At 61.8% G+C, this 922746-nt stretch carries 723 protein-coding genes, 17 tRNA genes, 56 other RNA genes, 115 pseudogenes, 1 riboswitch and 10 other annotated features (1 of these 922 cut by a window edge); of the genes and pseudogenes, 378 read left to right on the top strand and 533 right to left on the bottom strand.

Annotated features, from left to right (window positions below; genetic code table 11):
* Window positions 1-245, top strand: the 3' end of a protein-coding gene (gene parC / locus J5I97_RS11410; RefSeq protein ID WP_208586615.1) for a DNA topoisomerase IV subunit A. The gene continues 1999 nt to the left of window position 1, outside the view; 245 of the gene's 2244 nt are visible here — the last part of the coding sequence; the start codon falls outside the window, past its left edge; the stop codon is at window positions 243-245.
* A gap of 395 nt (window positions 246-640) precedes the next feature.
* On the opposite strand, the gene bfr is transcribed toward parC, so the two are convergent.
* Complete coding sequence (gene bfr / locus J5I97_RS11415) at window positions 641-1126, bottom strand: bacterioferritin (RefSeq protein WP_208586617.1); 486 nt, start codon at window positions 1124-1126, stop codon at window positions 641-643.
* Window positions 1127-1273: 147 nt separating this feature from the next.
* Here bfr and J5I97_RS11420 point away from each other — a divergent pair, with 147 nt between their 5' ends.
* The 3 genes and pseudogenes from J5I97_RS11420 to hpaM all read left to right on the top strand — a co-directional run bounded on the left by J5I97_RS11420 (window position 1274) and on the right by hpaM (window position 6732).
* On the top strand, window positions 1274-3691 hold the full coding sequence (locus tag J5I97_RS11420) for a penicillin acylase family protein (RefSeq protein WP_208586619.1): 2418 nt from the start codon (window positions 1274-1276) through the stop codon (window positions 3689-3691).
* Between the two features lie 344 nt (window positions 3692-4035).
* Window positions 4036-5216 (top strand): annotated as a pseudogene (locus J5I97_RS11425) (TonB-dependent receptor domain-containing protein).
* Between the two features lie 466 nt (window positions 5217-5682).
* Complete coding sequence (hpaM, locus tag J5I97_RS11430) at window positions 5683-6732, top strand: type III secretion-associated outer membrane-bound protein HpaM (RefSeq protein ID WP_208586621.1); 1050 nt, start codon at window positions 5683-5685, stop codon at window positions 6730-6732.
* Window positions 6733-6796: 64 nt separating this feature from the next.
* Here hpaM and asnB read toward each other — a convergent pair whose 3' ends face one another.
* Window positions 6797-8491, bottom strand: coding sequence for an asparagine synthase B (asnB, locus tag J5I97_RS11435; protein WP_208586622.1), 1695 nt, complete (start codon window positions 8489-8491; stop codon window positions 6797-6799).
* 293 nt (window positions 8492-8784) lie between these two features.
* Window positions 8785-9915, bottom strand: coding sequence for a succinyl-diaminopimelate desuccinylase (gene dapE / locus J5I97_RS11440; protein WP_208586623.1), 1131 nt, complete (start codon window positions 9913-9915; stop codon window positions 8785-8787).
* A 165-nt stretch (window positions 9916-10080) separates the two neighbouring features.
* Between dapE and J5I97_RS11445 the strand changes: the two genes are divergently transcribed.
* A non-coding RNA gene (locus tag J5I97_RS11445) (sX9 sRNA) lies at window positions 10081-10156 on the top strand.
* Between the two features lie 114 nt (window positions 10157-10270).
* Here J5I97_RS11445 and J5I97_RS11450 read toward each other — a convergent pair.
* The 4 genes from J5I97_RS11450 to map all read right to left on the bottom strand — a co-directional run bounded on the left by J5I97_RS11450 (window position 10271) and on the right by map (window position 15412).
* Complete coding sequence (locus J5I97_RS11450; protein ID WP_208586624.1) at window positions 10271-10627, bottom strand: arsenate reductase; 357 nt, start codon at window positions 10625-10627, stop codon at window positions 10271-10273.
* 213 nt (window positions 10628-10840) lie between these two features.
* Entirely contained in the window at window positions 10841-11998 is a 1158-nt protein-coding gene (gene dapD / locus J5I97_RS11455) for a 2,3,4,5-tetrahydropyridine-2,6-dicarboxylate N-succinyltransferase (RefSeq protein ID WP_208586625.1), read from the bottom strand.
* Window positions 11999-12029: 31 nt separating this feature from the next.
* Window positions 12030-14639, bottom strand: a complete 2610-nt coding sequence (locus J5I97_RS11460) for a [protein-PII] uridylyltransferase (protein WP_208586626.1) — start codon at window positions 14637-14639, stop codon at window positions 12030-12032.
* A complete protein-coding gene (map, locus tag J5I97_RS11465; protein ID WP_208586627.1) occupies window positions 14636-15412 on the bottom strand; it encodes a type I methionyl aminopeptidase in 777 nt (258 codons plus the stop codon). The genes J5I97_RS11460 and map overlap by 4 nt, the downstream gene beginning before the upstream one ends.
* A 320-nt stretch (window positions 15413-15732) precedes the next feature.
* Between map and J5I97_RS11470 the strand changes: the two genes are divergently transcribed.
* The 16 genes and pseudogenes from J5I97_RS11470 to bamA all read left to right on the top strand — a co-directional run bounded on the left by J5I97_RS11470 (window position 15733) and on the right by bamA (window position 32832).
* Window positions 15733-16257, top strand: coding sequence for a Csu type fimbrial protein (locus tag J5I97_RS11470; protein WP_208586628.1), 525 nt, complete (start codon window positions 15733-15735; stop codon window positions 16255-16257).
* A gap of 8 nt (window positions 16258-16265) precedes the next feature.
* Window positions 16266-17036 carry a fimbrial biogenesis chaperone gene (locus tag J5I97_RS11475; RefSeq protein WP_208586630.1) on the top strand — a complete coding sequence of 257 codons (771 nt, stop codon included), beginning with the start codon at window positions 16266-16268 and terminating at the stop codon, window positions 17034-17036.
* A gap of 16 nt (window positions 17037-17052) precedes the next feature.
* On the top strand, window positions 17053-19401 hold the full coding sequence (locus J5I97_RS11480; RefSeq protein ID WP_208586631.1) for a fimbria/pilus outer membrane usher protein: 2349 nt from the start codon (window positions 17053-17055) through the stop codon (window positions 19399-19401).
* Entirely contained in the window at window positions 19398-20432 is a 1035-nt protein-coding gene (locus tag J5I97_RS11485) for a Csu type fimbrial protein (RefSeq protein WP_208586632.1), read from the top strand. The genes J5I97_RS11480 and J5I97_RS11485 overlap by 4 nt, the downstream gene beginning before the upstream one ends.
* A 48-nt stretch (window positions 20433-20480) precedes the next feature.
* The gene (locus J5I97_RS11490) at window positions 20481-20807 is read left to right on the top strand and encodes a hypothetical protein (protein ID WP_208586634.1); all 327 of its coding nucleotides are present in this window, start codon (window positions 20481-20483) and stop codon (window positions 20805-20807) included.
* 2 nt (window positions 20808-20809) lie between these two features.
* Complete coding sequence (locus J5I97_RS11495; RefSeq protein WP_208586636.1) at window positions 20810-21532, top strand: fimbrial biogenesis chaperone; 723 nt, start codon at window positions 20810-20812, stop codon at window positions 21530-21532.
* 291 nt (window positions 21533-21823) lie between these two features.
* Window positions 21824-22642, top strand: a complete 819-nt coding sequence (rpsB, locus tag J5I97_RS11500; RefSeq protein WP_208586638.1) for a 30S ribosomal protein S2 — start codon at window positions 21824-21826, stop codon at window positions 22640-22642.
* A gap of 170 nt (window positions 22643-22812) precedes the next feature.
* Window positions 22813-23691: a translation elongation factor Ts gene (gene tsf, locus J5I97_RS11505; RefSeq protein WP_208586640.1), complete on the top strand. Its 879-nt coding sequence runs from the start codon at window positions 22813-22815 to the stop codon at window positions 23689-23691.
* A gap of 303 nt (window positions 23692-23994) precedes the next feature.
* A pseudogene (locus J5I97_RS19995) lies at window positions 23995-24359 on the top strand (GGDEF domain-containing protein).
* 234 nt (window positions 24360-24593) lie between these two features.
* Entirely contained in the window at window positions 24594-25316 is a 723-nt protein-coding gene (gene pyrH / locus J5I97_RS11515) for a UMP kinase (RefSeq protein ID WP_208586642.1), read from the top strand.
* A 348-nt stretch (window positions 25317-25664) separates the two neighbouring features.
* Complete coding sequence (gene frr, locus J5I97_RS11520) at window positions 25665-26222, top strand: ribosome recycling factor (protein WP_208586643.1); 558 nt, start codon at window positions 25665-25667, stop codon at window positions 26220-26222.
* 17 nt (window positions 26223-26239) lie between these two features.
* Complete coding sequence (uppS, locus tag J5I97_RS11525) at window positions 26240-27001, top strand: polyprenyl diphosphate synthase (RefSeq protein ID WP_208586645.1); 762 nt, start codon at window positions 26240-26242, stop codon at window positions 26999-27001.
* Window positions 26998-27819: a phosphatidate cytidylyltransferase gene (locus tag J5I97_RS11530; RefSeq protein ID WP_208586647.1), complete on the top strand. Its 822-nt coding sequence runs from the start codon at window positions 26998-27000 to the stop codon at window positions 27817-27819. Before uppS ends, J5I97_RS11530 begins: the two co-directional genes overlap by 4 nt.
* A gap of 2 nt (window positions 27820-27821) precedes the next feature.
* Window positions 27822-29012 carry a 1-deoxy-D-xylulose-5-phosphate reductoisomerase gene (locus tag J5I97_RS11535; protein ID WP_208586649.1) on the top strand — a complete coding sequence of 397 codons (1191 nt, stop codon included), beginning with the start codon at window positions 27822-27824 and terminating at the stop codon, window positions 29010-29012.
* A 26-nt stretch (window positions 29013-29038) separates the two neighbouring features.
* A complete protein-coding gene (gene rseP, locus J5I97_RS11540) occupies window positions 29039-30382 on the top strand; it encodes an RIP metalloprotease RseP (protein WP_208586651.1) in 1344 nt (447 codons plus the stop codon).
* A gap of 83 nt (window positions 30383-30465) precedes the next feature.
* A complete protein-coding gene (bamA, locus tag J5I97_RS11545) occupies window positions 30466-32832 on the top strand; it encodes an outer membrane protein assembly factor BamA (RefSeq protein WP_208586653.1) in 2367 nt (788 codons plus the stop codon).
* Between the two features lie 83 nt (window positions 32833-32915).
* Here bamA and J5I97_RS11550 read toward each other — a convergent pair whose 3' ends face one another.
* Complete coding sequence (locus J5I97_RS11550; RefSeq protein ID WP_208586655.1) at window positions 32916-33107, bottom strand: hypothetical protein; 192 nt, start codon at window positions 33105-33107, stop codon at window positions 32916-32918.
* A 128-nt stretch (window positions 33108-33235) separates the two neighbouring features.
* Here J5I97_RS11550 and lpxD point away from each other — a divergent pair, with 128 nt between their 5' ends.
* The 7 genes and pseudogenes from lpxD (at window position 33236) to J5I97_RS11585 (ending at window position 42445) form a co-directional block, all read left to right on the top strand.
* Window positions 33236-34249: a UDP-3-O-(3-hydroxymyristoyl)glucosamine N-acyltransferase gene (gene lpxD / locus J5I97_RS11555; protein WP_208586657.1), complete on the top strand. Its 1014-nt coding sequence runs from the start codon at window positions 33236-33238 to the stop codon at window positions 34247-34249.
* Window positions 34246-34707, top strand: coding sequence for a 3-hydroxyacyl-ACP dehydratase FabZ (gene fabZ / locus J5I97_RS11560; RefSeq protein WP_208586659.1), 462 nt, complete (start codon window positions 34246-34248; stop codon window positions 34705-34707). Before lpxD ends, fabZ begins: the two co-directional genes overlap by 4 nt.
* A gap of 23 nt (window positions 34708-34730) precedes the next feature.
* Window positions 34731-35522, top strand: coding sequence for an acyl-ACP--UDP-N-acetylglucosamine O-acyltransferase (gene lpxA, locus J5I97_RS11565; protein ID WP_208586660.1), 792 nt, complete (start codon window positions 34731-34733; stop codon window positions 35520-35522).
* 95 nt (window positions 35523-35617) lie between these two features.
* Window positions 35618-36769, top strand: a pseudogene (gene lpxB / locus J5I97_RS11570) (lipid-A-disaccharide synthase); the annotation flags it as partial.
* Between the two features lie 35 nt (window positions 36770-36804).
* Window positions 36805-37542 carry a ribonuclease HII gene (locus J5I97_RS11575; RefSeq protein WP_208586662.1) on the top strand — a complete coding sequence of 246 codons (738 nt, stop codon included), beginning with the start codon at window positions 36805-36807 and terminating at the stop codon, window positions 37540-37542.
* A gap of 215 nt (window positions 37543-37757) precedes the next feature.
* Window positions 37758-41336, top strand: a complete 3579-nt coding sequence (dnaE, locus tag J5I97_RS11580) for a DNA polymerase III subunit alpha (protein WP_208586663.1) — start codon at window positions 37758-37760, stop codon at window positions 41334-41336.
* Between the two features lie 149 nt (window positions 41337-41485).
* The gene (locus tag J5I97_RS11585; RefSeq protein WP_208586664.1) at window positions 41486-42445 is read left to right on the top strand and encodes an acetyl-CoA carboxylase carboxyltransferase subunit alpha; all 960 of its coding nucleotides are present in this window, start codon (window positions 41486-41488) and stop codon (window positions 42443-42445) included.
* A 159-nt stretch (window positions 42446-42604) separates the two neighbouring features.
* Here J5I97_RS11585 and J5I97_RS11590 read toward each other — a convergent pair whose 3' ends face one another.
* Window positions 42605-43051, bottom strand: a complete 447-nt coding sequence (locus J5I97_RS11590; RefSeq protein WP_208586665.1) for a CopD family protein — start codon at window positions 43049-43051, stop codon at window positions 42605-42607.
* 74 nt (window positions 43052-43125) lie between these two features.
* Between J5I97_RS11590 and J5I97_RS11595 the strand changes: the two genes are divergently transcribed.
* A complete protein-coding gene (locus J5I97_RS11595) occupies window positions 43126-43728 on the top strand; it encodes a class I SAM-dependent methyltransferase (RefSeq protein WP_208586666.1) in 603 nt (200 codons plus the stop codon).
* A gap of 341 nt (window positions 43729-44069) precedes the next feature.
* A pseudogene (locus tag J5I97_RS11600) lies at window positions 44070-45285 on the top strand (IS4 family transposase).
* 249 nt (window positions 45286-45534) lie between these two features.
* Here the strand turns inward: J5I97_RS11600 and J5I97_RS11605 are convergent.
* Window positions 45535-45609: non-coding RNA, sX9 sRNA (locus J5I97_RS11605), on the bottom strand.
* Window positions 45610-46103: 494 nt separating this feature from the next.
* On the opposite strand from J5I97_RS11605, the gene J5I97_RS11610 reads away from it, so the two are divergent.
* Together J5I97_RS11610 and J5I97_RS11615 are read left to right on the top strand one after the other, a co-directional pair.
* Entirely contained in the window at window positions 46104-46715 is a 612-nt protein-coding gene (locus tag J5I97_RS11610; protein WP_208586667.1) for a hypothetical protein, read from the top strand.
* Between the two features lie 54 nt (window positions 46716-46769).
* Window positions 46770-47575, top strand: a protein-coding gene (locus J5I97_RS11615; protein ID WP_208586669.1) for an IS5 family transposase whose coding sequence is annotated in 2 segments (ribosomal slippage) — window positions 46770-47100 and window positions 47100-47575 — 807 coding nt in all. Because the reading frame shifts where the segments join, the coding sequence is not laid out codon by codon here.
* A 98-nt stretch (window positions 47576-47673) separates the two neighbouring features.
* Here the strand turns inward: J5I97_RS11615 and xopH are convergent.
* From xopH to xopC (J5I97_RS20300), 5 genes and pseudogenes are all read right to left on the bottom strand, one after another.
* Window positions 47674-48744, bottom strand: a complete 1071-nt coding sequence (xopH, locus tag J5I97_RS11620) for a type III secretion system effector XopH (protein ID WP_208586671.1) — start codon at window positions 48742-48744, stop codon at window positions 47674-47676.
* A gap of 103 nt (window positions 48745-48847) precedes the next feature.
* Window positions 48848-48973, bottom strand: a pseudogene (locus J5I97_RS20390) (acetyltransferase); the annotation flags it as partial.
* Between the two features lie 318 nt (window positions 48974-49291).
* Window positions 49292-50547: pseudogene (xopC, locus tag J5I97_RS20295) on the bottom strand (type III secretion system effector protein XopC); the annotation flags it as partial.
* A gap of 6 nt (window positions 50548-50553) precedes the next feature.
* Window positions 50554-51359, bottom strand: a protein-coding gene (locus J5I97_RS11630; RefSeq protein WP_208586475.1) for an IS5 family transposase whose coding sequence is annotated in 2 segments (ribosomal slippage) — window positions 50554-51029 and window positions 51029-51359 — 807 coding nt in all. Because the reading frame shifts where the segments join, the coding sequence is not laid out codon by codon here.
* 54 nt (window positions 51360-51413) lie between these two features.
* A pseudogene (xopC, locus tag J5I97_RS20300) lies at window positions 51414-52460 on the bottom strand (type III secretion system effector protein XopC); the annotation flags it as partial.
* A gap of 105 nt (window positions 52461-52565) precedes the next feature.
* Here xopC (J5I97_RS20300) and J5I97_RS11640 point away from each other — a divergent pair.
* From J5I97_RS11640 to J5I97_RS11650, 3 genes are all read left to right on the top strand, one after another.
* Window positions 52566-53537, top strand: coding sequence for an IS5 family transposase (locus J5I97_RS11640; protein WP_208586672.1), 972 nt, complete (start codon window positions 52566-52568; stop codon window positions 53535-53537).
* A 915-nt stretch (window positions 53538-54452) separates the two neighbouring features.
* Window positions 54453-56423: an XVIPCD domain-containing protein gene (locus J5I97_RS11645; protein ID WP_208586674.1), complete on the top strand. Its 1971-nt coding sequence runs from the start codon at window positions 54453-54455 to the stop codon at window positions 56421-56423.
* Window positions 56424-56447: 24 nt separating this feature from the next.
* A complete protein-coding gene (locus J5I97_RS11650; RefSeq protein WP_208586676.1) occupies window positions 56448-56954 on the top strand; it encodes a hypothetical protein in 507 nt (168 codons plus the stop codon).
* Between the two features lie 161 nt (window positions 56955-57115).
* Here J5I97_RS11650 and J5I97_RS11655 read toward each other — a convergent pair whose 3' ends face one another.
* The 7 genes and pseudogenes from J5I97_RS11655 to J5I97_RS11685 all read right to left on the bottom strand — a co-directional run.
* A complete protein-coding gene (locus J5I97_RS11655; protein ID WP_208586678.1) occupies window positions 57116-59491 on the bottom strand; it encodes a glycoside hydrolase family 127 protein in 2376 nt (791 codons plus the stop codon).
* Window positions 59492-59638: 147 nt separating this feature from the next.
* Window positions 59639-62536, bottom strand: a complete 2898-nt coding sequence (locus J5I97_RS11660) for a TonB-dependent receptor plug domain-containing protein (protein WP_208586679.1) — start codon at window positions 62534-62536, stop codon at window positions 59639-59641.
* A 375-nt stretch (window positions 62537-62911) separates the two neighbouring features.
* Window positions 62912-63176, bottom strand: a pseudogene (locus J5I97_RS11665) (prolyl oligopeptidase family serine peptidase); the annotation flags it as partial.
* Window positions 63177-63280: 104 nt separating this feature from the next.
* Entirely contained in the window at window positions 63281-64867 is a 1587-nt protein-coding gene (locus tag J5I97_RS11670) for a family 43 glycosylhydrolase (RefSeq protein WP_208586680.1), read from the bottom strand.
* Window positions 64864-69066, bottom strand: a complete 4203-nt coding sequence (locus tag J5I97_RS11675; RefSeq protein ID WP_371885892.1) for an Ig-like domain-containing protein — start codon at window positions 69064-69066, stop codon at window positions 64864-64866. Before J5I97_RS11675 ends, J5I97_RS11670 begins: the two co-directional genes overlap by 4 nt.
* Window positions 69067-69499: 433 nt before the next feature.
* Window positions 69500-69646 carry a hypothetical protein gene (locus J5I97_RS11680; protein ID WP_208586682.1) on the bottom strand — a complete coding sequence of 49 codons (147 nt, stop codon included), beginning with the start codon at window positions 69644-69646 and terminating at the stop codon, window positions 69500-69502.
* 262 nt (window positions 69647-69908) lie between these two features.
* Window positions 69909-70151: pseudogene (locus J5I97_RS11685) on the bottom strand (IS630 family transposase); the annotation flags it as partial.
* 80 nt (window positions 70152-70231) lie between these two features.
* Here J5I97_RS11685 and J5I97_RS11690 point away from each other — a divergent pair.
* A protein-coding gene (locus tag J5I97_RS11690; RefSeq protein WP_208586684.1) for an IS5 family transposase occupies window positions 70232-71037 on the top strand; the annotation gives its coding sequence in 2 pieces (ribosomal slippage) (window positions 70232-70562 and window positions 70562-71037; 807 coding nt in all).
* Between the two features lie 166 nt (window positions 71038-71203).
* On the opposite strand, the pseudogene J5I97_RS20010 reads toward J5I97_RS11690, so the two are convergent.
* Window positions 71204-71434, bottom strand: a pseudogene (locus J5I97_RS20010) (IS5/IS1182 family transposase); the annotation flags it as partial.
* Window positions 71435-71873: 439 nt separating this feature from the next.
* On the opposite strand from J5I97_RS20010, the gene xopAD reads away from it, so the two are divergent.
* Entirely contained in the window at window positions 71874-77327 is a 5454-nt protein-coding gene (gene xopAD, locus J5I97_RS11695; RefSeq protein WP_208586686.1) for a XopAD/skwp family type III secretion system effector, read from the top strand.
* A gap of 209 nt (window positions 77328-77536) precedes the next feature.
* Here the strand turns inward: xopAD and J5I97_RS11700 are convergent, their stop codons facing one another.
* From J5I97_RS11700 to J5I97_RS11710, 3 genes are all read right to left on the bottom strand, one after another.
* Window positions 77537-79900 (bottom strand): Tat pathway signal protein, encoded by a 2364-nt coding sequence (locus J5I97_RS11700; RefSeq protein ID WP_208586688.1) that lies wholly within the window; start codon window positions 79898-79900, stop codon window positions 77537-77539.
* 227 nt (window positions 79901-80127) lie between these two features.
* A non-coding RNA gene (locus tag J5I97_RS11705) (sX9 sRNA) lies at window positions 80128-80203 on the bottom strand.
* Between the two features lie 87 nt (window positions 80204-80290).
* Window positions 80291-81307 (bottom strand): IS30 family transposase, encoded by a 1017-nt coding sequence (locus tag J5I97_RS11710; RefSeq protein ID WP_208586408.1) that lies wholly within the window; start codon window positions 81305-81307, stop codon window positions 80291-80293.
* Between the two features lie 248 nt (window positions 81308-81555).
* On the opposite strand from J5I97_RS11710, the pseudogene J5I97_RS11715 reads away from it, so the two are divergent.
* A pseudogene (locus tag J5I97_RS11715) lies at window positions 81556-82241 on the top strand (protease pro-enzyme activation domain-containing protein); the annotation flags it as partial.
* Between the two features lie 37 nt (window positions 82242-82278).
* On the opposite strand, the gene J5I97_RS11720 reads toward J5I97_RS11715, so the two are convergent.
* Both J5I97_RS11720 and J5I97_RS11725 read right to left on the bottom strand, forming a co-directional pair.
* Window positions 82279-82737: a hypothetical protein gene (locus tag J5I97_RS11720; protein ID WP_208591840.1), complete on the bottom strand. Its 459-nt coding sequence runs from the start codon at window positions 82735-82737 to the stop codon at window positions 82279-82281.
* A 39-nt stretch (window positions 82738-82776) separates the two neighbouring features.
* Window positions 82777-83248: pseudogene (locus J5I97_RS11725) on the bottom strand (hypothetical protein).
* Window positions 83249-83529: 281 nt separating this feature from the next.
* On the opposite strand from J5I97_RS11725, the gene J5I97_RS11730 reads away from it, so the two are divergent.
* From J5I97_RS11730 to J5I97_RS11740, 3 genes are all read left to right on the top strand, one after another.
* The gene (locus J5I97_RS11730; RefSeq protein WP_208586689.1) at window positions 83530-84234 is read left to right on the top strand and encodes an NYN domain-containing protein; all 705 of its coding nucleotides are present in this window, start codon (window positions 83530-83532) and stop codon (window positions 84232-84234) included.
* A gap of 212 nt (window positions 84235-84446) precedes the next feature.
* On the top strand, window positions 84447-86111 hold the full coding sequence (locus J5I97_RS11735; protein ID WP_208586690.1) for an ATP-dependent nuclease: 1665 nt from the start codon (window positions 84447-84449) through the stop codon (window positions 86109-86111).
* A gap of 275 nt (window positions 86112-86386) precedes the next feature.
* The gene (locus tag J5I97_RS11740; protein ID WP_208591717.1) at window positions 86387-86587 is read left to right on the top strand and encodes a helix-turn-helix domain-containing protein; all 201 of its coding nucleotides are present in this window, start codon (window positions 86387-86389) and stop codon (window positions 86585-86587) included.
* An 82-nt stretch (window positions 86588-86669) separates the two neighbouring features.
* On the opposite strand, the gene J5I97_RS11745 is transcribed toward J5I97_RS11740, so the two are convergent.
* The 14 genes and pseudogenes from J5I97_RS11745 to J5I97_RS11810 all read right to left on the bottom strand — a co-directional run bounded on the left by J5I97_RS11745 (window position 86670) and on the right by J5I97_RS11810 (window position 105406).
* Window positions 86670-87475, bottom strand: a protein-coding gene (locus J5I97_RS11745) for an IS5 family transposase (RefSeq protein ID WP_208586691.1) whose coding sequence is annotated in 2 segments (ribosomal slippage) — window positions 86670-87145 and window positions 87145-87475 — 807 coding nt in all. Because the reading frame shifts where the segments join, the coding sequence is not laid out codon by codon here.
* 464 nt (window positions 87476-87939) lie between these two features.
* On the bottom strand, window positions 87940-88236 hold the full coding sequence (locus J5I97_RS11750) for a hypothetical protein (RefSeq protein WP_208586692.1): 297 nt from the start codon (window positions 88234-88236) through the stop codon (window positions 87940-87942).
* 222 nt (window positions 88237-88458) lie between these two features.
* A pseudogene (locus J5I97_RS11755) lies at window positions 88459-90096 on the bottom strand (DUF5597 domain-containing protein).
* A pseudogene (locus J5I97_RS11760) lies at window positions 90096-92434 on the bottom strand (DPP IV N-terminal domain-containing protein). The pseudogenes J5I97_RS11755 and J5I97_RS11760 overlap by 1 nt, the downstream one beginning before the upstream one ends.
* Window positions 92424-94010, bottom strand: coding sequence for an APC family permease (locus tag J5I97_RS11765; protein ID WP_208586693.1), 1587 nt, complete (start codon window positions 94008-94010; stop codon window positions 92424-92426). Before J5I97_RS11765 ends, J5I97_RS11760 begins: the two are co-directional and overlap by 11 nt.
* Window positions 94011-94065: 55 nt before the next feature.
* Window positions 94066-95928, bottom strand: coding sequence for a DUF885 domain-containing protein (locus J5I97_RS11770; protein WP_208586695.1), 1863 nt, complete (start codon window positions 95926-95928; stop codon window positions 94066-94068).
* A complete protein-coding gene (locus tag J5I97_RS11775) occupies window positions 95925-97742 on the bottom strand; it encodes a DUF885 domain-containing protein (protein ID WP_208586697.1) in 1818 nt (605 codons plus the stop codon). Before J5I97_RS11775 ends, J5I97_RS11770 begins: the two co-directional genes overlap by 4 nt.
* A 92-nt stretch (window positions 97743-97834) precedes the next feature.
* Window positions 97835-99034 carry a M24 family metallopeptidase gene (locus tag J5I97_RS11780; RefSeq protein ID WP_208586699.1) on the bottom strand — a complete coding sequence of 400 codons (1200 nt, stop codon included), beginning with the start codon at window positions 99032-99034 and terminating at the stop codon, window positions 97835-97837.
* Window positions 99031-100626 carry an aldehyde dehydrogenase family protein gene (locus J5I97_RS11785; RefSeq protein ID WP_208586701.1) on the bottom strand — a complete coding sequence of 532 codons (1596 nt, stop codon included), beginning with the start codon at window positions 100624-100626 and terminating at the stop codon, window positions 99031-99033. The genes J5I97_RS11780 and J5I97_RS11785 overlap by 4 nt, the downstream gene beginning before the upstream one ends.
* A gap of 201 nt (window positions 100627-100827) precedes the next feature.
* Complete coding sequence (locus tag J5I97_RS11790; RefSeq protein WP_208586702.1) at window positions 100828-101733, bottom strand: dihydrodipicolinate synthase family protein; 906 nt, start codon at window positions 101731-101733, stop codon at window positions 100828-100830.
* Window positions 101730-103043 (bottom strand): FAD-dependent oxidoreductase, encoded by a 1314-nt coding sequence (locus J5I97_RS11795; RefSeq protein WP_238135515.1) that lies wholly within the window; start codon window positions 103041-103043, stop codon window positions 101730-101732. The genes J5I97_RS11790 and J5I97_RS11795 overlap by 4 nt, the downstream gene beginning before the upstream one ends.
* Complete coding sequence (locus J5I97_RS11800; protein ID WP_208586706.1) at window positions 103036-103281, bottom strand: 2Fe-2S iron-sulfur cluster-binding protein; 246 nt, start codon at window positions 103279-103281, stop codon at window positions 103036-103038. The genes J5I97_RS11795 and J5I97_RS11800 overlap by 8 nt, the downstream gene beginning before the upstream one ends.
* Window positions 103278-104429: an NAD(P)/FAD-dependent oxidoreductase gene (locus J5I97_RS11805; RefSeq protein ID WP_208586708.1), complete on the bottom strand. Its 1152-nt coding sequence runs from the start codon at window positions 104427-104429 to the stop codon at window positions 103278-103280. Before J5I97_RS11805 ends, J5I97_RS11800 begins: the two co-directional genes overlap by 4 nt.
* Before the next feature lie 38 nt (window positions 104430-104467).
* Window positions 104468-105406, bottom strand: coding sequence for a proline racemase family protein (locus J5I97_RS11810; RefSeq protein WP_208586709.1), 939 nt, complete (start codon window positions 105404-105406; stop codon window positions 104468-104470).
* Window positions 105407-105566: 160 nt separating this feature from the next.
* Between J5I97_RS11810 and J5I97_RS11815 the strand changes: the two genes are divergently transcribed.
* From J5I97_RS11815 to J5I97_RS11840, 6 genes are all read left to right on the top strand, one after another.
* A complete protein-coding gene (locus J5I97_RS11815; protein WP_208591718.1) occupies window positions 105567-106283 on the top strand; it encodes an AraC family transcriptional regulator in 717 nt (238 codons plus the stop codon).
* Between the two features lie 207 nt (window positions 106284-106490).
* Window positions 106491-108131 (top strand): signal recognition particle-docking protein FtsY, encoded by a 1641-nt coding sequence (ftsY, locus tag J5I97_RS11820; protein WP_208586710.1) that lies wholly within the window; start codon window positions 106491-106493, stop codon window positions 108129-108131.
* 47 nt (window positions 108132-108178) lie between these two features.
* Entirely contained in the window at window positions 108179-109252 is a 1074-nt protein-coding gene (mutY, locus tag J5I97_RS11825) for an A/G-specific adenine glycosylase (protein WP_208586712.1), read from the top strand.
* 162 nt (window positions 109253-109414) lie between these two features.
* Window positions 109415-109693 (top strand): oxidative damage protection protein, encoded by a 279-nt coding sequence (locus J5I97_RS11830; protein ID WP_208586714.1) that lies wholly within the window; start codon window positions 109415-109417, stop codon window positions 109691-109693.
* A gap of 114 nt (window positions 109694-109807) precedes the next feature.
* A complete protein-coding gene (locus J5I97_RS11835) occupies window positions 109808-110779 on the top strand; it encodes an IS5 family transposase (protein ID WP_208586672.1) in 972 nt (323 codons plus the stop codon).
* 109 nt (window positions 110780-110888) lie between these two features.
* The gene (locus J5I97_RS11840; RefSeq protein WP_208586716.1) at window positions 110889-111917 is read left to right on the top strand and encodes a hypothetical protein; all 1029 of its coding nucleotides are present in this window, start codon (window positions 110889-110891) and stop codon (window positions 111915-111917) included.
* A gap of 486 nt (window positions 111918-112403) precedes the next feature.
* Here the strand turns inward: J5I97_RS11840 and J5I97_RS11845 are convergent, their stop codons facing one another.
* Genes J5I97_RS11845 through J5I97_RS11855 form a run of 3 tightly spaced genes read right to left on the bottom strand, consistent with a single transcriptional unit; the run spans window position 112404 to window position 115000 of the window.
* Entirely contained in the window at window positions 112404-113429 is a 1026-nt protein-coding gene (locus tag J5I97_RS11845) for a S1 family peptidase (protein WP_208586717.1), read from the bottom strand.
* Window positions 113430-113453: 24 nt separating this feature from the next.
* Window positions 113454-114644, bottom strand: coding sequence for a hypothetical protein (locus J5I97_RS11850; protein ID WP_208586718.1), 1191 nt, complete (start codon window positions 114642-114644; stop codon window positions 113454-113456).
* Between the two features lie 26 nt (window positions 114645-114670).
* Complete coding sequence (locus J5I97_RS11855; protein WP_208586719.1) at window positions 114671-115000, bottom strand: helix-turn-helix domain-containing protein; 330 nt, start codon at window positions 114998-115000, stop codon at window positions 114671-114673.
* Window positions 115001-115104: 104 nt separating this feature from the next.
* Between J5I97_RS11855 and J5I97_RS11860 the strand changes: the two genes are divergently transcribed.
* Genes J5I97_RS11860 through J5I97_RS11870 form a run of 3 tightly spaced genes read left to right on the top strand, consistent with a single transcriptional unit; the run spans window position 115105 to window position 116549 of the window.
* Window positions 115105-115857 (top strand): hypothetical protein, encoded by a 753-nt coding sequence (locus tag J5I97_RS11860; RefSeq protein ID WP_208586720.1) that lies wholly within the window; start codon window positions 115105-115107, stop codon window positions 115855-115857.
* Between the two features lie 45 nt (window positions 115858-115902).
* Window positions 115903-116217 (top strand): hypothetical protein, encoded by a 315-nt coding sequence (locus J5I97_RS11865; RefSeq protein ID WP_208586721.1) that lies wholly within the window; start codon window positions 115903-115905, stop codon window positions 116215-116217.
* Entirely contained in the window at window positions 116214-116549 is a 336-nt protein-coding gene (locus tag J5I97_RS11870) for a hypothetical protein (protein ID WP_208586722.1), read from the top strand. Before J5I97_RS11865 ends, J5I97_RS11870 begins: the two co-directional genes overlap by 4 nt.
* A gap of 211 nt (window positions 116550-116760) precedes the next feature.
* Here the strand turns inward: J5I97_RS11870 and J5I97_RS11875 are convergent, their stop codons facing one another.
* The 7 genes from J5I97_RS11875 to J5I97_RS11895 form a co-directional block, all read right to left on the bottom strand.
* Window positions 116761-117168: a helix-turn-helix domain-containing protein gene (locus J5I97_RS11875; protein WP_208586723.1), complete on the bottom strand. Its 408-nt coding sequence runs from the start codon at window positions 117166-117168 to the stop codon at window positions 116761-116763.
* Window positions 117140-117547: a type II toxin-antitoxin system RelE/ParE family toxin gene (locus J5I97_RS20570; protein WP_430541839.1), complete on the bottom strand. Its 408-nt coding sequence runs from the start codon at window positions 117545-117547 to the stop codon at window positions 117140-117142. Before J5I97_RS20570 ends, J5I97_RS11875 begins: the two co-directional genes overlap by 29 nt.
* Window positions 117432-118594, bottom strand: a protein-coding gene (locus J5I97_RS11880; RefSeq protein ID WP_430541840.1) for an IS3 family transposase whose coding sequence is annotated in 2 segments (ribosomal slippage) — window positions 117432-118363 and window positions 118363-118594 — 1164 coding nt in all. Because the reading frame shifts where the segments join, the coding sequence is not laid out codon by codon here. The genes J5I97_RS20570 and J5I97_RS11880 overlap by 116 nt, the downstream gene beginning before the upstream one ends.
* Window positions 118254-118370, bottom strand: a sequence feature (AL1L pseudoknot). (Overlaps the previous gene by 117 nt.)
* On the bottom strand, window positions 118479-118838 hold the full coding sequence (locus J5I97_RS20575; protein WP_430541802.1) for a type II toxin-antitoxin system RelE/ParE family toxin: 360 nt from the start codon (window positions 118836-118838) through the stop codon (window positions 118479-118481). The genes J5I97_RS11880 and J5I97_RS20575 overlap by 116 nt, the downstream gene beginning before the upstream one ends.
* A gap of 50 nt (window positions 118839-118888) precedes the next feature.
* Complete coding sequence (locus J5I97_RS11885) at window positions 118889-120373, bottom strand: site-specific integrase (protein WP_208586724.1); 1485 nt, start codon at window positions 120371-120373, stop codon at window positions 118889-118891.
* An 84-nt stretch (window positions 120374-120457) separates the two neighbouring features.
* A tRNA-Ser gene (locus J5I97_RS11890) sits at window positions 120458-120547 on the bottom strand.
* Between the two features lie 206 nt (window positions 120548-120753).
* On the bottom strand, window positions 120754-121767 hold the full coding sequence (locus J5I97_RS11895) for a LysR family transcriptional regulator (RefSeq protein WP_208586725.1): 1014 nt from the start codon (window positions 121765-121767) through the stop codon (window positions 120754-120756).
* Window positions 121768-121860: 93 nt separating this feature from the next.
* Between J5I97_RS11895 and J5I97_RS11900 the strand changes: the two are divergent.
* Window positions 121861-122147, top strand: a pseudogene (locus tag J5I97_RS11900) (NAD(P)H-dependent oxidoreductase); the annotation flags it as partial.
* Between the two features lie 277 nt (window positions 122148-122424).
* Here J5I97_RS11900 and serS read toward each other — a convergent pair.
* Complete coding sequence (gene serS, locus J5I97_RS11905) at window positions 122425-123774, bottom strand: serine--tRNA ligase (RefSeq protein ID WP_208586726.1); 1350 nt, start codon at window positions 123772-123774, stop codon at window positions 122425-122427.
* Window positions 123775-123886: 112 nt separating this feature from the next.
* Here serS and J5I97_RS11910 point away from each other — a divergent pair, with 112 nt between their 5' ends.
* Both J5I97_RS11910 and J5I97_RS11915 read left to right on the top strand, forming a co-directional pair.
* The gene (locus J5I97_RS11910; RefSeq protein ID WP_208586727.1) at window positions 123887-124549 is read left to right on the top strand and encodes an energy transducer TonB; all 663 of its coding nucleotides are present in this window, start codon (window positions 123887-123889) and stop codon (window positions 124547-124549) included.
* Between the two features lie 249 nt (window positions 124550-124798).
* Window positions 124799-125374, top strand: a complete 576-nt coding sequence (locus J5I97_RS11915) for an energy transducer TonB (RefSeq protein ID WP_208586728.1) — start codon at window positions 124799-124801, stop codon at window positions 125372-125374.
* Window positions 125375-125505: 131 nt separating this feature from the next.
* Here the strand turns inward: J5I97_RS11915 and aroA are convergent, their stop codons facing one another.
* From aroA to serC, 3 genes are all read right to left on the bottom strand, one after another.
* Window positions 125506-126819: a 3-phosphoshikimate 1-carboxyvinyltransferase gene (gene aroA / locus J5I97_RS11920; RefSeq protein ID WP_208586729.1), complete on the bottom strand. Its 1314-nt coding sequence runs from the start codon at window positions 126817-126819 to the stop codon at window positions 125506-125508.
* Between the two features lie 135 nt (window positions 126820-126954).
* On the bottom strand, window positions 126955-128181 hold the full coding sequence (gene pheA / locus J5I97_RS11925; RefSeq protein WP_208586730.1) for a prephenate dehydratase: 1227 nt from the start codon (window positions 128179-128181) through the stop codon (window positions 126955-126957).
* Between the two features lie 66 nt (window positions 128182-128247).
* A complete protein-coding gene (serC, locus tag J5I97_RS11930) occupies window positions 128248-129333 on the bottom strand; it encodes a 3-phosphoserine/phosphohydroxythreonine transaminase (protein WP_208586732.1) in 1086 nt (361 codons plus the stop codon).
* A gap of 179 nt (window positions 129334-129512) precedes the next feature.
* Here serC and msrP point away from each other — a divergent pair, with 179 nt between their 5' ends.
* Window positions 129513-130478 carry a protein-methionine-sulfoxide reductase catalytic subunit MsrP gene (gene msrP, locus J5I97_RS11935; protein ID WP_208586733.1) on the top strand — a complete coding sequence of 322 codons (966 nt, stop codon included), beginning with the start codon at window positions 129513-129515 and terminating at the stop codon, window positions 130476-130478.
* Here the strand turns inward: msrP and J5I97_RS11940 are convergent.
* Both J5I97_RS11940 and J5I97_RS11945 read right to left on the bottom strand, forming a co-directional pair.
* On the bottom strand, window positions 130443-130781 hold the full coding sequence (locus tag J5I97_RS11940; protein ID WP_208586734.1) for a hypothetical protein: 339 nt from the start codon (window positions 130779-130781) through the stop codon (window positions 130443-130445). The genes msrP and J5I97_RS11940 overlap by 36 nt on opposite strands.
* A gap of 132 nt (window positions 130782-130913) precedes the next feature.
* Entirely contained in the window at window positions 130914-131909 is a 996-nt protein-coding gene (locus J5I97_RS11945; RefSeq protein WP_208586735.1) for a LacI family DNA-binding transcriptional regulator, read from the bottom strand.
* 163 nt (window positions 131910-132072) lie between these two features.
* Here J5I97_RS11945 and ptsP point away from each other — a divergent pair, with 163 nt between their 5' ends.
* The 5 genes from ptsP to J5I97_RS11970 all read left to right on the top strand — a co-directional run bounded on the left by ptsP (window position 132073) and on the right by J5I97_RS11970 (window position 140007).
* Complete coding sequence (ptsP, locus tag J5I97_RS11950) at window positions 132073-134589, top strand: phosphoenolpyruvate--protein phosphotransferase (RefSeq protein WP_208586736.1); 2517 nt, start codon at window positions 132073-132075, stop codon at window positions 134587-134589.
* Entirely contained in the window at window positions 134586-135539 is a 954-nt protein-coding gene (gene pfkB / locus J5I97_RS11955; protein WP_208586737.1) for a 1-phosphofructokinase, read from the top strand. Before ptsP ends, pfkB begins: the two co-directional genes overlap by 4 nt.
* Window positions 135540-135656: 117 nt before the next feature.
* Entirely contained in the window at window positions 135657-137393 is a 1737-nt protein-coding gene (locus J5I97_RS11960) for a PTS fructose transporter subunit IIC (RefSeq protein ID WP_208586738.1), read from the top strand.
* Window positions 137394-137576: 183 nt separating this feature from the next.
* Window positions 137577-138854, top strand: a complete 1278-nt coding sequence (locus J5I97_RS11965) for a carbohydrate porin (protein WP_208586740.1) — start codon at window positions 137577-137579, stop codon at window positions 138852-138854.
* A 937-nt stretch (window positions 138855-139791) separates the two neighbouring features.
* On the top strand, window positions 139792-140007 hold the full coding sequence (locus tag J5I97_RS11970) for a hypothetical protein (protein ID WP_208586742.1): 216 nt from the start codon (window positions 139792-139794) through the stop codon (window positions 140005-140007).
* A 99-nt stretch (window positions 140008-140106) separates the two neighbouring features.
* Here J5I97_RS11970 and secF read toward each other — a convergent pair whose 3' ends face one another.
* The 7 genes and pseudogenes from secF to J5I97_RS12005 form a co-directional block, all read right to left on the bottom strand.
* The gene (secF, locus tag J5I97_RS11975) at window positions 140107-141075 is read right to left on the bottom strand and encodes a protein translocase subunit SecF (RefSeq protein ID WP_208586743.1); all 969 of its coding nucleotides are present in this window, start codon (window positions 141073-141075) and stop codon (window positions 140107-140109) included.
* A 59-nt stretch (window positions 141076-141134) separates the two neighbouring features.
* The gene (gene secD / locus J5I97_RS11980) at window positions 141135-142979 is read right to left on the bottom strand and encodes a protein translocase subunit SecD (RefSeq protein WP_208586744.1); all 1845 of its coding nucleotides are present in this window, start codon (window positions 142977-142979) and stop codon (window positions 141135-141137) included.
* Between the two features lie 186 nt (window positions 142980-143165).
* Entirely contained in the window at window positions 143166-143519 is a 354-nt protein-coding gene (gene yajC, locus J5I97_RS11985) for a preprotein translocase subunit YajC (protein ID WP_208586745.1), read from the bottom strand.
* 122 nt (window positions 143520-143641) lie between these two features.
* Complete coding sequence (tgt, locus tag J5I97_RS11990; protein WP_208586746.1) at window positions 143642-144787, bottom strand: tRNA guanosine(34) transglycosylase Tgt; 1146 nt, start codon at window positions 144785-144787, stop codon at window positions 143642-143644.
* A gap of 81 nt (window positions 144788-144868) precedes the next feature.
* Window positions 144869-145939: a tRNA preQ1(34) S-adenosylmethionine ribosyltransferase-isomerase QueA gene (gene queA, locus J5I97_RS11995; protein ID WP_208586747.1), complete on the bottom strand. Its 1071-nt coding sequence runs from the start codon at window positions 145937-145939 to the stop codon at window positions 144869-144871.
* A 161-nt stretch (window positions 145940-146100) separates the two neighbouring features.
* Window positions 146101-146747: pseudogene (locus J5I97_RS12000) on the bottom strand (IS3 family transposase); the annotation flags it as partial.
* A gap of 41 nt (window positions 146748-146788) precedes the next feature.
* Window positions 146789-148002 (bottom strand): IS3 family transposase gene (locus J5I97_RS12005; protein ID WP_208586748.1). Its coding sequence is split into 2 segments (ribosomal slippage): window positions 146789-147717 and window positions 147717-148002, totalling 1215 coding nucleotides; the frame shifts between segments, so codons are not numbered across the junction.
* Window positions 147611-147727: a sequence feature (AL1L pseudoknot), on the bottom strand. It overlaps the preceding gene by 117 nt.
* A gap of 123 nt (window positions 148003-148125) precedes the next feature.
* Between J5I97_RS12005 and J5I97_RS12010 the strand changes: the two are divergent.
* Window positions 148126-148648 (top strand): annotated as a pseudogene (locus J5I97_RS12010) (IS5 family transposase); the annotation flags it as partial.
* A 115-nt stretch (window positions 148649-148763) separates the two neighbouring features.
* Here the strand turns inward: J5I97_RS12010 and J5I97_RS12015 are convergent.
* Window positions 148764-148952 (bottom strand): annotated as a pseudogene (locus J5I97_RS12015) (IS5/IS1182 family transposase); the annotation flags it as partial.
* A 525-nt stretch (window positions 148953-149477) separates the two neighbouring features.
* Between J5I97_RS12015 and J5I97_RS12020 the strand changes: the two are divergent.
* The 6 genes from J5I97_RS12020 (at window position 149478) to J5I97_RS12045 (ending at window position 155057) form a co-directional block, all read left to right on the top strand.
* Window positions 149478-150467, top strand: a complete 990-nt coding sequence (locus J5I97_RS12020; RefSeq protein WP_208586749.1) for a PhoH family protein — start codon at window positions 149478-149480, stop codon at window positions 150465-150467.
* Window positions 150468-150792: 325 nt separating this feature from the next.
* On the top strand, window positions 150793-151278 hold the full coding sequence (gene ybeY / locus J5I97_RS12025; RefSeq protein WP_208586751.1) for an rRNA maturation RNase YbeY: 486 nt from the start codon (window positions 150793-150795) through the stop codon (window positions 151276-151278).
* Window positions 151278-151796, top strand: coding sequence for a hypothetical protein (locus J5I97_RS12030; protein ID WP_208586752.1), 519 nt, complete (start codon window positions 151278-151280; stop codon window positions 151794-151796). Before ybeY ends, J5I97_RS12030 begins: the two co-directional genes overlap by 1 nt.
* 95 nt (window positions 151797-151891) lie before the next feature.
* Window positions 151892-152770, top strand: a complete 879-nt coding sequence (locus J5I97_RS12035) for an HlyC/CorC family transporter (protein ID WP_208586753.1) — start codon at window positions 151892-151894, stop codon at window positions 152768-152770.
* A complete protein-coding gene (locus J5I97_RS12040) occupies window positions 152767-154041 on the top strand; it encodes a DUF4105 domain-containing protein (RefSeq protein WP_208586754.1) in 1275 nt (424 codons plus the stop codon). Before J5I97_RS12035 ends, J5I97_RS12040 begins: the two co-directional genes overlap by 4 nt.
* A gap of 14 nt (window positions 154042-154055) precedes the next feature.
* A complete protein-coding gene (locus J5I97_RS12045; RefSeq protein WP_208586755.1) occupies window positions 154056-155057 on the top strand; it encodes a magnesium and cobalt transport protein CorA in 1002 nt (333 codons plus the stop codon).
* 234 nt (window positions 155058-155291) lie between these two features.
* Here the strand turns inward: J5I97_RS12045 and J5I97_RS12050 are convergent.
* Window positions 155292-156638: pseudogene (locus J5I97_RS12050) on the bottom strand (IS701 family transposase).
* A gap of 124 nt (window positions 156639-156762) precedes the next feature.
* On the opposite strand from J5I97_RS12050, the gene J5I97_RS12055 reads away from it, so the two are divergent.
* Window positions 156763-156840: non-coding RNA, sX9 sRNA (locus J5I97_RS12055), on the top strand.
* A gap of 185 nt (window positions 156841-157025) precedes the next feature.
* A complete protein-coding gene (locus J5I97_RS12060; protein WP_208586756.1) occupies window positions 157026-157505 on the top strand; it encodes a JAB domain-containing protein in 480 nt (159 codons plus the stop codon).
* Between the two features lie 49 nt (window positions 157506-157554).
* Here the strand turns inward: J5I97_RS12060 and J5I97_RS12065 are convergent, their stop codons facing one another.
* The 5 genes from J5I97_RS12065 to J5I97_RS12085 form a co-directional block, all read right to left on the bottom strand.
* Entirely contained in the window at window positions 157555-158823 is a 1269-nt protein-coding gene (locus J5I97_RS12065; RefSeq protein WP_208586757.1) for a phosphatidylserine decarboxylase family protein, read from the bottom strand.
* Between the two features lie 31 nt (window positions 158824-158854).
* The gene (locus tag J5I97_RS12070) at window positions 158855-159742 is read right to left on the bottom strand and encodes a DNA-binding domain-containing protein (RefSeq protein ID WP_238135517.1); all 888 of its coding nucleotides are present in this window, start codon (window positions 159740-159742) and stop codon (window positions 158855-158857) included.
* Window positions 159735-160649, bottom strand: a complete 915-nt coding sequence (gene bufB / locus J5I97_RS12075; protein ID WP_238135518.1) for an MNIO family bufferin maturase — start codon at window positions 160647-160649, stop codon at window positions 159735-159737. The genes J5I97_RS12070 and bufB overlap by 8 nt, the downstream gene beginning before the upstream one ends.
* Before the next feature lie 69 nt (window positions 160650-160718).
* Window positions 160719-162890 (bottom strand): ferritin-like protein, encoded by a 2172-nt coding sequence (locus J5I97_RS12080; protein ID WP_238135519.1) that lies wholly within the window; start codon window positions 162888-162890, stop codon window positions 160719-160721.
* 239 nt (window positions 162891-163129) lie between these two features.
* A protein-coding gene (locus tag J5I97_RS12085) for an IS3 family transposase (protein ID WP_208586758.1) occupies window positions 163130-164274 on the bottom strand; the annotation gives its coding sequence in 2 pieces (ribosomal slippage) (window positions 163130-164037 and window positions 164037-164274; 1146 coding nt in all).
* Between the two features lie 181 nt (window positions 164275-164455).
* Between J5I97_RS12085 and J5I97_RS12090 the strand changes: the two genes are divergently transcribed.
* The 3 genes and pseudogenes from J5I97_RS12090 to J5I97_RS12100 all read left to right on the top strand — a co-directional run.
* Window positions 164456-166702: a methyl-accepting chemotaxis protein gene (locus J5I97_RS12090; protein ID WP_208586760.1), complete on the top strand. Its 2247-nt coding sequence runs from the start codon at window positions 164456-164458 to the stop codon at window positions 166700-166702.
* 61 nt (window positions 166703-166763) lie between these two features.
* Window positions 166764-166839, top strand: a non-coding RNA gene (locus tag J5I97_RS12095) — sX9 sRNA.
* Between the two features lie 27 nt (window positions 166840-166866).
* Window positions 166867-167169: pseudogene (locus J5I97_RS12100) on the top strand (integrase core domain-containing protein); the annotation flags it as partial.
* 44 nt (window positions 167170-167213) lie between these two features.
* Here J5I97_RS12100 and J5I97_RS12105 read toward each other — a convergent pair.
* From J5I97_RS12105 to J5I97_RS12130, 6 genes are read right to left on the bottom strand one after another with little or no spacing between them, the layout of a single operon-like run.
* Entirely contained in the window at window positions 167214-167639 is a 426-nt protein-coding gene (locus J5I97_RS12105) for a type IV pilin protein (protein ID WP_371885903.1), read from the bottom strand.
* A gap of 3 nt (window positions 167640-167642) precedes the next feature.
* Window positions 167643-171395 carry a pilus assembly protein gene (locus tag J5I97_RS12110; RefSeq protein WP_208586762.1) on the bottom strand — a complete coding sequence of 1251 codons (3753 nt, stop codon included), beginning with the start codon at window positions 171393-171395 and terminating at the stop codon, window positions 167643-167645.
* 10 nt (window positions 171396-171405) lie between these two features.
* The gene (locus J5I97_RS12115) at window positions 171406-171918 is read right to left on the bottom strand and encodes a pilus assembly PilX family protein (protein ID WP_208586763.1); all 513 of its coding nucleotides are present in this window, start codon (window positions 171916-171918) and stop codon (window positions 171406-171408) included.
* The gene (locus J5I97_RS12120) at window positions 171915-172928 is read right to left on the bottom strand and encodes a PilW family protein (RefSeq protein ID WP_238135520.1); all 1014 of its coding nucleotides are present in this window, start codon (window positions 172926-172928) and stop codon (window positions 171915-171917) included. Before J5I97_RS12120 ends, J5I97_RS12115 begins: the two co-directional genes overlap by 4 nt.
* The gene (gene pilV, locus J5I97_RS12125; protein WP_208586764.1) at window positions 172925-173356 is read right to left on the bottom strand and encodes a type IV pilus modification protein PilV; all 432 of its coding nucleotides are present in this window, start codon (window positions 173354-173356) and stop codon (window positions 172925-172927) included. Before pilV ends, J5I97_RS12120 begins: the two co-directional genes overlap by 4 nt.
* 12 nt (window positions 173357-173368) lie before the next feature.
* Window positions 173369-173896, bottom strand: a complete 528-nt coding sequence (locus J5I97_RS12130) for a GspH/FimT family pseudopilin (protein ID WP_238135521.1) — start codon at window positions 173894-173896, stop codon at window positions 173369-173371.
* Window positions 173897-174122: 226 nt separating this feature from the next.
* Here J5I97_RS12130 and J5I97_RS12135 point away from each other — a divergent pair, with 226 nt between their 5' ends.
* Both J5I97_RS12135 and J5I97_RS12140 read left to right on the top strand, forming a co-directional pair.
* The gene (locus tag J5I97_RS12135) at window positions 174123-175154 is read left to right on the top strand and encodes a sensor histidine kinase (RefSeq protein ID WP_208586766.1); all 1032 of its coding nucleotides are present in this window, start codon (window positions 174123-174125) and stop codon (window positions 175152-175154) included.
* 54 nt (window positions 175155-175208) lie between these two features.
* Window positions 175209-176014 (top strand): IS5 family transposase gene (locus tag J5I97_RS12140; protein ID WP_208586767.1). Its coding sequence is split into 2 segments (ribosomal slippage): window positions 175209-175539 and window positions 175539-176014, totalling 807 coding nucleotides; the frame shifts between segments, so codons are not numbered across the junction.
* A gap of 13 nt (window positions 176015-176027) precedes the next feature.
* Here J5I97_RS12140 and J5I97_RS12145 read toward each other — a convergent pair.
* The 6 genes from J5I97_RS12145 to grxD all read right to left on the bottom strand — a co-directional run bounded on the left by J5I97_RS12145 (window position 176028) and on the right by grxD (window position 182955).
* Window positions 176028-176103: non-coding RNA, sX9 sRNA (locus J5I97_RS12145), on the bottom strand.
* A gap of 83 nt (window positions 176104-176186) precedes the next feature.
* Window positions 176187-177572, bottom strand: a complete 1386-nt coding sequence (ppnN, locus tag J5I97_RS12150) for a nucleotide 5'-monophosphate nucleosidase PpnN (RefSeq protein WP_208586768.1) — start codon at window positions 177570-177572, stop codon at window positions 176187-176189.
* A 105-nt stretch (window positions 177573-177677) separates the two neighbouring features.
* A complete protein-coding gene (locus J5I97_RS12155; RefSeq protein WP_208586769.1) occupies window positions 177678-180902 on the bottom strand; it encodes a TonB-dependent receptor in 3225 nt (1074 codons plus the stop codon).
* A 396-nt stretch (window positions 180903-181298) separates the two neighbouring features.
* Window positions 181299-181898, bottom strand: a complete 600-nt coding sequence (locus tag J5I97_RS12160; RefSeq protein ID WP_208586771.1) for a MarC family protein — start codon at window positions 181896-181898, stop codon at window positions 181299-181301.
* Window positions 181895-182638, bottom strand: coding sequence for an SDR family NAD(P)-dependent oxidoreductase (locus J5I97_RS12165; protein WP_208586773.1), 744 nt, complete (start codon window positions 182636-182638; stop codon window positions 181895-181897). The genes J5I97_RS12160 and J5I97_RS12165 overlap by 4 nt, the downstream gene beginning before the upstream one ends.
* Complete coding sequence (gene grxD, locus J5I97_RS12170) at window positions 182635-182955, bottom strand: Grx4 family monothiol glutaredoxin (protein WP_208586775.1); 321 nt, start codon at window positions 182953-182955, stop codon at window positions 182635-182637. Before grxD ends, J5I97_RS12165 begins: the two co-directional genes overlap by 4 nt.
* Window positions 182956-183077: 122 nt before the next feature.
* On the opposite strand from grxD, the gene J5I97_RS12175 reads away from it, so the two are divergent.
* The gene (locus J5I97_RS12175) at window positions 183078-183656 is read left to right on the top strand and encodes a superoxide dismutase (protein WP_208586777.1); all 579 of its coding nucleotides are present in this window, start codon (window positions 183078-183080) and stop codon (window positions 183654-183656) included.
* A 142-nt stretch (window positions 183657-183798) separates the two neighbouring features.
* Here J5I97_RS12175 and J5I97_RS12180 read toward each other — a convergent pair whose 3' ends face one another.
* Entirely contained in the window at window positions 183799-184944 is a 1146-nt protein-coding gene (locus J5I97_RS12180) for a 5-(carboxyamino)imidazole ribonucleotide synthase (RefSeq protein ID WP_208586779.1), read from the bottom strand.
* On the bottom strand, window positions 184941-185444 hold the full coding sequence (purE, locus tag J5I97_RS12185) for a 5-(carboxyamino)imidazole ribonucleotide mutase (RefSeq protein WP_208586781.1): 504 nt from the start codon (window positions 185442-185444) through the stop codon (window positions 184941-184943). Before purE ends, J5I97_RS12180 begins: the two co-directional genes overlap by 4 nt.
* 58 nt (window positions 185445-185502) lie before the next feature.
* Here purE and J5I97_RS12190 point away from each other — a divergent pair, with 58 nt between their 5' ends.
* The 3 genes and pseudogenes from J5I97_RS12190 to J5I97_RS12200 form a co-directional block, all read left to right on the top strand.
* A complete protein-coding gene (locus tag J5I97_RS12190) occupies window positions 185503-185772 on the top strand; it encodes a Trm112 family protein (RefSeq protein WP_208586783.1) in 270 nt (89 codons plus the stop codon).
* Window positions 185769-186653, top strand: a complete 885-nt coding sequence (gene nadC, locus J5I97_RS12195; RefSeq protein ID WP_208586785.1) for a carboxylating nicotinate-nucleotide diphosphorylase — start codon at window positions 185769-185771, stop codon at window positions 186651-186653. The genes J5I97_RS12190 and nadC overlap by 4 nt, the downstream gene beginning before the upstream one ends.
* A 57-nt stretch (window positions 186654-186710) precedes the next feature.
* Window positions 186711-187143 (top strand): annotated as a pseudogene (locus J5I97_RS12200) (DUF2272 domain-containing protein); the annotation flags it as partial.
* A 28-nt stretch (window positions 187144-187171) separates the two neighbouring features.
* Here J5I97_RS12200 and J5I97_RS12205 read toward each other — a convergent pair.
* The 3 genes from J5I97_RS12205 to rpsO form a co-directional block, all read right to left on the bottom strand.
* Window positions 187172-187246, bottom strand: a non-coding RNA gene (locus tag J5I97_RS12205) — sX9 sRNA.
* A 131-nt stretch (window positions 187247-187377) separates the two neighbouring features.
* Window positions 187378-189492, bottom strand: coding sequence for a polyribonucleotide nucleotidyltransferase (gene pnp / locus J5I97_RS12210; protein WP_208586787.1), 2115 nt, complete (start codon window positions 189490-189492; stop codon window positions 187378-187380).
* A gap of 170 nt (window positions 189493-189662) precedes the next feature.
* Window positions 189663-189923 (bottom strand): 30S ribosomal protein S15, encoded by a 261-nt coding sequence (gene rpsO, locus J5I97_RS12215; RefSeq protein WP_002810194.1) that lies wholly within the window; start codon window positions 189921-189923, stop codon window positions 189663-189665.
* 225 nt (window positions 189924-190148) lie between these two features.
* Between rpsO and J5I97_RS12220 the strand changes: the two genes are divergently transcribed.
* Window positions 190149-190224, top strand: a non-coding RNA gene (locus J5I97_RS12220) — sX9 sRNA.
* 3 nt (window positions 190225-190227) lie between these two features.
* Here J5I97_RS12220 and truB read toward each other — a convergent pair.
* From truB to tpiA, 23 genes and pseudogenes are all read right to left on the bottom strand, one after another.
* Window positions 190228-191151 carry a tRNA pseudouridine(55) synthase TruB gene (gene truB, locus J5I97_RS12225; protein ID WP_208586788.1) on the bottom strand — a complete coding sequence of 308 codons (924 nt, stop codon included), beginning with the start codon at window positions 191149-191151 and terminating at the stop codon, window positions 190228-190230.
* A gap of 87 nt (window positions 191152-191238) precedes the next feature.
* Window positions 191239-191631 carry a 30S ribosome-binding factor RbfA gene (gene rbfA / locus J5I97_RS12230; RefSeq protein WP_208586790.1) on the bottom strand — a complete coding sequence of 131 codons (393 nt, stop codon included), beginning with the start codon at window positions 191629-191631 and terminating at the stop codon, window positions 191239-191241.
* Window positions 191632-191774: 143 nt separating this feature from the next.
* A complete protein-coding gene (gene infB, locus J5I97_RS12235; protein ID WP_208586792.1) occupies window positions 191775-194486 on the bottom strand; it encodes a translation initiation factor IF-2 in 2712 nt (903 codons plus the stop codon).
* A gap of 96 nt (window positions 194487-194582) precedes the next feature.
* Window positions 194583-196094: a transcription termination factor NusA gene (nusA, locus tag J5I97_RS12240; RefSeq protein ID WP_208586793.1), complete on the bottom strand. Its 1512-nt coding sequence runs from the start codon at window positions 196092-196094 to the stop codon at window positions 194583-194585.
* 4 nt (window positions 196095-196098) lie between these two features.
* The gene (gene rimP, locus J5I97_RS12245; protein WP_208586794.1) at window positions 196099-196689 is read right to left on the bottom strand and encodes a ribosome maturation factor RimP; all 591 of its coding nucleotides are present in this window, start codon (window positions 196687-196689) and stop codon (window positions 196099-196101) included.
* Window positions 196690-196899: 210 nt separating this feature from the next.
* Window positions 196900-196976, bottom strand: a tRNA-Met gene (locus J5I97_RS12250).
* A 202-nt stretch (window positions 196977-197178) separates the two neighbouring features.
* Window positions 197179-198639, bottom strand: coding sequence for an NADH-quinone oxidoreductase subunit NuoN (gene nuoN, locus J5I97_RS12255; RefSeq protein WP_208586795.1), 1461 nt, complete (start codon window positions 198637-198639; stop codon window positions 197179-197181).
* A 36-nt stretch (window positions 198640-198675) separates the two neighbouring features.
* Window positions 198676-200181, bottom strand: coding sequence for an NADH-quinone oxidoreductase subunit M (locus J5I97_RS12260; protein ID WP_208586796.1), 1506 nt, complete (start codon window positions 200179-200181; stop codon window positions 198676-198678).
* A gap of 21 nt (window positions 200182-200202) precedes the next feature.
* Window positions 200203-202383 (bottom strand): NADH-quinone oxidoreductase subunit L, encoded by a 2181-nt coding sequence (gene nuoL / locus J5I97_RS12265; RefSeq protein WP_208586797.1) that lies wholly within the window; start codon window positions 202381-202383, stop codon window positions 200203-200205.
* A gap of 7 nt (window positions 202384-202390) precedes the next feature.
* Entirely contained in the window at window positions 202391-202696 is a 306-nt protein-coding gene (nuoK, locus tag J5I97_RS12270; RefSeq protein WP_002810203.1) for an NADH-quinone oxidoreductase subunit NuoK, read from the bottom strand.
* Entirely contained in the window at window positions 202693-203355 is a 663-nt protein-coding gene (locus tag J5I97_RS12275) for an NADH-quinone oxidoreductase subunit J (RefSeq protein WP_208591726.1), read from the bottom strand. The genes nuoK and J5I97_RS12275 overlap by 4 nt, the downstream gene beginning before the upstream one ends.
* Before the next feature lie 4 nt (window positions 203356-203359).
* Complete coding sequence (nuoI, locus tag J5I97_RS12280; RefSeq protein WP_208586798.1) at window positions 203360-203848, bottom strand: NADH-quinone oxidoreductase subunit NuoI; 489 nt, start codon at window positions 203846-203848, stop codon at window positions 203360-203362.
* A gap of 3 nt (window positions 203849-203851) precedes the next feature.
* Complete coding sequence (gene nuoH, locus J5I97_RS12285) at window positions 203852-204943, bottom strand: NADH-quinone oxidoreductase subunit NuoH (protein WP_208586799.1); 1092 nt, start codon at window positions 204941-204943, stop codon at window positions 203852-203854.
* Window positions 204940-207174: an NADH-quinone oxidoreductase subunit NuoG gene (nuoG, locus tag J5I97_RS12290; RefSeq protein WP_208586801.1), complete on the bottom strand. Its 2235-nt coding sequence runs from the start codon at window positions 207172-207174 to the stop codon at window positions 204940-204942. The genes nuoH and nuoG overlap by 4 nt, the downstream gene beginning before the upstream one ends.
* Window positions 207171-208505, bottom strand: a complete 1335-nt coding sequence (nuoF, locus tag J5I97_RS12295) for an NADH-quinone oxidoreductase subunit NuoF (RefSeq protein ID WP_208586802.1) — start codon at window positions 208503-208505, stop codon at window positions 207171-207173. The genes nuoG and nuoF overlap by 4 nt, the downstream gene beginning before the upstream one ends.
* A gap of 3 nt (window positions 208506-208508) precedes the next feature.
* On the bottom strand, window positions 208509-209036 hold the full coding sequence (gene nuoE, locus J5I97_RS12300; protein ID WP_208586804.1) for an NADH-quinone oxidoreductase subunit NuoE: 528 nt from the start codon (window positions 209034-209036) through the stop codon (window positions 208509-208511).
* Window positions 209033-210340 carry an NADH-quinone oxidoreductase subunit D gene (locus J5I97_RS12305; protein ID WP_208586805.1) on the bottom strand — a complete coding sequence of 436 codons (1308 nt, stop codon included), beginning with the start codon at window positions 210338-210340 and terminating at the stop codon, window positions 209033-209035. The genes nuoE and J5I97_RS12305 overlap by 4 nt, the downstream gene beginning before the upstream one ends.
* Window positions 210337-211088, bottom strand: a pseudogene (locus tag J5I97_RS12310) (NADH-quinone oxidoreductase subunit C). Before J5I97_RS12310 ends, J5I97_RS12305 begins: the two are co-directional and overlap by 4 nt.
* A 36-nt stretch (window positions 211089-211124) precedes the next feature.
* On the bottom strand, window positions 211125-211679 hold the full coding sequence (locus J5I97_RS12315) for a NuoB/complex I 20 kDa subunit family protein (RefSeq protein ID WP_208586807.1): 555 nt from the start codon (window positions 211677-211679) through the stop codon (window positions 211125-211127).
* Window positions 211670-212026 (bottom strand): NADH-quinone oxidoreductase subunit A, encoded by a 357-nt coding sequence (locus J5I97_RS12320; RefSeq protein ID WP_005991364.1) that lies wholly within the window; start codon window positions 212024-212026, stop codon window positions 211670-211672. Before J5I97_RS12320 ends, J5I97_RS12315 begins: the two co-directional genes overlap by 10 nt.
* 104 nt (window positions 212027-212130) lie before the next feature.
* Window positions 212131-212215 (bottom strand) — tRNA-Leu (locus J5I97_RS12325).
* Between the two features lie 49 nt (window positions 212216-212264).
* Window positions 212265-212720 (bottom strand): preprotein translocase subunit SecG, encoded by a 456-nt coding sequence (gene secG / locus J5I97_RS12330; RefSeq protein WP_208586808.1) that lies wholly within the window; start codon window positions 212718-212720, stop codon window positions 212265-212267.
* A 33-nt stretch (window positions 212721-212753) separates the two neighbouring features.
* On the bottom strand, window positions 212754-213509 hold the full coding sequence (gene tpiA / locus J5I97_RS12335) for a triose-phosphate isomerase (RefSeq protein WP_208586809.1): 756 nt from the start codon (window positions 213507-213509) through the stop codon (window positions 212754-212756).
* Window positions 213510-213625: 116 nt separating this feature from the next.
* On the opposite strand from tpiA, the pseudogene J5I97_RS12340 reads away from it, so the two are divergent.
* Window positions 213626-214426: pseudogene (locus J5I97_RS12340) on the top strand (SDR family NAD(P)-dependent oxidoreductase).
* Window positions 214427-214484: 58 nt separating this feature from the next.
* On the opposite strand, the gene J5I97_RS12345 reads toward J5I97_RS12340, so the two are convergent.
* From J5I97_RS12345 to accD, 7 genes are all read right to left on the bottom strand, one after another.
* A complete protein-coding gene (locus J5I97_RS12345; protein WP_002810241.1) occupies window positions 214485-214913 on the bottom strand; it encodes a group I truncated hemoglobin in 429 nt (142 codons plus the stop codon).
* Window positions 214913-215785: a DUF3034 family protein gene (locus tag J5I97_RS12350; protein ID WP_208586810.1), complete on the bottom strand. Its 873-nt coding sequence runs from the start codon at window positions 215783-215785 to the stop codon at window positions 214913-214915. Before J5I97_RS12350 ends, J5I97_RS12345 begins: the two co-directional genes overlap by 1 nt.
* On the bottom strand, window positions 215782-218145 hold the full coding sequence (locus tag J5I97_RS12355) for a putative bifunctional diguanylate cyclase/phosphodiesterase (protein ID WP_208586812.1): 2364 nt from the start codon (window positions 218143-218145) through the stop codon (window positions 215782-215784). The genes J5I97_RS12350 and J5I97_RS12355 overlap by 4 nt, the downstream gene beginning before the upstream one ends.
* On the bottom strand, window positions 218142-218831 hold the full coding sequence (locus J5I97_RS12360) for a methylamine utilization protein (RefSeq protein WP_208586814.1): 690 nt from the start codon (window positions 218829-218831) through the stop codon (window positions 218142-218144). The genes J5I97_RS12355 and J5I97_RS12360 overlap by 4 nt, the downstream gene beginning before the upstream one ends.
* A gap of 203 nt (window positions 218832-219034) precedes the next feature.
* A complete protein-coding gene (locus tag J5I97_RS12365) occupies window positions 219035-219973 on the bottom strand; it encodes an isopenicillin N synthase family dioxygenase (RefSeq protein WP_208586816.1) in 939 nt (312 codons plus the stop codon).
* Window positions 219974-220098: 125 nt separating this feature from the next.
* Window positions 220099-221448 (bottom strand): phosphoglucosamine mutase, encoded by a 1350-nt coding sequence (gene glmM / locus J5I97_RS12370; protein WP_208586818.1) that lies wholly within the window; start codon window positions 221446-221448, stop codon window positions 220099-220101.
* A 124-nt stretch (window positions 221449-221572) separates the two neighbouring features.
* Window positions 221573-222457: an acetyl-CoA carboxylase, carboxyltransferase subunit beta gene (gene accD, locus J5I97_RS12375; protein ID WP_208586820.1), complete on the bottom strand. Its 885-nt coding sequence runs from the start codon at window positions 222455-222457 to the stop codon at window positions 221573-221575.
* A 278-nt stretch (window positions 222458-222735) separates the two neighbouring features.
* Between accD and J5I97_RS12380 the strand changes: the two genes are divergently transcribed.
* Window positions 222736-223488, top strand: coding sequence for a hypothetical protein (locus tag J5I97_RS12380; RefSeq protein ID WP_208586821.1), 753 nt, complete (start codon window positions 222736-222738; stop codon window positions 223486-223488).
* Between the two features lie 12 nt (window positions 223489-223500).
* On the opposite strand, the gene trpA is transcribed toward J5I97_RS12380, so the two are convergent.
* Together trpA and trpB are read right to left on the bottom strand one after the other, a co-directional pair.
* On the bottom strand, window positions 223501-224304 hold the full coding sequence (gene trpA / locus J5I97_RS12385; RefSeq protein WP_208586822.1) for a tryptophan synthase subunit alpha: 804 nt from the start codon (window positions 224302-224304) through the stop codon (window positions 223501-223503).
* A 211-nt stretch (window positions 224305-224515) separates the two neighbouring features.
* Window positions 224516-225733 (bottom strand): tryptophan synthase subunit beta, encoded by a 1218-nt coding sequence (gene trpB, locus J5I97_RS12390; protein ID WP_208586823.1) that lies wholly within the window; start codon window positions 225731-225733, stop codon window positions 224516-224518.
* 105 nt (window positions 225734-225838) lie between these two features.
* Here trpB and J5I97_RS12395 point away from each other — a divergent pair, with 105 nt between their 5' ends.
* Window positions 225839-226753 carry a LysR family transcriptional regulator gene (locus J5I97_RS12395; protein ID WP_208586824.1) on the top strand — a complete coding sequence of 305 codons (915 nt, stop codon included), beginning with the start codon at window positions 225839-225841 and terminating at the stop codon, window positions 226751-226753.
* A 573-nt stretch (window positions 226754-227326) separates the two neighbouring features.
* Window positions 227327-229102, top strand: a complete 1776-nt coding sequence (locus tag J5I97_RS12400; RefSeq protein WP_208586825.1) for a hypothetical protein — start codon at window positions 227327-227329, stop codon at window positions 229100-229102.
* Between the two features lie 289 nt (window positions 229103-229391).
* On the opposite strand, the gene J5I97_RS12405 is transcribed toward J5I97_RS12400, so the two are convergent.
* The 5 genes and pseudogenes from J5I97_RS12405 to J5I97_RS12425 form a co-directional block, all read right to left on the bottom strand.
* The gene (locus J5I97_RS12405) at window positions 229392-230060 is read right to left on the bottom strand and encodes a phosphoribosylanthranilate isomerase (RefSeq protein ID WP_208586826.1); all 669 of its coding nucleotides are present in this window, start codon (window positions 230058-230060) and stop codon (window positions 229392-229394) included.
* Window positions 230057-230830 carry a tRNA pseudouridine(38-40) synthase TruA gene (truA, locus tag J5I97_RS12410; protein WP_208586828.1) on the bottom strand — a complete coding sequence of 258 codons (774 nt, stop codon included), beginning with the start codon at window positions 230828-230830 and terminating at the stop codon, window positions 230057-230059. Before truA ends, J5I97_RS12405 begins: the two co-directional genes overlap by 4 nt.
* Before the next feature lie 166 nt (window positions 230831-230996).
* A pseudogene (locus tag J5I97_RS12415) lies at window positions 230997-231260 on the bottom strand (VOC family protein); the annotation flags it as partial.
* Window positions 231257-233203, bottom strand: coding sequence for a type IV pilus assembly protein FimV (locus J5I97_RS12420; protein WP_208586830.1), 1947 nt, complete (start codon window positions 233201-233203; stop codon window positions 231257-231259). The pseudogene J5I97_RS12415 and the gene J5I97_RS12420, both read right to left, overlap by 4 nt.
* 279 nt (window positions 233204-233482) lie before the next feature.
* Window positions 233483-235063 carry a transglycosylase SLT domain-containing protein gene (locus J5I97_RS12425; protein ID WP_208586831.1) on the bottom strand — a complete coding sequence of 527 codons (1581 nt, stop codon included), beginning with the start codon at window positions 235061-235063 and terminating at the stop codon, window positions 233483-233485.
* Between the two features lie 276 nt (window positions 235064-235339).
* Between J5I97_RS12425 and J5I97_RS12430 the strand changes: the two genes are divergently transcribed.
* The gene (locus J5I97_RS12430) at window positions 235340-236845 is read left to right on the top strand and encodes a helicase HerA-like domain-containing protein (RefSeq protein ID WP_208586833.1); all 1506 of its coding nucleotides are present in this window, start codon (window positions 235340-235342) and stop codon (window positions 236843-236845) included.
* 211 nt (window positions 236846-237056) lie between these two features.
* Here J5I97_RS12430 and J5I97_RS20580 read toward each other — a convergent pair.
* Window positions 237057-237204: pseudogene (locus J5I97_RS20580) on the bottom strand (IS5/IS1182 family transposase); the annotation flags it as partial.
* A gap of 173 nt (window positions 237205-237377) precedes the next feature.
* Here J5I97_RS20580 and J5I97_RS12440 point away from each other — a divergent pair.
* On the top strand, window positions 237378-237632 hold the full coding sequence (locus tag J5I97_RS12440) for a DUF2789 domain-containing protein (protein ID WP_208586835.1): 255 nt from the start codon (window positions 237378-237380) through the stop codon (window positions 237630-237632).
* Window positions 237633-237798: 166 nt separating this feature from the next.
* Here J5I97_RS12440 and J5I97_RS12445 read toward each other — a convergent pair whose 3' ends face one another.
* Complete coding sequence (locus J5I97_RS12445) at window positions 237799-237972, bottom strand: DUF1328 domain-containing protein (protein ID WP_208591727.1); 174 nt, start codon at window positions 237970-237972, stop codon at window positions 237799-237801.
* 424 nt (window positions 237973-238396) lie between these two features.
* Between J5I97_RS12445 and J5I97_RS12450 the strand changes: the two genes are divergently transcribed.
* From J5I97_RS12450 to J5I97_RS12465, 4 genes and pseudogenes are all read left to right on the top strand, one after another.
* Window positions 238397-238466, top strand: a non-coding RNA gene (locus J5I97_RS12450) — sX9 sRNA.
* Window positions 238467-238512: 46 nt separating this feature from the next.
* Window positions 238513-239040, top strand: a pseudogene (locus J5I97_RS12455) (YgjP-like metallopeptidase domain-containing protein).
* A gap of 108 nt (window positions 239041-239148) precedes the next feature.
* A pseudogene (locus J5I97_RS20585) lies at window positions 239149-239618 on the top strand (hypothetical protein); the annotation flags it as partial.
* A gap of 159 nt (window positions 239619-239777) precedes the next feature.
* Window positions 239778-240878, top strand: coding sequence for a Glu/Leu/Phe/Val dehydrogenase (locus tag J5I97_RS12465; protein WP_208586836.1), 1101 nt, complete (start codon window positions 239778-239780; stop codon window positions 240876-240878).
* 122 nt (window positions 240879-241000) lie between these two features.
* On the opposite strand, the pseudogene J5I97_RS12470 reads toward J5I97_RS12465, so the two are convergent.
* Window positions 241001-241288: pseudogene (locus tag J5I97_RS12470) on the bottom strand (autotransporter domain-containing protein); the annotation flags it as partial.
* Window positions 241289-241454: 166 nt separating this feature from the next.
* On the opposite strand from J5I97_RS12470, the gene J5I97_RS12475 reads away from it, so the two are divergent.
* From J5I97_RS12475 to J5I97_RS12495, 5 genes are all read left to right on the top strand, one after another.
* On the top strand, window positions 241455-242630 hold the full coding sequence (locus J5I97_RS12475; RefSeq protein WP_208586838.1) for a thiolase family protein: 1176 nt from the start codon (window positions 241455-241457) through the stop codon (window positions 242628-242630).
* Window positions 242631-242752: 122 nt separating this feature from the next.
* Complete coding sequence (locus J5I97_RS12480) at window positions 242753-243094, top strand: hypothetical protein (RefSeq protein WP_208586839.1); 342 nt, start codon at window positions 242753-242755, stop codon at window positions 243092-243094.
* A gap of 228 nt (window positions 243095-243322) precedes the next feature.
* On the top strand, window positions 243323-243649 hold the full coding sequence (locus J5I97_RS12485; RefSeq protein WP_208586841.1) for a hypothetical protein: 327 nt from the start codon (window positions 243323-243325) through the stop codon (window positions 243647-243649).
* Window positions 243650-243919: 270 nt separating this feature from the next.
* The gene (locus tag J5I97_RS12490) at window positions 243920-244477 is read left to right on the top strand and encodes a bactofilin family protein (protein WP_208586842.1); all 558 of its coding nucleotides are present in this window, start codon (window positions 243920-243922) and stop codon (window positions 244475-244477) included.
* Window positions 244474-244839, top strand: a complete 366-nt coding sequence (locus J5I97_RS12495; RefSeq protein ID WP_208586843.1) for a hypothetical protein — start codon at window positions 244474-244476, stop codon at window positions 244837-244839. The genes J5I97_RS12490 and J5I97_RS12495 overlap by 4 nt, the downstream gene beginning before the upstream one ends.
* A gap of 122 nt (window positions 244840-244961) precedes the next feature.
* Here the strand turns inward: J5I97_RS12495 and J5I97_RS12500 are convergent.
* Window positions 244962-245036: non-coding RNA, sX9 sRNA (locus tag J5I97_RS12500), on the bottom strand.
* 293 nt (window positions 245037-245329) lie between these two features.
* Between J5I97_RS12500 and J5I97_RS12505 the strand changes: the two genes are divergently transcribed.
* From J5I97_RS12505 to pdeM, 5 genes are read left to right on the top strand one after another with little or no spacing between them, the layout of a single operon-like run.
* Window positions 245330-246352, top strand: a complete 1023-nt coding sequence (locus J5I97_RS12505) for a ligase-associated DNA damage response exonuclease (protein WP_208586844.1) — start codon at window positions 245330-245332, stop codon at window positions 246350-246352.
* Window positions 246349-246573 carry a hypothetical protein gene (locus J5I97_RS12510; protein ID WP_208586845.1) on the top strand — a complete coding sequence of 75 codons (225 nt, stop codon included), beginning with the start codon at window positions 246349-246351 and terminating at the stop codon, window positions 246571-246573. Before J5I97_RS12505 ends, J5I97_RS12510 begins: the two co-directional genes overlap by 4 nt.
* Complete coding sequence (locus J5I97_RS12515) at window positions 246570-248174, top strand: ATP-dependent DNA ligase (RefSeq protein WP_208586846.1); 1605 nt, start codon at window positions 246570-246572, stop codon at window positions 248172-248174. The genes J5I97_RS12510 and J5I97_RS12515 overlap by 4 nt, the downstream gene beginning before the upstream one ends.
* A complete protein-coding gene (locus tag J5I97_RS12520) occupies window positions 248171-250663 on the top strand; it encodes a ligase-associated DNA damage response DEXH box helicase (protein WP_208586847.1) in 2493 nt (830 codons plus the stop codon). Before J5I97_RS12515 ends, J5I97_RS12520 begins: the two co-directional genes overlap by 4 nt.
* Window positions 250653-251297 (top strand): ligase-associated DNA damage response endonuclease PdeM, encoded by a 645-nt coding sequence (gene pdeM, locus J5I97_RS12525; RefSeq protein ID WP_208586849.1) that lies wholly within the window; start codon window positions 250653-250655, stop codon window positions 251295-251297. The genes J5I97_RS12520 and pdeM overlap by 11 nt, the downstream gene beginning before the upstream one ends.
* Before the next feature lie 363 nt (window positions 251298-251660).
* Here pdeM and J5I97_RS12530 read toward each other — a convergent pair whose 3' ends face one another.
* The 8 genes from J5I97_RS12530 to rlmD form a co-directional block, all read right to left on the bottom strand.
* A complete protein-coding gene (locus tag J5I97_RS12530) occupies window positions 251661-251870 on the bottom strand; it encodes a cold-shock protein (RefSeq protein WP_002810360.1) in 210 nt (69 codons plus the stop codon).
* A gap of 87 nt (window positions 251871-251957) precedes the next feature.
* Complete coding sequence (locus J5I97_RS12535; RefSeq protein ID WP_208586851.1) at window positions 251958-252710, bottom strand: S-methyl-5'-thioinosine phosphorylase; 753 nt, start codon at window positions 252708-252710, stop codon at window positions 251958-251960.
* 88 nt (window positions 252711-252798) lie between these two features.
* Window positions 252799-253353, bottom strand: coding sequence for a hypoxanthine-guanine phosphoribosyltransferase (locus J5I97_RS12540; protein ID WP_208586853.1), 555 nt, complete (start codon window positions 253351-253353; stop codon window positions 252799-252801).
* Complete coding sequence (nagZ, locus tag J5I97_RS12545; RefSeq protein WP_208586855.1) at window positions 253353-254357, bottom strand: beta-N-acetylhexosaminidase; 1005 nt, start codon at window positions 254355-254357, stop codon at window positions 253353-253355. Before nagZ ends, J5I97_RS12540 begins: the two co-directional genes overlap by 1 nt.
* 125 nt (window positions 254358-254482) lie before the next feature.
* Entirely contained in the window at window positions 254483-256060 is a 1578-nt protein-coding gene (locus J5I97_RS12550) for a cryptochrome/photolyase family protein (RefSeq protein ID WP_208586857.1), read from the bottom strand.
* A 180-nt stretch (window positions 256061-256240) separates the two neighbouring features.
* The gene (locus tag J5I97_RS12555; RefSeq protein WP_208586859.1) at window positions 256241-257269 is read right to left on the bottom strand and encodes an NAD(P)/FAD-dependent oxidoreductase; all 1029 of its coding nucleotides are present in this window, start codon (window positions 257267-257269) and stop codon (window positions 256241-256243) included.
* 65 nt (window positions 257270-257334) lie between these two features.
* Entirely contained in the window at window positions 257335-257823 is a 489-nt protein-coding gene (locus J5I97_RS12560) for a CYTH domain-containing protein (RefSeq protein WP_208586861.1), read from the bottom strand.
* A gap of 114 nt (window positions 257824-257937) precedes the next feature.
* Window positions 257938-259272, bottom strand: coding sequence for a 23S rRNA (uracil(1939)-C(5))-methyltransferase RlmD (rlmD, locus tag J5I97_RS12565; RefSeq protein WP_208586863.1), 1335 nt, complete (start codon window positions 259270-259272; stop codon window positions 257938-257940).
* A gap of 160 nt (window positions 259273-259432) precedes the next feature.
* Here rlmD and J5I97_RS12570 point away from each other — a divergent pair, with 160 nt between their 5' ends.
* Window positions 259433-260155 (top strand): response regulator, encoded by a 723-nt coding sequence (locus J5I97_RS12570; RefSeq protein WP_208586865.1) that lies wholly within the window; start codon window positions 259433-259435, stop codon window positions 260153-260155.
* 118 nt (window positions 260156-260273) lie between these two features.
* Here the strand turns inward: J5I97_RS12570 and recO are convergent, their stop codons facing one another.
* The 12 genes from recO to rpoE all read right to left on the bottom strand — a co-directional run bounded on the left by recO (window position 260274) and on the right by rpoE (window position 270394).
* Complete coding sequence (recO, locus tag J5I97_RS12575) at window positions 260274-260996, bottom strand: DNA repair protein RecO (RefSeq protein WP_208586867.1); 723 nt, start codon at window positions 260994-260996, stop codon at window positions 260274-260276.
* A 12-nt stretch (window positions 260997-261008) separates the two neighbouring features.
* Window positions 261009-261084, bottom strand: a non-coding RNA gene (locus J5I97_RS12580) — sX9 sRNA.
* A 280-nt stretch (window positions 261085-261364) separates the two neighbouring features.
* The gene (gene era / locus J5I97_RS12585; RefSeq protein ID WP_208586869.1) at window positions 261365-262264 is read right to left on the bottom strand and encodes a GTPase Era; all 900 of its coding nucleotides are present in this window, start codon (window positions 262262-262264) and stop codon (window positions 261365-261367) included.
* The gene (gene rnc, locus J5I97_RS12590) at window positions 262261-262941 is read right to left on the bottom strand and encodes a ribonuclease III (RefSeq protein WP_208586871.1); all 681 of its coding nucleotides are present in this window, start codon (window positions 262939-262941) and stop codon (window positions 262261-262263) included. The genes era and rnc overlap by 4 nt, the downstream gene beginning before the upstream one ends.
* The gene (locus tag J5I97_RS12595) at window positions 262931-263338 is read right to left on the bottom strand and encodes a DUF4845 domain-containing protein (protein ID WP_208586873.1); all 408 of its coding nucleotides are present in this window, start codon (window positions 263336-263338) and stop codon (window positions 262931-262933) included. Before J5I97_RS12595 ends, rnc begins: the two co-directional genes overlap by 11 nt.
* Window positions 263338-264138 carry a signal peptidase I gene (lepB, locus tag J5I97_RS12600; RefSeq protein WP_208586875.1) on the bottom strand — a complete coding sequence of 267 codons (801 nt, stop codon included), beginning with the start codon at window positions 264136-264138 and terminating at the stop codon, window positions 263338-263340. Before lepB ends, J5I97_RS12595 begins: the two co-directional genes overlap by 1 nt.
* A 105-nt stretch (window positions 264139-264243) precedes the next feature.
* Entirely contained in the window at window positions 264244-266034 is a 1791-nt protein-coding gene (gene lepA / locus J5I97_RS12605; RefSeq protein ID WP_002810399.1) for a translation elongation factor 4, read from the bottom strand.
* 344 nt (window positions 266035-266378) lie between these two features.
* Entirely contained in the window at window positions 266379-266540 is a 162-nt protein-coding gene (locus tag J5I97_RS12610) for a hypothetical protein (protein WP_208586877.1), read from the bottom strand.
* Between the two features lie 344 nt (window positions 266541-266884).
* Window positions 266885-266960: non-coding RNA, sX9 sRNA (locus J5I97_RS12615), on the bottom strand.
* A gap of 256 nt (window positions 266961-267216) precedes the next feature.
* Complete coding sequence (locus J5I97_RS12620; protein ID WP_208586879.1) at window positions 267217-268788, bottom strand: DegQ family serine endoprotease; 1572 nt, start codon at window positions 268786-268788, stop codon at window positions 267217-267219.
* 104 nt (window positions 268789-268892) lie between these two features.
* Window positions 268893-269777, bottom strand: coding sequence for a sigma-E factor negative regulatory protein (locus J5I97_RS12625; RefSeq protein WP_208586881.1), 885 nt, complete (start codon window positions 269775-269777; stop codon window positions 268893-268895).
* Entirely contained in the window at window positions 269774-270394 is a 621-nt protein-coding gene (gene rpoE, locus J5I97_RS12630) for an RNA polymerase sigma factor RpoE (RefSeq protein ID WP_208586883.1), read from the bottom strand. The genes J5I97_RS12625 and rpoE overlap by 4 nt, the downstream gene beginning before the upstream one ends.
* A gap of 236 nt (window positions 270395-270630) precedes the next feature.
* Between rpoE and J5I97_RS12635 the strand changes: the two genes are divergently transcribed.
* Window positions 270631-272712, top strand: a complete 2082-nt coding sequence (locus J5I97_RS12635; protein ID WP_208586884.1) for a 3-hydroxyacyl-CoA dehydrogenase NAD-binding domain-containing protein — start codon at window positions 270631-270633, stop codon at window positions 272710-272712.
* Window positions 272713-272783: 71 nt separating this feature from the next.
* Here the strand turns inward: J5I97_RS12635 and J5I97_RS12640 are convergent, their stop codons facing one another.
* The 6 genes from J5I97_RS12640 to J5I97_RS12665 form a co-directional block, all read right to left on the bottom strand.
* Window positions 272784-273752: a cation diffusion facilitator family transporter gene (locus J5I97_RS12640; RefSeq protein WP_208586885.1), complete on the bottom strand. Its 969-nt coding sequence runs from the start codon at window positions 273750-273752 to the stop codon at window positions 272784-272786.
* 318 nt (window positions 273753-274070) lie between these two features.
* Window positions 274071-274958: a 3-hydroxyisobutyrate dehydrogenase gene (mmsB, locus tag J5I97_RS12645; RefSeq protein WP_208586886.1), complete on the bottom strand. Its 888-nt coding sequence runs from the start codon at window positions 274956-274958 to the stop codon at window positions 274071-274073.
* A 1-nt stretch (window position 274959) separates the two neighbouring features.
* Window positions 274960-276147 (bottom strand): enoyl-CoA hydratase/isomerase family protein, encoded by a 1188-nt coding sequence (locus J5I97_RS12650; RefSeq protein WP_208591728.1) that lies wholly within the window; start codon window positions 276145-276147, stop codon window positions 274960-274962.
* A complete protein-coding gene (locus J5I97_RS12655; RefSeq protein ID WP_208586887.1) occupies window positions 276147-276944 on the bottom strand; it encodes an enoyl-CoA hydratase in 798 nt (265 codons plus the stop codon). The genes J5I97_RS12650 and J5I97_RS12655 overlap by 1 nt, the downstream gene beginning before the upstream one ends.
* Window positions 276941-278122, bottom strand: a complete 1182-nt coding sequence (locus J5I97_RS12660) for an acyl-CoA dehydrogenase family protein (protein WP_208586888.1) — start codon at window positions 278120-278122, stop codon at window positions 276941-276943. Before J5I97_RS12660 ends, J5I97_RS12655 begins: the two co-directional genes overlap by 4 nt.
* A gap of 13 nt (window positions 278123-278135) precedes the next feature.
* Window positions 278136-279641, bottom strand: a complete 1506-nt coding sequence (locus J5I97_RS12665) for a CoA-acylating methylmalonate-semialdehyde dehydrogenase (protein ID WP_208586889.1) — start codon at window positions 279639-279641, stop codon at window positions 278136-278138.
* A 137-nt stretch (window positions 279642-279778) separates the two neighbouring features.
* Here J5I97_RS12665 and J5I97_RS12670 point away from each other — a divergent pair, with 137 nt between their 5' ends.
* Together J5I97_RS12670 and J5I97_RS20590 are read left to right on the top strand one after the other, a co-directional pair.
* Window positions 279779-281164 (top strand): helix-turn-helix domain-containing protein, encoded by a 1386-nt coding sequence (locus tag J5I97_RS12670; protein WP_208586891.1) that lies wholly within the window; start codon window positions 279779-279781, stop codon window positions 281162-281164.
* Between the two features lie 294 nt (window positions 281165-281458).
* A pseudogene (locus tag J5I97_RS20590) lies at window positions 281459-281558 on the top strand (DUF4982 domain-containing protein); the annotation flags it as partial.
* A 171-nt stretch (window positions 281559-281729) separates the two neighbouring features.
* Here the strand turns inward: J5I97_RS20590 and J5I97_RS12675 are convergent.
* A complete protein-coding gene (locus J5I97_RS12675) occupies window positions 281730-282035 on the bottom strand; it encodes a hypothetical protein (RefSeq protein WP_208586893.1) in 306 nt (101 codons plus the stop codon).
* Window positions 282036-282267: 232 nt separating this feature from the next.
* Window positions 282268-282352, bottom strand: a non-coding RNA gene (locus J5I97_RS12680) — sX9 sRNA.
* Between the two features lie 311 nt (window positions 282353-282663).
* Here J5I97_RS12680 and J5I97_RS12685 point away from each other — a divergent pair.
* The 4 genes from J5I97_RS12685 (at window position 282664) to J5I97_RS12700 (ending at window position 290199) form a co-directional block, all read left to right on the top strand.
* Window positions 282664-284715 (top strand): hypothetical protein, encoded by a 2052-nt coding sequence (locus tag J5I97_RS12685; RefSeq protein ID WP_208586895.1) that lies wholly within the window; start codon window positions 282664-282666, stop codon window positions 284713-284715.
* A 201-nt stretch (window positions 284716-284916) separates the two neighbouring features.
* Window positions 284917-286761 carry a hypothetical protein gene (locus J5I97_RS12690; RefSeq protein ID WP_208586897.1) on the top strand — a complete coding sequence of 615 codons (1845 nt, stop codon included), beginning with the start codon at window positions 284917-284919 and terminating at the stop codon, window positions 286759-286761.
* A gap of 456 nt (window positions 286762-287217) precedes the next feature.
* Entirely contained in the window at window positions 287218-288462 is a 1245-nt protein-coding gene (locus J5I97_RS12695; RefSeq protein ID WP_208586899.1) for a hypothetical protein, read from the top strand.
* A gap of 456 nt (window positions 288463-288918) precedes the next feature.
* A complete protein-coding gene (locus J5I97_RS12700) occupies window positions 288919-290199 on the top strand; it encodes a hypothetical protein (RefSeq protein WP_208586901.1) in 1281 nt (426 codons plus the stop codon).
* Between the two features lie 162 nt (window positions 290200-290361).
* Here J5I97_RS12700 and J5I97_RS12705 read toward each other — a convergent pair.
* Window positions 290362-290437: non-coding RNA, sX9 sRNA (locus tag J5I97_RS12705), on the bottom strand.
* 231 nt (window positions 290438-290668) lie between these two features.
* Between J5I97_RS12705 and J5I97_RS12710 the strand changes: the two genes are divergently transcribed.
* Entirely contained in the window at window positions 290669-292354 is a 1686-nt protein-coding gene (locus tag J5I97_RS12710; RefSeq protein ID WP_238135524.1) for a hypothetical protein, read from the top strand.
* Between the two features lie 285 nt (window positions 292355-292639).
* Here the strand turns inward: J5I97_RS12710 and J5I97_RS12715 are convergent.
* Window positions 292640-292703: non-coding RNA, sX9 sRNA (locus tag J5I97_RS12715), on the bottom strand.
* Between the two features lie 118 nt (window positions 292704-292821).
* Between J5I97_RS12715 and J5I97_RS20595 the strand changes: the two are divergent.
* From J5I97_RS20595 to J5I97_RS12760, 10 genes and pseudogenes are all read left to right on the top strand, one after another.
* Window positions 292822-292905 (top strand): annotated as a pseudogene (locus J5I97_RS20595) (IS5/IS1182 family transposase); the annotation flags it as partial.
* An 88-nt stretch (window positions 292906-292993) separates the two neighbouring features.
* Window positions 292994-293251, top strand: a complete 258-nt coding sequence (locus J5I97_RS12720; protein ID WP_208586903.1) for a hypothetical protein — start codon at window positions 292994-292996, stop codon at window positions 293249-293251.
* A 318-nt stretch (window positions 293252-293569) separates the two neighbouring features.
* Window positions 293570-293899, top strand: a complete 330-nt coding sequence (locus tag J5I97_RS12725) for an STAS domain-containing protein (protein ID WP_208586906.1) — start codon at window positions 293570-293572, stop codon at window positions 293897-293899.
* Window positions 293900-293917: 18 nt separating this feature from the next.
* Window positions 293918-295927, top strand: coding sequence for a chemotaxis protein CheA (locus J5I97_RS12730; protein ID WP_208586907.1), 2010 nt, complete (start codon window positions 293918-293920; stop codon window positions 295925-295927).
* Between the two features lie 67 nt (window positions 295928-295994).
* Window positions 295995-298151: a methyl-accepting chemotaxis protein gene (locus J5I97_RS12735; protein ID WP_208586909.1), complete on the top strand. Its 2157-nt coding sequence runs from the start codon at window positions 295995-295997 to the stop codon at window positions 298149-298151.
* 10 nt (window positions 298152-298161) lie between these two features.
* Complete coding sequence (locus J5I97_RS12740) at window positions 298162-298677, top strand: chemotaxis protein CheW (protein WP_208586911.1); 516 nt, start codon at window positions 298162-298164, stop codon at window positions 298675-298677.
* 26 nt (window positions 298678-298703) lie between these two features.
* Window positions 298704-299990, top strand: coding sequence for an EAL domain-containing response regulator (locus J5I97_RS12745; protein WP_208586913.1), 1287 nt, complete (start codon window positions 298704-298706; stop codon window positions 299988-299990).
* 4 nt (window positions 299991-299994) lie between these two features.
* A complete protein-coding gene (locus tag J5I97_RS12750; RefSeq protein WP_208586915.1) occupies window positions 299995-300801 on the top strand; it encodes a CheR family methyltransferase in 807 nt (268 codons plus the stop codon).
* Entirely contained in the window at window positions 300798-301925 is a 1128-nt protein-coding gene (locus tag J5I97_RS12755) for a protein-glutamate methylesterase/protein-glutamine glutaminase (protein WP_208586917.1), read from the top strand. The genes J5I97_RS12750 and J5I97_RS12755 overlap by 4 nt, the downstream gene beginning before the upstream one ends.
* A 38-nt stretch (window positions 301926-301963) precedes the next feature.
* Window positions 301964-302170, top strand: a pseudogene (locus J5I97_RS12760) (IS1595 family transposase); the annotation flags it as partial.
* Window positions 302171-302248: 78 nt separating this feature from the next.
* Here J5I97_RS12760 and J5I97_RS20600 read toward each other — a convergent pair.
* Together J5I97_RS20600 and J5I97_RS20605 are read right to left on the bottom strand one after the other, a co-directional pair.
* Complete coding sequence (locus J5I97_RS20600; RefSeq protein WP_430541834.1) at window positions 302249-302662, bottom strand: IS30 family transposase; 414 nt, start codon at window positions 302660-302662, stop codon at window positions 302249-302251.
* 191 nt (window positions 302663-302853) lie between these two features.
* Window positions 302854-302944 (bottom strand): annotated as a pseudogene (locus J5I97_RS20605) (helix-turn-helix domain-containing protein); the annotation flags it as partial.
* Between the two features lie 225 nt (window positions 302945-303169).
* On the opposite strand from J5I97_RS20605, the gene J5I97_RS12770 reads away from it, so the two are divergent.
* On the top strand, window positions 303170-304477 hold the full coding sequence (locus J5I97_RS12770; RefSeq protein ID WP_208586919.1) for a polyhydroxyalkanoate depolymerase: 1308 nt from the start codon (window positions 303170-303172) through the stop codon (window positions 304475-304477).
* A 90-nt stretch (window positions 304478-304567) separates the two neighbouring features.
* Here the strand turns inward: J5I97_RS12770 and J5I97_RS12775 are convergent.
* A non-coding RNA gene (locus J5I97_RS12775) (sX9 sRNA) lies at window positions 304568-304643 on the bottom strand.
* Window positions 304644-304809: 166 nt separating this feature from the next.
* Between J5I97_RS12775 and J5I97_RS12780 the strand changes: the two are divergent.
* Window positions 304810-305619: pseudogene (locus tag J5I97_RS12780) on the top strand (alginate export family protein); the annotation flags it as partial.
* Between the two features lie 48 nt (window positions 305620-305667).
* Here the strand turns inward: J5I97_RS12780 and J5I97_RS20395 are convergent.
* Window positions 305668-306271: pseudogene (locus J5I97_RS20395) on the bottom strand (hypothetical protein); the annotation flags it as partial.
* Between the two features lie 210 nt (window positions 306272-306481).
* On the opposite strand from J5I97_RS20395, the gene J5I97_RS12785 reads away from it, so the two are divergent.
* The 4 genes from J5I97_RS12785 (at window position 306482) to J5I97_RS12800 (ending at window position 310706) form a co-directional block, all read left to right on the top strand.
* Window positions 306482-307156: a DUF502 domain-containing protein gene (locus J5I97_RS12785; RefSeq protein WP_208586921.1), complete on the top strand. Its 675-nt coding sequence runs from the start codon at window positions 306482-306484 to the stop codon at window positions 307154-307156.
* Window positions 307157-307160: 4 nt separating this feature from the next.
* Window positions 307161-307937 (top strand): queuosine precursor transporter, encoded by a 777-nt coding sequence (locus J5I97_RS12790; RefSeq protein ID WP_208586923.1) that lies wholly within the window; start codon window positions 307161-307163, stop codon window positions 307935-307937.
* 245 nt (window positions 307938-308182) lie between these two features.
* On the top strand, window positions 308183-308743 hold the full coding sequence (locus J5I97_RS20020; RefSeq protein ID WP_238135525.1) for a hypothetical protein: 561 nt from the start codon (window positions 308183-308185) through the stop codon (window positions 308741-308743).
* Between the two features lie 22 nt (window positions 308744-308765).
* Window positions 308766-310706 carry a DUF885 domain-containing protein gene (locus tag J5I97_RS12800; protein WP_208586925.1) on the top strand — a complete coding sequence of 647 codons (1941 nt, stop codon included), beginning with the start codon at window positions 308766-308768 and terminating at the stop codon, window positions 310704-310706.
* Window positions 310707-310721: 15 nt separating this feature from the next.
* On the opposite strand, the gene mmuM is transcribed toward J5I97_RS12800, so the two are convergent.
* Together mmuM and mmuP are read right to left on the bottom strand one after the other, a co-directional pair.
* The gene (gene mmuM / locus J5I97_RS12805; RefSeq protein ID WP_208586927.1) at window positions 310722-311684 is read right to left on the bottom strand and encodes a homocysteine S-methyltransferase; all 963 of its coding nucleotides are present in this window, start codon (window positions 311682-311684) and stop codon (window positions 310722-310724) included.
* A complete protein-coding gene (gene mmuP, locus J5I97_RS12810) occupies window positions 311681-313078 on the bottom strand; it encodes an S-methylmethionine permease (protein ID WP_208586928.1) in 1398 nt (465 codons plus the stop codon). Before mmuP ends, mmuM begins: the two co-directional genes overlap by 4 nt.
* A gap of 355 nt (window positions 313079-313433) precedes the next feature.
* Here mmuP and J5I97_RS20400 point away from each other — a divergent pair.
* From J5I97_RS20400 to J5I97_RS12890, 16 genes and pseudogenes are all read left to right on the top strand, one after another.
* Window positions 313434-313499 (top strand): annotated as a pseudogene (locus J5I97_RS20400) (VOC family protein); the annotation flags it as partial.
* Between the two features lie 179 nt (window positions 313500-313678).
* A complete protein-coding gene (locus J5I97_RS12820) occupies window positions 313679-314131 on the top strand; it encodes a DUF2147 domain-containing protein (RefSeq protein ID WP_208586929.1) in 453 nt (150 codons plus the stop codon).
* Window positions 314132-314234: 103 nt separating this feature from the next.
* Complete coding sequence (gene metG, locus J5I97_RS12825; RefSeq protein ID WP_208586930.1) at window positions 314235-316319, top strand: methionine--tRNA ligase; 2085 nt, start codon at window positions 314235-314237, stop codon at window positions 316317-316319.
* 100 nt (window positions 316320-316419) lie between these two features.
* Window positions 316420-316874: pseudogene (locus J5I97_RS12830) on the top strand (HAD family hydrolase).
* A gap of 11 nt (window positions 316875-316885) precedes the next feature.
* The gene (rnfB, locus tag J5I97_RS12835) at window positions 316886-317305 is read left to right on the top strand and encodes an Rnf electron transport complex subunit RnfB (protein ID WP_208586931.1); all 420 of its coding nucleotides are present in this window, start codon (window positions 316886-316888) and stop codon (window positions 317303-317305) included.
* Window positions 317306-317526: 221 nt separating this feature from the next.
* Entirely contained in the window at window positions 317527-318315 is a 789-nt protein-coding gene (locus J5I97_RS12840; RefSeq protein ID WP_208586932.1) for a hypothetical protein, read from the top strand.
* Between the two features lie 85 nt (window positions 318316-318400).
* Entirely contained in the window at window positions 318401-318769 is a 369-nt protein-coding gene (locus tag J5I97_RS12845) for a DUF4345 domain-containing protein (protein WP_208586934.1), read from the top strand.
* Window positions 318770-318827: 58 nt separating this feature from the next.
* Window positions 318828-319391 carry a sigma-70 family RNA polymerase sigma factor gene (locus J5I97_RS12850; RefSeq protein ID WP_208586936.1) on the top strand — a complete coding sequence of 188 codons (564 nt, stop codon included), beginning with the start codon at window positions 318828-318830 and terminating at the stop codon, window positions 319389-319391.
* Window positions 319388-320230, top strand: a complete 843-nt coding sequence (locus tag J5I97_RS12855; RefSeq protein WP_208586938.1) for an anti-sigma factor — start codon at window positions 319388-319390, stop codon at window positions 320228-320230. Before J5I97_RS12850 ends, J5I97_RS12855 begins: the two co-directional genes overlap by 4 nt.
* Before the next feature lie 227 nt (window positions 320231-320457).
* A complete protein-coding gene (locus J5I97_RS12860; protein ID WP_208586939.1) occupies window positions 320458-321456 on the top strand; it encodes an acyl-CoA desaturase in 999 nt (332 codons plus the stop codon).
* Entirely contained in the window at window positions 321453-322703 is a 1251-nt protein-coding gene (locus tag J5I97_RS12865) for an NAD(P)/FAD-dependent oxidoreductase (RefSeq protein ID WP_208586940.1), read from the top strand. Before J5I97_RS12860 ends, J5I97_RS12865 begins: the two co-directional genes overlap by 4 nt.
* Complete coding sequence (locus tag J5I97_RS12870) at window positions 322703-323587, top strand: DUF1365 domain-containing protein (RefSeq protein WP_208591730.1); 885 nt, start codon at window positions 322703-322705, stop codon at window positions 323585-323587. The genes J5I97_RS12865 and J5I97_RS12870 overlap by 1 nt, the downstream gene beginning before the upstream one ends.
* Window positions 323584-324879 (top strand): SAM-dependent methyltransferase, encoded by a 1296-nt coding sequence (locus J5I97_RS12875; RefSeq protein WP_208586941.1) that lies wholly within the window; start codon window positions 323584-323586, stop codon window positions 324877-324879. Before J5I97_RS12870 ends, J5I97_RS12875 begins: the two co-directional genes overlap by 4 nt.
* The gene (locus tag J5I97_RS12880) at window positions 324876-325421 is read left to right on the top strand and encodes a DUF2878 domain-containing protein (RefSeq protein WP_208586942.1); all 546 of its coding nucleotides are present in this window, start codon (window positions 324876-324878) and stop codon (window positions 325419-325421) included. The genes J5I97_RS12875 and J5I97_RS12880 overlap by 4 nt, the downstream gene beginning before the upstream one ends.
* Window positions 325418-326200 (top strand): DUF1295 domain-containing protein, encoded by a 783-nt coding sequence (locus tag J5I97_RS12885; protein ID WP_208586943.1) that lies wholly within the window; start codon window positions 325418-325420, stop codon window positions 326198-326200. Before J5I97_RS12880 ends, J5I97_RS12885 begins: the two co-directional genes overlap by 4 nt.
* 17 nt (window positions 326201-326217) lie before the next feature.
* A complete protein-coding gene (locus J5I97_RS12890) occupies window positions 326218-327288 on the top strand; it encodes an SAM-dependent methyltransferase (RefSeq protein ID WP_208586944.1) in 1071 nt (356 codons plus the stop codon).
* Between the two features lie 59 nt (window positions 327289-327347).
* On the opposite strand, the gene J5I97_RS12895 is transcribed toward J5I97_RS12890, so the two are convergent.
* The 3 genes and pseudogenes from J5I97_RS12895 to J5I97_RS20025 all read right to left on the bottom strand — a co-directional run.
* A non-coding RNA gene (locus J5I97_RS12895) (sX9 sRNA) lies at window positions 327348-327423 on the bottom strand.
* A gap of 150 nt (window positions 327424-327573) precedes the next feature.
* A complete protein-coding gene (locus J5I97_RS12900) occupies window positions 327574-327921 on the bottom strand; it encodes a RidA family protein (RefSeq protein ID WP_208586946.1) in 348 nt (115 codons plus the stop codon).
* Window positions 327879-328061, bottom strand: a pseudogene (locus J5I97_RS20025) (hypothetical protein); the annotation flags it as partial. The pseudogene J5I97_RS20025 and the gene J5I97_RS12900, both read right to left, overlap by 43 nt.
* Window positions 328062-328479: 418 nt before the next feature.
* Here J5I97_RS20025 and mprF point away from each other — a divergent pair.
* The gene (mprF, locus tag J5I97_RS12905) at window positions 328480-331044 is read left to right on the top strand and encodes a bifunctional lysylphosphatidylglycerol flippase/synthetase MprF (RefSeq protein ID WP_208586947.1); all 2565 of its coding nucleotides are present in this window, start codon (window positions 328480-328482) and stop codon (window positions 331042-331044) included.
* A gap of 234 nt (window positions 331045-331278) precedes the next feature.
* Here the strand turns inward: mprF and J5I97_RS20305 are convergent, their stop codons facing one another.
* The 8 genes and pseudogenes from J5I97_RS20305 to J5I97_RS12940 form a co-directional block, all read right to left on the bottom strand.
* Window positions 331279-331407 (bottom strand): hypothetical protein, encoded by a 129-nt coding sequence (locus J5I97_RS20305; RefSeq protein ID WP_279631201.1) that lies wholly within the window; start codon window positions 331405-331407, stop codon window positions 331279-331281.
* Window positions 331408-331428: 21 nt separating this feature from the next.
* Window positions 331429-332802 (bottom strand): virulence factor, encoded by a 1374-nt coding sequence (locus J5I97_RS12910; RefSeq protein ID WP_208586948.1) that lies wholly within the window; start codon window positions 332800-332802, stop codon window positions 331429-331431.
* 69 nt (window positions 332803-332871) lie between these two features.
* The gene (locus J5I97_RS12915) at window positions 332872-333054 is read right to left on the bottom strand and encodes an oxidoreductase-like domain-containing protein (RefSeq protein WP_208586949.1); all 183 of its coding nucleotides are present in this window, start codon (window positions 333052-333054) and stop codon (window positions 332872-332874) included.
* A 258-nt stretch (window positions 333055-333312) separates the two neighbouring features.
* Window positions 333313-333912, bottom strand: coding sequence for a 2'-5' RNA ligase family protein (locus tag J5I97_RS12920; RefSeq protein ID WP_208586950.1), 600 nt, complete (start codon window positions 333910-333912; stop codon window positions 333313-333315).
* A 273-nt stretch (window positions 333913-334185) separates the two neighbouring features.
* The gene (locus tag J5I97_RS12925) at window positions 334186-334641 is read right to left on the bottom strand and encodes a PA2169 family four-helix-bundle protein (protein ID WP_002814478.1); all 456 of its coding nucleotides are present in this window, start codon (window positions 334639-334641) and stop codon (window positions 334186-334188) included.
* 223 nt (window positions 334642-334864) lie between these two features.
* Window positions 334865-335035 (bottom strand): hypothetical protein, encoded by a 171-nt coding sequence (locus tag J5I97_RS12930; RefSeq protein ID WP_208586951.1) that lies wholly within the window; start codon window positions 335033-335035, stop codon window positions 334865-334867.
* A 196-nt stretch (window positions 335036-335231) separates the two neighbouring features.
* Window positions 335232-336440, bottom strand: a complete 1209-nt coding sequence (locus J5I97_RS12935; protein WP_208586952.1) for an MFS transporter — start codon at window positions 336438-336440, stop codon at window positions 335232-335234.
* Window positions 336441-336757: 317 nt separating this feature from the next.
* Window positions 336758-337086, bottom strand: a pseudogene (locus tag J5I97_RS12940) (PhnA domain-containing protein).
* Between the two features lie 115 nt (window positions 337087-337201).
* Here J5I97_RS12940 and J5I97_RS12945 point away from each other — a divergent pair.
* From J5I97_RS12945 to J5I97_RS12980, 8 genes and pseudogenes are all read left to right on the top strand, one after another.
* A pseudogene (locus J5I97_RS12945) lies at window positions 337202-338252 on the top strand (cation diffusion facilitator family transporter).
* A gap of 100 nt (window positions 338253-338352) precedes the next feature.
* Window positions 338353-338686, top strand: a pseudogene (locus J5I97_RS12950) (FKBP-type peptidyl-prolyl cis-trans isomerase); the annotation flags it as partial.
* A 180-nt stretch (window positions 338687-338866) separates the two neighbouring features.
* Window positions 338867-338952, top strand: a non-coding RNA gene (locus J5I97_RS12955) — sX9 sRNA.
* A gap of 19 nt (window positions 338953-338971) precedes the next feature.
* Window positions 338972-340348 carry an Hsp70 family protein gene (locus tag J5I97_RS12960; protein ID WP_208586954.1) on the top strand — a complete coding sequence of 459 codons (1377 nt, stop codon included), beginning with the start codon at window positions 338972-338974 and terminating at the stop codon, window positions 340346-340348.
* Window positions 340349-340532: 184 nt separating this feature from the next.
* Window positions 340533-340718 carry a hypothetical protein gene (locus J5I97_RS12965; RefSeq protein ID WP_002814496.1) on the top strand — a complete coding sequence of 62 codons (186 nt, stop codon included), beginning with the start codon at window positions 340533-340535 and terminating at the stop codon, window positions 340716-340718.
* A gap of 74 nt (window positions 340719-340792) precedes the next feature.
* Complete coding sequence (locus tag J5I97_RS12970; RefSeq protein ID WP_208586956.1) at window positions 340793-341089, top strand: hypothetical protein; 297 nt, start codon at window positions 340793-340795, stop codon at window positions 341087-341089.
* A 502-nt stretch (window positions 341090-341591) separates the two neighbouring features.
* The gene (gene greB / locus J5I97_RS12975) at window positions 341592-342095 is read left to right on the top strand and encodes a transcription elongation factor GreB (RefSeq protein ID WP_208586958.1); all 504 of its coding nucleotides are present in this window, start codon (window positions 341592-341594) and stop codon (window positions 342093-342095) included.
* A 5-nt stretch (window positions 342096-342100) separates the two neighbouring features.
* Window positions 342101-342670: a hypothetical protein gene (locus tag J5I97_RS12980; RefSeq protein ID WP_238135526.1), complete on the top strand. Its 570-nt coding sequence runs from the start codon at window positions 342101-342103 to the stop codon at window positions 342668-342670.
* On the opposite strand, the gene rimO is transcribed toward J5I97_RS12980, so the two are convergent.
* Both rimO and J5I97_RS12990 read right to left on the bottom strand, forming a co-directional pair.
* Window positions 342623-343987: a 30S ribosomal protein S12 methylthiotransferase RimO gene (rimO, locus tag J5I97_RS12985; protein ID WP_208586959.1), complete on the bottom strand. Its 1365-nt coding sequence runs from the start codon at window positions 343985-343987 to the stop codon at window positions 342623-342625. The genes J5I97_RS12980 and rimO overlap by 48 nt on opposite strands.
* A gap of 484 nt (window positions 343988-344471) precedes the next feature.
* Window positions 344472-346349: a hypothetical protein gene (locus J5I97_RS12990; RefSeq protein WP_208586960.1), complete on the bottom strand. Its 1878-nt coding sequence runs from the start codon at window positions 346347-346349 to the stop codon at window positions 344472-344474.
* Window positions 346350-347010: 661 nt separating this feature from the next.
* On the opposite strand from J5I97_RS12990, the gene J5I97_RS13000 reads away from it, so the two are divergent.
* From J5I97_RS13000 to J5I97_RS13010, 3 genes are read left to right on the top strand one after another with little or no spacing between them, the layout of a single operon-like run.
* Window positions 347011-347673, top strand: coding sequence for a dienelactone hydrolase family protein (locus J5I97_RS13000; RefSeq protein WP_208586961.1), 663 nt, complete (start codon window positions 347011-347013; stop codon window positions 347671-347673).
* On the top strand, window positions 347670-348113 hold the full coding sequence (locus J5I97_RS13005; protein WP_208586962.1) for an HIT domain-containing protein: 444 nt from the start codon (window positions 347670-347672) through the stop codon (window positions 348111-348113). Before J5I97_RS13000 ends, J5I97_RS13005 begins: the two co-directional genes overlap by 4 nt.
* 27 nt (window positions 348114-348140) lie before the next feature.
* Window positions 348141-348308 (top strand): LiaI-LiaF-like domain-containing protein, encoded by a 168-nt coding sequence (locus J5I97_RS13010; protein WP_002814511.1) that lies wholly within the window; start codon window positions 348141-348143, stop codon window positions 348306-348308.
* A 275-nt stretch (window positions 348309-348583) separates the two neighbouring features.
* Here the strand turns inward: J5I97_RS13010 and dcd are convergent, their stop codons facing one another.
* The 3 genes from dcd to J5I97_RS13025 form a co-directional block, all read right to left on the bottom strand.
* The gene (dcd, locus tag J5I97_RS13015; protein ID WP_002814516.1) at window positions 348584-349153 is read right to left on the bottom strand and encodes a dCTP deaminase; all 570 of its coding nucleotides are present in this window, start codon (window positions 349151-349153) and stop codon (window positions 348584-348586) included.
* Window positions 349154-349248: 95 nt separating this feature from the next.
* Window positions 349249-350100: an iron-sulfur cluster carrier protein ApbC gene (gene apbC / locus J5I97_RS13020; protein ID WP_208591732.1), complete on the bottom strand. Its 852-nt coding sequence runs from the start codon at window positions 350098-350100 to the stop codon at window positions 349249-349251.
* Between the two features lie 294 nt (window positions 350101-350394).
* Window positions 350395-350463, bottom strand: a non-coding RNA gene (locus J5I97_RS13025) — sX9 sRNA.
* Between J5I97_RS13025 and J5I97_RS13030 the strand changes: the two genes are divergently transcribed.
* Both J5I97_RS13030 and J5I97_RS13035 read left to right on the top strand, forming a co-directional pair.
* The gene (locus tag J5I97_RS13030) at window positions 350462-350755 is read left to right on the top strand and encodes a hypothetical protein (RefSeq protein ID WP_208591841.1); all 294 of its coding nucleotides are present in this window, start codon (window positions 350462-350464) and stop codon (window positions 350753-350755) included. The two genes, J5I97_RS13025 and J5I97_RS13030, sit on opposite strands and share 2 nt — an antisense overlap.
* Before the next feature lie 294 nt (window positions 350756-351049).
* Complete coding sequence (locus J5I97_RS13035) at window positions 351050-354133, top strand: TonB-dependent receptor (RefSeq protein WP_208586963.1); 3084 nt, start codon at window positions 351050-351052, stop codon at window positions 354131-354133.
* A gap of 96 nt (window positions 354134-354229) precedes the next feature.
* Here the strand turns inward: J5I97_RS13035 and J5I97_RS13040 are convergent.
* The 3 genes and pseudogenes from J5I97_RS13040 to J5I97_RS13050 form a co-directional block, all read right to left on the bottom strand.
* Window positions 354230-354403: pseudogene (locus J5I97_RS13040) on the bottom strand (FAD-dependent oxidoreductase); the annotation flags it as partial.
* Window positions 354404-354407: 4 nt separating this feature from the next.
* Window positions 354408-354483, bottom strand: a non-coding RNA gene (locus J5I97_RS13045) — sX9 sRNA.
* A gap of 65 nt (window positions 354484-354548) precedes the next feature.
* Window positions 354549-354798 (bottom strand): annotated as a pseudogene (locus J5I97_RS13050) (FAD-dependent oxidoreductase); the annotation flags it as partial.
* Between the two features lie 310 nt (window positions 354799-355108).
* Between J5I97_RS13050 and J5I97_RS13055 the strand changes: the two are divergent.
* Window positions 355109-357250, top strand: coding sequence for a M13 family metallopeptidase (locus J5I97_RS13055; protein WP_238135527.1), 2142 nt, complete (start codon window positions 355109-355111; stop codon window positions 357248-357250).
* A 19-nt stretch (window positions 357251-357269) separates the two neighbouring features.
* Here J5I97_RS13055 and J5I97_RS13060 read toward each other — a convergent pair.
* Window positions 357270-357345: non-coding RNA, sX9 sRNA (locus J5I97_RS13060), on the bottom strand.
* A 233-nt stretch (window positions 357346-357578) separates the two neighbouring features.
* Between J5I97_RS13060 and J5I97_RS13065 the strand changes: the two genes are divergently transcribed.
* The 3 genes from J5I97_RS13065 (at window position 357579) to J5I97_RS13075 (ending at window position 360181) form a co-directional block, all read left to right on the top strand.
* Window positions 357579-359591 (top strand): M13 family metallopeptidase, encoded by a 2013-nt coding sequence (locus J5I97_RS13065; protein WP_208586964.1) that lies wholly within the window; start codon window positions 357579-357581, stop codon window positions 359589-359591.
* Window positions 359592-359639: 48 nt separating this feature from the next.
* Entirely contained in the window at window positions 359640-359870 is a 231-nt protein-coding gene (locus tag J5I97_RS13070; RefSeq protein ID WP_208586965.1) for a hypothetical protein, read from the top strand.
* A 235-nt stretch (window positions 359871-360105) separates the two neighbouring features.
* Window positions 360106-360181: non-coding RNA, sX9 sRNA (locus J5I97_RS13075), on the top strand.
* Between the two features lie 81 nt (window positions 360182-360262).
* Here J5I97_RS13075 and J5I97_RS13080 read toward each other — a convergent pair.
* The 6 genes and pseudogenes from J5I97_RS13080 to J5I97_RS13105 all read right to left on the bottom strand — a co-directional run bounded on the left by J5I97_RS13080 (window position 360263) and on the right by J5I97_RS13105 (window position 365810).
* The gene (locus tag J5I97_RS13080; protein ID WP_208586967.1) at window positions 360263-360961 is read right to left on the bottom strand and encodes a rhomboid family intramembrane serine protease; all 699 of its coding nucleotides are present in this window, start codon (window positions 360959-360961) and stop codon (window positions 360263-360265) included.
* Window positions 360962-361001: 40 nt separating this feature from the next.
* Window positions 361002-361187 (bottom strand): annotated as a pseudogene (locus tag J5I97_RS13085) (hypothetical protein); the annotation flags it as partial.
* Between the two features lie 27 nt (window positions 361188-361214).
* Entirely contained in the window at window positions 361215-362585 is a 1371-nt protein-coding gene (gene gorA, locus J5I97_RS13090; RefSeq protein ID WP_208586970.1) for a glutathione-disulfide reductase, read from the bottom strand.
* Window positions 362582-363832 carry an NAD(P)/FAD-dependent oxidoreductase gene (locus J5I97_RS13095; protein ID WP_208586971.1) on the bottom strand — a complete coding sequence of 417 codons (1251 nt, stop codon included), beginning with the start codon at window positions 363830-363832 and terminating at the stop codon, window positions 362582-362584. The genes gorA and J5I97_RS13095 overlap by 4 nt, the downstream gene beginning before the upstream one ends.
* 7 nt (window positions 363833-363839) lie before the next feature.
* Window positions 363840-365081, bottom strand: coding sequence for a DUF418 domain-containing protein (locus J5I97_RS13100; RefSeq protein WP_208586972.1), 1242 nt, complete (start codon window positions 365079-365081; stop codon window positions 363840-363842).
* A gap of 249 nt (window positions 365082-365330) precedes the next feature.
* A complete protein-coding gene (locus J5I97_RS13105; protein WP_208586973.1) occupies window positions 365331-365810 on the bottom strand; it encodes an FKBP-type peptidyl-prolyl cis-trans isomerase in 480 nt (159 codons plus the stop codon).
* A gap of 47 nt (window positions 365811-365857) precedes the next feature.
* On the opposite strand from J5I97_RS13105, the gene J5I97_RS13110 reads away from it, so the two are divergent.
* Both J5I97_RS13110 and J5I97_RS13115 read left to right on the top strand, forming a co-directional pair.
* Entirely contained in the window at window positions 365858-366469 is a 612-nt protein-coding gene (locus J5I97_RS13110) for a C40 family peptidase (RefSeq protein WP_208586974.1), read from the top strand.
* Between the two features lie 109 nt (window positions 366470-366578).
* Entirely contained in the window at window positions 366579-367328 is a 750-nt protein-coding gene (locus J5I97_RS13115) for a C40 family peptidase (protein ID WP_208586975.1), read from the top strand.
* Window positions 367329-367609: 281 nt separating this feature from the next.
* Here the strand turns inward: J5I97_RS13115 and J5I97_RS13120 are convergent, their stop codons facing one another.
* From J5I97_RS13120 to J5I97_RS13130, 3 genes and pseudogenes are all read right to left on the bottom strand, one after another.
* Window positions 367610-368101, bottom strand: coding sequence for an acyl-CoA thioesterase (locus J5I97_RS13120; protein ID WP_208586976.1), 492 nt, complete (start codon window positions 368099-368101; stop codon window positions 367610-367612).
* Between the two features lie 270 nt (window positions 368102-368371).
* Window positions 368372-369145, bottom strand: a pseudogene (locus J5I97_RS13125) (class I SAM-dependent methyltransferase); the annotation flags it as partial.
* Window positions 369146-369196: 51 nt separating this feature from the next.
* Window positions 369197-370537 (bottom strand): dicarboxylate/amino acid:cation symporter, encoded by a 1341-nt coding sequence (locus J5I97_RS13130; RefSeq protein WP_208586977.1) that lies wholly within the window; start codon window positions 370535-370537, stop codon window positions 369197-369199.
* A gap of 140 nt (window positions 370538-370677) precedes the next feature.
* Here J5I97_RS13130 and J5I97_RS13135 point away from each other — a divergent pair, with 140 nt between their 5' ends.
* The 5 genes and pseudogenes from J5I97_RS13135 to J5I97_RS13155 all read left to right on the top strand — a co-directional run bounded on the left by J5I97_RS13135 (window position 370678) and on the right by J5I97_RS13155 (window position 376579).
* The gene (locus J5I97_RS13135; RefSeq protein WP_208586979.1) at window positions 370678-372384 is read left to right on the top strand and encodes an alkaline phosphatase; all 1707 of its coding nucleotides are present in this window, start codon (window positions 370678-370680) and stop codon (window positions 372382-372384) included.
* A gap of 91 nt (window positions 372385-372475) precedes the next feature.
* Complete coding sequence (tilS, locus tag J5I97_RS13140; protein ID WP_208586981.1) at window positions 372476-373771, top strand: tRNA lysidine(34) synthetase TilS; 1296 nt, start codon at window positions 372476-372478, stop codon at window positions 373769-373771.
* A gap of 31 nt (window positions 373772-373802) precedes the next feature.
* Window positions 373803-374063 (top strand): exodeoxyribonuclease VII small subunit, encoded by a 261-nt coding sequence (locus J5I97_RS13145; RefSeq protein ID WP_208586983.1) that lies wholly within the window; start codon window positions 373803-373805, stop codon window positions 374061-374063.
* Window position 374064: 1 nt separating this feature from the next.
* Window positions 374065-374940, top strand: coding sequence for a polyprenyl synthetase family protein (locus J5I97_RS13150; RefSeq protein ID WP_208586985.1), 876 nt, complete (start codon window positions 374065-374067; stop codon window positions 374938-374940).
* A 516-nt stretch (window positions 374941-375456) separates the two neighbouring features.
* A pseudogene (locus J5I97_RS13155) lies at window positions 375457-376579 on the top strand (M35 family metallo-endopeptidase).
* A gap of 71 nt (window positions 376580-376650) precedes the next feature.
* Here J5I97_RS13155 and J5I97_RS13160 read toward each other — a convergent pair.
* Window positions 376651-376791, bottom strand: a pseudogene (locus J5I97_RS13160) (DUF4870 domain-containing protein); the annotation flags it as partial.
* A 232-nt stretch (window positions 376792-377023) separates the two neighbouring features.
* A complete protein-coding gene (pmbA, locus tag J5I97_RS13165; protein WP_208586986.1) occupies window positions 377024-378391 on the bottom strand; it encodes a metalloprotease PmbA in 1368 nt (455 codons plus the stop codon).
* 121 nt (window positions 378392-378512) lie between these two features.
* On the opposite strand from pmbA, the gene yjgA reads away from it, so the two are divergent.
* Window positions 378513-379112, top strand: coding sequence for a ribosome biogenesis factor YjgA (gene yjgA, locus J5I97_RS13170; protein WP_208586988.1), 600 nt, complete (start codon window positions 378513-378515; stop codon window positions 379110-379112).
* 65 nt (window positions 379113-379177) lie between these two features.
* Here the strand turns inward: yjgA and tldD are convergent, their stop codons facing one another.
* Window positions 379178-380623: a metalloprotease TldD gene (gene tldD, locus J5I97_RS13175; RefSeq protein ID WP_208586989.1), complete on the bottom strand. Its 1446-nt coding sequence runs from the start codon at window positions 380621-380623 to the stop codon at window positions 379178-379180.
* A gap of 98 nt (window positions 380624-380721) precedes the next feature.
* Here tldD and J5I97_RS13180 point away from each other — a divergent pair.
* Window positions 380722-380992: pseudogene (locus J5I97_RS13180) on the top strand (DUF6065 family protein); the annotation flags it as partial.
* Here the strand turns inward: J5I97_RS13180 and J5I97_RS13185 are convergent.
* From J5I97_RS13185 to J5I97_RS13195, 3 genes are all read right to left on the bottom strand, one after another.
* A complete protein-coding gene (locus tag J5I97_RS13185) occupies window positions 380968-384834 on the bottom strand; it encodes a YhdP family protein (protein ID WP_208586990.1) in 3867 nt (1288 codons plus the stop codon). The pseudogene J5I97_RS13180 and the gene J5I97_RS13185 sit on opposite strands and share 25 nt — an antisense overlap.
* Window positions 384835-384983: 149 nt before the next feature.
* Window positions 384984-386483, bottom strand: a complete 1500-nt coding sequence (gene rng / locus J5I97_RS13190) for a ribonuclease G (RefSeq protein ID WP_208586991.1) — start codon at window positions 386481-386483, stop codon at window positions 384984-384986.
* Entirely contained in the window at window positions 386483-387055 is a 573-nt protein-coding gene (locus J5I97_RS13195; protein WP_208586992.1) for a Maf-like protein, read from the bottom strand. Before J5I97_RS13195 ends, rng begins: the two co-directional genes overlap by 1 nt.
* A 150-nt stretch (window positions 387056-387205) precedes the next feature.
* On the opposite strand from J5I97_RS13195, the gene J5I97_RS13200 reads away from it, so the two are divergent.
* Window positions 387206-387937: an SIMPL domain-containing protein gene (locus J5I97_RS13200; protein ID WP_208586993.1), complete on the top strand. Its 732-nt coding sequence runs from the start codon at window positions 387206-387208 to the stop codon at window positions 387935-387937.
* A 61-nt stretch (window positions 387938-387998) separates the two neighbouring features.
* On the opposite strand, the pseudogene J5I97_RS13205 reads toward J5I97_RS13200, so the two are convergent.
* Window positions 387999-388200, bottom strand: a pseudogene (locus tag J5I97_RS13205) (transposase); the annotation flags it as partial.
* 101 nt (window positions 388201-388301) lie between these two features.
* On the opposite strand from J5I97_RS13205, the pseudogene J5I97_RS13210 reads away from it, so the two are divergent.
* Window positions 388302-388458 (top strand): annotated as a pseudogene (locus J5I97_RS13210) (IS5/IS1182 family transposase); the annotation flags it as partial.
* A 25-nt stretch (window positions 388459-388483) separates the two neighbouring features.
* Here J5I97_RS13210 and rlmH read toward each other — a convergent pair.
* A complete protein-coding gene (gene rlmH / locus J5I97_RS13215) occupies window positions 388484-388954 on the bottom strand; it encodes a 23S rRNA (pseudouridine(1915)-N(3))-methyltransferase RlmH (RefSeq protein WP_208586994.1) in 471 nt (156 codons plus the stop codon).
* A gap of 404 nt (window positions 388955-389358) precedes the next feature.
* Between rlmH and J5I97_RS20410 the strand changes: the two genes are divergently transcribed.
* Complete coding sequence (locus J5I97_RS20410) at window positions 389359-389631, top strand: alkaline phosphatase PhoX (protein ID WP_301951928.1); 273 nt, start codon at window positions 389359-389361, stop codon at window positions 389629-389631.
* Window positions 389632-390012: 381 nt separating this feature from the next.
* On the opposite strand, the gene J5I97_RS13225 is transcribed toward J5I97_RS20410, so the two are convergent.
* From J5I97_RS13225 to J5I97_RS13255, 7 genes are all read right to left on the bottom strand, one after another.
* Window positions 390013-391128 (bottom strand): J domain-containing protein, encoded by a 1116-nt coding sequence (locus tag J5I97_RS13225; RefSeq protein WP_208586995.1) that lies wholly within the window; start codon window positions 391126-391128, stop codon window positions 390013-390015.
* Window positions 391129-391135: 7 nt separating this feature from the next.
* Window positions 391136-391549, bottom strand: a complete 414-nt coding sequence (gene rsfS / locus J5I97_RS13230; protein ID WP_208586997.1) for a ribosome silencing factor — start codon at window positions 391547-391549, stop codon at window positions 391136-391138.
* 57 nt (window positions 391550-391606) lie between these two features.
* Window positions 391607-392329 carry a nicotinate-nucleotide adenylyltransferase gene (nadD, locus tag J5I97_RS13235; RefSeq protein ID WP_208586998.1) on the bottom strand — a complete coding sequence of 241 codons (723 nt, stop codon included), beginning with the start codon at window positions 392327-392329 and terminating at the stop codon, window positions 391607-391609.
* A gap of 50 nt (window positions 392330-392379) precedes the next feature.
* On the bottom strand, window positions 392380-393408 hold the full coding sequence (gene holA, locus J5I97_RS13240) for a DNA polymerase III subunit delta (protein ID WP_208587000.1): 1029 nt from the start codon (window positions 393406-393408) through the stop codon (window positions 392380-392382).
* 21 nt (window positions 393409-393429) lie between these two features.
* Entirely contained in the window at window positions 393430-394080 is a 651-nt protein-coding gene (gene lptE, locus J5I97_RS13245; RefSeq protein ID WP_208587001.1) for an LPS assembly lipoprotein LptE, read from the bottom strand.
* Between the two features lie 182 nt (window positions 394081-394262).
* Window positions 394263-396905, bottom strand: coding sequence for a leucine--tRNA ligase (gene leuS / locus J5I97_RS13250; protein WP_208587002.1), 2643 nt, complete (start codon window positions 396903-396905; stop codon window positions 394263-394265).
* A 73-nt stretch (window positions 396906-396978) separates the two neighbouring features.
* Entirely contained in the window at window positions 396979-397599 is a 621-nt protein-coding gene (locus J5I97_RS13255) for a DUF998 domain-containing protein (RefSeq protein WP_208587003.1), read from the bottom strand.
* 208 nt (window positions 397600-397807) lie between these two features.
* Between J5I97_RS13255 and trxA the strand changes: the two genes are divergently transcribed.
* A complete protein-coding gene (gene trxA, locus J5I97_RS13260; RefSeq protein ID WP_208587004.1) occupies window positions 397808-398665 on the top strand; it encodes a thioredoxin in 858 nt (285 codons plus the stop codon).
* A gap of 670 nt (window positions 398666-399335) precedes the next feature.
* Here the strand turns inward: trxA and J5I97_RS20610 are convergent.
* Complete coding sequence (locus J5I97_RS20610; protein ID WP_371885799.1) at window positions 399336-399710, bottom strand: hypothetical protein; 375 nt, start codon at window positions 399708-399710, stop codon at window positions 399336-399338.
* A 165-nt stretch (window positions 399711-399875) separates the two neighbouring features.
* On the opposite strand from J5I97_RS20610, the gene J5I97_RS20615 reads away from it, so the two are divergent.
* On the top strand, window positions 399876-400082 hold the full coding sequence (locus tag J5I97_RS20615; protein WP_371885798.1) for a hypothetical protein: 207 nt from the start codon (window positions 399876-399878) through the stop codon (window positions 400080-400082).
* Window positions 400083-400124: 42 nt separating this feature from the next.
* Window positions 400125-400364: a hypothetical protein gene (locus J5I97_RS20620; protein ID WP_371885797.1), complete on the top strand. Its 240-nt coding sequence runs from the start codon at window positions 400125-400127 to the stop codon at window positions 400362-400364.
* Window positions 400365-400368: 4 nt separating this feature from the next.
* Here the strand turns inward: J5I97_RS20620 and J5I97_RS13270 are convergent.
* Together J5I97_RS13270 and J5I97_RS13275 are read right to left on the bottom strand one after the other, a co-directional pair.
* A non-coding RNA gene (locus J5I97_RS13270) (sX9 sRNA) lies at window positions 400369-400435 on the bottom strand.
* 215 nt (window positions 400436-400650) lie between these two features.
* Window positions 400651-401187, bottom strand: a complete 537-nt coding sequence (locus tag J5I97_RS13275) for a lytic transglycosylase domain-containing protein (protein WP_371885800.1) — start codon at window positions 401185-401187, stop codon at window positions 400651-400653.
* Between the two features lie 283 nt (window positions 401188-401470).
* Here J5I97_RS13275 and xopA point away from each other — a divergent pair, with 283 nt between their 5' ends.
* Window positions 401471-401977, top strand: a complete 507-nt coding sequence (gene xopA / locus J5I97_RS13280; protein ID WP_238135529.1) for a XopA/Hpa1 family type III secretion system protein — start codon at window positions 401471-401473, stop codon at window positions 401975-401977.
* Between the two features lie 113 nt (window positions 401978-402090).
* Here xopA and sctC read toward each other — a convergent pair whose 3' ends face one another.
* The 9 genes from sctC to J5I97_RS13325 form a co-directional block, all read right to left on the bottom strand.
* Window positions 402091-403911, bottom strand: coding sequence for a type III secretion system outer membrane ring subunit SctC (gene sctC / locus J5I97_RS13285; RefSeq protein ID WP_208587005.1), 1821 nt, complete (start codon window positions 403909-403911; stop codon window positions 402091-402093).
* Between the two features lie 180 nt (window positions 403912-404091).
* Window positions 404092-404922, bottom strand: a complete 831-nt coding sequence (sctT, locus tag J5I97_RS13290; protein WP_208587006.1) for a type III secretion system export apparatus subunit SctT — start codon at window positions 404920-404922, stop codon at window positions 404092-404094.
* Window positions 404919-405428 (bottom strand): type III secretion protein HrpB7, encoded by a 510-nt coding sequence (locus J5I97_RS13295; protein WP_208587008.1) that lies wholly within the window; start codon window positions 405426-405428, stop codon window positions 404919-404921. The genes sctT and J5I97_RS13295 overlap by 4 nt, the downstream gene beginning before the upstream one ends.
* Window positions 405421-406749 carry a type III secretion system ATPase SctN gene (gene sctN / locus J5I97_RS13300; RefSeq protein WP_208587010.1) on the bottom strand — a complete coding sequence of 443 codons (1329 nt, stop codon included), beginning with the start codon at window positions 406747-406749 and terminating at the stop codon, window positions 405421-405423. The genes J5I97_RS13295 and sctN overlap by 8 nt, the downstream gene beginning before the upstream one ends.
* On the bottom strand, window positions 406739-407440 hold the full coding sequence (sctL, locus tag J5I97_RS13305) for a type III secretion system stator protein SctL (RefSeq protein ID WP_208587012.1): 702 nt from the start codon (window positions 407438-407440) through the stop codon (window positions 406739-406741). Before sctL ends, sctN begins: the two co-directional genes overlap by 11 nt.
* A complete protein-coding gene (locus J5I97_RS13310; protein WP_208587014.1) occupies window positions 407425-408054 on the bottom strand; it encodes a type III secretion protein HrpB4 in 630 nt (209 codons plus the stop codon). Before J5I97_RS13310 ends, sctL begins: the two co-directional genes overlap by 16 nt.
* A gap of 9 nt (window positions 408055-408063) precedes the next feature.
* The gene (sctJ, locus tag J5I97_RS13315; protein ID WP_208587016.1) at window positions 408064-408828 is read right to left on the bottom strand and encodes a type III secretion system inner membrane ring lipoprotein SctJ; all 765 of its coding nucleotides are present in this window, start codon (window positions 408826-408828) and stop codon (window positions 408064-408066) included.
* A 1-nt stretch (window position 408829) separates the two neighbouring features.
* Window positions 408830-409222 (bottom strand): type III secretion protein HrpB2, encoded by a 393-nt coding sequence (locus J5I97_RS13320; RefSeq protein ID WP_208587018.1) that lies wholly within the window; start codon window positions 409220-409222, stop codon window positions 408830-408832.
* Between the two features lie 37 nt (window positions 409223-409259).
* Complete coding sequence (locus tag J5I97_RS13325) at window positions 409260-409715, bottom strand: HrpB1 family type III secretion system apparatus protein (RefSeq protein WP_208587020.1); 456 nt, start codon at window positions 409713-409715, stop codon at window positions 409260-409262.
* A 217-nt stretch (window positions 409716-409932) separates the two neighbouring features.
* Between J5I97_RS13325 and sctU the strand changes: the two genes are divergently transcribed.
* The 13 genes from sctU (at window position 409933) to xopZ (ending at window position 423882) form a co-directional block, all read left to right on the top strand.
* Window positions 409933-411006: a type III secretion system export apparatus subunit SctU gene (sctU, locus tag J5I97_RS13330; protein WP_208587022.1), complete on the top strand. Its 1074-nt coding sequence runs from the start codon at window positions 409933-409935 to the stop codon at window positions 411004-411006.
* A gap of 8 nt (window positions 411007-411014) precedes the next feature.
* A complete protein-coding gene (locus J5I97_RS13335) occupies window positions 411015-412937 on the top strand; it encodes an FHIPEP family type III secretion protein (RefSeq protein WP_208587023.1) in 1923 nt (640 codons plus the stop codon).
* The gene (gene sctP, locus J5I97_RS13340; RefSeq protein ID WP_208587026.1) at window positions 412937-413569 is read left to right on the top strand and encodes a type III secretion system protein SctP; all 633 of its coding nucleotides are present in this window, start codon (window positions 412937-412939) and stop codon (window positions 413567-413569) included. Before J5I97_RS13335 ends, sctP begins: the two co-directional genes overlap by 1 nt.
* 42 nt (window positions 413570-413611) lie before the next feature.
* Window positions 413612-414625, top strand: a complete 1014-nt coding sequence (gene sctQ, locus J5I97_RS13345; protein ID WP_371885796.1) for a type III secretion system cytoplasmic ring protein SctQ — start codon at window positions 413612-413614, stop codon at window positions 414623-414625.
* Window positions 414612-415256, top strand: a complete 645-nt coding sequence (gene sctR / locus J5I97_RS13350) for a type III secretion system export apparatus subunit SctR (RefSeq protein WP_208587028.1) — start codon at window positions 414612-414614, stop codon at window positions 415254-415256. Before sctQ ends, sctR begins: the two co-directional genes overlap by 14 nt.
* A 4-nt stretch (window positions 415257-415260) precedes the next feature.
* Entirely contained in the window at window positions 415261-415521 is a 261-nt protein-coding gene (gene sctS / locus J5I97_RS13355) for a type III secretion system export apparatus subunit SctS (RefSeq protein WP_002802878.1), read from the top strand.
* Window positions 415518-416327 (top strand): 4-hydroxyphenylacetate catabolism regulator HpaA, encoded by an 810-nt coding sequence (locus J5I97_RS13360; protein WP_208587030.1) that lies wholly within the window; start codon window positions 415518-415520, stop codon window positions 416325-416327. The genes sctS and J5I97_RS13360 overlap by 4 nt, the downstream gene beginning before the upstream one ends.
* Window positions 416324-417265: an HrpD5 family protein gene (gene hrpD5, locus J5I97_RS13365; protein ID WP_208587032.1), complete on the top strand. Its 942-nt coding sequence runs from the start codon at window positions 416324-416326 to the stop codon at window positions 417263-417265. Before J5I97_RS13360 ends, hrpD5 begins: the two co-directional genes overlap by 4 nt.
* A 22-nt stretch (window positions 417266-417287) precedes the next feature.
* On the top strand, window positions 417288-417530 hold the full coding sequence (gene hrpD6 / locus J5I97_RS13370; protein ID WP_208587034.1) for an HrpD6 family protein: 243 nt from the start codon (window positions 417288-417290) through the stop codon (window positions 417528-417530).
* Window positions 417531-417602: 72 nt separating this feature from the next.
* A complete protein-coding gene (locus J5I97_RS13375) occupies window positions 417603-417872 on the top strand; it encodes a hypothetical protein (protein ID WP_208587035.1) in 270 nt (89 codons plus the stop codon).
* An 86-nt stretch (window positions 417873-417958) separates the two neighbouring features.
* Window positions 417959-418429, top strand: coding sequence for a CesT family type III secretion system chaperone (locus J5I97_RS13380; protein WP_208587039.1), 471 nt, complete (start codon window positions 417959-417961; stop codon window positions 418427-418429).
* 149 nt (window positions 418430-418578) lie between these two features.
* Complete coding sequence (locus J5I97_RS13385) at window positions 418579-419673, top strand: pectate lyase (protein WP_208587041.1); 1095 nt, start codon at window positions 418579-418581, stop codon at window positions 419671-419673.
* Between the two features lie 255 nt (window positions 419674-419928).
* On the top strand, window positions 419929-423882 hold the full coding sequence (gene xopZ, locus J5I97_RS13390) for a XopZ family type III secretion system effector (RefSeq protein ID WP_208587043.1): 3954 nt from the start codon (window positions 419929-419931) through the stop codon (window positions 423880-423882).
* Window positions 423883-423987: 105 nt separating this feature from the next.
* Here the strand turns inward: xopZ and xopF1 are convergent, their stop codons facing one another.
* On the bottom strand, window positions 423988-426021 hold the full coding sequence (xopF1, locus tag J5I97_RS13395; RefSeq protein WP_208587045.1) for a type III secretion system effector XopF1: 2034 nt from the start codon (window positions 426019-426021) through the stop codon (window positions 423988-423990).
* Window positions 426018-426464, bottom strand: coding sequence for an Hpa3 family type III secretion system protein (gene hap3, locus J5I97_RS13400; RefSeq protein WP_208587047.1), 447 nt, complete (start codon window positions 426462-426464; stop codon window positions 426018-426020). The genes xopF1 and hap3 overlap by 4 nt, the downstream gene beginning before the upstream one ends.
* Window positions 426465-426818: 354 nt before the next feature.
* On the opposite strand from hap3, the pseudogene J5I97_RS13405 reads away from it, so the two are divergent.
* The 3 genes and pseudogenes from J5I97_RS13405 to J5I97_RS13415 form a co-directional block, all read left to right on the top strand.
* A pseudogene (locus J5I97_RS13405) lies at window positions 426819-427265 on the top strand (DUF4442 domain-containing protein); the annotation flags it as partial.
* Window positions 427266-427451: 186 nt separating this feature from the next.
* Window positions 427452-427694, top strand: a complete 243-nt coding sequence (locus J5I97_RS13410; RefSeq protein ID WP_208591740.1) for a DUF378 domain-containing protein — start codon at window positions 427452-427454, stop codon at window positions 427692-427694.
* A gap of 137 nt (window positions 427695-427831) precedes the next feature.
* Window positions 427832-428737: a peptidylprolyl isomerase gene (locus J5I97_RS13415; RefSeq protein WP_208587048.1), complete on the top strand. Its 906-nt coding sequence runs from the start codon at window positions 427832-427834 to the stop codon at window positions 428735-428737.
* Window positions 428738-428846: 109 nt separating this feature from the next.
* On the opposite strand, the gene J5I97_RS13420 is transcribed toward J5I97_RS13415, so the two are convergent.
* Window positions 428847-428923, bottom strand: a non-coding RNA gene (locus tag J5I97_RS13420) — sX9 sRNA.
* An 88-nt stretch (window positions 428924-429011) separates the two neighbouring features.
* On the opposite strand from J5I97_RS13420, the pseudogene J5I97_RS13425 reads away from it, so the two are divergent.
* Window positions 429012-429191 (top strand): annotated as a pseudogene (locus J5I97_RS13425) (LysR substrate-binding domain-containing protein); the annotation flags it as partial.
* A gap of 75 nt (window positions 429192-429266) precedes the next feature.
* A complete protein-coding gene (locus J5I97_RS13430; RefSeq protein WP_208587049.1) occupies window positions 429267-429560 on the top strand; it encodes a hypothetical protein in 294 nt (97 codons plus the stop codon).
* Between the two features lie 160 nt (window positions 429561-429720).
* On the opposite strand, the gene J5I97_RS13435 is transcribed toward J5I97_RS13430, so the two are convergent.
* A non-coding RNA gene (locus J5I97_RS13435) (sX9 sRNA) lies at window positions 429721-429798 on the bottom strand.
* A 129-nt stretch (window positions 429799-429927) separates the two neighbouring features.
* Here J5I97_RS13435 and J5I97_RS13440 point away from each other — a divergent pair.
* Window positions 429928-431736, top strand: coding sequence for a DUF885 domain-containing protein (locus J5I97_RS13440; protein WP_208587050.1), 1809 nt, complete (start codon window positions 429928-429930; stop codon window positions 431734-431736).
* Window positions 431737-431991: 255 nt separating this feature from the next.
* Here the strand turns inward: J5I97_RS13440 and J5I97_RS13445 are convergent, their stop codons facing one another.
* The 4 genes and pseudogenes from J5I97_RS13445 to J5I97_RS13460 all read right to left on the bottom strand — a co-directional run.
* Window positions 431992-433824, bottom strand: a complete 1833-nt coding sequence (locus J5I97_RS13445; protein ID WP_208587051.1) for an ABC transporter ATP-binding protein — start codon at window positions 433822-433824, stop codon at window positions 431992-431994.
* Between the two features lie 100 nt (window positions 433825-433924).
* Window positions 433925-434106 (bottom strand): annotated as a pseudogene (locus tag J5I97_RS13450) (efflux transporter outer membrane subunit); the annotation flags it as partial.
* A gap of 84 nt (window positions 434107-434190) precedes the next feature.
* The gene (locus J5I97_RS13455; protein WP_208591741.1) at window positions 434191-435450 is read right to left on the bottom strand and encodes a cation:proton antiporter; all 1260 of its coding nucleotides are present in this window, start codon (window positions 435448-435450) and stop codon (window positions 434191-434193) included.
* 79 nt (window positions 435451-435529) lie between these two features.
* Window positions 435530-435748, bottom strand: a pseudogene (locus J5I97_RS13460) (DUF3471 domain-containing protein); the annotation flags it as partial.
* Window positions 435749-435874: 126 nt separating this feature from the next.
* Between J5I97_RS13460 and J5I97_RS13465 the strand changes: the two are divergent.
* Entirely contained in the window at window positions 435875-436708 is an 834-nt protein-coding gene (locus tag J5I97_RS13465; RefSeq protein ID WP_208587052.1) for a DUF72 domain-containing protein, read from the top strand.
* Window positions 436709-436869: 161 nt separating this feature from the next.
* Window positions 436870-437817, top strand: coding sequence for a DMT family transporter (locus J5I97_RS13470; RefSeq protein ID WP_208587053.1), 948 nt, complete (start codon window positions 436870-436872; stop codon window positions 437815-437817).
* 306 nt (window positions 437818-438123) lie between these two features.
* Here J5I97_RS13470 and J5I97_RS13475 read toward each other — a convergent pair whose 3' ends face one another.
* The 4 genes from J5I97_RS13475 to J5I97_RS13490 all read right to left on the bottom strand — a co-directional run bounded on the left by J5I97_RS13475 (window position 438124) and on the right by J5I97_RS13490 (window position 442614).
* Entirely contained in the window at window positions 438124-439260 is a 1137-nt protein-coding gene (locus tag J5I97_RS13475; RefSeq protein ID WP_208587054.1) for a GGDEF domain-containing protein, read from the bottom strand.
* A 59-nt stretch (window positions 439261-439319) separates the two neighbouring features.
* Window positions 439320-440042 carry a pseudouridine synthase gene (locus J5I97_RS13480; protein ID WP_208587055.1) on the bottom strand — a complete coding sequence of 241 codons (723 nt, stop codon included), beginning with the start codon at window positions 440040-440042 and terminating at the stop codon, window positions 439320-439322.
* A gap of 25 nt (window positions 440043-440067) precedes the next feature.
* Window positions 440068-440143: non-coding RNA, sX9 sRNA (locus tag J5I97_RS13485), on the bottom strand.
* A 62-nt stretch (window positions 440144-440205) separates the two neighbouring features.
* Entirely contained in the window at window positions 440206-442614 is a 2409-nt protein-coding gene (locus J5I97_RS13490; protein ID WP_208587057.1) for a putative bifunctional diguanylate cyclase/phosphodiesterase, read from the bottom strand.
* A gap of 327 nt (window positions 442615-442941) precedes the next feature.
* On the opposite strand from J5I97_RS13490, the gene J5I97_RS13495 reads away from it, so the two are divergent.
* Window positions 442942-443017: non-coding RNA, sX9 sRNA (locus J5I97_RS13495), on the top strand.
* Between the two features lie 4 nt (window positions 443018-443021).
* Here the strand turns inward: J5I97_RS13495 and J5I97_RS13500 are convergent.
* On the bottom strand, window positions 443022-444944 hold the full coding sequence (locus tag J5I97_RS13500) for a DEAD/DEAH box helicase (RefSeq protein ID WP_208587059.1): 1923 nt from the start codon (window positions 444942-444944) through the stop codon (window positions 443022-443024).
* A gap of 531 nt (window positions 444945-445475) precedes the next feature.
* Here J5I97_RS13500 and J5I97_RS13505 point away from each other — a divergent pair.
* The gene (locus tag J5I97_RS13505; RefSeq protein ID WP_208587061.1) at window positions 445476-445718 is read left to right on the top strand and encodes an RNA-binding S4 domain-containing protein; all 243 of its coding nucleotides are present in this window, start codon (window positions 445476-445478) and stop codon (window positions 445716-445718) included.
* Window positions 445715-446021, top strand: a pseudogene (locus J5I97_RS13510) (hypothetical protein). Before J5I97_RS13505 ends, J5I97_RS13510 begins: the two are co-directional and overlap by 4 nt.
* 346 nt (window positions 446022-446367) lie before the next feature.
* Here the strand turns inward: J5I97_RS13510 and J5I97_RS13515 are convergent.
* The 3 genes from J5I97_RS13515 to J5I97_RS13525 form a co-directional block, all read right to left on the bottom strand.
* The gene (locus tag J5I97_RS13515; protein ID WP_208587063.1) at window positions 446368-446769 is read right to left on the bottom strand and encodes an MAPEG family protein; all 402 of its coding nucleotides are present in this window, start codon (window positions 446767-446769) and stop codon (window positions 446368-446370) included.
* A 25-nt stretch (window positions 446770-446794) separates the two neighbouring features.
* Complete coding sequence (locus J5I97_RS13520) at window positions 446795-447310, bottom strand: DUF4019 domain-containing protein (RefSeq protein ID WP_208587065.1); 516 nt, start codon at window positions 447308-447310, stop codon at window positions 446795-446797.
* A gap of 165 nt (window positions 447311-447475) precedes the next feature.
* Window positions 447476-447724 carry a hypothetical protein gene (locus J5I97_RS13525; protein ID WP_208587067.1) on the bottom strand — a complete coding sequence of 83 codons (249 nt, stop codon included), beginning with the start codon at window positions 447722-447724 and terminating at the stop codon, window positions 447476-447478.
* 490 nt (window positions 447725-448214) lie between these two features.
* On the opposite strand from J5I97_RS13525, the pseudogene J5I97_RS13530 reads away from it, so the two are divergent.
* The 3 genes and pseudogenes from J5I97_RS13530 to J5I97_RS13540 form a co-directional block, all read left to right on the top strand.
* Window positions 448215-448554 (top strand): annotated as a pseudogene (locus tag J5I97_RS13530) (DNA-3-methyladenine glycosylase 2 family protein); the annotation flags it as partial.
* Complete coding sequence (locus J5I97_RS13535; protein ID WP_208587068.1) at window positions 448551-449096, top strand: methylated-DNA--[protein]-cysteine S-methyltransferase; 546 nt, start codon at window positions 448551-448553, stop codon at window positions 449094-449096. The pseudogene J5I97_RS13530 and the gene J5I97_RS13535, both read left to right, overlap by 4 nt.
* 36 nt (window positions 449097-449132) lie before the next feature.
* Window positions 449133-450614: an ectonucleotide pyrophosphatase/phosphodiesterase gene (locus J5I97_RS13540; RefSeq protein WP_208587071.1), complete on the top strand. Its 1482-nt coding sequence runs from the start codon at window positions 449133-449135 to the stop codon at window positions 450612-450614.
* On the opposite strand, the gene J5I97_RS13545 is transcribed toward J5I97_RS13540, so the two are convergent.
* Together J5I97_RS13545 and J5I97_RS13550 are read right to left on the bottom strand one after the other, a co-directional pair.
* Window positions 450559-450741, bottom strand: a complete 183-nt coding sequence (locus J5I97_RS13545) for a 30S ribosomal protein THX (RefSeq protein ID WP_208587072.1) — start codon at window positions 450739-450741, stop codon at window positions 450559-450561. The genes J5I97_RS13540 and J5I97_RS13545 overlap by 56 nt on opposite strands.
* Window positions 450742-451055: 314 nt before the next feature.
* Window positions 451056-451472 carry a MerC domain-containing protein gene (locus J5I97_RS13550; RefSeq protein ID WP_208587074.1) on the bottom strand — a complete coding sequence of 139 codons (417 nt, stop codon included), beginning with the start codon at window positions 451470-451472 and terminating at the stop codon, window positions 451056-451058.
* A 164-nt stretch (window positions 451473-451636) separates the two neighbouring features.
* On the opposite strand from J5I97_RS13550, the gene J5I97_RS13555 reads away from it, so the two are divergent.
* A complete protein-coding gene (locus tag J5I97_RS13555) occupies window positions 451637-453703 on the top strand; it encodes a TonB-dependent receptor (RefSeq protein WP_208587075.1) in 2067 nt (688 codons plus the stop codon).
* A 186-nt stretch (window positions 453704-453889) separates the two neighbouring features.
* Here J5I97_RS13555 and J5I97_RS13560 read toward each other — a convergent pair.
* A pseudogene (locus J5I97_RS13560) lies at window positions 453890-454012 on the bottom strand (IS481 family transposase); the annotation flags it as partial.
* Between J5I97_RS13560 and J5I97_RS13565 the strand changes: the two are divergent.
* From J5I97_RS13565 to J5I97_RS13580, 4 genes and pseudogenes are all read left to right on the top strand, one after another.
* Window positions 454011-455904: pseudogene (locus J5I97_RS13565) on the top strand (TonB-dependent receptor); the annotation flags it as partial. The pseudogenes J5I97_RS13560 and J5I97_RS13565 overlap by 2 nt on opposite strands.
* A 542-nt stretch (window positions 455905-456446) precedes the next feature.
* Window positions 456447-456522: non-coding RNA, sX9 sRNA (locus tag J5I97_RS13570), on the top strand.
* Between the two features lie 9 nt (window positions 456523-456531).
* Window positions 456532-458331, top strand: coding sequence for a S8 family peptidase (locus J5I97_RS13575; RefSeq protein WP_430541803.1), 1800 nt, complete (start codon window positions 456532-456534; stop codon window positions 458329-458331).
* A 1-nt stretch (window position 458332) separates the two neighbouring features.
* A pseudogene (locus J5I97_RS13580) lies at window positions 458333-459202 on the top strand (S8 family serine peptidase); the annotation flags it as partial.
* Between the two features lie 428 nt (window positions 459203-459630).
* On the opposite strand, the gene J5I97_RS13585 reads toward J5I97_RS13580, so the two are convergent.
* Window positions 459631-459706, bottom strand: a non-coding RNA gene (locus J5I97_RS13585) — sX9 sRNA.
* 151 nt (window positions 459707-459857) lie between these two features.
* A complete protein-coding gene (locus J5I97_RS13590) occupies window positions 459858-460061 on the bottom strand; it encodes a hypothetical protein (RefSeq protein ID WP_208587078.1) in 204 nt (67 codons plus the stop codon).
* Window positions 460062-460286: 225 nt separating this feature from the next.
* Between J5I97_RS13590 and J5I97_RS13595 the strand changes: the two are divergent.
* From J5I97_RS13595 to J5I97_RS13605, 3 genes and pseudogenes are all read left to right on the top strand, one after another.
* Window positions 460287-460521 (top strand): annotated as a pseudogene (locus J5I97_RS13595) (AraC family transcriptional regulator N-terminal domain-containing protein); the annotation flags it as partial.
* 155 nt (window positions 460522-460676) lie between these two features.
* Window positions 460677-460940, top strand: coding sequence for a hypothetical protein (locus J5I97_RS13600; protein WP_208587079.1), 264 nt, complete (start codon window positions 460677-460679; stop codon window positions 460938-460940).
* Window positions 460941-461182: 242 nt separating this feature from the next.
* Window positions 461183-462244 carry a glycoside hydrolase family 5 protein gene (locus tag J5I97_RS13605; RefSeq protein WP_208587081.1) on the top strand — a complete coding sequence of 354 codons (1062 nt, stop codon included), beginning with the start codon at window positions 461183-461185 and terminating at the stop codon, window positions 462242-462244.
* Window positions 462245-462806: 562 nt separating this feature from the next.
* Here the strand turns inward: J5I97_RS13605 and J5I97_RS13610 are convergent.
* The 7 genes and pseudogenes from J5I97_RS13610 to J5I97_RS20045 form a co-directional block, all read right to left on the bottom strand.
* Window positions 462807-463301 carry a transcriptional repressor gene (locus tag J5I97_RS13610; protein WP_208587083.1) on the bottom strand — a complete coding sequence of 165 codons (495 nt, stop codon included), beginning with the start codon at window positions 463299-463301 and terminating at the stop codon, window positions 462807-462809.
* 14 nt (window positions 463302-463315) lie between these two features.
* Entirely contained in the window at window positions 463316-464719 is a 1404-nt protein-coding gene (gltX, locus tag J5I97_RS13615; RefSeq protein WP_208587085.1) for a glutamate--tRNA ligase, read from the bottom strand.
* Between the two features lie 68 nt (window positions 464720-464787).
* A complete protein-coding gene (locus J5I97_RS13620; RefSeq protein ID WP_208587087.1) occupies window positions 464788-465879 on the bottom strand; it encodes a DUF3616 domain-containing protein in 1092 nt (363 codons plus the stop codon).
* Window positions 465880-465915: 36 nt separating this feature from the next.
* A non-coding RNA gene (locus J5I97_RS13625) (sX9 sRNA) lies at window positions 465916-465990 on the bottom strand.
* Between the two features lie 71 nt (window positions 465991-466061).
* Window positions 466062-466319: pseudogene (locus tag J5I97_RS20625) on the bottom strand (nitrilase); the annotation flags it as partial.
* A 280-nt stretch (window positions 466320-466599) separates the two neighbouring features.
* Window positions 466600-466776 (bottom strand): annotated as a pseudogene (locus tag J5I97_RS20040) (GNAT family N-acetyltransferase); the annotation flags it as partial.
* A pseudogene (locus J5I97_RS20045) lies at window positions 466769-466966 on the bottom strand (inner membrane CreD family protein); the annotation flags it as partial. The pseudogenes J5I97_RS20040 and J5I97_RS20045, both read right to left, overlap by 8 nt.
* A 290-nt stretch (window positions 466967-467256) precedes the next feature.
* Between J5I97_RS20045 and J5I97_RS13640 the strand changes: the two are divergent.
* Window positions 467257-468075, top strand: a complete 819-nt coding sequence (locus J5I97_RS13640) for a C1 family peptidase (RefSeq protein ID WP_208587089.1) — start codon at window positions 467257-467259, stop codon at window positions 468073-468075.
* A gap of 148 nt (window positions 468076-468223) precedes the next feature.
* On the opposite strand, the pseudogene J5I97_RS20050 reads toward J5I97_RS13640, so the two are convergent.
* A pseudogene (locus J5I97_RS20050) lies at window positions 468224-468346 on the bottom strand (ATP-binding protein); the annotation flags it as partial.
* 42 nt (window positions 468347-468388) lie between these two features.
* Here J5I97_RS20050 and J5I97_RS13645 point away from each other — a divergent pair.
* The 3 genes from J5I97_RS13645 (at window position 468389) to mfd (ending at window position 474036) form a co-directional block, all read left to right on the top strand.
* Window positions 468389-469297: a 23S rRNA (adenine(2030)-N(6))-methyltransferase RlmJ gene (locus J5I97_RS13645; protein ID WP_208591743.1), complete on the top strand. Its 909-nt coding sequence runs from the start codon at window positions 468389-468391 to the stop codon at window positions 469295-469297.
* A gap of 427 nt (window positions 469298-469724) precedes the next feature.
* The gene (locus J5I97_RS13650) at window positions 469725-470267 is read left to right on the top strand and encodes a GNAT family N-acetyltransferase (protein WP_002802761.1); all 543 of its coding nucleotides are present in this window, start codon (window positions 469725-469727) and stop codon (window positions 470265-470267) included.
* 301 nt (window positions 470268-470568) lie between these two features.
* Window positions 470569-474036: a transcription-repair coupling factor gene (gene mfd, locus J5I97_RS13655; protein WP_208587091.1), complete on the top strand. Its 3468-nt coding sequence runs from the start codon at window positions 470569-470571 to the stop codon at window positions 474034-474036.
* A gap of 471 nt (window positions 474037-474507) precedes the next feature.
* Here mfd and J5I97_RS13660 read toward each other — a convergent pair.
* From J5I97_RS13660 to J5I97_RS13680, 5 genes and pseudogenes are all read right to left on the bottom strand, one after another.
* A pseudogene (locus tag J5I97_RS13660) lies at window positions 474508-474879 on the bottom strand (DDE-type integrase/transposase/recombinase); the annotation flags it as partial.
* 199 nt (window positions 474880-475078) lie between these two features.
* A pseudogene (locus J5I97_RS13665) lies at window positions 475079-475601 on the bottom strand (transposase); the annotation flags it as partial.
* A 151-nt stretch (window positions 475602-475752) separates the two neighbouring features.
* Window positions 475753-476235: a hypothetical protein gene (locus J5I97_RS20055; protein ID WP_238135530.1), complete on the bottom strand. Its 483-nt coding sequence runs from the start codon at window positions 476233-476235 to the stop codon at window positions 475753-475755.
* A 253-nt stretch (window positions 476236-476488) separates the two neighbouring features.
* Window positions 476489-477541: pseudogene (locus tag J5I97_RS13675) on the bottom strand (IS701 family transposase); the annotation flags it as partial.
* 38 nt (window positions 477542-477579) lie between these two features.
* A pseudogene (locus J5I97_RS13680) lies at window positions 477580-477829 on the bottom strand (JAB domain-containing protein); the annotation flags it as partial.
* A 226-nt stretch (window positions 477830-478055) separates the two neighbouring features.
* Here J5I97_RS13680 and xopG point away from each other — a divergent pair.
* Complete coding sequence (gene xopG / locus J5I97_RS13685; protein WP_208587094.1) at window positions 478056-478697, top strand: XopG/HopH/AvrPtoH family type III secretion system effector; 642 nt, start codon at window positions 478056-478058, stop codon at window positions 478695-478697.
* A 295-nt stretch (window positions 478698-478992) separates the two neighbouring features.
* On the opposite strand, the pseudogene J5I97_RS13690 reads toward xopG, so the two are convergent.
* Both J5I97_RS13690 and J5I97_RS20060 read right to left on the bottom strand, forming a co-directional pair.
* Window positions 478993-479289, bottom strand: a pseudogene (locus J5I97_RS13690) (integrase core domain-containing protein); the annotation flags it as partial.
* Between the two features lie 275 nt (window positions 479290-479564).
* Window positions 479565-480032 (bottom strand): hypothetical protein, encoded by a 468-nt coding sequence (locus tag J5I97_RS20060; RefSeq protein WP_238135531.1) that lies wholly within the window; start codon window positions 480030-480032, stop codon window positions 479565-479567.
* Between the two features lie 606 nt (window positions 480033-480638).
* Here J5I97_RS20060 and mutS point away from each other — a divergent pair.
* Window positions 480639-483194 carry a DNA mismatch repair protein MutS gene (gene mutS, locus J5I97_RS13700; protein WP_238135532.1) on the top strand — a complete coding sequence of 852 codons (2556 nt, stop codon included), beginning with the start codon at window positions 480639-480641 and terminating at the stop codon, window positions 483192-483194.
* A 726-nt stretch (window positions 483195-483920) separates the two neighbouring features.
* On the opposite strand, the gene J5I97_RS13705 is transcribed toward mutS, so the two are convergent.
* Window positions 483921-483996: non-coding RNA, sX9 sRNA (locus J5I97_RS13705), on the bottom strand.
* Between the two features lie 153 nt (window positions 483997-484149).
* On the opposite strand from J5I97_RS13705, the gene katG reads away from it, so the two are divergent.
* Together katG and J5I97_RS13715 are read left to right on the top strand one after the other, a co-directional pair.
* Window positions 484150-486396 carry a catalase/peroxidase HPI gene (gene katG, locus J5I97_RS13710; RefSeq protein ID WP_208587098.1) on the top strand — a complete coding sequence of 749 codons (2247 nt, stop codon included), beginning with the start codon at window positions 484150-484152 and terminating at the stop codon, window positions 486394-486396.
* A gap of 116 nt (window positions 486397-486512) precedes the next feature.
* Window positions 486513-486588: non-coding RNA, sX9 sRNA (locus tag J5I97_RS13715), on the top strand.
* A gap of 55 nt (window positions 486589-486643) precedes the next feature.
* Here the strand turns inward: J5I97_RS13715 and J5I97_RS13720 are convergent.
* Window positions 486644-487051: an RNA-binding S4 domain-containing protein gene (locus tag J5I97_RS13720; RefSeq protein ID WP_208587100.1), complete on the bottom strand. Its 408-nt coding sequence runs from the start codon at window positions 487049-487051 to the stop codon at window positions 486644-486646.
* A 288-nt stretch (window positions 487052-487339) separates the two neighbouring features.
* Between J5I97_RS13720 and J5I97_RS13725 the strand changes: the two genes are divergently transcribed.
* The gene (locus J5I97_RS13725; RefSeq protein ID WP_208587102.1) at window positions 487340-488815 is read left to right on the top strand and encodes an MATE family efflux transporter; all 1476 of its coding nucleotides are present in this window, start codon (window positions 487340-487342) and stop codon (window positions 488813-488815) included.
* Window positions 488816-489124: 309 nt separating this feature from the next.
* Here J5I97_RS13725 and rplS read toward each other — a convergent pair whose 3' ends face one another.
* The 9 genes from rplS to ffh all read right to left on the bottom strand — a co-directional run bounded on the left by rplS (window position 489125) and on the right by ffh (window position 495808).
* Entirely contained in the window at window positions 489125-489532 is a 408-nt protein-coding gene (rplS, locus tag J5I97_RS13730; protein ID WP_208587104.1) for a 50S ribosomal protein L19, read from the bottom strand.
* A 144-nt stretch (window positions 489533-489676) separates the two neighbouring features.
* Window positions 489677-490435, bottom strand: coding sequence for a tRNA (guanosine(37)-N1)-methyltransferase TrmD (trmD, locus tag J5I97_RS13735; RefSeq protein WP_208587106.1), 759 nt, complete (start codon window positions 490433-490435; stop codon window positions 489677-489679).
* Window positions 490436-490489: 54 nt separating this feature from the next.
* Window positions 490490-491002 (bottom strand): ribosome maturation factor RimM, encoded by a 513-nt coding sequence (gene rimM / locus J5I97_RS13740; protein ID WP_208587108.1) that lies wholly within the window; start codon window positions 491000-491002, stop codon window positions 490490-490492.
* Between the two features lie 39 nt (window positions 491003-491041).
* Window positions 491042-491302, bottom strand: a complete 261-nt coding sequence (gene rpsP, locus J5I97_RS13745; RefSeq protein ID WP_002811209.1) for a 30S ribosomal protein S16 — start codon at window positions 491300-491302, stop codon at window positions 491042-491044.
* A 96-nt stretch (window positions 491303-491398) separates the two neighbouring features.
* On the bottom strand, window positions 491399-492196 hold the full coding sequence (locus J5I97_RS13750; protein ID WP_208587109.1) for an aminotransferase class IV family protein: 798 nt from the start codon (window positions 492194-492196) through the stop codon (window positions 491399-491401).
* On the bottom strand, window positions 492187-493281 hold the full coding sequence (locus J5I97_RS13755) for an NAD(P)H-dependent flavin oxidoreductase (RefSeq protein ID WP_208587112.1): 1095 nt from the start codon (window positions 493279-493281) through the stop codon (window positions 492187-492189). Before J5I97_RS13755 ends, J5I97_RS13750 begins: the two co-directional genes overlap by 10 nt.
* Before the next feature lies 1 nt (window position 493282).
* Window positions 493283-493534, bottom strand: coding sequence for a hypothetical protein (locus tag J5I97_RS20065; protein WP_238135533.1), 252 nt, complete (start codon window positions 493532-493534; stop codon window positions 493283-493285).
* Window positions 493531-494112 (bottom strand): DUF2314 domain-containing protein, encoded by a 582-nt coding sequence (locus tag J5I97_RS13760; protein WP_238135534.1) that lies wholly within the window; start codon window positions 494110-494112, stop codon window positions 493531-493533. Before J5I97_RS13760 ends, J5I97_RS20065 begins: the two co-directional genes overlap by 4 nt.
* 319 nt (window positions 494113-494431) lie before the next feature.
* The gene (ffh, locus tag J5I97_RS13765; protein ID WP_208587114.1) at window positions 494432-495808 is read right to left on the bottom strand and encodes a signal recognition particle protein; all 1377 of its coding nucleotides are present in this window, start codon (window positions 495806-495808) and stop codon (window positions 494432-494434) included.
* 153 nt (window positions 495809-495961) lie between these two features.
* On the opposite strand from ffh, the gene J5I97_RS13770 reads away from it, so the two are divergent.
* Window positions 495962-496753 carry a cytochrome C assembly family protein gene (locus J5I97_RS13770; protein ID WP_208587121.1) on the top strand — a complete coding sequence of 264 codons (792 nt, stop codon included), beginning with the start codon at window positions 495962-495964 and terminating at the stop codon, window positions 496751-496753.
* A gap of 236 nt (window positions 496754-496989) precedes the next feature.
* Here the strand turns inward: J5I97_RS13770 and J5I97_RS13775 are convergent, their stop codons facing one another.
* The gene (locus J5I97_RS13775) at window positions 496990-498039 is read right to left on the bottom strand and encodes an aldose epimerase family protein (RefSeq protein WP_208587123.1); all 1050 of its coding nucleotides are present in this window, start codon (window positions 498037-498039) and stop codon (window positions 496990-496992) included.
* 187 nt (window positions 498040-498226) lie between these two features.
* On the opposite strand from J5I97_RS13775, the gene J5I97_RS13780 reads away from it, so the two are divergent.
* Both J5I97_RS13780 and J5I97_RS13785 read left to right on the top strand, forming a co-directional pair.
* Window positions 498227-498302: non-coding RNA, sX9 sRNA (locus J5I97_RS13780), on the top strand.
* Window positions 498296-498499: pseudogene (locus J5I97_RS13785) on the top strand (phage tail protein); the annotation flags it as partial. The gene J5I97_RS13780 and the pseudogene J5I97_RS13785, both read left to right, overlap by 7 nt.
* On the opposite strand, the gene J5I97_RS13790 reads toward J5I97_RS13785, so the two are convergent.
* Window positions 498500-502069 carry a hybrid sensor histidine kinase/response regulator gene (locus tag J5I97_RS13790; RefSeq protein ID WP_208587125.1) on the bottom strand — a complete coding sequence of 1190 codons (3570 nt, stop codon included), beginning with the start codon at window positions 502067-502069 and terminating at the stop codon, window positions 498500-498502.
* Window positions 502070-502165: 96 nt separating this feature from the next.
* Between J5I97_RS13790 and J5I97_RS13795 the strand changes: the two genes are divergently transcribed.
* From J5I97_RS13795 to J5I97_RS13805, 3 genes are read left to right on the top strand one after another with little or no spacing between them, the layout of a single operon-like run.
* On the top strand, window positions 502166-502819 hold the full coding sequence (locus tag J5I97_RS13795; protein ID WP_208587127.1) for a YceI family protein: 654 nt from the start codon (window positions 502166-502168) through the stop codon (window positions 502817-502819).
* A gap of 2 nt (window positions 502820-502821) precedes the next feature.
* Window positions 502822-503385: a cytochrome b gene (locus tag J5I97_RS13800; RefSeq protein WP_208587129.1), complete on the top strand. Its 564-nt coding sequence runs from the start codon at window positions 502822-502824 to the stop codon at window positions 503383-503385.
* Between the two features lie 9 nt (window positions 503386-503394).
* Entirely contained in the window at window positions 503395-503964 is a 570-nt protein-coding gene (locus J5I97_RS13805; protein ID WP_208587131.1) for a YceI family protein, read from the top strand.
* A 195-nt stretch (window positions 503965-504159) separates the two neighbouring features.
* Here the strand turns inward: J5I97_RS13805 and J5I97_RS13810 are convergent, their stop codons facing one another.
* On the bottom strand, window positions 504160-504393 hold the full coding sequence (locus J5I97_RS13810) for a glutaredoxin family protein (RefSeq protein WP_208587133.1): 234 nt from the start codon (window positions 504391-504393) through the stop codon (window positions 504160-504162).
* 86 nt (window positions 504394-504479) lie between these two features.
* Here J5I97_RS13810 and J5I97_RS13815 point away from each other — a divergent pair.
* Window positions 504480-505600, top strand: a pseudogene (locus J5I97_RS13815) (L-serine ammonia-lyase); the annotation flags it as partial.
* 1060 nt (window positions 505601-506660) lie between these two features.
* Entirely contained in the window at window positions 506661-507656 is a 996-nt protein-coding gene (locus tag J5I97_RS13820; RefSeq protein WP_208587135.1) for an alpha/beta fold hydrolase, read from the top strand.
* A gap of 184 nt (window positions 507657-507840) precedes the next feature.
* Here J5I97_RS13820 and J5I97_RS13825 read toward each other — a convergent pair whose 3' ends face one another.
* Genes J5I97_RS13825 through metX form a run of 3 tightly spaced genes read right to left on the bottom strand, consistent with a single transcriptional unit; the run spans window position 507841 to window position 511171 of the window.
* Window positions 507841-508929 carry a homoserine dehydrogenase gene (locus J5I97_RS13825; protein WP_208587137.1) on the bottom strand — a complete coding sequence of 363 codons (1089 nt, stop codon included), beginning with the start codon at window positions 508927-508929 and terminating at the stop codon, window positions 507841-507843.
* Window positions 508926-510143, bottom strand: coding sequence for an O-succinylhomoserine (thiol)-lyase (locus tag J5I97_RS13830; RefSeq protein ID WP_208587139.1), 1218 nt, complete (start codon window positions 510141-510143; stop codon window positions 508926-508928). Before J5I97_RS13830 ends, J5I97_RS13825 begins: the two co-directional genes overlap by 4 nt.
* The gene (metX, locus tag J5I97_RS13835) at window positions 510140-511171 is read right to left on the bottom strand and encodes a homoserine O-succinyltransferase MetX (RefSeq protein ID WP_208587141.1); all 1032 of its coding nucleotides are present in this window, start codon (window positions 511169-511171) and stop codon (window positions 510140-510142) included. The genes J5I97_RS13830 and metX overlap by 4 nt, the downstream gene beginning before the upstream one ends.
* Before the next feature lie 72 nt (window positions 511172-511243).
* Window positions 511244-511363: riboswitch (SAM riboswitch) on the bottom strand.
* Between the two features lie 128 nt (window positions 511364-511491).
* Between metX and J5I97_RS13840 the strand changes: the two are divergent.
* The 4 genes and pseudogenes from J5I97_RS13840 to J5I97_RS13855 form a co-directional block, all read left to right on the top strand.
* Window positions 511492-511923: pseudogene (locus tag J5I97_RS13840) on the top strand (M23 family peptidase); the annotation flags it as partial.
* A gap of 85 nt (window positions 511924-512008) precedes the next feature.
* Window positions 512009-513613 carry a peptide chain release factor 3 gene (locus J5I97_RS13845; RefSeq protein ID WP_208587142.1) on the top strand — a complete coding sequence of 535 codons (1605 nt, stop codon included), beginning with the start codon at window positions 512009-512011 and terminating at the stop codon, window positions 513611-513613.
* A 75-nt stretch (window positions 513614-513688) separates the two neighbouring features.
* Entirely contained in the window at window positions 513689-514333 is a 645-nt protein-coding gene (gene trhA / locus J5I97_RS13850) for a PAQR family membrane homeostasis protein TrhA (protein WP_208587143.1), read from the top strand.
* A gap of 100 nt (window positions 514334-514433) precedes the next feature.
* Window positions 514434-516347: an AsmA family protein gene (locus tag J5I97_RS13855; protein WP_208591745.1), complete on the top strand. Its 1914-nt coding sequence runs from the start codon at window positions 514434-514436 to the stop codon at window positions 516345-516347.
* A gap of 156 nt (window positions 516348-516503) precedes the next feature.
* On the opposite strand, the gene J5I97_RS13860 is transcribed toward J5I97_RS13855, so the two are convergent.
* From J5I97_RS13860 to mtgA, 3 genes are read right to left on the bottom strand one after another with little or no spacing between them, the layout of a single operon-like run.
* On the bottom strand, window positions 516504-516932 hold the full coding sequence (locus J5I97_RS13860) for a CBS domain-containing protein (protein ID WP_208587144.1): 429 nt from the start codon (window positions 516930-516932) through the stop codon (window positions 516504-516506).
* The gene (locus tag J5I97_RS13865; protein ID WP_208587145.1) at window positions 516892-517944 is read right to left on the bottom strand and encodes a glycosyltransferase family 2 protein; all 1053 of its coding nucleotides are present in this window, start codon (window positions 517942-517944) and stop codon (window positions 516892-516894) included. The genes J5I97_RS13860 and J5I97_RS13865 overlap by 41 nt, the downstream gene beginning before the upstream one ends.
* Window positions 517941-518678, bottom strand: a complete 738-nt coding sequence (gene mtgA / locus J5I97_RS13870) for a monofunctional biosynthetic peptidoglycan transglycosylase (protein ID WP_208587146.1) — start codon at window positions 518676-518678, stop codon at window positions 517941-517943. The genes J5I97_RS13865 and mtgA overlap by 4 nt, the downstream gene beginning before the upstream one ends.
* A gap of 73 nt (window positions 518679-518751) precedes the next feature.
* On the opposite strand from mtgA, the gene J5I97_RS13875 reads away from it, so the two are divergent.
* Window positions 518752-519642 (top strand): Hsp33 family molecular chaperone HslO, encoded by an 891-nt coding sequence (locus J5I97_RS13875; protein ID WP_208587147.1) that lies wholly within the window; start codon window positions 518752-518754, stop codon window positions 519640-519642.
* A 170-nt stretch (window positions 519643-519812) separates the two neighbouring features.
* On the top strand, window positions 519813-520649 hold the full coding sequence (locus J5I97_RS13880; protein WP_208587149.1) for a hypothetical protein: 837 nt from the start codon (window positions 519813-519815) through the stop codon (window positions 520647-520649).
* Between the two features lie 329 nt (window positions 520650-520978).
* Here the strand turns inward: J5I97_RS13880 and J5I97_RS13885 are convergent, their stop codons facing one another.
* Window positions 520979-521587, bottom strand: a complete 609-nt coding sequence (locus J5I97_RS13885; RefSeq protein ID WP_208587150.1) for a TetR/AcrR family transcriptional regulator — start codon at window positions 521585-521587, stop codon at window positions 520979-520981.
* Between the two features lie 135 nt (window positions 521588-521722).
* Between J5I97_RS13885 and J5I97_RS13890 the strand changes: the two genes are divergently transcribed.
* Together J5I97_RS13890 and J5I97_RS13895 are read left to right on the top strand one after the other, a co-directional pair.
* Window positions 521723-522454 carry an alpha/beta hydrolase gene (locus J5I97_RS13890; protein WP_208587151.1) on the top strand — a complete coding sequence of 244 codons (732 nt, stop codon included), beginning with the start codon at window positions 521723-521725 and terminating at the stop codon, window positions 522452-522454.
* Window positions 522451-524925 carry an acyl-CoA dehydrogenase gene (locus J5I97_RS13895; RefSeq protein WP_208587152.1) on the top strand — a complete coding sequence of 825 codons (2475 nt, stop codon included), beginning with the start codon at window positions 522451-522453 and terminating at the stop codon, window positions 524923-524925. The genes J5I97_RS13890 and J5I97_RS13895 overlap by 4 nt, the downstream gene beginning before the upstream one ends.
* A 164-nt stretch (window positions 524926-525089) precedes the next feature.
* Here J5I97_RS13895 and J5I97_RS13900 read toward each other — a convergent pair whose 3' ends face one another.
* From J5I97_RS13900 to J5I97_RS13910, 3 genes and pseudogenes are all read right to left on the bottom strand, one after another.
* On the bottom strand, window positions 525090-525449 hold the full coding sequence (locus tag J5I97_RS13900) for a DUF1304 domain-containing protein (protein WP_208587153.1): 360 nt from the start codon (window positions 525447-525449) through the stop codon (window positions 525090-525092).
* A gap of 115 nt (window positions 525450-525564) precedes the next feature.
* A non-coding RNA gene (locus J5I97_RS13905) (sX9 sRNA) lies at window positions 525565-525640 on the bottom strand.
* A gap of 65 nt (window positions 525641-525705) precedes the next feature.
* A pseudogene (locus J5I97_RS13910) lies at window positions 525706-526074 on the bottom strand (MFS transporter); the annotation flags it as partial.
* Window positions 526075-526436: 362 nt separating this feature from the next.
* Between J5I97_RS13910 and J5I97_RS13915 the strand changes: the two are divergent.
* Window positions 526437-527780 (top strand): serine hydrolase domain-containing protein, encoded by a 1344-nt coding sequence (locus tag J5I97_RS13915; protein WP_208587154.1) that lies wholly within the window; start codon window positions 526437-526439, stop codon window positions 527778-527780.
* A gap of 516 nt (window positions 527781-528296) precedes the next feature.
* Here the strand turns inward: J5I97_RS13915 and J5I97_RS13920 are convergent.
* The 7 genes and pseudogenes from J5I97_RS13920 to nudE all read right to left on the bottom strand — a co-directional run bounded on the left by J5I97_RS13920 (window position 528297) and on the right by nudE (window position 534376).
* Window positions 528297-528758 carry a hypothetical protein gene (locus tag J5I97_RS13920; protein WP_208587155.1) on the bottom strand — a complete coding sequence of 154 codons (462 nt, stop codon included), beginning with the start codon at window positions 528756-528758 and terminating at the stop codon, window positions 528297-528299.
* Between the two features lie 1010 nt (window positions 528759-529768).
* Window positions 529769-530164 (bottom strand): glycine cleavage system protein GcvH, encoded by a 396-nt coding sequence (gcvH, locus tag J5I97_RS13925; RefSeq protein ID WP_208587156.1) that lies wholly within the window; start codon window positions 530162-530164, stop codon window positions 529769-529771.
* Between the two features lie 144 nt (window positions 530165-530308).
* A complete protein-coding gene (gene gcvT / locus J5I97_RS13930) occupies window positions 530309-531418 on the bottom strand; it encodes a glycine cleavage system aminomethyltransferase GcvT (RefSeq protein WP_208587158.1) in 1110 nt (369 codons plus the stop codon).
* Between the two features lie 121 nt (window positions 531419-531539).
* A pseudogene (locus J5I97_RS13935) lies at window positions 531540-531874 on the bottom strand (YnfA family protein).
* Window positions 531871-532845 carry a nucleoside triphosphate pyrophosphohydrolase gene (gene mazG / locus J5I97_RS13940; protein WP_208587160.1) on the bottom strand — a complete coding sequence of 325 codons (975 nt, stop codon included), beginning with the start codon at window positions 532843-532845 and terminating at the stop codon, window positions 531871-531873. Before mazG ends, J5I97_RS13935 begins: the two are co-directional and overlap by 4 nt.
* 185 nt (window positions 532846-533030) lie before the next feature.
* Window positions 533031-533831 carry a 3'(2'),5'-bisphosphate nucleotidase CysQ gene (gene cysQ / locus J5I97_RS13945; RefSeq protein ID WP_208587162.1) on the bottom strand — a complete coding sequence of 267 codons (801 nt, stop codon included), beginning with the start codon at window positions 533829-533831 and terminating at the stop codon, window positions 533031-533033.
* Window positions 533828-534376, bottom strand: a complete 549-nt coding sequence (gene nudE / locus J5I97_RS13950) for an ADP compounds hydrolase NudE (RefSeq protein WP_208587164.1) — start codon at window positions 534374-534376, stop codon at window positions 533828-533830. The genes cysQ and nudE overlap by 4 nt, the downstream gene beginning before the upstream one ends.
* A 41-nt stretch (window positions 534377-534417) precedes the next feature.
* On the opposite strand from nudE, the gene bioA reads away from it, so the two are divergent.
* The 3 genes and pseudogenes from bioA to J5I97_RS13965 form a co-directional block, all read left to right on the top strand.
* Entirely contained in the window at window positions 534418-535836 is a 1419-nt protein-coding gene (bioA, locus tag J5I97_RS13955) for an adenosylmethionine--8-amino-7-oxononanoate transaminase (RefSeq protein WP_208587166.1), read from the top strand.
* The gene (locus J5I97_RS13960; RefSeq protein WP_208587168.1) at window positions 535827-536561 is read left to right on the top strand and encodes a 16S rRNA (uracil(1498)-N(3))-methyltransferase; all 735 of its coding nucleotides are present in this window, start codon (window positions 535827-535829) and stop codon (window positions 536559-536561) included. Before bioA ends, J5I97_RS13960 begins: the two co-directional genes overlap by 10 nt.
* Before the next feature lie 102 nt (window positions 536562-536663).
* Window positions 536664-536768, top strand: a pseudogene (locus J5I97_RS13965) (transposase); the annotation flags it as partial.
* A gap of 15 nt (window positions 536769-536783) precedes the next feature.
* On the opposite strand, the gene J5I97_RS13970 reads toward J5I97_RS13965, so the two are convergent.
* Together J5I97_RS13970 and J5I97_RS13975 are read right to left on the bottom strand one after the other, a co-directional pair.
* Window positions 536784-536860, bottom strand: a non-coding RNA gene (locus J5I97_RS13970) — sX9 sRNA.
* Between the two features lie 207 nt (window positions 536861-537067).
* Complete coding sequence (locus tag J5I97_RS13975; protein ID WP_208587171.1) at window positions 537068-537706, bottom strand: HD domain-containing protein; 639 nt, start codon at window positions 537704-537706, stop codon at window positions 537068-537070.
* 149 nt (window positions 537707-537855) lie between these two features.
* Here J5I97_RS13975 and J5I97_RS13980 point away from each other — a divergent pair, with 149 nt between their 5' ends.
* Window positions 537856-538602, top strand: coding sequence for an EAL domain-containing protein (locus J5I97_RS13980; protein ID WP_208587172.1), 747 nt, complete (start codon window positions 537856-537858; stop codon window positions 538600-538602).
* A gap of 51 nt (window positions 538603-538653) precedes the next feature.
* Here the strand turns inward: J5I97_RS13980 and J5I97_RS13985 are convergent.
* The 5 genes and pseudogenes from J5I97_RS13985 to J5I97_RS14005 form a co-directional block, all read right to left on the bottom strand.
* Window positions 538654-538917: pseudogene (locus tag J5I97_RS13985) on the bottom strand (UBP-type zinc finger domain-containing protein); the annotation flags it as partial.
* Window positions 538914-540623, bottom strand: coding sequence for an FAD-dependent oxidoreductase (locus J5I97_RS13990; protein WP_208591746.1), 1710 nt, complete (start codon window positions 540621-540623; stop codon window positions 538914-538916). The gene J5I97_RS13990 and the pseudogene J5I97_RS13985, both read right to left, overlap by 4 nt.
* 232 nt (window positions 540624-540855) lie before the next feature.
* Window positions 540856-540931, bottom strand: a non-coding RNA gene (locus tag J5I97_RS13995) — sX9 sRNA.
* 354 nt (window positions 540932-541285) lie between these two features.
* The gene (locus J5I97_RS14000) at window positions 541286-542155 is read right to left on the bottom strand and encodes an NAD(P)H-hydrate dehydratase (RefSeq protein WP_208591747.1); all 870 of its coding nucleotides are present in this window, start codon (window positions 542153-542155) and stop codon (window positions 541286-541288) included.
* Complete coding sequence (locus J5I97_RS14005) at window positions 542155-542934, bottom strand: histidine phosphatase family protein (RefSeq protein ID WP_208587173.1); 780 nt, start codon at window positions 542932-542934, stop codon at window positions 542155-542157. Before J5I97_RS14005 ends, J5I97_RS14000 begins: the two co-directional genes overlap by 1 nt.
* Before the next feature lie 187 nt (window positions 542935-543121).
* Here J5I97_RS14005 and J5I97_RS14010 point away from each other — a divergent pair, with 187 nt between their 5' ends.
* Window positions 543122-543751 (top strand): TetR/AcrR family transcriptional regulator, encoded by a 630-nt coding sequence (locus J5I97_RS14010; RefSeq protein WP_208587174.1) that lies wholly within the window; start codon window positions 543122-543124, stop codon window positions 543749-543751.
* 96 nt (window positions 543752-543847) lie between these two features.
* Here the strand turns inward: J5I97_RS14010 and xopAV are convergent, their stop codons facing one another.
* On the bottom strand, window positions 543848-544612 hold the full coding sequence (gene xopAV / locus J5I97_RS14015; protein ID WP_345776680.1) for a type III secretion system effector XopAV: 765 nt from the start codon (window positions 544610-544612) through the stop codon (window positions 543848-543850).
* Window positions 544578-544934, bottom strand: coding sequence for a hypothetical protein (locus tag J5I97_RS14020; RefSeq protein WP_208587175.1), 357 nt, complete (start codon window positions 544932-544934; stop codon window positions 544578-544580). The genes xopAV and J5I97_RS14020 overlap by 35 nt, the downstream gene beginning before the upstream one ends.
* Before the next feature lie 22 nt (window positions 544935-544956).
* Here J5I97_RS14020 and xopQ point away from each other — a divergent pair, with 22 nt between their 5' ends.
* On the top strand, window positions 544957-546309 hold the full coding sequence (gene xopQ / locus J5I97_RS14025) for a type III secretion system effector XopQ (protein ID WP_279631206.1): 1353 nt from the start codon (window positions 544957-544959) through the stop codon (window positions 546307-546309).
* Between the two features lie 111 nt (window positions 546310-546420).
* Here the strand turns inward: xopQ and J5I97_RS14030 are convergent, their stop codons facing one another.
* Entirely contained in the window at window positions 546421-546690 is a 270-nt protein-coding gene (locus tag J5I97_RS14030; protein ID WP_208587176.1) for an XAC0095 family protein, read from the bottom strand.
* A gap of 335 nt (window positions 546691-547025) precedes the next feature.
* Between J5I97_RS14030 and J5I97_RS14035 the strand changes: the two genes are divergently transcribed.
* Window positions 547026-548042 carry an IS30 family transposase gene (locus J5I97_RS14035; protein WP_208586408.1) on the top strand — a complete coding sequence of 339 codons (1017 nt, stop codon included), beginning with the start codon at window positions 547026-547028 and terminating at the stop codon, window positions 548040-548042.
* Here the strand turns inward: J5I97_RS14035 and J5I97_RS20630 are convergent.
* Both J5I97_RS20630 and J5I97_RS14045 read right to left on the bottom strand, forming a co-directional pair.
* Window positions 548014-548202: pseudogene (locus J5I97_RS20630) on the bottom strand (type I restriction enzyme endonuclease domain-containing protein); the annotation flags it as partial. The gene J5I97_RS14035 and the pseudogene J5I97_RS20630 sit on opposite strands and share 29 nt — an antisense overlap.
* Window positions 548203-548315: 113 nt before the next feature.
* A pseudogene (locus J5I97_RS14045) lies at window positions 548316-549110 on the bottom strand (IS5 family transposase).
* 129 nt (window positions 549111-549239) lie between these two features.
* Here J5I97_RS14045 and J5I97_RS14050 point away from each other — a divergent pair.
* From J5I97_RS14050 to J5I97_RS14065, 4 genes and pseudogenes are all read left to right on the top strand, one after another.
* Window positions 549240-550586, top strand: a pseudogene (locus tag J5I97_RS14050) (IS701 family transposase).
* Window positions 550587-550618: 32 nt separating this feature from the next.
* A pseudogene (locus tag J5I97_RS14055) lies at window positions 550619-551104 on the top strand (XVIPCD domain-containing protein); the annotation flags it as partial.
* A 68-nt stretch (window positions 551105-551172) separates the two neighbouring features.
* The gene (locus J5I97_RS14060; protein ID WP_208587178.1) at window positions 551173-552036 is read left to right on the top strand and encodes a Smlt3025 familytype IV secretion system inhibitor; all 864 of its coding nucleotides are present in this window, start codon (window positions 551173-551175) and stop codon (window positions 552034-552036) included.
* 25 nt (window positions 552037-552061) lie between these two features.
* Entirely contained in the window at window positions 552062-553390 is a 1329-nt protein-coding gene (locus tag J5I97_RS14065; RefSeq protein ID WP_208587180.1) for a Smlt3024 family type IV secretion system effector, read from the top strand.
* A gap of 253 nt (window positions 553391-553643) precedes the next feature.
* Here J5I97_RS14065 and J5I97_RS14070 read toward each other — a convergent pair.
* From J5I97_RS14070 to pilH, 7 genes and pseudogenes are all read right to left on the bottom strand, one after another.
* A pseudogene (locus tag J5I97_RS14070) lies at window positions 553644-556202 on the bottom strand (M1 family metallopeptidase); the annotation flags it as partial.
* Between the two features lie 283 nt (window positions 556203-556485).
* Entirely contained in the window at window positions 556486-557778 is a 1293-nt protein-coding gene (locus J5I97_RS14075; RefSeq protein WP_208587184.1) for an adenylosuccinate synthase, read from the bottom strand.
* Window positions 557779-558112: 334 nt separating this feature from the next.
* On the bottom strand, window positions 558113-558298 hold the full coding sequence (locus J5I97_RS14080; RefSeq protein ID WP_208587185.1) for a DUF2065 domain-containing protein: 186 nt from the start codon (window positions 558296-558298) through the stop codon (window positions 558113-558115).
* Between the two features lie 249 nt (window positions 558299-558547).
* A complete protein-coding gene (hflC, locus tag J5I97_RS14085; protein ID WP_208587186.1) occupies window positions 558548-559411 on the bottom strand; it encodes a protease modulator HflC in 864 nt (287 codons plus the stop codon).
* Complete coding sequence (gene hflK / locus J5I97_RS14090) at window positions 559411-560559, bottom strand: FtsH protease activity modulator HflK (RefSeq protein ID WP_208587187.1); 1149 nt, start codon at window positions 560557-560559, stop codon at window positions 559411-559413. The genes hflC and hflK overlap by 1 nt, the downstream gene beginning before the upstream one ends.
* A 199-nt stretch (window positions 560560-560758) precedes the next feature.
* Window positions 560759-560899, bottom strand: a complete 141-nt coding sequence (locus J5I97_RS14095) for a hypothetical protein (RefSeq protein ID WP_208587188.1) — start codon at window positions 560897-560899, stop codon at window positions 560759-560761.
* 394 nt (window positions 560900-561293) lie between these two features.
* Window positions 561294-561680 (bottom strand): twitching motility response regulator PilH, encoded by a 387-nt coding sequence (gene pilH / locus J5I97_RS14100; protein ID WP_208587189.1) that lies wholly within the window; start codon window positions 561678-561680, stop codon window positions 561294-561296.
* 319 nt (window positions 561681-561999) lie between these two features.
* Between pilH and J5I97_RS14105 the strand changes: the two genes are divergently transcribed.
* Window positions 562000-562066, top strand: a non-coding RNA gene (locus J5I97_RS14105) — sX9 sRNA.
* A gap of 14 nt (window positions 562067-562080) precedes the next feature.
* On the opposite strand, the gene J5I97_RS14110 is transcribed toward J5I97_RS14105, so the two are convergent.
* Entirely contained in the window at window positions 562081-562971 is an 891-nt protein-coding gene (locus J5I97_RS14110) for a DnaJ C-terminal domain-containing protein (protein ID WP_208587190.1), read from the bottom strand.
* Window positions 562972-563391: 420 nt separating this feature from the next.
* Entirely contained in the window at window positions 563392-563868 is a 477-nt protein-coding gene (locus J5I97_RS14115) for an Hsp20/alpha crystallin family protein (RefSeq protein WP_208587191.1), read from the bottom strand.
* 218 nt (window positions 563869-564086) lie between these two features.
* Here J5I97_RS14115 and J5I97_RS14120 point away from each other — a divergent pair, with 218 nt between their 5' ends.
* On the top strand, window positions 564087-564521 hold the full coding sequence (locus tag J5I97_RS14120; RefSeq protein WP_208591750.1) for a peroxiredoxin: 435 nt from the start codon (window positions 564087-564089) through the stop codon (window positions 564519-564521).
* A 42-nt stretch (window positions 564522-564563) separates the two neighbouring features.
* Window positions 564564-564962: pseudogene (locus tag J5I97_RS14125) on the top strand (ferritin-like domain-containing protein); the annotation flags it as partial.
* 39 nt (window positions 564963-565001) lie between these two features.
* Here the strand turns inward: J5I97_RS14125 and J5I97_RS14130 are convergent.
* The 3 genes and pseudogenes from J5I97_RS14130 to J5I97_RS20640 form a co-directional block, all read right to left on the bottom strand.
* Window positions 565002-565817 (bottom strand): IS3 family transposase, encoded by an 816-nt coding sequence (locus J5I97_RS14130; protein WP_430541841.1) that lies wholly within the window; start codon window positions 565815-565817, stop codon window positions 565002-565004.
* Window positions 565759-565887, bottom strand: coding sequence for a hypothetical protein (locus J5I97_RS20635; protein WP_430541804.1), 129 nt, complete (start codon window positions 565885-565887; stop codon window positions 565759-565761). Before J5I97_RS20635 ends, J5I97_RS14130 begins: the two co-directional genes overlap by 59 nt.
* Window positions 565825-565941, bottom strand: a sequence feature (AL1L pseudoknot). (Overlaps the previous gene by 63 nt.)
* A 71-nt stretch (window positions 565942-566012) precedes the next feature.
* Window positions 566013-566216, bottom strand: a pseudogene (locus J5I97_RS20640) (transposase); the annotation flags it as partial.
* A 114-nt stretch (window positions 566217-566330) separates the two neighbouring features.
* On the opposite strand from J5I97_RS20640, the pseudogene J5I97_RS14135 reads away from it, so the two are divergent.
* Window positions 566331-567484: pseudogene (locus tag J5I97_RS14135) on the top strand (IS3 family transposase); the annotation flags it as partial.
* A gap of 85 nt (window positions 567485-567569) precedes the next feature.
* On the opposite strand, the gene J5I97_RS14140 reads toward J5I97_RS14135, so the two are convergent.
* The 7 genes and pseudogenes from J5I97_RS14140 to J5I97_RS14170 all read right to left on the bottom strand — a co-directional run bounded on the left by J5I97_RS14140 (window position 567570) and on the right by J5I97_RS14170 (window position 573706).
* Window positions 567570-568919 carry a DUF6687 family protein gene (locus tag J5I97_RS14140; RefSeq protein WP_208587193.1) on the bottom strand — a complete coding sequence of 450 codons (1350 nt, stop codon included), beginning with the start codon at window positions 568917-568919 and terminating at the stop codon, window positions 567570-567572.
* A gap of 13 nt (window positions 568920-568932) precedes the next feature.
* A complete protein-coding gene (locus J5I97_RS14145; RefSeq protein WP_208587195.1) occupies window positions 568933-569988 on the bottom strand; it encodes an NAD(P)H-dependent oxidoreductase in 1056 nt (351 codons plus the stop codon).
* On the bottom strand, window positions 569981-570439 hold the full coding sequence (locus J5I97_RS14150; RefSeq protein ID WP_208587197.1) for a dihydrofolate reductase family protein: 459 nt from the start codon (window positions 570437-570439) through the stop codon (window positions 569981-569983). The genes J5I97_RS14145 and J5I97_RS14150 overlap by 8 nt, the downstream gene beginning before the upstream one ends.
* Window positions 570417-570830 carry a RibD family protein gene (locus J5I97_RS14155; RefSeq protein ID WP_208587199.1) on the bottom strand — a complete coding sequence of 138 codons (414 nt, stop codon included), beginning with the start codon at window positions 570828-570830 and terminating at the stop codon, window positions 570417-570419. The genes J5I97_RS14150 and J5I97_RS14155 overlap by 23 nt, the downstream gene beginning before the upstream one ends.
* 82 nt (window positions 570831-570912) lie before the next feature.
* Window positions 570913-571305 (bottom strand): annotated as a pseudogene (locus tag J5I97_RS20645) (hypothetical protein); the annotation flags it as partial.
* A gap of 67 nt (window positions 571306-571372) precedes the next feature.
* A complete protein-coding gene (locus tag J5I97_RS14165; protein ID WP_208587201.1) occupies window positions 571373-573058 on the bottom strand; it encodes a WD40 repeat domain-containing protein in 1686 nt (561 codons plus the stop codon).
* 12 nt (window positions 573059-573070) lie between these two features.
* Window positions 573071-573706: a GTP cyclohydrolase II gene (locus tag J5I97_RS14170; protein WP_208587203.1), complete on the bottom strand. Its 636-nt coding sequence runs from the start codon at window positions 573704-573706 to the stop codon at window positions 573071-573073.
* Between the two features lie 391 nt (window positions 573707-574097).
* On the opposite strand from J5I97_RS14170, the gene J5I97_RS14175 reads away from it, so the two are divergent.
* Window positions 574098-575153 (top strand): formylglycine-generating enzyme family protein, encoded by a 1056-nt coding sequence (locus J5I97_RS14175; protein ID WP_208587205.1) that lies wholly within the window; start codon window positions 574098-574100, stop codon window positions 575151-575153.
* Window positions 575154-575228: 75 nt separating this feature from the next.
* On the opposite strand, the gene J5I97_RS14180 is transcribed toward J5I97_RS14175, so the two are convergent.
* The 4 genes from J5I97_RS14180 to J5I97_RS14195 all read right to left on the bottom strand — a co-directional run bounded on the left by J5I97_RS14180 (window position 575229) and on the right by J5I97_RS14195 (window position 580338).
* Entirely contained in the window at window positions 575229-576218 is a 990-nt protein-coding gene (locus J5I97_RS14180) for a methyltransferase (protein WP_208587207.1), read from the bottom strand.
* A gap of 77 nt (window positions 576219-576295) precedes the next feature.
* Window positions 576296-577228 (bottom strand): L-histidine N(alpha)-methyltransferase, encoded by a 933-nt coding sequence (locus J5I97_RS14185; protein WP_208587209.1) that lies wholly within the window; start codon window positions 577226-577228, stop codon window positions 576296-576298.
* 191 nt (window positions 577229-577419) lie between these two features.
* On the bottom strand, window positions 577420-578808 hold the full coding sequence (locus tag J5I97_RS14190; RefSeq protein WP_208587212.1) for a pyridoxal phosphate-dependent aminotransferase: 1389 nt from the start codon (window positions 578806-578808) through the stop codon (window positions 577420-577422).
* Between the two features lie 301 nt (window positions 578809-579109).
* Window positions 579110-580338 (bottom strand): IS3 family transposase gene (locus J5I97_RS14195; protein ID WP_371885889.1). Its coding sequence is split into 2 segments (ribosomal slippage): window positions 579110-580047 and window positions 580047-580338, totalling 1230 coding nucleotides; the frame shifts between segments, so codons are not numbered across the junction.
* Window positions 579944-580060 (bottom strand) — a sequence feature (AL1L pseudoknot). It overlaps the preceding gene by 117 nt.
* A gap of 59 nt (window positions 580339-580397) precedes the next feature.
* Here J5I97_RS14195 and J5I97_RS14200 point away from each other — a divergent pair.
* Complete coding sequence (locus J5I97_RS14200) at window positions 580398-581360, top strand: IS30 family transposase (RefSeq protein WP_208587216.1); 963 nt, start codon at window positions 580398-580400, stop codon at window positions 581358-581360.
* A 90-nt stretch (window positions 581361-581450) separates the two neighbouring features.
* Here J5I97_RS14200 and J5I97_RS14205 read toward each other — a convergent pair whose 3' ends face one another.
* Both J5I97_RS14205 and J5I97_RS14210 read right to left on the bottom strand, forming a co-directional pair.
* Complete coding sequence (locus J5I97_RS14205) at window positions 581451-582872, bottom strand: MFS transporter (protein ID WP_208587218.1); 1422 nt, start codon at window positions 582870-582872, stop codon at window positions 581451-581453.
* Window positions 582873-583043: 171 nt separating this feature from the next.
* Window positions 583044-584257, bottom strand: a protein-coding gene (locus tag J5I97_RS14210) for an IS3 family transposase (protein ID WP_208586298.1) whose coding sequence is annotated in 2 segments (ribosomal slippage) — window positions 583044-583975 and window positions 583975-584257 — 1215 coding nt in all. Because the reading frame shifts where the segments join, the coding sequence is not laid out codon by codon here.
* Window positions 583866-583982, bottom strand: a sequence feature (AL1L pseudoknot). It overlaps the preceding gene by 117 nt.
* A gap of 286 nt (window positions 584258-584543) precedes the next feature.
* Between J5I97_RS14210 and J5I97_RS20075 the strand changes: the two are divergent.
* Window positions 584544-584817 (top strand): annotated as a pseudogene (locus tag J5I97_RS20075) (type IV secretion system protein); the annotation flags it as partial.
* Between the two features lie 13 nt (window positions 584818-584830).
* On the opposite strand, the gene J5I97_RS14220 reads toward J5I97_RS20075, so the two are convergent.
* From J5I97_RS14220 to prpB, 6 genes are all read right to left on the bottom strand, one after another.
* Window positions 584831-585793, bottom strand: a complete 963-nt coding sequence (locus J5I97_RS14220; protein ID WP_208591752.1) for a nucleoside hydrolase — start codon at window positions 585791-585793, stop codon at window positions 584831-584833.
* Between the two features lie 106 nt (window positions 585794-585899).
* A complete protein-coding gene (locus tag J5I97_RS14225; protein WP_208587221.1) occupies window positions 585900-588116 on the bottom strand; it encodes a TonB-dependent receptor in 2217 nt (738 codons plus the stop codon).
* A 231-nt stretch (window positions 588117-588347) separates the two neighbouring features.
* On the bottom strand, window positions 588348-589547 hold the full coding sequence (gene prpF, locus J5I97_RS14230; protein ID WP_208587223.1) for a 2-methylaconitate cis-trans isomerase PrpF: 1200 nt from the start codon (window positions 589545-589547) through the stop codon (window positions 588348-588350).
* 66 nt (window positions 589548-589613) lie between these two features.
* The gene (gene acnD, locus J5I97_RS14235) at window positions 589614-592241 is read right to left on the bottom strand and encodes a Fe/S-dependent 2-methylisocitrate dehydratase AcnD (RefSeq protein WP_208587225.1); all 2628 of its coding nucleotides are present in this window, start codon (window positions 592239-592241) and stop codon (window positions 589614-589616) included.
* 122 nt (window positions 592242-592363) lie between these two features.
* The gene (prpC, locus tag J5I97_RS14240) at window positions 592364-593518 is read right to left on the bottom strand and encodes a bifunctional 2-methylcitrate synthase/citrate synthase (protein WP_208587227.1); all 1155 of its coding nucleotides are present in this window, start codon (window positions 593516-593518) and stop codon (window positions 592364-592366) included.
* 75 nt (window positions 593519-593593) lie between these two features.
* Window positions 593594-594490, bottom strand: a complete 897-nt coding sequence (prpB, locus tag J5I97_RS14245) for a methylisocitrate lyase (RefSeq protein ID WP_208587229.1) — start codon at window positions 594488-594490, stop codon at window positions 593594-593596.
* A gap of 145 nt (window positions 594491-594635) precedes the next feature.
* Between prpB and prpR the strand changes: the two genes are divergently transcribed.
* On the top strand, window positions 594636-596237 hold the full coding sequence (gene prpR / locus J5I97_RS14250) for a propionate catabolism operon regulatory protein PrpR (protein ID WP_208587231.1): 1602 nt from the start codon (window positions 594636-594638) through the stop codon (window positions 596235-596237).
* A 3-nt stretch (window positions 596238-596240) separates the two neighbouring features.
* Here prpR and J5I97_RS14255 read toward each other — a convergent pair.
* The 15 genes from J5I97_RS14255 to J5I97_RS14325 all read right to left on the bottom strand — a co-directional run bounded on the left by J5I97_RS14255 (window position 596241) and on the right by J5I97_RS14325 (window position 608331).
* Window positions 596241-596317, bottom strand: a non-coding RNA gene (locus J5I97_RS14255) — sX9 sRNA.
* A gap of 201 nt (window positions 596318-596518) precedes the next feature.
* Window positions 596519-597259, bottom strand: coding sequence for an HIRAN domain-containing protein (locus J5I97_RS14260; RefSeq protein WP_208587232.1), 741 nt, complete (start codon window positions 597257-597259; stop codon window positions 596519-596521).
* Entirely contained in the window at window positions 597259-598131 is an 873-nt protein-coding gene (locus J5I97_RS14265) for a hypothetical protein (protein ID WP_208587234.1), read from the bottom strand. Before J5I97_RS14265 ends, J5I97_RS14260 begins: the two co-directional genes overlap by 1 nt.
* A 97-nt stretch (window positions 598132-598228) precedes the next feature.
* A tRNA-Val gene (locus tag J5I97_RS14270) sits at window positions 598229-598303 on the bottom strand.
* A gap of 278 nt (window positions 598304-598581) precedes the next feature.
* Window positions 598582-598935, bottom strand: coding sequence for a PilZ domain-containing protein (locus J5I97_RS14275; RefSeq protein WP_003483889.1), 354 nt, complete (start codon window positions 598933-598935; stop codon window positions 598582-598584).
* Entirely contained in the window at window positions 598932-599891 is a 960-nt protein-coding gene (locus tag J5I97_RS14280; protein ID WP_208587236.1) for a DNA polymerase III subunit delta', read from the bottom strand. The genes J5I97_RS14275 and J5I97_RS14280 overlap by 4 nt, the downstream gene beginning before the upstream one ends.
* Window positions 599888-600952, bottom strand: a complete 1065-nt coding sequence (gene mltG, locus J5I97_RS14285) for an endolytic transglycosylase MltG (RefSeq protein WP_208587238.1) — start codon at window positions 600950-600952, stop codon at window positions 599888-599890. The genes J5I97_RS14280 and mltG overlap by 4 nt, the downstream gene beginning before the upstream one ends.
* Before the next feature lie 60 nt (window positions 600953-601012).
* On the bottom strand, window positions 601013-602368 hold the full coding sequence (locus J5I97_RS14290; RefSeq protein ID WP_208591754.1) for an aminodeoxychorismate synthase component I: 1356 nt from the start codon (window positions 602366-602368) through the stop codon (window positions 601013-601015).
* A gap of 182 nt (window positions 602369-602550) precedes the next feature.
* Window positions 602551-603786 carry a beta-ketoacyl-ACP synthase II gene (gene fabF, locus J5I97_RS14295; protein WP_208587240.1) on the bottom strand — a complete coding sequence of 412 codons (1236 nt, stop codon included), beginning with the start codon at window positions 603784-603786 and terminating at the stop codon, window positions 602551-602553.
* 140 nt (window positions 603787-603926) lie between these two features.
* Window positions 603927-604166, bottom strand: coding sequence for an acyl carrier protein (gene acpP / locus J5I97_RS14300; protein ID WP_002814322.1), 240 nt, complete (start codon window positions 604164-604166; stop codon window positions 603927-603929).
* Between the two features lie 153 nt (window positions 604167-604319).
* Window positions 604320-605063 carry a 3-oxoacyl-ACP reductase FabG gene (fabG, locus tag J5I97_RS14305; RefSeq protein ID WP_208587242.1) on the bottom strand — a complete coding sequence of 248 codons (744 nt, stop codon included), beginning with the start codon at window positions 605061-605063 and terminating at the stop codon, window positions 604320-604322.
* Between the two features lie 83 nt (window positions 605064-605146).
* Window positions 605147-606091, bottom strand: a complete 945-nt coding sequence (gene fabD, locus J5I97_RS14310; protein WP_208587244.1) for an ACP S-malonyltransferase — start codon at window positions 606089-606091, stop codon at window positions 605147-605149.
* Between the two features lie 377 nt (window positions 606092-606468).
* Window positions 606469-607446, bottom strand: coding sequence for a beta-ketoacyl-ACP synthase III (locus J5I97_RS14315; protein ID WP_208587246.1), 978 nt, complete (start codon window positions 607444-607446; stop codon window positions 606469-606471).
* Window positions 607447-607527: 81 nt separating this feature from the next.
* Window positions 607528-607722 (bottom strand): 50S ribosomal protein L32, encoded by a 195-nt coding sequence (gene rpmF / locus J5I97_RS14320; RefSeq protein WP_010368401.1) that lies wholly within the window; start codon window positions 607720-607722, stop codon window positions 607528-607530.
* 99 nt (window positions 607723-607821) lie between these two features.
* The gene (locus J5I97_RS14325) at window positions 607822-608331 is read right to left on the bottom strand and encodes a YceD family protein (RefSeq protein ID WP_208587248.1); all 510 of its coding nucleotides are present in this window, start codon (window positions 608329-608331) and stop codon (window positions 607822-607824) included.
* 113 nt (window positions 608332-608444) lie between these two features.
* On the opposite strand from J5I97_RS14325, the gene J5I97_RS14330 reads away from it, so the two are divergent.
* Entirely contained in the window at window positions 608445-609020 is a 576-nt protein-coding gene (locus J5I97_RS14330; protein WP_208587250.1) for a Maf family protein, read from the top strand.
* Between the two features lie 137 nt (window positions 609021-609157).
* Here the strand turns inward: J5I97_RS14330 and J5I97_RS14335 are convergent, their stop codons facing one another.
* The 3 genes from J5I97_RS14335 to J5I97_RS14345 are packed head-to-tail and all read right to left on the bottom strand — an operon-like array spanning window position 609158 to window position 613834.
* On the bottom strand, window positions 609158-610990 hold the full coding sequence (locus tag J5I97_RS14335; protein ID WP_238135537.1) for a hypothetical protein: 1833 nt from the start codon (window positions 610988-610990) through the stop codon (window positions 609158-609160).
* Window positions 610990-611985 (bottom strand): glycosyltransferase family 2 protein, encoded by a 996-nt coding sequence (locus J5I97_RS14340; protein ID WP_208587252.1) that lies wholly within the window; start codon window positions 611983-611985, stop codon window positions 610990-610992. The genes J5I97_RS14335 and J5I97_RS14340 overlap by 1 nt, the downstream gene beginning before the upstream one ends.
* 7 nt (window positions 611986-611992) lie before the next feature.
* Window positions 611993-613834 (bottom strand): glycosyltransferase family 39 protein, encoded by a 1842-nt coding sequence (locus J5I97_RS14345; protein ID WP_208587254.1) that lies wholly within the window; start codon window positions 613832-613834, stop codon window positions 611993-611995.
* Window positions 613835-613873: 39 nt separating this feature from the next.
* Between J5I97_RS14345 and J5I97_RS14350 the strand changes: the two genes are divergently transcribed.
* From J5I97_RS14350 to J5I97_RS14365, 4 genes are read left to right on the top strand one after another with little or no spacing between them, the layout of a single operon-like run.
* On the top strand, window positions 613874-614827 hold the full coding sequence (locus J5I97_RS14350) for an AAA family ATPase (RefSeq protein WP_208587256.1): 954 nt from the start codon (window positions 613874-613876) through the stop codon (window positions 614825-614827).
* Between the two features lie 5 nt (window positions 614828-614832).
* On the top strand, window positions 614833-615789 hold the full coding sequence (locus tag J5I97_RS14355) for a DUF58 domain-containing protein (RefSeq protein WP_208587258.1): 957 nt from the start codon (window positions 614833-614835) through the stop codon (window positions 615787-615789).
* Complete coding sequence (locus tag J5I97_RS14360; protein ID WP_208587259.1) at window positions 615782-617734, top strand: transglutaminaseTgpA domain-containing protein; 1953 nt, start codon at window positions 615782-615784, stop codon at window positions 617732-617734. The genes J5I97_RS14355 and J5I97_RS14360 overlap by 8 nt, the downstream gene beginning before the upstream one ends.
* Window positions 617731-618252 carry a Slp family lipoprotein gene (locus tag J5I97_RS14365; RefSeq protein ID WP_208587261.1) on the top strand — a complete coding sequence of 174 codons (522 nt, stop codon included), beginning with the start codon at window positions 617731-617733 and terminating at the stop codon, window positions 618250-618252. The genes J5I97_RS14360 and J5I97_RS14365 overlap by 4 nt, the downstream gene beginning before the upstream one ends.
* Before the next feature lie 137 nt (window positions 618253-618389).
* On the opposite strand, the gene J5I97_RS14370 is transcribed toward J5I97_RS14365, so the two are convergent.
* The 4 genes from J5I97_RS14370 to dnaX form a co-directional block, all read right to left on the bottom strand.
* The gene (locus tag J5I97_RS14370; protein WP_208587263.1) at window positions 618390-618740 is read right to left on the bottom strand and encodes a histidine triad nucleotide-binding protein; all 351 of its coding nucleotides are present in this window, start codon (window positions 618738-618740) and stop codon (window positions 618390-618392) included.
* A gap of 93 nt (window positions 618741-618833) precedes the next feature.
* On the bottom strand, window positions 618834-619427 hold the full coding sequence (gene recR, locus J5I97_RS14375; RefSeq protein ID WP_208587265.1) for a recombination mediator RecR: 594 nt from the start codon (window positions 619425-619427) through the stop codon (window positions 618834-618836).
* 84 nt (window positions 619428-619511) lie between these two features.
* Window positions 619512-619832 carry a YbaB/EbfC family nucleoid-associated protein gene (locus tag J5I97_RS14380; protein WP_208587267.1) on the bottom strand — a complete coding sequence of 107 codons (321 nt, stop codon included), beginning with the start codon at window positions 619830-619832 and terminating at the stop codon, window positions 619512-619514.
* A gap of 6 nt (window positions 619833-619838) precedes the next feature.
* Window positions 619839-621860 (bottom strand): DNA polymerase III subunit gamma/tau, encoded by a 2022-nt coding sequence (gene dnaX / locus J5I97_RS14385; protein WP_208587268.1) that lies wholly within the window; start codon window positions 621858-621860, stop codon window positions 619839-619841.
* Window positions 621861-621995: 135 nt separating this feature from the next.
* Between dnaX and J5I97_RS14390 the strand changes: the two genes are divergently transcribed.
* The 3 genes from J5I97_RS14390 (at window position 621996) to J5I97_RS14400 (ending at window position 623902) form a co-directional block, all read left to right on the top strand.
* Window positions 621996-622088 (top strand) — tRNA-Ser (locus tag J5I97_RS14390).
* 81 nt (window positions 622089-622169) lie between these two features.
* Window positions 622170-623663 carry a site-specific integrase gene (locus J5I97_RS14395; RefSeq protein WP_208587270.1) on the top strand — a complete coding sequence of 498 codons (1494 nt, stop codon included), beginning with the start codon at window positions 622170-622172 and terminating at the stop codon, window positions 623661-623663.
* On the top strand, window positions 623663-623902 hold the full coding sequence (locus J5I97_RS14400; RefSeq protein WP_205392191.1) for a hypothetical protein: 240 nt from the start codon (window positions 623663-623665) through the stop codon (window positions 623900-623902). The genes J5I97_RS14395 and J5I97_RS14400 overlap by 1 nt, the downstream gene beginning before the upstream one ends.
* 101 nt (window positions 623903-624003) lie before the next feature.
* Here J5I97_RS14400 and J5I97_RS14405 read toward each other — a convergent pair.
* The 7 genes from J5I97_RS14405 to J5I97_RS14435 form a co-directional block, all read right to left on the bottom strand.
* Window positions 624004-625217 (bottom strand): IS3 family transposase gene (locus J5I97_RS14405; protein WP_208586298.1). Its coding sequence is split into 2 segments (ribosomal slippage): window positions 624004-624935 and window positions 624935-625217, totalling 1215 coding nucleotides; the frame shifts between segments, so codons are not numbered across the junction.
* Window positions 624826-624942, bottom strand: a sequence feature (AL1L pseudoknot). Its footprint overlaps the gene before it by 117 nt.
* Before the next feature lie 359 nt (window positions 625218-625576).
* On the bottom strand, window positions 625577-626017 hold the full coding sequence (locus J5I97_RS14410) for a hypothetical protein (protein WP_208587272.1): 441 nt from the start codon (window positions 626015-626017) through the stop codon (window positions 625577-625579).
* Between the two features lie 36 nt (window positions 626018-626053).
* Window positions 626054-626859, bottom strand: a protein-coding gene (locus J5I97_RS14415; protein WP_208587274.1) for an IS5 family transposase whose coding sequence is annotated in 2 segments (ribosomal slippage) — window positions 626054-626529 and window positions 626529-626859 — 807 coding nt in all. Because the reading frame shifts where the segments join, the coding sequence is not laid out codon by codon here.
* A gap of 832 nt (window positions 626860-627691) precedes the next feature.
* Complete coding sequence (locus tag J5I97_RS14420) at window positions 627692-628096, bottom strand: H-NS family nucleoid-associated regulatory protein (protein WP_208587276.1); 405 nt, start codon at window positions 628094-628096, stop codon at window positions 627692-627694.
* 101 nt (window positions 628097-628197) lie between these two features.
* Entirely contained in the window at window positions 628198-631251 is a 3054-nt protein-coding gene (locus J5I97_RS14425; RefSeq protein ID WP_208587278.1) for an Eco57I restriction-modification methylase domain-containing protein, read from the bottom strand.
* Window positions 631251-632882 carry an Eco57I restriction-modification methylase domain-containing protein gene (locus tag J5I97_RS14430; protein WP_238135538.1) on the bottom strand — a complete coding sequence of 544 codons (1632 nt, stop codon included), beginning with the start codon at window positions 632880-632882 and terminating at the stop codon, window positions 631251-631253. The genes J5I97_RS14425 and J5I97_RS14430 overlap by 1 nt, the downstream gene beginning before the upstream one ends.
* Window positions 632883-633004: 122 nt before the next feature.
* Window positions 633005-633205 carry a hypothetical protein gene (locus J5I97_RS14435; RefSeq protein WP_058360218.1) on the bottom strand — a complete coding sequence of 67 codons (201 nt, stop codon included), beginning with the start codon at window positions 633203-633205 and terminating at the stop codon, window positions 633005-633007.
* Window positions 633206-633552: 347 nt separating this feature from the next.
* Here J5I97_RS14435 and J5I97_RS14440 point away from each other — a divergent pair.
* Both J5I97_RS14440 and J5I97_RS20080 read left to right on the top strand, forming a co-directional pair.
* A pseudogene (locus J5I97_RS14440) lies at window positions 633553-635047 on the top strand (DUF6538 domain-containing protein).
* Between the two features lie 298 nt (window positions 635048-635345).
* A complete protein-coding gene (locus tag J5I97_RS20080; protein ID WP_238135539.1) occupies window positions 635346-636152 on the top strand; it encodes a hypothetical protein in 807 nt (268 codons plus the stop codon).
* Between the two features lie 244 nt (window positions 636153-636396).
* Here the strand turns inward: J5I97_RS20080 and J5I97_RS14450 are convergent.
* The 3 genes and pseudogenes from J5I97_RS14450 to J5I97_RS14460 form a co-directional block, all read right to left on the bottom strand.
* Window positions 636397-637346 (bottom strand): annotated as a pseudogene (locus tag J5I97_RS14450) (IS481 family transposase).
* Window positions 637347-637427: 81 nt separating this feature from the next.
* Window positions 637428-638183, bottom strand: coding sequence for a reverse transcriptase domain-containing protein (locus J5I97_RS14455; protein WP_208587282.1), 756 nt, complete (start codon window positions 638181-638183; stop codon window positions 637428-637430).
* Between the two features lie 472 nt (window positions 638184-638655).
* Window positions 638656-639869, bottom strand: a protein-coding gene (locus J5I97_RS14460) for an IS3 family transposase (protein WP_208587284.1) whose coding sequence is annotated in 2 segments (ribosomal slippage) — window positions 638656-639587 and window positions 639587-639869 — 1215 coding nt in all. Because the reading frame shifts where the segments join, the coding sequence is not laid out codon by codon here.
* Window positions 639478-639594 (bottom strand) — a sequence feature (AL1L pseudoknot). (Overlaps the previous gene by 117 nt.)
* Before the next feature lie 361 nt (window positions 639870-640230).
* Between J5I97_RS14460 and ffs the strand changes: the two genes are divergently transcribed.
* Window positions 640231-640327: signal recognition particle sRNA small type (gene ffs / locus J5I97_RS14465), an RNA gene on the top strand.
* 53 nt (window positions 640328-640380) lie between these two features.
* On the opposite strand, the gene J5I97_RS14470 is transcribed toward ffs, so the two are convergent.
* The 7 genes from J5I97_RS14470 to J5I97_RS14500 form a co-directional block, all read right to left on the bottom strand.
* Window positions 640381-640830 carry a molybdenum cofactor biosynthesis protein MoaE gene (locus tag J5I97_RS14470; RefSeq protein WP_208587286.1) on the bottom strand — a complete coding sequence of 150 codons (450 nt, stop codon included), beginning with the start codon at window positions 640828-640830 and terminating at the stop codon, window positions 640381-640383.
* Window positions 640827-641072 (bottom strand): MoaD/ThiS family protein, encoded by a 246-nt coding sequence (locus J5I97_RS14475; RefSeq protein ID WP_002814360.1) that lies wholly within the window; start codon window positions 641070-641072, stop codon window positions 640827-640829. Before J5I97_RS14475 ends, J5I97_RS14470 begins: the two co-directional genes overlap by 4 nt.
* Entirely contained in the window at window positions 641069-641566 is a 498-nt protein-coding gene (gene moaC / locus J5I97_RS14480) for a cyclic pyranopterin monophosphate synthase MoaC (protein ID WP_208591759.1), read from the bottom strand. Before moaC ends, J5I97_RS14475 begins: the two co-directional genes overlap by 4 nt.
* A gap of 231 nt (window positions 641567-641797) precedes the next feature.
* Window positions 641798-641965 carry a hypothetical protein gene (locus tag J5I97_RS20085; protein ID WP_238135540.1) on the bottom strand — a complete coding sequence of 56 codons (168 nt, stop codon included), beginning with the start codon at window positions 641963-641965 and terminating at the stop codon, window positions 641798-641800.
* Window positions 641962-642993: a GTP 3',8-cyclase MoaA gene (gene moaA, locus J5I97_RS14490; protein WP_208587287.1), complete on the bottom strand. Its 1032-nt coding sequence runs from the start codon at window positions 642991-642993 to the stop codon at window positions 641962-641964. The genes J5I97_RS20085 and moaA overlap by 4 nt, the downstream gene beginning before the upstream one ends.
* Window positions 642993-643742, bottom strand: coding sequence for an MBL fold metallo-hydrolase (locus J5I97_RS14495; protein WP_208587288.1), 750 nt, complete (start codon window positions 643740-643742; stop codon window positions 642993-642995). Before J5I97_RS14495 ends, moaA begins: the two co-directional genes overlap by 1 nt.
* Window positions 643742-644491 carry a 3-deoxy-D-manno-octulosonic acid kinase gene (locus J5I97_RS14500; protein WP_208587289.1) on the bottom strand — a complete coding sequence of 250 codons (750 nt, stop codon included), beginning with the start codon at window positions 644489-644491 and terminating at the stop codon, window positions 643742-643744. Before J5I97_RS14500 ends, J5I97_RS14495 begins: the two co-directional genes overlap by 1 nt.
* Window positions 644492-644511: 20 nt before the next feature.
* On the opposite strand from J5I97_RS14500, the gene J5I97_RS14505 reads away from it, so the two are divergent.
* On the top strand, window positions 644512-645561 hold the full coding sequence (locus J5I97_RS14505) for a glycosyltransferase family 9 protein (protein WP_208587290.1): 1050 nt from the start codon (window positions 644512-644514) through the stop codon (window positions 645559-645561).
* 219 nt (window positions 645562-645780) lie between these two features.
* Here J5I97_RS14505 and J5I97_RS14510 read toward each other — a convergent pair whose 3' ends face one another.
* Together J5I97_RS14510 and J5I97_RS14515 are read right to left on the bottom strand one after the other, a co-directional pair.
* Entirely contained in the window at window positions 645781-646185 is a 405-nt protein-coding gene (locus J5I97_RS14510; RefSeq protein ID WP_208587291.1) for a DUF6165 family protein, read from the bottom strand.
* Between the two features lie 157 nt (window positions 646186-646342).
* Window positions 646343-646433, bottom strand: a tRNA-Ser gene (locus J5I97_RS14515).
* A 197-nt stretch (window positions 646434-646630) separates the two neighbouring features.
* Here J5I97_RS14515 and J5I97_RS14520 point away from each other — a divergent pair.
* Together J5I97_RS14520 and J5I97_RS14525 are read left to right on the top strand one after the other, a co-directional pair.
* Window positions 646631-647335: a PP2C family protein-serine/threonine phosphatase gene (locus tag J5I97_RS14520; RefSeq protein ID WP_208587292.1), complete on the top strand. Its 705-nt coding sequence runs from the start codon at window positions 646631-646633 to the stop codon at window positions 647333-647335.
* A gap of 59 nt (window positions 647336-647394) precedes the next feature.
* A non-coding RNA gene (locus J5I97_RS14525) (sX9 sRNA) lies at window positions 647395-647467 on the top strand.
* A 141-nt stretch (window positions 647468-647608) separates the two neighbouring features.
* Here the strand turns inward: J5I97_RS14525 and dnaQ are convergent.
* Genes dnaQ through J5I97_RS14540 form a run of 3 tightly spaced genes read right to left on the bottom strand, consistent with a single transcriptional unit; the run spans window position 647609 to window position 649492 of the window.
* Complete coding sequence (gene dnaQ / locus J5I97_RS14530) at window positions 647609-648343, bottom strand: DNA polymerase III subunit epsilon (RefSeq protein WP_208587293.1); 735 nt, start codon at window positions 648341-648343, stop codon at window positions 647609-647611.
* A 12-nt stretch (window positions 648344-648355) separates the two neighbouring features.
* Window positions 648356-648808 carry a ribonuclease HI gene (gene rnhA / locus J5I97_RS14535; RefSeq protein ID WP_208587294.1) on the bottom strand — a complete coding sequence of 151 codons (453 nt, stop codon included), beginning with the start codon at window positions 648806-648808 and terminating at the stop codon, window positions 648356-648358.
* Between the two features lie 27 nt (window positions 648809-648835).
* Entirely contained in the window at window positions 648836-649492 is a 657-nt protein-coding gene (locus J5I97_RS14540; RefSeq protein ID WP_208587296.1) for a hypothetical protein, read from the bottom strand.
* A 12-nt stretch (window positions 649493-649504) separates the two neighbouring features.
* Here J5I97_RS14540 and gloB point away from each other — a divergent pair, with 12 nt between their 5' ends.
* Together gloB and J5I97_RS14550 are read left to right on the top strand one after the other, a co-directional pair.
* Window positions 649505-650272, top strand: a complete 768-nt coding sequence (gloB, locus tag J5I97_RS14545) for a hydroxyacylglutathione hydrolase (protein ID WP_208587298.1) — start codon at window positions 649505-649507, stop codon at window positions 650270-650272.
* Window positions 650269-651450, top strand: coding sequence for a lytic transglycosylase domain-containing protein (locus J5I97_RS14550; RefSeq protein ID WP_208587299.1), 1182 nt, complete (start codon window positions 650269-650271; stop codon window positions 651448-651450). Before gloB ends, J5I97_RS14550 begins: the two co-directional genes overlap by 4 nt.
* A gap of 59 nt (window positions 651451-651509) precedes the next feature.
* Here J5I97_RS14550 and J5I97_RS14555 read toward each other — a convergent pair.
* A non-coding RNA gene (locus tag J5I97_RS14555) (sX9 sRNA) lies at window positions 651510-651585 on the bottom strand.
* Between the two features lie 262 nt (window positions 651586-651847).
* Between J5I97_RS14555 and mutM the strand changes: the two genes are divergently transcribed.
* Window positions 651848-652663: a bifunctional DNA-formamidopyrimidine glycosylase/DNA-(apurinic or apyrimidinic site) lyase gene (mutM, locus tag J5I97_RS14560; protein WP_208587300.1), complete on the top strand. Its 816-nt coding sequence runs from the start codon at window positions 651848-651850 to the stop codon at window positions 652661-652663.
* A 357-nt stretch (window positions 652664-653020) separates the two neighbouring features.
* On the opposite strand, the gene J5I97_RS14565 is transcribed toward mutM, so the two are convergent.
* The 4 genes from J5I97_RS14565 to J5I97_RS14580 form a co-directional block, all read right to left on the bottom strand.
* Window positions 653021-653992 (bottom strand): IS5 family transposase, encoded by a 972-nt coding sequence (locus J5I97_RS14565; RefSeq protein WP_208586672.1) that lies wholly within the window; start codon window positions 653990-653992, stop codon window positions 653021-653023.
* A gap of 72 nt (window positions 653993-654064) precedes the next feature.
* Window positions 654065-654127: non-coding RNA, sX9 sRNA (locus J5I97_RS14570), on the bottom strand.
* Window positions 654128-654294: 167 nt separating this feature from the next.
* A complete protein-coding gene (locus J5I97_RS14575) occupies window positions 654295-656430 on the bottom strand; it encodes an alpha/beta hydrolase family protein (RefSeq protein ID WP_208587301.1) in 2136 nt (711 codons plus the stop codon).
* Window positions 656431-656503: 73 nt separating this feature from the next.
* Window positions 656504-657309, bottom strand: a protein-coding gene (locus tag J5I97_RS14580; RefSeq protein WP_208586767.1) for an IS5 family transposase whose coding sequence is annotated in 2 segments (ribosomal slippage) — window positions 656504-656979 and window positions 656979-657309 — 807 coding nt in all. Because the reading frame shifts where the segments join, the coding sequence is not laid out codon by codon here.
* Between the two features lie 363 nt (window positions 657310-657672).
* Here J5I97_RS14580 and J5I97_RS14585 point away from each other — a divergent pair.
* The 4 genes from J5I97_RS14585 (at window position 657673) to J5I97_RS14600 (ending at window position 661529) form a co-directional block, all read left to right on the top strand.
* A protein-coding gene (locus J5I97_RS14585) for an IS3 family transposase (protein WP_208586298.1) occupies window positions 657673-658886 on the top strand; the annotation gives its coding sequence in 2 pieces (ribosomal slippage) (window positions 657673-657955 and window positions 657955-658886; 1215 coding nt in all).
* Window positions 657948-658064: a sequence feature (AL1L pseudoknot), on the top strand. It overlaps the preceding gene by 117 nt.
* On the top strand, window positions 658883-659785 hold the full coding sequence (locus J5I97_RS14590; protein WP_238135541.1) for an ATP-binding cassette domain-containing protein: 903 nt from the start codon (window positions 658883-658885) through the stop codon (window positions 659783-659785). The genes J5I97_RS14585 and J5I97_RS14590 overlap by 4 nt, the downstream gene beginning before the upstream one ends.
* Window positions 659786-659899: 114 nt before the next feature.
* Entirely contained in the window at window positions 659900-660079 is a 180-nt protein-coding gene (locus J5I97_RS14595; RefSeq protein ID WP_017118594.1) for a hypothetical protein, read from the top strand.
* 433 nt (window positions 660080-660512) lie between these two features.
* Window positions 660513-661529, top strand: coding sequence for an IS30 family transposase (locus J5I97_RS14600; RefSeq protein WP_208586408.1), 1017 nt, complete (start codon window positions 660513-660515; stop codon window positions 661527-661529).
* Window positions 661530-661901: 372 nt separating this feature from the next.
* On the opposite strand, the pseudogene J5I97_RS14605 reads toward J5I97_RS14600, so the two are convergent.
* Window positions 661902-662591, bottom strand: a pseudogene (locus J5I97_RS14605) (IS3 family transposase); the annotation flags it as partial.
* Between J5I97_RS14605 and J5I97_RS14610 the strand changes: the two are divergent.
* Together J5I97_RS14610 and J5I97_RS14615 are read left to right on the top strand one after the other, a co-directional pair.
* Window positions 662574-663787, top strand: a protein-coding gene (locus J5I97_RS14610; protein ID WP_208586298.1) for an IS3 family transposase whose coding sequence is annotated in 2 segments (ribosomal slippage) — window positions 662574-662856 and window positions 662856-663787 — 1215 coding nt in all. Because the reading frame shifts where the segments join, the coding sequence is not laid out codon by codon here. The pseudogene J5I97_RS14605 and the gene J5I97_RS14610 sit on opposite strands and share 18 nt — an antisense overlap.
* Window positions 662849-662965 (top strand) — a sequence feature (AL1L pseudoknot). (Overlaps the previous gene by 117 nt.)
* Window positions 663788-663862: 75 nt before the next feature.
* A complete protein-coding gene (locus J5I97_RS14615; RefSeq protein ID WP_238135544.1) occupies window positions 663863-664480 on the top strand; it encodes a hypothetical protein in 618 nt (205 codons plus the stop codon).
* A 732-nt stretch (window positions 664481-665212) separates the two neighbouring features.
* On the opposite strand, the gene J5I97_RS14620 is transcribed toward J5I97_RS14615, so the two are convergent.
* From J5I97_RS14620 to J5I97_RS14645, 6 genes and pseudogenes are all read right to left on the bottom strand, one after another.
* Window positions 665213-666018 (bottom strand): IS5 family transposase gene (locus tag J5I97_RS14620; protein ID WP_208587302.1). Its coding sequence is split into 2 segments (ribosomal slippage): window positions 665213-665688 and window positions 665688-666018, totalling 807 coding nucleotides; the frame shifts between segments, so codons are not numbered across the junction.
* Between the two features lie 210 nt (window positions 666019-666228).
* The gene (locus J5I97_RS14625; RefSeq protein WP_208587303.1) at window positions 666229-668199 is read right to left on the bottom strand and encodes an OPT family oligopeptide transporter; all 1971 of its coding nucleotides are present in this window, start codon (window positions 668197-668199) and stop codon (window positions 666229-666231) included.
* 248 nt (window positions 668200-668447) lie between these two features.
* A pseudogene (locus J5I97_RS14630) lies at window positions 668448-668615 on the bottom strand (IS481 family transposase); the annotation flags it as partial.
* Between the two features lie 114 nt (window positions 668616-668729).
* Window positions 668730-669254: a DNA-binding protein gene (locus J5I97_RS14635; protein ID WP_208587304.1), complete on the bottom strand. Its 525-nt coding sequence runs from the start codon at window positions 669252-669254 to the stop codon at window positions 668730-668732.
* 116 nt (window positions 669255-669370) lie between these two features.
* A non-coding RNA gene (locus tag J5I97_RS14640) (sX9 sRNA) lies at window positions 669371-669446 on the bottom strand.
* 61 nt (window positions 669447-669507) lie between these two features.
* Window positions 669508-669884: pseudogene (locus J5I97_RS14645) on the bottom strand (DUF763 domain-containing protein); the annotation flags it as partial.
* A gap of 87 nt (window positions 669885-669971) precedes the next feature.
* Here J5I97_RS14645 and J5I97_RS14650 point away from each other — a divergent pair.
* The 4 genes from J5I97_RS14650 to J5I97_RS14665 all read left to right on the top strand — a co-directional run bounded on the left by J5I97_RS14650 (window position 669972) and on the right by J5I97_RS14665 (window position 675207).
* A complete protein-coding gene (locus J5I97_RS14650; RefSeq protein WP_208587305.1) occupies window positions 669972-670550 on the top strand; it encodes a (2Fe-2S)-binding protein in 579 nt (192 codons plus the stop codon).
* Complete coding sequence (locus tag J5I97_RS14655; protein ID WP_208587306.1) at window positions 670523-671611, top strand: FAD binding domain-containing protein; 1089 nt, start codon at window positions 670523-670525, stop codon at window positions 671609-671611. The genes J5I97_RS14650 and J5I97_RS14655 overlap by 28 nt, the downstream gene beginning before the upstream one ends.
* The gene (locus J5I97_RS14660) at window positions 671608-673920 is read left to right on the top strand and encodes a xanthine dehydrogenase family protein molybdopterin-binding subunit (protein WP_208587307.1); all 2313 of its coding nucleotides are present in this window, start codon (window positions 671608-671610) and stop codon (window positions 673918-673920) included. Before J5I97_RS14655 ends, J5I97_RS14660 begins: the two co-directional genes overlap by 4 nt.
* A 345-nt stretch (window positions 673921-674265) precedes the next feature.
* The gene (locus J5I97_RS14665) at window positions 674266-675207 is read left to right on the top strand and encodes an SDR family oxidoreductase (protein WP_208591762.1); all 942 of its coding nucleotides are present in this window, start codon (window positions 674266-674268) and stop codon (window positions 675205-675207) included.
* A 24-nt stretch (window positions 675208-675231) separates the two neighbouring features.
* Here J5I97_RS14665 and J5I97_RS14670 read toward each other — a convergent pair whose 3' ends face one another.
* The 4 genes and pseudogenes from J5I97_RS14670 to J5I97_RS14685 form a co-directional block, all read right to left on the bottom strand.
* Window positions 675232-675564 (bottom strand): hypothetical protein, encoded by a 333-nt coding sequence (locus J5I97_RS14670; protein ID WP_208587309.1) that lies wholly within the window; start codon window positions 675562-675564, stop codon window positions 675232-675234.
* A complete protein-coding gene (locus tag J5I97_RS14675) occupies window positions 675545-681652 on the bottom strand; it encodes a transducer protein car (RefSeq protein ID WP_208587311.1) in 6108 nt (2035 codons plus the stop codon). Before J5I97_RS14675 ends, J5I97_RS14670 begins: the two co-directional genes overlap by 20 nt.
* A gap of 613 nt (window positions 681653-682265) precedes the next feature.
* Window positions 682266-682746 (bottom strand): annotated as a pseudogene (locus J5I97_RS14680) (excinuclease ABC subunit A); the annotation flags it as partial.
* Window positions 682747-682980: 234 nt separating this feature from the next.
* Window positions 682981-683056, bottom strand: a non-coding RNA gene (locus J5I97_RS14685) — sX9 sRNA.
* Window positions 683057-683153: 97 nt separating this feature from the next.
* Between J5I97_RS14685 and J5I97_RS14690 the strand changes: the two genes are divergently transcribed.
* The 5 genes from J5I97_RS14690 to J5I97_RS14710 all read left to right on the top strand — a co-directional run bounded on the left by J5I97_RS14690 (window position 683154) and on the right by J5I97_RS14710 (window position 691066).
* Window positions 683154-683777 (top strand): hypothetical protein, encoded by a 624-nt coding sequence (locus tag J5I97_RS14690; RefSeq protein ID WP_208587315.1) that lies wholly within the window; start codon window positions 683154-683156, stop codon window positions 683775-683777.
* A gap of 107 nt (window positions 683778-683884) precedes the next feature.
* The gene (locus J5I97_RS14695; RefSeq protein ID WP_208587317.1) at window positions 683885-685612 is read left to right on the top strand and encodes a zeta toxin family protein; all 1728 of its coding nucleotides are present in this window, start codon (window positions 683885-683887) and stop codon (window positions 685610-685612) included.
* A gap of 4 nt (window positions 685613-685616) precedes the next feature.
* Entirely contained in the window at window positions 685617-686261 is a 645-nt protein-coding gene (locus tag J5I97_RS14700; RefSeq protein ID WP_208587319.1) for a hypothetical protein, read from the top strand.
* The gene (locus tag J5I97_RS14705; protein ID WP_208587321.1) at window positions 686258-689254 is read left to right on the top strand and encodes a zeta toxin family protein; all 2997 of its coding nucleotides are present in this window, start codon (window positions 686258-686260) and stop codon (window positions 689252-689254) included. Before J5I97_RS14700 ends, J5I97_RS14705 begins: the two co-directional genes overlap by 4 nt.
* Window positions 689255-689332: 78 nt before the next feature.
* Window positions 689333-691066: a type IV secretory system conjugative DNA transfer family protein gene (locus J5I97_RS14710; RefSeq protein WP_208587323.1), complete on the top strand. Its 1734-nt coding sequence runs from the start codon at window positions 689333-689335 to the stop codon at window positions 691064-691066.
* A 221-nt stretch (window positions 691067-691287) separates the two neighbouring features.
* On the opposite strand, the gene J5I97_RS14715 is transcribed toward J5I97_RS14710, so the two are convergent.
* On the bottom strand, window positions 691288-692286 hold the full coding sequence (locus J5I97_RS14715) for a glucokinase family protein (protein WP_208591763.1): 999 nt from the start codon (window positions 692284-692286) through the stop codon (window positions 691288-691290).
* Window positions 692287-693001: 715 nt separating this feature from the next.
* Here J5I97_RS14715 and J5I97_RS14720 point away from each other — a divergent pair.
* Window positions 693002-695674 carry a TonB-dependent receptor gene (locus tag J5I97_RS14720; RefSeq protein ID WP_208587325.1) on the top strand — a complete coding sequence of 891 codons (2673 nt, stop codon included), beginning with the start codon at window positions 693002-693004 and terminating at the stop codon, window positions 695672-695674.
* Here the strand turns inward: J5I97_RS14720 and J5I97_RS14725 are convergent.
* Complete coding sequence (locus J5I97_RS14725; RefSeq protein ID WP_208587327.1) at window positions 695647-695868, bottom strand: hypothetical protein; 222 nt, start codon at window positions 695866-695868, stop codon at window positions 695647-695649. The two genes, J5I97_RS14720 and J5I97_RS14725, sit on opposite strands and share 28 nt — an antisense overlap.
* Before the next feature lie 14 nt (window positions 695869-695882).
* Between J5I97_RS14725 and J5I97_RS14730 the strand changes: the two genes are divergently transcribed.
* The 5 genes from J5I97_RS14730 to J5I97_RS14750 all read left to right on the top strand — a co-directional run bounded on the left by J5I97_RS14730 (window position 695883) and on the right by J5I97_RS14750 (window position 706860).
* Window positions 695883-697568: an alpha-L-fucosidase gene (locus J5I97_RS14730; protein WP_208587329.1), complete on the top strand. Its 1686-nt coding sequence runs from the start codon at window positions 695883-695885 to the stop codon at window positions 697566-697568.
* A 14-nt stretch (window positions 697569-697582) separates the two neighbouring features.
* Window positions 697583-698638: a glycosyl hydrolase family 18 protein gene (locus tag J5I97_RS14735; RefSeq protein ID WP_208587331.1), complete on the top strand. Its 1056-nt coding sequence runs from the start codon at window positions 697583-697585 to the stop codon at window positions 698636-698638.
* 253 nt (window positions 698639-698891) lie between these two features.
* On the top strand, window positions 698892-701336 hold the full coding sequence (locus J5I97_RS14740; protein WP_208587333.1) for a family 20 glycosylhydrolase: 2445 nt from the start codon (window positions 698892-698894) through the stop codon (window positions 701334-701336).
* A 21-nt stretch (window positions 701337-701357) separates the two neighbouring features.
* Window positions 701358-704048, top strand: coding sequence for a beta-mannosidase (locus J5I97_RS14745; protein WP_208587335.1), 2691 nt, complete (start codon window positions 701358-701360; stop codon window positions 704046-704048).
* Between the two features lie 145 nt (window positions 704049-704193).
* Window positions 704194-706860 carry a glycoside hydrolase family 3 C-terminal domain-containing protein gene (locus tag J5I97_RS14750; protein ID WP_208587337.1) on the top strand — a complete coding sequence of 889 codons (2667 nt, stop codon included), beginning with the start codon at window positions 704194-704196 and terminating at the stop codon, window positions 706858-706860.
* A 144-nt stretch (window positions 706861-707004) separates the two neighbouring features.
* Here J5I97_RS14750 and J5I97_RS14755 read toward each other — a convergent pair whose 3' ends face one another.
* The 8 genes and pseudogenes from J5I97_RS14755 to J5I97_RS14790 form a co-directional block, all read right to left on the bottom strand.
* Window positions 707005-709119, bottom strand: coding sequence for a peptidase domain-containing ABC transporter (locus J5I97_RS14755; protein ID WP_208587339.1), 2115 nt, complete (start codon window positions 709117-709119; stop codon window positions 707005-707007).
* Window positions 709120-709122: 3 nt separating this feature from the next.
* Window positions 709123-710166, bottom strand: coding sequence for a rhomboid family intramembrane serine protease (locus J5I97_RS14760; protein WP_238135546.1), 1044 nt, complete (start codon window positions 710164-710166; stop codon window positions 709123-709125).
* 61 nt (window positions 710167-710227) lie between these two features.
* Window positions 710228-710377: a hypothetical protein gene (locus J5I97_RS14765; protein ID WP_208587341.1), complete on the bottom strand. Its 150-nt coding sequence runs from the start codon at window positions 710375-710377 to the stop codon at window positions 710228-710230.
* 313 nt (window positions 710378-710690) lie between these two features.
* Window positions 710691-710833 (bottom strand): annotated as a pseudogene (locus tag J5I97_RS20650) (cysteine peptidase family C39 domain-containing protein); the annotation flags it as partial.
* A 22-nt stretch (window positions 710834-710855) separates the two neighbouring features.
* Entirely contained in the window at window positions 710856-711596 is a 741-nt protein-coding gene (locus J5I97_RS20095; protein ID WP_238135547.1) for a hypothetical protein, read from the bottom strand.
* Window positions 711597-712395: 799 nt separating this feature from the next.
* Window positions 712396-712593, bottom strand: a complete 198-nt coding sequence (locus J5I97_RS14780; protein ID WP_208587345.1) for a hypothetical protein — start codon at window positions 712591-712593, stop codon at window positions 712396-712398.
* A gap of 133 nt (window positions 712594-712726) precedes the next feature.
* On the bottom strand, window positions 712727-713971 hold the full coding sequence (locus J5I97_RS14785) for an HlyD family secretion protein (RefSeq protein ID WP_208587346.1): 1245 nt from the start codon (window positions 713969-713971) through the stop codon (window positions 712727-712729).
* The gene (locus J5I97_RS14790; RefSeq protein ID WP_208587347.1) at window positions 713968-714246 is read right to left on the bottom strand and encodes a hypothetical protein; all 279 of its coding nucleotides are present in this window, start codon (window positions 714244-714246) and stop codon (window positions 713968-713970) included. The genes J5I97_RS14785 and J5I97_RS14790 overlap by 4 nt, the downstream gene beginning before the upstream one ends.
* An 856-nt stretch (window positions 714247-715102) precedes the next feature.
* Between J5I97_RS14790 and J5I97_RS14795 the strand changes: the two genes are divergently transcribed.
* The 4 genes from J5I97_RS14795 (at window position 715103) to J5I97_RS14810 (ending at window position 721265) form a co-directional block, all read left to right on the top strand.
* Window positions 715103-716566 (top strand): glycoside hydrolase family 125 protein, encoded by a 1464-nt coding sequence (locus tag J5I97_RS14795; RefSeq protein ID WP_208587348.1) that lies wholly within the window; start codon window positions 715103-715105, stop codon window positions 716564-716566.
* 88 nt (window positions 716567-716654) lie between these two features.
* Window positions 716655-719000, top strand: a complete 2346-nt coding sequence (locus J5I97_RS14800) for a GH92 family glycosyl hydrolase (protein ID WP_208587349.1) — start codon at window positions 716655-716657, stop codon at window positions 718998-719000.
* 285 nt (window positions 719001-719285) lie between these two features.
* Complete coding sequence (locus J5I97_RS14805) at window positions 719286-721127, top strand: glycoside hydrolase family 35 protein (protein WP_208587350.1); 1842 nt, start codon at window positions 719286-719288, stop codon at window positions 721125-721127.
* 62 nt (window positions 721128-721189) lie between these two features.
* A non-coding RNA gene (locus J5I97_RS14810) (sX9 sRNA) lies at window positions 721190-721265 on the top strand.
* A 63-nt stretch (window positions 721266-721328) separates the two neighbouring features.
* Here the strand turns inward: J5I97_RS14810 and xopK are convergent.
* Window positions 721329-723893, bottom strand: coding sequence for a type III secretion system effector XopK (gene xopK / locus J5I97_RS14815; RefSeq protein ID WP_279631207.1), 2565 nt, complete (start codon window positions 723891-723893; stop codon window positions 721329-721331).
* Window positions 723894-724498: 605 nt separating this feature from the next.
* Here xopK and xopAU point away from each other — a divergent pair.
* Window positions 724499-726043: a serine/threonine protein kinase gene (xopAU, locus tag J5I97_RS14820; protein WP_208587352.1), complete on the top strand. Its 1545-nt coding sequence runs from the start codon at window positions 724499-724501 to the stop codon at window positions 726041-726043.
* A 478-nt stretch (window positions 726044-726521) separates the two neighbouring features.
* Window positions 726522-727091: a XopAF/AvrXv3 family type III secretion system effector gene (gene xopAF, locus J5I97_RS14825; RefSeq protein ID WP_244241844.1), complete on the top strand. Its 570-nt coding sequence runs from the start codon at window positions 726522-726524 to the stop codon at window positions 727089-727091.
* A 278-nt stretch (window positions 727092-727369) separates the two neighbouring features.
* On the opposite strand, the gene J5I97_RS14830 is transcribed toward xopAF, so the two are convergent.
* The 3 genes from J5I97_RS14830 to J5I97_RS14840 all read right to left on the bottom strand — a co-directional run bounded on the left by J5I97_RS14830 (window position 727370) and on the right by J5I97_RS14840 (window position 729468).
* Entirely contained in the window at window positions 727370-728629 is a 1260-nt protein-coding gene (locus J5I97_RS14830) for an HAD hydrolase-like protein (protein ID WP_208587355.1), read from the bottom strand.
* Window positions 728630-729051: 422 nt separating this feature from the next.
* A non-coding RNA gene (locus J5I97_RS14835) (sX9 sRNA) lies at window positions 729052-729127 on the bottom strand.
* 68 nt (window positions 729128-729195) lie between these two features.
* Window positions 729196-729468 (bottom strand): XAC0095 family protein, encoded by a 273-nt coding sequence (locus tag J5I97_RS14840; RefSeq protein ID WP_208587357.1) that lies wholly within the window; start codon window positions 729466-729468, stop codon window positions 729196-729198.
* A gap of 140 nt (window positions 729469-729608) precedes the next feature.
* Here J5I97_RS14840 and J5I97_RS14845 point away from each other — a divergent pair, with 140 nt between their 5' ends.
* The 7 genes from J5I97_RS14845 to J5I97_RS14875 all read left to right on the top strand — a co-directional run bounded on the left by J5I97_RS14845 (window position 729609) and on the right by J5I97_RS14875 (window position 739065).
* Window positions 729609-730196 (top strand): restriction endonuclease subunit S, encoded by a 588-nt coding sequence (locus J5I97_RS14845; protein WP_208591766.1) that lies wholly within the window; start codon window positions 729609-729611, stop codon window positions 730194-730196.
* Between the two features lie 16 nt (window positions 730197-730212).
* Complete coding sequence (locus J5I97_RS14850; RefSeq protein ID WP_208587359.1) at window positions 730213-731721, top strand: type I restriction-modification system subunit M; 1509 nt, start codon at window positions 730213-730215, stop codon at window positions 731719-731721.
* Window positions 731714-732568, top strand: coding sequence for a BRO family protein (locus J5I97_RS14855; protein WP_208587361.1), 855 nt, complete (start codon window positions 731714-731716; stop codon window positions 732566-732568). The genes J5I97_RS14850 and J5I97_RS14855 overlap by 8 nt, the downstream gene beginning before the upstream one ends.
* A gap of 156 nt (window positions 732569-732724) precedes the next feature.
* On the top strand, window positions 732725-733837 hold the full coding sequence (locus J5I97_RS14860) for a virulence RhuM family protein (protein ID WP_238135548.1): 1113 nt from the start codon (window positions 732725-732727) through the stop codon (window positions 733835-733837).
* On the top strand, window positions 733827-735035 hold the full coding sequence (locus tag J5I97_RS14865) for a restriction endonuclease subunit S (RefSeq protein WP_208587363.1): 1209 nt from the start codon (window positions 733827-733829) through the stop codon (window positions 735033-735035). Before J5I97_RS14860 ends, J5I97_RS14865 begins: the two co-directional genes overlap by 11 nt.
* The gene (locus tag J5I97_RS14870) at window positions 735032-738322 is read left to right on the top strand and encodes a type I restriction endonuclease subunit R (RefSeq protein WP_208587365.1); all 3291 of its coding nucleotides are present in this window, start codon (window positions 735032-735034) and stop codon (window positions 738320-738322) included. Before J5I97_RS14865 ends, J5I97_RS14870 begins: the two co-directional genes overlap by 4 nt.
* Window positions 738319-739065, top strand: coding sequence for a M48 family metallopeptidase (locus J5I97_RS14875; RefSeq protein WP_208587366.1), 747 nt, complete (start codon window positions 738319-738321; stop codon window positions 739063-739065). The genes J5I97_RS14870 and J5I97_RS14875 overlap by 4 nt, the downstream gene beginning before the upstream one ends.
* A gap of 4 nt (window positions 739066-739069) precedes the next feature.
* Here J5I97_RS14875 and J5I97_RS14880 read toward each other — a convergent pair.
* Window positions 739070-739145: non-coding RNA, sX9 sRNA (locus tag J5I97_RS14880), on the bottom strand.
* Window positions 739146-739534: 389 nt separating this feature from the next.
* Between J5I97_RS14880 and J5I97_RS14885 the strand changes: the two genes are divergently transcribed.
* The gene (locus tag J5I97_RS14885; protein ID WP_208587367.1) at window positions 739535-739750 is read left to right on the top strand and encodes a hypothetical protein; all 216 of its coding nucleotides are present in this window, start codon (window positions 739535-739537) and stop codon (window positions 739748-739750) included.
* 166 nt (window positions 739751-739916) lie between these two features.
* Here the strand turns inward: J5I97_RS14885 and J5I97_RS14890 are convergent, their stop codons facing one another.
* A complete protein-coding gene (locus J5I97_RS14890) occupies window positions 739917-741290 on the bottom strand; it encodes an alpha-L-fucosidase (RefSeq protein ID WP_208587368.1) in 1374 nt (457 codons plus the stop codon).
* Window positions 741291-741401: 111 nt separating this feature from the next.
* Here J5I97_RS14890 and J5I97_RS14895 point away from each other — a divergent pair.
* Both J5I97_RS14895 and J5I97_RS14900 read left to right on the top strand, forming a co-directional pair.
* Window positions 741402-741561, top strand: a pseudogene (locus J5I97_RS14895) (sialidase family protein); the annotation flags it as partial.
* Window positions 741562-741696: 135 nt separating this feature from the next.
* Window positions 741697-743586 carry a hypothetical protein gene (locus tag J5I97_RS14900; RefSeq protein ID WP_238135740.1) on the top strand — a complete coding sequence of 630 codons (1890 nt, stop codon included), beginning with the start codon at window positions 741697-741699 and terminating at the stop codon, window positions 743584-743586.
* A 156-nt stretch (window positions 743587-743742) separates the two neighbouring features.
* Here the strand turns inward: J5I97_RS14900 and J5I97_RS14905 are convergent, their stop codons facing one another.
* The 11 genes and pseudogenes from J5I97_RS14905 to pilG form a co-directional block, all read right to left on the bottom strand.
* Window positions 743743-744474: a copper homeostasis protein CutC gene (locus J5I97_RS14905; protein ID WP_208587369.1), complete on the bottom strand. Its 732-nt coding sequence runs from the start codon at window positions 744472-744474 to the stop codon at window positions 743743-743745.
* A pseudogene (locus J5I97_RS14910) lies at window positions 744471-744587 on the bottom strand (N(4)-(beta-N-acetylglucosaminyl)-L-asparaginase); the annotation flags it as partial. The pseudogene J5I97_RS14910 and the gene J5I97_RS14905, both read right to left, overlap by 4 nt.
* A gap of 377 nt (window positions 744588-744964) precedes the next feature.
* A non-coding RNA gene (locus tag J5I97_RS14915) (sX9 sRNA) lies at window positions 744965-745040 on the bottom strand.
* Window positions 745041-745102: 62 nt separating this feature from the next.
* On the bottom strand, window positions 745103-745684 hold the full coding sequence (locus tag J5I97_RS14920) for a GNAT family N-acetyltransferase (protein WP_208587370.1): 582 nt from the start codon (window positions 745682-745684) through the stop codon (window positions 745103-745105).
* Window positions 745685-745735: 51 nt separating this feature from the next.
* Entirely contained in the window at window positions 745736-746212 is a 477-nt protein-coding gene (locus J5I97_RS14925) for a chemotaxis protein CheW (RefSeq protein WP_208587371.1), read from the bottom strand.
* A gap of 33 nt (window positions 746213-746245) precedes the next feature.
* Window positions 746246-747433, bottom strand: a complete 1188-nt coding sequence (locus J5I97_RS14930) for a chemotaxis protein CheB (RefSeq protein WP_208587373.1) — start codon at window positions 747431-747433, stop codon at window positions 746246-746248.
* Between the two features lie 7 nt (window positions 747434-747440).
* Window positions 747441-753677, bottom strand: a complete 6237-nt coding sequence (locus tag J5I97_RS14935) for an Hpt domain-containing protein (protein WP_208587374.1) — start codon at window positions 753675-753677, stop codon at window positions 747441-747443.
* A gap of 115 nt (window positions 753678-753792) precedes the next feature.
* Window positions 753793-755829, bottom strand: coding sequence for a methyl-accepting chemotaxis protein (locus J5I97_RS14940; protein WP_208587375.1), 2037 nt, complete (start codon window positions 755827-755829; stop codon window positions 753793-753795).
* A 39-nt stretch (window positions 755830-755868) separates the two neighbouring features.
* Window positions 755869-756399: a chemotaxis protein CheW gene (locus J5I97_RS14945; protein WP_208587376.1), complete on the bottom strand. Its 531-nt coding sequence runs from the start codon at window positions 756397-756399 to the stop codon at window positions 755869-755871.
* Window positions 756399-756761 (bottom strand): response regulator, encoded by a 363-nt coding sequence (locus J5I97_RS14950; RefSeq protein WP_208587377.1) that lies wholly within the window; start codon window positions 756759-756761, stop codon window positions 756399-756401. Before J5I97_RS14950 ends, J5I97_RS14945 begins: the two co-directional genes overlap by 1 nt.
* A 17-nt stretch (window positions 756762-756778) precedes the next feature.
* A complete protein-coding gene (pilG, locus tag J5I97_RS14955; RefSeq protein ID WP_208591770.1) occupies window positions 756779-757180 on the bottom strand; it encodes a twitching motility response regulator PilG in 402 nt (133 codons plus the stop codon).
* A 235-nt stretch (window positions 757181-757415) separates the two neighbouring features.
* Between pilG and gshB the strand changes: the two genes are divergently transcribed.
* Window positions 757416-758366 carry a glutathione synthase gene (gene gshB, locus J5I97_RS14960; protein WP_208587378.1) on the top strand — a complete coding sequence of 317 codons (951 nt, stop codon included), beginning with the start codon at window positions 757416-757418 and terminating at the stop codon, window positions 758364-758366.
* A complete protein-coding gene (locus tag J5I97_RS14965) occupies window positions 758363-759229 on the top strand; it encodes a cell envelope integrity protein TolA (protein WP_208587379.1) in 867 nt (288 codons plus the stop codon). Before gshB ends, J5I97_RS14965 begins: the two co-directional genes overlap by 4 nt.
* Window positions 759230-759277: 48 nt before the next feature.
* Here the strand turns inward: J5I97_RS14965 and J5I97_RS14970 are convergent.
* The 5 genes from J5I97_RS14970 to mrcB all read right to left on the bottom strand — a co-directional run bounded on the left by J5I97_RS14970 (window position 759278) and on the right by mrcB (window position 765578).
* Window positions 759278-759353, bottom strand: a non-coding RNA gene (locus tag J5I97_RS14970) — sX9 sRNA.
* 132 nt (window positions 759354-759485) lie between these two features.
* A complete protein-coding gene (tsaB, locus tag J5I97_RS14975; RefSeq protein WP_208587380.1) occupies window positions 759486-760205 on the bottom strand; it encodes a tRNA (adenosine(37)-N6)-threonylcarbamoyltransferase complex dimerization subunit type 1 TsaB in 720 nt (239 codons plus the stop codon).
* 187 nt (window positions 760206-760392) lie between these two features.
* On the bottom strand, window positions 760393-762396 hold the full coding sequence (locus J5I97_RS14980) for an ATP-dependent DNA helicase (RefSeq protein WP_208587382.1): 2004 nt from the start codon (window positions 762394-762396) through the stop codon (window positions 760393-760395).
* A gap of 196 nt (window positions 762397-762592) precedes the next feature.
* Entirely contained in the window at window positions 762593-763120 is a 528-nt protein-coding gene (locus J5I97_RS14985) for a hypothetical protein (RefSeq protein ID WP_208587384.1), read from the bottom strand.
* 13 nt (window positions 763121-763133) lie between these two features.
* Window positions 763134-765578 carry a penicillin-binding protein 1B gene (gene mrcB / locus J5I97_RS14990; RefSeq protein WP_208587386.1) on the bottom strand — a complete coding sequence of 815 codons (2445 nt, stop codon included), beginning with the start codon at window positions 765576-765578 and terminating at the stop codon, window positions 763134-763136.
* A 238-nt stretch (window positions 765579-765816) separates the two neighbouring features.
* Between mrcB and J5I97_RS14995 the strand changes: the two genes are divergently transcribed.
* Window positions 765817-767919 carry a glycosyltransferase gene (locus J5I97_RS14995; RefSeq protein ID WP_208587387.1) on the top strand — a complete coding sequence of 701 codons (2103 nt, stop codon included), beginning with the start codon at window positions 765817-765819 and terminating at the stop codon, window positions 767917-767919.
* Window positions 767920-767979: 60 nt separating this feature from the next.
* Here J5I97_RS14995 and J5I97_RS15000 read toward each other — a convergent pair whose 3' ends face one another.
* Both J5I97_RS15000 and J5I97_RS15005 read right to left on the bottom strand, forming a co-directional pair.
* Window positions 767980-769497: a hypothetical protein gene (locus J5I97_RS15000; protein ID WP_208587388.1), complete on the bottom strand. Its 1518-nt coding sequence runs from the start codon at window positions 769495-769497 to the stop codon at window positions 767980-767982.
* 182 nt (window positions 769498-769679) lie between these two features.
* Complete coding sequence (locus J5I97_RS15005; protein ID WP_208587389.1) at window positions 769680-771866, bottom strand: RelA/SpoT family protein; 2187 nt, start codon at window positions 771864-771866, stop codon at window positions 769680-769682.
* Between J5I97_RS15005 and pqqA the strand changes: the two genes are divergently transcribed.
* The 9 genes and pseudogenes from pqqA to J5I97_RS15050 all read left to right on the top strand — a co-directional run bounded on the left by pqqA (window position 771832) and on the right by J5I97_RS15050 (window position 778179).
* Complete coding sequence (pqqA, locus tag J5I97_RS20100) at window positions 771832-772236, top strand: pyrroloquinoline quinone precursor peptide PqqA (RefSeq protein ID WP_244241845.1); 405 nt, start codon at window positions 771832-771834, stop codon at window positions 772234-772236. The two genes, J5I97_RS15005 and pqqA, sit on opposite strands and share 35 nt — an antisense overlap.
* Before the next feature lie 84 nt (window positions 772237-772320).
* Complete coding sequence (gene pqqB / locus J5I97_RS15015; RefSeq protein WP_208587390.1) at window positions 772321-773220, top strand: pyrroloquinoline quinone biosynthesis protein PqqB; 900 nt, start codon at window positions 772321-772323, stop codon at window positions 773218-773220.
* The gene (gene pqqC / locus J5I97_RS15020) at window positions 773217-773969 is read left to right on the top strand and encodes a pyrroloquinoline-quinone synthase PqqC (RefSeq protein ID WP_208587391.1); all 753 of its coding nucleotides are present in this window, start codon (window positions 773217-773219) and stop codon (window positions 773967-773969) included. Before pqqB ends, pqqC begins: the two co-directional genes overlap by 4 nt.
* Entirely contained in the window at window positions 773966-774244 is a 279-nt protein-coding gene (gene pqqD / locus J5I97_RS15025) for a pyrroloquinoline quinone biosynthesis peptide chaperone PqqD (RefSeq protein ID WP_208587392.1), read from the top strand. The genes pqqC and pqqD overlap by 4 nt, the downstream gene beginning before the upstream one ends.
* Window positions 774241-775368, top strand: a complete 1128-nt coding sequence (pqqE, locus tag J5I97_RS15030; RefSeq protein ID WP_208587394.1) for a pyrroloquinoline quinone biosynthesis protein PqqE — start codon at window positions 774241-774243, stop codon at window positions 775366-775368. Before pqqD ends, pqqE begins: the two co-directional genes overlap by 4 nt.
* 105 nt (window positions 775369-775473) lie before the next feature.
* Window positions 775474-775768, top strand: a pseudogene (locus J5I97_RS15035) (hypothetical protein); the annotation flags it as partial.
* 251 nt (window positions 775769-776019) lie between these two features.
* Window positions 776020-777525: a PhoPQ-activated pathogenicity-related family protein gene (locus tag J5I97_RS15040; RefSeq protein WP_208587396.1), complete on the top strand. Its 1506-nt coding sequence runs from the start codon at window positions 776020-776022 to the stop codon at window positions 777523-777525.
* 17 nt (window positions 777526-777542) lie between these two features.
* Window positions 777543-778036: pseudogene (locus J5I97_RS15045) on the top strand (hypothetical protein); the annotation flags it as partial.
* 66 nt (window positions 778037-778102) lie between these two features.
* Window positions 778103-778179: non-coding RNA, sX9 sRNA (locus J5I97_RS15050), on the top strand.
* A gap of 139 nt (window positions 778180-778318) precedes the next feature.
* Here J5I97_RS15050 and hrpA read toward each other — a convergent pair.
* Complete coding sequence (gene hrpA / locus J5I97_RS15055; RefSeq protein ID WP_208587397.1) at window positions 778319-782440, bottom strand: ATP-dependent RNA helicase HrpA; 4122 nt, start codon at window positions 782438-782440, stop codon at window positions 778319-778321.
* A gap of 90 nt (window positions 782441-782530) precedes the next feature.
* On the opposite strand from hrpA, the gene J5I97_RS15060 reads away from it, so the two are divergent.
* The 4 genes from J5I97_RS15060 (at window position 782531) to J5I97_RS15075 (ending at window position 786479) form a co-directional block, all read left to right on the top strand.
* Entirely contained in the window at window positions 782531-783088 is a 558-nt protein-coding gene (locus J5I97_RS15060; RefSeq protein WP_208587399.1) for a Dps family protein, read from the top strand.
* 484 nt (window positions 783089-783572) lie between these two features.
* The gene (gene recQ / locus J5I97_RS15065; RefSeq protein ID WP_208587400.1) at window positions 783573-785375 is read left to right on the top strand and encodes a DNA helicase RecQ; all 1803 of its coding nucleotides are present in this window, start codon (window positions 783573-783575) and stop codon (window positions 785373-785375) included.
* A 138-nt stretch (window positions 785376-785513) separates the two neighbouring features.
* Window positions 785514-785996: a hypothetical protein gene (locus tag J5I97_RS15070; RefSeq protein WP_208587402.1), complete on the top strand. Its 483-nt coding sequence runs from the start codon at window positions 785514-785516 to the stop codon at window positions 785994-785996.
* Between the two features lie 78 nt (window positions 785997-786074).
* Window positions 786075-786479: a response regulator gene (locus J5I97_RS15075; protein WP_208587404.1), complete on the top strand. Its 405-nt coding sequence runs from the start codon at window positions 786075-786077 to the stop codon at window positions 786477-786479.
* A 1187-nt stretch (window positions 786480-787666) separates the two neighbouring features.
* Here J5I97_RS15075 and J5I97_RS15080 read toward each other — a convergent pair.
* The 7 genes and pseudogenes from J5I97_RS15080 to J5I97_RS15110 form a co-directional block, all read right to left on the bottom strand.
* Window positions 787667-788607 (bottom strand): annotated as a pseudogene (locus tag J5I97_RS15080) (IS481 family transposase).
* Window positions 788608-788789: 182 nt separating this feature from the next.
* Window positions 788790-790003, bottom strand: a protein-coding gene (locus J5I97_RS15085; RefSeq protein ID WP_208586298.1) for an IS3 family transposase whose coding sequence is annotated in 2 segments (ribosomal slippage) — window positions 788790-789721 and window positions 789721-790003 — 1215 coding nt in all. Because the reading frame shifts where the segments join, the coding sequence is not laid out codon by codon here.
* Window positions 789612-789728 (bottom strand) — a sequence feature (AL1L pseudoknot). (Overlaps the previous gene by 117 nt.)
* A 324-nt stretch (window positions 790004-790327) precedes the next feature.
* A protein-coding gene (locus J5I97_RS15090) for an IS5 family transposase (RefSeq protein WP_345776681.1) occupies window positions 790328-791289 on the bottom strand; the annotation gives its coding sequence in 2 pieces (ribosomal slippage) (window positions 790328-791211 and window positions 791211-791289; 963 coding nt in all).
* The gene (locus tag J5I97_RS15095; protein WP_208591842.1) at window positions 791240-791410 is read right to left on the bottom strand and encodes a hypothetical protein; all 171 of its coding nucleotides are present in this window, start codon (window positions 791408-791410) and stop codon (window positions 791240-791242) included. The genes J5I97_RS15090 and J5I97_RS15095 overlap by 50 nt, the downstream gene beginning before the upstream one ends.
* A 247-nt stretch (window positions 791411-791657) precedes the next feature.
* Window positions 791658-792463, bottom strand: a protein-coding gene (locus tag J5I97_RS15100) for an IS5 family transposase (RefSeq protein ID WP_208587405.1) whose coding sequence is annotated in 2 segments (ribosomal slippage) — window positions 791658-792133 and window positions 792133-792463 — 807 coding nt in all. Because the reading frame shifts where the segments join, the coding sequence is not laid out codon by codon here.
* Between the two features lie 53 nt (window positions 792464-792516).
* A complete protein-coding gene (locus J5I97_RS15105; protein ID WP_208587407.1) occupies window positions 792517-793878 on the bottom strand; it encodes an N-acetylmuramoyl-L-alanine amidase in 1362 nt (453 codons plus the stop codon).
* Between the two features lie 182 nt (window positions 793879-794060).
* Window positions 794061-795010, bottom strand: a pseudogene (locus tag J5I97_RS15110) (IS481 family transposase).
* Between the two features lie 65 nt (window positions 795011-795075).
* Between J5I97_RS15110 and J5I97_RS15115 the strand changes: the two are divergent.
* Together J5I97_RS15115 and J5I97_RS15120 are read left to right on the top strand one after the other, a co-directional pair.
* A protein-coding gene (locus J5I97_RS15115; protein WP_208587408.1) for an IS5 family transposase occupies window positions 795076-795868 on the top strand; the annotation gives its coding sequence in 2 pieces (ribosomal slippage) (window positions 795076-795335 and window positions 795334-795868; 795 coding nt in all).
* Window positions 795869-795942: 74 nt separating this feature from the next.
* Window positions 795943-796018, top strand: a non-coding RNA gene (locus J5I97_RS15120) — sX9 sRNA.
* A gap of 163 nt (window positions 796019-796181) precedes the next feature.
* On the opposite strand, the gene J5I97_RS15125 is transcribed toward J5I97_RS15120, so the two are convergent.
* Window positions 796182-796892: an rRNA pseudouridine synthase gene (locus J5I97_RS15125; protein ID WP_208587409.1), complete on the bottom strand. Its 711-nt coding sequence runs from the start codon at window positions 796890-796892 to the stop codon at window positions 796182-796184.
* Window positions 796893-797143: 251 nt separating this feature from the next.
* On the opposite strand from J5I97_RS15125, the gene J5I97_RS15130 reads away from it, so the two are divergent.
* Window positions 797144-797350 (top strand): hypothetical protein, encoded by a 207-nt coding sequence (locus tag J5I97_RS15130; protein ID WP_002812086.1) that lies wholly within the window; start codon window positions 797144-797146, stop codon window positions 797348-797350.
* A gap of 189 nt (window positions 797351-797539) precedes the next feature.
* On the opposite strand, the pseudogene J5I97_RS15135 reads toward J5I97_RS15130, so the two are convergent.
* Window positions 797540-798125: pseudogene (locus tag J5I97_RS15135) on the bottom strand (PAS domain S-box protein); the annotation flags it as partial.
* 443 nt (window positions 798126-798568) lie between these two features.
* Here J5I97_RS15135 and queC point away from each other — a divergent pair.
* Both queC and J5I97_RS15145 read left to right on the top strand, forming a co-directional pair.
* Entirely contained in the window at window positions 798569-799243 is a 675-nt protein-coding gene (gene queC, locus J5I97_RS15140; protein WP_208587410.1) for a 7-cyano-7-deazaguanine synthase QueC, read from the top strand.
* A gap of 47 nt (window positions 799244-799290) precedes the next feature.
* Window positions 799291-799366 (top strand) — tRNA-Lys (locus J5I97_RS15145).
* Window positions 799367-799469: 103 nt separating this feature from the next.
* On the opposite strand, the pseudogene J5I97_RS20110 reads toward J5I97_RS15145, so the two are convergent.
* From J5I97_RS20110 to J5I97_RS15160, 5 genes and pseudogenes are all read right to left on the bottom strand, one after another.
* A pseudogene (locus tag J5I97_RS20110) lies at window positions 799470-799631 on the bottom strand (integrase); the annotation flags it as partial.
* Window positions 799632-799844 (bottom strand): hypothetical protein, encoded by a 213-nt coding sequence (locus J5I97_RS20655; protein ID WP_430541842.1) that lies wholly within the window; start codon window positions 799842-799844, stop codon window positions 799632-799634.
* Between the two features lie 191 nt (window positions 799845-800035).
* Window positions 800036-800126, bottom strand: a pseudogene (locus J5I97_RS20660) (helix-turn-helix domain-containing protein); the annotation flags it as partial.
* Between the two features lie 201 nt (window positions 800127-800327).
* Window positions 800328-801209 carry a hypothetical protein gene (locus J5I97_RS20115; RefSeq protein WP_238135550.1) on the bottom strand — a complete coding sequence of 294 codons (882 nt, stop codon included), beginning with the start codon at window positions 801207-801209 and terminating at the stop codon, window positions 800328-800330.
* 334 nt (window positions 801210-801543) lie between these two features.
* Window positions 801544-801645 carry a hypothetical protein gene (locus J5I97_RS15160; protein ID WP_430541843.1) on the bottom strand — a complete coding sequence of 34 codons (102 nt, stop codon included), beginning with the start codon at window positions 801643-801645 and terminating at the stop codon, window positions 801544-801546.
* 144 nt (window positions 801646-801789) lie between these two features.
* Between J5I97_RS15160 and J5I97_RS15165 the strand changes: the two genes are divergently transcribed.
* Window positions 801790-802521, top strand: a complete 732-nt coding sequence (locus J5I97_RS15165) for an IS5 family transposase (RefSeq protein ID WP_238135741.1) — start codon at window positions 801790-801792, stop codon at window positions 802519-802521.
* Window positions 802522-802908: 387 nt separating this feature from the next.
* On the opposite strand, the gene J5I97_RS15170 is transcribed toward J5I97_RS15165, so the two are convergent.
* The 5 genes from J5I97_RS15170 to J5I97_RS15190 all read right to left on the bottom strand — a co-directional run bounded on the left by J5I97_RS15170 (window position 802909) and on the right by J5I97_RS15190 (window position 803703).
* Window positions 802909-803133 (bottom strand): hypothetical protein, encoded by a 225-nt coding sequence (locus J5I97_RS15170; RefSeq protein WP_208587411.1) that lies wholly within the window; start codon window positions 803131-803133, stop codon window positions 802909-802911.
* Between the two features lie 93 nt (window positions 803134-803226).
* A tRNA-Lys gene (locus tag J5I97_RS15175) sits at window positions 803227-803302 on the bottom strand.
* 93 nt (window positions 803303-803395) lie between these two features.
* Window positions 803396-803472 (bottom strand) — tRNA-His (locus J5I97_RS15180).
* Window positions 803473-803504: 32 nt separating this feature from the next.
* A tRNA-Arg gene (locus J5I97_RS15185) sits at window positions 803505-803581 on the bottom strand.
* A gap of 45 nt (window positions 803582-803626) precedes the next feature.
* Window positions 803627-803703, bottom strand: a tRNA-Pro gene (locus J5I97_RS15190).
* A gap of 154 nt (window positions 803704-803857) precedes the next feature.
* Between J5I97_RS15190 and J5I97_RS15195 the strand changes: the two genes are divergently transcribed.
* Window positions 803858-804619, top strand: a complete 762-nt coding sequence (locus J5I97_RS15195; RefSeq protein WP_208587412.1) for a Bax inhibitor-1/YccA family protein — start codon at window positions 803858-803860, stop codon at window positions 804617-804619.
* Between the two features lie 260 nt (window positions 804620-804879).
* Here J5I97_RS15195 and J5I97_RS15200 read toward each other — a convergent pair whose 3' ends face one another.
* The 3 genes from J5I97_RS15200 to grxC form a co-directional block, all read right to left on the bottom strand.
* Window positions 804880-805887 carry an isocitrate dehydrogenase gene (locus J5I97_RS15200; protein ID WP_208587413.1) on the bottom strand — a complete coding sequence of 336 codons (1008 nt, stop codon included), beginning with the start codon at window positions 805885-805887 and terminating at the stop codon, window positions 804880-804882.
* Window positions 805888-806094: 207 nt separating this feature from the next.
* The gene (locus J5I97_RS15205) at window positions 806095-806490 is read right to left on the bottom strand and encodes a carboxymuconolactone decarboxylase family protein (RefSeq protein ID WP_208587414.1); all 396 of its coding nucleotides are present in this window, start codon (window positions 806488-806490) and stop codon (window positions 806095-806097) included.
* Window positions 806487-806795 (bottom strand): glutaredoxin 3, encoded by a 309-nt coding sequence (gene grxC, locus J5I97_RS15210; RefSeq protein ID WP_208587415.1) that lies wholly within the window; start codon window positions 806793-806795, stop codon window positions 806487-806489. Before grxC ends, J5I97_RS15205 begins: the two co-directional genes overlap by 4 nt.
* A 294-nt stretch (window positions 806796-807089) precedes the next feature.
* On the opposite strand from grxC, the gene J5I97_RS15215 reads away from it, so the two are divergent.
* From J5I97_RS15215 to lpxH, 9 genes are all read left to right on the top strand, one after another.
* The gene (locus tag J5I97_RS15215) at window positions 807090-808736 is read left to right on the top strand and encodes a M48 family metalloprotease (RefSeq protein ID WP_208587417.1); all 1647 of its coding nucleotides are present in this window, start codon (window positions 807090-807092) and stop codon (window positions 808734-808736) included.
* Between the two features lie 186 nt (window positions 808737-808922).
* Window positions 808923-809612, top strand: coding sequence for a phosphate regulon transcriptional regulator PhoB (gene phoB / locus J5I97_RS15220; RefSeq protein ID WP_002806631.1), 690 nt, complete (start codon window positions 808923-808925; stop codon window positions 809610-809612).
* A 75-nt stretch (window positions 809613-809687) separates the two neighbouring features.
* Window positions 809688-811016 carry a phosphate regulon sensor histidine kinase PhoR gene (gene phoR, locus J5I97_RS15225; protein ID WP_208587418.1) on the top strand — a complete coding sequence of 443 codons (1329 nt, stop codon included), beginning with the start codon at window positions 809688-809690 and terminating at the stop codon, window positions 811014-811016.
* A 68-nt stretch (window positions 811017-811084) separates the two neighbouring features.
* Window positions 811085-811166, top strand: a non-coding RNA gene (locus tag J5I97_RS15230) — sX9 sRNA.
* Between the two features lie 113 nt (window positions 811167-811279).
* Entirely contained in the window at window positions 811280-813382 is a 2103-nt protein-coding gene (gene ppk1 / locus J5I97_RS15235) for a polyphosphate kinase 1 (protein ID WP_208591776.1), read from the top strand.
* A gap of 175 nt (window positions 813383-813557) precedes the next feature.
* Window positions 813558-815078, top strand: coding sequence for an exopolyphosphatase (ppx, locus tag J5I97_RS15240; RefSeq protein ID WP_208587420.1), 1521 nt, complete (start codon window positions 813558-813560; stop codon window positions 815076-815078).
* Window positions 815079-815322: 244 nt separating this feature from the next.
* Window positions 815323-816459 carry a glycosyltransferase family 4 protein gene (locus tag J5I97_RS15245; protein ID WP_208587422.1) on the top strand — a complete coding sequence of 379 codons (1137 nt, stop codon included), beginning with the start codon at window positions 815323-815325 and terminating at the stop codon, window positions 816457-816459.
* Window positions 816440-816982 carry a phosphatase PAP2 family protein gene (locus J5I97_RS15250; protein ID WP_208587423.1) on the top strand — a complete coding sequence of 181 codons (543 nt, stop codon included), beginning with the start codon at window positions 816440-816442 and terminating at the stop codon, window positions 816980-816982. The genes J5I97_RS15245 and J5I97_RS15250 overlap by 20 nt, the downstream gene beginning before the upstream one ends.
* Window positions 816983-817354: 372 nt before the next feature.
* Window positions 817355-818098: a UDP-2,3-diacylglucosamine diphosphatase gene (gene lpxH, locus J5I97_RS15255; RefSeq protein ID WP_208587425.1), complete on the top strand. Its 744-nt coding sequence runs from the start codon at window positions 817355-817357 to the stop codon at window positions 818096-818098.
* 137 nt (window positions 818099-818235) lie between these two features.
* On the opposite strand, the gene J5I97_RS15260 is transcribed toward lpxH, so the two are convergent.
* Window positions 818236-818655, bottom strand: coding sequence for a hypothetical protein (locus J5I97_RS15260; protein ID WP_208587427.1), 420 nt, complete (start codon window positions 818653-818655; stop codon window positions 818236-818238).
* A 238-nt stretch (window positions 818656-818893) separates the two neighbouring features.
* Here J5I97_RS15260 and J5I97_RS15265 point away from each other — a divergent pair.
* Window positions 818894-818959, top strand: a non-coding RNA gene (locus tag J5I97_RS15265) — sX9 sRNA.
* Between the two features lie 33 nt (window positions 818960-818992).
* Here the strand turns inward: J5I97_RS15265 and J5I97_RS15270 are convergent.
* From J5I97_RS15270 to J5I97_RS15295, 6 genes are all read right to left on the bottom strand, one after another.
* A complete protein-coding gene (locus tag J5I97_RS15270; protein WP_208587428.1) occupies window positions 818993-819796 on the bottom strand; it encodes a ferritin-like domain-containing protein in 804 nt (267 codons plus the stop codon).
* Between the two features lie 84 nt (window positions 819797-819880).
* Window positions 819881-821347, bottom strand: a complete 1467-nt coding sequence (purF, locus tag J5I97_RS15275; RefSeq protein WP_208587430.1) for an amidophosphoribosyltransferase — start codon at window positions 821345-821347, stop codon at window positions 819881-819883.
* Between the two features lie 30 nt (window positions 821348-821377).
* Window positions 821378-822130: a CvpA family protein gene (locus tag J5I97_RS15280; protein WP_208587432.1), complete on the bottom strand. Its 753-nt coding sequence runs from the start codon at window positions 822128-822130 to the stop codon at window positions 821378-821380.
* Window positions 822131-822346: 216 nt separating this feature from the next.
* On the bottom strand, window positions 822347-823414 hold the full coding sequence (locus J5I97_RS15285) for an SPOR domain-containing protein (protein WP_208587433.1): 1068 nt from the start codon (window positions 823412-823414) through the stop codon (window positions 822347-822349).
* A gap of 58 nt (window positions 823415-823472) precedes the next feature.
* Window positions 823473-824765, bottom strand: coding sequence for a bifunctional tetrahydrofolate synthase/dihydrofolate synthase (gene folC, locus J5I97_RS15290; protein ID WP_208591777.1), 1293 nt, complete (start codon window positions 824763-824765; stop codon window positions 823473-823475).
* Window positions 824766-825124: 359 nt separating this feature from the next.
* Window positions 825125-827026 carry a leucine-rich repeat domain-containing protein gene (locus J5I97_RS15295; protein WP_430541807.1) on the bottom strand — a complete coding sequence of 634 codons (1902 nt, stop codon included), beginning with the start codon at window positions 827024-827026 and terminating at the stop codon, window positions 825125-825127.
* Window positions 827027-827892: 866 nt separating this feature from the next.
* Between J5I97_RS15295 and J5I97_RS15300 the strand changes: the two genes are divergently transcribed.
* The 3 genes from J5I97_RS15300 (at window position 827893) to J5I97_RS15310 (ending at window position 831799) form a co-directional block, all read left to right on the top strand.
* Window positions 827893-829293 (top strand): site-specific integrase, encoded by a 1401-nt coding sequence (locus J5I97_RS15300; protein ID WP_208587435.1) that lies wholly within the window; start codon window positions 827893-827895, stop codon window positions 829291-829293.
* A gap of 212 nt (window positions 829294-829505) precedes the next feature.
* Window positions 829506-830462 (top strand): reverse transcriptase domain-containing protein, encoded by a 957-nt coding sequence (locus J5I97_RS15305; RefSeq protein ID WP_208587436.1) that lies wholly within the window; start codon window positions 829506-829508, stop codon window positions 830460-830462.
* On the top strand, window positions 830459-831799 hold the full coding sequence (locus tag J5I97_RS15310; protein ID WP_208587437.1) for an AAA family ATPase: 1341 nt from the start codon (window positions 830459-830461) through the stop codon (window positions 831797-831799). Before J5I97_RS15305 ends, J5I97_RS15310 begins: the two co-directional genes overlap by 4 nt.
* A gap of 42 nt (window positions 831800-831841) precedes the next feature.
* Here the strand turns inward: J5I97_RS15310 and J5I97_RS15315 are convergent, their stop codons facing one another.
* Complete coding sequence (locus tag J5I97_RS15315; protein ID WP_345776702.1) at window positions 831842-832258, bottom strand: helix-turn-helix domain-containing protein; 417 nt, start codon at window positions 832256-832258, stop codon at window positions 831842-831844.
* A 43-nt stretch (window positions 832259-832301) separates the two neighbouring features.
* Between J5I97_RS15315 and J5I97_RS15320 the strand changes: the two are divergent.
* Both J5I97_RS15320 and J5I97_RS15325 read left to right on the top strand, forming a co-directional pair.
* Window positions 832302-832670 (top strand): annotated as a pseudogene (locus tag J5I97_RS15320) (hypothetical protein); the annotation flags it as partial.
* 68 nt (window positions 832671-832738) lie between these two features.
* Window positions 832739-833841, top strand: a protein-coding gene (locus tag J5I97_RS15325) for an IS3 family transposase (protein ID WP_208587438.1) whose coding sequence is annotated in 2 segments (ribosomal slippage) — window positions 832739-832997 and window positions 832997-833841 — 1104 coding nt in all. Because the reading frame shifts where the segments join, the coding sequence is not laid out codon by codon here.
* Between the two features lie 9 nt (window positions 833842-833850).
* Here the strand turns inward: J5I97_RS15325 and J5I97_RS15330 are convergent.
* From J5I97_RS15330 to J5I97_RS15340, 3 genes are all read right to left on the bottom strand, one after another.
* Window positions 833851-835404, bottom strand: a complete 1554-nt coding sequence (locus J5I97_RS15330) for a site-specific integrase (RefSeq protein ID WP_208587439.1) — start codon at window positions 835402-835404, stop codon at window positions 833851-833853.
* 67 nt (window positions 835405-835471) lie between these two features.
* Window positions 835472-835545, bottom strand: a tRNA-Gly gene (locus tag J5I97_RS15335).
* A 119-nt stretch (window positions 835546-835664) separates the two neighbouring features.
* Window positions 835665-837449, bottom strand: a complete 1785-nt coding sequence (locus tag J5I97_RS15340; protein ID WP_208591780.1) for an autotransporter outer membrane beta-barrel domain-containing protein — start codon at window positions 837447-837449, stop codon at window positions 835665-835667.
* Window positions 837450-837652: 203 nt separating this feature from the next.
* Here J5I97_RS15340 and thiS point away from each other — a divergent pair, with 203 nt between their 5' ends.
* The 4 genes from thiS to J5I97_RS15360 all read left to right on the top strand — a co-directional run bounded on the left by thiS (window position 837653) and on the right by J5I97_RS15360 (window position 841547).
* Window positions 837653-837853 (top strand): sulfur carrier protein ThiS, encoded by a 201-nt coding sequence (gene thiS / locus J5I97_RS15345; protein ID WP_208587440.1) that lies wholly within the window; start codon window positions 837653-837655, stop codon window positions 837851-837853.
* A 49-nt stretch (window positions 837854-837902) separates the two neighbouring features.
* Window positions 837903-838697: a thiazole synthase gene (locus J5I97_RS15350; protein WP_208587441.1), complete on the top strand. Its 795-nt coding sequence runs from the start codon at window positions 837903-837905 to the stop codon at window positions 838695-838697.
* Window positions 838698-838857: 160 nt separating this feature from the next.
* Window positions 838858-839616, top strand: coding sequence for a tRNA (guanosine(46)-N7)-methyltransferase TrmB (gene trmB / locus J5I97_RS15355; RefSeq protein WP_208587442.1), 759 nt, complete (start codon window positions 838858-838860; stop codon window positions 839614-839616).
* 68 nt (window positions 839617-839684) lie between these two features.
* Window positions 839685-841547, top strand: coding sequence for an SLC13 family permease (locus tag J5I97_RS15360; RefSeq protein ID WP_208587444.1), 1863 nt, complete (start codon window positions 839685-839687; stop codon window positions 841545-841547).
* A gap of 79 nt (window positions 841548-841626) precedes the next feature.
* On the opposite strand, the gene J5I97_RS15365 is transcribed toward J5I97_RS15360, so the two are convergent.
* Window positions 841627-841968, bottom strand: coding sequence for a Rieske (2Fe-2S) protein (locus J5I97_RS15365; protein WP_208587446.1), 342 nt, complete (start codon window positions 841966-841968; stop codon window positions 841627-841629).
* Between the two features lie 260 nt (window positions 841969-842228).
* Here J5I97_RS15365 and J5I97_RS15370 point away from each other — a divergent pair, with 260 nt between their 5' ends.
* The 6 genes and pseudogenes from J5I97_RS15370 to J5I97_RS20420 all read left to right on the top strand — a co-directional run bounded on the left by J5I97_RS15370 (window position 842229) and on the right by J5I97_RS20420 (window position 845960).
* Window positions 842229-842504, top strand: a complete 276-nt coding sequence (locus J5I97_RS15370; protein ID WP_208587447.1) for a hypothetical protein — start codon at window positions 842229-842231, stop codon at window positions 842502-842504.
* A gap of 95 nt (window positions 842505-842599) precedes the next feature.
* Window positions 842600-843314 (top strand): annotated as a pseudogene (locus tag J5I97_RS15375) (fumarylacetoacetate hydrolase family protein).
* Between the two features lie 60 nt (window positions 843315-843374).
* Window positions 843375-843806 (top strand): large-conductance mechanosensitive channel protein MscL, encoded by a 432-nt coding sequence (gene mscL, locus J5I97_RS15380; RefSeq protein WP_208587448.1) that lies wholly within the window; start codon window positions 843375-843377, stop codon window positions 843804-843806.
* Between the two features lie 129 nt (window positions 843807-843935).
* Window positions 843936-844278 (top strand): annotated as a pseudogene (locus tag J5I97_RS20120) (hypothetical protein); the annotation flags it as partial.
* Between the two features lie 14 nt (window positions 844279-844292).
* Window positions 844293-844441 (top strand): annotated as a pseudogene (locus J5I97_RS15385) (IS30 family transposase); the annotation flags it as partial.
* Between the two features lie 388 nt (window positions 844442-844829).
* Window positions 844830-845960, top strand: a pseudogene (locus tag J5I97_RS20420) (neprosin family prolyl endopeptidase).
* 41 nt (window positions 845961-846001) lie between these two features.
* Here J5I97_RS20420 and J5I97_RS15395 read toward each other — a convergent pair.
* The 3 genes and pseudogenes from J5I97_RS15395 to J5I97_RS20665 all read right to left on the bottom strand — a co-directional run.
* Window positions 846002-846636, bottom strand: a pseudogene (locus tag J5I97_RS15395) (carboxylesterase family protein); the annotation flags it as partial.
* Window positions 846637-846640: 4 nt separating this feature from the next.
* A non-coding RNA gene (locus J5I97_RS15400) (sX9 sRNA) lies at window positions 846641-846715 on the bottom strand.
* Between the two features lie 212 nt (window positions 846716-846927).
* Window positions 846928-847113 (bottom strand): annotated as a pseudogene (locus J5I97_RS20665) (hypothetical protein); the annotation flags it as partial.
* Window positions 847114-847215: 102 nt separating this feature from the next.
* Here J5I97_RS20665 and J5I97_RS15405 point away from each other — a divergent pair.
* A pseudogene (locus tag J5I97_RS15405) lies at window positions 847216-847503 on the top strand (TonB-dependent receptor domain-containing protein); the annotation flags it as partial.
* A gap of 112 nt (window positions 847504-847615) precedes the next feature.
* On the opposite strand, the gene J5I97_RS15410 reads toward J5I97_RS15405, so the two are convergent.
* The 54 genes from J5I97_RS15410 to J5I97_RS15675 form a co-directional block, all read right to left on the bottom strand.
* Window positions 847616-848134, bottom strand: coding sequence for a disulfide bond formation protein B (locus J5I97_RS15410; RefSeq protein WP_208587450.1), 519 nt, complete (start codon window positions 848132-848134; stop codon window positions 847616-847618).
* 98 nt (window positions 848135-848232) lie between these two features.
* Window positions 848233-848308: non-coding RNA, sX9 sRNA (locus tag J5I97_RS15415), on the bottom strand.
* A 305-nt stretch (window positions 848309-848613) separates the two neighbouring features.
* Window positions 848614-848997, bottom strand: coding sequence for a 50S ribosomal protein L17 (rplQ, locus tag J5I97_RS15420; RefSeq protein ID WP_208587451.1), 384 nt, complete (start codon window positions 848995-848997; stop codon window positions 848614-848616).
* 185 nt (window positions 848998-849182) lie between these two features.
* Window positions 849183-850181 carry a DNA-directed RNA polymerase subunit alpha gene (locus tag J5I97_RS15425; RefSeq protein ID WP_208587453.1) on the bottom strand — a complete coding sequence of 333 codons (999 nt, stop codon included), beginning with the start codon at window positions 850179-850181 and terminating at the stop codon, window positions 849183-849185.
* Window positions 850182-850234: 53 nt separating this feature from the next.
* On the bottom strand, window positions 850235-850861 hold the full coding sequence (rpsD, locus tag J5I97_RS15430; protein ID WP_208587457.1) for a 30S ribosomal protein S4: 627 nt from the start codon (window positions 850859-850861) through the stop codon (window positions 850235-850237).
* A 15-nt stretch (window positions 850862-850876) separates the two neighbouring features.
* Window positions 850877-851269, bottom strand: a complete 393-nt coding sequence (gene rpsK, locus J5I97_RS15435; protein WP_002811645.1) for a 30S ribosomal protein S11 — start codon at window positions 851267-851269, stop codon at window positions 850877-850879.
* Window positions 851270-851279: 10 nt separating this feature from the next.
* Window positions 851280-851636 (bottom strand): 30S ribosomal protein S13, encoded by a 357-nt coding sequence (gene rpsM, locus J5I97_RS15440; RefSeq protein WP_002811647.1) that lies wholly within the window; start codon window positions 851634-851636, stop codon window positions 851280-851282.
* A gap of 330 nt (window positions 851637-851966) precedes the next feature.
* Complete coding sequence (gene secY / locus J5I97_RS15445) at window positions 851967-853334, bottom strand: preprotein translocase subunit SecY (protein WP_208587458.1); 1368 nt, start codon at window positions 853332-853334, stop codon at window positions 851967-851969.
* 7 nt (window positions 853335-853341) lie between these two features.
* Entirely contained in the window at window positions 853342-853785 is a 444-nt protein-coding gene (gene rplO / locus J5I97_RS15450; RefSeq protein WP_208587459.1) for a 50S ribosomal protein L15, read from the bottom strand.
* Window positions 853786-853789: 4 nt separating this feature from the next.
* Entirely contained in the window at window positions 853790-853981 is a 192-nt protein-coding gene (gene rpmD / locus J5I97_RS15455; protein ID WP_208587460.1) for a 50S ribosomal protein L30, read from the bottom strand.
* On the bottom strand, window positions 853974-854516 hold the full coding sequence (rpsE, locus tag J5I97_RS15460) for a 30S ribosomal protein S5 (RefSeq protein WP_002811656.1): 543 nt from the start codon (window positions 854514-854516) through the stop codon (window positions 853974-853976). Before rpsE ends, rpmD begins: the two co-directional genes overlap by 8 nt.
* A gap of 160 nt (window positions 854517-854676) precedes the next feature.
* Complete coding sequence (rplR, locus tag J5I97_RS15465) at window positions 854677-855036, bottom strand: 50S ribosomal protein L18 (RefSeq protein WP_088061804.1); 360 nt, start codon at window positions 855034-855036, stop codon at window positions 854677-854679.
* Between the two features lie 91 nt (window positions 855037-855127).
* A complete protein-coding gene (gene rplF, locus J5I97_RS15470) occupies window positions 855128-855655 on the bottom strand; it encodes a 50S ribosomal protein L6 (protein WP_208587462.1) in 528 nt (175 codons plus the stop codon).
* A gap of 15 nt (window positions 855656-855670) precedes the next feature.
* Complete coding sequence (gene rpsH / locus J5I97_RS15475) at window positions 855671-856069, bottom strand: 30S ribosomal protein S8 (protein ID WP_208587464.1); 399 nt, start codon at window positions 856067-856069, stop codon at window positions 855671-855673.
* Window positions 856070-856274: 205 nt separating this feature from the next.
* Window positions 856275-856580, bottom strand: coding sequence for a 30S ribosomal protein S14 (gene rpsN, locus J5I97_RS15480; protein ID WP_208587465.1), 306 nt, complete (start codon window positions 856578-856580; stop codon window positions 856275-856277).
* An 18-nt stretch (window positions 856581-856598) separates the two neighbouring features.
* Window positions 856599-857141 (bottom strand): 50S ribosomal protein L5, encoded by a 543-nt coding sequence (gene rplE / locus J5I97_RS15485; RefSeq protein ID WP_208587467.1) that lies wholly within the window; start codon window positions 857139-857141, stop codon window positions 856599-856601.
* 11 nt (window positions 857142-857152) lie between these two features.
* Window positions 857153-857470 (bottom strand): 50S ribosomal protein L24, encoded by a 318-nt coding sequence (gene rplX / locus J5I97_RS15490; protein WP_208587468.1) that lies wholly within the window; start codon window positions 857468-857470, stop codon window positions 857153-857155.
* A 15-nt stretch (window positions 857471-857485) separates the two neighbouring features.
* Window positions 857486-857854: a 50S ribosomal protein L14 gene (rplN, locus tag J5I97_RS15495; RefSeq protein WP_002811674.1), complete on the bottom strand. Its 369-nt coding sequence runs from the start codon at window positions 857852-857854 to the stop codon at window positions 857486-857488.
* A gap of 14 nt (window positions 857855-857868) precedes the next feature.
* Complete coding sequence (gene rpsQ / locus J5I97_RS15500) at window positions 857869-858138, bottom strand: 30S ribosomal protein S17 (protein WP_208587469.1); 270 nt, start codon at window positions 858136-858138, stop codon at window positions 857869-857871.
* Window positions 858139-858149: 11 nt separating this feature from the next.
* On the bottom strand, window positions 858150-858335 hold the full coding sequence (gene rpmC, locus J5I97_RS15505; protein ID WP_208587470.1) for a 50S ribosomal protein L29: 186 nt from the start codon (window positions 858333-858335) through the stop codon (window positions 858150-858152).
* Window positions 858335-858748: a 50S ribosomal protein L16 gene (gene rplP / locus J5I97_RS15510; RefSeq protein ID WP_208587471.1), complete on the bottom strand. Its 414-nt coding sequence runs from the start codon at window positions 858746-858748 to the stop codon at window positions 858335-858337. Before rplP ends, rpmC begins: the two co-directional genes overlap by 1 nt.
* 5 nt (window positions 858749-858753) lie before the next feature.
* Entirely contained in the window at window positions 858754-859488 is a 735-nt protein-coding gene (gene rpsC / locus J5I97_RS15515) for a 30S ribosomal protein S3 (RefSeq protein ID WP_208587472.1), read from the bottom strand.
* A gap of 17 nt (window positions 859489-859505) precedes the next feature.
* Window positions 859506-859841, bottom strand: a complete 336-nt coding sequence (rplV, locus tag J5I97_RS15520) for a 50S ribosomal protein L22 (protein ID WP_002811686.1) — start codon at window positions 859839-859841, stop codon at window positions 859506-859508.
* A 13-nt stretch (window positions 859842-859854) separates the two neighbouring features.
* On the bottom strand, window positions 859855-860124 hold the full coding sequence (gene rpsS / locus J5I97_RS15525; protein ID WP_208587473.1) for a 30S ribosomal protein S19: 270 nt from the start codon (window positions 860122-860124) through the stop codon (window positions 859855-859857).
* A 6-nt stretch (window positions 860125-860130) separates the two neighbouring features.
* The gene (gene rplB / locus J5I97_RS15530) at window positions 860131-860958 is read right to left on the bottom strand and encodes a 50S ribosomal protein L2 (protein ID WP_002811690.1); all 828 of its coding nucleotides are present in this window, start codon (window positions 860956-860958) and stop codon (window positions 860131-860133) included.
* A 10-nt stretch (window positions 860959-860968) separates the two neighbouring features.
* Window positions 860969-861268 carry a 50S ribosomal protein L23 gene (gene rplW, locus J5I97_RS15535; RefSeq protein ID WP_002811694.1) on the bottom strand — a complete coding sequence of 100 codons (300 nt, stop codon included), beginning with the start codon at window positions 861266-861268 and terminating at the stop codon, window positions 860969-860971.
* On the bottom strand, window positions 861265-861870 hold the full coding sequence (gene rplD, locus J5I97_RS15540) for a 50S ribosomal protein L4 (protein WP_208587475.1): 606 nt from the start codon (window positions 861868-861870) through the stop codon (window positions 861265-861267). The genes rplW and rplD overlap by 4 nt, the downstream gene beginning before the upstream one ends.
* Window positions 861871-861883: 13 nt before the next feature.
* Window positions 861884-862534, bottom strand: a complete 651-nt coding sequence (rplC, locus tag J5I97_RS15545) for a 50S ribosomal protein L3 (protein WP_208587477.1) — start codon at window positions 862532-862534, stop codon at window positions 861884-861886.
* Between the two features lie 11 nt (window positions 862535-862545).
* A complete protein-coding gene (rpsJ, locus tag J5I97_RS15550) occupies window positions 862546-862857 on the bottom strand; it encodes a 30S ribosomal protein S10 (RefSeq protein WP_002811701.1) in 312 nt (103 codons plus the stop codon).
* A 469-nt stretch (window positions 862858-863326) separates the two neighbouring features.
* Window positions 863327-864517 carry an elongation factor Tu gene (gene tuf, locus J5I97_RS15555; protein WP_002811703.1) on the bottom strand — a complete coding sequence of 397 codons (1191 nt, stop codon included), beginning with the start codon at window positions 864515-864517 and terminating at the stop codon, window positions 863327-863329.
* 49 nt (window positions 864518-864566) lie between these two features.
* On the bottom strand, window positions 864567-866684 hold the full coding sequence (fusA, locus tag J5I97_RS15560; protein ID WP_208587479.1) for an elongation factor G: 2118 nt from the start codon (window positions 866682-866684) through the stop codon (window positions 864567-864569).
* A 137-nt stretch (window positions 866685-866821) separates the two neighbouring features.
* The gene (rpsG, locus tag J5I97_RS15565) at window positions 866822-867289 is read right to left on the bottom strand and encodes a 30S ribosomal protein S7 (protein WP_002811707.1); all 468 of its coding nucleotides are present in this window, start codon (window positions 867287-867289) and stop codon (window positions 866822-866824) included.
* 12 nt (window positions 867290-867301) lie between these two features.
* Window positions 867302-867676 carry a 30S ribosomal protein S12 gene (rpsL, locus tag J5I97_RS15570; RefSeq protein ID WP_002811712.1) on the bottom strand — a complete coding sequence of 125 codons (375 nt, stop codon included), beginning with the start codon at window positions 867674-867676 and terminating at the stop codon, window positions 867302-867304.
* 222 nt (window positions 867677-867898) lie between these two features.
* On the bottom strand, window positions 867899-872113 hold the full coding sequence (gene rpoC, locus J5I97_RS15575) for a DNA-directed RNA polymerase subunit beta' (protein WP_208587481.1): 4215 nt from the start codon (window positions 872111-872113) through the stop codon (window positions 867899-867901).
* Window positions 872114-872267: 154 nt separating this feature from the next.
* Window positions 872268-876419: a DNA-directed RNA polymerase subunit beta gene (gene rpoB / locus J5I97_RS15580; RefSeq protein ID WP_208587482.1), complete on the bottom strand. Its 4152-nt coding sequence runs from the start codon at window positions 876417-876419 to the stop codon at window positions 872268-872270.
* A 271-nt stretch (window positions 876420-876690) separates the two neighbouring features.
* Window positions 876691-877056: a 50S ribosomal protein L7/L12 gene (rplL, locus tag J5I97_RS15585; RefSeq protein ID WP_208587484.1), complete on the bottom strand. Its 366-nt coding sequence runs from the start codon at window positions 877054-877056 to the stop codon at window positions 876691-876693.
* Window positions 877057-877109: 53 nt separating this feature from the next.
* The gene (gene rplJ, locus J5I97_RS15590; RefSeq protein WP_208587485.1) at window positions 877110-877643 is read right to left on the bottom strand and encodes a 50S ribosomal protein L10; all 534 of its coding nucleotides are present in this window, start codon (window positions 877641-877643) and stop codon (window positions 877110-877112) included.
* 546 nt (window positions 877644-878189) lie between these two features.
* The gene (gene rplA / locus J5I97_RS15595) at window positions 878190-878888 is read right to left on the bottom strand and encodes a 50S ribosomal protein L1 (RefSeq protein ID WP_208587487.1); all 699 of its coding nucleotides are present in this window, start codon (window positions 878886-878888) and stop codon (window positions 878190-878192) included.
* A 3-nt stretch (window positions 878889-878891) separates the two neighbouring features.
* Complete coding sequence (gene rplK, locus J5I97_RS15600) at window positions 878892-879320, bottom strand: 50S ribosomal protein L11 (protein ID WP_002811722.1); 429 nt, start codon at window positions 879318-879320, stop codon at window positions 878892-878894.
* A gap of 199 nt (window positions 879321-879519) precedes the next feature.
* Complete coding sequence (nusG, locus tag J5I97_RS15605) at window positions 879520-880077, bottom strand: transcription termination/antitermination protein NusG (RefSeq protein WP_208587488.1); 558 nt, start codon at window positions 880075-880077, stop codon at window positions 879520-879522.
* Window positions 880078-880090: 13 nt separating this feature from the next.
* Window positions 880091-880501, bottom strand: coding sequence for a preprotein translocase subunit SecE (gene secE, locus J5I97_RS15610; RefSeq protein WP_208587489.1), 411 nt, complete (start codon window positions 880499-880501; stop codon window positions 880091-880093).
* A gap of 49 nt (window positions 880502-880550) precedes the next feature.
* Window positions 880551-880626, bottom strand: a tRNA-Trp gene (locus tag J5I97_RS15615).
* Window positions 880627-880732: 106 nt separating this feature from the next.
* Window positions 880733-881923 (bottom strand): elongation factor Tu, encoded by a 1191-nt coding sequence (gene tuf, locus J5I97_RS15620; RefSeq protein WP_002811703.1) that lies wholly within the window; start codon window positions 881921-881923, stop codon window positions 880733-880735.
* 46 nt (window positions 881924-881969) lie between these two features.
* A tRNA-Thr gene (locus J5I97_RS15625) sits at window positions 881970-882045 on the bottom strand.
* A 34-nt stretch (window positions 882046-882079) separates the two neighbouring features.
* Window positions 882080-882153 (bottom strand) — tRNA-Gly (locus J5I97_RS15630).
* 29 nt (window positions 882154-882182) lie between these two features.
* Window positions 882183-882268: transfer RNA gene (locus tag J5I97_RS15635), tRNA-Tyr, on the bottom strand.
* Window positions 882269-882424: 156 nt separating this feature from the next.
* On the bottom strand, window positions 882425-883516 hold the full coding sequence (ychF, locus tag J5I97_RS15640) for a redox-regulated ATPase YchF (protein WP_208587490.1): 1092 nt from the start codon (window positions 883514-883516) through the stop codon (window positions 882425-882427).
* A gap of 74 nt (window positions 883517-883590) precedes the next feature.
* A complete protein-coding gene (gene pth, locus J5I97_RS15645) occupies window positions 883591-884175 on the bottom strand; it encodes an aminoacyl-tRNA hydrolase (protein WP_208587491.1) in 585 nt (194 codons plus the stop codon).
* Between the two features lie 51 nt (window positions 884176-884226).
* On the bottom strand, window positions 884227-884859 hold the full coding sequence (locus J5I97_RS15650) for a 50S ribosomal protein L25/general stress protein Ctc (RefSeq protein ID WP_208587492.1): 633 nt from the start codon (window positions 884857-884859) through the stop codon (window positions 884227-884229).
* Window positions 884860-884969: 110 nt separating this feature from the next.
* Window positions 884970-885929: a ribose-phosphate diphosphokinase gene (locus tag J5I97_RS15655; RefSeq protein ID WP_208587493.1), complete on the bottom strand. Its 960-nt coding sequence runs from the start codon at window positions 885927-885929 to the stop codon at window positions 884970-884972.
* A gap of 150 nt (window positions 885930-886079) precedes the next feature.
* Window positions 886080-886156 (bottom strand) — tRNA-Gln (locus J5I97_RS15660).
* 3 nt (window positions 886157-886159) lie between these two features.
* The gene (ispE, locus tag J5I97_RS15665; protein WP_208587494.1) at window positions 886160-887047 is read right to left on the bottom strand and encodes a 4-(cytidine 5'-diphospho)-2-C-methyl-D-erythritol kinase; all 888 of its coding nucleotides are present in this window, start codon (window positions 887045-887047) and stop codon (window positions 886160-886162) included.
* A complete protein-coding gene (gene lolB / locus J5I97_RS15670; RefSeq protein WP_208587496.1) occupies window positions 887029-887682 on the bottom strand; it encodes a lipoprotein insertase outer membrane protein LolB in 654 nt (217 codons plus the stop codon). The genes ispE and lolB overlap by 19 nt, the downstream gene beginning before the upstream one ends.
* Window positions 887679-889367 (bottom strand): tetratricopeptide repeat protein, encoded by a 1689-nt coding sequence (locus J5I97_RS15675; RefSeq protein WP_208587498.1) that lies wholly within the window; start codon window positions 889365-889367, stop codon window positions 887679-887681. Before J5I97_RS15675 ends, lolB begins: the two co-directional genes overlap by 4 nt.
* A gap of 65 nt (window positions 889368-889432) precedes the next feature.
* On the opposite strand from J5I97_RS15675, the gene hemA reads away from it, so the two are divergent.
* From hemA to ppk2, 5 genes and pseudogenes are all read left to right on the top strand, one after another.
* Complete coding sequence (gene hemA / locus J5I97_RS15680; protein WP_208587500.1) at window positions 889433-890731, top strand: glutamyl-tRNA reductase; 1299 nt, start codon at window positions 889433-889435, stop codon at window positions 890729-890731.
* Window positions 890709-891794: a peptide chain release factor 1 gene (gene prfA / locus J5I97_RS15685; RefSeq protein ID WP_208587502.1), complete on the top strand. Its 1086-nt coding sequence runs from the start codon at window positions 890709-890711 to the stop codon at window positions 891792-891794. Before hemA ends, prfA begins: the two co-directional genes overlap by 23 nt.
* A pseudogene (locus tag J5I97_RS15690) lies at window positions 891791-893503 on the top strand (tetratricopeptide repeat protein). Before prfA ends, J5I97_RS15690 begins: the two are co-directional and overlap by 4 nt.
* 74 nt (window positions 893504-893577) lie before the next feature.
* Entirely contained in the window at window positions 893578-894096 is a 519-nt protein-coding gene (moaB, locus tag J5I97_RS15695; protein WP_208587504.1) for a molybdenum cofactor biosynthesis protein B, read from the top strand.
* Window positions 894097-894127: 31 nt separating this feature from the next.
* The gene (gene ppk2, locus J5I97_RS15700; RefSeq protein WP_208587505.1) at window positions 894128-894910 is read left to right on the top strand and encodes a polyphosphate kinase 2; all 783 of its coding nucleotides are present in this window, start codon (window positions 894128-894130) and stop codon (window positions 894908-894910) included.
* Here the strand turns inward: ppk2 and J5I97_RS15705 are convergent.
* The 4 genes and pseudogenes from J5I97_RS15705 to J5I97_RS15720 all read right to left on the bottom strand — a co-directional run bounded on the left by J5I97_RS15705 (window position 894892) and on the right by J5I97_RS15720 (window position 898354).
* Complete coding sequence (locus tag J5I97_RS15705) at window positions 894892-896118, bottom strand: hypothetical protein (RefSeq protein ID WP_208587506.1); 1227 nt, start codon at window positions 896116-896118, stop codon at window positions 894892-894894. The genes ppk2 and J5I97_RS15705 overlap by 19 nt on opposite strands.
* Before the next feature lie 84 nt (window positions 896119-896202).
* Window positions 896203-896469, bottom strand: a pseudogene (locus J5I97_RS15710) (acylphosphatase).
* A complete protein-coding gene (locus tag J5I97_RS15715) occupies window positions 896469-897080 on the bottom strand; it encodes a TlpA family protein disulfide reductase (protein ID WP_208587507.1) in 612 nt (203 codons plus the stop codon). The pseudogene J5I97_RS15710 and the gene J5I97_RS15715 overlap by 1 nt, the downstream one beginning before the upstream one ends.
* Window positions 897077-898354: a YihY family inner membrane protein gene (locus J5I97_RS15720; protein ID WP_208587508.1), complete on the bottom strand. Its 1278-nt coding sequence runs from the start codon at window positions 898352-898354 to the stop codon at window positions 897077-897079. Before J5I97_RS15720 ends, J5I97_RS15715 begins: the two co-directional genes overlap by 4 nt.
* 51 nt (window positions 898355-898405) lie before the next feature.
* On the opposite strand from J5I97_RS15720, the gene wrbA reads away from it, so the two are divergent.
* The 4 genes and pseudogenes from wrbA to ybaK all read left to right on the top strand — a co-directional run bounded on the left by wrbA (window position 898406) and on the right by ybaK (window position 900455).
* The gene (gene wrbA, locus J5I97_RS15725) at window positions 898406-899062 is read left to right on the top strand and encodes an NAD(P)H:quinone oxidoreductase (protein WP_208587509.1); all 657 of its coding nucleotides are present in this window, start codon (window positions 898406-898408) and stop codon (window positions 899060-899062) included.
* Window positions 899059-899403 (top strand): DUF2069 domain-containing protein, encoded by a 345-nt coding sequence (locus J5I97_RS15730; protein WP_208587510.1) that lies wholly within the window; start codon window positions 899059-899061, stop codon window positions 899401-899403. The genes wrbA and J5I97_RS15730 overlap by 4 nt, the downstream gene beginning before the upstream one ends.
* A 90-nt stretch (window positions 899404-899493) precedes the next feature.
* Window positions 899494-899979: an asparaginase domain-containing protein gene (locus J5I97_RS15735; protein ID WP_208587511.1), complete on the top strand. Its 486-nt coding sequence runs from the start codon at window positions 899494-899496 to the stop codon at window positions 899977-899979.
* A gap of 4 nt (window positions 899980-899983) precedes the next feature.
* A pseudogene (gene ybaK / locus J5I97_RS15740) lies at window positions 899984-900455 on the top strand (Cys-tRNA(Pro) deacylase).
* Between the two features lie 49 nt (window positions 900456-900504).
* Here ybaK and J5I97_RS15745 read toward each other — a convergent pair.
* The 4 genes and pseudogenes from J5I97_RS15745 to sufT form a co-directional block, all read right to left on the bottom strand.
* Window positions 900505-902205 (bottom strand): S8 family peptidase, encoded by a 1701-nt coding sequence (locus J5I97_RS15745; protein WP_208587512.1) that lies wholly within the window; start codon window positions 902203-902205, stop codon window positions 900505-900507.
* 196 nt (window positions 902206-902401) lie between these two features.
* Window positions 902402-903269 (bottom strand): annotated as a pseudogene (locus J5I97_RS15750) (S8 family serine peptidase); the annotation flags it as partial.
* Between the two features lie 317 nt (window positions 903270-903586).
* Window positions 903587-904672, bottom strand: coding sequence for a branched-chain amino acid aminotransferase (locus tag J5I97_RS15755; protein WP_208587514.1), 1086 nt, complete (start codon window positions 904670-904672; stop codon window positions 903587-903589).
* Between the two features lie 65 nt (window positions 904673-904737).
* Window positions 904738-905292 carry a putative Fe-S cluster assembly protein SufT gene (gene sufT, locus J5I97_RS15760; protein ID WP_208587516.1) on the bottom strand — a complete coding sequence of 185 codons (555 nt, stop codon included), beginning with the start codon at window positions 905290-905292 and terminating at the stop codon, window positions 904738-904740.
* A gap of 183 nt (window positions 905293-905475) precedes the next feature.
* Between sufT and J5I97_RS15765 the strand changes: the two genes are divergently transcribed.
* Window positions 905476-905895, top strand: a complete 420-nt coding sequence (locus tag J5I97_RS15765; protein ID WP_208587518.1) for a hypothetical protein — start codon at window positions 905476-905478, stop codon at window positions 905893-905895.
* Between the two features lie 206 nt (window positions 905896-906101).
* Here J5I97_RS15765 and J5I97_RS15770 read toward each other — a convergent pair.
* Window positions 906102-906230, bottom strand: a pseudogene (locus J5I97_RS15770) (NAD(P)(+) transhydrogenase (Re/Si-specific) subunit beta); the annotation flags it as partial.
* A 163-nt stretch (window positions 906231-906393) separates the two neighbouring features.
* Here J5I97_RS15770 and J5I97_RS15775 point away from each other — a divergent pair.
* From J5I97_RS15775 to J5I97_RS15785, 3 genes are read left to right on the top strand one after another with little or no spacing between them, the layout of a single operon-like run.
* Window positions 906394-906957 carry an RNA polymerase sigma factor gene (locus J5I97_RS15775; protein WP_208587520.1) on the top strand — a complete coding sequence of 188 codons (564 nt, stop codon included), beginning with the start codon at window positions 906394-906396 and terminating at the stop codon, window positions 906955-906957.
* The gene (locus J5I97_RS15780; RefSeq protein WP_208587522.1) at window positions 906954-907304 is read left to right on the top strand and encodes a hypothetical protein; all 351 of its coding nucleotides are present in this window, start codon (window positions 906954-906956) and stop codon (window positions 907302-907304) included. Before J5I97_RS15775 ends, J5I97_RS15780 begins: the two co-directional genes overlap by 4 nt.
* Window positions 907305-907309: 5 nt before the next feature.
* Window positions 907310-907783 (top strand): DUF3106 domain-containing protein, encoded by a 474-nt coding sequence (locus tag J5I97_RS15785; RefSeq protein ID WP_208587524.1) that lies wholly within the window; start codon window positions 907310-907312, stop codon window positions 907781-907783.
* A gap of 551 nt (window positions 907784-908334) precedes the next feature.
* On the opposite strand, the gene J5I97_RS15795 is transcribed toward J5I97_RS15785, so the two are convergent.
* Both J5I97_RS15795 and J5I97_RS15800 read right to left on the bottom strand, forming a co-directional pair.
* Window positions 908335-910686, bottom strand: a complete 2352-nt coding sequence (locus tag J5I97_RS15795) for a DUF1631 domain-containing protein (protein ID WP_208587526.1) — start codon at window positions 910684-910686, stop codon at window positions 908335-908337.
* Between the two features lie 222 nt (window positions 910687-910908).
* Complete coding sequence (locus J5I97_RS15800; protein WP_208587527.1) at window positions 910909-911052, bottom strand: hypothetical protein; 144 nt, start codon at window positions 911050-911052, stop codon at window positions 910909-910911.
* 278 nt (window positions 911053-911330) lie between these two features.
* Here J5I97_RS15800 and J5I97_RS15805 point away from each other — a divergent pair, with 278 nt between their 5' ends.
* Genes J5I97_RS15805 through J5I97_RS15820 form a run of 4 tightly spaced genes read left to right on the top strand, consistent with a single transcriptional unit; the run spans window position 911331 to window position 914215 of the window.
* Window positions 911331-911906, top strand: coding sequence for a nitroreductase family protein (locus tag J5I97_RS15805; protein WP_208587528.1), 576 nt, complete (start codon window positions 911331-911333; stop codon window positions 911904-911906).
* 14 nt (window positions 911907-911920) lie between these two features.
* Window positions 911921-912889 (top strand): 5'-3' exonuclease, encoded by a 969-nt coding sequence (locus J5I97_RS15810; protein WP_371885795.1) that lies wholly within the window; start codon window positions 911921-911923, stop codon window positions 912887-912889.
* Window positions 912886-913437 carry an NUDIX hydrolase gene (locus J5I97_RS15815; protein WP_064508609.1) on the top strand — a complete coding sequence of 184 codons (552 nt, stop codon included), beginning with the start codon at window positions 912886-912888 and terminating at the stop codon, window positions 913435-913437. Before J5I97_RS15810 ends, J5I97_RS15815 begins: the two co-directional genes overlap by 4 nt.
* The gene (locus J5I97_RS15820) at window positions 913430-914215 is read left to right on the top strand and encodes an N-formylglutamate amidohydrolase (RefSeq protein ID WP_208587530.1); all 786 of its coding nucleotides are present in this window, start codon (window positions 913430-913432) and stop codon (window positions 914213-914215) included. The genes J5I97_RS15815 and J5I97_RS15820 overlap by 8 nt, the downstream gene beginning before the upstream one ends.
* Before the next feature lie 153 nt (window positions 914216-914368).
* Here the strand turns inward: J5I97_RS15820 and pip are convergent, their stop codons facing one another.
* On the bottom strand, window positions 914369-915310 hold the full coding sequence (pip, locus tag J5I97_RS15825) for a prolyl aminopeptidase (RefSeq protein WP_208587531.1): 942 nt from the start codon (window positions 915308-915310) through the stop codon (window positions 914369-914371).
* Between the two features lie 89 nt (window positions 915311-915399).
* Window positions 915400-916278 carry a peptide chain release factor N(5)-glutamine methyltransferase gene (gene prmC, locus J5I97_RS15830; RefSeq protein ID WP_208587532.1) on the bottom strand — a complete coding sequence of 293 codons (879 nt, stop codon included), beginning with the start codon at window positions 916276-916278 and terminating at the stop codon, window positions 915400-915402.
* Between the two features lie 198 nt (window positions 916279-916476).
* On the opposite strand from prmC, the gene ahpC reads away from it, so the two are divergent.
* The 5 genes and pseudogenes from ahpC to J5I97_RS15855 all read left to right on the top strand — a co-directional run bounded on the left by ahpC (window position 916477) and on the right by J5I97_RS15855 (window position 921535).
* Complete coding sequence (ahpC, locus tag J5I97_RS15835; protein ID WP_208587534.1) at window positions 916477-917040, top strand: alkyl hydroperoxide reductase subunit C; 564 nt, start codon at window positions 916477-916479, stop codon at window positions 917038-917040.
* A gap of 223 nt (window positions 917041-917263) precedes the next feature.
* Window positions 917264-918856, top strand: a complete 1593-nt coding sequence (ahpF, locus tag J5I97_RS15840; protein ID WP_208587536.1) for an alkyl hydroperoxide reductase subunit F — start codon at window positions 917264-917266, stop codon at window positions 918854-918856.
* A gap of 90 nt (window positions 918857-918946) precedes the next feature.
* Window positions 918947-919888 (top strand): DNA-binding transcriptional regulator OxyR, encoded by a 942-nt coding sequence (gene oxyR, locus J5I97_RS15845; protein ID WP_208587538.1) that lies wholly within the window; start codon window positions 918947-918949, stop codon window positions 919886-919888.
* 188 nt (window positions 919889-920076) lie between these two features.
* A pseudogene (gene rnk / locus J5I97_RS15850) lies at window positions 920077-920504 on the top strand (nucleoside diphosphate kinase regulator).
* 62 nt (window positions 920505-920566) lie between these two features.
* On the top strand, window positions 920567-921535 hold the full coding sequence (locus J5I97_RS15855) for a transaldolase (RefSeq protein WP_208587540.1): 969 nt from the start codon (window positions 920567-920569) through the stop codon (window positions 921533-921535).
* A 140-nt stretch (window positions 921536-921675) separates the two neighbouring features.
* On the opposite strand, the gene msrA is transcribed toward J5I97_RS15855, so the two are convergent.
* Entirely contained in the window at window positions 921676-922326 is a 651-nt protein-coding gene (gene msrA / locus J5I97_RS15860; protein WP_208587541.1) for a peptide-methionine (S)-S-oxide reductase MsrA, read from the bottom strand.
* Window positions 922327-922512: 186 nt separating this feature from the next.
* A non-coding RNA gene (locus J5I97_RS15865) (sX9 sRNA) lies at window positions 922513-922588 on the bottom strand.
* Window positions 922589-922746: the final 158 nt, after the last annotated feature.

Here is a 922746-nt window from a genome sequence, read left to right on the forward strand (position 1 = left end):
ATGTGCCCGAGCTGGACAAGGGCAAAGGCAACAAGATCATCGAAATCCCCAAGGCCAAACTCGGCACCGAGCGCGTGGTCGCGGTGGTCGCGGTGGCACCGGGCAACACGCTGCTGGTCCGCAGCGGCGCACGCACCATGAGCCTGTCGTTCAAGGATCTGGACACGTATGTAGGCACGCGTGCGAGCAGAGGATCGTTGTTGCCGCGCGGGTGGCAAAAGGTGGATGGGCTGGACGTGCAGTAACAGTTATTCGCCAACCCGGCGCGCATTGGCGCGTTTGAAACCGCGGTCGCCTCAGGCCACTGAGGCGCCGCAAGCAGCTTTCCCCCTGCCTGCAGGGACATCTGCGGCGATACGTTTGCGCTGGACGCAAGCGTGCTGGCCGGCTGCGCAGCCCCGATCGCTGTGGCCCGCCGAGCTGCGCCGACGTTATCTGGACACCGTCGTCAACATGACCATGCGGCATGCACCGCATGGCATCTTTCTCTCGCCACTGCCAACCAAGTGGTCAACACCTCCAGCAAGCAGCCTTTAGCCGACGAAGACCGCATGCAGGAGCCGAGGCGCACGAACAGCAGTTGCCGATCCGGTCAACTCCCCCGCCGGTTACTCGCCAGGCAGTTCGCAGATCGCCGTGCTCAACCCGCCACATGGCCCTTGTCGATCTTCGAGGTCTGGTACAGCTCCAGACCGATCCGCTTGATCAAGCCCAGCTGCTGCTCCAGCCACCAAGCGTGATCTTCTTCGGTGTCCTGCAACTGCTTGAGCAGCATGTCGCGGCTGACGTAGTCGCCGTGGTCTTCACACAGCTTCATGCCTGCAGCGAGTGCGGCGCGCACCTCGTATTCGACCACCAGATCGCGCTCGAGCATCTCCACCACGGTCTTGCCCGGCGCAAACTCGGCTGGGCGCATGTCCGGGTCGCCTTCCAGGAACAGGATGCGCCGCAGCAGCGCGTCGGCGTGCTCGGTTTCCTCCTGCATTTCATGATTGATGCGCTCGTACAGCGCCATCAAGCCCTGATCTTCGTAGCGCCGCGAATGCAGGAAATACTGGTCGCGTGCCGCCAATTCGCCGCGCAGCAGCTGCTTGAGGTAATCGACGACTTCGGGATGGCCTTTCATAGTGTGCTCCAGCAACGCAATGCGCGCATGGTGCCCCAAGCCGCCGGGGAATGATCTAATCGGAATCACTTTCAGTTGCGCTTGTGGCAAGACCCACCACGGTCACGACCAGCGGCCAAACTTCAACCGAACTCTAAGGAATGAATAATGCGCAAATGGCTGGGCGGGTTGTTGCTGGGAATCGTGGTGCTGGCCCTGGCAGCCAGCGTGACTCTCTATCTGTTGCTGCGCGGCAGCTTGCCGCAGTTGGATGGCGCCAGCGCCCTCGCCGGCATTGCGGCACCGGTCAACGTGCAGCGCGACGGCTTGGGCGTAGTCACCATCGATGCGGCCAGCCAGATCGATGCCATGCGCGCGCTCGGCTATGTGCACGCGCAGGAGCGCTATTTCGAGATGGACCTGATGCGCCGCGCGCCAGCCGGTGAGTTGTCCGAATTGTTCGGTGCTGCCGCGTTGGAGCTGGACAAGCGCAACCGCGTGCATCGCTTGCGCGCACGCGTGCAGGCCAGCATGGAGATCGCGGCCGGCAGTCAACGCGCAGCCTTGCAGGCCTACACCGACGGCGTAAACGCAGGACTGGCGGCCTTGCGCGTGCGGCCATGGCCGTACCTACTACTGCGGCAGAGACCGCGCGCCTGGACGCTGGACGATTCCATCCTCACCGGCATGGCGATGTACGCCGAGCTGCAGGACAACGACAACCAGACCGAACTGGCCAACGCCCGCATCCACGCAGTGGTGCAGCCGGCACTGGCAGCACTGCTCGACCATCATGGTTCCAGCTGGGATGCGCCGCTGTTCGGGCCGGCTCTGGGCGATGCCGTGCTGCCAGATGCTGCCGCAGTGGATCTGCGTCGCTTGCCGCACCCGGCCACCGCACCGAGCGCCGAGCAACCGACGCCGGGCAGCAACAACTTCGCCGTGGATGGCAGCCTCACTGCCGACGGTCGCGCCATCGTCGCCGACGACATGCATCTGAGCCTGCGCGCGCCCAATATCTGGTTTCGCGCGCGCCTGCGCTACCCCGACACCAATGCGCCCGATGGCAAGGTGGACGTCACCGGCTTCACCCTGCCCGGCCTGCCGGCAGTGGTGGTCGGCAGCAACGGGCATGTGGCCTGGGCATTTACCAACAGCTATATCGACACGGCAGATTTTGCGCGGATTCCGCCGGCCACAGCGGCGCATTCGCAGCCACTCACCACGCATGTCGAAACGATTCGCGTGGCAGGCGCTGCACCGGTGCGATTTGAAGTACGCGAGGCAGCCTGGGGGCCGGTCCTGCACGAGAACCCCGATGGCAGTCTGCTGGCGTTGCGCTGGGCCGCACAGCTACCCGGCGCGATCGGTCTGGACTTCGCTCAGATGAGCACTGCAGGCGATCTGCTGGCCGCGTTTGCGGTGGCGGATCGCTCGGGCATTCCTGCGCAAAATCTGCTGTTGGCCGATCGTAACGGGCGCATCGCCTGGCGCCTGATCGGCGCGCGCCCGGCACGCAATGCGGGTTGCAGCGCGAGCGGTATTGCCGAAATTGCCACCTCGGCGCCGGGGACGAACGCCACGCCGCTCTCGCGTGCGGATGCGGCAGCAGCGCAGCCCTCGCCCTCGGGTTGTGTGCCATGGTCAGTGCGCAGCGACGATGCGCCTGCGCTGATCGATCCACCTACGCACCGGCTATGGACCGCCAACAACCGCATCGTCGATGCGCAACAGCTGGCCACGCTCGGCGACGCCGGCTACGACCTGGGCGCGCGTGCGCAGCAGATCCGCGATGATTTGTTCGCAAAGCAGCGCTTTACCGAGCGCGATCTGCTCGCCATCCAGCTCGACGATCGCGCGTTGTTGCTCAGGCGCTGGTGGGAGCTGCTGCGCAGCGTGGTCGAGCACAGCAAAGACCCGGCGCTGCAACAGATCGAACTCGCCAAACTTGATTGGAACGGGCATGCCTCCACCAGCTCGGCCAGCTATCGCATCGCACGCGATTTTCGCAGCATGACCATCGATGCAGTGGAAGCCGGTTTGCTGGGACCGGCCAAATCCGCGCTTGGCGACGACTTCCTGCCACCTCGTCGCGCGCAGTTGGAAGGCATCGTCTGGCCGTTGTTGCAGCAGCGTCCAGCCAATCTATTGCCGCCGACGTATACAAGTTGGGATCAGCTGCTCGCCGACGCAGCGCGCAGCGCGCAGGCAGACTCGATCACGCAAGGCGAATCGGGCGACCAGCTCGGCCAGCGCACCTGGGGCGGACGCAACACCGCTGCCATCTGCCATCCGATGACACGCGCATTGCCTGCCATCGCCAGGCGCTGGCTGTGCATGCCGCCCGACCAACTGCCAGGCGATCGCGACATGCCACGCGTGCAGGGTCCTGCCTTCGGCGCCTCCGAACGCATGGTGGTGTCACCGGGCCACGAACGCGACGGCATCGTACATATGCCGGGCGGCCAGAGCGCACATCCGTTGTCGCCGTTCTGGGGAGCGGGCCATGACGATTGGGTGCATGGCAGACCAACGCCGTTCCTGCCGACGACAACGCTTTACACGCTGCAGTTACAGCCGAAGTAGGCGCACGCTGTGCTTGCCTCTCCTGCGGGCGAAAAGGCACGGCTTGCGCCGCGCCGCAACCGCGGGTCGGGTCGGGCGTCGGAATTGAGGACACGGACGCAAGCGATGCACTGGATGCAACCCGATGCGGCTGCTTCCGTTGGTTCCACTGGCACGCCGCGCAGCAGGTGACACGAGCCTTCGCGCTTGCTCTCTTCCGCGCTTCGGGAACCGTCTCCCCTTGAAGCGGGCAATGTGCAGAAGCGAGAAGGAATTCTCCGCACCTGCGCACGTCTGGCGGTCTGTGCAATGCAGCGAGCGCCCCATGCCAAGATACATTTGATAACCATTCCTATTAGTGACCAATGTGCTCCACGCTTCTTCCAACCGCGCTCGTTGCTGCGCTCGCTGTCCCCTCCCTGCCTGCTTTCGCTCAGCGCACCACCACGCTACCTACCGTCACCGACCTGGATGGCCTTGACGTCATAGGCCGCGCGCAGACGCTCTACAAATCCGAGGACGCGGCAGTGGCCACGCGTACCGATACGCCGCTTGCGCTGGTGCCGCAGTCGGTGCAGGTGCTGCCGCGTGAGTTGATCGACGACCAGGCCGTACGCCAGATCAACGATCTGTATCGCAGCATCAGCGGCATCGGTTTCTTCAGCTATGCCGGCGTGACCTTGCGCGGATTCCGCCAAGAAAACGTGTTGTACGACGGTCTGCGCGGCGACCCGTATGCCGGCTTCTCGGTACCGCAGTTGTTCGACATCGAACGCGTGGAAGTGCTCAAGGGCCCGGTCGGTGCGCTGTACGGCGGCGGCGAACCGGGTGGCGTGATCAACTACGTGACCCGCAAACCCGGTCATCAGGCCGCACGGCGAGTGGAGCTGCAAGTTGGAGCTGCAAGTGGGCAATCAGTCCTTCGGTGCAGCCTCCTTCGAAGCGACTGGCCCTGCGCGCGAAGACGGCCGCATCGTTACCGCATCGGTGCCTATGCCGATGGCGAGGATGGCTTTCGCTGGAACACCGATAGCCAGAGCCAGATCGGCGATGCGTCGGTGGCAGTAGTGTGGATGGCGTCAATCAACTCTCCGCACTCGGTCTGGTCCGCAGCGAAGGCCTGGAAATGGACTTGCTGGCCGACCTGACCGAGCGTTGGGTGCTCAACCTGACCTACGCCTGCAATGATGCACGGGCGCTCGATGCTGGCACCAACGGCATCACCAATGCGTCCGGCGATCGCTTCGCCAATGCACCGCGTAATACATTCGGTCTGTGGACGCGCTACGACCTGCGGGCCTGGCGCTGCGCGGTTGCGTTTGGTGCCGCTTACGTGGGCGAACGCGTCAGCCTGGATGGTCAGCGCGTCAAGCCGTATGCGATCTACGACATCAGCTGGCAAACGCAGTGGAATGCATGGAAGCTGCAGATCAACGTCAAGAATCTGTTCGACAAGGTCTACGCGGTGAGCGGCTTCAATACACGCGCAGGACACTTCCCGGGCGAGCCGCGACGCATCTATGCACAGTTGGCATACAGTTTCTGAGAGCAGCAAACGAGAGTCTGTTAGGAACATCCCTCACGCGCTTGACGTGTCGTTAGCGGTCAGCATGTGACACGCGCGCGCCGCTACTTGAGCGGCAATGGCATTGGCCGGACACCTCGAGTGGAAGACGAAGCGTAATGAGCAGTCGTCATCCACACGCTGACTGCGCGCTCATATCGCCTGGCGTGCACGAATGGCACGTACCGATCTCGAGCATTGTCGGTGCGCGTTTGACGGCTGCAAAGCAGTTTTTATGGCCGCTCTCAAGTGTGACGTTCGTCAGCTACCATTACGCGCTCCAACGCACACTTGCGGACTGAACCACGGCAAGGCAATGAACCTGCGCCGAATAATGCAGGTGCGCGTCCGCTGGAACTTAACGTCTGTTGGGAGACACTAGAGACCGTCGCGATCTGGAGTGGTTTCCACACCATCGCCTTTCTCCCTATCACTGACCGGAATCCGCATGCCTCTGCTTGACCGCTCCGTTTTTGTCCTTTTGCCACTGGTATTTGCGACTGCCTGCTCTGCCGCGCCACCGGCTAAACCCGGCCCGCCTGACGCGCCCGTCGCCGCCTGCACTGCAAAAGTGCGCCCTGGCCAGGATCTGCAAAAAGCCATCGACAAACTTCCGCAAAGCGACACGCCTGCGGTGTTGTGCCTGGAAAAAGGCGAATTTCCGTTGAGTGGATTGGTATCGATCCACCGCGGCAATCTTACGCTCCGCGGCAAGGGCCCGAGCACCGTGCTGCGCATGGCTGATGGCGTGCAACAACCGGCACTGGTGGTCGGCGACTACGAAAACCAGCAGCCGACCGGCGTGATCCGCAATGTCAGCATCGAAGACATGCAAATCGTTGCCAGCACCGGCGAAAAAGAGTTCATGCCCGAGCGCCCGTACCTGAGCAATAGCGCAGTGGTGGTGCGGTCGGGCCAGGGCATCCGGCTCGCCGGCCTGCAAGTCAACAAGTGCCGCAGCGCCTGCCTGCTGAGCGAATACGACACCAGCGAGATCACCGTCGAAAACAACGATGTGTCCGGCGCTATCTGGGACGGCGTGTCGTTCAACCGTACGGCCAAGGTCACCATGGCCAACAACTATATCCACGACAACGTAGCAGCAGGCCTGACCATCGAGCACCTGGAAGATAGCGAAATCCGCAACAACCGCTTCGAGCGCAACGGCAGCCAGGGCATCTATCTGTCGGATGCGCGGCGCAACCGCTTCAGCAACAACCAGTTCGACGGCAACAAGCTTGCCGGCGTGTTTTTGGCCTGCGCTATTCATCATCGCACGCCGGAAGTTCTGTGCTGGGACAACAGCATGAGCCAGGAAAATGTGTTCGAGAACAATCGTTTCTCCAACACGCCGTTCACCTACACCGTCGGTGTGGACCGAGCTGCAAACTGCACCGCGGCCGACTTCAAGCCGAACCTGTGGCGCAACAATCAGGCCGATGTGGCCGGCGTTGATATCGAGCCGCAGCGCTACGGCTATTGCGTACGCAGCGACTGATCGCCACAGCGGCCGGCAGTGCGTAATGCGTAAGCGCATGCCGGCCGCTGCAACTGCATCACCGTTACGACGCCAGCGCTTGTTCGTGCACGCCGGCAATCGCGCGGCCAGAGGGGTCGGCCATCGCCGCAAAGCTCGCGTCCCAGGCAATTGCCGTAGGCGACGAACACGCGATCGACTTGCCGCCCGGCACGGTTTCGGCAGCTGCCTGGCCAGGGAAAAACTGTTCGAACAGCGTGCGATAGAAATACGCTTCCTTGGTCTGCGGCGGATTGACCGGAAAGCGCTTGTCGGCCGCACCCAGTTCGCGGTCGCTCACATGCGAGGCGGCATGCGCCTTCAGCCCATCGATCCAGCCATAGCCCACACCATCGCTGAACTGCTCTTTCTGCCGCCATAGAATCGACTCGGGCAGATAACCGGAGAAGGCTTCGCGCAGCACGCCCTTTTCCATCCGCGAGGCGCCAGTACCGGTCTTGTCGATCATCTTGAAGCTGGCGTCCATGCGCATCGCCACATCCAGGAATTCGCGATCCAGGAACGGTACGCGCGGCTCCACGCCCCAGGCCATCATCGACTTGTTGGCGCGCAGGCAATCGTAGTTGTTGAGCGCGTCCAATTTGCGCACCAGTTCCTCGTGGAATTCGCGCGCGCTCGGGGCCTTGTGGAAGTATAGATAGCCGCCGAAGATTTCGTCGCTGCCTTCGCCGGACAGCACCATCTTCACGCCCATCGCCTTGATGCGTCGCGCCAGCAAGAACATCGGCGTGGACGCGCGAATGGTGGTGACGTCGTAGGTCTCGATATGGCGAATGACTTCAGGCAACGCATCCAGGCCTTCTTCGAAGGTGTATTCGAAGCCGTGGTGCACCGTGCCCAGTGCTGCGGCGGCCACTTCCGCAGCCGCCAAATCCGGTGATCCTTTCAAGCCGATCGCGAACGAATGCAACCGCGGCCACCATGCTTCGGTGGTGTCGTTTTCTTCGATGCGATGACGTGCGTAGCGCGCGGCCACTGCCGCGACCAACGACGAATCCAATCCACCGGACAGCAGCACGCCATACGGCACGTCGGTCATCAACTGACGATGCACCGCACGCTCGAACGCCTCGCGCAATTCCTGCAGTTGCACCTGCACGCCTTCCACTTCGGCGTATTCGCGCCAGGACCGCTCGTAGTAGCGGCTCAGCGCGCCGGTGGCGCTGTCGTACCAATGACCGGGCGGAAACTGCGCGGCATCGGCGCAATCGTCCACCAGCGATTTCAGTTCGGACGCCACACGCAAGCGGCCTTCGCGGTCGTGACCCCAGTACAACGGAACCACACCAATCGGATCACGTGCGATAATTACGCGCGCTGCGGCCTTGTCCCACAGCGCGAACGCGAAGATGCCGTTGAGGCGGTTGAGATACGAGGCTGGCGCGTCTTCGCGGTACAGCGCGTTGATCACCTCGCAATCGGAGCCGGTCTGGAATGCGTACGGGTGCAGCAATTCCTGTTTGAGGTCCCGATGGTTGTAGATCTCGCCATTTACAGCGAGCGCGAGGTTTCCATCTTCGGACAGCAACGGCTGCGAGCCGCCAGCCGGGTCGACGATGGCCAGGCGCTCATGCACCAGGATCGCACCGGTATCGACATACACGCCGCTCCAGTCCGGGCCGCGATGGCGCTGCCGCTGCGAACATTGCAGTGCCTGCCTGCGCAATGCCTGCAGATCGTCACCGGGTTGCAGGCCGAAAATACCGAAGATGGAACACATGGAAAAACTCCTGATGAACTGCGGGGGTTGGCGGCCGGCGAGATAGCGTGCTGCACGAGAATGACACCCATAAAAAAACCCGCATCGGCCGATGCGGGTTTTCTGATTGCTGGGCGTTTTAGTTTACTTCGCCTAGTCGCAGACCCGCATCGGCAGCGCACGATTATTCGCGCGCAGATCGTTGCGGTTGGCGACATTGAGGTCGGCGATGTGGATAAGCATGCAGCCGACGCTAACCGTTCGTTTTCAATAGCGCAACTGTTTCAGCGGCAACGACGGCGGAAAACAGGCAATCACGCGACCAGCAAGCGCTCGATCAACGTGCGATACAGCGCAGGCAGCGCTTTCAGATCGGCCACACGCACGTGCTCATCGACCTGATGGATGCTGGCGTTGACCGGGCCGACTTCGATGCACTGCGCACCTAGCGGCGCGATGAAGCGCGCATCCGAGGTGCCCCCGCCGGTGCTCTCTTCCGGTGGCGCGCCGGCGAATTGACCCAAGACCTCACGCGCGACGCTGCGCAAGCGCCCTTCCGGCGTGTAGAACGGCTCGCCGCTGCGATGCCAGCGCAGCGCATAGTCCAGTGCGTGGCGATCCAGCAATGCAGTGATTTCCGCTTCCAGCCGTGGCGCATCCCAGTGCGGGGTGTAGCGCAGATTGAAGGCCACCTGCAGCTCGCCCGGAATCACGTTGTTGGCACCGGTGCCCGCATGGATATTGGAAAGTTGCAGGCTGGTCGGCGGAAAACTTTCGAAGCCATCGTCCCACTGCCGCGCGACCAGCTCGGCCAGTGCCGGCGCTGCCAGATGGATCGGATTGCGCGCTTTGTGCGGATACGCCACATGCCCCTGTATGCCCTTCACCGTCAGCGTGCCGGACAGACTGCCGCGACGACCGACACGCAATAGGTCGCCCAATCGCTCGGTGGACGATGGCTCGCCGGTGATGCACCAATCGATCGTCTGCCCGCGCTCGCGAAACAACTCGGCAACGCGCCGCACGCCATCGATGGCATCGCCTTCTTCGTCGGAGGTCAGCAGCACCGCCAGCGTGCCGGTGTGCTCCGGGTGGGCGACGACGAACTGTTCGGCTGCGATGGCGAAGGCGGCCACGCTGCCTTTCATGTCGGCTGCGCCGCGCCCGTACAGCACGCCATCGCGAATCTGAGGGTCGAACGGATCGCTGGTCCATGCCTCGCGCGGCCCCGGCGGCACCACATCGGTATGCCCTAGCAATACCAACACAGGCGCACCGCTGCCATGCGTGGCCCACAGATTGTCGACCTCGCCCAGGCGTAGGTGTTCGTATGCGAATCCAGCCGCGCTCAGGCGCTGCGCAATCAGCGCCTGGCAGCCGGCATCGGCCGGCGTCACCGAGGCGCGCGCGATCAGGTCACACGCCAGATCCAGCACATCGCTCATGCAACATCACCACAATGGGGCCGCATCAGCGGCGTTGATTGAAGACCAAGCATGCAGTGATCCAAAGCATGCGTTGATCGCGGTTGCGATCGCGTTAGCCTTAGAGCGGCTAGTAAAACGACTGCGCTCACCGCCAGGCGGGCGCGGCCGGTGCTCGGAATCGGCATGTACCACGCCTACACTCCGGTTCCTGCGCGCCGTGAGCACCCACCTGACGACTGCTCGCTACGGTTTGTTAGCCGCTCTTAGCGCGACCTGATCGGCAATCATCCGTTTCTCATCGGCGCGGTTTACATCGCCGCACCAGCGATGACAGCCGCGGCGGTCAAGCTGCGCAGTGATGGCACTGCACTGCTCAGCCGATACCGAACAGCTTCTTGAAGCCATTATCGGAAAAGCCCTGAATCAATGCACCGTCGGCGGTGATGACCACCGGACGTCGGATCATCTGCGGGTATTCGCGCAACAGTAGCTTCCATTCGGCAGCGCTGGCTGCGGCCTTGCGGTTGTCCGGCAGCTGCCGCCAAGTGCTCGAGGATTTGTTGATCAACGCATCGAATCGGCCGACCTTGTCCGCCCATACAACCAGCGTCTCCGGCTCGGGCTTGTGCTCGCGGTAATCGACAAAGGCATAGGCAACACCGAAACGGTCCAGCCACTTGGTGGCTTTCTTGCAGGTATCGCAGTTTTTGAGTCCGTAAAGTGTGTTCATGAGCGCATCCAAGTTCGACCTTTGAAGCCTTCTTCCGTCGGGACAGGGGTTAAGGGTGAGGGTACGGGTGGAAGCCTCGTGTACCCACGACCGCCAGGTTTCCCACGCCTCTTCATCCGGCGCTGCGCGCCACCTTCCACAAGGGACAATGGAACTAACGGAGCGGTCGCAAACCTGCGTAGGAGGTTGAGCAGTTTTCTTGTTGACTTGCCTTCAATCCGCCAACCCACGCAGCAACTCATTCACGCTGGTCTTGCTACGCGTCTTGGCGTCCACCTGCTTGACGATCACCGCGCAATACAGCGAGTGCGAGCCATCATTCGACGGTAGCTGCCCGGACACCACCACGCTATACGGCGGCACATAACCATAGGAAATCTCGCCAGTGGCGCGATTGTAGATGCGCGTGCTCTGGCCGATGAACACGCCCATGCCGATCACGCTGTGATGGCCGACGACTACACCCTCAACCACTTCCGAACGCGCGCCGATAAAACAATGATCTTCAATGACGGTCGGGCTGGCCTGCAACGGTTCGAGCACGCCGCCGATGCCAGCGCCGCCTGACAGATGGCAGTGCTTGCCGATCTGCGCGCAAGAGCCCACGGTGGCCCAGGTGTCGACCATGGTGCCTTCGCCCACGTACGCACCGATGTTGGTGAAGCTCGGCATCAACACCACGTCCTTGCCGAAGTAACTGCCGCGACGGGCGACTGCGCCCGGCACCACACGCACACCGGCCTTGCGGAACTCGGCTTCGTGGAAGCCGGCAAAGCGTGATTCGACCTTATCCCAGAACGGCGCCGGCTGCGCGTCGATCACGGCCATCTCGTTGACGCGGAAATACAGCAGCACGGCCTTCTTCAACCACTCGTTGACGGTCCAGCCGCCCTGCCCGTCCGGCTCGGCGACGCGGAGCTCACCGCTCTCCAGGCCGTCGATGACGCGGGTGACGATGGCGCGGGTGGAGCCATCGATTTCGTCGATGGTCAAAGTGCCGCGACGTTCGAATGCACTTTCGATCCCGAACTTGAGTTCGTCATGGCCCACATGCGTTGCGGCGGTGTGCACGGCCTTTTCGGCGATCGGCAGTTTCTTCGCCGCTGCAGCCTTTTTGGCAGCCGGCGCGGCAACGACGCTGGTCGGCTGCTTGGCCACGCGCGGCGCAACGCCAGTCGCCGTCTTGGCGACGGTCTTCGTGGCAACGCGTTTGTTGCCGCTAGTTTTCTTCACAGCGGCCTTCTTACCGACAACCGCGACAGACTTAGCGGCATCGGCGACAGGCGCGTTGGTGGCCTTGCTGCTCGGCTTGGGCGCTGCGCTGGTGGTGGCTGCGCTCTGCTTGCGCGCTGTCTTCTTGCTAGTGGCCATGGGGGCTCCGGACGTATAGGTAGGGTCGAGGTTAAGTAGGGTCGAGGCAGGCGCACAGCGCATCGCGCAGGGCTTGCCGGGCGGATTCGGGCAACGGGCGATCATGCTCGTCGGTGATCTGGAACTGATCTTCCGCACGCTCGCCAAACGTGGCAATGCGCGCGTCGTGCACACGCAGGTGTTGCATGCGCAGCACATGCGCCACGTCAGCGAGCAGACCGGGGCGATCGGGCGCAACCAAGCTGATACGGGTACGGTGGCCGTCGGCGCTTTCGCTGAATTCCACGCGCGGCGCAAAACGGAAATGCCGTAACTGACGCGGCACTGCACGCCGCGACGGACGCACCTTTTGCAGATCGCCGGCGAGCACCTGACGCAACGCGGCGGCCAGACGCTGCGGGTCGCCATCGGCCGAGCTGTCCTGCGGCAGCACTTCGAACACGTCGAGAATCGCATCATGCGGCGCGTCCAGTACGCGGGCGCGGTGGATGCCGTACCCCCTGCGGTCGAGCGTGGCCACGATCGCGGAGAACAAGCCGTCGCGATCGAGCGAATACACGAACACTTCCAGTGCGTCGTTGTCCGGAACCGCGCGGCGCGCCTTGACCGTGGTCTGGCCGATCTGCACTTTGATCAGCGAGACCGCCTGCCACGCCAGTTGCTCGGGACGGAAGCGCAGGAAGTTTTCGTCCGGCATGCCCGCGAATTGACGATCGATGGTGGCATCGTCGTATCCCTGATTCTGCATCAGCGCGCGCGCCGATTCGCGTGCCTCGCGCAGGCGTTCCTCGCGCGGCGGTGGATGTTCAAGGCCTTCGCGCAGCGCGCGGCGCGCGGCGAAGTACAGATCGGCCAGCAGCCGGTCCTTCCACGCGTTCCACAATTTGGGGCTGGTACCGGCGATATCGGCGCAGGTCAGCAAATACAGATGATCCAGCCGTTCGCGCGTGCCGACCAAGGTGGCGAAGCGATGGATCACATCCGGGTCGGAGATATCCTGTTTTTGCGCAGTTACCGACATGCGCAGATGCTGCTCCACCAGCCAAGCCACCAGCGCGGTGTCGGCGTCGCTGAGCCGATGCGCCAGGCAGAACCCGCGCGCATCCACCGCACCCAGTTCGGAATGATCGCCGCCACGGCCTTTGGCGATGTCGTGAAACAGGCCGGCCAGCAGCAGCAATTCCGGTTTGCGCAAACGCGGCCAGACTTCGTGGGTGATCGAAAAACGTTCGTCGGCGCGGCCGGCGGCAAACAGCGAGATGTTCCGCAGCACCATCAGCGTGTGCTGGTCCACCGTGTAGACATGGAACAGGTCGAACTGCATACGCCCGGAGACACTGGCAAATGCCGGAATCCATTGGCCGAGCACGCCCAAGCGCGCCATGCGATTGAGCGTTTCCACTGCGCGTGGCCCGCGCAACAACGCCATGAACTGGTCGCGTGCAGGTGCATCGGCCACATCGTAGGCCGGCAACTCGCGCAGCACCTCGGCTAGCGCGCGCGCAGTCAGCGAATGCAGTCCACGCACGTCGCGGTGTGCGGCCCACTGTGCGAACAAGGCGAACACCTGCATGACATCGCCATTCGGCCACGTGTGCGCATCGGCAGCCAGATAGCCGCGGCGCAAGCTGAAACCCTCACTCAATGGCTCCGGCACCGCCTCGCCATCGAATTGTTCTTCGAAGCGCTGTAGCAGCCGGTCGCTGATGCGACGGATCAATGCAGCGCTGCAATAAAAGCGCTGCATCATTTTTTCGACGCCCAGGCTTTCCGGGGCGTCGGCAAAGCCCAGCCGCTCGGCCAGAGTCTTCTGGTAATCGAAACGCAGGCGTTCTTCCGGTCGGTTGGCGACGATGTGCAGGCCAAAACGCAGCCGCGCCAGTTGCTCGCGCTCGCGCAGCAGCGCGGCCGCTTCGTCGGAGCCGACATGTCCGAGCTCAACCAGCGCCTCCAGATCCTTGACGCCGAAGGCTCGCAACGCCATCCAGCCTAACGTCTGCAGATCGCGCAGACCGCCCGGGCCCTCCTTTATGTCCGGCTCCAGGTTGTCAGCGGTGTCGCCGAAGCGCTGATGGCGTGCCAGCAATTCTTCGCGCTTGGTCTGGAAGAATTCGCGCGGCGGCCACACCCGTTGCGGCGCGATCGCCGCCGCCAGTGCAGTGCTTGCGTCGTTTGCCGCAACCAGCGGGCGCGATTCGATCAACGCAGTGAGTACGGTCTGGTCGACGGCGGCGGCGGTGCACTGCGCCAGTGAGCGAACCGCATGGCTGATCGGCAGGCCCACATCCCACAACAGCGCAAACAAACGCGCCAAGGCCTGCTCGTGCTGCTGCTGCACGACGGTCTCACCCAACACCAGCACATCTACATCCGAGCGCGGAAATAACTCGCCATGCCCATAGCCACCGACCGCGTACAAAGACAACCCGCTGTCGGCCGGAATGCAACGTGTCCACGCATTACGCATCAATTGATCGACTGCACGCGCGCGCAGCGCGACCAGTCGCTCGATCGGCTCGCCCTGATCGAAGCGTTTGCAAAGCCGCGTGTCCGCTTGCACCAGCAGCGGACGGGCCTGCACGGACCATTCCGCGTCGCCAGCGACGCCCTGGTCGGCTCCGCACGCCGGCGTGGCCGTCATACCGGTGCGGGAGGGTTCGGCGACAGCGTCAGCACATCCACGCCGTGTTCGGTCACTGCGACCATGTGCTCCCACTGCGCGGACAACTTGCGATCCTTGGTGACCACGGTCCAGCCGTCGGGCAGGGTCTTATGGTGACAGGTGCCTTCGTTGATCATCGGCTCGATGGTGAAGGTCATGCCCGGCTTGAGCACCAGACCTTCGCCCGGACGGCCGTAATGCATCACCTGTGGCTCGTCGTGATAGACCTTGCCGATGCCGTGGCCGCAGTAGTCGCGCACCACGCTAAAGCGCTCGGCCTCGGCGAACCTCTGGATCGCGTGCCCTACATCGCCCAGCGTTGCGCCTGGCTCGACCGCACGGATGCCGCGCCACATCGCTTCATAGGTGGTGTCCACCAAGCGCTTGGCCATTACCGAGGGCGTGCCCACGTAATACATACGGCTAGTATCGCCATGCCAGCCGTCCTTGATGACAGTGACATCGATATTGACGATGTCGCCGTCTTTCAAGACCTTGGCTGCGCTCGGGATGCCGTGACAGATCACGTTATTGACCGAGGTACACACGCTCTTGGGAAAGCCGCGGTAGCCGACGTTGGCAGGAATGGCGCCCTGCACGTTGACGATGTGATCGTGGCAGATGCGGTCCAGCTCGGCCGTGGTCACGCCCACTTGAACATGCGGGGCCACGATGTCGAGCACCTCGGCGGCCAGACGACCGGCGACGCGCATCAGTTCGATTTCTTCTTTGGTTTTCAGATTGACGCTCATGGTCAGGATTATCGCCGATTCGGGCTGAATCTGAACGACCCACGTAGCCGCTTTTTTGCGTGACGGGCGATGACGGCGCAAGCAGACGGTGCAACAGGAAACCGGCGCCATCCCGTATTCATGCGTGACGCAGTGCGGGCAGCGTCAAGATCTCCATTAACGGGGTCATCCGAAAATTGTCGCAATTTTGAAAAAAGAACCAGCGTAAACAGCTACATAGCGTGTGAATTCGGCGTTATCTTCTGGCATGGCTGATGCATTCCAGAGAGGGCGACGAGCCGTCGCATCACCAATGACCAGACCGGTCTAAGGAAATGTCCATGCGTACTGCCCATCTCGTCCTGCTGTCCCTCAGCCTGTTCTCGACCATCAGTGTCGCGACCGCGGCAGATACCACCACCTTCAACGTCAAGATCGCCGTCACTAAGGCCTGCACCATCACCGCTGCGTCCGCCACGGACGTCGACTTCGGTTCGGTGCTCTCGACCTCGACCGCCAACGCCGACGCCAACGGTAGCGTGACCGCGCAGTGCACCGCGCTGACGCCCTACAACATCGCGCTTAGCGCAGGTAGCAATGCCAGCACCGCAAACGACGTCACCACCCGTCGCATGAAAAACGCAGACCCGCTAGTCACCACCAGCAACTTCATCGCCTACCAGCTCTACCAGGATCTGGCACGCAGCACGGTATGGGGCAGCACCAGCGGCACCAATACGCTGAGCCGCACCGCCACCGGCATCAACCAGGTCTTTCCGGTCTACGGTCGTGTGACCAACCCATCGGTCAACAATGCCGCAACCGGTAGCTATCAAGACACGATCACCGCCACAATCGTCTATTGAGCACGCGCATGACCATGCACCACCGCCTGCCGCTATGGCTGCCCGCGTGGGCGGTTCCGGTTGGACTGACCTTGGCGCTGGCGCTGAGCAGCGGCTGGACACTTCCCTCGGCGCGTGCGGCCAGCCTGCAACTGGCACCGACCTCGCTGACCTTGCACGCAGAGCAGTCCGCCGACGGGCTGTGGCTGAGCAACAGCGGCGGCGTGCCGGTGCAGGTGCAGACTCGCGCCTATCGCTGGACCCAGCGCGATGGACGGGACCAGCTCGCCCCCACACCGGAACTGCTGGTCAGCCCACCGATGCGCACCCTGGCCGCTGGCGAACGCCAGCTGATTCGCGTCATTCGCGCCGGACCTGCGCCAACCGGCCAGGAGGTCTGTTACCGCATCATCGTCGACGAACTTCCCAACGCCGATGCCGATCGCAAAGGCATGCAATTCGTGCTGCGCTACTCGGTGCCGATCTTCGTGCTGCCACCCGGCAAAGCCGATCCTGAGCCGACCTTGAACGCGCATGTGGTGGCCGGCAGCGACGGCAATGCGCAGATCCAGATCAGCAACACGGGCAGCGGGCATGCCCAGATCGCCGACCTGCAACATCGAGTCGATGGCACGGCCAAAACCGCATTGAACGGCCTGGTTGGCTATGTGCTGCCCGGTCAGACCATGCGCTGGTCATTGGGTGCACCGCTGGCGCAGTTCGGCCGCGGCACCATCATCGCAAGGATCAATGGTGAGGCGGACGAACGTACTTTGTTGGCAGTGCCCACAGCGCCGTGATGCGGCCCGGCTGGCGATGACGCTGCTCGCGACTGCTACTTGCCTGGGGAGCGCTGCTGCCGGCGATCTGGCCGATGTGGCGCCACTTCCCGATCAGACCGTGCAAGACGACACGCCGCAGTCACAAACGCTGTATCTCGACGTCACCTTGAATCAGGCAGACCGCGGTCTGGCGCCGTTCGAACTGGTCGACGGGCATCTGCATGGATCGGTCGAAACGCTACGCAAACTCGGCTTCATCCTGGCCGATCGCGCTGCTGGCGAGCTGGTCGATCTGGAACGTCTGCCCGATGTGGAAGTGCGTTACGACGCCGCGTTACAGCGGCTAGCGTTGCAAGTGCCGCTGGCGCAGCTGTCGCTATCCACCACGGTGTTGAAAACCGAAGAAGTCGCCCCGCCCAGCGCCACCGCATCGCCCGGCATCCTGCTCAATTACGACTTTTATGCCACGCGCAACACAGGTACCAGCAGCGTGTCGTTAGCCACCGAATTGCGCGGCTTCGGTATCGGTCGCGGCATGGTCGACACCACCGCTGTATTCCTGGCTTACGACCGCCCGCAGGACGAGCGCTGGCGTAGCGAAGCGGTGCGCCTGGACAGCGCCTGGGAGATGGATTTCCCAGACAGCGCAACCAGCCTCACCGTGGGCGATTTCTATAGCGGCTTTGTCGACTGGAGCCGTTCGATCCGCTTGGGCGGCGTGCAGATCGGCCGCAATTACGCCTTACAGCCGTATCGGGTTTTGACGCCGACGCCGAGCTTCCTGGGCGAAGCGGCAGTGCCTTCCACGGTGGAGCTGTACGTCGATGGCCTGCGCCAGTACAGCGGCCAAGTGCCGGCCGGGCCGTTCCAGTTGGCCGCGCAACCAGGCATCAGTGGCACCGGTCAAGCGCAGATCGTGGTGACCGATGCATTCGGCCGCGTGCGCCGGCTGGACTTTGCGTTCTACAGCACGCCGCAGTTGCTGGCGCGCGGCATTTCGGAATGGTCGGCCGGCATGGGCCATCTGCGCCGCGACTACGGGGTGCGCTCGTTTTCCTACGAATCGCGCGCGGTGGCCAGCGCCACCTTTCGCAAAGGCCTGCGCGAAGACGTCACCATCGAAGCGCATGCCGAGGCCGGCGGCGGCGTGGTCAATACCGGTGCGGGCGGGATCTGGTTGCTCGGCGTGGGCGGCGTTTTCAACCTCGCCTATGCACATAGCCGCATGGAAGATCTGCGCGGCGGTCAGTACGTGCTGGGCTATGCCTGGAACAACCGGCGTTTCAATTTCAACGTCGGCACTCAGCGCACCCACGGCGATTATCGCGACCTTGGCGCGCTGCAAGGCAGCCTGCCGGCACGCATCAGCGACCGCGCGGTGTTCGGCGTCAATGTCGAGCCGATCGGCTCGCTGGGGACCAGTTACGTGCGGCTGAGTTATCCGCAAGGCGACACCTCTCGCTACGCCAGCGTGTTCTGGTCGCGCGGTTTCGGGCGTAACTGGGCCGCCAACCTGTCCGGCAATCAGAACCTGGACCTGCGCAGCGATCGCAGCCTGTATCTGTCGCTTTCGACCACATTTGGCGGGTCGCGCCAGGCAAGTGCATCGATGCAGCGCAACGGCAACCGCACCGGATTTGTGGCAGACATCAGCCAGCCGCTGCCGGGCGATGGCGACCTCGGCGGTATCGGTTGGCGGCTGCAGGGACGTGCAGCCGACGATGCCGGCGGCGGGCTGGCCGAACTTGGCTGGTTGAACCGTGTCGGCCGCTACAACATCGGCGCCGCCAACCAGGGCGGCACGAATTTCGGCTATGCCAGCGCAAGCGGTAGCCTGGTGTGGATGAACGGTCGCGGCTTTGCAGCGCGCGATATTCAGGATGCCTTTGCGGTGGTATCCACCGACGGTCAGGCCGGTATCCCGGTGCGGCTGGAAAACCGCTTGATCGGTGTCACCGACGCGCGCGGCACCCTGCTGGTCACGCCATTGCAATCGTGGCAACGCAACCAGCTGTCCATCGACACCTTGAACCTGCCGGCAGATCTGCGCGTGGATCGCGTCGATACCGCAGTGACGCCGCGTCAGCAATCCGGCGTGGCGGTGCGCTTCGGCATCACTCGAGTGCGCGCCGCGGTCATCGTGCTGCACGATGCGCAAGGCGCGCCCCTGCCGGTCGGCAGCATGGTGCAGCGCGAGGGCGATGTCGAACGCGTGGTGGTCGGCTACGACGGCGAAACCTATCTGGACAATCTGCAGATCGACAACCGCATCTTTGTCGAGTTGCCCGATGGCCGCTGCAGCGCGCAGTTCACCTATCCCGCCAACCCAAACGGCATTCCACGCATCGGACCACTGCAGTGCATTGCCGAGCCTTCGCCATGAATGCGCACGCGCTCTGGCGCCTGTTGTTGAGCGTCACGATCGCCGCGTTGTGGCTGGTACCCAGCCAGCCCGCGCGGGCAGACACCAGCTGCAGCGTCACGCTTGGCACACCGTTGGCGTTCGGCAATGTAGCGGCCAATGGCACGACCGATGCGGTGGCAACGCTCAGCGTGTCTTGTTCGACCGTCGCGCTCAGTGTGCTGGGATACGCCCAAGTGAGCCTTTGCCTGGACCTTGGGCCAGGCAGCGCCAGCAACGGACTGTACGCTCCGCGCCGCATGCTCAACTCCACCAGCGACAGTCTGGATTTCCAGATCTACAGCGAGGCGACACGCACTCAGATCTGGGGAACCACTGGATCGACAATGCCCTCGCCGCGCACGCTGACGCTTTCGTACGCAGTTCCGGTGATCACTGGCGGCTCCCAGACAGCCAGTGTCGCGCTATACGGCCGCATTCCAGCCAACCAAATCCTGTCGGTCGGCAACCACACCAGCAGTTTCGGCGGTGCCGACACCGTGCTGCGCTACTCCTACAACGAGAGCATCATCGGCGCACCATCGCTACCGGCCAATTGCACGGCCGGCGGCAGCGGCGCCAAGACCGCCAGCAACGCGTTCCCGTTCACCGCCTCGGCCAATGTGCCGGCGCGCTGCAATACCTACGTCACCACCGATCTGGACTTCGGCAGCATTGCCGGCACCATCGCCACCGCAATCGATCGCACCGCTACCATCAGCCTGGCCTGCACCAACCGCACCGCATGGAACATCGGCCTGGACGATGGCAGCAACGCCAACGGCAGCGCCAGACGAATGCGCCACGCGACTAGTTCCAACTACATCACTTACGAGCTCTACAGCAACAGTGGCCGTAGCAGTCGCTGGGGGAATACGATCGGGGTCGACACCCTGGCCGGCACCGGCAACGGCGTTGCGCAGACGGTAACGGTCTATGGTCGCGCGCCGGCTTCCCAGCTGCCCATCGCGGGGGCCTACAACGACACGGTGACCGTATTCATCACTTACTGACAGTTAATAAAGTTCGCTCCGGAGACGTCGCTATTTGCTACGACTCTAATGCAATCGATTGCCTTTATGACACTGGTCACTTTTCTGAAACGCCTGACTCCGGTTGCCCTGGTCTGCACTACGTTCGTGGCCAGCGCGGCTGCCAGTCGCGGGCCGGAAAATTCCACTCTGCAAATCGGCTTGCGTCTGCTCAGCGCTTGCGAGTTGCGTACCTCGCCAGCGCGCGCCAGTTGCTCCACAGGCACGCCGATGACGATCGCCCAGCCGGCGGTTAGCAACGCCCTCTCCTTGGTCGCCGGCACCGGTCAAGACGCCAGCGCACTCTCCGGGCCTGCGCCCGCCGGCAGGGTGCGCTTTACCACGGTCGCGTTTTAAGCATGGCCGCGTCCCGTCTTGTTTGCGGTTGGCTGGCTTTGGTTCTGGCTCTGGCCGGCGCTGGCCCCGCTACCGCCGCCGAGATCGCCATTGCGCCAACCACCGCGTATATTCCTGCCGACAGCGACCAAGCGACCGTCTGGCTCCACAACCAGGCCGCGCTGCCATGGCGCGCCGAAGCCAAGCTCTATCGCTGGCGTCAGGACGGCGATCGCGAACTGCTCGAACCGGCCACCGACGCTACCGTCAGCCCGACCAATTTCGAGATCCCGTCGCAAGGCCGGCAGTTGCTACGGTTAATCCGCCTCGGCCCCAGCCCGACGCATGCCGAAGACAACTACCGATTGGTCGTGACCCAGCACGCGACCGGCGAGGAGACCGAACTGCTGCGTTATTCCATACCGTTGTTTGCGCTGCCGAGCCAGCCGGGTGAGCGGCACCCGGCACTGCAGGCCACGCTCTCCAGGCAGGGCCAGGGCAGCGACCGCGTCCTGCGCGTCCACAACGCCGGGCTCAGCCACGCGCGCTTGGCTGGCTTGGCCTATATCGCTGCCGACGGCACCCGCAGCAGCATCCGCGACGACCTGGCCGGCTACGTACTGCCCGGCCAGACCCGGCAGTGGGCGCTGCCCGCCAACCTTCCTGCAGGCAACGGCCGGTTTGTGGCGCGCGTCAATAGCGATGTCGAAACTACACTCGCGTTGGAGCCGCAAGCCTCCGACTGATTCCTGCCGGGGCGAAATACCGCAGATTGCACCGGCCTACCTTGACAGCTATACTATCCAAGTCGTTTTGCATGCCTCATACGCGTGCATAGCGTCGTTAACGTCGAACGTCATCGACGAATTCACACCTGCCGCCGCCATCCGTGCCGGGGTGCCCCGCATGGGGTTCGACACGGAGGCGACAGGGAAGCCCAACCCTGGAATTGTTCGCCTGCCCCCCTCGTAAGGGCCCGCCGTATGCGGATGCTCACTGGGACAAGCGCAGATTCCGATATATTAAGAGTTACTTCAATGCCCCAAGTCACTATGCGTCAGATGCTGGAAGCCGGCGTTCATTTCGGCCACCGAGCCCGTTACTGGCACCCCAAGATGGCGCCGTACATCTTCGGCGCGCGCGGCAATATCCACATCATCAACCTCGAGAAGACCGTTCCGCTCTTCAATGACGCGATGAACTACCTCTCCTCGATCGCGCAGAAGCGCGGCACCGTGCTGTTCCTGGGCACCAAGCGCAGCGCTCGCGAGTCCATCAAGGAAGAAGCCGAGCGTTGCGGCATGCCGTTCATGACCCAGCGCTGGTTGGGCGGCATGCTGACCAACTTCCGTACCGTCAAGCAATCGGTTGCCCGCCTGAAGGAACTCGAGTCGGCCGAGACCGATGGCACCTTCGACAAGCTGGTCAAGCACGAAGTGCTGGGCCTGCGCCGCGAGCGCGAGAAGCTGGACGCCTCGCTCGGCGGCGTTAAGGACATGAACCGTCTGCCCGACGCGATCTTCGTGATCGACATTGGCCATGAAGACATCGCCATCAAGGAAGCCAAAAAGCTCGGCATCCCGGTGATCGCTGTAGTCGACACCAACTACGATCCGACCCTGGTCGACTATGCCATTCCGGGTAACGACGACGCCATCCGCGCCGTGCAGCTGTACGCACGCGCCGCTGCCGACGCGGTGCTGGAAGGCAAGGCTGCTGCGCCGAACTCGGCTTCGGTGCGCGAAGAAGAGTTCTCGGCTGAATCCGCCGACGAAGGCAAGGGCCGTCGCGCCCCGGCCAAGAAGGCCGAGAAGAAGTCAGACGCTTCGGCTGCCGCTGCCCCCACTGCCGAGTAAATCGGCATGCAATGCGGCCGCACCATGCTGGGCGGCCGCAGCCTCGACGGGTCCATCGCGGCCCTTGGTTGAGGCCACCGAAGACATCTACGGGGGCGGCCAGCATGTCTGCACCGTCTCCTACTGGCGGATCACTCCGCCGCACGCATTCGTTTATATGAGGTTATTCCATGGAAATCACTGCTTCCCTGGTCAAGGAACTGCGCGAGCGCACCGGCGCCGGCATGATGGAGTGCAAGAAGGCACTCCTCGAAAACGCAGGCGACATCGACGCCGCTGCCGAATGGCTGCGCAAGTCGGGTCTGGCCAAGGCTGACAAGAAGGCCGACCGTGTGGCCGCCGAAGGTCGCATCGCCACCGCACAGATCGGCGGCAAGGCAGTGCTGGTCGAAGTCAACTCCGAGACCGACTTTGTTGCCAAGGACGAGAATTTCCTGGCCTTCACCGTGACCGTGGCCAGCGCTGCGCTGAACTCGGACGCAACCGATGCCGAAGCGCTGAAGAGCATCAAGCTGGACAGCGGCGAGACTATAGAAGAGCGCCGCGCTGCGGTCATCGCCAAGGTCGGCGAGAACCTGCAGGTGCGTCGTTTGGTGCGTATCGACAGCGCCAACAACGTCGCTGCCTACGTGCACGGCGGCCGTATCGGTGTGCTGGTCGAACTGAAGGGTGGCGACATCGAGCTGGCGCGCGGCATCGCCATGCACATCGCTGCGATGAATCCGCCGCACATCAAGGCCTCCGACGTTCCGGCCGAGTTCGTTGCCAAGGAAAAGGAAATCGAACTGGCCAAGATGTCCGAGAAGGACAAGTCCAAGCCGACCGAGATTCTGGAAAAGATCATCAGCGGCAAGATCAGCAAGATCGTCAACGAAGTGACGCTTTACGGTCAGCCGTATGTGCTCAACACCGACCAGACCGTCGGGCAGGCCGTCAAAGCGGCAGGTGCCGAGGTGGTCTTTTTCCAGCGCCTGGCCGTTGGCGAAGGCATCGAGAAGGTGGTGGAAGACTACGCCGCCGAAGTGATGAAGCAGGCCGGACTGGCCTGATTTTTTCAGGCGATGACGAAAAAAGCCGCGGCTCGCCGCGGCTTTTTTCGTTGTGCGCATCGCACTGTAGCCAGATAGCGCAGGTCGTGCTGGAGCTGGACGCCGAACGTTTCGAAAAAGGTGATCGAACGCATCGCCGAATCGCTGCCCGAACTGGAAGCCTTGTTCGACATCCGCGTGCCACAACCCGAGCACATCCAGATGATCTTCGAGCAGGCACGTGAACTGGCGATGCTGCATCGCCTGCGCCAATTGCAGGAAGTGACCGAAGCGCGCCGGCATGCCGACGAATCGGGAAACCGCATGCGTCATCTGGCCGAACAGGCCAACCGCGACGCATCGACCGGTGTGTTCAATCGGCACCAGCTTGGCACACCGCGCTTGCGCACGAGTTCGAACTGGCATCGCGGCAGAATTGGCTGCTGTCGTTGGCTGCTGTCGATCGCCTTTATCGACCTGGATGACTTCAAACGCGTCAACGATGCGCATGGCCATCCGGTCGGCGACGCGGTGTGCGCAATTTTGCGCAGACGCTGCAGCCCATGGTGCGCACCAGCGATCTGGTGACACGCTACGGCTGCCAAGACTTCCTGGTGATCCTGGTCAACACCGCAGCCGAAGCGGCGTTGATGGTGATCGAGCGCATCCTGCCCGGACCGCCAGTTTGAGAGCATCGAGGATCTGTTGCATGCGGTCGACAGCACGCTGTGTCGCTCCAAGCGTCGCGGCCACAACCGTGTCACCGCCCTACGATGCGACCGATATACCGACACCGCCCACCCCGCGCGCGCACTGAGCAACACGTCACGCCGCTGCCGACGAAGGAATTTTTACCACGTCCGATGACAAGCTTCCGATAGAATTACCGGCATTTGCCGATCCCCTACCCCGAGGTTTCCCCTATGTCTGAACTTCCCTATCGCCGCATTCTTCTCAAACTTTCCGGGGAGGCGCTGATGGGAGACGGGGATTACGGCATCGATCCCAAAGTCATCAATCGCCTCGCCCAGGAAGTGATCGAAGCGCAGCAAGCCGGCGCACAGGTCGCTTTGGTGATCGGCGGCGGCAACATCTTCCGCGGCGCCGGCCTGGCCGCCAGCGGCATGGACCGCGTCACCGGCGACCACATGGGCATGCTGGCTACGGTGATCAACGCGCTGGCGATGCAGGACGCGCTGGAAAAGCTCGGAGCCAAAGTGCGCGTGATGAGCGCGATCAAGATCAACGACGTCTGCGAAGACTTCATCCGTCGTCGTGCGATCCGTCATCTGGAAAAGGGCCGCATCGCGATCTTCGCCGCCGGCACAGGCAACCCATTCTTCACCACCGACTCGGGCGCCGCCCTGCGCGCGATCGAGATCGGCGCCGACCTGCTGCTCAAGGCAACCAAGGTCGACGGCGTGTACGACAAGGACCCGAAGAAGCACACCGATGCAGTGCGTTACGACAGACTGACCTACGATCAGGTCATCATGCAGGGCCTGGAAGTGATGGACACGGCCGCATTCGCATTGGCGCGCGACAGCGACCTGCCGCTGCGCATCTTCGGCATGAGCGAGCCGGGCGTGCTGCTGCGCATCTTGCATGGCGAACAGATCGGTACCCTGGTCCAGGGCCGCAGCTGAGGCCGGGAATCGGGATTGGGGAATCACAAAAGCGCAGCCCCAGGGACTGCGCTGAAACCCAAAGAACCTTTGAACAACTCACGACGTGGCAAGCGAGCTTAGAACTTTGCTCAAATGCGACGATCGTCCACGCTGAAAATCAAGCAATTACGCAGAGCGGCGATTGCCTCAGTTGTTGATTTGAAGCTCATGGGAGCGTTGTTCAGAGCTTGCCTAACTGACAGCGGCACCGGGTGTGAAGCGCGGCGCCACAATTGAACCGGCTGCGCAGGACCCTGACGGCCTGCGAGTCGGGAAACCTCAGTCCCGGCTATAATCCCCGCACTTAGCTCCACACGGATTTCGGCGATGCTCAACCAGATCAAAAAAGACGCGCAGACGCGCATGACCAAGAGCATCGATGCTCTACGTCATTCACTGACCACCGTGCGTACCGGGCGCGCCTCGCCGGCGTTGCTGGACGGCATCAAGGTCAAGGCATATGGCACCGACACTCCGCTCAATCAGGTTGCCAGCATCAGCGTGTCCGAAGGACGCTCGCTGGTGATCGGCCTGTTCGACAAGAGCATGATCAAGGACGTCGAGAAAGCGATTTACGCCTCGGATCTAGGCCTGACCCCAACCGTGGTAGGCACCGTGATCCGTCTGAACCTTCCGCCGTTGACCGAGGAGCGCCGCAAGGAGCTCAGCAAGGTCGTGCATGGCGAAGGCGAAGACAGCAAGGTGGCCATCCGCAATATCCGTCGCGATGCCAACCAGCAGGTCAAGGATCTGCTCAAGGACAAGAAGGTCACCGAAGACGAGGCACGCAGCTCGGAAGACGAGATCCAGAAGCTGACCGATAAGGCCATCAAAGACGTGGATGAGGTCGTCAAGGACAAGGAACAGGAATTGATGACGGTCTGATCGTGGCATCTTCTGCCATGCATCCAGCACCTTCCGCCACCGCTGTGCCGCGCCACATCGCCATCATCATGGATGGCAATGGGCGTTGGGCGCAGCTTCGGCGGCGTCCCCGCGTGATCGGTCATCGCGCGGGCGCGCGGGCGGTCAATCGCACCATCGATTTCTGCCTGGAAAAAGGCGTCTCGGCACTGACGCTGTTCGCGTTCTCCAGTGAAAACTGGGGCCGCCCGCAGGACGAAATCGACGCGCTGATGAAGCTGTTTCTGCATGCGCTCGACCGCGAGGTCGAAGAACTGCAGCGACGTGGCGTGCAAGTGCGCTTTATCGGCGACCGCAGTCGCTTCGCGGCGCAATTGCGCGACCGCATGGCCGGTGCCGAACGCATGACCGCGGCCAATTCGCGCCTGATACTGAGCATCGCCGCCAGCTACGGCGGCCGCCAGGACATTACGATGGCCGCACGCGCACTGGCCGAGGACGTGGCCGCCGGTCGCCTGCAGCCGCAACAGATCAACGAAGCCCTGCTTTCCAGACGTGTCGCACTGGCCGATCTGCCGGCGCCGGATCTGTTTATCCGAAGCGGTGGCGACACCCGCATCAGCAATTTCCTGCTCTGGCAGCTCGCCTACACCGAGCTGTGGTTCACCGAAACCTTGTGGCCGGACTTCGATGCCGGCGTGCTGCAGCAGGCGCTGGATGACTACGCCGGGCGCGAGCGTCGCTTCGGCCTGACCAGCGACCAGATCGCCGACAAGGCGACGGAGACCTCCTCCGCATGACCAAGACCCGCGTGATTGCCGCGCTGATCATGGCGCCGCTCGCAATTTGCGCGATCGTGCTGTTGCCCACGCAGTGGCTGGCGGCGCTGGCGGCGATCCTGTTCCTGACCGGACTGTGGGAGTGGCTCAAGCTCTCTGGCATCGACGACAGCCTGCCGCGCACCGTGCTGCTGGTACTCAATTTGCTGCTGATGGTGCTGATGGTGTGGGCGTCGGCCGGCTCCATGGTGCTGTTCGAGATTGCCGCGCTGATAGGCGTGGCGTGGTGGTTGGTGGCACTGCTTTGGCTGCGCTTTTTCACCTTTGGTGCCGGCAACGGCCAGGCGCGCGCGCTCAAGCTGGCCGCAGGCACGTTGGCGTTGCTGCCAGCATGGGCCGCACTGGTACTGCTGCATGCCAATCCGGACAAGGGCAACCTGTGGCTGCTGACCGCGCTGACCATGGTATGGGCGGCCGACTCAGCCGCATACTTCGCCGGTCGCGCCTTCGGCAAGCACAAGCTGGCGCAGCGGATCAGCCCCAACAAAACCATCGAAGGCCTGCTCGGCGGGATGCTCGCCGGTATCGCGGTCGCCTGCGCATTCGGCTGGCTGGCCGGGCTGACCCTGGAGCATGTGCCGCAGCTGATGCTGGTCTCCGCAGTCGCGGTGCTGGCCTCTGTACTGGGCGATCTGTTCGAGAGTCTGCTCAAGCGCCAGGCGGGCGCCAAGGACTCGGGCACGGTGATTCCGGGCCACGGCGGCGTGCTGGATCGGATCGATGGCGTGCTCGCCGCCCTGCCGGTGTTCGCACTCGGCAAGGAAATTCTGGGGTTCTAGGCATGGCTGGCTCCTCTCCCCGTCAGGTCGCCGTGTTCGGCGCGACCGGCTCGATCGGTGCGTCGGCACTGGACGTGATCGCGCGCCACCCGGAGCGATTGCGCGCCAGCGTGTTGTCGGCAGGCAGCAAGATCGATGAGCTGCTGGCGCTGTGCGCCATGCATCGGCCGACGCATGCGGTGATCGCGGACGACTCCTTGTACCCGGCGTTGCGCGATGGGTTGCGTGCGCGGGGCTTGGAGACCCAGGCGCATGCCGGTTCCGAAGCGTTGGACGCGCTGGCCGGCAGCGATGCCTGCGACACTGTGGTAGCTGCCATTGTCGGCGCGACCGGGCTACCCTCCACCCTGGCCGCTGCCCGCGCCGGCAAACGGCTGTTGCTGGCCAACAAGGAATCGTTGGTGCTGGCCGGCGAGCTGCTGACCCGCACCGCAGCCGCCGCTGGCGCGGAAATCATTCCGATCGACAGCGAGCACAGCGCCATCTTTCAGTGTCTGCGCTCCTGCGACGCAAGCGGCGGCGTGCGTCGGGTGATCCTGACCGCGTCCGGCGGCCCGTTCCGTGGCTGGGACCGCGCCGCACTGGCGGCGGTTACGCCCGCACAAGCCGTCGCGCATCCCAAATGGTCGATGGGCCCGAAGATTTCGGTGGATTCGGCGACCTTGATGAATAAAGGTCTGGAAGTCATCGAAGCGCATCACCTGTTTGGCCTTCCCGGCGCGCAGATCGATGTGCTGGTGCATCCGCAAAGTCTGGTGCATTCGCTGGTCGAGTTCGTCGACGGCTCCACCCTTGCCCAGCTCGGCCTGCCGGACATGCGCACCACCTTGGCGGTCGGTCTGGCATGGCCGGAGCGAGTCGAATCCGGGGTCGCCGGGCTGGACCTGTTGAGCCAGGGCCGGCTGGATTTCGAAGCTCCAGACACTGCCGCATTCCCCTGTCTGCGCTTGGCCTGGGACACATTGCGGGCCGGTGGAACCGCGCCTGCTATCCTGAACGCGGCCAACGAAGTAGCTGTTTCAGCGTTTCTTCAGGGCCAAGTGGGTTTTCTAGCGATCCATGCGTTAGTCGAACACACGCTGACAACGCTTCCGCGAAACAATGCCGACACCCTCGAAACCCTACTTTTTGCTGACGCGCAAGCGCGGCAAATCACTGAACGCGCCCTCGCCCACCACGCCCTTCATGCCTGATCGATCCACGCAACCGAGTTGCATCCATGGGTGATTTCATCGGTTCGGTCTGGTGGATGATCGTCAGCCTGGGTGTATTGGTGACTTTCCACGAATTCGGACACTTCTGGGTCGCGCGTCGCTGCGGCGTCAAGGTGCTGCGCTTTTCTGTGGGCTTCGGCAAACCGTTGTGGATGCGCCGCGATCGCCACGGCACCAAGTTCGTGATCGCCGCAATTCCGCTCGGCGGCTATGTCAAGATGCTCGACGAGCGCGAGGGCGATGTGCATCCAGCCGAGCAGGACCAGGCGTTCAATCGCAAGACCGTGTGGCAACGCATAGCAATCGTGATCGCTGGCCCGATCGCCAATCTGTTGCTGTGCATAGCGATGCTGTGGGCGATGTTCGTGGTCGGCAAGCAGGATTATTCGGCCACCGTGGGCCGTGCCGATGGCCTGGCCGCTGAAGCCGGGTTGACCCCGGGCGAGCGTATCGTGCGCATCGATGGCCGCAGCGTGAGTAGCTGGAGCGATGCCAGCATGCAGCTGGCCACTGCGGCGATGGACAAGCGCGACATCCGCGTTTTGACTGCCTCCGACGCCGGCAGCAGCGAGCACACCTTGCGCCTATCGCAGTTGCCGGCTGGCTTCGACGAGCGCAGCGTCGCCTCGCTGGGCGGTATCGGCTGGCAGTTCATGCTGCAGCCGCCGGTGATCGCCGACGTGCTGCCCGGCTCGGTGGCCAATGGCCTGCTCAAGCCGGGCGACCGCATCGTCGCCATCGATGGCAAGCCGATCCGCTCGGCCGAGGACATCATTCCCCAGGTGCAGGCGCTGGGCAAGCATGGCGGCCCCGGCATGATCGAAGTGGCGCGAGGCGAGGACCGCCTGGCGCTGGAAATCGCCCCGCGCAGATCGCCGCAAGGCCAATGGATGCTGGGCATCCGCCCGGCCGCTGCGCCGGTGCCGGAGTACGACAGCCGTCAGCAGTACGGCGTCTTGGCTGCGGTGCCTGCGGCGATCCGCGAAACCGGCAGAATGACGGTCGATTCGCTCGGCATGATGAAGCGCATGCTGACTGGCCAGGCCTCGGTAAAGAACATCTCCGGTCCGGTCACGATCGCGCGCGCCGCCAATGCCTCGGCCGAACGCGGGCTCGACTGGTTCCTGTACTTCCTTGGATCGCTGTCGCTTAGCCTGGCAATCATCAACCTGATGCCCATCCCAATCTTGGACGGTGGGCACCTGCTGTATTACCTTATTGAGTTGGTCAAGGGCAGCCCGATCAGCGAACGGGCCATGATTGCCGGACAATATGTTGGTCTGGCGGTTCTGGCCGGGCTGATGGGACTGGCGTTCTACAACGATATCCTCGGCCTGGTTCCACGATGAAGCTGCTCCACTCTTTCCGCCTGTTGTCGTCGTCATACGTCGGCATCCAGCAACACCCGAAATCGACTCCAACCGGATGTGACATGACGCGTCTTCCCACTCGCAGCCTGCTTGCCCTCGCTCTTGCTGCCGGCCTCAGCCTGTCAGCCGTTGCCCTGGCCGCCGAGCCGTTCGTTGCCAGCGACATCCGCGTCGACGGCCTGCAGCGCATTGCTTCTGGAACCGTGTTCACCTATTTGCCGGTGAACCGCGGCGACACCGTGGACGATGGCAAGGTTGCCGACTCGATCCGTGCGCTGTACCGCACCGGCTTCTTCGAGGACGTGCAGCTGGATCGCCAGGGCAACATCCTGGTGATCACGGTCAAGGAGCGCCCGGCGATCAACAAGCTCACAGTGACCGGCAACAAGGACATCAAGTCAGAAGAGCTGCTCAAGGGCCTGGGCGACATCGGCCTGACCGAAGGCGGCACCTTCGATCGCCTGAGCCTGGACCGCGTGACCCAGGAACTAACCCGTCAGTACAACAACCGCGGCAAGTACAACGTCGAGATCACCCCCACGGTGAGCCCGCTGGACCGCAACCGCGTCGATGTGGCCATCGCGATCAAGGAAGGCAAGGCGGCCAAGATTCGCCACGTCAACCTGATCGGTACCGAGAAATTCGCCAACGAGGACATCCTGGAGAACTGGGAATCCAAAGAGCACAACTGGGCCTCGTGGTATCGCCGCGACGATCAGTACTCCAAGGAGAAGATGTCCGGCGATCTGGAAAAGCTCAACTCCTGGTATCTGGACCGCGGCTACGTGGACTTCAGCATCGACTCAACCCAGGTGTCGATCAGCCCCGACAAGCGCGACATGTTCGTCAGCGCTGGCGTCACCGAGGGCGAGCAGTACAAGATTTCCGAGATCAAGGTCACCGGCGACACCGTGCTGCCGCAGGCCGACATCGAGCGTCTGGTCACCCCCAAGGCGGGCGACATCTTCTCGCGTGCGCTGCTGCAATACAGCTCCGATGCGATCACCAACACGCTGAGCAACGTCGGTTACGCGTTCGCCAAGGTCAATCCGATCCCGACCCCGAACCGCGAAGACCGCACGGTTGCGGTGAATCTGCAAGTAGTGCCGGGCCCGCGCGTGACCGTGCGCCGCATCCTCTACAAGGGCAACAGCCGCACTTCCGACGAGGTCTTGCGCCGCGAAATGCGCCAGTTCGAAAACACCTGGTACTCGCAGGCCGCGATTGATCGTTCCAAGATCCGTCTGCAGCGTCTAGGCTACTTCGAGAGCGTAGACGTAGAAACCCCAGCGGTGCCGGGCAGCAACGACCAGGTCGACGTGGTCTACAACGTCAAAGAAACCACCTCTGGCAGCTTCGTGTTCGGCCTGGGTTACTCGCAGAGCTTCGGTGTGACCACCTCGGTGCAGTTGTCGCAGAACAACTTCCTGGGCGGTGGCAACCGTGTGGCGGTGGAAGCCTCGCGCAGCAGCTATCAGCAGCGTTACGCGTTTTCCTACACCAACCCGTTCTTTACCGACGACGGCGTATCGCTGGGCTACAACCTGTCCTGGCGTGCGTTGGACTACTCGGACTTCAACACCGCGCAGTACAACAGCAAGAATGGTTCGGCGCAGGTGTTGTTCGGCGTGCCGATTACCGAGAACGACACCGTGTCGGCGATGGTCGGCGTGGACAGCAACCAGATCAATACGTTCGCCGGCCAGACGCCGCAGGCGATCATCGATTACATCGATGCGGTCGGTACGCGTACCTTCCATGCCTGGCGGACCGAGTTGGGCTGGGCGCGCGATACCCGCGATGAGTTTTTCATGCCCACTCGCGGCATGTACCAGCGTGTCGGCCTGGAAACCACCCTGCCAGGCTCCACGGTCGAGTACTACAAGCTCAACTATCAGATATCCAAGTACTGGCGCATCATGCCGGCGATCGTGTTGAACACGCGCTTCGAGCTGGGCTACGGCGACAGCTACGGCAACGACAGCTCGCGCGTGTTGACCAATCCGGATGGATCGACCCGCACGGTTAATGCCACCGGCCTGCCGTTCTACGAGAACTTCTACGCCGGCGGCACCAACTCGGTACGCGGCTTCGAAGACAACACGCTGGGGCCACGCTCGGAACGGACGGTGAACTACACGCGCGGCCAGCCGCTGGGTGGCTCGTTCAAGACCGTCGGTTCGGTGGAAATGTATTTCCCGAAACTGTTCGATAGCCCGTCGGCGCGCGTATCGGCGTTCTTCGACTTCGGTAACGTGTACAGCGGCGTGGACAACTTCAAGGCCAACGAATTGCGCGCCTCCACCGGCGTGGCATTGTTGTGGCGCGCACCGGTCGGCCCCATCTCGATCAGCTACGCGTTCCCGCTGAAAAAGGAAGACAACGACGAAATCGAACGTCTGCAGTTCACTTTCGGCGGCCAGTTCTAAAAGAGACGCAGGCAAAACAATGGCGGCCCGAATGCTCGGGCCGCCATTGTTTGTTTGAGCTGCTTCCTGGCTGAAAACCGGGCTTAGAAGTAGTTACTCCAAACGGTGCCCAGGCAGCTAGCGGTGGCGCTCCAATTGGAGCTGTCGACGCACTGGACCTGCTGATCCCAGAAGCTTTGTGCCTGGGCACGCTGATCTGCGAAGTCATCGGCCGAGGCACTGGTGACCGCGCCCAGCAGGATCAGGCTACCGAAAATGGAGATGACAGTTTTCATATGGTTCTTCCTGGGTTCGCCGCACAGTTGCGGCCCAGACAGAAATACGCCTGACTGTTTGGCACAACTTTGGCAACGTTTTTTTTTCGTAAAACCAGCCACTTACCGTTTATGCGAGGTTTACCAGGATGCGACTGACCGCCAGTGCGATTGCCGAACAATTTGGTTTGACCATCGTCGGTAACGGCGCCACCGAAGTCAGCGGCGTCGCCACCCTGGCACATGCCGGCACGGGGCAGCTGAGCTTCCTGTCCAACCCGCGCTATCGGCCGCAGCTTGCCGACAGCCAGGCAGCAGTCGTGGTATTGCGCGCCGAAGATGCCAAGGCCGCGCGCGGCACCGCCCTTGTCGCCAAAGACCCGTATACCGCCTTCGCCAAGATCGCCGCGTTGTTCGATGTGGCGCCGGTGCGCGAACCGGGCATTCACCCCTCAGCGGCGATCGACCCCTCAGCTCAGATCTCGTCGAGCGCGCATGTCGGCCCGTTCGTCAGCATCGGTGCGCGCAGCCGCGTGGGCGATGGTTGCGTCATCGGCACCGGCAGCATCATCGGCGAAGACTGCGTTGTAGATGCGGGCTGCGAACTGCTTGCACGCGTCACCCTGGTGACCCGCGTGCGCTTGGGCAAGCGGGTACGCATTCACCCCGGTGCGGTGATCGGCGCTGACGGCTTCGGTCTGGCAATGGATGCCGGCCACTGGATCAAAGTGCCGCAGCTCGGCGGCGTGCTGATCGGCGACGATTGCGAGATTGGCGCCAACACCTGCATCGACCGCGGCGCGCTCGATGACACCGTGCTGGAAGAAGACGTGCGCGTGGACAACCTGGTGCAGATCGCGCACAACTGTCATATCGGTGCGCATAGCGCCATCGCCGGCTGCACCGGCATTGCCGGCAGCGCCAAGATCGGCCGTTACTGTCTGCTCGGCGGACATGTGGGCGTGGTCGGTCACCTGGAGATCTGCGACAAGGTCGTGATCACCGGCAAGTCGGTGGTGCGCAATTCCATCCATGCGCCAGGCGAGTATTCGTCCGGCACACCTCTCACCGACAATCTCACGTGGCGCAAGAATGCGGCGCGCTTCAAACAACTCGATGTGCTGGCACGGCGTATCCTGGCTGTGGGCAAGGAGAAAGAATGAGTCACCCCATTTACGAGCTGCCGATCGACATCAATCAGATCCAGACGCTGATCCCGCACCGCTACCCGTTTCTGCTGATCGACCGGGTGGTCGAGCTGGATCTCCAAGCCAAGCGCGTCGTCGGGCAGAAGAACGTCAGCATTAACGAGCCGTTCTTTCAGGGACATTTCCCGACCCGCCCGGTCATGCCCGGCGTATTGATCATCGAAGCGCTGGCGCAGACAGGCGGCGTAATGACCCAGCTCGGCCTAGGGCGCGATGCGCTGTCCAAGCTGTTCTACATGGTCAAGGTCGACAACGCACGCTTCAACAAACAGGTGGTGCCGGGCGACATGCTGATTCTGGAGGTGCAGATGAAGCGACTGATTCGCAACATGGGATGCTATTACGGCGAGGCCAAGGTCAACGGCGAAGTCGTGGCCAGTGCCGACATCATGTGCGCTGGCGGCAGAGAATAATTCTCTTTTGGAGGTGAGACACGATGCGTGATCAACCACCCTTGATCCATCCTACCGCCGTCATCGACCCGTCGGCGCGACTGGCCAACGATGTGCGCGTGGGTGCGTTTTCGCTGATCGGCGCCGATGTCGAGATCGGTGCGGGCACCGAGGTGGGGCCGCATTGCTCGCTCCATGGCCCTACCAGGATCGGCCGCAACAACCGCTTCATCGGCCATGCGGCGGTCGGCGGCGAACCGCAGGACAAGAAGTACGCCGGCGAGCGCACCGAACTGGTCATCGGCGACGGCAACGTCATCCGCGAATTCGTCACCATCAATCGCGGCACCGGCGGCGGTGGCGGCGTTACCGTAGTCGGCAACGACAACTGGATGCTGGCCTACACACACGTGGCGCACGACTGCCATGTCGGCAACCATTGCGTGTTCTCCAACAACACCACGCTGGCAGGCCACGTCGCTGTGGGCGACTACGTGATCATCAGCGGCTTTGCCGGCGCGCATCAGTTCTGCCGCATCGGCGCGCACGCCTTCCTGGGCATGGGCGCGCTGATCAACGGCGACGTTCCGCCGTTCACCATGGTCGGCAGCGAATCGCTGGGCCGCCCGCGCGGCATCAACAGCGAAGGGCTCAAGCGCCGCGGTTTCGATGCCGAGCGGATTACCGCGATCAAGCGCGCATACCGCACGCTGTACGTCGCCGGCCTGCCACTGAGCGAGGCCAAACTGCAGCTGGCCGAACAGGCCAAGAGCAGCGAGGACGTACGTAGCCTGCTCGAGTTCATCGAAGCGGCGGAAAGGCCGTTGTTGCGATGAATACCGTGACCGGGGGCCGGGGGCCGGGGGCCGGTAACGGCAACTGCGGCGGTGAAATGCTTTTTCCGGGTCCCGGGTCCCCGGTCCTCGGTCCCGCTCCACGCATCGCCCTCATCGCCGGCGAAGCCTCCGGCGACATCCTGGGTGCCGGGCTGATCGAACAGCTGCGTCGACGTTACCCGAATGCGGAGTTTGTCGGCATCGGTGGCGATACGATGCGCAGTGCCGGGTGCCAGACCTGGTTCGATGCCAGCGAGCTGGCGGTGATGGGGCTGACCGAAGTGCTGCGGCATCTGCCGCGTCTGCTCAAGCTACGCAGCGCGTTCCGCGAGCGCGTGCTGGCGTGGAAGCCGGACGTATTTATCGGCATCGACGCGCCCGATTTCAATCTACCGGTCGAGCGCTGGCTAAAACAACGCGGCATCCGCACCATGCACTACGTCAGCCCCTCGGTGTGGGCATGGCGCCAGAAGCGTGCGGAGAAGCTAGGGGTCAGCGCCGACTTGGTGTTGTGCCTGTTTCCGATGGAGCCGCCGATCTACGCCAAACACGCTGTAGATGCGCGCTTCGTCGGCCACCCGATGGCCGACGACATTGCCTATCAGGCCGACCGCGAAGCTGCGCGCGCCAAGTTAGGTCTTTCCGCGTCCAGCACCGTGCTGGCGGTGCTGCCCGGCAGCCGGCATGGCGAAATTCGCCGGCTAGGCGAGACGTTTTTCCAGGCCGCCTGGCTGCTCTCCGAGCACCTGTCCAATCTGCACGTGCTGGTGCCTGCGGCCAACGCCTGCTGCAAGCAATTGTTGGCCGAACAATTATCGCGCTCGTCACTGCCGGTGCTGCGCTCGCATCTGCTCGACGGCCAGGCGCGCACCGCAATGCTGGCTGCCGACGTGGTGTTGCTGGCATCCGGCACCGCCACGCTGGAGGCAATGCTGGTCAAGCGCCCCATGGTGGTTGGCTACAAGGTTGCCCCACTGACCTACCGCATCGTCAAGACGCTGGGCTTGCTCAAGGTCAACCGCTACGCACTGCCCAACATCCTGGCCAACGACGATCTGGCGCCGGAACTGATACAAGACGACTGTACGCCGGAACGGCTGTGCCTCGCCCTGCTCGATTGGTTCAAGCACCCCGAGAAAGTCGCCGCCCTGCAGCCACGCTATCTCGCCCTGCACGCCGAGCTGCGCCGCGATGCCTCGGCGCGCGCGGCGGATGCGGTGGCGGAGCTGCTTGAAGGCACGGATTGATGAGTAGAGATTTGGGATTGGTCAGGAGCAAAAGCATGAAAGTCCTTGCGCCGCGTTTACCAATAGATGACGCCAACGCCGAGGTGCGCCAGTCGCCCTTGTTTGGCGAATCGCCCATCCCGAATACCGAATCCCGGCGCCTGATTGCCGGCGTCGATGAAGCCGGCCGCGGACCGCTCGCAGGGCCGGTGGCGGTGGCGGCGGTCGTGTTCGATCCCAGCAAGCCGCGCATCAATGGGCTGGACGATTCCAAGCAGCTGAGCGCCGAGCGGCGCGAGCAGCTGTACGCGCGCATCGTCGAGCGAGCACTGGCGTGGTCGGTGGTGCTGATCGATAGCGAAGAAATCGACCGCATCAATATCTACCAGGCAACTATGCTTGGCATGCGGCGCGCAGTGGAAGGTGTGGCGCATGTGGCCGGGTTTGCGCGTATCGATGGCAACCGCGTGCCCAAGGGATTGCCCTGCCCGGCCGAGGCGTTGATTGGCGGCGATGCGCTCGACCGCGCAATCATGGCCGCCTCGATCGTGGCCAAGGTCACCCGCGACCGCCTGATGCATGAGCTGCACGCGCAACACCCCGAATACCGCTTCGACCGGCACAAGGGCTACAGCACCCCGGTGCATCTGGCTGCGCTGCAGACCCATGGGCCGTGCCCGCAGCACCGCCGCAGCTTCGCGCCGGTGAGGTTGGCGCTGGGGAGCCGGACACCGGCATCAGGGACCGGAAAACTGGAACAGCTACAGATCGGGTCGGCGGCGGGATTGCCGTAGGCAGAGATTGCCGGACCGGTCGGATCGAGCGGAACCGTGCTCAACGTGGTGCGTGACACGCCCGTCACGCGCGCCTCAGGAGGGTCGGTGCCGCTCGAATGGCCCGATCTGCTGCCTCACCTGGTCTCCGGTCTCGGGCCCCGACTGCCCGCCTGTCAAGCCTTGTTCGCCTCCGCCCTCACCGCTACCCTGCCCGGGCATCGTTCTGGTTCCGCATGTCCACTTCCCGCTTCGTCCATCTGCACGTCCACACCGAGTTCTCGCTGGCGGATTCCACCATCCGTGTGCCCGAGAAACCGGATCAGGCTGATCCGAAAAAGGCCAAGCAGGCCAACCTGCTCAGCCGCGCGGTCGAACTCGACATGCCCGCGCTGGCAGTCGCCGACCTGAACAATCTGTTCGCGCTGGTCAAGTTCTACAAGGCCGCCGAAGGCGTGGGCATCAAGCCGATTGCCGGCGCCGACGTGATGATCGCCACGCCGGACATGACGCCCTGGCGTATGACCCTGCTGTGTCGTGACCGCGAAGGCTATCTGAGCCTGTCGCGTCTGCTCACCCGCGCCTGGATGGAAGGCCACCGCCCCGAAGGCGGCGTAGCGATCCACCCGGAATGGCTGCAGAGCGGGCACGCCAACCTGTTCGCCCTGGCGGGGCGCGACAGCCTGGCCGGGCGCCTGTTCGGCGAAGGCCGCGCCGACCTGGCCGAGCAGCAACTGGCCGACTGGCAACGCGTATTCGGCGATGGCCTGCATCTGGAACTCACCCGCACCGGGCGCGAGGGCGAGGAACGCTTCAACCAATTCGCCCTGCATGCCGCCGGTGTGCGCGGCCTGCCTGTGGTGGCCAGCAACGATGTGCGCTTTCTCTACGCCAGCGACTTCAATGCGCACGAAGCACGCGTGTGCATTTCGTCGGGCCGCGTGCTGGACGATCCCAAACGTCCGCACCACTACAGCGACCAGCAATACCTGAAATCGGGCGAGGAGATGGCCGCGTTGTTCGCCGACGTGCCCGACGCCATCGACAACACGCATGCGCTGGCGCAACGCTGCAATATCGAGATGCGCCTGGGCACCTACTTCCTGCCAGCCTATCCGGTGCCGGAAAACGAAACGCTGGACAGCTGGATCCGCAGCCAGTCGCGCGATGGTCTGGCGGCACGCTTGGAAAAGAGCCCGATCGCGCCGGGCAAGACCCGCCAGGACTATGTCGACCGCCTGGAATTCGAGTTGGACACCATCATCGAGATGGGCTTTCCCGGCTATTTCCTGATCGTGGCCGACTTCATCCAATGGGGAAAAAACCAGGGCATTCCGATCGGCCCGGGCCGCGGTTCCGGTGCCGGCTCGCTGGTGGCGTGGGCACTGCAGATCACCGATCTGGACCCGCTGCCCTACAACCTGCTGTTCGAGCGCTTCCTCAATCCCGAACGCGTGTCCATGCCCGACTTCGACATCGACTTCTGCATGGATCGCCGCGACGAAGTGATCGACTACGTGGCGCGCAAGTACGGGCGCGAACGAGTCAGCCAGATCATCACTTACGGCACCATGGCCGCCAAGGCGGTGGTGCGCGATGCCGGGCGCGTGCTCGGCTTCACCTATGGTCTGGTCGACAGCGTGGCCAAGCTGATCCCCAACATCCTGGGCATCACGCTCAAGGATGCGATGGGAGAAGGCAAGGACTCGGAGATGGCCTCGCCGGATCTGATCCAGCGCTATCAGGTCGAAGACGACGTGCGCGATCTGATGGATCTGGCCCGTCAGCTCGAAGACCTCACCCGCAACGCCGGCAAGCACGCTGGCGGGGTGGTGATCGCGCCCGAGCCGCTCTCCGAATTCTGCCCACTGTTCGCCGAACACGACGAGGACGGGCGCGGCAAGAATCCGGTCACCCAGTTCGACAAGGACGACGTCGAAGCGGTCGGCCTGGTGAAGTTCGACTTCCTCGGCCTGCGCACGCTGACCATCATCGATTGGGCAGTCAAGGCGATCAACGCACGCCACGCGCGCGCCGGCATCGACCCGGTCGACATCACCGCTATCCCGCTCGACGACGTGCCTACCTACAAGGGCGTGTTCGCATCTGGCAATACCGGCGCGGTGTTTCAGTTCGAATCCTCGGGCATGCGCCGCCTGCTCAAGGACGCGCGCCCGGACCGCTTCGAAGACCTGATCGCGCTGGTATCGCTGTACCGCCCCGGCCCGATGGACCTGATCCCCGACTTCAACGCGCGTAAGCACGGCAAGCAAGAGATCGTTTACCCGGATCCGCGCACCGAAGTCATCCTGAAAGACACCTACGGCATCATGGTGTACCAGGAGCAGGTGATGCAGATGGCGCAGATCGTCGGCGATTATTCGCTAGGCGGTGCCGACCTGCTTCGCCGCGCCATGGGCAAAAAAGTGCCGGCCGAAATGGCCAAGCACCGCGAAATTTTCCGCGAAGGCGCAGCCAAGGGCGGCGTGAGCGCACACAAGGCCGACGAAATCTTCGACCTGATGGAGAAGTTCGCCGGCTACGGTTTCAACAAATCGCACGCCGCCGCGTACGCATTGATCAGCTACCAGACCGCCTGGCTGAAACGGCATTACCCGGCCGAATTCATGGCCGCCACACTGTCCTCGGACATGGACAACACCGACAAGGTGGTCGGCTTTCTCGACGAAGTGCGCAATCTCGGCCTGACCGTCAAGCCACCGGGCATCAACGCATCGGCGTACATGTTCCAGGCCGCAGGCCCGGACACGATTCAATACGGCCTGGGCGCGATCAAAGGCGTCGGCCAGGGCGCATGCGAGGCGATCGTCGAAGAACGCCAGCGCGGCGGACCTTACACGACGCTGCTGGATTTTTGCACCCGCGTGGGTACCGCAAAGCTCAACCGGCGCACGCTGGAAGCGATGATCAATGCTGGCGCAATGGACGGGCTGGGCAAGAACCGCGCCTCGCTGATGCTGCAATTGCCGGAGGTGATGAAGGCCACCGAGCAGATGGCGCGCGAACGGGCCTCGGGCCAGAACTCGCTGTTCGGCGGGCCGGACCCGAGCGTGCCGGCAATGCGCCTGGATCTGCCCGAAAGCAAAGAGTGGCCGCTTGGTCAGTTGCTCACCGGCGAGCGCGAAACATTGGGCTTTTATCTCAGCGGCCATCCGTTCGACACGCACCGGGACGAAGTGCGCGAGCTGGTCGGTTGCGACCTGGGTTCGCTGGAAAAGATCCTGACCTCGCAACAACGCGGCGGCGGCGATGGCGAGAAACGCGCCTGGCGCCCGGAAGTCAGTGCGATTCTGGCGGGCCTGGTGATCGGCGTACGCCGCAAGGGCGAGAGCCAGGTGTTCGTGCAGTTGGAAGACGGTCGCGGACGGGTCGAATGCAGTGCGTTCTCCGATGCGATGGCCGAGTTCGGCCACCTGCTCACCCGCGACCGCATCCTGATCGTCAAGGGCGGCCTGCGCGAGGACGAATTCAACGGTGGCTACAGCCTGCGCATCCGCCAATGCTGGGACTACGAGCAGATCTGCGCCGAGCATACACAGCGGCTGTCGCTGCGCCTGGACCTGCGCGAAAAACAGGCATGGAAGCGCATCGACGCACTATTGGCCAAGCACCGCCCCGGCAAGACGCCATTGCGTCTGGATCTGCTGCTGCGCGCCCCCAGCGGCGGCGTCGCCGGCATGCTCGATCTCAATGGCAGCCACTCGGTGCGCATCGATCAGCAACTGATGGACAGCCTGCGCGCCGATCCGGCAGTACGCACGTTGAAGATCAAGTACAACCCACCGTGGGCTTGAAAATCGGGAATCGCCAATCGCAAAAGCAAGACGGCCGGTCGCCTTGCTTTGATTCCCGATTCCCGATTCCCGATTCTCCCAACCCAACCGTACGGGCCAAGCGCACCGCTTCGGCTACACTTCCAGCCTTACGTTGACGACGCCACTGCATGAATCCTAACTACCTCGACTTCGAGCAACCCATCGCCGATCTGGAAGCCAAGATCCAGGAACTGCGCAAGGCCAGCACCGGCACTGCAGTCAACGTGGACACCGAGGTGCGTGCGCTGCGCGACAAGCTGCGCGTGCGCACTGCGCAGATCTTCCGCGACCTGTCTGCCTGGCAGGTCTCGCAGCTGGCGCGCCACCCGCAGCGCCCATACACGTTGGACTACATCGGTATTATCTGCGACCAATTCCAGGAACTGGCTGGCGACCGCGCCTATGCCGACGACAAGGCGATGGTCGGTGGCCTGGGCCGCATCGACGGACGCCCGGTGGTGATCATCGGTCACCAGAAAGGCCGCGACACCAAGACCAAGGTGGCGCGTAACTTCGGCATGCCACGCCCCGAGGGCTACCGCAAAGCGCTGCGCCTGATGAAGCTGGCCGAGCGCTTCCGCCTGCCACTGCTGACCTTTATCGACACCCCGGGGGCTTACCCAGGCATCGGCGCCGAAGAACGCGGCCAGTCCGAAGCGATCGCGCGCAACCTGCTGGAAATGGCCGAACTCAAGGTGCCGGTAATCTGCACTGTGATCGGCGAAGGTGGCTCCGGTGGCGCGCTGGCGATCGGCGTGGGCGACCGCACCTTGATGCTGGAATACGGCACGTATTCGGTGATTTCGCCGGAAGGCTGCGCCTCGATCCTGTGGAAGGACGCCGCCAAGGCCAAGGATGCTGCCGAACAACTCGGCCTCACTGCCAAGCGTTTGAAGGGCCTGGGTCTGATCGACAAGGTGATCCGCGAACCGACTGGCGGTGCGCATCGCAATCCCGAGCAGATGGGCAAGCGCTTGAAGGCCGTACTGCTCAACGAGCTGGATACGCTGGAAAAGATTCCCATCGATGCTCTGCTGCAGCAGCGTTACCAGCGCCTGCGCAGCTACGGAGCTTACGAAGGCAATTGATCGGTGGCGCCGCTGGAATCGGCAATCGGCAGAGCGGCCTGCTGTGTGCGTTGCGCTGACGGTCTGCAACAAGCTGCGGAAATAATTGCTCAGCATGCCCTGGGGCCGGAATAATCCGGCTTCCAGGTAGCCGCTCTAAACGATTCTAGATTCCCAGCCTCAAAACGGCTTGGCGAGCACCAGCCAGATCACGCCGACCAACAAGACCACCGGCACTTCGTTGAACAGCCGCAGTGCGCGGCCGCTGGGCAAGGAGCGTCCTCGATCGACGCCATTGAGCCAGCGTCCGGACACGATGTAATGCGCCAGGATCAGCGCCACCGCAAATAGTTTTGCGTGCAGCCAGCCGCCGGCCCCCATCGTCGGGAAATCCGGAATCACTCGATAACCTTGCCACAGCACCGCTCCCAGCACTAGCGCCAGGCCCAGCATGCTGTGGCCGAACTTATAGAGACGACGCCCCATCAGCACCAGCTGCGTGCGCACCGCAGGTTCGGCCCCGGCCTCGGCGATATTGACCAGGATGCGCGGCAGATAGAACACCGCAGCCATCCAGGCGATGACGAACAACAGATGGAAGGTCTTGATCCACAAATACAAGGTCATGCGCTGGCTCCGCTGGCTCGCGTAGGATGGCCCGCATTTTCACCTATCCGCGCGCGAGAAAGCAGCTTACGTCCATGCAGCAGTCAAACGACAAACAGTACGACGCTCACTATTTCAGCCGCTGGTATCGCGATGCCGGGCTGGCCGACCCTGCGCGCCTGCGACGCAAGGTCGCACTCGCGGTAAGCCAGGCCGAGTACTACCTTGAGCGCCCGATCCGCAGCGTGCTGGATATCGGCTGCGGCGAGGCCGCGTGGCGCGCGCCGCTGCTGACGCTGCGGCCAAAGATCAGCTACCTGGGCTTGGATAGCAGTGCCTACGCAGTGCAGCGCTACGGCCGCAGCCGACAGATCCACCCTGCCCGCCTCGGCGACTTCGCGTGGCTGCGTCCGTGCGCACCAGTGGACCTGCTGATCTGCTCGGACGTGCTGCACTACGTGCCCACGCGCGAGTTCAATCAGGGCCTGCCTGGATTGGCGGAGATGTGCGCAGGCGTGGCGTTTCTAGAAACCTTCGCGCAGGAAGACGCCTTCGAAGGCGACCACGATGGTTTTCAGGCGCGGCCGGCGCGCTGGTATCGGCGCCGCTTCGCCAGTGTGGGGTTCGCTGCACTCGGCTCGCACTGCTGGCTATCGCCGCAGCTGGCCGCAGCGGCGTCGGCGTTGGAGCGCGGCTAGCATAGGGCCGCGACGCACATACGATAACAAGCTATTTGCGAGTGTTGCCGGTACGCAATAGAAAGACCTACCCAGGGAAGAATGCATTCCTAGCTTCCCTTTGGTAAGTACGCGCATTGACGTAACTGTTCGTACACAAATATCGGCGCCACCAAATCGAACTCCTTCGCGGTGGGAATGAGCGTAAATGGATCCGATGACTGCGCCAAAAAAGCATCCTTACCCTGAGGTTTCCCCACATTTCCTCCTGGCAGATCAATCACTTGCGACATGATCGTCTGGAAGAAAGTGCGCGCATGGCGCACTCTTCAAGGTGCCTAAGCCAGAGAAGGTTGACGACCATGCGCGCCAGCGAAGTATTGCAGAAGTGCCTGCCCAACTCACTGTCCGGGATGCATGCGTTGCGCGAACGCGCGTTGCTGCATGCGGTTGAGGCGTTGTTGCACGGACGCAGGCTGACACTGATGGACATCGCACGTTCGTGGCCCGGCGCACTGCGGGTGCGCGCGCCGCTCAAGGCAGTCGATCGCCTGCTGAGTAATCGCAATTTGCAGGTTGAGCGATCAGTGATCGACCACGATATGGCGCAGTGGCTGGTGCGCGGCGCGCAACCGGTAATCGTCATCGACTGGAGCGATTTGAAGCCAGACAAATCGTGGTGTCTGCTGCGCGCAGCGGTGCCGGTGGGCGGCCGCACGCTCACCTTGCTGGACATGGTGGTGCCAGGAAAGCAGCAGGGATCGCCTGGTGCAGAAAAACGCTTCTTGCAACAACTGAGGGCACTGGTTCCGGACGATGTTCGCCCGATCCTGGTCACTGACGCCGGCTTCCGGACACCGTGGTTCCGCGCCGTATCGGCCATGGGCTGGTGTTGAGTTGGGCGACTGCGCGGACGCCCGCAAGTCAAGCCGCAGAACGTGCCGGATGAGGCAGAGCAATGGAGCGACAGCCGGAAACGGCACGTTTTGGCGTCCAATCGTGCCTGCGAGTTACCGCCGATGCAGGCCAATCGCAGCGATCCACTCGATTGCCGGTTAGTGGTTTACGCCAAGACACGGCAAGGGCGCAAACAGTGCAATCGCCGCTCACCCGCCAAAGCCTCGCGTGCGTCATCGAGTCTGAAGGCCGCGGCGCGTGAGCGCGAGCCCTGGTTGATCGTTGCATCCCCGCAGCTGCAGGCACCCAGCGCTAAGCGGTTAGTGAATGTGTACGCACGACGGATGCAGATCGAACTGGCATTTCGCGATCTGAAATCACATCGCTACGGCCAGGCGCTGGAAGACAGTTTGCCCCGACGCGGCGAGCGACTACAGATCCTGCTGTTGATCAACTACGTTGGCTGCATTCGCCAGCTGGTTGGCAGGGCTGGGATGCGAAGCTACCGGTATCGCCCAGTGGCTGTCTCCACGCAACAGCACACGCAAGCTTTACTCCACGCGACGCATCGGTCGAGAAGCCTTAATCAGGCACTGGCCGATGGAGCCTGTCTCACTGTGGATAGAGCGCTTGCGCGCACTGCCTGCGGCAGTGCGCGAGCAGATGATGCTTACGGTGTAAAACTTGGGGATACCTTAGTACCTGGTTGCTGAACGCTTGCGCGGGGCGCATCAAAAAAACCCTCGGAATGCGCGGAATCTCCCTTACCCGAGAATTACCGACCGCGCGGCAAGGCAATCGCGCGCCCAGCGCCACGCGAGCGACTCGATCGCGACGCTGCGCTGGACAATCGCCATGGACATCGCAGCGGCACTACTTGACGGGATGCCTCCGCATCTGCGGATTTAATGACACAGTAGGACTAAGAGTGGCTAACAAAACGTAGCGAGCAGTCGCCAGGTAGGTGCGGACGGCGCGGAGTAACCGCAGTGTAGAGCGATACACGAGGGTTCCGAACACCGGCCGCGCCCATCTGGCGGCTGCGCAGTAGTGTTGTTAACCACTCTAGGTCCGCACCCTCAGATGGGCAGGCACGCCATTCTATGGCTCGCCTGCCTGGCGGTCGCGCTTTTGGCCGTTCTGGGCGCGAAGTGTGCGCAGGCAGGCGGCAAGGTGTGGGCGGCGGCAGGCGTCCATCGGCTTGTCCCCGGTCTATGCCCACGGTAGCCGCAGTCCATCGTCCTCAGCCTGAGACCACTACGGGCTGCTGTATCTACACGTCAGTGGGACCATAGTCCATCTTTTGACTAGACTTGTAGGCAAGAGCGATTGGCATAGGAGCCGGGATGTCCACTGGAAAAACTTCAAGCGAAAGGGCTACGAGCGTTGTCGCAGGTTTGATCCGTCATATACCTGCGCTGGTTTTCTGCTTCGCGACGACGGCCTGCGCGCGCACGCCTTCCGGAACGCCAACCTCACCGCCCAAGGAGCCTGCCACGATGAGCGCGACAGACACATTCAGACCGCACACCCTTGTCGAGTACCCAGAGCTCACGCCCGAAGAAATGGGCCGGCGGTTCTTGAAGTTGATCGATAGTTTGAAGTCGTCCAACGATCTTACGCTCGAACGCCTCCAAGCAGTGATGCAATTGACAATGACGCCTACGCCAGAGGCGCCTAGCAGTTTTTTTAATATGTATTTACCGGACTCGGAGTGGTACTACAACGTGGTGTATTACGACGACCCACAGTTACATCGCAAGAATGCTTCCTACAATTTCATCAACGATAAGAACCGCCAAGGCGCTGACATGGCTCCGGTATGCAGCATGGATTTCAATGCCTATGTAGCGGAATTGAAGAAGATGGGATTCGTGGAACGCGAAGACATGGCGCAATACGATTCTCCAATGCCTCCCATGAATGCGGATGGCACAATGGCGGAGCGCCGGGTCTTCCGGCTGCCCGGTTACTTCTTCTCTCGCGACAACATTAGCGTGCTGATTCGCGAGCGTCGCGAAGCACTGATTAGCGAGCGTCGAGAAACCGATCCACCGGACGATAAATTGAATCATGTCTGCGTAGAATCCATCAGCGTGGGCGGAGGCTAAGAGCGTCTAACAAAACCCCTTGAATCTTGTCTCGCCGGTGGCAAAATTGCGGACATGACACGTCGCAAAGAGATCCCCATTGCGCTGTGGAAGCGCATCGAGCCGCTGATTCCCCAAGTGAAGCGTTCGCCCAAAGGTGGACGGCCGCGTATCAGTGATCAGCAAGCCCTCAACGGCATCGTCTATGTCCTGCGCACGGGCGTGCCATGGGAAGACCTGCCTATGGAGCTGGGCTATGGCAGCGGCATGACCTGCTGGCGCCGGTTGCGTGATTGGCAGGCCGCCGGTGTGTGGCATCGTCTGCACCATGTGTTGCTGACCGAACTGCGTCGCGCCCAGACGCTGGATCTGAGCCGAGCCAGTCTGGACGCCGCCAGTGTGGCCTCCCCCCGGGGGGCGCCTACACCGGGCCAAACCCGACCGATCGCGGCAAACTCGGCAGCAAACGGCATCTGATCGTGGACCGCAACGGCGTGCCCTTGGCAGTGTGCGTCACCGGCGCCAATCGGCACGACTCGGTCGTGTTCGAGGAGTTGATCGACGCCTTGCCGCCAATTGGTGGCAAACCAGGGCGCCCGCGACGTTGGCCAGACAAATTGCACGCCGACAAGGCTTACGACATCGACCGCTGTCGCGCCTTCCTCAAGCAGCGCGGCATCATTGCGCGGATCGCACGCAAGGGGATCGCGCGCAACGACCGGTTGGGCCGTCATCGCTGGGTCGTCGAGCGCACGCATGCCTGGTTCGCAGGCATGGGCAAACTGCGCATCCGCTTTGAACGCCGCATCGATCTCCACTTGGCGTTGCTCTCGCTTGCATGCTCCATCATCTGCTTACGGCTTCTTCCTGGGTTTTGTTAGCCGCTCTAAACATATTCCGAGTCTACCTTCTATGTTTGATCTTCACTTAAGAGGCTGCTGAAATAATGAAGTCCATCTGCTTATCGTCAGCAATGTGTTTACACGTTGTGGCCGAGCCATTCGGACCATAAAAATGGTTGGCCCTTTGGATTTTCCTTGGCGTACTCGTAGAATAGAGGAAGGAACTCTGACCGTTCATTACGAAATTCTGAGCGCCCCTTGTCAGAAACGTCTTTATTATTATCCAAGCTTCGCCCTGGATTAAATTTACGTTGCCGTTCGATAATATCATTAAACGATAACATCGCAGCATTTCTTAGTATGTCATGCATGACAATAAATATTTTCGTACGGCCTAGACCCATACCACAATGTACGTGCAGTCTCTCATCCTGGGCCATCTCCCGCTCCATTGCAATAAACGCATCAATATCGTCCGCACGTGGTGAAAGATGATCTGTCACTGTCAAACGTACATATTTTGCACCCGCAGTTTTCACAAGCTCTTCTTCACTAAAAATCAGTGGCTTACTTAACGTCGCCCCGCGTGGGTTGCTGGCTTCGCTCTTGACATCTTTGCGATGGAAGATATGTACCGTCTCCTGCGATTTAAGCGCTTGAATCCTCTGTTGCTCGTCTGCCAAGGCTTCGTCACGTGATTTGCCAGCATTGCCCCAGTTGTTTGGTGTACGCCAAGTACCTGGATAACCGCCGACAATGGCATGCGACTCTTCGCGAGCATCCAGAACGACCACTGGGCGCTCCTTGGACGGCTTCAACCTAGTAATCTGTCCAATGGATGCTATACTGCCGCTACCTGAAACGTGCAGGTCCTTCCAGCCAGTCGGATTGAAACTTTCGGGGAGGTCTTCTTCATCCGAAGAGCGGAAATTATCGGATGATCCTAGATCCCTATCGTAAGCTAGAACAGGATGTGACGTGGGTGGTGGCGGGAGATGCAAAGGGTCTCTGAATTTCTGGATTACCTGATAAAGTGCTGTTTTCGACCGAGGTGGTTGCCGGCTTGGCAGATCAGCGAGTTCTGCGGGAACCGCTTGATGAGCGTGTTTTGATACAACCTCCTCTTTAATATTCTCAGCGCAGTCGGCACTCTTCATCCCGTCGCTGCTGGCCGATGGTGCAATTGACCCGGAGATTTTGTTCGGCATTTATAGTCGCCTCCATATAGACTATATCTCCCTAATTTTAATTGCCGCGCTAACTAGTTTTATATCGTGATCGGAAGTTGTGTCGTCAATCGCGATATTGAAGCCTGCCCAGCGCCGGATCTGTGGAATGCCTAACGTGCAGCAGATCGGTAGTCGGGTCTTGGTCATGCAGTAGGCGATCAAACAGTGCAACGACATCAAGCCACTTGAATGCAGTCCCACGGTACAGGTAGTGTAGTTTTGTTACCCAGAAATATCCGCTAACTCACTGATGCAATGAGTGAAATCCGAGCTTGTGGGTCATTTTTACACGTTTGTCGGCTGAACCCCAACTTGGGCTGGCCATGTGTATGCGGTCCAAGCCTGCGCACAGGTTTTCACAAGTAAACTATGTCGGCTGAACCCGGTGTGGGGAGGAGGCCAGCTTGGCCCCCATCCCCGGCATCGGAGATGGGGGCATGCGCTATTTGCCCATATGTCTTGCTAGAGAAACGTCTTCACCATTCAATGGCTCGCGACGTCACGATTGTTTCGAGCCTCTGCCCAGCTAAAGTTCCGTGATTTTAGAGACAACACGGGTTGGAACTCCGTCGACATCAATTTCCCTGCCCACGTCGTCACGCTGCGCGTTGACGATCACCCCCTTGAGTACACGACTCTTTGACTCCGCAACACTCTTTAATTGCTTGATATCGGAGGGTTGATCGCCGTAAGAGGTTATCGGTACATCAGGTTGAACCGACAACCGTTCAAGGCTCTCTGCCAATCTCGTTGAATCGGGTTTTTTGTCGATCCGCCCAATGATCGTGGAATCCGGATGGGCGTAAATTGCTGCCTCTGCAAGAGTAGTCCGTAGGGGTTCCTCGTCACTGCCATTCAATGAACTGATAAGCCGCTTCTGCAAATCTTCAGGCATTTGCAAGGGGGCAAAATCCGGCTTTTCAAGGGTCACTTCTTCTGCGCCGGACACCACGTCAAAGTAGTGCATCATTCCAAGATGATTGATCTCGTTTTCCAAATCGCCGTGACCGCGATTACTAATCAATATAACGCGAGAATTCGCATTGCGTGATTTCTCCAGAATTTCTTTTGCGCCAGGAAGCAGGGAAAGCTCGATGTCCGGGAAGGGAACATCCCGGCGATAATTTTTTTCGAAATTTCCGGTTTTACTAGCATTTTATATTGGCGGACAAAGTTAGAGTAAATGGCATTATTTATCGACGCCGCTTTCTGCTCAGAAATTCCTGGTAGCATTTTCCTAACAAAATCTTCAATTATGTGGCGCTTATATACGCTTGGCCTACCCATCAAATAAGATGAAAAGTCTTTTTGATTTTTCATCAGCAATGGCGCTTCATCGTCGACCGGTCCTGCATCTTTCAACTTACTGTGCAGGACCCCTACGGCATCTCCGAGCTCAGGCCACGTGGACGCATGCTCCCTTGCTGCGATAGCTAATGCGTTATGCATAAGCTTGTAATTCAATCCTTTCTCGTCACGCAGACAGTCGTCCCAATCCAATACGACAACCTGTTTTACTTCAGATGCTTGGATTGAGGAACGGCTCGCTAAACTAACCTGGTCGAGCTCTTTCACGATTTCATCAGGTGAAGCAGGTTTCATCTTCAAAATAGGAATAAGCGAATCATGCTCACCTTCGAGAACTTTCGCATCATCTACGAAGTTACGCGCAGAATCCGTCCCTGCAATCTCTTGCATGGAACGTAGTTTTTGCATTTGCTCAAGCGTATCTGGCGCGTCCGGATCTATCCCTACATTGTGAAGATGGGCTCTTTCGAATAAGAGCGGCTAACAAAACCCAGGAAGAAGCCGTAAGCAGATGATGGAGCATGCAAGCGAGAGCAACGCCAAGTGGAGATCGATGCGGCGTTCAAAGCGGATGCGCAGTTTGCCCATGCCTGCGAACCAGGCATGCGTGCGCTCGACGACCCAGCGATGACGGCCCAACCGGTCGTTGCGCTCGATTCCCTTGCGTGCGATCCGCGCAATGATGCCGCGCTGCTTGAGGAAGGCGCGACAGCGGTCGATGTCGTAAGCCTTGTCGGCGTGCAATTTGTCTGGCCAACGTCGCGGGCGCCCTGGTTTGCCACCAATTGGCGGCAAGGCGTCGATCAACTCCTCGAACACGACCGAGTCGTGCCGATTGGCGCCGGTGACGCACACTGCCAAGGGCACGCCGTTGCGGTCCACGATCAGATGCCGTTTGCTGCCGAGTTTGCCGCGATCGGTCGGGTTTGGCCCGGTGTAGGCGCCCCCCGGGGGGAGGCCACACTGGCGGCGTCCAGACTGGCTCGGCTCAGATCCAGCCTCTGGGCGCGACGCAGCTCGGTCAGCAACACCTGATGCAGACGATGCCACACACCGGCGGCTTGCCAATCACGCAACCGGCGCCAGCAGGTCATGCCGCTGCCATAGCCCAGTTCCACAGGCAGGTCTTCCCATGGCATGCCCGTGCGCAAGACATAGACGATGCCGTTGAGGGCTTGCTGATCACTGATGCGCGGCCGTCCACCTTTGGGCGAACGCTTCACTTGGGGAATCAGCGGCTCGATGCGCTTCCACAGCGCAATGGGGATCTCTTTGCGACGTGTCATGTCCGCAATTTTGCCACCGGCGAGACAAGATTCAAGGGGTTTTGTTAGACGCTCTAAGTTATTTTGAATTGACTCGAATCTTGAGATTGCCGAATCGCTCGCCGGATCTATTGCGTAGGCGATTAAAATCATCGCTTCGCTATTGGTTAACTTCTCACGCGGCATTCCGATTGCGGCAAGGCGTTCAGTAACCTTTCCTTGAGGATCCCAAGATGCTAGGGTTTCGTCTAGAAAAGCGCTAACCTCGGAGGACATGGTAAGTTGCGGTGAAAATGGATGAGCGCTCAGCGTTGCAAGAGCAAGCACGTCCACACCTGCCTCCTTGGCTGCTGCTTCCATTGCTAGCATAGAACCTCCTGCCTGAATGTGGTCATCTGTAATGACAACTTTATCGCCGCGTTTCAGGTCGGATGTAACGAAATAAGGCTGCTGTACCAAACGGCCGATCGGACTCGCTTCTGTGCGCGAGGTTCTTGAGAGACCCACGAGGGACTTATGATCTGTAAATACAATAGGCTTTCTGCCATTCTTCTTAGCTGAAGTAGCTTCTAAGGAATTTAGTGAGCTAGCCAGCTCTGTTTGTTCGCAAAAAGTAAAGAAGTTTAACGTACTATCTTCGGCATAATGGTCGCGCGTCGGCCTTAGCAAATGAACCACTCCGCCTTCATCGCCCAAAGCCTCAACTACATGGCGATGTAGCCGTGCGACGTATTCTCCACGAGATTTATCGATTGTCGCTGTAGCCGCGAGAGCTCGAATAGCACGTGCTCCCTGACTCTGAGTACTCAACAACGGGCTGGTTTTTAGTCTGCCGAGTTTGCTATTTTCGCCCTCGATTGGTTCATCAGTGAAGAGATCTCGACCACGCTTTCCCACATGTCTAACTGCATAATAGTCCTGCTTTCCCTTCGAGAGGCTTTTCACTGATTGCAAAGATGGCTTCTCGGTAGCAAATTCGCTAAAAAAGAAAGGCGCTTTCCCGGATTCATCCCGTGAATGATAATTTTGCGAATCTACACGCTTTGCAGACCCTAGGTTTTGGGTAGAGAGAAGAAACTGACCTTTTCCAACGTTGTTGTTCGAGCGTTGCTCGGCAATCATTTTATTGACCGCCTGAAGGTTGTCGCTAGCGGTTGGTACCTTAGGGAAGCTCTGAACAACGCCCCCAGATGCGCGACACTACACACCTACGTTGAGGAGTGATCCATGCAACTGACGTTTGGTGACGCCGAGGGCCTGGGTAAGCGCAAGCAGACCCGCCGGGAAATCTTCCTGGCCGAGATGGAGCAGGTCGTTCCGTGGCAGCGGTTGCTTGCGCTGATCGCACCGCACTATCCGGCGTCGGGACGGCCAGGTCGGCAGCCGTACGCACTGGCCACGATGTTGCGGATTCATCTACTGCAACAGTGGTACGCGCTGAGCGATCCGGCGATGGAAGAAGCGTTGCATGAGATCCCGAGCTTGCGGCGTTTTGCCCAGCTCGGTGGGTTGGACAACGTTCCTGACGAGACCACGATTCTCAATTTTCGTCGTTTGCTGGAGACCCATGGCCTGGCCGCGCGGATGCTGGAAGCGGTCAACGCGCATCTGGCGCGCAAGGGTCAAAGTCTGCGCTCGGGCACGATCGTCGATGCAACCCTGATCGCTGCGCCCAGTTCGACCAAGAACGCTGACCACGCGCGCGATCCTGAGATGCACCAGACCAAGAAAGGCAAGCAATATTACTTCGGGATGAAAGCGCACATTGGAGTAGACGATGTGTCCGGGTTGGTGCACCACGTGGAATGCACGGCGGCCAACGTTGCCGATATCACGCAGGCGCACAAGCTGCTGCATGGCAAGGAAGACACGCTCAGCGGGGATAGCGGTTACACGGGGCTGGACAAGCGCGCGGAGATGGCGCGCAAGCGCAAGTTGCGCTACCTGATTGCAGAGAAGCCGTCCAAGCTCAAGCAGATCAAGAACGCGCGCGAGTTGCAGTGGGCCCAGCGCTGGGAGCACACCAAGGCCAGCCTGCGGGCGAAGGTGGAACATCCATTTCGGGTGATCAAACGCCAGTTTGGTTACGTCAAGGTCCGCTATCGCGGCCTAGCGAAGAATACCGCGCAGGTGCTGACGCTGTTTGCGCTATCCAATCTATGGATGGTGCGCCGGCAGTTATTGCCGGCCAAGGCATAATGCTGTCCGGCGGCAGCTGAAGCCGCCAGATAAGCGCAAAATCTCGTCTTACATACCCAATTTACGCGTTACTGGCGCTCTCTATGCTGATATTTTTAGGTGTTGAGAGTTGTTCAGACCTTCCTTAGATGGAGTGCGATTGAGAGGGCGGAGCCCTTTTAGCTCTGCGCTTAACGCTGCTTCCTTTGGAATGTCGCTATTGCGACCCACTGGAATTAAAATTTCTGGCGTTAAATCTCCCTCATGAAATTGGCTAAGATCATGAGACTTGCTTACACCACTTGTTTTCATCAAGATTGACTCCTGTTGATTGCCCCACCCCCCCTGATTGCTTGGTTTTATAACTTAAATAATTTATTAACTTTATTTAAAGTGTCTTATAAAGACTCATGGCGTCTCAAATTAAATCATTATTTTCCCTGGCACCCTAGTGCGCTTCCGCTAATAAAACGGATCCTTATATGAAGGGCCTCGACGAACGCTGCAAAAAACTAATAAATATTTTTTCAGGACCTGCTTGAATTGAAATAAAATAATTTTGCACGGAAGTTATTGCCTTAGTACGGCGGTTACGCTGATGGGGAAATTAAAATCATATCGACAGCAAATATTTTAGCTTTGCGGTATCAGTAGACGGGTACTTAAAAGAAAAAACCTGTCTGAGAGCGAATATTCGATTCTGCAGGACAGTGACGCGTTTAACAAAAAGAGGATTTGTAGGAGTATTAAGCGTCCGACGCCCCACCCTGAGTTGCGGTAGGTTTAGAGTCCGGGGCTGGGTCAAGGTGGTGAGAAGTGATGAGGTGGATGCGGCGGCGGGCAGGAATCGGCCTGTACGAGGGGTACATGAGGATTCCGAGCAAGGACCGTGCCCGTCTGGCAGCTGCGCAGTCGTTTTGTTAGCTGCTCTAAGCCATGACCAATCCCAATGCCCAACTGCAAGCAGCCATCGCCCAATTCGCTGCGCAACCCAGCATCACGCCTGATCAGGAAGCACAGCTACGTGCCGCCATCACTCAGAATGCCAGCCTGCTGCAACACCTGAATCAGGATGCGGCCAACGGCCAGCTCAAGGGCTTTGCGTTGCCTCAGGCTGGCGCGGCTGCGAATCTGGCGGGCACCTACGACATGGCCTCAGGCGTAGTCACACTACCGGCCACCAGCTTCCAGCCGGCAGGAACTGCGGCTAGCGCGGACCTCACCGCCACATTGCGTGTGCAGGATATGTCGCTGCGCTTCGCTCATACGAACTATGTAGATGCTGCCAACGTCACCCAGCCGGTGACGCAGGATATGGTCACCAACCTGCAGTCGACCATTAACGGTTCGCCAGTATTGGCCGCCGAGATCAAGCATGCCGTCACGCCGCCGGGGCACGGGCAGGACGCGCCATTGCAGCATTTCGCCTCGCTCAGCGGCACGGTGGCGGGCGGCACCTACAATCCCTCGAACCAGACCATGAGCCTGCCGCCGAGCAGTCTGGCAGTACCGCCAGCCAACTTCGGTTCGGCAGACCTCACCTTCGTACTGGGGCATGAAATTCAGCATGGCTTCAATGCGGCGGGCGCGAAAACTGCAATGACCAATGCATACAATCAGGCAATGCAGATCGCGCAGGACAACAATCCCGTCAACGACTACACCGCCCCAATAGGTGCTGTCATCCAAGCGGGGCGAGAGGATGAGGCCAAGGCGCAGATCGCGGGTTGGAATGCCCTACTCAGCCGTGAGCAGCAAACTAAACCCACTGCAAATGTGACGGAGATGATGGCGCTGGCTATACCTATCAACCCCAGCCAGCAAGACCTGACTTCGCGGGTTCTCGATTTCGTTGAACAGAGCAAAACCATACCTGGTCAAGCCCAAGCCCGCTCCGGCTTGACCTTCAACGCCGATGGCACCATGTCGATGACCCCTGCCAACGTGGCGCAGATGGGGCAGAACTATTTTGATAAGCCGCCGGTAGGCACCCTAGGGCTCACACGAGAACAGACCACCGGCATTGGCTTTCACGGCGATTCCGACTATCCGAACTACTACGGTGCGAATGCGGTGACCAACATCATCACCCGCGACCGCGCCTATGCGCACCCGGTCAACGGCGTGTCGCCACAAATGCAGATCAACATGGGGCAATTGCGGCTACGTGAAGACCTGATGGAGCACAACGGGATCACCCTCACCACCGACGCGAATACACCGCAGCGCTATCTCGACACCAGTACGAGTCCGCCAAAACCCGGTTTGTTCCAGCACACCGCGACGACTCACCAACACACCAACCCGATCCCGATCTTTCCGTTGGAAGTCCCAGTGCAAACGGTTGACACACGCGAGCCCGCCGCCAGTCTCAAAACGGCCGGTCATCCGCTGGTCGATCAGTATTTCGCCGCCTTGAAAGCCGGTGACGAACAGGGCGCACGTGCGGCGGCGATAGCGTTCGCAACCCCCGAGCGCTGGCAGCAGACCGTTGCCGATGCGGAGCAACGGATTCTGGCGAAGCAGCAGCAATTGCCGGGGCGGGACAATCCGCTTTTCGAGCAGGCACTAACGCACCTGGAACGGCTGGGGCCGCAAGCCGGTGGGTATCTTGATCGTGTGCAGATGGAAGGCGTCGCCGGGGCCGTCGCCTATCAGGCCAAGCTGCAACATCTGCCCAGCATCGATGCGCTGACGCCAGTCCGGGATGGTCAGAGCTTGCTGGCAATCTCGAACCACCCGTCACTGATAGACCGCGCGCTCATCGATAAAACCCAGGCCGCGGCGCAACCGCTCGATCAGAGTTTGCAGCAGCTGACGGCGGAAACGCAGCGGCAACAGGATCAGGCGTTGCTCCAAGCCCAGCAGCGGCAGGTGGAGACGCAGCAGCAGGGTTTCTCACGATAATGCAGTCGCCGCACGGGAAATGAGATGAACGACGACACACACAGTGTCCTGGCACAGATGACACTGGCCATTGGGCGGCTGGATACCTTGATGTCGAACTTGCAGGAGCAGACCAAAAATGCTCAGGCACAAATGCAAGCGACCAGGGAGAAAGAGGAGGCCAAGTTCAAGCAAGCGATGGTGACGCAATTCCAAGATCAGCAGCAGCGGTTGGAGGCTGCGCTGCGCCCCAGGGTGGCCTGGGCCTGGAAGATCATTGCCGCGCTGGCGGGCTTTTCCGTTCTGTTGCTGGTGGGCTATTGGCTGCTATTGAGGCAGGCCGACGCGCGGCTGCGAGCCGCACAAGCGCGTGCCGAGACTATCGAAGTGAAGGCAGAAGTGCTGGAAGCATTCAAGCATGTCGACATCACGTCCTGCGGCGGCCGGCCGTGCATCAGGATCGACCGGGACACGCCTACCTGGAAGAGCAAGGGTAGCGAGTACATCCTGGTCGATGCCCAGCCCGGTAAAGAAACGAGAAAGCGACCGTAAGCCACAGCTTCTATAGATCAAAAGGAAACGGCGTGCAGCGCGATCACTTCCAGCCACTCAACATTCTGTGGCAATAGCGTTGAGCATCTGCGGTGCGTTGTTAAGAGGTTTCTTAGCATCCCGTGCAGATACCGCGATGATATCCCGCCTGGCTTCATGACTCACACCGACTCCAACACCCAACACCCAAAAGCTGGCCCAGCCGAATAGCCGGTCTCCGGTTCGATGCGGATCTGCAGGCTGGCGCGGCTTGCTACTGCTGCTGGCAACGCGTAGTCGATGTCGACGAAGTCCAGGCCGCGGTTGCCGTCCAGGCGTTCGTTGGCGACCAGTTCGCCGTCGGCGAGAATGCGGAAGCGGCGGCGGGTTTCGTCGCCCCAGTAGCGCAGGCGCAGGATGCGGGCCTGCGCGGTGTTGCGCAGAGTGAAGGCGATGAAGCCGCCGGTGCGGGCGTCGCGGCCGGCGCGACGGCGGTAGCTCAATGGATAGGAGCTTTCGCTCTGCAGCGCGTGTGCTTTCTCTGATGTTTCATCGCCCAGGGCGATGCGATCCAGGGCGCGCGCGTCGAGTGCCTGTTGTTTGGCTTGCGCTGCAGCCTGCTCAGCCTGGCGTTGCTGCCATGCGGCGGCGTCGCGATGCTCCAGGTAGACAGCGCTGCGGCGGTCGAATTGGGCGTAGAACGGCGAGAACCGCCAGTGCTGTGCGCCGTCGCTGTAATCAAACACTGGTTTACCAGGCACCGGCTGCAGACGTTGCAACACGTTATCGCCGCCGATCAATGCAGGGGTCTTGCCAGACCAGGGCTTGGCTGCATCGCCAAGATCGGCCGCCAATACCAACGGTCCGCGTAGCACCGACACCCAGGCCGGATCGTCCGGTGCAGCTTCCAGGCGCAACGGCATGTCGAACGAGACGCTTAGGGTATCGCCGGCATTCCACGCGCGCGTGAGGCGCAGATAGCCGTCGCTGACAGCCACATCGACAGGCTGCCCATTGAGCTGCAGAACAGGCGACTGCGCCCAGCCAGGCATGCGCAATGCGAGCGTGCGATGCGCTGCCGGCGCAGCATCGATACGCAGCAATGCGCTGCCCTGCTCCGGCAGTGCGCTGTGCAAGGTCATATCCAGCCCGGCAGCGTCGCACACGGTGGAAGGCACGTACAGGTTGACGTAAACGCCCTGCCCGTCCTGCCAGTAGATGGAATCGCCGAACTGCGCATGCGCTTCCATGCCGCTACCGACGCAGCACCAAAAATCGTGAAATGGCGACGACCAGCTGCGCGCTTCGCCGGCCAGCATCGGTGTCATGTAGGTGAACATACCGGTGCGGGGATGCTGCTGCGCCATCACGTGATTGAGCAGCGTGCGTTCGTAGTAATCGAATAGCTCGGCCTGCGGCCCCCACTGGTACAGATGGCGGGTGAGCTTGAGCATGTTGTAGCTGGCGCAATGCTCGCACGTCTGCTCGGTGAGAAAACGCGCGATGCTGTCCGGCTGCTGGAAATATTCGCGGTCGCCGTTGCCGCCGATCACGTAAGTATGGTGTTCGGTGACGGTATGCCAGAAGAAGCGCGCGGCCGCGCCCGATGCGGCATCGCCGGTGACCTCATACTCGCGCGCCAAGCCGATCAGCTTGGGGATGTTGGTGTTGGAATGCTGGTGCACAAGTTCGTCGCGCTGGGCGATCAGCGGGTCGAGCACGGCGTGATGGTGCAGGCGCTGCGCCAGTGCCAACCATTGCGCGTCGCCGGTGCGTACGTGCAGCTCGACGAACGATTCGTTGAGGCCACCGAACTCGCACGACAGCACCTGCTGCAATTGTGTGTCGTCGAGCGCGGCAAAGATGCCTTGCAGATATCCCGCCAAATCCGTCGCAACCTTTAGCGCCTGCGCGTTGTCGCAGTGCGCCTGCACATCGAGCAGGCCGGCGAACAGCTTGTGCCAGGTGTATAGCGGTGCCCAGCTGCCGTTGAGATAGAACGGCGCCGGGTCGATCTTGCCGCGCTTGAGTTCGTCAAAGACGGCGCGGCCGCTTTCGATCTTGCCTGCCGCATTTTTGCGGGTGAATCCGGCAACATACCCATCGCCGGCATGCGCCTGGCAGCGTGCGAGTTCTGCAATCAGGTAACTGGCACGCGTGCGGCATTGCGCATCGCCGGTTTGCGCATGCATCAAGGCCAATGCGCTGAGATAGTGACCGAGCGTGTGCCCGGCGATGGTATCCGCTTCCCACCCGCCATAGGCCGGCGCCTTGGGATCGAGACCTGCGTACAGCACGAAGTTGTGCAGCAGCCGGTCCGGCTGCAACCGCATCAAATAGCGCCGATTGGTGTGCAGCGCATCAAGAAACAACGACGGTATCAGCCTGACCTGGGCCAACGGCACGGCGCGCACGCTACCCGGTTGTGCAGCACTGGCCTGGGCCGGAAAGCGCAGGAAACCTGCGGACACGGCCAGGCCGCTCCAGGCCAGAAAGCGCCGCCGCGACAGCGTCGGTGCGTGGTTGCAGGTCAACTCGGGTTCGTGCGCGTCCGTCATGGGCTCAGCTTAGCTCCGGGCAGCGCGCACAGACTGCGCGCGCGGTTGCAACAGTACAAAGCGGTCGCATTGATAACGACTGCATTGGCGTGGACGCTGCGCGCCCAGTCGAATCTGGCCGCGCAGCACAGCGATACAACACAGCGATCAGAACGTCACTGTTGTGCGCACCCAATAGAACCGGCCAAGCAGGTCGTAGGTGGACACATCGGTGTTGGCGTTGCCGACGTTGTTGGAGTAATACAGCGGAGGTTGTTTGTTGCTAATGTTGTCCACGCCCACTTCAAAACGCGTGTGCCACGACTCAACGTTGTAGCCGAGCTGCAGATTGTCGTAGACGTAGGCGCCGATGTTGCGCACTACCGTCGGCTCGCTGGAATCGGCCGACAGGCTCTGGTCCGGATCCGAATTGCCGATAGCGGTGTGCCCCACATAGCGGATGCGCCAAGTGGCGCTCCAGTCGCCCAACGCCCAGTTCACTGTGCCCAGCGCACGCCAACGCGGGAAGTTGCCGTACGCCTGCGTGTAGCGGCCCACAGTGTGGATGGTCACCGAGCTCGGGTCCGTGGTATCGGGCAGCACGTCATAGCGTGTGAGATAGGTGCCGTTGACGCTCGCGGTCACGTTGCCCCACGGCGTGGACGGCAAGCGGTAGGTCAGATTGAAGTCGATGCCCTTGGCCCACAACTTGCCCAGGTTGACGGTGGGCTCGGCGATGTAATTGATGGTGCCGTTGCCGTTGCGATGGATCAGCGCGCAAAAAGCGCTGGCCGAGTTGGCGAAACATTGATTGAGCACGGTCTGCGCCAACACCGTGGTGATGGTGTCTTCCAGATCGATGCGCCACCAGTCCGCACTCAGCGACAGGCCATCGATCCACTGCAGGTCGTAGACTAGCCCCACATCGTACGACTTGCCGGTCTCCGGCTTGAGTTGATAACCGGCTACCACCGCGCCGGAGACCTTGCCGGCCACCTGACCATCGGATTGCTGATAGCTGCCATTGGTCGGCACGTTTGCGCAGGCAACGCTGTTGCCCCCGGTGTAGCCGTTGCACGGGTCGTTGACGGTGGCCGCATCGCCGGCCACACCGGCGTACAACTCGTTGATGTTGGGGACGCGGAACACTTGCGAAACGTTGCCGCGCAGCAACAGGTTTTCGATCGGGCGATATTCCAGCGACACCTTGCTGTTGGTCTTGCTGCCGACCGAACTGAAATCGGAAAAGCGCGTGCCCAGTGTGATGTTCAAGGCGTTGATGCCGGGCAAATCCTTGAGCAGCGGGAACAAGGCTTCGGCATAGGCTTCCTTGACGTCGAAACTGCCGGCCAGGGTGGACGAACAGAATTCGATCACCCCGCACAGGCCGTTCTCATCGCCGGTCCATAGCGCATCGGAGGCGGTGGTGGAGCGCTCCTTGCGATAGGAAATGCCGCTTGCCAGGCTGACGGTGCCGGCCGGCAGATCGAACAGCGAGCCGTTGGCATTGGCCTCGAATTGCTTGACCGTGTAGACGCTGGTCACGATGGGATTGACCACCATGCCCTGGAGTGTGGCGAGGTTGCTGCTGTCGTTGAGGTTGAAGAAATTCAGCGGTGTGCAGCCGGCGATCGCCGCGCCTGCACTGCCGCACTTGACCACCCCATCGCTGTCCAGGAACGAGGGAGCGATGGCCTGATTGAACGCGGCGTAGTCGAGAAAACCGTTGTTGATCGACTTCTGTTTGACCTTGCCGTAGTTGAAGTTGGCATTCCATTGCCAGGAGCTGTCGCCGAAGCGGCCGCGCAAGCCGGGGCTGATCTGGAAGTTGTAGGTGTTGTATTGATAGCTGCGATTGCCCAGCACGGTCGCGCGCGTGTTGAGGTCGTTGTAGGAGGTGCCGGTGCTGCGATCGGTGCCGAAGTTCACGCCGAACGGGTTGTAGTAACTCTGCGACGACACCAGGATGTTGTCGCCGTTGGAGAAGATCGGAATCGGCGCGATGATCGAGGCCGATTCGGTTTTACTGAACCAGGTGTTGACGTAGCCTTCGACGTTGTCGGTAAAACGATAGCTGCCGAGCAGGAACGCATTGCTGCGCTTTTGCGGGGTCTGCAACAGATTGAACGGCTGGTAGTTGTAGGAGTCGGCACTGGCGTTGTAACAGTGGAAATCGCCCGGGCCGGCGCGACCGCTCACGCCGCTGTTGAGGGTGACGCGCCCGCAGCCGTTGGCCTGCGCGAGCTGCGTGGACTGATCCGATCCATCATTGAAATTGACCGTGCCGGTCGGCGTGGCGGAGGAGCCCTGCTTCACCGGTTGACCGTTGGTCAGCGCGAGCGCGTCCTTGGAATAGTCGCGCGCCGCTGCCGCTACCGGGTCGATGTTGTGATACGACAGGCCACCGATCAGACTGCCGCGCTCCCAGGTCTTGCCGGAGGTCATGGTGAAGTTGCGTCGGTTGCCGTCGCCTTGGCTACTGGTACCGAAGTCGCTACTGAACTGCACTCCGTCGAAGTGCGTGCGCAGGATGAAGTTGACCACGCCGCCGATCGCATCGGAGCCGTACACCGCAGAAGCGCCATCGCTCAGCACCTCGATGCGCTCGATCATGCTGGACGGAATCGCATTGACGTCGTTGTAGGCGAGCCGAATGCCGTTGACCAGCACCAACGTGCGTTTGTCGCCCAGCCCGCGCAGTGAAATCGCCGAGGCACCTGTGCCGCCGCCGTTATTGGTGTACGGGTTGGTAGCGTTACCAGCGATGGATGGCAGTTCCTGCAGCAGATCGCCGACCGTGGCCTTGCCGGTCGCGGCAATCTGTTCCTGGCTGACGGTGACGACCGGGTTGGCGGTTTCCGTATCCACACGGCGCAAGCGCGAGCCAGTGACGACCACATTATCCAACGTTTGCGTCGCATCGCCGCTTTGGGTCGCCTGCTGCGCAGACACGGGCTCGGCCGCAGCTGCAGACAGCGCCAACAGGAGCGCGGTGGTGAGCATGCCCGGCACCAGGCGCGTGGTCACCTCAGTGGTCCGGGAGAAAGGCAACAGCAACCTCGGCATGCAGGGCTCCTGATTTGCATGGAAGACAAACGATAGGCAGCGCACGCCCGTGCCGGCGTATGCCAGCGCAGGTCAAGATGGATGGCAGACGCGCACGCAACGAAACCTCTCGCCACGGCCGTGCTGCAGCTACGCAGACAATTTCCACGCAGTTGTCAGAACGGATGTTGGTTTCGCACTGGAGTCGCATATACGCTCCAGTTTCATCAGCTGGCCATAATGTGCCTGTGCGCACGCCCCACGTCTTGTCGCATTTATCGACAGCGCATGCGGAAAACAGCATGGTTCGCAAGTGAACGAGCGTGCGCCGATGCCTTGCCTCGCAATCCAGTCGGCAATCAGGCGCGCTGCTACGTGGTTATTGCAGGTTGCACAGACCCCGCCATCGATCTCGTAGCACGGATAATGCGCGGCGGCAGCCTTGTGCCAGGCGATGCGATCCGGCAGGCCGGCGTCCTTGAGATTGCGCCAGGCGACATCGTGGAAGGCGCGCGAACGATTGCTGGTCCCCATGCCATCGATCGACGCGACCGGCAAACCGCAGCCCGGTCAGCAACGGCGTCGCGGCGGTGAAACTCTTCGGTACACACGCGCCTTGTGGGACCGCGTAGATATTTTCGATCACACGATAGCGCTGCTGCAAACCAAACCGCCATCGGGGGACCGCAGTGTACGCCTGGTACATGCCAATTCCGGACACCGACCGCGCCCGCCTAGCGGCTACGCAGTTGTTTTGTTAGCACTCTATGGCACATCACAGCGCGTGCTGTCGGCAGCACTGGCGGCCGGCAGACGTTGCGGCTGCGGCGCCAGCATTTCCCATTCCTGCACTGCGAGCCCGGCGTAATGCGTTCCGGCGCCGGAGGCATCCAGCACCACGCGCACGCAGCGCGTTGTCACCGGGGCGAACGACACTGCCTCATAACGATCGGTGCGTGTGCCGTAGCTGTCGGTCGGTTGCACCGGATGCCACTGCCCGCCTTGCCGATACTCCAGATGCCAACGCGCAGGCGGCGCCACGCCAATGTCAGCGCCGGCCGGCTGATCGGCCCAGAACACGATGCGGGTACGGTCCAGGGTCACCGGCTGCGCCCAGCTGTATTGAATCCATTGCTGCGGCGGATTGTCCGGCGTCCAGCTCCCCCACATTTGCGGCGGCAGCGGATTGGCTTTGACGATGCCGTCGTTGAGCGCGGCTATCCAATACTGAACCGGAATCTCCTGGCCATTGGAGGCGGTGGCGTAGGCGGCAGCGGCCTGATTGCGTTGCGGTGGCGTAGGCGGCTGCACGCGCCGGGTGGGTGCGACGGTGCGAATGCGCGCCGGTTGCTTGCTGTCGTCCCACTCCAGGAGATCGATCGCCACGCTGCGGCGGAAATGCCCGCCGCCCTGCGCATCGGCGGTGTGGTAGACCAGATACCACTGCCTGTTGAAGGCCACGATGCCCGGATGCGAAGTGGTCGAGGACACCGGCGGCAGCACGACGCCGCGATAGGTCCACGGGCCGAGCGGTGTCGATGCGCTCGCATAAGCGATACACGCGTGGTAGAGCGTGGGCGTGCATGCGGAAGTACTGCCGGCGTTGTTGGCCGCATATGCCAGGTAATAGGTGCCGTTGCGCTTGAACAGCCAGGGCGCTTCGAAATAGCCGTCGAGCGTGTCCACCGGCACCGGCATGCCCTTGAAGCTCACCATATCGCGCTGCAGCTCCACGCCATATAACGCACCGAACGTGCCCCAGTACAGATACACGCGCCCGTCGTCGTCCACCAAGACGGTCGGGTCGATGTTCTGGATATCGTTGGTGCCGGGCACCGACTGCGACACCACCGGCCCTTGCGGATGGGCATCGGTCCACGGGCCGAGCGGGCTGTCGGAAACCGCCACGCCAATGGCGAATGGGTCCGGGTTGGGCGAGTTGCGCTGTTGCACCGGCGCGTACAGGTAATAGCGCCCATCTGGCCCCTGCACGATCTGCGAGGCGTAGGCGTGGCGCTTGTCGGCCCAAGCGAACACTTGTTGCGGACGCAGGAAATCGCGGTAATGCGTCCACTGCCCGCTGGCCGGATCGTTAGTGACAAACATTTGCCAACCAGGCATCACAAAGTCATTGCGATCCGGAGGCGCGGTGTCGCGGCCGGCAATGATGTAGAGCTTGCCGTCGGCCACCAGCGGTGCCGGGTCGGCCGAATAGGTGCTGCCATCGGCCAGGATCGGGTTGCCGGGCGCGTGCAGGTGCACGCCCTGAGGCGGCGCTGCGGCCCATGCGGGAGCGCTGGCGAGCGACAACGCATATGCAAACGCAAACGCGCGGGTGAGGATACCGGTCATAGAGTGGCCGCCTTGATCTGCAACGTGAGGGAAACCGATACCTGACCGGTGGGCGCACGCCCCCGGGCCGTGCCGGTCACACGAATCTCGCCGGGTTGTGCATAGCGCGCAGGTTCCAACGATGGCCATTGCACCGGCAACCGTTCGCGCGAGCCATCGTTGTATTGCACGGTGACAAAACCCGGCAGCGTCGGTGCATGCCCCACTACCGCGCTCACCACCGGCAATGCCTGCATGGTGTTGATCTGCCCCGGCGGGGTGGCGCGCACCCAAATGGTGGCCTTGATCGGAATCACGCTCTCCACCAAGCCCTGCAATTCCACCGCGCCCTCGCTGCCCAACCGGCCAGCCGACAGATCGGGCCACTGCACTGCCACTGGCAGCACGCTGCCATCGGCAAAGAACGCGGTGACTTCCTGCGGCAATACCGGCAACTGGCCGGGCGCGGTGCGCAGATCGATCGATTCCAGTCGCTTGGGCACCTCCGACAGCGCCTGCCATTCGTCCACGCCAATGGCTGCATGCCCGCTGGCAGTGGCCTGTGTGGTCAAGACCGCACGCAATCCGGTGGTCACCACCGGCGCGAAGCTGGCTGTGCTGGCAGCACCGGTGGCGGCAGCAGCAATCGGGTAACCGCTATTGACCGCGATGTCCTTCCAGCGCCCGTCCTGCAGTGCCTGCAACTTCCAACCGGCTGGCGCGGCCACCGCACCGTCGGGCTGATCGTTCCATAGGTAGAGCGCGCTGGACGACAGACGCACCGGCCGCGGCCATTGGTACTGCAGCCACACCGTTGCCGGTTGCTCAAGGCCCAGACTGCCCCAACGACGATTGTCATTCGGCGCGCTGCCCGCTGCCGGGATGACGCCATCATTCAAGGCCTGCACGCGGTACTGCATGCCGGTGATCTGCGCACTGACGCTCGCCGCGCCCTGCAGCGGCACACTCTGCAGCGCAGGTGACGCGGGCGCATTTACTTGCACGTCGGCATGCCCAGCCAGCACACCGTCATTGGCGACCAAGCGCAACATGTAGCGCCCGGCGCGGGTGAACCGCACGGCGGTATCCATCGCCGCTACATCGGCAAACAATGCATCGCCGCCTTCCGGTGCTTGTTGCACGCGCCAGCGCACTTGCAGCGCGCCGTTGGGCAGGCCGTCGTCGCCTACGCGGCCGTTCACCACCACCGTGCCATCGGAGCTGGGATCGTCCAGCTGCCATGCCTGCACCTGCGGTGGCGCATTGCCGGTGGCTGCAGGCGAAGGCAGGCCGCTGTCGAACAGCTGGATTTCCTTGATGCCGGTGCGTGCGCTGCCGGCATGGGTCACCACCACGCGCAGCCCCTGTGCACGGATCGGCGGAAAGCGCACGCGGTTGCGATTGCCTTCGGCCATCGCTGCGTCACGCACCTGCCCCGGCACGGTTTTCCAGCTGCCGCTACCGTCCTGATATTGCACTGCGTAGATCCACGGCGCGGTGTAACCGGGATAGGTTCCCGACGGGAAACCATAGTGATCGCCACCGGGCGACGAACTGCGATAGAAGTACAGCACCACCTGGTCCAGTTGCCGTCTCCCACCCAAGTCCAGTGCAATCCAGTCGCTGGCCGACGGCGAGCCGGCCGTGCCCCAGAACGGCGTGCTGGCCGTGCTGCCGTCCACTGCGGCGGCAGGTGCGAAACCGGGCGCAGCGAAGCTGGCGGTGACGCGCGCGCCCTCGGCCAGGTTGCCGCTGGCGGTGTTGGGCAGTGCCACGTCCACACCCGCCTGGGCCAGGAGTTTTGCAGTGCGCGAAGTGGCGGCAAAGCGTACCTGCGACATGGACGCCAGTTGCGCCGGATGTGCCTCCAGCACTTGCGCGACACCATTGCGGTTGACCGCATCCGGCGCTGCACTCACCTTGCCGCTTGCCGGGTCGTAGATCACATGCGCCAGGCGGTCGACACGAAATGCCAGCCTGCCATCCAGATACACGCTGTAGCCCTTGGGAACCTTGCCGGCGTAATGGGTTCCGTTGCGGTCCCACACGATGCTCAGGTTGCGATCGCGGTAGCGCAGATTGTCGGCGGCAAAATGTTCCCAGCCGATATCGATCGGATACAACTCGATCTTGTCGTCGCTGCGCGGGCGCAGCCCCATCGCATCTTCGATCATGGTGAAATTGGTCGCGCCCAATTGGGTATGATGAATCCACGAGCGGTAGCCGATCTTGCCGCCGTTCCTGGCACTGCCCTTGGCCCAGAATTCGTTTTGATCCGGGTAGCGGTTGTCGCCATTGATATAGGGCGCCCACGCATTCCAGTACAACAACTTACGGTAACTGTGCGCATTCAGATACGGGCTGGGGTAATCACGCAACGCTTCACCGAACAGGCGAAACGCCACAGTCGCATTGATCGTGGAAAAGTTGTTGCTGCCCGCATCGGCGCCACTGCCGCGCGCCTGCATGTCGACCTGGTTGGCGGTGTAGAAAGGGAATAGCGGGTACTGCGCCGCATCGGCGAACAGCCGCAACGCACGCACATACTTGGGGTCGTAGTCGGCATCGCCCTGCTTGGGCATCAAGCCCACGCTGAACGGGTAGTAGTTGTTGGTCTCCTTCCAATCCACCGCTAGCCGCGGCCCCTTGGCTTGGCGATGCTTGAGCAGATCGCCATGCAAGCCCACCGAGTCGGCGGTGTCGCTGCGGTCTTGCCACAACACCTCCAATACCGCCTTGCGGATGCGTCGCGCGGTGGCCTGCATGCGTTGCGCGGTTGCGGTGTCGCCGGCCAACGCGGCGGCTTGCGCGGCCGCCTGTGCGTTGGCGTACACGTACGCGCTTTCGGTGCGATCCATACGAATTTCGCCGTGCTGCTCGGCCCAGTCGAACGACACCGCATCGGCATCGTTACCGGTCATCGCTGCCCAGTCGTATTCGATCAACCCGTTGTGGTTGAGATCGTAGGCGGCCAGCAGGCCGTCCACGTCGCCGCTGCCGTAGCGCGCGAGTTTTTGCGCCAGTGCGGCTGGGCCACCATGGATCTGCATCGACCGCCATGCCGAGGCGGTGATGTATTGCGCGTAAGAGTTGGACCAGTTCTCAGGCGAGCCGGGATTGTCGGTGTACTTGCCGCCGCCTGCGGTTTCGCCGGCGCTGAGCCAGCTGCCGTAGGCATACAGCGGGTCGCGCAGATATTTCAGATCGTCCAGAAACATGCCGGTGGTCAGCACGATGGCATTGTTATAGCCCAACACGCCTTCGATGGCGACAGGAAACTGGTAGTCGTTGCCCGGTACATTGGCATCGAGAAAATTGAAGCGCAGCAGCCACCAGCGATAGAACAGGCTTTTGGTAATGTTCTCTTCGGGCGTGTCCAGATACGGCACGTTGTCCACCCACCAGCGGTTATAGCTTGCGACATGCTCCTGGTACGCCTGCTGCGGCGACTGCGCAGCAATGCGGATGTACTCGGCGCGCGCTTCAGGCAGCTCGTGCGTGAGCAGGCCCAGCTGCACCTTCAATGCCATTGTATCGCCGCTGGCGGGCACGGCCACCTCGCGTACCAGGCGCTTGCCTTCCACCCGGAATCCATCGCCGGACAAGCGCGGAAACACTGTGGTGATTGCGTTGTAGGCATCGAACGCGCCAGTCAGCTCATTGCCATCGGCACGCTGGGCCAGCGGCGAGACCGCTTGCACCGACAATGTATGCGCTGCACCGTCCAGGCTGGACAGCACGATGCTGGCCACTGCCACATTCTGCTGGGTGATGTATTTGACCAAGCGCATACGCACGCCTGCGTTAGCGTCTTCGAAGACGGTGCTGAAATAACTCGGCGTCTGGCGCCTCTGCTGCGAGCGTTCCTTCCATTGCACCGGCCGTCTGCCTTGCGTGGATTGGATGCGGAACAGCGCGTCGTAATCGGTGGAATGCCAATACGCCACCTGCCCGACGAAACCCGGACGCTCGGGCTGGTGATACGACAGATAGGCCGCGCGACCACGCGTAAACAGCCAGGAATTTTCGTCGTCGAAGCCGCCACCGGTGCCCTCGCGGGCCAGCATGCGATCGACCCAGAAATCGTTGCCCGGTGCCTGCCCTGCCCCTTGCGCGCGATCGGCAGCGTAAATCCTTGACAGTTGCCCGCCAGGCGCAAATGCCGCGCCACTGTCCGGCACCGGATGCTGCACACCGCGGAACTGCGGTTCGCCGATCATCGCGTTGGCCGCGGCAATCGGCGGATCCTGCACGTCCTCGGCGATCGCCAAGGGCAAGCTCAGCACTGCGCACAGCCACACCAACATAGCCGCACCGGAACGCTGGTTCGGACGCAGCCAGCGCCGGTGCCAAGCCAAAAACGAGATCCAACGGGAACTGCGCATGGGCAAGCTCTTTAGAAGGTTCAGGGCCAACCGATCGACGCCAGCGTCGGCAATCATGGTGCGATCAACACACGCAGCGCTCCCCAGTGCGCTGCGGCTAGTTCGACCAATACCTATCGCTCATCATAGCTCTCTGCCACCGCTACAGTTGCCTCGACGCGAAGCACGGCGGAGCAAAACGAATGCCACAGCGATCGCGCTTGTATTCCATCGCAGTACAACGTATCGGCGCGCATCTCGCCCGCGAACTGCCCCACCCACTGCAACGTCACTGCATCAGCCGCGCCGCTCGAAACTCCACCCGCAAGCGGCCCCAAAAATCGCGGCCCGGCGTGTCGTACGTGGAGGCTTCGGTATTGGCCGCGTTGGAGTCTTTGTAGAACCGCGGCGGCTTACGATTGCCCAGGTTGTCCACACCTGCGTGTCGCGCCAGCTTTATAACTTCCTGATTAGCCCTGACCCTCAGCTACAGCAATTCCACGCTTCTCCCTACATAAGCCTAATTCAAGGCGGCGATGGGGCTTCCTGGCTGAAAAACGTCGGGCCAGCCACCACGCGTCAGCAACGCCGACAGTGGACATGGTTGGAAATGCCAGGAAAAATGGCCTCGTCTGCAGGCCAGTAGCGAAAAGGCCGGCTGAGAGTCAGGGCTAATCAGGTATAACTTTGCATACCCGCTAGATCTTCGCGGGGATCGATTCAGCAGTGGCGGTCCATATGAAGGGCTTCGGATATTGGTGATAGTGCTTCACGAACTCATCGATCTTGCGCTTGAAATCGCCCACCACGTCGAACGAGCCACAGCCAATTGTCTGCGTCGTGATCAGTGCGAACCAGCGCTCGACCTGGTTCAACCACGAACTGCAGGTCAGTGTGAAGTGCAGATGGAAGCGTGGCCGACGCGCCAGCCAGGCTCTCTCACTCCGGTGTGCTTGTGCGTTACTTAGAGCGTCTAACAAAACCCCTTGAATCTTGTCTCGCCGGTGGCAAAATTGCGGACATGACACGTCGCAAAGAGATCCCCATTGCGCTGTGGAAGCGCATCGAGCCGCTGATTCCCCAAGTGAAGCGTTCGCCCAAAGGTGGACGGCCGCGCATCAGTGATCAGCAAGCCCTCAACGGCATCGTCTATGTCTTGCGCACGGGCATGCCATGGGAAGACCTGCCTGTGGAACTGGGCTATGGCAGCGGCATGACCTGCTGGCGCCGGTTGCGTGATTGGCAAGCCGCCGGTGTGTGGCATCGTCTGCATCAGGTGTTGCTGACCGAGCTGCGTCGCGCCCAGAGGCTGGATCTGAGCCGAGCCAGTCTGGACGCCGCCAGTGTGGCCTCCCCCCGGGGGGCGCCTACACCGGGCCAAACCCGACCGATCGCGGCAAACTCGGCAGCAAACGGCATCTGATCGTGGACCGCAACGGCGTGCCCTTGGCAGTGTGCGTCACCGGCGCCAATCGGCACGACTCGGTCGTGTTCGAGGAGTTGATCGACGCCTTGCCGCCAATTGGTGGCAAACCAGGGCGCCCGCGACGTTGGCCAGACAAATTGCACGCCGACAAGGCTTACGACATCGACCGCTGTCGCGCCGTCCTCAAGCAGCGCGGCATCATTGCGCGGATCGCACGCAAGGGAATCGAGCGCAACGACCGGTTGGGCCGTCATCGCTGGGTCGTCGAGCGCACGCATGCCTGGTTCGCAGGCCTGGGCAAACTGCGCATCCGCTTTGAACGCCGCATCGATCTCCACTTGGCGTTGCTCTCGCTTGCATGCTCCATCATCTGCTTACGGCTTCTTCCTGGGTTTTGTTAGCCGCTCTTAGTTGTCGCAGATCGGATGCACGTCCAGATGCTTGGGGACGTTCGCTTCGATGTGCCTCAAGAATTACAAGAACTCCTGATGGCGGCGCTTGGGCTTGCGTTGCACACGTACAACAATGCCATTGGACCACGCCAAGCGCCACGAACACCGTGGTGGTCACGCTACACAGGATTTGCAGCAACATGGCGCACATCAGCTTCTCCGGCGCGATGTCGGGGCAACCGCCCTTGACGTCGGCCTCGTGCATTGTAGAGAAGCGAACAACCATGTTGGCCGGCGCGTCGTTGACCTACTGCTGGATCGGGCGCAACGGATGCTCGGATGGCACGAAATTTTCCAGCCTGACGCTGGTGAACAGCGACGCGTCGTATGCGTCTACTCCGCGCATGCTGCCATCACTCCCTCCTAGTCCAACGATGCGTCGAGGTCGGCGAGCAAGGCCTGCATCGATAGGTCGTTCAACGGCCTGCCAACAAGAACGACCGCTACGTCATTCGCAGCATGTGAAGAGCTGCAGGTGAAGTACCGACTGCCCACCCGCAGCGAGCGCGTTCGCCAACGATTTGAATGCTTCGCGTTGTGCAGGCCGCTTCGCAGGTGGATCGGTCAAGATGCGCGGCATGGCACCGGTCACCTTCAAGCCGGGCTCATCCGGCACAAACAGGTCTCTCCGTCGAGAGGAGCATCCCCCCAGGCAGGTCTTGAAGCAGGCTGAGCCTAGCACTAGCACCAGCGGCAGTAAGCCGCCGCTTCCACGGCCGCCCAAACGGCGACGGGTAGAGCAGGAGGAGCCTGGAACGGCACCGCAACGCAGGGCGCCCTTGCCCGTGCATGCACGACCCGGAGCACGTGGCGGCGCATGGGACGGGCGCGCCCAGCAACAGCCGGCGACTCACTCGCACCGGCTCGATGATTCCACCCACTGGCACGATACCGCGCCCGGACGGCGCCCGGACAAAATGCCCGCTGACGCCAGCGCCGCGTCGTCGCATCGGCGGCCAACGCATGGCTTGGAGCGGACGAAGGATTTTTGCCTGACCGAACAACAGCCCGATCGGGTGGCAAGGAAACGGCCGCGGGAAGAGCAAGAACTGCATCGGGGCCCACAACAGCGGCCAAGGCATGGCTTGGAGCTGACGACAAGGGATCTCCGCCTGACCGAACAAACGCTCAATCGGGAGGCAAAAGAGCTTCTGTGGCAACAGCGGGCGCGATATCGGCGACAGTTGGATGCGCATAGGCGGATAGATCAGACCCACAACGCTCGCCTGTGCGTCGCCATGGCACAGGACAACGAGCTAGCGCGTCGGATCGGCTGCAAGCTGGCGCTGCCCTTCCTGGATGGGAGCGTCGACGCGGAACCCAATGCGCAGTGGCTCGACAAATATCTTCAGATGCTTGCCAGTGCAAGGGGGGGCGCAGGTGTAACGCAACGCGATCTTGATCGTTGCACCGACCTTGCGGCGCAGTATCTCTACAAGACCGGCTGGTTCGACGGTGCATCGCTAAAAAAGCTGGCCCATGTGGGCAACAAGCTGAGCAAGCACCCGGACCAGCCGGCGTGCATGCAGGCAATCGCGTGGATCGCCGGACAGGTGGAGCAGGTGGATGGTCGGTTGGGTCTGGATGGCCGTGAACTGGCCTTGTTACTGAACGCCTTTGCCAAGAACACCGACAGCAGCAGGTGCGAACGCGCGGCGGCTCGCCTGGCACGTTACCTGAAATGTGAACCCCGGGCCCGGCAGTCTCTGAACGAGCAGGGCATCAGCCTGGCACTCAATGCCTTCAGCAAGTGGTTCGATCATCAGGACTGCCGGTCCATGGCGCACTCGCTCGCCGCGAGGCTGGCCGACAGTCGCGGCTTGTGCGACGTCCTCAAAGAGCAAGAAGTGACAAACGTACTGAACGCACTGAGCAAATGGCCCGATACGCCGGCGTGCAAGAAGGCCGCCAGCACTCTGGCCCTGCGGCTGGCCGAGGATGCGGGTTTGCGCAACGCCCTCAAACCTCAAGAAGTGGCCAACGCGTTGAACGCTCTGAGCAAATGGCCCGACACGCCACACTGCGAGACCGCCGCCAGCGCACTGGCCTCGCGGCTGGCCGACGACGATCCCGATTTGCGCAACGCTCTCAATCCGCAAGGCGTGGCCAATACGCTCAACGCCCTGAGCAAATGGCCCGACACGCAGGACTGCGAGGCCGCCGCCAGTGCGCTGGCCTCGCGGCTGGCCGACGAGCCAGAGTTGCGCAACGCCCTCAATCTGCAAGAAGTGGCCAACGTGCTCAACGCCCTGAGCAAATGGCCCGACACGCCTGCATGCACGAAGGCCATCGACGCCTTGGCCGGGCGGCTGGCTACGGACCACGATTTGCGCAACGCCCTGGAAGCGCAGGACGTGGCCTTGTCGCTCAATGCGCTGAGCAAATTGCTCGGAGGGGTGGCCTGTCGCCAGGCAGCGTTGCTGCTCGCCGAGCGCGCAGGCTCGGCCGAGCTGCCATGGCAGCAGTTCGACATGCTCGGGCTCGCCCAGGTGGGCAACGCGATATCCCGCCTGCTGCGGGTGGATGAGCAAGAGTTCCAGACCTTGGGTGGTGCCAAACTGCAGGCGCTGGCCGGGCACCTGGAGCTGCATCGCGCGCGCTTCGCGTCCGCCCCGGCCCAGGAGATCGGGCTGATCTTCAAGGCCCTTTCATCGGCGCAGCTTCATCGCCAGATGCGGCCCCTGGCGCGACCGGCGCTCGAGCAGGTCGCAGCGCTCGTGCGCGCCGATGGATTACGCGAAACGAACCTCGAGGAGCTAGGCAATCTGTGCATGGGCCTGCTGCCGCTGATCCGCAGTCCGGAGCTGACCCCTCGCCATCGCGGTCACGCCCTGCGCGTATTCAACACGTTGCAGCCGATCGTAGCGCGCAAGATCGACTCGTACCTCACAGTCGGTGGCTCACGTGCATCGGCCCAGACCGAACAGCACGCCACGCGTTGCCCGGCGTTGACGTTCTTCCAGGTGCTCAAGACCTACGCGGTGGTGAGCCGGCAATGGAAGCCGCGCCACCTCGAAGGCGCGCGCCAGCAATTGCGCCAGCGCCGCGAGCAGCTGGCGCAATGGGTCGACCAGACGCTCGAGCGCACGCGCGAGGCCATCGAGGCGGACCTCGGCGAGATGAGCTGGAACCTGATCGCGCAGATCGAGGCGGGCGACCAGGTGTTCGACGCCCTGGACCGGCGCATGGCCAAGGAGGCGCCAAGGATCGCGCAGGCCCATCCACCGAGCCGCTTCGACCTGGGCGCCGGGCGCCTGGGCATGCGTTCGGCACCCGGCCAGCCCGTCGTGCCGGCACCCGGCATTGGCAGCACCACCCACATCGTGGTCGATCTGCGTGGCAAGCAAGTGTCGACCAACGCGGCCGAGACGGACAAGCCTTACTCGCTGTTCACGCGGCTGACGGGCCTGCCGCTGGTGGAGGTTCAGCTGCCGGGATCGATTTCGACGTTCATGCTCGCGCGCACGCTCACCTACCAGGACGAGCCCTGGCGCTTCGACATGTTCGGCGGCAGCCGCGCCACGCGCGGCAACATGAGCCGCCCCGCCGATCTGCTGTCCGGCGCCTCTGCATCGCCGTCGCTGCTGCCGGCGATCCGCTATGCCGACACCGTCCCGGGCAGCAGCCTGATGAAGCTCATCGCCAAGCTGGCCCCGCAGCGCGAGGACTGGTCGCGCATGCAGCGCTCGCTGCTGGAGATGGTGCCGAGCGACCACGTCGTGGAGGGCACGCTGCGCCTGGGCTTTTTCGACGACGTCAGCGGCCCTGCGCACCCGTTCAAGCTCACAGCCCCCGACGGGCGCCCCCTGGCGCTGTGCCCCAACGATGGCTGCGGCTTTCTGAAGCTGGAGGTGGCCCTGCGCATCCCGGCCTTCCGTGAGCGCGTCTGTGCCTGGGAAGCGGTGCAGGCCGGCCGGGCCAGCCAAGCCCAGCGCGACCTTCTGGCCAAGGACAAGGGACCCACGCGGCTGGCACCGCAGGCGCTGCAGCACTTCCCGCGCGACCAGGCGGCGCTGCAAGAGGCGCACGAGGCGATGCGGCGCAGGCTGCAGGCGCTGCCGCCCAAGCTGAGCCAACTGGCGCTGTACGAGCTGGCCACCAGCGGCGGCTACGAGGGCCAGAGAATCCGGGCGGTGCCCTCCGCCGACAACAAGGTGCACCTGCCGCGCGAGCGCAGCGGCGCCTTCGATGCCGCCGGCGGCGCCTTGCTGGTCGGCAAGCCGCCTTACGACAAGGAGAACCTGCTGCCGGTGCCGCAGGCGCATGTCGCTACCGCAGCGCAGGGCGATGCCACGGCCGAGTTCCTTTCGCAGTCCTTCGGCATCCAGTACAGCTACACCGGCTTCGACGACAGCTCGGGCGACGCAGCCGGCAGCGGCCCGGCGATGCTGCACAGCAAGGGCATGCTCATCGTGGTGCCGGCGCGGAACTGGCCGGCGCAGTTCGCCGACGTGGACCTGGCCTGCTCCAAGGAAGATCTCAAGACCCTGTCGCGCTGGACGGCCGGACGCGACCGCGGTGCCGTGCCGCAGGACATGCTCAGCACCGGCAGCCTGCGGCTCAAGGACATCGTAGAACCCGGGCGCATGGGCGCCCTGCCGATCCCGGAGCTGCGCAAGCGCAACATGGACACCGACGGTGACGATGCGTTCGTGTACGCGGGCTACCCCAGGCTGGCGGAGCTGATCGCGCGCGAGATGGCCGATCGTGAGGTGCGGCGCGGCCAGCCACGCTCCTTCAAACCGCCGAAGACCGCCACGCCGGCCATCGACCCAGACACCGGCCACTACCAGCCCGGGCGGCTGTCCGAGATCATGTCGCTGCAGCGTGGCGGCCAGGTCATGGGCACGGCCAGCACCCTGGCGGCGCGCTTCATGGCGCAGCCCGACCAGCTGCGCGAGGCAATGGCGCGCAAGATGATGTTCGGTACTTACGACGGCATCGAGCGCGACCTGCGCGACGGCTTGCGCCAGGTGCTCGACGGCGAGACCACAGATCCCCGGGTGTTGTTGGGGCAACTGCGCGCCCAGGCGCACGAAGCGATCGGACGCGCCCATATGCCAGAGGCGCGTGAAGCGGCCGAACTGCTGCACGCGCAGCTGCTTGAGCTCGAACCGGCGACGGCTCGCTCAGCCGAGGCGCCGCACCTGCCCGACGCGCTGGCTGAAGCGTTCCCAACGCTCGCCCGTGCCTACATGGCCGCGCCCGATGCCGACGCACGTCTGCGCGCCATCCTCGACAACTACCCGGTGTGCCGGTTATCGCACGCGCAGTTCCCGGAGGGGCAACCAGGGCTCATCCCCGACGAGCCGGAACTGAGCATGCGCAACCTGTTCACTATCGCCATTAAGGTAGGAACCGATGCGCTGAAATCCGACACCGGCACAGCGCTGTTCGCCAAGATCGTGGAGTCTTGCGAACGATCCGAGCGAGCGTTCGCCGAGCGGGTACGCAGCGTGCCGTACGGCAAGACGACTGCCCGGGCCATGCACGAGGGCCGCTTCGACGCCGAGCAGACCAAGGTGCTCCTGCAGAACATGCCGACGATGGCGGCGGGCGTCATGCAAGACGCGCTGCACGCGCTGCAGCAGGCAGGCCTGATCGACTCGCCGCCACCGCCGGCCGAGCGCCTGCGCGCCGTGAAACACGAGGACATCGTGCGTGCGACCGAGGCCCTGCTCACACGCGCCAGAGAGATGGAGCCCGTGGTCACCGACATGCTGACGCGCGCCGCCGAGCTCCATGGTGGGCGACTGGAGGGAATGCGCCATCAATTCAAATCGCCCGGCTCGCTGGTGGAAAAATTCGAGCGGCAAATGGCTTTGAAACACAAGACCCTGGAAGAAGCGGCCGCTGGCATAAACGACGCCCTGCGCTATAGCGTGGTACTGGAGCCGCGGCACTTCACCGCCGGCCTGCGCGGCATGCTGGCCTCTCTGGACGATCAGGGCCATGTGCGCGTCAAGCTGGTCAACTTGTTCATGCGGTACCGGCAGGCATTCAAGGCAGTCAACGTCACGCTGCGCAGCCCCGAAGGCGCGCTCTGGGAGATCCAGTTCCACACGCCGGACACCTTCAAGCTCAAGGAGCAATTCCACGACCTGTACAAGGACAGCTTTGCGCTGCAGCTTCGGGGCGTCTCACAGGCCGATCAGCGCGAACTGCAGGCGCCTGCGCAGGCGGCCTTCAGCGGCGTGAATGCGCCGCCGGGCTGCGAGGAGATCGACGATTGGGAATAAGCCCTGCCTTTGCGCGGCGCACGCCGCAGTAGGAGCGGTATGAGGCGCGACCAACGTCGTGGTGCCGTGACGCATATATGTTCGCTGGCGAGATCCGTCTGCAAGGCATTGCACGTCGTTGGAAACTCACCATGCCCAACAACGTTAACCGTGCTCCATTGGCTTTGATGCAGACACAGCAACGTCCGTTTATCGGCGCGCCAATGCCATCACACGTACCACGCCTGCACCCTCACCACTGCAGCACGACCCGGCAACGCTACGCGATCTGCATGCGGGCCTTGCGGGCGCGCGGGCTTGCCGTCGATGAGCACGCGATCCAGCCGCGTGCCGGTCGGCGTACGCAGCGTCAGCCACGTGCGTTTGGGGACCTGTTCCGGCAGCTGCACATCGGCGTCGATGAGGCGTGCATCTCTATCTGTGCGCAACCTCAGCGTGACCTTGCCCCAGCGTGTGGGTGCAGCACTAATGCCCAGTGCTGCGCCGCTGCCCAACCATGCACGCGGCACAGCGCGCGCAAGATACAACTGTTCGCCCGCGCTGTCGTCGCTGACCAGCATCCAGCGCAGTAGCAGCGGAATGGTCATCTGCGCCGGGATGCAGAACAACGGCATGCCGCCGGTGATGCCGCTGACCTCGCCGGCCGTCCAGCTACCGCGCGTATGCACCTGATAACGGTGTGCGTAAACAAACAACAGATACTCTTCGATGCGATCCAGCCGCAGCAGCTGTTGCGCATAACCGTAGGAAATAAACCCGAGCAGATCGCGACTGCCCGGTTCCGGCGGCGCGATATTCGCCACCACGCCGATACTGGTGCCGCCATGCCCGCGCAGACAATCGATGACCAGGTTGGCCAACTCGTCCGGCAACACATCGGCCTGCAGCAGCTCGGCATATGCACGGTGCGGCCATTGCTGTTCGCTGGGCTTTTCCTGCTGCAGCGATTGACGGAAGGTCAGCTTGGTGCCGGGCAATGGGCCGATGTACGGCGGCGACAGATCGCGGCGCACGTTGGCGCGCAAGCTGGTCTGCAGGCGCGCACGCAACTGCTTTGCGCGGCGATGCCAATCCATCGCCAAGCCCGCGCTGCCAGCGAACGCGCTCCACACTTGCGCGATGTCTTCCCAACCGCGGATCGCCAGCGCGCTGTTGGCGTAATACGGTTTCCACCATAGCGATGGATCGGGAAGCAGACAGGCATCCGATTCGTTCCAGCCGTGCAGCAGGCCATGGCCATGCGCGCTGCGCGGCAATGCCAAGGCTTGGTCGTGCAACTCGCACAGCACCTGCGCGGTTGCCGCGATCTTGGGAAGCAAACGACGCAACCGCACTGCATCACCGGTATAACGCAGATAGCGCGCCAGTAGCGACAAGGTCAGCCCGAACTGCCCAACCTCTGGCCCGCGCATGTTCGGCAAGCCATCGTCCTGCACGAACTCGTCGAAATAATTGTCGAGCACTGCGGCAGCCTGCGCGAAGCGGCCCCACTCCAGATTGGCGTAGAACGAACTGGTGAAGGTGTCCTGGAAGCCGTCGTACTCGTTGCCGTAATAGTCGCGTTCCACCGCACCGTATTTGGGATAGTCGCCACCGGGCCGCACCACCAGCTCGCGCGCGAAAGCGAACTGCGCCATATCGTTCCAGCTGGCATCGGGCAGTTGCGCCTGCACGGTGCCATCCAACGCCTGCTGCCAATACGCCGCGAAATCGATCAACGCCTCATAGAATTGTTCTGCGGTAGCGGCGTTGCGCGACGGCGCAAATGCCGGATAACTCTGCGCGTAATGCACTGCGACGATCTCGCCGCCGCGCACCTGCATCGTGCGATGCCAGGTCTGCACCACAAAACGATCACCAGCGCGCACATCGGCAAACACCAGCACGTCGTACCAGGTGTCAGCCTGGCCCTTGCGGCGCATGACCTTGCGTACCGCCGGCATCCAGCCGCCGAGCATGCCTTCCTCGCGCCGTTTGATCAGCGCTTCTTCGCTCAACTCGGCAAACGCATGCTCCGGGCGCGACGTGCGGCTGCGGCCGTTGGGCAAGATGGGCATCGTGTCCAGGCCTTCACGGGTGCCGACGAAGGTGGTCCACGGCCAGCGCCCGCCATCGTCCTTGGGGTCGAGCAACGAGGCCGGTGGCGGCGCCACGTCGCGCACCTGTGCCTCGTCCGGGTCGCCATCGCGCAGCAAACGGTCGGCGAGCAAATCGGCCTCGGCCATCGCCACCTCGGCCAGTGGCATGCCGAAATATGGCTTGCTCTCGGCCGGATATGCCGGCTCGGTGCGCTTATCCAGCCGCAGCATGCCGCTGTCGGTCCACAACGTGAGCTGGCCTTGCGGGTGGTCGAGATGCTCGTAGACGGTCCAGTTCTGCTGCAGATGCCGAAAGCTGCAGAGCTTGCTACCGGCATGCGCAACCAAGGGCAATGGTTCCAGGCGTGGGAGTACGGGCGCTGGCGGTATGGTTGCAACCGTGGCCGTGGCCGTGGCCGACGTCACCATCGCGGCACCGGTGCCGACTGCCGCAGCCGCCGCCATGCCCTGATGCAGAAAGGTTCTGCGGTCCATCGTTGCGCCCTCGAATGATCTACCCGGCATCCTGCGCGACTGCGCACGCCGCGTCTTGTGACAGCCGTTTGGCACGCATGCGGAGCTCTGCACACAACCAAGCCCCCAGCGCGCCGATCGGGTTTGTGCACGCAGCCACGCCAGGCCGGTTATGAGCGCTCCGCATCACGCTGTCGCAGGATCTGAGTGGCGCACGTCATGCTGATGTTGCTGCGCAAACTTAGAGCGGCTAACAAAACGTAGCGAGCAGTCGTCAGGTGGGTGCGGATGGCGTGCAAGAACCGCAGTGTACGCGTGGTACATGCCGATTCCGAGCACCGGCCGCGCCCGCCTGGCGGTGAGCGCAGTCGTTTTGTTAGCCGCTCTTAGCCGGTACGACGCAGGGTGGTCTCAAGATTCAAGTGCAACACGTGATTTGAAAGTTGCCAGTTCATGCTCCATCGCCTCGCTCGGCGTTTTCCATCCCAACGTCTCGCGTGGACGGGTGTTCATCAGTAATGCGATGTGATTGAGGTACTCCTGACTGACGGTGGACAGATCCGCACCCTTGGGCAAGAACTGGCGAAGTAGGCCATTGGTGTTTTCGTTGCTTCCGCGCTGCCAAGGCGCGTGTGGATCGGCAAACCACACATTGATGTTCAGTCCCTGCATCAGCTCGGCATAACACGTCAGTTCGGTCCCGCGATCATAGGTCAAGCTCGTTCGCATCGAAGCGGGAAGCCTTTTCATCTGGCGGGTAAACCCTTCCAGCGCATCGGCAGCCGTGCAGCCGTCCATTCGGCACAGCACCACAAAGCGCGTCTTGCGCTCCACCAACGTGCCAACGCAGGAACGATTGAACGCGCCCTTGATCAGATCGCCTTCCCAATGACCTGGAATCAGGCGCTGTCGCACGTCTTCGGGCCGGTGCACGATGCGTAGTTCCTCCGGCACCCAGGTGCGTTTGGCAGCGGTCGTACGCCGCAATCCCCGAGTAGGCTTGCCCTGGCGTAAAGCCTCCACCAGCTCCTTTTTCAGGCCACCGCGCGGGTGCGCATAGATCGTTGCGTAGATGGTTTCGTGGCTGACGCGCTGGGCAGAATCATCCGGATGCATGATCAAGAGCTTGGCAGCAATCTGCTGGGGCGACCAGCGCCACAGCACAAGATGATCACGCACCAGCTGGAACAAATCCGTCCCCGGGGTCAGCCTACGCCGCCGAACACTGCGCTGACGCCGCGCTTTGTAACGCCTGGCCGCATCTGCCGCACAGTAGCTCGTGGCGCCCTGCCTGACCAGCTCCCTGCTCAATGTCGATGGGCTTCTGCACAGAAGTCTGGAGATCGAGCGCAAGCTTTGACCACGCCGTGTTTCGATTTGCAGCACCGCGCGCTCTTCTGCACTCAGATGGAGATAGCTTTTTGACATGTGAACACCTTACTTGCTATGAGGGTGTTGCACTTGGAAGTTGAGTCTAAGCAGCATCGCTTCGCATCGTAATCGGTCACGGGCGTCAACAGCGACCCATCCAGGCACGGCATGGCGTCCAATGCGCCAGTGCTGTGCTGTCGGTGGACAGGCTGTCGTGGCGTCCTCTTACAGCACAACACGCAACATGTGCAATCGAACACGCGTACATATCGCATCCACTCAATTTTGATGGAGTTCCACATCGCGTGCATACGATTCTCGCTGGCAGTGAGCGCCAGACCGCACCGTCCAGTGTCGAGGCCGGACCACCGCCGGTGAATGAGCGGCTGCGGGTGCTGCTGACAGTGCGTATGCAGGCATTGAATGCCGCTGCCGCCGTGCTGCTGCAACTGCCGGCCAACACTATGCCGGTTGCGTTTTCGCGCGCAGAGTTCAGCGAGCGCTTCGCTGCCAGTGCGGCGATCTACAGACGGTTGCCGACTTCGCGGCCAGCTCTGGATTGAAGGTCGAGCGCGCCCATGCAAACAGCGGCAATGTGATCCTGGAAGGAACCGTGCAGCAGTGCGAGGCGGCGTTTCAGGTCAGCTTGCGTGAGTACGTGCATGGCACGATGCGTTATCGCGGCCGCACCGGCCCGGTGTCGATTCCACAGGCGCTCGATGGCATCGTCACCGCCGTGCTTGGGCTGGATGCGCGTCCATAGGCGCAGACCTTGCCAAGTGCACCGACGCCGGCACCCGCACCATCGGCCCCCGCATCGCCCTCGTCCACCGGTAGTGGCGACGGTCCGACCATGCAATACACACCCTCGCAGCTGGCGCAGTTGTACGGCTTCCCCGAGCATGACTGACACGGCCAATGCATCGGCATCATCGTGCTGGGCGGCGGCTATGCGCGCGAGCAGATGGCCGCCTACTCGCACCGATTGCGGTGTTGCAAGGATAGATCTGCAACCGGTACGGTATTTGTTATTGGTCGGCGCCGATGACAAACAACGGGTCGGGACTGGCGGGCTTGCCATTCCCATCGATCACCCACGCGCCCCAATGGGGTGCAGAAAATGTGCCGGCGCGGACGTTGACATCCTTCGTTTCCACGCCTGTAAAAGCAATGAAATAGTCTTTGATCGCAACGCCCAGCGAGCCGTCATTACACCAGACCAGGGAGGTGTGTCCTGGCTTACCTGGACCTTTGATTGGTCCGATGATGCGCAACTCATAGCGGCACCCCGCTGCCAAGGCCAGACATTTGTCAGAGGCCAGCCAATGGAACTCGGCACCTTTCGATAGCGGTATCGCGGCCGGCTCGACATCGGCCCTATCGCTGACGTCCGCGCGCAAATACCAATGACCGTTGGCGGTGAATACTGCGCCTGGTTGAAGCTCTATTGCTGTGGCGAGGGTTAGGGCAGTTGCTTTGATCGGCATGCATTGCTCCTTGTTTGGTTGTCGTGTCGTGGCCGACGCTCATGCACCGGCAACAGCACCGGCAACAGCGGTGCGGGCAGGCTTGCGGGTACGCGACAGGCCAGGCAATTTCAACTGCACCCGATCGCTGGGCAGGATCTTGGTGGCGCGGGTGGCCACCGTCGCCGCGCCGGCCGGTTTCTTGGCCGGCTTGGCGGGTTTGGCCTGGCGCTGGATCTTGGCTAACTCCTTGAGCGCGGCCGGGCGGCCACGTCGGTAGACCTTGGGCGCGTGCACGTAGTTGGCTGGCAGCACCTCGAACACGGTTACGCCCAGCGCCAGCAGCTGGGCGGCGGCGGTGTCGAGCGAGGCAAACACGCGCGGGGTGCCGCGCTGGCCGGTCAGTTGCTTCGGTTTGGCCCACTCGCACCATCACCGCGTAGCCGCCGACCTGGCCGACCAGCTGCACGGTGCGCAGCACGCCGGCACTGGCGAGGGCGGCGAGGGTGGTGATGGACATGGGGGATGTCATGATCGACCTATCAAACATGGATTTTTGATGGCCGATCATTCAATACCGCCCTGCAAGCACTATCGCGGCGAGGGGCCTGGCGCACATAAGTGCCAATTCCACGCAGTAGCAATGGCCTGCTACCGAACATGAACCCAAAGTAGTCCAGATGTTGCATCACCCGGGCGCATCCGTTACAGTCTCCCCACTACTCCTCCCCTGTCGCCCCATTCAGTTGGGTAACGGCTTGGGACGAAAAAACCGCCGCAAGGCGGTTTTTTCATGTCTGCAGGAAGCTCCTCGTGACAACCGACAAAGCGACTGCCGTCTACATCGATGGCTACAACTTGTACTACGGGCGCATCCGTGGGACCGCATTTAAGTGGCTCGATGTTGTCGCTCTGTTTGATCGCCTCCTGCGTGACCAAGATCCGACTACCAATCTTCTGCACGTGCGATATTTCACAGCTCCGGCGCTGGGCAGGTTTGCGACTAACAAGGATGCATCGGAAATCGCGCAATCAGCTTACCTGCGTGCGTTAGAACACACCCACCCGCAACGATTCACCAAGACGTTAGGTAAGCATAGCTTGGACAAAGCAGGGACTCTTTTACCTGAGTTTGTCAGGGGTCAACCTTATGATCGAGCGCGCCGGGTCCGGGTCTGGAAGCTAGAAGAGAAGCAGACAGATGTGAATCTGGCACTTGCCATGTATCGCGATGCCGCGTCTGCCCGCTACCAGCAACTGGTCGTATGCTCCAACGATAGCGATATCGAGCCGGTCCTTGCGGCTATCGGCGAGGACTTCCCAACGATCGTCTTAGGCGTCGTAACTCCACGCAGACCGACGGTCGATGGTGAGACGGACAGAAGAGTAAGCGTCTCGCTTTCGAGCCGAGCTGACTGGACACGTCAGTACATTTTGGATGATGAGCTAGCGGCCGCCCAGCTACCGACACGAGTTCGGAAGCCCGGCAGGTCAATCGATAAGCCTGAGCACTGGTGACGCAACGCTTGCGAGCAAGTATATGTACCAAGAGGCCTGACAGCCCGGACGACCGGGTTGCCGACACTTGAAATGCGATGGGGCGCAACAGGTGCTTGACGCTTTTGGAGCAGAGTTCCCTTTGAGCGAACAATCAGCCTCGGGCGCTCCACAAAACAACCAGTAGAACTGGCTGCATCAAATGTATTCCGAAATCAAGGGAGGTAGATAAGATGAAGCTTGAATCAATCAAGGTGGAAAAGTTCAAACGGATCGATGCAATCGAGCTGCCTATTGCAGATCTCAACATCTTGGTGGGATCCAACGGCAGCGGGAAATCGTCTATCTTGCAAGCGCTTCATCTTGCTTCATGCCTGATGCGTCAGGTAGAACGAATTCGTGCTGGATCGACGGCAATGGTCAGCATCAATGACCTCGACTATCTGCCGAGTGATCAGTATTGGAAGTTGGGCCACGGCGCAGATTGGGGAAATAAAGGTAACAGCCCGTCCTCGAAAGTGGAGTTCCGCTTCCTCGACGACGCAGCCGGAATCGTGCCCCCTAACATAGTGACTGCGAAACTTGTCATGCGCTCTGCCAGGAACGCAGGCATCTCCGTCCAAGGTGAACTGCCCGAGTCAGTCCGCCCCTTATTCCGTGGTCAGGACGTCTTTTTTAGCGGGTTCATCCCTGGAATTTCGGGTATTCCGAATGTCGAGAACAAAAATTCCAAGCGTGTGGTTCTCAAGGCATGCTCATTCGGCGATTCGAACGTCTATCTACGCAACGCGCTGAACTTGCTGTCAGCTGCTGACATCGTCAAGATCGAAGAGTGGTTGAAGCCGCTTCTGGGCCCGATCAAACTCAATATCGTATTCGACGAGTCTAAAGACTTCGACATCCATGCACACGCGGAGCTAAACGGTCGTTCTACGCCATTGGAGCTGCTTGGTACGGGCTTCCTGCAACTGATCCAGATCTTCTGCTACATCTTGCTCTTCAATCCTAAAATTCTGCTCATCGACGAACCAGATATCCATCTCCATCCGACGATCCAAGAAAAGCTGGCGGGCAGTCTGTTGGAAATTGCACGAGCGCAGGAGATCAAGATCGTCATGTCTACGCACTCTCCCTTCATCGTGAGAGGGGCACCGGTTGACGCGAATGTGGTGTGGCTCGCCGACGGTGAAATCAAGTCGGAAGAGCGGTCTGTTGTCGAACTGGCGTTAGGCTGGGGGGCGTTCGGAAAGCAGGTGATCATCGTCAGTGAAGACGCGAAGAACGAGCTATTGAAAAAACTCATTCGGCAGTGGCCCGAGATCGAGCGGTCTGTGACTGTTCTTCCAGGTCGGGGCTACAAGCATCTGCTAACTAAGTCTGAAGCGGCAGAGCTACGGGCATCCCTCGGTGGCAAGTTCAAAGTGCTGGTTCACCGCGACCGCGACTCCTTGACTGACGTGGAGGCGACCCAGTTGGTAGACAGCTATGCAGCGGAGGGCATTGCGCTCTGGCTCACCGACCAGTCTGACCTCGAGTCTGAGTTCTGCAACCCCAGTTTCGTGTCATCGCTGACGGGAGAGTCGCTGGCCGTGTGCGACGACTGGATCGTTCAGATAATCACTGCCAATGCGACACCTATCGATGACCAATTCTCAAAACAGCGAGCTGCGCATAACGAAGAATTGCACGCAGCTGGCGGTGGTCCGACAAATACCGATGTATGGGCAGAGCTTCAACATCGTCCATTACGCGGAGCAAAGGGCAAATACGTGATGGGCCAATTGAAAAACAAGGTCCCTGGTAATTCCTACTCGGAAGCGAGTGTGGAGGGGCACAGCGGCTTTCCGGAACTAGCACCAAGCCTCAAGAACGCCATTGAGATGCTGATCGACCAATGAGGGGCGTGTGCCAATGATCTGACGAGCACGTCCACGGGGGATTCAGCCGATGTTCCGGGATCGCCTCCACGTCAATCAGGTAGTCCCCGACTGAGCCTCAATGAGGCAATAGCTCCATCAACCATGCGATCTCATCTCGATCCATGCCGGCATCCGCTATCTGTAAAACGAAGGTTTTGCGGACAGTGGTGCGTCCCCCGTGGGCACCAAGTCGAAACCGCGCCATTCGCGCGTTTTTACTCGTCGGCGCCATCGCGCAGTTCGAGCGCCGGTTGATGGTGGAGAGAACGCGCGCCGGCCTGCAGGCCGCTCGCTCGTGTGGACTTACCGGCGGCCGGCCAAGTGCTAGCCCGGACACTATTCGGGCAATCGCGACGCTGGCCCTTGCGAACCGGTCACCGCAAGACATCTGCAAGGCGCTCAAGATCAGCCGCAGCACGTTCTACAAATACGCGCCAGCGGGCACCCCAGCGTAGCTGGCTGTTGGTGGTACATGAGCGCGCCTGATCGCGTAGACCTGTCCAGCAAAAATTCTGGGCTGACAGCGAGTTAGAGCGGCTAACAAAACCCAGGAAGAAGCCGTAAGCAGATGATGGAGCATGCAAGCGAGAGCAACGCCAAGTGGAGATCGATGCGGCGTTCAAAGCGGATGCGCAGTTTGCCCAGGCCTGCGAACCAGGCATGCGTGCGCTCGACGACCCAGCGATGACGGCCCAACCGGTCGTTGCGCTCGATTCCCTTGCGTGCGATCCGCGCAATGATGCCGCGCTGCTTGAGGAAGGCGCGACAGCGGTCGATGTCGTAAGCCTTGTCGGCGTGCAATTTGTCTGGCCAACGTCGCGGGCGCCCTGGTTTGCCACCAATTGGCGGCAAGGCGTCGATCAACTCCTCGAACACGACTGAGTCGTGCCGATTGGCGCCGGTGACGCACACTGCCAAGGGCACGCCGTTGCGGTCCACGATCAGATGCCGTTTGCTGCCGAGTTTGCCGCGATCGGTCGGGTTTGGCCCGGTGTAGGCGCCCCCCGGGGGGAGGCCACACTGGCGGCGTCCAGACTGGCTCGGCTCAGATCCAGCGTCTGGGCGCGACGCAGTTCGGTCAGCAACACATGGTGCAGACGATGCCACACACCGGCGGCCTGCCAATCACGCAACCGGCGCCAGCAGGTCATGCCGCTGCCATAGCTCAGTTCCACAGGCAGGTCTTCCCATGGCATGCCCGTGCGCAAGACATAGACGATGCCGTTGAGGGCTTGCTGATCACTGATGCGCGGCCGTCCACCTTTGGGCGAACGCTTCACTTGGGGAATCAGCGGCTCGATGCGCTTCCACAGCGCAATGGGGATCTCTTTGCGACGTGTCATGTCCGCAATTTTGCCACCGGCGAGACAAGATTCAAGGGGTTTTGTTAGACGCTCTTAGCTCACTATTTGGCTGTTTTTTACACGAATCCCTGCCGACCATCTGTACGGGCGACCGGACGCCTTCCGCGACATCGTCGCGGGCGACAACGGTGGCTTCCGCGCATCCACCGAATGGGATGCCAACACCGGCTTGGGTGTGCCCGACGGCGCTCGGTTGAAGGCGTTGAAGGCATTGTTGGAGAGAGCGTGATATGCCGCAGGTCGTGGCGTAACGCCGGGCAATTACCGACACCGCATCCGTTGGGGCAACCCCCTGCCATTTGGCAATGTGACTTTCCGGCTGCACCCGTCGCATGCCTGATCAGCTGCAGGCGTCGCATGTACGCCGCTGCGTGCCGAACACGCGGCGGAGCTTTGGAGGCCAAACCCACAAATAACATAACGCCGGCCGCGCCCGACGCGTCTCAGCTCAACACGTCCAGCAGGCTGCCCAGCATGTCGTCGGAGCGCCGCAACACGTTGGCGTTGGCCTGAAAGTCATTACGCGCCGACAGGCCTTCGACCAGATCGCTCGCCGGTGCAGATGGATCGGATGCGGCGCCGACCACGCTGGCCGCAACTCCGCCGTTGACCTGCGTGCTGGCCGCAACCGATTGGCGCGGGCTGCCGTCCACCGGCTGGCGGGCCACATTGCCGGCGGCCACCTGCTGACGCAGCGCGGCAACCTGCATTCCGGAACTGGCGATAGTGCTGATACTCATGGTGGCTCCGGTGCAGAAACTACGAAATAACCGATGACGCTCGCTTGCTAACCAACCAGCGCACTCGCCGCTGGCAATCACCTCGCTTTTACGGCAACCAGCACACGTGGCGAGCGTTTGCGAGGCGAGTAGAACGGGCACACGCAAACCGCAGTCCACATGTACCACCTACCGATTCCAACCACGCCCGTCTCACCGCCGCGCACTCACTTTTTACTCACATCAATAGCTGCCCACCCGCACGCGCAACACCACAGGCATCTCGCCCGCCGCATCCACGCGGCCGAGATTGAGGCCGTAGTCGGTCTGGTCGCCGTTGAGCTGTTTTTCCATCTGCCAGCGCCCATCGACATACTGCCCTTGCTCCACGCGCAGCAACTGTACACGACGGGTATCGGCCGCATCGCGGAAAAATTCAATGCGTGCAGCCATGCCGGTAACCAAAAATTCCTCCGGCCCCAGTTGGGTCACAAGCAGCCGGCCGGCGTGGTCGTCGTTGCCGGGCACAATCGCCGGGGCATCGCCCCAGAGCGGAGGCCCGAAGGAGATCTTGGCCTGCCAATCGCCGAAGCGCAGCGTGCGTTGCGGCGCACCGGGTTGCTCGGCCACCGCCTGCAGCCGGCCGTCGAAGGCGGCCTGGGCGATGATGCGCTGCATCGGCCCCAGCAGCTTGAAGTTGGCCGCATGCGCCGCCACCGCGACACGGTTGGCCTCGCTATCGGGATTGCCGTCGATGCCAAATACCGAAAAACCTACCCCACCCTGCCCCAGCACATGGAATAGATATGGCGCGGTCGCCGCTTCGAAGCCGGTTTCCGATACCCATGCAGGATTGTCCGGCCGCGCGTACTGACCGATGACCTTGGTGTATTCGTTGTAATCGTTGGTGTAGATGTCGGTGCCGATAAAGTCGATCGATGGCGTGGCCGCGCGCCACAGCGCGAACATGTTGACCGTCGCACCGCCGGACGGATAATCCAGCCCCGGAGAGCGCTTGCCCTTGTAGCGCAGCCAGGTGTTGACGTAGAGCGGCAACGGATACGCGTGCTTGCCGGCGGCGGCCACCTATTCGATATATGCGGCGGTCGCATTCGCATTGAAGGCTTCGGCGGCCTCGGCCCCGAACAGTTGCTGCCAGCTGCCCTGCGGTTTGCCTAGCGCGCGTGCGATCTTGGCAGGCACCGTTTGCGCGAACGCCGCCTCGCCTGCCGGGCCGTAGTCGCGCACTGTGCCAATCGCACCGGGCTCGTTTTCCACCTGCACCAGAATCACCGTGTGGCGGTCGCCATCGATCTTGCGCAAGTGCTGCATCAACGCAGTGAACGCACGTACATCAGCCTGCACGTTGGCGGCAACATGCCGGGACAGCACATCCACCAGCTCGCCATTGGCATCGCGCATCCGCCGATAGGTCGCCTCGTCGCGCTTGATCCACTCCGGCACGTAATGCATCTGGCCGTTTTTCCAGCTGCCGAACCACAGCAACGCAACGCGCAAGCCTCGCTTGCGTGCGCCGGCAATCAATGCATCCACATTGGTGGTATCAAAACGCCCAGGCGCCGGTTCGAACCGCTCCCAATACACCGGCGCTTCAACGGTATTGGCATGCAGCGCGACCACTTCATCCAGTGAGTTGGGCAACACCGCCGGCCAGGCGTTGGAGTTGTGCAGCTGCGCTGCCAGCACAGTGTACGGCGCGCCATCGACGATCACCGCATGGCGACCATCCTGGGTAATGAAACGCGGCAGTTCTTCTGCAGTGGCTTGCATCGGCAAACCGCTTGCCAGCATCGCCAGCGACCACGCCAGAAATGCGAGACGCCTGCGATGTTGCGCCATAGCCAGAAAAAACAAACGCATTATCGCGCCTCCGAAGGCAGGGAATTCCAATGCGGTGTGGGTTCGTTGCGCAGATGGCGCACAAAAAAATCGTACTGACGGCGCTGCACATAGTCGATCGGCCCGCTGGACCGGCCCACCGAATGCTCGCCACCGGGCACGTTGAGCAGGTCGAAGTCCTTGCCGCTCTTGATCAACGCATCGACCACCTGCGCGGTGGAGGCCGGGTCGACATTGCTGTCCTGCTCGCCGACGATAAGCAGCAGATCGCCCCGCAGCCTGGGCGCATTGACAACGCCCGAGGCGTCCGCATAACCGGCATCCACCGGCCAGCCCATCCACTGCTCGTTCCAGCTGATCTTGTCCATGCGGTTGTCGTAGCAACCGGCGTAGGCAACGCCCACTTTGTAGAACTCCGGATGGCGTTCGAGCGCGCCCAGCGTGCTCTGCCCACCGGCCGAGGCGCCGTAGATGCCGACCCGACCGATATCGTAGGACGCATCCTTGGAGGCCAACGCGCGATGCCAGGCGATACGATCTGCAAAGCCGGAATCGCCCAGGTTTTTCCACGCGACGTCATGAAACGCCTTGGAGCGATTGGCGGTGCCCATGCCATCGATCATCACCACAATGAAACCAAGATCGGCCTGCGCCTGCATGCCGATCTGCTTGTCGCCACCGGAGTGATAGCCGAACGGCCAGAACGTCTTCGGCACAAACGCATCGTGCGGCCCGGCGTAGATGTTTTCGATCACCGGATATTTTTTGCGCGAATCGTAATCGCGCGGGCGCACCACCATGCCCCAGATGTCGGTGCGTCCATCGCGGCCCTTGGCCACGAAAGTCTCCGGCGCCCGCCAGCCTGCCGCTTGCAACTTGTCGATGCTGCCCTGTTCTGTTCGCTGCAGCAATCGCCCATCGATGGCATGCAGCTCCATCACCGGCGGCAGATCCGGGCGCGAATACGTGTCGACGTAATGCCGCCCATCGTCAGCAATGGCGACATCGTGATCGGCATCGGTGTGGGTCAGCCGGGTCAGCTGGCGGCTTTCGAAATCCACGCTGTAAAGCTGCCGGTAATACGGATCCTTGCCCGCATCCATCCCACTGGCGGTGAACCAGATGCGCCGCTGCGCATCGTCAACACGCAACACATCGCGCACGATCCACGCACCGCGGGTGATCTGCCGTTTGACCTTGCCGGTGCGGCCGTCGAACAGATACAGATGCCGCCAACCATCGCGTTCGGAGATCCATAGCACCTCGTCGCCGCGCCCATCGACATCGTGGCGAAAGCTGCGGTCGGCATACACAAAGGTGCGTGCATCCTCGCCCACTGCGACATGCGCGCGAGCGCTCCGCGCGTCCACCGCAATCACGCGCATGCGCTGAAAACCACGCTGCACATAGTCGAACGTCACACTGCGGCCATCGCTGCGCCACTGCAACGGCGACAACGAATACGCGTTGGCGAACAAGGTGCTATCCACGTCGCGGCGCTCGCCATCCACGTCGAACAGCACGGGCCGCTCCACATCCACCGCATCGCCTGGCTTGGGATACAGCTGGGCGTGCACTATCGGTTGACCGCCTCCGTCAGGCGCAGCCTCCACGCGGGTGACACGACGGGCAAGCCCAGGACGCACGCGATACACCGCCAACCGCTGCGAATCCGGCGACCAGGCGACCAGGCGATGCTCTCCGGGTCGAAGTAATCGTATGCACGACCATCGTTGCTGAGCCGGGTCACCTGACCATCGGATACACGCCGCAGAATCAGGTTCCATCCATCGGCGAGCGTTTCCCAGCGTCCGTCGGGCGAGCGAGGCGATGTATTGTCGGCTGGCATGTCTGGGTCGCGCACCACACCGAACCCGCGTGGCCGTGGGCCTGCATCATCGCGCGCGCAGCGGTAGGTCGGCAGCGTGCAGCGCCAGGCATCCTCGCCCAGCTCGAAACGGATCGCCCCGTTGCGACGCTCGCCCTCTTGCGCATAGCTGAAGCGCTCGAATGGCAGCCGCAAGGCGGTGTAGGTTTTCCCGGTTGCCTTACTCAAGCCCAGCGCCACGCGCGCCTGATCGAACGCCGGTTGTTTTTGCAGTGTTGCCACATCTTCGCTGACGAAGGCGAACCCGCCCGGCACCGTCTTGCGGTAATAGAACGTGCTGTCGTCACGCCATTGCGCCGGCCACGCCAGGTTCTCGGTCAGGGTGATCCACTGCTCGCGCAGACCAAGCGAGCGCTGATAATCGGCCACGCTTGGCGCGGCCTGCGTGGTCGTCGACACCAACGCGCTGCACGCCGCCAAACCCTGTAACCAGAGCAAGACCAATGCGCCGCGGCGCACATCATTGGCCATCGTCCTCCTCCAATGCCAGCTCATCGCTGCGCAAACCACTACGCGCGCCCCAGTGGTAAATGAAGAACGCAATCACCGCCACGCTCAGCGTGTCAAACGGATGCGCGATCCAGCCACGACCGCCGAACGTACCGACCCACGACACCGCCATCACCAGCACGAAGAACACGATCAACCACAACGATGCGCGCACCTGACGCAGCAAGCGCGCCCGCCCGTCGCGCGAGGGCAAGCGATACAGCACATACAGCGAGAATGCGACCACTTGCAAACCGAGCAACCACGACAAGGTGGGCCAGGTGGACCAGTACACAATCAACGCGGCCACCATGAACGACAACGGCCCCAGCAGCGCGAAGCCACGCACGCGAAATGGCCGCGGCAACTCTGGCGCGCTACGGCGCAACGCCGCCACCGTTACCGGCGCCACCGCATAGCTCAGCACCAGTGCAGCCGATACCACGCCGATCAAGGTCTCCCACGACGGGAACGGCAGCGTCCAGAAGATCGACAGACCCAGGCTCAACCACAGCGCCGGACGCGGAATGCCCGACTGCGGGTCCACTCGCGTCAACACCGGCAAAAACCCGCCGCTACGCGCCCAGCCATAGACCACGCGCGGGGTGGCATTCATGTAGATATTGCCGGTGCCGCTAGGCGACACCATCGCATCGCAGATCACCAATGCGGCCAGCCACGCCATGCCCAGGGCCAGCGCGATGTCGTGATACGGCAACGCAAATGCCTTGTCGATGCCGCTCCAACCCGGCGCCAACTGCGCGGCGGGAATCGTGCCCAGAAACGCCAACTGCAGCAGCACGTAGATCACCGTGGACAACGCTACAGACAGGATCAACGCAATCGGAATATTGCGCTGCGGGTCGCGCACTTCGCTAGCCACCGACACGATCGGCGTCAGCCCCAGGTAGGCAAAAATGATGCCGCCGGCCGAGATCGCCGCTTCCACCCCGGCCATGCCAGAGGGTGCGAGCCCGTGCACTGTGAGATTGCCTGGATTGAAGTGCTTCATCAGCAGCACGATCACCAGGATCGGCACCAGAAACTTGAAGATGCTGACGATATTGTTGGCCAGCGCAAAGGTCTTGACGCTGAAATAATTGAGCAGGAAAAACAGCATCAACAGTGCAAGCTGCACCAGCCAGCCCCACACGCTGGGGCGGGTGCCGCCGGCCTGGTCGAGCAACGGAAACCAGGCCGCCGCATATTGCCGCGCAGCTTCCACTTCGATCGCAATCAGGCTGGAAAACGCGATCAATGTGATGAAGCCGGTCAACGTGCCGAGCAACGCGCCGTGCGAATACTCCGGGTAGCGCACCACTCCGCCGGCACGCGGCAATGCCGCGCCGAGTTCGCAATACACCAGGCCCAGCAGCAGTACCGCAATGCCGCCAAGAATCCACGACGCGATGCCGGCCGGCCCGGCAATCGAAGACACATGGCTGGCCGAAAACAACCAGCCCGAACCGAAGATCGACCCCAGCCCGATAAAGGTCAGGTCGGTCAGGCTGAGCCGTTTGCGGAACTTGCCTTGCATGGTCGCACCCTGTGTGGTCATTCATCGCCCCGAAGCATGAAAGTGCGGTTTCTACTGCGAAAATGGCGTGCGTGGATCAGTCGCTGGCAGGGGCATTGGCATCTGCCGATGCATCTGCAGCATTGTCGTGCGGATAGGGCGACACGCCACCGTCAGCGATGAAGCGGTCGATGCGCGCTTGCAGCACCGGCAACGGCACCGAGCCGGTCTGCAGCACCGCATCGTGGAAATTGCGCAGATCGAATTTTTCGCCCAACGCAGCTTCGGCCTTGCGGCGCAGCTCCAGAATCTTAAGTTCGCCCAGGTAATACGACAAGGCCTGCCCCGGCCAGGCGATATAGCGATCCACCTCGGTGGTGACTTCGTGCTCGCTCAGGGCGGTGTTGTCGCGCAGATACGCAATCGCCTGCTCGCGCGTCCAGCCCTTGTGGTGGATGCCGGTGTCGATCACCAGGCGGCAGGCGCGCCACATCTGGTAGGTCAGATAACCGAAGCGGTCGTAGGGCGTGTCGTACATGCCCATTTCCTGGCCCAGATACTCCGAATACAACGCCCAGCCTTCTCCATACGCGGAGATGAAACCGTAGCGACGAAACTCCGGCAGCCCTTGCGCTTCTGCCGCCAGCGGCATCTGCAGCGCGTGGCCGGGCGAGGACTCGTGCAGCGTCAGCGCGGTCAGGTTGTACAGCGGCCGCGATGGCAGGTTGTAGGTGTTGACCAGATAGATACCAGGGCCGCCGCGGCCACCGGTGTAAAACGGCGCCAACTCCGGCGGCACCGGTTCGATCGCAAAACGGCGCCGCGGCAGACGGCCGATATAATCGCCTACTTTGGCATCCACACGCTTGGCGATCCATGCGGCCTGCTTGAGCAATTCCTCAGGCGTTTTGGCATAGAACTGCGGATCGGTGCGCAGAAAATGCAGAAACGCCGGAAATACCGCTTGCCCGGCCGGGGGCTTGAAGTCGCTGGCGACGATGGTCTGGTCCATCTGCGCGCGCAACTTGGCCACTTCCTGCAAGCCGATCTGGTGTATCTGCTCCGGGCCCAGATCCAGCGTGGTGAACTCGCGGATCTGCGCGCGGTAATAGGCCTGCCCATCCGGCAAAGCTTCGCCAGCCAGCGTGGTACGCGCGCGAGGTTGGTACTGGTTGCGGATAAAGTCGAGCAATCCGGCGTAGGCCGGCAGCACCTGCGCATCGATCGTCTTGACTGCTTGCTGCCGCAGTTGCGCCTGTACATCGGCCGGCAATGTCGCCGGCATCTGCTTGAACGGTGCATAGAATGGATTGGCCTGACCCTTGGCCTGCACGACATCGGCGATGGACTGGTCGCGTCCAGTGAGCGTCACCCTGGGCTGGCTGAAACCGCGCGCCAGACCGGCCCGCATATTGTCCGTGTGCTCGGCGAAATAACGCGGGATATCGGCCAGCATTTTCAGATAGCGCAGATAATCGTCGCGCGTGCGCAACTTGGCCTCGGCGCTGAAGCCCATATCGCTCCAGAACGACGAGTCGCTATTGAACGGCATTTCCCAGGCTCGAAAATGCTGCTGGTCCAGCAACACCAGCAACTGCTGCCGATACACCTGATAGCTCACCCGATCTTCGGCCGACAACTGCGCCTGCCCAATCGCATCCAGTTCCTTCAAAGCCTGTTGCCAATACGCAGTGCGCAGATTTTGCGTGGCAACGTCGACCTTGGGCAGATGGTCGGACTGACTGCCCTGCGTGGCCTGATTGTCTTCATCCACCGCGCCGGACAGCTGTGCCTGTCGCCAGCGCCATTCGCGTGTGTAAAGCGCCTTGAAATGTGCCGCTGCGGTATTGTGCGTGGCCGCAGCGGGCTCGGTCGCCTGCGCGTGCACGGCAACGCCGCTCAGGCTGGCTGCAATCGATAGACTCAGTGCGCTGGCGCGTAACACGGCATTTGCGCTCATCCGCTTGCTCCCGGAGTAACCTTGGCCTGCGCGATCCACTGCCTTACGCGCTGCTGCAGCATCGCCAGCGGCATGGCGCCGCCGCCAAGTACAGCATCGTGGAACGCGCGCACATCAAAACGATCGCCGAGCTCTTTTTCGGCTTCTGCGCGCAGCGCAAGGATCTGCAGCTGACCCAGCTTGTAACCCAGCGCCTGGCCTGGCCAGACGATATAGCGATCGGTTTCGGACTGGATGCTGGGTTCGTCATCGGACGGATGGGCGTGGAAAAAATCCACCATCTGCTGGCGATTCCAATGCTTGTAGTGCACGCCTGTATCGAGCACCAGCCGATTGGCACGCAACAACTCGCCGGACAGCCGGCCGTAGTCGTTGTAAGGGTCCTTGAAGAAGCCGATCTCCTTGCCCAACCGCTCGGCGTACAACGCCCAGCCTTCGATATAGGCGTTGTAACCTGCCTGCTGGCGGAACGGCGGCAACGGCAAGGTTTGCGCCAGCGAGATCTGCAGGTGATGGCCCGGCACCCCTTCGTGATACGCGGTGGTTTCGATATTGATCAGCGTGCGACTGGCGAAGTCGCTGGTATTGACTTTTACGATCGCAGGCTTAGTGCTTTCCGGATTGCTTTGCCAGTACTCGGCACCGGGCGCGGTACGCCGGAATGCCGGCATTGCCTGCACGTCCAGCGGGGTCTTCGGCAAGTGGCCGAACAACTTCGGCAGCTCCGGTTCCATCGCCGCGATGTACTGCCGGTACTGCTGCAGAATCTGCTCGCCAGAGGTAGCGAAATGGCGTTTGTCGGTCTCCACTGCCTTGCGCAAGCTGGCCAGATCGGCGAAGCCCTGCGCCTTGGCGATCACCGTCATCTCGCCTTCGATGCGCGCGACTTCCTTCAAGCCGATCTGATGGATGTCCTCCGCCGCCATGTCGGTCGTGGTCTGGGTATGGATGGCGTAGCGATAGCGGCGCTCGCCATCGGGCAGCGACCACACACCTTCCTGCGCACGACCTTGCGCGGCGTATTCATCGCGCACGAATGCAGCTAATTTTCCGTAGGCCGGTCGCACCTGCCGGTCGATAGCAACCAGCAGTTGCTTGCGCAGCGCATCGCGCTGATCAGCCGGCACGGCGGCATCGAATTTTTTCAGCGGCGAAGCGAACGGGCTCTGCTCGCCGGTTAACGCGGCAATCTTGTCGATCTGCTCGGGCAGGCGCTCCAGCAGATAACGCGGCTGCACCAGCCCATCCCTGGCGCCCTGACGCGACACCGCGATGACCTGATCGATCACCGTCGGGATCGTCTGCAGGCGCTTGATGTAATCCTGATAGTCCTTGGCGTTTTCGAATGGAAATGCATCGCCGTAGCCGGCCAACGCCAACTGGATGCCGCCGATCGGCTCCAGCGGCATCGCATAGGTCTTCAGCTCGATGCCTTCCAGCTTGTCGCGCAACTGGCCAAGCATCATCTGCAGGCTGAGCTGACGTTGCTCGTCCAGCGCCTTGGCATCCACCGCTTCGAATTGCTTGAGCAGCTCGGCGGTGGCGGTGCGTTCTGCCTGCACGGCGTGGAGCGAATAATCGCTCCAACGGTCGTTGTAACGCTTGTCGCCGATGATGCTGGCGAACTCCGGGTTGTGCTGCAGCTGGTACTGCCATTGTTTGTTCAGCAGTGCATCGAAGGTTTTGGCGGCCTGTTCGCCGGTCGGCGCAGAGGTCGCTGCAGCCGCTGCCTCCGGTGCGGGCGGCGCCGGCTTGCAAGCAGTAAACAACGCGACCGAAAGCAGACCGATGGCGACAGGACGCAGATGTTTCATGCATTCACTCCAGGAGAAACGGTGCGCCGGCAGCGCTCGATGCAAGGCGGTCGCAGGAGCGCGCTCCTGCAGATGCGTGCGCCAGTCCAGGCTCATGCAAACGGTTGATCGATCGCCACCGACGGCGGCGTAAACCACTGCGCGCCCGCGTCGGTGACATAAAAATGGTCTTCCAGCCGCACACCGAATTGCCCCGGCACCACGATCATCGGTTCGTTGCTGGCGCACATGCCCGGCTGCAGCGGCAGCGCGTTGCCGCGCACCAAATACGGCGCTTCGTGGATCGCCAAGCCGCAACCGTGGCCGGTGCGATGCGGCAATCCCGGCACGCGATAGCCCGGGCCGAGTCCGGCCGCTTCAAGCACGGTGCGTGCAGCCTGGTCCACTGCTTCGCACGCCACGCCCGGGCGTATCGCCGCGAACGCTGCCGCTTGCGCTGCCTGTTCCAGCTCCCAGATGCGCCGTTGCGCGTCGTTGGGCGTGCCATAACTCCAGGTGCGGGTGATGTCGGAATGATAACCCTGCACGGTGCAGCCGGTGTCGATCAGCACCAGTTCGCCTTCGCGCAGCTGCTGCACGCCGGGAATGCCGTGCGGGAATGCGGTGGCATGGCCGAACTGCACGATGCAGAAGGTCGAGCCGTTATCCGCACCCAACGCGCGATGCGCCTGGTCGATAAAGCGCACCAGCTGATCTGTGCCGATGCCTTCCTGCGCGATGGCGGCGGCCAGGCGCTGCACTCGCAAGGTCATGTCGCAGGCCTGCTGCATCAGCGCCAGCTCGGCGGGCGACTTGCACATGCGGCAGCCATCGATGATCGATCCTGCATCGCGAATTGCTCTCCCCAGATGCGCGCGCAAGCCGGTGTGCACCGCGAAGGCGATGCCCGGATCCAGAGCCAACGCATGCGCATGACGTTCGTCCATGGACTGTACGACCAGCGCATACGGGTCGTCGTGTTCTTCCCACAAATACTTGGTCGCCGGGATTTTCAGCACCGCATCCAGCGAGCCTTCTTCGAATGCAGGGCAGATCAGCACCGGGTCGCCATGCAACGTCAGCAGCAGCGCGACCAGACGCTCGCTCGCGCCCCACGGCACGCCGGTGAAATAGCGCAGCGACGTGCCGGCGCCGATCAACAATGCATCCACGCCATGGGACATCATCAAGCTGCGTGCGCGTTCGATGCGTCGTTGGTACTCGTCGGTGGCGATCAGCGCGGCGCGTTGCGTCCATGGCGTCAATTGAGCGCGCGCCTGCTCCAGCGACAGCCCGCCGATCTGGCTGCTCATGTGCCTGCTCCAAGATCGGCCGTGCTCCATTGCCCATCGACCAGACGTGCGATGCCACCCGGATTGCGCTGGCGCAATTCGGCCGGCAGCAGCGCGTCCGGCACCGCGTCGTAGCTATGCAATGCAGCGAAGCGACGAATGGAGCCCGGCATGCCTACCGCGGTGAAGCCCGGATGCCCGGTGCTGGGGAACGGCCCCCCATGATTCTGCGCCGCGCTCACTGCCACGCCGGTCGGCATCTTGCTGTTGATCAAACGCCCGACGCGTGCGCGCAGCACCGGTGCGATGGCTTGCCAGGCCGCATCGTCGCTGCCATCGGACGCACGATACAAGGTGCCGGTGAGATTGCCTTCGAACGCGGCGGCAACCTGCTCCATCTGCGCAAGGTCGCGCGCACGCACCAGCAGGCTCACAGGGCCGAAGGCCTCGGTCTGCAGCGCATGCGGGTTGGCGATAAACGCCTGCGCATCCACGCTCAACAAGGTCGGCGCATAGCGATGACTCTCCTGGCCGGTGTGCCCGCCGGCCAGCAAGACTGCGCCGGCGGCACGCAAGCTCGCCACCCCTTGCTGCACGCCGGCTACACCCGCGGCCGAAAACAGCACCATCGGCATGGCCGCGTCGAAGTGCGCCGTGGTCGCTGCGACAAACGCATCGCCCGCTTCACCATGCGGCACCACCACCACACCGGGATTGGTGCAGAACTGCCCGCTGCCCAAGGTGCACGACGCAAAGAATTCCTGCGCCAACGCCGCGCCGCGTTCGGCCAACGCGCCCGGCAACAGGAACACCGGATTGACGCTGGACAGCTCGGCGTAGAACGGCACGCCGGCCGCATCGGCCGCCGCCTTCAACGCAAGTCCGCCCCCACGGCTGCCGGTAAACCCGATCGCACCTAGCCGCGCATCGCCCGCCAATCGCAGGCCGATGGCGTTATCGAAGTGATACAGCAACTGCACTGCCGCACCCGGCAGGCCGGCTGCGAGCAGTGCCTGATGCGCGAGCTGCGCCATGCGCTGGCTGGTGGCCGGATGCAGTGGATGCGCCTTGGCGATCACCGGATTGCGTGCGCCGATTGCCGAAGCGAAATCGCTGCCGGCAATCGCGTTGAAGGCGAACGGAAAATTGTTCGGGCCGAACACCACTACCGGCTTGCCCAGCGGCGCCAGATGCGATCGCAGATCCGCGGCGGTGTCGATGATGGGTTGTGTCCAGCTGTAGTTGCGCACCGCCTGTGCGGCCTGGCGCAACTGCCCGCTGGTGCGTGGCAGTTCGTTGCCGCGCAGGCGTGTGGGCGCCGGCAACGCGGTTTCGGCATGCGCCAACGCCACCAGCGTATCGGCGTCGGCATCCAGCGCGTCGGCATAGGCAGCCAGGAATGCCGCGATCTGCTCGACCGGCGCTGCAGCCAGTTCCGCGGCCACCGCGTGCGCTGCCGCAACCGCGGTCTCGATATCATCCGCACCGCTGACCGGGAATAAAGGCCCGATCGCCTCGCCAGTAGTCGGGTCGGCGGCGCGGAAGCTGCCGGTTGCAGCGCGACTGGGTTGCCACTGGCCGGCCAGCAGGACGGGTTGGATCGTGTCGTTCATTGCGGCACCTTCAGTTGCATGGAGCCAGACCCTGCGCACTGTGCAGCAGCGGCCGACCAAAAAGCCGATGAGACTGTGGCGGTGACTGCGACATTCTCATCGATCAACATAGCGCGACACGCGCGATGACGACGCGTATCGCTAATCCACACCGTTTGCTCACCTGCGAGCACACGGAGCGGTGTCGTTGTCACCGCGTTATTACACCTTCGGCGCGGTGGCGATGGCGTGGTCGATAACCTTCAACGCAGCCTCGCGCTCGGCACCGTCGACCACCAGCCGCGGCGCACGTACGCGCTCGCTGCCCAGGCCCACTTTCTGCTGCACCAGTTTGATCAACTGCACGAACTTGGGCACGGTATCCAGGCGCAGCAACGGCAGGAACCAGTCGTACAGTTCCTTGGCGGCCGGGTAACCGCCATCGCGGGCGAGTTCGAACAAGCGCACCGATTCGTTGGGATAGGCATTGACCAGGCCGGCGATCCAACCCTTGGCGCCCATGCTCAGGCCTTCGACGATGGCATCGTCCATGCCGACGAGCAACGCCAAGCGATCGCCGAGCAATTCCTGCAGCGCGGCGAAGCGGCGTACATCGCCGGAAGATTCTTTAACTGCCTGCAGATTGGGGAATTCGGCTGCCAGCTCGGCGATCTGCGACGGGCCGAAATCGGTCTTGTAGGCCACCGGGTTGTTGTACAGGATCACCGGCAGATCGGTCGCCGCGATCACCGCGCGTACATGTGCGCCCATCTCGCGCCAGTCGGTGGAATATACGTATGGCGGCAACACCATCAAGCCGCCGCAGCCGATGTTTTTGGCCGCCTTCGCCAGCGCCACCGCTTCGCCCGTGGCCAGGCTGGCGATGCCCGGCACCACAGGCACGCGGCCGTTCAATGCGGTGACCAACGTACGCAGGATCGCCAACTTGTCTTCGAGGCTCAACGTCGCCGCCTCGCCCAGCGAGCCCAGCGGCACGATCGCGGTGCAACCGGCATCCACCAGCGCATTGGCATGCTTGGCTAGGAAGTCGTGGTCGATCTCGCCAGAGGCGGTGAACGGGGTGGTGATGGCCGGCAACACGCCGTGCCAGAACGCAGCAATATTCATGGATGATTCCCTTGCGAGTCGGAAGTGAACGAGTCGGCCAGCGCCGCGAGGCGGACCGGGAACAACGGCGGTCGGCGGCCGGCGTCGGTGGAAAGATCGGGCGGGCAACGGCCCAGTTCGGCCAACGCCGTGACGCAGATGCGGCCCTGGCAGGCGCCCATGCCGCAGCGCGAAGCGAGCTTGGCGTCGCGTGCATCGCTGAAGCTGTCCAACGCTCCCAGCGGCACGTCTTCGCAGCGGCAGATCAGCGTGTCCGGCTGCGCCAAAGTGCGGATGCGAGGATGCAATGCGAATTGCTGCTGCAGTAATTCGGCAAAGGCGCGCGCGGCGCGACGACGCGGCTGCAGGCGCAGCGCCGCGTCGGATGCATCGGCGGCCATATGCCCGGCCATCGCACCTTCGATCAGCGCGCAATCGCGTCCGCCGATACCGCAGACTTCGCCAGCGGCATACACCTGCGTCACGCTGGTGCGCAGCAGCGTATCCACGTGGACCCGTTGATGCGCGCCGCACGCTTCCAGCCGACAACCCAGCAATTGCGCAAGCTCGGTGTTCGGCACCAGGCCATAGCCCACGGCCAGCTGATCGCAGGCGATACGCGTGCTGCCAGTGGGCCCTTCGATCGCGACTTCGCGCAGTTGTGTGTCGCCGTGTGCGGCGACCACCACGTTGCCGGCGCGATATGCAACGGCACGCAACTGCACACGCAGCGTCATTGCTTGGGCCGCCTTGCCCGGCCAGCGCCACAACTGCAGCGCGAACTGCCGCAATGCGGCAGCGCAGGTTTGTTCGTAGATGCCGAGCACCCGCGCGCCATGCCGCTGCAAGGTGACCGCGCTGGCCAGCAACAACGGTCCACTACCGGCAACCACCACGCGCTTGCCGGCCAGCGGCCAACCCTGCTTGGTCAGTGCCTGCGCGGCGCCTGCACCGGTGACGCCGGGCAAGGTCCAGCCGGGAAATGGCAGCAGCAGTTCGCGCGCACCGGTGGCCAGCACCAACGCGGCGTAATGCAGTTGCAGCGTGCCGTCCGGGCCATCGGCCAATAGCCAGCCCGGTTGCGCCAGCAGAATCTGCGTGCGCGTCAGCAGCGTGATCGACGCATTGCCCGACACCTGCCGCAACAACGCGCGCGCATCCGCTGGCGCACCGTGCCGCACATCGTTGCGCCACACCTGCCCGCCGGCACGCGGCTGCATGTCCACCACGCCGACGCGCACGCCATGAGTGGCCGCCGCCCGCGCCGCGGCCAAGCCGGCCGGGCCAGCACCGATCACCAACACATCGAAATGCTGCACGCGCTCAGCCATCGGTGCATACCTGCATGCCATCGCGCGCATCCACCATGCACGCGCGTTGCTGGCCGATGCCATCGATACGCACCCGGCATTCAAAACACACGCCCATGCCGCACAACGGCGCGCGTGGCTGGCCACTGCAAGACTGCCGAAAGTGCAGCGTGGCCTGTGCCACCGCAGCGGCCACGCTGGCGCCGGCCGGCACTTGGACCGGCTGCGCATTTACATGCAGACGCACGGTCGCGCTCATGCGGCCGCGCCGTGCGCTGCACGCGCCGGCGCGTACGGGGATGGGTCGATGGCAGGAGTGCGCCCGAGCAGGCTGTCCACAATCACTCGTGCGCTCCCCAGTGCCGTGGTGACACCTACCCCCTCGTGACCGGCGGCCACCCACACATCGCGCCGGCCGGGCACCGCCCCAAGATAAGGGCGCCCGTCCGGTGTCGCCGGCCGCAAACCGGTCCAGACCCGGATCGCCTGCAACTCGCGCAGCACCGGCAAATATGCGAATGCCCGCTGCAACATCTGTTGCAGCACGGGCATCGACAGCGCGCGATCTTGCTCGCCGAACTGGCGCGACGAGCCGATCAGAATCTGACCGGTCGGCCGCGGCTGCACATTGAAGGCCACGCTGGTGTCGTCGGCGCCATGCGCCGAATCGGCGTATCCCAGCTCCAGCAGCTGATGGCGGATCAACCCCGGGTGGCGATCGGTGATGACCAGATGGCCCTTGCGCGGGCGCAAAGCCAGCTCGGGAAGCAACTGCGGCAAGGCAACGCCGCTGGCGACCAACACCGGTCCGGCCAGCACCTGACCATCGTCCAGACGCACCCCGTGCGCCTGCAATTGCTCCACGCGGCGGCCGGCAAACAGTTGTGCGCCCGCCTTGCAGGCCAGCCTCACCAGATGCCGTGCCACCCGTGGCGGGTACACCACTGCTTCATCGGGCACGCGCATGCCGCCGGCCAGACCAGGCACCAACTGCGGTTCCAGCGCATATAACTGCGTCGCATCGATCGCTTCGGCATGCAGATCGGCCGCCGCCAGCCGCGCAATCTTGGCCGGCACCACCACCAGTTCGCGTGCATCGCGGGCCACCCACAGCGTGCCGCAGCGGCTGAACTCGGCCTCGCTCAGTTGCGCAAAACGCTCCCACAGCCGCAGCGAGTACGCCGACAACGCCAGCTCGGCCGGGTCGTCGTCCATTGCCACCAGGTGCCCCATCGCCGCAGCGGTGGAGCCGCCGCCGATCGGCCCCGGCTCGACGATCGCCACGCGCAGTCCTTCGCCAGCCGCAGCCTCGGCACAGGCCGCTCCGACAATGCCGGCACCCACCACAATCAAGTCGTAGCTGCGTCGGGTGGACGCAACCGACGGCGTAGCATCGGCAGCCGGCATCCTGCCAACCTCCTCAAATCTTGGCCGCAGTGCATCCATCAGGCCACGATGCCCCATGCGAACGGGTCGGCCGGGTCGATGAGCAATTGCGAGCGCGCGGTGATGTAGGCATGCCCACTGATACGCGGCGCAATGCCAAGCGCGCTTGCGCGATAACTGCCTTCGAACGCGCTGCCAACAATGCCTTGCTGCACCCAACGCTCACCTTCGGCCAACTTGCCATCGGCGGCCAGGCAGGCCAGCTTGGCGCTGGTACCGGTGCCGCACGGCGAGCGGTCGTAAGCCAACCCAGGACAGAGCACGAAATTGCGTGCCACGCCGCTGCCATCGGGCGCGGCGCCGTTGACTTCGATATGGTCGATCTCGCAGCCGGCCGGCCCGGTGATGCCGGCCGTTTCCAGCGCTAGCCGGATCGCTTCGGTGTAAGCAGTCAACTCGCGCTGATGCGCCAGATCGAGCGCGCACGGCGCCTGTTCGGTGATGAAAAACCAGTTACCGCCCCAGGCCACGTCGCCGCGTACCCGACCGTGACCGGGCACGTCCACTTCCATGCCGGCCGCAAAGCGATAGCTTTCGACATTATCGACCGACACCGTGCCGTCTTCGGCCAGCTCCACGCCCACCGTGCCGACCGGCGTTTCGATGATGTGCTGGCCGGGCGCGATGCGCCCCAGCTCGGCCAAGGTGCGCACCACACCGATCGTGCCGTGCCCGCACATGCCCAGGTAGCCGACGTTATTGAAGAAAATCACTCCGGCGCAGGCGCTGAGGTCGCGCGGCGGCAGCAGCAAGGCGCCGACCATGGTGTCCGAGCCGCGCGGTTCGCAGGCGATCGCGCTGCGCCACTGGTCGAATTGGCTGCGAAACCGTTCGCGGCGCTGCGCCAGATCGCCATCGCCCAGATCGGGAAAGCCGGAGAGGACCACGCGAGTAGGTTCGCCGGCCGTGTGGGAGTCGATGACGTCGATGGTGTACATGGCTCATGCTCCCACTGCCAGCCCACAGGCGACTAGCGTCCAATGCGGAGTCAAAATGCGGAAATCCGCACAATCGCCGACCCCAAGCACCGCCCCGCGTTTGCGCTAGGATCATCGCTGGGCCGCACCTTCGTGCAGCCGTCAAATCGTGACCGCCACCATGACGCCGATGGACCTCAACCTTCCCGCGCTGGAAATGCAGACGCTGTTCGATGCACTGCCGGACGTGGTGTTCTTCATCAAGGATGGCCAGGGCCGCTACACCCATTGCAACCTGACCCTGGTGCGCCGGCTGGGACGCAAGCTGCGCAGCGAGATCATCGGCCGTTCGCCGCTGGAAGTCTTCCCGTTGCCGCTTGGCGGCGGCTACATGATGCAGGACCGCCGCGTACTGTGTGGCGAGCTCATCGACAACCAACTCGAAGTGCATCTGTATCCCAATCGCCTGCCCGGTTGGTGTCTGACCTTCAAGCGCCCGTTGTGCGAGGCCGACGAGGTGATCGGCGTGGTCGGCATCTCGCGCGATCTAGGCCAACCCGACAGCCGTCACTCGGCGTACGAACGCCTGAGCCAGGTGATGGACCACATGCAGGCCAACTTCGGCGACAACCTGCGCGTGCAGCGCCTGGCCGACTTGGCCGGTTTGTCGGTGGCGCAGCTGGAGCGGCACTTCCGCCGGGTGTTCCAGGTGACCCCGCAGCAACTGCTGACCAAGCTGCGCATCGAATCGGCGATGCGGCTGCTGTACGGCGACGACAGCATCGCTAGCGTCGGGCAACGCTGTGGCTTTGCCGACCAGAGCGCATTCGCTCGCCAGTTCAAAGCCACGGTCGGCATGACCCCTCGCGATTACCGCGCGCTCAAAGGCCGGTTGTAAGCATGCAAGCAGGCGTCGACACATCGCTTGCGCAAATGCTGAATTCGGCAGGATGTATGGCGACCTGGCGATGCCGTTTACGTTGCCCAGGCAGCGACACTGCGGCACACCAGATGTTGCCCCGGATTCAGGCTGCGCTGAAGGTCGGGTCAAGGCGGCGCAGGGGTCCGAATGGTAGAATTTCGGGTTTCCCCTACTGCGTTGCCAATGGCCAGCTTTTTCCGCCGCAACAAGCCAACCACGCCCGACAGCTCGCGTACTTCGCGCTACAGCCTGGAAGAACTGGCAGCCGCATTCCCCACCGCTCCGTCTGCCGCCACGCCGGCATCGCCGGGCGAGGCAATGCCGACTGCCGAGCGCAGCACGACACAGACGCCGGCGCCGGTTGCGACGCCTGCACCTGCTGTACCCGCACGCACTGAACCTGTTACGCCGGCATCGGCAGTAACGACTCCTGCCGCGGCACCGGCCCAACAGCTTGCGCAGGACATCGCCGCGCGCACCGCCGAGGCGCAGAGCATCGCAGCCGTACCGACGGCATCCGCGCCGCCGGCAACGCCCGCGCATTCCGCTTTGCAGGCGCCGTCCGATCCGATTCCGTCTAGCGCGCCGAACGGCCCCGCATCGATTGTGGTGCCACCGGTTGTTGTGCAACCGCAGACCACGCTGGTGCCGCCTGCCGCTGCGCCTGTGCGCTCTGTGCCGCCGTCGCAGAGCGCCGCTCCTTGGGTCGCTGCACCATCGGTCTCGGCACCGCCGGTCGCCGCTTCGCCCGTCGCAACACCTGTGCCTACAGCTACACCGGTTGCCGCAACCCCGGCCGTCACTCCCTCTGTGGTGACCGAACCAGCCATCGTCACCGCCCCGACGGCGGCGCAGGACAGCGACAGCATCGTCGGCCAGCGCGACACCCTACCGGCCGCGCCGGCCGGCAAGCCGGGTTGGCGCGAGCGTCTGCGCAACAGCACCTTCGCGCGTAGTTTCGGTGGGCTGTTCTCGCGCAACCCCAAGCTTGACGACGATTTGCTCGACGAGATCGAGACCGCGCTGATCACCGCCGACGTCGGCATCGGCGCTACCACTGCGTTGGTGGAAGGCCTGCGCAAGCGCATGAATTCGCGCGAGTTCGTCGACGCGCAGGCGATGTTCAAGGCACTGCGCGCCGACCTGATCGCGCTGCTGCAGCCGGTCTCAAAGCCGTTGATCATCGACCGCTCGGCCAAGCCATTCGTGGTGCTCACTGTCGGCGTCAACGGCGTCGGCAAGACCACCACCATCGGCAAGCTCGCCAAACGCTTCAAGGACGAAGGCAACAGCCTGATGCTGGCCGCCGGCGACACCTTCCGCGCTGCTGCAGTCGCGCAATTGCAAGCCTGGGGCGATCGCAACGGGGTAGCCGTGATCGCGCAAGGACAGAACGCCGATGCCGCATCTGTCGCGTTCGACGCACTGCAGGCCGCCAAGGCACGCGGCACCGATGTGCTGATTGCCGATACTGCCGGCCGCCTGCACACCCAGACCGGCCTGATGAACGAGCTCGGCAAGATCCGCCGCGTACTCGGCAAGATCGACGCCGCTGCCCCCCACGAAGTGTTGATGGTCATCGATGGCACCACCGGCCAGAACGCCATCTCGCAGCTGCGTCAGTTCCATACCGCGGTCGGCGTCAGCGGCCTGGTCGTGACCAAGCTCGATGGCACCGCCAAAGGCGGCGTGGTGTTTGCATTGGCACGCGAGTTCAACATTCCGATCCGCTTCGCAGGCATTGGCGAGCGCCCGGAAGATCTGCGCGTGTTCGATCCAGTGGCCTTCGTCGATGCGTTGTTGCCGCAAGCATTGGGCAGCTGATCGGCAAGCGCCTGCCGTCGTCATGACCTCCACCGCCAGCAGACCTCATGCCCGCCGACTACGCCGCTCCCGCCGCTGATGCTTTCGTCGACCGTCTGCTGCACTGGTTCGACGGCCACGGTCGCCACGATCTGCCCTGGCAGCATCCGCGTGCACCGTACCGGGTGTGGTTGTCGGAAATCATGCTGCAGCAGACACAGGTTGCGGTGGTCATTCCGTACTTCCAGAAGTTCGTCGCCAGCTTCCCGACCCTGGCCGACTTGGCCGCAGCCGACAACGACACGGTGATGGCGCACTGGGCCGGGCTGGGCTACTACGCACGTGCACGCAATCTGCATGCCGCTGCCAGGCAATGCGTCGCCTTGCATGATGGCGAGCTGCCGCGCGATTTCGCCGCACTGCTCGCGCTACCGGGTATCGGACGCAGCACGGCAGGCGCCATCCTCAGCCAAGCCTGGAAAGACCGCTTTCCGATCATGGATGGCAACGTCAAACGGGTGATGACGCGCTTCCACGGCATTGGCGGCTACCCCGGCCTGCCGGTGGTCGAAAAGCAGTTGTGGCAGTTGGCCTCAACGCATGTGGCGCACGTTCCGGCCGGTCGCCTGGCCGACTACACGCAGGCACAAATGGATTTCGGCGCCACGCTTTGCACGCGTACAAAACCGGCGTGCGTGCTGTGTCCGCTGCAGGACGATTGCGTGGCACGGCGCGATGGACTGGTCGAAGCGTTGCCCACACCCAAGCCCGGCAAGCAATTGCCCGAACGCGAGGCCACCGCGCTACTGCTCGAAAATGCAGACAAGCACATCCTGCTGCAACGCCGTCCGCCGACCGGCATCTGGGCCTCGTTATGGACGCTACCGCAAGCCGGGACCGACGCCGGCATGCGCACATGGTTCGCAACGCATATCGATGGCGACTACGAGCGCGCCGATGAGATGCCGCTGATCGTGCACACCTTCAGTCATTACCGCTTGCATCTGCAGCCCTTGCGCATGCGCAAGGTCGCGCTGCGCGCCGCCGTGCGCGACACTGACGACCTACGCTGGGTTGCCCGCGCCGATCTCGGATCGCTGGGCTTGCCGGCGCCCATCCGCAAGCTGCTCGACGCACTCTAGAGCCGATGTCGAAACGGCGAGGTGCGCCGGCGCGCAGCAGCATACGCAACTCGTACACTGCGGTTCTGAGCGCGCCATCTAGCCAGCGGACAATCGCTCGTTACGTTTCGCCAGCCGCTCCAGGCGCGCACTTCAATACGTAAAGTATTCAAAGGAATCCGCATGTCCCGCACCGTGTTCTGCCAGTACCAGCAAAGCGATACCGAAGGCCTGGATTTTGTGCCGTATCCCGGCGAACTCGGCCAGCGCATCTTCGCGCAGATCGGCAAGAGTGCCTGGCAAGCATGGCTGGCGCACCAGACCATGTTGATCAACGAAAACCGGCTCTCGCCGCGCGACCCCAAGCACCGCGCCTTTCTCGAAGCCGAGCTGCGGAAGTTCCTGTTCGAGCGCAACGCCGACAAGCCGGAGGGCTATGTCGCGCCGTTGAATGAGGAGTAACAGCGGCTAGGTGGCGGTCAAGCGCATGACGAGCACTCGTCACGTGCTGTTAGGGAAGCTCTGAACAACGCCCCCAGATGCGCGACACTACACACCTACGTTGAGGAGTGATCCATGCAACTGACGTTTGGTGACGCCGAGGGCCTGGGTAAGCGCAAGCAGACCCGCCGGGAAATCTTCCTGGCCGAGATGGAGCAGGTCGTTCCGTGGCAGCGGTTGCTTGCGCTGATCGCACCGCACTATCCGGCGTCGGGACGGCCAGGTCGGCAGCCGTACGCACTGGCCACGATGTTGCGGATTCATCTACTGCAACAGTGGTACGCGCTGAGCGATCCGGCGATGGAAGAAGCGTTGCATGAGATCCCGAGCTTGCGGCGTTTTGCCCAGCTCGGTGGGTTGGACAACGTTCCTGACGAGACCACGATTCTCAATTTTCGTCGTTTGCTGGAGACCCATGGCCTGGCCGCGCGGATGCTGGAAGCGGTCAACGCGCATCTGGCGCGCAAGGGTCAAAGTCTGCGCTCGGGCACGATCGTCGATGCAACCCTGATCGCTGCGCCCAGTTCGACCAAGAACGCTGACCACGCGCGCGATCCTGAGATGCACCAGACCAAGAAAGGCAAGCAATATTACTTCGGGATGAAAGCGCACATTGGAGTAGACGATGTGTCCGGGTTGGTGCACCACGTGGAATGCACGGCGGCCAACGTTGCCGATATCACGCAGGCGCACAAGCTGCTGCATGGCAAGGAAGACACGCTCAGCGGGGATAGCGGTTACACGGGGCTGGACAAGCGCGCGGAGATGGCGCGCAAGCGCAAGTTGCGCTACCTGATTGCAGAGAAGCCGTCCAAGCTCAAGCAGATCAAGAACGCGCGCGAGTTGCAGTGGGCCCAGCGCTGGGAGCACACCAAGGCCAGCCTGCGGGCGAAGGTGGAACATCCATTTCGGGTGATCAAACGCCAGTTTGGTTACGTCAAGGTCCGCTATCGCGGCCTAGCGAAGAATACCGCGCAGGTGCTGACGCTGTTTGCGCTATCCAATCTATGGATGGTGCGCCGGCAGTTATTGCCGGCCAAGGCATAATGCTGTCCGGCGGCAGCTGAAGCCGCCAGATAAGCGCAAAATCTCGTCTTACATACCCAATTTACGCGTTACTGGCGCTCTCTATGCTGATATTTTTAGGTGTTGAGAGTTGTTCAGACCTTCCTTAAGGGTTGAGCAGCTGATCAATGCTTGCATTGGACCTCTGGACCAACATGTTAGACCCACCCCTCTCGCCGGGGCGCTTCAGATTGCGACGTTCCAAATTTTGAAGACTCACTTAGAGGCCCCGCAGCAGGAGGAAGACCTTACCTCAATGCTTTTGGGCGCGTATGTCAGCGCGACGACTTGGGTTCTTGAAATCCTCGAATCCGGTGAAAGTGCCGGACTGACGTGGGGCCATCACAACAAGCACGGCAGCAGTGACAAAAGTGAGGGGAGCACAGGTGCGGATTTCTCTTTGCTAATCAAATTCGGCGATGAGTTTGCGAGGGCCGCTGTATTTCAGGCGAAGCGCAGCGACAGCGACGACACAGTTGGCATTCATCGTATCGCGCCATATCGCGCGCAGACTCGCAAGCAGCCTGAACGACTGCCTGAGCCTCAGATGCTTAGACTGGTCAGTCATGGACTCAAGATATCTGCGTCCACAGACGAGAGCAATCTGGATTGGCTGCACTACTGCGCCTACGGACCTACCTCCTTTTTCTGCATACCGCTAACTCAGGCAACTCAGACTCTCGTCAATTACAGGCTGACGAAGACTACTGCTGACTCAGCTCTTCTACAGTTCCAGACCGACAACTCGGAAGACCCTTCACTCCATGGAAAGTTGAAGGCGGAGGGTGAGCGCCTTTACAAAAACCATCGAAACGACGCTATGAGAAGGGACGAGCACACGCGCGAGCTTCTTCATCTGCTAGCGTCTGGCGCTTCTTCCGAGCCTGAATCTGAATACGATGTGCCTGGGTGGCTTACGTTAAGAACGGCATCTGCGATCGGTGGCTTCGTAGAAAGCTTTTCAAATGACGTCAAGATCGTTGAGCTCAACGGAAGCTCAGCCCCGGGTCCCACCGCAGACGCTACTATTATCAATCAGCTCAACGACGCCTTGAAGAGCTATAAGTCGCCCGCTTCATCCGTCCGCTCTGCGTCGCCCAGGCCCCGCAACCGCGGATAGATTCTCTGTCAAAACAACGAGAACCCCGAAGAGCGGGCCCGCCAAGTGGCGGCGCTCAAACGATTCAATCCACCGGTGGTGCTTCCGAAATACGAGCGCGGTCATTTCAAGAAGCAGCTGGGCAAGGATGCGAAGTTCTACCCATAAGAAAGTGATACATACATCCGGGCAGTAAACCTTGTCGCCCTCAGATAAGTCCAGGCAGCGCCTAGATATGGAGGAAAACGGATGCGCCGTAAAAACGTCTGGATCAAATCCACTTTAGTGAGCTAGCCTTGCCACGCTTTGTTGGCGACCAAGTGCTTGCGCGCACGCATGGGGGCCGCCTGTTACGGATGATTCTTCCCGCCTCTCCGCTACGGCAACGAGAATGTGGAGGTCGGCCACCAGCCTCCTGGCGATATTCAATTAGCCGGCCGAGATGGAGTCTAGGATCAAAATTTGGTTGGACTTTGCTGGCATGCCTATTACCGTCTTGTGCGAAGTCTAGAGGCCAGTGCCCTGAATCCTCGGAATGCCTTCGGATCCTTTCGCCATCAGGTCCTTGAGGCTTTCCTGGTCAAAAAGTGGAAGATGGGTCGCGGGTCCAAGTAAGGCGCCAAACGCATGGCGCTCTCCTGACAGGCTCTTGCTGACTACTCCGCGAATGACTGCCCCATCGCCTCCGAGAATCGGACTACCACTCATCTTGCCAGGGATCCTCGCGTCGAACTCAAAACACGGGCCGGGCGTAGACACAGAGCGCGTCTGAGCATTGTCCAGATGGACGGCGGTAGTCGTGCCAACCGAGACGTATAGGTCTTGGCTAAACTGGCCCAACACGACTGCACCATCAACATAGCGAACCGGGATATCGTCCATCTCCGCATAGCCAATCGCAAACACCTGTTCCGACACCTCTACAGGCCTGAGTGAAAGGTTCAGGGGCTGATACGCCCCACCGGGATGCGGCAAAAGCCGGCATATAGCCACATCGGTGTCAAAATCCACCCGATCCCGTTCGTGGAAGAGCGGACTTTCCTTCCAGCCTCCCCAGAACCTACTGGACTGAAATGGGGCGAACCGGACAGCGCTTGGGCCGTAGCCCGTAGACGGCAAGGGAAAGAGAACTCCCATCTGAATATTACCGTCAAAACGGACTGCTCCATTTTCATTGATAGCACCGCCATAACCAGAATCTTCTGGGTCTAGGAGCACATGGGCTGCCGTCATGACCAAGCCGGATGCACTGATCACGAAAGCAGTTCCAATGACTCGAAGAAAAGAAGCTCCGGCAACAAGGGCAACAACAGGAACAATGCTTTGTTTAAGAAAGCTGTTGATAGAACCCGTAGACTCAACAAGCTGCCCGAAGCTAAAACTCCTATGAGTCGTCGGAAACTCGAACCGGTTCGCTATCCGAAAATAGTCCTCCCCATATCCCTGCGCAGGCAAGAGCTTTAAAGGACGCAACTGAGCGATCTTCCACTCGCCTACCGAGCTCTTCTCCCAAAGCGTCTTCAGAATCTCCACGCCCGGCTCGACTGACATTGAGCATCACTCTGAGCCAACAGGCATGACAACGTTTCCGCCCATAGAAAAAGTCATTTCAAACACCTTTTCCCCCGTCCCCTGGACCACGCAGGCTGCTCGCTCCAGACTCCCCATTGGCACGTTTTCTTCAAAATATTTAATGAAAATCTTCGTGACTTCAAAAACAGCTGCGGGCGTTGGCTTGGTTCCAGGCATGTCAACAATAAGATGACTACTTCTTAGAATACCTTCGCCAACTGCCTTATAATCGAAGTTTATTTGATACACAACCTTTGCTCCCGCCTTATTTGCAGATTCCATATGCCTACCCACAAGTTCCTTTGAGAACATCGGGCTTGCTGCCTTTTGAGAAATTTCTTGCGCTACCAAAGCAGAGAAAAGCGCCAAGGCATGGGCTTCTTGCTGCCGCTCTGGCCGCCATGCGCCCTTACGGCGAACATTGTTGTGAAAGTAGATTCCGCGCTGTTCAACCAGATGATCTATCAGTCCATCAACACTATCTGGCAACGACAGCAGTTCTGATAGCTTATTGATTCGAGCAACATCAAAGCTCTTAAGATGCTCGAATGCTTGATGCACCATATTCTTGAATTCAACATCTGCCTTGAGAACGCTCTTAAGGGCGACGGTTTTGAAATGCCCACCACCATACAACGCCTCAATCAATAGAAAATAGTATCTAAATGAGTCTATGTATCGCTTCTCACCCATTGCATGGCGAGCACTTGATACTAAAGTGGCTTCAAAGCGGGGCCCGGAGGTCCCTTCGGCGCAAAAAATAGCTCGACTCAATAAATCGAAGAGAATTGGAAGATTAGGAACGTGCCTTCCCGACTTGAATGACTTAACTTCTATTTTTCCATCTTCTTCCGGCGTCTCCGCCTCGTAGAATGCCTCAACTTCGTCCATCTCGAGTGCAATATCAAAGTAGCAACTGAGGAAAGCCATTGCATCGACAAGCTGCACTCGAATAAATTCAACATTATGATCCTCATTCACCAGACGGAAATTTCCTCCCGGCTCTTGCACTAATTTAGGCGCCAAGTTTACCGGCTGGCCGGTAAAAACAACCTCCAGCGCCACGGCAATTCCCGCCTCTTCGCGAACTCGGCATACCCCTGCTTGAAATGGGATCTCCCAATGGTCGGGGATGATGATCCGGCGGGTGAAAGGAATGACGTATCGGGCGCGCATTCGGAATCACTTATGGTTAAGGGGATTCACTTCTTTTCGAGCTTTTTCTTGACCAATGTGACAATTTGAGCTCGTTCGTCACGTGACAATTCGGAAAGCGCCAACACCACCTCTGCGGTCGCTTCATCTTCCGCCACCAAGTAGGCCATAGGCACTCCAAGTGTCTCGGCCAGCTTCCCTAGCCCATCCAGGTCAATGCCACTGGTCTCGTTCTCATAGCGATTAACCCGGCTGCTGGCCAACTTCTTATCAAGCCCCATCAGCACCCCCAAAGCCCGCTGGCTTGGGATGCCTTGCAGTTCCCGAGCCTGTTTCAGGCGGGCAGCAAAGAGAGCTCGGGGGGAAGCCTTCGGCACGTGAACGAATGTTGAAAAGTTGGCCGGACAGCATGACTTACTCCTCCACTGCATGGCAGACTCTTCATGAAATGTAGCACCCTCCACCAACACACGGGGATTTCATGGACATCGCAAGGATCGCAGGCGCAGCCCTGCTCGCATTGACCGTGGCCGGCGTCGCCCGGGCCCAGGACACCCAGCCGCCAAAGCCCGGCTTTTTGCGCCAGCTGGGCGGCAGCTTGAAGGACGCAGGCCAGCGGATGGTCGGCATCCAGCCAAACGCTAGCGGCAAGGCCAGCAGTCAAGGGGCTGGCTTCATTTATGTCCCCATCGGTGGCGACGGGAAGCTGCCCAGCCTCTTCAAAGGCGACAACCACCAAGCGGCGCAGGGCGGGAAGCTGGAGTGGCCCCGAGTCGCGTTGACCTTCACTGAGTGGGGCGCCTCCCTGCCCTGCTGGACCGCGGAAGCCCGCATCTGGACCACCCCGACGGCCTCAACCACCGAGACCTTCCGCACCTGCTTCGATGCCGCCTTGACCGAGACCGACGACCTGGGCGAAGTGGCCGAGCTCAACAACTCAGCGCTGTGGAAAGGCCGGGACTCGCTCAGCGGCATCCGGGTGCCGCCCAGCAAGCCGAACACGGGCGCCCAGCGTTCCACCGGTCCCAACCCGCCGGCGCAGCCCTTTGTTGTCAACGTTTCCCGCGCTGGCGTGTCTGATCGCGCCGTCGATGTCGCCCTGCGCGTCGCCTGGGTCTCGGGATTCCTCCAGACCGCGGACCTGCACCCGGGCCCCTCCGGAATGCTGACGCCCTTCAAGGACACGCGGCTTTGGATCGCCGCCTTTAAGCCCGACGGGAACCGCGACAAGTAACCCCGCCTCCTCCTCCCCACTCCCTCTCGCTCTCAAAGGACAGACATGAAACACGCAAGGATCGGCTTGGTCGCGTTGACCATGGCCCTGGGCCTGACCGCCTGCGGCGGCAAGCCTTCGTCTGACAATGCCAAGAAAGCCTTTGTCCAACTGCTGAAGGACAGCGGCGCCGGACAGGTCACTGACGTCCAGCAATTCGAGCTCTCCGGCTGCGTTGAAGCGGAAGGCGCCGAGGGCTACCGCTGCGATACCCGCGGCCAAGCGGTGCTCAACATCGAGGGCCGGCAGGTGCCTATTCCTGTCAGCAAGAATCTTCGCTACGTGCGCGAATCGGGAACTTGGAGGGCCTACGCCAAATGAGCGCGCCTCCTCTGCTTGCCCAGCCGGTGCCCGCCCGGCGCAAGCTCATGACGCCACGGGACCGGTTCTTTTGGTGGTATTCGGGTGCCCTGCTTCTCACTGGACCTTTTGGGTTCGTCATTGGGCCAGTGATGGCCCAACGCGGAAACCGGAAGGCGGCTCGCCTCTATCCGGCAGAGGCCCGGATGTCCCAGGCGCGGGACAAGGGCTTTGCGTGGTGGCAGTGGTGGGCCATGACGGTGCTGACCCTGATGGGCGCGTTTGGGGCCTTCGCCGTGCTGAGTGGGCTGCCGATGTTTTTGTTCGTGATGTATGCGCAGCTCACGCAGTGAGAATGCTTTGCATATCGCCTTAAAAAGCCCGGGATGCCCGGGCTTTTTATCCTAATGGACCCTCTCAATACAGCGACATGGGAACCATTGAGCACCGAAACTTTTAGAAATATTTAGCACTTTGGTAAACCAAGATTCGACTGCTAACTTCGCCGAAAGAGGTCAGCTCCAGCCCGGACCCTTCTGATCTTATGCACAGCACCAATCGATTTCATGCAAGAACTTCAAGCCCTTTTCTCTTAACAAGATTAAGCAGCTTCATCGCCGCGCCATCTGGCTTCTTGTCGCCGCGCTCCCATTGGGACACGCTACTTTTGCTCACATTGAGATAGGTCGCCAGCACCGGTTGCGATACTCGAGATTTTTTCCTGATGCTGACAATCTGCGCCGGACTCAACTCCTCAACAGGAGCAAGACACATCTCATCAAACTCTCGCATCGTTTCTACCTTGACCACGCCAGCACGATGTAGGTCAGCGACAGTCTCGTGAATAGAAGCCATAATTCCGCTTTCCGCAGCAGACTTCTTGGCACGCACCTCGGCGCCAACCTTAACACCATCCATTTTCTTAACAATTACGTCGATCTTTTTAATTTTCCTGCCGTTGCTCACGATCATCTTGCACCTCCTCTATAGCTCCATCCTCAACCGCTTTCTGAATTTCTTGCTCACCCAACCCACTTAGGACCTTACCCAGAGCCTGAAGAGCTTTTAGCTCTTTTGGACTGATATTGTCTTTTTTATTTTTTGGAAATCCATGAAGGAAAAATACATGGCTATCAGTAGCGCAAGAAACGATTACCCTGTAACCGGAAGACTTACCACCTCCATCTCGGGCTACCTGAACCGCCCCGGGATTTCGGGAGGCTGTTTGGTTTGAGTCACGCCGCTTTGGCGTAACCGGCCTGTTGTCGATAGTAAGCCTCTTCGGCTTCCGCTGGCGGAATGTTCCCGATCGACCCCAGCAAGCGTTTGTGGTTGTACCAGTCCACCCAATCCAGCGTGGCCAGTTCCACATCCTGGCGGTTGCGCCACGCGCGCCGGTGGATCACCTCGGCCTTGTACAACCCGTTGATCGTCTCGGCCAACGCGTTGTCATAGCTATCGCCCACGCTGCCCACCGACGGCTCGATCCCGGCGTCGGCCAGCCGCTCGGTGTAGCGGATCGACACATACTGCACGCCGCGGTCGGAGTGGTGGATCAGGCCGCCTTCGGTTGGACGACGCGCATGCAGCGCCTGCTCCAGCGCGTCCAGCACGAAGTCCGTGTGCGCCGTCTGCGACACCTTCCAGCCCACGATCCGCCGTGCGTACACGTCGATCACGAAGGCCACGTACACGAACCCGGCCCAGGTCGAGACATACGTGAAGTCGCTGACCCACAGTCGGTTCGGCGACGGCGCATGGAACTGTCGGTTCACCTTGTCCAGCGGGCACGGCCGCTTGTCGCTGATCGTGGTCTTGACCACCTTCCCGCGTACCACGCCGCGCAGGCCAAGTGCGCCCATCAGTCGCTCCACCGTGCAGCGGGCCACCGCATAGCCCTCGCGCTTGAGCTGCCGCCAGACCTTGCGCACGCCGTACACCTGTCGGTTCTGCTCCCATACCCGCCGGATCTGCGGGCGCAGCGCCTGGTCCTTCCACCAGCGGTTCGGGCGCAAGTTCGCGTCCGCTTCCCGCTGCGCGTGGCGGTAATACGTCGACGGGGCAACCTGCAGCACCTTGCAGATTGGCTCGACCCCGTGAACATCGCAATGTTCGGTCACGAACGTGGTCAGGGCTTGAAGCGGCGGTCGAGCTCCGCCTGGGCAAAATACGCGCTGGCCTTGCGCAGGATCTCGTTGGCTTGCCTCAGCTCGCGCACTTCGCGTTCCAGCGCTTTCATCCGCGTCCGCTCGTCCGTCGTCAGCCCCTGACGCTTGCCGGCATCACGCTCGGCCTGACGCACCCAGTTGCACAGCGTCTGCGACGAACAGCCAATCTTCCCGGCAATCGATTCGATCGCCGCCCACTGCGAGCCGTACTCGCCCTGATGCTCCCGCACCAGCCGAACCGCGCGCTCTCGCACTTCCGGTGAATATTTCGTCTTGCTCATCGCCCCATCTTCTCAAGAGTTGGAGCCTCCCGAAATCCCGGGGCGGTTCAACCCTTTGCTTAAACAGCCCCCCTCCCAAATCAGCATCGAAGTTGCCAGCCTGAATATCCTCTGCGGCATCATGCAGCTCTCCACCGCCCACAGAGTTCTTTCTAGCAAATCTACCAAACGTCTTCACATTGAATAACGCCATCTTCTGACCCCAAATGTATCACTAGGTGCTACACATGTCAACCCACAGGTTTAGGCCTTGGAAAGGAAGACACTGTAGTTGAGAACGATTAGCCCAGGGGAGTGTTGACCTAAGCCCTTCAGCTTTTCGAGAACGGTAAAATCGCGGCTGTAAGTGGCATGATGCTCGTCGTCTAACTCATGACCCACTATTTGCGCCCTAAGCTCGGACACGACCCCCACCCCCTGCAGCTCCTGGATAAAAGTCTTCCTGAGCGAATGGAAGCCCCGCTTTGCAGGCTCCCAGTCCTTGCCTACCTCTGCCAAGTGCCGACTAAACGCCTTGGTGATCCAATTGCCCTGCCCATTGACAGCAGTGGCCTTTGCCGCGGGGAACAATCTCGTTTCACCGGCCACACGCTTGCCATCGACCCAATCCAGGAAGCCCATCTTGAGGATCTCAGGGTGTAGCGGCACCGTCCGAAGGCTGACCTCGGTTTTCACTTTCTGGTGCTCGCCTTCGTCTGAGATGCGGATACAGGGGATGCCGTCCTCCTCGAACACGTCTCGGACCAGCAACTGGCCGACCTCTGACGCCCTCGCCCCCGTATAGAGTCCCAAGAGGGAGGCCCAGCGGGCCGACTCGGACAGCTTCGCAAGCGCCTCGGGGGCAAACAGGGCTTGGATCTGGGCCCTGTCGTAGGCCTTGAACCCCAGCTTCTTTCGGGCCCGCTTCTCACGCTGGGAATAGCTGACATGGCCGGAGGCAGGATTGTCGCCCTTCGGGTAGTGGCCCGACGCCATGGCCCACTCGAAGAAGCCACCTTTGCCACCGATGTAGCTCTGCTTGTTCGTGAGGGTTGGCGTGGAAGCGCCCTTCTCGCGCATGTCTTGATACCACCGCGCCAGGTCGGACCGGGTGATGGCATGGACCTTGGCCTTCGGGCCAAGGAATGCCACCAGCGCCTCGATGGCTGTTTTTTTGATCGTGTAGGTCTTGGGCAGCGTCGAACCCTTGAGGGTGGCAAGGAACGCGTCCCGAGCCTTGCCCAAGGTCATCGTTTCAAGTGCTGGCACAGAGGCTTGCCTCACAGGACTGGCTTGGTGCGACGCTTCGAATGCGTTGAAGGCCGCCACCGGGAGCCGCGACGCTTGGGCGGTTGCCCCACCCCGTGCTTCCAGTTCCATCAGCTGCCGATAAAGCCTCAGGTCCTTCGGGCTGTCGATCTGCCATTGCTCGGTCACCGTCCCATCCGGTTGGCGGGTGCGGTTGAGCGTCAGCTCCTGGAGGTTCTCGGCGCTCGTCAGTCGAGCGATGAGCAGGTCAGCGTCCGTCTTGCTCAGCTTGGCCACGCGTTGATCCTTCAACTGTGCGAAGAGCCGAGCATAGCCCGCCCCAAGCACCACCGCACGCACATGCGCTTGCGCCAAGTCCTTCGTTTGCAAAGTGCGTTTGATAAGCCGGCAGCCCATCACGGTTTGCAAATCGACGGGCACACGTTGGACAAACGACCAACGACCGGTCGGAGAACGGCTCAGATGATGAGGGATGCGCATGCGAGTGTTTCCTCTGCATGCTTCCTGCCTTCCAATCCAACCAAGTCAGATTTTTATGTTAAAAATCAATGGCTTAGAAGTGAATGGCGGAGAGAGTGGGATTCGAACCCACGGAAGGTTTGACCCTTCGCCGGTTTTCAAGACCGGTGCCTTAAACCGCTCGGCCATCTCTCCGATGCTGCTTTGCTTGATCGCCAACGGCATCGGCTGATCACGCGCGCGCCACGCGCTGTGCTGGTTGCGCCTGTCGGTGTGCCGCCAGTTGTGCGGTATCACCAACACCGGGATTGCTCCCAGGCGCGCATTCTCGCATGCCCGGGCGCGCTTTGCTAAGCGATGCAGCTCTGCTAAGTGCCGCAGCCTGCTGAGCGGCGCGTTGATCAACCGGCTTCAGCGACCAAGCGCGCTGCGGTGCCGGCGGCGCGCTTGAGCTTTTCGGCCAATTCGGCGCAGTTGCCGCCGCAATCCAGACGCGAGCGCTCGATTTCCTGCGGCAGATGCTCCGCCAGGAAATCGATGAACACGCGCACCGCCGGCAACAAGCCGCGACGCGAGGCGAACACTGCGTGGCAGATACCTTGCGGCAGCGACCAGTGCGGCAGCACCACCTCCAGCTCGCCACTGCGCACCGCTTCGGCGCAGACGGTTTCCGGCAGCATGGTGATGCCGAATCCATCGCGTGCCATCGACTGCAGTAGCGGGAAATCGAAACCGGCCAGGCGGGGCTGCAGGTCCACGCGGCGCATTTCGCAGTTTGGCCCGTGCAGTTCCCAGCGCTGATGCGCTTCGTCCTCGCTGGTGCTCATGGTGGTGTGCTTGGCCAGCTCGCTCGGGTCCTTGGGGCGCCCGGCGCGGTCCAGATATTTGGGGCTGGCCACCAACAGTTCCTGTATCTGGCCGAAGCTGCGCATCACCAAGCTGCCGTCGTCGTCCAGGCGCGAACGCACGCGCAATGCGATGTCGTAGCCCTCGTTGATCACATCAACGCGGCGATTGCTGATGTTGAGCTGCAGCCGCACCTTGGGATATTTGGCCAGGAATTCCGGCAATAGTTTGAGCAACTGGATCTGCGCCAGCGAGACAGGAACGCTAACACGTACAAGACCGCGCGGCTCGGCGCTGAGACGATCTACCACCTCGCGCGCAGCCTGGGCCTCGGCCAGCATGGTCTGGGCATGCCGGTGCACGCTGGTGCCGACGTCGGTGACCGCAAAGCGGCGCGTGGAACGCTGCAGCAGGCGCACGCCCAAGTCGGTTTCGAGTTGACTGATGCGACGGCTCAGGCGCGACTTGGGGATCCCGAGCGCACGCTCGGCCGCAGCGAAGCCGCCATGATCCACCACCATTGCGAAGTAATACAGGTCGTTCAGGTCGTGCATGGCGCAGGCATCCATGAATAGAACAATAAGAGATACTTAAGCACTTTTATTCCATCAGAGCAACGAGTTACTCTGCCTACCTCTGCGGCGCTGCCGCTTGCCGCAGGTCATCGCCATTCGATCATTCCCACGCTCAAGGCTTGGATCGATCGTATTGCGGTGGCCGGGCGCGCGTTCCACTCCACCGCAAACGACCCGGAGGGTCCGGCCGGCAAACGCCTCAGCATCGCCAGCGCGCGTGGCGGTATTTACAGCGGCCAGCAGAACGATTTCCAAGAGCATTACCTGCGACAGGCGTTCGGTTTGCTGGACATCCAGGGGACATCATGTTCGTGCGCGCTGGAGGCGTGGCGTATTCGCTACAGCATTGCAGCGATGCGCGACGCGTTGCGATAGGTTTAAAAAAACGGGCCATCACTGGCCCCGTTTTTCTTACATCAGCAGCTGCCCCAACGGCTCGGCGCGATCGAACGCCATCTTGCAAAACGCGCGGCATGCGAGCGAAAAATGCAGTTAACCTCGCACAATGCGCAGGCGCCACGTTCGACGTACTAACCACTTCAAACAGCTAAAAACAATCGCAGCGCAGGCGCGGATGCAGATTAAGCGCCCCGGGTGCGCGCGCCAGGCGGCTGCGCAACCGCGCTGATCGCAGCGTGTCCGTCGCAGCGCTTACCCGATTCGCTCGATCCCGCCCATGTACGGACGCAGCACCTCAGGTACATCGATCGAGCCATCGGCGTTCTGGTAGTTCTCCATCACCGCGATCATCGCGCGGCCCACGGCGGTGCCCGAGCCATTGAGCGTGTGCAGCAACTCCGGCTTGCCGCTGACCGGGTGACGCCAACGTGCCTGCATGCGCCGCGCCTGGAAATCGCCGCAATTGGAGCAAGACGAAATTTCGCGATAGGTGTGCTGCGAAGGCAGCCATACTTCCAGATCGTAGGTCTTGATCGCAGAGAAGCCCATGTCGCCGGTGCATAGCAGCACCTTGCGATACGGCAGGCCGAGTTTTTCCAGCACCACTTCGGCGCAGCGCGTCATGCGCTGATGCTCGCTGTCGCTGTCTTCCGGCGCGCAGACGGTGACCAGCTCGACTTTTTCGAACTGATGCTGGCGGATCATGCCACGCGTATCGCGTCCGCCGCTGCCGGCTTCGGCACGGAAACACATCGAATGCGCGGTCATGCGCAGCGGCAGACGCTCGGCGGCGAGGATCTCCTCGCGCACGATATTGGTCAGCGGCACTTCGGAGGTGGGAATCAGATAGTAAGAGGGCTCAGGATCTATCTCACCAGTGGGCACATAAGCATCTTCACCAGTCTCTTCGTCGGTCAGAGATTGGTATTCATCGTCATATATCCGGAACAGATCATCCTCGAATTTGGGCAACTGACCTGTACCAAACATTGAATCTGCATTGACCAGCAGCGGTACGTTGGTTTCTTCGTAGCCGTGCTCGCCGACATGCAAGTCGAGCATGAATTGCGCCAGCGCGCGGTGCAGACGCGCAACCGGGCCACGCAACACGGTGAAGCGCGCGCCCGACAACTTGGCTGCGGCTTCGCCGTCGAGCCAACCGTTCGGCGCACCAAGCTCCACATGATCCTTGACCGCGAAGTCGAACTGCCGCGGTGTGCCCCAACGCGATTGCTCGACGTTATCTGCCTCACTTTTTCCAAGGGGCACGTCTGCATGCGGTAGGTTGGGAATCACCGCGTACAACTTCTCCAGTTTCGTCTGAGTGTCTTTTAGGTCGACTTGAGACCGCAGAAGTTCGTCAGCGAACCCGGCCACTTCGGCCATCAGCGCGGACACATCCTCGCCCTTGGCCTTGGCCTGCCCGATCGCCTTGGATTTGGAATTGCGCTGGCTCTGCAGCTGCTGCGTACGCACCTGGATGCGCTTGCGCTCGCTTTCCAGCGATTCCAGTTCCGCAGTGTCCAGAGAGAAACCGCGCGTGCTGCGCAGGCGCTCGGCAAGGTCGGCGAGATGTTGGCGAAGCAGGGCCGGATCTAGCATCGGGAATAGGTGCGTCAGTGGGATAGCGCGAGATTATCGCCTGTTCCGCCACCTGCTGTGATCGATTCACCGGGGCTATGCCAGAATTGCCTGGATCCTTCAGGTGAGCCCTATGTTCGCGCCCCGCCCTACGTCCGATCGTCAGATCGTCCTGCGTCTGCCCCGCCACACCCTGAAAATTGCCGGCATCGCCTTCGTTGGCGGCTTGTTGTTGTTCCTGCTGGTCTGGGCCACCGGCCGCAAGGACGACTTCTACAAAGCCTCGCAGGCCCAACCGGCTGCAGGTGCGCAGGCCGACGACAGTATCCAGCCGCTGCCCGCACCGTTGCCGGCCCAGGATGGCGCCAGCGATATGCCACAGACCAAGCCGCTGGAAGATACCCCGACACTGGTAGACACCGCGCCACCTGCCCCGCCCGCGCCGACGCCGTTGCCGGAAGACGCAGTTCCCGGCGCGCCTGACACCGACGCTTCTTCAACCGCTTACGTGGCCGGCGGCGATCGTCCGGCGCCGATGCAAGGCCAGATGCCGCCGCCGCGCTACCCCTCGGCCGCGTTAAGTCGCGGCGATGCAGGCGATGTGGTGGTACGGGTCGACGTGGACGCGGCCGGCAATCCGGGCGGCGTGACGCTGGTGCAGCGCAGCGGCTCGCGCGATCTGGACCGTGCGGCAATGGAAGCAGTGCGTCGTTGGCGCTTCCATCCGGCGCAGCGCGATGGCCAACCGGTTGCCGGCAGTCTGGATATCCCATTCGAGTTCAAGCCCGCGCCGTAATCGTGGCTGACGGATCCTCACGCGCAGTCGACGCACTGCGCGTGGGAAGCGCGGGAAAATACAGCGCGCGAGTGATGATTCCGCGTATCCACCGCGTCCGACTGGATTTAACGAAGCAGGACTATGAGCTTGACAAAGCTGAACATCTACCGAGGTTCAGCGCTTCATTAGCTCCTTGCCTTAGCTGCGCCTCAGGCGGCGCCGATGAGACTAGTCCGGTGATCCCAAAGATGCGCCGGGAGGTCGGCCATGTCCTTCAGCTCGAATTCCTCTTCACCCCACACTCAATCGTTGTCGCATCATGCCGCACACATCTGTGCTCGCACCCAGGGCACAGATCGCGACGGCGCGTCGCCATGGTTATGGGCAACCCTGATTGCCTTGCTGATCGCGGTGCCGACTTGGTGGTGGACAACGCACAGCGACGCGTCCTTTGCGACCGACACGCGCCCGTTGCCCGCGGCGAGCCGGCAGATCCTGCCCACCGCAGATGGCCCGCGCACGATAACCATGATCGCGCATCAACCCGTACGGGCACCGATCAGCAGCGAGGAAGCCAAGCCGCTGTCGGGCAACACAATGCCCAGCTATCCGCCACAAATTGCCCGTGCCGGCATCGAAGGCAGCCGTACCGCGCGTCTGCAGCTGGATGTGCAGGGTCTGGTGAGCGATGTCATCGTCGATCGCAGCGGCAGCGAGGACCCACGTCTGGATGCAGCGGTGGTGGACAGCCTGCGTCAGTGGCGCTTTGAACCTGCCACGCGTGACGGCCACGCTGTGGTGAGCAACGTGCAGGTGCCGGTGGATTTCAGCTCAGAGCGCTAATAGTGGCCATCGCACGGCCGTGATGCCACAAGGCGAGCGCGGCCGGTACCTGGGTGCGGTGCAGATCGCTCATAGACCGCGGTTTCCATACGGCACCCGCGCTCGACTCAATGCCGCTCACTACATCATGGTCAAGCCGCTTTAAGACCGAACCCAACGCCCTGCGCCAGCGTGTCGAAGCCCGGGAACGAGGTCGCAACATTGGCGACATCATTCACCTGCACACTGCCCGTGGACAGCTGCCCAGCAATCGCAAACGCCATCGCAATACGGTGATCGCCATGGCTTTCGATCACGCCACTGCCGATGCTGCTGCCGTGAATGGTGGCGCCATCCGACGTCTCGTCCACTTGTACGCCCAGCGTGCGCAGGCCGGTGGCCATCGCCGCTAGCCGATCGGATTCCTTGACCCGCAATTCGGCAGCGCCGGTGACGACGGTCTGGCCGTTCGCAGCAGCCGCAGCCACGAACAAGGCTGGGAACTCGTCGATCATGTCCGGCACCAGCGCTTCGGGAATCAGTGTGCCCTTCAGCGGTGCATAGCGCACGCGCAGATCGGCTACCGGCTCGCCGCCGTGTTCGGCATGATTCTGTTCAACGATGTCTGCGCCCATCAACCGCAACGCAGCGAGCAGACCGGTGCGACGCGGATTCAAACCCACCGCACGCAGTACCACTTCCGAACCTGGAATGATGCTGGCGGCGACAATGAAAAATGCTGCCGACGAGAAATCCGCCGGCACCGCGATATCGGTCGCGCGCAGGCGCTGGCCACCACGCAGACGCGCTTTGCCAGGCGAAAACTCGATCTCTACGCCGAATGCAGCCAACATGCGCTCGGTGTAATCGCGGGTGGGATGCGGCTCGGTCACCGAGGTCTCGCCCTGCGCGTAGAGGCCAGCCAGCAACACCGCAGACTTCACCTGCGCACTTGCGACCGGCGAGACGAAATCGATGCCGTGCAGCGCCTGCCCGCCATGCACGCGTAGCGGCGGCGTGCCGGCTTCTTCGGCGTCGATACGCGCGCCCATCTGCACCAGTGGACCGGTCACGCGTCGCATCGGTCGTTTGGACAAGGATTCGTCGCCCACCAAAACGCTATCGAAGCGCTGCGCTGCGAGCAGACCCGCGAGCAAACGCATGCCGGTGCCGGCATTGCCGCAGTCCAGTGCTTCGCTGGGTGGCTGCAAGCCGTCCACACCCACGCCATGCACGATGCGCTGCGAGGAAGACGGCGTTTCGATGCGCACGCCAAGCTTGGCGAAGATCGCCGCGGTGGAGCGCGTGTCTTCGCCTTCGAGGAAGCCATCGATTTGCGAAACGCCATCGGCAAGCGCGGCAAACATCACCGCGCGGTGCGAGACCGACTTGTCGCCAGGAATGGCCAGGCAGCCCTGCAGTGCGCTGCCGCGCTGCGCGATCCAATGTTGCGTGCTGTTGCTCATGCGTGTGATCCGATTACTGCGGCACCGCCAGAAGTGGCGATGCGCTTTGAAGAATGTCGCAGCACTGCCGTCACCATACGGATGTCGGCGCGCCGGATGTGGCCGGCTGTTTAAGCCGTGACGTTCACGTGACGCTCAGGGAATCGCTACCGGATACGAGCCCAGCACCTTGATCTGGGCCGAGTGTGCTTCCAGTTCGGCCAATGCCTGCTCCATTGCCTCGTCTTCCACGTGGCCGACCAGATCGATAAAGAAACCGTACTCCCACTTGGCCTGATGCGAGGGGCGCGACTCGATGCGATTCATACTGATGCCGTGGCGTGCGAACGGGCTGAGCACGTCGAACAACGCACCCGGCTTGTCGTGGATGAACACCAGCACCGAGGTGCGGTCGTGCCCGGACGAGGGAAAAATCTGCCGGCCAATTACTAGAAACCGCGTGGTGTTGTCGTCGTCGTCTTCGATCGACTTCATGATGACTTTCTTCAAGCCATACACGTGCGCGGCACTCTCGCCACCGATCGCCGCAGCGTCTTCGGCATTGCGTGCCCGGCGCGCACCTTCGGCGTTGCTGGACACCGCAATCTTCTCGACCTTGGGCAAGTGCGAGCGCAGCCAACCGGCAGTCTGCGCGAACGACTGCGGATGCGCGTAGATGCGCTCGATGTCTTCCAGCCGGCCATTGCGCGAGAGCAGATACTGGTGCACGCGCAGCTCAACTTCGCCGCAGATTTTAAGATTGGAGGTCAGGAACATGTCCAGCGTGACCTGGATGGTGCCCTGCCCGGAATTTTCCACCGGCACCACGCCAAAGTCGGCATTGCCGGCTTCCACTTCCTGGAACACTTCTTCGATGGTCGCCATCGGCAGACCCACGGCCGAACGACCGAAATGCTTGAGCACCGCCTGCTGGCTGAAGGTGCCCTCCGGGCCGAGGTAACCAATCTTCAACGGCTCCTGCTGGGCCAGGCAGGCAGACATGATTTCGCGATACACGTGCACCAGTACTTCATCGCTAAGCGGGCCTTCATTGCGGTCCACCACCATGCGCAGCACCTGCGCCTCGCGCTCGGGCCGGTAGTAATCCACCGCCGTGGCGAGCTTGCCCTTGGCCTTGCCGACTTGATGCGCAAAGTTTGCACGCTCGGCGATCAGCGCCTGGATGTTGCGGTCGATCTCATCGATCTTGGCGCGCACATCGGCCAGCACCGGCGCAGCCGTCGCCGAATTGCTTGCGGCCTTGGCTACAGGCTTATCCAAAGCCTTAATCGTAGCCTTGCTTGAAAAAGTGTCTGCGGATTTCTTTGCCGACTTGGTCTTGCCGCCGGTGGCGGCAGTGGGCTTATTGGACTTGGGAGCCATCGCTCGGCATTCCTTGGAATAACGGCGCATGCGCCTGCGCGGCATACGCTGCAGGTGAATGAAGACTCAGCCGTGACGCTGCTGAAAGTCGTGCATGAAGGCCGCCAACGCTTGCGCGCCCGCCACCGGCATTGCGTTGTATAGCGAAGCACGAATGCCCCCGACCGCCTTGTGGCCCTTCAATGCCAGCAGGCCAGCCGTCTTGGATTCGCTGACGAACAACGCCTCCAGCTGCTCATCCGGCAGAAAAAACGGGATGTTCATGCACGAACGCGCTGCCGGCTTGACCAGGTTGCGATAGAAACGACCCGAACCATCGATCGCGCCATACACCAGCGCGGCTTTTTCGGCATTGCGACGGGCGAATTCTTCCACCCCGCCCTGCTCAAGCATCCACTTCACGGTAAGCCCGAGCAGATACCAGTTCCAGGTCGGCGGAGTGTTGAGCATCGAGTCGCGCGCGAGGTGCGAGGCGTAGTTGAAGATATCGGCCCGCGGCTGACCGGCGCGTTCGAGCAGATCGCGCCGCACGATAACCACTGAAATGCCGACCGGGCCGAGGTTCTTTTGCGCGCCGGCATAGATCAGCCCGTAGCGCGAGATCTCCAGCGGCTCGGAGGCGATCGACGAACTGAAGTCGGCGAATAACGGCAATGGGCCTACATCCGGCGTGTCGCGGAATTGGACGCCGTGGATGGTCTCGTTGGCGGTGATGTGCACGTATGCCGAGTGCGGCGACAAGGTCCAGCTGGCCACCGGCGGGATGTCGATAAAGCCGTCCGCCTGCCCATCGGCAGCGATACGCGCATCTACATACGTGGCTGCCTGCTTGATGGCAGTCTTGCCCCAGTGACCGGTGATCACATAATCGGCCGCTTGGCCGGGCGCGGCAAAATTCAGCGGCAGCAGCGCCTGGATGGTGGTGGCGCCACCAGCGGTAAACAGCACCGCGTAGTCGTCGGGAATCGACAACAAGGTGCGCAGGTCGGCTTCGGCCGCGGCCGCCACGGCCATGAAATCGGCGCTGCGATGACTGATTTCCACGATCGAGGCGCCGACGCCATTCCACTCGATCATCTCGGCCTGCGCCTGCCGCAGGACCGATTCCGGCAATGTCGCAGGGCCGGCACTGAAATTGAACGCGCGTGTCATGGCAAACCTTGTCGAGCTAGCCTTCTAGTATGCCGCAGCGCATCGGCCTTGGCAGCGTTGCAGAAAAGTTGCATGTGCATCCTTCTCACCGACGCCGACGTATGGTTTTCAAGGTCCCGGACAGTGCCAGTTCCGCGGTCAGTTATTCCCCCATCAGCAGCTACTGTCAGGAGCGAGCCATGTCCCTTCGCGATGCCTTGAAGACGCCGTCCAGCGAGATCACTGATGAGGCCGTCTACCGCGACCGACGTCGGCTGCTGCAGCTGTTCGCCTTGACTCCGGCGCTGAGCGTGGCCGGGTGCGCAGAGGCCGACCCGCCGCCGCCCAAGACCGTGGTGACGCCAGTGCAGGCGCGCAGCGGCTTTCGCACTGCCGAGGAACTGACGCGGCTGGAAGATGTCACCAGCTACAACAATTTCTACGAATTCGGCACCGACAAGACCGACCCGTCGAAGGCCGCCAAAACCTTGAAGCTGTCGCCGTGGTCGGTGAAAGTGAGCGGCGAATGCGAAAAGCCCGGCAGCCTGTCGCTGGACGAACTGCTCAAGGGCATCACGCCGGAAGAACGCACCTACCGGCTGCGCTGCGTCGAAGGTTGGTCGATGGTGATCCCTTGGACCGGCGTGCCGCTGGGCGAGGTGCTCAAGCGCTTCGCGCCGACCTCCAAGGCCAAGTACGTGGCCTTCACCACGCTGGCCGACCCGCAGCAGATGCCGGGCATGCGCTATCGCTCGATCAACTGGCCGTACCGCGAAGGCCTGCGCATCGACGAAGCGATGCATCCGCTGACATTGCTTGCAACCGGCCTGTACGGCAAACCGCTGCCGCAGCAGAACGGCGCGCCGTTGCGGCTGGTAGTGCCGTGGAAGTACGGCTTCAAGAGCATCAAGTCGATCGTGGAAATCCGCTTTGTCCAGAACATGCCAGAGACTGCATGGCACGATTTGCAGCCATCCGAATACGGCTTCTTTTCCAACGTCAATCCGGCGGTGGACCACCCGCGCTGGAGCCAGAAGACTGAGCGTCGTATCGCCGGCACCGCCAGTAAACTCTTTGCCGAGCGCATCGCCACAAAACCGTTCAACGGCTATGCCGATCAGGTTGCTTCTTTATACGCGGGGATGGACTTGAAGAAGTGGTTTTGAGTCAGCAAAGTCCAGCATGATCTCGACTTGTCGTACGCGATGGGGCCTTCCCTGCAAGCCCTGCAAGGCTTCATCGCGCGCAAGCGCGCTCCTTACGATCGGACCGACTTTCAGGCCGTACACCCGTGGCTGCGCAGCCATGCCCGGCCGGACAGCTGGATCGTGATGGAAGCCACTGGCGTCCATCACCAAGCACTTGCCGAGTTCCTGCACGCTCACCGCTACCGGGTATGCGTGCTCAAACAGCGTCTGCACGAACGCGGCAACCATCGCACATGGCAAGCAGATCGTCTGCGCCGCCATGTGCAAGCTGCTGCAGCTAGCCGATGGCGTGCTCAAACGACACTGCGCTTGACCCGCAAAGAGCGCTTGTCTGCCGATGAGGCGAGACGGTATCCAGGCATCTACACAAAGCACGGCGCTATGCGTCCGGGCTTAAGCAATTGGCCCGCGTGCGCCAGTCGAACCACGCACCACGCAACGTCCGGTCATCACCAGGCGGCGGACCGGCAACTGCGGTGATTTGAGGCGTTCGAGCAAAAGCGACATCGCCGCGCGGCCCATATCTTCCACCGGTTGCTCCACCACGGTGATGCCCGGTTCGACCAGGTCGGTCCAGCGTTCGTTGTCGAACCCGGCTAGGGCCAGATCCTGCGGCAGGCGCAGGCAGGCGGTACGTGCGGCCTTGAGCGCGCCCATCAGCAGCAGGCTGTTACTGGCGACGATGGCTTCGGGCCGGTCATTGCCCACTAGCCAGTGCTCGAGTTCAGCGATGGCCGCTTCGGCGGTGGGTGCCACCTCGCGATAATCAGGAACCAGCCCCTGCGCGGTCATTGCGGCCAAGTAACCGTCGCGACGCTCGGCAGCGGTGGTGCTGGTGCTGCCGAACAAGCCGCTGATCCGCCGATAGCCCTGCGCCTGCAAGTGAGCGACCAATTCGCCCATGGCGGCTGCATTGTCGAGCACCACACTGTCGTAGCGGCTGCCAGGGCCGGCGCGATCCACCAGCACAGTCGGGTAGTTCAGGGCCAGCTCGCGCATACGCCCAACGGTGACCCGGGTCGGTGCGAAGATCAGCCCGGTGATACGTTCTTCCTGCATCAGCTCCAGATACAGCGCCTCGCGCTCGGGATCTTCGTCGGTGTTGCACAAGGTCACGCGCATGCCGGCGCGGTAGGCCACTTCCTCCACCGCGCGGATCAGCGCGGTGAAATACGGGTTGCGGATGTCGGCGACAATCACCCCCAGGATGCCGGACTGCTGCGAGCGCAGCCGCCGCGCCATCAGATTGGGCCGATAGCCGGTCTGGCGCACCGCCGCCTCGACCTTGGCACGCACCTGGTCGCTGACCGGACCGGTGCCCAATGCGCGCGAAACCGTGGATTTGGACACCCCGGCTACACGGGCCACGTCATTGATGCTGATACTCATCTGGAACCGTTCCCGCTCCGTTACGCACCATAAACCCAAGTGTCGCGTCAGCTTGGATGCTAACCCGAAAGCACTACAGGCTTTTTGTGCATTGCACATTGACCTTGGAAGTGGGAACGTTCCCACTATACTTTCCAGCCCGCTTCACGACTCCGAGCCTGCCTTGTCTTCTCCGTTGCCCGCCCCCGTCACCCCCGACCTCGTGCGCCTGCGTGCGCATGCCCGCGACAAGGACGACGCCATTGCGCAGGCCGCCCAGCTGCTGATAGCGGCCGGCTGCGTCGCGCCGGGCTACGAGGCCAGCATGCGGCGCCGCGAAGGTCTGGCGAACACCTTTCTCGGCCACGGACTAGCAATTCCGCATGGGGTCGGGGAAGACCGCCATCTGGTGCGCCGCGACGGCATCGCGGTGCTGCAGTTGCCCGAGGGCGTGGAATGGAATCCCGGTCAGACCACTCGCTTAGTGGTCGGCATCGCCGCGCAGTCGGACACCCACATCACCCTACTGCGCCGCCTGACCCGGTTGATCCAGGACCCGGCCGAGCTGGAAGCGCTGTTCACCACCGACGACCCTGGCATGATTGTGGCGGCGTTGACCGGCGACCGCGGGCCCGATACCAGCGCCGCGCCAGCCACCGATCTGGCCGAGTCCTTCGAGTGGACCATCGCCTATCCAAGCGGCCTGCACGCGCGCCCGGCCACCCGTTGGGCCGAGACTGCACGCGGTTTCCCGGCACGCGCCCAGGTGCGCGCCGGCGATCAGGCCGCCGATGCCAAGAGCCTGGTCGGCCTGTTGCAGCTCGGCCTGCGTGCCGGCGACAAAATTACCGTCTCGGCCGAAGGCAGCGATGCCGCCGCGCTGCTCAAGCGCCTGCGCGCGGTGATGGACAGCCTGACCGCTCAGGAAAAGGCCGATGCCGAGCGCGCCGCGCAACGCCGCGCCGCCCCAGTGGTCGGTTGGACGCCGCCGCAGGCGCAGCCGGCCATCGTCGGCATTGGCGCCAGCCCGGGCGTGGCGATCGGCATCGTACACCGCCTGCGCGCGGCGCATACCGAAGTGGCCGACCAGCCGGTCGGCCTGGGCGATGGCGGTGCGCTGCTGCACGACGCGCTGGCGCGCACCCGCCAGCAGTTGGCGGCAATCCAGGACGACACCCAGCGCCGGCTCGGCGCCTCGGACGCAGCCATCTTTAAGGCCCAGGCCGAGCTACTCAACGACACCGACCTGATCACCCGCACCTGCCAGCTGATGGTCGAAGGCCACGGCGTGGCGTGGTCGTGGCATCAGGCGGTCGAGCAAATCGCCTCGGGCTTGGCCGCACTCGGCAACCCGGTGCTGGCCGGTCGCTCTGCGGATCTGCGCGACGTCGGCCGCCGCGTGCTGGCCCAGCTCGATCCGGCCGCAGCCGGCGCGGGCCTGACCGACCTACCCACCCAGCCCTGCATCTTGCTGGCCGGCGATCTGTCGCCGTCGGACACCGCCAATCTGGACACTACGCGCGTGCTCGGCCTGGCCACGGCACAGGGCGGGCCGACTTCGCACACTGCGATCCTGTCGCGCACGCTTGGCCTGCCGGCGCTGGTCGCTGCCGGCGGCCAGTTGCTGGATATCGAAGACGGCATCACTGCCATCATCGACGGCAGCAGCGGGCGCTTGTACATCAACCCGTCCGACGTGGATCTGGACGCCGCCCGCAGGCATATCGCCGAGCAGCAGGCGGTTCGCGAGCGCGAGGCCGCGCAACGTGCATTGCCGGCCGAAACCACCGATGGCCACCACATCGACATCGGTGCCAACGTCAATCTGCCCGACCAGGTCGCGATGGCGTTGGCCCAGGGTGCCGAAGGCGTCGGCCTGATGCGTACCGAGTTCCTGTTCTTGGAAAGCGGGAGCACGCCCACCGAAGACGAGCAGTACAAAACCTACCTGGCGATGGCGCAGGCGCTGGATGGCCGGCCGCTGATCGTGCGTGCGCTGGACATCGGCGGCGACAAGCAGGTGGCCCATCTGGAACTGCCGCACGAAGAAAACCCGTTCCTGGGCGTGCGTGGCGCGCGCCTGCTGCTGCGTCGCCCGGACCTGCTCGAACCGCAGCTGCGTGCGCTTTACCGCGCCGCCAAAGACGGCGCGCGGCTGTCGATCATGTTCCCAATGATCACCTCGGTGCCGGAGCTGATCAGCTTGCGCGAAATCTGCGCACGCATCCGCGCCGAGCTGGATGCACCGGAATTGCCGATCGGCATCATGATCGAAGTGCCCGCCGCCGCCGCGCAAGCAGACGTGCTGGCACGGCACGCAGACTTCTTCTCGATCGGCACCAACGACCTCACCCAATACGTGCTGGCGATCGACCGCCAGAACCCGGAGCTGGCCGGCGAAGCAGACAGCCTCCATCCGGCAGTGCTGCGCATGATCCGCAGTACCATTGAAGGAGCGCGCGCACACGACCGGTGGGTCGGCGTGTGCGGCGGCCTGGCCGGCGACCCGTTCGGCGCCAGCCTGCTGGCTGGCCTGGGCGTGCAGGAATTGTCGATGACGCCAAACGATATCCCGGCGGTGAAGGCACGCCTGCGCGGCACCACGCTGAGCCAGTTGCAGCGGTTGGCCGAACAGGCTTTGGCGTGCGAGACCGCCGAACAGGTGCGTGCGCTGGAAACACAACGCGAGGGCCAGGCATGAGCCTGCAGGCCATCACGGTCACGCTGAATCCGGCGATCGACCAGACCATTCAGCTCGACAGCCTGCAGCCCGGCGCGGTGCATCGCGCCAGCAGCGTGCGCAACGACGCAGGCGGAAAGGGCATCAACGTCGCCGCCTGCCTGGCCGATTGGGGCAGCCAGGTCGCCGCACTTGGTGTGCTCGGCGCCTGCAACGCCGGCGTGTTCGAGGCACTGTTTCGCGAGCGCGGCATCATCGACCACTGCCAACGCGTGGCCGGCGAAACCCGCATCAATCTCAAGCTGGTCGAAGCGCGCAGCAACGACACCACCGACATCAACCTGCCCGGCTTGCGCCTGGGCCAGCCTAATCTGCAAGGCGTGGCCGAGCATCTGGCCCCGCTGCTGCGTCCCGGCCTGCCGGTGGTGCTGTCGGGCAGTCTGCCGGCCGGCCTGCCGGACGACAGCTGGGCACACTTACAGGCCCAGGCCAGCGCCGCTGGCGCGCGCGTGCTGCTGGACACCAGCGGCGCGCCACTGGTGTCTGCGCTCAGCGCCCCGCGTGAGGCATTGCCCTACGCGGTCAAGCCGAACCGGCACGAACTGGAAGCCTGGACCGGCCTCCCTTTGACCAGCAGCGCCGCGCTCAGCACTGCCGCGCACGAACTGATCGCACGCGGCATCCAGCTGGTCGTCATTTCGATGGGCACCGAAGGCGCTTTGTTCGTGCAGCGCAACCAGCGTTTGATCGCGCGGCCGCCACGATTGGCCCACGGCAGCAGTGTGGGCGCTGGCGATGCGATGGTAGCCGGCCTGGCCGCCGCGCTGCTTGGAGAACCCACCAATCTGGAAAGTTGCGCGCGCCTGGCGACCGCGTTCTCGGTCAGCCGGCTGGAAAGCGGCGATGCGCGACGCCTGAATCCGCAGCAGGTTCGCACGCTCGCCACAGAAATCGAGATCGACCACCTCTAGTTGGGAATTCTCAAGCGCGACTGCTCGACCAACACCGCATTGTGCTGAAGAGAGTTGCTGCAGAACCCATGTATATCGCCGGCTTGACCCGGCGTCCGAACAAGGCAGGAGATTCGCATGTCCTCTTCCATCGCGGTCATCGCCGCTGGCGAACGCAGCACCGAAGCCGTCCTGGCGGCCGAAGCGCTGCGCCGCGCGGCCACCGCCGCCGGGCGCAGCGTGACAATCGAAATCCGCAGCGACCAGGGCGTGCTCGGCGCATTGCCTGACGAGCTAGCCGGCACCGCCACCCAGGTGCTGGTGGTCGGCGACGCCGATGCCGACACCGCCCGCTTCGGCGGTGCAAAACTCGTGCGACTGAGCCTGGGCGCAGTGCTGGACGATCCGGCCGCTGCGCTGGACCAGCTCGCCGCACCTGCCACCGCAAACACCTCGGCTACCGCAGGCACGGCTGGCTCGGGCAGCAAGCGCATCGTCGCGATCACTTCATGCCCCACCGGAATCGCGCACACCTTCATGGCCGCCGAAGGCCTACAGCAGGCGGCCAAGAAACTCGACTACCAGATCCGCGTGGAAACCCAGGGCTCGGTCGGTGCGCAGGACGCATTGACCGACGCCGAAATCCGCGACGCCGACCTGGTACTGATCGCGGCCGATCGCGAAGTCGACCTGGCTCGTTTCGGGGGCAAGCGGTTGTTCAAAAGCGGTACCAAGCCGGCAATCAACGATGGCCCGGCATTGATCCAGAAGGCGCTGGCCGAAGCCGGCGTGCATGTCGGCGCCGCGCCGCTCGTAGGGGCTGCCAAATCCGAAAGCAAAGACAATGCGCGCACCGGCGCTTACAAACACCTGATGACCGGGGTGTCGTTCATGCTGCCGTTCGTCACTGCCGGCGGCTTGTTGATTGCACTGGCGTTCGCGCTCGGCGGCATCTATGCCGGCGACGACGCACATCAGGGCACGCTGGCCTGGTCGCTGTTCCAGATCGGCGCCAAGGCCGGCTTCACCCTGATGGTGCCGGCGCTGGCCGGTTACATCGCCTACTCCATCGCCGACCGCCCCGGCATCGCGCCCGGCATGATCGGCGGTCTGGTCGGGGCCAATCTCAATGCCGGTTTTCTGGGCGGTATCATTGCCGGCTTCATCGCCGGCTACGGTGTGGCTACGCTCAACCGCTACCTCCGCCTGCCACGCAACCTGGAAGGGCTCAAGCCGGTGCTGATCCTGCCGGTGCTGGGCACCCTGCTGGTCGGCCTGGCGATGATGTACGTGTTCGGCCAACCGGTGGCAGACTTGCTGGCCTGGCTCACCGCCTGGCTGCGCGGCATGCAGGGCAGCAGCGCTTTACTGCTCGGCCTGTTGCTCGGCGGCATGATGGCCTTCGACATGGGCGGGCCGGTCAACAAGGCCGCCTATGCGTTCTCTACCGGCCTGATCGCCAGCCAGGTCTACACCCCGATGGCTGCCGCCATGGTGGCCGGCATGACCCCGCCGCTGGGCATCGCACTCGCAACCTGGGTGTTCCGCAACCGCTTCACCGTCGAAGAACGCGGCTCTGCTACCGCTGCCGCTGTGCTCGGCCTGGCCTTCGTCACCGAAGGCGCGATCCCGTATGCTGCGCGCGACCCGTTACGCACCATCCCCGCGTTGGTGATCGGCTCAGCCGTGGCCGGCGCGATCTCGATGACTGCCGGTGCCGAATTGAAGGCACCGCACGGCGGCATCTTCGTACTGCTGATTCCCAATGCCGTGACCCACTTACTCAATTACGTACTGGCACTGGTGGTCGGCGTGGTGGTCACTGCGGTGGCACTACGCCTGCTCAAGAAGCCGGTTGCCGGGGTCGTCGCCTGAGGCTGCGGCCAAGTGACTGCCGAATCCTGCCCCTACATCCGACTCGTCTGATTGCTGGCTCGCCTCGCCACTGATTGGTTTCACCGCTGCGCTGCGCACCTGCGTGCACGGCCAGCTGCCCGCCTACCTTCTTGCTGTGGCGTTTGCCACCTCGGCCACGCCCTCTTCGTCCGGAGTCCTGCCATGAACGCCCTCGCCCCCCGCCGTGCCCGCCCCCACCTGCTGTACCTGTCGCTGACACTGGCGCTGACCCCGCTCGCCTACGCGCAGGACGCCGCCGACGCCTTCAAGCTCAAACTGGGCTACACCGGCGAAGCGGCCTCGATGATCGATGGCGGCCGCAAAAGCGGCGATGCCTACGCCGGCCAGTTGATGGTCGGTACCGACGTCGACATGGACCGCCTGTTCGGCTGGGGCGGCGCCACGGTCAAGCTGTACGTCTCCAGCCGCCACGGCACCAACCTGTCCAACAGCAGCATCGGCAACAGCACCTCGGTGCAGGAAATTTACGGGGGCCAGGGCACGCGCCTGGCCAACTTCACATTGCTGCAAAAGCTCTTCAACGACCGCCTGGAACTGGAAGCCGGCCGCAGCGTGGCCAATACCCATTTCCTCGGCTCGGACCTTTGCCAGTACTTCCAGAGCAACTCGACCTGCGGCAACCCCACCTTCGTGTTCCGCACCAGCAACTTCACCTATTGGCCTGTCTCAAGCTGGGCCGCACACGCCACCGCCTGGGTTACGCCCAAGGTCTATCTGCACGTGGGTGCCTATGAGGTGAACCCGGTGCAGGCCCAGGACGGCCAGCACGGACTGAAGTGGAGCACCGACGACACCACCGGCGTGGTCTTGCCATACGCGATCGGCTACAAAAACAAGGGCGGCGACGGCGGCTTGGCGGCGATGTACGAACTCGGCGGCTGGCAGGACAACTCCGACTACACCGACCCGCTGCGCGATCGCAACGGCAACCCGGCCCTGCTCAGCGGCCTAGGTTATGAAAACGAGCAGGGTCGCTCCGGTCTGTTTGCCCGCTTCGAACAACAGGTCACCAACCCCGACCCGGCCGGCACCGGCGGCCTGACCGTGTTCGGCGCGGTGCTCAAGGGCACCTCTGGCCAGGTGATCGAAGACCACTTCATCCAGCTCGGTCTGGTGCAGAAAGGCACCTTTACCAGCCGCCCGCAGGACAACATCGCCTTCGTGATTACACAGCAGAAGTACAGCGACGAGGCAATCGAAAACCTGCGCCTGGCCCGGGCTTCGGCGGGTGGCACCGGCACGCCGCACGATAACCAGATCATGATGGAGCTGAGCTACGGAATTCAGGTCACCCAGCGCTTGCGCATCGCGCCGAACCTGCATTACGTGATCAATCCGGATCAGTTCAACGAGCCGACCCGCACCAACGATCTGAAGAATGCGTTGATCGCAGGCATGCGGGTGGATTGGAATTTGTAAGTTGGGGGAGAGGCTACGCGCGTCGCGTTGGGCTACGCGCGTGACTCCCTGTGGAGCGTCATCTGAAATCGTGTGGAGCGCGTTGCTTTGCGTTGAATCGGGTGGTTGAGGCTGCCGGATGTGTTCGATATTTCGTCTAGCCTTGCCTCTCCTTGTCTTGGCTTGCCTGGTAGGAGCGTGCCTGCGCGCGATGAGGCGTTATCGGCAAAGCATGGTCGCGCGCAAGCGTGCTTCTAAAACACGGAGAAATCACCCGCATCGGGTACTCAACGCTAGCGTGCCGTTGCCCTGGCTTTAGGGCGCCTCTAAAAACCTCGACTCCATAAATTGTACGCCATGCGAATCAATGCCTTGCGAGCACCTTTGTCGAGTTTTTTGGGTTTATTAGAGGTGCCCTTTAGTTGTTGTTTTGGTTGTTGCTCCGGCGCTCCGGCTCTGCTTTACCGGGGCCCCATACCGCAGCGGCAAGGCCGGCAGATACAATCCGCAGGGCGGCGCGCATGGATGCACGACGTTTTTGTATGGGACATGGATGTCCCTTACAAAAATTTCTGCCGGACTTGCGCACCTGGAGCGCGCAGCGCGGAAGGCGGGAGGACGGGGTGTGCTTTCTTTTGGTTACTTTTCTTTGCACAAGCAAAGAAAAGTGACTCGCGCCCGCAGGGCGTGAAAGCCTTTGATTCCACTGTGTCGCATTGATGAGCAAAAGCAAGAGCGGTAAGCCAATGCAAGTGCAGAGCTTTCGCTTCCCTTCGGGGAACGAGTTACTTTCTTTGCTTGTGCAAAGAAAAGTAACCAAAGAAACACACCCCCGTCCTCCCGCCCCTACGCGCTACGGGTAAGCAAGCCGGGTAGAAATTTTATGTCCCCTACAAAAACGTCGCGCATCCATGCGCGCCGCCCTGCGGATTGTATCTACCCGGCTTGCCGCTGCGGTATGGGGGATGAGAAGCCAACCGCAAAAGCAGATCAAAAACACAGCGACAGCGACAGCGACAGCGACAGCGACAGCGACAGCGACAGCGACAGCGACAGCGACAGCGACAGCGACAGCGACAGCGACAGCGACAGCGACAGCGACAGCGACAGCGACAGCGACAGCGACAGCGACAGCGACAGCGACAGCGAGGCTAGTGTTCAAAATCCTGAGTAGCGGCGTCACAGTGCACGACCGTGCACCCTCAACGTCCAACGCCAGAAACGAAAAAACCGCGCAATGCGCGGTTTTTTCGTCACACCATTTGCCAATCAATCAAGGACGACGCGCCAGCGCCTCCACGTCCTTGGCCCTGGGCAGCAGATCCTGCTTGGTCACTGCGAACGGTCCAATGCTGAGCATCGGCACTGCCACGATCACCGACGAGATCACCACGATCACTGCGCCGACCATGTGGGTCTCGGCCAGGCCTTCCATCGACTCGCCGCCGTAGATATATAGCGCCATGGCAGACAGGAAGAACATCACCGCGGTGATCACCGTGCGCGAGAGCGTCTGGTTGATCGAGCGGTTCAGCACTTGCAGCGGCTCCACGCGCAGCGCACGGAAGTTTTCGCGCACACGGTCGAACACCACGATGATGTCGTTGATCGCAAAGCCCATCACCGACAACAGGCCGGCCAGCACGGTCAGGTCGAACTCGCGGCCGGTCAGCGACACGTACGCCAACGTGACCAACAGATCAAACAACGCGGTCAGACTGGCGACCACCGCGAACTTCCACTCGAAGCGGAAGCCGATGTAGATCAAAAAGCCCACCAGCATGAAGACCGTGGCGTACACGCCGTTCAAGGCCAAGTCCTTGCCGACCTGCGGGCCGACGAATTCACCCGGCTGCACGGTGGCAGGGTTTTGCTCGGTGCTGACGGCTTTGCGTACTTCTTCGGCGACGCTACGCGCGGCATCGTCGTTATTGTTGTGCTGGGCGCGCGGCTGCAGGCGAATCATCACCTCGTTGCCGCCGCGGGCGTTCTGCACCTGGGCGTTCTCGAAGCCGGCCTTGGTCAGTTGCTGGCGCACCTGGTCCACGTCCACCGTCTTCTGGAATGAGGTCTGCACCAGCGTACCGCCGGTGAATTCCAGTGCGTAGTTGAAACCCTTGCCGACGATGATGCCGATCGAAGCGACGGCGATCAGCAGCATCAGGATCAACACCGGCTTGCGCAGGCGCATGAAGTCGATCTTGGTGTCGTTAGGGATTAGATGAAGCGGAAAAATTTTCATGGAAGGATCTTCCTAAAAAGTCCGCACATTGATGTGCGGGCTCTTGCGAGGGACTCGCATTAAATGGCGACCGACTTGAGTTTTTTACGGCTACCGTAGATCAGCACCGCCAGCGCGCGCGACACGGTGATCGCGGTAAACATCGAGGCGAAAATACCGATGATCATGGTCAGAGCGAAGCCCTTCAGCGGGCCGGTACCGAACGCATAAAGCGCCACGCCGACGATCAACCCGGTGAGGTTGGCGTCGAGGATGGTGCCGCCGGCCTTCTCGTAACCGGCAACGATGGCCGACTTGGGCGGCACGCCCAGACGCATTTCCTCGCGGATACGCTCGTTGATCAACACATTGGCATCCACTGACAGGCCGACCGACAGCGCCAGACCGGCGAAGCCGGGCAGCGTCATAGTGGCGCCGAAGAGCGACATCACCGCGATCACGATCAGCAGGTTGAACAACAGCGCCACCGAGGTGATCGCGCCGAACATGCGGTAATACACAGTGAAAAACACCAGGGTGAACACGAACGAGAAGACCACTGCGGTGACGCCGCGCTCAACGTTCTCTGCACCCAGGCTCGGGCCGATCACGTATTCCTCGACGAAGTCCATCGGTGCGGCCAACGAGCCGGCGCGCAGCAGCTTGGCCAGATTTTCGGCTTCGGCTTTTTCCAGGCCGGTGGTCTGGAAGTTCTTGCCGAACACGCCCGCGATGCGGGTCGGCGACAAGGCTTCTTCCTTGACCCGCACGCTACGCACCTCCTTGCCGTCGACCATGGTCACGGTGGGGATGCGCTCGATGTAGACCACCGACATCAGCTTGCCGACATTGGCGCTGGTGTAATCGAGCATGCGCTGGCCGGCGACGTTGTTCAGCGTCACCGCCACGGCAGGCATGCCGTTCTGATCGTTGCTGACGGTGGCATTGACCATCTGGTCGCCGGATACCAGCACACGCTTGTTGAGCAACACCGGCGCGCCGGTATCACGCACGCGATAGACCTTGGCTTCCGGCGGGATGCTGCCGGTACGCACGGCGTCTTCGGCATTGCCTTCGACCACGCCGCGGAATTCCAGTGTGGCGGTCGCGCCGATCAGGCGCTTGGCCTCGGCGGTGTCCTGCACGCCCGGCAGTTCGACCACGATGCGGTCTTCGCCCTGGCGCTGGATGATCGGCTCGGCCACACCCAGCTCGTTGACGCGGTTGCGCAGCGTGGCGAGGTTCTGCTCGATCGCACCGGCGGCGATTTGCTTGCGCTCGGCCTCCGGCACCTCGACGGTGATGTTCTGGCCGCTGACGTTATACGCCAGGGTCGGCTGCGACTTGACTAACGCGGTGCGCGCGGCATCGGCGCTGGCGCCCTCGCCCAGGCTGACGTGGATGCTGTTGTCACCGCGGCGCTCGACCGCGCGATAGGCGATTCGGCTGTCGCGTAGCGTGGTGCGGATGTCTTCGGCAAAGCCGTCCAGACGCTTTTCCAGCGCGGCTTTCTGATCCACCTGCATGGCGAAGTGCACGCCACCGACCAAGTCCAAACCCAGCACCATCGGCCGGCCGCCCAGCTTGGCCAGCCAGTCCGGCACGGTGGACGCCAGGTTCAGCGCCACCGTGTAGTTCTCGCCCAATTGCTGGCGCAGCACGTCGTTGGCGCGGGTCTGTGCCTGCAGGCTCGGCAGACGCACCATCAGGCTCTCGCCTTCCTTGGTGACGGCTTTCGGTGTAATGCCGGCGCCCTTGAGTTCGGCGTCGATGCGGCTGCGCAAGGCGTCGTCGAGATGAGCACCGCGGTTGGCGGTGATTTGCACGGACGGGTTCTTCTGATAGAGATTGGGCAGTGCATACAGCGCACTGACCGCCAGCACCAGTAGGATCAGGAAGTATTTCCAGCGAGGAAATTCAAGCATTGCGACGGTCCCGCGCGACACCATCCCGGTGACACGCCTAGCAGTGAGAACAACTTCAAGCAACCGATACAACGTCGCGAGCGGTCGCCAGGGGGATACGAGCGGTGCAAGGAACCGGAATGGGTACCGAATCGGAGCACCGACTGCGCCCGCCTGACGGTGTGCGCAGTCGTTTTGAAGCCGCTCTCAGTTGGCGGACTTCAACGTGCCCTTGGGCAGCACATGGCCCACGGCGCTCTTCTGCACGCGGATCCGAACGTTGTCGGCCACCTCCACGGTGATGAAGTTGTCGCCGATATCGGTGATCACGCCAGCGACGCCGCTGGAGGTGATGACTTCATCACCGCGCGCCAGCTTGTCCAGCAGCGACTTGTGCTCTTTCTGGCGCTTCATCTGCGGGCGGATCATCAAAAAGTACATGACTGCGATCAGGATGATCGGCAGTGCGAAGGTGGACAGGCTTCCCATCGGGCTGGGCACCGGCGCGCCGCCAGTGGCCTGCGCCTGGGCGACGGGGATCAGGAAATCGAGCAGAGTCATTCAATGCATCCTAAGTTTGGTGCCAGCGCGCCAACAGGGCCGCTCGCTATTCAGGTACCGCCGTAGCGGAACAGCCGGGCATTATGCCATGCAGGTACCACGCCGTACGCGCCAGGCCGTTCTCAGCTGGATTCCCCCGACAACGGCGGCGTAGTGGCGCCACGGGCCGAATAGAAAGACCGCCGGAACTCCACGAAGGTTCCCGAGGCGATCGCCGTGCGCATATCGGACATCAATTTTTCGTAGTACCAGAGGTTGTGCAGGGTGCCCAACATCGGCGCCAGCATCTCGCCGCAGCGGTCCAAATGGCGCAGGTAGGAGCGCGTGTAGCCGCTGCCGCAGGCATGGCAGCCGCAACCCGGCTCGATGGTGTCCAGATCGCGCTCGTACTTGGCATTGCGGATGCGCACCGTGCCGAACGAGGTGAAATAGTGGCCGTTGCGTGCGTTGCGGGTGGGCATCACGCAGTCGAACATGTCCACGCCACGCGCCACGCCCTCGACCAGATCTTCGGGGCGACCCACACCCATCAGGTAGCGCGGGCGCTCGGCCGGCAGACGCGGATGCAGGTGTTCGAGCATGGCGTTGCGCTCGTGCTCCGGCTCGCCGACCGCCAGCCCGCCGATCGCATACCCGTCGAAGCCGATGCCTTGCAGCCCGTCCAGCGAGCGGCTGCGCAGATCCGGATGCACCCCGCCCTGCACGATGCCGAACAGCGCCGCGTCGTTGCCAAGCCCGTCGTGCGCGTCGCGCGAGCGCTGCGCCCAGCGCAGGCTCAGCTCCATCGAGCACCGCGCGACGTCTTCGGTGGCCGGGTACGGCGTGCACTCGTCGAAGATCATCACGATGTCCGAATCGAGCACCTTCTGGATCTGCATGCTTTCTTCGGGACCTAAGAACACCCGCGCGCCATCGGTGGGCGAGGAGAACGTCACGCCCTGGTCGGTGATCTTGCGGCGATGCGCCAGCGAAAACACTTGGAAACCGCCGGAATCGGTAAGGATCGGCCCGTCCCAGCGCGCAAACCCGTGCAGCCCGCCGTGATCGCCGATCACATCCAGCCCCGGCCGCAGATACAAATGAAAGGTATTGCCCAGAATGATCTCCGCACCCAGCGCGCGGATCTGCTCGGGCAGGATGCCCTTGACCGAGCCGTAGGTGCCCACCGGCATGAACGCCGGCGTTTCCACCGTCCCGCGCGGAAACGTCAGGCGGCCACGCCGGGCATTGCCGTCGGTGGTTTGGAGCTGGAACTGGAGTCGGGACATTGGAAAGCCGGGAATGGGGAATCGGAATTTGGGAATCGCACAAGCGCTTTGCAAATGGCGGAACGTGCGGCGAGTGCCGCTTTACGATTCACCATTCCCCACTCCCAATTCCCTGCTCCACAACAACATCGCATCGCCATACGAAAAGAAGCGATAGCGCTGCGCAATAGCGTGCTGATAGGCCTCGAAGATACGCTCGCGGCCGGCGAAGGCCGACACCATCATCAGCAGCGTGCTTTCGGGCAGATGGAAGTTGGTGACCATCGCATCGACGCTGCGGATGCGGTAGCCGGGCAGGATGAAGATCTGGGTTTCGCCGGCGAACGGCAGCAATTCACCCTCGGGGGCGCTGTCGGTGATGCGCCAGGCGCTTTCCAGCGAGCGCACCACCGTGGTTCCCACCGCGATGACGCGGCCGCCACGCGCTCGAGTACGGCGGACCTGCTCCACCAGCCCGGCGCCGACATTGAGCCATTCGGTGTGCATCACATGCTGATCGAGCTTGTCCACGCGCACCGGCTGGAAGGTACCGGCGCCCACATGCAAGGTGATGTGGCCGAACTCCACCCCGCGCTCGCGCAGCTGCGCCAGCAGCGCTTCATCGAAATGCAGGCCGGCGGTGGGCGCGGCGACCGCGCCGACTTCGCGCGCGAACACGGTCTGATAGCGCTCGCGGTCTTCCACCCCTGGCTCGCGGCGAATGTACGGCGGCAACGGCAGGCGCCCGGCTTCCAGCAGCCAGTGCTCCAGCGGTGTGGGGATATCGAAGCGAAGCAGATAGAACTCGCCATCGCGGCCCAGCACCTCGGCCTGCCCGCCGGCATCGAGCGCGATCAGGCTCCCGGCCTTCGGCGATTTGCTGGCACCGATCTGCACCCGCGCCTGGCGCTCGCCAAGCAGGCGCTCGATCAGGATCTCGACCCGCCCGCCGCTGGCCTTCTGGCCGAACAGGCGCGCCGGGATCACCCGGGTGTCGTTGAAGATCAGCAGATCGCCCGGCTGCAGCAGCTCAGGCAGATCGCGCACCTGGCGGTCGACCAGCGCCAGCGGCGACGGCGGCACCACCAGCAAGCGGCTGGCAGCGCGCTCAGCCAGCGGCGACTGGGCGATCAGTTCGTCGGGCAGGTCGTAATGGAAATCGGACTTCTTCAAGGCCGCAGGATCGTTGGCTGAGTAGCCGCACATTGTAACTGCGGCCAGGAATCGGGAATCGGGAATGGGGTGATCCGCTCGCGTTTGAGCAGGCCGAAGAAGCTCTCCACGGGTGCGTTGTCGTGGCAGCGACGTCCCCCCGCCCTGAGTAGCGGCCGGGTTTAGAGTCCAGTGCTAATGATATCGGTGTTTGCCAGATGTTGGGCATAAGCAGCCGGTGTCATGCCGCCGATTGCTTTCTTGGGTCGATCCTGGTTGTATTCGCGCCGCCAGCGTTCGATCTCGGTGCGCGCATGCAGCAACGTCGGGAACCAGTGCTCGTTGAGGCATTCGTCGCGTAGTCGGCTATTGAAGGATTCGACGTAGGCGTTCTGGTTTGGCTTGCCGGGTTGGATCAGCCGCAACTGCACGCCACGGGCATGCGCCCAGGCGACCATTGCCTTACCGCAAAACTCCTTGCCGTTGTGCCCCGAGGGCAGGCTTCGCGCTCAGTGCGGATCACCTGCGGCAAACCGCGACTGTGGGCCAGTCGGTCCAGCACGCGCGTCACCCCGTGGCCCGAGATTGCGCGCTCCACGTCGATGGCGACCGCTTCGTGGGTTGCATCGTCCACGATCACCAGACACTTGAGTACCCGCCCTTCGGCAGTGCGGTCGAACACGACGTCCATCGACCACACCTGGTTGGCCTGCGATGGCCGCAACAATGGTTGGCGCTCGCCCACTGGAACCTTTTTCCGCTGGCGGCGGCGGACTTGTAACTGCTGCTCGCGGTACAACCGCTCCACCCGCTTGTAGTTCACGATGCGTCTGAACCGCCCCGGGAAGTTGGGAGGCCGTTTGGTTTGAGTCACGCCGCTTTGACGTAACCGGCCTGTTGTCGATAGTCAGCCTCTTCGGCTTCTGCTGGCGGAATGTTCCCGATCGACCCCAGCAATCGCTTGTGGTTGTACCAGTCCACCCAATCCAGGGTGGCCAGTTCGACGTCCTGGCGATTGCGCCATGAGCGCCGGTGGATCACCTCAGCCTTGTACAACCCGTTGATCGTCTCGGCCAGCGCGTTGTCGTAGCTATCGCCCACGCTGCCCACCGACGGCTCGATCCCGGCGTCGGCCAGCCGCTCGGTGTAGCGGATCGACACATACTGCACGCCGCGGTCGCAGTGGTGGATCAGGCCGCCTTCGGTGGGCCGCCGCGCATGCAACGCTTGCTCCAGTGCGTCCAGCACGAAGTCCGTGTGCGCCGTCTGCGACACCTTCCAGCCCACGATCCGCCGTGCGTACACGTCGATCACGAAAGCCACGTACACGAACCCGGCCCAGGTCGAGACGTAGGTGAAGTCGCTGACCCACAGTCGGTTTGGCGACGGCGCATGGAACTGCCGGTTCACCTTGTCCAGCGGGCACGGCCGCTTGTCGCTGATCGTGGTCTTGACCACCTTTCCGCGCACCACCCCGTGCAGGCCCAGCTCGCCCATCAGCCGCTCCACCGTGCAGCGGGCCACTTGATAGCCCTCGCGCTTGAGCTGCCGCCAGACCTTGCGCACGCCGTACACCTGTCGGTTCTGCTCCCATACCCGCCGGATCTGCGGGCGCAGCGCCTGGTCCTTCCACCAGCGGTTCGGGCGCAAGTTCGCGTCCGCTTCCCGCCCCGCGTGGCGGTAATACGTCGACGGGGCAACCTGCAGCACCTGGCAGATCGGCTCGACCCCGTGGACATCGCGATGTTCGGTCACGAACGTGGTCAGGGCTTGAAGCGGCGGTCGAGCTCCGCCTGGGCGAAATATGCGCTGGCCTTGCGCAGGATCTCGTTGGCCTGCCGCAGCTGCCGGTTCTCCCGCAACAGATCCTTCAACTGCGCCCGCTCGTCCGTGCTCAATCCCGAACGCTCGCCAGCATCACGCTCGGCCTGCCGCACCCAATTGCACAGCGTCTGCGCCGAACAGCCGATCTTCCCGGCAATCGACTCGATCGCCGCCCACTGCGAGCCGTACTCCCCCTGATGCTCCCGCACCAGCCGAACCGCCCGCGCTCGCACTTCCGGTGAATATTTCGTCTTGCTCATGGCTCCATCTTCTCAAGAGTTGGAGCCTCCCGAAATCCCGGGGCGGTTCATACCCAATTTACGCGTTACTGGCGCTCTCTATGCTGATATTTTTAGGTGTTGAGAGTTGTTCAGACCTTCCCTAAGGAGGGCGCGCGTGATCCGCAGATGCACCAGACCAAGAAGGGCAACAACTATTTCTTCGGGATGAAGGCGCACATCGGGGTGGACGATGCCTCCGGTCTGGTGCACCACGTGGAATGCACGGCGGCCAACGTGGCCGACATCACGCAGGCGTACAAACTGCTGCACGGCAAGGAGGACACGGTGAGCGGCGACAGCGGCTACACCGGGCTGGAGAAGCGCGAAGAGATGAAGCACAAGCGCAAGCTGCGCTATCTGATCGCGGAGAAGCCCTCGAAACTGAAGCAAATCAAGAGCAAGCGGGAAGTGAAGTGGGTCAAATGCTGGGAGCACACCAAGGCCAGTCTGCGTGCGAAGGTGGAACACCCGTTTCGGGTGATCAAGCGTCAGTTTGGCTACGTCTAAGGTGCGCTATCGCGGCCTGGCGAAGAAGACTGCGCAGGTGCTGACGCTGTTTGCGCTGTCGAACTTGTGGCTGAAGCGAAAGCAGTTGATGCCTGTCATGGGGAGGGTGTGCCTGTAACTCGGGCAACACCCCGCAAACGCGCCGGAAACGGCAAAAAAGAGGGTCTGAACGCCGTCGGCGTGGCCAATGTAGCTTGCCTCATACTCCGGCCGCGTTGATCAGACCTTCCTTAGTTCTTGGTCGAACTGGGCGCAGCAATGATCGTGGCGTCCACGATCGTGCCGCCTCGCAGGCTCTGCCCCTTGCGCAACAGGTGCGCGGCGACCCGGTTGAACAGCTTGCGCGCCAGATCGTGCGTCTCCAGCAACCGGCGGAAGTTGAGGATCGTGGTTTCGTCCGGCACCTCTTCCAGGGTGCCGATCGGGGAGTTGTTCAGAGGTTCCAGCGTTGGCAGAAAGTCGCCCAAGCACGTACTTGCTGCGAGGTTGAGATCGGGCTGCCGATCGATACCGGCAGCGTGGGCGCGCGAGGCACAATCACAATCGCGCACAGCAACGACACCGACACCTCATCGCGCATCACGCGCGCCAGCGATCAAATTTTCGCCACTCATCTGCAATGCCTTGCAGCACAACGCGTCACCGCACTTACCCACAGGCTTTGCCGAGATCGATCCACACCGCTTGTGGACAACCGCGCGCGCACTGGTGGTTTTTTCGCCACCACCCTGTCGCGCCTTGCGCCAGTAGGTCATGAGAAATTTTATCCACAAGTTAGTGATGCGTGACTCCACAGCGATTGTGGAGAACTCGCTCTTGCCCGCGCGTGGCTCCATCGGCACGGTGCCGCGCCGTCCGGTTTGTTGGTGGAATCACATGGCGCACGCTACCCTTTTCGCCCCGTCCCGCCCTACCGACGCCGCCTGCGCGCGCTGTCCGATCCGACCATGAACTCACCTGCACATCGCGATTTCACCTTGGAACCCGCCGACACCGAGCGCTTGGCCAACTTGGCCGGCCCGTTCGACGCGCATCTGCGCCAGATCGAACTCAAGCTTGGGGTCGAGATCGCCAACCGCGGCAACATCTTCCGGGTCACTGGCCCGGAGCCGGCAATCGCCGCCACGCAGTCGTTGCTGACCGCACTGTACGACGAGGCCGCCTCCACCGTCTTCGACAATCAGGCGATTCATCTACGGCTGAACGATGCCAACCTCGATCACGTGGCAGAGCGCGCTTATCAGGCGCAGGACGTGGCGATCAGGGTCAAGCGCGGCACCGTGCGTGGCCGCGGCGCCAATCAAGCCAAATATCTGCACGCGATCGCCACCCATGACATCAACTTCGGGATTGGTCCGGCCGGCACCGGCAAGACGTTCCTGGCGGTGGCCTGCGCGGTTGAGGCACTGAACGAATCGCGCGTGCAACGGCTGATTCTGGTGCGCCCGGCGGTGGAAGCCGGCGAGAAGCTGGGCTTTCTGCCCGGCGATCTCAGCCAAAAGGTGGACCCGTATCTGCGCCCGCTGTACGACGCGTTGTATGAAATGCTGGGTGTGGAAAAAGTGGTCAAGCTGCTGGAGCGCAACGTCATCGAGATCGCGCCGCTGGCCTATATGCGCGGGCGCACGCTCAACGATGCGTATGTGATCCTGGACGAAGCGCAGAACACCACCATCGAGCAGATGAAGATGTTCCTGACCCGTCTAGGCTTCGGCTCCACTGCCGTGGTGACCGGCGACCTGACTCAGGTCGATCTGCCCAAGCACGTCAAATCCGGCCTGCGCGATGCGGTCGAAGTGCTACGCAATGTAGAAGGCGCCAGCTTCACCTTCTTCGAAGCACGCGATGTGGTGCGCCATCCGTTGGTACAGCGCATCGTCACTGCATACGACAGGCGCGATCAGCAGGAAAACGCTACCAAGGGCAACACTGAGTGAGCAGCGTCTTGCCAGCCTTGTACTGGCAAGCGCAGTGGCTACGGCAGGAACGCTCGCCGCCACGGATGCACGCGGTTGTGACAGCTCACCGATCTTGCACGCGCACCGCGCGAGCCGGTTGCTGGTCGGCTCATCGAAGGCGGCATTGCTGCGGTCTGGATGCATGACCAGCCCGACTTCGTTTCAAGCTTGAAGGGGCAGGACTACAATCGCCGCTGCAGACGTTGCCCGATCGGCCGTACGCACGACCGCGTTGCCGATGGGTCTGCGGTGATGTCGCTGATCATCTGCTCTCATTGACTCTCTTGCCCAGGAAGCTCTAGCCATGATCAAAGGCCCGGTCCGCCTCGAGGTTGTCGTCAGTTACGCGCTGCCGCGCGCCGGCTTGCCGTCGGCGGTGAGTTTTCGCAAGTGGGTGGCTGCGGCGCTGAAGGAACGCATCCGCGAGGCCGATCTGGCGGTGCGCGTGGTCGATGAGAAGGAAGGCTGCTCGCTCAATCACCACTACCGCGGCAAGGACTACGCCACCAATGTGCTGAGCTTTCCGGCCGAGCTGCCCGAAAGCTTGCCCAAGGGCATCAAGATGCCGCTGCTGGGCGATCTGGTGATCTGCGCACCGGTGGTGGCACGCGAGGCAGCCGAACAAGGCAAATCACTGGCGGCGCACTATGCGCATCTGACCGTGCACGGCACCTTGCACCTGCTTGGCTGGGATCACGAAGACGAAAAGGAGGCCGATGCAATGGAGCAGCTGGAGCGCGAAATTCTGGCCGATCTCGGCGTTGAAGATCCCTACGCTGGAGAGCGCTGATGCGTGCCTGCGTCGCAGCCGTGTTGTTGTTGCTGGTCTCCTCCAGCGCCTGGGCCCGTATCTGGCCGGTACGCCCGGACATACCGGCGTTGATCGAATGCCGTCAGCGCATCGGCGATTTCAGCGCCTTGGCGCCGGTGCTGGCCGACCCGCTCAAGGCGGTCGCGCTGGGCTGGACACCGCTGGAGCAGTCCAATCTGTTCATGACCGAGTACACGCTCAACACGCCGATCAACGTGTTTGGCCACAACACCAGCCATATCGCGTTTTCCGGCACCAGCATCATGGCGATCCTGAACCTGCCTGATCCGCGTCCGCTGGCCAAACAATTGAACCTGGAACTTGGTGTGGATAACGCCGACAAAGTCATGTACGGCCGCGAGCTAGTCAGTGAAGACACGACCAATCCGAAGACCGGGGAGGCGATGATCGAGTCGATCGTGCTCAGCGTGACCACCGTCAAGTCGCACCCAGGCAAGACCGTGGTCGGCTGCGGTTATAGCCTCGATCTGCCCTGAGACCGGACACTGCGCATTGCCTCTGCGGCGCTTTGCCGGCTTCCTGCTAGACTGGTATCTAATGCCTGGTTTGCCGGGTGCCGTTCCCCGTAACGATGTCCGAAGACGACACTAGCCAATCCTCAGAAACACCTGAAAAACGCCGTAGCTGGCTAGAGCGCCTGAGCGCTGCCTTCTCTGGCGAACCCCACACCCGCGACGAACTTGTCGCGTTGCTGCGGACCGCCGAACAGGACGGTCTCATCGCTGCAGACACCTTGCGCATGATGGAAGGCGCCATCTCCGTGTCCGAGCTCACCGTGGGCGACGTAATGATCTCGCGCTCGCAAATGGTCTCGCTGCCCGTGGAAGCGCGCTTCATCGACCTGATGAAGCAGGTGGTCGAATCCGGCCATTCGCGCTTCCCTGTCCACGGCGAGAACAAGGACGAAGTGCTCGGCATCCTGCTGGCCAAGGACCTGTTGCGCGGCGTGGTCGCCGACAATGGTCCCGGCAACGTGCGCGAACTGCTGCGCCCGGCGGTACTGATCCCCGAGTCGAAAAAGCTCAACGTCCTGCTCAAGGAATTTCGCCTGTCGCGCAACCACATGGCGATCGTGGTGGACGAGTACGGCGGCGTCGCCGGCCTGGTCACCATTGAAGACGTGCTGGAGCAGATCGTCGGTCAGATCGACGACGAGCACGACGATGCCGAAGAAGAGAATTCGCTGATCGCGATTCAGGCCGACGGCCGTTACGTAGTCGATGCGCTGACGCCGATCGAGGACTTCAACGAACGCTTTGGCGCCGAATTTCCCGACGACGAATACGACACCGTCGGTGGCCTGGTTACCGATGCGATCGGCCACCTGCCGGAGACCGGCGAAGAACTGACGCTGGGATACTTCACGTTCCGTGTGACCAAGGCCGATGCGCGGCGCGTGCATGCCTTCCACGTCACCATTTTGCCGCACGAACCGCAGGGCGACGCTTGAACCTGTCGCGTGGCATTGCCGCTGCAGCACCCTTCCGCTGCAGCGCTCGGCGATGGGCCGCATCCTGGGTCCTGGCGTTGTTGGCGGTGCTGATCGCACCGGCAGCCTTCGCTCAGATCGCCGGCCAAGCGCCCGCCCACGCACCAGTGCAGGCACCGCGCATCGGCGTGGTCACCATGCAACCGGGTGAAGTGTTCTTCGAGCGCTTCGGTCACGATGCCATCGTGGTGGTCGATCCCGTCACCCGGCAGGCGACCTCTTACAACTTCGGCTTTTTTGACCCGAGCGAGCCGGACTTCGGCACGCGTTTTGCGCGAGGCGAAATGATGTATTACCTGATGGCGTTGCCGCTGGAAGAAGACCTTTCGCAATACCGCGCCGTTGGCCGCGGTGTCAGCGTGCAATGGCTGGATCTGCCACCGGAACAGGCACGCGCATTGGCCGATGGGTTGACTGTGCGCGCCCGGCCGGAAAATGCGCGCTATCACTACGATTATTTCGAAGCCAATTGCGCCACGATGGTCCGCGACACGCTGGACCGGGCAATGGGCGGCGCGCTGAAATCGCAGCTGGCCGGCCGCTCGCGCGGCAACACGTTTCGTAGCGAAGCAGTGCGCCTGGCCTCCCCTGCCCCATGGATGTGGCTAGGCTTCGATCTGGGCTTGGGGCCGTATGCGGACCGCCCGTTGTCGCGCTGGGAAGAAGCGTTCGTGCCGATGCGTCTGGCCGACGGCCTGACCCAGGTGCACAACAGCGCCGGCCGCCCCTTGGTGCAATCCACACAGGTATTGCTGCCGCATCGCATCGCACCCGAACCGGACGAACAGAAACGTCATTGGTGGCCATGGCTGCTGACCGGTCTCATCGTCGCTGCCGGCGTGGTGACGTTTGGTCGCAGGCAACAACGTCTGCTGGCTACCCTTGCGCTGCCGTACTGGCTGTTGTGCACAATCGGCGGCGGGTTGCTGGTGTATCTGTGGGGCTTTACCGCGCACCAATCGGCATGGGCCAACCGCAACCTGTTGCTGATCAACCCACTGTGCGTTGTGCTGATGGTCGGCGGTGTCGCACTGCTGCGTGGGCGCCGGCCCGGACGCTGGTTCGACGTGCTGCACTGGGTGGTTGCTGCTGCGGCATTGCTGGCCTTGCTGATCCACTGGCTGTCGTTCCAGGCGCAGGACAACCTGCACTGGGTGCTGCTGCTATTGCCGATCCACGCCGCGCTCGCCATCGCGTTGCGGCGGCGTGACTTGTCTGCCAGCACGCGCTGATCCGGGATGCGCCCATGAACCACCACGGCCCCCATCCGGATAACCCGTCCTGCGTCATCACCTGCGCCTATTACGATGGCGACGCCGAGCGCCACGACATCAGCCTGGAGCAGATCAGCGATGTGCTGCAGCGCCCGGACGGGTTCGTCTGGGTCGGCCTGTACGAACCACAGGAATCGGTGCTGCACAAGCTGCAGGACGAGTTCGGCCTGCATGATCTGGCGATCGAGGATGCGCTCAAGGCGCACCAGCGCCCGAAGGCCGAGAGCTACGGAAATTCGCTATTCGTGGTAGTCAACACAGCGCAGTTGGTCAACGAACGCATCCGCTACGGCGAGACCCACGCGTTTTTAGGTGCGCGTTTTCTGCTGACCGTGCGCCATGGTGCCTCGCTGTCGTATACGCCAGTGCGGCACCGGGTCGAACGCGAACCGGCGATGCTGCGTATGGGCGCCTCATTCTGTCTGTACGGCGTGCTCGACTTCGTGGTCGACAACTACCTGCCGATCATGGACGAGTTCCGCGACGCCCTGGAAGGGCTTGAGAAAGACATCTTCGCCGACGACTACAAGCGCGACACCGTGGTGCACCTGTACGAACTCAAGCGCGAACTCAACAAGATGCGCCTGGTAGTCGCGCCGCTACAGGACGTGCTCTCGCACCTCAAGCGCAACCCCGGGGCGCTGATCCACGACGAAGTCGGCATCTACTTGCGCGACGTGCTCGATCACGCCGTGCGCATCAACGATGCCATCGACACCTTGCGCGAAATGCTGGGCACTGCGCTGAGCGTCAACCTCTCGATGGTGACGCTGGCTCAAGGCGAGACCGTCAAACGGCTGGGTGCCTGGGCCGCTCTCCTGGCCGCTCCCACCTTAATCACCAGCTGGTACGGCATGAACTTCACCCACATGCCCGAACTGGACAAACGCTATGCGTATCCGCTGCTGGTGGCCGGCGTAGTGGGTTCGTGTCTGATGTTGTATCGCCTGTTCAAGCGCGCGCGGTGGCTGTAAGGCCGCTTTGCGGCCGGGATTGGAGATTCGGGATTGGCGATCAGCCTTCAGCGTTGGCCGCCCTACCAATCGGTGAAATGAAGAATGTTTTTCATCCTTCTGAGATTGGTAACCTTTCCTAGCTTCCTCTGCTCCACCGGCTTCGATTCTGTATCGCAGCACCAACGGTTGTGAATTGGTCCAAGCGACTTAGTCCTACTGTGTCATTAAATCCGCAGATGCGGAGGCATCACGTCAAGTAGTGCCGCTGCGATGTCCATGGCGATTGTCCAGCGCAGCGTCGCGATCGAGTCGCTCGCGTGGCGCTGGGCGCGCGATTGCCTTGCCGCGCGGTCGGTAATTCTCGGGTAAGGGAGATTCCGCGCATTCCGAGGGTTTTTTTTGATGCGCCCCGCGCAAGCGTTCAGCAACCAGGTACCCATAGGCAGCGATGCATAACCTCGCGTGATGATGGAAGCCCCGCCAGCCACGGCCTTGGTAGTGATCCAGGCCAAATTCCTGTTTCAGATCCTGATAATCGCGTTCAATCCGCCAGCGCGCCTTGACCGTCCTTACCAGATCCTTGCGCGGCGTGTTTGCCGGCAGGTTGGACAGAAAGTATCGGGTCGGCCTGTCTTGGCCTTTGGGCCATTCGATCAACAGCCATTCCTCCTGACGCAAGCGATCACCTTGTGCTGCACGTACGCGTACGGCGGCGAAACGTCCCGACAACGGTGCGTTGCTGCCTTCCCGCCACGCGACTGTCCTGAAGGCGCGGGAGGGTAACGACAGCGCCAGCGCTTGCACCGACTGTGGCTGATGGTCGGCTGTACGACGATGGCGAACCGGAGGTCGGCCTTGGCCTTTCCACGCCGCCGGCGATTCGGGCCTTTGTCCGGGCGGCCAGACTTTCACGCTCGACACGATTCCCACCGCATAGTTCAGTTCCAGGCAAGCCAGCGCGTCACGCCAGGCCGTATTGCTGCCATAGGCTGCATCGGCCAACACCGTGCCGCGCGCCACTCCCGTGGCATGGGCTGCTTTCATCTGCGCCAGTGCGATCTGCGGTTTGGTCGCGAACTCAATCTCGTGGGGAATTCCCGCTTTTCCCCGGCGTGCTGCATCGCTGGCCCAGTCTTCAGGCAGATACAGCCTGAAAGCGATCGGAATGCTCGCTGCCGGCGTCGCCAACGATACGCTCACGGCCACCTGGCAATTGTCCTGCTTGCCGATCTCGCCGCAGTACTATCAGGCCACACCGACCGAATGCCTGCCCTTCTTGCGAAAACCCGTGTCGTCCACGATCCAGTACACCTCGTCTTTCAAATCCAGCAGCGACGAAACGTACTGACGAACCCGCTCCAACATGGCCGCATCGGACCACTCTGATTTGGCCACGAAGTGGTGCAAGGCTTGATGGCGAGCCCTGGTTCGAAGCGGATCCAGATGAGCAGCCAGGGGCTCAACACTCTTGCGCTCCAAAGGCAGCATCAACGCACTGCAATCGCCTCGCAGGCCCGCAGTGCGGTCAGCATGACCGAGCGCAGCGGAGAGTTCATCGAGATAAGCGGAGAAACGCGCTTTGTTGCTGACTGCGGCCATCACGATCCCGCCGTGGGAGAGACTGCTTGCAGGATAACCTGTTTATGACACAGTAGGACTAAGAGAGGCTAACAAAACTACCACGCTCACCGCCAGGCGGGCGCGGCCGGTGCTCGGAACCGGCATGTACCACTCGTACACTGCGGTTCCTCCGGGCCGTCCGCACTCACACCTGGCGACTGCTCGCTACGTTTTGTTAGCCGCTCTAAAAGGGACCTTAGCTTCGCTGTCCCGACCGCAAGGACAGGCCTCCTTCCCGTCGCTGCCGCTTTGTTGCGGCCTTCGCTGCGCACCGCTTGCACGGTGCTCGCTCTCGGGTGCGGTAGGGCCCGACGCTTCGCCTGTCGGTTCCCACGAGGCGCACAACGCGCTGGTGGAGAAGAACCGATGAAGCGCACCCAAGACATCAAGGCTCAATACCAACTCCAGATTGACGAAGAGGGCATCTTGCTCGCAGCAGCAGCCATCCTGGAACAGCGCCTTCAACGGCAAGGCCGCATCCACAGCCCCGAGCAAGCCGGCGACTACCTGATTGCCCGCTGCGCACATCTCAGTCACGAAGTCTTCGGGGTCGTCTTCCTGGACATCAAGCACCATATCCTGGCGACCGAACATCTCTTCTTCGGCACCATTGACGGCTGCGAGGTGCACCCTCGGGTGGTCGCCAAGCGCGCCTTGGATTTGAACGCTGCTGCCGTCATCCTTTTCCACAACCACCCGAGCGGCAACCCGGAGCCAAGCGAAGCCGACCGCAAAGTCACCGAGCGCCTGCAGCAGGCTCTGGGCCTTCTCGACATCCGGGTGCTGGACCACCTAATCATCGGCGGGCGTCAGCACACCAGCCTGGCAGCAAGTGGGTGGGCATAGCCCTCCCTTTCTTGGGCCTTTACTGCGCAAACAATGAGGTTGCGCAGCGTCAAACAGGTGTGTTCAATCTCGCAAGCTGTGCATTGACCTCGATGGTCTGATTCGGCTGCAAGGTGCCGAAGTTCAATGACACGCTGTTTTCGAACACCAGGCACAGCGTGGAGCCACCATAGTTGAAGTAGCCAAGCTCATCGCCTTTGCTGACATGCTGCCCATTGGCCGCAGTCTGCGTCAGCGAGGAAATTTCCGTGATGCCAATCGGCATGACAAAGACGGTACCAAGGCGCGCATCGTCGGCAGCAATGGAGACAATGCCGCGATTGTTGACCGCCGCTCCATAGACTTGCGATGTCACACCTGCGTCGGGATCGAAGCTGCTGTCTTCGTTTTCGCTGAAAAGCAGTCCGTCGACATTTTCGTAAGTGACCACGCCATCTACCGGCGCGTGCCAGCGGTGATAGTCCGCGCCGCTTAAAAAGATCTGCACTACGGTGCCTCCTACAAATCGCTGCAACAGCGCGGCGTCCGGATTGGCGAGCATGTCTTGCAGCGAGTAGCTCTGCTCTTTGATCCAGAATACGGCGCTTTGTTGCACATTGGTTGCGATGCGATACACCGTGCCATCGTTGGGTGAGGTGATGATGCTGGCATCACCTTCTCCTGCCAGCGGACGACAACTGGCCTGAATTTCGCGATGAAAGAAATCGTTGTAGGACTGGAAGCCGCCATACTCGGCATCCCAGTCGATGACAAAATCGGCGAGCTTGAACTCGGCGAAAGCGGCAGTGCCGAGCCAGCCGATGTTGGGGTCTCGGTTAAGCACCCAGCAGCTGGCCTGGCTATCGAGATACCCGGACCATGTCGTCAGGATCGCCCTGAGCGCTTCATTGAACGGCTCAAGGCGGAACAGCGCCTTGCCGGCAGGCGTTGCCATCATGTCGACGAACAATGCCGACATCGGGAACAGCACGCGTGCGTTCTTGTTGACGTTGTATTCGGGTGCCGTCGTGCAGATGACATCGAGCTGGGCCAGCATGTCCTGGATGTTCTTGATGTTTTTCGTGAAAGCGCTGGTCTGGTCGATAGCCTCGGTAACATACATGCGTACGATGCCATTGGTGTCGATCAGATTAGCCAGATCCTTCACCGCCTGGTTGGCGTAGCCAGCTCCCTGATCGCTTTGTAGCTGGGCAGCTTTTTCACGAATGACGGCATGCCACGCGGCAAGCCAGCTGCGATCTTCCGGAAGATATCCGGCCAGCGCGCCAAAGCTGTGTTGATAGTGCGCGTCCAATAATGGTCCGGTAACGCTTGTCATGGCGGATATCCTGGTCGGGGAGTGGGCAGACTTACATGTCGGTGGGTTCAGCGGTTTCTGATGGAGATGTCAGTACCACCATGCTCGATGCCTGCGCTGTGGGCAGCCACAGGGCAAGCAGCGCGTGCAGTTCGCCTGGCGCCCGTCCGGTGCGACGTGCCGCCGCCTGCGCACAGTCGATGAGCGTGCGTGGACGACGCGCAGCGTGGCGTAAGGCGAAGAACTGCCAATCGGTGAGTGGATCGATCCCGACGCGAAATCGGTGACGGCGAACGGCCAGGAAAGTTCGGCCAGCGACCGGAGAATCACTCGGGCTTGCGCCCGACAACCAACCGCGAAAGCTCTCCAGGGTGTGCGACACGATGGCAAGCTTAGTGGTTGTGGGCACGTGCACGGTGCAGGGCCAGCCAAGTGCCAGCGTGGATGCATCGATGTTTGTATCCATGTCTACTTTCTCCAAGCCCTGTGCGCGACTGGCCTCGGAAAGCGCCCGCTCGATCCAGGCCAGTTCCAGCGGGAAACGTTGGCGTTGGTGGCGAGCCCATTGCGAGGTGCGCAGAAAGTAGGGGAAGCGTGCACCCAGGGCGTGCAAGGAGGGCGATGTAGAGGGATATTCGCTCAGATACGCGCGTGCAAAGAAGTCAAAGAGGTCCGATCCGAGCAGACGCGATAGCGCCGGATAGTCAGATTGCAGGCATTCGATCAGCCTGAGCCAATAGCCATTGGCGTAAATGGCTAACCGCGCGCGTGGGTCGACACCAACGGGCGCGGCAAGCAGCGTATGGATATCGAGGCCCTGGCTCGCATGCGCAGCCCTAAGGCCTTCTCTCAGTCCTGTTGGATGCGTGGTTGCTGTCAGCATCCAGCGTTGCACCTCGCCAAGCGCTGTCTCACTTGGAGCGCCTGAAGAACTAAGCATCTAAAGGCTCCACCTGCAGATGGTGCAAGGGTGTGGAAACTGCATGCTCGGCCACAACGGGAGGTGCCATCACCGGCATGCTGCCTTCCATGACCTGGCGTGCCTTGTTCAATTCGCCCAGGAGCCCATCGTAGTCAGGCAGGTTGGCATCCCATTCCAGCAGTGTCGACACACCACCGGTCAATTGCTGCGCCAGTGCATACAACTCCCACACGCGGGCAGGAACGGGTTGGTCATGTGTGTCGACCAGGCAGTCGCCATATTCCGTCGGTCCTGCCAGATGGATCTGCACGACCTGCCGGTGCGGCAACGCGCGCAGATATATCTCGGGATCGAAGCGATGGTTGTGGGCACTCACATAAACATTGTTGACGTCCAGCAAGATGCCGCAACCAGTGTTGTCGGCCAGGCGTGCCAGGAACTCCCATTCCGGCATGGTCGACGTCTGGAACTGCACATAGCTGGATGGATTTTCCAGCACCAACGCCCTGCCCAGCACGTCCTGCACCTGCACAACGCGGTCGCGCACGTGGGCCAGTGACTCTGCGTTGAAGGGCAGGGGCAGCAGATCGTGCGAGTTGTGCGAGCCAAGCCCAGTCCAGCACAGATGATCCGATATCCAGACGGCCTTGATGTCTTCTGCCAACCGTTTGAGCTTGTGCAAGTAGTCGTTGTCGAGTGGCGCGTCCGAGCCGATCGACAAGCTGACGCCATGCATGACGATGGGGACCTCTTCCGCCAACTTGCTCAACATCGCGCGTTGGTAGCCGCAATCATCAAGGTAATTTTCCGAAATGATCTCGAACCAATCCACCCGCGCTCCCCCGGTCAAGATGGCCGGGAGATGCTGCGGACGGAGCCCGACACCAAATCCGAGATTGGGCAAGCCCAGACGGGGCGGGGGCATGCGTTCTTCCACCATGCCCTGGGCATTGTGCGGTTGAGTCGGACGTGCGTGCATCACCGTGTCAGCCGGTCAGGTGGAAGGCGGCAGGGCGATGCGCAGATCCGTCGGACTGGGCTTGGTGCCTGGCTGCAGCTGGCGATTGGCCATGACCTTCTCGAACGCCTGCCATGCGATGTCGTAGACAGAGTCGCCCACGGCGAAGGGCAGTTCCGCTATCGGTGTTGGGGTGTTGTCCGAACCGGTGAAATTGAACAATTCCATCATGCCGGCTGTGGGATACAGCTGAGAGGCAGAGATCGGCACGGCACAGCCGCCTAGTCCTGCGCATTTGTTGTCGGCGGGCGCGCTAAAGAACGTGGGCAGACCGCAGGTTCCGCCCACTGCCGATGGCGAGGTTGACGGCGACGGTGCACCACACCCACCGCGCCCACCGATCGCTTGGGAGCAATTGCCGCCACCGCTCACCCCGTGAGCAAAGCCGCAGCCGCCTTGCGTGGCGCAGCTATTGGATCCTTTGCAGCTGTGATAGATGGCGGGTGCCGCACAGTTCCCCCCGGACCCATCCAGTGCCAGGCCCTGGCAGGCATGTTGCAGGGCGCTCGTGGGTTGTGCCGCCACACCTTGCCGCAATGTTGGCGCGCTGCCATAGACGGCCCAATACAACCCCATGCGATCACCCGAGCCCACCATGGAGGGAAACGGGAAGTCGACAGAAAGATCGCCCCAGGATTTGGTCAGTACGGTGGTGATGCCGGCGAGCGAGCCTTGCGCGACGTTGTCCAAGTCGACCGGGTCGAGCAGCTTCAAGTTGTTGAGAGCAGTCGCCACCTCGGATGGCTTGGGGATGGTGGTCGGCGCCGTGGCGGGGTCGAAATCGGCGCTGGTGAGCAGCGCCGCTGTCCAGATGTTGCCGGAGACCGCGTGCCATTCACTCCACGTCTCCACCTGATCGACCAGATCAAGCAGCTGCTCGAAGCGTTCGTAATGATCCTGTCCACCATTGCTTGATCGCGCGGCCGCATCTGCCGAGGGCGCGGGGTCGCCCGCATCGGTGTAGGACGGATAGTTGTTGGCCAACGCCTCTTCGTCGGGCTGGAACTGCACGAGCACGCTTTTGAGGGTAGCTAGTTTGGCCCCGGTTTCCAGTGCGCGCTCGTGGATCATGCCCAGAAACGCACTGGTGGTCTGCCAGTCGATACCGCCTTCTCCTTGATCGCAGATGGCATACATCATGTAGATCGCTTGCGCAGCGGCAGCCAGTGGCTGGGTCTCGGTAATCTGGGTGAAGAGTTGCGGGTATTCTTTCTGGATCTTGCTGGTGACGCCGTTGAACAAATCGCGTTGACCGGTGGGACCGGCAAACACCTTTTCCCACAAGGTCTGGTTGTCCTCATATTTGAGCGTGATGTATTGGAACAGACAAAAATACATCCAGCCGATCGTGCCGAATTTCGGCAGATTCACTTCGGTGGATGTTGCGGTCCATTTGCCAAACGGAACCGTCGGAAAATACGTCGTTTCGAGCACCGATGGCTTGATCTTGGCGCGTGCGGTGTCGTGGTTTTCCTCGATCACCGTAAACAGCGCCACTTGCGTGTCAATCAGTCCCGCAAGATCAACATTCAGCCCGCTGCCGACCGTGCCGTCTTTCAGGTCTTGCAGATCGATAATGTGCGGGATGACGGTTTGCGTGGGGCCGTAGCAGATCCAGTTATAATTGGTGTCTTGCAGCAGCGGGCTGTTGAAGGTCGGGGTGACGCCAACTGCGCCACACAGATTTGCGGCCATTTGCAGATGCAGCATCTCGTCGATAAAAACCGAGAACAGCAAATTGTAGGCGCGTTGCGGAGCAGTCTTTTCGGGTGGGGCACCCAGCGGTATTGTTCCGGTCGCCATGCCCGGCCAGCGACGGCCCTTGTAGTAGGAAATGCCATTTGCATTGATCGCATGCGTGCCCTGGATGGACTTCATCGTGGACATGTAAAGTGGGACGGTGAATAGCTCTACATTGACAGCGGCCTGGACCAAGGCCTGCAATGCCGCTTTATCCGCTTCTAAATTGGCAAGCGGCTGATTGACAATCTGGCGGGGAACTTTGGGGATAATTCCCAATGTGGCGTGCTTTTCGGTCGCGCTCATACAAACCTTCTCCATGGATGTCCTAGCATTCGGCTGGGTGGCGAGATCGCATGCGTGTGTAGCGCATCTATCCATCCCAGTGGCGACGAGAACTGCATGCATTCGCGCAGTCCTTGCATCTAGGCACACCTGGAGATCAAGGGCGCTTTATTGGTTTCTTGGCGAACCCTCGGAAAGTGTGGTCGATTGCTTCGACGTATAAGCCTGGCCGCAAGGCGAGTCAATTGCTCAGTGCGCCTGGGAACGGCAAGGCGTGACCAAGCCAACTGGGTTTTCGTGACCGAGCGCATTAGTGGCTGATGCAGGTCGGCAGATTGATACGCCCAGGGTTCCGTAGACACTCAGGACCCTCGTTGCGCGTAGCGCCGCTCGAACTCTACAGGCGACAGGCTGCCAGTTGAACCATGGCGGCGTTTTGGGTTGTAAAACATTTCGATATAGTCGAACACCTCGGTGCGTGCGGCCTCTTTGGTGGAATAGATCCGCCGCCTGATCCGCTCGCGTTTGAGCAGGCCGAAGAAGCTCTCCACGGGTGCGTTGTCGTGGCAGTTGCCACGCCGACTCATGCTGCACACCAAGCCATGGGACGCCAGGAAACTCTGCCAGTCATCGCTGGTATAGACCGACCCTTGGTCCGAATGAACCAGGCAACCAGCGTTGGGTTTGCGCCGCCAGACCGCAGACAACAAGGCCTGCACGACCAACTCGGTATCGGCCCGATCGCGCATTGCCCAGCCGACGACTTGCCTGGAAAACAGATCGATCACCACAGCCAGATACATCCAGCCTTCCTGCGTGCGGATGAAGGTGAAATCGCTCGCCCAGGCCGTGTCCGGCTTCGTCACGTCGAACTGCCGGTCCAGCAGGTTGGCCGCTGCCTTGCACTGCATTCCTCCATGGAAGCGCGGTTTGCGACCATAGCCCACCTGGGCACGCAGTCCCTCGGTGCGCATCAGCCGATACACCCGATGGCGACTGCAACGTTCCCACAGATCGCGCAGATCCTTGGCAATCTTGCGATGCCCATACACACTGCCGCTGGCCAGCCAGTGGTGCTTGATCAGTCCCAGCAAGCGCTCATCTTCCTTGGCGCGCTCACTGTCGGGCGAGCGTAACCACGCGTAATAACCCGCCCGGTTCACCCGCAACACCCGGCACATCGCGCACAGCCTGAACTCCCTGCGATGGTCTTGCATGAACGCGTACTTTGCCTTCACTCCTTGGCAAAGTACGCGGCGGCCTTTTTTAGGATGTCGCGCTCCTCGGTGACTCGGCGCAATTCGGTCTTCAGGCGCCGAACCTCGGAGTTCTGGTCCAACTCGGCGCGCTGCACGACGCCGGGCTTGCCGAACTTGCGTAGCCAGGCGTAGAGGCTGTGCGTGGTCACACCCAGTCGCTCGGCGACTTCTGCCACCTTGAACCCACGATCGGTCACTTGCCGGACCGCTTCGAACTTGAACTCATCCGTATACCGCTTGCTGCTCATGGACACCTCCGAATCTGCCATTTTCCATGGCCTTGAGATGTCTACGGAACCCTGGGCGTATCATCCAGTTTTTTTTAGGCATTCAGTGATGCACTAGCTTGCCGATATTGGAGAAGTACACGCAGTGCGTAGATCAGCTGAATGCGTGTGCTTCTATCCACATCTATGGTCGGACCGCCTTATGAATACATTTTTGCAACGCTACAACGTTGGTCGCCGACTGGGTGTGGCCTTCGGAATCCTAATCTTCTTGTCCGGACTTTTGGTTGCCACCGGCCTCACGACGATGTCTAGTGCGCGTGCCGAGATGGACAGCATTGTTAAAGTGAACGTTGCAAAGATGCAGCTGAGCAACGCAATGCGCGACGCCAACTCAAATATCTTCATCTCTCTGGGGACGTTGTCTATGGTGACTTCCGATGAGTTGAATAAGCAGGCTCTGGCGACGATCAAGGACCAGCGTCAGCGCTATGCGGAGGAACGCAAAGCCCTTGAAGCTTTTCCTGCAAGCGAGGCTGCCCGAAAACTTCGTACAGAGATTGATGCGGTCCGAGAAGTAGCCCGCGACCTGAACGATCAGGTGATCGCATTAGCGGCGTCAAACAAGAACTCAGATGCACAAGTCCTTTTGAGCGAGAAAGCGCGCCCAGCGATGCTGATCTGGCAGGCTAAGATTGCTGAGAACGTCGCTTTGCAGGAAAAACAGACTGCTCAATCCTATGACGACGCTGTTGCCGCGATGAGTCGTGGCAAATCCCTGCTCATCGCTGGCGGCCTAGCCGTCGCGATTATCAGTAGCCTGCTCGCATTCGCAATCACCCGTAGCCTGACTCAGCCGTTGAGTCGCGCTACCCGCGCCGCCGAATCAATTGCGGTCGGTATCCTGGACAACGATGTTCAGACGCAAGCCCAAGATGAAAGTGGGCGTCTTCTGCGAGCGATGAGCAAGATGCAACAACAGCTGCGTAGCCTGCTGGCTGCACAGACCGAAATGGCTAAGCGCCATGACGATGGTCAGATTAGTTTCCGCATTGATGCCTCGGCGTTCCCGGGCGACTATGGCCGCATGGCGCGCGATACGAACAATCTGGTGGCATCGCACATTGCGGTAAAGATGCGATTGGCGCAGATCATGGGCCGCTATGCCATCGGTGATCTCAGCGAAGATATGGACAAATTACCTGGTGAAAAAGCCGTTCTCTCCGAAACAATGGCACAGGTCAAGGTCAACCTGGCTGCGATGAACCACGAGATCAAGCATTTGGCCCAATCCGCAGCCAATGGCGACTTCAGCGCACGTGGTGACGCCGAGCGCTTCCAGTACGACTTTCGCGTGATGGTGGACAGCCTCAACACCTTGATGTCTACCGCCGATGGCAACCTGCAATCGCTCTCTAGCCTTTTGCAGGCGATCGCCGCCGGCGATCTAACCGCACGCATGAGTGGCGACTTCTGCGGTGTGTTCGCGCAAATGCGCGATGATGCCAATGCCACTGCGGCGCAGCTGGCGGAGATCGTTGGCAGCATCAAGAACTCAGCTGTGTCGATCAAGGGTGCAGCCAGCGAGATTGCTGCTGGCAATCAGGACCTGTCGCAGCGCACCGAGCAGCAAGCTGCCAACCTGGAAGAGACCGCCGCCTCGATGGAAGAGCTTACCTCCACTGTTAAGCAGAACGCAGAGGGTGCGCGCCAAGCCAATCAGCTGGCTATCGGTGCTGCGACTGTTGCAGCTCAGGGTGGCGAAGTGGTGAGTAAGGTGGTCCAGACCATGTCGGGTATCGAAGCCTCGTCTAAGAAAATCGCCGACATCATCAGTGTCATCGACGGCATCGCATTCCAAACCAACATCCTGGCATTGAACGCTGCAGTGGAAGCGGCCCGCGCTGGTGATCAGGGACGCGGTTTCGCGGTAGTCGCCTCTGAGGTACGTACGCTTGCCCAGCGTTCAGCAGGTGCGGCAAAAGAGATCAAGGACCTCATCGATGACTCTGTGCATCGTGTGGCTGAAGGCTCTGCCCTTGTGCATAGCGCTGGTAAGACCATGACTGAAGTAGTAGCCAGTGTGCAGCGAGTCACCGATATCATGGGCGAAATCTCCGCTGCCTCGCAGGAGCAGTCGGCTGGTATCGAGCAGGTCAATCAAACCATTACCCATATGGACGAAACCACCCAGCAGAACGCGGCGCTGGTGGAAGAGGCTACGGCTGCTGCTCGCTCGCTTGAAGAGCAGGCGATTCATCTGACAGAAGCGGTTGCTGTGTTCAAGACTGACGATGCTCATGTGAGCTCAGCTAAGGCGCTCGCTCAAAAGCTGGTTGCAACTTCGACACTGAAGAGCAAAGGGTTTGTTGCAAATCGCACCGTGAGCTTGAAGTCTCGAACTGTTACTGCATCACCAAGCGGTGAAGGCAGCTGGAAAGAATTCTGAGATCGGCTGACAAAACTACTGCGCCGCCGCCAAACGGGCGCGGCCGGCGCTCGGAATCGGCATGTACCACGCGTACACTCCGGTTCCTCCCCGCCGTCCGCACCCACCTGACGACTGCTCGCTACGTTTTGTTAGCCGCTCTAATCCTACTGTGTCATTAAAGCGGCGTGCAGTACGTGTCGATCCGCTACACCGAGCGGCTGGCCGACGCCGGGATCGAGCCGTCGGTGGGCAGCGTGGGCGATAGCTACGACAACGCGCTGGCCGAGACGATCAACGGGTTGTACAAGGCCGAGGTGATCCACCGGCGCGCGTGGCGCAACCGCCAGGATGTGGAACTGGCCACCCTGGATTGGGTGGACTGGTACAACCACAAACGCTTGCTGGGGTCGATCGGGAACATTCCGCCAGCGGAAGCCGAAGAGGCTTACTATCGACAACAAGCCGGTTACGTCAAAGCGGCGTGACTCAAACCAAACGGCCTCCCAACTTCCCGGGGCGGTTCAACTCATTACCAACATTGGCTTGCACCGGCGGCGCCCGAAGCGCCCCGCACACCGAGTTGATTGATCGTCAGCGTGCCGCACGCGGAATCGTTTTGCCGTGTAAGTGGTGCCGCGCTCAGTATAAAACCTGTCGCTGTAGGCGTACCAGAAGAGAACGTATAGAAATTTGCGACGTCGGCACTACAGGTGCCCATGCTGGCTCCAACGTAAGTAGTGTTGATCGTGTAGTAACGCTCCATTGTCTGGGCGCCCTCCTGAAGACAAGCAGCCGCTGCTGCACGGCGAGACTTGATAACGGATGATTGATAGCTGCTCATCGCTATCGTTGCAAGAATGCCGACAATTACCACAGCGATCATCAACTCCACGAGACTGAAACCGGAAGATTTCCGAAAATCGATTTTGTAAGACTTGCGATTCATCGTATACATGGATTAATCCTTGATAATTTCGCGCCATGACACCCGACCCGTGTTGCGATTGTCTGCAATGTCCAGGCTACCCAATCCTCCGCTTGAGCCACCAACAACCACCTTACCGCGCAAGACCTTCCCGAGCGTCGGCATTCCCACGCCCAGGTTGACCGAGCCCACCGGGCCCCCGCCCACCGTTTCATCGCTGAAGCTGCCGTCTCCATTCAGGTCGAAGAACGACTCGGTACCGCTTGTACCAGTGAAAGCATCCAACGCGTTGATATAACCAGTGCCATCGGCCTGACATGCACTCGCCGTCGGAATAATGCTGCTTACCACTAATGTGTTGCTGAACAGTTGCGCTTCGCTGACGATCCGTTCACCCTCCAAGGTTCCGACGCCCCCAGCGTTTGCAGCAGGCTTCAGCAAATCGATGTACCAACCTTTGGAGCCAGTCGGCAAGATCGAATTCCGCTCGAAGCCGCGCACTGGAAATCCATTTTGTGTCCCCACCACCCTAACAGAGCGTGCCGTCAGCGATGTTCGAGCCAACGTCGCAGAGCTATTGGAGGTCGTCGCATCTACGATTCCATAAAGCGATTGCCCACTTTTATCCGTCAAATCGCCAACAGTCATAAAACGACCGGTCCCAAAGAACAACCAAGTTTCATAGGTCCGCGGATTCAATGCCACCGTCATGTCGGCGGTAATCGGCTGCAACGTACTACCCGTACCCACGGGATACGACGCAGTGAAAATTGGGCTACCCGAGTTTGCAACGCCCCAACCCGCAGCGGCAGCTCCAGAAAGGTCAAACTTCCAGACGTTGCCCCGCACGTCGCCCGCATAGACATAATCTATAGAGCCATTGGCGTCGGCATCCCAACCTGTTGCACCGGAGAGCCCGTTAGGCGCACTGGATGAACCCACTGCAGTAGTGATTTGCTTGATAAGGGCACCAGTTTCCAGGTTATAGACCAAAAGCACCGCTTGATCGTTCGTGCTGTTAATGCCGTTGGCGACGACCAGCGCGGTGGACCCGTTGTTGAGCTTGGCGATAAAAGGACGGGACTGGACCAATCCAATATTTGCCGCTTCGGCATCACCCGACGCGCCGTAGCGCTCCCACTTCACACTATTTGCAGAGAAACCGCCAGGCGTTGTCACATCTAGGGAATAAAGACCTTTTCCACCTCTGCCGAGACTGCCAACCAAAACGGTCTTATCCGGCGTTTGCGCGCGCGTAGAAAGAACGATGGGCCCATCAACAAAATATCGATGGCTATAGGAGGGCGTGCTCAGGCTCCCCAGGTCGGGAAAGTTGATTGAGGACGGAATATACGCAAATTGTTCAACTCCAGTAGTAGCGTTAAAAGCATGCAACATGCCGTCATTTGCGCCGACATAAACCGTCCCAGTTTCCGACGAGTACACTGGCGACGAATTCACGATGTCCCCCAAGAGTGAGGTTCGATTACGCAAATTACCGTTATTGACCTGCTCCTTGCTGCGATCGCCAGCAATGTAGGCAGCATTCTCCTCACCGGTCACAACAGGTGCAGAGGTACGCGCCAATGAGGTGATCTGACCTGCCGTCGGAAAAGCGGCGCCAGCCGTGCCATTCCAGGTAAATATTTTACGGTTGGTAGTAGGAAGTCTTTGCGAGGCGCTCCATGTAGCGACACTCGCCGCCGCCCCATCGACTACTGGATAAGCGCTGAACTCACCAGTCCATATTCCAGAAACATAGCTGGCGCTAAAGACAAGTGTTCCTCCATCAAGGCTGGTGGATGTCGCAGAAACATTCGAAAAAGAACCAATGCGCTGGGTAATCGTTGACAACGCAGCAGTCAGCCCAACCTTGAATGCGTTGGGATCGGCAGCTGAAAGAAATGTTCCACGCCCATTGATGGCCGCGTGCCACAGATCATCGACTCGGGCCAAAATATCATTATTACCCGTATAAGATGGCTGGGGATCTGGCCACCCGATAGTCCCTGCCATCAAACGCGCCAGATCGGTCGCTGGATTGAGCACGCCTCGCGCGCCGATGGCGATACCAAAGGTGACCATGTGCTGCCAAAATGCTGGATCAGCATTACTCGTAGGAACAGCATTGTCTAGATCTGCACGCAGATCACTTTTCCAATAGGACATGGCGACATCCGCCAAAGTATTGGAGTAAGAATCAGAATACGGGGCACTCACCGTGTAACCGTAGGAAGCTGGCACACCGTTGGGTCTGCTGTAAGAGGCTCCATTGGTTCCATCCTGGTTACCGGGATTGACAGAGGTAGCGCCGTTCCAGTAACCATCGGTTGTCATGATCGCAAAATTCTGCCTGCACGCATACTGGTCTACACCGGCTTCGGGGCCATAAGGACCGGCGGCATCGGAACTTTGATAATACTGACCAACCCCGTTCAAGGCACTCAGCAAGGGCGTGCCGTTGTAGCCAGTCGCATCGTAAAGTCGGTTGTACCAATTCGTGCGCGCATTGGTTGCTGCACCGCCGCCGGTAGCGGCGCGATCCATGAAAAGACCTTGATTACCATCATTTACCGGTATATCCAGGTTATTTCTGGACCAAATAGTTCTGAACCCGACGCGTACGTTAGCGCCAAGATCACTGAAGGCCAGGCCAGCACCTGCCTTGGCCGCCTTGATGCGGGTGCGCTGATAAGAAAACCACGTAGCGTAATTGGATGCTTCTGAAGAAGCGCTTCTGCCTGTAGGAGTTACTGCTGTGCAGTTAATCCAATCATTTTCGGCAGAAGATCCTGACACGCATCTATTATCTCGATTTATACTTGCAGACAGAGAGTACGTCGCTGCCCCCAAGATTGCCGCACCTGAAACACGCACTTCATATGTACTGTTTGATGCAGGAGTAACCGAGCATGACTGAGATGAATTTCCCGACACGATCGAATTGCAATCAACTATCAAATTAGAGGCGTTTCGAACACTCAAATTTACGCCGCGATTTGATGTTGTATTCAAATTGACCGTTAGATTCCCGTTGGCCGGCACTGTAATTCTGTAAGTTTTTGTTGCATTTAACGCCACCGAATCAGAGACAGGATATCCAGGCACCGAGGCAACCACACCAACGGGACCAAATTCGCTGCGAATGACAGTATTAACATCAAAAATTTGATACCTGTAATAATTGTCTGCATTAGACAGATAGCTTATTGCCTTGTTGCCGACATCCTTTGGAACATAGAATGTCTGGACACCACCACACACATTCACATTGGCACCGGTACCTTTGTCATTACCGTTTTGGTCGAATTTTCCGCAACTAGCGCTATTGGATAGATCGATTGTCGTTCCACTGGCTTTATTAAAATCTCCGTAGACTGCTCCATAGGAGGTACCCCCGGTCATCAGTGCGCCCGCCGCGTTTATCCAGGGCTTATAATCAATAGCAGGATTATAGTAAATCGTATTTCCAACATAAGCACTGTCGGTAATGTCAAAGACCACCTGTCGATTACTTGTCAAGCAAGCATCGTCTGATCCGCGTCGGCAGATTTGGGATACCTCCGGGTTGGCCAGATCCCCGAATGCCATTGAACCGGAATCATCAAGAATAAACATGATATTGGGAGGCACGCGACTTACCGTGGTCAACGGATCGGTGGGCAATGTAATGCCGGCATTGGCCGGCAACGAAAGTAGAGTTGCAACCATAGATAACGTGGGCACCCTGAGCATCTGGTGCAACGCATGCAGGCGTCGACGGAATGGATGTTTGAGAGTATTCATGGCTAAAGCCCTACTGCTTGATGTAGTTGGTCTGCAGAAGCACTTGGGCACGCCCAGCTCCTTCGCTGACGGCGGTAATGCGATACCTTGGTGCCAAGCACAATGCCGGTATTGGCGAAATGCGGTCGCATGCAGGCCATGTAGGTGCATCGCCCATGTACTCTATGATGTACTGCGGTGAGGCTGTCGAGCTTACCGTCAGTGTGGCAGTACGCCAGCCGGCTCTATCCGCTACAAGCCAGCGATCAGCGGTTGTAGCAACCGGCGTTGAACAAATCCCATCTGTGCATCCATTATTGGGCACACTTAGGGTCTTCGTGGCCTTGATACGCTCTTCGGCTTCGCGCAACGCACCTTCCGCAGCTTGGAAGCTTCGACCGCGATCAACCAAGTTGGATGCCATTCGTTCTTCAAGAACTGTACTGCGCAGTACCGCCAAGCCCAACAATGTCATTATCAGAAGAAGCAATAAAACGACGATGAGCGAGACGCCGCATTGGCGCGTATGACCAATAGTCTTCATGCGTTGCGGTTCCGAAGTGCAATAACGTGATTCAGTGTACGACTAATGGTTTCGCCGCCAGCACCGACGCGAGTTGAATCAAGCATCTCCAAGCGAATGCTGATTGCGGTAACTGTCGACCAGTCGCTGACTGCGCTGGCATCGACATAAGACGTTTGACCTTTGATCAAATACCGCAACTGCATATTGTTGACCCCTTCCAGCACTTCGTCGTTGCGTTGTGCCAGACTTCCCCCCGAATAAATCATTTGCGACTGATATAAAGATCTTGTTCCGCGCGCATTAGTCCCAATGAACCAACGAGCGGCATGCAGATTCGCAATCACCGAACCCGCAGCAACGAATGCAAACTGCGAGCCGGCACAAACCGGCATGGCCAAGCCTGTAGAGCAGTTACCTGGAGAAACACCACCGACGGCGTGCAAAATGTTTGAGCCAGCAACCGAACTGACCTGAAAAATCGCAGATTGTCGTGCATTGCAGGCAACAACAACGTCGCCCGTACCAATTCCCGCGGCAGCAGCCGTCATGTTTAGCGTCAGCGTTGCAGCAGCAGTGTTATCTGAAGCGATTGTCGCAACTTCATAGCCAGCCCCAAGAATCTGTAGCGCATCGGTACCAGTGACGCGCGCGCCGACCGATGTGCCGTTACTTGGCGAACCAGAAGAAAAAGCACCGTCCACCCCTGTTATCCCGGAAGTCCAGTTATCGATATTCGTGTACCAATTAGCAGCCTTGTTATTCACCACGTTTGCAATTGGAACATTATTTAAACATGGATTTCCAGACGCCTCGCGTACATCTCGCGCCATTAACTCAAATGCTATTCGCACGTTTTCCTGAACTCGGCTCAACCCCTCTGTCGCACTATAAGTGCGTCGATTTGAAATAAAAATACCAATAGCTGCACCGACAACCAGCAAACCCAGTACCAATGCAATCATCAGTTCAATCAATGTCACGCCATGCATTTTCGAGCGTTTGGCGTTCATTTGCGCATTCTTTTTCATAGCCTTGTCTTGATTGAAAACTGCTGGACAGCACTTCCATTTTTAGCCCTACTATCGTCCCATTTGACTATTGCTTCGCAGGTCGTAGCACTACACGTTATGGTTCCGCATGCTGTTGAGTTAATTGAATTTTTTAACCCTTGCAGCCAGCTGCTGATATCATTGGAAACAAGGCTAGACCCAGCGGATGCACTACAGGATGCAATGTTGTAGCCCCCAGATGTCGCCACCTCCGAATTGGCACGCATTGCATCGAAGATGGTATATGCCTGTATTACAGCCTGACTCCGCTCCAGCGAGCTCTGACTGTTGCGCAGAGCTGTTGCTTGCATTGCGGCGATACCAAGCATACCTACCCCCAAGACCACGACTGAGATCAGTACTTCGATCAAACCAATGCCTGCCATCGATTTACGTTTAATTTCCATGTTTTCCCCGCTTTACAGCGTAGTAGGTGTGTTGACCGGAGCTGCGCAAGTAGCATCGCCGGTACTGCTACGCACCGAAGCACGGCTTCCGCTGACGATTACAACCATCCGGACATTTTGCGGAGGATTGGTTGTTACCAGACAGGAGCTAACAGCAGCAGCGAGCAATGCACCTGTCGCGCTGCGTGCAAGGCCATCTGCCCGAAACTCAATTGCGTTTCCGTTACTGACGATCGCAGGGCTGGCCTGCACGAGCATTGGTGCCTTCGCTGTGCCAACTCGCAGGACCTCTTTGGTTGCCTTGACCATTACGATCCACTGATTCCATGAACCGCTGCTGCAGCTGGACGCGTCGCTGCTGGGACACATGAGCACTGTCTGGTTGCGTCGCACAGCTTCGGATCTGGTCATTTGTAGCGATGCCAGCACCTCGTTGGCAGACGCAGTCAGCCGATTACTGTTGATCAACCCGGTGAAACTTGGAATAGCAATCGCGGCTACGATCGCTATCACGGCCACAGTGACCATCAATTCGATCATACTGAAGCCATTGTGCCGAGCGTGGCGCAGCACTTCTCCCAGATTGCATCGTGACGCACGCATTGTGACTCCCCTCTCTTCCCCAGGCCAACGCTAGTGGCCGTCATCGAGTTACGCAACGGATGGCCGATGGACGGTACCGATAGGGGGAATGAAAGGACAGCACTGCGCTGTCCATGGAACCGATGCATCATGGCCGCACGCCTTAACATGAGTTTTCGAGCGAATGTCTAATCCGCCTACCCACTTGCAGCCTCTCGATACCTTGTGGCAAGCATCGGTCATTGTCTGGACTCTGCTAGCTGGGGAGGGAGTAGCGATCGTGCTCGCTCTGGCGCCCACGCTGGACGGCAATCGCTGGGTTTATTTCGGCCTTGCTTCATTGGCCGTGCAATGGGTCGCTCTATTGACGTTGGCATGCCTTTATGGGTTGCGACGTCGCTTGAAGAATCTCAAGCCACTTCATATCGCCACACTCTCAATGGGCCTCATGCTGGCTTGCACCTGGGCGGTATGTGCCGCCTCTTGGGTAGCGTTGCACGAGGCCTGGAATATTTCTTCGCGCGAGTGGATGTTGAGCGTCCTGCGCATTACAGCAATTGCCTTGACCGTGGGGACCTTGGGCTTGCTAGCCTTTCACAACCACTGGAGAGCGCGACAATTGGCTGTGCAGGCGAAACAGGCGCAGCTGGATGCGCTACGCGCACGCATCCGACCACATTTTCTTTTCAATACGTTGAATACAGGAGCGGCTTTAGTCCATGTACATCCAGAACAAGCAGAGCGCCTTTTATTGGATCTCTCAGACCTGTTCCGCGCGGCATTGGGCAGTTCGGATTACATCGACCTAAATCAAGAGCTGGGACTGACACGGCGGTATCTGGAAATCGAGCAGATGCGTCTGGGACGTCGGTTGACAATCGACTGGCAGGTACCTTCTTCATTGCCGGCAATCCAGCTTCCAACCCTATCGATTCAGCCATTGGTAGAAAACGCAATTCGGCATGGAATCGAGCCTCGGGTTGATGGTGGCCGCCTGTCCATCAAAGTAGTTCTGGAAGGAAAAAGGATATTAGTAGAAATCGCCAACCCTCTCCCTCCGAGTCAAGAAAACGCCCATCGCGGTCATCACCTTGGTCTGCGAGCCGTGCAGGCCAGGCTGGAAACCCAGGAAGCCGGCAGCGGACGCCTGACAACCCAACGGACCGATGAAACTTTCATCAGTACGTTGGAATTGCCGATCATCGCCAAGCATTAAGAGCGTCTAACAAAACCCCTTGAATCTTGTCTCGCCGGTGGCAAAATTGCGGACATGACACGTCGCAAAGAGATCCCCATTGCGCTGTGGAAGCGCATCGAGCCGCTGATTCCCCAAGTGAAGCGTTCGCCCAAAGGTGGACGGCCGCGCATCAGTGATCAGCAAGCCCTCAACGGCATCGTCTATGTCTTGCGCACGGGCATGCCATGGGAAGACCTGCCTGTGGAACTGGGCTATGGCAGCGGCATGACCTGCTGGCGCCGGTTGCGTGATTGGCAAGCCGCCGGTGTGTGGCATCGTCTGCATCAGGTGTTGCTGACCGAGCTGCGTCGCGCCCAGAGGCTGGATCTGAGCCGAGCCAGTCTGGACGCCGCCAGTGTGGCCTCCCCCCGGGGGGCGCCTACACCGGGCCAAACCCGACCGATCGCGGCAAACTCGGCAGCAAACGGCATCTGATCGTGGACCGCAACGGCGTGCCCTTGGCAGTGTGCGTCACCGGCGCCAATCGGCACGACTCGGTCGTGTTCGAGGAGTTGATCGACGCCTTGCCGCCAATTGGTGGCAAACCAGGGCGCCCGCGACGTTGGCCAGACAAATTGCACGCCGACAAGGCTTACGACATCGACCGCTGTCGCGCCTTCCTCAAGCAGCGCGGCATCATTGCGCGGATCGCACGCAAGGGAATCGAGCGCAACGACCGGTTGGGCCGTCATCGCTGGGTCGTCGAGCGCACGCATGCCTGGTTCGCAGGCCTGGGCAAACTGCGCATCCGCTTTGAACGCCGCATCGATCTCCACTTGGCGTTGCTCTCGCTTGCATGCTCCATCATCTGCTTACGGCTTCTTCCTGGGTTTTGTTAGCCGCTCTAAGAGTGGCTAACAAAACGTAGCGAGCAGTCGCCAGGTGGATGCGGACGGCGCGGAGCAACCGCAATGTACGAATGGTACATGCCAATTCCGAGCACCGGCGGCGCCCCCCCTTGGCGGTGAGGTGAGCGCAGTGGTTTTGATAGCCGCTCTAAGCGGCCTCCAGTCAGGTCGCCACCCGATAACAAGGCCGGTAGTCCCCCGAAATCTTCATGCGGCGTTGTTCGACGAAGCCGCGCAGGAGTTCGTCCAGGGCCCGCATGATATCCGGGTCGCCGTGGATCTCGAAGGGGCCGAACTCTTCGATGCGGCGCATGCCGTCTTCCTTGACATTGCCGGCGACAATACCAGAAAACGCGCGGCGCAGGTCGGCCGCCAGGGCAGATGCGGGGCGGCCATGGTGCAAGTCCAGCGCGGACATGGCCTCGTGGCTCGGTTCGAACGGCTGCTGGTATTCAAGCGGGATGTGCACCGACCAGTTGAAGTAGTACGAGTCCTTCTGATCTTTGCGATGCGCGCGCACTTCGTTGATGCCTTCGGCCATGCGACGCGCCACCGCGACCGGGTCGCCAACGATAATCTCGTAGCGCGATGCGGCGGCTTCGCCCAGCGTCAGACGGATGAAGCGATCGATCTGCTCGAAGTACGACGCGGCGATGGTCGGGCCGGTGAGGATCAGCGGGAACGGCAGGTGGGCGTTTTCTTCGCGTAGCAGGATGCCGAGCAGGTAGAGGATTTCTTCCGCCGTGCCGACGCCACCTGGGAACACCAGGATGCCGTGCCCGATGCGGACGAAGGCCTCCAGGCGCTTTTCGATGTCCGGCATGATTACCAAGTGGTTGACGATCGGGTTGGGCGACTCGGCAGCGATGATGCCCGGCTCGGTGACGCCGATGTAGCGCGTATGTTGCTTGCGCTGTTTGGCATGGGCAATCGTGGCCCCTTTCATCGGCCCCTTCATCGCACCTGGGCCGCAGCCGGTGCAAATATCCAGGCCGCGTAGACCGAGCTCGTAGCCCACCTGCTTGGTGTAAAGGTATTCGTCGCGCGAGATGGAATGACCACCCCAGCACACGACCAGATTAGGGTCGGACGGCTGCAGGATGCGCGCGTTGCGCAACTGACCGAACACCGCATTGGTAATGCCTTCGCTGGTGTCGAGATCGGCGTGCTGCGCTTCAAGCTCGATCGCCATGTATGCCAGGTCGCGAACGACAGCGAACAGCAGTTCGGCCACGCCACGGATGATGTTGCCATCAACGAACGCCATGGCCGGCGCATTGACCAGATCGATGCGGATGCCGCGGTCTTGCTGGTTTACCTGGATATCGAAATCCGGATACAGATCGCGCGCGGCGCGTGGATCGTCCGAGGCGCTGCCACTGGTGAGCACCGCCAATGCGCAACGGCGCAACAGTTCGTGCATGCCGCCACCGGATGCATCGCGCAACCGGGCCACTTCCGCCTTGGACAATACGTCCAGACCACCACGTGGGTAGATCCGTGCATCCACCACCGGCAGCGCCCGTGCTGCCGTACTGCTGAGTTCCATAGCTTGCTCCTTTCTTATCTGCAGGACTTTAGCGTACTCACCCGCACAAAAGAAAACGGCAGGAAGAACCCGGCCGTTTTTGCAACATTCGACACGCTAATCAGATTAGAACTGGTAGCGGAAGCCCAACTGCAGCGCCCAGCGGGAGATGCCCTTGTCGTCGTAGACGGTCGCGGCATCCGGCTGGTTGAAGCGATACACGTATTTGCCGGTCGCCGCGTCGATACCGCCGTACTCGGCCACACCTTTGAAGCCCGGGAACGCGTATTCGTCGACACGGCCCCACTTCTTGTTGAGAAGGTTGCCCACATTCATCACGTCAACCCATATCTGCGCCTTGTTGCCGTCGAAGAAGCCCGGAAGCTCCTGTTCCAGGTGTAGATCGAACTGGTTGACCCACGAATTGCGCACCGCGTTACGGCCCGCAACCTGGCCCTTATGCGTAGAAAGGTACTGGTCGTTATTGACGTAGTTCCAGAACGCATTTTCTTCGGCCGCATTGCGGAACAACACATCGCCGCGTACTGCCGGAATGTATAGCAGGTCGTTTGCGCGACCATCGCCATTGGCGTCGTTGTCGAAGGTATAGCTGTACGGGCGACCGCTGCGGCCCTGGTAGATCAGGCCAAGCTTGGTTGCATAGTCGCCAACGAAGTTGTGCTTCCACTGCAACGTACCGAGGATGCTGTCCTTGATTTGGTATGCAGACGTCGCGTTGACTTCTTCGTTGGCTTGGAAAGTCGCCGTGTTGAGCAGCTGCGAGCCCGATGTGGAGCTGGTCAGACCGCTGACTTCCTTCGCATTCGAATAGGTATACGCCAGGCTCGAAGACCAGTCGCTGTCGTTGAACGGCTTGCTCAGGCCAACGGTGAAGCTCTGCGTGCCACCCTGATCGGTGGAGCGCGCGATAATGGCATCGTTGAAGTTAGGGTCCTCACGCAGCGCACGGATATCCGTTCCGCTGTTTTCACATGACGAACCCAGTGCCACACCGGTTTCGCGAAGACATGCGTTACCGAGGGCGTTCCAGTTTGCCGGGTTAAGGCCGTTGGGATTCCAATAGATATTGCGTCCATCCTGGCCAACTGCAGTCGCGGCGCCCAGATTGAGCTGCTGGTAATAGATCGCTTCCTTGACCTTGGTAACTACACCCTCTACCGACGCGACGATGCCGTACCACGGCAACTCGGTATCGAATGCCAGATTTGCCTTCCACACCGCAGGCTGGCCAAGGTCTTTGTCGACGAAGTCGACCGACTGCGTTTGACCCAACACGCCGCGCGGCTGATCGTTGATATCCGGCGTGAAGCGGATGCCACTGTTGGACGCATTCGGGAAGTTATAATCGGTGAACGCAAGGCCTGTATTGGAATACGGGTTGGACAACCACACCGAGGCAGCCGCACCCTGGAACAGGCCGACGCCACCACGCAACTGAGTCGGACGATCTGCGTCGAAGGTGTAGTTGAAACCGAAGCGCGGCTGCCACAGACCATTGCCATCGATCGTTTCATCGTTGCGCACGCCAAAGGCATTGAAGGCAGCTTGGTTGAACTGCGGCGAGTTCTTCACCATCGGCTCGTCATAGCGCAGGCCGAAGTTCAAGGTCAGGTTGCTGTTGAGAGTCCACGAATCCTGCACGAACACGCCGACGTTGCGCATGCCCCACTTTGCAGCGATGTCGTCGATACCGGTGGCCGAGTACGAATAACGATATGCGTTCGGCAGATTCGCCTGATAATTGGCAATCGAATTGAACGTGTAGTTACCGAAGACGCGCGGTCCGAACAGGTTATAGATGTCGTTGTCTTCGTAATCGAAGCCGAACTTGACCGTGTGGTCATTCAAGAACAGCGTTCCAGCGAAGAACGCATTCCAGGTTTCGGTACGCAGCTCGTTGGCCTGCGTATTGGCCTCGGTGCCAAGGTTCAAGGTGTTGTTGCCGAAGCGCACGGCGATTGCCGGCAGCTGCGATGCGGCGGTACGTACGGCCGAGTAATCGCGGTAGGACACCTTGGCTTCGGTCGAGAACGTGTCGGTCCAGTCACTGAACAACTGGCCGGTGTAGGTCTCAAGTTCAAAGTCGCGCACGTAATGGTACGAGTTCAACGCCAGCGTATTGTTTCCGAACCCGTTGAGGTTGGCCGTGCTCTGCTCGGACTTGCCGTAGCGCAACGAACCACGATGCTTGTCGCTGATGTTCCAATCCAGTTTGAAGCCCTTCTCTTCCGAATCGGAGTCCAGCACTGGTAGCGTCAAGGTGCCGGGATCGAAACCGTAGACGTTGCGCGAGATATCGATGACCTGATCGACTTGCGCCTGGGTGATGCCGACTTCATTGCTCGCACCAGAACCCACCGGACCGTAACCGCTATTACCGGTAAATACACCCTTGCCCTGGTATTTTTCGTAATTGGCGAAGAAGAACAACTTGTCCTTGACGATCGGGCCACCCAGGGTCAAACCATAGGTCGCTTCGTTATCGAATAATTGCGGGCGGATGTCGTTCTGGTTCTTGCCGGACCAATCGTTCTTGCGATAGGTGCCATAGACAGAGCCGTGAAATTCGTTGGTGCCCGACTTGGTGACCGCGTTGATCACACCACCGGTACCACTGATAGTGACGTCATAGTTCGCCACATCCACCGAGATTTCGTCGATGACGTCCATCGAGAACGGCTGGCGCGGGGTCGGCAGGCTGTTGGATTCCAGGCCGAAGGCGTCGTTGGTGCTGATGCCGTCGACGCGGATCGCGTTGTAGCGCGGGTTCTGGCCAGCGATGGAGATTTCGTTGCGCGCCTTGTCGGTCTGCGCGACACGCGGATCCAGACGCACGTAGTCTTGCAGGTTGCGGTTGATCGACGGCAGCGATTCGATTTCTTCGCGGGTCACGTTAGTGCCGGTGCCCATCTTGTTGGCGCTGAAAATGGCCGAGCCGTAGTTGCCGGCAATCGCCTGCACGGTGCCCAGAGTGGCCAGGTCGCCGCCAAGGGCCGCATCGACCTGATTGACCTTATCAAGATTCAGGTAGATGCCCTCGCGCGTGGTGTTGCCCGTGCCGGAAGCGGTGATGGTGATGGTGTACGGCCCACCCACACGCAAACCGCGCGCGTTGTAGCGTCCGCTGGCATCGGTGTTGACGCGGCTGACGGTGCCCGATTCAACATGGACGATCGTCACGTCGGCATTCGGCACCGGCTGACCGCCACGGCCGGTGACCACGCCAGCGACGCCGGCAGAGGTGCTCTGAGCGAACACGGGGACAGCGGCAAGTGCGACAACAAGGCCGAGAGTCAGCTTGGACATGCACAGACAACGGGGATGGGTCATTTCGGTAGCCTCGAGACAGGTTGGGCGGTGACAAAAAGGCGCAGTCGGCCCAACCGTTGCCGGGGGTAAGCTGCAGATGATCTGTGGTCCCTTGCCGCGCGACCGGTTGCTGCCGCAACGGTTAACAACAGATTAACACGCTAAGGCCCGGTTATGACGGAAACGTGACAAAGTGCGCACTGTGCATCCTGCAGTTCGCATGTGCCGCCGTAAACGCCATGCTGCGCAAAGTCGCAGGCAAAAAAGACCCATGTCTCGGATAAGCAGAGACAGGATTGGGACTTGGAAGCAGGCTCGTAAAGAATGTCCAAGCACCATCCGACTGACGCAGCCGGTCGCTTCCAACTCTCGGTTTCCATCTCTCGTGCACCAGACCGCCCTGCACCGAAAAACGCCTTAAATCGACACCGGCAACTTGAAGTAGGTCCCCAAGCCATCCAAGAACATCTGCACCGAGATAGCCACCAGCAACATGCCCATCAGGCGCTCGATCGCGGTAAGTGCACGATGACCGAGCAGTTTGTACAGCAGCGGGGCCGACGCCAGGATCGTGGATGCAGCAATCCAGGCGATCATCAGTGCCAGGCTCCAATCCCATAGCCGGGTCGGTTCATTGCTGCCCATCAGCATCACCGCAGCCATGCCGGACGGGCCGGCCACCAGAGGGATCGCCAGCGGCACGATGAAGGGCTCGCCATCGGGGATCTCGCCCATCAGGCCTTCCGGGCGCGGGAAGATCATGCGGATGCCGATCAGGAACAGCACGATGCCGCCAGCGATCGCCATCGATTCCTGACGCAGATGCATCAACTCCAGCGCGTATTTGCCGCCCCACAGAAACCCCATCAACACGAACAAAGCGATCAGCAACTCGCGCGCGAGCACGAAGCTTTGGCGACGCGGCGGCAGCGGCTTGAGCACGCTGAGAAACACGGGGATGTTGCCCAGCGGGTCGAGGATCAGGAACAGCAGCAAGGCTGCCGACATGATGGTCATGCGGAAGGACTCCAGATCGCACCGCGATGCGCGGCACCCGCAATGGACAGCAAGGCGACGCAGGCCCATGCAGCGCGCGCGGGATCGACTGCATCGCGGTCTTCGTGATGCGTGAAGGCACGTGCGCGCAACGCGGTACGCATCGGTCCGGGCTGCAGGCCGCTGATGCGCACCGTGCCGGCGACGGTTTCGTGATGCAGACTGGCGAGCAAGCCGTGCTGCGCATACTGAGCTGCGCCGTAGGCGCCCCAATACGCCTGCCCAACCCGCGCTGTATCATCCACGACGAAGACCACTGCCGCATCGTGTTGCTGGCGCAACAGCGGCAAACAGGCCTGGGTCAACCAGGCACGCGCGGTGAGATTCACATGGATGGCGCGTGCGAAGTCCGCAGGCGCTGCGAGCTCGACCGGAGTCAGGCCGGCAAAATCGGCCGCGCAATGCAGCAGGCCGCTCAACCCACCAAGCTCGAACTGTAACCGCTGCACGAGCGCAGCATAATCGTCCGGGGTGGCGCCGGCCAGGTCCAGCGGATAGAGCAACGGTTCCGGCCCCAGCTTGGCGACTGCATCATAAATACGCTCCAGCGGACGCAGCTTGCGGCCAAGCAACACCACAGTCGCGCCGGCAAAGGCGCACGCCTTTGCAGCAGCAGCGCCCAGACCGCCGGCGGCGCCTGTGATCAATACCACTCGATCGGCCAGCGCAGCCGCGTCAGACTGGTCCTGCAACGCGCTCACGGCTGATAAGCCTCGCTGACGATACGCCTGAGTTCACCGGCCTCGAACAATTCCAGCGTGATGTCGCAACCGCCGATCAGCTCGCCATGAATGAACAACTGCGGAAAGGTCGGCCAGTTGGAATAACGCGGCAGATTCGCGCGCACCTCGGGTTCTTCCAGCACGTTGACGGTGCGCAGTTGGTCGGCACCTGCCGCGACCAATGCCTGCACCGCACGACTGGAAAACTCGCACATCGGGAACTGCGGGGTGCCTTTCATGAACAGCACGATCGGGTGGTGTTCGAGTTCGGCCTGGATCCGTTCCATTTCCGGCATTGGACTCTCCTGACTGGGAGCGGCAAGCCCGACCGCCGAGTCGGATAGACTTCCGCTAAAGGCGCGCATTGTAAGCCTTCAGCGCGACCTGTCGCCGCACTCCCTTCGCTGCCCTTGCCATCATGCCGATCGAACATCTTGCACTGCCCTACTCCCGCGCCGCCCTTGAGCCGCATTTGTCGTCGGCGACATTGGAAGCGCACCACGGCGTCTGCCACCGCAACGAGGTCGAACGGCTCAATGCACATATCGAAGGCAGCGACTTTGCCGAGCTGACGCTGGAAGAGATCATCGCGCGAGCGCAAGGCACGCTGTTCCATCTGGCCGCGCAGGTGTGGAACCATAATTTCTATTGGCAATGCCTGCGTGCACGCGGTGGAGGCGAGCCGCTTGGCCAGCTGTCCGACAGCATCGCCAAATCGTTCGGCGACTTCGTCCACTTCAAGCAGGAATTCAACCGCGTCGCCTTGGGCACCTTCGGCTCGGGTTGGGTATGGCTGGTGCAGCGCCCGGACGGCACGCTAGCGGTCGTCGCCACACCGAACACGTCCACTCCGGTCACCGGGGCGGACACGCCGCTGCTCGCCTGCGACATGTGGGAGCATGCGTATTACCTGGATTACCAGCACGATCGCACGCAATACGTGGACGCGTTCTGGAAACTGATCAACTGGGATTTTGTGGCTAGCCGGTTGGGCTAACCACGCCGTTCTCGCAGCAAATGAGAGATCGCTCATCTGCTGCAAGTAGGCATCTGAAAGCAATCAAGCATTGCGATAAGGCTTCATCAAAGGACTAGCGCATCGGCCATGTAGCCGCATCCGCGTTAATGCGTCTTGCAAATCACCCTTCGCTCAAGCGCGCGACCACCGGCTCAACCTGGGTGCCACGCAGCAACGCAGTGCCCGCATCGTTCAGTGCCTGTGCAAGCGTCTGCGAGGTGTCGGCGCGCAACGTTGCGTGGCCGACCTTGCGCCCGTCACGCGATTGCTTGCCGTAGTGGTGCCAATGTCCGCCCGGTACCGCCAGAAATGCGGCAGCTTCCGGCACAGCGCCCAGCCAATTGAGCATGCAGGCATGCCCACGCATCGCGGTGCTGCCGAGCGGCAAGCCGAGTACGGCACGCACGTGATTTTCGAACTGCGATGTCTCTGCGCCTTCGATAGTCCAATGTCCGGAGTTATGCACGCGCGGGGCCATTTCGTTGGCGAGCAATTGGCCGTCGCGCACAAACAGCTCAAGTGCGAAAACGCCCACATAATCCAGGCGCTCGGCAATCGCGCGCGCATGCGCCGCTGCGGCAGACTGCAGCCCGGCATCCCCAGTTGCCGGCGCGAGGCTGGCCGACAGCACGCCGTGCACATGCCAGTTTTCAGTCAACGGCCAGGCGCGGAACTCGCCATCGCGACCGCGCACAGCCACCACGCTGAGCTCGCGCTGGAATGGCACGAACGCCTCCACGATCAACCCGACCTTGCCCGCCTGCGCGCCGAGCGCGTCCCATGCCGCATCGGCATCGGCGAGCGTCTTGATGCGGAACTGCCCCTTGCCGTCATAGCCGAAGCGACGCGTCTTGAGCACGCACGGTGTACCGATACGCGCCAGCGCCGCATCCAACCCGGCGCGGTCGTCGATGGCCGCAAACTCCGGCACCGGAATGCCGAGCTCGCGAAACAAGGTTTTTTCGCTGAGCCGGTCCTGTGCCACCGCCAATGCAGCAGGACTTGGAAAGACCGGCACCTGTGCGGCGAGCTGCTGCGCACTGGCAGCCGGCACATTCTCGAAATCGAAGGTGAGCACATCCGCCTGTGCGGCGAATGCGGCAAGCGCAGCCGCATCGTCGAAAGCACCGACCTGCAGCGGGGCCACCTGCCCTGCACAGGCATCAGCCGCCGGGTCGAATACCGCAAAACGCAAGCCCAACGGCGCGCCGGCCAACACCAACATGCGTGCCAATTGGCCACCGCCAAGAATGCCGACGGTGGTCATTGCCGGGGGTCGTCGCTAGCCATGACATCGTCGGTCTGCTTGGCACGGAACTGTGCCAGTGCCTGGCCGATATGCGCCTGTTCGGGTGCCACCATCGCTGCCGCGAACAATGCCGCATTTGCCGCACCAGCATTGCCGATCGCAAACGTAGCCACCGGAATCCCGGCTGGCATCTGCACGATCGATAGCAACGAATCCATGCCGTTGAGCACCTTGGACTGCACCGGCACGCCGAGCACCGGCACTGCGGTCTTGGCGGCGAGCATGCCCGGCAGATGCGCCGCGCCGCCGGCGCCAGCGATGATTGCGCGCAGGCCGCGTTCGCCAGCCCGCTCGGCATAGCTGAACAACACATCGGGCGTGCGGTGCGCCGAGACCACCTTGACTTCGTAAGGCACGCCCAGCGCATCCAGCTTCTGAGCTGTGTGTTGCATAGTCTCCCAATCCGAACGGGAGCCCATCACGATGCCGACTAGCGGCGCGGGGTGGTTGGAGGTCATGGCCCTGCCTTGCGGTAAAGACGTATTCTAGCCAACTTCCACGCAAGACAAGACTTCGATGGATCGCAAATTGCTCGACCTGCTGTGCTCGCCCGACACCCGCCAGCCGCTTTCGCTGCTCGACGGCAAAGGCCTGGAAGCACTCAACACCGCCATTGCCGGCGGAAACCTGCAGCGTGCCGATGGCACCTTGCAGGCACAGCCGCTGCGCGAGGCGCTGATCACCCGCGACCGCAAGCAGATCTTCCGCGTCGACGACGGCATTCCGGTGCTGCTGGCCGAAGAAGCCATCGGCACTGAGCAGATCGCCGACTTCCCCGAGAAGTGAGTCTTCCTGTGCGCACGACCGTGCCGGAGGCACCATCGGCCGCGCTGGTTGACGCCGACGTGGCACGCGCACTGGCCGAGGACATCGGCACTGGCGATGTGACCGCAGCGCTGTTGCCCGATCAGGCCGACAGCGCGTACCTGCTGTGCAAGCAGAATGCGGTGATCGCAGGCCGCCCCTGGTTCGACGCGGCGCATCGTGCACTCGATGTGCAGGTGCGCATCGACTGGCACGTGCACGAAGGTCAGCACGTCAGCGCCGGCACTGTGTTGGCCCTGCTGCATGGCCGCAGCCGCAGTCTGGTCAGTGCCGAGCGCACCTCGCTCAACTTCATGCAGACGCTCTCGGCCACGGCCACCACCACGGCTGCGTACGTCGCTGCAGTGGCCGACACCAACACCCGCATCCTGGACACGCGCAAGACGCTGCCGGGCCTGCGCGCCGCACAGAAATACGCGGTACGTTGCGGTGGTGGCGACAATCACCGCATCGGGCTGTTCGATACGGTGATGCTCAAGGAAAACCACATCCGCGCAGCCGGATCGCTGAGCGCAGCCGTGCATGCCGCACGCGCGCAGCAACCGCAGTTGCCGCTGGTGGTCGAAGTGGAAACGCTGGAGCAACTGCGCGAGGCATTGCAGGTCGGCTGCACGCGCATCCTGATCGACGACTTCGATCAGGCGATGCGTCGCGAAGCAGTCCGTCTCGTTGCCGCTTTGCCGCACGACCAACGCATTCCGCTCGAAGTCTCTGGCAGCGTGGATCTGGCCGGCATTCGCGCAATTGCCGAAGACGGCGTGGACTGCATTTCCATCGGCGGGCTGACCAAACACGTGCAGGCGGTGGACCTGTCGCTCAAACTCGGCCCGCCACCGCGCTGATTTCACGCGCACGCGGGTCTTGCAGCCTGCTGCAATTGTGTCTGTGCAGGATCCGCGATGACTGTAAAACCTTGGTCGTGCATTTGTCTGGTGCTGGCGGGATTTGGAGGCAGCGCTGCGGCTGCAGAAGTGTGCGATATCCCGCCACACAGTCTGGCACCAGTCCTGCCGCGATCGCCAGCGTGCGCAGCGCCTGTAAAGAGCGTCGTTTGTGGCAGCACTCGCTTATCGATGCCAAAGGTCGTCTCGGCGTGACTGAAGCCAAATCGCGTTACGGCGTCGTCGCGTGGCAGGCCAATGGCGCGACAGCGGTACGCTTGCATCGATGGGCGATCGCCCCGGCGCATCGACTTGCGCGGCGCTGGATGGCACGCGCTATATCGCTGGCGATTGCCGCGCTTTCCTGGTCGACAATCCGTGGTCGGCGGCATTCATTTCGTGGGTGACGACACAGTCCGGGCTGAGCGGCTTTCATCGCTTCGCACGGCATCCTAGCGGGCGCCTACGACATTTTGAGTGGCCAACAAAACATTGCGAGCAGTCGTCAGGTGGGTGTGGACGGCGCGGAGCAGCCGCAGTGTAGGCGTGGCACTGCCAATTCCGAGCACCGGCCGCGCCCGCCTGACGGTGAGCGTAGTCGTTTTGTTAGCCGCTCTTATTACCGAATCTACAACAAAAAAGCGGGCCGCAGCCCGCTTTTTCGTAACGCATCAAACAGCAGCGCTTACTCGACCGAAGCCGGCACGCCCTCGCCTTCTTCCACTGCCTTGATCGACAGACGGATACGGCCCTGCTTGTCCACTTCCAGCACCTTGACGCGGACCAGATCGCCTTCCTTCAGCTTGTCGCCAACTTTCTCCACGCGCTCGCTGGAAATCTGCGAAACGTGCACCAGGCCGTCCTTGCCTGGCAGGATCGTGACGAACGCGCCGAAGTCCATGATCTTGGCGACCTTACCTTCGTAGATGCGGCCCGGCTCCACGTCCGAGGTGATCTGCTCGATGCGCGACTTCGCAGCTTGCGCGGCGATGGCATTGACCGAGGCGATGATGATCGTGCCATCGTCCTGGATGTCGATCTGCGTGCCGGTTTCTTTGGTGATCGCCTGGATGGTCGAGCCACCCTTGCCGATCACTTCGCGGATCTTGTCCGGGTGGATCTTGATGGTCAGCAGACGCGGCGCGTAATCGCTCAGTTCCAGACGCGGGGTGGTCAGGGCATGCGCCATCTCGCCGAGGATGTGCAGACGGCCCGCCTTGGCCTGCTGCAATGCCTGCTTCATGATCTCTTCGGTGATGCCCTCGATCTTGATGTCCATCTGCAGCGCGGACACGCCTTCGGCAGTACCGGCCACCTTGAAGTCCATGTCGCCCAGGTGATCTTCGTCACCCAGGATGTCGGATAGCACCACGAAGCGATCATCTTCCTTCACCAGGCCCATGGCGATACCTGCCACCGGCGCCTTGATCGGCACACCGGCGTCCATCAGCGCCAGCGAGCTGCCGCAGACCGATGCCATCGAGGACGAACCATTGGACTCGGTGATCTCCGAGACCACGCGAATGGTGTACGGGAATTCTTCCAGACTCGGCATCACGGCGAGCACGCCGCGCTTGGCCAGACGACCATGGCCGATTTCACGACGCTTCGGTGCACCGAAACGACCACACTCGCCCACCGAGTACGGGGGGAAGTTGTAATGGAACAGGAAATTTTCCTTGTACTCGCCGCTGACCGCGTCGATCACTTGGCCGTCACGGGCGGTGCCCAGCGTGGTAACCACAATCGCCTGCGTTTCGCCGCGGGTGAACAGTGCCGAGCCATGGGTACGCGGCAATACGCCGGCCTGCACAGCGATCGGACGCACGGTATCCAGTGCACGGCCATCGATACGCACCTTAGTCTCTAGGACCGAGTCGCGCATGGTGTGATATTCCAGCTCGCCGAATTCCTTCGACAACTCAGCAGCGCTCCAGCCTTCGGAGGCAACACGGCCGGCCAGCGAGTCCAGCACGTCTTTCTTGATCGCGGAGATCGCGTCGCGACGCTGCAACTTGTCGCGCACCTGGAAAGCATCTGCCAGCTGCGTACCGACGGCTTCTTTGAGCGCGTTGATCAGCGCGGCGTTCTTGACAGACGCAACCCAGCTGCTGGGCTTGGTGCCTGCTTCGACGGTCAGCTCGTTGATCGCGTTGATGACCTTCTGCAGTTCGCGGTGGCCGAAGGTGACCGCGCCCAGCATCACTTCTTCGGACAGCAGCGCCGCTTCCGACTCCACCATCAGCACGGCGTTCGCGGTGCCGGCAACTACCAGCTCCAGCTGCGAATCCTTCAGCTCGGCGATGGTCGGGTTGAGGATGTACTCACCATTCTTGTAGCCCACCTTGGCGGCACCGATCGGGCCGTTGAAGGGCGTACCGGCCAACGACAGCGCAGCCGATGCACCGATCAGCGCGGCGATATCGCCGTCGATGTCAGGGTTCATCGACATCACGGTCGCGATAATCTGTACTTCGTTCTTGTAGTCCTCCGGAAACAACGGACGGATCGGACGATCGATCAGGCGCGAAATCAGCGTTTCCTTCTCGGTCGCACGTCCTTCGCGCTTGAAGAAGCCGCCTGGGATGCGGCCGCCGGCATAGAACTTCTCCTGATAATCAACGGTCAGGGGGAAGAAGTCCTGCCCTTCGCGCGCGGTCTTTGCGGCGACGGCGGTGACCAGCAGTACGGTGTCGTCCATCTTGACGATGACCGCGCCGCTCGCCTGGCGAGCGACTTCGCCGGTCTCGAGGGTGACGGTGTGCTTGCCGTACTGGAAGGTTTTGGTGATTTTTGCCACGGAGGTTTTTCCCTTAGGTGTTGCTGTCTTCAAATGGACCGTCGTCGACCCATGCCGAGAACGGGCGGCCGGGATGCTCCGGGCCATTAACTACATGGTGCAAATTGACGTAGTGCGACTGACCAAAACAAAACCGCGGCGCATCGCTGCGCCGCGGCGGTAGGACTCGATCAGCGGCGCAGGCCGAGCTTCTCGATCAACGACTTGTAACGCTCGTTGTCCTTCTTCTTCAGGTAGTCGAGCAGGCTGCGGCGACGGTTGACCATCTGCAGCAGACCACGACGGCTATGGTGATCCTTCTTATGGGTCTTGAAGTGACCGGTCAGCAGTTCGATGCGCGCTGTCAGCAGAGCGACCTGCACTTCCGGTGAACCGGTGTCCTGGGCGCTACGCTTATTGTTTTCAATAACTTTCTGGGTGTCGACAGACATTGTATTTTCTCAAAAGATGCGTAGTGGACAGGAACGTGCATGACGCACCGTCGAACTCGCCGTTTGCTAGGGATGAGCGCGCTTGGCGCTGAATGTGCCCCGATCAGGGCCGCAAAATTGTAACGTCACGCGGCCCCGAGAACAAGTTGACTAAAATTAATAAGAGCGGCTAACAAAACGACTGCGCTCACCGCCAGGCGGGCGCGGCCGGTGCTCGAAATCGGCATGTACCAAGCGTACACTCCGGTTGCTCCGCGCCGTGAGCACCAACCTGACGACTGCTCGCTACGTTTTGTTAGCCGCTCTAAGCCTGAACTTCGTTCAGTCCATTGAACAAACGCTGCGGCGACAAACGCCCTTCCGCGTCCACCATGCCTAAGCCTGAAGGGATTCCATCGGGCCCGAACACCGCAACTTGGCCGGCTGGAAATGCTGCATCGCGCAAGCGCTGGCCCATCCGGAAACGGGTCGCATGGGCCTGGTCGAGCACGATCCGCGCAAAATCGGCCAGACCGGCTTCGATCGGCAACAACAACTTCTGCGCATCGATGCCCGCGTCCAGCGCTGCGGACAGCGCTTGGAGCGTGATCATTTGCGAAGCATGAAACGGCTTAACCCACAGCCGACGCAAAGATACGATATGCGCACCACATCCGAGCAATTCGCCCAAATCGCGCGCCAGACTGCGAATATAAGTGCCCGAGCCGCAGGTCACGCGCAATTGCAGGCGCGGCGCGCTGTAGCCGATCAGTTCGATCGCATGCACATCGACCTCGCGCACCGGCGCATCGATCACTTCGCCACGCCGCGCCTTGGCATACAGCGGCTCGCCCCCCTGCTTGAGCGCAGAATAGATCGGTGCCTGCTGCGCGATACGGCCGACAAATGACGCCAGCGCCACACGCAGTGCTTCTTCGCTCAGTTCCGGCACCGCACGCTCTCGCAACTGCGCGCCATCGGCATCGTCAGTGTCGGTGGTCATACCCAACACGACATCAGCGTCGTATGCCTTGACCGAGCCAAGCAGCAGACCGGCGATCTTGGTGGCTTCGCCCAGACACAACGGCAGCAAGCCGGTGGCCAGCGGATCCAGGCTTCCGGTATGGCCGCCCTTTTCTGCCCGCAACAAACGGCGTGCGGCCTGCAATGCGTTGTTGGAACTGAGTCCGGCCGGCTTGTCCAGCAACAGGATGCCGTGCAACGGGCGATAGACGATACGGGGTTTCAAAAGATCAGTGCTCGAATCGGGCGCTGTACGCGCCTGCAGGAATCAGGGCGGCAACGGAGGCCGGAGGCGGCAAGCCCGATACAGCGTTCAGCGCTGTTCGGCGTCTTCGTCGCTGGACGCAGCCTCGGGGCGGACATCATCCAGATCACGCAACAGGTTGTCGATGCGTTCGCCGCGATCGACCGAATCGTCGTAATGGAAGTGCAGCTCGGGCACGTGACGCAGTTTCATGGCCCGCGCCAACTGCGTACGCAGCTGACCGGCAATTTCCTTGAGCCCCTTGATCGCTTCGGTCGAACGCTCCTGCTGCAGCGCGGTGACGAACACCTTGGCATGCGCCAGATCGCGGCTGATTTCGACATCGGAAACGCTGACCGACGGCAAGCCGTGGTCGCGCACGGCCGCGTGCACGATGGTGCCGAGGTCGCGACGCACCTGCGCAGAAACGCGGTCGGTGCGATGGAATGATTTGGTTGGCATGGTCGTGGACCTGGTTGATTCGGAGGGCCAGATGGCACCGAAGCCAAAAACGAACGCGGGCTGCCATGCTGCCCTTGCCTCGCAGAACTTGCGTTACAGAATCCGCTGTGCGGAACACCGGGGCACGCAGGCCCCGGCAGCCGTTACAGCGTACGGGCGACTTCGATACGCTCGAAGCACTCGATCTGATCGCCGGCCTTGACGTCGTTGTAGGCCTTCACGCCGATACCGCACTCGGTACCGTTGCGCACTTCCTCGACGTTTTCCTTGAAACGACGCAGCGATTCCAGCTCGCCTTCGAACACCACGACGCTGTCGCGAAGCACGCGGATCGGCTTACTGCGCTTCACCACGCCTTCGATGATCATGCAGCCTGCAACCGCACCGAACTTCGAACTGCGAAACACGTCGCGGACCTGCGCGATACCGATGATCTCTTCGCGGATTTCCACGCCGAGCAGACCGGAGGCCACCTGCGTCACTTGGTCGATCACGTCATAGATGATCGAGAAGTAACGTAGATCGATGCCGTTGGACTCAACGATCCTGCGCGCCGACGCATCGGCGCGCACGTTGAAGCCGATCACCGTGGCCTTGGAGGCCGCCGCCGAATTCGCATCGGATTCGGTAATGCCGCCCACGCCGGAGTGGATCACGTTGATGCGGATGTCGTCGTTGGACAACGCCACCAGCGACTGCTTGAGCGCTTCCACCGAACCCTGCACGTCGGCCTTGATCACTAGGTTCAACACCTGCTGGCCTTCGCCCTTGCCCATCTGGGCCAGGATGTCTTCCATGCGGTTGCTGGCCGAGGCGACCAGACGCGACTCGCGACGCTTGGTTTCGCGCTGCTGCGCCACGTCCTTGGCCAGACGCTCGTCGTCGACGACCACAAAATCGTCGCCAGCTTCCGGCACACCGGACAAGCCAAGCACCTGCACCGGGATCGACGGGCCAGCCGAGGCTGGCTGATGGCCGGTTTCATCGAATAGCGCGCGCACGCGACCGTACTGAATGCCGCACACCAGGTAGTCGCCCTTCTTCAGCGCGCCCTGCTGCACCAGCACCGTTGCGACCGGGCCACGGCCCTTGTCCAGCGACGACTCGATGACGGTACCGCTGGCGCGGCCTTCGGGCAGCGCCTTGAGTTCCAGCACTTCGGCCTGCAGCGAGATCGCGTCCAGCAGCGTGTCCACACCTGTACCGACCTTGGCCGACACTTCGATGAACTGAGTATCGCCACCGAACTCTTCGGCCACCACGTTTTCGGCCAGCAATTCGTTCTTGACCCGCAACGGATCCGCGCCGGCCTTGTCGATCTTGTTCACTGCCACGATCAACGGAACGCCCGCCGCCTTGGCGTGTGCCACCGCTTCTTTGGTCTGGGGCATCACACCGTCATCGGCGGCAACGACCAACACCACGATGTCGGTGATCTTTGCGCCACGTGCACGCATCGAGGTAAACGCGGCATGGCCGGGCGTATCCAGGAAGCTGATGACGCCACGACCGGTTTCGACGTGGTACGCACCGATGTGCTGGGTGATGCCGCCGGCTTCGCCCGAAGCGATCTTGGTGCGACGGATGTAATCCAGCAGCGAGGTCTTGCCGTGATCGACGTGCCCCATGATGGTCACCACCGGCGGACGGACCGTGGTGTCGCCCTGCGCGTCTTCGGCATGCGCCAGCAGCGCATCTTCGAAGTCGGCATTGTCGGCACGCAGGGCCTTGTGGCCGAGTTCTTCGGTCACCAGCGCTGCGGTGTCATGGTCGATGCTCTGGGTAATGGTCGCCATGACGCCCATCTTGAACAGCGCCTTGACCACGTCGCCCCCCTTGAGCGCGAGCTTCTGCGCCAGGTCGGCTACGGTGATCGTTTCGCCGATCGCCACTTCACGCACCACCGGTGCGGTCGGACGCTCGAATCCATGCGGACCAGTATTGCCCTGGTTGCCACGGCCGCTATCGTTGCCACGGCGCGAGGAGGACGAACCCGGACGACCGGTCGGCTTGCCGCGCACGTTGGAACGACGCGCACGGTCAGCCGCGGACAGATGCAACTGCCCGGCGAACCGCTTGGTCGCATCGTCGTCTTCGACGCCGGCCACCATGGCGTGCGAACCGCGCGTCTTGTGCTTGGCTGCATTGGAGCGGTCCTCTGGACGGGCCGGCGTAGCCGGACGCGATGCGGGCGAAGCGCTACCCGGACGGGCAGGACGCGGAGCAGAAGATGGCGACGACGGCGCACGTGGGGCAGGAGGTGCCGCAGACGGAGTATAAGCGGCGGCAACCGGCGCCGGCGCGCTGGCAGCCGCAGCGGCTTCCTCGGCAGCCTTGCGCTCGGCTTGGACACGATCACGTGCTGCTTGCTCTTCATCACGCTTGCGCTGAATCGCTTCGTCGCGCACTCGGTCGCTCTCGGCCAGCGCCTGCTGCTCGTCGAGGTTACGCTGACGCGAAGCGGCGAGCTTGCGCAGGATATCGGCGCGCTCTTCGTCCGGCGTCATCGGCTCAGGACGAACGCTGCCTTCGTTTTCGGACCTAACGTAGGTGCGCTTCTGCCGTACTTCCACGTTGACCGTGGTCTTGGTGCGACCGGCGCTGACCGTGACTTCCTGCAGCTTGCGCCGATTGAGCGTGATCTTCTTGGCTGCTTCACTTGCCGCTTCGGCAGGCGTCTCGGCCTTTCCATGCGTGCGACGCAGGAAGCCAAGCAGTTTCATCTTCTCGGTGCTGGTCACAACCTGGTCGGGACCGCTGAACTTCATTCCGGCCTCGGCCAGTTGAACCAGCAGTTTATCGACCGGCGTATTGACCAGTTCGGCAAGCTTGCGGATGGTGGTTTGCTGCGACATTCGGATCCTATGATCTGGTTGGCGCTCCCCTCGCCCAGAGCAAGGGAAACGCTGATTCTAAGCCCTGATGGGGTCAGGGCGCGGTTCATTGCCGGCTCATTCGCCGCGCTCCAAACGGGCGATCTCCTCGGCGCGGGCCGCCAGGATCAGCGCCGAGGCGCGCTCCTGAGTCATGCCCTCAATGCCGAAGTCGACGATCTCGTCCGCTGCCAGGTCGGACAAGTCCTCGCTGGTGCGCACGCCGTGCTGGGCCAGAGCAAAGGCCGTTTCCTCGTTCATCCCCTCCAGCGCCAGCAGGTCCTCGGTGGGCTGAGTTCCTTCTAGACCTTCTTCCTCGGCCAGCGCGGCATTGAGCAGCGCATCGCGAGCACGGGCACGCAGCTCTTCGACGATGTCTTCGTCGAAGCCTTCCACTGCCAGCAACTCGCCGACCGGCACGTAGGCGATTTCTTCCACCGTGTTGAAGCCTTCCGACACCAGGATGGCGGAGATTTCTTCGTCCACCTCCAGGCGATCCATGAACAGTTGGCGCGCCGATGCCTGCTCGGCCTCGGACTTGGCGGCTACTTGGTCGGCTGTCATTACATTAAGCTGCCACCCGGTCAGGCGGCTGGCCAGGCGTACGTTCTGGCCGCCCTTGCCGATCGCCTGGGCCAGGCGATCTTCCGCCACCGCTAGGTCCATCGAATGCTTGTCTTCATCGACAATGATCGACTGCACTTCGGCTGGCGCCATCGCATTGATGACGAAGTTTGCCGGGTTCTCGTTCCACAACACGATGTCCACGCGCTCGCCATTGAGCTCGTTGGACACCGCCTGCACGCGCGAACCACGCATACCGATGCATGCACCGATCGGATCGGTACGGGTGTCGTGCGCGATCACCGCGATCTTGGCGCGGTCGCCCGGGTCGCGTGCGCAGGCTTTGATCTCGACCAGACCCTGACCGACTTCCGGCACTTCGAGCTTGAACAGTTCGATCATGAATTCCGGTGCGGCGCGGCTGATAAACAGCTGTGGGCCACGTGGCTCCGAGCGCACTTCAGCCAGATAGCCGCGGACGCGGTCGCCCGAACGCAGCGCATCGCGCGGAATGCCCTTGTCCTTCGGAATAAAGGCTTCGGCATTGCCACCTAGGTCGACAAAAATATTGCCGCGCTCGGCGCGCTTGACCACACCGGTGATCAACTCACCGACGCGATCCTTCCACGCATCGACCACTTGCTGACGCTCGGCTTCGCGCACACGCTGCACGATAACCTGCTTGGCAGCCTGCGCAGCGATACGACCGAAATCCGGGTTCTCGATCTGTTCTTCGATGTAGTCGCCCACATCCACGCCGTCGGCTTCGTCGATGGCATCCATCAGACGCACCTGGCGATCCGGCGATTCCATCACCACATCGTCGGCCACCACTTCCCAACGACGGTAGGTTTCATAGTTACCGTTCTTGTGATCGATGGTCACGCGCGTCAGCACGTCCTGGTCGGGATAGCGTTTTTTCGCTGCTGAAGCCAGCGCGGCCTCGATCGCATCGAAGATCACTTCGCGCGGCACGCCTTTTTCGTTGGCTACAGCATCCACTACCAGCAAAAGTTCCTTGCTCATTTCGTCACTCCGCGCGCGGCTTGCCAGCCGCCGACTCGTTGGATGGTTTCTTCTTCTCGTACCCGGGTTTTTTCGGGCCGGGCTTATTCGGTTTCTGCGGAGCCAGGCCCAGGGCAACCCAATCCGGAAGGATGCGCGCTTTTTCGATGTTGTCGAAGCCGATCTGCACATCCTTGCCATCGATCGCGAACACCACAGCGTCGGCCTCGGATTCGATGCGCAGGATCTGACCCTGGAAGCGGCGCCGCCCCTCTTGCGCCAGCTTCAACACGATCTTTGCGCACTCGCCAGCATGACGGGCGAACTGTTCCAGTGTGAACAACGGACGATCTACACCCGGCGAGGACACCTCAAGTGTGTAGTTGCCGGTGATGGGGTCTTCGACGTCGAGTTGGGCCGACACTTCGCGGCTCACGCGTTCGCAGTCGTCAACGTTGATGACACGCTCGGGCTGCTCGGCCAGAGGCACATCGATATAGAGGCGCAAAGTGGCGCCACCTGGAGCGGGAAGATATTCCACACCCAGCAGTTTCAAGCCCAAGGACTCAACCGTTGGACTCAGCAGATGCGCGATTTCGGTCGCTTTTTCGCTCACAGACTGCCCTGATCAGATGATTGCCAGTAAAACCCCGGCAACCGTCAGCAAACTTTCCGGTTCCTGAAAAAGCAAGGGGCCCAGTGGGCCCCTTGCGTCAAAAAAGCCCGACCTCTAAGGGTCGGCACAAAGACGGGAACATGCATCTTTGCGATCCAAGAACCTGATGCACTGCCTTAACGCATCGCGTTAAGGCAGTGCATCAAAACTTGGTAGCGGGGGCAGGATTTGAACCTGCGACCTTCGGGTTATGAGCCCGACGAGCTGCCAGACTGCTCCACCCCGCAGCAGAAACGAAATTATGAAGAACTCGAGCAACAATTGCAAGCCCTAGTTTTTCATCTGTTGAAACCCTTGGAGGTCCTCAACGTGGCGGAAAATCATAACCGCAGTGCAACAAAAACGAAACACCAATCACAAGTTTATTTCAGTATGCAGTCACGCGCGTGCTGTGAGGCACGCATACAACATCATGCATGCTCCAAAGTCCTACGCAAGGCCCGCAAACGCGCGCTGGCACCACACCATGATCGGGCTCCAGGTCAGACCGAGTGCGAGCAGTGCGAGCGCATTGACACAGAGCACGGTGCCAAGCACGCGATCATTACTGGCCGGCAACGGCTCACCCACCGGCTCATCGAAATACATGACCTTGATGACGCGCAGGTAGTAGTAGGCACCGATCACAGCGCAGATCACGCCGACCAGCGCCAACCAAAGCATGTCGCCCTTCACCGCAGCGCCCAGCACAGCCAGCTTGGTCCAGAAACCAAGGAACGGCGGAATACCGGCAAGAGAGGCCATGATGCATAGCACCAAGCCGGCCATCCACGGATTACGCGCGCTGAGGCCCTTGAAATCGTCGATGTTCTCGGCTTCGAAGCCATTGCGCGACAACGCGATGATGGCGCCGAACGAGGCGGTGGACATGATGGTGTAGCTGACCGCATAAAACATCGCAGCGGCGTAGCCTTCTTCGGCACCACCGGCCATGCCCATCAACAAAAAGCCGATGTGCGAAACGGTCGAGTACGCAAGCATGCGCTTGAGATTGCTCTGCGCAATGGCCATTAGGTTGCCGACCACCAGCGACAATGCTGACAAACCGCCAATCAACAAATGCCACTGCGGCGATAGCGGACCCATGCCCACTTCCAGCAGGCGATACGCCATACCGAAAGCAGCCAACTTGGGTGCGGAACTGATAAACAAGGCAATCGGAGCGGGCGCACCCTGATAGACGTCGGGTAACCACATGTGGAACGGCGCAGCGCCCAGCTTGAAGGCAACCCCTGCGATCATGAAGATGGTGCCGGTGAGCAGCAGCGTGCGCTCGCTGGACCCTTCTATCGACTCGTGGATACCGGACAGGCTCAAGGTGCCGGTGGCCCCATACACTAGCGACATGCCGTACAGCAGCAACCCCGACGCAAGTGAGCCAAGCACGAAATACTTCATCGCAGCTTCGGTGGCCAAGCCATTATCGCGGTCCGAGGCGACCAGGGCGTAAGAACACAGCGCTAGCAGTTCCAAGCCCAAGTAAACCATCAGCAGGCTGCCGGCCGATGCCAGAAGCATCATGCCGGCGGTGGCGAATAGCACCAGTACCGGAATTTCACCCTGATAGAGATTCCGCTCGCGCAGATAAGTCCAACCGTAAACCAGGCTCAACCCACTGACCAGGACGATCACGGTCTTCATGACATCCGCAGCGGTGTCACGCACGAACATGCCGTGGAAGATTTCGCCCTGCCCACCTGTGCCGGTTGCCAGCAACACCAACACCACGGCGAGAACGGCGACAGAGAACAGGTGGGTCCAGATCTTGTTCCGCTGGCTCACGAACAGGTCGAGCATCAGCAGAGCGAAGGCTCCCCCGATCAGCACCAGCTCCGGAACAAGCGGCGCAAGGTCAACGGTGGTCAACGGCGCGAGCGTTGGCGTGGTCATCATCAAATCCTGGAAATCAAAACGTACGGCAAGCTGTTAGAGCTTGGTCGCGGCAATCTGGGTAGCCAGCTTGGCGATCGATGGTTCCATCAAGTCGGTCAGCGGCTTCGGGTAAAGGCCCAGGGCCAGTACGCCAGCGGCGAACACCCCCAACACGAAGGCTTCACGGCCATTGATGTCCTTCAGCTCGGCCACATGTGCGTTAGCCACTTCGCCGAAGAACACGCGCTTGTAGAGCCACAGCGTATAAGCGGCAGTGATTACCAGCGTGGTGGCGGCAGCGAAGGCGACCAACGGATGCTTCTGGAAGCTTGCGAGAATCACCATGAATTCGCCAACGAAACCACTGGTACCCGGCAGACCGGCATTGGCCATGAAGAACAACATGGAGAACGTTGCAAACCAAGGCATCACGTTGACCACGCCGCCGTAATCGGCAATGCGGCGCGTATGCATGCGGTCGTACAGTACGCCGATGCAGGAAAACATTGCGCCTGACACGAAGCCGTGCGAAATCATCTGCACCATCGCACCCTGCAAGCCCAGGCGAGCTGCGTCGGTGCTGCCGTACTCGCGCACCAGCGTGAAAGCGATGAAGGTCCCGAGGGTGACGAAGCCCATGTGTGCGATGGACGAATACGCCACCAGTTTCTTCATGTCTTCCTGTACCAACGCCACCAGACCGACGTAGACCACCGCGATCAGCGATAGCGCGATGACCAGCCAGGCAAACTCATGGCTCGCATCCGGCACGATCGGCAGGTTGAAGCGAAGGAAGCCGTAGCCACCGATCTTCAACGCAATCGCGGCCAGAATCACCGAACCGGCAGTCGGCGCCTCGACGTGCGCGTCCGGCAACCAGGTGTGCACCGGGAACATCGGCACCTTAACCGCAAAGGCGATCAGGAAAGCGAAGAAGATCCAGGTCTGTTCCTTGGTGGTCAGCTGCAGTACGTAGAGATCGGCCAGCTGGAAGCTGCCGCCCTTCAGATACAGGTACACCAAGCCCACCAGCATTAGAACCGACCCGAGGAAGGTGTAGAGGAAAAACTTCATTGCCGCATAGATACGCCGCGGACCGCCCCACACACCGATGATCAGAAACATCGGGATCAGCATGGCTTCGAAGAAGACGTAGAACAGCATCGCGTCGGTGGCAGCAAAAATACCGACCGTGACACCTTCCAGGATCAGGAAAGCGGCCACGTACTGATTGACGCGCTTGTCGATCGAACGCCAGGCACCGATCAGGGCCAGCACCGTCACCAGCGTGGTCAGCACGATCAACGCCACCGCGATGCCATCCACGCCCAGGTTGTAGCCGATGTTATAAGCCGGGATCCAGGCATGCAGTTCGATGAGCTGCATGGCGTCGTTATTGGCGATGTTGTAGCCCAACAGCGGCAGACTCAGCACAAAGGTCGCCACCGCCACCGCCAGAGATGCCCAGCGAGCAGTCTCGGCGTTGCGCAACGCTAGGATCAGGGCGCCACCGATAATCGGTAGCCAGATCAAGATAGACAGTAAAGGCCAGTTCGACACGTTTTCTTAATTCCGTACAGGTCAACGCCAGAAATGCATCAGTACCGCCAACAAGGCGATCAAACCGATGATCATTGCGAAGGCGTAGTGATAAAGGAAACCGGATTGCGTGCGACGCAGCAGATTTGCAGCCAGGTCGATCAGTCGGGCAGAACCATTGACGACAACGCCGTCGACCACATGGGTATCGATTGCACGTGACGCCTTGCCAAGGACAACACCGCCACCGGCGAAGCCATTGATCCAGAGCTTGTCGAAACCGTACTTGTTTTCCAGCAGCCACACGATCGGTGCGAACGCCTTGCGCGACTTGGTGGCTAGCTCCGGCTTCCACAGGTAGAACAGCGCGGCCAGCAATAGACCGGCAACAGTCAGGAGAAACGGCACCGCCATCATGCCGTGCAACGCGAAGGCGACCGGGCCATGAAACTCTTCGCCCAGCGCACCAACGGTATCGCCTGCCGGGTCGTAGAAATCGACGATACCGGTGAAGAACGACACGGCCTGCCCCTTGAGCGCGTGCGCCGCATGGTGACCCTGCCAATCGGTACCGAACAACATCGGACCGATGGTGAAGAAGCCAATGGCCATCGAGGGGATCGCCAACAGGATCAGCGGTAGCGTCACCACCCACTTGGACTCATGCGGCTCGTGGGCACCGTGGTGCCCATGGCCGTGATCATCGTGGCCGTGCGTGTGGCGTGCATGATCATCATGCACGTGACTGTCGTGCGCGTTGACCTGAGCTTCGGCATCGGTGTGCGCGCTGTCGCCGCCATGATGGGCATGCGAATCGTGCGCATGGGCCTGGCGGAAGCGCTCCTTGCCGTGGAAGGTCAGGAACAGCAGACGGAAGCTATAGAAGCTGGTCACCAGCACGCCACCGAGCACGGCCCAGTAAGCGTAAGTAGCGATCCAGCTATGCGACTCATGAGCATGATGCGCTGCCGACTCGATGATGGTGTCTTTCGAGTAAAAACCGGAGAAGAACGGCGTACCGACCAATGCCAAGGTACCGATCACGCTGGTCCAGTAGGTCACCTTCATGTACTTGCGCAGGCCGCCCATCTTGCGCATGTCCTGCTCGTGGTGCATGCCGATAATGACCGAGCCAGCCGCCAGGAACAGCAGCGCCTTGAAGAAGGCATGCGTCATCAGATGGAACACGGCTGCCGAGTACGCGGACACACCCAACGCCACGGTCATGTAGCCGAGCTGGGACAGCGTCGAATAAGCGACCACGCGCTTGATGTCATTCTGCACGATGCCGATCAGGCCGGTGAAGAAGGCCGTGGTTGCACCGATGAACAGAATGAAATCGAGCGCGGTTTCCGACAGCTCGAACAGCGGCGACATGCGCGCGACCATAAAGATACCTGCGGTCACCATCGTTGCGGCGTGGATCAGTGCCGAAATCGGAGTCGGTCCCTCCATCGAGTCCGGCAGCCACACGTGCAGCGGCACCTGCGCCGACTTGCCCATCGCGCCAATGAACAGGCAGATGCAAATCAGCGTCATCACGCTCCATTCGTGGCCTGGGAACAGCTGCACCTTTGCACCAGCCACGGTGGTCGCGTTGGCGAACACGGTGGAATAATCCAGTGAGCCGAACCACAACAGCACGCCGGCAATGCCGAGAATGAAGCCAAAGTCGCCGACTCGGTTGACCAGGAACGCCTTCATGTTGGCGAACACGGCAGTCGGTCGCTTGAACCAGAAACCGATCAGCAGGTACGACACCAGACCCACCGCTTCCCAGCCGAAGAACAGCTGCAGGAAGTTGTTGCTCATCACCAGCGTCAGCATGGAAAAGGTGAACAGGGAGATGTAGCTGAAGAAGCGCTGGTAGCCCGGGTCTTCTTCCATGTAACCGATGGTGTAGATGTGCACCAGCAACGACACGAAGGTCACCACCACCATCATCATCGCGGTCAGGCGGTCGACCATGAAGCCGACATGCGCCGAGTAGTTGCCGACATCGAAGAAAGCGTACAGGTTCTGGTTGAACGGGCTGGAGCCCTGTTCCACCAGTTGATACAGCGTCAGGCTCGACAGTACGCAGCTGACCAACACACCGAAAATGGTGACGTATTGCGCGCCCTTGCGCCCTACCTGGCGACCGAACAGGCCGGCGATGATGCTGCCGATCAGCGGCGCAAGCACCACCGCGATCAACAGACTCTTGGAGAGAGTGATTTCCATCTACAGGTCAGCCCTTCAACGTATCGACTTCGGCCACATTGATCGTGCGGCGCGTGCGGAACAGAGTCACCAGGATCGCAAGGCCGATCGCAGCCTCCGCGGCGGCAACGGTCAGGATGAAGAACACGAACAACTGACCGGCGGTGTCGCCGAGTTCGCGCGAGAACGCAATGAAGTTGACGTTGACCGACAGCAGCATCAACTCGATCGACATCAGCAACACGATGATGTTCTTACGGTTGAGAAAGATGCCGGCCAGGGAGATGCAGAACAGCACCGCGCCAAGTCCAAGCAGGTGGCCCAAGGTAATCAAGACTTCGCCTCCTGTCCGTCCGCCGCATCGATCTTCGGCGCAACCTGTACCGGCTTTTCAACCGCCATTTTGACAATGCGCAAGCGGTCGCCAGCCTTCACACGGGATTGCTCGCTGGCAATCTGAATCTTGATGCCGGTGCGCTTGCGCAGGGTCAGCATCACCGCAGCCACCACGGCTACGGTCAGGATCACCGCAGCAAACTCGAACGGCAGCAGAAACTCGGTATACAGGCTCTTGGCCAGCCAGGTCAGGTTCGAAACATCGGCAGCTCGCGCAGCAGCGTTGCCGACCGGGAACGGCGTAGCGCTACGCGACTTGACGCCGATCAAGGTCACCATCTGCGCCAACATGGCAACCGCCACGATGACACCGACCGGCATGTACTTGACCCAACCCTCGCGCAGGCGGCTGGTGTCGATGTCCAGCATCATCACAACGAACAGGAACAGCACCATCACCGCGCCGACGTAAACCAGCACCAGTGTGACACCGAGGAACTCGGCGCCGACCAGCAACCAGATGCACGCCATCGAGAAAAAGGTGAGGATCAGGCACAACACGGCGTACACCGGGTTGCGCACGCTGATCACCGCCCCGGCCGACACGACCGCGACAGTGGAGAAGGCGTAAAAAGCAATAGTGACCCAGTCCATCACGACCTCAACGGAAGGCGGCATCGGCAGCGCGACGCTCGGCGATCTCGGTTTCGAACCGGTCCCCGATCGCCAGCAGCTGCAGCTTGTTGACAATGTTCTCGCCACGCTTCTCGAAGTGGTACTCGAGGATGTGCGTCTCGACGATCGAGTCCACCGGGCAGCTTTCTTCGCAGAAGCCGCAGAAGATGCACTTGAACAGATCGATGTCGTAGCGTGTGGTGCGGCGTGAACCGTCCTCGCGCTTGGCTGAGTCGATAGTGATGGCCAGCGCCGGGCACACTGCTTCGCACAGCTTGCAGGCGATGCAGCGCTCTTCGCCGTTTGGGTAGCGACGCAGTGCGTGCAAACCACGGAAGCGCGGCGACTGCGGGAACTTCTCCATCGGATACAGCACGGTGTACTTGGGCTTGAACGTGTATTTCAACGTCAGCCACAAACCGCCTAGCAGTTCGAGCAGGAGCAGGCTCTTGAAGTAATGGGTGATCTTGTTCATCAGTTACACGCCCTTCTGGATCACGCCGTAAAACACCATTAACGCCGTCACTGCGATCCACACGATCGTGAGCGGAATGAACACCTTCCAGCCCAGACGCATGATCTGGTCATAGCGGTAGCGGGGGAAGCTGGCACGGAACCAAATGTAGGCGCTGGCGAAGAAGAACACCTTCATCAGCAGCCAGGGCCAACCGCCCTTCCACAACCAGTCGATCCACGGCGAGATATCTGCAGTGACCCAGCCCTGAATCGGACTCAACCAGCCACCGAGGAAGAAGATCGAGATCAGAAAGCTGACCAAGATCATGTTTGCGTATTCGGCAAGGAAGAACAGCGCGAACGCACCGCCCGAGTACTCCACCATGTGGCCGGCGACGATTTCCGATTCGCCTTCCACTACGTCGAACGGCGCGCGGTTGGTTTCGGCGACGCCGGAGACCCAGTACACGATAAACAACGGGAACAGCGGAATCAGGAACCAGTCGAAAAAGCCCGAGTTGCCTGCCTGCGCAAACACGATCTGACTCAGGTTGACGCTGCCGGAGGCAATCATCACGCCGACCAGCGCAAAACCCATGGCAATTTCGTAGCTCACAACCTGCGCCGCCGAGCGCATAGCGCCCAGGAACGCGTACTTGGAGTTGGAGGCCCAACCGGCCAGGATGATGCCGTATACGCCCAGCGAGGTCATAGCAAGCAGATACAGCAAACCGACATTGGCGTTGGACAGCACCAGTTTCGCATCGAACGGCACCACCGACCAAGCCGCGAAGGCCGGTGCCAGGGTCAGCAGCGGCGCGATGATAAACATCGCTTTATGCGCACTGCTGGGCTGCACGATCTCCTTGAACAGCAGTTTGAACACGTCGGCGAAGGCCTGAAAAATCCCCATACCCACGTACATCGGCCCGTGACGCACGTGCATCCAGCCGATCAGCTTGCGCTCCCAGACCACATAGAAGGCTACCGTCACGATCACCGGCACGGCAATCAGCAGTATCTTCAATACAGTCCAAAGCAGTACGCCGCCATCGCCCAGTCCGAGGAACCACTGGTGGAGGGGGACAACTACGTTCAACAGCAATTCGTTCATGCAGCCACCACCGTTACACGACCGGCACCGAGCGGCGCGGTTGCGCCATGGCCGCATTCAATCCACACCGTGCCCGGTGCGACGCGCTTGTCCAGCACCACCGGCAGCGTCGCGCGACCGGCATCGGTACCGATCTTGACGATCTGGCCTTCGCCAACCTGCAACTGCACAGCCTGCTCCGGGTGCATCGCCACACACGGCGCGATATTGAGCGGATGCGACTGCAGCGCAGCAGCGCGACGTACGACGGCATCGGTGCGGTAGATCGCAGCAGTTGCGGCCACTTCCAGTCCGTCGCTCGCTGCCACCGGCTGTGCCGACATTACGGGGCTGACGCTGCGGTTCTGCATGCCGGCACGTAGGCCGACCAGATCGATGAATTCAAAGCCGGCCAAACCAAGCTCACCACCGAGCGCGCGCAGTACGCGCCAACCTTCGCGCGCCTCGATCGGCAAACGGCCTGCGGCACGTGCGGTCTGCACGCGACCATCGAGATTGGTCAGCGATGCGTCGATTTCCGGCAATGCGCCAATTGGCAGAATCACGTCGGCCACATCACGCGTCGATGCGCAGGCGAACTGACTGAAAGCGACCACTTTGGAACCGGCCAGCGCGCTGCGTGCAGCGGCGGCATCGGCAAAATCCAGGCCCGGCTCGATGCCATAGAGCACATAGGCCTGACGCGGCTGCGCCAGCATGCCGGCGACATCGCGTGCGGTCGGCAGCACACCTTGCGACACCAGACCCAACGCGTTGGCACCCTGCGGAATCCGGCACAGCGATGCGCCGGTTGAGGCGGCGAAATCGCGTGCAGCGGCACGCAGCGCAGCCGCCTGCGGATGATTTTCGGCCAGTGCGCCGACCACGATCACGGCGCGCGTTGCGCCCTTGACCGCATCGCGCAAAGCCATATCGTCCAATGCGCCAGCCAGCTGCGACGGCGCTACCACCGTACGGCTCGCTTGGGTAAAGGCGAAATCGAAATCGACCGGATTGACCGAATGGATCTGCGTGCGGTTCTGGATGTGCGCTTTACGCAAACGCGCATGCAGCAACGGAAGCTCGTGACGCACGTTAGTGCCGAACAGCACCACCACATCGGCTTGCTCGATTTCCGCAAGCGGCGTGGCGAAAACTTCGGCCACTGCAGCATCGGAGAAATCGCGATTGAGCAGACGGTGATCGAGATTGCCGCTGCCCAGCCCTTCGGCCAGACGTGCAAGCAACGCGCCTTCCTCGTTGGAGGTAGACGGATGCACCAACACGCCGAGCGTATCGCCAGCGTTATCGCGCAGAATCTGCGTCGCAGCGGCCAGACCTTCGGTCCAGCTCACCTCGGTCCACTCGCCGTTGACCTTCTTGAGCGGTTTGACCGCACGGTCTTCCGAATACAAGCCCTGATGCGAATAACGATCGCGATCGGACAGCCAGCACTCGTTGACCGCCTCGTTCTCGCGCGGCACGGTGCGCAGCACTTCGCCGCGACGCACGTGCAGGAACAGGTTCGAGCCCATCGCATCGTGATAGCCGAGCGACTCGCGCGCGGTCAGCTCCCACGGGCGGGCGCGGAACTGGAACACCTTGTTGGTCAGCGCGCCCACCGGGCACACGTCGATGACGTTGCCGGAAATTTCGGTGGTCAGCGGCTTGCCGTCATAGGTACCGATCTGCAAGTTCTCGCCCCGATACATGCCACCTAGCTCGTAAGTGCCGGCAATGTCTGCGGTGAAACGCACGCAGCGGGTGCACTGGATGCAGCGGGTCATTTCGGTGGCGACCAGCGGACCGATGTCTTCGTCCGGCACCACGCGCTTGCGCTCGTTGAAGCGGCTGACCGAACGGCCGTAACCAAGCGAGACGTCCTGCAGCTCGCACTCGCCGCCCTGATCACAGATCGGGCAGTCAAGCGGATGGTTGATCAGCAAAAATTCCATGACGCTGCGCTGATACTTCAGGGCTTTTTCGCTACGCGTGGTGACTTTCATGCCGTCCATCACCGGGGTCGCGCAGGCAGGCGACGGCTTCGGTGACTTTTCGACGTCCACCAGGCACATGCGGCAATTGGCAGCGATCGGCAGCTTCTGGTGATAGCAGAAACGCGGAATCGGAATGCCAGCCTTGTCTGCCGCCTGGATGATCATCGAGCCCTTCGGCACCACCAGAGACTGCCCGTCGATTTCGACGGTGACATGATCCGGTGGCACGTTCGGATTCACTGGTTGGGCGCTCATGCGGCCACTCCGACGTGCGTGTCGACGATCGAACGACCGTTGACGATGTAGTACTCGAACTCGTCCCAGAACTGGCGTAAGAACCCCTGGATCGGCCACGCTGCTGCCTCACCGAAGGCGCAGATGGTGTGCCCTTCGATCTGGCCGGCGACGGTGCGCAGCTGGTGCAAATCCTCTATGGTGGCTTTGCCTGCGACGATGCGCTCCAGCACGCGATGCATCCAGCCGGTGCCTTCGCGGCATGGTGTGCACTGACCGCAGGATTCCTTGTGGAAGAACTGCGAAATGCGGCAAGCGAAACGCACGCAGCAGACGCTGTCGTCCAACACCACGATCGCTCCGGAACCCAGGCCGGTACCCAGCGCACGCAGGGTGTCGTAATCCATCTGCAGACCTGAGACCTGCTCAGCTTTAAGAACCGGCATCGACACGCCACCCGGCACCACGGCCTTTAGTTTGCGGCCCGGACGCAGACCACCGGCCATCTCCAGCAGTTCGTCGAAGGTGGTGCCGAGCGGGACTTCGAAATTGCCGCCTTTCTGCACGCAGCCAGAAACCGAGAAAATCTTCGGACCGCCATTGTTGGTCTTGCTCAACCCGAGGAACCACTCCGGGCCGTTGCGAACGATTGCCGGCACCGACGCATAGGTCTCGGTGTTGTTGATTGTGGTCGGCTTGCCGTACAGGCCGAAGTTAGCCGGGAACGGGGGCTTATAACGCGGCTGTCCCTTCTTGCCTTCCAGCGATTCCATCAGCGCAGTTTCTTCGCCACAGATGTAGGCGCCAGCGCCCAGCGCACCGTAGATATCGATATCCACGCCGCTGCCGAGAATGTTTTTGCCCAGCCAGCCGTTTGCGTAGGCATCGGCCAACGCCAGTTCAAAGTTTTCGAACGGCTCGTGGTGGAATTCCCCACGCAGGTAGTTGTAACCCACGGTCGAGCCTGTGGCGTAGCAGGCAATCGCCATGCCCTCTACTACCGAATGCGGGTTGTAGCGCAAGATGTCGCGATCCTTGCAGGTTCCCGGCTCGGATTCGTCCGAGTTGCACAGGATGTACTTCTGCATCGTGCCTTTGGGCATGAACGACCACTTCAGGCCGGTCGGAAAGCCTGCGCCCCCGCGGCCGCGCAGGTTGGATTGTTTGACCATCTCGATAACGTCGACCGGCGCGATCTTTTCTTCGAGAATCTTGCGCAGCGCAGCGTAGCCACCGGTTTTCAGATAGCTATCATACGACCACGGAGTATCGTAATGCAGCGTCGTGTAGACGACCTGGTGCGGCAACGGCGCCGAACCGACCGGGCCTGAGGATGCGTGATGATGTGTCATGCCTTACTCCAGCCCGTCCAGCAGCGCGTCGACCTTCTCTTTCGTCAGGTGCTCGTGGTAATGGCCGTTGATGACCATCATCGGCGCTGCAGAGCAGGCCGCCAGGCACTCTTCTTCGCGCTTGAGGTAGACGCGGCCATCGGCCGTCGATTGCCCCAGCTTGCAACCTAGTTTGTTTTCCGCGTGCGCCAATAGATCTTCGGCGCCATTGAGCCAGCAGCTGATGTTGGTGCAGAACGCCACGTTGTGGCGGCCGACACGCTCGGTCTCGAACATCGAGTAGAAACTGGCGACCTCGTAAGCCCACACCGGCGGCAGTTCCAGATACTTGGCGACGCCAACGATCAATTCGTCGGTCAACCAACCCTGGTTCTGCTCCTGCGCAGCATGCAGGCCCTGCAGCACTGCCGAACGCTTGCGATCGGGCGGGAACTTGCTCAACCAATGATCGATGTGCGCGCGCGTCTTCTCGCTCAGCACTACCTGCGGATCGACATCGCGCGCCGCTTCGAAATTACCCGTCGCCTTCATCGGTCAACCTCACCGAAAACCAAATCGTAAGTACCGATCATCGCCACGACGTCGGCCAGCAAATAGCCACGCACCACCGCGTCCATCGACGACAGATGCGCAAAGCCCGGTGCGCGCAGATGCACGCGGAACGGCTTGTTAGCGCCATCGGACATCAAGTAGCAGCCGAACTCGCCCTTGGGCGCCTCGACCGCGCTGTAGGTCTCGCCCGCAGGCACGCAGTAGCCTTCACTGAACAGCTTGAAATGATGGATCAGCGCTTCCATGTCGTCCTTCATGCCTTCGCGGCTTGGCGGAGCGACCTTGAAATTAGTCACCATGACCGGGCCAGGATTAGCCTTCAGCCACGTCACGCACTGCTTGATGATGCGATTGGATTCGCGCATCTCAGCAACACGCACCAGATAGCGGTCGTAGCAATCGCCGTTAGTGCCGACTGGGATATCGAAATCCACCACGTCGTACTTGGCATACGGCTGCTTCTTGCGCAGATCCCATTCGATGCCCGAACCACGCAGCATCGGACCGGTCATGCCCCAGGCATGCGCAAGATCCGGACTGATAATGCCCACATCGACGGTACGCTGCTTCCAGATACGGTTATCTGTCAACAGCGTTTCGTACTCGTCCACGCGCGACGGGAAGGTGTTGGTGAAATCCTCAAGGAAGTCCAGCATCGTGCCCTCGCGAGCAGCGTTGCGCTTCTTCAATGCCCCACCCTTGTGCCAACGGGATTCCTTGTACTTGGGCATGAAGTCCGGAAGATCGCGATACACACCACCGGGACGATAGTAGGCTGCGTGCATGCGCGCGCCACTGACCGCCTCGTAAACGTCCATCAATTCTTCGCGTTCGCGGAATGCGTACAGCATCACCGCCATCGCACCCAGGTCGAGCGCGTTGGAGCCAACCCACATCAGATGGTTCTTGATGCGGGTGATCTCGTCGAACATCGTGCGGATGTACTGCGCACGCTCGGGCGCTTCGATTCCCATCAGGGACTCGATCGCGCGCACGTAGGCGTGTTCGTTGCACATCATCGACACGTAATCCAGGCGGTCCATATACGGAATCGACTGGTTGAACGGCTTGGACTCGGCCAGCTTTTCGGTGCCACGATGCAGCAGACCGATATGCGGATCGGCACGCACCACGGTTTCGCCGTCCATTTCCAGGATCAGACGCAGCACGCCGTGCGCCGCAGGATGCTGCGGGCCGAAGTTCATCGTGTAATTGCGGATTTCCTGCTTGCTTTCGACAGGATTGCTCGCGAAGGCATCGGTTGCCTGGCGGAACTCACTCACTTGGCAGTCTCCGACTTGCCACTTCACCAGCGGCAGTCTCATAACGGGCATCGTCGCGAATCACGCGCGGCACACCAACGCGCGGCTCGACCGACGTCACAGGCTCGTACACCACACGCTTGCGCTCATCGTCGTAACGCACTTCGACGTTGCCGATCAGCGGGAAATCCTTACGGAACGGGTGGCCGACGAATCCGTAGTCGGTCAGGATGCGGCGCAGATCCGGGTGGCCATCGAATATGATACCGAACAGATCGAATGCTTCGCGCTCGAACCAGTTCACGCCCGGCCAGATATCGGTCACCGACGCCACTACCGGCACCTGTTCGTCCGGTGCGTAGCAACGTACCCGCAGACGCTGGTTGTGGCGATAAGAAATCAGCTGGGCGACTACCGCGAAGCGTTGCTTCGGCAGCTGCTGCGGCTGCGCGCCATCGGAGGTTTCCTGGCTGGGAAATTCGCCCCAGGCGAAACGACCGACGGCCTGACCTTCGACACCGCGGCTGAAACCCTGCGACGACACGTCGGCGGTGTCCCATTCGCCGCTGCCGTAGCCCAGGTAATCGACGCCGCACAGATCGCTGAGCTGCTCGAAACCGAGCTCGTCGCGCAAGGCCAGACAGGTGGCGTGCCAATCGGCCGCGGCGACTTCCAGCGTCACTTCGCCGCGCGGCAATGCCACGGCAATCTGCGCACCGGCGAAACGTGCCGCAAGTCGGTCAGTGAAGGAGGATGCTTGCTCTGCCATGGGGGCTTGGCTGCTCTCGGTAGAAGAAGACGGGTGTCAGCGCGCGATGGTCTGGGTACGCCAGATCTTCTTCTGCAGCTGCAATATGCCGTAGACAAGCGCCTCGGCGGTCGGCGGGCAGCCCGGGACATAGATGTCCACCGGCACGATGCGATCGCAACCACGCACCACCGAATACGAATAATGGTAATAGCCGCCGCCATTGGCGCAACTGCCCATCGAAATGACCCACTTCGGATCCGGCATCTGGTCGTAGACCTTACGCAGCGCAGGCGCCATCTTGTTGACCAGGGTGCCGGCCACGATCATCACGTCGGACTGGCGCGGCGACGGGCGGAACACCACACCATAACGGTCCAGATCCAGACGCGCAGCACCCGCGTGCATCATCTCGACCGCACAACAGGCAAGACCGAAGGTCATCGGCCACATCGAGCCGGTCCGTGCCCAGTTCAGCAGCGCATCGACACTGGTGGTTACGTAGCCCTTTTCGAGCAGCGGGTTTTCGCTGTCCGGGCGCAGGATGTCTTCTACCCGGCCTTCCGGCATCGGGTTGGTCATCAGACGATCCAGGGTCTGAATCACTCCCATTCCAGCGCTCCCTTCTTCCACACGTAGATAAAGCCGAGGAACAACATGCCGACGAACAAGCCCATGGTGACCAGCGAGCGTGCGCCAATCTCCATGAACACCTGTGTCCATGGAACGATGAAGATGATTTCCAGATCGAACACGATGAACTGGATCGCGATCAGGTAATAGCGCACGTCGAACTTCATGCGCGCGTCTTCGAAGGCTTCGAAGCCGCACTCGTAAGGCGAGAGCTTGCGCGCATCCGGACTACGCGGTGCGAGAAATCGACCGATCAGCATCAGCACGATGCCGATACCGGTGGCGACGATCAGAAACAGCAGACTCGGCAAATATTCGGCCAGCACAGCGATTCTCTCTTGCCTCTGCCAGCACGCGCCGCGTGCCGGATGGGGTATAGGCAGACCCCGCGCACGGCCTGTCGCGATGCGCAGGAACTACAGCCAAACAATGGTGCCCAAGAGGGGACTCGAACCCCTACGACCTAAGCCGCTACCACCTCAAGGTAGTGCGTCTACCAATTCCGCCACCTGGGCATACGTTGCGCCGCTGGGCATCCCAGTGCGCGGCGTATTGTAACCGGCTTCAGCGTTTTTGTGATGGTTCCGAAGCGTTTTCTTCGCGCGCCGCAGGCGCTTGTTGCGTGGGTGCGGCCTGCGCTGGCGCGGCGGCAGGCGGTGGCTGCGACGGAGCGGTTGGCACAGCACCGGCGGCAGGCGCTTGCGGCTGAGTCAGCTCGCCGGCAGCAGCAGGCGCCGGGGTGGTCGCCTGCGACATCACACCCAGGTTCTGGTCGATGGGACGTGCACCGTGTGTGGCGTACCACGCCATGAACAGGCTGATGCTGAAAAACATAACGGCCAACCACTTGGTCGACTTGGACAGAAAGTTCGATGCACCCTGCGAACCGAACACGGTGCCGGACGCGCCGGCGCCGAAGCCGGAACCGGCTGCCGCACCCGCGCCACGTTGCATCAGGATCAGCGCAATCATCGCCAGCGCGACCAGCACGTAGACCACATTGAGGATCAACATCAGCATTTCGAAATCCGTCCCCGGACAAAACTTAATGAGTTAGCAAACGGCCGCCGCGCGTGCGATAGCCAGGAAGTCTCCGGCGACCAGCGAAGCGCCTCCGACCAGCCCGCCATCGACGTCGGGCTGTGCGAACAGCTCGCTGGCGTTATCGGGCTTGACACTACCCCCGTACAGGATGGGGAGCCGATCGGCGATTCTAGCATCCGCCTTCGCGACTTCGCCACGCAAGAAGGCATGCACGGCCTGAGCCTGCTCCGGGTTAGCGGTGCGGCCGGTGCCAATAGCCCAGATCGGCTCGTAGGCAAGCACGGCACGGGCGAAGCCTTCGCTGCCCACTAGCGCCAGCACCGGCTCGAGCTGGGCACGTAAGATTGCCTCAGTCTGACCAGACTCGCGTTGTTCCAGCGATTCGCCCACGCACAGCACCGGGATCAGCCCGGCATGCATGGCGGCGACGAACTTGCGCGCCACCAGTTCGCTGGTCTCCTGGTGATACTGGCGGCGCTCGGAGTGGCCGACCAGCCCGTACTCGGCACCGACATCCACCAGCATCGAGGCCGAGACCTCGCCGGTATAGGCACCCTTTTCATTACTACTGACGTCCTGGGCTCCGAATGACAAGTGATGTGCCTGGAAATCCTCGATCAGGTCGCCGAGGTAAGGCAGTGGCGGCAGGATGACGACATCGACGCCATCCAGGGGCATGTGCGCGGCGACCTGGGCCACAAGTTCGGTGGCGAAGGTGCGGCTGCCATGCAGCTTCCAATTTCCAGCAACGATCTTTCGACGCATCAGACGCAGGTTCCTGAGTTGAAGACAAGAGACAGAATAGCCCATGCCCTGTCGGCAACCGGCACAATGACTTGTGTACACCGCGCGTCCCATCTCTTACTCAACAGGAACCTGCCATGTCCGTTTCGCCTGTCTTCGCGCTGGTCACCGGTGCTTCCAGTGGCATTGGCCGCGAGATCGCGCGTGCCTACGCCAGGCGTGGCGTGTCGCTGATCCTGACCGCGCGCCGGGTGGACCGGCTGCAAGCGCTGGCTGAGGAATTGGGTGCCAGGGTCCTCGTGAAAGTGCTACCAGCCGACTTGGCCGACCCTGCCGCGGTGGAAGCACTGGTGGCATAGATCCAACGCAATGGCTGGACGGTCGGGACCCTGGTCAACAACGCTGGCTATGGCGTTCCCGGCCGCTACCAGCGCAACGATTGGACAACGCATGCGCGCTTTCTGCAGGTGATGGTGGGCGCGGTGTGCGAGCTGACCTGGCGACTGTTGCCGATGATTCGCGCCAGTGGCCAGGGCTGCATTCTCAACGTAGCCTCGTTTGCCGCGCTGACACCGGGTGCCGATGGACAAACCCTATACGCGGCCAGCAAGAGTTTCATGCTGCGCTTCAGCGAATCGCTGGCGCTGGAAAACGCCGATTGCGCGGTCAAGGTCTGCGCGCTGTGCCCTGGATTTGCGTGGTCGGAATTTCACGACGTGACCGGCACCCGCGCATCGATGACCTCCCTGCCCCGCTGGGTTTGGCTGCAGGCCGATAACGTTGCCGAGTACGGCATCCAAGCACTGGAACGTGGCCAGGTGCTGGCCGTGCCGGGCTGGCGCTATCGGCTGTTCAACGCCGCGCTGCGCATGTTGCCGCATGCCTTTGCGCTACGGCTGATGGCACGCGCATCGCGTCGCGTCCGGCCGCTGAATTGAGCCAGTTAGACATGTCACCTCGCGCACGCGTGACCGCACAACGTGCACGCAGGCGACGTCAATGATTGACAATTTCGCCATGCATGGCCGCCAGACGCTCAAGCAAGCGATTTTGCGTGCGACGAGGGATGTGGCGCTGATCCATCGCCCAGTTCAGATCCTCGACCAATGCGTTGAAGTCGCCTTCGCGAATTGCCAGATGCGCATGCGCCTGTTTCATCGACTTGGCGGTATCCGGGCACGGCCCATCGGCGACATGGCAGAACTTCTGAACCAAGCGCTCGTTGAGCATGACGATGTTGACGCGCGCGAACTTGTCGACGATGCGTTGATCGTCGGCAATGCGCGACAGCATGGTTTCCACCAGCGACTCGATCCCGGCCTGCCCGCCGAGCTCGTCATAGAGCGTCTGGCGCGGTGGCGTGGTGGCGCAGGCACTCATCAGACCCAGCACGCACGACAAAGACCAGCGCAGCCATCGGTTCATCAAAACGCTACCTGCAGGGAAAGATAAGGACCGCTCTGATCGATGAGCGTAGCGACATCGCCAAGATCGGCCCAGGCTGCGGTCAACGACACATGTTTGCTGGGAAACCAGGCAACGAAGGCATCCGCCCAGGCCTGTTCGCCCGCAAAGCCAAGATTATTGGGCTTGTCGCGATATTCAACACCCACCGCCAAGGAGGGCGACAATATGACGGCAGCACTGGCTTCGGCAACCAACCGATAGCTGTTGCGGCGATCGCCACCGAAACCCAGCAAGCCGGTCTGATTGGCGCGCGTTGCCCGTAGCGTGCCATTGAGCAGCAACTGATAACCGCCAGCCCCCTGCAGGAACAATCGACTGGCGCTGATGAAGACATCGGTACCGTGATCGTCGCGCGCACCGATGGCCAAGGGCAGCGTGCCGTCGCGCAGGCGCTTGTACTGCACGCCGAGACTGACTTGAGGCGCGTGCCCGTACACAAGATCACCGTACAGACGCAGCTTGGCGCCGACTACATCCTGGCCGAGCGCATTCCACGGCAGTCCGAGCCGATCCTGCAATGTGCCCAGGTCCAGACGCTGACGCGCAAGCGAGAGTTCCAGCCGATTGCCGACGGTAAGCGCGGCACCCTGCACGTCGAGCCGGTAATCGCCGCTATCCATATGCGTGGCGAACAGCACGGTGCCGAGTTCATCGCGCGTGCCATAGCCGGACAACGTGGCCCAGGGGACGATGCCACCTCCGCTGCTGCCTTCAATCATCGATACGCCGCCAGTGGCGAGCAGACGCCCATCCCCGGCAATTGCGTACGTTGGTGTGCTCACCCCGCCCAATACCGCGGCAACCAGCGCGACGCGTAGGCAGTACTTCATCGTTGCGCTCCTGCATGTGCTGCCGGTGTCATTCCCAGCTGGCGCATGCACCAGGCTACCAGCGGTGCGTCTTCCAACGGCGGCGCGTACAGATAGCCCTGCACCATGTCGCAGCCATAGGTGCGCAACAGCGCCAACGCAGTGGCGTTCTCGACACCTTCGGCGATCACGCTGAGGCCGAGGTTATGGCCTAGATCAATCGTGCTGCGCACAATAAATGCATCGTCGGTGCCTTCGGCCAATTGCATGACGAAGCTCTTGTCGATCTTCAATTCGTTTACCGGCATGCGCTTGAGTTGGGCCAACGAGGAATAGCCAGTGCCGAAGTCATCGATGGACAAGCGCACACCGACACTGCGTAACTGGTGCAACATGTGCAGCGCGGATTCAACATCGCGCATCAAGGAGCTTTCGGTCAATTCCAGCGTGATCGATTGCGCCGGCACTGCGTGTTGTTCCAGACGGTCGCGCACGAAATCGGGCAAGCCAGGGTCGGAGAGGTCGAGTGCGGACAGATTGATCGCCATGCCCAGTTCCAAGCCCTGCTTGCGCCATTGCGCCTGGCAGCGCAGCGCCTCATCCAGCACAAAACGGGTCAGCGGATGGATCACGCCGGAATGCTCGGCAAGCGGAATGAATTCGTCCGGGCCAATCGGGCCGAGCACCGGGTGTTGCCAGCGCACCAGCACTTCCACCTGTTCGACGTGATCGGTGCGCAGACAGATCTTGGGCTGGAAGCGCAAGGTCAGCTCGTTGCCGCCGATCGCCTGACGCAGATCGCCAGTGAGTTGCAAGCGCCGCAGATGCCGCTCGTCCAGGCCCATGCGATACACGCTCACGCCAATGGTGGTTGCATCGCTGACCTGACGCCGTGCGATATCGGCGCGCCGCAACAAGGTGTCCGGATCGGCACCATGCTCGGGAATCAAGGCAATGCCGATGCTGGCTTCGAGCTGGATACGTGCCTGTGGCAATACCAATGGGCGACGCAGTTGCAGCAGCAAGCGCTGCGCGTCCTGCTGCACGCTGGCCGCATCGGCCTGGGTCACCACGACCATGAATTCGTCGCTGCCCAGTCGACCGACCAGGTTCGGCTCCTGCACCACATCGACCAGCCGGCGCCCGGCTTCGACCAGCACTTGGTCGGCGAAGTCGTGGCCCAGGCTGTCGTTGAGTTCCTTGAAGCGCTCCAGATCCAGGATCATCACCGCGGCGGTGCCGCCGGAAGCCACAGTCTGCTCCACCACCTGTTTCAATCGCTCCAGCAACCAGATGCGGTTGGGTAGACCGGTCAAGGCGTCGTGCCGGGCCTGATGCAGGATGTGCTGCTCGCGACTGGCGATCTGTTGCTGCATACGCCCGAAGCTGTCGGCCAGCTCGGCGAGTTCGCGACCGGGCGGCACCTGCACGGCGGTGTCGTAATCGCCACGCTGGATGCGTCGCGCCGCCTGCACCAATTGCGCGACCGGCTTGCTGACGCTGCGTGCCAGGAAAATCGCCACGCCCAGTGCCGCGGCGGTGGCCAGCCCAGCAAGCAGCAAGATGCGCAGTTTGAGGGTGCGATACGGTGCGACCGCGCGATCCAGCGATGCCTGCAAGGCAACCCGCACGTGGCCGCCTTGGATCGACTGCAGCTTGACCAGATAGCGCGACTGACCCAACGTCAATGGGATAGAAGCAGCGTGCACCTTCTCCGCACTGGGCAATTGCTGAGCGAACTCTGCAAGCGCGGCCGGTTCCAACGTTGATGCCAGCACGCGCACGGGCGGGCCGTCGGTAAAGAAGGTTGCATCCAACCCGGTGGTACTGCGGAAATCTTGCGCAAGACCATCGCCGGACTCGTTGCCGATCGCGATCCAACCCACGCGGCTCGGCGCGAGCACCTGCACCACCGCCAACCGCACAATGTGCTGATCCAACGCAACCACACCCACCGCGCGCCCATCAAGCTGCGCCTGCTGCAACAAGGCCTGCACCGCACGCAATTGTTCGGCTTGCGGCACATCGGCCAACCCGGTCAAAAATTCGCCATCCGGCGACAACAGTACTGCGGTCTGCGCCGACATGCGCGCGGCATGGTTGCGCAATGCCGATTGCATGGTCGGCACATCGCCACTGGCCACCGCCGCACGAAAGCCAAAATCATCCGCCAGCACCGAAGCCGACTGCATTAGCTGCTCATCGCGCCGCACATTGATGCGTTGCCAGACGCGCTCGCCGATCTGCAGTTCTTCGCCGAGCTGTACCTTGACGCTGCGCTCGGTCGCCAGTTGCACTGCGATGAAAGTCAACGCCTGCGTTGCCAGCACGACCAGAACCAGCAAAGCAGCGATGCGCGTATGCAGGCGCATCGCCTTCATGGATGCGTCTTCTTCGGATCGGCGCGGCGGAATTTATCCTGCAGCGCCCGCGCGCGCTCGTCCGAAGGCGCAGCTGCCGGCGCAGCGCCGGTGGTCTGCAAGGTCACTCGGCGTTGCACTGCAGCGCGCGCAAGCACCAACGGTTCGGTCGTCGCAGCGCCCTTGATGCGTGGATGCCAGACCCGCAGCGTGTAGTTGCCCGCGGGCGCCTCAAGTTGCACTCGACCAGCGCTGCCGGTCTTGCCGAAGTAGGGCGTCTCCAGTACCACGATATAGCCCAGCATCCAGTCGTGGATATTGCAGCCGACCGTCACCAGGCCGGCCTGATCAAAGCGAATCGACGCAGCCATGGTGCCCTGAAATAGGGGCAATTCGAAACGTTTGGCCGGAGAGAATGAATAGACTTGATGGCGAATCTGATCTCTATTCGGAAAGCGCACTAATGTTCCGGCGCGCACCACCAGCACGGCGGGCACGAACTGCGAATTGATCTGATCCATCTCGGCAGTCTTGGATACGCTGGCGGCGACAGGACGCGCCGGCTCCAAGCTCACCACAGCATCGACCAGTAAGCCATCGGCATCGGCCACGGTGACACTGACAGACGTCGCAGCCACGGACCCCGCAACGGCATACGCCAATAGCAGAGGGACCACACTTACCCATTTGAACCATCGCGTCCGCATGCGCCCCCACCTTGTGCAATCGGCAGCGGGCGTCAGGCAAGTCCGACGTCGCGCTAGCGATCAGACTGGATTATCGGCACAAGTGAACGCAAGCTTTAACCAGACGCGAGCGGAAATTTGCGAACGAAAGTGTGGCGCCCGTCCTTGCTCATGTTGCGAACGCGGCTATTCGAAGCGCGCGGTGATTGCTGACGAGCGCTGAATTATTTCAGCTTAATCTCGCGCAACCGCTCTTCCAGGAAGTCATGCGCGGTGATCGACTCGGGGTATCGACTGGGGTTTTCGGCGGTGATGCACAAGGGCAGCACGTCGATCAGAAAATCCGGGTTGGGGTGCAGGAAGAACGGCACCGAATAACGCGGCTTGCGCGCTGCTTCGCCCGGCGGATTGACCACGCGATGGATGGTGGACGGGTACACATGGTTGGTCAGGCGTTGCAGCATGTCGCCGATATTGACCACGATGGTGTCGGCATCCGCTGTGAATGGCACCCACTCGCCATCGTTGGAACGCACTTCCAGGCCGGCGGCGCTGGCACCGACCAACAAGGTGATGAAGTTGATGTCGCCATGCGCACCGGCACGCACGTTGGGAATGTCGTCGCTGATGATCGGCGGATAATGGATAGGCCGCAGGATCGAATTGCCGTTGTTGGTCTTGTCGACAAAATAGTCTTGCGGCAGGCCGATGTGCAGCGCCAGCGCCGACAACACGCGCGAGCCGAGTTGATCGAGCTGCTGATACAGACGGTAGCCGCGCTCTCGGAAACCAGGCACTTCCTCAGGCCACAAATTCGGCGGCATCACCGCGCGGTGGGGCGAATCATCCGGAATTTCGCGGCCGATGTGCCAGAACTCTTTCAGGTCGAAGTGCTTGGAATTCTTGGCGGTCTCCACACCGAACGCGGTATAGCCGCGTGCACCACCACTGCCTTCCATGTGATAGCGGCGCTTGAGGGCTTCCGGCAGCGCGAAGAACGCTTTGAACACCGCGTAGGCCGCATCGACGTCGGCCTGCACGATGCCGTGATTGCGGATGCCGGCAAAGCCCCACTGCCGATAGGCCGCCCCGATCGCGGCGACGAAGGCGTCGCGATCGCTGTCGAAACGGCTGATGTCCAGGGTCGGGATGCGGGCGCTCATACGGACATCTGCAGTCGAACTCGAAAAGGTCGAGAGAAACACCTGCTGCTCAGATCAGCAGGCGATACAACAGGTAAAACGTCGCGGCCTTCGCAAAGACCACGCAGATGCCGATGATCACCGACTCACGTCGCGTCACGCACAGCTCCGGAGAGTCGGTCGAGGGTGTCCTGCATCAGGCCGGTGTCGTCGGCTTCCACGGTCACGCGCACCACCGCCTCGGTGCCGGACGGACGCAGAAACGCGCGGCCACGGCCCTGCACAGCGGCTTGCGCCTGCTGCAGCGCTTGCTGCACGCCTGCTGCTTCTACAATGGCCTTTGCCGCGCCGCCGTCGAGGCGCACGTTGACGGTTTTCTGCGGCACCTTGCTCAGACCGCTCAACGCTTCGCGCAGGCTTTGTCCATCGCGGCCCAGCGCTTGGAGCACTTGCAACGCGCTGACGATGCCGTCGCCGGTGGTGGCACGATCCAGGCACAGCAGATGGCCGGAGGTTTCTCCGCCCAGCGTGCCGCCGCCTTCGACCAAGGCCTGGTGCACATAGCGGTCGCCAACCTTTGCGCGCTGAAACGGAATATTCGATGCGGCCAGCGCCTGTTCCAGGCCGTAGTTGGTCATCAACGTGCCGACCACGGTGCCGGTGAGCCGACCGCTAGCCTGCCATGAGCGAGCCAACACATATAGCAGGTCGTCGCCATCGACCGGATTACCCTGGTCGTCGGCCATCAGCACGCGGTCGCCGTCGCCATCGAAGGCGATACCCAGGTGCGCGCCACTCTCGCGGACCTGGGCGGCAAGATTATCGATATGCGTGGAGCCGACACCGGCATTGATATTGAGACCGTCCGGCGCAGCGCCGATGACCATCACCTCGGCACCCAGCTCGCGGAACAGCATCGGTGCGATGTGATAGGTCGCGCCATGCGCGCAATCGAGCACCATCTTCAAGCCATGTAAGGTGAACCCACGTGCCACGCTGGCCTTGCAGAATTCGATATAACGGCCGATGGCATCACGGGTGCGGATCGCCTTGCCCAGACGCTCGGACTCCACGGTGTGGAACGGCTCATCCAACGCGGCTTCGATGGCCGCTTCGGTCGCGTCGTCGAGCTTCTCGCCTTCTGCCGAGAAGAACTTGATGCCGTTGTCGTAATGCGGATTGTGCGAGGCGCTGATCACCACGCCAGCGTGGGCGCGCAGCGTATTGGTCAGAAACGCGATGGCAGGGGTCGGCATCGGGCCGATCAGTTGCACGTCGGCACCTGCGGCGACCAGGCCGGCTTCCAAGGCTGCTTCGAACATGTAGCCGGAAATGCGTGTGTCCTTGCCGATCAAAACCAGCGGCCGCTTGCGGCGCCCCTGAGTGAGCACACGACCGAGCGCATTGCCCAGACGCAGCACGAAATCGGCCGAGATCACGCCCTGCCCCACCCGACCGCGGATGCCGTCGGTTCCGAAATACTTACGGCCGCTCATAGAGCCGGGACCCGGAACCCGGGACCGAGGAGCAACCGCTGGACACGGAAAGCATCACCCGGCAAAACGCGTCTTCGCCGGGTCCCCGGTCGCGGGTTCCGGTTCCAACCGCCAACTACTACCGTCACGCCGCATCCTCCTGCGGATGCGGCTGACGCATCATCATCGCGGTCAGATCGGCGATGCGGTCGCGCATGTCGCGGCGGTCGCAGATCTGATCGATGGCGCCGTGATCGAGCAGGAACTCCGAGCGCTGAAAGCCTTCCGGCAGCGTTTCGCGCACGGTCTGTTCGATCACGCGCGGGCCGGCGAAGCCGATTAGCGCATGCGGCTCGGCGATGTTGATATCGCCCAGCATCGCGAACGAGGCTGATACGCCACCGGTGGTGGGATGGGTCAGCACCGAGATGTACGGCAGGCCCGCTTCGCGCAGGCGGCCGAGCGCGGCGGAGGTCTTGGCCATCTGCATCAGCGAGAACAGGCCTTCCTGCATGCGTGCACCGCCACTGGCGGAGAAGCACACGAACGGGCAGCCGACCTCTAGCGCCACTTCGGCTGCACGCGCAAAGCGCTCGCCGACCACCGAGCCCATCGAGCCGCCCATGAAGGCGAAATCGAAGGCGGCGGCGACCAGCGGGTTGCCCTTGAGCGTGCCGCGCATGGCGATCAATGCGTCGTACTCGCCGCTGGCCTTCTGGCTGGCCTTGATACGCTCGCCGTAGCGCTTCTGGTCCTTGAACTTGAGCACGTCGACCGGGCCCAGCTGGGCGGCGATCTCGGTGGTCGGGGCATCCACATCGAACAACGCGGCCAGGCGCGCGCGGGCGCGGATCGCCATGTGGTGGTCGCATTTCGGACACACCTCCAGGTTTTCCTCGAGCTCGGGGCCGTACAGCGCGCTGCCGCAATTGCTGCACTTTTCCCACAGCCCCTCGGGGACGCTGCGCTTCTTGGCCGGGGTGTTCTCGGTGCGGATGCCGGAGGGCATCAATTTGCTGAGCCAGCTCATTCGATTCCGTAAAAGCACCCCCTATGGGGCATCAGAATGCGGAGTGTAAACCAGCCCGGCGCCCGACGCTTTCGCGGACCTACGCAGCGAAACACCAGCAAGATAGTCGAGCGGACAGCCGCACATCGGCACAGGCTTTTACAAGCAGCACGATTATGGTAAAGGGAACTGGCACCCAGGGATCGTGGCTGGAGTGCTCCAGCAGCCATACGCCTACTTAAATGCGCATCGCCCAAACGAAACAAGCCCCTAGAAACCTCAGTGAACAAGGATCGATCATGAAAACACCGGCATGCATTGCAGCTCTCTTACTCCTGGTCTCCGTTATCGGTAGCAGCCAAGCCCAAGTAAAGATGTGCGGAACCGAGACCAGTGCACCGCTTCCAAGCAAGACGACGTCGCACATCAATCCAGATGGCTCGATGACAATAAGGGTGCCTACTGGCTGGTTCATGTTTACCCAGGAAAAAGGTGTCTGGGCAATCAGTCCGACCGCCGTCCTGACCTGCGCATGTCCTGGAGGATCTGGATGCAGCCCCACGTTACTTCCCAATGGTCAGACTTTCTGTGCAATGAGCTCTGACTGCACACAATGCAACCGTGGTGGAAGCACAGCGATGTACCCGGTTCGGCAGGATCAAATAGGTGCGACCTTTGCCAGTGCTGACGAAGTCAGAAGCTTGCCGCGGATCGATGCACGCCTGCTGTCGGTCCCCGACGTCAGAAAGGATCTACTTGCATTCAAAAAGACCCTGGGCATTCCGGTGGACGCCAGCGGGCGCGATGCGGTGTGGATCCGTCTGTATGGTTATGTCGCACCGATGGATGTCCCCGATGGCTATCAGATCCCCATGACTGGCTCTGCAACTGAGAATATGGCACTAGGCTTGCTGGCAAGCCAATCCATTCAGGTCCCTTCTGCCGCAGTGAAATGTAGTTGCAGTAGCGGCGGAAGTTGCAAGCTTGAGTCCAATTTCGGGGTCAAGGTATGCAATGCAGCCGCGTGCGCAACCTGCAGCATCACGTATTGATCGTAGCGCGCATCAGCGATCCAGTGCCTGGCGGAGTGGGGTCAGGAACGCCTTGGCGTATTCGCTGGCGGTGCGGACGTCCGGGGCTTCGGCCAGGGCGGCGACCAGGGCGCTGCCGACGACTACACCGTCGGCATCCACGGCCATTGCGGCGGCGCTGACCGAGTCCTTGATGCCAAAACCGGCCACCACCGGGGCGCCGGCACGCCGGCGCAGCTGGCGCAGCCGGTCGCCTGCCGCGTGGGTGTCGAGCAGATTCGAAGCGCCGGTGACGCCGGCGAAGCTGACGTAATACAGATACCCCTGGGCGCTGCTGCACAGCATGTCCAGACGCTGCTCGCTGGTGGTCGGCGAGGCCAGCGCGATCAACGCCAGGCCGACCTCGGTGAAGATGGCGCGGGTCTCGGCGGCCTCTTCTGGCGGCAGGTCGACCAGCAGCAAGCCGTCCACGCCAGCAGCGACGGCGGCCTCGGCAAAGCGCCGCGTGCCGTGGATCTCGATCGGATTGAGGTAGCCCATCAGCACCACCGGGGTGGTGGCGTCTTCGCGGCGGAATTCGTGCACCGCTTCCAGTACATAGGCCAGGCCGGCACTACGGCCCAGCGCGCGTTCGGAGCTGCGCTGGATGGTGGGGCCGTCGGCCATCGGGTCAGAAAACGGCACGCCGAGTTCGATCACGTCGGCACCGGCGCGCACCAGCGCGTGCATCACCGGGACGGTGGCTTCCAGCGAGGGATCGCCGGCAGTGATGAAGGGGATGAGCGCCTTGCGGCCATCGGCACGCAAACGTTGGAAGGTTTCGTCGATACGACGCATTGAAAGACCTTGAAGAAGTTAGCTGCGGTACGACCGCATCAATGGATGTCCTGGTACATGGCTGCGGGCAGTTCGGTCAACGCCTGGGCGTCAATCTCCAGGTCGAACTGTCCAGGCACAACAACCGCAACCGTTGTTTTCCGGGCAACCGCGGATCTGTGGTGCCCTGGTTGATCCGCCAGGGCGCTCACAGTGACGTGTCGCAGCGGCGTCAGACTCGCACGCCTTCGCGCTCGGCGATGGTGTGCATGTCCTTGTCGCCACGGCCGGACAAGTTGCACAGGATCAACGCGTCCTTAGGCAGCTCGCGGGCGAGCTTGATCGACTGCGCCACCGCATGGCTGGATTCGAGCGCGGCCAGAATGCCCTCGGTATGCGCCAGCAGATGGAACGCGGCCATCGCCTCGTCGTCGGTGATGCCCTGGTAGACCGCGCGACCGCTGTCGGACAGGAACGAATGCTCCGGACCGACGCCCGGGTAATCCAGGCCGGCGGAGATCGAATGGGTCTCGGTGATCTGGCCGTCGTCGTCGCAGATCACATAGGTGCGGTTGCCGTGCAGCACACCGGGGCGACCGGCCGCGATCGAGGCAGCATGGCGACCGGTGGCGATACCGTCGCCGGCCGCTTCGGCGCCATAGATCTTGACGCCCGGGTCGTTGAGGAAGGCATGGAACAAGCCGATCGCATTGCTGCCGCCGCCGACGCAGGCACTGAGCGCATCCGGCAGACGGCCGTAGTCTTCCAGCATCTGCGCGCGCGCTTCGCGGCCGACAATCGCGTTGAAGTCGCGCACCATGCGCGGATACGGATCCGGGCCGGCGACGGTGCCGATGATGTAGAAGGTGTCCTGCACATTGGTGACCCAGTCGCGCATCGCTTCGTTGAGCGCGTCCTTGAGCGTGGCCGAGCCGGAGGTCACCGGCACTACCGTCGCGCCGAGCAGCTTCATGCGGTAGACGTTGATCTTCTGCCGTTCGATATCGGTGGCGCCCATGTAGACCACGCACTCCAGGCCCAGCCGCGCAGCGACCGTGGCGCTGGCCACACCATGCTGGCCGGCGCCGGTCTCGGCGATGATCCGGGTCTTGCCCATGCGGCTGGCCAGCAAGGCCTGGCCGATGGTGTTGTTGATCTTGTGCGCGCCGGTGTGGTTGAGGTCTTCGCGCTTGAGCAGGATCTGCGCGCCCCCCACTTCGCGGCTCAGGCGCTCGGCGTGATAAATCGGGCTGGGCCGGCCGACGTAGTGCTTGAGATCCTTGTCGTATTCGGCAATGAAGGAAGGATCCTGGCGCGCCTGATCGTAAGCGGCAGCCAGTTCCTGCAACGGGCCGATCAAGGTCTCGGCAACGAACCGGCCGCCGAATTTGCCGAAATGGCCGGTAGCATCCGGATAGGCATGAAAGTCACTGATGGGCTGGGCCGACATGGAATCCTCTGCAGCAATGCGCTCGTATAAGGACCGCCACTTTAGCGTAGCCATGACGAGCCATACATCGATAAGATTGCTGCAATCTGTGATCTGGAGTCACACGTGAGCGTATTGCTTCCTCCATTAGCAGCGCTGCGCGCCTTCGAAGCGGCTGCGCGCCTGCAGAGCGTCAGCCGGGCCGCGCAGGAACTACACGTGACCCATGGCGCTATCAGCCGGCATATCCGCACGCTCGAGCAATCGCTGGGTGCTGCATTGTTCGCAAAGCAGGGGCGCGGTCTGGTGCTGACCGCTGCAGGCACCCGACTGCGCGAGGCCAGCAGCGAAGCGTTCTCCTTGCTTGGCAGCGCCTGGGCCGAGCTACGCCAGCGCCGCGGCGATGCGCCGCTGGTGCTGGGCTGCTCCGGCAGCGTGCTGGCGCGCTGGGTCATCCCGCGCTTGGCCAGGCTGAACATGGATCTGCCGGACATCCGCTTGCACCTGGTCGCTCAGGAGGAAGACCCGGATGAAGCGCTTTCGGGCTTGGACGCGGCAATGCTGTTGGCGACATCGCCCTGGCCCGGCGATTGGCACTTGCATACGCTGGACGATGAGCGCATCGGACCGGTCCTCAGTCCGCGCCACCCGCTGGCAGCGACATTGCAACACGCACCGCCGCAGGCATTGCGCAACGCGCCTTTACTGCAAGTGCGGTCGCGGCCGCAGGCATGGTCGCAATGGGCGCAGCAGGCGGGCATGGAGTTGCCTGATAGCGCATTCGCCGCGGAATTCGAGCATTTGTACTATCTACTCGAAGCGGCAAACGCCGGGCTGGGCATCGCGATTGCACCGCAGCCACTGGTCTCGGAAGACATCGTAGCAGGCCGACTGCTGGCACCGTGGGGCTTTTTGGCGACTGGCGGCAAGTGGTTGCTGGCGAGCCCACGCCGCGGTAAGGACGCGCGCGTGGATCGGCTAGCGCAGTGGTTGAAACACGCTCTGGAGTCTCCTGCGCAACCCGACACCCAGGGAGGCTGAGTGCGCGTTGCGCATTCCTGATACGCAAGCTCGCACCAGGCCAACGGTCCGGCCGCGACGATGCCTACAAGCATGCGCGCATCGTTCTGCACGATGCACGCAATGCGAGAGAATGACGTCCGTGCGACTCCTATTAAGCAAATTTCGGCCCATTTACTTTCCAGTCGCTTCGGTTATGTATGCATCAATTCGTTGCAACGCATAAGCTGATAAAAAAATCTCCCAAAATCCAAGCGGCATATGCTGATTACGAATCGAAATAAGCAGTCGAACCTATATCCAAGCCGCAAGCAGGAACCGCAACTTGCTGGCCGTTCTTTGATGCATTTGCGCGATGCAGCGAGCGCCTGCCAAGCAGGCTTGGCGCGACGATGACGGAGGGACTGCCTTGGGCTTTATTGCGCCCGCTGCACGGAATTATCCGCGGATCGATCGGAGGAGCATTCAACCGATGCAGCATTACTCCGGCACGTCAGCCGGATAAGTCCGCAACCAGGCAGATGCAGCGGACTTCGTACTCACATCGCATGGTGCCGGAGCCGAGCACATGCACCATGCGCCACCATCGTCGGCGTGGCCGACGTACCGATCGGAGCTGAAATGCCTACGAAAGCACAACATTCGAAAACGTTGCGATCTTTTCTCAGCTCGCCTCCGGAAAATATGTATGGCAACGAAGACCAGATCAACATAGCGGCCAACACCGCAGAACACTTTCCGGCCGCAACACCGGGATTTGGCGGATTGCCGAGCACCCGCCCTCCGCGCAGGCCGGCATCTCGCGGCGAACCCGGCTCTCCCGGTCACATCACGCAGCCGTCCCCGGAGACGCCCACGACAATCGATCTAGAAACCGGCCAACGCTCTTTACCGCCGCCCTCGCCGACGCAAGCGCAAGACAGCACCAGCAGCATTCAGCAAAAAAGCAGACAACTCGCAGCGCGCACAGGAGCTTTGGCGTACAGGACTGGAACCGCTTGCCGTAACGGTATTCAAAAGTGCGGCGAAGAGATAGCCAGCCAATCCAAAAATGCGGCGCAGAGCGTCCATGACAAACTCTTCGCAGGCATGAATCACACCTCGCAGAGCCTTCTGGTAGCAGCCGATTCGATAAAGACCATGGCCCAGGATTTGCTGCTGGACCGGCTACCCAGCCGTACCGCTTTGGGAGCCTACGCCGGCCACTCCCTGCAGCAACTGGCGACCTGCGGCATTCCCACCTTCACACGCGAAGTCACGATGTTGAACATCTACAGACTCCTGGCGAATTCCAAATTCGCCAAGGAAAATCCGTTCGCCATCGTCGGCATGCAGAGCGTGGTGTCGATGATGGCGATCCTGGCGCATGCCAAAGTGCGTCAACCACGCATGCGACGCGACCAGATCGCTGCGGTTAAAGGCCATTTCGGTCTGAGCGATGCGCAATGGGACGCTCTGCCCGAAGCGGAAAAAACCGAAAAAAAGGCGATTCAGCGCGCCGATTCGCGCCGCGTGACCGCCAATCAGGTCATCGCCGAAGGCGGATTTCTGACGATGACTTCGTTAGCTGCAGCAGCGGGCGATTGCACGATTCCCACTCAAGTACTAGCGATTCAGCTGCGCAACATCGTCTATGCGGGAATGCGCGAACTCATGCAGGCCAGCGTCAAACTGGTAGCCACCCGAGGACCGTCGACCAGCGGCGTCAATGACCACAACATGAGTGCAATGGCCACCGCTTACTCGCTCACCACATTGTTGTCCACATCCGCCGCCAATTTGGCGGGTGAAAGCATCAAGTCGAGTCTAGAACTGCGGATGCCGGGGCACACGAGTGAATTTGGAGAATTCGCCGCGATTGCCGCGGTGCGGGCGCTCTTCAATAGTGCCGTGGAAGTAGTAGACGCGTCATTGGCCAAGCACTACGAGACCAAGCAGGTCGGCGGGGAACAAATCTTCAACGTCGGCGACAAGCTGCCGATGACCGACCACGATCGCGTGCTGGACCACTCTATCGCGCGTTTTTCGTGGAATCAGTTGGCCGGCATGATCAATCTCGCGATGCAGAACGTTGCCATGTCCAGCAAGTTGGCAGAGCGAAACCCGTCAGCCTCAGCTTTCCTATACGCCACATCCACGGCCGCGTCGTACGGGCTCTCTTATCGCAACACGAACCAGACCTATCAGGCACACGCCAGGGTGCGCAGTGCGGTGGCAGCGCAACGCCAAGGGGGCGCTCTGGAGGCAATTGTCACACCGCCGGAAGCCGTTGCGCCCAGCAGTGGACAGTGGGCGCGGAGTCAGCCGGATCAGACACCTGCTGCCAAAATACAGGAGATTGGCAGCTCCTCGACGACGATCAGTGAGTGAATTGAGCCCACCGCTCGGATAGACCATGCTGGCGGATGCCAACCGGAACGCGTGGGCGAATCGCAGCACTGCGAGAACTAGCGCACGAATGCATTGCAATACACGTTCTGCAGCGCCCCGTAACGAAACCGGCATGGCGCCCGGCTGCAGCTTCGCGCGGGCACCGGCCTTGGGAGCTTTAGCGTCGGACGCAACCTGGCCCGATGTCGAACAGGCCCAGGCTTTGCCTCGCGTCAACGCGCCGCGCAGACGATGCCGCGAAGTGCATGGCAATCGGCTATCGGCTGGATCAGCTCATTTCGTGGCAGTCAGCGCGGCGCACTTCCTCGACGAACTTGCGCATCTTGTGGCCGTCCTTGATGCCCGGCGCCAGCTCCACGCCGCTGGACACATCCACGCCCCACGGCAACGTCGCCACGATCGCGTCGAACACGTTTTCGTCGGTGATACCGCCAGCCAGCAGAAATGGGCGATGCAGACCGGTCGGCAAGCGCGACCAGTCGAAGGTCTTGCCGGTGCCGCCGCCTGCGCCGGGCGCATGGCTGTCGAACAGGAAGCCGGCGGTATTGGGATAAGCGAGCTGCAAGGTACGCGCGTTAGCATCTTCGCCGTTCACGCCAGCGCTGCCCATCGGCACCGCCTTGAGGTAAGGCAAGTTGAAACTACGGCAGAACGCGTCGTCTTCCTCGCCATGAAACTGCAGCAAGGTTGGGCGCACGGTGCGCACAACTTCGCGCACTTCTTCCTTTAAGTTGTTGCGGAACAACGCCACCACATCGACCATCGGCGCGGTGGCCTGGCGCATTGCGCGCGCCTCGGCCGGTGCCACGCGCCGCGGGCTGCCGTGCGCAAAGATGAAACCCACCGCGTCCACACCCAGCTCGCCGGCCAGTCGGATATCACCAGCTCGGGTCATGCCACAGAACTTGATACGGGTGCGGTACAGCGATCGATTCATTGGGTCACCTCAGCGGGCAGATGCAACTCTGCAGGATACAGAGGTCCGATAAATACCAGGCCTTGTGGCGGCGCTGTCGGTCCGGCCATAGTGCGGTCGCGTCCGGCGAGCAACGTCGCGATCCAGTCGGCCGGCTGCTCGCCGGTACCGACCAAAATCAGCGAACCAACAATATTCCGCACCATGTGATGAAGGAATGCATTGGCCTGCACTTGCACCTCTACCACCTCGCCGAGGCGCTGCACGGTGATGGCCTGCAGGTTGCGGCGCGCATGCAACGCCTGGCACTGCACACTACGAAATGCGCTGAAGTCGTTCTCGCCCAGCAAGGCCTGCGCTGCGATATGCATGGCATCGGCATCGAGTGAGCGGCGCTCCCAGCTCAAGGTCTGCCGATACAGCGCCGGGCGTATCTGACGATTGAGCAGGCGATAGCGATAACGTCGCGCGCGCGCGGAAAACCGCGCATGAAAGTCGGCGGGCGCCGGCACGCACCAGCGCACCGCGATCGAAGGCGGCAGGCGCGCGGTGGTGCCGAGCATCCAGCCGCGCGGTTCGCGGCACGCATCGCTGTCGAAATGCACCACCTGGCATTGGCCATGCACGCCGGCATCGGTGCGGCCTGCGCAAACCACTTGCACCGGTGCGTCAGCCACCGAGGACAACGCCGCCTGCAGGCTGGCCTGCACGCTCGGCCCGCCATGGGCGCCCAACTGCTGCCAGCCCTGAAACTCGCTGCCGTCATACTCCACGCCCAGAGCGTAACGCATCGCTACCTGCCTGTTGTTGAATCGATTGAGTCCGCGGACCAACAGCGGCTAACGAAAAGCGCGCGCGGACGGCAGGGAAAAACTCACATTCTACGAGTCATAGATGCCGCACTGAACACCCGCCGCACCAATCTGGCGGCCGTGCAGGTGTTCTGTCACTCACACTCGGTGGCAGGTCGTCGGCATACAGTACGACCAGCGGGCCGCCTTCGGCAGCTGCGGGCGCAATGGCACGATAGAAACCACCGTGCAGGCGGCCGTCGTTGAAAGTCAGATAATCCGGGCTACAAGCTTGGAATTGCCAGCCGAACACGGTCTCGAAGAAGGCACGGCTGACCTCCGGGTCGATGGATGCGAATTCGACGTAATCGATGCGGCGTTCGCGTGCGGCAGCCCGGCCTGCGACGATGCTGTCCATGGCAGGGCTCATGTCAGGCGTTCCAGCAGCTCGGCAGCTTCGGCGCGGCTGGCGTCATCGCCGGTTGCAGCGACTTCCAGCAGCAGGCCGCGTGCACTGTCCTTGTCGCCGAGATCCATATAGGCGACCGCCAGCTCCAGGCGATCGCGCCCGGTGGAGGTAAATTCCCTTCTGGTTGACGCGCTCGGCGCAGCGACGGGGGCGACGTTGGCTTGATCGAAATCCAGGCTGTTCTGCGTGGCTACCGATGCGGATGGAACGGTCGGCGGCAGATCGTTGACGGCGTGCCCGGCGTCTACGTCCTGCGACTCCGCTTGCCCAGACTCGACATGCTGCGGCGCTGAGTACCGAGGCTCAACGAACTCCGGTTCCACCACCTGCGCTGGCGGCGCTGCGCGCAGTGAACGCCAATCGTCGCTGGTGACCGCTGGCGGCGCGGCCACCGGCTCGCCGCGCAGCACGTCGGAAAGCGGCGGCTTGGCGTAGTAGCTACGCTCGACGTTGCGCAGATCGAACTGCTCGAAGTCGGTCTCATGCACCACATCGCGTTCGCTTGGCATGGTGGCCTGCGCATCGTCATTCGGCTCGGCTGCTTCTGCAGCGGCGCCGACAGGCACGAAGTCGGACTGACGCTGCGGCAACGGCGGCAGCGGCGACGGTTTGCGGCGACGTGCAGCCAGCCACGCGACCACCGCAGTGACGATCAACACCAGCCCCCCGATCAACCACAACGGGAAGCCGGCGCCCTGTTGTGCGGCAGCCGGTGTTTCCGACAAGCGCTTTTGTGCGGCCACCAAGTCGGTGTCCTTCATCGCGATCAAGGCTTGCTGTTGCTGCTTGAGCTTTTCCAGATCGGCCACACGCGTGCGTAGATCCTGCAATTCCGCATCGCGGGTGGCGATGTCCTCCTTGGCCTGTTGCAACTGTTGGTTGGCCGCCATCTCGCCCTTGCCTTCGGCACTGGTGCCGGACGTGGCTCCGGCCTTGTTGGTTTGACTCGCCACTGCTGGGGCGATTTCTAGCCGCGCACCGGCACCGGCTGCGGTAGGTGAAGCAAGTGCGGCAGGAGACGGCGTTGATGAAGCAGCGGCACCGGCTTCGGCGGGCTGCGGGATCGCCGAACGCGCCTGCCGCCATTGGGTTGCCTGCTCGCGCACCATTATCGTCGCTTCCGCAGCGCCGACCTGTGCCAACACGTCTTCCTGCGGCGTACGCAGCACCGCGCCTTGCTTCAGTCGATTGATGTTGGCGTTGATGAAGGCGTCCGGATTGGTCCGCAGCAGCGCCAGCATGGTCTGATCCAGCGAATGCCCGCTGGAACGCGCCACTACCGCCGCGATCTCCGACAAGGTCTGGCCCGAGCGTACTATCGGCAAGGCATCGCCAGGCTGGCTCGCGGCGGCAGCAGAAGCACTTGCTGCAGTAAGCGCAGCGGGTGCAGCTCCTGCGGTGCTTTGCCCTGAGCGATCCCTGGCAGGTACGGCTGGGAGTTCGCGCGCGATGGCGTTACTGGCCCCGGACCGCGGCGCTCCGATGGCCGGCTCGGCAAGTACGGCCGCAGCGTTTGGCGCGTCGACCAGCGCGGAATATTCGCGCACCAAGCGGCCCTGGCCCCACTCCACTTCGATCAAGAAGTTGATCGCCGGCTGGTCTACAGCCTTACCACTGGTCACGCGAATCACCGCGCGCCCACGTACGTCCTGCGCAAACTGGAATTGCAGGTTGCTGACCAATCCCTGCGGCCGCTCCAAACCGACCCGCGCAAACGTGGTGGCCGACGCCAGCGCCACGCGTGCGTTGTCGAGTTCGCCGGGCTCGTTGGAGATGACCGGAATCTCGGCCACCAGCGGTTGCCCTGGCTTGGACAGCACCCGGATATCGCCCAACCCCAACGCCATGACAGCACCGCTGCATGTCATCAACAGCAGTGCACCTAACCCTTGTATGGGACGCATCGCGCCCCCGCCCCTACGTTTCATGAGCATCAATATAGCCGCTGGATGAGCGAAAGAGTCAGCCCGGTTGTGCAGAGCGCCGGCACGGTCGCAGTGCGGCGGTGCGGCATGCACGACGGCATTGCAGCCGATGTCGGCGTGTGCGGATCGCGGCTGGAGGCAGTAGCGGGCTTGCTCGCGATGAGGCATCTTGAGAATGCGGCATCGTAGGCAAGCCCACATCTACGAAAGTTAGTCGGACACCCGCAAGCCGGATGCCCGCACATCCATATCGCAAACCTACCGGTCGCAACCGGCCAGCTTGATGCTCTGTCCCGGTGTGAGCGCATACGACGGCGCTTTCAGGCCGTTGGCCTTGGCCAGCTCCTTGATTTCGCACTGGTACTTCTGCGCAACGCGACCGAGCGTGTCGCCTCTGGCGATGGTGTAGCTGCGAGCCTGCTTGGCCTTGGGCTTGGCGACCGCCGGCTGGCCGGTGGACAAGGTGGTCGGCACGCCGGCCATCGGGCTGACATCACCCACTGCAACGCTGGGCACGTATTCGGTAGCGCCGCTGCGCACGATCGCACTGTTGAGGTCGGCAGTGATCAGCGTGCGCGCCAGGTCCGCACGCGGGCCGTTGATGCAGTACCGCGTGTACAGGCTGGCAATGCGGTTGGTAGCGTTGATGACGGTGCCAGCCGGAATCCAGCCATCTGATTCGTAGCGTGGGTTGAGGTTGCGCAACGCGCGCATATAGCCATCGCGCGTGCCCATGCTCCCCAGGCAGATGGTGAGTTCGTAAATGGTGGTCGACTTGGCCAGCTTCAGCGTCGCCGGCTGCGCGTCGAGCTTGGCGAAGTCCACGCCGTACTGGCGAGGGTGCAGGAAGATCCACGCTGCGGCGATCACCATCGGTACGTAATCCTTGGTTTCGGCCGGAAACTGGTTGTAGACGTCCTGATCCCAGAATCCGCGCCCGCCGCTCTGAGAAAACACACGCGTCGCGCGGCCTTCGCCGCCGTTGTAGGCGGCCAGCGCCAGTTCGATGTTGCGGTTGAGCCCGGCCATGCGCTCGTTGAGATAGGTGGCGCTGGCTTCGGCGGCGCTGCGCGCATCGAAGCGCGTATCGAATCCGCTACCGTCCGGGCCCAGACCGAAACGACGACCGGTGGCCGGCATGAACTGCATCAGACCGGCGGCGCCGGCACGCGAACTGGCGTGCACCTTGCCATTGGATTCCTTGGCCATGATGCCGAACAGCAACGCTTCGGGCAGGCCGCGCTTCTGCCATTCCGGCCACATCACGCCGCGTAGGTTGCTGTAATTATCATAGCTGGTCAGCAATGCCGGGCGCATGTCGGTCAGCCAGCGACGGATGCCGGCCTGGACCGCCGGGTTGTACTGCACCATCTTGTCGAAATCGTGCCGCTGGTCGTTGAGCAGCGTGGCTGCACGCGCGGCCTCGGGCACGCCGTTAGCGGCCGGGCCGAGGTGGTCCGGGTCGGCCTGCAACAGGGTGTCGTCGTCTTCCGGATCTTCAGCGGCCGGGGCCTCGGCATCGGCGCGCGCCTTCAGCAGGCGCTTGTAGGTGGCCAGCTGATTGGCGACCAGGCAGCCACGCTGCTTGATGCAGGCGTCGATGACGTCCTCCATGTCCTCCAGCGCGGCATCACCTTCTGCGGTGCCTTTGGGGTCGGAGTTGTTCACCAGCACCAGCGCATCGCGATAGCGCTTTTCGGCGGCAGCCATGCGTGTATCGAGCACGGCCGCCTTCTCCGTGTCGCGTTTGGAGATGGCGTGGGCAGCGGGGACGACAGACATCAGCGCCACCACGACCAGAACCGGCCATGGGCGCGAATCAAAATGAGCGAGCGGCATCGTAGGCAGTACAGCGGAAAGGCTGGCAGAGTAGCCGCCGGGGCGACACCTGGGCAAGGCGGCCGGGCTGGCAGGGTCGGTGGGCCGCTGGCCTGATCGATGCGATCGATGCTGGGAAGACCTGCGCGATTGACTGTTGGGGGTGGTTGGGTATCTGACTGCATGTCCGCGCTTGGTTGCCGGCTGTTTCGATCGAAAATGGGGTGGGCACTCTCCGCCTGGTTTTCCCGCCAGTATTGCCCGCTAGAATCCGGACTTTCCCAACGGATCTGCGCAATGGCCTCGTTCCTCCTCGGCAAAGGCATCACCGACGATATTGCGGTCCTGCTTGAAGCACGCTTCGGCAATCGCCATGGCCTGGTGGCCGGCGCCACCGGAACCGGCAAGACCGTTACCTTGATGACCCTGGCCGAAGGCTTCTCGCGCCTGGGGGTGCCGGTGTTCCTGGCCGACGTGAAAGGCGACGTGGCTGGCTTGGCGGTTGCCGGCGACGGCGCAGCCGGCGTGCTGCAGCGCGCCACGGATGCGGGCATCGCCGACTACGCGCCAGCGGCCAGCCCGGTGGTGCTCTGGGACCTGTATGGACAGCTCGGGCATCCGGTGCGCACCACCGTCAGCGAGATGGGCCCCACCCTGCTCGCGCGCATTCTGGAACTCAACGACACCCAATCCGGCGTGCTGGACATCGTGTTCAAGCTGGCCGACGACCGCGGCCTGATATTGCTGGACCTGGACGACCTGCGCGCATTGCTCGCATTGGTCGTCGAAGAACGCAAAGAGTTGTCCACCAGTTATGGCCTGGTTTCCAGCCAATCGGTGGCGGCGATCCAGCGCGCCTTGCTACGTTTAACGCAGGACGGCGGCGAGCAGTTCTTCGGTGAACCGGCGCTGGAACTGGCCGAACTGATGCGCGTGGCGCCGGATGGCCGCGGCGTGATCGGCATCCTGGCAGCCAACCAACTGGTGCTCAAGCCAAAGTTGTATTCCACCTTCCTGTTGTGGCTATTGTCGGAACTGTTCGAGCGTTTGCCCGAAGTGGGCGACCTGGAACAACCAAAGCTGGTATTCGTGTTCGACGAAGCGCATCTGCTGTTCGACGATGCGCCAGCCGCGCTGGTGCAGCGCATCGAACAAGTCGTGCGATTGATTCGCTCCAAGGGTGTGGGAGTGTATTTCTGCTCGCAGTTTCCCGACGACATCCCCGACAACATCCTCGGCCAGTTGGGCAACCGCGTGCAGCACGCGCTGCGTGCGTACACACCGCGCGATCAGAAAGCGGTCAAGACGACGGCGCAGACTTTTGTCGCCAACCCCAAACTCGATGTAGCGACCGCGATCTCCAGCCTGGGCACCGGCGAGGCACTGGTGTCGCCGCTGCAAGGCAAGGGCGTGCCCGCTCCTGTGCAGCAGACTCTCATCGCACCACCGCGCTGCCGCATGGGCGCCATCAGCGCGAGCGAACGCGCACAGGTACGTGCAGCCAGTCTGGTCGGTACCCGCTACGACACCACGATCAACCGCGAATCGGCCGCAGAACTGCTCGCGCGGCGTGTCGAACAGCTCGCCGAACGCAGCGCTGCACCGCTGGCCCGCACGCGCGAAGATGACGACACGCAAGACAGCGGCTTCGGCAAGGCTGTCAAAGACGCTGTATTTGGCAGCAGCCGTCGTCAAGGCATGCTCGAAGCGATGGCAAAGCAGACGTCTCGTACGATCGGCAACAAGATTGGGCAGCAGATCGTGCGCGGTATTTTCGGCAGTATTTTTGGTGGGAAGCGCTGAGCACAACAACGAGGACGAACGGTATGGGCAAGATATGGATGCATCTTGGTGGGCTCGCACTCCTTAAATCTTAGCTGTGGCACCGTGCAGGAACCGCAACGCAACCCCGACTATGACTACACGCCAGGCTCCAACTATGGTCCGATCCAATGATCATTACGCCGTCGACACATTACCGTCGGCCATTACGTGGGAAAACTGCAAATTAAAGTCGTTTATCCGCACCGCTATCGCCGCTGTCGCCGAACACGCTGTATTGCTTGCCGTGCAGCAACGCATGCGTCACCGCGACATCGCCCACCTTGGCTGCGGTGCAGTGCACGTGGTGAACCAAGCTGTAGAACTCGTCCACACCAATGATCATCCACCGTCTCCGACATACGCTTGGCAACGCTATGCGTCTCCAGTAAGCGGACAACGTTGAGAATCGTGGTCGCGTCGGGAAACGTAGATGTGTAGCGTCGCGCATCTAGACAGGAGTCGTTCAGAGGCTCCCTAGCATTCAATCATCCGTACGCGCGAGGAATCTGCCATGGAACAACCCGTCCACCCGTTATCAGAACTGTTCGCCCAGCTTGGCCTGCCGTCAGACGAAACCAGCATTTGCAACTTCATCGCCGAGCATTCTCCATTACCGGGCGAAATGCGCCTGGAAGAAGCACCATTCTGGACGCCCGCCCAAGCGCAGCTATTGCGTGAAGAACGCCTCGAAGATGCCGACTGGATCGTGACCATCGATCAGCTCAATATCGCCTTACATACGACAGCCGAGAATACTGGCGTCTGATTGCGGCACTCGCAGAGCGAGACCGTTACGGTCGAGATCGCCTGTGACTGTCTGGCCTTTTCGTTTCGACCATAGAAACAAAATAAAGGAGCGGCCTATAGCCGCTGCTTTGTATGCCGGGTGAGGCAGCCGACGGCGGCTCGCCTGCCAGGCGGCACGCTCCGCGTCAGGTTACCTTCTTGGCGATCGTCATGCCCAGCACGAACAGCACGATAGCGATGATGATGCCAGCCCAGAACAGCAACTTGGCAATTCCCATCGCAGCGCCTGCCATGCCGCCGAACCCGAGCGCACCGGCAATCAGTCCGATGATGGCGAAAATAATGGCCAATTTAATCATATTATCGTCTCCCAATCCGGCACAGTGCCGTTGTTAAATCGTGTGATTGCGGCGCATCGCCGCAAAACATGCACTGCACGTTACCCATCCGGATGTGCCGCATTCGTGAATACGCCTAACCCACGCGACCACGCTTGCGCTGCGTTCGGACGGCCGCGATGACTGCACGACTGCCTAACAATGTCGCTGACAGATCATCGAACGTCGCTAGGCGTTCACCAAGGGAGCTAGGGTCTTTGCGTTCTGCTTGTGCCCGAAGCCGTGCGCATCCCATCGACATGGCAGCTCGCCATCGCGCATCCGCATCCGCTTCACGCGCATCACAAAGCAGCGACCAAACGACGTCTGCGCGCGTGTCGCAACTGGGAGTGGCTAACAAAGCTACTGCGCCGCCAGGCGGGCGCGGCCGCTGCTCGAAATCCTCATGTCGTACACTATGGTTCCTCCGCGCCGTCCGCACCCACCTGACGACTGCTAGCTACGTTTTGTTAGCCGCTCTAAATCGGAGGGATTGGCCAGCCAGGCTTTGCATCGGCGATCATGCGCACCTCGCAGCAATCGATCGACATGGACACTCTTCGCTATCTCGCCGGCTATCCACCCGCCGTCCTTGATCAGGTGCGCGAACTGATTGCCCAGGACAAGCTCGCAACGATGCCGGCGCGGCGCTATCCGGACCGACATGCGATCCGCACCGACCGCCACTTGTACGACTACGTCAAGGCGACGAAGGAGCGCTACATGCGCTCATCGCCCACCTTGCACAAGGCGATGTACGACAACCACCTACAGGTGGTGAAGCATGCATTGGGCACACATACCGCAGTCTCGCGCGTGCACGGCGGCCGACTGAAGGCCAGCCGCGAAATCCGTATCGCATCCGTGTTTCGCGATGCGCCAAACCGTTCCTGCGGATGATCATCGCTCACGAGTTAGCGCATTTGAAGGAGGCCGATCACAACAGAGCCTTCATACCAACTCTGCAATCACATGACACCCAACTACCACCAGCTGGAGTTCGATCTGCGCCTGTATCTGACGCACTTGGCGTTGTCCGCAAACAGCTGATCGCACAGGGCCTAGGCTAGGCTCAGGATGCGGCCATGCACTCGCGTTCTCTCACACAACTGGCCCCGCTGCCCAACGCCAACAACCCGCTGCAATGAGTGCACTGGCGCAGGCGGCAGCCAACTACCGCCCGCGCTACCTGCGTTGGCGATCCAGCACGGGCGCTTGAAGTACCCGGATCGGCAACGGCAATGCGTGGCCTTGCTGGAACGCCCTTCCAAAGCCGGTGACGCGCGCTCGGCCACGCTGTTGGCCGAGCGCCTGTTCTGCGGCGAAGGCGTGCCGCCGCTGCCCGAGGCCGCTGCCCAGCCACACTACTGCGGCAGCTGCAGTCGCTCGGCATCACCGCGCTGCCTGAGGTGCGCACGCACCGCCTGCGTCTATCTCAACGACGTCGGCGCCGGTGGCCAGACCGAGCCGGTGTCCGCGTCCAGCCGCGCGCCGGCTAGGGGTGCTTAGACAACCTGCATGCCGATGGTCGTCCCAACCCGCATTCGTAGCACGCCGGCCTGCCGGTCACGGCCGGCAGCAAATGGCCGGGAACGCTATGGTTTCGACAGCAGCGCCATCGGCATTGATGAACAAATTCATACACAACCCCCTGCCGACGTGGTTTAAAATGTTGCAGCGCGAGGTGATCGGACAGGGTCTGCAGACGTCGCGTTTTTTGTTTCCCATTGCGCGGGTCCAGACCCGGCCTCAGGGAAGGCACATCACGCAGCCCCGCGGAGCCTTCGATGCTTTTCGAAACCCTCGATACCACCGGCCACGAGCAGGTGATTTTCTGTCACAACCGCGACGCCGGCCTCAAGGCGATCATCGCCCTGCACAGCACCCGTCTCGGGCCAGCATTGGGCGGCGTGCGCATGCGCCCCTACCCCAGTAGCGAGGCCGCGCTCAACGATGCGCTGCGGCTCAGCCGCACCATGACCTACAAGAACGCGCTGGCCGGCTTGAACGTCGGCGGCGGCAAGGCAGTGATCATCGGCGACCCTAAGACCGACAAAACCGAGGTGCTATTCCGCGCATTCGGCCGGTTTGTCGACACCCTGGGCGGGCGCTACATCACCTCCGAGGACGTGGGTACAGACGTCAACGACATGGAACAGATCTACCTGGAGAGCGAGTACGTCACCGGCGTGCACCAGGTGCATCGCGGCTCCGGCGATCCGGCGCCGTTCACCGCCTATGGCGCGCTGCAGGCGCTGATGGCCTCGCTCAATCGCAAGCTCGGCCACGAAGAAGTCGGCAAGGCCAGCATCGCGATTCAGGGACTGGGCCATATCGGCATGGAACTGGTAAAACTGCTCAAGGAACGCGGCGGGAAACTGTATGTGGCCGATCTGGATCCGGCGCTGGTAGACCGCGCGGTGACCGAATACGGCGCCGAAGCGGTGCGTCCGGACGAAATTCACCAAGTGCAGGCCGATGTATTCGCACCATGCGCGCTGGAAGGCGCGATCAACGAAGAGACGTTGCCGCAACTCAAGGCCAAGATTATTTGCGGCACCGCCAATAATCAGCTCGCCAGCGCCGCCATCGGGCAGGAGCTGCACAAGCGCGGCATCCTGCACGCACCCGATTACGTGGTCAATGCCGGCGGCGTCATGAACGTGTCGCTGGAGATCGACGGCTATAACCGCGAGCGCGCGATGCGCTTGATCCGCAGCATCTATCACAATCTGGAAAAGGTGTTCGATCTCTCCGAGCAGCTGGGCGTGTCGCCGCAGCAGGCGGCCGATCAGATTGCCCAAGCGCGTATCGAGGCCATCAGCAAGCTCAAACTGCCGCTGGGCCGCACCGCACCGCGCTTTCTGCACAAGCTGCGCGGCGAGTAACCCAGCTGCCCCGGGCACGCTGTCTGGGAAGGTATTGAGGTCGCTGCTCAATACCAAGGTGCCGGTCCCACGCTTGGTCAGGCCGCCCGTACCACTGATGGCGTTGGCCCAGGTCTAGCCCAACGTAAGGCCGGAGGATTGGTGTTGATGCCGGTATCGATGACGCCGATGCGATAGCCGGCGCCGGTGAAACCCAACGCCTGTGGGGCACGTGCATTGGTCAGCGCCAGATGCGCGTCGGCTGCGGGTTCAGGCGTCGGTGCAACCACCGGCGGCGGAAGTAGCGGCGAGGTCGGCGGCGCAGTCGGTGTGGTCGGACGAATGCCGCCTCTGCCGCCTCCGCCGCCACACGCTGTCAACGCAACAGCCAGCGCCGAGGCCAGGACAGTCCTGGCGAGGTCTATCTTCATTCATGTGAGTTATTTTCTCCGAGGCCATTCCATGGATAGGGCCCAATCCCTGGGCCCAACGTCGTCTTTTATATTGCATCGATCCACATCTGTCCCGGCACTTCAGCTTGCTGGCGCGAATTGGCCATGAGGCAGATAATCGTTTCACTTTAAACGGTATCTACTCATGTCCGACATCGTCATCGTTGCTGCCAAACGTACTGCCATCGGCGCGTTCCTCGGCCAATTCAACGGTGTGCCGGCGCCGACGCTCGCCGCCGCCGCAATCGAGGGCGCGCTGGCGCAATCGGGGATTGCACCGGCCGACGTTTCCGAAGTCATCGTCGGCTGTGTGCTGCCGGCCAATCTCGGTCAGGCACCTGCGCGCCAGGCCGCGATCGCGGCAGGCATCCCCACCTCGACCGGCGCCACCACCATCAACAAGGTGTGCGGCTCGGGCATGAAGGCGATCATGTTTGGACACGACCTGATCAAGGCCGGCTCGGCCAGCATCGTGGTTGCCGGTGGCATGGAATCGATGAGCAATGCACCGCATCTGCTGCCCAACTCGCGCACCGGCAACCGTTACGGCAATTTCCAGGCCGTCGACCACATGGCATGGGACGGCCTGACCAATCCCTACGACGGCCAGTCAATGGGCTTATTCGGCGAAGCCACCGCCGAAAAATTCGGTTTCAGCCGCGCCGATCAGGATGCGTTTGCGATCGCATCGGTGGAACGCGCGCAGGCCGCGCAACGCGCTGGCGCCTTTGCCGACGAAATCGTTCCGGTCACGGTAGCCACGCGCAAGGGCAAGGTCATCGTCGATCGCGATGAGCAGCCCGGCAAATCCGACGTGGCCAAGATCCCGGCCTTGAAACCGGCCTTCAAGAAGGACGGCAGCGTCACCGCGGCCAGTTCGTCGAGCATCTCCGATGGCGCGGCGATCACCGTGCTGATGAGCGCAGACGACGCGCAACGCCGCGGCGTGACACCGTTGGCGCGCATCGTCGGGCATGTCACCCACTCGCAGGCCCCCGAGTGGTTCACCACCGCGCCGGTCGCCGCGATCCAATCGCTGGTCGGCAAGATCGGCTGGCAACTGGACGAGGTGAATCTGTTCGAAATCAACGAAGCGTTCGCCGTGGTGGCGATGCTACCGATCAAGGAACTAGGCATCGCGCACGACAAGGTCAACGTGAATGGCGGTGCCTGCGCATTGGGTCATCCGATCGGCGCATCGGGTGCGCGCTTGGTGGTGACATTGGTGAACGCGTTGCGCATGCGCGGTGGCAAACGCGGAATCGCGACGCTATGCATCGGTGGCGGCGAAGCGACTGCTATCGCTATCGAGTTGATTTAGTTGCTTTTAACGTCGCTTTTTCAAAGCTGAATGCGCGTGAGCTTGACACTGATCTTTGGACCGTCATCATGTCGGGGGGGCGCACTAGCGCGTTGCCTAATCTAACGACGAGGATTGAAACAATGACCATCAACAAGCTGCTGATCGCAATGGCGCTGGGCCTGGCCCTGACCGCTTGCTCGAAGCCCGAACAGGCGCAGGACTCTGCTGCTTCGGCTAACGAAGCTGCCGCCGACGCTCAAAAGGCTGCTGACCAGGCTGCTGCCTCGGGCTCGCAGTCGGCTGAAGCCGCTCAGTCTGCTGCCAACACTGCAGCTGCTTCGGCCGACACCGCTGCTAGCGCTGCCCAGGCTGCTTCCGGCGCCTCGACCGACGCTGCTGCCGAGCAGGCTGCCAACGATGCCAAGACGGCTGAAAACACCGCCGAAGCCGCTAAGGAAACCGCCAAAGAAGCCAAGAAGTAATCACTTCTTAGCTCTAAGTGGATCCGGAGAAAGCCGCTGCTTCCAGCGGCTTTTTCTTTGACTGCAATTTGGCCGCCTAACGCAGCGTTCGCCAGTCTGCAGCCTTGCCATGTCGAAGATGCCGCCTCTTCGCGCATTGGCTCAATGGCCGGCCGCGCATTGACGCAGGCTGCATCGGTCCCTGCATAAGCTCGGCTTTCCAACACCGGAACAGGAACAGGACCACCCATGAAGACGATCCGCATGCTCTCGTTGAGCGCCATCGCCACCCTTACGCTCGCCGCCTGCCAGGGCCCTGACGCCGAACAGGCACGCCGCGATGCCGCATCCGCTGCAAAGCACGCTGCCGCCGCCGCCGAGCAGGCTGCCGACCGCGCCGCTGTGCAGGCCAAGGCCGCTGCTGCCGATGCACGCGTGGCCGCACGCGAATTGGCTGAAGACGCCAGCCGCGCCACCGCCAATGCCGCAAACGCCACCGCCGACAAGACGCGGGAAATGGCCAACAAGGCCGAGCAGCACGCCGACAAGCACGACGCCGAGCATCCGCAGCACTAATCGACCCATCCCTGCCAGGCCGCACATCGCAACGCGCCGGCCGATTGCCAGCGTTGCGATGTGCCAACAGTGAGTGACCTCGTATCATTGGGGCCCGCAGGCTAGCAGTCGCGCATGCGGTCTTCCTGCGCCATCGCTCCCAGGCCGAACGGCTCGACGATCGCGTTGGACTGAGCAAGCACGGCTTGGATGTCGGATTGCGCAGGCTGTCACACAAAAGATTGATTGACGCGGCGATAGTCGGTGTCGACCCCCGAGCGAGGCAGTCCGATGTCGATGTGGCGCGATCAAGGTTCCAACAAGAAAGACAGCGTTTCCGCAGCACCCGAAGTTCCCGCCGCCGATGGGCGGCTGTTTACCGCCGAGGCCAACCCTGTTGCACCCGTGCAGGCCCCTGCTCCACCCAGTATTGCGCCGACGGCTGCGGCGGCGCAGCGTCAAAGCGAAGCGAAAGAATCGCTGATCGCCGCCGACATCAGCATAGAAGGCAAGATCGAAGGCGCCGGTCATGTGCGCCTGGCCGGTCGCTTCAAGGGCGATGTCAACGTCAAGGGCGATCTCACCATCGAGCGCGGCGCCAAGCTCAATGGCGGCGTGCGCGCCAACAAGGTGATCATCGCCGGCGAAATGGAGGGCAATATCGAATCGGCGGCGCAGGTGGAACTGCAGACCTCCGGTGTACTGGTTGGCGACGTCAAGGCCGGCAGCCTGACCGTGGCCTCCGGCGCGCGCATGCGCGGCCAGGCCGACTTCGGCTGGGGCGATGAGACTAGCAAGCCGGTCAGCGCCAGCAAGGCGATTGTCAGCGGAGACAGCGACGCCACATGAGTGCGCCCCGCCCGGGCACGCCCGGTGCCACGCGCAGTTGTCCGCATTGCAAGGCGACGATTCTGGAAAGCGCCAGCGTCTGCCCTGCATGCAAGCACCATCTGCGCTTTGATTCGGCGGCTGTGCAACACGCACAGCCGGCGCCGATCGTGCCGCTCAAGGTCGACGGCACCATCCGCCATCCTGCCGATGGCGATCCATGGGAATACAGCGTGGTGGTGGTGGTGCGTAACGGAAAAGGCGAAGAGATTCGCCGCCAGATCGTCGATGTCGGCGCGATGATGGGCGGCGAAGAGCGTAGTTTCACCTTGGCGGTGGAGGCGACCGCGGTGCGTACGCCAGGGCGGCGCACGCGGCATTAGGGTGTCGAGCTGATGGCGGTCGTTGTGATGCGTGGGCCGGATCGGAATTCGGGATCGGGATCCGCGCGGATTATGCTGGTCCCCCGCCAGTAGTCGATGTTCCCTCGCCGAGTCTTAAGAATGGCTAACAAAACGTAGCGAGCAATCGCCAGGGTGGGTGCGCAAGACGCGGAGGAACCCGAGTGCGAGGGGTACATACCGATTCCGAGCACCGGTCGCGCCCGTCTGGCGGTGAGCGCATCTGGCGGTGAGCGCAATCGTTTTGTTAGCCGATCTTAGTGGCCGCTCTCGATGAGGGGCCAGGCAAGGCCCTAACGTCCGCGCTGGATTGAAGACGCAAGTCGCACCACGCGCGGCGCTCGATCGATTTGCTCACAATGCTGCCTGCTCACGCATTCGCCCGACAAACAAGGCGCTCGTCCGCGCAGCCGCATCGATGCATGCATTCCCATTCTCAGGCTCTGCACATCGGCTTGGCCAGAGTTGCGACATGCGCAATGGCAACGACGACGACACTAAAACACGCGGCGATCTGGTCGTGCTTGGGCCAGAGGGTCTGTATTGCCCGCAGGGCGACTTCCATATCGATCCCTGGCGGCCGGTGCCGCGCGCGGTCATCACCCATGGGCACGGCGACCACGCGCGTAGCGGCATGGGCCAATACCATTGCACGCGCGAAAGTCTGCCGATCCTGCAGTGGCGCCTGGGCGAGCAGGTCTATCACACGCATGCCGATGGCGAAGCGTTTGACCTGGGGCGTGCCCGCGTGTCGCTGCATCCGGCCGGCCATGTGCTCGGCTCGGCACAGGTGCGCATCGAAGTGGATGGCGAGGTCTGGGTCGCTTCCGGCGACTACAAGCGCCAGCCCGATCCCACCTGCAAGCCATTCGAAGTGGTGCCATGCGACACCTTCATCACCGAGGCGACTTTCGGATTGCCGGTGTATCGCTGGCCGGACACCTCCGATGTGGCCGCCGATATCGTCGCCTGGCGACGCGAATGCGCCGAGCGCGGCGAAGCGGCCATTCTGTATTGCTATGCATTAGGCAAGGCGCAACGCGTATTAGCGGAACTGCGCGCCTGGGACACACAACCTGCATTGCTGCATGGCGCGATCGCGGTGGGCGTTGAGGTGTATCGCAAGGCCGGCATCGCATTGCTGGAAACTCAACCGGTCAGCGAACATGCGCGCGGTGCAGACTATGCCGGGCAATTGGTGCTGGCACCGCCATCGGCGGCCGGCAGTGCCTGGACTCGTCGCTTTCGGCATGCCCAACAAGGCTTTGCCTCGGGTTGGATGCGCATTCGCGGCAATCGCCGTCGGCGCAATTACGACCGCGGATTTGTGGTGTCCGATCATGCCGATTGGCCGGATCTGCTGCGCACCATCGAAGAAACTGGCGCGCGGCGGGTGATCGCCACCCATGGCAATACCGATGCCTTGATCCAGCATTTACTCGAACGCGGCGTCGCAGCGGAAGCCTTCCGCACCGATTTCGGAGCCGAGGAATGAACCCCTTGCCCCCACGCCTTCATGTTCGCGCGTGCCCACGCATCCGCTTGAGTGGCGCGCTTGCGTTTGGCCTGCACGCACTGGCGTTTCACCTGCATCGCAGCGCACCCGCAGCCACCGTCGGCCCGCAACGCCGCCCGCATACGCTCCGTGCGTTTACGCCACGCGCATTGGAACTGCGCGCTGCAGACACCCGCGCAGATGTGCAGGTGTTGGCATGAAGCGGTTTGCCGCGTTGTATCGCACCCTGGACCGCAGCACCGGCACGCTCGACAAGCGTGCGGCGCTGGTGCGTTATTTCAACAGTGCGCCGCCGCTCGATGCGGCGTGGGCGCTGTATCTACTGGCAGGCGGCAAGGTGGCCAGCACGCGCATGCGGATCGCCACCAGCGGCGAATTGCGCGCGTGGATCGCCGAGACCGCCGGCATTGCCGATTGGTTGGTCGCCGACAGCTACGACCATGTCGGCGATCTCGCTGAAACGCTGGCCTTGTTGCTGGACGATCCGGCAACCGAAGCGGCCGATCTGCCATTGGCCGAATGGATCGAACAGCGGTTGCTGCCGATCGCAAATCAAGACGTCGACCTGCGCAAAGCCTGCATCGTGCAGGCGTGGCGTAGCCTGGCCTTCGACGAGCGCCTGGTGTTCAACAAGCTGCTGACCGGCGCCCTGCGGGTCGGTGTGTCCCAGCGACTGGTGCAGCAGGCATTGGCGGAGATGTCCGGGATCGAGATTGCGCGCATCGCACAGCGCATGCTGGGTAACTGGCGGCCGCATCCGACCTATCTTGCCGATCTGTTGAGCACCGAAGAACTGCCCGGCGATCTTCAGCAGCCCTACCCGTTTTTTCTCGCATCGCCATTGGAAGCCGACGTCGAAACGTTGGGCGCGATCGATGACTGGTTGATGGAATGGAAGTGGGACGGCATCCGCCTGCAGCTGATTCGACGCGCTGGTGAAGCGGCGTTGTGGTCGCGTGGCGAAGAGCGTCTGGATGGTCGCTTCCCCGAGATCGAACACGCCGCGCTGCAGTTGCCTGACGGCACCGTGATCGACGGCGAGCTGCTGGCCTGGCAACCGGAGCAACCATTGCCGATGCCGTTCAGCGCGCTGCAGACGCGCATCCAACGGCTCAAGCCCGGGCCCAAGACCTTGGCGGCAGCGCCGGTGCGCGTGGTTGCCTACGACCTGCTCGAACGCGATGGCGAGGATCTGCGCAAGCGTCCATTGCAGCAGCGTCGCGCATTGCTGGAAGAAGTGCTCAGCACACTCGGCAATCCGCGCATCGTTGCTTCGCCGCTGGTGCAGGTCAGCGATTGGCAGGCGGCGGCGCAGGTGCGGCTGGATGCACGCGAACGCGGTGTGGAAGGGCTGATGCTCAAGCGCGCCAACTCGGTCTATCACTCCGGTCGCCGACGCGGCGATTGGTGGAAATGGAAGATCGGTCCGCTCACCATTGATGCGGTGCTTTTGTACGCGCAAGCCGGCCATGGCCGACGCAGCACGCTGTATACCGACTACACCTTCGGGCTATGGCATGAGGGACAATTGGTACCGGTCGCTAAGGCGTATTCGGGTCTGGACGACAAGGAAATCCTGCAGCTGGATCGCTGGATCCGCGCCAACACCACCGAGCGATTCGGACCGGTGCGCGCCGTCACCGCGCAGCATGTGTTCGAGCTGGGATTTGAAGCGGTCAACCGCAGCGCGCGGCACAAGTCCGGCATTGCGGTGCGCTTCCCGCGCATCCTGCGCTGGCGTCACGACAAGCCAATGGCCGAAGCCGATCACCTGAGCAGCCTGCAGGCACTGGCACGGTGAGCGCCGCGCAGCAGACACGCGACACGCCATTACAGCAATGGCGTGCCTGGTTCGCACAGCGCGGCTGGGCGCCGCTGCCGTTTCAACGCGAGGTGTGGAAGCGCTATCTCGATGGCGAATCCGGCTTGCTGCACACACCGACCGGCAGCGGCAAGACGCTGGCGGCTTTCGGTGGACCGCTGCTGGACGCCTTGGCCGCACGCGGACGCAAGCCACCGATCAAACCCGCCACGACCGCGCGCCGCCAGCAACAACGCACGCTGCAGGTGCTGTGGATCACGCCCTTGCGCGCACTCGCCGCCGATACCGCGCGCGCCCTGCGCGAGCCGGTGGAGGCGCTGGGACTGGATTGGCAAGTGGGTTTGCGCACCGGCGATGCGAGTGCGCGCGACAAGCGCCTGGCGCGCAGCGGCAAGCTCGATGTACTGGTCACCACGCCCGAATCGTTGGCCTTGCTGTTGTCGTATCCGGATACCGCGCCGCAATTGTCGGCGCTGCGCTGTGTGATCGTCGACGAATGGCATGAGCTGCTCGGCAACAAGCGCGGCGTGTTGCTGCAACTGTGTCTGGCGCGCTTGCGCGGATGGGCACAGGACCTGCGCATCTGGGGCTTGTCGGCAACGCTGGGCAACTTGGCCCAAGCGCGCGATGTGCTGTTGCCGCATCGCCCGGATGCAGCGTTGGTGTCGGGCGTCAAACCACGCGCGATGACGCTGGAAACGTTGCTGCCGGAGAGCGGTGAACGTTTTCCGTGGGCAGGCCATCTCGGCCTGGCGCAGTTGGCGCGCGTGCTGCAGAAAATCATGCAGCAGCGCACCAGCTTGGTATTTACCAACACGCGCGCGCAGGCCGAGTTATGGCATCAGGCCTTGAGCGCGGTGTGGCCGGACGATCTGGCCACGCTCGCGTTGCATCATGGCTCGCTGGACCCCTCCTTACGCGCAGCGGCCGAACAAGGCTTGCGCGACGGCAGCCTGCGCTGCGTGGTGGCCACCTCCAGCCTGGACCTGGGCGTGGATTTCCCGGCCGTGGATCAAGTGCTGCAAGTCGGCAGCCCCAAGGGCATTGCGCGCTTGCTGCAGCGTGCCGGCCGCGCGCGCCATCGCCCGGGCGAATCCGGGCATGTGGTGTGCGTGCCTTCGCATGCGCTGGAACTGGTCGAATACGCCGCCGCGCGCCGCGCCATCGCGCATGGCCATATCGAAGCGCGGCCACCGCCGCGTCTATCGCTGGACGTGCTGGCGCAGCACTGCGTCACGCTCGCACTCGGTGGTGGTTTTAACGCAGATGCATTGTTTCAGGAAGTACGCAGCACCGATGCGTTCGCAGCGCTGGATAACGCCACATGGCACGCAGTGCTCGACTTCATTGTGCAAGGCGGCAGCGCGCTGGCGCATTACCCGGATTTTCACAAAGTGATCCGCGACGACGACGGTGTGTACCGCGTCGCCGACCGTCGCGTCGCGCTGCGGCATCGGTTGTCCATCGGCACCATTACCAGCGATGGCAGCGTGCGCGTGCAGTTCCTGCGTGGCGGGCGACTGGGTGCGGTGGAAGAACGGTTCGTCGGCCGTCTACGCCGCGGCGATCGCTTTCAATTTGCCGGCCGATTGCTGGAACTGGTGCGGCTCGAAGACATGACGGCCTATGTGCGCATTGCTAAAGACGGCAGCGGCGTGGTCCCGAAATGGATGGGCGGGCGCATGCCGTTGTCCTCGGCATTGGGGCGCGAGGTGGAGGCGGTATTCGCCGATCCCGGCGATGCGCCGGAAATGCAGGCGCTGGCACCGTTGCTGCAATTGCAGGCCACGCTGTCGTCGCTGCCGGGGCCGGATCATCTGCTTGTTGAGAGCATCAAGGCGCGCGATGGCCGGCATGTCTTCGTGTATCCATTCGCCGGCCGGCAAGTCAATGAAGGACTGGCCGCGCTGCTCGCGGCGCGCTGGGGCCGACTTCAGCGCAATACTTTCAGTTTTTCGGCCAACGACTACGGCTTCGTGCTGTCTCCCGCACAGAATGTCGAATTCGATGCACGCGTGTTACACACATTGTTATCGCCCGCCGGCTTGTTCGACGATCTGCGCGACAGCCTCAATCTGGGCGAGCTCGCACGCCGTCAGTTCCGCGAGATCGCACGCGTTGCCGGATTGTTGTCGCCATCGCTGCCCGGCCGTGCGCCGCGCAGCCTGCGCCAGCTGCAGGCATCCAGCGGATTGCTCTACGACGTATTGCAACGCTTCGATCCCGATCATCTGTTGCTGGCTCAAGCAGAGCGCGAAGTGTTCGAAGGGCAGCTCGAATTGGCGCGACTAGCGCATGCATTGGAAGATTGCGCGCACCGCGAGCTGCGCTTGTGCACACCACCCAGCCTCACCCCGTTGTCGTTTCCGTTATGGGCCGAGCGCGTGCGTGGCCAACTGAGTACCGAAGACTGGAAAGCACGTGTGTTACGTGCCGCAGAACAACTGGAGCGCAAACATGGGCGATAGCGTGCTGCTGCAGCTGGGCGGCGAAACAGTCGAATTGCTCGGCGAGCGAGCGTTGTATCGCCCGGCGCAGCGCGCATTGCTGATTGCCGATCTGCATCTGGGCAAGGCCGATGTCTTTCGCCGTGCGGGGATCGGGATGCCGGCTGGCGGTACCGCGCACGATCTGCAGCGGCTGGATGCACTGCTGGCACAACGCGAGGTGGATGCGCTATGGATTCTGGGCGATCTACTGCATGGACCTGCGCCGCGCGCGGCCTGGCATCGGCGTTGGAGCGCGTGGCGCGAGCATCACTGCGCGTTGCGCGTGATCGCCATCCGCGGCAATCACGACCGCGCCTTGGCCGGCGCCGATCTGCATATCGAAGCAGCTGGAGAACAGGTCGAAGATGGCCTGTTCGTGCTGCGCCACGACCCGTTCCCGCATCCCGCCCGTCATGTGTTGTGCGGGCATTTGCATCCGCTAGTCGCACTGCCCGGGCTATCGCGTCGCTGGCCTGCGTTCTGGCTGCGCGAGCGCGTCACCATCCTGCCGGCGTTTTCGCATTTCACAGCGGGCGTTGTGCCCACTCTTGTCGAAGGCGAGCGTCTGGTTGCCTGCGTAGAAGGCGATGCGATGGCGTTGCCGGTGCGGTAGTGGGCAGCCCTGGTATTGGCACCAACGCGCAAGGCATCGCGCATCGCCAGCGCATCCAGCAGAGCCAAGGTTCACGCGCTGCCCACAGCTGCCGTGCCCTGCGCCTGCGTGCGCAACGTGGAGGCAGAGCCGTCGGCAGCGATATCAGATCGATCGTACGGGCCATGCAATTGCCGGGCTGGTCTTGCACGCGCGCATCGTCATGATCGATCGCACTGATCCAGCTTCACTCGCTACGTATTGCATTGTTCGGAGGTTTCTCGGCTCTGTTTCGCTATTGCCTTCGCTATCGCCGATCCCGCATGGAGCGGTGCAAAAAAACCCCGCCGTGGCGGGGTTCTTCAACCGCACAATCGAGTCAAATCACTCAACCGGGGTGATGTTCGAAGCCTGGTCACCCTTGGGGCCCTTGGTCACGTCATAACTGACGCGTTGGCCTTCTTGCAGGCTGCGGAAGCCCTTGGAATTGATCGCGGAGAAGTGCGCGAAGACATCATTGGCGTCGACGTCCTCCGGTGAGATGAAACCAAATCCCTTGGCGTCGTTGAACCACTTGACGGTACCGTTCGGCATGGTGATGCGAGACCTTTGCAATAATTAGTGGGTGGTGTACGGCGATGCGTACGCGCCGAGTATGCAAAGCTTATTCTCCAATGACAATCACCCGCGTGCGAGTTCGCCGATCAGCTCCGGCAAGCCGGACGATGCGGCATCGACATTGGCCAATACCTCCGCCATGGTGATTTCCTGCGCGTCGCCGCAGCCGGCCGCCCAGTTGGCCACAATCGCCAAACACGCATATTCCAGCCCTTTTTCGCGGGCAAGCCCGGCCTCCGGCATGCCGGTCATGCCGACCAGATCGCAGCCGTCGCGACGCATGCGCACGATTTCTGCAATCGTTTCCAATCGCGGCCCTTGCGTCGCTCCGTAGCAACCACCGGCCACCATCGTGACGCCGGTCACTTTGGCAGCGGCAATGACCTTGCTGCGAAACATCGGCGAGTACGGATGACCAAAATCCACATGCTGCACCTCGCTGCCAGGCTCTTCGCAGAAGGTGGACACGCGTCCCCAGGTGTAATCGATCAGCTGATCCGGGCACGCCAATACGCGCGGACCGAACTGCTCGGTGATGCCGCCGACGGTGTTGAGCGCAAGCACGCGCGAGGCACCGATTTGCTGCAGCGCAGCGATGTTTGCGCGGTAATTGACCTTGTGCGGCGGCAGCGAATGACCCTCGCCATGACGCGCCAGAAACGCCACGCGATGGCCCAGCAAGATGCCCACACGAATCGGACCGGACGGCGCGCCGTGCGGCGTTTCGATCTCGTGCGTGCGCACATCGTCCAACTGCGCGAGCTTGTAGACACCAGTGCCGCCGATGACGGCCAATGCGATGGAATTGAGGGACACAATCGACCTCTGCAACAAAATCAACGACGGTACGCGCAACAAGGCACGTTCGACAGCCCGCACTGCTGCGGGCTGGTAAATAAGCGAGCTATTGCCTCATCGCGTAGATGGCGGGAATGCTACGCAGCTGCTCGTTGACGTCCATGCCGAAACCGAACACATAGCGGTCGGCCACTTCCACGCCGACATAATCGGCGGTGACGCCGGGCACGCAGCGGTCGTGGCGCTTGACGGTCAGCACCGCCACACGCACGTCGGTGGCACCCTGCTCCAGGCACCACTGGCGCACGCCCTGCAGCGTGTACCCCTCATCGAGAATGTCGTCGACCAGGACCACCCTGCGACCGAACAGCGCAGTGGCCGGGCGGTGCTTCCACACCAGCTCGCCACCGGTGGTTTGGCCGCGGTAACGGGTGGCGTGCAGGTAATCGAACTGCACGTCCTGGCCGCGTGCGCCCAGCTCCAGCGCCAACTGGCCGGAGAACGGCAGCGCGCCGTGCATGATGGTGAGATACACCGGCACTTCGCCGGCATAGTCGCGCGCGATCGCATCGGCGATGGTGGCGACGGCGGCATCGATGGCCGGCCGATCGACCAGCAGATCGGCTTGGGCCAGGACCTGGGAAATGGTGAGCGTGGACATCAGGCAGTTGTTCCGAAAGGTGCGGAAAGAGAGGTGGTGAATGAAGCGTCGGTGCCGGCGAGCAGGCCATCCCAGCCCAGCGCGCCGCGGCCGATCAGGCCGATCAATGCTGCTGTATCGAGGCTGCGGCCTGCCACGGCCTGCAACGATTCGTCGACCAGTTCCGGGTGGCAAACCAGCACCACGTCGCAGCCGGCATCCAGATGCGCGTGCACCCGGCCTGCCACGCCGCCAGCGCTGAAGGAGGCGGCCATGCCGATATCGTCGGAAAACACCACCCCGCGGAAGCCCATCTGCCCGCGCAGGATCTGCTCGATCCAGCGCTGCGAATAGCCGGCCGGTTCCTGTGCGACCTGCGGGTAGACCACGTGCGCCATCATCACCGCGTCGGCCCCGGCCTCGATGCCTGCCACGAACGGCAGCAGATCTTCGGCCTGCAAGACCTCCAGCGACCGCGGGTCGCTGGCATGATCGACGTGAGTGTCTTCCAGGACGGTGCCGTGGCCGGGGAAATGCTTGAGCGTGGCAGCCATACCGGCGCCGTGCAGCGCCTGCACATAGACGCGAGTGAAGGTGGCCACGATCTGCGGGTCGTCGCTGAAGGCGCGATCGCCGATGGCGCGGTTGCCGCGGCCCAGATCCACCACCGGTGCAAAGCTCAGATCCACGCCGCTGGCACGCACTTCGTTAGCCATCAGCTGTGCATGCGCGCGCGCGGCGGCAAGTGCACCCTCGGGGTCCTGTGCGTACTGCGCTCCGAAGCTCTGCAATGGCGCCAAGGCGCTAAAACCTTCGCGAAAGCGTTGCACCCGCCCGCCTTCCTGGTCGGCGCAAATCAGCACCGGCCGCGGGGCGGCCGTGCGGATGGACGCCGACAGCTCGGCCACCTGCGTGCGCGAGACGAAATTGCGCTTGAACAGCACCACTCCAGCGACCGCGTCGTGCTGCAGCCAGTCGCGTTCCTGTGCGCTGAGTTCGGTACCGGCAACGCCGATTAGAAGCATGTTGGGGGACTCCCGGGCAAGGCGCCGCGTTGGCGCAGCGCGGCATTGTCGCAGATGCGCGTTGCAGCGTCAGATCGTGCATTCAGGCAGGTGCGAGCCCGAGCGATCGCGCCATACAAACCACCTCAGAGCGCCTCCAGATTCGTCCGCCAATGCGCGGCCTGCGCCTGCACTTGGGCCAGCACGTCCGGCGCCATGTCGTCGAGCTGCCGGTAGGGCATCGCCAACCGCTGGTTGGGTTGCAGCAGAGTGCGCTGACGCGCGAGGAAATCCCAGTACAGCGCGTTGTACGGGCAGGCCTGTGCGCCGACCCGTGCCTTGCGCTGGTACTTGCAGCCGCCGCAGTAGTCGCTCATGCGATCGATATAGGCCGCGCCGCTGATATACGGCTTGCTACCGAGCAGGCCACCATCGGCGAACTGGCTCATACCGACCGTGTTGGGCAGCTCCACCCATTCGAACGCGTCGATATACACACCCAGATACCAATGATGCAGCGCCTGCGGATCCAGCCCCGCCAGCAGCGCGAAATTGCCGATCACCATCAGCCGCTGGATATGGTGGGCGTGCGCGTTGGCCAGCGAATTGCCGATCGCATCGGCCAGGCAACGCATGCCGATCTGCCCATCCCAAAACCAGCGCGGCAATGGTGCATGCTGATCGAGGTGATTCAGCTCCGCATAGCCGGGCATCTGCGACCAGTACACACCACGCACGTATTCGCGCCAACCCAGAATCTGCCGGATAAACCCTTCCACCGATGCCAACGGCGCATGTCCGTCACGCCACGCGGCTTCGGCACGGGCGATCACCTCGCGCGGATGCAACATCTTGACGTTGAGCGCGAACGACAGCAGCGAATGGAACAACCGCGGGCTGCGTGTGCTCATTGCGTCCTCGTAGCGACCAAAGTCCGGCAACGCATGAGTGATGAACGCATCCAGATGCTGCAATGCTTCGTCGCGATGCAGCGGCCATGGCAAGGCATCGGCGTTCGGCGACCCGAAACTGCGCACGCCCGCAGACTCGATACTGCGCCACAGCGCGCGGTGATCGTGTGCAGCACGCCATTCCTGCGGCGCGGGCGGATCTCCGGGCCACGGTGCACGATTGTCGCAATCGAAATTCCAGCGCCCACCTTCCGGCTCACCGAATGCGTCGAGCAAAATGCGATGCCGTCGCCGCATGCGCCGATAGAACACTTCCATGCGCCATTGGCTGCCGGGGCGCAAACACGCCGCTACCTCATCACGCTCGGTCAGAAAATGCGCGCTGTCGACCATGCGCGTGGCGAACGGCCGGCGTGCGCACCACTGCTGCAATGCTTCATCCAATCGCCACTCGTCCGGCGCCTGATAGTCCAGATGGCTGGCTTGGTAGTGCGCCATCAGCGCATCGAGGTTGGCGGGAATCGAGTGCCGATTGCTGGGGTTGTCGATCGTCACGTAACGCACGCGATGACCGGCGTCTCGCAAGTGCGCTGCGAACGCGCGCATCGCCGCAAAAATCGCCAGGATCTTCTGCGCATGATGCAGCACGTAGTCGGTTTCCTCGCGCACTTCCATCAACACATAAACCACGCCTGCGTCGTGCGCAGCGAACCAGCTATGCTGTGGATTGAGCTGATCGCCCAGGATCAGACGCAGCGTATGTGCAGCCATTTGTACAGTGCGCTCGGCCGCGGTGGCGTTGAACTCACTCATCTAGGCAGGACTCGATCATGCAGAGTGCTCGCCGCGAGCGGTGAAGGGATGCGTGCGCGAGTGTGGAGTTCAATCGACCTGTCACAACGATGAAAGCGACATTCGGGCGCAAACGTCAAAGACATGCACATCGCCCTGTGGCGACCCGGCACTCCACACGTAACGAGGCCTGACACAGATTCAGTCGCGACCGCTGTGCATGGCATGGCTGGCGCAGACGCGCTGCGCCAGCGCCATACCGCTCTGCCAGGCGCCTTCAACTTTGCCGCCAGCCAACCAGTCGCCGCACATACCGATACCAAGCGTTGCATCCCACACACAGCCGATCTGCAACGGCGGATCGGTGCTGGCAGCAGTCCAACGATACGCCCCGCACGACTGCGGCAATGGCAAACCCAGCGCTGCAAGACCTGGCAATACGCTGGCAATCACCGCTTCGGGCGTGGCATCGCGATGTGCCTGGCTCCACTGGGCAGTGGCATGCAATAACCACGTCTCGGCGCCCTGTCGTCCAGGCTTGCTGGAGTTGCGCGCCACCCAGCGCAACGGGCCGACGTTGACGAACAAGGCGTCGTAGCCTGGATCGATAGTCGCATCAAAATGCAGCACCACCGCCCAGGCCGGCTGCATGCGCGCGTCGCGGGCAATCGCAGAAAGTGCAGGTGCGAGGTCTGCCGACAATGCAGCGGCATACGGTGCCGGCACAGCCAACAGCACTGTATCGCACGCTCGCGTTGCATCCTCGCCAGCTACTTCCAACACCCATCCCTGCCCACTGCGCTGCAATGCGCGCACATCGGTGCGCGATCGAACATCCAGATCAGCTGCAAGCGCGCGCGCCGGTGCGGCCATATCGGGTACGCCGACGAAGCGTGTCAACGCACTCTGTGAGGGTCGTAACTCTGCGCCGTCCCAGCTCGCGACGCGCGCGGGCCACCTCGCAGCAACACCAGCTTCGATCCATTCGTTCACCAGCGCCACAAACGCCGGATCGCGCGCCGTGAAATACTGCGCGCCGTGATCGCATTGCCAACCGTCACCTGCGCAGCGACGCATGCGACCGCCGGGCGTATCGGCCTGATCGAACAGCGTCGCCGCAATGCCGGCAGTCTGCAGCCGCCGCGCGCAGGCAAGACCCGCCAATCCAGCGCCGACCACCACAACCGCGCGCGCGCGGATGGGCAGCGTCACCTTGTCACTCGCTTGCATAAGTCTGACATCGACGCTTCACCCTGCTTTTACGAATCCCGAATCCCGAAGACCCACTCCCGACTTCATTGCCACTGCGAGAACGGATACGAGGCCAGTGCAAGGTTGTAATAGCGCACATCGTCGGTGACTTCTGTGCCAACCCAGTCGGGCTTGGCAAATGTCTCGTCAGCGTTCCCAAGTTCGATCTCGGCCACGACCAGCCCGGCGTTGTCGCCCCGGAATTCATCCACTTCCCACACATGGCCCTGGTACGCGACCAGATGCCGGCGCTTGTCGATCAAACCGCCAACGCATAGCGCCAGCAACGCGCGCGCCTCCACGACCGGAATCGGATACTCGAACTCTTGCCGCGTATGCCCCACCTCGCGCGATTTGAGATTGAGAAACGCGCTCTCGCCCTGGATGCGCACCCGCACCGACGCATTCTGCGCACCGCTGCGCAGCGCCGCCTGATCGTTGATATAACCCTGAGCCATCGGGATCGCTGCATGCGCAGCGCGACGCCAATCGTCGCCGGTGACCAGGAATTTGCGTTCGATTTCGATGGGCATGGGATTATGGATTATGGATTATGGATTATGGATTCGGGATTTGGGCTTGGTCACAGCAGCGAACTGGCAGGCATCGGAGTGCGCTCTCGCCAATCCCCGATGCCCAGTCCCCATTCACCGCCTCTCAAACACCGCAATGCTCTCCACATGCGCGGTGTGCGGAAACATGTCCATCGCGCCAGCGGCCTTGAGTGTGAAGCCTTGCGCGTTAACCAGATAGCCGGCATCGCGCGCCAGCGAGCCCGGGTGACAGCTCACATAGACGATGCGCTCGAACTTTTTCAGCGGCAATTGTTGCAGGACTTCCAAAGCGCCCGAACGCGGCGGATCCAGCAACAGCTTGTCCAAGCCCTGCCGCATCCACGCAGCGTTGCGTTGATCCTGGGTCAGGTCGGCCGCGTAGAACTGTGCGTTGTCCAGGCCATTGCGCTGCGCATTTTCTTTCGCGCGTGCCACCAGCCCAGCATCGCCTTCCACTCCCACCACTTCGCGCACGCCGCGCGCCAGCGGAAGGGTGAAATTTCCCAAACCACAAAAAAGATCCAGCACGCGGTCGTCGGGCTTGGCATCGAGCAATGTCAGCGCGTGCGCGATCATCTTCTGGTTGAGCGAGGCGTTGACCTGGATGAAGTCCAGCGGCCGGAACGCCAGCTCCACATCCCATTGCGGCAAGCGGAACGATAGCGGCACATCATGCGGCCACAGCGGATGCACGCTGTCCACGCCACCGGGTTGCAGGAAGATCGCAAAGCCTTGCGCCTGCGCAAACTCGGTCAGCGCTTGCCGGTCGCGCTCGCTGAGCGGCTGCATGTGGCGAATGGTCAGCACCACCGCAGCGTCGCCGGCGATGAATTCGATCTGCGGAATATCGCGCTTGCCGTCCATGCCTTCGACCAGCGCGGCGAGCAGCGGAATCTTCTCGCCGATCTGCGGGATCACCGTGTAGCAGACCGACAGATCGGCCACAAAGCGCGGGTCGAGCTCGCGGAAGCCGACCAGGGTCTTGTCTTTCTTCTCTACCCGGCGCACCGAGAAGCGGCCTTTGCGTCGATAACCCCAGTTGTCGCCGACCAAGGCGGGCAACACCGCTTGCGGGGTGACGTGACCGATACGCTCAAGGTTGTCCATCAGCACGCGCTGCTTGGCCAGGATCTGCTGCGACTCCTCAAGATGCTGCAACACGCAGCCGGCGCAGACGCCGAAATGCGGGCAGCGCGGGGTCACCCGCTGCGGCGACGCCTCCAGCACCTCCACCGCCCTGGCCTCCTCGAAATGCCGGCTGCGCGCGGTAGGTTCGGCACGCACCAGCTCTCCGGGCAAGGCACCGCTGATGAAGGTGACCTTGCCGCCCTCGCCGCCGCGGCGCGCCACGCCGCGGCCGTCGTGGCTCAGGTCGGTGATCGCGGTCTGGAATGGAGTGCGGTCGAAACGGTTTCTAGTTCTGGCCACGTGGCGACAAGCTGCGAGCAAAAAGGGCGCATAGTGTCGCAGATGCGATCGACCAAGGCCGCCCCCCAGGCGGGGCGACGATTGTCGCGCCCCACAAACACAGGCAAACTCCGCATGCGCGCGGCTGATCGGCACGCGGCATCGCTGACAAGGAAGCAGCATGAACATAGCCACACGCCAGGAACCCCATCCACGACTCTTGCTCGTAGAAGACGACCCGATCAGCCTTGGCTTTCTGCAGGCTGTGCTGGAAGGCCTGCCGGCCCAGGTGGACTGCGCCGACTCACTTTCCGCGGCACTCGACCGCGCGCGCGAACGTCGGCACGATCTGTGGCTGATCGACGTCAATCTTCCCGATGGCACCGGCAGCGGTTTGCTGCGGGCACTGCGCCTGTTGCACCCGGACGTGCCTGCGCTGGCGCACACCGCCGACGGCAACATGGCGATGCAGCGCAGCCTGCAATCCGATGGTTTCCTGGAAATGCTGGTCAAACCACTGACCTGCGAACGTCTGCTGCAGGCAGTCCGTCGTGGTCTGGCACGCGGCCGCTACAGCGTGGCGCCGGTCGGTGAGCTCGACATCGCCGCTAGTGACTGGGACGAAACGGCCGCGCTTAGCGCACTCAACGGCCAGCGACACCATCTCAACGCGCTGCGCGAGTTATTCCTGGCGGAATTGCCGGGCACGCGCGATGCGGTGGATTCGGCCTTGCAGATGAGCGACGAGCAGGCACTAGGCAACCATCTGCATCGGCTGCAGGCAAGTTGCGGGTTCGTGGGCGCGGCGCGGCTGGCCGGTGCGGTGCGCTTGCTGCGCGGCGATCCGCAGTCGAAAACGGCGCGGACTCAGTTTCATGCGGCAGTGGCTGCGCTTTTGCACTGAGATGTTGCTAAGTCGATGTTCTTTGGGGTCGCCCCAGCGCTCAACGACGCGCTACCGATCTGGTCTGGATTCAAGCCTTCTTGAGCACCATCGTGTGCACGATAGAAACTCAGCCCCATCAGCGGCGGCGCGCCAGGTCCTCAAGCATTTCCCAGGATTTTAGGCCGCGTCCGCCCAGATGATGCAGCAGCACGCTGCGCATGCTGCGACGCAGGCCGGGCATGTCGTCGACCACTGGCATAACGTCCTGGCCCAAGGCCAGTAGCGCCGCGCCGGTGACGGTTTCGCGCCGATCCTGCGCCAGTCGCTCGCTCAATACGCGCATTGCGCCTTCTTGCGGATCGAGCCGATAGCGCGCCGCCGGTTCGATCGCTTGCCCGTCGCTGTCGTGTTGCAGATCGAAAGCGAGCCCGAGCCCTTCCAGCACATCGCGCTCGAACTGGCGCAGTCCCCAGGCCAACGGCAGATGGGAGCCCAGATGGGCGCGCGCTTGCGCATAGCAATCAAACAGCTCGGGTACCGAATCGTTGCGCGGAACCAGGCGCAGCAGCAACTCGCTGATATAGAAGCCGGCCAGCATGGTTTCGCCCGCCAACCGCGGCGCGGTGTCCAGCGCTTCGGCCTGGCGCAGCTGAGCAAGTTCGCCCCGCTGCACTGCGCTGAACTGGATCAGTTGCAGTGGCTGCAAAGCAGCGCGCAAGGCCTGCTTGCGCAGCCCACGCACACCGCGTGCCAGCAGCCCGACCCGCCCATGCTGCTCAGTCAGCACCTCCACCAGCAAGCTGGTCTCGCGCCAGGCACGCACATGCAGGACGAAACCGCGTTCGTGTTCGATCAGCATGGGATTTAGAGCGGCTAACAAAACGTAGCGAGCAGTCGTCAGGTGGGTGCGGACGGCGCGGAAGAACCGCAGTGTACGCGTGGTACATGCCGATTCCGAGCACCGGCCGCGCCCGCCTGGCGGTGAGCGCAGTCGTTTTGTTAGCCGCTCTAAGCCGGATTGGGGACCGGGGATTGAGGACCCGGTAAAGGCAAAGGCACGGCGAGCGATCAAACGAAGCAGCATGCGGCAAAAGCCTCTAAAGACAACTGCGGCGGTAACGACACAAGGTCCAACCAATCGAGCCATCGCGTGCACTACCACTGCCTGCCCATATTCAACGACCCATGCCGCGCTGTTCCCGGGTCACCGGCGTCCGGCTCTCGGCTTCATTCGTAACCGAACGCCTTCAACGCCGCCTCGTCGTCCGACCAGCCTTCACGCACGCGTACCCAGTTTTCCAGGAACACCTTGGCACCGAACAGCCGCTCCATCTGCAAACGCGCCTTGCCACCGATGTCCTTCAAGCGGGTGCCGCCCTTGCCGATCACGATCGCCTTCTGGCCTTCGCGCTCGACCCAGATCACCGCACCGATCCGCAGCAGCGCGCCGTCTTCGGCAAACCGTTCGATTTCAACGGTGGTGGCATACGGCAGTTCTTCGCCGAGCTGGCGCATCAACTGCTCACGCACCAGTTCGCCGGCCAGAAAACGCTGACTGCGATCGGTGATTTCGTCCTCACCGAACATCGCTTCGGCCTCGGGCACCAGCTTGAGCAGGTCGCCAACCAGCGCTTTCAGGCCCTTGCGCTTGAGCGCAGAGACCGGATGCACCGCGGCGAATGTGCGGCCTTCGCTGACCTGGGCCAGAAACGGCAACAGCACGGTTTTGTCCTTGAGTCGGTCGACTTTGTTGACCACCAGCACCACCGGCACCTTGGCATCGCTGAGAACCTTGAAGGCCAGCGTGTCTTCGTCGTCCCAACGGCCGGCCTCGATCACCTGCACCGCCGCGTCCACGCCCTCCAGCGAGCCGCGCGCGGCGCGATTCATCACCCGGTTCATCGCCCGCTTCTGCTCGCGATGCAATCCGGGCGTATCGACCAGCACCAGCTGCCCCTCAGGAAAGGTAGCAATGCCCAACAACCGATGGCGCGTGGTCTGCGGCCGGTTGGACACAATGCTGACCTTCGCGCCCACCAAGGCATTGGTCAGGGTGGATTTGCCGACGTTGGGCCGGCCAATCACCGCAACGCTACCGCTGCGGTGGGGGGAAGATATTTCGCTCACGTGTTTGAATCCAGTTGTGCGATGACAAGAGTCGCCGCCTGTTGCTCGGCGAGGCGACGCGAGGTGCCCTTGCCCTCGGCGCGGGCAACGGGCTGCTCAAGAATGCAGGCGACATGGAACTGCTTGGCATGTTCGTCGCCGCTCTCACTGATCAGAGCGTAATTGGGCAGCGGAAGTTGCCGCGCCTGCAGCCATTCCTGCAGCCGGGTTTTGGGATCTTTTTCTGCCTTGCCGACCGGCAGCGCGGCCAGCGAGGGCTCGAACCAGGGCAGCACTACCTCGCGGCAGCGCTCGAAGCCACAGTCCAGATAGATGGCCGCGACGATCGCCTCGACTGCATCGGCCAGAATCGAGTCGCGCCGATGTCCACCGGATTTCAGCTCGCCCGGGCCAAGCGTCAGCCGCTCGCCCAGATTGAGGGTACGGCCGATCACCGCCAACGCCCCCTCGCGGACGAGCTCGGCACGGGCGCGGGTCAATGCACCTTCGTCGGCCTTGGGCCAGCGCCGATACAGCGCCTCGGCGATCAACAGGTTGACGATGCCGTCGCCGAGAAATTCAAGTCGCTCGTTATGCGGCGTCCCGGCGCTGCGATGACGCAACGCCTGGGCGAGCAGAGCCGGATCGGCAAACGCATGCCCGATCGGATCGCCGCGCTGAAAGCTCCTATTCGCCACTACGCCCCGTCATGTCCTGGGACGTGTCGAATTTGCCAACGATATCCAGATTGCCGATCAATTCGCGGCGCACTTCGTAGTTGACCTTCATGCGCCAACCGCTTTCGATCCGCTCGAACTTGATGTTCTCACGCTTGACGCTTTCGGACGAATTAATATCGAGACGCTTGAAAAACATGTCCTGCAACTTGGACGGATCCATGTCGGCACTACCGGCTTCGTTGGCGAGGCCCTTCATCGACGTACTTACCGCGTAGTATTCCTGATACATCGGAAACAGCTTCATCCCGAGATACAGGCCAAACCCCACCACCGCCAGCACCACCACGAACGATGTCAACGTCATACCGCTTTGCTTGCGCTTCATTGTGTGTCCCCAAGCACGCCCCGCGTGCATCACTGAATTCTGGTTCCGATCCGTGACGGATCAAAACTCCCCTTACAGAACCACCCCTCGCAATTGAGCCAGATCAGGAACGCCTTGCCGCGCAGATTGGCCTCTGGCAGAAAGTGCGTCTGTGTCCAGAACCGGCTGTCTTCGCTGTTGTCCCGATTATCCCCCATCACGAAATAGCTGTCCGCCGGCACGGTCCAGTTGCCCTGCCCGGCAGGCATGTTGCGATCGACCCATTCAAGCACGGTGTGCGTGCGACCCGGCAGGTCCTCGACCAGCAACGTGGTACCGGTCATCTCGGCGCCCCTGGCCTTGCCGATGTACTCGCCCTTGACCGTGTAGCGCATCGGCTTGTCGTTGATGTATAGCGTATCGCCATGGAAACCGATCTTGTCGCCCGGCAAACCCACCACGCGCTTGATCCAGTTCTGATCGGGCGCATGCGGCGGCTTGAACACCACCACGTCGCCACGCTTCGGCTCGCCGGTCGGAAAGAACTTGGTGTTGGTGATCGGCAAACGGAAACCGTAAGCGAACTTGTTGACCAGGATGAAGTCGCCGATCAGCAGATTCGGCATCATCGAACTGGACGGAATCTTGTACGGCTCGGCCACGAAACTGCGCAGGATCAACACCACCGCCAGCACCGGAAAGAACGCACGCGAGTAGTCGATGATCGCCGGTTCGCTGTCCAGCAGACCGGCGCTTGCAGCGCGGCGTTTAGCCAGAAACAACGTGTCAAGCAGCCAGATCAAGCCGGTGCCCAGCGTCAAGACAACCAGAGCGATTTCAAACCATTTCATTGATGTTCCTTACGAACGGGATTCGGGATTGGAGATTGAGGATTCGCAAAAACGTCAGGGCCGGCGTGTCGTTGCCAATCCCAAATCACGACTCCCAAATCCCTGCTACTTATCCATCTGCAGAACAGCCAGGAAGGCTTCCTGCGGAATCTCCACGCGGCCGACCTGCTTCATGCGCTTCTTGCCTTCTTTCTGCTTTTCCAGCAGCTTTTTCTTGCGCGAAACATCGCCACCATAGCACTTGGCCAACACGTTCTTGCGCATTGCCTTGACCGTGGAGCGCGAGATGATCTGCGAGCCGACGGCGGCCTGGATCGCCACGTCGAACATCTGCCGCGGAATCAGCTCCTTCATTTTTTCGCATAGCTCGCGGCCACGTCGATCGGCATAACTGCGGTGCACGATGATGCTCAGTGCATCGACCTTATCGCCATTGATCAGCGTGTCCACGCGCACGAACGGGCCGGCATCGAAACGCAGAAAATGATAGTCCAGCGAGGCGTAACCGCGCGAGACCGACTTGAGCTTGTCGAAGAAATCAAGCACCACTTCGGCCATCGGCAACTCGTAGCTGATCTGCACCTGGCTACCCAGGTAGTTGATGCCGATCTGGCTGCCGCGTTTTTCTTCGCACAAAGTGATGATGTTGCCGACGTAATCGGGCGGGGTAAGGATATTGGCGCGAATGATCGGTTCGCGAATCTCCTCCACATTGTTCAGCGGCGGCAGTTTGGACGGGTTGTCCATCGGGATGATGCTGCCGTCGGTCTTGAGCACCTCGTAGACCACGGTCGGTGCGGTCGAGATCAGATTGAGGTTGTACTCGCGCTCCAGACGCTCCTGCACGATTTCCATGTGCAGCATGCCCAGAAAGCCGCAGCGGAAGCCGAAGCCCATCGCCTCGGAACTTTCCGGCTCGAAGCGCAGCGCCGCATCGTTCAAGCGCAGTTTGTCCAACGCTTCGCGCAGGTCTGGATAGTCCTCGGCATCGACCGGGAACAGACCGGCGAACACGCGCGGCTGCATTTCCTGGAAACCGGGCAGCGCATGCGGGGCAGGATCGGCGGCCAGGGTCAAGGTGTCGCCGACCGGTGCGCCATGCACGTCCTTGATCGAGGCATTGATCCAGCCCACTTCGCCGGCGCCAAGGGCAGCAAGCTCCTTGCGCTTGGGCGTGAAAACGCCGACCTTGTCGACCAGATGGGTGCGGCCGGTGGACATCACCAGGATCTTGCTCCCTGGCTTGATCTCGCCCTGCATCACGCGCACCAACGAGACCACCCCCAGGTAGTTGTCGAACCAGGAATCGATGATCAGCGCCTGCAGCTTGTCGGTGTCGCGCGGGGTGGGCGGCGGAATGCGCTGCACGATCGCCTCCAACACCAGATCGACGTTGAAGCCGGTCTTGGCGCTGACCGCAACCGCGTCTTCGGCGTCGATGCCAATCACCGCTTCGATCTCCGCCTTGGCGCGCTCGATGTCGGCGGTCGGCAGGTCGATCTTGTTGATCACCGGCACCACTTCCAGACCCTGCTCGACGGCGGTGTAGCAGTTGGCGACCGATTGCGCCTCCACGCCTTGCGCGGCATCCACCACCAATAGGGCGCCTTCGCAGGCGGCCAGCGAGCGGCTGACTTCATAAGAGAAGTCGACATGCCCGGGGGTATCGATGAAGTTGAGGTGGTAGACCTGCCCGTCCTTTGCCGTATACGGCAAGGACACCGACTGCGCCTTGATGGTGATGCCGCGTTCGCGCTCGATCGGGTTGGAATCGAGCACCTGGGCCTCCATCTCGCGCGCCTGCAGGCCACCGCACAGCTGGATGATCCGGTCGGCCAGGGTGGATTTGCCATGGTCGACGTGGGCAATGATGGAGAAGTTGCGGATATGCTTCATAGGGGGTGGGGTCTAACCACCATAATAATACTCACAGCCTTTAATCATCGCACCTCACGAAAATTATTGCAAATAAAAATTAACAAATGCTCTCGCCAGTCATACCTTCGCTCGCTCATTCACTAACTTCTTAGCCACATCGACCAAAGAAAGCTGGGAGCTTAAACCACGTTCCATGGCATCGGAAGCACCACGCGCTGACAGTAAAATATTTCACCTCAACTCCCCGTTCTTTAAAATACGCAGAACCACACCCTTAAAAAAATCTAATAAGTGAGAGCTACCGGTGGGCATGAATAAGATTTTGAAAGGAACACCTATCTTTGCAATGCTCGCCAAGACCTCTAAAATAGTGAAACTCCCTTGGCATTGCCAATCTTCCCGTAGATACCGAGAATAAAACCATCGATAGAATCGAAATATTTTTTATCCAGCTTAACCGCGCCTTCCGCGGCCTCAATTGAAACATCAAGCGCCCGTACATGATCGACAGCCTTGCCACACACGTCATTAACTTCAACTCGACTTGGAGGGGCACAATAAAAATCCTCTCATCTCCCCCATAATAAAGCAGCTCCTTATTAGCCCTGCCCCTCAGCTACAGCAATTCCACGCTTCTCCCTACATAAGCCTAATTCAAGGCGGCGATGGGGCTTCCTGGCTGAAAAACGTCGGGCCAGCCACCACGCGTCAGCAACGCCGACAGTGGACATGGTTGGAAATGCCAAGAAAAGTTGCCCCGTCTGCAGGCCCGTAGCGAAAACGCCGGCTGAGAGTCAGGGCTAATCAGGAAGCAGCTTTTCCTCAGTCACTTCAAGATTTTTTAAATCTTACAGTGCGACTCACCTTAGGCTTGGTTAGAACAAAATCATACCAAAGGTGGGTGCGGACGGCGCGTGAGGAACCGCAGTGTACGCGTGGTACATGCCGATGCCGAGCACCGACCGCGCCCGCCTGGCGGTGAGCGCAGTGGTTTTGTTAGCCGCTCTAAGCATCTACATCCAGTAAAACGACCGAGTTAACTTCTACGCTTTCATCAAGATCAAGAGCCATCATTACTCTCCTCTTACGCATGCCGAGTTAAACCGCCTTGCCATTTCGCCGAAACCACGAATAATGAACCCATGTCAACTTGGGCGTTTAGCAAGTTCGTCGATGTATTACTGGGTTCAGCAAACCGTATTAGCCAGCCTTAATCGCTACGTAGCTGTTTGCTTGTCCACTAGAGATTAGCAACATGATCACGTCGCCTTTCTTGTAACCGGCCAGTACACGATTCAACTCGGCCACGCTGCCAACCGAGATCCTACCCACCCGCAGGATTACCTGACCGGGAGAAAGCGGCGGCGAAGTATTGCGCGCCTGCGAACCTGTCACCGCAGCGATGCGCACGCCCTGTCCCGCTTCCAGGCCCAGGTGACTGCGCTCGGCGGCGGTCAGGTCGGCCACCTGCAAGCCGAGCAAGACCACGTTGACCGAAGCCTCCGGCTTGGCGTCCTCGGCAGCAGTGTGTGGCGCGTTGTCGACAGAATCGTCCCGCAAGGAAGCCAGGATCACGGCGACCTTACGGGGCTTGCCGTCACGCAGCACGTCCAGGGTCACCTTGGTGCCCGGCGGCAACAAGCCGATCATTGGCGGTAGATCGCTGTAGGCCTGGATATTCTTGCCATCGATGCTGCGAATCACATCGCCCACCTCAATGCCGGCCTTGGCTGCAGGACTGCCGGCGGGAATGTCGTTCACCAGCGCACCGCGCGTATCCGGCAGGCCCAGGCCCTGCGCCTTGAGTGCATCGATCGGGCCGACCGCCACGCCCAGCATGCCGCGACTCACGTGGCCGGTGGCCTTGATCTGCTCGGCAGCGCTGAAGGCCAGATCGATCGGGATCGCGAAGCTGATGCCCATATAGCCGCCCGAAGCGGAGAAGATCTGCGAATTGATGCCAACCACTTCACCACGCGTGTTGAGCAGCGGGCCGCCGGAGTTGCCCTGATTGATCGCCACGTCGGTCTGGATGAAGGGCACATAGCGCTGGTCCGCATACGGATTGCTGCGGCCGGTGGCGCTGACGATACCGGCGGTGACTGAGTGATCCAGGCCGAACGGCGAGCCTATCGCCACTACCCACTGGCCCGGCCTGAGCGTTTTGGAATCGCCGATGCGTACCGTCGGCAGACCCTTGGCCTCGATCTTCAGCAGCGCCACATCGAATTGCTCGTCGCTGCCAACCACCTTGGCCTTGAACTCGCGCCGGTCGGTCAGCTTGACGGTGACCTCGCTGGCGCCATCGACCACGTGGTGGTTAGTCAGCACGTAGCCGTCGGCGGAAATAATGAACCCCGAGCCCATCGACTTGCCGGCGATACCGCCGTCGTCATCGTCCTGGCCAGGGCCCTGCCCCTGACGCGGCCCGCCCGGCATTTGGAAGTCCGGACCGAAGAAACGGCGGAAGAACTCCGGCATCTGCTCATCGCCCGGCATGGCGCCGCCGTCCTGCCTTCCGCGCCGCTGACGCGCCACGGCGGCCTTGCGGGTAGTGGTGGTTTCGATGTTGACCACGCCCGAGCCGACCTGTTCGACCAAGTTGGTGAAATCCGGTAGCCCCGCCACCAGCTGCGGCGCTGGCGTGGCGCTGCGGTTGGCAGCGATCGGCGCGGTGTCCTTGGCGACCGGCGCAGGCCGCTGCGCGCAAGCGACCAACGGCAGGGACATGGCGATCAGGCCAAACATTTGGGTGCGGATGCGATGGTTCATCAGGTTGCCTCCGATGGCAGGCGACAAGGGCGAACCCTTTGATGACAAGGGTCCGGCACGATAACGAGAGGAAGGACGCCGAGCGGATGAGATCGGCGGCGGCGTCAATTCTGTGGCAACTGCACAGGCAGCGACCGATCTGGCGCCGGGCTGGTCACGATTTGTGGCGCGGGCTCGAACGGGTAGAACGCGGGGCCTTGGCCGCTTTGCCGGACACTGGCGTCGAGCGGCCTTTCGCCAGCCCCGGATAAAACCGCGCGCGGCCACGGGCGTGCCTGCAGCGTCGTATCGGAATGCGTGAACGGGTTGGAGGGCGCTGTGGGGGTTGCAGTCGCCGGTGCCGGCGTGGCGGTCGCCACCATGCGGGTCGGCGTCTGTTGCTGGCGCCAAGCCACGCTACGCGCCGCCTGCTGGTTGCGCGTAGCCGCGCCACGGCGGGTAGAAGCCAGCGCTGCAGCCGGCACTGCCGCGGCGAGCGCGACAATGTCATCAGGGGTCGCCGGGCCAGGCGCGACCGGAGCCTTCCGTGCCACTGGTGCGACCGGAACCTGCGAAGCCGCAGGCATCTGCGCTGTGGTGGCATACACCGGCATATCCGAGGCAAGCAAGGCGGTCTGAGGAAGACGCTCGCGCGCGACGAATAAAGCAATTGCGGCAACCGACGCTGCAATCGCCGCACCACCACCCCAACGCCAACGCGCGACCGGGCGCCTCGTCCGGTACTCCTGTGGAGCGGACTCAGCAGCAATGGCGCTATGCACACGCGCTGCAAAATCCAATGGTGCTGGCGCACTGGCCACACCGCGCAACACATCGCCGCACAGCTGCCAGCGTTCGTGGCAACCGGCCAGTTCTTCATCGTGGGCGAGACGGCGCAACAAAAAACGCGACTCGTCGGTATTCAATTCGCCGTCCACCAACGCGGACAGCTGCTGACGATAGTGAAGCTCGAACTTGTCGGTGGTGGACATGACAGGGTTATGCCTCATACACGGTGTCGCTCACGGGTAGCGCTTTCGGTCTCCAATAGAGGCCGCAGCTCGTTGTCGATGGCCTCGCGCGCCCGGAAGATGCGCGAGCGCACCGTTCCGATCGGGCAATCCATCTTTCGCGCGATTTCGTCATAACTCAGCCCGTCCACCTCGCGCATGGTGATGGCCGACCGGAGTGCTTCCGGCAGGGCTTGGACCGCACGCATCACCGTTTGTTCCAGCTCCTGTCGCATCAATTCGCGCTCCGGTGTGTCGGTATCGCGCAATCGGATCGCACCATCGCACCGCTCGGCATCGCTGATCTCGATGTCGTCGGTGGGTGGCCGGCGGTTGTGCGCAGCCAGATGATTCTTGGCAGTGTTGACGGCAATGCGGTGCAGCCACGTATAGAACTGGGAGTCGCCGCGGAAACTGTTGATCGCGCGGTATGCGCGCACAAATGCGTCCTGGGCCACGTCCTGGCTTTCGCTCCAGTCGGCGATATAGCGCCCGATCAACGCGACGATTCGATGCTGGTATTTGCGAACCAGCACATCGAACGCTGCGCTTTCGCCGCGCTGCACACGCCGGACCAATTCCAGATCCAGCTCCTGAGGTGTATCGACTTCGGCCATGTCGGGCCGCACTCCTGTCAGCCCACCGAAGTCGGGCAATGAGACCGCTATTGAAAAGAAAAGTTCATACCGCTCCGTACGATCGTCGCGCATTCAGGGTAGCTGCACCGATGCGCCGCTGGCCACGCCCCGGATGAGGCGCATGCCGTCCTGTCGCCGGATATGGGTATTTGACGTGAAGGAAACAACCTCTGGATGATAACGATCTTTCCTTATATCGCCGGACGGCCAGACATATGCTTCCAGGTTTCGACGGGCTCCGATTCAGTCATTGGCAGGCCGACCTGCGCGAGGACGGCGTGGTGGTGCTCAGTCTTGATCGTCAGGGCGCACCGGTCAACGCACTTTCGCAGGAGGTGCTGCTCGAGTTGGACGCGCTGGTCGAGCGGCTGGCACTGGAGCCGCCCAAGGGCGTAGTGCTGCGCTCCGGCAAGGCCAACGGTTTCATTGCCGGCGCCGACCTGAAGGAATTCCAGGAGTTCGACCGCAAAAGCACGGTCAACGATGCGATCCAGCGCGGCCAGAGTGTCTTTCAGAAGCTGGCAGAACTGCCCTGCCCCACGGTCGCGGCGATCCATGGTTTCTGCATGGGCGGCGGCACCGAGATCGCGCTCGCCTGCCGTTATCGGGTGGCCTCCGACGACGGCAGCACGCGCATCGGCCTGCCGGAAACCAAGCTCGGCATCTTTCCCGGCTGGGGCGGCAGCGCCCGCTTGCCGCGTCTGATCGGTGCGCCGGCGGCGATGAATTTGATGCTGACCGGCCGCACCGTGTCGGCCAAGGCCGCGCGTGCGATGGGCTTGATCGACAAGATCACTGCGCCTGCCGTACTGGTCGATGCGGCAGCGGCATTGGCACTGGCCGGTACCAAGCGCCCGTTCAAACAGCGCGCCACCGCCTGGGCTACCAATACCTTACTCGCGCGCAAACTGCTGGCGTCGCAGATGCGCAAGCAGGTCGCACGCAAGGCGCACAAGGAGCATTACCCGGCGCCATATGCGCTGATCAACGTGTGGGAGCGCGCCGGTGGCAGCGGCATCCAGGCCCGGCTCGCTGCCGAACGCAAGGCGGTGGTCAAACTCGCCGGCACGCCGACCGCACGCAATCTGGTCCGTCTCTTCTTCCTCACCGAACGCTTGAAAGCGCTGGGTGGCAAGGACGCCGGCGGCGCGGCACTGGCGCCGATTCGCCATGTGCACGTGATCGGTGCCGGCGTGATGGGCGGCGACATCGCGGCCTGGGCCGCTTACAAGGGCTTTGAGGTCACCCTGCAGGATCGCGAGCAGCGCTTCATCGATACCGCGTTGACGCGCGGCGGCGAGTTGTTCGCCAAGCGGGTCAAGGACGACGCCAAGCGGCCGGCGGTCGCGGCGCGTCTGCGTGGCGACCTGGCCGGTGCAGGCGTGGCACAAGCCGATCTGTTGATCGAGGCGATCATCGAAAACCCACAGGCCAAGCGCGATCTGTATCAATCGGTAGAGCCGCAGCTCAAACCCGATGCGTTGCTGACCACCAACACCTCATCGATTCCGCTGACCGAGCTGCGTGGGCACATCCAACGTCCGGCGCAGTTTGCCGGCCTGCACTATTTCAATCCGGTGGCGATGATGCCGCTGGTGGAAATCGTGCAGCACGACCGTCTGGATCCGGCCAACGTCACGCGTCTTGCCGCGTTCTGCAAGGCATTGGACAAGTTCCCGGTGCCAGTCGCCGGCACGCCGGGTTTCTTGGTTAATCGCGTGCTGTTCCCATATCTGCTCGAAGCGGCCACCGCGTATGCCGAAGGCGTGCCGGGCCCGGTGCTGGACAAGACCGCGGTGCAGTTCGGCATGCCGATGGGGCCGATCGAATTGATCGACACGGTTGGCCTGGATGTCGCCGCAGGCGTGGGCGCAGAACTGGCGCCGTTCCTACGTCTGCCCATTCCCGCAGCACTGGCAACAGTGGAACCGGGCAAGCGCGGCAAAAAGGATGGCCAGGGCATGTACAAGTGGGAGAACGGCCGCGCGGTCAAACCCGACGTGGCCAGCGGCTATGCAGTGCCGGCCGATTTGGAAGATCGCCTGATCCTCCCACTGCTCAACGAAGCGGTGGCCTGCCTGCAAGATGGCGTAGTGGCCGATGCGGATCTGCTCGATGCCGGTGTCGTCTTCGGTACCGGCTTCGCCCCGTTTCGCGGCGGCCCGATCCAGCACATCCGCAGTGTCGGCGCCGACGCGCTGCTCGAACGCCTGCAAGCACTGCAGGCGCGTTACGGCGAGCGCTTCGCACCACGGCCAGGTTGGGATTTGTCGTTGTTGCGTGAGGCAGTGGTGTGATGTCGCTGCTGCTACTTTGAGCCAACAACAAGGCCCCCCGGCGGCCTTGTTGTTGGCGCACCACTGATCGGTCAATGATGGTGATGCGCGCCATGCGCATGCGCGTGTGCGTGGCGATTGCCGTCCGCAGCACCTTGCGCATCCTTTGGGGTGCCACAGGATTTGGTGCCGCAGTCGCCGCTTTCCACTTGCAAGGTAGCGTGGGTGATTTCGAAGCGGTCGTGTAGTAGCGCGCCGAGGGCTTCGCGCAGGCGGTCGCGGTCGATGGCTTCGCTCACCACCACGTGCGCAGTGAGCGCGGGTGTGCTGGAGGCCAGCGCCCAGACATGCAGGTCGTGTACGTCTTCGACGCCAGGATGGCTGATGAGTGTTTGACGCACCTGGGCCAAATCGACGCCCTTGGGGACGCCTTCAAGCAAGACATTGATCGCTTCGCGTAGCAGTAGCCAGGTGCGCGGCAGCACCCACAGGCCGATCAGCACGGCCAATACCGGATCGATCCATTGCCAGCCGGTCCAGCGGATCAGCAGCGCGCCGATGATCACCGCCACCGAGCCGAGCATGTCGCTCCAGACTTCCAGATAGGCGCCCTTGACGTTGAGGCTTTCGCCGCTGCCGGCGTGCAGCAGCTTCATCGCAACCAGATTGATCACCAGGCCGAAGCCAGCGATCAGCAGCATACCGCTGGACGAAATGTCCTGCGGCGCACGGAAGCGTTGCGCGGCTTCCCACAGAATGTAGGCACCGACTGCGAACAACAGCGCACCGTTGGCCAGTGCACCGAGGGCTTCGAGCCGTACATACCCATAGGTGCGGCGTGCATCGGCCGGGCGAGGACTCAACCGCACCGCAAGCAGTGCGATCATCAGGCCAACGGTGTCGGTGGCCATATGCGCCGCGTCGGACAGCAGCGCCAGGCTGTTGGTGACGAACGCACCGATGACTTCCACCAACAAGAATGTCGCCGTCAGCGCGAGCGCCCACCACAACGGTGTTTCGTGGCGGATGTCGCTGGGTGCGTGGTTGTGGTCGTGTCCCATGGATGTTGTAGCCTCGTGCAATGCGCGCACCTTAAGCGCACGCGATGGTGGAGACTATTACACCTGTGCGTGATGACATCACATCACGCGGACACGTGAAATCTGGGCATGGCGCGGCGCTAGTCACGCTCCTGCGTGATAACACCGCCAACGCAGCCGGCTATCGCATGCACCACGCCCGCGCGTGGCAAACAAGACATGGCGAGCAAACGTGCGCGTAGGCGAAAACGGCGCACTCAGAAACCGGGGCTGCGGGTAGTCCATGCCGTGCCGCGCGACGGCAGCGCCCGCCTGCTGGCAAGCGCAATGGTTCGATCACTACACCTTGGCCACTAACTTGATCACGCTGGAAAAATCCAGTGCGCCGTTACCAGCCTGGCTGTTCATCGCATAGAGATTGCGTGCCAGCTCACCGAGTGGAATCGACACGCCGGCCTGCACTGCTGACTCAGCGACCAAACCTAGATCCTTGAGCATCAGGTCGTTGCCGAAGCCGCCGCGATAGCCGCGCGATGCCGGTGCATTGGGCAGCACGCCCGGCCACGGGTTGCACACTTCGGTAGCCCAGCTACGCCCGGTACTGACTGCCATCATCTGGGACAGCACGGCCGGGTCCAACCCTTGCGCAACGCCGAGCGCAAGCGCCTCGCCGGTGGCGGCCATGATCACCCCCAATGCCATGTTGTTGCACAGTTTGGCGACCTGACCAGCACCGTTGTCGCCGACGTGGAAGATGTTCTTGCCCATCGCCTGCAATACCGGCCGGGCGCGCTCGAGCATTTCACCTTCGCCGCCGACGATAAAGGTCAGGCTGCCTGCCGCTGCGCCCGCAGTGCCGCCAGAAACCGGCGCATCGAGCATCGCCAGCCCGCGTGCCTGTGCGGCTTCGGCGACCTTGCGTGCGCAAACCGGTGCGATGGTGCTGCAGTCGATGACCAACGCCCCGTCGGGAATCTGCGCCAGGACGCCGGCCTCGCCCAGATACAGGCCTTCCACATGTCGGCTGGCAGGCAACATCGAAATGACGATCTCGGCGTCGGCCAAGGTGTCGGCTGCCGAGTTCGCGGCGTAGGCGCCGGCTGCCGTAGCGGCGTCCAGTGCAGCTGGCAACAGATCGAACACCCGCAGCTGATGCCCGGCCTTGATCAGGTTGGCGGCCATCGGCCCGCCCATATTGCCCAGGCCGATAAAAGCGATCTTGCTCATCTCAGCGTTCACCAAGATCAGGCGTACCAAGATCGGCAAGCGGATGCTGCGCGGCCGGCCACGGCGTAGCGAAGAAATGCGCAGCCCAGCGCGCATCCGCCTGGGCCAGCGACACTGGTTGCCACTGCGGTTGGCGGTCCTTGTCGATCAACAACGCGCGGATGCCTTCGGCAAAATCGCCATGCGCAGCGGCGTGCAGGGCAACCACGTATTCGGTGCGAAACGTGTCGGCCAGTGTCGAGGTGCCGGGATGGCGCTGCAGCTCCCAAGCCAGTCGCGCCGAGCCCGGTGCGCCGGCTGCCAAGGTCGCACGCGCCGCCTGCAGCCAGTTGTCCTCGCTTTGCACTGCCAGAATTGCAGCGACGACCCGATCCACCGTTTCACCGGCCACCAGTTGTTCGATCAGGGCGGCATGCACTTGCAGCGGACCCGGCTCCAACGGTTGCGCAATACCATGCAAAACAGCACTGAGCCGACTGCGATCGTCTTCGGCATTGCCGGTCCAGGTATGCGCGCTCAAGACATCCAGCACGGCGGCGTACTGCACATGCTCCAGACGCACATCTGCCAGCCCGGCATAGATGGCATCGCTGGCATCCAGCCACGCACCGGTAAGCGCCAGGAACAGCCCTGCACCCTGCCGAACACGGCGCAGTAACCAGCTGCCGCCAACATCAGGAAACAGGCCGACGCTGATCTCGGGCATGGCCAGACGCGAGCGCTCGGTGACCACGCGATGGCTGGCACCAGACATCAAGCCGATGCCACCGCCCATGACGATGCCATGGCCCCAGCAAAGCAGTGGCTTCGGGTAAGTGTGGATGCGATGGTCGAGCCGATATTCTTCTTCGAAAAACGCTGCTACGTGCGCATTGTCGGCTGGTTGCATGCGGCGCCGCTGCACATCGGGCACCGCATCGCGATGCGCACGCATGCTCTGGTACAACCCATGCAGATCGCCGCCAGCGCAGAACGCTTTTTCGCCTGCGCCGCGCAACACCACACAGGCAATCCGCGCCTCGTCGGCCCAGGCGCGCAGCTGCGCATCCAGCAGACGCGTCATCTGCAACGACAAGCTGTTGAGCGTCCTAGGTGCGTTCAACGTGGCAATGCCGATGCGATGTCCATCAACGCAGTTGCGCTGCTCGAACAGGACCGGCGCTGCTTCGGTTGCGCTCACGCCCACCATCAGCGATCGCTCCACTGTGGCGTGCGTTTTTCCAGAAACGCTGCCACACCCTCGGCTTGATCGGCCTGCTCGAACAGATCGACGAAGGCTTCGCGCTCTGCAATCAGCGCAGCGGCGTGCGTGGCGTGGCGGGTGGACTGCACCAGACGCTTGCATGCAGCCACACTCACCGGACTTTGCGTGCCGGCACGCTGCGCCCAGGCAATGGCATGCGCACGCGCCTCCCCCGTGCCAACGACTTCTTCCACCAGCCCGATGCGTTGCGCGGTTGCCGCATCGATGCGCTCACCGAGCAGGATCATGCGCTTGGCCCAGCCTTCGCCGACCAGGCGCGGCAGATTCTGGGTACCACCGGCGCACGGCAACAGGCCGACGCTGGCTTCTGGCAAGGCCATTTGCGCGTGCTGCTCGGCAATACGCAGATCGCAGGCCAAGGCGCATTCCAGCCCGCCGCCCATCGCATAGCCGTTGATCGCCGCAATCGAGACGCCACGGAACGCGCTCAACGCCTCGAACGCTTGGCCAAACCGCCGCGCCGCTTCGCGCGCGTTGGCCTTGTCGCCATCGGCAAACTGCTTGAGGTCGGCCCCGGCGCTGAAAAATTTTTCGCCTGCGCCGGTGATGACCAGTGCGTAGATGCGGCGGTCGGCATCCAGTGCTTGCACCAGATCGCGCAGCGCTGCAAGGCTGTGCACGGTCCAGGTGTTGGCCGGCGGATTGCGCAAGGTAACGATGGCGACATGGCCATCGCGTTCGACCTGCAGACCGGTATGGAGACGCCCTTCCCAATCGCTCATCGCAGTTCCTCCTCGCCGTTTAGCAGATGACGCGCAATGATCATGCGCATCACTTCGTTGGTGCCTTCCAGGATGCGATGCACGCGGCTGTCGCGCAGCAGCCGCTCGATCGGATACTCGCGGATATAGCCGTAGCCGCCATGGATCTGCAGTGCGTCGTCGCAGATCGCAAAGCCGGCATCGGTGGCGAAGCGCTTGGCCATTGCGCACCACACGGCGGCATCGTGGCTGCCGGCATCGAGCTTGCGTGCAGCGGTGTGCACCATCTGCCGGGCGGCCACCAACTGGGTAGCCATGTCGGCCAGTTTGAACTGCAGCGCCTGAAAATCTGCGAGTTTCTTGCCGAATTGGCAACGCTCGCCCATGTAGCGACGCGCCGCGTCCAGTGCGCCTTGCGCCGCGCCCAGCGAACACGCCGCGATATTGATGCGGCCACCGTCCAGTGCCTTCATCGCCATCTTGAAGCCTTCGCCTTCCTTGCCAAGCAGATTGCCGACCGGGATACGCAGGTTTTCGAAAGTCACCCCGCGCGTGGGCTGGCTGTTCCAGCCCATCTTTTCTTCCTTGCGGCCGTAGCTGATGCCCGGGGCATCGGCAGGCACGACAAACGCACTGATCCCACGCGCGCCGTCTTCGCCAGTGCGCGCCATCACCACCAGCACATCGGTGGCACCGGCGCCGGAAATGAAGGCCTTGCTGCCGTTGAGCACATAGCTGTCGCCGTCCCGCTGCGCGCGTGTTTTGAGCGATGCCGCATCCGAGCCGGCCCCCGGTTCGGTCAGGCAATACGAACCGAGCTTGACGCCGCTGGTCATCGCTTCGCCCCACTGCGCGCGCACCGCGTCAGTACCGTAGCTGGCGATAAACCATGCCACCATATTGTGAATGCTGATGAAGGCCGAGGTGGACGGGTCGACCGTGGCGAGCTCTTCGAACACTACCGCCGCATCGAGCCGACGCATTCCCAGACCTCCCACGCCTTCGTCGGTATAAAGACCGCAAAAACCCAGCTCCGCGGCCTTGGCGATCGCCTCACGCGGGAAGTGGCTTTCCGCATCCCAGCGCGCAGCATGCGGGGCGAATTCCTTGTCGGCAAACTCGCGTGCAGCGGCGCGGAACGCCTGTTGCTCGTCGTTCAAATCGGCGGCATTGGCCGGTAGATGGATGGCTGCGTTCATGGTGGTCTATCGGTTATTTGAGAGAGATAGTGGTGTTGACGCCGTGGCCCAGCGTGTCGTCGTCGAACCAGCGCGCGGTCACGGTCTTGGTCTGGGTGTAAAACATCACCACCTGCTTGCCATACGGGCCGAGATCGCCGAGCTTGGAGGCGCGCGAACCTGTGAACGAAAACAGCGGCACCGGCACCGGAATCGGCACGTTGATGCCGACCTGGCCCACGTCGATGTCTTCCTGAAACCGCCGCGCAGCTGCACCGGACTGCGTGAACAACGCGGTGCCGTTGCCGTTGGGATTGGCGTTGACCAGGGCAATGGCCTCGTCCAGCGTGGCCGCCTCCAGAATCACCAGCACCGGGCCGAAAATTTCTTCGTCGTAGATGCGCATGCCAGGTTTGACGCCCGAGAAAATCGTCGGGCCGACGAAGTTGCCTTGCTCCAATCCCGGCACGTGCGGCGCACGCCCATCCAGTTCCAAGGTGGCGCCCTGCTCTACGCCGGCGGCGATCAGCCCTTCCACACGCTCGCGTGCCGCACAGGAAATCAGCGGGCCCACATCGGTGCCCGGCGCGGTGCCGGCACCCAGCTTCAAGGTCTTGGCCTTGGCCACCAGCGCGGGAATCCACTGCCGCGCTTGGCCCACCAACACCAATGTGGAGGCCGCCATGCAGCGCTGTCCGGCGGCGCCGAACGCGGCACCGACCATCGCGTTGAGGGTCTGTTCCTGATTGGCGTCCGGCAGCACCACGGCATGATTCTTCGCGCCCATCATGCATTGCACGCGCTTGCCGGCCAGCGACGCGCGTTGATAGACGTGCGTGCCGACCTTGGTCGAGCCGACAAACGACAGCGCCTTGATCTGCGGGTGATCGCACAGCGCGTTGACTACCTCTTCCCCGCCGTGCACGACATTGAGCACGCCCTTGGGAATGCCGGCCTGCAAGGCAAGTTCCACCAGCCGCATGGTCACCATCGGGTCCTGTTCGGACGGCTTGAGCACGAAGGTGTTGCCGGTGGCGATGGCCATCGGAAACATCCACAACGGAATCATCGCCGGGAAGTTGAACGGGGTGATGCCCGCGCACACGCCCAGCGGCTGCAGCAGGCTGTAGGTGTCCACGCCGTTGGCAACGTTGTTGGCCAGCTCGCCCAGTTGCAGATTGCCGATCGCCGCGGCGTGCTCCACCACTTCCAACCCGCGGAACACATCGCCTTCGGCATCGGCCAGTGTCTTGCCCTGCTCGGCGCTCAGCAGCGCGGCCAACGCGGGCAGATGTTCGCGGATCAACTGCTGGTATTTGAGGAAGATGCGCGCACGCGTGCCGATCGGCGTTTTGCGCCAGCTGACGAACGCTTGCCTGGCCGCAGCCACCGCCGCATCCACCTCGCTGATGGTGGCGAACGGTACCTGCGCCAGCAGAGATTGATCGGCCGGGTTCACTACGTCCTGCCAGTGCGTGCTGGCGGAGACCACGAACTGGCCATCGATCAATAGGCACATGCGGGGGACCGAATCACGCATCGCAGGGCTCGCTCATTTCAGGGGGATCGAGCCGCAAAAGGCTATGGCTTCGCATTGTTCGCACCCCAACCCAGCATTCCCAGCCGCAGATTGCTTAATCGCGCTAAGCTGGTTCCACAATTTTGCGAATCTTGCAAATGCCACAGTCGCAGCCCCAACTTCGGCGCCAGCTCGGTCTGCGCCTGCAACGACTACGTGTGCGCCACGGCTTGACCCAAGCCGAATTGGCACGCCGGCTTGGCCTGTCGCCGAGCTACCTGAACCAGATCGAGCGCAATCAGCGGCCGCTGACACTGGCGATCCAGCAGCGACTCAAGACAGCCCTGGGCGATCTGGACGGATTGCTGGATGTGGACGACCCGGCCGCCCTGGTCGAGCCGCTGGACGCGTCGCTGCGCAGCCTCGGCCACAGTCTGTCGGCCGCCGAGCTGCGCGTGCTCACCGGCAACCTGCCGCAGGTGGCCCAAGCACTATTGGACCTGCACCGCGCCCACCGGCACCTGCGCGAACGCAATGCCGCGCTGGAACTGCAGATCGGTATCGACCATGCGGCGATGCCCTTGCTGTCGCCTGGCGAACAGGTACGCGATTACTTCAACCGTGCGCACAACTATTTGCCCGAGCTGGATGAGCGCGCCGAATCGCTGTACGCCGAACTCGGCTTGACTCCGGAAAATCTGCCGTTGCGGCTACGCCAACGCTTGGCCGACCGCCACGGCCTGCTGGTGCACGAATCCACCGACCTGCACAGCGACAAACGCAGCGTGGATGCGCAGGCGCGCGTGCTGTGGCTGCCCGCTCACCTACGTCCCGGCCAGCAGGCGTTTCAGATGGCAGTGCAGTTGGCATTGCTGGAATGCGCACCACTGCTGGAAGCGCGCATCGCCGATGCGGGCTTCGAAGACGCCGAACGCATCGCGTTGTCGCGCATTGGGTTGTCGAATTATTTCGCTGGCGCGCTGGTGATGCCGTATAGCCAATTCCTGCACAGCGCGCAGACCTCGCGCTACGACATCGAATGGCTGGCCGACCGCTTCGGCGTGGGTTTCGAAGCGGTCTGCCATCGGCTCAGCACCTTGCAGCGCCGCGGCGCCGCCGGGTTGCCGATTTTCTTCATGCGCGTGGATCGCGCCGGAAATGTGTCCAAGCGTCACTCGGCCACCGACTTTCACTTCTCGCATGTCGGCGGTGCCTGCCCGCTCTGGATCGTCTACGAAGCCTTCAACCAGCCCGACCGCATCCTCACCCAAATCGCGCGCATGCCCGACGGCCGCCGCTATTTCTGGCTGGCCCGCCAGGTCAGCAGCGGCGCACCCGGATATGGCCGCCCGCGCAAAACCTTTGCCTTGGCGATGGGCTGCGATCTGCGCCATGCCGATCAACTGGTGTATGCGCGCGGCTGGGATCTGGATGCGGTGGACGATGCAGTGCCGATCGGCCCGGGTTGCCTGAGCTGCGAACGCAGCGACTGCATGCAGCGCGCGTTTCCGGCCTTGCCACGGCTGCCGGCCAGCGCGCGCTAGTTGCACGATCGAGAGCAAATCGTCACCTCCGCGCAAGCGTCCAGTACGCCCGCAAGCGTCGAGATCGGCATGACCAGTCTTGAAGATGGGTTTCCCGCGCGCGGCAGGCTTGCAGCGCCAGAATACTTCGTTGGAAGGCAATGGCCTGCGCTTCTACCCCGAAGCTGACCCATGCAGGACAGGGAGCACACCAGCGCGATCGATCATCGTGCCAGCACCGCGCAAGTGAACAAGCAACTCATATAACGCAGCACTACACCACTTCGCCTATCCCGTGCGGACGCACCAGAGCGGTTTCCCAAGGACAACTACAGGTACTTGCCGCGCGCAATGGACCAACGAACCGGTACTGCATCTATTCCCGCACTGGAACAGGGACGACCTGCTGCAACCCATTATTAAGGAGCGCTGGTCGCTGCTCGAAACAATTGACAGCACCGCAATGCCGGAGCCATCACCCGCCTCGGCATTACAATGACGTCAGGCCCGGACATCGACGATGCCCATCAGCCATTCCGGCCTAAGCCCTTTGTATCAAGACCCTGTGTTTGTTTGATCGGCGCACTCAAGCATCTTCAATTCCCGCACTCGAGTCGCGCGGAAAATACCGACTGAGTTTTTCTTCCCACGCATGGAATTGCTCAAGCGTATAGGTGTCCATCGGACGCGGGTCGTCGGCAAGTGCTTTCTTATGCGCCACATACGCGATGCGTTGCGACGACAACTCATCCCAGGCAATTCGGAGCGCGGCTGGGTCAGGATGCGAGACCAGCATGGCTTCCAGCAGTGTGGCCTGCGCGACGCGTGCAGCCAGCAGATCGCTGAGCGCCTCGGTGACGGCCTGCATCCATTCCTGATTACGGTTTTCCATGCTCTACACGTCGTACTTGATGGCTGGTTGGCAACCTTAGCCTGACGGCCGACACGACGATGTGCAACAGTGGTAACCCTCAGTGACAGAGCGCATTTGGCATGGACATGCTAGAGCGTGTTATGCCCGTTGGGATGAGATGCATCGGTGATCAGCGGCGCGGAGCCGGTGCTGCGTGGCGTCGGCCTGGCTGAGACCGCCAAGGCAAACGGCGCGGCGCCCGCTCCGTGCCGCCTGACCACCAACCCATCACGTAGCGAGCAGTCGTCAAGTGGGTGCGGACGGCGCGGAGAAACAGCAGTGTACGCGGGGTACATGCCAATTCCGAGCACCGGCAGCGCCCGCATGGCGGTGAGCGCGGTAGTTTAGTTAGCCGCTCTCAGCCCAAAAGGTGTGCCACGCCCTATTGTCGGGCTTGCTTGTCGCGATCGGCTACCGCTTGCTGCCGAGCTTGCCGTGATCGGTACGGTCCGGTGTCGTCGTCATTATACCGATGACTTCAAGGTCCAATCCGTCACTCGACAAACGTTGCCAGCGCGCGCGCCTTAAACGCTCACGTTGGTGTTCGGCAAACCCGCTACGTCTTCGCCATCTGCGCACCGGGTGTGCGATCGATCGATCAAAATAATTGATTATCGAAGGCTGGATCGGCAGCGCTCCGACCAGATGGAAAGCAAGCTCATCAGCCGGGCAAATGCGGGAGAGCTGGCAGTGTTCAGCGGCTATCCCTGCGCTGCATCAGCTTGACAAGATCCAGCAACAAGCCGTCTTTTTCATCATGAAGCGGAGCGAAAAAATGGTGAGGCCAAAGAGCAGCAATCGTCGGACGCATGCCCAGAGCACCTACCAAAGCCTGCCAGAGCAGCCGACTGGCTGGCCGGCGAGCCCGGGCGGTGCTCCGGCCGGAATATCGTCGTCCTCAGCGCCCTCCGGCGTCCTCGGCGAACTGACAGCTCGACCGACTAAACTCCGTCGCACCGAGGCATCTGCTGTGCGTTTGGTGCCGGCATCGGGCGCGCATCCAGCGCCGAACGGCACATCGATGCCGTTTGCCTCCTCCGCGTTGCCGTACGGCGACCTGCCTCCCAACAGTCATGTGCATCATCATCCGCTTTGGCGTACTGATGCACCTGAGCTCCAGGGCGCAACAGCGCAGCAGCGTGTTTTTGAAGACGCCGCAGTTCATGAAGAACCTCGGGCGGCAGCCAATCGTCCATCAACCTTGCCCCGTGGGCCAACCCCGTTCGCCGAGCTAAGCGGCGACATTCGAGACGGGACCGTGTTGTCAGGCTCCAAGACACCCTATCCAACCGACACGGCACTCATCGCGCGGTTTGTAGACGGCGCCGAGAAGGGAGATAGCAACTTCACCACCACAAGAATTTACAGCCAAGCCTTGATACGTTTTAGCGATTGGCTCAGACAGCAGAACAAAGGTAGTGTGCAGGAACGGCTTTTCAAAGACAAAGAAGCGCTGGAACAGGATGCCTCGAATTTTCAACAAGGGTATAAAAGTAATTATCTGACCTCGGGACTGAATCAGCTGCGTACCATGGCAGTTGCCACCGACGGAACGGTAAAGTTACGGGGTTACCCCCGCCATCAGGCTCCCGACGAGGATACGCAACTCATCAATGCTGCGCTTTCTGCTAAACCCCAGCAGGCAAGCGCGTTGCGCGCGTTCAGTGCATGGCTGCATGCCCAGGGTAAAAAGGGATTGTGCGAAACCGGCAGACTGCACTCCCAGACCTTGATGGATGACGCCAAGGCCTTCGTAAAAACCGGCATGGCGAGCAGTAGCAGGTCAGTGTCGGCGCTGAAGCACCTGGAGGCCTTTTACTGTGCCGGAGCAACGGATATCGTGGCAAGGCGTAAAAGGCGCGATATCCACGAAGTCGACCACCAACTCAGCGAGCAATTTAAAGCTGCTTTTTCGGCGTCCGGCCTCGATAACAAATACGCTGACGGGAGATCCTACGGCAAGATGCTGTCAGAGCGTCTGATGCGATTCAGCGTTTGGCTAAATAAGAACCAAAAGGGTCCGATGGCATCGCGTTTGCACGACCAAACGTTGGATGACGATTTGAAACTCTTCACCTATGACAAGTCACCAAATTACCGCAATTGTATGAAACACATGCTGACGCAAGTGCGCACGATGTTGCCTCCTGACGTGCAGTTGCCCGACCTGGGAAGCAGAGCTGAACCGGCGGAGCATTCTTATTCCTACATGTTTCCACTCACTCCTGAGGGTGGTTGGCCGCAGGCGGCTGAAGGCGTCTGGATTCCCGATACGCCCGAGCAGGAGGTGACGGGACCTGCGTGGCCAACCCAGCCCGCTGCGTCGAGTCCCCCTCTTGAATTCGACTGGGGGGGCGCACTGCGTCAAGCGGATGTTTTGTCGCAGGGGCATCAAAATTTGTCGCAAACGCATCCAAGCAATTGGGATATCGATAACTTTTCTGATCAGTTCATGGGGTCTGAGCAGTTCATGGGGCATTCGTTGTCAGCCCAGCCTGGGGCGTCGATTTCCAACATTCCATTCGACTGGCAGGCAATGCATCCAGCAGCGACAGAGCCGCATCACTCCACCGCTATGCCGCAAGCGCCGATATTGACCTTCGACGAGAATGACACTGGGCTCGACTGCAACGATGGTGAACGGCATGTTCCCAAATGACTATTGCATCATGGAATTTACGATCGGCAGATGTCCGTCTCCGCAACGTAGAGTATTGCGTCGCGCTATACCGGGCACGGACGACACGTGAAACCAGCCCCAACTTTAGTTGTCGGTGCTCAGCGGATATCCCTGAGCCGCACCAGCTTGGCGAGATCCAGGAACAAGGCGTCTTTTTCATCACGAAACGGAGCGAAAAAAATGCAGATCCACAAGAGCAGCAATCCTCGGACGCATACCAATCAAAGCACGCCAGAGCAGGCCACTGTCCGGCCGGCTGGCGCGGGCACCGTTGCGTCCGGAATATCGTCGTCCTCAGCGCCCTCCGGCGTCCTCGGCGAACTGGCAGCTCGACCGACTAAGCGCCTTCGCACCGAGGCATCCGCTGTGCGTTCGACGCCGGCATCGGGCGCACCTCCGGCCCCGAACGGCACATCGATACGGTTTCCCTTCGCGTTGGATTGCGACGACCTGCCACCTAACAGTCATCTTCAGCTTTGGCCTGCTGATGCTCCTGAGCTCCAGGGCGCAACAGCGCAGCAGCCTGCTTTTGAAAACGCCGCAGTTCATGAAGAACCTCGGGCGGCAGCAAATCGTCCATCAACCTTGCCCGGTGGGTCCACCACGTTCGCCGAGCTAAGCGGCGACATTCGAGACGGGACCGTGTTGTCAGGCTCCAAGACACCCTATCCAACCGACACGGCACTCATCGCGCGGTTTGTAGACGGCGCCCAGAAGGGGAAGAGCAACTTCAACACCATAAGAATTTACAGCCACGCATTGATACGTTTTAGCGATTGGCTCAGACAGCAGAACAAAGGTAGTGTGGAGGAACGACTTTTCAAAGACAAAGAAGCGCTGGAACAGGATGCCTCGAATTTTCAACAAGGAAACAAACGCAATCTTGTGACCTCGGCACTGAAGCATCTGCGTACCATGGCAGTTGCCACCGACGGAACGGTACAGGCCCGGGGTTACCACCGCCATGACGCTCCTGACGAGGATACACAATTCATCAATGCTGCGCTTTCTGCTAAACCCAATGAGGCAAGCGCGTTGCGCGCGTTCAGTGCATGGCTGCATGCCCAGGGCAAAAAGGGATTGTGCGAAACGGACAGACTGTACTCCCAGACCTTGATGGATGACGCCCAAGCCTTCGTAAAAACCCGCATGGCGGGCAGTAGCAGGTCAGTGTCGGCGCTGAAGCACCTGCGAGCCTTATACCGCGCCGGAGCGGCGGATATCTTGGCAAGGAGTAAAAGGCGTAATATCCACGAAGTCGACCACCAACTCAGCGAGCAATTTAAAGCTGCTTTTTCGGCGTCCGGCCTCGATAACAAATACGCTGACGGGAGATCCTACGGCAGGATGCTGTCAGAGCGTCTGATGCGATTCATCGTTTGGCTAAAGAAGAACCAAAAGGGTCCGATGGCATCGCGTTTGCACGACCAAACGTTGGATGACGATTTGAAACTCTTCACCTATGGCCAAACACCAAATTACCACAATTGTATGAAACACATGCTGACGCAAGTGCGCACGATGTTACCTCCTGACGAGCAGTTGCCCGACCTGGGAAGCAGAGCTGAACCGGCGGAGCCTTCTTATTCCTACATGTTTCCACTCACTCCTGAGGGTGGTTGGCCGCAGGCGGCTGAAGGCGTCTGGATTCCCGATACGCCCGAGCAGGAGGTGACGGGACCTGCGTGGCCAGCCCAGCTCGATGCGTCGAGTCCCCCTCTTGAATTCGACTGGGGGGGCGTACTGCATCAAGAAGATGTTTTGTTGCAGAGGCATCAAAATTTGTCGCAAACGCATCCAAGCAATTGGGATCTCGATGACTTTTCTGATCAGTTCATGGGGCATTCGTTGTCCGCCCAGCCTGGGGCGTCGATTTCCAACATTCCATTCGACTGGCAGGCAATGCATCCAGCAGCGACAGAGCCGCATCACTCCACCGCTATGCCGCAAGCGTCGATATTGACCTTCGACGAGAATCACACTGGGCTCGACTGGAACGATGGTGAACGGCGTGTTCCCGAATGACTATTGCATCATGGAGTTTACGATCGGCAGATGTTCGCCTCCGCAACGTAGAGTATTGCGTCGCGCTATACCGGGCACGGCCGACACGTGAAACCAGCCCCAACTTTAGTTGTCGGTGCTCAGCGGATATCCCTGAGCCGCACCAGCTTGGCGAGATCCAGGAACAAGGCGTCTTTTTCATCACGAAACGGAGCGAAAAAAATGCAGATCCACAAGAGCAGCAATCCTCGGACGCATACCAATCAAAGCACGCCAGAGCAGGCCACTGTCCGGCCGGCTGGCGCGGGCACCGTTGCGTCCGGAGTATCGTCTTCCTCAGCGCCCTCCGGCGTCCTCGGCGAACTGGCAGCTCGACCGACTAAGCGCCTTCGCACCGAGGCATCCGCTGTGCGTTCGACGCCGGCATCGGGCGCACCTCCGGCCCCGAACGGCACATCGATACGGTTTCCCTTCGCGTTGGATTGCGACGACCTGCCACCTAACAGTCATCTTCAGCTTTGGCCTGCTGATGCTCCTGAGCTCCAGGGCGCAACAGCGCAGCAGCCTGCTTTTGAAAACGCCGCAGTTCATGAAGAACCTCGGGCGGCAGCAAATCGTCCATCAACCTTGCCCGGTGGGCCAGCCCCGTTCGCCAAGCTAAGCGGCGACATTCGAGACGGGACCGTGTTGTCAGGCTCCAACACACCCTATGAAGACGACACGGCACTCATCGCGCGGTTTGTAGATGGCGCCCAGAAGGGGAAGAGCAACTTCAACACCACAAGAGTTTACAGCCACGCATTGATACGTTTTAGCGATTGGCTCAGACAGCAGAACAAAGGTAGTGTGCAGGAACGGCTTTTCAAAGACAAAGAAGCGCTGGAACAGGATGCCTCGAATTTTCAACAAGGAAACAAACGCAATCCTCTGACCGCGGCACTGAATCATCTGCGTACCATGGCAGTTGCCACCGACGGAACGGTACAGGCCCGGGGTTACCACCGCCATGACGCTCCTGACGAGGATACACAATTCATCAATGCTGCGCTTTCTGCTAAACCCCAGCAGGCAAGCGCGTTGCGCGCGTTCAGTGCATGGCTGCATGACCAAGGCAAAAAGGGATTGTGCGAAACCGGCAGACTGCACTCCCAGACCTTGATGGATGACGCCAAGGCCTTCGTAAACACGCGTATAGCGAGCAGTAGCAGGTCAATGTCGGCGCTGAAGCAACTGCGGGCCTTTTACCGCGCCGGAGCAACGGATATCGTGGCAAGAAGTAACATATTTCCACTCACTCCTGAGGGTGGTTGGCCGCAGGCGGCTGAAGGCGTCTGGATTCCCGATACGCCCGGGCAGGAGGTGACGGGACCTGCGTGGCCAGCCCAGACCGCTGCGTCGAGTCCCCCTCTTGAATTCGACTGGGGGGGCGCACTGCATCAAGAAGATGTTTTGTTGCAGGGGCATCAAAATTTGTCGCATTTGTCGCAAACGCATCCAAGCAATTGGGATCTCGATAACTTTTCTGATCAGTTCATGGGGCATTCGTTGTCCGCCCAGCCTGGGGCGTCGATTTCCAGCTTTGCGTTCGACCCGGATGCAGTGCAGCCAGAAGCCACAGAGCGGCATCACTCCACCGCTATGCCGCAAGCGTCGATATTGACCTTCGACGAGAATGACACTGGGCTCGACTGGAACGATAGTGAACGGCGTGTTCCCGAATGACTATTGCATCATGGGGTTTACGACCGGCAGATGTTCGTCTCCGCAACGTGGAGTATTGCGTCGCGCTATACCGGGCACGGCCGACACGTGAAACCAGCCCCAACTTTAGTTGTCGGTGCTCAGCGGATATCCCTGAGCCGCACCAGCTTGGCGAGATCCAGGAACAAGGCGTCTTTTTCATCACGAAACGGAGCGAAGAAAATGCAGATCCACAAGAGCAGCAATCCTCGGACGCATACCAATCAAAGCACGCCAGAGCCGGCCACTGTCCGGCCGGCTGGCGCGGGCACCGTTGCGTCCGGAGTATCGTCTTCCTCAGCGCCCTCCGGCGTCCTCGGCGAACTGGCAGCTCGACCGACTAAGCGCCTTCGCACCGAGGCATCCGCTGTGCGTTCGACGCCGGCATCGGGCGCACCTCCGGCCCCGAACGGCACATCGATACGGTTTCCCTTCGCGTTGGATTGCGACGACCTGCCACCTAACAGTCATCTTCAGCTTTGGCCTGCTGATGCTCCTGAGCTCCAGGGCGCAACAGCGCAGCAGCCTGCTTTTGAAAACGCCGCAGTTCATGAAGAACCTCGGGCGGCAGCAAATCGTCCATCAACCTTGCCCGGTGGACCCACCCCGTTCGCCGAGCTGAGAGACACAATTCGACACAGGACCGAGCCATCACCCTATCCTGTCGATAGTGCACTCATCGCGCGGTTTGTAGACAGCATTGAGGAGGAAGCGAGCAGCTTCGACACCGCGAAAATGTACACCAATGCGTTGATGCGTTTTAGCACTTGGCTCAGGCAACAGAACAAGGATAGTCTGCAAGAGCTGCTCTGCAAAGGCGAAGGCGAGCTGAAAAGTGAGGCTCTTAATTTTAAAAAAGGGAAGAAAAACTCTTGTCTGAACGCGGCACTGTCGCATCTGCATTCCATTGCATCTACCAGCCACGGAACGGTAAAGATCCGGGGTTGCCGCCACTATGAGGTTCATGGCAGCGATGAACCATTCCTCAAAAGCGCGCGTTCTGCTACTCCCTATGTCACAGCATTGCGCGCGTTCAGTGCATGGCTGCATGACCAGGGTAAAAAGGGATTGTGCGAAACCGGCAGACTGTACTCCCAGACCTTGATGGATGACGCCAAGGCCTTCGTAAACACGGGCATGCCGAACAGCCAAAAAGCAGTTAAGGCGCTGTCGCAGATTGAGGCCTTTTACAGCACCGGAAAGAAGTCCGGCATGATGAGGCTCAGTACGCGTGATATCGACGAAGGCGACCACCAACTCAGCCAACAATATGAAGCTACTTTGGTGGCATCGGGCCGCAATCAGACATACACTAACGGGCAAAGCTACGCTGGTAAGCTGTCAGGCCGTGCGCGCCAATTCAGCGCCTGGCTAAAGCAGCAAGGAAAGAATCCGATGACGTCGCGTTTGCACGACCAAACGTTGGATGACGATTTGAATCTCTACGTCGCTGGCAAAAACAAAAGTTATGCGGGTACTTTTAGACTCATGCTGGAACAAGTGCGCCAGATGTCGTCTCTTAAGATGCAGCCGCACGACCTCGAAAGCAGAGCTGAGTCGGCGGAGTCTTCTGACTCCTCCATGTTTCCACCCCATCCTAAGGGTGGTTGGCCACAGGCTCCTGAGGGTGGTTGGCTGCAGGCGCCTTACAGCTGGGATCTCAATATGCCCGCGGAGGAAATGGATGGAGCTTCCGGGTCAACCCAGCCCGAGTCGTAGAGTTCCACGTTTATATTCGACCGGGATGCAATGTATCCGGACGCCGCAGCGCACCACCGCTATGTCGCATAACGTCACTACTGAGCTTCGACGAGAATGATACTGGCCCAACTGGAAACATACTCCACAGCCTGTTCCCGAATAGTTCACGCTCTTTAGAGCGGCTAACAAACCGTAGCGAGCAGTCGTCAGGCGGGAGCGGACGGCGCGCAGGAACCGGAGTGTACGCGTGGTACATGCCGATTCCGAGCACCGGCCGCGCCCGCCTGACGGCGGCGCAGTAGTTTTGTTAGCTGCTCTTAATGCTTGAGAGCTGGATCAGCAGCACTTCGCCCAGACGGGAAGCAAGTTCACCATTGGGGCCAATGCGCGAGAACTGGCGGTGTTCAGCAGATATTCCTGCGCTGTATCAGCTTGACGAGATCCAACAACGAGCCGTTTTTTTCATCATGAAGCGGAGTGAAAAATAATGTGGAGCACAAAGGGCAGTAGTGGTCGGACGCATGCCCAGAGTACCTACCAAAGCGTGCCAGAGCAGGCGACTGCCCGGCAAGCGAGCCCGGGCGCCGTTGCGCCCGGAATGCCATCGCCCTCAGCGCCCTCTGGCGTCATCGGCGAACTGACAGCTCGACCAAATAAGCGCCGTCGCACCGAGGCATTTGCTGTGCATTCGGAGCCGGGATCGGGCGCGATTCTGGGTCAAAACGGCACATCGATGCCGTTTGCCTCCTGCGCGATGCCGTACGACGATCTGCCCCCAAACAATCATGTGCATCATCCCACGCGTGGGCGTGCCGATGCGCCTGAGCCACAGTGGACACCAGCGCACCAGTCTGCTTTTGAAGACGTCGCAGTTCATGAAGAACTTCAGGCGCCAGTGGATTGGCCATCAACTCCGTGCGATGGGCCCAGCACGTTCGCCCAGCTGAGCGGTGAGATTCGGAGCGGGACGGGGCAGTCAAAGTTCCATACACCCTATCCAGCCGACAGGGAACTCATCGCGCAGTTTGTAGACATTGCCAAGAAGGTAAGGGCCAAGCTGGACAACACAAAAGCCTACGCCTATTTATTGATACGTTTTAGCGAGTGGCTCAGGCAGCAGAACAAGGCTGGTCTGCAAGACCGTCTCGGCCAAGGCGAAGACGCACTGAGAGAAGATGCCTGCGACTTCCAAAAAGGGGCGCAACGCCCTCGTCTGGCCGCGGCACTGACGCAGCTGCTTAAAGTGGCATCTCCAACCGACGGAACGGTAAAGATCCGCAGTTACAGCCACCATGTGGCTGCTGACGGCGATACGGAAGAACTCATCAAGAGTGCGTTTTCTGATAACCCAGCGTACGCACGCGCCTTGCGCGCGTTCAGTGCATGGCTACATACCCAGGATAAAGAGGGATTTTCCGAAACGCACAGACTGCAATCCCAGACCTTGATGGATGAGGCCAAAGCCTTCGCAAAAGCACGCATGGCGGGCAGTCAAAAGTCGGTTGCGGCACTGAAGCAATTGCGGATCTTTAAACTTACCGGAAAGACGGCTTTAGCAAAGAGGTGCGGTACGTTTGATGTTCCCGAAGCCGACCGCCAACTCAGCGAGAAATTTAAATCTGATTTTTTGGCGTCCTGCCGCGAAAATGAATACGTTAACCCGAAAAAATTCGTCGATAATATGTCATTCTTTCTGATGCAATTCAGCGCTTGGCTAAAGAAGAAAAAAAAGGAGAAAATAGCGTCGCGCCTGCACGACGAAACGTTGAATGACGATTTGCGTCTTTATTCCAATGAGAAGAGTGCAGACTACAAGAATAAAACGATAGGCATGCTGAATCACCTGCGCAAGATATTTCCTCCTAACATGCAGTTGCCCGACCTCAGAAGCATAGGTGAATCGGCGGAGCCTTCCTACTCGTCCTACTCGTCCATGTTTCCACTCACTCCTGAGGGTGGTTGGCCGCAGGCGGCTGAAGGCGACTGGATCCCCGATATGCCAGAGGAAGATGTGATGGGACCTGCGTCGTCAGCTCAACCCGAGGCGTCGAGTTACAACATTTCATTCGACTGGGAGGCACCGTATCAAGAAGCGACAGAGCCGCAGCACACCACCGCGATGTCGCAAGCGTCAATACTGAGCTTCGACCAGAAGGACACTGGGCCCAGTTGAAAACGTGGTGCACAGCAGGTTCCCCAATGGCTATTGCAGCATGAAGTTCGCGATAAGCAGACTGGTTCGTATCTGCGGCATTGACTATCGCGTTGTCACCAAATATCTCGAGGTCGACGGGGTGAACCAAGCCAAACTTTATCTTCATCCAGAAAATTTTTGATGTGGCTGAGCGGTGCGCCCTATGCGTTAGGGCACATCGCATCGCCGATGCAGTGCGCTGACATGTTGTCCGTTGAGGATGAGGCAGTGATCGTCCATTTCTGAAAATCGAGTACTTAGAGTGGCTAACAAAAGCGTCAGGTGGGCGTGGACGGCGCGCAGGAACCGGAGTGTACGAGTGGTACATGAGGATTCCGAGCACCGGCCGCGTCCGCCTGACGGCTGCGCAGTAGTTTTGTTAGCCGCTCTTAGGGCCGCTAACAAAACCCTTTGAATATTGTCTCACCGGCGGCAAAATTGCGGATATGACACGTCGCAAAAAGTTCCCCATTTCTCTGTGAAAGCGCATCGAGCCACTGATTGCGCAAGTGAAGCGTTCGCCCAAAGGCTATGTCGCAAGCGTTAATACCGACCCTCGACGAAAATGACACTGAGCACAGCTGGAACGAAAGTGAACAGCGTGCTCCCGAATGACTATTGCATCAGGGGGTTTACGATCAGCAGATCGTTCGTATCCGCGACGTAGTGTATCGCGTCGTCGCGATACCGGGTACGGCCAATACGTGGAACCAGCCCAACTTTCCCTTTGCGGGCGAGCCGAGCAACGATTCCGCGCCGCTTGAGGTGATCGCGACAGCGCTCGATATCGGTCGCGTTGCGATGTGCCGTGTCCGCAATTTTCCTAACATCGATAAAGCGTTCGAGCGTTTTTTTATCCAATGTAAGGCGAGATAATTCGGAGTTATCCCGCCTGAGCTCTATCGCAGCAACTGAAGCACGCTGGGCACTGAAATATGTCTTGCGACACTGTCCAGGACATTCGGCTCCTGAGCCTGCTTACGACAAAGCTGAGCAGTTAATGCCCAAGCGGTGACGCACTTAGCAAAATCCGTCGTTTCGATGAATTTTGCCTAAACATTCCCGCTGGGGGCCGATACCGACATAGACCGGCATGTCTCCATGTGCAGAGTTGCCCACGCAAGCCCACGCCGCCGCGACCTTTCATCACGCCCTGATACACACACGTGCGCCATCGCATCGCTTGAGGCACCAATGAACACGCCATTATTCGATCTACCCGCGCCGCTGACACTCGTCCTGGAAGGCGAGATGACCATCCGTCGCGCCGCAGAGCTTAAGCCGTTGCTGCAGCCGGCACTGCTGCATCCAGGCGGATTGCATCTGGATCTTGGCGCGGTCAGCGAGATCGACACCACCGGCCTGCAGTTGCTGTTGGCCACCAAGCAGGCGATCCAGGCCAATGGGCGACCGTTTTCGCTGACCGATTCCAGTCGTGCGGTGGTCGATGTGATCGAACTGCTCGGCTTGCTGGATGCGCTGTACCCGCATGCGATCGCGGGGTTCGGCGAGCGTATTCACTAACGGATTGGTGACCTGCGCATGGACATGAATCAGCTGATGCAGACCTTCCTGGCCGAGAGCCGGGATCTGCTCGAAGACATGGAACGCCACCTGCTCGAAGCCGAGCGTGGCGAGTCTTCGCCGGACGCAGTCAACGCGATCTTTCGTGCCGCGCATACCATCAAGGGCTCCGGTGGCTTATTCGATCTGCCGCAGCTGGTCGGCTTCACCCACATCGTGGAAAGCGTGCTGGACCTGGTACGCGACGAGGCGCTGACGCTGAGCTCGGAACTGATCGGGCTACTGCTGGTGTGCTGCGACCATATCCATGCGCTGGTAGAAACTGCCGCCGATCCAGGCCATGCCGATCCGGCCGCACTCGCCGCCGAAGCGGAACCCTTGCTGGCGCAACTGCAAACCTATCTGCATGTCAGCATCTGTGGCATTACGACCACCGCGATCCAGCACAGCACGCCTGAAAAACAGAGCGGTTACTGGCGTATCACGCTGAAATTGTCTGCCGATGGATTGCGCTACGGCAACTCGCCGCTCAAGCTGATTCGCAACCTGCGCGGGCTGGGTTCGGTCGAATCGATCGGCACCGATTACAGCCAGTTGCCGGGCTTTGAAGAACTCGACCCGGAAGCCAACTATCTCGGTTTCCAGATCCTGCTACGCAGCGATGCCGACCGCGCCGCGATCGAAGAAGTGTTCGAGTTCGTGCGCGAAGATTGCGACCTGGAGATTGCCGCGGTGCCGGCGCCGATCGATGCCGCCGCTCTGCGCGCAAGCGAACTTGTGCTGGCAGCACCTGCAGTCAGCGCGCTCGCAGCAATGCCAGCCGCAGCGTCCGCACCGGCGCGTGCAACACCTGACACCGGCGCACGCAATACCGACGCAAGCTCGATCCGCGTTGATGCCGACAAACTCGATCGCATGATCGATCTGGTCGGCGAACTCATCATCGCGGTGGCCAGCACCAATGCCAATGCGCAGCGCACTGGCGACGCGCAATTGCTGGAATCGGCCTCGCTCCTGGCCGGCCTGGTCGAAGACGTGCGCGAAAGCGCCTTGCAACTGCGCATGGTCAAGATCGGCGGCACCTTTAGCCGGTTCCAGCGCGTGGTGCACGATGTGGCGCGCGAACTCGGCAAGGACATCGCACTGGTGGTGGCCGGCGAAGACACCGAGCTGGACAAATCGGTGGTGGAAAAGATCGGCGACCCACTCACCCATCTGGTGCGCAACGCGATGGACCACGGCATCGAGCCGGCCGATGTACGTGTGGCTCGCGGCAAACCCGCACGGGGCACCGTCGGGCTCAACGCGTATCACGACTCCGGCAGCGTCGTCATCCAGATCACCGACGACGGGGGCGGCCTGAACCGCGACCGCATTCTGGCCAAAGCGCTGGAACGCGGACTGATCGAACCCGGCCGCCAACTCAACGACCGCGACGTGTTCGCAATGATTTTCGAGCCGGGATTTTCCACCGCCGAAAAAGTCACCAATCTGTCCGGGCGCGGCGTCGGCATGGACGTGGTCAAGCGCAACATCGCCGCGTTGCGCGGCACGGTCGAGATCGACAGCGCTGCCGGCGTGGGCACCACCATCTCGGTGCGGCTGCCGCTGACCTTGGCCATTATCAATGGCTTCCAGATCGGTGTCGGCAAATCGGTGTTCGTGGTGCCACTGGATGTGGTGGAGGAATGCGTGGAGTTCACACCCAACGACGCCAGCGACTACATCGATCTGCGCGGCAGCGTGCTGCCGTATGTGCGCCTGCGCGAATTGTTCGCGCTCGCCGGCAAAACACCGACGCGCGAAAGCATCGTGGTGATCCGCCAGGGCGCACAGCGCTTCGGCTTGGTTGTGGACACGCTGCTGGGCGAATGGCAAACGGTAATCAAACCGTTGTCCAAGATCTTCGCACAGGTCAAAGGCATCAGTGGCTCGAGCATTCTGGGCAGCGGCGATGTCGCGCTGATTCTGGATGTGCCCAGCCTGATCCAGCAATTGCATCCCAACCATGACGCGTTGGCGGCCTGAGCGTTCGCAGTATTGCTCCCTACAACCCGCGTCGTTTGTCATTCACTGACCCCAGGAAGCTCCCGCCATGTCACACCGTCTGCCAATCAACACGCAATTGTGGTTTACCGCCGCATTTGCGCTTGCCCTGCCCGTTGTGGTGGTCATCGCCTGCTTGGCGCTGACGCTGTCGCATGCTGCATTGCTGGGTGCCAGCATCGCTGCGGCGATCGTCGGCGGTATATTGCTGGTCTGGGCAATCCGGATCGCAAACGACTCGTTGGATCTTGCTACCACTACGCTGGACGCATTCTCGCGCGGCAACTTCGATATCGCCTTGCCGCAGGTCGGCGACGAACGTACCGGCGACATGCTGCGCGCATTGCGCAAGCTGCAAAGCGGCATCCGTCACGTCAACGACGAGATCAACCGGGTCTCGCACGAACACGATGCCGGCGAGATCGACGCGCGTATCGCTGTGGTCCGCTTCGATGGCGACTTCCGCACCATGGGCGATGGCATCAACCGCATGGTTGCCAGCCATATCGCAGTGAAAAAACAGGCGATGGCCTGCGTGGCCGAGTTCGGTCGCGGCAACTTCGCCGCAGAGCTCGAACGTCTGCCAGGCAAGAAAGCCTTCATCAATGAAGTGGTCGACCAGATCCGCGGCAACCTCACCGGCATGGTTGCCGAGGTCAACCGCATGTCGACCGAGCACGATGCCGGCGATATCGATGTGGTCATCGACACGCAGCGCTTTACCGGTGATTTCCGCCGGATGGCCGAAGGCATCAACGCGATGGTCGCCGGCCACATCGCAGTCAATAAACAGGCCATTGCCTGCGTGAGCGAATTCGGCCGCGGCAACTTCACCGCGCAGCTGCCGTTGCTGCCGGGCAAGAAGCGCTTCATCAATGAAACCATCGAACAGGTGCGCGGCAACCTTACCGGGCTGATCGGCGAGATCAACCATATGTCGGCCGAACACGAAGCCGGCGATATCGATGTGATTATCGACAGCACACGTTTCGATGGCGATTTCCGCAGCATGGCGCTTGGCATCAACCAGATGGTCGGCGCGCATATCGCGGTCAAGAAACTGGCGATGGGCGTGGTGGCCGAATTCGGCCGCGGCAACTTCGATGCACCGCTTGCACAGCTACCGGGCAAGAAAGCCTTCATCAACGACACCGTGGAGCGTGCGCGCAGCAATCTGCGCAGTATTTCAGAAGTGATCCAGGTCATGGGCGCGATGGCCGAGGGCGACCTCACCCATACCGTGGAAGGCCGCTACGAAGGTGCATTCGCCGACATGCAGCGCTACGTCAACACCACCATGAGTCGCTTGACCGAGATCGTCGATGAGGTCAATCGCAACGCCGAAAATCTCGCCAGCGCGTCGGAGCAAGTCAGTTCCACTGCACAGGCGCTGGCACAGGCCGCCAGCGAGCAGGCGGCAGGCGTGGAAGAAACCAGCGCCTCGCTGGAACAGATGACCGCCTCCATTGCGCAGAACACCGAGAACGCGCGCGTCACCGACAGCATGGCCGCCAAGGCCGCCAGCGAAGCGGCGGACGGTGGCGAGACCGTGCGCGCTACGGTGGCCGCAATGAAGGACATCGCCAAGAAGATCGGCATTATCGACGACATCGCCTATCAGACCAATCTGCTTGCGCTCAATGCCGCCATCGAGGCCGCACGTGCCGGCGAACACGGCAAGGGCTTTGCGGTGGTGGCGGCGGAAGTGCGCAAGCTGGCAGAGCGCAGCCAGATCGCCGCGCAGGAAATCGGCGAAGTGGCTGGCTCCAGCGTGGAATTGGCCGAAAGCGCCGGCCGCGTACTTGGCGAGATGGTGCCCTCGATTCGCCGCACCTCCGACCTTGTGCAGGAAATCGCTGCAGCGTCCGAAGAACAGACCGCCGGTGTCGGCCAGATCAACACCGCCGTCGGCCAGTTGAACCAGACCACACAATCGGCTGCGGCCAATGCCGAAGAACTGGCAGCAACCTCGGAAGAAATGAGCGCGCAGGCCGACCAGTTGCAGCAGCTGATGGGCTTCTTCCGGCTCGGCAATGGCGGGCACAGCACGACATCGGGTAACAGCAAGCCGGGCCGGCGCCGGATCGCATCGCCTGGCACCAGCACGGCGATCAGTGCGCCGCCGCGGCGCACCAACGTGCGCCAGATCAGCGCGGTAGCCGCAACCGCCGATGCGATCGACGAATCGCAATTCGCCAGCTTCTGAGGAACCAACGATGCAAGCGCATAAGGCAGCCACCACCCTCGTCCCGTCAGCGACGGCACCGCAGCAATACCTGACCTTTTTGCTGGGTTCGGAGATGTTTGGCCTGGGCATCCTCGGCATCAAGGAAATCATCGAATACCGTGTGCCCACCGATGTGCCGATGATGCCGCCGGCCCTGCGTGGCGTGATCAACCTGCGCGGAGCCGTGGTGCCGGTGATGGATCTGCAGCAACGCTTCGGCCGCAATGCCAGCGCGATCACCAAACGCAGTTGCATCGTGATCGTGGAGATCACACACGGCGACACGCATCAAGTGCTTGGCCTGCTGGTGGATGCAGTCAGCGAAGTGCTGGAGATCGCGCCCAACCACATTGTCGACACACCCAGCTTCGGCGCCGGCATCGCCCGCGATTTCATTCATGCCATGGGCAAGATCGGCGAGCGCTTCGTGATCCTGCTCGATGCCGATTCCGTATTGGGCAACGACGCACTCGCCCAGCTACCCACCGCCGAGCTGGCGGCCTGACCTCCCGCATGCACGCAAGGACTCCCATGCGCCCTGCCGTTCTATCCTGTAACTGCACGCTGGCCGGCCCGGTGCTGGTTATCGATGACAGTGCGGTGCAACGCGAACACGCCATGGCATTGTGCCGCCAACTCGGCGCCACCCTGGTCGACGGCGCAGTCGATGGCCACGCGGCGCTGGAGTGGCTGGCGCGCGTCGATGCGCCTTCGCTGTTGCTGGTCGATCTCGAAATGCCGGGTATGGACGGCGTGCAATTGCTCGATGCCTTGGCACGCAGTCAGTACAGCGTGCCGGTGGTGGTGGTATCGCAACGCGGTGGGGCGCTGATCGATGCGGTGATGCAGCTCAGCAGCAGCGCCGGCGTGCGCGTGCTCGGCGGTATCGAAAAGCCGATGCATCTGCAGGATCTGGCCACCGTGCTGGATTGCGCGCCGGACATTAGTGCAAGCATACCGGCCACTGCAGCGGTGGCGATGTCGCTACTGATGTCTGGCGGCGCCGCCGCAGCGTCGCGCCTGGATCGCGCCATGCGTCGCGGCGAAATCCGTGTAGCCTACCAGCCCAAGCTCGATCTCAAAGACGGCTGCCTGCGCGGTGTGGAAGCGCTCGCACGTTGGCGCCGCCCGCAAGGCGACATGATCGGGCCGGACCGCTTCATTCCGCTGGCCGAACGCGAAGGCTTGATCCACGCATTGACGCAGCAAGTGATCGACAAAGCCATCGCGCAGTTGGTGGACTGGCGCGCCGAAGGTTTGGAGCTGAGCCTGGCATTGAACCTGTCGCCGAATCTGCTCAGCGAGCAGGATTTTCTCGAACAGCTGTGCGGCAAGTTGAGCGACAACGGGCTGAGCCCTGCGGATCTGGTGCTGGAACTCACCGAAAGCGCAATCGTGGAGCCGGCCAACGCATTGAGCATGTTGGCGCGTCTGCGCCTGCACGGCTTCGGGTTGTCCATCGACGACTACGGCACCGGCTTCTCGTCGCTGCAGCGTCTTGCCAGCATTCCGTTTACCGAACTCAAACTGGATCGCAGCTTCGTGCATGCCGCGCATCGCAGCCGCAGTCAGCGCACCGTGCTCGAATCCACGCTGGAACTGGCGCATCGCCTCGAACTCACCGCGGTGGCCGAAGGGGTGGAAACACCGGACGACTGGCGCCTGCTGCGCGAGCTGGGTTGCGATCTGGCGCAAGGCTATCTGATGGGCTCGCCGATGCCAGGGCCGATGCTATCGGAATGGTGGCGCGAACATGCCGAGCGCATCGCGCGCCTCAGCGGCGGTGAATTGCCAGCCAGCGATGCGGACCTGGCCTGAACACATGAGTACTGCCACCGCCATTACCGAACAGGAATTCGGCCGCTTCCAGCGTTTCATCTTCGAAGCGACCGGCATCAGCATCTCGCCCGGCAAGAAAGCCATGCTGTGTGGCCGCCTGGGCAAGCGCCTGCGCGAACATCAATTCAGCACCTACACACAATATTTGCAGCTGCTGGAAAGCCGCCAGGATCGCAGCGAAATCCAGACTGCGATCGATCTGCTCACCACCAACGAGACCTATTTTTTTCGCGAGCCCAAGCATTTCGAACTGTTGCGCAAACTGGCCGGCGCGCATCGTGGCGGCCTGCCGTTCCGCTGCTGGAGCGCTGCCAGCTCCAGCGGCGAAGAGGCTTACAGCATGGCGATGGTGCTGGACGACACCTTGCAAGGGCGCCCGTTCGAGGTGGTAGGCACCGACATCAGCACCCGCGTGCTGGCCCAGGCGCGCACAGGGCATTACACGTTGCAACGCATCGACGGCATCCCGCAGCAGTATCTCAAGCGCTACTGCCTGCGTGGCCAGGGCGCCTACGACGGCACCTTGCTGGTGGAACGGTGCCTGCGCGATCGTGTTCACTTCGTGCACGCCAACCTCAATACCGGGCTGCCGTCGCTGGGCAGTTTCGATGCAATCTTCCTGCGTAACGTCATGATCTATTTCAATGGGCAGACCAAGCGCGAAGTGATCCTGCGCGTGCTGGCCAACCTCAAGTCGGGCGGGCATTTCTGCATAGGTCATTCGGAAAGCCTGAGCGAACTCGACATCGATCTGGTCCAGGTGGCTCCATCGATTTTCCGCAAGGCATGAACCAAGGACCCACCGTGTCGACAGCGTTCAACCGCCCCGCCGTCGGCCCCAACACCATCAAAGCCATGGTGGTCGACGATTCGGCGGTGGTGCGCCAGGTACTGGTGAGCGTGCTCAACGACGCGCCCGGCATCGAAGTGATTGCCACCGCTGCCGACCCGCTGCTGGCGATCGAAAAGATGCGTCAGCAATGGCCGGACGTGATCGTGCTGGATGTGGAAATGCCGCGCATGGACGGCATCACTTTCCTGCGCAAGATCATGAGCGAGCGCCCTACCCCGGTGGTGATCTGCTCCACGCTCACCGAAAAAGGCGCGCGCGTCACCATGGATGCCTTGGCCGCCGGTGCGGTAGCGGTGGTGACCAAACCGCGGCTGGGGCTCAAGCAATTCCTCACCGATTCGGCAGACGAACTGGTCGCAACCGTGCGCAGCGCCGCACGCGCCAACGTCAAGCGGCTGGCAGCACGGGTCACCGCAACGCCGCTGGAAGCCGAGGTCAAACACACCGCCGATGTGATCCTGCCAGCACAAAGCGGACGCACCTTGGCGCAGACCACCGAACGCATCGTCGCCATCGGTACATCTACCGGCGGCACCCAGGCACTGGAAGAAGTGCTGACCGCGTTACCGCGCGTGTGCCCCGGCATCGTGATCGTGCAGCACATGCCGGAGAAGTTCACTGCCGCCTTCGCTGCCCGCCTCAATGGCCTGTGCCAGATCGCAGTGAAAGAAGCCGTCGATAACGATCGCGTGATGCCGGGCCGTGCCTTGATTGCACCGGGCGGCAAGCATCTACTGTTGCGCCGCAGCGGCGCGCAATACTTCGTCGAAGTACTGGAAGGCCCGCCGGTCAATCGACATCGCCCCTCGGTGGATGTGCTGTTCCGCTCAGTCGCGCGTGCGGCTGGAAGCAATGCGCTGGGCATCATCATGACCGGCATGGGCGACGACGGTGCCGCCGGACTACTGGAAATGCGTCATGCCGGTGCGCGCACCGTGGCGCAGGACGAACACACCAGCATCGTGTTCGGCATGCCCAAGGAAGCGATCAAACGCGGCGGCGCCGATCGCATCCTGCCGCTAGGCGCAATGGCGCGCGAGATAGCGACGCAGTTGCAGTGAGTTGCTGCGCATCGGCGTAAAGATCGCACCTGATTTGGTTGGGCAACCTCAAACGTGCCATCAGTAGCGTGTATCACGCCATCGCGCAAGGCAAATACGCACGACACTTTCTGGCCGAAGCCGCCTATCGTTTCAACCGCAGATTCAGCTTGCGCAACATGCTGCCGCGACTTGCCACGGCCATGACGCAATCCAAACTATATCCTGAGCCGGTTCTGCGCGCAGCGAGTAACTTTCATAACTGAGAGTCAGCGATAATCAGGAAGCCTCAAAGGACGAGACAGCTAAAAAAATAACATTTGAGAAATTTTCTGTTGGCGGATTCAACTCCGATTCGCAACGCTGTTGAGGACCTCTTCGGAGAAGACGTCGAGGGGCGTTTTGAATCCGAGTACCTTGCGTGGACGATTGTAGAGTCGCTGTTCGATCCATCGTAGGTGCGCGTGGGCGATGGTGCTGAAATCGGTCTGTCGTGGCAAGTACTGGCGCGTCGATCCGTTGGCATTTTCGTTACTGCCACCCTGCCATGCACAGTACGGGTCTGCAAAATAGAAATCGCTCTGCAAGCACGCGGTAATGAATTGATGATCGGCGAACTCCTTGCCGTTGTCGGCGGTCAGGGTGTGCACCGTGTGGCGTAGGCCGCCCAGGCGCTGGACGATGGCGTTGCGCACGTTCTCGGCGATGCCGTCAGGCGAGTAGGCCAGCAGATGCAGGCGACTGCGACGTTCGGTCATGCTGACCACCACCGCCTTGCCATGCGAAGCGCGAAGGGTGTCCAGCTCCCAATCGCCGACGGCAATCTGTTCCGGGCTGAAGTCCTCACCCAGCAAGAGCTCGATCCGGGCGATGCGCTCAGCGTCGATGCGCGCACACCGGCTGGCCTGCGTGCGCCGATGCTCGCTGAGGCGCTGCGCATGATCGGGCAGATACTGCCGAGCGTGCCGGTGACGGCGCAGTTCGCGGCTGATCGTGCTGGGCGCGCGCTCCAACGCATCGGCGATGGCCCGCATCGACATCCCGGTTCATATAACGCATGCAAACGGTATCGTTCTCACAGGTCCAGGCGGCTGGATGACATGAGTAACTCCACTTGGCGGTGAAGTCGCTCAGGTCAGGTCGCCTGGACCACGTCACAACCGTTGGTGTTGCGATCCAGAGGTGAAGCCACCGCCCCATTTAAGGTGCAAATGCGCCAAAACGGGTATGCTGCGCGGCAGCAAAGAGCCGCACGGATGGGTAGAATGCTTTATCAACTGCATGAGCTGACCCGCAATCTTCTAGCCCCTTGGGTGCATCAGGCCCAGGCGAACGCCAAGATGTTTTCCGACCCCGACAGCCTATGGGCATCGCTTCCTGGCGCCGAACGCATGGCCGCCACCAACGAGCTGTTCCATCGACTGGGCAAGGAATACGAAAAACCCGCCTGGGCGCTCGACGATGTCGAGGTCGACGGCCACTCGCTGCCGATCATCGAACGCGAGGTGCTAAGCAAGCCGTTCTGTCGCCTGCTGCGCTTCAAGCGTTTCAGCGACCATGTCGAGCTGATCGGCAAAATGAAGCAGCAGCCGGCCGTGCTGGTGGTTGCGCCGTTGTCCGGCCACCACGCAACGCTGCTGCGCGACACCGTGCGCACGCTGCTGCGCAACCACAAGGTCTATGTGACCGACTGGGTAGATGCGCGCATGGTGCCGCTGGAAGCCGGCGCGTTCCGGCTCGAGGACTACATCGGTTACATCCGGGAATTCATCCGCCACATCGGCGTCGAGCGCTTGCATGTGGTGAGCGTGTGCCAGCCAACCGTGCCGGTGCTGGCGGCGGTGTCGCTGATGGCCTCCAATGACGAGCCAACGCCGCGCTCGCTGGTGATGATGGGCGGCCCGATCGACGCACGGCGCAGTCCGACTCAAGTCAATAACCTGGCAACGGACAACGGCATTGAGTGGTTCCAGAACAACCTGATCCACACTGTGCCTTTCCCGTATCCGGGCCAGGGACGTCAAGTCTATCCGGGCTTTTTGCAGCACGCCGGCTTCCTGTCGATGAACCCGAATCGTCACGTAATGTCGCACTGGGATTTCTACACCGACCTGGTCAAGGGCGATCTGCAGGATGCGCAGGCGCATCGTCACTTCTATGACGAATACAATGCCGTGCTCGACATGCCAGCCGAGTATTACCTCGACACCATTCGCGTCGTGTTCCAGGACTTCTTGTTGCCGCAGGGCAAGTGGAAAGTGGACGGCCAGTTGGTCGAGCCGTCTGCGATCCGCAATACCGCGTTGCTCAGCATTGAAGGCGAACTGGACGATATGGCTGGCCTCGGCCAGACCGAAGCGGTGCACGATCTATGCACCGGCATCGATGCTGCGCATCGCCGGCATCTGGTGGTGGAAGGCGCTGGCCACTACGGTATCTTCAGCGGCCGGCGCTGGCGCGAGGTGGTATATCCGCAGGTACGCGAATTCATCGGTCGCTACGATGCAGATCCGGTGGGCAGCAGCGACCCTGCCACTGTCACGCCGATCCGCAGGCGCAGCAAACGCGCTTGACTCGCCCAAAAATTCTCCTTGATCGGAAACGATCAGGCGCGTTTTTATCAGGTTATCGTGCTGAGCAAGTATCGAGCACAACTTAAGAGCGGCTAACAAAACGTAGCGAGCAGTCGTCGGGTGGGTGCGGACGGCGGGGAGGAACCGGAGTGTACGCGTGGTACATGCCGATTCCGAGCACCGGCCGCGCCCGCCTGGCGGTGAGCGCAGTCGTTTTGTTAGCCGCTCTTAGAACAATTGGATTACTCCTTTGCGCGATTGCTTCACTACAGTCATTGCCTACTGGGCCGATACCATCATTAGACGAAGAAGTTTTTAGATAGGGCGGCACGATGCAATTTTCACGCTTGATGCGGCCGGCTATGGCCGATATTTCCCTTGGCGCGACACGCTGCCTGTGCCTTGCCATAGGCTTTTCGCTGCCTGGGCTGAGTTTTGCGCAAGCGCAAACCGCGTCGGTCAATGCCGAACAGACGCAGCCTGAGCCAGCGAAGGCATCGGCACTTGTCGCGCCTGCTGCTTCGAAGGGCTACCCGCTTGAAGCGCAGGATTAGGGTGCCAAACTAGAGCGGTAATGTGACAGGTGCGCTGGGCCGAAGACTGGTCGTATTCGAAAGACCCGTCCAAGCGCAAGAGCCCGTTCGATCCGCTCAAGTACATTTCGCTCAATGAGTCGGGCAAGGTGTATGTGTCGCTCAGCAACGAACTGCGTGCGCGCAGCAACACCATCACCAACCTCGGCCTGCTTCCGGGCAGCCATTCGCAGCAGCAGTACTTGTTCCGCGCGTTCTTCGGCGCGGATCTGCATATTGGCGAACACTTCACGCCTGTATACGGAACTGGCGCACGGCAGCCTGGATGGGCGCAACGAAGGCACCAAGACCGGCACACAGGAAAACAACGCGATCCTGCAGCAATTGTTCTTCGACGTGAAAGGCCGCGTCGCCGGCACCGACCTCGGCTTGCGTGTTGGTCGTCAGGTGTTTGTCGACGGCCCGACCACGCTGATCGCGTTGCGCGACAATACCGATGTCTTCGTGACCTTGAACGGTGCGCGCGCCTGGGCAATCGGCGAAAAGACCCGTGTGGATGTGTTCGATTTCAACTTCAATCTGGATGGCACCGAAGGCTTGGGCGACGACAGCAGCGCGCAGTCCTTAGGTGGCGCGGACGGCGCGCTCATGGTCGGGATTGGCAACACAGCCCATCGATAAGGTGTCCGGCACTGGAATCATCCTCTGCGACACCGCTTGATCCTGTGCAGGCAAAGTCCGCACCGGCGCACTACATGCCCGGGTATAGGTCGGCGCCATGAGCGCATACGTGCGCTCATGGTCTAGCAGATTCGGCATAACCAGCCAAATCGCGCAGTTTGATCAACAGCGGCATCTGGGTGGCAAGCGCATCGGCATAGCTTGCGGCCGTTTACGCACGCAATCCAGGCACCCGCCATAACGCTTGCACAGTGCCTGGGCCGACGACGGCCAATCCGGCTGGCGTGGATAGCGCGTGGCCGCACTCTGCAACGACATGCCTGCCGGCAACCACTCGAACCGCTGCACATCCTGGCAAGCAGCCCCCTCGCGCTGTGCATCCGGTACCGCGTGCGACAACGACCATAGCGCGGCAAACATGTTGGGCCCACGCAGCAGCGGTGGCGATTGAAGCAATTGCGCCGCCGCCTGGCGTTGCGCTTCGGGGAGCGGCCAACGCACTGAGATCGCGTAGCGCCACTGGCACCGCAATCAGGATGCAGAGCCCCAACAGGGCCGCTTTGAGCAACTTGGCGAGCATGCAAGTACTCCCCCTTCCATGGATTCAGCGCACGCTTTCCAAACCGTTCTGCCAACCTGACTTGGCGAGGCACATTCGCGCACATCGCCGATTGTTGTCACTGCATCCAGTGCACAGGATCGCAGCAGCGACACGCACTTGCCATCTCCCAGGCAAACAATGCTTACTGGTGGCATGCACCGGACGCTGCGGCGTGCCTACAATGCGCGCATGTCCGAATCCCCCACGCCGCATGCCCGCCCGTCCCTGCAACGCGTCTTTTTGACCGGGTTGCTCACTCTGCTGCCGGTCTGGTTGACCTGGGTGGTGGTGAAGTTCGTTTTCTCGCTGCTGTCGGGCATCAGCAGCCCGTGGGTGGCGCCGTTGTCCGAGCGCATCGCCGCCTCGTTTCCCGGTTATCTGGACTGGATCAAGGCGCTGTGGGTGCAGAACACCATCGCGCTGATCGCCACTGTCGGCGCGATTGTGTTCGTCGGCATCCTGAGCCGGCGTGTGATCGGGCAGCATCTGCTGCGCTGGTTCGAGGCGATCATGCGGCGCATTCCGCTGGCCAGCGTGGTCTACGACAGCGCGCGCAAGTTGCTCGACATGCTGCAGACCCAGCCCGGCAGCACCCAGCGTGTGGTGCTGATCGACTTCCCGCATCGCGACATGAAGTCGGTGGGCCTGGTTACCCGTGTGATCAAGGAACAAGGCACCGGCCGCGAGCTGGCGGCGGTGTATGTGCCGACCACGCCTAACCCGACCTCCGGCTATCTGGAGATCGTGCCGGTGGAGCTGCTCACCCCGACCGACTGGAGCGTGGATCAGGCGATGGGCTTCATCATTTCCGGAGGCGCGGTGGCGCCGGACTCGGTTCCATTCACCCGTACCGCAGATCGGTGACGCAATGACACAGGTGCGTGTCCTCGACGATCGTGCGGTACGCCTGTTCATTGCGCTGGCGGCGTTCTTCTGCGTCAACGCGGCGTTGGCAGAGTTCATCGGCGTCAAAATTTTTGCGCTCGAAGCCACACTTGGTATCGCACCGTTGAACTTGAATCTGTTCGGCCAGACCGGATCGCTCAGCTTCACCGCCGGCACGCTGCTGTGGCCGGTGGTGTTCATCATGACCGACACCATCAACGAGTTCTTCGGCAACCGTGGCGTGCGTTTCATCTCTTGGGTGGCGGTGGCGCTGATCGGCTACAGCTTTGTGTTCGCGTTCGCCGCGATCGGGCTGGCACCGGCAGGTTGGTGGGTCACTGCGGCGCAGAGCCAGGGCGTGCCCGACTATCAGGCCGCGTTTGCTGCGGTGTTCGGCCAGGGCCTGTGGACGATCGGGGGCTCGCTGGTGGCGTTTCTGTTCGGCCAGCTGATAGATGTCTCTGTATTCCATCGTATCCGCCGCGTCACTGGTGAAAAACACGTGTGGCTGCGCGCCACCGGCTCCACCGCGGTGTCGCAGTTGGTGGACAGCTTTGTGGTGATCTACATCGCCTTCGTGCTCGGCCCGCAGCATTGGTCCAAGGACCAGTTTCTGGCGGTGAGTACGCTCAACTACGTCTACAAGATGAGCTTTGCGATCGCATCGATTCCGCTGCTGTATCTGGCACGCCACGCCATCGGCGCATATCTCGGTGCCGAACGCGCCGAGCAATTGCGCGAGGAAGCGGCCGCGGGCTGAGCGTGGCCGGCAAGACGACTACGCTCATAGCCAAGCGCGGGGTAACCAATGCTCGGAGCATCTGACTCGTCTGCCTCGTCTGACTCGTCTGCCTCGGTTCCGATCGAGCGTTTCGCATCTTGTGATGCTGCACGCCACGTTGTCTCAGCCACGTTCAGCGGCGAATCGTCATCCATCGAAATTTCGTTCAATCCTGCTGCGGCTGCGCTGGCCATGCTGTTGCGCCCTGCAACGGACGCCTCGCAATGGACCATCTTGTCACAACGGCGCGCTTGGCTTTGGTGTGCTCGATTTCCCCCAGGCCGGTCGATCTGGTCGCACTGAATACCGGCGCAAGCTCTGGCGCACATGCAGGGCATAGGCATGTCATCGGCGCCACCATCGGCTGCGTGGCGCTGTTGCTGTTGGTCGGCATGGGCTTGCAGCATGTGCTGTTGCGCTGGCCACCGCTCGGGCGCGCCTTGCATCTGCACGCTCACGTCCATTGCGATAGCACGCCACTTCGCGATCGGCCGCACCCACCGAACCATTATTGGTGCGTATGCGGCGCAGAACCGAAGCATGCGGCTGTCGACCACATGGCGTCGTTCGACGAAGGGCAATGCCGGGTCGCGCCAGAACTCCTGCCCGCCGTGGATGGGCACCTGCGTATCGCGTGTCGATTCGGCCTTCTACATGGCAGCAAAATGATCGCACCGCAACATTCTTCGGCACTGCATCCTCCCACGGCTGCCTTGATGAATATCAGGCGCGCCACATCCCCCGAATGGGTGGCCGTAACGGTGCGGATCGGGCAAGCTCCTTGATCGCTTGTTTCCGGAACCAGTAATGCCCCTTAGCTTTTCCCGCCTGCTGTCCCTAGCCATGGCCGCCATCATAAGCCTGTCGCTGGCAACGCCCGCCGGTGCGGCCAAAAAGAAGACCGGTAAGGCACAGACCACGCAAACGCGCGCAGAGGCGAGCAAAGCCAAGAAAACCGCCAAGTCTGTGGCCAATGCCTCAAAGACTGCCAAAGGTGGCAAAGCACCCAACCCCAAGCCACGCACGGTCGCCGGGCCGGTCGTGCTGACCAAGGCGCAGCAGCTCAACCTGCTCTACGACCAGTACTGGGATGCCTCGCTGAAGCTCAATCCGCTGCAGGCCACCTTACAGGGCGAGGGCCGCTACAACGATCAACTGCCAAACTTTCTGTCGCCGACGTTCCGGCAGCAATCGCACGAGTTCACCGTGTCGTGGCTGGGCAAGGCCGAGGCGCTGGGGCCGGAGGGGCTGAGCGGCCAGGACCTGCTCAGCTACCAGATCTTCGTGCGCGATGCGCGTGGCGCGCTGGCGGCTGAGCAGTTCCCCAGCTGGATGCTGCCGATCAACCAGTTTTACAACATCGCCAGCATCGCGGTTGTGCTGGGCTCGGGCATCGGCGCGCAGCCGTTCAAGACGGTCAAGGACTACGACAACTGGTCGCGCCGCGCGATCGGCATCCCCGAGTTGTTTGACCAGGCAATCGCCAACATGCGCGCCGGCATGCAGGCCGGCGTGGTGCAGCCGAAGGTGTTGATGCAGAAGGTGCTGACGCAGCTGGACGCGATCATCGTGCGCAATGCCGAAGACAGCCTGTTCTGGGGGCCGATCCGCAACCTGCCGGCCGACATTCCCGAGGCCGACAAGCAACGCCTCACCGCCGAATACAAACGGCTGATCGAAATGCGGGTCATGCCGGCGTATCGGGAGCTGCGCGGCTTCATCGCCACCCAATACCTGCCTGCCTGCCGCGACAGCGATGGCCTGGCCGCACTACCCAACGGCGCGGCGTGGTACGCCTACGACGTGCGTCAGAGCACCACTTCCGAGATGAGCCCGGAGCAGGTGCATCAGATCGGGCTGGCCGAGGTCGCACGCCTGCAGGGCGAGATCCAGGCCTTGGCCCGGCAGGTCAAGTTCCGCGGCAACCTGCCCAAGTTCTACAAGTTCATGCAGACCGACAAGCGCTTCACGTTCCGCAGCGACGCCGAATTGCTGGGCTATTACCGTGGCCTGCAGGGGCGCGTACAGGCTGCGGTGCCGCGTCTGTTCAATGCCCAGGGCATACCGGCGCTGGAAGTGCATGCGGTGGAAACGCAGCGCGCGCAGTCGGCCGCCAGCGCCTCGTACATGCGCCCCAGTGGCGATGGCAGCACGCCGGGCATCTTCTACGTCAACACCTCCGACCTGCCCTCGCGCAAGACCTGGGAGACCGAGAGCCTTTACCTGCATGAAGCGGTTCCCGGCCATCATTATCAACTCGGGCTGCAGCAGAAACTGACCGACCTGCCCAACTTCCGCCGCCTCGGTGGCGATACCGCCTATATCGAAGGTTGGGGCCTGTACGCCGAATCGCTGGGCCGCGAACTGGGGCTGTATCGAGACCCATACAGCACCTACGGCTATCTGCAGAACGCGTTGTGGCGCTCGATCCGCCTGGTGACCGACACCGGCCTGCACAGCAAGGGCTGGACCCGCGCCCAGGCGATCGACTACATGCTGGACAACTCGGCCATGACCCGCGCCGATGCCGAAGCCGAGGTCGACCGCTACATGGCCATTCCCGGCCAGGCACTAGCCTACAAAATCGGCGAGATGAAGATCGCGCAGCTGCGCGAGCAGGCGCAACGCGAGTTGGGACCACGCTTCGATGTGCGCGCCTTCCACACCGAAGTGCTCAAGGACGGCTCGGTGCCGCTGGATGTCCTGCAAGACAAAATCCAGCGCTGGATCGCCACGCAGAAGGGCTGAGGCGACTTAGAGCGGCTAACAAAACGACTGCGCAGCCGCTAACGCGGCGATATCGCGCGGCGTGGTGCGGCAGCAACCACCGATCAGTCGCGCACCTGCTGCCAACCACTGCGCATGCTGCTCGACCAGACTGCACGCTGGCGTAGTGCCTGCATGCCAACGTTTGTCGCTGGCTTCGTAATGCTCGCCCGAATTCGGATACGCAACCAGCGGCAGTGAGGTCAACGCGGACAAGGTCTGCAGCGCCGCGGTGACCTGTTTCAACGCAATGCAATTGATGCCCACCGCGATCACCTGCGCGCAGGCATCCAATGCCGGCACCACTTGCGCCAACGGCGTGCCGTCGCTCAGATGCGCGGCATCGCGCACAGTGAAAGAAAACCACGCATGCAGCTTTGGAAATTCTTCCAGCAACAACCGCAACGCCACGATCTCATTGGCCGACGGCAGCGTTTCGCAAGCCAGCAGATCCACCCCGGCCTCGGCCAATGCGGCGATGCGCGGGCGATGGAAGTCCATCAATTGCGCCAACGGCAGGTCGTAGTCGCCGCGGTATTCCGAGCCATCGGCCAGATACGCGCCATACGGCCCGACCGAGCCGGCCACCCACAACTGTGCGGGCTGCGGTTGCACCTGCAAATGATCGGCGCGCGCCTGCGCGGCCAACGCCACGCTGCGTGCGATAAGGGCGTGCGATTGCGCCAGATCCAGCCCGCGCGCAGCAAAGCCCAACGGCGTGGCCTGATAGCTGGCGGTAATCGCGCACTGCGCGCCGGCAGCGAAGTAATCGCGATGCACCTGGTAGATCAACTCCGGTTGCTCGACCAACACGCGTGCCGACCACAGCGCATCGTTGAGATCGCAGCCACGTTGCTCCAGTTCGGTGGCCAGCGCACCATCGAGCAGCACGTAGCCACCGTGCTGCAAAGCCTGACTGAAGGGCGCATCGGCGCGCGGCTGGCGGGAAAGAATCCTCATGCGTGCTGTCTCCGGGCCGCAATCCATCGAGTGAGTGCATGGGCCCCGTAGCACAGCGCTACAAATGGAATGCCGCACCACAGCGCGATGCGCTGCTGCGGATCGAATGCCAGCCCGATGCACGCCAGCAGACATAGCGAAAAGCCCAGGATCGGTGTCCACGGATACCACGGCGCGCGATACGCCAGGGTGTCCAGCGCGATGCCATCGCGCAGCAGCTGGCGACGAAAACAATAATGCGATGCGCAGATGCCAAGCCACACCACTACCACCGCGAAGCCGGATACTGCCGAGATCGCAACGAAAACGGTATCGGCCGCGTACACGCCGGTGAGTAGCGCCAACAAGCCGCCCAGCATGCTCAGCACCAATGCGGGCAATGGAATGCCGCGGCGGGTCAACCGCGCAAGGCCTGACGGCAGCGTGCCTTCGTTGGCCAGCGACCACAACATCCGCGCGGCCGCATACAGGCCGGAATTGGCCGCAGACAGGATCGCGGTGAGGATCACTGCATTCAAGATGTCAGCCGCATACGGAATGCCCAACAGCTCGAAAGCACGCACGAACGGGCTGGTCTCCACCGCCGCTTGCTCGGAGGGCAGCAGCGCGGCCAGCACCAGCACGGTACCGACAAACATCACCACCAAGCGCACGAGCGTGGTGCGGATCGCCAACGGAATCGCGCGCGCCGGCTGCTCGGTTTCGCCTGCGGCAACACCGATCAGTTCGGTGCCGGAGAACGCGAAGTTCACCGCCACCATCGTCATCAGAATCGGCAGCATGCCTTGCGCAAACCAGCCATTGGCACGCAAATGACGCAGCCCGGGGGTGGGCGAGCCATCGGCCAACGGCAGCACGCCGATCACCGCCGCACCTCCCAGCACGATGAACACCAAGATAGTGATCACCTTGATCAACGAAAACCAGAATTCGCCCTCGGCAAACCAGCGTGCCGACACCGTGTTCAAAGCGAAGATCAGCACGCAGAACAACAGGCACCACGGCCATGCCGGGCTGTGCGGGAACCAGTACTGCATGCAGAACGCGGCGGCAGTCAAACTCGATCCCAACGCCACCGTCCAAGTCAGCCAGTACAACCACGCCACCACATACCCGGTAGCTGGCCCGAGATAACGCGCGGCATAGACATGGAAGGCGCCGGTCTGCGGCATCGCCACCGCCAGCTCGCCCAGGCACTGCATCACCATATACACCACCAGTGCGCCGATCAGATACGCGATCACCGTGCCCAATGCGCCGGTGCTGGCGATGATGTAACCGGTGTTGAAGAACAACCCGGTGCCGATCACGCCGCCCAGCGACAGCATCACCAGATGACGCACCTGCATGCTGCGCTGAAACTGCGGTGCGGCGGTGGACGACGGCTCGGGCATGGGCGTGGCTGATGGGTGGCGGACCATCCTGCCATACCACGCAGGCGAGCACAGCCATGCGCTGGCGAGCTGTAGCGCAGCCCTGCCGCACACCGGCATACGGTTATCCTCACGATTGGTCTCTAGCTTGCCCGCCGCCATGCCACACCATTGCCGCACACTCTGTGCGCACCCCCACGCGCGCCATTGCCGCGCTGGGCTTGCCCGGATTCTTGCCGCCTCTACGGGTCATCGCGTCCGCAAACGTCGCTGACGTTGCCGCGCTGTCCATCGATCGCATGCGCTACGCGCACTGCCCGCCATCGAGCACGCTGGCATCGTCCAAATTGCTGCCGAGGCCCCTTCGGAGCGCCGCATGATGCTCGCCGGTATCCACCACGTGGCGATCATCGCTGGCGATTACGTGCGCTCCAAACAGTTCGGGACGACGCTTCCAACGTCAGCCTGAATCCATCGGGCAACACATCGCGCTTGCCAGGCCGCATGCGGTGCAGCATGAACGCATCCCGCAGTGCCTCTTTCCGCCGCCATACTCCACGCTGCTATACATTCGCGATCAGGCCGCCGACGGTGGCCACCGCACGCCCTGGGAGGGGACACATGCGCAAGACCTTCAAGACGCTGATTCTGGCCCTGCCGCTGGCTACCGCCTCGCTGCTGGCCCAGGCCGCCGATTATTCGCCGGCGGGCCGCTGGAAGACCATCGACGACGAGACCGGCAAACCAAAGTCGGTGGTACAGATCGAACAGTCAGGCACCGGCACGCTCAGCGGCAAAGTGGTTGAGATCCTGCAATCGGACAAAGGCCCGAACCCGTTGTGCGACAAGTGCGACGGAGCGCTCAAGGGCAAGCCGATCAAGGGCATGACCATCCTGTGGGGCCTCAAGCCCGACGGTACTGCCGTATGGAGCGGCGGCTCGGTGCTCGACCCGGCCAAAGGCAAGACCTACAAGGCCAAGGTCACCCTGACCGACGGCGGCAAGAAGCTGCAGATGCGCGGCTACGTAGGCATTGAGGCGCTAGGACGTACCCAGACCTGGATCCGCGAGTAGAACGAGTAGAAGAAGGCAGTTTCACGCCAAGGTACCGCGCCGCTGCAACATGGCAGCGCGCGCAGCCGTGCGATAATCGCGTTTCCCCCGCATTACGCCTGCCATGACACGCACCGCACTCGTCACCACTGCCCTGCCTTACGCCAACGGCCCGCTGCATCTTGGCCATCTGGTCGGCTATATCCAGGCCGACATCTGGGTGCGTGCGCGCCGGTTGCGCGGCGACAAGACCTGGTTCGTTTGCGCCGACGACACGCATGGCACGCCGATCATGCTCGCGGCCGAAAAGGCCGGTGTGACTCCTGAAGCCTTCATCGCCGACATCCAGGCCAGCCATGAGCGCGATTTCGCCGCGTTCGGGGTGACCTTCGATCACTACGATTCGACCAATTCGCCGGTCAATCGCGCGCTCACCGAAGCCTTCTACACCAAGCTCCAAGCCGCCGGACACATCGGCTGCCGTTCGGTGGCGCAGTTCTACGACCCGGCCAAGGGCATGTTCCTGCCGGATCGCTACATCAAGGGCATCTGCCCCAATTGCGGTAGCGCCGATCAATACGGCGACAACTGCGAAGTCTGCGGCGCGACCTATTCACCGACCGAGCTGAAAGAGCCCAAGTCGGTGATCTCCGGCGCTACGCCGGAGTTGCGAGATTCGGAACATTTCTTCTTCGAAGTGGGCCATTTCGATGGTTTCCTGCGCCAGTGGCTGGCTGGCGATGTGGCGCTGCCGGGCGTCAAAGCCAAGCTCAAGGAATGGCTGGATACCGAAGGCGGCCTGCGCGCGTGGGATATCTCGCGCGATGCGCCGTATTTCGGCTTCCAGATTCCCGGCCAGCCGGGCAAGTATTTCTACGTGTGGCTGGACGCGCCAATCGGGTATCTGTGCAGCTTCAAGACCCTGTGCGCGCAGATGGGCGAGGACTTCGCAGCGCATCTGGTCGCCGGCACGCAGACCGAGTTGCATCACTTCATCGGCAAGGACATCGTCAATTTCCACGGCCTGTTCTGGCCGGCGGTGCTGCACGGCACCGGCTATCGCGCGCCGACGCGGCTGCACGTCAACGGCTATCTCACCGTCGATGGCGCCAAGATGTCCAAATCGCGCGGCACCTTCGTGATGGCGCGGACCTTCCTGGACGTCGGGCTGGAACCGGAAGCGTTGCGGTATTACTTCGCGGCCAAATCCTCCGGCGGCGTTGACGATCTGGACCTCAACCTGGGCGACTTCGTCGCGCGGGTGAATTCGGATCTGGTCGGCAAGTTCGTCAACCTGGCCAGCCGCTGCGCGGGCTTCATCGGCAAGCGCTTCGATGGCAAGTTGGCCGATACCCTGCCCGACCCGGCGCAGTACGACCGCTTCGTCGCCGCGTTGGCGCCGATACGCCAGGCCTACGAGCGCAACGATGCGGCCAGCGCGATCCGTCAGACCATGGCACTGGCCGACGAGGCCAACAAATACATCGACGACACCAAGCCGTGGGTGATCGCCAAGCAAGCGGGTTTGGATGCGCAACTGCAATCGGTATGCACGCAGGGTCTGAATCTGTTCCGCATCCTGGTGGCCGCACTCAAGCCGATCCTGCCGCGCACCTGTGCCGAAGCCGAAGCCTTCCTGTCGGCGCCGATGACCAGTTGGCAAGACATCGCGCGCCCGCTGAGCGCGCACGTGATCCAGCCCTACACCGCCTTGTTCACCCGTATCGACCCCAAACTGATCGACGCCATGACCGACGCTTCAAAAGACACGCTCGCAGCACCCGCACCGGCCTTAGTAACCGCCAAGCCCGCACCGTCCAAGGTGGAGGCAAAGCCGGCAGCACCTGCCAATTCCCAATCCCACATCTCCACTCCCAGCCTCATCGGCATCGACGACTTCGCCAAGCTGGATCTGCGCATCGGCAAGGTGTTGGTCTGCGAATTCGTGGAAGGCTCGGACAAGCTGCTGCGCTTCGAACTGGATGCCGGTGAGTTGGGCAAGCGCCAGATCTTCTCGGGTATACGCGCCAGCTACGGCGAACCGGAAACGCTGGTCGGCCGCAGCGTGGTGTTCATCGCCAACCTGGCCCCGCGCAAGATGCGCTTCGGCATCAGCGAGGGCATGATCCTCTCGGCCGGTTTCGACGGCGGCGCGCTGGCGCTGCTGAATGCCGATGGTGGTGCGCAGCCGGGGATGCCGGTTAGGTAAGGCGGGATTAAGGATTGGCCCCTGCCTCAAGCGAAAATCCAACAGCGCGCCTTATCTCAAGTCCCCATTCCCCATCCACGAATCTTCAATCCCCACCTAAATGCAACTCGCCCCGTTCGACTTCGATCACACCATCACCATCTGCGACACCTATGCGCGCTTTCTGCGCAAGGTCGCAACGCCGGCGCAGTTGGCTGCGACGAAGTGGCAGCTGGGTCCGTGGCTGCTGGGCTGTCGGATGGGGCTGGTTTCCGCGCCGGCCTTGCGCGCACGCGTGACACGGTTGGTCTTCAGCGCTCGATCGCTGGATGAAATGACCGCGCACGGTGCGGCCTATGCACGCAATAATTTGCCAGGCGTATTGCCTGTGGAGATGGTGTGCTGAGCGGGCACTACGCCGAGGCAGATTGCGGGTCGCAAAAAGCAGCGCAGATCCGCCTGCGCTACGACCTGTCGCACTACGACTGCGTGCACGCGTATGGCGACAGTGGCGAAGACAAGCCGATGCTGGCGCTTGCGCAACAGCGCTGGTATCGCGGCAATCCGATGCACTGATACGCACCGCGATGTCTGCCACCGCCCCCGATCTGGTCGAACGCCTCGATCGTCTGTTACCGCAGACCCAATGCGGCCAGTGCGGTTACGACGGCTGCCGCCCTTACGCGCAAGCGATGGCAGATGGGCACGCCTCCGTTGATCATTGCCCGCCCGGTGGCGATGCCGGCGCACGTGCACTAGCACAAGCGCTGCACGTACCAGCACGCCCCTACGACCGCACACGCGGCACGCACAAGCCGCCGCAAGTGGCCTGGATTGTGGAAGCCGACTGCATCGGTTGCACCAAGTGCATCCAGGCTTGCCCGGTGGATGCGATCGTTGGCGGAGCCAAGCACATGCATACGGTGATCGCGCCGCTGTGCACCGGCTGCGAGCTGTGTCTGCCGGCTTGCCCGGTGGATTGCATCCAATTGCACGCACTCGGCTGAGAGCAACAACTTACAGAACAACTGCGTAACCAGCACACATGTGTCGTCGGTACTCGCCAACAGACGCATCGCCCCACCCTGCACATGGCTCTTCGCCAGCTCCCAGGCCATCGGCACAGGCCACCTGCCACCACACAAGGTCGGTCACCTGCTGATGCATCTAGCGCATCCGTCCTGCGGCCGTGTCCGTATTGGTATGCACTCCCATCGAGGATCTGCCGATGCGCCCACTTGCCGCCGCCCTTGCTGCGCTCGCCATCCAATGCCGGTCGGTTCCGCCATTGTTGGCACTGGTATTAGGCAGCCTGCCGCTTGGCGCCGCGGCGGTCACGCGCGTAGATGGCGATGCGTTCGATGGCGACAGCGGCACATTGCGCTATCGCGAGTCGCATTGGCTGCTCGACGACGGTGGACGGCTTGTGCTGTACCGCTGCCCGGACGGGCGGCCGTTCGCGCGCAAGCAGGTCGACGGTGGCGGCACCTCGCCCGACTTCAGCCTGCTCGATGGGCGCGATGGCTATCGCGAAGGAGTGCGTCAACGCGATGGCGTGCGCGAGATGTTTCAGCAGGAACCAGGTAAAGCCGAACGCCGCACCGCGCTGACGACCACCGACGGCGAGCGCGTGATCGACGCCGGGTTCGACACCTATCTGCGCAACAACTGGGATGCACTTGCCGCCACGCCGCAGCGCGTGGACTTCGTCTTGCCGAGCCTGCAGCGACAGCTGGCCTTTCGTGTCGAACGCATGGGGGATGCGGCCGGCCAACGCCGTTTCCGGATCAGCCTGGATGCATGGTACGGCGCGGCGGTGCCGTCGCTCGAGGTGCGTTATTCCATCGCCGACAAACGTCTGCTTGAATTCCGTGGGGTCGGCAATCTGCGCGATGCACGCGGCCGCTATCCGCGCGTGCGCATCGTTTTTCCGGACACCGCTGCGCGTGCCGCCAGCGCAGATGAATTTCGGCATGCGCGCGAGCAGCCGTTGATCAAGAGCTGCAGCAGCCCGTGAGCAAGGCCTGCGCCGTCTTCACGTTCGACCACGCGCGGTTGCGTACAACGGCCCGGGCACCCATTGCCCACACAGGAGCACCGTCATGGCAAAAGCCTATCTCTGGATCAACGCAGTGCTGTACGTTGCGCTTGCGATCTGGTGCACGTTATCTCCGGTCAATACCGCACATGCGGTGGGCTATACCCAGCTCTCGCCGGCCGGGCAATCGGAGTATTTGGTCATCTATGGCGGCCTGCAGTTGGGCATGGCCTTCCTGTTCGGCTACTTCGCCTGGATCGATCAACCCCGCACCGGGCTGGTGGTCGCACTCGCGTTCTATGTGCCGATCGTGCTCTTCCGCAGCGTCGCGCTCTCGCGCCTTTGGCCAGTCTCTGCACCCACCGTCGTACTTGCAGGCGTGGAGATCCTGTTGCTGCTCGCTGCTGTGCTGCTGTGGTTCCAGCGCAAGTGAAAGACACGTTCTGCCCGGTCCGGTAGCATCGCCCCCACCTTACCCAACGCCCGACCGCATGAGTGCCATTCCTGGCCCCGACGACGATGAAACCGGACGCCTGCTGACCGCAACCGCGGGCGGCGACCGGCATGCCTTCGAAGCGCTGTACCGACAGACCTCGCCCAAACTGTTCGGGGTGTGCCTGCGCATGATCCCGCAACGCGCCGAAGCCGAAGAAGTGCTGCAGGACGTGTTCACGCTGATCTGGCGCAAAGCCGGGCAGTTCGATCCGAGCCGTGCGCGCGGACTCACCTGGCTGGCGATGATCGCGCGCAACAAGGCAATCGACCATCTCCGCGTCAACGCGCCGCAACGCCGCAATGTGGCGCTGGAGGATGCCGGCGAACTGCGCGCCAACGATGCCTCGCCGCTGGATAGCACCGAGCGTGCCAGTACGCGTCGCCGTATCGACCATTGCCTGGCCGAACTCGAACCGCCGCGCAGCGAGTTGATCCGCACCGCGTTCTTCGAAGGCATCACCTACGAAGAACTGGCCGCGCGCACCGACACACCGCTCGGTACGGTCAAGAGCTTGATACGCCGCGGGCTGGCCAAACTCAAAGCATGTCTGGAACGATGAGCACGCCCTTTCCCATCGACCAGGAACCGCCGCGCGATGTGCTTGCAGGCGAATACGTGCTGGGGCTGCTGAGCGCCGACGAGCGCCTGGCGGCCGAACAACGCATCGCCACCGATAGCCAATTCGCGCAGGTGGTCTCGCATTGGCAAGCACATCTGGCACCGCTGCTTGAAGAGATCGCTGCGGTGACGCCGCCGGATCAGCTCTGGGCACGCGTGCACCAGACGCTGGGCTTCGATGTGCCGTTGCGCGCGGCGCCGTTGGCAGCGCCTGCCACCGATGCCACGACTACCGCGCAGGCCGCGCCGTTGTGGAACAGCGTGCGCTTCTGGCGTTGGGTCAGCGCCGCTGGCTTGGCGACTGCCGCAGTGTGCGTGCTCGCCTTGTCGAACGTGCGTATGCCGCCGGCACCGGTGCAGCCGCCGGTCGCAGGGCCCGTGGTGCAGACCCCGGTCGCACCGCCTGCGGCCACTACGCCGCCGGCGACCGGTATCGCGATGACCTCGACACTGGCCACCGAAGATGGGCGGCCAGGCTATGTAGCGTTGATGGATGCCGACAAGCACACCATCATGGTGACGCCGCTGAATCGCACCGCCACCGCCGACAAAGTGCCCGAGCTGTGGCTGATCACGCCGGACGGCAAGGCGCATTCGATGGGCACGTTCGACGATCAACGCGCACGTCGCGCGCAGATCCCCGATCAGTTGATGCCCATGCTCAGCAACGAGGCGATTCTGGCGGTCACGCTGGAACCGCCAGGCGGTGCGCCGGGCGGCGTCGCCACCGGCACGGTGGTTGCCAAGGGCGGCATCAGCACGTTGGCGATGGCGCCCTGACCAAGCGCACCTGACCCTGCTTGCGAGGGCCCCGCAAGCAAGCTCACGTTACGAGCAATTTCATCTGCGCCATCGCCATCGGGGGCGGCTATTTGTGTGCGCAATTGCGCGATTCATTCGTACGAGCAAGCGAACCCCACACATGCGTGCGACGATCGAGCAGCTTGGTGCATCTGTTTACCGGCAGCACCCGTAAAATAGTCACCACTACACACGGAGAATCACGCGTGCCGCGCACTGGACTCGACCCTCACGCCGCAACGCCTCAGCCCGCCGCCACGCGTCGTCGTGGCTGGGTTGCAACGCACCTTGGCAGCCTGCGTCGCTGGGTGGATTCGCAAACCGACGAGCCATTGGACGAGGCGCGCGCCGACCGCATCGACTGGCTGCGTGCCTTGCCCTTCATTGCCCTGCACCTTGCCTGCTTGGCGGTGTTCTGGGTGGGCGCATCATGGTTTGCCGTGAGCATGGCAGTAGCGCTGTACGCGCTGCGCATGTTCGCGCTCACTGGTTTCTATCATCGCTACTTCTCGCACCGCGCCTTCAAGACCTCGCGCATGCTGCAATTCGTGTTCGCAGCCATTGGCGCCACCTGCGTACAACGCGGGCCGCTGTGGTGGGCAGCACATCATCGCAATCATCATCGGCATACCGACACCGGCCGCGACCCGCATTCGCCGGCGCAACATGGCTTTTGGTGGAGCCACACCGGCTGGTTCCTGACCCCACGCAGTTTCCGCACCGATTGGGAGGTCATCCCCGATCTGCGCCGCTTTGCCGAGCTGCGCTTTCTCGACCGCTTCGACATCGTAATGCCGGTGCTGCTGGCACTGGGGTTGTACCTGCTCGGCGACTGGCTTGCCGATGCAGCGCCTGCATTGAAGATCAACGGCGCGCAGCTGTTGGTATGGGGCTTTGTGATCTCCACCGTGGCGTTGTTCCATGCCACCTTCACCATCAACTCGCTGGCGCACCGCTTCGGCAGCCGACGTTTCGATACGCGCGACGACAGCCGCAATAACTGGCTGCTGGCGCTGCTTACCTTTGGCGAAGGCTGGCACAACAACCACCACTTCTTCCCCGGCTCGGCGCGTCAGGGCTTGCGCTGGTGGGAATACGACGTGACCTGGTACGGGCTCAAGGCGATGTCGTGGGTGGGTCTGGTGTGGGAGCTCAAGCCGATGCCGAAGATGCTCACGCAACGTGCCGAGCGGGTGGCGCGATGAGCGAGGGCAGGATCGCCGTGGTCGGCAGCGGGATCGCCGGCCTGAGCGCAGCCTGGCTGTTGTCGCGCCGCTATGAAGTCACCTTGTTCGAAGCTGCCGATTATCTCGGCGGGCATACGCATACCCATGACATCCAGCTGGAAGGTCAGCGTTACGCGGTGGACAGCGGTTTTATCGTGTTCAACCCGCAGCACTACCCGTTGCTAACGCGTATGTTCGCCGAGCTGGATGTGGCCGCACAGCCGACCACGATGAGCTTTTCGGTGCACGATGCGCGCAGCGGGCTCGAATACAACGCCGGCAGTTTGGACGGGCTGTTCTGTCAGCGCCGCAACCTGCTCAGCCCACGCTTCTGGGGCATGCTGGCCGACCTGCGCCGCTTCTATCGCCAGGCACCGGCCGTGCTGCATAGCAACGAGCAGTTCAGCACGCTGGGCGCTTATCTGCAGCGACATGGTTATTCGGATGCGTTCCGCGATCAGCATCTGGTGCCGATGGCATCGGCGTTGTGGTCCTCGCCATTGCAACGCATCCTCGAATTTCCGATGGGCCAGCTGATCGGTTTCATGACCAATCACCACATGCTGCAGTTCAGCGGCCGACCGCAGTGGCGAGTGGTGAGTGGCGGATCCAACGGTTATGTGCGTGCGCTGCGTCGGCGCTGGCAGGTGCTCGAACGCCTGTGCACGCCGGTGCGTGCGATCCGGCGCACCCCCAATGGCGTGGTGCTCAGCTCGTTGCGTGGCGACGAACACTTCGACGAAGTGGTACTAGCCTGCCACGCCGACGATGCACTGGCGCTGCTCAGCGATGCCACGCCGACCGAGCAGCAGATCCTTGGCGGGATCACCTATCAGGATAACGACACCGTGCTGCACACCGATGCACGCGTACTGCCACGCGACCGCCGCGCCTGGGCGGCGTGGAATGCGCACGTGCCGGCAGATCCACGCGCGCCGTGCACGGTGAGTTACTGGATGAACGCGCTGCAGTCGATCGATGCGCCGCAGCCGTTCATCGTCAGCCTCAACCGCGACAACGACATCGATCAGGACAAGGTGCTGCGACGTATGCGTTATCGCCACCCGGTGCAGAATGCGGCCGCACTGGCGGCACAGACCCGCAAGGCCGAGATCCAGGGCATGCAGCACACCTGGTTTGCCGGCGCGGCCTGGGGCTTCGGCTTCCACGAAGACGGCTTGCGTAGCGGCGTGGACGTGGCGCACGGCCTGGAAGTGCACTGGTGATGCAGTTGCTGCGCGAAGCCAGCACCGATGCCGTGCCGCTGCCACCCACCGAGGGCGGTGGCGCCGGCAGCGTGCGTGGTCCGTTGCGCAGCGCGATCTATACCGGTTGGGTGCGGCATCGTCGGTTTGCGCCCAAACCGCTGAATTTCCGCTACAGGTTGTTTCTGATGTACCTGGATCTGTCCGAACTGGATCAGGTCTTCGCGCAATGCTGGCTGTGGTCGGTGGGGCGCGCCAATCTGGCGCAGTTCCGGCGCAGCGACTATCTGGGCGATCCGACCATTCCGTTGGACGAAGCAGTGCGCGATTGCGTGCAGACCCACACCGGCGAGCGCCCCGACGGTGCGATCCGCCTGCTTACGCATTTGCGCTATTTCGGCCATGTGTTCAATCCGGTCAGCTTTTACTACTGCTTCGATCGGCATGACGGCTTGCGCTGGATCGTTGCGGAAATCACCAACACGCCGTGGCAGCAGCGGCATACCTATGTGCTGCCGGTCGCACAGGCGCGCACGCACCGCGACGTGCATGCGTGGCGCTTCGACAAGCGCTTCCATGTCTCGCCGTTCATGGACATGCAGCATCGCTACGACTGGCGATTCAGCGTACCGGATGCGCAGTTGCGCGTGCATATGGACGTGCTGGACGCAGCTGGCGACGATGCCGACGGCGCAATCGACAACAGCGGCACGCGCCGCTTCGACGCCACCTTGGCGCTGCAACGCGAACCGCTCAATGCACGCAGCCTGGCGCGCACCTTGCTGGCCTACCCCTTGATGACCGTACAGGTGGTGGTCGCCATCCACTGGCAGGCCCTGCGCCTGTGGCTGCGCGGCAACCCTGTGCACGACCACCCTCATCCGCCTGTGCGAGAACCCCGATGAACGCTACGTCCCTGCCCGACAACGCTGCGCCGCGCGCGGCGTCCTGGACGGACCGCTTGTTGCGCAAGCGCTTGCTGGCCACGCTCGGCGACCTGCACGATGGACAACTGCAACTGCACGAGGCAGATGGCGTCACCACACTCGGCACGGCCAGTGGCGCAGACGCCCTGCAGATGCAATTGCGCGTCGACGATCCTGGTTTCTATCGGCAAGCCGCGCTCAATGGCAGCGTCGGCGCCGGTGAGTCGTACATGGATGGGCAGTGGCAATGCGATGACCTGGTCGCGCTGATGCGCTTGCTGCTGCGCAACCGCGACCGCCTGGATGCAATGGAAACCGGCACTGCGCGCCTGGGTGGTTGGGCGATGCGTAGCCTGCATGCGTTTGCACGCAATACCCGCAGCGGCAGCCAGCGCAATATCGCCGCGCATTACGATCTGGGCAACCCGCTATTTCGTCTGTTTCTCGATGAAAACCTGATGTATTCGTCGGCGATCTTCGTCGATGACGAGGAGGCACAAGGCGAAGCGGCACTGGAGCGTGCGGCCACACGCAAGCTCGAACGCATCTGCCAGAAACTGCGGCTTGGCCCGCAGCACCATGTGGTGGAAATCGGCACCGGCTGGGGCGGGTTCGCGCTGCACGCCGCGCGTCGGCACGGCTGCCGCGTCACCACCACCACCATCTCCCGCGAGCAGTTCGAGCTGGCGACCCAACGCATCGCCGCAGCCGGATTGAGCGACCGGGTCACCGTGTTGTTGCGCGACTATCGCGATCTGGAAGGCCGCTTCGACAGGGTGGTGTCGATCGAGATGATCGAGGCGATCGGCCATCACTATCTTGACACCTATTTCGGCAAGGTCGGCAGCCTGCTTTCCGACGATGGCGAGGCGCTGATCCAGGCCATCACCATCGAAGATCACCGCTATGCGCAAGCGCTGCGCTCGGTGGATTTCATCAAGCGGCATATCTTTCCCGGCAGTTTCATTCCCTCGGTGGCGGCGATGACCGGCGCGATCGCACGCGCCAGCGATCTGCGTCTGTTCAATCTCGAAGACATCGGCCCGAGCTATGCGTTGACGCTGCGCGCCTGGCGCCAGCGTTTCATGGCGCAGCTGCCGCAGGTGCGTGCACTGGGCTACGACGAACGCTTCATCCGCATGTGGGAATTCTATCTAGCCTATTGCGAAGCCGGTTTTCTGGAGCGCTCGATCGGCGATGTGCATCTATGGTTGAGCAAACCGGGCGCACGTCCGCCGCAGTTCGTCCCCGGCCTTGGTACCGACGCATGAAACAACTTGGCAACTATCTGGGCTTGCAGGTGCTATGGCTGGTGGCAGTCAGCGCGGCCGCGCATGCGCGAATCTGGCCGACGCTGCTGGTATTGGCGCTGTTTGCGCTGTATCAGCTGTGGCCATCGCGGCGCGCACCCGGCGATGTGCAGTTGATGATCGCGGCGCTGTCGCTGGGATTGTTGCTGGATACCACGCTTGCCGCCGGCAACTGGGTGCGTTACGCCGCGCCATGGCCTGGTACCTTGCTGGCGCCGGCGTGGATTCTGGCGTTGTGGCTGGGCTTTGCGCTCACGCTCAATCATTCGCTGGCCACGGTGATGCAACGGCCATGGTTGGCCGTGGTGCTCGGCGCCATCTTCGGGCCGTTCTCGTATTGGCTGGCGCAGCGCAGCTGGCACGCAGTGGAATTGCTGCCGCCACACCTGCACGCAGCGATTGCCGTCGGCATCGGCTGGGGCGCTGCCTGTGGCATGTTGTCGCTGTATGCACGGCGCCTGGCGCGACCATTGCCTGAGCGCATCACCGGAGAACTGCAATGAATGTCTGGCCGCTGCTGCATGTCGGCGTGTTCGCAAGCGTGGTGATGGTGCTGGGTTGGCTATGGCAACGCCGCAGCGGCAATGCCGGACCGGTCGATGTGTTGTGGGCGGCATGCCTGGCCGTCGCTGCGCCGTATTGTGCGTGGATGTCCGATGGCGCGTTGTTGCCGCGCGTATCGGTGGCTGTGCTCGGCGGTGTATGGGGTGCGCGCCTTGCATTGCATCTGGGCGTGCGCGTGTTCGGCGACCCGCACGAAGATGGCCGTTACCGCGCATTGCGCGAGCATTGGAACGGCGACCAACGCAAATTCCTCGGGTTTTTCCTCGCACAGGCAATCGTGGTCATGCTGTTTGCAGTGCCGTTTCTGGCCGCTGCGAGTAATCCGAATCCGACATGGAGCGTATGGACCGGCGTGGCGATCATGGTGTGGTTGATCGCGGTCGGCGGCGAGGCACTGGCGGATCGGCAGCTGTCTGCGCACAAAGCCGACCCAGCCAATCGCGGCATCACCTGCCGTCGCGGGCTGTGGCGCTATTCGCGCCACCCCAATTATTTTTTCGAGTTCGTGCATTGGTTCGCCTACCTTGCGCTGGCTGTCGGCGCCGGCCCATGGCCGGTAGCCTTGTGTGCGCTCGGGCCGGTGGTGATGTTCGTGTTTCTGTATCGCTTCACCGGCATTCCCTACACCGAGCAGCAGGCGCTGCGCTCGCGTGGTGAGGACTACGCCCGGTACCAGCGCAGCACCAGCGCATTTTTCCCGCTTCCCCCTTCGTTCTGAGTGGCCTGGAGAGTCGTATGTCCACCGTTACCGTCCCACCCTCCTCGCTGCCCGAAGAAGCCTTCGCCACCCGCTTGGCCGAGTTCGGATTACTGCCCGATGCCATGCTGCGTTACGGCATCCGCCGGCTGTGCGCGCAGCGCCTGCGCGATGAGCGCGGCGATGGGGCCGATGCCAGCGGCGAACGGCAACGCGCGTTTATCGACAGCCTGCGCGCCAGCGCGATTGCGATCGAAACCGATGCCGCCAATCGTCAGCACTACGAGTTGCCACCGCAGTTCTTCACCCTGTGCCTGGGCCGCCGGCTCAAGTACAGCAGCTGTTATTGGGACGCGACCACTTCGGATCTGGATGCCGCCGAAGAACGCATGCTGGCGCTATACGGTGAGCGTGCCGAACTGGCCGATGGCCAACGCATTCTGGAACTTGGCTGCGGCTGGGGCTCGTTGACCTTGTGGATGGCCGAGCGCTATCCCGGTGGCACCATCACCGCGGTGTCCAACTCACGTCCACAGCGCGCGCATATTCTGGAACAGTGCCGCGTGCGCGGGCTGAGCAACGTGCAGGTCATCACTGCCGACGTCAACGCGCTGGTGTTGCCGCCAGGCGACTTCGACCGCGTGGTATCGGTGGAAATGTTCGAACACATGCGCAATTACCGCGAGCTGCTGGCACGCGTCGGCAGCTGGCTGGCACCGGGCGGTAAGTTGTTCGTGCATATCTTCTGTCACCGCGAGCTGGCCTATCCGTTCGAAGTGGCAGGCGAAGATAACTGGATGGGCCGGCATTTCTTCACCGGCGGGCTGATGCCGGCGGCCGATACCTTGCTGCATTTCCAGCAGGACGTGGTCATCGAGCAACGCTGGCTGCTGTCGGGCGAGCATTACGAGAAGACCGCCAACGCGTGGCTGGAGAATCAGGACCGCCACCGCGAGCAGATCATACCGTTGCTGCGCCAGACCTACGGCGAGGACGCGCAGCGTTGGTGGCAGCGCTGGCGCATGTTCTGGCTGGCCTGCGCAGAATTGTTCGGTTACGACCAGGGTCGCGAATGGGGTGTGGCGCATTATCGCTTCGTCAAGCGCTGATCGACCAGGCGACCGCTGACAGTGCAATGCGACTGTCGGTCGAGCGCCACATTTAGAGCAGCTAACACAACGTAGCGAGCATTCGTCAGGTGGGTGCGGACGGCGTGCAGGAACCGCAGTGTACGCGTGGTACATGCCGATTCCGAGCACCGGCCGCGCCCGCCTGGCGGTGAGCGCAGTCGTTTTGTTAGCCGCTCTTATTTGCGCTTTAACCGTCACGAATGTCCTGAGACCTCAGCCCTGCCGCACGCGCATCAGACAAACCCCGCGCATGCAGCGGCGCGATCAGCCTGCTGCAGCGGTGATGACGATCTCGACCTTCCAGTCCGGCCGTGCCAGCTTGGCTTCGATGGTGGCGCGCGCAGGCGTGAAACCGTGCGGTACCCATTCGTCCCAAGCCTTGTTCATTCCGTCAAAATCGGCGATGTCGGCCAGGTAGATCTCCGCGCGCAGGATCTTGGCCTTGTCGCTGGCCGCCAGCGTCAATAGCTTGTCGATCTCGCCCAGCACCTGGCGGGTCTGCCCGGTGATGTCTTCGCTGGTGTCTTCGGCAATCTGGCCGGCTAGGTAACACACCCCACCATGGACGGTCATTTCGGACATACGCGCACCTGCATCGAATCGCTGCACCATTTCAGACTTCCCAGGGTTGTTTGACTCCCGGTATTGTCACGCGAATGCGGCAAACGTGCAGCTCCGCCACGCACGCATCGCGCCAGCCAAGTGCGCACCAGCACCATCCAGAGCAAGATCAGCACGATCGCGATCTCCTGGCCGCAGATCGCCGCCCAGTCACTGCATCACCAGCACCAAGCCAGTAAAGGCCACACCTGCCCATGCAGGGATGGCACCGGCGTGGCCGCTCCAGCGTGACGGAAGTGGCGGCGTGGGTCGCGCGATATCCGCGTGATCGAGTGGATAGCCCATCGGCAGTCCGTCTCTTTTCCAACTGTCATGCCGACCATGTCGTTTCTCTACGACACGCGGGTGCGCCTTTGTCCTATTATGCGCGCGCGTCCTGCACCGACACTATGTCGGTTCGATCGAACCACGCGTTCACTTGATTTCGGCACTCACGCGATCACGCTGCATGCACCATCAACCCGGCTGGCCCATACAGACCGACCGCGCGCGCGGGGCACATATCGTGCATGCGCCCTGCGCCCACTTTCAGCAGATCCCGTTACCCTCATGATGGATCACTCCGTGTCTTCCAAAGCGCCCGCCAGAGGTTGGCGTCGTGCCATGCCGGTCATCATCAGCCTGGCGATTCTGGCGATGGCGCTGCACGCGCTGTCCTCACAGTTCACCGACCTCGGCTATCACCAGATACGCCAAGCGTTCCGTGCACTGGGAGCTGGGCAGATCGCGCTCACCCTGTTGCTGGGCCTGAGCAGCTACGTCTGTCTGGTGGGCTTCGACTGGGTGGGGCTCAAGCGCACCGGCAAGCGGCTGCATCCGGCGCGCGTGGGCATCACCGCCTTCATGGCGCATGCGGTCGGGCAGACGCTGGGCTTTGCCGCGCTCACCGGCGGGGCGGTGCGCCTGCGCGGCTATGGCAGCGTGGGGCTGACTTTGGCCGAGATCGGCCAGGTGGTGCTGATGAGCACGCTGGGCTTTATTTTCGGTGCCTGGGTGCTGATCTGCCTGGCGCTGATGCTGGAACCGGAAGTGGCCGCGCGCGCGGTGCCGATCACCGCACAAGGCGTCCGCGCCGCCGGCATCGCCTTGCTGGTCGGCTACCTTGCCATGTTGGTGCTGGTCGGCAAGCAAGGCCGCGAATTCGGCATCGGCAGCCATCGTTTCTGGCTGCCCGACCGCACCACCGTGCTCGGCGTGACTGCGCTCAGCGTGGTCGAATTGGGCCTGGCGGCGGCGGCGTTCTACGTGCTGCTGCCGCCGGATCCAGGTACTGGCTACTTCGGTTTCATCGGCATCTGGCTGGTTGCGGTGGTCGCCGGGCTGATCTCCACCGTGCCGGCCGGCCTGGGTGTGTTCGAGTGGAGCCTGCTCAAGCTGCTGCCGCATGTCGCCCCTGCCGCAGTGCTGGCGGCTGCGCTGGCCTACCGCGTGACCTATTACATCGTGCCGTTGCTGATCTCGGTTGCGATGGCGGCCGCCTCGGGGCTGGGCGCGCCGGTACGTGCCAGCGCCAGTACCGCCCGCACGGTGTGGAAGGCGTTGCGCCCATGGCTGCCGCAGATTCTGGCCTTGGCGGTGTTTGCGGTCGGCGCGACACTGGTGATCGACGGCACCCTGCCGACGCCCCGCGCGCGCCAGGAAGTGGCGCCGCTGCCGCTGATCGAAACCTCGCATCTGCTGGTCAGCCTCGGCGGCATGCTGCTGCTGTTGATCGGCCAGGGGCTGCAGCGTCGCAGTCATGCGGCCTGGATGCTGGCGCTTGGCGTGTGCGTGCTGCTGCCGCCGCTGGCGCTGCTGCGCGGCAGCCATATCTCGGTGTCGCTTTCGGCGGCGCTGGCCGCAGTCGCGCTATGGGCCGCGCGGCGCGAGTTCTATCGCCAGGGCGCGCTGCTGGATGAAGCCTGGTCGTGGCGCTGGCTGAGTAATCTGGGCCTGGTGCTGGTGGCCACGTTCTGGCTGCTGTTCTTCGTCTACAGCCATATCGAATACAGCAACGACCTGTGGTGGCAGTTCGCCACCTCGGCCAATGCGCCGCGTGCGCTACGCGATGCGTTGATCCTGTGCGTGGGCGTGATCGTATTCGGCATGGCGCGGCTGCTGCGTGGCGGGCGCGGCCCGTTGCCGGCCGCCGATGCGCAGACGTTGCAGACGCTGGCCCCGATCCTGGACACCAACATCGACACCCAGGCCTGTCTGGCATTGATCGGCGACAAGGCGTTTCTGCGCGATGAGCAGGGCCGCGGCTTTGTGATGATGCAGCGCTACGGCGGCTCGCTGATCTCGATGGGCGACCCGGTCGGCCCGCCCGAGGTTGCAAGTGCGCTGACTTGGCGCTTCCGTGAAGAAGCCGACCGCATGGGCCTGCGCCCGGTGTTCTATCAGGTCGGCGAAAAATACTGGCAAACCTATCTCGACATGGGCCTGACGCTGGTCAAACTGGGCGAAGAAGCGATCGTGCCGCTGCAAGATTTCACCCTGGAAGGCCGCGACCGCGCCGATCTGCGCCAGGCATGGAACCGCGGCAAGCGTGGCGGGCTGACCTTCCGCATGCTGCAGCCCGAGCAGGTGGATGCGGTGTTGCCGCGTCTGTCCGAGGTGTCCGAGCAGTGGCTGGAAGAAAAATCAGGCGAAGAAAAGGGCTTCTCGCTGGGCAGCTTCGATGCGGACTATCTGCGCCGCCTTCCGTTGTGCGTGGCCGAGGCAGAAGGGGAGATCGTCGCCTTCGCCAATGTGTGGCGGGCGCCTGCCGGCGGCGAGCTGTCGGTGGATCTGATGCGGCATAGCGCGCAAGCCCCGAAGGGCACGATGGATTTCCTGTTCATCGAGCTGTTTCTGTGGGGGCAGGCCAACGGCTATAAGCGCTTCTCGCTGGGCATGGCGCCGCTGTCGGGCCTGGCCGAGCACCGCCTGGCCGGCCGCTGGAACCGTTTCGCCAGCCTGGTCGCACGCCACGGCGAACGCTTCTACGGATTCAGCGGGCTGCGCCGTTTCAAGTCCAAGTTCGCTCCGACTTGGCGCCCGCGCTACCTGGTCGCGCCGGGCGGCATGCATCTGCCGGCCGCGTTACTGGATGTCACCCGTTTGATCTCGGTGAATCCGGGCCGGCAGGAGTGAGGCCTGGGGTCTGGCATGCGCCAGGTCTGCGAGGGATATTGATTGCCTGCATCGAGTGCTGCTTGAACGTGCTGCCGCTCGATTCGTTTGCTGCTCGAACGATCACTCCCTGATCGTCTTCGCGTTGATCGACCCACCGCGTGACCGGTCTCACATCAAGAAGGCGTTCAAGCAACACTCATCGCCTAGCTGCGGAGCCACGCTCGTGCCCAGGTTGCACGGCCCGACTGCTCATCACTCACGCACAGTGAGCACAGCACCCGCGATACGGCCGAAGCCGAGGTGCGACTGCAACCAGAATGCGGCCTTGTCGGCACCCAGCAACCTGGGGTGCCAGCGAAACACCAATGCAGTGCGGGGCATCTCCCGATGCCCCACATACCTTCACGGTTTCGACAGCCCATGCAACTGCTCCATGATCACCTTGGCCAACGTCGCGTAATCGCCCTTGAAGTGGTGATCGCCCGGCAGCGCAACTCGCTTGGCGGCATCCGCCGGCAGGCTCGGGCACAGCGCGTCTTCGTCGTCCTGGCCGTAGATGCACACGGTGGTGGCTGCGGGCAGACGCTGCAATTCCGGCGCAATCGGCAGCCCTTCGTCGTCCGAGCCCAGCCAGTTGCTGACATGGAATTCGTAGTCGGCCAGTTTGCCGACCGACAACAGCGCGGTCAGGCGGATGTTCCGCTTGGTTTGCGCCGGTAGTTTATTGATCGCCGCCGGCAACACGTCCGCGCCTTGCGAGAAACCGATCAGCACCAGCCGCTGCCGTTGCCAGCGCTGCGCGTAGACGCGCGCGATGCGGTCCAGGTCGGTGGCGAAGCCCTGCGGTGTGCGTTCTGTCCAAAAGTAACGCAGCGAATCCAGTCCGACCACCGGAATACCCTGCGCAGCCAGGGCATCGGCCACCTCTTCGTCAAGGCCGGCCCAGCCACCGTCGCCGGAAACGAAGATGACGAAGGTGTCGTCGTCGCTGTCGCCATCAGGTTTGGCGGGCATTTCCACCACTGGCAGATCGGCCAGATCGCCCGGCGGCGGCGGCAACGCCACGCCCTTCTGCTCGCCTAGCAAGCGGGCAGCGGCACGCAAGCCAGGCAGGATGTCGCCCTGCGGGGAGCGCGTAAAAGTACGCGCCTGCGGAACCTGCTTGAGGAAGCTGTCTTCGGCGGCGGCCGGGCAACGCTTGTCCTGGCTATCGGCCAGCACCCAGGGAATCTGCAGCGGCACCGGCACCAGCGTATCGCTGCCCGGACGCACACCCGGTTGGCAGATCGCCTGGTCGGACACCGTGGCCGGGCATAACCCGTCGGTAAGTACGCCGGCCAGCACATGCGGCCTGGCTTGCGCGGAGATGGCATAGACCAATGCGGCGCCTTCGCCATCGCCCACCAGCAGCGGCAAGCGATAAGTGGGCATATGGTAGACGGCCTGCACGTAGCGCGAGAAGTTCTCCACATCGCCGACCGAAAAGGTGCAGGGGCCGACGTCCTTGCGCAGCACCGCGTACAGATGCGCGGTGTCCACCAGCGCCACCAGCGCACCGTCGTCACGCAAGGCTTCCGCCTGTGCCTGACGCTTGGCGGCATTGCCGGCACCGGCCAGCCAGATCACGACGCGCTGCGGTTCGCCCTTGGGCATCAGCAGCGGCACCTGCTCGAAGCGGCCATGGCTCACCAGTTCCGTCGCCTGCGCGGCGGCCATGCTCGACAGCGTCAACACTGCCGCGCCGCAGAGCACGCTCCACATCTGAAGTCGTCGCATGTCGCACCGTCGGTAAAAGTAGTTCAAAGGTAATCTTTCCAGGCTGCACCGGGAAGTGCCGGATCTTGCTTATTGCACCTTCGCCGACCGGCGCGCTTCCCAGGCCGACAAGGCTTGGCGGTAACGCACCAGTTCCTCTGCATACAGATCGTGCACGCACAGCGGGCAACCGCTCTGGCAGCACGCGTTGGCTGCAGGTGGCGCAGGGGCTGTCGGGCGTGGATCGGTACTGGAAGCAGCGCTGTCGTACATGTGGTCATTGTAACGTGCGCGTCCACTGCGTCCGGATGTCTCCCCCCCGGCTCAGAGACCGCCAGCCAGACCTGGACCGGCTGCTACCAGCCCGGCCCAGCCGCGACCTCGGCGTAATGCTCCAGCAGCGCGCGCACGTGGCCGAAGTGATAGTAGGCGCGCGACGGCGTGGCGTAGGCTTGTTCGAGTGCGGCCAGCTGCTCGGCTGCAACGCAAGCGATGTTGTGGTGGCGTCCATACGCGCAGGCTAAGAGCGGCTCAGCGCAGCAACCAGCGTCCTTGGATCTGGTAACGCGACTGGCCAAGAAAGCTGCGCACCAGGGCGAACTCGCGCACTGTCCAGGCAAGCGCATCGCAGCGCCGCTGCGGCAACGACTGATTGCAATACAGCAGTGTCATATGTGGCGTGTACTGCGCATCGCCGGCAATGCCGACATGCGCGAGCTGCCGCCCCAACGCACCTTGCAAGTCATACAGCCCGCGGACCCGATCTTCGCCACGCAGCACACAGGGAAGCTGCGAGCGCCGCCAACCGAAGGTGCCCACCCGATCGAGCTCCACATCGAAGGCATCCAGCACCACGCGCTCGGCCGCCTGACTGGCGCGACTCAACAATGATGGCGGCAAGCCTCCGGCGTAGTCGCCCAGATGATGCAGGGTCACATGCAGACGCTCGCGCCCAAGCGGCTTGCCGTCCACTTGCCCGGCCTGCAACAAACCTTCGGCGATCTTCGCCGCACGCTCGGCAGTGTGCGCATCGGCCATCACCGCAAAAAACAGGCGTTCGGTGGTCTTCTCTTCCCCCAAGCCCAGTGACAACTGCGCTTGGACAGATGACAGGTACAGGAAATGCTGCATGGGTGATTCCACGGCCGCGCAACGCGGGCCTGCCTGAGCAAAGGCGGCGGATACTAGCAGACCAGCCGCATGTCGAATACGTCGAAAAAACCATGCCAATGTGGAACGTAGCGACGCGCGTGGAACTACAATGGAAGCGTCGCAGATCGGCATCGGAACGATCGGCCACGCAAAAAAGAAACGGGCAGCTCGCGCTACCCGTGTCCGCCTCTATGGATTTCACTCAAGAGCTGCATCGCTTCGGTGGCGATGCAATTCAGTGACGCTCGCAGCTTACGCGGCGCTCTTCATCGCATGCTTGTGGTTGCGCATCACGTCATGACAGGCGCGCACTTCCGGTAGCAGGCGCAGTGCGGCGTCGCGTGCAGCGGCCGGGGTGTCCTGGTCTGCGATTGTCTCGTCGAACGCCTTCAGCAGGCGATCTTCCGACTCTTCCAGTTCGGCCACGTAGCCGTACTTAGTATCGCCCAGCGTTGCGCGGACCTTGCCGTAGAACTGCTGCATGCTGCCGACCAGCGTGCCGCTCTTTTCCGGCGTACCGCCCACCGATGCAACGACACTGCTCAGACTGCTAACGATGTCGGTCTTGACGCTGGCAATGCGACGGAACAGCGTCGCAAGTTCAACATCGCCCACCTTGGCGGCGGCTTCGTCGTAGAAGTCCTTGCCGTCGCGGGAAATGGCGATGAGGTCGTTGAGGCTATGCTCGGTTTTGCTCTGAATGCTCATGTATGGCTCCTTATTGCGATGGGCCGGCGCTGCGCTGTTGTCACTGCAGTGCGCTTGCGACGGAAGGTGAGTCAATCGATGGAACGATTGCACTGCCTTGGCGTTGTGCACGGCCTCATCCTGACGTTGCGACCATAATCGACATGTGAGCGCTGCGGGCAGCGTCGTCACGCCATCTTGCCAGCGATGAATCGTGATTCACCGATGCCAATGCGAGCTCGACTCATTTTGGCTGCCGGCTCGCCCACATGTTATCGACCAGATTGGGATACCGCCGCCCTGCTTCTTCGGCACGTTGTTTTGCTGCGGCCTTCTGCGCATCCGTCAGCGGCGTGGATGCGGATTTACGCTTGGGATTAGGGCGTTTCCACGGCGGTGGAGTAAATTCGGTCATGGCACTGTTCGTTCCGCTCGCGATCGAGCCAGCAGTCTCACTGCCAGGCCGTGAGTTGGTCGTGGATACAAAAACGTGCAGCCAATGCAGCCTGTTGCGCAGCGACGGAGTTCGCCCGCAACGCATCGCTGCAAGTGGCAGCGCTGAGTGCTCCAGACCGTCTCCAACCGACCACATCTCAGCAACTTGCGACCCATCAACAACTCACCACCAACGTGCGCTGCCGACGCTCCTGCCACACCGCCAGTGCATAGACCAACAGACCGCCGAGCGCAGTCGCCGCGCCAACATAACCGGTGGAGGTCCAGCCCCACCCTGCGGTGATCGCCATACCGCCCAGCCATGGGCCAAGTGCATTGGCGGTGTTGAACGCCGCATGGTTGGACGCTGCAGCCAGCGTCTGCGCATCGGCCGCCACGTCCATTAACCGCGTCTGCAATGCCGGCGCCAGGGCGCCCATCGTGCCGACCGCCACGATGGAGACGAACACCCATAACCCCGAGTGCGCAGCCAATGGAAAGGTCAGCATCACCGCCACCGACCAGACCAACAGCACCGCCACCGCGCGGAACTGCATGCGATCGAACAACCACCCACCGAGGATGCTGCCGAGCACGCCGCCCACGCCGAATGCGACCATGGCCACCGGAATGCGCGCCGGCTCCACGCCGGTGACGGCGGTCAAGGTCGGCGCCAGGTAACTGAAGACGCAGAACATTCCGGAAAATCCCACCGCCCCAATCGCCAACGCCAGCCACACCTGCGCCTGATTGAACACACGCAGCTCGCGCAACGGCTGCTGCCGCAGTTCGTCCGGCTGCGGCGGCAGCAAGGCCGCAACGGCGGCGACAGTGCCTAGCGCAATCACCGAGACGGACGCATACGCCCAGCGCCAACTCGCGCTCTGGCCCAGCCAGGTCGCCAACGGATTGCCTACCAGCAAGGCGACGCTCAAGCCCAATAGCACGCGACCCACCGCGGTGGCACGTTGATTGGGCGGGCTGATCGAGGCGGCCACCAACGAAGCGACACCGAAATACGCACCATGCGGCAAGCCGGCGATGAAGCGACACAGCAGCATCGTGTGATAGCTCGGCGCCAACGCACTGGCGAGGTTACCCAGCGCGTAGAACACCATCAAAAGCAGCAATAAGATGCGCCGCGGCCAGCGTGCGCCCAAAATCGCCAGCAACGGCGCACCGACCACCACACCCAACGCGTAGGCACTGATGACGTGGCCCACCTGAGGCTCGCTGATCTGCAAGCCCTGCGAGATCTGGGTCATCAGGCCCATCGTGGAAAATTCGCTGATGCCGATCGCAAAGCCGCCCATCGCCAGCGCCAAGAGAATCAACACGTAATCACGCCGGGACACGCGCGGCGGTGAGAGCTCGGTATCGGACATGCCCGACTCCAGAAATGGCGGGGCGGCTTAGTATTGTGCAATGCCGCAATCGATGAAAGGCCGTTGCTCTGTGCAATCCAGCGCCAGGTCCTGGCGCGCCACGGTCCTACAGGTTTCATTGCCCGGGAGACGCTGTGTCCTGTTGGCACCACTCGAATCTGGCTGGTTCCGACTCCATTGCTGAGGAGCACCGCGATCGGCGCGGCGTCGCGCTTGGCGCGTAATCAACCTCGACTGGTTGCTGATGTTCCAATCCACCGAATCCCCGTTGTTCTTCCCGGTGCGCCTGGGCGCGCTGGAGCTTGCCAACCGCGTGATCAGGTGTTCAATACCAGACCATTGATCTTTTCCGAGTTACCTCCAATGTGCTCGGCATCGTTCTCGACCAGGCCGATATTGCGGATTACCGTGCCCTGCCCGAGCGGGATCAGGAGCCCTTGACCTTGAGATCCTTGATCACGGTCGCCGTGTCGCCGGCCCGCCCCCGCGGCATATTGCCATTGCTGTCTCGCACCACCGTGGTGTTCGCGGCCGCCTCACCTGCACGCCATTCGAAACTGCAGTCAGCGCAGATCGACATCGCGCTGCCGGCATAAGAGTGGCCAACCAAACTACTGCGCAGCCGCCAAGCGGGAACGGTGGGCATGCGATTTCCAAAGTCAGAATGGGCGTGGAGTGTTGCCTTCCGGCCGCGCGATCACGCATTCGGCACGGCAGCGGCGCGATAGTGCGGCGCTTATCGAATGCCCTGCAGGTCGCGTGTGTCCAACAAGTCAGTGCCCACCCCATCGCGTACCACGCCGGGCTCCACCGACACTGGAGACGCCAACCACGGCGCCACGGTTGCCGGCCCGACCAAACCCAAGGGCTCGCATTTGGTGGTGTATGTGGCGTTGGCCGGCAATCCGGCCATTGCAATCGCCAAGTTCATTGCCGCGGGCATTTCCGGCAGCTCGGCAATGCTCAGCGAAGGCGTGCATTCGCTGGTGGACACCATCAACGAAATCCTGCTGCTGTACGGCCTGCGCCGCGCGGCGCAGGCACCCACCCCGACCCATCCGTTCGGTTACGGGCGCGAGTTGTACTTCTGGAGTTTCATCGTTGCATTGCTGGTGTTTGCAATGGGCGCAGGTGTGTCGCTGTACGAAGGCAGCGTGCATCTTCGCAATCCCGGGCCGGCCAAGAGACATCTGATCGCCTACAGCGTGCTTGGCGTATCGATCGTGTTCGAAGGCACTTCGTGGCTGGTCGCATTGCGCGAGTTTCGCTCCAGAAAAGGCCGCATGGGGTACTTCCAGGCCTTTCGCCAGAGCTAAGGACTCGAGCACGTTTACCGTGTTGCTGGAAGACAGCGCTGCGCTGATCGGCTTGGTCATGGCACTGCTCGGCCTTGTTGGGGCGCAACTGTTGGACATGCCCGAGCTCGACGGCATCGCCTCGATCGGCATTTCCGGCGTGCTCGCATTTACCGCGTTCCTGCTGGCGCGCGAAACCAAAGGCTTGCTGATCGGCGAACCAGCGCACGCGCATGTCACCGAATCGCTGTTGCGCATTGTCGCCAGCGACCCCGACGTGCGCGCCGCCAACGGCGTGCTCACCATGCAGATGGGCCCAAACCAGGTGGTCGCCGCGTTGAGCGCCGAATTCGAAGACAGCCGCACCACGCCGCAGATCGAAGCCTGCGTTGAACGTATCGAAGCGGCTGCCAAGCAACGGTATCCCGAACTCACCGCACTGTTTATCAAGCAGCAAACGCCGCAGACCTGGCACACACGTCGCGCGCAGATCGAACGTGGCGCAGCGAAGGATTAGCGCATTGAGCAAACGTTGAGATGCATGCAAGACGTGGCGCCGAGAAACAACGGCCTACGTCGCGCGCCTCGCCGTGTTGTCACTCACACGCAGCCGTTGAGGCAATATCGTGCACGGCCTGGAGCAGGCCGTTGGATGGCAAGCGCCTCGGCGACACGCTCACTGCCCATATGGTGCCCGAACCGGGCTATGGCCCGCGTCATGAGCAGCCGATCCAGCATGTCCCGCGCGATGCGTTCCCGACCGATGTCGAGGTCGTGCCTGGCGTGCAGTTCGAAGCACGCACCCAGCAAGGCCCGGGCCAGATCATCGTGGATGGCAATCACCCGCTGGCCGGGCAGACGCTGCACGTTGCGGCCGACGTACTGGGTGGTGTGCGTAAAGCCACCACCGGAGCAGTGAGCGACGGCCACGTTGCCGACATCGCGGCCTGAACCGGCGCGCCGCACACCTCAAGGCAAGCGGCGCTTGGCCAAAGCGCGGCCCGCGCCTGTCGGTCTGGACGACGGATGTGGATGCGGCAGCCGTAGTTAAAGTGCGCGGCCCGCTCTTAGAGTGGCTGACAAAATGACTGCGCCACCACCAGGCGAGCGCGGCCGGTGCTCGGAATCGGCATGTGCCACGCGTACACTGCGGTTCCTCCGCGCAGTCCGCACCCACCTGGCGACTGCTCGCTACGTTTCGCTACGTTTTGTTAGCCACTCTTAGGCCTGTTCTGCATGAAACTCGGCATCGACTTCGGTACCAGCAACTCCGCTGCTGCGGCGATCGTCGACGGGCAAGTGCTGCCGGTACGCTTCGGCGAGGCCTTGCAGTTCCGCACCACGGTGTATTTCCCAGACACCATGCGCGACCCGGAGAATTTCAGCCTCACGCCCGCGCTGGAATACGAGGTCGGGCGACTGGTCGACTCGGGCCGCCGCGACGCGCTCGCCGCCGGTCGCACCCCCAATAACGACAGCCTGCGCCGCGATGCGATTCGCATCGTGCGTCGTCAATGGATGGAAAAACAAGTGCACGAGCCACGCAGCTCCGCAGCCCTGCTACAGAACGCGGTGTATGGCGACGAAGCGCTGGATGCGTACTTGCTCGAAGGCGAAGGGAATCTGGTGCAGAGCCCCAAGTCGATGCTGGGCTACAAGCTGCATCCACGCGCGCGCCATACCATTACCGGCATTGCCACGCATGTGCTGGAACATATCCGGCTCACCGCCTCACGCCAGTTCGACATCAATATCCGCCGCGCCACGCTGGGCCGCCCGGTACAGTTCCGCAGCTCGATCGGCGAAGCCGGTAATGCGCAAGCCTTGGATATCCTGCAGACTGCCGCGATCGCGGCCGGTTTCGATCACGTGGATTTCCTCGAAGAGCCAGCAGCGGCCGCGATGCACTACCACGTCAGCCACGACACCCGCCAAGACACCGTGGTGGTGGACATCGGCGGCGGCACCACCGACGTCGCGCACGCCAGCGTCGGCGGCAGCGCCGCGCCGCAGGTGCACCGCGCCTGGGGCATCGCGCGCGGCGGCACCGATATCGATCTAGCGCTGAGCCTGGCCGCCTACATGCCGTTATTCGGTCGCGGCATCACCCGCGTGCCGACGCATCATTACGTAGACGCGGCGATGGTGCAGGACATGACCCGCCAGCGCGAATTTCGCCTGCACAACTATCAGGACGTTCCCGCGCCGTTCGACAAGCGTTTGCAGGCATTGCAGGCCACCGGCAATACCGCGCGTCTGTATCGCGGCGTGGAAGCCTGCAAGATCGCCCTCAGCGAGCTCGACCAGCATGAGGCGGCCCTGGACTTCATCGAGCGCGGGCTGAGCGTGGATGTGCAGGCCAGCGCACTGGTCGCCTGCGCCTGCAACTATCTGGCCGAGTTGGAGGGCTTGCTCGCGCAGGTGCGTGCTGACATAGCCGCACCACCGGCAACGGTGTTCCTGACCGGCGGCATGTCGCGCGCCGGCTATATTCGCGAGACGGTGGCGGCGGCTTTTCCGAAATCGCGCTTGGTGCATGGCGACCCGTCCTTCGGTGTGGTCCAGGGGTTGGCATGGGCGGCAGCGCATGCAGTCCGTTCGTCAGACGGTTAACACAAGGCAAAGCATTACCCCCTATGATGCGCATCTGCCGCGCGACACCCCTGTCGTCTTGTCTGCAAGGCACGCCCGCCGTGCCGCCGCGATTGCGCACTGAACGCGATCGCACCTCTCGACACCGCGCGCGCCACCCTGGTCGCATGCGGCGTCACCGCACTTCCCCGCTTCAGGAGGCCACATGGCACGTCCCGCGACCAAGCAGAAATCCCAGCCCAGCATCACTCGCAGCGAAGGCAAGTCGCAGCCGCTCAGTCGTGAGCGTATCGCTGCCGACATCGCCGCCTTCCGCAAGACCGGCGGTCGGATCGAAGTGCTCACCACCAACTTCGGCCCGACACGCAACGACGGCGACAAGATCGCTTAAGCACTCCCCGGAAGCTGAAGTGTTTGTACTGACGTGCCACCGCAAGGTCGCACGTTTGTTTTCAGGCCTGGGTTGTGATCGATGCGCACCGAGCCCGAATGCGACTCCAGCTTGATGTCGCCATTGCCCGCGCCCAGCGTCGCTTTCAGGCTCTTGCCGGGCCATATTCAGGTCGCTCCACTTTCCCGGCCACCATGCGTATATTGCCGCTGAAAATCTCCGCATCCAACGCTGCCGACAGGTTGCGCGACACTCCCAGCGCGATCGTGCCGCTGACGCTTTCGGCGGCGATGCTGCCGCCCGATGCCAGCCCGGTCACCGTCAATGCGGTCTCGCCAGACACGCTTTTCGCGCTCGATTGCGACACCTGACCCCGCCCCGACCTGGATCTGACCAGGGACGGCCTCGAAAGACACCACACCGCTTGCGCCCGCTGGTCACCGTGCTGCGCACTGCCCCGCTCACTGTTTCCAGCTGCGCATCCATGGCGCGCCCGACTGCAACCACATCGCCGCCGAATCGTGCATCGTCAGGTGGGCCAGATACATGATGCTCTGCCGTGCGAGCACGGTTTACAGCTTTGGCTTGACGCGCGACGCGGACGTTGGGGTTATCGCTCTGCTCCAGATAGCGGAGTGAGCGTCGGCCGCCAGCGCACCTAGCCGGGATTGAACGTAGCAGTGCACCGCGTTCTCGACCAGACCGTCGTCCCTGAGCTGATAGCCTAGATAGACAACGACGGTGATCAACCCCAGCAACAGCGTCACCCAGGAAATGGTCTGGCGCCCCCCGGGTGTATGCAGCGGCAGATGCGCAAGCAGCCCATGCGCGCTAGCATCGCGCCCCCGCCGTTTCGATTGCTGAGCCTGCCCCATGAGCCGCTGGCGTCCCCCTGCCGAAAAAAGCACGGCGCTGATCACGCCCGAGGGCCATGCGCGGCTCAAGGCCGAGCTGGAAGATCTCTGGCGGGTGCGTCGGCCCGAGGTGGTGCGTGCGCTGGCTGCAGCCGCAGCCGAAGGCGACCGCTCGGAAAATGCCGAATACACCTACCGCAAGAAGCAGCTTGGCGAAATCGACCGCCGCGTGCGGTATCTCAGCAAACGGCTGGAAGCGCTACGCGTGGTAGATACCGCACCGACCGACCCACGCGCTGTGTTCTTCGGCGCGCAGGTCGAATTGGAAGACGCCGACAGCGGCGAACTGCTGCACTACCGCATCGTCGGCCCGGACGAAACCGACGCCGGACGCGGCTGGATCAGTATCGATTCGCCGTTGGCGCGCGCATTGCTGAAAAAACGCGCAGATGACGAGTTCGAAACGCAATTACCTTCCGGCAAGCACACCTTTGTGGTGGTGTCTGTCCATTACGAGGCTTGAAACGCATGAATCTCAACCTATTGGACGCACTGGAAAGAGCTGACATTGAGTCAAGATCTGATCGCGCTGAGCGCATCGAATGGCTGGGTGTGATGGAGCAGTCTCCCGTAGCCTTTTTGAGTAATGATATTGAATCACCCACTCTGCTCCAGGAAGCGAGGAACTGCTTCGAACGTCGTCTGGATATTGCAGCAGTTTTAACGGCAACTGCTTACATTGAAATGACCCTGGCGGATGAGTTGAAGGCCGCGAACCGCTGCTCAAAGAAGAAGCCAACATTGGGACAAATCATTAAAGAGATAAGAAAAATTTCAACACCCGATTTAGTTTTAAGCCAGAACTTTCTGGAAAATATCGACCTGCCGGTTAAAAGAAGAAACGCCTACGCGCATCGAAAAGAAACCGAAGCCCTAGACCATACTCTCGGACACCGATTCATAACCAAAAAAACATCTGCGCACCGTCATGGGCGAAGACGCAGAGCTCGCAATGAAATCCATGTACGAGCTTTTCTACGCAACCTTGCGCTAGCTGATCACCGCAATTTCAATCCCGCGATTACCCTTTACCGGTAACGCATCGCCAAACAGATCGTGCTCATCGCTGTCGGTGATTTCCACCTCGACCAGATCGCCGATCTTCAGCCCGAGCTCGCCGCCGTTCTGGATATGCACCAGACCATCGATTTCCGGTGCGTCCGCGCGTGAGCGCGCCACCGCGATGTCGTCTTCGATCAGATCGACCAGACACTGCTGCACGCTGCCGATTTTGGATTCAAGGCGCACGCCGGAAATGTCCGCCTGGCGGGCCATAAAGCGCGCCAGACGCTCCTGCTTGAGTTCTTCCGGCACCGGATCCGGCAACGCATTGGCGCTGGCGCCTTCGACCGGCGAATACGCGAACGCGCCGACACGATCGAGCTGCGCCTGATCCAGGAAGTCCAGCAACGATTCGAACTCAGCCTCGGTCTCGCCGGGAAAGCCAACGATGAAGGTCGAGCGCACGGTGATCTCCGGGCACATCGCCTTCCAGCGCTGCACGCGCTCCAGGGTTTTCTCAACTGCCCCGGGCCGCTTCATCAACTTGAGGATGCGTGGGCTGGCATGCTGGAACGGGATATCCAGATACGGAAGCAGCTTGCCTTCGGCCATCAGCGCAATCACATCATCCACGTGCGGATACGGATACACGTAATGCAGGCGCGTCCACACGCCCAGCTCCGACAAGCCTTCGCACAGCGCCTTCATGCGCGTCTGGTACGTCCGGTCGCGCCAGCGGCGCTCGACGTATTTCAGATCCACGCCGTAAGCCGAAGTGTCTTGCGAAACCACCAGCAATTCCTTGACCCCGCCGCGCACCAGCCGCTCGGCTTCGCGCAGCACTTCATCGACAGGGCGCGAAGCCAGATCGCCGCGCATGGAAGGGATGATGCAGAAGCTGCAACGGTGGTTGCAGCCTTCGGAAATCTTCAGATAGGCGTAATGGCGCGGCGTCAATTTGATGCCGTAATCGGGCACCAGATCCAAGAACGGGTCGTGGCGCGGCGGCAACGCAGCGTGCACTGCCTCCATCACGCTCTGATAGTCCTGCGGGCCGGACACCGCCAGCACCTGCGGATACGCCTCGCGGATCTGCTCCGGACGCTTGCCCAGGCAGCCGGTGACGATCACCTTGCCGTTGGCATTCATCGCCTCGCCGATCGCATCCAGCGACTCGGTCACCGCCGAATCGATGAAGCCGCAGGTGTTGACCACCACCACATCGGCAGCATCGTAACTGGGCACGATGTCGTAGCCCTCCACGCGCAGCTGGGTGAGGATGCGTTCGGAATCGACGAGCGCCTTCGGGCAGCCAAGGCTGACGAAGCCGACTTTGGGGTTCAGCTGGGGCATGGAAGCAGGAGCCTGGGGAACGGAACGGCCTGGGGCCTGAGTGGGGCAAGTATAGCGGCGCCCGGGCAACGCTCTGAACCGCGCGCTGCCGGCGAGGTCGTCATTAGAGTAGCTAACGAGCTAGCGAGAAGCTGTCAGGCGGGTTCGGGGTACGCTTGGCACATGCGCCGAAACGAGCATCGCATCGCGCACCATCCGTGTCCGTCTGGCGATGAGCGCCTCAGATGCGCGATGCTCGGCTGCGGTGCGTGGAGACAAACGATCTGCTGGTCGTAAACGCTATGATGCAATAGTCATTCGGGAACACGCATTCACCATCGTTCCAGTTGAGCCCAGTGTCATTCTCGTCGAGGGTCGGTATCGACGCTTGCGGCATAGCGGTGGTGTGCTGCGGCTCTGTCGCTGCTGGATGCACTGCCTCCCAGTCGAATAGAATGTTGGAACTCGACGCCACGGGCTGAGCTGACAACGAAGGCGCCATGAACTACTCAGAAAATGTGAAATGGTCAGTAAATGTATCGAGATCCCACTTTGTCTGATCTGCCTGCGACAAAAAATCGTCTTGACGCAGTGCTTCTCCCCATTCGAATTCAAAGGCGGAACTCGACGCCTCGGGCTGGGCTGGCAACGCAGGTACCGTCACCTCCTGCTCTGGCGTATCGGGGATCCAGACGCCTTCAGCCGCCTGCGGCCAACCACCCTCAGGATTGAGTGGAAACATGGAGGAGTCAGAAGGCTCCGCCGTTTCAGCTCTGCTTCCCAGGTCGGGCAACTGCACGTTGTAAGGATACATCTGGCGCACTTGCATCAGCATGTGTTTCAGAACACTTTTGTAGCCTAAGCTCTTGCCATGGATGTAGAGATTCAAATCGTCATCTAGCGTTGTCTCGTGCAAACGCGACGCCAATGGCTCCTTTTCGTTCTCCTGCAGCCAGGCGCTGAAGTGGCGCACATGGGCTGACAACATATTGGCGTATTTTTCCTGGTTAATGGATGTCGTCTCGCGACCGGGCGCCAACAAAGCATCTTTAAATTGCTCGCTGAGTTGGCGGTCGACGTCGTGGGCCTGACGCTTATTGCCCTGCTCAAGCGACTGCACGTCAGAAGGAAAAATATCCCGCACTTGCGCCAGCATGCCTCTTATAGTCCTGGCATGGCCTTGAAAGTCTTTATCGATAAAGATATTCAAATCGTCATCCAGCGTTGTGTCGTACAAACGCGTCGCCATTGCCGCCTTTTGGTTCGCCTTTAGCCAACCGCTGAAAGATGCCATCAAGCCTGATATCATACCGGAGTAGGTTTGCCCGTTATTGTATTTCTTCTCGGGGCCGGACGTCGACAGCGTCGTCGACAAAATATCTTTATATTGCTCGTAGAGTTGGCGGTCGACTTCGCGGATCTCACGCCTATTAATCCTCTTCGGGAAGTCCGTCTTTCCGGTTAGGTAAAAGTTCCGCAGTTGCCGCAGCGCTACAACCGACTTCTGACTGCCCGGCACGCGCGTCTTTGCGAAGACATTGGCGTCATCCATCAAGGCTTGGGAGTGCAGCCTGTCCGTTTCGCACAATCCCTTTTTATTCTCGGCGTGGAGCCATGCACTGAACGCGCGCAACGCAGTTGCATACTTGGGTTTATCAGAAAGCGCAGCATTGATGAGTTTTTTATCACCGTCAGAAGCCTCATGGCGGCGGAAACCCCGGATCTTTACCGTTCCGTCGGGGCTAGATTCGAAGGCATGCAGATGCTTCAGTGCCATGGTCAAATAATCGCTTTTCATCCCTTTTTGGAAATTCGTGGCATCGTTTTTCAGCTCGTCTTCGAAGAGCCTGCCTTGCAGACCACCCCTACTCTGCTGCCTGAGCCAATCGCTAAAACGTATCAACATGCTGGCGTGCACTTTTGTGGTCACGAGGCTGCTTCCCCCCCGCTCGGCGCCTTCTACAAACTTCGCGATGAGTTCCTTGTCGGCTGTATAGAGTGCATTGAAGCTTGACGGCCAGGTCGCGCTTAGTATGTTGGCTCTTAGCTGGGCGAACTTGCTGCGCCTATCGCCCGAGGTTGATGGACAATCAACTGGCGCCCGACGTTCCTCCTGAACTGCGACGTCTTCAGAAACAGGCTGCTGGGCTGTTGTCCCCTGGGGCTCAGGCGCATCAGCGCGCCGAAGTTGAGGAACATGACTGTTGGGGGGCAGGTGGTCGTGATGCAGCGCGAAGGGAAACGGTATCGATGTGCCGTTCGGCGCCAGAAGCGCAGCCGATCCTGGCGCCCAACGCGCAGCAGATGCCTCGATGCGTGGGCGCTTAGTCGGTCGAGCTGGCAGTTCGCCGAGGACGCCAGAAGGCGCTGACGACGACGGCATTCCGGCAGGAGCGGCGCCCGGGCTTGCCGGCCGGCCGGCCGCCTGCTCTGGCAGGCTTTGGTAAGTACTCTGGTAAGTACTCTGGGCATGCGCCCCACGACTGCTGCTCTTTGTGCTCCGCATTTTTTTCGCTCCGCTTCATGATGAAAAAGACGGCTCGTTACTTGGTCTCGTCAAGCTGATGCGGCTCAGCGATATCCGCTGAACACCACCAGCTCTCGCGCATTTGCCCCACTGATGACCTTGCTTTTTATCTGGTCGAAACGCTGCCGATCCAGCCCTCGATAATCGATTATTGTGATCGATCGATCGCACACCCGGTGCGCAGATGGCGAAGGCGTAGCGGGTTTGCCGAACATCGACGTGAGCGTCTAAGCGCCTGTTCAAAGACGTCTCGAATTATCTGATCATATTCAGATGACGACACGCTATCCCAGGGACATCAGCGGCGAGCAGTTCGAGCAGATCCGCGCTTTGCTCGAAGGTGCACGCAAGAAGACCGCGCCCCCGCTAAGGTCGCTCTGTAAGAGGTGTTCTGCGCAGTGCTCTCCTGGCATTGCCGCCTAGAAGGCTTTGAACAGGCTCTAAACCAGACCCTCACCTGCAGCGTCGCCGGTCCGGTCGATAATGCGCGCCTCCCCCTACTGCATCAGGAGTTCCCATGGGTCACTGGACCACGCTCGACACCCCCGACGGCCAGGTCGCCGCCTGGCACGCCACGCCCGTTTCCAGCCCGCGCGGCGGCCTGGTGGTGATCCAGGAGATCTTCGGTGTCAACGAACATATCCGTGCGGTGGCCGATGACTACGCCTCCCGCGGATACGAAGTGCTGGCGCCGGCCTTCTTCGATCTGGAAGAAAAAGACGTGCAGCTGCCTTACGACCAGGAAAGCGTCCAGCGCGGCCTGGCCCTGGCCAACGCGGTCGGCCTGGAGCGTGCGGTGGACGTGGTCAAATCCGCAGCGACTCTGCTGACCCGGGCCGGCAAGGTCGGCACCGTGGGCTATTGTTGGGGCGGCTCGGTGGCACTGCTGTCGGCGATCCACCTGGGCCTGCCGTCGGTAAGCTATTACGGCGGCCGCAACATCCAGCTGCTGGACGAAACCCCAAAGGCGCCGGTGATGTTCCACTTCGGCGAACAGGACGCCAGCATTCCGCCCGAGGCGATCCAGGCCCACCGCGAGAAGCTGCCGCAGATGGAGACCTTCGTGTATCCGACCGGACACGCCTTCAACCGCAGCATCGACCCAACCCACTTCGATGCCGACAGCGCCGAGCGCGCATTGGAGCGCACCCTGGGCTTCTTCGAAGCGCATCTGGGATGAGCGAGCCCGCATCGGGCAAGCCTGCATCTGGCGCGACCGGCTTCCAGCTCGATCCGCGGCTGGCTGCAGACAGCGTATTCGTCGCCGACGGACCGCTGTCGCAGGTGCGGCTGATGGACGACAGCCGTTTCCCATGGCTGGTACTGGTACCGCGGGTGGCCGATGTCAGCGAGTGGATCGATCTGGATGGCGGCCAGCAGCGCCTGTTGCTGGCCGAGATCAATCAGCTATCGCAGCTGCTGCGTGTGAGCCCGCAGGTGACCAAGCTCAACATCGGCGCACTTGGCAATATCGTGCGGCAGCTGCACGTGCATCTGGTTGGCCGCCATACCGGCGATGCCGCCTGGCCCGGACCGGTGTGGGGGAGTGGCAGCGCGCAGCGCTTCGCAGCCGATGCGCTGCAACAGCATGTCGCAACGTGGGCGCAGCGGCTACGATAGGCACCCGTCTTTCAACTACCCTTTCGCATGAAATCCAATGTCGTCGCCGCGCTGATCCTGATCCTCGTCGGCCTGCTGTTTCTGGCCAATAACCTGGGCTGGACCAATGTGAGTCTGGGCCGGCTGATCGCTACGTGGTGGCCGGCCGCCTTGGTCGCTTGCGGCGTGGGGATGTTGTTTGGGAAGGGGAAATAGCTGGGTGCCGGGATTAGCGAATCGGGCACGGGAACCAGCATGGCCTCACACCTACAGGAGGATATCGCCATGCGCCATCACCTGATTCCCGCCCTGTTTATGGTCACGTTGGGCATGTTGTTCCTGGTGGACCACCTTGGACTGGCCCGTTTCGATCCGGACACGCTGGTCCCGGTCGGGTGGCCGGCGTTGCTGATCGCAGCTGACGTGCACCACCCTGCGCTACCGCGAAAGAACGACCGCGACCTGCCGAAGGCCACGGCCGCGCCATTGCATCAGGTGCGTGGCAAGGTCACGCCAGTCTGGCCCTGGTACTTGCCGCCGCGGTCCTTGTACGAGGTCTCGCAGACTTCGTCCGACTGGAAAAACAGCATCTGCGCCACGCCTTCATTGGCATAGATACGTGCCGGCAACGGTGTGGTGTTGCTGAATTCCAGGGTCACGTGGCCCTCCCACTCCGGCTCCAGCGGGGTCACGTTGACGATGATGCCGCAGCGCGCGTAGGTGCTCTTGCCCAGGCACACCACCAGGGTGTCGCGCGGGATGCGGAAATATTCCACCGTCCGTGCCAGCGCAAAACTGTTCGGCGGGATGATGCAGACATCCGATTCGATATCGACAAAGCTGCCCGGGTCGAAATGCTTCGGGTCGACAATCGTGGAGTTGATGTTGGTGAAGATCTTGAACTCGCGCGAGCAGCGCACGTCGTACCCGTAGCTGGACGTGCCGAAACTGACGATGCGCTGGCCGGCCGCGTCGTGCTTGATCTGGCCTGGTTCGAACGGCTCGACCATCGCGTGCTGTTCGGCCATGCGCTTGATCCAGCGGTCGCTCTTGATGCTCATGCGGTGTTCCTTGAAGACGGAAGACGGCGGGCCGGAAGGCCCGCGCGAAAACGGCAAATTCTAGCAGCGACCGGCACCAACGGCCGGCCAGCGCGTTACAGCAGCGAGGCCGAGATCGGGATGCTGGCGCGTGGACGCTTGCTCAGTTCCTCCGACAGGCGCGCAGCGGCAACCAGATAAGCCTGCGCTGCTGCCGACTCGGGCGCTGCAACCACGATCGGCTGACCGGCATCGCCCTGCTCGCGGATAGCCATTTCCAGCGGCAAAGACCCCAGCAACGGCACGCCATACTGCGCGGCCATGCGCTCGCCGCCGCCTTCGCCGAACAGATGCTCACGGTGACCGCAGTTGCTGCAAGTGTGCACCGCCATGTTTTCGACGATACCGAGCACCGGCACCTCGACCTTTTCGAACATCTTCAGGGCCTTGCGCGCATCCAGCGTGGCGATGTCCTGCGGCGTGGTGACGATCACTGCGCCGGCCACCGGAATCTTTTGCGACAGGGTCAACTGGATGTCGCCGGTGCCGGGCGGCAGATCGATCAGCAGGTAATCCAGGTCGCCCCACAGCGTGTCGTTGAACAACTGGGTCAACGCGGATGTCGCCATCGGCCCGCGCCAGATCATCGGCGTGTCCTGATCGACCAGCAAGCCGATCGACATAGCCTCGATCCCGAACGCACGCAATGGCTCGATCGACTTATTGTCCGGGCTGTCCGGCCGGCCGCTCAGGCCCAGCATGGCCGGCACGCTCGGCCCGTAGATATCGGCATCCAATACACCCACCCGCGCGCCCCGTTGCCGCAGGGCCAGCGCCAGATTCACCGCCGTGGTCGACTTGCCCACCCCGCCCTTGCCGGACCCCACCGCAATCACGTTGCGGATTCGCGGATGCGGCGCGAGCGCCCCTTGCACTGCATGTGCGGCAATCCTGCGTTCGCCCATCATGCGATTGCGCCCTGTCCAAGGTCGATCGCCGTACTTGAAGCGCATTTCACCATCGTCGTCATTGCCTACCTAATTCGTCGTGTGCTGCGGCGGTAGCGATAGCCGCATCACCAACCGCAGCGCCAAAGAGGTCGTCAGTGTACCGACTCATCCAGGCGCATCTGCGGACATGAACTACGTAGACGGCAACCTGCGCGTGACCCAGCAGAGCTACAACAGCACTCCCGGGCGCGGCCAGCCCGATCAAGAACAGCTCGCACACCTAGCAGCACTCCACAGTTCGGCGATTAGAGCGGCTAACAAAACCTAGCGAGCAGTCGTCAGGTGGGTGCGAACGGCGCGCAGGAACCGGACGTGTTACATGCCGATTCCAGCACCGGCCGCGCCCGCGCCTGGCGGCGGTGCAGTCGTTATTGTTAGCCGCTCTTGGTTCCCCGGCTCTAAGATCGATGTCTACCTCGGCATCGACAACGCCTTGGACAAGAACCTGCCGCTCAACTACTTCGGCTCGGACGCCAACTCCGGTCTGTATGACAACATCGGCCAGTTCTTACGTAGTGACAACGATCAGTTTCTGAGCTTGCTGCGTTGCGCTACGCACCAAGGCCCCGGTAACCGGAGCCTTGCCGTGTCAAATATTTCTAATGAAACCTAAAAATCGAACTCGACAATCTTCGGCTACGACCTTACGAATTGCAGCGCTCGGTTCGGTTCGATCACGAATCCTACGCAGCGACAAAATGAATAGTCACCGCATCTGTCGCTGCATCCATGTGCGGACCGTCGATTTGTGCGCAGTTCCACACATCCAATGCGGATACCAGCCATTTCCTTAAAAATCCATTCAAACCACTTGCGACCTAGAGCACAGATTTATTACGTTCGAATTGAGGCCATCTGACTTTTCGATGACTGCCAATTCTCCCGGTACCCAGCTAAAAGGTCAGGAATGAGCAATCAATTTCGTCGCCACGCCCTCAAGCGCACCGCTCTGGCTGTTGTGCTGGGCGCCTGTCTCGCCAATGGCACGGTTTACGCACAAAGCACGACCGGCAGCATCTATGGTAGCGCTCCCTCGGAAGCCGGCAGCACCATCGTCGTGCAGAGCGACACCGGCTTCAGCCGTACGATCACCGTCGACACAGATGGCCGCTACAACCTCGGCTCATTACCGGTTGGTGCCTACACCGTCACCTTGCGTCGCGGCGATCAGGTCATCGACACCCGCAAGAACGTACAGTTACGCGTTGGCTCGGGTACTGAAGTGTCATTTGCCGGTGCGAGCGCCGCAGGCAACGCGGATGCGACAACGTTGGGTGCGATCACGGTCACCGCAGCTAACGTACCGAAGATCGACGTCAGCTCCACCAGCTCGCGCTCGGTCATCACCTCCGAACAGCTGACAACACTACCGCTGGGACGCAGTGCGGAAGCGATCGCGTTGCTGGCTCCCGGTGCGGTATCCGGCTCCGGTGCGTTCAACAACGGCTCGCGTTCTGTCGTATCCTTCGGCGGCTCAGGCGTCACCGAAAACGCTTACTACATCAATGGCTTCAACGTCAGCAATCCGTTGAGCAACCTTGGCGGCGTCAGCCTGCCCTACGGCGCAATCGACCAGCAGGAAACCTACACCGGCGGCTACAGCGCAAAGTACGGCCGCTCCACCGGCGGAGTGATCAACCAGTTAGGCAAGCGCGGCACCAATGAGTGGCATTTTGGCGTACAGACCGTTTGGGAGCCAGATTCGTTGGCGAGTTCTCGCGGTGATGTCTGGTATCCAAATGCAGCGCTTCCAGCCGGTTATGAGTACAGCACGCCTAACCAACCTGGGACATTGTATCGCTCCGGCAAGGACAACAAGCAGACGCGCACCGTCTACAGCGCATATGCAGGCGGCCCGCTAATCGAAGACAGGCTCTTTATTTTTGTGGCCGGTGAGACGGAAAAAGTCGAAGGCATAGGGACGAGTGCCAGCAATGCGAGCATCCAGGCTCGTGATAATTACGAATACAGCACGCCAAAGTTCTACGGAAAACTGGACTGGAATATCAACGACAGCAATATCCTTGAATATACGCGCGTCCAAAACACTGATCGCCGCAGCGGCTACTACATATCGTTCGATTACAATGGTTTGGTGAGTGGCAACCGTACTGGAACCTATCCGGATACATTCAAGATCAAAGACAGTTACGACATCTTCAAGTACACAAGTTACTTGACGGACGATCTGACTTTGAACGCTACATGGGGACGTAGCACCCAACACAATCAGCAATTCAATCCATTCATTTCCGACCTACCCTTCCTTGACAGCGTAACCAGCCAGAACCCTGCACTCAACGGCGGCATGCCGATCCGTAACAATCAAACAACCAACAGAGCAAAAGCCGAAGACCCCATCAACAAGACGCGCAGCCTGCGTCTGGAGCTGAATTACCGATTGGGTGACCACGACATCACCGCCGGCGTGGACAACATATACTTCAACGCCTACGACGAAGGAGTACGTACCACCGGTCCCGGCTACCAGTGGATCTATGGGCGCGCTGCCACGGAGCAGACTGCAGTACGTCCCGGGCTAGGGGTTGGCGCTCCGGGTCCAGGCTCGAATGGATTTTATGCCCAGCAACGTATCTTCACCACTACCACAAGCATGGCCGTGGAGCAAAAAGCTTACTACCTCGAAGACCGGTGGCAGGTCAGCGACAACTGGCTAGTGACGCTAGGTATCCGCAACGACCAATTCACCAACTTCAATAGCGATCATGTCGCTTATGTGGATAGTGGCGACCAATGGGCTCCGCGTCTGGGAGCGAGTTGGGATGTCTTTGGTGATTCATCTTTGAAAGTGTTTGCAAATCTTGGCCGTTACTATCTCGCTCTGCCTAATAGCGTTGCGATTCGTGGAGCGTCGGCATCGACTTATACCGATCAATACTTCACTTACACAGGTATCGATGCTGACGGCGAGCCAACTGGCTTGACTCCGTTCGGGCCGGGACCGGTCTCGGCCAATGGCGAATTTGGCCAAGCACCCAATCCAGGTGCATTTGCTCCGAGCGATTTGAAATCGCAATACCAAGACGAGTTGATTCTTGGGTTTGAGAAGACGATTGGCGAACATTGGAATTCCGGCGCCAAGGCGACGTATCGAAAGTTGGAAGCGGCGATCGACGATGTCTGCGACATGCACAACGATGACTACAATGCACGCGGCGACCTGAAGCTTGTGGCGCAAGGAATCGACCCGAGGACCGTCGATATCCTGTATTGCGTGATTTTCAATCCGGGCAAGACCAACACCTATAACCTCGCCAATTTCGACGGATCAGGTTTCACCCAACTACAGATGTCCCAATCCGACTGGGGCTTCACCGACAAGGCCAAGCGTAGCTACATTGCTGTAGATCTGTTCTTGGAGCATCCGTTTGATGAGAAGTGGTATGGCCGTGTCGATTACACCTGGTCGCATAGCTATGGCAATACCGAAGGGCAAGTGAAGTCGGATAATAGTCAGGCCGACGTCTCCAAGACGCAGGACTGGGATGCGGCGGCTCTGATGTATTACGCGGGTGGTAGCTTGGCGAACGATCGTCGCCATCAACTGAAAGCGTTCGGTGCTTACCAGATCACGCCAGAGTGGATGGCATCAGCCACCCTGCGTGTCATGTCAGGCACCCCGGTCTCCTGCCTTGGCTACTTCAACGATCCGGAGAATCCGGATCCGATCAATTACGAATCGGCCTACCACTATTGCGCAGGTAAGCCATCAAGGCCTGGTGACGCTGGCCGGACCCCCTGGATCAAGAATGTGGACTTGGGTGTGACCTATCGTCCCTCGTTCGCCGCGCACAAGCTTGCGATCGGGCTTCAGGTGTTTAACGTATTGAATGATCGTACTGTCAATCGCGTTAACAGCATTTATGAAACTGCTCCTGGCCTGGTGTCGAATACCTATGGAATCGGCTTGGAAAATTACAACTACAACACTCCACGCTATGTGCGTCTGTCTGCCTCCTACGATTTCTAATCGTTGCAGGCGGTAGCATCCATGTGATACTTGCGCTGGCTATGCCTTTACATCAAGGCCTCTGTTTCCGAGGCCTTTTTTCGAACTTTCCACGCCAGACAAGGCCCGCAACACGCCGGCCAATTGTTCCAGACGCGCTTGGTAGGCCGGCAATACCGCAGCATCGCGTGCGGAAAATTTGGCGATTTCCTATTCCGTGCGCCCTGCGCCGGCCAGCAAATGTTCACCATTGGGCAACGACAGAAAGTTATTGATGCGGCGCGGCACCAAGAGCGGCTAACAAAACGTAGCGAGAAGTCGTCAGGTGGGTGCTCACGGCGCGCAGGAACCGGAGTGTACGCGTGGTACATGCCGATTCCGAGCACCGGCCGCGCCCGCCTGGCGGTGAGCGCAGTCGTTTTGTTAGCCGCTCTAAACGCAAGGCGTAGCGTTCCAGCGCCAGATCGGCGATGACCTTGGGCTGCAGCAACGACACCGTGTACGCCACTACCGAATTGCGCAATCCCAGGTAGAACTCTTCGGTCGCCGCCGCACCGCCGACCACCTCACGCGCTTCCAGATACCAGCATCCGTTTGCCGGCCTTGGCCAAATACGCAGCGCAGACCAAGCCATTGTGGCCGGCGCCGATGATCAGTGCATCCAACGGTCTGTTGGCGATGGGCATGCGCTTGTATATAGCACCGCTTGCACAAGCCAGCGATTTGGGCGGTAGCGACCTTGCGACATCTGTCCACTCGCCCACATCTACAAAGGCAATGTTGGCCTGGAACTCTGCTCAGAGCCGCACTGCCCAAGCCGCAGAGGCCTAGCACGACCTGCGCCGCGCACATCGCGCTGCGCACCACCAAACGCACACCAGACCAACCTTACGCCAGCCCATCTACACACTCCGCACCCATGACCTTCGACACCATGCCATCCAGCTGGCGTGGCGTAGAGTGCCTGCCACAGGCCTGGCAACGGGCTTACCATTGATGCTTTTGGAGTCCTTTGTGATTCGTACACCTCGTTTATTGACGTTGACCCTGTCCGTGGCCGCCGCGCTGAGCGGTTGCAAGAAGTCCGAAGACAGCGCGACGGCCGCTCCCGCAGCCGACACGGCGGCGACCACCCCCGCTGCACCCAAAACGCTGACCCTGGACCAGAGCAAGCTGCCGGCGGTGAACCAGTTCACCGCGGCCGATCTGGATGCCAATGGCAACGCCTGTAACGACCTCAACGCCTACGCCAACGCCAAGTTCCTGGCCGCCAACCCGGTGCCGAGCGATCGCACCAGCTGGGGCGCGTTCGAGATGCTCGAGGAGCGCTCCAACGCGGTCCAGCAGCAGCTGGTCGAACAGGCCGCAGCCGACACCAGCGCCACCGGCGTGGAAAAGATCGTCGGCGACCTGTGGTCCACCGGCATGGACGAAGCCAAGATCAATGCTCAGGGCATCGAGCCGCTGAAGCCGGAACTGGCCGCGATCGACGCCATCAGCGACCAAGCCAAGCTGGTCGACTATCTGCGCAGCAGCGCGGCCAAGGGCAACAACGTGCTTTTCAGCTTCGACGCCGGGGCGGACTTCAAGAAGTCCACCCAAGAGATCGCCTACGCCATGCAAAGCGGGCTGGGTCTGCCGGATCCGGAGTACTACACCAGCCCAGCCAACAAAGCCAAGCTCGAGGCCTATCAGGCGCACGTGGCCAAGGTGCTGGAGCTGTCTGGCATGGCTGCGGCCGCCGCCGCCGCGCAGGCCAAGCAGGTGGTCGCGTTCGAAACTCGTCTGGCCAAGGTTTCCAAGACCAGTACCCAGCTGTCGCGCGATGCTTCGCTAGCTTACAACCCGATCTCGCCGGCCGATGCCGACAAGCTGACCCCGAACTGGTCGTGGACCGAGTTCTTCAAGTCGCAGGGCGTGACCACGCCGCAGATGTTCTCGCTGGCAATACCCGCCTTCCATCAGGAAGTCGGCAAGATGATCGCCGACACCGATCCGGCGATCTGGCGTGCCTACCTGCGCTTCCACACCGTCGATGGCGCCTCGCCATTCCTGAGCCAGCCGTTCGTAGATGAGAGCTTCGCTTTCTACAACAAGACCATGCGCGGCCAGAAGGAAATCAAACCGCGCTGGAAGCGCGTGCTGGCGACCATCAACGGCCAGGCCGGCGAGGCGCTGGGCCAGCTGTACGTCAAGGTCGCCTTCCCGGCCGATTCCAAGGCCAAGATGGAAACGCTGGTGACCAATCTGCGCACCGCGCTGAAGGCCCGCATCGAAAAGCTGGACTGGATGAGCCCGGAAACCAAGACCCAGGCGATCGCCAAGTGGGAAAGCTTTGCGCCCAAGATCGGTTACCCGCAGAAGTGGCGTGAGTGGAACGGCTTGAACACCGGCCGCGACAGCTACCTGGGCAACGTGCAGGCCGCGGCCGAATACAACTACAAGTGGAATATGTCCAAGATCGGCAAGCCGGTGGACAAGACCGAATGGGGCATGAGCCCGCAGACGGTCAACGCCTACTACAACCCGCTGCAGAACGAAATCGTGTTCCCGGCCGCGATCCTGCAGCCGCCGTTCTTCGACCCGAATGCGCCGGAGGAAATGAACTACGGCGGCATCGGTGCAGTGATCGGGCATGAGATGACGCACGGCTACGACGACCAGGGCAGCCGCTTCGGTGCCGATGGCAACTTCATCGCCGATCCGGGTTGGTGGACGCAGAAGGATCGGGACGCGTTCAAGGCACGCACCGGCAAGCTGGTTGCGCAGTTCGACAGCTATCGCACCACCGCCGGCGACAAGGTCAAGGGCGAGCTGACCCTGAACGAGAACATCGCCGACCTGGGAGGCCTCAACACCGCCTATGACGCGATGAAGACCGCCACCGCCGGCAAGGACGACCCGAAGACCGACGGCATCAACCGCGATCAGGGCTTCTTCCTCAACTGGGCCACGTTATGGCGCCGCAACGTCACGCCGGAAAATGCGTTGTTGCTTCTAAAGACCGACCCGCACGCACCGTCGAACTTCCGCGCCATCGGTGCACCGTCGAACATGCCAGCATTCGCCGCCGCGTTCTCGTGCAAGGCAGGCGATGCGATGGTGCGTCCCGAGAAAAACCGCGTTGTGATCTGGTAAGTGCTGATCGGTTAAGAGTAGCTAACAAAACGTAGCGAGCAGTCGCCAGGTGAGTGCGGACGGCGCGGAGAAACCGCAGTGTACGCGTGGTACATGCCGGTTCCGAGCACCGGCTGAGCCCATCTGTCGGTGAGCGCAGCAGTTTCGTTAGCCGCTCCAAATTCGTTGCAAGCGCTTTCAGCACCCTGAACAACACGCAGGCCCGCGCACGCGGGCCTGTCGCGTTCATGCAGACGGCCCGCACCGAAGACGAACGGCAGCGCGCGCCTGCACGACGCGTAGCCTTGCTAAACTCCGCCGACTTCAATCTGGCCGCTCTTCATTCTCGATGCCCACCATTCGTCCGCTTGCCCTCGCTCTTGGCTTCAGCCTGATTACGCTGCTTTCCGCCCCCGACGCCGACGCGGCACGCAAGAAAAAGGTCGCTCCCAAGGCCCCAGCCGTGTCGGCGGCCTGCACCGATTTTTACGAGGACGCCAACGCTGGCTGGCTCAAGAGCAACCCGGTGCCGCAGGCCGGCGCCGTCACCGCGTTAGGCCAGCTGTCCGAGCGCGCCCTGCAGCAGCAGCGCGAATTGCTGGACGCGTGGACGAAGGCACCGCAGGGCAATGTGCAGAAACTGCTCGGCGATTTCTGGGCTAGCGGCCTGGATGAAGCGTCTGTCGAAAAAGACGGCTCCAATCCCATTGCGCCCTTGCTCTCGCGCATCGACGCGATCAAGAAGGCCAAGGATGTGCCCGCTTCCATCGCCGCATTGCATCAGGTCGGTATCCCGGTCGGCTTCAACTTCGGCCCGGACGTGGACCTGAAGGCACTGGATCGCCATATCGGTTACTTCATGCAGGGCGGCATAGGTCTGCCCGATCCAGCCTTTTATACCCGCACCGATGCCGACACCCAGGCGCTGATGGGCCGCTACCGCAGTTACGTCAAGCAGATGCTGGCGTTGACCGGCACGCCGGCCGACAAGCTCGAAGCCGATGCCGCATCCGTGCTGCAGATCGAAACCGCACTGGCACGCAGCGCGCAGTCGGTGCAGGACATCAACAACCCGTTCAATAACTACGCGCCGATCGCCACCAAGGAGCTGACCAAGCAATACAAGAACCTGCGCTTGGCCGACTTCCTGGAAGCGCAGGGCGTCAAGGACGACCTGGTGTCGATGACCGACCCGGCCATGTTCAAGCAGCTCGACAGCATGATCGTCAGCATCAAGCCGGACCAGTGGAAGGCCTACCTGCGCTGGCGCGTGGGCGATGCGATGGCGCCGTACCTTTCCAGGAGCTTCCACGATGCCGAGTACCAGTTCCGCGGCCGTCTGCTGCGTGGCGATACACTGCCGCCGCAGCGTTGGCAGCAGGTGCTGGAGGCGATCAACGTCGCCGCCGGACCGATGCTCGGTCGCGAATATGTGGCGCGTTACCTGAGCAGCGACACTCGCCGCCAGGCCGAAGCCATCGCCGAGCAGGTGCGCGACGCGCAACTTGCCGCGCTGGAGCGCACTGGCTGGAGCAACGGCGAAGTGATTGCCGAAGCCAAGGCCAAGCTGGCTGCGATGAAGATCGAAGTCGGCGCGCCACGTCGCGATCTGGATTACACCGTGCAGCCGATGGGCCGTGGCAGCTTCGGCGGCAACATGCTGATCGCCTCGACCTGGCGTCACCACGAGGAAATGAAGCGCATCGGCAGGGGCAACGCCGACCGTCGTTGGGACGTACTGCCGCAGCAGCCGGCGCTGGTCTACGACATCGCGCAGAACCGCCTGATCGTCACCGCCGCCGTTTTGCAGGCTCCGGTTCTGACCACCGGCAGCACACCGGCCGCGCAGTACGGCGCTTACGGTGCACTGGTCGCACACGAGATCACCCGTGCGATCGATGCCAAGGGTTCTCTGGTCGATGCCAAGGGCGAGCTGCGCAGCTGGTGGACGCCGGCCGAGAAGACTAGCTGGACACTGCTGACCGGCAAGGTGGCCGACCAGTTCGCCGCCTACCCGTACCCCGGCGTGCCCAACGTCAAGGTCAACGGCGCGCAGACCGCCGAAGAAAACCTGGCCGACCTGGCCGGTATCGAACTGGCCTGGCAAGCCTTCATCAAGGCCCAGCCGGCGGCCACTGAAGCGGACAAGCAGGCGTTCTTCACTGCCTGGGCCGGCCTGTGGGCACAGCAGTTGTCGCCGAACGAAGCGGTACAACGCGCAAGCGCCGACATCCGCGCACCGGGCCATTGGCGCACCAACGGCCCGCTGTCCAACCTACCGGAATTCGGGGCTGCTTTCAGCTGCAAGCCGGGGGAGCCAATGCAGCGCGTGGATGCCGAGAAACTGCAGATCTGGCGCTGAGTTCAGCGCCAAGCAGTCATTTGAAATAATTGCAGGATGGGCGGATTGATGAAGAACCTCACTCTGGCGGCAACACTCGTCGCGACCATGGCAAGCTGCTCCAAGCTCGGCGATCCAAACGATCACCCCACCTACGGTAAAACAGGGCTACCGAAGAATTGCCGGGCCATCATCCAGGCCAACATCGACGGATACAGGACGCAGCAATATTCGGCCGATGAAGTCATGTCCTCTATAGAAAGGAACTGCGGCGCCAACGGCTACAGCTGGGGCGAGTAACTGAACAAATCCTGGATCGCTCATAATTTTCTTCGTCTATAACGCAATCACTGGAAATAAAAAAGAGCGCGGAATACGCGTTCTTTTTTGTCTGTCTCTCGCGTTTTTCTATCCCACGCAAACCCGCCCCTGCTCTTCGTAGAACGGCCCCGGCGGCAATGAGGCGTTACCGAGTAAGAGCGGATAACAAAACGACTGCGCCGCCAGGCGGGCGCGACCGGTGCTCGGAATCGGCATGTACCACGCGTACATTCCGGTTCCTCCGCGCAGTCCGCATCCACCTGACGACTGCTCGCTACGTTTTGTTAGCCCATCTGTTAGCCCCTCTAAGCCTCATCGCGGCCAAGGCCGCTGCTGCGGATCACGCAAACTTGCCGCTGTCTTGATCTAGCTCAACGCACCACCCGCAGCGGCGGCTTACGACCTTTGCCGCCACCCTTTTTGCCGCTGCTGCCACCGAACGGTGACTGGCCGCGCCAGTAGCGGATCATCAACCAGCCAAACAGCATGCCGCCCAGATGCGCGAAGTGGGCAACGCCCGGCTGCCAGCCGGTCGCGCCCAGGAATAATTCGATCGCACCGAACACGATCACGAAAGTGCGCGCCTTCATCGGGATCGGCGGAAACAGCAGCATGACCCGCTGGTTGGGAAACAACATGCCGTATGCCAACAACAGGCCGAATACGCCGCCCGACGCACCCACGACCGGCGCACCACTCTGGGTGAACCAGGCCATCAACAGCTGGCACACGCCGGCACCGGCGACGCAGACTAGGTAGTAGGTCAGAAAACGCTTCTGGCCCCAGGTCTGTTCCAGCGCTGCGCCGAACATGAAAAGCGCCAGCATGTTGAAGAACAGATGGTTGAAACTGCCATGCAGAAATGCATAGGTCAGCAGTTGCCACGGCATGAAGCTGGCGCCGGGCGAGAACGCATCGAAGCCACTGGAGATCGGCCACAACATCAGCGATGACAGCGCGGCGTCTGACGGCAGCAGCGCCGCGCCCAGATCGCCCAATGCCCATTGCAACAGGAACACGCCGATATTGGCGATCAACAACGCTTTGGTGACGGGCGGCAGTTGGGGCATGACAGCATCCTTCGTAATCCCAAGCATCATAACGGCAGGCTTATGAAGGCCCCCACACGGCCGCATCCAGCCGCTGCGCGGCGCTGGCATAGCGTACACCCTGCTCGACCTGCAGCAGACCTTCGCAGCGCAAGCGCCGACATTGCTTGCGGTAAACAGCCGAGCCTTCGGGTAAGGCGATTCGGCCATCGCTGCGCAGCACACGGTGCCAGGGGAGTTGCCAATCCCTCGCCTGCCCAACACAATTACAACATTAATGCATCAACACAATCTCTTCGGACGACGTGGGATGAATCGCCACGGTTTCGTCGAAGTCGCGCTTGGTCGCGCCCATCTTCACTGCCACGGCGAAGCCCTGCAGCATTTCGTCGGCGCTCTCGCCTAGCAGATGTACGCCAACCACGCGTTCTTCCTCGCCCACGCAGACCAGCTTGAACAGACTGCGCTGCGGTGAGGCGGCCAGTGCATGCAACATGGGCCGGAAGGTACTGCGATAGACGCGCACCGCGCCGTTGCAACGCGCGCGCGCCTGTTCTTCGGTGATTCCGACATGCCCGAGCGGCGGGTGCGAAAACACCACGCTGGGCACGCCTTCATAGTCCATGCGCGCATCAGGTTGATTGCCAAACAAACGATCCATCAACTTGCGACCCGCAGCGATCGCTACCGGCGTCAGTCCGACCTTGCCACCGACATCGCCGATCGCATGGATGTTCGGCACGCTGGTGGTCTGTCCATCGTCCACCAACACCTCGCCCTTGTCACCGAGCGCAACGCCGACCGCTTCCAGGCCTAACCCGGCACTATTGGCACGTCGGCCCACGGCAAAGAACACCTTGTCGAATACGTCGTTGCCCTGCTCGCTGGTGTGTGCCGGATGACCGTGCACACGTAGCGCGCCTTGCGCATCGCGCTCCAGAGCGGTGGTGGTGAAACCGAAATGCAGACGGACACCCAGATGACGCAGGTTATCGGCCAACTGCAACGTCAGTTCGGCATCGAAGCGCTCCAGCAAACGATCGCCTTGCACGAATAAATGCACGCGGCTGCCAAGCGCTTGCAGCAGACCAGCAATTTCCACAGCGATATAGCCGCCACCCACAATCGCCACATGCGCAGGCGCATGACACAGATTGAAGAAATCGTCGGAGACTTCGCCGTGCTCGGCACCGTCCACCTCCGGGCGCAAGGGATGCGCGCCGGTGGCGATCACGATGTGCTCGGCGGTAATCGGCACGCCGTCGCCGCCCATGAGGGTATGACGGTCCTGCAGCACGCCACGCTGCGGGATCAGCACCACGCCATCTTCGTTGAGGCGGCGCCGATAGCTCGCGTGGATGTTGGCGATGTAGCCCTGCCGGTGCGTGACCAGCTCCTGCCAGGCCAGCGTCGGGCGTGGCACATCGAAACCGAGCGCGCTTGCCAGCTCGATCTTGCCGGCCAGATCGGCCCCCAACCACATCGCTTTCTTCGGCACGCAGCCAAGATTGACGCAGGTGCCACCCAACGCGTTCGGCTCCATGATCGCCACGCGCGCGCCATGTTTGGCCGCGCGAAATCCAGCGGCCAGGCCCCCCGAGCCGCCGCCCAGAATCACGACGTCATAGTCGTAACGCGCACTCATGCGAAGCGCTCCGCACGGTAAGGATGCGGGTCCAGCGCAGGTGCGCGCCCCGTGATCAGGTCGGCCATCAGTTGTCCGCTTGCAGTGCTCATGCTGATGCCGAGCATGCCATGACCGGCTGCCAGCCAAACGTGAGGACGGCCGGGCACCGCGCCCAACACCGGCACATCGTCCCAGGTCATCGGCCGCCATCCGTACCAACGTTCGATCACTGCAGGACCGGCCGGCGTGTGTAGATACTCGGCCGCAGCGCGTTCCAGTGCAGCCAAGCGTGTGGGATTGAGTTGCGTATCGTGCCCGGAGAATTCCATCGTGCTGCCGATCCGCAAGCGATCGCGCCAAGGCACCACGAATACCCAGCGATCTTTCAACACCACCGGGCAACGCGGCATCAGCGCTGGGGCGCTGTAGGTGATCGAATAGCCCTTGCCGGCCTGCACCGGCAAGCGCAAGCCCAGTTGCGCAGCCAACACTGGCGACCACGGACCGGTGGCAATGACCACCTCCCGCGCATGCAACTGCCCGTGCTGGGTGTGCACGCAAGCACCGTGGGCTTCGGGCAAGATCGCATCCACGCGGCAGTGCTCGTCGATCGCAGCGCCACGCGCCCACAACACGCGCGCAAGCTCGGCGGTGTAGCGCTCCGGACGCAGATGCGCATCGCCGGGGAAGTGGATGGCTCCTGCGATGCCGCTGCGAAACGCAGGATCCTGGCGCGCGTAGTCGGCGCCATCGATCACCTCCGCCTGGATGCCCCACTGCGCAAGCAGCGTGCACTCTTCGCGGTACTGCGCGAAGCGGCGCGCGTCGCCAAATACGTAGTCCAGCCCGTCGCTGCGGAATTCGCAATCCAGCGCATAACGCTGGACCCAATCGTCAAACCGATGGCGTGCATCGCGTAACAACGCCGCCCGCGCCTGCGCGCTGGTTTGCCAGTCGCACGCATTGCAGCGCCGTGCAAATCGCAGTAACCAGCGCCACAACGCAGGATCCAGTCGCGGTGGGATATACAACGGCGCATCCGGCGTCAGCATCCATTTCAACGCCTGCGCGAGCATGCCTGGTGCCGCCAGTGGCGGCGCATGACTTGGCGTAATGGTGCCGCAGTTGCCGTAAGAGGTGGCCGCGCCTAACGCACCGGCGTCGAGTATGCGCACGTGCCGACCGGCCTCGACCAGCGCCAATGCGGTAGCCAGACCAATAGCGCCGGCACCGACGACCAACACATCGACACGTGCAACGGTCATGTGTGCGCTACCCAACACGCGCGCTGCCGCGCCACATCGGTGGCACACGCAGATAAGTCACGCTGCGCCACAGCCATTCCATCGGCCCGAAACGGAACCAGCGCAGCCACAGCTGGCTCAGCACCGCCTGCAGCGTGAACAGCGCAAGCGCAAACGGCAGCTGCCACACCCGCGACAACTGTTCGAAATAGCCCAGCCCGTAGCCGTAAAAAATCCAGGTACACAACAACGACTGCAGCAAGTAGTTGCTCAATGCCATGCGCCCGGCCGGCGCAAGCCAAGCCAAGTAAGGTGCCAGTCGCACAACCCACGCTGCATAGCCCAGGCTCATCAGCGGCCCGGCAATCAGCGACAATGCGAATGCGCCCGCGAGACGCACATCCAGACGTGCCGGATCGATCCACGGCTCCAGCGCATAACTCACCAGCATCGCACCCAAGCCGAGCGGCAACACGCCATAACGCAACGTTGCAAACAGGCGCGGGAAGCGCTCAGGCGTAGCGATCGCACCGCTGCGCACAAACCAACTGCCCAGCAGAAACATGCCGAGCATGGCAGGGCCGTTGATGCCGAGCCCGGTCATCGCTCCCTGCAAGTCGTGCCAACGTTGCAGCGTGGCCTGCAGATAGGTGCCGCTTCCGAACGCGGCGCGTTGCGCCTGCACATTTGCCACCGCCTGTTGCACGGCGTCGGCCATCGCAGCTTTCCATTCCACTGCAGATGCCGGATCGGCCTGCGTCACCGTCTGTGCCGCGCCATACAGCAGGATCAAACCAGGCGCACAGAGATAGACCAGCGCTGCAAACCACGGCAGCGTCACCGTTGGCACCGTGCGCGCCGTCAGCAGCAGCAACCCCAGCAGCGCATAGGCCACCAGGATATCGCCGGACCATAGCAGCAATGCATGGGCAAGGCCGATCACCAACAGCCCGACGGTACGACGCAGGTACATGCCGAGAAACGCGCACCCGGCCTGCTCGGCGCGCTGCGCCATCACCGCAAAGCCCATGCCGAACAACAACGAAAACAGCGTATGAAACTTGCCCTGCACAAGCACATACACCAGCGCATCGGCAATACGATCGGCGCCGTGCCAATGCGGCTCCACGCCGGTCGAGGCCAGATCGAGCGGGCCGACGAAGGCTTCGATATTCATCAGCAGGATGCCAAGCAGCGCGAAACCGCGCAGTACGTCCAACACAAAGATGCGCTCGGTCGCGGCAATGGGCAGTAAATCGCGTTGTGTCATCACGGCTCAGACAACAGGATGCTGCGTCGCGCGTCGCAAAACGCAAGCGGCCCGCCGAGGCTGCAGGCCGTCAGGGGCACAGCCATCACCCACAGTGGCCAGCAAAGCGGAGCGAGCGACTATCACGTGAACGAGGACGGCGTGCGGGAACGAAGTGTCTGATCGAAGTGTCTGAAGGACTGTACGCAGCAATCCCGAGCATCGTCGCCGCCATCCAGGCAGCTGCGCAGCAGCCTGGATGGCCCGATCTCAGTGGTGATGACCGCCATCGCCGTGCACATGGCCGTGGTCGCGCTCTTCCTGCGTCGCTTCACGCACTTCAATGATCTCCACAGCGAAGTGCAGATCCTTGCCGGCCATCGGATGATTGAGGTCGACATCGACCACACTCATGCCGACCTTCTGCACCGTCACTGCGCGCGGACCGAAGTTGGTCTGCAGCACGACCTGGGTGCCAGGCACAGGCTTGGTGGCGCCGAAATGCTTCTTGGGTAAGCGCTGTCTCAGGCCTTGGCGGTATTCGCCGTAGGCCTCGGTAGCCTTGACGTCCACGCTGAAGCTCTCGCCGGCTTCTTTGTCCATCATGGCCGCTTCCAGGCCCGGAATGATGTTGCCGTGACCGATCATGATCGCCAACGGGTCACGTTCCTTGGAGCTCTCGATCGGCTCCTGGCCAATCTCGGAAACGGTGTAATGGAAGCGGACGACGCTGTCTTTTTCGATCTTCATACCTGAGCTCTGAATGGTCTGCCCGGTAGCAGACGGTTGAGGACGGCTTGTCGGCCGCCGGGTGCACCGCCATCATGGCGGCCTTTCCAACCGCTCATTATCCCGGCTCCATGCATATCACGCCAGTTGTCGCCGCCCGCGCCCATCGCGCCGCCGCGGCCAGTTTGCTGTTGGGCCTGTTCGTGCTGCTGGGCGGGTGCGCACAGACGCCGGTGCGTCGTCCGGCCGCTTCTCCGCCACCGGCCCCGCGTGTCTGGCCACAAGTGCCGCCGGCGGACCCGGCCGCTGCGAACACCATCTTGATGCGCGCACTGAGCCTGGTCGGCACCCCGTACCGGTTCGGTGGCAACACGCCGGAAACCGGTTTCGACTGCAGCGGGCTGGTCACCTATGTCTACAAAGATATGTTGGCGTTGTCGCTGCCACGCACCTCGCGCGAACTGGCTGCAGTCCAGGGTCCGCGCATTGCGCCGGAAAAACTAGCTGGCGGTGATCTGGTGTTTTTCGGCTCCAGCGGCAACGTGACCCACGTCGGCATTTACGTCGGTGAAGGCCGCTTTGTGCATGCCCCCAACACCGGCGGTACAGTCCGCCTGGATTTCCTGGACGGCGCTTACTGGCGCGACCATTATTCAGGGTCCAAGCGTGTTTTACGCTGAAACATGACACACATCGCAAGTAACCAAACGAAAACTTAACTATTTTTGAACGTAACAATTCTTTCATCAAGGCATCATCGCGCATCGACAGCAAATGTGTGATTCCCGCGTGACGAACGACGAACAGATCAAAACTGGCGCCGCACCGCTTCCGCCCCGGAAATCGCTCCGCCTGTTGTGCGCCACCGCTCTTTGGCTGGCAGCACTTCCTGCTATGGCGCAAACTGCCAACAGCACCCCATCCGCTCCGCAGACGACCACGCCAGACAGCGCAGTCGCCACCGATAAAGCAGCAACCCGCGGTCGCGCCGATGCCGCCGCCACCGCAACTCTGGCCGCTTTGCTTCCGCACCTGGCTGCCAATGACGCCATTCCGCTGATGGACCGCTCGGCGATGTTCGCCGGGGACCTCAGCCGCCTGCTGGCCAATTACGACGTTTCGCAGAGCGCCGCCAATGCTGCCCAGAATGCCGTGGCCGATAGCCGTGTCCAGGTGATCCTGCAACGCGCCATGGCACTGCTCGGCACCCCATACGCCTGGGGCGGCGAGTCCGCCGAAGGTTTCGACTGCAGTGGCTTGGTCGGCTACGTGTTCAAGACCGCACTGGGCATCGATCTGCCGCGCGTCTCGCGAGATATCGCGCGCGACGAATCTGCCGAACTGATCAAAGATCCGAGCGCGCTCAAGGCAGGCGACCTGGTGTTCTTCGGCAAGCGTGGCCGTATCGACCATGTGGGCCTGGTGGTCGGTGACGGCAAGTTCCTGCATGCACCCAGCCGCGGCAAGGATGTGCGCGTGGATTCGCTGGCCAGCGGCTACTGGAGCGAGAAGTTCATTCAGGCGCGTCGGGTACTCTGACCCGAATGCTGCGATGTACCTACATCGCAGGCGGAGGCCGCGGCAATCCTGCGGCCTTTTTCGTGGTTGACCAAGTGCAGACTGACCAGCTTGCGTGAGCGTTTGGTGGCAGGCTGTGGAGCTGCACCACGATGAGTACGCGACTGCCGAGTGATGCGTGATTGAGCGTACGGCACCGCAAGACCGAGACGGTGTGGCGTCTGCGCGGTGCGATGCCACAAACGTGTCAGCCCTGCCCTGCTACTGCGCAGATCACACCAGGCATTGTAGCAGCGCACAAATCAACGCGCGGTATCGGCATGGTAATGGGACATGGTGTGCTCGATGCCTTTGCTCAGTTCCATCACTTTGAGCGCATACTCGGCTAGGCGTTGATCCTCTGGCGTGTCCGGCTGCCACAACGGCACTTCCACCGGCGTGACGCCATGCGAGTCCATCGCCACGAACACGATGATGCAGTGCGTGCACAACCGCGAGTCGCCACCCATCGGGCTGCGTGCCCGCACATCGATGGCGAAATGCATGCTGGTGCGCCCGGTGTGGACCAGCTTGGCCGACACCGCGACCAGATCCCCGATCCGCACCGGCGCCACGAAGCGAATACCGCCCACCGCCACGGTGACGCAGTAATGCCCGCTCCAGCCGCTGGCCGCGGCAAAGCCCACCTGGTCGATCCACTTCATCACCACGCCGCCATGCACCTTGCCGCCGAAGTTGACGTCGCTGGGCTCGGCCAGAAAACGAAATGTCAGATCACGCTGTTGGCCAATCACCGCCCGCCCTCGTCAATGGATGAGCTGGCAGTGTGCCATGCAGGTGGGACGTCGATGCACCAGGTTCTCTAGCTGACGCGCTTGCTGCGGTAGACCAAGCAAGCAGCATCGATTGTTCGAGGTGCACGCTTTCCAGCGAGCATCATGTGCTGTCGCGCTACGCGCCATGCTGCTTCGTCGCCTAGGAGCCATACATCAGACAACTCGATCAATGTCTACCGCAACGCATAACGCATTAGTTGGGCCCGGCACTGCGCTCATTCGATCGCTTACTGCCTCAACGTTATCCTGCTTGTGCAAACACAACCATGGAAAATGCTGCTGCCGCAACTTGAGCATGCCTCGCAGGCGCGCAGTCCAACGCCATGGGCCCAACAGCAGATGCACTGCGAATCGGTCGAAGGTGGCGTAGGTGTGTTGGTGGTAGTGCTCGGCCAGTGCGGGCACACCCAGGTTGGTGAAATAACGCAGATTGCGCGCAGCGCTTTCGCTGGCGCGTTGCCGATTCGCTTAGAGCCAGGCTGTCAAGAACATGCAACTCGCCGCCGTTGCGCAGCTGAGCGAGCAGACGGATAACCGGCGCCGCAGGGTCTGCGAAATACTGGATGCACGCAGGGATGACGATGACATCGAAGTCGTCACCTAGCAGCGCCTGCGCTGGATATCGGCAGCGATGAAGCTCAGGCGTTGGTCGTGGCCAAACATGCGTGCGGCCTGGGTGAGTTCGGTGCGATTGACGTCGATACCGCAGACGTCGCGCTGCAGCGACTGCGACAGCAGATGCGACAACCAACCATTTCCGCAGCCCAGTTCGAGGATCGCGCCCTCGCCGGCATGTGTCTGCAAGGTGCTGCACCAGCATCCTGCTGGACAGCGCGCGCCTGCCGTTCCAGATTCGCACCGAGCTTGCCACTCGGGCGCGGCCTGCGCGTCGGTGTAGAGCCGAGCTTCCTTGCGCCGGATCTCCAGATACTGTTGCTCGAATGGATCCTCGGCCCAACTGCGCTGCACGAATACGCCATCGCCACTGTCCAGCTCGGGCAGCTGCTACGGCCGATCGCGCAACGCAGGAAATCCAGGCGCCATCAAGGGTACTCAGCGCTGCGGCGTGGCGCGATCGGTCGGCGGATCTTCCAGCCCGACGTTGTTCGATGCCGATTCGTAGATGCTCCTGTCGAGCAAGCCGGTTTCCTTGGCTACCAAGACAGGCACCAACATCTGTCCGGTGACGTTGGTCATGGTGCGCATCATGTCGAGGATGCGGTCGATCGCATACAGATAGCCGATGACTTCCAACGGCAGATTGGCCGCACTCAGTACCACCGTGGCCATGATCACCGCAGTACCCGGAACGCCAGCAGTGCCGAAGCTGCCCAGCACTGAGGCGATCAACACCACGAAGTATTGATTGGCAGTCAGCGGCACGCCGGTGTATTGCGCGATAAATACCGCACACAGCGCCGGGAAGATTGCACCGCAGCCATCCATCTTGATGCTGGCGCCAAGGGGCACAGCGAAGGCTGCGTAATCCTTGCTGACGCCGAGGTTATGCGAGATCGAGCGCATTGCTACCGGCATGGCGGCAAAGCTCGACGAACTGACGAATGCCACCTGCATGCCCGGCATCGCGCCGCGGAAGAACTTCCATGGGTTCAGCCCATGCAGCAGCAACAAACTGCTGTAGACCACCGCAATATGGAACGCGCAGGCCACATACAGCGCCAGCACGAAGTTGCCGAACGGCAGCAGTTTCTCGAAGCCATAGCTACCAACCAGGCTAGCGATCAGACCGAAGGTACCGAGCGGGGTCATCTCCAGCACGAAGCGGGTGACCTGGATCATGATGTCGCTCAGTTGCGCGGTGAGCTTGCGCGCCTCGGCCACGCGCTCACCTAGCTTGACCATCGCAAAGCCCAGCAGCGCAGCGAAGAAGATCACCGGCAGGATCGAGCCGCGGCCTGCGGCCAATACCGTCTCGCCCACCGCATTGGTCTTGGTGCCGATGCCGGTCAGTGCGTAGAACGGGTTGGACGGCACCACATCCAGCAGCACCTGAATTGGGCTGGGCACATCGCGCGGTTTCCAGGCCGAGTCAACGCTCAGGCTGAAATGGCCGGCGCCAGGCTGCATCAGCGTGCCGACAGCAAGGCCCACGCCCACCGCTAGCGCCGCTGTGATGACGAACCACAAGAACGTGCGCCCACCGAGCGCGGCAACGGATTTCTGCCCATGCAGCGAGGAGATCGCATTGATCACCGCGAAGAACACCAGCGGGATCGCGATCATCCTGATCAGCGTGACGTAAAGATCGCCGAGCGGGCCAAACCACACATCGGCCGCCGGGCCCACGGCCCAGCCAGCCAGCGCGCCGAGGACGAAGCCGGCCGCTACGCGCTGCCAGAACGGAATGCGCAACCAGGCCGAGACCAATGTCATGCGTCGAATCATCCGGGGGAGAGTGCATGCACCATAGCCCAGGCCCGCGCCGCCCGCGAGACCACGACTGGAACAGCGCTGTGTCATCCGTGTGACGCCAAGCATCCCGGCATAATGGCGTTGATTCAGTCACGAGTTCGATGCCGATGCGCTACCGCCTGCCTGCCCTCGTCGCCCTGACCACGCTGTGCGTGGTCGCCTGCGCCTCCACTGCCGGAACCAGCGCCTCTGCGCCCGCGTCGGTGCGGGTGGAGGTGCCGCAGGTGACACATCCCGCTGGCGAGACGCCGCAATGGTGGTACCGCTCCGGCGCGGCGCGTGCGGCGGGCAATGGCGCCATGGCCGGCCGCGCGCGCAACGTGATCCTGTTTCTGGGCGATGGGATGAGCCTGACCACTGTGGCCGCCGCACGCATCCTGGACGGCCAGCGCAAGGGCGAGCCGGGCGAAGAGAACCTGCTGTCATGGGAACGGTTTCCGGCTACCGCCTTCAGCAAGACTTACAACACCGATTCACAGACGCCGGATTCGGCCGGCACCATGACCGCCATCACCACCGGCGTGAAGTCGCACATGGGCGCGATCGGCGTCAGTAGCGGCAACCGCAGCGACTGCGCCGACAGCCTGGGCAAAGGTCTGTTGAGCTGGCTGCAACTAGCCGACAGCGCCGGCATGGCAACCGGCATCGTCACCACCACCCGACTCACCCACGCCACCCCGGCTGCGACCTACGCCCATTCGCCGGACCGCAACTGGGAAAACGACACCGACCTGCCCGCCGCCGCACGCACCGCCGGCTGCCAGGACATCGCCCAGCAATTGCTCTGGACCGCGCGTTACGGGCGCGGCCCGCAAGTGGTGCTGGGCGGCGGACGCAGCCAGTTCCAGACCGTGCAGGAGCGCGACCCTGAATACGACGACAAGGTCGGCCTGCGCCTGGACGGCCGCGATCTGATCGCCGAGTGGAAGCAGGAGCACCCGCAAGGCGCATATGTATGGAACGAACAGCAATTAAAGGACGCTACCGGTGCGCCTGCGTTGCTGGGCCTGTTCGAGCCGGATCACATGCAGTTCGATCACGACCGCAACCGCACTGCGCAAGGCGAGCCCAGCCTGACCGAGATGACGCGCACCGCGATCCAGTCGCTGTCGCGCGACCCGAACGGCTTTGTGCTCATGGTCGAAGGCGGTCGTATCGATCACGCCAACCACGCCGGCAACGCCTACCGCGCACTCGACGAAACCGTCTCGCTATCCGATGCGGTGCGCACCGCCGTGCAGACCGCGCCACCGGACACGCTAATCATCGTCACCGCCGACCATTCGCACACGCTCAACTTCGTCGGCTACCCGGTGCGCGGCAACCCGATCCTGGGCAAGGTGCGTGGCACCGGCGGCGAAGAAGGCGACCGCACCCAGCTGGCCACCGATCTGACCGGGCAGCCCTACACTACGCTGAGCTACGCAAACGGCCCCGGTCATACCGGTGCCAGCAACGCGCAGCCGGCCGGCCCGAAGAAATTCCCGCACGAACCCAGCAGCAGCGAACCCGCATCCGGCCGCCCGGACCTGACCCATGTCGACACCGAGGCGCCCAGCTACATGCAGGAATCGCTGGTACCGACCAAGTCCGAGAGCCATGGCGGCGAAGACGTGGGCATCTGGGCGACGGGCCCGGGCAGCGCGGCGTTTCGCGGCACCTTGGAAGAGAACGTCATTTACCATGTCATCGTGCAGGCCACCCCGCGCCTGCGCGAGCGCCTGTGCAAGGCCGGCACCTGCGACAGCGCCGGCGTGCCGGTGGGGTTGCCGAAGCCGACCACGTTCGAGACTGCGACCAAGCAGTGATGTACAGCGCTGCGCGTGGCGGGACCGGCACTGAAGACACATCGCCGCCGGTCGCAGCGCGTTCCAACGCCGTTTCGATCTGCATGTCTCGATGACTGCACTGTCGTTACCCGCGACACCGCCCGGACCGGTGCTGATTGCCTTCAGCGGCGGTGTCGATTCGGGCGTGTTGCTGCATTTGCTGGCGAAGACGCCACGCTATCGCGATACCGGGCTGCGCGCGCTGCACGTGCATCACGGGCTGCACTCCGATGCCGACGCGTGGGCCGCCCATTGCCTGAGTGCATGCGATGCGCTGCAGATTCCGTTGCAGATCGTCCGTATGCAGGTCGCACGCGACAGCGGTCTTGGCCTGGAAGCGGCGGCACGCAACGCGCGCCATGCAGCGTGTGCGCAAGCACTGGCATCAGGCGAATGGCTCGCGCTGGCGCACCACCGCGACGATCAGGCCGAAACGTTTTTGCTGCGCGCGTTGCGTGCCTCCGGCCCGGATGGATTAGCGGCGATGCGCGCGCAGCGCCCGTTCGCCAACGGCATGTTGTGGCGTCCGTTATTGGCACACGGTCGTGCCGACGTGCTCGCTTATGCACGGGCGCACGGGCTGCAATGGATCGAAGACCCCAGCAATGCCGATACACGCCACGACCGCAATTTCCTGCGCAACCAAGTGATTCCCTGGTTGCAGCAACGCTGGCCGCAGGCCGCCGATGCGTTGGCGCGCAGTGCGCAGTTGAGCGCCGATGCCAGCGATCTGCTGCTGCACGACGATCTCGCACTTCTGCCCAGTATGCGGACCGCAAGCGGTGCACTGGATCTGCAACTGCTGCGTGGGCAGCCAGCGGCACGTCGGCCGCGTTTGCTGCGTGCCTGGGTTAGCGCAGGTCATGCACCGCCCCTGCCTGCGCATGGCATCGCTACGTTGCAACAGGAAATCGACAACCACGCACCGGATCGGCAAGCCCGCTTCGCCTGGCAACAGGTAGAAGTGCGTCGCTGGCGTCAGTGCCTGTATCTGCATCGCCCATCCGCGACCTGGCCGTCGGACTGGCAAGCGCATTGGGACGGCGAACATCCTCTGCAGCTGCCCGACGGCGCGCAGCTGCAATTGCATGGCCCACCCGGCCTGCGTTTCGCGCAACCGCTGCGCGTGCGTGCGCGCCAAGGCGGCGAACGCATCACATTGCCGCTGCGCACGCATTCGCATCAACTCAAGCATCTGCTGCAAGCGCTGGATCTGCCACCGTGGCAACGCCAGCGGCTGCCCGTCTTGTGGGCCGACAAGCATGTGCTAGCAGCCGGGGATCGCATCATTTCGGCGAGCTTGAACGACTGGTTGCAAGCCAACGCCGCCTATCTGCGATGGCGCCACGACGCCACTGCGAATTGACCCGCCTGCGCGCGCGCCGCACACTTTAGCGATGGCCAAGAAGTCCTTGAACGAAACCTCCCCGGTTGCCCGCTTCGAACAGTCGTTGGAAGAACTCGAGCAACTGGTGCAAAAGATGGAAGTCGGCGACCTGAGCCTGGAGCAATCGCTCACGGCCTACGAACGCGGCATCGGCTTGTACCGCGATTGTCAGCAGGCGCTGGAGCAAGCCCAATTGCGCGTGCGCTTGCTGACCGACCCCGCCCGTCCCGAGCTTGCCGAGGACTTCCAAACGCCATCTATGGACAGCTGAGGTGAGTTCAGCGCTGTTCGAGCACTGGGTCGCTCGCACCGAATTTCGCCTGGAGGCCTGTCTGCCGAGCGCGACACGCGCGCCGCAACGCCTGCATGCAGCGATGCGACACGCAGTGCTGGGCAGCGGCAAACGCATGCGGCCGCTGCTGGTATACGCAAGCGGTGCGTTGTTCGGTGCCGACGAAGACAAACTGGAGACGCCCGCCGTCGCGGTGGAGCTGATTCACGCCTACTCGCTGGTGCACGACGACCTGCCGGCAATGGACGACGACGCGCTGCGGCGCGGCCAGCCTACCGTGCACATCGCCTTCGACGAAGCCACGGCAATTCTGGCCGGCGATGCGTTGCAGACGCGCGCCTTCGAACTGTTGGCCGGCGCGTCGGCCAGTGCCGAGCTGCGTGTCGGCTGGCTGCAGAGTCTGGCGGCCGCTGCCGGCGCTGCCGGCATGTGCGGCGGCCAGGCACTGGATATCGACGCGACCGGGCAGGTGCAGTCGCTCAGCGATCTTGAACGCATGCACGCGCTCAAGACCGGCGCCTTGATCCGTGCTGCGGTGCGCATGGGCGCACTGACCGGCAGCGCCGCGCCTGCCGACCAGCAACGTCTGGACAACTTTGCCGATGCGCTGGGCCTTGCCTTTCAAGTGCGCGACGACATTCTGGATGTGGAATCGAGCTCGGCGCAGTTGGGTAAAACCGCCGGCAAGGACGCGGCGCACTCCAAGTCCACCTACCCCGCCCTGCTCGGCATGGAAGGCGCCAAAGCCAAATTGGCCGAACTGGCGACACGCATGCACCAGGTGCTGCAGCCTTACGGGCAACCGGGTGACACGCTGGCCAGGCTGGGGCGCTTCGCGGTGGACCGCGTGCGCTGAGCGTGACGATCAAACCGAGCGTATAGCCGCGGAGCTTGCACGGCCCCTGTCAGCAACCAGCAAAACCTTGTTGCGCACGCTCATTGCCTGGTTCACGCACGCCGTCGGCCGCGGCCGCGGCTGAGGGCTGGATCGCAACGTTTCATCCAATCGATTGCCACGGCCAACCTCAGCGCCAATCAACGATATCGATCCTAATCGCGCAGCGGTGTGCGCACTCAGCGCGCCAGCTCCCCGTCGATGGATGAAACGCGTTCGTCCCGCAGGAGCGCCATGTCACAAAACGTCAATTTTTTAATGAAATTTAAACCAAATTAATTTCATCAAAGTCAGCCCAAATCCGCGAAGTCGATCTTATTTTTTATCTGATCATCAACATACGTAATTTACCCTCAGGCTTTCAAGCCGCCGGAGCGACAAAAGCAGCACCAATTGCGCGCCTTATCGCGCCTGCTCGCGCTGACAAGGTTGACCTACCCGCACCTGCGGACATCCCCCCGAACGCATGGAGAGTCACTGGTAAAAAACGTTTTTCTCGCAACGTTTGCAGCAGGCACGCTGGCCGTCGTTGGCGTGCTCGGATCGGCGCAAGCGCAGTCCGTACGCGGCCCGGTTCCGTTGACCATCGAACTGACACCGGTCGCCGACCAGGCTGGCCGCCATCAAGGCAGGATTGCCGTGACCGTCACCAACACCGGCAGCCAGATCGCCCGGATTCCGGCCTATCACTATCAGCTGCCGCTGAAGTCGCTGGACAACGGCATCCTGGCAGTGAGCCGCGATGGCGCGCCGGTGAACTACACAGGGCGTCTGATCAAGCGCGGCCTGCCCAAGGCGGCCGACTTCACCATTCTGCGGCCGGGCCAGAGCGTCAAAGGCGAAGTCGATCTTGCTGCGGCCTACGAGGTATCGACCAGTGGCAACTACACCATCCGCGTCAGTTCACCGTTGCAGTACGCCTCGCTGGCTGATGGCAGCTGGCTGATGGCAGCCTGCTGAAGACCGCCGATGGCAAGACGGCGCGCCGATAGCGCACCGTCGACGGTTTGGCTGGACGGCGTCAACCGCGGCATGCAGCGCCAGATGGCAGTCGGTCTGACTGCCGTGGTCAACGGCGTCAATTGCCTGAACCTGCAGTACCACCCGCACTACCCAGGCCGGCAGCGCGATCACGGCCGCCCGCAGCTACTCGCAGAACGCGCGCAACTACCTCAATGCCGGCAGCACCGGTGCGCACTACACACCTGGTTTGGGGCCTATAGCGCGTCGCGCTAAAGCCGCGTCAGCCAGAACTTTGTCGCCATCGACAATACGCTGGACCAGAACAACGGCCAGATCACCATCAACTGCAATTGCAGCGACAGCGCCTATGCTTATGTCTATGCAAACGCGCCTTACGAGATCTATGTCTGCAACGCATTCTGGAGCGCTCCGCTGCAGGGCACCGACCCCAAGGCCGGCACGCTGGTGCACCAGATGAGCCACTTCACCGTGGTGGCCGGTACGCTGGACCGCGTCTCTGGTCAGTCCGGCGCGCGCAGCCTGGCGATCAGCAACCCGGCCCAAGCAATCGCCAACGCCAATCGCCAACGCCGACAACCACGAGTACTTCGCCGAGAACACCTCGGCGCAAAACTGATCGCGACATCGTCTGAAACCGACAAAGGCACGGCAGCGATACCGGGCCTTCACCTTTCACTCTGCGCTGCATTACTTGATCAGGCGCAACGTGAACGGATAATGATAATACTGACCGTTGTTGGCCTTGACCGCGGCCAGGATGCAGAGCGCCAGATTGGCGATCCAGACCAGCGTCGGCATCAAGAACACAATGCCGAACGAGACGATGGTCGGGAGTAGCAACGATTCAGCCGACCACCAGTGCAGAAAAACATTGTCTGGCCCGCTTTCCAACAATGCGATGGTTAGCTCGGCGAAAGGCCAGCCGCCGCTGTAGCTGGGACCTAGGTAGTCGAGTGATCCATGCCTTGCCGTGCATTGGCCCATACTGGCGAACCAGCTAGCGGGCGAACACTCCCACGCCAGTTATGGATGGCAGCTACGTAACCGTCTTGTTAGCCGCTTAGCTGTCGCCTGCCACTGTCATGCGGTTGATCAGCACCGAGCCGATCTTGACGTGCGAACGCGGATCGACATCGTTACCGACCGCTTCGATGCCAGCAAACATGTCGCGCAGATTGCCGGCGATGGTCAGGCCGTCGACCGGATAGGCGATCGCGCCGCTCTCGATCCAGAAACCGCCGGCGCCGCGCGAGTAATCGCCGGTCACTGGGTTGACGCCGTTGCCCATCAGTTGGGTGACCAACAGGCCGCGCGACATGCCGGCAATCAGCGAGGCCAGATCGCCCGCATTCGCGGTGACCTGCAGGTTATGTACGCCGCCGGCGTTGGCAGTGGTCTGCAAGCCCAGCTTGCGCGCCGAATAACTACCCAGCACGTAACGCTGCAGCACACCATCGGTGATCAGCGCCGAACGCCGAGTGGCCACGCCTTCGCCATCGAAGGCGGCCGAACGCAGCCCGCGACGCAGATGCGGCAGTTCTTCGATGCCGAACCACTCCGGGAACAGTTTGGTGCCAACACTGTCGAGCAGGAAGCTGGCCCGGCGATACAGCGCGCCGCCAGAGACCGCGCCGAGCAGATGGCCGACGAGTGAGCGCGCCACTTCCGGCGCAAACAACACCGGCAGCTGGCCAGTCGGCAGCGAACGCGGTTGCAGGCGTGCCAGGGTGCGCACGGCAGCGCGGCGGCCGATCGCTTCGGGCGCTTCCAGGTCTTCGCGTGCCAGTGCACTGCTGTACCAGCCATCACGCTGCATGCTGTCGCCTTGACCGGCGATCAAGGCGCAACTGATCGAATGATGCGTGCCGCGCTCGCGGCCGATGAAGCCATGCGAGTTGGCGTACACCGACAGGCTGAGCCCGGTGCTAGCCGAGGCGCCATCGGAATTGCTGATGCGCGCATCGGCCTCGCGGCCGGCGGTTTCGCAGGCCAGCGCCAGGTCCACCGCGGTGTCGGCGTCCAGCGCCCACGGATGCCAGCTGTCCATTTCGGGGAAGTCGCGCGCCATCAACTCCGGGTCGGCCAGGCCGGCGGCCACGTCGTCTTCGGTATAACGGGCGATCGCGCAGGCCTGCGCAACCGTGGATTCCAGGCTGGAATCCTGCAGGTCGGCGGTGCTGGCGCTGCCTTTGCGCTTGCCGAAGTAAACGGTGACCGCAATGCCGCGGTCGCGGGTAGACTCGACCGTCTCCACATCGCCCAGCCGCACGTTGACGTCCATGCCGCGCTCTTCGCTGCAGCTCACTTCGGCCTGGGTGGCACCGGCCGCACGGGCGCGCTCAAGCAAGCGTTGCGAGATGTCGGTAAGCGCGTCCAGGCGCTGCAAGCTGTCGTCGTTGACACGGGTTTCGGAGGAGAGTGCGTTCAATGCTTTATCCTTTTGATGCGGATCCTGGTTGATGCGGATCCTGGATGCGGATCCCTCCGCAAGAACCCTGCCATCCATGGCCGGACTGTCTAAATAACTACGTTTTTGGGATGTATTGGCAATGCGCGGACGCGACGAAGATACCGGTGAATTTCGCGGCGCCAGCCGTAGCCAGCAGCGGCGCGAGGCGCTCGAAATTTTCGACTTGGGTGAGAAGCTGGTGGCGCTCACCCCAGCGCAGCTGGCCAAGTTGCCCGTGCCCGAATCGCTGATTCCGCATATCGAAGAAAGCAAGCGCATCACCTCGCATATTGCGCACAAGCGGCAGCTGGCGTTTCTGGCCAAGCACATGCGCCGCGAGGACGACCAGACGCTTGCAGCGATGCGCGATGCGCTGGATGCCAACAGCGACACCGCGCGCCGCGAAGTGGCTGCGATTCACCGCGTCGAGCGCTGGCGCGAGCGCCTGCTGGCCGACGGCGACGTCGCACTGGCCGAACTGCTGGCAACCTACCCGGACGCCGATCGTCAGCAACTGCGTCAATTGGTGCGCAACGCCATCCACGAGCGAGCCAAGAACAAACCGCCGCGCGCTTACCGCGAGCTGTTTCAGGTATTGCGCGATTTGTCCACGCAATCCGGCGAGCAAACCGATGCAGACGGCGGAGACGTCGATATCGACTATGCGGGACCGGGGAACGGGGATCCGGGAACGGAGTAACTGCAAGAGCGACAACCACTGGCCTTCTCGGCTTCCGGGTTCTGGGTTCCAGGTTCCGACCGATATCACGCCTGCGTTCCACCCACCGTGATGCCATCGATCAACAGCGACGGCTGACCGACGCCGACCGGCACGCTCTGCCCGTCCTTGCCACATACGCCCACACCTTCGTCCAGCGCCAGGTCATTACCGATCATGCGCACCTTCTGCATGGTTTCCGGGCCGTTGCCGATCAACGTTGCGCCCTTCACCGGTGCGGTGACCTTGCCGTCTTCGATCAGGTAGGCCTCGGTCGCGGAGAACACGTACTTGCCGCTGGTGATGTCGACCTGGCCGCCGCCGAAGTTGACCGCGTAGATCCCTTTCTTGACCGAGCGGATCATCTCTTCCGGGTCATGCTGGCCAGCGCGCATGTAGGTGTTGGTCATGCGCGGCATGGTCAGGTGCGCGAACGACTCACGGCGACCATTGCCGGTCGGCGCCACGCCCATCAGGCGCGCGTTGTGCGTGTCCTGCATATAACCGACCAGCACGCCGTCTTCGATCAGCGTGGTGCACTGGCTGGGAGTGCCTTCGTCGTCGATGTTGAGCGAGCCGCGACGGCCGTCCAGGGTGCCGTCATCGACAATGGTCACGCCCGGGGAGGCAACGCGCTCGCCGATGCGGCCGGCGTAGACGCTTGTGCCCTTGCGATTGAAATCGCCTTCCAGGCCGTGCCCGACCGCTTCGTGCAGCAGCACGCCGGGCCAGCCCGGACCGAGCACCACCGGCATCACGCCGGCCGGTGCGGGAATCGCGTCCAGATTGACCAGCGCCTGACGCAGCGCTTCGCGGGCGAAGCCTTCCGGGCGACCGTCAGCGAACAGCTCGGCATAGCCGTAACGCCCGCCGCCGCCGAAATAGCCGGATTCGCGACGCCCGCCGTGTTCGACGATCACTTGCACATTCAAGCGCACCAGCGGGCGCACGTCGGCAGCCAGCACACCATCGCTGCGCGCGATCAGCACCGTGTCCACGCCACCCGACAGGCTCACCATCACCTGTTTGACGCGCGGATCTGCCGCGCGCAGGTATTGATCGATCCGGCGCAGCAGATCGACCTTAGTGGCGCTGTCCATGTCGTCGATAGGATCGGTGGCCGGGTATAGCGCACGGCCATTGCCATGGACCAGCGAGCGGGTGGAATGGGCCCCGCCCTCGCGCGAGATCGCGCGCGCGGACTGCGCCGCTTCCAACAACGCGTCGCGGTGGATGTCGTCGGAATAGGCAAAACCTGTCTTCTCGCCGGCGATCGCACGCACGCCCACGCCTTGCTCGATGGAGTGCGCGCCGTCCTTGACGATGCCGTCTTCCACGCTCCAGCTCTCGCGCCGCGAATGCTGGAAATACAGGTCGCCGAAGTCGATACCAGGGCCCAGCAGGGCGCCGAAGGTACGGTCCAGATGGCCGGCATCCAGGCCGGAAGGAAGCAGCAGCCGGGCTTCGGCCAAAGTGAGAGCGTTATCGGTCATGCAGTTAGGATGGGGCCCGCGCGGCGAGGAGACAAGTCGTCCGGCTGAACATACGGCGCGGCTATCATCGCTGGCCGTTATCTCGCCGGTGTCCACGCATGAAGCGCATCGCCCACATTCTGGATGGCTACACGCTGGACATCCGCCCCGCCCTGCATGAGCGCGACTGGATGGACGCCACCGCCCAGCGCTATGCCTACCGCTGCCTGTCGCTGGCGATTGCCAATACGGCATGGCTGGGAGCTGCTGTGCCAGTCCGGTTTCCAGGCCAGTCAGGATGGTGCCGATGGCTTGGATGCGATCCGGATCAGTGCCGATGCGCGCAGCGTGTCACTAGCGATCAGTCACTTCGGCTGTGGCGTGCCGACCTTGCGCTCCACCACGTCCACCTGCGGATCTTTCCACGGCCCGGTGACGTGATAGGTCTTGGCGCCGATCGCGCCCAGCGGTTTGCCGAGCACCGCGTTGGCAGCCGCTCCCACCGCCGCGCCAACCGGACCACCGGCTACCGCACCGACCACGGCCAGCAGATTACCGGCCTTGGGGTTCACGTCCACGGTCTGGTCGAAGGTCTGCGCGCGCAAATCGGTCTGCCCGTGGATGACGATGTCGGCAGCTGGGCCCTCGATACGGATCGCCTCGGTGCGTGCGAAGCCCTTGTCGAAACGCACTTCACCGGCCAGCTTGTTGAACGCCAGGCCCTTGGAGAAGAAATCGCGGAAGTCGAACATCAACCGGCGCGGCAACTGCGCCACGCTCAGCAGCCCGAGCACGCGGCCGGCGCCCGGGTCCACTTCCAGCAACTGGCCGTTGCGCACGTCGACGGTGAGGTTGCCGTCCAGCGAGCCGAGCGCAAAAGCGGTCGGCGAGCCCTGCCAGCCGGCGTTGAGTTCCAGCTGACCTTCGCCGCCGCGCAACTGGCCGCCCAGGGTGAGGTTTTGCAGCAGATTGCCGAGATTGCGGCTGTCCACGCGCGCCGACAACCGGGTGCTGGCCGCATCGCCCTTGCCGCGCCAGGCGCCGGTCAGACCGATGTTCTGATCGTCCGAGCGCAATTGCAGCCGATCCACCTGCATGCCGTCGGTGAGCCGGCTGCTGCGCAAGCTGGCCGCACCCAGGGTCATCTTGCCGACCTGCAGATCGTCGATATCCAGCGACAGCGGAGGAATCGAGACCGGGTCGAATTCGGCTATTGCGCGGCGTGCCGGCTCCGGCAAGGCGCCGGCCAACGGGTCGCCCGGCTCGGGCGCGGCCGGTTCGACCGGCGCTGTCACGGGCTGCCAATGCACGGTGCTCAACTTGCCCTGCACCGCCGCCCCGTCGGCATTGGGAACGGTGATCTGGCCTGCCAGCGATGGGCCGTCCAACGTCACCGCCACCGCGTCGCGGGTTGGGCGCAGGCGCAAGCGTGTCTGCGGGAACACGCCGCCGATCATCAACAACTTGTCGGCCTGCACATCCACCTGCTGCAACGGCACCGCGTCCTTTTTCAGAGTCGCCGGCTGGCCCGGCAGCGGCGGGATGTCTGGCGCGCTGCTGCCGCGCGCCAGGCTGATCCAGTCGATCGCATTCAGCGACGCCGTACGGCCAGTGACCACCAACCCATTGGCGGGCGGACGCTCGGTGACGGTGTCGGCGCCCATCACCACACGCACGCCGGTCTGGTTACCCTGGCTGCTAGCCTTGAGCGCAACCAGCTTGCCGAAGGCCACATCGATATCGCCATCGCCCACTGGCAGAGCCACCTCGACCCGAGTGTCCAGCGGCTGCGTAGCCGCTTTGTCCAACGGTGCGGGCAAATCCAGGGTAGTGCCGACCAGTTCCGAACGCAGGGTCAACATTGCCTGCGCGTCAGGTTGCCCTGGTGGCGGCAACGGCACATTCACGCCCACCTGCCACAGCGCGCTGCCATGCACGTACGGGCGCAACCATTCCATCTGCGGCGCGCGGTCAAACAGTTCCCTGGCGTCCAGGGTGGCGCCAAAGCGCGCCTCGAACGCCTGCTTCGGGTCCTGCACGAAGCCACCGGCACGTAGGGACAGATCGCCGCTACGGCCCTGGTGCTGCACGCTCAAATGCTCGGCAACGAAGCCGGTGTCGCGGTATGCGGCCTGCCCGCTAACATGATCGAAGGCCAGATTCCAGCGCGCATCGCCCAGCTTGGCGCCCTGCAATGCGACCGTACCCTGCAGATGGCCGCCCACACCCTGGGTACGTAAAGGACGCAGCAGATCGAAGGTCACCGTCGCCGGGCCGGACACCGCGATATTGCGCAAGGTATCGCCGTAGCGGCGCTCCAATGGACTCTTGCGCAGCATGCCTAATAACTGTCCCGCGTCGGTCTGGGTGGAGGCGCGCACGTAGAGCTCAGAGGTGGCGAAGCTGGGAATTCCCGCGTCCAACGTTGCGATCGGCGTGCCGGCCAGATCGCCATTGCCCTGCAACGAAAACCCGTTGCCGAGGAAGCGCAGATCCGCCTGCACCTGCTCCATCGCCGGCCAGTCCGGATTGAAGCGAATCACGCCGTCGCGGATCTGCCCGAACGCTTCGAAACGGCCATCGTTATTGTCGAACGGCCAGTCGTCCAGATCGCCACTGACCAAACCGGTGCCGCCGGTCACGACACCGCCGGCCACCGCCATGTCCAGCCAGTCGATGGCGGCTTTGCTCATCTTGGAACGGATCCAGAACTTGCGCGCCACCGGCAAAGCGACATCATCCAATTGCGTGGCCAGCTGGATGCGCGGGCGGCTGCCGTCGTTCTGGAACCACAACCCGCCGCGCATGCTGGCGCCGTAGTCCTTGGCCTGCACGCGCAAGGCCGGCGTTGCGACCTGCCAACCGGCGCCCTCGCGCCAGCCGACGATCTTGCCGGCCAGCTGAAGCGCGTGCACCACGCCAAAACCGGTCGGCCAATCGAACCGCAGCGTAGCGTTCGGCGCTGTCTCCAGTTCGACCGCCTGCGCGTCGCCATCGATGTGACCACGCAGACCGCTGATGCCTGGCGCATTGCCTACCGGCAGAAAGCCCAGTTCTTCGATCTGGCCCTGCGCCCGCAGCCGGCCGCCCTGCTCGCCTGCAATCTGCAAATCAGCCACGCGCACTTGCGGCTTGGACAAGGTCAGCCAGCGCCGCAAGCCGGGCGATAGCTGATCGCTCAGCGCCGCCGCCGCGATCAGGCCGGAAACATCGACATGTTTGCCGACCACTGCATAACGCCGCCCGCCTGCAATGCTCAGCCCGTCCAGATGCTGCAACTTGGCGGCTTGGCCCAGCCGCAGCAGCGGCGCGTCCAGCCGCCAACCGCCATCGATGGTCTGCCAGCGCGCGCGCGCCTGCAGCCGCTCCCATATCAGCGTACGGCGCGCGGTTTCCGCGGGCATTGCGGCACCGGACAACCGCAACTGCTCAAGATCGGCCTCCACGGTAACGCCGGTGATGTGGCGCGCGCGCAGTTGCGCCCACGCCTGCAAATGTCCGCCGCCTCCATCCACACGAAGGCCACCAAACTGCAGCAGCGACGCCCATGCTCCCAGATCGACCGGATCTGCCTGCGCATAGGCGCTGCCGTCGCCACTGTCGCGGTCGAAGTCCATCACCGTGGTCAGCGGCGCGCGCTTGAGATCGATCCAGCTGCGGCTACCCACCTGCACGGTCGAGCCAATGACACGCAGGCGCAGGTCGATGCGCGGCAGCGTGGTGTCCAGGCCGATCGATGGCGCGACCACGTGCAGACGCGCCTCGGCCACCTGGATCTCGCCGAGCCGGCGCAATGCGTCCAACGGGTCGCCGTGTCTACCGCTGGGCAAGCCCTGCACCGACCACACGCCGTCATCGCTGCGCTGCAACGTCAACGCCAGTCCACGCAGGCGCACCTCGGTCAGCGAATGGCCCGGCAGCAGACCGGCGTACATCGCCAGCAGAATTTCGGCCTGACCGACGCGCACCTCGCCATGCGGACCGACGCGCAAACCATCCAGCCGCAATAGCGGTCCGCGCCGGGTCCATTCGGTCTGCAGGCGATCGAACGCAATCGGCTGGCCGGCGCGCTGGCTCAGCCACTCGGCACTCTGCTGCGGATGCTCTTCGGCCAACGGCAGCGCCTGACTGGCCGCACCAACCAACAACGCAAGCGCCACCAGCGCAAGCGCGCCGGCAGTGATCGCATAGCGGCAGAACAGACGAAGACGGCGGCGCAGCGGGGCAGGCATTAGACGCGGGGATTAGACATTTAGAGATTTGGATTGGGATTGGTTACAGCGCGGCCTTGCACGGTCACATCAACATTCACTTGTTCCCTACCGATCATGACGGTGCCGGCTTTTACACATCCCCAATCACCGATCCCCAAATCCCCACCTCACAACAACACCACATCGAACTGCTCCTGCAGATACTGGTCGTCGGACTGGAAGCGGATGCTCTTGCCGAGAAATTCCTCCAGCTCGGCCACCGTCGCCGATTCTTCGTCGGTGATGCGTGCGACGACTTTGGACGAAGCGATCACGAGCAGCCGCGCCGCATCGAACTGGCGTACCGCACGGGTGATCTCGCGGAAGATCTCGTAGGTCACCGTCTCGGCGGTCTTGATGGTGCCGCGCCCGCCGCACTGGCCGCAGGTTTCCGACAGCTGCCGTTCCAGGCTTTCGACGGTGCGCTTGCGCGTCATCTCCACCAGACCCAACGGCGAAAACTCGTACACGGTGGTCTTGGCGTGGTCGCGCGCCAACGCTTTTTCTAGCGTGCGTAGCACCTGGCGGCGATGCTCGGGGTCAACCATATCGATGAAGTCGATGATGATGATGCCGCCCAGGTTGCGCAGCCGCAATTGCCGCGCCACCGCCTGGGCCGCTTCCAGGTTGGTGCGGAACACGGTTTCTTCGAGGTTGCGCTGGCCGACGAACGAGCCGGTGTTGACGTCGATGGTAGTCATCGCCTCGGTCTGGTCGATCACCAGATAGCCGCCGGACTTGAGCGGCACTTGCTTGTTCAACGCGCGCCCGATCTCGTCCTCGACACCGTACAGATCGAAGATCGGCCGGTCGCCGGTATACAGCTCCAGCCGCTCGGCCAGCACCGGCATGTACTTGGCCACGAACGCCTGCAGCTGCACGAAGGTCTCGTTGGAGTCGACCTTGATCTTTTCCACGTCGCGGCGGATAAGATCGCGCACCGCACGCAGCGGCAGGTTCAGGTCTTCATAGATGATGCTGCACGGCGGCGCCTCGCGGCCGCGCCGCTCGACCACGTTCCAGACACGCGACAGATACGCGACGTCCTCGGCCAACGCTTCTGCCGGCTGGCCTTCGGCATTGGTGCGAATGATGTAGCCAAAGCCACCATTCTTGGCCGAGACCTCGCTGACGATGGTCTTCAGGCGCAGCCGCTCGGCTTCGTCTTCGATCCGCGCCGATACCCCGACGATCTTCGACTGCGGCAGCAGCACCAGATAGCGCGAGGGGATGCTGATCTGCGTAGTCAGGCGCGCGCCCTTGGTGCCGATCGGGTCCTTGACCACCTGCACCACGATGTCCTGACCATCGCGCAGCAGCTCGACGATCGGCACTGAAGCAACCGGCGGCGGCGGGATCGGGGTTTCTTCGGTATCGACCACGCTGGCAGGCGCTGGCGCGGGACGAATCACGTCGTTGGCGTGCAGGAACGCCGCGCGCTCCAGCCCCACTTCGACAAACGCCGCCTGCATGCCGGGCATCACCCGCTGCACCTTGCCCTTGTAGATATTGCCGACCACTCCGCGGCGCCAACCGCGCTCGATATGCAGCTCCTGCAGCATGCCGTTCTCGATCACCGCCACACGGGTTTCGCGCGGGGTGACGTTGACCAAAATCTCTTCCGACATCAATGCGCTCCGAAGGCTGTGAGCAACTGCGAGGTGTGAAACAGCGGCAACCCCATCACGCCGGAATAGCTCCCGGACAGATGGCGGATGAATCGTTCGGCGCGTCCCTGGATCGCATACGCGCCGGCCTTGCCCATCGGCTCGCCACAGGCCGCATAAGCGGCGATCTGCGCGGCATCGAGCGTGTCGAAGGCGACTTCCGACACCACCAAGGCCCGCGCCGGCGCGCGCTGTACGCAGACTAGAACCACTGCCGTGAGCACCTGGTGGGTGCGCCCGGACAACTCGCACAGCATGGCGATCGCATCGTCGACATCGACGGGCTTGCCGAACACCCGCTCGCCCAGGACGACCTCGGTATCGGAACCCAACACGATCGCATCGGGGTCGGTCGCCTGCACTAGCGCCAGGCCGGCGCGCGCCTTGTCCAGCGCAACGCGCTGCACGTACTGTTCGGGCGATTCGCCGGGCGCGCGCAACTCGGGCACGTCCAGTTCCAACGTTTGAAATGGCACATCCAGGCGTTGCAGGAGTTCTTGTCGACGCGGCGAACGGGAAGCGAGATAGAGCATCCCTCCAGCATACCTGTTGGCTGTACTCCCCCGCTTGCTTTGCGCACGCACGCGTTGCCGCCGATGGCCATGGTTGCGCTGTGGTTGCGTTCGACTCACAACATATTCATCGACATCCCAACACGCTCGCAGCTCAGACAAGGAGATCTCATGCGTACCACCCTCAAGCCGTTGTTGCTGGCCCTGTCCATCGCTGCCGGAACCGCCATGAACGCCCACGCCCAGACCGACTCAAGCCACACCATTTCCAACGACGGCACCCTGCTCAACGTGTCGGCCGAGGCGGAAGCCAAGCGCATACCGGACATCGCCACGCTGTCTGCCGGCGTAGTCACCCAGGCTGCCGACGGCAACGCCGCCATGCGCCAGAACGCCGAACAGATGAGCAAGGTCATGGCCGCGGTGAAGGCCGCCGGCATTGCCGACAAGGACGTGCAGACCAGCGGCATCAACCTCAGCCCGCAGTACACATACAAAGAAAAAGAAGCGCCCAAGATCAACGGCTACCAGGCCAGCAACACAGTCAACCTCAAGGTGCGCGACATTGCGCGTCTGGGCAAGGTGCTCGACGCCCTGGTCGCCCAGGGCGCCAACGACATCAACGGCCCCAGCTTTTCGATCGACCAACCCGAACCGGCTTATGACGAAGCACGCGTAGCCGCCGTGGAGAAGGCTCAGGCCCGCGCCGAAACCTACGCCAAGTCGCTCGGCCTGAAGGTGCGCCGCATCGTCAGCATCTCCGAAGGCCGCGGCGGCGGCGTGCGCCCGATGATGATGTCCACCTCGATGCGCTCGGCCAAGGCCGAGATGGACACCCCGGTCGCCCCGGGCGAAAGCACCCTGTCGATTAACCTGAATGTGACGTTCGAACTGGGGCGTTGAGCGGATCGGTTGAGCGGATCGATTGCGTCTTGCCGGCATTCCAGACTGCCCTCTCGCGGGGCAGTCGCTCGGCTAACAGCTTCCTTAGGCGAGCGTTTAGCCGGGTGTTATCTGCTTCAAGATCGTTGAGCCACGTGGCATCGGGCATGCTTATCCCGCCGAACTTGCTGTGCCACAAGGAGTTACGAGGCCTCACTGAAGCCATGTCGCCGGCACAGGTTAATGGCAACACCAGCTTCGGCCTCGCGCAGGAAGCCAATGATCTATTCTTCGGAAAACCGCTTTTTCACGTCCAATCTCCTTGAGTTAGGCAATTGGACTCCAAACGTGACTACTACTACTCACAGTTGAGGGGGGGCGTCGCGCCAAGCGCAGCGAACTGCATACCTTCAAAGTCATGCCCAAGCGCTGGATCGTTGAGCGCAATTTTGCCTGTTTGGAGGAGAACAGGAAGACTATGGAAAAACTGCGAGCGTAAGCTCGACACCACTTTGCAAATGATCCACTTTGCCAGCCATTAGAAAAAACCGACACCGCGCATGCGACTCACGCGCGGTGATACGGATGATTGGCCAGCATCGCAGCGGCGCGATACAGCTGCTCGGCGACGATCAAGCGCACCAGCATATGCGGCAGGGTCAGCGGGCCGATCGACCAGCTTTCGCTAGCGCTTTTCAGCACATCGGCGGCGTGGCCTTCCGGGCCACCGATCAGGAATGCCAGATCGCGGCCCTGGCCCCGCCAATGCTCCATGCGCTGGGCGAGTTGTTCGGAACTGAGCGGGCGGCCCGGCACATCGAGTGCAACCACATGGGCGTTCTTGGGCAATGCTGCGAGTACGCGGCTGCCTTCGTCGTCGATGGCGCGTTGCGCGTCGCGGCCCTTGCCGCGCAGGCCGGGTTCGATTTCGACCAGCTCCAGCGGCATCCAGTGCGAGAGGCGTTTTTGATATTCGGCAAAACCCTGCGCCACCCAGGCCGGTGCGCGCTCGCCGATAGCGATGAGTCGGCATTTCATGGCCACATGATATCCGCGTCACAGCTTGGGCAGCGGAACCCCGTCGATAACACCGGTGTCATGGCGCGATTGCAGCGGGTTTCCAGCGTCGGCAAACCAGCCAGTCCGCAGGGGAGTCGTTCGAGGCCGATTTTCGATCCCGCTCGACACCAGGTTCTCAATGGCAGCGCCACCATCATGGCCGGCGGGGCACTTGGCAGCTTGAGCGGGTTGCAATCGCGTCAGACCCAGGCTGGCGCCGGTTGCCGATCAGAGCACAGGGCTGCCATTGCTGCAGCCGCGATGGCGCACTGCGCATGAGCCGCAGCGAAGGCATCTGGTAAAGCCACGGCAAGCTGTTCATCGTTGACACCAGCGCCCGGCGTAGATGCGCAAGGCCGCAGCGGCAACGGCAACGGTGCGCTATGGGTGCTGGATCTGTTACGCAGCGCTTGAGCGTGCTGTTCGTCAACGGCAATCAGTTGGCGGCGCACAATCCCGACAATGTCGCCATCAACGCACGCGGTGACGTGGCGCTGCAAGAGGACGGTGGCGAAAGTCCGAACGAATATGGCCCCGGCGCACGCCTGCTCGGGCTGACGCGGAGCGGCGAATCGTTCTATCTGGCCAAGAACCACATGCAACTCACCTTGCAGCAGATCGCTGATACCGGCAAGACCATTACCGAGGGCGATTAGCGCGATACCGAGTTCTGCGGCACGTGCTAGGACTCATTGGCGCGCATGTTGTTCGTCAATATCCAGACGCCAAGCATCACGCTAGCGTACCGGGCCGTTGGAACGCAGGCCTTTGTACAGGTCGGACTAGCAAGCAGCAATTGTGAGCAGGTGGAAGAGGCCAATGCCTGCCGGACGGATCCAGTCTCTGCCCGGCAGCGTTGAACCGTTGACGGGCAGAACGCTGCGAGCGGGCAATGCGTTGCTGGCAGGTGGGCGCAGCGAGGCAAGGCGAATAGCCGAGTGCGGCATGTAGGTAGTAAGAACACCGTGTCCGACGGAGACATCGCATAACACCCTCGTTCGCCAACAGGCATACCGCCTCCAGCGCGACAACCGCACTCAGAGCCAGGGCGCGTCGGGCATGCTCGACATGACGCGTTGCAGCTTCAACCAGTGCTTGAGCGATTGCGGATCGGTCAGCTCACGCAGGCCCATGCGCGCGTCCATCAGATCGTCTTCGATCTCGCGCTTGAGTTGCGCCATCAAACGGCTCAGCCGCGCAGGTTTGGGTCGCGATGGCAGGTCAAGACTATATTCGGCGCAAAAGTTATAAGCCTGCTGCAATATCTGCTGTTGCAACTCCTTGCACTGCCGATCCAGCTCGCGGTTGTAGTCCTGCAGCCGCGCCGCGCTCATCGCATCCACGCCCTGCGCATCCAGTAGGCCGATCTCGGCCTGCAGCTCAAGCAATCCCAACAAATCGCCGGATTTGTAAGCGGCATTGAGCCGCTGCATGAGGATGGTGCGCGAGGCTTGTTCCTGCTCGTTCTTGGCGCGATCCGGATGCAGATTGCCGGCCAGCTTGCGATACAACTCGCGCAGTGGTGGCGGTTCGGCATTCTCAACAATCGCTTTTTTTGCGGCACGCTTGCGACGTTGCGCGTGGCGTTGCTGTTGCTGCGCGCGTTCCTGCTCCAAGCGCTCGCTGACGCGTTCGTAAAGCTCCTCGGGCGAGTCGATGCCGTCCAGCTCATCCGCATCCAGTCCGTAAGCCTGGCCGAGAATCTGCTTCATCAGCGCATCGGATTCGGAAACTTCCTGGTCGTACCCCACTGCGCTGTGGCGATCGTAAATGGGTCGCAGCGCCTCGTGTCCGGACTCGATCAGCGGGCCGGCGATATCGCACAGCAACTCGGACAGAAACTTGCGATCGGCCTTGCCCAGTTTGACTGTGGCATGCGCACGGTCGAGCGCTTCGACCAGCGCGATATCGGCCGCACGCCGTTGGTCGAGCAAGGGCTGCAATTCAGAGTGATAACGCTCGCGCCAGTGCGAGAGCGCTACTTGCCAGTCCTGCAATTCGGCACGATGCCTCTCCAGGTCGCGCAGTAATCGGTCGAAGCGCTTGCGTGCTGGCGACAGCGGCGCGCCGGACGTTTGCGCAGGCTGGCTGCGCAGCTGCTGTATCGCTTGTGAGGCAGGCGCATCGGCCGAGGTGCGGGCTTTGCTGGGCATGCCTGAGTCAGTCACTCTTCGGATCGGCTAGCTCGTCGTCCGGACGCTGATCGCCAACGGTCCACAGACGCTCCAGCGCATAGAACTCGCGCACGCGCGGCAGCATCACATGCACCACCACATCGCCCAGATCGACCAGCACCCATTCGGCTTCGCGCTCGCCTTCCACACCCAGCGGCATCACGTCCAGACGCTTGGCGAACTTGACTACTTCTTCGGCAATCGATTTGACGTGCCGGGTCGAGGTGCCCGACGCGACCACCATGTAATCGCAGACGCTGGACTTGCCACGCACATCGATCTCGACCATGTCCTTGGCTTTCAGCTCCTCCAAGGCCTCACGCACATTGGCTAACAGAGCCGGTACGGACGGCGGCGGATTCGGAATGGAGGTCTTGATGACTTGGGCTTGGGTGGTCAAAGCGGGCGACTCGATGGAGTTGGTGTGAATTATAGGCCGGTCCGGGCGGATACGTGTTCAGCTAGCCTGACGGGCGATGCCGTAGAGGCCTTCATGCACGATAAATGCCGCTACTGCCGGCGATACCAGCGCCTGCCAAACGCCGTCCGTGGCAATGCGCGAACGCACCGCGCTGGCCGATTCGCCGCGTAATGGCTGATGCAATCGCCAAAGGCGGCCGGCCGGCGCGGCGACCAGCTCACTCGCGCTGGCGGCCCATCGGCCCTGTAACGCCGCAGCGAACTGCGGCGCGGCGGTCAGGTCCAGCGGCGTGCCCGGGCGTGCGGCGATGACGAAATGGGCCAACTCGAACAGCGCCTCCCACTGGTGCCAACCGCTCAGCCCAACGAACGCGTCGGCGCCGAGCAGCCAGGCGATCGGTGTCGTGGGGCCGAGTTCGGCGCGCAGTTCGCGCAAGCTGTCGACGGTGTAGGACGGCGCGCCGCTCTGAGTGGCGCGTTGGAGTTCGCGGCCGTCCAGCACCAGCCCCGAGTGATCGGCAAGCGCCAGCTCCAGCATGCGCGCGCGCTGCATGGCGGTGGCACCGGGTGCAGGGCGATGCGGCGGGTCGGCAGCCGGCACCAGATGCACGACCGCGCCCAGTTCGTCGCGCGCGGCACAGGCGATGGCGAGGTGGCCCAAGTGGATCGGATCGAAGGTGCCGCCGTAATAAAGGTGGAGCCAGGACCGGGGACCGGAGACCGGGGATCCGGAAACATCAACAGCATGCGCAGCCTGCATCGGACCTACGCTCTTCCGAGTTCCAGGTCCTCGGTCCCCAGTCCCGGCTTTCACGCCAGCAGTCTCACCGCACGGGCTTCGGCCACTGCTACCAACAAGCGTTCCAAGCCTACCCAGGCATCGCCGTCGGCGCGGCCCTTGGCCATGCGGTCGATCAGCGAGGCTTCGGCGACGAAGCGTTCCCAGCGGCGTGGTTCGGGGTGGCGTTGCAGCGCCCGTTTGAAAGGAACCTGGCGCGATTCCCATAGGCCTTGCGCCTTCATTTCGGCAGCGAGGTTGCCGCCGTTGGCCTGCACCTTCGACAGGGACGCGGTGCGCAGCAGTTCCTTGATCAGGATCGGCATCAACGCAGCCACCGCTTCGCCTTCGGAACGCAGGCCGGCGAGCATGCGGATTACCGCGGCCGGCTGCCCGGAGAAGGTGGTTTCGGCCAAGCGGAACACGTCGTAGCGAGCGGCATCGGCGACCAGCGATTCCATCGCTTCCAGATCCAGCACCTTGCCGTCAGCCAGCAGGGCCAGCTTGTCGATTTCCTGCGCGGCGGCGAGCAGGTTGCCCTCCACCCGCTCGCTCAAACGTCGCACCGCGTCGGGGTCGGCACGCAGGCCGTGGCTGCGCAGGCGGCGCTCGATCCAATCGGGCAACTCGTGCGGTTTGATCGTCCAGGCCACCGAAATGGTGCCGATGCGGCCGACCGCGTCGGCCCACTTGCCCTGGTGCGCCTTACTCCAGTCGTTGGCGGTGATCAGCAGCACCACGTCCGGCGGCGGGTTGGCGCAGAAGCGGGTGATGACCTCGGCGCCGTCCTTGCCCGGTTTGCCGCTGGGCAAGCGCACTTCCACCAAACGGCGCGGGCTGAACAGGCTGGGCGCGTTGAAGCTGGCGTCGAGCTGGTTCCAGTCAAAATCGCGGCCATCGGCATCGAACACTTCGCGCTCGCCGATGCCTTCGGCGCGCGCACGCGCACGCACCGCATCGGCCGCTTCCAGCACGCGCAGCGTCTCGGCGCCGGCGATCAGGTAGACCGGCTGCAACGGCTGGTTGGATTGGCCGGCAAGCTGCTCGGGACGAAGTTCCATGACTGCGAAAGCGCGCGACGCTCAGTTGTTCGACGACGGCTGCGGCGCAGGCGGCAACGCGGCCGGCACGCTCGATTCAGGCGCTGGCGACGGCTGCACCTGCGGCGTGGGAGCCTGTGGCAGCGGCGCGGTCGGCGTGCTTTCCAGGGTTTCGCCGCGCTGCAAACGCGCACGCACCACGCTATCGATGCGGCGCAGGATCGAGGCGGACATGTCCTTGCGCAATTCGTCTGCGAGGATCTCGCGCTCGGTCGCGGTACCGGTAGCGTCTACCGGCGGCGACACGTAATCGCGCGACAGCTCGATCACCTGCTGCGGCACCAGCACCGAACCGTTGGCGGTGGTAACGGAGAAAATGGCGGCGTAGCGCAGGCTGTATTCCTGCGCACGGCCCTGGCTGTCGATGGCGATCGGCAGGTCGCCCCAACGCTCGGACGACACCTGCACCTGCACAAAGCCGGTCTTGGCATCTTCGTCGGCCAGCGTGGCGCCCGCGGCCTTGAGGCCACGCCGCAGCAACTTTGACAGTTCGCTGTACCGCACCGCTGACTGCACCTTCACTGCCGGGGTATCGGGCGGCAGCGCAAGCGAATTGCGCAAATGGAATCCGCAGGCGGTGAGGCTCGAGACGAGCACGAGGGACGCAGCGAAGGCAGTAGGAAATCGAATCATGGGCACAGTCTGGATGAGCGCCCCGGCGGCGGCAACAGGCGGCTAGCCTGCCCGACACCGCGTGAACGGGGCTTGAGATCGCCGCAGCACACTGCGACGACCGGGATGACGAATGCATCGCCACGCGCTGCTGGAACAATCGACCCGAACCCGCCTTGGCAGCGCACCCGAATCACGACCACTCACCCTGCCACGATATTCACGATCCTGCCGGGCACGATGATGATCTTGCGCACGGCAAGCCCTTCGAGGAACTTGGACGCGTTCGGCTCGGCCTGCGCCAGCGCTTCGATCTGCTCGCGGCCGGCGTCGGCGGCCACCTCGATGGTGCCGCGCAACTTGCCGTTGATCTGCACCGCCAACGTCAGCGCATCGCGCGCCAGCGCGGCGGCATCGACCTGCGGAAAGGCGACATCTTCTAACAGCGTCTCGCCCCGGCCCAGCACCTGCCACAAGGCGTGGCTGGCGTGCGGGGTGATTGGGTTGAGCAACAGCACCAGCGCTTCCAGCGCTTCCTGGCGCACCGCGCGGCCCTGCGCGCTGGCGTCATCGAACTTTGCCAGCGCGTTGGACAGTTCCATCACCGCCGCGATGGCAGTGTTGAAGCTGTGGCGGCGACCATAGTCGTCGCTGACCTTGCCGATGGTTTCATGGGTCTTGCGGCGGATCGCCCTCTGTTCGGCGCTCAGGCTGGCCACGTCCAACGCGACGGCAGTGCCCTGGCCAACATGCTTATGCACCTGCACCCATAGCCGGCGCATGAAGCGCGCCATGCCGTCGACGCCGGCCTCGTTCCATTCCAGCGACTGCTCCGGCGGTGCGGCGAACATCGAGAACAGCCGTACCGTATCGGCGCCGTACTTGGCCACCATCGACTGCGGGTCCACGCCGTTGTTCTTGGATTTGGACATCTTCTCCGTGCCACCGATGCGTACCGGCTGGCCGTCGGCAATCAGCACCGCGCCGGTGACACGACCACGTGCATCGCGCTGGATTTCCACGTCGGCCGGGTTGATCCACTCCTTGCCGCCGTTGTCGGCATCGCGATAGAACGTGTCGGCGATGACCATGCCCTGGGTAAGCAGATTGGTCACCGGCTCGTCGCTGTCCACCAGCCGCGCGTCGCGCATGAGCTTGTGATAGAAACGGAAGTACATCAGGTGCAGGATCGCGTGCTCGATGCCGCCCACGTACAGATCGGCCGGCATCCAGTAGTTGGCGCGGCGATCGACCATATCGCGTGCGTTTGGGCTGGTGTAGCGAGCAACGTACCAGCTCGATTCCATGAAGGTGTCGAAGGTGTCGGTCTCGCGCTCGGCCGGGCCGCCGCAGTCCGGGCAGGTGGTCTGGCGCCAGCGCGGATCGGTCTTGATCGGCGAACCGGTGCCGGCAAACTCCACGTTTTCCGGCAGCACCACCGGCAGCTGATCTTCCGGCACCGGCACCGCGCCGCATTTGGCGCAATAGACCGCAGGAATCGGACAACCCCAGTAACGCTGGCGGCTCACGCCCCAGTCGCGCAGGCGGTAATTGACGCGACGCTGGCCCTGGCCCTTGCGCTCGAAACGCTCGGCCAATGCTTCAAAGGCGCCACCGAAATCCAGGCCGTCGAACTCGGCCGAATTGATCAGCTCCAGCTCGCGGCTCTTGTCGCTATACCAGTCGCGCCATTGGGTAGCGTCCCAGCTCTGTTGGTCTTCGGTGCGCGGCTCGCGCAGCCTGACTACCTGCACGATCGGCAGGCCGTACTTGTTGGCGAATTCGAAATCGCGCTGGTCGTGGCCGGGCACCGCCATCACAGCGCCGGTGCCGTAGCCCATCAGCACGAAGTTGGCCACCCACACAGGCACCTGTTCGCCGCTGATCGGATGCACTGCGGTCAGGCCGGTGGCCATGCCGCGTTTTTCCTGGGTTTCCAACTCGGCTTCGGAGACGCCGCCGTGCTTGAGCGTTTCCAGCAGCGCAGCCAGCTCCGAGTTGGACCTGGCCGCGTGCAGCGCCAGCGGATGCTCGGCGGCGATCGAAACGAAGGTCACGCCCATCAGCGTGTCCGGACGGGTGGTGAACACGTGCAGCGAGTCGAGCGGTGCACCGTTGGTATCGCGCACGTCGAACCGGATTTCCAGCCCTTCCGAGCGGCCGATCCAGTTGCGCTGCATGGTCTTGACCGAATCCGGCCAGCCGTCCAGTTGATCCAGGCCGTCGAGCAGTTCCTGCGCGTAATCGGTGATGCGCAGAAACCACTGCGGAATCTCGCGTTTTTCGACTAATGCGCCGGAACGCCAACCGCGGCCGTCGATGACCTGCTCGTTGGCCAGCACGGTCTGATCGATCGGGTCCCAGTTCACCACCGCATTGCGGCGATAGGCCAAACCCTTGCGCATCAGCCGGGTGAACATGCGCTGCTCGTGCAAATAATAGTCCGGCGTGCAGGTGGCGAACTCGCGCGACCAATCGATCGCATAGCCCAGCGACTTCAGCTGCCCGCGCATGTGCTCGATGTTGGAGTAAGTCCACTTGGCCGGCGCGGTCTTGTTCTTGATCGCGGCATTTTCCGCCGGCAAACCGAACGCATCCCAGCCCATCGGCTGCATCACGTTGTGGCCGGTCATGCGCTTGTAGCGGCTGACCACATCGGAGATGGTGTAATTGCGCACATGGCCCATGTGCAGCGCACCGGACGGGTACGGCAGCATCGACAGGCAATAGAACTTCGGTTTGTCCGACGTTTCGTCGACCTGAAAAGCGCGGGTGGCATCCCAGAACTGCTGGGCGGAGGTTTCGACCTGCTGCGGGTCGTAGACGTTCGGTTCGACGGTGGACATTGGTTGGAGCGGATGCTCGGGCGGTGCAAAGCGGTACAGAGTACCGCAGTGCAGCAGGTGCTCCAAACCGTCTTCAGGCGGCGGGCTTTGCCGGCCAGACCCAGGCAGCCACTGCCAACCAGCCCACCCAGGCCAGGAACGCCAAACGCTGGGCGATTGCCTGGCCCAGCGGCCCCGGCGGGCCGAACGCCAGCACAGCCACCAGCAGCCCGGCTCCCAGACTCAGCCAAGTCAACCCGCGCATACCTGGATGGTTGAGCAACGCAGCGGCGATCAGCAGCATGCCGGGCACGAACGCCACCGCCCACAGCAACCAGGCGGAGGCATGGGCTTGACTGGCACGGCCATCCAGGTCGGTGGGATCCAGCGGCAGCACGCCCATGCCGAGGAAGGCAAGACCGGCCAGCACGATCAATTGACCGCCCACGCGCAGGCACCAGCCGGATTTGGCTGGCATGCGCGCCAGCAGGCTGATCCCGGTGGCCATCCCGAGCGCACCGACCAGCACGAACGCGAGCAGGTTGAAGCCCAGCGCATGCGGCACGCCATTGGCGCCCAACAGCGCAACCGGGTGGCTAGCTTGTAGATAGCTGGGTAGCGTGGCGCCAAAACCAGCGACCGCCAGCACGAAGACAGTCGCTGCGATCAGGCCCAGGTAGCGCTGTACGCCTTCTATACTTGCTGTAATTGCCATTGCGTTGCTCCAACGCGGGGGCGCGTGGTGCACCACCAGAACGCGGCATTGTCGTGCCGGGCGGGCATGGCGAGAACCCCCAGGCTGGTCGCGGCCGATCTGGTGATCGCCGGTCTGCGCCAGATGGCCTCATCTCGACCAAACCTTGTGTCGGCCGGGTTTGCCACCATTACAGTCGCACTGTTGCCGCCATCTTTTCAGGAAGCTCATGTCCGACAAGCCGCACGTATTCGATGCCACCACCGACACCTTCGAGACCGGGGTCCTGCAGAAATCGTTGACGACACCAGTGCTGGTGGATTTCTGGGCCACTTGGTGCGGCCCGTGTAAATCGCTGACGCCGATCCTGGAAAAGCTCGCCGCCGACTACAACGGTGCGTTCGAGCTTGCCAAGGTCGATGTGGACAAAGAGCAGCAGATCGCTGCGGCGTTCCAAATCCGGTCGGTGCCGACGGTGTTCCTGGTCAAGGGCGGCGAACTGGTCGATGGTTTCCCGGGCCTGATGCCGGAAGGCCAAGTGCGCGAGTTCCTGACCCAGCACGGCGTGCTGCCGGTCGAGCCTCAGGTGGTCGAAGAACTGCCGCTGGCGCCGCTGGACCCGCACGCGCAGGCCGCTGCGCTGCGTGAGGCGATCGCTGCCGAGCCGGACAAGCACGAACTCAAGCTGGATCTGGCACTGGCACTGCTCAAGACCGGCGACACTGCCGAGGCCGAACAGTTGATCGACGCCCTGCCCGCCAACCTAGCCACCGACGACCGCGCAGTCCGCGCCAAGGCCCGCTTGAGCTTTGCCAATGTGCTCAAAGACGCACCCGATGCCGACGCACTGCAGGGAGCCGTGGCCGCCAACGGCGCCGACCTGCGTGCGCGTCATCTGCTCGGCGTGCGCCATCTGCTCGACGGCAACGACGAAGCTGCGCTGGAGCAGTTTCTGGAGATGCTGCGGCAGGACCGCGCCTTCGACGACAATCTGCCGCGGCGCAGCTTGATTGATGCGTTCCGCGTGATCGAAGACGATGATCTGGTCGGCCGCTATCGGCGCAAGATGTCGTCGTTGGTCTTCTGAGGATCGGGTTTGTGATCTGAGGATTTTGTCACCATCGATTGTTGCGCGCCTACGTTTCGGTATCGCTGCTAGCTTGTGACTTGGCAACAAAAGCCAGTTCAGCCGTCAGTGCCGAACATGCCCGCCTACGTCCGGCCACTGACAATCCGTTGAGGCGACCGGTTGCGCAAAGCGCCGGTAGCGGTGGCTAACAGCAACCCGAATCCACGCAGCCGAACCTCGAGCGCGCAACGCATGGTGTGGCGGCGCCTGGCGCGTGCGCAGATGCTTGCGTGACCACGAAAACGTGCAGCACAGCATGCATATGTCGTCCGTTCGATGTGACGCCACATTCCTTTACGGCCCCAGCCTTTCGCAACGACGCGTCTGCGTTCTTTTACTTCATGTAATTTTCAGATCGCTAACGACGGTGATGCATGCCACACAAGGTGGCCGCAAATGCCAGGGCACGCCTGAGCACTTCCGATTGCACGCTGAGTAGTTCGCACTTTGACACCCGCCAAGCGCTTGGGAACGCTGGCCGCATCGATCGGAACCGGAGCGGCGCGTGGCGTGCGCACTGCGCTTGGACCAACCGCCACAGCGGTGGCGGCAGCTGCGCGTGGCTTGCGCCCGACCAGTTTCGACACGCAATACCTGGGTGCAGCGCTGGGGCATCTGGTTCACCAGACTATCGCCGTGGGACCGACCACATTCGCGCGAGTTGCTTGGCGAAGGATTGTTTGCCGCTCTCGGTCAGCTTCCACACGAAGCGGTCGTCGCCATGCAGGCAGTGTTGGGCACATTGCAGATGGCGCCGCATACGCTGCGAAGCAACCGCAAGAACCGCAATCCCAACGCGGCTGCGCGAGGCTTCCACAATCTCAGTCGCGAACAGTGGGATGCGCTGTCCGACGACGAACGCAATCACAAGAAAGCAGAACAGAAACAGTATTCGGATCTGCTCACGAGGCTCGCGCTGGGCGGCATCCTGAGCAACATCATCGTGGGTGGGGTCGGCAAGGGCATCGGGCCAACCGAAGATAGCCGCCAGGCTGCTGGTCACCGATCTGAAGATCGGAGCCTATGTCGCGGCGCGCGACACCATCCAGGCGACATTTCGCATGGTTAGGAATGCACGGCTCCACCAATGGCGGCATCAGCGATCCGCGTATCACCAGCGCCGGAAGGTTCTATGGCATGGCCAACGTACTGACCAACCTGGCAGCGCATGAGCTTGCATCGCCTGACTGTGCAGAGGGGCCGGGCAACTCTGGGCCGGGCCAGCCTGAACTCGTCTTTCACCAAAGACCAAGCGACCGATGTGATCTTGCGTCAATCAGCGGTGATCACTGCATTGAATGTCGGCATGGAAACGCTGGATTGGCTCAACGTTACCCGGCACGAAGCCGACGAAGCGGGGACACAGCAATTCTGAAACCCTGCATTGAAGGGCAAGCGCGAGGACTACGAGCGGGTCATGGATCAGTCGATCGCACAGACCGCTGCACTCAACTCAAATATCGCACTCGGGACCACCGTCAACATGATTGGTGCGTGGCTGGGGTTATCGCCCATACGCAGCGCGTTGCTGTCCAATACGGTATCCGGCGTTGTCGCCGGCGTGCAATACAAGACCATCGGCGCCACCTGGCAGTCCGAGGCTGGAGTACGCAAAGCCGAAGCGCGACAACGCGGGCCTTCTTCGCAGAGCGAGTAAGAGTTGCTAACAAAACGTAGCGAGCAGTCGCCAGATTGGCGGGTAGGAACCGCAGTGTAAGAGCGATACATGCCGATTCCGAGCACCGGCCGCGCCAGCCTGACGATTGCTCGCTACGTTTTATCAGTCTGGCTAAGCGCCGCAATCGCGGCGACCAAACCACACGGTGTTAGCGTCGCGTGCGGCTATGCCGGGCATCGCGCTGGCGGCGCGAGTACTTTGTACTACGCATTGTGTATCGCAGTTTGTGCATGACGGGCTCTGCATGACACACGCTGCTGCTGCATCATTCGACGACCACACCACGCTTGATCAGAATTCCGTGAATGGCACGCGCATATTTTTCGCGCTCCGCAGGCGTTTCGGAATGATAGGCGCCGACGGCGGCCCAGGTATTGCCGTATTTATTGGTCATCTCACGCAGCCGCCAAGCGGCCACATAAACGCTGACGCAAGGCTGCATCAAGGCGTCACTGGAAATGCCGTAACTGGAAAGACGCCGCAGGTGGATTGAATTGATCTGCATCTTTCCATAGTCAATGGTGCCGTTGTTGTTGCGATGGATTGCGTCGGCACGGCCGCGTGATTCCTGCCACGCAATGGCGCGTAGAACCCACGGATTGACATGTTGATAGCCGGCTGCTTCTTCAAAGCAGTCTGCGCGTGCGAGCGGTGAGGCGCACAGCAAAGCCACCGCAATCAACCCGCGTCGGCGAGGGGCGGCATTGTGCCGGGGATCGCGCGCGCGCCACCATTCGCCTGCCCGCATCATTCTGGAAAATGTAGCCCAACGCTGTGGACTCCAAAGACCTGCGGCTTGCATAGACGGACACGTCGCCAGCGCATCGGTAGCTATCATATCTGTTACCTAATCGTTATTGATTCAGCAAGGTTAAGCGGCGTGGCACGCAGCACCTGATCATCCAACGCCCGCTCGATTGCCAAACTATAACCGTGCTGTTTACACGCGTGGATCAAGGCGAACGAAACGCCTACGACGCAAACGAAATCATGGGGCGCGTCGCTGCAACACCACGATTTTTGCAGGGTCCCAGGCATTTCTCGCAATCAAGTTCGCAAGTAAAAGCGTGCTTTCGCATCCTGGCATGCGCACCGGCGTTGTCTCTTCTACTTTGCAGTCGGGGGCGGCAAAGCGCCCCCGCTCCGATTTTGCCGATGCAGCTTACCGGCAATCCGATATTTATTCATTTCAACTACATGAGACGGGAATCACCATGGACTCATCTATCGGAAATAAATTTTCGAGTGTCAGCAACTTTCAGACGAATGGCATCGGGCCGCAGCAACACGACACCGCCAATCAGAACCCTTCTTCGGCTGGCTCCGAGCAGCAACTGGATCAGTTGCTCGCCATGTTAATCATGATGCTAATGCAGCAGAGCCAGGGCAGCGAGCAGGGCAATGAAACGAGTCAGGGCTCTGGAGGCAACGGAGGACAGCAGGGCAGCCAGGCTATGTCGCCGTTGACGCAGCTGCTGATGGGGATTATTACTCAGCTGATGCAGGGTCAAAACGGCGCCGGTAGCGCGGGCAACGGTAGTTTTGGCAGCAGTTTCAATTCCAACCTGTCTACCGTCACCGGCCAAGCTTGATCGACCGAAGCATTCAGGCTGCCGCCACCTGCGGCAGCTTGAATGTTTTAGAGCGGCTAACAAGTCGTTTTGTTAGCCGCTCTTACAGAGTTGTTTTGCGCCCGTAGCTTTGCTCAGGGCGAGACGATATGCGGCGTCAGCAAGAACAACCGCTGCAACCGCGACCCGCTCTTCTGGCGATGCTTAAACAGGTTGCCGACCAGAGGAATCTTGGAGAGGCCGGGAACCTTGTTCAAATCCGTCTGATCGGTATCGGAAGCATAACCGGCAATCAGCAGACTCTGGCCTTCGTTGACGAACGCCTGCGTGGTAATTTCGCTGGAAGTGATGACGGGAATACCGTCGACTGTATCGGTGCCCAACTGCCCGTCTTCGATACGCACATCCAGCCGCATCTGTCCGTTTGGAGACCCCGGCACCACACTCGGCAATACGCGTAGCGACACGCCTGCAGACAGGTTGTAGAGGTCTGCGGACGCATAACCGCTGACACGCACGAATGCCTGTTGCTTGTGATCCATCACCGCTTCCACGTTGTCCAGCGTCGCAACCTGCGGGGTGGACACGATCTTGGCCTTATTGGTCTGCTCGAGCGCCGACACACGTGTCATCAGGTAACGTCCAGCGTCTCCCAGAACAGCCGTCAACGTACCTCCCAACGGAGCGGTGGCACCTGCAGCAGCCGCACCGCTCAGCACGCCGTCATAGCCCAGCTGATTGCCACGCCCGTCGCCGGTCTGCACATCCACACGCCGGCTGTGGAAACGCCAGTCGACGCCGAGATCCTGCATAGCGCCATCGCGGATCTCGATGATGGTCGCATCAATCTGCAGCAGCTTGGGGCGGTTGTCGAGCTGCTGGATCAAACTGGTGTAGGCGGCCATCCGCTCCGGGCGGTCGCGAATGAGGATGGCGTTGGTGCGGGGGTCGGCTTCGATCACCGGCGCGTCGGACGCCAGCTCGCCGCCGCTGCCTGCGTCCACCGTCAGCGGCGCATCGCGGTGGGCCTGGCTCATCTCCGGCCACACGCTGGCCGGCGCATTGGTGCCACTGCCCGGCAAGGGCGGACTGACCGGAGCCCGATCCGACGGCGCTCCACCGCCGAACCACGACGCAGGCAACCCAAGGATGCCGCTGCTGCCGCCACCGCCACTCAGGCCTTGAGCAGCGTTGCCGAAGGTATTGGACGAGCCACCGCCGACCGGTTGGACTCGCCCGAAATTAGCGCCCGGCCCTGGCAGCGCCGCAGTTGACGCGCCACGCACGCCGTAAATGCCACGCAACAAGCTGGCCATGCCCGGGATCTGGATGTCCTGCCCACCGATGCGGGTGGTGTGGTCGGCCGCCTGCGCATAATGCAGCTGAAACACCTGCACTTCGGTAGCGTCGCGTTGGCGCGCGCCCTGCTCGACCTGCTTGGCGATCGCTGTAACGGTATCCACATAGCCCGGCGGGCCGGACACCACCGCCACGTGCGCAGCCTCGTCGTAGCGGATCGGAAAGCGCGGATCTTCCAGCCGCATGCGCGCAAGCGCATCGCGCAACGCACTCGTCGATGCGGCGCCTAAACTTAAGGTCGCATTTTTGGACTCGTTCGCGCCCCAAATTCTGAGCACGGCACCGTCGTAGTACCAGACGAAGCCGAATGTTCCAGATAGATCGTCAAGAAATCTCTGCGGCGTGGCCTCAAACTTGCCGCTGAGCGTGCCAGTCACCTCCGGTGAAATCCAGGTGGTGATGGATTGGCTGGCGGACAGATCGCGCAGCACTTCCTTGAGATCCTTGTGGTCGGCAACGTATTTGAAGGTGCGCGAGTGCCACGGCACCGGCGCGGCATTGGCGTGCGACGGCATCATCTGCAGCAGGCTAAGCAGCAAGGCAGCGCCTAACGGCGCGCGTCGATGGCGGTGAACTGGAGGACAGGCGTATGCCATTGCATTCCCTCTGCGAGGCAGTGAAAGAAAATAGATAGATAGACCGGCACCTGGAATGCAGGGGCCGGCCGGGGATTGCGCGCCGGATGGTGCCGAGCTGCGGACCACAGCGTTAGGCAGCACATCGGAGCTCATGCGATCAGTGTAGGCACCGCAAGGCTGGTCATGTCTCAACAAAGATCAATGCGATGCGCCTCCCTTGCCGCCGGCGTTTGCGGCATCGTACAACTGCTGCTGGAAGTGGAGGAAGCTGAGTGCTTCACCGGACTGTGCAATAAAAACACTGGTGAGCAAGGTAAGCAGCAGCAGCGCCAGCACCCCACGGATCGGTTGACTCAGATTCGAGGGTTCCAACTTCTCGGCTGCGCGTGCCACAAAGCCGATGGCCAAGTCCACCAGCACCAGCACCAACATCACTGGTGCGGACAGTTTGACGATTGCAGCCATCATGCCGTCGGTCTGCTGGACGACGAAGGACTCGGCGATCGCTCCCATGTCCGGGGCGGGCTGGCTAAGCGGCCACCAACGAAACGATTCGAACAGCGCGCCAAGCAACATCAGCATGCCGCCCAGCGCATAGAAGGTCACGATCGCCAACTGCGTCAACACTGTGGAGACTGGCGTGCTCTGCTCACCGCTCAGCGGATTGGTCATCTGGACATTGTTGTAACCGGCCACATCGTCGATCAGCAGGCCTACGCTTTCGGCAACCCAGAACACCGTCGATGCGGCAAACCCGATTAGCAGGCCGATAAAGGCTTCCTTGAACACCACACCGACCAAGCCGGTTGCTTCGATCCTGGCCAGTGCATCGGCCGGTTGTCCATACGCGATGAACGAACTCAGCACATAAATCACCCCATTGCGCGCCATTCCTGAAAGACTGTCCTGCGCCGTTGCCGGCAGCACGGAGAACATCACGAAGACGCGCACCCCGCATAGCGCCAGCAGTGTCAGCAGCGACACGCCTTGCGATGAAAGCGCTAGCAGGGCCGTGGCGGTGTCGTTCATTGCCCCATTCCGCGCGCAGCACGGTGCAAGCGCCGCGAGACCAACGCTTCGATCGCGTCTTCTTCCTCCGCCGCTTCGCGTTGTGCTTGCCAGGCACGGCGCGCACTGGCTGCTTTTTCTGCATACACATCCGCCTGCGCCTGCAACTTGCTCAATTTTTGTTGCACAGATGCGGCCTCATCGCGTGCGCTCTGCAACGACTGCCCGGCCATCGCTAGCGCTTGCTCCGCAGCACGGCAGCGCTCGTCCAGCACCGCGCGAAAGCCTTGGTGCTGCAAGATCGCGTCGATGCCGATCGGATCACCCACGCCGGCCTTGTCGACTAGCGCAGCGTCAAACGCGGCCAGACGCGTGGTACAGGCGTCGGCCTCTTGACTGCAACTGGCGAGCTCGCGGTCGCACTGCTCCACCGCACGCTTACATTCGCCCAAACGGTCCTGCAAACGCTGGCAGCGCCGCGTCTTCAATTGCTGCAAGGTCGTCCATGTGCTGGCACGCTCAAGCATCGTCGATCACGCAGGCTAGCTGTTCCAAAGTGGTGTCATAGTCGCTGAGCTGATCGGTGGACTGGCTGAGGAAGTCGCGAATCGCATCGATCCTGGCGATCGCCTCGTCGGCGACCGCATCGCTGCCCTCGCGGTATTCACCGACCTGCAGCAAAGTCTCCACCTCATTATGCTTGGCCAGCAAACGCCGCAGCTGGCCGGCATACTCGCGTTGCTGGGGAGACACGATCTGGCTCATCACCCGGCTCAGGCTTCCCAACACGTCGATTGCGGGGTACTGGTTTTTGGCAGCGATCTCGCGCGAAAGAATCAGATGCCCATCCAGGATACCGCGCACTTCTTCGGCGATCGGATCGCTGCCGGTGTCGTCTTCGGCCAGCACGGTGTAAAACGCGGTGATCGAGCCCGTCTCGCCCATCCCGGCACGTTCCAGCAGCCGTGGCAACTCGGCAAACACCGACGGCGGAAAGCCGCGACGTGTGGGTGGCTCGCCGGCGGCCAGACCGATCTCGCGCTGTGCGCGGGCAAAGCGCGTCAGCGAGTCCATCATCAGCAGAACGCGCATACCCTTGTCGCGAAAATACTCGGCGATGGCGGTGCCGACATAGGCGGCCTTGGCGCGTTCAATGGATGAGCGATCCGAAGTCGCGCACACCACCACACTGCGCGCCAGACCGTCTTCGCCAAGAATCATCTCGATGAACTCGCGCACTTCGCGCCCGCGCTCGCCGATCAGTACGATCACGTTGACGTCGCACTGCGTGCCGCGCGCGAACATCCCCATCAAGGTACTCTTGCCGACGCCGGCTGCGGCGAAGATGCCCATACGCTGGCCTTCGCCCAGCGTCATCAAGCCGTCGACGATGCGCACGCCGGTCGGCATGGGCTGTTCGATCAGCCGGCGACGCATCGGATCGGGCGCCTGCGCCTGGATCTGTACCCAGCCGTCGCAGGCGACAGGACCCTGCCCGTCCGCCGGCTCGCCCAGACCATCGAGCACGCGTCCCAGCAGCTCAGATCCGACCGGCACGGCCAACGGCCGCCCCAGTCCGACCACGCGCGTCTCGCGCGACAACCCGAGCAGCTCGCCGAACGGCGCCAGCAAGGCTAGATTGCGACTGAAGCCCACCACCTCGGCTCGCTGCAACAGCGTGCCATCGCGCTGGCGCAACTCGCACACCTCGCCAAGACTGACCTGTACACCGGCGACCTTGAGCATGGTGCCGATCACTTCGACGACCTTGCCGTAACGACGCCCGAAGGCGAGCGTGGCCAATTCGCGCTCGAGCGTGGTCTCCAGCCGCGGCATCTCAGAAAGCATCCGGCACCGCCTGCGGCATGGTCAGGACGCGGCGAATGACTCGCCGGATGCTACGCAGCTGATCGCGCAGATCGGCCTCGAACACGCCGGTATCCCATTCGCACACGCAGGCGCCCAAGACCAGACTGGCGTCGCCACACAGTTCCACCGGCATGGCCCAGCCCGCTTCCGCCGCCGCTGCATCGAAGGCGCGCCGGGCGTCGTCCACCGCCTCGGGATGCACGCTCACCCGCAAGGCTTTCGCCTCGTCCAGGGCGCCGTCCAGGGCTTGTGCAGCGCGCGCGTACAGCGCAGCGGGATCATGCCCGTGGACGACCTGTTCGCAAGCGCGCGCCACGATCTCGGCCAAGCGCTCGCGTGCGCGCTTCGCGGCGGCATCGGTTGCGAAGGCATGGCGCACGCCGCGCTCGTTCCATTCATCGAGCTGACGACGCAGCCCGGCTGCATAGCCCAAGCGTGCGCTGCGCTCCGCCTTGCCCTGAGCGGTTTTGAGGATCGCCTCGGCCTGCTGTTGCGCGTCGTCGAGCATGGCCCGTGCACGCGCCTGGGCATCCGTCAGCGTCTGCGCGCAACGCGCCTGCACCTCCACAGCTGCTGCATCCAGTGCCAGCACAGAGGCAAGTGCCTCGCGTGGGATGACGTCGCAGTCCAGGCCAACTGCTTCAGGTGTGGACCTCAGCCAAACGCGCATGACAGCTCCGGCAACAGATTGGGAAGCGCATGCAGGAAGGCATCGCTTGCGCCATCTGCAGCGATAGGCGCCACTCGGGCAGCGCCCAACGGCAAACACAGCGCCACCACCTTGGCGACGCAGGGGTCGGGCCAGGCACCATCGGCCGCCAATCGACGCCAGCCATCGCCGATCCATGCCGCCTGACTTGCATCCCGCGGCAACAGAGGCTCTGTCATGCCGGTGACTGCACGATGGCGCAAATACTCAAGCACCGCCGGCCCCACCCGCTGCTCGAACCAGTCCAGACGCTCGCGCTCGATGCAGCGGCGCATCGCAAGTGAGCGCGAAAACAGCGCGCGGCTCATCAGCACCTTGGCGAACAATTCGGGCGCCAGCACGACCAGTCGGTTGGCCAGCGAATCGAACGCAGACAACTTCATGCTAGACCATCCCGACCAGACCTGAATCACACGCAAACGACGCTGCGCAGACGCCTGTTCCCAGCCCATCGATGCGACCGGGCCAAGCCAATGTGCCACCCGGTCGGCATCTAGCGATTGCGCCAAGGCAGCCACGGTCGCCGTCCATCGTTGAATCCACATCGCTGCGTTGTCGATCCGTGCGTTATCCATCCGACGATCTCACTCAGCATTTTTTCTGGTCAACTCGCGCAGTCGGTGCCAGCCGCCCCAGCGGCGCGCATCGGCCGTCGGCCACCAATACAGCGCTGCCGCACCAACCGCTACGCACAGCGCCAGCACGCATCCGGCCAGCCACGGCCACGCCCAGGCGCGCGGAGGGGCCGATGCAGATAATTGCGCATCGCTCTCCACACCGCCTGGCACCAGCGTGACACTGACATTTTCATAGGTCAGCCCTTCCACGCTGTGCATCACCAGCGTCTTGATGCTGGGCACCAAGCTGGTCAGATCGCTGCCGACGCGAAACTTGATGAACACCGCAGCGCTGGAAGGTTTGACCGATGTCGCTAGCGGGTCGTTGTTGGGAAGCACGATCTCCACATCGGCGGCGATCACTCCATCGATATTCGACAAGGTATGCGATAGCTGCTGCGACACGCCATAGATGAACCGCACGCGTTCTTCGGTGGGTGTGGAGATCAGGCCGTCCTTCTTGAACATCTCGCCGAGATTGGCGTGGCGCTCACGTGGCATGCCATGGGCGCGCAGCACGTCCAACGAATAAGAAATCTGATCGTGCGGCGCGTTGATCGCCCAGGTTTTGCCGTCGTCGGGGGTGACCTTTTCCGCATCCACACCGGCATGCAACAGGACAGCCAGCATATCGTCCGCGTCGTTCTCGGTCAGTCCCGAATACAGCTGCTGACCGCAGGCCGACAGCAGCATTGCAAGCACCAGCACCAGAAGAAACCTGAGTCTTCGCATGCTATTGGTTCTTGAACAGCGTCTGCACGGCACTCTTGCCCGACTGCGCCACACCAACACTGACATTGAGGTTGAAACCGACCATGGTCATCTCGTTCATCAACTTCATTTGTTGCGACACCATTTCCTGCATCCCCATGGTCGGCGCCTGCATGCTGAATGCATCGATATGCTCGGTCATGGTGCGCACCCCATTGTCCTGCACGTCGACCAGCCGACTCACCATGCTCGGTTCTCCCACACGCTGCATGGTAGGAGGCAGCGGGCTGGACGACTGCATCAGCGCCTGGAAACGGTTGACCAGCGCTTGGTTAGGCGCTGCCATCGGCGACACCGCCTGCGTTGAAAGACTAGTACTGGCAGTGATCGGTGGGACAGGAGGAACGAGCGTCATGACATGCTCCGCAGGCTGGGTGGGGTCTGGCTCTGGCTCAGGCGCGCAGATACTGTGCGTTGGGAACTTCCATCGGCGCGGCGGATTCTACCGCCGATTCGACCTGTCCGGGTGTCGGGGTATAGCGTCCTGACAGCGCCTTGACCAGACTAACCGCGTCGGCGTCGGCGTCCTCTTCGATCACACTCTCTACAACGCCGTGCCACGACGGGTCGCCCAGCGCAAACAAACAACACGCATACAAGGCCTTGCACAAAGGCTTGGAGCTCGCATCGCCTTCAAGTTCACGCAACAAGCGCGCTCCCTCCAGATAACTGCCGCGCTTGATCGCAATCCAGGCATCAAAAGTATTCAGCGCCTTCAGATCTGGCCGCAGCACCCGCACTGCGGCCAGCACCGCTGCGCCCTCTTCGAGTTTTTCGTGCGTAAGCGCTACCGTGATCAGCTCGATCAGCCCATTCACAACTTCACCAGGGCACTCAATCTTTTCCATACCGCACCTCTCGTCATTCAATGGCTGTGGACAGCACGCATGCATAACGCTACGCGTCCACGCAAACGAGAACCTTTCAGAAGCGAATACCCTAACGCCATCGCGAACAAACGCATCCGCCTTCGCACACCCACGCACAGATTCGCCTTGGAGGCAGATCGTCTGGCGGCAGGTCAGCCACACTCGAAAGCGCAGTAACAGCGGCCGGAGATCGTCAATGTCGGATGAGAAGACCGAGCAACCGACCGAAAAAAAACTGGAGGATGCGCGCAAGGATGGGGAAATGGCAATCAGCCCGGACGTCACTGCCGCTGCGGTGCTGCTGGCCACACTTTTGGTAATGAAACTGGCGGGCAGCTACTTAGTCGAGCACTTGCGTGCACTGATGTCGATCGGTTTCGATATCAATACCAATACGCGCGATGCCACCGCCTTGAACCGCGCACTCGGCCGAATCGGCATCCAGGGACTGTGGCTGACGCTGCCCTTCGTAGCCGCCTGCCTGGTAGCCGGATTGATCGGAACGTTCCTACAGACCGGGCTGAATGCCTCTCTCAAACCGGTCACGCCCAAGTTCGATTCGCTCAATCCCGTGAACGGCGTCAAGAAGCTTTTTTCGTTAAGAAGTTTGATCGACCTGCTCAAACTGGGCGTCAAGGCTGTCCTGATCGGCGTGGTGCTGTGGTACGGCATTCGCGCGCTGATGCCGATGATCATAGGCCTTGCCTATGAGCCGACGCCTGACATCGCCCAGATCGGCTGGCGTACGCTGGGCACGCTGTGTGCCCTGGCAGTGCTGGTGTTTGTACTGGTCGGCGCAGCAGATTGGAGTCTCCAGTACTGGCTGTTCATTCGCGAAAAACGCATGAGCAAAGACGAGCAGAAGCGCGAACACAAGGAAAGCGAAGGCGATCCGGACGTGAAGGAAAAGCGCAAGGAGTTCGGCAAAGAACTGGTCTTCGGCGACCCGCGCGAGCGCGTCGCCAAGGCCAAGGTCATGGTGGTCAACCCGACCCATTACGCGGTCGCACTCGCTTACGAGCCGGACGACTTCGGCTTGCCGCAGGTGGTCGCCAAGGGCGTGGACGACGGTGCGTTGGAGCTGCGTGCATTTGCCCACAATCATGGCATTCCGATCATTGCGAATCCGCCGCTGGCGCGTGCACTGCATCAGGTCGATCTGGGCGACGCTATCCCCGAATCGCTGTTCGAAACGGTTGCGGTGGTGTTGCGCTGGGTCGATGAACTGGGCCGGGACAACAACGAGGGCAGCGGTCCGCTGCCCTGCTAGGAGATGGCATGCGATTGACACGGTATTTCGCGTACAGCGGTGAAGTGGCTATCGCCGCCTTGGTGGTGGCCGTCATCGGCTTGATGATCCTGCCGCTGCCTACACCGCTCATCGATACGCTGCTGGGCATCAACATCACCCTGAGTGTGGTGCTGCTGATGGTCACGATGTATGTACCCGACTCGATCTCGCTGTCGTCATTTCCCTCGTTGCTGCTGTTCACCACGCTGCTGCGGCTGTCGTTGAATATCGCATCGACAAAATCGATCCTGCTACATGCCGAGGCCGGGCACATCATCGAGAGCTTCGGCGAGCTGGTGGTAGGCGGCAATCTGGTGGTGGGCTTGGTGGTGTTTCTGATCATCACCACCGTTCAGTTCATCGTGATCGCCAAGGGCTCCGAGCGCGTTGCCGAAGTCGGTGCGCGCTTCACTCTGGATGCGATGCCCGGCAAGCAGATGAGTATCGACGCCGACCTGCGCGGCGGCAATCTGACCGCAGATGAAGCACGCCGCAAACGTGCGCGGCTGGCCATTGAAAGTCAGCTGCACGGCGGCATGGATGGCGCAATGAAATTCGTCAAGGGCGATGCGATCGCCGGCTTGGTGATCACCATGGTGAACATCCTGGCCGGCATTGTGGTGGGTGTGACCTACCACGGCATGAGCGCAGGCGAGGCCGCCAACCGCTTCGCGATTCTATCAGTGGGCGATGCGATGGTGTCGCAGATCGCCTCGCTGCTGATCTCGGTGGCGGCCGGCGTCATGATCACCCGCGTCGCCAACGAGAACGAAACCAAGATCAGCTCGCTCGGGCTCGACATCGGCCGGCAGCTCACCAGCAATGCCCGCGCCTTGTTGGCAGCCAGCGTGCTACTAGCCTGCTTTGCGTTCGTGCCAGGGTTTCCCGCGCTGCTGTTCCTGCTGTTGGCGGCAGCAGTGGGCGCAGGCGGCTATGCGATCTGGCGCAAGCAACGCGACATCAGCGGGACCGATCAGCCCACGCTGCCATCGACAAGCCGCAAAGGCGCGAAGGGCGATGCGCCGCATATCCGCAAGAGCGCGCCGGATTTCGCCTCGCCCTTGTCGATACGCCTGTCACCGCAACTGGCTGCACGACTCGACCCGGTATTGCTTGATCAGGCGATAGAGAGCGAGCGCCAGCAGTTGGTCGAACTGTTGGGCCTGCCGTTTCCTGGCATCGCAATATGGCAGAGCGAGGCCCTGCAGGGCATGCAATACGAAGTCCTGATCCACGACGTCCCGGAAACCCGCAGCGAGTTGAGCGATACAGCCGACATGCAAAAAGCACTGGCCCAACAGGCCATCGCGCCACTGCGTGCACGCGCGCATCTGTTCGTTGGCATTCAGGAGACGCAGTGGATGCTGGAACAGGTAGGCGCGGATTATCCAGGACTGGTTGCAGAGGTAAACAAGGCCATGCCGGCCCAGCGTATCGCCGATGTATTGCGGCGGCTGCTGGAAGAACGTATCCCGGTGCGCAACATCAAAAGCATCCTGGAGAGCCTAGTGGTGTGGGGGCCGAAGGAAAAGGATCTGCTGATGCTGACCGAGTATGTCCGCTGCGATCTCAGTCGCTATCTTGCGCACACCGCGACCGCAGGCACAGGACGGCTGCCTGCGGTGATGCTGGACCACGCAGTGGAGCAGTTGATTCGTCAGTCGATTCGCGCAACCCCGGCCGGCAATTTCCTGGCATTGCCACCGGAGCAGGCCAATCAGCTCGTCGAGCAGGTGGAACGCATCGTCGAAGATCAGGCACGGCATCCACTGGCAGTGGTCGCATCGATGGACGTGCGTCGTTATGTGCGCCGCATGATTGAGGCGAGACTGGACTGGCTGGAGGTCTATTCGTTTCAGGAATTGGGCGCAGATGTCCAGCTGCAGCCGATTGGCAGAGTGGTCGCCTGATGAGTAAGCCGCCCGTCCGCCACGTGCGCATCCTGCCAGGCGCCGGCACACCACAGCCACACGCGCCAGCAACACCGGTGCGCCTGAAGCAACGTGCCAGCTTCATGCAACTGCGCCGACGCCTGAGCAGCGCGCAGCTTGCGTTGCCGGATGCGCCGTTGTCTAAAGACTGCGACGACGATTCGTCGGTGCCCGAAGCACCGGACGCCGTCAGCGACGGGCACGGCCCTGCGCCACTGCCAAGTGCACTATCCTGTCTCGATGACGGCAATCGCCGACAGATCGCCCGAGGCGACGACAGCGATGCGCTGGGCCGACAGATCGCCACCGAGTGGATCCGCACCCAACGCGCGCAGATGGCCATCGGCCACATCGCGCTGCGAGTGGCCGAGTTTTGCAACGCCACGCCGGTGCGCGGTGCAGGCATGTGGGAGGCATGGCTGGACATCAACCACGACATCCTTGAGCAGACCACGCTGTTCTTGCGGCTTTCGCCAGACCACCTATCGCTTCGCTTCAACAGCAGCTCGCCCGACGCGCGCAAGGTACTTTGTGATGGAAAGCAACGTTTGGATGCCGCACTGAAGGCCGCGCTCAGCGACACGCTCCAGGTCAGCATCGAGGTCGTCTAGTGCCGCAAATACGGCAGAACAGCCACAACGAGGTACCCCGTCTTGTCAACCGAGCCGAGCCTAGCTGCACCGGCACGCGACCTTTCGCAGGCCCTGCGCCACGTGCCTGCCGCGCGCGCGCAGCTCGGCAGGTTGCTCTGCGATCCGCGTACCGCACGCCGCTGTGGTTTCACCTCGCAACTCCGCAGCATCGAGGCTACGGGCGCGGCGTTCCTGAAGCTGCAATTCGATAGCGGCCACCTGGATCTGCGGATCGCCGCACGCGACGGCTTGGCGCTGCTGTTGAACGAAGCCGACGACGCGCTGCGCGTCTCGATTGCCGGGATGCTGCTGAGCGATTACCTGAACGCTTTCGCACCGCTCGGACTGGGCGATGCCGAGGTCCTCGCCTTCGAGCGCTGTGCGGACAAAGTCCAATCCCTTGGCATCGGCATCACGCTGGGCGACATCGACGCGATCGCAGAGACCGCCAGCCCGGCCTTGCTTGCCGCACTGCAGACGGCTAACGCCGAGCTAGCGGCGCCATCGCCACTACCTGCCTGGTTGGCCGCACTCCGGGTGAAAACCCGCCTACGCATTGGCAAGCGCACTGCATCGGCTGAGCTGCTGCAATCGCTGCGGCCGGGCGATGTATTGCTGCACGGCATTGCCTCAGCTCCCGTGCGCAGCGGCCAACTACTCTGGGGCATGCCGGGAGGCGCGATGTTGCGCGCTCCGGTACGCCTGAACCTGCGACAGATGATCCTGGAGACCACCCCCACCATGCATCACGATACGTCAGAGCACTCAGAGCACGACGCCTCGCCGTCCACCACCGATGTGGCAGCATTGGAACTGCCTGTGCAACTGGAAGTGGACCAGCTTGCGCTGACGCTCTCGGTCCTGTCGGGTTTACAGCCCGGCCAGATCCTCGAGCTGTCGGTCCCGGTGGATCAGGCGGACATCCGCCTGGTCGTCTATGGCCAGACAATCGGGATCGGCAGGCTGCTGGCAGTGGGCGAGCATCTTGGGGTGCAGATCCTGAGCATGTCGGAGAACCCGAATGCAGATGCCTGATGTCGGCTCGCTGCTGCTGGTGGTCCTCATGCTGGGGTTGCTGCCCTTCGCTGCCATGGTGGTCACCTCTTACACCAAGATCGTGGTCGTGCTCGGCTTGCTGCGCAATGCCATCGGTGTGCAGCAAGTGCCGCCGAACATGGTGCTCAACGGCGTTGCGTTGCTGGTGTCGTGCTTTGTGATGGCGCCGGTAGGCATGGAGGCTTTCAAGGCTGCACAGAATTACAGCGCCGGTGCCGACAACAGCCGCGTGGTGGTGCTGCTCGACGCTTGTCGCGAGCCGTTTCGGCAGTTCCTGCTAAAGCACACCCGAGAGCGCGAAAAAGCCTTTTTCATCCGCTCTGCGCAGCAGATCTGGCCGAAGGACAAAGCCGACACGCTCAAGCCGGACGATCTTCTCGTGCTGGCCCCGGCATTCACGCTCAGCGAGCTGACCGAGGCGTTCAGGATCGGATTTCTGCTTTATCTGGTTTTCATCGTGATAGATCTGGTGGTAGCCAATGCGTTGATGGCGATGGGTCTTTCGCAGGTGACGCCAACCAATGTGGCTATTCCGTTCAAACTGCTGTTGTTCGTGGCGCTGGATGGCTGGTCCATGCTGATCCACGGCCTGGTTTTGAGCTATCGGTGACGCCATGGACCATGACGATTTAGTGCGATTCACCTCCGAAGCCTTGTTGCTATGCCTCAAGGTGTCGTTGCCGGTGGTTGGCGTCGCCGCGCTGGCCGGGCTGTTGATTGCCTTCATCCAGGCAGTAATGTCGCTGCAGGATGCGTCGATTTCGTTCGCGCTTAAGCTGGTGGTGGTGGTGGCCGCCATTGCGGTCACCGCGCCTTGGGGCGCCTCGGCAATCATGCAGTTTGGTCAGGCGCTGATGCAGGCGGCCTTTCCATGATTCGCCGGATTTCGCGCGGCGGTGTGCCGACGTCGGTTCCGACCGCGCACGCCTCATCGAACAACCACGCCGACGCGCCGCATGCTGGCGTGCAGCAGCTCGCAGACACGGCACAGCATGCACCGCGTCTGCGCCCCGCTCCGCCACGGCGGCGGCGACGCGGCATGCGGGCGCTGGATGGCCTGGACGACGAGCTCGACACCACCGAACTGCAAGAAGCCGAGGCGGCCCGCGTGTCGGCACTGCGCGGCCGTGTCAAAATCGCAGTCGATCAGTCACAGGGTCATAGTCAGGACAATCAGCACGGGGATAGCGGAAACTCGCATGCAGGCGATCCGCAGGCGAGGAAGTGGCCAATCGCCGCACCGGTGCAATTGGACGACAGCGTACGTGCGAGCGTCGAAGGAGTCCTCAACCGCTACGCGGCGACGCGTGCCGCCGACCAGACCGCCACGCGACATGCCTTTGCCGTTGCGCTTGTCGAGTTGCGTGCAATCGGCATCGCCCATCCGGCCGCTGCTTCGCTGACCGCCCTGACCTGGAGGTTGATGCGCGACCACCTGCGGTCGGGAAGCGCGCCCGCATCTGCCGAAACCTTGAACGCGTTACGGGAGCGTCTAGTGAATCTGGTGCCGCCGCAACCGGATGCGTCGCCAGCGCTGCGCAGTTTCCATTTGCTGCTGCCGTTGGTGCTACTCAACGCGGAAAAACCGCGCAAACGTCTTGATCGCGCACGTGCCGTCAAGCGTTTGAACACACTACTGATTGAACACCAAGATGGAACCGCTCAGGGGATTCGCGCATGACCATGCAACTTCGCATACTGACGGGTATACATGCTGGGGCACGATTAGATTTGCAGCCAGGGAGCTACGAGCTGGGCACCGATCCGAAAGTCGATATTCGGATCGAAGACTGGCCTGGTTGCTCGCTCATCATCGAGGTGGATGCAGATGGTCAAGTCCGTTATCACAGCGACGCGTTGCCAACGACACCTTTTGTTGCGCTGCATCCAGTGCGCTTTGGTTCGTTGGTGCTGTGCCTTGGAGACTCTGCGGCCGATTGGCCAGACGATGTGGAGCTGCTTGAGCGGCTTCTGTCCCCAGCTGCGACGCCGCCCCCCGCACAGCCATGCAAGTCCAAGCGCAAAGCAGTGCGTGCAGTGGTGGGCGCCATGCTAGCGCTATCCGTCGCCGCGCTGCTGCCCTCCATGCTACCGGCTTTTCTTTCCAATGCTGCTCCGGCTCGAAGCCAGGACAACCAGATCAATCAGGTCAGATCCGTGCTGAAACAGCTCGGCCTGCGGGAGGCGCGCGTGGAGCAGGTCGGCACGCGTGTGCGGGTCGAGGGTCTGGTAACAAGCAGTGCAGATGCGGCACGCCTGCGTGCGCAACTGCATCGATATCAGCGGGGCGTCACGGTCGATGTGGCGGTGGTGGATGAGGTTCTGGCAACTCTGCGCGACACCTTGGCAGACCGCGATTTGAGCGTTAGCTACGATGGCCAGGGTATCTTTTCCATCGCCGGCAGCAGCGACAACGCAGAGCGTGCAATTCGACGGATCGCCGATTTACGCAGCGATCTAGGCCCCGAAATCCGTAAGCTGCACGTGGATGTCACCCAGCAAGACCCGTCCGTAAAACCGCCTGCAAATTACGACGCCGCACTGCTCGTGGACGGACTGCACTACGTGGAGACACCGGACGGTACCAAGCACCTGACGTCAGGCACTAGCATTAACTGAGTTAATTCATCGAGGATCTGTCATGTTTGAATCCATCACTGAAAGCATCGCCAAAGACATGTGCGCTTTGATGAAGGTCAAGTCCGAGGATGCCAGCGGCGAACGCCTGGCAAAGATCGTCGATGCATTGGATAAAACAAAACAGGAGGTGCAAGTGCAGTGGATGGCTGCGACTGATGCCTCAGATCGCACCAAGCTTGCGACACTGCACGAAGGTTTCAATGCAGCCCATGCGATCGTCTCGCACATCGCAGCAGCTGCCTGACCAAATCCCCCTGCACTTCAAGCAGGGTTTCCTGCGCCATCGGCGCTTTTTCAGAAACGTAGGAGTAGAAAAATGAGCGGTCTAGAAGGTATTAGCAGAGGCACATCAATTCAGGGTTTGGTTACCGGTGGTTTTAAAGACAGTATCGATAGTGGAATAAGCGGCGTGACTCAGGCTCGCCAGCAAAATCAATTCCAAAGTGATCTTAGCGGCACGGTCTCCCAGCAGATTCAGAACAACAACTTCATCACTGAAGAGATGAACAAGTTGAACCTTAACATGGCTTACAACCAGGTCGCCAAGAAGATGGGCGAAAATGCGAAGAGCCTGACACAGGGGTAAACTAACGTAGTAGTTCATTACCAACATAGACCCGTCCAGACGGACGGGTCTATGCTACTGACGGCGCTACTGACGGCGGTCCGGCCATGGCTTCGGCACGATTTGAAATCCTGGCGGCGGAACTATGCGATGTGCTTGGCCTGCCGGATGTGCAGGAGTTGCTCAAGCGCCGCACGATCGAGATAGACGGATTCGAGGTCTATCTGCACATGCCAGAGCCACAACCCGAAGACGAAGCGCAAGAAGAAGCACTGTACTTACGCATCTCCTACGGTCTGGCACCTGCAGGACGGACCTTGACAGTATTCCGGCTGTTGCTGGAGGCCAATCTTTCGGTCTACGCGCAAGATCAGGCGCAGCTCGGATTGAACGATGCAGGCGTGATCGTTCTTATCGTGCGCGTTCCGCTGGACGACGACGTGGATGGGGCATGGATCTGCGATCTACTCAGCCACTACGCCGAGCATGGCCGTTACTGGAACAACAATATCTTTATTGCACACGACGAAATGTTTGAAGGAATCGCGACAGGAAATTACTTATGGCTACGCGCGTGAGGCGATTTGGTTGGTGCGTCACTCCGATGGCGTCAGCGCGCCGAAGCCTTTCGCGTTCGCTGCGTAGCACCACATCGCCACGGGCTGCAGCGAAGTTCCCCATCGGCAGAACTTCGCCTGCAATTCATCTTGCATAGGGACACTCGCCAATGAATCTTGCCATATCCTCCAATAGCACTGCGAGCTTGCAGCCGTATTCATCCTCCCCCTCTCAGCAACAGGCCTTGAGCACGCTGATCATGAGTATGTTGACGTTCTGCATACAACGCATGGTCAGCGACATGATGCAGGCAACGAATCAATCGTCCAATGGCTTTAAGTCACCCAACGAAACCAGTCAGTCGCCGTCGACTCCTCAATCGTACCAGCCGTATTCCACCAACCCTGGCGGGCAATATGGCAGTGGCAGTGGCAGTGGCAGTGGCAGTGGCAATGGTGGCAGCAGCTACTCGGGAACCGGCAACGGATCATCGACCACCAAACAGACTTATCCGACAACGAACTCGCAGACCAGCGGTAATCACGTGACGCCAAGCTCAACCGGCACGCAGGCGCCACTTCCTGCCGGCAAGGTCGTCACAGCGCCACCTGGCATCCAGAACAAGCCAATCGTGGTCCATAAGGGCGAAGTTTTCGATGGCAAGGGTCAAACGTACATCGGTGGCCCCGGCTTGGGCGACGGCTCCCAGAACGAGCACCAGCAGCCGCTGTTCGTCGTCGAGGACGGAGGCAGCCTCTGCAACGTCCACATGAACGGCAGCGGCGATGGTGTGCATTTCATTGGCAGCGGCAAGATGGTCAACTGCGTCAACGAGGATGTCAGCGAAGATGCCGTCACCATCGATGGGGCGGGCAACCGCGCGCACGATGCCGGAATTGCCGGTTGCGGTGAGACCGTCAACGGCCGCCCCAAGGTCGAGATCATCAATTGCACGTTCAACAACGCCTCGGACAAGGTGGTGCAGGACAACGGGTCTGCCGACGTGGTGATGTCGGGTGACACCGTCAACGGCGCCGGAAAGGTTTTCCGTACCAACGGTGGACACGGCGATATCGACTCGAGCCTTGAGATCGAAAACTGCAAGTTCAATCAAGTCAAGGAATCGGTGTTCCGCACCGACGCTCTCAACGCGACGGTGAAGATGTCAAACCTGACCACCGACGCCCCCAAAGAGGTGATTGCTCCCAGCGCGTCCCAGGCTATCGGTGCGACACGCATCGGCTATAAGCCCTACACCGGCTGATCGCACCCTGCGCAGGCGCTAAGTCCTGATCGCGCCCGGCAGATGCGATGCATTGCTGCATCGCATCTGCCGGGCGTGAGCGTTCAATGGCGTTACTTATTACCACACACCGACGCATCGGTATGCGGTGCATCGCGCACTGCGTCAGCGGTGCGCCAACAGTTCTGCTGTGTGGACCCGGGTACTCGCGCTGTTCGGCTTTATGGCAGCGGCGAGCACAGCCGGATGTAGACAGCCACACACGAAATATCGACCTTGACCCGCATTCGCCCCTCCACCTTGACATTCGGGCTGCCTGGTAACAGCCAAGGCAAGGCGCATGCGGGCACGCCGTCGCCGCACAAGCAGGCCCATCACCGGTTGCATCAATTGGATGGGCCTGCGGCCGAGTCCGAAGCGCGCGCTGCAGAATTGGATGTGGCTGCACAGGTGCACCGTTACACCGCGCCTGCCGCCGAAGCCGTACAGAACGCGCCTCAGCAGCGCAAGCCGAGCAAGCTGCGCGGCGTACGCAAGTCGTTGCAACGGCTCGCCCAGTTCGCCGGCACGGCGGTCGGCATCACCCGGCAGGCCACCCCCGACCATACGCGCTTGCTGCGATACCAGGGCACGCCTGCGCAGAGCGCTCCGGTCGCTCAAGCAGAGCCCGGCGACTGGCACACACTCGCTCCGTTGCAGACAGCGACATTCTGCACCTCGCAAAAGGTAAGCGATGCCAAGATCGCCGTGCGCAAAGCGGCAGCGCTGGAACATTTGGTGCTGCTGCATATCGATCGTCTGGAACAAAACGCAGGCCTACACGCCAAGCGCGCACCGCGCATGGCCGACCGTGCCAACGAAACCCGCAAAAGCCAGCAGGTGGTGGCCACCTGGAAGACGCTGCTGCGCAAACACATCGACAGCTGCAGCGCGCGCCTGGCGCGCACCGAGCACCAGTTGCAGCAGCAACTGGACCAACTGACGGCCATGCCCGCACCTGTTGCCACTGATCGCCGACCGCGCTTGCGTGACTTGCTCAAGCACGAAGCCGAGCTGGATCGCATCCGTGCGATGCACGAGCACGCTCGCCACTTGTCCGCCTTACGCGACAAACAACAGGCGTTCCTGCAGAGTCTGGAGGTGCGCGCCGCCAGCCTCGACACCACCCTGGAGCAGGCGCTGCAGTCTGCACACATCGTGGCTGGCGACTTGTTCGAGACCGCTGCGCACGCCGACGAGTTGCGCGCCCTGCTTCCGGGACTATCGAGTCTTAAGCAATCGCTGGAGCACGCGCTTGGCACCGCAACTGCGGAAGATCAGCGCGCCAGCAAGTCGCTCAAGGCGGCGTCGGATGCGCTGATTGCCGCGCAGATCGAACAGACCGCACACAGTGCCACCGATGTCGCTGGTGCGAACGCATTGCGCAAGCGCTTGTCGACGTGGGCGGGCGGGCTCTCCACCACGCGTTTCGCAGAGCAGGCGGTGCCTGCAGCAGGGGTCGTGGCCATCGCGCTTGGCTCGCTGCGCTCGGCAGTGACCGATGTCCTCGGCGACAACCGCGATGACGCGCCGGCACTGTTGCTTGCCACCTTCAACCATGTCCACCACAGCACATGGAGCGCGCTGATCCCGACCGATCCGGAACAGCCCGGTGACCAGCCGGACGCGGCGACGGGTGAGCACCCCGGTATTCCCCGCGCGGCGATCGAGGCGGCGACGACGCGCTGGCTGGAGACCCTGGCGCGCGTTCCGCGCGGTCGCCAGGTGCTTGGCCAGCTGGTCCGGGCACAGCACGAGCGTGCCGCCGATCCGAGCCGCCAGGACATTGCCCGCATTGCGTTGCGGGCCGACTCACTGCTGCGCTCCACACCTATGGACGATACCGCCACGCGGAGCTGGTTGAGCGATGCGCGGCGCGCGGCGGGCAGTGCCCTGCACGCGGCTGACCCGGCGCACGCGTTACAGACCTGCGGCATCGACGAGCGGGCGGCCTACCATGCGCTGCGCAACGGCTACGAGTCGCGTGCTCCCGATTCGGCATATGCGCGCGCAAACGCGCACCTGCAAGCATTCGGCGAGGCGGTGCGTAGTGCCACGTGCGCCCCCCCTGAGAGCGCTCATGCGGCCGCTCCCAATCCGCTGCATGCCTTGTCGGCGGGGCTGGAGGTCGCATCGGCCACCGCACTGCCGACACCGCGTCGACGTGCCAATCTGGCAATGGAACATGCCTGCGCTACGTTGATCGGCTACCTGGGCGCCTTGCAGGCGGCCCGACCGCAAGGCTATTTTCCATCGCAGGTAGAGTTGAACTGGCAGGCCGCTGCCGAGCTGTTGCAGTGGGTCGATGAGGACGTTGACCGCAACCGCGTGGTCCTCGATACCGACACCCTGACACGCATCGCTGAACGCGCCGCAGCGCTGCACGGCCACCATCATGCACACGCATCCCAAACACCGGGCAGCGCGGTGGTGCAGGCAGCGCCACCGGAGGCATTGCAGCGTTCCTGGGAGCAGCTGCAGACCGGTCGCTGCACCGCGCCAGCGGCGTTCGATCTGCTGCGCACACACCTGCATGCCGAACAGGCAAAACAGGCAAAACATTCGCAACAGAGCGATGACCCGCCACAGGCGGTGTTGTGGCTTGCACATGCGGATGACTGCTTGGCGGGTTTCGACGCGGCAGTCGACAAGACCTCGCAGTTGTTGAAGCAGACCAGTGCCGGTGCCCTCACCCACCCCGAGGCATTGTTGGATCTGCTGCGCGACATGCTGTCGCACCTGGAGTGGCGCGACCGTTGGCGGATGACCTGCCAACGGACCCGGGGCGCCAATCTGGCACCGCTTTCGGCGGCAGCTGCGATCGCGGGGTCCTCATTCGGCATGGGTGCGCGATTGATCGCCGCCGTGCAGTGCAATCGCGATGCCTCGCTGGAGTTCTACATGGGGCGTACCGGCCTGTATCTGCAGATCGGTCGCCAATCCGCGACACAGCGCCAGCTCGGTGCGGGCCTGACCGTTGGCTACGGCATCGATGTAGGCAATAAACATACAGTACCCAGCGTGTCGGCCGCTGCGGACTGGCGCTATCGGCGCGAGGTCGGCGTGGAAGACGGCCTGCAGATCCGTGTTCCCCGGCTGAGCAAAGGCCGCGAGCCGGAGCTGCTGCAAGCGTTTTTAAGCATGCTGGAGCATCTGGTGCGACGCGCAACGCCCGATCGTTCCGGAGAGCCGCCCGGCGCGGACTGGATGCATGCATTGTTGGCCCAGCATCCTGAAGCCAGTGTCGGCCTGATCGACCAGGCGGCACGCGTGAGCCAGGGAACCGAATGCAGCGTGAGCGTCAGCGCTGGCCTGCGCGCAGGCCAAGCGCGCGGCCACCGGGCGGGCGTCTCGCTCGGTCTCGGCGTCAAATCACGCCAAGACCTCAGCTGGACGTCGACGACCGTGGCCGGCTATATGACCTCGCACTACTGCGACGCCACTGCTGCCCGCCGGGTGGAAGCAACCGCACGCCTGACGGCCAGCGTGCAACTTGCGCTTGCGCGACATCAACATGAGGGCGCATCGGTGACGCCTGCCGCCAGCACCACCGTCTCGGCACTCGAGGCCGGCTATGCGGCCGAAGTGAACCCAGACGTGGCCACCGCGTTCTGCACCCTGTTCCAGTTCGGTGGCGAAATCGATCCGGCCCGAAGCGACCGCGCAACCGACTTCGCGCAGTTTGCGGCGTTCGACCGCCTAGTACGCGCCCAGTGGGAGCGCTGGGTCGACTTCGGCTTGATCAGGATGGGCAAGGACGTCGACCAGGCGTTGCAGCCTGTCCTGGCAGAACTGCAACTGGAGCATTTCATGCAGCAAGCCAAGCGCTTCGCCGATGGCAACAGGCTGGCCGCGCTGTTCGCCGACGAGGTGATGCGTAGCGAAGTTGCGCCGGTGCTGGACGTGCATCGGGCGCTTGCAATGGTCGCGCAGGACACTGGGGACCAGGCATGTGCACTCGCCGAGCGTACTGCCTTCGACGCTTTGCTGCAGCAGCCGGCAGTGTGGGAGCCGACGTTGCTGCTGGTGCGCGAGAAAGCGAAACTGACCGAAGAACGTGGCGTGGACTTCATCATCAAACGCCAACGCAACCGCATTGCCGAGGCCATGCGCACCGTCGGTCAATGGCCGTCGTACGAAGCGGTGCCGCGCGCCGCACCGGACCGCTCCACGCCCACCGCACGCACGTGAGCCGCGGGCCAGGCTGGCACCGGGGCGGACGTTGAACGACAGACGCCGCCTGCTGCTGCGTCTGTCGTTACACGGTGCGTGCGCGCACTACGCAGGATCAGCCGCTCAGGGCCGGCCATTTTCCCACTGGCGAAGCTGCTCGCTATCGCGCAATGCACGCCTGAGCGCCTGCAATTGGGTCGCCAGTGTGCTGGTCAGTTCGCTGCGTGGTGCTTCGCTGTACATCTCCTCCCGCCCGGCCTGCAGCCGATCGCGCACGCTGTCGATGGTCGCGATCGAGACGGACTGCATGCCGATTTCTTCGCGCAGTTGCTCCAAGTCTTCCCGCAACTCCTCGGCATACGGCCCCGGTGCAGGCGCAGGAGGCCGCCCCTCCTCAACGGCGCGCGCAATCTCCGTCGCGGTCGGCGCCGAAAACATTGCGATCGCTTGGTCGATGGGTTCGGCCAACGCCTGAAGCGTGCGTGCGATGCTTCGTTGGTGATTGGCGGCTGCGACGGCGCGTTCCTGATCCAGTCGCGTGGCATGGCTTGTGTTGGTGCCGTTCTTGGCCTTGAGCGCACTCCAGACCGTATCGTTGAACACGGATTGCCCTGCCTGTTGCACGACCGTGGCGGTAGAGTTGAAAGCTTCTCCACGAACACGACCGCCTTCGTTTCCGCCACGCAACGGAGCGGCGAGCATTCTGCCTGTGGCAAGCGAAGCGAAATTGGCGATTATGTTGCTGGCCGCGTGACGGACAACCACATCACGCGCCGCAGTGGTCATCGCGTTGGTGGTGCTGAAGGCCTGCTTTGCCAATGCCAGCCCTTCCTTTCCGGTTTGCAGTAGATAAGTCGGGAAATGCACCGCATCGGACCACTGCACGGGTCGACGTGTCTTGTCCGGCAATGCCAGCGAAAACAGATTCAGCCGCTGCTGTCCACCGAGCAGGTCGGGCACGCTCATCTGGCCGGTGCGCGCAAGGGCCTTGCCGGTTTCAAGCAGCGCCTTCTGCACGACCCCTGCCCCGCCGCTGGCGAGTGCGCTCAACCCAAACTGCCCGGCTGGCGTGCGCGTCCCCGGATCGTCGGATGTCCGCCGCGCCGCGTTGAACCCTGCGCTGATGACCGGTTTGAGCAACAAGGTATCCAGCGATTTTTCGCCCAACGTCGATTGCCACTGGGCGATGCCCGCACGAAGATCGTAGGCCTGCGCTTTGAGCTCGGGAAGAGTTGGTGCGTTGCCTTCGCCGGGACGCGTGAAGCGCTTGCCTTCGTCGGTGATTTCCAGCAGGACCGGCGGTGGATCGGGCAGCAGAATCTTCGGATCGATGGCCTTGAACCGTGGCAGGTTGGCCACGCGCGCACGCCGATCCATCGCTGGCAATAGCAAGGTTTCACTGGTGAAGGACGCCAGCCCAGCGACAGTGCCGGACAATGTCAATCGACTCATGATTTCTGATCCAGGAATACGCATGCGGTCATAGGCGACACCCGCCGCGATACCGAACGGCGTACGCATCGCTCCCCTGATGAATGCTCTAAGGCACTCGTAAGCGATCGGCAACGCTGCCTTTGCGCCTGCCGCCTTCATATCGCCGACGACCTGGTATCCCGCATCCGGCCCGAACGCAGCGATGCGTTCCTGCAAGCGCGCGTCCGCCCATTCCAGATAGGCGGTCTCCAGCGCCCGCTGCTCCTGCGAGGGCTCTGCAAATAGCAGTTTGCCCAGGCAAGCACGTAGCTGCACCTTCAAATCATCGGCTGCCGACGACCTGCGATCGGCATAGGTCGCCGCAGCGGCAGGCACGTCCGAAATATCGCTTGCGCGCGCACTGTGGAGCGACAAATCAGTTTCGCGGTCACTGTGAAACACCGCATCCGTCACCTCCGAAGAACGTGGCGACTGCAAGGACTCCGAACGATGTGATGCACTATGCAGAAACTCGGCATGAGGTGCGTCCGTCATCGAGCGACGTGCAAACGACCGGGCACGGCCTCGCAACTGCGGACTCCGAGCAGACAAACCCTCCAGTGGCCCGGATGGCAACCGCGTATGTGGCGCTACGACTGCATCGTCTGCCTGCGTTGGCTGTGTGGGAGCCGGAGAAGCTCGACGGATGTCGGAAGAACTACCGATGTCGCATGCGATCTTCATCGGGCGACCTCGGTCGTTTTGTCGGCCTGCGTCACCAGTGCGTCCAGCGCGACACGTGCAACCGCCTGCCCGTGCTCCAGTGCGGCGGCCACGCCGTCTGGCGTACGCACGAGCAACAGCGGGCAGACGCATAGCAGGCCAAGATCCGACAGCGTGAGCCGCCAGCCGTACTCGGTCAGCAGTTGCTCCTGCAGCGCCAGCAGGGCCACCACCTCGTCACCACCGAGCTCACGTGCGGCCAGCGGCAGGATCACTTCCGGAAACGCCGTCAATTCGCCCTGCTGTATCTGCGTGTGGACGCGGCACAGCATGCCCGCAGGTCCAAGGATGGTTTCGCCCTCGCCAAGTCGCTGCGCCAGCTCGCCGGGCAATCCGAGACAAGCACCCAGGTTGATGAAAAACGCAGCGTTCGTTGTGTGATGATTTGCTGATTCCCACGTCATCTGAAAAGTGTCCCTTATAAAAAAAGCAGTAACTTTCTAATGCACCAATTCGGTGCATCACAGTGTCTGGATCGACACAGCTCCCTAGGCAGGACGCTGCGAATCACTGGCGCCGCACCCGAAGTAGGTGTGCTGGAAATCGCGCAATGGAGACCTGCGTCATGTGCCTTCTGCGTGCGCGCAAACAGCAGCTGCTTGGTCTGAAAATTTGGCGACGCAGGGCGAGCGCGCCTGTCTGTAGCGGCGCCCAGGCAAGCTCTCTCACCCGAGCAGCGCCAGGAAAGCGCCGAGCCCCGCTCCATACGCATGCCAATGCCGTACTCGATCCCCGCCCTGTCATGAAACCAAGCCTGCATGCGCGCTACGTTTTTCAAGTTCGGCCTCAACCTCTGTCCACCGTTTCTGGTCGCCGGCATCCACGTCACCGTGCTGTCGGCAAACTATCGCTTCGCGCGGTTGGAGCTGCGCCGGCGACCGTGGAATCGCAACTACGTCGGTAGCCATTTCGGCGGCAGTCTGTTTGCGATGACCGACCCGTTCTGGATGCTGCTGACCACCTACAACCTGGGCCGCGACTACTACGTGTGGGACAAAGCCTGCAGCATCGAATTCGTCAAATCCGGGCACGGCACGGTGAGCGCGGATTTCATCATCGAAGACAGCCTGCTCGCCGAATTGCGTCAGGCCACCGCCAGCGGCGAAAAACACCTGCGTTGGTTCGAAAACGCTTTGCACAACCGCGACGGTGAGGTCGTTGCGCGCGTGCGCAAGCAGTTGTACGTGAAACGCGAGCCGGCGCGGCGAGGCGCGCACCATCGATCTCTTGCGGCGCAGGCAATCGATGGCCCGACAGACAGATCGGTTCGATGCGCGTCCGCGCGATGTGATCGCCGTGTTTGCAACGCCGGCATCGCCAGGGCAATGCTCACGACACATTGCGTGCCCCATGCGGACTCTGGGGTTTCCCAACCCACATGGAATGATTTCATGAAAGCGATCAACCTCATCACTCTGGTGCTTCTTATCGTCGGTGGATTGAACTGGGGCCTGATCGGCCTGTTCCAGTTAGATCTGGTGGCCGCGTTGTTCGGCGGACAGGACGCCCCGTTGTCGCGTGTAGTCTATACGCTGGTCGGCATCTGCGCGCTGTGGCAGTTGGTCCCGCTGTTCCGCAACAACCACAGCGCCGCCGAGCATCACACCAGCCCGCACGTGCGCAATAACTCGTAAATGCGCAGCTGCGGCAGGTAGCCGACTGACCGCACGACGCCGGCGCATTGCGTCGGCGTCGTGCCATGTGGCGAGCATGCCTTGCGTCCGGGCGCGTGGTCGGAAAGAATCAGGCACCTCCTACGCTGGCTGTGTTCATGCTTCTGCGCACTGTTGCTTCCGCCTGCCTGCTCGCGCTGGTGTTACCCGGTACCGCGTACGCGGCCTATCGCAGCCCACAACAGATACTGGACAGCTCGCCGGCAAGCGCATGGCGCGTGCTCGACCCGGACCGCACGCTTTACATGGAGCTCGACGGCGGACGGGTAATCATCGAGCTGGCGCCGCAGTTCGCGCCCGAACATGTGGGCAACATCCGCACGCTAGCGCACGAGCGCTTCTGGGATGGGCTAAGCATCTATCGCTCGCAGGACAACTTCGTGGTGCAGTTCGGCGACCCCGATGGCAAAACGCCGGCCAAGACCAAGTCGCTGGGCTCAGCGAAGACACATCTGACGGCCGAATTCGAACGCGCATCGCAAGGCCTGGATTTCCAGCGCCTGCCCGATAGCGATGGCTGGGCGCCGCAGGTGGGCTTCGTCGATGGCTTCCCGGTGGGACGCGACAATGCCACCGGCAAGACCTGGCTTGCGCATTGCTACAGCACCCTGGGTGCGGCCCGCCAAAACGCCGAAGACAGCAGCATCGGCACCGAGTTGTATGTGGTCACCGGGCAGTCGCCGCGCCAGCTGGATCGCAACATCACCGTGGTCGGGCGCGTGGTCAAGGGCATGGAATTGCTCAGTGTGACTCCGCGCGGGCAGGATCCGATGGGCTTCTACCAAGACCCTGCGCAACGCGCGCCGATCCGCGCGATTCGATTGGCGAGCGAAGTGCCGCTGCCCGAGCGCACGCCACTGCAGCTGCTGCGCACCGACAGCCGGACTTTCCGTGATGTGGCCGAAGCACGCCGCAACCGCAAGGACGATTTCTACAAGCGCCCGGCCGGGCATATCGATCTGTGCAATGTGCCGCTGCCGGTGCGTGCGCCACCGGCGCATTGAGATCAGCATGCGTACTGACTCTGAAAGCCACGCTACCCAAGATCAGCACAGCGGCCAGCAGCATTGTCCAGGGTCGACCATGGGGCGAGCCACACATCTCACTTGGAGTAGCTGACAAAACGTAGCGAGCAGTCTCCAGGTGGGTGCGGATAGCGCGGAGGAATCGCCTTGTTACGACTGATATATGCCCATTCCGAGCAATGACCGCGCCCGCCTGGCGGTGAGCGCAGTAGTTTTGTTAGCCACTTTATGCCTCGATACAACGCTATGACCGGTACGTTTGCCCGGGCCAACGCTCAAGGCACGCGATGCCTACTACATCGTGCATCCCAGCCACCGCGCGCCCAGCTCAGCAGCAAGCGCGTTTATCGACTGGCTCAAGCGCAAGGCGCCGGAAGAGCGCACCCCGATGCCGGCACTGCCTGCGGAGTTGATCGCATTGCCTGCAAGCGAGACATCGGGTGAGCACCATCACCTCGTTTTGTCTTATCGATACCTAGGCTTTACGTCCCACCTTCAGGACATTCCCATGCCTACTCTTCGCATGCGTATCACCGGCACCGACGACCACGCGCGTGCCATCGCCAATCTGCTGCAGAGCATCGACGGCATCGAGCATGTGGAAGAAGTCGATGACCTGATGCCGCATCTGGACGACGACGATTCCAGCTCGGTCGGCCTGTCCGACGATGAGGGTCCGGGCAGCCACGAGTTCGAGGTGGAAGCAGGCAACGAAGCCACCGCTCAGAAAGTGCGCAATGCCGTACAGGAATTGGCGTTGCAGTTGGATGTGTTTGTGGAATACGACGTCGACGAAAGCTGAGCAGGCCTCGCGCTCGATGACACCGCGAAGAGATGCGTAGGCGGCTTCCGGTAGATGTGCCTGAGTTCAATGGCCTGCCGCCTGCCCTAGTCAGGCGGCAGGCGTGTTGCATCGCTTGCAACACGCATTCCCCGAACAACGCGCATCACCTAAAAAGTGTGGCTAACAAAATGTCGCGAACGGTCGCCGGATGGATATGGAAGGCACGCTCAGGAGCCGGAATATACGAATGACCGATGCCGCAACAAGTACCCGCCGCGCTCGCTTGAGCACGAGCGCAGTTACTCGATGGCAGGGTAAACCAGTGACGGATGCGTACCACCGCACAGTTGCCTATGCTGGCGGTTTGCCTCCATGAGGATCTACGATGTGTCAACGCCTGCTTGTCCTCGCCCTGCTCGCCGGTCTCAGTGCCTGCCAGCAGCAGCCCGAACCGCCGCGTGCCGGCACCACCGATGCCGCTGACGCCCAGGAAGCGCAGGGCCAGGACGCGCGCTTTGCGGCGTTGTCCAAGCGCGCGCTCGACACCTGGATGCAGCTGTCGCCGGTCACCGCTACCCAGACCGGCGATCATCGCTTCGACGCGCAGATCGATGACCTGAGCGCCACCGGTCGCCAGCGCAGCCTGGATGCCAGCAAGAAACTGCTGGCCGAACTGGATGCGATCGAGGTCGCCAAGCTGTCGCGCGAGAACCAGGTCGATGCGGCGATCCTGCGCAACCAGCTGCAATCGGAAATCTGGAACACCGAAGTCCTGCAAAGCTGGGCCTGGGACCCGCAGGTCTATAACAGCCTGGCAGGCAGCGCGCTGTACGGCCTGATGGCGCGCGAATTCGCGCCGCTGCCCGAGCGCCTGACCTCAGCCACGCAGCGCATGGAGGAGATTCCCAGCATCTTTGCGCAGGCGCGCGAAAACCTGGATCCGGCTCGCGTGCCGAAGATCCACGCCGAAACGGTGGCCAAACAGAACAAGGGCATCCTCAGCATCGTCGATACCTTCATCGCGCCCAACATCAGCCAGCTCGGCCTGATAGAAGCAGCGCGCGCACAGGCAGCCATCGACAATCTACGCAAGGCCGTGGCCGAGCAGCAGACCTGGCTGGACACCGTGCTGGTGCCCAATGCCAACGGCGAATTCCGCATCGGTGCGGAAAAATACGATCAGAAGCTGAAATTCGCGCTGCTATCGTCGCTGTCGCGTGCCGACATCAAGCAGCGCGCCGAGTCCGAACTCAAGCGCGTGCGCGGTGAGATGTACGCAATCGCGCGCACCGTGCTCAAGCACGCGCCCGGCGCACCGAAACTGCCCGCTGCGCCCAACGAGGACCAGCAGCAGGCCGCCATCGAAGCAGCGCTTGAGCTGGCCTATGCCGACAAGCCTGCACGCGACAAGGTGGCGGACGCTGCCAAGGCGGCACTGGCGCAATCCACCGAGTTCGTGCGCCAGAAGGATTTGATGACGCTGCCCGATTCGCCTGTGGACATCATTGCGATGCCGGAATTTCAGCGCGGCGTGGCAGTGGCGTATTGCGATTCGCCCGGCCCGCTCGACAAGAATCTGAAGACCTTCTACGCGGTGTCGCCGATTCCCGACGACTGGAACGACCAGCAGGTCGATTCGTTCCTGCGCGAATACAACAGCCGCATGATCCATCTGCTCAGTATCCACGAGGGCACCCCGGGCCACTATCTGGAAGGCTGGCACTCGGCCCAATTTCCTTCAACGCTGCGCGCGGTGCTGCGGTCGGGCATGTTCGTCGAAGGGTGGGCGGTGTACACCGAACGCATGATGCAAGAGCAAGGGTATCTGGATAACGACCCGCTGTTCCATCTGGTGCAGCTCAAGTTCTATCTGCGCACCATTGCCAACGCCATCCTCGACCAGGGGGTACATGTGGGCGGCTGGGATCGCGAAAAAGCGATGCACCTGATGACCCACGACACCTTCCAGCAGGAAAGCGAAGCCTCGGGCAAATGGGTGCGTGCGCAGTTGTCGTCCGCACAGCTGCCGACGTATTTCGTCGGCATGCAGGAACATCTGGATACACGTAAAGCGATGCAGGACAAGCTCGGCGACAAGTTCAACCTGAAGACGTATCACGACCAGATGCTGTCCTACGGCGCCCCACCGGTGCGTTTTGCGCGTGAGTTGATGCTGGATCAGCCGATTGAGTGAGTAATTTCTTCTCCCCTCGGGAGAAGGTGCTTCGAAGGGGCGGATGAGGGTGCGCCGCAAAGAGCTGTCAGTGCATGCAATGGCAAACGCGTCGCCACGCACCTTCAGACGTGAAGCGCCACCTGCTTCGCCGTACCCTCACCCCAAGCCCCTCTCCAGCAGGACAGGGGCTTGCTGCGGTGATCCTTGCGATTTTCCAAGCAGGCTTCAAACCCGCAATCTCCAGTCGCGCCGTGCTCAAACGCAGCCTTCCCGTCACCTATCCGCCGCGACAAATCCACCGGTCTGCCGCGCCCACAGCCGCGCATACAGCCCGCCCTGCGCGATCAGTTCCGCATGCGTGCCGGTTTCGACGATGCGTCCGGCGTCCATCACCACCAGCCGATCCATGCGCGCGATAGTCGAGAGGCGGTGAGCGATCGCGATGACGGTCTTGTTGCCCATCAAGGCATCCAGGCTGTCCTGGATCGCTGCTTCCACTTCAGAATCCAGCGCCGATGTGGCTTCGTCCAGAATCAAAATCGGTGCGTCCTTGAGTAAGACGCGCGCAATCGCAATGCGCTGACGCTGACCACCAGACAGCTTGACCCCGCGCTCGCCCACATACGCATCGAAACCGCGCCGCCCTTCGCCATCCACCAGCGTGTCGATAAAGCTGTCGGCACGCGCCTTGCGCACGGCTTCCAACATCTGCGCATCGGTCGCCTGCGGCCGACCGTACAGCAGGTTGTCGCGGATCGAACGATGCAATAGCGAGGTGTCCTGCGTCACCAGGCCGATCTGCCCGCGCAGGCTTTCCTGGGTGACCAGCGCAATGTCCTGCCCATCGATCAAGATGCGCCCCTGCTCCAGGTCGTACAGCCGTAACATCACGTTGACCAGCGTCGATTTGCCCGCACCCGATGGCCCGACCAGGCCGATCTTCTCGCCTGCACGCACTTGCAGATCCATCCCGGCAATCACGCCACCGCATTTGCCGTAGTGGAAATGAATGTGCTCGAACCGCACCTGCCCTTGCGTCACCTGCAACGGCACCGCATTCGGCGCGTCTTGTACCTGCACCGGCTGTGAGATGGTCTGCATGCCGTCCTGCACGCTGCCGATGTCTTCAAAGATGCCGTTGACCGTCCACATGATCCATCCGGACATGTTGTGGATGCGGATTACCAACCCGGTCGCCAGCGTGATCGCGCCCACGCTGATCTGGCCACGGCTCCACAGCCACAACGCCAGTCCGCAGGTCCCCACGATCAGAAAGCCATTGGCCACCGCAATGGCGGTGTCCATCGCGGTGGTCACGCGCGTCTGCCCGCGATGCTTGACCGCCAGCTCGTCGATCGCATCGCGCACGTAGGCTTCCTCGCGGCCGGCATGGGCAAACAGCTTGAGCGTTGAGATATTGGTGTAGCCGTCGACGATGCGACCGGTCGCCTTGGAGCGTGCATCCGATGCGATCCACGCGCGCACCTTCATGCGCGGCACGAAGAACGCCATCAGCCCGACATACACCACCAGCCAGATCAACAGCGGCACCATCAACCATGGGTCGGCCTGTGCGAACAACCACAGGGCGCTACCGGTGTAGACCACGATGTACCAGAGCGCATCGACCATCTGCACCGCCGATTCGCGAAGCGACGTGCCGGTCTGCATCACACGATTGGCGATGCGCCCGGCAAAATCGTTGTTGAAAAACCCCAGACTCTGGCGCACCACGTAGTTGTGCATCAGCCAACGCGAGCGGTTGCTCAAGCCCGGCACGATCGCCTGATTGACCAGCAGATTGTGCAGACCGGTAAACACTGGTCGCGCCACAAGAGTGATCAGCGCCATCCACGCCAGTGCGCTGGCATGGCGATGGAAGAACTCCGGTCCCGGTCGCTCGGCCAGCATGTCGACGATGCGGCCGAGGAAGTCGAACATCGCCACTTCCACCAAGGCCAGCAGCAGCCCGGCGACCAGTGTGGCCAGCAGGATCGGCCACAGCGGCCGCAGGTAATGTAGATAGAACCGCCACACGCTACGTGGCGGCATTTCCTGCTCGATCGGCGGAAAGATATCGATCAGGGATTCGAACCAGCGGAACATTGCAGACACTTTGGGAAAACCGGGAGGTCAGGCTAGCCGATCGGGCGTCAAGACGCAGTGGCGTTGGCGCCAAATAGCCGCGTCAGCAAGCGCGTGGCATGTGCACTGCGGAAAACAAACCGTTCAATCCGTTGCTGGCGGTTCCCACGTTGCTGCGCAGGGTGATCGGCGAAAAAACGCCGCACGCGCCGCGCCGATATCGGCATTGGCTGCGCGTAACTTACACTCGGCCTGCCGGATACCCGGTCGCTGCAACAACAGCGGCGCATCCAACGCACGCCACGGGCACTCGAGGCCCGCCGCGACGGCAAGCAGCGTGCAGATCACGCTCGGCCTCGCTACCGAATCAGCTGCATGCAGTCAACGCTACTGTAGACTCGGCACCGCATCGGTCACGTTGGCGTGGCGACGCATGATCCAGTTGAACAGCGGCGTAGCCATCAGCGTGGACAGGATCGCCATCAGCACCAGCACCGAGAACAGGCCTTGGTCGATCACACCGGCCTGCAAGCCGATATTGATGATGATCAGCTCCATCAAGCCGCGTGCATTCATCAGCGAACCAATCGCCATCGCATCGCGGTTGTTCTCGCCGGTAGCACGCGCCGCGGCCCAGCACGCCACGCCCTTGCCGATGAACGATGCGGCCAGAATCGCCACGCCGGCCAGCATGATCTGCGGCTGCAGCAACACGCTGAGCTGGGTCTTCAGACCCGAATAAGTGAAGAACAGCGGCAGCAACAACACCACCACAAACGGCTGCATCATCTCGCGCAGCTTTTCGGTCAACGCGCCCCTGGGCAGGCAAACACCGAGCAGGAAGCCGCCGAACACTGCATGGATACCGATCGCATCCATCGCCCATGCGCTGAGGCAGAACAGTATCAGGATCACCGCCAATACGCTGTTGCTCAGCGGCTGGTCCGGGACGACGTAGTTGGCCAGACGGCGCAGCAAATGGCGGCCAACAAAGACCATAAACAACGCGTAGCCGACGCCACCGCCGATGGCCAGATAGGCGTTGCCCCAACTGCCGCCGAAGCTGGCCAATACTACAGCCAGAATGCACCACGCCGCCGCATCGTCGAACGCACCGGCAGTCAACGCCAGCGTCCCCAGCGGGCTATTGGTCAGACCGCGCTCGTGGATGATGCGCGCCAGCATCGGGAACGCAGTGATCGCGATCGCCGCACCCAAAAACAGCGACGCTTCCATGAGCTTGGCTTTTTCCGAGAACAGGCCATCCACGTCGATCAGCCACGGACACATGGCAAATGCCAAGGCGAACGGCACCGCGATTCCGGCCATCGACACGCTCATCGCACTGCGATAGCGCGCGCGGAAGTGCTCGCCCCGGAAATCGGTGCCGACCAGAAACATGTACAGGCCCACGCCGAACTGCGCGAACACGTACAGCATATCCATGGTCTGCTTGGGGAACAGCGACGCCTGCCACTGCGGCAGCAGCAGGCCGAACAACGAAGGCCCCAGCATCACGCCGGCGATCATCTCGCCAACCACTTGCGGCTGCCCAATGCGCTTGGCCAGCATGCCCACCAGCCGGCAAACCAGCAGGATGGTTGCGGCCTGCAAAAAAAAGTACATCGACATCTGCGCAGTGGTCATGCGTTCGGCAACATCCTTGAGAAGTGCGCGGATCATAACGACCCGTGCCGGTGGACGATAGCCATCGTGCAACTGGCATGTCGGTCAGCGGCGAGAGCGACTCCATGCGCATCTCGCCAACCGCACCGTCCCAAGTCAGCGCGAAATTGACGAAAGCATCGGCATTCAACGAGCGATCGTCCCAGCGCACGATGAAGGTATCGTGCTGCCAATGCTCCATCGTGCCGAGCAATTGGGCGGTCTTGGAAAACTGCAAGCGCAGGCGCTTGCAGTCCTGGCCGATCACCACATTGCCGTATCAGGGCAGGGGTCGCCGCAGCTCGCCGCACAAACCGGCGAGGCTATGATCGGCGTTCACCAGTTGAAATCAGCTGGAGATGAAGCGCAATGGTGCGTCCCGCCCCTGCCAGCGAGTCTCATTGCCATGATTGATCTATTCGCTTGCACCCCGCCCGCGCTCGATGGCATCCACGTCGGCATCGGCGGTTGGGTGTATGCGCCTTGGCGCGCGGGCATGTTCTATCCAGAAGACCTGGTGCAGCGCCGGGAGCTGGAATACGCAAGCCGCCACGTCACCGCTATCGAGATCAACGGAACGTATTATGGTGCGCAAAAACCAGCCACTTACGCGAAGTGGCGCGATGAAGTACCTCCTGGATTCGTATTCTCGGCAAAGGCCCCGCGCCGCATTACCCAGTCGCGCACGCTGGCCGGCACCAAGGCGCAGGTGGAGGACTTTATCGGCAGTATTGTCGAGCTCGGCCAAACCCTGGGGCCGTTGGTGTGGCAATTCGAGCAAGGGCATCGCCTGCAGACCGACGACCTGGATGAGTTCTTATCGCTGCTGCCCAGGCGGGCGGGCCATCGTGCGCTGCGCCATGTGCTGGAAATTCGTGACCACGATGCAGTGGATGCCTCACTAGTGGCGATGGTGCGCCGCCACGGTGTGACTACGGTCTTCACCGATTCGGAGAAGCATCCATCTTTTGCCGATCTTTCCACCGAGGTTGTTTACGCACGCTTGATGCGCAGCCAGGCACAGCTACATGCGGGTTACCCGGCGCCAGCACTGGCACGCTGGGCCGAGCGTATCCAGGCCTGGCGGCGCGGCGAGGACCCGGCTGACCTTCCGCATGTGGACGCGGCTACGCGAGTTGCAAGGACGCCGCGCGAGGTATTTGTATTCTTCATCAGTGCCGCGAAGGAGCGTAATCCGGCAGCGGCGATGGCATTGTTACAGGGGTTGAGTTCGCGCTAGCAAGGCGGTGCATAGCGCCGGATAACGATAAGGCGGAGTCAAGAATGCTGACCGCCGTTCCCCTCAACCCACCCCATCTCCCTATGAAGAGGAACGAGGTCCAGGCGGGAAAGGGGCGTTTGAAGCGCGAATCGGCTGCGGCTTTTCAGCGACAATGGCGCATGCCCACGACCGTTCTGCGCAAGGCGCAACTGCAAATCCATTTCTGCGTCCTGCTCTGGGGCATCACCGCGATCCTGGGCAAGCTGATCACGCTGCAAGCATTGCCGCTGGTGTGGTGGCGCATGTTGATCGTGGTGGTGGCGCTGGCGTTGTTGCCGCGGGTGTGGCGCGGCTTGCGTGGTTTGTCCGGGCAGGTGGTGCTGGGTTATTGCGGCATCGGCGCGTTGGTGGCATTGCACTGGCTGACCTTCTACGGCGCGATCAAGCTGGCCAATGCCTCGGTGGCGGCGACCTGCATCGCATTGGCGCCGGTGTTCACTGCAACGATCGAGCCATGGGTGACGCAGCGACCGTTCCGTCCGCGCGAATTGCTGTTCGGGCTGGCGGTGTTGCCCGGCGTGGCGCTGGTGGTCGGCGGGGTGCCGGACGGCATGCGCGCCGGCGTGGTGCTCGGTGCGATTTCGGCGGTATTGGTCGGGCTGTTCGGCTCACTGAATAAACGCATGGTGGCGCATGCCGATCCGCTCACCGTCACCGCGTTGGAACTCGGCGCCGGCACACTGACCTTGACCCTGCTCGCACCGGCGATGTCGTTGCTGTTGCCGTCGTTGCATGGCGATCCGTTGATCATTCCCAGCCTGCATGACAGCGCGTTGTTGCTGCTGCTGTCGCTGGCCTGCACCTTGTTGCCATTTGCATTGGCACTAGTGGCGCTGCGCCACCTCAGCGCCTACTCGGTGCAGTTGGTGACCAATCTCGAGCCGGTCTACGCCATCGTTCTGGCCATTGCATTGCTCGGCGAGCAACGCGAACTGACGTTGCAGTTCTATCTCGGCATGACGATCATTCTCGGCGCGGTATTTCTGCATCCGGTACTCGAACGCCGGCGCAAAGTGGTGCGCCCGGAACTGCTCGGCACAGCCGAGGCAAAAAACATCGTCGAGTAAACCACAGATCGGCCGCACGCACGCGCAACATCCTTATGCAGCAGTGACCCAGGGCACCACCGCTTTACGGCTGTGCGGGTGCGGGTGCGGGTGCGGTTGTGGATCCGGCAGTGGCCAATCGATCTGGCGCACGCAGGCAAGCCTACCCTAAAGCCCGAATGACACCACTAGCGGCATGCGTCAGCTGGGTTGTGCACAACGCAGAGCACCGTAGTGGTCCAATAGCACACTTGCCGCATCACGCAGCAACCGCGCGCGCCAGGCAGCTGCGCAATCGTTGCCAATCAATGCAAACCAGCCCGGCACCTACGCCAACGCCACCACCTGATCCCGCCCACCGCGCTTGGCCGCATACAAGGCCTGATCGGCACGCTTGATCACCGCCTCCACACTCTCTTGCGGATGCAAGGTGGCCACGCCAATGCTCACCGTCACCGTCACCGGCAACGCGATCGTCATCACCGCCACGCTTTGCCGCAGATACTCGCATTGCACGCGCGCCTGCAGCAGATCCACGTTAGGCAACAGCAGCACGAATTCCTCCCCGCCATAACGTGCGATCGTGCCGGCACCGGCGACATGCGCGCGCAGCAACGTCGACAGTTCGCGCAACACCATATCGCCCTGGTCGTGCCCATGCACGTCGTTGACGATCTTGAAATGATCGACATCCAGCAGCGCCAGCGACAACGGCTGATCTGCCGCCCGCGTCTGTTCGGTGGCTGCCGCCAATGCCACTGCAAACGCGCGCCGGTTGGGCAAGCCGGTCAATGGATCGGTGCGGGTTTGCTCGACCAGATCGGCGTTCACCGCATCCATCGCCGCGTAATAACCAGCCATCTGCCCTTCGTACCAATCGCGCTCGTGCAGTTGCTGGCGCAGCCGCTTGCCGGCCAGACGCAGTTCCAGCAAATGCGAGGCCTGCCGCGATAAGGCCTGCAGGGCTTCGCGCTGCTCGTCGCGCAAATGCGCCGGGGTCTGGTCGAACACGCACAACGAACCCAGCGCCATGCCTTCGCTGGTCACCAGCGGCGCACCGGCATAGAAGCGCACGCCAGCGCTGCCGGTGACCATCGGATTGTCGTGGAAGCGAGGGTCGAGCAAGGTGTCCTCGACCATCAGCACTTCGCCCGGGCGCAGAATCGCATGCGCACAGAACGAGATATCGCGCGGCGCTTCACCGCGCAGCGCACCATGTGCAGACTTGAGCCACTGGCGATCTTGGTCCACCAGCACTACGGCCGCCATCTGCGTCTCGCACAGCGTAGAGGCGATCATGGCCAGATCGTCGAATGCACTTTCGGCCGGCGAATCCAGCACCTCGTACTGACGCAAGACGGCCAGCCGCTCGGCTTCGTTGCTCGGCAATTCCGGTTTGATCACTGCCCGCACCCGCTTGCTGTTATGGGGGAAAGTATGCCGTAGCTCAAGAGCCGCAACCATCGGGATCCTACCGACGCCCAATGCCGGGCGCGCGGCCGTCCAAACCAGCGTCGGCTGCCTTACCAGTCGGTGCGCTGCGGCAGCAATCCACACAGTTCCGCATCGCTGAGGTTGCGCCATTGCCCTGGTTTGAGTGCGACCAATTTGATGTTGTCGATGCGCACCCGGCGCAACTGGGTCACGCGGTAGCCGAATTCGGCAGCCATCAGGCGGATCTGCCGATTCAAGCCCTGCTCCAGCACGATGCGGAAGCCGAACTTGGCGATCCGCGCAGTGCGGCACGGCAGCGTGGTCTCGTTGTGGATGCGCACGCCGCGCGCCATGCCACGCAGAAATTGGTCAGTCACCGGCTTGTTGACTGCCACCAGGTATTCCTTCTGGTGACGATTTTCTGCGCGCAAAATCTCATTGACGATATTGCCGTTGCTGGTCATCAGAATCAGCCCCTCGGAGTCCTTGTCGAGCCGGCCGATCGGGAAGATGCGCTGCTGGTGCCCGACGAATTGGACAATATTGCCCTTGACCGAACTTTCGGTGGTGCAGGTGATGCCGACCGGCTTGTTGAGCGCGATGTACACGTGTCGGCGCCCGCCGGGTTTGCTGGCGATGCGCCTGCGCAGCGGCTGGCCATCCACCAGCACGGTGTCTTCCTCGCCCACTACCGCGCCGGTGTCGGCAGGCACGCCATTGACGGTCACCCTCCGTTGGCCGATCAGGCGATCGGCCTCGCGGCGTGAGCAAAAGCCGGTGTCGGCGATGTATTTGTTGAGTCGAGTCGTCATCTGCCGATTATCGGCGATTTAGAGTGGCCAACAATAACGACGGCGCAGACGCCAGGTGGGTGCGAACGGCGCGGAGGAAGCTCAGTGTACGAGTGGTACATGCCAATTCCGAGCACCGGCCGCGCCCGCCTGGCGTCTGCGCCGTCGTTATTGTCGGTCGCTCTTATCCAGACACCACTACCAACGGCTGCGGCATGCGTAGCAAATCATCCAGCGGACACGGGCGATGCAGGCTGAAGCCTTGCACCTGACCCACCCCGGCATCGCGCAAACCGGGGATGTCCGCTTCCGATTCCACGCCTTCGGCCACCACCTCAATCCCCAGCGCCAGGCCCACCTGCGCGATCGAATGCACCGCCGCGCGATCCACCGCGTCGTGCGCGTAATTGCGTACGAAGCCGCAGTCGATCTTCAGCACATCCACGGTGAACTGCTTGAGATAGCCGAACGAGGCAAGGCCGCTGCCGAAATCGTCCAGCGCCACATGGCAGCCACGCGCACGCACGCTCTGCACGAAGCGCTGCGCCTGTTCTAGATTGCCGATGAACGCAGTCTCGGTGATCTCCATGCACAGCTTGGGCACCAGCGTGGGGTAGCGCTCGAACAAGGCACACACAAAGTCGAGAAAATCCGGCTGCGCGATCGATTGCGCCGACAGATTGACGTGGCACAGTGCCAGCCTCGCCACATGCAGCGGGTTGGCCGCCAACTGCGCGCACAAGGTTTCCAGCACGTGCACATCGACCATGCGACCCAAGCCATAGCGCTCCACCGCAGGCAGAAATTCGCCAGGGCTCAACACACGTCCGTCGCGCGCGCGCATGCGCACCAGCACTTCGTATTGCAGACGTCCGGGGTCGCTCAACACCTGGATTTTCTGCGCGTACAACAGCAAGCGGTCTTCGGCGATGGACTGCTGCACTGCGCTGATCCAGCCACCGTCGTTGCGGCGGCGCGCCAATGCCAAATCGTTTTCGTCGAAACAGCGAATGCGGTTGCGGCCTTCTTCCTTGGCCGCATAACAGGCCAGATCGGCGGCGGTCATCAAGGTGTTGAGATCGCTGGCCCCCTGGCGGATTTCCACCACGCCGAAGCTGCAACTGGGCGTCAGCGGCTTGCCGCCCTGATGGCTCCACGGCTGTCCGAGCACGCCGTGCATGTGCGTGAGCAAGGCCTGCGCCTGCAGTAGATCGGTGTTGGCCAGCAGAATCGCGAACTCGTCGCCGCCCAGCCGCCCCAGCCAATCGCCGGGGCGCAACTGCATGGTGATCACATCGGCGAAGTGGCACAGGAATTTGTCGCCGACCGCATGCCCGAAGGTGTCGTTGACCAGTTTGAAATGATCCAGATCGACAAAGCACAGCGCATGGCACAGCTGCGGCGATTGGGGCGGCTCGATCAGGCACAGCAATCTGCGTTCGATCTCGCCACGATTGATCAACCCGGTCAAGGCATCGTGGCGCGCGTGGAAGGCCACTTCGTCGGCCAGCTCGTGCGCATGCGAGACATCTTCGATCACCGCCAGCACCAGGGTCGGTTCTTCCGGACCGGGCTCCATCAGCGAGGCGCTCCAGCGGCCCCACATCACCTCACCGTCTGCATGCAGAAAGCGCAGCTCGGCGGACTGCAGCAACGTCGGCCAATCGATCATACCGCGGCTGTCCAGCACGATATCGTCCGGATGCATCAACTCGGCCAGCGTGCAGGCCTGCAGTTCTTCCGGCCGGTAGCGCAGGATATTGGCCATCGACGCGTTGGCATCGAGCACGCGTCCGCGCAGATCGAACTTGACCATGCCAAGCGCCGCCTGCTGAAACGCGGTGCGGAAACGGCCCTCGTGCGAGAGCAGATAATCGCGGATGCGCCGCATCGCCAGCACGCAGGTGGTCAGCACCAGCAGCAAGGTGACCAGGCTGCAAACCACCATCACATCGTGCAGCAGGCGCGCGCAGCGGCTCAGCAGCACCAGGAACTGCTCTGCATCTCCGCGCATGCGGCCATCCAACAGATACAGTTCATGGCGCAAAGCCTGCAGCGCGCGCGGGTCGGGGTTGGCGGTGGCCTGCACGGAGGCGGCACGGTCGACCAATGCACTCAGTTGCAGAATGCTGGCGTCGGTATGCTTCCAAAGCGCGATCGCTTCGCCAAGAAACGGAAATTCCCGGCCATAGCGATAGAGCCGCACCATTTGCGGCATATCTTGACGGGCATTGCGGCCGGCGTTCAGGCCGGCGTAGACCTCATCCCAGTCGATTACCGGCTGTTCGACGGCCATGCGCGCCGAGCGATCGCCCAGAGGCACTTCCAGCGCACGGCAAGCGGCTTGCAGATCGGCTGGATCGCCACTACCCAGGTAACGCTCCATCCAATACACCGACTCCTGCTGGGCATTGGACCAGTGGCTTTGGCCGACGATCCAGGCGGTGGCCCCGGATTGAATCTCGATCAGCAACGCGGACACCACTGCCATGCCGATGGCAATGCCGATCAAAAGCGCCAGAGGAAGCGTCAACCAGCCGCGCACCATGTGCATGGTCTGCCCACTGCTTGTGCCGCGTGCTGCCTGCGCCATTGCCATCCCATCCCTCACCGCCCCAGTGCGATTCAGGCGCCCAGTGAGCGCCTGGAGATAGTAGCGGCAGCAAAGGCCGAGTCTGTATGGCAGCACCCGCCTGGCAGGGCGCCGGTCAGGTTAGTCGCACTGACTGACGACGCACTGCCGTCAATTCCCCAAAGGGGCCGCATGCTTCGCCGGCATCGCATGCTCTAGTACATTGCGATACTAGGCACCGACGACATCGGCCTGAGCGCGGCGCAGCCGCTGCGAGCCGCGCTTAGAACGGCTAACAAAACGACCGCCCTCACCGCCAGGCGGGCGCGGTCGGTGCTTGGAATCGGCATGTACCATGCGTACACTGCGGTTCCTCCGCGCCGTCCGCACCCACCCGACGACTGCTCGCTACGTTTTGTTAGCCGCGCTTACTCGCCGCGTGGCTTGGGCGCCGCCTTGCGATGCGGTGCGCCGGCGCGGTCCATCGGACGGCCCGGGCCGTTTGGACGACCGGACGGCTTGCCACCACGCGGGAAGCGCAGCTTGGACGGCGACGCCGACGCCTCGCCTTCTTCCAGCTTACGCATGTTCAGCTGCTGACCGGACACCCAGACCTTCTTCAGGTGCGTTAGTAGTTCGCGCGGCATGTCGGCCGGCAGATCCAGAATCGAGTAATCGTCCTGGATGTCGATCCGGCCGATGTAGCGGCTTTCCAGACCGGCTTCGTTGGCGATCGCGCCGACGATATTGGCCGGCTTCACGCCGTGGGTGTGGCCTACGTCGATGCGGTAGCTCTCCATGCCGAACTCCGGCTCGCCCCGCGGGGCGACCGGGTCGCGGCGAGGACGCTCGGCGCCGCCGTCATCGGCAAACGCCGGACGCTCGGCACGCGGCGGACGCGCAGCGCGCTCGCCGCCGGCACGCGGGCCACGCTCGAACTTGGGCTCGAATCGCGGACGCTCGCCACGATCACCACGCTCGTTGCGCTCACGCGGCGCAAATTCTTCGCGCGCACCGCGTACCGGTGGAGTCAGCAGGAACGGCGAATCGCCTTGCAGCAACCTGGCCATGGCCGCGGCGATATCGATCGCCGGCACGTTGTTTTCGGTCTCGTAGCGCTGCAGCAGGTCGCGATACATCTCGATCTGGCCACCGGCCAGTGTCTCGGTGATGCGGGCCATGAAACGCGCCACGCGCGTGTCGTTGACTGCATCCACACTCGGCAGCTGCATTTCTTCGATCGGCTGGCGGGTGGCGCGCTCGATCGAACGCAGCATGCCCTTCTCGCGCGGGGTGACGAACAGGATCGCATCGCCGTTGCGGCCGGCACGCCCGGTGCGACCGATGCGGTGCACGTAGCTTTCGGTGTCGTACGGGATGTCGTAATTCAGCACGTGACTGACGCGCTCAACGTCCAGACCGCGCGCGGCCACGTCGGTGGCGACCAGGATGTCCAGCTTGCCGTCCTTGAGCTGGGCGATGGTCTTCTCGCGGGCGGCCTGCTGCATGTCGCCATTGATGGCGGCCGCTGCCAGACCGCGCGCCTGCAGCTTCTGCGCCAGCTCTTCGGTACCGGCCTTGGTGCGCGCGAAGATGATCATGCCGTCGAACGGCTCGACCTCCAGAATGCGGGTCAACGCATCCAGCTTGTGCAGCCCGCTTACCCACCAGTAGCGCTGGCGGATGTTGGCCGAGGTCGTGGTCTTGGCCGCGATGGTGACTTCGGCCGGGTCCTTCAGATAGGTCTGGGCGATACGACGGATCGCCGGCGGCATGGTTGCCGAGAACAGCGCAACCTGGCGCTTTTCCGGCAACTTCTTTAGCACCGCTTCAACGTCGTCGATGAAGCCCATGCGCAGCATTTCGTCGGCTTCGTCCAACACCAGCGTCTTGAGCTGGGACAGATCGAGCGTGCCGCGATCCAGGTGATCGATCACGCGGCCGGGCGTACCGACCACGACATGCACGCCGCGCTTGAGCGCGCTCAGCTGCTGGGCATAGGGCTGGCCACCGTAGACCGGCAGCACGCGGAAGCCGGGAATGGCTTCGGCATATTTCTGGAACGCCTCGGCGACCTGGATGGCCAGTTCGCGGGTCGGTGCCAGCACCAGCGCCTGCGGCTTGAGCTGGCTGAGGTCGGCATTGGACAGCACCGGCAACGCAAACGCAGCGGTCTTGCCGGTACCGGTCTGGGCCTGGCCGAGTACGTCGCGACCGGCCAGCAGCGCGGGAATGGTGGCAGCCTGGATCGGCGACGGGGACTCGTAGCCAACGTTGGCTACTGCCTTCATCACAGCGTCAGAGAGGCCGAGGTCTGCAAACAGCAGCGGCGCGGGAGATTCTTTGGACATTGGTAACTCCGGAGGCGCCGCACGGAGCCGGCAGGCGCAAAGCCGCATAGTGTGCCTGCTCAGCCCCCCTGCTGTCGAAATTTCGGTGATAGTCCGTTCACTTTGCTCGCTCAAGCCAACCGTCCTGGCGAGCCGCCCGATCCACCTGCCCGGCCGGAGCCATGCCCCTGGGCACAGACCTGCAGACCCGAGTCATCGCCCTACTGCAGCAACAACTCTGCATCTTATTGAAAGGGCGCGGCCGGCAATTGCCGCGGCCGCGCCGGCCGCGCAGCACTGGCGCAGCAGATCGCCACGCCGCTATGGCGGGCATTTCCGAATTACGACCCGCGCCGGGGCTTGTCTACCTGGATGTAGCCGATCGCATCGAACGCCGCGATCCGCCAGTTGCGCGGGCCAGCGACCGCCGGGGAATGCTGGCAGCGCAGCTGCGTTGGTTGATGCTGTTTCGCATAACGAACGGACAAGGCGCAATGGTATTGCCTGCTGCTCAAGACAGATAATCACCATACCTCCATTACCGAGCGCACCATGCAAATCCTGGAATTCGACCTGGACGGCGAGTACATCGAACTCAACCAGCTGCTCAAGCTGACCGGCAGCGCCGACAGCGGCGGCCAGGGCAAGGCGATCGTCGCCAGCGGTGCGGTCAGCGTCGACGGTGTGCAGGAGCTGCGCAAGACTGCCAAGATCCGCGCCGGTCAACGCGTGCAGATGGACGATGTGGAGATTCGCGTGCTGGCGCTGGATCCAGACGCTGAGCCCAGCGAATGAAGGTCGTGGAGATCGGCCAATGTAACGTGGCGCCGTTTGAGGAAGACCCGGATCACGATGTCTATTTGTAATTTTTCGATTGCGATCGATTCGGCGCAGCCGTTCCGGTTCGAGCAGTCCATTCGCGGCGGCTGCAGCATGCTGGCGTTGCACGAGCTGGAAACCTGGCGCGGCGACTGTCGCGCAGATGCGAGCAAGGCCGGCTGCGCCTGGGTGACCCCATTGCTCGACGAGGCATTGCGCAGCGGCCATGCAAAGACGGCAATCGATGCGATCGTGGCGCGAGTGAACGTGCCGGCCTGAGTACAGCGTGGGCTGGCGTCGTGATCTCGGTCGACAAAGACCGCCGATCCTAAGAGCGGCTAACAAAACGTAGCGAGCAGCTCCGATGCGCACGCCCGTAGCCTTGCAACAGCGGCACACCTTCAATATGGCGCCTGGGCAGCCGCTGCATCACGTACACCCTCACCCTCGGCCAAGCCCCCCAGGCTCTGCCAACCCGAAGGCGAATCCGGCGATTGGGCGCCAGCCAGCCCAGATCGCCTGTAATGCGTGCGGGCACGGCAAGGACACGATCGAGCGCTGCGTATGCGCGCGCGCGTCGGGCATTCGTGGGTTGCGCCCCCTGTTGCGCATCACCCGCATTACATCACCAACCCAGCAGTGCCCGCAGCAGCTTGACGATGCCCCAAAACGACACCACCCAGATCGCGCTGCGCAGGTAGGGAATGCCCGCCGAATACACCGGCACATAGGCCACCCGCGCCCACAGGTAAAGCTGCACGCCGAGCGCAGTGTCTGCACTCGTGCGTCCGGCAACACTCACCGCCAAAACGGCAGCGGCGAAGATCGGAAAGGTTTCCAGGTAATTGCGCAATGCACGCTCCAGTCGCGCGGCAACGCCGGTGAGCGGTCTGGTCTCATTATCGCGTGCGCTGGCATTCCATTTGATGCCGCGCTGGGCGGTCGTGCTGGCCGAGGCGGCCAGCAATTGCACCACTCCAAGCACCATGGCCCAGCCCAGCATCTGCAGTTCGGTCGTCAGTTCCACGCACCTCTCCTGGTTGGGGGCAGCATCACTTGATCGACGTGCGCAGGCTGTAGCCGGCAAGCCGCCAAGTCTTGTCTTCATCCAGACGGAACGACACCAGCTCGCGCACCGGCTGTTGTGCCTTGGCGAAGCGGGTCGGGAAGCTGACGTTGATGTACAGACCTTCGGGTACCTGCGCACCGGGGGCGTACTTTACCCGCGTCACCGAGCCCTGCCCGCGCCCGACCACTGCACCAAGCCGAGCACGCTCGGCGCCGATCTGGCTGACGAAGACGTCGCGCTTGACCGCAGTCTTGGCCACGGCGGAGGCACCATCCCACAGCGAGGCGACCTGATTGGCATCGACCAGTTGCGCCACGCGCAACGCGGCCTGGGTCATCTCGGTGTTCTGCTTGGTAAACTGCGCCTGCTGCGCCTGGCTGGCGATCGACGCTGCAGGCGCTAGTGCATCACCAGCCGGACGCGCCGCGCTCTGCGTCTGGTGTGCCAAGACCAACGAGGGAACCAACAGCAGCCCAGCAAGCAAACCAGGACGGGACATTGAGCAGTGACCTCATGCTTAGCGAACAGATGGGAAACGCCGCACAGGTTGCGGCGGGCACTGCAGTTTAGAGCGGGTCAGGGATTTTCGAGCAACCTAAAGCGGTCTTGAGCACCGCTATGTCGGCGTGTCGCAGAACCGGCTCGCGGCACTCGGGCGGTAGACTCAGGGTTCTCCGGCAGGCGGTACCGTCACAACGCCACGCGGTCGCCATAGCCGCCAGCTGATCCACAGCGCGCGCGCGGTTGCCCCGATTAGCGCGATCAAGCTCAGCCAGACCGCCACGATGGCCGGCCACTGTACCCGCGTCGCTGCTGCGAGCGCCTGCAGGAGCTCGGCGACACCGAAGCCAACCAGTACCAGCAGTGCAGATGGCAAGTACGCCAACATAATTCCCTTGGTCTTCCCGATCATGCTGCCCCCCGGCTCCGTTACCTGCAGCGACAATAGGCAGCGCGCGGTGCGGTGTGTGTGAAGCTCAGTCGTCTCCCTGGCAAGCGCCGACGCCGGTGCGGCGGACGACTTGGATGCGGGCGCTGCCGCAGGCGCACTCGGCGGACGGTCGGCAGTGGCTGCCGCGTCCTGCTCGGACGTGAGCGTACTTACGCAGCTCCTCCATCGTCAGCAGACCCAGGCTGCTATTGGGCACGATCGGCAACCGCGGCCAGCCGCCACACCAACGCCGCAAAACCGGCGCCGGTCGCAGTGCCATCCGAAAACGGCCAGCCCGCAGTGCGGCGAGCGCATAGACTTGGCGCCATGCAGACCGCCACACCCGACCGAACCCAATGCGAGCGCGCCCGGTTGGCGCGCGATGCACGCTTCGATGGGTTGTTTTTTACCGCAATGCGCAGTACCGGCAGCGCGCGGAAGTGCCTGGCGGCGAACTCATGTTGCGGCTGAGCTGCCCCGCGCCCGCGCCGCCACTCTGCGCGCATTGGCCCTGGCTTGCGCGCAGAGCCGGCTGCAGTTCGGCGCAGGCCAGCGTCTGCCCGACTTCATCGCCGCCTGCACTGCATTGCCCGGCATCGGGCCGTGGACTGCGCGCTACGCGGCCATGCGCGCTGTCGCATCCTGATGCCTTTCCTGCCGGCGACCTGATCCTGCAACAGGTCCTCGGCACGCCAGAACGCCTGAGCGAACGCACCACCGACGCGCGCGCGCAGGCATGGCGACTGTGGTACGCCTACGCCGTGCTGCACCTGTGGCATCTCGCCGTCGATCGCAAGGACACCCGTTCATGAGCACGTTGCATTACGACACCTTTCCTTCACCGATCGGCGCACTCAGCGTGGCTGCCGACAACACAGGTGTGCACTACATCCTGTTCGCGCAGAACCGCTATGACGCGGTCGCCCGCGCGCGCTGGGTGCACGATCCCGACGCACCGCTGGTGTGCGAGGCACGCGAGCAATTGCTCGACTATCTGCATGGGGGGCGCCGTCGTTTCGATCTGCCGCTGGCACCGACCGGCACGCCGTTTCAACTTGAGGTCTGGCACATGCTTGCGCAGATTCGGTTCGGTCAAACCTGGAGTTATGCGCAACTTGCGCAGGCCGTAGGTCGACCCGCGGCCAGCCGCGCGGTCGGTGCCGCCAATGGTCGCAATCCGCTGCCGATCGTACTGCCTTGCCATCGCGTAATCGGCACCAATGGCGCGCTGACCGGCTTCGGTGGTGGTCTGCCGACCAAGCAAGCGTTGTTGCAGTTGGAAGGCTGGTCGCCGCGACACATCGCACGCGCCGACGACCTATCTGCCGACGTCTCCGCAACACGCACGTGCTGACTTCGCGACGTCATCGCTGCACCGTAAAGTGGCGGGATGATCGATCGACGTTTTGTGCTTGCCGCGGCGGCCATTGCCCTGCTCGCGGCCTGCAGCACCCACACACCTGCGCGCACTGCGCCATCGCAGTTGCCGACAGCCGCAGCGATGGCAGACGCTGTGCCCAGCGGCGCGCCGCACACCCTGCTGTTGATCTCCATCGACGGCCTGCGTGCAGACATGCTCGATCGCGGCATCACGCCCAACCTGTCGCAGCTCGCCCACGAGGGCGTGCGTGCGCTCTGGATGATGCCATCGTATCCATCGCTGACCTTTCCCAATCACTACACCCTGGTCACCGGCCTGCGCCCGGATCACCACGGCATCGTGCATAACAGCATGCGCGACTCGGCGCTGGGCCGCTTCTGGCTGAGCAAGCCCGAAGCGGTAGGCGATGCGCGCTGGTGGGGTGGCCAGCCGCTGTGGGTGGGCGTGGAAAAAGCCGAGCAGCATGCGGCGATCTGGTCGTGGCCCGGTAGCGAGGCGGCGATCCAGGGCATACGCCCCACCCATTGGCGCCACTACGAAGAGGGCACAGGTCTAGACGCGCGCGTGGACGAAGTGCTGGGCTGGCTCGATGCATCCGGCGCCAACACCAATCGCCTGGTAACGCTGTACTTCGAACATGTGGACCAGGCCGGCCACCACCACGGCCCGGAATCGCGCGAGTACGCCGACAGCGTACGGGCGGTGGATAGCGCGATCGGCCGGCTGCTGGCCGGCATGCAACGCCACGGCACGCGCGCGGGCACCAACATCATCGTGGTCTCCGACCATGGCATGGCCGAGGTGGCGCCGGGGCACGCGATCAGCCTGGAAGACATCGCGCCACCGAGCATCGCCACTGCAGTGACCGAAGGCCAGGTGATCGGTTTGGATCCGTTGCCTGGGCAGCAGGTACGCGCCGAAGCCAGCTTGCTGGGTGCGCACGCGCACTACGACTGCTGGCGCAAGACCCAGTTGCCTGCGCGCTGGCATTACGGCGCGCACCCGCGCATTCCGCCGATCGTGTGCCAGATGCACGAAGGCTGGGATGCGCTGTTTCCGGACAAACTGGCCAAGCGCCCACGCGCTCAGATGCGCGGCTCGCATGGCTTCGATCCGGCATTGCCGTCGATGCGCGCGGTGTTCCTGGCGCAAGGCCCGGATCTGGCGCAGGGCAAGATGTTGCCGGGCTTTGACAACGTCGACGTGTATGCCCTGATGACACGCCTGCTGGGCATTCCCGCCGCGCCCAACGATGGCAATCCAGCAACGCTGCTGCCGGCCTTGCGCGTGCCGCCGGCCAACACGGTGCCGGTTTCGGCTCCAGCCAATGCCGGCTCGTCGGCGTGGGCAAGCGCTCCATTGAGGTTGAAGATAGATCCGGACATAAAAAACGCGGCGCAAGCGCCGCGTTCTGATGTCGCCAAGCGGGCTGGGATCAGCCGGCCTTGGCAACGGTCTTCTTGGCTACAGCCTTCTTGGCCGGAGCCTTGACCACGCTCTTCTTGGTAACCGGGGCAGCTGCACCCACGACAACCTTGCTAACCGCATGCGATCGCGAATTGCCGTAGCTGGAATTGTAGCGCTTGCCCTTGGCGGTCTTGCGGTCACCCTTACCCATGTTCGTCGACTCCTGAATGTGAATACAAAATTCCCGTGCTGGCACGGGTCTGGCGAGGATTTGCGCCGGCGGCGCCCTCGCGCTAAGGCCGGCAAGCCTATCACGTCGGCCTCGGCCCGCGTAGCCTGCCTGGCCGGGGCTTGGCAGCCTTATCGAGCTCACCGCCCTCATGACGACTAGCAACACGTGGCAAGCGATCGTCAGGAAGATACGAACGGCGCACCGGAAGTCTAGAGTGCACGCGCAGTACATGCCGATTCAGGGAATCGGCCGCGATCGCCTGGCGGTGAGCGCAGTGGTGGTGTTGGTCCCTATCAGTGGGCGCAGTTGGCGTCGTGCATGTGGGCATGCCCGTGGTTCAGGCGCAGATTGACCAGATGGGCAATACCGACCAGCGCACCGCCCAGGGTCATCACCACAGCATGCGGCACCACCGAATGGTGCAACGGGTCGTACAACAGGCCAAGCCACAGCAGAGCCAGGCCCGGTAGCAGCAGCGCCAACGCATGCAGCGCCTTGTGGCGGCAATAGCCCAGCACCAGGCTGAAAAGTCCCAGCAAGGTCACGAACACCACGATCGCCAGCTCCACGCCTTCGCCCAGCCAGAACGACAGTCCCAGCGACGGCGCCAGGGCCAGGACCAACGGCAGCACAGCACAGTGCACGGCGCACAGCAGCGAACCGGTTGCGCCGAAGCGGTCGAGCAGATGGCGACGAGACGGTAGGAACATAAATTCCAGCAGATATTCGAGGCGATGTGGAATAATATAACATCTTACCAGCTTCCAGCCCCGCATTACTGCACCGCGTAGCTGCGGGCGCCGGCCGTCTGCCGGTAGCCAAAGCTGCGCCCTACTCATTGATATACGGCAACAACTACAGAGTCCGCCCCACCATGTCTCCCAGCCTCGCTTCCTCGTTCCGCCGCTCAACGCTCACGCTGGCCCTGACCAGCCTGCTGACACCCGCCCTGGCCATGGCCGGGGACGCGCCTGCAGATGCCGATCCGCAGACCCCGCCCAGCTCCGACACGCGCCATGACGCCCCCCATTCCAGCGACCGCCACATCAAGGACCTGGACAACGTGGTAGTGACCGCCAGCCCGCTGCGCGATGCGGCGGGCGAGTTGAGCCGCCCGGTCGAAGTGCTGGCCGGCGAGCGGCTGGACGAGGTGCGCAGTTCTAGCCTGGGCGAAACCGTGGCCAGCCTGCCGGGCGTGCAGAGTTCCAACTTCGGCCCCGGCGTCGGCCGGCCCATCATCCGTGGCCTGGACGGCCCGCGCGTGGCGGTGCTGCGCGACGGCCTGTCCACCCAGGACGTCTCCACGGTCAGCCAGGATCACTCGCCGGCGATCGAGCCGTTTCTGGCCAACCAGATCGAAGTGCTGAAGGGTCCGTCCACGCTGCTGTACGGCTCCGGTGCGATCGGCGGCGTGGTCAACGTGGTCGACGGACGCATCGCCGAAACGCCGGTGGACGCCTTCAGCGGCCGCGCTGAAGTGCGCTTGGACGGCGGCGACAAGGACGGCAACACCGACATGTTCCGCGTCGATGCCGGCAATGGCAGCGGGTTGTCGATCCATGCCGACGGCGTGTATCGCAACCAGAACGATTACGACACCCCGCAAGATCGCCAGGCAAACTCCTGGATCGACTCCAAGGTGGGTTCGATCGGTGCCTCGCTGTCCGGCGACTGGGGCTTTGTTGGCCTGTCGGCGTCGCGTTTCCGCGACAACTACGGCAACCCTGGCGAGCCGGGCGATCTGTCGATCGGCGAGCGCGGAGTATCGCTGAAATTGCAGCAGGACCGCTACGACCTCAAGGGCGGGCTGACCGATCCGTGGGGCGAAGGCAGCGCATTGCGTTACAGCTTCGGCCACACCGATTACGCGCACACCGAGTTCGAAGGCGAAGAAGTCGGCACGGTGTTCACCAAGCGCGCCAACGAAGGCCGCGTGGAAGCGTCCTTCGCCTTCGGTGGTGGCTGGCAGACCGCGTTCGGCCTGCAAGGTAGCGACAGCACGTTCCAGGCAGTCGGCGAAGAATCCTTCGTGCCAAAGACCGACGCTCGCTCGCTCGGCGTGTTCGGCGTTGTGCGCAACAGCTGGGACCGCGTCACTGCCGAAGTCGGCGCACGCGTGGACAAGGTCAAGTACACGACCGACATCGGTGTGGACCGCGATTTTACTCCGACCAGTTTCTCGGCCAGTGGCGGTTTTCGCTTCAACGAACAATGGCGTTTGACCGCCAATCTGGATCACGCCGAGCGCGCACCAGCCGAAGAAGAGCTGTTCGCCAACGGCCCGCATATCGCCACCCTCGCTTACGAAATCGGCGATACGGATCTAAAGACCGAAAAGGCCAACCAGGCCGAGTTAGGCTTGAACTTCCAGAACGCATGGGTGGATGCCAAGGTGGCGGCGTACTACAACCGTTACAACGACTTCGTCTACATCGTCGATACCGGCAACCAGTGGTTTAACGAGGAAGACAACGACTTCCTGCCGATCCGCCAGTGGACCCAGGCCGATGCGATCTTCCACGGTTTCGAAGGCGAAGCCACATTCCATCTGGCCGACAACGACACCGGCGCTTGGGATCTGCGCGTGTTCGGCGACACCGTGCGCGCACGCTTGAAAGACGGCGGCAACCTGCCGCGTATCGCGCCGGGCCGTTTCGGTGCGCAGATGCGTTGGAATGCCGACCAGTGGCGCGCCTCGCTCGGCGCTACCCGCACCATGCAGCAGGACAAGGTGGCAGTGAACGAAACCCCGACCGACGGCTACACCATGGTGGATGCGCACCTGGCCTACCACGTGGACCGCAGCAGCAAGGCGTGGGAAGTGTTCCTGGATGGCAACAACCTGACCAACCAGGACGCACGCGTACACACCTCCTTCCTCAAGGACGATGTGATGCTTCCCGGCCGCAGCGCCTCGTTCGGCGTGCGCATGTTCTTCTGACGGCGTCCCCTCCCCCGCCGTCATAATAAGCAAGGCCGCCTTCGGGCGGCGTCGTGCTATGCGAGATGAAAGCGACTGACAAATCACTTGTGCAGCCGTTGTTCGGAAGCGGCGGCTACCACGCGTCCATTTCGGTTCTGAGCACCCCATTCGCGCGCGCACCACAACTGCCCGCTACGTGTTCAGTCACGGCATCAGATAGATCGGATCCACCTTGAACCGCTCGGGTCCGGATGTCCACTGCTTGCAGATGAATTCGTACGGTGTCAGCCCCTTCAGGGCCTTGAGCCTGCGAGCGAAGCTGTAGGCGGTGCCGCAGAGCACCGCAGACCTGTTGAAGATCGTGCCGGGCGTATGGGCCGAGCCCAGCGGCGGCGGTACCGGCGCCAACATTTTCATTCGCGGCATGCCGTCCGAAGGCGACGCGCCATTCGCGACCATGCAGCTGGATGGTTCGCCGTTATTCCCGCCACCAACCTTGTCGTTTCTTGAGAATTCCACCCTGTTTCGCGTCGATGACACGGTCGAGCGCATGGAAGTGTTGCGCGGCGGTTCCAGCCCGATCTTCTCCAACGGGCAGCCGGGCTTGACGGTCAATTTCATCCAGAACAACGGCCAGGACAAGCCCGAAGAAAGCATGCGCCTGACCGGTGGCAATAACGCTCTACGCCGCATCGATATATTCAACACTGGGCCGATGGGCCATGACTGGTACTACAGCGCGGGTGGTTTCTTCCGGGAGACCGATGGCGTGCACGACCCGCAGTTTTCTGCAGACAAGGCCGGCCAGTTCAGTGCCACCCTGAGCAAGCGCTGGGACAGCGGCGAATTGTCGTTTTACGTGCGTCACACCGACGACGACGACGCGTTCTATTCGGCGGCGAACTGAACTGGGAAACCGGGCACTGGACCATCGCCGACCGCGTCAACGTCATGAGCGGCAGCGCGCCGACCTACGCCCTCCCCGTCCACCAGCGATGCGTCACAGCGCTTGAGTGACTTCATCGCTAGCTATGGCACTACCGGTAGCGGCAGCTTTACCAACGGCGGCGGCGCGGTGGATCCAAATCAGCAGGTGCTCGAAGCCGGCTGGTGGTCGTTGGACAAGCGCTTGAATTGCTTCACCAACGACCTGCGCTTGAGGCGCGAACTCTTCGCCGGCAACACGCTGACCGTGGGCGCGTACTACGCCAAGTATTCCTCGACCGACATCTGGTACCTGGGCAACACCATGTTGCTCACTGCGCAGAACAACGCGCGGCGTATCGATGTGGCGCTGGACAATGGTCAACAGGCAACGCGCCAGGGCTTCACCAGCACTGCGTTCTTGAACTTGCGTGCGAAGTACGACGGCCAGAACATCGCCGCCTTCGTTGCCGACGAGTGGGAACCTGCGCTGTACGACAACGCCACCTCGGTGGCACTGGCGACGACGCGTCGTCTCGATCAGGACGATGAGGCTTTTTCGTGGACTGCGGCTCTGAATTACACCCTTGACGATCACAACAGTCTGTTCGCACGTGCCAACTCCGGCGTAAAGTTCCCCGGCTTCGACAACCTGCGCGATGGACAGGATCGGGTACAGGAAGTGGATCAATAAGAACTTGGCCTCAAGTCCGGCGCCAACAGTCATGACCTGTCTCTGACTGCGTTCTACAACACCTTCGAAAACTCGCCGTTTCATGCATTTCTGTCCGACGGCACCAGCTTCACTACGGTCGGCGATTCGCGCGCCTATGGCATCGAAGTAGAAGGTGCGATCCGTCGGTTCGGCGGCTTCGAGCTGGCCGGCACCGGCGTGTGGCTGGATGCCAAGTACCGCAACTACGACGAATTTACCGGCAATCAGTTAATGCGCCAACCCAAGCGCCAGTTCCGCATCACGCCCAGCTATTACTGGATGTTGCCGTTCGGCGAACTCAAATTGTTCGCTACCTATTCTTACATCTTCGTACATCGGCGACCGCTTCGCGGACCTGGCCAATAGCCAGCGCTTGCCCTCCTACGACATGGTGGATATTAGCGCCAACCTGCACATGGGCGAGCATTGGGGAGCAACCGCCAGCGGTAGCAATGTCACCGATACGCTCGGATTGACCGAAGGCAACGTGCGCGTGCCCGGTGCTGCGACCGGCGACGTGTTCATGGGCAGGCCGATCGCAGGGCGGCAGTATCAAATGTCAGTAGCGTATCGCTGGTAGGTCTACAGAAGTCTGGTCCGCGTGGCAGCGGTGAGTGCTGCGCCGGCCTTGCAGAACTTGCCCCCCCTGCGTTGCCTCGTTGCGACGCTGCCCAGACGCGACGCCAACCAGTCGCCAGCAACTTTACACCGTTGTAGAAAAGTGGTCTTCGCGCTACGCACGCAATGGGCGCAGCAGACATCATATGTCTTGCAAGCCGACTCGCACGCGAAGCAGATCGACGTATTGCAATGCGTTGTATTGATCACTATCAATGGCATTACGAAGTATCGCTGCCAGTTTCATACCGAAAAATTCGCATGTAGCGCGCAACGTATCATGCCAGCCATAAACTGCGCAGCGTGTCGCGCAGATGCCACACATCGCATGCCTTGCAGGCAGAGATTGCCTACTCTATTAATCAAGGCGTTGCCAATACAGACCCAGCATCGAGAGCTGTGTCGCTTCGACCGTACCGATTCTTTGACTGGAGTTAAATAAGAGCGGCTAACAAAACGACTGCGCTCACCGCCACGCTGGCGCAGCCGGTGCTCGAAATCGGCATGTACCACGTGCACTTTGCGGTTGCTCTGCACCGTCCGCACCCACCTGGCGACCGATTGCTACGTTTTGTTAGCCACTCTAAAAATGAACTCTTTTCTCAGGCGACCTCTCGCCCTGTTGATCGGCGCCCTCCTGATCGGCAGCGCGCCACCCTCGGCGCTGGCCGCAGCACCGGTGACGGCTACGGCTGTCAATGCCAACTCCAGCTCCAACTCCAACGATCCATTGCTGCGCTACCAATGGCATCTGCTCAATCAGGGACAGGCAGTGATCGGCGACAGCCGCCCGGTGCCTGGCGTCGATATGGATGTGGAAATCCTGCACGCCTTGAACATCCGCGGCCGCGGCGTGCGGGTCGGCGTGGTAGATAACGGATTGGAGCTGGGTCACGAAGATCTGTCCGACAACATCCTGCCCAACGGCTCGCACAACTTCGGCGATGGATCGCACGACACCACGCCTATCGACCCTGATAATGGCCACGGCACCGCTGTCGCCGGCATCATCGGTGCGGTCGGCTGGAACGGCCGCGGTGGGCGCGGCGTGGCGCCGGAAGTACTGCTGGCAGGATTCGATTTCCTTGCACGCGCTTCGTCCAATAACGACGCAAGCGTCCGGTATGCGTGGGGTGATGGGCCAGAGGCACGCAATATCGATGTATTCAACAATAGCTGGGGGACGGTTGCAACCGTTTATTTAGACATCTCCGATGAGGAACGTCGCGCATGGGAAACCTTGATGCGCTCGACGCGCAGCGGTCTTGGCGGCATTTACATCAAGTCGGCGGGCAATAAATTCAGGGACCTGAGCGTAGTAGACGAAAACGGAAATATCGTCAACCTCTGTAGCGAACTATCGCGCACACTGAACGTCGGCTGCATATTGGCTAACGTCGACCCGTTAACAAATCTGCCCGGCACCATTGTTGTGGCCAGCGTCAATGCCAAGGGCGAGCACGCTTCGTATTCCTCGTCAGGCTCTGCCTTGTGGGTCTCCGGTCTTGGCGGTGAATTCGGTTATCAACGCAAGTTCTCTCCCGATGCGGCGTCCAGTCTTCCGCCGGAGTTCGCACCATTCGCTTACGACCCGGCCATCGTCACCACCGACCTCAGCGGCTGCGCCGCAGGCGACAACGCGGACGATCCCACCACGGTCGACAATGCCTTGGACGGCAGCAAGTCCAAGATCGACCCATCGTGCAACTACAGCGCCACCATGAACGGCACCTCGGCCTCCGTGCCCACCGTCTCCGGCGTCGCTGCGCTGATCCTCAGCGCCAATTCCAGCCTGAGCGCGCGTGACGTCAAATACATTCTTGCGACAACTGCGCGCCAGATCGACCCGTGGCAACCGCCTGTGGTCTATCAGGGCAGCGTGATCGATCCGGGATGGATCACCAACGCGGCAGGACATCGCTTCAGCAACTGGTACGGCTTCGGTTTGGCCGATGCAGCTGCGGCTGTCTACAAGGCGAGCCACTTCACACCGCTGCCGCCTGTACGCGACACGCAGTGGGTGAGCTCCACCGATGCGGCCAGCCAGATCGGTGGGCCGGCGCGGCCGGGGAAACTGCGCATCCGTATCCAGCAGGCGATGAAGGTCGAAGCGGTACAACTATCGCTGCATTCCGCGCACAAGACACCCTCCAACCTGCGGGTGGTTCTGGTGTCGCCGAGCGGGACACGCAGCGTAGTCGCCACGCCCTTCTCCGCATTGGATCCGGCCCCCTATGCAAAGACCGGCTTCTACATCGACCTCACTTCCAGCAATGCGTTTCTGGATGAGGCATCACGCGGGGTCTGGACCTTGGAAGTCACCGACATGAGCGAGCCCAGGACCACCGTTGCACTCAACGCCTTCAAACTTCGCATCCTGGGGCACTGACATGAAACCGATGATCGTTGCTTGTGTACTGACGCTTTCCATCGCCTCCATCGGTGCCGCGCATGCATCCCAATACATGGATGCCCAAGCCCTGCAAACGGCAGCCACGGGCGAGCGCTTTCAATCCGGCCCGGACATGTTCCGCATGCTGCCCGGCACGGTCGTGACCGAGAACCTGCAGCTGGACGCTGCAACAACAGCGCATGGATCGGCTGGCGGTGCGCATGCACGGATGGCGAGCGCATTCCCCAATGGCAAGGTTGCCGCCCGCATCAACGGCCTGGAGATCGCGCACGAGGATCTTGTCGACAACATCGTCGCCGGCGGGTCGCATAACTTCTTGAAGGACTCCAACAACCCCACCCCGCCTGCGGACGAGATCGACAGCAACCACGGCACTGCGGTCGCCGGCATTATCGCCGAGCGCGGATGGAACAACATTGGCGGGCGCGGTGTTGCGCCGGACGCCGGCCTGGCCGGCTTCAACGCGATCGCTGAAACCGATGGCAGCAAGCAATACGTCGATATTCGCTACGCGTGGGGCGATGGGCACGAGGGGCGTCGCATGGACGTGTTCAACAACAGCTTCGGCGTCTCCGCGCCGTCCTATCCATTCAGCGACACCAACGAACAACGCTCGCTTGAAACGCTGATGCAGGCCCAGCGGGGCGGCAAAGGTGGCATCTACGTCAAGTCGGCAGGCAACGATTTCAATACGCTGATCGATGTGGATGCGCAGGGCAAACTGATCGACCGCTGCGCCGACCGGACGCGGCAGCTCGGGGTTGGTTGCAGCAGTGCGAATATCGACTACATCAACAGTTTGACGACCATGATCGTCGTCGGTGCCGTCAATGCCGACGGGGTTCGGTGGCCACTGCATTGGACACCTGCAAACAATTGCAGAGCAGCAAGGGCGTGGGTGCGATCATGCCCGAGGTGATTCAACGGGCTGCGCAGCTGTTGTGACGCTACTGCTGTGTTGCGGCTGTTGTGTTGCAAGGTGCGCTTGCAGCGCTTCATGAACAGCGTTTCAGTAGCGGCGACACCAACTTCAGACTTGTCCCCGGCGCCAGAATTCAACGGCCAGGCACAGGCCGGCCAGCGCAACGACCCGCCCGCTGCGCGCCGCGCTGGCGCTGCGGGCAATGTCGGGATGCCGACAGGCGTGAACCCGATGTCATCACGCTTGGCCGGGCAGCGCGCAGCACCAGCACCAGCACCGTCCCTGCAGGCGGTGGCGATAAGCCCACGTTGATGGTGACGGTCAATCAAGACGTAATCGTGCCCGCTTGGAGTGGCTAACAAAGCGTAGCGAGCAGTCGCCAAATGGGTGCGGACGGCGCGCAGGAACCGCAGTGTACGCGTGGTACATGCCGATTCCGATCACCGGCCGCGCCCGCGTGGCGGTGAGCGCAGTCGTTTTGTTAGCCACTCTTAGGCGCGAACGCGCGGCCAAGCTGGACGATGCCGTACGCTGCGTCGTTGGCCAGCGAAGCCCTTAAGGCGATCGCCACGCTGGCGGATTAGCTTCCTGCGCGCTGTAACCGCTTATTCAGGCTGCGCCGCTGCGCTTCGCTCAGCAGATGTCCATGCGTGGTCAACACCTCCAGAATCTGCTGATGCGCTCGTGCCGTGCGCCGAGCGAGCTCTACCTTGGCGGCGGCTTCGATCGTCTTCCAGTCGGCCGGGCTTGTCGGTGTTGGGATGGTCGAACGTTTTGCGGGCATGGTGCGGCGCAGGCGCTGGAGTGGACATCCATGATACCGGCAGTGTGTGAGCGTTCTCACCAGCGCCGGTTGCGCTTGTGCCTGCGCGCTGGGCGCGGCCACATCCGCTGGCGCCCTCGGTTGTGATCCACCGCCACGTTGCGGCCTATGCCTGCCACATGACAGACGCTCTTGCACGATCAACGGCATCGCGGCCCGCCGCCTTGTGACACTGCCGGGCTCCGCATGTCATCGCCGACCGAACTGACCGCCCTCCTGCTGCGCGGCGCGCCTGCCGACGGCACGCACGCCACCCAGATCGCCGGGCGGCAGATCATGCGCAGTGCTTCGCCCACGGTGGCCACTCCACATTCTCTGTGTCTGGTGGCGCAAGGCCGCAAACAGGAGATGCTGGGCACACAGGGGTACTCCTACCGCCCGCAGCTATCTGGCGGCCTCGGTAGATCTGCCGATCGTCGGCTTGTACTGGCAGCTTCACCCAATGGCTGCGTCTGAATAAAAACGCGGCTTTCTTGGCGAATTCGGCATCGCCAACAACCCCATCTGCAAGCCCACGCTCAACGACATGCCGGCATCTATGGACTCCAACAGTGACGCGTGGGTGGGCTGGACTGCATGGGCAGCGGACAGATGGTGAAACGACAGGTACCACTCGATCTGCATCCCACTGCGAACGGACGTGAACGGCTTCAGCTATCTATCTCGCAAGCCCATGCAGAACGTATGGCTCATCAATGCTGCAGTGCAGTGCTGTTTGCAAGCGAACTGGAGCTGAGAAGTACAGGCATGGGACGGCGCCGATGGATTGACGCCGATCTATTGACATTTGGTACATCTGCAGGATGGAAATTCGACATTCAGCTGCTGGAATTGACGTGATTGCTCGTGCGCAGCGCATCTGCGCTGCAATGAGCTGGCTGCATTTTTTAATTAAAATGTAAATTACATCTAAGTGAAAAAAGATTTGGCGCACACTTCGGCAAATACGCCACCTTCACACCCGACAATGTTCGAAAAAAGGCATGGCGGGTGCAAGGGGTAGGGCGGATGCAGCGCATTCGGCGCACATCGCAGCCAGCAGGTTGCGACGCATCCTCCCATTTACTCGAAGGAGGTGCTTTATGTTTACTGCATCGTTCTCTTTACGACACGCTGTAGTTTGTGCCCTGTTCTTTATCTTGCTGAGCATATCGCCGCTTAGCCACGCCCAGACGCGCGCACTCACGTATGCCGGGGTCAATCTCGCTGGCGCCGAATTCGCATCTGCCAAAAAGCCGGGAATCCTCAACAAGGACTATATGTACCCGGCTGCCAGTGATTACACCTATTTCGCCAGCGTCAATATGAATACGATCCGTTTGCCGATTTTGTGGGAACGCCTGCAACCCACCGCACGCGGCAAACTGGATCCGGCGCAATTGGCGCTAGTGCAACAAGCGGTGGCACGTGCCAAGGCATCGGGCATGTATCTGGTGCTGGACATCCACAATTACGGCAAATACTACGGTTACAAGATTGGCAGCGACGAAGTGCCGCTCGCCACGTTCACCGATTTATGGCGCCGTCTTGCGCTGGAATTCCCTAGCGATAATGCAGTGATCTTCGGGCTGATGAACGAGCCCAATGGCGTATCTGCCAGCGGGTGGGCCGGTGCTGCACAAGCAGCGATCGACACCATCCGCGCCACCGGTGCCAATAATCTGATTCTGGTGCCCGGCGCGCTGTGGACAGGCGCGCACAGTTGGTATTCCACCACCACCGACGGCTATTCCAACGCAACGGCGCTGGCGTCCATTTATGACCCGCTCGATCATTACGCGATCGAAGTGCATCAGTATCTGGATGCCAATTCCAGCGGCACCACCAATGTCTGCGTCAGTGCCACCGTCGGTGCCGATCGTCTGCGCACCTTCACCACGTGGCTGCGTACCAATCACAAACGTGGCTTCCTGGGCGAGTTCGGCACTGCCAACAACGCGCTATGCGATAAAGCGCTGCAAACCCTGCTTGGCTATATAGAAAAAAACGCCGATGTCTGGCTGGGCTGGACGTGGTGGGTGGCCGGCTCTTGGTGGAACAGCAGTTACCAGTACAGCGTGCATCCCAACAAGGACGGCACCGACAAGCCGCAGATAGCGATTCTGTCGCCGCAGGCGGCACGCGCGACCAGCGCCACGCCTTGAAGTGATGCGCTGATATTTATGCAGTACGCAACGCTGATGTCAGTATTTGGGCCGCCGCAAGGCGGTCCGACATTTTTAGAGCGGCCAACAAAACGATTGCGCAGCAACCAGGCAATCGCCTGCGAGGCGGTGCAATCAGGCCAGCGACTGCTTGCCCTCCTGCGCCGTGACATCTGCGCGCTGTTTTCCGCTCACCGCGCACGCCCGATTGCATGACCTCCGATCACCCCACCGCCAGTTTGCATATCTGTCTCATGCCTCACCAACGACGCAAGGCCTGATGGCCACGCGCGATGTGCCGGATGGCCACGGTGCGCTAGTGCGGGGTTCACTTGAATTTTCCGAGGCCAACACGCTGGCAAACGGATGCACGGAGATCGATCAGGCCAGTTGCCTGATCGGTATGGGCTAGGTTATTTCCCGCGCGCGAGGGTGTTGACCATCAACACGGGCAAGCGCATCGCACTAACAGCAATGCCACAGGAGCCGACCAAGGCGGCTGATCGCTGGCGACAGCAACGTCGTGCAATGCAATTGGACTCTCTGGCTGCCTGGTACGCGGCTACTCCGCCACCGCACACTTCGCGCACAACCCGTGCACTTCCAGCGTCTGCGCCTGTGGTTGGAAACCCAACGCCTTGGCGCGGGCTTCGAGTTGCGACACTACGTCGCGATCCTCAAGTTCCACTGCGCTATGGCAGCGGTCGCAGATCAGAAACGGCACCGAGTGCTGCGCGCTGTTTGGGTGGTGGCAGGCGACGAAGGCGTTGACCGATTCGAGCTTGTGCACGAATCCGTTGGCCATCAAAAAATCCAGCGCGCGGTACACCGTGGGCGGAGCGTCGGCACCGACGCCCTTGCCTTCGCGCACCCAGTTCAGCAGCTCGTAGGCCTTGACCGGCTTGCCGGCATCGGCGATCAGCCGCAGCACGTTGGCGCGGATCGGGGTAAGCCGCAGACCGCGCTCGCTGCACGCGCGCTCCACTGCGCGCACGAAGCCGTTGGCGTCGTCGACGTGGTGATGCGGTGCCGTGCAGGCGTGTTGGTTGCTTTTCATCACAGACTCCAGCGTCAGGCCGCTCCTATCTTGATGAGTGCCGCATCGATGCGTTTCAAGGCGCACTCGCGTCCGGCCAAGTACACCGTCTGCGAAATGTCCGGGCTGACCTGGGTGCCGGTGATGGCCACGCGCAGCGGCTGGGCGACCTTGCCCATGCCCAGCTCCAGCGCGACCGCGGCGTCGTGCAGTGCAGCCGACACACTCTCCACGCTCCACTCGCTCACGCCTGCCAGCAGTTCTCGCGCTTTGCCAAGCGGCACCTCGGCGCCCAGCTTGAGGTGCTTCATCACCGCCGCTTCGTCGTAAGTTTCCAGCGGCTGATACCAGACCACGGCTTTTTCGGCCATTTCCTTCAAGGTCTGCACGCGCTCGCGCAGCGCCACCACCACATCGATGGCGGCCGGGCCGGCGGCGACGTCGATGCCGCGCTTGGCAAGCTGGTATTCCAGCTGCGGAGCGATGCTGGCCGGGTCGTCGGTCTTCAGATAGTGCTGATTGACCCATCCAAGCTTGGCCATATCCAGGCGCGCGGCCTTGGAATTGACGTCCTTGACGTCGAACAGGTCGAGCAATTCCTGCTGAGTGAATAATTCCTGGTCGCCATGCGACCAACCCAGGCGGACCAGGTAATTGATCAGCGCATGCGGCAGATAGCCGGCGTCCTTGTACTGCATCACATCGGCCGCGCCGGTGCGCTTGGACAGCTTGGCGCCCTGCTCGTCCAGAATCATCGGCATGTGCGCGAACTTAGGCACCGGCGCGCCCAGCGCTTCATAGATATTGATCTGGCGCGGAGTATTGTTGATGTGGTCGTCGCCGCGGATCACCTCGGTGATGCCCATGTCCCAATCGTCCACCACCACCGCGAAGTTGTAGGTGGGGAAGCCGTCCGGGCGGAAGATCACCATATCGTCGAGCTCGCTGTTGGCGATCTCGATACGGCCCTTGATCAGATCGTCGAACGCCACCGTGCCGCCGATCGGATTCTTGAAACGGATGACACGATTGGGGTCATCACGATACGGCAGGTGCTGCTCGCGCGCGGCGCCGTTGTAGCGCGGCTTTTCCTGTTTGTCCATCGCAGTTTCACGCATGGCGTCGAGTTCTTCGCGGGTTTCGTAGGCGTAATACGCCTTGCCCTGCGCCAATAGCTGCTCGGCGACCTCTTGATAACGGGCGACGCGCTGGGTCTGGTAGATTGGGCCTTCGTCGTAACCCAGGCCCAGCCAGTCCATTGCCTCCAAGATGGCGTCGATCGCCTCTTGGGTGCTTCGCTCACGGTCGGTGTCTTCGATGCGCAGCACGAACTGTCCGCCGCGGTGGCGTGCCTCCAGCCAGCAATACAGGGCGGTGCGGGCGCCGCCGATGTGCAGGTAACCGGTGGGACTGGGGGCAAAACGGGTGCGGCAGATCATGGCGCGCTCGGAGGAACGGGAATCAGCGGATTTTACCTTGCGCAGCTCAGACCTGCCCTGCCCGCGGCTCAGCGATTGCGCAACAGGTCGCCGTAGACCACGCAATCGCCGCCGCTGCGTGCGGGGCCTGGTGCGTCATACAGCACCAGCCAGGCGGGCGTGCTGCCGGCCAGATGTTTTGGCAGATTGCAGATCGCCTCGGCGCGGTCGCTGTCCTTGCCATGCGGCAGCACCGCCGATTTCAACAGCTCGTGCTGGAAGCGCACCGGCGCGCGGTTGGCGGCCAGCACTGCACGCGCATCCGGCCACTTGAACAGGCCGATCTCGCCATTGAGCACCATGGTCGGCCCGGCCAGCACATACAGGTCATCGCCGGAGTAATGCAGGTCGCGCACGCCCAGCCCGCCCAATTGCAGGAAGTGCTTGCGCAGCAGCGTGCCTTCTTCGTCCAGTGGCGCCATGCGCAGATGGTCGCCATGCGCTTCCACCTGGATCTCCAGCAGCGCCGACCAGCCCCGCAGCACTGGTCCGCGCAGGCCGAGCAGCAAGCGCTGGCCGTCCACAACGATGCCTTCGATGTCCAAGCCATTGTCCTTGCCAGGGATCTTCAGGAACGGGCCGAAATGCGGGTCGTCGGCCAGCAGGTCGGTGAGCTGGTTATGCTTGGCGTCGCCCTTGAGCCGCAGCGCGCGGCGGCCATCGGCAGCTTCGCGCACCAGTCGCGGAGCGCCATCGGCATCGCGCTCGATCGGCAGGCAGGCCAGCAGGCAGCGGTTGGCGTCGAGTTTGAGCCTGCTCAGGCGCTTGGCGTTGTCGGCATCGTTGCGGCCACGCTTGGCATTCTTGCGCTTGGAGCCATGCGAGCCGACGACCCACAGGTACCCATCCGACAAACCCATGCCTTCCAGGTCCGCTTCATCGGCGGCCTCGCCCGGCAGATCCAGCAACTCGGCCAACGGAAAGCTCCGACCTTCGCCGAAACGCAACGTCTCGCGCTGGGTCGAATCGAGCTTGCGCAGACGGTCCACTGCGCAGGCTTCATCGCCAGCCACCCACAACCAGTCGTCGGTGAACGCGGCGCCGGACAGATTGCTGTGCACCAGCGCACCGGGCGCAAATTCGAGACGGACACTGTGCGGAATCAGGGTTTTCTTGGCCATGGGAACCTGGTGGGTGGTGTTGCTGGGGCTGAGAGTGGCTAACAAAGCATCGCGAGCACTTGTCAGGGAATGCGGACGGCGCGGAGGAACCGGGGTGTACGCGTGGTATATGCCGCACCGAGCACCGACCGCGTGCCTGACGTGAGCGCAGTCGTTTTGTCAGCCGCGCTCCATCCATCGGACGCAGCCAGCTTGACACCTGTCACGCCAGCGACCAACTGCACGGACCAATCGCGGTCGTTGGCGACCTGCGCATACGCGCAGCTGGCTTCGAATGCACCGAAGTACAGCAGGGCCCACACCATGTCGCCCTGCGTCTGCGCCAGCAGGCCATCGGCCGGGAAACCGACATCCATCGGCGCCAACACCGCCGCTTCGTAGGTATTGAAGTCCAGCGCCGGGCTCCACGGCGCCTCGCCGGCGTCGACCGATTGCGCTATGCGTGTCAAACGTCGCGCCCAGTTCCGGCGACAGATATTCCGGCAGCATCAGCACGCGTGCGCTGACAGCAGCTTCACCGACCACGGCGGATTGGCGCGCGGCGAAATCGGCAGGTTTGCCGATCGGATATTTGGCGACTGCGACCTTCATTTGTGGGCCCTGCTGCGGTTGATCGAATGAAGTGGGAAACGGCGATGTAGTCGCCAGTAGTCACCGCGACAGCACGCGCGTCCAGACGTTCAAGCTGTGGTCGATTTCGCCGCGTTGCAACTCCACCTACGCCAGCGCCACGCGCATCCCCGGTGCGGTGTATCACTGCATTTGCGCCAGAACGCATCGCCAGGCCGGTAGTCGGACGGTTTGCGCGGATCGTTCCGCACGTTCCACCGAACAAAATGCAGTCGGTGCGCATCGGCGCAGCGCGCGTGCATGCGCTTGGCGCTGGTCGAAAAAAGAACTGCACGCCGATACACGCAGCGGCCGACAACAGATACGCCTGCCAGAACGCGATGTGCCCGGAAAGACTCAGCAGCAGCAGGAAGAGGATCGCCAACGCCAGGCCCGCTAGCAGGTAGTGCAACGGGTGGATCGGCAAGCGCTTGAACAACACCAACGCTACGAACGCCACGAAGCGCAGCGCCAGAAACTGGGAGGTGGCCAAGCTGCGATGCGCAGGTGTCCAGGGTTTGAGGCGAATTTGAAGCGACTGCGAAGTGGCCTATCCACCAAAGCGTGATGGTGATGCTCAGCGCCAGAGGCGAACGCTAGAATTGCAACCCATGCACATGGGCAGTTTCTGTTTTGCACCCTCCGCTTCGCAGTGGAGAAACCCCCGCTGAGTGGCTTGGTGGAAGGATGCAGCGCAGGTAGAACAAGAGAATATGTGTGTGCGCTGCCTGCCCCACCCCACTAAATTTCATAAGGACTTCCGTTGTGATGATCGAGCAACGTTTATTTGCCACCTGTCTCGTCGCTGTTCTTGGGCTTTCTGTCAACGTCGCTGCGCAGGCCGCAGTACATGGCATGGGTCTCAAGCCGTCATCGATGAGACAGCCGGTCACCGCGGTATTCGGCACCGAAAGTACCGACCCCAAGCCGCTACCGGCAAAGATAGACCTCACTGAGTGGGCAATCGAACCCGGCGACCAGAAAAATGTGGACGCATGCGTGTCCTGGGCAACCGCCCACACCTTGACCGGCTGGTATGCGAAAGCCGGCAAGCAGGCCCAGACGCAGTTCGCGCCGATGTATCTCTACAGCCAGATCAATGGCGGTGTCGATGGAGGCTCAACGATGGAAGCGCCGCTGGACATCGCCTTGGCCCAGGGCATCGACACGGCACAGCATTATTCGTGGGGCGATTACAACTGGAAGAACAAGCCCACTGCGGCAGACCGTGCCAACGCCGCAAAGCATCCCACTAGCTATCAGAAGTACACGGTGCTTTACTCCGGCGCTGGCAATGCAGGAAAACCGTTGATCGATCAAGTAAAGCGCGCGCTCGCCACTGCTACGCCGGTCGCAATTGGTTTTGCAGTCCGCCAGGGCTTTGAAGACCTGAGTCCGACCAACCAGGTTGATCGCGACACGACTAGCAGGCTGAGGGGCTACCACGCAGTCATTGCGCTGGGCTACGACAGAGAAGGCTTGCTGATCGAAAACAGCTGGGGCACCGAATGGGGCAACAAGGGCTACGGCAAACTGGCGTGGTCGGTGGTCGCAAAAGATGTGATCGTAGCGCTCGTGGTTCACTGACGCATTCCATTCCAGTCGCGACGCGAGCCGTCGCGACTGCGATACCGCATGCGCGATTGAATGCATGCCACACAACCGGTGTCGCCGCAGATCTATACCATCATCGAGTAACAGCACTGCAACGCGAAACGATGAGCCCGCAGTCCGATCAGGCAATCGACAGCTGGAACACGGCCGTCGCACCGCCGCCCTGACGATTCCCCAGCGTAAGCTCACCTTGGTGCAGACGCGCGACCTCGCGTACCAACGGCAGACCGAGCCCGGAGCTGCGTCAGCCGATCTCAAACCGGGCGACACGCTCTACACTGCCGCGATGAACTATCGCCACGCCTTTCATGCCGGCAACCATGCCGACGTGCTCAAGCACATCGCCTTGCTGGCGCTGATCGACACCCTCAAGCGCAAGAACTCGCCGTTCTTCGTGCTCGACACTCACGCCGGACGCGGCCGCTACCAGCTCGGTGGCGAAGAAAGCCGCAAGACCAACGAGGCCGATGCCGGGGTGATGCGGTTGATGGCCGAATCGACCTTGCCGGAAGTGGTCGAGCGCTATCTGCGCGCGGTGCAGGCAGACAACCAGACCGTCGCCCGCCCACCCACGCCCGGACAAAAACCGGCCCGCCCCACTGCCGGCATCCAGATCAATCACTACCCAGGCTCGCCGCTGCTGGCGGCGCAAGCGCTGCGCGAACAGGACCGCATGGCCTTTTGCGAATTGCAGCCGGACGAAGCCGAGGCGCTGAAACGCCTGTTCGCCACCGACAGCCGCGTACGCGTACATGCCGGCGACGGCTATGCGGCGATCCGGGCGTTCCTGCCGCCGCGTGCCGGCGAGACCAAGATCGGCCGCGGGCTGGTGCTGATCGACCCACCGTACGAATCGCAGCAGGCCGAATACCCGCAGGTCATCCATAGCGTGCGCGAAGCGCTGGCGCGCTGGCCGCAGGCGATCTGCATGGTGTGGTACCCGATCAAGCTGCGCCGCAGCCTGCAGCCGTTTATGCGCAAGGCCGCCACGCTGCCGGCCAAGTCGGTGCTGGTGGCCGAGTTGCAGGTGCGCCCGGACGACTCGCCGTTGCGCCTGACCGGCAGCGGCCTGCTGCTCGTCAATGCACCGTGGCAGTTCGACCAGGTGCTGGCGCCAGCCCTTCCGGCGCTCAAAAAGCATCTCGGCGAGCCAGGTGCTGCGACCCGGCTGGAATGGTTGCGCCAAGATGCTTGAAGCGACACAACCTTCCGGGCTGATGGCTGATGGCTGATGGCTGATGGCGGCACTGGAGGCAGAGGCGGCAAGGCATTCGCGGCGCCACCGCGGTGTGCGCATCACTAGCGCACGGCGGTGGCGCCTTACTAGCAACTGACACTCAGCCAATTCCGACGAGCCTACGCGCTCGATAAGCGGGATCGTTTGTTTCCCTTACCTACGACGGGTTGGCCGCGCCGCCAACGCTCACCAAACCAGTGCGGTTCGCTCAGCGACGGGCCGCTCCAAGCGTCCCCGCGCTCACGAACGGCTCACGGCATCGTTCGTTACAGTGAAGTGGGTAGCACTGCCACCGTCCAAACCGCCCCCAACGGCGCACTGGATTCATTCACGGTTGTGCCCCGGGCTGGTGCCAGAATCTGCCGACCTTCAAGGAACATCGGTCATGGCCATTCGCAATCGCATGCCTCCCTGGCATGAAAACTTCAGCCTGCCCAATGGCCGCACTCTTCTGCTCCGCCCGATCCGTCCCGAGGACGGGCCGCCGCTGCAGGCCGCTTTCAGCCTGTTGGGACCGGAGGAAATCCGCGCGCGCTTCGTGCGTTCCTCCACCGAAATCACCCCGGAGATGGTGCAGCGTCTGACGCATCCCAACCCCAAAAACGAGATCGTGCTGGTCGCCGCCGAGCAGTTGCCACCGGGCGAAGCCCTGGTGGGCGCAGTGGCGCGTGCCGCGCTGGTGCCGGGCACGCGCCAGGCCGAGTACACCATTCTGGTCAGCAGCTTCGTCGCCGGCCAAGGCCTGGGCAGGCAATTGATGCGCAAGTTGGTGAAGTGGGCGCGACGCAAATACCTGGACTGCCTATTCGGCGATGTGCTGCAAAGCAATGTGCCGATGCTGCAGCTGGCAGAGTCGCTGGGCTTCAAGCCGCAGCCCCATCCGGATTCGCCGGAGTTGGTGCGGATGGTGCTGGAGCTGGATGCTTGAGTGGCTGGGACTTGGGACTCGACGTTAATGCATGACCGCCGCGTGGTCGATTGCGCAGCATTGCCATGCTGCGTGGTCCAGATCGCCCAGCGCGATGCGCCCTGTCAGGTGCTTACGCCCCCCGCTTCATGGCACCAGGTTGCCACAGGGCGGTTGGTGACATGGCGCCTTCTTCTGCGGGAAAGGAAGGCCCAAGGCACCCTGGACCGTGCAGACGCCCTGCCGCGCATGTGACCCACCACGCCGCCGTTCATACTAGATGGACCGGCCGCGGCGGGCGCTCTGATAAAATTGCCGGCTGATGCCGTCGCCTACCTTCCCCTCTCCGCCGCTGCCCAAGTCCGGCCAGCTCCGCGTCTACTGGCGCGCTCCGTCCTCTCCGACAGCGCTGGCCTGGTCGATTGCGCGGACAGCCGAGGCGCACGCCGGCCCGCTGCTGGTGATCGCACGCGACAACCATAGCGCGCATCAGATCGAAGTAGATCTGCATGCCCTGCTCAGCGGACAGTCCGCGCTGCCGGTGGTGCCGTTTCCCGATTGGGAAACCCTGCCCTACGACCAGTTCAGCCCGCATCCGGAAATCATCAGCCAGCGCTTGGCCGCCCTGCATCGCCTGCCCTCGCTGAGCCGCGGCGTGGTGATCGTGCCGGTGCAGACGTTGATGCAGCAGCTGGCACCGTTGAGCTACATCGTCGGTGGCAGCTTCGATCTCAAGGTCGGCCAGCGACTGGATCTGGACGCAGAAAAACGCCGTCTGGAAAGCGCCGGCTACCGCAACGTGCCGCAGGTCATGGACCCGGGCGATTTCGCGGTACGCGGCGGTTTGCTGGACGTGTTCCCGATGGGTGCGGACACGCCGCTGCGCATCGAGTTGCTGGACGATGATATCGACTCGATCCGCGCGTTCGACCCGGAATCGCAGCGTTCGCTCGACAAGGTCGACGCAGTCAAGATGTTGCCCGGCCGCGAAGTGCCGATGGACGATGTCAGCGTGGAACGCGTACTAGCTTGTCTGCGCGAACGCTTCGATGTGGATACCCGGCGCAGCGCGCTGTATCAGGATCTGAAATCCGGCATCGCACCGTCGGGCATCGAGTACTACCTGCCGATGTTCTTCGCCAAGACCGCCACCTTGTTCGATTATCTGGACAAGCGCGTGTTGCCGTTGATCGCCACCGGTGTGTCCAATGCGGCCGATGCGTTCTGGACCCAGGCACAGCATCGCTACGAGCAGCGCCGCCACGATGTGGAACGCCCGCTGCTGCCGCCGGACGAGTTGTATCAATCGCCCGATGCACTGCGTGAGCGGCTCAACAAGCTGGTGCGCATCGAAGTGTGGGCAAGCGATCATGCACGCATCGACCAAGCCGCCGCACTCGGCGACCAACCGTTGCCGCCGCTGCCGGTCGCCGCAAAAGACGCACCCGCCGGACAGGCGCTGGCATCGTTCCTGCGCAATTACCCGGGCCGCGTGCTGGTGGCTGCCGATTCGGCCGGCCGCCGCGAAGCCTTGATGGAAGTGTTGGCCGCCGCGCAACTGAAGCCTGAAGTGGTCGCCGATGTGCCGGCCTTCCTTGCTGCGGGCAAGCTGCGTTTCGGCATCACGGTGGCACCGTTGGAAGACGGGTTCGCCCTGGATAATCCGCAGATTGCGGTATTGACCGAGCGCCAGCTGTTTCCTGAGCGGGCCAATCAGCCGCGCCGCACCCGCCGGGTTGGGCGCGAGCCGGAAGCGATCATCCGCGATCTGGGCGAGCTGTCCGAAGGCGCGCCGATCGTGCACGAAGACCACGGCGTGGGCCGCTACCGCGGGCTGATCGTGCTAGATGCCGGCGGCATGCCCGGCGAGTTCCTCGAAATCGAATACGCCAAGGGCGACCGGCTGTATGTACCGGTGGCGCAGCTGCATCTGATCAGCCGCTACTCCGGCGCCTCGGCCGCCACCGCGCCGCTGCATTCGCTCGGTGGCGAGCAGTGGACCAAGGCCAAGCGCAAGGCGGCCGAAAAAGTCCGCGACGTCGCGGCCGAATTGTTGGAAATCCAGGCACGCCGATGTGCGCGTGCAGGTTTGGCGCTGCAGGTGGACCGGGCAATGTACGAGCCGTTCGCGGCCGGTTTCCCGTTCGAAGAGACCACCGATCAGTTGGCCGCCATCGATGCGACATTGCGCGATCTGGGCAGCAGCCAGCCGATGGACCGTGTGGTGTGCGGTGACGTCGGCTTCGGCAAGACCGAGGTTGCGGTGCGTGCGGCATTCGCGGCCGCCAGTGCCGGCAAGCAGGTCGCGGTACTGGTACCGACCACACTGCTGGCCGAGCAGCATTACCGCAATTTCCGCGACCGCTTCGCCGATTACCCGATGAAGGTGGAAGTGCTGTCGCGCTTCAAAAGCACCAAGGAAATCAAGGCCGAATTGGAAAAGGTCGCCAGCGGCGATATCGACGTGATCATCGGCACGCATCGGCTGCTGCAGCCGGATGTGAAGTTTAAGGATCTGGGTCTGGTCGTCGTCGACGAAGAACAGCGCTTCGGCGTGCGGCAAAAAGAAGCGCTCAAAGCAATGCGTGCCAACGTGCATCTGCTCACGCTCACTGCCACGCCGATTCCCCGCACGCTCAATATGGCCATGGCCGGGCTGCGCGATCTGTCGATCATTGCCACCCCGCCGCCGAACCGGCTTGCCGTGCAGACGTTTATCACTGCGTGGGACGATACGCTGCTGCGCGAGGCCTTCCAGCGCGAGCTCAGCCGAGGTGGCCAACTGTATTTCCTGCATAACGATGTGGAGAGCATCGTGCGCATGCAGCGCGATCTGTCCGCGCTGGTGCCGGAAGCACGTATCGGCATCGCGCATGGGCAGATGCCCGAGCGCGAGCTCGAACGGGTGATGCTGGACTTCCAGAAGCAGCGCTTCAACGTGCTGCTGTCGACCACGATCATCGAATCGGGCATCGACATCCCCAACGCCAACACCATCATCATCAACCGCGCCGACCGCTTCGGTCTGGCCCAGCTGCATCAGCTGCGTGGGCGCGTCGGCCGTTCGCATCACCGCGCCTACGCGTATCTGGTGGTGCCGGATCGTCGCTCGATGACCTCCGATGCGGCCAAGCGTCTGGAAGCGATCGCGTCGATGGACGAGCTCGGCGCCGGCTTCACGTTGGCCACGCACGATCTGGAAATCCGCGGTGCCGGCGAGCTGCTGGGCGAAGACCAGAGCGGGCAGATGGCCGAAGTCGGTTTCAGCCTCTACACCGAACTACTGGAACGCGCAGTACGCAGCATCCGCCAGGGCAAGCTGCCCGATCTGGATGCCGGCGATGAAGTGCGCGGCGCGGAGGTCGAGCTGCATGTGGCCTCGCTGATACCCGAAGATTATCTGCCCGACGTGCATACGCGCCTGACGCTGTACAAGCGTATCTCCAGCGCACGCGATACCGATGGCTTGCGCGAATTGCAGGTGGAAATGATCGACCGCTTTGGTTTGCTGCCGGACCCGGTCAAGCATCTGTTTGCGATTGCCGAGCTCAAGCTGCAGGCCAACGCATTGGGCGTGCGCAAGCTGGATCTGGGCGAAAACGGTGGGCGTCTGGTATTCGAAGCCAAGCCGTCGATCGATCCGATGACCATCATCCAGATGATCCAGAAACAGCCGAAGATCTACACGATGGATGGTCCGGACAAATTGCGCATCAAACTGCCGTTGCCGGAAGGCGCCGACCGTTTCAATGCCGCGCGCGGATTGTTGGCGGCGTTGGCGCCTGGCTGAAGCACCGCGTTGCGTTGCAGTTGTGAAAACAAGCTCGACTACATGCTTCAACTTCACGCAAGTAGGTGAGATATCACCTGCCTGCGCTCGCTGCTGCCGCGGAATCTGCCCCAAGCCAGGGTTGCTCGCACTTTCCAGCCGCACAGCGGCAGCCCACCTCACCGCCCCCCTTCCTGCGTCCCCCGAAGCGCCAGCGCCGCGCACCCTGGACAATGCTCAAACGACGACCCAAGGATTTCTCGGTCTATCGGCTTAAACTTGCCCGCCGGACGCGGCCGGACCTGCTCCAGCCACCGCCTCTTTCGTTCCATTCCAACTGGTCTGTTCGTCGCGACCGCGCATCGGCCCCTTTCGCGCAGCGCAGTCACATCCGCGCAGCAAAGACGCCGCCACGCCACCCGCGCCTATCGACCGCCAGATTCCGGACAACGTTCTTGCAGACCACTGATACGCCCAAAGTTTCGTAGACACTCAGGACCCTCGTTGCGCGTAGCGCCGTTCAAACTCTACATAGTCGAACGTGTCGGCGCGTGCGGCGTCTTTGGTGGGATAGACTCGCCGCCTGATCCGCTCGCGTTTGAACAGACCCAAGAAGCTCTCCACCGGTGCGTTGTAGTGGCAGTTGCTACCTCGACTCATGCTGCACACCAAGCCATGGGACGCCAGGAAACTCTGCCAGTCATCGCTGGTATAGACCGACCCTTGGTCCGAGTGAACCAGGCAGCCCGATCCAGGTTTGCGCCGCCACACCGCCGACAACAGCGCCTGCACGACCAACTTGGTATCGGCCCGATCGCGCATCGCCCAGCCAACGACCTGCCTGGAAAACAGGTCGATCACTAGTCGCCTCTGAAAAATCCCCTTCAAGCGCCAAGTGGCGTCGGTGACAGCGGCACGGCGCTAGAGGCGGCATTCACCATCGTTGCACGCACCCAGACAGTTTTGCTTTCGAGCCGTCGCAGGTGTCCACGACGCAGGTGCATTCGGGGACTGGCATGGTGTCCAGATTCGCCTTTCCCTCCTTCGCGCCGATCTTCTAGGAGTTGCAAGACCTTAGCGGTAACTCGCATGCACGATTGGACGCCAAAACGTGCCGTTTCCGGCTGTCGCTCCATTGCTCTGCCTCATCCGGCACGTTCTGCGGCTTGACTTGCGGGCGCCCGCGCAGTCGCCCAACCCAACACCAGCCCATGGCCGATACGGCGCGGAACCACGGTGTCCGGAAGCCGGCGTCAGTGACCAGGATCGGGCGAACATCGTCCGGAACCAGTGCCCTCAGTTATTGCAAGAAGCGTTTTTCTGCACCAGGCGATCCCTGCTGCTTTCCTGGCACCACCATGTCCAGCAAGGTGAGCGTGCGGCCGCCCACCGGCACCGCTGCGCGCAGCAGACACCACGATTTGTCTGGCTTCAAATCGCTCAAGTCGATGACGATTACCGGTTGCGCGCCGCGCACGTCCGTGCAACAACGCCTCAACCGCATGCAGCAACGCGCGTTCGCGCAACGCATGCATCCCGGACAGTGAGTTGGGCAGGCACTTCTGCAATACTTCGCTGGCGCGCATGGTCGTCAACCTTCTCTGGCTTAGGCACCTTGAAGAGTGCGCCATGCGCGCACTTTCTTCCAGACGATCATGTCGCAAGTGATTGATCTGCCCGGTTGATTGGTTGGACATGATCGTGCTGCACGCTGTTCCCTCTGATCGATGAGTTCTATCATTGCTCGCGTGGTTTTGCCTGCCGGTATTGACGTTTATCTCCTTGCCGCAGGCCAGTGGGGTCAACGTTGACGCAAATCCGGTCGGCGCACACGATGGCGTCGGAAGCGTAAAACGCCTGCACGACAGGCACCGCGTTTTCATAGCGCTGGAGTTCGTCCTTCGTGGCGGCGAGTTCACGACGGTAGTAGCCCAAAACGGCCCAGCCGACGAGAAGAACCAGCAGCAAGATGGCTCCGCCGGCGGCGAACCACGTCCACACGGTCTTGCTGGCTCCTTTCAACCGCGCAGTCGTAGTCGTGACATCGCGGTCGAATTGGGCTGCCACCGGCGCCAGCGCTTGCTTGCCGTCTTCGGCGAGTTGGGTCTTGGCGCCACCGACGATGGTGGCAATCTCGCGACGTGACATCGAAACTTCATTGCGCAGAGATTGCAGCTCTTGATTGAACGCCAAGCCTATGTCCTGTTCGCGCTGCACCATTTCAGTTCGCAAGGTAAGCATCGCCTTGGCGGATTGGTGATTGGCCTGAATCGATTCTTGTAGCGCTGCACGTAGCGCGGCGATGTCATCGTTGTTGTACATATAACTCGCACCTGTGCTAATCCTACTGTGTCATTAAATCCGCAGATGCGGAGGCATCCCGTCAAGTAGTGCCGCTGCGATGTCCATGGCGATTGTCCAGCGCAGCGTCGCGATCGAGTCGCTCGCGTGGCGCTGGGCGCGCGATTGCCTTCCGCCAGCGCGCCTTGACCGTCCTTACCAGATCCTTGCGCGGCGTGTTTACCGGCAGGTTGGACAGAAAGTATCGGGTCGGCCTGTCTTGGCCTTTGGGCCATTCGATCAACAGCCATTCCTCCTGACGCAAGCGATCACCTTGTGCTGCACGTACGCGTACGGCGGCGAAACGTCCCGACAACGGTGCGTTGCCGCCTTCCCGCCACGCGACTGTCCTGAAGGCGCGGGAGGGTAACGACAGCGCCAGCGCTTGCACCGACTGTGGCTGATGGTCGGCTGTACGACGATGGCGAACCGGAGGTCGGCCTTGGCCTTTCCACGCCGCCGGCGATTCGGGCCTTTGTCCGGGCGGCCAGACTTTCACGCTCGACACGATTCCCACCGCATAGTTCAGTTCCAGGCAAGCCAGCGCGTCACGCCAGGCCGTATTGCTGCCATAGGCTGCATCGGCCAACACCGTGCCGCGCGCCACTCCCGTGGCATGGGCTGCTTTCATCTGCGCCAGTGCGATCTGCGGTTTGGTCGCGAACTCAATCTCGTGGGGAATTCCCGCTTTTCCCCGGCGTGCTGCATCGCTGGCCCAGTCTTCAGGCAGATACAGCCTGAAAGCGATCGGAATGCTCGCTGCCGGCGTCGCCAACGATACGCTCACGGCCACCTGGCAATTGTCCTGCTTGCCGATCTCGCCGCAGTCCTGTCGGGCCACACCGACCGAATACCTGCCCTTCTTGCGAAAACCCGTGTCGCCCACGATCCAGTACACCTCGTCTTTCAAATCCAGCAGCGACGAAACGTACTGACGAACCCGCTCCAACATGGCCGCATCGGACCACTCTGATTTGGCCACGAAGTGGTGCAAGGCTTGATGGCGAGCCCTGGTTCGAAGCGGATCCAGATGAGCAGCCAGGGGCTCAACACTCTTGCGCTCCAAAGGCAGCATCAACGCACTGCAATCGCCTCGCAGGCCCGCAGTGCGGTCAGCATGACCGAGCGCAGCGGAGAGTTCATCGAGATAAGCGGAGAAACGCGCTTTGTTGCTGACTGCGGCCATCACGATCCCGCCGTGGGAGAGACTGCTTGCAGGATAACCTATTTATGACACAGTAGGACTAGGCTGACGTTCTTCTGGCCAACGATCACCAAGTGGTCGAGGACCCGGATGTCCAGAAGGCCAAAGGCTTCCTGCAGGCGTATTGTGGAAGAGGATGACGGCCACCGCGTTGAGCTGAAGAGCGCGCTGTGCGACCACTCGGGAATGAATCTCGCAACCGTCGACCGTGCCGAAGAAGAGATGTTCGGTCGCCAGGATGTGATGCCGGGTGTCGAGGAAGACAACCCCAGCGAAGCCAAGGTCTCTTTAAGAGGCCTAACGTTGGTGAAAAAACACCATGCAGCCCCACAAGGCTTGCGGGCCTGCAGACCGCCGCGAATCAATTCACGGACTCCGAAATGGGTCATCCATTCGCCATTGATGACAGGATTTCACATAGCGGCAAGATGCCTGGCCCCTCATCATTACCATTCGAGTGGCAACACTACAGACACTTCGACGACCTATACTCGACATGCCAATCAATCAAACAAAATTTCCAGGAATCTATATTTCCACCCAGACAAGCGCTCAAGAAGAGCCATACAAGAATCAAGTTGAGTCAGCCCTTGAGAAGATCGCAGCCGGCAGCTCCGGCAATGACCTTCTTCAAGGTCTAAGCAGTATCAGCGCTCGCAAGAATCGAAAAGTGACCATAGCGCAGATAGGTGCTGAAGAGCAGCCCAACACCAGAGCCGTCCTCAGTGCGAGGGAGGTTGAAGAATATAAGCCGAGGACTTTCGCCGATAACAAAACGCTCGCCATGGAACTAGCAAGAAAAGGAAGTGGATGCAATGCCATCATAGAATGGAGCCCGCAGAGTCATATCGAACTGAACGCCAACGGCTCCCCTGTTCGTCTTGGCTCTAATTCCGAGGACTCGTTTGTGGTTCTTGCACACGAGCTTATCCATGCTCAGCATCTATTGGCGGGCACATCGAAAGCCCATAACGGTGGAAATCGCTACAACGAAAAATCCGAAGCAGGAAAAGAGGAACTCAGGGCCGTCGGCGTCGGAAAGTACGAATATCGGAAGACCAAGCAACCGAGCGAAAACTCGATCAGGCAGGAGCATGGGCTACCTATCCGCAAAAAATATAAGCCTCACGGTATGTGAGGTCGCAATACCGATCAAGCGCTTGATTAGCTCGTCAAACCATCTCGGAGCCAAGCATCACCCCGTTGCACGAGTGCCCGGCATGGCCAGACACTCCACTCCATCCATTGATTCACTGAGCTGCTCGGCTGGGGGCTGTAGGCTGGCGCGTTTGATCAGGCGGCATCACGCTTCGCCGCTACCCAGTCTCCAGTTCCGCCTTTCCTGATCGAAACGCAGCGTATGAGCACGCCAAGCACTGGATGGCCTCGTGCTATGTGTCCGACGTCCCTCCCGCCCTGAGTGGCGGCAGGGTTTAGAGTCCGGGGTTGATGATATCGGTGTTGGCCAGATATTGGGCATACGCAGCCGGTGTCATGCCGCCGATTGCTTTCTTGGGTCGGTCCTAGTTGTATTCGCGTCGCCAGCGCTCGATCTCGGTGCGTGCATGCAGCAACGTCGGGAACCAGTGTTCGTTGAGTCATTCGTCGCGCAACCGGCCGTTGAAGGATTCGACGTAGGCGTTCTGGTTCGGCTTGCCGGGTTGGATAAGCCGGAACTGCACACCACGGGCATGCGCCCAGGCGACCATGGCCTTGCCGCAAAACTCCTTCAATCCTTTGATTAGCTCCCGGCTAGCGCGCTTGGCTTTGGCGGATCGAAGCAAACCTTCCGTGGTCGCCACGTCTTTCTTTGCCTCGGTATCGTCCAAGCACTCATCCAGACGCCGTTGAAGCACCTGCTCGGCAAAATACGTCACCGGGCAAATAGCGCTCATCTCCGTTCTTGATGTCGAACAGGTAGACCTGCGCCCCCTCACGACGGGTGATAAGGATTGACCTCTCCCCCTGGGGTCAACGACACCCACGACACCTCGCGCTGACTCAGCTAGCCTGGCGTACAACGGTCAAACCATCGCAACGCGGCTGCTTCGCTTGGTCTGGTGCCCCACAACAGGGTCAGCAGCAGGTAATCGGCACCGGCGGCGTTCAAACCGCCCTGCTCATCCCGGCGAGCCAGGATAACCCTCAACACCTTCGGCGGCGTGTCATCGCCCAAGGGATTGCGCACCTCAGCCCGACTGTAGTGGTTACGCAGGTCCTGAGCCCCGCGAAGCAGATCCTTGCTGTAGATGGCTTGGAACGGGTTGTAGATCGTTTTGGGCTCCCGCCGAGCCTGGTGTGCCTGTTCTTGTTCCACTTCGTTGAACATGTCCACAGAGCGCTTTGCATCGGTGAAGGTGTGCTCTGCAGCGGCAAGTACCGCGGCCCTCACCCGTTGAATGTATTTCCCAGCGATGCCCAGTTCTCCAAGCTGAGCTGTGGAAAGTTGGGCCCAGTCGTCGTGGGACGCCAAGGCATGGCGCTATGGAAGTCGGGATGCGGTTGGAGCCAAGCATGGCGCTCTTGCGCAACGCGTCGTATCCCCGCACAACGTCCTCGGTCCGCGTGTCCCGAATCTTCAGATCGGCCAAGCCCACCTCGGGTCGCTCCAGACGAGCTAGGCTGCTACGGACTGCCTCGACACTGACCTGCTTCACCTTCTTCAGGAGACCTCTCCACCAACTTGACCTTGCCCGCGTTGTCCATCACGGGGATCCGATCCACCGACAGGCTCAGGACTTGGGCGTAGGTCGGCTTAAACTTGAGCGACCCACGCCTCTTTGGCAGGTCTGGCAGCCCCGACGTCTTGCTCATGCATCCTCCATTGCTGTCGTGTGAGTGTTGTTGGTTGCAACCCACGTCGCAACAACACACGCTTTTCTTACCATGCGAATTCGTCGCAACATGCCAAATCGCGGCTCCTTTTGAATCGTCGCAACACGGTCGCAACGAAAAAAACCGTTACTCCCCGCCACACCCTTCTTTTGACCGTCAGTTCCGTTACAGAGCAAATTCATAAGTGACTGTTTCCTCAGATATTTCCAAGCCTGGCAAGGCCCCTCAAGAACATACGCCTGCCATGAAGCAATTTTTTGCGGCAAAGTCGGACTACCCCGACCTGCTGCTGTTCTTCCGCATGGGCGATTTCTACGAGTTGTTCTACGACGACGCGCGCAAGGCTGCGCGGCTGCTCGACATCACCCTGACCCAGCGCGGCAGTTCCGGTGGCGCGCCGATCCCGATGGCGGGCGTGCCGGTGCATGCGTATGAAGGCTACTTGGCGCGCTTGGTGGCGTTAGGCGAGTCGGTAGCGATCTGCGAGCAGATCGGCGATCCGGCGCTGGCCAAGGGCCTGGTCGAACGCAAGGTGGTGCGCATTGTCACGCCGGGCACAGTCACCGATGAAGCGCTGCTGGATGAGCGCCGCGACACGCTGTTAATGGCGATCTCGCGCAGCAAGCAAGGCTACGGCCTGGCGTGGGCGGATCTGGCCGGCGGGCGCTTCCTGGTCAATGAAGTGGATAGCGTGGAAGCGCTGGAGGCGGAAATCGCGCGCCTGGAACCGGCAGAGCTGCTGGTGCCCGACGAAGACAACTGGCCGCAATTCCTGCGCGGACGTAGCGGCGTGCGGCGTCGGCCACCGTGGTTGTTCGACGCCGATAGCGGTCGTCGTCAGCTGTTGGCGTTTTTTAAACTGCACGACCTGTCCGGCTTCGGCATCGACGACAAGCCGGGGGCCACGGCGGCGGCCGGCGCGCTGCTTGGCTATGTCGAAGAAACTCAGAAACAACGCCTGCCGCATCTGACCGCGATCGCGATGGAAGTGGCCAGCGAGGCGATCTCGATGAATGCGGCCACACGCCGCCATTTGGAGTTGGACACCCGCGTCGATGGCGATACCCGCAACACTTTGCTCGGCGTATTGGACAGCACGGTCACGCCGATGGGCGGGCGTCTGCTGCGACGCTGGTTGCACCGTCCGCTGCGCCTGCGCGATGTGCTGGTGCAGCGTCATCATGCGGTCGGCACCTTGATCGACGCGGGGGCCGATGCCGATGTGCGCGAGGCCTTCCGCGCGCTCGGCGATCTGGAACGCATCCTCACCCGCGTGGCGCTGCGCTCGGCGCGGCCACGCGATTTTTCCACCTTGCGCGACGGCCTAGCGCTGTTGCCGAAAGTGCGTGCGATCCTGGCACCGCTGGATTCGCCGCGATTGCAGACCCTCCATGCCGAGCTTGGCGAGCACGATGCCACCGCGCATTTGCTGATCGACGCGGTGGCCGACACACCGCCGCTCAAGCTCAGCGACGGCGGCGTCATCGCCACCGGTTACGACGCCGATCTGGATGAGCTGCGGCGGCTGTCCACCAACGCGGACCAGTTTCTGATCGATCTGGAACAACGCGAACGCGCCAGTAGCGGCATCGCCACGCTCAAGGTCGGCTACAACCGCGTGCACGGCTATTACATCGAGATCAGCAAGGGCCAGGCGGAAAAAGCCCCGCTGCACTACAGCCGCCGGCAGACGCTGACCAACGCCGAGCGCTACATCACCGAAGAACTCAAGAGCTTCGAGGACAAGGTGCTGTCGGCACGCGAGCGTTCGTTGTCGCGCGAAAAACTGCTGTACGAAGGCCTGCTCGACGCACTCGGCGGCGAACTGGAAGGCCTCAAGCGCTGCGCCGCTGCATTGAGCGAACTGGATGTGTTGGCCGGGTTTGCCGAACGCGCTCAGGCGCTGGATTGGTCGCAACCGGAACTGGAGAGCACGCCGTGCCTGCGCATCGAACGCGGCCGACACCCGGTAGTGGAAGCAGTGCGCGATCAGCCGTTCGAGCCCAACGATCTGGATCTGCACACTGATCGCCGGATGCTGGTCATCACCGGCCCGAACATGGGCGGTAAATCGACCTACATGCGCCAGAACGCCTTGATCGTGTTGCTGGCGCATGTTGGCAGTTACGTGCCGGCCAGCCGCGCGGTGATCGGGCCGATCGACCGCATCCTCACCCGCATCGGTGCCGGCGACGATCTGGCGCGCGGGCAATCCACCTTCATGGTGGAAATGGCCGAAACCAGCTACATCCTGCATCACGCCACGCCGCAATCGCTGGTGCTGATGGACGAAATCGGCCGCGGCACCTCGACCTACGACGGTCTAGCGCTGGCCGATGCGGTTGCACGCCATCTGGCGCATACCAATCGCTGTTACACGCTGTTCGCCACGCATTACTTCGAGCTCACTGCACTGGCCGACGAATCGCACGCCGGTGGCGCCAGCGGCATTGCCAATGTGCATCTGGATGCAGTCGAACACGGCGAACGGCTGGTGTTCATGCATGCGGTCAAGGACGGCCCGGCCAATCGCAGCTTCGGTCTACAGGTAGCTGCGCTGGCCGGCTTGCCCAAGGCGGCGGTGACGCAGGCACGGCGCCGACTGGCGGAGCTGGAACAACGCGGTGGCGAAAGTCACAGCGCCCAAATGGCACCCGCCGCACTGGATGCGCCGCAGCAGTTCGGCTTGTTCACCGCGCCATCTTCCGCTGCGCAAGAAGCGTTGCAGGCGCTGGACCCGGACGAGCTCACGCCCAAACAGGCGCTGGAGGCGCTGTATCGGTTGAAGGCGTTGCTTTGAGTGGGAATTTGAGAATCGGGAGTGGGGAATCGTCACGGCGTCGCGTCGGGTATGGCCGGATTCGTGATTCGTGATTCGTGATTCGTGATTCGTGATTCGTGAAAGCTTAGCTGCATGGCTTCACGCTTTACGTTGGCCAATCCATTGCAGCGTTGTGCTCGGATGGGTTGGCTTGAACACTGCTCCAATGCCGCTGTATCACGCTCTGCGCAGCGGTGCCTGCCGTGTGAATTGCTCTGATGGCCCGACGGGCGCACTCTGCCGGAACGTTTTGTCCAACCGGAGACCACACCGATGACCATATCGGCCTCGTTATCGATCAACTTGCCGCGCAGCTGCAGCAGCTCGCCACTAGCTCGACATTCCGCCCGAGCAGGCACAATTGGCTGTACACACTACGCTGCCGCTGTTGATGGGCGCACGAATAGCAGGCCGGCGGCACCGATGCGTCGATGGCACGTTCGGTTCGGCACAGGCGTAGTATCCATAGCAACGCGCTATCGATAAGGTTGGAGAATTCGAATTCCCTAAATGATCGATGCCGATTATCGTGTTAGAAAGCCGCCATGATGAGTACGCCTGATGCGCACGCCTGCAGGCTCCGCCAAAAGCCCGTCGACCTATTCCGGACCATCCGGGCAGGCGCCAACACCGCCAAACGCGGCGATGACACCCACTCGGCATTGGAACCGATCGCGCCCCGTCCCGATGACCCAGACTTAGAGCGGCTAACAAAACGTAGCGAGCAGTCGTCAGGTGGGCGCGGACGGCGCGCAGGAAGCGGAGTGTACGCGTGGTACATGCCGATTCCGGTCACCGGCCGCGCCCGCCTGGCGGTGAGCGCAGTCGTTTTGTTAGCCGCTCTTAAGCACTGCCCGCCACTTCGATTCCACCCGCACGTGTCGGCACATTTGGCACGCAGCTCCCCAAGTGCTCACGCACACAGGTAACCGCCATGACCACCGAAGCAAAGTGCCCGTTCAATCACGCCGTCGTCGGTACCGGAACCACCAACAACGATTGGTGGCCCAAGCAACTGCGCGTGGATCTGCTCAGCCAACATTCGAGCAAATCTAACCCATTGGGCCAGACCTTCAATTACGCCGAGGCATTCAAGCGCATCGATCTGCAAGCGCTCAAGCAAGAGCTGCGTGCGCTGATGACCGACTCGCAGGACTGGTGGCCAGCCGACTTCGGCCACTACGGCCCGCTGTTCGTACGCATGGCCTGGCATAGCGCCGGCACTTATCGCATCGGCGATGGGCGTGGCGGCAGCGGTCGCGGGCAGCAGCGCTTCGCACCGCTCAACAGCTGGCCGGACAACGTGAGCCTGGACAAGGCACGTCGCCTGCTTTGGCCGATCAAGCAGAAGTACGGCCAAGCGATCTCCTGGGCCGACCTGATGATCCTCACCGGCAACGTCGCGCTGGAAAGCATGGGCTTGAAGACCTTCGGTTTCGCCGGCGGCCGCGAAGACACCTGGGAGCCGGATCAGGATGTGTACTGGGGCCGTGAAACCAAGTGGCTGGGCGGCGACGAGCGTTACACGCAAGGCTCGCCGGGCGTGGACGAAGCGCACGGCGTGCTGGTAAAGGACGACGACAGCCAGGTGCAGCACACCCGCGATCTGGAAAACCCGCTCGCTGCCGTGCAGATGGGCCTGATCTACGTCAATCCGGAAGGCCCGGACGGCAAGCCCGACCCGATCGCGGCCGCGATCGACATCCGCGACACTTTTGCGCGTATGGCGATGAACGACGAAGAGACCGTGGCGCTGATCGCCGGCGGCCACACCTTCGGCAAGACCCACGGCGCAGCCGATGCCGAGCACGTGGCCGCCGAGCCGGAAGCCAGCGACCTGGAAAGCCAGGGCTTGGGCTGGCACAACAGCTACGGTAGCGGCAAGGGCGCCGACACGATTACCAGTGGCCTGGAAGTTACCTGGACAACCACACCGACGCAGTGGAGCAACGACTTCTTCGATCATCTGTTCAAGTTCGAGTGGGAGCTGACCAAGAGCCCGGCCGGTGCGCACCAGTGGGTGGCCAAAGAGGCCGGCGCCATCATTCCCGATGCACACGATGCATCAAAAAAGCATCGACCGACGATGCTGACCACCGATCTGGCACTACGTTTCGATCCAGCCTATGCAGCGATCTCGCGGCGCTTCCATGAGCATCCGGACCAGTTCGCCGACGCATTCGCACGCGCTTGGTTCAAGCTCACCCATCGCGACATGGGCCCGCGTGCACGCTATCTCGGCGCGGACGTGCCGAGCGAAGAATTGCTGTGGCAGGACCCGGTACCGGCAGTCGACCACGCCCTGGTCGATGCGCAAGACGCAGCCGGACTCAAGCAGACCATTCTGGGCTCCGGGCTGAGCGTGGCGCAGCTGGTCTCCACCGCATGGGCATCGGCCTCGACCTTCCGCGGCTCGGACAAGCGCGGCGGTGCCAACGGTGCACGCATCCGCTTGGTGCCGCAGAAGGATTGGCAAGCCAATCAGCCCGAGCAACTCGCCAAGGTGCTGAGCGCGCTGCAACACCTCCAGGCCGAGTTCAATGCAGCGCAGTCCGGCGGCAAGAAGATCTCGCTCGCCGACCTGATCGTGCTGGCCGGTAATGCCGCCATCGAACACGCTGCACATGCAGCTGGCCATAGCATCACCGTGCCGTTCGCGCCGGGCCGCACCGACGCATCGCAGGAACAGACCGATGTCGAATCGTTCGCAGTATTGGAGCCGGTGGCCGATGGCTTCCGCAACTTCGCCAAGCGCAGCTACGCCGTGCCTGCCGAGGCGCTGTTGATCGACAAGGCGCAGCTGCTCACCCTGACCGCACCGGAGTTGACCGTGCTGGTCGGCGGCCTGCGCGTGCTGGGCGCCAACGTCGGCGAGTCCAAGCACGGCGTGTTCACCACCCGGCCCGGCGTGCTCAGCAACGACTTCTTCGTCAACCTGCTCGATATGCGTACCGAGTGGAAAGCCACGTCCGACACCAAGGAGCTGTACGAAGGACGCGACCGCCGCACCGGCGAGCAGAAATGGACCGGCACCCGCGTGGATTTGGTGTTCGGTTCCAACTCCATCCTGCGTGCGGTTGCCGAAGTCTATGCAAGCGCCGATGCACAGGAAAAGTTCGTGCACGATTTCGTCACGGCCTGGACCAAGGTGATGCAGCTGGATCGTTTCGATCTGGCGTAAAGCAAACCGATGTTGCTGGTGCCTCTCATAGAGGTGCCGACAACAAGTCATACTTAGATCGGCTAACAAAACGACTGCGCGCACCGCCAGGCGCGCGGTCGGTGCTCGGAATCGGCATATACCACGCGTACACTCCGGTTTCTCCGCGTCGTCCGCACCCACCTGACGACTGTTCGCTAGGTTTTGTTAGCTGCTCTAAGCCTGACTATTGACCTCGGGACATGATCCATCTCGGTTCCCATCTTTTTCAAAACGCGTCGATATCGCCCAGTGCGGCGATCAAGCGACGCGCGCGTTTGTCCGGCTTACCTTCCGGGGGGCGATAGCCAGTACGCTCGGCGACGCGCTGCAGCCGCCATTGCGAACGCGCCTCGCGCGAGGCTTCGCTCTCCACGTACAGCGTCTGTGCAACCGGTGCCGGGCCGCGCACGTCGCTGAGCGCGGCGACGGTAATCTCGAAGATTTCACCGCCACGGTCGATACGCAATTGCTCGCCGCTACGCAGGGTGCGCGACGGCTTGGGCCGCTGGCCGGCGACATCCACCTTGCCGTTGTCCACTGCCGTCTTGGCAAGACTGCGCGTCTTGAAGAAGCGCGCCGCCCACAGCCAGACGTCCAGCCTGACCGTCGTCGCTTGTTCTATCGATTGAGTCATCGCGCTGTGCTTGCCGTCGGGTCCAATGGGCTGCAGACCGGTGTCGTCATCGCCGCTGCATCGGCGCCTCGACGGGCTGCGTTGAGCGAGAAATATCTGGGCAACGTCGCCGGAACTCAAGCATCGCCAACGACCTGGCCCGGCCTGCCTTTCACTCTCTGGCTGACCGATACAGGTGGATCTGCACAGCTCATGCAGTGCCCCGTATCGTCAAAATCGCCAGGCGACAGCACACCTCACACACTCCAATGCTAGTGTTCGCAACTTCCGCACCACGGCCTGTCTGCGATGCCCAAATCCGCTATCCTGACCGAAGGCCCGATCGGCAAGAATCTGCTGCTGTTCGCAATACCGATCTTGGCCGGCAATATCGCGCAATCGCTCAACGGCTCGATCAATGCGATCTGGGTAGGCCGCTACCTCGGCGAGGCTGCGCTCACCGCCGCGGCCAATGCCAACAGCATCATGTTCTTCCTGATCGGTTCGGTATTCGGCATCGGCATGGCCTCGACTATCCTGATCGGCCAGGCGATGGGCGCGCGCGACATCGCACAAGCACGTAAGGTCATGGGCACCAGCGCCAGTTTTTTCGGCGGGCTATCGGCGGTGATCGCCGTGCTCGGCTGGTTTCTGGCGCCGCATCTATTGACCGCGATGGGAACACCGCCGGCGTCGCAAACGCTGGCCGAGGATTACCTGCGGGTGATCTTCCTGGCGATGCCGCTGATCTATATGTTCGCTTTTTTGTCGGCAGCGTTGCGCGGCACAGGCGATGCACGCACGCCGTTCCGCTTTCTGCTGGTGTCGGTGGTGCTCGACATCGTCTTCAACCCGCTGCTGATCTTCGGGCTGGGCCCGTTTCCTGCACTTGGTATCGCCGGTGCAGCCTGGGCCACGCTGCTGGCACAGGCGGTCGCAATCGGCGGTTTGTTGCTGTATCTGCGCAAACAAGGCCACGTACTGTGGCTGGGGCGCCGCGAGCTGCAACTGTTCCGCATCTCTCCGACGATCCTGCGCGCGCTTATCGTCAAGGGCGTGCCGATGGGCCTGCAGATGGTGCTGATTTCGCTCGCCATGATCGCAATGATGACGCTGGTCAACGGTTTCGGCACCGACACCGCAGCCGCCTACGGTGCGGCATTGCAGCTATGGACCTATGTGCAGATGCCGGCCATGGCACTGGGCGCGGCCTGTTCGACGATGGCGGCGCAGAACGTGGGCGCGGGATTGTGGAATCGCGTGGATGCGACCGCGCGCACCGGCATTTTTGCCAACTTCTTGATGACCGGCGTGCTGATCGTGCTGTTGATCCTGTTCGATCGCTGGACGCTGGCGCTGTTTCTGCCAACTGGCAGCCCGACGCTGGAGGTCGCTCGGCATCTCAATCACATCGGCATCTGGTCGTTCCTGCTGTTTGGCGTGAACTTTGTGATTTCCGGCGTGGTGCGTGCCACCGGTGCAGTGATCCCGCCCCTTTTGATCCTGGCGTTCGGTCTGTGGGGCGTGCGCCTGCCGCTGGCGAACGCGTTGATTCCACATCTGGGAGCCGATGGCATCTGGTGGAGTCTTCCGATCAGCTCGATGTGTTCGATGCTGCTGTCGCTGGCTTATTACCGTTGGGGCGGCTGGCGCAAGGCGCGCATGCTGACCACACCAGCGCATCCTTCGGAATTGGCTGCCGCCGCCGAAGTGCCGGCGCATCCTGCATTGCCAGTTGCCGAGACCGCGCCAATGACGGAGTTGCCGCAATCTCGCCAGCGCTGACGTCGGCTGGCATTGCCGAGCGGTGTGCTGCCACAACAACTGAAGTCACAGTGGGCCGAAAGCAGGCGCAGGAGCCCTGTCGACCTGATCGATGCAGTGAGCAGATGCTTTTTCTCGGCTAGGCCGGCTCGCCTGCTTGCAGAGCCGCTGCGTAGAGGTGTCGCATCGCAAACAGCAGACGTTCGCGCGCTCGTTTCGCGAACGTTGTTGGATTAACAAGCGCCAATTCCCGAATCCCAATTTCCATAACGCAAACAGCCGCCCGAAGGCGGCCGTTTGGCAGCGACAGGACACAAGCCTGCCAGTGATTTACTCCGCCTTTGCAGCAGCCTGGCGAGCGGCCTTGGCTTGTGCCGCAGCGGCCAAGTCTTCCTTGATGCGGGCAGCCTTGCCTTCCAGACCACGCAGATAGTACAGCTTGCCGGCGCGCACCTTACCACGACGCTTGACTTCGACCGAGTCGATGATGGCGCTGTGGGTCTGGAACACGCGCTCGACACCGAAGCCGTGCGAGATCTTTCGGACGGTGAATGCGGAGTTCAGGCCGGCATTCTTGGTCCCGATTACCACACCCTCATAGGCTTGCACGCGCTCACGGTTGCCTTCCTTCACCTTGACATTCACTACGACGGTATCGCCCTGATTGAAGTCCGGCAGCTGGCGCTGAATCTGGGCGGCTTCGAAGTCAGCCAGGATGGTCTTGTTGAGTTTGCTCATGATGGGCACCGCGTGTCTGGTGATATTGGACCGGCAGTCGCCGCACGGCGATTGCTCGAGGTTCGTAGGAAAGCCAGACGCAAGGCTGGCCAGTAAGCCGTACATTATGCCCCATTCAATCTTGCAAGAGCTAGGGGTGAGCCCTTATTTCCCGTCGCCTGAGGCAAGTTCGCGGCGAAATTCGTCCAGCAGACGGCGATCGTTCTCATCCAACCCGGCCTCGTTGAGCAGATCCGGACGACGCAGCCAGGTCCGGCCCAGCGACTGCTGCCGGCGCCAGCGCGCGATGGCAGCATGGTTACCCGAACGCAGCACATCCGGCACATCGCCCCAGTCGTGAGTCGAAGGATGGCTGTAGTGCGGGCAGTCGAGCAGGCCTTGCGGGCCTTCGAAGCTGTCCTGGGCTGCAGATTCGGCGTCGTTCAACACCCCCTCCTGCAACCGCGTCACCACATCCACAAGTACTGCAGCGCCCAGTTCGCCACCGGACAACACGTAGTCGCCGATGGAGATTTCCATATCCACCGCCTGCGCCAGAAAGCGCTCGTCCACCCCTTCGTAGCGCCCGCATAACAGCACCATGCGTGGCAACTGCGCCAGCGCGCGTGCGAGCGACTGGGTGAGCGAGCGCCCCTGCGGACTGAGGTAAATTACCGGCGCTGGCCGGCTGTCAGCGGCTTGCACCGCATCCAGACAGGCCCGCAACGGCTCGATCAACATCACCATGCCGGGCCCACCACCGAACGGACGATCGTCCACGCGACGGTAATTGCCCTGCGCATGATAGCGCGGATTCCAGCCCTGCAATTCCAGCAAACCGCGCTCCTGCGCCCGCCCGACTACGCCGAACGCCGCGCATTGGTCGATGAACTCAGGGAACAGGCTGATGACGTCGATGCGCACTGGGTGGGAATCGGGAGTAAGTAAGTCAAGAGCGGCTCAAAAGCACTCCTCCGATCAGAAATCCGGGTCCCAATCCACCACCATCAGATTGGCTTGGAAGTCGACCGACTTGACGAAATCCGGCTGCACGAACGGCACCAGCCGCTCGCGATCGCCGCGCACCACCATCACGTCATTGGAACCGGTGGAGAACAGATGCGACACCATGCCGAGTTTGACGCCCTCGACGGTCTCCACCTGCAGATCTTCCAGATCCACCCAATAATATTCATCGGGCTTGGGTGGCGGCAGCGCGCCGCGCGAGACGTAGATCTCTACGCCGTGCATGGCCTCGACGGTGCTGCGATCGGAAATATCGGGGAATGTCGCGATCAGATGCTTGCCCTGATCACGCCCGCGCGCTCCACTCAGCGTCGATTCTTCTCCCGATGGCTTACGCAGAGTCCACGGTTGATACCGGAAGATTGCACTACGCGGTTCGGTCCAGGACTCTATTTTGAGCTCGCCCTTGACACCGAAAGCTCCGGCGATCCTACCCAGCAGGATACGGCGCTCGGTTTGTTTCATCTGGTCGACTAGGCCAACTATGCGCTCGGCTCTCCAGAATCAGGCCGCAGCGGCCTGGGACTTTGACGCTTCGCGATACAGGTTACGCACCTTATCGGTCAGCTGAGCGCCCTGGCCAACCCAATGGTCGACACGAGCGACATCCAGCACGACACGCTGCTCTGCGCCCTGGGCAACCGGATTGTAGTAACCCAGACGCTCGATGTTGCGGCCGTCGCGCGCGCTGCGCACGTCGGTCACAATGATGTGGTAGAAGGGGCGCTTATTGGCGCCGCCGCGGGTCAGTCGAATCTTGACCATGATGTAGTTTCCTAAGTTGCCCAGTCGCCATAGTGGCGCGGTAAGCAGGCGATTATAGCGGGCCCCGGTGGCGAAGCCAAGTCACCGCGAAATCGCTCAGATCCGTTGCCAGGCTTGGGTTTCCAGGGCCCGCTCCAGTAGCGGCAGCTGCGCGGCCTGCGCGGACCAGCGCACCGATCCAGCCGCCACGATCGCTTGTTGACCGCGTGCGTTACAGCTGAAGGCACCGTCGAAACTGTCGAGCTCGCTCAGCGTGACCGAACCAGATCCGTGCTCGATACCGAGCGCTTGCAGACCCGCCTGCAGCAGACGCTGCTGGGTACCGGGCAAGGCCGGCCCTTGCGGCCAGACCACCCTACCCTGCCGCCACAAGCCCAGATTCCAGAAGGCGCCCTCCACTACTTGTTCTTGGGCGTCGATCAACAGTGCATCGTCATACCCGGCGAGCATGGCCTGGCGACGCAGATGCAGCAGCGCAAAGATGCCGACATGCTTGAGCTGAGGTTGCTCGCGCACATAACGGACAGGCTGCACACGCAGCGCGCTGGCAGGCATCTGTGCGGCGGGTGAGAGGGACATCAGCACATCCAGTGCGACATCACGCGCTGGATCGCACAGCTCGAAATCCTGCGAAAACACGGTGATGCGCACACTTGCGTCCTTGCTTCCGGCAGCGGACAACCCAGCGCGCACCTGGGCGCGAATGGACAAGTCATCGATCGATGCGCCAAATAAGGCAACGCTGTCGTGTTGCAGCCGCTGCAGATGCAAGTCCAGCGCGCGCGCTGCATTGTCGCGTACTTGCAGCGTGGTGAAGTGGCCGTAGTTGATCAATGCGGCCGCGCCCAGTTGCTGCAGCGTCGCGGGTGTGCCATTGCAGAAAATCAACGACACAGCAACGCCTGCGCTTGTTCCCACCACTGCGTCACCAACTGCGCGGCCGGTTGTACGGGCGCCATCCAGGCGGACTGGCCGGCCCAGGCCTGCATGGTGTCCAGGTGGTTGTCGCGCACCGCGGCCTGGCGCATCGGTGCAGTCAGCCCGCGCTGCACCGGATAAGGCGCGGGCGGTGGCGCATCCGCAGCGCGGGCGGCATGCACGTATGGCGTGTCCAGCGCGCGCCCCAGCCGGCCGGAGAATGCGCGGGTTGGCTGGGTCTGTTCCGGCTCTGCCTTGACCAGCGCATCGGACCAGACGCTTGGCACTGCCGCCTCGGGCGTGCGCAGCAAGCCGGTGCATATCTGCGCTGCGCTCGCGCCCAGCATCAGCGCTGCGGCGATGCCACGCGCATCGGCGATGCCACCTGCGGCGATCACCGGGATATCGAGATGATCGACCAATCGCGGCAACAAGGCGAACAACCCGGTCATCTGCCGCTCGGCCTGGCTGGCGTCGAACGCACCACGATGGCCGCCGGCCTCCGCACCTTGCGCAACCACCGCGTCTGCGCCCGCGGCCTGCGCCGCGCGCGCTTCGTCCAGCGTGGTGGCGCAGGCAAACCAGGCGATACCCGCGCGCTTCAGGCGCGCAACCTGATCGGGCCGAAACACGCCCATAATCGATGACGCGACCGCTGGACGCGCATCAAGCAAGGCATCGAATTGCGCGTCGAAATCGGCAGGCGTTGGATCGCATGCCGCCTCGGAAACCGAAGGCCCCCACTGCAACAGGAACTCGCGCATGTGCGCCTCGGCATCTGCGTCGCGCGCAGGGGCCGGATCGGGAATCCAGAGATTGACCTGCGCTGGTCCAGCGCTTGCGTCGCCAAAGGCCGTCATCCACGCCACGATGTCCTGCGGCTGCGACAACACCGCACCCATCGCTCCCATGCCGCCAGCCTCGGCAACCGCCGCCGACAATGGCACCGGGCAGGCGCCGGCCATGGGGCTGAGCAGGATGGGCAGGCGTAGGCCAAAGAGCTGGCAGAAGCGCGCGAGGTTTGCGTCCGGGCCGGTTAACGTGGGCGACGACGTCGGCATGTCAGTAACTGCCCTCAAACAGTTGCACGATCCTGGGCCAATGCGTCTGTCGCGCCAGGTCCAGTGCTGTTTTGCCGGAGAGCGCGCGTGGCGAGGCAACCACGCCGTGCCTGAGCAGCAGCGACACCGGTTGGTAATTGCCCGCCAAGGCATCGGGTTGCAGGAGCGCCCAACCGGCTTCGTCGCGGAAATGCGCCATGTCAGGCTGATCGCGCAGGCCTTCATCGAAGTTGTGGCCCATGTTCTTGCTCATCGGATGCTAGCGCTCGGACGAATCCTGCTCCATTGCGGCAGCCTGAGCCGGCTTGCTAGCGAACATCTTGCCGAACACGCCCTTTTGCGTTCCTGCACGGGCGCAGGCACCGGGCGTACTGCGCCCGTCTCAGCGAAGTCCAGGCCCCATGGAGCGTCGTCCTCGGCGCATTCGGCCAGCGACATCGTGCGACACATCGCATCGATGGGATGGCCGCCATAGATCTGGCCATCGACTGCCGACATCCAGTCTTCCAGGTCGGCCATCGGTGCAAACCCAGCGTCGACGGCAGTGCGTCCTGCAATCCATTCCGGATCGTTTAGCTGGCGGCCGGATACCTGGTCCCCATCGAACTGCACATTGGAAATCCAAACGTGCGCGTGCGATGGCGCGTCGACGGCGGAAACATCGGTCGCGAAAGGCAATTGCACCGCGGCCATCTCCACGCCAGGCACGATGCGGCGATATTCCCAGGACAACTCACGCCATAAAAACTTGACGGTATCGCACGCCGCCGCGTCGACCGGTTGCAGTGCGGCATCTTCATCGTTTGCGATATACATGCGGTTGTCGGTCATGTCTATTGGGATAAGTGCGGCCAATAAGTGCGGCCAACAAACGTTGCAAGCAGAGGTCGGCGAGTATGGACGGCGCGGCCAGAACCATAGTGGCGACTGGTACGCGCCGCGCTGGCCCGATGGCGCAGCAACGTTGATAACCGCTCGCGCTACCTATGGCGCATGGCAACGGCAGCGCCTGACCTGGGCAGAAACGACACGACACGAAACGGCGAGGACGCAACACAGGCGCACATGCATCTGCTGCGGAGCGATCCCCACAATCGCCAGCGCACGGCCAGTGCGGCGCCGCGCATGCTGCGTCAGCGCATCGCTCAACTCAGCGGAACGGCATGCCGCCGCGGCCACCCATGGCGCCCATCATGCCTTTCATGTTGCGCATCAGGCCCTTCATGCCGCCGCCGGCCAGCTTGCCCATCATCTTTTCCATCTGCTGATACTGCTTCATCAGCTTGTTGACATCGGCCGGCAACATCCCCGAGCCGCGTGCGATGCGGGCGCGGCGCGAGCCGTTGAGCAGGGCCGGGTTGCGGCGCTCTTTCTTGGTCATCGAGTTGATGATCGCGATCATCTGCGGCACTTCCTTGCCGGTGACTTGTTGTTTGACGTTGTCCGGGATCTGGCCCATGCCCGGCAGCTTGTCCATCAGCCCATGAATGCCGCCCATGTTCTGCATCTGCTCGAGCTGTTCCTTCATATCGTTGAGGTCGAACTTATTGCCCTTGGCGACTTTGGCGGCAAGCTTGGCGGCCTTTTCCTGATCGACACTGTGCTCGACCTGCTCCACCAGCGACAACACATCGCCCATATCCAGGATGCGGCTGGCGACCCGATCGGGATGGAACACATCCAGCCCATCGGTCTTTTCGCCGATACCGACGAACTTGATCGGCTTGCCGGTGATGTAGCGCACGCTCAGCGCGGCACCGCCCCGGGCGTCGCCGTCGGTTTTAGTCAGTACTACGCCGGTCAGCGGCAGCGCCTCGCCGAAGGCTTTGGCGGTGTTGGCCGCGTCCTGGCCGGTCATCGCATCGACCACGAACAAGGTCTCGGTCGGGTTGATCGCGGCGTGCAGCGCCTTGATCTCGTCCATCATTGCTTGGTCGATCGCCAGGCGACCGGCGGTATCGACCAGCAGCACATCGGCGAACGACTTGCGGGCATCGCTGATGGCGGCACGCACAATGTCGACCGGCTCCTGCGAAGCCTCAGATGGGAAAAACAGCACGCCGACCTGTTCGGCCAGCGTCTTGAGCTGCTCGATTGCGGCCGGGCGGTAGACGTCGGCCGAGACCACCATGACTTTCTTCTTGCGCTTTTCCTTCAGGTGCTTTGCGAGCTTGCCCACCGTGGTGGTCTTGCCCGCACCCTGCAAGCCGGCCATCAGGATGATTGCCGGCGCCGGCACGTTGAGGTTGAGGTCGGCGGCGGCGGCGCCCATGACCGCAGTCAGTTCGTCGCGGACGATCTTGATCAGCGCCTGGCCGGGAGTCAGCGACTTGAGCACTTCCTGGCCGACTGCGCGTACCTTGATGCGCTCGATCAGCGCCTGCACCACCGGCAGCGCGACGTCGGCCTCGAGCAGCGCGATGCGCACTTCACGGGTGGCTTCGCGAATGTTCTCCTCGGTCAGACGGCCGCGACCGCGCAGGCGCTCCATGGTGCCGGAGAGACGTTGGGTAAGGGACTCGAACATGCGCAAAAGACCGCAGAGGGGAAACAGGTGCCGATTATAGCGGCACACACCAGCTGCCCGCCCCGCCTGACTTGGCATGTCCGCTCTTCCGAGTTCCAAGTCACCATTCCCGAGCTGCCCCCCCCCCCTCCACCAGTGTGCGAAACTTCCACGATGACAATCGTTTTCATCGCGTTCGCCTTGTACCTGCTGGCCACGACGCTGCTCACCCGGGCGGTGCTGCACGATGGCAACCAGGCGCCAGCGCGCTGGCTGGCGCCGGCGCTGGCGGCGGTGGCGCTGCATACCGGGTATCACGTGCTGGTGGCGTTTCGCACTGTGGGTGGACCGGACATGCATTTCTTCGCCGCACTGTCGTTGTGCGGCCTGGGCATGGCCGCGCTGACAGCAGTGTTCGGCGGCCGTGGACGGATGGCGGCGGTGGGTGTGGTGGTGTTCCCGCTGTCGGCGATCCTGCTGGCCTGCTATCACGCCTACGGCCACGAACCGAGCGCCGACCTGGGCTGGCGGCTGGAATTGCATGCGTGGATTGCGCTGTTGGCCTACGCCACGCTGGGCATCGCTGCGCTGCTGGCGATCATGCTATGGCTGCAGGAGCGCGCGCTGCGCCGGCGCGATTTCCACACTTGGTTGCGCGCATTGCCGCCGTTGACCGAGCTGGAAACGCTGCTGTTCCGCATGATCACGGTAGGATTCGTGCTGTTGAGCCTGACCTTGTTGACCGGCCTGCTGTTCGTGCAGGACTTCCTGGCGCAACGGCTGCTGCACAAGACCGTGCTCAGCATTCTGTCGTGGATCGTGTTCGGTGCGCTGCTGGTCGGCCGCTGGCGCAATGGTTGGCGCGGCACCAAGGCAGTACATTGGACGCTGACCGCGATGGCGTTGCTGGTGCTGTCGTTCTTCGGCAGCAAGTTCGTGATCGAGCTGGTGCTGGGGTCGCGCTGATCGCGTAGCTGGCAGGCTTGATGTGTGATGCAAGCAATTGCGAGGCGGCGCGCTGTGCGCACGCCACTGTGCGCACGTCGGTGCACCCTGCCCTTTGCAGTGACGCGGCGAACAGTCGCCAGGTGAGCGCAGAGCGTGCGCTCACAACCAAAGCTGTAGGAGCAGCACCTGCCGCAATGAGCACCGAGCACCGGCCCTGCCCGCCTATGGCAGCACAGTCGTTCTGACAGACGCTCTCAGGCATTCAGCGCAGCGCTTACAGCTGCCCACGGCTGATCCGGACCCGGACTGGCGAAGCGATAGGCGATGCGGCGGCGGTAGACCTCACCGGGGCGCAGAATCGTCGACGGGAAGTTGGGCTGATTGGGTGCGTCCGGGTAGTCCTGCGGCTCCAGGCACACGCCGCGGCCCAGGCCGGGATGATGGTCGTCCAGATGCTGACCTTCGTAGAGTTGCACCGCCGGTGCATCGCTGGTGATACGCAGCGCTACGCCACTGTGCGGCGAATACAGCTCGGCAACGCAGTCAGCATCGGCGGCCAGCACCAGGCATTGGTCGTAGCCTTTGCCGAGCATCACTTGCGGATGTGCAGGGTCGCTATTGTCGGCCAGTGCGATGGGCGTGCGGAAATCGAACGGCGTGCCGGCGATCGGGGCGATTTCGCCGGTCGGGATCGATTCGGCATCCACCGGCAGATAGCGCTCAGCCGGCACGCGCAGCACTTGCGATGCGGCAGGCCGGTGCGGGTCGCCGGACAGGTTGAAGTAGGGATGGTGGGTCAGGTTCAACGCAGTGGCGGCGTCGCACTGCGCTTCGAAGTCCAATTGCAGGCTGCGCCCGTGGAGCTGCAAGCGCGCACGCACCTGCAAATTGCCGGGGTAACCTTCTTCGCCATCGGGAGAGTCGTACCCGAGCAGCACCTGATCCGGCGCCTGCTCCAGCACGCCCCACACACGCCGCCCGAAACCGCGCAGGCCGCCGTGCAACTGATTGCGCCCCTCGTTGGCCGCCAATGTGTGGGTGACACCATCCAGCGTGTAACGCGCGCCAGCGATACGGTTGCCGAAGCGGCCGACAAGAATATTGAGGCTGTCGCCATCTGCGGCATACGCGGGCAGATCCGGCAAGGCTAGCAGCAAGGGCACGACACCTTGCCCAGTAGTCAACCGCAGCGCGTGCAGAATGCCTCCATAGGTCAGCACTTCTGCCTCCAGCCCGGCATCGCTGCGCAACGTCAACGCTTGCACCTGTACACCGCTTGGCAACTGCCCGAACACTCGCTGCATGGAATCGTCTCGCCGATGGTGGAAGCTCGCGAGCATAGCCGTGTCGCGCAGCTGCCAACCATGCCGATGCGCACATCCGGCCTTGGCAGATGCCTTGCGTGGCAACTACCGCCGCATCGGCCTTAGAGCGGCTAACAAAACGACTGCGCTCACCGCCAGGCGGGCGCGGCCGGTGATCGGAATCGGCATGTACCACGCGTACACTCCAGTTCCTCCGCGCCGTGAGCACCCACCCGACGACTGCTCGCTACGTTTTGTTAGCCGCTCTTACCAGTACACGCTTAATCCGATCGTGACCGACTCCGCCGGCCACCCCGACAGCGTCATGCTGCCGCGGCTGGAGTGGGTGCAGCTCAACCAGTCCGAGTTGCTGTCCAATCCCGCGCGCCGTGGCGAAATCGCCTTCGAGGCTGACATCCTCGCTAACGATGCTATGGATCTATCGATCAAGTTGCCGCTCTTAATCGGCGGTCGCACTGTCCTGCGTGTCGCCGGCGTCGGCGAGCACCCGCGCCAAGGCCTGCTCAAGCAAATCGCCGGTCACCGGCTTACGCAGGAAGCCATTGCAGCCAGCCGCCATCGCTTGCGGTTCGGCATCGGCATCGGCACGCGCGGTCACTGCAACAATCGGGAAGCGCACACCGCGCACGCGCAGCTGCGCCACCAGCGCCGCGCCATCGAGACCAGGCAGATCCAGGTCGCACAGGCCTGCATCGAAACTGTGCGTACTCACCTCAGCCAAGGCCGCAAGACCATGCAGAACATGGGTAACGTGATGACCGCGCGTCTGTAGCAAGCCCACGATCACCTGCGCCACAGTCGGGTCGTCTTCGACCAACAACAGCTGCAACGGCGCCCGATCGTGAAGCGCAGGTGCATGTGTCGCATTCGGCGTCATTACCGGTAACGCAGCCACCCAGCGCAACGGCAGTTCGACCACGAAACATGCACCCTGCCCCAACTCACTGCTGACCGTCACCGCGCCACCCATCGCCGCTGCGAGCTCGCGGCAAATCGCCAGCCCCAGGCCGCTGCCCCCGTGCCGCGCGAGCGTAAGCGCTCCCTCCGCCTGCTCGAAGCGCTGGAACAAACGCCCGCGCTGCTCCTGGCTCATGCCCGGGCCGGTGTCGCATACCTCTACCCGAATTCCCTGCGTCGTATTTTGCGGCAATGGCGAAACCCGTAAGTGCACGCTACCGCGCTCGGTAAACTTGATCGCGTTGAAGAGCAGATTAAGCAATATCTGCTGCACCCGACTGGCATCGCCATGCAATGCCAGCGGCAATACATCATCCAGCACGCATTCGAAGGCCAGCTGCTTCTGCCCGGCACTTGGGCTCACCAGCCCGGCCACTTGTTCGATTAGTTGACGCAGATTGAAGTCGCGGTACTCCAGCGGCAGTTTGCCGGCCTCGATCCGGGCCAGATCCAGTGCATCGTTGACCAGACGCAGCAGATGCTTGCCCGCTAGCTGGATCGCACTCGCGTAGCCTTGCTGACGCCCATCCAACGGCGTCTGCAACAGCAACTCGCTCATGCCCAGTACACCGGTCATCGGCGTGCGCACCTCGTGCCCCAAGGTGGCAAGAAAGCGTGTCTTGGCCAACGACGCCTGCTCTGCAAGCTCGCGCTTGTGCTGCGCCAACTGCCACTGCGCACGCATACGTACACGCCGGCGATAGGCGGCGGCGAGCAACGCGCTGAGCAGCAATCCCGACATGCAGATCAGCGCGATGCCCACGTTGCTGCGCCACCATGGCGGCTTGACCGAGAACTGCAGCGTCTGCACCTGCGAGCGATTTCCCAGAGGATCCACTCCCTGCAGCGCGAGCTCATAGTTGCCGGCAGGCAGGCTGGCAAATTCGCGGATACCCGCATTGCCCGACGTCTGCCATTCGGTGTCGAAACCTTTCAGGAAACTGCGATAACGATTGGAAAGAGGATCGCTGTACGACAGCAGTCGGGTGACGACCTGCAACTGCCGATCACCCGGTCCCAACTGAAACGGGCGATCCATCGGCAACGCGACGCGTGCGCCATCGCGTAGCACGCTGACATGTTCCAACTGCAATGCAGGAACAAAAGGCGAGATATCGGGCATCGCGGTATCCAGTAATACGGTAGAGCCATCGCTGGTCGCACCAATCAAAGTGTCGCCCGACATCAGCAGGCAATGCTGGATGAACTCCTGACTGGTCAAGCCATCGCGCGTGCCGATATTGCGCAACCGTGCCGGCGTTGCCGAGGGGTCGATCCGCCACAGCCCACGCAAACTGGAAATCCAGACCCGGCCACGCGGGTCGATCTGCATTGCGGACGCGTCGAACCCGTCCAGCCCGTCGGCTTCGCCCACGTGGCGTGCACGCGCCCAGCGTGTTGCGGTTTTTTTCCATTGCTCTGCACCGGTGGCCCGATACACCCACACCGTCTCCGATGATTGGCTGGCAAATGCCTGGATCGGCGTTCCTTGGAGACCTGCAACCGGCACGAAGCGGCGTGACGCTTGGTCCCACGCGAACATGCCGCCCTCGCCCGCAACCCAGACTCGCCCATCGGGGCCTTGCTCCAGCTGCTGTATGCCGATGTCGCGCAGACCGTGCAAGTCTTGTTGCGTGATGCGCTGCAAGACCCGGCCGCTGCGCAGATCGCGCTGCTGCACCATGTCGATGAACGCCATCCACACCGTATCGTCATGCTCGATGATCCAATCCGGCGCCGACAGCGCCGATGCCGGTTCGGGGCCGTCGGACGGCCAGTGGATGAACTCCCCGGTGCGCAGATCCATCCGCGACAGACCAAAACTCAAATTGCCCAGCCACACCCGTTGCAGGTGATCCTCCAGCGCCGATACCAACTCCATTCCCTTGAGATACGGCGACTGCAGACCTGTCTGAAACGTGTCGCCGGTGCTCGGATCGACGCGCAACAGACGACCTTCCGCATCGGCCTGCCACAAGCCACCGGAACGTGTGGCAGGCGCCAGGTTGCAATACATGGCGTCCCCGGTCGGCACGGCGGGTTTGAGCACGGCACTGCGCTTCCAATCTACCGGCAAATACCCGAGACCGGTGCCATGCATCGGAATCCACAGCCCTCCATCGGCCGCTCCCAGCAGACCGATGACATTGCGGCGCGACAACGGCCCCTCGCCACTGAAAGCAGGTACCGGCGGACGCTGGCCGTGCGTGCGCCACAGACCGCGTCCGCTCCCCAGCCAGAATTCGCCATCCGGAGCAGCCACTGCGCTCCAGAACTCGTTGCCGTTACCGAACATCGTGCCCCAGGCGAGCGGCTGCCATCGATCATCGGACCTCATGACATGCAATCCGGACTCGCTACCCACCCACAGACGGTCTCCAGTCCATTGCAGACCGAAGATAGCTGACTGCCGGTTCGGTTCGTCCGGAATATACTCACGACGCATGCGCCTTCCATCGTAATAGGCCAGGCCGCTGCTGGTTCCGATCCACAACCGGTGCCGCGTGTCCGCTGCCAGGTTCATGACCATGGCCTGATCCAGCTCGCCTTCCACCGCGCCCAGATCCACCGACACCATCGTCCCACCGGCATCGATGCGAACCAGCGCGCCGGTCGTGGTTCCGGCCCAGATATCACCATCGAACGCAGCGATGCTGTAGATTTTGCCGTCTTTCATCGATGGATAATCGACGGCGCGGTAATGCCGGAAGCGACTGCGACCGGCGTCCATCACGCTCAGCGTCTTGCCGCACCCGATCCAGATCCTGTCCAACGCATCGATGTGGAGCGCCTGGATCGCGTTGCAGGGCAACGACGCAGGATCGGTCGGGTCGTGACGCCAGGTTCTGAATCCTGCACCGTCGTAACGCACAAGGCCATCCAAGGTGCCGAGCCACAGGTAGCCGGCACGATCCTGGTTGATGGCAATCACCATGGTCGACGGGAGCCCTTCGCTGGGACCCACGATCCGAAAGCGCGGTATCTCCGGAATCTTCGCCGCGCACGGCAACACACCCAGCAGCAACACCAGCACAACGACAAGCGCACGCATGTGGGCATCCCTTCCACGTCCAGCCAACATGCTCGCAACGGATCGTTGCGAGCGCAAGCGGCGCGCGCGTCGTCGGGATGTGTCTAGAATCGGCCCATGACAACCTTCGCCCGCCTGTTGGTGTTTCCCGCTCTGGTAGTGACCAGCCTTGCCGCTACCGCTGCGCCGGTGCGCTACGCACTGGATCCGGTGCATACCCGAGTGTTGTTCGCAGTCGAGCATTCCGGTTTTTCCAAGGCATTGGGGACCGTTTCCGGAAGTAATGGCACGTTGGTCTTCGACCCGGACGACTGGGCCGCAGCGCGCCTTGACGTCACCGTCCCGCTGCGCCGCGCCGACCTGGGCGATACCAAGTGGACCGACGCCACCTTGGCACGCAACCTACTCGACGCCGAGCGGTTTCCCGACGCGCATTTCGTCTCGACCCGCGTCGAAGCCAGCGGCCAAAACCACGCCAAAGTCACCGGTAACCTGACCCTGCGCGGGGTGACCCGCCCGGTCACCCTAGAGGTCACCCTCAATGCGCTCAAACGCCATCCGCTGCCGCCGTTCCGACGCACCGCCGGCTTCTCTGCCACCGCCACACTGAGCCGTGCGGAGTTCGGGATCGATGCGTGGAAATCGATGATCGGCGACAAGGTGGAACTGCGGATCGAAGCCGAAGCCGTACGCGAAGGCCGGGAAGACGACGCGCCCGAACCGCAGACAGCCCCCGCCACGCCTGACGCCGCAGCCAGCGCGGAGTCCTGAGCATGAGCCTGAAGAACGTCGAACGCTGGGGCGGTGTCAGCCAGACCCTGCACTGGCTAATCGCGCTGTTGATTTTGGTCCTGGGCATTGTGGGCCTGACCATGGGCGAGTTGCCCAGGACGCCGAAATATTTCTGGGTCTACACCGCACACAAATCGGTGGGCCTGACCGTGTTGGCACTGGTGATCGTACGGCTCGGCTGGCGCATCCATGCGGGTGCACCGCCGCCGGTGGCCGGCACGCCGCGCTGGCAGAAACGCATCGCCGGCCTTACCCACTGGCTGTTGTACGCAATGCTCTTCGCCATGCCACTGTCGGGCTGGTTATACGACTCCACCAGCGGCTTGCGTCCATTCCGTTGGTTCGGTCTGTTTGCGGTCCCTAAGCTCAGCCCGCCGGACGAACGATTGCGCGCGATTGCGCACTTCATCCACACGTGGGGCTTCTGGCTGTTGATTGCCATGGTGCTGACGCACGCCGGTGCCGCGCTCTACCACCACCTGTTCCAGCGTGATGCCACCTTGGCCCGGATGTTGCCGCACGGCTGGCTCTCTTCCAAACCCTAAGGATTGCACATGTCGTCCAAGTTGTTTGCCTCTCCGCTGCTAATTGCTACCGCATTGGTTGCCACTTTCGCCGCAGCGCCGGTGCTTGCCGCCGATTACGTCCAGGCGCCCGGCTCGTCGCTGGTGTTTGCCAGCAAGTACGACGGCGAAGTGTTCACCGGCAGTTTCCCGCGCTTCGACACCACGCTGAGCTTCGATCCGACCAACCTGGCTGGTGCCAAACTGGATGTACGCATTGCGCTGGCCGGTGCCAAGAGCGGCAACGACGACCGCGATTCGACCCTGCAGGGGCCGGATTTCTTCAATGTCGCCAAGTTCGCCACCGCGCGTTATCGCGCAGACAAGTTTCGTGCACTCGGCGGCAACCAGTACGCCGCCGACGGTACGCTGGAGCTGCGCGGCGTCAGCAAGCCGGTCACGCTCACCTTTACCTGGACTTCCGGCGCGCAGCCGGTGCTGGCAGGCAAGGCAGTGGTGAAACGGCTGGACTTCGCCGTGGGCAGCGGCGACTGGGCCGATACCAAGACCATTCCCAACGAAACCGCGATCAGCACCAAGGTCGTGTTGAAGACGAAGTAACGCCACCGGCCGCAACCGGACGCGGCCATCGAACGGCGGATTAGCTCGTCAGCTCAGCCGTTTTTTTGTGCCCTGGCGGTGGATGACACCGCACGACAGCTAGACCAGGTATCCATCTCAAGGACGGCGATGCGCACTCACACCACGCCCGGTGCGGAACAACGGCACAGGCACAGGCACAGGCACAGGCACATATCAACGCACAGCGGCATCCAGCCACGCACGCAAACGCTGCCAATCGAACGGCCAAGCCAACTCGCGACCAAGCGCATCGCGCAGCACCGGAACGCGCTCACCATAAGCGAGTTCAAGCGCCGCATCGTCATCGATAAAGACGCTGCTGAACTCGCCTGCGCGCGCCTGCACCAGCACTTCCACGGCCTGGTCGCACAGGTGGCAAGCGTCGCGCTGATAGAGAATCAAGGCCATCGCACATCCCTCAATGCTGCGCTGCAGCCGTGCCGCAATTGCTGGCCGACTAGAATAGCCGCCTTCCGCTCACCTCTTCGGCAAGCATGTCTGTTGGCACGTTCGACCTGTTCAAGATCGGCATCGGTCCGAGTTCCTCACACACGGTGGGTCCGATGCGCGCCGCCGAGCGCTTCGTGCACGGCTGGCTGCTCGACGCCGGACGCCTGCAGGACGTGGTGCGCATCCGTGCCGAAATGTTTGGTTCGCTGGCCTTGACCGGCCGCGGCCATGGCACCGACAGGCCGTGTTGCTCGGATTGGAAGGCCACCGCCCGAATCTGATCAACCCGGACATCATCCCCGCCACGCTGGAGCGCATCCGCGCCAGCAAGCGCATCAGCTTGATGGGCCAGCACACCATCGCTTTCGACGAAAAACCCGATCTGCCGATGAACAAGCGGCAGAAACTACCGCACCACACCAACGGCATGCGCTTCACCGCCTACGATGCCGATGACGGTGTGATCGCCACGCGCCATTACTGCTCCGTCGGCGGTGGCTTTGTGGTCAACCAGGACAACGCCGACGACGACCGCATCGTGGCCGACGAAACACCGCTGCCCTATTCGTTCCTCAACGGCGACGAACTGCCGGCGCAGTGCGCGCGTAGCGGCCTGAGCATTGCCGCGCTCATATTCGAAAACGAAAAAAGCTGGCGTAGCAAAGACGAAATCCGCGCGGGCCTGCGCCAACTATGGAATGCGATGCAATCCTGTGTGGGGCGCGGCATCCGTGAAGAAGGCACGCTGCCTGGCGGCTTGAACGTTTCGCGGCGCGCACCGGCAATGTATCGCGAACTTGCGTCAAAACCGGAAGCGGCGATGCGCGATCCGTTGACCACGCTGAATTAGGTCAATCTTTACGCACTCGCTATCAACGAAGAGAACGCAGCCGGCGATCGCGTGGTCACTGCGCCGACCATCGGCATGCAGCACAACCTCGGCCTCGCCTGGGACCCGATCGGCGGGCTGGTGCAGATCGCGTGCATCGAACGCAACGCGATGGTCGCAGTCAAGGCGATCAACGCTAGCCGCATGGCCATGCGCGGCGACGGCAAGCACAAGATGTCGCTGGACAAAGTCATCAAGACAATGGGCGACACCGGCCGCGATATGCGGGACAAATACAAGGAAACCAGCCGTGGCGGCCTGGCAGTGGACGTGATCGGCCGAGCCCGCGTTGGGGGCGCATCAGCTCGTCTCCGACGATGCCAGCGACGATGCGACATCCGCGCGGCTTCTTGCAAGTTCCAAAAGATGACCAATCAGCGCGGATGCATTGTCGCCATGGCCGCTGGCCGCACGCCAAAGATCAGGATCCAAGCGCATTTTCTGTTCCGTCGCAATATGATGCAGATCCTTGGCAAGCGCGTTCAATTCAGCCTCGCTCATCTCGAACTCGCCTTGCTCTTCCCCGGATATGGTGACCAAATCCAGCGCCTCGTACAAACACGCTTCACTCGTTCCCAATTCTTTTGCCCTGCCAGCGACCGTGACAGGTCGTGAGGAAAGCACTGATGCATACCAGCGCGCGCTGCTTTGGGCATATCGCGCCATCTGCTCGACGCCGCGTAGCCCGATATGCCCCACAAGACCGCAGCCACCCGCGATCGCCCAGCAGGCTCGCACGTTTGGATCGTTTCTGGCGATGCTGTACGCAAACAAGGCCGGAGCTAGACGCATCGCGCTATTGGGGACCACGCGTAAGGTAGCAGCTGTGGTTGCGACACTCTCTGCAACGCGCTCGCCAAGAGACGCGCGCGGGGGCCGAAAAGGTGCCGGATGCACGGGCCGCCGTGGAAAACTTCGCGCCAATTGCGCATTGACGTGGTGGTCGACTTGCTGAGGCAACACGTGGCCTCCATGCTCGGCAGATGAGTGGGCATCGTGTGTCGCCTCTGTTTTGCCAGTGCGCGAAAATGGCATCAATGTGGTTGGCCTCATCAGCATGCCTCCTGCTCAACGATTAGGTTCGATGCATTCAAACCCGATTCGAAGATGCAGTCCGCCTAAGCTCTGAAATGCGTGCGCGTTGAGCGAAACAGAACTAGGCTCCCTACCGAGCATCTGCAAGTACATGGCCAGCTTACCCACCGCAGCACGACCTACGCAGCAAACTGGTCCGCCATTGCACGCGCACCAGCACACGCACACGCACTGATGCGTTGTACGCAATCACCACACCCACATGTGTACCGTTGCAGGCTGGATTCAGAAGGAAATTGCGATGCGACAGCTTGTGTGCACCCTCGCCCTTGCCATGGCCTGCAGCCCGCTGATGGCGCGGGAAACCAGTTACGGCCCGCGCCTGGAAGGCTTCGACTACCCATACCCGGTCAAGACCTACGCGTTCACCTCGCAACAGCAGCCGCTGGAAATGGCGTACCTGGATGTCGCGCCCACCGGCAAGCCCAACGGACATACCACCGTACTGCTGCATGGCAAGAATTTCTGCGCAGCCACCTGGGAACAGGCCATCGCCGCGTTGAGCCAGGCCGGCTACCGCGTCATCGCGCCGGACCAAGTGGGCTTTTGCAAATCCAGCAAGCCTGCCGCCTATCAATTTTCGTTCGCGCAGCTGGCCGACAACACGCATGCATTGCTGGAAAAATTAGGCATCGAACGCGCGTTGGTGGTCGGACATTCGATGGGCGGCATGCTCGCGATCCGTTATGCGCTGATGTACCCGCAAGCCACCGAGCATCTGGCACTGGTCGACCCGATCGGCCTGGAAGACTGGAAGGCCGAAGGCATTCCGTGGCGCAGCGTCGATGCCTGGTATGACAACGAACTGAAGACCAGCTTGGAAGGGATCAAGAAATATCAAATGGACGTGTACTACGCTGGCCAATGGAAGCCAGAGTTCGAACGCTGGGCGCGCATGCAGGCGGGCATGTATCTGGGCAACGGCAGGCAGGCGGTGGCATGGAATCAGGCGCTGACCTACGACATGGTGTTCAACCAGCCGGTGGTGTACGAGCTGCCCAAGCTGGCGGTGCCGACGACGCTGTTCATCGGCCTCAAGGACCGCACCGCGATCGGCAAGGACACTGCGCCCCCAGAGGTCAAGGCGCGCGTCGGCGATTATGCAAAGTTGGGCCAGCGTGCTGCTCAAGCGATTCCGAACGTGAAACTGGTCGAGTTCGCCGACCTTGGGCACTCGCCGCAGATGCAGGATGCGAAACGCTTCAATGCCGCATTATTGAAGGCGATTGCGCAGTGATTGGAGGCCAGGCATGACACACGGCCTGGGCAACTGCCGATTCCGAATACCGGCCACGCCCACCTGGCGATTGCGCAGTAGTTTTGTTAGCCGCTCTTATGTAAAGCGACAGGTTGATTGTCTGCGCAGGCAGTGACAGTCAGATCCACAGACAGGCCTTGCCTCTTTCTGGATCGTCCAATCGTCACCCCGCAACGATCCGCAGCACATCATCCAGCAACGCCGCTGCAGTCACTTCGGCGCCAGCGCCGGGCCCCTGGATCAATAACGGCTGTTGGCGATAGCGATCGCTACTGATGGCGACACGGTTATCGGTGCCGGAGCCACCGGCAAGCGGATGATCCAGCGCCAACTCACGCAGGCCGACGCTTGTCCCATGCGCATCCACGCGACCGACGAAGCGTAAGCAACGCCCTGCGGCGCGTGCCTGTTGCCAGCGTGCATCCACGCCCGCATTCAGTGCATCCATCTGCGTATCCAACTCGACAAGCGACAGCCTTGCGATGCTGGCCGGCACCAGCGATTCCACATGCACCTGCTCGGCCTCCAGCTGCCAACCGGCCGCACGCGCCAGGATCAACAACTTGCGCCGCACATCCTCGCCGGATAGATCGATCCGCGGGTCCGGCTCGGTGTAACCGACTGCCATCGCCTCACGCACGCACTCGGAAAACGCGCCACTGCCATCGTAGCGATGAAACAACCACCCCAACGATCCTGACAACACACCTTCGATCGAATGAATATGATCGCCGCCAGCCACCAGCGCGCGCACGCTGCTCAACACCGGCAGCCCAGCACCTACAGTCGCGCTATCGCCGTAGTGCGCACCACTGGCATGACGCGCCGCGTGCAATGCCTGCGCACGCGACAATGCGGTGCCCTGTGCCAGCTTGTTGGCAGTGACCACGTGCACACCACGCAACAGCCATTCGACGTGCCAATCGGCCACCACGTCGCTGGCGGTCGCGTCCACCAGCACATCGCCGGCATGCAGCGCAGCGGTTTGTGCCCACGGTTGCAACACCGCCTGGCCGCGCGGCGCGGCATTGGCCAGTTGCAGCGCCTGTTCTGCACTGACGCCACAGTCGTGAGCGATACGCGAATTGGCCAGCCAATCGAAGCGCGGCAAGCGCAGCTGGCGCTCCTGGAGCGCGGTATAGCGCGTCACGAAGGCGCGGCCCACGGTGCCAGTGCCAAGCAAGGCCAGGCGTGGCGTGGGCGTCACTGTTGCCGCCGACGCACGGCGCGAAACAGGCAGCACACTGCTCACGCGTCGACCTGTTTGCGGGTTGCAGTGGTCAGGGTCGCCTGGGCGCGTGCCAGCCCGGCGCGCAGATCGATCAGCAGGTCTTCGGCCGATTCGATACCGATCGACAACCGCAGCAAACCATCGGAAATACCGGCTGCAGCCCGTGCTTCAGCGGTCATCGCTACATGCGTCATCGATGCCGGATGCGCGATCAGGCTTTCCACACCGCCCAGCGATTCTGCCAGGGTGAAATAGCGCAAGCCGTCGACGAACGCGCGCACAGCAGCTTCGCCACCTTCCAGTTCAAAACTCATCATCGCGCCAAAACCCTTCTGCTGGCGCGCGGCCAATGCATGCCCCGGATGCGCCGCAAGACCCGGAAAATACACTTGATTGACCACCGCATGCCCGTCCAGCAATTCGGCAATTGCGTCGGCGTTTTCCTGATGCACGCGCAGACGTGCATCCAGCGTGCGCAGACCGCGCAAGGTGAGAAATGCATCGAACGGCGAGCCGGTCAGGCCCAGCGCATTGGCCCACCACACCAGTTGCCGATGCAACTCAGGGTCACGCGCAACCACCGCACCGCCCACCACATCGCTGTGGCCATTGATGTATTTGGTAGTGGAATGCAGCACCAGATCGGCGCCGAATTCCAACGGCTTTTGCAGTGCCGGCGACAGGAACGTGTTGTCTACCACCGTCAACGCACCAACCTTGTTCGCAGCTTCGATGACGAAACGCAGATCGGTGATGCGAAGCAAAGGATTGGACGGCGTCTCGATCAATACCAGCTTGGGCGAATGCGCCAACGCATCGGCCAGCGAGCGCGGGTCGGTGAGGTCGGCGGTGATCAGTGCGAAGTGGCCCTTCTTCGCCAGCGCGTTGAACAAGCGCCAACTGCCGCCGTACGCATCGTGTGGCACCACCAGTGTATCGCCGGGCTGCAGCAGCGCATTGAGCACCAGGGTGATCGCGCCCATGCCAGTGGAGGTGATCACACCGCCCGCGCCGCCTTCCAGCTCGGACAGCGCTTCGCCGAGCAGATCGCGGGTGGGATTGCCGCTGCGCGTGTAATCGTACTGGCGCTTGTTGCCGAAGCCATCGAAGGAGAAGTTCGACGACAGCACGATCGGCGGTGTCACCGCACCATAGGCGGTATCGCGATCGATACCGGCGCGGACGGCGGCAGTGGCAGCAGTACAAGGGGCGTCGGTGGGGTCACGAAAGCTCATGCGGTTTCTCCGGTGATGCGAAGGGCAGTAGTGAGGATCGCATCAATGCGATCGATTTCTTTGAGGAAGGCGTCATGGCCATAGGGCGAGCGCAACACCCGCAAACTACCGCGCGGGCTCAAGCCTTCGACAAGGCTGACCAGGTCGGCCAGCGGCACCAGACGATCACCCTCCACCGCCACCACGACGGTGGGCACGCGCACCTGCGCCGGGTCGATGCGATGCAGATCGATGGATTCGGACAAGCGCAAATACGCGTTCACCGGCGTACGTGCCACGTACTGCGCACCGGCGGCGTCGAGATAGTCTTCGGCCGCCACACGCACGCGGCCATTGATCACTTCCGGCGGCGCGTCGAAGCGCTCGCTGAATTCTTCCGGCGTGCGGTAGCTGAGCATGGCGAACTGCCGCGCCAGCGCCAACCCGTGATTTTCAGCGCATTGCAGCTGGCCCAGTGCCACCGCGCGGCGCTGCAATGCGCGCCACGCGGCAGCATACGGATGCGCGCGATGCGCACCGCTCACCGCGACCAAGGTGCCGACGCGCGCGGCATGGCGGATGGCCAATTGCAGACCGACCAAGGCACCGTACGAATAGCCGACATAGCCATGCAAGCGCGCAATCCCTAGCGCATCCAGCAATGCGGCGATCGCATCGGCCTGATCGGCAGTATCGATCGGCACGTCCAGCGTGCCGTCGGCGCCGAGGAAATCGAATGCCAGCAAGCGGCGCGATGCAGGATCCAGTGCGCGGCCGCTGCCGACTAGCCCATCCACCCAGCCCTTCTCGGGAAACAGCGCACTGGCGGCAAGATGGCGGTGCGCAGAAATACCGCCGGCCACGAACACCACCGGCGCATTGGCCGCGCCAACCAATTCGTAGCGCAGCCGCACCTCGCGCATGCCGGCATACCGCATCGGCAAGGCAACGACAAGATCGCCGCGCACGACAATCGTACCCTCATCAGTGACGGCGGATGAATAGGTGTAATCGTTAGTAGACGGCGATACTGTATTCACGAGGCTCATGGCGATGTCCAGGGTGGATCGGCCATCGAGCTTCGACGGGAGCTCGCGTTCGACGTGCCCAGGGCACGAGTCGAACCATCTTTCGGCAGACGCGACGTCCCCGCAGGATTTGGCACCAAACGCGGGCGCTTGCGCGCTCCGCTGGCTGCCCCGGCATCAAAGGGCCTGTCCCTCCGCCGGTCTCGATGGTGAGGCCAAGATGCCACCGCCGTTGTACGATGTCAATCGCTTCATGCGGATGGAAAGATATATTTTCATCCGATACCACCAGCTTCGTGACGAGCCGCATACTTGCGCCCTTCTTGGTCCGAGTCGATGGCGTGCCTCAGCACGTACCCCGCACCGCCCTGCACGCACTCGCCTTGGCATATGTCGGTGCGCTGCTGACCTGTACGACATCGACCGCTGCGCAGCAGCGCTGGCATTGGACCGGAGCTGCGGGCACGACCTCGCCAGGCGCAACGACGTCGCAGATAGCGCCCGTACCCGCCGGCAGCGACCCATCACTGCAACTGGAATGGCAGGCACCTGCCTGGCCTGGGGCCTCAATCCACTGGTGGCGGGGCCTGAACTCGATGTGGTGCCCGGCGATCCACAGGCACACCCGCAGCCAGTGCACTACCAGCTCCCGTTCCGCGAGGTTCCGGTGCAGGTAGATCAGGGCTTGGGCGGGTACTTCAGTCATACCGACCGACCCAACTGGTGCGGTGGACTTGGCAATGCCGCAGGGCACGCCCGTGCTGGCAGCGCGCGCGCGTAAAGGCCCGCCCCACCGAAGCCGCTATAATCGTCTGCTTCCTCAGTTTCCGCAGGCGTCCGACCGGGCGCGCTCAGTCCATGTCCGACGTCTCCAACGAAGCCGCGCGCCGCCGCACCTTCGCCATCATTTCCCACCCCGATGCCGGCAAAACCACGCTGACCGAAAAGCTGTTGCTGTTCGGCGGTGCGATCCAGATGGCCGGCTCGGTCAAGGGCCGCAAGGCTGCGCGTCACGCCACTTCGGACTGGATGGCACTGGAAAAGGAGCGCGGCATCTCGGTGACCTCCTCGGTGATGCAGTTCCCGTACGAAGGCAAGATCGTCAATCTGCTCGACACTCCCGGCCATGCCGATTTCGGCGAGGACACTTATCGGGTGCTGACCGCGGTCGACTCGGCGTTGATGGTCATCGACGTCGCCAAGGGCGTGGAAGAACGCACCATCAAGCTGATGGAAGTCTGCCGCCTACGCGACACGCCCATCATGACCTTCATCAACAAGCTCGATCGCGAGGGCAAGAATCCGATCGATCTGCTGGATGAAGTCGAGACCGTGCTCGGCATCCAGTGCGCACCGGTGACCTGGCCGATCGGCATGGGCCAGCGTTTGAAGGGCGTGGTGCATCTGATCACCGGCGAAGTGCATCTGTACGAACAGGGCCGCAACTTCACCCGCCAGGACTCGACCATCTTCCCGTCGCTGGATGCGCCGGGCCTGGTCGAGAAAATCGGCAAGCAGATGCTGGCCGAGCTGCGCGATGAATTGGAACTGGTGCAAGGCGCCAGCAATCCGTTCGATCTGGAGGCATATCGCGCCGGCCAGCAGACCCCGGTGTTCTTCGGCTCGGGCGTCAATAACTTCGGCGTGCAGCCGCTGCTGGATTTCTTTATCGAACACGCACCGCAACCGCAGGCGCGCGACACCACCGGTCGTCGCGTGCAGCCCACCGAAGCCAAACTCAGCGGCTTCGTGTTCAAGATCCAGGCCAACATGGACCCGCAGCATCGCGACCGTGTGGCCTTCATGCGCGTGTGTTCGGGCAAGTTCACCGCCGGCATGAAGACCCTGCACGTGCGCAGCGGCAAGGACGTCAAGCTGGCCAATGCGTTGACCTTCATGGCCTCCGATCGCGAGATCGCCGCCGAAGCCTGGCCGGGCGATGTCATCGGCATCCACAACCACGGCACCATCTCCATCGGCGACACCTTCACCGAAGGCGAATCGCTGTCGTTCACCGGCATTCCCAACTTCGCACCGGAACTGTTCCGCCGCGCGCGCCTGCGCGATCCGCTCAAGCTCAAGCAGTTGCAAAAGGGCCTGGCGCAGCTGTCCGAAGAAGGCGCTACCCAGTTCTTCCGCCCGTTGATGAGCAACGATCTGATCCTGGGCGCAGTTGGCGTGCTGCAGTTCGACGTAGTGGCCTACCGGCTCAAGGACGAGTACGGCGTGGATGCGATCTTCGAACCGGTGAGCGTGACCACTGCGCGCTGGGTGCATTGCGACAACGCCAAGAAGCTGGAGGAGTTCCGCGAGAAAAATGCCGGTAATCTGGGCATCGACGCGGCCGGTCAGCTGGTGTATCTCGCACCGACCCGGGTCAACCTGCAACTGGCCCAGGAACGTGCGCCGGATGTTCGCTTCTCGGCCACGCGCGAGCATGCGCACGCCAAGGCGATCGATTGACCTGCGCTTGAACCGATGCAAGGAAACGCAACTGCTGGCGATGCGAATTGCTCGCAATTACGGTACCTTTTTGGCATGAACGCAGATGCCTCCCCCTCGATCGACCTGCGCGATGAGATCGCCAGTGCCGTAACCCACGGCCTGGGTGCAATTGCCGCCTTGGCCGGTGGCTCGGTGCTGATCACGCTGGCGGCCATCTATGGAGATCGCTGGCAGCTAGCCACCTCCATCGTCTTCAGTGCGACGCTGATCCTGCTCTACGTCGCCTCCACGCTGTTTCATGCCATCCCGCATCCGGGCACCAAAGCGCGCCTGCAGATACTAGATCACTGCGCGATCTATCTATTGATCGCCGGCACCTACACGCCCTTTACGCTGATCAATCTGCGCGACTCTTGGGGGTGGGGATTGTTTGCCGCCATCTGGACGATTGCCGCCGCAGGGGTGATCTTCAAACTGTTTTTCACCGGCCGCTTTCGCCTGCTGTCGACGGTGCTGTATCTGGCAATGGGCTGGCTGATCGTCGTGGCGATCCAACCATTGCTAAGCTCTGTCGATGCCTGGTCGTTGTGCTGGCTGCTGGCCGGCGGGCTCTTCTATACGTTGGGCACGTATTTCTACCAACGCGACACACAACGGTATTTCCATGCAATCTGGCATCTGTTCGTGCTTGCCGGTAGCGCTTGCCACTTCGTTGCAGTCATCGCGCAGGTGGTGTGATCTGTGATGTTCGGCGCGTTCGCGCGCCTTGCACGAGGCATCGCCAACCATTGGTCACGTGAACGACCCGACCAAATCCTCTGCTGCCCCGTCCTCCCACATGCCACGTCGTCGACGTTGGTGGATCGGGCTCGGCATCGTCGCCACCATCGTGGTGATCTTCGTGCTCGTGTTCGATTGGAACTGGTTACGCGGCCCGGTCGAACGCGTGGTCAGCGCCAAGATCGGTCGCGAGTTTCACCTCGGTCATCTGAACGTCGATCTCGGCAGCACGACGACGGTGCGCGGCGAGCGAATGCGTCTGGCCAATGCGCAGTGGTCCAAACGCGGCCCCATGGCCGAGTTGAATTCGGCGGAAATCGATGTCGAACTGTGGCCTCTGCTGCGCGGCAAAGTGCGTTTGCCGGAAATCCGCCTGGAGCACCCGAGCGTGGTGCTGGAAGCCGGCAACGCTACCCATCCTGGCAACTGGGTCTTCGACCAGAACGATAGCGACGTGACGATGCCACGCCTGGGCCGGCTGCTGGTGGACAATGGGCGACTGCAATACATCGACGACGCCAATCGCTCGGACGTAGATGTCGCGATCGACAGCCTGGCTCCACCAAACAGTGATCAGCGCGCGGCCCCGATCGGCATCGATGGCAAAGGCCGCTGGAAGGGCTACCCCTTCACACTCGAGGGAGATACCGCCTCACCGCTGGAACTGAGCCAAAGCGAACATCCGTTCCGCATCGACCTGCGCGGCAGTGCCGGCGCCACGCGGACACATGTGCGCGGCACGCTGACCAATCCATTCCGTTTTCAGGTCATCGATCTGCAAATGGCGCTCAGCGGCCAAGACATGCAAGACCTGTATCCGCTGACCGGCGTGGCCATGCCATCGACACCGCCGTACAAGCTCGATGGCCGCCTGCGTCGCGACGGCGATGTCTGGCACTATGAAAAATTTACCGGGACCGCTGGCGACAGCGATCTGTCAGGCACTGCGGAAGTCGACCTGCGCAACAAGCGTCCGTTCCTGCGCGCGGACCTGGCTTCCAAACGGCTTGATTTCGATGACTTGGCCGGCTTTGTCGGTGCACCACCCAAGACCAGTGCCAACGAGTCGGCCAATGCCGAACAGAAAAAGCAAGCTGCGCAACTGGCTGCCAGCGCACGTGTCTTGCCGAGTACGCCATACGACTTGTCCAAACTGCGTGCGATGGATGCGCAAGTGCGTTGGCGTGCGCAGCGCATCAATGCCCCCTCTTGGCCACTGGAAGACATGGATGCCTCGTTGAGCTTGAAAGGCGGCCTGCTGCAGCTGGACCCGCTCAACTTCGGCGTTGCTGGTGGCGATATCCGTTCCACCATCAAAATGGACGCGCGCAACGCGATCATCACCACGCAATTGAAAGCTGGCATTAGCGGCATTCGTCTGGATCAGCTGTTTCCCGATGTCACCTTGGCAAAACAGGCTTCTGGCGCAATCGGCGGCGAACTGGATCTGCGCGGTCGTGGCAACTCGATCGCCGCCATGCTCGGCACTGCCGATGGCGCGATCGGCGTCGGCATGGGCCACGGCCACGTCGGCAACCTGATCATGGAGCTCGCTGGCCTGGATATTGCCGAATCGTTGAAATACCTGATGACCAAAGACCGTCAGATACCGGTGCGCTGCATCTTCGGCGACTTCGGCGTGCAGGACGGCCTGATGCAATCGCGCGCATTGGCCTTCGATAGCACCGACACCATCATCGTCGGCGACGGCAATATCAGCCTCAAAAATGAAACACTCGATCTGCTGCTGCGCCCACGCCCGAAGGACCGTAGCATTCTGAGCCTGCGCTCACCGCTGCGGATCGGCGGAACCTTCAAGGATCCGACCTTCCGCCCTGACTTCAAGGCGCTGGGCGTGCGCGGTGCGATTGCAATTGCACTCGGCAGCATCGCGCCGCCGGCCGCCTTACTGGCGACCTTCGAGCCGGGCCCGGGCAAGGACAGCGATTGTGGTGGCAAGTACGCGCAGTAAGAGTGGCCGGCAGACCTGCGCGGTCGCCGACTGATATTGCAGTGCTGGAACCGGGCGACTTGTATGCTCCGGTTCCAGGCTTGGCTAGTGCCAAGCGTGGCAGCCCCAATGACCGCTCATTATGTCCTGCAAGCAGCTCTCACTGCGACATGCGCTTCAACTGGCGATATAACGCTGCAATTGATCGATGTCACGCTGCTGCGTCGCGATCACCGCCTTGACCAGATCGCCGATCGAAATCACCCCCTGCACGCGGCCGTTTTCGATCACCGGCAAATGTCGGAAACGTCCGTCGGTCATCAGTCGCATGCAGTGCTCCACCGTGTCCGATGGCGATACCGTCACCACCTCGGCGCTCATGATTTCGGCAACGCTGGTGGTCGAGGAGGAGCGATCGCGCAACACGATTTTGCGCGCGTAATCGCGCTCGGACACGATGCCGACCAAGCGCGGCCCGTCCATCACCAGCACCGCACCGATGCCCTTGTCGGCCATCAAGCTGATCGCTTCGATCACTGCAGCATCGGCCGCAACCGCGAATACCTCAACCTGTTTGGTCCCCAACAATTGTCGTACGGTCTGCATGGCACCCTCCGCGCTTGGTCTGGTGATCGCAGACTACTCCCACTATGCCGCGGTGGGTATCGACCAGATATAGCGGGCGCTGCTTGGCCTCGTCGTACAACCGGCCCAGGTATTCGCCGATCAGGCCCAACGCAATCAGCTGGATACCACCCAGAAACAGGATCACCGACATCATGGTCGGCCAACCGGCTACCGGATCGCCCATCAGCGCTGCCTTGATCACCACCCAGCCACCGAATAAAAATGCGACCACCGCGGTGAGCAGCCCCAGATACGTGGCCGCACGCAGCGGTAGCGTGGAAAAACTGGTGATGCCATCCAGCGCAAAATTCCACAACCGCCACACCGTGAACTTGCTGCGCCCCGATAGCCGAGGCGCACGCCGATAAGGTAACGCAACCTGGCGAAATCCGACCCAGCCAAACAGCCCTTTCATAAAACGATGGCGCTCGCGCAACTGCTGCAAGGCCTGCACCACACGTGGCGACAACAAGCGAAAGTCACCGGTATCGGCAGGGATCGGCGTGCGCGATAACCGTCGGATCACGCGATAGAACGCATGCGCGGCACTGCGCTTGAGCCAGCTCTCGCCTTCGCGAAAAATCCGCGTACCAAAGATGTTGTCGTAACCCGTACGCCACAGCGCGACGAATTCCGGAATCAGTTCCGGCGGATCCTGGCCATCGGCGTCGAGCAGCACGGCCGCACCCGGCAACACATGATCCAGGCCTGCGGAAATCGCCACCTCCTTGCCAAAATTACGCGACAGCCGCACCGCGCTCACCCGCATATCGGCGTCGGCGAGCGCCTGCACCACGTCCCAGGTGCCATCGGTGCTACCGTCGTCGACATACAGCACGTGCGTCTGCAATTCGCTCAATCCCACAAGCACCTCGCACAGGCGCGGGTGCAGCAAGGGAATGCTGGCTTCTTCGTTATAGGCTGCGATAACCACCGTGAGGCGATCTGCTGCAACCGGCAACTGCGTTGCCTCGAACGTATGCACGCTCACGGTGCCTGCAGATACGCAGCGCCGCCCAACTGCCGCGCCTGCCGTTGCACCCACGCGGCTCGCCGTTGTACGTAAGCACCGGGGCGGCGCGCGTCATAGCGACGTGGCGAGGGCAACACCGCCGCCAAACATGCGGATTCGGCCGGCAACAAGCCCGCTGCATCCTTGCCCCAGAACTGCCGCGCGGCAGCTTGTGCGCCGTACACCCCATCGCCGAACTCGGCCACGTTGAGATACATCTCCAGAATCCGCTGCTTGGGCCAGAACAACTCGATCAGCATCGTGTACCAAGCCTCCAGAATCTTGCGTACCCAACTGCGGCCCTGCCACAGGAATACATTCTTGGCGACCTGCTGGCTGATCGTGCTCGCCCCGCGCATGCGCCCGCCGCGGGCGTTGTGATCGCGCGCCTTTTCGATGGCATGCAGATCGAAGCCATGGTGAACAGGAAACTGCTGATCTTCCGCAGCCACCACCGAAATCGGCAAGCTAGCGGCGATCGCGTCATAGTCACGCCATTGCTGATGCAGCGAAAAACTCCAGTCGCCCTCGCTCCAGGCTTCCAGATAGCGCCCCACCATCATGCTGCTGATCGGTGGATCGGCCACTCGCAGTACCAGCACCTGCAACACGCTCGCCGCGGCGAACAGCAGCGGTGCTGCCAACATCCAGCGCAGCCAGCGCTTGCGCCGCAGTGGCGCCACCAGCTTGCCATCCCATGCATCCGTCCCCATTGTTTGCTACGACCTTTCATACGGCGCTTGTTGCATTATCCGGCAACCGGCGTCCCTTACGTCCGATGTTTCCATGACCGATTACGATCAGCTTTCCCGTTTCCTGCTGCCTGCCGCCGGTGTGCGCGGTGTTCACGTACGCCTGACCCATGCCTGGCACGACATCCAGGGCGCAGCCGAGTACCCGCCGGCCGCACGCCGGTTGCTCGGCGAGGCAATCGTCGCTGCTGCATTGTTCACCGGCCATACCAAGGTCGGCGGGCGCCTGTCGGTGCAGTTGCGTGGTAACCAAACGCTGCGCACCTTGTTCGCCGAATGCACTGCGGCCGGCACCTTGCGCGGCATCGTGCAGCTGGCCGACGGTGCAGATGCACCCACCGACCTACGCAAGCTGGGCGAGGCGACCCTGCTGGCGATCACCATCGAAAACCCCGGCCTGGACCCGAGCGAACCGCAGCGCTACCAGAGCCTGGTCAGCATGCAGGCCCCTGACTTGGCCGCAGCCTTCGAAACCTACTTCCACCAGTCCGAGCAGCTACCGACCCGCCTGTTGCTGGCCGCAGGCCCGGACCAGGCGGCTGGCCTGTTGCTGCAGCAGCTGCCGGGCGACGAGGGCGACAATGACGGCTGGAGCCGCATCGGCGCGCTGTTCGACACCCTGGGCGCACCGGAACTGCTTTCGGTCGCTGGCGAAAAACTGCTGTACCGCTTGTTTCACGAGGAAGGTCCGCAACTGCTGGGCAGCAAACCGCTCAGCTTCGGCTGCTCTTGCTCGCGCGAGCGGGTCGCCTCGATGCTGCAATCCCTGGGCGAAAAAGAAGCACGTGCCGCCGCCGAGGCAACCGGCGATGTCGAGGTGCGCTGCGAATTCTGCGGCCGTGAGTATCACTTTCCGTTGACCGCGCTGGAGGTACTGTTCGGACCGGCGCGGCCGTCGCAAGAAGCGCCGGAAAGATTGCAGTAGATAGATTGCGGGTGCGTTCTGGGGAACGCGGCTACTTCTGGGGAACTTGGCTACTTGTTAAATAATCATAAAAGCCCTAGCATCCTCTTTGCCCGCTCTCGGGAACTTAACAACTGCCCCTGGGTCCAAACTCTGGTATGCGACACCTACTGCGCCTTCCGTTTGCTTTGATGGTTACCCTTGCGGCAGCCACGGGTGCACATGCGCAATCGGTATCCCAGCAGCTGCGTGAGAGCACCATCCTGCCGGTGTGGAACAAGGGCAGCGGCAAGGTGGAAGCTTTCCTGTACCTGGAGCCCACCGGTGAGCAAAAGGCCGGCGCACGTTGGCATTTCGGCCGCAATTCGTTGGATGCGGCGTTCGGCCTTACCTCCGGCGACTCGCTAGGCCTGCTCTGCAACAGCAGCCGCGGTACCAACATCAGTAGCCTCGCCAGTCATTGCCTGCTCGCAGGCATCGGCGATGACGAAGAAGACAGCGCCGCCGCCTCGCGCCGCGTGTCCGCCACGCTGGGCTTCAACCGTGGCGGCGCACGCGCTGGCGTCACCGCGGGCACCGGACGCGACACCCTGCCCGCCTGGTTGATCGGCGCCGACAAGGCACAGCTGACCCGTGTCGAACAGAACGACCTGACCGTGTTCGGCCAGAAGAACATCGGCCGCGAAGGCTTTGTTTCGATTGGCGGCACTTACGCCCGCGCGCGACTTGTGCCGCTGGCCGATGTCTCCCCGGCAATCGCCGACCAGTGGGACAGCAAGACCCTCAGCGTCGGCGGCGGCTACGGCGCTTTCAGCGCGAATGTCATCGGCCGCGTCGTCGACGTCCCCGGCCAGCCGGAGAAGTGGGAAGGCCTAGGCTTGGGTCTGACTTGGCGCACCCCCTGGAGCGGTCAGTTGACAGTCGGCGCGGAAAATGTGATCTCTCGCGGCAAGAATCCTTTTGCCCCAAGCAACGAGAGCAACAGCGACGGAACTGTTCCGTACGTCAGGTACGAGCAAGACCTGTAGCCAACTGATTTAAAAAGAATTTTTATGACGCCATCGGTTAACAGCCGGTGGCGTTTTTCGTTTCAGCCGTCGCCCCAGAATGGGGTTTCACAGCTTTCTTCTTTATTGTTCAACGAGACTTTAATTCCTCGTGCAGCGCATATACCATCGGTTCACCCTGACGTTTTGGATCCGCTTCTTTCGGAACCCCCGACAGGCAAACAACCCTTGGCAGTACCCAAGATCACTTGGAGAGAGAGCTTTAGAGCGACTAACAAAAAACTGCGGCTCAAAAGAGCCGCGGTTTTTTTGCCCGATGCCTACAGATCGAACTCGTTGAACTTTGAGTTTTATCCCGGAATCAACGTCTGAATCACATGCTCGACATAGGACTCGAACTCTTCGCGGGCCTGCTTGGGTTGCTGCAGTTGCAGCGAGAGTTGCAGGAAGCCGACGTAGGCGGCATAGGCCAGGCGGGCACGGTGTTGGGCGTCGGTGCGGGTGAGGCCGGCCTGGCGAAATGAGGCGATCAGGTAGTCGAGGCGGCGTTGCGAGACGCGGTCGATGACCGGGCGCACGGCCGGGTGGTCAAGGGCCTTGAGCAGTTCGCTGTAGATGACATGCGGTTTGACTTCGTGCGCGACCAGTTGAAACAGCGCACGCAGGCGGGCGCTCGGGTCGGGGACGTCTTCCAGGCTGCCAAAGACTTCCTCCTGTTCAAAGATTTCCCAGCGTTCCAGGGCTGCCTGCAGCAATGCATCGCGCGAGGGAAAGTGCCAATAAAAGCTGCCTTTGGTGACGCCGAGCCGGCGCGCGAGTGGCTCCACTGCAACCGCGCCGACGCCTTGTTCGGCGATCAGGTCCAGTGCGGCCTGTGCCCAATCGTCCGCGCGGAGGCGGTTGCCACGACCAGAACTGGCGCGGGGCATGGTAAGGCTGGAGTCGGTGATGTCGTTCATGGAGCGATTTAACCATACGCTCGGGTCAGTTGCAGTATGCATCACACAATCGACACATAAGCACAGCGATTCAATAGCTTAACCGGCCATACCACTGAGTATTGACAGCCGTCGGGCGCATCCATACTATTAGGTATGTTAACATCCCCATCCAGACTTGCCCACACTGCGTGCGTGTGCAGCGCTAGCGAAGCGGTGCTTGTCGTGTCGGTGCAAGGTGCGGAACATGCGCCGTCGGTGCTGCTGGCGCATGGAGCTGGGCAGAGGCGACACGTGTGGGAGGCCACGTCGACTGCGCTTGCACAAATGCGCTGCCCGAGCTTGTTCGGCGCGATATTGGTCGACATCACACCGCGCGGGGATACCAAGGATGTGGAACGCATTCTGCGCTTCACGACCGCGCTCCCGGACGGCCTCGCGCCCCTCGATGCGCCTGCAGATGCGATTGCCGCTTACATGCCGCATCGTCCTCACAAGACGACAACCCACCTGCAGGCCTTGTTGCAACAGCCCGCCGATACACGTTGGCAGTGGCATGGACACCTGCGCCTAGTCGATGAGCTAACGGGACAGGATGCGCAGATTCAGCAGCACAGTTTACTGGAAGCTGCATCGCAGCTGCACTGGCCGATGCTGCTAATCAGCTGTGGGCGCAGCGATCCGGTGACGCCAACCAACATCACCGAATTTTTGTCGATCGCGCCGCATGCGCAGCATGTGCATTCGTCCGATGCCACGCCCATGCTGGCCGGCGGCGACAACGAAGCGTTTACTGCCACCGTGTTGCATTATCTGGACGCACATCCCTCCGTTGGCACCATCGCAGCGTCCACTATTACCGAGCCTGTCACTGGAGCAAGACCATGAGCATCGTTGCACCGTTCCTTCTCGTCATCCTGGCGGCGGGCATCGCTGCCTACCACCGCATGCGCCTTGCCACCTGGGTTGCCCTGAGCGCCTGTGTGTTGGTGGCATGCTGGTTGCTGGGTGCCAATCTCATCGCCACCATCGTCGCTACCGTGCTAGTGGTGCTGGTATCGGCGCCAGTGCTGCTGCCGTTCCTGCGCAAGCCGCTGCTGACCACGCCGCTGATGGGCTTTTTCCGCAAGGTGTTGCCGCCGCTGTCGCAGACCGAACGCATCGCGCTGGAAACCGGTTCGGTGGGTTTCGAAGGCGAGCTGTTCACCGGTGATCCAGATTGGCAGAAGTTGCTGAACTATCCCAAGCCGCAACTGACCGCCGAAGAACAGGCGTTCCTGGATGGCCCGGTCGAAGAGCTGTGCAAGATGATCAACGACTGGGAAATCACTCACGTCTACGCCGATCTGCCGCCGGAGCTATGGGACTTCATCAAGAAGAACAAGTTCTTCGGCATGATCATTCCCAAGCAGTATGGCGGCTTGGGTTTCAGCGCACTGGCACATCACAAGGTGATCCAGAAGCTGTCCTCGATCTCCAGTGTGGTGAGCTCCACCGTGGGTGTGCCGAATTCGCTCGGGCCGGGTGAGTTGCTGCTGCATTACGGCACGCCGGAACAGAAGGACTATTACCTGCCGCGTCTGGCCATTGGTGCGGAAGTGCCATGTTTCGGCCTGACCGGCCCGTTTGCCGGTTCGGATGCGACCTCGATTCCCGACTACGGCATCGTGTGCAAGGGCGAATGGAATGGCGCCAACGTACTCGGCGTCAAGCTCACCTTCGACAAGCGCTATATCACCCTGGCCCCGGTGGCCTCGCTGATCGGTCTGGCGTTTCGCGCCTACGATCCGGAGGGTCTGATCGGCGACACGAAGGACATCGGCATCACCCTGGCGCTGCTGCCGCGCGATACCCCGGGGGTGGAGATCGGGCGTCGCCATTTCCCACTGAATTCGCCGTTCCAGAACGGCCCGATCCATGGCGAGGAAGTGTTCATCCCACTGAGCCAGTTGATCGGCGGCGTGGAAATGGTCGGCAAGGGCTGGAATATGCTCAACGAGTGTCTGGCAGTGGGTCGTTCGATCACCTTGCCCTCCACGGCCAGCGGCAGTAGCAAGTCCGCTGCAGTGGTGACCGGTGCGTATGCGCGCATACGCAAGCAGTTCGGTCTATCGGTCGGTCGTTTCGAAGGTGTGGAAGAAGCGCTAGCACGTATCGGTGGCAAGGCTTATGCAATCAGTGCGCTGTCGCAGGCGACGGCGGCGGCAGTGGACCGTGGCGACGTGCCATCGGTGCCATCGGCGATCGCCAAGTACCACTGCACCACCATGGGCCGCGAAGTGGTCAGCGACATGATGGACGTGATCGGCGGCAAGGGCATTATCTTGGGGCCGCGCAATTTCGCCGGCCGTGCCTGGCAGGCTGCGCCGATCGGGGTGACCGTGGAAGGCGCCAACATCATGACCCGCAGTTTGCTGATCTTCGGCCAAGGCGCGATCCTGTGCCATCCATGGGTCATGAAGGAAATGAAGGCGGCGCAGGATCCGGATACGCGTCGTGGCCTGGAAGAGTTCGACCAGAGCGTGTTCGGACATATCCGCTTCGGTATCTCCAACGCGGTGCGTTCGTTCTGGTTCGGCATCACCGGTGCACGCATCGGTGCCGCACCGGGCGATGCGTACACGCGGCGGTTCTTCCGCAAGCTGGATCGTTATTCGGCCAACCTGGCGCTGATGGCAGACGTGTCGATGCTGATGCTTGGCGGCAAGCTCAAGTTCAAGGAGTCGTTGTCGGGCCGTCTGGGCGATGTGCTGAGCCACATTTACCTGACCAGCGCGATGCTCAAGCGATACCACGACGAAGGTGCACCGGCGACCGATCAGCCGTTGCTGGCGTGGGCCTTCCACGACAGCGTGCAAAAGATCGAAACCGCGCTGTCTGCTGCCCTGCGTAATTTTCCGATCCGTCCGGTAGGTTGGTTGATGTGGATATTGATCTTTCCGCTGGGCCGTCGCGCCGAAGCGCCGGGTGACCGTCTGGGACATCGGGTGGCATCGATCCTGATGACACCCAACGAGGCGCGCGATCGTCTTGGTCAGGGCGTGTTCCTGACTCCATGCGCCAACAATCCGGGTGGACGTATCGCCAGCTACCTGACCAAGGCCGTGATGGCCGAGCCGGTGGAGCGCAAGTTCCTGAAAGCGCTCAAGAGCAAGGGTATCCAGGCGTTGGAGTTCCCGGCGCAGCTGGACGAGGCCGTAGCCGAAGGCGTGATCAACACGGAAGAACGCAAGTTACTGGAAGAGTTGCGCGAGATAATGATGGATACCATCACCGTCGACGACTTCGATCCGCACGAGTTGCGTGCCGCCAGCCATTACGACAAGACGCAGGTACAGCAGCCGCGCGAAGCGGCCTGAGCCAGCGGTCTGAGTTAGTCAGGTAGACCAACGCAAACGGCGAGCTTCAGCTCGCCGTTTGCGTTGGTGCCGCTGCAAGGTGCTGCATGGCGATGCAGGAGGCGGCGCATGCGCGCAAGCAAGACGGCAGCGTTCGTCCAGCGATAACCGGCTGCGCACTACGATCAAATCGACAGCGGCAACCACACCAATGCCAAGGCGATCGACGCCGGCAGCGCCTGCACAAAGAAGATGCGGCGATTGACGCTATAAGCGCCGTAGCAACCTGCCGCTACCACGCAGACCAGGAAGAAGCTCAGCACGTCGGTACGTGCGGCTAGCGCGCCCCAGAATAGCCCCGCAGCCAGGAAGCCGTTGTAGAGGCCCTGGTTGGCTGCCAGTACACGGCTGGCCTGCGCCTTTTCGGGGGTGTTGCGGAAGGTCTTTAAGCCCAGTGGGAGCGTCCACAGCACCATTTCCAGCAACAGGATGTAGACGTGTAACAGTGCGACGCACAGACCGGCAACGATGGCGAACGGAGACATGGCAGAGAGATGTGGTGACTGTGGCCGCTAGCATAGCCGCCATTGCGATCGCGCTGCTCAACGCGGCCAGTCACGTGCCGCGCGGTCGCGAGTGATGTCCAACAGCACTTAGAACGGCTAACAAAACGTAGGAAGCAGTCGTCAGGTGGGTGCTCACGGCGCGCAGAAACCGGAGTGTACGCGTGGTACATGCCGATTCCGAGCACCGGCCGCGCCCGCCTGGCGGTGAGCGCAGTCGTTTTGTTAGCCTCTCTCAGAACAACAACAAGGTCGCCATGAAGACCTCATACACCACCGGCAAAAACACCGGCCGCAGATAACGGCTGACCAACGCACCGTACACGGTTACAGCAGCAACATGATCAGGAAGGTGCCAGTAAACAGCACCTGCAGCGTGAAGTCCTTGGGCGGCATGCCATGCGCAGCGAAGAACGCGATTATTCCGGGAGGTAAAAAGCACCTCCATATCGTCCGAGGCACCCATCGCCGCGCGCGCAGGGCGCAGCACGTAGTCACCGCTGAGCAGGCATAAAGAAGTGCAGGAACACCCATGCCGGCGGCGGCGAGTGCGCACTGCCACGCCCAGAAGGCCGGCCGCAGAGCGCGGCAGAGACGGGCTGGCCATCGTGTAACGGGCGCCCGCATAAACGAGCCTGACAGCCAAAGACAGGGCAGCAGCAGCACTCGCGAAACAAGCGCGCGAGTTATCCCATGCGGAGCACCACCAGCGCCCGCCGCAGGACGCTGCGGGGTAGATCGTGCGGCGATGCAGCACGCCGCTTGCCGCCACCTCCGCACAGGACAGGCGAGGAGCCAGGCTCGGAACGCTCGATTTCTGATCCCAGAATCGTCAATAGGATCAATACGATGCCCATTCATTTTCTGGCAGTTTGTGCTATTGCGAAGCGCGGCGCTAGAATCGCTGGAGACAGCGGAACGGGCGGGACAACCATGACAGAAATGCGCAGGCGCCGACGGTTCCGACCGTTGGCCATCGGGCTGCTTGGGGCATTGCTGCCTCTTGCCCTCTCTTCCACCGCGCAGATACCTGCGCCGGCTGCCTCTACGCTGCAGCCGGCCACCGCGACACAGCCGCATACCGCGCCGTTGCCCTATCGCACATCGCTGGCGGCCAGCAAAGTGTTGGCGCCGGCCACAGGCTTCGGTGTGGCGGCCTTCGAGTCGATGGCAGAACAGCTGACCTACGGTAACCGCGTGCCCGGCATGGCGATGGCGATCGTGCAGGGCGGCAAGGTGCTCAGCGCTCGCGGTTATGGCGTTACCGATGTCAACCATCCGCAGCCTGTCGATGGCCACACCGTGTTCCGCCTCGCCTCGCTGTCCAAGGCTTTTGCCGGCACCATGGCCGGGCTGCTGGTCAACGATGGTGTGCTGCGTTGGGACAGCAAGGTGATCGACTACGTGCCTGGCTTCCAGCTCAGCGACAGCGCCGCCACCCGTCGACTCACCGTCGCCGAGGTGCTAAGCCATCGCGTCGGGCTGACCCGCAATGCCTACGACCGCGATATCGAATCCAACGTCGACTATTACTCCCTCAGCCACAAACTCTCGGCCGCACCGCTGCGCTGCGCGCCGGGCGATTGCTATGCGTATCAGAACGTTGCCTTCAGCCTGGTCGGCGATGTGGTATTTGCAGCCTCCGGTAGCTTCTACGAGCAGTCGGTGGAACGCCGCATTTTCAAGCCGCTGGGCATGAACGATGCGAGCATGGGTCTGGCCGGCATCCAGGCCAGCCCGCATTGGGCGCGCCCGCATGTGCGCAATCGCAACGGCTGGGTGTCGCTGACGCCTAAACCGACCTACTACCGTCTTGCGCCCGCCGCAGGCGTCAACGCCAGCGCCAGCGACATGGCGCAGTGGTTGCTTGCACACACCGGCCACCGCACCGACGTGCTGCCCGCGCCACTGCTGGCAACGTTGCATGCTCCTCTGATCTCCACGCCGGGAGAAATGCGATCGGGCTGGCGGCATGAGCGCGTAGATGCCGCCAGCTACGCGCTGGGCTGGCGCGTATTCGATTACGCCGGCCATCAGGTGGTCTTCCATGCCGGTGCGGTGCAAGGCTATCGCGGCCTCGTCGCGCTGCTGCCCGAGCGCGATCTGGGTATCGCAATCTTATGGAACGGCGAAAGCGGCCTGCCCTCCGGCATGCTGCCGACAATTCTGGACCGCGCACTTGGCCTGCCGACCAAGCGCTGGCTGGACATCGATGTGGACGGCGACTTCGGCAGCGAGAACATGCTGGCCGAGCGTCCTGATCCTGCCGGCAAGGGTGCCTCGTCCGGCAAGTCGGTTGCATCGCCGCGCTGAGCTGGATAACGGCACTAGGCGCCGCGTCGCTGCGAATGAAGACAAGGGCGACTTCGGTCGCCTTTTTTGGGTTCGTACGGTCCGCGCGGCTGGTTTGCCGCCGGCAACGCTGTCAGCTGCAGCATGCTTGGATGGCCATCCAAGTCAGATGGAATGCTGCTAGACGGCCCACGCGCGTGCTGTCTTTTTGTGCTGGCAATCCGTCCGCGACGACTGATCCACACAACTCGCGCGTTGTCTTGATCCAGCGGCATCAATGCCGCGCTTGAAAAAATCGGACCGTCCTAGCATGGCTGACATGGCTGGCAATGTTTGGCATGGCAGCGACCACGCCGATCCAGAGCCAGAACGTGCGCGGCGACTCCTCTGAGTACAAGCCCCATCGTTGCGACCCGGATAACGCAGTTCTACAGCTGCCTCGAAAACCGCCAGACGGCTTGCTGCCAATAAAAAAGCTCCCTCCCCGCTGGGCGTCGGGGGGAGAGCTCGATGTTTACGGCGATCGGGTATTACAGATCAGATCAGCGGTGCCGGAGTTGCGGGCAGCGCGACCGGAGCGGCCTTCTTCTTGCGAGCAGCCGGCTTCTTCTTGGCGACCTTCTTTACAGCAGTCTTCTTTACAGCAGTCTTCTTTACAGCAGCCTTCTTGGTGGCTGACTTCTTGGTCACCTTCTTGGCAGTCTTCTTTACTGCTTTCTTAGCGGTCTTCTTTGCCGCCTTCTTCACTGCCTTCTTGGTCGCCTTCTTCGCAGTCTTCTTTACTGCTTTCTTAGCGGTCTTCTTGGTCGCTTTCTTTGCAGTTTTCTTCACTGCCTTTTTGGCGGTTGTCTTCTTGACGGTTTTCTTGGCAGCAGCTTTCTTCACTGCCTTCTTGGCGGTTGCCTTTTTGGCGACCTTCTTGACTGCCTTCTTGGCGGCAGTCTTCTTCACTGCCTTTTTGGCAGTGGGTTTCTTTTTCGCAGCTTTTGCAGTGGCCATGTAATTGGCTCCTCGTCAGTGAACTATGGAGGTGAAACGCCCAGTTGAAGCAACCTGTGACGGCATGCCGTCGTCGGTAACCGTCCGCAGGTGATGCGCGACGGGACGGATACAAAAACACCCGCATCGAACGGCGACACGGGTGCGTGATCGGAACGACAACTACTTTATTGGAGAGAAGCGAACCCGACTCCACCGTGGATGGCGCTTCGGTGGACATCTGGAACAAGCGTGTCGGCCTGATGTCGATTTTGCTTACTCTCTTACGCAGCAATGTCTGCTGGGCGAAACCTAATCACGCTTTTTTTTACTGTCAACACTCTTTTGCATTTTTTTTTCAGCCAGCCATCCCAATGCACCGCACTGAAGCAAGCAGAAGACACCGCGCACGGCCACGTACGTGCGACCGATGCAAGCGTCCATGCAACAGCGCTTTGGAAAAAGTGCTTCTTTTGCGCTGTTTTTTTCAAGCGATGCAACGACCTACGCGTTTGAGCGCTACGTCGACACGCAGCCAAGGCGCGTGTCGACGCATTGCTCGCTGCCTGTCCGATAGATGAAAAATTTTTATCCGACAACTGCGCTTCCGGCGTCGCACAAGCAAAAATGCGCAAACTTGTTGAGACGTTTGATCGCCACGCGCGCGTACACGTACACGACTCAAAGCATGCATCGCGCCTCGTGTTGGATGATCGATGCAGGCAATGCAGCACGACCGTTTCACTGCGCGTACGTAAGATCCTCACGAGTGACTCACGTCAGAAATCCGGCGCCTCTGCGTGCAGGCGTCATCGAAAGATCTTTTGATCGTTGTTACCAACGCACACCGCCCGCTGCTTCACCGCCGATCGCATCGATGTCGACTGGCCGACAGCATGCACGCATCACTTTTGGACTCGACCGCTTGATCGCCATCGCCGAACCGACACCGCATCCTGCCAGCGACATCGCACCCAAAAAAATGGCCGCTCTGAAAGCGGCCATCGTTATCTGCGGCGGACGACGCCAGGTCAGTGTTCGTCGTCTTCGAGCAACTCGGCGTAGTCGTCGGGCGACAGCAGATCGTTGAGCTGTTCCTTGTCGTCGAGTTCGACCACGAAGATCCAGCCCTCGCCATATGCATCTTCGTTGATGGTTTCCGGAGTGTCGCTCAGCGCGCTGTTGACCTCGACGACAGTACCGCTGACCGGGCTGTAGACGTCGGAGGCGGCCTTGACCGATTCCACCACCGCCGCGCCGTTGCCGACCTGCACAGTGTCGCCGACGCCCGGCAGTTCGACGTAGACCAAGTCGCCCAGCAAGCTCTGCGCGTGGTCGGAAATGCCGACGGTCACGCGGCCGTTGCTTTCGAGGCGGGCCCACTCGTGGGATTTGAGGAACTTGAGGTCGCCAGGAATCTCGCGCATGGGTGTGCTCCGGGAAGCTAGGGGTTGAGGAAAGGTGGCTAGTTTAGACCGCGCGACAAGACAGGTGCACGCGCATCGGTCGGGTTGGTCGTTGCTGCGGATTGCACGATGCCGGCCGCTGTCTGTGCGGCCGGCATCGCCTCATCATTGGCCGAGTACGCCGGGCTGCGCGTGGCCATCGCGCACGAACGGAAACTTCACCACGCGCAACGGCAGCTGCTTGCCGCGGATGTCCACGCGCAACGCGTCGATACTGCCGGCTGGCACGCGCGCAAACGCGATCGCCTTGCCCAGCGTCGGCGAGAACGTGCCGGACAGGATCTCGCCCTCGCCAACGGCGGTGAGCACGGTCTGACCGTGCCGCAGCACTCCCTTGTCATCCATCACCACACCGATCAGTTGACGCGGCGCGCCCTGTGCCTTTTGCGCTTCGAGCACGGCGCGGCCGATGAAGTCGCGACCTTCGTCCAATGTGATCGTCCAGGCCAGTGCGGCTTCATACGGGCTGACCGTGTCATCCATGTCCTGCCCGTAAAGATGCATGCCTGCTTCCAGACGCAAGGTGTCGCGTGCACCCAGACCGGCCGGTTCGACGCCTTGCGCGAGCAGCGCGTTCCAGAATGCGACGGCGGCGTCTTGCGGCAACACGATCTCGAAACCGTCTTCGCCGGTGTAGCCGGTGCGTGCGAGGAACAGGTCAACGCCATCGCTCGAACGCGTCTGCAATGCGGCAAAACGGCCGAGCTTGCTCGCCGCAGCAGTGGCGTCCGGATCCAACAACTTGATGACCTTGGCGCGGGCGTTGGGGCCTTGTACCGCGATCATCGCCAAGTCATTGCGCTCTTCCACGTGCACCTGGAAGCGCGCAGCCTGCTCGCAGATCCACTGCAGATCTTTTTCGCGAGTGGCGGCATTGACCACCAGACGGAAGAACTTTTCGCTCATGAAGTAGACGATGAGGTCGTCGATCACCCCGCCCTGCGGATTGAGCATGCAGGTGTACAGCGCCTTGCCGGAAACCTTGAGCTTGTCCACCGAGTTGGCGAGCAGATAACGCAGGAACTCGCGCACGCGTGCGCCGCGCAAATCGACCACGGTCATGTGGCTGACATCGAACATGCCGGCGTCGCGACGCACCTGATGGTGTTCGTCCAGTTGCGAGCCGTAATGGATCGGCATGTCCCAACCGCCGAAGTCGACCATCTTGGCGCCGAGCGCACGATGGGTGTCGTTGAGGATGGTCTTCTGGGTCATGCGCGCCGGTCCAAAGGATAAGACAGCCATTATCGCTGCCAGGCCGCGCTTGGGGGGAACGGCATGCGCACGCTGGCAGGCAATGCGCAACCCGCGCCGGAGCAGCGACATACCGCGTTGCTCAGGCGCTACGCGGCGAGAACGTGATGACCGCCATGCCGAGCAGGCAACAGGCAGCGCCCGGCAGATCCCAACGCGTCGGCGTCACCTGCTCCGCATACCACAGCCACGGCAAGGCGCTGGCGATACGGACGCCACCATAGGCGGCGTAGACACGCCCGCTGGGATCCGGATGCAGGCTCAACAGCCATTACAGATGGCAAGGCTCAGCGCGGTCGGCAGCAGCAGCCACACGCTGCTACCTTTGCGCAGCGATAGAGGAGGAACATAGCAGCCGACCAGTTCGGCAATCGCGGTGGCCGCGAACAGCAGCAGCGTAGTGGGCGCGAAGTTCATGCGTGGCGTGGCGTGTTGGAGCTTGGCGTGTTGGAGCGTGGTTTGTCGAAGTCTGCCTGATGCACGTCCGGGTTGTCGGGAGCTTGCTCGCCGACGGCAGGTTCATCGGAACTAGGCGCGTGGAGGGCTGGCTTGTCGAGAGCCGATACGTCACCACCTCGCTCGCCACGCTTGACCTGTTGCCATAGCGCTTCCTGCTCACTCAACGACAACGCTGCCAACGTGGTGCCCATAGCGTGCGCCTGCACTTCCATCGCACGGAAGCGGCGTTCGAATTTCAGGTTGGCGTGTCGAAGCGCGGCGCCGACATCGACCTTGGCGTGCCGCGCCAAGTTGGCGCAGACGAACAACACATCGCCGAGCTCGTCCTCCAGCCGGGCCTGATTGTCGGCCACCGGGCCGCGTGCGAATTCCACCCGCAGCTCTTCGATTTCTTCCTGCAGTTTTTCCAGCACCGGCACAGGGCCCGGCCAGTCGAAGCCAACCCGCGCCGCGCGCGATTGCAGCTTGGTGGAGCGCTGCCATTCCGGCAGACCGCGCGCGATGCCGGCGAGTGCGGAGTCGTCCTGGTTGCCGGCGGCGCGGCGTTCGTCGCGCTTGATCTGCTCCCAGTTGGCGCGCACGGCCTGCGCGTCTTCGGCCTGTTGCTCGGCGAATACGTGCGGATGGCGGCGCACCAGCTTGTCGCTGAGTGCGGCAACCACGTCGGCAAACCCGAAGGCGCCCTGCTCGGTAGCCATCTGTGCGTGGAAGACCACTTGCAGCAGCAGGTCGCCCAATTCGTCGCGCAGACCCGGCAGGTCGTTGCGGTCGATCGCATCGGCAACTTCGTATGCTTCTTCGATCGTATACGGCGCGATGCTGGCGAAGGTCTGCTCCACATCCCAAGGACAGCCGTGCTCACGATCGCGCAGGCGCGCCATCAGCTGCAGCAGGTGCTGGATGTTACCGGTCGGCGGGGTCTGAGGCATCGTGTATTCCTGGGGCGTTATGCAGTTGAGGTGCGCTGCCTACGCAATAGCGCGGCAGCGACTCAGAACCATCGCAGCGGCATCATGCAGCGGAGGCGAGCGGTAGCAGGAATCTACAATTTCACTTCATGAGGACTTTGCGCACTCACTGCCGCGTCGCATGCACAGTCATCTAGTAGCGGCGCTCACGCAAGCCAATCGCGCCACGGCAGATTGGGATCGCCCAACGCAACGAACTCGCCATTGAGCAAGCTGTCGCGGCGGTTGTAGCGAAACGGCTTGCCGGTGCCGCTGGCCAACAACACGCCACCGGCAGCATGCAACACGCATTGGCCGGCAGCGGTGTCCCACTCGGAGGTGGGACCAAAGCGCGGGTAGACATCCAGGTCGCCTTCGGCGATGCGGCAGAACTTCAACGACGACCCTTGCGCAACCACATCGATCTGGCCCATGCGCGCGAGCGCGGCGGCGGTGCGCGCGTCGCGGTGCGACCGGGTGGCCGCAACCCGCAACGGTGTAGCCGCGGGAATGCGCGTGTGCAGCATCTGGTCGCGGTCGCCATCGCGACGGAAGGCGTTCTCGCCACGTGCGGCATACCAGACACGCCCATCGACCGGCGCCTGCACCACACCTAGCACCGGCGCGCCCATATGGATGAGTGCGATGTTGACGCTGAACTCGCCGTTGCGCTTGACGAATTCGCGCGTGCCGTCGAGCGGATCGACCAACCAATAAGTGGTCCAGGACTGTCGCTCTTCCCAGTCCACGTGTGTGGATTCTTCCGACAACACCGGCACGTCCGGGGCGACCCGGCGCAGCCCGTCGACGATGACGCGATTGGCGGCCAGGTCGGCCTGGGTCAACGGGCTGGTGTCGGCCTTGATCTCTACTGCGAAGTCCTGCGCGTACACCTCCATGATCGCCGCCCCCGCATCGCGCGCGATGGCGATCACGGCTTCGCGCAATTCCATCGGGATGCGGATCATGGATGGCGCTCCAGCCACTCGCGCGCAATGAACAAGGCGGCCAGCGAGCGGCCTTCGGAAAAATCTTCGCGTAGCATCAATTCGTCCAGACGTGCGATCGGCCAGGGCACCACTTCCATCTCTTCCGGCTCATCGCCCATCAGGCGCTCGGGATAGAGATCGCGTGCCAGTACCAACCAGGATTGGTGACTCATGTATGTAGGAGCGAGCGTCATCGCGCGCAGTACCTGCACCTGACGTGCGCCGTAGCCGGCTTCTTCTTTGAGCTCGCGGTCGGCCGCCTGCTCCGGCGTCTCGCCGGCATCGATGCGGCCTTTGACCAGGCCCAGCTCGTAGCGATGCACGCCGGCCGCGTACTCGCGCACCAGCAGCACGGTCTGCGCGTCGAGCATTGGCGCCACCACCACGGCGCCGTGGCCCTGGCTGAGTTGGCGTTCGTACAAACGGCGCTGCCCATTGGAAAATTCCAGATCCAGTTGCTGTCGACGGAACGGGCCGTCACCCAGATCGGTGATCTTGTGGATGGTCGGCAGGCGCGGGCTCATGCGTAACACGCAGCAGCGGAGCCGACCGATAGAATAGGCGTATGCATCGACATGTTCATGAACCCGAAATCCTAGCAGACCACGCAGCCTCCCAAGCTGCCGAACATTGGCGGCAACGCGATCTTGCGGTGCTCTGGCACCCCTGCACGCAGATGCGTGAGCACCCGCACACACTTCCGCTGGTGCCGATCGCACGCGGCGACGGTGCGTGGCTGGTCGGTCACGATGGCCGCCGCTATTTGGATGCGGTCGGCAGTTGGTGGACCAACCTGTTTGGCCATACCGAACCGCGCATCGGTGCGGCTATCGCGCGGCAGGCCGGCGAACTGGAGCAGGTGATGCTGGCCGGCTTCACGCACTCGCCGGCAGTGCAGCTGGCCGAGCGGCTGTTGGCGATCGCGCCGCGTCAGGCCGGCCGCGCGCCGTTGTCCAAAGTGTTCTATGCCGACAACGGTTCGGCCGGCGTGGAAGTGGCATTGAAGATGGCCTTCCATTACTTTCACAATCGCGGCGAGCACCGCCGCACGCGCTTCGTCGCGCTGGAAAACGGCTACCACGGCGAGACCATCGGTGCGCTGTCGGTCGGCGACATTCCGTTGTACCGGCGCGTGTATGCGCCGCTGTTGCTGGAATCGATGTTCGCGCCCTCGCCCGACGCCTATCTGGCCGAACCCGGACAGACCGCGGAAGACTACGCGCTGCAAGCGGCCGACGCGCTGCAGGCAATGTTCGAACGATCGCCCGGCGAAATCTGCGCGCTGATTCTGGAGCCGCGCGTGCAATGTGCGGGCGGCATGCGCATGTACCACCCGGTCTATCTGCGCCGCGCGCGCGAATTATGCGATGCGCATGGCGCGTTTTTGATCGCCGACGAGATTGCGACCGGCTTCGGTCGTACCGGCACCTTGTTCGCCTGCGAACAGGCCGGCGTCATGCCCGACCTGTTGTGCTTGTCCAAAGGACTCACCGGCGGCTTCCTGCCGTTGTCGGCGGTACTGGCAACGCAGCAGGTGTACGAGGCTTTCCTCGACGATTCGCGCGAGCGCGCGTTCCTGCATTCGCATAGCTACACCGGCAATCCGCTGGCGTGTGCGGCCGCATTGGCGACCTTGCAAATCTTCGCAGACGACGACGTGGTTGCGCGCAACCAGCACACCGCAGAGCACATGGCCACGCTCGCTGCGCAGATAGGCGAACACAGCGCGGTGGCGGACGTGCGTCAGGCCGGCATGATCGTTGCGTTCGAACTCACCCAAGGTGGCGACAAACGCACGCCGTTTCCAGCGACGGCACGGGTTGGCCTGAAGGCGTATCGCGCTGCGTTGGAACGCGGCGTGGTGCTGCGCCCGCTCGGCGACGTGTTGTATTGGATGCCGCCGTACTGCGTGGACCAGACGCAACTTGCGCTGCTGGCCGCGACCACACGCCATGCCATCGAGCAGGCCGTTGCATGCGCCTGACCCGCTCCCATGTTGCGCTGCCGCTGCACTGCGATCAGGAAGTCACGCTGCCCGAGGAATCGGCCAATCATCTGTTGCGCGTGTTGCGACTGCGCCAGGGCGATGCGTGCATCCTGTTCAACGGCGATGGCAGCGATTACCACGCACGCATCACCGTGGCCGGCAAGCGTGAGGCACGCGCGATGGTGGAACGTGCCGAGCCGCTGGCGAACGAATCGCCACTGCGGATCACCTTGCTCCAGGGCATCGCACGCGGCGAGAAGATGGATCTGGTTTTGCAGAAGGCCACCGAGTTGGGCGTTGCGGCGATCGTGCCGGTCAACGCCGAGCGCACCGAGGTCAAGCTCGATCCGGCACGCATGGAAAAACGCGTTGCGCATTGGCGCAGCGTGGTGGTGTCGGCGTGCGAACAATCCGGGCGCGCACGCGTTCCGCATCTGGCTGCGCCACTCGGCCTGCTGGAAGCCGCGCAGGCAAGCGATCCGCGCGAACTAAGGTTGACGTTGGACCCGCAGGGCGAGCATCGCCTGAGCACGCTGCCGGCAAGCATCCAACAGAGTGTGATCGTGGCGATCGGGCCGGAAGGCGGCTGGTCGCCACGCGATCGCACGATTCTCGGCGCGGCTGGTTTCAGCGGTCTGCGATTGGGCCCACGCATTTTGCGCACAGAAACCGCAGGGCTGGCAGCGGTTGCAGCGCTGCAGTCGCGGCTTGGGGATCTTTAAGGCCTTGCCATCTTGCCATCTGGCAGCGTGCTTTCGACCTGAGTCGCCCCGTCTTTCCTAGACACCTTGCGGCCATGATTCACAGCAGCAATAGGGGTGTCTATGAGCAGCAAGCGATACACGCAAGAGTTCGAGGTCGAGGCGGTCAAGCAGGTCGCTGACCGTGGGCACTCGATCGCCGATGTGGCAAGTCGGCTCGGCATATCGATCCTAAAATAGAGCGGCTAACAAAACGTAGCGAGCAGTCGTCAGCTCGGTGGGGACGGCGCGGAGGAACCGGAGTGTACGCGTGAGTACATGCCAATTCGGAGCACCAGCCGCGCCCGCCTGGCGGTGAGCGCAGTCGTTTTGTTAGCCGTTCTAAATCCGATCCATCTAATGCTGGGACTGAATATCTAGCAAACCGGCATTCGACAATGCACTTGCTTAGCGCGCGGCATGCAGCCGATATCAGCGTTTGCGGCCGATCAGCGGCGACGTCCAACGTGCCACATCTTGCAAACGCATTATCCCAGCGCGTGCGCCGGCACCGTCTGCTTGCCGGTGTGCGCCAACGCCTGCATATGTGTCACCACGCCACTGAACAACCGTGCGGTGGCGGCACTGCGAGTGCGGAAAATCTCTTCCAGCGCGCCGTAGTACCACAGCGTGCCCTCACGCCCGGCGGTGAACACGTTGAAGATGTCCTGGCCCACGGCGGGGTTTTCCAGGTCCTGCACGATGGTCCGCGCGTTGTAAAGCTTGTCGCAGCCCGACACCAGCAATGCACGCTCCGGCGTCTTGCGTAGATGGTCCAGGTAGGCGAGCTTGCGCTCGCGCCAATCGCGTTTGCGCGCACTCCGAGTATTGTCCACCTCGGCCTTGTCTTCGGCAGCGGCGTCGGTACATGCCATCACGATGTCGGCCACCGCATTGCCGAACTGCGCGCGGATCGATGTCTCATGGCCGCCGCCGCAGTCTTCCACTACATCGTGCAACAAGCCGGCAATGGCCTGTTCTTCGTCGCCGCCGCATTCCAGCACTAGCGTCGATACGCCCAATAAATGGCTCAGATACGGGATCTGCGTGCCCTTGCGCACCTGCCCGGCATGGGCGATGCGCGCGTAGTCCACGGCCAAGGCGTAGCGTTCGGTGAGAGCGGTCATGGGGGAGTCCGATGCGAGCGATGGCGCAGTATCGCCGAGCCCGACCACGTGCGGAGTGAGGATGCCGCGAGGATGCCTGTGCAGACTCAATGACGCGCTGTTGCGGCCGATACCGCTAGGCTGACTCCACGCCGCACGATTGCTCAGCCATGCCAACGCTTCCCGTCTGCAACGCCTGCCGCGATGGCCAGGATTTTCCCACCGCGATCACGATGGCCTTTCAGCCGATCGTCGATGTGTCCACCCGTAGCATCTATGCCAGCGAAGCACTGGTGCGCGGGGTCAATGGCGAATCGGCCGGCAGCATTCTGGCCGCCGTCGATGAGCGCAACCGTTACGCCTTCGACCAAGCCTGCCGCGTCAAGGCGATCGAATGCGCAGCGCAGATCGCGCTTCCGACATTGCTATCGATCAACTTCATGCCCAACGCGGTCTACAACCCCGAGCACTGCCTGCGCGCCACGCTCTCGGCCACCGAACAATACTGCTGGCCGCTGGACGCCATCATCTTTGAGGTCAGCGAGCAGGAACGCTTAGCCGACCCGGCACATCTGCTCTCGATCCTGCGCACCTATCGGGCGCACGGGATGAAAACCGCCATCGACGATTTCGGCGCCGGCTACTCGGGGCTCGGCCTGCTGGCCGATTTCCAACCGGACCTGCTCAAACTGGACATGGCCCTGATCCGCGGCATCAACACCGACCGCAGCCGCCAAGCCATCGTCTGCCACGTCACCCGCATGTGCGAAGAACTCGGCATCGCGGTGATCGCCGAAGGCATCGAACACCCTGACCAATGCCGCACCCTGCGCGACATGGGCATCGGCCTGCAACAAGGCTACCTGTTCGCCCACCCGCAAATCGGCGCGCTGCCGCAGGTGCATTGGCCGGAGTGAATGCATTGACTCCCCAATCCCGATTCTCAGCGGCGCTACCGTGCCGTCGCACACAGACCGCGGAATTGGCCCAAGTTGCGATGTCCGATCCGGCAGCTCCGCTTCCACCTCGTCTACATAGCATCAGCCCCAACCTTCGGGTGGGTCGTAGGCTTCGATAATGGGGTGGCCGGTGGCGTGGCAATGTGCGGTGGCCACTCCTGCGGCACAGGCTTAGATGCACCCATGGACTATCGATGGCCCGGCATTGTTCGCAGCCAAGCGCACTCGGCGTGACCTCGGCAATCTGCGCGGTGTGTGGCAGTGGTCGCTCATGAGGTGGGGGATTGCTGGTTGGCGCTGGCAAGTTCGGACATGGGCACCGGGTTGGCCTGGTGCGCCAGATACTGGTGAATCTGTGCGACCACTGCGGCGCCCTCGCCCACTGCGGCGGCCACACGCTTGACCGAGCTGGCGCGCACATCGCCGATGGCAAACACACCAGGGCGATTGGTTTCCAGCGGCAAACACGCCGGCACGCCATCGCCACGCGCGGTGCCGGTAATGACAAAGCCGCGCTTGTCGGTTTCCACGCAGTTCTGCAGCCAACCGGTGTTGGGGTCTGCGCCGACAAACAGAAACAGATGCCGCAATTCCACGCGCATGGTCTGCCCGTCGGCACTGGTGCGTAGCACCGCCGCGTGTAGGCCGCGCTCCGGGTCGCCTTCGAGCGCGGAGACTTCGGTGCCGGTATGCAGTTGCACGTTCGGCAGTGCGGCGATGCGTTCGATGAGGTATTGCGACATCGACGCTTCCAGCCCGTCGCCACGAATGATCAAGTGCAGTTCCTTGACCCGCGGCGCCAGAAACGCGACCGCCTGGCCTGCAGAATTACCGCCACCGACTAACGCCACCACACCACCCTGGCATAGGCGCGCTTCCACCGGCGATGCCCAGTACGACACGCCATGGCCTTCGAAGCGATCCAGCCCTTCGATGTCCGGGCGCCGGTAGCGCGCACCCGAGGCGATGACCACGGTGCTGGCCAGCAATTGTTTGCCGTCGGCAAGATCCAGCGTCAACGCGCCATCGTCGCGCCCGCATTCCAGCGTGGCTGCTTCAATCGGGATGGCCAGTTCGGCGCCGAATTTCAGCGCCTGGTTGTACGCGCGCCCGGCCAGCGCCTGGCCCGAAATTCCGGTCGGAAAGCCTAGATAATTTTCGATACGTGCCGATGCGCCGGCCTGCCCGCCGATGGCGCGCTGATCCAGCACCAGCACCGATAAACCTTCGGACGCGGCATACACCGCCGTCGCCAGACCGGCCGGGCCGGCGCCGACAATCGCCACGTCGTAGCGCTTATTGGGGTCGATGTCCGGCGTCATGCCCAGGCAATGCGCCGCTTGGACATCGCTGGGCTGGCGCAGCACACGGCCGCTGGGGCAGGCCATCACCGGCAAGTCGTGCTCCTGGATGCCCAGCCGATCGACCAGCGCGCGGCCTTCTTCATCGGAAACATCGATCACCGTGTTCGGGTAGCCATTGCGAGTCAAAAAGCCCTGCAAGCGGGTCAGATGCGCATCGTCCGGCTTGCCGATCAACACCGAGCCGGAGGCATCGCCTTCGATCAATCCTACGCGGCGCAGGATCAGCGCACGCATCACCACCTCGCCCACGTCGGCCGAGCTGATCATCAGTGCGCGCAGATGCGCGGTGTCGAAGGGCAACGCCAGACAGCCGTCCGGCCCGGCTAGGCCGGCAGCGAGCGATGCGCGCCCTGCCAACTGGCTGATCTCGCCGGTGAACTGACCAGGCGTGTGCAGCGTGATCGGCTTTTCGTTGCCTAGCCCGTCGCGGCGCACCACTTCGATGGCGCCTTCCAGCACCACCCACATAGGCGCGTGCGCATCGCCCACGTCGAACACAGTTTCGCCGGCACTGAAGCGCTTTGCCGGCCCGCTGGCGAAGCGCCGCGTAATCGCCAATTGGGCCGAGTCCAGCTCGGGAAACATCTGATGGTGGCGGGTATCGTCCAAAGGGATGGATCGGCGACACTGACGGGACAACATGCAAGCATGGCCAGCGGTGATGACGATGGCAATCAACAAAACGCGCAATGCCGGCCACGACATGCATCACACGTGCAGCAAGCGCACGCGAGCAGATGCGGCGCAGGTTTGACGGCTCGCAATGCGTTTGGCCAAACCGTCGAATGCGTGGTCGGCTTACCGAGCGCAATCCAGGCAATCAACCACAACCGTGCGCATTTAGAGCGGCTGACAAAACGTAGCGAGCAGTCGTCAGCTGGGTGCGGACGGCGCGCAGGAACCGGAGTATAGGCGCGGTGCATGCCGATTCGGAGCACCGGCCGCGCCCGCCTGGCGGTAAGCGCAGTCGTTTTGTTAGCCGCTCTAAGCTGGTTGATGCGCACCATCCGCCACCATCGCCCCGGCGTGCTCCCCTGCCATACCCTCGATGGCGAGCTGGTGCCGGAGATGATGGATGCCAGCACCGGTGAAGCGCTGGGAAATTTACCGCAAGGCTTGAGCCACTTGGCGTTGATTCATGCAGCGCTTGCAGTAGATGGCGAGTCGTTGCCAAGCGCCGCAACACAACTGCACGCACAAACGCAGGCCAGCCGGCGCCAACGGCACAAGATCTGGCTGACCTGGACGCACGCATCGCCCAAGAAGAGGGGCTTTGATCACCCGCGCGACAACCGATCAAGAATCCCAGGCACTTCCAACGGAATCTCACGCGCCAAAAACCCCACCGTGCCAATGCGCTTGGACAATTGCCTACCGGCCGTTGCATGCACAAGCACACCCCACAACGCAGCGGTCAACACATCGCTCCCACGTGCGGCAAAGCCCACAATCAAGCCGGCCAACGTATCGCCCGAGCCGGAAGTGCCCAACCCGGACACGCCACCACGATGCACCCACAACGCACCATCCGGCCCGGCGATAAAACTGTCTGCACCTTTGACGATCACCACGCTGCGCATCTTCTTCGCAAAGGTCAGCGCGTACGCATCCGGCGCCGCTTCCACCGCCGCCTTGTCATCACCGGCCAACGTGGCCATTTCGCCTGCATGCGGCGTCAACACAAACGGCCGCCCAATCGGCGCACGCAAACCACGCGACAACGCCCCGGCATCCAGCACCAACGTGCACATCGCCTTCTCAGCTGCGCGCTTCACCAACGCAGCCGTCGTCGATGACGATGCCATCCCCGGCCCGATCACCGCCGCATCGCATCCGGCCAAGGCCGCACCCAATGCACGGTGTCCACGGGTAATCTCGCCCTGCCCGTTCTGCGCCAATCCCAACACCAGTGCTTCGGGCACCGCCAATGCCATGCCCGCTGCCACGCTTGCCGCGGTGGCGATCTGCAACTTGCCCGCGCCCGCGCGCAATGCTGCTTCGCCGGCCAATAACACCGCGCCTGGCACGCGCATCGACCCACCCACAATCAACACGCGCCCGCGCTGCTCCTTGTCGCCGCCGGGCGATGGTAGCGGCATCGTGCGCAAAGCAGCAGCGGTGAGCGTGCGGATACGTGCGGCGGCTATCAGCGTGCTCCGGCCGGGCGATCGGATTCGGTGGTCGCCGGCGCATCGGCCAGCTCGGGCGGCACGAACTTGGTACGCACCAGCTCCAGCGATTGCCCATCGGCAGCGGCCGCGTATTCGGTGACGCCGCAGTTCGGCACATCGCCTTCGCGGTCGATGCCCAGGATGGCGGCCTCGTCCATCCGCTCGATCAGATAGCGCAAGCAATTGACGATCACCTGATGCCCCACGATCAACGCGCGCGTGCCCACATGGTTGCGCTGCAGATCGCCCACGATGCCGCGCAGCCGAAAGATCACATCGCACCAACTCTCACCACCGGGCGGGCGGAAATAGAACTTGCCCACCAACTTGCGCTGCTCGGCCAACTCCGGGAACGCCGCGATGATGCCGGCGGTGGTGTAACGGTCGAGCACGCCGAACTCCTTCTCGCGCAAGCGCTCATCCACACTCACCGACGCGACCGGTTGGCCCAGCGCACGCGCAACCGCGGCCGCGGTCTGGCGCGCACGTACATAAGGGGAACTCAGGATCAAGGTCGGTCGCTCATGCTCGGATAACCCGGCTATCCACGCACCCAGGGCTTCAGCCTGGCGTTCGCCCAGCGCCGACAAAGGCACATCCGCATCGCGATGCTCCAGCGCAATCAGCCTCGCCCCGTTGGACTCGGCCGCATCGCGCGCCACATTTCCCGCGCTCTGCCCATGCCGCACCACCCACAACCGCGCCGGCCACTGTGCCGACACCCCGGCAACCGCACTGTTCTCACTCACATGCATCTCCTGCAATCCACACCCACATGTCGCACAGCGGCCGTGAAAAAACGGTTGATCGCCGCATCGGCAACACGCATTTTCAAGCAACGCGCGCAGCTACCCATGACCGATGGCATGGCAACAAGCCAACCCAACGGGTGAGTGACGCCCCGCCGGTATACTGCAGCTCCCCGCCGCCAACCTGCCGCCCATGTCCAACGTCCTGCTGCTGCGCACGGCGAAAGAGCGAGAAGAACTGCTTCTGGAAGAGGTGCTGGACGCCACCGAGCAATGCATCGACGCCATCGGCCTGGGCGCCACCAGCTTCGAACTGATCGCCGAGCGCGCAAAGGTCAGCTGCGGCAGCCTGCTGCAGCGTTTCGAAGACAAGGATGCGCTGGTGCGCGCATTGCTCGAACGCAACTACATGCGCGCCATCCGCCAGATGTGGCTGGTCGAACGCCCGGCCAACGTGCACGTAGTGGATTTCATCGCCGGGCTGCTTGAAGAATGGCTGCTGCGGGACATCAACATCAAGCGCACCCGCATCGACCTGGAGCTGCACCTGGCCACTTTGCGCGAGCCGGTGCTGGCCGCCTTCATGCGCCGCCAGAGCGCATCGCTGATCGAACACCTTAGCGCCCTACTCAAGCGCCTGCTCCGCGGCCACGCCGACCCAGCCAGCAGCGAGCAGGAATTCCAGGCCCGCGTGTACGCCGTCGCCGCCATGTGCGGCGGATTGCATACCGTGATGACCTCCGGCATGGAGCTCAACCGCATGCATTTGCAACTGATATTGCGTGAGAGTTTGTCGGGGATTTTGAAGTCGGCGCCGGTGTAGTCCTGAAAAACAGCTGGCCCATGCGCGGTGTCCCTCGCCGCGCCATAGGCCGCGTCGCGCTCATTCTAAAGTACGCAGATACGCGCTAGAGGGCGCTCAGCTAGAGGACGATGCAGAGGCCTCCGCAGACGCGCGGCTGCGCGCAGCCGACAGTAGACCATCAACCAACGCATAGGCATCGTCGCCAACGCCACTGGCAGCGTCCCAGAGTTCAGAAGGCAGTAGGGAACGATCTGCTGTTGCCAAGTGGATAAGATCCATGGCCAGTGCATTGCGTTCCCCTTCGTTCATTTCAGGGGCGGGAGTATCTGTGTCAAGCATGGTGACCATTTCAATGGCGGCATCCAAACACTCCTCAGTGATTCCTAACTCACGTGCTCTAGCTGCTTTTGTGACAGTTGTCCGTGTGACAGGTGGCTGCTGTTGTGCCTGTAAATACCAGGTCGCCAAGCGCCCGACCGAGGACATCCCAGCCATCGCTCCAAGCGAGGCTATAACTGGTAAAGCCGAGCAATTTGCATAGTTTTTCCACCATGCATCATCTGTTGCGTAACCATATGCCCCTGCAAAAGGGATCTGCAATGCATGCACGCCTGAAAAGAAGGCAGCCATCGTGGAGCCAACACCTGCAGCTTGCAGCCCAAGGCTCGCAATCCGGACGCCGATGCGCCTGTTCGGCTCTCCTGGCTCTCTAAGCCTCGCCGCACGCACTGGCGGCCGTGGTAGGCGTTGCGCCAATTGTGTGTTGACCTGCGGGGCGTCTGCCTGCGACGTGGAACCCACGCCAGCTTCGGCTAGCACATCTTTGTGATCTTGCCTGACCGGTCTACGTGTCGCCGACGTCAATGGCATAGGACGCATATATCACCTCTCGAGCGGTTCGGTGAGTGGCCAGTATTACACTCCAACGCCGCTGCGCCCCGACCGACGCCCGAAAACTCTTGGCCTCTGGCGAAATAGATAGAACTGCATTGCCCAATCGATGCATAACACCCGCATCGCTGATCACGCGGCCACGGAAATCGACGCAAATCACACTTTTATATTGGGCAAGCGCAGAAGAAATCGTCGCTTCGGGCTGTGGTAGCGCACTTCGCTTATCAATCTCCCGGGCAGATGGAGCCTTGTCCACAGTGATGTCCCATTGATCGGCGTCGAGATGAGGACAGCAGATGGACTCCATCAGGCATCAACGCAAAACCCCCATGCATCTGAGCGCCCAGGACAGGCACGAGGACGCCGGTGAGCGCACTGCCACCGCGTCAACAGGCAATCATCTCGCCTGCCCGGAGACCGGCGAGGGCTTGCTGCAGGCACTGCCGCGGAAAAGCCGCCGCGTCCCTTCCGCTTCCGTACTCAAACGCTCGCTCAGTGCCCCTCCACTGACGGCAACACAGCGGCGGATGCTCGTGCAACTCGGGGCCGAAGGCGATACGCGTCTGACGCCCCACGAAGCGGCGGTGTTGCGGGAGCTCACCTTCCACACGCCGGCAACACCGCGCGACACGGTGCTGTTTACCGATCCGAACAAGGACCCTGACGATGTGGTCACCTACACCATCGGCAAGCAACTGCAAGTGGAGGGCTTTGTGCGCCTTACCGACGTTGCGGTGACATTGGGCGATGCGGACGTGCGGCAGGAGCGCGCCCGGCTCGCCAAAGGTGTCTTCAACCGCCTGCAATTACCCGATGTGCGTGTATCGCGCGGGCAGGATTACCAGATGCTTGCGGCGCAGACCAAAGACCATGCCAAATTCCTGCAGGAAGGCCGTGGGTTGCGCGCGGAATCGGGCGACATTTGCAGCAACAGCCTGGAGGCGATGAAAGACCGCCTGATGCAGACACCGCATGGGCTGAGCATGGTGGTGATTGCAGGCATGACCGACGCCAATGCGCTGGTCGAGGCGCATCCGGACCTTGTGCGCGAGCGCGTCAAGAACATCACCATCATGGGTGGGGTCGAGCCGGTCAAGGACGCACACGGCTATGTGCAGCCGGACGCGCGCGCCTACAACAATGCGACGGATCTGGACGCGGCGCGTGGTCTTTATCGTAAAGCACAGCAACTGCGCATCCCGTTGCGCATCGTCACCAAGGAGGCAGCCTACAAAACAGCGGTGTCGCCAGCCTTCTACGAAAGCTTGGCAGAGAATGGGCACTCAGTAGGCCGCTACCTGAAGGACGTGCAGAAAAACGCATTGAACGGCTTGTGGGACAGTATCCAGGCAGGGCTGCTTCCGGGCCTGGACGAAGCATGGTTTTTCCGCACATTCACCGCAGGCGCGCCAACGCAGGTGAATGGCCAGCAAGACGCTGCAAAACAAGCGACTGCGTTCGACCAGATCTGGCCAAAGGTCACCAAACTCAACCTGTACGACCCGCTGACGATGCTGGCATCGGTTCCCGGCGCGGCGGGCATGCTGTTCACGCCAAGGCAGATACACGCCGATGGATTCAGCGTTGTTGAGCAGGTGAGCGACAATGAAGTCAAGCATCCAGAAAAAGCGAAACTGTTGATGTCTGCCTTGGCGAAAGCGGCGCTTGCCACGAAAGAATGACGACCGATTGTGCTGCAGACGCACTACACCGCGTTCTGTAGATCGGCTGGCACACGCTGCTACAGGCTGCTCTCATGTCTGCCAGGCCGGCGCGCGTGTGGTGGCGCAATATTAACTGGCCGGTTCAAAGGCATCGGGTGCGAGACGCGCTGGCACCTGCGCCAGCGCCTGGGTTACCTGCTCGGCCAGCAGCTCCAGGCAGAATGCCAACTCGTCCATGCGGATGGCCGGCTGCCCCAATTGCTCTTCGGCCTGCGTGCGCGGCTGCGCCAGGCGCGCCCAAAAGCGCAGGTGGTCGCGTAGTTGCTGCAAACGGTACTGCGTGCCTTCTGGCAAATAGTAGCCCGGGTGTGACTGCGCATCTTGTACAGCGTCCGACATGGCCTGCTCCTCATTCCATGGAATCGGCCCGCCCGCCGCGAAGCGACAGACAGGAAGTCGGTAGGCTCGAAACCGCAAACAGTCGGCGGGCTTATTCCCCTTGCGGATGTTGTATTCGCCGCCCTCCCGACGCAGGCATCGCGCCGGTTGCGCCCGCAGAAGATGCAGGCACAAAAGGAGGTGGGTACCGCTGTTTACGGAGTTTCGAGGCTCCGTAGTCGAATCCTGCTATTGCAGCCGCTTGGCGTCAATACCGCAGCTCATGCAGACCAGGCAGCAGAGAGCTTAGACTCAACTTCCAAGTGCAACACCCTCATAGCAAGTAAGGTGTTCACATGTCAAAAAGCTATCTCCATCTGAGTGCAGAAGAGCGCGCGGTGCTGCAAATCGAAACACGGCGTGGTCAAAGCTTGCGCTCGATCTCCAGACTTCTGTGCAGAAGCCCATCGACATTGAGCAGGGAGCTGGTCAGGCAGGGCGCCACGAGCTACTGTGCGGCAGATGCGGCCAGGCGTTACAAAGCGCGGCGTCAGCGCAGTGTTCGGCGGCGTAGGCTGACCCCGGGGACGGATTTGTTCCAGCTGGTGCGTGATCATCTTGTGCTGTGGCGCTGGTCGCCCCAGCAGATTGCTGCCAAGCTCTTGATCATGCATCCGGATGATTCTGCCCAGCGCGTCAGCCACGAAACCATCTACGCAACGATCTATGCGCACCCGCGCGGTGGCCTGAAAAAGGAGCTGGTGGAGGCTTTACGCCAGGGCAAGCCTACTCGGGGATTGCGGCGTACGACCGCTGCCAAACGCACCTGGGTGCCGGAGGAACTACGCATCGTGCACCGGCCCGAAGACGTGCGACAGCGCCTGATTCCAGGTCATTGGGAAGGCGATCTGATCAAGGGCGCGTTCAATCGTTCCTGCGTTGGCACGTTGGTGGAGCGCAAGACGCGCTTTGTGGTGCTGTGCCGAATGGACGGCTGCACGGCTGCCGATGCGCTGGAAGGGTTTACCCGCCAGATGAAAAGGCTTCCCGCTTCGATGCGAACGAGCTTGACCTATGATCGCGGGACCGAACTGACGTGTTATGCCGAGCTGATGCAGGGACTGAACATCAATGTGTGGTTTGCCGATCCACACGCGCCTTGGCAGCGCGGAAGCAACGAAAACACCAATGGCCTACTTCGCCAGTTCTTGCCCAAGGGTGCGGATCTGTCCACCGTCAGTCAGGAGTACCTCAATCACATCGCATTACTGATGAACACCCGTCCACGCGAGACGTTGGGATGGAAAACGCCGAGCGAGGCGATGGAGCATGAACTGGCAACTTTCAAATCACGTGTTGCACTTGAATCTTGAGACCACCGAGTGCTTCGGCCTGCTGCAGCACCGTGCGAACCACGGCATCCTGCAGATCGGGCGGATACCCTTATTTGCGCAGGATGCGCTTGACCAGCACACGCATGCGCGCACGCGCCGAGTCGCGGCGCCCCCAATCCACCGAAGCGCTGCCTTTAAGGATGGTCTGATCAACGCGGTCAGAGGATGAGGCAAACCACATTGGCCACATCCACGGCACTCAGGTCCTCGGTTTTTCGCCGTTTCCGGCGCGTTTGCGGGGTGTTGCCCGAGTTACAGGCACACCTTCCCCACGGCAGGCATCAACTGCTTTCGCTTCAACCACAGGTTCGACAGCGCAAACAGCGTCAGCACCTGCGCAGTCTTCTTCACCAGGCCGCGATAGCGCACCTTGACGTAGCCAAACTGACGCTTGATCACACGAAACGGGTATTCCACGCCGTGCAGCAGTTTGTACGCCTGCGTGATGTCTGCCACGTTGGCCGCCGTGCATTCCACGTGGTGCACCAGGCCGGAGGCATCGTCCACGCCGATGTGCGCCTTCATCCCGAAGAAATACTGATTGCCCTTCCTGGTCTGGTGCATTTCAGGGTCGCGCTCACCTTAGTTCTTGGTCGAACTGGGCGCGGCAATGATCGTGGCGTCCACGATCGTGCCGCCTCGCAGGCTCTGCCCCTTGCGCGACAAGTGCGCGTTGACCCGATTGAACAGCTTGCGCGCCAGATCGTGCTGTTCCAGCAGGTGACGGAAGTTGAGAATCGTGGTCTCGTCCGGCACATCGTCCAACCCGCCGATCTTGGCGAAACGGCGCATCGACACCGTGTCGTACAGGGCCTCTTCCGCAGACGGATCGCTTAGCGCGTACCACTGCTGCAAAAAATGGATGCGCAGCATCGTCTCCAGTGGATATGGCTGTCGCCCCGGCTGGCCTGACGTCGGATAATTCGGCGCGATCAGGGACAGCAGGTCCTTCCACGGCACCACCTGATCCATCTCGCACAAGAACACCTCGCGCCGTGTCCGCTTGCGTTTGCCGTTGTACTCCGCGTCGCCGAAAGACAGTTGCATCGTTATCGTTCCGTTGGCTCTATGCGATTGTCGCAGGATCAGGGGAGTTGTTCAGACCTTCCATAGTCCTACTGTGTCATAAATAGGTTATCCTGCAATGCAAGCAGTCTCTCCCACGGCGGGATCGTGATGGCCGCAGTCAGCAACAAAGCGCGTTTCTCCGCTTATCTCGATGAACTCTCCGCCGCGCTCGGTCATGCTGACCGCACTGCGGGCCTGCGAGGCGATTGTAGTGCGTTGATGCTGCCTTTGGAGCGCAAGAGTGTTGAGCCCCTGGCTGCTCATCTGGATCCGCTTCGAACCAGGGCTCGCCATCAAGCCTTGCACCACTTCGTGGCCAAATCAGAGTGGTCCGATGCGGCCATGTTGGAGCGGGTTCGTCAGTACGTTTCGTCGCTGCTGGATTTGAAAGACGAGGTGTACTGGATCGTGGACGACACGGGTTTTCGCAAGAAGGGCAGGCATTCGGTCGGTGTGGCCTGATAGTACTGCGGCGAGATCGGCAAGCAGGACAATTGCCAGGTGGCCGTGAGCGTATCGTTGGCGACGCCGGCAGCGAGCATTCCGATCGCTTTCAGGCTGTATCTGCCTGAAGACTGGGCCAGCGATGCAGCACGCCGGGGAAAAGCGGGAATTCCCCACGAGATTGAGTTCGCGACCAAACCGCAGATCGCACTGGCGCAGATGAAAGCAGCCCATGCCACGGGAGTGGCGCGCGGCACGGTGTTGGCCGATGCAGCCTATGGCAGCAATACGGCCTGGCGTGACGCGCTGGCTTGCCTGGAACTGAACTATGCGGTGGGAATCGTGTCGAGCGTGAAAGTCTGGCCGCCCGGACAAAGGCCCGAATCGCCGGCGGCGTGGAAAGGCCAAGGCCGACCTCCGGTTCGCCATCGTCGTACAGCCGACCATCAGCCACAGTCGGTGCAAGCGCTGGCGCTGTCGTTACCCTCCCGCGCCTTCAGGACAGTCGCGTGGCGGGAAGGCGGCAACGCACCGTTGTCGGGACGTTTCGCCGCCGTACGCGTACGTGCAGCACAAGGTGATCGCTTGCGTCAGGAGGAATGGCTGTTGATCGAATGGCCCAAAGGCCAAGACAGGCCGACCCGATACTTTCTGTCCAACCTGCCGGTAAACACGCCGCGCAAGGATCTGGTAAGGACGGTCAAGGCGCGCTGGTGGATTGAACGCGATTATCAGGATCTGAAACAGGAATTTGGCCTGGATCACTACGAAGGCCGTGGCTGGCGGGGCTTCCATCATCACGCGAGGTTATGCGTCGCTGCCTATGGGTACCTGGTTGCTGAACGCTTGCGCGGGGCGCATCAAAAAAAACCCTCGGAATGCGCGGAATCTCCCTTACCCGAGAATTACCGACCGCGCGGCAAGGCAATCGCGCGCCCAGCGCCACGCGAGCGACTCGATCGCGACGCTGCGCTGGACAATCGCCATGGACATCGCAGCGGCACTACTTGACGTGATGCCTCCGCATCTGCGGATTTAATGACATAGTAGGACTAAAGATTCTTTCCAGCTATGCGGACGCGGGCAACCGCGAGTTGTACTGGAATTATCTTTCGCAGCTAGATGGTGCAGACGGCTACGGGACGCTGGCGCTAGGCGTGGTGCGCAACAATAGCTTGCCCGGTCGGGTCGCAAATAGTTACGCACAGGATTATGCCAGGACCCAGCACGACAACGGCTCGCGTTTTGCCAACGCTCAGTTGAGCGAGAGGCAGTGGGAAGCGTTTCGGCAAACCCTGCTCAAAAAGGATTTTGAAGCTAGGCAATACTGGATGAGCGAACACCGTCCGGATCTAGCGCAGAATTTGCCCGGTGCTGACGTCATGCGAGCACACGATCAAGCCTTCCTGGACCATGAGCTCGCCCCCAACTGCTGGACGCCCCGCGTGCTGCTGCAAGCGGCCTTGGAAAAAAGCGGCCCCCAGAAGCTGGAACAGATCTGGACCAACATGCTCGACAACGAGTATGCCATGCTATTCCTGTCCCATCGACACCGATTCGCCTATAGTTCACAGCGAACCCTGCAATGGATTGACCAATGCGCATGATGTCATCCGGCCGGTGCCTCGCACTTGCACTTGCCGCGGCTGTAACCAGCAGTGCGTGTGCACGGACCCCATCGACCGAACAAAAAAGGACTTCTCCCATGTCGGACACCGTTACAACAGGCCGCACCATCAACGGGCACACCTATTCGGATGCTCCCGTCGACGTGAAGATGGGGCCGAACACCTTCGGCATTCCCGCCAACTATCTGGATAGCCAGATCGCGCCATGGCCGGGTGAGGGGGTGACGCTGGTCATCGAGTGGCCAGATATGACGCCCACCCCGCCCGGAGCACGGGCCAATCCGCGCACGAATGATTTCCGGAAAGAGATCTCTGTGTCGATCGACTATGTTGACCGGATTCCAATCGACACCTTGTTGGCCAGGCGGTCTTCCAACGAGGCTATCACCGAGGCGAATTCCGTCGAAAGGAAGGATCCAAGGAGTCGCCTTGAACTACGCGTTTCTAAAGAGGAGACCCTTGGTCTAACACCTTATGCCATCGACGAAGTAAAAATGAAGGACTATTCAAACGAGTACGAGGCACGCTATGGGAAGCTACCGGTCCGCAACCTTGCTTATGAAGATGACTGGTATGTCGCACGTGATGCCAACGGCAACCTCACCACCGTCATCAAGTGTGATAGCACCAAGTTTCGCAAAGATGGCGTAAAACTTGAGGGCAATGAGGTCATCCATGAGAAAGGAGCTGTTGCTGCAAGTTGTTTCCATTATTTCGCTGATATCGAAAACAAACTTTCGATCACCCTGAACTACAAGAGAGCGTTCTTGAAAGACTGGAAACGCATGGAAGATGCCGTAAGGGACGTTTTAACGCGCACCAAAGTCAAGTGATGGACCAGGTATTAGGGAGCAGGACATGAGCGGATTGACCGATCAAGACATCAAGATTTTGAGCGGCTATGCGAACTTAGGAAACCGGGAACTGTATTGGAATTACCTCTCACAACTACAGGGGGCTGATGGCTATGGCACCCTTGCGTTAGGCGTAGTTCGCAATGACAGCCTGCCTGGCCGGGTCGCCAATAGCTATGCTCAGGACTATGCAAAAAATCAACATGACAAAGGCTCGCGCTTCCCCAACGCGGAGCTCAGCGAACGACAATGGGAGGATTTCGGCCAAACTCTGCTCAAGAAGGATCTTGCGCTTCGGCAATCTTGGATGGAAGTTCAGCGCCCGGACCTGGCACTAAACCTGCCAGGCAAAGACGTAATGCGAGCACACGATCAAGCCTTCCTGGACCATGAGCTCGACCCCAACTGCTGGACGCCCCGCGTGCTGCTGCAAGCGGCCTTGGAAAAAAGCGGCCCCCAGAAGCTTGAACAGATGATCTGGACCAACATGCTCGACAACGAGTATGCAGGCGCCGCCCGCATCAGCAACACAGGCTATGAGACCTTTGCGCAAATGGGACTGGCGGCCGGCAGCCAGTACCTGGCCAAGCTCGGCACCACCGAGGCGATCCAGATGCTGGAAGGCCGCTCCGCTGTCGACCCCAACGTCATTGGCAGCAACAGCTTCTACGCGATGTACTTCGAAAAAGAGCAGAAGTGGGTGAATGTCAGCGCAGGCGGCGGGCATCCTTCCATGCGCGAAGAAACCAACCCTGGTCGTATCGCCGAGCTCGACGATGCCCGCGCCGTCCGCCTGGAACGGCAGCAGAAAGCCGCGCATTTCCACCACGACGATCCGCACCGCTCTATCACCCGCAGCCCGTTCACAGCATCGGTCGACGGTATGCCCGATCGGACGCAGGCGCCTACCAAACTTGCCGATATCGACCCTGGTCACCGGGACTACGCATTACTGCAGCAGGTCCGTGCAGGTGTGAGCGCAATCGATGCGCAAGCTGGGCGGACGCCAGATGTGCACAGCGAGCGTCTGATTGCCAGCGTGATGGCCCTTGCCCGCCAGAACGACCTGGAGCGCGCCGACCATGTGGTGCTGAGCGTCCAGACCAAAGATATCCCCGCCGGGCGCGATGTATTTGTGGTGCAGGGCGAGCGGGGTGATCCTGCGCACCTGCGCGCCTCCATGCCCACCGATGTGGCCGTGCGCACGCCGGTGGAGCAATCGCTGCAGCAACTGGAGATGGCCAACACGGAACGACAGCAGGCATTGCTGCAGAGCCAGCAGCCAGCGATGGACAACCGTGCTCGTGACACTCCGGGAATGCAGATGACGTGATGCACGCGCCGGGATGTACGGCAAACGCGTGGCGACGGTGCAAAACGTGCCGGCCGGATGCGGGGCAGGTCACAACGGCTCTCGAGTGCCAACGTGTCGTGACTGACGTTGTGTAGGCGCACCCACTGATCGCTTCAAGCCCTCAACCGAAGCGATCAGCGGGTGCGCATCGAGGATGTCCGCGCCTGCCCGCGGTGCACGGACCGCATGCCCGGCACTGCAACACAGCACCGGGCATGCCGATCAGGGGCGCTCAGCCCTTGCGCGCCTTCAACCACGACTTGATCTGCGGCAGCGACGCCGCACGCAGCTTCACCCGCGTCTGGATCGTGTTGATGGCGTTGTCTGCGGCCTGCCGCGAGGTGGGCGCGATGTACTGGTCGGCATAGGCCTTGATCTTGTCGGCAGTGGCAAGGTCTGCCGAATCCATGCCCAGGCCGGGGTAGTAGCGGGCACGCGAGGTGGAGTCCACCAGGGTGTCCACTTGCGTGCGATGCGCCACGGCGAAATCGAAGCTCAGCTCCGGGTGCTGGGAAGCGACCCGGTCGATCATGCTTGCGCCGGTGGTGGCGCCTGGCTCCGGTGTCAACGCCAGCTGCAGCGCGCGCTTGGCCAGCGCCTCATCCTTGGGCATGGAGAGGAAATCGTAATAGGTGTCGCGCACCATCGACGAGGTTTCCCGCTTGGCCAATGCCTGCAACGCGTCCCAGGTGGCGGCATCGGCATTGCGCGCGACCGCGCCAAGCACGCTATCGCGCAGTTCCGGCGACAGCGATGCGGGGTTGGCCCGGAAAGCGGCGAACCGCCGGCGTGCCTCGGCGATCACTACGGCATCTCCCATGTCGCTGAGGCTGGCGATCAGGCGGGTACGCAACTGCTGGATCTGAGACGAATCGCCATCGCGGTTGTCCCAGCCCAGCGTTGCGAATTCGGCCGATAGCCGCGGCACGGCATAGGCACGCCACGCCTCGCGCGCAACCGGGTCACGCTCGAAGCTGGCATCCACGCCATCGAAGATGCCGGCCACCATGTCCCAGACATCGGGCGATGCGCCGACCGCCACCTGGGCGGTGAGGTTCAGCAGGTCGGCCTCTGACTGCACGCCCGCGCCGGCCAGAGCGTTGGTGTCGTTCAACACGCCCACCTGGTCCACCACCGGCAGCGCGCTAAAGCCGTCGGTCAGCGCCTTGAACTGCGCGGGCGCATACAACGTGCGGAAGTAGCCCTTTTGCCCGGCATTGACCAGCACCGGTTCATTGCAGCCCGGCACTTGCACCTGTGCAGTGCCGTCTACCAGCACGCGCACCTGCTTGCCATCGCCGCCGCGCAGGACAACCGGCACGTGCCAGCGCAACGGCTGCTTGTCGGGGCGGTCCAGGGTGAACTCGCCCTGCTCCAGCGTCACCGTGGTCTGGCCACCAAGGCAGCGGGTGCTCGCCTTGATCAACGGCACGCCCGGCTGCAGGGTGAAGTCGTGTGCCACCTCGGTGAATTGCTTGCCCGGGGCCACCGCGTCGATCTGCTGCCACAACTGGTCGGTGACCGCGTTGCCGTACTGGTGCTGCTTGATATAGCTGCGCACGCCGGTGCGCCAGTGATCCGAGCCGACGTAGTCTTCCAGCATGGCAATCACCGCCTCGCCCTTTTTGTAGGTGATGGCGTCGAAGGCCTGGCTGGCCTGCTCCACGGTGGCCACGTGTTGCACCACCGGGTGGGTGGTCAGGTACGCGTCGCGACGCATCGCCGCGCGGCTCTTCAGCGCGGGGCCGGTGTTGTCGATATCCCATTCCGGATGCAGCTTGTGCGTGGTGCGCGCCTCCATCCAATTGGCGAAGCCTTCGTTGAGCCACAGGTCGTCCCACCACGCCATGGTCACCAGATTGCCGAACCATTGGTGGGCGATCTCGTGCGCGGCGACAGTGAACACGCCTTGCTTGGTGTTGATGTTGGACACCGCCGGATCCAGCAACAACGAGTATTCGAACGTAAAGATCGCGCCCCAGTTTTCCATGGCGCTGAAGAACTGGCTGCGTCCGGGCGCGGCGATGTTGTCCAGCTTGGGCAACGGGTACGGGATGCCGAAGTAGTCGTTGTATTCGTGCAACACGTCACGACCGGATTTCAGTGCGAACTGCGCCTGGCCCACCTTGCCCTTCTGCGCGATGACGCCGATTTCGGTGCCGTTGTCGGCCTTGACGGTGGCGCGTTCGAAATCGCCCACGCTGACGAACAGCAGATACGTGGACATCTTGGGCGAGGTCTGGAACGCAATGCGGGTGCGCCCGTTCGCGCCCGGTTTGGACGAGGCGATGGGCATGTTGCTTACTGCCATCTGCCCGGCCGGTGCATTGATGGCGAGGTCGAAAGTGGCCTTGAAGTTGGGCTCGTCCCACGAAGGCACGAAACGCCGCGCATCGGAATTTTCGAACTGCGTGAACAGCGCGCGGCGCGGGCCTTGCGCGGTGGTGTAATCCAGCGCGAACAGGCCATTGGCCTGGGTGTTGATCGTGCCGCTATAGGCCAGCGTCACCACATACTTGCCCGGCGCCAACGGCGTACCGGTCGCAATGCTGGCGGTTTGCGCGTCCGCATCGGTGGTGACGGTGGCCGCCACCGGCTTGCGGCCTGCCGCGGCCAGCGTGGCCTTGCCGAAGGTCAGCTGCGCTGCCTGCAGCACGATGGCATCGGTGGGCGCCAGCACCTCGACATCGATGCTGACCTTGCCGTCGAAGGTCATCGTCTCGGCATGCGGGGTGATGTCGATGGCGTAATGGCTGGGCATGGCGGTGCGAGGCAGCTGCGTGGTGATGGTCGATGCGGTGGAAGCGGCCGCAGTGGCCGGTGTGGGTTCGGCAGCGTAGACGGAGCTAGCCAGGACGGTACCGGTCAGGACCAGGGCAATGGCGGTCACCAGGAGAAGACGCATGAAAGTTCTCGTTCGCTGAAATGGAGGCGCGGGCTGCGCTATGCCGGCGATGATCCTCCCCTCGCGCTCGCTCGCGCACCGCCAAAGGTCATGCCAATGCTCAGCAATCCTCAAAAGAAAACGGCCCGGACAAGCCGGGCCGTTTTCGCGTTGCAACTGCGTCAGCCGATCAGGCGAACGGATCCTGCAGCACCATGGTGTGGTCGCGGTCCGGGCCGGTGGAGACGATGCTGATCGGGCAGCCGGCCAGTTCTTCCAGCGCGCGCAGGTAGGCGCGTGCGGCAACTGGGAGCTTGTCCCATTCGGTGATGCCGTGGGTATTGTCGGTCCAGCCCGGGAATTCCAGGTACACGGGAGTGCACTCTTCCCAGCCCTGCGCGTCCAGCGGCGCGTATTCGGTGCGCTTGCCGCGGTATTCGTAGGCGATGCAGACCTTGAGCTTTTCCATGCCGTCGAGCACGTCGAGCTTGGTGATGCACAGGCCGGAGATGCCGTTGATGGCCACCGCACGCTTGAGCGCGACGATGTCCATCCAGCCGCAGCGACGCGGGCGACCGGTGGAGGCGCCGTACTCGGCGCCGCGGTCGCGAATGCCCTGGCCCACTTCGTCGTCCAGCTCGGTCGGGAACGGGCCACCACCTACGCGCGTGGCGTAGGCCTTGGCGATGCCGAGCACGTAGTCGATCGCATCGGCGCCCACGCCGGTGCCGGCCAGTGCGCCGCCCACAGTGGTGTTGGAGCTGGTGACGTACGGATAGGTGCCGTGATCGATATCCAGCAATGCTCCCTGGGCGCCTTCGAACAGCACACGCTTACCCTGCTTGCGCAGGTCGTGCAGGATGCCGGCCACGTCGGACTTCATCGGCTGCACGTAGTCGCCGAAGGCCAGCGCTTCGTCGAAGGTTTTCTGGAAATCGACCGCTCCCACGCCCAGGTACTTGGTCAGCACGAAGTTGTGGTAATCCAGCGCGGTGCGCAGCAGTTCTTCCAACTGCGGCGGGTAATGCAGGTCGGCGATGCGGATACCGCGACGGGCGACCTTGTCTTCATACGCCGGGCCGATACCACGACCGGTGGTGCCGATGGCCTTGCCGCCGGCGGCCTTCTCTCGGGCCTGATCCAGCGCGATGTGGTAAGGCATGATCAGCGGTGCGGCCGGGGAGATCTTCAGGCGCGAACGCACTTCCACGCCCGCTTCTTCCAACTCGCCGATCTCCTTGATCAGTGCGGCCGGAGAGATCACCACGCCATTGCCGATCAGGCACAGCGCGTTGTCGCGCAGGATGCCGGACGGAATCAGATGCAAGACGGTCTTTTTACCGTTGATGACCAAGGTGTGGCCGGCGTTGTGGCCGCCCTGGAAGCGGACGACCGCACCGATTTCTTCAGTGAGCAGATCGACGATCTTGCCTTTGCCTTCATCGCCCCACTGGGCACCGAGCACAACAACTGACTGACCCATGACGGGTTGACTCCTAAAAGTTTTGCTGCGGCCATCGGGGCCGCGGGATGGGACCGGCTCAAAGCTGGCAGCGACACCTGGCGCGCGGCTCCATCGGGGAGCGTTGCAGTGGTGCGACAGCCCTGACACGAAAAAAGCCGAACGGGGTGCTCTGGTTGGAGCGTGCCCGGCCGGCTTTTGTGCATTATCCGGGTTTCCGATGGCATGCACCACCCCTTGAAATTGGCGGCTCCGGGGCTGGTCAGATCGCAGCTTGCAGTGCGGTTGCCGTGTGCTTGCGCTGCTGATGGCCTGCCCTGCCCGCTTCTTTTGAAGCCGGCGACGGGCTGCCAACTCAGTGGCGCACGACCCACAGTGCAACCGCGCCCACCACCACGGTGATGCCGCCAAACATCCGCAGCTGCGTAGATCGCAGGCTCAACAATTGCTCGGCCATCCGCTTCCAGGCATCTGGCGCGGCGAATAGCATCAGGCCTTCGAGAACGGCGACCAGACAGAGAGCGGTCAGTAAATCGTGCATGGAGACAACCGTGACATGGCGCTGAGTGTGCATTGCTTTGCTAGGGAGTGCAGCGAATCAACAGACTGAAGGTGAGAGGCAGCCAGAACCGTATTTCTCAGCACACTCCCACCATCCCCGAGGTGAGAGGAGCCAAAACGAAGACGCCCGCACAGGGGGGCGTCTTCGTTGCAGCAGGAGCAGGTGTCGTTGGACTGGCGAAGCGAAAGCGGAACTGAGGACCATCACGTCTGCCGCAGACGATTGCCTTTAACGATCGCTCTTGAGGTACTGCAAGAACGGGTCGTTCGTGTCCAGCACGATCACACCATTGCCATCGGCCATGGCGCCGCGATACGCCTCCAGACTGCGGTAAAACGTGTAGAACGACGGGTCTTTGGAACCGGCCTGACCGTAGATACGCGCAGCTTGGGCATCGCCTTCGCCGCGTAGCTTCTGCGCATCGCGCTCGGCGTCGGCCACGATCACGGTGGACTCGCGGTCGGCTTGCGCGCGGATAGTCAGCGCCTGCTCTTCGCCTTCGGCGCGCAGCTTGCTCGCTTCCTGCTTGCGCTGGGCGCGCATGCGTTCGTAGACGTCGGTGATCACCTGGCTGTCGGTCGGCAGGTCGATCTGCTTGATGCGCAGGTCGGTGATCTGCATGCCCAAGCCCTTGATGGCGCCGTTGATGCCCTTGAGCTGGCTGGCGATCAATTCGCTGCGGTCGCCGGAGACCAGCTGCTGCAAGGTGCGCGAGTTGATCTGGTTACGCAGCGAGTCGGTAATGATCGGAGCCAGGCGCGAATTGGCGACCGACTCCTCACCACCGGTGGCGCGATAGAACGCACGCACATCGGAGATGTAACCAATGGCGAAGAAGTCCACGCTCACGTCTTTCTGCTCGGCGGTGAAGTAACGCGCCGGGGCGGTGTCCAGCACCTGGAAGCGGCGATCGAACACGCGCACCGATTCCACCACCGGAATCTTGAAGTGCAGGCCGGGCTTGAGGTCGGCACGCACCACACGGCCCAGGTTGAGCACCATGGCGGTCTGGTCTTCGCGCACCACGAACACCGAGCCAATCAGGCACAGCAACACGGCGACGATCAGGCCGATAACTAGCGAATTCTTCATTATTCGGTTCCCTCGCGACCGGTCGGGCGCGCGCCGCGCTCCGGATTGCGGATGCTCTGGCTGCTGGCACTTTGCGGCGGATTCAACAACACATCCTGCGGCACCATCGACGGCATGCCACCGTTGCCGGTCTTGGCGTTGGCGTTGGCGTTGGCGTTGGCGGACTTATTGGCGTCGGCCGGCAGCTGTACATAGATGACTTGGCGACCATCGCTACCGATCACCTTGCGGTTCTCCGACAGCACCTTCTGCACGGTTTCCAGCCACAAGCGCTTACGCGTCACCTCGGGGGCGCCGGCGTACTGCTCCTGCAACAAGGTGAAGCGATCGGCGTCGCCCTCGGCTTTGGAAATCGCCGCCTGCTTGTAGCCTTCGGCACCGGTACGGGTGCGTGCACCCTGACCGCGCGCTTCGGGTACCACCTTGGCGGCGTAGGCCTGTGCTTCGTTGATCAGGCGCTCGCGCACCTGCTGGGCACCGTTGACCTCGTCGAAGGCCGGCTTCACTTCTTCAGGCGGACGCGCGTCCGGCAGTGTCACCCCGGTGACGGCCAAGCCGGTGTTGTAGGCATCCAGCGCCGCCTGCAGACGGTCCTTGGAGGCGATCGCCAGAGGGCCGCGATTATTGAGCACGGTATTGAGATCGGAACGGCCGACCTGCTCGCGCACGGCACTTTGCGCGGCCTGCTCCAGCACCAGATCGGCATTGCGCGAACCGAACAGGTACTTGCGCGGGTCGCTGATCTGGTACTGCACGTTGAGCGAGACGTTGACGATGTTCTCGTCGCGCGTCAGCACCGGCACCTGGTTGCTGAAGGTCTTGATCTCGGTCGCATTGACCTTGCGCACCGACTCGATCGGCCAGGGCAACTTGAAGTTGGGGCCGGGCTGCAGAATGCGCGAGAACTGGCCGAAGCGCAGCACCACACCGCGCTGCTGCTCGCCGATGAGCTGGAAGCTGGAGAACGGCACCATCAGCACCGCCGCGACCAGAATCCAGCGCCCCACGCCGCCATCGAACAGTTCTTTCAACGGGGCGGGCAGGTTGCCCCAACCACCACCGTTGCCACCACCGCGCGGGCCCCAGGACCTGCGACGGTTGGGATTCGGGCCGTCTCCGCCCTTGTTGCCGGGTGTGTTCCAGGCCATGCACGCTCCATGATCGAGGGGCTGTGCGGGCCAGTCCCGCAGTGCCGCCGTGTTGTTTGACTTGCTGATTCTACTAGATAGGGCAGACCAGTCGTTTTGAAAGGCCCGGTTCGCTGCATCCAGGTTTAGCCGGTGGGGCGAATGGGGCGGTTGGCTGAGTCTTGAGTGGGTTGAAAAAGGTAGCGGCGCGCTGGCGAGGTCAAGAAAGGACGCGCGCAAAGCTGCCTTCGACGTCGAAAGCCCGAAGCGCGCCGATCAGCTGCTGGAAGGCATGGTCGAACAGACCCGCCGCGCCGACGCTTACCTGCCACTCTCGCCCACCACCGGGTACGCCAAACACCGTTCTGGACCGAGTCGACGGTGATCAATGGCGTGGTATCCAGACTGGCAGGCAGGTGCATCGCGCGTGCGAGCACTGGGGTGTGTATCCGGCCCGATCCTGTGGTGGGGCGGCCTCGATGGTTGGCTGGCGCGTCAATGTTCATAGACCGACACGGATCAACCGACTACTGGCGCAAGACAGCGATGCGACCGAAAAAACAGTGACGAAACTTCCAAACCTGCGGTGCGTACTGGATGCGACCGATGGCAAGCGCGGTGAAGCGCGGGCTGTTAGCTATGGCGCTAAGGCGCGTGTTGCCCTGGGCTCTGTACGACGGCGATGACGCTATGAGAAACCGCTCGCTCGAACAAAAAACTCTACCCTCGATCACAGCTACAGCTCGCCGAAGCGATCATGCAGCCGGCGGTTCGTCTTTTTGGTTGAACACGCGCTCTATCACTTCCAGCAGTTCGTCTTCGGAGAACGGCTTGGTAATGTAGGCGCGGGCACCTTGCCGCATGCCCCACATGCGATCGGTGTCTTGGTCCTTGGTGGTGACCAGGATCACCGGAATGTGCTGGGTGGTCGGTTCGCGCTTGAGCATGCGCGTAGCCTGGAACCCGTTGAGGTTGGGCATGACCACGTCCATCAACACCAGATCCGGCAGCGACGACTTGGCAGCTTCCACACCAGCGGCGCCATCGGCGGCCGTGATGGTTTCATGCCCCAGCTTCTCAACGATGCGCTGAATCCCCAACAGCTGCAACGGCGAGTCGTCGACGATCAAAATGCGTGCCATGTGTTTTCCCTAGTATGCGCGGCAAGTGTAGTGCGCCGGCCGCACCTTCGGTAGCTGGGGGCGGTGAAGCTGGGCGCACCCCGCTGCTAGTGCGAGGTGAAAGTTAGACGCGCGTTGTCTTTCACCTCCTTGATACGGAAACGGTGACGCGGTGTTGGTTGGAGCAAAATGCATTTAACAACGTCACAGATCGCCGCTAGCGCATGCATCGCTTGGCTGCCTACCCTCACACCTCTCCTCCAGTGAGAGGGGCTTAAGAGCAGCCAACACAACGACTGCGCTCACCGCCAGGTGGGCGCGGCCGGTGCTCGGAATCGGCATGTACCACGCCTGCACTCCGGTTCCTCCGCACCGACCTGACGACTGCTCGCTACGCTTTGTTAGCAGCTCTAAAGCTAGCTCAAACCGTCTCGCCAAACGCCTTTGCCAGGTTGCGATATGCCTTCTTTTGCGCATCGTCTGTCGGCGCCGGGGCCAGGATCTCCAGCTCCACGATCTGGTCGCCCGGGGTGGTGCCCGGCAGGCCGCGACCGCGTAGGCGCAGCTTACGGCCGGCATCCGAGCCGGCCGGCACTTTCAACTCCACCGAGCCACCCAGGGTCGGCACGCTGATGGTGGTGCCCAGCGCGGCCTGCCAGGGCATGACCTGCAGGGTGTAGAGAATGTTACGCCCGTCCACCTCGAACTTCGGGTGCGCGGCGTATTCGATCTCCAGCAGCAGGTTGCCGCCGCCGTTGCCCTGCCCGCTCAGGCGAATCACCTGGCCGGGCTGGACGCCCTTAGGCACGCGCACGTCCAACTGTTTACCGTTGATGGTGATGCGCACGCTGTCGCCCGCGTGCACCGCTTCCAGCGGTACCGCCAGCTTGGCGCGGGTGTCGCCGCGCGCCTGCGGGCCTGGCCCTGAGCCAGAACCAGCACCGCGCGACCGGCCACCGCGCTGGCCGGCGAACAGGCTCTCGAAGAAATCGCTGAAGCCGCCGCCGGCACCGCCGTTGCCGAACACTTCCTCGTAGTCGAAGCCCTGCCCGCCGTGGTAATTGGGCGGAGCCTGGAACTCGTCGCCCGGCCGGAAGCCTTGCGCCTTCAACTGGTCGTAGGCCTTGCGCTTCTGCGGGTCGCGCAGTGCTTCGTAGGCTTCGTTGATCGCCTTGAATTTGTCTTCCGCGCCCGCCTCCTTGCTGACGTCGGGGTGGTACTTGCGCGCGAGTCGGCGGTAAGCGGTCTTGATCTCCGCATCGCCTGCGCTCGGCTCCACGCCGAGCGTTGCGTAGTAATCCTTGAATTCCATCTAATCACCTCTGGAAAAAAAACGGCTCGCAGCCGAGGCCACGAGCCAGTTCGAACGCCTAGCAACACGTCGTGGACAGCTCTCAGGTGGCGCGGAGGCCCAGAACCGCACTGTACGAGGCGTACCTGCCGATTCCGAACACCAACCGTGACCAACTGGCGGTCACCCAACACGTTTGTTAGCCGATCTATTCGCAGCCGGGCGGGCGACCGCGCCTATTCTACGGCGCAGCCGCCGCCGGGGAACGAAGCCGATGACTTCGCTCCAGGTCCATTGCCTTGCAGCGGCGGCAGCAACTAGCGGGCAGGTGCCAGCCGGATGCTACCGATCGCGGAAAACCGACATGTACGCAAAGCATCAGGTCGGTACCGGGCACCGACCGCGCACCTAACGCTTGCACGGCCAGTGTGTCCGCTGCGCTTACTGCACAGTGCTGGCGCTGGTGTCCTGACCGTTGCCGACCTGGATACGACGCGGGGTAGCCGCCGGGCGCTTGGGAATGCGGATTTCCAGCACGCCATTGTTTCCGGCAGCGGTAATGCCATCGGCGTCGGCGCTGTCGGGCAGCGCGAAGCGACGGTGGAAGCTGCCGTAACGGCGCTCGATGCGCGAGAAGCGCTCGGTCTCGGTGCTGGACTCGCTCTTGCGCTCGCCCTTGATCGACAGGATGCCCTTGTCCATCTGCACCTCGATCTGGCTCGGGTCGATGCCCGGCAGATCGGCATACAACACGAAGTGGTTGGCTTCCTCCTTGATGTCCACGCGCGGCACCCACTGCGCGGTCACCACTGCCGATTCATCGGTGTCGCCGTTCTGCTCGAAGAAGCGGTCGAACACATGCTTGATCTCGTTTTGCAGGGCCTGGGTGGGCCACTGGGGATAACGAACGATGTTCATTGCGAACCTCCAAAAGGTTGGGTGACGGGCCGGCCGCCGCAGCATGCACCGTTGCGCCGGCCATGCGCGTCAAATAGGCCTGGCGCTGCAGATTTCAAGCGCTTTGACGCGCGTTTCCCATCCCTCTTTCTAGAATTCGTTCAGCTACAGGGGCCACCCATGACTATCCATATGTTGGTGACCGCATTTCCGAAATTTCCAAAGTCGTGCTCAAGCGCATGCGCGAAGGCATCGAAGCAGTCGATCCCCACACCTTGTTCGCGGGCCGCAAGGTGCTGCTGTCCACGGTGCCGGGTGCCTTCACCCCGACCTGCTCGGCCAAGCACCTGCCGGGCTATGTGGAGCACTTCGAAGACGTTCGCAAACGTGGCATCGACGTGTTGTGTACCGCCGTCAACGACCCGTTTGTGATGCAGGCCCGGGGCCGCAGCCAGCTAGTGCCCGATGGCCTGCACCTGCTACCCGACGGCAATGCCGAACTGGCCCGTGCGCTGGGCCTGGACATCGACGCCAGCAGCTCGGGCATGGGCCTGCGCTCGCGCCGCTACGCACTGTATGCCGACGACGCCGTGGTCAAGGCCTTATTTGTCGAAGAGCCCGGCGAATTCAAGGTGTCTGCCGCCGATTACGTGCTGGAGCACCTGCCCGATTGATGCATTGATTCCCCCGTCCACTCAGAAGGAAAACGGCCAGCCATGTCTGATCAGCCAGCCAGCAAAACCCCTGCCGGTATCACCGATACCGCCACCCTGCGCGCCCGCGCACGCCAGAGGATCGAAGACGGCGCCATCACCGAGAGCTACCACGCCGATCGCGAGGCGGTGATCGCCCTGCTCAACACCGCATTGGCTACCGAATACGTGTGCACGCTGCGCTATTACCGCCACTATTTCATGGCCAAGGGCATGCTTGCCGATGCGGTCAAGGGCGAGTTTCTGGAGCATGCGCAGCAGGAGCAGGCACACGCACACAAGCTGGCCGAACGCATCGTGCAACTGGGCGGCGAGCCGGACCTCAATCCGGACACCCTGACCAAGCGCTCGCACGCCGAATACAAGGAAGGCACCGATCTGCGCGACATGGTGCGCGAGAACTGAACCGCCCCGGGAAATTGGGAGGCTGTTTGGTTTGAGTCACGCCGCTTTGGCGTAACCGGCCTGTTGTCGATAGTAAGCCTCTTCGGCTTCCGCTGGCGGAATGTTCCCGATCGACCCCAGCAAGCGTTTGTGGTTGTACCAGTCCACCCAATCCAGCGTGGCCAGTTCCACATCCTGGCGGTTGCGCCACGCGCGCCGGTGGATCACCTCGGCCTTGTACAACCCGTTGATCGTCTCGGCCAACGCGTTGTCATAGCTATCGCCCACGCTGCCCACCGACGGCTCGATCCCGGCGTCGGCCAGCCGCTCGGTGTAGCGGATCGACACATACTGCACGCCGCGGTCGCAGTGGTGGATCAGGCCGCCTTCGGTTGGACGACGCGCATGCAACGCCTGCTCCAGCGCGTCCAGCACGAAGTCCGTGTGCGCCGTCTGCGACACCTTCCAGCCCACGATCCGCCGTGCGTACACGTCGATCACGAAGGCCACGTACACGAACCCGGCCCAGGTCGAGACATACGTGAAGTCGCTGACCCACAGTCGGTTCGGCGACGGCGCATGGAACTGTCGGTTCACTTTGTCCAGCGGGCACGGCCGCTTGTCGCTGATCGTGGTCTTGACCACCTTCCCGCGTACCACGCCGCGCAGGCCAAGTGCGCCCATCAGCCGCTCCACCGTGCAGCGGGCCACTTGATAGCCCTCGCGCTTGAGCTGCCGCCAGACCTTGCGCACGCCGTACACCTGTCGGTTCTGCTCCCATACCCGCCGGATCTGCGGGCGCAGCGCCTGGTCCTTACCACCAGCGGTTCGGGCGCAAGTTCGCGTCCGCTTCCCGCCCCGCGTGGCGGTAATACGTCGACGGGGCAACCTGCAGCACCTGGCAGATCGGCTCGACCCCGTGGACATCGCGATGTTCGGTCACGAACGTGGTCAGGGCTTGAAGCGGCGGTCGAGCTCCGCCTAGGCAAAATACGCGCTGGCTTTGCGCAGGATCTCGTTGGCCTGCCGCAGCTCGCGGTTCTCCCGCAGCAGTGTCTTCAACTGCGCACGCTCGTCCGTGCTCAAACCCGAACGCTCGCCAGCATCACGCTCGGCCTGCCGCACCCAATTGCACAGCGTCTGGGCCGAACAGCCGATCTTCCCGGCAATCGACTCGATCGCCGCCCACTGCGAGCCGTACTCCCCCTGATGCTCCCGCACCAGACGAACCGCACGCTCTCGCACTTCCGGTGAATATTTCGTCTTGCTCATGGCTCCATCTTCTCAAGAGTTGGAGCCTCCCGAAATCTCGGGGCGGTTCAGACGGGTTCACCCCCGATTCCACGGACACTTACGAAAAGGCCGATCTAGGCCGAAGGAGTGTTCATGTCGAAGCGAAGAAAGTTCAGTGCGGAGTTCAAGCGCGGTGCGGTTGAACAGGCTTGCCAGCCGGGTGTCAGCTGTTCCCAAGTGGCCCGGGAACTGGGTATCCGGGACAGCTTGTTGAGTCGCTGGAAGCGGGAAGCTCAGGCCCATGGCAAGGTGACCTTCGGGGGCACCGGCACGCCACGGGACCAGGAGCTGACCAGGCTCAAGCGCGAGTTGGCCCGCGTGCAGAAGGAACGCGATTTTTTGCGAGAAGCGGCGACGTTCTTTGCCAAGGGATCTTCCTGAGGTATCAGGTGATCGAACGTTGCCGCGATGTGTTTCCTGTTCGACTGATGTGCCGCTGCCTGCGCGTGTCGGCCAGCGGCTATTACGCCTGGAGTCAGCGCTTGCCCAGTGGGCGTCAGCTGGACAATGCACGCTTGCTTGGTCGTATTCGGGAGTTGCACCAAGACAGCCGTGGTGTGCTGGGGGCAGGCCGGATGCAAGAAGATCTTGCCGCCGAAGGCGAGTCAGCCAGCCTGAACCGGGTGGCGCGTTTGATGTCGGCAGATGGCCTGCAAGGCTGGCCGCGCAAGAAGCAGCGCGGTCAGCGGGGTCAACCCGGACTTCCACCGCCGAACGTACGCAACTGGCTGGAACGGGATTTCACCGCATTGGAGCCTCAGACCAAGTGGGTTACTGATATCACCGAGATCAAGACCGGCCAAGGTAAGTTGTATTTGTGCATCGTGCTCGACCTGTTCAACCACTTGGTCGTGGGCTGGTCGATGCATCATCGGCAGGATCGGCAGATGGTGATGCGTGCCGTGCAGATGGCTGTGTGGCAACGTCAAGGCATCAAGTCGACCATCCTGCATTCCGATCGCGGCAGTCAATTTCGAAGCGGCGACTACCAAAAGCTTCTGCTGGACAACCGCTTGGTGTGCTCGATGAGCGCGGTAGGCCATTGCGGCGATAACGCCGCCTGCGAAGGCTTTTTCGGCCTGCTCAAGCGCGAGCGCACCTAGCGCACCACCTACCCAACACTCGATGCAGCCAGGGCCGATGTGTTCGACTACATCGAGCGACGCCACAACCCTAGAATGCGACGCAGGATAGCCAAGCAGGATTTGAAGTTTTCCTCCCTTTTACAACCGTCCGTGGAAACGGGGTATAACCCATTATGGCCCGCGCAGAACGACGTGTCTTTTGCGGGGCTGGTGATGCGGGCCTATCTCAACGTAAAGGCCGGACGCTTTAGGCGGGCACCCATCCTGGCGGACACTCGGTCAGATAGGTCGCGACGATCCGGTAGAGCCTGTCCTTTGCGATGCGGGACGTGCCAGTTGAGTAAAGGCAGGGCATGATCTCGACTACGCCATGGTAGTGCCAGAGCCCTTGATCCGTCGCCTCGATCCGATTGAGCAAGTCGGCCAAGGCCGCCAGATCCTGCCTATGCACATCAACGGCGCCGGCAATGTCGACCCAGCCTTCATAGCGCTGGTGAAGCTCGACATGCCCATCGCAATAGAGCAGCACGTTCTTGCAGTCCGTGCGATTGTGAAAGGATGGGATGCTGAACCCGAGATACGTCTCGATGCGGTAATCCTCGATCTGCGCAGTGTCCCACATCGACCGATCAATGTCAAAAAAGGCGAGGTCCTTCGCGTGGTCCTCGGCTAAGGTGACCTTGCCGTCTTCGAACATCTGCTGTGTCCGCCGATACCGTTCGAAGTCTTCATGCCAGAGGGAGCGAAATGCGTCGACCGACGGCGCGGCTAGGATCTCATCGAGCAGCAGCAGCCCGCGTTTGAACTTCTCGTGACAGCGGCGCTTGCTGCTTTGTTGGTAAACCACCGGATCGAGCAATCCCTGCTCGGGGTTGTTGATGGCCTCAAGCGCCATCGCGATCTTCATCGCGGTTTCGTCACGCGTCTTCCTGAAGTCACCGTAGGATGCAACCTCGATCATCAACTCTCGGTTAGCGGACGCGCGGTCGAAATTCATGAACGTATAGGCCGAGACCAGCCCATCGAGATCGAAATGCTCGGTCGTCACAGCCCGGTCGCTGTCGACCGCATTGCTGCCGTCAAAATAGGTGAAGACGCTTTTCGCCGACAGATCCGTCCTCAGCGCCGCGGGGGTATCATTGTTCGGCCAATGCGACAGGGTCAGAGCGGTTCCTTCATTGGCGATGCTGTCCACCGTGATGTTCGGCATCGTCCGGCTTTTTTCATAGTCGACGTACTTGACCCCGCCCTCTTGCAGCGCAAGCGTGTGCCCTGTGTCGACGGTCAAAGATTCCTCGGGGAGCGGCGTCAGTGGACGCTCCAGCATAGGCTGGTCTTCCCAGGCCAGAACGGGCGAGCCGCCCGCTTCTTTAAGCGTTACGGTTGGAACAACGATGTTCGATACGCGATAATCGGTCGGGTCACCAACTGTCTTTGCCCCCAAGCCGCCGCGCCAGGCGGCGAAATCGATGAACCGGTTGTCGATGAGCACGCCGACACGCCCTGCCAGCCACAAAACGAGCCTGTCTTCAAGCATCGGCAGCACGTCGTCATCGACGGTAACCGACGGCCCGCCAAACACGTCAATCTTGGTCATCGCGTGTGACCTCTCAGGCTTTCTTACCGACGTGTTGACCGGCTTGGCTGTTCTCAAAGATCAATTGATCGCGCTCCGGCGAGTAGATCTCGATCAGCAGCCCTGCCGGGTCCTTGAGGTAGACAGAGAGCCGTTCGCCATCGGGCGCGGCATTCGGATAGGGCAGCGGGTTGTTGCCCCTCTCGTAGGGAATTTGCAGTTTTTCGATGTGTTTGGAGAAGGTCAGCACCCCTTCTTTGCTGGTTCGCACACCGAAATGCACCTTGTTGCTCGCCGCGACGTCCCTGGCCTCTTCGATGTAGAACTCGAACCCGTTGAAATCGGTGACAACCTTCCGCGGGCCGAGGTTCCTGAGGTACTTCACGCCGAAAACATCCTCGTAGAACTGAAGCGACTTGTTGACGTCGAGCGCCAGAATGTTGAGATGGTTGAGGTAGGCGTCATTGATCACGGGCGCGGCTTTGTTGGAATGCTCTTTCTCCACCCAGACAGTATCCGTGGCCGAGATGTCCTTGCGCAACTGATCCTCGTTGTATTTGAAGTAGTTGATCGCCTCGGTGAACAGCACGAAGTCCGTGGTCAAATCCCGAAGACGCTTTGTGATGTCGACAGAAAGATTGAAGTCGTCGTCAAAGTCATCATAGGTCAGCGTCACGTGCCGCGGGAAGCAGAACGTCTCTTGCTCGAACACCATGCTCATCGCCAAATCTCCAAGCGCGAGGTGGCTGCGGAGCGTTCCCGCTGCAACGACAAAGGCCACAGGCTTCTTCGTCAGGGCCTTGTTGAAGATCTCGGATGTGAGCTTCATGATGCTGCTGGCGGAATAGCAGTAGACCGGGCCCAAAAAGATGATGCCGTAGGCGCGCTCGATCTTCTTGTTCAACTCGGCATATTCCGGCGGCAACCCTTCGAGCCCGGTTGCGTTGATCCAAGCTGGGGGCAAGTCCCGAATGTCGACGATTTCAGCCGTCCGCTTGGCGTCCTGCAGACACCGCAAGATGACGGGCGCGGCGGAACGGCTGTGCGATGGATCGCTGGCGGAGTGACTGATGATCAGAAAGTCAGACATTGATGAAGTCCCCTAGAGGTTCCGGTAGATGTATCAATTCAGGCCGCGCGGCCTTCGCGCTGACATCCGCCAACTGGAGCATATCTTTCACCGGCTCGTTGGCTAGCTCTATCAGCACGTCTGTTTTGATTTGCGCCGTGTTCACGACATTCATGCTGCTTAGGACGCTCAGTCGTTCAGGCGGGCTCATCAGACGTGCGTGCTGACCGCCGCCGATCACGCCGGACTGGAAGACATGTGCGATGTCGACCAAGTCGCCCTGCAGCAACAAAGACAGCAACTTGGGGCCGCCTTCAACCAGTACACTGTTGATCGGCCGACCGAGTTTAGCAGCAACGCTCGGCTCCGAGAGGCTGGCGATCAAATGCTCAAGCGCGTCTGTCCCCGGCGGAATGGTGCGCAAATGGATGTGGCCGAGCGCTTCTAGCTCAGTCCGTCGATCCGCGTCCAAAGTGGTTTGCAGTGGCTTGCGAAAGACGACGATGGGCGCGTCGAGGCTGAAGAGTGTCGCGCGCAGCGCTTGCCAATCGGGTATCGGGCACTTGAAAGACCCGGCCAGACGGATCGAAGAGGACCCGCACCGGGTGCCTGTGGATCGGAAGCGGGGAGTTCCGCACCGTAAGTGTCGGCTTGTCGACAATGGCTGTTCCGGCACCCACCAGTATCGCATCGTATCGCTGGCGCAGCCAATGCGCGCATATGCGCGACTCCGCGCAGGACACCCAGCGCGGCGTGCCGCTGTCGAACGCCAACTGTCCATCGAGCGTTTGCGCCCATTTGCCCACAATCAACGGGCGGTCCATGGAATAGCGCATCAGAAACGGCAGGTGCCAAGCCGCCACTTCTGAACCCTAGGACGCCGGTTTCGACCTCAACCCCGGCAGCTCTTAGAATAGAAAAACCGCGCCCGTTCACGCGAAGATCGGGATCCCCGACGCCGACGACGCAGCGTTTGATCCCTGTGCCGATGATCAGATCGACGCATGGCGGCTGCCGCCCAGTGTGCGAACACGGCTCCAGCGTGCAGTAGAGCGTCAACTCATGCGGGTTATGCTCGGACGACAAGGCTTCTATCGCGACGCGCTCGGCATGGCGCTGGCCGCAGACCTCGGTGCTGCCACGGCTCACAGCGACACCGTCCTTGTTCACCAGGATGCAGCCGACGCCGGGGTTGGGCTCGCTCAACCCGCAGCTCTGCATCCCCTCCAGAAGAGTCTGCGCCATCCAATACTCATCTCGGCTCGACAGCATGTCGAGCGCCGGATCTTCGCCAATCAACTTCGGTATGCTGCCGAAGAGTGAATACCCTTTGCGCATCAAAGACCTCTCGCATGAGCAAATGGCATTTGGCGGTCATCACGCCGCCAAGTACCGGCGCGCGTGGCTAGACAGCCGTCACCTCGTGGATGTAGCCATCGTATGAGCTGGCCAAGAACCGACCCAGGGCTGCCGCTGGCGCGATGTTCGAAATGCCCGCCGCGGTAGGCCGGACCTTCTTCAGCCAGGCGCGGGCGCTGGTGTCAAATATCGCGATCTGACCGCCATAGCTGCCAACGGCGATGAACTTGCCGTCGGTTGTCGCCGACACACACTTGACCGAGTTTGTGACCGGCGTTTCATAGACGCTCGCTGTGGCGCCATCCCAGATCCGCAGCTTCAAGTCCCGGCTCACGCTGGCAAACTGTCCGTTCGCCAGCACGACACAACCATTTGCGATTCGGTCATGCGCGTCCTCCAGCGCGTGTTCGAGGCCATAGTCGGAAATCCGGTGGATCGCAGCCGCCCCCGTCGCGCAGACAGAGAAGATGTAATCGCCAGAACAAGCGATCCCCTTGACGGCGTTGTCGTGGAGCTGGATCGTATCGGTATACTCCGCCGTGCCCTGCGGCGTCAGGCGTAGAATGATGCCCTCACCGGTATAGGCGCCGACGATCACATGCGGTGTGCCGTTTTTGGTGAACGTGGCTGCGGTGTTGATCGGGGACTTGTGCTGATGCACCAGCGTGCCGGATCTCGCGTCGAAGATCGCCCCAATCTGCCCACCGGTGAGAATAAGATCGCCGATGGGCTGCAGGAAGTTGCAGAGGCTGCCGACCTCAGAGATCGGCTTGCCATTGCAAAAGAGCCAGCCCGAATCGCCGATGGCGTAGATATCGTCCCTGTGGTCTGTCACCGCGTTGAAGGAGACATAGGGTTCGATGCCGTCGATGTTCCACGACTGGCTGTCCAAGTCGAAGGTCGCGTAGGTCGACCCAAAGGTTCCGAACACCAACCTGTCATTGCTCTGGAACGCAACCGATCTCGGCCAGATGATAGACGGCAGGTCCGCCTTCAGTTGCAGCGCGAGATCGTCATCGGCGCCGACCCGCCACACCATTAGCGAGCGGTCGTAGCTGAGGGTGACCAAAAGCTTTTCCGGCGCGCTGTAGACGATGCGCTTGATCCCGGCCTCATGAGCAGAGGTCTTTGTGATCTCGCCGCCTTTAATAGTCAGGATATCTCCGGCGTCGTTCCCGGCAAACACGATGCCCGTTTCTGTGATCACGATGGTGTCGGTCTCAATGCCGCCGAGGTCATGGGTCTCTAGAAGGGCGCCTGTCATGCCGTCCCAGTGCCGGATCGTGCCGTCGTCACTGCTCGACACCAAGGTCTTTCCGTCCCCGATCCAAGAGACAGAAATGACATCCGCCGTATGCCCTTGTAGTCGCGCCATAGGCGTTCCATCGATCTTGAACGTCCGGATGTCGTGGTCCCGCGAACAGGTGGCGATCACCTCACCGCTGGGATGGAACACGCTCATCTCGATGTCGTCGGTGTGCCCGATGCAGACGCCCACAAGCCGCATGTCCGGCACGGACCAGACGCGCGCGGTGTAGTCGCTGCCTGAGCTGACCAGATACCGCCCGTCCTCGCTGAACGAACATTGGTTCGCCAGGTGATCATGGTATCCGCGCAAGACAGGCAAATGCGTTTCAGCGTCCCACAAGATGATCTGGTTGTCGTAGCCTGCGGTGGCGATGAAGCCAGTGGAATGGCAGGCAATTCCGCTGATCGGACCAAGGTGTTTCATCCTCAATCCCTCTTATGTTGCATTCACACGTATGGCGGCGATATCAAGCGTGTGGTTCATCTTGTCAGATTTCGCCTTTAGGTAGTTTTGATTGTGCTTCGTCAGGAACGTACCGGTCGGTAGCATCTCGACGATGGTGATGCCGTGCTTCTCGAGTTGCTTGCGCTTGTCGGGGTTGTTCGAGAGCAGTCGGATGCGCGGGCACCCTAGGGCGAGCAGCATCTCGGCCGCTGCCTTATAGTTGCGTAGATCGGCTTCGTATCCGAGCCTCAGATTGGCCTCATAAGTGTCCATCCCTTCGATCTGCAGAAGGTAGGTGTCGAGTTTGTTGTAAAGCCCGATCCCCCGCCCCTCCTGACGCAGGTAGAGCAGGTATCCGCCGTCATCTGCAATCCTCCTCAGGGCCTCGTGGAGTTGATGCCTGCAGTCGCAACGTTCGCTGCCAAACACGTCTCCGGTCATGCATTCAGAGTGAAAACGCACCAAAGGGATGCGCACGTCAGGGCCGAGACCAATCGCAAAGTGCTCATCAGGCTCGCACAAGTTCTTGAATGTGTAAAAGTTCGCTGGCTTCACGCCTCCAGATAGTTGGATCGGAACTCTCGCACGGATCGACGCAATCTCGACCGTCGTCTGATCACCGTCCATGTCACCTCCATTATAGAGTTTGCGCTCTGGAACACCAAGACACTAAACGATTATAATTGTCGCTGATCCTATACTACAGGTAAAACTGTATCAACTCACTTGCAAAGCGTCAACTCAAGGAATACCGACAAACTGGATGATCCGCTGGCTTTCTTCAGAGGAATTCGGCGGCGCTCACGTGCGCGAGATACACAATCTTTAGTGGACTCCGATTGTGGTGCGGTGCCCTTGGACGGCGGCTCTATCTGCACTCGATACATGCAAGAGCGAGCGTTTCGCTGAGACCTTTGCCGAACCCGCTGATCCTTGGAAGACCACGCCGTCTTTGAAGGCCAGTGCGAAGGGGACTGATGCGATACCAAAGCGCCGCTTGCGCCATGAATGAGCAACGATGGAAACCGACATGAAGCCGCTATCACCAAGCGAGACCTATGCCCGCGACGCCAGCAATCACGAAGCGTGCGTGTTCGCACCTTTGGGCCCGCCTTCGGTCGTCAACGATCGCGAAGCGATGGGCTATGGACCCGGCTATGTTCATGCGCGCCTGCCCGATCACGACAAACTGGCGGAAGCGTGCCGAGACCTCTCGGCAGAGGAGCTGATCAAGGTCCTCGACGATGCCTCCGCACCGCTTGAGCAGCGCATCGGGGCAGGCACGCGTCTCAACCAAATCGGGGATATCCGGCTTGATGTGCAGTCGCCCAACATGATCGAGTTGCCCGCGGTCTCGGCAAAGATCGGTCTGGCGCGCGACCAAATCGACGCCGTTTTGAGCGAGAATGACGGCCTGTTTCTAGAGCGGTCATGGATTGAGAAGGAATGCCCGGAGCATCAGGTCGACCTCGACCGCTTCGCGATCGGCAAATACCCGGTGACAAACGCGGAATACATGGAGTTTCTGCGCGCCACGAAGTCGAGCGAAATTCCATCCAGCTGGCGGTTCGGGCGCTACCCCAGCAGCCGCGGCAACCACCCTGTCTACTCGGTCTCTCCTGCCGGCGCCGAGACCTACGCGGCGTGGCTGGCGGACCTGACTGGCCGCAAATTCCGACTGCCGACAGAGGCGGAATGGGAATACGCGGCATCGGGGCCCGATCACTTGGAGTTTCCCTGGGGCGACACATTCCAGGTCGATCTGTCCAACACCGCCGAGTCAGGGCTCTTCACCACGACGCCGGTCGGCTGTTTTCCCGACGGTGTGTCGCCCTTCGGCGTCCATGACTTAGCGGGCAATGTCGAAGAGTTGGTGGCCGATGTCTACGGCGCCTATCCGGGCGGGACGGAGATACACGATGACCTCGCGCTGGCTTTCGCCGAAGGGTATCGGGTTGCGCGTGGCGGCAGCTTCACACGGTTCCGGGACCTGGCCCGCACCCGCCGTCGGCACGGCGCCTTCCCGCGCGAGATCTACGTCATCGGCTTCCGCTTGGCAGAAACGCTGTCTTAGAGTGTGATCGTCCGCCCCGCGACCTGTTCGCGGGCGGGACTTGGACAAGTCTATCGCGCTGGATGAAGGGATTCGTTAAGCCGCAGAGCGCTTTGCAGCCACGATGACGCTCGGCATGTGATGCTCGAGCTCATAGACCTTGATGTCGGTGCAGTTCAGTTCCGCCAGGTCGCGCTGCACCTCTTGGATGCTCTCCAAGTACCCATCACGGGTATTTAGGATCATCTTCATCGAAAAGGTGTGGTTATTCGACGGGTTCTTTGGGTCCTCCTCGTCCATGAAGAATTTTCCAACGAAGATACTCCCACCCGGCGTGATCGCGTTCACGGCGCGGCGCAGGATATTAATTTTCTCGTCGGCGCCGTAGCTGTGAAGCACGTCGTTGATCAGCACAGCGTCGTACTCGCCCACGATCTCCATCTTCCGTGCATCGCCGGGGACAAGCGTGACTCGGCCCAGCAGGTCGGTCGGCATGCTTTGCTTGGCGTAGTCGATTGCCACGGGCAGGTCATAGACCGTCGCCTGCGCCTCGGGCTTGAGTCGCAGCACCTCGGCCGAGAACGCGCCATGCCCGCCGCCGACATCGATGAGGGACGTAAAGCCGTTCGCGTAGTCGCAGATGATCGGCGCCGTCTTGGTTATTCTCTCCCGGTTTGAGGCTTTGACCATGTCGAGATAGGTGAAGATCGAGTCTGTGCTGAAGACCGTGTCCTCGCGACTGCTTTCGGGCTTCGCTTTCAACATGCTGGCGAGCTTGAGCCATTCGCTGACTTCGTCGCGGTAGTTCTCAAGCGCCCCGATCTCTTCGTCGCCAATTGATGCTTTCAGCTCTGCGTCGAGCGACACCGCGGCCCCGTCTGTTTGCAGAACCCCGAACTGAACCAGGCAGTTGATCAGCGCGCACAGACGCGGGGCCTTGACCCCGAACGCGTCGGACAATGTGTCGATGGGCGCCGGCTGATCTGCTGCCATAAGATGCTCAAACAAGCCGAGTTCCATTGCCCCAAACAGGATGCAGGATCTCCGATAATCGGTCGCGATGCTCTCCAATAACGGCGTCTTCATGGTCCGTCTCTTCCTTCTAAAGGCTGCTCAGCTGCGGACTGCGGCACGCAACCTGCGTTAATGGGACATCGCCCAGATCACTTGGCGGTGCGGAACAAAAACAGCCCGTAGTGATCGCTTTCATCCGGGTACAACTTCTGAAGCGTGTATCCGGACCGCTGCATCACGTCTTCGACCTGGTGGGGGTAGAACTTCCGCATCTGACCGATCTGGAAGACGTCGCCGGGCTGAAGCTTAAATTTCTTATCGATGGCGCCGATGGTGACGACCTGATCCTCTGTGCTGACGATGTTGGGCCGTACGACCAGGTCATCGCGGTCAAAGCTCACCTCGTATTTGAACTTCGAGATGTCGAAATTCGCGTCCATCCACTCGTTGAGGTTCTTGAGACAATGCAAGGCGAAAAGATCGTTCAGCCCGTATTCGTCTTTGTAGGCCTTCACAATCTTGCGGTCGTCGTCCTTCACAAGATCGACGCCGAGCAGGATGAAGTGGTCCTGGCTTTGCGACTTGGCGATGGAGGAGAAGAGATCCGTGGCTTCCTTGTCCGTGAGGTTGCTCAGGTTGCTTCCCAGGAACAGGAACAAGGAGGTGGCACTGGTGTGCTTCACCTGCGCAAGGCCGCCGTGGAAGTCTGACGCTATGGTCTGAATGTCCAGCTTCGGAAACGCGGCGCTGATCTGTTCATGCAGCTTCCGCAAGATGTCGTCGTTGATGTCGACGCCGATGTACTGATGCGGCGGGCTGACGGCAGTCAACGCTTCGAGAAGCGGGTAGAGCTTGTCGCCGTTGCCGCACCCAAGTTCTACAATCGCAGCGTTTTGCGATTCCGCGATGATCGAGGCCGCTTCCTGTTTCAGCAGGCGGAACTCGGCCTTCTTGAGGTAGTAATCCTTGCAGTCGCTCAATTTCGCGAAGTAAGCGGAGCCGATATCGTCATAGAGGAAAAAGGACGGAACCCGCATCGGGTTTTCCTCTAGGGCGGCTATTAATTCTTGCTTCATGTCCATGTGGTCACCTCCGTTGTTATTGATCAGGCGTGCGATGCTGCAGACGGTCGCCACACTGGGCGACACCCAAGTCTCTCTCGGTCTGCCGGTGTGGGTGGCCGGGCTTAGCGCCACGGTCATGCGATGCGCGCGCGTCGCCCGAAACGGCCCCGAGGTTGGCGTGGCGCAGGCGCAAGGTCGCTTCCCGTCAATCAACGCAAGACGCCCCCCCCCCCCACGACCTCTTCCACACCCGCAGTCTCGGGCGCAGCGCGTCCCTTCTTGCGCGCGTAGTAGTCTCTCAGGATCAGCAGGGAGTTATGAAAGTTCCGCTCCGGCACCGAGAGCGACAGCCGTATGTAGTAGACACCCGTCGTGTTCTTCGAGTTGTCGTGAAAGCAGCGCTCCGACAGGATGCAAACGCCGTGCTTGAGCGCGAGCTCTTCTTGGTCGGCGATCTCATTGCTGGTCACCATCTCCTGCAGTTGCAGAAGCACGTTGAAGCCCGCATCCAGAACGATGTCGTGCGGCGCCTCGGTTCCAAAGATCTCAACGATGTTTTGGTAGTTGCGCGCGATCCGACCCTCCAGCACGTGGACCTCATCGACATAGGCCGCAACGAAGTTCGCAATGAATTCGTCAACACCGACTTCGCAGGCCGGGAAATCCGAGGGGTACTGGCGCACCGCATCGCGGAAATGCCTGCGCGCGAACCGCACTACGCTGTCGGCCTCAGCAACCCCGATCTTGCTGGCAAGTTGCCCGATGCGACAAAGCGCCAGTGTCGGCGTCCCAAACACGACGGGGTTGAGGCTTCTTGCGCGTATCTCAGCTTCCAGCCCTCGGATGTATCGCTTCTCCATAAGCAGGAACCCAAGGCGGAGACCGGCGAGGCTAAGCGACTTCGACGGCGAGTCGATCACAAAACAAAGCCCGTCGAGGATGTAGTCGTAGACGAGTTTCGAGATGTCGTCGGTATCGTCCCAAGGCATCAGGCACACCCGGTCGACGATCACCAGGCATCCGTTGGCCTGCGCCCAGTTCAGCACCTCCTCGTAGTACCGCGCCGATCTCAGTACACCGCTGGGATTATGCGGCAGGGAGATGATGATTACCCTGGGTTGAATCTTGCCCAGGCGCTCCAGGACATAATCGATCTCCGGCACTATCACGCCCTGGTGGGTCACCTCCAAGTATTGGATGCCGAACCGGTTCATGAGCGAGCTGTAGACCGGGAACGACACACCAATCATCGCAACCGTGTCGCTGCTCTGCAGATGCCCCTCGTGCAGGAAGTACGATAAAAGGCAATGCGCGCCATCGGCCGCGCCATTCGACAGGGCGCAACTGATCCGGCGCGTGCTGCCGACTTGTTTTTGTTCGCAAATCTCAATGATGTCCGTGATGTATTTGCCGCCCACCGACCGCCCGTAATTCCGGTAGCTCAGGTCATGCTGTATCTCGAAATGAAGCGCGTCTTTGATGCACTGCATCGTGGGCTGCCAGTTGACACCGGCGGACATCTCGGTGATGCCAATGGACTGGGACGCTCGCGTGAACAAACTGAAGGACTGATAGATGTTTTCAGAAGGTTCGATCATGACGTTCTACAGCATTAGGGGCCCGACCTGGCATTGTTGCCGTTAACCGTGCGTAATCTGACGCCGAGGCCAGAGAGGGGTGCGCGGTCTGTTACAAGTACTTCTGTCTTCTGGCGACTCTATCGCATGAGCGCCTTAATGCTGTACCTCAATCACAGATATAACCTATACGAGGGGCAGACTCAACTTCCAAGTGCAACACCTTTGCCAAGTGTAGGGTGTTGAGATGGGAAAACAGTACAGTCATCTGAGCTCAGAGGAGTGAACCGCCCCGGGAATCGCGGAGGCTGTTTGATCTAAGTCAGGCCGCCACCGCGGCGGCTTGACTGGCGATTTGTTGATAGTAGTTTGCTTCGGCCTCTGCTGGCGGGATGTAGCCGATGGATTGGAGCAGGCGCCGGCTGTTGAACCAGCTCACCCATTCCAGGGTGGCCAGTTCCACGGCTTGTCGGGTCTTCCATGGCCCACGGCGGTGAATCATCTCGGCCTTGTATAGACCATTGATCGTCTCGGCCAAGGCGTTGTCGTTATCGCCCGTGCTGCCCACCGAGGGCTCAATGCCGGCCTGCGCCAGGCGCTCGCTGTAGCGGATGCTCAGGTATTGCACCCCGCGGTCGGAGTGATGGATCAAGCCGTCCTCATGGCCAGGTTGGCGTGCATGTAGCGCCTGCTCCAGCGCATCAAGAACGAAGTCGGTGGTCATGGACTGGCTGACCCGCCAGCCCACGATGCGCCGGGCAAAGACATCCACGATGAAGGCGACATACAGCCAGCCCTGCCAGGTCGAGACGTAAGTGAAATCGGAGACCCACAGCTGATTGGGCCGGGCAGCCTGGAACTGCCGGTTCACCTTGTCCAGCGGGCATGGGGTCTTGGCGTCACTGACCGTGGTGCGCACCGCCTTGCCACGCCGCACCCCACGCAAGCCCAGTCGGCGCATCAGCCGCTCGACCGTGCAACGGGCCACGGCCTGGCCTTCCCGGTGCAGCTGCTTCCAGACCTTGTCAGCACCGTAAACCTCCAGGTGCTCGCTCCAGAGCGTTTGAATCTTCGGCATCAGTTCGCGATCGCGCTGTGCCCGGGCACTCAGTAACGAAGGATCGCGTTGTCGTGCTGCGTGGCGGCGATAGGCCGATGGGGCGATCTGTAATACCGCACAGATCGGCTCGACCCCGAAGCTCTTGCGCTGCGCATCAACCAGGGAGTACATCACTTCAGCCGGCGGTCGAGCTCCGCCTGGGCGAAAAACGCGCTAGAGACCTTGAGGATCTCGTTGGCCCGGCGCTGCTCCTTGTTCTCGCGTTCCAGCTCCTTGATCCGCTGTGCTTCGGTCGTGCTGACGCCTGTGCGCTTGCCGGCATCCACCTCCGCACGCTTGACCCATTCCAGCAGCGTCTGCGGCACGCAGCCAATCTTCTGCGCAATCGACTCAATGGCCGACCACAGCGAGGGGTAGTCCGCGCGATGTTCCTGCACCATCCGCACCGCCCGCTCACGCACTTCGGGGGAGAACTTGTTCGTCTTGTTCATGGCTTCATCCTTTCAGGAGTTGAAGCCTCCGTAAAACCCGGGGCGGTTCAGAGCGTTCCGTGCTGCAGGTCGAGCGCGATCAAGGAACCAGTCTTCGTGCGATCAGTCTCCGTCTTGGGCGCAGTGCCTCCACGCTGAGCCGCGAGGTCCGGCGCCTGGACGATGCGCTGTATTCGGCGGTCGGCTATCGAGCTCGGCGCACGGGCTGCGTCCGGAAGCGTCGTCTGGTGGAGGGCACGGCCTTGTTCCAGTGGGTCCACGACCGGTTGGTGTTTGATCGCTGGTCTCCTCAGCAGATCGCCGCCACACTGCGGGGCATGCATCCCGACGACGCTAGTCAACGCATCAGTCACGAGATGATCTACGCTGCGATCTATGCGCATCCTCGCGGTGGCCTGAAGCAGGCGCTGGTGCAGGCGTTGCGGCAGGGCAAGCCGCGGCGTGGGCTGCGGCGTACGACAGCGGCCGCGCGCTCCTGGGTGCCCGAAGCACTGCGTATCGTGCATCGTCCAGAGGAAGTGGAGACCCGGTTGATCCCGGGGCATTGGGAAGGCGACCTGATCAAAGGCGCGTTCAACCGCTCCTGCGTCGGCACGCTGGTCGAGCGCAAGACGCGCTTTGTGGTGCTGTGCAAGATGGATGGCTGCACGGCCCAGGCGGCCCTGGAGGGCTTCACCCGGCAGGTGGCCAAGTTGCCGGCGTTCCTGCGCGAGAGCCTGACCTACGACCGCGGCACGGAGCTGACCTGTTATGAAGCGCTGATGCACCGATTGAACATCGATGTATGGTTCGCCGATCCGCACGCACCATGGCAGCGTGGCAGCAACGAGAACACCAACGGATTATTGCGCCAGTTTCTGCCCAAGAGCGTGGACCTGTACCAGGCCAGCCAGGAATACCTCAATCACGTGGCCAAGTTGATGAACGGGCGTCCTCGTCAGACATTGGGATGGACCACGCCAGCGGTGGCAATGGAAAAGGAAATTCTCCCCTTCAAATCACGTGTTGCACTTGATTCTTGAGACTGCCAGGTATCAGCGCCGTTCAAGCATGTAAAGAGCGGTTTCGCCGACGCTTGACTGCGCGATGTCACACACCAAGCTGGGCGGCAGTTAATGCGCTTGCACAGCTTCTTTTTTTCGGAACACGAGCCACAGTCCGAAGAGCGCGCCAATCGCACTTGCCAGCACCCCGATCGAGAACACAGGCAGCAGCGCGGCCTTGAGGGTGGTGGCGGAAGGAATCTTCTCCGTCAGACCGTTGAAGCTCGCCAAGGTTCCGACGATGCCCGCGCCCACAGCGGTGGCAATTGTCTGCACCACCGGCACTTGCGACGCGGCAAGATCCTCATCCCCCTCGCTGGTTGCGGTGACGATCCTCTGCGTGACGAAAGCCCAGCACGTACCCAGCGACGCTCCCGTGATGAAGAGGCCGAGCAGGATCAGCCAAAGGACGTCGAAGTAATACCCGGTGAAAAAAAGCATGGCCCCGATGAACTGGCCCACGGTCCCCATCAAGATGAACGTCGACTGCCAATTGCCCGACTTGAAGCTTCCGGTCACGATGGCGCCAAAAGACCACGAGAATGCGATGATGGTCGAGAAGTAGCCCGCAATAATGATCGACACCCCGAAATAGGTTTGGGTGTAAAGCGGTATGAACACGTAGATCCCCGCCAGCGAGATGGGCAGCAAGAACACGACCCAGAACCCAACGCCGACCGTCGATGTCAGCGTAAAGATCTGGGCAGGGAACACACGAATGCTCTGTTTAGAGTCGATCCGAAGGCACGCGTAAAATAGAACCGCTGCCAGGGCGATGAAGAGCACAGCGGTCAGGGCTGAGATCACGCTGTCGGTGAACCCAACAAGCATGATGGCCCCGCCGATGAGACCCAGCCTCAGGAACGGCACGCTCATCTCGTAATCGCCCTTCGCGAACGTTTTGTTCGGAATGGAACGCCAGGCCATCACGATATAGATCAGCGCAAAGAGGATGTTCGCGGTGAAGGCCACGCGCCAAGAAGAGATCTCTGTCACAAACCCCGCAAAGACCGGCCCGAGGGCTGCAGAAAACGCATAGACGAAGGCAAAGAGGCCAAAGAGCTTCGGCGTCGCCTTACTGGAGAACACATCCTGCGCAACACCGTAGGACAGCGCTAGGATCAGCCCCTCACCGATGCCCTGAAAGGCACGCCCCAGCAAAACGACCTGCATGGTCGGCGCGGCAGATACGATGAACGACCCGATGCCGAAGACGACCGCGAAGAGGATCATCGCGGTCCGCGCACCAATTTGTCGTTTCACATACGCGGCGTAAGCGCCAAAAACCACCGATGTAGCAAGATAGATCAGCGTGATCCAGCTGATAAGTCGGGCATTGCCTAAATCGTTGACCATCGTCGGTGCTGTGGTCGAAACGATGTTCCAGTTGACGGAATGCAACCCAACACCGAGACACATTGTCCAAACAGCGAGGCTTTGTTTTCCAAACAAGAAGTTCAAGTAATCATCGTTGGCCTCGGCGCTTTGCATCTTTCATCTCACTCTTGTTGGTGTGCCCCCATCGGGGGGTCCTGTTTACATGTTAACGTGAAAGAATCGCCCCTGCAGACGAGCGCCGTCCTGACCGATGCAAGGTCAAATGCGCAGCGAAGTGATCTCAACTGAACCGCCCCGGGATTTCGGGAGGCTGTTTGGTTTGAGTCACGCCGCTTTGGCGTAACCGGCCTGTTGTCGATAGTAAGCCTCTTCGGCTTCCGCTGGCGGAATGTTCCCGATCGACCCCAGCAAGCGTTTGTGGTTGTACCAGTCCACCCAATCCAGCGTGGCCAGTTCCACATCCTGGCGGTTGCGCCACGCGCGCCGGTGGATCACCTCGGCCTTGTACAACCCGTTGATCGTCTCGGCCAACGCGTTGTCATAGCTATCGCCCACGCTGCCCACCGACGGCTCGATCCCGGCGTCGGCCAGCCGCTCGGTGTAGCGGATCGACACATACTGCACGCCGCGGTCGGAGTGGTGGATCAGGCCGCCTTCGGTTGGACGACGCGCATGCAGCGCCTGCTCCAGCGCGTCCAGCACGAAGTCCGTGTGCGCCGTCTGCGACACCTTCCAGCCCACGATCCGCCGTGCGTACACGTCGATCACGAAGGCCACGTACACGAACCCGGCCCAGGTCGAGACATACGTGAAGTCGCTGACCCACAGTCGGTTCGGCGACGGCGCATGGAACTGTCGGTTCACCTTGTCCAGCGGGCACGGCCGCTTGTCGCTGATCGTGGTCTTGACCACCTTCCCGCGTACCACGCCGCGCAGGCCAAGTGCGCCCATCAGTCGCTCCACCGTGCAGCGGGCCACCGCATAGCCCTCGCGCTTGAGCTGCCGCCAGACCTTGCGCACGCCGTACACCTGTCGGTTCTGCTCCCATACCCGCCGGATCTGCGGGCGCAGCGCCTGGTCCTTCCACCAGCGGTTCGGGCGCAAGTTCGCGTCCGCTTCCCGCTGCGCGTGGCGGTAATACGTCGACGGGGCAACCTGCAGCACCTTGCAGATTGGCTCGACCCCGTGAACATCGCAATGTTCGGTCACGAACGTGGTCAGGGCTTGAAGCGGCGGTCGAGCTCCGCCTGGGCAAAATACGCGCTGGCCTTGCGCAGGATCTCGTTGGCTTGCCTCAGCTCGCGCACTTCGCGTTCCAGCGCTTTCATCCGCGTCCGCTCGTCCGTCGTCAGCCCCTGACGCTTGCCGGCATCACGCTCGGCCTGACGCACCCAGTTGCACAGCGTCTGCGACGAACAGCCAATCTTCCCGGCAATCGATTCGATCGCCGCCCACTGCGAGCCGTACTCGCCCTGATGCTCCCGCACCAGCCGAACCGCGCGCTCTCGCACTTCCGGTGAATATTTCGTCTTGCTCATCGCCCCATCTTCTCAAGAGTTGGAGCCTCCCGAAATCCCGGGGCGGTTCACATGCTTGCAGTAGCAGCAGCTTGCATTCCCTTGGTGATGGATGTAATGAGGGAGATTCCAGAGTTCGGTGTGGTCTTCGCGATCATGCTCATTGCCTTGTTGATACATCGCGTCAACATCAACCGCATCTGTTCACGACTTACCGACTCCACGGCAGCCGCGCAGCGTGCTACGCAGTGCACGGTAGCGGCATGAACGGGAATCTGGGAATCAAGCTTGCCAGCTGGGTGGTCTCAAGGTTCAAGCGTTCGGCTTGGCGTTGATGAGCCGTACCATGCGGTAGGTGAGTACGATCGCACTAACAGTAACCACGCTGTGGATACTGGTGCTGTGGTACCGCATCGCAACCCGCCAATCGCGCCAAAGCGCAATGGCAACGATGATCAAGGCGGCGAAAGTCGCGATCATCATCAGCCTTGCTTCGGCTGTCAACGCCAATGGCGCAATGCTGCACCGGACCATGACCCAAAACCTGGACAAATTAAATCCATGGTCTGTTCACTGGGGAGGTGACAAAGCGCCTCAGTGCAACAGTTGCCGCATGTACAACGCCGTCCACCCTGGCTTATCCAAAGTCAGACAAGCTTGCACATTCGGCGTGCCTGGCCACTCGTGGGTATAGCCCTGCGCATCGACGTCCAGGTGCAGCGGCGTGGTCGGGCACAGCTCGGGGCGCAGCAGCCAGGCCACCGGCACTGCATCGAACAAGGTCGGCGTCGCGCTGGCCCATGGCTGGTCGGTATTGCGCCACTGGTAATACAGTTGCGTGAGCGCATCGGTGAGCCCGTCGCCGTGCGCAAACAGTGCAATGCGCTCGGGTTCTTCCAGCGTGACTTGGGTGGCGTCCAGCGGCAGCAGCACGAGCGGCACGCCGGCAGCGAATACACGCTGCGCGGCCGGTATGTCAGCGAGGATGTTGTACTCCGGCGCCGGGGCACTGGCGGGGCGATACGCCGACTTGCCATAGCCCACCCGCACCGATCCCCCCATCGCCACGATGCGCTTGAGCTTGGCAAAGCCGGTCGGGTCGCGCTGCTGCGCCAACGCGGCATCGGTCAGCGGCCCTAACACCAGCAAGGTGACTTCACCAGGATGCTGCCGCGCCTGCTGCAGGATCATCGCCGCCGCGTCCGGCAGATCGCTTGGCAATTGCCCTTTGCCCGCCCAACGCGCTTGGCTGAAAGGAATCGTGCTGGTGGTGCGTGCGCCCACCGCCAACGGAATCTCGCTGCGCCCGGCCCGCTGCAACAAGCGTTGCAACAACTGCGCACGCAATGTGGTGTTTCCCCACGTCGATGCGATGCCCAACACACGCAATTGCGGACTGCGCAGCATTAGCCCCAATGCAAACGCGTCATCGATGTCGTCGCCGATATCGGTAGAGACCACCAGCAACTCGATGGGTGCAGGCGTTTGCAAAGACTGCGCTGCGGTCGCAGGCGTCTGCGCCCATGCAGCCGCAGACGCGCACCACATCCCCATCATCAACCACGCACTTGGGCAGATCCACTGCATGCATCTACTCTTTACCGCCATCAAAAACCGCCGGCATCATCGTAAACGGTTCGAGCCTGCTACACCGCAACGCCGATCAGAAATTCGCGCGAAACTGCGCGCCAACGATGCGCGGATCGTTGATGAAGCCGGTGAGGTTGTTGAAGTCGATCGCACCAGTCACACGGATCTGGTTGGTGCAGTTGCGGCAGAACGCCGACAACTCGTACGCACCCGCGTCCCAGCTATAGCCGATCTTGGCGCCGCCTTCGACCAACGGCGGACCGGTGAACTCTTTGGAGTCGTAAAGGAAGAAGTGCACTTCGCTACGGTAGGACCAGTCGGTGTAGAAGAACAGCTCGCCGTCGTTGCCCATCGGGATGCCGTAACGCAGCGTGGCATTGGCCATCCACCTGGCCGCCTGCGGCAGGTCGTTGCCGTCGATGATGGCGTTGCCGGCGGCATTGAGCGGGTCGGTCACGGTGCAGGTACGGCATACACCCACCGCCAGGCTCGGGGCGTCGATGCGGGTCCAGTTGTAGGCACCGCCGACGGTAACGCGCAGGTTCTGGGTGATCAGCGCTTCGAAATCGAACTCGGCGCCGCGCGCCTTGGTCTTATCGGCGTTGAGCAGACGCACGTCGTTGGACACGCCGCCCACCGCGGTGAGCTGCTGATTCTTGACGCGGAAATCGTAGATGTCCAAGTTCAGGCGCGCACGGTTGTCGAACAGGTCGGACTTGATGCCGATCTCGAACGAATCCACCGTCTCAGGCTCGGCCACGCTCAACGGCGCGGTGCCCGAGGGCACGCCGAAGCTCGCGCCGCGGAAACCGCGTGCCGCACGTGCATAAACGTTGATGCCCTCGTTGATGGAAAACGTCGCCGCCACATCGCCGGTGACCTTGGAGTTTTCGGTCTCGCCGCTGGACGGCTGGATAAGCGTGACGCGATCCAGCTCAAGCACGTCGAAGATTTTCTTGTCGTAGGTGTGGCGAATGCCGGCGCGCAGGTTCAAACGGTCGGTGGCCGCGTAGTTCAACGAGCCGAACGCCGCCCACGAGGTATTGCGCTGACGAGTCAGCTGATAGCTGGCCATGTCGCCGCCGCTGAAGGTGTTGTAAGTATAGTTTTCGCCTTCCACATCGTCGTGGAAGTAGTACAGGCCAGCCTGCCAGTTGAGCGGACCAGCGTCCTGCGATTCGGCACGCAGTTCCTGGCTGTACTGGTCCAGGCGCTTGATGCCACCGGCAGTTTCCACCGGGAACGGAATCACGCCCGGGCCGGACGGCGGTGCGAATACCGCGCCGAAGCCGCCGTCGATGTCGCCGTGGCTGTAGTACTTGCCGATGCCTTCATAGGCGGTGATCGAGTGCAGCGCGATGTCGCCAAGATCCCAGGTCAGATTGGCACTGCCGCCGTAGGTCTGCAGTTGCTGATGATTGGCAGCGTCGATAAAGGACTTCTCTGCATCCAAGCCGTCTACCAACTGATTGGTGCCCGGCTGGACGAGGTTGGCGCGGAACAGCCGCGCGGTGCCGTCCAGGTGACGCGCATGCGCGTTGAACAACGCGCTGAAGTCGTCGCTGGCTTGATACAGCAGTTGCAGACGCAAGGCCGAATCGGTATAGCCTTCCAGATCGCGGCCGTCGCGGTTTTCCACCCAATCGTCGCGGCGCTGACCCAAGCTGGACAGACGCGCTGCCCAATGGTCGCCCATCGCGATACTCAGGCCGCTTTCCAGCGTCATGGTGCCGTAGGTGCCGTAAGACAGGCTGGCGTAGCCGTCATTGGCGCCGATGGTCGGCTTGACCGAATTGAACTTGACCACACCGGCCGGTGTATTGCGACCGAACAACGTGCCCTGCGGGCCGCGCAAGACTTCCAGGCCTTCCAGATCGAAGATCGGAAAGCCCTTCAAAAAGGCGTTTTCCTGCACCACCTCGTCATAGATCAATGACACCGGCTGCGAGGCGTAGGTATTGAAATCGGTGTTGCCGTAACCACGGATGTAGACGCGCGGAAACACACGGCCGTTGGACGATTCGATGTTGAGGCTGGGCGCCTTGCCGGCGAGCACACGGATATCCGAGCCGCTGGTGGAGATGGCGTCCAGAAATTCCGGACGCAACACCGATGCCGACACCGGCACATCCTTGGAGTCTTCCGAGCGACGCTCGACCGTGACCTTGACCGCATCCAGACGCACAACACCGTCGTCGCTGGGCACCTGCTGAGCGGCAGCGTAGAACGGTATAAAAAAAGCGACGGCAACGGCGAGCGCGCTGATCTTGAGCGACCGGCTGGCGGACATGGGAGACTCCGAACTCTGGTGGCGGGGCGGCCCGGTCTGCGTGCCGCAGCGCAACAGAATTAACATGATTTACACAAATATGGCAGAGCCCATACGAAAAAGGTTCCGGAACTCTAAGAGCGGCTACGCAAGTGCTGACCAGCGCAGCACCGGCGCCCGTGCTGAGCGGCGGCGTGGTGCCGCACGCTCATCCCATTCCCCGAAAAGAATACGCACCCTACCCATGCGCGATCACTGGACCTCGGCAACACCGCCTGGCACCCGCACCCAACCTTCCATCAGCACCCGCGCACTGCGGCTCATCAGCACCTTGGTCACCTGCCACTTGCCGTCGACCAACTGCGCCTGCGCACCAACCCGCAAGGTGCCGGACGGATGCCCGAAGCACACTGCCGAACGCGACGCGGCGCCAGCCGCCAGATTGACCAGCGTGCCCGGCACGGCGGCAGCGGTGCCGATTGCCACCGCTGCGGTGCCCATCATCGCGTGGTGCAATTTGCCCATCGACATCGCACGCACCAGCAGATCGATCTCGCCCGCCTGCACCGGCTTACCGCTCGACGCGATGTAGTCGGCCGGCGGCGCAACGAAAGCCACTTTTGGCGTGTGCTGCCGCGAGGCGGCATCTTCCACCGTCGCAATCAACCCCATCCTTAGCGCACCGTGTGTGCGCAAGGTTTCGAACATGATCAGCGCATGCGGGTCGCTATTGATAGCGTCCTGCAGCTCGGTCCCGGTATAGCCCAGGTCGCGCGCGTTGACGAAGATGGTCGGAATACCGGCGTTGATCAGCGTCGCGGCAATCGCGCCCAGGCCTGGAATCTCCAGGTGATCGATCAGGTTGCCGGTGGGAAACATCGCCCCACCCTCGCCTTCGCCAGCGTCGGCCGGTTCGAAAAATTCCAGTTGCACCTCGGCCGCCGGAAAAGTCACCCCATCCAGTTCGAAGTCGCCGGTTTCCTGCACCTGCCCCTCGCTCATCGGCACATGCGCCACGATGGTCTTGCCGATATTGGCCTGCCAGATCCGCACCGTCGCCACACCATCGCGCGGTACACGTGCAGCGTCGATCAAGCCGTTAGCGATCGCAAACGGCCCCACCGCCGCCGACAGATTGCCGCAGTTACCGCTCCAGTCCACGAACGCGCTATCGATGGACACCTGCCCGAACAGATAGTCCACATCGTGACCGGCGCGCGTGCTGGCCGACACGATCACGCTCTTGCTGGTGCTCGAGGTCGCCCCACCCATCCCATCGATCTGCTTGGCATACGGATCGGGGCTGCCGATCACCCGTAATAGCAACGCATCGCGCGCCGGCCCAGGCTGCTGAGCGGCGGCAGGCAGATCCTGCAGGCGGAAAAACACGCCCTTGCTGGTGCCACCGCGCATGTAGGTGGCGGGTATGCGGAGTTGGGGGAGATGGGTCATGGGTGAAAGGCCGGGATTGGGGATTGGGATGCAGACGGCAATAGGCAGCTGAGAATCGACAGAACGCTAGTGCGTTTCTGGTATCGGTGTTGCCGTTGCTCCTAACGACTCCCGGTTCTCCAAAAAATCCTGCGCAAACCGCTGTAGTACGCCGCCGGCTTGGTAAATCGACACTTCTTCGGCAGTATCCAGGCGGCAGGTGACCGGCACTTGCAGCTGCTCGCCGTTGCGCCGATGAATCGACAACGTCAGCGTGGCGCCCGGTGTGCATTCACCCGCGACATCGAAGGTCTCGCTGCCGTCGATGCCCAGCGTCTTGCGATCGCTGCCCAGCTTGAACTCCAGCGGCAGTACGCCCATGCCGACCAGATTAGTACGATGAATCCGCTCGAAGCCTTCGGCGACGATCACTTCAACGCCGGCCAGGCGCACGCCCTTGGCCGCCCAATCGCGCGAAGAACCCTGGCCGTAATCGGCGCCGGCAATGATGATCAGCGGCTGCTTGCGCGTCATGTAGGTTTCGATCGCCTCCCACATGCGCAACAACTGACCTTCCGGTTCCAGCCGCGCCAACGAACCGGCCTTGACTTGCCCATCGACCACCGCCATTTCGTTGATCAGCTTGGGGTTGGCGAAGGTGGCGCGCTGCGCGGTGAGGTGATCGCCGCGATGGGTCGCGTAGGAGTTGAAGTCTTCCTCCGGTACGCCCATCTGCGCCAGATACTCGCCGGCCGCACTGCCGGCCAGAATCGCATTCGACGGAGATAGATGATCGGTCGTGATGTTGTCGCCCAACACCGCCAACGGCCGCATGCCACGCAAACTGCGTGCGCCAGCAAGTGCGCCTTCCCAATACGGCGGGCGGCGGATGTAGGTGCTGGTCGGGCGCCAATCGTACAAGGGGCTCACGCTGATGCCCCGCGTCACGCTGCGCTTGAACATCGGGTCGTAGACGCTGCGAAAATGCTCCGGCTTGACGCTGTGCGCCACCACTGCATCGATCTGCGCATCGGTAGGCCACAGATCCTTGAGCGTCACCGCCACGCCATCGGCATCGATGCCCAGCACATCTTTTTCGATATCGAAGCGCACCGTGCCGGCGATCGCATACGCAATCACCAATGGCGGCGATGCCAGAAACGCCTGCTTGGCATACGGATGGATTCGCCCATCGAAATTGCGGTTACCCGACAACACCGCCGTTGCATATAGATCGCGGTCGATGATCTCTTGCTGGATCGCCGGATCCAGCGCACCGCTCATGCCGTTGCAGGTAGTGCATGCGAACGCCACGATGCCGAAGCCAAGCTGTTCCAGCTCGCTCAACAGACCCGCTTCCTCCAGGTACAACTGCACCGCCTTGGAGCCCGGCGCCAGCGAACTCTTCACCCACGGTTTGCGGGTCAATCCGCGTGCGTTCGCATTACGTGCCAGCAAACCGGCAGCAATGACGTTGCGTGGATTGGAGGTGTTGGTGCACGAAGTAATCGCCGCGATGATCACCGCGCCATCGGGCATCTGCCCCGGCACCTCGTCCCAGGTACCGGCAATGCCGCGGGCGGCCAGCTCGGTAGTGGCCACGCGCTTGTGCGGATTGGACGGCCCGGCCATATTGCGCACCACGCTCGATAGATCGAACTGCAGCACGCGCTCGTAGTGCGCGGTGACCAGATCGTCGGCCCACAAGCCGGTCTGGCGCGCGTAGGTTTCCACCAATGCGATCTGGGTGTCCTCGCGCCCGGTCAGACGCAGATAGTCCAGCGTCTGTTGATCGATATAGAACATCGCCGCGGTGGCACCGAACTCCGGCGTCATGTTGGAAATGGTCGCGCGGTCACCGATGGTCAGCGCACTGGCGCCGGCTCCATAAAACTCCAGATACGCACCGACCACCCGCTGCTGACGCAGGAACTCGGTCAACGCCAGCACGATGTCAGTGGCCGTGATGCCAGGTGCCGGCCGGCCTGACAATTCCACCCCGATAATGTCGGGCAAGCGCATCCACGACGCCCGGCCCAGCATCACATTCTCCGCTTCCAATCCACCCACACCCACCGCGATCACACCTAGCGCATCCACATGCGGGGTATGGCTATCGGTGCCCACGCAGGTATCCGGAAACGCTACGCCATCCAACGTGTAGATCACCGGCGACATCTTCTCCAGATTGATCTGGTGCATGATCCCGTTGCCCGGCGGAATCACTTGCATGTTTTCGAACGCACGCTTGGTCCATTCGATAAAATGAAAACGATCGGCGTTGCGACGATCTTCCACTCTGCGATTCTTGGCAAAAGCCTGTTTGTCGAAGCCGGCATATTCCACCGCCAGCGAGTGATCGACGATCAACTGCACCGGCACTACCGGGTTGACCTGCGCCGGGTCGCCGCCCTGCTCGGCGATCGCATCGCGCAAACCGGCCAGATCGACCAATGCGGTCTGCCCGAGAATGTCATGACAGACCACACGGGCCGGAAACCACGGGAAATCCAGGTCGTGCTTGCGCTCGATCAGCTGGCGAAGATACACCTCCAACAGTTGCGGTTCCGCGCGCCGCACCAGGTTTTCGGCATGCACACGTGCGGTGTACGGCAACGTTGCATAGGCGCCGGCTTGCAGCGCATCCACGGCAGCGCGTGCATCGAAGTAATCCAACGAGGTGCCCGGCAAGGGCTTGCGGTACTGGCTGTTCATGGCTGGCGATATCACAAAGCAGGCGAGGTTTTTTGGTATTGCCGTGCCGTGCGGTGCTCTTATTTCCGCACGCCGGAGAAGCGGCCCGAAGCGCGGCTGAGGGCAGCAACCCGGCCATCCGCTCAGGGACGCCGATCCAACGGCACGAACACCTGATCTTCCGGGCCGGTGTAATTGGCCGATGGGCGAATGATCTTGCCATCCACACGCTGCTCGATGATGTGCGCGCTCCAACCGGCAGTGCGCGCCAGCACGAACAACGGCGTAAACATCGCGGTCGGCACACCCATCATGTGATAGCTGACCGCACTGAACCAATCCAGGTTCGGGAACATCTTCTTGATGTCCCACATCACCGTCTCCAGGCGCTCGGCGATGTCGTACATCTTGCGGCTGCCCTGCTCATCGGAGAGCGCACGCGCCACCTCTTTGATCACTTTGTTGCGCGGGTCCGCCACGGTATAGACCGGATGCCCGAAGCCGATCACCATCTCCTTGCGCTCCACACGTGCTTTGATGTCGGCTTCGGCTTCGTCCGCGGTGTCGTAGCGCTTTTGCACTTCGAATGCCACCTCGTTGGCGCCGCCGTGCTTGGGCCCGCGCAATGCGCCGATGCCACCGGCAATGGCGCTGTACATGTCGCTGCCAGTGCCGGCAATCACGCGACTGGCAAACGTGGACGCGTTGAACTCATGCTCGGCGTACAGGATCAGGCTGGTGTGCATCGCACGCACCCACGAGTCCTTCGGCGCAAACCCATGCAGCAAGTGCAGGAAATGTCCGCCAATGGAGTCGTCATCGGTTTCCACCTCGATACGCTTGCCGTTGTGGCTGTAGTGATACCAATACAGCAACATCGATCCTAGCGAGGCCATCAGCTTGTCGGCAATATCGCGCGCGCCGGGATGAGTGTGGTCATCCTTCTCCGGCTGCAGGCAACCCAGCACCGACACGCCGGTGCGCATCACATCCATCGGATGCGCCGACGGCGGCAACTGTTCCAGCGCGGTTTTTACCGCAGCCGGCACACCACGCAGCGAGCGCAGCTTGGCCTTGTAGCCGCGCAATTGGGCGCTGTTGGGCAACTTGCCATGCACCAAAAGATAGGCGATTTCCTCGAACTCGCTGGTGGTTGCCAGATCCAGAATATCGTAGCCGCGGTAATGCAGATCGTTGCCGCTACGCCCCACCGTGCACAGCGCGGTGTTGCCGGCGGCGGTGCCGGACAATGCGACGGATTTCTTCGGCTTGAAGCCGGGATTGACGGTGTCGTTCATGCGATGAGCTCCCGAATCGTGTCGTGTTGCGGTGTTGCTGTTGAGGTGGCGAAACGTGCGCGCAGCAGACCGCGATCATGCGCCTTTGCGCGCAAACAGCGCATCCAGGCGCTGCTCGTAGCCGTGGTAGCCGATGCGGTCGTACAGCTCTTCGCGCGTCTGCATGCTTTCCAGCACAGCTTGCTGGTGGCCATCGCGCCGAATCGCCGTATAGACCTCTTCGGCCGCCTTGTTGGCGGCACGAAATGCCGACAACGGAAACAACTGGATCGCCACACCGGCCTGCGCCAGCTGGTCGCGGGTAAACAGCGGCGTCTTGCCGAACTCGGTGATGTTGGCCAATACCGGCACGCGCACTGCATCGACGAAACGCTTGTAGGTGTCCAGGTCGTACGCTGCCTCGGCGAAGATGCCGTCCGCGCCAGCCTCTACACAGGCAATCGCGCGTTCGATCGCCGCATCCACGCCTTCCATCTGGATCGCATCGGTGCGTGCAATGAGGAAAAACGCCGCATCGGTCTTCGCATCGGCTGCGGCCTTGACCCGGTCCACCATCTCGGCCTGGCTGACGATCTCCTTGCCCGGCCGATGCCCGCAACGCTTGGCGCCGACCTGGTCTTCGATATGGCAGCCGGCCGCGCCCGCCTTGATCAGCGATTTGATGGTGCGCTCGATGTTGAACGCACTCGGCCCGAAGCCGGTATCCACGTCTACCAGCAGCGGCAACGCGCAGACATCGGTGATGCGGCGCACGTCGATCAGCACGTCTTCCAGGGTGTTGATGCCCAGGTCCGGCAATCCCAACGAACCGGCCGCCACGCCGCCCCCGGACAGATAGAGGGCCTGATAGCCGGCGCGCTCGGCCAGCAGCGCATGGTTGGCGTTGATCGCACCGATCACCTGCAGCGGCGATTCGGCAGCCAGCGCTGCGCGCAAGCGCGTGCCGGCAGAGGCGGTGGGCGAAGACATCATGGCGACTCCTGGGATGGGATCAGGGTAAGAGCGCAAGCGGCGTGCCAAGTGCAAGCGGTTGATTGCATTGGGAGGGGTTGGGCCAACTGTTGCAAAACTGCAACGTCCCGATCAGCATGAAACATCGTTGCAACACGGCAGTCCAATGCGCAGCCCTACTCTTTCTGAGTCAACAGACACCTCCCCACCGGTGATCTGGACTGTCAGCGTCTCGCGCCTGACCGGCCTGCTGGCCGATGTCATCCCCGAGTTCGACCAGCGCGCGCGCATCGAGCAGATCAATCTCGGCTTTGCCGAAGCGGTCGAGGTCATCGGTCAACGCCTGCGCCGTGAGCGCTGCAACGTTCTGGTCGCCGGCGGCTCCAACGCTGCCTATCTGCGCAGCCGGCTCGCGCTGCCGTTGGCACCGATCCAGGCCACCGGATTCGATCTGATGGAAGCGCTTGCGCGCGCACGCCGCATCGCGCCGCGTATCGGCGTGGTCACCCACGCCGGCGATGTGCCCTCGTTGCGCGCCTTCCAGACCAGCTTCGATCTGGACATCGCACACCGGCGCTTCGTCACCGCCGAAGACGCGCGCGACTGCATCGCCGACCTGCGCGTCAGCGGCATCCAGGTCATCGTCGGCACCGGCATGGCGATCGACTTCGCCGAGCAGGCCGGCCTGCCCGGCGTGCTGTTGTACTCGGCCGATTCGGTACGTCACGCGCTCGAACATGCCATCACGCTGGGCACCGATCCGAGCATCGATCACCGCATCGGCCGCACCACCACACGACGCGTACGCCGCACCGATGCACTGCTTGGCGAAGACGCCGCAATTGCGCACGTGCGCGAACTGGTGCAGCTGTACGCCCCACATCCGAGCACCGTGTTGATCAGCGGCGAAACCGGCACCGGCAAGGAACTGGTCGCGCGCCAACTGCATGCCGGCAGCCGCCGACGTGGCCGCTTCGTCGCGATCAATTGCGGCGCCATCGCCGAATCGCTGCTGGAAGCGGAACTGTTCGGCTACAGCGACGGCGCATTCACCGGCGCACGCCGCGGCGGCCATATCGGCCTGATCGAGGCAGCACAGGACGGCACGCTATTCCTCGACGAAATCGGCGAGTTACCAATGCCGCTGCAAACCCGATTGCTGCGCGTCCTGGAAGAGCGCGAAGTACTGCGCGTCGGCGCCACAGTGCCCATCGCCATCGACGTGCGTGTGGTCGCCGCCAGCCTGCAACAGTTGCAGGAGTTGGTCGACCAAGGACGCTTCCGCCGCGACCTGTTCTACCGCCTGGCAGCATTACGCATCGCACTGCCGCCGCTGCGCAATCGCCCCGACGAGATCGCCTTGTTGCTGACGCATTACTTCCAGCAACTCGGCAGCATTTCTTCGCCACTGACATCGACAGCGCTGCAGCGGCTGCAGCACCACGCATGGCCGGGTAATGTGCGCGAACTACGCAACCTGGTCGAACGCCTGTGCATTCATTGGAAGGCACAACCGCGCGACAGCCTGAGCCTGGAGCAACTCGAACGCTGGGCGCCGGAATTATTCGACATACATATCGGCGATAGCGCAGCGCCGTTCGAGCACGACGATATGGCAACCTCACGCCTGCACCTCACCGCAGCAGCAGTCCACGCAGCGCTCGAGCGCACCAATGGCAATCGTGCGCTCGCCGCAAAAGCGCTAGGCGTTTCGCGCACCACCTTATGGCGCTGGATGCAGGCGCAGGCCGTGGCATCGCGTACTTAGAGTGGCTAACAAAACGTAGCGAGCAGTCGTCAGGCGGGTGCGGACGGCGCGCTCAGAACCGCAATGTAAGAATGGTACATGCCGCGTACCGCCCACCATTACAATCAGTGTGCTGCGACGGAACCGGCCTTGCAACCAGGGCACTTCCAAGCAGCGTCTTTAACGCTACTCCTTACTTCAACGCGGGGCCTTGCAGAATGGCAATTCCTCGCTGAGCTCGCAAGAAGCAGGCACGACCGAGAGTCTGGAAGTCCGCTGAGTGCTTTCAGTTTAGCTTCAAGTTATTTCGGCAGCGCTGAAGATTTTGGCACTTCGTCAAACACATCGGAGCCAAAGAATTCGAAACCTTCCGGCCAGGGGCCTGCAACTTTACAAAGTACTCGATAGGCAGCAGGAGCCTTCATGTTAAAGCGCTCAACTTTAACTAGCAGATCACTGGCTTGGCACACATTTGCTAGACGTGAAATATCGTAGCTGTAATAACGAGGGGCGTAACCAACCAACGATACTGGGTCATCAGTCCTCAAAAGCAAAGCCGCAGGATCCTTCTCGTTCTGAAAGTCCTTCATAACAAACAAACGATCGCCAACCTTCAAGTCGACATCATCGCTACCAGGAATGTAGCTGATGCCGCGCACGAAAAAGAAGGTCTCAAAGCTTCCATTGGCTTTCTTTTCTGGCGCAGGAATTAGCTCAATCTGATCTGTCGCCCGAAGACCACCGGAGCGCGCCAACTCGTCAAGTTCATCGTGCTCCTCAGCCGAAAGACCAAGCCAAGAAATGTAGTCCTGATACTCAGGCCGCGACCGAGGCAAGGTTCGATTCTTCAAAATAGGAAAAATATCAGCAGAACGGTACTCTTGACACAAATCTTCCATCCGAGCGAATCCGCTGAAGCCCGGCACTTCCCACGCCCCCTTCGTGTACACCAGACGATAGATCCCACCAGTCTTCGTCACCTTAGCGACAGGCGACCAGCGGCGGCTTTCATGTTGTTGAATGGCGAGGTAGAGGGATTTCATTATTGGTCCAAAAGTCGGTTTCTGTTGACCCTGAGAAGCTCGTCGGCAAAACGGCGAGCCGGGTCCGTGATCCAACCCACAGGAATTCTTCCTAACAGCGCAGCGAAGCTGTTGGGATCTATCTCACGCAGTCGATTCAGCCAATGCCTCCCCTTGTCGGGGCACACTCGAGACAACGCGAAAAATGCCTCACTTGAATGCAGTTGGCCCGACCCATAATAGATTGGCACTTTAGCTCTGCGTGCATATCCGTAAACCCCGTGATCGGGATGGTTGGCTGTCAATTTCTGCATTCGTCTCTGGTCTGTCTCATTCCTGCCAAGACTAGAAGCATGATCAAATGTGGGCGCAAGATAGATAGCACCACGTGAATTGATGAACCCCCAGTTCTCTTCATGTCGATCCTGGTTCGCGATCAAGGCGTCGAGCAGGAGATAGCCCGACATCACATCAGCTGCGTTGAAAGTCGGCTTTGGCGAAACCCATCCACTCGGCAACGCAACGCTGGGTCGGTTCAGTAGTCTACCCAGACGACCAATCGTATGTGCCTCGCGCCTAATGCGCCGACTTGGTATCTCACGGGCTGCGAACCCGATAAGCTCATTGCCAAGAATAAGGCGTGCACCAGCTGGAACAAACGACTCTGAGACGACACCTCGCCGTTCCTCATACTCAGCCAAACTATACTTGGCATGGGGTAACCCAAGGAGAGCAGCCAACTCTGCCGCAATTACCTCTGCCCAGTTCTCGCCAGTTCCTGGGCGCCCTTCCTTAAAAAGGCGACGATTTTCATCGAACCAGAATTTGGCTTTCGTCCCCATTTGCTCTGGCAGATCAGCAGCACCACTAGGGACTCGTACGATCTGGAACATAGGAATCTCCCGCCTGCCCAAAGCCAACACTGCCCTTAACCCTGCAGTTACGAAAAAAACCGGCCTTAGCCGGTTTCGTCGTAACTCATTGAACTTATGGTGGGCGGTACAAGGTTCGAACTTGTGACCCTTGCCGTGTGAAGGCAATGCTCTACCGCTGAGCTAACCGCCCGGTGACGCTAGCCGAGCATTATAGGGCAGCAGTGGCGATCGTCAACAGGCGTCAACAGGCGTCAACAGGCGTCAACAGGCGTCAACAGGCGTCAACAGATTCATCCAGGGCGGTGGCGATGCGGTCGAAAAGAACCCGCCGCGGTGACTGGACGCGGCGCTCCGACCGCCTGGCAACGCGTCGTAGCGATCGATCCCGCGCCGCTCAAACGCCCAATACGCACCTTGAATACGCACTTCGAACACCACCGCAATCCCGCGCCCTTACAGCACACCGTCCTACATCGTATGCGTCGGCTTATCCGAAGTCGTCAGCCCCGCCAACAACGTCTCGATCTTGTTGCGCACCGCCTCGCCTTCCGGGCCGTCCGGGAACTGCACGCCGATGCCGGCGGCGCGGTTTCCCTGCGCGCCGGCCGGTGTGGTCCAGATGACCTTGCCGGCGACCGGCAGGCGCTCGCTGGAGTCCGGCAGGGTCAGCAGTAGGAAGACTTCGTCGCCGAGCATGTAGCGCTTGGGCGTGGGCACGAAGATGCCGCCGCCTTTCACGAACGGCATGTAAGCGCTGTAGAGCGCCGGCTTGTCCTTCAACGCCAGCGACAAAATGCCTTGGCGTGCATTCATTGCACTCATCGGGTTCCCCTAGAACGTGGCGGACGCTCTCCCTCGCGCCAGGCCAGCAACAATTCCGTCACTGCCAGATCGGCGCGGACGGTGGTACGCAGCAGATCGCGCGTGCGATTGGCCGCGTCGAACCAGATCGCCAGCTTGTGCAACCGCGATGGATCGGTCAAGCCGACCGACGCCTGCGCCAGCGCCAGATCGGCGGCATGGCGCAGGCGTTGATCGGCCTGGCCATCGTTGGTCCAGCGCTGCGCAACGTCCACCGCCCCGGCGCGGCCGCTGGCGATCTGCTCCAGATCCTGCGCCACCGCCCGACGCACCGTCAGGCCATCTTCGCGCAGCCACTGCGCAGCAAGACCGGGATGACCGCGCGCGGCGTCCAGCGCCTCTTGTGCAACCCGCTCACTGACGCCTTGCGACAACAACCAGGCAAGCGCCTCGTGCGCGGGCGGCAACTTGAATTCCAACCGCTGGCAGCGGCTGCGGACAGTCGCCGGCAGACGCGCCGGCTGCGCGCTGATCAGCCACAGGTAACGACCCGGCGAAGGCTCTTCCAGCGTCTTGAGCAAGGCATTGCAGGCGGAGCGATTGATCGCGTCGGCCGGGTCGACGATCACCACCTGGGCGATGCCGTATTGCGGGGTCAGCGAAAGCTTTTGCGAGATCTCGCGCACCTGCTCGATCACGATCTCGGTACGCAGCTTGTCGCCGGTGCGATTGGGGATGAACGAGATCAGCTGCAGGTCCGGGTGGGTACCGGCCGCGATCAGCTGGCGCGTGCGCTGGGCGAGCGCCGGATCTGGCGAGCTGGACAGCACGTGCTCGGCCAGCGCCAATGCCACCGCGCGTTTACCCAGGCCTTCCGGTCCGCAAATCAGCAGGCCGTGCCCGAGGCGGCCCACGTCCAGGGCGGCCACGGTCTGATCGTAGGCGCGCTGCTGCCAAGGCGAAAACGCCGATGTCATGGTGTGGGTTCCGGTTGCGGGAGACGGCGACGCTGCAGATAACGCGCAACGGCAGCATTGTGTTCGGCCAGGGTGGCCGAGAACACGTGCGCACCGGTGCCATCGCCGACCGCGACGAAGTACAGCGCCTTACCGGGCGCCGGGCATACCGCCGCCAGCAAGGCCTCACGGCCCGGCATGGCGATCGGGGTCGGGGTCAGGCCGGTGCGGGTATAGGTATTGTACGGCGTGTCGGTGGTCAGGTCGCGGCGGCGGATATTGCCGTCGTAACCGCTGCCGATGCCGTAGATCACGGTCGGGTCGGTTTGCAGCTTCATGCCCAGTTGCAGACGGCGCAGGAAGACCCCGGCGATCAGCGGGCGCTCCGAGCCCAGGGCGGTTTCTTTTTCGATGATCGAGGCCAGGATCAGCGCCTGCTCCGGCGAGTTGAGCGGCAGGTTGGGGGCGCGCTGCTCCCAGGCCTGCGCCAGCGCCTTGTCCATGGCGATGTGCGCACGCCTGAGCACATCCAGATCGCTGTCGCCGCGCTGATAGAGATAGGTTTCCGGCAGGAAGCGACCTTCCGGATGCTGGTTGGCAAACCCCAGCCGCGCCATCAGCGCCGCATCGTCCAGCGCACCGATGGATTGCTGCAGCGGCGTGGCGGTGGCGAGTGCAGCGCGCAACTGGCGGAAATTCCAGCCTTCCACGATCGTGAAGCGGTACTGGATCACCCGACCCTGGCGCATGCGATCGAGCAGTTCTCGCGGCGACAAGGCCGGCACCAGCGCGTATTCGCCCACCTTGAGCTTGCCGGCCGCGTCGACCTGACGGGCGAGCAGTTGCCATTCCAGATCCGCGCCCTGCGCCACGCCAGCCTCGCGCAACTTGCGCAGCGTGGCCTTGAGCGAATCGCCGGGCGCAATCGCCACACTGGGCGCGCTGGCGCTCACCGGGGTATCGACGAAGTGCAGGTAATGCCGCCACGCCACCACGGCCGCAATCGCCAGCAGCCCTGCTAGCAACAGTGCCGTGCCCAGCACGGCCAGACATCCGCGTTTGCCAGTCTCAGCCACACTCACCTCGTCATTGCCCCAGCGCCGCGCAGGATACCGCGCGCCGGTACCGTCCCGTTGACGCGCTCATGTCCGGTCGAATGCGCGCAGCATCCCACGCGCCTTGGCGCGGGTTTCTTCCAGCTCGCGCTGCGGGTGCGAATCCACCACGATCCCGGCGCCAGTGCGGAAATGCACGCGTTCCCCGGCCACCTCAGCGGTGCGAATCAGAATATTGAGGTCCATGTCGCCATCGCGATTGAGCCAGCCGAACGCGCCGGTGTAGGCGCCACGCGCAGTCTGTTCGAGCTCGGCGATGATCTGCATGCAGCGCACCTTCGGACAACCGGTAATCGTGCCACCTGGAAACACCGCCGCAATCACCCCGCCCGGCGTAACGGCCACGCGCAGACGGCCGCGCACATTGCTGACGATGTGGTGCACGTGCGCGTAGCTTTCCACGCACATCAGCTCGTCCACCTCCACCGTGCCCGGCGCACAGATGCGTCCCAGGTCGTTGCGTTCCAGGTCGATCAGCATGACGTGCTCGGCACGCTCTTTCGGATGGCCGACCAGCTCGCGGATGCGTGCGGCATCATCATCGTCGGCAAAGCGCGCGCGGGTGCCAGCGATCGGGCGTGTCTGCACCACATCGCCCTGCACCGACACCAGGCGCTCGGGCGAGGAACTCACTACTGCGCGCCCTGCTGCGACGAACAGGCCCGCAAACGGCGCCGGATTGGCCGCGCGCAGCCGCGCATGCAACGCAGCCGGATCGACCGCATCAGCGAACGCCGCATGCCAGGCACGCGAGATATTGGCCTGGAATACATCGCCAGCGCGCAGATAATCGAGCACGCACTGCACTGCATCAGTGAAGCGTTCGGGCGCGTCTTCTTCGACGACCACAGGCCCAACCCAGGTCGGCAACGGCGGCAGCGCGGCGCAGGCGGCGATGTCCTGGACGATGCGAGCAAGCAGATCTTCGCGGCCGGGCTCGGCCAGCGCGATGCAGCGCCCTTGCACGCGATCACGCAGCACCGCTGCGGGCGCGCGCAGGGCGAGCGCGGTCGGCAGGCGATCAGTACGCGTTGGTAGCTGCAAGATCGGCTCGACCTGCGCAGCCAGCTCATAATCGAGCAATACAGCCCAGCCGCCACGAAACGGCCATGGGCTCGTCGCATCGTGCGCCACACGCTCGGCCTGCCAGGCGGCATCCAGCGCAGCCAGAAAGCCGCCTTCCAGCACGCGCCCCTCGCCGTCACGGGTGCGGCCATCCGGATCGAGCCGCAGACTTGCGCCCTCTGCGAGCAGCAAGATGTCCCAGCGCCCGTGTTGTGTGCCGGAGGCGGTGGATTCGAACAGTACCGGATACCGCTGCGGGACCAGCCGATGCAGGGCCAGCAAATCGATGTCCGCGTGCAGTGGTCTGGTGAGCGTCATCGGTCCGGCATGGCGTTGGGTGCTCAAGCGCGCCGCTCTACGGTAGACGCAGCGCGCGTGTGATGCTGTGGATCAAGTATGGAGCGGACCGTAACGCAGCATCCGGCCACACGAACGCGTCACGCGCGGCGGCCGGAAAATGTCGCGCACCGTTCCTCAACGAAGAAGACGGCGCACCGAACTCAGAGGCGCTTGAATACCAACGTGCCGTTGGTGCCGCCAAAGCCGAAGCCGTTGGACATTACCGCATCGACCTGCACCTCGCGCGCAACGTTCGGCACGTAGTCCAGATCGCAGCCTTCGCTGGGTTCTTCCAGGTTGATGGTCGGCGGGATGATGCCGGTGTGCAGCGCCATCACCGAGAAGATCGCTTCCACGCCACCGGCTGCGCCGAGCAGGTGACCGGTCATCGACTTGGTCGAACTGACCATAGCCTTGTAGGCGTGGTCGCCCAGCGCGCGCTTCATCGCCATCGTTTCAGCCAGATCGCCCAGCGGCGTAGAGGTGCCGTGCGCGTTGAGGTAGCCGATCTGCTCGGGGTTGAGCTTGGCATCGCGCATGGCCGCGGCCATGCTGCGCGCCGCGCCTTCGCCGTCTTCGCTGGGAGCGGTCATGTGGAACGCATCGGAGCTGGCGCCGAAACCGACCAGTTCTGCGTATATGCGCGCGCCGCGTGCCTTGGCGTGTTCGTATTCTTCCAGCACCAGCACGCCGGCGCCGTCGCCAAGCACGAAGCCGTCGCGCTGTCTGTCCCACGGGCGCGAAGCGCCGGCCGGGTCGTCGTTGCGGGTGGACATCGCCTTCATCGCACAGAAACCGCCGATGGAACTCGGCGAGGACCCGCGCTCGGCGCCGCCGGCCAGCATCACATCGGCATCGCCGTGCTGGATCATGCGCATCGCGGTGCCGATCGAATGGTTGGAGGTGGCACAGGCCGACACGGCCGAGAATGTCGGACCCTTCAGACCTTTGATCAGGCTCACCTGGCCCGGCAGCATGTTGATGATGGTGCTGGGCACGTAGAACGGCGAAATCTTACGCGCGCCGCCCTCATGGAATTTGATGGTCTGCTCTTCGATACCGAGCAGCCCGCCGATGCCGGAACCGAGAATGGCGCCCACCCGTTCGGCATTGCTTTGGTCGATTTCCAGGCCGGAATCGTCCAGCGCCATGAACGATGCCCCGACACCGTAGTGAATAAACGAGTCCATCTTTTTGACGTCCTTGGAGGACACAAAAAGCGTGGGGTCGAAATTCTTGATCTCGCCTGCGATCTTGGTGGCGAACTGCGAGACATCGATCTGAGTGATCGGGCCAATGCCTGAACGCCCGTGGATGATTCCATCCCAGCTGGTGGCCAGATCATTGCCCAGCGACGACACCATGCCCATGCCGGTAACGACAACACGACGACTCATTGCAGATCTCCTCACCACAGAACGAACGGGGCTTGCGGTTTGCGGTTGACGCTGAAAAACACAGGGCCGCATCAGCGGCCCCATGGAATGTCTGACGCAGCAGCGGCTTGACGCACGCCGCCGCTGTCAGGAACAACGCATCAACTCTTGACGTGCGCCTTGACGTAGTCGATCGCCTGCTGGACCGAGGTGATCTTTTCGGCCTCTTCGTCCGGGATCTCGCACTCGAACTCTTCTTCCAGTGCCATCACCAGCTCGACGGTGTCCAGCGAGTCGGCCCCTAAGTCATCGACGAACGATGCGCTGGTGGTGACTTCCTCTTCCTTGACGCCGAGTTGTTCAACGACGATTTTCTTGACGCGTTCTTCGATGGTGCTCATTTGGGATATCGCTCCAGATGGAGTAGTGGTGGTATAAAAAACGCCATCGTGCTGCGATGGCCGCGTTGGATAGTGTAGTGGAAGCGACCGGGCGTTGCATTGCATCACAACTCTCGGCCGATCAGACACTTAGCGCCTCCCGGCGCTGCACGCTTAGGGCATGTACATGCCGCCGTTGACGTGCAGGGTCTCGCCGGTGACGTAGCGAGCGGTCGGGCCGGCCAAAAACGCCACCGCGTTGGCGATGTCCTCCGGCTGGCCCAAATGGCCGAGCGCGATCTGCTGCAACAAGGCGGTCTTGGCTTCTTCCGGCAACGCCCTGGTCATATCGGTATCGATAAAACCGGGCGCCACCACATTCACGGTCACGCCGCGCGAGCCGATCTCTTTGGCCAGCGACTTGGAGAACGCGATGATGCCGGCCTTGGCCGCTGCGTAGTTGGTCTGGCCCGGGTTACCTGTCACACCGACCACCGAGGCGATGTTGATGATGCGGCCCTTGCGCGCCTTCATCATGCCGCGCATCACCGCCTTGGAAGTGCGAAACACGCTAGTCAGATTCGTGTCGATGATCGCCTGCCAGTCGTCGTCCTTCATCCGCATCAACAGGTTGTCGCGGGTGATGCCGGCGTTGTTGACCAAGATCGAGATGGAGCCGAATTCCTTGCCGATCGCATCGATCAGACCATCGACCGCGGCGGCATCGGTGACGTTGAGTTCACGACCGTGACCGCCGTTGGCCGCCAAGCGCTCGCCGATCGCCGCAGCGCCGGAGGCGGAGGTGGCGGTACCGATAACGGTGGCGCCCTGGGCAGCCAAGGTGTCGGCAATGGCAGCGCCAATCCCACGACTGGCACCGGTGACGAGGGCGACGTCGCCCTGCAGTGGCTTGCTCATGAATGCTGTTCCTCAAGTGGGGGACGTCGCGACCGCAGCCAGAGACGTGGAGTGAAGCCGGCATGACCGGCATGTGCGTCGGATCAATGCACCCACGCGTCGAATGCACCAGCGTAATCGGCAGGGCTAGCCAGCGGACGCGCGTCCAGGCGCTTGTCGATACGCTTAATCAGCCCGCTCAGCACCTTGCCCGGTCCGCATTCGGCGATCCGGGTAATGCCCTGCGCGGCCAGCGCCTGCACGCAACCGGTCCACTGCACTGGCAGATATAGCTGCTCGGCCAACGCCTGGCGAATCGCCTCGCTGCCCTCGTGCACGCGTGCATCCACGTTGTGCACCACCGGAATCTGCGGGGTATGCCAGGTCAGCCCGGCCATCGCTTCAGCGAGCTGGTTGGCCGCCTCGCGCATCAGCGGGGTGTGCGAAGGCACGCTCACCGCCAACTTGACCGCCTTGCGCACGCCACGCTCGGCCAGCAAGGACAGCGCGCGATCCACCGCTGCCACGTCGCCACCGATCACGATCTGACCAGGCGAGTTGAAGTTGGCCGCGACCACCACCTGGCTACCTGCTGCCTCGGCGCAGACGTCCAGCACCAACGCGTCTTCGGCGCCCAGCACTGCGGCCATCGCACCGACACCGGCCGGGGCAGCGGCCTGCATGAACTGGCCGCGCAGCCGCACCAGGTGCGCGCCGTCGTGCAGCGACAAGGCGCCAGTGGCGACCAACGCGGTGTATTCACCCAGGCTGTGCCCTGCCAGCAACGCCGGGCGCTGCCCGCGCTGCGCGTTCCACAACCGCCACACCGCGATGCCCGCGGCCAGCAAGGCAGGCTGGGTGTATTCGGTGCGGTTGAGCATCTCTTCCGGGCCGCCCTGGGACAGTGCCCACAGATCGACGCCAGCGCCTTCGGAGGCCTCGGCAAATGTTTCGCGAATCTGCGGGTGCAGTTGGGACATTTCGGCCAGCATGCCCAGGGACTGCGAGCCCTGGCCGGGAAACACGAAGGCGAGAGTGGATTCGATCACGCGTTGCTGCCTACAAAAATCGAGCCGGGATAATACGTGCGAAATCGTCCTAGCGTCTGTACTGCCGCGTATGCAGTGCTTGCTTTGGGATGGCCTGGCGTCGCAGAACGCACAGCGGACCGATCGGTCGCCGGCACGCAACGACGGGGGCAGCGGCGACGACAAAGCGATTCGGAAGATCATGGCGTGCTAACGATCACAAAGCCAAACAAACGCGGCGGCCTATACCGGCCACCGGCAGCAGGATGACGATGGCGAGCACTATTGGATCGCGTCGGCAGTCATGGCAGCGCCCTCATCGCCCTGCCCATGCACATCTGCCCTCTGCGCAGCCGGATTTGAAAACACCGCCGGCAAGCCCGGCAGCACTTGCGGACTCAATAGCGCAGCAGCGCCGAGCCCCAGGTAAATCCACCCCCGAACGCTTCCAGCAGCAGCAACTGGCCACGCTGCACGCGGCCCGAGCGTACAGCTTCGTCCAGCGCCAGCGGCACCGAGGCCGACGAGGTGTTGCCATGGCGATCCACGGTGACGATCACCTGCTCCATCGGCAAGTCCAACCGCTTGGCAGTGGCTTCAATGATGCGCAAATTGGCCTGATGCGGAATCAGCCAATCCAGATCGTGCTTGTGGTAGCCGTTGGCGGCCAGGGTCTGGTCGACCACAGAATCCAGCGCCTTGACTGCGTACTTGAAGACGTCGTTGCCCTTCATCCGCAAGGCACCTCCGCCATTCTTGCCTTCGCCGAAGCCAACCGACACGCCGACCGGATCCCACAGCAGCTCTTTCTTGCTGCCATCGGCATGCAGATGGGTGCTGAGAATGCCGGTTTCTTCGTTGGCCTTGAGCACGACAGCGCCGGCACCGTCGCCGAACAGTACGCAGGTGGTGCGATCAGTCCAGTCGACGATGCGGGTCAGGGTTTCTGCACCAACCACCAGCACGGTCTTGGCGTCGCCACTGCGCACGAACTTGTCGGCCACGCTGAGCGCGTAGACAAAACCCGAGCAGGCCGCGTTGACGTCCATCGCACCGCAACCGACGTTGCCCAACCGCGCCTGCAACAGGCAGGCGGTAGACGGAAAGATCAGGTCGGGAGTGGTAGTGCCGATGACGATCAGATCGAGCTCGTCGGCGGTAACGCCGGCCGCTTCCATCGCCTTCAGCGAAGCGAAATACGCCAGATCGCTGGTAGTCTGGTCGTCGGCGACGATGTGACGCTCTCGGATACCGGTACGCGAGTAGATCCATTCATCGCAGGTGTCGACGATCTTGGACATATCGTCGTTGGTCAACACCTTTTCGGGCAAATAGCTACCCGTGCCCGCGATTCTGGAATAGATCCGCTTGCTCATACTGTTCCCTGTTGCAAGAGCCGCAGTGGCCTGCGGCTCCTAAAGAAGCGAGGGTCGCCCAGCCGCGGCGGGCGCCACGAATCAATCTTCTTGGACGGCGGACGACTTGGTCGTGATCACCTTCTTGCCGCGGTAGTACCCGTCAGCGGTGATGTGGTGGCGCAGATGGATCTCGCCGCTGGTCGGGTCGGTCGACAGCTGCTTGGCGGTGAGGGCATCGTGCGAACGACGCTGGCCGCGACGGGACGGGGTAACTCGGGATTTCTGCACAGCCATGGGATTGCTCCAACTTAAGTTCGATAAACTTGTCTGTCGGGTCGAACGGCACGCTCTACGCCCGCGTCGACCTGATCCTTACGCCCTTAACAGCGGCGGTTACTGTTTCTTCAACGCTGCCAGCGCCGCGAACGGACTAGCCTTGTCTTGCTCTTGCTGGGTCGGAACCCATTCGGCATTGATCGCTTCGCTTCCCGGCACCATCGGCACCACTGGCACCGCTAGCACCAGCTCGTCCTCGACCATGTCTGCGGCCCGCAGCATGCCACCTTCCGGCACCAGCAAGGCCTCGTACTCGGCTGGCAACGCAGCTTCGTCGGCTTCGTCACGGATCAAACCAAGACGCTGTCTGATTTGCACCGGATACAGAAAACGTTGCAAGGTACGCTGGCAGGCCAACGGCAGCTCGACATCGATGCTGAGTTCGACATAGGCGACCTTCAGCAGATCGTCCTGATCGAATTGAAGCGAATAGACACATTCGCCCTCGGTATCGACCAGGCTACCCTGCAGACGGGTCATCGCAGATAGCGGAATGTGGCCATCGAAGCGCCTGCGCGCTGCGACCATCCGCCAAGCATCCAACATTTCGGGTACGTTCGCGGACATAAGCCGCAGAATGTTAAAGACACGCAGGTGCCATGTCAAATGGCCCAATTCAGCGCAATTGCCGCGCGGCGCTCAGGCCCGCAGACTCCCTTGTCCGTCCCGTGCAGCACACCATGATGCCACGCCTGATTCTTGCCTCCACCTCTGTCTACCGACGCGAACTGCTCGGCCGGCTGCGACTGGATTTCAGCACTGCCCGGCCGCAGGTCGATGAGCAGGCGCAGCCCGGGGAAGCTCCGAGCGCGCTGGCGAGCCGCCTCGCCGCCGAGAAGGCCGCCGTGGTGGCCGCTCGATCCCCAGGAACCTGGGTCATCGGCTCGGATCAGGTCGCCGATCTGGACGGCCAGGCGCTTGGAAAGCCGGGCACGCTCGAACAGGCACGTGCGCAGCTGAGCGCCATGTCCGGTCGTGTGGTGCGCTTCCATACCGCAGTGAGTCTGGTCGGCCCGGACCGTAGCCTGCACGCGCTGGACCTAACCGAGGTGCAGCTGCGCCCGCTGACAGCTGCCGAGATCGAGCGCTATTTGACCGCCGAACCGGCGCTGGACTGCGCCGGCAGCTTCAAGTGCGAAGGCCTGGGCATCAGCCTGTTCGATGCCATCCGCTCGGACGATCCAACCGCGCTGATTGGCCTGCCACTGATCGCGCTGGCGCGACTGTTGCGGCAGGCGGGGTTCGAGATTCCCTGAGAGTTGCGGCGACTCACCGTGATGTCGACCACCAGGCTAGGAGGTCGCTCAGGGACCTGCACGGGCACGTGCCAAATCCCGGCATCAAGCCGCGCTTGCCTCACAAACGCGCAAAAGGTTTCTAGTCGCACGTAGCCCTACTCGGGCAGAGGCAACTGACAGAACTGGTACGGATATTCGGCCTGCCCAACTTTCGAGGACAACGTGCGGCAGCGCGCGGAGTCCAGCGTCAGTCCATAAGCGGCCAAGCGCTGCTGCGCAGCGTTGCGTGCGGCGTGGTTTGCGGCTGCGATATCCAATGCCTTGCCCCTGGGCACGGTGAGCACGCAGCGGCCCGATTGCGATGTATCCAGCTCGGCACGCAGACCGTGCGCGATCAACCAACGCAGACGCGTGCACTGCGGCTGGCTATCCCAACCGATTTGTTGCGCCCAGCGATTCATTCGATCGATACGCAATTGCTGTTTGTCGCGCGCCGCGCCCAACATGGCGTAGAGCTGCGGCCGCTCGGCGATCAATGCACGCACGCGCTGACGGTAGTGATCGGTCTCGGAAATATTGGTGGCCACCCCGATGTAGCGCACCGGCTGCGGGAGCAGCGGCACTCGCCACGATTGCGGCTCGTCACCGACTAGCAGCACGGTGGATGCAGCAGGATCGCTCAGCACCGGCTGCTGCACCTGGAAGCTGTCGCGTGCCCAGGCCTCGTGCCCCCAGTCCTTCCATCCGACTACGGCGACCAGCGCACACAGACCGATCAACCAGGCGGCCTTGCGATTTGCGTTTGTCGCGAACGCTTGCCGGCATACGATCCACAACACCAGTGGCATCAACAACTCAAGCACCACCAGATAACGATGGATGCTGAAAATCGCCTGCCATAACGCATAGGCGACGCCGAAGAATACCAGCAAGACAACGGCAGCACGATCACCCCCAACCGAGCGTACGGGTCGCCGCAATACGGCACGCCCTGCTGCAATCGCCACCACCGCATACAGCACCGCCCATCCCGCCTGCACCAGACCGAGATCGCCGATGCGTTGCGGTTTGAGCGTAAACAGCAGCGGCCAGACGAGGTGTTCGCCGATGTTGCGCGGCGCCCAGCGGACATCACCGATCGACACTGGCTGGGCCAATGAAGATTTGAACACACCGTTGAATTGCGGAAACAGCGGATTGCCCAAGTGCTGCCAGACCTGCCAATACCAAGAACCAGCTACCAACACCAACACCAACCCCGCAACGCCGGAAAGCACACTCACGCCCAGTACGCGCGAACGCAGGCGTCCGCCATCGCACAGAACTGCCGGTGCCAATGCCAGCGCATAAAGCGCATTGGTGAGCTTGAGCGCTACTGCCAGACCGATCAGTGCACCGGCGATGGCCCACAGATGTACGACGCGCCCACCGTGACGCGCCCTGGATTGCGCCAACAGCACGATGGACAACGCCGCCAATATCGGGATCGCGCTAGCGGTATCGCCCATAGTGCCGCCGAGCTCGGACAGGAACACCGCACTGCTCATGCCGGCCATCGCAAACAGCGGTGCCCATTGCGCACGCCGCGATTCGTTGGCCAATACGCGCCATGCCACCGCTGCTACCGGAATGAAAACCACCGCGTGTAATGCACCCAGCAATGCACCGACCAGCGGCGCGGGAAGATGCAGCATCGACCAGGCATGCACTGCATCAAGCAACGGGCTGAAGTAGCTCTGCATCTGCGCCGGGGCCAAATCCACACCCAGCCGGTTGTTTGCCCACGCATCACCGATATAGAGGTGGTAATTGCGCAGATCCCAATTAGCGTCTTGCCCCAACCACAGCGACAACGCCATACCCAGCAGCAATACGGCAATCACTGCCGAGGCGATGTGGCGTGGCGAATGAAAGCCGAAGTGGCGATTTGCCCATCGCAACAAGCGCTGCCGCCGGTTGGCAAGCGTCGGCGTGGCGATGGATGCCATCAGCGATTGCCTCGGTTTTCTGGCGTTGAGACAAGACTGCCGACACCCGGCTCGGCGAGATACGCCAGATGCTTGGCCTCCACACGTCCGCGCGTGACCGTGTCCAGAATCAATCCGCACGCAAGCAACAAGAAGCCGAGCAGCATCAACGCCACGCACAGGATCGCGGTGGGAAAACGCGGCACCAGACCGGTCTGAAAATAGGTTTCGAACAACGGAATCGCCAGCACGATCGACAACGTGGCGCTGACCACAAAGCCGATCGAGAAGAATAGCAGCGGCCGCTCGGCCTTGAACAACTTGGTAATGGTGGTGAGGATGCGCCAGCCATCGCGCCAGGTATTCAACTTGCTTTGCGAGCCTTCCGGGCGCACGCCGTAGGCGGTTTCAACCTCGGCCACCGGCATGCGCAATTGCAATGCGTGCACGGCCAGTTCGGTTTCGGTTTCGAATCCCTGCGCATGCGCGCCGAAGGATTTGACATAGCGCCGCGAGAACACGCGATAGCCGGACAACATGTCGTCGAAGCTGCGACCGAACAGCAGCCCGGCGCAACGCGTCAGCAGTACGTTACCGAAGCGATGACCGGGCCGGTACGCGGCCTGTCGCTGATCGCGCCGCGCGCCGACCACCATGTCCAGGCGCTCGTCGATCAGTTTGCGCACCAGCGCCGGTGCTGCAGCGGCATCGTAAGTGGCGTCGCCATCGACCAGTAAATAGATGTCGGCCTCCACATCGGCAAACCCACGTCGCACCACATTGCCCTTGCCTTGCAATGCCACGCGGCGCACCTGGGCGCCCGCTGCCGCTGCGATCGTTGCGGTGGCATCGCTGGAATTGTTGTCCAGCACGTGGATCGCCGCGCCCGGCAAGGCAGCCGCAAAATCGCCGACCACGGCAGCAACCGTCGCCGCCTCGTTATGGCAAGGCACCAGCACGGCAATTCGAATCCCGGTCACGGAGGCGGGATGCACAACAGTCAGGGCGTCGGTCATTGCGTGATCAAGGTGCGGAAACGGTGATGGACTGCTCCCACCAGTCCTCGACGCTGCCGTCGTGGCCGTGCAGGCGCAATCCCAACCAATGCGTGCCCGGCGGCAACGCGTGCGTATCGAGCGTGGCGGTAAAGCCGACATTCGGGTGCTGCGGGTCGGTGGAGATTTTCCAGTACGGGCGCACATCGAGTGGTGCGCCGTAATCGGCATGTGCGACCGGGCGACCGTCGAGCAACAGCTCTACATCCGATAGCCCGACGCCGTCCTTGAATGCCCAGCCGCGCACTTGCACCCGGTCGGACACGCTTACATCCGGCTGTGGCATGTCGATCCATGCCATCGCCGGGGCGATGCACGGGCCAGGCTGGCGTTGCGCAGGCAGCGCGAACAACAGAAAACGTTGATACCCGCGATCGGTGGAAACCACGGTGGGCGGCGGCAGCGGCCCGACCATGTCGCAGATGGCGTGGTAACGCTTCAACAAATCGCGATAGCGCTGGTCGCTTGGCGAGAGCACCAACAACCGCGGACCGGCGCGCGTGCCATCGCTGAGCAAGCCCCACTGCAGCAGCTGTGCGCTGCGCCCGTGCTTGTCGTTCAAGTCGGCGCGCAGCACTTCCAAGTTGGCATCGTGCAACTGAAAGCCGAGCTCGGCGCCGACCTTGAAGTTTTCCGCCAGCACGCGCGTACCCGGTGGCATCTGCGCCAGCCTGATCTTGACCGCGCGCGCCAGATCCTCCCAACCGGCGAAGTTGCGTGGATAGTATTTTTCGCCGGCCGCATGCACGCGGATGGACGGCACCGATACCGCCAGGTAATAACCATACGCACCGATCGTGCCAAGCAGTGCGATCAGCCAGGCTGCGCGACGCAGCGTGTGCGGCCAACGCGTCAAGATCACCGGCACCGCGACCAGCAGGGCCAGATAGCCCGGCAGCGGCCAGTGAAAGCTGATCCGCTCGGCATCGCTGAAGAAACCGAGCACGAAGATCGCCACGGTCGACATACCGCCCAGCAAGCCGAAGTAACGCCACTGTGCACGCGAACCGCAGCCACCGCGCGTGCCGGCCAGACCGACCTTGATCATCGCCCAGGCCAGCAGCGGGGTTACCAGCACCGTCTGGATCAGCAGGAACCACAGCCCGGTGATCTGGAAGCGCCACGGATGCCGATCGACCAGTTGGAAACGCAATCCAGCCTCGTCATGGTCGGTGTTCCAGAACAGCAGCGGCAGCCAGCTCACCGCGCCCACCGTCAGTGCCATCCAGATGCGCGGGTCGCGCATGACCGCGCGCCCCTGCGGAATGCACAGCAGCGCAATGCAGCCCACGCCGATCACGCCGACAAAGCGGTAGTGGCTGAGCGCGCCGATCACCAGCCCGATAGCGAGCTCGAGCGCGCCGATGGCGTCGACCTCGCGCAACAGGCGCGCGCCGGCATCCATGCACAGCACCGCCGCCAGTGCCATCGGTACATCCGGTACCGCCAGAATGCCCAGCGTGGCCGACAGCGGCATCAACAGCGTCAGACTGCCGGCCTGCCAGCCCAGGGTGGAGCCGAACCAGCGCGCGGCCATATGCGCGATCAACCAGGGAATCAGCGCGGAAATCGCCAAAAACGGCAGGCGCAAGGCCAGCAAATGATGCCCGCCGAGTTCCACCCCAAGCCGCGCCAGCCAAGCGGTCATGCCCGGCAAATCCGAATAGGCAGCAGCCAGATGCTGGCCTTCCTGCCAATAGAACGCCTCGTCCACAAACAACGGCAGCCGCGCGGCGATCAATAGCTTGACGGCCGTCGCCAGTGTCCACAGGATCACGAAGGTGCGATGTGCGCGTTGGTCCCCTTGCATTGCCCTGTGCACTCTTCTATTTCGACCTACGGAATTGTGATGTCGACACCGCTGCGTTCCACGGAAATGCTAACCGATGCGCTGCGCCAATCGCTGCAGCGCGCCCAAGACCAGGTCAATTCGCTGCTACTGGGCAAGGCGCAGGAAGTGCGGCTGGCGTTCGTGGCGCTGCTGTCCGGTGGACATCTATTGATCGAAGACCTGCCCGGCCTGGGCAAGACCACCCTCGCCCATGCGATGGCGTCCAGCTTGGGGCTGGGCTTTCAACGCGTGCAGTTCACCTCCGACCTGCTGCCGGCCGATGTGCTGGGCGTATCGGTGTATGACGCCACCTCGCGTCAGTTCCAGTTCCATCCCGGCCCGGTGTTCACTAACGTGCTGCTGGCCGACGAGATCAATCGCGCCCCGCCGCGCACCCAAAGCTCGCTGCTCGAAGCTATGGCCGAACAACAGGTCACGCTCGATGGCGTCACGCATGCGTTGCCGGAGCCGTTTTTTGTGATCGCCACGCAGAATCCGGTTGATCTGTCCGGCACCTTCCCGCTGCCGGATTCGCAACTGGACCGCTTCCTGCTGCGGCTCAGCCTGGGCTACCCCAGCGCCGATGCCGAGCGCGCGCTGCTGTCGGGCGTGGATCGGCGCGAATTGATCGCCCAGGCCGCGCCGCAACTCAGCGATACCGAGGTGGTTGCACTACGCGCAGTGGTCGGCCGGATCCATACCAGCGACGCGTTGATCGGCTATGTGCAGGCACTGCTGTTGCGCAGTCGCCAGCATGCCGGGGTGCGCGTCGGCCTGTCGCCGCGTGCCGGCATCGCACTGCTGCGTGCGGCCAAGGCCTATGCGCTGCTGCTCGGGCGTGAGCATGTGCTGCCCGAAGACGTGCAGGCGCTATTTGTGGCGGTGGCCGGGCATCGGCTGGTGCCGGAGGCCGAATCCTCGTCCGGGCCGGCGCTGGCCAAGGCGCTGCTGCACAGCGTGCCGGTGGACTGACCCAGGTGCGTGCGCACGTGCGCGACGTCGGCCGCCGACTCAGCCTGCTGGCGCGTCCGCGCGGGCCGGAGGCATTGCCGATCGTGCTGGATCGGCGGCGCATCTACGTGCTGCCGACGCGCTTCGGGCTGTTCGTCACCGCCTTGCTGCTGGCGATGCTGCTGGGCGCGCTGAACTACAACAACAACCCCGCCCTGCTGCTGGCCTTGTTGCTGGCTACCGCCGGAATCGCCAGCAGCATCATGGCGCACCTGCAGTTATCGGCGCTGCGCATCGAGGCGGTATCGGCCGAGCCGGTGGTCGCCGGCGAGCCATTGCGCATGCGGGTGTCGCTGGCACGTCGCGATACCCGCGTGCGGCGTGGATTGCGTCTGGATCATCTTGAAAGCAGCGGTTTCTGTTCGTTGGTCGCGCACGACATGGCAGACGTCGATCTGCTGGTGCCCACCGAACGCCGCGGCTGGCAGGACATCGGACGCATCCGCCTATCGAGCACTCAGCCGCTGGGTCTGGTCCGCGCCTGGTCGTGGGTGTGGCCGGACAGGCCGTTATTGGCCTATCCCAAGCCCGAAGAACACGGCCCGGCATTACCGGAAGGCGCCGGTTCGCCCAACCAGACTCGCCTGCACGCGCAAGGCGAAGAACTGCATCAACTGCGGCCGTACCGCGCTGGCGATGCACCGCGCACGATTTCCTGGAAGCACTCCGCGCGCCGCGACATGCTGCTGGTGCGCGAATACGAGCAGCCGTCAGGCATCGAAGTCACGCTGGACTGGCGCACGCTCAATGCGCTGCCATACGAACGCCGCATCGCCCGCTTGGCCCGCTGGGTCAATCTGGCCGAGCGCGACGGGCGCCGCTACCGCCTGCTGTTGCCGGGCCAGCCGCCACTAGGACCTGCGCAAGGGCCTTCGCACCATCACCTGTGTCTGCGCGCCCTGGCCGTGCTTCCTCATGACTGAGCCATCCCTCCCGATCACCCAGGCCAGTCGCGGCTGGGTGCTGGCCACCAGTTGGCTGGCACTGGCGCCGTTGCTGCTGCAGCTGCCGGGACTGCTCGCGGCCACCATCGCCATCGCCGCCGTGCTGGTCGGCGTGTTGAGCTGGCGCGGCACCCTGATGGCGCCGGTGCGGCTATTGCTGGTGATCGCGATGCTGGCGGCGGTGTATTGGCAGATCGGCATGCGTTTCGGGCGCGATACCGGCTGCGCGGTGCTGGCGTCGATGCTGGCGATCAAGGCCTCCGAGCTGCGCACCTTGCGCGATGCGCGCAGCTTGCTGGGTTTTGCGTTGTTCGCCCCGTTCGCGGCGTTCCTGCTCGACCAGGGGCCGGCGACGATGGGCCTGGCGCTGATGGCCGTGGTCAGCGCGCTGCTCAGCATGCAGCGGCTGGCCGACGAGGAGCACCGCACCGGCACGCCGGCGCTGCGCCTGCAATTGCGCGGCATCGGCAAACTGGTCGCCATCGGTGTGCCGCTGACCTTGGCTAGCTTCTGGTTACTGCCACGCCTGAGTTCTCCGCTATGGGGCGTGCCCGAGCGCGCGCTGGCGCGCCCCGGCCTGTCGGACAACATGTCGCCGGGCGAGTGGATCGACCTGATGGCAGACGACAGCCCGGCGCTGCGCGTGCAGTTCACCGGCAAGGCACCACCGCCGCAGCAACGCTACTGGCGCGGGCCGGTGATGTGGGACTTCGATGGACGCACCTGGAAGCGCGCGCACTGGACCGGCCGCGGCCAGCCGGCATCGGTCACTACCGGGCCACAAACCTACCGGTATCGCCTGGACTACGAGCCAACCGACCGTCGCCAACTGGTGTCGCTGGACCTGCCCACGCAAGCCGTGGCGAATGCCGAGCTGTCGCCCGACTACGAACTGTTCGCGCAGCGGCCGCTGAGCGCGTTGACGCGCTGGGAACTGCAGTCGGCACCACCGGCACGCTTCGACACCGATCTGCCGGACCAACTGCGCAAGCGCGCGCTCGCCCTGCCGCCCGGTTTCAATCCCCGCACCCTCACACTGGCGCGGCAATGGCGTATGGAAGCCGGCAGCAACGACGATACCCTGGTGCAGCGCGCGCTGCAGTGGATCACCCGCGAATTCGTCTACACGCTGGATACCCCGCTGCTCGGTCGCAACAGCGTCGACGAGTTTCTGTTCCAGCAAAAAGCCGGTTTCTGCGAGCACTTCAGCTCCTCGTTCGTGGTGCTGATGCGCGCGGCCGGCATCCCGGCTCGCGTGGTCACCGGCTATGCCGGCGGCACCTACAATGGGCTGGGCAATTACTGGGTGGTGCGGCGCATGGATGCGCATGCCTGGACCGAAGTCTGGTTGGCCGGACGTGGTTGGGTGCGCGTAGACCCCACCGCCGCAGTGGCGCCGGAGCGCATCTACGACACGCTTGACGATCGCCTGCAGATCGCCGGCGGGGGCAATTTCGCCGAGATCGGCGTGTGGGCCAGCCTGGGCCAAGTCAGCGACCTGCTGCGCCGTGGCTGGAACGACCTGGTGCTGTCCTTCGATGCCGACCGCCAGCAACGGCTGTTGCAACCCTTCGGGATCGATCGCCTGGACGCCTCGCAGTTGGCTGCCATCTTCGGCGTGTTCGCAGTCAGCGCGTTGGCATGGATGGGCTGGCTGCTGGCGCGCGGCGAACGTGAGCGCGACCCACTGCTGCGCGCTTGGCATCGGCTCGGACGTCGCTACGGCAAGCTGGGCCTTGCACGCGAGCCGCACGAGCCGGCTATTGCCTGGGCGCAACGGGTCGCCCGCGCGCACCCGAATACGGCATTGTTGGCACTCAGCCAACGTTTCGCTGCCGCGCGCTACGCTGGCGCTGACTCGGACAGCGCATCTCTATCGAAAGACTTGCTGCAGCATCGCCCGCGAACCGGAGCTTCCTCATGAGTACCCGTTTTCTTGTTCCTCTTATCGCTGTGCTCGGGCTGGCTGCCTGCGCCACCGCGCCCAAACCGCTGCAAGGCCAGTTCCCTGAGGTCAGTCCGAGCGACTCCACTGCAAGTGCCCAGGTCGGCACGTCCGTACGTTGGGGCGGCAAGATCATTCAGACCAAACCCGGCCAGGGCCAGACCTGCTTCGAGCTGATTTCGCGTCCGCTCAACGCCAGCGGTCGTCCGGACCGCAACGCCGTGGATGCCAGCGATGGCCGCTTCCTGGCCTGCCGCTCGGGCTTCTACGATCCGGCGGTGTTCGAGCCGGGCCGCGAAGTCACTTTTATCGGCAAGATCAAAGGTTTCGAAACCACCAAGATTGGCGAGTACGACTACAAGCTACCCAAGGTGGATGCCGACGTGGTCTATCTGTGGCCGGTCGTGCGCGACGTGGACGTCGTGCCGGCCTACCCGTACGGCCCGTGGGGCGACCCGTGGGGGCCGCGCTGGGGCTGGGGCCGCGGCTGGTGGTAATCCGCTGCCGGGGTAGTTGAGGTAGTTGAGGTAGTTGATATACAAAAATGCCGTTCGCAAGGAGCGGCATTTTGCTTGTGCGATTCGGCGATGAAGTCAGGCGCGTCATGGACTCAGGCACGCTGATCGAGCAACGCTCAGGGCGTTCCGAACCGCCCCAGCGGCGCACCGGCCAACAGATGCAGATGAATATGGAACACGGTCTGGCCCGCATGCTCGCGGCAGTTCATCACGATACGATAACCGTCTTGCGCCAGTCCTTGCTCACGTGCATACGCCGCAGCAGCAATTGCCAGCTTGCCGACCAGCAGCGCCTGCTCTGGCAGCACATCGTCCAGCGTGGGGATGGCGTGCTGCTTCGGAATGAACAGCACATGCACCGGCGCTTGCGGTGCGATGTCCTGAAAGCCAAGCACTTCGTCGTCTTCGTAAACGATGGTGGCAGGAATTTCGCGACGAATGATCTTGCCGAAGATGGTGTCGGTCATTGAAGGGGGGGATAGGGATTAGTGAGTTGGGATTGGCAAGAGCTTACCGTGAGCGCTTGTGATGATCTGCTTTTAGACTTCCCGACTCCGGCCTCAAAGTACCTCACTTCGGGTACCGAAGGCATACGACAAGGTGCCGCGATCCACATATTCCAGTTCGCCACCCAGTGGCATGCCCTGGGCAAGCCGGCTCGGGCGCACTGCGTGCTGACGCGACAATTGCGCCAGATAATGCGCGGTCGCCTCGCCTTCCACGGTGGCGTTGGTGGCAATGATCATTTCGGTGACCTCACCGGCGGCCAGACGCTCGCCGAGCCGATCCAGCCCCAATTCGCGCGGGCCGATGCCATCCAGCGGCGACAAACGCCCCTGCAAAATAAAATACAGCCCGCGATACCCGGTGGCATGTTCGATCGCCAGGCGGTCGGCCGGCGATTCGACCACGCACAGCTGCTGTCGGTCACGGCTGGCACTGGCGCAGATCGCACAGATCTCCGACTCGGTGAAATCGCGGCACTGCACGCAATGGCCGACTTTTTCTACCGCATTCGCCAAGGTCGTAGCCAAACGACGGCCACCCTCGCGCTCGCGTTCGAGCACGTGATAGGCCATGCGCTGAGCCGACTTATGGCCCACACCCGGCAACACCCGGAAGGCCTCGATCAGTTGTTCGAGCAGAGAAGACATTGGGTCGGGAATGGGGAATGGGGAATCGCAAAAGCTTGAAGACAATCTCGCTCTTCCAATTCCCGACTCCCGATTCCCCGCCTCTCAGAAAGGCAACTTCATGCCGGGCGGCAGCTGCATGCCGGCCGTGGCCGAGCCCATGCGGTCCTTGGATTCGACATCGATCTTGTTCGAGGCGTCGTTGAAGGCGGCAGCGATCAGATCCTCGGCCATCTCCTGGTCGGAGAGGATGCTCGGATCGATACGCACCTTGCGGCATTCCTTGGCGCCGGTCAGCGTCACGCTGACCATGCCGCCGCCAGCGGTGCCGGTGACTTCCAGCTTGGCCAGTTCTTCCTGGGCGCGCTCCAGGTTTTCCTGCATCTTCTGCGCCTGCTGCATCAGTTGGGCAATGTTTCCACGCATGTGTCGTTACTCTTCGTAAGGGCGGATGGAATCGGGGACGACCCGCGCGCCCTGCTGCTGGATCAGCTGCTGCACGCTCGGGTCGTTCATGAAGGCTGTTTCTGCCGCGCTCTGGCGCTCGTCTTTCTGGCGATTGGTACGCTCATGCAAGGTCTCGACACCGGCGCTGCCGGTCTCAATAACGATGCGTGGCGTGTTTCCCAACACCGGCGCCAGCGCCAGCGCGAGGTTGGCGATGGAGCGCTCTGAATTCAGATATTCGAAGCCCGGCGCCAGCGCCAGACGCAACACGCCAGCGCGATGACCAACGAAGGCGGCATTGGCGGCAAGCTGGCGTGACGGACCGTTCAAACCGCTGCGCGTCACCAAATCCAGCCATTGCTCGGCGTCGACGACGTGGCGGTCATCGAGCAAAACAGACTGATCGACCGTCGGTGCTGGTGCAGATGGCGTGGCTGCGGATGGTGCGGCTGCAGATGGCGTAGCCACCACAGCCTCAGCAGCCGGAACAGAAGCAAGAGCGGCGCCGGCTGCTTGAGGTGCAACTGCAGCCTCAGACACAACCGCTGCCGGCGGTGCCATTGCAGCTTCGGCAGCGAGCGCGGCTGTCGCATCGGACACGGGCACGGCTTGAACACGCACCGGTGCGTCGTCTACCGCCCACGGCGGCGTGTCGTCGCTGTGCGCAGTGGCTGCGGACGGGCGACCACTGGACGCTGCTTCCGGCGCAGGCAGCACAACAACGGGCGCTGGCGCCACAGCGGCCGGCGTCGGTGCGGGCACCAACGCAACCGAAGCAGGCGCCGCATCGATCATCCCGACAGGCTTCGCAACAGACGTAGGCACCGCTGCCGCCGGTGCCGCCGCCTGCACGCCGGCAGCAACCGAACGTGTACCGCCACCAGCATTGGTGCCGCGTCCATCATCACTGCCACCAGCCGGCATCGCCGCAGCAGGGCGGAAGGCCAGCATGCGTAGCACCGCCATCTCGAAACCGGTGCGCGGGCTGGGGGCCAGATACAGATCGCGACGCCCGTTGAGCGCCATCTGGTACCACAGCTGCACCACCTCTGGCCGCAACTGCGCGGCAAACGCGGTCGGGTCGATGCCATCGCCGACAAACGCCACCGACGGCACCAACTGCTGCACCTGGATGCGGTGCAAAGCCTCGGCCAGAGCCTCCAGCACGCCGCTCCAGTCGGGCGAGAATTCGGCCAGCGCGGCCACCGCCTGCAGCAAGCGCCCGCCATCGCCATCAGCCAGCGACTGCAGCATCGCGCCAACCTGGGTGCGGTCGACCGTACCGAGCATGGCGCGCACCACATCCTCGCGCAGCGCACCGCCTGCGTAGGCGATCGCCTGATCGAGCAAGGACAAGCCATCACGCAACGAACCGTCCGCCGCTTTGGACAGCTGCACGATCGCCGACGGATCCGATTCGATCTGCTCGGCAGCCAGAATCCGGGTCATCTGGCCCTGAATCTGGTCCTCGTCCAGGCGCTTGAGGTTGAATTGCAGGCAGCGCGACAACACCGTCACCGGCAGCTTCTGCGGGTCGGTAGTGGCGAGCAAAAACTTTACGTGCCCGGGTGGCTCTTCCAACGTTTTCAGCAGCGCGTTGAACGCCGCTTTCGACAACATGTGCACTTCGTCGATCAGGTAGACCTTGAACTTGCCGCGCGAGGGCATGTACTGCGCGTTCTCGATCACCTCGCGCACATCGTCAACGCCGGTATTGGACGCGGCGTCGATCTCCAGCAGGTCGATATAGCGGCCTGCATCGATGTCCAGGCAGGCCGGACATTGACCGCACGGGTCGGCGCTGGTGCCCTGTTCGCAATTGAGCGACTTGGCGAAAATGCGCGCGATGGTAGTTTTGCCCACGCCGCGGGTGCCGGTGAACAGAAACGCGTGATGCACGCGCCCACTGTCGAGCGCGTTACTAAGCGCACGGACCACATGTTCCTGGCCCACGAGTTCGGCAAAACGCTTCGGGCGCCACTTGCGGGCGAGAACAAGATAAGACATCGGGCAACCAGCTTCCTCTGAACCGATATTGTGCCACGCCCGGTCTCGCCGACTGCGCCTGGAAGATTCAGCTTGTGGTGTGGGCCGACCACCGCTAGTATTTGCGGCCCTGCACGGCCGCGGCTGTGCAGGTACGGAGAGGTGTCCGAGTGGTTGAAGGAGCACGCCTGGAAAGTGTGTAAGCGTCTAAACCGCGCTTCGGGGGTTCGAATCCCCCTCTCTCCGCCAGATTACGCAAGCCCCTGTTTTTACAGGGGTCTTTGCAATCTGAGAAGATCTTAAACGGGGCACAAATCGGGACACATCCCGATGAGAATTCCCCATCATTTGATTCGCTCCGCCTCTGGCCGATGGTCTTTCCGACAGAGAGTGCCCCTTGACCTCCAAGCCAGGCTTGGGAGACGGGTCATCAAGCGAACGCTTCGAACCACCGAACTGCGACAAGCGCAGATCCAAGCCATCAGGCTTGCGTCAAGCTATGCTCAGGTCTTCAACGCAGTTCGGGGACTGTCGATGGACCGGATGAGCACCAAGGACGTAGATGCGCTCGTTGAGCACTTGACCCGTGCCGAGAGTCAGAAAGATCTGACGCTTCATCGCACTCAGGCACCAGATGGGACGGTGACCGAGCAATGGCAGATTGATAATGAAGAAGATGTCCGGCTCTACCGCAAGGCTCAGGGCTGGACAGCGTCTTCTGAGGTTGCCTCGATTGGCATGCTGCCACCTGAGCTGATTGAACAAAGAAAGCCTGCTGTCGCTTCTGTCGATGAAATTATTACGATGGAAAAGGCTCGGGATGGCTGGTTGGCGACTTTGAAAGCCACCACGCTCCCGAAGACATACACTATTAAAAAGACGGCGATTGACTTCCTCGTTAAATTTTTGGGACCGAAGACCAAGCTGCATACCATCAAGCGTCCAGATCTGGCCCGGTGGTATCAGCACATGCGAGAAGGTGGATCTTCCACCCCCACCCTTGTTAACAAGCAATCTTATATTGGTGGCAAGGGTGGGTTCTTTGATTGGGCCATGAACTCAGGCTTCTATCCCAAAGGCGACAACATCGCATCTGGCCATGTTGCTTTTCCGGCTCGTGAAAAACGGGCTCGGCGAAAACATGGCTTCAAGGCTTACGACAAGTATCAGATCCAAGCATTGTTTGATCCTAGCAACTTTGAAAAATTGTCACCGAGTGCCCGTTGGGCATCATTGATTGGCTTGTATACGGGAGCAAGAGCTTCGGAAGTTGGCCAACTTCTTTTAAATGATGTTTTCAAAGATGGCGATATCGTTTGCATCAAAATTAATGATGAAGGCGAATTTCAGAAGGTCAAAACGGATGTGAGCTTGCGCACTGTCCCGATCCATCCTGATCTGCTGGCACTCGGGCTTTGGGAGTGGACGGAAGAGCTTCGGGCAAAAGGCCACGACCGACTTTTCCCACAAGCCAAAGCCAATGCGACAAACGGTGCGGGTAACTGGATCAGCAAGGCATTCAGTCGTCATGTTGCAGAAGTCGGGAAGAACTGGCCTAAGGCAAAACGCGGTTTCCATTCTTTGCGAAAAACCCTGATCCAAGAGCTTCAAGGTGCAGGAGTTCCATCGGAGCTTCGCGCCCAAATTGTCGGACATGAGCTTGATGATGAGCATCATGCTACTTACAGCCGTGAATTCACATCAAAGGAAAAATTGTTCGGCGCTGGTCACACTGCTCCCGGACTCACATCTGTAAAATATCAAATCGCCTTGGCAACCATCAAGGCAATACTTCACCCAACAACCAGCAAGGAACGCAAATGATGTCAATCGTCAATTTAATTGTGAAAATGTATGAAGTCGCACCAGTCTGGACATTTAGCCTTGGCGCAGGCTTAGCTTTATCGATTGGTGGGTTTGCAGTCTATTTTGTCCACAAAAACAAAGACGACACCTCCGATGACACGCCATTTCTTTATGCTGGAATTACAGGATTCATTCTATCCGCAGTCTCAGCAATCATGATCTTGTCTGCATTTAGAGATATGGCTGGACTGCCATGACGAAAAGTATAGCACCCTCGATCAAGCCCGCTATACACCCAAGAGCAATTATCGTCTCGATTTGAACCGCCCCGGGATTTCGGGAGGCTGTTTGGTTTGAGTCACGCCGCTTTGGCGTAACCGGCCTGTTGTCGATAGTAAGCCTCTTCGGCTTCCGCTGGCGGAATGTTCCCGATCGACCCCAGCAAGCGTTTGTGGTTGTACCAGTCCACCCAATCCAGCGTGGCCAGTTCCACATCCTGGCGGTTGCGCCACGCGCGCCGGTGGATCACCTCGGCCTTGTACAACCCGTTGATCGTCTCGGCCAACGCGTTGTCATAGCTATCGCCCACGCTGCCCACCGACGGCTCGATCCCGGCGTCGGCCAGCCGCTCGGTGTAGCGGATCGACACATACTGCACGCCGCGGTCGGAGTGGTGGATCAGGCCGCCTTCGGTTGGACGACGCGCATGCAGCGCCTGCTCCAGCGCGTCCAGCACGAAGTCCGTGTGCGCCGTCTGCGACACCTTCCAGCCCACGATCCGCCGTGCGTACACGTCGATCACGAAGGCCACGTACACGAACCCGGCCCAGGTCGAGACATACGTGAAGTCGCTGACCCACAGTCGGTTCGGCGACGGCGCATGGAACTGTCGGTTCACCTTGTCCAGCGGGCACGGCCGCTTGTCGCTGATCGTGGTCTTGACCACCTTCCCGCGTACCACGCCGCGCAGGCCAAGTGCGCCCATCAGTCGCTCCACCGTGCAGCGGGCCACCGCATAGCCCTCGCGCTTGAGCTGCCGCCAGACCTTGCGCACGCCGTACACCTGTCGGTTCTGCTCCCATACCCGCCGGATCTGCGGGCGCAGCGCCTGGTCCTTCCACCAGCGGTTCGGGCGCAAGTTCGCGTCCGCTTCCCGCTGCGCGTGGCGGTAATACGTCGACGGGGCAACCTGCAGCACCTTGCAGATTGGCTCGACCCCGTGAACATCGCAATGTTCGGTCACGAACGTGGTCAGGGCTTGAAGCGGCGGTCGAGCTCCGCCTGGGCAAAATACGCGCTGGCCTTGCGCAGGATCTCGTTGGCTTGCCTCAGCTCGCGCACTTCGCGTTCCAGCGCTTTCATCCGCGTCCGCTCGTCCGTCGTCAGCCCCTGACGCTTGCCGGCATCACGCTCGGCCTGACGCACCCAGTTGCACAGCGTCTGCGACGAACAGCCAATCTTCCCGGCAATCGATTCGATCGCCGCCCACTGCGAGCCGTACTCGCCCTGATGCTCCCGCACCAGCCGAACCGCGCGCTCTCGCACTTCCGGTGAATATTTCGTCTTGCTCATCGCCCCATCTTCTCAAGAGTTGGAGCCTCCCGAAATCCCGGGGCGGTTCACGTTGGAGTTCATGCTTTCCGCCATACCTTCTCTACCAATCTGACCAAACATGGGATTGGTGTGGCAGAAGTGGCTTTGGTTACCGGCCACGCTGTTCAAGGATCGAAGCCAGACAGCGTGCATGTCCCAGGACTACAAACATACATTGATCGGGATCAATGTCCTCCCGAACTTAAAGCACTATACGCGACGGTTTCGAAATTTAACCCAGGCGTTGAATTGCCCGCCTACACCCCTGGACAATTTGCAAAAGCATTTTCAAGAAAGGAAAAATTTAAGAAGTAGCTTCAAAAAACGGAAGTTGAGCACTATTGAGGCACCCCGAAACGAAGGCGGGGATATTCACCCCTTTCCTTTGCTGTTTCCACAACACGGTCGTAAGCTTCGAAAAACTCTTCTTCATCTGCCAGGTGAGCACAGTATTTGTATAGTTCCGGGTAATCCAAAGCCACCACGTCTACGTTCTTCTCTGCCATGATTTGGAGAAGTGGCGGGCTGTATTCAAAATACTGATCGTTAAAAAGTTCTTTGACTACAATGAGCGTCTTCTTCTCTTTATTCGCAATATTCACGCCATGCAGCTCATCACTAATGAAAAAGTCTAGCGTATGGTCGAACTTCTGAATGTATCCGAGCGCACCCTTCACTTGACCAATCGCCTTATTGAGCGCGTGCATCACATTCGAACGCTTCCTCGATATTTTCTGATGACTGATTGCTTCGGTGTTCGGGCTGTCCTTAGCTTGCACAATCAACACTCTTTTACGAGTCACGACTAAGAGCGGCTAACAAAACCCAGGAAGAAGCCGTAAGCAGATGATGGAGCATGCAAGCGAGAGCAACGCCAAGTGGAGATCGATGCGGCGTTCAAAGCGGATGCGCAGTTTGCCCAGGCCTGCGAACCAGGCATGCGTGCGCTCGACGACCCAGCGATGACGGCCCAACCGGTCGTTGCGCTCGATTCCCTTGCGTGCGATCCGCGCAATGATGCCGCGCTGCTTGAGGACGGCGCGACAGCGGTCGATGTCGTAAGCCTTGTCGGCGTGCAATTTGTGTGGCCAACGTCGCGGGCGCCCTGGTTTGCCACCAATTGGCGGCAAGGCGTCGATCAACTCCTCGAACACGACCGAGTCGTGCCGATTGGCGCCGGTGACGCACACTGCCAAGGGCACGCCGTTGCGGTCCACGATCAGATGCCGTTTGCTGCCGAGTTTGCCGCGATCGGTCGGGTTTGGCCCGGTGTAGGCGCCCCCCGGGGGGAGGCCACACTGGCGGCGTCCAGACTGGCTCGGCTCAGATCCAGCCTCTGGGCGCGACGCAGCTCGGTCAGCAACACCTGATGCAGACGATGCCACACACCGGCGGCTTGCCAATCACGCAACCGGCGCCAGCAGGTCATGCCGCTGCCATAGCCCAGTTCCACAGGCAGGTCTTCCCATGGCATGCCCGTGCGCAAGACATAGACGATGCCGTTGAGGGCTTGCTGATCACTGATGCGCGGCCGTCCACCTTTGGGCGAACGCTTCACTTGGGGAATCAGCGGCTCGATGCGCTTCCACAGCGCAATGGGGATCTCTTTGCGACGTGTCATGTCCGCAATTTTGCCACCGGCGAGACAAGATTCAAGGGGTTTTGTTAGACGCTCTAAGATATCGCACACCTCTTCCTTGTCGTGACATCGCAAGGGGCTGTGATAGATTTGCTTTTGTTCAAAGCACATTGAAAGGCAGCGAATGATGTCTTCTTCTTGATAGCTTCCCGGCTCTTTTCTTTCGACCTGGGTATGGCTGTAACCGCGAGCGCCGTGATACTGGTGTGACTTAGGCTGCAAATCCTGGATGGCCACATCCCCAAATTCCATCTCAGAAAATTCTATTACGATGGCTTCCAAGTCATCACGGTCAGTGCGAAGAGAAAACCAATGCGGGATCGCATCTAGCAGTGATCCGAGTTGCATCGAGTTTCTCAGGAGAAAATTTTTAGAAATTCGCTGACGACTTACTTCTGGAATGATCGCCTTCGACCTGAAAACGAAGTGCTCTCGTGAGTGCTCGTCAAAAAAATGGACAGATAGATTTTGGCTGTTCAAAGCAGCGAATAGGTCTTCTGATAGATCATCATCCATCAGAGGTGTGACCAAAGTCAGTGGCTCATCATGATCATCGAAGAAAGCCGTCAACAATCCTACAACCTTAGCACCTGAGATTTCAACAGGCGCAAGATACATCTTTATAAAGCCTGACAACTTAGCTGCCAAGATATATTCCTTGGGCAACTTAATTATCAAAAGGTGCCCTATCCCATCGGGGCTTCTTTTGGGAAGAATGCCCCCTGGATAATGTCGTATTTCCGGCAGAAGCGCTGGATATGAGAGCGTAATTACCATTTCAAAAAACCCCCTCAGGCCGGCTCATCCTCATCAGCTATCCTGGGAACTTTGGAAAACGCTCGTTCGGATGCTTTGCTTTCCATTCCTTATAAGACGCACTTCCTTCCCAGATAGTGAAAGATTTCGGCGGTCTCCCCCTGCCTGTCCAAGTCTCTTGAGTGTGTGGAAGCCAATACTTAGGAGCCACTTCCTTCCGAGTGCCGGCTGCTTTCTTAGGGCGGCCCGGTCCGCCAACAGAAGCGCCAAGCTGAGCTGCAAGATCTGCCTTCTGCTTGGCGGTAAAGTGCTGGCCGAAGCGGCTCAACAGATCTGACACTTGCTGAAAAGCGTTCGCTGCTTCTTCTTGCAGCAGATTGGCCTCTTGCTCTTCCAGCTTTCTCAGCTCTTCTGCAAGTTTGGCTTTGGCCGAAGCAATGGAATCGAGTGTCATCTTATTCATACTGACTGGCTCCTTAATAACTAGCGAGAAAATATTTTATTGATAGGAGAATGGAAAATGCGGTCTTAAAAACGCATAGACATAACACGAAATTAAGTAATCTAGGAGGGCACTTCCACGCTTGATATGATCTTCATTTCTTCCGAAGAAAGACCGAAAATCGACGTAAGCTCAGCCTCTATCTTAGCCACAAGGGCGAGCGCATTCCTCCTATGAAAGGTTTTTCGCGAGGGTATCCGCGCCTCTGAAACAGCTTTTTTTGCGGCAATTAGTGATGTCACCATCTCCTCAATCGCTAATTGCTTACTTGCCCCAGGAACAGGGACTGGCAGGTGTCCAATAAATTGTTTTCCATGCGAATAATAGCCTCCGCCAAACACACTCGTATGATTCCTGATAATAGCTTCGCTAAATGGATGATGAAGCACAGCCATTAGATATTTATTACTTACTCCGCTGCCGGCCAGTGCTCTCAGCATATAATAGGGACCGTTCCCTCCTCCTGTTGCCACTACATTTTCTTTATCATACGCATATCGTGCTTCTTTCGACAATGCGGGCAATACGATTTTTTCAGAATCAAATTTTGATAGACTTTGGGAGCGACCGAACTGATAGAATTGCTGCTCTCCTACGCGACCACCGGAGATATGCCTGCGTTCTAAATCCGCTCTCCTGGCAGACAAATAAGCAAAGCATTTTGGGAAATGTAACTGCATTTGATCAGGTTGAATAAGCTCCGCGACCTTCTTCCCCGCCGCATTAAATTTAATCAAATATGGAAAAATCATCCATTTATTAGCGATAACTTCTTCATAAGAACCTAACGATGCGTCCATGATGCACGGACGGCATATCCCACGCTCAATTGGCCAGACCTTGTCCGACCAAATTAGAGCAAGATCACCAGGATCATCCGAAGAACTGTCAAAGATGTAAGCTTCGTCCAAGCTTGTTTGAACTCCCACGAAGATCTCTGCAACTTGACTGAGTTGTTGCGGATGAGCGGTCCGCATTTTAGCGATTAAGCTCGTGAATTCTACCGAAGCAAACTGCCACGCGTCAGCACCTATTGTGTCAGCATCTAAAACCGACACCGCTCCTGGCTGTCCGTAGCGCCACTTCTCCAATGGTCCTGGCTGCTCCAATCTTACATCTCCTGCCCCCCTCCGACTCAAAATAAGAATGCACGTGTAGTTTGAGCTATCGGCGAAAACCTGTTTAACTCCAAAATGCACAATTTCTTCTAACATCTTAGGGCGAGCTATCAACTCCCTCAGCGCACGCCCAGCTTGGATGGTCATGAATTTATGAGGGGTGATAACGCCAATTCGCCCTCCCGGCCCGAGTAACATGATTGATCGCTCGATGAAAAGAGCATACTTGTCGAAATTGTCATGTTTGGCAGTAAGATAGAGAGAATTCTTATCTTGATAATAAGCAACCTCCTCTGCGGAGTATGTCGCCATACTTTGGATGCGGATATAGGGCGGATTTCCAACGACGACATCAAAACCACCCCGGCCCATCTCATTCGGAAACTCTTGACCCCAATCGAAGGGGCGAATCTTCTCCAATAGTGGACCGGTCATAGGCAGCTTCGCTTTCTCCCACTCTATTTGGCTGACTAAACTGTTGCCTGACTTTACGATTTCATCTAGCGATGGAAGCGGCTTTTTCTTGAATACGGAAGAAAAGTGCGAAAGGGTTGAATGAGTTTCACGCTCTACCAGCTTAAGCAGCAAGCTAAGCTGTGCAACTTCGACAGCGCTTGCATCAATATCTACTCCTCGAACATGGGTTAAAAGAATCCGTCGCTTTTCCGCGAAGGTTAAATACCATTGCCCTGAGCCGCCATCAAAAATGCGGGTTCCAATATGGGTGGAGCGTGCATTAGCGAGATACCAAGACAGGTAATAATCCATCAACCGCTCATAAAGCGATAACAAAAATACCCCAGAGCCGCAACATATATCAATAACGGTAAGCGCTTCCAACTGGGAAGGGTCCTTTCCCTCCAGCAATGGCGACAAGGATTTCGCGACTATCAAATCGACTATGTATGCCGGGGTAGGATATACGCCATCACTCTCTCTAACCTCCGGACGATTGACGATAGAAACAACCCCTGCATCCACTTGTATCTCGTCACCCAAGAATTGTTCGTAGATCTCACCAAGAACATGCGTATCGACGACAGCGAATGTATACGGGCTCTTTGGGTAATAGAGATCCTCGAAGATGGCCTGCAAGACGTCATCACTAACTTTGATGCCGAGCTTCTCTTCATCGAGCAATCTGAATAAACCGGAATTATAGAAGGCATCTGCACGCCGCAGATCCTCCATGAATAAATTAAATGTATTGCGACCTCTTAAGTTTTCGTAGGCCTCAATATCCCGATCTTCGCAAATACGCAAAAACATAATCCGCGAGAGGAATATCTGCACTGCGTAAGTCAATTCAGCTGTGCAAAGACCCGTGTTCTGGTGGATATCTGCGGCGAGCATTTTCCGCCATTTCCTCACTTGACGCAGGAATAGATCGTCAAATCGCTCGCCAGTGCCCTTTTTAGCGGGGATGGCGAACTGCCTATCGAACTCTCCTGAGTAGACCGAATGTCGAGATAAAATTGGCCATAATGCCTCAAATTTATCAACGAACTCGGTATAGCTCACGAGCAAAATGCGCGCGTGACTTGCTTCATCGTTTTGGTCAGGCGCATGTGTCGTGTCGTAGACCGCAAGACGATAGAAGTTGGTTAGGACTGAAATCGAGAAGCCAGCGGAAAACCCATATCGCCTCAACTGAAATGCAGCGTCCCTGTTAGTCTCAATGGGAACACTTGGCTTCTTAGCTTCCACAAAAAATTTTCTTTGTCCTGCAAGCCGCATCTCGTAATCTGGGCGCTTATTGAGCTTTTCTCCAACTTCGACAGTAGCTTCTTCCACCACGTCTCTTAGGAGTGAGCTCTGCCCAGCCGAGTTGTGAACATCCCAACCGAAGGCCACAAGCAGCGGCGTTATGAAGTCGGTTCTTGCTTGTGTCTCGTTATAGCCCTTATCCAGCCTCTCAGCCTCGTTGCTTTTGAATAAAGCAATGAGATCTGCAACGCGCGCTTTCGCGGTTTCACGCACATCAATGCAGTCATTCATCAGTTAGGCTCCGTCAAACTACGCCTAACGCCTTTCTTTCGAGCCATACGGCGATCTCGCATCTTGAACCAGATGTCGCGAAGCGCAGTGCACTCAGGCTTCGAAAGCCCCATATGCTCCATAAGAACAATTCGGGCATTTTGTTCCAAAACCTCATCCAACCGTCCGGCTCGCATTAAACGATCACACTCAGCGAGAGGTAGCGCTCCATTCAGAACAGCAGGCATCAAAAGTCGCTCGGCTTCGGTTGGTTCAAGCTCAAGAACGCCGCCCCCATAGCTTCGTCCTTCAATTTCAGCAGACGCGGCGGTTAACCAAGAGTATGTGTTGGCCACTACGCGTTCGGGCGAAGAGCGCTTAGCCCTGAGACGATGGATTGTGTCAGTGGAAGTAGCCCCTGCCTCGTTGAGCACAACACGTGGAAAGTCGTAAATCTGACGGAAGAGAAAACCATCAGGAATCCAGACAGAAGGAACTTCATACCAAGGTTTCCGGATAGAACACTTGTAGCCCAGATGGACTTCCTGTTGCTCACCAAATTCCACGTAACGCTTCAACGCAGGAGACAGCTTCGCTCCTTGCACGCGTTTGAGATCCAACAAATGGACACGCCCACCCGTCTCAGACATAGCATTCCAGTCTGCCTTACGCACAGTGGTCCCCTTCAAATGAGCTGAGCGCGATACCAGAGGCGATGTGTAGCCTTCGAGTCCGAACTCCTCCACCTGCTCCGTCGTGAGCACGAAGAACTCATTTCGCCCGGTCACCACGCCAACATCTATACTTGCGTGAGATGAAAGGGATGTTGCTTCACCCGATTCTCTGACAGCACGCATCAGAGAAATCTCTTTTTGAGTTAAAAAGTATTTCAGCCACTTCTCACTGTCGTGCTGAATAATTTTCGGCTTAGCAGATGCGAGAACCGCTTGGGGGGTGCGCTGGATAATTTCACCCACAGTTTGAGCTTCTGTCATCGCCACCCGACAACGATTTGCGTTAGATGCTTGGGGAAGGCAACCATCCGCCAGAAGTAGGACAACTTCCTGCTCAGCCTTTTCAAAAAAAAGCTCGTTGCATGCTACGACGTCGATACGCTCGAAACGGTCGGTGAGGAACGACCTCAATTGCGCGGCGTAGGTTACTTGTAAAATTTCGGCAGGCAGCACCAACCCGAGGCACCCACCTGGCCGAAGACTGGCAGCAGCGGCCACCACAAAGGGAACCCACATGTTGGTAAGTTTGTTCGGCACCAAGCCTTCGCTGGACATCAACGCCATGGCGAGCGAGCGATGAGGCTCAGGAAAGGTTTGATACCGAATGAAAGGCGGATTGCCAATCACGGCGTCGTAGCTTTCTACCACGTGCTTTTGGCGCCAAGAGAAGAAGTCAGAGTTATGAACTATTTTTTCTGCACCATTACCAACAAGTGCTCGCAAGCTATTGCATGCAGCGTCAGCTTGATCTGACATGATCTCGACACCGGTGAGGCGTGAGCAGATGCTGTTTTTTGCTGCACCAAGCTCACTAAATCGAAGCGCGGCTGCTCGCAAAAAGGCGCCGTCGCCACTGCTCGGTTCTAGAACTTTATCCTTAGATGTTCTTATGGCCCATGCGCAAATCCAGGAAGCCACCTCGGACGAAGTGTAATATCCACCCCTCAATTTATCGCGACTTAAATTAGTGAAACGTCCTGCACTCGCTCGCAATGGCGCTCGCACCGGATCATTTTTTGCTCGACTTGGCATTGGTGACTTCAGGAAATTTTAGAAAGGAGCGGCCATTGCTCTGCTACGTATTTTTCGCTTGCATCGCGGATTACCCAGGCCAAGGAAACCTTTTTTTGCGCTGCGATCTGCTCTAAGTGGCGATAAAGCTCAGGAGGGAAGCTCACAGAGGCCCGTAAAGATTGGTCATTCTTGCTACGTTCATCTGATGCCTCTGCGATCATTTCCATTGCCTCCCAGGATGCCGATGCACCACTTTACACCAGGGTGGTGCAGCCTTGGTTGAAGTAGCAGAAATTGTGGGGAGGGCCAATCTCAGAAATTGCGATTTATCGCGAGAGCCGGCCTTCATATTTGGCAGCAGGTGCTTGGCAACTAACCTTTGCGGACGTTAGAATGAGCGGACACCAACAAGGACAAGCGTCCGGTTCGTGTTCCGGTTCGAGATCAAGGGGTTAGAGCGGATTCATCCGTCTCCCCCTCTCTCCGCCAGAATACGCAAACCCCTGAGAAATCAGGGGTTTTTTGTTAGCGTAAAAACTGGCTACAGCTGCGCAAGTCGGAACACACGACGCCCATGCGCATCCCTCATCATCTCGTTCGAGCCCCCTCCGGACTCTGGTCCTACCGCCAACGTGTCCCGGTCGATTTGCAGCCCATCTTGGGTCGCCAGACCTTCAAACGCACCCTGCACACCTACGACATGCGCGAGGCAAGGTTGCGCGCGCTGACCCTGGCGGCTCGCTATGCTCAGGTCTTCACTGTGTTGAGGGAACGACGCATGCAAAGCCGAGACGACTTGGACGCGCTCCTCGCGCGCCTGACCGGCACCGACCGTCCGCAGGAGCTGACGCTGAATCGGACACGCTCGGCAGATGGGTCGATCACCGAGCAATGGCAGATCGACACGCCAGAGGACGTCAAGCTCTACCAGCAACTCATGGCGCTCACGGCTCCGCAGCCCAGCGCGCTGGGGGAGCTGATTCATCAGCACGTGCCGCCCCTCCCGACGCCACGGCGGACGACGAAGCCCGCCATCGAGACGATCACCCTGGGCAAGGCCCGCGATGCTTGGCTGACCAGCCTCAAGGGCAGCACCTTGCCCAAGACCTGGACCATCAAGCGGACCGCTGTCGAACTGCTGACCAGCTTCCTGGGTGAGAAGACCAAGCTGCACACGGTCACCCGCTCGGACCTGGCCCGGTGGTATCAGGACATGCGGGAGAAGGGAGCCCCTACACCCACACTCACCAACAAGCAGTCCTACATCGGTGGCAAGGGCGGGTTCTTCGAGTGGGCCCAAGCCTCCGGCCACTACCCCCGTGGCGACAACCCCGCCTCCGGGCACGTGAGCTATTCGACCCGGGAAAAGCGCGCTCGGCGCAAGTTCGGGTTCAAGGCTTACGACGCCCACCAGGTTCAGGCCTTGTTCGCGCCCGCAGCCTTCGAAGCCTTGCCCTTGGCAGCGCGATGGGCCTCCTTCATTGGCCTGTATACCGGCGCCCGCGCCTCGGAGGTCGGCCAACTGCTGACCGCTGACGTGGTGGAGGACGGCGATATCCCTTGCATCCAGATTTCGGACGAGGGAGAACACCAGAAGGTCAAAACAGACGTGAGCTTGAGGACGGTGCCGATTCACCCCGACCTGCTCGCCCTGGGCTTCCTGGACTGGGTCGAGCAGGCGCGCACCGAGGGCCAGGAGCGATTGTTCCCAGCGGCCAAAGCCGACGCCAAAAACGGCCAGGGCAACTGGATTTCCAAAGCGTTTAGCCGGCACCTGGCCGAAGTGGGCAAAAACTGGCCCATGGCCAAGTGCGGCTTTCACTCGCTGCGCAAAACCCTGATCCAGGAGCTGCAAGGCGCGGGCGTGGTGTCCAAGCTCCGGGCTCAGCTTGTGGGCCACGAGTTGGACGACGAACACCACGTCACCTACAACTGCCCAGGAGAAGCTGGACGGGCTGCGGGGCGTCTTGCCCGGACTCTCGGTGTTGAGCTATACGCTGTCTCTCGAAAGAATTGCGTCATTGCTTTATGCACCAACAACCGAGAAGTCCGCTCGAACAAAGCGCTGATGACGCACTGGACTGACATCGACCTTCGAGGTGACTTGGACAAATGACACTGCGAAATCCGGGGCAACAACGAAGATTATTTTCATTCTGGTAGAACTTTCATCGAACTTCCGAGCGCTTCGTTTATTAGTGCTGGGCAAGCATGGTCGTTTAAGTCCAAGCTATTTCGATGCCATGGCAGCTCATCTAATTCTTGAGTAGACTTACCCCGCCACAAAGCACTTTACCTGGCTTACAGCGCGAAGTGGCAATCTGAAAAAAAGCATTATCAACCTTGACTTACACGGAGAGAAGTGACGTGAAATGGACAACGATTGGCTGGAAGACTCTTCTTGCAGTATGTTTTTTCTCATCAACAGGTCTGGCGTGGAGCAAATCACCAGCCTCCCCCCCTCCCGCATTTCAGGAAGTCATTGCCCAAACGGGTGCTGAAAACAGCTTGAGATTTTTGCTAGGTGATCACTTCGAAAAATTTAAAGGAAATTTCGCCGAAGCCGCCAATCCCGTTCAATTAAAAGACGGTGGAATCTTCCTTGATGGATGGAGAGAAGGCAGCGCCGATAGTCACGCCGCAGCTTTCGTTTTTTATCCTGATGGCCGAGTCTACGCAGCGTATTACAACCGCGAAGAGGGGCAGGTCCGTTATTTCGGCAACAAGAGTGCACGCATACATCCTGCGATTGAGATTTGGGCGAAGCGGTTTGCTCCACCATTCAAAGTCCTCTCCCAAAACAATTTTCTGAGCTCTTCACAAACCGGCACTGTGGCAGCAGCCAGCTCCCCCACTCCAGCAGAGCAAGAGGAGATGCGGAAAGTTGCTGCTGCCATCTGGGACCCATCAATTGCAGCCGGATGGGATATGAACGCTGAGGTGGGTGACATGTTGGGCACTGCCACTAAAGAAATAATGGACTGCTCTGCAGCTTTTAGCTTGGTTCCCAGGCCTGTGGGCTGGATCCCTGGATGGGGTTATGTAGCGAAGACCGCATTACAAATTACCGCTTACCTAGCTGGACTCACCAAGGATAGGGTCTACAGAACCTGCGTTCCTGCAACCGCCCTAAACTGGCGGAGCAGGATTGAAATGGCGTCTGCCGGTATCTGAATTCGCTCACCTTAAAGTGTTTTGGGGAACACCATGCTTGAGGCCATTTTGCAAACTGCCGAGATATTTTTTTCCAGCATTGGCCAAGCTACCAGCCGTAACGCTTGGCTTTATTTGGGTCTAAGCCTTCTGGTAGTTGCAGTCGCTTGCGGTTTCCTTTTCTTGAAATAGGCTAATAGTTCAGCACTTCCCTGCCTAGGCAAGGAAGTGCTTTTGAAGCAGTCGCCTGGGATTATTTTAGAACCTAGGTGTTCAGTCCCGGCATTAGATGGATCGGATTCACCTTGAACCGCTCGGGCTCGGATGTCCACTGTTTGCAGATGAATTCGTACGGTGTCAGACCCTTCAGGGCTTTGAGTCTGCGAGCGAAGTTGTAGGCGTCGATGAAGTTGGCCAAATGCTGTTGCAGTTGTGCGTGGTCGTCGTAATGGAAGCGTTTGACAGTGGCTTGCTTGATCGTCCGATTCATCCGCTCAACCTGCCCGTTGGTCCAGGGATGCTTGACCTTGGTCAGGCGGTGTTGGATGCCGTGCTCCTCGCAGAGGCGACTGAAGAGATGCGCGAAGGCGTAGCGGTCGGAACTGCGGTTGGTGAACTGGATGCCGTTATCCGTCAGAACCGTATGCAGGGTGTAGGGCACCGCCTGAATCACATTGCGCAGGAACTGCGCTGCAACCAGCTTGTTGGCCGAGGGATGAAGCTCGGTGAGCGCAAACTTGGACGTTCTGTCGATGGCCACGAACAGATAGAGCTTGCCCTGGGCCGTCTGCAGCTCTGCGATGTCGATGTGGAAGTAGCCAATCGGATAGTGCTTGAACTGCTTTTTGGCAGGTTTGTTGCCTTTGATGTCTGGCAGTCGCGAGATGTCATGGCGCTGCAGGCAGCGGTGCAATGATGAGCGCGTCAGATGCCGGATGCTCGGCTGCAGTGATAGAGACAGTCGTCCAGCGGCAGCAATGTGTGCCTGCGGAAGGCGACGATCGCCGCCTCATCCTCAATGGACAACACCGTGGAACGTGGGTGCGTCGGCCCAGTTGGCAGATCCGCAACCGAACTGCGCTTCTTCCACTTCGCCACCGTCTTTTGATTGATGCCGTAGCGCTTGGAAAGCGCTCTCAGGCTCTCTTGACTCTGTTGTATCGCTCGACGGATCGCCTCTGTCGTGGTGGCGCTCCCATGCAGAACCTGGCCCATAGTGCTTCCTTCCATTCGAGGGAAAATAATGAACCATCAAAGCCTGGGATCAAATACCTAATCTCATCGCAGGTGGTTACGTCACGTTGTCACAGCGGCAACCTGGGCGGAGTTAATCGAATGCACGTAGCGCACTATTCCATGTTCGACATGCAATGAGCTTGCCGTGGCATACGACTCACGGAAGCGATCAAGCCTGTCCTGCGTCAACGTCAACAGACCATGGGGGAGCTCGACGTTAAAGGCCGTCACTGTCGAGGTAGGCCCAATTGTCTTACCGGCACTAAGTGGCAGGCCTGCATCTGTCGCGAGTTGGGCAAGCTCAGCGGCTGCGACATAGAGGCGCGCTTCGTCGTTGGACGACAAGACGATGTCATCCATGTAAACGCTGACAGTCATGTCTCCGGAAGATTCGCACTGCCGTAAAAACCGCCCTACTCGACTGCGGTTAAGCGCCAAAGATGCCAAAATCGGGGATTGAACATACCCATACGGCAGCATGGTCTTACGAGTGTCGGGACGGATGACCACGCTGTCGCTTGCTATCTTCCTGGCATCAACGTAGGAAAAACTCTTCTTCAAGCTGCGCGTGACTCTCGATTGATTGATGCGACCAAAGAAGTCGTCAAGATCGCAGCGAAAGAAGTATTGATTTTTCAAATGTCGCCGGAGAGCCGCCACATGCCCACCCTTGCGAAGGTGAAAGTAGAACTTGGGGCAAGCCCACACCTTTGACACAGATAAACGGATCGCCTCACCTGCAGCCTTGCCCAAGGGAGTCGGGACATACACCCATCGCCCTGGTTTTACCTCAAAGCGGTGTTCCCATCTCTTCATCGCGAAGCCCACGAGTAGTTAGATGCCATGTTCATGAGCGCTGCCAGGAAACGGAAAAATCCGCCCCCAAACGACAGCAACGCATGAACTAGGCGGGTCTTACGAATAAATTTCTTCATAAGATCACTCCTCTATTCTTAGCTCCGGCTTGCCTAGCGCAGGGCGCATGGACACATAACCAACGGCGACCACCGAATAGAGACATGCGGCGTCGAGTAAGTCACTTGGTGACGAATAGAGGAACAGGCCGAGAGCCTATCGCCAGAGCGCCCCTAGTGTAACGCACGAGAAGCAAAGTCATCAATTTTGAAGCAATGAATCGGACTCTACCGACCATCACCGGCAACCGTTTACCGAGCTCTACTCTCTCCAGCCACAGATCTTGTTGCGGCGCGTCGTGTGATACGCCCAAGGTTCCGTAGACACTCAAGACTGAACCGCCCCGGGATTTCGGGAGGCTGTTTGGTTTGAGTCACGCCGCTTTGGCGTAACCGGCCTGTTGTCGATAGTAAGCCTCTTCGGCTTCCGCTGGCGGAATGTTCCCGATCGACCCCAGCAAGCGTTTGTGGTTGTACCAGTCCACCCAATCCAGCGTGGCCAGTTCCACATCCTGGCGGTTGCGCCACGCGCGCCGGTGGATCACCTCGGCCTTGTACAACCCGTTGATCGTCTCGGCCAACGCGTTGTCATAGCTATCGCCCACGCTGCCCACCGACGGCTCGATCCCGGCGTCGGCCAGCCGCTCGGTGTAGCGGATCGACACATACTGCACGCCGCGGTCGGAGTGGTGGATCAGGCCGCCTTCGGTTGGACGACGCGCATGCAGCGCCTGCTCCAGCGCGTCCAGCACGAAGTCCGTGTGCGCCGTCTGCGACACCTTCCAGCCCACGATCCGCCGTGCGTACACGTCGATCACGAAGGCCACGTACACGAACCCGGCCCAGGTCGAGACATACGTGAAGTCGCTGACCCACAGTCGGTTCGGCGACGGCGCATGGAACTGTCGGTTCACCTTGTCCAGCGGGCACGGCCGCTTGTCGCTGATCGTGGTCTTGACCACCTTCCCGCGTACCACGCCGCGCAGGCCAAGTGCGCCCATCAGTCGCTCCACCGTGCAGCGGGCCACCGCATAGCCCTCGCGCTTGAGCTGCCGCCAGACCTTGCGCACGCCGTACACCTGTCGGTTCTGCTCCCATACCCGCCGGATCTGCGGGCGCAGCGCCTGGTCCTTCCACCAGCGGTTCGGGCGCAAGTTCGCGTCCGCTTCCCGCTGCGCGTGGCGGTAATACGTCGACGGGGCAACCTGCAGCACCTTGCAGATTGGCTCGACCCCGTGAACATCGCAATGTTCGGTCACGAACGTGGTCAGGGCTTGAAGCGGCGGTCGAGCTCCGCCTGGGCAAAATACGCGCTGGCCTTGCGCAGGATCTCGTTGGCTTGCCTCAGCTCGCGCACTTCGCATTCCAGCGCTTTCATCCGCGTCCGCTCGTCCGTCGTCAGCCCCTGACGCTTGCCGGCATCACGCTCGGCCTGACGCACCCAGTTGCACAGCGTCTGCGACGAACAGCCAATCTTCCCGGCAATCGATTCGATCGCCGCCCACTGCGAGCCGTACTCGCCCTGATGCTCCCGCACCAGCCGAACCGCGCGCTCTCGCACTTCCGGTGAATATTTCGTCTTGCTCATCGCCCCATCTTCTCAAGAGTTGGAGCCTCCCGAAATCCCGGGGCGGTTCACCCGGACTCTAAACCCGGCCGCTACTCAGGGCAGGGGGACGTCGCTCCCTAATTCCTCGATCTTGAGTAGCGCCCATGCGAAAAAGAGCGATCACCTCTGTCCACTTTCAGGCTAGCGGTGAGCATGCCCGACCCGCTACAATGGCAGACTGAAAAAGCAGGACACCTTCCTGGTTTCCGTAGCTGTATAGGAGACTCAGGAAGTTCGAGAGGGATCAGTACCTCCCCTCTCTCAGCAAGTTTTTATGATGGTGCAACGCGATTGCACGGATCCAGAGCCACGGCAGCGTGGCCCACGTCTTATGGTGGCCCCGTCGGTCCCTCGCGACGCTAGATCGAAAATCCCGCCAGGGCCGGAAGGCAGCAACGGTATCGATTGATGCGGGCGCCGAGGTCAACCGGCGGGGACACCACCCTAACTCTCACGATGCCCGCCGGATCTTTTAATTTGCAAGCGCGTACTACTGCGTCTGCGACTCCGGGTGCAGCCAGCCCGCATCGCCTTCGAGGTAATGCTCGTGCTTCCAGATCGGCACGCGTGCCTTGACCTCGTCGATGATGAAGCGGCACGCATCGAACGCGGCGCCACGGTGCGCCGCACTGACGCCGACCCACACCGCAATGTCGCCGATGCGCAGCTCGCCCACGCGATGCACGCAATGCGCGTTGACGATGGCAAACCGACTCGCCGCTTCGTCGAGCACGTGCTGCCCTTCGGCTTGCGCGAGCGCGGCATAGGCTTCGTAACGAAGCCCAGCCACGCCGCGGCCTTCGTTGTGGTTGCGCGCCCACCCTTCGAAGCTGGCAAATGCACCAGCATGCGGATGCTCCAAACCGGCACGCAAGCTGTCGACCGGCAATGGCATTTCGGTGAGCGCAAAAATGGCGGTGGTCTGAGCGCTCACGCTCACCCTCCCGAGACCGGCGGGATAAAGACCACTTCGCTGCCATCGCCCGCCGCATCCTCCCAGCGCGCAAACGCGCCATTCACCGCTACGCGCAGCTGCGCCGGCGTCCAGCGCAGGCCGTGGCGTGCATCGAGTTCGGCATACAGCGCGCGCAAGTCCTGCGCATCTGATTGCACCTGCTCGCTGGCAATGCCTGCCGCCTCACGCAGGCTGGCGAAATAAAGCACCGTCACTGTCGCGCTCATCGCTTTGCTCCGATATCGCGTTTGCCGCCAACCTTGGACACCAATTTGGTCGGGCCGATGCTCATGCGGTGCGATAACGCCTTGCACATGTCATAGACCGTCAACGCCGCCACGCTGGCACCGGTGAGTGCTTCCATCTCCACACCGGTGCGATGCACGCAGCGCACGGTGCAGCTGATTTCCAGCACTTGTTCGCCAGCCCAGTCGATCTCGAAACGACACGCATCGATCGGTAGCGGATGACAAAACGGGATCAATTCGTGCGTGCGCTTGACCGCCATCGTGCCGGCGATCACGGCAGTTTCCACGATGCCGCCCTTGGCACTGCGCAAGCCGTTGGCGCGCAACCGCGCCGCTACGGCAGCGGGAAATCGCACGCGGCTTTCGGCGGTGGCGCTGCGTGCGGTGACCGCCTTGTCCGAGACATCCACCATCGTCGGAAGCCCGGCATCATCCAGGTGAGTCAGGCATGCGGAACGGGATTTTGCGGGCATGGGAGATGACACGATGACAGACGCGCAGGATGCGACATTGTCGGTGAACGGAGTGCCTTGATGGAACATTAGCTGCCATCCATTCGCGTTCTTGCGCCATAGCAGAAGTGCGCAATGCACGCCGCGCGATGCCATCACGGCAATCGACCGACCGATAATGCGCAAGATGCGGCACCAGTAGCACCCATTCGAAGCCATCTGCTTTGTAATCGATTGCAACCTGATCGGCACTCAACGCAGCGATGACATCGGTTGCGTGTAACGCCATCCGGATGCGCCGAACTCCACAAACGCTGGATCGAGCAAGTCTTCCAGCGCCTGCACGGCGCTGCTTACCCGTGAATCGAGCAAACCCAGCTCCAGCGCGCGCAACTGCAGCAGAAGCGATATCTGGCTCACCCGCCGATCAAAAACATCTCGACCGGCTTTCCGCGACGCGGTGTCGATGCGCGCACCTCGCTGTAGCGATCGCCACGCATGCCCCAGCGCTGACGTAGATGGGTCGCCAGACCGTGCTCGCCATCGGCCAAGGCCTGCTTGAGGTCGTGGCCCTGGGTGGCGAACAGGCAGGTATACAGATGGCCATCGGCCGATACGCGCGCACGTTGGCAGTCGCCGCAGAACGGCACGCTGATCGAACTGACGAAACCCACCTCGCCTGCACCATCGGCAAACGCGTGGCGCTGCGCCACTTCACCGGTGTAATTGGCATCCAGCGGCTCCAGCGGCCAGCGCGCGCGAATGCGCTCGTGCAATTGCGCGGAGCTCACCACCGCATCCGGTGTCCAGCCATTGCAACTGCCCACATCCATGAATTCGATGAAGCGCAGTACGTGGCCGGTGCCGCGGAAATGCTCCACAAGCGGCAGCACCTGATCTTCATTGACGCCACGCTGCACCACGCAATTGATCTTCAAGCACTGGAAGCCGGCTTGCTCGGCCCTGGCAATGCCGGACAGCACCTGTGCGATGTCGCCTCGACCGCCGCTCATGCGCTTGAACAGCTCCGGCTCCAGCGCATCCATGCTGACGGTAATGCGTCGCAGCCCGGCCTGACGCAGCGCCACGGCATGACGAGCAAGCAAGGCACCGTTTGTGGTCAGCGCCAAGTCCTCGATGCCGTCGATCGTGGTGAGTCGCGCGATCAAGCTCGGCAAGTCGCGACGCAGCAGTGGTTCGCCGCCTGTCAGACGCACCTTGGTAACGCCGACCGACACGAATGCACGCACCAGTGTTTCCAGTAGATCGAAGCTCAGGCGCTGCTGCGCATCGAAGCCATAATCGTCCGGCATGCGGTCGGCTGGCATGCAATAGCCGCAACGAAAGTTGCAGGCCTCGATGACCGACAAGCGCAGATCGCGCAATGGCCGACCATAACGGTCCTGCATCGGCGCAGTCGCAAGATCCGGCAGCAGCAAGGCACCCATCAGCGCACCGTGGCGGCGGTCGGGTCCGCCAGCGCCAGATGTTGCCCAGGCACAGCCACGCGGTGCCCGCGTGCGCGAAGCACGTCGGCGTCAGCATCGCTGGCGTAGTGGTACAGCAGCATGCGGCTCAACAGGTCCTGCGAGTATTCCCGCTCCAAATCGTCCACACCAGTATGCGACGGGTTGCCGTGAACGCTGCAGTCATGCGCGATGAGCTCGCTGTCGTCGGCGTAACGGGCCAGCATCTCCGGGACCGGTCGGGTGTCGCCGGTCCACACCAGCGCGCCCTTAAGGCGCAGCCCATAGGCCGTCTCTGGCCAATGGTGGCGCACCGGGAATACTTCTAGCCGCACCCCGTCGTGCCAGAAGGCATCACCGACCGGCACCAACTGAAACGCGTCCCAAAAATTTGCGCCACCCTCGGCCAGTACATTCGGGTAGTCGGCAATGCGTCGCTGCAGCAATGGCACCACCGGCGCCGGCACGTACAGTCGGGTGCACCCGCGGCGTTCGGAAAAATAGCTATCCACGAACACCCGCTCCATGCCGCCCACGTGGTCCAGATGCACATGGGTGATGAAGATCGCCCGCGGCAACTGACCATAATGGGCTTGGTAGGCGGTGAGCCCTTCGCTGCCGCAATCGATCGTCAGCCAAGGCATGCCAGCACGTTCGATGGTCGCCATCGGCGAACCAAGCGACACTGCCGACGCATTGCCGACCCCCTGCACACGCAACGCCCAATTCATCAGTAGCCTCGGCCCCAGGCCAGTTCATAAGCGCGATGCAGGCGCTCATAGTCTTTGTCGACCTCGTCGCGGCTGCGATTGCCGCGCAGCTTCAACAGCGAGCGATGCAGACGCTTTAGATTGCCCTCACGCCAGCGCGTGGCCGGAATGCGCAGCACGCCGCGATCGAAATCGATCAACCAGCCATGCCCGCCGGCATCGAACAAGATGTTGTGCGCATTGAGATCTGCGTGATCCAGACCGGCCCGATGGAAACGCACGATCAACCGCCCGGTCTCTTCCCAGGGCGCGCCACGCCCGGCGACCTGCGCGTGATCGGCGAGCGAGCGCACGTTTTCCAGGCGCTCCATCAACAACGCGGCGCGATAGCTCACACCTTCGCGCAGATAGCACGCACCCAAGGGACGCGGTACCGGCAACTTGCGCTGCAGTAGTTCGCGCATCAGCCGGAACTCGGCAAAACTGCGCGTGCGCCCCGCCCCTTTCCACAGATAGCGATCGCGGCTGATGCGCGCGGCCATGCCGCCACGCAGATACTGCCGCAACACGCTATGGCCGAACGGCGCGTCGACAAACCACGCCCCTCCACGCCCGCCTTCATCGACCGGCCGTGCCCTGTCGCCCCAAGATTGCGGCGAAAACAGGCTGGCGTCGGCTTGCCGCAGCCGTTCGCGGTCGAACAGAATGGCGCCATAGTCGCGGCCTTCGCGGCACGGCGTCAGCGCTTCAGTGGCGTCGAAAGCAACCATCTATCGAGTCTAACAACACCATGGCTTCTACGCCCGCTTCGTTATGCCTGCTGCGCCTGTCTGCCCTGGGCGACGTCACCCACGTGGTGCCGCTGGTGCGCACGTTGCGGGCGGGCTTTCCCGCAACGCAGGTGCATTGGATCATCGACAAGGCAGGTCTGAAGTTGCTCGACGGCCTGCCCGGCGTGACTTTCCATGCCTACGACAAGCGCACTGGCGTGGCCGGCATGCGCGCATTGCGCCAGTCATTGGCACCGCTGGGCCGCTTCGATGCGTTGCTGCAGATGCAGGTGGCGTTGCGCGCCAACGTGCTGTCGGCGTTCGTGCCGGCGCAGCGACGCATCGGCTATGACCGCAGCCGTTCCAAGGATCTACATGGCTTATTCGTCGACGAGCGCATCGCCGATCGCCCCGGCATCCACGTGCTCGACGCCATCGGCAGCTTCGCCGAACCGCTGGGCCTGACCCAGACCCAGGTGCGCTGGGACCTGCCGGTACCGGACGATGCACACCGCTGGGCGCACGCGCAGTGGGACGACGATGGACGCCCGGTGCTGATGATTTCGCCGTGCTCCAGTCATGCACGTCGCAACTGGTATCCCGACCGCCATGCCGCCCTGGCCGACCATGTTGCCGCGCAAGGCTGGCGGATCGTGCTGTGCGGTGGTCGCAGCGAACTGGAGCGCAGCACCGCCAACGCCATCGTTGCAGCAGCCCGTACGCCGATACTGGATCTGGTCGGCAAGGACACGCTCAAGCAGTTGCCTGCCCTGCTCGCCCGCGCCGATCTGGTCGTCACACCGGATTCCGGACCGATGCATATCGCCAACGCGATGGGCCGCAAGGTGCTTGGCCTGCATGCGGCCAGCAATCCGTTGCGCAGCGGCCCGTATTCGGATGTGCGCTATTGCGTGAATCGTTACGACGCGGCGGCGCGCAAGCATCTGGGCAAGCCGGCCGACCAGTTGAAGTGGGGCAGCAAGATCGAATTCGACGATGTGATGTCGCTGATCAGCGTGGACGATGCGATTGCCGCCTTCGAGCGTTATCGCGCCGATCGTCTGCGCTGAGCGTTGGCGAACGGTTCCTCGTCCGAATGCTCGCTCAGCCCGTTGAGCAAGCCACGCGCGTAGCGCCGCTGCTCATCCGCTCTGGGACAAACTGCGCAGCACGCAGTCGTCAGATGGTCGCAAGAAGCAGGAGCAGCAACTTCGGTGCATCGAAAACATACCGTTCCGAGTACCTATCGTGCTGGCCTGACGGCGCCTCAATCGGCCCGCCCGCCGCTGTCAGGAGCCAGTGGCGCGGTAGTCCTGATACGACTTCTCTTCCACATACGACGAACCCAGCGCCAGATTGATCTGTTTCTTGATGCGCGCGCGTTTGTCGTTTTCGATGTAGACACTGCGCGCCAGCTGCACGAAAGCATCGTCGAACATCTGCGCCTGTTCCTTGAGGCGGAGGTCGTCCTCGATCACCCACAGCCGCTCGTTGACTGCCTTGAGCTCGGCGCGCAGACGGACGATGTCGTGACCGGCGGCCGGATGCGCCATCCAGCTGGTTTCCAACGCGGACAACTCGTTGCGCACATTGGTCAGCTTGGTCGGGTCGCTAATGCGCTCGGACTTGATCTGCAAGATCGCGATCTTGTCGAGCAGCTCACCAAAGGACACGGGCACCAGAATCTCGGACATGACAGGCCTCCAACGGATATCGAGCGGATTGTAGTCATCGCAGCAGCGACTGACTGCGACACATAAACAAAAGCCCCCTTGCGGGGGCTGATGCGCATCAGGCGACGTTGCTACCGGCGAAACTCACGCGGCAGCGACACAATTCGTCGTCTCAATCTGGCGGAGAGGGGGGGATTCGAACCCCCGAGGCGCTATAAACGCCTGCCTGATTTCGAGTCAGGTACATTCAACCGCTCTGCCACCTCTCCAGATAGTCCCCATTGCACTTGGGCCGAGAATCATACGAGCACACGCGCCAAGCCACAAGCGGCCTGGGCTAGCGTCAGCACGGTCGGCGTTCGGCCGGGCGTGAACCGGCACTACGACACCTGCCAGCGGTCTGTTGCCGCTGGCAGGTCGGGCCGCGATGATGGTGACGCATCTTCCTCCTTGGCGACTTGGCCCCATGCTCGAATTCGGACACCTCACCCACGTCGGCCTGCGCCGTGACCTCAACGAGGACACGTACTACGGCGACAGCGAGCTGGGACTGTGGCTGGTGGCCGACGGCATGGGCGGGCACGCCTGCGGCGAAGTCGCCAGCGCCCTGGCCCGCGAAACCATCGTGCGCGAAGTGCGCGCCGGCACCCAACTTGCCCAGGCGGTGCGCATCGCCGACGAAGAAATCATCAAGGCCTCGCGCCGCTGCAACGACACCTTGCCGATGGGCACCACCGTGGTGGCTGCACGCGTACTGGGCCAGCGCTTCGAAGTGGCCTGGGTCGGCGACAGCCGCGCCTATCTGTGGCGCGACGGGCGTCTGGCGCAGCTGAGCCAGGACCATAGTTATGTGCAAGAACTCATCGCCCAGGGCACGCTCACCAGCGAGCAGGCGCGCGCGCATCCGCACCGCAGTGTGGTGACGCAGGCGCTGGGCGTGACCAATCCGGCTCATCTCAATGTCGCCACCATGCAGGGCGAACTCAAATCCGGCATGCAGCTGCTGTTATGCAGCGACGGCCTGACCGAAGAAGTGGACGATGCGGACATCGCGGCAACCTTGTCGCAGGCCGATTGCAGTGCGCAGGAGTGTGTCGAATGTCTGGTCGCCGCGGCGTTGGATGGCGGCGGCTCGGACAACATCACCGCGATCCTGGTGCGCAGTTACTAGAGCGGTGATCGAAACCACCGCGCTGCGCTGATTGTGCGCGGCCAATGCTCGAAACCGGCATGTACCTGTCGACCAGTCCGGCATCGATGCGCCTTCTACAGCCACGTGACGACTGCTCGCTACTTGTTAGCCACTCTGAGCGACGGCAAGTAGCCAGTCGGGCGATAAGCTTCAGTGCTTGAGGCATGCAGCAACCGAAGTGGCGGGCGACACATGCCAATTTCCAGCATGCACAGCCACTCTCCAACGTCGGCGCCGTCCTCCACTAGCGCCCTACCCTGCGACAGCGACGTCTTCGGCCGGTTCGTCCCACAACGCACGCCCAGCCTTCTTGCGCAACTGCGCCAGACGCGCCTCATGCGCCTGCGACTCCGAAGCGGTCACCGCCACGCGCGGGCGCGGCAACAACAGCGACGGATCGAAGGTGATCGCACTGCTGCCGTCTTCGTTGATCTGGCCGGAATCGGCGCTAGCGAAGCCGATTTCTTCCTGCCCCGAGGTCAGCGCGATATACACATCGGCCAGGATCTGCGCATCGAGCAAGGCGCCGTGCAACTGGCGATGCGAGTTGTCCACGCCCAGGCGCTTGCACAAGGCATCCAGCGAATTGCGCTGCCCCGGATAGCGCTCGCGCGCCATCATCAAGGTATCGATCACCGTCGCGCGCTCGATGATGCGCCCGTAGTTATCGCCTATCAGCGCCAGTTCGTTGTCCAGAAAGCCCAAGTCGAACGCGGCGTTGTGGATGATCAACTCCGCGCCGTCGATGTACGCCAGGAATTCGTCGACTACCTCTGCAAACACGGGCTTGTCGGCCAGGAATTCCAGGGTCAACCCGGTCACTTCCTGCGCGCCGGGCTCGAAATCGCAATCGGGCTTCAAATAACGGTGGAAGTTGTTGCCGCTCGGGCGCCGCTCCAGCAGCTCCACCGCACCGATTTCGACGACGCGGTTGCCCTTGCGCCATTCCAGGCCGGTGGTTTCGGTATCGAGAATGATCTGACGCATGAATCCTCTTGCTTACGCTGTTGCGCTACCAGCGCGCTGGGCGATGGCTTGGTTACGGGCAAGCACGTCGACGCGCTCGTTGTCCGGGTCGCCGTTGTGGCCCTTCACCCACCGCCAATCGATGCTGTGACGTTGCGTGGCTGCATACAGCCGCTCCCACAGCTCGCGGTTCTTGACCGGGTCGCCGCCAGATGTTTTCCAGTTGCGCCGCACCCAGCCGGTCATCCACTCGGTGATGCCTTGGCGCACGTATTGCGAGTCGGTGTGCAGCACGATCTGGCACGGCTCGGTCAGCGTTTCCAGCGCCATGATCGCCGCCATCAACTCCATGCGGTTATTGGTGGAATTGGGCTCGCCGCCGGCCAGTTCCTTTTCGCGGCCGTTGTAACGCAACAAGGCCGCCCAACCGCCCGGCCCGGGATTGCCAAGGCAGGAGCCATCGGTATGCACTTCAATTGATTTCATCAGCTTCCATTGTTGCAAGTGGGCAGGTCAGATCGTGGCCACCGGTTGCGGCCAGCGCGAAGGTAGTGCGATCGGTGCTGGACCGATCGCGGCGGCGGTGCGCTTTTCCACTTCAAGTAGGTACACCGCGCGCCAGGGTGCGCTGTCAGGGTCGGTGGAGCCGCGCCCGGTGCGCCAGATCGGCCCCAGGTAACGCTCCGTCTCCACGCTTTGCAGACCGGCGCGCTGCGCCAACGAGCGCCAGCGATCCGGGCGCAAGGCGACCGGCCCGCGCCGCGCCCAGCGAAAGCGGTACGGGCTCAGTGGATTGAGCGTAAACAGCCACAGGCGACCACCCGGCATCAGCAGCCGCTCGCATTCGGCCAGAAATTCGGCCGCACCGGCAATCACAGCATGCTGCACCACGATTGCCTGCAGGCTTTCGGTCGGCAACGGAAACGGAATGGCGCAACGCGCATCGCCAGCAAAGCGCCCGGCACTGCGATACAGCCGCAGACCGCGCCCCTGCAGCGCCTCGCGCGCGGGCATTTCGGTGGTCGGCGTCAACCACAACCAGGGTTGCGATGGACGTGTCTGCAGCGCCTCCAGCGCCAATCGGCGCTCCAGCTGGAGCAAGCTGCGTCCTGCACCGGTCTCAAACCACGATGAGACGCCAGCTTGACGGGAGAATGACATGGCATGCATGGTCCCAATTCTATGCGACTGATCGCCCTGCCCGCATTCGAAGACAACTACATCTGGGCGCTGGTCGCTGCGGATGGCCGCACGGTCATCGTCGATCCTGGTCGAGCCGAGCCAGTCTTCGCCGCTGCAGAACGAGAAGGACTCATTCCCAGCGCAGTCCTGCTGACCCACCACCATGCCGACCACATCGGCGGCGTAGCGGGGTTACAGCAACGATGGCCAAGCCTTGCACTGTTCGGCCCTGCAGACGAGCGCATTCCCGCAGACGCCCATCAGGTTGGCCAGGGCGAACGCTTGAGTTTGCTTGGCAACCGGTTCGAGGTGCTGGAAGTCCCGGGCCATACCCGCAGTCATATCGCGTTCGTCACCGACGGCCTTCTGTTCAGCGGTGATACCCTGTTCAGCTTAGGCTGTGGGCGGATGTTCGAAGGTACAGCTCCTCAGATGTTCGACTCGCTGCAGCGCCTGGCCTCCCTGCCCGGCCAAATGCGTGTGTGTTGCGGCCACGAATACACGTTGGCCAATGCGGCCTTTGCACTGCACGTCGATCCCACCAACGCTGCCTTGCAGCGCCGTCAACAGGAAGCCCAGGCCATGCGTCGTGCAGCCCGTCCCACCCTACCGATTTCGCTGAAGAGTGAGCTGGACACCAATCCGTTCTTACGCACCAACAGCCCCGCAATACGCGCCGCAGTCGCACCGCGCGCAGCTGGCGCACTTTCCTTAGAAGTAGATGTTTTTGCCGAACTTCGGCGCTGGAAAGACGAATTTCGCGCATGAAGCGCCTGCTTCTGGCAGTGCTGGCTGCGTGCGCAGCCGTTGCACCGGCAGCCGCATCGTCAAACAACGCAAGGCGCCCCGAAGCCGCGGACGGCTCCACGACACCGATCACCGCACCCGGCGTGCGCAACGGACGGGAGATTTTCTCGTCGTTTCTGGATGGTCGCGCCGATCCTGGCTGCGGCAGCGAGCACAACGACACCCGCTGGGAACACGATTTCTCGCGTGCCCCGGCTCGCTTGGCTGATGGTGCGCAGGATGTCCTGCCGCTGTTCGGCTATGTGGTCGATGAACTGCGCGCAGCCGACATGCCGACCGAATTTGCGCTGATTCCGTTTGTCGAAAGCGGCTACCGCCCAGGCGCCCGCAACGGTGGCGGCCCTGCCGGCCTGTGGCAGTTCATCGCCACTACCGCACGCAACCATCATGTACCGGTCGGCGCGCAATACGATGGCCGCCTGTCGGCCGTGGATTCCACCACCGCGGCGGTGCGTTATCTCAAAACGCTGTACGGCATGTTCGGCGGCGACTGGCGCATGGCGCTGATGGCCTACAACGCTGGCGAGTACCGTGTACTGCAAGCGATGCGCACCGCCGGCATGAACGCGCAGAACGCCCGATCGTCCGAACTGCCTGGCATGTCCAAGGTCACCTACGAATATGTGGAAAAGCTGCATGCGCTGGCGTGCGTGCTCGATCACGCGCAACAACACGGCAACCTGCTGACCTCGCTGGATCGCCCAGTCCCGGTACTCACCAAACACGCCCTGCCGGCCGGGACCAGCCTCAATGCCTGGGCCGGAGAACGCGCGATCGAGCCGCAACTGCTTGCCCGGCTGAATCCCGCCCTGGCCGGCGTGCGCGCCGCGCCGCGTGGTGTGCATGTGCTCGCTCCGATCGCACAAGCGCAGCCAGGATCAGCCAACGCCGTTGTCGCATCGGCTGATCTGGGCAGGATTATCGACACCAACGATGCGGCCCCGACGGTCGTTGCGACGTCAACCTCCAAGGCCTCGACGTCTCAGGCACGGACCCACACCGTTCGCAACGGCGAGTCCGCCTGGACCATTGCACGTCGCTACGGCGTCACCGTGACGACGCTGCTCGCCAGCAATGGCCTGGACAAGCGCGCAGTTCTCAAGCCAGGCATGGTGCTGTCGTTCGACGGCATGCCTTGATTTAAGCGCGACCAGCGCACTGCTCGCCGTGTCGTTGCCCCGATTAGACTGAATAGAGCGGCTAACAAAACGTAGCGAGCAGTCGTCGGGTGGGTGCTGGCGGCGCGGAGGAACCGGAGTGCACGCGTGGTACATGCCGATTCCGAGCACCGGCCGCGCCAGCCTGGCGGTGAGCGCAGTCGTTTTGTTAGCCGCTCTTGGTCCGGACATTTGCTATATCTCAAGCATCCCTACGACCTGTCAGATGAAGCAGTCTGCGAACGGTGGCTGGAAAATCCGTATCGGCGAGGTCGTTTTCCAGAAAAGGCAATCGCATACTAGTTCAAGCGGATGCGGCGCATCCTGCGACATATTGATCGAGTCCCGTACATGTCGGGTTGGCTGATTGGAGACGTAAATGCCTGAACTTCCCGAAGTCGAAACCGCCTTGCGTGGCTTGTCGCCGCATCTGCTCGGGCAACGCATCCATGGCGTCATCTTGCGGCGGCCGGACCTGCGCTGGCCGATTCCTGAGCAAATCGAGCGACTGCTTCCTGGCGCGACCATCACCAATCTGCGCCGTCGCGCCAAGTACTTATTAATTGATACAGATGCCGGAGGCAGTGCGTTGCTACACCTCGGGATGTCCGGAAGCCTGCGTGTGTTGTCTGGCGATACGTTGCCGCGTGCGCACGATCATGTGGATATCAGCCTGCAGAATGGGCGTGTGTTGCGTTTAAACGACCCACGCCGCTTCGGTTGTCTGTTGTGGCAATCCGATACCCAAACCCATGAGTTGCTTGCCGCACTTGGTCCAGAACCATTATCCGATTCATTTACTGGCGATTATCTGCACGCGCTGGCGCGTGGTCGCCGTGCGGCAGTGAAAATCTTTCTGATGGACCAATCTGTTGTTGTAGGTGTTGGTAATATTTATGCTGCCGAGAGCCTGCATCGCGCGGGGGTCAGCCCGTTGCGAGAGGCTGGCAAGGTGTCGCTGGATCGCTATCGGCGCTTGGCTACGGCGGTGAAAGACATTCTGGGATATGCGATTGAGCGTGGTGGAACCACATTGCGGGATTTCATCAGTCCCGACGGTGCCCCTGGCTATTTCGAGCAGGAGCTCACGGTATATGGACGCGAAGGTGAACCTTGCAAGCAGTGCGGGCGCATGCTGCAGCACGCCACGATCGGACAACGCGCAACCGTGTGGTGCGGTAGTTGCCAGCGGTAAAACCTTCAGGACAACGAGCTTGGCGAACCGGGCAACGCACCAGGTCTGACATCTGAAGCTGTGCTGCTTCCAAACTACTTGGAGCAGCTGCCAATACTTGGCGAGCGGTCATTAAATGGTTGCGGACAAGGCATAGTCATCGTTCTGTGCGATCTGTGCGAATGACAGATGCCGCATCAATCACCAACCCCGCGCTCTTGCAGCTGCATAGCGGCTTCTATTAGCTGCTCTAAGGAAGGTCTGAACAACTCTCAACACCTAAAAATATCAGCATAGAGAGCGCCAGTAACGCGTAAATTGGGTATGTAAGACGAGATTTTGCGCTTATCTGGCGGCTTCAGCTGCCGCCGGACAGCATTATGCCTTGGCCGGCAATAACTGCCGGCGCACCATCCATAGATTGGATAGCGCAAACAGCGTCAGCACCTGCGCGGTATTCTTCGCTAGGCCGCGATAGCGGACCTTGACGTAACCAAACTGGCGTTTGATCACCCGAAATGGATGTTCCACCTTCGCCCGCAGGCTGGCCTTGGTGTGCTCCCAGCGCTGGGCCCACTGCAACTCGCGCGCGTTCTTGATCTGCTTGAGCTTGGACGGCTTCTCTGCAATCAGGTAGCGCAACTTGCGCTTGCGCGCCATCTCCGCGCGCTTGTCCAGCCCCGTGTAACCGCTATCCCCGCTGAGCGTGTCTTCCTTGCCATGCAGCAGCTTGTGCGCCTGCGTGATATCGGCAACGTTGGCCGCCGTGCATTCCACGTGGTGCACCAACCCGGACACATCGTCTACTCCAATGTGCGCTTTCATCCCGAAGTAATATTGCTTGCCTTTCTTGGTCTGGTGCATCTCAGGATCGCGCGCGTGGTCAGCGTTCTTGGTCGAACTGGGCGCAGCGATCAGGGTTGCATCGACGATCGTGCCCGAGCGCAGACTTTGACCCTTGCGCGCCAGATGCGCGTTGACCGCTTCCAGCATCCGCGCGGCCAGGCCATGGGTCTCCAGCAAACGACGAAAATTGAGAATCGTGGTCTCGTCAGGAACGTTGTCCAACCCACCGAGCTGGGCAAAACGCCGCAAGCTCGGGATCTCATGCAACGCTTCTTCCATCGCCGGATCGCTCAGCGCGTACCACTGTTGCAGTAGATGAATCCGCAACATCGTGGCCAGTGCGTACGGCTGCCGACCTGGCCGTCCCGACGCCGGATAGTGCGGTGCGATCAGCGCAAGCAACCGCTGCCACGGAACGACCTGCTCCATCTCGGCCAGGAAGATTTCCCGGCGGGTCTGCTTGCGCTTACCCAGGCCCTCGGCGTCACCAAACGTCAGTTGCATGGATCACTCCTCAACGTAGGTGTGTAGTGTCGCGCATCTGGGGGCGTTGTTCAGAGCTTCCCTAATAAGAGTGGCTAACAAAACGTAGCAAGTAGTCGCCAGGTGGGTGCGGACGGCGGTGTACGCGTGGTACATGCCGATCCCGAGCACCGGCTGCGCCCGCCTGGCGGTGAGCGCAGTCGTTTTGATAGCCGCTCTTATACGCTGCAATTTTTCAGGTCTCCCTACACACCTACAAATCGAGGCCGCACCATCACTGCACCGATTGGCACGCCGCATCAGGCGGCGTGCCGATCGCAACATTACTGGCCGATATGCTGCTTCAGCCAGCTATTGACGGTGTCGTGCCACAGCACGCTGTTGTCCGGCTTGAGCACCCAATGGTTCTCGTCCGGGAAATATAGGAACTTGGATGCGATGCCCTTGCGCTGCAGCGCGGTAAATGCGGCCAGGCCCTGCTCGACCGGAATGCGGAAATCCTGCTGGCCGTGGATCACCAGCATCGGTACTTTCCACTTGTCCACGTGCAACACCGGGTTGAACTTCTCGTAGCCAGCCGGGTTCTGCCACGGGGTGCCGCCATTTTCCCATTCGCTGAACCACAGTTCCTCGGTGGCATAACCCATGGTGCGGTTGTCGAACACGCCGTCGTGATCGACCAGGCATTTCCATGGATGGTTCCCATCTTTATCAAGCCACGTCCCGGCCATCCAATAGACCATGTAGCCGCCGTAGCTGGCGCCCAGTGCGCAGGCCTTGTCGCCGTTGAGGAAGCCGTACTGCTTCCGCGCAGCGGCCCACCCTTTTTGCAGATCTTCCAGCGGGCGGTCGCCCCAATGTTGGCTGATCGCGTCGGTGAATTGCTGGCCGTAGCCGGTGGAACCGTGGAAATCGATCATCACCACCGCGTAGCCCTGCCCGGCGTAAGTCTGCGGATTCCAGCGATTGCTCCAGCCATTGCCAAAGCTGTCCTGCGGGCCGCCGTGGATCAGAAACGCGACCGGATAGGTTTTGCCTTCCTGGTAGTTGTACGGCTTGACCACATAGCCGTGCACGGTGTCGTTATTCCAGCCCTTGAACTGGAACTGTTCGTAATCGCCGAATTGCACATCCGGCAGCAACTCGCCTGCGCTTTGCGTCATCGCACGCAAACTTTGGCCTTGCACATCGCTGACAAAGATCTGGTCGCCGCTCTTGAGCGAACTACGCGTAAACGCCAGCGTAGTGCCGGCCAGCGTCGGCGCATGCACGCTGCCCTCGCCCACCAGCTTGGTCGCCTCACCGCTGGCGATGTCGATCTTGAACAGCGGATGCTCGCCCAGGTCCTCGGCGCTGGTGTAGATGCTGGCGCCATCGTCGCTCAACACGATCTCGCCGGCCGAACGGTCCCACTTGGGCGCGATCTCGCGGGCCTTGCCGCTGGCCACGTCCATCGCCATCAGGCCGAAGCGGTCGGCTTCGAAACCGGGGCGCTTCATTGCGCGGTAGTATAACGTCTTGCCGTCGGTGCTGAACACCGGGCCGGCATCCCAGGCCGGGTTGGATGCGGTGAGATTGACCGGTGCGGACCTGCCGCTGGCATCCAGGCGATACAGATCGAAGTTGGTCTGCCACGACTCGTCGTTGCCGGTGGGCTTGCCCCCAGCCGTTGCAGTTTTGCCCGCCTCCGTGCCATAAGGCTGCGGCACGCGCACGCTGGCCACCACGCTGCCGCCATCCGGCGACCAGGTATAATCGTCATTGCCACCTGACGGCTTGGATGGCGCATCGCCGGCCAGCGTGGCGCTGATCGCCGAGGCACCGACCACCGCCTTTGCACCAGCGGCAGGCAGTTCGGCGACGAACAAAGTGTTGCGGCGGCCATCGTTCCAGGTGTCCCAATGCCGCACGAACAGCTGGTCGTACACCACGCCGCTGGCCTTGGCGTCCTTGACGCTGGCGAGCTTTTTCTTAGTGCAGCCCAGATCCGAGCCGCAGTCCTGGAAAACACCGGCACTGAAGACGATGCGCTTGCCATCAGGAGAAAGTTTGTAGCTGTCCACGTCCACCGCAAACGCAGTGAGCTGCTGTGGGGTGCCGCCGGCCAGCGGCTGCGCGTACAGCTGTTGCGTGCCGGATTTGCTGCTGAGCAAGTACACCGTCTTGCCGTCCGGCGACAGCGCCGGGCTGTTGACGTTCCAGCCTTCGGCAGTGAGCCGCTTGGGCGGCAATGCATCGCGGGTACGCAGGCTGCGCATCCACAGGCCGGTGGCCGGCTTGCCGTTGCCGGCGTTGGCCTGCCGCTTGGCGAACACAAGTACGTTGCCATCGGGGCTGAGCGTGGGCGAGGACACGCGGTCAAGCGCCACCATGTCGCGCACATCGAAACCACGCGCGGCGGCAAGGCTTGGCAAGGCGACCAACAGATACAGGGGCAGCACGGCGTAACGCAGCTTCATCGAGATTTCCCGCAACGGTAAAGCATCGATGGTAGGCGTTGCTGCAGCGCACGTGCAAAGGCATTAAGAGCGGCTAACAAAACCCAGGAAGAAGCCGTAAGCAGATGATGGAGCATGCAAGCGAGAGCAACGCCAAGTGGAGATCGATGCGGCGTTCAAAGCGGATGCGCAGTTTGCCCAGGCCTGCGAACCAGGCATGCGTGCGCTCGACGACCCAGCGATGACGGCCCAACCGGTCGTTGCGCTCGATTCCCTTGCGTGCGATCCGCGCAATGATGCCGCGCTGCTTGAGGAAGGCGCGACAGCGGTCGATGTCGTAAGCCTTGTCGGCGTGCAATTTGTCTGGCCAACGTCGCGGGCGCCCTGGTTTGCCACCAATTGGCGGCAAGGCGTCGATCAACTCCTCGAACACGACCGAGTCGTGCCGATTGGCGCCGGTGACGCACACTGCCAAGGGCACGCCGTTGCGGTCCACGATCAGATGCCGTTTGCTGCCGAGTTTGCCGCGATCGGTCGGGTTTGGCCCGGTGTAGGCGCCCCCCGGGGGGAGGCCACACTGGCGGCGTCCAGACTGGCTCGGCTCAGATCCAGCCTCTGGGCGCGACGCAGCTCGGTCAGCAACACCTGATGCAGACGATGCCACACACCGGCGGCTTGCCAATCACGCAACCGGCGCCAGCAGGTCATGCCGCTGCCATAGCCCAGTTCCACAGGCAGGTCTTCCCATGGCATGCCCGTGCGCAAGACATAGACGATGCCGTTGAGGGCTTGCTGATCACTGATGCGCGGCCGTCCACCTTTGGGCGAACGCTTCACTTGGGGAATCAGCGGCTCGATGCGCTTCCACAGCGCAATGGGGATCTCTTTGCGACGTGTCATGTCCGCAATTTTGCCACCGGCGAGACAAGATTCAAGGGGTTTTGTTAGACGCTCTTAGTGCGCGTCAACAGACCGAATTGATGGAGTCGGTTAGAGGCATCAAGACCATAAAACTCGCGAATAAGCAGGTCGAGCGAACTATACGACTGCGTAATGCAACTGTAGAGATGGCCGATCGAGGGATGGTGGCCCAACGCGTCACAATGGCGTTCCAGGCTATCAGCCAGCTTGTATTCGGCATGCAGCGCGTAATTTTAATTGGCGTTGGAGCGTACATGATTATTGGGAAAAAATTCTCCGCGGGAATGATTGTTGAACCGCCCCGGGATTTCGGGAGGCTCCAACTCTTGAGAAGATGGGGCGATGAGCAAGACGAAATATTCACCGGAAGTGCGAGAGCGCGCGGTTCGGCTGGTGCGGGAGCATCAGGGCGAGTACGGCTCGCAGTGGGCGGCGATCGAATCGATTGCCGGGAAGATTGGCTGTTCGTCGCAGACGCTGTGCAACTGGGTGCGTCAGGCCGAGCGTGATGCCGGCAAGCGTCAGGGGCTGACGACGGACGAGCGGACGCGGATGAAAGCGCTGGAACGCGAAGTGCGCGAGCTGAGGCAAGCCAACGAGATCCTGCGCAAGGCCAGCGCGTATTTTGCCCAGGCGGAGCTCGACCGCCGCTTCAAGCCCTGACCACGTTCGTGACCGAACATTGCGATGTTCACGGGGTCGAGCCAATCTGCAAGGTGCTGCAGGTTGCCCCGTCGACGTATTACCGCCACGCGCAGCGGGAAGCGGACGCGAACTTGCGCCCGAACCGCTGGTGGAAGGACCAGGCGCTGCGCCCGCAGATCCGGCGGGTATGGGAGCAGAACCGACAGGTGTACGGCGTGCGCAAGGTCTGGCGGCAGCTCAAGCGCGAGGGCTATGCGGTGGCCCGCTGCACGGTGGAGCGACTGATGGGCGCACTTGGCCTGCGCGGCGTGGTACGCGGGAAGGTGGTCAAGACCACGATCAGCGACAAGCGGCCGTGCCCGCTGGACAAGGTGAACCGACAGTTCCATGCGCCGTCGCCGAACCGACTGTGGGTCAGCGACTTCACGTATGTCTCGACCTGGGCCGGGTTCGTGTACGTGGCCTTCGTGATCGACGTGTACGCACGGCGGATCGTGGGCTGGAAGGTGTCGCAGACGGCGCACACGGACTTCGTGCTGGACGCGCTGGAGCAGGCGCTGCATGCGCGTCGTCCAACCGAAGGCGGCCTGATCCACCACTCCGACCGCGGCGTGCAGTATGTGTCGATCCGCTACACCGAGCGGCTGGCCGACGCCGGGATCGAGCCGTCGGTGGGCAGCGTGGGCGATAGCTATGACAACGCGTTGGCCGAGACGATCAACGGGTTGTACAAGGCCGAGGTGATCCACCGGCGCGCGTGGCGCAACCGCCAGGATGTGGAACTGGCCACGCTGGATTGGGTGGACTGGTACAACCACAAACGCTTGCTGGGGTCGATCGGGAACATTCCGCCAGCGGAAGCCGAAGAGGCTTACTATCGACAACAGGCCGGTTACGCCAAAGCGGCGTGACTCAAACCAAACAGCCTCCCGAAATCCCGGGGCGGTTCATTGTTGCGTTTTTAGCGTACGCAGACAACTTCTCACAGAAGTCTATTAGTTTCATTGACAAAGTGGTGGAGTTGCGGATGGTCCGCATGCATGGCGAGCGAATTGCCGATATAGTGCCCACTGACGCGGAAGAGGATGTTCCGGGTTGGCGCAGTGGAGAGTTGGACCGAAGACACGTGCTTACAGTGCGAAATCTGAGCTTTCGCTATTCCGATGGAGAGCCCCTCATCCTATCTGACCTCAATTTTGTGATCGAGCCGGGAGAAGTGGTGGCGATTACCGGAGTTAGCGGGTCCGGAAAGAGTACTTTGGTAAAACTCTTGCTTGGATTGCTGACGCCAACGGAAGGCGCGGTCGAAATAGACGGAATGGACATCCGGAAATACGGCTTGGCTGAGTACCGCGACCTCCTTGGCGCGGTCATGCAGGAGGATTCGCTATTTGCTGGAACGATTGCTGATAACATCGCTTTCTTCGATCCCGATGTGACTTTAGAAAGAGTCGTAAACGCCGCGAAGCTAGCGGAGTTGCACGACGATATCATTACCATGCCGATGGGTTACGAGTCATTGGTTGGAGACATGGGTTCATCGCTCTCTGGTGGGCAGCGGCAACGACTAGTTCTTGCTAGGGCGCTTTACCGCGCGCCGCAGATATTGATTCTTGATGAAGCAACAAGTCAGCTAGATCAAGCGTGTGAGGCACGGATTGATCGAGCTGTGCGCCAACTTGATATCTCGAGAATCATCATCTCGCATCGACCTAGCACGGTGGCGATGGCAGATCGAGTTCTTCAGATCGAAGATGGTCATGTCAGAGAGGCAAGTGCCTGTCAAACGGGTGGACTTGCAATTGTCTAGGTATCGGAATGTTCTCGCAGGGAAGCCGGGACATTGTAGTGCCGCGCGCAAGCGCCGTTTGGGACGAAAAGGACCGTCCATCGTCATCCATTAACAATCAATCGGAGAAGTGCTATGTCTCGCAATAAGGAAATCAAGCCAGTCTGCTACGCGAACAGCCGCGTCCTGACCGAAGATGAGCTGGTTGAGGTCAGCGGTGGTGCTACCTCGCATCCGACTCTGACTGGCGGCGGCGGCGGCGTTCCCGGCCCCATCGTCGTTCAGCCGGACGGCGACATTACGGTCGACTTCTGAGTTGTATGGAGGGGGGGCAGCCTAGCTGCCCCCTCATTAATGCAGACAATATCGGAGTGTGTAGTGCAATGCACCTGATCTATGGGAATAGTGAGGATTACCACGCGGCAGCAGTTGCCTGGGCTATGCGCAAGCTAGGAGCAGAGGCCTTCATATGGGACGGCCTAGGCGCGACGAAGGACGCTCAGATGACCTTGACTCCTGGAGCTTTGCCCGGCCGGACTCAAATGGGAACGAGAACTTTGCCGAAATTGGACAGTGTCTGGTTCCGCAGGATAGTCAAGCATGCACCAGTCAAAAACGTCGATAAAGAGGCGGTAAAATTTGTAGAGCAAGAGTTGAAGTTCGGTCATTTGAACCTCGCTGTAACCGTGCGAGCCTCCTTAGACTCAACTTCCAAGTGCAACACCCTCATAGCAAGTAAGGTGTTCACATGTCAAAAAGCTATCTCCATCTGAGTGCAGAAGAGCGCGCGGTGCTGCAAATCGAAACACGGCGTGGTCAAAGCTTGCGCTCGATCTCCAGACTTCTGTGCAGAAGCCCATCGACATTGAGCAGGGAGCTGGTCAGGCAGGGCGCCACGAGCTACTGTGCGGCAGATGCGGCCAGGCGTTACAAAGCGCGGCGTCAGCGCAGTGTTCGGCGGCGTAGGCTGACCCCGGGGACGGATTTGTTCCAGCTGGTGCGTGATCATCTTGTGCTGTGGCGCTGGTCGCCCCAGCAGATTGCTGCCAAGCTCTTGATCATGCATCCGGATGATTCTGCCCAGCGCGTCAGCCACGAAACCATCTACGCAACGATCTATGCGCACCCGCGCGGTGGCCTGAAAAAGGAGCTGGTGGAGGCTTTACGCCAGGGCAAGCCTACTCGGGGATTGCGGCGTACGACCGCTGCCAAACGCACCTGGGTGCCGGAGGAACTACGCATCGTGCACCGGCCCGAAGACGTGCGACAGCGCCTGATTCCAGGTCATTGGGAAGGCGATCTGATCAAGGGCGCGTTCAATCGTTCCTGCGTTGGCACGTTGGTGGAGCGCAAGACGCGCTTTGTGGTGCTGTGCCGAATGGACGGCTGCACGGCTGCCGATGCGCTGGAAGGGTTTACCCGCCAGATGAAAAGGCTTCCCGCTTCGATGCGAACGAGCTTGACCTATGATCGCGGGACCGAACTGACGTGTTATGCCGAGCTGATGCAGGGACTGAACATCAATGTGTGGTTTGCCGATCCACACGCGCCTTGGCAGCGCGGAAGCAACGAAAACACCAATGGCCTACTTCGCCAGTTCTTGCCCAAGGGTGCGGATCTGTCCACCGTCAGTCAGGAGTACCTCAATCACATCGCATTACTGATGAACACCCGTCCACGCGAGACGTTGGGATGGAAAACGCCGAGCGAGGCGATGGAGCATGAACTGGCAACTTTCAAATCACGTGTTGCACTTGAATCTTGAGACCACCCTCTGCCAACTTCGTGGTGGGGAACCCGTTCCCGGATCCGACCCAATGCAAAGCGTTCCAGCTCGACACAGCGGCCGCCTTGGGGTTTCTTGTCCCGGAGACACTAATTTCAACACACTATGACGAGGTGGCGAGCTTTGTGCGCCGCGTAGGCAAGGTCGCCGTGAAGCCATTCAATCCATACTTCTGGCACTATGGTGACGAGCGAACATACCGGATTGCTTCAACGACTGTCTTGGACGGAACGGCTGAGCTTGAGTCGGATCAAATTGAGGTTTGTCCCGCGATATATCAGCGATACATCGAGAAGCAATACGAGCTGCGCGTTACCGTCGACGTCCCCCCGCCCTGAGTAGCGGTCGGGTTTAGAGTCCGGGGTTGATGATATCGGTGTTGGCCAGATGTTGGGCATAAGCAGCTGGTGTCATGCCGCCGATCGCCTTCTTGGGTCGGTCCTCGTTGTATTCGCGTCGCCAGCATTCGATCTCGGTGCGCGCGTGCAGCAGTGTTGGGAACCAGTGCTCGTTGAGGCATTCGTCGCGTAGTCGGCCGTTGAACGATTCGACATAGGCGTTTTGATTTGGCTTGCCGGGTTTGATTAGCCGTAGTTGCACACCACGGGCATGTGCCCAGGCGACCATTGCCTTGCCGCAAAACTCCTTGCCGTTATCGGTGCGGATCACCTGCGGCAAACCGCGACTGTGCGCGAGCCGATCCAGCACGCGCGTCGCGCCATGGCCCGAGATTGCGCGCTCCACCTCGATGGCGACCGCTTCGTGCGTGGCGTCGTCCACGATCACCAGACACTTGATCACCCGGCCTTCGGCGGTGCGGTCGAACACGAAGTCCATCGACCACACCTGGTTGGCCTGCGCTGGCCGCAGCAGCGGTTGACGCTCGCCCACCGCTACTTTTTTGCGCTTGCGGCGCCGGACCTGCAGCTGCTGCTCGCGGTACAACCGCTCCACCCGCTTGTAGTTCACGATGTGAACCGCCCCGGGATTTCGGGAGGCTCCAACTCTTGAGAAGATGGGGCGATGAGCAAGACGAAATATTCACCGGAAGTGCGAGAGCGCGCGGTTCGGCTGGTGCGGGAGCATCAGGGCGAGTACGGCTCGCAGTGGGCGGCGATCGAATCGATTGCCGGGAAGATTGGCTGTTCGTCGCAGACGCTGTGCAACTGGGTGCGTCAGGCCGAGCGTGATGCCGGCAAGCGTCAGGGGCTGACGACGGACGAGCGGACGCGGATGAAAGCGCTGGAACGCGAAGTGCGCGAGCTGAGGCAAGCCAACGAGATCCTGCGCAAGGCCAGCGCGTATTTTGCCCAGGCGGAGCTCGACCGCCGCTTCAAGCCCTGACCACGTTCGTGACCGAACATTGCGATGTTCACGGGGTCGAGCCAATCTGCAAGGTGCTGCAGGTTGCCCCGTCGACGTATTACCGCCACGCGCAGCGGGAAGCGGACGCGAACTTGCGCCCGAACCGCTGGTGGAAGGACCAGGCGCTGCGCCCGCAGATCCGGCGGGTATGGGAGCAGAACCGACAGGTGTACGGCGTGCGCAAGGTCTGGCGGCAGCTCAAGCGCGAGGGCTATGCGGTGGCCCGCTGCACGGTGGAGCGACTGATGGGCGCACTTGGCCTGCGCGGCGTGGTACGCGGGAAGGTGGTCAAGACCACGATCAGCGACAAGCGGCCGTGCCCGCTGGACAAGGTGAACCGACAGTTCCATGCGCCGTCGCCGAACCGACTGTGGGTCAGCGACTTCACGTATGTCTCGACCTGGGCCGGGTTCGTGTACGTGGCCTTCGTGATCGACGTGTACGCACGGCGGATCGTGGGCTGGAAGGTGTCGCAGACGGCGCACACGGACTTCGTGCTGGACGCGCTGGAGCAGGCGCTGCATGCGCGTCGTCCAACCGAAGGCGGCCTGATCCACCACTCCGACCGCGGCGTGCAGTATGTGTCGATCCGCTACACCGAGCGGCTGGCCGACGCCGGGATCGAGCCGTCGGTGGGCAGCGTGGGCGATAGCTATGACAACGCGTTGGCCGAGACGATCAACGGGTTGTACAAGGCCGAGGTGATCCACCGGCGCGCGTGGCGCAACCGCCAGGATGTGGAACTGGCCACGCTGGATTGGGTGGACTGGTACAACCACAAACGCTTGCTGGGGTCGATCGGGAACATTCCGCCAGCGGAAGCCGAAGAGGCTTACTATCGACAACAGGCCGGTTACGCCAAAGCGGCGTGACTCAAACCAAACAGCCTCCCGAAATCCCGGGGCGGTTCAAAGTTGAGGCTACCCACTGAGCTTAGGAGAAGTTTGATGTGCAAGATGAGGTCGGTCATCCTCGCGTTGATGCTTGTGATTTCGGGAGGGGCAACGGCCCAACCGACAAATTGCGGCTTTGACAAACAGGCAATGCTTGCTCTGGCACAAGATAAGTTTGATCAGGATGTCGGCAATGGTGGTGGTGGCTGGCGCGCTGTCGCTTCCAAGCCCGGATGTGAGGTCGCAGCTGCAGATCTGATCAAGGAATACCGAAAAGTGCATTCCGATAGCTCTAGTCTGCTGTTTTGGCACGAGGGGCAACTACGGGCCTTTGCCGGGAACTATGAGGCTGCGATTCCATTAATGGAAGCATCAAGGCAGCCAACAGAAAAGGATCTTGCAGGCTGGAATCCCTATGTTGATGCAACGATAGCATTCCTTCGGCACGACACATCTGCTCTAGTAGAGGCACAGAAAAAGCTAAACGCTGTACCCGCTTCGCCGGAACTGCCACCGGTCAAAGATGGCTACATAGAGATGTCGATGGATAATGGACAGAAGGTTAAGATGCGGTGGCCCGTGAACGCTGATGTCGTCGACGGACTAGTGTCGTGCCTCAACAAGAGTTACATGGAGGCGTATAGCTCGGTATGCAGAGGCAAGTCGCAGTAGCGAAAGGTCTACCATTGAAAGTAGTTTGCCTAGTCGTTGCGCAGTGCGTTAGTCGTTCTTTCTGCCAAATCGTAGTTCCATGCCTTTATCCTGTGCTCGATCTTGGGATTCTTGACGCGAGGCGCAGTCTCGCTCGCGAGCGGACATTCCTGTGTCACGCGCAGTCGATATGGGAGCCTCGTTAACGAGGCACTCTGGGCGTGTAGCGCCGATGGACCGGGCTGAGTCGCTCACACAACCTGTTAGGGCTGCGGCGATGAGCAGAGTGGCCGCTGCAACCAAGCCGCAAGTAACAGAACGAGGTATTCTTGCACGGCGAGAAGTGTCCATCACATTTCCTCACTTGAACAGTAGCACTGCGTCCCGCGCCCATGGAGGGCACGATGTAGCTCTTCTCAGAACGAGTGAATGATAGCACTTGGCTTGGACGGGGATGGTCTGGACGCCGCTCTTTTGGATTCAGCAGTTCCAGGACGTCCGTACGGTTCAGCGTACTTGGATCTCCTGCTTGCCAGGGCTCCCCGTTACATTGCGAGCCAGACGTGTGCGCAAACCGCATGGCACTCAGCCATATTGTGGATGGCCTGCTTCACGATCGAGGGCGGCGAGGCAATGCGATATCCCTTCGATTCGTCCGGATTCGATCTAGCTTGGCCAGCAACAATTGCTATGCGTTAATTTTGAAGTGGGTGGCATCCTCTGTTTCGCCGATGAATTAATGCCTAAGAGCGGCTAACAAAACCCAGGAAGAAGCCGTAAGCAGATGATGGAGCATGCAAGCGAGAGCAACGCCAAGTGGAGATCGATGCGGCGTTCAAAGCGGATGCGCAGTTTGCCCAGGCCTGCGAACCAGGCATGCGTGCGCTCGACGACCCAGCGATGACGGCCCAACCGGTCGTTGCGCGCGATCCCCTTGCGTGCGATCCGCGCAATGATGCCGCGCTGCTTGAGGAAGGCGCGACAGCGGTCGATGTCGTAAGCCTTGTCGGCGTGCAATTTGTCTGGCCAACGTCGCGGGCGCCCTGGTTTGCCACCAATTGGCGGCAAGGCGTCGATCAACTCCTCGAACACGACCGAGTCGTGCCGATTGGCGCCGGTGACGCACACTGCCAAGGGCACGCCGTTGCGGTCCACGATCAGATGCCGTTTGCTGCCGAGTTTGCCGCGATCGGTCGGGTTTGGCCCGGTGTAGGCGCCCCCCGGGGGGAGGCCACACTGGCGGCGTCCAGACTGGCTCGGCTCAGATCCAGCCTCTGGGCGCGACGCAGCTCGGTCAGCAACACCTGATGCAGACGATGCCACACACCGGCGGCTTGCCAATCACGCAACCGGCGCCAGCAGGTCATGCCGCTGCCATAGCCCAGCTCCATAGGCAGGTCTTCCCATGGCACGCCCGTGCGCAGGACATAGACGATGCCGTTGAGGGCTTGCTGATCACTGATACGCGGCCGTCCACCTTTGGGCGAACGCTTCACTTGGGGAATCAGCGGCTCGATGCGCTTCCACAGCGCAATGGGGATCTCTTTGCGACGTGTCATGTCCGCAATTTTGCCACCGGCGAGACAAGATTCAAGGGGTTTTGTTAGACGCTCTAAGTCATGCACGCGCTTGCGCAGGCGCCACACGCCGCAAATGTCACTTTCGAGATAACGGCACGCATGCCGCGATGCGTGGCTAGTGCGATGGCGCAGACAACGCTGCGTGCCCATCGGCGCGTGCAATACGCATGCGCCATCCACACATCAGACTCAGACGGCCGGTTCCCCGCGCTTGCCGACCCGATACAGCAACCAGCCGACCAGGGCGAGAATCGCCAGGCCGAACCATTGACCGAGCTGCAGGCTGGCCGGCAACGCCAGCACATCGGAGCGGCTGGACAGCACGATCGGCACGGCAATAGCGATGCCCATCAGCGCCTCGCCAGTGATCAGGCCGGCAGCGAACAGCACGCCGGGGCGATGCACGCGGTCGCGGCCGTCTTCATCGTCGGTGCGGATTTTGTGGAAGCGCTCCACCAGATGCGCGATCAAGCCACCGATAAAGATCGGCACCATCAGTTCCAGCGGCAGATAGATGCCGATCGCGGCGGCCAGCACCGGCACGCGGAAGCGCTTGCCGGTCTTCTTCAGCCATTCATCGAACGCGATGATCGCTGCGCCCACGCCGGCACCGATGGCAATCATCGACCAAGGTAGCTGCCCGCCGAACAGACCCTTGGCGACCGAGGCCATCAAGGTGGCCTGCGGTGCGCCCAGCGCATTGGGATGCTGGGGAGTGGCCGGGCCGATGCCATAGGCCTGGGCCAGCAGGTTCAGCACCGGCGCCATGATCAACGCGCAGGAAAATGCGCCGATGCCCAGCATCAGCTGCTGCTTCCATGGCGTGGCACCGACCAGATAGCCAGCCTTGAGATCCTGCAGATTGTCCCCGCCCACCGCTGCCGCGCAGCACACCACCGCACCGATCATGATCGCTGCCACCGCACCCAATGGCGCAGCCCCGATGCCCACCGGCGCCAGACCGCGCTTGCCGAGCAGCAGCACCAGCACCGCCGAAGCGAACAGAATGGTGGAGATGGTGATACCCGACACCGGGTTGTTGGACGAGCCGATCAGCCCAGCCAAGTAGCCAGACACCGACACGAACAGGAAGCCGGCCACGATCATGATGATGGTCATCGGGATCGACACGTGCCACTGCTGCACGATGGCCTGATAAAGGCCCAGCAGCGGCAAGGTGCACAACACCAATGCCACCAGCATCCATTTCATCGGCAGGTCGCGCTCGGTCTCGGCGACCACACCGCCACCGCTGTTGCGTGCGGCGGCAAAGCCGCTCTTGACGCCCGAAAAAAGCGACTTGCGCAGCGAGAACAAGGTCCACACACCGCCGATCAGCATCGCACCGACGCCGAGGTAGCGAACCTTCGCACCCCAGATGCCGAACGCCGCATCGGCCGCCGGCGCACCGACCAGGCTCTGCGCCAATGCCGGATCCAAGCCCATGAAGAACTGCTGATACATCGGAATGGCGATGTGCCAGGACAGAATTGAACCGGACAGCACCACGATGCCGACATTCAAGCCAACGATGTAGCCCACGCCCAGCAACGCTGGCGACAGGTTGGTGCCGAAATAACCCACAAGGCGGCTGCTGCCGAGGTAGGTGGCCTGCGCCCAGGTATCCGGAATCACCCGCAAGCCGCTGGCGGCGGCGAGTTTGACCAGTGCCCCGATGGCACCGGAGATGGTCAGGATCTTCAGACCCGGGCCGGGGTTTTCGCCGGCCTTGAGCACTTCGGCCGCGGCCTTGCCTTCGGGGAACGGCAGCGGGTCTTCGACGATCATCGAGCGCCGCAGCGGCACCGAGAACAGAACGCCGAGCAGCCCCCCCATGCCCGCGATGCCGAGCACCCACCCGTATTTGAAGTCGGGCCAATAGCCCATGATCACCAGCGCCGGGATGGTGAAGATTACCCCGGCGGCAATCGACGAGCCCGCCGAGGCACCGGTCTGGACGATGTTGTTTTCCAGAATGGTGCCGCCGCCGAGCAGGCGCAGCACGCCCATCGACACGACCGCGGCCGGAATCGCGGTGGCGATGGTCAGGCCGGCAAACAGGCCGAGATAGGCGTTGGCGGCCGAGAGCACCACCGCCAGCACGATGGCCAGCACGACGGCGCGGAAGGTGAGCTGGCGCGGCTGAGTGTCATGGCGCATGGGCGGTTCCCTTGTAGCAAAGCTCCGCACCACGCTAGCCCCTGCGCGGGGTTCCGTCCAGCTGCGACGCGGCGTGACAGTGTGCCTGCTGTCGCGGGTGGAATGCCTGGTCCCGCTGCCACTGAACCATGCTGACAGCGACCTGCGAAGCGCCCCTCCTCTATGGCGTGGATACGCCTGCGTCCACATCGGTTCGCCTTGAAAGACCGCCAGCGCCCACGCTGGGTGTCGATGGCAGCAGCATGATCCGGCCCGGTTGGCAGATCAGTAACCGAACTGCGCTTCTTCCACTTCGCCACCGTCTTTTGATTGATGCCGTAACGCTTGGAAAGCGCTCTCAGGCTCTCTTGACTCTGTTGTATCGCTCGACCGATCGCCTCTGTCGTGGTGGTGCTCCCATGCAGAACCTGGCCCATCGTGCTTGCTTCCATTCGAGCAAAATAATGCACCATCAAAACCTGGGATCAAACACCTAAAGCAAACTCGTACGCGCGCTCGGCGACTGCGCAGCGAATTTTTCGATAACGTCCTCAGTCATTAGACGTTGCTTTACTCACAGCACGCTTGCTCGTCGCCGCCACCTTGTTGGCAGCGGCCTTGGGCACTGAAGGTCCCTTTGTTTCAACCGCTTTCTTCGCCGCCGTCGAGCGGTCGCTGGCAGAGCGCTTTTTTGCAGCGCTCTTGGCCTGAGTGGACAAGACGTGTTTGCCGACCGCCTTCTTGGCGGTCGTGTTTTTGCTGGCGGTCTTCAAGGCTTTCCTGGCGCCTGCCGAGCGTGTCGGCGAGGATGGGGTGTTGAACTTGGCCGCTGCGCTGTCTTGCGTCGTTTTTTTCTTGGTGGCTTTGGATGCGGAGTTGGATGGAGCGGCATCCACGCCATCGCGGCGCGCCTTGGACAAGCCGATTGCGATCGCCTGCTTGGTATTCTTGACCCCGTGCGCGCCCTCGCGCACCTGCTCGATTTCTTCTTTCACGTGTTCGCCGGCTTGGGTACTGGCCGAGGTTCCTTCGCGCTTGTCCTTGGCGGCAGCGCGGCGCGTCTTGACTTCTGGCATGAGGGTTTCTCGATACATGCGTGACAACCTCGATGTAGCAAGCGAGGTGTCAATGAGCAGTGCGCGCCGCATTCCCTTGTTGCGACGTCGTGTCTCTGTCGTCACGCACTTAGAGTGGCTAACAAAACGTAGCAATCGGTCGCCAGGTGGGTGCGGACGGTGCAGAGCAACCGCAAAGTGCACGTGGTACATGCCGATTTCGAGCACCGGCTGCGCCAGCGTGGCGGTGAGCGCAGTCGTTTTGTTAGCCGCTCTTAGCGACCAGGCGACTGGCCTGCGCCAGTGCCGCGCCATCGAGCCCCACGGCATCGCCCACTGCCAACAATTCGACAGGCGTGGCGCGCGAATGCCTGCCGCGTCCGCCACAGACATGGATGCCGAGTTCACCAGACAATGGCCTCAACCCACGCTTGAGCGCGCCAATCGCGCCGGTGGTGATGCCGGACGAATCGCGCCGAACGACTGCAACCAGAAGGGATGCGCAAGCCGCCGCAACAATTCATCGCGCCCGTAGCTGTGCACGATGGCTAACGAATTCAGCTGCGCACCGCCGGTGCGCGACGATCGCGCAATGCACTGCAGACGAACGCAAGCGTGCAACGTAGTGGATGCGATTCCACCGCGTCGCATCGCTGCGAACCTCGCGCGTGGTCACTTGGCGTTGACCGCATCGCCCTCAAGGTGATGGTCCTCCTTCGCCATCGCCACGGGGTCTGCATGACTGCCACGCCCGCCACTGCCAATCATACGTCGCCGGCAACCGCCACCACCGCTGCGCCGACGTACCCGGTCAAGATGCGCATCAATGGTCAGCCGTATCGATTACAGCTCGAAGCCTGGGTGAGCCTGCTCGATCTGTTGCGCGACCGGCTCGATCTCACCGGCAGCAAAAAGGGCTGCGATCACGGCCAGTGCGGTGCCTGCACGGTGCTGGTCGACGGCCGCCGCATCAACAGCTGTCTAACGCTCGCTGTGATGCAGGACGGTGCCGACATCACCACCATCGAAGGCTTGGCTGACAGCGATCAACTGCACCCGCTGCAGCGCGCCTTCATCGACAACGATGCCTTGCAGTGCGGCTATTGCACGCCGGGCCAGCTGTGTTCGGCGGTCGGCCTGATCAACGAAGGCAAGGCGCATGATCGCGATCAGGTGCGTGAGTTGATGAGCGGAAATCTATGCCGCTGCGGCGCCTATCCGCAGATCACCGATGCGGTGATGGAGGTCATGGGCACATCCAGCGACAGCAGCGAGAGCGCCACCACCCCGTGGACGCCAGGGACGGTGCCCGCATGATGCCGCTCAGCTATACGCGCCCGAACAGCATCGATGCTGCACTTGGCGCCATCGCATCGCGCAGCGACAACGCGCATCCGCTGCCGTCCGAAGCTCCCGCGCGCCTGATCGCCGGCGGCACCAATCTCACCGATTTGATGAAGCTGCAGCTGATGCGGCCCAGCAGCCTGGTCGACATCAATCGCCTGCCGCTGGACAGCATCGGCATGCAGCCCGATGGCCGATTGCGTCTGGGTGCGCTGGCACGTAACGCCGACACCGCCTATCACCCGCAAGTCCAAGCGCGTTACCCGTTACTGAGCGCAGCGATACTGGCAGGCGCCTCGCCGCAGATCCGCAACATGGCCAGCAACGGCGGCAATTTGCTGCAGCGTACGCGTTGCATGTATTTCTACGACCATGCCACGCCATGCAACAAGCGTGCACCGGGCACCGGCTGCTCGGCCATCGGCGGGCTGACCAAATACAACGCCATTCTCGGCGCCAGCGCGCAGTGCATCGCCACGCATCCATCCGACATGTGCGTGGCATTGGCGGCGCTGGATGCGGTGGTGCACGTGCAAGGCCCCACTGGCGAACGCGCTATTGCGTTTGCGCAGTTCCACCGCTTGCCCGGAGATCGCCCGGAGCTGGACAGCACGTTGGCGCCGGACGAATTGATCGTGCATATCGATCTCCCCGATGCACAGCGCTTCGTCGCGCACAGCGTCTATCTGAAAATCCGCGAGCGCCTGTCGTACGCGTTTGCACTGGTGTCGGTGGCGGCCGCGTTGGAATTGGCCGAAGACGGCAGCATTGGCGACCTCCGCGTGGCACTGGGCGGGGTGGCGCACAAGCCGTGGCGCAACCGGGAAGCAGAAGCGCAGTTGGTCGGCTTGCCGGCCACGACGGAGAGCTTTGGCGGTTTGGCCGATGCCTTGCTGCAAGGCGCGCAACCGCAAGGCGAAAACGCCTTCAAACTGCCGCTGGCACGCCGCGCCATCGTGCGCGCATTGAACCTCGCTCGCGAGGGCACCATCGACAACCGCGGGCGCACCCGCGCGCTGGAGCAATCGCCATGAACGCACGCAGCACCCATCTGCCCAATAGCGATGTATCCGATAGCGGACTGACGCCACCGGTGGCCGACCAAGGCACCGGCTATCGCCCCACCGGTACCGGCGTCACCCGCATCGACGGGCGTGCAAAAGTCACCGGTCAGGCGCGTTATGCCGCCGAATGGCCAGCGCCGAATCTGGCCTATGGCGTGGTGGTCAACAGCAGCATCGCCAAAGGCGAGATCGTTGCGTTCGAGCTGACCGCTGCACGCGCGGTGCCCGGCGTGCTGGAGATCATCACCCACGAAAACCGCCCGCACATGCGCGGCATGGATCTGTTCTACAAGGACATGACCGCACCGGCCGGCTCGCCGTTCCGCCCCTTGTACGACAACAAGATCCTCTACAGCGGTCAGCCGATTGCGCTGGTGGTTGCCGACACCTTTGAAGCCGCGCGCCACGCCGCGCATCTGGTGGAGTTGGAGCTGTTACAGGATCCGCACGACACCAACCTGATGATCAATCTGGACCGTGCGCACAAGCCCAAGCCATTGAAGGCGGGTTTTTCGCCACCGCCCAAGGACAAGGGCGATCCGCAGACCGCTTTCGACAATGCCGCCTGCCAGATCCAGGCCGATTACTACAGCGGTGTGGAGCACCACAACCCGATGGAGTTGTTCGCCTCCACCGTGATCCGCGATGCCGATGGTCGCTTCACCATTTACGACAAGACCCAGGGCTCGCAGAACAGCCGTTGGTATGTGTCGCATGTGTTCGGCCTGAGCAAGCGCAAGGTCACCGTGCGTAACCCGTATGTGGGCGGTGCGTTCGGCTCGGGGCTGCGCCCGCAGTATCAATTGCCGCTGGCGGTGATGGCCTCGATCCTGCTGGACCGCTCGGTGCGCGTGGTGCTCACGCGGCAACAGATGTTCACCTTCGGCCATCGCCCGGAGACGGTGCAGCGGCTCAAGCTCGGCGCCGATCGCGACGGCAGCTTGCGTGCGATCTGGCATGAAGCCATCGCCGAAACCTCGCGGATCGAAGATTACGTCGAGGTGGTGGTCAACTGGAGCGGGCAACTGTACGCCTGCGACAACGTGCATCTGGGCTACACGCTGGTCAGCCTGGATCAGTTCAGCCCCATGGACATGCGTGCACCTGGCGCTGCACACGGCGTGCACGCGCTGGAAGTGGCGATGGACGAGTTGTCTTACGCGATCGGCATCGATCCGCTGGCGCTACGTTTGAAAAACTATGCACAGGTCAATCCGGCCGACGACAAGCCGTACTCCACCAAGGCGCTGCGCGCGTGTTACCAGCAAGGGGCCGAGCGCTTCGGTTGGGCACAACGCCCGCTGCAACCACGCGCGCGTAAAGAAGGCAACGAGTGGGTGGGCTGGGGCATGGCCACCGGGCAATGGGATGCGATGCAGATGTTCGCGCGTGCACACGCGGTGCTGCACGCCGATGGACGCCTGGTGGTGAGCAGTGCCGCCAGCGATATCGGCACCGGCACTTACACGGTGATGGCGATGATCGCAGCTGAAGCGTTGGGCCTGCCGCTGGAGCGGGTGACCTTTCAGCTTGGCGATTCAACGCTGCCGGTTGCGCCGATCGAGGGCGGCTCCTCGCATGTCACCACGGTCGGCTCTGCTGTGGATGGTGCGTGCGGCAAGTTGCGTGCGCGCCTGCTGCGGCTGGCTCAGGCACTGCCCGATTCGCGCTTTGCCAAAACCAAGCTGGACGAGGTGGTCTTTGCCAATGGCACGCTTGCGTTGCGTACCGATGCCAGCAGCGCCATCGCATTTCCACAGGTATTACGTGCGGCCGGGCTGACGCAGATCGAAGATAAGTTCCTGCTGCTGCCCAACGTGCTCAAACAGCGCAAGTACACCCGTGCCACGCACGGCGCCGTGTTTGTGGAAGTACGCGTGGACGAAGAACTGGGCACCGTGCGGGTGATGCGTGTGGTCAGCGCGATTGCAGCCGGACGCATCCTCAACCCGATCACTGCGCGCAGCCAGATCGTCGGCGGCGTGGTATGGGGCATCGGCCAGGCATTGCACGAGCACACCCAGTCCGATCACCGCTTCGGCCGCTTCATGAATCACGATCTGGCGCTCTATCACGTCTGTGCCAACGCCGACATCCACGACATCGACGTGATCTTTGCCGATGAGGACGATCGCGTGGTCAGCAGCCTGGGCGCAAAAGGTGTGGGCGAGATTGGCTTGGTGGGTGTCTCGGCGGCGATCTGCAACGCCATCTTCCACGCCACCGGCAAGCGTATTCGCAGCACACCGATGACGCCGGACAAGGTGATGGCGGATTGATCGATCGACGGCGTCGTAGGTGCGGAGTCTGTGCATAGCGCACGACATCGCCGCAGCAAGGGTTAGCAATGGCTCAACGTCTTGTCATGTCGAGCCCGTTTTGTTTCACACGGGCGGCACTGGTCGGTCACGTATCGCTAGCGGCACACGCGCTCAGATGGGAATGCCGTGTGCTGGAAGCGCCACGTTGCCTCTGCCGTCTCCAGGCAGGTGATGTGGCTCTGCAGCAGTGGCACCTGTCCCCCGCATGGAGCTGATATGAGCGAGCACGATCCCACCCACTCTCCGGCCCGCCGCCGTGCCATCGGTGCGCTCGGCACCGGTCTGGCCGCTGGCGGCAGTGCGATGCTGGCGACCACTGCGGCAGCGCAAACGCAGGCCAGCGCAGGCGGTGCAACACGACCGGCAATCCAGGACCCGCGCACACAGTATCCACAGCCACCGTTCAATACACCGCAGCAACAGTGGCCGGGCCTTGCATCCAAGATGGTGCCCAGGCCGGACCACGGCGAAAACAGTTATGTCGGCTCGGGCCGGCTGAGCGGGCGCAAAGCGTTAATTACTGGCGGCGATTCCGGCATCGGCCGCGCCGCGGCGATCGCGTTCGCGCGCGAAGGTGCGGACGTGGCAATCAACTATCTGCCGCAAGAAGAATCCGACGCGCGCGATGTCATCGCCTTGATCCAGGCCGCAGGCCGCAAAGCAGTGGCCATTCCCGGCGATCTGCGCAGTGGCGCATTCTGCAAGCAACTGGTGGACAAGGCCGCGCAGCAGCTCGGCGGACTCGATATTCTGGTCAACAACGCCGCACGGCAGACCACGCAAAAATCCATTCTGGAGATCGACGATCAACAGTTCGACGACACGCTCAAGACCAATCTGTATGCCTTGTTCTGGGTGACGCGCGCGGCGGTGCCGCATCTCAAACCCGGCGCGACGATTATCAGCACCAGCTCGATCGTGGCCGACGATCCACCCGCAACCTTGCTGGATTACGGCATCACCAAAGGCGGCATCGTTACCTTTACCAAGTGCCTGGCAAAGCAACTTGCGTCTAAAGGCATTCGCGTCAACGCGGTCGCCCCCGGCCCGTATTGGACGCCCTTGCAGCCCAGCGGTGGCCAATTCCCAGAGGCGCTCAAGACCTTCGGCGGCGACAGCCCGACCGGGCGCCCCGGGCAACCGGCAGAGATCGCGCCGATCTATGTGTTGCTGGCCTCGCAGGAATCCAGCTTCACCACTGGCAGCATCTTCAGCAGCGTCGGTGGGCGCGGCAACGTGGGCTGATCGCTACATGCATCGCCACAGTTGCTATGGATGCGTACCACGGCAACTGCGCGCAGTGTCATCGGCGACGCGCCGTCTTTTCCTGCTGGCTGCGTCGCCATCTGCCTGCACCGTGGCCAAGGCCATGGTGATCAGCACGGCAATCGAACGGCGCAATATAACTTCGTTATCGGCCGATGCTTTCGGACCGGTGGCCGCAGACCACGACAAGAGGTGAGTCTCGATAGCGGAGCATGCCTTCCAAAAAGCGAAAGCGACCTGTTTCCCTGTTCGCTCATCCTGTAGCGTGCAAGCATCGCCGCCGAAGAACCCGTCGCATTTCGCTGCCGGCAACGTCTTAACGAGGGGCATCGTCATCAGGCAATTCCTTCAGCATGGCGATCATTGCGGTACGTGCCTTGGCACCCAGATCACGCGCATGCGTCACCACCCGTAGCGCGGCACGTGTCTGCTCGTCGATGGTGCGCAACGCATCGAAGTCTTCGGCCAGCCGGGCGCACAGACTGTCTTTCAACGACACAAGCGCTGCGATGCGATCACCGGTCCCCGCCATCTGCTGCCGGGCCTTCTTGACCTGCATATCCGCATCGTCACCTGCCTTGGTCGCCTGTGCCTTGCCCACCACATCGATGACCGTTGGAGCGTCTGTCCCCTCACCGCGCCTTTCCAATACCTGCAGCGCTTCGCGCTGGCCCTTTGCAAGGTGTTCGGCATCTTCAACAGCCTTGCGCTCCACGTCGGACGCCTCACGCAGGGTTTCAAGGCGCGGCAGCAAGTCGTCCAACCTGTCGTCCACATCCCGGAGCTCTTCATCCTGCACCTCATAAACCTCTGCGGTCCGACGCAACAGATAGTCGACCGCAGACACCAGTGTGGAATCGCTCTCAGCAGCACGCTGTAAAAATTCGAACGCATGTTGAGCTGACGTAATGTCCCTTTCGGCGCGGTTGGCATCAAGGTGGGTGTGGAAGTCATCGTATGCCTTGGCGAGCGCGTCGGTTGCCCGATCCACTGCGTCGCGATCGGCCTGCAGCGAGGGAAGCCTCTGACGCAGGCTCCTTGCTGTGACAGCCGCCTCGGCCACGCCATCGTCTGCCGGTGCGAGCCTGGCCAGAAGTCGCTCGATGCGTTCGCCCACCGTCGCCTGTGCAACGCTCACTGTCTCCACCAAGGCGTCGCACGCCCTGTGCTGTGCTTCGGTGCGCTGGGTCTGCTCCTCGAACCGTGTCAGCTCGCGCGCCAAGGTTCGCAGGTGCGGGCCAACCGACAATGCGCTCCTCTGGAGATGGCGTTCGAATTCGAGGTCGCGTGCTTCCCTCAGCCCGGGCCGTTCACCGCGCGGAGAGGTCTGACCGGATAGCGGGACATGCGCCCGCTGACGTTGCCCAAGCGCTTGCACGCCAACCTGCTGCAAGGGGTCCAGTGACTGACGCAGTGCACGTACTCCTGCCTCAAGCACTTCAGCGCCCTCGATCCGGTCGTACAGCCCATAACGGAACTGGATTTCCGCCTCGAACAACTGGTGCGACGCCACTGCCGTGGTCGCCACATTCAGCAGGGGCAAGCCGACGCGGGTGGTCACCGGGTTTTCGTCGGTGTTGTGCACGGCGATAGCCGCCAAACGGTAGAGATCCGGCGATTGCTGTGCGGCCACGAGCACATCGCGCCACGCCATTGAACCTGCGGGCGCCGGCAATCCCATTGCGGCTGCCGCCTGCGCGTGCTGTTTGGCCTCCAGCGCGTCGTTGATCGAAATCCTTGCCTGGGGCCGCATCTCGAACACGAAGCGGACCTGATTCACGTTGGGAACATTCTTGAATCGCCTCAACACCTCGCCCAGCCCGGGAATCTTGCGACGCATCTCGGCAACGTCGCGCATCTTCTGGCCCAGCGCGTAATGGCCAATGGCATGGCTGACCACCGCGTCGAGCGATTCGCGCCCGAACATGTTGATCTCCACGCGTGCGCCAGGAATGACGCGCGCGCGATGCTGGATGGCAGCGGCGTCCTCTTGCCGCAACTGGTGGAGCATGTCGACGATGGCAGCGCGCTCAGACCTCGAGCCGCCTTTCCACAGCGATGACTCCTCGGCGAGGGTGGCCTGTTCAGCGCGCGCCAGTTGTTGCGCCAGGGCCGGACCCTCCAGCGCGGCGCCAGCTTCGATTGCACGCGCTTGTACACCCTGGATACGTTCGATTGCTTTCAGCAATACGGCCCGTCGCTCGCCTAGCGTGGCCGGATAATCCATTCCGCCCAGTTCTGCCATGCTTTCCGGAAAGATCTCTTCAAGCCGCTTACGCATCGCGTCCCATGCCTGCGGCGTCACCGGCTGGGCGGCCTGCATATCCAGCGTGCGCTTGTAGCTGGCGGTCCCCAACAAGGGACCGGTGCGCGTGTCGTCCAATGCTGCGTCGGTCGGCAGCTGCACGTCGCTGGAGGCCACACGCACACCGGCCAACTGCAGATGACCGGCACTGGTGGCTGCATTGACCAGCCGTGCGAAATTGCGGCCCAGCACCGAGGTCAATGCACCCGCCATATGCATGCCGCCACTGACCTCGGCAGTGATGCCAACGCGGCCCTGGAATTCAAGCCCGATGATGTCTCGCCACGCATGGTCCAGATGCAGTTCCATCTGGCTCCATTGCACACCTGCCTGCGCGGTAATATTGAACGGCATGGCAGCGGCGACTGTGCTGCGCAGCTTGCCTCTGGCACCTGTGCCTGGCGCGGTCGGCTGCCTTGAACCGTAGGACAACTGCAGCGTATGCGGAGGTACGACCAGGCTGGCGTTGAGCGATGCATTGGCATGGGTTTCGAACATATCCAAGCCGATCGCTCCCTCGTCCACGCCTGCGCGCAACAGCTTGGTGGTGTCGGTATCGTGTCGATCGAACAACAGTCTTGCAAACTCGGGAATGGTCGACGGCGAGAGGATGACCGCTGCACCCACACCGTGTTGATAGGTTCCGCCCATGCTGAAATGCGCAACCCCGCCCCACGATGCCGACAAGGTCCGTGTAGGGTCCTCCACATCTCCGTCGTTTGCCGGGCCGGGCTTCAGATCGATGCGCATGCCTGCCGCCCCGAACGCGGTTGCTTTTGCATGCCGGACAAAGAAGGCAACCAGTCCCGCATCACCCTCTTTCCCGTCACCGATGCGTTCGACGCCCAGCGCGTGGATGGCCTCGCCGCCCACGCCCAAGGTGACCGGATTGAAATTCATCCATTGCGTAAAACCGAGCGCTCCGCGCAGTTCGGCAGAGCGCGCTCTGTTTGAGAAGAAGGTACTGCGATTGAACAGATCCTGCAGCACATCGACCATGCGTGCAGCCATTTCGTCCGGTGCCGCTCCTGGCGACAGGCCTAGGCTCTTGAGCAATTGCAGCTGACGCGCGCTCCCCGGCGTGGTGACTTCTTTCCGGAAGGTAGCCACTACATCGTCGAAGGCCTCCAGTTCCCGCCAGGACGATAGACCCAGCTTCGCAAGTGCTCGCAGCCCGGATTGCCGCTGTCTTGCGTCGGCCGCCTCCAACGCCTGTGCATCATCGACTCCCAACAGCGCGTTGTACTCCATCAGACCTGCAAGCAGGCATGCGCTACGCAGGGAATGCGCGTCACTTGGCGCATCGGCGGCTCGGCTATTTCGGATCGGCAACACGACCCCGGCGGCTTTGAGCCGATGACTGACTTCGCGCAATTCGGTCAGCTGTGCATGCTCGGTGTCAGTCAACGCCTCCGGATGCAGCGACGCACCGCCTGCCAGCGCAGCAATGCAGCGATCCAATTGCGGCAACATGTCATCGCTGTTCTGCAGCGTCGTGCGCATCACAACCGAACGCGCCTGCCGCCACAACTCGGCGGCGCGATAACTTGCAGTCGAACTCGCGCGCTGGCTGGAGGCACCATCTGCCATGGAGAAATCCGCAGCCAGTACCCCTTCACGAAATCCGATCTTGCGCAGATCACGCAGCAAGCCAGCCAACGTTGTTTCACGCAGCGTCGTCAGACGTTCATGCTGGCTCTGCGCCAGCCCGGGCGCAGGCTGGCGCGGACCTGCGGCACCGGCAATGCGCACCTCGGCCAGCACCGGCAAGGTGTCGAACAGCTCAGGCGTCAGCGACAGTACCTGCTCTGCCTCCTTACGGAAGCGGGCGAGCCGCTGTTGCTGCGCGGTGGGCGCTTGCACCGCGCCGGTTAACCCGGCCACGACACGCGCAGTGCCACCGGCAACGTCTGCGAGCATCTGCACGAACGCGGCGCCCTGGGCGCGGCCGCTCTGCGCAAGGACCCGCGCATTCGGGCGCAGATTCAGTGGATCGGTGGAGGTGGTACCCAGCAAGGTGGTGCTGATCGCTGCGTCGTGATCTGGTGTACTGAGCCGGCTCGCCTGCTGCCGGTTGATGCCTGCATTGGTACCCGACTGGGTGCCCGAAACGGCCACTTCATCAAGTGAGGGATGCGCAGCCACGCGTGCAGGCAAGCGGGCGCCATCGGCAGCCGTCATCGATGGAAGCACCGCGTGCCAATGCGCGCCAAGCCGCAACTGCAGCTGTCCGGTACGCGTGGTCCGCAGTGCACTCGGAGATGGCAGCGTCTTCGGCAGCGTGACCGGAAAGGCCTCCCACTGGTCGTGGTCTGAAAGACGGTGCAATTGTGCGGGTCCGTCGCTGGGTTGGCTCAAGGCGTACAGGGCATCATCCAACCCGACCGCGATCCCCAGGGGGCCTTCCAGCGCGGGCACGTCCCTGCTGTTTCGGTCCGCATCGACCTTGGCCAACCGCCCCGAGGCGGTCATCACCACGGCACTGCGGTCTGCATGCACGGCCGCCTGGACAATGTCTTCATCGAAGCGGGCGATCGGCATACAACACACATCCACCACGTTCGGCACGACGGCGAGCGGCCCACCCGAGGGTGTGCTGGGCACCGCATCGGTCGCCAGCCAGGTCGTGCGGCCTGAAAGCTTGATCTCGACCAATTGGGGCGGTGCGGCCAGCAGCGCAAACACCGGACGACTATCGACAAAACCGCGCGGACCGGTATGCAGGCAGACAACGCCGGTCAGCGGCGCGCCACCGGGAAGCATCGGCCGCTCCCATGGCTGGTTCGGAGCAGGCGAGTAATGCAGTACTCCGTCCAGATGTCCCAGTTGCGCATGACCATCGAGCACCACCCGCGACTGCATCGCCTCATCGGCAGGCATCTGTAGCCCCTCGCTGCGCATGAGCAACAACGGACGATCAAGCATGAACGCCGGCTGGAATTGCGCCTGCCCTGCAGGCCGCTGCAGCGAGATACGGTGGCCGTCGCTGTCTTCCAGCAGAAGATGCACGCTGTGATCGGTCGCCAGCCCCATGGAGGTAACTGCCCAGCCATGGTCGCTGCCCATCCGGCCGGGCAGCGTCAATCGCCGCGCGACAATCGGCCCGCTCCCACGCATGTCGGCTTCATACACACGTCCCTTGTCATCAAGCACCAAGGCAGCACCGGCATCGGGATACGCCAGCGGCAACACATCCACAGGCACAGCAGGCGTCGACTCAAGGGCCGGGCCGCCGGGTACTGGACGCACCAACTCCACGACCCGGCCGGGCTGATCGCCATCGCAGCGGTGCAGCACGCCAGCATGGAGCATGCACGGCCTGCTGTCCGCATCGAACCGGAGCACAGCGCCGTCGGGGATGTCGCCCACCGCGATGGGAATCGGCTCACTGCCGGCACGCCAGCAATGGTTGCCTGCACGGATGTACACACCGCCATCGGCCTGCCGGCCGAGCATGCGTACGTTGGCAACGCCACCACATGCCGGAGGCAACGGTACGGCTACCCAGCGCCCGGTCGCATCGACACGATGAAGCTGGTTGGCGTGCTGGGTGAAGCACTGCCCGTCGGCAGCCTGCCAAATGCCAGCCAGCTGGCCGATCGGCGGATCGGCCAGCTGGCTGGCAACCTGCGCGGCCGTCGGCATAGCACCGGCGCGGCGCTCGACTGCAGGGTGCACGGTCAGACCTGCGATCAGCAAGCCGGGGGTCGTGGTGAAAAACGCCTCATTCCGTGGCATGCGCGGGTCGTTACGATCCGGCATGTAGCGCAACAGACGTCCGCCACCACCCAGATTGGATTCGCTATGAACGGCGGGCCGACGCGCCAGACATTCCGCGATCAAGCGCGTGACATCGCTGTCTGCCGCAGTGGCACCGTCGAGCTGCACGCGAGCACGCCGCCCACCGCGCGATGGAACGCTCTGCACGCGGACCGCAGCATTGGCGGTCGTACTGGATGCCCTGCGTCCCGGCCGTGCAGGCAAGGCGCCCAGACCGTTGTCCGCAGGCGTGGGCGCAGGCGTGCCCTGTGGTGGAGTCGTCGTTGGTGTTGGTGCTGTTTCCAACGTAGGCGTCTGCCGCGACTGAATCGACGTTGCAACCGAATGTGGTGTGGTCATTTAATTAAATAGTCCAAAAATCTGGATGCGAGGCGTCGGCATCTATCGAGGCCGACTTCGCACTCTATGGAACGCTGACGCGTTGTCCTATCCAGCAGGCGTATGGACGCACGACGCCAGGCAACGCTTGGGTCGGATAGGTGGCTGGAAATTCATTCGAAGCACGGCGATGCCGGGGATGCGCAAGGCATCCGACAAATGAGGCAAAGCGATACTTATGTGCCTACAAGGCGCAAGCCCAGAGCACAACCAAGAAGCACGGTAGATTCACGCCATCGCATGCAGCTTTTGCACGCGTATTGCTGGTCAAAAGATAAAACACAATCATCAATATCGACCGAGGCCGACACTGTTGCCTTTTTCTCTATCAAGTGCATGTCCTCTCCCTCCCAGAAGAGATACCGCATCGCTCGAATGCGTAATGCAAGACACCGTAGACACCCAGTTTGGGTGAATCCTAGTTACTTTAGTTCGACTATCGTCGCTTCGACTATCGTGGCGCGGAAATGCACATGCGAAGCTATTTCCGATTTAGCGAACCTTCTTGACGTGCAGACATCGCGTTGTCATACAAATGGGACATCCATCGTTAAACGGATCAGCTCGGCAAGAAGTAGGGAGCGACATGGCTGCCACACAGCCGCGCAACACCATCCAGCGTAGCGGCGACAATAACGTTGCCGCCAGCACCACCCGCGCTCAGCCCCATATCCAGCACCAATCGCTGCTGGCAGCCACACGCATGCGTGTACAACCACAATGATCGTATTGCCCGCAGCGTTGGGCGGATCGAGCACGCCCTGCAGCGCCTGCGCATCGGCCGAATGCAATCCTGCCGATGGTTCGTCCATCACATACACCACGCCGAACAGTTGCGAGCGGATCTGCATAGCAAGGCGCAGGCGTTGCAGCTCGCTCGGCAACAACGTCGGCGTGCTGCGCTTCAGGCTCAGATAACCCAGGCCCAGCGCCTGCACCACTTCGATCCGCGCGCACAGATCTGCAGCGCTGCGTTGCGCGGCGATCACCTGCTCCGGATGCCGGGTCGCGTCCTTGCGCTTTTGTTCCGCGGTCGGGCGCAGCAATTGGGCCAGGGCCTGTTCACAGCTCCGCCGCCTGTTGTTCTAGAATCGCTTTGCTAAAGAATCAGCGGAATTGTGCAGCGCAACCATATTCACGACGCAAGGCTAAATGAACTAGAAATTGCGATTCCCGTCACGATTGCAAGCGTTTCCCAACAGGGGAAATTTTTTTGTCCTCGGGCCAAGTTTCTGGGGAAATGGGAAAGTGGCTGGAATAGAGATTGCCACCGAGAAAAAATTTAGAGCGGCTAACAAAACGTAGCGAGCAGTCGTCAGGTGGGTGCGGACGGCTCGGAGCAACCGGAGTGTACGCGTGGTACATGCCAATTCCGAGCACCGACCGCGCCCGCCTGACGACGGCGCAGTCGTTTTGTTAGCCGCTCTCAATCAGGCCCATTGCGAAGGAGGGCGATAAGCAGATGAGCGATAAACCGGAGTCACGTTACGCTGCATTGGCGCGCCGCGTTGTGGAGGCGCATGCAGCGCAGCTGCTGCGCGACCTGCAAATCATCAACGAGCGCACGGTGCGCGAGCTTGGTCCATTGCCACATGGCGGGCTGCCGGTGCAGGTCAAGCGCAAGCCGAAGCGCGCGCCGTGGGAGCAGCCGGTGCTGGAGACGTCTACACTCGATGCCAATGCGCCTGCTCCGCCGCAAGCTCCCCTCTCCGATATCGGCGACTCCGACATGTTCAAGTTCAATCATCCATTCAAGGAAAAACCGATTCCACCGCCGCCCGTGCCGCAAAAATTGCGGGAAATTCTGAAGGACTATCCGGAGCTTATTGAACGACTCCAGCAGCAATTAAATAATGTCATGCAACGCCCTTCAAAGGCGACCCCTATATTTGAGTGGGCGATATGGATGTTGGAGGATGAGCTTAGCTCCTTCATCTCCGAAGCCCGCGAGGAACTCAACGCTGCCATATCCAGCGGTGATCCTGAGGCGATTGAGAAGGCAAAGAGGAAAGACTTTGCTGTTGGATACAGTCGTTTGAATATGGGTGCAATGTCTGACTTGCTCTCTTATTTTGGAGACATGTAAAGACCATGAGAGATTATCAGCTTTTCAATGGCGAGCACAAAGAAATTTTTGATGAAAAAATTCTTCCGAAAGCGGGCTTTTTGCAAAAATCATCATTTGATCGTCCTATGGCCATCATCTTGGCAGGTCAGCCGGGCGCGGGTAATGGTAGGCTTGCCAACGCAGCAGAACTTGAACTCAACGAAGATGCAATAAAGATCGATCCAGACGAATTGCGAGAGTTCCATCCTCAAGTAAAATCCCTCCGCAACACCTACCCCTACACATGGTCAGGCTACACCCACCCCGATGCCAGCCGCTGGGACGACGAGCTATTGCAGGCAACCATCGAAGGCAAGAAGAACCTGATCTTCGACACCACGCTCAGCAATGGCGAATGGAGCGCAAATCTGATCAAGGATTTGCAAGCACGCGGCTATGATGTGGAAGTGCGTGCAATGGCCGCGCACAAGCTGGAAAGCGAGCTTGGGGTCGATGAACGCTTTTCAACATCGCTGGATCAGCGCGGCTACGGCCGCTATGTCCCCGCAGGCGCACGCGAAGCCATCTACACCAAACTGCCGATCAGTCTGGACACCGTACACGCGCAAACCACCGCGCCGATCCGTATCTTCGACCGCAGCGGCGTGGAGCGCTACGACAGCCGTACCGACCCGCGCCCGGCCGGGCAGGTATTACAGGAACTGCGCGCCGCGCGCTTGCAAGATCCCTCGGTCACCCGCAGCCTCAATGCCCGTTGGCAGGCGCAGCGCAGGTGGCATGAGGCGCTCCCTTACACCCTGCCCCACAATCAGAACCTGGCTCCGCAGGTCGCCGGGCAATTGCTGCACGACCGCGCCGACCTTCACGTGGTCGAGGGCGCGCAAGACCGCATCGCCAACATCCACACCGTGGACTTCAACGTGCGGGTCAAGCCACTGGCGATCCGCGGGCTGGGAGTGGCCGGTGCCGCAGCCACCGTTTACGACGTAGCCGATACCGGGCATCAGGTCGATCAGCTGCGCGCACAAGGCAATGCGGTGGGTGCGCAGGCGCAGCTGCTGCAGTTTGGCGCGCGTAATATCGGTGGTTGGGCCGGCGGTGTGGTGGGCGTGCAGATCGGTGCAGCGGCAGGTGTGGAGACCGGGCCAGGACTTGTGCTGACCGGTCTGACTGGCGGGGCACTCGGCGCGATCGCCGGCAGCGAGGCCATCCAGTGGCTGGAGCAGCGCAAGATCTACAACCAGACCGATCGCAGCGGCGTCGCCTGGCACTTGGACCCCAATGCGCCGGACAACGGCTGGACCCGTCAGGTTGTGGATGCCGGCGGCGATCACGCTCTGTCGATCAGCCACTGCGAAACTGCACCGCCGCAGGTCGCCGACGAACTGACCTACAAAGCGGCCAGCCGCGCGGTGCAACTGCGCCTTGCCACGCCAGACGTGCCAGCGGATCCCTACCGCATCCCGGCCGACGCCAGCGATACCCAAAGCCTGCGCGACAGCCCCTGGGAGCGCAATGCACGCAGCGGTCAATGGCAACGGGAAGTGGCAGATGGCATGCTCGATCACCTCATGCGTACCCATACGGAAACTGCCACGCCGCAAAAAAAAGCGGAATTGGACGACTACGCGCACAGTGTGATGGCGTACAACGCCGCGCGCAGTTCTGCGGCAATCGCGATGCACAACGCGACACGGAACTATCGGCCACGGCGACTGCGGCCAATGACAACAACGCCCGGTTGCGTACTCGTCCGATCACACCTAAGCTCGACCGTATTCATAAGACGCAGCGCAAATGGAAAAATGCGCGCCGCTGCATTCGATCAGCCCCGTTGCGAAGGAGGGCAATAAGCAGATGAGCGATAAACCGGAGTCACGTTACGCTGCATTGGCGCGCCGCGTTGTGGAGGCGCATGCAGCGCAGCTGCTGCGCGACCTGCAAATCATCAACGAGCGCACGGTGCGCGAGCTTGGTCCACTCCCACACGGCGGGCTGCCGGTGCAGGTCAAGCGCAAGCCGAAGCGCGCGCCGTGGGAGCAGCCGGTGCTGGAGACGTCTACACTCGATACCGATGCGCCTGCTCAGCCGCAAGCTCCCCTCTCCGATATCGGCGACTCCGACATGCTCAAGTTCAATCATCCATTCAAGGAAAAACCGATTCCACCGCCGCCCGTGCCGCAGAAATTGCGGGAAATACTCAAGGACTACCCCGAGCTGATCCAACGTCTTCAGGACGTCCTCGATGCTTATGTCCAAAAGCCGTTTAAATTGATGCCATTTGATGGTGCTATTTGGGCCCTTGAAGGGAGGCTAGACTCCTTCGTCTCCGAAGCCCGGGAGGAGCTTCGCGTAGCACAGACGGACGGTGCACCCAGTGCAATAATCAAAGCTGAAGAAAAAGAGCGTGCCACGCGTCATGCCAGTTCAAGAAATCGTGGCATGTCAGACCTAAACGAACTTTGGGATTACATCGAAGCGCATAAGGAGTCTCTGACATGAATGAACAAGACTCTCGTCTCAGTGATGCCGAGCATCGCAAAGTGTTTGAGCAAAAGATTCTTGATGATGCCTCACTAGAGACAAAGTCATCTTTTGAAAAACCAAGAGCAATCATCCTCGCGGGTCAGCCCGGCTCAGGAAAAGGAAACCTTGCAAGAGCCGCAGATAATGAACTGCACGGGGATGTCGTTCTGATCGATCCAGACGAATTGCGTAAAGCGCACCCTCAAGTAAAAGCCCTCCGCAACGCCCACCCCTACACATGGTCCGGCTACACCCACCCCGATGCCAGCCGCTGGGCCGACGAGCTATTGCAGGCCACCATCGAAGGCAAGAAGAACCTGATCTTCGACACCACACTCAGCAATGGCGAATGGAGCGCAAATCTGATCAAGGATTTGCAAGCACGCGGTTACGATGTCGAGGTACGCGCAATGGCCGCGCACAAGCTGGAAAGCGAGCTTGGCGTCGATGAGCGCTTTTCAACATCGCTGGATCAAGAAGGCCACGGCCGCTACGTCCCCGCAGGCGCACGCGAAGCCATCTACACCAAACTGCCGACCAGCCTGGACACTGTGCATCAACACACCACCGCGCCGATCCGTATCTTCGACCGCAGCGGCGTGGAGCTCTACGACAGCCGCACCGACCCGCGCCCGGCCGGGCAGGTATTACAGGAACTGCGCGCCGCGCGCTTGCAAGATCCCTCGGTCACCCGCAGCCTCAATGCCGGTTGGCAGGCGCAGCGCAGGTGGCATGAGGCGCTCCCTTACACCCTGCCCCACAATCAGAACCTGGCTCCGCAGGTCGCCGGGCAATTGCTGCACGACCGCGCCGACCTTCACGTGGTCGAGGGCGCGCAAGACCGCATCGCCAACATCCACACCGTGGACTTCAACGTGCGGGTCAAGCCACTGGCGATCCGCGGGCTGGGAGTGGCCGGTGCCGCAGCCACCGTTTACGACGTAGCCGATACCGGGCATCAGGTCGATCAACTGCGCGCACAAGGCAATGCGGTGGGTGCGCAGGCGCAGCTGCTGCAGTTTGGCGCGCGTAATATCGGTGGTTGGGCCGGCGGTGTGGTGGGCGTGCAGATCGGTGCAGCGGCAGGTGTGGAGACCGGGCCAGGACTTGTGCTGACCGGTCTGGCTGGCGGGGCACTCGGCGCGATCGCCGGCAGCGAGGCCATCCAGTGGCTGGAGCAGCGCAAGATCTACAACCAGACCGATCGCAGCGGCGTCGCCTGGCACTTGGACCCCAATGCGCCGGACAACGGCTGGACCCGTCAGGTTGTGGATGCCGGCGGCGATCACGCTCTGTCGATCAGCCACTGCGAAACTGCACCGCCGCAGGTCGCCGACGAACTGACCTACAAAGCGGCCAGCCGCGCGGTGCAACTGCGCCTTGCCACGCCAGACGTGCCAGCGGATCCCTACCGCATCCCGGCCGACGCCAGCGATACCCAAAGCCTGCGCGACAGCCCCTGGGAGCGCAATGCACGCAGCGGTCAATGGCAACGGGAAGTGGCAGATGGCATGCTCGATCACCTCATGCGTACCCATACGGAAACTGCCACGCCGCAAAAAAAAGCGGAATTGGACGACTACGCGCACAGTGTGATGGCGTACAACGCCGCGCGCAGTTCTGCGGCAATCGCTGCCCAATACGCCACCGTGCACGCCCAGGCCGGATGGGACCGCTACGGTCCGATGCCCGAGGCAATCAACCACGCTCGCGCCACGCCGGGAACCTTGCTTGGCTCCGATGGCGACACATACACGCGCGATGCCGCAGGCACGTGGACACATGACGGGTGGCTGGGCAAGCGGCAGGCCGAGGGCAACCTGCGTGCCGAACTGGATCAGACCTATTCCCAAGTGCAGGTATTGACCTCAGCGCATGCGCGCGCGCAGCAGATGCACGAACGGCAACAGATGCCGATGCAGAATGCGCCCTCCCCGGCGCGGATGCACGAGCACACCCTGCGCCCGGGCGACCGCGGCACCGAGGTGCTGGCGCTACAGGCCAGCCTGATCCAGCTGGGCATCAACGCGAGCGTCAAGACGCCAGTGGAAACCACCGGCATCTACGACCAGCCCACCGAACGCGGCGTGCAGGCGTTTCAGCTGCTGCACGGCATGCACGCAGTCGACGGCATTGCCGACCCCGGCACACGCGCGGCAGTGCAGCAGCAGGTGGAGACGGTGATTGCCCGGCGCGACATCGCCCAGGAACGGGATATTGACGCAGCAGCGACTGCGCCAGCGCCAGCGCACTCCAAAGACCTGCCAGGATTGGCGGCAATGCACCGAGCGCCGCCCCCAGCGCCAGCGCCTTCGAGCCCGCCCGTCAGCGCACAGTCCGGGCAGCAGCAGGACATGCACGCGCAAGCGCTAGAACAGCAACGCCAGTGGCAATTGCAACAGGACCAGCAGCTGCAATTGCAGCAGCACCAACAGCAACAGGAGCAGCAACAGCAGCAACAGCAGCAACAGCAGCAAAAACAGGAGCAGCAGCGCGAGCACGAGCGACGCGCCGAAAACGAAAAAACCCGCGATGCGCAACGCGACAAGGAACAGCCGGCCACCGCTGCTGCGGCCCAGGGCGAACGCACGCAGCCGTTGCCTGGGTTGCTGCCCTACAGCGACCCCGCCCATCCCCGGCATGCGCTGTATGCGGACGTACAGGAGCGGATGCAGGCGCAAGGCCATCGGTTTTCGGAGGAGCGCCTGACCCAGATCACCGCGGCGCTGAACGAGTCCTACTTCAAGCCCGGCTGGAAGGGCGAATTCTATGTGGCGCGCAATACGGTGTATGCGTCCAATAACGACCACCCGCTCGGTTGCGCATGCGTGCCGATGCACGCGCCGGCACCGTCGATCCAAGACTCGATGCAGGTGGCGCAGGAAGGCGATCTGCAGCATGCGCGGATCGCTCAGCTTATCGCCCAGGGCCACCAGCAATCACAATCACAGCCCGGCATGACCCTGTGACGCGACGGGTGGTGGGAGCTGCCGAGTCCGGCGTGCGCCGTGCACGTGTCGGACGCAACGATACATGGAGATGGATGCATGAGTAGTAAGGGAAAAGTGGGCGTTGCAGCGATCGTGTTGATCCTTGCATTGGTTGCCGGGATGTACCTGTCCGGTTTCATCGCCTTGGCGCTGCTGAAGGTGCAGGTGCCGCTGAAAGCCACGACGTATCTGGACTATTGGAAGGCGCTCGACCTGCCGCAGGTAAAGCCTTATGTCCTGCGCATCAAGATCAGCGGCATCCTCGGCTTCGGCTTGCCTCTGCTGGGTTGGGCGCTGCTGCTGATCCCGATGCTCAAGAGCAAACAGCAATCCCTGCACGGAGACGCCAGCTTCGCCACCGTCGCCGATCTGAAAAAAGCCGGAATGCTGGACAAAAAGCCGGAAAGCATCCTGGTCGGCAAACTCAAGGGCCGCTATATCTACATCAACGGTGCGCTGCACGTCATCGTGGTGGCACCCACGCGTTCGGGCAAAACCACCTCCATTGCCATCCCCGTGCTGCTGACCTACCAACAGTCCATGGTGGTGCTCGACCTGAAAGGCGAATTGTTCAAGGCCACCAGCGGGTGGCGCGCCTCGCAAGGTCAACAGATCTATGTCTGGGCGCCGTATGCCACCGATGGCAGGACCCACCGCTTCAATCCACTCACGCTGGTGCCGGACGATCCGCGCGAGCGTATCGCCTCCATCCAGACCATGGCGGCGATCTTGTATCCGGACGAACCAGGGAAAGACAGCTTCTGGGTCACCCAGCCACGCGCTGCGTTCGTGGCGTTCGCTTGTTTCATATTCGAGCGATGGGACCACCGGCGCAGCCAAGGCTTCGATGGCGTGGACGATCCCAACCAGAGCCTGCTCTTTCCCAGTCTGGAGCGCATCCTGCGCTTCTCCAGCGGCGGTGACGGTGGCGAGAGCACCGCCGCGCTGTTGAAAAATATTCTCACCAATAAAAACTACAGTTACATCAGCCCGCAGACGCGCTCGACCTTCAACGCACTGGCCGGCCTGGCCGAGCAGACCTTCTCCTCGGTCATGGCCACCATGCAGGCGCCGCTGCAGCAGTTTCTGAGCCCGATCCTGGCGGCGGCCACCAATGCCACCGACATCGACGTCACTGCGATCCGCAAACGACTCACCACTGTGTACGTCATTATCCCGACTCAGAAACTGGACGAAAGCAGTAAGCTGCTGAATATCTTTTTCAGTTCGGTGATCGGCAACAATCTCGACAAACAGCTCAACGAAGACCCCGAGCTCAAATATCAGATGCTGATGCTGATGGACGAATTCACCGCCATGGGCCGGGTCGATGTATGGGCCAAGCGCATCTCGATCTCGGCCAGCTACGGCGTGCGCGATTTGTGCATCATCCAGAGCCAATCGCAATTGCGTTCCACCTATGGCACCGACGACGCCCAGAATTTCATCACCAACCACGCCGCCAGCATCGTGTTCCCACCCCGCGAGCAGGAAGACGCCAACGCCTACAGCGATATGCTGGGCTACCGAACGATCCGCAAGCACAATCGCTCCACCAGCCGCGGCGGCGGCACAAGCAACGTGTCCTACAGCTACACCGAAGAACGCCGCGCCTTGATGCTGCCGCAGGAAATCAAGGAGCTGCCCGGCGACAACGAGCTGCTGTTCTTCGAAGGCAGCAAGCCGATCCTGTGCGAGAAGAACTGGTTCTTCAAGGACAAGGTGCTGAAGAACCGCATCATGGACCCGGTGACGGTGCCTGCACTGGCACGGGATCAGGCGGCGAAGTAACGCCAGGCCTGTCGATCCTGGATGCCGTTTTTTCCACAGTCCCTGTGGATGGACATTGCGTAAGGCTGTGCATATGTGCGGGCACGCCCCGGCACGTCACGCTGTCAAGGTGAGTGGCGAAAAAATCGCCACTGGGTTGCGGTGGCGTATCGGGTCTGTTCTCGGCTGCCACGACACGCCAGCATCAGCGATCGGCCTTGCGTACATAGACGCGCAGCCGATCAGCGGCCGTGCTGCAGAAACCAGCTGGCCGCGCCAATCACACCGAGCTGCCCGTGCTCGACGATGCTGACCGGCACCTGCTCCAGCGCAGGGCGCAACGCGCCCTTGTCGAGCAGGCGCACGACGAAATCGCTGCCGGCAATGAATGTGGCGATCTGCGGCAGGAAGCCACCGGCCAGATAGACGCCACTGCGCACGCCGTAGAGCAGCATCAAGTCACCGACCACGCTGCCCATGAAGCCGCAGAACGCCTGCAACGCCTCGCGCGCCAACACATCATTGCCCGCGAGGGCGGCAGCGGTGACGTCGGCAGGGCTGGTGCGGATTGCGGGCTCGCCGCGCAGTGCAGCCAGTGCGGTATACAAATTCAGCAGGCCGGGGCCGGAGAGCAGGTGCTCGGTGGCCACGTGCGTGCGCGTGCGGCGCAGTTCCTGGAGCAACGCCACTTCCAGATCGCTAGCTGCCGCGAGCGCGGCGTGACCGGCTTCGGTCGGCAACACCACCGGGTTGGCGCCGTTGGGAATCCACAGCGCAGCGCCCAGGCCGGTGCCCGGGCCGAGCACCAGCGCAGGGCCAGGTGCGCCTTGCGGCGGGCCGGACAACTGCATGACCTGATTGCAGGCCATGTAATTGGCCGCGTAGGCAACCGCTTCGAAATCGTTGACCAGATGCAACGCTTGCATATCGAGCTGGCGTCGAATCTGCCCGGGCGCCAGCACCCATGGCAGGTTGGCGGTGATCACGCTACCGTCTTCCAAGGCGTAACCGGCGCTGGCAATGACGCCGCGCTTTACCGGCCCACAACCCAGCTGTGCGAAGTACGCGACCATGATCTCGGCAAGACCTGGATAGTCGGCGCAGCGGTATTTGCGGTAGTCCAGCACAGTGACCGGCTTGCGCGCGTCGGCGCTTTCGCACACCAGCGCCAGGCGCACATGCGTGCCCCCAACGTCGGCGGCAACGAAGGTTTCGAGATTCGAAAAGGCCACCGCTTCCATTGGACTGCTTGCGCTCACGCGTTCTCCTGATAAGTGGCAGCGAGCCGGTTATGTCCCGTTGTCCGACGAACGGCAACGGGTAGACAACGTTGTCAGCAATCGTCCCGGAACGCAACCTTGGCAACCACGCATCGGCCGGGACGCGGCCAAGCTCATCATTGGCCGAAAATCCGCGCGCTCAACGGCGATTTCCGCACAAATTCGAGCCACTCAAACACACAAGGCGCGGTTGCGATAGAACGCGCCAATCGTAGCAGTTGTTCACTTGCGGCACGTTGCGCAAGTCACCTGCGTAAACGGAACCATCAGGAGCAACAAATGCTGCATTGCAGCGCAATCGCAGGTGTTTCAGAGATCTATGACGATGTGTTGACAACGCTGTCAGCGCTACGCGAGACTCGGTCCAAATCGGGGTTGTGGTAGGAGGGGCCATGGACTGTTCGTTAGTGAAAAACAGGTTGGGCCCCGCCTGGAATTCCAGATTCGTGAGTGGGGCGTCATTAGACATCCAACTCGCCGATGTCGCAGTCGCTATACCGTTTCACCACACGGGGACACCTCCTTCACCACGCGAATCGCATGGACCTGCTTGGAACGAAGCGAGCCAGCGGGATCACCGCGATCGGTCAGAGCGTGTCGTTTTGCCGGCCACGCCGAGTGCGTTGCGCCCTTATGGGCCAGGCGCGCTCACAGCACTAACCAACGAGGTTTAGCCATGCACAGTCGCACCACGACGTTAGCACTCTGTATTACCGCCGCTCTGTCCTGCTACGGCTCTGCAATGGCTGCCGGACAAGAACAACAAGCCCCGGCCAGCGCGCCGCCGGCCACCACCGAGCTGGATACCATCACCGTCACCGGCTACCGCGCGTCGCTGGAAAAGAGCCAGTCGGTCAAGCGCTCGGCCAACTCGATCGTCGATGCGATCAGTGCCGAAGACATCGGCAAGTTTCCCGACACCAATGCCGCCGAGTCGCTGGCGCATTTACCCGGCGTCAGTGTCGATCGCCAATTCGGCGAAGGCGAAAAGGTCAGCATCAACGGTACCGACCCGGCATTGAACCGCGTGCTGCTCAACGGCCAGACCATCGCCTCCGGCGACTGGGGCGGCAACCCGAGCGACACCAGCGGCCGCACATTCAACTACACCCTGCTGTCGCCGGAAATCATCGGCTTGATGGAGGTCTACAAGACCCCGGAGGCACGCATCGACGAAGGCTCGATCGGCGGCACCGTGATCGTGCATACCCGCAAGCCGCTGGACTTGCCGGCCAACACGGTGCGCGGCTCGGTGGGGTATAGCTACAACGATCGCTCCAAAGACGGCAACCCGCGCGGTTCGGCGCTGTGGAGCTGGAAGAACGACGATGAAACCTTCGGCGCGTTGATTTCGGCCACCCACGACAAACAGGACATTTCGCGCGCCGGTATCGAATACTTCGGCTACACCACCGGCGCAAAGATTCCAGCCACGGCCACCATCACCGGCGACGGCAGCGATGTGGCCACCGCGCGCGTGCCAGCCGGTATCAGCAGTGCGTTCTTTCAGCAGACCCGCGAGCGCGACGGGCTGCAAGGTGCGTTGCAGTGGAAGCCGAACGAGCAGAACGAATTCAATCTGACCGGCATCTACATCAAGGGCAAGTACAACAATTTCAGCCAGGCACGCTATGTCTGCCCGGACTGCAACAACGATCTGCAGAAGGTCACCCGCGCCAATGTCCAGAATGGCGTGGTCACCTCTGCCACGGTGTCGGACAATACGCAGGGCGGTGTCGACGACCAGCCGTACGCAGAGCTGGATGCGAACTATCGCGAAAGTACCGTCACCACGAAGAGCCTGAACCTGCGTCACGACTGGTCCGGCGAAAAGTGGGTGTTCACCAGCCAGATTGGCGCTACCCAGGCGACCGGCGGCAAAAACCCCGAATACCTGATGAAATACCTGATGCAGGACGGTGGCTATAACTATGCCTTCGACGGTAGCAAAACTGCGGTCAACTACGACAACGGCGGCGCGTCCAACTGGGGCCTGCCGGGCAACCCGGCCGGTTTGCCTGCAGGGTCGCAGGCCACTGGCGTCACGCAGGCCGGCGGCCTGTACTACGAGAAGAGCAAGGACGAAGAAAAATACTTCCAGTGGGATGCGGCGCGCGATCTGGCGCTGGGGCCGTTCAACAAGTTGCAGTTCGGCTACAAATACATCAACCACGCCAACGGCGTAGATGCGCGCGGCAACCGCATCAACACTACCGACCCGATCTCGCTGACCCAGTTCAACCCCGGCAGCACGCCCAGCAGCCTGTACGGCGGCCTGGGCGCCAGCGGCGACCTGACCACCTGGCCGACTGCCGACCTGGGTGCGGTACGCCGCTATCTGCTGTCGCAGCCGCAGGGTCCGTATGGCATCAACTACGGTGGATCGTTCGACGTGAAGGAAATTACCCAGAACGTCTACACCCAGCTGAACTTCGAATCGGGCCAATGGCGCGGCAATATCGGCGTGCGCCTGCTCGACACCACCGACAAGTCGGAATACTGGCAGAGTCCAGATAATGGCCTGAGCTACTCGCGCGTTGCGGAAACGCACGAGTACCGCAAAGCGCTGCCGAGCTTCAACGTGGCCTACGACATCGCCGATGACGCCGTGCTGCGCTTCTCGGCGGCCAAGGTCATGGCACGCCCGCGCTACGCCGATCTGGCCGGTTCGTTCACTGTCAACAGCGGCAATGGCAATCTGACCGCCAGCGGCGGCAACCCGGACCTGAAACCTTACGAATCCACCAACTACGACCTGGCCGCCGAGTGGTACTTCGCACCGTCCAGCATGCTGTCGGGTGAAGTGTTCTATCGCGACATCAGTTCCTACATCGTCAGCACGACCACCACCCAGCCGTTGAATCCCGCGCCACCAGCCATTCCCGGCGATTATCAAGTCACCACACCAACCAACGCCTCAGACGCCAAGGTCAAGGGTGTCTCGGTCAACTATCAGCAGACCTACGGACTGGGCTTCGGATTGCAGGCCAACTACACCTTTGCCAAATCCAATTCCAGCTCCGGCTTGAACCTGCCCTACCTGTCGCGCGATACGTACAACATTATCCCGTACTGGGAACATGGCGACTGGATGGTGCGTGTGAACTACAGCTTCCGTTCCAAGTACTTTACCCAGATCGGCCGCCTGGCCTCGCAGGACTTCGCAGACAGCTACAAGCAGCTGGATCTGACCGCCTCGTATCAGATCACCGACGCGATAGGCATCACCTTCGGCGCAACCAACCTGCTGGATTCCACCTACCGGTTGTTCAGCGAAAGCCGCGATACCCCAACGGCGTTCTACAAGAACGGCCGCGGTTATCAGGCCCAGTTGAACTTCAAGTTCTGATGAAATGCAGCGCGCCACCGACCCTGTTCGGTGGCGCGCTTTATTGCCTGCTCATCTGCATCCAGCGATGCCAAGCCATCGCTTGCAGGCAGGAGTGGAACCGGCAATGCACCTTCACGATGGAAGGTGCATTGCCAGGCCCGCTTACGCCGCTCACTGGCCGGTTGCAGCGTTGCCGGCACGTCTTCGCTCACAGGATCACGTTCCCATGACGATCGATCGCCGCAACCGCACGGCTTCCTTCTGCAACCACGCCGAAGCTGCACCCAGCACTCGGGCGCTTGCGCTCGCGCTGCTGCTGGCATGCCCGGTGTTGTCGGTGCAGGCGGCCGAGTCTCCCACCGCGCCGACCGCCGCCACGCTCAGCCCGGAACAGATCGATCGGCAGTGGCTCAGCGCCACCGCCAAGTACGCACCCGAGCGCGCGCGGCGGCTGCGCAAAGCCGAGCGAGGCGCGCGCAATGGGCCGTTCCGCCCCGACTGGACGGCGCTGAAGGCGTATCAATCGCCGGCGTGGTACGACAACGCCAAGTTCGGCATCTTCATCCATTGGGGCGTGTTCTCGGTGCCGGCGTTCGGCAGCGAGTGGTATTCGCGCAACATGTATCTAGAAGGCTCCAAGGAATTCGCGCATCACGTGGCGACCTATGGCCCGCAGGCACGTTTCGGCTACAAGGATCTGATCCCCAAGTTCACCGCGACCAGGTTCGACCCCAATGGCTGGGCCAGACTGTTCCGCGACTCCGGCGCGCGTTATGTGGTGCCGGTGGCCGAACACCATGATGGCTTCGCGCTATACGACTCAAAGTTGTCGGACTGGACGGCGGTGAAGATGGGGCCCAAACGCGATCTGCTGGGCGAATTGTCCAAGTCGATCCGCGCGCAGGGGCTGCACTTCGGGTTGTCCTCGCACCGCGCCGAACACAACTGGTTCTTCGATGGCGGGCGCAAATTCGATTCGGACGTCAACGACCCACGCTATGCCGCGCTATACGGCCCGGCGCAGGTCCGCCTGCCCGGCAAGGACGATGCCGATGTGGCCAACGACTGGACGCCGGTCTCGCAGGCGTGGTTGGACGACTGGTTGGCGCGCACCACCGAGTTGATCGACACCTATCAGCCGGACCTGATCTATTTCGATTGGTGGATCGCCCACCCCACCTTCCGCAGCAGTTTGCCGACCATGCTGGCGTACTACTACAACCAGGGCGCGGCGCGCACCGCAGCCGACCGCGGCGTGGTGGTGAACTACAAGCTCGGCGCATTCCCCGAAGGCGCCGGCACGCTGGATATCGAGCGTGGCCAGCTCACCGGCATCCATCCTACCCACTGGCAGACCGACACCTCGGTGAGCAATGCCTCGTGGGGCTACATCGAAAACGACACCTACAAGTCGCCGACCTTCATCATCCACATGCTGGCCGACGTGGTGGCCAAGAACGGCAACCTGATGCTCAACATCGGCCCGCGCGCGGATGGCTCGATCCCGGATGCCGAGCGCGGGATTCTGCTTTCGATCGGCAAGTGGCTCAAGACCAACGGTGGCGCGATCTACGACAGCAAGCCGTGGCGCGTGTATGGCGAAGGCCCGACCGAAGTGGTGGGCGGCACCTTCCAAGACGTCAAGACCAAGCCGTATACGGCCGAAGATTTCCGCTTCACCACGCGCGATGGCGCGTTGTATGCGATCGAACTCGGTTGGCCGGCCGGTGGCAAGGCGGTGATCCGTTCGCTCGCCGCGGCCGATGGCGTACGCGGCGTGACGCTGCTGGCCAACGGCAAGAAGGTGGCGTTCGATCAGCAAGCCGATGGCCTGCACCTGACCCTGCCGGCCAAGCCGGTGGGCGCACACGCCTACGTGCTGCGCATCGATCTTTCTTCTTCCACTCCCTGACGGATGCTGTTTGCATGAGCAAGCGATTGACCTGGATACTGCTCGCGCTGGCGTTTGCCTGTGCGCCTGCCTTGGCGAAAAATCCCACGGCGTTGTTCTATCTGATGAACACGCAGAAATCGACCAACGCGTTCCTGGCCAATGTCGACAAAATCGATGTAGTGGTGCCGACGTGGTACGGCGTGGACCAAAACGGCCTGGTCAACGGCACGCCCAACATGTACCTCTACAACATCGCCAAGCAGAACAGGATACGCGTGATGCCGATCCTGTCGATGACCACCGGTCGCGATGGTTTCCACAAGTTGATGCACGACGAAGCCGCCAAGAAACGCATGATCGAATCGCTGCTGATTCACGGCAAACAAAATCAGTACGACGGCTTCCAGTTCGATTTCGAAAACATCGCCTGGACCGACCGCGATGCCTACACGCTGATGGTCAAGCAGACTGCCGATGCGCTGCACAAGGCCGGTTTCAAGCTGTCGGTGGCGGTGGTACCGAATGCGCCGGGCCATGCCGAAGGCGGCCAGTTCTCCAAGTGGATGTGGGAATACTGGCGCGGTGGGTACGACCTCAAGGCGCTGGGCCAGGCCGCGGATCTGGTCAGCATCATGACCTACGACCAGCACACCCGCTGGACCACGCCCGGCCCGGTAGACGGCATGGTGTGGATGAAGAAGCATCTGGATTACGCGATCACCCAGGTGCCGAAGGAAAAGCTCTCGCTCGGCATCGCCACCTACGGCTATCGCTGGTACACCGGCAACCCGGTCAAGGAAGACGGCACCGAAGCGTCGAACATCGCGGCCACGTATATCGATGCCGACGAATCGTTCCCGCTGGCGATCGAACAGAACGCCACCGTGCAGTGGGATCCGGTCGAACAGGAATCGTGGTTCTACTTCTATCGCGACGATATGCGCGAGTGGGTGTTCCGCCCCGACGCGCGCAGCTTCAAGGCACGCTATGACCTGGTGAAGCAGTACGGCCTGGAAGGTTTCAGCTGCTGGGTGCTGGGCGCCGAAGACCCGAAGGTGTGGGACGCGTTGCCGACCGCGCAGCGCTAAAGGCGTTATCGCAATGCCGGACGACCTGGCAGGCGCGGTCGGTGCGCGAATCGGAATGCATGCACTGCAATCCGGCCTGCACCGCCCGTGCCCGTCTTGCAGCGACCGACGCTGGTGGGTTGGTCGCTGCGCAACGCAGCCTGCACGCTGCGCGCATCCGGATGAAGCGTGCGCCAGTCCCTGCGCCATCCGGCATGGCTTTGCTACTGTGCTTGGCTGCCGTGTTCCAGTCGCTACATCGGGATGTGATTGCATGATGTCGAACTCCGCACCGACCGCACGCCTGACCGCATCGACAACACTGTCCTCGCGCTTGCTTACGCTGGCATTGGCAGCCGTGTTGCTGGCTGGATGTGACCAACGCGAACTGGCCACCACCCCTGCTGCGGCAACTGCTGGTGCATCTGCAACACCGCCTGCTGCCAACGCGCCGCTGCCGCTGATTCCTGCGCCGGTCGAGGCCAGGCGCGGCAGTGGCAGCTTCAAGATAGGCACCGGCACGGTGATCTCGATTGTCGGCGGCGATGCCGATGCACGCCGCAGTGCCGAGCATCTGGCCAGCCTGTTGCAGCGCACGCGTGGCCTGAGGTTGGAAGTGCGTGCCGAAGCCACGGCGTCGCCAGGCAGCATCCGCCTGGAGCGCAGCGCGCAAGCGCCAGTGGCGCAGAAAGAAGGCTATAGCCTGGACGTGGGTGCCACCGGCATCCGCATCGCCGCACGCGATGGTGCCGGGCTGTTGTATGGCGCGATCACTGCCTGGCAACTGATGACACCGGATGCGCGCAAGGGCGAGGTTGCAGTACCGGCACTGGCGATTCGCGATTGGCCGCGTTTCAGCTGGCGCGGTCAGCATCTGGATGTAGCCCGCCACTTCCATGACGTAGCAACGGTCAAGCATGTGCTCGATGCGATGGCCGTGCACAAGCTCAACGTGCTGCATTGGCATCTCACCGACGACCAGGGCTGGCGCATCCAGATCAAGCGCTACCCCAAGCTCACCGCGATCGGTGCGTGGCGCACGCCACCCGGTGCCGGCCAGCACGGCACGCCGCAGCGTTATGGCGGTTTTTATACGCAAGAACAGATCAGCGAGATCGTCGCCTATGCCGCGCGGCTGCACATCACGGTGCTGCCCGAGCTGGACATGCCCGGCCACGCGCAGGCGGCGGTGGCGGCGTATCCGGAAGAAGTGGGCGTGCCCGGCCAGCGCACGCAGGTCGGTGTGAACTGGGGCATCAACCCGTATCTGTTCAACACCAGCGAGCGCAGCCTGAGCTTCATTACCAACGTGCTGGATGAAGTGCTGACGTTGTTCCCGTCGGCGTATATCCACATCGGTGGCGATGAGGCGGTCAAGGATCAATGGGAAGCCTCGCCGGCGGTGCGCGCGCAGATGCGCAAGCTCGGGGTCAAGGATGCGCATGCGATGCAGGGCTGGTTCAACGCGCAGCTGGCGCAGTACCTCACCCAACACGGGCGGCGCATGATCGGCTGGGATGAAATTCTCGAAGGCGGCGTGCCGGCCAGCGCATCGGTGATGTCGTGGCGCGGCGTCGAGGGCGCGGTGACGGCGGCCAGACAAGGCCACGACGTGGTGCTGGCGCCGGGCGACTGGCTGTATCTGGACAATCTGCAGACCACGCGCAGCGACGAACCGAACGGTCGCCTGACCGTGCTGCCATTGGCGAAGGTCTACGCATTCGACCCGGTGCCGGCGGAACTGACCGCCGAGCAGGCCAGGCATGTGCTGGGCGCGCAAGGCGCGTTGTGGGCCGAATACATTCCATCCAAATGGCATGTGGATCATGCGTTGTTCCCACGCCTGTCTGCCGTGGCGGAAGTGACGTGGTCGCCTGCGGCTGCGCGCGACTGGAACAATTTTCTGGCACGGATGCCGGCCCAGTTGCAGCGCTACAAGACATTGGGCATCGATGACAGCGACGGCGCATTCGCAGCAGACATCACGCTGGAAAACGGCCCCAACCCGGTACTCGCCGGTAGTCCGGCCAAGGTGGCGCTCAGTACCCAGACCGCTGCGGGCACGCTGCACTACACCGTCGACGGTAGCGATCCCACGCCGGCATCGCCGCGCTATGAGGCGCCGTTTACGATCCAGCTGCCGACCACCGTCAAGGCCACCGCCTTCGACACCGATGGCACAGCGCTGGCGGCCACGCGTAGCCGTACTTTCGACCGTGCAGGGTTGCTACGTGTCGATACGCAAGGCCTGCGCGACTGCGTCCAAACAGGTGCGCTCGGCCTGCGCTTGCCGCTGCTACCGGAGATGACCGGTGCCGATACGCCGGTCTACAACGTCGATCTGTTCCATGCCTGCCGCATTTATCCGCAAGCGCGCCTGGACGGTATCGGCGCGATCAGGATCGAGGGCGCACGGCTGCCGAACAACTTCGGCCTGGCGCACGAGCAATCCAAGGTGGTGCAGTTCCCGACCAAGACGCGCGGCGGCGAGCTGGAAGTGCGCCTGGGCTGCGAAGGCGCATTGATCGCCAGCGTGCAGTTGCCCAACAGCGACACCCTGGGCGAGCAATTCACGCTGGAAACCGCACTGCCTGCACGCACCGGCATTCACGATCTGTGTCTACGCTTTACCGCACCGATTCGCGGCCCGTTGTACGCCATCGGTGCCGTTCAATTGATCGAAACCACCGCGCAGGCGCCCCCTGCCGCCACGCGCTGAGCCGTCCAAGGAGAGTCACGCATGCACCTGTCCCGCCGTCGTTGTGTTCCCTCCCCCGCTTGTCTTGGGATGACCCTGACCTTCGCAATATCGCAGGTTTGGGCGGCGGCGCCCACCACGGTGACCCTGGACACCGGCTGGCAGGTGCGGCTGGTGCCGGGCCAGGAGCAGGCAAAATCCTATCCCAACGCCGCGGCATGGTTGCCGGCGCAGGTACCGGGCGCAGTGCAGACCGATCTGATCGCCGCCAAGATCGTGCCGGACCCGTTCTATCGCGACAACGAAGGCAAGATCCAGTGGGCGGGCCTGAGCGATTGGCAGTACCAGACCCGCTTCAACGTGGATGCGGCCACGCTCGAACGCGCGCATGTGGAGCTGGTGTTCGATGGCCTGGATACGTTTGCCGAGGTCGCCCTCAACGGCAAGAAACTGCTCAGCGCCGACAACATGTTCCGGCAGTGGCGGGTGGATGCCAAATCATTGCTCAAGCGCGGCGACAACGTGCTCGAAGTCACGCTGTTCTCGCCGATCAAGAAGATCCAGCCATGGTTGGCCAAGCAGCCGTACGCGCTTCCCGGTGCCTACGATTCGGCGTTCGGCGACGAGCCCCAGGCGCGTCACAGCTCCACCTATGTACGCAAGGCGCCGTACAACTTCGGATGGGATTGGGGCCCACGCATGGTCAACGCTGGCATCTGGAAAGACGTGCGCGTGGAAACTTGGGATGCCGTGCGCGTGGATGGGCTGCATATCGCCCAGCAACGCGTGGATGCCGACAGCGCGCAGTTGCAGGCGCAGCTGGAGCTGCAAGCCGGCCGCAGCGGCCCGGTGCAGGTAACGCTGGATGTGCTCGGCCCGGATGGGCAGCCGGTGGGCCAGTTCACCCAGCAGGCGGTGGTCGATCCCGGGCAGAACCGTATCGATCTGCCGGTGCGTATCGCCAAGCCCAAGCGCTGGTTCCCGGCCGGCTACGGCGCGCAGGACCGCTACACCTTCGTGGCCAGCGTGCGCGATGCCGACGGCGGCAGCCAGCAGATCAAGCGTGTCACCGGCCTGCGTTCGGTGCAGCTGCGTCGCGAGAAAGATCAGTACGGCAAGAGTATGGAGATCGTGATCAACGACATCCCGATCTTCGCCAAGGGCGCAAACCTCATTCCGCTGGATGCGTTCCCCGCGCGCGTGAGCCCCGAGCGCATGCGCAGCACCTTGCAGGACGCCCGCGATGCCAACATGAACATGCTGCGCATGTGGGGCGGCGGGCATTATCAGGACGACTATTTCTACGACGTGGCGGACGAGCTGGGCATCATGATCTGGCAGGACTTCATGTTCGGTGGCGCGGTGCCGCCGTACGACGTGGAGTTCCGCGACAACACCCGGCAGGAGGCGATCGAACAGGTCAAGCGGCTGCGCGACCATCCCAGCATCGTGCTGTGGTGCGGTAACAACGAAGTGCAGACAGGCTGGGAAAACTGGGGCGACCGGGTCAAGTTCAAGCAGTCGTTGGACCCGGAAGAACGCACCCGCATCGAGCGCGGCATGACCACCTTGTTCGGTACCGTGTTCCGCGAAGTGGTGGCCACCTACGACAGCGATGCGCCCTACTGGGCCACCTCGCCCGGCACCAATTTCGATGGTGCCGCCGACCAGGCCAACGATGGCGATATGCATTACTGGAAGGTGTGGGGCGGCCCTGCCCTGCCGGTGACCGAATATCTCAACGTCACCCCGCGCTTCATGTCCGAATATGGCTTGCAGTCGTTCCCGGACATGCGCACCGTGCGTGCGTTCGCCGAACCGGGCGACATGGATCCGGAATCGCCGGTGATGCGCGTGCATCAGAAGTTCGACAAGGGCAACGGCAACAAGCGGCTGATGCTGTATATCCGCCGGGAATTCGGCGAGCCCAAGGATTTCGAAAGCTTCGTCTACCTGAGCCAGCTGATGCAGGCCGAAGGCATCAACCTGGCCGCCTCGCATCTGCGCGCTTCGCGTCCGCAATCGATGGGCTCGTTGTACTGGCAGCTCAACGATGTATGGCCAGGCGCGTCGTGGTCCAGCGTGGATTACTACGGCCGCTGGAAGGCGCTGCACTACCACGCCCGCCGCTTCTATGCGCCCGAACTGATCGCCGCGCTGCGTAACGACAAGGGCCAGACCGAGGTATCGCTGGTGTCCGACCGCACCACCCCGCTGGCGGCACGCTGGCGCATGCGGGTGATGAGCATGGATGGCAAGGTGCTGAGCAAGCGCGAAGAAAAGACAACGGTCAAGCCGCTGAGCAGCCTGCAGGTGGGCAACTTCAGCGACAAGCAATTGCTGGGCAGCGCCGATCCGAAGCGCAGCTACGCGGTGTTCGAATTATTCGAAGGCGACAAGCTGTTGTCGCGCGAGGCGGTGTTCTTCGCACCAGCCAAGCAGCTGGCCTTGCCAAGCGCGAAGATCGATCGCCAGTGGCGGGCCGATAGCGATGGCTACGCGCTGACGCTGTCCAGCAATACGCTGGCGCGCGAGGTGTGGCTGTCGTTCGGCGATGGGGATGCAACGCTGTCGGACAACGCATTCGACCTGCTGCCGGGCGAGCCGTTGACCGTGCATGTGTCCAGCAAGCTGCCGATGGCACAGATGCAGGCCGCGCTGCAGGTGCGCGATCTTGCATCGACGCTGGCAGGTGCACCGCCCGAGCCGCAACAGGCACCGACGGCGAAATGAGCCAACGCAGGCGAGCCTCAGCGGTAAACCACGCTCGTCAAATGCTGAAAAACAACAGATGTTTCAGCACCTTTTTGCACCGCGTCGTCTCGCGGCAGAATCAATGCAACGCATGGCCGCATGACCGCTGTGCAGGAGTAAATCGATGTCGCCGGTGTCTGTATCGCGCCTTGCCATTGCGCTGGGCTTGAGTCTTGGAGCGCCGTGGGTGGCGCTGGCTGCCACCACATCCGACCACAGCGCCAACTCTCCGGAACAGCGCGCCGCCGCGCTGGTTGCGCAGATGAGCCTTGACGAAAAAGTCGCGCAGGCGATGAACGATGCCCCGGCAATTCCACGCCTGGGCATTGCTGCCTACGAGTGGTGGAGCGAAGGCCTGCACGGTATTGCGCGCAACGGCTATGCGACGGTGTTTCCGCAGGCGATCGGCCTGGCGGCGAGCTGGAACACCACGCTGATGCATCAGGTAGGCACGGCGGTCTCCACCGAAGCGCGCGCCAAGTTCAATCAGGCCGGCGGCCCGGGCAAGGACCATAAGCGTTATGCGGGCCTGACCATCTGGTCGCCCAACATCAACATCTTCCGCGACCCGCGCTGGGGCCGTGGCATGGAAACCTATGGCGAAGACCCGTTTCTCACCGGGCAACTGGCGGTCGGCTTCATTCGTGGACTGCAGGGCGATGATCTCGATCACCCACGCACCATCGCCACGCCCAAGCACCTCGCCGTGCACAGCGGGCCAGAACCGGGGCGGCACGGATTCGATGTCGACGTCTCACCGCGCGATGTGGAAGCGACTTACACCCCCGCGTTCCGGGCCGCGCTTGTGGACGGCAAGGCCGGCGCGGTGATGTGCGCGTACAACGCGCTGCATGGCACACCGGCGTGCGCGGCCGACTGGCTGCTCAATGGCCGCGTACGCCGCGATTGGGGCTTCAAGGGCTTTGTGGTGTCCGACTGCGATGCGGTGGACGACATGACCCAGTTCCACTATTTCCGCCCCGACAATGCCGGCTCCTCGGCTGCCGCGCTCAAGGCCGGGCACGATCTCAATTGCGGCTACGCGTATCGCGCACTTGGTACGGCGATCGAACGCGGCGAAGTGGACCAAGCCCTACTCGACCGATCGCTGGTGCGCCTGTTTGCCGCGCGCTATCGCCTGGGCGAACTGGAAGCGCCGCGCAAGGATCCATATGCAAAGCTTGGCGTCAAGGACATCGATAACGCAGCCAATCGCGCGCTGGCCTTGCAGGCGGCCGCCGAGTCGATCGTATTGCTCAAGAATGAGGCCGGCACGCTACCGTTGAAAGCCGGCACGCGGCTGGCAGTGATCGGCCCCAATGCCGATGCCTTGGCCGCATTGGAATCCAACTATCAGGGCACCTCGTCCACGCCGGTAACGCCGCTGCTTGGTCTGCGTCAGCGCTTCGGCGCGCAGCAGGTGAGGTATGCGCAAGGTGCGCCGCTGGCAGCCGGGGTGCCGGGCATGATCCCGGAAACCGCGCTGCGCAGCGATGGCAAGCCGGGATTGCGTGGCGAGTATTTCGCTAATGTCGATATGGCCGGGGCTGCGCGCGTCGTGCGGCAGGATCGCGTGGTGAGTTTCAACTGGGACCAGGTGGCGCCAGCCAGGGGCGTGCCGGCCGATCGCTATGCGGTGCGCTGGAGCGGCGAGTTGCTGCCGCCCAGTACCGGCGATTACACCTTGGCGGTGCGCGTGGCGCGCTGCTTCGATTGCGCCGGCCACGATCCGGTGCGGCTCTATATCGACGACAGATTGGTGGTCGCCGGCAATGCCGAAGACAAGCATGTGCCGGCCGGCATGCACAACGCCGATGGCCGCAGCTTGGAGACCGTGCTGCACTTCGACGACACCCGCCCGCGCAAGATCCGCCTGGAGATGGAACACCGCGGCCAGGACCAGGGCGTGCGTTTGGAATGGTTGGCGCCGGCTGCAGCGCAATTGGCCGAAGCCGAGCAAGCCGTGGCGCAAGCCGACGCAGTGGTGGCCTTCGTCGGCCTGTCGCCGGATGTGGAAGGCGAAGAGTTGCGCATCGACGTGCCCGGCTTCGACGGCGGCGACCGCAACGACATCGCCCTGCCCGCCCCGCAACAGGCCCTGCTCGAACGCGCCAAAGCCTCCGGCAAGCCGCTGGTGGTGGTGCTGATGAGCGGCAGTGCGGTGGCGTTGAACTGGGCCAAGACGCACGCCGATGCCATCGTGGCGGCGTGGTACCCCGGCCAGTCCGGCGGTACCGCGATCGCGCGCATGCTGGCCGGCGACGACAATCCCGGCGGGCGCCTGCCGGTGACGTTCTATCGTTTCACCAAGGACCTGCCGCCCTACGTCAGCTACGACATGCAAGGCCGCACCTATCGCTACTTCAAGGGCGAGCCGCTGTTTCCGTTCGGCTATGGCTTGAGCTACACCAGCTTCGCGTACGCCGCGCCGCAGTTGTCCACCACCACGCTGCAAGCAGGCAACACGCTGCAAGTGACCACCACGCTGCGCAACACCGGCATGCGTGCCGGCGATGAAGTGGCGCAGGTGTATCTGCACTATCCGGATCGCCCGCAGTCGCCGTTGCGCAGCCTGGTCGGCTTTCAGCGTGTACATCTGCAACCGGGCGAGCAACGCACGCTAACATTCACCCTGGATGCGCGTGCATTGAGCGATGTGGATCGCAACGGACAGCGTGCGGTAGAAGCGGGCAATTACACGCTGTTTGTAGGCGGCGGCCAACCGGGCACCGGCGCCGCTGGCGCAGCTGCGGCGTTTTCGATTTCGGGGCGCTCGCCGCTGCCGAAGTGATCCTTGCCACCGGATGCCACGCAACAGGCGTCGGCTGCTGGTCGGCGCCGGTTGCGTGATTGGGGCGGGTTTTATGGTGAACCGGGCAGATGAGCACGGCGTACAGCTGCTCGAAAATCGAGCATCAACGCGTGTGGCTTTTACTCAAGCACTCAAGACGTGATTTTCAAGATGTGACATCTCTGGCGATCGCTGCGGCCTGAGCTCTTGCGCGATCCTTCCCTGCTCCATCACCAGGATGCGGTCGGCGCTGGCAATGGTTTCAGGGCGGTGCGCCACGATCACCTTGGTCAGTTGCAAGTGCTGCACCGCCTCGTTGACCAAGCGCTCGCGCGTAACATCCAGATGGCTGGTGGCTTCATCGAGGAAGAGCAGCGTCGGTTGCCGATACAGCGCACGCGCCAGGATCAACCGCTGCTTCTGACCGCCAGACAATGCGCTTCCCATGTCGCCGATCAGACTGTGATAGCCCATCGGCATCGCCACGATTTCCTCATGCACGGCGGCCAGGCGCGCGGCCGCCTCGATCCTGTCCTGATCCGCATCCGGCTGGAAGAAACGGATGTTGTCGGCAATGCTGCCAGCGAACAACTGGTCGTCCTGCATCACCGCGCCGACCATGCCGCGGACCGTGCGCGGGCCGAGCTTGTGCAGATCGTGGCCACCAATGCGGATCGTCCCTGCGCTGGGCGTGAGCAAACCCAGCAACAGCTTCACCAGGGTCGTCTTGCCGCAACCAGACCCGCCAATGATGGCCACCGACTCCCCTGGCGCAATCGTGAAACAGCAGTCCTTGACCACCCACGGCTCGCCGTCGGCGTAGCGAAACGACAGCCCTTCCACCTCGATGCTTGGGGCGGCAGGTGGCAGCGCTTGCGGTAATGCGCGATGGTCTTCCGGCGGGGTCAACACGATATCGGCCAGCCTCTCGCCATGCAGGCGCAGCATGCGGAACTCGATCCATTTATCGATCAATCCGCTCACGCGCATGGCGAACTGGTCCTTGTAGGCAAGGTAAGCCACCAGCATGCCGACCGAAAACACGTTGTCCAGCGCCAACCTGGCGCCGATCCAGATCACCGCGATGCGCTCCAGGCCGAACACCAACTGGCTGGCCGTGCTGAAGCCCAGAGACATCCGCGCCAGTGTCACGTCTTGATTGACGGTGTCGTTGAGCAAGTTCCCGTAAGTGGAACGGCGCACCGCTTCTTCACCGGCCACTTTCAAGCTTTGCATGCCACGCAGCGATTCCAGCAGATGCGTCTGTTGCTTGGCCGCGGCCACCAATTGTTGTTCGGTGCACTCGCGCATTGGCCGATAGGCAATTGCGCGGATACCAAGATAGAGTGCGACGGCCAGCAACGTCATCACTGCCAGCTTCCAGCTGTAGATCAGCATCAGCACCAGTGTCACCATCGCCATCACCCCATCGATCATCGCCTCGACGAAGCTGGTGGTGAGGGTGTGTTGGATGGTCTGCACCGAGGACATGCGTGAGGTGACATCCCCAAGATGCCGCTTTTCGAAAAAGTCCAACGGCAACCTGAGCAGATGCGCGAACACGTTGCCCATCCACTGCAATCCGAGCCGGGAGGAGAGAGACACCACAGACCAACCACGCAGCAGGCCGATGCCGACTTGCAGCAGTAGCGCCAATCCGAAGCCCAGTCCCAGCACCACGAGTAAATCGCGGTCTGCCGACACCAATACCTGGTCCACCACCCATTGCGTATAGAACGGCGCCAGGATGACGAAGACCTGCAACGCCATCGACAACAACGCGATCTGCGACAGCGCACTCCACAACCCACGGATGGGGCCGGTGAGCTGGCGCGCAGAAATACAAGGCGCTGCCTTGTGCTGCTTGAACTCGGCTGTGGGCGTCAGCTCCAGCGCCACACCGGTAAAGTGTCGGGCCACCTCGCCGAGCGATAACCTGCGCTCACCGATGGCCGGGTCGAAGATCGTCGCTTTCGCTTTTCCAACCTTGGCAAGCACCACAAAGTGGCTCAGATTCCAATGCAGGATGCAAGGCAACGCGAGTTGATCCAGCTGTTCCATCTCCAACCGCAGCGGGCGGGCCGAGAAGCCCAGCGTCTGGGCAATCTCGATCAACTGGTTGAGCCTGATGCCCTTGAACGACAAGTGGAAGCGCCTGCGTAACTCGGGCAAGCCCAGGTGCATGCCATGCGCCGAAGCCACCATCGCCAACGACGCCAGCCCGCATTCGCTTGCTTCTGCTTGCACAATCGCCTTCATCGTTCAAAGCGCTCCAGTGTCTGAAGATGCCAACATTGGTTTTTTAAGATCATGCTTGAATCCTATCTCCAGCAAGCCAATCACACACCCCAACAGCAAGCCCGATGCATGAGCAAACCAACTTGTGCGAGGCGAGAGTAAAGAGGATGCCAGCATCGTTGCCAGTGCGAAGTATGCAAGCAGCCACCAGAGGGCCGGCGGGAATATCTGGCGATTGCGTAGCGATGTGCCGATCATCCACCCATACAACGCAAATACGCCGCCAGAGATGCCCAGGAATGCATCCGAGCTGACCGAATGCGGAAGGAATGTCAGTAAAAATGCAGGCAACAACACCCCTGACAAGAACGTCAGCCAAATAACAAGCGCCCGGCCAAGCGAGAAAGAAAGCCCGGCTGCAACCATGAGTAAAGACAAGTTGGCTGCCCAGTGCGCAACACCGGAATGCAGGAAAGGCCCGCTGAGATAGCGCCATGGCTCGCGCGGCGCATCTTGGAACACAAGCCCGTACTGTTCAATCATATTGAAAAGACTACCGGCGCGTGTCTGTAGGTAGAGCTGAATTGCGCCGATTGCTATCATCATGACGGCGATTGAAAGCGGTTGCTTGCTCGGCTGTAGATAGCACCATGCGGAAAATCGAGAATATTCGCACAGACTGGATAATTTTCGAAAAATAAATATATATTGAAGGAATAAATATATAGAAAATAATGTAATTGCGACGCTTGCCTTGACGAAGTAGGTGGTATGTTTTTCAAGACTTAAAATGGCGAAGCCTAGTGCCATGCACAGCATCAGGGAAAATAATAAAATGCATTGAAAAAGCATTCTTTTTTGAATTTGATGCGCCATGCTTGCAAAGCAAATGGGGGGCAGCATCGACTTTTCGCCTGGGATCGACACGATGATCGGGTCGAATGGATGCCATTGCCAGATGGCACGCCGTACTGCTGATTCCCCCTCAATTTTTCGGCCCCAAGGTGGTCGCAACGCGGACCATCTTTCTGGCGCGCGCGGAAAAATATCGTCTGAATTCCAATGCATTGCGACATATCCTCAAATGAGGAGTGCCTGCCATTGCAGGCAGGCACTGATTTAAATAAAATTAAGGTTGATTTTGCATCGTTTGATAGTGCCCAACGACCAACATTGATCCGCCAGCGAAACCGATTGCTATCACGGCCATGCCACCTTCAGTAAAGTCACTTAGGCCACCATCAACTTTTTCAATTTCATTTTCAGTCAACTCACGCATCACACAAGTTTCTCAATATGGACATAGCACCCCTGCGTCATGGGCTTTTGGGTTCTCGCAAAAAATTAATCGGTGGATTTAGATCTGATTCGCAATGACGCAGGTGCTCCATCTCCAGCCGAAGTGGGCGAATAGCAAAGCCGAGTTGCTGGGCAATCTGGATCAGGTGACTTAGAGAACCCCTGAACAACTCACGGGCCAGCGAGCGAACGTGTAATTCCGGTTGATCGCAAAGGCCACCCTTGCTAAAAATCAAGCACTTACGCGTGATGGAGATTGCCTCAGGTATCGATTGGAAGTCCGTGCAAGAGTTGTTCAGAGCTTCCTACCTTTCAACGATAGGGGAAAGCGCCTGCGTATTTTCTGCAGGGTGATGTGAATGTCATAGGCGCTAGCCACCATCGCCAATGAGGCCAAACCACATTCGGAGGCTTCGCTCTGCAAGCAGACATCCATCAATGCATTCCTAGGAAAAGTCTTACTTCTCCAATACGAACATTGGCCTCATCCCAAACTTCTTCATAGCATCCCGAACCATCTCATCCGTATATTTCTGACAATACTGCTGCCCATTAACTCCATATTTTTCCAGTGTAGCACGCTGAGGAACCCATACAGACGGGGTGGTTGTATAGGTATACTCCGCGGTTTTTTCATCGAATTTGTACTCATCCATTTTTCCGGAATTCTTTTTTACCTGCCGATCTGCATGTTCCAGTATTTTATATTTTACGCCGGCACGAATGTAAAAATCCCTCTCCTCGGCATGAAATTTCTCCAACCAATCACGATACTTCGCCGCCAAAACCCTGGGGCCTCCTCCCGCCACCAAAATAGCCTCTCCTTCCTTCCCAGTCGGCAACGTGCCATGCCAACCAAGAACCGCCCCACAATCGACAGTCAACGACGAGGCCGCCATCGCAATATAACTGGCACAGGCCGAGAGACATATTCCATCAACTTTCACTTCAATCGGACGCCGCCGGACGATGTCTTCGGCGATTTTGAGCGCAACAAAAGGAAATCCCCCTCCGCTATGAACGACTATCCTTGAATAGCCGCCAGCTGCAACCTTGAAATATTCGACGTCCGAATTCGGGTCAATATCGCCCCGTAACTCTATAAGATCTGGAGAAATTCGACTCCAGCCGGCATAAGCGCTTCCATAGAAAATAAAAATAGAAAAAAATGCAACAACCTTCATTGCGGAACGCATCATCCTCGAAATTCCCGGTGAAATTTAAATAAAAATGAGGCTTCGATGCTAGATCGAAGCCTCATGAGAAATTACAAATTAGGCCTTAACGTGGCACTCCTTCGTCGTGGTTGTGCTTGTACTGCCATCATGGTTTGTGGTCGTCGTCGTGCTGGTCGAACAGCCAACCTCAAATCCACCAGCAACAGCGTTGATTTCTTCAAAATTCAATTCACGCATAAATCACCTCTCACAATCAATATGACGCATACCCTGCGCCGGGGAACAAATAACTATATCCGGGCTATTCCCATAGAATCACGGTCATTTTTAATTCTGCGCTCTACTTGCAGCTCATAAAATTGCATAACTCAACATTCACCTCCCTAAAAATAGTCTCGCCTTATTCCTTCCGCTTTCTCCGCCTTTATCTTTGACTGATACGGCCGAACAACTAGCCAGAGAGTAAAGACAATCAATGCGCCAGCAATCCAGTATCCAAGCCCAAGAAAAGCCCCACAAGAGCGGATTAGAAAGACGGTCGACAAGAGAAGGTAAACAAACAACATCCTCAAATATACGACATGCCCCTTGTGAGAGCCAAGAATGTAATTATAGATTGACATTATTCCAAGAGCGTAAAAGAAAGTTCCGGTCAGCCATCCAATCAGTGGAGATGGCCATGGTTCATGCACCGCGAAAGAAATGGCAAACAACACAAATGAAACCATGGCTAGCGTGCATGCGAGAATCTTCTTATAAATTGCGTTCATTTTTATTCCCAGCATGATGTCCCCGAGAATACTCGGGGACATCATAACTATCAAATAGAATTAGTAAGAACAAGCGCTAGCTTCATGCTTCCTCCCAGGCTGAGCGCAAATGCTCCAGCACCAACCAGTACGCCTGTACCTACAGCAAGCGAGCCTCCTGCAATGAGTAAATCCGCATAACCATTGAACTGGGATGCAGGGCTGCCGCCATTCACTTCCATGATCTCCTGATCTGTCATTTCGCGCATTTTTTACTTCTCCAATTATGATGGTGCATGCCTTGCACCGTAGGTGCCAGTACATTATCTGGCGATCTCACTCACAAATATCTCCTGAAATCATTAATTACACGACATAGCGCCGCCGACTCATCGAAATCCATTATTTCCCAAGCGAGAACAAGGGTTCGAACACCCATTCGATCAGCCTTCTTCGCTCGCCGATGATGTCGGCTTGCAACAACATCCCCGGCTTGAGCATCTCGGGCTTGCCGTATGCCATGACACTTTGCCGCGCCAGCGCAACGGTGACGCGGTAATACGGCTCGCCTTGCTGGGCATTGCCGATCAACGCCCCCAGTTCACTGGAACTCAGGGCGCTGCGGCTGACCCTGCTCAGGCGGCCTTGCTGATGACCAAACTTCTGATACGGAAATGCTTGATAGCGCAGCAACACCGAATCCCCCGGGGCGATAAAGCCGATTGCCCGGCTGGGGACCAGTAATTCGGCTTCCAGGCGTCCATCGCCCGGCACCACACTCAGCAGGGGCTGCCCGAGCTGGATCGCTTGCCCAGGTTTTGCCATCTGTGTGGCCACCACGCCTGCCACGGGCGACGTCACCACCAAGGCGCCATTGACCTGAGTCTGCACCTGCTCCTGTTCCACCGCCGCCACGTCCCGTCGATAGTCGGCCTGCACGCCCCCGCGCTGCCCAGGCAAGACATGCAATTGCTGTTCGATCTGCGCCGCGCTGCGTCGCATCTCTGTGGCCTGCCGCTGCAACGCCTGCATCTGGCTGGTGTATTCCAACGCGCTGGATTCCTGCTGCTTGATTTGCAACACGCTGACGTATTTTTCATCCTGCAATTGGCGCCAGCGTTGCAACACCTCGTTGGCAAGCGTGATCTGGTTGCGACGGGTGGCGACTTCGGCGTCCACCTGCACCAGTTCCTGGCGCAGATTGGCCAACTGCGCACGCAAGCCCTGCTCTTGCGCATCCAATTGCTGCAACTGTGATTGTTCGGACGATTTCAAGCCTTCGCCGCGCTGACGCAACTGGTGTCGCAGTGCCGCCTCGGTGTCGCCGCTGCCCAAGGTCACGCGTGGAACCGTCACCACGCCGAGCATTTGCCCGGCCTTGACCCGTTGTCCTTCGCTGACATCCAGCAGGCTCACGACGCCGGTGGCCGGCGCCATCACCGTGGCCAAGCCCTTGATCGGCACCAGTTGACCGGTCACCGTAGAGCGGTGGGCATAGGTGCCCATGCACAAGAAGACCACGACCGCTGCCGCCACGACCCCGGCAGCGCTGGCAACTACCCATGCCCGCACGGGCTGCGCCAAGGAGATGGCGCCAAGCCAGCTGTTGCCGCGTGTTTGCAGCACTTCCTCGCGGAACAGGGTCATGCCGCATTGCCTTGACCGCTGCGGCGGGCCGTGTGGCATGCGCAGTGCGGCATCGCCAACAGCGTGCATGGGCCGATCAACGCCGCCCAGAGCAACGGCAACGGCTGCTCCGGTCGCCAGGCGGCTGCCTGGATGCAGCGTGCGCGCGTCATCGCGGTGAAGATGGCAACCAACGTCGCCCAATTGAACCGGCCACCACGAAGCCGGACGATGCCGATGATCGGCATGGTCAGGACAAGGCCGCCAAGCACTATTGTGGGGAGAGATTGAAGCATGTGACCATCCTTTGAAACCGCCGATATAGAGGCTAGAGCATCCTAGCGCACAAGCATATGCTACTTTCGAAATTAATAATAATTGGCGAATACGCGGGTGTCAAACACTAAAAATCGTCCCGCTTGTTCCTTTTTTAATTTTATTATCTATTAGTAATTCCAGTGACTATCGGCGGCCTCGAAGTTTTTGACGGACCAAGCAGCTACGGCTTTGGTAGATTAATAATTTTGAGTATTTGCCGGCGCAATCGTTTGTTGACGTGCAATCTTATTTAATATGTAAGCGGGTCCAGCCACGATTATCCAGGATACATTTTCTTCAAAAATATATTTCGAGCATCGAATCTGATTAACTTATGCAGTCGTGGCACCCAGATATCATGCGCTGCTTTAGAATATCCAAGTTTGTAAATAATTTCTTTGGCACCTGTTTTTGCGTCCTCGCCGAATGTGCGGTGGGCGACTTCAGGTATGTCTCGACATAGACCTGATTCGTGTAGGCGGCCTTGATGATCGACGCAGACGCGCGGCGCATCGTGGGTTGGAAGGTGTCACCGACCGCGCACCCGGTGCTCCGCGTGCTTGGCAGGCCGATCGACACGGGCACCTTGCACCTACTCCGACGGTGGTCCGTGTCGATGCCACCGGCACCCGTCGCGACACGCGCCCCTCGGACATACGGACATACGGACATACGGCGCCGAATTGTGCGGGCGCACTATGCACATTCGGCGCACACGTTGTATGGTCATCGGGAATTGGTCATGCATAGGTCTCATCATCAGCCGTCTGGTCGCGCGGCCGCTGAAGCGCGCCGCTGTGCAGGCCTCGTGCCGCATCCAAGGAGCTCCAGGTCATGCATACCCGCCGCGACATCCTTCAGTTGCTCGGCGCCAGCGCGGGCGCCAGCTTGCTGGCCGGTGCGCTGCCCGCCTTCGCCGCCACGCCCGTCGCCGGTGCCTCCACGGCCGGCGGCGCGTTCGTCAGCAAGCGCCCGCCCAAGGCGCAGCGCCGGTTCGTCAGCAAGGCGGTCGAGCAGCAGATCGCGCAGATCAAAGCGCACATTGCCGCGCCGGAGCTGGCCTGGCTGTTCGAGAACTGCTACCCCAACACGCTCGACACCACGGTGGAAACCGGCACCCGCAACGGCAAGCCGGACACCTTCGTCATCACCGGCGACATCCATGCGATGTGGCTGCGCGATTCCTCCGCGCAGGTGCATGCATACCTGCCGCTGGCCAGGCGCGACCCCGCGTTGCGGCGCATGTTCCATGGCCTGATCCAGCGCCAGGCGGCCTGCATCCGGCTCGACCCGTACGCCAACGCCTTCCTGCCCGATGGCCAGACCCAGCGCCTGAAGTGGTCGCTCAACGACATCACCGAAATGAAACCCGGCGTAGGCGAGCGCAAGTGGGAAGTGGATTCGCTGTGTTATCCCATCCGCATCGCGCACGCATACTGGCGCGCCACCGGCGACAGCGCACCGTTCGACGACGACTGGCGCGCGGCCATGCATGTGGTGGTCAAAACCTTCCGCGAGCAGCAGCGCAAGGACCATCGCGGCCCATACGCGTTCCAACGCCCCTCGCCGCTGGCCACCGAAACGCTGGTGCTGGAAGGCTATGGCCAGCCGACCAGGCCCAACGGCATGATCCACTCGATGTTCCGCCCGTCCGACGATGCCTGCGTGTATCCGTTATTGGTGCCGGCCAATCTGTTCGCGGTGACATCGCTGCGTCAGCTGGCGACGATGAGCACGCAGCTGCATCGCGATACCGACTTGGCCGCCGGCTGCACCGCGCTGGCCGACGAGGTGGAAGCGGCCACGCGCACGTTCGGCCAGCAACGCGATGCCGATGGGCAAGCGTATTGGGCATTCGAAGTGGACGGTTATGGCAACCAGTTGTTTATCGACGACGCCAACGCCCCCGGCCTGCTCAGCCTGGCCTATCTGGGCTGTTGCGATCGCGCCGACCCGGTGTTCCTGCGCACCCGTCAACTGGCCTGGAGCGAACGCAACCCGTATTTCTCGCGCGGCACTGCGGCCGAAGGCGTCGGCAGCCCGCACAGCGGCATGGGCACGATCTGGCCGATGTCGATCATCCAATACGCGCTGGTCAGCGACGACGAGGCACAACTGCGCCAATGCCTGCAATGGCTGAAAACCACGCATGCCGGCACCGGCTTCATGCATGAGTCCTTCCATAAGGACAACCCGAGCACCTTCACCCGCGACTGGTTCGCCTGGGCCAACAGCTTGTTCGGCGAACTGATCATCGACCTGCACCAACGCAAACCCCAGCTACTGCGCAGCGCCTGATTCCTGTCCTTCTCCCGCATGCGGGAAAAGGTGCCCCAAGGGCGGATGAGGGCGCTGCATCGGCCCATGATTTCCGAGAGCACACACCATGGCAACACGACGCGGTTTTCTCCAAGGCGCCATCGCAGCGGCACTTTTGGGTAGCGGTGCTCCAGCAACAGGACTTGCCCGCGCACGCGCAGGCAACTACGCACTCCCGGCCGATGCGCGCACCCGCGCCGACCTCACCCGCCACGTCGATGTCTTCATCGGCACCGGTGGCCACGGCCACACGTTCCCGGGCGCAACACTGCCATTCGGCATGGTGCAGCTGAGCCCGGACACTCACAACGCAGTGTGGGATGCATGCTCTGGCTACCACGCCTGCGACGGCTCGATCATGGGCTTCTCGCACACGCACCTGTCCGGCACCGGCATCGGCGACATGCTGGATTTCCTGCTGGTGCCCGCCACCGGCGAGGTGAAGCTGGTACCCGGCGCACTCGACGCACCGGACACCGGCTACCGCTCGCGCTTTGACCACAGCGATGAAGCCGGCTCACCCGGTTACTACCGCGTGCGGCTCAAGGACAGCGGCGTGCATGCCGAACTCACCGCCACCGCGCGCGCGGGCCTGCATCGCTACCACTTTCCCAAGGGCAAACCGGCGCACGTGCTGCTGGACCTGTGCCACGGCATGCAGGACAAACCCGGCATTCCCACCCGCATCACCGACGCACAACTGCGCGTGGTGGACGAGCGCACGCTCACCGGCGGTCGTCGCGTCTACCAATGGGCGCAGGGGCGCTACATCTACTTCGCCATGCGCCTGTCGCGGCCATTCAAACACGTGCAGCTGTACAACGAAGACCAACCAGTTGCGGCAGGCACACCCAGCATCGACGGCACCCATCTCAAGGCCGCACTGCATTACCCCGACGCATCCGATGCACCACTGCTGATCAAGGTCGGCATCTCCGCCGTCAGCGCCGACAACGCGCTGGCCAATCTGGATGCGGAACTACCCGACTTCGACTTTGCGCGCGTGCACGCGCAAGCCGTGGCCACATGGGAAAAAGAACTCGCACGCGTGCGCATCGACAGCGATGACGACGCGCAGCGCCGCATCTTCTACACCGGCCTGTATCACAGCCTGCTCGCGCCAACGCTCTTCAGCGACGTGGACGGCCGCTATCGCGGCATGGATCTGCAAATCCACACCGCACCCAAGGGCTATCGCAACTACAGCACCTATTCGCTGTGGGACACCTACCGCGCCGCGCATCCGCTGCTCACGCTGGTGCAGCCCGAGCGCGTACCGGACCTGGTGCAATGCCTGGTGCGTGGCGCCAACGAATGCCCGGACGGCGTGGGCATCTGGCCGCTGCAGGGTGTGGAAACCGGCTGCATGATCGGCTACCACTCGGCGGTGGTATTGGCCGAAGCGCATGCCAAGGGCTTCACCGGCATCGACTACAAAGCTGCATGGCCGGCCTACCGCAAGCGCGCGATGGACGACACCACCCACGGCCTGGCGTACTACCGCAAGCTCGGTTACATCCCCGCCGACCAGGTGGACGAAGCGGTCAGCCGCACGCTGGAATACGCCTACGACGACTGGGCCTGCGCGCATCTGGCGCAAGCCGCTGGCGCCACTGATGATGCACGCACATTGCGCGAGCGCTCGCGCAATTACCGCAACGTGTTCAATCGCGACAGCGGCTTCGTGCAGCCGCGTCTGGAAGACGGCAGCTGGGCGAAACCGTTCGACCCGCGCGGCATGGGCCACCTCACCCAATGGCGCGATTTCACCGAATCCAACGCCTGGCAGGCCACCTTCCTCAACCAGCACGATCTGTACGGCTACATGGATCTATACGGCGGCCGCGATGGCTTCGTCGCCAAGCTCGACGAACTGTTTTCCACCAGTTCCGAGCTGCCCACCGATGCGCCACCGGATATCGATGGCCTGGTCGGCCAGTACGCGCACGGCAACGAGCCCAGCCATCACGTGGCCTATCTGTTCGCCTACGCCGGGCAGCCGTACAAGACCCAGGCGATGGTGCGCCGCTTGCTGCGCGAGCAGTACCACGACGCGCGCAACGGTTTGTCCGGCAATGAAGATTGCGGGCAGATGAGCGCCTGGTTCGTGCTCAGTGCGCTGGGGCTGTACGCGGTGGACCCGGTCAGCGGCAACTACATCCTCGGCAGCCCGCTATTCAAACGTGCCGAGCTGGATGTCGGCAACGGCCGCACGCTGCGCATCGTTGCCAACGACAGCAGCGCGCAGAATGTGTATGTGCAATCGCTGAAGTGGAACGGCAAACCGATCAACCGCAGCTGGATGCGGCATTCAGATCTGGCAGCTGGCGGCACGCTGGAATTCAGCATGGGCGCGACGCCGAACCTGGCCTTCGGTGCGAACAGAGAGGACCTGCCACCGTCGTTCAGTTGATGCATGCGTATGGCGCAGGACCCATATTGCGAGGAATGGACGCGTACCTTCCGACCCGCTGTTCGCGCTTGCAACGTCCATCGCCCGTCGCCGCAGCGCGCTGCACATTGTTTTGCATGCCGAGGGCTGAGCGCGTGTGCACAGCCTATGCGCCGACAAGGACATTGCTTCGACGCGCATAAATCCAGTTCCAGTTCCACTTCTGACTCGTCACTCGTCACTCGTCACTCGTCACTCGTCACTCGTCACTCGTCACTCGTCACTCGTCACCGCCGAGAATCGCCCATGTTGCGCACCACCCTTCGCCCCCTCGTTGTGGCCCTCGCGTTCGCGCTTCCTGTCACCGCTGCGTCTGCCGCCGCCGAGAGCTGGCCAAGCTTCGGCACGCAAGGCACGCAGTTCGTGCGCGATGGCAAGCCGTACCAGATCATCTCCGGCGCCATCCATTTCCAGCGTATTCCGCGCCAGTACTGGAAGGACCGCCTGCAGAAGGCACGCGCACTCGGCTTGAACACCGTGGAGACCTACGTGTTCTGGAATCTGGTCGAACCACAACAAGGTCGCTTCGATTTCACCGCCAACAACGACATCGCCGCGTTCGTGCGCGAAGCCGCCGCGCAAGGCCTCAACGTGATCCTGCGGCCCGGCCCGTACACGTGCGCCGAGTGGGAAGCCGGCGGCTACCCCGCATGGTTGTTCGGCAAGGACAACATCCGCGTCCGCAGCCGCGACCCGCGCTTTCTCGCTGCCAGCCAGACGTATCTGGATGCGGTGGCCAGGCAGGTGCATCCGCTGCTCAACCACAACGGCGGGCCGATCATCGCCGTACAGGTCGAGAACGAATACGGCTCCTACGACGACGACCACGCCTACATGGCCGACAACCGCGCCATGTACGTCGAAGCCGGCTTCGACGACGCGCTGCTGTTCACTTCCGATGGCGCCGACATGCTCGCCAACGGCACCTTGCCAGATACCTTGGCGGTGGTGAATTTTGCGCCAGGCGAAGCCAAGAGCGCATTCGACAAACTGATCAAGTTCCGCCCCGATCAACCGCGCATGGCCGGCGAATACTGGGCCGGCTGGTTCGACCACTGGGGCAAGCCGCACGCCAGCACCGATGCCAGGCAACAGACCGAAGAACTGGAGTGGATCCTGCGCCAGGGCCACTCCGCCAACCTCTACATGTTCATCGGCGGCACCAGTTTCGGCTTCATGAATGGCGCCAATTTCCAGGGTAATCCCGGCGACCATTACGCACCGCAGACCACCAGCTACGACTACGACGCCATCCTCGACGAAGCCGGTCATCCCACCCCGAAATTCGCACTGATGCGCGACGCCATCACCCGCGTCACCGGCGTGCAACCGCCCGCGTTGCCGATGCCGATCGCCACGGTCGCCCTGCCGGAAATACCGTTGCGCGAATCCGCGTCGCTATGGGACAACCTGCCCGCGCCGATCGCCATCGACACCCCGCAACCGATGGAGCACTTCGGCCAGGATTACGGCTACATCCTCTACCGCACCACCGTCACCGGCCCGCGCAAGGGCACACTTTATCTGGGCGAAGTGCGCGATGTCGGGCGCGTGTATCTCGACAAAAACCCGGTGGGTAGCGTCGAACGTCGGCTGCAGCAAGTCTCCACCCACGTGGATATTCCGGCCGGCCAACACACGCTCGAGGTGCTGGTCGAAAACAGCGGCCGCATCAACTACGGCCCGCGCATGGCCGATGGCCGCGCCGGCCTGGTCGACCCGGTACTGTTGGACAACCAGCAACTCACCGGTTGGCAGGCCTTCCCGCTCCCGATGCGCTCTACCGGCAGCCTGCGTGGCTGGACCAGCAACAGCGTCCAAGGCCCGGCCTTCCACCGCGGCACCCTGCGCATCGGCATCCCGGCCGACACCTACCTGGACATGCGCGCGTTCGGCAAGGGCGTGACCTGGGCCAACGGCGTCAACCTCGGCCGCCACTGGAGCATCGGCCCGCAGCGTGCGCTGTACTTCCCCGCCCCGTTCCAGCGCAAGGGCGACAACGCCGTGGTGGTGTTCGACCTGGACAGCACCCCCAAGCCCAGCGTGCGCGGTCTGAACCAGCAAGTGTGGATCGCGCCGAAGGAGTAAGAGTCGCTAACAAAACGACTGCACTTACCGCCAGGCGGGCGCGGCCGGTACTCGGAATTGGCATGTACCAATCCTACACTGCGGTTCCTCCGCGCCATCCGCACCCGCCTGGCGACTGCTCACTACGTTTTGTTAACCAATCTAAGGCACTGCGGCACACGTGTGCATTCCACCGGCCCAAACTCTAACGGCAGTTGCGCTCTACAAGGACGTTGCGCCCCTACTGGAACCTTCGCGGATGCGTGCTGCCTGCATTTCGGTTGCCAGCAACGTGCCGCGCACATCCGTGGTGTGCTGGCGAGCCTGTTTCATGCAGAAATGCGCGAAGCCCGCGCTGCCCGGCTGCGGCACGATGGCATTGGCGGTCAACACACGGATCAGTCGCTGTTGCAGCCCTTGCATCCTGTTTTTTGCACGCTCGTTTTTTCTCGCATCCGAACTGCCCAGCTCTTCCTCTGCCATGCCCAACTCTTCCAACATCAGGTTGACAGATCGCAGCTGGAATTCATTGCGCTCACGCGCTTCACGCAATTGCGTGCTCAGCCGTGCCTGTGCGTGCTCGGCCGTGGTGTTGGTGGCCTCTGTGTCGTGGGTCGGACCACTAGCAGCATCCACCGCCGGCAGTTCCAGCCGCGCGCCCAGTTTGGAGTGGAGATATTTCTTTTGTAACTCAAGGCAACATTGCATGTAAGCGATCTGCGGCTTGATCGAGCCGGGCGTTTGCAGCCACTGGCTCAGTGCCGTTTCGGTCAACGTATCGGTATGTTTTGCGTAGCTTCGCGCGGCTTTCTCGCCGGCGACACGGGGTTTGCCGCTCAGCACGGCGCGCCCATAGGTCGCCCCTGCAAAAAGCGCTGCCTTGGCCCGCTTCTTGAACGAGGCCTGTTGAGCAGGTTGACCAACTGCCGTGCTCTGGTCGGTAGAGCGAGGCACGGCACGATAGTGTTTTTTCATGTCCTCGGCGCAGCTCTGCAAGAGAACTTCCCGCGCTTTTTCCTGACCGTCGATACAGGCGTACAGCGCGCTGCGCAGTTCGAATCCATGCTGGGGAACGGCCGCGGCCGGCTCCGCAGCGGCTGACGCGTCGTTGGCTGCAGGCGATGCCTGGTTCGCCGCTACCGATTGGGCAGCCACCGCGTCTTCGGTTGAGTCGGGCATGACATCGTCAGACGCCGGCTGACCGCCAGCGCCGCTGGTTACGCCTGTGTCCGACGCTGTTTCCTGGGCACTGTGACTGAGGCGCGGTGTGCCATGCAGGTTCGACTCTTCCTGTGCCGCCGCAACGCTCGCCGCGGTAGGGGGCAGCAGGTCGGCAACGCTAAGCAATGCGCGGTCTACGTTGGGCAAATCCGCGCTGTCGTAGTTGCGATAGCGTTTCTGCTTGCTGTGCGCCAGCAAGAATTGATGGCTGCCAACACCCATCGTGACCGCGCCCAGCAGCCCCGCACCGACAACCAATCCAGTGCCCACCGGCCCGGTCACGCTGGCTGCACCAAGCAACACGGCGGTGCCGACGCCGGCTTTGGTCAAGGTACTCGCCGTATAGGTAGCGCCGCCGACGACAAAGCCCTTGTTCCAGCTGTTGAAGCTGCCAGCGAAGCCGCTGCGCTGGCTCAGCTTGGTGCTCAAAAAGTGCTGGTAGCATTGTGCGCCTGGGCTGAGATCGCCTGGCTCCAGCTGTTGCAAAAAGTGTTCGACGCGCGCCGCATCGGCCACGACGCGCGCTTTCTCTTTGCGCGACTGGTGCAGAAAGGTACCGCCCAGTGCGGTGGCCGCGACGCTTGCCACCGGAGCCAATACGAATGTGCCGGCAATACCGGCCGCAGACGCAGCGCCTGCTGCAGCAGTACTGTGGGCGATCAAGCCAACCGCATTTGCGCTCTTGCCGCCGATTGCCAACCCGCCCTGGATGCCGAGCTCGCTGGCGGCTTTGGTGAAGATCACGCTGGCGGACGCCATCGAGGTCGCCGCAATGGCGCCATCGCGTGCATTGCGCTGTCGTTGATAAGCGACCGTATCGATCGCCTCGCTCAAGGCATGGATCTGAGCACCCGCTGCATGTGCGAGCGGACCGCTCGCCAGCGCAGATTGCACCGACTTCTTTTCCGACCGTAACCAAAGTTCGCGCTGCCGCAAGGCACCGCGTTGTTCGGCCACCTCGCGGGTTTCCTTATAGGCGGCGTAGATCGCAAGGCCCGATAGCGGCAACATCGCACCACTGATACTCAAACTCATTGCCAGATCGGCAGCGCCTGGCGGCGCACCTTCTTCAGCCAGAGTGTGCAGGATGCTCGCGTGCGGCGCAGGCTCGATCAGATGCAGATCCTGGGGATGCCCCGGCTGCGCAGTTGGCTGAGCCTGATGATGTGCCGGCACCGCCATATGGTGGGCAGGCGTGTGCTCGTTCGGATAGGCAGGTTGCTCGGCCTCCGGGGAATGTTCCGGTTCGCCCGGCGTGGGTACTTCAGCGATCAGTTCGGCTGTCTTGTCTGCAGTGCCATGCAATGGATCGGCAAGATACTTGGCGACGACGAAAGCATCGTAAGCTGCCTCGACTTCCTGGATTTCGGCCATGACATTTTCGCCGGTCTGCCGCTTGGATGCGTGGTCGGAGCCGGGCTTTCTTTGAAGCGGCTTTCTCTTTAATTTTTCCAAACCCATGGGCCAGCCATCGGCGACCGGCATATCTTTTGTCGAGACAGGCGCCTCGGAGGTAGATGACTTGAACGGGGTGGCAGAACTGCGTGCGTGCTGCTCGATGCGCATAACCAATTCGGAATAATAAAGGTGCGGGAAATATTGCGCTTCCCATCCGCAGGGCTCAATGCAACTGCGAATGCGCCCGTCTTGGAACGAACAATCGGGCTTAAATTAAAAATCATTCATTTCGAATAAAGCATGCCGATCATATTCAGGTAAGCCCAGTTAATTACCAGTAATTTAAATTTTATTAAGAGTTTCCAAATAAGGAATAGCGAGCAGTTGCCAGATAGATACGCACTCTGCGGCAAGGCCGCAGTATATGACTGCTATACATGTCAATTCCGAGCACCCGCCCGGTCGCTGCGCAGCCGCTTGTTGAAGCGCTGGGCCAATCGTCCGCGCATTAGCTGCGTGCCTGCCAAGTCGGCCTTTTCATCGCTGACATCGCTGCAGGGAACGCGGTCGCTACCTGCACGACGTTTCGCCGACACTTGCACGACTTCGCACAGTGGTACTGGATGCACTGCCTGCCAGAGTCAAACGTGGCTTACGCTTCAACACACATCGGCAGCGATTGGTATCACGCATGCGCGTTGACCCCGGCCGCTGACCACTCTCGCCGGACGAGCGCTCGCCACCTTTTGTTAACCACTCTCAGGTCTCTCTGCATGAAAAAGATCTCCGACACGTCCCAAGCTTTTCGACTCGGCATGCAAGCGCAGGCCGATCAGGCCCAGACCTCAATGGATCGGGTGCCTGAGCACCAGCACGTCGCCGAACGCGCCCAGGATCACCCGCTCAACCTGCTGAAAAAAAGACTCCGCAAAACCGCAGAGTCCTCCAACGAAGACCCGAGCTTGCATATCTGTGTTCCAACCACTAATGGGCGCTTGAACCGCTTCATTTCGCGCTCGTTTCCCAACAGCAGCAGCGCGCCAACGACACCGGGCTCCGGATTCAGCGGCAGGCCGACCGGGTACCCAGGTTTCCCGACGCTGGCGTCCCTGCTCGATCCACCCACACCGGGGTCTCACTCTCCGCCGTCGGATCTGTCGCATGCTTCAGACATCTTGCGAAACGAAAGGCAGCGGACGCGGGACCTGCGTTACGTTCAACAGGACGTCGTGCTCAGTCTTCGCACAGTAAGGTCTCTGGCCGCCAATTCTCAGCGTCCAGAAGTGATCGAAAGACTGTCGACAATGAAACCTGGTGCGCTGGAAATCGAGAACGGCTTCCTCCCTGTGCGGTTGGAGGAAGCCCACGACAGCGATCCTCGAACCCTTCAGGGCATGCGGCCGATCGGCAGTGGCGCTTCCGGGTCGGCCTATGCTGTCCGGCTGGCTGAAGATTTCTGGCGTGCTGGAGAAAATTGCGGGCGGGACTTCGTCTTCAAAGCAATGTTGTGCTCGGATCCCCGAAAGCCGATTCCATGCGACTTGTATACCTCGCACCTGCGGGATATATCGAATCCAAAGGAACTGGTCTCGTTGGAAAAATCCAAGATATACAAGGAATATCAGATGACCGTGTCGCTGGATGCGGGGTCTCGGGTCATGCGCGCGTACGGTCTAGTGCAGATCGATAATGTATTCGGAATACTTCTGGAAAAAATCAAAGGAATCACTGTCGGCAACATTATTGCTCGCGCAGGCCCGGCATTGGAGCAAGGGAGGATCACTGCGTCAGACTATCTCGCCGTGGGACGGCAACTGATGGCCGATGTTCTGATCGCTGTCTCATGCTGTGAAGACATGGGAATCGTGCACCAGGACATTTCGCACAACAACGTCATGTACGACGAACCCGGAAAAATGTTCCGGCTGATCGATATGGGGCTGGGTGGAGAGGAGGGAGACGCCCCTCGTGCCGGCACGCCAGGATATATCGATATGTCTTCACCAGCGAGCCATGCGCGGGATGTCTACAGCGTGGCCCAGCTCCTCGTGTATTTTTTGAAAAATCCCGATTACCAGATGGGCTATATCGGGATTTTCAATGAAACGTCGGAAGAGAAATTCCCGTTCATGGACGCGTTGAAAGAAAATCTGCCATCCAAAAGCAAAGGAGAAGTCATCCGCTTTCTCAATCGCATGATTTCCATGGATGCGAATGGTCGTGCCAGGGCGGAAGATTTGCTGCTGGACCCGTTTATCAATGACCCGACGACTCCGCTACGGAATCATGTCCATGCAACCTATAAAAAATTGACTTGATCAGAGCGTGTCATGCGCCATGGGATGAGATGCGTTGGTGGTGAGCGGTGCGTGGTGAGCGGTGCGTAGCGGGTGCTGACCACCAACCCGTCCGGGATGCACAGGTCTTTCGTGATGATGCACAGAACTTCTGGCTTCTTTGCGCATCTCGGCAGGCGCGGCAGTATCGTTTTGGATGTGCAATGTTCAACGAGGATCGTCATGGGTACATGTTTTTCGAGCACCGCTAGCCACGCACGGCGGCGGGTATAGTTCTAGCTACAACACGTTTCCAAGTCACTCGCCAGCGCCGAGTTCTCCGGACCAGTCACCCGCATCGTTCAATCATGGTGCATTTGAAGGATTAAGCAACCGGCAGCACAAAATTTCGCATCATCGCCTGCCGAACGGCGACGACACACTTGCCATGGTGTCTGTCGAATCCTATCAGTCAGTACGCTCCCATCCGCGCCGTGCCATCAAGGACCGAAGCACGTCGGTGTTTCCTTTTATCGAGGTTGACGACGCCGATGCAGCGCACGGCCATGCGTTCAAGATCGAAAATTCGACAACTGTCAAAGTGGCAGGTTTCAACTACACCGAGCCAAACGACGCGCATACCACCCATCTCTATAGCACTGGGACCAGCCGGCCCAATATGCCTGTGATGACCGATGGCATGGGCGCATGTATTGCCGTTGCATGTGCGGCCGAACGCATCGACCCGATGAGTGGGAGGCGCACTAAAGGGGCCAAGGCACGCGTGTTTCATGTCTATCCGTTTGCTCAACAGGATCTGGTACCGGCCGAAGTCCTGAAGTCCATCCAACGCTATGTGGACAAGACCAGGCAGGAGGGGCTGACACTGCGGGTTGCCATGCACGGCGGCTTGCCGAATAACACATCTTCGTCAGACACGGCGGAGGCATTGCGTCAGCTGTTCGACAGAAAGCAGGTGCGTATAGAACTAGACCAAACCTGCGACAACCGCCCCGGGGATACACCGCTTGGCGCCGTCATCCGTGACGATCACTCGGTGCACTTCATCACCCAGCTCATAGCTGATTAAGTATCGTCGTTGCGACACGCTGGACCAATCTCCACCGGGCAGAGCCAAGCACAGGCTGATCGAGAGTGGCTAACCTCGTTGAAGGGTTCAGCCGCGACTTTGCGCCATGCAACCTCCATCGACGCAATGGACCGCAGGAGAAAGCCCGCCAATTGGCGGGCTTTCAAGTTCTTCTCGAGCGCGATCAGATTCGTAAGGCAATACCGCCAGCGGTATCTGGCTCGCACTTGACGCTTGAGTCATCGCATCAAAAATCTCCACCGATGCTCTGACGTCATTTACAAGTCGATCTTCTCCATACTGTCGATCACGGTCGTTGGAATTCCGTCCACATCGATCTCTTTCCCGACGTCGGGGTTTTGCGAATTGATGATCACGCCCTTGACTTTCCAACCTTCCTTCGCCAATCCCGCCATCTGCTTCACATCGGAGATCTGGTCGCCGTAGGAAATAATCGGTACTTCCTTGCCTACCTGCAGCTGTTCCAAAACCCGATTCAGCCGGGCGGGATCCGGCTTTATGTGCATACGCCCTGTCGATTTCGAATCAGAATCAGGATGGGCATAGCATCGCGCTTCAATGAGCGTGCGACGAACCACCTCATGATCGCCGCCTCGCAGTGCCGGAACAATGCGTTTCTGCAGATCTTCAGGCATTTTCTCTCGTCGCGTTGAGCCAGATATCACGTCGAAGTAGCGCAGCATATTCATATGTTTTACTTCGTCTGCCAAATCATCTTGATCGCGGTTGCTGATGACAGCAGCGCATGAGTCGGGAGTACGAATTTTCTCTAATAACTCTCTGGCGCCAGGCAATAGCTTGGGCTCGCAGTGAGGAAACGGAACTGCGTTGCTCTCAATCGGTTCACCCTTACCTATCGCTCTATAATATTGCTCCTTGAAATTTTTGTGAATGCATTCGGCTAGAGAAGCCGCTTCTTCCTTGCCCAGCTCAGGCAGCATCTTATCGACGAAGTCTCTGGCGATTTTTGGGCTGAAAATATGGTGCCTGACCATCAGATGCTTGGTGAAATCCTCCTGGGTCCTCATCAGCAACGGGTCGTTGTCGGTTGCAGGCTGCCCGCTTTGCATACGCTTGTGCAATTGCGCTACTGCCCGGCCTAATGGCGACGCTTCGGATTCTCTGGCAGTGATCGCTAACGCATTATGCAGGAGCTGGTAAGTCATTCCTTTCTCATCGCGAACGCAATCGTCCCAGTCCAGCACCGCCAGCTGCTTTATCTCTGCAGCAGGCTCAGGGTTGCTCCTGCGAGCGGCATCACGCTCCTGCATTCTCCGCTGCGCCAATGTCGGCCCTCTCTGCTGGGGGGACGTCGCCGCATCTTCCCCACCTTCCCGTTGCTTTGCCTTGTCTTTCGACTTGGGCGGCGCGCTCTTAAGTGCCCGTAACTCCTGGCGCGGCGCATCAACGGGCAGCGCCGCGCCATGCTTGCCTATAGGAAGCAGGGGCTGTTGAGTGACTGCATTGGCAGTTGAGCATTGCGCAACATCACTTTTTCTCAAGCTTACAGACTTCACTTGATCCTCCAATAGTCATTGAGTTAATGATATAGATTTAAACCAAGTTGGCATGACTCGATTGCACACCAAGCGCAAAATGACGTCCTGATTTGCGACATGACCGATATTGCCTGCCGTGGCACCGGCAATACTTCACCATGATGACCGTTTGATGATCAATGCGAGTGGCGAAGAAAATCAGCCATTTTTACATTGCAAGAAATATATCGGCCAGTACAGTGCTGCGTGACACGTCCTTGCGCAACGCTGCGCTGTGGAGTTGCTGACAACAGGCTAACGCTCGTCAGCACACAGCCGGCCCGATCCCCCGCTCGAACGCTTATTGCCTAACCTCTTGCAAAACCGGCTCGCGACGCATTAATGCGCTAGAGACTGCTTCGACACCATGCAACGCCACTTCAGACAATTGGCCTAAGAGCGGCTAACAAAACGTAGCGAGCAGTCGTCAGGTGGGTGCGGACGGCGCGCAGGAACCGCAGTGTACGCGTGGTACATGCCGATTCCGGGCACCGGTCGCGCCCGCCTGGCGGTGAGCGCAGTCGTTTTATTAGCCGCTCCAAGCCTCAAAGCTGATCAGAAACATGCGCATGCAAGGTCGCCGGCCAACTCACCTCGTCCAGCACCAGATGCACCTGGTCTGCCAGCAACTCCAAGCAGATCGCTAACTCGTCCATGCGAATCGCCGGCTGCGGCGCTTGTTCTTCTGCGCGTGTACGCGGCTGAGCCATGCGTGCCAAAAAGCGCATGTGCTCGCATAGCTTTTGCAGGCGGTGCTGGGCTTGGTCGGGCAGGTAATAGCCCGGCACGCCATCGCCACCAACGGAACAATCCTTCATGTGCCTGCTCCTTCTGTACTGAAACTACAACGAATTCAATCGTACTTGCGGCAGGTATCACGTTAACACGAATTATTGCATCAAGCGTCATGCTGTCTTTTTTATTGACAACATCCGCACTGCCGACTACTGTGCGCATCATGGAAAATGATGCAGAACAGGCACAACTTGGCCACGTTGCAGCCATCCGGATGGGCTACCCATTTCGCGGCTCGATTACCGAGGTTGACGGCGGCAGCGTGCGGGTCGTCCAGATCCGCGACCTTGCCCGTACCGGCCTGCGCACGTACGACGCCCTGCTGACCACCGAGATCGAACGCCGCAAAAAACCAGACTGGCTGCAAGATCAGGACATCCTTTTCATCGCCCGCGGCGCCCATACCTTCGCCGCGCTGGTGGAGGCACCGCCGCCGCGCACGCTCTGCTCGCCGCACATCTACGTGATCCGGGTAAAAACACCGCAGCGGCTGCTGCCCGCCTTCCTGGCCTGGCAACTCAATCAGGCACCGGCACAACGCTACCTGCGCCAATCGGCCGAAGGCAGCAACCAGCTGAGCATCCGGCGCACGCTATTGGACATGACCCCGGTCCGCCTGCCCCCATTGCCACTGCAACACGCAGCCATCGCCCTGGACCACGCAGTGCAAGCCGAACAAGCCATCCTGCGCGCGCTGATCGACAACCGCACCACCGAGCTGGCGATCCTCGCCGAGCGCCTGCTCGCCTAAGTCTTTGGAAACCCCCATGAACAAGACAGACATCGCCCAGGACACCATCAACGCCGCCGTCTGGGCCGCCTGCGACACCTTCCGCGGCACCGTGGACCCCAGCGTCTACAAGGACTATGTGCTGACCATGCTGTTCCTGAAATACGTCTCCGACGTCTGGCAGGACCATTACGACGACTACAAGACCAAACACGGCAACAAGCCCGGGCTGATCGAAGAGCTGCTCAAGAACGAGCGTTTCGTACTGCCGCACCGCGCCAACTTCTACACCCTGTACGACCAGCGCCACCGCCCCGGCAACGGCGAGCGCATCGACACCGCGCTGCACGCCATCGAAGACGCCAACCTGGGCAAGCTGCGCGACGTATTCCAGGACATCAGCTTCAACGCCAACAAGCTCGGCGAGGAACAGCAGAAGAACGACCTGCTGCGCCATCTGCTGGAAGACTTCGCCAAGCCCGCGCTCAACCTGCGCCCATCCCGTATCGGCCAGCTCGACATCATCGGCAACGCCTACGAGTACCTGATCAAGCATTTCGCCTCCAGCAGCGGCAAAAAGGCCGGCGAGTTCTATACCCCGCCAGAGGTCTCCACGTTGATGGCGCGCCTGATGGATCCGCAGCAAGGCGACGAGATCTGCGACCCCACCTGCGGCTCCGGCTCGCTGTTGCTCAAGTGCGGCCGGCTGATCCGCGAGCGCACCGGCAGCGGCAAGTACGCGCTCTACGGCCAGGAGGCCATCGGCAGCACCTGGGCGCTGGCCAAGATGAACATGTTCCTGCATGGCGAGGACAACCACCGTATCGAATGGGGCGACACCATTCGCAACCCCAAGCTACTGGCCGGCAACCACCTCAAGGACTTTGACATCGTGGTGGCCAACCCACCGTTCTCGCTGGAAAAATGGGGCCACGACAGCGCCGACACCGACCCGCACGACCGCTTCCGTCGCGGCCTGCCGCCCCGCACCAAGGGCGACTACGCTTTCATCCTGCACATGATCGCCACCATGAAACCGCGTACCGGCCGCATGGCCGTGGTGGTGCCGCACGGTGTGTTGTTCCGTGGCGCCGCCGAAGGCCGCATCCGGCAGAAATTGATCGAAGAAAACCTGCTGGACGTGGTGATCGGCCTGCCGGAAAAGTTGTTCTACGGCACCGGCATTCCGGCAGCGGTGTTGGTGTTCCGCACCAAGAAGAAAGACAAAAAAGTTTTGTTCATCGATGCCAGCCGCCAGTACCAGGACGGCAAGAACCAGAACATGCTGCGCGAGAGCGACTTGCAACGCATCCTGGACACCGTGCAAGCGCGCCAGAACGTAGACAAATACGCCTACCTGGCCAGTCCGGACGAGATCGCCGGCAACGACTACAACCTCAACATCCCGCGCTACGTGGATATCTTTGAGGAAGAAGCAGAGATCGACCTGATGGCCGTGCGCCGCGAGCGCGAGCAGCTCAAGAGCGAACTAGCCAAGCTTGAGGAGCAGATGGCCGGATATCTGAAGGAGCTGGGCTATGAGTGAGAAGAAAACCGACATCGCCACCGATGCAATCGATGGATTGGCCGCTCACGAAGGCGCAGCGGTGCGACGCACCTGGCATGCAGATCAGTGGTGGTTTGCGGTGATCGATCTGGTCAGTGCACTGACCGATTCGGAAAGCCCGGAAAGTTATCTGCGCAACCTGCGTCGTCGCGATGAAGAGCTCTCCCGCAGTTGGGACACCTTGGTCACGCCCCTGCGAGTGGCCACGGCGGGCGGGCCGCAACTGTTGAATTGCACAACGCTGGAAGGCGCGCTGCGCATCATTCAATCGATCCCCTCGCCCAAGGCCGAACCCTTCAAACGCTGGCTGGCGCGCATCGGCAACGAACGCATCCAGGGCGAGGAGGCCGTCGAGTTCGATGCCCTGAGCGAAAACCAGCGCCGCCTGTTCCTGCGTGATCAGATGAGCCAGCACAACAAGGATCTGGCCGCGGCGGCCAAACAGGCCGGCGTGGAGACGCCGCTGGAGTACGCCGTCTTCCAGGATCACGGCTACAAGGGCTTGTATGGCGGCCTGGGCGCAAAGGACATCCACGCGCGCAAGGCCCTGAAGAAAAGCCAGACGATCCTCGACCACATGGGCAGCACCGAACTGGCGGCCAACCTGTTCCGTGCCACGCAGGCCGAAGAAAAGCTGCGCCGCGAGAACGTGCAGTGCAAGACGGCCGCCAATCGGACGCATCTGGAGGTGGGCCAGACGGTACGCAAGACCATCCAGGAACTGGGCGGAACCTTGCCGGAGAACCTGCCTGCACCGGAAACCAGCATCAAGCGGCTGCAGAAGGATGCCAAGCCGGCATTGGGCAACGACAAGGCCAAGAAATGAACAGCCACCTGTGCGCCCGGCAAATCAAGCACTTGCCGCAAGGGGGGGGTCAATTTGACCCCCCCCTTGCCTGGGCCATCCCGACAACGGCGGCACCTGGCGTGCGGCAATCGGTCTTCCGGGTTCCGCGGACCGCCTGCCGGGAGTGGCCCAGCGATGCATAAGCGCCCACATCCTGACAAGGCAACCCCCTCGGCCACCGCAGGTGCCGAGGGGGCGGGCGACACGCACGGCGAACTGGTGCTCTACGCCACCGAGGACGGCGCAACCCGCTTCTACCTGCGCGCCGAGAACGGCAGCGTCTGGCTCAGCCAGCTGGAGCTGGCCGCGCTGTTCCAGACCTCCGTCCCCAACATCAACATCCACATCAGGAACGTCCTGGCGGAAGGCGAACTGCAGGCCAGGGCAACCATTAAAGATGACTTAATGGTTCGGACCGAGGGCACCCGCCAGGTCCGGCGGCCGCTGAAGCTCTACAACCTGGACATGATCCTGGCCATCGGCTACCGGGTGAAATCCCCGCGCGGCACCCAGTTCCGCCAGTGGGCCACCACCCACCTCAAAGAGTACCTGGTCAAGGGCTTCGTCATGGACGACGCGCGCCTGAAGGAACCGGCTGGCTGGGACCACTTCGACGAACTGCTGGAACGCATCCGCGACATCCGTGTCTCGGAGAAGCGGTTCTACCAGAAGATCCGCGACCTGTTCGCGCTGTCGGTGGATTACCGCGACGACGACACCGCCACCGGCCAGTTCTTTGCCATGGTGCAGAACAAGATGCTCTACGCCGTCACCCAGAAGACCGCCGCCCAACTGGTGGTGGAACGTGCCGACCCCGACCAGCCCAACATGGCGCTGACCGGCTGGAAGGCCGGCCGCGTGCGCAAGACCGATGTCATCGTGGCCAAAAACTACCTGACTGCTGATGAGGTCACGCAGCTGAACCGCATCGCCGCGATGTTCCTGGACTACGCCGAGGACCGCGCCAGCCAGCGCCAGGACCTGCGCATGGACGACTGGCGCCATTACGTGGACCGCTTTGTCGAATTCAACGAACGGCCGCTGCTGAAGGATGCCGGCACCGTCAGCCACGAGCGCATGCAGCAGATCGTGCATGAGCGCTATGCGGTGTTCGATGCCAAGCGGCGCAAGGCAGAAGCCCTGGCGGCGGATGTCGAGGACATCGAGGCGCTGGAGTCGCTGGAGAAGTCGGCGCGGAAGGCAGGCAAGCATATTGATAGCAATACCGGGGATAGTGATGCTTCCTGATGGCTGGCGACGCACAACACTGGGCAATATTGGCTCCATAAAATCCGGGAGCACGCCTGCACGCTCTCAACAAGACCGCTATTTCGTAAACGGAAAGTGGCCATGGGTTAAAACAATGGACCTTACGAACTCAGTCATATTGAAGACAGACGAACTCATCACCGATGCGGCATTGAATGAATCTTCCTGCAAGATTTTCCCTGCGGGCACGGTATTGGTTGCCATGTACGGAGGCTTAAAGCAAATTGGGCGCACCGGCCTACTGCAAGAAGAAAGTGCGGTCAATCAAGCAATCTCTGCCCTTGATGTTGAACGAAATCAAGCGCACCCAGAGTTCATCCTACATTGGCTCAACGGAAACGTTGAGGCATGGAAGAACTTCGCTGCCAGCAGCAGAAAGGATCCGAATATCACTCGGGAGAACGTCTGTGACTTTCCGGTCATTCTTCCGACTTTAGGAGAGCAGCGCCGCATCGCCCACATCCTCTCCACCTGGGATCAAGCCATCGCCACTACGGAGCGGCTACTCGCGAACACGCGCAATTGCGTAGAGATTCTGAGCAATGCGTTGCTGACGGGCCGTAAAAGATTTGATGGTCACGCTGCGTGGCAGTCCAAGCCATTGTCTGAAATGATCTGCGAGAGCCGCGTGGTTGGATCGGGTGGTGATGTAGCCAAGAAGATCACAGTCAAGCTCTATGGCAAAGGTGTTGTCGGCAAGTCTGACAAGCGCGCCGGAAGCGAATCCACGCAGTATTACCGCCGGTCTTCCGGGCAGTTCATCTACAGCAAGCTCGATTTCTTGAACGGTGCATTTGGCCGGATTCCGGCATCACTGGACGGATACGAGAGCACGCTTGACCTACCCGCCTTCGACTTCCTGGAAGGCATAGATCCCAGGTGGTTCCTGCAATACGTTTCCAGGGAGGCGTTCTACACGGGCCACTTAGGCTTGGCAAACGGCGGCCGCAAGGCACGGCGTGTCAATCCGAAGGACTTGTTACGCATCTGCGTTCCAACACCATGTCTCAAAGAGCAAACACGCATTGCTGATGCCATAGAGGCTGCGCTCAGCGCCGTTTCGATCCAAGAACGGCATCTCATGCTGATGCGACAGGAAAAATCCGCCCTGATGTCCCAACTCCTCACCGGCAAACGCCGCGTGCGCTTGCCCACCGACGAGGCCGCACACGCATGACCCACAGCGCCCCGGACACCCGCGAACAGGCCAGCGCGCAGCTGCCGGCATTGCACCTGCTGTGCAACCTGGGCTGGCGCTACCTCAGCAGTGCGCACTGCCTGGCGCTGCGTGGCAGCACCCGCGAGGTGCTGTTGCTGCCGCGCCTGATCGAGACGTTGCAGAGCCGTCGCTTCGACTACAAGGGGCAGACCTACCCGCTCTCGCCGAGTGGCATCGACCAGATCGTGCGCGAGCTATCGGCGCTGCCGCTGGGCGATGGCCTGTTAGCTGCCAATGAGCGGCTGTATCAGCTGTTGACGCTGGGCATCACCGTCACCGAGTTCATGCCCGACGGCAAGAAGCACCAGCCCACCATCGCGGTGATCGACTGGGGCGATGCAGCCCACAACCTGTGGGACATCACCGAAGAGTGCGAGGTGCTGTCCACCCACGGCACGCATACGCGCACGCCCGACATCGTGGGCTACGTCAACGGCATCCCGCTGGTGGTGATCGAAACCAAGCGCGCCGATGCCGGGCATGCCGGCAAGTCGATGGTGGCCGAAGCGGTCAGCCAGCAATTGCGCAACCAGCGGGCAGAAGAGATTCCGCAGTTGTTCGCCTATGCGCAACTGTTACTGGCCATCAGCCTGACCGAGGCGCGCTACGGCACCACGCAGACCCCGGCCACGTTCTGGGCGCGTTGGCGCGACGAGCAGGTCGACCAGGCGCAGCTGCGCCGCCTCAAGAACCTGCCGCTGCCTGCGGCCACGCGCGATGCACTGCTGGCAGGCAAGCCGGCCCCGCTGCGGGCCTACTGCCAGGCGCTGTGGGCCAAGCCCATGCTGCCCACCGAGCAGGATCTCCTGTTGGCCGGGTTGCTCACCCCGGCCAAGCTGCTGGAGGTGCTGCGCGGCTTTGTGCTGTTCGACCGCAAGGTCGGCAAGATCGTGGCGCGTTACCAGCAGTTCTTCGGCATCCGCGCATTGCTGGCGCAGATCCGCACACATCGCCCCGACGGCGGACGCCAGGGCGGCGTGCTGTGGCACACCACCGGCTCGGGCAAGAGCTTCACCATGGTGTTTCTGACCAAGGCGCTGGTGCTGGATGCGGCATTGACCCAGTGCCGCGTGCTGGTGGTGACCGACCGTACCGACCTGGAGGCGCAGCTGGCGCGCAACTTCATCAGCGGCGGCGCGTTCGGCTCGTCCGTCGGCACCAAAAAGGATGGCGAGCACAGCAAGGCCACGACCGGCCGCGATCTGGCGCGCCGCATCGGCCAGGGCAGCGAGCGCATTACCTTCTCGCTGGTGCAGAAGTTCACCACCGCCGCCAAGCTGCCCGAGTGCCACAACGCCTCGGCCGATTTGATCGTGCTGGTGGATGAGGGCCACCGCAGCCACGGCGGCGAAACTCACGAGCGCATGCGCAAGGCGCTACCCAATGCGGCCTACCTGGCGTTCACCGGCACCCCGCTGCTCAAGAACGAGAAAGCCGCCAACACGTTCGGCCCGATCCTGCATGCCTACACGATGCAGCGCGCAGTCGAAGATCAGACCGTGGCCCCGCTGCTATACGAAGAACGCGTGCCGGAGCTGGAGGTCAACGAGGCGGCGGTCACCCGCTGGTTCGACAAGATCACCGCCGGTCTCTCGGACGCGCAGAGCGCGGATCTGAAAAAGAAGTTCGCCAGCAAGCGCGCCATTTATGGGGCGGCCAACCGCATAGAACTGATCGCCTGGGACATCGCGGCGCATTTCAACGAGAACATCAAACCGTTGGGCCTGAAGGGCCAGCTGGCGACCGACAGCAAGCGCGACGCCATCCGCTACAAGCGCGCTCTGGACGAAACCGGCCTGGTGACAGGCGCGGTGGTGATCTCCCCGCCCGATACCCGCGAGGGCAACAGCGACGTCGATGAAGACACCCTGCCCGATGTACAGAAATGGTGGAAGCAGGCCATCACCGACCAACGGCTGGACCCGCAGGAGTACGAGCGGCAGACCGTGCGCGACTTCGGTGGCGACGGCGATCCGGATCTGCTCATCGTGGTGGACAAGCTGCTCACCGGCTTCGATGAACCGCGCAACGCGGTGCTCTACATCGACAAACCGCTCAAGGGCCACAACCTGATCCAGGCGGTGGCGCGCGTGAACCGTCTGCACGACGCCAAGCGCTGCGGCATCTTGGTGGACTATCGCGGCATCCTGACCGAACTGGACACAGCGGTACGCGCGTATCAGGACCTGGAAACACGTACCCAAGGCGGCTTCGACGTGGCCGATATCGAGGACCTGTACCAGGCGATCAGCACCGAATACAAGCGCTTGCCTGCGCTCAATGCCAGGCTGTGGGCGTTCTTCGACGGGCTGGCCAGCCATGACGACCCGGAGCAGTTCCGGCAGCGCCTGAGCCCGCGCTTCGTGCATGACGAAGACGGCACCGACCATGACGCGCGGCAGAAACTGCGCGACGATTTTTCCGCCGCGCTGACCGAGTTCGGTCTATGCCTGCAGACCGCACTCTCCTCGCGCAGCTTCTTTGAAGACGCTGCTTTTCCGGATGCCTTGATCGACCGCTACAAGCGCGACCTGCGCTTCTTCTCCGGGCTGCGCAGGACCGCACGCCAGGACGCGATGGAAACCGTGGACTACAGCATCTACGAAGAGCAGATCCGCAAGCTGGTGGACAAACAGGTGATTGGCCGCGAGGTGCGCGAATCGCCGGGTGCGTACGTCGTGCATGCATTGGGCAAGCGCGACGATCCGCAGACCTGGTCGGAGGAGAAGACCCGCAACGAGGCCGATCTGATCCAGACGCGTCTGCGCAAGACCATCGAGCAGGAGTTGGCCAGCGACCCGTACGCGCAAAAAGTCTTCGGCGAGCTGTTGCGTGAAGCCATTGCCGAGGCAGAAGCCATGTTCGATCACCCGTTGAAGCAGTACGCCGTGTTCAAGGCGTTCGAGCAGCACCTGGAAGCCAGGCAAATACCGGGCATTCCAGCGCCATTGACAGACAACCCGCATGCCCGTGCCTACTACGGCGCGATTCTGCTGGAGTTGGGAGAACACGCCGTACACGCCAACAGCGCTGCCGAAGTGACGCAACTGGCCGATCTGGCGCTGACCATCGATGGCGTGGTGCGCACCGCCATTGCCGAGAACTCGTTGAACCTGCACAGCATCGAGTCGCAGATTCGTCAGACATTGCTTCCGCCCATTTTCGATCTGGTCGGGCTGGACCATGCCAAGGCCATCGTGGAGCAGGTCGTGCAGATCACACGCATTGGGCTCAGCCGCACGTGACGCCAGTTCAGACCGAAGCCCAACTGGTGGTGACCTACGGCGAGCGCCGCATCCGCTGCCAGATCCACCGATCTGCACTGCGGCACACCCAGCGCGTGGCCATCCATGTGGAACCCGATGGCCGCGTAAGGCTGGATGCCCCACTGCACGCGACCGACGCCCAGATCAGACGGGCATTGACGCAGCGCGCACGCTGGATCCACTTGCACTTGGTAGAAATCGAAAACCGGCTGGGGCATATCACCCCACGCGAATACGTCAGCGGGGAAACCGTGCTGTATCTGGGCCGACGCTATCGCCTGAAGGTAATCGTTGACGAGCGATTGTACGGTGTGCGCTTGCATGGCGGCCACGTCGAAACGCGCGTGCAGACACGTGCGCCCGAAACGGTGCGCGCAGCGCTGGAACACTGGCAGCGCGAGCGTGCCGGGGTGGTATTGCCGCAGCGCATGGCCGACATGGCCCACCAACTCGGCTGGATTAAACATTTACCTGCCCTGTCGTTGCGGAGGATGCGGCGCCAATGGGGCAGTTGCTCGCCTTTGGGAAAGATCAGCCTGAATCTCGGCCTGATTCGCGTTCCGGGCGCATGCATCGATTACGTCATTTTGCACGAGCTGTGTCACCTGAAGGTCCACCATCACGGCAAGGCCTTTTATCGCCTGCTCGATGCCCATATGCCGGATTGGCGACGCACCAAGCAACGCCTGGACGACATGGCCGAGCTCGCGCTGCGCAACTGAGAGCGGCTAACAAAACGTAGCGAGCAGTCGTCAGGTGGGTGCGGACAGCGCGGAGGAACCGCAGTGTACGCGTGGTACATGCCGATTCCGAGCACCGGCCGCGCCCGCCTGGCGGCGACGCAGTCGTTTTGTTAGCCCCTCTAAGCAGGGCCGCAGGCAGCCACACAGGTATCGCTCACCCGGTCCCGAACGGTGTCGGGTCGTCTTTTGCCGGCGACGCGTTGTCGGATCGACAGGATGCTTCACCAGAAAGTGAACCAGACCAGTCGGAGCAACCTGCATTTGGAACAGCGGCCCTTCAGACCGCACCGCGCCAGCCGCTCTCTGAGCGTTCGCTGCCTACGCACCTTCCGCTACCTGTGTGGTATCGGACCGATGCCATCCCAGGCCAGATCGCCGGCGCACGGCAGCGACACATTCCCGTCGTTTCATCGAGCAACGGTCAGTTCGTGAGTTCCAGGAGCGTTTCATGTCGTCGTCCACCGTTACGCAAGACCCTGTCTCCGCAGTTCTGGAGCAGCCCCAGCACGCTTTTGCCCAACACGTCCACAGCAAGCACACCCACAGCCGACCGATCGGCAGCACCGAAGCGGCGCATCTGATGACGTTCCTGTGCCAGACCCATTCGGCCAAACAGCCGCAGATCCTGCTGCCGCCGCAGGTGCGCGACCACAGCGCCGCCTGAACGTTAGAACGGCTAACAAACCGACTGCACCGCCACCTGGCGGGTGTGGATGGCGCGCTCGGAACCAGCGTGTCCGAGTGATGTCGATTCCTACCACCGTCAGTGCGCGCCTGGCGGCTGCACAATAGTTTTGTTAGCCACTCCACACACACACAATCGAACAAACTTAACGCGCCCCAACCCCAGTATTAAACAACTCAAACTCGCGAATATGCACCGCATCGGCACTGGACTGAATATTCAACCGCACCCGTGAAGCAGTCATCGGCGCGAAGTGATCGATCTTCATCCGCCCGATCGCCTGCGCCTTCGCCAACGGCACCCACTTACCGTCCTGCCACGCTTCAACGGCATACTTTTGCACCAACTGCCCGTCGTTGATCCACTCCATGCTCAACGCACTGTCGAACGTCACCGGTTGCTTGAATTGCAGCTCCAGCACCGCGCTATGCGACCCCGCCGGCGCGCTCCAGAACGTCTCGCGATCGCCATCCACTGCTGCGTCGATGCCACCGGGCTTCTTGAGGTTGCCGGCTACCAGGTTCTTGCCCGCACCGTAACGCGCCTGAATCGCCTGCCCGAGTTCCTGCAGCCGGCTCACATCTGCGTCCGGCAATACACCCCGCTTATCCGGCGCAATGCCGAGCACCAACTGGCCGCCCAGGCCCACGCTTTTTTCCCAGATTTCCACCAGCTCATCCACGCTCTTGAGCGTCTGATCGCTGTTGGGATGCCAGAACCATTGCAGCTTGTGCAGCGGCGTATCCACTTCCACCGGGCGCCAACGCAGATATCCGTGGCGGTCGATCACGTTCCAGTTTTCGCCTTCGATGAAACCGGCCTCGTTACCAACCCAACGCACATCGCCATACTCGAACAAGGCGGTGTCGGCGAACACCATTGCGTTGGCCTGATAGGTGCGCAACTCTTCCATGTACTTGTCGAAGTTGTACACGTGCCCGGCACTGCCGGCGCCGTCCAGCCACCACTCGGTGATCGGACCGTAATGCGAGGCCAGCTCCACCAATTGCGCAGCGTAGAACGTGTCGTAGGCCTTGGAATCGGCGTATTTCGGCTCGTGGCGATCCCATGGCGACAGATACACGCCAAAGCCCATGCCTTCCTTGCGCACCGCATCGCTGGTGAGCTTGACCAAGTCGCCCTTGCCACCCATCCACGGGCTGTTCTTGACCGAATAATTGCTCTCGGCCGTGGGCCACAGCGCAAAGCCGTCGTGGTGCTTGGCCACCAGAATCACATAGCTGGCACCTGCCGATTTGGCCGCGCGCGCCCACTGGCCAGGATCCACATTGGTAGGGTTGAAGGTCTTCGGGCTGGCCGTGCCGTCGCCCCACTCCCGATCGAGCCAGGTGTTGGGATTGAAGTGCACGATCACGCCGAATGCCAGATCCTGCCAGGCCACCTGCTGCGGCGAAGGTTTCACATCGGCAACGTTCTGCGCGACGGCAGTGGGCAAGATCAGTGCGGTCAGGCCAATTGTGGCCAGCCAGCGCAACGGGGAGAGCTGGTGTGATGACATCGCGGGTCCTCGCAGTGGTCGGCGACCACGGCCGCCTGGGATGACCAGAGCATATGGTATTTAATAGATTATAAATAGGTATCTTTAAAATCCGCACAGGACCGGACCATGCTGGATCCGCCACGCCTGCCGAGCCGCCTTGTTGCGAGCCTTGTCGCTGTCGTCGCCCACGCGGAATCGCCGGTTGCGCCGCCCTCGCCCATTGTCCTCAAGCGGCACGCACGACGGTGCGGCCGATGGCGGCATCTGGCTCGCACAATGCGGTCCACAGACCGTCGCTCATCTGCTCTGCAACAGGGCGCACTGGCGCTTCGCCCCCTCGGCAAGTGTTTCGCGTCAAGCACCTTGCCCAGTGTGCTCCAGGTTGATCATCCCCCTCATACAGCAGCGACGAATGAGGAATATCATGCACCGCATTACCTGGGCACGCACACCGGAAAGGCCGAGCGAGACCCCGCAGCAGGTCGCTTCCGATACACCCGCTCCACACCGCGACGGGACACCGGTACGTGGCCAGAACGCAGGTGGTCTGCTGAGTGGTCTTCTCAGTCGTTTACCTGGCAACCGGGCGCGCCGCCGCGCATCCCCTGGTGCCACCGAAACCTTCAGTGATCGGCCCGAAATTGCAGGTCGCCCACTTCCACGTGGCGCAGGCACGCTGATGTTGCTCGATGGAGAACTTGCAGATGCTTTATCGCCAGCAGCGCTACCGCAACTGACCAGCAGCGAGCGCTCCCGATTACACGCTCCTGTTACAGATTTGCCGCAACACCACGATGCACCGTCGGCCGCCAGACCGATGCTGGTCGGCGCGCGATTACAACGCAGCACGCAGTTGCGTTCGTATGAGAACATCCTGGCGCAGTGGCAAGATGAACACATCTGCCCACAGTATTACGCTTGGATCGATGGCAACACGCACGACATTGGAACCCAAACAGCGCTACATGCCGCCCTGGGAATAACCGCACAACAGCTTGCCCACGCCGCCAGACCAGACGCCGAATTGCTGAGCATCGACACAACGCCTCTTCCGCAATTCCCGGAGCAGACGACATTCCGTCTTTCTCATTTGCAGACGATGGAAATCAAGTCGGCAGGCTTGCTGGCGCTTCCGGAAACGATGCATGAACTGAGGAGCCTGCAATCGCTGTCGCTGCACGACAACCCGATTCGGGAACTGCCTGCGTCCATCTCGAACATGAGCCAGTTGCGTGAGCTCTGCATCACATCAAGCCCGAACCTGTCGCAGTTGCCGTGCCTTGCCACCTGCAATGCCTCTGGCGAGCCCGAAGGGCTGATCAACCTGTCCACTCTGAAGCTGTCGAGGACAGGGTTACTCTCGCTTCCAGCATCCATCAAGCACCTGAAGAAACTGCAACACCTGGAGGTCAGCAGGTCACAGCTTAACGAGCTGCCCGACCACATTCATGATCTGCCTATGCTGCAGACACTGAATTTACAAGGCTGCAGACAATTAAGGTACTACCCGCCAATTTTTGCAGGGCGCGCGCCGTTAAAGGAACTCAACCTGTGCAATTGCATCAATCTGCACTCACTGCCGTCAGACATCCACAAACTCGCACAGCTTGAAGTGCTTGATCTGCGAGGTTGCCGCAAACTGAAAAAACTGCCTAGAGCGATCGCCAAGCTACCTGACACTTGCCGCATCCACGTACCGCCTCATCTACAAGAAAAACTCCGCCAACTCCGGCCAGAGCAGAGGCCTTCGGCCAGTGAGCTCAATCGCGCGAAAGGAATTATCGAAAAAACCGCATACGATCTGTTGGATCTAGTCTTGCAAGAGAGGAATCCGTTCACCGAAGGCGCCCCGTTTTACGCGCGGGGAAAGCGGCCGGCAGGAACTCCTGCAACGCTTGGACAGGTACCAGCCCTGAAAACCCTGCTCGACGAAAGCAAGCGCGAGGATAAGAATTGGCATGAAACACTGGAGTCCCTTTATCCCATGCCGCGATTGGATCCCGAAATATATCGGACGTGGCAAGAGTTTGAGGACGCAAAAAACGAGTGGGAATCCAACAAGAATGCCAACCTGGGCGACGTTATCTATAACCACGAAAGCGAAATCAATGTGCAGAACCTCTGCAAGGCCGTTCAGATGTGGAAGTTGCGCGAGATGCTCGTCGCCGAACACCCTGTATATCAAAAATATTTTCCGCCGCTGGAAACTCACATACCTCCGCTGGGGGAAACTCGCATACCCGACGATGCGACCGAAAACACACCGCGCCAAGGTTCTCTGGATGCCGATACGACACCGTCCTCGAGCACGTGAAGCGCTCCTGCAGGAGCGAGCAGCTGGCGACTTGCAAGAGCGACAAGGGCATCGGCAACACAAACCCGACAGCGCCTTGCATCCCCGGTCTTCAGTCCGGCGTTCGTGTGCGACCGGACATGCATGCATCGCTGCACGACGCGTTCGGTTGCCACATCAACTGACATGCAACAACTCCACCATCCGCTGCACCCGGACCGCATCGGTGCGTTGGTAGTCCCCGCCCAGGTCGTGTATGTAAGGATGCGGAGCCTGCACTTGCGCCGCGATCGTGCTGCGCAATGAGGCATGAAATTCGTGCGCGCAGGTGCGTTCGCGCAAGAGCAGAAGATTGTGCTCGCAGACGCCAGCCCCGGGCATCACGCTGATACGCTCCCCGGCCTGGCGCACCAATGCGGCAATGGCGTCGATGCCCGCCAGGGCACTTGCACGCGCACCTGAGGTCAACACGCGCTCGCACCCCAACGTGATCGCGTCTTCCAATGCGCGGGACGGATCGGCACTGACATCGATCGCGCGATGGAAGGTCACCCCGAGCGAACCCGCGGCGGCGATCAACACCCGCATCGTGGCCATATCCACCTGCCCGCACCGGTCCAGTGCGCCCAGCACCACGCCATCGCAACCTAGCCGCACGCATTGCTCCACATCGCGCCGCATTATCTCGACCTCGGCCGCATCGAACACGAAATCGCCCACCCGTGGACGAATCAGCACATATAACGGAATCTGCAAGCGCTCGCGTGCCACCGCCAGTGTGCCGAACGAAGGCGTCAGCCCGCCGCCATCCAGGCCGCCGCAAAGCTCCACGCGCATTGCACCGCCCTTTTGCGCAGCCAGTGCCGAGGCCACCGAGTCGGCAGCCACTTCCAGTCCAAAGGTATTCATAGAGCAGGCTCGCGGATGTAGCGGCTTTCATCGGGCACCAGCAGATCCTGCCGCTGCGCATCGCACACCGCGTAACTGAAACCTCTCTGGATCGCGAACGCCCCCACGTCGCCACTGGCCAAACCGGAAGCAATCGAGCCAAGCGTGGTGCTCTTGAGGAAGTGACGACGCTGGATCATCCGGGCAACTCCATGATCGAAACAGGTGGCCGCGCAATGCGGTAGCAGCCTTCCATCATGCGACAGCACTGCCTGCGGATAAACCGTCTTGCGGTATTGCCGTATGCGGATCCGCGCACAGCAGCACTTGTGCGCACCGGGTGCTTGTGCAGGTAGCCAAGGCAGTTCGCTACAGGAATAAAGCAGCCGCCAAGCCCCTGCGCCCCCGGACCAGATCCCGAAGCAAAGAATGGCGACATGAAAGCCCCTCTCCTGCCGGCAGATGCATCGGGCTGAGGGGGACTGACTCTGATACGCGCCGGTTTAGCAGTGACCAACAAACCGTAGCGAGCAGTCGCCGGGTGAGTGCGCACGGCACGGAGCAACCGCACCTTACGGGTGATACGTGCCAATTCCGAGCACCGGCTGCGCCCGCCTGGTGGTGAGCGCAGGCGTTTTGGTAGCCACTCTTAATGCTCGTCCACACCCTGCCCCCGATCGTCCTCGCGCAACCTGCTGGTCAGCACATGGTCGCGCCAGACGCCGTTCAATTGCAGATAGCGGCGCGCGTAGCCTTCGATCTGGAAACCCAGCCGTTGCAGCACACGCGCACTACGCAGATTGTCGGGGACGTATTGCGCCATCACCCGATGCAAGCCGAGCGGGCCGAACGCGAAGGCGATGCCTTGCGTGGCCGCCCACTGAATCAAACCACGCCCTTGCTGCGCCGCGTCCAGGCCGTAGCCCATGTGGCAGGCCTGGAATGCGCCGCGCTGGATCTGGGTAAAACCGGTCGTGCCGATCACTTGCCCGCCGTGCAACAACACCAGCTGCAACTCACGTTCGCCGGGCACCGCGCTGCGATACGCGATACACAGGCGACGCCAACCGTCGGTGGTGTAGAACACAGGAGGACGCAGCGGCATCGCACCGGCCAAGCGAGCGCGATTGCGCGCGTGGTAGTCGGCCATCGCAGCCGGATCGACCACCGCCAGGTCACACAACACCACACCATCGGGATGCCGGACCGGTGCGAATATAGGAATGCTCATGACAAACGCCCGTGCAGGGGCCTGCCGCCGCGGCCGTGGGGATTACAGCTCTCAGGCAGCGGCCGCCGCAAACGCCTGACTGACCTGCGCCTCGATCGCGTCCAGATTCGGCAGCAGCGCATTCTGCTCGCCCAGCAGTACGCGCATATGCACGCCATCGGGCAACGCATCTTCCGATGCGTCGGCCAGCAGGCCATCGCGCGGCACCGAGATGAGCTGCGGGAACGACACGGTCAACAGCGCGAAATACGGCAACGCCGGATTGCCGCCCAGTGCCTTCAGCACGATCACCTTGTTGTTGACTGCGGTGGGCTCTTCGCCCATGCCGCTGAGGCGCGCGAACGACAGCAGCGGCACCTTCCAGCCATACCAGTCGATGCGCCCGACTACCCAGCGCGGCATGTCGGGCAGCGGCTCGACCGGCACGCGCGACATCACCTCGGCCACCGTTGCATTGGGCAGCAGCACGCGCTCCTGTCCGGCCTGGATCAGGACGCCGCGGATTTCGTCATTGTTGGCGTAGCTCATCGCGTGATTCCGATTGAAGAAGAAGCGCCCGGCTTACGCCGGCCAACGCTGTGCCAAGGCCTGCGCCAACTGCGCTGGGTCGCCGGTCAAAATACCTTGGAGTGCCAGACGCGCAGCCGCGGCCGGGTCGTAACAACCGTCGGCGGACTGACCCGCCAACCAGCCGCCCTGCTTTGCCAGCTCCAGCGACGCATCGACCAGCGACTCGTTGGCGCCGCTGAGCATCAGCACCGCACTGTCGGTCGGCGGCAGCGCGGCAATCAGCCCGGCAGGATCGGCCTGTGCCACGAAAGCCAGCGCACCTGCATGCTGCTGCACACCCACCTCTTCAGGCAGCACGTATACCTTGCCCGCCACGACCCTCTGGCCGGCTTCACCCAGTTCGACAGGCAGCGCAGACACACGGCCCATCTGTCGCACCAGATTGCCGTACTGGCCACCATCCAGGCTCATGCGCACCAGCACCGCGCGCGGGAATTCCGGCGGCAATGCGGCCAGCAGACGCCGGATCGCATCCGGTCCCCCGATGCCGGCCATCAACAGCACCGCACCGGTCGTTGCGCCGGTCTGATCCAACTCCACCAGCGACAGAACGCCGGTCGACGGCGCGGCCACATCCAGCTCGGCACGCGGGCGTACTACCACAGCGACATCGTCGACCAGACCCCAGGTGCTGGAATCGCCCAGCGTCAGGCCCGGCGTGTCTTCGGCCACCGCTGCGTCGGCAGAGCCGGCAGTGCGCGTGAATAAGGCATCGCTGGGCATGCTTTCGAACGCGTGCACGGCCGCTTGCCGATGTCGACCGAGCTGCAGATCCAAGTGCCGACGCGGCGCGCGCTCCACACCCGGCTCAGGCTGCAGCGACGGTTCGCTTTCGGTGCCCGGCGGCAACACGTCTGCGTGGCCGTGCAGTTTGGCGGCCAGATGGCGCACCCAACGCTGCGCTTCCCAGCCCTCGCGACGCACGGTCAGCTCGGCCTCTTCGAAGATCACCGTCACTCCGGGCAGATTGAAGGCCGGTTCCAGCGCCTCCAGCGCGTCCTCGATCGACGGTTCCAGCGAAACCAGTATCGCTACCGGCGCGGCGTCGCGCAGCATCTGCACGTCTACCGCCGACGGTTCGTCTTCCAGCACCACTTTCGCACCGGCAAGGCCAAGTGCTTCACGCAGGCGCTCGCGCGCCTGACCGGGCCGGCCCAGCAGGGCGACCGGAGTTCCCATTGCGCCATTATTCTCGGACACGGGCGATCCCCAGCAGGTCGTACACGTTTCGCATCAGATCCAACTCTTGGTAAGGCTTGCCCAGGTAACGCTGCACGCCGATCTCGAAGGCACGCTGGCGATGCTTCTCGCCACTGCGCGAGGTGATCATCATGATCGGCACCGCCTTGAAACGCGGGTCGGCACGCATCGCGGTCGCCAGTTCGTAGCCGTCCATGCGCGGCATTTCGATATCCAGCAGCATCAGGTCGGGCACGCGTTCTTCGAGCAATTTCATTGCCTCGACACCATCGCGTGCGGTGGTGATGTCCAGGTTATGGCGTTCCAGCACGCGGCTGGTGACCTTGCGCATGGTCAGCGAGTCGTCGACCACCATCACCAATGGCACCTGGCGCTGCGATTGGGCCTTGGTTTCCAGGGCCGGACGCGCGGGCTGTGCGAGGTAACGACGCACCAGTGGGGCGATGTCCAGGATCACCACCACGCTACCATCGCCGGTGATGGTAGCGCCGTAGATGCCCGGCACCGAGGCGATCTGCAGGCCCACCGGCTTGACCACGATTTCGCGGTTGCCCAGCACCTGGTCGATCGCCACGGCGGCGCGCAGATCGCCCGCACGTACCAGCAACAACGGCACCTGCGCCTGACCATCGGCACTGGCCCCGGCCTGGCCGACCAGCGAGCCGAGGTCGTGCAGCACGTATTCCTCGCCAGCGTAGTGGTAACCGCCCTGGCCGGACTCGTAACGGATACGCGAGATGTGGCCGATACCGCTGACCGAACCCACCGGCACCGCGAACATGGTGCCGCCGATGCGTACGAACACCGCCTGGGTGACCGCCAGCGTCTGCGGCAGGCGCAGGGTGAAGGTGACGCCCTGGCCGTGCACCGAGCGGATATCCACCGAGCCGCCGAGCTGACGCACTTCGTTGCCCACCACGTCCATGCCCACGCCACGGCCGGACAGCTGGCTGACCTGCTCGGAGGTGCTGAAACCGGAAGCGAAAATCAGGCTATCCAGCTCGGCATCGCCAAGCGCCTGGCCGGGTTCGATCAGGCCGCGCTGTTCGCCGCGGCGACGGATCGCCTCGCGGTCCAGCCCGGCGCCGTCGTCGGCCACTTCCAGCACGATTTCCGAGCCTTCGCGGCGCAGACGGATCGCGATGCTGCCTTCTTCCGGCTTGCCTGCGCTACGCCGTTGCTCCGGCGTTTCCAGGCCATGCGCTACCGAGTTGCGCAGCATGTGTTCCAACGGCGCAATCATGCGATCCAACACGTTGCGATCGAGTTCACCCTGGGTGCCTTCCAGCAGCAGATGCACTTGCTTGCCGGTGTCGCTGGCCGCCTGGCGCACCACACGGCGCAGACGCGGCACCAGCCCATCGAACGGCACCATGCGCGTACGCAGCAGGCCGTCCTGCAGCTCGGAACTGACGCGCGACTGCTGTTGCAAAAGGCCGTCGTACTGACGCGAGAGATTTTCCAGCACCCCTTGCAGGCCGCTCAAGTCGGCGGCCGATTCGTTCAGCGCGCGGCTGAGCTGCTGCAGGGTGGAGAAGCGGTCCAGTTCCAGCGGATCGAAGGTACGATCGCCCTGGTCCTGCTCGCGCTGATAACGCGCGACGATCTGCGCTTCGGTTTCCAGATCCAGACGCCGCAATTGGTCGCGCAGACGGGCGTTGGTGCGATCCAGTTCGCCCATGGCGCCACGGAATGCGCCCAACTGCTGTTCCAGGCGCGAGCGGTAGATCGCCACTTCGCCAGCGTGGTTGACCAGGCGGTCCAGCAGGTCGGCGCGCACGCGCACCTGTTGCTGCTGCACGCGCGGCAGGACGTCTTCTTCGGTCTGACCCTCGACCGGAATCGGTGCGGACAACGGTGCCGGTTCCACCGACGCCTTGGCGATTGCACGCACATCGGCATCGCTGGGCGGGGCCGCATTGCGGCCACGGGTGCGGGTTTCGAAAGCTTCCACCAGGTCGGTCGGCATCGCCACGGCGCGGTGCATGCCGGTGCGGGTCAGCAACTGGTGCAGACGATCGAAGCCGCGCTCGAACAAGCGCACATCATCACGATCGATGTCGGTACGGTTGGCCGCCACGGCTTCGAGCAGCGATTCGATCGCATGGCCGAGATCGCCGATGGCATTGATGCCTGCCATGCGCGCGCCGCCCTTGAGCGTGTGCAGATCGCGTTGCAGCCCGTTCAGGACATCGCGGTCGTCCTGCACTTCGCGCATGCGGGCGATCAGACCATCGCAATGGTCCAACAGATCGCGGCCTTCCTCGACGAAGATGTCGACGAGTTCGCCATCGAGCTGGTCGAAGTTGAGCGGGCCGGTATCGAATGCTGCGCCAGCATCGTTGGCAGTGGTGTCGGCCGGTGCAGCTTCTTCAACTGGTGCGCTGAAGGCTGCGGCGGTGGTGTCTTGGTGTTCGGTGGCGGGCTCGCTCTGTCGAATGTGCTCGGCGTGTTCGACTTGATCTGTCGCCGCAGTCGCTTCGAGCGATGCGTGTGCGTCGCTGTGCTGTGCGTCGGCGCCGGTAGCGACACCCGTCTCGGCATGCAGCTGCGCCGCGGTTTCAGACTGCCGATCGCCAGTCTTTTCGACCTGATCGGCCACCTGCGCCATCTCGAACGCCCGTACCGACTCGATGGTGTCGTCAGGCAGTGCCTCGGCGGTGTGCTCGGCGTCGGTTGGCTCGGCTTCCACCGCATGTTCGTGCGATCGCCCGTCCGACTGCGCTTGCTTGCCCGAATGGGCCTGCTCGTCGGCAGGCTGCTCCTGCGCGGCCACAGCAGCGTGCTCGTACGAAGCAGCCGCGTCTGCGTGCTCGGCTCGTTGGTCGCCCGAATGGCCGTCCTGATCGGTCGATACGCTGTCCAGCGCCGCGGTTTCCGGCGTCCAGTCTTCAGTCATCGCCACTTGCGCATCTTCGGCCGACGGCGCCTCGGCATGCTGCGGCTGTGCTTGGTCGGCACCATGCGTCGGCACGGCGGCATCGGACAGCTGTGCGCTCGCATCGAGATACGGCGATCGATCCTGCGCGCCGGTCAGTTCGATCGCCGCGTTGTTGCCGACTGCAGCATCGCTGGGCGTGTCGAGATCGTCCAGTTCGTCCGGCAATACCTGTGGCGGCCACTGCGCTTTCGGCAACGTATCCACCAACGCGCGCAAGCGCTCCGTCAATGCTGCGAACGACGGAATCATGGGCACATCGGCGCGCAATGCGGTCACGGTCGTAACGATCGCAGCGGCGGTTGCCGCGATCGCTTCGACACCTTCCGCAGACGGCGTTACCGATGCGGCAAGCAGACGCTTGAGGTAACTTTCCGCTGGCGTGGTCACCAGGGTGATTTCCGGCACGTCGGTCATCGCGAACGCGCCACTCATCGTGTGCACGGCGCGCAGCAATTCTTCGGTGGCCAACTGCGGTTCGGCCTGGGTGGCCTGCAACCAGGCATTGACAGTGTCCAGATGCGCTGCAACTTCGGCTTCCAGAATCTCGCGCAGCACGCTGTCGACCGATGCAGGCGTCCCGCCACTGGCAGCGAACATGCCGGCGGCAGCCGGAATGGCAGCCGGCATGACGGCCGCATCTGCGCACACCGGTGTCGCGGTTGCAGGCACGTAGTAGATTTCTTCGCCCGCGGCAACGCGCTCGGCAACTGCCTGGATTTCCGGCAGATCGGCGCTGATGCGGCTCTGGTCGCGCAGCGCGGCAGTGAACTGCGGCAACACCTCATAGGCCAGCTCGACCGCCGCCACCACCGCCGGACTGGCCGACCGCGAGTTGTCGAGCACGCGGTTGAGCATGCTCTCGATCTTCCAGCTGAACTCGCCCAGCACATGGGCGCCAACCAGACGACCACTGCCCTTCAAGGTATGGAAGACACGGCGGATCGAACGCAGTTTTTCCGGGCTGTTCGGGGAGGCACGCCATACCGGCAGCAGTTGCCCAAGGTTGACCAGTTCTTCGTCGAATTCTTCGAGGAAGACGTCACGAATATCGTCGTCGATATCGCTGTCGCCGAAACCTCCAAAGATGCCGGCAGCGGCACTGGCTGGAGCAGGCTCGCTTGCTGCTTGCACGGGCGCTGCCTGCGCAGACTCGGCATCGGCATCAGTCGTCAGCGGCGCTGGCGGACGTTCCACATCAAACTGCGCAGCGGCAGCGTCTAGCTGCGCCAGGAACGCAGCCGATGCGTCATCCAGTTCGAACGCGCCGACCACGGCCTGCTGTACGCGCGGCGTGCTCTGTTCGGGGGCTTCTTCGGCAAGCGCATGCTGCGGCTCAAGCGCGGATTCGACGAACGGGTCGTCCAGTTCCTGCGACGAAATGGGCGGCAACGACGGTGGCGAAAAGGCATCTTCGATGCCGGTCTGTGCATGGCCGATTGCGGTCTCGGCGATGAAGTCCAACGGAACTTCAGTCTGATTCGCATCGCCAGGCACATCGATCCGTTCGATCTGCAACGGCGCCTCATCGGCGGCAACCGGCGTTGCCATTTCGTCCTGCTCCAGCGCACTCAGATCCACGCTATAGCTGACCTGCGCGGCATCTGCCGGCACGTTGCCGTCCTGCTCGGCCGACACCGGGTCGAACGCGGAGGTGGCGAACGGTGCAGCCTGCCCGGTAGTTTTCAGCTGCCAGTCGCCTGGCGCTTGCGCACCGTCGTCGGACAGGTCCAGCGGCGCAACCGTGAACGGCACGTGCGCCTGACCGGACACGGTTTCTTCAGCGGCGACCGGGTCGAAAGAAAACACCGTATCGGCGGCGGCGCCGCCGGTGTCGTGCACCACGCTGGCAGCGAACGGTGCCTCGACCAGGGTTTGGTTGGCCCATTGCAGCGATGGCGTGGGCGCAGCATCGTTGACCGCAGCCCCCGGCGGGGAGGCGTACTGGACGAGCGAGCCGGCAACCGGCTGCGGTTCGACCACGGTATCCGGCTGGTCGGCACCGACCGGCAATTCGGACGACCGGCCCGACGGCAACGGCCAGTAACGCAGCGTTTCCAGGCTGTTACGTGTGATGTCAAGAATCTCTTCGCGGCCAGGACGGCGTTCGCGCAGGGCTTCCAGGTAGTACTCAAGGCTGGCCATCGCATCGGCCAAGGTATCCAGCTGGCGCCCGCTGGGCACGCGCTGCTTGCCGATCAGTTCCAGATCGACGTAACGACGCACACCTTCCAGATAATCGGCGGCCTGCGGCAGTTCGAGTATGCGCAAAGCACCACCGACTTCGCCGAGCAAATGCGGCACATCGCTCAGACGGGCGTGATCCCAATTGGTTTCTATGAAGGCGACGAAATGCTCGCGCGCCGCGCCGAAGTTGGCGATCGCTTCCCGCGCCAGCACGTCCACCGTGCGTCGCATGTGCGCCGAATCCGCGCTGCTGCTGGCTTCGTTGCCATCGCCGACATCGGCGCCAAGACTGGCGACCTGGTCGTCCAGCGCGGCATCGACGTACAGCAGCGCGCCGGCGATATCCAGCAGCACGCCTTCGTCCATCTGCATCTGGCCACCGACCACGCGCGCCAGCGCATCGCGCTGCTGCACGACGACGTTACGTGCAACGCCCAGGCCCATCATGCCCAGCGTGTCGGCAACGCTGCCAAGATCCTTGACCTGGGTCTGCAGCTCGGCGATGTCGCCGCCGGTGCGCAGGTGCAAATCCAGCGCATCTTTGACCCGCAGCAATTCTTCCTTGACCGCATTGCCGACGGTGTCGAGCAATTGGCGATTGCGTCCGCTCAAACTGCCGCGGGCGTGATTCAGCTCGGCCTCGGTGGCGACACCGGCCTGCGGGTCGAACGCGAACAACACGCTCTCGTTGAGACCCGGCTGGCCACGCGTGGCGCGGATTTCATTGAGCAGCGGCAGCAGCACGATCGGAATATCGCGATGACCATTCTGCAAGCGCTCCAGATAATCGGGCAGCAGCACGGTACCGCGCATCAGCATGGCGCAGGCTTCATCGCGGTCGGCTACTTCACCGACCTGCACGGCCTGGGCGAGCAGCTCAAGTTCCTCGGCCACCATCGCTGGCGCGTACAACTCGACCATGCGCAGCGTGCCCTGCACCTGGTGCAGATAGCCGACGCAGAACCGCATCCGACTGGTATCGGACGGTTCTTCGGCGAAGTATTCGATCTCGTTGCGCGCCTGGCGCAACGTCTCGTCCAGCTCCGGCTTGACCCAGCCTAGTGCGGCATGACTCATCGCATCGCGAAGCGCGCTCATCGCAGCCCCCTGACGACGACCGACTTGCCGCCAGCGCGGCAACCGGTCACTTCCTGCATCGACGTAACGCTACTAGGCGCCATCTGGTGTGATCCTTTCCCGTTCCGCGTCGTGGTCACGCCGGCAGCTTGAAGTCGGCGACCGAACGGCGCAGATCGGCAGCGAGCTCGGCAAGGTTGCCGATCGACTCGGCCGTCTGCTCGGCACCCTGCGATGTCTGGCTGGTGATCTGACGGATCACGCCCATGGTCTGTGTGATATCCGTCGCTGCGGCCGACTGCTGGTGCGCGGCGATGGAAATGTTCTTGATCAGGTTGTTCAAAGCGTTGGACACGCGCTCGATTTCGGTCAGCGCGGTACCGGCTTCTTCGGCCAGACGCGCACCGGACACCACTTCGGACGTGGTCTGCTCCATCGAGCTGACCGCTTCGTTGGTATCGGCCTGAATGGTCTGGACCAGACCTTCGATGCGTCGGGTCGCACTGGAGGTGCGTTCTGCCAAACGCTGCACTTCGTCGGCCACCACGGCGAAACCGCGACCTGCCTCGCCCGCCGAGGCGGCCTGCACCGCAGCGTTAAGCGCCAGAATGTTGGTCTGCTCGGAAATGTCGTTGATCAGCTCCACGATCGAGCCGATCTCCTGCGAGGATTCGCCCAGCCGCTTGATGCGCTTGGAGGTTTCCTGGATCTGGTCGCGGATCTGGTCCATGCCCTGAATCGTCTCGCGCACCACGCCGGCACCTTCGGCGGCGATGACCACAGAGCGCTGCGCCACTTCGGCCGACTCGGTGGAGTTGCGCGACACTTGTTCGATGCTGGCGGCGATTTCGTTGATGCGCTCGGAAGCGGTGTTGATCTGATTGGCCTGCTGGCCGGCCGCTTCGGCCAGCTGCATCGCGGTGGCCCGGGTTTCCTGCGTCGACACGGCAACTTTCGCCGAGGTGTCGTTGATCGTGGTCACCAAGTGGCGCAGTTCGTCCACGGCGTAGTTGATGGCATCGGCGATCGCGCCGGTCATGTCCTCGGTCACCGATGCCTTGACGGTCAGGTCGCCCTCACCTAGCGAGCTGATTTCGTCCAACAACCGCATAATCGCCTGCTGGTTGCGGCTGTTGAATTCCACCTGCGCCTGGTAGCGTACGTCCTGCTCGCGCGAACGCACCCGCACCCAGCTCCAGACGAAACCCACGATGGCCAGCAGGGCCACCAGGCCGGACACCACGCCCAACCAGAAGTTCGGAAACAGGCGCGTGTCGCGAACCGAACCGAACGCCGAGAATGCATCGAACAGCTTCTTGCTGTCGTCGAGCATCTTGTTGGAGCCGGCGGTCAACGCTGCGGCCGAGGACTGCGCGGCGAACAGATTGCGCGAGCTGGCGAGGATGGCGTCGACGTCTTGCTTCATCGTCGTCCACTGCGCCTGCGACTGCTCTAGCGCCGACAGCGCGGCCGGGTTGCGCACCGCGGCGATACCGAGTTCGTCGTTGCCTACGCGCAAACCTTCCAGCATCTGCGTGAACACCACCGAGTCGCGTGCCAGCGCGTCGCCGGAGGCGACCGCATCGGCGCCACCGGCGCGCATTTCAGTCACCCGGAGCGCCATGGTGCTGGCGACCACGACCTGCTGCAGCGTGTTGTAGATCTGCGAGGAAGGCGCGCCGCTGACCGTCATTGCGTGCACCACTTCGTTTAACTGCGCCTGCAACTGCGGCACGCTTGCGGAGAAGCGTTCGGCGTTGCTGGCCAGACCGAGCACCGCCGGTGCGCTGGCGATGACCTGATCGGCGCTCTTGCTGAGCGGCACCCAGGTCGCCTTGAGCTGCGCCATCGCGCTGGCCACCGAACCTTCCTGGCCGTAGCGGCCATCCAGTTCGCTGACCGTGCTGTCGATGCGGCTCTTGGTCGCCTTGAAGGTGGCAAACGCCTTGGCGTCACCGGAAATCGCTTCGCGGGCCTGGTTGGCCAGCTGCTGGGAGAGCACCTGCAGATCGGCCGCGCCAGTGCCGGCACCGGCAAGGCGACTGCCCTGCCAGGTAGCGACGCCGGTGTTGGCGCCGAACACGATCATCGACAACACCAGCAAGCCAAGCCAGAAGCTGGTACTGACGCTGCCAAGCTTATTGGTCTTGCGGGCGTCTGGGGCGTTACTCATGGTTCGACCTCGATCTGTATGACGTGGCGGGGTCGCAGCTTAGGCCGCGGCCTGCCGGAATTCAGGAGTGCGCGACAGCAACGCCAGGGAAAACACACCCCAGTCCTGCGTCTCGTTGCGGAAGGCACGGTCGATGAAGTGGGCGTAGCGCCCTTGCGCCAACTCGCCGGGTTCAACCGCCTGGACCTGCTCAAAACTGCGCTGACCGTACAGCTCATCGATGGTCAGAGCGACGTCGCCGCCGCTCTGCCGCATGATCAGCACACGCTGGCCTTCCTGCAGCAACGTACGCCGGCCCTCCAGGAACTGCTTCAGATCGATCACCGGGAACAGATTGCCGCGCAGGTTGCCCACGCCCAGCAGCCAGGGCTGTGCGCCCGGCACTGGCGTGACCGGCGGCATCGGCACGATTTCCGCAACTTCGCGGAAATCAGACACCAATCGCCGGGTACCGACGCGATAACCGACGCCACGCCAGATATCGGCCGAGAACTGGCGTTCCGGCAGCGGCGTGGCGTGCGCAAGACTGCGACGCTCATAATCTTCAAGAATATCGAATGGAGAACGCATCAACGCACCAGTTGTTTGATGCGGGCGATCAGATCGTCTTCGCGCGGCGGCTTGACGATGTAGTCGCTGGCACCTTGTCGCAAACCCCAGGCCCTGTCGGTTTCCATGCCCTTGCTGCTGACCAGCAGCACGGGGATGCCCTTCGTAGCCTGGTCGCGTGCGAGTGCACGCGTTGCCTGGAAGCCACTCATGCCGGGCAACACCACGTCCATCAGCACCAAATCGGGCGTCTGGCTGCGAACCAGCTCAAGTCCCTCTTCGGCATTGTCGGTGGCGACGACCGTATGGCCTGCTTTTTCCAGCCATTGACTGAAGACTGCCCGGTCGGTAGGCGAGTCCTCGATCAATATAATTCGAGCCATATTGCCTTTCCCTCTGGTCAGGCGTGGACGTACGTGCGAATCACGCTCAGTAGTTCTTCACGGGTGAATGGCTTGGTCAGATATTGCTCGGAGCCGACGATGCGGCCGCGTGCCTTGTCGAACAATCCATCCTTTGACGACAACATGATCACCGGCGTCGACTTGAAGAGCTGATTGCCCTTGATCAACGCGCAGGTCTGGTACCCATCCAAACGCGGCATCATGATGTCGACAAAAATGATCTGAGGGTGCCGGTCCGCAATTTTGGCCAGTGCCTCGAAACCATCCGTCGCTGTCACTACTTCACATCCTTCTCGCTTGAGCAGCGTTTCGGCGGTGCGGCGAATGGTTTTCGAATCATCGATCACCATCACCTTCAGTCCTGCGAGTTCCCTACCCGCAGCAATGTTTTCACTCATGCGAATATCCCCGGGCGCGCGACGCGTCACCCCTTCGACGTCGCTACCAAACTGCATCTATATCCCAAGATCCGCATTGACTGTCAAGGGCGCATTGCCGGGCCCCCGCCAGGCGGACGTTGCGACCGCGTCTGACTGCATCCCGCCCGGCAAGTCGCGCACTGCGACCCGCCGGGCGCCCCGTCACCCACCGCTTGAAGTTACCATCGGCAACTTGTTCGAAAGGGTTAGCCCAATGTCGCTCGACGTCGTTGTGGTGATGGATCCCATCGCCTCCATCAAGATCGCCAAAGACACCACCTTCGCCATGCTGCTGGAAGCCCAGCGCCGAGGCCACCATTTGCATTACGTACGTCCCGGCGGGCTCGGCTTGCGCGAAGGATGCGCGGTGGCGCAGGTCGCGCCATTGACAGTGCGCGAGGACAAGACCAGCTGGTGCACGCTGGGCGAGTTTACCGAGCTGGCGTTCGGACACGGCCAGGTGGTGCTGATGCGCAAGGACCCGCCAGTGGATGCGGAGTTCGTCTACGACACCCAGATACTCAGCGTCGCGCAGCGTGCCGGCGCGCAGGTGGTCAACGACCCGCAGGGTCTGCGCGATTACAACGAGAAGCTGGCTGCGTTGCTGTTCCCGCAATGCTGCCCGCCGACGCTGGTCAGCCGCGATGCTGCCGCGTTGAAAGCCTTCGTACTGGAACAGGGACAGGCGGTGCTCAAGCCGCTGGACGGCATGGGCGGGCGCTCGATCTTCCGCAGCGGCACCGGCGACCCCAACCTCAACGTGATCCTGGAAACGCTGACCGACGGCAGTCGCAAGCTGACCCTGGCGCAGCGCTTCATCCCCGACATCAGTGCCGGCGACAAACGCATCCTGCTGGTGGATGGCGTTCCGGTGGACTACTGCCTGGCACGGATTCCGCAGGGCGATGAATTTCGCGGCAACCTAGCTGCCGGCGGACGTGGCGAAGGCCGGCCATTGTCCGAACGCGACCGTTGGATCGCTGCGCAAGTCGGCCCGGAAATGCGCCGACGCGGCATGCGTTTTGTCGGCCTGGATGTGATCGGTGATTACCTGACCGAAGTCAACGTGACCAGCCCCACCTGCGTGCGCGAGCTGGATGCGCAGTTCGGTTTGAATATAGCCGGGCTGCTGTTGGACGCGATCGAGGCCGGCGCTGCGCAATGACGGTGGTCGCGGCGCTGCCAGTTGCCATGGACGACCGCCGGCGGCTGACCGCCATGCTGGTGATCTCGCTGCTGCTGCACGGCGCGCTGATTCTGGGCGTCGGTTTTGCGGTCAACGAAGACGCGCCGTTGGTGCCGACGCTGGATGTGATCTTCAGCCAGACCAGCACCCCGCTGACGCCCAAGCAGGCAGACTTTCTGGCCCAGGCCAATCAGCAAGGCGGCGGCGATCACGACACCGCGCATCACCCGCGCGACAGTCAACCCGGCGTGGTGCCGCTGAACCGTACAGGCCTGGCGCCGCGAGCGCAGCGCGCGACCAGCGTGCAGGCATCGGAGCCCACGCAGGCTCGCGTGGTAAGCAGTCGTCGCGGCGAGCAAAGCGTGCCGACACCGCAACCGAATCCGCAGACCGGCCCGCTCTCGCCCAACAATGCGCAACGCGCTGCGGAAATGGCCCGGCTTGCGGCGGAAGTGCATCTGCGCTCGGAGCAATACGCCAAGCGCCCGAACCGCAAGTTCGTCTCAGCCAGCACGCGCGAATACGCGTATGCCAACTATCTGCGTGCCTGGGTGGATCGCGCCGAGCGCGTCGGCAATCTCAATTACCCGGATGAAGCGCGTCGCCGCCGGCTCGGCGGCGAGGTGGTGATCAGCGTAGGCGTGCGCCGCGATGGCAGTGTGGAAAACAGCAGCGTGCTAGTCTCCAGCGGCACCCCAACCCTGGATGCGGCAGCGCTGCGCGTGGTGCAGCTGGCACAGCCGTTCCCGCCGCTGCCCAAGACCAAGGACGACGTGGATATTCTGCAGGTCACACGTACCTGGCTGTTCTTGCCCGGTGGCGAGCTGCGCGACGATCGTTGAGGTTGGTGTTCGATCGATGTGCGTCTAGCGGCCTGCGGCATTTAGAGCGGCTCACAAACCGTAGCGAGCAGTCGTCAGGTGGGTGCGGACGGCGCTCAGGAACCGGAGCGTACGCGTGGTGCATGCCGATTCCGAGCACCGGCCGCGCCCGCCTGGCGCTGAGCGCAGTCGTTTTGTGAGCCGCTCTTGATTGCGCAAGCCGGCGACGAATCACTGCAGCATCCGCGCCGACTGATGTCCACAACACACCATGCCACTATGGTGCAACGCCGGTCGCCTTCGCTGCGCGTGCGGCCTGTTGTTCGGCCAGGGTCAGTGCAACGTTGTTGCGCAGATAGGCCGGTTCGACCCGCTCCGGCGCCACGCCTTCCCCGCGCAACAGCGCTGGCACCGCGAGTGTAAGTAGATCGGCCGCATGCGGCAGCGCGGCTGCGTCGACGCTGCTCAGCTGCCTTGCAAACTGCTGTTGCAGGAGTGCATCGGCAGCGGCCAATCCGGTGCCGACACCGGCGAAGCGCTGCGCGGCATCGGGCGGGACGAACGCGTCCGGCGCGCATACGACTTCCGGCCCTGATTCCCGCAACCACTCGCCGCGGCGTTCGAAGACACCGGCATACACCTCACCCATGCGCGCATCGATGCAGGCCAGTACGTGCGTCGCATCGTCAGGCGCGCGCAATGCCAGCACCTGCAGGGTGGAGACCGCCAGCACCGGCAGGTCCAGGCCCAGCGCAATGCCTTGCGCGATGCCGATCCCCAGACGCACGCCGGTAAAGGCGCCTGGGCCACGACCGACGGCAATCGCATCGAGCTGGCGGCGTGCGATGCCTGCATCGGCCAGTAGCTGTTCTGCCCACGGCAGTGCCAGTTCGGCATGACGGCGCGGCGCCAGTTCGAAGTGCTCGATCACGCGACCATCCACGTGCAGCGCAACGGAACAGGCTTCGGTGGAGGTCTCGAACGCAAGGACTTTCACTGGAGAGCCGGGCCCCGGAACCCGGGGCCGGAGACTCGGAAAGGCGCAAGGCGTGAAATCGTGAAGATGAGCAGTTTCATGGGGAACCAGAACCCGAAAGTGACGAAAATTTTAATGCATTGGCTCGGCGCGCTGGAGCGCTGACCACTGCGCGCGCCCGATACCGCGACAACACGCTGACCAACGCTTACTCCGGTCCTGGGTTCTGGGTCTGCGGTCCTGGGCTCTGCGTACTAGGACCAAAAAACGCACGCACCTCGCCGATCTCGCGGGTACGCGCAAATGGCGGCAGCGAGTTCATGAAGGTACGGCCATAGCCTTTATTCACCAACCGCGGATCGCACAGCACCAGCACGCCGCGATCGTTCTCGCTGCGGATCAACCGGCCCACGCCCTGTTTGAGTGCGATCACTGCCTGCGGCAATTGTTCGTCGCGGAACGGATTGCCGCCCTCGCGGCGAATCGCATCCAGGCGTGCTTCAAACACCGGGTCGTCGGGGGCGGCAAACGGCAATTTGTCGATCACCACCACGCTCAAGGCATCGCCGACCACGTCCACACCCTCGCGGAAGCTGGCCGAGCCCAGCAGTACGCCGTTGCCGGAATCGCGAAAGCGTTGCAGCAAGCTCGCGCGCGGCGCTTGGCCCTGCACGAACAAGGGCCACCGCGCGCCACGCAACGCTTCGGCGGCTTCGCGCAGCGCGCGGTGCGAGGCAAACAGCAAAAACGCTCGGCCGTTAGAGGCCTCCAGCACCGGCGTCAATACCGCGATCAACGCCGTGCCGAAGCCGCGCGCTGCCGGATCCGGCAGATTCGGCGGCAGATAGCACAAAGCTTGACGCGCCCAATCGAAGGGGCTGGGTTGCAGCAACGTCACCGGATCGGTCAAACCCAGGCGCAGCGCAATGTGATCGAACTCGCCACCTACCGCCAACGTGGCCGAGGTGAACACCCACGCCGCCTGCGATTTTTCGCGATGCTCGCGTAGCGGGCCGGACACATCCAGTGGCGTGCGCTGGCAGCGGAATCCGCGCGGACTGAGCTCGTACCAGAGCACATCGTTCTCCACGACGGTATCCGGCAACTCCTGCTCGAAATCCAGCACCGGCGCGTCTTCGCCCAGCCAACGCGACAAGCGCGCCAGCGCTTCTTGCGCGCGTGCAGTGCAGCCATCGAAACCCGGCGAAGTCTCGCGCAACGGCAGCAAGGCTTCGCCCAACCGCGCCAGCGACGACAGCACCGCATCGAAACCTTCGCGCACCTGCGGCTTGGCCAGCGCACGCCACTGCGTGCCGCGTGGCGGCAGGCCTTCCATACCGGCGCGCAGGCCACGCAAGGCTTCGTCCAACGCCAGGATCGGTTCCTGCAAACTGGCTTGCGCACCGGCGACCGAGCGCGCTTCGACCATGCAGTCGCGCGCCAGTTCCTGCCACGGGCGCATGCCGAAACTTTCGCCGAAGAAATTGGCCGCCAGTTCCGGCAGCTGATGCGCTTCGTCGATAACGAAGGCCTGTGCGCCGGGCAGGATCTCGCCGAAGCCTTCCTGCTTGAGGGCCAGGTCGGCCAGCAGCAGATGATGATTGACCACCACCAGGTCGGCAGCCTGCGCGCGCTGACGCGCCTGCACCACGAAGCATTCGCTGTAGAACGGGCATTCGGTGCCCAGGCAATTGTCGATAGTAGAGGTCACCAGCGGCAGCAACGGCGAATCGTCCGGCAAAGCGTCCATCTCGGCCATGTCGCCGAACTGGGTGCGCCCGCTCCAGGCCACGATGCGCTGGAACTGCGAGACTTGTTCGGGCGTTGCAAACCGCGGCTCGCCGCGCGCCTGCTGGGTGCGGTATTTGCACAGGTAATTCGCGCGCCCCTTCAGCAACGCGCTGCGCAGGCCAACGCCCAAAGCGGCGCGCACACGCGGCAAATCGCGGTGGAACAGCTGATCCTGCAGCGCGCGCGTGCCGGTCGAGACAATGGTCTTGAGTCCGGACAGCAGCGCCGGCACCAGATAGGCGTAAGTCTTGCCGGTCCCAGTGCCGGCCTCGGCCAACAGCACATCGCGCTGCTCGAACGCCTCGGCGATGGCGCCGGTCAGGCGCAACTGCGCGGCACGCGGCGCAAACGCATCGAGCTGACGCGCAAGCGCCCCGCCCTCGCTGAGCGCCTCGATGCTGGCATTGGCAAGTTGGGACATGAGACCAAACGAAAAGCGGACAGGAAGCGCGACAGCCTAGCGCGTACGCAGTGATGCTGGCTTGGTTGCGCCTGGCCGGTGGCTGGACGCAGCCGGGACCGGAAGTATCCGCCTGCCCACCGCAGCGCTAAACGACGCCACGGTGCTGCCATCGGCGAGCGCGCACCTCTGGAACGACGCACACCGCGTGGAGTGCTCAATACCGCTTCACACTAGGCACCGTGCAGCCGGCGATCTGCACCTTGGCCGAGGCGGCGTTTTCTTTCTCGCCCCGCGCGAGCCTGGACTGTTCGATGGTGGCCCAATGACGACGACACAGGGGCCCGGTCTTAGACCCCAGTTCGATTGCCTGCTTGGCGAATCGCTCGGCGGCCGGCCAATCGGCCTGCAGCACCGCCACTTCGGCGCGTTCCTGCAGGATCGCCGGGTCGCCGGACACCAGGCCCAGCGCCTGATCCAACGCCGCCGCCGCGCCGGGCAGATCGCCGGCCCGGCGCTTGGACCTGGCAGTCTCGCGCAGATCGTCGACCTGCGGGTCGCGCAGCGGCTGCACCGACAGCTCGGTGTCGTCGACCCCGGCCTCGCGTTCGATCAGCAACCACCGTTGGGTAGGCGTAGTCGGGTCCACCGGGGGCGGCGGCGGCGGCGCAGGTGGCGCGCTGACACACCCGGTAAGTGCGGCAAACACGCCGACGAGGACAAGCAAACGGTGCAATCGTGGCATGGGGTCACTCCAATCAATGCGCAGGTGGAGACGTGGCAGGCGCCGGTGCGGGTGCTTCGGGCTTTTTTTCCAGACCGAAGAAACGGCGCCAGCCACCTCCACTGGATTGCTCGGCAGGTGCCGCAAGATCGCCGGGCGGGGCTTCGATCGACGGTGCATTGCCGGCACACGGAGCATAGGCCGGCGTGAAGCCGACCACGAACGGGAATTGGCGCGCGCCCGGGCAACCGGCATCGGTCACGCCTGTACCGGACGCGTCCACCCACTGCCAGTCCAGGCCCTTGCCGCTGACCTTCAACGGCGCGCTCGGCAGGCGCGCGAAAATGCTCGACCACACCCGCATCGCGCCGGTGGCGCCGTACAGACCGGTCTGCTCGTTCTGATCGTTGCCCATCCAGATTACCGCCAGGTGGTCGCCGGTGTAGCCGGCATACCAACTGTCGCGGCCATCGTTGGAGGTGCCGGTCTTGCCGGCCGGCGCCAGACGGCCAAATCCATCGTCCAGCAACTGCCGCGCGGTACCGCCGCTGACCACCTGCTGCAAGGCGATGCTGATCAGGTTGGCGGCCACCGAATCGCCCTCCTGCGCTGGGGCCGGGGTCTTGTCGTAGCGCTTGAGCAGCTTGCCTTGCGGGTCAAGCACGCCGCGCACCGCATGCAGCGGCTGGATTTCGCCGCCGGCGGCTAGGAATTGGTAGAGCTGCGCCATGCCATACGGGCTCTGGTCGGTCGCGCCCAGGATCAGCGACGGATTGGTGTCGGCCTTGATACCGGCGAGCACCTGGATCAGTTGTGCGATGCGCTCCGGGCCGACCTGCAGGCCCACGCGCACCGTGGCCTGGTTGTAGGAATGCGCCAACGCATCGATCAGCCGTACCGTGCCATGACTGCGGTTGTCGGAATTGCCCGGCGACCAAGTCTTGCCGCGACTGAGCTGCACCGCGACCGGCGAATCGTCGACCCAACTGGACAAGGCCCAGCGATCCGGCGACGCCAGCGCCAGCAGATATACGAACGGTTTGAGCAACGAGCCGACCTGCCGCTGCGCTTCCACCGCGCGATTGAAGCCTGGCTTGGCGACATCGCGGCTACCGACCACCGCCAACACATCACCGTTATGCACGTCGGTCAGCACCAGACCGGCTTGCAGCGGCGGACGCTTCTTGTTTTCCAGCCGCTTGATGGCGCCGGTCACTGCGCCTTCGGCATAGGCCTGCGCAGACGGCGACATGCCGGTCAGCACGCTCATGCCAGCACCTTGCAGCACGCCTTCCGGGTAATCGTGCGCCAGTTGCCGCCGCACCAGATCCACATAGGCCGGGAAGCGATTGGCCGCAACCAACCCGGGCTCGGTGGGTACGCCCAACGGCGCGGCCAGCGCGCGCTTGTATTCGGCGACATCGATGAGGTTGTTTTCATGCAGTTTGCCGAGCACGAAATTGCGCCGATCCAGCGCGCGTTCCGGGTTGCGTCGCGGGTCGTAGTAGGACGGCCCCTTGACCAGCCCGATCAGCAACGCGATCTGCTCGGTTGTCATCGAATTGAGCTCGCGACCGAACCACAGCTCGGCGCCCGAGGACACGCCATGGATCGCCTGCCCGCCGCGTTGGCCAAGATAGACCTGGTTGAGGTAGGCCTCCAGGATGGTGCGCTTGTCGTAGCGCGCCTCCATGATCACCGCATACAAAATTTCGTTGAACTTGCGGGTGAACGTCTGTTCCTTGCCGATGCCGAGCAGGCCGCTGCGTGCCAGCTGCTGGGTCAGCGTGCTGGCACCCTGACGCACATGGCCGCCGGAGCGCGCCATGATCCAGGCTGCGCGCACCATGCCGCTGAGATCGATGCCGTGGTGGCTGTTGAAGTCGCGGTCTTCGACCGCCTGCAGACCGGTGACCAGCAGCTCGGGCACTTCCTCCATGCGCACCAGGCGGCGTTCTTCCTGCTTCTGTCCGTACAAGGTGGCGATGCGCGCCGGGTCCAGACGCGCGCTGTTGAGCGCCTGGCGATCGCCGGCATCGCGCAGGCTGGCGATACGCCCACCGGACACGCTGACCTCGACACGTTGCGCAGGCACGCGCCCGTCCACGTCGCTGTAGCCGCGGCTGGCGATGGTGAAACGGCTGCCATCCTGCTGATAGGTACCGGGCAGCTTGGCTTGACCATCGTCGCGGTACGAGGCCGCGTCCAATTCGGTCTTCAAGGTGGCCGCATCCAGCGCATTGCCCGGCACCAGCACCAATGGCCGCCCGTAGACGCGGGTCGGGATCTGCCAACGCAGCTCGCCGAAGCGCTGGGTGACCTGCTTGTTCAGATACACCGTGTAGGGAATCAGGAAACCGAGCGCAAGCGCAATCGCGGCCACACCCCAGACGATCAGTCTGCGTTGCCAGCGGGAGCCTTGCTCGTTGGTGTCGTCCTCGAAATCGTCGGGAGCGTCGTGGTCGTGGCGTCGGGGCACAGGGATGCGAGAATGTAGAGTCCGGCGAGTCTAGCGCAGCGCCGTCATGGCTGTGACCCACCGGGGCCTTAGGACTTAAGAGCGGCTAACGAAACTAGCGGGCTCATCGTCGGTGGGCGCGGCCAGTGTTCGGAATCAGCATGCACCACTCGTACACTGCGGTTCCGGGCGCACCGTCTGCGCATCCGACGACGAGGCGTTACGGTTCACTGCCACGCCACGCTGGAGTTCCAACGCAATGTCGATGTCTTTGGCCGATGCACGCTATCTGTTCAATCGCGTTCTCGGTCTGATCCACCGCAGTGTGGCCAGCATGCGCACACGCGGCTGGCGCGCCACCTGGCAGCGCATTCGCGTGCATACGCAGGCACCGCCGGTGGCGCTCGGCACGCCGCTGTGGTTGCCGGAGGCGGCGCCGTTTGCCGCGTTCGCGGTTCCGCACAGCGACGCCCCGCGCGTGACGCTGGTGATTCCGGTCTACAACCACATCGCGCACACGCTGGCGTGCCTGCGCGCACTGGCGGCACATCCGCCGCTGCTGGAGGTGGAGATCATCGTCGTGGACGACGGCAGCAGCGATGCCACGCAGGCGCAGCTACCGCAGGTGCAAGGGCTGCACTACCACCGGCGCGCCAGCAATGGCGGCTTTATCGCCGCCTGCAACGACGGCATCGCACTGGCACGCGGCGACTACGTGGTGCTGCTCAACAACGACACCATCCCGCAACCCGGCTGGCTGGATCGGCTGATCGACACATTTGCCCAGCACCCCGTCGCCGGACTGGTCGGCGCGCAACTGGTGTACCCGGATGGACGCCTGCAGGAATCCGGCGGCGTGGTGTTCGCCGACGGCAGCGCCTGGAGTTACGGTCGCTTTGAATCGACCGACGACCCGCGCTATGCCCATGTGCGTGCGATGGACTACTGCTCGGGCGCGGCGATCGCGCTGCCACGCGCGCTGTTGCAGACGCTGGGCGGGCTGGATCGCCGCTACATGCCTGCCTACTACGAAGACACCGATCTGGCGTTTGCGGTGCGTGCCGCCGGCTACCGGGTGCTGGTGCAACCGGCCAGCGTGGTGGTGCATGACGAGGGCACCAGCAATGGCACCGACACCCGCACCGGGGTGAAGGCGTATCAGGTGCGCAACCAAGGCGTGTTCGCCGACAAGTGGCAGCAGGCGCTGGCAACGCAGCTGCCGGTCGGCACGGTCCCCGAACCTGCGCTGCTGCATCGTGGCCAACGCCAGGTGCTGATCCTGGACGAATGCGTGCCGCAACCCGATCGCGACTCGGGCTCGTTGCGGCAGTTCAATCTGATCCGCCTGCTGCGCCAAGAAGGCGCGCATGTGGTGTTCGTGCCGACCCGCCGCGAACACGCCGGACGGCACACACAGGCGCTGCAGCAACTAGGCGTGGAGGTCTGGTACGCGCCGTTCCTGGACGGCATCGGCAGCTGGTTGCGCACGCACGGCCCGCGCTTTGCGGTGGCGCTGCTGGTGCGTCACCACGTAGCGCATGCCTGCCTGCCATTGCTGAAACAGTACGCCCCACAGGCGCGCACCTTGTTCGATACCGTTGATTTGCACTACGTGCGCGAACGCCGCGGCGCCGAGTTGGCCGGCGATGCCAACCTACTGCGTGCGGCGCAGCGCACTCGCCTGCGCGAACTGGAGATCATGGCCGCCACCGACGTCACCGTGCTGGTATCGGCAGCCGAACAGGCGCAACTGCGTCAGGACGCGCCACACATCCGCACCGCCCTGCTGTCCAACCTGCATGAGGTGGCCGGCAGCGGCCACAGCTTCGAGCAACGCCGCGATCTGGTGTTCGTCGGTGGCTTCCGGCATCCGCCCAATGTGGATGCGGTGCAGTGGTTCATCAGCGCGATCTTCCCGCAGGTGCGTGCGCAATTGCCTGAAGTGGTCTTCCATTGCATCGGCGCGGACATGCCGGAGGCGCTGACACTGCTGGCCGACGAATGCCCCGGCGTGCAACTGCACGGGCACGTGCCGGACCTGGTGCCGTACATGCACAGCGCGCGGATTGCGGTAGCGCCGCTGCGCTTCGGCGCCGGTGTGAAAGGCAAGATCAATCTGAGCATGGCGCACGGGCAGCCTGTGGTCGGCACCACCTGCGCGGTGGAAGGCATGCATTTGCGCGATGGCGAAGATGTCTGCGTGGCCGATGACGCCGATGCGTTCGCCGAGGCGATCGTGCGCCTGTATCGCGATGCGGCACTGTGGCAACGCCTGGCCGACAACGGGCTGCATAACGTGGCCCGGCATTTTTCGCTGGATGCGGCGCGTGGCACGGTGCGCGCGCTGTTTATCGCGGAGTGAGTGTGCGCCGGGTGCTCAGGGATGGCGCTGTGGGTAGCGCCGCCGAAGACAGCCGCTGCGTCAACGCTGCTTGGTCACGGCCTTGACCCGACGCGTGAACTCGGCCAGTTCCGGCAGCCCCGGATCCAGCTGGTGCGCCTCGTCCTGCGCGCGTCGTGCAAAGGCGGCGTCCTCCTGTCCCAGGCGTTCGCTGCCCACCGCAACCCAGCGTTGCGCAAGCCGTCGACGCGCGCCGGCCAGTGCATCGCCGTTGGGCGTCAGCGCCTGCCAGGCATCCAGACAGCCACGCGCGGCACGCAGGCGGTTGTTGCGCAGCTCGTCCTCGAAGCAGCGCTGACTGGCCGGCACCACGCGTGAGGCAGCCTGTAGCACGCGCGGATCGCGCGGTGCCAGCGCCTGTGCTGCACGCACCGCGTCATAAGCGCTGGCGCCAGGCGGAGTCATCCATTGCTGGCGCGTTTGCGCATCGGCCACACGTTGCAGCAGCGCACGCAGACGGCGCTCACGGGCGCCGCGCGACAGGCCGGTTTCGACGCTGCGCTCGGCATCGCGCGCACGCGCAATCGCCTGCTCGGCCTGCGCGATCGACGCAGCGTCCGGCACCAGGGTCCGTGCCTCCTGCAGCGATTGCAGTGCAGCATCGAAATGGAAATCTGCCGCCTGGCGCCTAGCCTGCGCGGCATATTCGCTTGCCACCTGCTGACGCCCGCGCTGGGCGCTTGCATCGTCCGGTTCGGCCGCCAGCACGGCAGTGAAATCGCGCGCGGCCGGCGCCAACCGACCGCGTCGCAGCAAGGCCTGCGCACGTTGCCGGCGTTGTTCCAGCACGCGGTGGTAATGGCCTTCGGTCCGCGGCAGATCGACATGCCCGGCGTCGTAGCGCCTGGCTGCAGCCAGCAGCGCCGCCGCCTCGCCAAGTGCATCGCGCGCCAACGCGTGGCGTGCCTGCGCCAGTAGATCGGTCAACGCATCCTCGCGCCCTTCCAGTGCATCGGTCCGGTCCGGCGCCAGGGTCAGGATGCGTTGATACAACGGCAGTGCGCTGTCCGGCGTGCCATCCAGGCGGCCTTGTTGTTGCGAGACCATCGCTTGCGCTAACAAGGCGTCCAATCCGGCGCGACGCGCCTGTAACTCACGCAAGCGCACTGCAACCGGAGCGATCTGCATCTGCGGCACCTCCACTGTGTTGGCCAACGCCAGCGCGCGTTGCGCGCCGGCTGCGTCACCAGCGGCGATCGCTGCACGTGCCTGCACTATCGCAGCGGCGCCGGTACGCGCCAATCCGGCACGCGCTTCGCTGCGGTCGCTGTCCAAGGCAAGCGCAGCGGTAAACAGTTCGCGTGCGCCACTGCCATCGGCGCCACTGAGCTGGCCGCGCGACAAAGCCGCATCGCCACGCTGCAGCAGTTGCTGGATGCGCGTGTCCGGCCATACCCAGTCGGCCAGCGGCTTACGCAGGACGATGACAGTCAACACTAGGCATGAGGACAGCACCAACACCGCGCGCCAGAGTAAACGGCTGTGCAATGGCGCACGGGGGCGGCGCGGCGATCTGGCCCAGCGCGGAAGCGGGAACATGCGGTGGCGTGCATCCTTGGCGCGACCTGACGGGGGACGCGTTTACCGCATTATGGTAGCCGTCCTTACTGCAAAGGCGAGGTGCGTTTTTGGGATTTGGGATTGGTCAGGCAGGCACAAGCACACTCCTGATGTGGCGCTGTCTTCCGACTGACCCGGTGCTGCCAGGACGCGGCCTGCGCTCAGCCTAGCCGCCGCACCTCGTTGACGCCGGGCAATGCATCCAGCTTGCCAAGCAGGCCGGACAATTGATCGAAATCGCTGACCTTCAGCCGCAACCGCAGCTGCGCTCTGCCGGTGTCGCGCACGTTGTCGCTGTTGATTTCCAGCACGTGCGCATCCTCCTGTGCAATCAGGTTGGTGATGTCCTTGAGCAACCAGCGGCGGTCGACCGCACGCACCTGCACATCCACCTCGTACCCGCTGCCAGCCTGGCCCCACTCCACCGGCAACACGCGCTGCGGATGGGCTGCCGCCAGACGCGACAATGCCATGCAATCGGTGCGATGCACGGTAATGCCACGGCCGCGCGTCAGATAGCCGGCGATTGGCTCGCCCGCCACCGGCTGGCAGCAGCGCGCCAGCTGCACCAGCAGATTGCCCACGCCCTGCACGGTGAACCTGGACTTGCCCAAGCCCTCGCGGCGCGCAGTGGGCCTTAGCAGGGCAGGCACTGCCGGCTGCGAGGCCGTGCGCTCGGCTTCCAACAACGCGCGGCTGATCTGGTTGGGCCCAGTGTCGCCCAGCGCCACCTGAATATATAGATCGTCCACGTTCTCGGCGTGGAATTTGCGCGCGGCCACGCTCAGGTCGGAGTGCTGCAGGCCCAGACGCTTGAGTTCGCGATCGAGCAAGTCCTTGCCGGCCTGAACGTTGCGTGCGCGGTCGAGTTTGTGGAACCACGCGCGCACCTTGTCGCGCGAGCGCCCGCTGGCCAGAAAACCGTTGGACGCCAGCAGCCAGTCGCGGCGCGGGTCGGCTTCTTTGGCGGTCATGATCTCCACGCGGTCGCCGCTGCGCAGCCGATAGGTCAGCGGCACGATGCGATCGTTCACGCGTGCGCCGCGACAGCGATGGCCCACCATGGTATGCACGTGATACGCAAAATCCAGCGGCGTGCCGCCTTGCGGCAGATCGATGACCTCGCCCTTGGGCGTGAGCGCATACACGCGGTCTTCGATCAGCTCGGCATCCAGCGCACCGGCCAGTTCACCGTGGTCGCCCTCCTGCACCTGCTCCAACAACTGGCGCATCCACAGAATCTTGCGGTCGAAAGCCTTCTCGCCGCCCTTGCCGCCCTCCTTGTATTTCCAGTGCGCGGCCACGCCGAGTTCGGCCTGGGCATGCATTTCATGGGTACGAATCTGGATTTCGATCGTGCGCCCTTCCGGGCCGACCACTGCGGTATGCAGCGAGCGATAGTCGTTGGCCTTGGGGCGAGCGATGTAATCGTCGAACTCGCTCGGCACCGGCGCCCACAGCGAGTGCACCGCCCCCAGCGCGGCGTAGCAAGCGCCCACATCGTCGACCATTACCCGCACTGCACGGATGTCGTAAAGCTGATCGAACGACAAGCGCTTTTTCTGCATCTTCCGCCAGATGCTGTAGATGTGCTTCGGTCGCCCGCTCACTTCCGCACGCAAGCCCTGCTGAGTCAGCGCAATCGACAAGGTGCGCTTGACAGCTTGCAGATAGCGCTCGCGGGCGACGCGGGTTTCGTCTACTTCGCGGGCGATGCGGCGATAGGTGTCCGGCTCCAGATGCCGGAATGCCAGGTCTTCCAGCTCCCACTTCACCTGCCAGATGCCCAGCCGGTTGGCTAGCGGCGCATGGATGTCGCGGGTCAGTTGTGCCAATGCGCGACGTTGTTCTTCGCTCAGCCGGTCGGCCACGCGCATGCGCGCCAACTGCCGCGCCAGCAGAATCGGCACCACCCGCAGGTCGTGGATGATCGACAACAGCAGCCGCCGCAGACCTTCGCTGTTGCGCCCGGCCTCGCGCCCGGCGTGCAGTGTCCAGACCTGATCGGCGGCATCCAGACCGTCCAGCAGACCCTCCACCGCCACGCGCCGCTCTGCCGGCTGCCACGGCAGGCTGGCCACCGCGCCGCGCAATACAGGCAGGTCGAACAACAGTGCCGCAATCAAGACGGCCTCGTCGGCAGCCAGCAACGCAAGCGCATCCAGCATGTCGCCGAGCAGCCCCCATGGCACGCCCTCGCCTTGCGCAGGTGGCAGCTCCTGCCACGCCTGCGCCAACGCCTCGCGCAACGCGAGGGGGATCGACGCAACGGCGGGACGCTGCAGCAGCGTATGCAGGCGGTCGAATGAAGAGATGGTCACAGCGGTAGACACGGGGGCGGGCAACATCAGTGGTCCGATGGCTACGGTAACGTGCGCGTCACCTTCTCCACAACGCGCAATTTCAGCGCAGGCACGTTCGATCAACGCCGCCGCGCTTATGCACGGTTCACCCGCCAACGCATTGATTCGCAACCGCTCTGCGTTGGTCACGCCGCCGCGCCGCGTGCAAAACGCGACGCGCCTGCAGCTTTTTACATTCTCTTTACAACTCGCCCAAACCGGCTACCTATTCTCGTCCGACGTCATCGCTGCCACCTGCTGCGGCGACGCCATCCCAACCAACCGCGAGATAACAATGAAAACCTGGAAAAAGCCTGTCGTTCGTGAAATCAATTGTGGCGCCGAAATCAACTGCTACGTTTCCGGCGAGTTTTGATCCGGCGAGTCTTGAGTTCTACTGCCGCCCCTCCTTTTTGACGCATGACCGGTTTTCGCCGGCAGATACAGGTAACGGCTCTCCATGCGCATCATCGTTTTGGGATCGGCGGCCGGCGGTGGGCATCCGCAGTGGAATTGCCACACTCCCGCGAGTCAGCGGGCATGGCAACAAGCTGATGGTGCCCAGCGTCGTACCCAGGCCAGCATTGCCGTCAGCGCCGATGGTGAGCGCTGGGTGCTGATCAACGCCTCCCCCGATTTTCGCCAACAAATTCTCGCAACTCCCGCTCTCTGGCCACAACACGGTCTGCGGCATTCGCCGATCAAAGCGGTGCTGTTGACCAGCGGCGAGATCGACCATATCGCCGGGTTGCTGTCGATGCGAGAAAGCCAAGCGTTCTCGCTGCACGCCAGCAGCCGCGTGCTGGATCTACTCTCACAAAATCCCATCTTCGACGCGGTCAATCCGCAGTATGTGCAACGTCAGCTGTTTGCGCTCGACACGCCGTTGTCGCTGTTCGATCTGCAGCTCACTGCGTTTTCCGTGCCCGGCAAGGTGCCGTTATTCATGGAATCGCGCAGCGGCGGCGATCTGGCCGGCTCCAATGAAGAAACCCTCGGGCTCACCATCGACGACGGCCGGCACCGCGTGCATTACATTCCCGGCTGCGCGGCAATGACCGACGCCTTGCGCGCGCGCCTGCAAGGCGCCGAGCTGGTGTTCTTCGACGGCACGCTGTGGCGCGACGACGAGATGGTGCAGCTCGGCATCAGCCAGAAAACCGGCCAACGCATGGGCCATATGAGCATCGATGGCCCCGACGGCACCATCGCCGCGTTCGCACCGCTGGATGTGGCGCGCAAGATTTTCATCCATATCAACACCACCAATCCCGTGCTCAATACCCACTCGCCGGAATCCGCCAGCGCGCGCGCCAGCGGCTGGGAGGTTGCGCACGACGGCCTGGAGATCACCCTGTGACCGCCCCGCTCTCCCCCGATCAACTGGAAGCGGATTTGCGTGCAATCGGCGCACGTCTGTATCACGACCAGCATCCATTCCATGCGCTGTTGCACGACGGCAAGCTCGATCGCGGCCAGGTCCAGGCCTGGGCCTTGAATCGCTTCGAATACCAGCGCTGCATTCCGCTGAAGGACGCCGCGATTCTGGCGCGCATGGAAGACCCCGCGCTGCGGCGGATCTGGCGGCAACGCATTCTCGACCACGACGGCAATAGCGCCACCGATGGCGGCATCGCGCGATGGCTGCACCTGACCGATGCGCTGGGCCTGGATCGCACGCTGGTCGAATCCGGGCGTGCGCTACTGCCCTGCACGCGCTTTGCAGTGCAGGCCTACCTGCAGTTCGTGCGCGAAAAAAGCCTGCTCGAAGCGATAGCCTCCTCGCTGACCGAGTTGTTCGCCCCCAACATCATCGGCCGGCGCGTGGCCGGCATGCTCAAGCACTACGACTTTGTTTCTCCAGAAGCGCTGGCCTACTTCGAGCATCGCCTGACCGAAGCGCCGCGCGATTCGGACTTCGCGCTCGACTACGTCAAGCAGCACGCCGATACCGTCGAGAAGCAGGAGTTGGTCAAGGCCGCGTTGCATTTCAAGTGCTCGGTGTTGTGGGCGCAACTGGACGCGCTGCATGTGGCCTACGTCACGCCGGGCATCGTGTGGCCGGATGCGTTCGTGCCCGACCGCGATGCCAGCCGGGCTGCTGCGTGAGCAGCATCACCCGCGATAGCCAGCCAGCCCTGCGGGCGGGCGTGCGCTTGCAGCACGATCGCGCACGCGATCAATGGGTGCTGCTGGCGCCAGAACGCGTGGTCGAGCTGGACGAGATCGCGTTGGTGGTGGCGCAGCGTTACGACGGCGCGCGTTCGCTGGCGCAGATCGCCCAGGAACTGGCTGCCGAATTCGATGCCAACGCCGCCGATATCGAGGTCGATGTGATCGAACTCACCGACACCCTGCATCAGAAGCGTCTGCTGCGGCTATGAACATCGCACCCCCACCGCTGTCGGTGTTGTTGGAGCTGACGCACCGCTGCCCGTTGGCGTGCCCGTATTGCTCCAACCCAATTGCACTGGCGGCGCAGCGCGAGGAAATGGACACCGCCGGCTGGCGCTCGCTGCTGGAGCAGGCTGCGGACATGGGCGTATTGCAGGCGCATTTTTCCGGCGGCGAACCGATGCTGCGCAAGGATCTGCCCGAACTGGTGGCGCATGCGCGCGCGCTCGGGCTGTACAGCAACCTGATCACCTCCGGCGTGGCCGGCGGCGAGCCGATGCTGGATCAACTGCAGGCTGCCGGGCTTGAGCATGTGCAGCTGAGCGTGCAGGACGTCGACCCTGCCGGTGCCGATCGCATTGCCGGCTATCGCAACAGTCTGTCGAAAAAGCGCGAGTTCGCCGCTGCCGTGCGTGCGCGTGGTTTGCCGCTGACGCTCAATGCGGTGCTGCACCGCCACAACGCCGAGCGCGTACCCGGCATGATTGCGCTGGCGCTGGAATGGCAGGCCGAGCGCATCGAAGTGGCCCACACCCAGTATTACGGTTGGGGCCTGCGTAATCGTGCTGCGCTGATGCCTAGCCGCGAGCAATTGATGGCCACCATCGCCGCTGTGGAAACTGCGCGGCGCGAGGTCGGCGACCGCCTGGCGATCGACTTCGTCAGCCCCGATTATTACGCGCGCCAGCCCAAGCCCTGCATGGGTGGCTGGGGCCAGCGCTTCGTCAATATTTCCCCGCGCGGCGACGTGCTGCCATGCCATGCAGCAGAAACCATCGCAGGCATGCGCTTTGACACTCTGCGCGAGCGCTCGTTGGCCGATATCTGGAACAACGGCGAAGCCTTCGTGCGCTTTCGTGGCACCGCATGGATGCCGGACGTGTGCCAAGGCTGCCCCAAGCGCGAGATCGACTGGGGCGGCTGCCGCTGCCAGGCCCTGGCGCTCAGCGGCGATGCCGCCACGCTGGACCCTGTCTGCGAACGCTCACCGATGCATGCACAGGTGCGCGCAACCGCCGAAAGCGAGGCAGCAGCTACTGCGCCGGAGTTCATCTACCGGCGTCCGAGTCGTTCCGAACGCGCCCCGTCGGTCACCGCAGACACACCGGAATAACCGGCTTCGGCCGACGCTAATAGCGCCCGCATTAGCTGTCTCTTCTCTCCGGATGGCTTGCATGTCGCGCGCTCCGCATTCCCCTGCCGGTCTGAGATGAGCGCCGAACAGGCCAAGGAAGCCGGCCGCCGGGAAATCGTCGTCAAGAACCGCAGCTTCTTCGACTTCGGCAGCAAGGAACCGATCGAAAGCAACATCGTCGGCGAGTTCAAGGACTTTTCGAAGGGCCGCGTCTACACGCTGGCCAATGGCCAGGACTTGGAGCAAACCGACGCCGCCAGCCTGTCTAGAGTCCGCAAGAATGCGCCCAAGGTCAGGATCAAGCCGGGTCTGGTCGGTGTGTGGTATCTGCAAGATCGAGGGCTACAACACGCCGGCCAAGGTGCGACGGATCAAGTAAGCGCAGTAACCACACTGTACGCCAGCCGACAGTAGTAGCCGCCTGGCTTGCCTGTGCTGTGCACCGGCAGCGTAGCTTGATCACTGCTGTTGCTTTGTTTGTCAGTCGCTCCAGGCGAACAGTGCGTCAGGTGTTGCGCCGATACCTGGCAGACTTGCTGCGAAAGCAAACGACGTGGGCACAACGATCGCCGCGTCGCCGCCAATACATAAGACAGTGACTGACACAAGCACGACATCCGGAGAACACGCATGAGTTCGATGACACGTTACACGCTTGCTTTGCTGGCCTTATTGGCCTTGTTCGCAGTCTCTATGCCTGCGTTTGCAGCAACTGCCGCTGCTAGGTCCGCGCAGCAGTGCGCTGATGCTCCCGAGGTTGGATTTGGCCAAGCCTTGGTGTGCTATCACGATGCCGTGGAACAGCAGCCGCTGGTCTATACGCGCGGCGCCACCAGCAGCGTTGCCGGTGTCGAACGGCGCGATTACCTGCTGACCTCGCAAGATTGGTCGCCCGAGACACTGGTCACGCCGGCCAGTTGGCACCACGAGGTGGCGATCTATGTGCCGACAGATGCGCTGCCAACACGCGCGCTGTTGATCTCCACCAACGGCACGCGTCATCCGGTGGCGCAATCGGCCAGCGAGTTGCCGCCCGAAGCACTGGCTACACTGGCGCGACGTACTCGCACGGTCGTCGTCGGACTTAGCGATATTCCCAATCAGGCGCTCACCTACCGCGACGACGGAACGCAGCGCCGCGAAGACGATAGCGTGGCCTATAGCTGGTCGCTGTTTTTGAAAGCCCCGCAGCAACGCAAGACCATGCCGCTATATGTGCCGATGGCGGCCGCGATCGCGCGCACCATGAGTCTGGCCGAGCGCGAGCTGGCGCCATTGCAGATCCATCGCTTCATTCTCGCCGGTGCATCCAAGCGCGGATGGGCGAGTTGGCACGCCACGATCGCCGACCAACGCGTAGAAGCGGTGGTGCCGTTCGTGATCGACATCCTCAATATGCCAGCGGTGTTGGACCACACGTATCGCGCGTATGGCGGCAATTGGCCGATCGCATTCAATGCCTATGCCAAGCAAGGAATCACCTCGCAATTGCACACGCCGGCATTCGCGCAACTGGTGCAGCTGCAAGATCCGCTGAGTTATCTGTACACGCCGTACCGCAAGCGTCTGGCCGTGCCCAAGTACATCGTCAATGCCAGCGGCGACGATTTCTTTCTGCCAGACAACACACAGTTCTTTTACCACGCGCTGCCTGGCAGCAAGGCCTTGCGCATGGTTCCCAATAGCGCGCACAACGGCATCCGTGCGTCGATGGTGGATACTCTGGCGCCCTTTGTCACGCGATTGCAGCAGCAGCGCCCGCTTCCCGAAGTCCGCGATACGCTGCGGGTGGGAGAACATCCGCAGATCCGCGTCCGCTCTTCGGAACGTCCCACGCAATTGCGCCTATGGAGCGCGACCAATCCGCTGGCGCGCGATTTCCGCTACGCCTGCGGCATCCGCTATAGCGCTACTTCCATCTCGCTTGCCAACGCCAACAAGGTGTCGGTGCCGGTGCAGATTCCCGACGTAGGCTGGAGCGCGTATTTCGTCGAAGCCACCTATGCGGATGGATTCGTCGCCACCAGCCAGACCTACGTGCTGAGCAAGCAGCAATACCCCAGGCAAGCGCCCCCAACCGACAACGCGGCGTGCAGCACGCTGCCGGGCGTTGCCAGTGCCCCCGCTGCGCACTGAGTCAGCGGTCGTACCGCAGCACTTTCGCCAATGCGGGCGGCAGCGCCGGCTTGTCGGTCGCATATCACTTCGCGCAGCACTCCGTGATGGCGTGGTCGGTGTTCTACATGAAGATCGACAACTACATCGACACCAGCGCCAGCGTAGAGCGCCAATACAACGCACTGCGGGACACTACACCACAGAGCTGGGCGCAGTTGCGCGGCAGTAACGGCTGTACCGCCGATGGGTGTTGCGACTACAGCATCCAGCGGCTACGCAATGCCGGCGGTGGCAAGGTCAAAGGCTTCAATATTTCTTTCCACCGGTGCGGCGCCGACAAGCGTGGCTCACTCTGCCGAACTCGGGGCAAGTGCCGGCTATGTGTTCAACCCGAGCTGGTCGTTGCAGATCGATGCGCAGAACCTGCTGGACGAGGAATATCTGCAGTATTTCGGCGACAAGGAGCACTTGGCCAATGGCTACAAGAACGGCCGCCGTTTACATGGCGAGCCTGCATGTGAGTTTCTAAGCGCGAGTAAAGAGCTACTGCGGCCACAGTCGGAAGGTGCGCCCGGTGCCTGGTGCTCTGTATGGCATGTGCCGCTCGTGTACTGCGATTCTGAGCGCAGCGTCCGCACCCACCTGACGACTGCTGGTTACGTTCTGTTAGACGCTTCAAGTGGGGGCACGCGCTGTCCGCTGCGGCAGATGCGATCTGTCGGAACAGCCAGTTGTTGATGTCAGTGCGTGTGTGCTCGGATCAGCGCATCCGGATGACAGCGAGCGGCGACTTCCATACGTCAAGCACAGCTCAACTCCGCAACGCCGCCACCCGCTGCGACAACTTCTTCGCAGACACGCCCGACTTCGCACCCAGTTCCTGCGCGAAGACCGACACGCGCAGCTCTTCCAGACCCCAACGCAGCGATTGCCATTCCTCACGCTGCTGCAAGCCGCGCGCGGCTGCGTCGTCCAATGCATCCACGAACGGCTTGAGTTCGAGCATGCGTACCTGGTCGCGGACCGGATCGCGCTTGGCCCGCTCGGTGCGCAGGATCATCGCCTTGAGGTAACGCGGATAATTGGCCAGCGCCTCGGCAGGTGTCTCGCGCAGAAAACCGGCGCGCACCAGCGCGCGCAGCTGCTGCTCCATATCGTCCAGATTGCCGCGCGCCCAGCCCATCAACGGCGCCTCCAGCAGCGGCTTGAGTTCGGCGACCGCATCGAGAATGCTTTCGGCCAGCTTCAGCCGTTTCATCGCCTCGCCGAACAGGCGCTTGATCGCATCGTCGCGGCGTTGGGCAAAGGCGCCCGGTTCGCGGATGGCGCCCAAGCCCTCAGCCAATACCGCATTGAGGGCGGCATCGACCAGATCGCCACGCAGGCGTTCCTGCGATTCGATTGCCGCATACAGCAGCCCAGTCTTGGGCGACACCGGCAATTGCTTGCGTGCCTGCTTGATCTTGTCGGCCAGCGCGATTTCCAGCAGCCGGCGCACGCCGTGTGGATGCGCCTTTGCCGCCTCATTGCGATCGGCGAAGATGCGTAGCGCCGCATCTTCGCCCTGATCCACCAGTGCAGGATATGCCGGCACACCGGCCTCGCCCGCCACCTGCTCGGGGATCGGCGTGGCCGGAAAATCACGCAAGCCTTCAGCGGCCAAGGCACGGCCGGCACGCGCGGCAAACGCCTGAGCGGCACGCCCCCCGAAGCGCGCGCGCAGCCCATCCAGATCGCGCGATTCGGCCAGCACCTTGCTGTCGTCATCGCGCAAGCGCAGGTTCATCAGCAAGTGCGTGTCCAGCGATTCTTCGTCGAAGTCCAGCGCTGCCACCTGGGTGCCGGTGGCCTTGGTCAGAAAACGTGCCAGCTCGCCGCGGATATCGTCGGCAGAGGCGATGCTGTAGGCCTCATAGAACGCACGGCCGAAATCCGGCGCCGGCACATAATTGCGACGCTGCGCCTTGGGCAGGCTGCGAATCAATGCCGATGCCTTATCGGCAACGAAACCCGGCGCAAGCCACGACAAGCGTGCCGGATCCAGCGCATTGAGCAGGTGCAGCGGCACATCCAGGGTGACGCCATCATCGATGGCGCCCGGCTCGAAGCGGTAATGCAACGGCAGCCGCGCATCGCCAAGCGGGAAATACTTCGGAAAGCGATCTGCCTCGCTGCCTTCGCCCGGCAGCAGATCGTTCAACGACCAATGCAGGCTGCGGCGCTTGTCCGGCGGTAATGTCTTCCACCATGCATCCAGCCCGCTGGCCGAATGCAGCTCGGCCGGAATGCGATCCAGATACCAGCGCGCCTGCCAGTCTTCATCGGCGACGATGCCGGCGCGGCGCAGCTTGGCTTCTTCCTCGCGCGCCTGCTCCAGCACCTTGAGGTTGTCGGCCACGAACGCCGCGCGCGTGTTGATCTCGCCAGTCACCAGACCCTGGCGCACGAACAGATCGTGCGCGGCGGGCGGGTCGATCTTGCCGAAATGCACCGGCTTTTTCGGCGCCAGCACCAGCCCGAACAGACTGATCTGCTCGGACGCCACCACCTGCCCCTGCGCACGCGACCAATGCGGGTCGAAATGCTTGCGTGCCAGCAGATGCCCCAGCTCGGCGATCGCCCAGTCCGGCTCGATCGCCGCATTGGTCATGCCCCAGACTTTTTGCGTATCCAGCAGCGTGGCGGCCAGCATCCACGGCGGCGGTTTACGCGCCAATGCCGAGCCGGGGAACGGCACGAACCGGCGTTGCCTCGCGGCGAGAAAGTCGCCTTTTTCGGTGCGATGGCCGATCTGCGTGGGCAGGCCTGCCAGCAGCGCGCGATGCAAGGCCTGATACGCCGCTGCACGTTCGCGCTCGCTGGTAGATGCCGAGGCCTCGGCCGCTTCGGCCTGCTTGCTGGCAGCAGCAGAGGTGTGTTGTGCAGGTGGCGCACTCGGATCCGGCTTGCCTTCGCGCGCCAGCCGCGCAGCGCGATGCAGCTGCCCGCGCGTCGGCAGGTTTGCGTTGCGCCCATCCTCGCGCGCAGGCGCGTTGGCACCGGCCAGCAACGGCGCCAACATCACATTGGCCGGCTCTTCGCTCCAACCGAGTTGCTCGCATAGCAGCCGCAACTGCCGATGCAGCTCTCGCCACTCGCGCATGCGCAAAAAGCCCAGAAAATGCCGATTGCACCACTCGCGCAACTTGGACTGGGTGAGATCTTCGTGCACCTGTCGGTACGCCTCCCACAAACGCAGGATGCCGACGAATTCCGAGCGCGCATCGGCAAACAGCGCATGTGCGTTGTCGGCGACCTCGCGTGCCTCAGGCGGGCGCTCGCGCGGATCCTGGATGCCCAAGAACGCGGCGATGACGATCATCTCGCGCAGGCAGCCATGTTGCTGGGCGGCCACCAGCATGCGTGCCAGCTTGACGTCCACCGGCAGGCGCGCCATCTGGCGGCCAATCGCAGTCAAGCGTCGTTCGGCATCGGTCGCACCCAGTTCCAACAATTGCTGCCAGCCATCGGCCACCGTACGCTCGTCGGGCACTTCCAGGAATGGGAAATCCTCGATCCGCCCCAGGCCCAACTGCAGCATGCGCAGGATCACGCCCGACAACGATGCCCGCCGGATTTCCGGGTCGGTAAACGCCGGCCGCGCGGCAAAGTCCGCTTCGGCATACAGGCGGTAGCAGATGCCCTCGGCAATGCGCCCGCAGCGGCCCATGCGCTGGTTGGCGCTGGCCTGCGAGATCGGCTCGATATGTAGACGGTCCAGCTTCTGGCGCGGGCTGTAGCGCTTGATCCGCGCAAAGCCCGGATCCACCACATAACGGATGCGCGGCACCGTCAGCGAGGTTTCGGCCACGTTGGTGGCCAGCACTAGGCGCCGACGCGGGCCCGGGTTGAACACCCGATCCTGATCGGCCGCCGACAGCCGCGCGTACAGCGGCACCACTTCGGTTTCGCGGTATTTGCGCTGTTCCAGCGACTGATGTGCATCGCGAATCTCGCGCTCGCCCGGCAAGAACATCAGCACATCGCCGCGCGGGTCGATGCGGGTGATTTCATCGATCGCCGCAACGATCGCATCGTTGACAGTGCGCTCGCCATCGCGGCCGTTGCTCTGCTCGCCATCGCCGCTATCGCCCACCTCGCCTTCGAGCGGGCGGTAGCGTACTTCGACCGGGAAGGTGCGGCCTTCCACATTGATCACTGGCGCATTGTCGAAATGCTGCGCGAAGCGCTCGGTATCGATGGTGGCCGAGGTCACGATCAGCTTGAGATCGGAGCGCTTTTGCAGCAGCTGCTTGAGATAACCCAACAGGAAATCGATGTTGAGGCTGCGCTCGTGCGCCTCGTCCACGATGATGGTGTCGTAGGCTGAAAGCCAGCGGTCGCTGGCGATCTCGGCCAGCAGGATACCGTCGGTCATGAACTTGATCCGCGACTGCTCGCTCACCCGGTCGGTGAAGCGCACCTGGAAGCCGACCGTCGTGCCCAACGGCGTCTTCAACTCGTCGGCAACGCGCGCAGCCACGGCACGCGCGGCGATCCGGCGCGGCTGGGTGCAACCGATCATGCCGGCAGCACCGCGCCCGGCCGCCAGACACAGCTTGGGCAGCTGGGTGGTCTTGCCCGAGCCGGTTTCGCCGGCAATAACCACCACTGGATGGTCACGGATCAGCGCGATGATGCGCTCGGCCTCGCGCGCGATCGGTAGCTGCATGTCCAGCGTGATGTCAGGCTGCTGCTCGGCACGCGCCTGGCGCTGCGCCTGCGATGCCGCCAGCGCCTGCTCGAAGGCTTCACGCATTTGCGGGTTGCCGGGCTTGCCCTGCCAGCGCGACCATAAACCGAGCAACCGGCCGCGGTCACGGCTCATCGCGCCATCGACGGCCCGGCGGCGCTCACGCAAGGTGTTGGCAAGGTCGGTGTCGATAGCGCTCATTGATTGAAAAATGTGAAAGATTGAATGACAGGTGATCCTTTAGCTTGTCTATTGTGACGCCACATCAGTTCCCTCAGGAGAACCCTCCCTATGTCCAAGAAAAAGAACGCCAACAAGCCCGTCGTCATCCATGACGCATTAGACGCGCTGCCGGTTGCTGCTGCGTCGGCGCCACAGATCGATATCGGGATCAAGGACAGCGATCGCAAGCAGATCTCCGACGGTCTGGCGCGCTACATGGCTGACGCCTTCACGTTGTATCTGAAGACCCACAACTTCCATTGGAACGTCACCGGGTCGATGTTCAACTCGCTGCACACCATGTTCGAGACCCAGTACACCGAGCAGTGGGCCGCCCTGGACGAAGTGGCAGAGCGCATCCGCGCTCTGGGCTATAACGCACCGGGCTCGTACCGCGAATTCGTCGCACTCACCTCGATCGCCGAAGAGCCGGGCCAGAGCGACAGCGCCGACTGGCGTGAAATGGTGCGCCAGCTGGTCAGCGGCAACGAAGCGGTGTGCCGCACCGCGCGCAAGGTGCTGGGCACCGCCGACGACGCCGGCGACGACCCAACCGTAGACCTGCTGACCCAGCGTCTGCAAACCCACGAGAAGTACGCGTGGATGCTGCGCTCCTTACTGCAGTAACGCGCCGCTTTTGTTAGCGCGCGGCCATCTCGGGTACTGATCAGCACAAACGTTTTCTGATCAGCACTGGCTTTCAGACCCCGGGCAGCCCCTCTCCCGCTCGGGACCTCGGTCCCCTTCATTGGGAGAGCCACTGTCTTGATCAACTGGCGGCGCTGGCCGCCAGTTGATCGCGCAGCTTGGCCTTGACAATGACCACATGGTTGCGCTTGGCCGCCACAATGGCGACCTTGCCCGCTTTGCTTTATGCACGTAGCCGCTGGTAAAGGGCGCACAGGGTGGGGTTGAAGCGCACCGCTACCAGCTGCACCGCCGGATTGGGATGAGGGTACGCGCGACGCCTCGTGTCTGTTCAATCACACAACACTTGACACGCACGCTAATTGCCCAACCCACCGCATCACGGCAATCCCTGACGCGCCAGCACACACCGCCGCCGACCAGAAGCCCGACCAGGACCTGACCCGCGCGGTATCCTAGGCGGATGCCTTCCCCCGCCCACGAACTGCTCAGCCGCGTCTTCGGTTACGACGACTTCCGCGGCCCCCAGCAGGCCATTGTCGAGCACGTCGCTGCTGGTAACGACGCCCTGGTTCTGATGCCCACCGGTGGCGGTAAATCGCTGTGCTACCAAGTGCCTGCGCTGCTGCGCGACGGCATCGGCATCGTGGTCTCGCCGCTGATCGCACTGATGCAGGATCAGGTAGAGGCGCTGCGCCAACTGGGCGTACGCGCCGAATTCCTCAATTCCACGCTGAATGCCGAGAACGCGCAGCGCGTCGAACACGCTTTGCTATCCGGCGATCTGGACCTGCTCTACGTTGCGCCGGAGCGGCTGCTGACCCAGCGCTTTCTGTCGTTACTGGAACGTAGCCCCATCGCACTGTTCGCCATCGATGAGGCGCATTGCGTCTCGCAGTGGGGCCACGACTTTCGCCCGGAATATCGCCAGCTCACCGTGCTGCACGAGCGCTGGCCGCATATCCCGCGCATGGCGCTGACCGCAACCGCCGATCCGCCAACCCAGCGCGAAATCGCCGAGCGGCTGGATCTGGTCGACGCGCGCCACTTCGTCAGCTCGTTCGACCGCCCCAACATCCGCTACACCGTGGTGCAAAAGGAAAACGCGCGCAAACAGCTGCGGGAATTTCTGGGCCGCTACCGCGGCTCGGCCGGCATCGTCTATGCCATGTCGCGGCGCAAGGTCGAAGAAACCGCGCAGCATCTATGCGCGCAAGGCTTCAACGCCCTGCCCTATCACGCCGGCTTGCCGGCCGAGGTGCGCGCAGAAAACCAGCGTCGTTTCCTGCGCGAAGACGGCATCATCATGACCGCTACCATCGCCTTCGGCATGGGCATCGACAAGCCGGACGTGCGCTTCGTGGCGCATGTGGATCTGCCTAAATCGCTGGAAGGCTACTACCAGGAAACCGGCCGCGCTGGTCGCGATGGCGACCCGGCCGCGGCCTGGCTCTGCTACGGCCTGGGCGATGTGGTGCTGCTCAAGCAGATGATCGAACAAGGCGAGGCCGCCGAGGAACGCAAGCGCCTGGAGCGCGCCAAGCTCGATCACCTGCTCGGCTACTGCGAATCGATGCAATGCCGCCGCCAGGTACTGCTGGCCGGATTCGGCGAGACCTATCCCAAGCCCTGCGGCAATTGCGACAACTGCCTGACCCCAGCAGCTGCATGGGATGCCACTGTCGCCTCGCAAAAGGCGCTCAGTTGCGTGTATCGCAGCGGCCAGCGCTTTGGCGTCGGCCATTTGATCGACATCCTGCGCGGTAGCGAAAACGAGCGCATCAAACAACTCGGCCACGACAAGCTGAGCACCTACGGCATCGGCCGCGATCTGGACGAGCGCACCTGGCGCGGAGTGTTCCGCCAATTGGTTGCAGCCAGCCTGTTGGAGGTCGATAGCGAAGGTCACGGCGGCCTGCGACTCACCGATGCCAGCCGTCAGGTGCTCAAGGGCGAGCGCCAGGTGATGATGCGACGCGAGAACCCGGCCGCCGGTCGCGAGCGCGATCGAGGCGTGCAACGTACCGGCCTACCGGTGCAGCAGCAGGATCTGGTGCTGTTCAATGCCTTGCGCGGCCTGCGCGCGAAACTTGCCAAGGAACAGAACGTGCCGGCGTTCGTGATTTTCCACGACAGCACCCTGCGCAACATCGCCGAACAACGGCCGACCAGCATCGATGCGCTGTCGCGCGTGGGCGGTATCGGTGGCGGCAAACTGGCCCGCTATGGTGCGCAGCTGATCGAGATCGTCCGCGAGCAAGGCTAATGCAACCGCGTATGTCAGCGCAGTGCCGACGCTGGCATAAAATTCCGCAGGATCGACAGCGCGCATTCAATCAGCCGTTGCTAGCTTCACCCTGCGAGCTGGCACGCGCTGCCAGGCCCTCTTAGTAGAGTACAGCCGATGAAACGCAGCCTGATTTTCTTGGTCGCTCTGTTCGCCGCCGGCAGCGCCCTCGCCCAAGCCAGCGATGGCGGCGCCGAGCCGGTGACGCCGCGCTCGCTTGACCTGAGCGTTCCGCAAGCGCCGGTGCAGTACCGCTCCGACCCCGAATACAGCACCGACCCGCCAGGCACCTTCTACGGTGACAAGAGCGGCCCCAAGCCTGCATTGGCACGCCCTAGCGCTGCGTCCATCGCCGCCGAGCGCGCCGAGCAATGCCAGGGCAAGCTGCACGGCGCGGTCGAAACCGGCATGGGATACTCCAATCGCCTTGGCAACAGCAACTGGCAGGCGGTCAATCTCAATTCCTGCAAGACCTATTACGACGACGATGGAAAGGCGCACCAGATCGGTGTCAGCATCAGTGTCGGACGTGACGAAGGCTCAATATTCGGCCCGCACTACGGGCCCGGCGGTTATGGTTCGGATCCGTTCGGTCGGTAATCACACGGCTCCGTCTGCGTTGACGGAGGGTTCACTGCCGCATCGCTGAAGATGCGGTTTGCCTTACGAGACGTGCTCATGTCGCAGATCAAGGAACGGCCGGTTGTATTCGTTGTCGAAGATGGCGACGGCACCCGACAACTTAGCTGCCTTGTGCTGGAAAGCTACGGTTTCACTTGCCGCAGCGCCGGTTCTATCGAAGAGGCGTTGACCCTGATCGAAAGTGACCCACGCGTCGATGTGTTGTTCTCCGATATCCACTTTCCGGGCGGTCTGACCGGCGTGGATCTGGCCGTCAAAACCGCGCACGCACCATACAATTTGGCAGTGCTGCTGACCTCCGGCCTGGCAGTCGAATATGTGGAAGAGATTCTGCCCGACGGCGTGGCCTTCCTGGAAAAGCCCTACACTCCCGAACAATTGCTGACCGCGATCCGCAGCGTAATGGCCAAGCACCGGGTGATTGCTACCCCGGTCGCGTAATGCTGGCAGCCGCGACTGGACGGCAGCCCACGGTCCCGGTATGAAATGCCAGATGGTCGGACCGATTCGACCGTGGTGCGCGCCCAGAGCATCAGCAGTGGCTCGATTGCGGGCGGGTTCAGGCCACCACTGCCACGCGATTTAGTGGCGTCTGCAACAGTGGCAGTATCGTGCAGATCGACTGTTCCGGCTTCCGCTGCACCTCGACCTTCCAGTGAATTGGACTTACGCGCGCGTCCTTCCATGCAAGCTTGTGTCGTGTTTCTCTGAGCGCGCGCGATTCAACTCAACGTTTGCAAAAGACCCGCTGGCGACCGCTCACTATCAGGTCCCTAAAGTCGAGCATATGTTTCGAAGGTCTCCTGCCTGCTTGCCGATCTTTGCAATCGAACGTCGTTGTGGATGCCTGACGCACCCTCTTTGCACATCCGCCGAATGAGCTTATGAAAGCCTGCTTGACCGATACCTAAAACGCAGCTGTTACGGCAATTTTCCGACTGGAAACTCACAAACTCCGCGATTGCCTCACCACCGGCATGGTTCGATCGTGTCCGCATCAAAAGACGTGGAGCAAGCCGACTCTTGCTGAGCAAACGCCATTGCAGCCGTGACGCAGCGCTCTTGCGTTGCTGCAGACGACCCCGTCGGCGCACGAATGCAGCGTATTTCACACGATCAAGCAGACCGCTCGCTAGGCTAAAGCGAGTGCAGCGCTCGGCTGCGGAAGACCTTCGGGAGATCCTTATGGGCGACAATTCGTTTCTATCGTCGGCCTTCATCATTTTGGTCATCGGTGTCATTGCCGTTGTGCTATTGCTGGTGACGCGCGCCAAGAAAAAACGCAACAAAAAGTAATCGATTGGGCATGGAACGCGCGACTCATCTTGCGCTCCATGCGCAGTGGCGGTGCAATGCAGATCAGTCAGGCGTCGGTCCACTCATGAGCGCTGCTCTTAATCCTACTGTGTCATTAAATCCGCAGATGCGGAGGCATCCCGTCAAGTAGTGCCGCTGCGATGTCCATGGCGATTGTCCAGCGCAGCGTCGCGATCGAGTCGCTCGCGTGGCGCTGGGCGCGCGATTGCCTTGCCGCGCGGTCGGTAATTCTCGGGTAAGGGAGATTCCGCGCATTCCGAGGGTTTTTTTAGGATTAGAACGTGTTCAAAGTCTTCCCTGCGTATGGGAACCTAGGTGTTCAGTCCCGGCATTAGATGGATCGGATTCACCTTGAACCGCTCGGGCTCGGATGTCCACTGTTTGCAGATGAATTCGTACGGTGTCAGACTCTTCAGGGCTTTGAGTCTGCGAGCGAAGTTGTAGGCGTCGATGAAGTTGGCCAAATGCTGTTGCAGTTGTGCGTGGTCGTCGTAATGGAAGCGTTTGACAGTGGCTTGCTTGATCGTCCGATTCATCCGCTCGACCTGCCCGTTGGTCCAGGGATGCTTGACCTTGGTCAGGCGATGTTCGATGCCGTGCTCCTCGCAGAGGCGACTGAAGAGATGCACGAAGGCGTAGCGGTCGGAACTGCGGTTGGTGAACTGGATGCCGTTATCCGTCAGAACCGTATGCAGGGTGTAGGGCACCGCCTGAATCACATTGCGCAGGAACTCAGCTTGTTGGCCGAGGGATGAAGCTCGGTGAGCGCAAACTTGGACGTTCTGTCGATGGCCACGAACAGATAGAGCTTGCCCTGGGCCGTCTGCAGCTCTGCGATGTCGATGTGGAAGTAGCCAATCGGATAGTGCTTGAACTGCTTTTTGGCAGGTTTGTTGCCTTTGATGTCTGGCAGTCGCGAGATGTCATGGCGCTGCAGGCAGCGGTGCAATGATGAGCGCGTCAGATGCCGGATGCTCGGCTGCAGTGCGTGGAGACAGTCGTCCAGCGGCAGCAATGTGTGCCTGCGGAAGGCGACGATCGCCGCCTCATCCTCAATGGACAACACCGTGGAACGTGGGTGCGTCGGCCCAGTTGGCAGATCCGCAACCGAACTGCGCTTCTTCCACTTCGCCACCGTCTTTTGATTGATGCCGTAGCGCTTGGAAAGCGCTCTCAGGCTCTCTTGACTCTGTTGTATCGCTCGACGGATCGCCTCTGTCGTGGTGGCGCTCCCATGCAGAACCTGGCCCATAGTGCTTCCTTCCATTCGAGGGAAAATAATGCACCATCAAAGCCTGGGATCAAACATCTAACACCCGCCGAGTTCCGCGATCAATATCGACCGCAGACCTCTAATTTTAGCTGGCATTGAATTGTGGGGAGTCGACAAATGATTGAACCGCCCCGGGATTTCGGGAGGCTGTTTGGTTTGAGTCACGCCGCTTTGGCGTAACCGGCCTGTTGTCGATAGTAAGCCTCTTCGGCTTCCGCTGGCGGAATGTTCCCGATCGACCCCAGCAAGCGTTTGTGGTTGTACCAGTCCACCCAATCCAGCGTGGCCAGTTCCACATCCTGGCGGTTGCGCCACGCGCGCCGGTGGATCACCTCGGCCTTGTACAACCCGTTGATCGTCTCGGCCAACGCGTTGTCATAGCTATCGCCCACGCTGCCCACCGACGGCTCGATCCCGGCGTCGGCCAGCCGCTCGGTGTAGCGGATCGACACATACTGCACGCCGCGGTCGGAGTGGTGGATCAGGCCGCCTTCGGTTGGACGACGCGCATGCAGCGCCTGCTCCAGCGCGTCCAGCACGAAGTCCGTGTGCGCCGTCTGCGACACCTTCCAGCCCACGATCCGCCGTGCGTACACGTCGATCACGAAGGCCACGTACACGAACCCGGCCCAGGTCGAGACATACGTGAAGTCGCTGACCCACAGTCGGTTCGGCGACGGCGCATGGAACTGTCGGTTCACCTTGTCCAGCGGGCACGGCCGCTTGTCGCTGATCGTGGTCTTGACCACCTTCCCGCGTACCACGCCGCGCAGGCCAAGTGCGCCCATCAGTCGCTCCACCGTGCAGCGGGCCACCGCATAGCCCTCGCGCTTGAGCTGCCGCCAGACCTTGCGCACGCCGTACACCTGTCGGTTCTGCTCCCATACCCGCCGGATCTGCGGGCGCAGCGCCTGGTCCTTCCACCAGCGGTTCGGGCGCAAGTTCGCGTCCGCTTCCCGCTGCGCGTGGCGGTAATACGTCGACGGGGCAACCTGCAGCACCTTGCAGATTGGCTCGACCCCGTGAACATCGCAATGTTCGGTCACGAACGTGGTCAGGGCTTGAAGCGGCGGTCGAGCTCCGCCTGGGCAAAATACGCGCTGGCCTTGCGCAGGATCTCGTTGGCTTGCCTCAGCTCGCGCACTTCGCGTTCCAGCGCTTTCATCCGCGTCCGCTCGTCCGTCGTCAGCCCCTGACGCTTGCCGGCATCACGCTCGGCCTGACGCACCCAGTTGCACAGCGTCTGCGACGAACAGCCAATCTTCCCGGCAATCGATTCGATCGCCGCCCACTGCGAGCCGTACTCGCCCTGATGCTCCCGCACCAGCCGAACCGCGCGCTCTCGCACTTCCGGTGAATATTTCGTCTTGCTCATCGCCCCATCTTCTCAAGAGTTGGAGCCTCCCGAAATCCCGGGGCGGTTCAGATTCAAGTTTGGGCTGAAGCGCTTGATAGATGTCGGCCTTGGACCTGCAAGAATTAGAAAGCATCTCTTTCAACAAACTCAACGTATAGTCGCTGATCGCTTCTAAGGCAACGCTGATCAAGCACCAGCATCAAGAACCCGCCCAACGGTTGAAGTCTCAACGCCACTGACGTGCGTCAGAAACCCGAGATGCTGGTTAAAAACACAGGATATTGGTGACTTGAAGCGGTGTGCGCCGGCTGGCGCAGCCCACTGTGCCCTTTTCGGGCGCAGTTATCCCACCAAGCGGGTGCGTGACAGGGACAGATTCGCCAATCCCAGCGCCACAAAGCGACGGTTGGCGTTCTTGGCCAAACCGCGATAACGCACCTTGGCAAACCCCCACAAGCGCTTGACCACCGCAAAGACATGCTCCACACGCGCGCGCACCTTGGATTTATTGCGGTTGCGGCGCCGCTCGGCTTCATCCACATGTCCGCCATTGCGCACCCGCCGATTGGTGAAATCGCGCGCATGCGGTGCGTGCGCGCGGATCAATTCCTTCTGGCTGGCATAGGCAGTATCGCCGTACAAACGACGCTCCCCACCGTGCAGCAAATCCCCGATCAAATGCTTGTCGTGGAGATTGGCTGCGGTAACTGCCGCGCTGTGCACCAGACCGGTGCGGCTATCAACGCCACTATGCAGTTTCATCCCGAAATACCACTGCTGCCCTTTGCGGGTCTGGTGCATCCCACCCTCCCGCGCCTTGTCTGCATTCTTGGTCGAGCTCGGCGCTGCAATCAGCGTGGCATCCACCAGCGTGCCGGTGCCAACCTTCAGCCCGTGGACCTGCAAATGCGTGTTGACCTCAGCGAACAACTCGCTTCCCAGGTCATCACGCTCCAACAAACGGCGAAACTTCAGCAGAGTCGTCGCATCCGGCACCCGCTCACGGCCCAGGTCGATCCCAACCAAGACCCGCAACGCGGTGCTGTCCAGCAACGCTTCTTCGCACGCCTGATCGGCCAGATTGAACCAGTGCTGCACAAAATACATCCGCAGCATCCGCTCCAACCCGATCGGCGGACGACCCTTGCCCGCCTTGGGAGACTGCGGCGCGATCACCGCACATAACGCCGACCACGGCACGATCTGCTCCATCGTGGACAAGACACATCCCGACGCGTCGGCCGACGGTACTGCTCAAATGCGCTTTGCTGATCCGCAGCTTTCGCCAGTGTCTGCTGTGTCATCGCTCTGTTCCAAAGCCTCCTGCGCAGGTTGCTGAGACTTTTTCAGCGTTGCCTTAGAGAGATCGACAGCAGTAAACGAAGCCATAATCGCTCCAAGCACCGAAGAAATGATCTTCGGCACTTGGGGCGAAATTATCTAACCGGGTAGTCTGTAAATAGGTGAAATACCAGTCGCCACTTAAAAATTTTAGGCGGCCGCCTTGCAGGTGAAAGTGCTTTTTGCTTCTGTCTTCACACCATCAGCGTCGACAACAGTGGTCAGCATTTCAAATGAAGTCGTCTTCGTGCTACTTGATCCGGTGCAGTACCACTCATTTGTCAATGGTGATGCTTGCTCAGTCACATATGTCTTGCTAAAATAAGAGCGGCTAACAAAACCCAGGAAGAAGCCGTAAGCAGATGATGGAGCATGCAAGCGAGAGCAACGCCAAGTGGAGATCGATGCGGCGTTCAAAGCGGATGCGCAGTTTGCCCATGCCTGCGAACCAGGCATGCGTGCGCTCGACGACCCAGCGATGACGGCCCAACCGGTCGTTGCGCGCGATCCCCTTGCGTGCGATCCGCGCAATGATGCCGCGCTGCTTGAGGAAGGCGCGACAGCGGTCGATGTCGTAAGCCTTGTCGGCGTGCAATTTGTCTGGCCAACGTCGCGGGCGCCCTGGTTTGCCACCAATTGGCGGCAAGGCGTCGATCAACTCCTCGAACACGACCGAGTCGTGCCGATTGGCGCCGGTGACGCACACTGCCAAGGGCACGCCGTTGCGGTCCACGATCAGATGCCGTTTGCTGCCGAGTTTGCCGCGATCGGTCGGGTTTGGCCCGGTGTAGGCGCCCCCCGGGGGGAGGCCACACTGGCGGCGTCCAGACTGGCTCGGCTCAGATCCAGCCTCTGGGCGCGACGCAGCTCGGTCAGCAACACCTGATGCAGACGATGCCACACACCGGCGGCTTGCCAATCACGCAACCGGCGCCAGCAGGTCATGCCGCTGCCATAGCCCAGTTCCACAGGCAGGTCTTCCCATGGCATGCCCGTGCGCAAGACATAGACGATGCCGTTGAGGGCTTGCTGATCACTGATGCGCGGCCGTCCACCTTTGGGCGAACGCTTCACTTGGGGAATCAGCGGCTCGATGCGCTTCCACAGCGCAATGGGGATCTCTTTGCGACGTGTCATGTCCGCAATTTTGCCACCGGCGAGACAAGATTCAAGGGGTTTTGTTAGACGCTCTAAGGACATGTCCAGCCGCTGGGGCATGTTGTGAATTTTCTTTCGTACGCCAACGGAAACTGTGGGTTTCCTACGAAGTTGGTCGCGATAGTGATCTTCGGGCCGTTCACCACAGCCGAAGTATTGGGAACCGTCAGCTTTTGAGCGACACACGTCTTCCCGTCGCGATTTACACGATAGCCTTTTTCAATGCCGCGCATGGCTGCGTCTTGAAAAACAGGGTCTAAGAGAACCGTCGCGTTTACGGGGTTTGAATGAAATCCAACTTCAACCAGTACTGCAGGTACCTCGACCGCATGCGTGTTCTCACCATATTCGGCCGACGCTTCCGCCGCGCGAACCAGCCATTGCTCATAGCCTGGAGTAGCATTGATGACCTCTTTCATCGAGCAAGACACGGCATCGGCGAGTAGCTTGCTGGACGCGCTACCTGTTGCATATAAGATCTTTGATCCGGTGCCTGTCGTTGATCCGGCATCAGTGTGTAAGCTCACGATGGCCTTGGCTTTCAGATATCGTGCGTATCTCGGTCGCGATCGAATATCTGATCCGATCTCATCGGCGGGAAGCGATCCCCACATATCTTTTTCGTTCGGCAGTATCCTGGCAAGATGGTATTTTGCTGCCAACTTCCACCAAGCAAGCTTTGTGGCGGATTCAATTGTTTCCGATGTTGAGCGCGGGAATGCCACAACTTCCTTACTTCTAGTCTGGAGGTGTGTAGCAAGCTTGCTGGCGAGGGTTGGGTTGTCTATGTCTTCATGCCAACCATTAATCAGCTCCCGCTGCCAGCCCCAGCCGCCACCTTTTGCTTTGGTGCGACCGTGTCCTGCCGAAACCACCACAGGGGCCTTTGCCTCTGCGCTTGGAGAAATTGTCTGCTTCTTATTGCTCGGTTCCCACTTTTCTTGAGGGAACAATTTGTCTGTAGAAATTCCACCAAAAGTACAAGATGTTCCCGTAAAGCTTAAATTGCCAGTGAGTATTTCCGTGGCAACGCCGGTTATCTGATGCAACTGATCTTCTAGTTCACCCGAGATGTGGCTATCTCCCTTCGGGACAAATCCTTTGCCAAGCTCGATTAGAACCATTCCCGTTTTACTATCGAAGCGAACATCAACAGGCGACACGACCTGACCAGGGAGGCGCTTTTGACTAGCTATAGTCTTTTGAAGCTCTGCTTTCAATAATTTGCTGAGCTCGGTGCGCTGATCCGCTGAGAGATTGGCAACATTTGGCAACACCTGCTGGGCCATAACCGGCATCGTAGCGAGCATTCCAGCTGAGAGCGAGAATACGAGACAGGCGGTGCGGAGGTTGGTGAGCTTGCTAGACCTGTTGCGGTCAAATTTCGATTCCATGACATCACTCCTTAATTTCGGGGGACGGGAATGCCCCGGATCGGTGCAGCATTCCGTTGCCTCCCCGACGTCAAGCTACCCACATTTTCTTTCCGCGTCAAAAACCTGGCGCCTCGAATGTGCGCGTGGTCATCATTGCTCGTGCAATGCGCTCGAGCCGTAATGCTCCTGACTTGCCTTCTTCACCCACCTAAAATGTTCAGTCCCGGCATTAGATGGATCGGATTCACATTGAACCGCTCGGGCTCGGATGTCCACTGTTTGCAGATGAATTCGTACGGTGTCAGACCCTTCAGGGCTTTGAGTCTGCGAGCGAAGTTGTAGGCGTCGATGAAGTTGGCCAAATGCTGTTGCAGTTGTGCGTGGTCGTCGTAATGGAAGCGTTTGACAGTGGCTTGCTTGATCGTCCGATTCATCCGCTCGACCTGCCCGTTGGTCCAGGGATGCTTGACCTTGGTCAGGCGATGTTCGATGCCGTGCTCCTCGCAGAGGCGACTGAAGAGATGCACGAAGGCGTAGCGGTCGGAACTGCGGTTGGTGAACTGGATGCCGTTATCCGTCAGAACCGTATGCAGGGTGTAGGGCACCGCCTGAATCACATTGCGCAGGAACTCAGCTTGTTGGCCGAGGGATGAAGCTCGGTGAGCGCAAACTTGGACGTTCTGTCGATGGCCACGAACAGATAGAGCTTGCCCTGGGCCGTCTGCAGCTCTGCGATGTCGATGTGGAAGTAGCCAATCGGATAGTGCTTGAACTGCTTTTTGGCAGGTTTGTTGCCTTTGATGTCTGGCAGTCGCGAGATGTCATGGCGCTGCAGGCAGCGGTGCAATGATGAGCGCGTCAGATGCCGGATGCTCGGCTGCAGTGCGTGGAGACAGTCGTCCAGCGGCAGCAATGTGTGCCTGCGGAAGGCGACGATCGCCGCCTCATCCTCAATGGACAACACCGTGGAACGTGGGTGCGTCGGCCCAGTTGGCAGATCCGCAACCGAACTGCGCTTCTTCCACTTCGCCACCGTCTTTTGATTGATGCCGTAGCGCTTGGAAAGCGCTCTCAGGCTCTCTTGACTCTGTTGTATCGCTCGACGGATCGCCTCTGTCGTGGTGGCGCTCCCATGCAGAACCTGGCCCATAGTGCTTCCTTCCATTCGAGGGAAAATAATGCACCATCAAAGCCTGGGATCAAACACCTAGTAAAATGAGGAAGAGCTACCCGAGCGACATCAGTCGCGATCAATGCGACGTCATCAAGCCGCTGTTGGAAAGCGCGCGTAGAAGAACCAGTCCCAGGCGAGTAGACCTGTATGAGGTGTTCTGTGCGGTGTTGTACCTGCTCAGAAGCCGCTGCCAGTGGCGCATGCTGCCCGAGGAGTTTCCTAAATGGCGCACAGTGCATGCGTACTTTGCCATCTGGAGTGAGCCGCGTGAAGGTGGCAGCCTGCTGGAGCAGGCTTTAAAAAAATCAGGTTGGCGCGGCCCGCGCGCGACAGGGGCGCAGCGCTTGCAGCAGATTCTTGATCATCCACGCGCAGAGCGTGAAGAACGCGGACACGGCAGGCTTGAAGGGCGATGACGCGGGCAAGAAGGTGTCGGGGATCAAGCGGCACATCGCGGTGGACACGCAGGGGCTGCCGCACGCGGTGGCAGTGACCACCGCCGAGGTGACGGACCGCAAAGGGGCGTTGCAGGCGCTCGAACGCTGCACATCGGGCCTCAAGCACGTGCAGAGTGTGTTGTGCGATAGCGGCTACGTGGGTCAGCCCTTTGCGCAGGGCGTGCGCGAAACACTCGGTGACCACGTCACGGTGCAGATCGCAAAACGCAGTGAGTTGCACACCTTCAAGATCATGCCAAAACGCTGGGTCGTGGAGAGCAGCTTTGCCTGGCTGGAGAAAAACCGCAGGCTGTGCAAGAACTGCGAGCGTTGGCTCAACACCAGCTTGCAGTTCATTCTCCTCGCATTCCTCGCTATCTCGCTCAGAAGACTTTGAACACGTTCTTAAGAGCGGCTAACAAAACGACTGCGCTCACCGCCAGGCGGGCGCGGCCGGTGCTCGGAATCGGCATGTACCACGCGTACACTGCGGTTCTTGCGCGCCATCCGCACCCACCTGACGACTGCTCGCTACGTTTTGTTAGCCGCTCTTACTGAATCGGCGCAGCTTGAGCATAGTGCCTGAACGGCCTCATCCAACAGCGGAGAGCGCTGTATCGAGATCACGATTGCTCGCTACATCCGAAGCATCTGCATCGTCGGCATGCCACGACGTGCTCACTGCTTTTGTACCCGATCCAGCGCCGCAATCAAAAACGTTGGCCTGTCGGCAGGTAGCGCCATTGGCCGATCGCCAGCTTGCCTAGCGACACCCCGCCTATGCGTAGCCGACGAATGCCAACCATCTCCAGCCCCACTTCACCGCACATGTAGCGGAGCTGGCCTGGCTGCACGTGCTTGATCGCAAACCGCAGCCGCTCTTCGTTTTGCCAGCTCACCTTGCACGGCGACAGACTGCGCTGTTGATAGACCAGGCCATGCGCCAGCCGCGCCATGCCGTACGGGCGCAGTTCGCCGCGCACTTCCACCAGGAATTCCTGCTCGATGGAACTGGCATCGGCGCTCAGCCTGCGTAGCACGCGACCATCCTGGCTCAGTACCAACAGGCCGCTTGCCTCATCCTCCAGCGGCAGCGGTGCGTTGAGGCGCAGAAAGTGCTGTTTCAACACGCGCATTTCGGACTGGTCCAGCGCGCTACGGGTCACCGGGGTCACCAATGCCAACGCCGCCTCGGTCGACACGCCGGCAGCTTTGTGCAGCAGCAACGTGGCAGGTTTGGAATGCTCAAGCACTGCGTCCGGGGCCAGGGTTACCTGCGCTACGGTCGCCAAGGCCTGCGGCTCTTCGACTATCACCCCGTTTACGCCGACCCAGCCACCCTCGATGTACTGCCGGGCCTCGCCACGCGAGCAGCCAAACGCGGCGGCAACGCATTTATCGAGACGGATCGGATCGGACATTGCGCAAGCTCAGCATCAGGGGGGCGGCAGTGTACGTGCTGGGTCCATGCGACGCGAGCCGAACGCACCCGATGTAACGCGCTGTGCCGGCACTCGTGCGTGGCTGCATTGCAAATGGTCCGCGCCGACTCAGGATCGCGTCGGCGACGCCGTAATTGGTGTCCTTGTCGTTCCTGTACACCCGCATCGCCACGACGCTACTACGCCGCCTGACAAAGTGGGAAACTCAGCGCTCACACAGGAGATTGCAGATGTTCATCAAGTTCGGCACCACCCAGGTCCGCCTCAACCATATTTCCGTCATCAGCGACCCATTCAACGCAGGCGAAAGCTTCGGGTCGTACTGCCACTCGGTCCGGGTTGGACTGATCTCCGGCGCCGAAGTGTTTGCACGCTTCAACAGCGAGAGCGGCGCCGAGCAGCTCCATGCCGAGGTGCTTGCTGCGCTGGAAGGCTGAGCGCAAGAGCACGATAGTTGCGCCACGCTTGTTGCGCACGATGGATTGATGGCTCGATAAGCAGTGGTATTCGGCATGAAGGCGCATCTTGGCGTAGATGCGGTCTTCAGGCTGGCTCACCATGTCCGTTGCACAGTCGCCAATGTCACGATGACGCACGCGATGATACATAGAGCACTGAGACACGCAGGTCAGCTCCAAAATATCAGCGCTGACCCGGTTCTCCCAGGTCAGCCTGTCGTGCGTCCGCGACTGCAGGAGCAAACGCGCATCCGCAAGGCTGGTGGCATTGGTAAACGACTGACGCGCCAACGACTACGGCATGACCAGCGAATTCTTAACTCTGTGATTGAGCTCGTTTATCAGCAACTGCAGATGCTGCTCTGCTGTCTGTGCTCGGTGATATCACGCGTGGCGCCGACGATCACTTCGACCTTGGCATCGGGCTCAAATACGAATAGGAAGATGTAGTTGTGACAGGCAGACCCTTGTGTCGTACGTAGAAACGTCACCTCCCCACACACACCGTCTTACGCGTCGCGATCACACATTCGATCTCTTCATCATGCATGGCCACATGCCAGGACTCGTGGCCGAGCTCAAGACACGTCTTGCCGCAGGCGTCTTCCCAGCGCATGCCCCACATCGTCTACAACGCCTGATTGGCGTAGACGAAACGGTGCTGGGTATCGAACACATGCAAAAGGTCCGGCGTTGCCCTCAACAGAGCTTCGTAAATGCACGACTTCGCTGCGTCTTCCTGATGCTCAGCCATTACGTCATGGTCCTGAAGTTTGACCGCGCAATAAATCGACGTACATGAAGGCGTGATCTTGCAAATCTCACATGCGGGTGGATGCCTTTGCAGCCCTTTTGCACACGAGTAAGAGTCAGCAGTATCGGCCTAACCCCCAAAGTATTAGCCGCGACGCATGCCATGGGGGCGTGCGGTGGGTGCACGGCGAATGCGCAATGCTGCAGCGAAGACGCGCTCGTCGCACACAAGTAGCGCATGCCCTATCACGCTAGTGGATCGGCATCAGCGTTGGCGAAACAAGAGCCCATTTTCGCTTTGCGCCTTAACCAAGACGCGAAACCAAGCATGCGCGCATCCGTTGGCAAGGCCGCTTTTTGCGTCCAGCGGCTGGCTAGCTTATCGCCCTCCATCTCCGTCCCTGATAGCCTTTCTACCTATTCCGCTGTCATCGCTGATCCGTCATGAAAAAAGCCGTTGTTCTGTTGTCCGGTGGCATGGACTCCGCCGCCGCCGTCGCGCTCGCGCAGGAGCAAGGCTTTGCCGTGTACGCCTTGAGCCTGCGCTATGGCCAGCGCCACACCTCAGAACTGGACGCGGCCGCACGTGTCGCTGCCGCGCAAGGCGTCATTACACACAAGGTACTGGACGTGGACCTGCGCAGCATCGGCGGCTCGGCGTTGACAGACGATATCGAAGTACCAGAGGCCGGCGGCGGCGGCATTCCGGTCACCTACGTGCCCGCGCGCAACACCATCATGCTGTCGCTGGCGCTCGGTTGGGCCGAGGCGATCGGCGCCAACGACCTGTTCTGCGGCGTCAATGCGGTCGACTACTCCGGCTACCCCGACTGCCGGCCCGAGTTCGTGCGCGCATTCGAAGTACTGGCCAACATGGCCACCAAAGCAGGCGTGGAAGGCGCCGGACTGCGCGTGCATGCGCCACTGCAATTCCTCAGTAAGGCCGACATCGTCCGCGAAGGAGTGCGCCTGGGCGTGAACTTCAGCCTGACCGTCTCCTGCTACCGCGCCGACGCCGACGGACGCGCCTGCGGCCACTGCGACGCCTGTCGCCTACGCGCCGCCGGCTTCGCGGACGCCGGCGTCCCGGACCCCACGCATTACGCCATTTCGTCTTGACGCCCGTGTAGGATAGAATGCGCACCCCGACGCAATGTCGGGGCAGTGGGCCGTTAGCTCAGTCGGTAGAGCAGAAGACTTTTAATCTTTTGGTCGATGGTTCGAATCCATCACGGCCCACCAATAAAATCAGCAAGTTAGATGGCACCGAAGGTGCTTTTTTGTTACGCCGGGAAATTGCCGGGAAAATTAGTGGTTGCATACAATGTTCCGCGGCTACCAGACATGCATGGCGTAGCTCGTCGTTCCAAGTCGTGATGTTGTCGCGCGCCCCCCTACGCCGCGTCGCCGAGATTCCCTGCTCGCTGGCATGGGCGTCAGTAAGATCAGTTATCTCTGCGCCGCGTAACCGCAAGTTGTAGGCCAGGATCATCACCGCATGCAGATATCATGCACAGTACGGGCCTGCAAAATAGAAATCGCTCTGCAAGCACGCGGTAATGAATTGATGATCGGCGAACTCCTTGCCGTTGTCGGCGGTCAGGGTGTGCACCGTGTGGCGTAGGCCGCCCAGGCGCTGGACGATGGCGTTGCGCACGTTCTCGGCGATGCCGTCAGGCGAGTAGGCCAGCAGATGCAGGCGACTGCGACGTTCGGTCATGCTGACCACCACCGCCTTGCCATGCGAAGCGCGAAGGGTGTCCAGCTCCCAATCGCCGACGGCAATCTGTTCCGGGCTGAAGTCCTCAGCCAGCAAGAGCTCGATCCGGGCGATGCGCTCAGCGTCGATGCGCGCACACCGGCTGGCCTGCGTGCGCCGATGCTCGCTGAGGCGCTGCGCATGATCGGGCAGATACTGCCGAGCGTGCCGGTGACGGCGCAGTTCGCGGCTGATCGTGCTGGGCGCGCGCTCCAACGCATCGGCGATGGCCCGCATCGACATCCCGGTTCATATAACGCATGCAAACGGTATCGTTCTCACAGGTCCAGGCGGCTGGATGACATGGGCAACTCCACTTGGCGGTGAAATCGCTCAGGTCAGGTCGCCTGGACCACGTCACAACCGTTGGTGTTGCGATCCAGAGGTGAAGCCACCGGGCATTTAAGTGGGGTGGGCAGGTAATTGTCATCCTTACCGCGACCCTCAATAGAGCAAATTTGCCGGTTCAATTTTCAGATAACCTTTGAAGTCAAAAGCTTGTTCATCTTCCTTCAAAAAATGCTCCATCGTCCTCACAGAGGTAGCTTCCGCATCGACCCTCAATGCGCCACTAAAAGGGATGCCTATATTCGCCGGCGCGGCCTGATATGCTGCCAAAATAAAATGAGAGCAAAAGGAACCACGGATTCTAGGTTTATTTTCAAATGCCTGACCCGCATATTTTTCACTAGCCCGCTTGGCGCCACCATTGAAACTAGAGTTTCGTAAGATACTAAAAACACTTTTAGGCTTTGAGTAAAGAATCTTCTTTTCTGCGCTCCAGATTTGACCGATCTGAGCAGCCCAATCGCCAAGATTTTTATCCTTTGGCGAGTAAACTTTATACATTCCTTGCCGGATAGGACCCGATGAGGACGACAACTGGGTGCCGCCGCGCATCTCGACAATTTCCGACTCTCCGGGACCATTCGCAGTCATCCTGCCCGTGTTATTTCCCCTTTTCGACCACATAACCGCATGTACCAGCGCAGGATCGCCGGTGTTGTTACGTAACAAGGAAAGCGAGGACAGGCTTTGCCCAATTTTAATCAATTGATGAGTGCAAGTTGTGTTGTCAGGCTGATCAATCAATATAAGAATATCGCCCGCCGAAAGGTCGGTTTTTTTTAATTTACTATTGAACACGGCCGAGACGCCCGGTACTTCATTCGCTCCCTGTGTAGAAGAAACAGGGGATCGTGGCTGAGCGTACTGGGCATGTACCATGCCCGTAGAGGAGGACAGCCCTGCACTACTAAGGTTTACCTGTTGAGGGAGTTCAACTTCGTAACTTGAGACTGGGGTGTATAGCTTACCAATGCGCATGACAGTACCTGAATTTAATTTAAAGTGAGTGGTTCTAACCACTCGCAGGTTCCAAAGATTTCCCAGAGTATGGGGGAGAGTGTTAAATTCTTCGTGTGCAGGCCGGTAACGGTCTAGATAGATATTGAAAATTGAAAACTTTTTCTGGACTCGAATAATGCGATTTTCGGAGCTCAAGCCTCATCATAGCCTAGCGTCCAATAAACGAGCATATGATGGGCCGCCTCATAAAACGGAATTTAAAGCAAGTTAAGCTGGTGGCAGAGCTCGTAATGGCCTGAACCTTTCCGCACCGACTTTGGTACGGTTGCGCCACAGGTAGTTGCCGGTAAAGTTAAATATGCTCGCAGCCCAGTTCAGTGTGGTTCAAGGAAATGTTCCAGGGAAGCAACTCGCTCACCCGATTGAAGGGGTGTTCGGCAATGTGCCGTAGCACATAGGTCAGATATGCCTGCGGATTTAGAACGGCTGACAAAACCCATTGAATATTGTCTCACCGGCGGCAAAATTGCGGACATGACACGTCGCAAAGAGATCCGCCATTGCGCTGTGGAAGCGCATCGAGCCACTGATTGCGCAACTGAAGCGTTCGTCCAAAGGTGGACGGCCGCGTCTGAGTGATCAGCAAGCCCTCAACGGCATTGTCTATGTCCTGCGCACAGGCGTGCCATGGGAAGACCTGCCTGTGGAACTCGGTTATGGCAGCGGCATGACCTGCTGGCGCCGGTTGCGTGATTGGCAGGCCGCAGGTGTGTGGCATCGTCTGCATCAATCGTCTGCATCAGGTGTTGCTGGCCGAGCGACGTCGCGCCCAGACGCTGGATCTGAGCCGAGCAAGTCTGGACGCCGCCAGTGTGGCCTCCCCCCGGGGGGCGCCTACACCGGGCCAAACCCGACCGACCGCGGCAAACGCGGCAGCAAACGGCATCTGATCGTCGATCGCAACGGCGTGCCCTTGGCGGTGTGCGTCACCGGCGCCAATCGGCACGACTCGGTCGTGTTTGAGGAGTTGCTTGATGCCTTGCCTGCTATCTCCGCAAAACCAGGGCGCCCGCGTCGCGGGCCAAGCAAACTGCATGCCGACAAAGCCTACGACATCGAACGGTGTCGCACCTCCCTCAAGCAGCGCGGCATCATTGCGCGGATCGCACGCAAGGGCATTGAGCGCAATGACCGGTTGGGCCGTCATCGCTGGGTCCTCGAGCGCACGCATGCCTGGTTCGCAGGCGTGGGCAAACTGCGCATCCGCTTTGAACGCCGCATCGATCTCCACTTGGCGTTGCTCTGGCTTGCTTGCTCCATCATCTGCTGACGGCCTCTTCCTCGGTTTTGTTAGCCGCTCTTAGTCGCTACGCGTTCAGCTTCTTCGAACTCGATCTCACCGCCAATTTCGATTGCCTTAACGGGCGTGCTGCGAAGGGCTGCTACAGCTCTCTCAGATTGCTGATCCTCAAGGAAAACAAAATCCTAGTGGTCAAGCAACTCGGCTTCTTTTATAAGCCAGTTGAGGGGGCTCTCCAATTGAGCCGACCTTAGCGAGGTGCTCCCTATGAACATCACATGGCGCTCGAAGAGCGCAACGTAGAGGATCGACTCACAAACTCGCGCGGCGCCCCGCCCTCACTCCCACCGGCAGCGCATCCAGTTTGTAGTCTTGAGTCGCATCATCGAGCTCAAGGAACTTCTGTTGCTAGTGTTGCTAGCCAGGCGTGTAAAGCATCAGCTTGCCAACAACCATCCCTAAGCTCGACCGCACACCTGTCAGTACAGTCCGCGTGCCGTTCTGCGCATCTATCTGCTCACGACGCTGGACGCTGCCCAAGCGAGTGACTGCCTGCTGGACCAGACTTTGCAAGTCATGGCTGCTTTTTCGCAAGTAGTCAGCCTTCTCGTACCGCAGCGTCCTTGACTTGGTGCTGGACATCCATTTGTCTCCCGAATCAGGGGAATTTTTCCGACTATTTTCCTGACATATAGAAAAACAGCCACTTCGCTTGCGCTAGGTGGCTGTTTTAATTGGTGGGCCGTCAAGGATTCGAACCTTGGACCTATTGATTAAGAGTCAACTGCTCTACCAACTGAGCTAACGGCCCTGAAACTGGTCGCACATTGTACATGTATTTTTACTTTGTTGCAACACTCCGCGAGGCATCGCGTCCAACTTTGCTGCAATCACCTGCAATCAGTGGGGTGGCTGAGGGGACTCGAACCCCCGACATCTGGAATCACAATCCAGTACTCTAACCAACTGAGCTACAGCCACCACTGAAAACCTGTTTTCTAACGTACTACCGATGGCGCGCCCGACAGGACTCGAACCTGTAACCGCCGGCTTAGAAGGCCGGTGCTCTATCCGGTTGAGCTACGGACGCCCGGACCGAACTTCGCATTCCCACGCTGCCAAAAGCATACGGGAATGGTCGGGGTAGAGGGATTCGAACCCCCGACATCCTGCTCCCAAAGCAGGCGCGCTACCAGACTGCGCTATACCCCGGCGGGACCTTTCAAATCCCGAAGGCTCGAAAGGTCGGTTATTTTGAGAACGATTGGCCTTGCTGTCAATCACCGTGTGTAAATTAGATGATCCGGTATCCTCGCAACAACGCTTGCCAACTCGGCAAGCACCTACATTTCTAAGGAGAACACGCATGCGTAGCGGTAACCCGGCCCTTCGGGAATCCACGTTTCTCGACCTCGGCTCCGGCTCGGTGGTCACGCGCGATGGTCAGGCGATGACCCTCAACGGCACCATCAACAAAACTGGGGCGCTGTTGTTGATGGCTGTGCTCACCGCAGCGTTTGCCTGGTCGCAGTCGATCGGTGCGGACGGCATGCCGCTGCCTGCGGCCAAGCTGTACATGATTGCCGGTGCGATCGGTGGGTTGGTGTTCGCACTGGCCACCAGCTTCAAGCCGAGCTGGGCACCGATCACCGCGCCGCTTTACGCGCTGGTGGAAGGCTTCTTCCTGGGTTCGATCTCGGCGGTCTATGAAACGCGTTTCAACGGCATCGTGTTCCAGGCGGTGCTGCTGACCTTCGGCACGATGTTCGCACTGCTGTTGGCGTATCGCAGCGGCATGATCAAGGCCACCGAGAACTTCAAGCTGGGTGTGGTCGCAGCAACCGGCGGCATTGCGTTGGTCTATCTGGCCACCATCGTGCTGGGCTTTTTTGGTGTGCGCATCCCTTTCATCCACGATTCCGGCCTCATCGGGATCGGCTTCAGCCTGTTCGTGGTGGTCGTTGCCGCACTGAACCTAGTGCTGGATTTCGACTTTATCGAAAGCGGCGTGGAACAGGGAGCGCCCAAGCACATGGAGTGGTACGGCGCGTTCGGCCTCATGGTCACGCTGGTGTGGCTGTACATTGAGTTTCTGCGGTTGTTGTCGAAGCTGCAATCGCGTAACTAAGCGAGGAATGGGGAATCGTAAAAAGCGGATTTCTTGCGCGCTATGGTTTCAAACAAAAAGAAAGGGCGCCTGGGCGCCCTTTCTTTATTTGCTGTCGCTGTGTCGCTCAGCAATCTGCGAACAACGTACGACGTGGTGAGTGACCTTAGAATTTTACTTAATCGCGACGATCTTCCATCATAAAAATCAATCACTTACGCATAGCGGCGATTGCCTCAGTTGCTGTTCGAAAGCGCATGGAAGCGTTGTTGAGAGCTTGCTTAGAGGCGGCTGGCGATGGCTTTGGCGAAGCCCATGGTGTTGCCGGTGCCGCCCAAGTCTGGGGTCAGCGAGTCCTTGGCTTCCAGGGTGGCCACGATGGCCTCGCGCAGGCGCTCGGCATTCTGCGGCTGGCCGATGTGGTCGAGCATCTGCGCGGCGCCAAGCAGCAGCGCGCACGGGTTGGCCTTGCCCTGCCCTGCGATGTCCGGCGCTGAGCCGTGCACGGCTTCGAAAATCGCCGCGTCCACGCCGATGTTTGCGCCAGGAGCCAGGCCAAGGCCGCCGACCAGACCGGCGCACAGGTCGGAGATGATGTCGCCGAACAGGTTGGTGGTCACGATGATGTCGAACTGTTCCGGACGCATTACCAGCTGCATGCAGGTGTTGTCGACGATCATTTCCTGGAATTCGATTTCCGGGTACTGCGCTGCCACGTCACGTGCCACCTTCAAAAACAGGCCAGAGGTTGACTTGATGATGTTGGCCTTGTGCACCGCGGTGACCTTCTTGCGGCCGGTGGCGCGCGCCAGGTCGAAGGCGTAGCGCACGATGCGCTCGGAGCCCTTGCGGGTGACGCGGGCGCCGGAGACGGCGACTTCCCCATCGGCCGATACTTCCTGGCCTTCGCTCAGATAGGCGCCTTCGGTGTTCTCACGGACCGTGATCAGGTCCACTCCATCGGCAAAGCGTGACTTGGTGTTGGGAAACGATTTGGCCGGACGCACGTTGGCGTACAGGTCAAACTTGCGACGCATGGCCACGTTGATGGAGCTGAAGCCATCACCGACCGGCGTGGTGAGCGGGCTTTTCAGGGCGACCTTGTTCTTGGTGATCGAGGCCAGAGTGGACTCGGGCAGCAGATCGCCGTGCTTTTCCAGCGCGACCAGGCCGGCGTCAGCGTATTCGTAGGTCAGGCCAGCTTGCAGCGCGTCGAGCACGAACAGCGTGGCATCCATGATCTCCGGGCCAATACCGTCGCCGCGGATGACCGTGATTGTCTGCGTCATAACGTTGGGTTTCCGAACTTAAGGGGGAGCGCCAGCCGGAAACCCGGCAGATCGGCGCAATGAGGTTTCATCGACAATTATGCCCGATGCCGGTGAAGGCGCCCAAACCGACCTTGGTCTAAAAACGATCGACAACCGCCCCAACGCAATGCGCCGCCTCGGTGGGCGGCGCATTTGAGTCATGCCTGGCAGACGATCAGGCCTGCGTCAGTCGTGCGCGTGCTGCGCCGGTGCCTGTGCGCCGCCTTCGAGCTGGTCGAGAAAATCCACCACGCGGCGCAGATGCGGGATCACGATGGAGCCGCCGACCATCAAGCCGACCGAGAAAGTCTCGAAGAACTCCTCCCGGGTCACGCCAGCTTCTTTGCACTGGGCGACGTGATAGCTGATGCAGTCGTCGCAGCGCAGCACCATCGAGGCGACCAGGCCGAGCAGCTCCTTGGTCTTCACGTCCAGGGCGCCGGCCTGATAGGTCTGCGTGTCCAGCGCGAAGAAGCGGCGCACCACCTGATTTGGCTCGGCCAGGATGCGCTGGTTCATGCGCTGGCGAAATTCGGTGAACTCGCGCAGTTGGTCTTCCGTGCTGCTTTCGTCACCACTCATGCTTGACCGCTCGCGGTGCCGGCCAGCAACGGTTCGAGCTTGCCGGCGCGGTGCATGGCCATCATGTCGTCGTAGCCGCCCACATGGACGTCGCCGACGAAGATCTGCGGCACGCTGCTGCGCTTGGTGAGCGCAATCATCTTGTTGCGCTCGGCCGGGTCGAGATCGATGCGTACCTCGGTCCAGGTCCGCCCCTTGCTCTTGAGGAAGTTCTTGGTGGCCACGCAGTACGGGCAGATGGCAGAGGAATACAGGGTGATCTGCGGGCCGGTGGCTGCGTCCTGATCGGTATGGTCTTGGCTCACGGGAAACTCTGTGGTTGGTCTGAGGTCTGACAGATGGTACCGGTAGACTGGAATTTCCATCTCGTCGCCGCAACACTGTGGATCAGATAAGGCGACCAAACCCTAGCGAGCGGTCATCGGCTGGGTGAGGACGGCGCGCGGAAGCTGCGGTGTACACGACACCTGCCGCACCGAATACCGGCAGCGCCCGCCTGGCTGACGCGCAGTAATCTTACGGTTGTCGCTCTTTTATTATCGATTCACGCCATTGCGCCGTGCCGCCTGCATGCTCCGCGCACCATTGGGGAGTTCCACTTGCGCCTGCTACCGCTCGCCACCGCCCTCACGCTGGCCGTCGCCATGGGTGTGGCACCTGCGCAAGAAAGCCGCCTGCCCGATATCGGCTCCTCGGCCGGCGAGTTGCTGACCCCGGCGCGCCAGGCCGAGTACGGCAAGATGATGCTGGCCGAGTTGCGCAACTACGACTACGTGCTGGACGACCCGCTGATCACCGATTGGCTGCAGACCATGGGCACCCGGCTGGGCGCCAACAGCGACCAACCGCAGCAGCCGTTTACGTTTTTCATGCTGCGCGACCGCCAGATCAATGCGTTCGCCACTCTGGGCGGCTATGTCGCGGTCAATGCGGGGATGGTATTGACCGCCGAGCGCGAGGACGAAGTGGCCGCGGTGCTGTCGCACGAAATCGCCCACGTCACCCAACAGCACGTGCTGCGCGGGGTGGAGCGGGCGCAGCGCGACCGAATTCCGATCCTGCTCGGCATGCTGGCAGCGGTGGTCGCGGCGCAACAGGCCGGGGGCAATTCCAAGGGCGACGCCACCATGGCCACCATCACCAGTGCGATGGGGCTGATGCAGCAGCGGCAGATCGACTACACCCGCTCCAACGAATCCGAAGCCGACCGGCTAGGCATCCGCACGCTGGTGCGCAGCGGCTACGACGTAGATGCGATGGCCGGATTCTTCGAGCGCATGTCGGTGGCGATGCGCGCCAACGAAGGCGGCGACAGCGCGCCGGACTTCCTGCAGACCCACCCGGTCACCAGCAACCGCATCAGCGAGGCCAAGGCGCACGCCGAGCAGATGAAAAAGAACACCGTGGTAGTGACTACTTCGGTGCCGGGCGGGACCCGTCAGGAACGCGTGGACCCCGCCAACCCGTCGCTGTCCGAGCTGCTCAGCCCTAACGGCAATGCGCTGCTTCCGTATGCGCTGCGGCTGCCGGTGGATGCGCTCAGCCGGAGCGGCGATCAGCAGGGCTTCGACTGGGCCAAGGAGCGCCTGCGTGTTCTTAGCGCGACCACGCCGGATGCAGCCATTGGCGAATACGAAAACCTGCGTCGCAGTGCCAAGCAGGGGCTGACCGATGCGCAGCGCTACGGGCTGGCACTGGCGCGGCTGCGTAACAGCGGTGGCCGGCCGGGCGAACCGCTGGCCGAGCTGGCCAGCTTGCTCAAAGCGCATCCGGATAACGCATGGCTGGCGCTGGGCCTGAGTGAGGCGCAGGCGCGCGCCGGCCAGCGCGAGGTGGCCAATGCGCGCTTCGACGCGCTACTCAAGCAATTGCCGAACAATCGCGCAGTGGCGTTGACCTACGCTAGTGCACTCAATGAACAGGCCGGCAAGGAATCCGGCCAGCGCGCGCGCCAGGTACTGGAGCCGCTGCTGCACCGCAATAGCGAAGACCCGTTGCTGCAGCAGACCTATGCCCGCGCCTGCGAGCTGTCCGACGACTATCTGCGCGCCAGCGAGGCGTATGCGGAATCAGCGTATTTGAACGGTCGCCCCGAGCAGGCTTTGATCCAGCTAGAAGCGCTGAAAAAGAAAGATCTCGACTATGTGACACGGGCACGTGTGGATGCGCGCATTGCAGCGATTACCCCGACTGTGCTGGAGCTGCGTCGCCAAGGGATCCGCGACCCGGATTTGTCGACGCGCTAATGCCCGCGACGCGCTGTGCTATGTCAGGTCTTTCCAGTGCAAATAGAACGCTGCATGTACTGGTTGAGCGCGGCATAGCCCGCTTCGTAACGCCTCGATCCATATGGCATGCGCCCGGAATGTCACATTATAGTCACAAAACAGTAGTCTACTGACGATCAATCAAAGCCAGACGGTAAGCCCCGCGTGCAAAAACGCATTCTGATCGTCGATGACGAACCCGCGATCCGCGACATGGTGGCGTTCGCGCTGCGCAAGGGCGAGTTCGAACCCATCCATGCCGGCGACGCCCGCGAGGCGCAGACCGCCATCGCCGACCGCGTGCCGGATCTGATCCTGCTGGACTGGATGTTGCCAGGCACCAGCGGGCTGGACCTTGCACGCCGCTGGCGCAAAGAGCAGCTGACCCGCGAGATTCCGATCATCATGCTGACTGCACGCGGCGAAGAGAACGACCGCGTCGGTGGCCTGGAAGCCGGCGTCGACGATTACGTTGTTAAGCCGTTCTCAGCGCGTGAGTTGCTGGCACGTATCCGTGCGGTGATGCGCCGTACCCGCGAAGACGACGAAGACGGCAGCGTGGCGGTGGGTCGGCTGCGCATCGATGGCGCTGCGCATCGGGTGTTCGCTGGCGATGCGCCAGTGCCGATCGGCCCAACCGAATACCGCTTGCTGCACTTCTTCATGACCCATCCGGAGCGCGTGTATACGCGCACCCAGCTGCTGGATCATGTCTGGGGTGGCAGCGTGTATGTGGAGGAGCGCACCATCGACGTGCATATCCGCCGCCTGCGCAAGACGCTGGAACCGTTCGGCCTGGAAAACATGGTGCAGACTGTGCGTGGCTCGGGCTATCGTTTTTCTTCGGCAACCTAGTACGTGCCGCAAAGCCGGCCCGGCCGCAGGTTGGCCAGGTCGCATGCTACATGACGCTTCGTGGTAACGCCTTCCATGCCCCAACACATCCGTTCCGCCTGGCTCAAGACGCTTGGCACCCTTGCGCTGTTGTTGGGCGCTGCCGTGCTGGCGGGCGTGCTGATCGGGCACGTATGGATGGCGATGACGCTCACCGCATCAGGTGTGCTGGCCTGGCATTACTGGCGGCTGCGTCAGGTGCTGCGCCGCCTGACTGCACGTCAGCGTGCCGAGCCGGCGGCCGGTGTCGGCGCCTGGAACGAACTGGACCGGTTGCTGTATCGCAGCCAAGCCGAAATGCGCGGGCGCAAGCGCCGCCTGGTCGACATGTTGCGTACCTATCGCGCCGCCGCACAGGCGTTGCCCGACGCGGTGGTGGTGGTGGATCGCAACAGCCAGCATGTGCAGTGGTTCAACAAGGCCGCCGGTGGATTGCTCGGTCTGCATCATCCCGGCGACATGGGCGTGTCGGTGGTGGAGCGGCTGCAGCCGTTACCACTAGCGCATTGGCTGGCGGCCGGTCGAAATGCCGAGCCAATGCTCGATGCCGCCTCGCCGGTCGACCCGGATCTGCGCCTGAATCTGCGCCTGATCCCCTACTCCGACGATTACTGGCTGTTGGTGGCGCGCGATGTCAGCAAGCTGCTGCGGCTGGAACAGGTGCGCCGCGACTTCGTGGCCAACGTCTCCCACGAACTGCGTACGCCGCTGACAGTGGTGCACGGCTATCTGGACATGCTCGATCCGGAAGACTTCCCCGATTCGGGTCCTATGCTGGCGGAGATGCGCAAGCAATCGCAGCGCATGGCGCAGCTGGTCGAAGATCTATTGACGCTGTCGCGACTGGAATCTCAGGAAGAACTGGGCGAAGAACACGTGGCGATGGCGCCGATGCTCTCGACCTTGCGTCGCGAGGCCCAGGCACACAGCCAGGGCCGTCACACGGTGGAGGTGTTCGATGAGGCCGGCGTGGACCTGCTCGGCTCCAACAAGGAATTGCACAGCGCGTTTTCCAATCTTGTCACCAACGCGGTGCGCTATACGCCCTGCGGCGGCACGGTGACGATCCGTTTTGTGTGCGAAGGCGATGGCGCGGCACTGGCAGTGCGCGACACCGGCTACGGCATTCCCGCCTCGCATCTGCCGCGCATCACCGAACGCTTTTATCGCGTATCCAGCAGCCGCTCACGCGAGAGCGGCGGCACCGGACTTGGCTTATCGATCGTCAAGCATATCCTGGGGCTGCATCAGGCGCGTCTGGAGATCGAAAGCGAAGTGGGGCGCGGCAGCGAATTCTCGTGTCACTTCGTAGCTGCACGCGTGGTGCAGCGCGAGCAGTCACTGCCACTGACACGCTCGGCGTGATATGTAGTAAGAGCGACTAACAAAACTACTGCGCCGCCAGGCGGGCGCGGCCGGTGCTCGGAATCGGCATGTACCACGCGTACACTCCGGTTGCTGCGCGCCGTCCGCGTCCGCACCCACCTGACGACTGCTCGCTACGTTTTGTTAGCCGCTCTAAGTGCGCGCCGCGGTGCGATGCGCCCGCACAACGCGCGCTGCATTGCCTACGCTGCATGTCGTGCGCAGTAACCACGCACACTATCTCCGTCTTGATGACCGACTCCATGGGCCACGCCAAACACTTGCACGACGTCACACCGTCCGAAGACATCGCCACCGATCCGTTGCGCGATCCGGCGTTCTACATCAATCGTGAGCTGTCGCAACTGGACTTCAATTTTCGAGTGCTGGCGCAAGCGCTGGATGAGCAGGTGCCGTTGCTGGAACGGCTGCGTTTCCTGTGCATTTCCTGCACCAACCTGGACGAGTTCTTCGAGATCCGTGCGGCCACCGTGCGGCATGCGCAGGAGTTCGGTCTGCCACCCGCACCGGATGGATTGAGCCCGACGGCCATTCTCAACGCCGTACATGATCGTGCGGCAAAGTTGGTCGAGCAGCAGTATCACGCGTGGAACGAAGTGCTGCGCCCAGCGATGGAGTCGGCAGGCGTGGCGGTACTCAGCCGCACGGTGTGGAATTCGCGCCAGAAGCGTTGGCTGCGTGCGTACTTTCGCAACGAGATCATGCCGGTGCTGTCGCCTTTGGGTCTGGACCCGGCGCATCCGTTCCCGAAGATTCTCAACAAGACGTTGAACATTGTGGTGGTGCTGGAAGGCCAGGACGCATTTGGTCGCGCCGGCCACCTGGCCATCGTGCGCGCGCCGCGGTCGTTGCCGCGCATTATCCAATTGCCGGCGAGTTTGTCGCCGGACGGAACGCAGAGCTTCGTGTTCCTGTCTTCGGTGCTGTCCGAATTTATCGACGAATTGTTCCCGGGCATGCATGTCAAGGGCTCTTACCAGTTCCGTGTCACCCGCAATTCCGAACTGGTGGTGGACGAGGAAGAAGTCGAAAATCTTGCACTGGCCTTGCGCGACGAATTGGTCACGCGTGGCTACCGGCCGGCGGTGCGTCTGGAGATCGCGCATGATTGCCCGGCGCCGATCATGCGTACCTTGCTGCAGAATTTCGGGCTGAACGAAAACGCCATGTACCGCATCGTCGGGCCGGTCAATCTGAGCCGCGTCACCCAGGTCTACGACATGGTGCAGCGCCCCGAACTCAAGTATCCCTCGTTCAATCCGCGCACCCTGCGCGACAGCGAAGGCATCTTCGAGATCGTCAGCAAGGGCGATGTCATGCTGCATCATCCTTTCGATGCCTTCACTACGGTGCTGGACTTAATCCGCCAGGCCGCGATCGACCCGAACGTGCTCGCAATCAAGCAGACGCTTTACCGCACCGGCAAGGATTCTCTGATTGTCGATGCGTTGATCCTGGCCGCGCGCAACGGCAAGGATGTCACCGTGGTGGTGGAACTGCGCGCGCGTTTCGACGAAGAAGCCAACCTGGGCCTGGCCGACAAATTGCAGGAAGCCGGCGTGCAAGTGGTCTACGGCGTCGTTGGCTTCAAGACCCACGCCAAGATGCTGCTGATCGTGCGGCGCGAGGGGCGCAAGCTCAAACGCTATGTGCATCTGGGCACCGGCAACTACCACAGCGGCACCGCGCGCCTCTATACCGACATCAGCCTGATCACCGCGGATGTGGAAATCGGCAACGACGTGCATATGCTGTTCCAGCAATTGTCCGGGCTTGCACCGCGCATGAAGCTGGAACAGTTGCTGCAATCGCCGTTTACACTGCATGCCGGCGTGCTGAAACGGATCGAACGCGAAACCCGGCTGGCACGCAATGGTCGCCCCGGTCGCATCATCGCCAAGATGAACGCGCTCAACGAACCGCAGGTAGTGCGCGCGCTGTACACGGCCTCGCAAGCGGGCGTGCAGATCGACCTGATCGTGCGCGGCGCCTGCACGCTGCGGCCGGGCGTGCCGGGCGTTTCCGACAACATCCGCGTGCGGTCGATCGTGGGGCGTTTTTTGGAACATAGTCGCGTGTACTGGTTCGGCAACGATGGCGCGGCAGAACTGTATTGCGCCAGCGCCGACTGGCTGGAACGCAACCTGCTGCGGCGTGTGGAAACCTGCTTCCCGATCCTGGACCCGGACCTGGCCAAGCGCGCCTACCGCGAAGTGCTACAGAACTATTTGGACGACAACGTCAGCGCCTGGGAGCTGGATGCCGAGGGCGTGTACCACAAGCGCACACCGGGTCCGGGCGAGCCAGCGCATTCGGCGCAGATGATCTTGCTCGATCGGCTCTGAAACCGGCTGAGAAAACTAACGAGCGTCAGGTTAGGTACGCAAGCGCGTTTGGAACCGTAGTGGACGAGTGCTACATGCGACACCCAGCAGCGGACGGCCCCCTTGATGGCGAATGCCATCGCTTTGATAGCCTCTCACGGGGCAACGGCCCATCGGCTACCATGCGGCCATGCTAATGCCCTCCCCCACGATACCGCCCGTGCGCGATGGCGATTTTCTTGCCGCCATCGACTTAGGGTCCAACAGTTTCCACATGGTCATTGCGCGCTACCTGGTGGGTCAGCTGCGCGTCGTCGACCGCCTGCGTGAGACCGTGCGCATGGCCGACGGCCTGGATGGCAAAGGTGGCATCTCCGACGAAGCGCGTGAGCGCGCGCTCGAATGCCTGGCGCGTTTCGGTCAGCGCATCCGCGAAGTGCCCTCCTTGCGGGTGCGCGCATTGGCCACCAACACAGTACGTCAGCTGCGCTCGCCACAGGCGTTTTTGATGCCGGCCGAAACTGCGCTCGGGCACGCGATCGAAGTGGTCAGCGGACGCGAGGAAGCGCGCCTGATCTACCTGGGCGTGGCACATGCGCAACCGCCCAAGCCCGATCAACGCCGGCTGGTGATCGATATCGGTGGCGGCTCGACCGAATTTATCATCGGCTGCGGTTTTCAGACGCTGGAACGCGAAAGTCTGCAGGCCGGCTGCATCGCCAGCACGCGGCGCTTTTTCCCCGGTGGCAAGCTATCGAAAAAAAAATGGAAGGACGCGCTGACCGAGATCGGTGCCGAGTTCCAGCAGTTCGCCAACCAGTACAAAGCGCTGGGTTGGCATGAGGCGATCGGCTCATCGGGCACGCACAAGGCCATCGGCGAGATCTGTGCGGCAATGAAGCTCACCAAGGGCGCGATCACCGCCGAGGCGCTACCGGCGCTGCGCGAAGAACTGCTCAAGGCCAAGCGCATCGAAGACATCCAATTGCCTGGCCTGGCCGCCGAGCGCCGCCCGATCATTGCCGGCGGGATTCTGGTGCTTGAGGCAGCATTCCAAGCCCTTGGGCTGGAGAAGCTGATGGTCAGCAAGGCGGCGATGCGCGAAGGCATCTTGTACGACATGCTCGGCCGCGGCGGCGAAAACGACCCGCGCGACAGCTCGGTGGCCTCGCTGGTGCAACGCTACGGCATCGACGAAGTACAGGCGCGACGTGTGGAAGACACCGCATGCCGCCTATTCGACCAGGTTTGCGAATCCTGGCAACTGGATGGCGATGATGCGCAGGTGTTGCGCCGCGCCGCGCGCCTGCACGAGCTGGGCCTGATCATCGCGCACAGCCAATACCACGTGCATGGCAGCTACATCCTGGAACACTCGGATATCGCCGGTTTCTCGCGGCAAGAGCAACAGGTGCTGGCATCGCTGGTGCGCACACATCGGCGCAATGTGCCAAAGACCGCGTTCGAGGCGCTGCCCGATCGGCTGCTGTTGCCGACTCGCCGCAAGGCCGCCCTGCTGCGCTTGGCGGTGCTGCTGCACCGCGCGCACGAGACAGACCCGATCCCGACCCTGGAACTCACCGCCGATGACGCGCAATTGTCATTGATCCTGTCGCAAAGCTGGATCGACTCACGCCCGTTGCTACGCGCCGATCTGATCGGCGAAGTCGAAAGCATGGCCGGCCTAGGGATCGCGTTCAAACCATTTGTCGCCTGAGGCCTGCGGCCTCAGGCGGAATTCGGGATTCGGGATTAGGGATTAGGGATTCGCGATTCGCGATTCGCGATTCGTCGATCGCGACAGGTGATGCGTTACGTGATCGCCGAGATGCGTGGAAACCACTTTTGCGACTCTCCAATCCCGAATTTCCACTCCCCTCGCCCTTGTCACCGACACGTCTTGTCGGCGCAATATCAATGCCACCACGCTCCCGGAAGCTAGCGAAAACGGGAGAACGAGCATGCGCTACGCGATCGTTACCGAAACCTATCCCCCCGAAGTCAACGGTGTTGCGCTGACCGTGCATGGCCTAGAAACCGGCCTGCGCGCACGCGGACACCGGGTGGACGTCGTGCGCCCACGCCAGAGCAGCGATACCGACACAGCCACCGCGCTGCTGGTACGTGGTGCGTCGCTGCCGCGTTACCCGGGATTGAAATTCGGCCTGCCGGCCACGCAACGTCTCATCCGTCATTGGCGAACGAGGCAACCGGATGCGATTTACGTGGCCACCGAAGGCCCATTGGGCTGGTCGGCGATGCGCGCGGCACGTTGCCTCGGCATTCCGGTCGCCACCGGCTTCCACACGCGTTTCGACCAATACCTGCCCGACTACGGCGCCGCCTGGCTGCAAGGCACTGCGTTGCGCTGGATGCGACGCTTCCACAACCAGGCCGACGCCACGTTGGTACCGACACACGAGCTGCAACAATTTCTGCGCGACGGCGGTTTCGAGCGTGTGCAGTTGCTGGCGCGCGCGGTGGACAGCCAGAAGTTCGATCCAAACCGCCGCGACCTTGCATTGCGCGCCCAGTGGGGCATCGAAGGCCAAGGCTTGGCGGCGATCTATGTCGGGCGGATCGCCAACGAAAAGAATTTACCGCTGGCGATTCGCGCATTCCGCAAACTGCAGCAGATCCGACCCAAGGCGCGCTTGGTGTGGGTCGGCGATGGTCCTGCACGCGAAAAAGTCGCCCGCGACAACCCGGACTTCATCTTCTGCGGGATCCAGCGCGGCGATACGTTGGCGCGCCACTTCGCCAGCGGCGATCTGTTCCTGTTTCCCAGCCGCAGCGAAACCTTCGGCAACGTGACCTTGGAAGCGATGGCCAGTGGTGTGGCCACTGTCGCCTTCGATTACGGCGCCGCACGCGAGTATCTGCGCAACGGCCAGACTGGTGCAGCGGTGGACACCGATGAGGCCTTCATCCAGGCCACTATCGCTCTCGCAGAAGACGACGCGTTGCGCCAGCGCATGGGTACTGCGGCCGCGCAGGCGATGAAGAAATTGCATCCTGACAATGTGGTCTCCGATTTCGAAGCCATGCTGCTGGGCATCACCGCTGCACGGGGGCGTTATGTCGTCAACGCGGCTTGAGGTGTTGCGCGGTCACGAAGCGCGTTGGTGCCGACGCGCCAACTATTGTTGCCGGCGCAACCCGGTACGTCGCGCATTCGCCACGATCAGTCGCCTGGGCGACGGCGTGTTCTGGTACGGCCTGATGGGCTTGCTGGTGGTACTCGACGGCATGGACGGTGTGCGTGCGTCCGCACACATGGCAGCCAGCGGCGTGCTGGCACTGACGTTGTACAAAGCGCTCAAACGCTGGACCCGTCGCCCCCGCCCGTACGCAGCCGACGTGCGCATTCGCGCCTGGGTCGCGCCGCTGGACGAGTTCAGTTTCCCCTCCGGCCACACCTTGCACGCGGTGTCTTTCAGCATCGTGGCGTTGGCTTACTACCCCTGGCTCGCACCGCTGCTGGTGCCGTTTTCGGCCTGCGTGGCGCTTTCGCGCGTGGTGCTGGGGCTGCACTATCCAAGCGATGTGCTGGCCGCCACGGTGATCGGGGTGTTGCTGGCCGGTCTATCGCTGTGGGGGCTGCCGGTGATGTTGGGCTGATGAATTGATCGGCGGCCGAATGGTCCACCTGACGCGAAGGCAAGCGTCCGCACCGGCCCCTTCTCCCGTCGGAACATTGGCCTCTTTATGAGGCGAGGGTCCCGCAGGAGCGAGGAAAGGCCTGGCTGCTGAGAGAACCTGCGCATTGAACGAGGTTGCCGCCACAGGTCACCTCTGGCAGCTAGGATTTCTGGCCCCCGAATGCAGTACCAATACTCGACGCCGTAGGTGCGGCATCTTTGCGCACGACAGTTGCAGTGCCGATCCAACGCTTCGTCGAATCTCGAATCCATATTCTCGAATGCCTACTACCGAATCCCGGCCGGAGCCCGACCCGGCTCCCGTCCCGCGCTCCCGCCGTACAATGGCGCAATGACGACACTGCTCATTTCCGACCTGCATTTGGATCCGGCCCGGCCGGCGATCACCGAGTTGTTTCTGGACTTCCTGCACACGCAGGCGCCCGGTAGCGAGGCTCTCTACATCCTCGGCGATCTGTTCGAAGCCTGGATTGGCGACGACACGCCCTCCACCGCTGCCGATGCGGTTGCCGTGGCGCTGCACGCAGTGGCAGATAGCGGCGTGCCGGTGTTCTTCATGCCGGGCAATCGTGACTTTCTAGTTGGCGAGGGGTACGCGCAGCGTGCGGCCTTCCGCATCCTGCCCGACCCCACCGTCATCGATCTGTACGGGCACCCGACACTGCTGATGCACGGCGATTTGCTTTGCACCGACGACACCGCGTATCAGACGTTCCGTGCGCAGACCCGCGACCCGCTGTTTCAGGCGCAGTTTCTGGCGCAGCCGCTAGCGGCACGGGTGGCATTCGCGCAGCAGGCACGTGCTGCGAGCCAGGCGCGTCATGCAGAACTCAAGCAAGGCGACCAATCGCGCTTTGAAACCATCACCGACGTCACCCCGGCCGAAGTGGAAACGACCTTCCTGCATTACGGTTTGGACCGTCTGATCCACGGCCATACTCATCGCCCTGCGATCCACACCCTGCGAGCCGGCGGCCACACCTGCACACGCATTGTGCTGGGCGACTGGTACGAACAAGGCTCGGTATTGCGCGTCGATGCCGATGGCGTGTCGCTGGAGCAGTTAGCGCTTTAGAACGGCTAACAAAAACGAATGCGCTCACAGCCAGGCGGGCGCGGCAGGTATCGCTCCGGTTCTGAGCACCGTCCACACCCACCTAACGACCGCTCGCCACCTTCCAAATAATGCGCGCCGTTTGCGACCGAAGCGCGTTACTGCCCGCTACGCGTATGTTCGGTGTAGTCGACAAAATCGGCATTGACCACGTCGTACCAGAGCACCTTGCCACCAGCCTGCACGCGGAAGCGGTCGCGCACCGGGCTGGTCTGCGGATCACCGGGGCAGCCGTTACCATGACGCTCGTGCACCGCGAATTCGAAGGCGTCCGGCGTCGGCGCATCGCTCTGTTCGGACAGGATGCTGATGCAGCTGTCCGGATAAAAATGGTCGCTCTGCAAGCGTGCTTGGAGCACATGCAGCGCGCGTGCTTCAGCGTCGTTGCTGGTGGTCGGTGCGGGCACGGCAACTGCGGGTTTGGGTTGCGCGGCGCCTGGGTCGGCGGGCTCCTGTTTGCATCCAGCAACCGCTAGCGCAGCCAGGCACAGAACCGCATAACGCAGGGACGTAGACATGAGTGCTCCGCTCGACAAGACAGGGCCGGCCACTGCCGACGATGCGCCTAGTCTGCGCGATCGACGCGCGCGGGTGTAGCGGTAAAAGGCCCGGCGTATCCAGTGCCGGGCCGACTACTAACGATCAATGAGACATCAGCGCAAGCCGGCGATCGTCGCCTTAGAGCGGCTAACAAAACTACTGAGCCACCGCCAGGCGGGCGCAGCCGGTGCTCGGAATTTGCATTACCCCCCTTACACGCGCTGCGTTTACTCAGCGCTGCCCGCACCCACCTGGCGACTGCTCGCTACGTTTTTGTTAGCCGCTCTAAACCCCGCGCAGACATCTACCCACTGCTCAGCCAGCCTGCTCAACCAGATCGGCCAGTTCGGCCTCATCGAAACCTGCAAGCAGCCGCGCTTGGACATTGAAGGGCCCATGCAGATAACCGCCAGCGTATTCACGCAACAGTGTCTTGAAGCGCGAACGCGGCTCGACGCCGGCCTGCTCGCAATACCAACGGTACCAGCGTGAGCCGGCGGCCACATGCGCAACCTCTTCGCGCAAGATGATTTCTAGCACTTCTGCGGTGGCGGCATCGCCGAGCGAGCGCAGTTTGACGATCATCGCCGGCGTCACATCCAGGCCACGCGCTTCGAGCACACGCGGTACTAGCGCCATGCGTGCGAGACCTTCATGCGCGGTTTTCTCGCACATTTCCCACAGGCCGTTGTGCGCGGCGAAGTCGCCGTAGTCATGATCGTGCGCCTGCAGTCGCGCGCGTAACAGCATGAAGTGGCGCGATTCGTCGTCGGCCACCGTCACCCAATCGGCGTAGAACGCATCCGGCAACCCACGGAAGCGATACACCGCATCCCAGGCCAGATCGATCGCATTGAGTTCGATATGCGCGATGGCATGGATGAAGGCGGCGCGTCCTTCCAGCGTTCCCAATCCACGTCGCGGCAACGCGCGTGGATGCACCAACACCGGCGCGGCCGGTCGGCCCGGCATGCGGATCGGCTCGGGCGGCGCAGCCTGCAGCGAGGGCAACGGCAGCGTGTCGGCGCGAAACGCGGCTGCATACCGCTGCGTCAACGCGACCTTCTCCAGCGGATCGGCCGCTCGCAGGCAGGCGTGTGCAGCTTGTAGAAGATCCATTGTCACTGTATCGCTCACCGATGGGTCAGACCAGCGCGGCGATCAGAACGCGGCAGCGCGAGTGCGCAACGCTGCCGCACAACCTCAAGCGCGACGGCGCTTCTTGGCATCGTCCGAGCGCAGTTGCTGGATGCGTTCGAAATAGCCCGGCTCGATGCCGGTGATGTACTCGCCGTTGAAGCACGAGGAATCGAACTGCTTGATATCCGGATTACCTTCGCGCACGGCCACTTCCAGATCTTCCAGATCCTGGTAGATCAGCCAATCGCAGCCGAGAAATTCCTGAATTTCCAGCTCGCTGCGGCCATGCGCGATGAGCTCTTCGGCAGCCGGCATATCGATGCCATAGATGTTGGGGTAACGCACCGGCGGCGCGGCCGAGGCCAGATACACCTTTCGCGCGCCGGCATCGCGCGCCATCTGCACGATCTGCCGGCTGGTGGTGCCGCGCACGATCGAATCGTCGACCAGCAGCACCACACGGTTGCGGAATTCCAGATGGATCGGATTGAGCTTGCGACGCACCGATTTCTGCCGTTCGCCCTGCCCCTGCATGATGAAGGTGCGGCCCACGTAGCGATTCTTGACGAAGCCCTCGCGGTACTTCACCCCGAGCACGTTGGACATCTCCAACGCCACATCGCGCGAGGTGTCCGGGATCGGAATGATGGTGTCGATATCGTGATCGGGGCGCAGACGCAGGATCTTGTCGCCCAGCTTCAAGCCCATGCGCATGCGCGCTTTGTGCACCGAGATATTGTCGATCATCGAATCGGGACGCGCGAAATAGACGTACTCGAAGATGCATGGTGCGTGGTCGGTCGGTGCGGCGCAGATTTCCGAAAACAGCTCGCCGCGCGCAGTGATCACCAGCGCTTCGCCCGGGCGTACATCGCGCACGCGCTGATAGCCAAGAATATCCAGCGCCGCCGATTCGGAGGACACGATGTATTCGGTGCCTTCGGCGTGCTCGCGCTTGCCCAGCACCAGCGGACGGATGCCATGCGGGTCGCGGAACGCTACCAGACCCAAGCCCAGCACCACGCTGACGACCGCATAGCCACCCTTGCAGCGACGGTGCACGCCGGCCACCGCGCGGATCGCCGCCTCGGGGGTGAGCATGCGCTGCGCGTCCAGCTCGTAGGCAAATACGTTCAACAGCACTTCGCTGTCGGAATCGGTGTTGATGTTGCGGCGGTCGGCCTCGAACACCTGTTGGCGCAAAGCCTCGGTGTTGATCAGGTTGCCGTTGTGCGCCAGCGCGATGCCGTAGGGCGAGTTGACGTAGAACGGTTGCGCCTCGTCCATGCCTTCCGAGCCTGCGGTCGGATAGCGGCAGTGCGCGATGCCGACGCGGCCTTCCAGCACCGCCATCTTCTTTTCGTCGAAGACATCGCGCACCAACCCGTTAGCCTTCTGCACACGCAGACGCGTGCCATCGGCCGTGGCGATCCCTGCGGCGTCCTGGCCACGATGCTGGAGGACGGTCAGGCCGTCATAAAGCTGCCCGGCGACGTTCTGGTTGCCGACAATACCGACGATGCCACACATGGTACGCGTTCTCCGCTTCGGCTTGCGCCGTTACTGTGAATGTGGCCGTGCCCGGCCTTCTTGGGATTCGACCCGAGCCGGGTCGCTTTCTCCGCCGCGAACCTGCGCCGGATCGATAGTGGCCGGCATCGTTTTTTGCGCCGGATCGCGTTCGTCGCTGGCAGTTTTGCCGGACTTGCCAAGCGCATGCGTGATGGTGTCGCTGAGACCGGAACCCGCAAGCGCCTTGCCCAGGCCCGTAGTATCGCCTGCCGATGGCAACTTCCCCAACTCCGTTGGCAAGTTGCCGAGTTCCATCGATGGCATCTCCATTGACGGCATCCGCCAGGCGGGCAGTTGCGCCCGCATCCATCCCACGCCCGGCGACAGTATCGGCAGCAGTACCGACTGGCGCCAGGACCGCTCGCGCGGCAGCGGCGTAAAGCCCATCAGCAATACCAGCACGCTGGCCAGAAATCCGCCGCGCACCGCGCCAAGACCGAACCCGAGCATGCGGTCCATGCCGCCGAGCCGGACCGCATCAACGCAGGCACGGATCACAAGGCCGATCACTGCCACGGCGACCAGCACCCCGACGAAGACCATCGCGTAGCCGCCGAACGACTCGGTAGCCGATGGATGCTTGCCATCGGCCAACCAGCGCGCGACCGAACCGCCGAACTGGAACGTCGCCCAGCCGGCCAGCAACCAAGACAGCGTGCCGACCACGATCGCGACAAAGCCACGCAGCAAGCCCAACAGGGCCGACACCAGAATGATGACGCCCAATACCATATCGATCATTGCCAACTTCTCCGCGCGGCGCGCGCGCCGTTGGTCCAACGTGGCTCGGTGTTCATTGCCTCCTCTCCATGGGTATGAGGCGGATCGGCAATCCAGCCGCTGCCGGCAGCGTACCGCCCGGAGCTAGCGCAGACATGCCGGCGCGCAAGCACGACAGTGTACGAACGATCCTGCGCCTGAGCACGAACCACACCGCCTGACCGCCACACAGTCGTCTTACGGATGCGGACGGACCATGCCGGAAATGCCGACCTTGGCCGCCACCTGGGCACGCAACTGTTCGGCATCGCCGCGATTGGCCACCGGGCCGACACGCACCCGATTGAGCTCGCCCTTGTCGGTGCGGACCTGCTCGACAAACGCGCTGAAGCCAGCGGCGCGCACTCGGTCGCGCAACGCGTCGGCGTCTTCGGCGCGACCGAAGGCACCCAGCTGCACCGCGAAACCGACCCCACTGGCGGCGGGCGCTGACGGCGCGGCAGGCGCCGCGGCGGCGGTAGGCTTGGCAGGTTCGGGCTTAGCCGGCTCCACCTTCGCGACTTCAGGCTTGGCCGGCGCAGGTTTAGACGCTTCAGCCGGCTTGGGCGCGACGGTCACCTGCTTGGCCGGCTCCGGAGGCAGGCGTTCGGTCTTGGCAGGCGCGGTCGTGCTGGCGGCGGCGATGCTGCTGCTCGGCTTTGCGGCAGGCGCAGGCGTCGGTGCGGCTGCCGATGCAGGCGCGGCGGCATGCGCATCCAGGGTCACCACCTGGGCGTTGACGTCGCTACGCACCTTCACTGCCTGCAGGCGCGCCGACTCTGCCTGCGCCCGATCGACATACGGCCCAACGCGCACGCGCCAGGCCGGGCGACCATTGATCTGGGCCTTTTCGCTGAAGCCCGGCAACTGCGCCTGCTTGAGCCGCGCGATCACCGCATCGGCATCGGCGCTGGTGGCATATGCGCCGAAATTCACCGCGTAGTTGCCAGCTGCCACTTCAGGCGCGGATGGCGCACTGGACGGATTGGCTAGATCGGCCGCATCGGGGTTGTCCTGCACCGCTGCCGGCGCAGTGGCGGCACCGCGCATGCCCAGCGCGCCGCCGGTGGGCGCACTACCCGGGGTGACCAACGGCAATTCGCGGGTTTCGAACGCGCCATTGGCAGGCGCTGCAGGGGCATGGAGCGGCACATCGGCCACTCCGCTCGACGGCGCGGGGCCCTTGACCAGCATCGGCAGGAAGATCACGGCAAGCGCCACCAGAACGATGGCGCCAATCAGTCGCTGTTTCAGAGCAGTATCCACGGAAGAGACGAGAGGCGGCGTGGCGGGGTGCCGCAGCGATTATAAGGCCGCCGCCCGGCTACCGAACCTGGTGGCCTGAATGAAGTGCCTGCAATGCGTCGACCACGGTATGAAACGAGCCGAACACCAGCACCCGATCGCCGGTTATGGTAGAAGCAAGCACCGCGCGCAGCGCGTTGGCAACGTCGTGATGGCACAGTGCCTGCGCCGCGGCAGTACCGCGCAAGCGCGCCTGCAGCGCCTCGGCCGACTGACCGCGTGCGTCGACCAGACCTGCCAGCACCCAGTGGTCGATCTGCGCGGCGACCGCTGCCACCACGCCCAGCACGTCCTTGTCCGCCAGTGAGGCGTAGATCGCATACGTGCTGCCAGCGTGCGCTTGCGCGCCCAGTGCAGCGGCCAGCGCGCGCGCAGCCTGCGGGTTGTGGCCGACATCCAGCAACACCTGCACGCCATCGACATCGATGCGCTGCAAACGCCCGGCCACCTGCGCGTTGGTGATGCCCTGCGCCCAGGCCGCATCGGGCACGTCTACCGGCAAGGCCTGCAGCGCAGCGATCGCCGCGGCGGCGTTGGCCAGTTGCACAGGTGCGTGCATGGCCGGCATCGGCAATTCCAGCGTCACCGCCATATCGCGCCAGCGCCACTGCTGCGCGTCGGATTGCTGCGCGTCGATCGGCTCGAAGAAATAATCGCTGCCGGCACGGATCGCGTTGGCGCCCAGTTGGTAAGCACGCCGCAGCACGCTCGACGGCGGGTCGATCTCGCCCAGCACCACCGGCTTCCAGGCGCGGATGATGCCGGCCTTCTCAGTGCCGATTGACTCGCGGTCTTCGCCCAACCAATCGGTGTGATCGATATCCACGGTGGTGATCACCGCCACATCGGCATCGATGATGTTGACCGCGTCCAGGCGTCCGCCCAGGCCGATTTCCAGTACCGCCAACTCCAGTTCGGATTGCTGCAACAACCAGAGCGCCGCCAGCGTGCCGTACTCGAAATAGGTCAGCGCGGTCTCACCACGCGCCGCCTCGACCGCCGCGAATGCAGCGATCAGTTGCGCATCGCTGGCCTCGTTGCCGTCGATACGCACGCGCTCGTTGTAGCGCAGCAGATGCGGCGAGGTGTAGGTGCCCACCTTCCAACCGGCGGCGCGCCCGATCGCTTCGATGAAGGCGACGGTGGAGCCCTTGCCATTGGTGCCGCCCACAACGATGACGTGCCTGGCCGGCACTTCGATCTGCAGGCGCGCAGCGACTTCGCGCATGCGCTCCAGCCCCATGGCGATGGTTCGCGGATGCTGGCGCTCGATGTGGGCGAGCCAGTCGGAGAGAGTGTGCATTGCGTTCAGGACAATGACTGTGCGTGGGAAAAACGCATTATCGCCGCTTTCCACGCCATGCAGCGCCTGGACGTGAAATCAAGCCTGCCGCATGCAGTTGCGCTGGTAGCCTGCGTTGCGGTTTGAATCGCAGAGCATCGTTGTCTTGGTCTAAGAGCAGCTAACAAAACGTAGCGAGCAGCCAGCGACATGGAAGCGACACAACGCCTTGCCTGGCATCCTGCAGCGTGATCACATGCCGCTCGATGTCTTCGTCCCTGGCCGGCTTGCGCAGGGTCTTGCCCGGTGTTGCCCTGATCGGCGAACGTCACCGTTTGGTCGGTGACATGGCGCTGGAGCCGTCGCCAGAGAGCACGGCACGCCAACCCCTACTGGATGCCCCATTCGCGGTCCACCAGCACCTTGGCCCGCTCGTCGATGGTCGCATTAGCGCGGGCTTCCTCCTGTTTGTACACCTGCAGGACTTCCTCTTCGGTGGTCACGCCCTTCTCTGCGTCCTCGGAGCTGGCGTTGCCAAGTGCATACGCGGATTCCACCGCTGCCCTCCCCTCCAAATCATGCACGGAAACGTAGGCCCGCAACGGCGGCCACATTTGCCGTTTCCCCGTCAGCTCGTTTGTGCTTTGGAGCAAATCGCGGCGCGACATCCCTAGATCTTTGATTGCCTCCTGCAGCAGCTTTAGCGCTTCCTCCTGCTGCAGCGCCCTTAGCGCCTGCTTCCTCTCCTCATTCAACTTCCGCAGCTCGTCCACCTGCCCCACCGGCGGCTCCACCGGCAGCTTCACCTGCTCATCCATATGCATGAGCTTGTGCTCCAGCATTTTAGAGAACGCGGTTCTAACGTCACCAAACACGGTCAGCCCGCCGCCGCCCACCCGCGTCATACCATCATCCACGTTCACGCGCTTGTTGGTGTGATCGCGCAAAAAGTCCTCGAAGACGCTTCGGAATGAGCTGGATTGGATGGCATGGGCCACCACCTTGTCCAGAAGCGGCATGTCGCTAGGTGTCATTGCTCTGCCGTAGTTCCGAGCGTTTTGCGCAATAGCCCGCGTCCATTTGTCGAAGCACTCCACCAGAGCGGGGTTCTTGGGTTCGATGCGCTCTAGCGCGCTCTTGAATTGGGGCACGCGGTTCCATGATGCCGTGGCCTGTTCGAGCTGACTCCGCAATCTGACGGCACGCCGATTTTCCGCAGCCTGCTCCTGCGCCCGCGCCGCCTCGGGGTGGCGGATCCGGTGCAACTGTATTTTCATATGAAGTGGCACCCTGATTTCGCAGTCAGCGGGAAGCCGAGCCAGGCACTGTGGAAGGGTCCGCATACCTGTATCGGTCAAGTCAAGGAGCTTCAACTGCGAGAGGTCCCCCAGGCTATCGGGCAAATCCATGAGATTTTTGCAGTTTCTCAGCGACAGTTCCTTCAGCCCGCTCAATTGCCCTATGGTCTGTGGCAATTGCGCCAGTTCGAGGTTGGAGGCCAGGTCGAGTTTTTCCAGCTTGTTCAGTTGCCCTATATTCTCTGGCAATTGCGTCAGAATGGAGTTGGAGGACAGTGTGAGCTCTTTCAACTCTTTTAGTTGGGTCAAGCTGTCTGGCAGGCGCTCCAGTGACTTCGAGCGCAGGGTCAATGACCGGAGCTGCTGCAACTTGCCGATGTCTTCAGGCAACTGCTGCAAACACTTTGATTTTAAAGTCAGCTGATACAACTGGCTCAGTTGCGTCACACTGGCTGGCAGACGCGTATATTCCCCCCCGATCAGCGTGAGGTCGCGCAGACTTTGCAGGTTTCCCAGGTCGTCCGGCAATTTCTTCAGTGGCAGCATGCTCAACTGCAGGGTATTCAGCTTGGGGAGGCGCGTCAACGACGATGGCAGCGTTTTCAGATTCGGCGAATTTCCCACCTCCAGATGGCGCAGCTCACCTAGCTGCCCCAAGCTTTCAGGCAGTGAGGTCAGCGAGGTCAAACACAGCGACAGTTTTTGCAGGCCATGCAGCATCTGACCGATGGCGTCGGGCAATGTCTCGGCAGGAAGGACTTCTATTTTAAGCGTGCTGCCTCTACTGGCGGCGGTACTTTTGAGCAAGTCGGCCACTATGTGTAGAGCAATCTCCGGGGTATTACCTACGCTGGGGTCGAACATGCTGACGCCAGGGATGTGTCCCACCTGTTCCGCCCTCGGCAGGCTGCGCTCGAGCCAGTCGTCGATTGCCTGCTCTACGGTGACCGGTGGGTCATCAGAAGACGTTCCAGCCGTCGCGACCGAAGGCATTGCCAAAATCGGCCGTGCCCGGGACAACCCCCCCGGTCTTGTAGCTCTGGGCTGAAATCTTGTAGCTCTGGGCTGAAAGCGGTTTGCCGATGGCGTGTCCGCGGGCGGCTGCGGCTGCGGCCGCGGCCGCGTGTTCGGCCGCGGCCGCGTGTTCAGGGGGGCGAGTATGCCCTGCTCCGCACCGGGAGATTCGCGTTGCGTGGCGTCTTCGGCAGGTGCGCCCCCTGTGGTGTCGGTTCGCTGACGAGAGGGCAGGAGGCGGCTGAAATTGCTGCGGATGTTGTTGAACATGGCGTTGTGCTCGGCGAGTTCAGCGGGATTACAGAGATCCCTGAAACCCCAGGCTAATTGCCAATTATGGCCATCGCGACGCGGAAGCGAAAACGTTACGTCACTATGCGAACCGGACGCTTGCCGATAAACACGCTCCACGCCGCGGGGGCGCCCGCGCGCGCAATCACCAAGTACGCGCCCCGCTTGGCCTTCAGCGCACTAAACGCCATGACACGTAGCTATCCATTCAGTCGGAATCTACTAAAGAGCTGGCGCTGGAGCCGGGGATACCTCAGTTCCAGGAACCGTCTTACCCAATAGACCATCTATTCAGTAACTTGCACACGATGGCGGCCGCTCTGGAGCGGGCGAAGGGAACAGAATTGACTGCGATAAATCGACGCAAATTCCCTCGCACCCCTTGTTTTATAAGGGTTTCCGCTAGGTAACGGATTAGTGAGTCTGGAGGGCACCCCAGAGGGGACACCACGACGCCTAAGGACTGCGCCGACACCGCAGATTTTTGTATCGCCCCCATTGACGAATTTTCGTCCTGTCATATCCCTACTTCCATCTTTCGATGGAAGTGACCCATGACCAGCAACCCTTCCGCAGCACTCAACGATTACATCGCCTCGCCCTTCGGCCTCCTGCATTTGGAAGGCATCCACATTGGCCGCTACCGTATTGACCTCGCTATCGTCCGAGGCCGGGAAGCCGCCATCAATCTCCAAGAATGCATCCTCGCCGCGCTCGACGAAACCGGACGGAAGAGCGGTCTGAAGAACAGCACGCGCTATCCTGCGCAGCTGCCCATGGGCACGCCGGCGCGCCCTCTGGCCAAGGAGATCGAGGATCATCTGGAGGACATGCGTCGCCGGCAACTGGAGCCCAAAACCATCCAGTCCACCGAGCGCACGTTGAAGCTCCTGCTTCTTACCTGCGGCAACATCTCCGCGGCTCGAGTGGACTATTACCACATCCAGGCGCTCTGGAAACTGCTGCGCTGGGCCCCAAGGAACCTGATGTCGGATCCACTGCTGAAGGACCTCTCCTTCGACGAGGCGATCGCGCTGGGGAAAGAGCAAGACGTGCCACCGCTGTCACCTGCCACGGAAGAGCGTCACCGCCGATTCCTTGTTGCCTTCTTCAACCACTTGGTCAACGGACAAGCCATTGACTTGTCACCGATGAAAGCCTTCCGGAAGCCCAAGGAAGATCACACCATCAACCCCGACAAGGCGATCCGCTTGTTCGAGGACGCAGACCTGCAAGCCATTTTTGACCCCGCGACATTCATCCCCTGGGCCAAGAAGCCGCAGTATTGGTGGGCACCGATGCTCGGCCTGTATACCGGTGCTCGCGTCAATGAGGTGTGCCAGCTGAAGTTGACAGACATCATCGAGGAGCGCGGGGTGTGGTGCATTGCTTTCCAGAAGACGTTGGACCAAGACCTGGCCGCAGACCCGAAGCGACGTCGGCGCAGCCGGCAAAGCATGAAAGGCGCTGGCTGCATGCGCGTCATCCCCATCGCCAAGCCGCTCTTGGAGGCGGGCTTCCTGGAGTTCGTGGAGGACATGAAGGAAACGGGCCATCCTCGGCTGTTCCCCCTGCTCTCTGCGGGCGTGAACCGCACGACGGGGGAAACCAACGCTCGCTACAGTCAGCAGTTCGTGGTGGACTTTGGGCGCTACCTGAAGAGCCTGGGCTTCCCCAAAGGCATCGGGTTCCATGCCTTCCGCCACACGCTGGCCACCGAGCTCGATGTCCAGGACGTTCCGGAGAAGGAGATTGCCCTGGTCACAGGCCACAGCACCGATCCCCGCGACCGGGTCCAGGTGCTGCGCAGGCACTACCTCCACAAGAAGCCTCAGGTGACGCGCAGCAAGCAGATCAGCGCTTTGGAGCTGTATCAGCCCAACGTGGACCTGCCGCGCTACCAGCGGGGGCAGTTCGACAAGTGCTTGGCTGATCCTAGCAAGTTCTACCCTTGAGGCGGACTTGCATACGCCGCGCAAACCGTGCTAAAGTTTCTCATACCAGCGACTAGGAGTAGCTCCGGTCTAATGTCTGGTCCCTAGGGCGTTTCATTTACTTACGCATGCCCGGTCGCAGGCCAACGCCCGACCGGGCATTTCGTTTGTGCAGTCCTAGCCAGTGATGGGCTACGCTTCCCTTCACCCCAGTGAGTGATAGGCCGCGCTTCATGACCCCACAGCCATTACACAAGCTGTTCGACGCCATGTATCACGGCAAATATCGCTTCGACGAGTTTTTGGCCTTTTCTCCCGAAGAGAACTACAGTCCGGTTATCTGGAAGACTCGCACCATCTATAAGCCGTCCAGAGTCCTGAAGGACTTCCACGCTTTTCTCAACGGCTTTGTTCTAGAGCACCTTCCTGTCAATACATCAGTCTCCTTTGCCTATCGCAAAAATGCGACCCTCACTCAGGCGGTGAAGCCCCATGCAACGAGTCGTGCATTCTTCCAGACCGATCTAGAACGGTTCTTCGACAGCATCACGACGCCGTTGATTCGCAGGGCTCTGTTGGAGAACGAGACACCCGTTGCCGACCTTGAGGATCATGTGGAACATGTTCTCCGGCTACTCACCATCGATGGCAAGCTGCCCATCGGCTATTCCACATCCCCGATCGTGAGCAACGCCTGCCTCCTCTCTTTTGATAGGCGACTGTCACAGATCAGCCATGACCGGGGATGGATTTACACACGCTATGCCGACGACATCGTGCTATCCACGCATGATCGCGCCAATCTATCGGATGCAACCTCCGTCATCGAGGGCTGCCTCGCCAGTGAACTTGGCGATGGATTCAAGCTAAACCTCGCAAAAAGCAAGCTGACAACGATTGGCCGGAAGATCAAGCTCTTAGGACTTGTGATTCTTCCTACAGGAGACATCGCCATCGACCGCGATGTTAGGAACCGTATTGAGTCGTGGATTCACTTCTATCTGAGAGATCGGGCGCGGTTACTGAAAATATTTGAAGAAACGCATAATGAAGGCATGGAAGAAGGTTTACAGCGCCTTAGTGGCTTCATCAGCTATGCCCACGCTGCTGACCCTGCCTATCTAGAGAAGCTCAGAACCAAGTTCGGCACCACCGTCATTGACAGCCTCCTACACAGGTCTGCCCAATGAGTCGCCTGCAGATAACGCTTGAAGCTATCCAGCACGTTGCTCATCTCCACCTTGACGTAGATCTCTCCAAGAACGGACTGATGTGCATGGTGGGCCGAAATGGCGCAGGAAAGACTACTCTGGTGAGGGCCCTACGGAACCTTTCAAACTCAGACACGTTCATACGAACCGCCACGCCTTACGCGTTCTCGGAGAAAAGCCGGATCGTCTACGACCTGGACGGCGAACAAGTGACTTTTGCCTATGACAGCAGGGTTCGCTCCCTAGACTGCCGAGGGAAAATCTCCAAGGAACTGCGCGAACTTGTTGCCGCAGAGCTCCCCATGCCATACGGAGCCCGGTTCAACTACTTTAAAAGCGCCAGCGAGGCTGACCAAGACATTCGGACATCCATAGCCTTGGAAACCTATCGCATCCCTGACGAGCTGATCACCTTCCTCAATGCGGTCTACGAGACCAACCGCTACTCCGCAATGGTCGAGGTCCGGGTTAGGGGGAAGAACTACTATGCTCTTGTCAGAGAAGATGGGACTTATATACGTGAGGATTACCTCAGCTCGGGTGAGCACTTCCTTATAAATCTTTACCGAACAATCAAGGGCACCTCAAAGCTTTTGGTGATTGACGAGATTGACCTGTCTTTGGACGCAGCCGCCCAAGCAAATCTACCCGGTTGGCTACGCGAGTTCTGCGCGGAATATGACCGCAAGATCCTCTTCACCACTCACTCTCTTGCGCTGATGCGCCAACTAGAGGCTGACGAGCTCTTCTACATGGAGGCAGAGTCTGACAGCGTCTCAATCAAACCCACGTCTTACAGCCATGCAATGCTGATGCTTTTTGGATTCGTCGGTTATGATAGATATATCGCGACGGAAGATAAGAAGCTCACCACCCTAGTTCACCACTTGATTAAAAAATACTGCCCAAACACTTTGCTAAATTACAAAGTTATTCACATTGGAGGCGCATCTCAGGTTGCAGCATTCATCGAAAGCAATGAGTTAGATAAGTTCCTAGCCACTCCTGAAAAGGTGGTCGCGTTCCTCGATGGCGACCAATACAAGGAGAGATACGCCCAACATGCGAGCATTCACACGATCCCTCTAAAAAGCGTTGAAAAAGCGCTCTGGGCGGCCAGGAGTGAAGACCCCGACTTCCCATTTACTACTCCGCGCGACAACTTTACCAGCGACAGAGACTTCGAAAGATATCTAATAGATAAGGGAATCGCTACGCAGGAGGAAATTTTCGATTATTTAATCGGAAGGCAAGAAATTGGCTTTCAGGAAATAAAGCAAATTTTAATCAACTTGTTACCTCCCCCTCACGGTTGAGCTCAGGAGAATCTTAGTGGGGTCAGGCCTTTAGCCTAGCTATTACCCGCCGCGTTCTCGCACGCTATCTCGTGCAAAGTCGCGCATCCGACGCACCAATTCCTCCTGCGCTGCTTCAGGCAGCTTCGACATTACCAAGATGGCCTCCGCCATTGGATCGCTGACGGCATGGAAATACGCCACCGGGAGCTCCAGCGCCTCAGCCAGCTTTGCCATACTTTCGTTGTCAGGCATGCGGTCCCCTCGCTCGTAGCGCGAAATCCTAGGGGCCGCCGAGTTCTGCTCCTCGAGCCCGAGAACAGCCCCCAAGGCGGCTTGGTTCATGCCCCGCGCAAGCCTGGCCTCACGAAGGCGACGGCCAAAGGTGTATGCGGGAGGCAGCGGAGCAGGCATGAAGACCAACGAAGGATGAATTGACCCCCAAGTCTGCCGCTTCCAATCCTGCGCTGCATTTGCCATATTTGCAAACACCGCCAAACGGGCGGTATTGCAGGGGTTTTCGATGAAGCACGCAGGACAAGGAGCGTTCGCGGCGCTCCTGGCGTTGACACTCGTCTCGCCGTTCACCGCCCACGCCCAGGACGCACAAGAACAAAAGCCCGGCTTCTTCCGTCAGCTCGGCAAAGGCCTAGCTGACACCGGGAAGCAGATGGTCGGCATCAAGCCGAACGCCAGCAGCAAGGCCGGCAGCCAGGGAACTGGCTCGATCTACACGCCCATCAGCGGTGCAGGAAAGCTGCCCGGACTCTTCAAGGGCGACAACCACCAAGCCGCCCAAGCCGGACGCCTAGATTGGCCCCGAGTGGCGCTCACGTTCACCGAGTGGGGCGCCTCCCTGCCCTGCTGGACCGCAGAGGCCCACATCTGGACCGACGTCCCCCCGATTTTGAGTAGCCCCCCAGTTTGGAGTCCAATTCCCTACCCCCAAGGAGATTGGACGTGAAGAAGCGTTTTACCGACGAGCAGGTCATCGGCTTTCTGCGCGAAGCCGAAGCGGGCGTGGCGATCAAGGACCTGTGCCGGCGCCATGGCTTCAGCGAGGCCTCCTACTACCTGTGGCGCAGCAAGTTCGGCGGGATGAGCGTGCCCGATGCCAAACGGCTCAAGGATCTGGAAGCCGAGAACAGCCGGCTGAAGAAGTTGCTGGCCGAGCAGCTATTCGAGAACGACCTGATCAAGGATGCGCTGCGAAAAAAGTGGTGAGCGCACCGGCGCGTCGTGCGCTGGTGCGCGAGTGGATTGGGTGTGGCGCCAGCGAGCGCCGCGCCTTGGCGGCGATCGGCATGAGCGCCAGTGCGCTGCGCTATTGCCCGCGCGAAGACCGCAATGTCGAATTACGCGAGCGCATCCTGGCGTTGGCGCATCGCCATCGCCGTTATGGCGTGGGCATGATCTATCTCAAACTGCGACAGGAAGGGCGCATCGTGAACTACAAGCGGGTGGAGCGGTTGTACCGCGAGCAGCAGCTGCAGGTCCGGCGCCGCAAGCGCAAAAAAGTAGCGGTGGGCGAGCGTCAACCGCTGCTGCGGCCAGCGCAGGCCAACCAGGTGTGGTCGATGGACTTCGTGTTCGACCGCACCGCCGAAGGCCGGGTGATCAAGTGTCTGGTGATCGTGGACGACGCCACGCACGAAGCGGTCGCCATCGAGGTGGAGCGCGCAATCTCGGGCCATGGCGCGACGCGCGTGCTGGATCGGCTCGCGCACAGTCGCGGTTTGCCGCAGGTGATCCGCACCGATAACGGCAAGGAGTTTTGCGGCAAGGCAATGGTCGCCTGGGCACATGCCCGTGGTGTGCAACTACGGCTAATCCAACCCGGCAAGCCAAATCAAAACGCCTATGTCGAATCGTTCAACGGCCGACTACGCGACGAATGCCTCAACGAGCACTGGTTCCCAACACTGCTGCACGCGCGCACCGAGATCGAATGCTGGCGACGCGAATACAACGAGGACCGACCCAAGAAGGCGATCGGCGGCATGACACCAGCTGCTTATGCCCAACATCTGGCCAACACCGATATCATCAACCCCGGACTCTAAACCCGACCGCTACTCAGGGCGGGGGGACGTCGATCTGTAGACAGATAGCGAAAGAGGCGGGGCGAACTTGGCTAGCGTTGCCACCCGGTCCGGCAAGCTCCTCCGGTCAATGTAGAACTTCTCTAGGACCGTCTGCCCAGTCCCGTGGCCAGTCAGCGCTCCAATCGCCGAAGCCGACACCCCGGCCTCGTCCAGCCGTGAGGCGATGGTGTGGCGGAACCCATGGAACCCCTGCCCCTTCTCCGAGACCCCTTGCCGCTTGATGTAGACGGAAAACTGCCGGCTCAACTGCCGCCCATAACCCAGCCCTGTCGAGTTGGGCAGGTCCGGGAAGAGACGCTCCACCCCAGCTTGCCGGGCCTCTTTCACGTAGTCCAAGAAGCCGCAATCGATCACCGGCTGAGCCAACGGGACGAAACGCCGGCTGTGCTTGTTCTTGATGCTCTGCTTCTTCCCGATCTTGCGGACGAAGAAGCCGGGCACGCCGTCGATGGTGTCGATGTCCTCCAGCCGGAGCTGCGCGATCTCGTTGACGCGCGCGCCCGAGTAGAGCCCGAGGATTGGCCCAAACCAGCGATGCGGATACTTCGACGCCCACTTTGGGAACTCCACCGGGTCAAAGATCGCCTTCAACTCGGCGTCCGTGAAAGGCGAACCCGTGTCTTCTGAGTCCGGCGTTGCGATCGCTCGGATGCCCGCCAGCGGGTTCACCGCCAGGTGTTTGCCCTCGACTAATGAGACCAGGAACACGCTCAACCGTTGCCGGTGCTTCGCCATGGTCCACGCCGCCGGTTCCGGTTCCTGGTTCTTCTTCGCCAGCTTGATGACTTCGGGCACCGACAGGTCTCGGTAGGCCGGCCGCTTGGTCGCATTCGAGGGCCAGTAACGCACGCCCTCAAAGAAGGCCCGCACGTGATCCTGGGTCAGCGATGCCACGGGCACGTTCTTGCCAAGGATCCCGGCAAACAGGCGCAGCGTGTGGCGGCTTTCGAGCACGGTCTTCTGATGCAGACGGGCCCCGGCCAGGTCCCTCAAATGATCGGCCATCGCCTTGGACAGCATCAGCGCCTTGGGTGCATCGCCGCCGCCGGATATGCGCTGACTGCCCTCGCGCAACTGTTGCCGACGCTTGGCCACCCTTGCCGCCATGACCTCAGTTGGCTCTGTCTGCCGCGCCCGCACCATTAGGTCTCCGAAGATCCCGGCATCGGCGGGGTTGTCCAGCTGCGCCTGAGCGATGCGCGTGCCATCCGGCAGCGTCACATCTTTCAGCGTCAGCTCTTTGATGTCCCCATTGCGAACCTTTTCCAGCAGTTCTTCCAGATCCACGGTCATCCCTTTCCGCATGGCATCGAATGCCATCGATAGTGCCATCCCCATCGTGGCCGCCGCCAGCCTGGCGTGGTCACCACGACGGTTTCCCAGCGATCGGACAAGGTAACGCGAGCCAATCATGGCTCGAAGATCGGTGGGAACAAAGAAGCGCGCATACAGGCCGGCTGAGCGCGAAATCATCAGAGGCTTGGGCAAGATTGATACCTCGATTGATACCTCAAGGGGCATCGCTCGGAATCATCAATCGGCCTAATTCTCCAACTCAATCAATCACTTGCGGACTGAGTGGAAGCTCTGGAGCGGGCGAAGGGAATCGAACCCTCGTCGGTAGCTTGGGAAGCTACAGCTCTACCATTGAGCTACGCCCGCGCGGCGTTGGCGGATTTTATGCGGGTGCAGGTGTCGGACGCAATGCGCAGACGTGACCAGAGCCGGTTGCCCGGCCCTGGTGTCTTGCGTGTGTGCTACGTGCCTGTGCGTCGCGTGCTTCAGAAGTTGCCGCTGAAGTTCACGAACAAGGTGGCGTCGCGGGCGCTGCGCTGGGCGGTGGTAGTGCTCAGGCCGAAGTTGCTCTGCAGGCCCCACAGGCCGGTGCGAGCACCAAGCACGACGGTCGCGTAGTTGCGATCGAAGTTCTGGTCCGGAACGGTGTACATGCCGACCTCCGGAATCGACTGCAGCCAGGCGCCGGCCTCCACGCCGTCCTTAAACTCGTGGTCGTAGGTTGCCTGCACATACGGCTTGACCGCAGCACCGTCCAGACGCACCTGGAATCCGATACGGCCGACCAGCGAGTCGATGTCCTGATCTGCGTAACCCAGTGCGGTGGAGCTTTGGTTGCTCTCGGTGTAGCCATCGAGCTTGAGCTTCTGCCAGGTCAGGCCGACCACCGGGCCGTACTTGAGGTTGCCCTCGCCCAGCGAGTAACCGGCGTTGACAGCGGCGGTGAGGTTACTGCCGTCCGGCGAGCCGCTGTGCACGCGCGTGGCTTGCCCGAGCTGCACTTCGCGGTCGACATCGTAGCGCAGGGCGCTGTAGCTGACCTGCGCATTGAGCCACACCGGGCCGGTGTACCAGCCGAAGAACACGCCCAGGGTGGTGTCGTCCTGCTTGAAGCTGCCGTTACGGTTGCCGAAGTCCGCGTCCATGCTGCCGAAGCCGGCAAAGCCGCCGAACACCAGGTTACCGGCGCTCCAATCCACACCGAACAGACCGGCAGGCGCCATGCCATCGTAAAGATCGGCGTGGGCGTAGCGCTGCATGTCGCCACGCACGCTGCCCCACCAACGCGGGCCATCGGCGTCCGGCTTGCCGTCGAGATGCCACGCCACCTGATCGGCGAGCGCACGACCGCCGGCTTGTGCGGAATGCGTTAGCACCTGCTGCAAACGCGGCGCTTCCAGCAGCGAGATGGCGTACTGGCCCAGGATCTGATGGGCCGCGGTGGTCGGGTGGACACCGTCGGAAAACACATACGTGTTCGCTGCATCGGCAGCGACCAAGCTAGTCGGGTTACATGCCGGTAGTGCCACGGCCGGATTGCACGCGGTGCTGGTGACGTTGCTGAAGCCGTAGGTGCCCGGGCTGGCCACTACTTCCTGCAGGATGTGGAAGGTGTCGACTGGAATCACCCGCAGGCCGGCCGAACGCAGGCCGTTGAACAGTGCGGTGTTGTAGGCGGTCGCGGCGGCAGTGCCCTGTGCCATGGTGGTGGCACCGCCGGCACGGAAGCGCGGGGTGATGCCCACGTCCGGAATGGTCGGCACCATCACGTAACGCGCGCCGGCAGCCTGCAAGGCACCGACCGCACCGACCTGAGCGGCGACCGCGTTGCCGATGATGGTCTGCGCCTGCGCCGGTGCTGCAGCGGCAGCCAGCAGGTCGTTGGCGCCGCCCCACACAGTGTAGAGCGCGTTCGGGTTGGCCTGGCCACCGTTGGCGGTCAGATAGGTATTGATCTGGCTGGTCACCGAGGGCGCAGCGCCGAGTTGGCTGGTCGAACCGGCCTGGATGCGGGCACCGCCGGCAGCGTAGTTGTCGCCGGTCTGGCCATTGCCGTTGGGCGCGGCATTGGTGCCGAAGTGGTCGGCCACATACTCGGCCCAGACCCAGCCTGGGTTAGTCGTGAACTTGCCAGTGACCGCGCGCGAGGCGGCCGGCAGTAGCGGGTTGTAATAACCGCTGTCGGTGAGGCTGTCACCGAAGAACAAGGTCTGGTCGAATGCAGACGCGGCCATTGCCGGGCTGGCCGCCAGGGCAATGGTCACCGCCATCAGGGAACGGATCGGACGAAGGGTTGAAGCCATGGGGAATGCCTGCTCAAGATGGAGTGGAACTGACCCGGACCAGCACACGTACGCCAGCAAATGGCACGTGATTTCACCCGCGCCGCCCGCGCTTACGCTGCATTGCCGCGCAATGCAAAAACGCACGCCGTAGCGGCACGCGATGCAACACGCGATGCAACAATGATGGCATGAACATCAAACTCAACGGTAGCACGCGCGACATTCCCGACAACTTGCTACTGGCCAGCTTGCTGGAGCAGGAAGGCTTGTCACAACGACGCGTCGCGGTCGAAGTCAATGGCGAAATCGTGTCGCGTGGACGGCATGCCACCCACCATCTACGCGACGGCGATGTGGTGGAGATCGTGCACGCGCTGGGCGGCGGTTGATGCCGCGCGCAGATCGGCGCATCTGCGCCCGATCGGTGATAATTGCCCGATGACGAATCACGCCCCCTCAGATGCGCTGGTCATCGCCGGCAAACCGTATCGCTCGCGCCTGCTGACCGGCACCGGCAAGTTCAAGGATCTTGACGAAACCCGCCTGGCCACAGAAGCGGCGGCTGCGCAGATCGTCACCGTGGCGATCCGCCGGGTGAACATCGGCCAGGACCCGAACGCACCCAGCCTGCTCGACGTGCTGCCGCCGAATCGCTATACGCTGCTACCCAACACCGCCGGCTGTTACACCGCCGACGATGCAGTGCGCACCTGCCGGCTGGCGCGCGAGCTGCTGGACGGCCACAATCTCACCAAGCTGGAAGTGCTCGGCGACGAGCGCACGCTGTACCCGGACGTGGTGCAGACCCTCAAGGCCGCCGAGCAACTGGTCGCCGATGGCTTCGAAGTGATGGTCTATACCTCCGACGATCCGATCCTGGCCAAGCGGCTGGAAGAGATAGGCTGCGTGGCGGTGATGCCGCTGGCCGCGCCGATCGGCTCGGGCCTGGGCATCCAGAATAAGTACAACCTGCTGGAAATCATCGAAAATGCCAAGGTGCCGATCATTGTCGATGCCGGCGTTGGCACGGCCTCCGATGCAGCGATCGCGATGGAGCTGGGCTGCGACGGAGTACTGATGAATACCGCCATTGCCGGAGCGCGCGATCCGATTCTGATGGCGAGTGCGATGCGCAAGGCGATCGAGTCGGGGCGCGAGGCGTTTCTGGCTGGGCGGATTCCGCGCAAGCGGTATGCGTCGGCATCCAGTCCGATCGATGGTGTGATTGGATGAGTGGGTGTTTTGAATTGGCGTTGTATTCGATGAGCTGTGATTGGCATTGCCTCGTGTCGGATGCTGCCGTTGCTCGACTGCGCGCGGCTGCGGGCGCACCCTCACGCCAACCCATCTGTCGTTGGAGAGTGGCTTTTATCGTCTGACATGACCGACTTTCATGACTGATCCTTTCACCAGCGCAGGCGCCAAGATGCCGCCCAAGCCCTTCACCATCGAAGAGGGGCGCCGGCAGGTGCGTAGCTTCGTGTTGCGTCAGGGCCGCTTCACGTTGGCGCAGCAGCGTGCGTTCGATGCGTTGTGGCCGCGCTTCGGCCTGGACTACACCGGCACGCCGCGCGATCTGGATGCGGCCTTCGGCCGTGCGGCGCCCAGGGTGCTGGAGATTGGTTTTGGCAATGGCGCAGCGTTGCGCTTTGCCGCGCAGCAAGATCCCAGCCGCGATTACATCGGCATCGAGGTGCATGCACCAGGGGTCGGTCGGCTGCTCAATGCGTTGGACGACGATGGCAGCACGCATGTACGCCTGTATCACCACGATGCGGTGGAAGTGCTAGCGCATGAGATCGCCGATGGCGCCCTGGACGAAGTGCGCATCTATTTCCCGGATCCATGGCATAAAAAGCGTCACAACAAGCGCCGTCTGATCCAGCCCGCGTTTGCGCAACTGCTGGTGCGCAAGCTGCGCGATGGCGGCCGCTTGCATACGGCCACCGACTGGGCCGACTACGCCGAGCAGATGTGGGACGTGCTCGATGCCACCTCTGGCTTGGTCAATCGCGCCGGCCCACGCGGCCACGTCGAACGCCCCGCTTGGCGCCCGCAGACCCACTTCGAAAGCCGCGGCCAGAAACTCGGCCATGGCGTGTGGGATCTGCTGCACGACCGCGATTCGGGAGGGGGGATTCGGGATTTGTAACAGCGCTTCCCCGCATACTCGACGCCGTCGTCGCCTTACGCATCCCCACTTCCGAATCCCTGCCCCCAATGGACACCGCGCTGACGCTGACCACCGATATGAAGCTCGTACTCGGGCTGGTCGGTTTCACGATGGCGATGTTTTTGTTCGAGCGCATCCGCGCCGACGTGGTGGCGTTGATCGTGTTGGTGGTGTTGGGTGTCACCGGGCTGGTTGCGCCGGAAGAACTGTTCGGTGGTTTTTCCGGTAATGCGGTAATGAGCATCATCGCTACCACCATTCTGGGCGCGGGGCTGGAGCGCACCGGTGCGTTGAATCGATTGGCGACCTGGTTGCTGCGACGTTCGCATGGCAGCGAACAACGCTTGATGATGATGACATTGGCCATCTCCGGCTTGAACTCGTCGTTCATGCAGAACCCATCGGTGATGGCCTTGTATCTGCCAGTCGCCTCACGGCTGGCCACACGCACCGGCCTCACCTTGCAGCGCATGTTGCTGCCGATCGCCGCAGCCATTGTGATGGGCGGCGCGCTTACCATGGTGGGTAATTCGCCGCTGATCCTGCTCAACGATCTGCTGGTCTCGGCCAACAACAACCTGCCCTCGGGCATGGCCAGCATCGAGCCGTTGACGATGTTCGCGCCGCTGCCCATCGGTGTAGCGTTGCTGATCGCGGCACTGCTGTACTTCCGTTTTTACGGCGACCGAAAGCTGATGGAAGAAGAGCGGTTGATCAACGAAGGAGTCACGCCATCGCGCACCGAAAGCTATTTCGCCAAGACCTACGGCATCGAGGGCGACGTGTTCGAACTCATCGTCACCGCCGAGAGCCCGTTGGTCGGCATGACCCTGGGCGAAGCCGAAGCGTTGCACGACGCGCCTCTGCTACTTGCGCTTAAGACAGGGAACGACACCCGCCTGGCGCCGCCGGCCGACATGCGCATCTGGGTCGGCAGCGTGCTCGGTGCGATGGGGCCGCGCCCGGAAGTGGCCGATTTTGCGCAAAACCAATTCCTGCGCATGTCCTCGCGCTTGCGCAACCTGGGCGATTTGTTCAACCCCAGCTTGGCCGGTATTTCAGAGGCGCTGATTCCGCCCAACTCGCGGCTGATCGGCAAGAGCGCCGGCGAATTGCGACTGCGCAAGCAAAGTGGCATCAGCCTGCTGGCGATCAACCGCGACAAACAGGTGATACGCGAGGACGTACGTAACGTGCCGCTGCGTGCCGGCGACATGCTGGTCTTCCACAGTATCTGGCAGGATCTGGCGCAGGCAGCGGAAAGCCACGACTTCGTGCCGGTCACCGACTTTCCCAAAGGCGAGCAGCGCCCGCACAAGTTCAAGATCGCGATGGCGATCTTCGCCTTCACCATCCTGATCGCGCTCAGCTCGCACTTGCCGGTGGCGTTGACGCTGATGACCGGCGTGGCCTGCATGCTGGTCAGCGGCGTGTTGCACATGGATGAGGCCTACGCGTCGATCAACTGGAAGACCATCTTCATGATGGCCGGGCTGATTCCGCTCGGCTGGGCGATGGACAGCAGCGGCACTGCGGCCTGGGTGGCCGGCCACACCATCGACCGCCTGCCCGAAGGCATCCCGGTGTGGGTGCTGGAAATCAGCTTGGCGTTGCTGACTACCGCGTTCTCGCTGGTGATCAGCCATGTCGGCGCGACCATCGTGATGGTGCCGATCGCGGTCAATCTGGCGCTGGCGGCCAATGGCGATCCGACTGCGTTCGGACTGATCGTGGCGTTGTCGGCATCCAACAATCTGATGACCGCGTCCAACCCGGTGATCTCGATGGTGGCTGGCCCGGCCAACTATCAGCCGCGCGCGTTGTGGCGCGTGGGCGCGCCGCTGTCGCTGATCTACATCGTGGTGATGGTGTCGATGATCAACCTGATGTTCTGGTGGGCGGCACGCTGAGTCGGCGTCTTGGTCGGCGGTAGCGACAGGCGCGAATGTGTGCGCAGATGGATGATCGACATCCATTCAGATCGGCAACCTATCCAAGCAATACGTGCTCTCCCTCAATGCGCACCGGCACCGTCAGCAGCGATTGACCGCGGCACGGGCCGCTGATGCATTCGCCACTGCTAAGCTCGAATGCAGCGCCGTGCGCGGCGCAGACCAAGTGGCCTTCCTTGGTTTTGAGGAACTGTCCCGGCCCCCAATCCAGGCGGCGGCCAGCATGCGGGCAGATGTTCAACCAGGCACGTACCTGCGCGCCTTCGCGATACAGCAACAGCGACTCGACGCAGCCATTCCACACTGCGTCGACTTCCAGAAATCCGGCGTCGGGAATCTGCGCCAACTCGGCAAGCGTGGTGGGCGATGACGAGGACATGGAGGCTGCTGATCAAAGACGGATCTCGATTGTGGCATGCGTCTTTCGCGCTCAATGCGAGGCGGCTGCGGCACGGCAAGCGCGTGACGGAGAAAATACGCCATGCCTGCAACTGGCCACAACAAAAAATGGCCTGTATGGTCTGCGCAGGATGCGTAATCGCACTAGCGGAATGAAGGTTGACTTAACGAAGTTTTTACTCAATGACATGAAACCGCAACGATACTGTGAGCCTGTTTCCTGCTCGGCAGCTCACCGCCATGTCTGCACGCATCTCTCATTTCGGCAACCTCAACCATCTGTTTGCGCCGCGCAAGCCACGTCACCCCTTGGTGCGCCTAGCAGCCGGCTTGGCCGGTCTGGCCATCCTTGCGGTATTGATTTTCTTCAGCGTGTTCGTTGGCGCGGCGATGATCCTGGGCGGCATCGCCTGGAAGATGTTGAGCAAGTCTAACCGCCGCACGCCGCAACAGACGCGCGTGGTCGAGGCCGACTACCACGTGGTACGCAAGTCCGCGTTGCCGTTGTCGAACTGAGCGACGCTGCGCGCATGGCGGTTCCGTCATAGACAGCCAAATGCATGCCAGCCAAACGGCTAGACTCACGCGTCCGGTTTCTTGAGGATGCACGCATGACCCACGATGTGTTTCCCGCCGCCGATGTTCCGCGTATTCCGGTGGTTGGTGGCGGCAGCTTCCCGGTGCATCGCATCTACTGCGTTGGCCGCAACTTTGCCGACCACGCGCGCGAGATGGGCGCCACTGCGCCGGTATCGAAAGCCGAGCGCGGGCAGCCGACCTTTTTCATGAAACCTGCCGATGCGATCGTGGTTGGTCACGGCGACCACATCCCCTACCCGCTCGGCACCAAGGAACTGCAGCACGAAGTGGAGCTGGTGGTGGCATTGGGCAGCGATGCGCCCGCAGGCGAGTTGCCGGTGGATCAGGCCGAGCGCTTGATCTACGGCTACGGCGTGGGTCTGGACCTGACTCGCCGCGATTTGCAAGCGGCTGCCAAGGCCAAGGGCCTGCCATGGGATATCGCCAAGGGCTTTGATCGTTCCGCGCCGATCAGCGAGTTGGTACATGCCGGCGAAGTCGGTGCACTGAGAGGCGTTGAACCTGTCGCTGGAGGTCAATGGCCAAGTGCGTCAGCAGTCGTTGCTGGATCAAATGATCTGGAACGTGCCGGAGATCCTGCATGAGCTCTCAAAACTCTATGCGTTACGCGCAGGCGATCTGATTTTCATGGGCACACCGGCCGGTGTCGGTCCGTTGCTGCCTGGCGATCAATTCAGTGCCCGCCTGGAAAACGTCGCCGAGCGCCACGGCATCATCGCGGGCTGACATCGGACCCGATATGATCTTGCCGCGGCAGTCGGTCCGCGACCGCATCTGGAGTGCGATATGGGAATGGTCAGCGAATTCAAGCAATTCGCGATGCGCGGCAACGTCATCGACCTGGCGGTCGGTGTGGTCATCGGTGCAGCGTTCGGCAAGATCATCACCGCGCTGGTGGAGAAGATCATCATGCCGCCGATCGGTTGGGCCATCGGCAATGTGGATTTCTCGCGCCTGGCGTGGGTGCTCAAACCGGCCGGCGTGGATGCCACCGGCAAGGAAATCCCGGCGATCGCCATCGGCTATGGTGATTTCATCAACACCGTCGTGCAGTTCCTGATCATTGCCTTTGCGATCTTCCTGGTCGTCAAGTTGGTTAACCGCATCACCCAGCGCAAGCCGGATGCACCGAAAGGCCCGAGCGAAGAAGTGCTGTTGCTGCGTGAGATTCGCGACTCGCTCAAGAACGACACGCTCAAGCCGCCGGGCGCGCTGTAAACGGATATAGCAAGCGAACATATCCAAAGTCGTCACGACTTCGCGCAGAAGGGTAACGTTTCAGCAGAAGGGTGACGTTTCGCACGCGTACGGTGGACCTCGCGCCGATAAGTTCTTGGTAGTGCGGTGCCCAAGCGCGCCATCCCCGTGGTGGCCTTCGCCAACGAACAGCAAGGCGAGTACTCCGGCAAGGCGCATACCGCATGCGCACGACAAGAATGCCACGGATCTGGCGCTTCACCAGATCGGCGCAGAGAGCAACTTCGGTGCTGGGCGCATTCATGCGCTCAACACCGGCTCTGCGGCGACGCAAGCCTCGTGCGCGGCGATGCAGGAGATTGCCGAGGTGCTCGCACCGCTAGATATCGCGCATGCCTCTCAATGGCAACCAAGTGCTGGTAGAAAAATGCGGCGCCATCCGCCAAACCAGCTGCCGCCGAATGTCTGTCCGCTGCCGGCGTGGACAGCGTGATCCTGCCGCCGCCGTTGGTTCCAGGCCATTGGGAAAGCGACCTGATCAAGGGGATGTTCAATCGTTCCTGCGTTGGCCCATTGGTGGAGCGCAACACGCATTTTGTCGTGCTGTGCCGGATGATGGATGCACGGCCGCAGATGCACTGGAAGGGTTTACCCGCTAGATGAAGACCCTTCCCGCATCGCCAGGAAAAAACACGCATGACCTTCCGTTTCAACCGAGCGATGTCGATCGCCCGCCCTATCGCTGCGCTCTTCGTTTGCGCAATCGCTCCCGCCAGCGTTGCAGCCACGCTGCTGCCGCCCTCGATTTCGGCAATCCGCGATCGCAACATCGATACGCTGATGCCGCGGTTGCTGCAGACGCCGGCAACTGCGCGCGTGGCGACCGCCCAAGCCGATACCTTACAACGCAGCACCACCTCGGCTGCGCGGGCATTCCCGCAGGTTACGCGCGATTTCAAGCAGTTTCTGGATGCGCAGGCGCAAGTCAGTTACGCCACCCGTGACGCAACGGCCAAGGTCGCCCACCAGACCGCGTTCGCCGAAATGCAACGCTATCTGTTCAATCGCTACAACGGGCTGACCGTAGTCAGCAGCTTGCACCAGGGCACGCAGGTGTTCGACTGCATTCCTCAGGCACAGCAACCGAGTCTACGCAACGACAACCATATCGCGCAGCCGCCAAGCATCGTGTCATTCAAGACACCAAGCGGATCGGGCTCAGTTCCACAGCGCTGCGCTGCGGGAACGATCCCGTTGCAGCGTATTGGAATCGCTAATCTCACTCGCTATGCGGACTTGAACGCCTTTCTGCATGCAAACGCACGGCCTGTCTCTGCTACGCCAGCGGCAGTTGCCCCTGCCGCAGCGTCCGACGCGCATTTCTATTCCTTGGTCTTCCTGGATACCGCCGGCACATCGGTCACAGGCGCAGGGGCCGACATCAATCTGTGGGCGCCTGCATTAAGCAATGCCGACGAGACGCAAACCATCAGCCAGATATGGATCGTTGGTGAAAGCGCAAGCAAGCAGATGCAAACGCTTGAAGTAGGCTGGGAGATACAACCTGCCGCGGGCTGGGGCAACAAGCCGATCATCTTTGCTTATTCCACCAAGGACGAGTACGTCAAGACCGGTTGCAATAATCTAGATTGCAGCGATTTCGTGCAGACCAGCACACAACATGTCTTAGGCGCTCAGCCAGCCGCCGGATTCAGTACTGCGGGCTGCAAGCAGACCATACTAGGCGTGGAGTTTCAACGCAACACAGACGGCAACTGGTGACTGCGCCTGGATGGCGAGTGGATTGGCTATTACAAGGCGGCGTTGTATTCGGGCGATCTAGCCAATGGGCGTGTTGCGTATGTGAGCGCAGGTGGCGAAATCTCGACCGATAGCGGTGCGGCGAGTCCGCGCATGGGGAGTGGCCAGTTCGCAGCAGCAGGCTATCGCCAGGCCGCGTTCCAGGCCAACCACTTCTACCGCGATGCGGCAATGACAGCCCATCCCGTGCAGCGCCTGTCTTCGCTGAATGTGTTGCACCCGTCGTGCTACACGCTGGCGATTGTGGGCTACGCCTATCCGTATGCATTGAGCGCCGGCATCACCCGCACCACGTTGTCGCCGGAAATGCAGAACGGTGGCTTCTACTTCGGTGGGCCTGGCTGCGCACGTTGAGTTGATTTGATCGTGCGCACTGTTTGAGTACGCGCGATCCACTATGGCAAATTCACGCCTGCACACACGGCAGGACGTGCATCCTTGAGGTGTTGCACTCCACTAGCAATGAACCGCAATGCCGCCGCGTGTATGGGCGCAAACACCGGCCATGACGGCAGGCCCTTGGCATTCGGGTTGCCACGCTGTACGAACGCAGCCCAATAACGCTGCAGGCTCACCGGAAGCTGGCCGATCGAAATCCTTGAACAGGAATGGCAGCTCGGCGCTATGCGTCACCTGGCCGCCCGACGCGGCGTTATCCAACTTGAGCAATTGCTCAACCGGCAGCGCACATAGTTGCATCCGGCGCGTTGCGGGATCATCGATGTCTGCACGCTTGGCGATGCTGACACTCAACGCGCTTGTCTTACAGGCTGCGTGCCGGCAGCCCGAAGTCGGTGGGGGTGGCGCTCTGCTCGATCGCTGCGGAAAACAGGCCGCGTTCGAGCGGGCTGAGCATCAACAAATCCAAGTCCTGAGCACCGGCCGATTGCCCGGCAATAGTGACTCGCGCAGGATCGTCACCAAACTGTCCGATGTTATCTTGCCACCATTGCAGTGCAGCGATTTGATCGAGCAAGGTGTAATTCCCAGCGGCTTCATTGTCGCCATCGCGCAGTTGGATAAATTCTAAGAGCGGCTAACAAAACGTAGCGAGCAGTCGTCAGGTGGATGCGGACGGGCAGAGCAACCGCAGTGTACGAGTGGTAAATGCAAATTCCGAGCACCGGCCGCGCCCGCTTAATGGCTGCGCAGTCGTTTTGTTAGCCACTCTTATTCTTTGGGACGTTGCGCATGCACCTGTTGTGGGCGTTGCAACCACACAACGATGCGCTCACGCATGTCGATGTCTACCTGATCGAGTTTGCGTTCGATGTCGCGCACGACTCGTCCCTGAACTGTGCGTTCAAGCGTACCGATAGTGCGCGCCGGCCCCGCCAGCAGCCGCAATGGCCAGCAAGCGCGGCAAAAGCGCCTGTTCCAACCCGGTCTACGGCATTCCTCAGCTCAACTGCGCCAGTGGACGACGCAGATCGATCTGGTTCTCCAACCGCGAACGATACAACTCTTCGGCGCAGATACGCTCAGCAGCAGGACGGCGTGTACGCATGGGCGGAAACTCCCAGAAACCAGACCTCAGCGTAACGAAAACCACGCCTGTGCGGCCTGTAAAGCGTTGTGGTGATTGGGTGTTGAGGGTTTTTCAGAGAAAATCAATTACGCCATCGGCGACAACAGAAGGTTCGGGACCAGCTATTTGTACGGCAGTGGTTTGCGCACCAGTGCCCAACGGCGGCGAGTTGCCCTCGTACTTCCAGTTGCACCTGAGCGCCGGGGACTACTCCGGGCTCGGCACGCACCCGCTGCATGCGCAACTGGCAGTCCTCAACGTGCTCGATTGCAGCCTACCAAGCTGCGCGATGGCGGTGGCATCGACGCGTTCGCGCCGCAATGGGCATCAGACCGTGGCGCCTACCTCAGCCTGCAGCAGGACTTCTGATGGAGGCCGGAGGAACAGCAGGATGGACTTGGTCATCCGGTCCCTCCTACTGCTGGATTCATTGAGCAGTTTCTTACCGCTTCCGTCTACGCGACGGAAGCCTTTCACCAACTCAGTGATGCACCGAACTAGGCCGTGCCTTGAACCCTGCGTACAGCGCCCACAGCGCTAGCGCCACAAACCACACCATACTCCACATCGGCATGCTCAGGCCCAAAAAGCGCCAGTCGATATTGCCGCAGTCACCGGTGCCGGTCAGCACAGTGCGGAACACTTCGAACGGCCCCATCGTCTCGCCCAAAAAGTTCAGCGGCGGCCCGCACGAAGACATCATGTCCTTAGGCCGGATCTGCACCCAAACATGCCGTGCAGCGATGCACATGCCCACGCCAGCAACAATGGAGCTCAGCACGCTGTAGACCTTTCGCGTGCTTGCGGCCCGCGGTCCATACAATGCGCCCAACAAGAAAAAGACTGCCAGCGCCGCAAACGCGATCCGCTGGAAAATGCACAACGGGCACGGCTCAAGTCCAAGATGTAATTGCACATAGATCGCGTAGGCCAGCAGTCCTGCGCATGCAAGAAAGCCCGACAAAAACCGCGCGCGAAAACCCCAACGAAATAGATTCATCGTTACCGTTTGCCTAGGACCAAGCGACCAATTATCAGCCATCTGCGCTGCCATGACCACGGACGCTCGGGGCTGCCGGGTCGCATGCCGCTAAGAGCGGCTAACAAAACGTAGCGAGCAGTCGTCAGGTTGGTGCGGACGTCGCGAAGGAACCGGAGTGTACGCCTGGTAGATCCCAATTCCGAGCACCGGCCGCGCCCGCCTGACGGTGAGCGCAGTCGTTTTGTTAGCCGCTCTAAGCACCCTTGGCACGTCTGACGCAGCGACCTTTACCGCGTCTCTTGTTTGCTGCAGCATCCAGCAACAACAGCACGACACAACAGAAATCATATACCCACTCGCCCTACTGCCACGTCGCATTGGTTGAACGACTGCTTCGATATACACGCCTCGACCATCCACCCACATTCGACACTGCCAATAAAAAAAACCCGGCGCGAGCCGGGCTTTTTCGAGAATCTGTACGAAGAGCGAACCGATTACTCAGCCACTTCCTCGGCGAAGACCGGACGGTCGACCAACTCGACGTATGCCATCGGAGCATTGTCACCAGCACGGAAGCCTGCTTTCAGGATGCGCAGGTAGCCGCCGGGACGGGTCGCATAACGCGGGCCCAGTTCGACGAACAGCTTGCCCACTGCTTCCTTGTCGCGCAGGCGAGCAAACGCCAAACGACGATTGGAAACGCCATCGACCTTGCCGATGGTGATCAGCGGCTCGGCGACGCGACGCAATTCCTTGGCTTTGGGCAAGGTGGTCTTGATCAGCTCGTGCTTGAACAGCGAAGCGGCCATATTGCGGAACATCGCTTCGCGGTGCGCGCTGGTGCGGTTGAACTTACGACCGGATTTCAGGTGACGCATGAGTGTGATTTCCTAAAGAATATTGAGACTACTGTAGAGACGTTGTCGCCATCCTGGCGCTATTGAATGGACTGCGGTTGGTCCGAGCCGGCCGTCCTTTGACCGGATGTCACCGCGGGCTTTGGCCCGTCGATGTGGAAAAAACAGCATGGGCACCCGAAGACACCCATGCCTTGATGCATTAATTAACCAAGCATGCCGTGCTGGGCGACACCGGCCGGCGGCCAGTTCTCCAGCTTCATGCCCAATGCAAGGCCGCGCTGTGCAAGCACCTCCTTGATTTCGGTCAGCGACTTCTTGCCAAGATTCGGGGTCTTGAGCAGTTCCACTTCGGTCTTCTGAATTAGATCGCCGATGTAGTAGATGCTCTCGGCCTTGAGGCAGTTGGCCGAACGCACAGTCAGCTCGAGGTCGTCGATCGGGCGCAGCAGCACCGGATCCACGCCGCTGGCAGCCGGCTTGGCCGCACCGCGATCGCGATGGGTGAAGTCACCGAACACCGACAGCTGGTCGCTGAGGATGTCGGCGGCAGTACGCACTGCTTCCTCTGCATCTATCGTGCCGTTGGTCTCGATATCGATCACCAGCTTGTCGAGGTCGGTACGCTGCTCGACGCGTGCAGCTTCCACAGCGTAGGCGACGCGACGCACTGGCGAGAACGACGCGTCCAGCATCAGGCGACCGATGGTGCGGGTCTCTTCGTCTGGACGACGACGTGCAGCAGCCGGCTGGTAGCCGAAACCGCGCTCGATCTTAAGGCGCATGTTCAACGCCGTATCTTTGGTCAGATGGCAGATCACGTGGTCGCCGTTGATGATCTCAACGTTGTGATCAGTCCTGATGTCAGCCGCAGTGACCGTACCCGGACCCTGCCTGGACAACGACAGCGTCGCGCTGTCGCCACTGTGCATACGAATGGCCACGTCTTTCAGGTTGAGCAGGACGTCAAGCACGTCTTCCTGCAGCCCTTCGACCGTGGTGTATTCGTGCAGCACGCCGTCGATCTCGACCTCGGTGATCGCAAAACCCGGGATAGACGACAACAGCACACGACGCAGGGCATTGCCCAGCGTGTGCCCGTAACCGCGCTCCAACGGCTCGATCACGACCTTTGCGCGGTTGTCGGTAAGACGTTCGATCTGCGGACCACGTGGGCGCAGAACTTGGTTGGCGGTAACCGTCATGTTGCGGGGTCTCCTGCGAACCTCCGGCAGTGCCGGAGGCTATCCAATGTGAATTACTTCGAATACAACTCGACGATCAGCGCTTCGTTGATATCCGAAGGCAGGTCGGCGCGATCCGGAACAGCCTTGAACACGCCGCTGAACTTCTTCGAATCGACTTCAACCCACGACGGCGTCATGTCGTGCTGCTCAGCCACGGTCAGGGCTTCCTGCACGCGGAGCTGCTTCTGTGCCTTTTCCGACAGCGCGATCGCATCGCCAGCCTTAATCTGGTACGAGGCCAGATTCACCGACTTGCCATTGACTAGCACGCCACGGTGGGACACCAACTGGCGCGCTGCCGGACGGGTGACGGCAAAGCCCATGCGGTAGCAGACGTTGTCCAGACGGGTTTCCAACAACTGAAGCAGGTTCTCGCCGGTGTTGCCCTTCTTGGTCGAGGCCTTCTTGTAGTAGTTGCGGAACTGACGTTCCAGCAAACCGTAGATACGCTTGACCTTCTGCTTTTCACGCAGTTGGGTAGCGTAGTCGGAGAGCTTGCCTTTGCGAGCCGCGCCGTGTTGGCCGGGCTTCTGTTCAAGCTTGCATTTGGAGTCCAGCGCGCGCGCCGGGCTCTTGAGGGAAAGGTCAGCGCCTTCACGGCGCGCGAGCTTGCAGGTAGGACCGATATAACGAGCCATTTCTTATCGCTCCCTTTAGACGCGACGCTTCTTCGGCGGACGGCACCCGTTGTGCGGGATTGGCGTCACGTCGATGATGTTGGTGATCTTGTAGCCCACGTTGTTCAACGAACGCACGGCCGACTCACGGCCCGGACCCGGACCCTTGATACGTACTTCCAGCGACTTCACGCCGTAGTCGAGCGCAGCGCGGCCAGCCTTTTCGGCGGCGACCTGGGCAGCGAACGGGGTCGACTTACGCGAACCACGGAAACCGGCGCCGCCGGACGTAGCCCACGACAGCGCATTGCCCTGGCGATCGGTGATGGTGATGATAGTGTTGTTGAACGAAGCGTGGACGTGAGCGACGCCGTCAGTGATGACGCGCTTGATCTTCTTCTTCGTTTTCTTTTCTGCTGGTTTGGCCATGATCTATGCCTTACTTCCTGATCGCCTTGCGCGGGCCCTTACGGGTGCGGGCGTTGGTACGGGTGCGCTGACCACGCAGCGGGAGACCACGGCGATGACGCAGACCGCGATAGCAACCCAGGTCCATCAGTCGCTTGATCGCGATACCGACTTCACGGCGCAAGTCGCCCTCAACCACATACTTGCCGACTTCGGCACGCAGACGCTCGATTTCGGGTTCGGACAGATCACGAATCTTCGTGCTCGAGATAACGCCTGCGGATTCGCAGAGCTTCTTCGAACGGGTACGGCCGATGCCGTAGATGCTTTGCAACCCGACCCAGACGTGCTTCTGGGCTGGCAGGTTGACGCCTGCAATACGCGCCATGACGCGATTCTCCAACTGAGTGATGGCCCGACAGCGCCCAGGCGCCATCCGGCAGGATGGATCAAAAGTTAACTCGGAATTATAGCAAGGCCTCGGATTGCGTTGAAGCCCGTGGAACCAAGTTCCATGGACCCGGCGTGGGGAGTGTGCCCTCGCTCCGGCGCCGGACGGTGTTGATCCAGAAAACTTCTCCGAATCGCCTGTGCTACTCACGCACAAGACCACCCCGTCACACCCGCGCGCGAGACGTCGCGCGAGCCGCCCTTCTGATCGGAAGATTGTGGCCCGGAAACCAAGCCATCTCCACGTAGTGAAGATCTAGCATACCACTTAACCGCGAGCGAGACCGCTACGTGAGCCGCCCTTCAGGTTGGCCTTCTTCAGTAGGCTCTCATACCGATGCGACATCAGATGCGCCTGGATCTGCGCAATGAAGTCCATCACCACCACCACGGCGATCAACAGCGAAGTGCCGCCGAAATGGAACGAAGTGCCGAGCTGAGTGCGCATGATTTCCGGCAGCAAGCAGACAATTACCAAGTACAACGAACCGGCTGCGGTCAGACGCGTTAAGACACCATCCACGTAATCCGCAGTCGCCTTACCGGGACGGATGCCCGGAATCAACGCACCGGACTTCTTGAGGTTGTCGGCAGTTTCCTGCGAGTTGAAAACAAGCGCGGTATAGAAGAACGCAAAACCAATGATCAGCGCCGCAAACACAAGCATGTGCACTGGTTCGCCTGGTCCAAGCGCATTGGCAATTCGCTGCAACCACAAACCGACGCCACTGCCCGATGCTGCCTGACCCGACCACATCGATAACGTCGCCGGAAACGCCAGTATGCTGGACGCGAAGATGGGCGGAATCACGCCCGCCATATTGAGCTTCAGCGGTAGGAAGGAGGTCTGGTTCATGTACGCATTGCGACCGCCCTGGCGACGCGCGTAGTTGACTGTGATGCGCCGCTGACCACGTTCGACAAACACCACAAACAGCGTAAACGCCAGGATGGTGACGACGATCAACAACAGCGAAATGAAGCTCAGATTGCCTTCGCGGAATGCTTCGACGGTCTGGATCGCTGCCGACGGAAGACCTGCCACAATGCCGGCGAAGATGATCAGCGACACACCGTTACCGATTCCACGCTCGGTGACTTGCTCGCCAACCCACATCAGAAAGATGGTGCCGGCGGTCAATGCAATGACTGCAGTAAGCACAAAGCCCATACCCGGCGCATAGACCACCGGAGCGCCACCCGGCGCGGTCTGATGCTGCAGCGCCATCGCAATACTGCCGCCCTGCACTACTGCCAGAAGCACCGCACCGATGCGCGAATATTGAGTGATCTTGCGGCGGCCTGATTCGCCTTCTTTCTGCATTGCCTTGAGGGCGGGAAAAATATGCGTGGCCAACTGAATCACGATCGATGCCGAGATATAGGGCATCACGTTCAAAGCAAAAATGCTGAAACGATGCAGGGCGCCACCCGAGAACATGTTGAACATGTCCACAATGCCACCGCCCTGCGCCTGCATCAACGAAAGCATGGCATCGGGATTTACGCCGGGCACAGGCACATAGCAGCCGATGCGATAAACGATCAATGCCCCGACAACGAACAGTAGCCGCTGGCGAAGTTCTGTGAACTTGCCGAGCCCGCCACCGAGGTTACCAATGCCAGCCTGCGCCATCTGCCGATTACTCCTCTACACTGCCGCCGGCAGCTTCGATTGCTGCCTTGGCGCCTGCGGTTGCAGCGACACCTTTCAGCACGAACCTCTTGCTCAGCTCGCCCTTCAGCACAATCTTCGCCTTCTTGGCGCGGCTTGGGACCAGATTGGCCGCACGCAGCGCCGCGAAGTCGACATCACCTGCTTGCAGCTTATCCAGCTGGTAGGACAAAACTTCTGCAGTATCACGCGCCATCTTGGAGCGGAAACCGATCTTGGGAAGACGGCGCTGCATCGGGGTCTGGCCGCCTTCGAATCCGGCCTTGATCTTGCCGCCGCCCTTACGAGCGAACGAACCCTTGTGACCGCGACCAGCAGTCTTGCCGAGGCCGGAACCGATACCACGACCGACGCGAGTGCGCTCGGTACGGGCGCCATCGGTGGGCTTTAGGTCATTGAGACGCAGAGTCATTGGATTACTCCTCAACCTTGACGAGGTAGTGAACCGTATTGATCAGGCCCCGCACCTGCGGACTGTCCTTCAGTTCACGTACATCATTGAGCTTATTCAGGCCCAACGCGCGCACCGACAGGCGGTGACGCGACTGGGTTCCACGCAGGCCACGCACGAGGCGCACCTTCACGATCTTGATGGTGTCCTTACCCATGGTTGAGCTCCTCCACTTTCTTGCCGCGCTTGGCCGCGATGCGGGCTGGCGACTGCATTTCCGACAAACCTTTCAAGGTCGCACGGACCAGATTGATCGGGTTACGCGAACCGACAGCCTTGGCCAGCACGTTCTTGACGCCAACCGCTTCGAGCACTGCACGCATTGCACCCCCTGCGATGACACCCGTACCTTCCGAAGCCGGCTGCATGTACACGCGTGCTGCGCCATGGCCAGACTTGACGGCATGCCACAAAGTGCCGTTATTCAGATCGACACTGACCAGGTTCTTGCGCGCCTGCTCCATCGACTTCTGGATGGCGATCGGTACTTCGCGCGCCTTGCCATAACCAAAACCAACCTTACCCATACCATCGCCGACCACGGTCAGCGAGGTGAAGCCGAACTGGCGACCACCCTTGACCGTCTTGCTGACGCGATTGACCGCGACCAGCTTTTCGATCATGCCATCGTCGACTTTCTCTTCACGGTTACGGTCGCGATCACGACCCCGCGGTGCACGTTCTTCTGCCATCTCGATTCCTTAGATTGATTGAGTATGTACGGCTACGAGCCGCTTATGGTTGTGGATTAAAACCTTGTTCCCGGCACCGCTGCAAAAGAACGGGACAGTCCGGCATCTCCCTGCCGGCGGTAAAGCGAATGTGGCCGATGACCACATTCGCAGCAGTGCGTTAGAACTGCAGGCCGCCTTCGCGAGCTGCGTCGGCCAGCGCTTTGATGCGGCCGTGGTAGCGGTAACCAGAGCGGTCGAATGCAACCTTTTCGATTCCTGCAGCCTTGGCGCGCTCGGCGATCAGCTTGCCGACCTTGACGGCCGCATCACTGTTCTTTCCGTTTTTCAGGCCGTCCTTGACGTCAGCCTGCAGGGTATTTGCCGCAGCGATCACCTTGGAACCGTCGGCAGTAAAGACCTGCGCATAAAGATGCTGACCGGATCGCAGCACCGACAGACGGGCAACACCCAACTCGCGGATGTGCGAGCGGGTGGACTTAGCACGGCGCAGACGGGCGATGTTCTTGTTGATGCTCATGATATGTGTCCTACGAAGCTGAAGAAAAACAGTCATTATTGCATTGAAGAGTCCGGCCACAGATAGCAGGGCTCCAGCATAAAAAACTGCCTTAGGCCTTCTTGGCTTCCTTGCGAATGATGACCTCACCGGCGTACTTCACACCCTTGCCCTTATAGGGCTCCGGCGGACGGAAACCGCGAATCTTGGCGGCGACTTCGCCAACGCGCTGCTTGTCGACGCCCTGGACCAGAATTTCGGTCTGGGTCGGAGTCGACAGCGTGATTCCCTCGGGCGCCACGAACACCAGCGGATGCGAGAAACCGAGCGCCAGACTTAAATCCTTACCCTGCATGGCGGCACGATAACCGACGCCAACCAACTCAAGCTTACGCTCGAAGCCTTCAAAGACACCCTTGACCATATTTGCCAGGATGGCCCGAACGGTGCCGGTAATGGCGATCTGCGACGGATCATTGGCAGACAGGGTGGCAACGTCGCCATCGATGGCGATTTCCACGCCAACCGGCTTATGCAGGGTCAGGGTACCCCTTGGTCCCTTGACGCTGACCAGTTCGGGCTGGACATTGAGCTCAACACCCTTTGGGAGGGACACAGGCTTCTTGGCTACACGGGACATGTTCGATTCCTTCCCTTATGCCACGAAGCACAGAACTTCACCACCAACGCCGGCTTCGCGAGCCTGCGCATCGGTCATGATGCCCTTCGACGTGGAGATGATGGCGATACCCAGGCCACCCAGGACCTTGGGCAGCTCGGTCTTGCCGCGGTACTGACGCAGACCCGAGCGCGAGAAACGCTTCAGGGTCTCGATGACCGGACGGCCTTCGAAATACTTCAACACGATTTCTAGCTCCGACTTGTTGTTCTCGGTAGCTGTAACGCGCAGGTCGGTGATGTAACCCTCATCCCGCAGGACTTTGGCGATCGCAACCTTGATCTTGGATGACGGCAATTTCACCGTCGGCTTACCAACCGCGGCCGCATTCTTGATGCGAACCAGCAAGTCGGCGATGGGATCAGTCATGCTCATGTGAGTACCTTTGAGTGCACCGATATCCGCTTTCGCGAAAATCTTGATGTCTTCCTGGGGACGGGCCAGGACCCTTAACGTTGTACCAACCCATACGGGTCAAGACAGAAGCGGAAGTATAAGACAAAAGAGCCCGACTTACGTCGGACTCTTTATTTGAACAGAACAAACCTGTTCAAACCGGCCGCGACCGACCGGAATACTGTTACCAGCTTGCCTTACGAAGGCCCGGAACGTCGCCGTTCATTGTGGCTTTACGCAGCATATTACGGCCCAAACCGAACTTGCGGTAGACACCGCGCGGACGACCGGACAACTCGCAACGGTTGCGGTGGCGGCTCGGCGACGAATCGCGGGGCAGCTTCTGCAACTTATTCGAAGCATCCATTTTCTCTTCGTAGGACGCATCCTGACTGGAGAGGACCTTCTTCAGCACACCACGCTTGCCAGCGAATTTCTTCGCCAGCTTTGCACGCTTGATGTCGCGATGGATCATGGAAGTCTTTGCCATTTCGGGTTTCCTCGAAAGTCAGTTACGGAACGGGAACTTGAACGCTGCCAGAAGCGCCTTCGCTTCCGCATCCGTCTTGGCGGTGGTGGTGATGGCGATATCCATACCGCGAATCGCGTCGACAGCGTCGAAGTCGATCTCCGGAAAGATGATCTGTTCCTTCACACCCATGTTGAAGTTGCCACGACCGTCAAAGGAGCGAGAGGGAACACCACGGAAGTCGCGCACGCGCGGCAACGATATGTTGATCAGGCGATCCAGAAACTCGTACATCTTGGCGCGACGCAACGTAGTCTTGCAGCCGATCGGCCAGCCGTCACGAATCTTGAAGGATGCGACCGAAACGCGCGACTTGGTGACCACCGGCTTTTGACCGGAGATCTTGGACATGTCGGCGACCGCATTTTCCAGAATCTTCTTGTTGGTAGCCGCTTCGCCCACGCCCATGTTGAGCGTGACCTTGACCAGCTTCGGCACTTCCATCGGATTGGTGTAGCCGAATTCCTTCATTAGGGAAGGCACCACGTTTTCCTTGTAAAACTTTTCGAGACGAGTGTTCATGATCTCATTCCTCAGGCGTCGAGCGCCTCACCGCTGGAGCGGAACACACGCAATTTGCGTCCATCCTCCAGCACCTTGAAGCCAACGCGCTCGCCCTTGCCCGTTGCCGGGTTGACGATATTGACGTTGGAGATATGGATCGACGCTTCACGCTCGACCACGCCGCCAGCGACACCTGCCTGCGGGTTCGGCTTGGTATGGCGCTTGATAACGTTGGCGTTGGAAACGATTACGCGATCGCTATCCACACGCACGACTTCACCCTGCTTACCCTTGTCCTTGCCGGTATTAATGACGACCTGGTCGCCTTTCTTGATACGGTTAGCCATGTGTATGTTCTCCGCTCACAGCACTTCGGGAGCGAGCGAGACGATCTTCATGAACTTCTCGGAACGCAGCTCGCGTGTCACCGGCCCGAAAATGCGGGTCCCGATCGGCTCCTGCTTATTGTTCAACAGCACAGCGGCGTTGCCATCGAAGCGGATCAGCGAACCGTCGGGACGGCGCACACCCTTGCGGGTACGCACCACGACGGCGTCGTAGACTTCGCCTTTCTTGACCTTGCCACGCGGAATGGCGTCCTTCACTGTCACCTTGATGATGTCACCAATACGTGCGTAGCGGCGCTTGGAACCGCCCAGCACCTTGATGCACATTACTTCCTTGGCACCCGAATTGTCGGCGACATCGAGGTAGCTCTGCATCTGGATCATGATTCAGATCTCCCTTATTCGGCCGAACGGGCAACGATTTCGACCACCCGCCAGTTCTTGGTCTTGGACATTGGAGCAATCTCGGTCACACGCACGACATCACCTTCATTACAGGCGTTGTCGGAGTCATGTGCGTGCAGCTTGGTCGAGCGTTTGATGTACTTGCCGTACAGAGGATGCTTGACTTGGCGCTCCACCAACACTGTGACAGTCTTGTTCATTTTGTTGCTGACAACACGGCCTTCGACCGTGCGCACCGTTTGCTTTTCGTTGTTGTCGCTCATCGCGGCCGTCCTTACTTGTTGCTGCCGAGCAGGTGCTTGACGCGAGCAATCTCGCGGCGCACCCGGCGGGTTTCGTGGGTCTTCGGCAGCTGGCCTGTGACCTTCTGCATACGGAGCGAGAATTGCTCCTTACGCAAATCAGTCAGGTGGACCTTCAATTCGTCAGACGACTTCTCGCGGAGTTGTTTGATATCCATCAGCGCACCGTCCTGGTCACGAAAGTGGTGGTCACCGACAATTTCGAAGCGGCAAGGCGGAACGCCTCACGTGCGATATCTTCGGGAATACCCTCGATTTCATAGATCATGCGGCCCGGCTGAATCTGCGCGACCCAGTACTCCACATTGCCCTTACCGGAGCCCATGCGGACTTCGATCGGCTTCTTGGTGATCGGCTTGTCGGGGAAGACACGGATATACATCTTGCCGCCCTTTTTGACGTGGCGGCTGATCGTGCGGCGTGCTGCTTCAATCTGACGCGCGGTCAGCTGACCATGTGCTGTTGCCTTGAGGCCGTACTCGCCGAAACTTACGGCGTTTCCGCTCCATGCCAAGCCGTCGTTACGACCCTTGTGCATTTTGCGATATTTGGTTCGCTTGGGTTGCAACATTGCCGTTACCTCGCTTCACGAGCCGGGCGCGAAGGACGGTCACCACGGTCGCCGCGATCATTACGATCGTTGCGAGGGCTATCGTCCTGCTTCTCCTGGCCAACCTGGGAGAAGTCGAAGACCTCACCCTTATAGATCCAGACCTTGATGCCGATGATGCCGTACGTCGTGGACGCCTCGGCAAAACCGTAATCGATGTCGGCACGTAGCGTGTGCAGCGGCACACGGCCTTCGCGGTACCACTCCGAACGGGCGATTTCTGCACCATTGAGGCGACCAGCGACATTGACCTTGATACCCAGTGCACTCAGGCGCATCGCATTACCGACCGAGCGCTTCATCGCGCGGCGGAACATGATGCGACGCTCAAGCTGCTGCGCGATCGACTCAGCGACCAGCTGCGCATCTAGCTCCGGCTTGCGCACTTCGGCGACGTTGATGTGTGCAGGAACGCCCATCAATTCGCTCACTTCCTTGCGCAATTTTTCGATGTCCTCACCACGCTTTCCGATCACCACTCCCGGCCGGGCAGTGTGAATCGTCACGCGGGCGGTTTTGGCAGGTCGCTCGATCAAGATCTTGCTGACACCTGCCTGCGCGAGCTTCTTGCGCAGCATTTCACGCACTTTCAGGTCGGCTGCCAAATAACCAGCGAAGTCTGCCTTACTTGCGTACCACTTGGAATTCCAGTCCTTGGCGATGCCAAGACGGATTCCAGTCGGATGAACTTTATGACCCATGGTCTTTTCCTTTCCGCTTACTTGGCGGCGCCAACAATCACAGTGATGTGACTGGTGCGCTTGAGGATGCGGGTACCGCGGCCTTTCGCCCGCGCCATGAAACGCTTCAGGGACGGACCTTCATCTACCATGATGGTCTTGACCTTCAGCTCGTCGACATCCGCGCCCTGATTGTTCTCGGCATTGGCAATAGCCGACTCCACAACCTTTTTGATCAGGTGTGCAGCCTTCTTATCCGAGAACTTCAGCAGATTGACCGCACGTTCGGCGGACAGTCCACGCACCTGATCAGCGACCAGGCGGGCCTTCTGAGGGGAGATGCGCGCGGTGCGCAGGATTGCTTTCGCTTCCATCGTGATCTCTCCCTTACCTGCTCGACTTCTTGTCGCCAGCGTGACCTTTGAAGATCCGGCTGATGGCAAATTCGCCGAACTTGTGACCGACCATATTCTCGTTGACGAGCACCGGAATGTGGTTCTTGCCGTTATGCACGGCGATGGTGAGGCCTACCATGTGCGGCATAATCATCGAACGGCGCGACCAGGTCTTGATCGGCTTCTTGCCACCCGCAGCGGACTCCACCTTTTTTGCAAGATGGTGATCGACGAACGGGCCCTTTTTGAGTGAACGTGGCATGGTCGATTAGCCTCTACGGTCGCGGACAATGAATTGCTGGGTGCGCTTGTTTTTGCGCGTCTTGTAACCCTTGGTCGGAACACCCCACGGGGTAACCGGATGTGGATTCCCCTGGCCAGCCTTGGCCTCACCGCCACCGTGCGGGTGATCGACCGGGTTCATGGCTGCACCGCGAACGGTCGGACGAACACCGCGCCAACGCTTGGCGCCAGCCTTGCCCAGCTTCTCGAGGTTGTGCTCGTCGTTGCCGACTTCGCCGATGGTGGCGCGGCATTCGACCGGCACCTTACGCATCTCGCCCGAGCGCAGACGCAGGGTGGCATAGATGCCTTCGCGAGCGACCAGCTGGACGGCTGCACCTGCAGCACGTGCGATCTGGGCGCCCTTACCCGGCTTCAGCTCGATACAGTGGACCGTCGTACCGACCGGAATATTGCGCAGCGGCAGCGTGTTACCGGTCTTGATCGGTGCGTTGGCACCGGCAATGACCTGGTCGCCTGCCTTCAGTCCTTTGGGGGCAATGATGTAGCGACGCTCGCCATCGACGTAACACAGCAGAGCGATGTGAGCGGTACGGTTCGGATCGTATTCGATCCGCTCTACACGTGCCGGAATGCCTTCCTTGTCGCGCTTGACGTCAATGATGCGGAAGTGTTGCTTGTGGCCACCACCGACGTGACGCACGGTAATGCGGCCATGGTGGTTACGACCACCGGACTTGCTCTGCGAATCGAGCAGCGCCGCGTGCGGTGCGCCCTTGTGCAGATCGGGAGTAACCACGCGCACGGCGGAACGACGGCCGGGAGAGGTGGGTTTGAACTTCATCAATGGCATGGGATGGACCTCAGGCCTTGGCCGTTACGTCGATGGACTGACCATCAACCAGGCGGACGTACGCCTTGCGCCAATTGCCGCGGCTGCCAGCACGGTTACGGAAGGACTTGCTCTTGCCCTTGACGTTGACCACATTGACTGCTTTGACCTTGACGTCGAACAACTGCTCAACTGCGGCTTTTACGTCGGCCTTGGTGGCTTCGTTCGAAACTTCGAAGACATACTGGTTGGATATTTCCTGCAAGCGCGCGGTCTTTTCTGAGACTCGCGGAGCACGCAGTACGCTGAAGATTTTTTCGTTGCTGCTCATGCCAGCCACTCCTCGACCTTCTTGACCGCATCGGCGGTGATCACGACCGTGTCGGCCCCGACCAAAGCGACCGGATCCAGCCCCTGCACATCACGCACCTGCACATACGGCAGATTGCGAGCGGACAGATACAGGTGCTCTGAGGCCTCTTCGGTGACGATCAGCGGGCGCTTGCCCACATCCAGTCCCTTTAGCTTGTCGATCAGCCCCTGGGTCTTGGTTGTTTCAACGTCGAACGAATCAACAATCATCAGGCGACCCTGGCGGTTGAGCTCAGAGAAGATCGCGCATATGGCAGCACGGTACATCTTGCGGTTGACTTTTTGCTCGAAGCTGCGCGGCTTGGCCGCGAAGGTAACACCGCCGCCGACGAAAATCGGAGCCGTCAGCGCGCCATGACGCGCACCGCCGCCCTTTTGCTTCTTCGACTTCTTGGTCGTGCCCGCAACTTCAGAACGCGTCTTCTGAGCCTTGGTACCAGCGCGACCGGCGTTGCGATAAGCGACGACGACTTGGTGAACAAGATTTTCGCTGAATTCGCGACCGAACACGGCATCGGAGACCGAGACCTTATTGTTACTACCCGTGATAACGAGTTCCATCGTCATCTCTCCTTTATGCCTTGCTCGCCGGACGGACGATCACATCGCCACCAGCTGCGCCAGGCACGGCACCGCAGATAGCAATCAGACCACGCTCGACGTCGACCTTGACCACTTCCAGATTCTGCGTGCTTTGCTGCACGGCGCCCATGTGGCCCGACATCTTCTTACCCGGGAAGACACGCCCCGGGGTCTGGCGTTGACCCAACGAACCCGGCGCGCGATGCGACAGCGAGTTACCGTGAGTTGCATCGCCCATACGGAAGTTGTAGCGCTTGATGGTGCCCTGGAAACCCTTACCCTTAGTGACGCCCTGGACGTCGACTTTCTGGCCGACCTCGAAGATGTCCGCCTTGATTTCGCCGCCGACGGCGAAATCGCCGAGCTGCGCATCTTCAAGGCGGAACTCCCAAAGGCCGCGACCTGCTTCCACCTTTGCCTTGGAGAAGTGACCTGCAGCCGGCTTATTGACCAGCGCGGCACGACGGGCGCCAACGGTCACCTGCACTGCGCTGTAGCCATCGACTTCGACGGTCTTGATCTGCGCGATGCGGTTCGGAGTTGCTTCGATCAGCGTAACCGGTACCGAGCGGCCATCTTCAGTGAAGACTCGGCTCATACCGGCCTTACGGCCCACGAAGCCCAACGAATATTTCTTCGTCATGGTCGTAGTCCTCAGGTCAGCTTGATCTGGACGTCGACGCCAGCCGCGAGCTCGAGCTTCATCAGCGCGTCCACGGTCTTGTCGTTGGGGTCGACGATATCGAGCACACGCTTGAACGTGCGGGTTTCGTATTGATCACGAGCATCCTTGTCGGCATGCGGGGATACGAGGATGGTGTAACGTTCGATCTTGGTCGGCAACGGAATAGGGCCACGCACTTGCGCGCCGGTCCGCTTAGCTGTCTCGACGATCTCGCTGGCCGAACGGTCGATCAAGCGATGATCATAAGCCTTCAACCGAATCCGGATCTTTTGTTCCGACATGACGGAAGCTTCCTTCGTTAAAAGAGCGACGGGCAAGGCCTCTGGGATACCTGCCCCTATATTCCTGACGTTGATGAGGTCGCCGTGCGTCCTGTCGACGAGGGCATTTCCTCCGCCCAAAAACTGAGGCAGACCGGTAAACCGGCCTGCCCAGAACGGGAAATATAGTGCGCAGCTAGAGCATCGTCAACAACATGTCAATTGTTGAACACTCCATGCAACGCGACCTTCCCGGTCCGGCGAACACGAGCGGCGTCCTGCCGTTCTTTTCGCTGTAACTCAGGGCCCTACCCAGGGACACCGAGCCGCACATTATAGCGATGGGTTTCTACGGATGCAAGCACCTACTACTGCACATTTACCGACGCATGGGCACTTTCGCTCAACGACGGCAGCCCATAAAAAGGGCCAGCTTACGCCGACCCCTCCTTGCTACGCGGATGGCATAAGCCGACGAACCGCAGTTCCTTTACTTAAGGATCTTTGCAACCACGCCGGCGCCGACGGTACGACCACCTTCACGAATCGCGAAACGCAGACCTTCGTCCATCGCAACCGGGTTGATCAGGGTCACGACCATCTTCACGTTGTCGCCCGGCATCACCATCTCCACGCCTTCCGGCAGCTTGCAAGCGCCAGTGATGTCGGTGGTGCGGAAGAAGAACTGCGGACGATAGCCATCGAAGAACGGGGTGTGACGCCCACCCTCATCCTTGGAAAGTACGTAGACTTCAGCTTCAAACTCGGTGTGCGGCTTGATCGAACCCGGCTTGCAAAGCACCTGCCCGCGCTCCAGGTCGTCACGCTTGGTGCCACGCAGCAGCAGACCGGCGTTGTCGCCCGCTTGACCCTGGTCCAGCAGCTTGCGGAACATTTCCACACCGGTGACCGTGGTCTTCTGCGTGGCGCGGATACCGACGATTTCGATTTCGTCGCCAACCTTGATGACGCCGCGCTCGATACGACCGGTCGCCACGGTGCCGCGACCAGAGATCGAGAATACGTCTTCGACCGGCATCAGGAACGGACGATCAACGTCGCGAGTCGGCTCCGGGATGAAGGTGTCGAGAGCATCGACAAGCTTCAAGATCGCCGGCACGCCGATTTCGCTCTGATCGCCATCCAATGCCAGACGCGCCGAACCGTGAATGATCGGAGTGTCGTCGCCTGGGAAGTCGTACTTGCTCAGCAGCTCACGCACTTCCATTTCGACCAGCTCAAGCAGCTCGGCGTCGTCGACCATGTCTGCCTTGTTCAGGAACACGACGATGTGCGGCACACCGACCTGGCGCGAAAGCAGGATGTGCTCACGGGTCTGCGGCATCGGGCCGTCAGCAGCCGAACAGACCAAAATCGCACCGTCCATCTGCGCCGCACCAGTGATCATGTTCTTGACGTAATCGGCATGACCGGGGCAGTCGACGTGCGCGTAGTGACGGTTCGGCGATTCGTATTCGACGTGTGCGGTCGAAATCGTGATGCCGCGCGCCTTCTCTTCCGGCGCCGCGTCGATCGCGTCGTATGCCTTGAACTCACCACCGAAACGCTCGGCACCGATCTTGGTCAGCGCAGCGGTCAACGTGGTCTTGCCATGGTCAACGTGACCAATGGTGCCGACGTTCACGTGCGGCTTGGTGCGCTCGAATTTAGTTTTTGCCATAACGTACTAACCTCTTAATTGGAAAATTTCGTGAAGCAGCTGAGCGAACTCAGCTCTTCTTGGTGACGGAATCGGCGATGTTGGTCGGTGCCTCTTCGTAGTGATCGAATTCCATCGAGAAAGTCGCACGGCCCTGGCTCATGGAGCGCAGCGAAGTCGCGTAACCGAACATTTCGCCCAGCGGAATCATCGCGTTGACGATCTTGCCCGACGGGCTGTCGCCCTGACCCTGCAACACGCCACGACGGCGGCTCACGTCGCCCATCACGTCACCCAGGTAATCCTCCGGGCTGACGATTTCGACCTTCATGATCGGCTCCAGCAGCGCCGGGCTGGCTTTCGCGAAGCCCTGCTTGAACGCCATCGACGCGGCCAGCTTGAACGCCATTTCCGACGAGTCGACGTCATGGTAAGAGCCGAACACCAGCTTGACCTTCACGCCCACCACCGGGAAGCCGGCGATCGGACCACTGGTGATCGTTTCGCGCAGACCCTTTTCGACCGAGGGGATGAATTCCTTCGGAATAATGCCGCCGGTAATATCGTTAATGAACAGAAAATCGTCCTTGACGCTGTCGTTCTTGCGATCTTCCTCGCTCATCGGCGACAACTCGATCACGACGTGAGCATATTGACCTTTACCACCGGACTGCTTGGCATGCTTGTAGTCGGACTTGACGTCGGACTTGCGGATCGTTTCACGGTAGGCCACCTGCGGCTTGCCGACGTTGGCCTCGACATTGAACTCGCGGCGCATACGGTCGACGATGATGTCCAGGTGCAACTCACCCATGCCCGAGATGATGGTCTGGCCAGATTCTTCGTCGGTCTTGACGCGAAACGAGGGATCTTCCTGCGCCAGACGGCCCAGGGCCATACCCATCTTTTCCTGATCAGACTTGGTCTTCGGCTCCACAGCCATCGAGATCACCGGCTCCGGGAACACCATGCGCTCCAGGGTGATGACGCGATCCTGCGCGCACAGCGTGTCGCCGGTGGTGACGTCCTTCAGGCCCACGGCAGCGGCGATATCACCTGCACGCACTTCCTTGATCTCTTCGCGATTGTTGGAATGCATCTGCAGGATGCGGCCCACGCGCTCTTTCTTCGACTTGACCGGGTTGTAGACCTGGTCGCCGGAGTTCAGCGTGCCCGAATAGACACGAAAGAACGTCAGCGAGCCCACGAACGGGTCGGTCATGATCTTGAACGCCAACGCAGAGAAAGGCGCAGTATCGGTCGCAGGGCGAGTGTCCTCTTTCTCGTCTTCGTCGATACCAGCCACCGGCGGGCGGTCTGCCGGCGACGGCAGCAGGTGCACGACGCCGTCGAGCATGGCCTGTACGCCCTTGTTCTTGAACGCCGAACCACAGAATACCGGCACGATCTCGACTTTTAGGGTGCGCTCGCGCAGACCCAGCAATATCTCTTCTTCGGTCAGGTCGCCTTCGTTGAGGTACTTATCCATTAGGTCTTCGCTGGCTTCGGCAGCAGCTTCAACCATGAACGCACGCGCTTCGGTCGCGATCTCGACCAGGTCGGTCGGGATATCGCGATATTCGAAAGTGGTCCCCTGCGATGCGGTATCCCAATGGATCGCCTTCATCTTCAACAGGTCGACCACGCCCTCAAAGCCGTCTTCAGCGCCGATCGGCACCTGCATTGGCACGGCGTAGGCACCAAGACGAGCCTTCAGCTGCTCAACGACCTTGTCGAAGTTGGCACCGGTACGGTCCATCTTGTTGACGAACGCCATCCGCGGCACGGAATATTTGTTGGCCTGACGCCACACGGTCTCGGACTGCGGCTGCACGCCACCAACGGCGCACAGCACGAACACCGCACCGTCGAGCACGCGCAATGATCGCTCCACTTCGATGGTGAAGTCGACGTGCCCGGGGGTATCGATAATGTTGAAGCGGTGCTGCGGCATGGACTTGTCCATGCCCGACCAGAACGCGGTGGTCGCAGCAGAGGTGATCGTGATACCACGCTCTTGCTCCTGCTCCATCCAGTCCATCACTGCAGCGCCGTCATGGACCTCGCCGATCTTGTGACTGACACCGGTGTAGAACAGGATGCGCTCGGAGGTGGTGGTCTTGCCGGCATCGATGTGAGCCATGATGCCGAAGTTACGGTAACGCTCGATAGGGGTGGTGCGGGCCACAGGGAGCCTCTCAATTTCTTGAATTTCGGATGGCCGAACGCCGCCTTTCGGCGGCCTTCGGATTGGATGCGACGCAAGATGTGTCGCAAACAGCACTCAGACGGTGCTGAAGGGCCCCGTTACCAAGACCCCCGCGGTTACCAGCGGTAGTGTGCGAACGGCTTGTTCGCCTCCGCCATACGGTGCGTCTCTTCGCGCTTTTTGACCGCCCCGCCACGGCTTTCGGAGGCATCCAACAATTCTGCAGCCAGCTTGCGCGGCATGGTGTTCTCGCCACGCTTGCGCGCGGACTCGATTAACCAGCGCATTGCCAGCGCCATGCGACGAGAGGAGCGCACTTCGACAGGCACCTGATAGGTAGCACCACCAACGCGACGCGATTTAACTTCGACAGCCGGGGCCACGTTGTCCAGTGCTTTCTGCACCAGCTCGACGGCATTCGGATTCTTTTCGCCAATGACGTCCATCGCGCCATAGACAATTTTCTCAGCAACCGACTTCTTGCCACTTTGCATCACCATATTGATGAAGCGGGCAATGGTTTCGCTGCCATGCTTTGGATCAGGCAGGACGGTGCGCTGCGGAGTAGAACCTTTACGGGACATTGGAGTATTTCCTTAGCTCTTCGGGCGCTTGGCGCCGTACTTGGAACGACCTTGACGACGCTTTGCGACGCCGGCGGCGTCCAGCGAACCACGGACGGTGTGATAGCGCACACCAGGAAGATCCTTGACGCGGCCACCGCGAATCAGGACCACGGAGTGCTCCTGCAGATTGTGGCCTTCACCACCAATGTAGCTGATGACCTCTTCCTGATTCGTCAGACGCACTTTGGCGACCTTACGCAGGGCCGAGTTCGGCTTCTTCGGAGTAGTTGTATAGACGCGTGTGCAAACGCCACGGCGCTGCGGACACTTGTCCAGTGCCGGGGAGGCACTCTTGTAGGTGGTCGCTTGCCGAGGCTTGCGGACCAGCTGATTGATCGTCGTCATCAGTTGATTCTTCTGATTGAGAGGCCGAGACGGCCTTGCACGAAAACAAAGGCAGGCCGAAAAACGGCCCGCCGTGACAGAGAATTATAGCTGGCAGGACAAAACTTCGTCAACTTCACGGAATCTGAAACCACTGACCCATCCGAAGGCCGGAAAACGTAGGGCCTCCCTGCCCTGCTTTTCGCTTGGCTTACGGCGGTCTTACGACCGCCGCTGGAGCACTTACTCCTCGTCCGCGCCAGCGTCGGCCACAGCTGCGACCGGTTCGACCACCGTCGGTTTGCCCGACAGCGTTTCCATTTCCAAATCGGTCAGACCCGAAGATTTGCGACGTCCGGCGTGGTACGTCAGACCGGTACCGGCCGGGATCAGACGTCCCACGATTACGTTTTCCTTCAGGCCGCGCAGGTTGTCGCGGGTGCCGCGCACGGCAGCCTCGGTCAACACGCGGGTGGTCTCCTGGAACGACGCCGCCGAGATGAATGACTCAGTGGCCAACGAGGCCTTGGTGATACCCAACAGCACCGGATCGTACTTGGCCGGCAGTTCGTTGCGCTTTATCAGGCGGGCATTTTCCTCGATGACGCGCTGCCGCTCGACCTGCTCGCCGTTGAGGAACTTGCTGGTGCCTTGGTCGGTGATCTCAACCTTACGTAGCATCTGGCGCGTGATCACCTCGATGTGCTTGTCGTTGATCTTCACGCCCTGCAGGCGATACACGTCCTGGATCTCCTTGACCAGATACGCGGCTAACGGCTCGACACCCAGCAGACGCAGGATGTCCTGCGGGCTCGGCTCGCCGTCCACAACCGTTTCGCCCTTGGTCACGTGTTCGCCTTCGAACACGATGATCTGGCGGTACTTCGGGATCAGCTCTTCGTGTTCCGAACCATCGGTGTCTTTGATGATTAGACGTTGCTTGCCCTTGGTGTCCTTGCCGAAGCTGATAATACCCGAGCGCTCGGCCAGGATCGCAGGATCCTTCGGCTTGCGCGCTTCGAACAAATCGGCAACACGCGGCAGACCGCCGGTGATGTCGCGAGTCTTGGACGCTTCTTGCTGGATCTTGGCAACCACGTCGCCCACGCCGACGGCAGCGCCATCCTGCAGGTTGACAATGGAGCGCGGCGGCAACAAGTACTGAGCCGGCAGATCCGTGTTCGGAATCGTCAGATCATTGCCCTTGCCATCGACGATGCGCACGATTGGGCGCAGTTCCTTGGCATGTGCACCGCGACGCTTCGGGTCGGTGATTTCACGCGAGGCCAGACCGGTCAGTTCGTCGGTCTTTTCGATGACGGTGACGCCGTCGACGAAGTCGATGAAGCGGATGAAACCGGCCACTTCCGACACGATCGGGTGGTTATGCGGATCCCAGTTGGCAACGCCCTGCCCAGCCTTGACTGCATCGCCGTCTTTGACGGTGATGGTGGCGCCGTACGGGAGCTTGTAACGCTCGCGCTCACGGCCATGGCCATCGAGCACGGACAGTTCGCCAGAACGCGAGACAGCGACAAGCGCACCACTGGCATGCGCCACCGACTTGAGGTTGTTGAACTTCACCGAACCGGTCGTCTTGACCGTGATGTTGTCCACCGCAGCCGCACGCGATGCCGCACCACCGATGTGGAACGTACGCATGGTGAGCTGGGTACCTGGCTCACCGATCGACTGTGCGGCGATGACGCCGACCGCTTCACCGATGTTGACCTGGTGGCCACGTGCAAGATCGCGACCGTAGCAACGTGCGCACACGCCGAACGACGACTCGCAGCTAATGGTCGAACGCACCTTCACCGACTGCACACTAGCCTCTTCCAATTTCGCCACCCACGCTTCATCGAGCAGCGTGTTACGGGTAACGATCGGCTCTTCGTCGTTGCCGGGAAGGTATACGTCCTCGGCCACCACACGGCCCAGCACGCGCTCCTTCAACGGCTCGACCACGTCGCCGCCTTCCACGATCGGGGTCATGATCAACCCTTCGACGGTGCCGCAATCGACTTCGGTGATCACCACGTCCTGCGCCACGTCGACCAGACGACGGGTCAGGTAACCCGAGTTGGCAGTCTTCAGCGCGGTATCGGCCAGACCTTTACGGGCACCGTGGGTGGAGTTGAAGTACTCCTGCACGTTCAAGCCTTCGCGAAAGTTCGCCTTGATCGGCGTCTCGATGATCGAGCCGTCCGGACGCGCCATCAAGCCGCGCATACCGGCCAGCTGACGGATCTGCGCCTGACTACCACGGGCACCGGAGTCGGCCATGATATAGAGCGAGTTCATCGACTTCTGGTCGATGGTCTCGCCCTTGGCGTTTTCCACCTTCTCGGTACCGATGGTGTCCATCATCGCCTTGGCGATGCGCTCACTGGTGCGCGACCAGATGTCCACGACCTTGTTGTAACGCTCGCCAGCGGTAACCAGACCGGACTGATACTGCTCCTGGATTTCAAGCACTTCGGCTTCTGCCTCGGTGAGGATGCCCTTCTTCTCGTCCGGGATCAGCATGTCGTCGATGCCGATCGACACGCCTGCTCGGGTTGCGTAGGCATAGCCGGTGTACATCAGCTTGTCGGCGAACACGACAGTGTCCTTCAAGCCGAGCAGACGATAGCTGGAGTTGATCAGACGCGAGATGTTCTTCTTGGTCATCTCGGTGTTGGCAAGCTGAAACGGCAGACCTTCCGGCAGGATTTCGCTCAGCAGCGCTCGACCGACCGTGGTGTCCACGATCGAGGTACCGCTACTGCGCTTGCCGTCGGCTTCGACATCCACCTGGGTGATGCGGACCTTGACCTTGGCGTGCAGTTCCACCACGCGGTTGTCGTAGGCGCGCTTCACTTCACTGGTGTTGGCAAACACCATGCCTTCGCCCTTCTTGTTCTCGAGCGCGCGGCTCATGTAGTACAGGCCCAACACCACGTCCTGCGACGGCACGATGATCGGCTCGCCGTTGGCCGGCGACAGGATGTTGTTGGTGGACATCATCAGCGCACGCGCTTCCAGCTGGGCTTCCAGAGAGAGCGGCACGTGGACGGCCATCTGGTCACCGTCGAAGTCGGCGTTGAATGCCGTACACACCAGCGGATGCAGCTGGATGGCCTTGCCTTCGATCAACACCGGCTCGAACGCCTGGATGCCTAAACGGTGCAGGGTCGGCGCACGGTTCAACAGGACCGGATGCTCGCGAATGACTTCTTCGAGGATGTCCCACACCTCGGCCTCTTCGCGCTCGACCAGCTTCTTGGCAGCCTTGATAGTGGTTGCTAGGCCGCGACGCTGCAGCTTGGCGAATACAAATGGCTTGAACAGCTCAAGCGCCATCTTCTTCGGCAGGCCGCACTGATGCAACTTGAGGTACGGACCGACGGTAATGACCGAACGACCAGAGTAATCCACGCGCTTGCCGAGCAGGTTCTGACGGAACCGCCCCTGCTTGCCCTTGATCATGTCGGCAAGCGACTTCAGCGGACGCTTGTTGGTGCCGGTGATGGCACGACCACGACGGCCGTTGTCCAGCAGCGCATCCACCGATTCCTGCAGCATGCGCTTTTCGTTGCGCACGATGATGTCCGGCGCATTGAGTTCAAGCAGACGACGCAGCCGGTTGTTGCGGTTGATCACGCGGCGGTACAGATCGTTCAGATCCGAGGTCGCAAAGCGGCCGCCATCCAACGGCACCAGCGGACGCAGATCCGGCGGCAGCACCGGCAACACGGTCATGACCATCCACTCAGGGCGGTTGCCCGATTCGAGGAAGGCTTCGATCAGCTTGATGCGCTTGGTGAGGCGCTTGAGTTTGGTTTCCGAACCGGTGCTGGCGATTTCTTCGCGCAAACGGGTCACTTCCGACTGCAGATCGATGGATCGCAGCAGATCATAGACAGCCTCGGCGCCCATCGCGGCGTCGAAGTCGTCGTTGTATTCCTGACGTGCGGTCAGGTACTGCTCTTCGGTCAGCAGCTGGCGGCGCTCTAGCGGGGTCAGGCCAGGCTCGGTGACCACGTAGGCTTCGAAGTACAGCACGCGCTCGATGTCGCGCAGGGTCATGTCCAGCATCAAACCGATGCGCGAAGGAAGCGACTTGAGGAACCAGATATGCGCGACCGGCGAAGCCAGGTCGATATGACCCATGCGCTCGCGACGCACCTTGGCCAAGGTAACTTCGGTGCCGCACTTTTCGCAGACCACACCGCGGTGCTTCATGCGCTTGTACTTGCCGCACAGGCATTCGTAGTCCTTGATCGGCCCAAAGATGGCGGCGCAGAACAGGCCGTCACGCTCGGGCTTGAAGGTACGGTAGTTGATGGTTTCGGGCTTCTTCACTTCACCGTAGGACCACGAACGGATCAGGTCGGGCGAGGCCAGCGCGATCTTGATCGCGTCGAAATCCAGCGTCTGCCGCTGCTGGTTGAAGAGGTTGAGCAGGTCTTTCATTTGATATCTCCGGGTCGGAGGAATTTCGTATCTGAGATGGGACGGAGAAAAGTCGTGTTTGGGATCGGGCACCAGGGACCGGGGAGCCGGGAAGTCAAAAGCGCATGGCTTTCGACTTCCCGGTCCCGGGTCACCGTTGCCCAGTCACGATGTCTCACTCTTCCAGTTCCATGTTGATCGCCAGCGAGCGGATTTCCTTCACCAACACGTTGAAGGATTCCGGCATGCCAGCGACCATCTCGTGCTCACCATCGACGATGTTCTTGTACATCTGGTTGCGGCCCTGCACGTCGTCGGACTTTACTGTCAGCATTTCCTGCAGGGTGTAGGCCGCGCCGTAGGCTTCCAGCGCCCAGACTTCCATCTCACCAAAGCGCTGCCCACCGAACTGGGCCTTGCCGCCCAGCGGCTGCTGAGTGACTAGCGAGTACGGGCCAGTCGAGCGGGCATGCATCTTGTCGTCGACCAAGTGGTTCAACTTCAGATAGTGCATGTAGCCGACCGTGGTCTTGCGATCGAACGCTTCGCCGGTGCGACCGTCATACAACTGGGTCTGCCCGCTCTGCGGCAAGTCGGCCAGTTCCAGCATGCGCTTGATTTCCGCTTCGCTGGCGCCGTCGAACACCGGGGTAGCCATCGGCACGCCATCGATAAGATTCTTGCCCAGGTTGAGCAGTTCCTCATCGCTGAACTGCGACAGATCCACACGCTGTGCATTGATCGCGCTGTCGTGGTTGTAAATGTCGTCCAGAAACTTGCGCAGTTCGCTGACCGCGGCCTGGGCTTCCAGCATGTGCTGGATCTTGCGACCCAGGCCTTTGGCGGCCCAGCCCAGATGAACTTCCAGAATCTGTCCGATGTTCATACGCGACGGCACGCCAAGTGGGTTGAGCACGATGTCGACCGGCTCGCCGGTGGCCATGTAAGGCATGTCCTCGACCGGCACGACATTGGAGACCACACCCTTGTTGCCGTGGCGGCCTGCCATCTTGTCGCCCGGCTGGATGCGGCGCTTCACTGCCAGGAACACCTTGACCATCTTCAGCACGCCCGGTGCGAGGTCGTCACCCTGGGTAATCTTGCCGCGCTTGTCGGCAAAGCGTACTTCGAATTCCTTCTCGTGCGCCTGGATCTGCTTCTGCGCGCGCTCGATGGCATCGGCAGCGTCTTCGTCCTTCATGCGCAGCTGGAACCAATCGGACTTCTTCAGGCCGTCCAGATACGCGTCGGTGACGTTGTCGCCCTTCTTCAGGTTCGGACCGCCATTGGCGACCTTGCCCACGATCTGCGAGCGCAGACGTGCGTAGATGGCTGCTTCAAGGATGCGGAACTGGTCGTCGAAGTCCTTCTTGACGCGCTTGATTTCGGATTCTTCAATCTGACGCGCACGCTTGTCCTTCTCGATGCCGTCTCGGGTGAAGACCTGCACGTCGATGACGGTGCCGTCCATGCCTGGGGGAACACGCAGCGAGCTGTCCTTCACGTCTGACGCCTTCTCACCGAAGATCGCACGCAGCAGCTTTTCTTCCGGCGTCAGCTGGCTTTCGCCCTTCGGCGTGACCTTGCCGACCATGATGTCGCCGGCGCGCACTTCCGCACCGATGTACACCACGCCACTTTCGTCCAGACGGTTCAAGGCCTGCTCGGACACATTCGGGATGTCGGCGGAAATTTCCTCCGGCCCCAGCTTAGTGTCGCGTGCAACACAGGTCAGTTCTTCGATGTGGATCGTGGTGTAACGATCTTCTTCCACCACGCGCTCGGAAAGCAGGATAGAGTCTTCGAAGTTGTAGCCATTCCAGGGCATAAACGCGATCAGCATGTTCTGACCCAACGCCAGCTCACCGATGTCGGTGGACGGGCCGTCGGCCAGCACGTCGCCGCGCGCGATCACGTCACCCACGTTTACCAGCGGACGCTGGTTGATGCAGGTATTCTGGTTGGAACGGGTGTACTTGATCAGGTTGTAGATATCCACGCCGGCATCGGTACCGCCGCCGATTTCTGCCTCGTTGACCTTAACGACGATGCGGGCCGCGTCGATCTGCTCGATCACGCCACCACGTAGGGCATTCACGGTCACGCCCGAGTCGCGCGCAACTGCACGTTCGATACCCGTACCCACCAACGGCTTCTGCGAACGCAGTGTCGGCACGGCCTGGCGCTGCATGTTGGCGCCCATCAGTGCGCGGTTCGCGTCATCGTGCTCAAGAAACGGCACCAGCGCGGCTGCTACCGACACGGTCTGCATCGGCGAGACGTCCATGAAGTGCACTTCGGCCGGCGGCTTCAGCAACGACTCGCCCTGGAACCGGCACGGCACGAACTGCTCGGTGAGCATGTTCTTGACGTCGGTCAGCGCGTTCGCCTGGGCGATCACGTACTCGTTTTCTTCGATCGCCGACAGGTATTCGACGTCGTCGGAGACTTTGCCGTCCAGTACCTTACGATAAGGCGTTTCAAGGAAGCCGTACTGGTTAGTGCGGGCGAACACGGCCAGCGAGTTGATCAGGCCGATGTTCGGGCCTTCCGGGGTTTCGATGGTGCAGACGCGGCCGTAATGGGTCGGATGCACATCACGCACTTCGAAGCCGGCGCGCTCGCGGGTCAGGCCGCCCGGGCCCAGTGCGGAGACGCGACGCTTGTGCGTCACTTCCGACAGCGGGTTGTTCTGGTCCATGAACTGCGACAGCTGCGAAGAGCCGAAGAATTCCTTGATCGCGGCAGCGACCGGCTTGGCGTTGATCAGTTCCTGCGGCGTCAGACCTTCCGACTCCGCCATCGACAGGCGCTCTTTGACCGCGCGCTCGACGCGAACCAAGCCCACGCGAAACACGTTTTCGGCCATTTCGCCGACCGAACGCACGCGACGGTTGCCGAGGTGATCGATGTCATCGACCACACCGCGACCATTGCGGATTTCCGTGAGCACCTTGATCACTTCCAGAATGTCTGAGGTGTCGGTGTGCTCGGCGACCAGACGTTTGGACTCTTCGTCGTTACGCTCGGCAAAGTACTTCTTGTCGTAGAGCACCGACTCGCCGAGCACTGCCTTGCGGCCGACGCGACGGTTGAACTTCATCCGGCCAACCGTTGACAGGTCGTAGCGCTCGAAGGTGAAGAACAGGTTGTGGAACAGGTTCTGTGCGGCTTCCTTGGTCGGCGGCTCGCCCGGACGCATCATGCGGTAGATCTCGACCAGCGCTTCTAGCTGCGTCTTAGTCGGATCGATACGCAGGGTATTGGAAAGGTACGGACCACGATCCAGATCGTTCACCCACAAGGTGCCGACCGCATCGACGCCGGCTTTGCGGAACGCAGCCAGTTGGTCTTCGCTGATCTCGTCATTGGCATTGGCCAGCAGTTCGCCGGTCGAACCATCGACCACGTCGTGTGACAGGATGCGGCCGACCAGATAATCGTCCGGCACCGCCAGCGCGGCGACACCGGCGGCTTCGAGCTGCTTGACGTGACGCGCAGTGATGCGCTTTCCGGCTTCCACGATGACCTTGTCGCCATCGGCCAGGTCGAAATTAAGCGTTTCACCACGCAGACGCTCCGGCACCAGCTCCAACTGCACGCCTTCGTCCGGGTTGATGTGGAAGGTGTTGATCTCGAAGAACTCTGCCAACATCTCTTCGTTGCTGTACCCAAGCGCGCGCAACAGGATCGACACCGGCAGCTTGCGACGACGGTCGATACGGGTGAACAACGCATCCTTCGGATCGAACTCAAAGTCCAACCAGGAACCGCGGTACGGAATGATCCGGGCGCTATACAGCAGCTTGCCCGAGCTGTGGGTCTTGCCACGGTCGTGGTCGAAGAACACACCCGGCGAACGGTGCAGCTGCGAGACGATCACGCGCTCGGTGCCGTTGACGATGAAGGTGCCATTACCGGTCATCAGCGGAATTTCGCCGAGATAGACCTCCTGTTCCTTCACGTACTTGATTGCCTTGGTCGACGACTCGCGATCGTAGATCACCAACCGCACGGTCACGCGCAGCGGCGCGCCATAGCTCATGCCACGCTGACGGCATTCACGCTCGTCAAACACAGGCTGACCCAACTTGTAACCAACGTACTCCAGCGCAGCATTGCCGCTGTAGCTGGAAATCGGGAACACCGACTTCAGAGCAGCATGCAGACCGAGGTCCTTGCGCTTGGTCGGCTCCACGTCTTCCTGCAGAAACTCACGGTAGGAATCCACCTGGATGGCAAGCAGGAATGGCACTTCGAGAATCGAGCGCTGCTTACCGAAGTCCTTGCGGATACGCTTTTTTTCGGTGAACGAATAAGACGTCATGAAGTCTTCACCCTAGGCTGCGGGGGCCACATCGCGGCGGCCCTGAAATAACAAAATTGTCAGTTGGAAGTCGCTGGTATTGCCGGCACCAGCACGCCTTCTCCCGCTACTTCCAACTACCAACTCGGTGAGGCCGGGAATCGGGGAAGCACGCAAGCTTGCATTTGCGATTCTCCAATCCCGATTCTCGTCGGAAACGGCGAAGGCCGGGAGCTCTACGCCCCCAGCCTTCAGTGCATCACCATGAAACGCTGGCGATACAATGTGTTACTTACTTGACTTCGACAGTCGCGCCGGCTTCGGTCAGTTCCTTCTTGATCTTCTCGGCTTCGTCCTTCGAAGCGCCTTCTTTCAGGATGCCACCGGCTTCGGTCAAATCCTTGGCTTCCTTCAGGCCCAGGCCGGTCACGGCACGGACCGCCTTAATGACGCCGACCTTGTTGAGGCCACAGTTAACCAGCACGACGTTGAATTCGGTCTGCTCTTCAACCACGGCGGCCGGGCCAGCTGCTGCTGCTGCGACCGGAGCAGCGGCGGAGACACCGAACTTTTCTTCGATGGCCTTGACCAGCTCCATCACTTCCATCAAGGACTTTTCGGCGATGGCGTCGACGATCTGTTCGTTGGTAAGGGACATTTGATTACCTTTAAATGATTTTCTGGAATGGGGTTCTAGCGAACGCTAGGACATCAAGCTTGGGCAGTCTCGGCGACCGGCGCGGCGACTTCATCGCCACCACCCTGCTTGTCGCCAACAGCCTTGACGGCACGGGCGAACATTGCAGCCGGTTCGGACAGCACGCGTGCAAGCATGGCCAGGGCCTGGTCACGGGTCGGCAGCGATGCCAACACGTCGACGTGACCAGCCGGGAACAGTTCCCCGCCGATGGACACGACCTTGGCCTGCAGCTTGTCGTTGCTCTTGGCAAATTCCTTGATCAGGCGACCGGCTGCGCCGGGCTCCTCCATCGAAAACGCATACAGCAAAGGACCGACCAGCTTGTCAGCAGCGACAGCGAAATCAGTACCTTCAACGGCACGCGCAGCGAGGGTGTTCTTGACAACTTTCAAGAACACGCCAGTTTCGCGGGCCTGCTTGCGCATCGCGGTCATCTGGGAGACCGTGGTGCCAGCATATTCGGCGGCGATCAGGGAGTGAGCCTTGGCGGCGATGTCTGCCAGCTCGGCGACTACTTCTTGCTTCTGGGACAGATTGAGAGCCATTGCACTCCTCCGTTAAAGCCGTGAGTCAGGATCTGCAATTCGGGATTCGTCAAAAACCATGCCGCCGCTCTTGCCAATCCCCAATTCCGAATCTCCAATCTCCGGCTTCAAACTACTCCGCTCACGGCTCCTGCCGGTTGCGGTCCTAGGCAGCATCCATCCTGGGTGCTGGGAACATCGACCGATGTTCCATTGGTGGCCGTTCTAGACCTGGAGTGGGCTCGATCCGGGATGCCCCAGACGCGCGTAAACCAGAAAACTCCAGAAGGGCGACACCATCTACGCCGGCCGGTTCGAGACGAACCAATTAAGCAATCCCGCTGCATCGACGGCGACTCCATGCCAATGCGAGCATCCCTGCCCGTCGTCGATCTGCGCTGACCGCGCCTGCGGTCTTTGACGGCTACCGCCGGACACGCCGACGATCGCCTTCAAAATGCCCGTTACCCAAAAGCAGGGAACGGACTCCAGCACACGGTGAACCGGGCCGGAAAAAATGCAGTACCACATCATGTCGCGTCGAACCTTGCGGTCCGACGCGACAGATCACTTAAGCGACAGGCTCGACTGGTCTACCGTCACGCCCGGACCCATGGTCGAGCTGACTGAGACCTTCTGCAGGTAGGTGCCCTTGGAAGTGGCCGGCTTGGCCTTCAGCAAATCCAGCAGAAGCGCCTGCAAGTTCGACTTCAGCGATTCATCATCGAAGCTGGCCTTACCGATGGTGCAGTGGATGATGCCGGCCTTGTCGGTGCGGTAACGCACCTGACCCGACTTTGCGTTTTTGACCGCCTCACCCGGATTCGCCGACACGGTGCCGACCTTGGGGTTCGGCATCAGGCCGCGCGGACCCAGCAAGGTGCCGAGCTTACCAACGACGCGCATGGCGTCAGGGGTGGCGATGACTACATCGTAACTCAGGTCGCCTGCCTGCATCTTCTCGGCCAGATCGTCCATGCCCACAGCCTCGGCGCCTGCAGCCAAGGCTTCATCAGCCTTGGCGCCCGCCGGTGCGAATACTGCAACGCGCACGCTCTTGCCTGTACCGGCCGGCAGCACAGTCGAGCCGCGCACCTGCTGGTCGGACTTCTTGGCGTCCACGCCCAAGCGCACAGCAACGTCGATCGACTCGACAAACTTGACCTTGGTGACATTCTTTAGGATCTTGATTGCGTCTTCGAAGGCATAGGTCTTGCCCGGAACGACAGCCGCCGCAATGGCCTTAACGCGCTTGCTCTGTGCCATGTCTTAGCCCTCCACCGTCAAACCCATGCTGCGGGCAGTACCCGCAATCGTACGCACAGCCGCTTCCATCTCGGCAGCGGTCAGATCAGCCTCCTTCACCTTGACGATTTCCTCCAGCTGCTTGCGCGTCACTTTGCCTACCTTGTCAGTGTTGGGGCGCTTGGAGCCGGAAGCGATGCCTGCTGCCTTCTTGAGCAACACGCTGGCCGGGGTGCTCTTGATAATGAAGGTGAAGGTACGGTCGGAATAGGCGGTGATGATCACCGGCGTCGGCAGACCCGGCTCCAGCTTCTGCGTGGCGGCATTGAACGCCTTGCAGAACTCCATGATGTTCAGACCGCGCTGACCCAACGCAGGGCCGACCGGCGGCGCAGGATTGGCTTGGCCGGCCTTGACCTGTAAATTGATGTAGCCAACTACTTTCTTAGCCATTTCGATACTCTCCGGGTGCTAACGCCTTAACTGCAGGCTCCCCATCGGACCGGGAAATCACGTGTCCCGGCTTCACGTTTTTGACCACAAGCATATGGCCACCATGCGGCAGCCATTGTTTGCCGACGATTCACCAAATCAATCAGCCGTACACTGTAACAGTATTTGGTACGAGCGCCTAGGCGGCACCCGACCTAGGTCAGCCCTTCTCGACCTGACCGAATTCGAGCTCCACCGGCGTGGAACGGCCGAAGATGAGCACGGCAACCCGCAGCCGGCTCTTCTCGTAATTGACTTCTTCCACGACGCCATTGAAGTCGTTGAACGGACCATCCGTGACACGCACCATCTGACCTGGCTCGAACAACACCTTTGGACGCGGCTTCTCAACGCCGTCCTGCACACGCTGAAGAATCGCATCAGCCTCTTCATCACGAATCGGCAAAGGGCGATCAGCCGTGCCGCCAATAAAGCCCATCACCTTGGAAGTTTCCTTCACCAAGTGCCAGCTTTCATTGTCGATGCGCGGGATACCGGCATCTTCGTGCGTCTCGATCTCCACCAGCACATAGCCGGGGAAAAACTTGCGCTCAGACCGGCGCTTCTGGCCGGCACGCATTTCGATGACCTCTTCGGTCGGCACCAGGACATCGCCGAAACGGTCTTGCATTTCGGTTCGCACGATGCGGTCGCGCAATGACTGCGCAACGGATTTTTCGAAGCCTGAATAGGCGTGAACGACATACCAACGCTTCACTGCTTGATTCTCCTCACCGAGCCAGGAACCACTGCGTGAGCTTCTGGATGACAAAGTCGAAGCCGCCCAACAGCAAACTCAGAATGATCACAACAACAATCACGACCCAGGTGGTGCGGATGGCTTCCTGGCGCGTTGGCCAGACCACCTTGCGCAGCTCGAACCTGGATTCCGATATGAATTCGCGGGTTTCCAGGCCTTTGCCTGCCCCAAAAAATACAAACACACCCGCCACCAGCCCCATGATCACAGCCAACGCACGCAATTGCGGCGTCCAGACCCCGAGCTGGGTGGCGCGCTCAGGTGCAGAAAACCAGAACCAGACAAACAACCCCGCAACCACAAGGAGCGCGGAGATGACGTATTTCACGATATCAGCGCTGGCAGCAGACGCGCTTTTGGAAGGTTCGATTTTGCTATTCATCCGGCTCTAGTTACTGATCTGACCCGAATCGCTGGGCCGGAAAGAGGAGTGGCACGCCAGGAGGGACTCGAACCCCCAACCTGCGGTTTTGGAGACCGCTGCTCTGCCAATTGAGCTACTGGCGTATGTACTCGTTTACCGCAAACCCTGTTACAACGAAGGCGGACCGAGGTTCAGCCGGCCCGCCTTCGTTTGAATCCATCCGCCGGAAGGCGACTGGAAACAGTTCCTTTACTTAAGGATCTTTGCAACCACGCCGGCGCCGACGGTACGACCACCTTCACGAATCGCGAAACGCAGACCTTCGTCCATCGCAACCGGGTTGATCAGGGTCACGACCATCTTCACGTTGTCGCCCGGCATCACCATCTCCACGCCTTCCGGCAGCTTGCAAGCGCCAGTGATGTCGGTGGTGCGGAAGAAGAACTGCGGACGATAGCCATCGAAGAACGGGGTGTGACGCCCACCCTCATCCTTGGAAAGTACGTAGACTTCAGCTTCAAACTCGGTGTGCGGCTTGATCGAACCCGGCTTGCAAAGCACCTGCCCGCGCTCCAGGTCGTCACGCTTGGTGCCACGCAGCAGCAGACCGGCGTTGTCGCCCGCTTGACCCTGGTCCAGCAGCTTGCGGAACATTTCCACACCGGTGACCGTGGTCTTCTGCGTGGCGCGGATACCGACGATTTCGATTTCGTCGCCAACCTTGATGACGCCGCGCTCGATACGACCGGTCGCCACGGTGCCGCGACCAGAGATCGAGAATACGTCTTCGACCGGCATCAGGAACGGACGATCAACGTCGCGAGTCGGCTCCGGGATGAAGGTGTCGAGAGCATCGACAAGCTTCAAGATCGCCGGCACGCCGATTTCGCTCTGATCGCCATCCAATGCCAGACGCGCCGAACCGTGAATGATCGGAGTGTCGTCGCCTGGGAAGTCGTACTTGCTCAGCAGCTCACGCACTTCCATTTCGACCAGCTCAAGCAGCTCGGCGTCGTCGACCATGTCTGCCTTGTTCAGGAACACGACGATGTGCGGCACACCGACCTGGCGCGAAAGCAGGATGTGCTCACGGGTCTGCGGCATCGGGCCGTCAGCAGCCGAACAGACCAAAATCGCACCGTCCATCTGCGCCGCACCAGTGATCATGTTCTTGACGTAATCGGCATGACCGGGGCAGTCGACGTGCGCGTAGTGACGGTTCGGCGATTCGTATTCGACGTGTGCGGTCGAAATCGTGATGCCGCGCGCCTTCTCTTCCGGCGCCGCGTCGATCGCGTCGTATGCCTTGAACTCACCACCGAAACGCTCGGCACCGATCTTGGTCAGCGCAGCGGTCAACGTGGTCTTGCCATGGTCAACGTGACCAATGGTGCCGACGTTCACGTGCGGCTTGGTGCGCTCGAATTTAGTTTTTGCCATGGGTGCGTGTCTCGGTAATCGTTTGGAGTTGAAGACGATTGGGCAATGGTGCTCACGAAAGGAATCGAACCTTCGACCTCCTCCTTACCAAGGAGGTGCTCTACCGACTGAGCTACGTGAGCGTAGTTCTGTATTATGACACGCATTTGCGTTCAATGGAGCGGGAGACGGGAATCGAACCCGCACCATCAGCTTGGAAGGCTGAGGTTCTACCGTTGAACTACTCCCGCGCCGGGAACTGCGTGATACAACGTAAAACTGGTGGAGGGAGGTGGATTCGAACCACCGAAGGCGTAAGCCAGCAGATTTACAGTCTGCCCCCGTTGGCCGCTTGGGTATCCCTCCAGCTTTCACTACCGGACCGGTGCGCAGTGACGCGAAATTCGGTTCAGGCTTGAAGCAGCCCGCTATCTTGCTGCGGGACACACGTAGTGTCAACAAGAATTTTCAGCCAATCGCCACCACTGAAGACGCGCTAGCGCAGGGACAACGCGCTACCGGTCAAACGTTGAAGCGGAAATGCAGCACATCGCCTTCATGGACGCGGTATTCCTTGCCTTCCAGACGTAGACGCCCCGCATCGCGCGCACCGGCTTCACCACGGTACTTGATGAAGTCATCGAAGCCGATCGTCTCGGCGCGAATGAAGCCTTTTTCGAAATCGGTGTGGATCACTGCCGCAGCCTGCGGCGCGGTGGAACCGGCCTTGATCGTCCATGCACGCACTTCCTTGACGCCTGCGGTGAAGTAGGTCTGCAGGCCAAGCAACCTGTAGGCAGCGCGAATGACGCGATTCAAGCCCGGCTCGTCCAGACCGAGATCGGCCAGGAAGCAGTCGCGGTCTTCGTCGTCGAGCTGGGACAGTTCTTGTTCGATCGCTGCCGAGACCGGCACCACTTCGGCACCTTCGGTTGCAGCGTGCGCGCGCACCGCGTCTAGATGCGGATTGTTTTCGAAGCCGTCCTCGAGCACATTGGCGATGTACATCACCGGCTTGAGCGTCAACAAGAACAGATCGCGCACCAGCGCCTTTTCTTCCTCATCCAGACCAGCCGCACGCCCTGCTTTGCCATCGGCCAGCGCAGCCTGCAACTTGGCCAGCACCGGCTTACGTGCTGCCGCTTCCTTGTCGCCGCCCTTCGCGCTGCGCTCGGCACGATTGAACGCCTTTTCAACGCTCTCCAGATCGGCCAGCGCCAACTCGGTATCGATGGTTTCGATATCGGCGATCGGGTCGATCTTGTTGTTAACATGGATGATGTCGTCGTTCTCGAAGCAACGCACCACGTGGGTGATCGCATCGACTTCGCGAATATGCGCAAGGAACTTGTTGCCCAGCCCTTCACCGCTCGCCGCACCGGCAACCAGACCGGCGATGTCGACGAACTCGACCGCAGTCGGGATCAACTTCTGCGGCTTGACGATTTCTGCCAGCTGATTGAGGCGCAGATCCGGCACCGGCACGATGCCGACGTTCGGCTCGATGGTGCAGAACGGGAAATTGGCCGCAGCGATGCCGGCCTTGGTCAGCGCATTGAACAGTGTCGACTTGCCGACGTTGGGCAGACCGACGATGCCGCATTTGATACTCATGGGTCACATCCGGGATTTGGGATTCGGGATTGGAGATTCGTCACGCCGCGCGGCTGCAAATCCCCACTCCCCAATCACGCATCCCTGTTTGTGTGCAGGCGCTTCATCGCTTCATTGAAATTGCCATCCATCGCCAGTGGCAGTACGTCAATAGCAGCGTCCACTGCAGCGCCGATCGCTGCATCGTCGTGGCGCCCTGCCCGCCCCAGCACCCAGGGCACGACGCGGTCCTTGTGGCCTGGATGACCGATGCCGACGCGCAAACGGTAAAATTTGCCGTGCCCGAGCAGGCCAATAGTGTCGCGCAAACCGTTTTGGCCCCCGTGACCACCGTCGAACTTGAGCCGCGCCGTACCAGGTGCCAGATCCAGTTCGTCGTGTGCGACGAGCAGCTGCTCCGGCTCGATCTTCCAGAACCGCAACGCAGCGGTAATCGATTTGCCACTGAGATTCATGAAGGTGGCCGGCTTGAGCAGCCAGACCCGCCGTCCCGCGATGTCGACCCTGGCGGTCTCTCCGAACAACTTGCCGTCCAACGCCCAGCGCGCGCCGCTGCGCTCGACAATGGCATCGACGAAACGAAACCCGGCGTTGTGCCGGGTTTGAGCGTGTTCCGGACCGGGATTCCCAAGTCCGACGATCAGGCCAAGTGCAGACATGCCAGTCACCGCAGCCGATCCCTCGCGCAATGCGAGAGATCGGCCAACGGATTACTTGGTTTCGGTGCCTTCGCTGCCTTCTTCACCGGCAGCGTCTTCTTCAATGCGCACGTGCTTGGCGGCGACCACAGCCACGTCGTGCTCCTTACCCAGCTTCAGCTCCGGAATTTCAACGCCGGCCGGCAGCTTGAGCTCGGACAAGTGGATCACATTACCCACTTCCAGGGCACCGAGGTCGACTTCGATGAACTCTGGCAGATCCTTCGGCAAGCAGACCACCTGAACTTCGTTGAGTTCGTGGGTAACAACCACGTCGCTCGACTTGCCAGCCGGCGAGGTCGCTTCATTGATGAAATGCAGCGGCACGGCGGCGCTGAGCGTCTCGTTAGCGCTGACGCGCTGGAAGTCGATGTGGATGATCAGCTGTTTGAACGGATGGCGCTGCATGTCACGCAGCAGCACCTGTTGCACGTCGCCATTGAGGTTCAGGTCGAGAATAGACGAGTAAAACCACTCGTTCTGCTGGGCAAGCCAGATCTGCTCGTGGTTGAGCTGGATGCTGACCGGTTCGAGTTCGCCACCGTAAACGATGGCCGGAATGACGCCAGCGCGACGTAGGCGGCGGCTCGCACCCTTCCCCTCGTTCGCGCGGCGCTCGACCTTGATTTCATGTGTCTTTACCATTGAATTTCACTACCTGTTTTGGAATACCGCCTCGCGGCGATGAAACGTCTCACCCGCGACCAGGAGAGACAGATTGCAGCGCCTGGGAGATCCAGACGCCGAATGCGGCATCAGTCGACGTAGAGCGAGCTGACCGACTCGCCGAAGGCGATACGGCGGATGGTCTCGGCTAGCAGCTCGGCCACGCTCAGCTGACGAATCTTGGCGCAGGTGCGCGCCGCTTCGTTCAGCGGAATCGTGTCGGTGACCACCAACTCGTCGAGCTGCGAATTGTTGATGTTGTCCACCGCCGGGCCGGACAGCACCGGGTGGGTAATGTAGGCCACGACTTTGAGGGCGCCGCGCTGCTTTAGCGCTGCAGCGGCAGCACATAAAGTGCCGGCGGTATCGACCAGATCGTCGACCAGCACGCAGGTCTTGCCCTGCACGTCGCCGATGATGTTCATTACCGTGGCGACGTTGGCGCGCGGACGGCGCTTGTCGATGATGGCCAGATCCGCATCGTCCAGGCGCTTGGCGACGGCGCGCGCGCGTACAACGCCACCCACGTCCGGCGAGACCACGATCAGGTTGTCGGTGCCATAGGCGCGCCAGATGTCGGCCAGCAACAGCGGCGAGGCGTAGACGTTGTCGACCGGCACATCGAAGAAGCCCTGAATCTGGTCTGCGTGCAGATCGACCGTCAACACGCGGTCAGCCTCCATTGCGCAAATCATCTTGGCGGCGACCTTGGCGGTGATCGGCACACGCGAGGAACGCATGCGGCGGTCCTGACGCGAATAACCGAAATACGGGATCACCGCAGTGACCGACGCGGCGCTGGCGCGCTTGAGCGCGTCGATCAGCACCAACAGCTCCATCAGATTCTCGGCGCTCGGCGCGCAGGTCGGCTGAATGACGAAGACTTCCTGCCGGCGCACGCTTTCTTCGATCTCGACCTGCACTTCGCCATCGGAAAAGCGCGTGACCAGCGCTTTGCCCATGCGAACGCCCAGCTCCTTGCAGATGCTCATGGCAAGCGGCTTGTTGGCATTGCCGGAGAACACCAGCAGATTACGTTGGTCTTGCATGGGATCTCTCGGGCGGCGGCTAAGAGCTGCGGGTCGATGGGTGGAGCGGGTTAAAGCCAAACCAATGCCGGGCTTTTTGTTCAATCCCCGCATACTGGATGTGCGGGGTCTTGCAGAAGGATCTGCATCTACAGATCTGCATCAAAAAACTGGCAGGGGCGGTAGGATTCGAACCTACGAATGCCAGGATCAAAACCTGGTGCCTTGGGCCTCTTGGCGACGCCCCTGCATCAAAACTTCATCGCTTCTAGTGTATCGAGCAATGGCGAGTGCGCTGCACCCTCCACCACCCACGCCCGCAGGCTATTCGGCAACTGCGCCAAGGCCTGCTCTGCAGCAGCGCGCGTGGCGAACTGGACGAAACACCCACTCCCTGACCCGGTCAAACGCGGCGTCCCGATCCGGGAAAGCGCCTGGAACACTGCCTCAACGGCAGGTTCGCGGCGCCTTAAGACCGGCTCGAACGCATTGTCGAGCAGGGAACCAGAAGCGAAGTCCGCTATTTTCACGGGCGCAGCATCCCGCGTCAATTCCTGTGATTGAAATAAGAACGGCGTAGGCACGTGAACGCCCGGATCGACCAGCACGTAGGCCGCCTCTGGAAGGGCCATCGGGGTCAGCTGTTCGCCCACCCCTTCAGCCCAAGCATTGCGACCGCGCACGAACACCGGCACGTCGGCACCCAGCCGCAGGCCCAGTTCGGCCAGTGCATCGACCGGCGAGCCCAAGCTCCATAAGGCATTGAGCGCGACCAGCACGGTGGCCGCGTTCGAAGACCCGCCGCCGAAGCCGCCGCCAGCGGGGATGCGTTTGTCGACCCGGATGTCAGCGCCGGCCTGACTACCGGTGCTGGATTGCAGCAGGCGCGCGGCGCGGATCACCAAGTCGTCGTCCTCGGCCACCCCGAGCAAACTGTCGCCAACGCGCCGGATCAGGCCGTCGCTGCGCAAACGAAGGTAAACGGTGTCCCCCCAGTCCAGCAGCCGGAACACGGTTTGCAGTAGGTGGTAGCCGTCGGCGCGGCGCCCGGTGATCTGCAGAAACAGATTGAGCTTGGCCGGCGCAGGCCACGCCGACCAGCTCGCTTGCGGTGCAGACATCAGGGCGAAACCGTCCATTGATCGACCAGCAGGCGCACCTTGGCGTCACCATTGCGGGCTTCGAGGCGCTGCGGCAGCTCCGGCTGACCGTCGTTGGCAGGCGACCAGGCGAGAAAATCGATGGTCCAGCCGTCTTGTTGCACGGTGCGCGGGCGGCCTGCGGCGTCCAGGTCGACACGCTCGGCGCCCGCGTCGGCGATCCGCAGCGCGCGAACCCAATCCGGCATCTGATTGACCGGGATGGTCCAGCCGGTTGCTTCCAGCAATATCTGCTCGGCGTCGGGGCCGCTGCGCGGACCGCCTTCCAGCCCCTCCAGGCGCCCGGCACCACTGGTGGTGTCGCCGGTGAGCACCCAGCTCTGCCTGGTCACCGGCGCGCTGAGTTGCACGCGGTAGCGCGGGCCGTCCTGCTGCCAGTCGATGTGGCCACTGCCGCCATTGCGGTCCTTGCTGATCGCCACCCGCCCCTGGAACGACCAGGTCGGGTGCGCCCGCAGCCATGCCTGGCGCGCGGTTTCGGCCTGACGGGCAATATCGAAGACCTGATCAACCGCCGCCGCACCGCCGCCCTGCCCGCGCGGCATGCTGACACAGGCGGATAGCCCAACGAGCACCAACCCGCTCAGGGCCAGTACCCGGATCGCGCTGTTCATAGGCCGAACTTTTTAGCGGCGCGTTGCAGCGCGCGGTTATCGGGATCGATGCGGCGCGCCTCATCGAAATAGCCCCGCGCCTCGTCCTGCTTGCCGCTGACCCACAGCACCTCGCCCACATGCGCGGCGATTTCCGGGTCCTTGACCAATGCCCAGGCGCGGCGCAGTTGCAGCAGTGCTTCTTTGGTGCGGCCCATGCGATACAGCACCCAGCCGTAGCTATCGACGATGGCCGGATTATCCGGGTCGGCGGTGCGGGCGCGGTCAATCAGCGCCAGCGCCTCCTCGTAGCGGGTGGTGCGATCGGCCAACGTGTAACCCAGCGCGTTGAGTGCCGCGACGTTTTCCGGCTCTGCAACCAGGATCTTGCGCAGATCGGCCTCGGCGCGCGCAACATCGTCGCGCCGCTCCCAGGCCAGCCCACGGGCATACAACAGTGCGCTGTCGTCAGGGTAGGCAGCCAGGCCACGCTCGAAGGCATCCAGTTCGCCCGGGGCATCGTCGGCGCGCTGATGCAGTTCGGCTTCGAGCACGTAGGCATCGCGACGCGCGTCGTCGTCAGCGCTGGCGTCGCTTTGCAATGCACGGGCTTCGGCAAGCGCTTCGGGCTTGCGGCCCAGTTCGTACAGCGCACCGGCGGCACGCAAGCGCGCTTCGCTCATCTGCGGGCCGCCAGGCACGCCGCGGTACCACTCCACGGCTTCGCCGTAGCGCTTGAGAAACTCGGCGATCTTGCCGAGCAGCAGACGGCGGTCCGGGTCAGGCTTGGTCGCGCTGCTGTTGAGCTCGCCGTACAGCGCCTCCAGCGCGGTGCGGTCCTTTTCCTTGGCAAGCATGGAGGCGCGCAACCCATAGGTCTGGGTGTCCTGGGGCCCGGTCGAAAGCACGTGCGCAGCGGCTTCGGTCTGGCCCATGGCGTCGTAGGCGAAGGCCAACGCGCCACGCAACTCGGAATCTTTCACCGCCTGCGGTTCGACATTCTTCAGCAGCGCCAGCGCTTCGTCGTTCTTGCCTTCCTGCTGCAGCTGGGTGGCATGCAACAGGGCGACGCGCGGTTCTTCGGGAAAGCGGCGCACCACTTCGTCGACGATGCGCTTGGCCAACGCCGGGCGCTCCATGCGCAGCGCGAGCCTGCCGAACTCCTGCCATGCCTCGATCTGGTTGGGGATGGCACCGGCCTTGACCACGTCTTCGAGCACGTCGGCCGAGGCTTCCGGCTCGCGCCCGCCGTTGGCCAAGGCGATCAGTGCGAAGCGCCAGCCGCGCTGACCGGGCTCCTTGAGCAGGCTAAGCAGATCGCGGCGGGCGGTGCGCAAATCGTTGCGGCGCAGGGCCAGCGAGGCCTCGGTGCTGCGCATGGCCATCGACGACGGCGCGCGAGCACGCCACAACGCCATAGCTTCGATGGCACGCGGGTCGTCGTTTGCCAGCATGGCAATGCGGGCGGCACGTTCGGCCAGCCCGGCGTCGCCGGCTTCGGCCTTGGCGGCGTCCAGATAGGCGCGGGCGGCAGCGTCCAACTGCCCGGCCTGCAGGGCGAATTCGCCAGCGAGCACGGGTTCCAGCGACGTGGTGCCGGCGCTGCCGAGGGACGGAGCAGGCAGTGCTTTTGGGGGTGCTGCGATGGCACTGGCGGAGACTGCTACCAGCAAAGGAACACTCAGGATGCGAATCGATACAGGCATCTGGGGCAACCGGGCCGTAAAATGGGGCCCTGAATGGCCGCCAGCTTATCGCAAGCAACTGAACAATGACGTTGTGGGTGCTCGGACTGAATCACCAGACCGCACCTGTGGACCTGCGCGAACGCGTGGCGTTCGCAGGTGACGCGTTGCCGCGCGCGCTTGAATCATTGCGTGCGCTGCCACAGGTGAGCGAGGCCGCGCTGCTGTCCACCTGCAACCGCACCGAACTGTATGCCATGGCCGATGACCCGCACAGCCTGGTGATCTGGCTGGATACGCATGCGCCTGGATTGAGCGGTTATCTGTATCAGCACCAGGAGGCCGAGGCGGTGCGCCACCTGTTCCGCGTTGCCACGGGGCTGGATTCGATGGTGCTGGGCGAGCCGCAGATTCTAGGTCAAGTGAAAGATGCCTGGGCCGTGGCGCGTGCGCATGGCGCGCTGGGCAGTGGACTGGACCGATTGTTCCAGCAGACATTCTCGGTAGCCAAGCGTGCACGTACCGACACCCGCGTCGGCGCCAATCCGGTCTCGGTGGCGTCCACCGCAGTGCGACTGGCGCAGGAATCCTTCACCCGGCTTAACGAATCCACAGTGCTGCTGATCGGCGCCGGCGAGACTATCGAGCTGGCCGCCAAACATTTGAGCGAAGGCCGCGTGCGCTGTTTGCTGTTCGCCAATCGCACGCTCGCGCATGCGCAGACACTGGCCAACCAACACGGTGGCTATGCATTGCCGCTGACCGATCTGGAACGCCATCTTGCCGAGGCCGACGTGGTGTTCTCGGCCACCGCTGCGCGCGAGCCGATTGTGACCCGGATGCAGATGGTGCAGGCGCTGCGTGCGCGCAAACGCAAGCCGATGCTGTTGTTCGATCTGGCAGTGCCACGCGATATCGAGGCCTCGGTGGCCGAACTGAGCGACGCTTACCTGTACACGGTGGACGATCTGGAACGTGCGGTCGAAGACAACCGCCGAGGCCGCCGTGAGGCGGCCGACCAAGCCGAGGCGATCATCGACCTGCAGGTGGCGCGCTATGTCGAAACCTTGCAGGCCAACGCGCGCCAGGCGCCGCTCAAGCGGCTACGCGCGTTCGGCGACAGTACCCGCGACGAACTGCTGGCCAAAGCCCGCCAGCAACTACATAGCGGCAAACCGGCCGACGAAGTACTTGAACAACTGGCGCATGCGCTGACCAACCGGTTGCTGCATCCGCCGACCGCCGCCCTGCGCGATGCGGCGCTCCACAACGACCTGGAATTGACCAACGCGGCCGACCGGCTATTCCCTGCAAAACCGGGTTACCAACATCCCCCTGTAGCTACACCGATTGTGAGGACTGATGACGCCGACCCTGCGCCGTAAGCTCGAAGCGCTGGCCGAGCGCCGCGAAGAATTGCAGCACTTGCTCTCCGACCCCGACGTGGTCAACAACAACCACAAGTTCCGCACGTTGTCGCGCGAACTGTCGCAGCTGGAGCCGGTAGCCGTGGCACTGGAAGACGAAGCACGCGCCAAGGCCGATCTGAGCGCGGCCGACGCCATGCGCAATGACCCGGAAATGCGCGAGCTGGCAGAAGAAGAGATCGCCGCCGCACAGGCGCGTCTGGAAGAACTCGATACACAACTGGCACTGCTACTGGTGCCACGTGACCCGCGCGACGACGGCAACCTGTTTCTGGAAGTGCGCGCCGGCACCGGTGGCGACGAAGCAGCAATCTTCGCCGGCGATCTGTTTCGCATGTACGCGCGCTACGCCGAGCGCCAGGGCTGGAAGGTGGAAATCGAATCCGACAGCCCCGGCGAGCACGGCGGCTACAAGGAAGTCGTTGCGCGGGTGGTCGGGCGCGGCGCGTACTCGCGGCTGAAGTTCGAGTCCGGCACCCACCGCGTGCAGCGCGTGCCGGCGACCGAATCGCAGGGCCGTATCCATACCTCGGCGGCCACCGTGGCGATCATTCCCGAAGCCGAAGATGTGGAAGAGATCGTGATCAATCCAGCCGATCTGAAAGTCGACACGTTCCGCTCGTCCGGCGCTGGTGGTCAGCACGTCAACAAGACCGAGTCGGCGATCCGTATCACGCATGTACCGAGTGGCGTGGTGGTGGAATGCCAAACCGAGCGCAGCCAGCATGCCAATCGCGACAAGGCGATGAAGAGGCTAAAGGCGCAATTGGTGGAAGCCGAACGCAGCAAGGCCGCCGCCGCCGAAGCGCAGACGCGCAAACTGCAGGTGGGCAGCGGCGACCGCAGTCAGCGCATCCGCACCTATAACTTCCCGCAGGGCCGCATCACCGACCACCGTGTCGAAGGTCTTACGCTGTACGACCTGCCCAATATCATCGAAGGCGATCTGGATGCCTTGATCGCGAGGCTGCTGCACGAGCATCAGGCCGACGAACTGGCGCGGTTGAGCGATAGCCCGTGAGTGCGCAGGTCCCGCGCGAGCTGTTGCAGCTGCGCGAGGCAGTGCGACGGCAACCCGGCGATTTTGTGGCCTGGTTGATGCTGGCTGATGCCGAGTTGGGCATGGGCGCGATTGCTGCCGGCCAAGCTGCGGTGCAACGCGCACTGGTGTTGCATCCGGGTCATCCGGAAGCGGTCGCACGGCTGGGTCGGGTGCGCTGGGCGCAGCAGCGGCATGCCGAAGCGGCTTCGTTGTTGCAGCAGGCATCCAATCTGGTGCCGCACCATCCGGGTATTGCGTTGTGGCTTGGGCATGCCTTGGAAGACGCAGGCCAAGCAGAAGAGGCGGCAGCCGCATATACACGCGCGCATCAGTTGCTGCCCGACGAGCCGTACATCGCTGCGCAGTTGCTCAACTGGCGACGCCGTCTGTGCAACTGGCGCGGGCTGGATGCGCTCTCCACGCAGGTGCGCGCTGCGGTGACGCAAGACGCTGCGGCTGTGGAGCCGTTCGCCTTCTTGAGCGAAGACGCCACTGCCGCCGAACAACTGGCCTGTGCACGGACGCGTGCGCAGGCGATCGCCTCGGTTCTCCGCCCGCTTTGGCCAACAACAGTGCGCCGCCAGGGTGCATTGCGAATCGGCTTCGTCTCCAATGGCTTCGGTGCGCATCCCACCGGCTTGCTGACGGTAGCGCTATTGGAAGCGCTGCAACGGCGTCGGCCGGAATTACAACTGCATCTGTTTGCGACCAGCCATGACGATCGCAGCGAGATTCGTACGCGCCTGGCGCAAGCCACGACCTTGCACGATGTCACCGCGCTGGGGCATCTGGCCACTGCGCACCACATCCGCGATCAGGGCATCGATCTATTGTTCGATCTGCGGGGCTGGGGCGGTGGCGGGCGTCCGGAAGTGTTTGCGTTACGGCCGGCGCCAGTGCAGGTGAACTAGCTGGCGTATCCGGGCACTTCGGGTGCGCCGTGGATAGACTATGTGCTGGGCGATGGGTTCGCGTTGCCACTGTCGTTGGAGCCGTTTTACAGCGAAAGGGTACTGCGCTTGAGCCGTGCGTTCCAGCCGTCGGATACCTCGCGCGTGGTTGCCGAACCACCGTCGCGCGTCGAATGCGGCTTGTCTGAGCACGGTGTGGTGCTGTGCTGCTTCAACAATAGTTACAAGCTCAATCCACGCAGCATGACGCGCATGCTGGCGGTGTTGCGCGCAGTGCCGGACAGCGTGCTGTGGTTGTTGTCAGGGCCGGGTCAGGCCGATGCGCGGTTGCACGCGGCGGCGCAGGCGCAGGGCGTGGAGGCGCAGCGGTTGGTGTTCATGCCGACGTTGCCACACCCGCAGTATCTGGCGCGCTATCGGCATGCGGATCTATTTTTGGATACGCATCCGTACAACGCGCATACCACGGCATCGGATGCGCTGTGGGCGGGGTGTCCGGTGTTGACGACGCCAGGTGAAGCGTTTGCTGCGCGGGTGGCTGGGAGTTTGAATCACCATCTGGGGTTGGATGAGATGAATGTCGCTGATGACGTTGCGTTTGTTGCCAAGGCGGTGGAGGTGGCGGGTAATCCGCGGGCGTTGGTTGCGTTGCGTTGTGGGAGCGGGTGGCGGAGCGTCGGCGCGAGTCGGGGTTGTTCGATATGGATGGGTTTGCGGATGATTTGGCGGAGTTGGCGGGTGGGGTGGCGCGGAAGCTATGGTTGGTTGGGAGATTAGCAGTGGACTTGTTGCACCGACGGTTTCACGCCGTTGTGCTGTACCCGATCGTCCAGGCTCGCTAGGCTGGCGGTATGCCTTCCAATCTCGACTTCATTCCCTTGCGACTGTGCGTGCTGACGGTGTCCGACAGCCGTACGCTGGCCGATGATCGTTCCGGCGATTATCTGGTCCAGGCCCTCGCCCACGAAGGTCATGTGCTGCACGAGCGTGCGCTGTGTCCGGACGATCGTTACCGCATGCGGGCGATCGTTTCGGGCTGGATTGCCGATACGCAGGTCAACGGCATCCTGATAACGGGCGGAACTGGCTTCACTGGCCGCGACAGCACGCCGGAGGCAATCACGCCGTTGCTGGACAAGACCATGCCCGGCTTCGGCGAATTGTTCCGCGCCATCAGTGTGGAAGAAATCGGCACCTCATCGCTGCAATCGCGTGCATTTGCGGGACTGGCCAATCACAGCTTTGTATTCTGCCTGCCCGGCTCCACGCCGGCCTGCCGCACAGCGTGGGAAAAGATCGTGCGTGCGCAATTGGATGCACGCACCAAGCCCTGCAATCTGGCGACATTGCGTCCACGCCTGGGCGAATAGCCTGCGCGTTCCATCGCTGTCGGAACGCCACATGTCGCACTTGAAACGCAAGGCTTACAAAAAGTTGCTGGAGCCGCTGCAGCTGGAACTGGTCGGCATGGCGCGTTGGCTGCGCCATACCGATCAACGCGCGCTGGTGCTGGTAGAAGGCCGCGACACCGCCGGCAAGGGCGGTGTGATCCAAACCATCGTCAGCCATCTCAATCCGCGCCAATGCCGGACGGTGGCGTTGCCCAAGCCCAGCGATCGCGAAAGCACTCAGTGGTATTTCCAGCGCTACGTGACGCATCTGCCGGCCGGCGGTGAGTTGGTGCTGATGGATCGCAGCTGGTACAACCGCGCCGGCGTGGAGCGGGTGATGGGCTACTGTACCGACGCGCAATACGCGGCGTTTTTGCAGCAGACGCCGCGTTTCGAACAGATGCTGGTCGACGATGGCATCCTGCTGTTCAAATATTGGTTATGCGTAGACCAGGCCGAGCAGGAAAAGCGCTTCGCCGAGCGTCGCGAAGACCCGCTGAAGGGCTGGAAACTGTCGCCGGTGGATGTGCAGTCGCGCACCAGATACGACGACTACACCGCCGCGCGCGAACGCATGCTCGAAGTGACGCACACGCCCTATGCGCCGTGGACGCTGGTCGATTTCAACGATCAGAAGCGCGGCCGGCTGAGCCTGATCCGCGATCTGCTGGATCGGCTCCCGGACACCTCGGTGCCCGAAGAACTGGTGCAACTGCCGCCATTGCAAAGCGAACTGCACAACGAACAGTACGGCGTGCTGAAACCGATCGACGATTACGCCGGCCAGTCCTGAGAGACTCCGTCGCTGGCCGCAGTTGCACGCGGCAGTAGCTGCAGGCCAGCCTGAAGTTCGGCCTGCTCCGCTTGCAGCACCAACTGACTCAGGCGCTCACTGAATAGCTGCACGAAACCGCGATGCAGCGGACGCATTGCCTCCATGTAATCGACGTCGTCGGCCTGCGGCCCAAGCGGGCTGCAGGACGACAGCAACACCTCGTCCAGACGCAACGCACTGTCCGGCAGCCGCACCATCGCGGCGCGACGCAACCAATCGCGCATGCCCTCGCGGTATTCGGCGGCCAGGATGTACGCCACTTCGACCTGGTCCAGGTCCACGTCCGGATTCCATGCCAGCACCTGGATGACATGCGAGCGCTCGTCCAGCGTGCGGCCTTCGGCGACCAGCGCATGCAGTTGCTGCAACAGGCGCCATTGCACGCCGGCGGCATCGCGCTGCGGGGCCGGCATGGCGCTGATGGCCAGCGCCAGACGGCGCGCGAACAACGCCGGCACGTCGGCCAGCACGATCGGGCCGGCATCGGCGCCGAGCAGAAAACGTTCGGTGCGCAGTGCCGCGGTGTCGGGCAGATAGCCATCCTGCAGCGGGCGCATCACGCCGTGGTCGAGCAAGGACAGCACCACATCCAGCCAGTAACGACGCTCTTGCTGCAACGCGCGATTGGCCGACGCGTTCTGCCAGGCAGGGCGCAGCTCTTCCAGGCGGGCGATACATGCCCGAGCATCCAATCCATCCCAGGGCGCGCGGCTGGCGTCATTGGGATCGAACATTTCTACGCTGAGCATGCCGCCGCCGAAGCGATGCCAGGTCGCGCCACGCTGGGCGCCGGCAGAGTCGGGCTTGATCGCAACCGGGGCAGCGGTGGCAGGACGCAACAACGCGGCGTAGGCGTCGGTCCACGAATCGGGCAAGCGTGCCGACAGGGAATAGCTCGCCGATGACTGGCCCAGCTTCTGGCGCGCCAAACGCAAGCTCCACAGCAGCGCACCAATCACGATGCCGCCGAAGATCCAGGCCAGCAGCCAGCTGGTGGCCGCCTGCTTAGACTGCAAGACGCGGGTCTGTGGCTGCAAAAACAGCAACCAGCCGCTACCCAGCAGGACACCGAGATACAACCACGGCGCGAACTGCGCCAACTGGCGATTGCCGCCATGTGCGGACTGGTCGTGCCCATCGTTGTGATCTTGCGTTGGAGCGGCCATTGCATTCCCCTGAACGCCTGATCGCGTTGACAATGATATCGGCGAGGCAACCCAACTCTGTTGCATTGCTGAAGTAGCGCACGCTCAGCCAGTTACAAAGTCTTCAGTCGACGGAACCGCGCAAGGCATGCGCGTCACGGACGCGACCTCAGCCGCTGGCGGGCCCTGCCAGCGGCCATGTTTCCAGTGCACTCAAGGCCGCATCATTACCTGCGGCAAGCACTCGCACGCTGCCGTCCTTCTGGGTGCGCGCGTGCCCGCGCAAGCCTAATGCAACGGCGCCCGGCGGGTGGAGGCGCGCTACCGCACGCCCTTTACCATTACGCCGACGATGAAACGCGCCGCCTGCATCAACCAGTCTTGCCGGTGATGCCGACCGCGGTTTCGATGTCGTGCGCGGTGACCGGGCCGAGAAATTGTTTGGCGATCTTGCCATCGGGGCCGATCAAATAGGTCATCGGCAGGCCACGCGGCGTGGCGAAGTCCTGCGGCGGCTGGTACGGGTCGAGAATCGCGATGGGATACGACACCGGGTGGTCTTTCAGGAAGGTCTGCATGTCGGCGCTGGTGATGTCTTCGTAGGCCAGGCCGACCACTTCCACGGTGTCGCGCATGGTGTGCAGCGCCGACAGCTCGGGCATCTCTTTCAGGCATGGCGCGCACCAGGTAGCCCAGAAATTGACCACGACCCACTTGCCGCGATGTGCGGCCAGGTCATAGGTCTCGCCGGTCAGGGTCGGCAGCGAGAGCTTGGGCATTTCGGCGGTCCGCTGTACTACCGAGGTGTTGGGCGCAGTTGCCGGGTTAGCGGCCGCAACCGACCCATCCGGCACCTGGGTGGTCGCAGCGGGCGCAGCGGCATTGCTGGCGGCGGGCGCGCCCTCGCTGGTGGGCTTGCAGGCGGTCAGCAACAACAGCGGCAACAGCAGCGCACAGGCGCCGCGCACAAGACGCACAGTCATGGAGGATCTCCGGGAAGATGGGTATAAAGGTCGCCGACTGGTTGCGCCAGTACGCTGCGCAGCGGTTGACGCAGTTGTTCCAGCGCCGCGGCGGCAGCCTGGCCGTAGGCGTCGTCGCGGCACGGCAACGGGCGGTCTTCGATCGGCACGCGCAGTTGGCAGCTTTCGTAAAGTTCGGCCAGCGGCACCACGTCCAGATCGCGCGCCAGCAGCCATTGGCCACGCTCATCGCGACGCAGCAGGCGGATGCGTTTGAGCTCGCACAGCAACCGCTGCATCAGCGTGTCGGTGAGCATGGGTTCTAGCGCAAGGATGCGGTCTTCGTCGAGCCCGTTGCCGTCGATGCGCATCTGGCGGAACCGACCGAGCAGACGCAGCAACCCGTAGATTTCAAAGCCCGGCGGTAAACGCATCGCTTCGGGCTGGTAGCGAAACGCCGCCATCGACGACGCCAACGACGCACCCAGCAGCACCGACACCCAACTCAGATAGATCCATAACAACAAGATCGGCAATGCCGACAGCGCGCCGTAAATACGCTGATAGGTCTGGAAATTGCCGAGATAGAAGCCGAAGCCCCACTTCACGATTTCCATCAGGATCACCGCCATCAGCGCGCCCGGCAGTGCATGCCGCAGGCGCACCGCATGCTGGGGCACCACGCGATAGATCAGCACGATGCAAACGAATTCCACCGCCATCGGCGCCAGGCGCCACGCCAATTCGGCCAGCCATTGGCCTTCGGTGGTGCGAAACAGCGGCAACGCGAATACGTAGGCCGCCATCGCCATCGAGGCGGCAGCCAGCATCGTGCCCAGCGTCAGCACGGTCCAATAGATCAAAAAGCGCGTCACCTTCGGCCGTGCGGCGGCCACGCGCCAGATGCTGTTGAAGGTCTGTTCGATGCTGTGCAGGGTGATCAACAACGAGGCCACCAGCGCGACCATACCGGCCACGGTGAACTTGCCCAGATCCTCCAGCGAGCGATTGAGATAGTTCTGTACCGAGCGCGCCGCGCCAGGCACGAAATTGTTGAAGATGAAGTCGGTTAGCGCGTCCTTCCACTGGTTGAAGGCCGGAAACGCCGACAACACCCCAAACACCACAATCGCCAATGGCACCAGCGCAAACACTGTGGTGTAAGCGAGCGAGGCCGCAGCCTGGAACAGCCTGTCATCGAGAAAGCGGCGCCATAGGAAACGCCCGAAGCTCACCGCCAGCGCGCGGTCGCGCAGGCGTTCTTTCCATTGGTGGATTTTGTTCACATGCGACATCGCGCAAGGGTACCCGGTGCGCCGTCGTCGCGGCCTTGCCGCAGGTGCGGCATGCAGCAACCCGCTGGCTTGGCCGATACTGTAGCAACTCACACAAGCGGTAGATGCCCGATGGCGGAGATTCTGGTGCTGTATTACAGCCGGGGCGGTTCGGTAGCGCGGCTGGCGCGACAGATCGCGCGCGGCATCGGCGAAGTGCCCGGCATGAGCGCACGCCTGCGCACGGTGCCGCCGGTGGCCGCGGTGACCCAGACCAGTGCCCCGCCGGTGCCGGACGAAGGGGCGCCGTATGTCGACCGCGCCGATCTGGCCGACTGCAGCGGTGTTCTGCTGGGTAGCCCAACCCGCTTCGGCAACATGGCCGCGCCGATGAAGCACTTTCTCGACAGCCTGGGCGCCGAATGGGCCAGCGGCACCCTGGCCGGCAAGCCCGCAGGCGTGTTCACTTCCACAGCTTCGATGCACGGCGGCCAGGAATCCACCTTGTTGTCGATGCACCTGCCGTTGCTGCATCACGGCTGCCTGATCGTCGGCATCCCGTTTACCGAGGCCGCGCTGAGCCATACCACCAGCGGCGGTACGCCTTACGGCGCCAGCCATGTCTCCGGCGCCGGTGGCGACCCGCAGCCGAGCGAGGACGAGGCATTACTGGCGCGCGCGCTGGGCCGCCGGGTTGCCGATATAGCGCGCCGGTTAGCCATTCCGTGAGCCTGCGCGCCACGCATTGGCTGCTGACGGTCGCGCTGCTGACGCTAACGGTGTTATTCGTGATCTGGTTTCGCGACGACCCGCACCGCACTGCGGCGCTGCTGGTGTTCGCATTGCCATCCGCGCTGACCGGCGTGCTGGCGGTGCGCAGCGCGCATGCACGTTTCTGGGCAGGCGTGTTTGCATTGGGCTGGTTCAGTCATGGCGTGATGGTGGCTTGGAGTCAGCCCGATGCGAGCACGCTGGCCTGGCTGGAATTACTGCTCGCGCTGCTGGTGGTGGCGTTGGTAAGCGGCCCCGGCATGGCGGCGCGCTTCGGCAAGCACCGCACGCCGCGGTGACGACGGTGCCCTGCAGCGCCCTCGCGCCGGGGTCGTATCATCACCGCCCCCCGCGCGGCTTGCACCGTGCGCTTTAAGGAGATCGCAGCAATGGAAGACCTCCTGATCGTTACCACCGGTGGCACGATCGACAAGATCTACTTCGACGACAAATCGGACTACCAGATCGGGGACCCACAGATCGGCCAGATCCTCCAGGAACTGGGCGTTACCTTCCGCTTCTCGGTGATGCCGATCATTCGCAAGGACTCGCTGCACATCAACGATGCCGACCGCGAGCTGATCCGCGCCACCATCGCCACGCAGCCAACGCGCCATGTACTGATCACCCACGGCACCGATTCGATGGTGGAAACCGGCAAGTTGCTGCAGTCGATCGCCGACAAGACCATCGTGATGACCGGCGCACTCAACCCGGCGCGCTTTCGCGGGTCGGATGCCGAATTTAATATCGGCTGCGCAGTCGGTGCGGTGCAGTCGTTGCCGGCCGGCGTGTATATCGCCATGAACGGGCGCATCTGGAATCCGGAACAGGTGCGCAAGAACGTGGCCGCCAACCGCTTCGAGTCGATTTGACGCGATGAGCAAAACCACTCGCGCAACCAGGGCATTGGACGCCGCTGGCGTGGCCTATGTGTTGCACCCGTACGACTACAAGACCGATGCCGAGGCGAAAGGCGCAGGCCGCGCACGCGTTGGGACTGGCACCGCAGACCGTGCTGAAGACGTTAATGGCGTGGGTGGACGACCAAGCAGTATGCGTGGTGATCCCATGCGAGCGCGGCGTGTCGTTGAAGAAACTGGCCAGGGCGCACGGCGGTAAATCGGCGCGCATGATGGACGTTGCCGATGCCGAACGCCGCACCGGTTACAAGGTCGGCGACATCAGCCCGCTCGGCCAGCAACAGCAGACGCCGGTGCTGATCGAAACCATTGAGGTTGAAGCGCCATCACTGTGGATCAACGCCGGCCAGCGCGGCCTACTGCTGGAACTGCCCGCCGATCGCATCGTTGCGGTGTTGCAGGCGCGCCCTTGCAGTCTTTGTGAGTGAGTTCCGTGCGATTGCGTCCTGCGCCAGTCGCACAGGACGCGACGGTCGCTCAATACGTCGCCACGAGATTGACCGCCGAGAACGCCAGCGTGGCCTTCAGTCGCACGTAGTACACACCCGGCGCGGGCGTGCTCAGCGTGCAACTGTCGGCATTGCCGATCGTAGCGGTACGACAGCTGTAGGCGGTCTCGGTCGGCAACGCACCGGCACGCAGCGACAGATCGGCATTGCCGCTGCCACCGCTGAGCGTCACCCGCAAGCTACGTGTGCCCGCAGGCACGTTGATCTGGTAATACAGCGAGCCACCAGCAGCCGCAACCAGGCCACTGCGTGCTGCATTGCTGGTCAACGTGGTCGAGGCGATCACTGCAGCCATGGCGCCATCGGCGTTGAGCAGCCCTGCTCCGCAGCCTTGTGTGCACGCCACCGGCAGTTGGCGCGCGCTACTCTTTAGCACGGACTCCACGCTGGCCGCACCGAGCGGATTGAGCGCCACCGATTGCATCAACGCAATTACGCCGGCCACATGCGGCGCCGCCATCGAGGTGCCGCTGTAGACCGAATAATTCGCATTGGCCGCTGCACCGGTCCCACTATTGAGCGTAGCCAGAATCGACTGCCCGGGTGCGGCAATATCCACGCCCTTGCCGAAGTTGGAGAAACTGGCCTTGGCGCCGGCCGACGTGGTCGCCGCGACAGCGATAACGTTCGGGCAATTGGCCGGCACGCTGTTGGCTACGTCGACATTGCTGTTGCCCGCAGCAACCACCACGCTGGTGCCACGCGACACGGCACTGGCGATCGCATTACTCAAGGTGGTGGAACAGGTGCCGATACCGCCCAGCGACAGGTTGATCACCTTGGCCGGGGTCGGGTTGGCCGGCACACCGGACACCGTGCCACCGGACGCCCATAAGATCGCATCGGCAATATCGGACAGATAACCACCGCAGCGGCCCAACACGCGTATCGGCAACAGCTTGGCGTTGAATGCCACCCCCGCAGTGCCGGCGCCATTATTGGCTGCTGCCGCGACGATGCCGGCCACGTGTGTGCCGTGCCAACTGGAGTTGGACGCGCTCGCACCGCTACCGCATTCATTGGCGGCGGCCGAGTCGCCGACATCGGCAGCATCGCTGTCGCGGGCAGTTCCATCGCGGGCGATGAAGGTATCGCTAATGAAGTCGTAACCGGGCAGCACATTGGTTGACAGCTCCGGATGCACAGTGACGCCGGTATCGATCACCGCTACCACCACGCCCTTGCCGGTCGCCTTGTCCCAAGCCGGTCGCACGTTGATGCCGGCTGCGGTCGCGCCCAGCGCCCACTGCTCGGACAGGCGGGTGTCGTTGGGCACCAGCGTCGGCCGCAGCACCATGTCCACTTCCACCCGCTTGACCGACGGGTCGGCCGCCAGCCGGCGCATCAGGGTTTGCGCATCGACCCGGTCCAACGCGCGGTCGGCCACCAGCAATTGCGGCCCGACCCCGAGCCAACGCGATGCCGACAACCCGAGAGCACGCCCACTCCGCGCCGGCACCGCGCTAGCGATCTCGCGCAAGGAGCCACTCAGACGTCTGCCCTGGTTGCTTGCGGTGCTGTCCTTGTAGCTGACGATGAAACGTTGGTGAGCCGATGCCGACCCCAGCCCCTGCAGGCTGACGTCGCCAGCGAATGCAGGTGCAGTGCCGCATAGCAGTGCACTGGCTAGTGCAATATGACTCAAACAGCAGAACGATACATGGCGCATTGAATCCCTCCCCAAGGATGTAGGTCTGCAACCAAAGGCCGGATATGGCCCCAGTTGCGATGAGGCACGCCGGCTAGCGTGGCTTCCCACCTGCAACTTTATCGACAGGGCTCGCGCGAAGCTGAGCAGGGATCGGGAGCCACGCGTGGCGTGCCATCGCGTTCGTTAAGGATGACGGTCGGATGGATAGACGGTTGCCGCTGACGCTGCCGCCGAACGCCCATACGATGGCATCGGAGATGTCCGACAACGCACCGCAGCAGCGGCCCAGTACACGGACCGGAACGACCTTGGCATTGAGCGCGGTGTCGGCCACGCTGCTGGTGTTGTTAGTCACCGCCGATAGCGTGCCGGCCACATGGGTGCCATGCCAGCTGGAATTGGACACGGCGCAGCCGCTGTCCGAATTCCAGTCGCCTTCGTCGGCCGGATCGCTGTCGCGGCCATTGCCATCGCGCACGGTTGCGGCGTCGCTGATGAAGTCGTAGCCGGCCAGAATGTTGGCGTTGAGGTCCGGATGGCTGGTGATGCCGGTATCGATCACCGCAACGACCACGCCGGTACCGGTAGCCTTGTCGCGGGCCGGGCGGACGTTGAGGCCGGCGTTGGTGTTGCCAAGGCTTCATTGCTCGCACAGGCGAGTGTCGTTGGGGTCAGGGTGGCGCGCAGGATCTGGTCGACTTCCACGTTCTGCACGTTAGGTCGACTGCCATTTGGCGTATCAGGGTTTCGGCTTCGGCGCGATCCAGCGTGCGGTCGGCCTAGACCAGCTCAGGCCCCAGTGACAGGCGGCGCACCGAGTTCAAGCCCAGCGCCTTGCCGGCCTTGGCCGGAACGGCGCGCGCGGCGGCGCCGAAACAGCTGGTCGGCATGGTGGGATTGGCCAGTGCAGTGCTGCCGTCCTTGTAGGTCACGATGAATTTTTGGTGGGTCGGGGCGTTGGCAAGACCATCGAGATAGACCTCGCCAGCGAAGGCCGCAGTCGCCAGCAGCAGGGAGGTAAGCGCGGTCACGCTCAGCACGGTGGGCACGCAAGGACGCCTCCGGAAAGACACGTTCGACATCGAATTCCATTCTAGATCAAAGAGAACCGCCATAGCGGTGTAATCCTGTGCCGCCTTCCATAGGTCGGCATCGAGGTGCCCTGATCGATCCCTTGCTCATCAATCCGTCCAGCGAACCTAGTCCACTCAAACCAGAATGAAAAATAATATTTTTTACTTTTTAAAATTTATATTTAAATTTTTTTGACGCACCACTGATCCGTTCAACCTGCTTCCTCCGCTTTTTTTGACGGCGCCATCGCTTGCATGCTGCGTCGCAGGCTAAAAAACCCCCGCGCTAACGCGCAGAGGCCTGTTTTTGAAGCGGTGGCGTTGACTCAGAGCAGGCGCACCAGCCATCCATGACGGTCCGGGACACGTCCATACTGGATGTCGGTCAGTTCCTGACGTAGCGACATGGTCACCTCGCCAGCCGGCGCCGACGGATTGCCCACTGCAAAGCCATCACCCTTCAGCTCACCGATCGGAGTGATCACCGCCGCAGTGCCGCAGGCGAACACCTCGGTGATCTCACCCGAGGCCACGCCCTGCTTCCACTCGTCGATGGCGACCTTGCGCTCGACTACGCGCATACCGCGGTCGCGGGCCAACTGAAGGATGCTGTCGCGGGTGATGCCTTCCAGGATGCTGCCTGAAAGTTCCGGCGTCACCAGACTGCCGTCGTTGTAGACCAGGAAAACGTTCATACCGCCCAATTCTTCGATGTACTTGCCTTCCACCGGGTCAAGGAACAACACCTGCGAACAATCCTGCGCATGGGCTTGTTGCTGCGGCAGCAGCGAGGCGGCGTAGTTGCCACCGCACTTGGCGGCACCGGTGCCACCCTTGGCCGCACGCGCGTAGTCGGTGGACAGCCAGATCGACACCGGCGCCACGCCGTTGGCGAAGTACGGGCCGGCAGGGCTGGCGATCACGTAGTACGAGGCCTTGTGCGCAGCACGCACGCCCAAAAACGCCTCGTCGGCGATCATGAAAGGGCGGAAATACAGGCTGGTCTCCGGCGCCGACGGCACCCAGCTCGCATCCATCGCCACCAATTGGCGCAGCGATTCGACGAACAGATCGACCGGCAATTCCGGCAACGCCAGACGGCGCGCCGAACGTTGCAGACGCTCGCCGTTTGCCTGCGGGCGGAAGGTCCAGATCGAACCGTCCGCATGCCGGTAGGCCTTGATGCCTTCGAAGATTTCCTGGCCGTAATGCAACACCGAGGCGGCCGGATCCAGCTGCAAAGGGCCATACGCGCGCACCTGCGCGTCGTGCCAGCCCTGCTCGTTGTTCCAGGCAATGGCAACCATATGGTCGGTGAAATGCAGCCCGAAACCAGGCGAGGCCAGGATTACGGACAGTTCGTCGGCACTGCGCGGCGACGAAGAACGGGTGGAAGCGAAGGACACGGACACCGGAAGATTCCTATAGGGAGGGCGAAAAGACGCGGCGCGACCTCTTCGACATGGCGCCTGACGAGTCAGAGCATACCGGTCTCGAGACGGGCCGCCTCGGACATCATATGCCTGCCCCAGGGCGGGTCGAAGACCAGCTCGACGTCGGCCTCGGCAATGGTCGGAATCATCTCCACCTTGCTGCGCACGTCATCGACCAGGATCTCGCCCATGCCGCAACCGGGCGCGGTCAGCGTCATCTTGACCTCCACCCTGCGCTGATCGTCTTCCTCCCGATGGCTGACCACCGCCTCGTAGACTAGGCCCAGATCGACGATATTGAACGGGATTTCCGGATCGAAGCAGGTGCGTAGTTGCTGCCACACCAGGGCTTCGACTTCTTCGTCGCCGGCGTTAGCGGGCAGTTCCAGCCCAGGCGGCGGCTCCTTGCCGATCGCATCGCCATCCTTACCGGCAATGCGGAACAAATTGCCTTCGACAAAAACGGTGTAGCTGCCCCCCAGCGCCTGAGTGATATAGCCGTAACTGCCTGCGGGCAGGGTCACCGAATCGCCCTGCGGCACCATGACGGCATCGCAATCGCGTTCGAACTGGACAGGTTCGCTGCTACGGGAGTACATGAGGTGAATATGGGGCCGCGCCGGACACGCGCAAGTCGGCCATTCTAGCCGACCGCGGCGGCGGCGGCCTCAACACCGAGCCTGTGACGAGGCCGCATTCCATCTACTGCATGTCGTCTGAACAAGCAGTGCATCGCAAAGGGCAGCATGCGTTCTATCATGTGCGCACTGTCAGGAGATCCAATGCCGCCCACCTCCGCGTCCGCCAGAACCGCCCACTGGCTCTGGCCCCCGCTCCTGCTGCTGGGATGCGTCACCGCACTCATCGCCTGGATGCTCATCGCCCTTACCCTTGGCAACCAGGCCGGGTGGATGGCCGTGCTGGCGGCGCTGGAAATCGTCTGGATGCTGCGCCTGGGCACGCTGGCCGCCGGTCCGTTGCGCATCGGCGTCGCCCTCGCGGCGACTGCGCTGATCATCGTCGGCGCCAACTGGGGCATCGCCTCGGCACAACTGGGTGGATCACTGGGCCTGGACATATCGACCTCAGCGCAGAAGATGGGCACCGGCCTGGCCTGGACCCTACTGCAACTGGCCAACAACGGCTTCGACCTGCTGTGTTACGCCGCCGCGCTGTTGCTGGCGTGGTGGGCAGCACGCTGAGTCAGGTGCGTTTTCTGGTAATACCGAGCGCAGTGATCCTTCGACAATGACGCAGCACGCAACCGCGTAGCAACGTCATTGTTGGCTTTTCGTTCCGCTGGCGCGGCCATCTCAAAGAGCGGACCGCTAGCGCGCCAAACACCGAGCGCCAGCTGGTCACCACCATAGTTCTTCGGGTTGACCACCTTCAGGATCGGCATGCCCTAGATCGGACTGGCCGGGTCGGTCTTTGCGATCGGGTTGACCACATCCTTGGCACCGATCACCAGCGACACATCGGTGCTGGCGCATTCGGGATTGATGTCGTCCATGTCGGCAATCGAGTCGTAAAGAACTGTACAGCGCTACGAACTTTTCGCTCATCCTTTTCGCTCATCGTCTTTCGCTCCACTTGCCGTGCGGCCCGCCGATCACACCCACGCCGTGCGCGCGCTGGCGCGTGTCAACCGAATCGTCGCTCGCCCGTTGACATCGTACCGTTTCCACGGAAGCTACCCTGTGCTGGTGGGAACCCCTTTGGATCCGCAGCTCTCTGCACCGGCCGCCGCCGCACCGGTTTCGCTGGACGCCTTTCTGGCCGGCATCGGTCCGCGTGCGTTCCGTTTTGCAGAGGCAGGTTTGCGTCACCGCGAAGACGCATTGGATGCCGTGCAGGACGCCATGGTGCGCCTGCTCGGTTATCGCGAGCGGCCGGCTGAGGAATGGACGCCGCTGTTCTGGAGCATCCTGCGCAGCCGCATCGTCGATCTGCAGCGGCGGCGTACGTTTCGTCTGAAGTTCTGGGCACCGGCCGAGCGTTCCAATGACGAAGGCACCATCGAATGGGCCGACCCCGGCACTGGGCCGGTCGACGAACAACAGCATCAACAAGCCTACCTACGCTTGGTTGAAGCTCTGCGCAGCCTGCCGGGCCGCCAGCGCGAAGCATTCACACTGCGTGTGCTCGAAGGCCTGGATGTGGCCACCACCGCCAAGGCGATGGGCTGCACGGAAGGCTCGGTCAAAACTCACCTGTCGCGCGCGCGCGACGCGTTGCAAAAACAGTTCGAGGATTTCCTGTGAACCGCTCCCATGATCCGGCTCAGTTGGATGCGCACCTGCGTCAACTGCATACCACCGCGCTTGCCAGCCTGCCGCCGCAGACATTAGCGCGGCTGCGTCAGGCACGCCATGCCTCGGCAACCACGCGTGCACGGCGCGGCAACTGGTTGCTGGCGACCGCATGTTCGGGGTTGCTGGCGATCGGCATCGGCCTGCAGCTGCGCCCAAGCGAAACGGCAGCGTCTGGCACCACGCCGCCCCAGGCGATTGCCGGCAGCAACGCCATCGCCGATACCGACGACATGCTGACCCAGAACCCGGACCTGTACGTCTGGCTAGGGTCCGAAACTATCCTGGCCATGGATTAAACACGATGACCCGCATCACCCGCCTGCTGTTGACGCTGTTGCTGTGCGCCGGGCCCTGCGCGTCGTTGTTGGCGCAAGTCCACCCGCCGGGACCTCCGGGGCCACCGCCATCGGACGGCCCGGTCCCGCGCAACGAAACGCCGATGCCCGAATGGGACCGGCTGACCCAACAACAGCGTCAGGTGCTGATCGATGCGCTGCGCGAACGCTGGAACGACGTGCCCGAAGAACGCCCGCGCATGTACCGGCACGCCAGCCGCTGGCTGGACATGACTCCGGATCAACGCATGCAAGCCGAGGCCGGCATGGACCGCTTCCGCAACATGCGCCCCGACCAGCGCCGCGAAGCCAAGGCATTGTTCGAGCACATGCGCACGCTCAACCAACAACAACGTAATGAGCTGCAACACCGCTGGCAGAAAATGACCCCGGCCGAGCGCAGTATCTGGTTGCACGAGCATCCGCCGGTGGACGATTGAGTGCGCGCACGCCGCGTTGAACGTGTGTTCTGTAGCAGCGATTTGCTCGGTAAAGCGCTTTGCGTTGCTCCGGTCTGGCGCCACAGTCGCGGCGATGCTGGCAGAACACGGCGCGTGGACGACCGGCGACGGCTCAAGCAACCCTTTCAGCAACGGCGCGAACCCAACTTCGGGCGCCAAGGCGAGCAGCGCTGCGTGTTTGCGGTCGACCGCAAGCGTTGCATAGCCATGCACCGCGCTCCAGGCCAGCAGGGTGCGCTGTTCCCAGCACCTGCACGCTTGAAGCAATGGCGTGGCGCGCGATTCCCCGCACCGTCTCGCGCAGGCAGGCTAGTGCTGCTGCACTGGCCTCGGTCAACCACAGCAAGCTGCGTGAGCGCCCGTCCAATCCCGCTTCCAGGCCCAGCATCAGCCGGAAATGCTGCGGAAATTCCATTGCGAAGCGGATATAGCCAAGCCCACAGCCCAACAGCGGGTCGGCCAGGTGCTGTCGGAGGAGTGTTCAACAACTGCGCCGCCTCATGGCAGCCCAGTTGTTGGTCGCATCGCGTTCAGTGCACCGTGCTGTTATGCAGCGGATCCAGCCGATCGATCACGCCCTGCATCGCGCTATCGAAAGCGCCATCGTTGATGTGCTTGCGCAAACGGCCCAACCGCACCATCACTGCCAGCTCTTCCGGCGAGGCGACACAGAAGCGCACGCCGCGGCGGTTGACGAACAACAGACGCTGCGAAATCGGGCTCACCCACGATAGTTTGCCGACCTGCACCTTGCCATCCTTGTCGACAAAATCCAGCCAGGTGCCGATGTCCATCGCGCGGAAACGCTCGGCGTCGGCACTGTCGACGCCCTGCGCCACCGCTTCGGCGCCGAGCACCACGCTGACGCTTTTGGCAGCAGGCGGAAGGTTGACCTGCGGCAGTTCCGGCAACCACTTTTCCAGTTCCGGGCGCGCCTCGGCGATCGCTTGCAAAGTGTCGTGCAGCGCACCGATCGCTACCACCACCGCATCGTCATGCAAACCGACGCTGGCAAACACACGATGCAGCGCAGGCCGCCAGACCTGCAGCCACGACTTGTCGATGCTGTGGCGACGCGCTTGGGCCAGTTCTTCGAGCACGCCATCGGCCAGGGTCAGCGCCTCGACGGTGCCCGGACCTTCGTCGCCATCGCGCAGGATCGCCATGGTCAGATAGTGCAACCAGGGTTGGCGCAGGAAATCTTCCACTGCCTTGGGCAAGGGTGCGCTGGCCAGCACACGCTGCTCCAGTTCAGACAGCGCGCGGCTGCGCGCCAGCTCGAGTTTTTCCTGACCACGCTGGGTCTCGGTGGCACGACGCTCGGCAATTTCCACCCGGCGCCGGTGCTGCGACAGGAAGTCGTGGAACTCTTCTTCCAGGGTCTGGAAGATCGCCAGGTTTTCGTTGAACTCGGCCACCAGGCGGTCGACGATTTCTTCGACCTTGCCCATCAGCACGCGCTCGGTCGCGCTGTTGCCGTTATTGCCTTCGCAGGCCTCGGCCAACGAATTGAGCAGACGTCGCGCCGGATGGGTTTTCTGCACGAACATCGTGCGATCCAGCAGCGCGACCTTGACGAACGGCACCACCAAACGGCCGATCGTCTCGCGCGAACGGTTTTCCAGATCGAGTTGGTCCAGGATCACGTCGAACAGCATGCCGACCAGATCGATCGCATCCTCGTCCATCGGGTCCAGCCGCGCGCTGGCCGGATCCACGCCTAGTCGCGTGGCGCTGGACAGCATCTCGTTCTTCAGCCGCCGCGCAAGCGACTCGTTGTCGTCGCCGATCGCCGTCTGCAGCGTCGCGCTTGGCGTGGCCTGCAGCAGCGACAGTACCGACATCATTTCGCGCTGGCTCAACGGGCGTTGCTGACCCACTGCAACCGTCGCCGCAGAGGTGGCGTTGTTACGCACGCTGCGGGTCTGCTGCAGCAGCTCATGCAGGGCTTCGAGCAGCATGCCCTGACTGTCGCCAGGATGAGCGCCGTCGCCGTCCATGCCGTCAGCACTGCTGCCATCGCCCTGACCCCGCTGGGTCGCCTCCTGCATGCGGCCACGGCTATGCGCCCAGCGGTCCAGAAAACGGTTGGCCCAGGCCGGCGCATTTTGATCGTTTTGATCGTTGCCGCCCCTATCGGCGTGCGCTCCCTGGCCATCGGCCTGCGCGCGTTCTTCCGGCGTTTGGCCACGCGGCTGCATGCGCTGCGGCGGAGGTTTGGCATGCGAAATTTCCGGCATCACCCCGGCCTTGGCCAAGGTCTCGTCCAAGCGCGCATACAACCTGCCGATCGGCTCGGCCAGGTCGCGCTCGCACAGCTTGATCAGCACTAGGCGTACTTCCGGCGCCAAGTCGCAGGTGGCGAAGGCTTCGTGGATCGCCGCACCCAAATGTTCCGGGCCGATCGGGTTGGTATCGGCCGTCAATTCCAGACCACCGGCAATCCAGCCCAGACGGCGGTCGAGGCGTGCCAGCACCTGCTTGAAGTCGCGCAGCAGCACGGTGGCCAGATGACGCACCGCCAGCCGAGATTCGAGCACGCGTTCGGGTACAAGACTCAGTGGGCCGGTGCCAATTTCGCCGGCCAATACCGCTTCGGCCGACAATGGCATGCCAAGCACCAGCGCCTGCCAGCCATCTTCCAGCTGCTGGCAAAACTGCGTGGCGACATCGTCGTGCTTGCGGCGCAATTCGCGCATGCCATCGAGAAACAGCAACTGAGACGCGCCAGCGGATTCGGCACGGTCGAACAGCACATCATCGAAATGTGCGACTGCGGCTGCAAATAACTGCACGAGCGCGGGTTTAAACACGTCGTACGCCTGTTCGAGCAAGTGCTGGTCACGGCCCGGGTGTCCAGACGCACTGGGCTGAAAAGTCATGCGCAAAGGCTCCCTGCCTCTGCAGGCGTAAAAATTTTCATAAGGAGGAAAAACAGACCCGGCCCGACATTCCGCCCTCGCATGGTAGTTTTTTCGCTTGTTCGTTAAGTGTGACGAATTCATCCTTTTAACCGTGACCGCCCTAGGTTTGCGTTTCAGGCCGCCATCCTAGCTTGCAACGCCGCGGTGGGTTTGCCAACGCACGTCATACGCCTGCGGGGGTTAAGACTTCAGCTTGGCGGCTACGCCCAGGCCGTCGACCACACCTGGCATACCGCCTATAAGTAAAGTGTCGTCTCCACGATGCAGATGCAGCTGCAGCCGATCCAGCCAGAGCATCATCGCCAGCTCCTCCAGCGAAGACACCCATAGCAGCCTGATGCGTGACGAACGCCCGCCGCGCGGAAATCGGGCTGATCCTGGACAGCTTGCCAGGTTGCACGCCACCCTTGCGGTAGAAGAAACGCAGGCGGGTACCGATCGCCATGATCCGGGACAAATCTGCAGTGATGCGATCGAAACGCTCAGAGCCCGCACGGGAGGTCAATCGCAGGTGGCAGATGTCGTCTGGCCGGCCAGTGATGCGGCGGGCGTTGGGAAGGGCCCGTCTATAATTGCCGTTTCGTTGCTCCGACTCGGAAATTATGCACTCACCGTATTCGCTCCAGGCGCTGGACGCGCGCCGCTCGGTCCCCTCCAAACAACTTGGCGAGCCCGGGCCGGATGAAGACACCCTGCTGCGCATGCTCACCTCGGCGGTGCGCGTGCCCGATCACGGCAAGCTGGTGCCGTTCCGCTTCCTGCGTATCAGCGGCGACGCGCGCCAGGCATTGGGCGATTTCCTGGCCGAGCGCACCCAGGCTACCGACCCGCTGGCATCGGCAGCAGCGATCGCAAAAGAGCGCGGACGCTTCAATGATGCGCCACTGGTGATCGTGGTGATCGCCTCACTGCGCCCCGAGCATAAGGTGCCCGAGCAGGAACAACTACTCACCGCCGGCTGCGTGTGTTTTGCGCTGCTGCAGGCCGCGCAGGCGCAGGGCTTCGGCGCGCAGTGGCTGAGTGCCTGGATGGCTTACGACCCGGCAGTGACCGGCTATCTGGGTCTGGAGAAAAACGAGCGCATCGCCGGTTTCATCCATATCGGCACGCCCCGGATGCAGGTGCCCGAGCGGGAGCGCCCGGATCCTCGTGCGCTGCTGCGCGACTGGACCCCGTGACCACGCACACCACCATGCTCGAAGGTGCGCCGCTGGCGATCCAGCGCCCGATCCCGCTATATCTGGTCGATGCCAGCCTGTATGTGTTCCGTGCCTGGCATTCCATACCGGACGAATTTCACGATGCGCAAGGCTGGCCGACCAATGCGGTGCATGGCTTTGCGCGCTTTCTGCTCGACCTGCTCGAACGCGAGCGCCCCGAGCACATCACGATTGCCTTCGACGAGGCGCTGGACAGCTGCTTTCGTCACGCAATCTACCCGGCCTACAAAGGCAATCGCACGCCCGCGCCGGATGCGTTGCGCCGTCAGTTCGCGCACTGCAAAGCGCTATGCGCAGCACTCGGATTGAGCGTGCTCGCCCACCGCGATTACGAGGCCGACGATCTGATCGGCAGCGCCTTGCACAGCATGCGCACGCACGGCTTGCGCGGCGTGATCGTATCGGCCGACAAGGATCTGTCGCAGTTGTTGTTCGAACACGACGAGCAATGGGATTACGCGCGCAACGTGCGGTGGGGCATGGACGGGGTCAAGGCGCGGCTCGGCGTGCACGCGCACCAGATCGCCGACTACCTGGCGCTATGCGGCGATGCGATCGACAACATTCCAGGCGTCACCGGCATCGGCGCCAAATCGGCCGCAGTCTTGCTGTCGCATTTCGGCAGCCTGGATGCGTTGCTGGAGCGCATCGACGAAATCCCATTCCTGCGTCTGCGTGGCGCTGCGCAAATGGCAGTGCGATTGCGCGAACAACGCGAACACGCGTTGCTGTGGCGCCAGCTCACCACCATCGCACTTGACGCACCGTTGGCGCTGACCGAATTGGGTTTCACGCGAGCGCAAGCAGACCAGGACATGCTGACCGGGTTGTGCGAAAGCCTGCGCTTGGGCCCACTCACGCGGCGCCGGCTGCTGGACGCGAGCGTCGGCGCGCCCGCACCGCTCCCTCCCGTTTCCCTGGAACAAGGTCTGCACCCATGAACCGACACGACACCCCGCCCACCGTGGTTTACGAAGGCAAATATCAGCGCATGGTCGTGCGCGGAACCTGGGAATATTCCGAGCGCGTGCATGCCGGAGGCCTGGCCGCGATCATCGTGGCGGTAACGCCGGACGATGCGATGTTGTTTGTCGAACAGTTCCGCGTACCGTTGCAGGCGCGCACCATCGAAATGCCGGCAGGCCTGGTCGGCGATGTGCATGCCGATGAATCGATCGAACTGTCGGCCATTCGCGAACTGGAAGAAGAGACCGGCTGGACCGCCGAGCACGCCGAAGTGCTGATGATCGGCCCCACCTCGGCCGGCGCCAGCAGCGAGAAGATCGCCTTCGTGCGCGCCACCGGCTTGCGCAAGGTCGGCGCCGGCGGCGGCGACGCCAGCGAAGACATCACCGTGCACGAGATCCCGCGCGCGCAGGTGGGCGCCTGGCTGGTGCAGAAGATGGCCGAGGGCTATCAGATGGACCCCAAGTTGTGGGCCGGGCTGTATCTGGCCGATCACGCCCTGGACGGTACCCCGCGTGGCTGAAGCGACCACCGACCGCCTGCTCGGCCCCGAAGATCCCGTACCATTCAGGGTGCACAACGCACAGGCCGCATCACCGTGGCTGTTGATCGCCGACCACGCCGGCCAACGCGTGCCGGCGCGGCTGAGCAATCTTGGTTTGCCGCAGCACGAACTGGACCGCCATATCGGCTGGGATATCGGCATCGCCGAAGTCACCCTCTTATTGGCCGATGCGCTGGATGCAACCGCCATCACCCAGACCTATTCGCGCCTGGTGATCGACTGCAACCGCCCGCATGGCGCCGCCGGCCTGATGCCGGAAGTCAGCGACGGCACGCCGATTCCCGGCAACCTGGAATTGACGCTCACCGATCGGCAGCAGCGTATCGAGGAGATCTTTGCGCCGTACCACGCACGCATCGCGGCAGAACTCGATGCACGTGCACAGCGCGATCGACCGACACTGCTGGTATCGATGCATAGCTTCACCCCGATCATGGCTGGCACCGCGCGGCCCTGGCACGCAGGCGTGCTGTACAACCGCGACACGCGGCTGGCGCATCGCCTGTTGCAGGCCCTGCACGCCGAACCGGAGCTGGTGGTCGGCGACAACCAACCGTATGCGGTCGGCGATACCACCGACTACGCGATACCGGTCTACGGCGAAGGCCGCGGGTTACTGCATGTGGAACTGGAACTGCGCCAGGACCTGATTGCCGATGCCGCCGGACAGCAGGCGTGGGCGCAGCGACTGGTGCGCCTTCTGCCGCCGTTGACAGATGACTTACTGCCGCGCTGAAACACGCAGCATCATGCCAATCATCACCGGAGATACAAGGCGCGCTGGCGTGCGATGAGGCTTTACCGGTAGTGCCTTGATTGCGCGCCAGCGCGCGCCTACGGGCCATGTGCATTCGACCAGGCATGCTCCGGTCGACGTGCGTACAGTCGCTCAAGCAAACCCGTCAGTCGCGCGCACCAGCGCATCGACGTTTTCCGGCTCCAACGCCGAATGGCCGGAAGCCGGGCTGATCTTCAGCTGCGCCTTGGGCCAGACCTTATGCAAATCCCAGGCGCTTTGCAGCGGGCACACCACATCGTAGCGGCCGTGCACGATCACCCCGGGGATGTCGGCGATGCGATGCGCGTCGCGCAGCAACTGGTCTTCGACGTCGAAAAAACCGCCGTTGACGAAGTAGTGATTTTCGATGCGCGCGAACGCCAATGCGAAATGCGCGTGCTCATGCCCGGTGACGAAATCGTCGTCCACATGCAGGAAGCTGGTGGCGCCTTCCCACACGCTCCACGCCTTGGCCGCAACCAGCCGCGTGGCTTGGTCGTCGCTGGTCAGGCGGCGATGGAACGCGGAGATCAGATCGGCGCGTTCCACTGGTGGAATCGCATCGACATAATGCTCCCAGGCATCCGGGAACAAGCGGCTGGCGCCTTCCTGGTAGAACCATTCCAGTTCGAAGCGACGCAGCAGGAAGATACCGCGCAGCACCAGCTCGGTGACCTGTTGCGGATGGGTCTGCGCGTAGGCCAACGCCAGCGTCGAGCCCCAGCTGCCACCGAAGACTTGCCAGCGCGCGATGCCCAGATGCGCGCGCAGCCGTTCGATATCGGCGACCAGATCCCAGGTGGTGTTGTCCACCAGATCGGCATGCGGGATGGAGCGGCCCGCGCCGCGCTGATCGAACAGCACGATGCGGTACCTGGCCGGGTCGTGGAAGCGCCGCATCTTGTTGTTGCAGCCGCCGCCGGGGCCTCCGTGCAGCAGGACCACCGGCTTACCCTGCGGATTGCCGCATTGCTCGAAATACAGCGTGTGGCGGTCGTCGACCTGGAGCGTGCCGTGGTCGTACGGCGTGATCTCGGGATAGAGCGTGCGCATGGGTCGGTCCTGCCGGAAATCGCGCATTGTATCGGCAGCCATCGTGGGCACGGGCCGGCAGCGTCAGCCGAAGGCCGGATCGCGAATGCTCAATCCGTTGCGTGCGACCACCGCCCCAAGCTCACCCGATCGCGCTGTTCCAGATCCTGATGCGTGGCCACCGCATCGAAACCGCGCGCCAGCAATAGCTCGACCACCGCCGCGCCCTGGTCCCAACCGTGTTCGAGCAGCAGCCAGGCACCCCGTAGCAGATGCGCAGGCGCCTCGGCCACGATCAGGCGGATGTCGTCCAATCCGTCCGTGCCCGAGGCCAATGCACTGGCTGGTTCATAGCGCAGATCGCCCTGCTGCAGATGCGGATCGTGCATTGCGATATACGGGGGGTTGCTTGCGATCAGATCGAAACGCTCGCCGGCCAGCGGCGCGAACCAGTTGCCCAGCCGGCATTCCACGTTGCGCAACCCGTGGCTGTCGGCATTGCGCCGGGCCATGGCCAGCGCCGCAGCACTGGCATCGGTAGCGATCAGCTGCGCCTGCGGCCGCTCGCTGGCGATGGACAGCGCAATTGCACCGCTGCCTGTGCCCAGATCGGCAGCGCGACGGCCTGGCAGAGTGTCGAAGCGCTCCAGGGCAAGCTCGACCAGCACCTCGGTATCGGCGCGCGGAATCAGCGTTGCGGTCGAAACCGCCAGATCCAGCGTCCAGAACCCACACGACCCGGTCAGGTACGCCACCGGTTCGCCGGCTTGGCGTCGCTCCACCAGTGCCTCGAACGTCTCGACCACCGATCGAGGCACCGGATCGCGACCGTGAGCAAACAACCAGGCGCGGTCGCGACCCAGTGCGTGTAGCAGCAAAGGTTCGGCATCGCAGCGTTCGACCCGCCCGGCTGCCTGCCGCAGTAGTTGATTGGCGGGAATGGCGGGAATGGCGGGAATGGCGGGAATGGCGGTGAGATCCTCAGACATACAGGCTGTTCACTTATGCGCAACATCGGCTGACCAGTATCGGCGACGGAATGAAGACGCTGGCGCTAGACGCCGTCTGCAGTGTTGATAGCCCCGGCCTATCTATACAATTTCACTAATCGATTTGAGGAATCTATCGATTCTGCATACCATAGCGGCCGTTCCATCCCCCACCCCTTCACCGCACGAGGAAACTCAATGTCTCTCATCAACACTCAGATCCAGCCGTTCAAGGCGAATGCGTACCATAACGGCAACTTCATCGAAGTCACCGAAGCCAGCCTGAAAGGCAAGTGGTCGGTGCTGATCTTCATGCCGGCCGCCTTCACCTTCAACTGCCCGACCGAGGTGGAAGACGCTGCCGACAACTATGCCGCCTTTCAGAAGGCTGGTGCCGAGGTATACATCGTCACCACCGACACGCACTTCTCGCACAAGGTGTGGCACGAAACCTCCCCGGCCGTGGGCAAGGCGCAGTTCCCGCTGATCGGCGACCCGACCCACACGCTGACTCGCACTTTTGGCGTACACATTGAAGAAGAAGGCCTGGCCCGGCGCGGCACCTTCATCATCAATCCGGAGGGCGTGATCAAGACCCTGGAAATCCACGACAACTCCATCGCTCGCGACGTCACCGAGACGCTGCGCAAGCTGGCCGCAGCGCAGTTCGTGGCCAATAATCCAGGCCAGGTTTGCCCGGCAAAGTGGAAGGAAGGCGCCAAGACCCTGGCTCCGTCGCTGGACCTGGTCGGCAAGATCTAAGTCGACTGTTACCTCCGACCTATTGCCAGATTGGAGCATCTCCGGCCCGGCAACTGGCCGGAGGTGAACATGAGCCGGTGCCGGGCTGCCCGCCAGCATGCCAGCCATCGCCAGTACGCACTTCGACCTTAACGCCGGCTGCGGTTCACCTCCTTACTTCCCCGGCGACCTGCCTTGCCGCAGCGACGCCACACCTCCACTTGCCCATCCCCAGGAGTTTTCCATGTTGGATGCCACTCTCAAGACCCAGCTGACTGCCTACCTGGAACGGGTCACGCGACCGATCCAGATCGATGCCTCGATCGACGACACCCCTCAGGCCCGCGAAATGCTCGACCTGCTCGAGGATCTGCTGTTGCTGTCGGACAAGATCAGCCTGGATATCCACCGTGACGACAACCAGCGCAAACCGTCGTTCGCACTGACCACGCCGGGCCAGGATATCTCGCTGCGCTTTGCCGGCCTACCGATGGGCCATGAGTTCACCTCGCTGGTGCTGGCGCTGCTACAGGTCGGCGGTCACCCGTCCAAGGCCAACGCCGAGCTGATCGAGCAGGTGCAGCAGCTGGATGGCGACTATCGGTTCGAGACCTATTTCTCGCTGTCGTGCCAGAACTGCCCGGACGTGGTGCAGGCGCTGAATCTTGCCGCCGTGCTCAACCCACGCATCAAGCACGTCGCCATCGACGGTGCGCTGTTCCAGGACGAAGTCCAAACCCGCCAGATCATGTCGGTGCCGACCGTGTACTTGAACGGCGAGCTATTCGACCAGGGCCGCATGACGCTGGAGCAGATCGTCGCCAAGCTCGACACCAACGCTGCAAAGCGTGAGGCCACCAGGATCTCGGCCAAGGACGCGTTCGAGGTGCTGGTGGTCGGCGGTGGTCCGGCCGGTTCGGCAGCGGCGGTGTATGCCGCGCGCAAGGGCATCCGCACCGGCGTGGCCGCCGAGCGTTTCGGTGGTCAGGTGCTGGACACTCTATCGATCGAGAACTTCATCTCGGTGCAGGAAACCGAAGGCCCGAAAATGGCCGCCGCATTGGAACAGCACGTGCGCCAGTACGACGTGGACATCATGAATTTGCAGCGCGCCGAGCAGCTGATCCCGGCCGGTGCCGATGGCCTGATCGAAATCAAGCTGGCCAATGGCGCATCGCTCAAGAGCAAGACCGTAATCCTGTCCACCGGCGCACGCTGGAGGCAGATGAATGTGCCGGGCGAAGACCAGTACAAGAACAAGGGCGTGGCCTATTGCCCGCATTGCGACGGCCCGCTGTTCAAGGGCAAGCGCGTTGCGGTGATCGGCGGCGGCAACTCGGGCGTGGAAGCGGCGATCGATCTGGCCGGTGTCGTGGCGCATGTCACGCTGGTGGAATTCGACGACAAGCTGCGCGCCGATGAAGTATTGCAACGCAAGCTGCGCAGCCTGCACAACGTGCGCATCATCACCAGCGCACAGACCAAAGAAGTGCTTGGCGATGGCCAGAAAGTGACCGGCCTGGTCTACAAGGAACGCACCTGTGGCGATATCCAGCATGTCGAGTTGGAAGGCGTGTTCGTGCAGATCGGCTTGCTGCCCAACACCGAATTCCTCAAGGGATCGGTGGCGTTGTCGCCACGCGGTGAGATCATCGTCGACGATCGTGGCCAGACCAACTTACCCGGCGTATTCGCCGCCGGCGACGCCACCACGGTGCCGTACAAGCAGATCGTGATCGCGATGGGCGAAGGTTCCAAAGCGGCACTGAGCGCGTTCGATTACCTGATCCGCTCCAGCGCCCCGGTCAGCGCCGACAAGGTGGCCGAAGCTGCGTAAGCGTACCCAAGCAACCGCCCGGCCAAGCCGGGCATTAAGCTCGCACCAAGCTTCAGTCGTTCCCCGTTATCGCAATGAAGGCTGCTGCATATGAATCTGCGTGACCTGAAATATCTGGTGGCCCTGGCCGACCACAAGCATTTCGGCCGTGCTGCAACGGCCTGTTTTGTCAGTCAGCCAACACTGTCCACCCAGATCAAGAAACTCGAAGACGAGCTCGGCGTGTCGCTGGTGGAGCGCGCACCACGCAAGGTGATGCTGACCCCGGCCGGACGCGAAGCCGCAGTGCGCGCACGCAGCATCGTGGCCGAAGTGGAACAGATGAAAGAAGCTGCACGGCGCAGCCAGGACCCTGAAGCGGGCACCGTGCGGCTGGGCATCTTCCCCACATTGGCACCGTATCTGTTACCGCATGTGGTGCCACGCATCCGCGAGCGCTTTCCGCGCCTGGAACTGTTGCTGATCGAAGAAAAGAGCGATCAGCTGGTGCATCAGTTGCGCGAAGGTCGCCTGGATGCGGCGCTGCTTGCGCTGCCGTTGCAGGACGACCAACTGCATACCGAATTCTTGTTCGAAGAACCTTTCGTGCTGGCCGTACCCGAAGGCCACCCGCTGTCGCGCCACGACAGCATGACGCTGGACGATCTATCCGAGCAGCGCTTGTTGCTGTTGGAAGACGGCCATTGCCTGCGCGAACAGGCATTGGATGTGTGCCATCTTGCCGGCGCGCTGGAGAAATCCGAATTTCAGGCCACCAGCCTGGAAACCCTGCGCCAAATGGTGGCCGCCAATGTCGGTGTGACCTTGTTGCCGCTGCTGGCGGTCAAACCGCCGGTTGCACGCTCGGACAATATCTGTCTGATCCGTTTTCGCGAAGACAAGCAGCCCAGCCGTCGCATCGCCATGGTTTGGCGTCGCAGCTCGGCGATGACGGCGTTTCTGGAGCAACTCTCGCAGTTGTTCAAGCAATTGCCGGATAGCTTGTTCATCCCGGATCAGCCGGCCACCAGCCCCAAGGCCGTCGCTGCCTGAGCGCAGCCACTGCCGCGGCCGCTCGCCGCACAGGTCAACCGATCCAAAGACAGCGCGAGCGTCAGCCCCGATAGACAGGCAATGCAGCAACCGCATGCATCGCTGCATTGCGATCGCTGCGCATCGCCCTCATCTGTATGAGGGCCGCTCGCACTGTCTGTGAGCCGTTACTTTGTCAGAAGATTGCCATGACCTTGCAACACCACAGCGGCTTGCTGCCTTCCATCCTTGTCTCCAGCCAAGACCTTGCCCGGCTTGAGGCATTGCTCGATTCCCCAGCGTTCAGCAAGCATACCGCCGACGCGCTGAGCGACGAATTGGGCCGCGCACGCGTGGTGCCACCCGACCAGATTCCCGGCGATATTGTCACCATGCACTCACGCATCGAATGCGAAGACGAGCTGCACGGCGACCGGCATACGCTCACACTGGTATATCCGCATGAGGCCGATTGCAGCACAGCCGCATCTCGGTGCTTGCGCCGGTCGGCAGTGCGCTGCTCGGCCTGTCGGTCGGTTAGAGCATCGACCGGCGCACGCCCGACGGACGCAATTTGCGCCTGAGCGTGACTACCGTGCACGCTCAACCCGCAGCCGCGGGCGACCTGCAACGCTGAGCCCGCCAACGTAGCGCGCTGCGTCCTATCCACGACCCGTTCCACGATTCGAGAGAAACCGCATGACTGCATCCCCCTCCAAGCTTGCCCAGCTGCGCGAACTGTCCGTCGTCGTTGCCGACACCGGCGACTACGAGGCCATCAAGCGGCTGAAGCCGGTCGACTGCACCACCAATCCCACTCTGGTCAAAAAAGCGCTGGACTTGCCGGTCTATTCGGACCTGCTCGAGTGCGAACTGGCCTGGGGCCGCGAGCACGGCGGCGAAAATCGCACCAGCACCGTCAACGAAGTAGCCGACCGCCTCACTATCGGCGTGGGCGTCAAGCTGTCCGAACTGGTGCCTGGCCGCGTCTCCACCGAGGTCGATGCCGACCTGGCGTACGACACCCAGGCCACCATCGCCAAGGCGCGCAAGTTTGTCGCGATGTACGCCGAGCGCGGTGTGCCTAAGGACAAGATCCTGATCAAGATAGCAGCGACCTGGGAAGGTATCGAAGCGGCCCGTCAGCTACAGCTGGACGGCATCGATTGCAACCTGACGCTGATCTTCAACCGCTCCCAGGCACTTGCCTGCGCAGAGGCCGGTGCGTTCCTGATCTCACCGTTCGTGGGCCGTATGCTGGATTACTACGTGGCCCAGGGACAGACCCCGACAAGCATCGACGAAGATCCTGGCGTAGTGTTTGTGCGCAGCGTCTATAACACGTTCAAACAGCGCGGCTCGTCCACCGTGGTGATGGGTGCCTCGTTCCGCTCCACCGCGCAGATCGAAGCGCTGGCCGGTTGCGATCGTCTGACCATCTCGCCGGACCTGCTGGAAAAGCTCGAAGCCGAACAGGGCGAGCTGCCACGCAAGCTCTCGCCTGCGAAAGCCGACAACGCCCAGGTCACCTCGATCGACGGCGACAGCTTCGCCGCCGACCTGGCCGCCGATGCCATGGCCACCGACAAACTGGCCAGCGGCATCGACACCTTCGCCAAGGATCTGCAGGCACTGCGCAAGACCATCGCCGACAAACTCGCCGGCTGATCGCAACACCTCAGTCACCTGGCACCGACGCCTGCAGCCTTGTGACTGCGGGCGTGTTAACGCCGCCGGTCGCTGTTGGCTATCGGCACGCTGCCACAATCATGTGGATAAGCGCGTTGCAATCCGGCCCGGCTTTTTCGTCAGGCATCGAGCCCGATCGGGCAGCTCACTCCCGTTCCGCCAAGCCCGCAATAACCATTGGGGTGCTTGGCGAGATATTGCTGATGATCGTCTTCGGCGTAATAAAACGTGGGCGCCGGGAAACGGATCTCCGTGGTGATTGCGCCATATCCTGCGGCGTCCAGCTGCTGCTGGTACGCATCGCGGCTTGCAAGCGCGGCGTCGTATTGCGCCTGTGTCTTGCAATAGATCGCCGAACGGTATTGCGTGCCGACATCGTTGCCTTGCTGCATGCCCTGGGTAGGGTCGTGGCTTTCCCAGAAAGTTCGTAGCAATTGCGCGAACGACACCGACTGTTCGTCGTAGACCACCAACACTGCTTCGGTATGGCCGGTCTGTCCGGAACATACTTCGGCATACGTTGCATTGGGCGTTTCGCCACCGGCATACCCCACCGCCGTGGTGTACACCCCAGGCACATTCCAGAACTTGCGTTCCGCGCCCCAGAAGCAGCCAAGCCCGAATTGCACCTGGGCCATGCCGGTGAAGTCCCCGCGCAACGGATGGCCGTTGATCAGGTGCGTGTTGTGCAGCGGCAGCGCTTGCTCACGGCCAGGCAGAGCTTCGCCTGGACGTGGCAGGCGTTGCTTGAAGGAGCCGATTCCAAGCATGATGCAACTCCGCAATCGAAAGGATTGCCTGTTGGATGGCGCCGGCCGGAGCGGCTTTCAAGCCTGCCCGGTCGGTCAGTACCCGCTTCGCCTTGGCTTACGCAACCGCTGCACGCCTAGCCACATCGAGCAGCCCCCCAATTATGCCCAGTGGCATATTCTAAAATACGCTGATCGGCTTAGAGCGGCTAACAAAACGTAGCGAGCAGTCGTCAGGGGGTGCGGACGCCGCGTAGCAACCGGAGTGTACGCGTGGTAGCAGGGCTGGCGCCGGATCTGATCAGCGCAACCTCATCATCCCCTTGAGCGCGGCGATGCTTGGCGGCATGGGCGCGGTGTTTGCGGTAGCGTGGTTTGCCTCGGCGTTGCGGGCACGCCGCTCGATGCAATCCGGGGCTATGCGCAGGCGCTGGAAATGGG

The sequence above is a fragment of the Xanthomonas fragariae genome (assembly GCF_017603965.1).
In the GTDB taxonomy this organism is placed as follows: Bacteria; Pseudomonadota; Gammaproteobacteria; order Xanthomonadales; family Xanthomonadaceae; genus Xanthomonas; species Xanthomonas fragariae_A.

Bases quoted from the DNA above. Each gene is read 5' to 3' on its own strand.
- J5I97_RS13445 (WP_208587051.1), bottom strand. From the start codon at position 433,824: ATGTTCCGCTGGTTCGAATCCCTGATCGATATCTTTCCGCCGATCGAG.
- J5I97_RS14060 (WP_208587178.1), top strand. From the start codon at position 551,173: ATGCGCATGATGTCATCCGGCCGGTGCCTCGCACTTGCACTTGCCGCG.
- rpoC (WP_208587481.1), bottom strand. From the start codon at position 872,113: ATGAAAGACCTGCTCAACCTCTTCAACCAGCAGCGGCAGACGCTGGAT.
- J5I97_RS14900 (WP_238135740.1), top strand. From the start codon at position 741,697: ATGCACCGCATTACCTGGGCACGCACACCGGAAAGGCCGAGCGAGACC.
- prpB (WP_208587229.1), bottom strand. From the start codon at position 594,490: ATGATGTCTTCGCCCACCGCCTCTGCCGGCACGCGCTTGCGCGCAGCG.
- tpiA (WP_208586809.1), bottom strand. From the start codon at position 213,509: ATGCGTCGAAAGATCGTTGCTGGAAATTGGAAGCTGCATGGCAGCCGC.
- ppk1 (WP_208591776.1), top strand. From the start codon at position 811,280: ATGGGCCACGCCAAACACTTGCACGACGTCACACCGTCCGAAGACATC.
- rplV (WP_002811686.1), bottom strand. From the start codon at position 859,841: ATGGAAGCGAAAGCAATCCTGCGCACCGCGCGCATCTCCCCTCAGAAG.
- J5I97_RS14265 (WP_208587234.1), bottom strand. From the start codon at position 598,131: ATGTTCCAGATCGTACGAGTCCCTAGTGGTGCTGCTGATCTGCCAGAG.
- J5I97_RS13080 (WP_208586967.1), bottom strand. From the start codon at position 360,961: ATGCCCCAACTGCCGCCCGTCACCAAAGCGTTGTTGATCGCCAATATC.
- fabG (WP_208587242.1), bottom strand. From the start codon at position 605,063: ATGAGCAAGCCACTGCAGGGCGACGTCGCCCTCGTCACCGGTGCCAGT.
- oxyR (WP_208587538.1), top strand. From the start codon at position 918,947: ATGAATCTGCGTGACCTGAAATATCTGGTGGCCCTGGCCGACCACAAG.
- J5I97_RS13555 (WP_208587075.1), top strand. From the start codon at position 451,637: ATGTCTCCCAGCCTCGCTTCCTCGTTCCGCCGCTCAACGCTCACGCTG.
- hrpA (WP_208587397.1), bottom strand. From the start codon at position 782,440: ATGAGCGCTATCGACACCGACCTTGCCAACACCTTGCGTGAGCGCCGC.
- J5I97_RS13600 (WP_208587079.1), top strand. From the start codon at position 460,677: ATGGGCAGCGGACAGATGGTGAAACGACAGGTACCACTCGATCTGCAT.
- J5I97_RS12650 (WP_208591728.1), bottom strand. From the start codon at position 276,147: ATGGTGGGCGTGAGCGCAACCGAAGCAGCGCCGGTCCTGTTCGAGCAG.
- J5I97_RS13890 (WP_208587151.1), top strand. From the start codon at position 521,723: ATGTTAACATCCCCATCCAGACTTGCCCACACTGCGTGCGTGTGCAGC.
- J5I97_RS14315 (WP_208587246.1), bottom strand. From the start codon at position 607,446: ATGAGCAAGCGGATCTATTCCAGAATCGCGGGCACGGGTAGCTATTTG.
- J5I97_RS14675 (WP_208587311.1), bottom strand. From the start codon at position 681,652: ATGACCACACCACATTCGGTTGCAACGTCGATTCAGTCGCGGCAGACG.
- pqqE (WP_208587394.1), top strand. From the start codon at position 774,241: ATGAACATCGCACCCCCACCGCTGTCGGTGTTGTTGGAGCTGACGCAC.
- J5I97_RS13720 (WP_208587100.1), bottom strand. From the start codon at position 487,051: ATGACTCAATCGATAGAACAAGCGACGACGGTCAGGCTGGACGTCTGG.
- dnaQ (WP_208587293.1), bottom strand. From the start codon at position 648,343: ATGCGTCAGATCATTCTCGATACCGAAACCACCGGCCTGGAATGGCGC.
- xopK (WP_279631207.1), bottom strand. From the start codon at position 723,893: ATGCGCATCGAGCAGCACGCACGCAGTTCTGCCACCCCGTTCAAGTCA.
- J5I97_RS13800 (WP_208587129.1), top strand. From the start codon at position 502,822: ATGAGCCTGAAGAACGTCGAACGCTGGGGCGGTGTCAGCCAGACCCTG.
- J5I97_RS11585 (WP_208586664.1), top strand. From the start codon at position 41,486: ATGAATCCTAACTACCTCGACTTCGAGCAACCCATCGCCGATCTGGAA.
- J5I97_RS12345 (WP_002810241.1), bottom strand. From the start codon at position 214,913: ATGAACCGATGGCTGCGCTGGTCTTTGTCGTGCGTGCTGGGTCTGATG.
- J5I97_RS15300 (WP_208587435.1), top strand. From the start codon at position 827,893: ATGACCAGCAACCCTTCCGCAGCACTCAACGATTACATCGCCTCGCCC.
- rplO (WP_208587459.1), bottom strand. From the start codon at position 853,785: ATGACTCTGCGTCTCAATGACCTAAAGCCCACCGATGGCGCCCGTACC.
- rplC (WP_208587477.1), bottom strand. From the start codon at position 862,534: ATGACGAAGAAATATTCGTTGGGCTTCGTGGGCCGTAAGGCCGGTATG.
- J5I97_RS12440 (WP_208586835.1), top strand. From the start codon at position 237,378: ATGGAACAACCCGTCCACCCGTTATCAGAACTGTTCGCCCAGCTTGGC.
- dcd (WP_002814516.1), bottom strand. From the start codon at position 349,153: ATGAGCATCAAGAGCGACCGCTGGATCAAGCGCATGGCCGAACAGCAC.
- fabF (WP_208587240.1), bottom strand. From the start codon at position 603,786: ATGAGTCGTCGTGTTGTCGTTACCGGCATGGGCATGGTGTCGTCGCTG.
- J5I97_RS14850 (WP_208587359.1), top strand. From the start codon at position 730,213: ATGAACAAGACAGACATCGCCCAGGACACCATCAACGCCGCCGTCTGG.
- J5I97_RS15105 (WP_208587407.1), bottom strand. From the start codon at position 793,878: ATGGAATCGAAATTTGACCGCAACAGGTCTAGCAAGCTCACCAACCTC.
- J5I97_RS11965 (WP_208586740.1), top strand. From the start codon at position 137,577: ATGAACGCCCTCGCCCCCCGCCGTGCCCGCCCCCACCTGCTGTACCTG.
- xopAU (WP_208587352.1), top strand. From the start codon at position 724,499: ATGAAAAAGATCTCCGACACGTCCCAAGCTTTTCGACTCGGCATGCAA.
- J5I97_RS13900 (WP_208587153.1), bottom strand. From the start codon at position 525,449: ATGTCTCCGTTCGCCATCGTTGCCGGTCTGTGCGTCGCACTGTTACAC.
- nagZ (WP_208586855.1), bottom strand. From the start codon at position 254,357: ATGCTTCTAATCGGCGTTGCCGGTACCGAACTCAGCGCACAGGAACGC.
- rpsE (WP_002811656.1), bottom strand. From the start codon at position 854,516: ATGGCAGAAGAACGTGCACCGCGGGGTCGTGATCGCGACCGTAACCGT.
- J5I97_RS14710 (WP_208587323.1), top strand. From the start codon at position 689,333: ATGAGTAGTAAGGGAAAAGTGGGCGTTGCAGCGATCGTGTTGATCCTT.
- J5I97_RS12900 (WP_208586946.1), bottom strand. From the start codon at position 327,921: ATGGTGCAGCGATTCGATGCAGGTGCGCGTATGTCCGAAATGACCGTC.
- J5I97_RS12445 (WP_208591727.1), bottom strand. From the start codon at position 237,972: ATGATTAAATTGGCCATTATTTTCGCCATCATCGGACTGATTGCCGGT.
- J5I97_RS12665 (WP_208586889.1), bottom strand. From the start codon at position 279,641: ATGCGTGATTCGGTCCCCCGCATGTGCCTATTGATCGATGGCCAGTTC.
- katG (WP_208587098.1), top strand. From the start codon at position 484,150: ATGACCACCGAAGCAAAGTGCCCGTTCAATCACGCCGTCGTCGGTACC.
- nuoH (WP_208586799.1), bottom strand. From the start codon at position 204,943: ATGAACGAATTGCTGTTGAACGTAGTTGTCCCCCTCCACCAGTGGTTC.
- J5I97_RS11490 (WP_208586634.1), top strand. From the start codon at position 20,481: ATGCAATCGATTGCCTTTATGACACTGGTCACTTTTCTGAAACGCCTG.
- gcvT (WP_208587158.1), bottom strand. From the start codon at position 531,418: ATGACCCAGAAGACCATCCTCAACGACACCCATCGTGCGCTCGGCGCC.
- J5I97_RS12845 (WP_208586934.1), top strand. From the start codon at position 318,401: ATGGCAAAAGCCTATCTCTGGATCAACGCAGTGCTGTACGTTGCGCTT.
- J5I97_RS14475 (WP_002814360.1), bottom strand. From the start codon at position 641,072: ATGAGCGCGACAGTGACGGTGCTTTATTTCGCCAGCCTGCGTGAGGCG.
- J5I97_RS14140 (WP_208587193.1), bottom strand. From the start codon at position 568,919: ATGACCAAGATTGACGTGTTTGGCGGGCCGTCGGTTACCGTCGATGAC.
- J5I97_RS12910 (WP_208586948.1), bottom strand. From the start codon at position 332,802: ATGCGACGACTTCAGATGTGGAGCGTGCTCTGCGGCGCGGCAGTGTTG.
- rimO (WP_208586959.1), bottom strand. From the start codon at position 343,987: ATGCCCCAGCTGAACCCCAAAGTCGGCTTCGTCAGCCTTGGCTGCCCG.
- J5I97_RS13035 (WP_208586963.1), top strand. From the start codon at position 351,050: ATGAGCAATCAATTTCGTCGCCACGCCCTCAAGCGCACCGCTCTGGCT.
- J5I97_RS15075 (WP_208587404.1), top strand. From the start codon at position 786,075: ATGTCGCAGATCAAGGAACGGCCGGTTGTATTCGTTGTCGAAGATGGC.
- J5I97_RS12875 (WP_208586941.1), top strand. From the start codon at position 323,584: ATGAACGCTACGTCCCTGCCCGACAACGCTGCGCCGCGCGCGGCGTCC.
- J5I97_RS14335 (WP_238135537.1), bottom strand. From the start codon at position 610,990: ATGGCATCCATCGCCACGCCGACGCTTGCCAACCGGCGGCAGCGCTTG.
- lepA (WP_002810399.1), bottom strand. From the start codon at position 266,034: ATGAAGCATATCCGCAACTTCTCCATCATTGCCCACGTCGACCATGGC.
- rnhA (WP_208587294.1), bottom strand. From the start codon at position 648,808: ATGAAATCAATTGAAGTGCATACCGATGGCTCCTGCCTTGGCAATCCC.
- J5I97_RS12135 (WP_208586766.1), top strand. From the start codon at position 174,123: ATGTCTAATCCGCCTACCCACTTGCAGCCTCTCGATACCTTGTGGCAA.
- nuoF (WP_208586802.1), bottom strand. From the start codon at position 208,505: ATGACACATCATCACGCATCCTCAGGCCCGGTCGGTTCGGCGCCGTTG.
- J5I97_RS12530 (WP_002810360.1), bottom strand. From the start codon at position 251,870: ATGCCGAACGGTACCGTCAAGTGGTTCAACGACGCCAAGGGATTTGGT.
- J5I97_RS14220 (WP_208591752.1), bottom strand. From the start codon at position 585,793: ATGATGGGGATGTGGTGCGCGTCTGCGGCTGCATGGGCGCAGACGCCT.
- J5I97_RS15650 (WP_208587492.1), bottom strand. From the start codon at position 884,859: ATGGTAAAGACACATGAAATCAAGGTCGAGCGCCGCGCGAACGAGGGG.
- J5I97_RS11835 (WP_208586672.1), top strand. From the start codon at position 109,808: ATGCAACTGACGTTTGGTGACGCCGAGGGCCTGGGTAAGCGCAAGCAG.
- cysQ (WP_208587162.1), bottom strand. From the start codon at position 533,831: ATGATCCGCATCCCGATGGAATTGCGCGAAGCCGTGATCGCCATCGCG.
- J5I97_RS13885 (WP_208587150.1), bottom strand. From the start codon at position 521,587: ATGAACGACATCACCGACTCCAGCCTTACCATGCCCCGCGCCAGTTCT.
- J5I97_RS11915 (WP_208586728.1), top strand. From the start codon at position 124,799: ATGTCCTTCAGCTCGAATTCCTCTTCACCCCACACTCAATCGTTGTCG.
- J5I97_RS11575 (WP_208586662.1), top strand. From the start codon at position 36,805: ATGAAAGTCCTTGCGCCGCGTTTACCAATAGATGACGCCAACGCCGAG.
- J5I97_RS11670 (WP_208586680.1), bottom strand. From the start codon at position 64,867: ATGACCGGTATCCTCACCCGCGCGTTTGCGTTTGCATATGCGTTGTCG.
- J5I97_RS13855 (WP_208591745.1), top strand. From the start codon at position 514,434: ATGCCACGTCGTCGACGTTGGTGGATCGGGCTCGGCATCGTCGCCACC.
- J5I97_RS14340 (WP_208587252.1), bottom strand. From the start codon at position 611,985: ATGACCGACGCCCTGACTGTTGTGCATCCCGCCTCCGTGACCGGGATT.
- J5I97_RS14120 (WP_208591750.1), top strand. From the start codon at position 564,087: ATGCGCGAAGGCATCGAAGCAGTCGATCCCCACACCTTGTTCGCGGGC.
- J5I97_RS11535 (WP_208586649.1), top strand. From the start codon at position 27,822: ATGGCTGGCTCCTCTCCCCGTCAGGTCGCCGTGTTCGGCGCGACCGGC.
- J5I97_RS11740 (WP_208591717.1), top strand. From the start codon at position 86,387: ATGGTGGAGAGAACGCGCGCCGGCCTGCAGGCCGCTCGCTCGTGTGGA.
- J5I97_RS15655 (WP_208587493.1), bottom strand. From the start codon at position 885,929: ATGCAAGACCAACGTAATCTGCTGGTGTTCTCCGGCAATGCCAACAAG.
- J5I97_RS14650 (WP_208587305.1), top strand. From the start codon at position 669,972: ATGACTGCCACGCCCGCCACTGCCAATCATACGTCGCCGGCAACCGCC.
- J5I97_RS14965 (WP_208587379.1), top strand. From the start codon at position 758,363: ATGACGGTGGTCGCGGCGCTGCCAGTTGCCATGGACGACCGCCGGCGG.
- rbfA (WP_208586790.1), bottom strand. From the start codon at position 191,631: ATGCCAACCAAATCATTCCATCGCACCGACCGCGTTTCTGCGCAGGTG.
- rng (WP_208586991.1), bottom strand. From the start codon at position 386,483: ATGTCGGAAGAGATTTTGGTCAACGTCACCCCGCGCGAAACCCGTGTG.
- J5I97_RS15040 (WP_208587396.1), top strand. From the start codon at position 776,020: ATGAGTTCGATGACACGTTACACGCTTGCTTTGCTGGCCTTATTGGCC.
- secY (WP_208587458.1), bottom strand. From the start codon at position 853,334: ATGGCGCAGGCTGGCATTGGTAACCTCGGTGGCGGGCTCGGCAAGTTC.
- rplN (WP_002811674.1), bottom strand. From the start codon at position 857,854: ATGATCCAGATGCAGAGCTACCTCGATGTCGCCGACAATTCGGGTGCC.
- sufT (WP_208587516.1), bottom strand. From the start codon at position 905,292: ATGTACTCCCGTAGCAGCGAACCTGTCCAGTTCGAACGCGATTGCGAT.
- J5I97_RS15200 (WP_208587413.1), bottom strand. From the start codon at position 805,887: ATGACGCAGACAATCACGGTCATCCGCGGCGACGGTATTGGCCCGGAG.
- hflK (WP_208587187.1), bottom strand. From the start codon at position 560,559: ATGGCCTGGAACACACCCGGCAACAAGGGCGGAGACGGCCCGAATCCC.
- frr (WP_208586643.1), top strand. From the start codon at position 25,665: ATGCTCAACCAGATCAAAAAAGACGCGCAGACGCGCATGACCAAGAGC.
- trmB (WP_208587442.1), top strand. From the start codon at position 838,858: ATGACTGATCCTTTCACCAGCGCAGGCGCCAAGATGCCGCCCAAGCCC.
- J5I97_RS14145 (WP_208587195.1), bottom strand. From the start codon at position 569,988: ATGTCTGACTTTCTGATCATCAGTCACTCCGCCAGCGATCCATCGCAC.
- asnB (WP_208586622.1), bottom strand. From the start codon at position 8,491: ATGTGTTCCATCTTCGGTATTTTCGGCCTGCAACCCGGTGACGATCTG.
- J5I97_RS14625 (WP_208587303.1), bottom strand. From the start codon at position 668,199: ATGCGCCATGACACTCAGCCGCGCCAGCTCACCTTCCGCGCCGTCGTG.
- lolB (WP_208587496.1), bottom strand. From the start codon at position 887,682: ATGAACAGCGCGATCCGGGTACTGGCCCTGAGCGGGTTGGTGCTCGTT.
- J5I97_RS15195 (WP_208587412.1), top strand. From the start codon at position 803,858: ATGCGTAGCGGTAACCCGGCCCTTCGGGAATCCACGTTTCTCGACCTC.
- J5I97_RS15795 (WP_208587526.1), bottom strand. From the start codon at position 910,686: ATGACTTTTCAGCCCAGTGCGTCTGGACACCCGGGCCGTGACCAGCAC.
- J5I97_RS13455 (WP_208591741.1), bottom strand. From the start codon at position 435,450: ATGACCACTGCGCAGATGTCGATGTACTTTTTTTTGCAGGCCGCAACC.
- J5I97_RS12110 (WP_208586762.1), bottom strand. From the start codon at position 171,395: ATGAATACTCTCAAACATCCATTCCGTCGACGCCTGCATGCGTTGCAC.
- J5I97_RS14745 (WP_208587335.1), top strand. From the start codon at position 701,358: ATGCACCTGTCCCGCCGTCGTTGTGTTCCCTCCCCCGCTTGTCTTGGG.
- J5I97_RS12840 (WP_208586932.1), top strand. From the start codon at position 317,527: ATGCGCCCACTTGCCGCCGCCCTTGCTGCGCTCGCCATCCAATGCCGG.
- J5I97_RS14700 (WP_208587319.1), top strand. From the start codon at position 685,617: ATGAGCGATAAACCGGAGTCACGTTACGCTGCATTGGCGCGCCGCGTT.
- bfr (WP_208586617.1), bottom strand. From the start codon at position 1,126: ATGAAAGGCCATCCCGAAGTCGTCGATTACCTCAAGCAGCTGCTGCGC.
- J5I97_RS15130 (WP_002812086.1), top strand. From the start codon at position 797,144: ATGTTCATCAAGTTCGGCACCACCCAGGTCCGCCTCAACCATATTTCC.
- J5I97_RS12990 (WP_208586960.1), bottom strand. From the start codon at position 346,349: ATGCCGTCGTCGTCAGCGCCTTCTGGCGTCCTCGGCGAACTGCCAGCT.
- J5I97_RS12550 (WP_208586857.1), bottom strand. From the start codon at position 256,060: ATGAGTGAGTTCAACGCCACCGCGGCCGAGCGCACTGTACAAATGGCT.
- J5I97_RS12510 (WP_208586845.1), top strand. From the start codon at position 246,349: ATGAACCCCTTGCCCCCACGCCTTCATGTTCGCGCGTGCCCACGCATC.
- J5I97_RS14665 (WP_208591762.1), top strand. From the start codon at position 674,266: ATGCTGGCGACCACTGCGGCAGCGCAAACGCAGGCCAGCGCAGGCGGT.
- J5I97_RS14510 (WP_208587291.1), bottom strand. From the start codon at position 646,185: ATGTCCGAGATTCTGGTGCCCGTGTCCTTTGGTGAGCTGCTCGACAAG.
- J5I97_RS11830 (WP_208586714.1), top strand. From the start codon at position 109,415: ATGTCCCGCACCGTGTTCTGCCAGTACCAGCAAAGCGATACCGAAGGC.
- wrbA (WP_208587509.1), top strand. From the start codon at position 898,406: ATGCAGCAACCCGCTGGCTTGGCCGATACTGTAGCAACTCACACAAGC.
- rplA (WP_208587487.1), bottom strand. From the start codon at position 878,888: ATGGCACAGAGCAAGCGCGTTAAGGCCATTGCGGCGGCTGTCGTTCCG.
- J5I97_RS20065 (WP_238135533.1), bottom strand. From the start codon at position 493,534: ATGAGCAAGAACATGGGCCACAACTTCGATGAAGGCCTGCGCGATCAG.
- J5I97_RS12120 (WP_238135520.1), bottom strand. From the start codon at position 172,928: ATGAAAAAGAATGCGCAAATGAACGCCAAACGCTCGAAAATGCATGGC.
- J5I97_RS14260 (WP_208587232.1), bottom strand. From the start codon at position 597,259: ATGAAATCCCTCTACCTCGCCATTCAACAACATGAAAGCCGCCGCTGG.
- J5I97_RS14845 (WP_208591766.1), top strand. From the start codon at position 729,609: ATGGAAAATGATGCAGAACAGGCACAACTTGGCCACGTTGCAGCCATC.
- xopH (WP_208586671.1), bottom strand. From the start codon at position 48,744: ATGCCGAACAAAATCTCCGGGTCAATTGCACCATCGGCCAGCAGCGAC.
- uppS (WP_208586645.1), top strand. From the start codon at position 26,240: ATGCATCCAGCACCTTCCGCCACCGCTGTGCCGCGCCACATCGCCATC.
- mmsB (WP_208586886.1), bottom strand. From the start codon at position 274,958: ATGAGCAAGATCGCTTTTATCGGCCTGGGCAATATGGGCGGGCCGATG.
- J5I97_RS15260 (WP_208587427.1), bottom strand. From the start codon at position 818,655: ATGTCTACGTCCCTGCGTTATGCGGTTCTGTGCCTGGCTGCGCTAGCG.
- mmuP (WP_208586928.1), bottom strand. From the start codon at position 313,078: ATGCCCGAGCCGTCGTCCACCGCCGCACCGCAGTTTCAGCGCAGCATG.
- J5I97_RS15295 (WP_430541807.1), bottom strand. From the start codon at position 827,026: ATGCCTTCGGTCGCGACGGCTGGAACGTCTTCTGATGACCCACCGGTC.
- J5I97_RS13575 (WP_430541803.1), top strand. From the start codon at position 456,532: ATGAACTCTTTTCTCAGGCGACCTCTCGCCCTGTTGATCGGCGCCCTC.
- J5I97_RS14565 (WP_208586672.1), bottom strand. From the start codon at position 653,992: ATGCAACTGACGTTTGGTGACGCCGAGGGCCTGGGTAAGCGCAAGCAG.
- J5I97_RS12175 (WP_208586777.1), top strand. From the start codon at position 183,078: ATGCCGATCGAACATCTTGCACTGCCCTACTCCCGCGCCGCCCTTGAG.
- J5I97_RS12920 (WP_208586950.1), bottom strand. From the start codon at position 333,912: ATGCAGCATTTCCTGTACCTGTCATCTGTCCAAGCGCAGTTGTCACTG.
- J5I97_RS11940 (WP_208586734.1), bottom strand. From the start codon at position 130,781: ATGGCGGCGCAGACGATCTGCTTGCCATGTGCGATGGTTGCCGCGTTC.
- trpA (WP_208586822.1), bottom strand. From the start codon at position 224,304: ATGCGTCGTATCGACGAAACCTTCCAACGTTTGCGTGCCGATGGCCGC.
- J5I97_RS13875 (WP_208587147.1), top strand. From the start codon at position 518,752: ATGACCGATTACGATCAGCTTTCCCGTTTCCTGCTGCCTGCCGCCGGT.
- J5I97_RS13810 (WP_208587133.1), bottom strand. From the start codon at position 504,393: ATGGCCTTGATTCTCTATCAGCGCGACGCTTGCCACCTGTGCGACCAG.
- hrpD6 (WP_208587034.1), top strand. From the start codon at position 417,288: ATGTTTGAATCCATCACTGAAAGCATCGCCAAAGACATGTGCGCTTTG.
- rpsS (WP_208587473.1), bottom strand. From the start codon at position 860,124: ATGCCACGTTCACTCAAAAAGGGCCCGTTCGTCGATCACCATCTTGCA.
- J5I97_RS14360 (WP_208587259.1), top strand. From the start codon at position 615,782: ATGACTGAGCCATCCCTCCCGATCACCCAGGCCAGTCGCGGCTGGGTG.
- J5I97_RS15675 (WP_208587498.1), bottom strand. From the start codon at position 889,367: ATGCCTGTATCGATTCGCATCCTGAGTGTTCCTTTGCTGGTAGCAGTC.
- J5I97_RS12725 (WP_208586906.1), top strand. From the start codon at position 293,570: ATGAACACGCCATTATTCGATCTACCCGCGCCGCTGACACTCGTCCTG.
- ftsY (WP_208586710.1), top strand. From the start codon at position 106,491: ATGGCCAGCTTTTTCCGCCGCAACAAGCCAACCACGCCCGACAGCTCG.
- J5I97_RS13820 (WP_208587135.1), top strand. From the start codon at position 506,661: ATGCGACAGCTTGTGTGCACCCTCGCCCTTGCCATGGCCTGCAGCCCG.
- serS (WP_208586726.1), bottom strand. From the start codon at position 123,774: ATGCTAGATCCGGCCCTGCTTCGCCAACATCTCGCCGACCTTGCCGAG.
- J5I97_RS12915 (WP_208586949.1), bottom strand. From the start codon at position 333,054: ATGTACGACAGCGCTGCTTCCAGTACCGATCCACGCCCGACAGCCCCT.
- J5I97_RS14365 (WP_208587261.1), top strand. From the start codon at position 617,731: ATGAGTACCCGTTTTCTTGTTCCTCTTATCGCTGTGCTCGGGCTGGCT.
- J5I97_RS12855 (WP_208586938.1), top strand. From the start codon at position 319,388: ATGAGCACGCCCTTTCCCATCGACCAGGAACCGCCGCGCGATGTGCTT.
- J5I97_RS15245 (WP_208587422.1), top strand. From the start codon at position 815,323: ATGCGCTACGCGATCGTTACCGAAACCTATCCCCCCGAAGTCAACGGT.
- gloB (WP_208587298.1), top strand. From the start codon at position 649,505: ATGCGACTGATCGCCCTGCCCGCATTCGAAGACAACTACATCTGGGCG.
- J5I97_RS12620 (WP_208586879.1), bottom strand. From the start codon at position 268,788: ATGAACCATCGCATCCGCACCCAAATGTTTGGCCTGATCGCCATGTCC.
- sctJ (WP_208587016.1), bottom strand. From the start codon at position 408,828: ATGCGAAGACTCAGGTTTCTTCTGGTGCTGGTGCTTGCAATGCTGCTG.
- J5I97_RS11700 (WP_208586688.1), bottom strand. From the start codon at position 79,900: ATGGACCGCAGAACCTTTCTGCATCAGGGCATGGCGGCGGCTGCGGCA.
- J5I97_RS13440 (WP_208587050.1), top strand. From the start codon at position 429,928: ATGTGTCAACGCCTGCTTGTCCTCGCCCTGCTCGCCGGTCTCAGTGCC.
- J5I97_RS12020 (WP_208586749.1), top strand. From the start codon at position 149,478: ATGAACTCACCTGCACATCGCGATTTCACCTTGGAACCCGCCGACACC.
- J5I97_RS13490 (WP_208587057.1), bottom strand. From the start codon at position 442,614: ATGGCGCAGGCAGCACGCGGCACAAGCAGTGGGCAGACCATGCACATG.
- J5I97_RS15855 (WP_208587540.1), top strand. From the start codon at position 920,567: ATGACTGCATCCCCCTCCAAGCTTGCCCAGCTGCGCGAACTGTCCGTC.
- J5I97_RS14400 (WP_205392191.1), top strand. From the start codon at position 623,663: ATGTCAATCGTCAATTTAATTGTGAAAATGTATGAAGTCGCACCAGTC.
- J5I97_RS14275 (WP_003483889.1), bottom strand. From the start codon at position 598,935: ATGAGTGCAATGAATGCACGCCAAGGCATTTTGTCGCTGGCGTTGAAG.
- J5I97_RS12155 (WP_208586769.1), bottom strand. From the start codon at position 180,902: ATGACCCATCCCCGTTGTCTGTGCATGTCCAAGCTGACTCTCGGCCTT.
- J5I97_RS12785 (WP_208586921.1), top strand. From the start codon at position 306,482: ATGTCCGAATCCCCCACGCCGCATGCCCGCCCGTCCCTGCAACGCGTC.
- J5I97_RS14995 (WP_208587387.1), top strand. From the start codon at position 765,817: ATGTCGATGTCTTTGGCCGATGCACGCTATCTGTTCAATCGCGTTCTC.
- J5I97_RS12065 (WP_208586757.1), bottom strand. From the start codon at position 158,823: ATGACAAGCGTTACCGGACCATTATTGGACGCGCACTATCAACACAGC.
- J5I97_RS11790 (WP_208586702.1), bottom strand. From the start codon at position 101,733: ATGAATATTGCTGCGTTCTGGCACGGCGTGTTGCCGGCCATCACCACC.
- recR (WP_208587265.1), bottom strand. From the start codon at position 619,427: ATGTCTTCTCTGCTCGAACAACTGATCGAGGCCTTCCGGGTGTTGCCG.
- J5I97_RS13975 (WP_208587171.1), bottom strand. From the start codon at position 537,706: ATGACCGCTCTCACCGAACGCTACGCCTTGGCCGTGGACTACGCGCGC.
- moaC (WP_208591759.1), bottom strand. From the start codon at position 641,566: ATGCCCGCAAAATCCCGTTCCGCATGCCTGACTCACCTGGATGATGCC.
- J5I97_RS12865 (WP_208586940.1), top strand. From the start codon at position 321,453: ATGAGCGAGGGCAGGATCGCCGTGGTCGGCAGCGGGATCGCCGGCCTG.
- J5I97_RS13335 (WP_208587023.1), top strand. From the start codon at position 411,015: ATGCGATTGACACGGTATTTCGCGTACAGCGGTGAAGTGGCTATCGCC.
- ybeY (WP_208586751.1), top strand. From the start codon at position 150,793: ATGATCAAAGGCCCGGTCCGCCTCGAGGTTGTCGTCAGTTACGCGCTG.
- J5I97_RS13645 (WP_208591743.1), top strand. From the start codon at position 468,389: ATGAACTATCGCCACGCCTTTCATGCCGGCAACCATGCCGACGTGCTC.
- secE (WP_208587489.1), bottom strand. From the start codon at position 880,501: ATGAATAGCAAAATCGAACCTTCCAAAAGCGCGTCTGCTGCCAGCGCT.
- J5I97_RS13275 (WP_371885800.1), bottom strand. From the start codon at position 401,187: ATGCAAGCCGCAGGTCTTTGGAGTCCACAGCGTTGGGCTACATTTTCC.
- J5I97_RS13545 (WP_208587072.1), bottom strand. From the start codon at position 450,741: ATGGGTAAGGGTGACCGCAAGACCGCCAAGGGCAAGCGCTACAATTCC.
- rplE (WP_208587467.1), bottom strand. From the start codon at position 857,141: ATGAACACTCGTCTCGAAAAGTTTTACAAGGAAAACGTGGTGCCTTCC.
- J5I97_RS12480 (WP_208586839.1), top strand. From the start codon at position 242,753: ATGACCATCAACAAGCTGCTGATCGCAATGGCGCTGGGCCTGGCCCTG.
- J5I97_RS15365 (WP_208587446.1), bottom strand. From the start codon at position 841,968: ATGTCCTCGTCATCGCCCACCACGCTTGCCGAGTTGGCGCAGATTCCC.
- J5I97_RS11645 (WP_208586674.1), top strand. From the start codon at position 54,453: ATGACCAATCCCAATGCCCAACTGCAAGCAGCCATCGCCCAATTCGCT.
- J5I97_RS11875 (WP_208586723.1), bottom strand. From the start codon at position 117,168: ATGATCGTGAGCAACGGCAGGAAAATTAAAAAGATCGACGTAATTGTT.
- J5I97_RS12130 (WP_238135521.1), bottom strand. From the start codon at position 173,896: ATGATCGAATTGATGGTCACTGTGGCCGTGATAGCGATCGTAGCCGCG.
- J5I97_RS15305 (WP_208587436.1), top strand. From the start codon at position 829,506: ATGACCCCACAGCCATTACACAAGCTGTTCGACGCCATGTATCACGGC.
- J5I97_RS13105 (WP_208586973.1), bottom strand. From the start codon at position 365,810: ATGAAGATCGAAAAAGACAGCGTCGTCCGCTTCCATTACACCGTTTCC.
- J5I97_RS11485 (WP_208586632.1), top strand. From the start codon at position 19,398: ATGAATGCGCACGCGCTCTGGCGCCTGTTGTTGAGCGTCACGATCGCC.
- dnaE (WP_208586663.1), top strand. From the start codon at position 37,758: ATGTCCACTTCCCGCTTCGTCCATCTGCACGTCCACACCGAGTTCTCG.
- J5I97_RS12070 (WP_238135517.1), bottom strand. From the start codon at position 159,742: ATGCTTAGTTCTTCAGGCGCTCCAAGTGAGACAGCGCTTGGCGAGGTG.
- J5I97_RS14065 (WP_208587180.1), top strand. From the start codon at position 552,062: ATGAGCGGATTGACCGATCAAGACATCAAGATTTTGAGCGGCTATGCG.
- J5I97_RS12425 (WP_208586831.1), bottom strand. From the start codon at position 235,063: ATGCCGCTCGCTCATTTTGATTCGCGCCCATGGCCGGTTCTGGTCGTG.
- J5I97_RS14080 (WP_208587185.1), bottom strand. From the start codon at position 558,298: ATGCACGATTTACTGACCGCTCTCTGTCTGGTCGCCGTTCTCGAAGGC.
- J5I97_RS20620 (WP_371885797.1), top strand. From the start codon at position 400,125: ATGGATCAGTCGATCGCACAGACCGCTGCACTCAACTCAAATATCGCA.
- J5I97_RS12595 (WP_208586873.1), bottom strand. From the start codon at position 263,338: ATGCACGCGGGGCGTGCTTGGGGACACACAATGAAGCGCAAGCAAAGC.
- J5I97_RS14765 (WP_208587341.1), bottom strand. From the start codon at position 710,377: ATGCGTGAGTTGACTGAAAATGAAATTGAAAAAGTTGATGGTGGCCTA.
- J5I97_RS12355 (WP_208586812.1), bottom strand. From the start codon at position 218,145: ATGAAGGCGATGCGCCTGCATACGCGCATCGCTGCTTTGCTGGTTCTG.
- holA (WP_208587000.1), bottom strand. From the start codon at position 393,408: ATGGAACTTCGTCCCGAGCAGCTTGCCGGCCAATCCAACCAGCCGTTG.
- J5I97_RS12790 (WP_208586923.1), top strand. From the start codon at position 307,161: ATGACACAGGTGCGTGTCCTCGACGATCGTGCGGTACGCCTGTTCATT.
- gcvH (WP_208587156.1), bottom strand. From the start codon at position 530,164: ATGCGCGAGATTCCTGGCGACCTCAAGTTCCTCAAATCCCACGAGTGG.
- secF (WP_208586743.1), bottom strand. From the start codon at position 141,075: ATGAAAATTTTTCCGCTTCATCTAATCCCTAACGACACCAAGATCGAC.
- gshB (WP_208587378.1), top strand. From the start codon at position 757,416: ATGTCGCTCGACGTCGTTGTGGTGATGGATCCCATCGCCTCCATCAAG.
- mprF (WP_208586947.1), top strand. From the start codon at position 328,480: ATGATGGATCACTCCGTGTCTTCCAAAGCGCCCGCCAGAGGTTGGCGT.
- J5I97_RS20305 (WP_279631201.1), bottom strand. From the start codon at position 331,407: ATGCCCCGCACTGCATTGGTGTTTCGCTGGCACCCCAGGTTGCTGGGT.
- J5I97_RS14035 (WP_208586408.1), top strand. From the start codon at position 547,026: ATGTCAAAAAGCTATCTCCATCTGAGTGCAGAAGAGCGCGCGGTGCTG.
- J5I97_RS14865 (WP_208587363.1), top strand. From the start codon at position 733,827: ATGCTTCCTGATGGCTGGCGACGCACAACACTGGGCAATATTGGCTCC.
- J5I97_RS20095 (WP_238135547.1), bottom strand. From the start codon at position 711,596: ATGATGCGTTCCGCAATGAAGGTTGTTGCATTTTTTTCTATTTTTATT.
- metX (WP_208587141.1), bottom strand. From the start codon at position 511,171: ATGAGCCTCGTGAATACAGTATCGCCGTCTACTAACGATTACACCTAT.
- J5I97_RS11865 (WP_208586721.1), top strand. From the start codon at position 115,903: ATGAAACACGCAAGGATCGGCTTGGTCGCGTTGACCATGGCCCTGGGC.
- J5I97_RS11765 (WP_208586693.1), bottom strand. From the start codon at position 94,010: ATGACCACACAGGGTGCGACCATGCAAGGCAAGTTCCGCAAACGGCTC.
- J5I97_RS15360 (WP_208587444.1), top strand. From the start codon at position 839,685: ATGGACACCGCGCTGACGCTGACCACCGATATGAAGCTCGTACTCGGG.
- J5I97_RS14020 (WP_208587175.1), bottom strand. From the start codon at position 544,934: ATGGAGTCCATCTGCTGTCCTCATCTCGACGCCGATCAATGGGACATC.
- acpP (WP_002814322.1), bottom strand. From the start codon at position 604,166: ATGAGCACCATCGAAGAACGCGTCAAGAAAATCGTCGTTGAACAACTC.
- J5I97_RS11660 (WP_208586679.1), bottom strand. From the start codon at position 62,536: ATGCCGAGGTTGCTGTTGCCTTTCTCCCGGACCACTGAGGTGACCACG.
- J5I97_RS11480 (WP_208586631.1), top strand. From the start codon at position 17,053: ATGACGCTGCTCGCGACTGCTACTTGCCTGGGGAGCGCTGCTGCCGGC.
- recO (WP_208586867.1), bottom strand. From the start codon at position 260,996: ATGCTGATCGAACACGAACGCGGTTTCGTCCTGCATGTGCGTGCCTGG.
- infB (WP_208586792.1), bottom strand. From the start codon at position 194,486: ATGTCGCAGCAAACCACCATCCGCAAGCTTGCCGAACTGGTCAATACG.
- J5I97_RS14855 (WP_208587361.1), top strand. From the start codon at position 731,714: ATGAGTGAGAAGAAAACCGACATCGCCACCGATGCAATCGATGGATTG.
- J5I97_RS14110 (WP_208587190.1), bottom strand. From the start codon at position 562,971: ATGGAATTCAAGGATTACTACGCAACGCTCGGCGTGGAGCCGAGCGCA.
- J5I97_RS14795 (WP_208587348.1), top strand. From the start codon at position 715,103: ATGCATACCCGCCGCGACATCCTTCAGTTGCTCGGCGCCAGCGCGGGC.
- J5I97_RS11420 (WP_208586619.1), top strand. From the start codon at position 1,274: ATGCGCAAATGGCTGGGCGGGTTGTTGCTGGGAATCGTGGTGCTGGCC.
- J5I97_RS13880 (WP_208587149.1), top strand. From the start codon at position 519,813: ATGGTTACCCTTGCGGCAGCCACGGGTGCACATGCGCAATCGGTATCC.
- rpsB (WP_208586638.1), top strand. From the start codon at position 21,824: ATGCCCCAAGTCACTATGCGTCAGATGCTGGAAGCCGGCGTTCATTTC.
- J5I97_RS13475 (WP_208587054.1), bottom strand. From the start codon at position 439,260: ATGGTTGCGGCTCTTGAGCTACGGCATACTTTCCCCCATAACAGCAAG.
- J5I97_RS13770 (WP_208587121.1), top strand. From the start codon at position 495,962: ATGACAATCGTTTTCATCGCGTTCGCCTTGTACCTGCTGGCCACGACG.
- J5I97_RS15410 (WP_208587450.1), bottom strand. From the start codon at position 848,134: ATGAATCTATTTCGTTGGGGTTTTCGCGCGCGGTTTTTGTCGGGCTTT.
- J5I97_RS14165 (WP_208587201.1), bottom strand. From the start codon at position 573,058: ATGAAACACCTTGGTCCGATCAGCGGAATTGCCTGCCATTCCACTGGC.
- J5I97_RS13480 (WP_208587055.1), bottom strand. From the start codon at position 440,042: ATGACGACTCGACTCAACAAATACATCGCCGACACCGGCTTTTGCTCA.
- J5I97_RS11710 (WP_208586408.1), bottom strand. From the start codon at position 81,307: ATGTCAAAAAGCTATCTCCATCTGAGTGCAGAAGAGCGCGCGGTGCTG.
- J5I97_RS15425 (WP_208587453.1), bottom strand. From the start codon at position 850,181: ATGACGGTTACCGCCAACCAAGTTCTGCGCCCACGTGGTCCGCAGATC.
- rpsN (WP_208587465.1), bottom strand. From the start codon at position 856,580: ATGGCAAAGACTTCCATGATCCATCGCGACATCAAGCGTGCAAAGCTG.
- ispE (WP_208587494.1), bottom strand. From the start codon at position 887,047: ATGGACGGTTTCGCCCTGATGTCTGCACCGCAAGCGAGCTGGTCGGCG.
- lepB (WP_208586875.1), bottom strand. From the start codon at position 264,138: ATGAAATGGTTTGAAATCGCTCTGGTTGTCTTGACGCTGGGCACCGGC.
- J5I97_RS14180 (WP_208587207.1), bottom strand. From the start codon at position 576,218: ATGAAGACGCCGTTATTGGAGAGCATCGCGACCGATTATCGGAGATCC.
- J5I97_RS13535 (WP_208587068.1), top strand. From the start codon at position 448,551: ATGAGCACGTTGCATTACGACACCTTTCCTTCACCGATCGGCGCACTC.
- J5I97_RS14170 (WP_208587203.1), bottom strand. From the start codon at position 573,706: ATGGACGGTGATCAGACGACGGTCGAGATTGCGTCGATCCGTGCGAGA.
- J5I97_RS20655 (WP_430541842.1), bottom strand. From the start codon at position 799,844: ATGACCGAACGTCGCAGTCGCCTGCATCTGCTGGCCTACTCGCCTGAC.
- J5I97_RS14575 (WP_208587301.1), bottom strand. From the start codon at position 656,430: ATGAAGCTGCGTTACGCCGTGCTGCCCCTGTATCTGTTGGTCGCCTTG.
- J5I97_RS12515 (WP_208586846.1), top strand. From the start codon at position 246,570: ATGAAGCGGTTTGCCGCGTTGTATCGCACCCTGGACCGCAGCACCGGC.
- J5I97_RS12490 (WP_208586842.1), top strand. From the start codon at position 243,920: ATGTCGATGTGGCGCGATCAAGGTTCCAACAAGAAAGACAGCGTTTCC.
- rplL (WP_208587484.1), bottom strand. From the start codon at position 877,056: ATGTCCCTTACCAACGAACAGATCGTCGACGCCATCGCCGAAAAGTCC.
- J5I97_RS11590 (WP_208586665.1), bottom strand. From the start codon at position 43,051: ATGACCTTGTATTTGTGGATCAAGACCTTCCATCTGTTGTTCGTCATC.
- J5I97_RS15280 (WP_208587432.1), bottom strand. From the start codon at position 822,130: ATGATCGATATGGTATTGGGCGTCATCATTCTGGTGTCGGCCCTGTTG.
- J5I97_RS14370 (WP_208587263.1), bottom strand. From the start codon at position 618,740: ATGACCGACACCATCTTCGGCAAGATCATTCGTCGCGAAATTCCTGCC.
- J5I97_RS11800 (WP_208586706.1), bottom strand. From the start codon at position 103,281: ATGAGCGCGACCGTGCGTCTGCATGTAAATGCGCAGCCGGTCCAAGTG.
- sctN (WP_208587010.1), bottom strand. From the start codon at position 406,749: ATGCTTTCTGAGATGCCGCGGCTGGAGACCACGCTCGAGCGCGAATTG.
- J5I97_RS13385 (WP_208587041.1), top strand. From the start codon at position 418,579: ATGAATCTTGCCATATCCTCCAATAGCACTGCGAGCTTGCAGCCGTAT.
- rplP (WP_208587471.1), bottom strand. From the start codon at position 858,748: ATGTTGCAACCCAAGCGAACCAAATATCGCAAAATGCACAAGGGTCGT.
- J5I97_RS13605 (WP_208587081.1), top strand. From the start codon at position 461,183: ATGTTTACTGCATCGTTCTCTTTACGACACGCTGTAGTTTGTGCCCTG.
- rpsC (WP_208587472.1), bottom strand. From the start codon at position 859,488: ATGGGTCATAAAGTTCATCCGACTGGAATCCGTCTTGGCATCGCCAAG.
- rplJ (WP_208587485.1), bottom strand. From the start codon at position 877,643: ATGGCTCTCAATCTGTCCCAGAAGCAAGAAGTAGTCGCCGAGCTGGCA.
- fabZ (WP_208586659.1), top strand. From the start codon at position 34,246: ATGAGTCACCCCATTTACGAGCTGCCGATCGACATCAATCAGATCCAG.
- hrpD5 (WP_208587032.1), top strand. From the start codon at position 416,324: ATGACCATGCAACTTCGCATACTGACGGGTATACATGCTGGGGCACGA.
- J5I97_RS12675 (WP_208586893.1), bottom strand. From the start codon at position 282,035: ATGGAAAACCGTAATCAGGAATGGATGCAGGCCGTCACCGAGGCGCTC.
- J5I97_RS12430 (WP_208586833.1), top strand. From the start codon at position 235,340: ATGGCCTCGTTCCTCCTCGGCAAAGGCATCACCGACGATATTGCGGTC.
- J5I97_RS15350 (WP_208587441.1), top strand. From the start codon at position 837,903: ATGACGAATCACGCCCCCTCAGATGCGCTGGTCATCGCCGGCAAACCG.
- J5I97_RS20600 (WP_430541834.1), bottom strand. From the start codon at position 302,662: ATGACCGAACGTCGCAGTCGCCTGCATCTGCTGGCCTACTCGCCTGAC.
- tuf (WP_002811703.1), bottom strand. From the start codon at position 881,923: ATGGCAAAAACTAAATTCGAGCGCACCAAGCCGCACGTGAACGTCGGC.
- J5I97_RS13135 (WP_208586979.1), top strand. From the start codon at position 370,678: ATGCCGATGCGCTACCGCCTGCCTGCCCTCGTCGCCCTGACCACGCTG.
- pdeM (WP_208586849.1), top strand. From the start codon at position 250,653: ATGGGCGATAGCGTGCTGCTGCAGCTGGGCGGCGAAACAGTCGAATTG.
- J5I97_RS13500 (WP_208587059.1), bottom strand. From the start codon at position 444,944: ATGTCCAAAGAATCTCCCGCGCCGCTGCTGTTTGCAGACCTCGGCCTC.
- J5I97_RS20115 (WP_238135550.1), bottom strand. From the start codon at position 801,209: ATGCGCATTGGTAAGCTATACACCCCAGTCTCAAGTTACGAAGTTGAA.
- J5I97_RS12625 (WP_208586881.1), bottom strand. From the start codon at position 269,777: ATGAGGCATAACCCTGTCATGTCCACCACCGACAAGTTCGAGCTTCAC.
- J5I97_RS13830 (WP_208587139.1), bottom strand. From the start codon at position 510,143: ATGAGCTTTCGTGACCCCACCGACGCCCCTTGTACTGCTGCCACTGCC.
- nusA (WP_208586793.1), bottom strand. From the start codon at position 196,094: ATGAGCAAGGAACTTTTGCTGGTAGTGGATGCTGTAGCCAACGAAAAA.
- moaB (WP_208587504.1), top strand. From the start codon at position 893,578: ATGCCTTCCAATCTCGACTTCATTCCCTTGCGACTGTGCGTGCTGACG.
- J5I97_RS12670 (WP_208586891.1), top strand. From the start codon at position 279,779: ATGCCACAGTCGCAGCCCCAACTTCGGCGCCAGCTCGGTCTGCGCCTG.
- rplX (WP_208587468.1), bottom strand. From the start codon at position 857,470: ATGGCTAACCGTATCAAGAAAGGCGACCAGGTCGTCATTAATACCGGC.
- rpoE (WP_208586883.1), bottom strand. From the start codon at position 270,394: ATGGCCGAAGTCGATACACCTCAGGAGCTGGATCTGGAATTGGTCCGG.
- J5I97_RS12380 (WP_208586821.1), top strand. From the start codon at position 222,736: ATGAAAACACCGGCATGCATTGCAGCTCTCTTACTCCTGGTCTCCGTT.
- J5I97_RS14395 (WP_208587270.1), top strand. From the start codon at position 622,170: ATGAGAATTCCCCATCATTTGATTCGCTCCGCCTCTGGCCGATGGTCT.
- J5I97_RS11945 (WP_208586735.1), bottom strand. From the start codon at position 131,909: ATGAGTATCAGCATCAATGACGTGGCCCGTGTAGCCGGGGTGTCCAAA.
- xopA (WP_238135529.1), top strand. From the start codon at position 401,471: ATGCGCACCGGCGTTGTCTCTTCTACTTTGCAGTCGGGGGCGGCAAAG.
- ppnN (WP_208586768.1), bottom strand. From the start codon at position 177,572: ATGGAACTCAGCAGTACGGCAGCACGGGCGCTGCCGGTGGTGGATGCA.
- J5I97_RS14455 (WP_208587282.1), bottom strand. From the start codon at position 638,183: ATGAAGAGATGGGAACACCGCTTTGAGGTAAAACCAGGGCGATGGGTG.
- J5I97_RS15370 (WP_208587447.1), top strand. From the start codon at position 842,229: ATGTCTGCACGCATCTCTCATTTCGGCAACCTCAACCATCTGTTTGCG.
- J5I97_RS13145 (WP_208586983.1), top strand. From the start codon at position 373,803: ATGGCCAAGAAGTCCTTGAACGAAACCTCCCCGGTTGCCCGCTTCGAA.
- rpsP (WP_002811209.1), bottom strand. From the start codon at position 491,302: ATGGTCAAGATTCGACTGACCCGCGGCGGCGCCAATAAGCGCCCCTTC.
- nuoL (WP_208586797.1), bottom strand. From the start codon at position 202,383: ATGGAAATCACTCTCTCCAAGAGTCTGTTGATCGCGGTGGTGCTTGCG.
- J5I97_RS11595 (WP_208586666.1), top strand. From the start codon at position 43,126: ATGCAGCAGTCAAACGACAAACAGTACGACGCTCACTATTTCAGCCGC.
- prpF (WP_208587223.1), bottom strand. From the start codon at position 589,547: ATGACCCATCTCCCCCAACTCCGCATACCCGCCACCTACATGCGCGGT.
- J5I97_RS14495 (WP_208587288.1), bottom strand. From the start codon at position 643,742: ATGAATTGGGCGTTGCGTGTGCAGGGGGTCGGCAATGCGTCGGCAGTG.
- J5I97_RS14425 (WP_208587278.1), bottom strand. From the start codon at position 631,251: ATGAATGACTGCATTGATGTGCGTGAAACCGCGAAAGCGCGCGTTGCA.
- rpsH (WP_208587464.1), bottom strand. From the start codon at position 856,069: ATGAGCATGACTGATCCCATCGCCGACTTGCTGGTTCGCATCAAGAAT.
- J5I97_RS12935 (WP_208586952.1), bottom strand. From the start codon at position 336,440: ATGTCCGATACCGAGCTCTCACCGCCGCGCGTGTCCCGGCGTGATTAC.
- J5I97_RS11775 (WP_208586697.1), bottom strand. From the start codon at position 97,742: ATGAAACATCTGCGTCCTGTCGCCATCGGTCTGCTTTCGGTCGCGTTG.
- J5I97_RS13375 (WP_208587035.1), top strand. From the start codon at position 417,603: ATGAGCGGTCTAGAAGGTATTAGCAGAGGCACATCAATTCAGGGTTTG.
- J5I97_RS14030 (WP_208587176.1), bottom strand. From the start codon at position 546,690: ATGTCGGACGCTGTACAAGATGCGCAGTCACACCCGGGCTACTATTTG.
- J5I97_RS13030 (WP_208591841.1), top strand. From the start codon at position 350,462: ATGCCGATTCCAGCACCGGCCGCGCCCGCGCCTGGCGGCGGTGCAGTC.
- J5I97_RS14755 (WP_208587339.1), bottom strand. From the start codon at position 709,119: ATGAAGGCGATTGTGCAAGCAGAAGCAAGCGAATGCGGGCTGGCGTCG.
- J5I97_RS14540 (WP_208587296.1), bottom strand. From the start codon at position 649,492: ATGCATGCCATGTCATTCTCCCGTCAAGCTGGCGTCTCATCGTGGTTT.
- J5I97_RS15735 (WP_208587511.1), top strand. From the start codon at position 899,494: ATGGAAGACCTCCTGATCGTTACCACCGGTGGCACGATCGACAAGATC.
- J5I97_RS13525 (WP_208587067.1), bottom strand. From the start codon at position 447,724: ATGATCGGGAAGACCAAGGGAATTATGTTGGCGTACTTGCCATCTGCA.
- rplQ (WP_208587451.1), bottom strand. From the start codon at position 848,997: ATGCGTCACCTGAAATCCGGTCGTAAGTTCAACCGCACCAGCGCGCAC.
- J5I97_RS14930 (WP_208587373.1), bottom strand. From the start codon at position 747,433: ATGGGAACTCCGGTCGCCCTGCTGGGCCGGCCCGGTCAGGCGCGCGAG.
- nudE (WP_208587164.1), bottom strand. From the start codon at position 534,376: ATGAGCCCGCGCCTGCCGACCATCCACAAGATCACCGATCTGGGTGAC.
- nuoG (WP_208586801.1), bottom strand. From the start codon at position 207,174: ATGAGCGCCCAACCAGTGAATCCGAACGTGCCACCGGATCATGTCACC.
- rpmC (WP_208587470.1), bottom strand. From the start codon at position 858,335: ATGGATATCAAACAACTCCGCGAGAAGTCGTCTGACGAATTGAAGGTC.
- J5I97_RS14935 (WP_208587374.1), bottom strand. From the start codon at position 753,677: ATGAGCGCGCTTCGCGATGCGATGAGTCATGCCGCACTAGGCTGGGTC.
- J5I97_RS14175 (WP_208587205.1), top strand. From the start codon at position 574,098: ATGGAAACCGACATGAAGCCGCTATCACCAAGCGAGACCTATGCCCGC.
- J5I97_RS14225 (WP_208587221.1), bottom strand. From the start codon at position 588,116: ATGTCCGCCAGCCGGTCGCTCAAGATCAGCGCGCTCGCCGTTGCCGTC.
- pth (WP_208587491.1), bottom strand. From the start codon at position 884,175: ATGTCTGCACTTGGCCTGATCGTCGGACTTGGGAATCCCGGTCCGGAA.
- J5I97_RS11960 (WP_208586738.1), top strand. From the start codon at position 135,657: ATGTCCTCTTCCATCGCGGTCATCGCCGCTGGCGAACGCAGCACCGAA.
- J5I97_RS14800 (WP_208587349.1), top strand. From the start codon at position 716,655: ATGGCAACACGACGCGGTTTTCTCCAAGGCGCCATCGCAGCGGCACTT.
- J5I97_RS15720 (WP_208587508.1), bottom strand. From the start codon at position 898,354: ATGTCGCATGTGAACAAAATCCACCAATGGAAAGAACGCCTGCGCGAC.
- J5I97_RS14715 (WP_208591763.1), bottom strand. From the start codon at position 692,286: ATGGAAGCGGTGGCCTTTTCGAATCTCGAAACCTTCGTTGCCGCCGAC.
- J5I97_RS12850 (WP_208586936.1), top strand. From the start codon at position 318,828: ATGAGTGCCATTCCTGGCCCCGACGACGATGAAACCGGACGCCTGCTG.
- J5I97_RS12730 (WP_208586907.1), top strand. From the start codon at position 293,918: ATGGACATGAATCAGCTGATGCAGACCTTCCTGGCCGAGAGCCGGGAT.
- prpR (WP_208587231.1), top strand. From the start codon at position 594,636: ATGCGCAGCCCTACTCTTTCTGAGTCAACAGACACCTCCCCACCGGTG.
- J5I97_RS11750 (WP_208586692.1), bottom strand. From the start codon at position 88,236: ATGAGTATCAGCACTATCGCCAGTTCCGGAATGCAGGTTGCCGCGCTG.
- J5I97_RS12745 (WP_208586913.1), top strand. From the start codon at position 298,704: ATGCGCCCTGCCGTTCTATCCTGTAACTGCACGCTGGCCGGCCCGGTG.
- J5I97_RS15005 (WP_208587389.1), bottom strand. From the start codon at position 771,866: ATGTTGCCCGCCCCCGTGTCTACCGCTGTGACCATCTCTTCATTCGAC.
- dapE (WP_208586623.1), bottom strand. From the start codon at position 9,915: ATGAGCGATGTGCTGGATCTGGCGTGTGACCTGATCGCGCGCGCCTCG.
- rpsL (WP_002811712.1), bottom strand. From the start codon at position 867,676: ATGACGACGATCAATCAGCTGGTCCGCAAGCCTCGGCAAGCGACCACC.
- J5I97_RS14435 (WP_058360218.1), bottom strand. From the start codon at position 633,205: ATGGAAATGATCGCAGAGGCATCAGATGAACGTAGCAAGAATGACCAA.
- rpsG (WP_002811707.1), bottom strand. From the start codon at position 867,289: ATGTCCCGTAAAGGTTCTACTCCGCAGCGCACCGTCCTGCCTGATCCA.
- mutM (WP_208587300.1), top strand. From the start codon at position 651,848: ATGCCTGAACTTCCCGAAGTCGAAACCGCCTTGCGTGGCTTGTCGCCG.
- J5I97_RS13505 (WP_208587061.1), top strand. From the start codon at position 445,476: ATGCAAATCCTGGAATTCGACCTGGACGGCGAGTACATCGAACTCAAC.
- J5I97_RS14075 (WP_208587184.1), bottom strand. From the start codon at position 557,778: ATGGGTCAGTCAGTTGTTGTGCTCGGTGCCCAGTGGGGCGATGAAGGC.
- J5I97_RS15705 (WP_208587506.1), bottom strand. From the start codon at position 896,118: ATGGCCGCTCCAACGCAAGATCACAACGATGGGCACGACCAGTCCGCA.
- J5I97_RS14115 (WP_208587191.1), bottom strand. From the start codon at position 563,868: ATGAACATCGTTCGTTATCCCCAGTGGCCCACCCAGGCCCTGCAAAAC.
- recQ (WP_208587400.1), top strand. From the start codon at position 783,573: ATGCCTTCCCCCGCCCACGAACTGCTCAGCCGCGTCTTCGGTTACGAC.
- J5I97_RS13065 (WP_208586964.1), top strand. From the start codon at position 357,579: ATGCCCACCATTCGTCCGCTTGCCCTCGCTCTTGGCTTCAGCCTGATT.
- J5I97_RS13005 (WP_208586962.1), top strand. From the start codon at position 347,670: ATGAGCGAGCCCGCATCGGGCAAGCCTGCATCTGGCGCGACCGGCTTC.
- lptE (WP_208587001.1), bottom strand. From the start codon at position 394,080: ATGATTCGATTTCCTACTGCCTTCGCTGCGTCCCTCGTGCTCGTCTCG.
- rpsJ (WP_002811701.1), bottom strand. From the start codon at position 862,857: ATGTCGGAACAAAAGATCCGGATTCGGTTGAAGGCTTATGATCATCGC.
- J5I97_RS14790 (WP_208587347.1), bottom strand. From the start codon at position 714,246: ATGCTTCAATCTCTCCCCACAATAGTGCTTGGCGGCCTTGTCCTGACC.
- J5I97_RS14735 (WP_208587331.1), top strand. From the start codon at position 697,583: ATGAGCAAGCGATTGACCTGGATACTGCTCGCGCTGGCGTTTGCCTGT.
- J5I97_RS11640 (WP_208586672.1), top strand. From the start codon at position 52,566: ATGCAACTGACGTTTGGTGACGCCGAGGGCCTGGGTAAGCGCAAGCAG.
- J5I97_RS15125 (WP_208587409.1), bottom strand. From the start codon at position 796,892: ATGTCCGATCCGATCCGTCTCGATAAATGCGTTGCCGCCGCGTTTGGC.
- J5I97_RS14885 (WP_208587367.1), top strand. From the start codon at position 739,535: ATGTCGTCGTCCACCGTTACGCAAGACCCTGTCTCCGCAGTTCTGGAG.
- J5I97_RS11550 (WP_208586655.1), bottom strand. From the start codon at position 33,107: ATGAAAACTGTCATCTCCATTTTCGGTAGCCTGATCCTGCTGGGCGCG.
- rplK (WP_002811722.1), bottom strand. From the start codon at position 879,320: ATGGCTAAGAAAGTAGTTGGCTACATCAATTTACAGGTCAAGGCCGGC.
- J5I97_RS20615 (WP_371885798.1), top strand. From the start codon at position 399,876: ATGAGCTTGCATCGCCTGACTGTGCAGAGGGGCCGGGCAACTCTGGGC.
- lpxD (WP_208586657.1), top strand. From the start codon at position 33,236: ATGCGACTGACCGCCAGTGCGATTGCCGAACAATTTGGTTTGACCATC.
- gltX (WP_208587085.1), bottom strand. From the start codon at position 464,719: ATGATCTGCCGCACCCGTTTTGCCCCCAGTCCCACCGGTTACCTGCAC.
- J5I97_RS14870 (WP_208587365.1), top strand. From the start codon at position 735,032: ATGACCCACAGCGCCCCGGACACCCGCGAACAGGCCAGCGCGCAGCTG.
- J5I97_RS15000 (WP_208587388.1), bottom strand. From the start codon at position 769,497: ATGTTCCCGCTTCCGCGCTGGGCCAGATCGCCGCGCCGCCCCCGTGCG.
- J5I97_RS14190 (WP_208587212.1), bottom strand. From the start codon at position 578,808: ATGATCGAACCTTCTGAAAACATCTATCAGTCCTTCAGTTTGTTCACG.
- nuoI (WP_208586798.1), bottom strand. From the start codon at position 203,848: ATGAACAAGATCACCCATTACTTCAAGAGCCTGCTCCTGCTCGAACTG.
- J5I97_RS14980 (WP_208587382.1), bottom strand. From the start codon at position 762,396: ATGTCCCAACTTGCCAATGCCAGCATCGAGGCGCTCAGCGAGGGCGGG.
- J5I97_RS20575 (WP_430541802.1), bottom strand. From the start codon at position 118,838: ATGGCGTTATTCAATGTGAAGACGTTTGGTAGATTTGCTAGAAAGAAC.
- J5I97_RS13610 (WP_208587083.1), bottom strand. From the start codon at position 463,301: ATGAAAAGCAACCAACACGCCTGCACGGCACCGCATCACCACGTCGAC.
- J5I97_RS14670 (WP_208587309.1), bottom strand. From the start codon at position 675,564: ATGACGATGCCCCTCGTTAAGACGTTGCCGGCAGCGAAATGCGACGGG.
- J5I97_RS20055 (WP_238135530.1), bottom strand. From the start codon at position 476,235: ATGGTGCAGCGCGAACAGGACATAGGCTTGGCGTTCAATCAAGAGCTG.
- metG (WP_208586930.1), top strand. From the start codon at position 314,235: ATGACACGCACCGCACTCGTCACCACTGCCCTGCCTTACGCCAACGGC.
- J5I97_RS15310 (WP_208587437.1), top strand. From the start codon at position 830,459: ATGAGTCGCCTGCAGATAACGCTTGAAGCTATCCAGCACGTTGCTCAT.
- J5I97_RS14950 (WP_208587377.1), bottom strand. From the start codon at position 756,761: ATGGCTCGAATTATATTGATCGAGGACTCGCCTACCGACCGGGCAGTC.
- rpoB (WP_208587482.1), bottom strand. From the start codon at position 876,419: ATGACGTCTTATTCGTTCACCGAAAAAAAGCGTATCCGCAAGGACTTC.
- J5I97_RS14500 (WP_208587289.1), bottom strand. From the start codon at position 644,491: ATGGTTGCTTTCGACGCCACTGAAGCGCTGACGCCGTGCCGCGAAGGC.
- J5I97_RS14635 (WP_208587304.1), bottom strand. From the start codon at position 669,254: ATGCCAGAAGTCAAGACGCGCCGCGCTGCCGCCAAGGACAAGCGCGAA.
- J5I97_RS12560 (WP_208586861.1), bottom strand. From the start codon at position 257,823: ATGCCCATCGAAATCGAACGCAAATTCCTGGTCACCGGCGACGATTGG.
- xopF1 (WP_208587045.1), bottom strand. From the start codon at position 426,021: ATGAAGATCGCATGCGACATCGGTAGTTCTTCCGACATCCGTCGAGCT.
- hflC (WP_208587186.1), bottom strand. From the start codon at position 559,411: ATGAAGAATTCGCTAGTTATCGGCCTGATCGTCGCCGTGTTGCTGTGC.
- J5I97_RS13470 (WP_208587053.1), top strand. From the start codon at position 436,870: ATGCCCACGACCGTTCTGCGCAAGGCGCAACTGCAAATCCATTTCTGC.
- J5I97_RS13320 (WP_208587018.1), bottom strand. From the start codon at position 409,222: ATGACGCTCGTTCCTCCTGTCCCACCGATCACTGCCAGTACTAGTCTT.
- rnfB (WP_208586931.1), top strand. From the start codon at position 316,886: ATGTCTGCCACCGCCCCCGATCTGGTCGAACGCCTCGATCGTCTGTTA.
- ppk2 (WP_208587505.1), top strand. From the start codon at position 894,128: ATGTCGCACTTGAAACGCAAGGCTTACAAAAAGTTGCTGGAGCCGCTG.
- J5I97_RS11805 (WP_208586708.1), bottom strand. From the start codon at position 104,429: ATGCCGGCTGCCGATGCTACGCCGTCGGTTGCGTCCACCCGACGCAGC.
- J5I97_RS13195 (WP_208586992.1), bottom strand. From the start codon at position 387,055: ATGCTCTATCTCGCTTCCCGTTCGCCGCGTCGACAAGAACTCCTGCAA.
- bioA (WP_208587166.1), top strand. From the start codon at position 534,418: ATGCATCGACATGTTCATGAACCCGAAATCCTAGCAGACCACGCAGCC.
- tgt (WP_208586746.1), bottom strand. From the start codon at position 144,787: ATGTCCCGACTCCAGTTCCAGCTCCAAACCACCGACGGCAATGCCCGG.
- mfd (WP_208587091.1), top strand. From the start codon at position 470,569: ATGCCGTCGCCTACCTTCCCCTCTCCGCCGCTGCCCAAGTCCGGCCAG.
- J5I97_RS13070 (WP_208586965.1), top strand. From the start codon at position 359,640: ATGAAGAACCTCACTCTGGCGGCAACACTCGTCGCGACCATGGCAAGC.
- J5I97_RS11850 (WP_208586718.1), bottom strand. From the start codon at position 114,644: ATGCGCGCCCGATACGTCATTCCTTTCACCCGCCGGATCATCATCCCC.
- J5I97_RS14345 (WP_208587254.1), bottom strand. From the start codon at position 613,834: ATGCAAGGGGACCAACGCGCACATCGCACCTTCGTGATCCTGTGGACA.
- J5I97_RS14520 (WP_208587292.1), top strand. From the start codon at position 646,631: ATGCTCGAATTCGGACACCTCACCCACGTCGGCCTGCGCCGTGACCTC.
- J5I97_RS13920 (WP_208587155.1), bottom strand. From the start codon at position 528,758: ATGGCCACTGCAAAAGCTGCGAAAAAGAAACCCACTGCCAAAAAGGCA.
- J5I97_RS13380 (WP_208587039.1), top strand. From the start codon at position 417,959: ATGGCTTCGGCACGATTTGAAATCCTGGCGGCGGAACTATGCGATGTG.
- J5I97_RS13540 (WP_208587071.1), top strand. From the start codon at position 449,133: ATGATCGATCGACGTTTTGTGCTTGCCGCGGCGGCCATTGCCCTGCTC.
- J5I97_RS12690 (WP_208586897.1), top strand. From the start codon at position 284,917: ATGCAGATCCACAAGAGCAGCAATCCTCGGACGCATACCAATCAAAGC.
- J5I97_RS11495 (WP_208586636.1), top strand. From the start codon at position 20,810: ATGGCCGCGTCCCGTCTTGTTTGCGGTTGGCTGGCTTTGGTTCTGGCT.
- J5I97_RS12755 (WP_208586917.1), top strand. From the start codon at position 300,798: ATGAACCAAGGACCCACCGTGTCGACAGCGTTCAACCGCCCCGCCGTC.
- J5I97_RS12405 (WP_208586826.1), bottom strand. From the start codon at position 230,060: ATGAATCGATCGCTGTACCGCACCCGTATCAAGTTCTGTGGCATGACC.
- pilG (WP_208591770.1), bottom strand. From the start codon at position 757,180: ATGAGTGAAAACATTGCTGCGGGTAGGGAACTCGCAGGACTGAAGGTG.
- J5I97_RS14280 (WP_208587236.1), bottom strand. From the start codon at position 599,891: ATGACATCGGCGTTTTCGCCTTGGCAGCAGCGCGCCTACGATCAGACC.
- thiS (WP_208587440.1), top strand. From the start codon at position 837,653: ATGAACATCAAACTCAACGGTAGCACGCGCGACATTCCCGACAACTTG.
- J5I97_RS15715 (WP_208587507.1), bottom strand. From the start codon at position 897,080: ATGACTGTGCGTCTTGTGCGCGGCGCCTGTGCGCTGCTGTTGCCGCTG.
- J5I97_RS14905 (WP_208587369.1), bottom strand. From the start codon at position 744,474: ATGAATACCTTTGGACTGGAAGTGGCTGCCGACTCGGTGGCCTCGGCA.
- J5I97_RS14595 (WP_017118594.1), top strand. From the start codon at position 659,900: ATGTCTCGCAATAAGGAAATCAAGCCAGTCTGCTACGCGAACAGCCGC.
- J5I97_RS12495 (WP_208586843.1), top strand. From the start codon at position 244,474: ATGAGTGCGCCCCGCCCGGGCACGCCCGGTGCCACGCGCAGTTGTCCG.
- J5I97_RS12505 (WP_208586844.1), top strand. From the start codon at position 245,330: ATGCGCAATGGCAACGACGACGACACTAAAACACGCGGCGATCTGGTC.
- J5I97_RS13225 (WP_208586995.1), bottom strand. From the start codon at position 391,128: ATGCCCAGCAAAGCCCGCACCTCGGCCGATGCGCCTGCCTCACAAGCG.
- J5I97_RS11770 (WP_208586695.1), bottom strand. From the start codon at position 95,928: ATGAGCGCAAATGCCGTGTTACGCGCCAGCGCACTGAGTCTATCGATT.
- pqqA (WP_244241845.1), top strand. From the start codon at position 771,832: ATGGTCACAGCGGTAGACACGGGGGCGGGCAACATCAGTGGTCCGATG.
- aroA (WP_208586729.1), bottom strand. From the start codon at position 126,819: ATGAGCAACAGCACGCAACATTGGATCGCGCAGCGCGGCAGCGCACTG.
- sctU (WP_208587022.1), top strand. From the start codon at position 409,933: ATGTCGGATGAGAAGACCGAGCAACCGACCGAAAAAAAACTGGAGGAT.
- ppx (WP_208587420.1), top strand. From the start codon at position 813,558: ATGCCCTCCCCCACGATACCGCCCGTGCGCGATGGCGATTTTCTTGCC.
- J5I97_RS12930 (WP_208586951.1), bottom strand. From the start codon at position 335,035: ATGACCGAATTTACTCCACCGCCGTGGAAACGCCCTAATCCCAAGCGT.
- rplW (WP_002811694.1), bottom strand. From the start codon at position 861,268: ATGAGCAGCAACGAAAAAATCTTCAGCGTACTGCGTGCTCCGCGAGTC.
- pqqB (WP_208587390.1), top strand. From the start codon at position 772,321: ATGCGCATCATCGTTTTGGGATCGGCGGCCGGCGGTGGGCATCCGCAG.
- J5I97_RS12635 (WP_208586884.1), top strand. From the start codon at position 270,631: ATGCTTCCAGGTTTCGACGGGCTCCGATTCAGTCATTGGCAGGCCGAC.
- J5I97_RS13590 (WP_208587078.1), bottom strand. From the start codon at position 460,061: ATGCCCGCAAAACGTTCGACCATCCCAACACCGACAAGCCCGGCCGAC.
- J5I97_RS13640 (WP_208587089.1), top strand. From the start codon at position 467,257: ATGATCGAGCAACGTTTATTTGCCACCTGTCTCGTCGCTGTTCTTGGG.
- J5I97_RS11460 (WP_208586626.1), bottom strand. From the start codon at position 14,639: ATGACGGCCACGCCGGCGTGCGGAGCCGACCAGGGCGTCGCTGGCGAC.
- J5I97_RS15250 (WP_208587423.1), top strand. From the start codon at position 816,440: ATGTCGTCAACGCGGCTTGAGGTGTTGCGCGGTCACGAAGCGCGTTGG.
- sctL (WP_208587012.1), bottom strand. From the start codon at position 407,440: ATGCGCGTTTGGCTGAGGTCCACACCTGAAGCAGTTGGCCTGGACTGC.
- mutY (WP_208586712.1), top strand. From the start codon at position 108,179: ATGCCCGCCGACTACGCCGCTCCCGCCGCTGATGCTTTCGTCGACCGT.
- sctP (WP_208587026.1), top strand. From the start codon at position 412,937: ATGAGTAAGCCGCCCGTCCGCCACGTGCGCATCCTGCCAGGCGCCGGC.
- rpsM (WP_002811647.1), bottom strand. From the start codon at position 851,636: ATGGCGCGTATTGCAGGCGTCAACCTGCCAGCCCAGAAGCACGTCTGG.
- J5I97_RS14925 (WP_208587371.1), bottom strand. From the start codon at position 746,212: ATGAGCTACGCCAACAATGACGAAATCCGCGGCGTCCTGATCCAGGCC.
- J5I97_RS14730 (WP_208587329.1), top strand. From the start codon at position 695,883: ATGACGATCGATCGCCGCAACCGCACGGCTTCCTTCTGCAACCACGCC.
- J5I97_RS15330 (WP_208587439.1), bottom strand. From the start codon at position 835,404: ATGCCCCTTGAGGTATCAATCGAGGTATCAATCTTGCCCAAGCCTCTG.
- J5I97_RS12570 (WP_208586865.1), top strand. From the start codon at position 259,433: ATGAACATAGCCACACGCCAGGAACCCCATCCACGACTCTTGCTCGTA.
- J5I97_RS11910 (WP_208586727.1), top strand. From the start codon at position 123,887: ATGTTCGCGCCCCGCCCTACGTCCGATCGTCAGATCGTCCTGCGTCTG.
- purF (WP_208587430.1), bottom strand. From the start codon at position 821,347: ATGTGTGGCATCGTCGGTATTGTCGGCAACCAGAACGTCGCCGGGCAG.
- J5I97_RS12115 (WP_208586763.1), bottom strand. From the start codon at position 171,918: ATGAAGACTATTGGTCATACGCGCCAATGCGGCGTCTCGCTCATCGTC.
- nuoE (WP_208586804.1), bottom strand. From the start codon at position 209,036: ATGAAGGCGACGGGTAATTTCGAAGCGGCGCGCGATGTCGATCCGCAG.
- J5I97_RS13960 (WP_208587168.1), top strand. From the start codon at position 535,827: ATGCGCCTGACCCGCTCCCATGTTGCGCTGCCGCTGCACTGCGATCAG.
- J5I97_RS12710 (WP_238135524.1), top strand. From the start codon at position 290,669: ATGTGGAGCACAAAGGGCAGTAGTGGTCGGACGCATGCCCAGAGTACC.
- truA (WP_208586828.1), bottom strand. From the start codon at position 230,830: ATGCGTTACGCTCTGGGCGTGGAGTATGACGGCAGCGAGTTTCAGGGC.
- J5I97_RS11860 (WP_208586720.1), top strand. From the start codon at position 115,105: ATGGACATCGCAAGGATCGCAGGCGCAGCCCTGCTCGCATTGACCGTG.
- J5I97_RS13980 (WP_208587172.1), top strand. From the start codon at position 537,856: ATGCCAACGCTTCCCGTCTGCAACGCCTGCCGCGATGGCCAGGATTTT.
- lpxH (WP_208587425.1), top strand. From the start codon at position 817,355: ATGACGACACTGCTCATTTCCGACCTGCATTTGGATCCGGCCCGGCCG.
- bamA (WP_208586653.1), top strand. From the start codon at position 30,466: ATGACGCGTCTTCCCACTCGCAGCCTGCTTGCCCTCGCTCTTGCTGCC.
- J5I97_RS14420 (WP_208587276.1), bottom strand. From the start codon at position 628,096: ATGAATAAGATGACACTCGATTCCATTGCTTCGGCCAAAGCCAAACTT.
- J5I97_RS11530 (WP_208586647.1), top strand. From the start codon at position 26,998: ATGACCAAGACCCGCGTGATTGCCGCGCTGATCATGGCGCCGCTCGCA.
- J5I97_RS14600 (WP_208586408.1), top strand. From the start codon at position 660,513: ATGTCAAAAAGCTATCTCCATCTGAGTGCAGAAGAGCGCGCGGTGCTG.
- J5I97_RS12475 (WP_208586838.1), top strand. From the start codon at position 241,455: ATGTCCGACATCGTCATCGTTGCTGCCAAACGTACTGCCATCGGCGCG.
- J5I97_RS12980 (WP_238135526.1), top strand. From the start codon at position 342,101: ATGAATCTCAACCTATTGGACGCACTGGAAAGAGCTGACATTGAGTCA.
- J5I97_RS11655 (WP_208586678.1), bottom strand. From the start codon at position 59,491: ATGACGGACGCGCACGAACCCGAGTTGACCTGCAACCACGCACCGACG.
- J5I97_RS13410 (WP_208591740.1), top strand. From the start codon at position 427,452: ATGAAAGCGATCAACCTCATCACTCTGGTGCTTCTTATCGTCGGTGGA.
- J5I97_RS14760 (WP_238135546.1), bottom strand. From the start codon at position 710,166: ATGCATTGGAATTCAGACGATATTTTTCCGCGCGCGCCAGAAAGATGG.
- J5I97_RS12735 (WP_208586909.1), top strand. From the start codon at position 295,995: ATGTCACACCGTCTGCCAATCAACACGCAATTGTGGTTTACCGCCGCA.
- J5I97_RS11885 (WP_208586724.1), bottom strand. From the start codon at position 120,373: ATGCGCATCCCTCATCATCTGAGCCGTTCTCCGACCGGTCGTTGGTCG.
- J5I97_RS14940 (WP_208587375.1), bottom strand. From the start codon at position 755,829: ATGAGTAACGCCCCAGACGCCCGCAAGACCAATAAGCTTGGCAGCGTC.
- J5I97_RS11795 (WP_238135515.1), bottom strand. From the start codon at position 103,043: ATGGCTGAGCGCGTGCAGCATTTCGATGTGTTGGTGATCGGTGCTGGC.
- dnaX (WP_208587268.1), bottom strand. From the start codon at position 621,860: ATGTCTTATCTTGTTCTCGCCCGCAAGTGGCGCCCGAAGCGTTTTGCC.
- trhA (WP_208587143.1), top strand. From the start codon at position 513,689: ATGAACGCAGATGCCTCCCCCTCGATCGACCTGCGCGATGAGATCGCC.
- J5I97_RS13000 (WP_208586961.1), top strand. From the start codon at position 347,011: ATGGGTCACTGGACCACGCTCGACACCCCCGACGGCCAGGTCGCCGCC.
- greB (WP_208586958.1), top strand. From the start codon at position 341,592: ATGAGCCGCTGGCGTCCCCCTGCCGAAAAAAGCACGGCGCTGATCACG.
- J5I97_RS12880 (WP_208586942.1), top strand. From the start codon at position 324,876: ATGAAACAACTTGGCAACTATCTGGGCTTGCAGGTGCTATGGCTGGTG.
- J5I97_RS12105 (WP_371885903.1), bottom strand. From the start codon at position 167,639: ATGTATACGATGAATCGCAAGTCTTACAAAATCGATTTTCGGAAATCT.
- hap3 (WP_208587047.1), bottom strand. From the start codon at position 426,464: ATGACGTGGGAATCAGCAAATCATCACACAACGAACGCTGCGTTTTTC.
- J5I97_RS15060 (WP_208587399.1), top strand. From the start codon at position 782,531: ATGTCCAAGAAAAAGAACGCCAACAAGCCCGTCGTCATCCATGACGCA.
- J5I97_RS13360 (WP_208587030.1), top strand. From the start codon at position 415,518: ATGATTCGCCGGATTTCGCGCGGCGGTGTGCCGACGTCGGTTCCGACC.
- J5I97_RS12190 (WP_208586783.1), top strand. From the start codon at position 185,503: ATGGATCGCAAATTGCTCGACCTGCTGTGCTCGCCCGACACCCGCCAG.
- trpB (WP_208586823.1), bottom strand. From the start codon at position 225,733: ATGTCGGCCCAGCCCATCAGTGACTTTCATGCCTATCCGGATGCTACC.
- J5I97_RS14550 (WP_208587299.1), top strand. From the start codon at position 650,269: ATGAAGCGCCTGCTTCTGGCAGTGCTGGCTGCGTGCGCAGCCGTTGCA.
- J5I97_RS12080 (WP_238135519.1), bottom strand. From the start codon at position 162,890: ATGCATGCAGTTCTCGTCGCCACTGGGATGGATAGATGCGCTACACAC.
- J5I97_RS11735 (WP_208586690.1), top strand. From the start codon at position 84,447: ATGAAGCTTGAATCAATCAAGGTGGAAAAGTTCAAACGGATCGATGCA.
- J5I97_RS15765 (WP_208587518.1), top strand. From the start codon at position 905,476: ATGCCGCCCACCTCCGCGTCCGCCAGAACCGCCCACTGGCTCTGGCCC.
- rplF (WP_208587462.1), bottom strand. From the start codon at position 855,655: ATGTCCCGTGTAGCCAAGAAGCCTGTGTCCCTCCCAAAGGGTGTTGAG.
- J5I97_RS12365 (WP_208586816.1), bottom strand. From the start codon at position 219,973: ATGAGCGCCCGCATCCCGACCCTGGACATCAGCCGTTTCGACAGCGAT.
- J5I97_RS13650 (WP_002802761.1), top strand. From the start codon at position 469,725: ATGGCCATTCGCAATCGCATGCCTCCCTGGCATGAAAACTTCAGCCTG.
- msrA (WP_208587541.1), bottom strand. From the start codon at position 922,326: ATGCTTGGAATCGGCTCCTTCAAGCAACGCCTGCCACGTCCAGGCGAA.
- J5I97_RS13725 (WP_208587102.1), top strand. From the start codon at position 487,340: ATGCCCAAATCCGCTATCCTGACCGAAGGCCCGATCGGCAAGAATCTG.
- prpC (WP_208587227.1), bottom strand. From the start codon at position 593,518: ATGAACGACACCGTCAATCCCGGCTTCAAGCCGAAGAAATCCGTCGCA.
- J5I97_RS13520 (WP_208587065.1), bottom strand. From the start codon at position 447,310: ATGTCCCGTCCTGGTTTGCTTGCTGGGCTGCTGTTGGTTCCCTCGTTG.
- J5I97_RS15815 (WP_064508609.1), top strand. From the start codon at position 912,886: ATGAACCGACACGACACCCCGCCCACCGTGGTTTACGAAGGCAAATAT.
- pilV (WP_208586764.1), bottom strand. From the start codon at position 173,356: ATGGAAATTAAACGTAAATCGATGGCAGGCATTGGTTTGATCGAAGTA.
- J5I97_RS11780 (WP_208586699.1), bottom strand. From the start codon at position 99,034: ATGAGCAGCCAGATCGGCGGGCTGTCGCTGGAGCAGGCGCGCGCTCAA.
- J5I97_RS11450 (WP_208586624.1), bottom strand. From the start codon at position 10,627: ATGAACACACTTTACGGACTCAAAAACTGCGATACCTGCAAGAAAGCC.
- J5I97_RS11810 (WP_208586709.1), bottom strand. From the start codon at position 105,406: ATGTACACCATCGACGTCATCGACTCCCACACGGCCGGCGAACCTACT.
- sctS (WP_002802878.1), top strand. From the start codon at position 415,261: ATGGACCATGACGATTTAGTGCGATTCACCTCCGAAGCCTTGTTGCTA.
- J5I97_RS13805 (WP_208587131.1), top strand. From the start codon at position 503,395: ATGTCGTCCAAGTTGTTTGCCTCTCCGCTGCTAATTGCTACCGCATTG.
- J5I97_RS12770 (WP_208586919.1), top strand. From the start codon at position 303,170: ATGCTTTATCAACTGCATGAGCTGACCCGCAATCTTCTAGCCCCTTGG.
- hemA (WP_208587500.1), top strand. From the start codon at position 889,433: ATGACGTTGTGGGTGCTCGGACTGAATCACCAGACCGCACCTGTGGAC.
- yajC (WP_208586745.1), bottom strand. From the start codon at position 143,519: ATGACTCTGCTCGATTTCCTGATCCCCGTCGCCCAGGCGCAGGCCACT.
- J5I97_RS15315 (WP_345776702.1), bottom strand. From the start codon at position 832,258: ATGGCAAATGCAGCGCAGGATTGGAAGCGGCAGACTTGGGGGTCAATT.
- J5I97_RS14750 (WP_208587337.1), top strand. From the start codon at position 704,194: ATGTCGCCGGTGTCTGTATCGCGCCTTGCCATTGCGCTGGGCTTGAGT.
- J5I97_RS12160 (WP_208586771.1), bottom strand. From the start codon at position 181,898: ATGACCATCATGTCGGCAGCCTTGCTGCTGTTCCTGATCCTCGACCCG.
- trxA (WP_208587004.1), top strand. From the start codon at position 397,808: ATGTCCGACAAGCCGCACGTATTCGATGCCACCACCGACACCTTCGAG.
- J5I97_RS15070 (WP_208587402.1), top strand. From the start codon at position 785,514: ATGAAACGCAGCCTGATTTTCTTGGTCGCTCTGTTCGCCGCCGGCAGC.
- J5I97_RS14330 (WP_208587250.1), top strand. From the start codon at position 608,445: ATGATGCCACGCCTGATTCTTGCCTCCACCTCTGTCTACCGACGCGAA.
- J5I97_RS20020 (WP_238135525.1), top strand. From the start codon at position 308,183: ATGGACCATCTTGTCACAACGGCGCGCTTGGCTTTGGTGTGCTCGATT.
- ahpF (WP_208587536.1), top strand. From the start codon at position 917,264: ATGTTGGATGCCACTCTCAAGACCCAGCTGACTGCCTACCTGGAACGG.
- J5I97_RS14840 (WP_208587357.1), bottom strand. From the start codon at position 729,468: ATGAAGGATTGTTCCGTTGGTGGCGATGGCGTGCCGGGCTATTACCTG.
- J5I97_RS13100 (WP_208586972.1), bottom strand. From the start codon at position 365,081: ATGACACAACGCGATTTACTGCCCATTGCCGCGACCGAGCGCATCTTT.
- J5I97_RS12890 (WP_208586944.1), top strand. From the start codon at position 326,218: ATGTCCACCGTTACCGTCCCACCCTCCTCGCTGCCCGAAGAAGCCTTC.
- mutS (WP_238135532.1), top strand. From the start codon at position 480,639: ATGAAGCAATTTTTTGCGGCAAAGTCGGACTACCCCGACCTGCTGCTG.
- J5I97_RS12180 (WP_208586779.1), bottom strand. From the start codon at position 184,944: ATGACCACCGTCGGCATTCTTGGCGGTGGCCAATTGGCACGCATGTTG.
- J5I97_RS14695 (WP_208587317.1), top strand. From the start codon at position 683,885: ATGGCCATCATCTTGGCAGGTCAGCCGGGCGCGGGTAATGGTAGGCTT.
- rplB (WP_002811690.1), bottom strand. From the start codon at position 860,958: ATGCCATTGATGAAGTTCAAACCCACCTCTCCCGGCCGTCGTTCCGCC.
- J5I97_RS11720 (WP_208591840.1), bottom strand. From the start codon at position 82,737: ATGCCGATCAAAGCAACTGCCCTAACCCTCGCCACAGCAATAGAGCTT.
- J5I97_RS13845 (WP_208587142.1), top strand. From the start codon at position 512,009: ATGTCCGACGTCTCCAACGAAGCCGCGCGCCGCCGCACCTTCGCCATC.
- map (WP_208586627.1), bottom strand. From the start codon at position 15,412: ATGAGCGTCAATCTGAAAACCAAAGAAGAAATCGAACTGATGCGCGTC.
- rpsD (WP_208587457.1), bottom strand. From the start codon at position 850,861: ATGGCTCGTTATATCGGTCCTACCTGCAAGCTCGCGCGCCGTGAAGGC.
- J5I97_RS11815 (WP_208591718.1), top strand. From the start codon at position 105,567: ATGACGCCGATGGACCTCAACCTTCCCGCGCTGGAAATGCAGACGCTG.
- rpsQ (WP_208587469.1), bottom strand. From the start codon at position 858,138: ATGAGCGACAACAACGAAAAGCAAACGGTGCGCACGGTCGAAGGCCGT.
- J5I97_RS12925 (WP_002814478.1), bottom strand. From the start codon at position 334,641: ATGAGCATTCAGAGCAAAACCGAGCATAGCCTCAACGACCTCATCGCC.
- J5I97_RS13295 (WP_208587008.1), bottom strand. From the start codon at position 405,428: ATGCTTGAGCGTGCCAGCACATGGACGACCTTGCAGCAATTGAAGACG.
- serC (WP_208586732.1), bottom strand. From the start codon at position 129,333: ATGACACGCGCGTTCAATTTCAGTGCCGGCCCTGCGACATTGCCGGAA.
- J5I97_RS12540 (WP_208586853.1), bottom strand. From the start codon at position 253,353: ATGTCCACGCTCACCATTTCCCAGGTCCTGGCCCAAGCCGATCTGCTG.
- J5I97_RS12315 (WP_208586807.1), bottom strand. From the start codon at position 211,679: ATGGGAGTGATTCAGACCCTGGATCGTCTGATGACCAACCCGATGCCG.
- tuf (WP_002811703.1), bottom strand. From the start codon at position 864,517: ATGGCAAAAACTAAATTCGAGCGCACCAAGCCGCACGTGAACGTCGGC.
- J5I97_RS12660 (WP_208586888.1), bottom strand. From the start codon at position 278,122: ATGAACGCAGCCATCCATCTACCGGCCAATGCCGCCGATTTGAACGAC.
- rpmF (WP_010368401.1), bottom strand. From the start codon at position 607,722: ATGGCTGTGCAGAAATCCCGAGTTACCCCGTCCCGTCGCGGCCAGCGT.
- queC (WP_208587410.1), top strand. From the start codon at position 798,569: ATGAAAAAAGCCGTTGTTCTGTTGTCCGGTGGCATGGACTCCGCCGCC.
- J5I97_RS11870 (WP_208586722.1), top strand. From the start codon at position 116,214: ATGAGCGCGCCTCCTCTGCTTGCCCAGCCGGTGCCCGCCCGGCGCAAG.
- J5I97_RS13895 (WP_208587152.1), top strand. From the start codon at position 522,451: ATGAGCATCGTTGCACCGTTCCTTCTCGTCATCCTGGCGGCGGGCATC.
- yjgA (WP_208586988.1), top strand. From the start codon at position 378,513: ATGCGCGGACGCGACGAAGATACCGGTGAATTTCGCGGCGCCAGCCGT.
- phoR (WP_208587418.1), top strand. From the start codon at position 809,688: ATGCCCCAACACATCCGTTCCGCCTGGCTCAAGACGCTTGGCACCCTT.
- J5I97_RS11785 (WP_208586701.1), bottom strand. From the start codon at position 100,626: ATGAACGACACGATCCAACCCGTCCTGCTGGCCGGCCAGTGGCAACCC.
- J5I97_RS13465 (WP_208587052.1), top strand. From the start codon at position 435,875: ATGATTGATCTATTCGCTTGCACCCCGCCCGCGCTCGATGGCATCCAC.
- J5I97_RS13055 (WP_238135527.1), top strand. From the start codon at position 355,109: ATGCTTTTGGAGTCCTTTGTGATTCGTACACCTCGTTTATTGACGTTG.
- J5I97_RS12030 (WP_208586752.1), top strand. From the start codon at position 151,278: ATGCGTGCCTGCGTCGCAGCCGTGTTGTTGTTGCTGGTCTCCTCCAGC.
- J5I97_RS13415 (WP_208587048.1), top strand. From the start codon at position 427,832: ATGCTTCTGCGCACTGTTGCTTCCGCCTGCCTGCTCGCGCTGGTGTTA.
- acnD (WP_208587225.1), bottom strand. From the start codon at position 592,241: ATGAACAGCCAGTACCGCAAGCCCTTGCCGGGCACCTCGTTGGATTAC.
- sctR (WP_208587028.1), top strand. From the start codon at position 414,612: ATGCAGATGCCTGATGTCGGCTCGCTGCTGCTGGTGGTCCTCATGCTG.
- J5I97_RS15205 (WP_208587414.1), bottom strand. From the start codon at position 806,490: ATGAGTGGTGACGAAAGCAGCACGGAAGACCAACTGCGCGAGTTCACC.
- J5I97_RS11895 (WP_208586725.1), bottom strand. From the start codon at position 121,767: ATGGATGCCTGCGCCATGCACGACCTGAACGACCTGTATTACTTCGCA.
- J5I97_RS13620 (WP_208587087.1), bottom strand. From the start codon at position 465,879: ATGGCCAAGAAAACCCTGATTCCGCACAGTGTCCGTCTCGAATTTGCG.
- msrP (WP_208586733.1), top strand. From the start codon at position 129,513: ATGTCCCTTCGCGATGCCTTGAAGACGCCGTCCAGCGAGATCACTGAT.
- J5I97_RS13130 (WP_208586977.1), bottom strand. From the start codon at position 370,537: ATGACATTGGTCTCGGCCTGGTTGCGCATTCCGTTCTGGCAGCGCGTA.
- mscL (WP_208587448.1), top strand. From the start codon at position 843,375: ATGGGAATGGTCAGCGAATTCAAGCAATTCGCGATGCGCGGCAACGTC.
- prfA (WP_208587502.1), top strand. From the start codon at position 890,709: ATGACGCCGACCCTGCGCCGTAAGCTCGAAGCGCTGGCCGAGCGCCGC.
- J5I97_RS12465 (WP_208586836.1), top strand. From the start codon at position 239,778: ATGCTTTTCGAAACCCTCGATACCACCGGCCACGAGCAGGTGATTTTC.
- sctC (WP_208587005.1), bottom strand. From the start codon at position 403,911: ATGGCATACGCCTGTCCTCCAGTTCACCGCCATCGACGCGCGCCGTTA.
- rplS (WP_208587104.1), bottom strand. From the start codon at position 489,532: ATGAGCAAACTCAACAAGACCATCCTGGCTGACTTCGAAGCCGCCCAG.
- J5I97_RS14185 (WP_208587209.1), bottom strand. From the start codon at position 577,228: ATGGACATGAAGCAAGAATTAATAGCCGCCCTAGAGGAAAACCCGATG.
- J5I97_RS14660 (WP_208587307.1), top strand. From the start codon at position 671,608: ATGAACGCACGCAGCACCCATCTGCCCAATAGCGATGTATCCGATAGC.
- prmC (WP_208587532.1), bottom strand. From the start codon at position 916,278: ATGTCTGAGGATCTCACCGCCATTCCCGCCATTCCCGCCATTCCCGCC.
- J5I97_RS12655 (WP_208586887.1), bottom strand. From the start codon at position 276,944: ATGAGCGATTGGGAAGGGCGTCTCCATACCGGTCTGCAGGTCGAACGC.
- pheA (WP_208586730.1), bottom strand. From the start codon at position 128,181: ATGGCTCCCAAGTCCAATAAGCCCACTGCCGCCACCGGCGGCAAGACC.
- J5I97_RS12035 (WP_208586753.1), top strand. From the start codon at position 151,892: ATGTCCGAAGACGACACTAGCCAATCCTCAGAAACACCTGAAAAACGC.
- J5I97_RS12820 (WP_208586929.1), top strand. From the start codon at position 313,679: ATGCGCAAGACCTTCAAGACGCTGATTCTGGCCCTGCCGCTGGCTACC.
- J5I97_RS13760 (WP_238135534.1), bottom strand. From the start codon at position 494,112: ATGACCGACAACCGCATGTATATCGCAAACGATGAAGATGCCGCACTG.
- J5I97_RS11650 (WP_208586676.1), top strand. From the start codon at position 56,448: ATGAACGACGACACACACAGTGTCCTGGCACAGATGACACTGGCCATT.
- apbC (WP_208591732.1), bottom strand. From the start codon at position 350,100: ATGATGGGCGAACGCAGGATTGCCGCACATGCAGTGCAAGGGGCGCTC.
- J5I97_RS12045 (WP_208586755.1), top strand. From the start codon at position 154,056: ATGAACCACCACGGCCCCCATCCGGATAACCCGTCCTGCGTCATCACC.
- J5I97_RS14690 (WP_208587315.1), top strand. From the start codon at position 683,154: ATGAGCGATAAACCGGAGTCACGTTACGCTGCATTGGCGCGCCGCGTT.
- rplD (WP_208587475.1), bottom strand. From the start codon at position 861,870: ATGGAACTCGTTATCACGGGTAGTAACAATAAGGTCTCGGTCTCCGAT.
- grxD (WP_208586775.1), bottom strand. From the start codon at position 182,955: ATGCCGGAAATGGAACGGATCCAGGCCGAACTCGAACACCACCCGATC.
- J5I97_RS14785 (WP_208587346.1), bottom strand. From the start codon at position 713,971: ATGACCCTGTTCCGCGAGGAAGTGCTGCAAACACGCGGCAACAGCTGG.
- J5I97_RS14290 (WP_208591754.1), bottom strand. From the start codon at position 602,368: ATGACGCTCACCAGACCACTGCACGCGGACATCGATTTGCTGGCCCTG.
- J5I97_RS11475 (WP_208586630.1), top strand. From the start codon at position 16,266: ATGACCATGCACCACCGCCTGCCGCTATGGCTGCCCGCGTGGGCGGTT.
- J5I97_RS12870 (WP_208591730.1), top strand. From the start codon at position 322,703: ATGCAGTTGCTGCGCGAAGCCAGCACCGATGCCGTGCCGCTGCCACCC.
- glmM (WP_208586818.1), bottom strand. From the start codon at position 221,448: ATGAGCGGCCGTAAGTATTTCGGAACCGACGGCATCCGCGGTCGGGTG.
- tldD (WP_208586989.1), bottom strand. From the start codon at position 380,623: ATGACCGATAACGCTCTCACTTTGGCCGAAGCCCGGCTGCTGCTTCCT.
- J5I97_RS13755 (WP_208587112.1), bottom strand. From the start codon at position 493,281: ATGCCGACGTCGTCGCCCACGTTAACCGGCCCGGACGCAAACCTCGCG.
- J5I97_RS13095 (WP_208586971.1), bottom strand. From the start codon at position 363,832: ATGACCGTTGCACGTGTCGATGTGTTGGTCGTCGGTGCCGGCGCTATT.
- pip (WP_208587531.1), bottom strand. From the start codon at position 915,310: ATGCGCACGCTCTATCCCGAGATCACGCCGTACGACCACGGCACGCTC.
- J5I97_RS15785 (WP_208587524.1), top strand. From the start codon at position 907,310: ATGACCCGCATCACCCGCCTGCTGTTGACGCTGTTGCTGTGCGCCGGG.
- J5I97_RS12350 (WP_208586810.1), bottom strand. From the start codon at position 215,785: ATGAAGTACTGCCTACGCGTCGCGCTGGTTGCCGCGGTATTGGGCGGG.
- leuS (WP_208587002.1), bottom strand. From the start codon at position 396,905: ATGTCCACCGTCGAACCGAACGTCTACGACCCGCAGCAGGTCGAAACC.
- J5I97_RS14505 (WP_208587290.1), top strand. From the start codon at position 644,512: ATGGCTTCTACGCCCGCTTCGTTATGCCTGCTGCGCCTGTCTGCCCTG.
- J5I97_RS14780 (WP_208587345.1), bottom strand. From the start codon at position 712,593: ATGCGCGAAATGACAGATCAGGAGATCATGGAAGTGAATGGCGGCAGC.
- mazG (WP_208587160.1), bottom strand. From the start codon at position 532,845: ATGCCTCAGACCCCGCCGACCGGTAACATCCAGCACCTGCTGCAGCTG.
- J5I97_RS15170 (WP_208587411.1), bottom strand. From the start codon at position 803,133: ATGTCCAGCACCAAGTCAAGGACGCTGCGGTACGAGAAGGCTGACTAC.
- J5I97_RS13790 (WP_208587125.1), bottom strand. From the start codon at position 502,069: ATGCGTGCGCTTGTCGTTGTGCTGGTGTTGCTGCTGGGTGTGTTGCCG.
- J5I97_RS12485 (WP_208586841.1), top strand. From the start codon at position 243,323: ATGAAGACGATCCGCATGCTCTCGTTGAGCGCCATCGCCACCCTTACG.
- mmuM (WP_208586927.1), bottom strand. From the start codon at position 311,684: ATGAGGATTCTTTCCCGCCAGCCGCGCGCCGATGCGCCCTTCAGTCAG.
- J5I97_RS13860 (WP_208587144.1), bottom strand. From the start codon at position 516,932: ATGCAGACCGTACGACAATTGTTGGGGACCAAACAGGTTGAGGTATTC.
- J5I97_RS13325 (WP_208587020.1), bottom strand. From the start codon at position 409,715: ATGGAAAAGATTGAGTGCCCTGGTGAAGTTGTGAATGGGCTGATCGAG.
- J5I97_RS13200 (WP_208586993.1), top strand. From the start codon at position 387,206: ATGCGTACCACCCTCAAGCCGTTGTTGCTGGCCCTGTCCATCGCTGCC.
- tilS (WP_208586981.1), top strand. From the start codon at position 372,476: ATGACTGCACTGTCGTTACCCGCGACACCGCCCGGACCGGTGCTGATT.
- pfkB (WP_208586737.1), top strand. From the start codon at position 134,586: ATGAGCCTGCAGGCCATCACGGTCACGCTGAATCCGGCGATCGACCAG.
- secD (WP_208586744.1), bottom strand. From the start codon at position 142,979: ATGCTTGAATTTCCTCGCTGGAAATACTTCCTGATCCTACTGGTGCTG.
- rimM (WP_208587108.1), bottom strand. From the start codon at position 491,002: ATGAAACAAACCGAGCGCCGTATCCTGCTGGGTAGGATCGCCGGAGCT.
- J5I97_RS14350 (WP_208587256.1), top strand. From the start codon at position 613,874: ATGTCGACACCGCTGCGTTCCACGGAAATGCTAACCGATGCGCTGCGC.
- J5I97_RS14705 (WP_208587321.1), top strand. From the start codon at position 686,258: ATGAATGAACAAGACTCTCGTCTCAGTGATGCCGAGCATCGCAAAGTG.
- J5I97_RS12060 (WP_208586756.1), top strand. From the start codon at position 157,026: ATGAAGCGCACCCAAGACATCAAGGCTCAATACCAACTCCAGATTGAC.
- J5I97_RS13255 (WP_208587003.1), bottom strand. From the start codon at position 397,599: ATGGCAATTACAGCAAGTATAGAAGGCGTACAGCGCTACCTGGGCCTG.
- hpaM (WP_208586621.1), top strand. From the start codon at position 5,683: ATGCCTCTGCTTGACCGCTCCGTTTTTGTCCTTTTGCCACTGGTATTT.
- J5I97_RS15745 (WP_208587512.1), bottom strand. From the start codon at position 902,205: ATGCGCCATGTATCGTTCTGCTGTTTGAGTCATATTGCACTAGCCAGT.
- J5I97_RS14205 (WP_208587218.1), bottom strand. From the start codon at position 582,872: ATGCAAAGCGCCGAGGCCAACGATGATTACTTGAACTTCTTGTTTGGA.
- J5I97_RS12640 (WP_208586885.1), bottom strand. From the start codon at position 273,752: ATGGGACACGACCACAACCACGCACCCAGCGACATCCGCCACGAAACA.
- J5I97_RS13310 (WP_208587014.1), bottom strand. From the start codon at position 408,054: ATGGATAACGCACGGATCGACAACGCAGCGATGTGGATTCAACGATGG.
- J5I97_RS14615 (WP_238135544.1), top strand. From the start codon at position 663,863: ATGTGCAAGATGAGGTCGGTCATCCTCGCGTTGATGCTTGTGATTTCG.
- J5I97_RS20410 (WP_301951928.1), top strand. From the start codon at position 389,359: ATGGGTGCTGGATCTGTTACGCAGCGCTTGAGCGTGCTGTTCGTCAAC.
- ahpC (WP_208587534.1), top strand. From the start codon at position 916,477: ATGTCTCTCATCAACACTCAGATCCAGCCGTTCAAGGCGAATGCGTAC.
- bufB (WP_238135518.1), bottom strand. From the start codon at position 160,649: ATGCCCCCGCCCCGTCTGGGCTTGCCCAATCTCGGATTTGGTGTCGGG.
- J5I97_RS14380 (WP_208587267.1), bottom strand. From the start codon at position 619,832: ATGCGTGGAAACATTGCCCAACTGATGCAGCAGGCGCAGAAGATGCAG.
- nuoN (WP_208586795.1), bottom strand. From the start codon at position 198,639: ATGACCACGCCAACGCTCGCGCCGTTGACCACCGTTGACCTTGCGCCG.
- tsf (WP_208586640.1), top strand. From the start codon at position 22,813: ATGGAAATCACTGCTTCCCTGGTCAAGGAACTGCGCGAGCGCACCGGC.
- J5I97_RS12420 (WP_208586830.1), bottom strand. From the start codon at position 233,203: ATGCGTCCCATACAAGGGTTAGGTGCACTGCTGTTGATGACATGCAGC.
- J5I97_RS14740 (WP_208587333.1), top strand. From the start codon at position 698,892: ATGATGTCGAACTCCGCACCGACCGCACGCCTGACCGCATCGACAACA.
- xopG (WP_208587094.1), top strand. From the start codon at position 478,056: ATGCCAATCAATCAAACAAAATTTCCAGGAATCTATATTTCCACCCAG.
- J5I97_RS13550 (WP_208587074.1), bottom strand. From the start codon at position 451,472: ATGTTCCTACCGTCTCGTCGCCATCTGCTCGACCGCTTCGGCGCAACC.
- rpmD (WP_208587460.1), bottom strand. From the start codon at position 853,981: ATGGGTAAGGACACCATCAAGATCGTGAAGGTGCGCCTCGTGCGTGGC.
- J5I97_RS14890 (WP_208587368.1), bottom strand. From the start codon at position 741,290: ATGTCATCACACCAGCTCTCCCCGTTGCGCTGGCTGGCCACAATTGGC.
- dapD (WP_208586625.1), bottom strand. From the start codon at position 11,998: ATGGCCACTAGCAAGAAGACAGCGCGCAAGCAGAGCGCAGCCACCACC.
- J5I97_RS14325 (WP_208587248.1), bottom strand. From the start codon at position 608,331: ATGTCCGCGAACGTACCCGAAATGTTGGATGCTTGGCGGATGGTCGCA.
- J5I97_RS13775 (WP_208587123.1), bottom strand. From the start codon at position 498,039: ATGCAGCGAGTGTTCGGGCAGTTGCCAAGCGGTGTACAGGTGCAAGCG.
- J5I97_RS15340 (WP_208591780.1), bottom strand. From the start codon at position 837,449: ATGGCGGTGACCATTGCCCTGGCGGCCAGCCCGGCAATGGCCGCGTCT.
- purE (WP_208586781.1), bottom strand. From the start codon at position 185,444: ATGACCTCCAACCACCCCGCGCCGCTAGTCGGCATCGTGATGGGCTCC.
- J5I97_RS14005 (WP_208587173.1), bottom strand. From the start codon at position 542,934: ATGCATGTGAGTGAGAACAGTGCGGTTGCCGGGGTGTCGGCACAGTGG.
- J5I97_RS12360 (WP_208586814.1), bottom strand. From the start codon at position 218,831: ATGCGGACGCGATGGTTCAAATGGGTAAGTGTGGTCCCTCTGCTATTG.
- J5I97_RS12885 (WP_208586943.1), top strand. From the start codon at position 325,418: ATGAATGTCTGGCCGCTGCTGCATGTCGGCGTGTTCGCAAGCGTGGTG.
- secG (WP_208586808.1), bottom strand. From the start codon at position 212,720: ATGCTGATGTTGATCCTCAATGTGGTCTACGTGCTGGTCGCGCTGGCG.
- pyrH (WP_208586642.1), top strand. From the start codon at position 24,594: ATGTCTGAACTTCCCTATCGCCGCATTCTTCTCAAACTTTCCGGGGAG.
- J5I97_RS11470 (WP_208586628.1), top strand. From the start codon at position 15,733: ATGCGTACTGCCCATCTCGTCCTGCTGTCCCTCAGCCTGTTCTCGACC.
- J5I97_RS14010 (WP_208587174.1), top strand. From the start codon at position 543,122: ATGTCCAACGTCCTGCTGCTGCGCACGGCGAAAGAGCGAGAAGAACTG.
- J5I97_RS14720 (WP_208587325.1), top strand. From the start codon at position 693,002: ATGCACAGTCGCACCACGACGTTAGCACTCTGTATTACCGCCGCTCTG.
- J5I97_RS13185 (WP_208586990.1), bottom strand. From the start codon at position 384,834: ATGCCTGCCCCGCTGCGCCGCCGTCTTCGTCTGTTCTGCCGCTATGCG.
- J5I97_RS13430 (WP_208587049.1), top strand. From the start codon at position 429,267: ATGCCTACTCTTCGCATGCGTATCACCGGCACCGACGACCACGCGCGT.
- J5I97_RS12740 (WP_208586911.1), top strand. From the start codon at position 298,162: ATGCAAGCGCATAAGGCAGCCACCACCCTCGTCCCGTCAGCGACGGCA.
- gorA (WP_208586970.1), bottom strand. From the start codon at position 362,585: ATGAGTGCGCGTTACGACTATGACGTCGTGATTCTGGGCGGCGGCTCG.
- J5I97_RS12800 (WP_208586925.1), top strand. From the start codon at position 308,766: ATGCCCCTTAGCTTTTCCCGCCTGCTGTCCCTAGCCATGGCCGCCATC.
- J5I97_RS15270 (WP_208587428.1), bottom strand. From the start codon at position 819,796: ATGGATCTTCTACAAGCTGCACACGCCTGCCTGCGAGCGGCCGATCCG.
- rplR (WP_088061804.1), bottom strand. From the start codon at position 855,036: ATGAGCATCAACAAGAACATCGCCCGTCTGCGCCGTGCTAAGTCCACC.
- J5I97_RS15810 (WP_371885795.1), top strand. From the start codon at position 911,921: ATGCTCGAAGGTGCGCCGCTGGCGATCCAGCGCCCGATCCCGCTATAT.
- rpsK (WP_002811645.1), bottom strand. From the start codon at position 851,269: ATGGCCAAACCAGCAGAAAAGAAAACGAAGAAGAAGATCAAGCGCGTC.
- J5I97_RS15805 (WP_208587528.1), top strand. From the start codon at position 911,331: ATGCACTCACCGTATTCGCTCCAGGCGCTGGACGCGCGCCGCTCGGTC.
- J5I97_RS11675 (WP_371885892.1), bottom strand. From the start codon at position 69,066: ATGATCGGCGAACCGCAGTTCCGCGGTGTGCAGCATCCGGTGCCGGAC.
- sctT (WP_208587006.1), bottom strand. From the start codon at position 404,922: ATGAACGACACCGCCACGGCCCTGCTAGCGCTTTCATCGCAAGGCGTG.
- rseP (WP_208586651.1), top strand. From the start codon at position 29,039: ATGGGTGATTTCATCGGTTCGGTCTGGTGGATGATCGTCAGCCTGGGT.
- nadD (WP_208586998.1), bottom strand. From the start codon at position 392,329: ATGCAGGCTGCGCATGCTGTTGATGTTTCCGGATCCCCGGTCTCCGGT.
- J5I97_RS12090 (WP_208586760.1), top strand. From the start codon at position 164,456: ATGAATACATTTTTGCAACGCTACAACGTTGGTCGCCGACTGGGTGTG.
- J5I97_RS11610 (WP_208586667.1), top strand. From the start codon at position 46,104: ATGAGCGCGACAGACACATTCAGACCGCACACCCTTGTCGAGTACCCA.
- J5I97_RS14805 (WP_208587350.1), top strand. From the start codon at position 719,286: ATGTTGCGCACCACCCTTCGCCCCCTCGTTGTGGCCCTCGCGTTCGCG.
- J5I97_RS12965 (WP_002814496.1), top strand. From the start codon at position 340,533: ATGGCACGTCCCGCGACCAAGCAGAAATCCCAGCCCAGCATCACTCGC.
- J5I97_RS11970 (WP_208586742.1), top strand. From the start codon at position 139,792: ATGGGGGATGAGAAGCCAACCGCAAAAGCAGATCAAAAACACAGCGAC.
- ychF (WP_208587490.1), bottom strand. From the start codon at position 883,516: ATGAGTATCAAATGCGGCATCGTCGGTCTGCCCAACGTCGGCAAGTCG.
- J5I97_RS12750 (WP_208586915.1), top strand. From the start codon at position 299,995: ATGAGTACTGCCACCGCCATTACCGAACAGGAATTCGGCCGCTTCCAG.
- rlmH (WP_208586994.1), bottom strand. From the start codon at position 388,954: ATGAAATGCCGACTCATCGCTATCGGCGAGCGCGCACCGGCCTGGGTG.
- accD (WP_208586820.1), bottom strand. From the start codon at position 222,457: ATGAGCTGGCTCAGCAAATTGATGCCCTCCGGCATCCGCACCGAGAAC.
- ffh (WP_208587114.1), bottom strand. From the start codon at position 495,808: ATGTTCGAGTCCCTTACCCAACGTCTCTCCGGCACCATGGAGCGCCTG.
- J5I97_RS14985 (WP_208587384.1), bottom strand. From the start codon at position 763,120: ATGCCACGATTGCACCGTTTGCTTGTCCTCGTCGGCGTGTTTGCCGCA.
- xopAV (WP_345776680.1), bottom strand. From the start codon at position 544,612: ATGCGTCCTATGCCATTGACGTCGGCGACACGTAGACCGGTCAGGCAA.
- J5I97_RS12555 (WP_208586859.1), bottom strand. From the start codon at position 257,269: ATGCAAGCGAGTGACAAGGTGACGCTGCCCATCCGCGCGCGCGCGGTT.
- mtgA (WP_208587146.1), bottom strand. From the start codon at position 518,678: ATGGGGACGGATGCATGGGATGGCAAGCTGGTGGCGCCACTGCGGCGC.
- J5I97_RS14860 (WP_238135548.1), top strand. From the start codon at position 732,725: ATGCATAAGCGCCCACATCCTGACAAGGCAACCCCCTCGGCCACCGCA.
- lpxA (WP_208586660.1), top strand. From the start codon at position 34,731: ATGCGTGATCAACCACCCTTGATCCATCCTACCGCCGTCATCGACCCG.
- rpsO (WP_002810194.1), bottom strand. From the start codon at position 189,923: ATGTCTGTCGACACCCAGAAAGTTATTGAAAACAATAAGCGTAGCGCC.
- J5I97_RS13795 (WP_208587127.1), top strand. From the start codon at position 502,166: ATGACAACCTTCGCCCGCCTGTTGGTGTTTCCCGCTCTGGTAGTGACC.
- J5I97_RS13010 (WP_002814511.1), top strand. From the start codon at position 348,141: ATGAAATCCAATGTCGTCGCCGCGCTGATCCTGATCCTCGTCGGCCTG.
- moaA (WP_208587287.1), bottom strand. From the start codon at position 642,993: ATGGGTGCCTTGCTGCTGCCGGATCTTGCGACTGCGCCGATGCAGGAC.
- xopQ (WP_279631206.1), top strand. From the start codon at position 544,957: ATGCATCTGAGCGCCCAGGACAGGCACGAGGACGCCGGTGAGCGCACT.
- pilH (WP_208587189.1), bottom strand. From the start codon at position 561,680: ATGGCACGCATTTTGATCGTCGACGACTCGCCGTTGCAGCTGTTGGGG.
- J5I97_RS14920 (WP_208587370.1), bottom strand. From the start codon at position 745,684: ATGAGCATTCCTATATTCGCACCGGTCCGGCATCCCGATGGTGTGGTG.
- J5I97_RS12960 (WP_208586954.1), top strand. From the start codon at position 338,972: ATGAAACTCGGCATCGACTTCGGTACCAGCAACTCCGCTGCTGCGGCG.
- J5I97_RS14945 (WP_208587376.1), bottom strand. From the start codon at position 756,399: ATGCGTTCTCCATTCGATATTCTTGAAGATTATGAGCGTCGCAGTCTT.